The 922,746-nt window shown below is 61.8% G+C and carries 779 protein-coding genes, 10 tRNA genes, 1 other RNA gene, 3 pseudogenes and 3 riboswitches (1 of these 796 running past the window's edge); of the genes and pseudogenes, 384 read left to right on the top strand and 409 right to left on the bottom strand.

Annotated elements, in window-relative coordinates; all coding sequences use genetic code 11:
• A protein-coding gene (locus KP003_RS06830) for an HNH endonuclease (RefSeq protein ID WP_216791224.1) crosses the window boundary here: on the bottom strand, nt 1–283 show its 5' portion. It extends 200 nt beyond the left edge of the window; only the first 283 of its 483 coding nucleotides appear in the window; its start codon is at nt 281–283; its stop codon lies beyond the left edge, outside the window.
• Nucleotides 284–1,271: 988 nt separating this feature from the next.
• On the opposite strand from KP003_RS06830, the gene KP003_RS06835 reads away from it, so the two are divergent.
• Together KP003_RS06835 and KP003_RS06840 are read left to right on the top strand one after the other, a co-directional pair.
• The gene (locus KP003_RS06835) at nt 1,272–1,484 is read left to right on the top strand and encodes a hypothetical protein (protein WP_216791225.1); all 213 of its coding nucleotides are present in this window, start codon (nt 1,272–1,274) and stop codon (nt 1,482–1,484) included.
• Complete coding sequence (locus tag KP003_RS06840) at nt 1,481–1,744, top strand: hypothetical protein (protein ID WP_216791226.1); 264 nt, start codon at nt 1,481–1,483, stop codon at nt 1,742–1,744. The genes KP003_RS06835 and KP003_RS06840 overlap by 4 nt, the downstream gene beginning before the upstream one ends.
• A 796-nt stretch (nt 1,745–2,540) precedes the next feature.
• On the opposite strand, the gene KP003_RS06845 is transcribed toward KP003_RS06840, so the two are convergent.
• The 3 genes from KP003_RS06845 to KP003_RS06855 all read right to left on the bottom strand — a co-directional run bounded on the left by KP003_RS06845 (nt 2,541) and on the right by KP003_RS06855 (nt 4,989).
• On the bottom strand, nt 2,541–3,239 hold the full coding sequence (locus tag KP003_RS06845) for a GSU2403 family nucleotidyltransferase fold protein (protein ID WP_216791228.1): 699 nt from the start codon (nt 3,237–3,239) through the stop codon (nt 2,541–2,543).
• Complete coding sequence (locus tag KP003_RS06850; RefSeq protein WP_216791229.1) at nt 3,240–3,599, bottom strand: hypothetical protein; 360 nt, start codon at nt 3,597–3,599, stop codon at nt 3,240–3,242. It lies immediately after the preceding gene.
• 136 nt (nt 3,600–3,735) lie between these two features.
• Complete coding sequence (locus KP003_RS06855) at nt 3,736–4,989, bottom strand: tyrosine-type recombinase/integrase (RefSeq protein WP_216791231.1); 1,254 nt, start codon at nt 4,987–4,989, stop codon at nt 3,736–3,738.
• Nucleotides 4,990–5,273: 284 nt separating this feature from the next.
• Between KP003_RS06855 and KP003_RS06860 the strand changes: the two genes are divergently transcribed.
• From KP003_RS06860 to KP003_RS06900, 9 genes are all read left to right on the top strand, one after another.
• Nucleotides 5,274–6,581 (top strand): site-specific integrase, encoded by a 1,308-nt coding sequence (locus KP003_RS06860; protein WP_217300513.1) that lies wholly within the window; start codon nt 5,274–5,276, stop codon nt 6,579–6,581.
• A gap of 761 nt (nt 6,582–7,342) precedes the next feature.
• Nucleotides 7,343–7,825, top strand: a complete 483-nt coding sequence (locus KP003_RS06865) for a hypothetical protein (RefSeq protein WP_217300514.1) — start codon at nt 7,343–7,345, stop codon at nt 7,823–7,825.
• Nucleotides 7,826–7,977: 152 nt separating this feature from the next.
• Nucleotides 7,978–8,283 carry a hypothetical protein gene (locus KP003_RS06870; protein ID WP_217300515.1) on the top strand — a complete coding sequence of 102 codons (306 nt, stop codon included), beginning with the start codon at nt 7,978–7,980 and terminating at the stop codon, nt 8,281–8,283.
• A 100-nt stretch (nt 8,284–8,383) separates the two neighbouring features.
• Nucleotides 8,384–9,973, top strand: a complete 1,590-nt coding sequence (locus KP003_RS06875; RefSeq protein ID WP_217300516.1) for a hypothetical protein — start codon at nt 8,384–8,386, stop codon at nt 9,971–9,973.
• A 590-nt stretch (nt 9,974–10,563) separates the two neighbouring features.
• A complete protein-coding gene (locus KP003_RS06880; protein WP_217300517.1) occupies nt 10,564–12,885 on the top strand; it encodes a DEAD/DEAH box helicase family protein in 2,322 nt (773 codons plus the stop codon).
• Nucleotide 12,886: 1 nt separating this feature from the next.
• Complete coding sequence (locus KP003_RS06885; RefSeq protein ID WP_217300518.1) at nt 12,887–14,374, top strand: class I SAM-dependent DNA methyltransferase; 1,488 nt, start codon at nt 12,887–12,889, stop codon at nt 14,372–14,374.
• 1 nt (nt 14,375) lies between these two features.
• On the top strand, nt 14,376–15,443 hold the full coding sequence (locus KP003_RS06890) for a restriction endonuclease subunit S (RefSeq protein WP_217300519.1): 1,068 nt from the start codon (nt 14,376–14,378) through the stop codon (nt 15,441–15,443).
• A 23-nt stretch (nt 15,444–15,466) separates the two neighbouring features.
• A complete protein-coding gene (locus KP003_RS06895) occupies nt 15,467–16,477 on the top strand; it encodes a hypothetical protein (protein ID WP_217300520.1) in 1,011 nt (336 codons plus the stop codon).
• A complete protein-coding gene (locus KP003_RS06900; RefSeq protein WP_217300521.1) occupies nt 16,467–17,102 on the top strand; it encodes a hypothetical protein in 636 nt (211 codons plus the stop codon). Before KP003_RS06895 ends, KP003_RS06900 begins: the two co-directional genes overlap by 11 nt.
• 23 nt (nt 17,103–17,125) lie before the next feature.
• On the opposite strand, the gene KP003_RS06905 is transcribed toward KP003_RS06900, so the two are convergent.
• Nucleotides 17,126–17,470, bottom strand: a complete 345-nt coding sequence (locus KP003_RS06905; RefSeq protein ID WP_217300522.1) for a helix-turn-helix domain-containing protein — start codon at nt 17,468–17,470, stop codon at nt 17,126–17,128.
• 155 nt (nt 17,471–17,625) lie between these two features.
• On the opposite strand from KP003_RS06905, the gene KP003_RS06910 reads away from it, so the two are divergent.
• The 8 genes and pseudogenes from KP003_RS06910 (at nt 17,626) to KP003_RS06945 (ending at nt 23,015) form a co-directional block, all read left to right on the top strand.
• Nucleotides 17,626–18,048 (top strand): tetratricopeptide repeat protein, encoded by a 423-nt coding sequence (locus KP003_RS06910; RefSeq protein ID WP_217300523.1) that lies wholly within the window; start codon nt 17,626–17,628, stop codon nt 18,046–18,048.
• A 224-nt stretch (nt 18,049–18,272) separates the two neighbouring features.
• Nucleotides 18,273–18,467, top strand: coding sequence for a hypothetical protein (locus tag KP003_RS06915; protein ID WP_217300524.1), 195 nt, complete (start codon nt 18,273–18,275; stop codon nt 18,465–18,467).
• A gap of 132 nt (nt 18,468–18,599) precedes the next feature.
• Nucleotides 18,600–18,794, top strand: a complete 195-nt coding sequence (locus tag KP003_RS06920; RefSeq protein ID WP_217300525.1) for a hypothetical protein — start codon at nt 18,600–18,602, stop codon at nt 18,792–18,794.
• 117 nt (nt 18,795–18,911) lie between these two features.
• Entirely contained in the window at nt 18,912–19,802 is an 891-nt protein-coding gene (locus tag KP003_RS06925) for an ArdC family protein (RefSeq protein ID WP_217300526.1), read from the top strand.
• A gap of 323 nt (nt 19,803–20,125) precedes the next feature.
• Nucleotides 20,126–20,473 (top strand): hypothetical protein, encoded by a 348-nt coding sequence (locus tag KP003_RS06930; RefSeq protein ID WP_217300527.1) that lies wholly within the window; start codon nt 20,126–20,128, stop codon nt 20,471–20,473.
• A 159-nt stretch (nt 20,474–20,632) separates the two neighbouring features.
• Nucleotides 20,633–20,998, top strand: a pseudogene (locus KP003_RS06935) (JAB domain-containing protein); the annotation flags it as partial.
• An 829-nt stretch (nt 20,999–21,827) separates the two neighbouring features.
• A complete protein-coding gene (locus tag KP003_RS06940) occupies nt 21,828–22,838 on the top strand; it encodes a tyrosine-type recombinase/integrase (RefSeq protein ID WP_217300529.1) in 1,011 nt (336 codons plus the stop codon).
• A gap of 99 nt (nt 22,839–22,937) precedes the next feature.
• Nucleotides 22,938–23,015 (top strand): annotated as a pseudogene (locus tag KP003_RS06945).
• A 196-nt stretch (nt 23,016–23,211) separates the two neighbouring features.
• On the opposite strand, the gene KP003_RS06950 reads toward KP003_RS06945, so the two are convergent.
• Complete coding sequence (locus KP003_RS06950) at nt 23,212–23,472, bottom strand: PilZ domain-containing protein (RefSeq protein ID WP_216498251.1); 261 nt, start codon at nt 23,470–23,472, stop codon at nt 23,212–23,214.
• A 244-nt stretch (nt 23,473–23,716) separates the two neighbouring features.
• Nucleotides 23,717–24,547: a mechanosensitive ion channel family protein gene (locus tag KP003_RS06955; protein WP_216498250.1), complete on the bottom strand. Its 831-nt coding sequence runs from the start codon at nt 24,545–24,547 to the stop codon at nt 23,717–23,719.
• Between the two features lie 437 nt (nt 24,548–24,984).
• Here KP003_RS06955 and KP003_RS06960 point away from each other — a divergent pair, with 437 nt between their 5' ends.
• Complete coding sequence (locus KP003_RS06960) at nt 24,985–26,892, top strand: UvrD-helicase domain-containing protein (RefSeq protein ID WP_216791233.1); 1,908 nt, start codon at nt 24,985–24,987, stop codon at nt 26,890–26,892.
• 944 nt (nt 26,893–27,836) lie between these two features.
• Here KP003_RS06960 and KP003_RS06965 read toward each other — a convergent pair.
• From KP003_RS06965 to KP003_RS06980, 4 genes are all read right to left on the bottom strand, one after another.
• Nucleotides 27,837–28,208, bottom strand: coding sequence for a hypothetical protein (locus tag KP003_RS06965; protein ID WP_216498248.1), 372 nt, complete (start codon nt 28,206–28,208; stop codon nt 27,837–27,839).
• Nucleotides 28,209–28,559: 351 nt separating this feature from the next.
• Complete coding sequence (locus KP003_RS06970; protein WP_216498247.1) at nt 28,560–29,852, bottom strand: hypothetical protein; 1,293 nt, start codon at nt 29,850–29,852, stop codon at nt 28,560–28,562.
• A gap of 43 nt (nt 29,853–29,895) precedes the next feature.
• Nucleotides 29,896–30,270, bottom strand: a complete 375-nt coding sequence (locus KP003_RS06975; RefSeq protein ID WP_216791234.1) for a PilZ domain-containing protein — start codon at nt 30,268–30,270, stop codon at nt 29,896–29,898.
• 278 nt (nt 30,271–30,548) lie between these two features.
• The gene (locus KP003_RS06980; protein WP_216791236.1) at nt 30,549–33,008 is read right to left on the bottom strand and encodes an HYR domain-containing protein; all 2,460 of its coding nucleotides are present in this window, start codon (nt 33,006–33,008) and stop codon (nt 30,549–30,551) included.
• Between the two features lie 492 nt (nt 33,009–33,500).
• On the opposite strand from KP003_RS06980, the gene KP003_RS06985 reads away from it, so the two are divergent.
• A complete protein-coding gene (locus KP003_RS06985) occupies nt 33,501–34,196 on the top strand; it encodes a helix-turn-helix domain-containing protein (protein WP_216498244.1) in 696 nt (231 codons plus the stop codon).
• Nucleotides 34,197–34,271: 75 nt separating this feature from the next.
• Here the strand turns inward: KP003_RS06985 and KP003_RS06990 are convergent, their stop codons facing one another.
• Nucleotides 34,272–34,583: a hypothetical protein gene (locus KP003_RS06990; protein ID WP_217300530.1), complete on the bottom strand. Its 312-nt coding sequence runs from the start codon at nt 34,581–34,583 to the stop codon at nt 34,272–34,274.
• A 174-nt stretch (nt 34,584–34,757) separates the two neighbouring features.
• On the opposite strand from KP003_RS06990, the gene KP003_RS06995 reads away from it, so the two are divergent.
• Nucleotides 34,758–35,318, top strand: coding sequence for a YcbK family protein (locus tag KP003_RS06995; protein WP_217300531.1), 561 nt, complete (start codon nt 34,758–34,760; stop codon nt 35,316–35,318).
• A gap of 19 nt (nt 35,319–35,337) precedes the next feature.
• Here KP003_RS06995 and nhaD read toward each other — a convergent pair whose 3' ends face one another.
• The 6 genes from nhaD to KP003_RS07025 all read right to left on the bottom strand — a co-directional run bounded on the left by nhaD (nt 35,338) and on the right by KP003_RS07025 (nt 44,484).
• Complete coding sequence (gene nhaD, locus KP003_RS07000) at nt 35,338–36,621, bottom strand: sodium:proton antiporter NhaD (protein ID WP_217300532.1); 1,284 nt, start codon at nt 36,619–36,621, stop codon at nt 35,338–35,340.
• Between the two features lie 149 nt (nt 36,622–36,770).
• Nucleotides 36,771–38,150 (bottom strand): TRAP transporter large permease, encoded by a 1,380-nt coding sequence (locus KP003_RS07005; RefSeq protein WP_216498240.1) that lies wholly within the window; start codon nt 38,148–38,150, stop codon nt 36,771–36,773.
• Nucleotides 38,147–38,821 carry a TRAP transporter small permease gene (locus tag KP003_RS07010; RefSeq protein WP_217300533.1) on the bottom strand — a complete coding sequence of 225 codons (675 nt, stop codon included), beginning with the start codon at nt 38,819–38,821 and terminating at the stop codon, nt 38,147–38,149. Before KP003_RS07010 ends, KP003_RS07005 begins: the two co-directional genes overlap by 4 nt.
• Before the next feature lie 75 nt (nt 38,822–38,896).
• A complete protein-coding gene (locus tag KP003_RS07015) occupies nt 38,897–39,907 on the bottom strand; it encodes a TRAP transporter substrate-binding protein (RefSeq protein ID WP_217300534.1) in 1,011 nt (336 codons plus the stop codon).
• Nucleotides 39,908–40,343: 436 nt separating this feature from the next.
• Nucleotides 40,344–41,720, bottom strand: a complete 1,377-nt coding sequence (locus KP003_RS07020) for a sigma-54-dependent transcriptional regulator (protein ID WP_217300535.1) — start codon at nt 41,718–41,720, stop codon at nt 40,344–40,346.
• A 220-nt stretch (nt 41,721–41,940) separates the two neighbouring features.
• Entirely contained in the window at nt 41,941–44,484 is a 2,544-nt protein-coding gene (locus KP003_RS07025) for a PAS domain-containing sensor histidine kinase (RefSeq protein WP_217300536.1), read from the bottom strand.
• A gap of 164 nt (nt 44,485–44,648) precedes the next feature.
• Here KP003_RS07025 and KP003_RS07030 point away from each other — a divergent pair, with 164 nt between their 5' ends.
• The 5 genes from KP003_RS07030 (at nt 44,649) to lgt (ending at nt 49,277) form a co-directional block, all read left to right on the top strand.
• The gene (locus tag KP003_RS07030; RefSeq protein WP_217300537.1) at nt 44,649–46,490 is read left to right on the top strand and encodes a UbiD family decarboxylase; all 1,842 of its coding nucleotides are present in this window, start codon (nt 44,649–44,651) and stop codon (nt 46,488–46,490) included.
• A 221-nt stretch (nt 46,491–46,711) separates the two neighbouring features.
• The gene (locus KP003_RS07035; protein ID WP_216791249.1) at nt 46,712–47,473 is read left to right on the top strand and encodes a TlyA family RNA methyltransferase; all 762 of its coding nucleotides are present in this window, start codon (nt 46,712–46,714) and stop codon (nt 47,471–47,473) included.
• A 38-nt stretch (nt 47,474–47,511) separates the two neighbouring features.
• Nucleotides 47,512–47,856 carry a histidine triad nucleotide-binding protein gene (locus KP003_RS07040; protein ID WP_216791251.1) on the top strand — a complete coding sequence of 115 codons (345 nt, stop codon included), beginning with the start codon at nt 47,512–47,514 and terminating at the stop codon, nt 47,854–47,856.
• A 68-nt stretch (nt 47,857–47,924) separates the two neighbouring features.
• Complete coding sequence (locus tag KP003_RS07045; protein WP_216791253.1) at nt 47,925–48,422, top strand: DUF4124 domain-containing protein; 498 nt, start codon at nt 47,925–47,927, stop codon at nt 48,420–48,422.
• 81 nt (nt 48,423–48,503) lie between these two features.
• The gene (gene lgt / locus KP003_RS07050) at nt 48,504–49,277 is read left to right on the top strand and encodes a prolipoprotein diacylglyceryl transferase (protein WP_216791254.1); all 774 of its coding nucleotides are present in this window, start codon (nt 48,504–48,506) and stop codon (nt 49,275–49,277) included.
• 2 nt (nt 49,278–49,279) lie between these two features.
• Here lgt and KP003_RS07055 read toward each other — a convergent pair whose 3' ends face one another.
• From KP003_RS07055 to KP003_RS07075, 5 genes are all read right to left on the bottom strand, one after another.
• The gene (locus KP003_RS07055; protein ID WP_216498230.1) at nt 49,280–49,705 is read right to left on the bottom strand and encodes an ATP-binding protein; all 426 of its coding nucleotides are present in this window, start codon (nt 49,703–49,705) and stop codon (nt 49,280–49,282) included.
• Between the two features lie 30 nt (nt 49,706–49,735).
• Nucleotides 49,736–50,077, bottom strand: a complete 342-nt coding sequence (locus tag KP003_RS07060) for an STAS domain-containing protein (protein WP_216498229.1) — start codon at nt 50,075–50,077, stop codon at nt 49,736–49,738.
• A 91-nt stretch (nt 50,078–50,168) separates the two neighbouring features.
• A complete protein-coding gene (locus KP003_RS07065) occupies nt 50,169–53,405 on the bottom strand; it encodes a SpoIIE family protein phosphatase (RefSeq protein WP_216791256.1) in 3,237 nt (1,078 codons plus the stop codon).
• Complete coding sequence (locus KP003_RS07070; RefSeq protein WP_216791258.1) at nt 53,405–53,653, bottom strand: hypothetical protein; 249 nt, start codon at nt 53,651–53,653, stop codon at nt 53,405–53,407. Before KP003_RS07070 ends, KP003_RS07065 begins: the two co-directional genes overlap by 1 nt.
• On the bottom strand, nt 53,650–55,212 hold the full coding sequence (locus tag KP003_RS07075; protein ID WP_216791259.1) for a bifunctional aminoglycoside phosphotransferase/ATP-binding protein: 1,563 nt from the start codon (nt 55,210–55,212) through the stop codon (nt 53,650–53,652). The genes KP003_RS07070 and KP003_RS07075 overlap by 4 nt, the downstream gene beginning before the upstream one ends.
• 213 nt (nt 55,213–55,425) lie before the next feature.
• Here KP003_RS07075 and KP003_RS07080 point away from each other — a divergent pair, with 213 nt between their 5' ends.
• From KP003_RS07080 to KP003_RS07145, 14 genes are all read left to right on the top strand, one after another.
• Nucleotides 55,426–57,144: a tetratricopeptide repeat protein gene (locus tag KP003_RS07080; RefSeq protein ID WP_216791261.1), complete on the top strand. Its 1,719-nt coding sequence runs from the start codon at nt 55,426–55,428 to the stop codon at nt 57,142–57,144.
• Nucleotides 57,141–58,724, top strand: coding sequence for a peptide-binding protein (locus tag KP003_RS07085; RefSeq protein WP_216498224.1), 1,584 nt, complete (start codon nt 57,141–57,143; stop codon nt 58,722–58,724). Before KP003_RS07080 ends, KP003_RS07085 begins: the two co-directional genes overlap by 4 nt.
• Before the next feature lie 172 nt (nt 58,725–58,896).
• Complete coding sequence (locus KP003_RS07090; RefSeq protein WP_216498223.1) at nt 58,897–59,877, top strand: ABC transporter permease; 981 nt, start codon at nt 58,897–58,899, stop codon at nt 59,875–59,877.
• A 72-nt stretch (nt 59,878–59,949) separates the two neighbouring features.
• Complete coding sequence (gene opp4C / locus KP003_RS07095) at nt 59,950–60,807, top strand: oligopeptide ABC transporter permease (RefSeq protein WP_216498222.1); 858 nt, start codon at nt 59,950–59,952, stop codon at nt 60,805–60,807.
• A 147-nt stretch (nt 60,808–60,954) separates the two neighbouring features.
• Nucleotides 60,955–61,467: a hypothetical protein gene (locus KP003_RS07100; RefSeq protein ID WP_216498221.1), complete on the top strand. Its 513-nt coding sequence runs from the start codon at nt 60,955–60,957 to the stop codon at nt 61,465–61,467.
• Nucleotides 61,468–62,573: 1,106 nt separating this feature from the next.
• Nucleotides 62,574–63,950: a tRNA lysidine(34) synthetase TilS gene (tilS, locus tag KP003_RS07105; RefSeq protein WP_216791263.1), complete on the top strand. Its 1,377-nt coding sequence runs from the start codon at nt 62,574–62,576 to the stop codon at nt 63,948–63,950.
• A gap of 179 nt (nt 63,951–64,129) precedes the next feature.
• Nucleotides 64,130–65,968, top strand: a complete 1,839-nt coding sequence (gene ftsH / locus KP003_RS07110; RefSeq protein WP_216498219.1) for an ATP-dependent zinc metalloprotease FtsH — start codon at nt 64,130–64,132, stop codon at nt 65,966–65,968.
• Nucleotides 65,968–66,804 carry a dihydropteroate synthase gene (folP, locus tag KP003_RS07115; protein WP_216498218.1) on the top strand — a complete coding sequence of 279 codons (837 nt, stop codon included), beginning with the start codon at nt 65,968–65,970 and terminating at the stop codon, nt 66,802–66,804. The genes ftsH (KP003_RS07110) and folP overlap by 1 nt, the downstream gene beginning before the upstream one ends.
• A gap of 42 nt (nt 66,805–66,846) precedes the next feature.
• Nucleotides 66,847–67,605 carry a diadenylate cyclase CdaA gene (cdaA, locus tag KP003_RS07120; protein ID WP_216498217.1) on the top strand — a complete coding sequence of 253 codons (759 nt, stop codon included), beginning with the start codon at nt 66,847–66,849 and terminating at the stop codon, nt 67,603–67,605.
• Nucleotides 67,602–67,991, top strand: coding sequence for a YbbR-like domain-containing protein (locus KP003_RS07125; protein WP_216791265.1), 390 nt, complete (start codon nt 67,602–67,604; stop codon nt 67,989–67,991). Before cdaA ends, KP003_RS07125 begins: the two co-directional genes overlap by 4 nt.
• Nucleotides 67,992–68,076: 85 nt before the next feature.
• Complete coding sequence (glmM, locus tag KP003_RS07130; protein WP_216498215.1) at nt 68,077–69,441, top strand: phosphoglucosamine mutase; 1,365 nt, start codon at nt 68,077–68,079, stop codon at nt 69,439–69,441.
• Nucleotides 69,434–70,153 (top strand): pyridoxine 5'-phosphate synthase, encoded by a 720-nt coding sequence (locus KP003_RS07135; RefSeq protein WP_216498214.1) that lies wholly within the window; start codon nt 69,434–69,436, stop codon nt 70,151–70,153. Before glmM ends, KP003_RS07135 begins: the two co-directional genes overlap by 8 nt.
• Nucleotides 70,154–70,217: 64 nt before the next feature.
• On the top strand, nt 70,218–70,499 hold the full coding sequence (locus tag KP003_RS07140) for a peptidylprolyl isomerase (protein ID WP_216498213.1): 282 nt from the start codon (nt 70,218–70,220) through the stop codon (nt 70,497–70,499).
• Between the two features lie 33 nt (nt 70,500–70,532).
• Nucleotides 70,533–70,802 (top strand): hypothetical protein, encoded by a 270-nt coding sequence (locus KP003_RS07145; protein WP_216498212.1) that lies wholly within the window; start codon nt 70,533–70,535, stop codon nt 70,800–70,802.
• Between the two features lie 319 nt (nt 70,803–71,121).
• Here the strand turns inward: KP003_RS07145 and KP003_RS07150 are convergent, their stop codons facing one another.
• The 4 genes from KP003_RS07150 to KP003_RS07165 all read right to left on the bottom strand — a co-directional run bounded on the left by KP003_RS07150 (nt 71,122) and on the right by KP003_RS07165 (nt 75,575).
• The gene (locus tag KP003_RS07150) at nt 71,122–72,678 is read right to left on the bottom strand and encodes a DHA2 family efflux MFS transporter permease subunit (protein ID WP_216791269.1); all 1,557 of its coding nucleotides are present in this window, start codon (nt 72,676–72,678) and stop codon (nt 71,122–71,124) included.
• Between the two features lie 35 nt (nt 72,679–72,713).
• A complete protein-coding gene (locus KP003_RS07155; RefSeq protein WP_216791271.1) occupies nt 72,714–73,790 on the bottom strand; it encodes an HlyD family secretion protein in 1,077 nt (358 codons plus the stop codon).
• A 70-nt stretch (nt 73,791–73,860) separates the two neighbouring features.
• Complete coding sequence (locus KP003_RS07160; protein WP_216498208.1) at nt 73,861–75,126, bottom strand: TolC family protein; 1,266 nt, start codon at nt 75,124–75,126, stop codon at nt 73,861–73,863.
• Nucleotides 75,127–75,140: 14 nt separating this feature from the next.
• Complete coding sequence (locus KP003_RS07165) at nt 75,141–75,575, bottom strand: MarR family winged helix-turn-helix transcriptional regulator (protein ID WP_216498207.1); 435 nt, start codon at nt 75,573–75,575, stop codon at nt 75,141–75,143.
• Between the two features lie 306 nt (nt 75,576–75,881).
• On the opposite strand from KP003_RS07165, the gene KP003_RS07170 reads away from it, so the two are divergent.
• From KP003_RS07170 to KP003_RS07185, 4 genes are all read left to right on the top strand, one after another.
• The gene (locus tag KP003_RS07170; protein WP_216791272.1) at nt 75,882–76,493 is read left to right on the top strand and encodes a GyrI-like domain-containing protein; all 612 of its coding nucleotides are present in this window, start codon (nt 75,882–75,884) and stop codon (nt 76,491–76,493) included.
• A complete protein-coding gene (locus KP003_RS07175; RefSeq protein WP_216498205.1) occupies nt 76,460–77,458 on the top strand; it encodes a hypothetical protein in 999 nt (332 codons plus the stop codon). Before KP003_RS07170 ends, KP003_RS07175 begins: the two co-directional genes overlap by 34 nt.
• 136 nt (nt 77,459–77,594) lie before the next feature.
• Nucleotides 77,595–77,972, top strand: coding sequence for a response regulator (locus KP003_RS07180; RefSeq protein ID WP_216498204.1), 378 nt, complete (start codon nt 77,595–77,597; stop codon nt 77,970–77,972).
• Nucleotides 77,973–78,335: 363 nt separating this feature from the next.
• Entirely contained in the window at nt 78,336–79,922 is a 1,587-nt protein-coding gene (locus KP003_RS07185) for a sensor histidine kinase (RefSeq protein ID WP_239027627.1), read from the top strand.
• Nucleotides 79,923–80,019: 97 nt separating this feature from the next.
• Here KP003_RS07185 and KP003_RS07190 read toward each other — a convergent pair whose 3' ends face one another.
• Nucleotides 80,020–82,137 carry a lytic transglycosylase domain-containing protein gene (locus tag KP003_RS07190; protein WP_216498202.1) on the bottom strand — a complete coding sequence of 706 codons (2,118 nt, stop codon included), beginning with the start codon at nt 82,135–82,137 and terminating at the stop codon, nt 80,020–80,022.
• Between the two features lie 464 nt (nt 82,138–82,601).
• On the opposite strand from KP003_RS07190, the gene rnr reads away from it, so the two are divergent.
• The 32 genes from rnr (at nt 82,602) to KP003_RS07350 (ending at nt 119,058) form a co-directional block, all read left to right on the top strand.
• A complete protein-coding gene (gene rnr, locus KP003_RS07195; protein WP_217300538.1) occupies nt 82,602–84,815 on the top strand; it encodes a ribonuclease R in 2,214 nt (737 codons plus the stop codon).
• A gap of 81 nt (nt 84,816–84,896) precedes the next feature.
• Nucleotides 84,897–85,745: a twin-arginine translocase subunit TatC gene (tatC, locus tag KP003_RS07200; RefSeq protein WP_216498199.1), complete on the top strand. Its 849-nt coding sequence runs from the start codon at nt 84,897–84,899 to the stop codon at nt 85,743–85,745.
• A 15-nt stretch (nt 85,746–85,760) separates the two neighbouring features.
• Nucleotides 85,761–86,756 (top strand): bifunctional riboflavin kinase/FAD synthetase, encoded by a 996-nt coding sequence (locus KP003_RS07205; protein ID WP_216498198.1) that lies wholly within the window; start codon nt 85,761–85,763, stop codon nt 86,754–86,756.
• 29 nt (nt 86,757–86,785) lie between these two features.
• The gene (locus KP003_RS07210; RefSeq protein WP_216791278.1) at nt 86,786–87,811 is read left to right on the top strand and encodes a lysylphosphatidylglycerol synthase transmembrane domain-containing protein; all 1,026 of its coding nucleotides are present in this window, start codon (nt 86,786–86,788) and stop codon (nt 87,809–87,811) included.
• The gene (locus KP003_RS07215) at nt 87,801–89,657 is read left to right on the top strand and encodes a glycosyltransferase family 117 protein (protein WP_217300539.1); all 1,857 of its coding nucleotides are present in this window, start codon (nt 87,801–87,803) and stop codon (nt 89,655–89,657) included. Before KP003_RS07210 ends, KP003_RS07215 begins: the two co-directional genes overlap by 11 nt.
• Complete coding sequence (locus KP003_RS07220; RefSeq protein ID WP_216791281.1) at nt 89,657–90,517, top strand: shikimate dehydrogenase; 861 nt, start codon at nt 89,657–89,659, stop codon at nt 90,515–90,517. The genes KP003_RS07215 and KP003_RS07220 overlap by 1 nt, the downstream gene beginning before the upstream one ends.
• Nucleotides 90,518–90,583: 66 nt before the next feature.
• Nucleotides 90,584–92,290, top strand: coding sequence for a type IV-A pilus assembly ATPase PilB (pilB, locus tag KP003_RS07225; RefSeq protein WP_216498191.1), 1,707 nt, complete (start codon nt 90,584–90,586; stop codon nt 92,288–92,290).
• Nucleotides 92,291–92,321: 31 nt separating this feature from the next.
• Nucleotides 92,322–93,419 (top strand): type IV pilus twitching motility protein PilT, encoded by a 1,098-nt coding sequence (locus KP003_RS07230; RefSeq protein ID WP_216498190.1) that lies wholly within the window; start codon nt 92,322–92,324, stop codon nt 93,417–93,419.
• Between the two features lie 40 nt (nt 93,420–93,459).
• The gene (locus KP003_RS07235) at nt 93,460–94,683 is read left to right on the top strand and encodes a type II secretion system F family protein (protein WP_216498189.1); all 1,224 of its coding nucleotides are present in this window, start codon (nt 93,460–93,462) and stop codon (nt 94,681–94,683) included.
• Between the two features lie 4 nt (nt 94,684–94,687).
• The gene (locus tag KP003_RS07240) at nt 94,688–96,313 is read left to right on the top strand and encodes a two-component system sensor histidine kinase NtrB (protein ID WP_216498188.1); all 1,626 of its coding nucleotides are present in this window, start codon (nt 94,688–94,690) and stop codon (nt 96,311–96,313) included.
• Nucleotides 96,314–96,393: 80 nt separating this feature from the next.
• Nucleotides 96,394–97,767, top strand: a complete 1,374-nt coding sequence (locus KP003_RS07245) for a sigma-54-dependent transcriptional regulator (protein WP_216498187.1) — start codon at nt 96,394–96,396, stop codon at nt 97,765–97,767.
• Between the two features lie 63 nt (nt 97,768–97,830).
• The gene (locus tag KP003_RS07250; protein WP_216498186.1) at nt 97,831–98,040 is read left to right on the top strand and encodes a type IV pilin protein; all 210 of its coding nucleotides are present in this window, start codon (nt 97,831–97,833) and stop codon (nt 98,038–98,040) included.
• Nucleotides 98,041–98,217: 177 nt separating this feature from the next.
• Nucleotides 98,218–98,427 (top strand): type IV pilin protein, encoded by a 210-nt coding sequence (locus KP003_RS07255; protein ID WP_216498185.1) that lies wholly within the window; start codon nt 98,218–98,220, stop codon nt 98,425–98,427.
• A 54-nt stretch (nt 98,428–98,481) separates the two neighbouring features.
• Nucleotides 98,482–98,850, top strand: a complete 369-nt coding sequence (locus tag KP003_RS07260) for a hypothetical protein (protein ID WP_216498184.1) — start codon at nt 98,482–98,484, stop codon at nt 98,848–98,850.
• A gap of 87 nt (nt 98,851–98,937) precedes the next feature.
• On the top strand, nt 98,938–99,744 hold the full coding sequence (locus tag KP003_RS07265) for an ABC transporter permease (RefSeq protein WP_216498183.1): 807 nt from the start codon (nt 98,938–98,940) through the stop codon (nt 99,742–99,744).
• A complete protein-coding gene (locus KP003_RS07270) occupies nt 99,741–100,589 on the top strand; it encodes a tetratricopeptide repeat protein (RefSeq protein ID WP_216791282.1) in 849 nt (282 codons plus the stop codon). The genes KP003_RS07265 and KP003_RS07270 overlap by 4 nt, the downstream gene beginning before the upstream one ends.
• Nucleotides 100,576–101,505, top strand: a complete 930-nt coding sequence (locus tag KP003_RS07275; RefSeq protein ID WP_216498180.1) for an ABC transporter ATP-binding protein — start codon at nt 100,576–100,578, stop codon at nt 101,503–101,505. The genes KP003_RS07270 and KP003_RS07275 overlap by 14 nt, the downstream gene beginning before the upstream one ends.
• Nucleotides 101,502–103,289: a hypothetical protein gene (locus tag KP003_RS07280; protein ID WP_216791284.1), complete on the top strand. Its 1,788-nt coding sequence runs from the start codon at nt 101,502–101,504 to the stop codon at nt 103,287–103,289. The genes KP003_RS07275 and KP003_RS07280 overlap by 4 nt, the downstream gene beginning before the upstream one ends.
• Nucleotides 103,286–104,137 carry a decaprenyl-phosphate phosphoribosyltransferase gene (locus KP003_RS07285; protein ID WP_216791286.1) on the top strand — a complete coding sequence of 284 codons (852 nt, stop codon included), beginning with the start codon at nt 103,286–103,288 and terminating at the stop codon, nt 104,135–104,137. Before KP003_RS07280 ends, KP003_RS07285 begins: the two co-directional genes overlap by 4 nt.
• Entirely contained in the window at nt 104,134–104,958 is an 825-nt protein-coding gene (locus tag KP003_RS07290) for an FkbM family methyltransferase (protein WP_216791288.1), read from the top strand. The genes KP003_RS07285 and KP003_RS07290 overlap by 4 nt, the downstream gene beginning before the upstream one ends.
• The gene (locus KP003_RS07295) at nt 104,955–105,995 is read left to right on the top strand and encodes a glycosyltransferase family 4 protein (protein ID WP_216498174.1); all 1,041 of its coding nucleotides are present in this window, start codon (nt 104,955–104,957) and stop codon (nt 105,993–105,995) included. Before KP003_RS07290 ends, KP003_RS07295 begins: the two co-directional genes overlap by 4 nt.
• Before the next feature lie 13 nt (nt 105,996–106,008).
• Nucleotides 106,009–106,842: an ABC transporter permease gene (locus KP003_RS07300; protein WP_216498172.1), complete on the top strand. Its 834-nt coding sequence runs from the start codon at nt 106,009–106,011 to the stop codon at nt 106,840–106,842.
• A 3-nt stretch (nt 106,843–106,845) separates the two neighbouring features.
• On the top strand, nt 106,846–108,129 hold the full coding sequence (locus tag KP003_RS07305) for an ABC transporter ATP-binding protein (protein WP_216498171.1): 1,284 nt from the start codon (nt 106,846–106,848) through the stop codon (nt 108,127–108,129).
• 38 nt (nt 108,130–108,167) lie between these two features.
• Nucleotides 108,168–108,896 (top strand): class I SAM-dependent methyltransferase, encoded by a 729-nt coding sequence (locus tag KP003_RS07310; protein ID WP_216791290.1) that lies wholly within the window; start codon nt 108,168–108,170, stop codon nt 108,894–108,896.
• A 14-nt stretch (nt 108,897–108,910) separates the two neighbouring features.
• Nucleotides 108,911–110,725, top strand: coding sequence for a glycosyltransferase family protein (locus KP003_RS07315; RefSeq protein ID WP_216791292.1), 1,815 nt, complete (start codon nt 108,911–108,913; stop codon nt 110,723–110,725).
• Nucleotides 110,722–111,720 (top strand): ATP-grasp domain-containing protein, encoded by a 999-nt coding sequence (locus KP003_RS07320; RefSeq protein WP_216498165.1) that lies wholly within the window; start codon nt 110,722–110,724, stop codon nt 111,718–111,720. Before KP003_RS07315 ends, KP003_RS07320 begins: the two co-directional genes overlap by 4 nt.
• On the top strand, nt 111,717–112,931 hold the full coding sequence (locus KP003_RS07325) for a glycosyltransferase family 4 protein (RefSeq protein WP_216498164.1): 1,215 nt from the start codon (nt 111,717–111,719) through the stop codon (nt 112,929–112,931). The genes KP003_RS07320 and KP003_RS07325 overlap by 4 nt, the downstream gene beginning before the upstream one ends.
• Nucleotides 112,932–112,935: 4 nt before the next feature.
• Entirely contained in the window at nt 112,936–113,919 is a 984-nt protein-coding gene (locus KP003_RS07330; protein ID WP_216791294.1) for a glycosyltransferase family 2 protein, read from the top strand.
• A complete protein-coding gene (locus KP003_RS07335; RefSeq protein WP_216791296.1) occupies nt 113,916–114,911 on the top strand; it encodes a glycosyltransferase family 2 protein in 996 nt (331 codons plus the stop codon). Before KP003_RS07330 ends, KP003_RS07335 begins: the two co-directional genes overlap by 4 nt.
• Nucleotides 114,908–116,083: a glycosyltransferase family 4 protein gene (locus KP003_RS07340; protein ID WP_217300540.1), complete on the top strand. Its 1,176-nt coding sequence runs from the start codon at nt 114,908–114,910 to the stop codon at nt 116,081–116,083. The genes KP003_RS07335 and KP003_RS07340 overlap by 4 nt, the downstream gene beginning before the upstream one ends.
• Before the next feature lie 15 nt (nt 116,084–116,098).
• Nucleotides 116,099–117,718 carry an NAD(P)/FAD-dependent oxidoreductase gene (locus tag KP003_RS07345; protein WP_217300541.1) on the top strand — a complete coding sequence of 540 codons (1,620 nt, stop codon included), beginning with the start codon at nt 116,099–116,101 and terminating at the stop codon, nt 117,716–117,718.
• Entirely contained in the window at nt 117,715–119,058 is a 1,344-nt protein-coding gene (locus KP003_RS07350) for a hypothetical protein (RefSeq protein WP_217300542.1), read from the top strand. Before KP003_RS07345 ends, KP003_RS07350 begins: the two co-directional genes overlap by 4 nt.
• 38 nt (nt 119,059–119,096) lie before the next feature.
• Here KP003_RS07350 and KP003_RS07355 read toward each other — a convergent pair whose 3' ends face one another.
• The gene (locus KP003_RS07355) at nt 119,097–119,828 is read right to left on the bottom strand and encodes a class I SAM-dependent methyltransferase (protein ID WP_217300543.1); all 732 of its coding nucleotides are present in this window, start codon (nt 119,826–119,828) and stop codon (nt 119,097–119,099) included.
• Complete coding sequence (locus tag KP003_RS07360; RefSeq protein ID WP_216498155.1) at nt 119,818–121,182, bottom strand: glycosyltransferase family 2 protein; 1,365 nt, start codon at nt 121,180–121,182, stop codon at nt 119,818–119,820. The genes KP003_RS07355 and KP003_RS07360 overlap by 11 nt, the downstream gene beginning before the upstream one ends.
• A 242-nt stretch (nt 121,183–121,424) precedes the next feature.
• On the opposite strand from KP003_RS07360, the gene KP003_RS07365 reads away from it, so the two are divergent.
• The 5 genes from KP003_RS07365 to KP003_RS07385 all read left to right on the top strand — a co-directional run bounded on the left by KP003_RS07365 (nt 121,425) and on the right by KP003_RS07385 (nt 126,335).
• Nucleotides 121,425–122,936, top strand: a complete 1,512-nt coding sequence (locus tag KP003_RS07365; RefSeq protein WP_217300544.1) for a hypothetical protein — start codon at nt 121,425–121,427, stop codon at nt 122,934–122,936.
• A 12-nt stretch (nt 122,937–122,948) separates the two neighbouring features.
• Nucleotides 122,949–123,827, top strand: a complete 879-nt coding sequence (locus tag KP003_RS07370) for an alpha-1,2-fucosyltransferase (protein WP_216791308.1) — start codon at nt 122,949–122,951, stop codon at nt 123,825–123,827.
• Between the two features lie 2 nt (nt 123,828–123,829).
• The gene (locus KP003_RS07375; protein WP_216791310.1) at nt 123,830–124,897 is read left to right on the top strand and encodes a glycosyltransferase family 2 protein; all 1,068 of its coding nucleotides are present in this window, start codon (nt 123,830–123,832) and stop codon (nt 124,895–124,897) included.
• A 92-nt stretch (nt 124,898–124,989) separates the two neighbouring features.
• Complete coding sequence (locus KP003_RS07380) at nt 124,990–125,397, top strand: hemerythrin domain-containing protein (RefSeq protein WP_216791312.1); 408 nt, start codon at nt 124,990–124,992, stop codon at nt 125,395–125,397.
• A gap of 173 nt (nt 125,398–125,570) precedes the next feature.
• A complete protein-coding gene (locus KP003_RS07385; RefSeq protein ID WP_216791313.1) occupies nt 125,571–126,335 on the top strand; it encodes an undecaprenyl-diphosphate phosphatase in 765 nt (254 codons plus the stop codon).
• 216 nt (nt 126,336–126,551) lie between these two features.
• On the opposite strand, the gene KP003_RS07390 is transcribed toward KP003_RS07385, so the two are convergent.
• The 9 genes from KP003_RS07390 to KP003_RS07430 form a co-directional block, all read right to left on the bottom strand.
• Nucleotides 126,552–126,932: an endonuclease domain-containing protein gene (locus KP003_RS07390; protein WP_216791315.1), complete on the bottom strand. Its 381-nt coding sequence runs from the start codon at nt 126,930–126,932 to the stop codon at nt 126,552–126,554.
• Between the two features lie 205 nt (nt 126,933–127,137).
• Nucleotides 127,138–127,875 (bottom strand): sulfite exporter TauE/SafE family protein, encoded by a 738-nt coding sequence (locus KP003_RS07395; protein ID WP_216791317.1) that lies wholly within the window; start codon nt 127,873–127,875, stop codon nt 127,138–127,140.
• 125 nt (nt 127,876–128,000) lie between these two features.
• Nucleotides 128,001–129,386 (bottom strand): NarK family nitrate/nitrite MFS transporter, encoded by a 1,386-nt coding sequence (locus KP003_RS07400; RefSeq protein ID WP_216791319.1) that lies wholly within the window; start codon nt 129,384–129,386, stop codon nt 128,001–128,003.
• A gap of 242 nt (nt 129,387–129,628) precedes the next feature.
• Nucleotides 129,629–130,294 carry a respiratory nitrate reductase subunit gamma gene (locus KP003_RS07405; protein ID WP_217300545.1) on the bottom strand — a complete coding sequence of 222 codons (666 nt, stop codon included), beginning with the start codon at nt 130,292–130,294 and terminating at the stop codon, nt 129,629–129,631.
• Complete coding sequence (narJ, locus tag KP003_RS07410; protein ID WP_216498143.1) at nt 130,288–130,833, bottom strand: nitrate reductase molybdenum cofactor assembly chaperone; 546 nt, start codon at nt 130,831–130,833, stop codon at nt 130,288–130,290. The genes KP003_RS07405 and narJ overlap by 7 nt, the downstream gene beginning before the upstream one ends.
• Nucleotides 130,830–132,284, bottom strand: a complete 1,455-nt coding sequence (narH, locus tag KP003_RS07415; protein ID WP_216498141.1) for a nitrate reductase subunit beta — start codon at nt 132,282–132,284, stop codon at nt 130,830–130,832. The genes narJ and narH overlap by 4 nt, the downstream gene beginning before the upstream one ends.
• 212 nt (nt 132,285–132,496) lie before the next feature.
• Nucleotides 132,497–136,081: a nitrate reductase subunit alpha gene (locus KP003_RS07420; RefSeq protein ID WP_216791325.1), complete on the bottom strand. Its 3,585-nt coding sequence runs from the start codon at nt 136,079–136,081 to the stop codon at nt 132,497–132,499.
• Nucleotides 136,081–136,902 (bottom strand): c-type cytochrome, encoded by an 822-nt coding sequence (locus KP003_RS07425; protein WP_216791327.1) that lies wholly within the window; start codon nt 136,900–136,902, stop codon nt 136,081–136,083. Before KP003_RS07425 ends, KP003_RS07420 begins: the two co-directional genes overlap by 1 nt.
• A gap of 365 nt (nt 136,903–137,267) precedes the next feature.
• Complete coding sequence (locus tag KP003_RS07430) at nt 137,268–138,482, bottom strand: molybdopterin molybdotransferase MoeA (protein ID WP_217300546.1); 1,215 nt, start codon at nt 138,480–138,482, stop codon at nt 137,268–137,270.
• A gap of 181 nt (nt 138,483–138,663) precedes the next feature.
• Here KP003_RS07430 and KP003_RS07435 point away from each other — a divergent pair, with 181 nt between their 5' ends.
• The gene (locus KP003_RS07435; RefSeq protein ID WP_216791331.1) at nt 138,664–139,170 is read left to right on the top strand and encodes a hypothetical protein; all 507 of its coding nucleotides are present in this window, start codon (nt 138,664–138,666) and stop codon (nt 139,168–139,170) included.
• Nucleotides 139,171–139,184: 14 nt separating this feature from the next.
• Here the strand turns inward: KP003_RS07435 and KP003_RS07440 are convergent, their stop codons facing one another.
• From KP003_RS07440 to KP003_RS07525, 18 genes are all read right to left on the bottom strand, one after another.
• Nucleotides 139,185–140,537 carry an ATP-binding protein gene (locus KP003_RS07440; protein ID WP_217300547.1) on the bottom strand — a complete coding sequence of 451 codons (1,353 nt, stop codon included), beginning with the start codon at nt 140,535–140,537 and terminating at the stop codon, nt 139,185–139,187.
• Entirely contained in the window at nt 140,524–141,153 is a 630-nt protein-coding gene (locus KP003_RS07445) for a hypothetical protein (protein WP_217300548.1), read from the bottom strand. The genes KP003_RS07440 and KP003_RS07445 overlap by 14 nt, the downstream gene beginning before the upstream one ends.
• Nucleotides 141,150–144,785, bottom strand: a complete 3,636-nt coding sequence (locus KP003_RS07450; protein WP_217300549.1) for an eCIS core domain-containing protein — start codon at nt 144,783–144,785, stop codon at nt 141,150–141,152. Before KP003_RS07450 ends, KP003_RS07445 begins: the two co-directional genes overlap by 4 nt.
• Before the next feature lie 10 nt (nt 144,786–144,795).
• Complete coding sequence (locus KP003_RS07455) at nt 144,796–146,208, bottom strand: contractile injection system tape measure protein (RefSeq protein WP_217300550.1); 1,413 nt, start codon at nt 146,206–146,208, stop codon at nt 144,796–144,798.
• Nucleotides 146,209–146,294: 86 nt separating this feature from the next.
• Entirely contained in the window at nt 146,295–150,695 is a 4,401-nt protein-coding gene (locus tag KP003_RS07460; RefSeq protein ID WP_217300551.1) for a hypothetical protein, read from the bottom strand.
• 15 nt (nt 150,696–150,710) lie between these two features.
• Entirely contained in the window at nt 150,711–154,109 is a 3,399-nt protein-coding gene (locus tag KP003_RS07465) for a baseplate wedge protein (protein WP_217300552.1), read from the bottom strand.
• On the bottom strand, nt 154,106–157,822 hold the full coding sequence (locus KP003_RS07470; protein ID WP_217300553.1) for a baseplate J/gp47 family protein: 3,717 nt from the start codon (nt 157,820–157,822) through the stop codon (nt 154,106–154,108). Before KP003_RS07470 ends, KP003_RS07465 begins: the two co-directional genes overlap by 4 nt.
• A 6-nt stretch (nt 157,823–157,828) precedes the next feature.
• Nucleotides 157,829–158,272: a GPW/gp25 family protein gene (locus KP003_RS07475; RefSeq protein ID WP_217300554.1), complete on the bottom strand. Its 444-nt coding sequence runs from the start codon at nt 158,270–158,272 to the stop codon at nt 157,829–157,831.
• A 3-nt stretch (nt 158,273–158,275) separates the two neighbouring features.
• Nucleotides 158,276–158,545 carry a PAAR domain-containing protein gene (locus tag KP003_RS07480; RefSeq protein WP_217300555.1) on the bottom strand — a complete coding sequence of 90 codons (270 nt, stop codon included), beginning with the start codon at nt 158,543–158,545 and terminating at the stop codon, nt 158,276–158,278.
• Nucleotides 158,546–158,655: 110 nt separating this feature from the next.
• The gene (gene vgrG / locus KP003_RS07485) at nt 158,656–160,425 is read right to left on the bottom strand and encodes a type VI secretion system tip protein VgrG (protein WP_217300556.1); all 1,770 of its coding nucleotides are present in this window, start codon (nt 160,423–160,425) and stop codon (nt 158,656–158,658) included.
• Nucleotides 160,422–161,129 (bottom strand): CIS tube protein, encoded by a 708-nt coding sequence (locus KP003_RS07490; protein ID WP_216791347.1) that lies wholly within the window; start codon nt 161,127–161,129, stop codon nt 160,422–160,424. The genes vgrG and KP003_RS07490 overlap by 4 nt, the downstream gene beginning before the upstream one ends.
• A complete protein-coding gene (locus tag KP003_RS07495) occupies nt 161,129–161,299 on the bottom strand; it encodes a DUF5908 family protein (protein WP_216792050.1) in 171 nt (56 codons plus the stop codon). The genes KP003_RS07490 and KP003_RS07495 overlap by 1 nt, the downstream gene beginning before the upstream one ends.
• 225 nt (nt 161,300–161,524) lie before the next feature.
• The gene (locus KP003_RS07500) at nt 161,525–161,962 is read right to left on the bottom strand and encodes a phage tail protein (protein WP_216791349.1); all 438 of its coding nucleotides are present in this window, start codon (nt 161,960–161,962) and stop codon (nt 161,525–161,527) included.
• A gap of 10 nt (nt 161,963–161,972) precedes the next feature.
• Nucleotides 161,973–162,410, bottom strand: a complete 438-nt coding sequence (locus KP003_RS07505) for a phage tail protein (protein ID WP_239027628.1) — start codon at nt 162,408–162,410, stop codon at nt 161,973–161,975.
• 269 nt (nt 162,411–162,679) lie between these two features.
• The gene (locus KP003_RS07510) at nt 162,680–164,116 is read right to left on the bottom strand and encodes a phage tail sheath family protein (RefSeq protein ID WP_217300557.1); all 1,437 of its coding nucleotides are present in this window, start codon (nt 164,114–164,116) and stop codon (nt 162,680–162,682) included.
• A gap of 51 nt (nt 164,117–164,167) precedes the next feature.
• Entirely contained in the window at nt 164,168–164,800 is a 633-nt protein-coding gene (locus KP003_RS07515) for a Pvc16 family protein (RefSeq protein ID WP_216791353.1), read from the bottom strand.
• A gap of 545 nt (nt 164,801–165,345) precedes the next feature.
• Nucleotides 165,346–165,543, bottom strand: a complete 198-nt coding sequence (locus tag KP003_RS07520; RefSeq protein ID WP_216791355.1) for a GSU3473 family protein — start codon at nt 165,541–165,543, stop codon at nt 165,346–165,348.
• Between the two features lie 144 nt (nt 165,544–165,687).
• Entirely contained in the window at nt 165,688–167,097 is a 1,410-nt protein-coding gene (locus tag KP003_RS07525) for a DUF8689 domain-containing protein (RefSeq protein ID WP_216791356.1), read from the bottom strand.
• Between the two features lie 189 nt (nt 167,098–167,286).
• On the opposite strand from KP003_RS07525, the gene KP003_RS07530 reads away from it, so the two are divergent.
• The 19 genes from KP003_RS07530 to KP003_RS07620 all read left to right on the top strand — a co-directional run bounded on the left by KP003_RS07530 (nt 167,287) and on the right by KP003_RS07620 (nt 189,097).
• A complete protein-coding gene (locus KP003_RS07530) occupies nt 167,287–168,753 on the top strand; it encodes a sigma-54 interaction domain-containing protein (RefSeq protein ID WP_217300558.1) in 1,467 nt (488 codons plus the stop codon).
• Nucleotides 168,754–169,129: 376 nt separating this feature from the next.
• Nucleotides 169,130–169,324, top strand: a complete 195-nt coding sequence (locus tag KP003_RS07535; protein WP_216791360.1) for a hypothetical protein — start codon at nt 169,130–169,132, stop codon at nt 169,322–169,324.
• Nucleotides 169,325–169,382: 58 nt separating this feature from the next.
• Nucleotides 169,383–169,580, top strand: coding sequence for a Flp family type IVb pilin (locus KP003_RS07540; protein WP_239027629.1), 198 nt, complete (start codon nt 169,383–169,385; stop codon nt 169,578–169,580).
• Between the two features lie 190 nt (nt 169,581–169,770).
• Nucleotides 169,771–170,247 (top strand): TadE/TadG family type IV pilus assembly protein, encoded by a 477-nt coding sequence (locus KP003_RS07545; RefSeq protein WP_216791362.1) that lies wholly within the window; start codon nt 169,771–169,773, stop codon nt 170,245–170,247.
• Nucleotides 170,248–170,271: 24 nt separating this feature from the next.
• A complete protein-coding gene (gene cpaB / locus KP003_RS07550; RefSeq protein ID WP_216791364.1) occupies nt 170,272–171,195 on the top strand; it encodes a Flp pilus assembly protein CpaB in 924 nt (307 codons plus the stop codon).
• Nucleotides 171,196–171,231: 36 nt separating this feature from the next.
• Entirely contained in the window at nt 171,232–172,686 is a 1,455-nt protein-coding gene (locus KP003_RS07555; protein ID WP_216791925.1) for a type II and III secretion system protein family protein, read from the top strand.
• Nucleotides 172,665–173,717, top strand: coding sequence for a pilus assembly protein TadG-related protein (locus KP003_RS07560; protein WP_216791366.1), 1,053 nt, complete (start codon nt 172,665–172,667; stop codon nt 173,715–173,717). Before KP003_RS07555 ends, KP003_RS07560 begins: the two co-directional genes overlap by 22 nt.
• A gap of 32 nt (nt 173,718–173,749) precedes the next feature.
• Nucleotides 173,750–174,874 carry a CpaE/TadZ family protein gene (locus KP003_RS07565; protein ID WP_216791367.1) on the top strand — a complete coding sequence of 375 codons (1,125 nt, stop codon included), beginning with the start codon at nt 173,750–173,752 and terminating at the stop codon, nt 174,872–174,874.
• A 102-nt stretch (nt 174,875–174,976) separates the two neighbouring features.
• Complete coding sequence (locus KP003_RS07570) at nt 174,977–176,278, top strand: TadA family conjugal transfer-associated ATPase (RefSeq protein ID WP_216791369.1); 1,302 nt, start codon at nt 174,977–174,979, stop codon at nt 176,276–176,278.
• A gap of 14 nt (nt 176,279–176,292) precedes the next feature.
• On the top strand, nt 176,293–177,255 hold the full coding sequence (locus tag KP003_RS07575) for a type II secretion system F family protein (RefSeq protein WP_216791371.1): 963 nt from the start codon (nt 176,293–176,295) through the stop codon (nt 177,253–177,255).
• Between the two features lie 9 nt (nt 177,256–177,264).
• Nucleotides 177,265–178,176, top strand: a complete 912-nt coding sequence (locus KP003_RS07580) for a type II secretion system F family protein (RefSeq protein ID WP_216498121.1) — start codon at nt 177,265–177,267, stop codon at nt 178,174–178,176.
• A 154-nt stretch (nt 178,177–178,330) separates the two neighbouring features.
• Nucleotides 178,331–180,223, top strand: coding sequence for an Ig-like domain-containing protein (locus KP003_RS07585; protein ID WP_216791373.1), 1,893 nt, complete (start codon nt 178,331–178,333; stop codon nt 180,221–180,223).
• Nucleotides 180,224–180,305: 82 nt separating this feature from the next.
• Nucleotides 180,306–180,911 (top strand): outer membrane beta-barrel protein, encoded by a 606-nt coding sequence (locus tag KP003_RS07590; protein ID WP_216791375.1) that lies wholly within the window; start codon nt 180,306–180,308, stop codon nt 180,909–180,911.
• Complete coding sequence (locus KP003_RS07595; protein ID WP_216498117.1) at nt 180,912–181,250, top strand: DUF192 domain-containing protein; 339 nt, start codon at nt 180,912–180,914, stop codon at nt 181,248–181,250. It begins immediately after the preceding gene.
• Between the two features lie 245 nt (nt 181,251–181,495).
• Nucleotides 181,496–183,115, top strand: coding sequence for a DUF2339 domain-containing protein (locus KP003_RS07600; protein WP_216791376.1), 1,620 nt, complete (start codon nt 181,496–181,498; stop codon nt 183,113–183,115).
• Nucleotides 183,112–184,125, top strand: coding sequence for a glycosyltransferase family 2 protein (locus KP003_RS07605; protein WP_217300559.1), 1,014 nt, complete (start codon nt 183,112–183,114; stop codon nt 184,123–184,125). Before KP003_RS07600 ends, KP003_RS07605 begins: the two co-directional genes overlap by 4 nt.
• A gap of 2 nt (nt 184,126–184,127) precedes the next feature.
• Nucleotides 184,128–184,763: a class I SAM-dependent methyltransferase gene (locus KP003_RS07610; RefSeq protein WP_239027660.1), complete on the top strand. Its 636-nt coding sequence runs from the start codon at nt 184,128–184,130 to the stop codon at nt 184,761–184,763.
• Between the two features lie 45 nt (nt 184,764–184,808).
• Nucleotides 184,809–186,383, top strand: a complete 1,575-nt coding sequence (locus tag KP003_RS07615) for a hypothetical protein (RefSeq protein ID WP_217300561.1) — start codon at nt 184,809–184,811, stop codon at nt 186,381–186,383.
• 74 nt (nt 186,384–186,457) lie between these two features.
• Nucleotides 186,458–189,097 (top strand): hypothetical protein, encoded by a 2,640-nt coding sequence (locus KP003_RS07620; RefSeq protein WP_217300562.1) that lies wholly within the window; start codon nt 186,458–186,460, stop codon nt 189,095–189,097.
• Between the two features lies 1 nt (nt 189,098).
• Here KP003_RS07620 and KP003_RS07625 read toward each other — a convergent pair whose 3' ends face one another.
• Nucleotides 189,099–189,539 carry a PaaI family thioesterase gene (locus tag KP003_RS07625; RefSeq protein ID WP_216791385.1) on the bottom strand — a complete coding sequence of 147 codons (441 nt, stop codon included), beginning with the start codon at nt 189,537–189,539 and terminating at the stop codon, nt 189,099–189,101.
• A 41-nt stretch (nt 189,540–189,580) separates the two neighbouring features.
• Between KP003_RS07625 and KP003_RS07630 the strand changes: the two genes are divergently transcribed.
• From KP003_RS07630 to KP003_RS07640, 3 genes are all read left to right on the top strand, one after another.
• Nucleotides 189,581–189,907 (top strand): hypothetical protein, encoded by a 327-nt coding sequence (locus KP003_RS07630; protein ID WP_216498105.1) that lies wholly within the window; start codon nt 189,581–189,583, stop codon nt 189,905–189,907.
• Between the two features lie 229 nt (nt 189,908–190,136).
• The gene (locus KP003_RS07635; protein WP_216498104.1) at nt 190,137–190,790 is read left to right on the top strand and encodes an IreB family regulatory phosphoprotein; all 654 of its coding nucleotides are present in this window, start codon (nt 190,137–190,139) and stop codon (nt 190,788–190,790) included.
• A 140-nt stretch (nt 190,791–190,930) separates the two neighbouring features.
• A complete protein-coding gene (locus KP003_RS07640; protein ID WP_217300563.1) occupies nt 190,931–191,440 on the top strand; it encodes a hypothetical protein in 510 nt (169 codons plus the stop codon).
• A gap of 6 nt (nt 191,441–191,446) precedes the next feature.
• On the opposite strand, the gene KP003_RS07645 is transcribed toward KP003_RS07640, so the two are convergent.
• Nucleotides 191,447–191,977, bottom strand: coding sequence for a GNAT family N-acetyltransferase (locus tag KP003_RS07645; protein ID WP_236026789.1), 531 nt, complete (start codon nt 191,975–191,977; stop codon nt 191,447–191,449).
• Nucleotides 191,978–192,258: 281 nt separating this feature from the next.
• On the opposite strand from KP003_RS07645, the gene KP003_RS21720 reads away from it, so the two are divergent.
• Nucleotides 192,259–192,711, top strand: coding sequence for a hypothetical protein (locus KP003_RS21720; RefSeq protein WP_239027630.1), 453 nt, complete (start codon nt 192,259–192,261; stop codon nt 192,709–192,711).
• Nucleotides 192,712–192,889: 178 nt separating this feature from the next.
• On the opposite strand, the gene KP003_RS07660 is transcribed toward KP003_RS21720, so the two are convergent.
• From KP003_RS07660 to KP003_RS07680, 5 genes are all read right to left on the bottom strand, one after another.
• Nucleotides 192,890–193,603, bottom strand: a complete 714-nt coding sequence (locus KP003_RS07660; protein WP_216791391.1) for a PEP-CTERM sorting domain-containing protein — start codon at nt 193,601–193,603, stop codon at nt 192,890–192,892.
• A gap of 774 nt (nt 193,604–194,377) precedes the next feature.
• Nucleotides 194,378–195,130 carry a hypothetical protein gene (locus KP003_RS07665; protein WP_216791393.1) on the bottom strand — a complete coding sequence of 251 codons (753 nt, stop codon included), beginning with the start codon at nt 195,128–195,130 and terminating at the stop codon, nt 194,378–194,380.
• Between the two features lie 171 nt (nt 195,131–195,301).
• Complete coding sequence (locus KP003_RS07670) at nt 195,302–195,748, bottom strand: hypothetical protein (RefSeq protein WP_216791395.1); 447 nt, start codon at nt 195,746–195,748, stop codon at nt 195,302–195,304.
• An 88-nt stretch (nt 195,749–195,836) separates the two neighbouring features.
• Nucleotides 195,837–196,292 (bottom strand): hypothetical protein, encoded by a 456-nt coding sequence (locus tag KP003_RS07675; RefSeq protein WP_216791397.1) that lies wholly within the window; start codon nt 196,290–196,292, stop codon nt 195,837–195,839.
• Nucleotides 196,293–196,796: 504 nt separating this feature from the next.
• Complete coding sequence (locus KP003_RS07680) at nt 196,797–198,173, bottom strand: sigma-54-dependent transcriptional regulator (RefSeq protein ID WP_216498094.1); 1,377 nt, start codon at nt 198,171–198,173, stop codon at nt 196,797–196,799.
• A gap of 141 nt (nt 198,174–198,314) precedes the next feature.
• Here KP003_RS07680 and KP003_RS07685 point away from each other — a divergent pair, with 141 nt between their 5' ends.
• The 4 genes from KP003_RS07685 (at nt 198,315) to KP003_RS07700 (ending at nt 201,481) form a co-directional block, all read left to right on the top strand.
• Nucleotides 198,315–199,085 carry a slipin family protein gene (locus KP003_RS07685; protein ID WP_217300564.1) on the top strand — a complete coding sequence of 257 codons (771 nt, stop codon included), beginning with the start codon at nt 198,315–198,317 and terminating at the stop codon, nt 199,083–199,085.
• A 231-nt stretch (nt 199,086–199,316) separates the two neighbouring features.
• The gene (locus tag KP003_RS07690; RefSeq protein ID WP_217300565.1) at nt 199,317–200,057 is read left to right on the top strand and encodes a class I SAM-dependent methyltransferase; all 741 of its coding nucleotides are present in this window, start codon (nt 199,317–199,319) and stop codon (nt 200,055–200,057) included.
• On the top strand, nt 200,036–200,827 hold the full coding sequence (locus KP003_RS07695; protein ID WP_217300566.1) for a dolichyl-phosphate beta-glucosyltransferase: 792 nt from the start codon (nt 200,036–200,038) through the stop codon (nt 200,825–200,827). The genes KP003_RS07690 and KP003_RS07695 overlap by 22 nt, the downstream gene beginning before the upstream one ends.
• Before the next feature lie 138 nt (nt 200,828–200,965).
• Nucleotides 200,966–201,481: a ferritin gene (locus KP003_RS07700; protein WP_216498088.1), complete on the top strand. Its 516-nt coding sequence runs from the start codon at nt 200,966–200,968 to the stop codon at nt 201,479–201,481.
• A 256-nt stretch (nt 201,482–201,737) separates the two neighbouring features.
• Here the strand turns inward: KP003_RS07700 and KP003_RS07705 are convergent, their stop codons facing one another.
• On the bottom strand, nt 201,738–202,805 hold the full coding sequence (locus tag KP003_RS07705) for a peptidylprolyl isomerase (RefSeq protein WP_216498087.1): 1,068 nt from the start codon (nt 202,803–202,805) through the stop codon (nt 201,738–201,740).
• A 191-nt stretch (nt 202,806–202,996) separates the two neighbouring features.
• Here KP003_RS07705 and KP003_RS07710 point away from each other — a divergent pair, with 191 nt between their 5' ends.
• The gene (locus KP003_RS07710; RefSeq protein ID WP_216498085.1) at nt 202,997–203,233 is read left to right on the top strand and encodes a YtxH domain-containing protein; all 237 of its coding nucleotides are present in this window, start codon (nt 202,997–202,999) and stop codon (nt 203,231–203,233) included.
• A 41-nt stretch (nt 203,234–203,274) separates the two neighbouring features.
• Here the strand turns inward: KP003_RS07710 and ptsP are convergent, their stop codons facing one another.
• Nucleotides 203,275–205,617 (bottom strand): phosphoenolpyruvate--protein phosphotransferase, encoded by a 2,343-nt coding sequence (gene ptsP, locus KP003_RS07715; protein ID WP_216791409.1) that lies wholly within the window; start codon nt 205,615–205,617, stop codon nt 203,275–203,277.
• A gap of 156 nt (nt 205,618–205,773) precedes the next feature.
• Here ptsP and KP003_RS07720 point away from each other — a divergent pair, with 156 nt between their 5' ends.
• On the top strand, nt 205,774–206,565 hold the full coding sequence (locus KP003_RS07720; RefSeq protein ID WP_216791410.1) for a tetratricopeptide repeat protein: 792 nt from the start codon (nt 205,774–205,776) through the stop codon (nt 206,563–206,565).
• A 247-nt stretch (nt 206,566–206,812) separates the two neighbouring features.
• On the opposite strand, the gene KP003_RS07725 is transcribed toward KP003_RS07720, so the two are convergent.
• Entirely contained in the window at nt 206,813–207,916 is a 1,104-nt protein-coding gene (locus tag KP003_RS07725; protein WP_216791412.1) for an NAD(P)-binding domain-containing protein, read from the bottom strand.
• Between the two features lie 166 nt (nt 207,917–208,082).
• Here KP003_RS07725 and KP003_RS07730 point away from each other — a divergent pair, with 166 nt between their 5' ends.
• A complete protein-coding gene (locus tag KP003_RS07730) occupies nt 208,083–208,439 on the top strand; it encodes a YtxH domain-containing protein (RefSeq protein ID WP_216498080.1) in 357 nt (118 codons plus the stop codon).
• A 268-nt stretch (nt 208,440–208,707) separates the two neighbouring features.
• On the opposite strand, the gene KP003_RS07735 is transcribed toward KP003_RS07730, so the two are convergent.
• Entirely contained in the window at nt 208,708–209,598 is an 891-nt protein-coding gene (locus KP003_RS07735) for a phosphoribosylaminoimidazolesuccinocarboxamide synthase (RefSeq protein WP_216498079.1), read from the bottom strand.
• 108 nt (nt 209,599–209,706) lie between these two features.
• Nucleotides 209,707–211,284: a peptidylprolyl isomerase gene (locus tag KP003_RS07740; RefSeq protein WP_217300567.1), complete on the bottom strand. Its 1,578-nt coding sequence runs from the start codon at nt 211,282–211,284 to the stop codon at nt 209,707–209,709.
• A 242-nt stretch (nt 211,285–211,526) separates the two neighbouring features.
• Here KP003_RS07740 and KP003_RS07745 point away from each other — a divergent pair, with 242 nt between their 5' ends.
• The 6 genes from KP003_RS07745 to KP003_RS07770 all read left to right on the top strand — a co-directional run bounded on the left by KP003_RS07745 (nt 211,527) and on the right by KP003_RS07770 (nt 217,888).
• Nucleotides 211,527–212,570, top strand: coding sequence for a rod shape-determining protein (locus KP003_RS07745; protein WP_216498077.1), 1,044 nt, complete (start codon nt 211,527–211,529; stop codon nt 212,568–212,570).
• A gap of 42 nt (nt 212,571–212,612) precedes the next feature.
• Nucleotides 212,613–213,626, top strand: coding sequence for a glycosyltransferase family 2 protein (locus KP003_RS07750; RefSeq protein WP_217300568.1), 1,014 nt, complete (start codon nt 212,613–212,615; stop codon nt 213,624–213,626).
• Between the two features lie 35 nt (nt 213,627–213,661).
• Nucleotides 213,662–214,231, top strand: coding sequence for a D-sedoheptulose 7-phosphate isomerase (gene gmhA, locus KP003_RS07755; RefSeq protein WP_217300569.1), 570 nt, complete (start codon nt 213,662–213,664; stop codon nt 214,229–214,231).
• A 42-nt stretch (nt 214,232–214,273) separates the two neighbouring features.
• Nucleotides 214,274–214,858: a D-glycero-beta-D-manno-heptose 1,7-bisphosphate 7-phosphatase gene (gene gmhB, locus KP003_RS07760; RefSeq protein WP_217300570.1), complete on the top strand. Its 585-nt coding sequence runs from the start codon at nt 214,274–214,276 to the stop codon at nt 214,856–214,858.
• A 93-nt stretch (nt 214,859–214,951) separates the two neighbouring features.
• On the top strand, nt 214,952–217,126 hold the full coding sequence (locus KP003_RS07765) for a Y4lR C-terminal helical domain-containing protein (protein ID WP_217300571.1): 2,175 nt from the start codon (nt 214,952–214,954) through the stop codon (nt 217,124–217,126).
• Nucleotides 217,127–217,129: 3 nt separating this feature from the next.
• Complete coding sequence (locus KP003_RS07770) at nt 217,130–217,888, top strand: TSUP family transporter (RefSeq protein ID WP_216791423.1); 759 nt, start codon at nt 217,130–217,132, stop codon at nt 217,886–217,888.
• Nucleotides 217,889–217,891: 3 nt separating this feature from the next.
• Here the strand turns inward: KP003_RS07770 and KP003_RS07775 are convergent, their stop codons facing one another.
• Nucleotides 217,892–218,560, bottom strand: coding sequence for a hypothetical protein (locus tag KP003_RS07775; RefSeq protein WP_216498069.1), 669 nt, complete (start codon nt 218,558–218,560; stop codon nt 217,892–217,894).
• Between the two features lie 151 nt (nt 218,561–218,711).
• Between KP003_RS07775 and KP003_RS07780 the strand changes: the two genes are divergently transcribed.
• From KP003_RS07780 to KP003_RS07830, 11 genes are all read left to right on the top strand, one after another.
• Complete coding sequence (locus KP003_RS07780; protein ID WP_216498067.1) at nt 218,712–218,915, top strand: SlyX family protein; 204 nt, start codon at nt 218,712–218,714, stop codon at nt 218,913–218,915.
• Between the two features lie 18 nt (nt 218,916–218,933).
• Complete coding sequence (locus KP003_RS07785; RefSeq protein WP_217300572.1) at nt 218,934–219,884, top strand: aldo/keto reductase; 951 nt, start codon at nt 218,934–218,936, stop codon at nt 219,882–219,884.
• Nucleotides 219,885–219,961: 77 nt separating this feature from the next.
• Complete coding sequence (locus KP003_RS07790) at nt 219,962–220,852, top strand: glycyl-radical enzyme activating protein (protein WP_217300573.1); 891 nt, start codon at nt 219,962–219,964, stop codon at nt 220,850–220,852.
• Nucleotides 220,853–223,213 carry a trans-4-hydroxy-L-proline dehydratase gene (gene hypD, locus KP003_RS07795; protein WP_217300574.1) on the top strand — a complete coding sequence of 787 codons (2,361 nt, stop codon included), beginning with the start codon at nt 220,853–220,855 and terminating at the stop codon, nt 223,211–223,213. It abuts the gene before it with no gap.
• A 10-nt stretch (nt 223,214–223,223) separates the two neighbouring features.
• Complete coding sequence (locus KP003_RS07800; RefSeq protein WP_216498061.1) at nt 223,224–223,439, top strand: DUF1653 domain-containing protein; 216 nt, start codon at nt 223,224–223,226, stop codon at nt 223,437–223,439.
• Between the two features lie 336 nt (nt 223,440–223,775).
• The gene (locus KP003_RS07805) at nt 223,776–224,612 is read left to right on the top strand and encodes a CheR family methyltransferase (RefSeq protein WP_217300575.1); all 837 of its coding nucleotides are present in this window, start codon (nt 223,776–223,778) and stop codon (nt 224,610–224,612) included.
• Nucleotides 224,612–225,745 carry an NrtA/SsuA/CpmA family ABC transporter substrate-binding protein gene (locus tag KP003_RS07810; protein WP_216498059.1) on the top strand — a complete coding sequence of 378 codons (1,134 nt, stop codon included), beginning with the start codon at nt 224,612–224,614 and terminating at the stop codon, nt 225,743–225,745. The genes KP003_RS07805 and KP003_RS07810 overlap by 1 nt, the downstream gene beginning before the upstream one ends.
• A complete protein-coding gene (locus KP003_RS07815) occupies nt 225,742–229,833 on the top strand; it encodes a response regulator (protein WP_217300576.1) in 4,092 nt (1,363 codons plus the stop codon). Before KP003_RS07810 ends, KP003_RS07815 begins: the two co-directional genes overlap by 4 nt.
• 39 nt (nt 229,834–229,872) lie before the next feature.
• The gene (locus KP003_RS07820) at nt 229,873–231,861 is read left to right on the top strand and encodes a PAS domain-containing hybrid sensor histidine kinase/response regulator (RefSeq protein WP_217300577.1); all 1,989 of its coding nucleotides are present in this window, start codon (nt 229,873–229,875) and stop codon (nt 231,859–231,861) included.
• A 432-nt stretch (nt 231,862–232,293) separates the two neighbouring features.
• Nucleotides 232,294–234,117, top strand: coding sequence for a chitobiase/beta-hexosaminidase C-terminal domain-containing protein (locus tag KP003_RS07825; protein WP_217300578.1), 1,824 nt, complete (start codon nt 232,294–232,296; stop codon nt 234,115–234,117).
• A 164-nt stretch (nt 234,118–234,281) separates the two neighbouring features.
• Nucleotides 234,282–234,806 (top strand): hypothetical protein, encoded by a 525-nt coding sequence (locus tag KP003_RS07830; protein ID WP_217300579.1) that lies wholly within the window; start codon nt 234,282–234,284, stop codon nt 234,804–234,806.
• 86 nt (nt 234,807–234,892) lie between these two features.
• On the opposite strand, the gene KP003_RS07835 is transcribed toward KP003_RS07830, so the two are convergent.
• Genes KP003_RS07835 through KP003_RS07855 form a run of 5 tightly spaced genes read right to left on the bottom strand, consistent with a single transcriptional unit; the run spans nt 234,893 to nt 242,146 of the window.
• Entirely contained in the window at nt 234,893–235,495 is a 603-nt protein-coding gene (locus KP003_RS07835; protein WP_216498053.1) for a short chain dehydrogenase, read from the bottom strand.
• A 58-nt stretch (nt 235,496–235,553) separates the two neighbouring features.
• Nucleotides 235,554–238,631, bottom strand: a complete 3,078-nt coding sequence (locus KP003_RS07840) for a BamA/TamA family outer membrane protein (RefSeq protein ID WP_239027631.1) — start codon at nt 238,629–238,631, stop codon at nt 235,554–235,556.
• Nucleotides 238,632–238,679: 48 nt separating this feature from the next.
• A complete protein-coding gene (locus KP003_RS07845) occupies nt 238,680–240,344 on the bottom strand; it encodes a mucoidy inhibitor MuiA family protein (RefSeq protein ID WP_217300580.1) in 1,665 nt (554 codons plus the stop codon).
• A 19-nt stretch (nt 240,345–240,363) separates the two neighbouring features.
• The gene (locus KP003_RS07850; protein ID WP_216498051.1) at nt 240,364–241,686 is read right to left on the bottom strand and encodes a putative sensor domain DACNV-containing protein; all 1,323 of its coding nucleotides are present in this window, start codon (nt 241,684–241,686) and stop codon (nt 240,364–240,366) included.
• A gap of 22 nt (nt 241,687–241,708) precedes the next feature.
• Nucleotides 241,709–242,146 (bottom strand): VOC family protein, encoded by a 438-nt coding sequence (locus KP003_RS07855; protein ID WP_217300581.1) that lies wholly within the window; start codon nt 242,144–242,146, stop codon nt 241,709–241,711.
• A 398-nt stretch (nt 242,147–242,544) separates the two neighbouring features.
• Here KP003_RS07855 and KP003_RS07860 point away from each other — a divergent pair, with 398 nt between their 5' ends.
• The 4 genes from KP003_RS07860 (at nt 242,545) to KP003_RS07875 (ending at nt 246,491) form a co-directional block, all read left to right on the top strand.
• Nucleotides 242,545–243,348, top strand: coding sequence for a hypothetical protein (locus KP003_RS07860; RefSeq protein ID WP_216498048.1), 804 nt, complete (start codon nt 242,545–242,547; stop codon nt 243,346–243,348).
• Nucleotides 243,349–243,396: 48 nt separating this feature from the next.
• Nucleotides 243,397–244,848, top strand: coding sequence for an SLC13 family permease (locus KP003_RS07865; protein WP_217300690.1), 1,452 nt, complete (start codon nt 243,397–243,399; stop codon nt 244,846–244,848).
• A gap of 9 nt (nt 244,849–244,857) precedes the next feature.
• Nucleotides 244,858–245,319, top strand: coding sequence for an RrF2 family transcriptional regulator (locus tag KP003_RS07870; protein ID WP_217300582.1), 462 nt, complete (start codon nt 244,858–244,860; stop codon nt 245,317–245,319).
• A gap of 257 nt (nt 245,320–245,576) precedes the next feature.
• Nucleotides 245,577–246,491, top strand: coding sequence for a carbohydrate kinase family protein (locus KP003_RS07875; protein ID WP_217300583.1), 915 nt, complete (start codon nt 245,577–245,579; stop codon nt 246,489–246,491).
• Here the strand turns inward: KP003_RS07875 and KP003_RS07880 are convergent.
• From KP003_RS07880 to KP003_RS07920, 9 genes are all read right to left on the bottom strand, one after another.
• A complete protein-coding gene (locus tag KP003_RS07880; protein WP_216498263.1) occupies nt 246,488–247,363 on the bottom strand; it encodes an EamA family transporter in 876 nt (291 codons plus the stop codon). The genes KP003_RS07875 and KP003_RS07880 overlap by 4 nt on opposite strands.
• A 2-nt stretch (nt 247,364–247,365) precedes the next feature.
• Nucleotides 247,366–248,493, bottom strand: coding sequence for an MFS transporter (locus tag KP003_RS07885; protein WP_236026784.1), 1,128 nt, complete (start codon nt 248,491–248,493; stop codon nt 247,366–247,368).
• Between the two features lie 98 nt (nt 248,494–248,591).
• Nucleotides 248,592–249,839 carry an MFS transporter gene (locus tag KP003_RS07890; RefSeq protein ID WP_216791444.1) on the bottom strand — a complete coding sequence of 416 codons (1,248 nt, stop codon included), beginning with the start codon at nt 249,837–249,839 and terminating at the stop codon, nt 248,592–248,594.
• Between the two features lie 25 nt (nt 249,840–249,864).
• Nucleotides 249,865–250,278 (bottom strand): hypothetical protein, encoded by a 414-nt coding sequence (locus KP003_RS07895; protein WP_216791445.1) that lies wholly within the window; start codon nt 250,276–250,278, stop codon nt 249,865–249,867.
• Nucleotides 250,279–250,499: 221 nt separating this feature from the next.
• Entirely contained in the window at nt 250,500–250,997 is a 498-nt protein-coding gene (locus KP003_RS07900) for a hypothetical protein (protein WP_216498043.1), read from the bottom strand.
• A gap of 123 nt (nt 250,998–251,120) precedes the next feature.
• The gene (locus KP003_RS07905; protein WP_216498042.1) at nt 251,121–252,809 is read right to left on the bottom strand and encodes a diguanylate cyclase; all 1,689 of its coding nucleotides are present in this window, start codon (nt 252,807–252,809) and stop codon (nt 251,121–251,123) included.
• A gap of 211 nt (nt 252,810–253,020) precedes the next feature.
• On the bottom strand, nt 253,021–257,121 hold the full coding sequence (locus tag KP003_RS07910; RefSeq protein WP_239027633.1) for a DEAD/DEAH box helicase: 4,101 nt from the start codon (nt 257,119–257,121) through the stop codon (nt 253,021–253,023).
• A 300-nt stretch (nt 257,122–257,421) separates the two neighbouring features.
• Nucleotides 257,422–258,303: a carbon-nitrogen hydrolase gene (locus KP003_RS07915; protein ID WP_275423236.1), complete on the bottom strand. Its 882-nt coding sequence runs from the start codon at nt 258,301–258,303 to the stop codon at nt 257,422–257,424.
• 191 nt (nt 258,304–258,494) lie between these two features.
• Complete coding sequence (locus tag KP003_RS07920; RefSeq protein ID WP_216791448.1) at nt 258,495–259,523, bottom strand: agmatine deiminase family protein; 1,029 nt, start codon at nt 259,521–259,523, stop codon at nt 258,495–258,497.
• 175 nt (nt 259,524–259,698) lie between these two features.
• On the opposite strand from KP003_RS07920, the gene nudC reads away from it, so the two are divergent.
• Both nudC and KP003_RS07930 read left to right on the top strand, forming a co-directional pair.
• Entirely contained in the window at nt 259,699–260,547 is an 849-nt protein-coding gene (gene nudC, locus KP003_RS07925) for an NAD(+) diphosphatase (RefSeq protein ID WP_216791450.1), read from the top strand.
• A gap of 374 nt (nt 260,548–260,921) precedes the next feature.
• A complete protein-coding gene (locus KP003_RS07930) occupies nt 260,922–264,305 on the top strand; it encodes a DEAD/DEAH box helicase (RefSeq protein WP_236026783.1) in 3,384 nt (1,127 codons plus the stop codon).
• Here the strand turns inward: KP003_RS07930 and KP003_RS07935 are convergent.
• From KP003_RS07935 to sfsA, 3 genes are all read right to left on the bottom strand, one after another.
• Nucleotides 264,302–264,745, bottom strand: a complete 444-nt coding sequence (locus tag KP003_RS07935; RefSeq protein ID WP_216498037.1) for an ATP-binding protein — start codon at nt 264,743–264,745, stop codon at nt 264,302–264,304. The two genes, KP003_RS07930 and KP003_RS07935, sit on opposite strands and share 4 nt — an antisense overlap.
• A 96-nt stretch (nt 264,746–264,841) precedes the next feature.
• Nucleotides 264,842–265,297 (bottom strand): hypothetical protein, encoded by a 456-nt coding sequence (locus KP003_RS07940; RefSeq protein ID WP_216498036.1) that lies wholly within the window; start codon nt 265,295–265,297, stop codon nt 264,842–264,844.
• Nucleotides 265,298–265,353: 56 nt separating this feature from the next.
• A complete protein-coding gene (sfsA, locus tag KP003_RS07945) occupies nt 265,354–266,049 on the bottom strand; it encodes a DNA/RNA nuclease SfsA (RefSeq protein WP_216498034.1) in 696 nt (231 codons plus the stop codon).
• A gap of 206 nt (nt 266,050–266,255) precedes the next feature.
• Here sfsA and KP003_RS07950 point away from each other — a divergent pair, with 206 nt between their 5' ends.
• From KP003_RS07950 to KP003_RS07985, 8 genes are all read left to right on the top strand, one after another.
• On the top strand, nt 266,256–266,630 hold the full coding sequence (locus tag KP003_RS07950; RefSeq protein ID WP_216498032.1) for a hypothetical protein: 375 nt from the start codon (nt 266,256–266,258) through the stop codon (nt 266,628–266,630).
• A gap of 126 nt (nt 266,631–266,756) precedes the next feature.
• Complete coding sequence (rfbA, locus tag KP003_RS07955) at nt 266,757–267,659, top strand: glucose-1-phosphate thymidylyltransferase RfbA (protein ID WP_216791451.1); 903 nt, start codon at nt 266,757–266,759, stop codon at nt 267,657–267,659.
• On the top strand, nt 267,660–268,148 hold the full coding sequence (locus KP003_RS07960) for a dTDP-4-dehydrorhamnose 3,5-epimerase family protein (protein ID WP_216498028.1): 489 nt from the start codon (nt 267,660–267,662) through the stop codon (nt 268,146–268,148).
• An 87-nt stretch (nt 268,149–268,235) separates the two neighbouring features.
• Complete coding sequence (gene mreC / locus KP003_RS07965) at nt 268,236–269,060, top strand: rod shape-determining protein MreC (RefSeq protein ID WP_216498027.1); 825 nt, start codon at nt 268,236–268,238, stop codon at nt 269,058–269,060.
• Between the two features lie 24 nt (nt 269,061–269,084).
• Nucleotides 269,085–269,567: a rod shape-determining protein MreD gene (mreD, locus tag KP003_RS07970; protein ID WP_216791453.1), complete on the top strand. Its 483-nt coding sequence runs from the start codon at nt 269,085–269,087 to the stop codon at nt 269,565–269,567.
• Nucleotides 269,564–271,471 carry a penicillin-binding protein 2 gene (gene mrdA, locus KP003_RS07975; RefSeq protein WP_216498023.1) on the top strand — a complete coding sequence of 636 codons (1,908 nt, stop codon included), beginning with the start codon at nt 269,564–269,566 and terminating at the stop codon, nt 271,469–271,471. The genes mreD and mrdA overlap by 4 nt, the downstream gene beginning before the upstream one ends.
• Before the next feature lie 56 nt (nt 271,472–271,527).
• Nucleotides 271,528–272,628 (top strand): rod shape-determining protein RodA, encoded by a 1,101-nt coding sequence (rodA, locus tag KP003_RS07980; protein ID WP_216791455.1) that lies wholly within the window; start codon nt 271,528–271,530, stop codon nt 272,626–272,628.
• Between the two features lie 37 nt (nt 272,629–272,665).
• Nucleotides 272,666–273,817 (top strand): tRNA-queuosine alpha-mannosyltransferase domain-containing protein, encoded by a 1,152-nt coding sequence (locus KP003_RS07985; RefSeq protein WP_216791457.1) that lies wholly within the window; start codon nt 272,666–272,668, stop codon nt 273,815–273,817.
• A 57-nt stretch (nt 273,818–273,874) separates the two neighbouring features.
• Here KP003_RS07985 and KP003_RS07990 read toward each other — a convergent pair whose 3' ends face one another.
• Nucleotides 273,875–274,027, bottom strand: coding sequence for a hypothetical protein (locus KP003_RS07990; protein WP_217300585.1), 153 nt, complete (start codon nt 274,025–274,027; stop codon nt 273,875–273,877).
• Nucleotides 274,028–274,637: 610 nt separating this feature from the next.
• On the opposite strand from KP003_RS07990, the gene KP003_RS07995 reads away from it, so the two are divergent.
• The 7 genes from KP003_RS07995 to KP003_RS08025 all read left to right on the top strand — a co-directional run bounded on the left by KP003_RS07995 (nt 274,638) and on the right by KP003_RS08025 (nt 279,114).
• Nucleotides 274,638–276,020, top strand: a complete 1,383-nt coding sequence (locus tag KP003_RS07995; protein WP_216498017.1) for a sensor histidine kinase — start codon at nt 274,638–274,640, stop codon at nt 276,018–276,020.
• Between the two features lie 87 nt (nt 276,021–276,107).
• The gene (locus tag KP003_RS08000) at nt 276,108–276,758 is read left to right on the top strand and encodes a lysophospholipid acyltransferase family protein (protein ID WP_216498016.1); all 651 of its coding nucleotides are present in this window, start codon (nt 276,108–276,110) and stop codon (nt 276,756–276,758) included.
• The gene (gene rnhA / locus KP003_RS08005) at nt 276,748–277,194 is read left to right on the top strand and encodes a ribonuclease HI (RefSeq protein WP_216498014.1); all 447 of its coding nucleotides are present in this window, start codon (nt 276,748–276,750) and stop codon (nt 277,192–277,194) included. The genes KP003_RS08000 and rnhA overlap by 11 nt, the downstream gene beginning before the upstream one ends.
• A 30-nt stretch (nt 277,195–277,224) precedes the next feature.
• Entirely contained in the window at nt 277,225–277,536 is a 312-nt protein-coding gene (locus KP003_RS08010) for an HNH endonuclease (RefSeq protein WP_216498012.1), read from the top strand.
• A gap of 25 nt (nt 277,537–277,561) precedes the next feature.
• Entirely contained in the window at nt 277,562–278,182 is a 621-nt protein-coding gene (locus KP003_RS08015) for an HAD family hydrolase (protein ID WP_216498011.1), read from the top strand.
• 16 nt (nt 278,183–278,198) lie between these two features.
• Nucleotides 278,199–278,651 carry a tetratricopeptide repeat protein gene (locus KP003_RS08020; protein ID WP_216791459.1) on the top strand — a complete coding sequence of 151 codons (453 nt, stop codon included), beginning with the start codon at nt 278,199–278,201 and terminating at the stop codon, nt 278,649–278,651.
• A gap of 82 nt (nt 278,652–278,733) precedes the next feature.
• Nucleotides 278,734–279,114, top strand: coding sequence for a VOC family protein (locus KP003_RS08025; RefSeq protein WP_216498009.1), 381 nt, complete (start codon nt 278,734–278,736; stop codon nt 279,112–279,114).
• An 81-nt stretch (nt 279,115–279,195) separates the two neighbouring features.
• Here the strand turns inward: KP003_RS08025 and pfkA are convergent, their stop codons facing one another.
• From pfkA to KP003_RS08040, 3 genes are all read right to left on the bottom strand, one after another.
• Nucleotides 279,196–280,155 carry a 6-phosphofructokinase gene (gene pfkA / locus KP003_RS08030; RefSeq protein ID WP_216498008.1) on the bottom strand — a complete coding sequence of 320 codons (960 nt, stop codon included), beginning with the start codon at nt 280,153–280,155 and terminating at the stop codon, nt 279,196–279,198.
• A gap of 99 nt (nt 280,156–280,254) precedes the next feature.
• Complete coding sequence (locus tag KP003_RS08035; RefSeq protein ID WP_239027661.1) at nt 280,255–281,523, bottom strand: replication-associated recombination protein A; 1,269 nt, start codon at nt 281,521–281,523, stop codon at nt 280,255–280,257.
• A 51-nt stretch (nt 281,524–281,574) separates the two neighbouring features.
• Nucleotides 281,575–284,070, bottom strand: a complete 2,496-nt coding sequence (locus KP003_RS08040; protein ID WP_216791463.1) for a glycogen/starch/alpha-glucan phosphorylase — start codon at nt 284,068–284,070, stop codon at nt 281,575–281,577.
• A gap of 138 nt (nt 284,071–284,208) precedes the next feature.
• On the opposite strand from KP003_RS08040, the gene KP003_RS08045 reads away from it, so the two are divergent.
• The 4 genes from KP003_RS08045 to KP003_RS08060 all read left to right on the top strand — a co-directional run bounded on the left by KP003_RS08045 (nt 284,209) and on the right by KP003_RS08060 (nt 288,826).
• Complete coding sequence (locus KP003_RS08045) at nt 284,209–285,075, top strand: NAD(+)/NADH kinase (protein ID WP_216791464.1); 867 nt, start codon at nt 284,209–284,211, stop codon at nt 285,073–285,075.
• Complete coding sequence (gene recN, locus KP003_RS08050; RefSeq protein ID WP_216791466.1) at nt 285,076–286,737, top strand: DNA repair protein RecN; 1,662 nt, start codon at nt 285,076–285,078, stop codon at nt 286,735–286,737.
• On the top strand, nt 286,734–287,183 hold the full coding sequence (locus KP003_RS08055) for an N-acetyltransferase (protein ID WP_216791468.1): 450 nt from the start codon (nt 286,734–286,736) through the stop codon (nt 287,181–287,183). Before recN ends, KP003_RS08055 begins: the two co-directional genes overlap by 4 nt.
• A 296-nt stretch (nt 287,184–287,479) precedes the next feature.
• Nucleotides 287,480–288,826: a TldD/PmbA family protein gene (locus tag KP003_RS08060; protein WP_367620820.1), complete on the top strand. Its 1,347-nt coding sequence runs from the start codon at nt 287,480–287,482 to the stop codon at nt 288,824–288,826.
• A gap of 47 nt (nt 288,827–288,873) precedes the next feature.
• Here the strand turns inward: KP003_RS08060 and KP003_RS08065 are convergent, their stop codons facing one another.
• The 4 genes from KP003_RS08065 to KP003_RS08080 form a co-directional block, all read right to left on the bottom strand.
• Nucleotides 288,874–289,158 (bottom strand): ArsR/SmtB family transcription factor, encoded by a 285-nt coding sequence (locus KP003_RS08065; RefSeq protein WP_216498002.1) that lies wholly within the window; start codon nt 289,156–289,158, stop codon nt 288,874–288,876.
• A gap of 63 nt (nt 289,159–289,221) precedes the next feature.
• On the bottom strand, nt 289,222–290,208 hold the full coding sequence (locus KP003_RS08070; protein WP_216791470.1) for an ABC transporter ATP-binding protein: 987 nt from the start codon (nt 290,206–290,208) through the stop codon (nt 289,222–289,224).
• On the bottom strand, nt 290,205–291,167 hold the full coding sequence (locus KP003_RS08075; protein WP_216497998.1) for an ABC transporter ATP-binding protein: 963 nt from the start codon (nt 291,165–291,167) through the stop codon (nt 290,205–290,207). The genes KP003_RS08070 and KP003_RS08075 overlap by 4 nt, the downstream gene beginning before the upstream one ends.
• A 92-nt stretch (nt 291,168–291,259) precedes the next feature.
• A complete protein-coding gene (locus KP003_RS08080; protein ID WP_216791472.1) occupies nt 291,260–293,371 on the bottom strand; it encodes an HD domain-containing phosphohydrolase in 2,112 nt (703 codons plus the stop codon).
• 343 nt (nt 293,372–293,714) lie between these two features.
• On the opposite strand from KP003_RS08080, the gene KP003_RS08085 reads away from it, so the two are divergent.
• The 19 genes from KP003_RS08085 to KP003_RS08175 all read left to right on the top strand — a co-directional run bounded on the left by KP003_RS08085 (nt 293,715) and on the right by KP003_RS08175 (nt 314,426).
• Nucleotides 293,715–294,824, top strand: coding sequence for a SpoIID/LytB domain-containing protein (locus KP003_RS08085; protein WP_216791474.1), 1,110 nt, complete (start codon nt 293,715–293,717; stop codon nt 294,822–294,824).
• A gap of 1 nt (nt 294,825) precedes the next feature.
• Nucleotides 294,826–295,851, top strand: a complete 1,026-nt coding sequence (gene queA / locus KP003_RS08090) for a tRNA preQ1(34) S-adenosylmethionine ribosyltransferase-isomerase QueA (protein WP_216791475.1) — start codon at nt 294,826–294,828, stop codon at nt 295,849–295,851.
• Between the two features lie 111 nt (nt 295,852–295,962).
• Nucleotides 295,963–297,078, top strand: a complete 1,116-nt coding sequence (gene tgt / locus KP003_RS08095) for a tRNA guanosine(34) transglycosylase Tgt (RefSeq protein WP_216791476.1) — start codon at nt 295,963–295,965, stop codon at nt 297,076–297,078.
• Between the two features lie 75 nt (nt 297,079–297,153).
• Complete coding sequence (yajC, locus tag KP003_RS08100) at nt 297,154–297,480, top strand: preprotein translocase subunit YajC (protein ID WP_216497988.1); 327 nt, start codon at nt 297,154–297,156, stop codon at nt 297,478–297,480.
• A 36-nt stretch (nt 297,481–297,516) separates the two neighbouring features.
• Nucleotides 297,517–299,115, top strand: a complete 1,599-nt coding sequence (gene secD, locus KP003_RS08105; RefSeq protein ID WP_216497987.1) for a protein translocase subunit SecD — start codon at nt 297,517–297,519, stop codon at nt 299,113–299,115.
• A 12-nt stretch (nt 299,116–299,127) separates the two neighbouring features.
• A complete protein-coding gene (gene secF / locus KP003_RS08110; RefSeq protein ID WP_216791477.1) occupies nt 299,128–300,036 on the top strand; it encodes a protein translocase subunit SecF in 909 nt (302 codons plus the stop codon).
• 9 nt (nt 300,037–300,045) lie between these two features.
• Entirely contained in the window at nt 300,046–300,621 is a 576-nt protein-coding gene (locus KP003_RS08115) for a tetratricopeptide repeat protein (protein ID WP_216791478.1), read from the top strand.
• A 133-nt stretch (nt 300,622–300,754) separates the two neighbouring features.
• The gene (gene recJ / locus KP003_RS08120; RefSeq protein ID WP_216791480.1) at nt 300,755–302,473 is read left to right on the top strand and encodes a single-stranded-DNA-specific exonuclease RecJ; all 1,719 of its coding nucleotides are present in this window, start codon (nt 300,755–300,757) and stop codon (nt 302,471–302,473) included.
• Nucleotides 302,467–303,366, top strand: a complete 900-nt coding sequence (locus KP003_RS08125) for a cation diffusion facilitator family transporter (RefSeq protein ID WP_216497979.1) — start codon at nt 302,467–302,469, stop codon at nt 303,364–303,366. Before recJ ends, KP003_RS08125 begins: the two co-directional genes overlap by 7 nt.
• A 142-nt stretch (nt 303,367–303,508) precedes the next feature.
• Nucleotides 303,509–304,345, top strand: coding sequence for a cytochrome c3 family protein (locus tag KP003_RS08130; protein ID WP_239027634.1), 837 nt, complete (start codon nt 303,509–303,511; stop codon nt 304,343–304,345).
• 399 nt (nt 304,346–304,744) lie between these two features.
• Nucleotides 304,745–306,142, top strand: a complete 1,398-nt coding sequence (locus KP003_RS08135; protein WP_216791483.1) for a serine hydrolase domain-containing protein — start codon at nt 304,745–304,747, stop codon at nt 306,140–306,142.
• Nucleotides 306,143–306,263: 121 nt separating this feature from the next.
• On the top strand, nt 306,264–306,434 hold the full coding sequence (locus KP003_RS08140; protein WP_216497974.1) for a hypothetical protein: 171 nt from the start codon (nt 306,264–306,266) through the stop codon (nt 306,432–306,434).
• Nucleotides 306,418–307,245 (top strand): metallophosphoesterase family protein, encoded by an 828-nt coding sequence (locus KP003_RS08145; RefSeq protein WP_216791484.1) that lies wholly within the window; start codon nt 306,418–306,420, stop codon nt 307,243–307,245. The genes KP003_RS08140 and KP003_RS08145 overlap by 17 nt, the downstream gene beginning before the upstream one ends.
• Nucleotides 307,242–308,471, top strand: coding sequence for an amylo-alpha-1,6-glucosidase (locus KP003_RS08150; protein WP_239027635.1), 1,230 nt, complete (start codon nt 307,242–307,244; stop codon nt 308,469–308,471). Before KP003_RS08145 ends, KP003_RS08150 begins: the two co-directional genes overlap by 4 nt.
• Nucleotides 308,472–308,681: 210 nt before the next feature.
• Nucleotides 308,682–309,266, top strand: coding sequence for a LemA family protein (locus tag KP003_RS08155; protein WP_216791486.1), 585 nt, complete (start codon nt 308,682–308,684; stop codon nt 309,264–309,266).
• Between the two features lie 92 nt (nt 309,267–309,358).
• Nucleotides 309,359–310,219: a TPM domain-containing protein gene (locus KP003_RS08160; RefSeq protein ID WP_216497971.1), complete on the top strand. Its 861-nt coding sequence runs from the start codon at nt 309,359–309,361 to the stop codon at nt 310,217–310,219.
• On the top strand, nt 310,219–310,866 hold the full coding sequence (locus KP003_RS08165) for a TPM domain-containing protein (protein ID WP_216791488.1): 648 nt from the start codon (nt 310,219–310,221) through the stop codon (nt 310,864–310,866). Before KP003_RS08160 ends, KP003_RS08165 begins: the two co-directional genes overlap by 1 nt.
• 192 nt (nt 310,867–311,058) lie before the next feature.
• A complete protein-coding gene (locus KP003_RS08170; RefSeq protein WP_216791489.1) occupies nt 311,059–311,937 on the top strand; it encodes a response regulator in 879 nt (292 codons plus the stop codon).
• Between the two features lie 230 nt (nt 311,938–312,167).
• Nucleotides 312,168–314,426, top strand: coding sequence for a PAS domain-containing protein (locus tag KP003_RS08175; protein WP_216791491.1), 2,259 nt, complete (start codon nt 312,168–312,170; stop codon nt 314,424–314,426).
• A 142-nt stretch (nt 314,427–314,568) separates the two neighbouring features.
• Here the strand turns inward: KP003_RS08175 and htpG are convergent, their stop codons facing one another.
• Nucleotides 314,569–316,503 carry a molecular chaperone HtpG gene (gene htpG / locus KP003_RS08180; protein WP_217300586.1) on the bottom strand — a complete coding sequence of 645 codons (1,935 nt, stop codon included), beginning with the start codon at nt 316,501–316,503 and terminating at the stop codon, nt 314,569–314,571.
• Nucleotides 316,504–316,717: 214 nt separating this feature from the next.
• On the bottom strand, nt 316,718–317,779 hold the full coding sequence (locus KP003_RS08185; protein ID WP_216791494.1) for a 3'-5' exonuclease family protein: 1,062 nt from the start codon (nt 317,777–317,779) through the stop codon (nt 316,718–316,720).
• A 134-nt stretch (nt 317,780–317,913) separates the two neighbouring features.
• On the opposite strand from KP003_RS08185, the gene trpE reads away from it, so the two are divergent.
• From trpE to serA, 10 genes are all read left to right on the top strand, one after another.
• Nucleotides 317,914–319,389 carry an anthranilate synthase component I gene (gene trpE / locus KP003_RS08190; RefSeq protein ID WP_216497958.1) on the top strand — a complete coding sequence of 492 codons (1,476 nt, stop codon included), beginning with the start codon at nt 317,914–317,916 and terminating at the stop codon, nt 319,387–319,389.
• 393 nt (nt 319,390–319,782) lie between these two features.
• Nucleotides 319,783–321,828, top strand: coding sequence for a response regulator (locus KP003_RS08195; RefSeq protein ID WP_216497957.1), 2,046 nt, complete (start codon nt 319,783–319,785; stop codon nt 321,826–321,828).
• Between the two features lie 33 nt (nt 321,829–321,861).
• Complete coding sequence (locus tag KP003_RS08200) at nt 321,862–323,742, top strand: ATP-binding protein (RefSeq protein WP_216791496.1); 1,881 nt, start codon at nt 321,862–321,864, stop codon at nt 323,740–323,742.
• A 73-nt stretch (nt 323,743–323,815) separates the two neighbouring features.
• Nucleotides 323,816–324,262, top strand: a complete 447-nt coding sequence (locus KP003_RS08205) for a response regulator (RefSeq protein WP_216497954.1) — start codon at nt 323,816–323,818, stop codon at nt 324,260–324,262.
• Between the two features lie 231 nt (nt 324,263–324,493).
• A complete protein-coding gene (locus tag KP003_RS08210) occupies nt 324,494–325,063 on the top strand; it encodes an anthranilate synthase component II (protein WP_216791497.1) in 570 nt (189 codons plus the stop codon).
• Nucleotides 325,064–325,211: 148 nt separating this feature from the next.
• The gene (gene trpD / locus KP003_RS08215) at nt 325,212–326,270 is read left to right on the top strand and encodes an anthranilate phosphoribosyltransferase (protein WP_216791499.1); all 1,059 of its coding nucleotides are present in this window, start codon (nt 325,212–325,214) and stop codon (nt 326,268–326,270) included.
• Nucleotides 326,271–326,273: 3 nt separating this feature from the next.
• Nucleotides 326,274–327,074, top strand: a complete 801-nt coding sequence (gene trpC / locus KP003_RS08220) for an indole-3-glycerol phosphate synthase TrpC (RefSeq protein ID WP_216497951.1) — start codon at nt 326,274–326,276, stop codon at nt 327,072–327,074.
• 54 nt (nt 327,075–327,128) lie between these two features.
• The gene (locus tag KP003_RS08225; protein WP_216497950.1) at nt 327,129–328,484 is read left to right on the top strand and encodes a TrpB-like pyridoxal phosphate-dependent enzyme; all 1,356 of its coding nucleotides are present in this window, start codon (nt 327,129–327,131) and stop codon (nt 328,482–328,484) included.
• Between the two features lie 153 nt (nt 328,485–328,637).
• Nucleotides 328,638–329,258 (top strand): phosphoribosylanthranilate isomerase, encoded by a 621-nt coding sequence (locus tag KP003_RS08230; RefSeq protein WP_216497949.1) that lies wholly within the window; start codon nt 328,638–328,640, stop codon nt 329,256–329,258.
• Between the two features lie 82 nt (nt 329,259–329,340).
• Nucleotides 329,341–330,939: a phosphoglycerate dehydrogenase gene (serA, locus tag KP003_RS08235; RefSeq protein ID WP_216497948.1), complete on the top strand. Its 1,599-nt coding sequence runs from the start codon at nt 329,341–329,343 to the stop codon at nt 330,937–330,939.
• 222 nt (nt 330,940–331,161) lie between these two features.
• On the opposite strand, the gene KP003_RS08240 is transcribed toward serA, so the two are convergent.
• The 4 genes from KP003_RS08240 to KP003_RS08255 all read right to left on the bottom strand — a co-directional run bounded on the left by KP003_RS08240 (nt 331,162) and on the right by KP003_RS08255 (nt 335,068).
• On the bottom strand, nt 331,162–332,229 hold the full coding sequence (locus KP003_RS08240; protein WP_216791503.1) for a 3-deoxy-7-phosphoheptulonate synthase: 1,068 nt from the start codon (nt 332,227–332,229) through the stop codon (nt 331,162–331,164).
• A gap of 149 nt (nt 332,230–332,378) precedes the next feature.
• A complete protein-coding gene (locus KP003_RS08245) occupies nt 332,379–333,011 on the bottom strand; it encodes a nicotinamidase (RefSeq protein WP_216791505.1) in 633 nt (210 codons plus the stop codon).
• Between the two features lie 48 nt (nt 333,012–333,059).
• The gene (locus KP003_RS08250) at nt 333,060–334,490 is read right to left on the bottom strand and encodes a nicotinate phosphoribosyltransferase (RefSeq protein WP_216497945.1); all 1,431 of its coding nucleotides are present in this window, start codon (nt 334,488–334,490) and stop codon (nt 333,060–333,062) included.
• A gap of 11 nt (nt 334,491–334,501) precedes the next feature.
• Nucleotides 334,502–335,068, bottom strand: a complete 567-nt coding sequence (locus KP003_RS08255) for a tetratricopeptide repeat protein (RefSeq protein WP_216497944.1) — start codon at nt 335,066–335,068, stop codon at nt 334,502–334,504.
• A gap of 170 nt (nt 335,069–335,238) precedes the next feature.
• Here KP003_RS08255 and KP003_RS08260 point away from each other — a divergent pair, with 170 nt between their 5' ends.
• Nucleotides 335,239–336,081 carry an NAD-dependent epimerase/dehydratase family protein gene (locus tag KP003_RS08260; RefSeq protein WP_216791509.1) on the top strand — a complete coding sequence of 281 codons (843 nt, stop codon included), beginning with the start codon at nt 335,239–335,241 and terminating at the stop codon, nt 336,079–336,081.
• 710 nt (nt 336,082–336,791) lie between these two features.
• On the opposite strand, the gene ssrS is transcribed toward KP003_RS08260, so the two are convergent.
• From ssrS to KP003_RS08280, 5 genes are all read right to left on the bottom strand, one after another.
• A non-coding RNA gene (ssrS, locus tag KP003_RS21685) (6S RNA) lies at nt 336,792–336,979 on the bottom strand.
• Between the two features lie 330 nt (nt 336,980–337,309).
• On the bottom strand, nt 337,310–338,581 hold the full coding sequence (locus KP003_RS08265) for a Ni/Fe hydrogenase subunit alpha (RefSeq protein WP_216791511.1): 1,272 nt from the start codon (nt 338,579–338,581) through the stop codon (nt 337,310–337,312).
• Nucleotides 338,565–339,314: an NADH-quinone oxidoreductase subunit B family protein gene (locus KP003_RS08270; protein ID WP_239027662.1), complete on the bottom strand. Its 750-nt coding sequence runs from the start codon at nt 339,312–339,314 to the stop codon at nt 338,565–338,567. Before KP003_RS08270 ends, KP003_RS08265 begins: the two co-directional genes overlap by 17 nt.
• Nucleotides 339,315–339,319: 5 nt before the next feature.
• Nucleotides 339,320–340,171, bottom strand: coding sequence for an FAD/NAD(P)-binding protein (locus KP003_RS08275; RefSeq protein WP_216497940.1), 852 nt, complete (start codon nt 340,169–340,171; stop codon nt 339,320–339,322).
• Nucleotides 340,168–341,130 (bottom strand): 4Fe-4S dicluster domain-containing protein, encoded by a 963-nt coding sequence (locus tag KP003_RS08280; protein WP_217300587.1) that lies wholly within the window; start codon nt 341,128–341,130, stop codon nt 340,168–340,170. Before KP003_RS08280 ends, KP003_RS08275 begins: the two co-directional genes overlap by 4 nt.
• 152 nt (nt 341,131–341,282) lie before the next feature.
• Between KP003_RS08280 and KP003_RS08285 the strand changes: the two genes are divergently transcribed.
• The 4 genes from KP003_RS08285 (at nt 341,283) to modC (ending at nt 345,846) form a co-directional block, all read left to right on the top strand.
• Nucleotides 341,283–342,062: a tyrosine-protein phosphatase gene (locus KP003_RS08285; RefSeq protein WP_216791515.1), complete on the top strand. Its 780-nt coding sequence runs from the start codon at nt 341,283–341,285 to the stop codon at nt 342,060–342,062.
• A 159-nt stretch (nt 342,063–342,221) separates the two neighbouring features.
• Complete coding sequence (locus KP003_RS08290) at nt 342,222–343,871, top strand: methyl-accepting chemotaxis protein (RefSeq protein WP_236026780.1); 1,650 nt, start codon at nt 342,222–342,224, stop codon at nt 343,869–343,871.
• A 233-nt stretch (nt 343,872–344,104) separates the two neighbouring features.
• Nucleotides 344,105–344,788, top strand: a complete 684-nt coding sequence (gene modB / locus KP003_RS08295) for a molybdate ABC transporter permease subunit (RefSeq protein ID WP_216791517.1) — start codon at nt 344,105–344,107, stop codon at nt 344,786–344,788.
• The gene (gene modC / locus KP003_RS08300; RefSeq protein WP_216791519.1) at nt 344,788–345,846 is read left to right on the top strand and encodes a molybdenum ABC transporter ATP-binding protein; all 1,059 of its coding nucleotides are present in this window, start codon (nt 344,788–344,790) and stop codon (nt 345,844–345,846) included. The genes modB and modC overlap by 1 nt, the downstream gene beginning before the upstream one ends.
• A gap of 14 nt (nt 345,847–345,860) precedes the next feature.
• Here the strand turns inward: modC and mnmA are convergent, their stop codons facing one another.
• The 7 genes from mnmA to KP003_RS08335 all read right to left on the bottom strand — a co-directional run bounded on the left by mnmA (nt 345,861) and on the right by KP003_RS08335 (nt 351,270).
• On the bottom strand, nt 345,861–346,931 hold the full coding sequence (mnmA, locus tag KP003_RS08305; protein WP_216791521.1) for a tRNA 2-thiouridine(34) synthase MnmA: 1,071 nt from the start codon (nt 346,929–346,931) through the stop codon (nt 345,861–345,863).
• A gap of 277 nt (nt 346,932–347,208) precedes the next feature.
• On the bottom strand, nt 347,209–347,433 hold the full coding sequence (locus tag KP003_RS08310) for a sulfurtransferase TusA family protein (RefSeq protein WP_216791523.1): 225 nt from the start codon (nt 347,431–347,433) through the stop codon (nt 347,209–347,211).
• A 21-nt stretch (nt 347,434–347,454) separates the two neighbouring features.
• The gene (locus KP003_RS08315; protein ID WP_216791525.1) at nt 347,455–348,405 is read right to left on the bottom strand and encodes a ferredoxin-like domain-containing protein; all 951 of its coding nucleotides are present in this window, start codon (nt 348,403–348,405) and stop codon (nt 347,455–347,457) included.
• 138 nt (nt 348,406–348,543) lie between these two features.
• Complete coding sequence (locus tag KP003_RS08320; RefSeq protein WP_216791527.1) at nt 348,544–348,942, bottom strand: M67 family metallopeptidase; 399 nt, start codon at nt 348,940–348,942, stop codon at nt 348,544–348,546.
• Between the two features lies 1 nt (nt 348,943).
• On the bottom strand, nt 348,944–349,756 hold the full coding sequence (locus KP003_RS08325) for a HesA/MoeB/ThiF family protein (RefSeq protein WP_216500708.1): 813 nt from the start codon (nt 349,754–349,756) through the stop codon (nt 348,944–348,946).
• Nucleotides 349,756–349,968: a sulfur carrier protein ThiS gene (gene thiS / locus KP003_RS08330; RefSeq protein ID WP_216791529.1), complete on the bottom strand. Its 213-nt coding sequence runs from the start codon at nt 349,966–349,968 to the stop codon at nt 349,756–349,758. Before thiS ends, KP003_RS08325 begins: the two co-directional genes overlap by 1 nt.
• A 48-nt stretch (nt 349,969–350,016) precedes the next feature.
• The gene (locus tag KP003_RS08335; RefSeq protein WP_216791531.1) at nt 350,017–351,270 is read right to left on the bottom strand and encodes an O-acetylhomoserine aminocarboxypropyltransferase/cysteine synthase family protein; all 1,254 of its coding nucleotides are present in this window, start codon (nt 351,268–351,270) and stop codon (nt 350,017–350,019) included.
• 565 nt (nt 351,271–351,835) lie between these two features.
• On the opposite strand from KP003_RS08335, the gene cysK reads away from it, so the two are divergent.
• From cysK to KP003_RS08470, 27 genes are all read left to right on the top strand, one after another.
• Nucleotides 351,836–352,789, top strand: a complete 954-nt coding sequence (cysK, locus tag KP003_RS08340) for a cysteine synthase A (RefSeq protein WP_216500711.1) — start codon at nt 351,836–351,838, stop codon at nt 352,787–352,789.
• A gap of 268 nt (nt 352,790–353,057) precedes the next feature.
• Nucleotides 353,058–354,311: a Ni/Fe-hydrogenase cytochrome b subunit gene (gene hybB / locus KP003_RS08345; RefSeq protein WP_216791533.1), complete on the top strand. Its 1,254-nt coding sequence runs from the start codon at nt 353,058–353,060 to the stop codon at nt 354,309–354,311.
• Between the two features lie 108 nt (nt 354,312–354,419).
• Nucleotides 354,420–354,968: a thermonuclease family protein gene (locus tag KP003_RS08350; RefSeq protein WP_236027098.1), complete on the top strand. Its 549-nt coding sequence runs from the start codon at nt 354,420–354,422 to the stop codon at nt 354,966–354,968.
• A gap of 558 nt (nt 354,969–355,526) precedes the next feature.
• The gene (locus tag KP003_RS08355; protein ID WP_216500714.1) at nt 355,527–356,675 is read left to right on the top strand and encodes an iron-containing alcohol dehydrogenase; all 1,149 of its coding nucleotides are present in this window, start codon (nt 355,527–355,529) and stop codon (nt 356,673–356,675) included.
• Between the two features lie 24 nt (nt 356,676–356,699).
• Nucleotides 356,700–358,367: an ATP-binding protein gene (locus KP003_RS08360; RefSeq protein ID WP_216500715.1), complete on the top strand. Its 1,668-nt coding sequence runs from the start codon at nt 356,700–356,702 to the stop codon at nt 358,365–358,367.
• 61 nt (nt 358,368–358,428) lie between these two features.
• Nucleotides 358,429–359,916, top strand: coding sequence for a sigma-54-dependent transcriptional regulator (locus tag KP003_RS08365; RefSeq protein WP_302467701.1), 1,488 nt, complete (start codon nt 358,429–358,431; stop codon nt 359,914–359,916).
• A gap of 191 nt (nt 359,917–360,107) precedes the next feature.
• A complete protein-coding gene (locus tag KP003_RS08370; protein ID WP_216791536.1) occupies nt 360,108–361,187 on the top strand; it encodes a glycosyltransferase family 9 protein in 1,080 nt (359 codons plus the stop codon).
• Nucleotides 361,188–361,254: 67 nt separating this feature from the next.
• The gene (locus KP003_RS08375; protein WP_216791538.1) at nt 361,255–362,682 is read left to right on the top strand and encodes an MBOAT family O-acyltransferase; all 1,428 of its coding nucleotides are present in this window, start codon (nt 361,255–361,257) and stop codon (nt 362,680–362,682) included.
• Between the two features lie 5 nt (nt 362,683–362,687).
• Nucleotides 362,688–363,644 (top strand): hypothetical protein, encoded by a 957-nt coding sequence (locus tag KP003_RS08380; protein ID WP_216791540.1) that lies wholly within the window; start codon nt 362,688–362,690, stop codon nt 363,642–363,644.
• Nucleotides 363,645–363,808: 164 nt separating this feature from the next.
• A tRNA-Val gene (locus KP003_RS08385) sits at nt 363,809–363,883 on the top strand.
• Nucleotides 363,884–363,975: 92 nt separating this feature from the next.
• On the top strand, nt 363,976–365,886 hold the full coding sequence (gene thrS / locus KP003_RS08390; protein WP_216500720.1) for a threonine--tRNA ligase: 1,911 nt from the start codon (nt 363,976–363,978) through the stop codon (nt 365,884–365,886).
• An 11-nt stretch (nt 365,887–365,897) separates the two neighbouring features.
• On the top strand, nt 365,898–366,416 hold the full coding sequence (gene infC, locus KP003_RS08395) for a translation initiation factor IF-3 (RefSeq protein WP_216500734.1): 519 nt from the start codon (nt 365,898–365,900) through the stop codon (nt 366,414–366,416).
• Nucleotides 366,417–366,444: 28 nt separating this feature from the next.
• On the top strand, nt 366,445–366,642 hold the full coding sequence (gene rpmI / locus KP003_RS08400; RefSeq protein ID WP_129128247.1) for a 50S ribosomal protein L35: 198 nt from the start codon (nt 366,445–366,447) through the stop codon (nt 366,640–366,642).
• A gap of 243 nt (nt 366,643–366,885) precedes the next feature.
• Nucleotides 366,886–367,239: a 50S ribosomal protein L20 gene (rplT, locus tag KP003_RS08405; protein WP_015720525.1), complete on the top strand. Its 354-nt coding sequence runs from the start codon at nt 366,886–366,888 to the stop codon at nt 367,237–367,239.
• A gap of 75 nt (nt 367,240–367,314) precedes the next feature.
• Nucleotides 367,315–368,331, top strand: a complete 1,017-nt coding sequence (gene pheS / locus KP003_RS08410) for a phenylalanine--tRNA ligase subunit alpha (RefSeq protein ID WP_216500721.1) — start codon at nt 367,315–367,317, stop codon at nt 368,329–368,331.
• A 132-nt stretch (nt 368,332–368,463) separates the two neighbouring features.
• Nucleotides 368,464–370,869 (top strand): phenylalanine--tRNA ligase subunit beta, encoded by a 2,406-nt coding sequence (pheT, locus tag KP003_RS08415; RefSeq protein WP_216791542.1) that lies wholly within the window; start codon nt 368,464–368,466, stop codon nt 370,867–370,869.
• A gap of 86 nt (nt 370,870–370,955) precedes the next feature.
• Nucleotides 370,956–371,234, top strand: coding sequence for an integration host factor subunit alpha (locus KP003_RS08420; RefSeq protein ID WP_183346967.1), 279 nt, complete (start codon nt 370,956–370,958; stop codon nt 371,232–371,234).
• Nucleotides 371,235–371,236: 2 nt separating this feature from the next.
• Entirely contained in the window at nt 371,237–371,575 is a 339-nt protein-coding gene (locus KP003_RS08425; protein ID WP_216500723.1) for a MerR family transcriptional regulator, read from the top strand.
• Between the two features lie 14 nt (nt 371,576–371,589).
• Nucleotides 371,590–371,666: transfer RNA gene (locus KP003_RS08430), tRNA-Pro, on the top strand.
• A 184-nt stretch (nt 371,667–371,850) separates the two neighbouring features.
• Nucleotides 371,851–372,483: a paraquat-inducible protein A gene (locus KP003_RS08435; RefSeq protein WP_216500724.1), complete on the top strand. Its 633-nt coding sequence runs from the start codon at nt 371,851–371,853 to the stop codon at nt 372,481–372,483.
• Nucleotides 372,459–373,118, top strand: coding sequence for a paraquat-inducible protein A (locus KP003_RS08440; RefSeq protein ID WP_239027637.1), 660 nt, complete (start codon nt 372,459–372,461; stop codon nt 373,116–373,118). Before KP003_RS08435 ends, KP003_RS08440 begins: the two co-directional genes overlap by 25 nt.
• Nucleotides 373,111–374,790, top strand: a complete 1,680-nt coding sequence (locus KP003_RS08445) for a PqiB family protein (RefSeq protein ID WP_216791543.1) — start codon at nt 373,111–373,113, stop codon at nt 374,788–374,790. Before KP003_RS08440 ends, KP003_RS08445 begins: the two co-directional genes overlap by 8 nt.
• Before the next feature lie 2 nt (nt 374,791–374,792).
• Nucleotides 374,793–375,386, top strand: coding sequence for a PqiC family protein (locus tag KP003_RS08450; protein ID WP_216500726.1), 594 nt, complete (start codon nt 374,793–374,795; stop codon nt 375,384–375,386).
• Between the two features lie 60 nt (nt 375,387–375,446).
• Nucleotides 375,447–376,427: a glucokinase gene (glk, locus tag KP003_RS08455; protein WP_216791545.1), complete on the top strand. Its 981-nt coding sequence runs from the start codon at nt 375,447–375,449 to the stop codon at nt 376,425–376,427.
• 273 nt (nt 376,428–376,700) lie between these two features.
• Nucleotides 376,701–377,258 carry a Ros/MucR family transcriptional regulator gene (locus tag KP003_RS08460; protein WP_216791547.1) on the top strand — a complete coding sequence of 186 codons (558 nt, stop codon included), beginning with the start codon at nt 376,701–376,703 and terminating at the stop codon, nt 377,256–377,258.
• Between the two features lie 144 nt (nt 377,259–377,402).
• Complete coding sequence (gene bamJ / locus KP003_RS08465; protein ID WP_216500729.1) at nt 377,403–378,065, top strand: BamJ family beta-barrel-assembly machinery protein; 663 nt, start codon at nt 377,403–377,405, stop codon at nt 378,063–378,065.
• Nucleotides 378,066–378,224: 159 nt separating this feature from the next.
• Nucleotides 378,225–378,301 (top strand) — tRNA-Met (locus KP003_RS08470).
• A 124-nt stretch (nt 378,302–378,425) separates the two neighbouring features.
• Here KP003_RS08470 and KP003_RS08475 read toward each other — a convergent pair.
• Nucleotides 378,426–380,492: a hybrid sensor histidine kinase/response regulator gene (locus KP003_RS08475; protein WP_216791549.1), complete on the bottom strand. Its 2,067-nt coding sequence runs from the start codon at nt 380,490–380,492 to the stop codon at nt 378,426–378,428.
• Nucleotides 380,493–381,132: 640 nt separating this feature from the next.
• Here KP003_RS08475 and KP003_RS08480 point away from each other — a divergent pair.
• Nucleotides 381,133–382,230 carry a hypothetical protein gene (locus KP003_RS08480; RefSeq protein ID WP_216791551.1) on the top strand — a complete coding sequence of 366 codons (1,098 nt, stop codon included), beginning with the start codon at nt 381,133–381,135 and terminating at the stop codon, nt 382,228–382,230.
• 149 nt (nt 382,231–382,379) lie between these two features.
• Here the strand turns inward: KP003_RS08480 and KP003_RS08485 are convergent, their stop codons facing one another.
• From KP003_RS08485 to KP003_RS08495, 3 genes are all read right to left on the bottom strand, one after another.
• Entirely contained in the window at nt 382,380–383,342 is a 963-nt protein-coding gene (locus KP003_RS08485; RefSeq protein WP_217300588.1) for a GlxA family transcriptional regulator, read from the bottom strand.
• A 43-nt stretch (nt 383,343–383,385) separates the two neighbouring features.
• Nucleotides 383,386–384,156 (bottom strand): MBL fold metallo-hydrolase, encoded by a 771-nt coding sequence (locus KP003_RS08490; RefSeq protein WP_217300589.1) that lies wholly within the window; start codon nt 384,154–384,156, stop codon nt 383,386–383,388.
• Between the two features lie 669 nt (nt 384,157–384,825).
• Nucleotides 384,826–385,437: a hypothetical protein gene (locus tag KP003_RS08495; RefSeq protein WP_216499347.1), complete on the bottom strand. Its 612-nt coding sequence runs from the start codon at nt 385,435–385,437 to the stop codon at nt 384,826–384,828.
• A gap of 382 nt (nt 385,438–385,819) precedes the next feature.
• Between KP003_RS08495 and KP003_RS08500 the strand changes: the two genes are divergently transcribed.
• The 6 genes from KP003_RS08500 to lhgO all read left to right on the top strand — a co-directional run bounded on the left by KP003_RS08500 (nt 385,820) and on the right by lhgO (nt 391,477).
• On the top strand, nt 385,820–386,065 hold the full coding sequence (locus tag KP003_RS08500; RefSeq protein WP_216499346.1) for a hypothetical protein: 246 nt from the start codon (nt 385,820–385,822) through the stop codon (nt 386,063–386,065).
• Nucleotides 386,066–386,226: 161 nt separating this feature from the next.
• The gene (locus tag KP003_RS08505; protein WP_216499345.1) at nt 386,227–386,679 is read left to right on the top strand and encodes an SRPBCC domain-containing protein; all 453 of its coding nucleotides are present in this window, start codon (nt 386,227–386,229) and stop codon (nt 386,677–386,679) included.
• 44 nt (nt 386,680–386,723) lie between these two features.
• Nucleotides 386,724–387,248, top strand: coding sequence for a PaaI family thioesterase (locus KP003_RS08510; RefSeq protein ID WP_216499344.1), 525 nt, complete (start codon nt 386,724–386,726; stop codon nt 387,246–387,248).
• Between the two features lie 26 nt (nt 387,249–387,274).
• Nucleotides 387,275–388,918: a fatty acid--CoA ligase gene (locus tag KP003_RS08515; RefSeq protein ID WP_216499343.1), complete on the top strand. Its 1,644-nt coding sequence runs from the start codon at nt 387,275–387,277 to the stop codon at nt 388,916–388,918.
• Between the two features lie 169 nt (nt 388,919–389,087).
• Nucleotides 389,088–390,026, top strand: coding sequence for a 3'-5' exonuclease (locus KP003_RS08520; RefSeq protein WP_216499342.1), 939 nt, complete (start codon nt 389,088–389,090; stop codon nt 390,024–390,026).
• Nucleotides 390,027–390,280: 254 nt separating this feature from the next.
• Nucleotides 390,281–391,477: an L-2-hydroxyglutarate oxidase gene (gene lhgO, locus KP003_RS08525; protein ID WP_217300590.1), complete on the top strand. Its 1,197-nt coding sequence runs from the start codon at nt 390,281–390,283 to the stop codon at nt 391,475–391,477.
• Nucleotides 391,478–391,646: 169 nt separating this feature from the next.
• Here lhgO and KP003_RS08530 read toward each other — a convergent pair whose 3' ends face one another.
• From KP003_RS08530 to KP003_RS08575, 10 genes are all read right to left on the bottom strand, one after another.
• Nucleotides 391,647–393,071 (bottom strand): sigma-54-dependent transcriptional regulator, encoded by a 1,425-nt coding sequence (locus tag KP003_RS08530; protein WP_217300591.1) that lies wholly within the window; start codon nt 393,069–393,071, stop codon nt 391,647–391,649.
• A gap of 47 nt (nt 393,072–393,118) precedes the next feature.
• Complete coding sequence (locus tag KP003_RS08535) at nt 393,119–394,627, bottom strand: sensor histidine kinase (RefSeq protein WP_217300592.1); 1,509 nt, start codon at nt 394,625–394,627, stop codon at nt 393,119–393,121.
• Between the two features lie 2 nt (nt 394,628–394,629).
• Complete coding sequence (locus KP003_RS08540) at nt 394,630–395,991, bottom strand: hybrid sensor histidine kinase/response regulator (protein ID WP_239027638.1); 1,362 nt, start codon at nt 395,989–395,991, stop codon at nt 394,630–394,632.
• Between the two features lie 10 nt (nt 395,992–396,001).
• On the bottom strand, nt 396,002–397,060 hold the full coding sequence (cheB, locus tag KP003_RS08545) for a chemotaxis-specific protein-glutamate methyltransferase CheB (RefSeq protein WP_216499338.1): 1,059 nt from the start codon (nt 397,058–397,060) through the stop codon (nt 396,002–396,004).
• A 12-nt stretch (nt 397,061–397,072) separates the two neighbouring features.
• A complete protein-coding gene (locus tag KP003_RS08550) occupies nt 397,073–399,367 on the bottom strand; it encodes a hybrid sensor histidine kinase/response regulator (RefSeq protein ID WP_216499337.1) in 2,295 nt (764 codons plus the stop codon).
• A 36-nt stretch (nt 399,368–399,403) separates the two neighbouring features.
• A complete protein-coding gene (locus KP003_RS08555) occupies nt 399,404–401,260 on the bottom strand; it encodes a HAMP domain-containing methyl-accepting chemotaxis protein (protein ID WP_216499336.1) in 1,857 nt (618 codons plus the stop codon).
• A 146-nt stretch (nt 401,261–401,406) separates the two neighbouring features.
• Nucleotides 401,407–402,012, bottom strand: coding sequence for a chemotaxis protein CheW (locus tag KP003_RS08560; RefSeq protein ID WP_216499335.1), 606 nt, complete (start codon nt 402,010–402,012; stop codon nt 401,407–401,409).
• A 33-nt stretch (nt 402,013–402,045) separates the two neighbouring features.
• Nucleotides 402,046–403,503, bottom strand: a complete 1,458-nt coding sequence (locus KP003_RS08565; protein WP_239027639.1) for a CheR family methyltransferase — start codon at nt 403,501–403,503, stop codon at nt 402,046–402,048.
• Nucleotide 403,504: 1 nt separating this feature from the next.
• Complete coding sequence (locus KP003_RS08570) at nt 403,505–403,909, bottom strand: chemotaxis protein CheW (protein ID WP_239027640.1); 405 nt, start codon at nt 403,907–403,909, stop codon at nt 403,505–403,507.
• A 325-nt stretch (nt 403,910–404,234) separates the two neighbouring features.
• Nucleotides 404,235–404,840, bottom strand: coding sequence for an acyl carrier protein phosphodiesterase (locus tag KP003_RS08575; protein ID WP_328758467.1), 606 nt, complete (start codon nt 404,838–404,840; stop codon nt 404,235–404,237).
• Between the two features lie 30 nt (nt 404,841–404,870).
• Between KP003_RS08575 and KP003_RS08580 the strand changes: the two genes are divergently transcribed.
• Nucleotides 404,871–405,659: an ADP-ribosylglycohydrolase family protein gene (locus KP003_RS08580; RefSeq protein ID WP_216791579.1), complete on the top strand. Its 789-nt coding sequence runs from the start codon at nt 404,871–404,873 to the stop codon at nt 405,657–405,659.
• A gap of 136 nt (nt 405,660–405,795) precedes the next feature.
• On the opposite strand, the gene KP003_RS08585 is transcribed toward KP003_RS08580, so the two are convergent.
• The 3 genes from KP003_RS08585 to dmpI all read right to left on the bottom strand — a co-directional run bounded on the left by KP003_RS08585 (nt 405,796) and on the right by dmpI (nt 406,908).
• Nucleotides 405,796–406,026 carry a hypothetical protein gene (locus tag KP003_RS08585; RefSeq protein WP_216499333.1) on the bottom strand — a complete coding sequence of 77 codons (231 nt, stop codon included), beginning with the start codon at nt 406,024–406,026 and terminating at the stop codon, nt 405,796–405,798.
• A gap of 101 nt (nt 406,027–406,127) precedes the next feature.
• Nucleotides 406,128–406,700 (bottom strand): flavin reductase family protein, encoded by a 573-nt coding sequence (locus KP003_RS08590; RefSeq protein WP_216499332.1) that lies wholly within the window; start codon nt 406,698–406,700, stop codon nt 406,128–406,130.
• Between the two features lie 16 nt (nt 406,701–406,716).
• Complete coding sequence (gene dmpI / locus KP003_RS08595) at nt 406,717–406,908, bottom strand: 4-oxalocrotonate tautomerase DmpI (protein ID WP_216499331.1); 192 nt, start codon at nt 406,906–406,908, stop codon at nt 406,717–406,719.
• A gap of 234 nt (nt 406,909–407,142) precedes the next feature.
• On the opposite strand from dmpI, the pseudogene KP003_RS08600 reads away from it, so the two are divergent.
• Nucleotides 407,143–407,463: pseudogene (locus KP003_RS08600) on the top strand (peptide chain release factor-like protein); the annotation flags it as partial.
• A 185-nt stretch (nt 407,464–407,648) separates the two neighbouring features.
• Here the strand turns inward: KP003_RS08600 and KP003_RS08605 are convergent.
• Nucleotides 407,649–408,569, bottom strand: a complete 921-nt coding sequence (locus tag KP003_RS08605) for a selenium metabolism-associated LysR family transcriptional regulator (protein WP_216499329.1) — start codon at nt 408,567–408,569, stop codon at nt 407,649–407,651.
• Between the two features lie 149 nt (nt 408,570–408,718).
• On the opposite strand from KP003_RS08605, the gene KP003_RS08610 reads away from it, so the two are divergent.
• The 5 genes from KP003_RS08610 to KP003_RS08630 all read left to right on the top strand — a co-directional run bounded on the left by KP003_RS08610 (nt 408,719) and on the right by KP003_RS08630 (nt 413,703).
• A complete protein-coding gene (locus tag KP003_RS08610; protein ID WP_216499328.1) occupies nt 408,719–409,480 on the top strand; it encodes an acyl-CoA dehydratase activase in 762 nt (253 codons plus the stop codon).
• Nucleotides 409,477–410,643 carry a double-cubane-cluster-containing anaerobic reductase gene (locus KP003_RS08615; protein ID WP_216499327.1) on the top strand — a complete coding sequence of 389 codons (1,167 nt, stop codon included), beginning with the start codon at nt 409,477–409,479 and terminating at the stop codon, nt 410,641–410,643. Before KP003_RS08610 ends, KP003_RS08615 begins: the two co-directional genes overlap by 4 nt.
• 84 nt (nt 410,644–410,727) lie before the next feature.
• A complete protein-coding gene (locus tag KP003_RS08620) occupies nt 410,728–411,495 on the top strand; it encodes a rhodanese-like domain-containing protein (protein ID WP_216499326.1) in 768 nt (255 codons plus the stop codon).
• Nucleotides 411,496–411,539: 44 nt separating this feature from the next.
• A complete protein-coding gene (locus KP003_RS08625; RefSeq protein ID WP_217300593.1) occupies nt 411,540–412,550 on the top strand; it encodes a transglutaminase-like domain-containing protein in 1,011 nt (336 codons plus the stop codon).
• Between the two features lie 196 nt (nt 412,551–412,746).
• Nucleotides 412,747–413,703, top strand: a complete 957-nt coding sequence (locus tag KP003_RS08630) for a hypothetical protein (protein ID WP_216499324.1) — start codon at nt 412,747–412,749, stop codon at nt 413,701–413,703.
• 184 nt (nt 413,704–413,887) lie between these two features.
• On the opposite strand, the gene KP003_RS08635 is transcribed toward KP003_RS08630, so the two are convergent.
• A complete protein-coding gene (locus tag KP003_RS08635; protein WP_217300594.1) occupies nt 413,888–415,162 on the bottom strand; it encodes an OmpP1/FadL family transporter in 1,275 nt (424 codons plus the stop codon).
• Nucleotides 415,163–415,316: 154 nt separating this feature from the next.
• Between KP003_RS08635 and KP003_RS08640 the strand changes: the two genes are divergently transcribed.
• Nucleotides 415,317–416,123, top strand: coding sequence for a methyltransferase (locus KP003_RS08640; protein ID WP_216499322.1), 807 nt, complete (start codon nt 415,317–415,319; stop codon nt 416,121–416,123).
• Here the strand turns inward: KP003_RS08640 and KP003_RS08645 are convergent.
• The 3 genes from KP003_RS08645 to KP003_RS08655 form a co-directional block, all read right to left on the bottom strand.
• Nucleotides 416,120–418,051: an HD domain-containing phosphohydrolase gene (locus tag KP003_RS08645; protein ID WP_216499321.1), complete on the bottom strand. Its 1,932-nt coding sequence runs from the start codon at nt 418,049–418,051 to the stop codon at nt 416,120–416,122. The two genes, KP003_RS08640 and KP003_RS08645, sit on opposite strands and share 4 nt — an antisense overlap.
• A gap of 9 nt (nt 418,052–418,060) precedes the next feature.
• On the bottom strand, nt 418,061–419,944 hold the full coding sequence (locus KP003_RS08650) for a PilZ domain-containing protein (protein ID WP_236026931.1): 1,884 nt from the start codon (nt 419,942–419,944) through the stop codon (nt 418,061–418,063).
• A gap of 448 nt (nt 419,945–420,392) precedes the next feature.
• Nucleotides 420,393–422,516 carry a sensor domain-containing diguanylate cyclase gene (locus KP003_RS08655; RefSeq protein WP_216791589.1) on the bottom strand — a complete coding sequence of 708 codons (2,124 nt, stop codon included), beginning with the start codon at nt 422,514–422,516 and terminating at the stop codon, nt 420,393–420,395.
• A 548-nt stretch (nt 422,517–423,064) separates the two neighbouring features.
• On the opposite strand from KP003_RS08655, the gene KP003_RS08660 reads away from it, so the two are divergent.
• Nucleotides 423,065–425,149 carry a sensor histidine kinase gene (locus KP003_RS08660; RefSeq protein ID WP_216791591.1) on the top strand — a complete coding sequence of 695 codons (2,085 nt, stop codon included), beginning with the start codon at nt 423,065–423,067 and terminating at the stop codon, nt 425,147–425,149.
• Here KP003_RS08660 and KP003_RS08665 read toward each other — a convergent pair.
• From KP003_RS08665 to infA, 7 genes are all read right to left on the bottom strand, one after another.
• On the bottom strand, nt 425,146–426,525 hold the full coding sequence (locus tag KP003_RS08665) for a TatD family hydrolase (RefSeq protein ID WP_216791593.1): 1,380 nt from the start codon (nt 426,523–426,525) through the stop codon (nt 425,146–425,148). The genes KP003_RS08660 and KP003_RS08665 overlap by 4 nt on opposite strands.
• A gap of 296 nt (nt 426,526–426,821) precedes the next feature.
• Nucleotides 426,822–428,183, bottom strand: coding sequence for an adenosylmethionine--8-amino-7-oxononanoate transaminase (bioA, locus tag KP003_RS08670; RefSeq protein WP_216791595.1), 1,362 nt, complete (start codon nt 428,181–428,183; stop codon nt 426,822–426,824).
• Between the two features lie 127 nt (nt 428,184–428,310).
• A complete protein-coding gene (gene bioD, locus KP003_RS08675; RefSeq protein WP_216499315.1) occupies nt 428,311–429,030 on the bottom strand; it encodes a dethiobiotin synthase in 720 nt (239 codons plus the stop codon).
• A gap of 174 nt (nt 429,031–429,204) precedes the next feature.
• Nucleotides 429,205–430,191 (bottom strand): biotin synthase BioB, encoded by a 987-nt coding sequence (gene bioB / locus KP003_RS08680; protein ID WP_216791597.1) that lies wholly within the window; start codon nt 430,189–430,191, stop codon nt 429,205–429,207.
• Nucleotides 430,192–430,381: 190 nt separating this feature from the next.
• Nucleotides 430,382–431,293 (bottom strand): EF-P lysine aminoacylase EpmA, encoded by a 912-nt coding sequence (gene epmA / locus KP003_RS08685; RefSeq protein WP_216499313.1) that lies wholly within the window; start codon nt 431,291–431,293, stop codon nt 430,382–430,384.
• A 3-nt stretch (nt 431,294–431,296) separates the two neighbouring features.
• Nucleotides 431,297–431,860 carry an elongation factor P gene (gene efp / locus KP003_RS08690; protein WP_216499312.1) on the bottom strand — a complete coding sequence of 188 codons (564 nt, stop codon included), beginning with the start codon at nt 431,858–431,860 and terminating at the stop codon, nt 431,297–431,299.
• Nucleotides 431,861–432,019: 159 nt separating this feature from the next.
• Entirely contained in the window at nt 432,020–432,238 is a 219-nt protein-coding gene (infA, locus tag KP003_RS08695) for a translation initiation factor IF-1 (RefSeq protein WP_012530490.1), read from the bottom strand.
• Between the two features lie 180 nt (nt 432,239–432,418).
• Here infA and KP003_RS08700 point away from each other — a divergent pair, with 180 nt between their 5' ends.
• The 10 genes from KP003_RS08700 to KP003_RS08745 all read left to right on the top strand — a co-directional run bounded on the left by KP003_RS08700 (nt 432,419) and on the right by KP003_RS08745 (nt 443,002).
• Nucleotides 432,419–432,811, top strand: coding sequence for a hypothetical protein (locus tag KP003_RS08700; protein WP_216499311.1), 393 nt, complete (start codon nt 432,419–432,421; stop codon nt 432,809–432,811).
• The gene (gene rlmD / locus KP003_RS08705; RefSeq protein WP_216791599.1) at nt 432,804–434,120 is read left to right on the top strand and encodes a 23S rRNA (uracil(1939)-C(5))-methyltransferase RlmD; all 1,317 of its coding nucleotides are present in this window, start codon (nt 432,804–432,806) and stop codon (nt 434,118–434,120) included. Before KP003_RS08700 ends, rlmD begins: the two co-directional genes overlap by 8 nt.
• A 25-nt stretch (nt 434,121–434,145) precedes the next feature.
• Nucleotides 434,146–435,201, top strand: a complete 1,056-nt coding sequence (locus KP003_RS08710) for a tetratricopeptide repeat protein (RefSeq protein WP_216791600.1) — start codon at nt 434,146–434,148, stop codon at nt 435,199–435,201.
• A gap of 26 nt (nt 435,202–435,227) precedes the next feature.
• On the top strand, nt 435,228–435,503 hold the full coding sequence (locus tag KP003_RS08715; protein ID WP_183349941.1) for an HU family DNA-binding protein: 276 nt from the start codon (nt 435,228–435,230) through the stop codon (nt 435,501–435,503).
• A 129-nt stretch (nt 435,504–435,632) separates the two neighbouring features.
• Nucleotides 435,633–437,303 (top strand): Na/Pi cotransporter family protein, encoded by a 1,671-nt coding sequence (locus tag KP003_RS08720; protein ID WP_216499307.1) that lies wholly within the window; start codon nt 435,633–435,635, stop codon nt 437,301–437,303.
• Complete coding sequence (locus tag KP003_RS08725) at nt 437,300–438,202, top strand: Ppx/GppA phosphatase family protein (RefSeq protein ID WP_216791602.1); 903 nt, start codon at nt 437,300–437,302, stop codon at nt 438,200–438,202. The genes KP003_RS08720 and KP003_RS08725 overlap by 4 nt, the downstream gene beginning before the upstream one ends.
• A gap of 150 nt (nt 438,203–438,352) precedes the next feature.
• Nucleotides 438,353–439,255 (top strand): sensor domain-containing diguanylate cyclase, encoded by a 903-nt coding sequence (locus KP003_RS08730; RefSeq protein ID WP_216499305.1) that lies wholly within the window; start codon nt 438,353–438,355, stop codon nt 439,253–439,255.
• 201 nt (nt 439,256–439,456) lie between these two features.
• Nucleotides 439,457–440,935 (top strand): ammonia-forming cytochrome c nitrite reductase subunit c552, encoded by a 1,479-nt coding sequence (locus KP003_RS08735; protein WP_216499304.1) that lies wholly within the window; start codon nt 439,457–439,459, stop codon nt 440,933–440,935.
• A gap of 195 nt (nt 440,936–441,130) precedes the next feature.
• Entirely contained in the window at nt 441,131–442,132 is a 1,002-nt protein-coding gene (locus KP003_RS08740; RefSeq protein WP_216791604.1) for a methyltransferase, read from the top strand.
• A 111-nt stretch (nt 442,133–442,243) separates the two neighbouring features.
• A complete protein-coding gene (locus KP003_RS08745; protein ID WP_216791606.1) occupies nt 442,244–443,002 on the top strand; it encodes a DUF1499 domain-containing protein in 759 nt (252 codons plus the stop codon).
• Nucleotides 443,003–443,083: 81 nt separating this feature from the next.
• Here KP003_RS08745 and KP003_RS21295 read toward each other — a convergent pair whose 3' ends face one another.
• The 3 genes from KP003_RS21295 to KP003_RS08760 all read right to left on the bottom strand — a co-directional run bounded on the left by KP003_RS21295 (nt 443,084) and on the right by KP003_RS08760 (nt 446,362).
• Nucleotides 443,084–443,467 (bottom strand): hypothetical protein, encoded by a 384-nt coding sequence (locus KP003_RS21295; protein WP_239027641.1) that lies wholly within the window; start codon nt 443,465–443,467, stop codon nt 443,084–443,086.
• 153 nt (nt 443,468–443,620) lie between these two features.
• Nucleotides 443,621–445,120, bottom strand: a complete 1,500-nt coding sequence (locus KP003_RS21725) for a HAMP domain-containing methyl-accepting chemotaxis protein (protein WP_216791608.1) — start codon at nt 445,118–445,120, stop codon at nt 443,621–443,623.
• Nucleotides 445,121–445,423: 303 nt separating this feature from the next.
• Nucleotides 445,424–446,362 carry a hypothetical protein gene (locus KP003_RS08760; protein WP_216499298.1) on the bottom strand — a complete coding sequence of 313 codons (939 nt, stop codon included), beginning with the start codon at nt 446,360–446,362 and terminating at the stop codon, nt 445,424–445,426.
• 424 nt (nt 446,363–446,786) lie between these two features.
• Here KP003_RS08760 and nifV point away from each other — a divergent pair, with 424 nt between their 5' ends.
• Nucleotides 446,787–447,929: a homocitrate synthase gene (gene nifV, locus KP003_RS08765; RefSeq protein ID WP_216499297.1), complete on the top strand. Its 1,143-nt coding sequence runs from the start codon at nt 446,787–446,789 to the stop codon at nt 447,927–447,929.
• A gap of 52 nt (nt 447,930–447,981) precedes the next feature.
• Here the strand turns inward: nifV and KP003_RS08770 are convergent, their stop codons facing one another.
• Nucleotides 447,982–448,287 (bottom strand): hypothetical protein, encoded by a 306-nt coding sequence (locus tag KP003_RS08770; RefSeq protein WP_216791609.1) that lies wholly within the window; start codon nt 448,285–448,287, stop codon nt 447,982–447,984.
• 54 nt (nt 448,288–448,341) lie between these two features.
• Here KP003_RS08770 and nifH point away from each other — a divergent pair, with 54 nt between their 5' ends.
• The 8 genes from nifH to KP003_RS08810 all read left to right on the top strand — a co-directional run bounded on the left by nifH (nt 448,342) and on the right by KP003_RS08810 (nt 457,432).
• Complete coding sequence (nifH, locus tag KP003_RS08775) at nt 448,342–449,211, top strand: nitrogenase iron protein (RefSeq protein ID WP_216499296.1); 870 nt, start codon at nt 448,342–448,344, stop codon at nt 449,209–449,211.
• Between the two features lie 48 nt (nt 449,212–449,259).
• Nucleotides 449,260–450,702 (top strand): nitrogenase molybdenum-iron protein alpha chain, encoded by a 1,443-nt coding sequence (nifD, locus tag KP003_RS08780; protein WP_216499295.1) that lies wholly within the window; start codon nt 449,260–449,262, stop codon nt 450,700–450,702.
• 143 nt (nt 450,703–450,845) lie between these two features.
• Entirely contained in the window at nt 450,846–452,309 is a 1,464-nt protein-coding gene (gene nifK, locus KP003_RS08785) for a nitrogenase molybdenum-iron protein subunit beta (RefSeq protein WP_216499293.1), read from the top strand.
• Between the two features lie 134 nt (nt 452,310–452,443).
• Nucleotides 452,444–455,200: a bifunctional nitrogenase iron-molybdenum cofactor biosynthesis protein NifEN gene (locus KP003_RS08790; protein ID WP_216791611.1), complete on the top strand. Its 2,757-nt coding sequence runs from the start codon at nt 452,444–452,446 to the stop codon at nt 455,198–455,200.
• 170 nt (nt 455,201–455,370) lie between these two features.
• Nucleotides 455,371–455,760, top strand: a complete 390-nt coding sequence (gene nifX, locus KP003_RS08795) for a nitrogen fixation protein NifX (protein ID WP_216791613.1) — start codon at nt 455,371–455,373, stop codon at nt 455,758–455,760.
• 117 nt (nt 455,761–455,877) lie between these two features.
• The gene (fdxB, locus tag KP003_RS08800) at nt 455,878–456,141 is read left to right on the top strand and encodes a ferredoxin III, nif-specific (RefSeq protein ID WP_216499290.1); all 264 of its coding nucleotides are present in this window, start codon (nt 455,878–455,880) and stop codon (nt 456,139–456,141) included.
• 104 nt (nt 456,142–456,245) lie between these two features.
• Nucleotides 456,246–456,575: a NifB/NifX family molybdenum-iron cluster-binding protein gene (locus KP003_RS08805; RefSeq protein WP_216499288.1), complete on the top strand. Its 330-nt coding sequence runs from the start codon at nt 456,246–456,248 to the stop codon at nt 456,573–456,575.
• A 65-nt stretch (nt 456,576–456,640) separates the two neighbouring features.
• Nucleotides 456,641–457,432, top strand: a complete 792-nt coding sequence (locus tag KP003_RS08810) for an NAD(+)--dinitrogen-reductase ADP-D-ribosyltransferase (protein ID WP_216499287.1) — start codon at nt 456,641–456,643, stop codon at nt 457,430–457,432.
• A gap of 428 nt (nt 457,433–457,860) precedes the next feature.
• Here the strand turns inward: KP003_RS08810 and draG are convergent, their stop codons facing one another.
• Entirely contained in the window at nt 457,861–458,781 is a 921-nt protein-coding gene (gene draG, locus KP003_RS08815; RefSeq protein ID WP_216499285.1) for an ADP-ribosyl-[dinitrogen reductase] hydrolase, read from the bottom strand.
• 505 nt (nt 458,782–459,286) lie between these two features.
• Here draG and KP003_RS08820 point away from each other — a divergent pair.
• From KP003_RS08820 to KP003_RS08840, 5 genes are all read left to right on the top strand, one after another.
• Nucleotides 459,287–460,144, top strand: a complete 858-nt coding sequence (locus tag KP003_RS08820; RefSeq protein WP_216791615.1) for a radical SAM protein — start codon at nt 459,287–459,289, stop codon at nt 460,142–460,144.
• Between the two features lie 2 nt (nt 460,145–460,146).
• Entirely contained in the window at nt 460,147–460,950 is an 804-nt protein-coding gene (locus KP003_RS08825) for a GNAT family N-acetyltransferase (RefSeq protein ID WP_216499283.1), read from the top strand.
• A 94-nt stretch (nt 460,951–461,044) separates the two neighbouring features.
• The gene (locus KP003_RS08830; RefSeq protein WP_216791616.1) at nt 461,045–461,857 is read left to right on the top strand and encodes an electron transfer flavoprotein subunit beta/FixA family protein; all 813 of its coding nucleotides are present in this window, start codon (nt 461,045–461,047) and stop codon (nt 461,855–461,857) included.
• Nucleotides 461,858–461,928: 71 nt separating this feature from the next.
• The gene (locus KP003_RS08835; protein WP_216499281.1) at nt 461,929–463,242 is read left to right on the top strand and encodes an electron transfer flavoprotein subunit alpha; all 1,314 of its coding nucleotides are present in this window, start codon (nt 461,929–461,931) and stop codon (nt 463,240–463,242) included.
• Between the two features lie 140 nt (nt 463,243–463,382).
• Nucleotides 463,383–465,356 carry a (Fe-S)-binding protein gene (locus KP003_RS08840; protein WP_216791618.1) on the top strand — a complete coding sequence of 658 codons (1,974 nt, stop codon included), beginning with the start codon at nt 463,383–463,385 and terminating at the stop codon, nt 465,354–465,356.
• A gap of 7 nt (nt 465,357–465,363) precedes the next feature.
• Here KP003_RS08840 and KP003_RS08845 read toward each other — a convergent pair whose 3' ends face one another.
• On the bottom strand, nt 465,364–466,155 hold the full coding sequence (locus KP003_RS08845; RefSeq protein WP_216791620.1) for a YdhW C-terminal domain-containing protein: 792 nt from the start codon (nt 466,153–466,155) through the stop codon (nt 465,364–465,366).
• A 305-nt stretch (nt 466,156–466,460) separates the two neighbouring features.
• On the opposite strand from KP003_RS08845, the gene KP003_RS08850 reads away from it, so the two are divergent.
• The gene (locus tag KP003_RS08850) at nt 466,461–466,655 is read left to right on the top strand and encodes a hypothetical protein (RefSeq protein ID WP_216499277.1); all 195 of its coding nucleotides are present in this window, start codon (nt 466,461–466,463) and stop codon (nt 466,653–466,655) included.
• Between the two features lie 216 nt (nt 466,656–466,871).
• On the top strand, nt 466,872–467,510 hold the full coding sequence (locus KP003_RS08855) for a DNA/RNA non-specific endonuclease (protein WP_239027642.1): 639 nt from the start codon (nt 466,872–466,874) through the stop codon (nt 467,508–467,510).
• Nucleotides 467,511–467,516: 6 nt separating this feature from the next.
• Here KP003_RS08855 and KP003_RS08860 read toward each other — a convergent pair whose 3' ends face one another.
• The 4 genes from KP003_RS08860 to KP003_RS08875 all read right to left on the bottom strand — a co-directional run bounded on the left by KP003_RS08860 (nt 467,517) and on the right by KP003_RS08875 (nt 471,979).
• On the bottom strand, nt 467,517–469,049 hold the full coding sequence (locus KP003_RS08860) for a S10 family peptidase (protein WP_216791622.1): 1,533 nt from the start codon (nt 469,047–469,049) through the stop codon (nt 467,517–467,519).
• Nucleotides 469,050–469,211: 162 nt separating this feature from the next.
• Nucleotides 469,212–470,666 carry a DUF3443 family protein gene (locus KP003_RS08865; RefSeq protein WP_216791624.1) on the bottom strand — a complete coding sequence of 485 codons (1,455 nt, stop codon included), beginning with the start codon at nt 470,664–470,666 and terminating at the stop codon, nt 469,212–469,214.
• A complete protein-coding gene (locus KP003_RS08870) occupies nt 470,653–471,123 on the bottom strand; it encodes a DUF2844 domain-containing protein (RefSeq protein WP_216791626.1) in 471 nt (156 codons plus the stop codon). The genes KP003_RS08865 and KP003_RS08870 overlap by 14 nt, the downstream gene beginning before the upstream one ends.
• A gap of 217 nt (nt 471,124–471,340) precedes the next feature.
• A complete protein-coding gene (locus KP003_RS08875) occupies nt 471,341–471,979 on the bottom strand; it encodes an OmpH/Skp family outer membrane protein (RefSeq protein WP_216791628.1) in 639 nt (212 codons plus the stop codon).
• Nucleotides 471,980–472,182: 203 nt separating this feature from the next.
• Between KP003_RS08875 and KP003_RS08880 the strand changes: the two genes are divergently transcribed.
• From KP003_RS08880 to KP003_RS08895, 4 genes are read left to right on the top strand one after another with little or no spacing between them, the layout of a single operon-like run.
• The gene (locus tag KP003_RS08880; protein ID WP_216499270.1) at nt 472,183–472,473 is read left to right on the top strand and encodes a hypothetical protein; all 291 of its coding nucleotides are present in this window, start codon (nt 472,183–472,185) and stop codon (nt 472,471–472,473) included.
• Between the two features lie 54 nt (nt 472,474–472,527).
• Entirely contained in the window at nt 472,528–472,794 is a 267-nt protein-coding gene (locus tag KP003_RS08885; RefSeq protein WP_216791630.1) for a hypothetical protein, read from the top strand.
• Nucleotides 472,795–472,802: 8 nt separating this feature from the next.
• Entirely contained in the window at nt 472,803–473,669 is an 867-nt protein-coding gene (locus KP003_RS08890) for a hypothetical protein (protein WP_216791632.1), read from the top strand.
• Between the two features lie 2 nt (nt 473,670–473,671).
• Nucleotides 473,672–474,061: a type II toxin-antitoxin system YhaV family toxin gene (locus tag KP003_RS08895; protein ID WP_216499267.1), complete on the top strand. Its 390-nt coding sequence runs from the start codon at nt 473,672–473,674 to the stop codon at nt 474,059–474,061.
• A 44-nt stretch (nt 474,062–474,105) separates the two neighbouring features.
• Here the strand turns inward: KP003_RS08895 and KP003_RS08900 are convergent, their stop codons facing one another.
• The 11 genes from KP003_RS08900 to KP003_RS08950 form a co-directional block, all read right to left on the bottom strand.
• A complete protein-coding gene (locus tag KP003_RS08900) occupies nt 474,106–474,798 on the bottom strand; it encodes a 4'-phosphopantetheinyl transferase family protein (RefSeq protein WP_216791634.1) in 693 nt (230 codons plus the stop codon).
• Nucleotides 474,795–475,787, bottom strand: a complete 993-nt coding sequence (locus KP003_RS08905) for an NAD-dependent epimerase/dehydratase family protein (protein WP_217300595.1) — start codon at nt 475,785–475,787, stop codon at nt 474,795–474,797. Before KP003_RS08905 ends, KP003_RS08900 begins: the two co-directional genes overlap by 4 nt.
• A complete protein-coding gene (locus tag KP003_RS08910) occupies nt 475,775–477,424 on the bottom strand; it encodes a fatty acid CoA ligase family protein (protein WP_216499263.1) in 1,650 nt (549 codons plus the stop codon). The genes KP003_RS08905 and KP003_RS08910 overlap by 13 nt, the downstream gene beginning before the upstream one ends.
• A 3-nt stretch (nt 477,425–477,427) precedes the next feature.
• Complete coding sequence (locus KP003_RS08915; RefSeq protein ID WP_216499262.1) at nt 477,428–478,330, bottom strand: alpha/beta fold hydrolase; 903 nt, start codon at nt 478,328–478,330, stop codon at nt 477,428–477,430.
• Nucleotides 478,327–479,370, bottom strand: coding sequence for a 3-oxoacyl-ACP synthase III (locus tag KP003_RS08920; protein WP_216499261.1), 1,044 nt, complete (start codon nt 479,368–479,370; stop codon nt 478,327–478,329). The genes KP003_RS08915 and KP003_RS08920 overlap by 4 nt, the downstream gene beginning before the upstream one ends.
• Before the next feature lie 362 nt (nt 479,371–479,732).
• Nucleotides 479,733–486,923 carry a beta-ketoacyl synthase N-terminal-like domain-containing protein gene (locus KP003_RS08925; protein WP_216791637.1) on the bottom strand — a complete coding sequence of 2,397 codons (7,191 nt, stop codon included), beginning with the start codon at nt 486,921–486,923 and terminating at the stop codon, nt 479,733–479,735.
• A gap of 2 nt (nt 486,924–486,925) precedes the next feature.
• Entirely contained in the window at nt 486,926–494,308 is a 7,383-nt protein-coding gene (locus KP003_RS08930) for a type I polyketide synthase (protein WP_216791638.1), read from the bottom strand.
• Nucleotides 494,305–495,918, bottom strand: a complete 1,614-nt coding sequence (locus tag KP003_RS08935; protein ID WP_216791640.1) for a PfaD family polyunsaturated fatty acid/polyketide biosynthesis protein — start codon at nt 495,916–495,918, stop codon at nt 494,305–494,307. The genes KP003_RS08930 and KP003_RS08935 overlap by 4 nt, the downstream gene beginning before the upstream one ends.
• A 256-nt stretch (nt 495,919–496,174) precedes the next feature.
• The gene (locus tag KP003_RS08940) at nt 496,175–496,828 is read right to left on the bottom strand and encodes an arylesterase (protein ID WP_216791641.1); all 654 of its coding nucleotides are present in this window, start codon (nt 496,826–496,828) and stop codon (nt 496,175–496,177) included.
• 111 nt (nt 496,829–496,939) lie between these two features.
• Nucleotides 496,940–499,438 carry an ABC transporter permease gene (locus KP003_RS08945; protein WP_217300596.1) on the bottom strand — a complete coding sequence of 833 codons (2,499 nt, stop codon included), beginning with the start codon at nt 499,436–499,438 and terminating at the stop codon, nt 496,940–496,942.
• Nucleotides 499,431–500,111 carry an ABC transporter ATP-binding protein gene (locus KP003_RS08950; protein WP_216791644.1) on the bottom strand — a complete coding sequence of 227 codons (681 nt, stop codon included), beginning with the start codon at nt 500,109–500,111 and terminating at the stop codon, nt 499,431–499,433. Before KP003_RS08950 ends, KP003_RS08945 begins: the two co-directional genes overlap by 8 nt.
• A gap of 158 nt (nt 500,112–500,269) precedes the next feature.
• On the opposite strand from KP003_RS08950, the gene KP003_RS08955 reads away from it, so the two are divergent.
• Nucleotides 500,270–500,476: a hypothetical protein gene (locus tag KP003_RS08955; protein ID WP_239027643.1), complete on the top strand. Its 207-nt coding sequence runs from the start codon at nt 500,270–500,272 to the stop codon at nt 500,474–500,476.
• Nucleotides 500,477–500,549: 73 nt separating this feature from the next.
• Here KP003_RS08955 and KP003_RS08960 read toward each other — a convergent pair whose 3' ends face one another.
• Both KP003_RS08960 and KP003_RS08965 read right to left on the bottom strand, forming a co-directional pair.
• Nucleotides 500,550–500,726, bottom strand: a complete 177-nt coding sequence (locus KP003_RS08960) for a rubredoxin (protein WP_216499250.1) — start codon at nt 500,724–500,726, stop codon at nt 500,550–500,552.
• A 26-nt stretch (nt 500,727–500,752) separates the two neighbouring features.
• The gene (locus KP003_RS08965) at nt 500,753–501,235 is read right to left on the bottom strand and encodes a universal stress protein (RefSeq protein WP_216499249.1); all 483 of its coding nucleotides are present in this window, start codon (nt 501,233–501,235) and stop codon (nt 500,753–500,755) included.
• Between the two features lie 248 nt (nt 501,236–501,483).
• On the opposite strand from KP003_RS08965, the gene KP003_RS08970 reads away from it, so the two are divergent.
• The 10 genes from KP003_RS08970 to KP003_RS09015 all read left to right on the top strand — a co-directional run bounded on the left by KP003_RS08970 (nt 501,484) and on the right by KP003_RS09015 (nt 516,687).
• Entirely contained in the window at nt 501,484–502,113 is a 630-nt protein-coding gene (locus tag KP003_RS08970) for a DUF4136 domain-containing protein (RefSeq protein WP_217300598.1), read from the top strand.
• Between the two features lie 9 nt (nt 502,114–502,122).
• Nucleotides 502,123–502,683, top strand: coding sequence for a DNA-3-methyladenine glycosylase (locus tag KP003_RS08975; RefSeq protein ID WP_216499246.1), 561 nt, complete (start codon nt 502,123–502,125; stop codon nt 502,681–502,683).
• Nucleotides 502,684–502,871: 188 nt separating this feature from the next.
• A complete protein-coding gene (locus KP003_RS08980; RefSeq protein WP_217300599.1) occupies nt 502,872–504,014 on the top strand; it encodes a sensor histidine kinase in 1,143 nt (380 codons plus the stop codon).
• 13 nt (nt 504,015–504,027) lie between these two features.
• Nucleotides 504,028–504,522 carry a response regulator gene (locus tag KP003_RS08985; protein WP_216499243.1) on the top strand — a complete coding sequence of 165 codons (495 nt, stop codon included), beginning with the start codon at nt 504,028–504,030 and terminating at the stop codon, nt 504,520–504,522.
• A gap of 56 nt (nt 504,523–504,578) precedes the next feature.
• The gene (locus KP003_RS08990) at nt 504,579–506,624 is read left to right on the top strand and encodes a pilus assembly protein PilZ (RefSeq protein ID WP_216791650.1); all 2,046 of its coding nucleotides are present in this window, start codon (nt 504,579–504,581) and stop codon (nt 506,622–506,624) included.
• A gap of 16 nt (nt 506,625–506,640) precedes the next feature.
• A complete protein-coding gene (locus KP003_RS08995; RefSeq protein WP_216791652.1) occupies nt 506,641–508,914 on the top strand; it encodes a GAF domain-containing sensor histidine kinase in 2,274 nt (757 codons plus the stop codon).
• Between the two features lie 153 nt (nt 508,915–509,067).
• Nucleotides 509,068–509,466 (top strand): response regulator, encoded by a 399-nt coding sequence (locus tag KP003_RS09000; RefSeq protein ID WP_216791654.1) that lies wholly within the window; start codon nt 509,068–509,070, stop codon nt 509,464–509,466.
• Nucleotides 509,463–511,049, top strand: a complete 1,587-nt coding sequence (locus KP003_RS09005; protein ID WP_216791655.1) for a sensor histidine kinase — start codon at nt 509,463–509,465, stop codon at nt 511,047–511,049. The genes KP003_RS09000 and KP003_RS09005 overlap by 4 nt, the downstream gene beginning before the upstream one ends.
• 16 nt (nt 511,050–511,065) lie before the next feature.
• The gene (locus KP003_RS09010; RefSeq protein ID WP_216791657.1) at nt 511,066–514,569 is read left to right on the top strand and encodes a PAS domain-containing sensor histidine kinase; all 3,504 of its coding nucleotides are present in this window, start codon (nt 511,066–511,068) and stop codon (nt 514,567–514,569) included.
• Between the two features lie 3 nt (nt 514,570–514,572).
• Complete coding sequence (locus KP003_RS09015) at nt 514,573–516,687, top strand: EAL domain-containing response regulator (protein ID WP_216791658.1); 2,115 nt, start codon at nt 514,573–514,575, stop codon at nt 516,685–516,687.
• Between the two features lie 3 nt (nt 516,688–516,690).
• Here KP003_RS09015 and KP003_RS09020 read toward each other — a convergent pair whose 3' ends face one another.
• On the bottom strand, nt 516,691–516,996 hold the full coding sequence (locus tag KP003_RS09020) for a hypothetical protein (protein WP_239027644.1): 306 nt from the start codon (nt 516,994–516,996) through the stop codon (nt 516,691–516,693).
• A 318-nt stretch (nt 516,997–517,314) separates the two neighbouring features.
• Here KP003_RS09020 and KP003_RS09025 point away from each other — a divergent pair, with 318 nt between their 5' ends.
• The 5 genes from KP003_RS09025 (at nt 517,315) to KP003_RS09045 (ending at nt 525,708) form a co-directional block, all read left to right on the top strand.
• Nucleotides 517,315–519,126 (top strand): AMP-dependent synthetase/ligase, encoded by a 1,812-nt coding sequence (locus KP003_RS09025; RefSeq protein WP_216499236.1) that lies wholly within the window; start codon nt 517,315–517,317, stop codon nt 519,124–519,126.
• A gap of 26 nt (nt 519,127–519,152) precedes the next feature.
• The gene (locus tag KP003_RS09030; protein WP_217300600.1) at nt 519,153–521,516 is read left to right on the top strand and encodes a 3-hydroxyacyl-CoA dehydrogenase/enoyl-CoA hydratase family protein; all 2,364 of its coding nucleotides are present in this window, start codon (nt 519,153–519,155) and stop codon (nt 521,514–521,516) included.
• Nucleotides 521,517–521,591: 75 nt separating this feature from the next.
• Nucleotides 521,592–522,764 carry a thiolase family protein gene (locus KP003_RS09035; protein ID WP_217300601.1) on the top strand — a complete coding sequence of 391 codons (1,173 nt, stop codon included), beginning with the start codon at nt 521,592–521,594 and terminating at the stop codon, nt 522,762–522,764.
• Between the two features lie 39 nt (nt 522,765–522,803).
• Nucleotides 522,804–524,582, top strand: a complete 1,779-nt coding sequence (locus KP003_RS09040; RefSeq protein ID WP_216791662.1) for an acyl-CoA dehydrogenase FadE — start codon at nt 522,804–522,806, stop codon at nt 524,580–524,582.
• A 226-nt stretch (nt 524,583–524,808) separates the two neighbouring features.
• Nucleotides 524,809–525,708, top strand: coding sequence for a sensor histidine kinase (locus KP003_RS09045; protein ID WP_216791663.1), 900 nt, complete (start codon nt 524,809–524,811; stop codon nt 525,706–525,708).
• 16 nt (nt 525,709–525,724) lie between these two features.
• On the opposite strand, the gene KP003_RS09050 is transcribed toward KP003_RS09045, so the two are convergent.
• Nucleotides 525,725–526,429 (bottom strand): GntR family transcriptional regulator, encoded by a 705-nt coding sequence (locus KP003_RS09050; RefSeq protein ID WP_216499230.1) that lies wholly within the window; start codon nt 526,427–526,429, stop codon nt 525,725–525,727.
• Between the two features lie 341 nt (nt 526,430–526,770).
• A complete protein-coding gene (locus tag KP003_RS09055; RefSeq protein ID WP_239027645.1) occupies nt 526,771–528,924 on the bottom strand; it encodes a PAS domain-containing sensor histidine kinase in 2,154 nt (717 codons plus the stop codon).
• A 514-nt stretch (nt 528,925–529,438) separates the two neighbouring features.
• Here KP003_RS09055 and KP003_RS09060 point away from each other — a divergent pair.
• From KP003_RS09060 to KP003_RS09070, 3 genes are all read left to right on the top strand, one after another.
• Nucleotides 529,439–529,624: a hypothetical protein gene (locus tag KP003_RS09060; RefSeq protein WP_216499228.1), complete on the top strand. Its 186-nt coding sequence runs from the start codon at nt 529,439–529,441 to the stop codon at nt 529,622–529,624.
• Nucleotides 529,625–529,636: 12 nt separating this feature from the next.
• Nucleotides 529,637–530,467: a bifunctional DNA-formamidopyrimidine glycosylase/DNA-(apurinic or apyrimidinic site) lyase gene (gene mutM / locus KP003_RS09065; protein ID WP_217300603.1), complete on the top strand. Its 831-nt coding sequence runs from the start codon at nt 529,637–529,639 to the stop codon at nt 530,465–530,467.
• A gap of 100 nt (nt 530,468–530,567) precedes the next feature.
• Entirely contained in the window at nt 530,568–531,632 is a 1,065-nt protein-coding gene (locus KP003_RS09070; RefSeq protein WP_217300604.1) for an NADH:flavin oxidoreductase/NADH oxidase, read from the top strand.
• 79 nt (nt 531,633–531,711) lie between these two features.
• Here the strand turns inward: KP003_RS09070 and KP003_RS09075 are convergent, their stop codons facing one another.
• Nucleotides 531,712–532,053: a hypothetical protein gene (locus tag KP003_RS09075; RefSeq protein WP_216499225.1), complete on the bottom strand. Its 342-nt coding sequence runs from the start codon at nt 532,051–532,053 to the stop codon at nt 531,712–531,714.
• A gap of 237 nt (nt 532,054–532,290) precedes the next feature.
• On the opposite strand from KP003_RS09075, the gene KP003_RS09080 reads away from it, so the two are divergent.
• Nucleotides 532,291–532,965, top strand: a complete 675-nt coding sequence (locus KP003_RS09080) for a Bax inhibitor-1/YccA family protein (RefSeq protein ID WP_216499224.1) — start codon at nt 532,291–532,293, stop codon at nt 532,963–532,965.
• A gap of 69 nt (nt 532,966–533,034) precedes the next feature.
• Here the strand turns inward: KP003_RS09080 and KP003_RS09085 are convergent, their stop codons facing one another.
• Nucleotides 533,035–533,859, bottom strand: a complete 825-nt coding sequence (locus KP003_RS09085) for a CvfB family protein (RefSeq protein WP_217300605.1) — start codon at nt 533,857–533,859, stop codon at nt 533,035–533,037.
• 270 nt (nt 533,860–534,129) lie between these two features.
• Between KP003_RS09085 and KP003_RS09090 the strand changes: the two genes are divergently transcribed.
• The 9 genes from KP003_RS09090 to KP003_RS09125 all read left to right on the top strand — a co-directional run bounded on the left by KP003_RS09090 (nt 534,130) and on the right by KP003_RS09125 (nt 544,413).
• Complete coding sequence (locus KP003_RS09090) at nt 534,130–537,918, top strand: PAS domain S-box protein (protein WP_217300606.1); 3,789 nt, start codon at nt 534,130–534,132, stop codon at nt 537,916–537,918.
• An 85-nt stretch (nt 537,919–538,003) separates the two neighbouring features.
• Nucleotides 538,004–538,723, top strand: coding sequence for a creatininase family protein (locus KP003_RS09095; RefSeq protein WP_217300607.1), 720 nt, complete (start codon nt 538,004–538,006; stop codon nt 538,721–538,723).
• Nucleotides 538,724–539,455: 732 nt separating this feature from the next.
• Complete coding sequence (locus KP003_RS09100; RefSeq protein WP_217300608.1) at nt 539,456–540,541, top strand: rolling circle replication-associated protein; 1,086 nt, start codon at nt 539,456–539,458, stop codon at nt 540,539–540,541.
• Nucleotides 540,542–540,554: 13 nt separating this feature from the next.
• On the top strand, nt 540,555–540,797 hold the full coding sequence (locus KP003_RS09105; RefSeq protein WP_217300609.1) for a hypothetical protein: 243 nt from the start codon (nt 540,555–540,557) through the stop codon (nt 540,795–540,797).
• A 204-nt stretch (nt 540,798–541,001) separates the two neighbouring features.
• A complete protein-coding gene (locus KP003_RS21480) occupies nt 541,002–541,130 on the top strand; it encodes a hypothetical protein (RefSeq protein ID WP_275423241.1) in 129 nt (42 codons plus the stop codon).
• Nucleotides 541,131–541,247: 117 nt separating this feature from the next.
• The gene (locus KP003_RS09110; protein ID WP_216498773.1) at nt 541,248–541,457 is read left to right on the top strand and encodes a hypothetical protein; all 210 of its coding nucleotides are present in this window, start codon (nt 541,248–541,250) and stop codon (nt 541,455–541,457) included.
• 81 nt (nt 541,458–541,538) lie between these two features.
• Nucleotides 541,539–542,843, top strand: a complete 1,305-nt coding sequence (locus KP003_RS09115; protein ID WP_217300610.1) for a hypothetical protein — start codon at nt 541,539–541,541, stop codon at nt 542,841–542,843.
• Between the two features lie 2 nt (nt 542,844–542,845).
• Complete coding sequence (locus KP003_RS09120; protein WP_217300611.1) at nt 542,846–543,217, top strand: hypothetical protein; 372 nt, start codon at nt 542,846–542,848, stop codon at nt 543,215–543,217.
• Nucleotides 543,218–543,231: 14 nt separating this feature from the next.
• Nucleotides 543,232–544,413 carry a zonular occludens toxin domain-containing protein gene (locus KP003_RS09125; RefSeq protein ID WP_217300612.1) on the top strand — a complete coding sequence of 394 codons (1,182 nt, stop codon included), beginning with the start codon at nt 543,232–543,234 and terminating at the stop codon, nt 544,411–544,413.
• Nucleotides 544,414–544,524: 111 nt separating this feature from the next.
• Here the strand turns inward: KP003_RS09125 and KP003_RS09130 are convergent, their stop codons facing one another.
• A complete protein-coding gene (locus KP003_RS09130) occupies nt 544,525–544,779 on the bottom strand; it encodes a helix-turn-helix domain-containing protein (RefSeq protein ID WP_217300613.1) in 255 nt (84 codons plus the stop codon).
• A 774-nt stretch (nt 544,780–545,553) separates the two neighbouring features.
• On the opposite strand from KP003_RS09130, the gene KP003_RS09135 reads away from it, so the two are divergent.
• Entirely contained in the window at nt 545,554–546,243 is a 690-nt protein-coding gene (locus tag KP003_RS09135) for a phosphate/phosphite/phosphonate ABC transporter substrate-binding protein (RefSeq protein ID WP_239027646.1), read from the top strand.
• 12 nt (nt 546,244–546,255) lie between these two features.
• Nucleotides 546,256–548,520: an ATP-binding protein gene (locus KP003_RS09140; protein WP_217300615.1), complete on the top strand. Its 2,265-nt coding sequence runs from the start codon at nt 546,256–546,258 to the stop codon at nt 548,518–548,520.
• 58 nt (nt 548,521–548,578) lie between these two features.
• Here the strand turns inward: KP003_RS09140 and KP003_RS09145 are convergent, their stop codons facing one another.
• Genes KP003_RS09145 through KP003_RS09155 form a run of 3 tightly spaced genes read right to left on the bottom strand, consistent with a single transcriptional unit; the run spans nt 548,579 to nt 550,849 of the window.
• A complete protein-coding gene (locus KP003_RS09145; RefSeq protein ID WP_216498780.1) occupies nt 548,579–549,388 on the bottom strand; it encodes a hypothetical protein in 810 nt (269 codons plus the stop codon).
• 38 nt (nt 549,389–549,426) lie between these two features.
• The gene (locus KP003_RS09150; RefSeq protein ID WP_217300616.1) at nt 549,427–550,293 is read right to left on the bottom strand and encodes a transporter; all 867 of its coding nucleotides are present in this window, start codon (nt 550,291–550,293) and stop codon (nt 549,427–549,429) included.
• 31 nt (nt 550,294–550,324) lie between these two features.
• On the bottom strand, nt 550,325–550,849 hold the full coding sequence (locus tag KP003_RS09155; protein ID WP_236026876.1) for a MamS/MamX family magnetosome protein: 525 nt from the start codon (nt 550,847–550,849) through the stop codon (nt 550,325–550,327).
• A gap of 68 nt (nt 550,850–550,917) precedes the next feature.
• On the opposite strand from KP003_RS09155, the gene KP003_RS09160 reads away from it, so the two are divergent.
• A complete protein-coding gene (locus KP003_RS09160; RefSeq protein WP_216498783.1) occupies nt 550,918–551,109 on the top strand; it encodes a hypothetical protein in 192 nt (63 codons plus the stop codon).
• Between the two features lie 96 nt (nt 551,110–551,205).
• Here the strand turns inward: KP003_RS09160 and KP003_RS09165 are convergent, their stop codons facing one another.
• The 16 genes from KP003_RS09165 to rd all read right to left on the bottom strand — a co-directional run bounded on the left by KP003_RS09165 (nt 551,206) and on the right by rd (nt 572,187).
• Nucleotides 551,206–552,555, bottom strand: coding sequence for a sigma-54-dependent transcriptional regulator (locus KP003_RS09165; RefSeq protein ID WP_217300617.1), 1,350 nt, complete (start codon nt 552,553–552,555; stop codon nt 551,206–551,208).
• Between the two features lie 18 nt (nt 552,556–552,573).
• A complete protein-coding gene (locus tag KP003_RS09170; protein ID WP_217300618.1) occupies nt 552,574–553,794 on the bottom strand; it encodes an ATP-binding protein in 1,221 nt (406 codons plus the stop codon).
• A 36-nt stretch (nt 553,795–553,830) separates the two neighbouring features.
• Nucleotides 553,831–554,253: a cytochrome c gene (locus KP003_RS09175; RefSeq protein ID WP_217300619.1), complete on the bottom strand. Its 423-nt coding sequence runs from the start codon at nt 554,251–554,253 to the stop codon at nt 553,831–553,833.
• 11 nt (nt 554,254–554,264) lie between these two features.
• Nucleotides 554,265–555,155 carry a GerMN domain-containing protein gene (locus tag KP003_RS09180; RefSeq protein ID WP_217300620.1) on the bottom strand — a complete coding sequence of 297 codons (891 nt, stop codon included), beginning with the start codon at nt 555,153–555,155 and terminating at the stop codon, nt 554,265–554,267.
• A gap of 177 nt (nt 555,156–555,332) precedes the next feature.
• Nucleotides 555,333–555,812: a hypothetical protein gene (locus KP003_RS09185; RefSeq protein WP_216498787.1), complete on the bottom strand. Its 480-nt coding sequence runs from the start codon at nt 555,810–555,812 to the stop codon at nt 555,333–555,335.
• Nucleotides 555,813–555,958: 146 nt separating this feature from the next.
• Nucleotides 555,959–559,096 (bottom strand): efflux RND transporter permease subunit, encoded by a 3,138-nt coding sequence (locus tag KP003_RS09190; protein ID WP_217300621.1) that lies wholly within the window; start codon nt 559,094–559,096, stop codon nt 555,959–555,961.
• 33 nt (nt 559,097–559,129) lie between these two features.
• Entirely contained in the window at nt 559,130–560,533 is a 1,404-nt protein-coding gene (locus KP003_RS09195) for an efflux RND transporter periplasmic adaptor subunit (protein ID WP_217300622.1), read from the bottom strand.
• A gap of 66 nt (nt 560,534–560,599) precedes the next feature.
• Nucleotides 560,600–561,961, bottom strand: coding sequence for a TolC family protein (locus KP003_RS09200; protein WP_217300623.1), 1,362 nt, complete (start codon nt 561,959–561,961; stop codon nt 560,600–560,602).
• Nucleotides 561,962–562,229: 268 nt separating this feature from the next.
• Entirely contained in the window at nt 562,230–562,898 is a 669-nt protein-coding gene (locus KP003_RS09205) for an ABC transporter ATP-binding protein (protein WP_216498791.1), read from the bottom strand.
• An 11-nt stretch (nt 562,899–562,909) separates the two neighbouring features.
• Nucleotides 562,910–564,070 carry an ABC transporter permease gene (locus tag KP003_RS09210; protein ID WP_216498792.1) on the bottom strand — a complete coding sequence of 387 codons (1,161 nt, stop codon included), beginning with the start codon at nt 564,068–564,070 and terminating at the stop codon, nt 562,910–562,912.
• Between the two features lie 418 nt (nt 564,071–564,488).
• Nucleotides 564,489–564,704, bottom strand: coding sequence for a heavy metal-binding domain-containing protein (locus tag KP003_RS09215; protein ID WP_217300624.1), 216 nt, complete (start codon nt 564,702–564,704; stop codon nt 564,489–564,491).
• 2 nt (nt 564,705–564,706) lie between these two features.
• Complete coding sequence (locus tag KP003_RS09220; protein WP_217300625.1) at nt 564,707–567,193, bottom strand: heavy metal translocating P-type ATPase; 2,487 nt, start codon at nt 567,191–567,193, stop codon at nt 564,707–564,709.
• A gap of 22 nt (nt 567,194–567,215) precedes the next feature.
• Nucleotides 567,216–567,506 carry a metal-sensitive transcriptional regulator gene (locus KP003_RS09225; protein ID WP_216498795.1) on the bottom strand — a complete coding sequence of 97 codons (291 nt, stop codon included), beginning with the start codon at nt 567,504–567,506 and terminating at the stop codon, nt 567,216–567,218.
• A 347-nt stretch (nt 567,507–567,853) separates the two neighbouring features.
• Nucleotides 567,854–570,658 (bottom strand): aconitate hydratase AcnA, encoded by a 2,805-nt coding sequence (acnA, locus tag KP003_RS09230; RefSeq protein WP_217300626.1) that lies wholly within the window; start codon nt 570,656–570,658, stop codon nt 567,854–567,856.
• A gap of 10 nt (nt 570,659–570,668) precedes the next feature.
• Nucleotides 570,669–572,003 carry an FAD-dependent oxidoreductase gene (locus tag KP003_RS09235; protein WP_217300627.1) on the bottom strand — a complete coding sequence of 445 codons (1,335 nt, stop codon included), beginning with the start codon at nt 572,001–572,003 and terminating at the stop codon, nt 570,669–570,671.
• A gap of 25 nt (nt 572,004–572,028) precedes the next feature.
• Nucleotides 572,029–572,187 carry a rubredoxin gene (rd, locus tag KP003_RS09240; protein ID WP_135869943.1) on the bottom strand — a complete coding sequence of 53 codons (159 nt, stop codon included), beginning with the start codon at nt 572,185–572,187 and terminating at the stop codon, nt 572,029–572,031.
• A 225-nt stretch (nt 572,188–572,412) separates the two neighbouring features.
• Between rd and KP003_RS09245 the strand changes: the two genes are divergently transcribed.
• Both KP003_RS09245 and KP003_RS09250 read left to right on the top strand, forming a co-directional pair.
• A complete protein-coding gene (locus KP003_RS09245; protein WP_216498798.1) occupies nt 572,413–573,615 on the top strand; it encodes an MFS transporter in 1,203 nt (400 codons plus the stop codon).
• A gap of 79 nt (nt 573,616–573,694) precedes the next feature.
• Nucleotides 573,695–574,072: a pyridoxamine 5'-phosphate oxidase family protein gene (locus tag KP003_RS09250; protein WP_217300628.1), complete on the top strand. Its 378-nt coding sequence runs from the start codon at nt 573,695–573,697 to the stop codon at nt 574,070–574,072.
• A gap of 250 nt (nt 574,073–574,322) precedes the next feature.
• On the opposite strand, the gene KP003_RS09255 is transcribed toward KP003_RS09250, so the two are convergent.
• The 12 genes from KP003_RS09255 to iorA form a co-directional block, all read right to left on the bottom strand.
• Nucleotides 574,323–574,655 carry a c-type cytochrome gene (locus KP003_RS09255; RefSeq protein WP_216498800.1) on the bottom strand — a complete coding sequence of 111 codons (333 nt, stop codon included), beginning with the start codon at nt 574,653–574,655 and terminating at the stop codon, nt 574,323–574,325.
• Between the two features lie 105 nt (nt 574,656–574,760).
• Nucleotides 574,761–576,062, bottom strand: coding sequence for a phenylacetate--CoA ligase family protein (locus KP003_RS09260; RefSeq protein ID WP_217300629.1), 1,302 nt, complete (start codon nt 576,060–576,062; stop codon nt 574,761–574,763).
• A gap of 2 nt (nt 576,063–576,064) precedes the next feature.
• Nucleotides 576,065–576,808, bottom strand: coding sequence for an ABC transporter ATP-binding protein (locus KP003_RS09265; protein ID WP_216498802.1), 744 nt, complete (start codon nt 576,806–576,808; stop codon nt 576,065–576,067).
• A gap of 190 nt (nt 576,809–576,998) precedes the next feature.
• On the bottom strand, nt 576,999–577,751 hold the full coding sequence (locus KP003_RS09270; protein ID WP_217300630.1) for an ABC transporter ATP-binding protein: 753 nt from the start codon (nt 577,749–577,751) through the stop codon (nt 576,999–577,001).
• On the bottom strand, nt 577,744–578,709 hold the full coding sequence (locus KP003_RS09275; protein ID WP_217300631.1) for a branched-chain amino acid ABC transporter permease: 966 nt from the start codon (nt 578,707–578,709) through the stop codon (nt 577,744–577,746). The genes KP003_RS09270 and KP003_RS09275 overlap by 8 nt, the downstream gene beginning before the upstream one ends.
• A gap of 9 nt (nt 578,710–578,718) precedes the next feature.
• Nucleotides 578,719–579,603 carry a branched-chain amino acid ABC transporter permease gene (locus KP003_RS09280; RefSeq protein WP_217300632.1) on the bottom strand — a complete coding sequence of 295 codons (885 nt, stop codon included), beginning with the start codon at nt 579,601–579,603 and terminating at the stop codon, nt 578,719–578,721.
• 12 nt (nt 579,604–579,615) lie between these two features.
• Nucleotides 579,616–580,755, bottom strand: a complete 1,140-nt coding sequence (locus KP003_RS09285; RefSeq protein ID WP_216498806.1) for an ABC transporter substrate-binding protein — start codon at nt 580,753–580,755, stop codon at nt 579,616–579,618.
• Nucleotides 580,756–580,796: 41 nt separating this feature from the next.
• Nucleotides 580,797–581,939 (bottom strand): ABC transporter substrate-binding protein, encoded by a 1,143-nt coding sequence (locus tag KP003_RS09290; protein WP_217300633.1) that lies wholly within the window; start codon nt 581,937–581,939, stop codon nt 580,797–580,799.
• Nucleotides 581,940–582,180: 241 nt separating this feature from the next.
• On the bottom strand, nt 582,181–582,612 hold the full coding sequence (locus KP003_RS09295) for an ACT domain-containing protein (protein WP_217300634.1): 432 nt from the start codon (nt 582,610–582,612) through the stop codon (nt 582,181–582,183).
• A gap of 12 nt (nt 582,613–582,624) precedes the next feature.
• Nucleotides 582,625–583,929, bottom strand: a complete 1,305-nt coding sequence (locus KP003_RS09300) for a phenylacetate--CoA ligase family protein (RefSeq protein ID WP_216498809.1) — start codon at nt 583,927–583,929, stop codon at nt 582,625–582,627.
• A gap of 197 nt (nt 583,930–584,126) precedes the next feature.
• The gene (locus tag KP003_RS09305; protein WP_216498810.1) at nt 584,127–584,708 is read right to left on the bottom strand and encodes an indolepyruvate oxidoreductase subunit beta; all 582 of its coding nucleotides are present in this window, start codon (nt 584,706–584,708) and stop codon (nt 584,127–584,129) included.
• A complete protein-coding gene (iorA, locus tag KP003_RS09310; RefSeq protein WP_216498811.1) occupies nt 584,705–586,459 on the bottom strand; it encodes an indolepyruvate ferredoxin oxidoreductase subunit alpha in 1,755 nt (584 codons plus the stop codon). The genes KP003_RS09305 and iorA overlap by 4 nt, the downstream gene beginning before the upstream one ends.
• A gap of 339 nt (nt 586,460–586,798) precedes the next feature.
• Between iorA and KP003_RS09315 the strand changes: the two genes are divergently transcribed.
• Nucleotides 586,799–587,131 carry a phage holin family protein gene (locus KP003_RS09315; protein WP_216498812.1) on the top strand — a complete coding sequence of 111 codons (333 nt, stop codon included), beginning with the start codon at nt 586,799–586,801 and terminating at the stop codon, nt 587,129–587,131.
• On the opposite strand, the gene KP003_RS09320 is transcribed toward KP003_RS09315, so the two are convergent.
• Nucleotides 587,128–587,784, bottom strand: a complete 657-nt coding sequence (locus KP003_RS09320) for a methyltransferase (protein WP_217300635.1) — start codon at nt 587,782–587,784, stop codon at nt 587,128–587,130. The genes KP003_RS09315 and KP003_RS09320 overlap by 4 nt on opposite strands.
• A gap of 84 nt (nt 587,785–587,868) precedes the next feature.
• Between KP003_RS09320 and KP003_RS09325 the strand changes: the two genes are divergently transcribed.
• Nucleotides 587,869–588,810 carry a DUF72 domain-containing protein gene (locus KP003_RS09325; protein ID WP_217300636.1) on the top strand — a complete coding sequence of 314 codons (942 nt, stop codon included), beginning with the start codon at nt 587,869–587,871 and terminating at the stop codon, nt 588,808–588,810.
• A 108-nt stretch (nt 588,811–588,918) separates the two neighbouring features.
• Here KP003_RS09325 and KP003_RS09330 read toward each other — a convergent pair whose 3' ends face one another.
• From KP003_RS09330 to KP003_RS09355, 6 genes are all read right to left on the bottom strand, one after another.
• Nucleotides 588,919–589,692 (bottom strand): tRNA threonylcarbamoyladenosine dehydratase, encoded by a 774-nt coding sequence (locus tag KP003_RS09330; RefSeq protein WP_217300637.1) that lies wholly within the window; start codon nt 589,690–589,692, stop codon nt 588,919–588,921.
• A 103-nt stretch (nt 589,693–589,795) separates the two neighbouring features.
• A complete protein-coding gene (locus KP003_RS09335) occupies nt 589,796–590,053 on the bottom strand; it encodes a hypothetical protein (RefSeq protein ID WP_217300638.1) in 258 nt (85 codons plus the stop codon).
• An 80-nt stretch (nt 590,054–590,133) separates the two neighbouring features.
• Nucleotides 590,134–591,615, bottom strand: coding sequence for a TolC family protein (locus KP003_RS09340; protein WP_217300639.1), 1,482 nt, complete (start codon nt 591,613–591,615; stop codon nt 590,134–590,136).
• Nucleotides 591,616–591,646: 31 nt separating this feature from the next.
• Nucleotides 591,647–592,876: an ABC transporter permease gene (locus tag KP003_RS09345; RefSeq protein ID WP_217300640.1), complete on the bottom strand. Its 1,230-nt coding sequence runs from the start codon at nt 592,874–592,876 to the stop codon at nt 591,647–591,649.
• Nucleotides 592,876–593,598: an ABC transporter ATP-binding protein gene (locus tag KP003_RS09350; RefSeq protein WP_236026878.1), complete on the bottom strand. Its 723-nt coding sequence runs from the start codon at nt 593,596–593,598 to the stop codon at nt 592,876–592,878. Before KP003_RS09350 ends, KP003_RS09345 begins: the two co-directional genes overlap by 1 nt.
• Nucleotides 593,599–594,864, bottom strand: coding sequence for an efflux RND transporter periplasmic adaptor subunit (locus KP003_RS09355; RefSeq protein ID WP_217300641.1), 1,266 nt, complete (start codon nt 594,862–594,864; stop codon nt 593,599–593,601).
• A 285-nt stretch (nt 594,865–595,149) separates the two neighbouring features.
• Between KP003_RS09355 and KP003_RS09360 the strand changes: the two genes are divergently transcribed.
• The gene (locus tag KP003_RS09360) at nt 595,150–595,734 is read left to right on the top strand and encodes a superoxide dismutase (RefSeq protein ID WP_217300642.1); all 585 of its coding nucleotides are present in this window, start codon (nt 595,150–595,152) and stop codon (nt 595,732–595,734) included.
• Between the two features lie 889 nt (nt 595,735–596,623).
• On the opposite strand, the gene KP003_RS09365 is transcribed toward KP003_RS09360, so the two are convergent.
• The 6 genes from KP003_RS09365 to KP003_RS09390 all read right to left on the bottom strand — a co-directional run bounded on the left by KP003_RS09365 (nt 596,624) and on the right by KP003_RS09390 (nt 603,562).
• Complete coding sequence (locus KP003_RS09365; RefSeq protein ID WP_216498821.1) at nt 596,624–596,791, bottom strand: hypothetical protein; 168 nt, start codon at nt 596,789–596,791, stop codon at nt 596,624–596,626.
• 86 nt (nt 596,792–596,877) lie between these two features.
• Entirely contained in the window at nt 596,878–598,134 is a 1,257-nt protein-coding gene (locus KP003_RS09370) for an L-lactate MFS transporter (protein ID WP_239027647.1), read from the bottom strand.
• A gap of 189 nt (nt 598,135–598,323) precedes the next feature.
• Entirely contained in the window at nt 598,324–598,659 is a 336-nt protein-coding gene (locus KP003_RS09375; RefSeq protein ID WP_217300643.1) for a hypothetical protein, read from the bottom strand.
• 456 nt (nt 598,660–599,115) lie between these two features.
• Nucleotides 599,116–600,033, bottom strand: coding sequence for a hypothetical protein (locus tag KP003_RS09380; protein ID WP_217300644.1), 918 nt, complete (start codon nt 600,031–600,033; stop codon nt 599,116–599,118).
• 447 nt (nt 600,034–600,480) lie between these two features.
• Nucleotides 600,481–600,567 (bottom strand) — tRNA-Leu (locus KP003_RS09385).
• A 103-nt stretch (nt 600,568–600,670) separates the two neighbouring features.
• Complete coding sequence (locus KP003_RS09390; protein WP_217300645.1) at nt 600,671–603,562, bottom strand: EAL domain-containing protein; 2,892 nt, start codon at nt 603,560–603,562, stop codon at nt 600,671–600,673.
• 394 nt (nt 603,563–603,956) lie between these two features.
• On the opposite strand from KP003_RS09390, the gene KP003_RS09395 reads away from it, so the two are divergent.
• Nucleotides 603,957–604,032: transfer RNA gene (locus tag KP003_RS09395), tRNA-Ala, on the top strand.
• Between the two features lie 91 nt (nt 604,033–604,123).
• On the opposite strand, the gene KP003_RS09400 is transcribed toward KP003_RS09395, so the two are convergent.
• The 10 genes from KP003_RS09400 to KP003_RS09445 form a co-directional block, all read right to left on the bottom strand.
• Nucleotides 604,124–605,302, bottom strand: coding sequence for a lipocalin-like domain-containing protein (locus KP003_RS09400; RefSeq protein ID WP_217300646.1), 1,179 nt, complete (start codon nt 605,300–605,302; stop codon nt 604,124–604,126).
• A 1-nt stretch (nt 605,303) separates the two neighbouring features.
• Nucleotides 605,304–607,838 carry an ABC transporter permease gene (locus KP003_RS09405; protein WP_217300647.1) on the bottom strand — a complete coding sequence of 845 codons (2,535 nt, stop codon included), beginning with the start codon at nt 607,836–607,838 and terminating at the stop codon, nt 605,304–605,306.
• Nucleotides 607,835–608,539, bottom strand: coding sequence for an ABC transporter ATP-binding protein (locus KP003_RS09410; protein WP_217300648.1), 705 nt, complete (start codon nt 608,537–608,539; stop codon nt 607,835–607,837). Before KP003_RS09410 ends, KP003_RS09405 begins: the two co-directional genes overlap by 4 nt.
• A 37-nt stretch (nt 608,540–608,576) precedes the next feature.
• Nucleotides 608,577–609,494 carry a hypothetical protein gene (locus tag KP003_RS09415; RefSeq protein WP_217300649.1) on the bottom strand — a complete coding sequence of 306 codons (918 nt, stop codon included), beginning with the start codon at nt 609,492–609,494 and terminating at the stop codon, nt 608,577–608,579.
• Between the two features lie 55 nt (nt 609,495–609,549).
• Nucleotides 609,550–610,614, bottom strand: coding sequence for an AI-2E family transporter (locus KP003_RS09420; protein ID WP_217300650.1), 1,065 nt, complete (start codon nt 610,612–610,614; stop codon nt 609,550–609,552).
• 132 nt (nt 610,615–610,746) lie between these two features.
• Nucleotides 610,747–611,031, bottom strand: a complete 285-nt coding sequence (locus KP003_RS09425; RefSeq protein WP_216498830.1) for a hypothetical protein — start codon at nt 611,029–611,031, stop codon at nt 610,747–610,749.
• 237 nt (nt 611,032–611,268) lie between these two features.
• Nucleotides 611,269–611,970 (bottom strand): lipoprotein insertase outer membrane protein LolB, encoded by a 702-nt coding sequence (locus KP003_RS09430; RefSeq protein ID WP_216791673.1) that lies wholly within the window; start codon nt 611,968–611,970, stop codon nt 611,269–611,271.
• A 32-nt stretch (nt 611,971–612,002) separates the two neighbouring features.
• Nucleotides 612,003–613,247 carry a spinster family MFS transporter gene (locus KP003_RS09435; RefSeq protein WP_216498832.1) on the bottom strand — a complete coding sequence of 415 codons (1,245 nt, stop codon included), beginning with the start codon at nt 613,245–613,247 and terminating at the stop codon, nt 612,003–612,005.
• A 25-nt stretch (nt 613,248–613,272) separates the two neighbouring features.
• Nucleotides 613,273–615,753, bottom strand: coding sequence for an AMP-binding protein (locus KP003_RS09440; protein ID WP_217300651.1), 2,481 nt, complete (start codon nt 615,751–615,753; stop codon nt 613,273–613,275).
• Between the two features lie 372 nt (nt 615,754–616,125).
• Nucleotides 616,126–616,644 carry a Ros/MucR family transcriptional regulator gene (locus tag KP003_RS09445; protein ID WP_216498834.1) on the bottom strand — a complete coding sequence of 173 codons (519 nt, stop codon included), beginning with the start codon at nt 616,642–616,644 and terminating at the stop codon, nt 616,126–616,128.
• Nucleotides 616,645–617,092: 448 nt separating this feature from the next.
• A riboswitch (SAM riboswitch) is annotated at nt 617,093–617,199 on the top strand.
• Nucleotides 617,200–617,269: 70 nt separating this feature from the next.
• On the opposite strand from KP003_RS09445, the gene KP003_RS09450 reads away from it, so the two are divergent.
• Both KP003_RS09450 and KP003_RS09455 read left to right on the top strand, forming a co-directional pair.
• Nucleotides 617,270–618,415 (top strand): trans-sulfuration enzyme family protein, encoded by a 1,146-nt coding sequence (locus tag KP003_RS09450; protein WP_216791675.1) that lies wholly within the window; start codon nt 617,270–617,272, stop codon nt 618,413–618,415.
• Nucleotides 618,412–619,548, top strand: coding sequence for a trans-sulfuration enzyme family protein (locus tag KP003_RS09455; RefSeq protein ID WP_216498836.1), 1,137 nt, complete (start codon nt 618,412–618,414; stop codon nt 619,546–619,548). Before KP003_RS09450 ends, KP003_RS09455 begins: the two co-directional genes overlap by 4 nt.
• 1,171 nt (nt 619,549–620,719) lie before the next feature.
• Here the strand turns inward: KP003_RS09455 and KP003_RS09460 are convergent.
• Entirely contained in the window at nt 620,720–622,069 is a 1,350-nt protein-coding gene (locus tag KP003_RS09460) for a molecular chaperone DnaJ (protein ID WP_216791677.1), read from the bottom strand.
• A gap of 246 nt (nt 622,070–622,315) precedes the next feature.
• Nucleotides 622,316–622,777, bottom strand: coding sequence for a YaiI/YqxD family protein (locus tag KP003_RS09465; RefSeq protein ID WP_216791679.1), 462 nt, complete (start codon nt 622,775–622,777; stop codon nt 622,316–622,318).
• A 243-nt stretch (nt 622,778–623,020) separates the two neighbouring features.
• Here KP003_RS09465 and KP003_RS09470 point away from each other — a divergent pair, with 243 nt between their 5' ends.
• On the top strand, nt 623,021–623,221 hold the full coding sequence (locus tag KP003_RS09470) for a cold-shock protein (protein WP_129126184.1): 201 nt from the start codon (nt 623,021–623,023) through the stop codon (nt 623,219–623,221).
• An 82-nt stretch (nt 623,222–623,303) separates the two neighbouring features.
• Here the strand turns inward: KP003_RS09470 and KP003_RS09475 are convergent, their stop codons facing one another.
• From KP003_RS09475 to KP003_RS09485, 3 genes are read right to left on the bottom strand one after another with little or no spacing between them, the layout of a single operon-like run.
• A complete protein-coding gene (locus KP003_RS09475; RefSeq protein WP_216791680.1) occupies nt 623,304–624,053 on the bottom strand; it encodes an energy-coupling factor ABC transporter ATP-binding protein in 750 nt (249 codons plus the stop codon).
• Nucleotides 624,050–624,862 (bottom strand): cobalt ECF transporter T component CbiQ, encoded by an 813-nt coding sequence (gene cbiQ, locus KP003_RS09480; protein ID WP_216791682.1) that lies wholly within the window; start codon nt 624,860–624,862, stop codon nt 624,050–624,052. Before cbiQ ends, KP003_RS09475 begins: the two co-directional genes overlap by 4 nt.
• A gap of 37 nt (nt 624,863–624,899) precedes the next feature.
• Nucleotides 624,900–625,952 carry an energy-coupling factor ABC transporter permease gene (locus tag KP003_RS09485; protein ID WP_216791683.1) on the bottom strand — a complete coding sequence of 351 codons (1,053 nt, stop codon included), beginning with the start codon at nt 625,950–625,952 and terminating at the stop codon, nt 624,900–624,902.
• Between the two features lie 428 nt (nt 625,953–626,380).
• Here KP003_RS09485 and KP003_RS09490 point away from each other — a divergent pair, with 428 nt between their 5' ends.
• Together KP003_RS09490 and KP003_RS09495 are read left to right on the top strand one after the other, a co-directional pair.
• Nucleotides 626,381–628,774, top strand: a complete 2,394-nt coding sequence (locus KP003_RS09490) for a PAS domain-containing hybrid sensor histidine kinase/response regulator (protein WP_217300652.1) — start codon at nt 626,381–626,383, stop codon at nt 628,772–628,774.
• A 103-nt stretch (nt 628,775–628,877) separates the two neighbouring features.
• Complete coding sequence (locus KP003_RS09495) at nt 628,878–630,554, top strand: DUF3300 domain-containing protein (RefSeq protein WP_217300653.1); 1,677 nt, start codon at nt 628,878–628,880, stop codon at nt 630,552–630,554.
• 124 nt (nt 630,555–630,678) lie between these two features.
• On the opposite strand, the gene KP003_RS09500 is transcribed toward KP003_RS09495, so the two are convergent.
• A complete protein-coding gene (locus KP003_RS09500; protein ID WP_216498844.1) occupies nt 630,679–631,971 on the bottom strand; it encodes an amidohydrolase in 1,293 nt (430 codons plus the stop codon).
• A gap of 319 nt (nt 631,972–632,290) precedes the next feature.
• Between KP003_RS09500 and KP003_RS09505 the strand changes: the two genes are divergently transcribed.
• From KP003_RS09505 to KP003_RS09530, 6 genes are all read left to right on the top strand, one after another.
• Entirely contained in the window at nt 632,291–632,539 is a 249-nt protein-coding gene (locus tag KP003_RS09505) for a hypothetical protein (RefSeq protein WP_216498845.1), read from the top strand.
• A gap of 4 nt (nt 632,540–632,543) precedes the next feature.
• A complete protein-coding gene (locus KP003_RS09510) occupies nt 632,544–632,840 on the top strand; it encodes a hypothetical protein (RefSeq protein ID WP_217300654.1) in 297 nt (98 codons plus the stop codon).
• An 84-nt stretch (nt 632,841–632,924) separates the two neighbouring features.
• A complete protein-coding gene (locus KP003_RS09515; RefSeq protein WP_217300655.1) occupies nt 632,925–633,524 on the top strand; it encodes a hypothetical protein in 600 nt (199 codons plus the stop codon).
• 261 nt (nt 633,525–633,785) lie between these two features.
• Nucleotides 633,786–634,307, top strand: coding sequence for a SixA phosphatase family protein (locus tag KP003_RS09520; protein ID WP_217300656.1), 522 nt, complete (start codon nt 633,786–633,788; stop codon nt 634,305–634,307).
• A 44-nt stretch (nt 634,308–634,351) separates the two neighbouring features.
• On the top strand, nt 634,352–634,876 hold the full coding sequence (locus KP003_RS09525) for a helix-hairpin-helix domain-containing protein (protein WP_217300657.1): 525 nt from the start codon (nt 634,352–634,354) through the stop codon (nt 634,874–634,876).
• Between the two features lie 85 nt (nt 634,877–634,961).
• Nucleotides 634,962–636,518 carry a Ppx/GppA phosphatase family protein gene (locus KP003_RS09530; protein ID WP_217300658.1) on the top strand — a complete coding sequence of 519 codons (1,557 nt, stop codon included), beginning with the start codon at nt 634,962–634,964 and terminating at the stop codon, nt 636,516–636,518.
• A 182-nt stretch (nt 636,519–636,700) separates the two neighbouring features.
• Here the strand turns inward: KP003_RS09530 and KP003_RS09535 are convergent, their stop codons facing one another.
• From KP003_RS09535 to KP003_RS09570, 8 genes are all read right to left on the bottom strand, one after another.
• Complete coding sequence (locus KP003_RS09535) at nt 636,701–636,883, bottom strand: hypothetical protein (protein ID WP_216791694.1); 183 nt, start codon at nt 636,881–636,883, stop codon at nt 636,701–636,703.
• Nucleotides 636,884–637,163: 280 nt separating this feature from the next.
• Nucleotides 637,164–637,367 carry a 2-hydroxymuconate tautomerase family protein gene (locus KP003_RS09540; protein ID WP_015720309.1) on the bottom strand — a complete coding sequence of 68 codons (204 nt, stop codon included), beginning with the start codon at nt 637,365–637,367 and terminating at the stop codon, nt 637,164–637,166.
• 162 nt (nt 637,368–637,529) lie between these two features.
• Nucleotides 637,530–638,027 carry a chemotaxis protein CheW gene (locus KP003_RS09545; RefSeq protein ID WP_216498852.1) on the bottom strand — a complete coding sequence of 166 codons (498 nt, stop codon included), beginning with the start codon at nt 638,025–638,027 and terminating at the stop codon, nt 637,530–637,532.
• Between the two features lie 182 nt (nt 638,028–638,209).
• A complete protein-coding gene (locus KP003_RS09550) occupies nt 638,210–640,711 on the bottom strand; it encodes a glycogen/starch/alpha-glucan phosphorylase (RefSeq protein WP_217300659.1) in 2,502 nt (833 codons plus the stop codon).
• Nucleotides 640,712–640,877: 166 nt separating this feature from the next.
• A complete protein-coding gene (locus KP003_RS09555; RefSeq protein WP_217300660.1) occupies nt 640,878–642,857 on the bottom strand; it encodes a monovalent cation:proton antiporter family protein in 1,980 nt (659 codons plus the stop codon).
• An 11-nt stretch (nt 642,858–642,868) separates the two neighbouring features.
• Nucleotides 642,869–645,556, bottom strand: coding sequence for a cation-translocating P-type ATPase (locus KP003_RS09560; protein WP_216498855.1), 2,688 nt, complete (start codon nt 645,554–645,556; stop codon nt 642,869–642,871).
• A 25-nt stretch (nt 645,557–645,581) separates the two neighbouring features.
• On the bottom strand, nt 645,582–646,052 hold the full coding sequence (locus KP003_RS09565; RefSeq protein ID WP_216791699.1) for a DUF3124 domain-containing protein: 471 nt from the start codon (nt 646,050–646,052) through the stop codon (nt 645,582–645,584).
• A gap of 73 nt (nt 646,053–646,125) precedes the next feature.
• Complete coding sequence (locus KP003_RS09570) at nt 646,126–646,470, bottom strand: hypothetical protein (protein ID WP_216791701.1); 345 nt, start codon at nt 646,468–646,470, stop codon at nt 646,126–646,128.
• Nucleotides 646,471–646,854: 384 nt separating this feature from the next.
• On the opposite strand from KP003_RS09570, the gene KP003_RS09575 reads away from it, so the two are divergent.
• The 3 genes from KP003_RS09575 to KP003_RS09585 all read left to right on the top strand — a co-directional run bounded on the left by KP003_RS09575 (nt 646,855) and on the right by KP003_RS09585 (nt 650,715).
• The gene (locus KP003_RS09575) at nt 646,855–648,231 is read left to right on the top strand and encodes a sigma-54-dependent transcriptional regulator (protein ID WP_216791703.1); all 1,377 of its coding nucleotides are present in this window, start codon (nt 646,855–646,857) and stop codon (nt 648,229–648,231) included.
• Nucleotides 648,231–650,237: a cache domain-containing protein gene (locus tag KP003_RS09580; protein WP_216498860.1), complete on the top strand. Its 2,007-nt coding sequence runs from the start codon at nt 648,231–648,233 to the stop codon at nt 650,235–650,237. Before KP003_RS09575 ends, KP003_RS09580 begins: the two co-directional genes overlap by 1 nt.
• 67 nt (nt 650,238–650,304) lie before the next feature.
• Nucleotides 650,305–650,715: a bacteriohemerythrin gene (locus tag KP003_RS09585; RefSeq protein WP_216498861.1), complete on the top strand. Its 411-nt coding sequence runs from the start codon at nt 650,305–650,307 to the stop codon at nt 650,713–650,715.
• A 139-nt stretch (nt 650,716–650,854) separates the two neighbouring features.
• Here KP003_RS09585 and KP003_RS09590 read toward each other — a convergent pair whose 3' ends face one another.
• Both KP003_RS09590 and KP003_RS09595 read right to left on the bottom strand, forming a co-directional pair.
• A complete protein-coding gene (locus KP003_RS09590) occupies nt 650,855–651,721 on the bottom strand; it encodes a hypothetical protein (protein WP_216498862.1) in 867 nt (288 codons plus the stop codon).
• A gap of 503 nt (nt 651,722–652,224) precedes the next feature.
• Nucleotides 652,225–652,581 (bottom strand): response regulator, encoded by a 357-nt coding sequence (locus tag KP003_RS09595; protein WP_216498863.1) that lies wholly within the window; start codon nt 652,579–652,581, stop codon nt 652,225–652,227.
• 540 nt (nt 652,582–653,121) lie between these two features.
• Here KP003_RS09595 and KP003_RS09600 point away from each other — a divergent pair.
• The gene (locus KP003_RS09600; RefSeq protein ID WP_239027664.1) at nt 653,122–653,562 is read left to right on the top strand and encodes a DoxX family protein; all 441 of its coding nucleotides are present in this window, start codon (nt 653,122–653,124) and stop codon (nt 653,560–653,562) included.
• A 29-nt stretch (nt 653,563–653,591) separates the two neighbouring features.
• A complete protein-coding gene (locus tag KP003_RS09605; protein ID WP_216498865.1) occupies nt 653,592–653,771 on the top strand; it encodes a putative signal transducing protein in 180 nt (59 codons plus the stop codon).
• 38 nt (nt 653,772–653,809) lie between these two features.
• On the opposite strand, the gene KP003_RS09610 is transcribed toward KP003_RS09605, so the two are convergent.
• Entirely contained in the window at nt 653,810–654,202 is a 393-nt protein-coding gene (locus KP003_RS09610) for a pyridoxamine 5'-phosphate oxidase family protein (protein WP_216498866.1), read from the bottom strand.
• A gap of 318 nt (nt 654,203–654,520) precedes the next feature.
• On the opposite strand from KP003_RS09610, the gene KP003_RS09615 reads away from it, so the two are divergent.
• A complete protein-coding gene (locus KP003_RS09615) occupies nt 654,521–655,573 on the top strand; it encodes a rhomboid family intramembrane serine protease (protein WP_236026880.1) in 1,053 nt (350 codons plus the stop codon).
• Nucleotides 655,574–655,605: 32 nt separating this feature from the next.
• Here the strand turns inward: KP003_RS09615 and KP003_RS09620 are convergent, their stop codons facing one another.
• The 3 genes from KP003_RS09620 to KP003_RS09630 form a co-directional block, all read right to left on the bottom strand.
• Nucleotides 655,606–656,034 (bottom strand): hypothetical protein, encoded by a 429-nt coding sequence (locus tag KP003_RS09620; protein ID WP_236026881.1) that lies wholly within the window; start codon nt 656,032–656,034, stop codon nt 655,606–655,608.
• A gap of 181 nt (nt 656,035–656,215) precedes the next feature.
• Nucleotides 656,216–656,470, bottom strand: a complete 255-nt coding sequence (locus tag KP003_RS21615; RefSeq protein WP_216499083.1) for a PaaI family thioesterase — start codon at nt 656,468–656,470, stop codon at nt 656,216–656,218.
• The gene (locus KP003_RS09630) at nt 656,407–656,637 is read right to left on the bottom strand and encodes a hotdog family protein (RefSeq protein WP_216498867.1); all 231 of its coding nucleotides are present in this window, start codon (nt 656,635–656,637) and stop codon (nt 656,407–656,409) included. Before KP003_RS09630 ends, KP003_RS21615 begins: the two co-directional genes overlap by 64 nt.
• A 369-nt stretch (nt 656,638–657,006) precedes the next feature.
• Here KP003_RS09630 and KP003_RS09635 point away from each other — a divergent pair, with 369 nt between their 5' ends.
• Complete coding sequence (locus tag KP003_RS09635) at nt 657,007–658,620, top strand: methyl-accepting chemotaxis protein (RefSeq protein WP_236026882.1); 1,614 nt, start codon at nt 657,007–657,009, stop codon at nt 658,618–658,620.
• 69 nt (nt 658,621–658,689) lie between these two features.
• Here KP003_RS09635 and KP003_RS09640 read toward each other — a convergent pair whose 3' ends face one another.
• The 3 genes from KP003_RS09640 to KP003_RS09650 all read right to left on the bottom strand — a co-directional run bounded on the left by KP003_RS09640 (nt 658,690) and on the right by KP003_RS09650 (nt 661,905).
• Nucleotides 658,690–659,085 carry a response regulator gene (locus KP003_RS09640; RefSeq protein ID WP_216498868.1) on the bottom strand — a complete coding sequence of 132 codons (396 nt, stop codon included), beginning with the start codon at nt 659,083–659,085 and terminating at the stop codon, nt 658,690–658,692.
• 303 nt (nt 659,086–659,388) lie between these two features.
• The gene (locus KP003_RS09645; protein WP_216498869.1) at nt 659,389–660,909 is read right to left on the bottom strand and encodes a dihydrolipoamide acetyltransferase family protein; all 1,521 of its coding nucleotides are present in this window, start codon (nt 660,907–660,909) and stop codon (nt 659,389–659,391) included.
• Between the two features lie 9 nt (nt 660,910–660,918).
• On the bottom strand, nt 660,919–661,905 hold the full coding sequence (locus tag KP003_RS09650) for an alpha-ketoacid dehydrogenase subunit beta (protein WP_216498870.1): 987 nt from the start codon (nt 661,903–661,905) through the stop codon (nt 660,919–660,921).
• 360 nt (nt 661,906–662,265) lie between these two features.
• Nucleotides 662,266–662,343: riboswitch (cyclic di-GMP riboswitch) on the top strand.
• Nucleotides 662,344–662,599: 256 nt separating this feature from the next.
• Between KP003_RS09650 and KP003_RS09655 the strand changes: the two genes are divergently transcribed.
• The 3 genes from KP003_RS09655 to KP003_RS09665 all read left to right on the top strand — a co-directional run bounded on the left by KP003_RS09655 (nt 662,600) and on the right by KP003_RS09665 (nt 666,066).
• Nucleotides 662,600–663,061 (top strand): rhodanese-like domain-containing protein, encoded by a 462-nt coding sequence (locus KP003_RS09655; RefSeq protein WP_216498871.1) that lies wholly within the window; start codon nt 662,600–662,602, stop codon nt 663,059–663,061.
• Between the two features lie 135 nt (nt 663,062–663,196).
• Nucleotides 663,197–665,272, top strand: a complete 2,076-nt coding sequence (locus KP003_RS09660; RefSeq protein ID WP_217300662.1) for a methyl-accepting chemotaxis protein — start codon at nt 663,197–663,199, stop codon at nt 665,270–665,272.
• 14 nt (nt 665,273–665,286) lie between these two features.
• Nucleotides 665,287–666,066, top strand: a complete 780-nt coding sequence (locus KP003_RS09665) for a rhodanese-like domain-containing protein (RefSeq protein ID WP_216498873.1) — start codon at nt 665,287–665,289, stop codon at nt 666,064–666,066.
• Nucleotides 666,067–666,218: 152 nt separating this feature from the next.
• On the opposite strand, the gene pdhA is transcribed toward KP003_RS09665, so the two are convergent.
• The 4 genes from pdhA to KP003_RS09685 are packed head-to-tail and all read right to left on the bottom strand — an operon-like array spanning nt 666,219 to nt 670,381.
• Nucleotides 666,219–667,196 (bottom strand): pyruvate dehydrogenase (acetyl-transferring) E1 component subunit alpha, encoded by a 978-nt coding sequence (gene pdhA, locus KP003_RS09670; RefSeq protein ID WP_216498874.1) that lies wholly within the window; start codon nt 667,194–667,196, stop codon nt 666,219–666,221.
• Entirely contained in the window at nt 667,189–669,126 is a 1,938-nt protein-coding gene (locus KP003_RS09675; protein ID WP_216498875.1) for an aconitate hydratase, read from the bottom strand. Before KP003_RS09675 ends, pdhA begins: the two co-directional genes overlap by 8 nt.
• Before the next feature lie 34 nt (nt 669,127–669,160).
• A complete protein-coding gene (locus KP003_RS09680; protein WP_216498876.1) occupies nt 669,161–669,520 on the bottom strand; it encodes a DUF488 domain-containing protein in 360 nt (119 codons plus the stop codon).
• A 3-nt stretch (nt 669,521–669,523) separates the two neighbouring features.
• Nucleotides 669,524–670,381, bottom strand: a complete 858-nt coding sequence (locus KP003_RS09685; RefSeq protein WP_216498877.1) for a DUF302 domain-containing protein — start codon at nt 670,379–670,381, stop codon at nt 669,524–669,526.
• A 282-nt stretch (nt 670,382–670,663) separates the two neighbouring features.
• Here KP003_RS09685 and KP003_RS09690 point away from each other — a divergent pair, with 282 nt between their 5' ends.
• Nucleotides 670,664–671,419 (top strand): SDR family oxidoreductase, encoded by a 756-nt coding sequence (locus KP003_RS09690; RefSeq protein WP_216498878.1) that lies wholly within the window; start codon nt 670,664–670,666, stop codon nt 671,417–671,419.
• Between the two features lie 249 nt (nt 671,420–671,668).
• Here the strand turns inward: KP003_RS09690 and KP003_RS09695 are convergent, their stop codons facing one another.
• From KP003_RS09695 to fdnG, 6 genes are all read right to left on the bottom strand, one after another.
• A complete protein-coding gene (locus tag KP003_RS09695; protein ID WP_216498879.1) occupies nt 671,669–672,130 on the bottom strand; it encodes a bacteriohemerythrin in 462 nt (153 codons plus the stop codon).
• Nucleotides 672,131–672,308: 178 nt separating this feature from the next.
• Nucleotides 672,309–672,482: a twin-arginine translocase TatA/TatE family subunit gene (gene tatA, locus KP003_RS09700; protein WP_216498880.1), complete on the bottom strand. Its 174-nt coding sequence runs from the start codon at nt 672,480–672,482 to the stop codon at nt 672,309–672,311.
• A gap of 73 nt (nt 672,483–672,555) precedes the next feature.
• Nucleotides 672,556–673,956, bottom strand: coding sequence for a formate dehydrogenase accessory sulfurtransferase FdhD (gene fdhD, locus KP003_RS09705; RefSeq protein WP_216498881.1), 1,401 nt, complete (start codon nt 673,954–673,956; stop codon nt 672,556–672,558).
• A gap of 152 nt (nt 673,957–674,108) precedes the next feature.
• On the bottom strand, nt 674,109–675,311 hold the full coding sequence (gene nrfD / locus KP003_RS09710; protein WP_216498882.1) for an NrfD/PsrC family molybdoenzyme membrane anchor subunit: 1,203 nt from the start codon (nt 675,309–675,311) through the stop codon (nt 674,109–674,111).
• Entirely contained in the window at nt 675,312–676,151 is an 840-nt protein-coding gene (locus KP003_RS09715; protein WP_216498883.1) for a 4Fe-4S dicluster domain-containing protein, read from the bottom strand.
• The gene (gene fdnG, locus KP003_RS09720) at nt 676,148–679,177 is read right to left on the bottom strand and encodes a formate dehydrogenase-N subunit alpha (protein WP_216498884.1); all 3,030 of its coding nucleotides are present in this window, start codon (nt 679,175–679,177) and stop codon (nt 676,148–676,150) included. The genes KP003_RS09715 and fdnG overlap by 4 nt, the downstream gene beginning before the upstream one ends.
• Nucleotides 679,178–679,445: 268 nt before the next feature.
• Between fdnG and KP003_RS09725 the strand changes: the two genes are divergently transcribed.
• Complete coding sequence (locus KP003_RS09725; protein WP_216498885.1) at nt 679,446–680,813, top strand: sigma-54-dependent transcriptional regulator; 1,368 nt, start codon at nt 679,446–679,448, stop codon at nt 680,811–680,813.
• Nucleotides 680,810–682,798: a sensor histidine kinase gene (locus KP003_RS09730; protein ID WP_216498886.1), complete on the top strand. Its 1,989-nt coding sequence runs from the start codon at nt 680,810–680,812 to the stop codon at nt 682,796–682,798. The genes KP003_RS09725 and KP003_RS09730 overlap by 4 nt, the downstream gene beginning before the upstream one ends.
• A gap of 283 nt (nt 682,799–683,081) precedes the next feature.
• Here the strand turns inward: KP003_RS09730 and KP003_RS09735 are convergent, their stop codons facing one another.
• On the bottom strand, nt 683,082–683,510 hold the full coding sequence (locus KP003_RS09735; RefSeq protein WP_216498887.1) for an MOSC domain-containing protein: 429 nt from the start codon (nt 683,508–683,510) through the stop codon (nt 683,082–683,084).
• Between the two features lie 16 nt (nt 683,511–683,526).
• A complete protein-coding gene (gene moaA / locus KP003_RS09740) occupies nt 683,527–684,507 on the bottom strand; it encodes a GTP 3',8-cyclase MoaA (RefSeq protein WP_216498888.1) in 981 nt (326 codons plus the stop codon).
• A gap of 322 nt (nt 684,508–684,829) precedes the next feature.
• Nucleotides 684,830–684,948, top strand: a riboswitch (molybdenum cofactor riboswitch).
• Nucleotides 684,949–685,024: 76 nt separating this feature from the next.
• On the opposite strand from moaA, the gene KP003_RS09745 reads away from it, so the two are divergent.
• The 4 genes from KP003_RS09745 (at nt 685,025) to pta (ending at nt 688,318) form a co-directional block, all read left to right on the top strand.
• On the top strand, nt 685,025–686,236 hold the full coding sequence (locus tag KP003_RS09745) for a molybdopterin molybdotransferase MoeA (protein WP_217300663.1): 1,212 nt from the start codon (nt 685,025–685,027) through the stop codon (nt 686,234–686,236).
• 1 nt (nt 686,237) lies between these two features.
• Complete coding sequence (moaC, locus tag KP003_RS09750; protein ID WP_216498890.1) at nt 686,238–686,714, top strand: cyclic pyranopterin monophosphate synthase MoaC; 477 nt, start codon at nt 686,238–686,240, stop codon at nt 686,712–686,714.
• Between the two features lie 15 nt (nt 686,715–686,729).
• On the top strand, nt 686,730–687,227 hold the full coding sequence (gene mog, locus KP003_RS09755) for a molybdopterin adenylyltransferase (protein ID WP_216498891.1): 498 nt from the start codon (nt 686,730–686,732) through the stop codon (nt 687,225–687,227).
• 89 nt (nt 687,228–687,316) lie between these two features.
• Entirely contained in the window at nt 687,317–688,318 is a 1,002-nt protein-coding gene (gene pta / locus KP003_RS09760) for a phosphate acetyltransferase (protein WP_216498892.1), read from the top strand.
• Nucleotides 688,319–688,418: 100 nt separating this feature from the next.
• Here the strand turns inward: pta and KP003_RS09765 are convergent, their stop codons facing one another.
• The gene (locus KP003_RS09765; protein WP_216498893.1) at nt 688,419–689,684 is read right to left on the bottom strand and encodes an acetate kinase; all 1,266 of its coding nucleotides are present in this window, start codon (nt 689,682–689,684) and stop codon (nt 688,419–688,421) included.
• Nucleotides 689,685–689,914: 230 nt separating this feature from the next.
• On the opposite strand from KP003_RS09765, the gene fdxA reads away from it, so the two are divergent.
• Nucleotides 689,915–690,085, top strand: coding sequence for a 4Fe-4S ferredoxin (fdxA, locus tag KP003_RS09770; RefSeq protein WP_183346266.1), 171 nt, complete (start codon nt 689,915–689,917; stop codon nt 690,083–690,085).
• 143 nt (nt 690,086–690,228) lie between these two features.
• Here the strand turns inward: fdxA and gltX are convergent, their stop codons facing one another.
• The 25 genes from gltX to KP003_RS09895 form a co-directional block, all read right to left on the bottom strand.
• On the bottom strand, nt 690,229–691,635 hold the full coding sequence (gltX, locus tag KP003_RS09775) for a glutamate--tRNA ligase (RefSeq protein WP_216498894.1): 1,407 nt from the start codon (nt 691,633–691,635) through the stop codon (nt 690,229–690,231).
• Between the two features lie 82 nt (nt 691,636–691,717).
• Nucleotides 691,718–691,906 (bottom strand): DNA gyrase inhibitor YacG, encoded by a 189-nt coding sequence (locus tag KP003_RS09780; RefSeq protein ID WP_216498895.1) that lies wholly within the window; start codon nt 691,904–691,906, stop codon nt 691,718–691,720.
• A gap of 79 nt (nt 691,907–691,985) precedes the next feature.
• Complete coding sequence (locus tag KP003_RS09785) at nt 691,986–692,828, bottom strand: response regulator (RefSeq protein ID WP_216791743.1); 843 nt, start codon at nt 692,826–692,828, stop codon at nt 691,986–691,988.
• 68 nt (nt 692,829–692,896) lie between these two features.
• Nucleotides 692,897–693,688, bottom strand: a complete 792-nt coding sequence (locus KP003_RS09790) for an SPOR domain-containing protein (RefSeq protein WP_216498897.1) — start codon at nt 693,686–693,688, stop codon at nt 692,897–692,899.
• Between the two features lie 9 nt (nt 693,689–693,697).
• Nucleotides 693,698–695,362, bottom strand: coding sequence for an arginine--tRNA ligase (argS, locus tag KP003_RS09795; protein ID WP_216498898.1), 1,665 nt, complete (start codon nt 695,360–695,362; stop codon nt 693,698–693,700).
• On the bottom strand, nt 695,359–695,529 hold the full coding sequence (locus tag KP003_RS09800; protein WP_217300664.1) for a hypothetical protein: 171 nt from the start codon (nt 695,527–695,529) through the stop codon (nt 695,359–695,361). The genes argS and KP003_RS09800 overlap by 4 nt, the downstream gene beginning before the upstream one ends.
• Before the next feature lie 32 nt (nt 695,530–695,561).
• Complete coding sequence (locus KP003_RS09805; protein WP_217300665.1) at nt 695,562–695,960, bottom strand: FtsB family cell division protein; 399 nt, start codon at nt 695,958–695,960, stop codon at nt 695,562–695,564.
• A gap of 6 nt (nt 695,961–695,966) precedes the next feature.
• On the bottom strand, nt 695,967–696,902 hold the full coding sequence (locus KP003_RS09810; RefSeq protein WP_217300666.1) for a UDP-glucuronic acid decarboxylase family protein: 936 nt from the start codon (nt 696,900–696,902) through the stop codon (nt 695,967–695,969).
• Nucleotides 696,903–697,042: 140 nt separating this feature from the next.
• On the bottom strand, nt 697,043–698,395 hold the full coding sequence (locus KP003_RS09815; protein WP_216791749.1) for a UDP-glucose dehydrogenase family protein: 1,353 nt from the start codon (nt 698,393–698,395) through the stop codon (nt 697,043–697,045).
• A gap of 59 nt (nt 698,396–698,454) precedes the next feature.
• Entirely contained in the window at nt 698,455–699,285 is an 831-nt protein-coding gene (rsmA, locus tag KP003_RS09820; RefSeq protein ID WP_437178061.1) for a 16S rRNA (adenine(1518)-N(6)/adenine(1519)-N(6))-dimethyltransferase RsmA, read from the bottom strand.
• Nucleotides 699,285–700,313 carry a tRNA (adenosine(37)-N6)-threonylcarbamoyltransferase complex transferase subunit TsaD gene (tsaD, locus tag KP003_RS09825; RefSeq protein WP_216791752.1) on the bottom strand — a complete coding sequence of 343 codons (1,029 nt, stop codon included), beginning with the start codon at nt 700,311–700,313 and terminating at the stop codon, nt 699,285–699,287. Before tsaD ends, rsmA begins: the two co-directional genes overlap by 1 nt.
• A gap of 66 nt (nt 700,314–700,379) precedes the next feature.
• Entirely contained in the window at nt 700,380–701,699 is a 1,320-nt protein-coding gene (locus KP003_RS09830; protein ID WP_216791754.1) for a PhoH family protein, read from the bottom strand.
• 172 nt (nt 701,700–701,871) lie between these two features.
• Nucleotides 701,872–703,008: an aminotransferase class V-fold PLP-dependent enzyme gene (locus KP003_RS09835; protein ID WP_216791756.1), complete on the bottom strand. Its 1,137-nt coding sequence runs from the start codon at nt 703,006–703,008 to the stop codon at nt 701,872–701,874.
• A 53-nt stretch (nt 703,009–703,061) separates the two neighbouring features.
• On the bottom strand, nt 703,062–704,045 hold the full coding sequence (locus tag KP003_RS09840; RefSeq protein ID WP_216499085.1) for a DHH family phosphoesterase: 984 nt from the start codon (nt 704,043–704,045) through the stop codon (nt 703,062–703,064).
• 170 nt (nt 704,046–704,215) lie between these two features.
• Complete coding sequence (locus KP003_RS09845) at nt 704,216–704,518, bottom strand: hypothetical protein (protein WP_236026885.1); 303 nt, start codon at nt 704,516–704,518, stop codon at nt 704,216–704,218.
• Nucleotides 704,519–704,873: 355 nt separating this feature from the next.
• A complete protein-coding gene (locus KP003_RS09850) occupies nt 704,874–707,495 on the bottom strand; it encodes a CBS domain-containing protein (protein ID WP_216791758.1) in 2,622 nt (873 codons plus the stop codon).
• On the bottom strand, nt 707,495–708,295 hold the full coding sequence (gene amrB, locus KP003_RS09855) for an AmmeMemoRadiSam system protein B (RefSeq protein WP_216498909.1): 801 nt from the start codon (nt 708,293–708,295) through the stop codon (nt 707,495–707,497). Before amrB ends, KP003_RS09850 begins: the two co-directional genes overlap by 1 nt.
• Nucleotides 708,296–708,360: 65 nt before the next feature.
• Entirely contained in the window at nt 708,361–709,011 is a 651-nt protein-coding gene (gene scpB / locus KP003_RS09860; protein WP_236026886.1) for an SMC-Scp complex subunit ScpB, read from the bottom strand.
• Nucleotides 709,012–709,064: 53 nt separating this feature from the next.
• On the bottom strand, nt 709,065–710,018 hold the full coding sequence (locus tag KP003_RS09865; RefSeq protein ID WP_239027648.1) for a segregation and condensation protein A: 954 nt from the start codon (nt 710,016–710,018) through the stop codon (nt 709,065–709,067).
• A gap of 138 nt (nt 710,019–710,156) precedes the next feature.
• Nucleotides 710,157–711,140 (bottom strand): tryptophan--tRNA ligase, encoded by a 984-nt coding sequence (gene trpS, locus KP003_RS09870; RefSeq protein WP_216498910.1) that lies wholly within the window; start codon nt 711,138–711,140, stop codon nt 710,157–710,159.
• A 31-nt stretch (nt 711,141–711,171) separates the two neighbouring features.
• On the bottom strand, nt 711,172–711,855 hold the full coding sequence (locus KP003_RS09875) for a site-2 protease family protein (protein ID WP_216498911.1): 684 nt from the start codon (nt 711,853–711,855) through the stop codon (nt 711,172–711,174).
• A gap of 237 nt (nt 711,856–712,092) precedes the next feature.
• Nucleotides 712,093–712,989 (bottom strand): DMT family transporter, encoded by an 897-nt coding sequence (locus tag KP003_RS09880; protein WP_216498912.1) that lies wholly within the window; start codon nt 712,987–712,989, stop codon nt 712,093–712,095.
• A gap of 120 nt (nt 712,990–713,109) precedes the next feature.
• Nucleotides 713,110–716,070, bottom strand: a complete 2,961-nt coding sequence (locus KP003_RS09885) for an AAA family ATPase (protein WP_216498913.1) — start codon at nt 716,068–716,070, stop codon at nt 713,110–713,112.
• Nucleotides 716,061–717,326, bottom strand: a complete 1,266-nt coding sequence (locus tag KP003_RS09890) for a metallophosphoesterase family protein (RefSeq protein ID WP_216791760.1) — start codon at nt 717,324–717,326, stop codon at nt 716,061–716,063. Before KP003_RS09890 ends, KP003_RS09885 begins: the two co-directional genes overlap by 10 nt.
• Before the next feature lie 260 nt (nt 717,327–717,586).
• The gene (locus KP003_RS09895; RefSeq protein ID WP_216791761.1) at nt 717,587–718,363 is read right to left on the bottom strand and encodes a dienelactone hydrolase family protein; all 777 of its coding nucleotides are present in this window, start codon (nt 718,361–718,363) and stop codon (nt 717,587–717,589) included.
• Nucleotides 718,364–718,656: 293 nt separating this feature from the next.
• Between KP003_RS09895 and KP003_RS09900 the strand changes: the two genes are divergently transcribed.
• Nucleotides 718,657–719,244, top strand: a complete 588-nt coding sequence (locus tag KP003_RS09900; RefSeq protein WP_216791763.1) for a hypothetical protein — start codon at nt 718,657–718,659, stop codon at nt 719,242–719,244.
• Here KP003_RS09900 and KP003_RS09905 read toward each other — a convergent pair.
• The 6 genes from KP003_RS09905 to KP003_RS09930 all read right to left on the bottom strand — a co-directional run bounded on the left by KP003_RS09905 (nt 719,241) and on the right by KP003_RS09930 (nt 724,344).
• Nucleotides 719,241–719,600, bottom strand: a complete 360-nt coding sequence (locus KP003_RS09905) for a hypothetical protein (RefSeq protein WP_216498917.1) — start codon at nt 719,598–719,600, stop codon at nt 719,241–719,243. The genes KP003_RS09900 and KP003_RS09905 overlap by 4 nt on opposite strands.
• 19 nt (nt 719,601–719,619) lie before the next feature.
• Entirely contained in the window at nt 719,620–720,099 is a 480-nt protein-coding gene (locus tag KP003_RS09910) for a YehS family protein (RefSeq protein WP_216498918.1), read from the bottom strand.
• A gap of 172 nt (nt 720,100–720,271) precedes the next feature.
• Nucleotides 720,272–722,077, bottom strand: a complete 1,806-nt coding sequence (gene ftsH / locus KP003_RS09915) for an ATP-dependent zinc metalloprotease FtsH (RefSeq protein ID WP_216791765.1) — start codon at nt 722,075–722,077, stop codon at nt 720,272–720,274.
• A 418-nt stretch (nt 722,078–722,495) separates the two neighbouring features.
• Complete coding sequence (locus KP003_RS09920; RefSeq protein WP_216498920.1) at nt 722,496–723,353, bottom strand: NAD(P)-dependent oxidoreductase; 858 nt, start codon at nt 723,351–723,353, stop codon at nt 722,496–722,498.
• A gap of 108 nt (nt 723,354–723,461) precedes the next feature.
• The gene (locus KP003_RS09925) at nt 723,462–724,118 is read right to left on the bottom strand and encodes an endonuclease III domain-containing protein (protein ID WP_216791767.1); all 657 of its coding nucleotides are present in this window, start codon (nt 724,116–724,118) and stop codon (nt 723,462–723,464) included.
• A gap of 1 nt (nt 724,119) precedes the next feature.
• Nucleotides 724,120–724,344, bottom strand: coding sequence for a hypothetical protein (locus KP003_RS09930; RefSeq protein ID WP_216498922.1), 225 nt, complete (start codon nt 724,342–724,344; stop codon nt 724,120–724,122).
• 142 nt (nt 724,345–724,486) lie between these two features.
• On the opposite strand from KP003_RS09930, the gene KP003_RS09935 reads away from it, so the two are divergent.
• Nucleotides 724,487–725,344: a PHP domain-containing protein gene (locus tag KP003_RS09935; protein WP_216791769.1), complete on the top strand. Its 858-nt coding sequence runs from the start codon at nt 724,487–724,489 to the stop codon at nt 725,342–725,344.
• A gap of 119 nt (nt 725,345–725,463) precedes the next feature.
• Here the strand turns inward: KP003_RS09935 and KP003_RS09940 are convergent, their stop codons facing one another.
• The 11 genes from KP003_RS09940 to KP003_RS09990 form a co-directional block, all read right to left on the bottom strand.
• Nucleotides 725,464–726,285: a cytidylate kinase family protein gene (locus tag KP003_RS09940; RefSeq protein WP_216498924.1), complete on the bottom strand. Its 822-nt coding sequence runs from the start codon at nt 726,283–726,285 to the stop codon at nt 725,464–725,466.
• A 168-nt stretch (nt 726,286–726,453) separates the two neighbouring features.
• Nucleotides 726,454–726,990 carry a rubrerythrin gene (rbr, locus tag KP003_RS09945; RefSeq protein WP_216498925.1) on the bottom strand — a complete coding sequence of 179 codons (537 nt, stop codon included), beginning with the start codon at nt 726,988–726,990 and terminating at the stop codon, nt 726,454–726,456.
• Nucleotides 726,991–727,047: 57 nt separating this feature from the next.
• Complete coding sequence (locus KP003_RS09950) at nt 727,048–727,731, bottom strand: MgtC/SapB family protein (RefSeq protein ID WP_216498926.1); 684 nt, start codon at nt 727,729–727,731, stop codon at nt 727,048–727,050.
• Between the two features lie 3 nt (nt 727,732–727,734).
• Nucleotides 727,735–728,601 carry a GTP-binding protein gene (locus KP003_RS09955; RefSeq protein ID WP_216791771.1) on the bottom strand — a complete coding sequence of 289 codons (867 nt, stop codon included), beginning with the start codon at nt 728,599–728,601 and terminating at the stop codon, nt 727,735–727,737.
• Between the two features lie 17 nt (nt 728,602–728,618).
• Nucleotides 728,619–729,521, bottom strand: a complete 903-nt coding sequence (locus tag KP003_RS09960) for a hypothetical protein (protein ID WP_216791773.1) — start codon at nt 729,519–729,521, stop codon at nt 728,619–728,621.
• 5 nt (nt 729,522–729,526) lie between these two features.
• Nucleotides 729,527–730,720 (bottom strand): SPOR domain-containing protein, encoded by a 1,194-nt coding sequence (locus KP003_RS09965; protein WP_216791774.1) that lies wholly within the window; start codon nt 730,718–730,720, stop codon nt 729,527–729,529.
• Nucleotides 730,721–730,857: 137 nt separating this feature from the next.
• Nucleotides 730,858–732,957 carry an elongation factor G gene (gene fusA / locus KP003_RS09970; protein ID WP_216791776.1) on the bottom strand — a complete coding sequence of 700 codons (2,100 nt, stop codon included), beginning with the start codon at nt 732,955–732,957 and terminating at the stop codon, nt 730,858–730,860.
• 208 nt (nt 732,958–733,165) lie between these two features.
• Nucleotides 733,166–733,933, bottom strand: coding sequence for a type III pantothenate kinase (locus tag KP003_RS09975; RefSeq protein WP_199394695.1), 768 nt, complete (start codon nt 733,931–733,933; stop codon nt 733,166–733,168).
• Between the two features lie 162 nt (nt 733,934–734,095).
• Nucleotides 734,096–735,079, bottom strand: a complete 984-nt coding sequence (locus tag KP003_RS09980) for a biotin--[acetyl-CoA-carboxylase] ligase (RefSeq protein WP_216791778.1) — start codon at nt 735,077–735,079, stop codon at nt 734,096–734,098.
• Entirely contained in the window at nt 735,076–735,906 is an 831-nt protein-coding gene (gene nadC, locus KP003_RS09985) for a carboxylating nicotinate-nucleotide diphosphorylase (RefSeq protein WP_216498933.1), read from the bottom strand. Before nadC ends, KP003_RS09980 begins: the two co-directional genes overlap by 4 nt.
• Before the next feature lie 88 nt (nt 735,907–735,994).
• Nucleotides 735,995–736,513: a DUF4124 domain-containing protein gene (locus KP003_RS09990; RefSeq protein ID WP_216498934.1), complete on the bottom strand. Its 519-nt coding sequence runs from the start codon at nt 736,511–736,513 to the stop codon at nt 735,995–735,997.
• Nucleotides 736,514–736,656: 143 nt separating this feature from the next.
• On the opposite strand from KP003_RS09990, the gene KP003_RS09995 reads away from it, so the two are divergent.
• Nucleotides 736,657–737,679 carry a cytochrome c3 family protein gene (locus KP003_RS09995; protein WP_216498935.1) on the top strand — a complete coding sequence of 341 codons (1,023 nt, stop codon included), beginning with the start codon at nt 736,657–736,659 and terminating at the stop codon, nt 737,677–737,679.
• 180 nt (nt 737,680–737,859) lie between these two features.
• The gene (locus tag KP003_RS10000; protein WP_216498936.1) at nt 737,860–738,603 is read left to right on the top strand and encodes a DUF72 domain-containing protein; all 744 of its coding nucleotides are present in this window, start codon (nt 737,860–737,862) and stop codon (nt 738,601–738,603) included.
• A 2-nt stretch (nt 738,604–738,605) separates the two neighbouring features.
• On the opposite strand, the gene KP003_RS10005 is transcribed toward KP003_RS10000, so the two are convergent.
• The 11 genes from KP003_RS10005 to KP003_RS10055 all read right to left on the bottom strand — a co-directional run bounded on the left by KP003_RS10005 (nt 738,606) and on the right by KP003_RS10055 (nt 752,465).
• Entirely contained in the window at nt 738,606–739,130 is a 525-nt protein-coding gene (locus tag KP003_RS10005; protein WP_216498937.1) for an intradiol ring-cleavage dioxygenase, read from the bottom strand.
• Between the two features lie 28 nt (nt 739,131–739,158).
• Nucleotides 739,159–739,710, bottom strand: a complete 552-nt coding sequence (locus KP003_RS10010; protein ID WP_216791779.1) for a YaeQ family protein — start codon at nt 739,708–739,710, stop codon at nt 739,159–739,161.
• Nucleotides 739,711–740,076: 366 nt separating this feature from the next.
• Entirely contained in the window at nt 740,077–740,745 is a 669-nt protein-coding gene (locus tag KP003_RS10015) for a YkgJ family cysteine cluster protein (protein WP_216791781.1), read from the bottom strand.
• Between the two features lie 165 nt (nt 740,746–740,910).
• The gene (gene pyrE, locus KP003_RS10020; protein WP_216498940.1) at nt 740,911–741,459 is read right to left on the bottom strand and encodes an orotate phosphoribosyltransferase; all 549 of its coding nucleotides are present in this window, start codon (nt 741,457–741,459) and stop codon (nt 740,911–740,913) included.
• Nucleotides 741,456–742,877, bottom strand: a complete 1,422-nt coding sequence (purF, locus tag KP003_RS10025) for an amidophosphoribosyltransferase (RefSeq protein WP_216499086.1) — start codon at nt 742,875–742,877, stop codon at nt 741,456–741,458. Before purF ends, pyrE begins: the two co-directional genes overlap by 4 nt.
• Before the next feature lie 114 nt (nt 742,878–742,991).
• Complete coding sequence (locus tag KP003_RS10030; protein WP_216498941.1) at nt 742,992–743,816, bottom strand: phosphoribosylformylglycinamidine synthase subunit PurQ; 825 nt, start codon at nt 743,814–743,816, stop codon at nt 742,992–742,994.
• A gap of 258 nt (nt 743,817–744,074) precedes the next feature.
• Nucleotides 744,075–747,065, bottom strand: coding sequence for a phosphoribosylformylglycinamidine synthase subunit PurS (locus KP003_RS10035; RefSeq protein WP_216498942.1), 2,991 nt, complete (start codon nt 747,063–747,065; stop codon nt 744,075–744,077).
• Nucleotides 747,049–748,137, bottom strand: a complete 1,089-nt coding sequence (locus KP003_RS10040) for a mechanosensitive ion channel family protein (protein WP_216498943.1) — start codon at nt 748,135–748,137, stop codon at nt 747,049–747,051. Before KP003_RS10040 ends, KP003_RS10035 begins: the two co-directional genes overlap by 17 nt.
• A complete protein-coding gene (gene purB / locus KP003_RS10045) occupies nt 748,130–749,425 on the bottom strand; it encodes an adenylosuccinate lyase (protein ID WP_216498944.1) in 1,296 nt (431 codons plus the stop codon). The genes KP003_RS10040 and purB overlap by 8 nt, the downstream gene beginning before the upstream one ends.
• Nucleotides 749,426–749,512: 87 nt before the next feature.
• On the bottom strand, nt 749,513–750,283 hold the full coding sequence (locus KP003_RS10050; RefSeq protein WP_216498945.1) for an MBL fold metallo-hydrolase: 771 nt from the start codon (nt 750,281–750,283) through the stop codon (nt 749,513–749,515).
• 115 nt (nt 750,284–750,398) lie between these two features.
• Nucleotides 750,399–752,465 carry an ATP-binding protein gene (locus KP003_RS10055; RefSeq protein ID WP_216498946.1) on the bottom strand — a complete coding sequence of 689 codons (2,067 nt, stop codon included), beginning with the start codon at nt 752,463–752,465 and terminating at the stop codon, nt 750,399–750,401.
• A gap of 279 nt (nt 752,466–752,744) precedes the next feature.
• Between KP003_RS10055 and gap the strand changes: the two genes are divergently transcribed.
• The 11 genes from gap to KP003_RS10110 all read left to right on the top strand — a co-directional run bounded on the left by gap (nt 752,745) and on the right by KP003_RS10110 (nt 762,207).
• The gene (gene gap / locus KP003_RS10060; RefSeq protein WP_216498947.1) at nt 752,745–753,740 is read left to right on the top strand and encodes a type I glyceraldehyde-3-phosphate dehydrogenase; all 996 of its coding nucleotides are present in this window, start codon (nt 752,745–752,747) and stop codon (nt 753,738–753,740) included.
• A 74-nt stretch (nt 753,741–753,814) separates the two neighbouring features.
• Entirely contained in the window at nt 753,815–755,014 is a 1,200-nt protein-coding gene (locus KP003_RS10065; protein ID WP_216498948.1) for a phosphoglycerate kinase, read from the top strand.
• Between the two features lie 171 nt (nt 755,015–755,185).
• Nucleotides 755,186–755,941 (top strand): triose-phosphate isomerase, encoded by a 756-nt coding sequence (gene tpiA / locus KP003_RS10070; protein ID WP_217300667.1) that lies wholly within the window; start codon nt 755,186–755,188, stop codon nt 755,939–755,941.
• A gap of 78 nt (nt 755,942–756,019) precedes the next feature.
• Nucleotides 756,020–756,424 (top strand): preprotein translocase subunit SecG, encoded by a 405-nt coding sequence (secG, locus tag KP003_RS10075; RefSeq protein WP_216498950.1) that lies wholly within the window; start codon nt 756,020–756,022, stop codon nt 756,422–756,424.
• 60 nt (nt 756,425–756,484) lie between these two features.
• Nucleotides 756,485–756,571, top strand: a tRNA-Leu gene (locus KP003_RS10080).
• 173 nt (nt 756,572–756,744) lie between these two features.
• Nucleotides 756,745–756,831, top strand: a tRNA-Leu gene (locus KP003_RS10085).
• Between the two features lie 298 nt (nt 756,832–757,129).
• Nucleotides 757,130–757,618 carry a ferritin-like domain-containing protein gene (locus KP003_RS10090; protein WP_216791790.1) on the top strand — a complete coding sequence of 163 codons (489 nt, stop codon included), beginning with the start codon at nt 757,130–757,132 and terminating at the stop codon, nt 757,616–757,618.
• A gap of 163 nt (nt 757,619–757,781) precedes the next feature.
• Nucleotides 757,782–757,868: transfer RNA gene (locus tag KP003_RS10095), tRNA-Leu, on the top strand.
• A gap of 63 nt (nt 757,869–757,931) precedes the next feature.
• Nucleotides 757,932–758,007, top strand: a tRNA-Ala gene (locus KP003_RS10100).
• A 239-nt stretch (nt 758,008–758,246) separates the two neighbouring features.
• Nucleotides 758,247–760,688 (top strand): PAS domain-containing sensor histidine kinase, encoded by a 2,442-nt coding sequence (locus KP003_RS10105; RefSeq protein WP_217300668.1) that lies wholly within the window; start codon nt 758,247–758,249, stop codon nt 760,686–760,688.
• Nucleotide 760,689: 1 nt separating this feature from the next.
• Nucleotides 760,690–762,207, top strand: coding sequence for a sensor histidine kinase (locus KP003_RS10110; protein ID WP_216498953.1), 1,518 nt, complete (start codon nt 760,690–760,692; stop codon nt 762,205–762,207).
• Between the two features lie 34 nt (nt 762,208–762,241).
• On the opposite strand, the gene KP003_RS10115 is transcribed toward KP003_RS10110, so the two are convergent.
• Complete coding sequence (locus KP003_RS10115) at nt 762,242–763,132, bottom strand: LysR family transcriptional regulator (protein WP_216498954.1); 891 nt, start codon at nt 763,130–763,132, stop codon at nt 762,242–762,244.
• Nucleotides 763,133–763,244: 112 nt separating this feature from the next.
• Between KP003_RS10115 and KP003_RS10120 the strand changes: the two genes are divergently transcribed.
• Entirely contained in the window at nt 763,245–764,177 is a 933-nt protein-coding gene (locus tag KP003_RS10120; RefSeq protein WP_216498955.1) for a YeiH family protein, read from the top strand.
• A gap of 495 nt (nt 764,178–764,672) precedes the next feature.
• A complete protein-coding gene (locus KP003_RS10125) occupies nt 764,673–765,164 on the top strand; it encodes a DinB family protein (protein WP_216498956.1) in 492 nt (163 codons plus the stop codon).
• A 6-nt stretch (nt 765,165–765,170) separates the two neighbouring features.
• Here the strand turns inward: KP003_RS10125 and KP003_RS10130 are convergent, their stop codons facing one another.
• From KP003_RS10130 to KP003_RS10155, 6 genes are all read right to left on the bottom strand, one after another.
• Nucleotides 765,171–765,635, bottom strand: a complete 465-nt coding sequence (locus tag KP003_RS10130; RefSeq protein WP_216498957.1) for a GNAT family N-acetyltransferase — start codon at nt 765,633–765,635, stop codon at nt 765,171–765,173.
• On the bottom strand, nt 765,632–766,771 hold the full coding sequence (locus KP003_RS10135) for a cysteine desulfurase family protein (RefSeq protein ID WP_216791798.1): 1,140 nt from the start codon (nt 766,769–766,771) through the stop codon (nt 765,632–765,634). The genes KP003_RS10130 and KP003_RS10135 overlap by 4 nt, the downstream gene beginning before the upstream one ends.
• A gap of 132 nt (nt 766,772–766,903) precedes the next feature.
• Nucleotides 766,904–768,556 (bottom strand): sulfate adenylyltransferase subunit CysN, encoded by a 1,653-nt coding sequence (cysN, locus tag KP003_RS10140; protein WP_216791800.1) that lies wholly within the window; start codon nt 768,554–768,556, stop codon nt 766,904–766,906.
• Entirely contained in the window at nt 768,556–769,461 is a 906-nt protein-coding gene (cysD, locus tag KP003_RS10145; RefSeq protein WP_216791801.1) for a sulfate adenylyltransferase subunit CysD, read from the bottom strand. Before cysD ends, cysN begins: the two co-directional genes overlap by 1 nt.
• A gap of 70 nt (nt 769,462–769,531) precedes the next feature.
• The gene (locus KP003_RS10150) at nt 769,532–770,224 is read right to left on the bottom strand and encodes a phosphoadenylyl-sulfate reductase (protein WP_216498961.1); all 693 of its coding nucleotides are present in this window, start codon (nt 770,222–770,224) and stop codon (nt 769,532–769,534) included.
• Nucleotides 770,225–770,575: 351 nt separating this feature from the next.
• On the bottom strand, nt 770,576–771,913 hold the full coding sequence (locus KP003_RS10155) for an MATE family efflux transporter (protein WP_239027649.1): 1,338 nt from the start codon (nt 771,911–771,913) through the stop codon (nt 770,576–770,578).
• 228 nt (nt 771,914–772,141) lie between these two features.
• Here KP003_RS10155 and KP003_RS10160 point away from each other — a divergent pair, with 228 nt between their 5' ends.
• Complete coding sequence (locus KP003_RS10160) at nt 772,142–775,135, top strand: tetratricopeptide repeat protein (RefSeq protein WP_217300669.1); 2,994 nt, start codon at nt 772,142–772,144, stop codon at nt 775,133–775,135.
• A 105-nt stretch (nt 775,136–775,240) separates the two neighbouring features.
• Here KP003_RS10160 and KP003_RS10165 read toward each other — a convergent pair whose 3' ends face one another.
• The 4 genes from KP003_RS10165 to KP003_RS10180 are packed head-to-tail and all read right to left on the bottom strand — an operon-like array spanning nt 775,241 to nt 779,870.
• Nucleotides 775,241–776,443, bottom strand: a complete 1,203-nt coding sequence (locus KP003_RS10165) for an ABC transporter permease (RefSeq protein ID WP_216791805.1) — start codon at nt 776,441–776,443, stop codon at nt 775,241–775,243.
• Nucleotides 776,443–777,147 (bottom strand): ABC transporter ATP-binding protein, encoded by a 705-nt coding sequence (locus KP003_RS10170; RefSeq protein ID WP_216791807.1) that lies wholly within the window; start codon nt 777,145–777,147, stop codon nt 776,443–776,445. The genes KP003_RS10165 and KP003_RS10170 overlap by 1 nt, the downstream gene beginning before the upstream one ends.
• Nucleotides 777,144–778,439, bottom strand: a complete 1,296-nt coding sequence (locus KP003_RS10175; protein WP_216791809.1) for an efflux RND transporter periplasmic adaptor subunit — start codon at nt 778,437–778,439, stop codon at nt 777,144–777,146. Before KP003_RS10175 ends, KP003_RS10170 begins: the two co-directional genes overlap by 4 nt.
• Entirely contained in the window at nt 778,440–779,870 is a 1,431-nt protein-coding gene (locus KP003_RS10180; RefSeq protein WP_216791811.1) for an efflux transporter outer membrane subunit, read from the bottom strand.
• Nucleotides 779,871–780,072: 202 nt separating this feature from the next.
• On the opposite strand from KP003_RS10180, the gene KP003_RS10185 reads away from it, so the two are divergent.
• The 3 genes from KP003_RS10185 (at nt 780,073) to KP003_RS10195 (ending at nt 784,308) form a co-directional block, all read left to right on the top strand.
• The gene (locus tag KP003_RS10185) at nt 780,073–780,777 is read left to right on the top strand and encodes an EF-hand domain-containing protein (RefSeq protein WP_216791813.1); all 705 of its coding nucleotides are present in this window, start codon (nt 780,073–780,075) and stop codon (nt 780,775–780,777) included.
• A 190-nt stretch (nt 780,778–780,967) separates the two neighbouring features.
• Entirely contained in the window at nt 780,968–782,359 is a 1,392-nt protein-coding gene (locus KP003_RS10190) for a rhodanese-like domain-containing protein (RefSeq protein ID WP_437178062.1), read from the top strand.
• Nucleotides 782,360–782,538: 179 nt separating this feature from the next.
• Nucleotides 782,539–784,308, top strand: coding sequence for a cytochrome C (locus KP003_RS10195; protein WP_239027650.1), 1,770 nt, complete (start codon nt 782,539–782,541; stop codon nt 784,306–784,308).
• A gap of 120 nt (nt 784,309–784,428) precedes the next feature.
• On the opposite strand, the gene KP003_RS10200 is transcribed toward KP003_RS10195, so the two are convergent.
• The gene (locus tag KP003_RS10200; RefSeq protein ID WP_216791816.1) at nt 784,429–784,734 is read right to left on the bottom strand and encodes a hypothetical protein; all 306 of its coding nucleotides are present in this window, start codon (nt 784,732–784,734) and stop codon (nt 784,429–784,431) included.
• Nucleotides 784,735–784,972: 238 nt separating this feature from the next.
• On the opposite strand from KP003_RS10200, the gene KP003_RS10205 reads away from it, so the two are divergent.
• Nucleotides 784,973–786,073, top strand: coding sequence for an NADH:flavin oxidoreductase (locus KP003_RS10205; RefSeq protein WP_216498971.1), 1,101 nt, complete (start codon nt 784,973–784,975; stop codon nt 786,071–786,073).
• Between the two features lie 59 nt (nt 786,074–786,132).
• Here the strand turns inward: KP003_RS10205 and KP003_RS10210 are convergent, their stop codons facing one another.
• The 12 genes from KP003_RS10210 to KP003_RS10265 form a co-directional block, all read right to left on the bottom strand.
• Complete coding sequence (locus KP003_RS10210) at nt 786,133–787,086, bottom strand: hypothetical protein (protein ID WP_216498972.1); 954 nt, start codon at nt 787,084–787,086, stop codon at nt 786,133–786,135.
• 15 nt (nt 787,087–787,101) lie between these two features.
• The gene (locus KP003_RS10215; RefSeq protein ID WP_302467704.1) at nt 787,102–787,920 is read right to left on the bottom strand and encodes an MlaA family lipoprotein; all 819 of its coding nucleotides are present in this window, start codon (nt 787,918–787,920) and stop codon (nt 787,102–787,104) included.
• Between the two features lie 2 nt (nt 787,921–787,922).
• Nucleotides 787,923–789,212, bottom strand: coding sequence for an alpha/beta hydrolase (locus KP003_RS10220; RefSeq protein ID WP_216498973.1), 1,290 nt, complete (start codon nt 789,210–789,212; stop codon nt 787,923–787,925).
• A gap of 23 nt (nt 789,213–789,235) precedes the next feature.
• Nucleotides 789,236–790,222 carry a TAXI family TRAP transporter solute-binding subunit gene (locus KP003_RS10225; protein ID WP_216498974.1) on the bottom strand — a complete coding sequence of 329 codons (987 nt, stop codon included), beginning with the start codon at nt 790,220–790,222 and terminating at the stop codon, nt 789,236–789,238.
• A gap of 70 nt (nt 790,223–790,292) precedes the next feature.
• Nucleotides 790,293–791,414 (bottom strand): ABC transporter permease, encoded by a 1,122-nt coding sequence (locus KP003_RS10230; RefSeq protein ID WP_216791939.1) that lies wholly within the window; start codon nt 791,412–791,414, stop codon nt 790,293–790,295.
• A 2-nt stretch (nt 791,415–791,416) separates the two neighbouring features.
• A complete protein-coding gene (gene rbbA / locus KP003_RS10235) occupies nt 791,417–794,206 on the bottom strand; it encodes a ribosome-associated ATPase/putative transporter RbbA (RefSeq protein WP_275423246.1) in 2,790 nt (929 codons plus the stop codon).
• Nucleotides 794,203–795,270, bottom strand: a complete 1,068-nt coding sequence (locus tag KP003_RS10240; protein ID WP_216498975.1) for an HlyD family secretion protein — start codon at nt 795,268–795,270, stop codon at nt 794,203–794,205. The genes rbbA and KP003_RS10240 overlap by 4 nt, the downstream gene beginning before the upstream one ends.
• Nucleotides 795,267–796,844: an efflux transporter outer membrane subunit gene (locus KP003_RS10245; RefSeq protein ID WP_216498976.1), complete on the bottom strand. Its 1,578-nt coding sequence runs from the start codon at nt 796,842–796,844 to the stop codon at nt 795,267–795,269. The genes KP003_RS10240 and KP003_RS10245 overlap by 4 nt, the downstream gene beginning before the upstream one ends.
• Before the next feature lie 339 nt (nt 796,845–797,183).
• Nucleotides 797,184–798,599, bottom strand: a complete 1,416-nt coding sequence (gene adeC, locus KP003_RS10250) for an AdeC/AdeK/OprM family multidrug efflux complex outer membrane factor (protein WP_216498977.1) — start codon at nt 798,597–798,599, stop codon at nt 797,184–797,186.
• Between the two features lies 1 nt (nt 798,600).
• Nucleotides 798,601–801,762 carry an efflux RND transporter permease subunit gene (locus KP003_RS10255; RefSeq protein ID WP_216498978.1) on the bottom strand — a complete coding sequence of 1,054 codons (3,162 nt, stop codon included), beginning with the start codon at nt 801,760–801,762 and terminating at the stop codon, nt 798,601–798,603.
• An 89-nt stretch (nt 801,763–801,851) separates the two neighbouring features.
• Nucleotides 801,852–803,117 (bottom strand): efflux RND transporter periplasmic adaptor subunit, encoded by a 1,266-nt coding sequence (locus KP003_RS10260; RefSeq protein WP_217300671.1) that lies wholly within the window; start codon nt 803,115–803,117, stop codon nt 801,852–801,854.
• Between the two features lie 186 nt (nt 803,118–803,303).
• Entirely contained in the window at nt 803,304–803,906 is a 603-nt protein-coding gene (locus KP003_RS10265; RefSeq protein WP_216498980.1) for a TetR/AcrR family transcriptional regulator, read from the bottom strand.
• A 209-nt stretch (nt 803,907–804,115) separates the two neighbouring features.
• On the opposite strand from KP003_RS10265, the gene KP003_RS10270 reads away from it, so the two are divergent.
• Nucleotides 804,116–804,637: a nitroreductase family protein gene (locus tag KP003_RS10270; protein ID WP_216498981.1), complete on the top strand. Its 522-nt coding sequence runs from the start codon at nt 804,116–804,118 to the stop codon at nt 804,635–804,637.
• Between the two features lie 136 nt (nt 804,638–804,773).
• Here the strand turns inward: KP003_RS10270 and KP003_RS10275 are convergent, their stop codons facing one another.
• The 5 genes from KP003_RS10275 to wecB form a co-directional block, all read right to left on the bottom strand.
• Nucleotides 804,774–805,361, bottom strand: coding sequence for a M23 family metallopeptidase (locus KP003_RS10275; RefSeq protein WP_437178063.1), 588 nt, complete (start codon nt 805,359–805,361; stop codon nt 804,774–804,776).
• A gap of 288 nt (nt 805,362–805,649) precedes the next feature.
• Entirely contained in the window at nt 805,650–807,323 is a 1,674-nt protein-coding gene (locus KP003_RS10280) for an FAD-dependent oxidoreductase (protein ID WP_216498982.1), read from the bottom strand.
• A 61-nt stretch (nt 807,324–807,384) separates the two neighbouring features.
• Nucleotides 807,385–807,618, bottom strand: a complete 234-nt coding sequence (locus KP003_RS10285) for an RND transporter (protein ID WP_216498983.1) — start codon at nt 807,616–807,618, stop codon at nt 807,385–807,387.
• 221 nt (nt 807,619–807,839) lie between these two features.
• Nucleotides 807,840–808,016, bottom strand: coding sequence for an FmdB family zinc ribbon protein (locus tag KP003_RS10290; RefSeq protein ID WP_216498984.1), 177 nt, complete (start codon nt 808,014–808,016; stop codon nt 807,840–807,842).
• A gap of 63 nt (nt 808,017–808,079) precedes the next feature.
• Nucleotides 808,080–809,186, bottom strand: coding sequence for a non-hydrolyzing UDP-N-acetylglucosamine 2-epimerase (wecB, locus tag KP003_RS10295; RefSeq protein WP_216498985.1), 1,107 nt, complete (start codon nt 809,184–809,186; stop codon nt 808,080–808,082).
• 326 nt (nt 809,187–809,512) lie between these two features.
• Here wecB and KP003_RS10300 point away from each other — a divergent pair, with 326 nt between their 5' ends.
• The 7 genes from KP003_RS10300 to KP003_RS10330 all read left to right on the top strand — a co-directional run bounded on the left by KP003_RS10300 (nt 809,513) and on the right by KP003_RS10330 (nt 817,882).
• A complete protein-coding gene (locus KP003_RS10300; protein WP_216791830.1) occupies nt 809,513–811,390 on the top strand; it encodes a CheR family methyltransferase in 1,878 nt (625 codons plus the stop codon).
• A 29-nt stretch (nt 811,391–811,419) separates the two neighbouring features.
• On the top strand, nt 811,420–811,959 hold the full coding sequence (locus tag KP003_RS10305) for a chemotaxis protein CheW (protein WP_216498987.1): 540 nt from the start codon (nt 811,420–811,422) through the stop codon (nt 811,957–811,959).
• 72 nt (nt 811,960–812,031) lie between these two features.
• The gene (locus KP003_RS10310) at nt 812,032–813,768 is read left to right on the top strand and encodes a methyl-accepting chemotaxis protein (RefSeq protein WP_216791831.1); all 1,737 of its coding nucleotides are present in this window, start codon (nt 812,032–812,034) and stop codon (nt 813,766–813,768) included.
• Nucleotides 813,769–815,811, top strand: a complete 2,043-nt coding sequence (locus KP003_RS10315) for a hybrid sensor histidine kinase/response regulator (RefSeq protein WP_216791833.1) — start codon at nt 813,769–813,771, stop codon at nt 815,809–815,811. It begins immediately after the preceding gene.
• A 54-nt stretch (nt 815,812–815,865) separates the two neighbouring features.
• Nucleotides 815,866–816,939 carry a chemotaxis-specific protein-glutamate methyltransferase CheB gene (gene cheB, locus KP003_RS10320; protein WP_216791834.1) on the top strand — a complete coding sequence of 358 codons (1,074 nt, stop codon included), beginning with the start codon at nt 815,866–815,868 and terminating at the stop codon, nt 816,937–816,939.
• Between the two features lie 19 nt (nt 816,940–816,958).
• Nucleotides 816,959–817,330, top strand: coding sequence for a response regulator (locus tag KP003_RS10325; protein WP_216498991.1), 372 nt, complete (start codon nt 816,959–816,961; stop codon nt 817,328–817,330).
• Nucleotides 817,331–817,582: 252 nt separating this feature from the next.
• Complete coding sequence (locus tag KP003_RS10330) at nt 817,583–817,882, top strand: hypothetical protein (protein ID WP_216498992.1); 300 nt, start codon at nt 817,583–817,585, stop codon at nt 817,880–817,882.
• On the opposite strand, the gene KP003_RS10335 is transcribed toward KP003_RS10330, so the two are convergent.
• Genes KP003_RS10335 through KP003_RS10345 form a run of 3 tightly spaced genes read right to left on the bottom strand, consistent with a single transcriptional unit; the run spans nt 817,814 to nt 822,037 of the window.
• The gene (locus KP003_RS10335) at nt 817,814–819,454 is read right to left on the bottom strand and encodes a sensor histidine kinase (RefSeq protein ID WP_216498993.1); all 1,641 of its coding nucleotides are present in this window, start codon (nt 819,452–819,454) and stop codon (nt 817,814–817,816) included. The genes KP003_RS10330 and KP003_RS10335 overlap by 69 nt on opposite strands.
• A 1-nt stretch (nt 819,455) precedes the next feature.
• The gene (locus tag KP003_RS10340) at nt 819,456–820,304 is read right to left on the bottom strand and encodes an ABC transporter substrate-binding protein (RefSeq protein WP_216498994.1); all 849 of its coding nucleotides are present in this window, start codon (nt 820,302–820,304) and stop codon (nt 819,456–819,458) included.
• Nucleotides 820,292–822,037, bottom strand: a complete 1,746-nt coding sequence (locus tag KP003_RS10345; protein WP_236026890.1) for a TonB-dependent receptor plug domain-containing protein — start codon at nt 822,035–822,037, stop codon at nt 820,292–820,294. Before KP003_RS10345 ends, KP003_RS10340 begins: the two co-directional genes overlap by 13 nt.
• Nucleotides 822,038–822,462: 425 nt before the next feature.
• Here KP003_RS10345 and gptM point away from each other — a divergent pair, with 425 nt between their 5' ends.
• Nucleotides 822,463–823,797 carry a geopeptide radical SAM maturase gene (gene gptM / locus KP003_RS10350; protein WP_216791836.1) on the top strand — a complete coding sequence of 445 codons (1,335 nt, stop codon included), beginning with the start codon at nt 822,463–822,465 and terminating at the stop codon, nt 823,795–823,797.
• Here the strand turns inward: gptM and KP003_RS10355 are convergent.
• A complete protein-coding gene (locus KP003_RS10355) occupies nt 823,791–825,194 on the bottom strand; it encodes a sigma-54-dependent transcriptional regulator (protein ID WP_217300672.1) in 1,404 nt (467 codons plus the stop codon). The two genes, gptM and KP003_RS10355, sit on opposite strands and share 7 nt — an antisense overlap.
• 204 nt (nt 825,195–825,398) lie before the next feature.
• On the opposite strand from KP003_RS10355, the gene KP003_RS10360 reads away from it, so the two are divergent.
• The 3 genes from KP003_RS10360 (at nt 825,399) to KP003_RS10370 (ending at nt 829,197) form a co-directional block, all read left to right on the top strand.
• A complete protein-coding gene (locus KP003_RS10360; RefSeq protein ID WP_216498997.1) occupies nt 825,399–825,977 on the top strand; it encodes an HD domain-containing protein in 579 nt (192 codons plus the stop codon).
• 127 nt (nt 825,978–826,104) lie between these two features.
• Nucleotides 826,105–828,018, top strand: a complete 1,914-nt coding sequence (locus tag KP003_RS10365) for a SpoIIE family protein phosphatase (RefSeq protein ID WP_217300673.1) — start codon at nt 826,105–826,107, stop codon at nt 828,016–828,018.
• A 90-nt stretch (nt 828,019–828,108) separates the two neighbouring features.
• Nucleotides 828,109–829,197, top strand: coding sequence for a dethiobiotin synthase (locus tag KP003_RS10370; protein WP_216498999.1), 1,089 nt, complete (start codon nt 828,109–828,111; stop codon nt 829,195–829,197).
• 150 nt (nt 829,198–829,347) lie between these two features.
• Here KP003_RS10370 and KP003_RS10375 read toward each other — a convergent pair whose 3' ends face one another.
• The 7 genes from KP003_RS10375 to rimI form a co-directional block, all read right to left on the bottom strand.
• A complete protein-coding gene (locus KP003_RS10375) occupies nt 829,348–829,740 on the bottom strand; it encodes a TraR/DksA family transcriptional regulator (protein ID WP_216791842.1) in 393 nt (130 codons plus the stop codon).
• Nucleotides 829,741–829,809: 69 nt separating this feature from the next.
• Complete coding sequence (locus KP003_RS10380) at nt 829,810–829,968, bottom strand: hypothetical protein (protein WP_217300674.1); 159 nt, start codon at nt 829,966–829,968, stop codon at nt 829,810–829,812.
• A gap of 142 nt (nt 829,969–830,110) precedes the next feature.
• Nucleotides 830,111–831,019: a LysR family transcriptional regulator gene (locus KP003_RS10385; protein WP_217300675.1), complete on the bottom strand. Its 909-nt coding sequence runs from the start codon at nt 831,017–831,019 to the stop codon at nt 830,111–830,113.
• A gap of 227 nt (nt 831,020–831,246) precedes the next feature.
• Nucleotides 831,247–832,278: a KamA family radical SAM protein gene (locus tag KP003_RS10390; protein ID WP_217300676.1), complete on the bottom strand. Its 1,032-nt coding sequence runs from the start codon at nt 832,276–832,278 to the stop codon at nt 831,247–831,249.
• Complete coding sequence (locus KP003_RS10395) at nt 832,278–833,195, bottom strand: dihydroorotate dehydrogenase (protein WP_216791847.1); 918 nt, start codon at nt 833,193–833,195, stop codon at nt 832,278–832,280. The genes KP003_RS10390 and KP003_RS10395 overlap by 1 nt, the downstream gene beginning before the upstream one ends.
• A 2-nt stretch (nt 833,196–833,197) precedes the next feature.
• The gene (locus KP003_RS10400) at nt 833,198–834,007 is read right to left on the bottom strand and encodes a dihydroorotate dehydrogenase electron transfer subunit (protein WP_216791848.1); all 810 of its coding nucleotides are present in this window, start codon (nt 834,005–834,007) and stop codon (nt 833,198–833,200) included.
• Nucleotides 833,997–834,479 (bottom strand): ribosomal protein S18-alanine N-acetyltransferase, encoded by a 483-nt coding sequence (gene rimI / locus KP003_RS10405; RefSeq protein WP_239027651.1) that lies wholly within the window; start codon nt 834,477–834,479, stop codon nt 833,997–833,999. Before rimI ends, KP003_RS10400 begins: the two co-directional genes overlap by 11 nt.
• A gap of 107 nt (nt 834,480–834,586) precedes the next feature.
• Here rimI and purM point away from each other — a divergent pair, with 107 nt between their 5' ends.
• The 3 genes from purM to KP003_RS10420 all read left to right on the top strand — a co-directional run bounded on the left by purM (nt 834,587) and on the right by KP003_RS10420 (nt 837,233).
• Entirely contained in the window at nt 834,587–835,633 is a 1,047-nt protein-coding gene (purM, locus tag KP003_RS10410; RefSeq protein ID WP_216499007.1) for a phosphoribosylformylglycinamidine cyclo-ligase, read from the top strand.
• Between the two features lie 16 nt (nt 835,634–835,649).
• Nucleotides 835,650–836,264 (top strand): phosphoribosylglycinamide formyltransferase, encoded by a 615-nt coding sequence (purN, locus tag KP003_RS10415; RefSeq protein ID WP_216499008.1) that lies wholly within the window; start codon nt 835,650–835,652, stop codon nt 836,262–836,264.
• 126 nt (nt 836,265–836,390) lie between these two features.
• The gene (locus KP003_RS10420) at nt 836,391–837,233 is read left to right on the top strand and encodes a ChaN family lipoprotein (RefSeq protein WP_216791850.1); all 843 of its coding nucleotides are present in this window, start codon (nt 836,391–836,393) and stop codon (nt 837,231–837,233) included.
• A gap of 21 nt (nt 837,234–837,254) precedes the next feature.
• On the opposite strand, the gene KP003_RS10425 is transcribed toward KP003_RS10420, so the two are convergent.
• The 4 genes from KP003_RS10425 to KP003_RS10440 all read right to left on the bottom strand — a co-directional run bounded on the left by KP003_RS10425 (nt 837,255) and on the right by KP003_RS10440 (nt 842,663).
• Complete coding sequence (locus KP003_RS10425; protein WP_216791852.1) at nt 837,255–837,539, bottom strand: EscU/YscU/HrcU family type III secretion system export apparatus switch protein; 285 nt, start codon at nt 837,537–837,539, stop codon at nt 837,255–837,257.
• Nucleotides 837,532–838,476, bottom strand: coding sequence for a flagellar hook-length control protein FliK (gene fliK / locus KP003_RS10430; protein WP_216791854.1), 945 nt, complete (start codon nt 838,474–838,476; stop codon nt 837,532–837,534). Before fliK ends, KP003_RS10425 begins: the two co-directional genes overlap by 8 nt.
• 93 nt (nt 838,477–838,569) lie before the next feature.
• Nucleotides 838,570–841,677, bottom strand: coding sequence for an efflux RND transporter permease subunit (locus KP003_RS10435; protein WP_216791856.1), 3,108 nt, complete (start codon nt 841,675–841,677; stop codon nt 838,570–838,572).
• Nucleotides 841,674–842,663 (bottom strand): efflux RND transporter periplasmic adaptor subunit, encoded by a 990-nt coding sequence (locus tag KP003_RS10440; RefSeq protein ID WP_216791857.1) that lies wholly within the window; start codon nt 842,661–842,663, stop codon nt 841,674–841,676. Before KP003_RS10440 ends, KP003_RS10435 begins: the two co-directional genes overlap by 4 nt.
• A gap of 329 nt (nt 842,664–842,992) precedes the next feature.
• Between KP003_RS10440 and KP003_RS10445 the strand changes: the two genes are divergently transcribed.
• Both KP003_RS10445 and KP003_RS10450 read left to right on the top strand, forming a co-directional pair.
• A complete protein-coding gene (locus KP003_RS10445) occupies nt 842,993–845,317 on the top strand; it encodes a PAS domain-containing hybrid sensor histidine kinase/response regulator (protein WP_216791859.1) in 2,325 nt (774 codons plus the stop codon).
• Nucleotides 845,314–846,357 (top strand): response regulator, encoded by a 1,044-nt coding sequence (locus KP003_RS10450; protein WP_216499015.1) that lies wholly within the window; start codon nt 845,314–845,316, stop codon nt 846,355–846,357. The genes KP003_RS10445 and KP003_RS10450 overlap by 4 nt, the downstream gene beginning before the upstream one ends.
• 255 nt (nt 846,358–846,612) lie before the next feature.
• On the opposite strand, the gene KP003_RS10455 is transcribed toward KP003_RS10450, so the two are convergent.
• From KP003_RS10455 to KP003_RS10575, 25 genes are all read right to left on the bottom strand, one after another.
• Nucleotides 846,613–848,067: a sigma-54-dependent transcriptional regulator gene (locus KP003_RS10455; RefSeq protein WP_216499016.1), complete on the bottom strand. Its 1,455-nt coding sequence runs from the start codon at nt 848,065–848,067 to the stop codon at nt 846,613–846,615.
• A 148-nt stretch (nt 848,068–848,215) separates the two neighbouring features.
• The gene (locus KP003_RS10460; protein ID WP_216499017.1) at nt 848,216–848,461 is read right to left on the bottom strand and encodes a hypothetical protein; all 246 of its coding nucleotides are present in this window, start codon (nt 848,459–848,461) and stop codon (nt 848,216–848,218) included.
• A 99-nt stretch (nt 848,462–848,560) separates the two neighbouring features.
• Nucleotides 848,561–849,541 (bottom strand): class 1 fructose-bisphosphatase, encoded by a 981-nt coding sequence (locus KP003_RS10465; RefSeq protein ID WP_216499018.1) that lies wholly within the window; start codon nt 849,539–849,541, stop codon nt 848,561–848,563.
• 387 nt (nt 849,542–849,928) lie between these two features.
• Nucleotides 849,929–852,943, bottom strand: coding sequence for an L-glutamate gamma-semialdehyde dehydrogenase (pruA, locus tag KP003_RS10470; RefSeq protein ID WP_216791861.1), 3,015 nt, complete (start codon nt 852,941–852,943; stop codon nt 849,929–849,931).
• A gap of 476 nt (nt 852,944–853,419) precedes the next feature.
• Nucleotides 853,420–854,865, bottom strand: a complete 1,446-nt coding sequence (locus tag KP003_RS10475) for a sigma-54 interaction domain-containing protein (RefSeq protein WP_216499020.1) — start codon at nt 854,863–854,865, stop codon at nt 853,420–853,422.
• Nucleotides 854,866–854,947: 82 nt separating this feature from the next.
• Complete coding sequence (rarD, locus tag KP003_RS10480) at nt 854,948–855,859, bottom strand: EamA family transporter RarD (protein ID WP_217300677.1); 912 nt, start codon at nt 855,857–855,859, stop codon at nt 854,948–854,950.
• Nucleotides 855,860–855,980: 121 nt separating this feature from the next.
• Nucleotides 855,981–857,348, bottom strand: a complete 1,368-nt coding sequence (locus KP003_RS10485) for a sodium-dependent transporter (protein WP_217300678.1) — start codon at nt 857,346–857,348, stop codon at nt 855,981–855,983.
• 309 nt (nt 857,349–857,657) lie between these two features.
• Nucleotides 857,658–858,140, bottom strand: coding sequence for a YbaK/EbsC family protein (locus KP003_RS10490; RefSeq protein ID WP_216499023.1), 483 nt, complete (start codon nt 858,138–858,140; stop codon nt 857,658–857,660).
• 126 nt (nt 858,141–858,266) lie between these two features.
• Nucleotides 858,267–859,202: a DMT family transporter gene (locus tag KP003_RS10495; RefSeq protein ID WP_217299563.1), complete on the bottom strand. Its 936-nt coding sequence runs from the start codon at nt 859,200–859,202 to the stop codon at nt 858,267–858,269.
• A gap of 1 nt (nt 859,203) precedes the next feature.
• Complete coding sequence (locus KP003_RS10500; protein WP_217299564.1) at nt 859,204–859,905, bottom strand: ABC transporter ATP-binding protein; 702 nt, start codon at nt 859,903–859,905, stop codon at nt 859,204–859,206.
• Nucleotides 859,898–860,671 carry an ABC transporter ATP-binding protein gene (locus tag KP003_RS10505; RefSeq protein WP_216499026.1) on the bottom strand — a complete coding sequence of 258 codons (774 nt, stop codon included), beginning with the start codon at nt 860,669–860,671 and terminating at the stop codon, nt 859,898–859,900. Before KP003_RS10505 ends, KP003_RS10500 begins: the two co-directional genes overlap by 8 nt.
• A gap of 34 nt (nt 860,672–860,705) precedes the next feature.
• Complete coding sequence (locus KP003_RS10510; protein ID WP_216499027.1) at nt 860,706–861,605, bottom strand: branched-chain amino acid ABC transporter permease; 900 nt, start codon at nt 861,603–861,605, stop codon at nt 860,706–860,708.
• Nucleotides 861,606–861,610: 5 nt separating this feature from the next.
• Nucleotides 861,611–862,486 carry a branched-chain amino acid ABC transporter permease gene (locus KP003_RS10515; protein WP_216499028.1) on the bottom strand — a complete coding sequence of 292 codons (876 nt, stop codon included), beginning with the start codon at nt 862,484–862,486 and terminating at the stop codon, nt 861,611–861,613.
• Between the two features lie 712 nt (nt 862,487–863,198).
• Nucleotides 863,199–863,789, bottom strand: coding sequence for a hypothetical protein (locus tag KP003_RS10520; RefSeq protein WP_217299565.1), 591 nt, complete (start codon nt 863,787–863,789; stop codon nt 863,199–863,201).
• A 32-nt stretch (nt 863,790–863,821) separates the two neighbouring features.
• The gene (locus KP003_RS10525; RefSeq protein ID WP_217299566.1) at nt 863,822–866,926 is read right to left on the bottom strand and encodes an efflux RND transporter permease subunit; all 3,105 of its coding nucleotides are present in this window, start codon (nt 866,924–866,926) and stop codon (nt 863,822–863,824) included.
• 14 nt (nt 866,927–866,940) lie between these two features.
• Nucleotides 866,941–868,182: an efflux RND transporter periplasmic adaptor subunit gene (locus tag KP003_RS10530; protein ID WP_217299567.1), complete on the bottom strand. Its 1,242-nt coding sequence runs from the start codon at nt 868,180–868,182 to the stop codon at nt 866,941–866,943.
• Complete coding sequence (locus KP003_RS10535; RefSeq protein ID WP_217299568.1) at nt 868,179–869,474, bottom strand: TolC family protein; 1,296 nt, start codon at nt 869,472–869,474, stop codon at nt 868,179–868,181. The genes KP003_RS10530 and KP003_RS10535 overlap by 4 nt, the downstream gene beginning before the upstream one ends.
• A 114-nt stretch (nt 869,475–869,588) precedes the next feature.
• A complete protein-coding gene (locus KP003_RS10540) occupies nt 869,589–869,828 on the bottom strand; it encodes a hypothetical protein (protein WP_239027506.1) in 240 nt (79 codons plus the stop codon).
• 181 nt (nt 869,829–870,009) lie between these two features.
• Nucleotides 870,010–870,762 carry a TerC family protein gene (locus KP003_RS10545; protein ID WP_217299569.1) on the bottom strand — a complete coding sequence of 251 codons (753 nt, stop codon included), beginning with the start codon at nt 870,760–870,762 and terminating at the stop codon, nt 870,010–870,012.
• A 183-nt stretch (nt 870,763–870,945) separates the two neighbouring features.
• The gene (gene htpX, locus KP003_RS10550; protein WP_216499034.1) at nt 870,946–871,803 is read right to left on the bottom strand and encodes a zinc metalloprotease HtpX; all 858 of its coding nucleotides are present in this window, start codon (nt 871,801–871,803) and stop codon (nt 870,946–870,948) included.
• A 438-nt stretch (nt 871,804–872,241) separates the two neighbouring features.
• On the bottom strand, nt 872,242–873,435 hold the full coding sequence (locus KP003_RS10555; RefSeq protein WP_217299570.1) for an ABC transporter substrate-binding protein: 1,194 nt from the start codon (nt 873,433–873,435) through the stop codon (nt 872,242–872,244).
• A gap of 153 nt (nt 873,436–873,588) precedes the next feature.
• Nucleotides 873,589–874,902 (bottom strand): alginate export family protein, encoded by a 1,314-nt coding sequence (locus tag KP003_RS10560; RefSeq protein ID WP_216499036.1) that lies wholly within the window; start codon nt 874,900–874,902, stop codon nt 873,589–873,591.
• 156 nt (nt 874,903–875,058) lie between these two features.
• The gene (locus KP003_RS10565) at nt 875,059–875,805 is read right to left on the bottom strand and encodes an amino acid ABC transporter ATP-binding protein (protein ID WP_302467693.1); all 747 of its coding nucleotides are present in this window, start codon (nt 875,803–875,805) and stop codon (nt 875,059–875,061) included.
• Entirely contained in the window at nt 875,792–876,577 is a 786-nt protein-coding gene (locus KP003_RS10570; RefSeq protein WP_217299571.1) for an amino acid ABC transporter permease, read from the bottom strand. The genes KP003_RS10565 and KP003_RS10570 overlap by 14 nt, the downstream gene beginning before the upstream one ends.
• A 141-nt stretch (nt 876,578–876,718) precedes the next feature.
• Nucleotides 876,719–877,462: a basic amino acid ABC transporter substrate-binding protein gene (locus KP003_RS10575; protein ID WP_217299572.1), complete on the bottom strand. Its 744-nt coding sequence runs from the start codon at nt 877,460–877,462 to the stop codon at nt 876,719–876,721.
• A 266-nt stretch (nt 877,463–877,728) separates the two neighbouring features.
• Between KP003_RS10575 and KP003_RS10580 the strand changes: the two genes are divergently transcribed.
• Both KP003_RS10580 and KP003_RS10585 read left to right on the top strand, forming a co-directional pair.
• Complete coding sequence (locus KP003_RS10580; RefSeq protein WP_239027507.1) at nt 877,729–878,556, top strand: DMT family transporter; 828 nt, start codon at nt 877,729–877,731, stop codon at nt 878,554–878,556.
• A 113-nt stretch (nt 878,557–878,669) separates the two neighbouring features.
• Complete coding sequence (locus KP003_RS10585; RefSeq protein ID WP_217299574.1) at nt 878,670–879,722, top strand: threonine aldolase family protein; 1,053 nt, start codon at nt 878,670–878,672, stop codon at nt 879,720–879,722.
• Between the two features lie 283 nt (nt 879,723–880,005).
• Here KP003_RS10585 and KP003_RS10590 read toward each other — a convergent pair whose 3' ends face one another.
• Entirely contained in the window at nt 880,006–880,791 is a 786-nt protein-coding gene (locus KP003_RS10590) for an ABC transporter permease (protein WP_217299575.1), read from the bottom strand.
• Nucleotides 880,784–881,530: an ABC transporter ATP-binding protein gene (locus KP003_RS10595; protein WP_239027508.1), complete on the bottom strand. Its 747-nt coding sequence runs from the start codon at nt 881,528–881,530 to the stop codon at nt 880,784–880,786. The genes KP003_RS10590 and KP003_RS10595 overlap by 8 nt, the downstream gene beginning before the upstream one ends.
• A 196-nt stretch (nt 881,531–881,726) precedes the next feature.
• Here KP003_RS10595 and KP003_RS10600 point away from each other — a divergent pair, with 196 nt between their 5' ends.
• Nucleotides 881,727–882,908 (top strand): multiheme c-type cytochrome, encoded by a 1,182-nt coding sequence (locus KP003_RS10600; RefSeq protein ID WP_217299577.1) that lies wholly within the window; start codon nt 881,727–881,729, stop codon nt 882,906–882,908.
• Nucleotides 882,909–883,088: 180 nt separating this feature from the next.
• Here KP003_RS10600 and recG read toward each other — a convergent pair whose 3' ends face one another.
• The 9 genes from recG to pyrR all read right to left on the bottom strand — a co-directional run bounded on the left by recG (nt 883,089) and on the right by pyrR (nt 895,307).
• Entirely contained in the window at nt 883,089–885,401 is a 2,313-nt protein-coding gene (recG, locus tag KP003_RS10605) for an ATP-dependent DNA helicase RecG (protein WP_217299578.1), read from the bottom strand.
• Nucleotides 885,402–885,449: 48 nt separating this feature from the next.
• Nucleotides 885,450–885,647 carry a DUF1858 domain-containing protein gene (locus tag KP003_RS10610; protein WP_216499044.1) on the bottom strand — a complete coding sequence of 66 codons (198 nt, stop codon included), beginning with the start codon at nt 885,645–885,647 and terminating at the stop codon, nt 885,450–885,452.
• A 67-nt stretch (nt 885,648–885,714) separates the two neighbouring features.
• Nucleotides 885,715–886,191 (bottom strand): transcription elongation factor GreA, encoded by a 477-nt coding sequence (gene greA / locus KP003_RS10615; RefSeq protein ID WP_216499045.1) that lies wholly within the window; start codon nt 886,189–886,191, stop codon nt 885,715–885,717.
• A gap of 106 nt (nt 886,192–886,297) precedes the next feature.
• Nucleotides 886,298–889,546 carry a carbamoyl-phosphate synthase large subunit gene (gene carB, locus KP003_RS10620; protein ID WP_217299579.1) on the bottom strand — a complete coding sequence of 1,083 codons (3,249 nt, stop codon included), beginning with the start codon at nt 889,544–889,546 and terminating at the stop codon, nt 886,298–886,300.
• A 321-nt stretch (nt 889,547–889,867) separates the two neighbouring features.
• Nucleotides 889,868–890,785, bottom strand: coding sequence for a radical SAM protein (locus KP003_RS10625; protein WP_217299580.1), 918 nt, complete (start codon nt 890,783–890,785; stop codon nt 889,868–889,870).
• 67 nt (nt 890,786–890,852) lie between these two features.
• Nucleotides 890,853–891,977 (bottom strand): glutamine-hydrolyzing carbamoyl-phosphate synthase small subunit, encoded by a 1,125-nt coding sequence (gene carA, locus KP003_RS10630; RefSeq protein WP_216499048.1) that lies wholly within the window; start codon nt 891,975–891,977, stop codon nt 890,853–890,855.
• A gap of 206 nt (nt 891,978–892,183) precedes the next feature.
• Nucleotides 892,184–893,458: a dihydroorotase gene (locus KP003_RS10635; RefSeq protein ID WP_216791876.1), complete on the bottom strand. Its 1,275-nt coding sequence runs from the start codon at nt 893,456–893,458 to the stop codon at nt 892,184–892,186.
• Nucleotides 893,459–893,621: 163 nt separating this feature from the next.
• Nucleotides 893,622–894,554: an aspartate carbamoyltransferase catalytic subunit gene (locus KP003_RS10640; protein WP_216499050.1), complete on the bottom strand. Its 933-nt coding sequence runs from the start codon at nt 894,552–894,554 to the stop codon at nt 893,622–893,624.
• A gap of 219 nt (nt 894,555–894,773) precedes the next feature.
• On the bottom strand, nt 894,774–895,307 hold the full coding sequence (pyrR, locus tag KP003_RS10645) for a bifunctional pyr operon transcriptional regulator/uracil phosphoribosyltransferase PyrR (RefSeq protein ID WP_216499051.1): 534 nt from the start codon (nt 895,305–895,307) through the stop codon (nt 894,774–894,776).
• 487 nt (nt 895,308–895,794) lie between these two features.
• On the opposite strand from pyrR, the gene yhbY reads away from it, so the two are divergent.
• Nucleotides 895,795–896,091 (top strand): ribosome assembly RNA-binding protein YhbY, encoded by a 297-nt coding sequence (yhbY, locus tag KP003_RS10650; RefSeq protein WP_216499052.1) that lies wholly within the window; start codon nt 895,795–895,797, stop codon nt 896,089–896,091.
• Between the two features lie 252 nt (nt 896,092–896,343).
• Here yhbY and KP003_RS10655 read toward each other — a convergent pair whose 3' ends face one another.
• Nucleotides 896,344–896,751 carry a bacteriohemerythrin gene (locus KP003_RS10655; RefSeq protein WP_216499053.1) on the bottom strand — a complete coding sequence of 136 codons (408 nt, stop codon included), beginning with the start codon at nt 896,749–896,751 and terminating at the stop codon, nt 896,344–896,346.
• A gap of 118 nt (nt 896,752–896,869) precedes the next feature.
• Nucleotides 896,870–898,018: a deoxyguanosinetriphosphate triphosphohydrolase gene (locus tag KP003_RS10660; RefSeq protein WP_216499054.1), complete on the bottom strand. Its 1,149-nt coding sequence runs from the start codon at nt 898,016–898,018 to the stop codon at nt 896,870–896,872.
• A 223-nt stretch (nt 898,019–898,241) separates the two neighbouring features.
• Between KP003_RS10660 and rsmD the strand changes: the two genes are divergently transcribed.
• The 6 genes from rsmD (at nt 898,242) to KP003_RS10690 (ending at nt 903,616) form a co-directional block, all read left to right on the top strand.
• Entirely contained in the window at nt 898,242–898,823 is a 582-nt protein-coding gene (rsmD, locus tag KP003_RS10665) for a 16S rRNA (guanine(966)-N(2))-methyltransferase RsmD (RefSeq protein WP_216499055.1), read from the top strand.
• Nucleotides 898,814–899,305 carry a pantetheine-phosphate adenylyltransferase gene (gene coaD / locus KP003_RS10670; protein WP_216499056.1) on the top strand — a complete coding sequence of 164 codons (492 nt, stop codon included), beginning with the start codon at nt 898,814–898,816 and terminating at the stop codon, nt 899,303–899,305. The genes rsmD and coaD overlap by 10 nt, the downstream gene beginning before the upstream one ends.
• Before the next feature lie 98 nt (nt 899,306–899,403).
• Nucleotides 899,404–899,595, top strand: coding sequence for a DUF1858 domain-containing protein (locus KP003_RS10675; RefSeq protein WP_216499057.1), 192 nt, complete (start codon nt 899,404–899,406; stop codon nt 899,593–899,595).
• A gap of 491 nt (nt 899,596–900,086) precedes the next feature.
• The gene (locus KP003_RS10680; protein ID WP_216499058.1) at nt 900,087–900,650 is read left to right on the top strand and encodes a helix-turn-helix domain-containing protein; all 564 of its coding nucleotides are present in this window, start codon (nt 900,087–900,089) and stop codon (nt 900,648–900,650) included.
• 63 nt (nt 900,651–900,713) lie between these two features.
• On the top strand, nt 900,714–902,963 hold the full coding sequence (locus KP003_RS10685) for an NADP-dependent malic enzyme (RefSeq protein ID WP_216499059.1): 2,250 nt from the start codon (nt 900,714–900,716) through the stop codon (nt 902,961–902,963).
• A gap of 110 nt (nt 902,964–903,073) precedes the next feature.
• A complete protein-coding gene (locus tag KP003_RS10690; RefSeq protein WP_216499060.1) occupies nt 903,074–903,616 on the top strand; it encodes a beta-class carbonic anhydrase in 543 nt (180 codons plus the stop codon).
• Between the two features lie 153 nt (nt 903,617–903,769).
• Here the strand turns inward: KP003_RS10690 and rocF are convergent, their stop codons facing one another.
• Nucleotides 903,770–904,660, bottom strand: a complete 891-nt coding sequence (gene rocF / locus KP003_RS10695) for an arginase (RefSeq protein ID WP_216499061.1) — start codon at nt 904,658–904,660, stop codon at nt 903,770–903,772.
• A gap of 14 nt (nt 904,661–904,674) precedes the next feature.
• Nucleotides 904,675–905,784: a putative NPN-dependent ornithine cyclodeaminase gene (locus KP003_RS10700; RefSeq protein ID WP_216499062.1), complete on the bottom strand. Its 1,110-nt coding sequence runs from the start codon at nt 905,782–905,784 to the stop codon at nt 904,675–904,677.
• 215 nt (nt 905,785–905,999) lie between these two features.
• Here KP003_RS10700 and KP003_RS10705 point away from each other — a divergent pair, with 215 nt between their 5' ends.
• The 3 genes from KP003_RS10705 to lepB all read left to right on the top strand — a co-directional run bounded on the left by KP003_RS10705 (nt 906,000) and on the right by lepB (nt 910,276).
• Complete coding sequence (locus KP003_RS10705) at nt 906,000–907,643, top strand: methyl-accepting chemotaxis protein (protein ID WP_216499063.1); 1,644 nt, start codon at nt 906,000–906,002, stop codon at nt 907,641–907,643.
• Nucleotides 907,644–907,787: 144 nt separating this feature from the next.
• Nucleotides 907,788–909,587, top strand: coding sequence for a translation elongation factor 4 (lepA, locus tag KP003_RS10710; RefSeq protein WP_216499064.1), 1,800 nt, complete (start codon nt 907,788–907,790; stop codon nt 909,585–909,587).
• A gap of 17 nt (nt 909,588–909,604) precedes the next feature.
• Nucleotides 909,605–910,276, top strand: a complete 672-nt coding sequence (lepB, locus tag KP003_RS10715) for a signal peptidase I (RefSeq protein ID WP_216499065.1) — start codon at nt 909,605–909,607, stop codon at nt 910,274–910,276.
• Between the two features lie 264 nt (nt 910,277–910,540).
• On the opposite strand, the gene KP003_RS10720 is transcribed toward lepB, so the two are convergent.
• The 7 genes from KP003_RS10720 to nadB form a co-directional block, all read right to left on the bottom strand.
• Complete coding sequence (locus KP003_RS10720; protein ID WP_216499066.1) at nt 910,541–911,845, bottom strand: aminotransferase class I/II-fold pyridoxal phosphate-dependent enzyme; 1,305 nt, start codon at nt 911,843–911,845, stop codon at nt 910,541–910,543.
• A 241-nt stretch (nt 911,846–912,086) separates the two neighbouring features.
• Nucleotides 912,087–913,286 (bottom strand): cofactor-independent phosphoglycerate mutase, encoded by a 1,200-nt coding sequence (locus tag KP003_RS10725; protein ID WP_216499067.1) that lies wholly within the window; start codon nt 913,284–913,286, stop codon nt 912,087–912,089.
• Between the two features lie 148 nt (nt 913,287–913,434).
• The gene (gene xerD / locus KP003_RS10730; RefSeq protein WP_217299581.1) at nt 913,435–914,313 is read right to left on the bottom strand and encodes a site-specific tyrosine recombinase XerD; all 879 of its coding nucleotides are present in this window, start codon (nt 914,311–914,313) and stop codon (nt 913,435–913,437) included.
• A complete protein-coding gene (gene glnD, locus KP003_RS10735) occupies nt 914,313–916,997 on the bottom strand; it encodes a [protein-PII] uridylyltransferase (RefSeq protein WP_216499069.1) in 2,685 nt (894 codons plus the stop codon). The genes xerD and glnD overlap by 1 nt, the downstream gene beginning before the upstream one ends.
• Nucleotides 916,997–917,206: a hypothetical protein gene (locus tag KP003_RS10740; protein ID WP_216788278.1), complete on the bottom strand. Its 210-nt coding sequence runs from the start codon at nt 917,204–917,206 to the stop codon at nt 916,997–916,999. Before KP003_RS10740 ends, glnD begins: the two co-directional genes overlap by 1 nt.
• Nucleotides 917,207–917,220: 14 nt before the next feature.
• Nucleotides 917,221–917,496, bottom strand: a complete 276-nt coding sequence (locus KP003_RS10745) for a chorismate mutase (RefSeq protein ID WP_216788279.1) — start codon at nt 917,494–917,496, stop codon at nt 917,221–917,223.
• Nucleotides 917,497–917,504: 8 nt separating this feature from the next.
• Nucleotides 917,505–919,100, bottom strand: coding sequence for an L-aspartate oxidase (nadB, locus tag KP003_RS10750; protein WP_216788280.1), 1,596 nt, complete (start codon nt 919,098–919,100; stop codon nt 917,505–917,507).
• A gap of 343 nt (nt 919,101–919,443) precedes the next feature.
• Here nadB and KP003_RS10755 point away from each other — a divergent pair, with 343 nt between their 5' ends.
• From KP003_RS10755 to KP003_RS10765, 3 genes are all read left to right on the top strand, one after another.
• On the top strand, nt 919,444–920,058 hold the full coding sequence (locus KP003_RS10755; protein WP_216499073.1) for a lytic transglycosylase domain-containing protein: 615 nt from the start codon (nt 919,444–919,446) through the stop codon (nt 920,056–920,058).
• Between the two features lie 15 nt (nt 920,059–920,073).
• Complete coding sequence (gene pgsA / locus KP003_RS10760; protein ID WP_216499074.1) at nt 920,074–920,664, top strand: CDP-diacylglycerol--glycerol-3-phosphate 3-phosphatidyltransferase; 591 nt, start codon at nt 920,074–920,076, stop codon at nt 920,662–920,664.
• A gap of 60 nt (nt 920,665–920,724) precedes the next feature.
• Nucleotides 920,725–920,799, top strand: a tRNA-Cys gene (locus KP003_RS10765).
• A gap of 275 nt (nt 920,800–921,074) precedes the next feature.
• Here the strand turns inward: KP003_RS10765 and KP003_RS10770 are convergent.
• The 4 genes from KP003_RS10770 to KP003_RS21620 all read right to left on the bottom strand — a co-directional run bounded on the left by KP003_RS10770 (nt 921,075) and on the right by KP003_RS21620 (nt 922,694).
• Nucleotides 921,075–921,572 carry a type II TA system antitoxin MqsA family protein gene (locus tag KP003_RS10770; protein ID WP_217299582.1) on the bottom strand — a complete coding sequence of 166 codons (498 nt, stop codon included), beginning with the start codon at nt 921,570–921,572 and terminating at the stop codon, nt 921,075–921,077.
• Nucleotides 921,569–921,856, bottom strand: coding sequence for a DUF4258 domain-containing protein (locus KP003_RS10775; protein WP_216510595.1), 288 nt, complete (start codon nt 921,854–921,856; stop codon nt 921,569–921,571). The genes KP003_RS10770 and KP003_RS10775 overlap by 4 nt, the downstream gene beginning before the upstream one ends.
• 129 nt (nt 921,857–921,985) lie before the next feature.
• Entirely contained in the window at nt 921,986–922,246 is a 261-nt protein-coding gene (locus tag KP003_RS10780; protein WP_217299583.1) for a helix-turn-helix transcriptional regulator, read from the bottom strand.
• A gap of 67 nt (nt 922,247–922,313) precedes the next feature.
• On the bottom strand, nt 922,314–922,694 hold the full coding sequence (locus tag KP003_RS21620) for a TraK family protein (RefSeq protein ID WP_217299584.1): 381 nt from the start codon (nt 922,692–922,694) through the stop codon (nt 922,314–922,316).
• Between the last annotated feature and the right edge of the window lie 52 nt (nt 922,695–922,746).

Genomic DNA, 922,746 nt, shown 5'->3' on the forward strand with positions numbered 1-922,746 from the left:
GTTTGTCCCTCGCTAGTCGTTCTTCCTGTCGCACATCCTTGAACTCCTTGGAATTCTCAAGAAGTAAGGAGAGATAATTATTGAACTCAACCTCAGTAAGGCGAAAACTGTCAAATCTGTAATGGCACAATGAGCACAACAAAGTTAAATTGTCTTCGTCATCACTTCCCCCATGAATTTGCGGAACAATGTGGCACACCTCCAAATTTACGCCTTCTGCGCCACACCCCGAGCATTTGTTTCCATATTTCTTTATCAACCTATCTTTGATTTCCTTTTTCATTTAATCCCTCTTCTTTAAATTACTGCGATAACTCGTTATTGACCGGTTAGAAAAGTTGCTTATATAGGATACTGGTTCCCTATATAAGCAACTTGTTACCTATATTGGCAACTGGAGCCGATTCCCTATATAGGTAACTTTCGTATTAGAAGCAGTGACAGGCCCCTCTCATTGGATCGAATCCTTGAGCATTGTCTTTTCCGGACCCATCTCCCCCTGATTTCAATCAATCGGTGTCTCATACATCGCGCTTGCCAGGCGCAGCATAGCATGCAAGGTTAATTAATAACAATAATAAAGTGCTTGCGAGGTACCATTGAAATGCGCATCTCTCTGTTGCTGTACGCCTATGGATCCTCGCGTTTTTGTGTAGACACCGTAGTGCTTTTGGTAGGGAACCCGGAGAGATGGCAATGATGTCTGTGTCACCGGGATGGCTACAGGGCGCGCGGACGATGCTTCTTTAGGGATGAATACTACCTGCGCGGGATCGAGGAGGGGAGCAGTCTCTGGCAACGGTCGGAGAAGGTCCGGTACATGGAGCTTTGGCAGGAGAGGGAGGGCGTCCGGCTGACGGCCGGACAGAAGGCCGAGGTTCTCCTAGAACTGAGCGGGAGCCGTGGCGTCGCGCTCACCATCGGGGACCCGGGACCGCCAAGGCTTCAACCCTGTAAATCGTCGAGCGTTTCAAGGAGGAGGTACTGCGACCCGAGGCGAGTTGTCCATCGCCACCAGCACCTCCACAGTTTCACAAACGCCAATCCGGCCTCCATATTTGCCCTACAAATGGCGAACGGAGAGCCTCACAGGGGAGTAGTTGCCGGTAAAAGAATCTCATGTCTAAACGGCGGAAGGCGCAGGTTGTGCTCTGGGTGTACGAGGCGGGCTTTCGCGGGGCCAGGCAGGCGGAGCATCTCCTGGATGTGACCGAGGCGCTGCGGCAAAGTGGCATCACGTTGAAGCTTCATTTCTCGGGCGACTCGGAGCGATGCAGGGGATCCAGGCGGGGGACCTGCTGCGCAAGGTGCTGGAGCTGAGCCTAAATGAGGACGTCAGCCACGCGCACCTCACCAAGATTCTCAGACAGCGTGATCCGGGGCTCCTAGAGATCGGCAAATGGCTGAACCGTGAGGACCGTGAAATTGCCGTGAATGCCAGGAAGGCGCTCCGCTCGCTGGAAAAGTGCGCTACGGGCGGATGAGCTACAACGCGCTGAACGTCGCCGTCACCCGGGCACGTTTCGGGACCCGTGTCTTCACCAACTCCATCGATGATCTCGAGCGGTCGGAGCTGATCGACGGCAAGAGTTCGACACGTGGGAAAGCGATGGCACCGGCACGGGAGATCACGCACCCTCAGCAAAGGAGCATCACCGAAAACGGGCCCACGATCTGCAAAAAAACATCGGCGAACAGGAACGGGTCGTGCTCAAGCCGGGATACGGGGTGCTCAGTGCTCTGACGCTCGAGCATGTTGTTTCGCTGATATGCGCGTCTGAGCCAAAAATCCGGAGCAGGTGTTGCAGATCCGGGGAGTGCAAAGGTGGGGACCAGCAGTTGGAGAAAGCTCTACCGAAGCTTCCCGGCACGGGCTTTAAGATCTGAGCGCTGGGACGTTCACGGTGAAGTTGCGGCGTGCTTTCCCTTCGGGCCGGTGGTGGTGAGGCGGGCCTCGCTCCGCTCGGCTGATTTTCCTTTCACACCTCACGCAGCCCTTCGGGCTGCACCAGCCGTCCGCCTCGCGAAATCCCCTGGATTTTCGCGCCGGACGGCGTGGGACACTCTGGCGCCAGAAACGGTAAAACCGCATGTAAACCCGAGCGCTTGCGTGGCACCACGCCGTCCGACGCTGTCCGCCGCACGAAGTAGGTCTCCAAAGAGGGCAAAAACAAGGGTCCCTTTATTGCTGGAGGCCACTGGAGTTGAGCGCGCAGAAGGAGGAACAACGGACGCAATGTGGAGAAGGTAATTGCGCGGTACGGTGCCGAGGAACAACAAAAGATCTACGATTGGATTAACGGGGTGCCCCAGCTGCTTACCAGGAAAGAGACCAAAAAGAAGCGCTGAACAGTGGAACAAAGCAGACCGATCCGAGCAGCGTTCCGGCAGCTTTTATCAGTCCAGCACGTGTTGCAGGTGGCGCTTACGCTCGCGCTGCATCGCCCTCCTCCGCACAGGCTTTTTTTACAGCGGGGCTATGGGACCCTTCCCCGCCTTGCCGTTGTGGGGACATCGAGGGGCTTTCGCCCTATTAAAGGTTACCGTTCAGGCCAAACCGGGGGAGTAAAACCGATGTCGGCGCAGGAGTCGACAACGTCCTTTTTTACTCCTTTCGACATCCGGTATTCGCCCAGGATGCGCCTGATTTCTTCCTCCCTGACCACCTCTGAGAGTGCCCGGCACTGCTGGAGGTCCTTGGCCCGCTTCCACTCCTTATCCGAGCCGCTGCGTCTCCTGGCAACGAGCAACTTGTGCAGAAAAAAGGTCTCGGGGGAGGGGATGGTGATCAGGAAGTCTTCGATTTTGGCCGTGCAGGGGCGGATGAATAGCAGGTCGATGAAGGGCAGAAGCTGTGCCGATACCTTCCAGGGGTGGACCACCGCGGCGGGTTTCGATCCTCCACCGCGACGGTGGCCGATGAACTCGACTTCGAAGGTCCCCTGCACGAAGGTTTCGATCCCGGTGTCGTAGTCGGTAATAGGCTCGTAACCGAGACGCTCCAGAAGTTCCGGGATCTCCTCGCGAACGGACGCAGACGGAATTTTCACAGCGCCGTGAACGGCGAAGTCGACGTCGTTGGTGGCGAAGCCGTAGGGCAGGGTGAAGTGCAGCGTGTAGATGAGCATCGGCCAAGAGCCGATCAGAAGCCCGTGGGGAAAGAAGCCAATCCGGCACAGTTCCTTGAGGAGATCGCTCACTTGCGGGGGGAACGGGTTCCGGTCCAGGACGATTTCCATTTACCTCTCCTCCTTGCGGCGATACGGGTTCCGGGCGAGCAGGGTCCGCAAGGTGGCGAGGCGCACCTTGGTCTCTTTCGCTGCCTGCTTCAGGCGCTTTTTCCTCTCCACCTGTGCTTGCACCTCCTCTGCCTTCTCCCGGCTGACGTGGAGGAGCTTCACTTCAGAGCCGTCGCGGTATTTGAGACAGGGATAGAGGTATACCTTCCCGTTGCTCACCACCCGTCGCTGGCACAGGGAGCCCTTGGGCAGGTTTGACAGTTCCCGGTCTATCCTTTCCAGGACTGCCTCGCAGCGGGCACGCTCAGAGTCCAGCATCTGATAGACACTGTCGTCGCTGCTTTTTGTCTTTCTGCTCATGTATGCCTCCGGCTTTTGTGCCCCAAAACTAACACAAATAGATCAATTGTGGTACAAAATATTGTACCACTTATACATGTAGAGCAGTGAGTTGTGGTACAAAACAGGAGACGACTTGCCGGCACTGGACCGGGCTTTAGGAGACCTTCCGCACAAGAGGTACCACGTTTCCCTTCACGCCGGTGATGATGCTGGTCAGCCTGCGCGACCAGGACTCGAGGGCGGCCTTTTGGGGCGCGTCATATTTGAACTGGTTGTAGACCCTTATGATGCCTTGCTTGGAGTGGCTGAGCACGGCGTCGATCACTTCGTCCATCTCGCCGGCTTCCGCCATGAAGGTGGCCGCAGTGCGCCTAAGGTCGTGGGGGGTGAATGCTGCCACGCCGAAGACCGAACCGTCCTCGGCCTGGTTCCGCTTCAGTGCCTTGCTAAGGGCGTGACGCTCGATCGGCTTGTCCTTGTTGCGGTGAGGGCAGGGGAAGATGTAACCTGAGAACTCCTCGTCCTGCGGTATCTGGCGCGCCTTTTTGTTCTGTTCGATAGACTCTCCGATGAGCTCAAGAGCAAGCGGTGAGAGCGGGACCCGGTGAGCCTTGCCGTTCTTTGCCCGCTCACTGGGAATCGTCCACCATCCGTTCTCGATCTCGCTGGTGTGCATGCCGGTTATCTCACCCGGCCGCTGCGCGGTCACCAGGACCAGCTTGATCGCGCGGATCGCATCCGCGGTGATCATGGTCCCGTTCTCCAGCCCATGCCAGACGGTCCTTATTTCCTCGGCTGTGAGCGCCCGGTCTTTGAGCCTCAAGGGGGCAGGCATATCGATTCCTATGCACGGGGTGGTCTTGAGAATGTCCTTTCTGACCGCCCAGTTGAACATCTTGCGCAGGACCTTGAAGATGCTGTTGGCCGATTGTGGAGCGCCCCGGTCGACCACCCGGTCCAGGAGCGCGATTACGTGCCTCTTGGTGATATCCTGTGCCTTTTGCCGGCCCCAGTGCGGGTACACCTCCTTCTCGAGGATGCGCTTGTCCACATGCCAGCTCTTTTTGTTTACCTGGGCGTAGCGCTTCAGGTAGTCTTCTCCCAGTTCCTTCAGGGTGGGGGCTTCCTTAAGCTCTTTTTGCTCCTGTTGGGCAGCTTCCAGCGGGTCCCCACCCGACTTGACCACCCGGTACACATCCGCATGTTTCATGCGAGCCGCCTCGAGCGATAACTCCGGGTACTCTCCCAGAGTGAGAAAACGTCTGGCGCCGGTGACGGGGGAGTCGTAGCCGTAGAAGAAAATCTTGCCGCCGTTGGGTTTGATCCTGATGCCGAAACCGCGCCCCTCGCGTATGTCCCTGATCCGGTTTTCCGGCTTCAGATTCCTGATTTGCCGATCGGTGAACATGGTTGGCTCCCTGGAACGAGTGAACTTTCGAGTGAACTTTTTGCCGTGCGCTAGGCTGAGTCATAATGAAACGCCCTGAATAGGTTATATCGCATATACTATTGATTTACAAGGATAAAAACGATTTGGTGGGACGGGTTGAAACGGCCTGAAATAGCTAATTTATTAGAAAAAGCCAACTCCTAAGGAAGGGGTCGGACGTTCGAATCGTCTCGGGGACGCCAATAAAATAACTAGCTGATATTGCTGGTTAAAATAAGCCCTTGCTAAAAGTGAGACCTTTTATGGGACCTTTTAAGCAAGGGCTTTCCTTTTTCAGGAAGCATGTATATCTCCGTAACGGTATTTACTACTTCCGCCTAGATATCCCATCTGACCTAGCTCACCACTTTCCTACAGCTGAAATAAAGCGTTCACTCAAGACTCGTAACCCTGAGACTGCAAGGCTTGCTGCTAATCGTCTGGAGCTAAAGGCTCTACAGGGGTATGCTCTATTGCGCTTCGGCATGTTGTCCGATGACATGGTACGGCAACTTGTTGACGAGTTGGTGCCACAAACCCGTATAGTTCTACCTAATGCATCCAAGGCGAACCTGCTGAGTAGTGTCATTGTTACTTACACGGCTGAAAAGCAGGCAGGGTGGACCGATAAGACCAAGTTGGAGGTAGAAGGGGTCTTTAAGCTCCTAGTTGACCTCCTTGGTGATGTGGAGGTTACCACGATCACCAGACCAATGCTAGTTGAGCTAAGGAGCGCTCTGCTACGCGTACCTCCACACTTTTACAAGCGAAATCCAGGGAAGTCGATCAAGCAGGCTGTCACCGCCAACGAGGGGCCTGGCATAAGTATCAAGTCGGTGAACAAGCATATGGCCAGGATAGGAAGCTTGCTAAAGTATTGCCACGAGCTAGCGATGATAACCAACAACCCAGCTACAGGCTTGCAACTGTCAGAAAAGCAGAGGGCAGACCAAGAAAGAAGCATCTATAGCTTGGAGGATGTCAGGAGCATAATGGTGAACCTGCCATATGATACAGGCACACCTGAACGCTACTGGGTGCCGCTGATCGGTCTGTACTCAGGTCTACGGTTAAACGAGATATGCCAGCTCCATATTGACGATATCGTAATGATAGATGACCACTGGTGCTTCGATATCAACGATACTAACGACAAGCGGCTTAAGAATGCTGCCAGTGCAAGGATGGTTCCAGTGCATCCGAAGTTGGTAGAACTTGGGCTGATTCGCTACTACGAAACCCTAAAGGCAGCCAAGCAACCTCGATTGTGGATGAACCTGGAGTCTATACGCCTTCACGGGTACACGAACGGGATTGGTAAGTGGTACGCAAGGTACAATAGGGATTATGTCACTGAAGACCCGAAGAAAGTGTTTCACAGCATGCGTCATACGGTAGCAGACATGCTCAAGCAAAAAGGCATCTCCGAAGTTGTCATAGCTGAGATCCTGGGGCACGCTCATGCTACCATAACAAGTGGACGGTACGGGAAGCGTTACCAGCCAAAGGTGTTGTTGGACGCGTTGGTGCAGTTGGAGTATGAAACGGATATTGCTGCTTGGCAGGGGTAAGAGGTGTTTTGCACTTAGGATTACACCGTAGGGTTGGGTAGCCCTGTTACCCAAATGACGATGTTGGGATGGAGCATGGTGGTTTGTCAACTGGTCCCAGGTAGGCAGCTATGGTGATAATTGTTGCGGCTGGCTTGCGGTGATGGTTGAGATTTTCAGCTTGTATGCCAAGAGGTAGCTGTCCAACCTGTTCCGCTTCTCAATCGTTATCTAAAAGGCAGATAACGATTTCAAACCGGGCCTAAAAGCCTGTCATATCAGAGAGATAATTGTAGCCCATATTTCCCCACTTTCGATCAAAGTCACGTAAGTAATCCCGTCACAATCTGGTAACTGACTGTATTCTGGTGTTCTTAAACGGATGTGGAATCCGTTCGGAGGGTAACCAGCATGTTTTGTGGGAGTTCAGGCTTATTGTGGCAGAGGTGCTATTGGCGTTACAGGAAAGACTACCCACTTAGAGGTGATCCTCGCATTACAGGTATGTCGAACGCCATTTGTTGCGGTTGCTTGGTGCGGAGCCGTTGAAAGAGATGTGTAAGGACCGAGTAGGGCTGCGTTAAATAATGAGGGGCGCAAGAAGCTTCCTTAGATAAAGCTGTGAGTGATTACGAGGTGTTGGGGGAGGCGTTCGCTAAGGACGCTTGCAGAAGTTGTATGCGCATACTAAAAAAATATACGCCTTTTTAAAAAACACATTGACAGTGCGCCTAGCTCGTGTATTATCTCCCTAGTGGCCGAGGCAAAGGAGGGTGTGATAGGTGAAGGTATCCAATAAGAAGAACCTCTATGTTGCAGACGAGGATTTACAGTGGTTTGAGAAAGCAAAGGAGTTGTTTCCTGATATATCAGTGAGCAAGTTAGTTGCTGATGCGCTTAGGATGCGATGTTTGCAGAAAGAGGGTGAACTCAAAAAGATGCGGGAATGTACTGTCTTCAGGGGGAGTTATGATCCTAGCCGGGATGTGCTTCTCGCCCAAGAGTTTAGGTTTTACGGAATTGAGATTGCTCGTTTGTCCGATACCTATGGCGTAGAGAGGACTGTCTTCCTTACAAAGAAAGGGAAATTTCTTGTCTATGCTGAGGGTGAGGACAAGGACGGGGTAAAGAGGATGAGCTTTGCTGACCCATATGAAACATATGAGGAGTTAGCGAAGAATATCCCTGGGCTTTTACTAGATCTGTGCTCAAGATACCTGAGTATCAACAGCGATACCAGGACATACGAGCTTTTAGATATATAGGAAGGCTGGATTAGGAGGACAGTAAATAAGAAAGCCCCACCACCTGCGCCAACAGGTGATAGGGCAAGGTCAATGAGGCTTGGTACCCGAACATTAACCACTGTCATTATGGGGCATATGTGCCTGTAATGCAACCGTAAAAGGAGAAGAAGATGCCTGCTGTTCACAACTACACTGTTGAAGAAGTAAGAACCCTGTTCACTGAAACCGTTGTTGACACCTTTGCTGGCTCCCCTGAAGGCCAGGCCCAGCTCAACCGTATAGCTAAGTCCATCACCAACGAGAGCCTTATCAAGAGGGTCAAGAGCCAGCGAGAAACACATGCTGAGATTGCCTTCAATGCAAGGCTCGCTGATGTTGTAGCCAAAACCCCTGATAGTGTCGCGCAGTTCGTGGCTGGCAAGGCCAACTGGATAGCTCGACACATTGCTGCCAAGTATGGTGACAGCGAAGCCTAACCCGCTGTAGCCATACCGAACCGAATAGCCCTTGGGGTCCATGACCTTGAGGGCTTTTTAGTAGGCTAACCAAGTAACGTCAGAGTTATGGAGGCATGTTGTGTCAGGCAGAATAGTACATACATTTGATGAGTTGAATAATTCCACCTTGTTTGATGTCCACAGGTGGAGTGAGTATCCTGAGGTTATTGCACTCAGAGGCCAGATGCTTGAAAAATTAGGATTCAAAGGTACAAAGAAGGAGATTAACCACGTTACTGTTGTACTGCTTAACTTGTACTACGCATACTGCCTGGACCCCGAAATGTGGGTGCTGTACTCCAGAGATAGGAATGACTTCAACCAAGGGCAACGATATAATCAGTTGTTTATCAAGTACGACATATTGATACGAACGGTTGATGGCTTGATCGAGTTGGGTTACGTGGATAATGTAAATGGATTCCATGATCGCAGACCAGGTGGCCAATCGTTTGGGCCTAAAATGAGGGCTACCAGTAAGCTTATCTGCTTGATAGAGGGCGACAATGGTGTGACGTTTAACATGATCGGCAAGTACGTGCCCGATGAGCTTGTTGTCTTGCGCAATGCAGATGGTGAGGATATAGATTATGTAGATAGCAAAGCAACCGAGGCTATGAAATCTATACTTGTCACGTATAACGAGCTGTTGGAGAAAACATATATAGATATCCACTTTGACGTTGCAGACATTCAAGCTCGGATAGATGCCAGACGTGCAAAGATACATAAGGTTACTGGCGAGCCAAAGGACTACAGGTTGGTCATTAACCTGACAAATAAGCGTGTCAGGCGGATCTTTAACCAGAGCACCTTCAATAAAGGCGGCAGGTTCTATGGTGGCTGGTGGCAGAACATACCTGAGGATCTACGGAAGAAGATAATCATCAACCGAGACTACACTGTAGAGATCGACTACTCAGGCCAGCACATATACCTACTTTACGCCATGAAGGGGATCAACTTCGCCGATCTTGGTAAGGAACCCTACGTTTACCCTAAGGGCGATGATCCCCAGAATCACAGGCCTATCCTTAAGGTCTTGTTACTGGCAGCGATCAACAGCAAATCCGAAGAAGCATGCATAAAAGCGGTACAGTACGAAATCAACATGAATAGGCAGAGCTTCCCCGATGAGCTACCCAACCTAAAGGATTTATATGCTATGTTCAAGGAGTACCATGAAGACATAGCAGATATGTTCTGTAGCAAGTTAGGTCTTAAGCTTCAGCGACTTGATTCGTGCATTGCTGAGAATGTTGTGCAAACCATGACACAGAGGGGTATACCAGTGTTGGTGGTACATGATAGCTTTATATGCAGCAAAGCCGAAGAAGACTTTCTGCTCGATGTCATGATGGAAGCCTACCGTTATCATGCTTACAGGTTGCAAGTTGCTGATGCGCTTGGTGACCAGTTCAGTAGCAACCCTATAGAAACCAAGACCAAAGACATAACACTACTGAAACCAGAAGCTCTCAGGGAAGATGACATCCTAACTGACTACCTAGCCTGGGTTGACATGCCGCAAGGTAGGAGATTCACTAACTATCTGCTAGCAGAAGACCCAACTACCAACGTAGTTATCAAGGTACACAACGAGCGTATCACTGAAGTTGGAGTTGAACTGTCCGAACCTGAGTTTAATGAAGATGATTACGTGCTATGAGCGTATACCATGTTAGTAGTGTTACTTAAGTAATGTTAGCGTATAAGCTGTAATGCTGTATATGGCATGCAAGCTCCTATAGGAACACTAGTTACGTAGTCACTAGTTACTCATCCCCCAAGGGGGGGGGTAGGTTGTTGCTAAGGCTCATACCATTACCCAGAGGGACAACTGTACTCTGTAATGATACCGTTGCGTTACGACTGCGTAGAGCCTTTTGCTGCTAATTTACCTTCTGGTATGTGCTCCATGGTCCCCTTCCTGCTATCCGTCAGCTCGCAGGTTGGTCGGTCGCTGACACCTTACGCCAGGAGGTATGGCGTGGGAGGCTCCCAGGACCAGCGCCCCGAGATTCCTGATACCTGCCGAACCGACCGAAGGGTAAACCTACTCCGCCTTACCCCCCCCATCATACACCCTTGCCTAACACCACGATCAACCTACGATGCTGCTCCTGCACCTTTAACTTCTGAGTTCCGCGCCCGGACCTGAGCCATATCTGCACTAGGGCTTTTTAATAGTAATGCAGCTCGAAATCTGATAGATATGACAGGTCTATTTCATCTCCATTCTGCCGGAGTTGCCTGCATATGAGCGAACAGGATGCTAGGCTGGTAATTAATAAGAAGCTTGAAGACTCAGGGTGGGTGCTCACCGGACACCACAAGAACGTAAGGACCGAAGAAGCATGTGATTCTGGCTATGCTGACTACCTTTTGCTGGGCCGTAACGGGCAGAATCTAGCGGTCCTGGAGGCTAAGGCTGATTCCTTTGGTGATGTTTACTTGGCTAAGGACCAAGCTCATGGCTACGCACTTGCCATGGGATGCAGGTATGTTTTCCTCGCCAACTCTGAGCAGTTATACTTCTGGGACCTTGACGAGGGGGATGCAAGGCCCATAGAAAGGTTTATTTCACCCGAGGACCTTCAGAGGCGCGCCGACCTTAAGATCCTCAAGAAACCTCTGTTCCAGGTAGAGCATCAGGAAGGCATAGCAGACAGGCCCTATCAGAAAGAAGCCAGCGATATTATAGCCAGGCTTTATGACAAGGGTAAACGTGCCTTCCTTCTTGAGATGGCTACCGGTACAGGCAAAACCCGCCTAGCTGCGGCCATCATTGATAGGTTCCTGGCATCCCATCAAGCTGAACGCATACTCTTCATAGTAGACAGAATCGAGTTAGCCAAGCAGTCCCTGGAGTCCTTCCAGTTGGCGTTTATGGATAAGTATAAGAGCGCCAGATACAAGCCAGGGCGTAAGGGCGAATGGGGTGGAGCATCCGTTGTTGTTGCTACGATCCAGAGTCTTAACATACACTTCAAGGAAGACTTCACCCCAGGGTACTTCGACCTCGTTATCAATGACGAGTGCCACAGGTCAATCTATGGCGAACTACCCAGGCAGGTTGTTGAATACTTCCAAGCTACCAGGATCGGCCTGACAGCTACCCCTAAAGACTTCCTTAAGAATATTGATATTGAGCACCTAAACGAGAATAACCCCAAAGCCCTTGAGTACCGCATGATGCGGGACACCTACAAGCACTTTGGCTGTGAGGCTGGAGAGCCTACCTACAGATTCACCATACAGGATGCAACCAACGCTATTGATCCTGGCCCCTATCTCGTGCCTGCCAAGATATATAAGCTCTATTCCCTTATCACCAGAGAGTCTGTTTCAGATGAAGGCTGGAATGTTGAGATTGATGGCGAGGATTATACCTTTACTATCTCCCAGCTAGAGAAAAAGGTAAACGTCCCAGAGCGCAATAGGCTTATATGCCAGGAGTTCCTCAAGTATGCTGAAAAGACCCCTGACGGCGCCATAGGAAAGGCCATCTTCTTCGCCGTGTCACAGGATCATGCAGCTGCTCTGACTAAGGAGCTTAATGCTCTTGTGCCTGAGAGTAATGGTAAGTTTGCTGAGGTCATAACATCCAGGGTTAAGAACGCTTCTGACAAGGCTAAGACGTTCAGGAAGAGTGAAAACTATTGGCCTAGAATAGCTGTGACTGTAGATATGCTGTCTACTGGCTACGACTGCCCAGAGGTGTTAAACATTGTCCTGGCCAGACCGATAGCATCACCCACTACCTATATCCAGATCAAAGGCAGGGGGACGCGTAAGCATACCTTCCCTGATGGCACGGAGAAATCGAAGTTTATCATCCACGATTTCTGTGAAGTGGTCGAATACTTTGAAGAGAAGTACGACTATGAGGCTCCCCTACCGATCCCAACTGGTAAGGGAACGGAGTCACCAGAGCCGCCACAGCCTCCAGAGCCACCTATCCCGCCTGAACCACCCCAGCCAACAGGCACACTTGTCGCTAAATCTCTTGACGCTATGGTTATGACCCAGTTTATCGAAGTCGGCCCTGAAGGTGAGAAGGTAGATAGGATGCTCTACCAGACCAAGTGGAAAGAGAAGATACAGGAGGTAGCTACACAGCACCCTGAACTAATGGAGGCGGCACAGGCCAACAATTTCACCGATGATGTGCTGGACTTTATCAATACAGAAGTTCTCAATAGGCCCAATGACTACTTTAACGAAACCAATCTAGCTAAGGTCTACAGGATCTTTGCAGACATAACAGACTTCATAAAGGATGCTCTTGGAATAGGTAAGCTGCCCACTGAGCAGCAACAGTTCCAAGACCTCATTGACTTTTTACGGATAGAGTACAACCTGAATCTCCAGCAGGTAGCCCTGCTTAAGATGCTTACACAGCAACTAATTCAAAGCCCTAGGTATGCTGAGCAGTTCGATAAGGGCGATTATATGTTTCTGAATAACGCACCCTTTAGAGGTGCTGGCGTTTACCTGGGAGCCTTTGGAGATACGCTTAAGCCAATCTTTACACAGATAAAGCAAAGCCCATCATTCAAGTTAGCGAGGATGCACTAATATGGCAGTAAATTTCATAAATTCAGACCTCCAACAGCAGGTAGACAGGCTCATGAATGAGCTTTTTGCTGGCGGGGTCAACAACCCTATGACCTCAGTTGAACAGATAAGCTATCTGATGTTCCTTAAGAGCCTGACTGAGAAGGATGAAGAGCAAGAGCAGCTACAGAAGCTCATGGGCGGAAAGCACACCCCTCTATTCTCTGGGGGGTGGTCGCAGTATAGCTGGAGAACTGTAGCTAGGCTCTCTGGTGATCCTCTGTACAATACGTTATCAGAAGCTTTCGAGAAGTTCCATGAGCTCCCGAACCTGTCGCCAATTGGTAAGGTGCTCTTCAAGCAGGCACATCTCAAGATATACAATCGACCTACCTTGAGGTCTGTCGTTACAATCATCGACGAGATGGATTACAACAACACCCAGAAGTACGATACGGATGTCAAGGGCGATCTTTACGAGTACTTGCTCAGCAAGATAGCTGTCTCTGGGACCAACGGACAGTTCAGGACTCCGAGGCACATCATTCAGATGATGGTTAAGCTTCTTGATCCTAAGCCGGGGCAGTACATACTAGACCCAGCTTGCGGCACAGCAGGCTTCTTAGTCGAAGCTTACAAGCACATCGTAGAGCAGCACACTTCCTCTGACCTCAAACAGCAGGGGCACCATCACGTAGGGGACAATCTTAGGCCAGACCAGCATGAGTTCCTGAAGAACCATGCTCTAACTGGGTATGATAACGATAGCGACATGATTAAAGTAGCCATCATGAATCTCTACCTTCATGGTCTGGAGAATGCTAACGTCAGACACCATGACCCTATAACGCTGCCGAATCCTAACGAGAAGAAATACGACATCATCTTAGCCAATCCACCCTTTGCAGGTAAAGTCAATAAAGAGGCTATCTTAGAGGACTTTGACCTCAAGACAGCCAGCACAGAGCTTTTGTTCGGAGAGTATTTCTACAAGCACTTATTGCCTGGAGGAAAGGCTGCTGTCATCGTCCCTGAAGGTGTATTGTTCGGCTCGACCACAGCGCATAAGAAGCTTAGAGGCTGGTTACTAGATAACACCACAATTCATGCTGTTATTAGTCTACCTCCAGGCGTCTTCAAGCCCTATGCTGGGGTGAAGACATCTATCCTGATCTTTGAGCGTGGAGGCAAGAGCGATAAGGTATGGTTCTATGAGGTATCGGGGGACGGTCTAAGCCTAGACGACAAACGTACCCCGCAGCCTGACAAAAACGATATCCCAGACCTTATCGCTAAATGGGGCACTAAGCCTGTGGGCGGCAATAGCTGGTATGCGACCAGGGAAGAGATCAAGGGAAACGATGAAAACCTTACTGCTAGCAGATATAAGCCCCAGGTGCATGAAGCCACAAACCATACTTCCCCAAAAGAGATCATAGCGGAGGTTCTTGAGCTTGAGGGCAAGATAACATCCGGCTTAAATGCTCTGCTGGCTAAGATAGGTGGTTAAAATGAGTCCTCAACTGCCTACAGGATGGAAGTTTGTTAAGCTAGGGGACATATGCGAGTTTGTATACGGTAACAGCTTGCCTGAAAAAGTCAGGATTCAAGGCCCTGTTAAGGTGTTTGGTTCTAATGGTCAAGTTGGAAGTCATAATGCCCCACTAACGAGTAGTGCGACAATAATCATTGGCAGAAAAGGCTCCGTGGGGGAAGTGACCTACTCTGGCGAAGCGTGCTTCCCCATTGATACAACATATTATGTCACCAAAGAGCAAACCCAGCAGAACATTAGATGGCTATACTACGCTCTAAAGTCGCTAAATATGTCAAAACTCTCGCTTATGGTTGGTGTACCTGGTCTTAATCGAAACGATGCCTATAAGCTTAAGGTTGCTCTTCCTCCGCTAGACACCCAGCATAAGATAGTCAACATACTTGATGAGGCTGATAGTCTTAGAAAACTACGTAAACAAGCTGATGATAAGACGAAGGAGCTTATACCTGCTTTGTTCGATGAGATGTTTGGTGATGTCGTAACTAATTCAAAAGGCTATAAAGTTACAACTCTTGGAGAGATATGTAACATAACTACTGGCAAACTAAATGCAAATGCCGCGTCTGCAAATGGGGTGTATCCATTTTTTACCTGCTCTAAAGAAGTGTACAAGATAAATACATATTCATTTGATTGTGAAGCGATGTTACTTAGTGGCAATAATGCAAGTGGTGACTTTGATGTAAAGTACTACAAAGGTAAATTTGATGCGTATCAGAGAACATATGTTATCACTATCAAGAATACAGGGCTGTATAATTACCAATTCATTAGAACTATTATGAATAATAATCTGTTTAAACTGAAGCAGTCGTCTATCGGTGGATTAACTAAGTATCTTACCTTGCCAATGATTACTTCTGTTAAAATACCTGAAGTGCCAATAGAGATACAAAACAGCTTTGGTGAGCTATTAGAATCTTATTCAGATGCATATCATATTCAGTTAACATCAAGCTGTAAGCTTGAAGACCTCTTTAACTCCCTGTTGGAAAAATGTATGACTGGACAAATCTTGTAATGAGATAATTACATGGAGGAGAAATGCCAAGAAAACTAAACATAGAATTCGGCAACTTTGTTTGCAAGTTTGGCAAGAAGAACCTTTTAGACTATGCAGAAGCTGTCATTATCCCAGCTTTCAAAAGTAAAGCTGAAAGAAAGTATGGCACAACTCGATATTTTTTTCATGAGGTAGGTGTATTTACCGTTGATGACAACAGTACAGAACTGTGTATAGCTGGCAGGATAGTAAAGCAAACCAAGCTAACAAGAGAGCAGATCTATGATGAGAATAATGGCATTGTTAAGGATGTTCAAGCAATTGAAACTGCGCCCTCTGCACTCTTCGCCTTAATTTTAAATAACCATAAACTACTATATGTCCATGAAACCGCTTTTGCGCCTGACTTCGTAGCATTTAAGGCTACAGCTGCAAAGGTTATTTCAGTACGACATAAGCAATTTATTGAGGAGGAATATCAAAGGCGATTGGCTGCTCCTAAGTCCGGTGAGCGTATAACAAAGGCTCGGATAACTTTTGAGAATCCATATCCAAGCATTGACCTAATCCCGTTATCTAGCAAGGCGACCTTGGAAGACTTTATAGGTCAATATCGTAAGCTTAAATCGGTCGAAGCTAAATTGATCGGAACCAACTCTGAAATTGATCTCAATGGGTTGTTCGCTGGGATTAGGGGGACGATGGATGACATTGGCTCCAAATCAACAATCATAAGGCATCAGAACTCCGATGGACTGAATGCACAATCTGCATTAGAACAACTAAACGCAGCAGCAGGCCAAGGCAACACCTATATCAACTTAAATGGTGAGGATCTTAACGGAGATAACCTCAAGGGTGACAATAATAATTTTAAATTGCGAGTGCCAATCACTGACATAAGCAAGAAGATTAGGGCTGCTGCAAAAGAAATGTATGACACATTCATTGGAGTTAAAGATTCTGGGTTGTTAGTGATTACTGAACAGGATGACGAGTCCAACAGGAAGGTGCAAGCGTTAATCGTTAAGGGTGTAGCTGATGAACAATAATGTCCCGCTGGAGGACCTTACAAGGGAGACATCACTTTTTGATATCTTCAAACAGTGCCATATCTACTTTGTAAACAAGGTAAACCTGCTGCTAACATTTTGTGTATTCGCAGTTATGGTGTCATACGTCTTTATTGGTGATGTTAACCATTCGAGCTATGTCCTTAAGGTGAGGGGGCTTGCGGATCTCGGTCTATCATTTGTGGCTAGCATTTTGGGCTTTCTGATTACAGGGTTTACCATTTTTGCAAGTCTTTCGGATCGAGAGTTTTTAAGACTAATGGCAACTCGAAAGCACAATGATCATGATATCAGCTACCTGAAATATACCTATTTTGCATTTATGTATGTGTTTATCGTATATTTGCTTTTTGGAACTTTCTGTTTATTGGTTAAACTTTTTACTGACAAGCAGTATATTGCTATGCATGTAGTGAAGGGAATTCACACGACCTTACATACAGACAGAAGAATAATTAGCGGGCTTTTTCATGCCTTTCTGGGTACATGGTTTTTTTACTTATTTGCGATACTTAAAGGCTTCATCTTTAATGTATATCACGTGCTCGTCACCAGGATACGCTGGGAGTGCGCCATCAAATCAGGCAATACCGATGAGGGGTGATGCTCGTCACCCCTCATTGGTCGCTATCTTGCTCTTCTATTAACATTGCCCACCAGCGTCAGTATGCACTCCCTCAGTTCCCCGCTCTTTACCTTCCTAAACGCCTGAAGAAGTCGGTCCTCTTCATCTGTAAGCCTAACTCCCTGAGTAGGTGCTGAGGTGAAGAAGTCTGCCACCGGCACCTTGAGAGCCTGAGCTATGAGCTGAAGCTTGGTCACGTTGAGGGTTGTCTGCCCATTCTCATATTTCTGAACCTGCTGGAAAGTAACGCCCACCATTTCTGCAAGCTTCTCCTGAGATAGTCCTGCCTGCTGTCTTAATGCCTTGATCCTTAAGCCAATATCCCTCGATGTAACACCCGATTCCATAGCAGTGTCTCCTTGCGGTGAGACTACAACTATGGGTAGGTGTCTTCTACTGACTGGGAGTTGTATTGGTATGACTTGAAAATACAAATTAATGGTGGTATATTACTCCTCGTACACGACTTCAGCTTGTAGGACATTATCTGAGGAGGGGGCATATGGATGCATCAACCATGTGGTTTAAGGCGTATAATCTTCACTATAAAGGTGGGCGTGGGTCGCATGGTCAAGCTGTAGCACTTTATAAGCAGATCATCTCCACATACCCAAACTCAGATGAGGCAGGCTTTGCCAAACAGCAGTTATCAATATTGCGTTCCAAAAACCTTGATACCCTGGAACCAGATCATGCAACATCATTTGATGCTCACGCTACGTCGAATGGCCTGTACAATACTCCTGAGAAAAATGACAGTGGTACTTCTTTCGGGTATATATTTTTTATGTTATTCGCATTTGTTGGCTTGATGGTGCTAATTAGTGTAATCACCTCGGGACTTGGTGCAATCCTAGCTATACCTGGATTTGGTGCGTTAATTAGCGTCATAGCCTACCATGTGAACCAGAGTACTAAGTCTTAAGCTTAGGCAATGACTTGCGTTTCCAAATCTGCCTCGCGAAAAATCCTCAAGGGGAGGTATGACTAATTAGGGTCCCATACTTTTCAACTATATACAACCCCACCCCCCTAATTCCTACAAATATATTCATACTCAAGGGACGGCAATCGCTGTCCCTTTTTTCTTTAGCCTACAACCTGACCACTCGCAGAAGTCAGAGAACGTAAGGCTAAGGAGGCAACATCATGTTAACCGCCATCATCACCAAAGCAATCGTATCCACCGACGCAATCATGCAGGAAACCCGCGTAAAAGCCTCAATCGTCAGGGAAGTAGCTGGCATAGCTCATGGAATCATCAAAGAGCAATTACCGGAGTATCGTGACGATCTCAAAGCCAAACTGCTCGACAGAATAACAGCCTCACTCCAGAAGAAGTAACCAAGACCTCACCAAATACCTATCAATAAGCACAATTACCTTAAAGGGGGCATCTTGCCCCCTTTTTTTCTTAGCCATAGAGCCAGGCCAATCGAAGAAGCCTGACCATACAAAGGCTAAGGAGGTAACACCATGTGCATTTCAACTCTCATCACCAAAGCAATCGTAGCATCCGACCGTGCATGTCAGCAGGCCAAGGTCAAAGCCTCAGTCGTGCGCGAGGTGTCTGGAATTGGTCATCAGATCATCAAAGACAATATGCCTGCCTTCAGGGATGACCTGAAGGAGAAAGTATTGGCCAAGGTCACCGCTCAGCTCCAGAAGTAACTCACCCACCAGACTATTCCACTCACAAACTGACAACTCACACCACCATCAAGGGGGATAGCCACGCCTGCAACCCTACCATGGGATACGTGCGTCTATCCCCCGAAGGAGCTAACTATGAACGTCTACGAAGTCATCAACACTCGCATTATGGAACTATTAGCCCAAGGGACCATACCCTGGCGTAAGACCTGGAACGCTACGAGCAATCAACCTAAGAACCTGATTACCAAGAAGGACTATCGCGGTGTCAACGTATTCCTGCTTGCCTGCATGCCCTATAGCTCGCCGTACTGGCTGACCTTCAAGCAAGCCCAGGACAAAGGCGGCTTTGTGCGTAAAGGTGAGAAGTCTACACCTGTCGTGTTCTGGAAATGGTTGGACCGTAGGGATGCCAATGTTGAGGGCGAGGAAACTGTCAATGGTAATGGCAAGATTCCCATGCTCAGGTACTACTCAGTATTCAACCTGGAGCAGATAGAAGGTATAGAGCCACCACCGACAACCGAGATAGTCCACCAGTTCACACCTATTGAGCAGGCAGAGCAGATCATTGCTGGTATGCCTATGAAACCGAATGTCCATTACGGTGGTAACAGAGCTTCATACTCGCCGATGCTTGATGTCGTAAAGATGCCAAAGCCAGAAGCATTCGAGACACCAGCAGACTTTTATGCAACGTACCTGCATGAGCTTACGCATGCTACCGGACATGCGAGCAGGTTAGGGCGAAAAGGTATTCTTGAGCCTTCATACTTCGGTAGTCACGAGTACAGCAAGGAGGAACTTGTTGCCGAGATGGGAGCTACCTTCCTATGTGCTCATGCTGGTATCGAACAACCGATCATCGAGAATAGTGCCGCTTACATGCAGGGGTGGCTACGTAACCTTAAGAACGACAAGACGTTACTGATACATGCAGCAGCGCAGGCCCAAAAGGCCAGCGACTATATACTAAACCGCTCAGGTTGTGATGACGACCGAGTAACCGATACCGTCACTGAGTGATTACCTAGAAGCAGCACGCCTACCAAGCAGACCAAGATAACCACACCGACCGCCAGTAAGCATTACGTATAAGCATAACAGCTACGTTTCCTTCATAACTCGGAAGGATGCTTTGTAACTCAGCGTTTTCATTAAACACATTTTGCAGCTGTACGATTAGGAGGAACAATATGGCCTATTTCAGGTGCAAAGCATGCCACGCAGTCTATGAAGACTACTACCCACCGGATGATACGTCCACCAAGTGTCACAGCGGGACCATTCAACTTGTACGAGAGGCAGATGATAAACCGTCTGCCTTTTTCTATGCCAAGGAGGCAACTATGACCGCGATCAAGCCAGAGATCAAGCTATTCACCAATCAGGACACCGACACCGCCAGCATTCAGATAACCAGCCTGATCCTCGCATACAACGGCAACTACTACCACCTACAGGGAGGAACCGGAGACACCATCAATGTCTTCATCCAGAGCATCGCCATATACGTGCTCACTATCAACAAGGGAAATGGACATATGGGCCTTAATGCCTTCATGGCTCCTGAGCCCGACCCCATAAACGGCGTCTATCTACATACCCCGCAAGACATCAAGGAAAGCCTCGGTGGCAAGTGGGAGCAGTTGTCACCCAAGGCCATCACCATGAAGCTGATTGACCGACTGATGTAGCAACTTAAAGGAGGAATCACCATGACCATCGACACCCTGTTTGGACCCGAGGCAGTACCGGCACCTAAGCCACGTAGCATTAAGCTCAAGACCATCAAAGCCGTCTATCAGAGCATGACCGTCAGCGATACCATTACCGACTACCTTAAGCCAAACACCCGCTATACATCGGCGTCCCAAGTCTTCGACACCTTCAGCTTCCTGAGGCATGAGACCAAGGAGCACTTCATAGCACTGCATCTCGATGGGAAGAATCGTATCGTCTGTTGCGATATGGTAAGTACCGGTTCCCTCAACCAGAGCATTGTTCATCCCAGAGAACTCTTCAAGACAGCGCTCCTATCGTCAGCAGCAGCGGTGATCCTTCTGCACAACCACCCGACTGGAGACACGACACCATCGACTGAAGATATGACCATTACCCAGAGGCTCCAAGAAGCAGGAGACATGATAGGGATCAAGGTACTGGACCACATCGTCATCGGTGACAGCTACTATTCGTTTGCTGAAAGGGGGCATTTATGAATTGCGAATACTGCGGTAGGGCGTTAAGGGAAGGGGATACGATTCATGGGATCAAGTATGGTACATTGACCTCCACCGGATTTAAGGCTGCTCAGGACTCAGCGGTAACAGTGATATGTGGACCATGCGGGAACAAGATTTACCAGTATGTGTACTCTTCATTAGATACCAAGGCACTGAGCTACCCGACCATCCTCAAAATGGTGACCGAGCTGACCTCCCTTATGAAGAACGGATACAAGTTGATCCAGCACGTAGCCAGCCTACCAGCAACGGACCAGAGAGCACTTTACCATCTGGTAATCTCAAGCAAGCAACCTTTGTAATTCCCTACCTGCCTAGCCCCTCACAAACCAACCAACTCAGTATCTTACCTGATAAGAACCGGTCCTCAAAAGTCTCATCGTATGACATGTTTTCAGCCCTATATTGTCCGGCTGTCTTATAAATCCTGCATCTAGCGAAGTCCCAGGAGCAGTAGTTCTCTACCATAAAGTTAGTGGTAACAGGCATTTTGGGTAGTTTGTCGTTCGGGAAAGGACAGGAGCTGATATAGGTGCATCTCGACATGGCAGACCTCGGAGGAACAAGATTAGCTCACACTACTACTAAAGCTAACATTTAATCAAGCTAATTTTAATCCTAATTTAAGCAGTAATTAAGCAAACCCATATCCTAGCCTACCTCTACATCTAAAGTCCCGTCAAATCTCAAATTTCGAAGCCGTATCGCCAAGTCCGTTACTCATTAATCCCACTAGTCCAAGTAGCAGTCAACTAAGGAGCCAGCAAGCTCCTATTTTTGTACCTAAATCAAAGGAGGTATCACCATGTCAGTCTATAGAAGAAACAAAAACGGCGCGTTCTACATGGATTACATACACAAGGGAGTTAGGGTGTATAAGTCCACCGGCAAGTACACCAAGCGTGACGCGAAGCTCGCGGAAGCTGCAGATAAGCAGAGACTTCACCAGGAGGTATCCTGTGCACAGCAGAACAAACCGGTAGCTGTAACGCTCAGTAAGGCGATTGAGCAGACATATGAGGCCAAATGGAAGACGAACAAGGATGCTATGGGAACCTACCGGCGAGCACAGGGACTTGTCGAGGTTATGGGGGATATCTTGATAGACTCCATTACCGAGGACACCATCGAGGCGCTAATCTGCACCTTGGACGTTACGGGTGTTCAGGTAGCTACAGTAAACCGGTACTTGGCGACCTTAAAGACCATCCTGAAGTATAAGAAGCAGCCATGTGACTTCATACGCCTCAGGAAAGAGCGTAAAGGCAGGATTCGGGTGTTATCGCATGAGGAGGTGCAGCAGGTTGTCAGATGCCTACGTAATGAGGAGCACCTTGGAAACCGACCTTACTTCCACGATGTTGCCCTACTGGTAGAGGTGTTGGTTGATACCGGTTGCAGGTTGTCCGAGGTGCTAAATCTTAGATACGAGGATGTTAACTTTGAGAGCAACCTGATCTCGATATGGATCAACAAGGGGGAGCGTCCCAGGAGCATACCCATGACCCGAAGGGTTAGGAGTATTCTTGAAGGTAGACAGCATGGGAACCCTAAGCCCTTTAGAATGATGGTATATCAGGCTGAATATGCTTGGAACTGGGCACGCAACCATTTGAAACTCAATCATGACAAGGAGTTCGTAATGCATGCGTTAAGGCATACCTGCGCATCACGTCTGGTGAACAAGGGGGTAGACCTCTATGTCGTTAAGGAGTGGTTAGGTCACAGCAGCATACAGATTACCGAGAGGTATGCCCACCTGAACCCTTCTAAGTTGGCTGATGCTGTCGAGGTCTTAGAAAGTGAGACCTCTTGACGTGAGGTGGACAGGCATATTTGTCCTTGATATAAGGCAGTTATGGTGGTAAAAGTGTGACCTGAAGTGAGACCTTTTACCCCTAAATATAGATAGGCAAGGGCAATGGCTAAGCCCGTAACCCCTTGAAAATGCTAAAGGAAGGGGTCGGACGTTCGAATCGTCTCGGGGACGCCAAAAAAATCAAGGGCCTAGCTAGAAATAGCTAGGCCCTTTTATCGTTTTTGTGGCTATATTCCTGACGAGTAGGCGACGTGGCTAGATCGGAATACGACGGGTCCAACTGCCCTGGTGCATCTGTTCCAACTTTGTCCTCAGGACCTGATGGAGGCTTTTCCGGCCTCACCGTCGATCAACAACGTCAGGTCTCTTCTCAAAAATGCAGCGTCTTTTCAAACTTCAATCCCATCCCCGTGTTCGTCAACCTAACCACCTTCGCATTTATGCCGACGGTGGGAGTATCGTTGATGGTGAGTGCCACCACGTCGTTTATACGCATCTTGAAAGCCGCAGTCACAAAGGCACCATCAACACTGACATTCTCCACTTGCCCCTCTACATCCTGATTATTCCAATGGATGCATGCCTTTGCGTGAAAGGCAAGTCTGGCAGATGTTCTTTTCTCTATGTCCACGGCCGCCTCCTTCACTTGAGATGAACCCTGTCTCGCAGTGGGCGAACAACGTCAAGAACGATTCGCCGGATGAGGTCGTCCTGGTTGAAAGGCAGAGGATCACGTCTCTCCGGCAATCCCCTAAACCTGAGGGCATTGTTTTCGGAACAGTTCAAGAGCAGTCCCTATCAGCAAATTCTATTTGCCACCTATTGCGGTTTTTATCGTTTTCAGCGTCCCATCTGTGGTGTTGCTCTCTTTCGGTTTATGATGCAGGGGTGTTCATTGAATTCACCAGCACCATTTGCGCCGGCATGGGGGCTGGGAAACCGGCTGTAGCAAGGCTCTCACGGATGATGCGGTTGCCGTCGAAATAAACCTGCCAGTAGTTATCGTTATGACAGAATGGACGAACTGCCAACACAGGTCCAACCAGCGTGAATTCAAGAATTTCAACCTCCACCGGCGGTTGCGATAACACGTTGGGAACTGTTGCAAGCTTGTCCCGTAGTAGTTTCATGGCTGCAACGTGATCGGCACCACCGGCCAGTTGGCATTTCAATTCAACCCTCCTAAACGGATTTGCAGTATAGTTCTGGATGTTGTCGCTGAAAATCTTGCCGTTTCCAACCATCGTCAGGACATTGTCCGGGGTGTTGATTGAGGTAACGAAAAGCCCGATCTCTTTAACAGTGCCGGTCACCCCACCTACTGTCACGAAGTCACCTACCTTGAAGGGATGCAGCACTACGAGAAAGACCCCTGCTGCAAGGTTCGAGAGCAGCCCACCCCAAGCAGCGCCGATGGCAATGCCTATACCAGCCACCAATGCAGCAAAGGTGGTGGTCTGGAATCCACAGTAACCAAGTATGGCGACGACTAGGATGATGTTCAACGTGACGGCAACGAAATTTCCGATGTAGCGCATCAAAGTGGCATCGACTTTTTGCTTTTCCAAAACTCCTTGTAGCAAGCGCCCCACCAGTCCAATCAACCAGCGCCCCACCAACCAGAAGATAATTACTGCGATGATCTTGGTCCCGAATTCTGTGGCATAAGTGACAGCAAGCTGTTGATACTGACCCATGTTATCCATACGTACCTCCGGTAAGGTTATGTCAGTGTGGCCTCAATAGGTTGCCAGTTCCTCAGGCGCTGGAGCCAACCCCAAAACTCCACTGCCTTGATTTATCGTGGAAAGTGTACGGCTGTGAGAGAATTTTACAAGACCCCAAGGTGGCAACCAGTGTCCGCATAGTTGTGCTAGTGCATCTCTTAAACAGCCCTCAGCAGATTGAGCAGGTCTTCCTTATGCTGATCCGAAACGTTCCCTCATATTCCTCATCCCCCCATTCCCAATCGGCGCAGACATCGACGAAGAAAGTGCTTGAAAGAGGAGATGGATCTGGGTATATGTAGTCGTCCTGAGCGTTGGGTGATAGGGCGGTTGGGATTTATCTCGAGGATCAAGGTTACGAGGCACTTACGGGGTTTCCTGTGGGTGCTTTTTTATGTTCATGCTGTGGGGAGTTGATGGAAATCGTAAAGCAGGAAATTGAGCGGCTGGACAGGATTCATGAGGCGATCGAGCGGTACGCGGTCGACCGTCTCCAGACGATCGCAAGACACGAGTCATACACGAAGGAACTGGAACAGCAGCGCCTGGCCTCGGTGGACTGGCGCGAGAAGAACGATCTGGCTGAGAAGCTGATCGAGCACGGGCACCACTCTCCGCGCAAATACCTTCATGAATACGCCCAGCAGGCCTCTCCTTATTTCGGCATTCTCGGCATCCATGACAACGACCGCAGGATCGGCAAGAAGGAGTACCTGATCGGCAACCAGACGCTCATGGACGGTCAGCGGGTCGTCATCATCGACTGGAGAAAGGCGGAGATCACCGGCCCTTTCTACGAAGGTTACGACATCGGCGAGGAATACGAGCTGACCATCAGAGGGGTCGAGAGGGAAGGGGTGATCACCCGCCGGGACAAGGTGACCATCACGAAAAAGGCCTTGAACCGCATCGAGACTCCTTCTGAAACATACGAGCTGCGGGGGGGCGCGTGGCACAAAAACGGCGCGGCCGGCGAGTCGACCGCCGACACCAAGGAGCGGACCGAGGATCACCGGATGGTGGATTCCATCGCCGCCCTGATCTCGCCGGAACAGTTTCGCGCCATCACCAAGCTCAAGGACGGCGTGGTCGTCATTAACGGTGCGGCCGGGGCCGGCAAGACTACGGTGGCGCTGCACCGGCTCTCGTTTCTCATGTTCGACGCGCCGGAGAAGTACCGTCCGGAGCGGTGCATCGTACTCATGTTCAACAGGGTCCTGCGGGACTACGTCAAACAAAGCAGCGACACCCTCCTTGGGCCGGTGCGGGTAGATACCTACAGCGCCTGGTCCCTGACAGCGCTCGCCGCCCTCGGGGTCCACTCGCTGAAAACGGTCTTTGACGATCCTTTCGGGGCGCAGAAGAAGAGCAGCAGAGTCCCGGCTCTCCTCGCGAAGTACGTTAAGGAGACGACGAAGATCGAGCCGGTCACCGACTTGTGGCGCTTTCTCATGCAGGATTATGTCGTCGCCGCGCTCTGCGCGGACTCCGGTACCGAGTTCCAGCAGGTGGCCCAGAGGAAGTTCGCAGCGAAAGAGCGGGTGGTCTCGTTCTCCGATGCCAGCATCCTGCTCCGTCTGGCGCAACTGCGGCGCCCGGCCGGCACTGTGGTCGTCGGGGCGCTCAACGCCTATGACCATATCGTTGTCGATGAAGCGCAGGATCTCTCCTCGCTCGAACTGCGTACCATCGTGGCCGCCACCTCTGCCGCGCGAAGCCTCACCATCTGCGCCGATGAAAAGCAGCAGATTCTTAGTTTCCTTGACTCCCAAGGGTTCTCCAGTGTCATGGCCCAGCTCCATTCCCAGGGGCTCGAAAAGGAGAACCTGACGGTATCCTACCGGTGTCCGAAGGAGATCGTCGATCTCGCCGCCCAGGTGAGCGGGCGGACCGCCGATACCACGAAGGCACATTCCGGTGCGCTCGGCTTCCATCCCACGAAGAATGCCGCCGAGTCGATGGCGAAAATTCGGGAACTCGTCGAGGAGTTGGTGCAGGCTGCACCGACCTCGCTAACAGGAGTGATCTGCAAGAAGAAGGCGGATGTCAAAGCCCTCCACGCTGCACTCGCAGGTCTCCCCGGCCTGCACGCCGAAGGGGAAGTTTCATTTACGCCCGGGGTCCAGGTCATCCATGCTCACGCCATCAAAGGCGTTGAGTTCTCCAACGTAATCCTCTACAACCCCAGTTCCTACGACTACCGCCAGACCGAACCGGACAGGAACCTCTTGTACGTTGCGATCACCCGTGCGTGCAAGACGCTGCACATCGTCCATCACCAACCGCTGGCGCAGGGACTTCGCGACAGCGCCAGTAACCGGTGACGTGATCCCCGCCCATATCCCTTCCAAGGACCGAAGCACCATTTGACACAAAATTCTTAACAGGCCCACGCTTCGTTAGCCCTTGAAGACACGCCGTTAAAGCCTAAGGGCATACCGGTTGGAGTTAAGTGGTATGCCGTTAAAGCCTAAGGGCATACCGTTTGGAGTTGAGTGGTATGCCGTTAAAGCCTAAGGGCATACCGGTTGGAGTTAAGTGGTATGCCGTTAGGAACCTAAGGGCATACCGTTTGGAGTTAAGTGGTATGCCGTTAAAGCCTAAGGGCATACCGTTTGGAGTTAAGTGGTATGCCGTTAAAGCCTAAGGGCATACGGGTTGGAGTTAAGTGGTATGCCGTTAGGAACCTAAGGGCATACCGTTTGGAGTTAAGTGGTATGCCGTTAGAGCCTAAGGGCATACCGTTTGGAGTTAAGTGGTATGCCGTTAGAGCCTAAGGGCATACCGTTTGGAGTTAAGTGGTATGCCGTTAAAGCCTAAGGGCATACCGTTTGGAGTTAAGTGGTATGCCGTTAGGGACCTAAGGGCATACCGTTTGGAGTTGAGTGGTATGCCGTTAAAGCCTAAGGGCATACCGTTTGGAGTTAAGTGGTATGCCGTTAGGAACCTAAGGGCATACCGTTTGGTGTTAAGTGGTATGCCGTTAGGAACCTAAGGGCATACCGTTTGGAGTTAAGTGGTATGCCGTTAGGAACCTAAGGGCATACCGTTTGGAGTTAAGTGGTATGCCGTCAGAGCCTAAGGGCACACCGGTTGGAGCTAAGTGCCATGCCGTCTGGGCCATCGTGCTTAAGGGGAGTAAGGAAAAAGAAGGGGATTCAGATTAGTATAGCGGGAGGGGGGCGGAACAGAACGTTCCCTCGAACGGGGCGCCGTGCTTCCGCATTCGAGGGAACGAGTCATAGTTTTATCCGATGGTTCGGTTCTGCTAATTTGATGAAGCAGAGGGCGACTTCTTCTTCCTTGGGGGCGGGGCAACCACTTCCAACCCAGCCTGCAGCAGCCCCGGGATGTCGTCTTCAGTTGCAACAACCTGGAGATAAGCAGCGATCTTTTTAAAGATGTCGATCAGTTCTTTGAACGCCTTGTTGCGTAACACGATTGCCACGCGGTCGTAGTTGACGGCAGCGTTATATTTCTTATCTGCGTCATCGATCAGTTCTTTTACCCGAACGAGCGCAATGCCTTGGTCGGTCACGTTTTGGTACAAGGGGAGCAAGCACAAACCGGTGTAGTATCGCTTGCAGTTGCCGAGGAACACCGTCGGTCTACCTGCCAGGTCGAACTTGAGACGTAACATAGTTACCTCCGGTAAATGATTAGCTGTTGTTAATTTAACAACGGATCAACTTATACCCCACGGCACAGTTATTGGCAACTCGTCAAACGAAAAAAATGATCCTCCTTCGGGTCGGCCTGCGCTGCACCCAGGCGTAAGTGCTGAGTACCAAAAGAAAAAGGAGGCGGGCAACTCCCCGCCAACTTTTTTGTTGTCGCAGGTAAGGCCCGCCTTGCTGCATGCTGCCCGCTTGAACAGCAAAGATACGTGCGGTACCACAGCAGCTGTCGCTCACGATAAAAAGGGGGTCCCGTGATACGGGGCCCCCTTTCTTGTTGCCGGACATGTGTAAGTTGCCGGAAGTTTTTTGCCTTACTTCTTCTGCGCCCCCGGCGTCGCTACGTAGAAGGAGAGTTCCCCCTGCTTTACAGGAGCGTTGCAAACGTCGTTGACAAAGATTTCAACCTTGTAGGTGCCGGTTATCGAGGGGATCTTGTAGTTGGCTATGTATTGGCTAGCGTTGCCGGCTGCGTCGAGTTCCCAACGGATTGCACCAGCAACGTAGGTTGCTGCAACCTGACCGGAAGGCAGCTTTACAACCGCCATGATGTCGGCGAACGGAGGCAGCAAGGCGCCTGCGTTATCGGTAATCGCCCACTTGATGGCGACATCCGCGGTCGGATTGAACTGCTTCCCTGTAACACTGATGGGGGGAAGAGCAGTTACGCCCACGCCTACGGTGAACGATCTGACATCCGAGCCGGTGTGAATGGCCGGGGTGGCAGCGTCATCAGCCTCGGCCACCAGGGTGAAGGTACCGATCTGGTTGGCGATCGCATTCTCCGTGAGCGTGACCTCCTGGCCCGCGGCTACCGGGAGAAGGGAGTTGCTGGAGAGAGCGGCCGTTACATCATGCTGTACGGCTTCTGCGCAGCTGTTAATAAAGGCGCGAGCAGCATGAACTCCGGTACCTGCACCTTCCTCGGTGGGGTCAACGGCTTTGAACGATGCCTGCAACGGAGCATTGAGCAGCAGAGACGTTCCGTTGCCCGGGCTGGATATGGTGACCAGCGGAGGGAGGGTGTCCAATTTGACCTGCTGCGGCTCGGCGATGTTGACGGTGAACGTTCTGTTGGCCGGTCCGATACCGAGCCCCTTTTCAGTTTCGGGGTTGGTCAATTTTGCTTGAATGTTGACGATGTACTCCCCCGCCGGCACGTCACTGGTATTGGTGAAGGTCAAGATGACCGGCTGGCTCCCTTTCCCCGGGTCAAGGAGCGTGAAGGTCGAGGGAGTAAAGCTGAATGCATTTTTAAGGGCATTAAGCTGATCCTCGGTCAGACTCGGCGTGGAGCCGTCGCCGTTGTAGACATCGGCGACCCTCACCTCTACATCGATGTCCGCGCCGCTGTCTCCGTTCCCATAAACGTAATCGAGCGAGGGGTCGCAAGAACCCGTGACGTTTATCGACGGCGAGAGGACGGTGAAAGAGGCGGTGAGCTGGTCCACGCTGGTCCGCGTGTAGCTGTAGGAGGAAGGAGAGATGTCTACCGAACCGAGCGGACCGTTGGTGCCACAGGGGCCCAAGACCGGTTTTTCTGCCATTGCCGTGCTGGCCAGTGTTAAAAACATACCTAAAGCAATTGTCGATACATTTCTTTTCATGATGCCCTCCATTAGATAGTGTTTCATTCCAGTGTTACGTTCGTTACAGGATCCCTGGTTGGTATCGAAAGATTGGCTCCTTGGACGCGCAGGCTGTCGTGACCTCGTCGGCTGCATCGTGGTTTTTGAATAGCAACTCCGCGACGCATTCGTTAATTGCAACCGCAGTTCCCATTTTATCTTGAACCATTTCCACTCGGACCACTTCTGCCTGGCAGGTCAACTTGACCATTTGGGTAGGGCCCTGATTGGTCAAGCACATGGTAAATTGCACCTGTTCGCCCAAGCCGAGGACCTGGTCGGTAGTGAAGTAGATCCCGTCGGTGCTGTAATCTCTAGTGAGGCCGGTTCCACCGGCAAGCTCGATGGGAACCTCAGAGTAATACCGTGTTGCTCTTCTGTTCTCCAAACGTCCCATGGGCTGCCCCTCCTCTACGTTTGACGATTGTAGATATATCAGTCAAAACGACAATAACCGGATCGGTATATTTCCGCATGGCCGATGGGTATATTTTCCTATATCTTCGGATATACACCCGCCCCGTCTTTTCGCTCCGCCGGGCACTACATGTTCGCCGGAGACATCGCCCCGCAGATAAACGTCGCCATCCCCCGCGAGTAGCCGATCACTGCAAGCCGATACAAAAAAGGAGGCGGGGGAATCCCCCGCCTCCTCTTGACCCGTCTGGTGCTCCTCTACCTTACGAGCTTTACCGGGAAGGGGCCGTTTTTCTGGCCGGTGAGGGCGCTTTGGATGTAGACGTTGTAGACGCCTGCGGGGAGGCCGGTGGTCTTCCAGTTGAACTGCCAGGTGTTGGTCAGGCTGTCGTACTGAAGCCCGCTGGCGCCGGCGTCATCCAGGGTGATGGCGGCGTCGGTGTCGGTGCTGTCGCTTACGTGGTAGATGGTGACGTTCGGCTGCGCGCCGGCACTGGCGAGGACCGCACCGTTGCTGTTGGTGAACTGCCACTTAAGCGGGATGGCGCTCTTGATCTTGTACGCCTTGTTCGCGTCGTAGGGGGCGAGCAGGCCGTTGAAGCCGTACTGTACGTTGACGTCGAACCTGGCGGTTACGCCGTTGCCGTGGGCGTCCTTGGCGCTGCAGGAGACCGCCGTGGTCCCGAGGGCGAAGCTGCTGCCGGAGGCCGGGGTGCAGACGACCGGAACGGTGCCGTCGACCAGGTCGGTGGCGGTCGGGTCATAGGTCGCGGCCTGACCGGTGATCAGGGTGAGCGACTTGGGCACGCCGTTGAGGGTCGGAGCGGTGGTGTCCTTCACGGTGACGGACTGGGCGGCGGTACCGGTGTTGCCTGCGGCATCCTTGGCGGTCCAGGTGACCACGGTGGTGCCGACCGGGAAAACGGAGGGGGCGTCGTTGGTCAGGCTGGTGACGCCTACCGCGTCGCTGGCGGTAGCGGTCCCGAAGGTGACGCTCATGGTCGGGCCGGTGGCTTCAACGGTGACCGATGCCGGAGGGGTCACCACCGGTGCCGTGGTGTCCTTCACGGTGACGGTCTGTTTCGCTGTGCCCACGTTGCCCGCCTGGTCGTCAGCCGACCACGTTACCTCCGTGGTGCCAACGGGGTACAGGGCGGGAGCGTTGTTGCTGATCCCTTTCACGCCGACTGCGTCGGTTGCGGTGGCGATCCCGATGGCTACGGGAGAGAGGGGGGCTGTCGCCTCGACTACGACCGCGGGGGGGGCGGTCACCACCGGCGCGGTGGTGTCCTGGACCGTCACGGACTGGGTGCCTTTGCCGACGTTGCCGGCGTCGTCGCTGGCGGACCAGGTGACCATGGTGAGCCCTACCGGGAAGGTCGGCGGTGCGTCGCTGGTGATGGCCTTCACGCCGACCGCATCGGTTGCGGTCGCCGTCCCGATGGCGACCTCAGTGCCAGGACCGGTGGCCTCCTTGGTGACCGGGGACGGTGGGGTGACGACCGGGGCGGTGGTATCCTGGACTTTTACGGAGAAGTTACCGCTGGCCCCGTTGTGGGCCGCGTCGGAGACGCTGCAGGTGACGGTGGAGGTTCCCAGCGGGAAGCTGCTGCCGGAACCGGGGGCGCAGGCAACGGCGAGGTTGCCGTCGACGTTGTCCCTGGCGCTTGGGAGCGTGAAACTTACTTCGGCACCGGCTGCCGAGGTCGCTTCGGCGGTGATGTCCGAGGGAAGGTCGGAGATCACCGGTGCGGTGATGTCGAGCACCTTCACGGAACACTGCCTGCTGTCGGTAAGGAGGCCGACGTCGCTGACCAGGAGCTTGAAGGTCATGGTATCGTTTGCGGAATCAAGGTAAGGTGCGTCAAAGGTCAGGCTCTTCGCGGTCGTCTGGTCGTAGCTGGGCAGGGTGGCATTGGGGGTGCCGAGGACCTGGCTCCAGTTGTATCCGGCAATACCGTCATCGCTGTCCGTGGAACCGGAACCGTCGAGGGTGACCTGGGCCCCCTCGTTCACTGAGTCGGGGCAGGAGAGCCCCGCTTTGGGGGGATCGTTCACCCATAGCACGTTGACGATCTGGTCCGAGCTGCCGGTAAGCGAGCCGTCCGAGACGGTCAGCCTGAAGCTGAGCGAGGTGCCGTTGGGGAAGGGAACGTCACTGGGGGCGCTGAAGGTGGCCCCGGCGCCAGCGGTGGTCAGGGTGACCGCGGGGCCGCTCAGTTGCGACCATCTGTAGCTCAGGGGATTGCCGTCGGGATCGGAGGAGCCGCTGCCGTCAAGGGTGACCTGGGATCCTTCGTACACCGCACTAGGTGTCACGGAGATGGCCGCTATCGGCGCCTGGTTGGTGGCAACGTTCTTCACGTTGACGGTTGTGGTCAGGCTCTCGCGCTGCAGCGGTGAGCAGCCGCTGGCGGTGAGCTTGAAGACAAGGGTGGCCCCCGTGGGGCCGACCTCGGGAGCGGAGAACGTGGGCTGGGCGGCGGTCGGGTCGCTGAGCGTGACCGCGGGGCCTGCCGTCTGTTCCCATAGGTAGCCGGTGGTGTCCTTCGACGGAGAAGCGTTCAGTTTGACGACGGTGGCAAGACCACGGGCGTCCTTCTCGGCGACGTCCTGGTTATCCGGAGATACTTGCGGTATGACCTTGCAGGTCTGCCCCCCCAGTGCGGTCGATGCCATCAGCATGCAAAAGATCGCTGAAAGTATTTCTCTTCTCATCTCCAGATCCTCCTTCTGTAATGTCACGTGCGAATCAATGAAAAATCTATCGTTATGGCACATCCGAAAGCCGTGCCGATGCAGGCTTTTGTAGCTGATGGTAGATGGTCTATTGATACGCGATACTTGGGAAGATTTGAATATACTCGGGGGCATAATTATCTATACCTTTGGATATATCCGTGCCGAAGAGAGAGGCATGTTCAAGATCCGTGTCCCCCTGACGAAGAGCTATAATCGTGGCGCGTGGGAAGGAATGTCTTGACCTGACTCCTCTTTGAAGCACACATTGAATACGTGGTGCCGAAACATGCGGAAACACGTCTAGTCGGCTGTGCGGCCGATGGGCGGATCGGGAGCTGCAGGCCGCTTTGGGGCGCACCTTTTCCGGGGGGGATTTTGATCACAACTGGCTCTAATTTGTGGGGGTAATTGTCTACAGTAATTTATGTGAATATTTGCTATAAAAGCTTCCCATGTGGAGGGTGATTAATGACTATTGAAGAAGCTTTTGGCATTGTGGTCCGCAGATTGAGAAGGGAGCGGAACCTTTCCCAGGACAAGCTATCCATATCAAGCTGCCTGGACCGTAAGTTTATCTCCAATATTGAAGGGGGGAAGCAGCAGCCCAGCCTGGTCTCCATCTTTGCCCTAGCCAGTGCCCTCAACACTTCCGCCTCGAGTATCATCTACGAAACCGAATTCATCCTGAAGATCAATACACCGGACCGGCTAAGGACCGAGGGGTCCAAGATAGACTGGATCAGTAGCATGGAGATCATGATGAACAAGATCAACAATAGCTACCAGGGGTCGGAGACGATCCTCATCGTCGACGACGAAAGGCAGCTCCGCGAGATGCTGTCCGACTTTCTTGCCAGCTACGGGTACAAGGTGATCACTGCTGAAGACGGACAGGATGCCCTCGAGAAATACAAGGAGAACGAACCGATTCACCTGGTGATCATGGATGTCGTCATGCCGCGCAAGGACGGCATCAGCTGCTTCAAGGAGATCAAGAAGGTCAACCCGAAGGCGAAAGCGGTTTTTATGAGCGGCTACCGGCCGGACCACCTGCAGGCGAAGGAGGATTTCCACCTGATCCAGAAACCGTTTTCACCCGTGGAGATGATCAAGGCGATCAGGAACGCGCTTGAGTCAGACTCCGAGCCGCCGTTCCAGCTGTGATCTGACCGCACGAAAAGAAGGGATCCCGGCACATGAAGGGAAGGGGAGTTCGTCACCGGACTCCCCTTTTTGCGTTCAGGGGGTCTGGTAGAGGAGGCTGAGGGCCCATGCGGTGGCCAGGGTCGAGGAGAACCAGATCAGCGCCCGCGGCGTGATGTCCTTGGGGATGTCGAGGTAGGGACGCTCTCCGCGCAGCGACTGTATCTTGTACTCGATGGTCTGCTTGCCGTGAACGAAGACCGCGATGGAAACCGGGAACCAGATGGCGCCGGTCACGGTGCAGAGGGCGCTCACCGGGCCGGTCAGGTGCTCGCCGGTCGAAAGCATGACCGCCAAGGTTACGCCGGACAAAAGCGCCGTCGTGTTGGACGCGTAGGGTATTTTCATGCCCTGCCCCCCTGATCGAGGTGGTGGGTGCCGACAGAAAAGAGCAAAACACAGGAGGGCACATTAGCAAGTTAAATTCCCCGCTGGGGAGGGGGAGGGGTTGACAGGGACGCACCCTTTGTGGTAGCAAAGGATAGCGTTTCGGCGCTAACTCTTTGATTTATAGGAGTTTATGTGAAAGATAAAATGTTGTGCCGCCGGATGTTCCTCAAGTCCTCCGCCTTCTTCGCCGCCACGGTTCTGGGAGCCAAATCGGCGCTGGCCAAATTCGTGGAAGGGGGAGGGGCGCCCGAGGGGAAGCTCTCCCTTTACAACGTCAACTGCAAGGAAAGGCTCACCGTCACCTACCGCAACAGCCTCGGCGAATACTGCGACGAGGCCATCCAGGCCCTCAACTGGATCTTCCGTTGCCACCTTACCAACGAAACCACCAAAATGGACCTCCGCGTGCTCGAGTACCTGAACCGGCTGGACAACAGCCTCGGTGGCGACAACGAGATCCACATCATCTCCGGCTACCGTTCTCCCGAGTACAACGCCCGATTGAGGAGCAGGTCCAAAGGGGTGGCCAAGGACAGCCTGCACATGAAGGGGATGGCCATAGACCTCGCCATCCCCAGCGTCGGGCTTGACCGGATCAGGCGCACCGCCACCGCGCTCGCCGCCGGAGGGGTCGGCTACTACCCGCAGTCGGGCTTCGTTCACATCGATTCCGGACAGTTCAGGACCTGGTAGGACGACCGGCGCCCGGACCTTAGCCGAGTATCCTGATCTGAAGCAGGTATACCGCGATGCCCCCGAAGTAGCCCAAGAGAGCCAAGCCGCTGATCCGCTTGACATACCAGAAGAAGTGTATCTTTTCAAGCCCCATCGCGGCCACCCCCGCGGCCGATCCTATGATCAGGATGGAGCCACCGGTGCCGGCGCAATAGGCCATGAACTCCCATAAGAAGCTGTCGGTGGGGTGCTGAGCCAGGTCGTACATCCCCATCGATGCGGCGACCAGCGGCACGTTGTCCACGATGGCGCTCACCATCCCGATCAGGGTCACGATCAGGTCGAGGCGACCGACAGCGTGGTCCAGCCACTTAGCGATCGCGGCGAGGATGTGGGTGTGTTCCAGGGTCGCCACCGCGAGCAGGATCCCGATGAAGAAGACGATGGAGCTCATGTCGATCTTCTCGAGCGCGTGGGCCAAGGTCAGATGCCGCTTGTCCATCTCCTCCTTGTTGCGGTGCACCAGGTCGCCGGCCAGCCACAGGATGCCCAGCCCCAGCAAGATTCCCATGAAGGGGGGGAGATGGGTGACGGTCTTGAACACGGGGACACTGACCAAGATCCCTATCCCAAGAAAGAACATGAGGTTGCGTTCGAAGTTCGTGGTCTGGGGGAGGTCGCCGTTGTCGCGGATGGCCGGAGCTACCACCTCGCGTCCTCTCAACTGGAATGCCACCACGGACAGCGGCAGCAGCAGGTTTACCAGGGAGGGGGCAAGCACGCCTTTCATGATTGCCAGGGTTGTGATCTGTCCCCCGATCCAGAGCATGGTGGTGGTGACGTCGCCGATCGGGGTCCAGGCACCGCCGGCATTGGCGGCGATAACGATGAGGCCGGCGAAGAAGAGGCGGTCCTCCTGGCGGTCGAGCAGTTTCTTCATCAGTGAGATCATCACGATGGTGGTGGTGAGGTTGTCGAGAACTGCACTGAGGAAAAAGGTGACACAGCCCACCAGCCACATCAGCGTGGAGAGCTTCCTGGTCTTGATCTGCGCCGTGATTACCTCGAATCCGTTGTGGGCGTCCACCACCTCCACGATGGTCATTGCTCCGATCAGGAAGAAAACGATCTGCGCCGTAGAGGCGAGCGATTCGTTCAACTGTTGCACGACCTGGTGTGAGTCTGCGCCGAGGAGGGCGTAGACCGACCAGAGCAGGCCGGCGCCAAGGAGGGCGGAGGACGATTTGTTCACCTTGATGGGGTGCTCAAGAGCAATGGCGGCATAGGCGACAAGAAAAATTGCAACGAGTAGAGAGAGCATCGGCGGGCTTCCTTAGGGAAAGAGGCGTGGTGGAACTTGCCATTGATAACGCATCCACGCCGGAGGGTAAAGACATAAATGGGGATGCGGTAAAGAAAGGGCCTGTCGGATCGACAGGCCCTTTTGTTTCGCCGGAATGGTGTGCGGGATCAGTACCCCAGCGCGCGCGGCAGCCAGAGCGAGATGGCTGGCACATAGGTCACCAGCAGCATGAAGCCGAGCATCGCCATGAGCCAGGGCCAGACGGCCACCGTGAGCTCCGAGATCCCCATCTTGGTGATGCCGCTGGCGACGTAGAGGTTGAGCCCCACCGGCGGGTGGCACATGCCGACCTCCATGTTCACCGTGATCAGCACGCCGAAGTGCACCGGGTCTATGCCGAGCTTCATGGCGACCGGGTACAGGATCGGGGCGAGGATCAGGATGATGGAGGAGGGCTCCATGACGTTGCCCGCCAGAAGAAGCAGCACGTTGGTGACCAAAAGGAAGGATACCACGCCCAGGTTGTGCCCGAGGATCCAGTCCGCCATGAGCTGCGGGATGTTTTCGTGCGTCATCAGGAAGGAGAAGAGCACGGCGTTGGTGATGATGTACAGGAGCATGGCCGACATGCTGGCCGAGTCCAGCAGCACCTTGGGAACCTTGCTGAACGGGACGTCGCGGTAGACGAAGACCGCGATGACGAAGGCGTAGACGGCGCTCATCGCGGCCGCCTCGGTGGGGGTGAACATCCCCGAGTAGATCCCCCCGAGGACGATGACGATCAGGAAGAGCCCCCAGATGCTCTCCCGCAGCGCCTTGGCCCGCTCGCCCCAGGTCGCCCTCTTCATGCGCGGCAAGTTGCCGCTCTTCGCCCTCCACCAGGCGACCAGGCCGAGCAGGGTGGCCAGCATGAGGCCGGGGATCACGCCCCCCATGAAGAGCGCGCCGACCGAGGAATTGGTGGCGACGCAGTAGACCACCATCGGGATGGATGGCGGTATCAGGATGCCGAGCGAGCCCGACGTGGTGATGACCCCTGCGCCGAAGCGCTTGGGGTAGCCGGCGCGCACCATGGCGGGCATCATGATGGAGCCGATGGCGACGACGGTTGCGGGGCTCGACCCGGAGACGGCGGCGAACAGGGCGCAGGCCATGACGCCGGCGAGTGCCAGTCCCCCGTGCCAGTGGCCGACCATGGAGGTGGCGAAGTTGATCATCCTCTTCGCCACGCCGCCGTGGGTCAGGAAGTTGCCCGCCAGGATGAAGAAGGGGATCGCCATGATCTCGAACTTCTCGATCCCGGTGAAGAGCTTCATGGCGACCGCCTCGGTGGGCACTTCCGAGAAGAAGAAGAGGAAGGTGAGGACGGTGAGGCCGAGGGCAATGGAGATCGGCATGCCGGTCAACATCAGCGCGAGCAGCAGGGCGAAGACGACGCCCGTGCTGCCGAGGGTCGCTATCGCTCCGAGTATCACGGCGATGCCGAGCAGCCAGGTCGCCGCCTTTTTCTTGGAAAACTGTTCCCAGCCGACTACAGCGGTACTCATTTCACACCCCCCTTGGCTTCCTTGTGGTTGAACTTGTGCTGCTCGTACTCCTCCAGAGCCTCGGTCGAGTCCAGGGTACCTATCTCTTCGATACCTTCGACGTGGGCGTGGTCGTGGTGCGGCAGCTCACCGGTGCGCAGGAAGGCGAGGCCGACCTGCAGGAAGCGGAAGCACATGAGAAACGAGCCCAGCGGCACCGCGCAGTAGACGATCCAGGTGGGCCACTCGAGGTCGGGGGTGATGGGGCCTTCGATCAGTTCGGCCACATCCATCCCCAGCTTGTTGAATACGGCGTAGTGCATGCCGTTCTCCCAGACGAACTTGGCTCCCAGCGAGCCGATCATGCCGGTGAAGAGGGCGCCCCCCAGGATGGCGAGCACCACGGTCACCTTGCGCCAGGAGTCGGGAAGGCGGGTGACCAGGACGTCGACGCCGACGTGGATGCCGCTCCTGACGCCGTAGGCGGCGCCGAACTTCGCCATCCAGACGAACATGTAGATGCAGAGCTCCTGCGCCCAGCTCATGTTAATGGTAAGCAGCCAGTCCTGCAGCCCGGGGATGGGGAGGCCGGACAGATAACGATGGCCGACGGCAACGGCGATGATTATCGTGGCTGCGGCAATGAGGAAGGTGATGATGATTTCCTCGAGATGGTCAAGATACTTCATCATGATGGGCTTCTCCTGGAACTCGTGTGAACGGCCGCCGCGAAGCCGCGGCGGCCGTGACGTACAGGTCTGTAGAGATTAGTTCGCGTTGTAGCCGGTTGCTGCGTAGACTTCCTTGACGATGTCCGCGCCGATGCGACCCATGTTGTCCTTGTGCGCCTTGTCCATCGCCTTCTTCCAGGCCGCGCGCTCCTGCGGGGTGAGGGCGATCAGCTGGCTGCGGCCGGACTTCTTGACGGCGGCAAGGGCCTCGTCGTTGTCCTTCTTGGCCACGTCGTTGGCGTACTTGGTGGCGTCTTTCATGCACCCTTCCAGGGTGGTGCGGATGTCGGCCGGCAGCCCCTGCCAGAACTTCTTGTTCACGATGACCGCGTAGCCCAGGTAGCCGTGGTCGGAGAGGGTGACGTACTTCTGCACCTCGTGCATCTTCTGGGTGTACAGGTTGGAGGGGGGATTCTCGGTGCCGTCGACGACGCCGGTCTGCAGCGCCTGGTACACCTCGGAGAAGGCGAGGACCTGCGGGATCGAACCGACCGAACGCATCTGGGAGTCGAGCACCTTGGAGGACTGGATGCGCATCTTCTGTCCCCTGAAGTCGGCGACGGCCTTGATCGGCTTGTTGGCGCTCATCACCTTGAAGCCGTTATCCCAGTAGGCGAGGCCCAGGATCCCCTTGGGCTCCAGCTTCTTGAGGAGCTTCGCCCCGACCGGCCCCTGGGTCACCTTGTGCAGTTCCTGGTAGTTGTCGAAGATGAAGGGGAGGTCGAACACCTCGAACTCCTTGACCCCCAGCGGAGCGAACTTGGCCAGCGACGGCGCCAGCATCTGTACCGCGCCCAGCTGCAGCGCTTCCATCTCTTCCTTGTCCTTGTAAAGCTGGCTGTTCGGATAGACCTCCACCTTCACGCGTCCCTTGGTGCGCTCCTCGGCGAGCTTCTTGAAGTAGTCGGCGGCCTGTCCTTTCGGGGTGTGCTGAGCGACGACGTGGCTGAACTTGATCACGATCGGTGCGGGCGCAGCGACTGCGGTCATCGGCAGGGCAAGCGCCGCCACGGTGACCAGGGCTTTCAAACAATCTTTGAGTTTCATGGATGCTCCTCCTTGGGTGGTGTGCTGCGTCGGTGTGTGTTCGATAATTAAACGGAGGGGCTGGTGCATCGTCCCCCGTTCCGCTTGCGCGTATACGATACATCGTTTTAATGCAACAGAGGTGCCACTTGCTGATCCAGGTAAGTTGCTGAAATTGGTGCTACGCTTAGGGCAGAATATCGGTTGAGTGAAACGAAGATGGCGGGAATCCGCCACCGTGATGGCGGATATCTGCCAAAAGGTTCGGTCGCCGTTACATTAGAACGTCGGGGGCTTGTGCGGATGCTGCCGGAATAATGGTTGGTGCGGGTTAATCGTGCGGGGCGTGCAGGGGGACGGTGCCGTGCACCGATGTTCTGATAACGGCGGCGGTAGGGGGGGGCTCCCCCTGGGTCGGCAGGGGGGCGAGTCGCGGGGGGGGGCATGCGCGGAGATGCTACAGCCCGTATTTCTCCATCTTGTAGCGCAGCGTGCCGCGCGGGATCTTCAGGTTTGCTGCCGTCTGCAGCACGTTGCCCGCGGTCTGCTGCAGCGCCTTCTCTATGAGGGTTTTCTCGATGCTGCTGATTGCCTCCTCGAGCCCGAGCCCTTCCGGGATCGCTATGGCGTTGGCCGGGGTGCCGGCGGCGGCGTCGCTGTAATGGCCGCTCCTGATCTCCTGCGGCAGGTGCTCCGCCAGGAGGGTGGGGCCGCTACGCATGATGCAGATGCGCTCGATGACGTTTCTCAACTCCCTCACGTTCCCGGGCCAGGCGTACTGCGCCATGAGCCGTTCCGCCTCGGGGGAGACGTCGCGGAACTGGCGGCCGAAGGCGCGGCTGAAGTTGTCCAGGAAATAGGCGGCCAGGGCGGCGATGTCCGGGGTCCGTTCCCTCAAGGGGGGGATGTGGATCGGGAAGACGTTGAGGCGATAGAACAGATCCTCCCGGAAGCTCTTCTCGGCAATGCGCTGCAAAAGGTCGCGGTTGGTGGCGGCGACGACCCGGACGTCGATGTCGATGTCTTTCACCGCGCCGACCCTGCGGATGGTCTTCTCCTGCAGTACCCGCAGCAGTTTGGCCTGCACGGCCATATCCATCTCCCCGATCTCGTCCAGGAAGATGGTGCCGTGGTGCGCTTCCTCGAAGAGCCCTTTCTTCCGGGCCGCGGCGCCGGTGAAGGATCCCTTCTCGTGTCCGAAAAGTTCGCTCTCAAGGAGGGACGCAGGAATCGAGGCGCAGTTGATGGCGACAAAGGAGGCGTCCCTGCGGTCGGAGAGGTCGTGGATGGCGCGGGCCACCAGCTCCTTGCCGGTGCCCGATTCCCCGGTGATGAGCACGGTCGAGGGGATGCGGGCGATCTCGCGCACCTGGGCCACCACCTCGTTGAAGGCGTCGCTTCTGCCGATGATGGGGGACGGGCCGGGGAGGGAGCCGTCGCCGTGTCGCAGCTTTCTCACCTCCCGCTTCAGGGTCTGCGTCTTCAGGGCGAGCTTCACGATCAGCCTGAGCGCGTCCGCCTTGAAGGGCTTCTTCATGTAGTGGAACGCCCCGAGCTTGAGCGATTCCACCGCGCTCTCCACCGATCCGTAGCCGGTGATGATGATCACCAGCAGTTCCGGGTCGATCTCCTTCAGCCCCTTCAGCACGTCGATGCCGTCTTCGGTGCCAAGGTTCAGGTCCAAAAGGGCGAGGTCGATCTCCTCCGAGGCGACCAGGTCGCGGGCCTGCTGTCCCGAGTTGGCGGTGAGGACCTGGAACCCCTCGCTGGAGAGGATGCGCTGCACGTTTTCGCAGATGAAGGCTTCGTCGTCTATGATCAGTATCTTTTCCATACGTTCCTTTTCCTAACCGCATCCCCTCTCACTCCGGAGGGAGAGGAGCAGGGGGGAGGGCGTTGCAAGTGGCAAAATTGCAGTAGCAGGCAGCGCCCTCACCCGCCCTTCGGGCACCCTCTCCCGGGGGGAGAGGGGGTAGCCCGCAGAGGTGCGCTCTCACCCGCCCTGCGGGCACCTTCTCCCGGAGGGAGAGGGGGTAGCTAGCAGAGGTGCGCCCTCACATGCCCTGCGGGCACTCCTTCCCGGAGGGAGAGGAACTGGCGGGACATTGCCCAAGCGGCAGTTCGACGGTGAAGCGGGTTCCGTTTCCCGGCGCGCTTTCCACCCGGACCCTCCCCTGGTGCTCCTCGATGATGCGCTGGGTGATGGAGAGGCCGAGCCCGGTGCCGGCACCCTTCCTGGTGAAGAAGGGCTCGAAGATCAGGGGGAGGTCGTCGCCGGCGATCCCGGGGCCGTCGTCGCTGATGTCGATCACCGCATACCCATCCTGCACGGAGGTGGCGACCCTGATGCGCCCCCCGTCCGGGAGGGCCTGCTGGGCATTCTTGATGATGTTGAGTACCGCCTGCTTGATCTTCTCCGGGTCGAACCTGAAGGGGGGAACCGCCCCTTCCTCGACGGTGAGCTGCACCTGCTGCTTTTCGCAGGGGCGCCGCAGCAGGAGGACCGTGTCGTTCACCAGCCGGTTCAGGTCGCACTCCCTGAACTCGGCTCGCACAGGGGAAGAGTAGTTAAGTAGCGCGTTGACGAGCTTTTCCACCCGCTCGATCTCGGCCAGGGCCTTCTTGATCAGCTCCTTGTCCGCGCTGTTGGAGGTGGCCTGGTCGTGCAGATCGTCCAAAAGGAGCGAGATGCCGGTGAGCGGGTTTCTCACCTCGTGCGCGATGCCGGCGGAGAGCTTGCCCAGGGAGGCGAGCCGGTCCAGGCGCATCATCTCCTCGTGCAGGTTTTCGCGCTCCGTCTCGTTGCGCAGGGTGACGGTGAGCCCGTGCTCGGAGTCGTGACCTATGGGGAAGAAGCCGACGTCGAAGTGGGTCTTGCCCGGGCCGTGGTCGAAGCGGAAGGTCTCCCTGCCGTACCCCGAGTTGCTGGCGAAGACCGCGGCGATGCGTTCGCAGAGCCCGTACCACTCCCTGAAGACCTCGCGGTAGTGCATCCCCTCGGTCACCTCCTCGCCCAGGAACAGTCTCCCGGTGCGGTTGATGGAGGTGAGAAACCCCTCCGGGGAGAAGGTGACGATGCCGCTTGAGATACTTTCCAGGACGCTGGCCTTGAAGTTGCGCTCGTCCATGATCTCCAGCCGCGACTTCTTGAGTTCCTCCAGGGTGGAGAGGAGGCTCACCTTGCGCCGGTCCAGCTCGTCGGCCATGTTGTTGAAGGTCTGGGCGAGGACGCCGATCTCGTCGGCCGAATTGACCGCTACCCGGACCGCTGAGTCGCCCGCCGCCAGCTTCCCCGCGTTTTCGGTCAACTGCCGCAGCGGCACGCTGATGCCGCGGGAGAGGAGCCAGGCGGAGAGGGCCGAGACGAGCGCGGTCAGGAAGATGATGATGGCGCTGGTGCGGCGGTGCTCGCCGAGCTGCTTGTCGATGAGCCTGCCACCCTTGCGCGATGCCTCGTGGAAGCGGTCCACCTGAAAGCCGATGGTCACCCCCCCGAAGACGCCGTGCTTCGCGTAGTCGCCGGTGTCGTAGAAGATGGGGGCGAAGGCCATGATCTTCTTTGCGCCGCCTACGTTGGTGATGTCCACGTATCCCTCCTGCTTGGCGCGCACAGCGGCGGAGACCTTCGGGTAGCCCGGGTGGACGAATCCCGCATGATCGAGGTTGAAGGGGATGCGCCCGCTTTCTATGTCCGCCTTCGTGGAGCGGGCGGTATAGGGGGGCACCAGGTTCCCGGCGGGGTCCACACCGCGGATGTCCCAGAACTTCGGGTGGGTGATGATCCACCCCTCGTCGTCGAAGAGGAAGGCGTAGTTGCCGCTTTGATAGGAGGGAAAGAGCGTGGAGGCGTTCTTGCCCGGGTCTATGTGCTGGGTGAATTCCATCAGGTGCCGGTGGTCCAGGGAGAGGAGCACCATGCCGTTGAAACGCCCTTTCTTGTCGAAGAGGGGAGCGCCGAACCGGACCACCCCCTGGTACATCTTGCCGTCGTAGGCGCTCTCCGGGTCGGGGGCGCCGGCCAGTTGTTCCTGCTTGCCGACGTGAAAGCCGGTCAGGTGGGAGACGTAGATATCCCCCGGCTTCAGGGCGCGCACCTTTTGAAAGTAGGTCTCGCCCTTGAACTCCGTGTTGGCGGGGACAGACACGTCGGTGAGCTCCCCCTCCGGGACGAAGCGGCCGTTGCGGATCACCATCTGCTCCTTGCCGTTTCTGTCGATGAGGGCGATGGAACGGTAGATGGGGAGGAACTCGTGGGTCCCCTGGGACGCGGTGGAACTGCCGCCGCGCTGCCACACCTCCGAAAGCCTCGTCTGGTAGAAGTCAAGCAGGGCGGGACGGGAGAGGGGGGAGCGGGAGAGAAAGAGGAGGTCGCACTCGCACTGGTGCAGGAAGTCCTTGATGTTTTCCGCCAGGTCCCGCGCCTTCATCTGCAGGGACTCCACCGCCTGCCGGTCGTCGGACTCGCTGATCTCGGCGGAAAGCCTGGCGCTGGTGGACTGCAGGTTGGCCAAAAGGATCGCCGAGGAGACCAGCAGCGGCAGCAGGGAGAGCAGCAGCGTGATGACCAGGATCTTTTTGAAGATGGTGAAACGTGGCAAGAGGGCTCCCCCGCATAGTAGTGAGGTCCGCAGGTTAGCACAAAAAGGGCGTCCGGAACAGCGTTCCTTTGTGCGGCCGCGGGCGGGGGTCTTTTGTGTTGACTTGGCTGCGGGGGTGCATTAAAAGTAATGCGGTAATAAGGCTGACCGTGGCGGAGGAATTGTTGGGATATAAAGACCTTGCATCTTGCGTGGCCGACCTGGAGCGTACCGGCGCCCTGGTCAGGATAGACTGTGAACTTTCCGCGGAGCTCGAGATCGGCTCGATTCAGCGCCGGGTGTACCAGGCGGGAGGGCCGGCCCTTCTCTTCACCAGGGTCAAGGGGAGCCCATTCCCCATGCTGGGCAACCTGTTCGGCACCCTGGAACGGACCAGGTACATCTTCAGGGACACCCTGAAGGCGGTGGAGCGCCTGGTAAAGCTCAAGGTGGACCCGCGCTGCGCGCTGCGCGAGCCCGCGACGCTGTTGGGCGCCGTTCCCGCCGCCTGGCACCTGCTCCCCAAAAGCGTAAGCGACGGCCCCATCTTGAAAAACCGCACCACCATTGACAAGCTCCCCCAGTTGAAGTCCTGGCCCGACGACGGCGGCGCCTTCATCACCCTCCCCCAGGTCTATTCCGAGAGCGCCGCGCTGCCTGGAGTGCGCCATTCGAACCTGGGGATGTACCGGGTCCAGCTCTCCGGGGGGGAGTACCGGGTGAACGAGGAGATCGGGCTGCACTACCAGATCCACCGCGGCATCGGCTTCCACCATGCTGAGGCGATCGAGAAGGGGGTGCCGCTGCGGGTCAACATCTTCGTGGGGGGCGCCCCCTCGATGACCGTGGCCGCGGTGATGCCGCTTCCCGAGGGGATGCCCGAGCTCTCCTTCGCGGGGCTTTTGGCCGGGCACCGCATCGAGATGGTGCAGCGCGAAGGGAGGCTTCCCATCCCGGCCCAGGCGGACTTCTGCATCACCGGCGTCATCGATCCCGACAAGACCCTGCCGGAAGGACCGTTCGGGGACCACTTCGGCTACTACAGCCTCGCCCACCATTTCCCCGTGCTCCGGGTGGAGGAGGTCTTTTATCGCGACGGCGCCATCTGGCCCTTCACCACGGTGGGGCGGCCGCCCCAGGAAGACACCTCCTTCGGCGCCTTCATCCACGAGCTGACCGGTCCGCTGATCCCCACCGTGATTCCCGGGGTGAAGGCGGTGCATGCGGTGGACGCCGCGGGGGTGCATCCCCTTCTTCTTGCCGTCGGGAGCGAGCGCTACGTCCCCTACAGCGAGCGGCGCACCCCGCAGGAGCTTCTCACCATCGCCAACGCGGTGCTCGGCCAGGGGCAGCTCTCCCTGGCCAAGTACCTGATGATAGCCGCGCACGAGGATGCTCCGGGGCTCGACATCCACGACATCCCCGCGTTCCTGCGGCACGTGCTGGAGCGGATCGACCTGCGCCGCGACCTCCACTTCCAGACCGCCACCACCATGGACACCCTGGACTACTCCGGGTCGGGGCTGAACAGTGGCTCCAAGGTGGTCTTCGCCGCCATCGGGGAAAAGCGGCGCACGCTTGGGACCGAGCTTCCCGCGGCGCTGAGGCTCGCCCCCGGCTTCTCGCAGCCCGCCCTCTGCCTTCCCGGCGTGATAGCCGTGCAGGGTCCCGCCTGCCGCACCGCGAAGGGGGAGCAGGACGCGCAGATGGAGGCCCTGTGCGAGGCGCTGAACGGCGTGGAGGGGCTCGATGCCTTCCCGCTGGTCGTGGTCTGCGATGACAGCCGCTTCGTCTCGGCGGAGCTGAACAACTTCCTCTGGGTCACCTTCACCCGGTCCGATCCCGCCGCAGACATCTACGGGGTGGGCGCCGCCACCCGCTGCAAGCAGTGGGGGTGCAGCGGTCCCCTGGTCATCGACGCCAGGGTGAAGCCGCACCACGCCCCCCCGCTTGTCGAGGACCCGGCGGTGGAGCGGAAGGTGGACGAGCTCGCCGCCCCGGGCGGGGCGCTGCATGGGTTGTACTGATTAAAAGCAAAGGCTTCAACGCAAAGACGCAAGGGCGCCAAGACGCAAGGAAGCGGCAAGCAAAGCGTTAATTCTGGAGCTGTAAATAGCTTGATATTTAACGCGAATACGCGAACTGCAAAGGCTTTAGATATCCATCCCTGCTTTCCTTTGCGCCTTTGCGGCTCCGCGCCTTTGCGTTAAGGCTTTTGCTTTGGTTCTTTTGGAATAATGGAGTAACGGTGGCAAAGGAAAGACTGGACAAGCTGGTCATGGAGCGGGGGCTCGCACCGTCCCGGGAGAGGGCCAAGGCGCTGATCATGGCGGGACAGGTGGTGGTGGACGACCATCTGGCCGACAAGGCTGGACTCATGGTGCCGCTCGAGGCCGAGATCCGCCTCAAGGGTGAACCGCTCCCTTACGTGAGCCGCGGCGGCCTGAAGCTCGCCCAAGGGCTGGACCGCTTCGCCATCACGGTGGAGGGGCTTTGTGCCGTCGACGTGGGGGCATCTACCGGCGGTTTCACCGACTGTCTCTTGCAACGCGGGGCCCGCAGGGTCTATGCTGTCGACGTCGGCTACGGGCAGCTCGCCTGGAAACTGCGCGAGGACCCGCGGGTGGTGAACCTGGAAAAGACCAACATCCGACACCTGGAGTCCCTCCCCGAAGCCCCCGACATCGCCGTCATCGACGCCTCCTTCATCTCGCTGGACAAGGTGCTCCCCCCGACGCTGCGCCTGATCAGGGAAGACGCCACCATCGTGGCGCTGATCAAGCCCCAGTTCGAGGTGGGACGCGGACAGGTGGGGAAGGGGGGGGTGGTCAGGGACGAGAAGAAGCACCAGGAGGTCGTGGAGAACGTGACCGAACTGGCCAAGGGGCTCGGGCTTCTGGTCCTGGGCGTCTGCGAGTCCCCGATCCTTGGGCCCAAAGGGAACAAGGAGTTCCTGATCCACCTGCAAAAGCGAAGCGGGGGCGAGTCTCCGGTCTTGGCGGATGCCTGACCACGGCTCGAACTCTTATTCTGTAACTGGAGGAAACCATGAGTGATTGCCTGTTCTGCAAGATGGCCGAGGGTGCCATCCCGGTCAAGAAGGTCTACGAGGACGAGCTCCTCTTCGCCATCGAGGACATAAACCCGGTCGCCCCGGTCCATATCCTCATCGTCCCCAAAAAACACTTGGTCAACACCCTGGAGCTGACCCCGGCGGACGACCAGCTGATCGGGGGCGTGCACCGGGTCGCCGCGGCGATCGCACGCGAGCGGGGCTTCGACCAGGAGGGGTTCCGCCTGGTGAACAACAACAACGCCGGCGCCGGACAGTCGGTATGGCACATCCACTTCCACCTGCTGGCAGGGCGCAAGCTGGGGTGGCCTCCGGGCTAGCGGTCCCCGCGCGGCCGGGAGGCCGGTGTGAGGTGCAGATCACTGTAGGCACGCAAAAGGAGGCCCAAATGAAGAGATTGCTCGTGTTGTTGCTCTTGCTCTACCCGCTGACCGCAGCGGCGGAAACCTACCAGTGGACCGACGAAAGGGGTACGGTCAACTTCGCCGACGACCTGGGGCAGGTCCCCAAGAAGTACCGCAAGAAAGCGAGAAGGGTGGGCGAAGAGGAACCGGGACCCAGGGTTATCGAAGGGGGCGCGGCGGAGCCCGCCAAGGCGAAGCCGGACGAGGCCCAGGTGGGCAAGAAGCTCTACGGCGGCAAGGACGAGGCGGCCTGGCGCAGGGAATTCCTGCAGGCCGAGTCCAACCTGAACAACGCGCAGTCCGACCTCGCCACCCTCAAGGGGAGGCTCGCCGACACCTCGCGCATGACCCGTTCCGAGTACCTCGCCATCCAGAACAGCATCAAGTACGCCGAGGACCGGGTCCAGGCGCAGCAGAAAAAGCTCGACCAGTTGCGGGAAAGCGCGGACCGTGCCGGCGTCCCCCCCGATTTCAAGAAGTAGCTCCCATCCTCCGTCCGGGGCCCCGAGCGCCTGCCGCGGGTCCCGGACCGGGCATACAAACATCACCTTGGAGAATGCAGCATGATCTTCCCGAACATCGACCCGGTCTTCCTGCGCCTGGGGCCGCTGGAATTCCGCTGGTACGGTCTCATGTACATCTGCGGCTTCGTCGCCTCCTACTTCATCATCCTCTCGGGGGTGAGGAGAAAGGGGCTTCCCCTTAACAAGGACCAGGTCGCCGACCTGATCTTCACCGTCGCGGTGGGGGTGATCCTCGGGGGGCGCCTAGGCTACATCCTGTTCTACAACTTCTCCTATTACCTCTCCCACCCCCTGAAACTGTTCGCGGTTTGGGAAGGGGGGATGTCCTTCCACGGCGGCCTGATCGGGGCGCTCCTGGCGAGCCTCTACTTCATCAGGAAGTTCAAGCTCCGCTTCTACCCGCTGGCCGACATCGGCTTCCTGGCGGCCCCAGTCGGGCTTGGCTTCGGCCGGATCGGCAACTTCATAAACGGCGAGCTCTACGGCCGGGTCACCGACGTCCCCTGGGGGATCGTCTTCCCGACCGGCGGCCCGCTGCCGCGCCATCCGTCGCAGCTTTACGAGGCGTTCCTCGAGGGGCCGCTGATGTTCCTGATCCTGTACCAGCTCTCGAAAAGGGTGCATCGTGACGGGGTGGTGGTCTGGTCCTTCATCGCGCTGTACGGACTGTTCCGTTTCCTGGTGGAGTTCGTCAGGCAGCCCGACGAGCAGATCGGATTTCTCTTGGGGGGATTTTCGATGGGGCAGATGTTGAGCTTGCCGATGTTCCTGCTGGGAGCGGCGATGGTATGCTACCGCTGCAGGCGGGGGTAACCTCAGGCGAGCTTCTTCTTCATCTCAAGCATGTTTTCCTTGCAGCTTTTCCGGTAGGCCACCGAGTCCATCAGGGTCCGGATCAGGAAGATCCCCCGTCCCCGGTCCTCCAACTCCTCGAAGTTGGGGGCCGGGATGGCGTTGATGTCGAACCCCTGCCCGTCGTCGTAGACCTTGATGGTCAGGTCGTCCCGGTGCAGGGTGATCACTATGCGCACGAGCTTTTCCGGCTCCTTCGGGCCGGCGTGCTTGATGGCGTTCACCATTGCCTCGGTGAGGACCAGGTTCAGATGGTAGGCGAGGACCTCCTTGTCGCCGCTGTAGCGCTCCAGCTCCCGGGCGATGTCCTCCCCGATCTTCCCGATAAGACTCAGGTACTTCGTCTTGTTGGGGACCTTTATGTCGACCTCGATCGTGTTTCCTTCCATCTGACGCCTCGCTTTGTGCCGCCCGATCAGTTAGGACTGGAAGTTCTCCACCGCCTCCACTGTTGAAGGGAAGATTTCGAAGACCCGGTGCAGGCGGGTCAGTTCGAACATCGACTTGACCTGGGACTGCAAAGAGGAAAGCTTCAGGTTCCCCTGGTGGGAGATGGCGTTCTTGAAACCCGAGACCAGCGCACCCAGCCCGGAACTGTCGATAAAACGTACATCCTTCAGGTCCACCAGGACGTTCTTCGTGCCGTCCTCGAATAGCTTCTGTACCGCGCTTTTCAGCTCGGTCGAGTTGTGCGCGTCCAGCCTTTCCTCCTTGACGTATATGATTACAACGTCGTTCCTCGTCTCGCTTGCTAGGTTCATGACCATCTCCTTGTTGTGAGGTCCGTACGGCATACAGCCAGGTTCATTGTGCAATAAGCGCCGACATTTAGCAAGTGGCGCCGCCCCCGGTTCAGGCAACTTTCATCACTACCATGGATATGTCGTCCTGTAAAGGTTGCGGCCAGGCGTAGGAAGATACCTCGGAAAGCACCTTCTCGATCAGCACCTCGGGCTCAAGGTCCGACAGGGGCCCGAGCAGCCCGCAAAGCCTCGGGATGCCGAAGAGCTCGCCCTCTGCGTTCTCGGCCTCGATGATGCCGTCGGTGTAGATGAAGAGAAGGTCCCCCGCCTGCAGCTCGATCCGCTGCTCCTCGAAAACCACGTTCCTCTCCACCCCGAGGATGAGCCCCTCGGCGTCCAGTTCCATCCAGTTCCCGGCGCGGAACAGCAGCGGCCGGGTGTGTCCGGCGTTGGCGTACCTGAGGATACGGGTCGCGCTGTCGTATCTCGCGCAGAACATGGTGATGAAAAGCTCGGCGCCGGTGAGGTCGTCGTAGAGGAGCTCGTTCAAAAGCGTAAGGAGGTCCCGGGCCGAGCGCGGCTCCTTGATCTGTGCCCTCAGTACGCTGCGGGTCTCCACCATGATGAGGGCGGCGCCTACGCTGTGGCCGGAGACGTCCGCAATGACGAGGTCCACCACCTGGTTGTCCCGTTCGAAGAAGTCGTAGTAGTCCCCTCCCACGTGGGCCGCGGGGACGCAGCGGCTGGCGATGCGCACCCCCGGCAGGGTTGGGGGGCTTTCGGGGAGCAGCGAGAGCTGGATCTGCTTGGCGAGCTCCAGGTCGCGGGTCACCCTGGCGTTCTCCAAGAGTGCGGCCTCCTTCTGGCGCCGCTCCCTCTCCTTGGCCTCGCGCTCCTCGACGATGCGCACCGCCTGGGCCATCTGGCCGGCGAGACTCTCCAGGAGCTCCACGAACTGCTCGGTGAAAAGCCCCACGATGGAGCGGGAGAAGACCGAGAGGATCCCCACCGGCTGGGACCCCTCGCTGGCGATGGGGATGTGGGCGAAGGACTTGATCCCCTCCCTGCGGAAGATCTCCTTGGCGATCGGCTTGGTGATGAAGGCGGTGTCGTTGAAGAACTCGGTGCGGCGCCCGAGGAAGGCCTCGCCGACGTGGGTGTCGATCTCCAGGAGGCGGTCCTCGGCGGTGAGCCTGTCGCCGCCGATGCCGCGGTAGCAGCGCACCTGCAGCACCGATTCCTCGTTCAAAAGGCGGATCACGGCGAGGTCGAGCTTGAACTCGCGCAGCAAGAGCTCGAGGAGGTCGCCCATGATGATGTCCAGCTCCAGCGAGCGGTTCATGATCTCCGAGGCGCGCAGCCTGACGAAGAGCGCCTCGCGGCTTTGGTCGCGCGAGGTGCGCACCGTGGAGAAGATGTCGTAGACCGGCTCCATGCGGGAACCGATGTCGGAGAGGAAGCTTTCCACCACGGCGCCCGCCGCCGCCCCGCCGAGCGAGCCGGCCAGGGTCTTCTCCACGAAGCGCTTCAGGTTGGGGAGCTCGAACTCGGAGACCCCCCCCTTGCCGTCGATCTCGCGGTCCCCAAGGTAGTCGGTGATGGCGACGTTGGCCTGCTGCTCCCCGATGAACTTGGTCATGAGGTTCACGAACTGCACGATGGTGACCGGCTTGGAGAGGCGCTTGGTCTCCCACTGGGGGGTGGCGCTCTCGGGGGCGAAGACGCGGACGAACCGGTCCACCTGCTCGCGCTCCTTCTCCCCCTGGCCCAGGAGGATGGAGAGGGAGAGGTAGGCGCCGATGTTCACGAACATGCTCCAGAACAGGGTGTGGGTGTACGGGTCGAGCCCGCTCAGCCCGAAGAACTCCTGGGGGCGCAAGAGGGCGATGCCGAAGGGGCCGTTCATGAGGAAATCGCTCTGCCAGCCGCCGGCACGCAGCAGCGAGGGGAGCAGCAGCGTGTAGAACCAGACCGCGAACCCGGCCAAAAGCCCCGCGATGGCGCCCGCCTTGTTGCCGCGCGGCCAGTAGAGCCCGCCGACCAGGGCAGGCGCGAACTGGATCGCCGCGGAGAAGGAGATGAGCCCCATGTTGGCCAGCATGTAGCTTTCCCCCACCACGCTCTGGTACAGGTAGCCAAGGAGGATCACCAGCACGATGCCGAAGCGCTTCAGGTTTATGAGCAGCTGCGGGAACCAGGCCCGCGGCTTCAGCTTGATCACCACCGGCAACAGCACGTGGTTAAGGAGCATGGTCGACACGGCGATGGATTCGACCATGACCATCCCGGCCGAGGCGGAGAATCCGCCCAAAAAGGCCACCAGCGCGAGCCAGGGGTAGCCGAGCTGCATGGGGAGGGTGAGCACGAAGTAGTCCGCCCCCACGTTGCTGCCGTTCATGAGCACCCCCGCCAGGGCGATGGGCATCACGAACAGGTTCATCAGGAACATGTAGGCCGGGAAGCGCCAGGACGCCGTGTTCAGGTGCGACTCGTGCGCGTTCTCCAGCACCATGATCTGGAACTGGCGCGGCAGGAGCATGACGGCCCCCATGGAAAGGGTCAGGATGCTGAACATGGAGGCGTAGGAGTTGTCGCCGCGGTCGCTGAGGGTGGTGAGACGCGCCAGCAGCTGCGGGTCCTTCTGGTGCATGCGCTGGAAGATGTCGCCCATGCCGTTGAAGGCGAAGTAGGTGATGCAGAGGCCGACGGTGAGCATGGCCATCAGCTTCACCAGCGATTCGAGCGCGATCGCCGCCACCAGGCCGTCGTGGCGCTCGGTGGAGATCAGGTGCCTCGCCCCGAACAGGACGCTGAACACGGCCAGAAAGAGCGCGGTGAAGAGCCCCGGATGGGGGGAGGGGATGTAGACCCGCTCCATGAAGCCGACGTGGAAGTCGTGGTAGCCGGTGATGATGGTGAAGGAGGTGGAGACGGCCTTGAGCTGCAGGGCGATGTAGGGCATCACCCCCATGAGGGTGATCACGGTGATGATCGCGCCGAGCCACTGGGACGAGCCGTACCGGGAGCTTATGAAGTCGGCGATCGAGGTGATGTTGTTTTCCTTGGAGATCCGCACCATCTTCTTGAGCAGGAACCACCAGGTGAAGGCGGTGAGGGTGGGGCCCAGGTAGACCGGGAGGAAGTCTATGCCGGTGGTGGCCGCCTTGCCGACCGAGCCGTAGAAGGTCCAGGATGTGGCGTAGACGGCTATGGAGAGGGCATAGACCCAGGGGTTGGCGGTGATGCTGCGGCCGGCCTTCTGGCGCTGGTCGGCGTAGTAGGCGACCAGGAACAGAAAGGCTATGTAGAGCAGGGCGGTGCCCCAGACCCAGTTGACATCCAGCATTACATATGCCCCCTGGTGTCGCTGTCCTTGCGTGCCGCCCGGCTGAACAGGTAGACGATGAATATGGAGAAGCTCCAGCCGACCAGCAGGTAAAGGTAGAGAAGCGGGATCCCGAGAGGGAGGGTCGGCTTGTTGAAGATGCTGATGAAGGGGTAGTTCATCATCACCATGCCGAGGACGAAGCAGATCACCCAGGTGTCCTTCAGTTTGAGCCGGTGCAGCACGATTTGCTTTAGGTTGTTCTTCATGCCAGTAACCCCATGGCGGCGAGCACCCGGTCCGCCCCGTCCCAGACCGGGAGGGCGCTGTCGATAAGCAGACTTTCCCCGGGGGCGGGTGACTCGAATTCGGCCTGCTGCCGCTGGTACTGTTCCCACCGGGCGTCGGAGACCTCGGCGGGATCGTGGCGCCGCCGCTCCAGGCGTTCGCGGGCGGCCTCGCTCGAACAGCGGGTCTCCACGATGAGGAAGGGGACCGCAAGCCGCGCGGCCAGTTGCCGGAACCGCTCCCGGTCCTGGCGCCGCCGGAAGGTGGCATCGACCACGATCCCCCTGCCGCCGGACAGGGAGCGCTCGGCCTCGACGAGAAGAGCGCCGTAGGTGGTCCGGTCCATCTCCTCTCCGTAGATGCCCTCCCGGTAGGCTGCGCTCGGCTCGACGCCGGCGGCGGGCACCCCCGCGAGCGCCTTGCGCACCAGGTCGGAGCGGACGAGGTCCAGCCCAAGCTCCCGGCTGAGCTCGGCGGCCAGGGTGCTCTTGCCGCTGCCGCTCAGGCCGCAGGTGAGGACGAGTGTCGGGGTAAGCCGGTCTCGGAGCGTGTAGCCGCGGGAGAGGCGGAAGTAGCGCCGCGCCGCGGTCCTCACGGCTGCCGACTCTTCCGGGCTCTGCCCGGGCTGGGCGAGGCGCAGGCTGGTCACCTTGCCGCGCACGAAGGCCCGCTGCGCCTTGTAAAAGTCGAGCAGCGGCGCCATGCCCCGGTCGCCGCTCGCCTCGCAGTAGGCCGCCAGCAGTGCGCGGGAGAGGTCGGCGCGCCCGGCGTACTCAAGGTCCATGAGCAGGAAGGCGAGGTCGGCGGCGGTATCTATGTGGCGAAACTTCTCGTTGAACTCGATGCAGTCGAAGATGCAGACCGGGTCGGTGAGACAGATGTTGCCGGAATGCAGGTCGCCGTCGCAGTCCCTGATGAAGCCGCCGGCTATACGGGTATGAAACAGCGTCTTGTTGCCGGAGAGGAACGCGTCGACCCATTGGCGGATTCCCGCCAGCTCCCCTGCCGGCAGTGTGCTCCCCACGAAGGGGGCGCTCTGGCGGAAGTTCTGCTCCCAGTTCTCGCCGATCGCGCCGGGCGAGGCGCAGGCGTCGATCTGCGGGGAGCGCTCGGCGCCCGCGTGGAAGGAGGCCACGGCCTGCGCGATGCGGACCATGTCGGCGGCGCAGACGGCTCCCTCCCCGAGGAGGTGGTCCAGCATGCGCTCCTGGGGGAGACGTTTCATCTTGACGGCGTAGTCGACGACCTTGCCGCCACCGTTGAAACCGGCGCCCTCTGCCGTCTCGCGCAGTTCCACGACCCCCAGGTAGACCTCGGGGCAGAGGCGCCGGTTCAGGCGTACCTCTTCGCCGCAGTAAAAGCGGCGCCGGTCCAGCGTGGTGAAGTCGAGAAAGCCGTAGTCTACGGCCTTTTTCACCTTATATACGAAGTGGTCGGTGATGAAGATGAAGGAGACGTGGGTCTCGACAAGGCGCACCGCTGCCGTCGGCTCTGGGTAGGCCGCTGCTTCAAGTAACGATTTTATAAGCTTTTCATCCATCGTTTTGCCGGTAAGCCGATGATTTCACTTGAGAATAGTACCATACCGAGTTTGAGCTGCAACAGTCTAAAATGGAGCTAAATGTTGTTTGACGCTGCTACCTATTTATGCTAGCTTTCATGTAGTTAACCGCGCCACCCCGGATACTGTATCCCACCGGGGTGCCGCGTTTTTTAGATTTTGCCCGAAATCTACCGAAGCCACAGGTAACCCATGACCAAGAAGTGTCTAGCGCTCCTTTTCCTGCCCCTGCTGATCAACGCCTGCGCCACCGAGCAAGCTTCGGTTTCGTCACCGCTGACCGAACTGGGCGCCGTCATCGCCCCGACTCCTCCCCCCGGGGAAGCGAAGAACCTGTCGCTCTTCGCCATGGCCAGGCTGCGCGCGTCCGAAGGCGACCAGGATGGCGCCCTGCTCCTGCTGCGTGAGGCGATCGCCGCCGATCCCACCTCCGCCTTTCTGCACAACGCCTCGGCGCAGATCTACCTGCAGCAGAACCGTCCCGAGGACGCGCTCACCGAGTGCCAGGCCGCCATCGCCATCGAGCCCAGTTCGCTCCCGGCGCAGCAGTTGTGCGGCAACATCCTGATGAGCCTGCAGCGCGAGAAGGAGGCGGTCCAGTACTACAAGAAGGTGATCGAACTCGACCCGTCCAAGGAAGAGGTCTACCTGCACATCGCCATCTACTACCTGAAGAGTTTCGAGTACGAGCAGGCGGTGGACACGCTGAAGGCGCTGGTGAAGGCGTCCCCGGAGTCGGCGCTCGGGTACTATTACCTCGCCAAGACCTACGAACAGATGCGGCTCCCCAAAGAGGCGCTCGTCTACTACAAGAAGGCCGTCGAACTCAAGCCCGACTTCGAGCAGGCCCTGATCGAGATGGGGATCTCCCAGGAGACCCAGGGGCTCATCCCGGACGCCATCGACAGCTACAAGGATCTCCTCGAGATAAACCCCAACAACGCCAACGTGATCCAGCACCTGGCGCAGCTCTACATCCAGCAGAAGCGCCTCGAGGAGGCCCTGGCCCTGTTGCAGCAGAAGGGGGGGAAGTCGCTGGAAACCTCGCGCAAGATCGGCCTGTTGCTGCTCGAACTCGAGCGTTACGACGAGGCCATCAAGACTTTCCAGGACATCCTCGCCGTCGAGCCCGACGCGCAGCAGGTCCGCTTCTACCTCGCCTCCGCCTTCGAGGAGAAGGAGAACGTGGACCAGGCCATCATCGAGTTCAAGAAGGTCTCGCGTGAGTCCCCTTACTACCTGGATTCCCTTGGGCACCTGGCCTACCTGTACAAGGAAAAGGGGCAGCCGGAGAAGGGGGTCACCCTGCTCCTTAAGGAGATCGGGGACGAGCCTTCCCGCATCGAGCCCTACCTGCACCTGGCCGGCTTCTACGAGTCGATGGAGCAGTACCAGCGCGGGATCGACACGCTGAAAACGATGGATCCGAAGCTGCAGTCCGATCCGCGCGTGCTGTTCCGGCTCGGCATCCTCTACGACAAGATGGGGCAGAAGGAACTCTCCGTCACCATGATGAAGAAGGTGCTCGAGGCGACTCCCGACGATCCCCAGGCGCTCAACTACCTCGGCTACACCTACGCCGAGATGGGGACGAACCTCGAGGATGCGCTGAACTACCTGAAAAAGGCGGTGAGCCTGAGGCCCGACGACGGGTTCATACTGGACAGCCTTGGATGGACCTACTTCAAGCTCAAGCGCTACAACGAGGCGATCGCACAACTGGAGCGGGCCGCGGAGCTCTCCGACGGCGACGCCACCGTGCTTGGGCACCTGGCCGACGTCTACTGCGCCACCCACGCCTTCAAGAAGGCGCTGCCGCTCTACAAGAAGCTGCAGAAGATGGAGCCCGAGCAGAGCGCCGAGCTCGCCGAGAAGATCAAGCATTGCCGCCAGGAAGCCGGTGAAAAATGAGCCTTGCCCGCGCTGTCTGCCTCCTGCTCCTCCTCCTGGTCTGCGCCGCCTGCGGGCAGGATGCACCCTGGAATAAGGCGCAGGTGCAGGGGGGATCGCAGTTCGTCACCGGGAGCATCGGGGAACCCTCCAACCTGGTCCCGATCCTCGCTTCGGACAGCTCCTCCAGCGACATCTCGGGGCTTGTGTACAACGGGCTGGTGCGCTACGACAAGAATCTGAAGCTCGAAGGGGACCTGGCCGAGTCGTGGGAGGTTTCCCCTGACGGCCTCCGGATCACCTTCCACCTGCGGCGCGGGGTGAAGTGGCACGACGGCCACGACTTCACCTCGCGCGACGTGCTCTACACCTACCGCGTCACCGTCGATCCCAAGACCCCGACAGCTTACGCCGAGGACTTCAAGCAGGTGCAAAGCGCCCAGGCCCCGGACCAGTACACCTTCCAGGTCACCTATGCGAAGCCGTTCGCCCCTGCGCTCGCCTCGTGGGGGATGCCGATCCTGCCGGCGCACCTCCTCGAGGGGAAGGACATCACCAAAAGCCCGCTCTCGCGCAACCCGGTCGGTACCGGCCCCTACATCTTCAAGGAGTGGGTCCCCGGGCAGAGGCTCGTGCTGGAGGCGAACCCGAACTACTGGGAGGGTGCGCCGCGCCTGGCCCGCTACGTCTACCGCATCATCCCCGACAACTCCACCATGTACATGGAACTGAAGGCGGGCGGGGTCGACATGATGGGGCTCTCCCCGGTGCAGTACCAGCGCCAGACCACCGGCAAGGAGTTCCTGGCGCGCTTCAACAAGTACCGCTACCCGGCGTCGGCCTACACCTACATGGGCTATAACCTGCGCCTGCCGATGTTCCAGGACGTCAGGGTGCGCCGGGCCATTACCTGCGCCATCAACAAGGAAGAGATCATCCAGGGTGTGCTGCTCGGCATGGGGCAGATCGCGCATGGCCCCTACAAGCCCGGCACCTGGGCCTACAAATCCAAGGTGGAGAACGATCCGGCGTACGACCCGGCGCGCGCCAAGGCGCTTTTGCAGGAGGCGGGGTACCGCATGGGGGCGGGGGGCATCCTTGAGAAGGACGGCAAGCCGCTCAGCTTCACCATCATGACCAACCAGGGGAACGATCAGCGTCTTAAATGCGCCCAGATCATCCAGATGCGCCTGAAAAAGGTGGGGATCGACGTGAAGATCCGGGTCATGGAGTGGGCCTCCTTCCTCACCAACTTCATCGACAAAGGAAAGTTCGAGGTGGTGCTCATGGGGTGGACCATCTCCCAGGACCCCGACCTGTACGACGTCTGGCACTCCTCCAAGACCGGGCCCAAGGAACTGAACTTCATCCACTACCTGAACCCGGAACTCGACCGGCTCATCGTAGAGGGTCGGGGCACCTTCGACATGGGCAAGCGGCGCGACTGCTACTACCAGATCCAGGAGATCCTGGCCAAGGACCAGCCCTATACCTTCCTCTACGTGCCTGACGCGCTGCCGGTGGTGACTTCCAGGATCAAGGGGATCGAGCCGGCTCCTGCCGGGATCATGCACAACTTCATCAAGTGGTATGTGGACTGATCGGTTCTCGGAACCGGAATAGACATGCTCTCGCGGGTTTGACGAGGATATTATTTGGCGGCAGCACCGCCTGAGCGGTGCACGATCGACGACAACCGAAACGGTGAGATAACGTGCCGCTGTGCCGCGGCCAACCGGAACTCGACGGGCTCATCCAACACTTCAGACAACTATGGCCAACTACCTGATCAAAAGGATACTGATGCTGATCCCGCTGCTGCTGGGGATCACGCTGATCACCTTCACGGTGATTCATCTCGCGCCGGGCGAGCCGGTGGAGATGCAGACCGCCATGAGCCCCAAGGCTTCCGCCGCGTCCAGGGCACGGCTGCGCGAGTTCTACGGGCTGGACAAGCCGCTGCACGTACAGTACGGCATGTGGCTTTCCAACCTCTCGCGGCTTGACTTCGGCCGCTCCTTCGCGCCGGACAACCGTCCGGTGCTGGACAAGATCAAGGAAAGGATCCCGATCACCATCTCGCTCAACGTGATCGCCCTGATCCTCGAGTTCGGCCTGGCGCTCCCGATCGGGATCATGGCCGCGGTGCACCGGGACACGCTGCTGGACCGGGCCATCTCCGTGTTCGTCTTTGTCGGCTTCGCCGTGCCCACCTTCTGGCTGGCACTTCTGTGCATGTACCTCTTCGGCGTCAAGCTCTCCTGGCTGCCCATCTCCGGCATCCACTCGCTTGGGAGCGACCAGTGGTCCTGGTGGTGGCGCACCCTGGACCTGGCCAGGCACCTGGTGCTCCCCATCGCCATCGCCACCTTCGGCAGCCTGGCCGGGCTGTCGCGCTACATGCGCTCCACCATGATAGAGGTGCTGTCGCAGGACTACATCACCACGGCCCGGGCCAAGGGAGTGCGGGAGCGGGTGGTGATCTACCGCCATGCCTTGAAGAACGCGCTCCTCCCGGTGATCACGCTGCTCGGCTTCTCGCTTCCGGCCTTGATCGGCGGCAGCGTCATCTTCGAAACCATCTTCTCGATCCCCGGGATGGGGCAGCTTTTCTACCAGGGTGTCATGGCGCGCGATTACCCGCTGGTGATGGGAATCCTGGTGATCGGCGCCTGCCTTACCCTGATCGGCAACCTCTTGGCCGACCTCTGCTACGCCCTGGCGGATCCCCGCATCAGGCACGGGAGGGGATGATGAGGCTGAACGGCAGATTGAGATTAAGATTAAGATTGAGAACGGCAACCACGTTCGGTGGCCGGGGGTGCCATGCGTGACCAGGTGAGCAGCCCATACCGGGAGTTCTGGCAACGCTTCGCCAGCAATCGTTTCGCGACTGCGGGGCTGGTCGTGATCGCGGTCCTGTTTCTGCTGTCCGTGGCGGCAGGCCTGGTGACCCCGTACAGCCCCGACACCATCGACGCATGGCACGTGCTGCTCCCCCCCTCCGGGAGCCACTGGTTCGGCACCGACGAGTTGGGGCGCGACGTCTTCACCCGCGTCGTGTACGGCGCCCGGGTATCGCTTAAGGTCGGCTTCGTCGCGGTCGGCATCGCGGTGGTCATCGGCACGGTGATCGGCCTCTTCGCCGGCTTTTACGGCGGCTGGGTCGACTCGGTGCTGATGCGGTTGGTCGACATCATGCTCTGCTTCCCGACCTTTTTCCTGATCCTCGCCGTGATCGCCATGCTGGAGCCTTCCATCTGGTACATCATGGTGATCATCGGGCTCACGGGCTGGATGGGGGTGGCGCGCCTGGTGCGCGCTGAGGTGCTCTCGCTGAAGAGCCGCGACTTCATCCTGGCTGCGCGGGTGCTGGGTGCGTCGGATTCGCGCATCATCTTCCGGCACATCCTTCCCAACGCCCTGTCGCCGGTGCTGGTTTCCGCGACCCTCGGCGTGGCCGGGGCCATCCTGACCGAGTCGGCCCTCTCTTTCCTGGGGATAGGCGTGCAGCCGCCGACGCCGAGCTGGGGCAACATCCTGACCTCGGGCAAGGACTACATCGAGTTCGCCTGGTGGTTGTCGCTGTTTCCCGGTGTGGCCATCCTGGTCACCGTGCTTTCCTACAATCTGGTAGGGGAGGGGATCCGCGACGCGCTCGACCCGAGAAGGCAACAAGGCTAGAAAACGTTCTGCTTTCTACGTTTTTCGATCTCGTGCCGGCTGCAGCCTGATTCCGTAGGGCCGCTGCGGCAGGATGCTGAACGTCGGAGCCGTTGACGCAGAACGTAGAACATAGAACGTAGAACATGTTTAAGACAAGAGGAGCACATGGCCGAGCTTTGCGAAGAAGCATTCGACGTATTGAAGGTTGATAAAAGGGACTTCGTGCCGACGACCCTCGAGGACGAGGTGCGGGTGGATAAGCTGGTGAGCGACCTGCTGCACCGCTTCTACGAGGAGATACAACAAACGGGCATGACGCCGGAGCAGGCGACGGCTCTCGCGGGCGCGGCGGACTACTTCACCCGCGACTTCGTGGTCTCCATCAAGGGACGCAGCATCTTCGACGAACGCCCCGGGATCGTGCGCCAGTTCGCCGGCAACTGGTACATCGTCAACACCATGGAACCGCTGGCCAGCGAAATTGAGGGGTACCTGGCGGGGGTCCGCGAATTCTACCGCTTCCTGTTCGGCCACCAGCTCATCTCGCTCAAGTTCCTCCAGGCCATCGAGGCGGAGTGCTCGGAACTCGACTACTACGCCGGGCGCATCGAGTCCTTCTGGGACATCGTGGGGGACGGGTACAACACCTGGGAGCGGGAGTGCACGCTCAAGGACTGAAACGTGTTCTACGTTCTACGTTCTTGGGGGGGGCGACGGTGCGGCAGTTGGGTGACGGGGAGTGGCAATGTCAGTAGGTGTCGCTTGGGCTGGGCGAATATTATTCGCCCCTACAGTCGCCCGGCAGCGTCGCCAACCACGAACTCTACGTTCTACGTTCTTTGGGGGTGCCGGTGCGGCAGTTGGGTGACCGGGAGTGGCAATGTCAGTAGGTGCCGCTTGGGCTGGGCGAATATTATTCGCCCCTACAGTCGCCCGGCAGCGTCGCCAACCACGAACTCTACGTTCTACGTTCTTTGGGTGGCGACGGTGCGGCAGTTGGGTGGCCGGGAGTGGCAGTGCCAGTAGGTGCCGCTTGGGCTGGGCGAATATTATTCGCCCCTACAGTCGCCCGGCAGTGTCGCCAACCACGAACTCTACGTTCTACGTTCTTTGGGGGTGCCGGTGCGGCAGTTGGGTGACCGGGAGTGGCAATGTCAGTAGGTGCCGCTTGGGTTGGGCGAATATTATTCGCCCCTACAGTCGCCCGGTAGCGTCGCCAACCACGAACTCTACGTTCTACGTTCTTTGGGGGTGCCGGTGCGGCAGTTGGGTGACGGGGAGTGGCAGTGTCAGTAGGTGCCGCTTGGGCTGGGCGAATATTATTCGCCCCTACAGTCGCCCGGCAGCGTTGCCAACCACGAACTCTACGTCCTACGTTCTTTGGGGGTGCCGGTGCGGCAGTTGGGTGACCGGGAGTGGCAATGTCAGTAGGTGCCGCCTTGGGCTGGGCGAATATTATTCGCCCCTACAGTCGCCCGGCAGCGCCGCCAACCACGAACTCTACGTTCTACGTTCTTTGGGTGGCGACGGTGCGGCAGTTGGGTGGCCGGGAGTGGCAATATCAGTAGGTGCCGCCTTGGGCTGGGCGAATATTATTCGCCCCTACAGTCGCCAGGCAGCGCCGACGACTCCCCGATATAGGCGCCGTGATGTGGGGGGGCTCTCCCTACCATCTCCCGAGACACCAAACAACCTCCGCCCCTGTAGGGGCGAATAATCATTCGCCCTGCCCAACCCGCCACCATGACTGCACTCGCCACTTCGATTCCAGGAGCCCGAACTGCTTGAAAGACCTCGTCGCCATCGTCCGTAACCAACATCTCTTTGCTCCCGGCGAGACCGTGGTTGTGGCGGTCTCGGGGGGGGCTGATTCGGTGGCCCTCCTCGATATCATGACCCGGCTCGCGGACGAGCGCCTCAAGCTGATCGTCGCCCACCTGAACCACTGCCTGCGCGGCGCCGAGTCGGATACGGACGAGAAATTCGTGGCGGACCTCGCCACCCGCTACCATCTCCCCTTCGTTGCCATCCGCGTCGACGTCGCATCGTTTGCCGCCGCCGAGGGGCTTTCGCTCGAGGACGCCGGGCGCCAGGCGCGCTACGCCTTCTTCCACGAGGTGGCAAGGCGCCGTGGCGCCACCGGTATCGCGGTTGCCCATCACCTGGACGACCAGGCGGAGACGGTCCTGATCCGCCTGCTGCGGGGCGCAGGTGCCACCGGCCTGAGCGCCATGAAGCCCAGTGGGGCCAACCTGGTAAAGCGTCCGCTGCTCAAGGTGAGCCGCGAGGAGCTTGAGCTGTACTTGAACGGCCGCGGCTTAACCTGGCGTACCGACGAAACTAACTCCGACACCGCGATCCTGCGCAACAGCATCCGCCACGAACTGATTCCCGTCCTCAAAAAGTACAACCCGAGGGTCACCGAACGGCTGGCCGCCACCGCGGAGATACTCGCCGCTGACGAGGAACTCCTGGATCACCTCACCGTCAGCTCCTTCGACCGGCTCGCCTTCTCTGCAAACGATGAGGTGGTTTTCGGCATCGAGGCGCTGCTTCAGGAGCACCGGGGGCTGCGACTGCGCCTGTATCGCCACGGGCTGCACGAACTGCGCGGGGACCTGATGTGCATCGCGCTCACGCACCTCGAGGCGATCGATCGCCTCGCCTGTTCATGTCGACCCAACGCCGGCTTGAAGCTCCCCGGCGACCTCCGCGTCGAGCGTTGCTACGACAGGCTCAGCTTCACCTGTGCCGCACCGTCGGCTCCAAGGCAATGGGAACAGGACGTGCCGGGCGAGGGGAGCTACCGGCTGGAAAACGGGATGACGCTTACGGTGCGCCGGGTGGAGCGTCCCGACGACCTGGCAACCGGGTCGAAAAGGATCGTCCACCTCTCGGCGGACGCGGCGCCGTTTCCCTGGCTCGTGCGCCCCTTCACCCCCGGTGACCGTTTCACGCCGCTTGGCATGACTGGCTCGCAGAAGGTGAAGGAGCTTTTCATCAATGAAAAGCTCCCCCTTCATGAGCGCAGCCGGGTGCCGCTCGTTTTCAGTGAGGGGGAGATCGTCTGGGTGGCAGGGGTGAGAGTCGCACAGAAGGGACGGGTAACCTCCACGACTGGCGCGGTTTTACGAGTCGAAATTCTTGATATTACACCTTAAAGCTCTTGTCAACCTGCACCCTTTATGGTAATCCTTTTTACTCATTTGAACGCTTTTTTCTTCGTTCTCATAAGGAAGCCGGCAATGGCGACCGTTCAACCAAGCAACGCGCGCTCTATGTCGTGGTAAACCAGCGTCAGATCGTGTCTTTGCAGCATACCGATTGATCGGGAGGAAACTTGAATCAATTTTATAAGAACTTGGCGCTCTGGCTTGTTATCAGTCTGATGATGATCCTGTTGTTCAACCTGTTCAACAAGCCCAAGCCGACCCAGGAAAAACTGGACTACAGCGACTTCATCGAAGCGGTGGAAACCGGCAAGGTGAAGAACGTGAACCGCCCCGTGGCCTCCGTGGTCATCCAAGGTAACGAGATCCTCGGCAAGTTCGCCGACGGCAAGGAGTTCAGGACCTTCAAGCCGGCCGACGCCAACCTGACCGACAAGCTGATCGAGAAGAAGATCGCGGTCTCCGCCCGCCCCGAGGAGGAGCATTTCTCCTGGTTCTCGCTGCTGGTCTCCTGGTTCCCCATCATCTTCCTGGTCGCGGTCTGGATTTTCTTCATGCGCCAGATGCAGGGAGGCGGCGGCAAGGCGATGGCCTTTGGCAAGAGCCGTGCGAAGCTCCTCACCGAGGCCCAGGGTCGCATCACCTTCGAGGACGTGGCCGGCATCGAGGAGGCCAAGGACGAGCTGGAGGAGATCATCTCCTTCCTGAAGGATCCCAAGAAGTTCACCAAGCTCGGGGGACGCATCCCGAAAGGGGTCCTGCTCATGGGCCCTCCGGGCACCGGCAAGACCCTCCTGGCCCGCGCCATCGCGGGTGAGGCCGGGGTTCCCTTCTTCTCCATCTCCGGTTCCGACTTCGTCGAGATGTTCGTCGGCGTGGGGGCCTCCCGCGTGCGTGACCTCTTCGTGCAGGGCAAGAAGAGCGCACCGTGCATCATCTTCATCGACGAGATCGACGCAGTCGGCCGTCACCGCGGCGCAGGGCTTGGCGGCGGTCACGACGAGCGCGAGCAGACCCTGAACCAGCTCCTGGTGGAGATGGACGGCTTCGAATCCAACGAGGGGGTCATCCTGATCGCGGCGACCAACCGCCCCGACGTCCTCGACCCGGCGCTGCTCCGCCCGGGCCGCTTCGACCGCCAGGTAGTGGTACCGCGTCCCGACGTGAAGGGGCGCGAGATGATCCTCAAGGTGCACACCAAGAAGACCCCGCTCGCACCGGACGTCGACCTCGGCGTGATCGCTCGCGGCACACCGGGCTTCTCCGGCGCCGACCTCTCCAACGTGGTCAACGAGGCAGCACTCCTCGCCGCCCGCAAGGAGAAGAGCATGGTCGAGATGATCGACTTCGACGACGCCAAGGACAAGGTCCTCATGGGGGTCGAGCGTCGCTCCATGGTCATCTCCGACGAGGAGAAGAAGAATACGGCCTACCACGAGGCGGGTCACACCCTGGTCGCGAAACTGATCCCGGGCGCCGACCCGGTGCACAAGGTCTCCATCATCCCGCGCGGTCGCGCCCTGGGCGTCACCATGCAGCTCCCGATCGAGGACAAGCACAGCTACTCCCGCGAGTCGCTGCTGGACCGCATCGCCGTCCTCCTGGGAGGCCGCGTTGCCGAGGAGATCATCTTCAACTCCATGACCACCGGCGCCGGCAACGACATCGAGCGCGCCACCGACATCGCCCGCAAGATGGTGTGCGAGTGGGGGATGAGCGAGAAGCTCGGCCCGGTTTCCTTCGGCAAGAAGGACGAGCAGATCTTCCTCGGCCGCGACATGGCACACCAGAAGAACTACTCCGAGGCGACCGCCATCGAGATCGACCACGAGATCAGGCTCATCGTCGAGCAGAACTACGCGCGAGTGCAGGAACTGTTGAAGGGGAACCTTGACTCCCTGCACCGCATCTCCCACGCGCTCATCGAGAAGGAAAACCTGACCGGCGAGGAGGTCGACCGCATCATCGAGGGCAAAGAGATCGCTTCCGAGCCTGTCGCAGCCGACTGATGATCAAGGCGCAGGAGTGGGAACTGTCCCGCCGCACCCTGTCCCTGGAGCGTCCGCAGATCATGGGCATTTTGAACGTGACTCCGGACTCCTTCTCGGACGGGGGGCGCTTCTTCTCCCTCGAGGCCGCCGTGGAGCGTGCCTGCGAGCTTGAGCGGGCGGGTGCCGACATCATAGATATCGGGGGCGAAAGCACCCGGCCCAACGCTCCCGCCGTCACCCTGCAGGAGGAACTGGACCGGGTGCTTCCCGTTATAGAGGCGCTGAAGGGCCGGATCACCGCTCCGATCTCCATCGATACCTACAAGGCCGGGGTTGCTGAGGCGGCCTGCGCCGCCGGGGCGGAGATCGTCAACGACGTCACAGGTCTCATGTTCGATCCCGAGATGGCCGCCGTGGTGGCGGCAGCCGATGCCGGAGTCGTGGTGATGCACACCCGGGGCATGCCCGACACCATGCAGAAGGACACGGGCTACGACGACCTGATCGCCGATGTCAGGGCGTACCTGGAAGAGTCGATCGCCCTGGCGAGGAAAGCGGGAGTTCCCGAGGCGCGGATAGTGATCGACCCGGGGCTTGGTTTCGGCAAGAGCGTCCAGGGGAACCTGGAACTGATCAAGCGGCTCGAGGAGTTCCTGCCGCTGGGACGTCCCATACTGGTCGGTCCTTCCCGTAAGTCGTTCATCGGGGCCGTCACCGGCAGGGACGGGGTAGAGAGGGTATTTGGCACCGCTGCAGCGGTCGCTATGTCGATCGTGCACGGGGCCACCATCGTACGGGTGCATGACGTGGCTGCCATGAGGGACGTCGCCTTGATGACGCGGGCGCTCATGTAGCCGCACCCGGAAACCGGAAGCTCAGCTTCCCGACCGGTGCGGATGAATTCTTTCCTGCAAAACATAGGCATACTGCGGGACCTTCTGGACCTGTCGCTAGCGATACTGATCGTCTCCAGGCTGGCGCGACTGCTCAAGGGGGTGCTCGCGCTGCGCATCCTCGCCATCCTTTCGGGCCTCGTCGCCCTGCATCTTCTGGCGCGCTTCTTCTCCCTGCAGACCGTCCGGCTCATCGTCGACCTCATCCTCGCATCGTCCGTCGTGGGGCTCGCGGTCATCTTCCAGACCGACATCCGCAGGGCGTTCGCTACGCTGGCCAGAAGCCGCACCGAGAAGGACGTCGAGATGTCCGACGTGATCGACGAGCTGGTGTTCGCGGTGGCGGGACTGGCCCAGAAGAAGATCGGGGCGCTCATCGTGATCGAGCGGGCCATCTCCGTGGACAGCTACCTGGCGGTCGGCACCGATATCGACGCCAAGGTGACCAGCGAGCTGATCTCTTCGATCTTCCTGCCGTATTCGCCCATCCACGACGGCGCGGTGATCATACAGCACGGCAAGCTGACCAAGGCGGGGTGTTTCCTGCCGCTCACCCAGAACCTCGAGGTGAGCAAGAGCCTCGGGACCCGCCACCGCGCCGCCATCGGGCTCACCGAACTGGTCGACGCCGTAGTCGTGGTCGTTTCCGAGGAGACCGGCACCGCCTCGGTGATCGTGGCTGGCAAGAAGACCGATGTGATCGACATGCCCTCGCTGGGCAAGACCCTGCGCAGGCTGGTCGAGCCGAGGTGGCTTAAATGACGGCGCATGTCAAGGGACGCGAATGGCTCAAGGGGGTGAAGGTCCTCTCGGTGCTCCTGTCCGTGCTGATCTGGCTCAGCGTGATCCTGGAGCGCCCGGGCGAGATGCTGCTCGTGCTGCCGGTCAATCTGCACAGGATGCCGGCCGGGCTGAAGCTGGACGGAGCGGCCCCCGCCGAGGTCGAGGTGGTGGTGGCCGGGCCGCGCATTCTGCTGTTCCTGCTTCCCTTCCATCAGACCCGCTGCGATATAGACCTGGCCGGTGCGCAGCCGGGGCTGCAGCAGGTTTCGCTGAAAGAGGCCGAGTTCAACCTGGACCCGGAGATCAAGGTGGTACACGTGGCGCCGGCCACGGCGAGCTTCGTGCTGGCCGCCAGGGAGAAATAGCCACTTGCTTCTCTACCGGCTCTCCCTCCCGCTACGGGAGAGGGGAGACGAGTAACTGCAAACAAATCAATTAGAGGTGAAACTGATGAAGAAGCTTTTCGGTACCGACGGTGTCCGCGGAGTGGCCAACGTCTACCCGATGACGGCGGAGATGGCCATGCAGATCGGGCGCGCCGCCGCGTACATATTCAAAAACGGCAAGAAGCGTCACCGCATCGTGATCGGCAAGGACACCCGCCTCTCCGGCTACATGCTGGAGAGCGCCCTCATGGCCGGCATCTGCTCCATGGGTGTGGACGTCCTCCTGGTCGGCCCGCTGCCGACCCCCGGCATCGCCAACATCACCTCCTCGATGCGCGCCGACGCCGGCGTGGTCATCTCCGCCTCGCACAACCCCTTCGAGGACAACGGCATCAAGTTCTTCTCGCGCGACGGCTTCAAGCTCCCCGACGAGACCGAGCTGATGATCGAGGAACTGATCTTCTCAAAGCGCATCGACTCCCTGCGCCCTACCGCGAAAGAGGTGGGGAAGGCCTACCGCATCGACGATGCCCAGGGGCGTTTCGTCGTATTTTTGAAGAGCACCTTCCCCAAGGACCTGGACCTCTCCGGGCTGAAGATCGTGCTCGACTGCGCCAACGGCGCCGCCTACAAGGTGGCACCGGCGGTGTTCGAGGAGCTCGGGGCCGAGGTGATTTCTCTCGGCGTCAAGCCCAACGGCACCAACATCAACGCGGATTGCGGTTCGCTGCACCCCGAGGTGATGAGCGAGGCGGTGAAGCAGCACGGCGCCGACCTGGGGGTCGCCCTCGACGGTGACGCCGACCGCGTCATCTTCGTGGACGAGTACGGCAACGTGGTGGACGGCGACAAGATCATGGCCATTTGCGCCACCGAGATGCTGCGGCAGGGGACTCTGAACAAAAACACCCTGGTGGCAACGGTGATGAGCAACATGGGGCTCGACATCGCCATGAAGCGCGCCGGCGGCGAGGTGATCAAGACCGCCGTGGGTGACCGCTACGTCGTCGAAGAGATGCTGAAGGGGGGCTACAACCTCGGGGGCGAGCAGTCCGGGCACATGATATTCCTGGACCACAACACCACCGGAGACGGCATCCTCTCCGCGCTGCAGGTGCTCGCCATCATGCAGCGGCGCCAAAAGCGCCTCTCCGAGCTCGCCCTGGTGATGCACTCCCTGCCGCAGGTGCTGGTCAACGTGCGTCTGCCGCAGAAGACCGACGTGATGCAGATTCCCGAGGTAGCCAAGGTGATCAACGACGTCGAGGAGAAGTTGAAAGGGGAGGGGAGGGTGCTGATCCGCTGGTCCGGCACCGAGCCGCTCCTGCGCATCATGCTGGAAGGCAACGACGAGGCGACTATCCGCAATTGGGCCAACGAGATCGCGCAGACCGCGTCCGATGCCCTGGGAGGTGAGAACCGTGGCTAGACTGGGAGTCAATATCGACCATGTGGCAACCCTGCGCAATGCGCGCGGTGGGGTCGAGCCGGATCCGGTGGCTGCCGCCGCCATCGCCGAACTGGCCGGCGCCGACCAGATCACCATTCACCTGCGCGAGGACCGCAGGCACATCCAGGACCGCGACCTGAAGATCCTGCGCCAGACCGTGAAGACCAGGCTGAACCTGGAGATGGCTGCCACCGATGAGATGGTCGCCATCGCGTTGGCGGTTAAGCCGGAATGCTGCACCCTGGTCCCGGAGAAGAGGGCGGAGCTGACCACGGAGGGGGGACTCGACGTCAGGATCCACCAGGAAGCGCTCAAGGTCGCCATCGAGAAGCTGCAGGCGGGGGGGATCATCGTCAGTCTGTTCATCGATCCGGACCCGGACCAGATCAAGGCGGCCAACAAGATCGGCACCGATTACATCGAGATCCACACCGGTTCCTTCTCCGACGCCCCCACCTGGAAGGAAGAGAACTTGGAGCTGATCAAGATCGAGAACGCGGTGAAACTGGCCAGGAAGCTCGACATCGGGGTCAATGCCGGGCACGGCCTGAATTACACCAACGTGAAGAAAGTGGCGGCCATTGGCGGCATCGAGGAGTTCAACATCGGCCACTCCATCATGTCCCGGGCCATCCTGGTCGGCCTGGACCGCGCCGTGCGCGACATGTCCGAACTGGTACGCTACGCCTAAGACAACCTAGGGGGACAGGCACCTGAGGAGCCGGTCCCCAACAGATCAACTAAAGGAGATGGAGATGGCGAGAGCTACAGCACGTCACATATTGGTGGCGACCGAGGAAGCCTGCGTTGCCTTGAAGAGCCGTATCGAAGCGGGAGAGGAGTTCGGGGAGGTGGCGCGCGCCAATTCCCTCTGCCCTTCGGGGAACCAGGGGGGACGTCTGGGCGAGTTCGGCCCCGGCCAGATGGTCGCCGAGTTCGACAAGGTGGTTTTCAGCGGCGAGGTCGGCAAGGTGCTCGGCCCGGTGAAGACCCAGTTCGGCTACCACCTGATCGAGGTGATGAGCCGCAAGGACTAGAAACCTCGCCCAAAGAACGTAAAAGGGGAAGCAATGGCGGAAAACAAAGACAAGCAGTCCCTGGTCAGCCTCATCTTCAGTGCTCCTTTCCTGCTCGGCCTGGTCGGCGTGGGGTGCATGGTCTACGGAGTAGCCGAAGGGTTCAAGGTCATGCAGTTCTTCTTCGGGGTCTGCATCGTGCTGGGTAGCGTCGGTCTGTACTTCATCAGGAAAAAGGACTGGGACGCGCATTGGGCCGAGATGGATCAGGCCAGGCAGGCCCAGGAGAAACGGCTGGCCGAAGAGGCGGATAAGAAGAAATAGCGGCCGCAAGGCCAGGTGAAAATAGAAAAGGCGGGGGATGCGTTCCCCCGCCTTTTTTTATGGTTGCCGATCGGTAGTTGTTTCCGCACGCGTGGTGGCATCTCCCTCACCCGCCCTTCGGGCACCCTCTCCCGGAGGGAGAGGGGATAGAAGCAAGGAAGCGTGTGAGGGGTGCCCATCCTCCCTCTCCCGGTGCCCATCCTCCCTCTCCCGGGAGAGAGGGGATAGAAGCTATGGAGCGTGTGATGTGAGGGGGGCTGTCCATCCTCCCTCTCCCTCTGGGAGAGGGTAGGGGTGAGGGATAGAGCGCTATCCTGCTTTAATGCGCCGCGCCGGGGGGAAGGTGCTTCTGCGGCTTCTTCAACAGAAGCAGCAGCGGAATGATCACGACGAAGGCGATCCCGACGATGAAAAAGATACGGTTGTAGGAGAGCATGTAAGCCTGCCTGACGACCTTGCCGTAGATGATGGCGAAGGCTCCCTTTTCCGCTGCCACCTGGTCCATGCCGCGCCCCATCAGGGCCCCCTTCAGCATGGCGATCTGCGACTGCGCCTGCGGGTTGTACGGATTCACGTGGGCAACCAGGCTGGTCTGGTAGAACTGCGAGTAGCGCGCCAGCAGCGTGGCGGAAATGGCGATGCCGACGCTGCCGCCGATATTCCTCAGCAGGCTGAAAATCCCGGTAGCGTTCCCCATCTCCTCCTTGGAAATGGTGGCCAGGGTCACCGTGGTGAGCGGCACGAAGATCATGGCCAGCCCGATGCCGAGCACCACGCGCGGCCAGACGAAGTCCGGGTAGGCGGCCTCCAGGGTGAACCCCTGCATGATGTGCATGGAGTAGGCGGCGATGATAAGCCCGGTGAAGACGACCTTCCTGCCGTCGTAGCGCTGGATGATCGCCCCTACAAACGGCATGCAGATGAGGGTGGCGATCCCCCCCGGCGCGAGGACCATGCCGGCCATGGTGGCGTTGTACCCCATGAGCGTCTGCAGGAAGAGGGGTATCAGCATGATCGAGCTGTACAGGCAGAAGCCGACGGCGAACATCACCAGGTTGCCGGCGGAGAAGGAGACGTTCTTGAACAGGCGCAGGTTCACGATCGGATGCGGGTGGGTGAGTTCGACGTAGACCAGCGCCGCCAGCGAGACGGCGGTGAGCACCGAGCAGGCGATGATGAAGCCGGAATTGAACCAGTCATCCTGCTGTCCCTTGTCCAGCACGATCTGCAGCGCTCCGAGCCCCACCGTCAAAAGCGCCAGGCCCCAATAGTCGATGCTGACCTTGCCCCGCTTCAGGTAGCTCGGGTCGTAGATGAAGAAGGTGGCCATGACCACGGCGATGATGCCGATCGGGATGTTGATGTAGAAGATCCAGCGCCAGCTCATGTTGTCGGTGATCCACCCCCCAAGGGCCGGGCCGATGATGGGGCCGAACATGGCGCCGACGCCGAAGATCGCCATCGCCATCCCCTGCTGGTAGGGGGGGAAGGTTTCCATCATGATCGCCTGGCTCATCGGGATCAGCGCGCCGCCGGCTGCTCCCTGGAGCACCCTGAAGAAGATGAGCAGCCCAAGCGAGGGAGCGGCGCCGCACATGAGGGAAGCGAGGGTGAAGAGGGTGATGCAGGTTATCAGGAAGCGCTTGCGGCCGAACATGCGCGCCAGCCACCCGGTCATGGGGAGCACGACGGCGTTGCTCACCAGGTAGGAGGTGAGCACCCAGGTGATCTCGTCGGTCCCGGCGTTGAGGCTTCCCTGCATGTGCGGGAGCGCAACGTTGGCCACCGAGGTGTCGACGATCTCCATGATGGCGGGAAGCATCACCGTGATGGTGATCAGCCACTTGTTGATGTTTTTTTCTTCAGAGGTCTTCATCTAACCGCCAGAGGATGTTCACCCTGTTCATGCCCCTACTGCCCGAACCCGACCACCTGCCCGAAGGTCTTCCCGGTGAGAATGGTCGGGACGACGCTCATGCCGACGCGCAGCAGATGCTCGGGGTCGCTCTTCCTGTCGATGGCGATGCGCACCGGTATCCTCTGGGTCACCTTCACGTAGTTGCCGGTGGCGTTTTCAGGGGGGAGCAGGGAGAAGGCCGCTCCGGTACCCGCCATGAGGCTCTCGACCTTCCCGGTGAAGTGGCGGCCGGGATAGCCGTCCACGGTGAAGTCGACCTCCTGTCCCGGACGCACGTTGGTCAACTGGCTCTCCTTGTAGTTCGCCGTGATCCAGGCGTCCTCCAGGGGGACGATTGCCATGAGCGCCTGCCCGGGCTGCACGTAGTTCCCCACCTCCACCCCTTTCCTGGTCACGTAGCCGTCGCTGGGAGCCACGATCCGGGTGTAGGAGAGATTGAGCTTCGCGGTCTCCAAATCCCCCTGCTTCTGCGCGACCCGGGCGTCCTTTGAACCGCTGCCGGACATGCCGATCATGGCCTTGGCGCGATTCTCCGATTCCTGCGCTTCCCTGACCTGGGCCTGGGCCACCTTCTGCGCGGTCCGGGCGCGGTCCAGCTGCTCCCTGGGAATGACTTCCTTCGCGTAGAGCGCCTCGGCGCGCTTCAGGTCGAGGTTCGCCTGGTCCAGGCGGGCAGCGGCGAGCCCCACGTTGGCGCGCGCACTCTCCACCTCCGCGTAGTCGCCGGAGGTTTCGTTCTTGGCCATCTCCAGGGAGGCGGCAGCGCTCTTCAGTCGTGCCTGGTAGTCGCCCGGGTCCAGTTCGACCAGGAGATCCCCCTTGTGCACGAACTGGTTGTCCACCACGGCGATCCGCTGCACAAGGGCCGGGACCCGGCTGGCGACCGAGTGGACGTGGGCCTCTACGAAGGCGTTGTCGGTCTCTATGTGGGTTTTGCTGCGCACCCACTGGCGGACGGCGAAGAGGGAGCCGACCAGTATGAGTATCAAAAGGACGATGCCGCCGCGCTGCTTCTTGCTCAGTCCGCCCTTTGCGGGTGCCGTTGTCGGTTCAGTTGTTTCATCTGCCATGTGCGTATCTCCGGTACCGGGTGCGGCCGAGCATCGGGTCGCAGTCCCGTCGATGGTGTTGGTGGGGCGGTTACAGCTCGCCAGTCGCCCTCTTGACCCTGGCTGCGGCGACCTGGAGGTCGAACACGCTGCGGTAGTAGTCGGTCCTGGTTTTGGTCAGCAGCGTCTGGGCATCCACCACTTCGGTCGCAGTGCCGACGTGCTCCTGGTAGCGGTCCTTGGTGATGCGCAGGTTCTCAACCCCCTGGGTGATGGCCTTCTCGGCGACCTTGATCCGGGCGTCGGCGACCTTCAGATCGTTCACTGCCATGGCGTATTCGAGCCTCGTCCTATCCTCCAGATCCCTCAGTCTCTCCTCATCCCTGGAACGGGCCTGGACCGCCTGCCTCACCCTTGCTGCGGAAGCGGGGCCATCGAAGAGGTTCACCTTGAAGCCGACTGTCACCGCTGTGATGGCCTGTTCGCGTACCTTGCTGTTGGAGAGGTAGTCCACGCCCAGCTTGGCGAAGAATTCGGGGTAGTGGCTGGTCTTGGCCTCCGTGACGGCGAACTCGTCTGCGCCGAGGAGAGCCTTCTGCGCGGCGATTTCCCCCCGACTGGAGAGGTCGGGTTGAGCGCTCGTACTCGGCAGTTGCGGGAGTTGCGACTCGTCCTTCAGTTCGGCCCGGAAACCGGGTGCCGCGCCGGTGAGGTAGTTCAGGAGCAGCCAACCGTTCTCCACCTCGTTCTGCGCACTAAGGACGTTTTGGCGGCTGGAGGCGACGCGCACCTCCGCCTGCAGCAGGTCGTTCCTGGTGACCACCCCCTCGTCGAAGAGCGCCTGGGCCGTCTTCTGGTGCGATTCCATCTGCACCACCTCGTCTGAGGCGGCCTGCACCAGTTTCTGCGCGGTCATGATCCCGTAGTACGCCTGCACGACCTGCAGGAAGAGCTCCTGCTCGTTCCCCGAATAGGAGTAACGCGCTGCCTCGCCGCGCATCCTGGCGATACCCTCGTTGGCCCTGGTGCGGCCGAAGTCGTACAGGGTCTGGTAGACGCTGAAGTTGAAGAAGGGATAGCGAGGGTCCTGGGTCTCCTGGGAGTTGGTCCCGAACTTGAAAGCCTGGGCCTTGGCCTGGGCGACGTAGCCCCCTTGCAGGTCGATGCGTGGCAGTCTCGTGGAGCGGGCCACGTTCACCTGCTCGCGGGCGATCTCCACCTCGTGCGAGGCCGATTTGAGCCCTTGGCTGGTGGCGGCGGCGCGGTCGAGGGCCTCCCTGAGGGTGAGGGTCTGGGCATGGGCCGTGTTGGCTTCCCCACAGCAGAGCAGAGCCAGCAGAACAATGACTAAATGCATGAAAGCTCCAAAATCTAATTGCGGATCTTTTCCAGCAGGGATTTCAAGGTCTCCACCTCCTGCGGCTCGAGCTTGGCGATGAACATCTCCTGGGCCCGCAAGGCGAGGGGGGCCAGGAGCGGTTCCAGTGCCTTCCCCTTTTCGGTGAGGCAGATACGGTAGGCGCGGCGGTCGACCGGGTCGGTCTTTCGGACCACCAACCCCTCCTTTTCGAGCCGGTCGATGAGACCGCCCATAGTGGTACGGTCTATCTGGCTTTTTGCTGAAAGCAGCGCCTGGCTGAGGCCGTCCTCCCGCCAGAGAAAGCCAAGAAGGCCGAACTGCTGCGGGGTAAGGTCGTGTTCCTCGAAGTGTTCCTTGAAGATGAGGCAGGCACGCTGGTATGCCTTCGCCAACAGGAATCCGACCGTCTTTTCGATATCGATGGGGGGGGACTTCGTTTCGTCCATGGCTCTTCCCTCGTAACGGTTGCTGCTTAACGGCATGATTTGCCGTGCAAAATGAACCTGCGGCAGGGTGATCATTATGCATATAATCAGTATGCTGTCAATAACCCAAACCGGGGCTGCACAGCCGGACCAAGACCGTGGTCGGGGCTGCTGCAGGGTGTTTCAGCATACTGGTAAATATGCCTCTTATCTTAGTGGTTTTTTAGCAGAGCGGTGTGATGTTCGGTTAAAAAGTCTGATACCATTACAGCCGTCGCACGGCTCTTCTTTTGCCGAGCCGGAACAACTGTGACAACGGAGATCGCAATGCCAAAGATCGACTACCTGAAACAGTTAAAGCATCTCTACGCCCCTTCCGCAAAGCAGGTGGAGATTGTCGAGGTACCGGCCCTGAACTACCTCATGGTCGACGGTGCAGGCGACCCGAATACCTCACTGGCTTTCAAGGAGGCAGTGGAAGCGCTGTTCACGCTTTCCTACACGCTCAAGTTCATGGTCAAGAAGGGACCCAGTGCCATTGATTACCGAGTGCTGCCGCTCCAGGCTCTCTGGTGGGCAGACGATATGTCTGCATTCATCACGGGGGACAAGGGAGCCTGGAAATGGACTGCAATGATCATGCAGCCCGAGCTTGTCACCCCGACATCGGTAGAAGAGGCCGCGCAAGAGGTGCAGCGGAAGAAGAAGATTGCAGCCCTGTCTCGGGTGCGGTTTGAGGCCCTCGAAGAGGGGAGAGTCGCTCAGATCATGCACGTCGGCCCGTTCTCTGAAGAAGGGCCTACCATCGAGAAGGTTCATGCCTTTATCGAGAGTTGTGGCAGTAGGAGGGTGGGCAAGCACCACGAGATTTATCTCGGCGACATGCGCCGGGCCGCGCCGGAGAAATGGAAAACGATCGTCAGGCAGCCGATGGCATGATGGAAGGTGAAGTAAAGCCAGTTTCTGAAGCGGAGGGAAGTATGAAAGTATTTCAGCGGCTGATCGTAGCAGTGATGCTGTTTCTGTTAACCGGCTGCTTTCAGGTCAGTACGGTGGTTCGCGTTAATCCCGACGGGAGCGGCACGGTTGAAGAAACCATGCTGCTGAGCAAAAAGGTGCTCGCCAAGCTTGACGAAGCCATGCGCGGCCTGGGTGGCGGCGCCGGCAAGAGCAACCCCTTCGATGTGTTCCAACCCGACGCCCTCAGGAAACAGGCGCAAGCTATGGGGAAGGGGGTAACGTACCATTCCGGTAAGAGTGTGGAGACCCCTGAGTACAAGGGATACCAGGCAACCTATAATTTCAGGGATATCAACGCCCTGAAGCTTCCGCACCGAAAGAACAGCGGTTTCGGTGCAGGCGGAGCCGGCAGTGAGCCGGGCACCCCCTTCGTCAGCTTCCACTTCAAGAAGGGAGCGACGTCGACTCTGACCATGGTTTTCGCCAAGTCACAAAACTCTGCCATTGTCCATGCAGCGCCGTCCCCGGCCCAATCCGAAAAAGTGACCGTCGTTGCTGAAAATCCTCCTGAAGTTTTCACTCCCCCCTTGCAGACCGCTTCGGATGTGGAGGATGCCCCGGAAATCTACTCTCCCCCCGGTCAACCAGACGAGAAGACGAGGGAGCTTGTTGAAATGTTCATGGGGATGAAGTTCAGTCTCGCGGTCGAGGTGAATGGCACTATACTCAGCACGGACGCGACTCATCGCGACGGCAACCGTCTCACCGTTTTCGAGATGGATATGGCCCGGCTTGGCAGCACTGAACCGTCCGACCTGGAAAAACTGCGTCAGATGCGCTTCGAGTCTCTCGATGAAATAAGGGAAGCAGTGAAGGCGATCCCTGGTATCAAGTTGGAGCTGAAGGACGAAATGACCGTGGTGTTCACGAAAAATCAGAAGTGACAGAGATAGCCCTGCCTGCTTCGGTCGACTACTGCCCGCCTACTGGGCTTGATTAGCGTTCTTTACTTTTGCGGCGCCGATGTTATCTTGTAACGGGCTGGAAATCTTCATTTCTGCTCCTGTTCAGGAGGTCGGCATGCGGATATTGATCGCTGAAGACGACCCGACCATACGGCAGATGATGGTTACACTGCTGTCGCGGCTGGGCCACGACTGTCTGGGTGTCGACAACGGGCGCGAAGCCGTGGGAAAGTGGGAGCAGGACGGTTTCGATTTTATTTTCATGGATGTACAGATGCCCGGGATGGACGGACTGAGCGCCACAAAGATCATCAGAGGGAAGGAAGCGGTAAAAGGAGGGCATATCCCGATCATCGCCCTCACTGCCCATGCCCTTGAGGAAGACAGGCAGCAATGCCTTGATGCCGGGATGGACAACTACCTCTCCAAGCCGTTAAACCTCGATTTACTGCTGTCATTTCTGGAACAGGACTACCCGCCGCAAACGAAGTGACCCTCCCAAGTTACCTCCACCACGTTACTCACCAACTTTCATTCACTTCCTCTTCAGCGGCACAGTCCGTTACGCGTCGTATTCCAGGCGCTAAAGTGGCGGTCGGCGCCCCTCGACTCTCCGGGGGAGGGACGCCTCGGCAAATCACCTGGAAAGCATACTCTTTCGCCGCACCTGGTTTTTGTCCGACAGGGACTCCGTGAGGTGTGTCTCCGGCTTCGGGCGACAAGGTTCCATGTCACCGCGGTTTAATTTGCAGTTCATTATGATATGTTAACGTGGCTTGATACTCGTGGTTTCTTGCAGGGCACAGAGGTAATTCGCATGAGTAAAGATGGCGCGAATGACATGGATTCCAGTCGCTTGCAAAACTTTGATCGGCTCCAGGAGCAGATCTTCCCCGAACAGGTTCAGCAACTGTACCGGCTTGCGCCTGCTGGACTGCTGGCGACGGCCGTGAACTCAGTGCTGGTTTTTTTCGTGCTGAAGGACGTTATGCGGCTAGGCCACCTGGTCATCTGGTTGACGATGATCCTCGCGGTCACGCTCTCGCGAGCCTTTCTCATCTTCGGCTACCTGAAAAGTAGACGCGAGCCGTCGCAGGCTCGTCTTTGGGCCAACAGGTTCCTGGTCGGGCTTTTGATGACAGGCGGGTGCTGGGGGAGCATCGGGGCGCTTCCCTATACCAACGGGGAACTGGCGCACCAGGTATTCCTCGCCTTCGTGCTCGGTGGCATGGCTTCCGGGGCATCGTCGACTTTCGCAACGGTGCGGCTTGCTTTCCCCGCGTTCGCGGTCCCGACCCTCACGCCTCTGGCCCTGCACTTCGTCCTGATGAACGACACCTTCCACTTTGTCATGGCCGCCATGGTCGTCCTGTTCGGCGCGTTGCTGTGGCGGATTTCATTGCATAACTACGGGATCAACCGCACTTCGCTGCTGCTTCGATACGAGAACAGGGAGGTTATAGAGACGCTGGAGCGCTCCAAGGAACAGGTGGAGCAACTGAACGTGCAACTGATTGGCGAGATCGCCGCCAGGCGCATCGCCGAGGAGGAGCTCAGGAGTCAACAGGAACAGCTCGAACAAGAGGTGAAGGACAGGACCGCGGCCCTGAGAGAGAGCAACGAGCTGTTGCTGCTTGAGATCGAGGAGAGGAAACAGTACGAGGCTGCCCTGCTGGAGACCGGGAAGCGCCTGGCCGTCGCTCAGAAAAACGCGGAGGCCGCCAACCGGGCCAAGACCGAGTTTCTGGCCAACATGAGCCACGAGATGCGTACGCCGCTTGCGGGGGCCCTGGGGATGATGAAGCTGGTTCTGGACATGGATATCGGAGCTGAGGAGCGAAACCTGCTCGAGATGGCGAAGCGCTCTGCAGATTCGCTGGTGAGGATCATCTCGGACGTCCTCGACTTTTCGCGTATGGAAGCCGGCATGATGACCTTCGAGCACAAACATTTTTCGCTTCAGGGAGTAGTGAAGTCGGCGCTGGAAGTTGTCTGCGTGGTGGCTGAAGAAAAGAGGCTGCGCCTGATTTCAGAGATCGCCCCGACGCTGCCTGAAGTGATAACTGGCGACGAGGGGAGGCTGCGGCAGGTGCTGGTGAATCTGCTGGGAAACGCGCTGAAGTTTACGGAGCAGGGCGAGATAGAGCTGAAGGTGAGCCCCGCGGGAGCGGCGGGGGAGGAGGGGATGATCCTTTTCTCGGTGCGCGATACCGGGATCGGCATTCCGGATGACCAGCTGGAGAGGATCTTCGGCAGGTTCACCCAGGTCGATTCGTCCCTGACCCGGCGGCACGGGGGGACCGGGCTTGGGCTTGCTCTTACCCGCCAGATCGTCGAAAAACTGGGGGGACGGATCTGGGCTGAAAGTTGCGAAGGCGCAGGAAGCACCTTCTATTTCACTCTTCCTATGCTACTGCCAGCCCATGAAGAGAAGCCTCGCTGAAGTCGCCCCGCCTGCGTGATCACGCCTTCCGCGGCAGGCGCCCCTTTTGATACCCACCTTGCGTGGCACTACCTGCCACCCTTCATTATTGTCCAGCCTAGCGCATGGCAATCTTTTGCCGACTGCTCCCCTGATTTTCCCTCGGCGCCACCTTCTGCTGGGGGGGCTGTTTGAAAGGGGGGAGGCGATACAGTCTCTGGTACATCTGCATGCTGCTCACCACTTTCTTCACGTATTCGCGTGTTTCCCTGAAGGGGATGCTTTCCACGAACTCGTCCTCGGGAAGGTCGCCGTAGCCTTTCTGCCAGCGCTTCACGTTCCCCGAGCCCGCGTTGTAGGCAGCGACGGCCAGGGTGAGGTTCCTGCCGTACAGCTCAAGCAGGTCCTTCAGATGCTGCGTCCCCAGCTTGATGTTCAGGTCGGGGGTGGTGAGCCGCTTGGAATCACCCTTGGACATCGCCTCGGCGGTGGAGGGCATGATCTGCATCAGGCCGACGGCGCCCACGGGCGAGAGGGCGGCCGGGAAATAGTTGCTCTCGGTACGCATCACCGCGTACACCAGGCTCTCCGGGACCGCGTGCGCCGCCGCATTCTTGGCGACATCGTCGCGGAAGGCGAGCGGGTAGGTCACGCCGAGGAGGGTGGCGCTGTCCTTGTCGCCGCGCCTGGGCTTTTCGTTGGCCATGGTATGGTAGGCGCCGTTGTAGTTGCCCATCTCCAGGTACAGCCTGGCGATCCCAGCCGGGTTCTTCCCCTTCTTGGAAAGAGAAAGTTCGCGGGCGGCCTCCTCGTAGAGCCCAAGGGTGATCAGCGCCTTTTCGCGCTCGAAGCCGGACGGCAGGGGGAGCAGCTCCGCCATGTTCTTCGGGGGCTGCGGCAGCGCGTCTCCCGCTTGGAACTGGTTGCTGATCAACGCATAGTATCCGGTCGGGAATTCTGAGGCCAGGGCGGTCAATGCCGCTTGCGCCCCTTTGTCGTCGCCGGTCAGGGTGAGAGTCTTCGCCAGCCAGTACAGGGCCTTGTCTCGGAGGTCCTCCCGCTCGGCCAGCTTCCTGAACTGTGCGGCCGCCTCCTGGTAGTCACGGGCCTGGTAGCTGCACCAGGCGGCCTCCCACACGACGTTGCCGTTTTTCTGGCTGGGCGCCATGACAAGGTACTTCTTGAACAGCGGCACCGCCTCGCTCCAGAGTCTTTGGAAGCGTTTCAGGTAGGCGGCCTCGAGCATCGCCTCCTGGGCCACGACGCCCCCCTTGGGGTCCTGGGCCAGCTTCAGGAAGAGCTGGAAGGCCTCGTCGCCCTTGCCCGATTTGTCCAAGGTCCGCGCCAGCCAGAGATCGGCCTCGGCGTTTGCCGGTAACGAGCTGAAGGTGCTTTGGGCCTGCTGGTACCGCTTCGACTTGTACAGTGCCTGCCCCTTCTTGAACTTCACCTTGCGGACGAACTCCTCGCTTTCGCCGCTCAACGGAATCTCGGCCAGGGCCTCCGCCGCCTTCAGGTGGCGACCCAGGTCGTAGAGGGTGCCGGCACGCTTGAAGAGCTCGGCGCCGCTGTAGGGTTCGGCCTTGATGCCCGCCGCAGCGAGGTTCTGAAGCTCGATCGCTGCCTTGTCGGCGTAGGGGGAGGCGGGGTAGACCAGGTAGATGTTGCGCAGCACGGCCGCGGCAGCTGTTGTGTCGCCGAGCTTCATCCTGCAGAGTGCGGAACCGAAGATGGCCGAGATGGAGTCGTTGCCGGAGGGGTAGCGCTCGACGAAGGTGGCGTAGCTTTGCTGCGCTTCTTTGGGGTAGCCTGCCGCGGCAAGGGTGTCGGCGTAGAGGATCAGGGCCTGGCGAGCCAGGCGGCTGTCGGCGTGCTCCTTGAGCAGTTTGTACAGGGGGGGGAGAGCCTGGTCGTGGCGCTGCAGTTTGGAAAGTGCGAGCCCCTGGTAATAGAGCGCGTAATCGGCCAGCAGCGGGTATCCCTCGGCTGCGGCGGGGAGCTGCGCTGCTGCCTCTTCCCACTGTTCCATCTTGGCGGCGGCCATCCCGGCCATGAAGGAGCGAAGCGCCGGGTCGTTGATGGAAAGGGCGGCCTCGCGGGCGCCACGGAAATCCTTGACTTGCATGCGCTGGGCTGCTGCGCTGAGCGAGACGTCGGGCTTGTTGAGGTTGACGGCTGAGGCGGGAAGGGTGGCGTACAACACGATCGCTGCTGCTGCAATGGTACGGCAAAACATGGCTACTCCCTGTCGTTGCAAAGGCTAACCCCGTATTTGTACCGAACCGGAGCGCAAAAGGCAATTCAAAAGCAACCGTTGCAATGCATGATCTTCCGGTAATCCCCTCTCCCCGGGTCAATCCCACTCCAGTCCCTCTCCCGCTGGGGTAGTCCCTTTCCCCGGGTTAGTCCCTCTCCCCTTGGGAGAGGGTGCCCGGAGGGCGGGTGAGGGGTCGTGCCGGCTGCTGTCATGTCGCCCCTGGCGGCTCCCTCACCCTGCCCCTCTCCCGACGGGAGAGGGGATGTGGACCCCGGTAATCCCTCTCCCCACGCGAGAGGGGATGTGGACCCGCTTGGCGGAATACTCTGTCTTCAGGGAAGTAATTGATTCATTGCTTTTCCCGCCTCTCCTTGACTTTCTATCGACCCTTCTGCATTATCCAACGATGTTGATATCACTATTGTTCCCGAAAAGGTTCTTCTATGCGCAAAGGTAAAGACGCGATCCTGAGGCTGCTCGACAAGGGGGAGCCGGTACCCTACCGGCAGATGCTCAAGGCCCTCAACGTATCCCGGCACGAGCGGGGGCGCCTGGACGACATGCTCGATTACCTGGTCGAGACCGGGGAGATCGCCAAGCTTCCCGGCCGCATCTACACCGTGGCCGGTGCCGGTGACACCCTGCGCGGCAAGCTTTCCACCCACCGGGACGGCTACGGCTTCGTCATGCCCGTGGATGGCGGCGAGGACCTCTTCGTCCCGGCGCGCTACCTCTCGGAATACATGAACGGGGACATCGTCGAGGCGCAGGTCGTGTCGACCAGGCGCGACGGCAAGAGGGAAGGGCGCATTTCGGCGCTCGTGCAGCGCGGCGTCACCGAGATCGTCGGGCGCTTCGAGGCGGTCGGCAAGGCGGGGCGGGTGATCCCGGACGATCCAAAGCTCGGGCGCGACCTGTTCGTCACCCCTGGCCCGTCCGGCGGCGCCTCCAAGGCGAAGGACGGCCAGATCGTTCTGGCCCAGATCACCTCGTACCCTTCGGGTGCCCGTCCCCTCGAGGGGCGCATCGTCGAGGTCTTGGGCGAGGCCAACGACCCGGAGGTGGAAGCCCTCACCGTGATCAAGAAGTACGAACTCCCCCACGTCTTCGACGAGAAGGTGATGGCCGAGGCGGAAAATCAGCCCCAGGAGGTGACCGAGGAGGCGCGGCAGGGACGCGTCGACCTGCGCGACCGGCTGACGGTTACCATAGACGGCGAGACCGCGCGCGACTTCGACGACGCGGTTTCCGTTGCGCGCGAGGGGGACAAGATCCGGCTCTGGGTCTCCATCGCCGACGTGTCGCACTACGTCGCCGAAGGCTCTCGACTGGATACCGAGGCATACCTGCGCGGGACCTCGGTCTATTTCCCGGACCGCTGCATCCCCATGCTCCCCGAACAGCTCTCCAACGGCATCTGCTCGCTTAACCCCCAGGTGGAGCGCCTCACCATGACCGCCGAGATGCTCTTCGACTCGGCCGGGGCCCGGGTGGACCAGAAGTTCTACACCAGCGTGATCAAGAGCGCGGCGCGGCTCACCTATACCACGGTGAAGAAGATACTGGTGGACCAGGACGCCGAGGCGATCGAGGCGAACCGGCACCTGGTCGCCGATCTCAAGGTGATGGAGGAGCTGTCGCTCCGGCTTAACGCGGTGCGGGCGGGGAGGGGGAGCATCGACTTCGACCTCCCGGAACCGCAGATCATTCTGGACCTGCAGGGGGAGACCACGGCCATCGTGCGCGCGGAGAGGAACCTCGCGCATCGGATCATCGAGGAGTTCATGCTTGCGGCCAACGAGGCCGTCGCGCACTTCCTCGAGTCGACGCCGGTCCCCTCGCTGTACCGGGTGCACGAGAACCCCGACCCGGTCAAGCTGCAGGACCTCTCCGAGTTCGTCTTCGGCTTCGGTTACACCCTCGCGGTGCTGGACGAGAAGGTGAACCCGGCCGCCCTGCAGAAGCTGCTGGCCGAGGTGGCGGGAAAACCGGAGGAGCGGCTCATCAACGAGGTGCTTTTGCGCTGCATGAAGCAGGCCCGCTACAGCGCCGAGAATCTCGGCCACTTCGGCCTGGCCGCCTCGTCCTACACCCATTTCACCTCCCCCATAAGGCGCTACCCGGACCTCGTGGTGCACCGCATCCTCAAGCGGGTGCTCTCCGGGAAGATGAAGGGGGTGGACAAGGACCGCCTGGAGGCGCGACTCCCGGAGACAGCCCTGCACACCAGCAAGCGGGAGCGCGTCGCCATGGAGGCGGAGCGCGAGATGGTCGACCTGAAGAAGATGCAGTTCATGCGCGACAAGATCGGGGAGGAGTACGACGGCTACATCACCGGCGTCGCCCCCTTCGGCCTCTTCGTCGAACTCGTCGATCTCTTCGTCGAGGGGATGGTCCCGGTCGCCACGCTCCCCCAGGACTATTACGTGCACCTTGAGAAGAGCCATGCCCTGGTGGGGGAACGAAGCCGGGCCATGTACCGCATCGCCGACAAGATCAGGGTGAAGGTGGCCGCGGTTAACGAGCCGCGCAAGCAGGTGGAATTCGCGCTGGTCGGCACCCTGGAAAAGCGTCCCATCGAGCCGATCGCCGACGTGCGCAACGCCTACCAGCGCATCCCGATCAAGGGTAAACGCCCCAAATCCAGACGGCGCTGAAAGCTGTTGCGCTGCCTTTCTTCGCTGTGGTATAGAATTAGTTTGGCTCTACCCCGGCATTAATTAGGAGAAACGCGTTTTATGGTTGAAGAAAAGGTACTGCCGTTCATGGAGCACCTGGTTGAACTCAGGAAGCGGCTTATCGTCTGCGTGTTCGCCATTATCATAGGTATGGGGGTCGCCTGGAACTTTTCCACCGACCTATTGAAGTTCGTGGAGCAGCCGCTCACCGGCAAGACCTACCTGTCCGACATCAAGAAATCCCTCTACGAAAAGGTGAAGCAGAGCTACCCTGAGGCGTACCAGCGCATGAAGCTGGGCGAGGAGCACCCGGTCGCGGAAAAGCCTCGCATGCTGAACTACAGCGCGCCGCTGGAGCCGTTCTTCGTGCAGTGCAAGATCTCCATGCTGGCCGGCCTGGTCATCGTGCTCCCGGTCCTCTTCCACCAGTTATGGCTCTTCGTGGCGCCGGGGTTGACGCGCAAGGAGCGGCGGCTGGTGGTTCCCTTCGTAACCACGGCCTCCCTCGCCTTCTGCACCGGGGCGATGTTCTTTTTGATCATCATCTGGCCGGTGATCATCAACTTCTCTCTCTCCTACGAGGCGAGCGGGCTGCAAAGCTGGTACAACATCTCCGCCTACATCAACTTCTGTCTGCGCCTGATCCTCATGTTCGGGCTCATCTTCGAGCTGCCGATCCTCGCGCTTCTTTTGGCCCGCTTCGGCATCGTCAACTACCGGATGCTCGCCACCCGCAGGAAATACGCGCTTCTGGCCAGCGCCATCGTCGCCGCCTTCCATGCGGACCTGGTGACCATGTTCGTCATCATGATCCCGCTCTATCTCATGTACGAGATCAGCATCTGGGTCGCACTCCTTTTCGGGAAGAAGAAGGTTCCCAAGGCGGACGTCGAGCCGGTCGAGGCCTGAGGATCGAAGCCGTTCATGGTCATTTTTAAAAACGTTTCCGACATAAAGGGAAAACTGCGCCGCCCGGTGGTGACCATCGGCAACTTCGACGGCGTGCATCTCGGGCATCGCGAGATCTTTCGCAGGGTGAGGGAGCTCGCCCGCGAGATCGGCGGCGTCTCCGTGGTGATCACCTTCGTGCCGCACCCCCTGAAGGTGGTGGCGGCCCACAGGGAGGTGCGCCTCATCACCACCAGCAGGGAGAAGGAGGCTCTCATCGAGGGCTCAGGTATCGACTACCTGCTGGAGATCCCGTTCGACAAGGCCTTCGCCTCGATACCCGCGGCCGAGTTCGTGCAACGGGTCCTGGTCGACGCTATCGGCCTGGAACGGCTGGTTATCGGCTACGACTACGCCTTCGGGCGGGGCAGGGAAGGGGACGTGGGACTTCTGAGGGAACTCGGGACGCGCTTTGGCTACAGCGTCGAGGAACTGCAGCCCATCTCCGACGGCTCCACGGTCTACAGTTCCACCGGGGTGCGCAGGCTGGTGAGTGCCGGCGACGTCTCTGGCGCCTCGCTCCTTTTGGGGCGGCACTTCTCGGTGACCGGAAAGGTGGTGCACGGCCACGAGCGCGGGCGCAGCCTGGGCTTTCCCACCGCCAACATCGAGACCGAGAAGGACCTGATCCCGTCGGTCGGTGTCTACGCGGTCAAGGTCTGCCTGGGAGACCGGCTCCTAGACGGCGCCTGCAACGTCGGCCCGAACCCGACCTTCGGCAACGACCGCCTCTCCATCGAGGTGTTCCTGCTCGATTTCGACGGGGACCTGTATGAGCGAGAGATCACGCTGTTCTTCATCGAGCGGCTGCGCGGCGAGAAGAGGTTTGCCAGCCTCGACGAACTGAAAACCGCCATCGCGGCCGACGTGGAGCGTTGCCGCGAGATACTCCGGGAGGCCCGGCCGGTGGCGTCGGAGAGCGGCGGCGACTGGGACTGCATCGCCCGGCCGAGCGCGGGCACCCCGCAATAACCGGCAAGACCCGGAGACAGGAGCCAGATATGTTCACAGGAAAACTAGATAAAAAGCTCTTGCTCGGCCTCGCCATCAGCGCACTCTGCCTCTTCTTCCTCTTCCGGAAGATCGATTTCCACAAGATGGCCGAGGCCTTTGCCGGGCTGGAGTACGCCTACCTGGTGCCGGCGCTGCTACTCACCTTCGTCAGCTACTACCTGCGCGCCGTGCGCTGGAAATTCCTGCTGCTCCCCATCAAGAAAACCGGCATGGGCAACCTGTTCACGTCCACCCTGATCGGCTACATGGCCAACAACCTGTTGCCGGCGCGGCTGGGGGAGCTCGTGCGCGCCTACTCCCTGGGAAACAAGGAAGGGATCGGCACCAGCGCCGTCTTCGCCTCCCTGGTCCTGGAACGGCTCTGCGACGGCTTCACCGTCCTTTTGGTCCTTCTGGTCACCTTCTTCACCATCAAACTTCCGGCCGGGATGGAAGGGATCCAGCGCGGGCTGGTCACCGGCGGCTACGTCACCTTCGCCCTGTACCTGGCCGTGCTCACCTTTCTCTTCCTGCTCAGGCGGCACACGGAGTTCACCCTCGGTCTGATCGCGCGCCTTTTGCGCCCGGTCGCGCCGCGCCTTGGGGAGAAGATGGAGGCCGTGCTTTGCTCCTTCATCTCCGGCATCCGCTTGCCCGGCGACGTCCGCGGGGTGGTCGGCATCCTGGTCAGCTCGCTTTTGGTCTGGTTCACCGCCATCTGGCCGGTGGACCTGATGCTGCGCGCCTTCGGCGTCTTCCTCCCGGCGACGGCGTCCATGTTCATCATGGTGTTCCTCGTCTTCGCGGTCATGGTGCCGGCCTCCCCGGGGTTCATCGGGACCTATCACCTTGCCTGCGTCACCGCCCTGTCGGCCTTTCAGATCGGGAGCGAGCGTGCCTTGAGCATAGCCATCGTCCTCCACGCCATGGGCTTTTTCCCGGTCACCGTCGCCGGACTCTGCTGCCTTTGGCGGGACAAGCTTTCCATCAGGAACGTCGAAAATACCTCCCAGGAGCAACTGCGTGAACAATAACGGAATCCTCGGCAGGCTGGACCACTTCGCCATCCTGTCCTTCAGCATCCCCTTGTTCATCTACCTTTTGACACTCGCCCCCACGGTGACCTTCTTCGACAGCGGCGAGTTCCTGACCGCCATCGCGTCCCTCGGCGCCGCGCACTCCCCGGGGTACCCGCTGTTCATCAACTACGCCAAGCCCTTCACTTTCCTCCCCATCGGCAGCATCGCCTTCAGGATAAACTTCGCCACCGCGGTCTCGGCGGGCCTTGCCTGCTACGGTGTCTACCTGCTCACCGTCAAGTTCCTGGAGGGGGAGGATACCTCGTGGGGAGTGAGGTTCCGGGAGCTGACGGTGAAGCTCTCGGCCTTGGCCGCGGCCGTCACCTTCGCCTTTACCGCGAGGCTTTGGCTGCAGTCCAACCACGACAAGCCGTACCCGCTGCTCGCCTTCATATGTGCGGTTGTCTTCTACCTGATGCTTTTGTGGCGGGAGAGCTTTCTCGCCGGAGACGAACGCCCCGCCTACGTCTACCTCGGGGCCTTTCTCTGCGGGCTCGGTGCGGGGGCGCACCAGATCATGGTGCTGATGATCCCCACCTACGCCTTTTTGCTCTGGTCCGCGGACCACCGCGTCATCCTGCGCTTCAAGGAGTTCTTCATCGCCTTCGCCTTTGGCGTGCTCGGCTTCGGCATCCACCTGCACCTGGTGGTACGCGCCTTCCAGCACCCGGTTCTCAACTGGGGCGACTCCAAGAACCTCGAGCAGTTCCTCTGGAACATACTGCGCAAGGGGTACCCGAACGAGAAGCCCAACCGGGACCTCGGCCTGCTCTGGTCGCAGCTGAACGCCTTCAACATACCCTTCGAGTTCACCGCGGCTGGGATGGCGCTTTTGATCATCGGCCTGGCGGTCTTCTTCTCCAAGAAGCGCGAGCTTGTGCTTGGCTACCTGATCGCCCTCGGCTCCTTCCTGGTGGTGATCGTCGGCTGCTTCAACACCCCGGGGGAGATGATCTTCCTGACCGAGGAATTCTTCACGCCGCTGTACCTCCTCTCCGCCGTCTTCATCGGGGTAGGGCTGTTCACCCTCTTGAAGGAGGCGGCCCAGCGCCTCCCCGACTCGGTGCCGCTGCGCGTCGGGCTCATCGCGCTTCTTTTCTCGTTGCCGGGCACCATCTTCGCCCGCAACTTCGTGGAGAACGACCAGCACGACAACTACATCGCCTTCGACTACGCCAGCAACACGCTCCGATCGCTGCCGCAGAACGCGGTGATGTACACCTGGGGCGATTCCGGCGCGTTCCCTCTCTGGTACCTGCAGGGTGTGGAGCGGATGCGCGAGGATCTCGACCTGCCGCACACCCCGCACCTGGTGTTCGACTGGTACCTGGACAGCATGCCGCGCCTGTTCAAGAACACCCAGCTGCGCCAGGTCCCGATGGAGCAGCGCTCCCCTAACAACACGCTCATCATGTCGGTCATGGAGCAGTCCGGCCGCCGCCCCGTCTACGTGGACTTCTCCACCAAGTACTCGATCAACTTCAGCAACTTCGTCCTGCACCAGCGCGGCATCACCTTCCGGCTGGACAGCCCGAACGTGCCGCAGTCCCCCCCCGACCTGGACGCCTGGCCCATGTACTCCCTGCGCGGCGTCCTTGGCGACCACGACATGTTCTTCCGCGACCTCGACACCGGCAAGGCGATCCTGATCTACGCCGCCGCCCTCATCGAGTCCGGGGAGATGCGCCTGAAGATGGGGCAGAGGGAATCCGGCATCCGCGACCTCAAGACCGCGGCGGCCATCTCGCCCGAGAACAGGCCGCAGATCGACGACCTGCTGAAGGCGAGCGGGGTGCAGTGATGGCGATCACGGGAAAGACCACGGTAACCGGGATCATCGGCTGGCCGGTGTCCCATTCGCTCTCGCCGGTGCTCCACAACGCGGCGTTCCAGGCGCTCGGCCTGGACTGGATCTACGTTCCCTTCCCGGTTGCGCCCGAGCGTCTCGCCGCAGGTGTTGCCGGGCTGAAGTCGGTTGGCGTGGCCGGGTTCAGCGTCACCATCCCCCACAAGGTGGCCATCATCCCGCTCCTCGACCAGGTCACCCCCGAGGCCGAGCTGATCGGCGCGGTCAACACGGTGGTCGCGCGCGACGGTAGCCTTACCGGGTACAACACCGACGGCATCGGCCTGATCGCCGCCCTTCGCGAGAAGCTCTCCTTCGAACCCGCCGGTAAGAACATCCTCGTACTCGGCGCGGGGGGGGCGGCCCGCAGCGCCGTGGTTTCGCTTGCCCTCGCCGGGGCCGCCGGCGTCACCGTCGCCAACCGCTCTCCCGACTCGGCCGCCGCGCTGGTGCAACTGGTCGCCGCACGCCTGACGCAGACCGAGTTCGCGACCCGGGGGCTCGGGCTTCTCTCCGATCCGGGCTTCATGGGATCCTTCGACCTGGTGGTCAACACCACCTCGGTGGGGATGGCGGGGGACTCCTTCCCCGGCCTCGCGCTTTCCTCACTAAAGTCGGGGGGGTGTATTTACGATATGGTCTATGCGCCTCCGGTCACCCCGCTGCTCGCCCAGGCCTGCTCGCTCGGCATTCCCTGCGCCAACGGCTTCGCGATGCTGGTGGCACAGGGGGAGGCTGCCTTCAGAATCTGGACCGGGGCCACGCCACCCAAGGGGTGCATGGAAAGCGCTCTGACCGCGGTTCTTCAGGTTTGAGCAATTCCTTGACATTAAGGCAAATACAAAATACCATTCACAGGTTATTAACCCCCTGAGGTAGCTATGCACGTAAGCAGACTGGGTGAACTGCTGGTCACAAACAACCTGATCACCAAGGAACAGTTGAAGCAGGCGCTCGTGGAACAAAAGGCTGCGGGTGGCCAATTGCGTCTTGGCTCCATTTTGGTTCGGGATGGTCTGATCAACGAGGCGGATCTCACCTCTTTTCTCTCCAAACAGTACGGTGTTCCGACCATCAATCTTGCCGACTATGAGGTCGATGCGGCCGTCGTAAAGATCATTCCCGCAGAGACAGCCCACAAGTACCAGATCGTGCCGGTGAACCGGGCAGGTTCCACGCTCATCATCGCCATGAGCGACCCCAGTAACATCTTCGCCATCGACGACATCAAGTTCATGACCGGCTACAACGTCGAAGTGGTCGTGGTCGCCGAGAGTTCCATCAAGGCAGCCATCGACAGGTTCTACGACCAGAGCGCCTCGCTCGCCGACGTCATGAGCGACCTGGAGATGGAGGACCTGGAGGTCATCGGGGACGAAGAGGACATCGACGTCAGCTCCCTGGAGCGCGCCACCGAGGACGCCCCGGTCGTCAAGCTGGTGAACCTCATCCTCACCGACGCCATCAAGAAGAAGGCCTCGGATATCCACATCGAACCCTACGAGAAGTACTTCCGGGTCCGCTACCGCATCGACGGCGTCCTCTACGAGGTGATGAAGCCCCCCCTGAAGCTGAAAAACGCCATCACCTCCCGCATCAAGATCATGAGCGAGCTGGACATCGCGGAAAGGCGCCTGCCGCAGGACGGCCGCATCAAGATCAAGCTGGGTGGCGGCAAGGACATGGACTTCCGCGTCTCGGTGCTCCCCACCCTGTTCGGGGAAAAGATCGTTCTACGTCTTTTGGACAAGAGCAACCTGCAGCTGGACATGACCAAGCTTGGGTACGAGCCCGAGGCGTTGTCGCACTTCCAGCGGGAGATCCACAAGCCTTTCGGCATGGTGCTGGTTACTGGCCCTACCGGCAGCGGCAAGACGGTTTCCCTTTACTCCGCGCTCTCGGAGCTGAACAAGGTCACCGAGAACATCTCCACCGCCGAGGACCCGGTCGAGTTCAACTTCGCCGGCATCAACCAGGTGCAGATGCACGAAGACATCGGCCTGAACTTCGCCGCCGCCCTGCGCGCCTTCCTGCGCCAGGACCCGGACGTCATCATGATCGGCGAGATCCGCGACTTCGAGACCGCCGAGATCGGCGTCAAGGCGGCCCTCACCGGCCACCTGGTGCTCTCGACCCTGCACACAAACGACGCCCCCTCCACCATCAACCGTCTGCTCAACATGGGCATCGAGCCGTTCCTGGTCGCCTCCGCGGTGAACCTGATCACCGCCCAGCGCCTGGCGCGCCGCGTCTGCGGCGAATGCAAGGTGGTCGAGGAAGTGCCGGTGCAGGCCCTGATCGACGCCGGCCTCCCGGCCGAGCAGGCCCCGTCCGTGGTCTGCTACCGCGGCACCGGCTGTCCCAAGTGCAACGGCACCGGGTACAAGGGGAGGGTGGGCTTTTACCAGGTCATGCCGATGCTGGAGCCGATCCGGGAGCTGATCCTAAACGGCGCCAACACCGCCGAGATCAAGCGGGAGTCGATGCGCCTCGGGGTCAAGACCATGCGCCAGTCAGGCCTCACCAAGCTCATCGAAGGCGTAACTTCATTCGAGGAAGTCCTGAGGGTCACGGTGGCCGATGACTGACCCCACGAAAGACTAAGCAGACGAGGTATTCATGATCAACTTTCATCAAATGCTCAAGGAACTGGTGGAGAGGGGCGGCTCAGACCTGCACATCACCACCAATACCTCGCCGCAGATCCGCATCGACGGTAAACTCACCCCGATGGACGTCCCGCCGCTCACCGCGATCGAGACCAAACAGCTCTGCTACAGCATCCTGACCGACGCACAAAAGCACAGGTTCGAAGAGGAAAACGAGCTGGACCTCTCCTTCGGCGTGAAGGGGCTGTCCCGTTTCAGGGGAAACATCTTCGTCCAGCGCGGCGCCGTGGCCGGTGTCTTCAGGGTCATCCCGTACAAGATCCTCACCTTCGAGGAGCTGGGACTCCCGCCGGTGGTCAACCTCCTGTGCGACAAGCCGCGCGGCCTGATCCTCGTCACCGGGCCTACCGGCTCCGGCAAGTCGACCACGCTCGCCTCGATGATCGATCACATAAACGTGAACCGCCACGACCACATCGTCACCGTCGAGGACCCGATCGAGTACCTGCACCCGCACAAGGGTTGCATCGTGAACCAGCGCGAGGTGGGAGCCGACACCAAGAGCTTCAAGCACGCGCTTAAGTACGTGCTGCGCCAGGACCCCGACGTGGTCCTTATCGGCGAGCTGCGCGACCTGGAGACCATCGAGGCGGCGCTGACCCTGGCCGAGACCGGTCACCTCTGCTTCGCCACGCTACACACCAACTCCTGCGCCCAGACCATCAACAGGATCATCGACGTCTTCCCTCCCTACCAGCAGACCCAGGTGAGGACCCAGCTCTCCTTCGTGCTGGAGGGGGTCATGTCCCAGACCCTGATCCCCAGGGCCACCGGCTCGGGGCGCGCTCTGGCGCTGGAGGTGATGGTACCGAACCCCGCCATCAGGAACCTGATCCGCGAGGACAAGGTGCACCAGATCTACTCCCAGATGCAGGTGGGCCAGGAGAAGTTCGGGATGCAGACCATGAACCAGTGCCTGATGAGCCTTTTGTCCCGTCGTCTCATCACCGTGGACGACGCCCTCGGCCGCTCATCCGAGCCCGACGAACTGAAGCAGATGCTCGCCCCCGGTTCGGGCTCGCAGATGAGGCGCCCGCCGCAACGATAGCAGCAGCCAGACCCGGCCAGCGCCGGGAAAGGAGTAATAGATGGCAAAATTTGATTGGGAAGCAAGAAGCAAGGCGGGGAGCGTCCAAAAGGGCGTGATGGAAGCCGCCAGCGCCGGCATGGTGGAGGCGCAGCTCAAGAAATACGGATTCTCCGGGATCACCGTGAAGGAGCAGGGGAAGGGGCTCTCTATGGAGCTCAAGATCCCGGGACTCGGCGGACCCAAGAAGATCGAGACCAAGGACCTGGTCGTCTTCACCCGCCAGTTCGCCACCATGATCGATTCGGGTCTGCCGCTGGTGCAATGCCTGGACATCCTTTCCAACCAGCAGGAGAACAAGACCTTCAAGGAGATCCTGGTTAAGGTCAAGGAGAGCGTCGAGAGCGGCTCGACCTTCGCCGACGCGCTCTCGAAGCATCCCAAGGCCTTCGACCAGCTCTACGTCAACCTGGTGGCCGCAGGCGAGGTGGGGGGTATCCTCGACACAATCCTGGCAAGACTCGCCGCCTACATCGAGAAGGCGATGAAGCTCAAGAAGCAGGTGAAGGGGGCCATGGTCTACCCGATCACCATCATGTCCATCGCCGTCATCGTCGTGGGCGTCATCCTCATCTTCGTCATCCCGACCTTCGCGAAGATGTTCCAGGACTTCGGCGGCGACCTCCCCGCGCCGACCAAGTTCGTCATCGCGCTCTCCAACTTCCTGGTCAAGTACATCGTCGTGATCATCGCCGTCATGTTCGGCATCAAGTACGCCATCGGGAAGTACTACGATACCGCCAACGGCAGGAAGGTCATCGACGCCTTCGCCCTCAAGGCCCCCATCGCGGGTCCCCTGATCCGCAAGGTCTCCGTCGCCAAGTTCACCCGTACCCTTGGGACCATGATCAGCTCGGGCGTTCCCATCATGGACGGCCTGGAGATCGTCGCCAAGACCGCGGGGAACAAGGTGGTCGAGGAGGCGATCTACAACGTGCGCCAGTCGATCTCCGAGGGGAAGACCATAGCCGAGCCGCTCGGGGAATGCGGTGTATTCCCTCCCATGGTGGTGCAGATGATCTCCGTCGGCGAGGCGACCGGTGCCATGGACGCCATGCTGAACAAGATCGCGGACTTCTACGACGACGAGGTCGACGACGCCGTCGGTGCCCTGACCTCGATGATGGAACCGCTTTTGATGGTGTTCCTGGGAACCACGGTGGGCGGGCTCGTCGTCGCCATGTACCTGCCGATCTTCAAACTGGCTGGCGCAGTCAGCGGTTAGCTGGATGATCGAAAAGAAGAAGGTCTTCTGGTTCATACTGCTGAGACTGCTGGTGGTAACCCTCTTCCTGGTTACCACCGTTTATCTTGACGTACACACCTATGACGTAAGTGGCGAGGTCGCCGGCAAAGTACTGATCCGGCTGATCGGCGCCACTTACCTTTTCTCGCTGCTTTCCCTGGCGGTGCTGCGCAGGGCGTCCCCCCGGACGGTGCGCACCCTGACCTACCTCCAGATCGTCTGGGACCTGATCCTGGTCACGGTGCTGATCCTGGTCTCGGGCGGGGTGACTTCCCACTACGCCTTTCTCTACTTCCTGTCGATCATCGCCGCCAGCGCGCTTTTGGCCCGTTCCCAGGCCTACTACACGGCGTCCCTGTGTGTCATCCTGTACGGCGCGATCCTGGATTTCCAGTACTACGGCAAGTTGGCACCGCTAGGGCTCTCCCCCTACCCGGCACAGCAGTGGGGGGCCGAGTACCTTTTCTACCTGATCTTTGTGCACTGCGCCTCCTTCTTCCTGACCGCGTTCCTGGCCGGGCACCTTGCGGAGCGCGCCCGCGTCTCGGAAAGCGCGCTCAAGGAGAAGGCGATCGACTACGAGGAGCTGGAGCGCCTGAACTCCTGCATCGTCTCGACCATCGACAGCGGCCTTCTCACCATCAACACCTCCGGCAGGATCCGCGTCTTCAACCGCTACGCCGAGACCCTGACCGGGGTGTCCCAGCAGGACGCCTACGACCGCCCCCTGGCCGAGGTGCTGCCAGGCTGCGCCGCTTTCGCTCCGACCTTCTTCGAGTCGGGACAGGGGGAATTCCCGCACAAGGGGCCCGACGGCAAGGAGCTGCTCCTGTCGTTTAAGTCCGTTCCGCTTTTGGACAAGGACGGGGCCGTCGCCGGGGCGATCTTCGACCTGCACGACCTGACCGAGATGAAGCGGATGGCCGCCGAACTGAAGCGCGCGGACCGCCTCGCCGCGGTCGGTGAGCTCTCTGCGCGCATGGCCCACGAGATCCGCAACCCGTTGGCCGCGATCAGCGGGTCGGTGCAACTGGTGGCGCTCAGGCCCTGGGTGGACGAGAAGGACGAGCGGCTTTTTTCCATCATCCTGAGGGAGACCGACCGGCTGGACGGTCTTTTGCGCGACTTCCTCTTTTACGCCAAGCCCAACCAGCCCACCAAGGTAGCGCTCAACCTGCATCGGGTGATCGGCGATCTCTGCGCGCTGCTTGCCACCGATCCCAGACTGGAAGGGGTCGGGGTCGACAACCGGCTCCCCGACGACCTGGTGGTGCAGTTCGACAAGGACCAGTGCACCCAGGTGTTCTGGAACCTCCTGGTGAACGCCGCGGAGGCCATCACCGGCGACGGCCGCATCTGCGTCGACGGCGCCCTCATCAAAGCAAACGGCGGCCTCAACGAGGTGCGCATAAGCATCAGGGACAACGGTTCCGGGATGAGCCAGGAAGACGTGAAGCGGGTGTTCGAGCCTTTCTTCACCACCAAGAAGGGGGGCACAGGGCTTGGGCTCGCAACGGTCTACCGCATCGTGGAAACCAACGGCGGCAGGATGTCCATCAACAGCGCCCTGGGGAAAGGGACCACGATCACCCTGTACCTGCCTGCTTAAAGGGCAGGGGGGGGCGCCGGTTCCGCAGCGAAAGGTGCTGCTTCAATTTTTAGTGAGATCAGTTCAGCGAGGTTTTTTAGATGCGTGCCAGGATTTTGGTTGTCGATGATGAGCTGAGCATGCGGGAGTTCCTGGCCATCCTCCTGGATGGCGAGGGGTACCTGGTGGACCAGGCGGAAAGCGCGGAGCACGCGCTCGCCTGCATGGCCGACCAGCACTACGACATGGTGATCTCCGACGTGAGCATGCCGGGACTTGGGGGGATCGACCTGCTCACCCGGATCAAGGCCGACTCCCCGGACACGGCGGTCCTGCTGATCACCGCCTTTACCACTGCCGAACAGGCGGTGGAGGCGATGAAGCTTGGGGCCTACGACTACATCGGCAAGCCCTTCAAGGTGGAAGAGGTTAAGGTGCTGGTCCGCAAGGCGCTCGAGAAGCGGAGCCTGGTCCAGGAGAACAAGCGCCTGAAGGCCGAGGTGCAGGAGCGCTTCGGCTTCAGCGGGCTGATCGGCAAGAGCAAGCAGATGCGCGAGGTCTACGACCTGATCGCCAAGGTCGCGGACAGCATGGCCAACGTCCTCATCACCGGCGAGAGCGGCACCGGCAAGGAACTCGCCGCCCGCGCCATCCACTACAACAGCCCGCGCCGCAACGCCCGCTTCGAAGCGGTGAACTGCGGGGCGATCCCCGAGACCCTGATCGAGAGCGAGCTCTTCGGGCACATGAAGGGGGCCTTTACCGGCGCCATCACGGACCGCCCCGGTCTCTTCGAGCAGGCGGAAGGGGGTACGCTCTTCCTCGACGAGATCGGCGAAGTGCCGCTGCAACTGCAGGCGAAGCTTTTGCGCGTGCTGCAGGAACGCGAGTTCAGGCGGGTGGGGGGGGGGAGCGCCTTGAAGGCCGATGTCCGGATCGTCGCCGCCTCCAACAGAAACCTGGAGGAGCAGGTGCGCGAGGGGACCTTCCGGGAAGACCTCTTCTACCGTCTCAACGTGGTGGAGGTCCGGATGCCGTCGCTTCGCGAGCGGAGCGAGGACATCCCTCTGCTCATCGAGCATTTCTACAAGAAGTACGCGATCTGGTCCGGAACCGGCGATATCGTGACCCCCGACGCGCTGCTGGCGCTCTTCAACTACCCCTTCCCGGGAAACGTGCGCGAGCTTGAGAACCTGGTGGAGCGCTGCGTGGTCCTGGGAAGCCGAGTCATCACCGCCGAGTGCCTGCCGCCCAGCGTGCGCAACTACCATATCCCCAGCGTCGACGCCGAGGAGGTCTCGATTCCTGCGGACGGCATGGACCTGCAGGGGTATCTCGACAACCTGGAGCAGCGCCTGCTGGTGCAGGCCCTCGAGCGCAGCGGCGGGGTGAAAAAACGAGCGGCGGCCCTTCTGGGCATGACTTTCAGATCTTTCCGGTACCGTTTGGCGAAGTTTGGCATGGAAGATGATTGAAACGTGCCAGCTGTCATTACCTGTACCGACTGAATCCGACGGGCGAGTGAGCGGAGGTAACACATGCCATTGAAGCGCAGGGACCAGAAGGGCTTCACCCTGATCGAGCTGCTGATCGTCGTAGCCGTGATCGGCATACTCGCGTCGATAGCGGTGCCGTATATCACCCAGTACCGCATCAGGTCCTATAACGCGAGCGCGGTGGCCGACCTGCGCACTCTCAGGAACTCGCTCGAGGCCTACTTTCTCGAACACGGCAGTTACCCGCATTGACAAAAAACGTCACTTTGTGCCGATTTTGGTCAGCCGACTTCAGGCTTTGAGCCGCTCAAACGACCATAAAACGCCCTTTTCCGGTCTTCGCGCAATTGGCCTGCTATTTGCTCTTACCCGTACTTAGTTAATCCGGCGCGCCAGAGGCAAGCCCACCATCACCATAAGGAGAAAAATATGCTCAACAGAATGAGAAGCAACAAAGGCTTCACCCTCATCGAGCTGCTGATCGTCGTCGCGATCATCGGCATCCTGGCTGCAATCGCAATCCCGCAGTTCTCCTCCTACCGCATCAAGTCCTACAACACCGCTGCGGCCAGCGACCTGAAGAACGTCAAGACCGCTCTCGAGGCATACTTTGCCGACCATCAGGAGTACCCGCACTAATAGCTGCGGAAGCTACCAAACACACGCTAACTTAGACCTTATAGGAGGCTTATTATGCTGAAGAAGATGTCTGTTGCCCTCGCCGCAGTGGCTCTGCTCGCCGGGGTCGCCTTCGCTATGAACAACCCTGACTACATCGAAAACGTCCCGGGCGTTAACTTCAAGCCCTCGAACAACGTGAAGGTGTCCTACAAGTACGACTCGGCCGCCACCTCGCCGCAGAACTACCTGATCGCCTCCAAGAACACCGCCGGCGACACCATTTACGCTGCTTCCAACATCTCCACCACCATCTACAAGAAGACCCCGACCGCTTCTGCCGGTACTGCCGGCCCGGGTGTTGCGCTCTCTCTGACCGACACCAACGTGACTGCCCTGAGCGCAGCCGGCGAGTCCGTCTTCACCAACTGGAGCCCGATGTAAATCGAAGCAACCTAATGCTTGTCGGAATGGGGCATGCCTGCATGCCCCATTTTATTTCCACCTCACCCGAACAGGAGTTCGTCGTCAATGCTGGCAAGATTTCCTCTGGCGCTGGCCACCCTGAAGGGGGGCTTCCGTGACCGCCTTTTGCTGGGGCTCTTCGTAGTCTCGCTGCTGCTGGTCTGCACGTTGCCGATCTTTGGTTCCTTCTCCATGCGGGACGTGACCGCGGCGGCGACCACCTTCTCCCTGTCCGCCGTTTCCGCCATAGGCGTCCTGCTGGTGCTGCTGATCGGCTCGGCCCTCGTCCCCCGTGACATCCAGAGCCGTTCCATCTACTCGGTGGCCACTCTTCCCATCTCGCGTACCCGTTATCTCCTGGAGAAATACCTGGGGCTCTCGCTGCTGCTCGCGGCTTCGCTGGCGCTCATGGGGACGCTCAACTGCGTGGGGATCTGGCTCATGTCCGGCGCCTATCCGCCGGACCGTCCCGTTGTCTGGGGCAACTACCTGCTGTACCTTATCTTCGACCTGGAAAAACTCCTGGTGCTCGCCTCCGTGCTGGTGTTCTTTTCCGCCGTGGCGACCTCCTCGTTTCTTCCCATGATCCTGACCCTGGCCGTGTACGCGGTGGGGATGACCACGGAGAAGGTGAAGCTGTTCGTCGAGACGGCCCAAGGTGCCGAGCGCATGTCGCCCTTTTTGCGCGGCGTGGTGCAGGTGATCTACTACCTGTTTCCGAACCTCACCCCCTTCGACCTCAAGGTGCAGATGATCTATGCGCTCCCTGTCGACCCCAAGGCGCTCCTCTTGACTTCGCTGTACGGCTTTGGCTACGTTGTCGTGATGCTCACCCTCGCCTCGTGCGCGTTTTCCCGCAGAGACTTCATATGAGGCGTCTGGTCGCTCTCGCCATCGGGTTGCTGCTTCTGGTTCCTGCGCTGCTGGCGCTTACCGCGCTGCGCAAATCCACTCCCGCGCCCGAACGACTCGGCTACAGACCTTCCTTCGAAGTTACCTTTTTCACGTCGTTAGAGCACCGCTACCTTCTGTCGGAGCTCCTTTTTTACGACGCCGTCTTCTACTACGGGACCATACTCGACCTGCACCAGCCCCCCGATTACGCCATGCTCCTGAAGTACGTCGACACCTCCACAAGGCTCAACCCCTACAACATCGACTCCTACTACTTCGGGCAGGCGATCCTCACCTGGGACGCGGGACTCGTGAAGCCGATGAACCACATTCTGGAGCGCGGGGTCAAGAAGAGGGAATGGGATTTTTACATGCCTTTCTTTATCGGTTTCAACAACTCGTATTTCCTCAAGGATTACCAGAAGGCCGCCCAGTACATGGGCAAGGCTGCACAGTTGAACCCGAAGATGGCGTTTCTCTCCAACCTTGCGGGACGCTTTTACTACGAGGCCAACCAGACCGAGCAGGCCGTCCAGTACCTCAAGGTGGTCTACGAGGGTACCTACAGCGACCAGGTGCGCAGGGGGATCAAGACCCGCATCGAGGCGCTGGAGACGATTTTGTTCCTGGAGAAGGCCGTGCAGAGGTACGAGAAAGAGACCGGGCACAAGCCCGCGCAGCTCGCCGACCTGGTAGCCGGTGGCGTGCTCAAGGGTGTTCCTCCCGACCCTTACGGCGGGACCTTCTACTACGACCGCAACGACGGTCGCATCAAAACCACCAGCAAGCTGGCAGTGCACGGAGCAGCGCATGACCGCCATTGATGTCTCCTCGATCAGCAAGACCTTCACCAAGAAGCTGACCCACAAGGTGCGCGCCCTGAACGACGTCTCCTTCTCGGTGCCGCACGGCAACGTCTTCGGCTTCATCGGCCCCAACGGCGCCGGCAAGAGTACGACCATCAAGATCCTGATGGGGCTTTTGCGTCCGGACGCCGGGAGCACCTCCTTCTACGGCAAGAATTCCCACCTCCCCGAGGCCCGGGGCAGGGTGGGGTACTTGGCGGAGAACCCGGCCTACTACGATTACCTGACGCCGCGCGAGCTCCTGGAGTTCGTGGCGCGCTACTACAAGGTCCCAGGCGCGGAGAGCGCCGGGAAGGTCGACGAGGTGTTGCGCTTGATCGAGTTGACCCATGCCGCCGACCGTCCCATCCGGAGCCTCTCCAAGGGTATGGTGCAGCGCATCGGCCTTGGCCAGACCCTGGTGCACGACCCTGACCTCTACATCCTGGACGAACCCATGTCCGGCCTCGACCCGCTGGGGCGCGCCCTGGTGACCGACATCATTCAGCAGTTGAAGGCCCGCGGCAAGACCGTCTTCTTCAGCACCCACATCATCCATGATGTCGAGCGCGTCTGCGACGACGTGGCCCTTTTGCTTGGTGGCTCGCTGCAGTTTTGCGGCGCGGTTAAGTCGGTGATCGACGGGAGCTTCAACTCCTACGAGGTGGTGATCAGGCGAAGCGACGAACTCTCCCCCTCGCTCCCCGATGGCGTCGCCGCCACCAGGGAAGGGGACGCATGGCGCCTCTCCATCCCCAGGGATTCGTTGAACGCCCTGCTCTCGTCCCTGTCCCGCGAAAACGAGCTCCTGTCCGTGGAGCCCGAGCGGCGCACGCTCGAGCAGATCTTCTTGGACCTGATCAAGAGCCACCGCTCGGCGCAGGGGCGTGAATGAAAGAAAGGATTTTCCCGATCCTCACCATACTTGCGGCAGGGGTGCTGGCCTACCTCTGCGCGCTGCAGGTGGGGTTTCTCCCCATTGACGACGTGGGGATGACGGAATTTGTCACCCAGCAGACCCTCGACCTCAAGTCGCTGCTTTTTGGTGGCGCCAGCACCTATTACCGCCCGATGGTGGTGATATCGTACGTCGCCAACTACAGCATCTTCGGGCTGCCCCCCCTTTCATTCCACGCGGTCAACGTCGTCATCCATCTCGCCAACGCGCTGCTGATCTACTGGCTCGCGTCGCTCTTCTTCGCGGACCACCCGCAAAAGGAGCGGGCAGCCCTGATCGCTTCGCTCTTTTTCCTGCTGAACCCGCTCAACAGCGAAGCCGTTATCTGGGTCTCCGCCAGGCCCGACCTGTTGTGCACCTTCTTCTTCATCCTTGCCATGGTGCTGCTAGTTGAGCGGCGCGAACAGGTGACCTGGCAGACGCTTTTTTGCTTCACCGCAGCCTACCTCGCTTCGCTGGCCAGCAAAGAGTCCTCGATAGCGGTTGCCGCCATCGTGCCGCTGTACCTGCTCCGCCGCGCTCCCCGGGAGGGTAAGCGTGATGCGCTGATGCTGTTCGGCGCGGTCGCGGGGACCACGACCCTGTACCTGCTGCTGCGCGCCGGTACCGCCCTCAACTTCGACCGGGGGGTGGCGAGCCTCGCCAAGGGGGTTTTGAGCAAGGGGGGCGTCGAGAAGGTCCCCAAGGCCATGGAGGGCACGGCCGCCGCGGCGGCCACGGCTGCACAGAGTTACACCTACCCCACGGTGCTGGACGCCTTGGGAGGGTACGGTTTCTACCTGCGCAAGCTCGTCTTCCCGTTCCCGCTCAACTTCACTATCTTGACCTACGACCTTCCCCTTGGCCTCGCCGCCTGCGCCCTTGCTGTGGCGGCCGCCTGGGTGTTGATGCGCCGCCGCCCCCAGGCGCTTTTGCCGCTGCTCATCGTCTTCGTAGGGATCATCCCGCCGCTGCTTGCCTACCTGGGGAGGATCCCTTGGACCCCGTTCGGGGAGCGCTACCTCTACCTCCCCATGGTCGGCTTCTCGCTGCTGGTCCCGCTGGTGCTCCTCGAGTTCAAGGTGCCCGCGTGGCTCCTTCTGGGGGGCGTGCTCCTGCTCGGCATCCCCACCATCAACCGGGCCGCCCTCTGGCGCGACCCCACCGCGTTCTGGCAGGACTGCCTGAAACACAGCCCGGGCTTCGCCAAGAGCTACTCGTCTCTTGGGGCAGTCGCCCTGGACGATCAGCGCTATGACGATGCCGAGCGTTACATCCGCAAGGCGCAGGCGCTTGGCTTCAACGAGCCGGTGGCATGGAAGAACCTTGCCCGGGTGTACCTTGCTCGCAAGGACTACCCCCGCTACGAGCAGGCCATGCAACAGGCCGCCAACCACTCCCGTAACCCGATCCCCGTGTACCACGAGATGGTGTTGGCGTTGATGGGAGCCCGGGGGCTCGACGAGGCCACCCGCTTCCAGAAGGGAATCAAGTACCACCTGGCCACCATTGAGAGCGATCCCGGGTACCTTGACGCCTACTATAACGTGGGGAAGCTCTACTACGCCCAAGGGGACGCGGAGCACGCCCGCCGCTACCTGGGGCGCTACGCAGAACTGGCCAAAGGGGGCGAGAACCGTGTCTTCGCCCTGAAGATGATCGCCAACCTGGACAGTGGCAGCTTTAAATCCCGGAAGGCCCTGGTGGCGCCGCCCGCTGTACGCCAGGGAGGTGAAAAATGAACCGGACCACTTTCAAGTACCTGGTGATGCTGCGCCCCAAGCAGTGGCTGAAGAACCTGATGATCTTCTTCCCGCCGTTTCTGGGGGGGGCGATCCTGGCGCCGGGCGTGCCGGCGAGGGGAGCTGTTCCCTTCGCCGCCTTTTGTCTGGCCGCCAGCTCCACCTATGTCCTCAACGACCTCTGCGATCGCCACAACGACAGCCATCATCCCGTCAAGAGGCACCGCCCCATCCCGTCGGGTGCGGTCTCCCCCTCGCTCGCGCTCGCCATTTGCGTCCTGCTCCTCGTGCCGGCGCTCTGGCTTGGGTGGCTTGTCTCTCCCGTTTTCCTGCTCCTTCTGGTCGCCTACCTGGCCATCTCCGTCTGCTATTCGCTCAAGCTCAAGGAGATTCCGGTACTCGACCTGTTCTGCATCTCCTCCGGGTTCCTGCTCCGGTTGCAGGCGGGTGGCGAGGCGTTTGGCATCCCGGTCTCGCCGTGGCTCTTTCTGTCGGTGTTCCTGCTCTCGCTGTTCCTCAGCACGGGGAAGAGGCTCGGTGAGCTGAACGCGCTGGGGGAAGGGGCGGGGGCGCACCGCAAGTCGCTTCTGCACTATCCCGAGGGGGTCCTCGACCTGCTCCTCGCCATGACCGGCGCTGCGGTCCTGGTCACCTACACCCTCTACGTGGTCACGCGCCCCGCCCTGGTCTACACGGTGATCCTCTGCTGCTTCGGGCTGTTCCGCTTCGTCCTCCGCGTTAAGTCGGGGCTGGGAGGAGACCCCACCGAGTCCCTTCTGAAGGACAAACAGCTCCTCGCGGTGAGCGTACTTTGGGCCCTCATGTTCGCCTGGATCGTATACCGATGAGCGCCACGCTGCGGATGCTGAAATGGTCCCTGAGCCTGGACCGCCAGTTGATCTTCGCCGTCGGGGGGGTCCCGCTGTCGGCGAAGCTGTCGCTGCTGTTCCATAAGTACCTGCGTTACCTCGCCGGGAGGCTGGGAGTGGGGGGAGGAAGGGCGAAATCATTAATGGTTTTCGGCCGGCGCTTCTGCTACAATGAGCCGCTCGCGGTGGCCTCGCTGCAGCGGGTTTACTGCGCCGCGCACGGCCTCAGGGACCTGCTCCCTGAGCGTCCCGTGGTGCTGGACGTCGGCGCCAACATCGGCCAGTTCAACTTCTTCTCCAGCCACTACCTCGCTGCGCGCCGGGTGATCAGCATCGAGCCGGACCCCGGCTCTTTCGAGCTGCTGGCCGCCAACGCCCTGCGTAGTTCAGACTGTCGCCGCTGCGCCGTCAGCGACCAGGAAGGGGAAGTGCTCTTCCACGTGGCCTGCGAGTCCACCCAGTTGAGTTCCTACCTGCCGCAGCCCGACGCCGGTTACCGTGACAGCTACCCGGTCCCCGCCAGGACCCTTGACGGGATCGCGGAAGAACTCGAGGTGGGGGAGATCGACCTATTGAAGATCGACACCGAGGGGAGCGAGTACGATGTGCTGAAGTCAGCCGAGGAGGTGCTCTCCCGCACGAGGCTCGTGCTCATCGAGATGAGCGTGTTCCGGGAGTGCTCCGGCAACCTGTTCAGGATCGGCAGCTTCCTGGAGGAGAGGGGGTTCCGCCTGGTGCACCTGGCGGCGGGGGAAGAGGGGCGGCCACGGGACCTGGACGCCCTGTTCCAGCGGGCATGAGGATCGTCTACTTCGCGCATAGCGTCCTGAACAGGGGAGGTGACAAGATGGTGCTCGCGCACCTCGGGCGCCTGGCCCAGGCCGGCCACCATGTGACGCTGCGCTGCAACCTGATCGATACCGCGTTCCCCCTGCACCCGTCGTTCACGCTGGAGAGGCCACTGTTTCCCGGCAAACTCGGGACCCTGGCGAGCGCGCTCCTGGAGCGGCAGGATGCGGACCTGGTGCTGGCCACGATCGTGCCTACCGCCGTGCTTTTGCGATTCAGGAACCGGGGGCGCGTGCTGCACTTCGCCCAGGACGACAACGAGACCGCTTACGGGTTTCCGGGGAACCTTTTGATGCGCTGGCTCTACCGGCTCGCCTTCGGTCCCCTGTCCATCCCCTGTGTCACCGTTTCCGATACGCTTTGCTCCCTGTTCGGTTCGAGGTTCGGGGCCGAGTGCGCCGTCGCCGAAAACGGCGTGGATACCGCTCGCTTCTTTCCCGCCCCCTCCCGGGAGCTGGTAGCGGCGAAAAAGGGGCGCAGGGCGATTCTGCTGTTGTCCCGCGCGGACCGGCGCAAGGGATTCGACCTGGCCCTGGAAACGGTGCGGCGGGTGGCCGCGCGCGGCGGCAACCTCGAGCTCTGGACAGTGGGGGAAAGTGCCCCCTGCGCCGAGCCGGACCTGCCGCACCGGGAATTCGGCAGCGTCGACGAAGACCGGCTGCGGGAGATCATGAGCAGCGCCGACCTCTTCCTCTATCCCAGCCGCTCTGAAGGCTACGGGCTCATGGTGCTGGAGGCCTTCGCCTGCGGCTGCCCCGTGGTCACCACTGGCGCGGTCGGCTTCGCGCGCGACGGCGAGAACGCCCTGGTGGCGCCGGTTGAAGACGTGGCCGCCCTGGCCGACCGGGTAGAGCGGCTGCTCGCCGATCGGGAACTGGCGGAGCGCCTGGCGGAGCAGGGACGCGGTTACGCCTCCCGGCACTCCCTGGCCCAATCCGGCAGCTGTTTCGAGGCACTGATCGCCGGGCTCTTTCCGGCAAAAAAGTAGACGCGGGAAATTCATGGAACGAGGCAGCGACAACGAGATCGTGATTCAGGCCGGCGGGAGCGTCGCCAACTACTGGCGCGACCTGTGGCATTACCGGGAGCTCTTCGTCTTCCTGGCCTGGCGCGACGTGCTGGTGCGCTACAAGCAGACCGCGATCGGCATCCTGTGGTGCGTGCTCAAACCGGTCACTACCATGGTGGTCTTCACCGTCATCTTCGGCAGACTGGCCAGCCTCCCCTCCAACGGGGTCCCCTATCCGGTGCTGGTCTTCAGCGCGATGCTTCCCTGGCAGCTCTTCGCCGGCACCCTCACCGATTGCAGCAGCTCCCTGGTGGACAACGCCAACCTCCTTACCAAGGTCTACTTCCCGAGGCTCCTGGTCCCGGCCGCGACGCTGGTGGTCAACCTGGTCGATTTCGCCGTCGCGGGTGCCATCTTCGCCGGGTTCATGGTCTGGTACGGCGTGGCACCCGGCCTTAACCTGCTGTTGCTCCCCGCGTTCCTGCTGCTCGCCCTTCTTACCGCCGTTGCGGCAGGGCTCTGGTTCGCCGCTCTCAACGTCAGGTACCGCGATTTCCGCTTCCTGGTGCCGCTTTTGGTGCAGTTCGGCCTGTTCGTGTCTCCGGTCGGCTTTTCCAGCGCAGTCGTCCCGGAATCATGGCGCTTCTTCTACTTCCTGAACCCGATGGCCGGAGTCATCGAAGGGGTCCGCTGGGCCATTCTGGGTGAGGCCCCGCGCCTCAGCATCCCCGGCTTCACCCTCTCCATCTTCCTGGTGCTGGCGCTTCTCGTCGGGGGAGTCGTCTCCTTCAGGCGCATGGAACGCAGCTTCGCCGACGTGGTGTAACCGATGTCCTACGCGATCAAGGTGGAAAACCTGTCCAAGAAGTACCTGATCCGCCACCAGGGCGGCGGCGCGGGGCAGGCCGCCTTGCGCGACGTGCTCACCGAGGGGGCCCGGCGCCTGGGCAAGCGGCTGCTCGGGCAAAAGGTGGCGGCCGCCCAGTACAGCGAGGAGTTCTGGGCCCTGAAGGATGTCAGCTTCCAGGTGGGGCAGGGGGAACGGATTGGTATCATCGGCAGAAACGGTGCGGGGAAATCGAGCCTGTTGAAGATCCTGAGCCGCATCACCGAGCCGAGCGCCGGAGGCGTCCGTCTCCGCGGCCGTGTGGCGAGCCTGCTTGAGGTAGGGACCGGTTTCCATCCCGAACTCACCGGGCGGGAAAACATCTTCCTGAACGGCGCCATCATGGGGATGAGCCGCGCCGAAATAAGACGGAAGTTCGACGAGATCGTTGCGTTCGCCGAGGTGGAGCGCTTCCTGGACACGCCGGTCAAGCGCTACTCCTCCGGGATGTACGTCCGGCTCGCCTTCGCGGTCGCCGCGCATCTGGAGCCCGAAATCCTGGTGGTCGACGAGGTGCTGGCCGTCGGGGATGCGGCCTTCCAGAAGAAGTGCCTGGGGAAGATGCAAGACGTCGGCAGGGAGGGGCGCACCGTCCTCTTCGTCAGCCACAACATGCGCGCCATCAGGCAGCTGTGCGACCGGGCCATCCTTTTGTCCGGCGGGGAGCTGATCGCAGACGGTGCCGCGCCGCAGGTGATCGAACGGTACCTGCGGGATACCAGCGCCACCGGCGAACAGGGAAGCCTTGAGCGGGTCATAGCGTCGCTCCCGGAGGACCCCGACTTCAAACTGGAATCGATCGGGTTGAGCCAGGGGGCACAGCCGCTGGGGGCGGTGGTGGAGAACGACAAACCGCTCGAGATCGAGATACGCTACCGCGTGCTCAGGCGCTGCACCGGACTCAGGGTCTATTTCGACCTGTGCGACAGCGACGAGACGCTCCTCTTGCGCAGCTTCCACGACGAGGCGGGGGAGGGAATCCCGTCGGTGGAGCCGGGAGATTACACCTCCAGGGCGGTCATTCCCGCCAACCTGCTGGGCCCGGTCCCGTACGAACTGAGGATCCGCGCCACCATTTTCAACGTGCGCAGCTGCCTCCCCATCTCCGGGGTGCGCATCCCCCTGACCGTTGCCCTGACCGGAAAATACAACCAGGCCTATCTCGAAGACACCTTCCGGGCCAAGTTCGCTCTCCCGCTACACTGGGAGACGGTGAGACGCCCCTGAGGCATACGCGTGCGGCTTACGACGGAGAATAACCAGACGTGAAGTTTCCTTTTTCATCCATGTTCCAGCACCGGGACCGGCACCCGTTCTCGTTTCTTACGGCCAACGTGCTGACGGCGCGCGACTTCAGCTGCCTCAAGAAGGCGCTTGCCTGGGACCGCGATCCGCTGCTTGAGGGGGACCACTTTCACGAGTTCCAGTACCTCGAAGACCTGAACAACCGGCGGCTGCTGGACGCCGCGGTGATCGGCGGCGCCTGCTGCAACGGCACCCCCAGGATCATCCTCGAGATCGGCACCTCCCACGGCAGGACCACGGGCCTCATCGCGCAGAACGCGCCGGAAGCCACGGTGTACACCGTGAACATCCCGCCGGAGGAGATCGCCCAGGGGGGGCGAAACGTCACCTTCGCCCCCTCGCGCGACGAGATAGGCAGCTACTACAGGGAGAAGGGACTGGCCAACGTCAGGCAGATCTTCGCCAACACTGCCCGCTGGGAGCCCGATTTCGGCCCCATCGACGTCGCCTTCATCGACGGCTGCCACGATGCCGATTTCGTCTACCACGACACCAGAAAGGTCCTGAAACGGTGCCGGCCCGGGAGCATCGTCATCTGGCACGATTTCAATCCGGAACTGGCCAAGGTCTACGGCTGGATCAATGACGTGTGTACCGGCGTGGAGCGGCTCTACGCCGACCGGCTCCTGACCGGCAGGATCCTGCACCTGCAGGACTCCTGGACCGGTCTGTACCTGGTCCCGGGGTAAATGAGGAATAGCGCGTGAAGGTCGTTTTCGGTTACATAGCGTGGTCTGAACAGGCGCGCCGGTGGCACGAGGGGATAGTGCAGCGGGCCCGTGCTCTGGGGTGGGAGGTCGAGGGATTCTGCCTCACCCCGGGGACCCCGAAGCCGTGCTACCACTTCGACGAACTGGACCGGCGCTGGCGCTCGCGCGACCCGGAACTGGTCGAACTGCAGCGCCGCCTGAAAAAGGCGCTGACCGGTGCCGACGTCTTCTGGAATTTCAACGGCGCCAACGTGCACCCCGCCTGGCTGGCCGAATTCGACTGCCTCAACGTGTACGGCTGCTTCGACGATCCTGAGACCTCGACCGGGCTCTCGAAGCCGGTCGCCCCTTATGCGGATGCCTGCCTGATCGGCAACCTCGCCTGTGCCCCCCTGTACCAAAGCTGGGGCGTGCGCCATCACGCCTGGGCACCGCTCGCCTTTGTCGGCGATGATGCCCCCGCCTCGCTGACACCCGAGCAGGTGCTCGCCGAGGAGCGTCCCCTTGAGCTGGTCTTTTTCGGTGAGCGCGAGAGCGCCTGGCGCAGGGACCGACTGGACCTCCTCGCCCGGGAGTTTCCCGCAGCGATGTTCCGGGGGCGTGGCTGGCCGGGAGGGTACGTCAGTGCCGAGGAGCGCCAGGCGGCCTATCGCCGGGCCAGGGTCGGCTGGAACCTCCACAACGGCGTGGGGCCGGTCAACCTTCGCTTCTTCGCCCTTCTGGCCAACGGGGTGCTGCAGATCTGCGACAACAAGTGCCGTACCGGGCAGGCCCTCGCCCTCGGGGAGGAGGTGATCGGCTTCGACAGCGTTGAGGAGTGCGTCGAGCTGACCCGCTACTACCTGGAGCACGATGACGAGCGGCGCCGCATCGCCGCAAACGGTCTGCGCGCCTACCGGGAGCGCTACAGCGAGGAGAGGATCTGGCAGTACTACTTCGCCAGGTTCGCGGAGTGGTGCGGCAACAAGGAACAACTGAAGCGGGAGGCGCAGTCCTGGAGGGAACCAAGCCGCAGGACCACGCTGGAAAAGGTTTCCGCGCTCACGCAGGACGTGGCGCGCAAGCTGGGCTACGAGAGGCGCCCCGAGGAGAGCGGTGCGGAACTCAGCGCCGGCGCGGCCGTGCCGTACCTGGAGCGGGAGGAGGCCGGCGGCATAAACCTGGCCGAGAAGGAGGCCCGCGCCGCGGAGGGGGGATTTTTCGAGTGGCCCAACATGGTCGCCCTGAACTGGGCCTGCACCAGGCTGATCGGCGAGGCGAGGTCCATCCTCGAACTGGGTGGGGGGACCGGCTGCTTCGCCTCCGAGGCCGCCGCCGACCCCGGGCGCAGCATCGTCTGCGTGGACCGTGACCTGGATGCACTGGCCTGGGCCCGGGTGCATCGCGCCAGGAGCAACGTGAAGTACTGCACCGAGGAGGAGGCGAAACTCTTGGGAGGGCGTTACGACCTCGTGGTCGCAGTCGACGTGATCGAGCACGTCTCCGATTTCAACGCCTTCCTGGAAAGCTGCTGCGCGCTCGCCGACCGCGCCATCCTGACCACCCCGAACAAGAGACGCCACGAGAGCTTCGACACCGACGGCCCCCCCGATTACTACCAGCACGTGAGGGAGTGGAGCGCAGGCGAATTCTACTGGGTGCTCAGGTGCTACTACGCGAAGGTCGAGCTCTTCGCCATGAACGACGTGTACGTTCCGGAGCTCTCCCCGATAACCGTGACCTCGCGGCTCACACCGCTGGTCGCCAGGTGCTCCCATCCCATCAAGGGGGTGGGAGCAGGCGCTTCCGCCAGGGGGGGGCAGCCATGACCATCGCCATCCAGCCCGACGACTACGGTCCCGGCGACGCCTCCTCGCCGATCTGGAGTCGGCTCCTCAGCGAGGCGGGGCACCAGGTTCGCACGGTCGACGTGTACCGGGCCGACATACTGGAGCAGCTCGAGGGGTGCGACGCCTTCATGTGGCGGCACGTTCATGCGCCGCACATGCGGCAGGTGGCGCGCCGCCTGCTGCCCGTGGTCGAGCGCGAACTGGGGCTCACCGTCTATCCGGACCAGCAGACCTGCTGGCACTACGACGACAAGATCGCCCAGAGCCATCTGCTCAAGGCAGCGGGCATCCCCATCCCCCGCACCTGGGTCTGGTACGACAAGGGCGCCGCGCTGGCCTGGGCGGCGCAGGCCTGCTACCCGGTGGTGCTGAAGCTGTGGTCCGGCGCCGGTTCGACCAACGTCAGGCTGGTCTCTTCCGCCTCGGAGGCGGTGCACTGGATCGAGCGCCTCTTCGGCCACGGGGTGGAAACCCTCGACGAGACCCCCCCTGTGCTTAGGCACAGGGTGAAGCACGCGCTGCGGGCCTTGCTGGCCCTGGACGAGCCGCACCCTTGGGAGCTGCACAAGGACTACGTCCTCTTCCAGGAGTTCCTGCCGGGCAACGACTACGACACCCGCGTCACCATCATCGGCAACCGGGCCTTCGGCTACCGCCGCCATAACCGCCCCGGCGACTTCAGGGCAAGCGGCAGCGGCAATTTTTCGGTCGAGCCTGGATTGATCACCCCGGAGGCGGTCAGGCTCGCCTTCCGGGTCGCAGAGAAGCTCGGCACCCAGTCGGTGGCGCTCGACCTGCTCCTGCGGGATGGAGCCCCGGTAGTCGGTGAGATCAGCTACACCTACGTCAGTTGGATGGTGCACTCCTGCCCGGGACACTGGGATGGCGAGCTTAACTGGCACCCGGGGCAGATGTGGCCCGAACAGGCCCAAATCGAGGACCTGCTGGCGAGGCTCGAGGAGCGCACGCCGTGAAGATCGCATTCTTGACGCCAGAGTATCCGAGCGATGCGGCGGCCGAAGGGGGGCTCGCCGGCTACGTCAGGAAAACCGCGGCCGCCCTGGCGCAGCGAGGCTGCGAGGTCTGGGTCCTGGTGACCTCCGACCGTGACGCGCGCTGGCGCGACGGTGACGTGAGGGTGTGCCAGCTGCGCACCCCCCGGCTCCCCGCCTTCCTGTCCAGGATCCCGTACCTCGCCTCCGTGATGCCCCTGTTGCAGCGCCTCCTCGCGGCCCGCGCCTGCGCCCGGGCCTTTCACGCCGCGCACGCCGAGGCGGGCTTCGACCTGGTGCAGGCCTCCAGCTACCAGGCCCCCGGCTACGCGCTCCTCGGTAACGGCGCCGTCCCCGTCGTCTGCCGCGTCTCCAGCTACACCCCGCTCTACGCAGCCGCCCAGGGGAACAAGCGGAAGTTCTCCGAGTACCTGCTGGACTGGTTGGAGTTGCGCCAGGTCGTCGACGCCGACGCCTCCTTTTCCCCCAGCCGTTTCATGGCCGATTACTTCGAGCGCCTGGAGGCCCATGATCTCGAGGTGGTGAAAACCCCGCTTGAGGACCTTTCGGCAGAGGACGATGACGCCTTCTGCGCCTCGCACGCCCCTTCCGGGCGCTACCTGCTCTACTTCGGGACCTTGAACCGGGTCAAGGGGGTGGACCTGCTGGTGCAGGCGCTTCCCGGCCTGCTGGCCCGGCACCCGGACCTTTCCGTGGTGTTCATCGGTCGGGACGACGGCGGTCCCGACGGGATCAAGTACGCCGACCGGTTGCGCCGGAGCTGCCCGGAATCCTCGCAGCGCCTCCTCTTTTTTCCGGTGCTCCCAAAGTCCCGGCTTTTCCCGTTCGTCCGGCGGGCGGCCGCCGTACTGGTGCCGTCGCGCGTGGACAACTACCCCAACGTCTGCCTCGAGGCGCTCCAGCTTGGGACACCCGTCATCGCCTCGGACCGCTCCAGCCTCGAGGAGATGGTCAAGGACGGGGTGAACGGCTTCCTGTTTGGAAACGGCGACGCCGATAGCCTGGCCGTGAGCGTGGAACGGCTCCTCTCCCTGTCCGGGGACGAACTCGCCGCGCTGCGGCAGGGGGTAGGCCGCGAGGTCGACGCGATCGCCTCCGAGGACCGTATCGGAGAGCTCCTTGCCTTTTACCGCCGGGTGATCCGCGAATTCAAGCAGAGACGGGAGCCGTGAAGCCATGCCGCAACCCCTGGTAAGTATCCTGCTGCCGGTCTACAACGCCGAACCCTACCTGGCCGAAGCGATCGATTCGCTTTTAGCCCAGACCTTCACCGACTTCGAACTTATCGTCGTCAACGACGGTTCCACCGACGGCAGCGCGAAGGTGATCGCGCGCTACGCCGACCCGCGCATCCGCTTGCTGGAGCAGGAGAACCGCGGGCTTTCCCCCAGTCTGAACCGCGCCATCTCCGTGTCCCGGGGGAGGTACCTGGCCCGGCAGGATGCCGATGACATCAGCTACCCCGAGCGCCTGGCGAAGCAGGTCGATTTTCTGGAGCGTCACCCGGATTGCGGCCTACTCGGCACCTGGGCCGACATCTACGTCGGCTCGCGCCGCACGGAAAGGGCGCACCAGCACCCCTGCGACAACGCCGCGCTCAAGTTCAACCTCCTCTGCGACAACTACTTCGTGCACAGCTCCGTCATGATGAGAAGGTCGGTCCAGGAACGGGTGGGGCTCTACGCGGCCGAGGCCGACCGGCAGCCCGAGGATTTCGATCTCTGGTCCCGGTTCGTGCGTGACGGCGACTGCAGGATCGGGAATCTCCCGGAGAGGCTGGTCGGCTACCGCGAGGTGGAGGGGAGCATCTGCCGCACCGCGCCGCAGCGGATCACTGACGGCGTGGTCCGCATCTGCGGACAAAACATCGCCTTCGCCTCGGGGCTGTCACCCGATGACCGGACCGTCGCCGACCTCGCCGCGCTGTTGCACTGTTCCTTCGGGCATCTCACCGGTGAGCCCGAGCCGGCCCCCCTGTTCGCGCTGGTCACAAGACTGGGCGCATCGCTGGCCGGGGAGGCGGAAGACCCCGCGCTGCTGGCGGCCGCCGTGCGCAGGATGCGGCTGAGGCTCGTCAAGGCGCTGCTGATCTACAAGGCCTGGCGGCTGTCCCGGCGGCTGCCGGTCCCGCTGCGCCGGAATGGAAGGGTGTCATCATGATCGGCTCATCCCATTCCCCGCAACCGGACGGCAGCGGACCGTTCCAGGCCCCGGACGACTGGTCGGTCGACGTGGTCATCCCGGTCTACAACGGGGCCCCCTACATCGAGAGAGCCCTGCGCTCGGTGCTGGAGCAGGACCATCCGCCGACGCGGATCATCGTGGTCGATGACGGTTCCACCGACGCTACCGCCGACATCGTGCGAGGGGTGCGGGGGGAGGTCCCGATCAGGTACTTCCACCAGGAAAACGGAGGGCTCAGCTCGGCGCGCAACGCCGGCATCCGCCTTTGCAGCTCGAGGTTCGTCGCCTTCCTCGACGCCGACGATGAGTGGTACCCGGACAAGCTCTCGCGACAACTCGCCCTGTTCCGGGAAAGCAGCTTCCCGCACCTCGCCGCGGTCTACTGCCGCTACGACATCATCGACGAGGGCTCCGTGGTGCGGCACGACTGCCACGTCGTCGAACCCGATCCGGAGAACCGCGGCGACATCTTCCAGCGCATACTGGCTGCCAACCTGGTGACCGGCAGCGGCAGCGGCATCCTGGTCCTGCGTGAGGCGCTGGGGGAGGTCGGGTTCTTCGACGAGACGCTGAGCGCCTGCGAGGATTGGGACATGTGGCTGCGGCTCGCCAGGCGTTACCAGTTCGACTACGTGGACGGCAAGCTGGTGAAGATCCGCAGGCACGGCTCCAACATGCAAAAGGACGACACCAGGATGTTCGTCAACTCGCTCACCTTCTACAACAAATGGTCCGAGGAGGCCTTCAGGGCAGGGCATCATCGCGCCTGGAGCAACGCGGTGGTCTGCCGCATCGCGCAGGAGCTGCCGCGCCTGGACTCGCTGCGCCTCACCCGGAGCCTGCTCGAACCGCAGGCGCGCCGGTTCCTTTTCAACGCCACCGGCGGGTCGCTGCCGCTGTTCCTGCTCTTGCGGACACCCACCGTGCTCATCATCGTCCTGAAAAGAATGCTGGGGCTTAAGCCATGAGGATCCTGCACACCGTAGCCCAGTACCACCCGGAGACCGGCGGGATGCAGGAGGTGGTGCAGCAGTTATCAGAGCGCCTGGTCAGGGGCGGCCACGAGGTGACCGTGGCGACCGCCAGGGTTGCCGGGCGCAGCGTGAGCCACAACGGGGTTCGCATCGAGGAATTCGACGTGAGGGGGAACGAGGTGAACGGGTACCGGGGCGAGGTGCAGCGTTACCGCGACTTCCTGCTCGGCTCTCGTTTCGACGTGGTGACCAGCTTCGCCGCGCAGCAGTGGGCGACCGACCTTGCCCTGCCGATGCTGGACCGGATCGCGGGGAAGAAGGTTTTCGTCCCCACCGGGTTCTCCGCTTTGCACGACAGGCGCTACGCCGCCTACTTCGCGCGCATGCCGGGGTACCTGAAGCGCTACGACATCAACGTCTTTCTCTCGGACGACTACCGGGACATCCGTTTTGCCCGTGATAACGGCGTCACCAATACGGTGCTGATCCCAAACGGCGCCGCTGAGGACGAGTTCCTCGCCCCGCCCGCGCTCGACATCAGGAAGGCGCTCGGCATCCCCGCGGGCCACAGGCTCATCCTCAGCGTGGGATCGCACACTGGTCTCAAGGGGCACGCCGAGGCCATCGAGATCTTCAACCGGGCGCGCCTGACGGACACCACCTTCCTCATGATAGGCAACAGCTACTGGAACGGCTGCGGCAAGACGTGCGCCCTGAAATCGGCGCTGTACAACCGGCGTCCCGCCTGGAAAAAGAGCGGCAAGAAGCTTTTGGTCGTGTCGCTGGACCGGGAGTCGACCGTGGCCGCCTACCTCGCGGCCGACCTCTTTCTCTTTCCCAGCCGCGTCGAGTGCTCCCCCATCGTGCTGTACGAGTGCCTCGCCTCACGTACCCCCTTTCTCACCAGCGATGCGGGCAACGCCGCCGAAATCATCAGGTGGTCAGGCGCAGGGGTGTTGCTCCCGACGGACGTCTCGCCAAGCGGTTTCAGCAGGACGCGGGTCGCAGCATCGGCGGAACTTCTCGAGACGACCGCCAACGACCACCCCCGGCTCGAGAGGATGGCGGCCTGCGGGTACTCCGCCTGGCAGGAGCGCTTCACCTGGGAAAAGATCGCTTTGCAGTACGAACGCCTGTACCGGGACCTTACCGGTAACCCCGATTAACCTGACAAGGAAATTATGTCCAAGAAGACCGCCATCATCATAGGCGCGGGACCCGCCGGGCTCACCGCCGCCTACGAACTCCTCGACAAGACCGACGTCGTCCCGCTCGTTTTCGAGATGTCCGACGACATCGGAGGGATCTCCAAGACCGTCAACTACAAGGGAAACAGGATCGACATCGGCGGGCATCGCTTCTTCTCCAAGTCGGACCGGGTGATGCGCTGGTGGCAGAACCTCTTCCCGCTGCAGGGAGCCCCGGCCCGCGACGACCGCCTGCTCGGCCGCCAGGTGCCGCTGGCCACTGAATGTCTGCTGCGCGACATCCTGGAGCCTGAGCCGGTCCGGGTAAGTGCCCCCGACCCTGAGGAGACGGACGGGGTCATGCTGGTACGGGGGCGGTGCTCGCGCATCTTCTTTCTGCGCCGCTTCTTCGATTACCCGATCACCCTCTCCCTCGGCACGGTGCGCAACCTGGGAGCCTGGCGCATCGTCAAGATCGGCGTGAGCTATGTCAAGGCGAGGCTCGCCCCGATCCGCGACGAACGGTCGCTGCAGGACTTCTTCATCAACCGCTTCGGCGACGAACTCTACCGCACCTTTTTCAAGGACTACACGGAGAAGGTCTGGGGCGTCCCCTGCCGGGACATCAAGCCGGAATGGGGTGCCCAACGCATCAAGGGGCTCTCGGTTACCAAAACGCTGCTGCATGCCCTGCGCAAGCTGGCCGGTCAAGGGGAGCGTCTGCACGCGAAGAAGGTGGAGACGAGTCTCATCGAGCAGTTCTACTATCCCAAGCTTGGGCCGGGCCAGATCTGGGAGGAGGCTGCCCAGCGGGTGGTGCGTCACGGCGGGCAGGTGGTGCGGCGCGCCAAGGTGGTCGGCATTGAAGCCGAGGGGGAAGAGGTGCGCGCGGTCCTGGTCCGGGACGAGGCGACCGGTGTCGAGACGCGCCACGCCGGCGACTATTTCCTCTCCACCATGCCGGTCCGGGAGTTGGTTGCCGCCTTGGGCGAGGAGGTTCCTGCGGAGGTGCGGGAGGTCGCCAAGGGGCTCAAGTACCGCGACTTCATCACGGTCGGGCTTCTGCTGAAGAGGCTCGCCATCCGTAACGAGACCGGGACTGCCACCGTCAACGGGATCGTCCCCGACAACTGGATCTACATCCAGGAGCGCGAGGTGAAACTCGGTAGGCTGCAGATCTTCAACAACTGGAGCCCCTACCTGGTAAGGGATCCCGACACCGTCTGGATCGGCCTGGAGTACTTCTGCAACGAGGGGGACGAGCTTTGGGGGATGGAGGACGCTGCGCTATCCTCCTTCGCCATCTCCGAGCTCGCCTCCATCGGCATTATAGACGCGACGGAGGTGCTCGATTCGACGGTGTTGCGCATGCCCAAGGCCTACCCCGCCTACTTCGGCAGCTATGACCGCTTCGACGTCATCCGCGGCTACACCGACCGTTTCGAGAACCTGTTCCTGATCGGGCGCAACGGCATGCACCGCTACAACAACGCAGACCACTCCATGCTTACCGCCATGGCCGCCGTCGAGAACATCGCCTCCGGCTGCACCGTTAAGGACAACATCTGGGGGATCAACGCGGAGGAGGAATACCACGAGGAGAAAACGGCGTGAGGCGCAAGAGGGCACTGCTGTTCTTCTGCGTCTCGGTGCTCGCCGTGGCGGCGATCCTCTACCTGCGCCGGGCCGACTACTGGAGGCCGTACAACGACACGCCCCAGGAGTCGGTGGTTTCCATGCACGCCCATGGCTTCGCCGTTGCCAACTTCGCCGGTGTCTGGCCCAACCCGGTCCTGGCGCGGGATGTGGACGTGGAGCATGGCAAAATCACCGAATATAACCACTGGCCCAACGCTTTCTTCCTCACCCTGGCCGCCGCGATCAAGCTTTTCGGCAACACGGAGATGGTGGGGAGGTCGCTGGCGCTTCTCTACACGATCCCCGGCCTCTATCTGCTCGCCTTCGCCTTCAGGAACAAAAGTGGGGTTTCCTACCTGGCCGTACCGGTGCTGCTGGTCTCTCCCATCGGCAGGGACTGCCTTTCCTTCGTCTTCATCGACGCCGCGCTCCTGTTCTGGATCGGCTTTTTGGCTGCCGCGGTTTCCCTCACCAGCGATCGTCCGGCGGCCGCCACCCGGCTCTTCAGGCTGGGCTCACTGGTTGCCCCGTTCTTCATTCACCTGATCGCCCCCTTCGCCTTCTTCGGCGCCTTGTCCCGGTTTTGGTGGGGGCACCGTGACAAGAAAGTTCTTCTCCGTGACCTGTTCTGCGTGGTCGGCGCCTTTTGTACGGTCATGTTCTTCTTGTCCTGGACCAGCAGCGGGCTCGCCGCCGGCGCCAGGGAACTGCTGGCCCAGTACCTGCACCGGGCCAACCTGAGCCAGCGCTACAGCGAGAACATCGGCCTCTTTTCCCTGCTCATCACCCTGGCCAAGCACTTCTACGTGAACCTGGGATACTTCGCCCTGGTCCTGCCGCTCGCATTCGTGAACCTGGCGAGGCGGCGTTCCCTGCAGGCGTACCTGCTGCCGGCGGTGCTGGTCTACACGTTGCTTCTGCGCAACTACATCGGCCTGCACGTCTTCGCCAACCTGCCGCTCATTTCCATTTCCACCTTCACTCTGGTGGCGGGGGTGGAGCAGGTCTGGCCGGATGAGCGCCTCTGGCCTCGACTGGCGCTGGGCGCCGTGCTGGTGGCCTCCCTTTTCCCGACGCGGCTTTTCTCGTATTACTGCGTGGACCAGCATGTAAATGCCCAGGTGCGGGCCCTGCGCCTTCTGGAACCCGAGATCCTCAAATCCCCCTGCAACAGCTTCACGATCGTCGGGGGTGACAACTACAGGATTCCGCAGATGTTCTGTGGGGAGAGGGTGGTGCGGGGGATAGTGAATGGGGAACCAAAGAGGCACGGGGTGATCGACCTGGGGCGAAGGAACATCACTGCGGTTCCGTAGCCTGGGGGAGGGGGGACGCGGGAACTGTGTCGGTCGTGTCAGCGCCGGACCAGCTCGATGAAGACGAAGCTCCCCGAGTCCGGGAGTAACCGGGCCAGCAGACGGTCCGCGGCGAGGACCGCGTCGATGGCGCAGGACGGCACGAGGCTCCACTTCTTGAGCCCGCCGCAGAGCCAGTAGAGTAGGGGGGAGTGCGGCTGGTAGCGCTCCAGTTGCAGATCGGGGAACCGCTCCCGGAACAGCCGCAGGTCGCGCCGGAACACGATCCAGGCCAGCGCGCCGTTCGCGCCGGAGAGCGGACCCGCGGACTGGAAGGCCCATTCTTTGGCCTCCGGGTCGCAGGGTTCGTGGTGCAGATGGCGCAGTATCGGCCTGCTCAAAAAACCGACGTGCTGGTCGGCGATGAGAAGCCTGCCGCCGGGAACCAGGACGCGCTCGGCTTCGCGGAGAAAGGCCCCCGCGTCGGGGATGTGGTGGAATACGTTGGTCATGCAGAGAAAGCGAAGGCTCCCCTCGGGGTAGGGGAGGCTGGTGCCGTCCAGCACCAGGTCGACGCCGGGGTAGGGGACGATGTCCGAGGTGACCAGCTCCGGGACGACTTCTTTCGCGAAGCCTGCCCCCGAACCGATCTCCAGCGCCGTGCCTGTGCCGGGGGAGCGCGCCAGGACGCGCCGGTATTCGCGGTAGACCTCGAGGTAGAAGCGCTTCAGGGCCGGTTTCCCCTCGATGGCCGCGCGGATCTCGCCGTATCGGTCCGGGCTATCGAGCACCCTTTCTCCTCACTCCCAGCTTGATGCGGAACAGCCCGATCAGGGTCATCTTGAGCAGCATGAAGCCGTGGCTGAACCTGCTGATGTTGGTGCTGCCGTAGGTCCGGTTCAGGTATCGGATCGGGACGTCGGTGATGCCCAGGGCGAGCTGCGCCGCCGGGAAGAGGAGCTCGAAGTCGCCGAAGGGGTCGAAGTCCCCGAACTGCTCGCGCCACGCGAGGACCCGGCGGTAGTCATGGCGCGCCAGCAGCTTCGTTCCGCACAGGGAGTCCCCCAGCCTGGCATCGAGGACCCAACTGAGGGCCTTGGCGAAGAAGGTGTTGCCCAGGCGGTTCAGAAAGCGCATCGCCTCCCCCTCCATGGGGTAGACCAGCCGCGAGCCGTTGACGAAGTCGGCCTGTCCGCTGCAGTAGGCGTCGTAGAAGCGGTGCAAAAGCTCCGGAGGCATGGTGAGGTCGGCGTCCAGTATGGTGAGGAGCTCCCCCCTGGCCTTGGAAAAACCGAGTGCCACCGCGTCCTTCTTCCCTTTGCCGCTTTGCTGCATGGCCTTGATGTCGTAGCGGTCGCCGTAGAGTTCCTTGACCCTCAGGATCTCCTCCCAGGTCCCGTCGCTGGAATGCCCCTCCACGAAGATCACCTCCAGGTCGCATCCCAGGTCGGGCATCCGCTTCATCGCGTTCTCGATGTTGCCGCGCTCGTTTCTGGCCGGGATCAGGACCGAAAGGGAGGGGCGTCTCGACTCCGGCCCCTTCACCGGCTTCAGCACGGTGACGTAGACGAGCCCCAGCCAGCGCAGCAGGGGGAGGCAGGGTGCGACCCGGTTGACGAGGTCGCCAAGCCCCAACAGCCGCCAGGGGCAGTAAAGCGCGAGGCGTCTCCTGACGATGGTGTAGCCGGAGAGCTGCGCGATGTTGTCCAGGTCCACCTTGGTGATGAAGGTGGTCGGCACCTCGCCGCTGCGCAGGCCGAGCCGGTTGGCCAAGCGGTACAGCCACCCCAGGTAGGGGTTGTAGATCACCATGATCACCCGGGAGGTCCGGGACAGGGAAGGGTGAAGCTGCATCAGCAGCCCCTGGATATCGTAGTGGTGGTTGACGGTACCGTTCAGCAGCACCGCGGTCCTTTTCTCGGTCTCGCCGGAAAGGTCCGGGAACCGGGCCTCGTCGCGCAGCGCCGACTTCTCGCCGCACTGGAGCTCCTGCAGCAGCAGGCCGGAATCCTCCTCCCGGGGGAGCCATTGGATGGTCCGGTCGTAGAACCGGGTGGTCGCGGAAATCTCACCAGCCAGCAGGCCGTTTATGTACCTCTTCCATGAGGGGATCCTGGATCCCTCCTGGTCGCGTTTGAAAAACATGGATGCTCCCGACTCGTCATCTGCCCCGGCCCTTCATGAGCCCTGGCGGGCTCCCCTTTATAGCACGCATCGGCGTAACAGGGGATGCTAAAAATGCCGTTTTCGGTAAAAATCGTCGGCAGTTGCAACCTTCCCGCTTTTTCTGTATAGATAGGTGGACCAATTTTGCCGCTCTCGGAGCCGGGTCTTGCGCCCCGGGACGCGGCGGGCGCCGGCGGTCGCCGGACCGCCCTGCGAGTCTTATGAAATACCCGCTACCACATCTCTTTTTCGCGCTGCTAATACTGGCGGGTTCTTTCTTCCTGCTTCGTCTTCCCTTCTATACCCAGGAACTGGTCGGAGAGGAGGGGATCATCGCCCACCTGTTCCTCAACGAGGTCAAAAAGCCCGACTATCTCCTGCTGGCTCGCATCGACGGCGTGAACCAGATGACGGCTCCGCAGCACCCGGCGCCGATGTACCAGGCCATCAACGGCGTCGGCAAGGTGGTGCGGCAACTGGTTCCCTTCGGGAAGCTCGACCCGCTGGAGAGCGCCTTCGTGCTCCGGGTGGTGTTTTCGCTCCCGCTTTTCCTGGTGCTCCTTTCCGGAGTGGTCTACCTCTACCGCTGCGGCAACGAGAACCTCTACTACTGGCTGGCCCTCCTCGTCGCCTTCGCCTCCTCGCCGGTACTCCTGGTGAGTTCAACGGAACTGCAGCTCGACGCCAGTTTCGGCATCGGCTCCTTCGGGCTTTGGGCCCTTGCCGTGACCGCGCTCTCCGGTTCCCCCCCGGCGCGCCCCTATCGCCACGGTGCGGTGCTCTTTCTCGCCTGTTTTGCGGCGGGGCTTGGGAAGAACGAGTGGTCCCTGGTCCTGTTCGTTTCCCTGTTCGCGGGCATCACCTACGCCTGGTCCAGCGCGCGTTCCCGCGGCGCGGGAGGGGGGGCGGTTGCCATCCTGCTGTTGGGCCTGTTCGGACTGCTGACCGGGAACCTGTTCAGCTACCTGGACGACCCCCTGAACTACATCATGGGGTGGCAGTTGATGTCCTCCATGTCGAAACACGAGTCGATCTTCAACCTGGCGAAACTGCAGCAGTTGCTCGGCGTCATGGGGGCCAGGTGGACCTACGTGGCACAGGCCCTCCTCCTGATCCTCTGCTCCTCCTTCCTGTTCCTCAGGGCGCGCTTTACCGGCGGCCGCATGGAACGATGGGGGGCGGGGCTCCTGTTTCTTGGCGGGCTCTACTACCTCTCCACCTGGAACGAGATGGTCCCTTTCAACATCGTCTCCTTCCTGGTGCCGCTGGCCGTCCTGGCATTCGCCCCGATCCTGATCGCCTGGCTCGCCGAAGGCGAGGGGAAGGCGCCCCTGTCAGCGTTTTCCCTGGTGCCGGTGCTTTTCTCCCTGTTGTTGTTCGCCGCCTATTTCGTTTCCACCTGGGAAGGGGGACCGCGCTATTATGCCGTGGCGCAGATCGTTTCCCTGTTCGCCCTCGTCTCCGTGCTGCGCGTGCAAAGTACGTCGGCGCAGAGAAAGCTGCTGGTGTGCATCACCCTCTCCCTGCTCGTGCTGCACGCCGTCTCCTGGGCCAACCGCGGGCGTTACCAGCGCGTAATTGTCCATGCCCCTGACCGGCAGGGGAACTGTCTCCCGGTGCTGAGTTCCGGCGAGGCCGTCTTCAAGAAGGGCGATTTTCTTGGTAGCTCGTGCAGCAGGGAGTATTTCCAGCAGATGTCGAAAAAGTACAACCGGCCCCTTTGCGGGCCCTGACGGGACATGTCCATGATCATCGTGAAATTGATGGGAGGGCTGGGGAACCAGATGTTCCAGTACGCTGCCGCCAGGCGGCTCGCCTGGGTGAGTGGCGTCCCCCTGAAGCTGGACCTGGGGTGGTTCCAGGGATCCTTGCCTGGAACGACGCCCAGGGAGTACGCCCTGGGTCCCTTCAACATCGCCGGGGAGTGCGCCTCGGCCTCTGAGATAGCCCGCCTCGCCCCCCGTCAGGGGACACTCGGAAAATTGCTGGCTCGCTGCCTTCCTTTTGGAGGGTCGTACCTGCCGGAGCGGCACTTCCACTTCGACCCGGCGCTGCTGGCGCCGCGCAAAAGCGCCTACCTCGACGGTTACTGGCAGAGCGAGAAGTACTTCTGCGACATCCGCGACACCATCTGCGCCGATCTCACCCTGAAGGAAGCGCCGCAGGGGCGCAACCGCGACCTGGCCGAGCGGCTCGCGGACCCCGCTCTTGCCAGCGTGTCGCTGCACATACGCAGGGGGGATTACGTCTCCTGTCCCTCGGCCTCGTCGGTCCACGGCAGTTGCTCCCCCGAGTACTACGCCCGCGCCGTCGCCTCCCTTGCAGCCCGGGTGGAGCGGCCGCACTTCTTCATTTTCTCCGACGAGCCGGAGTGGGTCCGCGACAACTTCCCTCTCGACCACCCCTGCACCATAGTGGCGCACAACCCTCCGGAGCAGGGGCATGAGGACCTCCGGCTGATGACCCTGTGCAGGCATCACATCATCGCCAACAGCAGCTTCAGCTGGTGGGGCGCCTGGCTCTGCCGCAACCGCGACAAGATCGTGATCGCGCCGCAGACCTGGTTCGCCGGCGCCAGCCACGACACCGGCGACGTGATCCCCGCGTCCTGGACGAGGATGTAGCCATGACTGCAGCCGCCCAGCCCAAGGTGACGGTACTGATGCCGGTCTACAACGGCGAACTCTTCCTGCGCGAGGCGATCGACAGCATCCTCGCGCAGAGCTTTGCGGAGTTCGAGCTGTTGGTGATCGACGACGGGTCCAGCGACGCCAGTGCTGCCATCGCCGCTTCCTATGCCGATTCGCGCCTCCGGCTTATTCAAAACGGCGCCAACCTCGGGCTGATCGAGACCTTGAACCGGGGCATCGAGCTTGCCCGTGGCGAGTACATCCTGCGCATGGACTGCGACGACGTGAGTCTTCCCGAGCGTCTGCGAAAGCAGGTCGACTTCATGGATCATTTTCCCGAGGTGGGTGTCTGCGGAGTGTGGTATCTGGAGTTCGGTCCGAAGCTGCGCCGGATCACCCGCTGTGCAGCCGACCACGAGAGCATCAGGTGCGGCACGCTCTTCAACCCCGTGGTGGGGCACCCCTCCGTGATCCTGCGCCGGAAGCTATTGCTGGAGCACGGCCTGCGTTACGACCCGGCCTACCGCCACGCCGAAGACTACCAGCTCTGGTCGCAGGCCATGGAGCACTGCTGTTTTGCCAACATCCCCGAGGTGCTGTTGCACTACCGGGTACACCCGGGCCAGGTGACAGCACAACATGCCCGGCAGCAGATGGAGTCCGCGGGGAGGGTGCGGCTGCGCCTGATCCGGGAGCTGGGTCTCGATCCCGACGCCGAGGAGTTCGAGATCCACCAGGTGCTGAGCGCTCTCACCCGTCCCCTTCACCTCCCTTTCCAGGAGCTTCCCGCGGCACGGCAGTTGGAGCGGATTGACCGCTGGCTCTGCAAGCTCAAGGAGGCCAACGACCAGCGCGGCATCTATCCGGAGCCGCAGTTCTCGACCATGCTGGTCGAGCGTTGGGTCGGCGTCTGCCTGGTGAACTTCGTAGCCAGGGGGATTCTCTCACGCCGCCTGTTCACCCCCCCCGGGCTCTTCGCCCTCACCGGTTCCGGCCTGCGACGCGCCGGCAACTTTGTTTTCCGCCGTCTGCGCACCGGTATTTCCGATTCCTTCTTTTCTTGACCTGCATCAAGCCGCACCTCTCCCGACAGGCCTATACTCGGATCAATGGAAACGTCCGATGGGACCATAAAAGCGAGTAGGAGAGGTGACGTATGGCAAGGTTGATAGATGAGTTGAAACGGGATCACGTGGCAATCGAAGCGATGCTTAACCGCGTTAAGGATACCAGTATCACCAACAAGGAGGCGCACCAGCTCCTGCTCTCAGCGCAGGCAATGCTGCTTGCGCATCTGCGCAAAGAGGACGCGCAACTGTACCCGGTGCTGAACAAGGCCGCACAGGCGGACCAGGGGTTGAAGCGCACGGTGGATTTCTACGCCAAGGACATGGAGGAGATCTCCGGTAACGCCATCGCCTTCTTCAAGAAATATTCCGCCGACGACGCTGTGATCGACATCGAGTTCGCCAAGGCGCTCGGCAGGCTCTTCGCCACCATCTCCAGGAGGCTGCGCAGCGAGGAGAATACCCTCTACGCGGCCTACGATAAGCTGCACCACTGAAACCCGTTCTTCCTGGAGCCGCGGGGTGTCCCTCCGTGGCTCCAGGTCTTTCCCTGCTCCTCCCGGCTTAGCCCTGTCGCGCGAAAAACTCCCCGGCGCTTGTTCCCTTTACAACGCAGGCTCGATCGGTTATTTTGCTCTGTCGAACCAGCGCAGTCAAAGGAGTGTATTTCGTGGGTATTTTCGAGGCGATCATACTGGGTATCGTGGAGGGTCTGAGCGAATTCCTTCCCGTTTCTTCCACCGGGCATCTCATCCTGGCGTCGGCCCTGCTGAAGCTGCAGCAGTCCGAGGCGCACAAGGTTTTCGAGGTTGTCATCCAACTGGGGGCGATGCTAGCCGTCGTCGAGGTGTACCGCAAGCAGCTCTTCTCCCGTCCTGACCTGATCAAGAAGGTCTGTTTCGCTTTTCTCCCGACCGGCACCATCGGGTTCCTGCTCTACAAGCTGGTGAAGTCCTTCTTCCAGCCTTCACTGGTGAGTTACATGCTCATCGCCGGCGGCGTGGCGTTCATCGTCATCGAGCTCTGGATGAAGGACCGGCCGGCGACCACCCACACCCTGGACGAGATCAGCTACAAGCAGGCCTTCTCCATCGGCCTGGTTCAGTGCCTTTCCATGGTGCCGGGGGTCTCGCGCTCCGGGGCGACCATCATGGGCGGTCTGCTGTTCGGCCTGGACCGGAAGGACGCCGCGGAATTCTCCTTCCTTTTGGCCCTTCCCACCATGTTTGCCGCCACCTGTTACGACATCTACAAGAACTACACTGTGTTCCACATGGGAGATTGGCAGAACATCGCCGTCGGCTTCGTCACCTCGTTCATCTTCGGCGTGATCGGCATCAAGGCGCTCCTGAAGTTCGTCACCAGCCACACCTTCATCCCCTTCGGCATCTATCGCATCGTGGTAGGCGTGATCTTCCTGGTTTTTCTCTTCTAGGAGTGGTCAGCTAGGGGGGAAGCCAAGGGGGGCGGAGCAATCTGAGGCATCGCCCTCACCCCGGCCCTCTCCCGAAGGGAGAGGGGGAGATGCGGCAACGGCGGGAGATGTTGTCTGCTGCAGGTGTACTGTGCACCGTCTGGGCTCCACGGAAGGTTCCTGTCCACCCCTCGCCCTTCGGGTGAGGGTCAGGGGTGAGGGTCAGGGGGGGAGGGCTTACCCGCGTTCCATCCCGTTCACCAACTCCAAGTAAATCTTTTCAAGCACTCCTTCGGTGTTCCTCAGTACTTCATCATCCCAGAACCTGATCACCCTGATTCCAAGTGCTTCCAGCTTCATTGTCCTCTGCTCGTCACGCGCCGCCGTTTCGCCATCGGCATGCTGCCCACCATCGAGTTCGATGCAAAGGCTGGCCTCGTGGCAAAAGAAATCGAGGATATACCCACCTACAGGGTGCTGTCTGCGAAACTTGAAGCCCATCCTGCGGTTTCTGACCAGCAGCCAGAGCAGGCTTTCCGCATCCGTTTGCTTCTCTCTAAGAGATCTGGCGAATTCACGCACGCTATCCGGAAGTTTCGCGTGTGTTGCCTGTGTCATAGCCCTCACCCCAGCCCTCTCCCAAAGGGAGAGGGAGAGTCGGTTCATCCTGGTAAATAGGTTCCACTCTCGCCCACCCGGTACGTCCACTCCCTCGCAATAGGTCCGACTATGTGAAAGACTACAAGTGATCTCGCCCCTCGCCCACCGGGTGCGTATATCCCCTCTCCCAGGGGGAGAGGCGACCTTCACCTCTGATTAGGCACTACACCAGCAATAGCTTGAAACCGGCGATGGCCAGGACGACCGAGAGGACCCGCATGATGGTGGGGACGGGAAGGTGGCGACTACCTAAAAGCGAGCCGACCACGCCACCCAGGAGCGCGCTTCCGGCCATGAACGGCGCATAGCTCGGTATCGCCTGCACCCCGCTCAAGTGTCCCAGCAGCCCCGCGCAGGAATTCACCAGGATGAAGAGCGCGGCCACCGCGGACACCTCCCTCGCTTCTCCCCATTTGAACAGCAACAGCAGCGGACTGAGGAAGATGCCGCCCCCCACGCCGGTGAGACCGGAAAGAAGGCCGAGGACTGCCCCGATGACGAGGGCCGTCGGGGTCGAGGGGGGAGTGGTGCGGGCAGACGCCTGGTTCTTCTGCAGCAGCAGGCGCGATGCCGACAGAAGCAACAACACGCCGACCAGCGGCCGGTAGATGTGGGAGGGGAGGGTGAGGTACCCTCCCAGGAAGCTGAAGGGGATCGAGGTCGCCGCGAAGGGCCAGAACAGGCGCCACGAGAAATGCCCGGCGCGGGCGAAGGAGAAGGTGGCGATGCCTGCCACCAGGAGGTTCAAGGTGAGCGCCGTCGGCTTGAAGACCTCCGGCGCCACGCTGAACAGCGCCAGCACCGCGATGTATCCCGAAGCGCCGCCATGCCCCACGCAGGAATAGAGGACCGCCACCAGCAGGGTGCAAAACAACATCGGTATCAGAAGTTCCAGGATCATGTAGCCCTCTGGCGGCCCGGCAGCGTTGCACGCTGCAGACCTTCAGTGTTGTCGCGAACTTGCCCTGTCCCGCCAGGCACCGGGGAAAGATACCATACTTTCCCGGTGCTGTCCCAGCCTACCCCTCAGCAGGGCATCTCCGCATTCCTGCGCGAATACCAGTACCAGGTCAGGACGATGCAGCTCAGGTAGAAAACCACGAACCCGTAAAGGGCAGCCTGCGGGCCGCCGGTCAGCGTGATGGAGCTCCCGAACGCCTTGGGTATGAAGAAGGCGCCGTAGGCTGCAAACGCCGAGCAGAAGCCGAGAACTGCCGCTGCCTCTTTCGCCGCCTCGGCCGTGGCTTTGGCCTGAGCCTCGCGCCTTTGATCCGCAGCCGCACGCTGGCGCTCGGTGAGAAAGATGACCGGGATCATCCGGAAGGTCGAGCCGTTGCCGATTCCGGTGGTCACGAACATGAGGATGAACATGGCCAGAAAGCCCCAGAAGTTGCCGGGGTTGCCCTGGCTCGGAAGGTAGTGCAGCACCCCGAAGGCGGCTGCCGTCATGGCGGTGAAATTCCAGAAGGTGACCCGCGCCCCTCCGAGTTTATCGGCGATCCAGCCGCCCAGCGGACGGCACAGCGCACCGACCAGGGGGCCCAGGAAGGCGTACTGCATCGGGTTGACGCTCGGGAACTGCGACTTTATCAGAAGCGGCAGTCCGGCGGAGTAGCCGATGAAAGAGCCGAAGGTGCCCAGGTAGAGCCAGCACATGATCCAGTTGTGCTTGCGTTTGAAGATCACCGACTGCTCCTTGAACGACGCCTTGGCTTCGGCGATGTCGTTCATGCCGAACCAGGCGGCCAGTGTGGAGACGACGATGAAGGGGACCCAGACGAAGCCTGCGTTCTGCATCCAGACCGAGGTGGCCCCCCCCTTGATGACGCAAACCTGGGGGGCGCCGCACAGGGCGCTGAACGTACTGCTGGTGATCACCAGCGGCACAAGGAATTGCATTGCGCTCACGCCGAGGTTGCCGAGTCCTGCATTTAGCCCCAGGGCGGTACCCTTGAGCGTCTTCGGGAAGAAAAAGCTGATGTTGGACATGCTGGAGGCGAAGTTGCCGCCGCCGAGGCCGCAGAGAAAGGCCAGCAGCAGCATGGTGGTGTAGCTCGTGTGCGGGTCCCTGACCGCGAAGCCGATGCCGACCGCAGGGATCAGCAGCGACGCCGTGCTGATGGTGGTCCAGGCCCTGCCGCCGAAGATGGGGACCATGAAGGAGTAGAAGATCCTGAGCGTGGCCCCGGAAAGTCCCGGCAGCGCCGCCAGCCAGAACAGCTTGTCCGCGTCGAAGGAGAAGCCGATCGACTGCAGGTTCACCACCACAACGCTCCAGACCATCCAGACCGCGAAGGAGAGGAAGAGGGCCGGGATCGAGATCCACAGGTTGCGGTAGGCGATCGCCTTACCCTCCTGCTCCCAGAACTGCGCATCCTCCGGGGTCCATACTGCCAGTACTCGTGACGACATCATCCCTCCAGATTTTCTCAAATGCTCAAATGTTGCATTCACCCCCCTCTCCCTCGGGAGAGGGGCGGGGGTGAGGGCGTTGCAATAACGCGACATCGTGCCATGTGCCAGCACCCCTCACCCGGCCTCCGGCCACCCTCTCCCAGGGGGCGAGGGGATGGCACAGTGCAGATTGCAGAGGTTGCGGTTTCCCCCACTCACAGCGGGAGAGGGGATGGACGGCGAGCGTGGTTCAATACGACTTACTTCGACCGCCAACGGTACAAAAGCGGCGGGTCCTTCAGGAAATCGACCGGCAGGTAGAGCATGTGCACCAGCTTGGTGAAGGGGAGCACGGCCACGATCAGGAAGGCGCAGGCGGCGTGCAGCTTGAACACCAGGGGGAGGTCGGCGACGTACTCGATCTGCGGCTGAAACGCCACGATGGACCAGAGGTAGGGAACCGCGGTGTGCAGGTACCACTGCGAGCCCCAGCGCATGAAGTAGCCGATGTAGATCCCCGTGCCGGCCTGGAACAGGAGCAGGTAGAGGATAAGCCAGTCCGAGCTGAAGGTGACTCGCTTCAGCATCCCCGAGTTCACGCGACGCAGCAAAAGGAGCAGCACCCCGAGCACCGCGAAGATGCCGAGCCCGAGCAGCACGCTTTCCACGCCGAGCAGGGTTTGTGGATTGCCGAGGAGGCGCTTGAAGACGCCTGGAAAGGCGAAGCCGACCACGTGCGCCAAAAGGATCGGCAGGATGCCGTAGTGCCACGGGTTGATCCCCCAGTAGAGGATATTTCGTTCCAGAAACTGGGTCGAATAGGCGGACCAGGTCAGCCTGTTGCTGAGGAAACGGTACGGGGTGACCAGGAGCACCAGGGCCAGGGCCGCGTAGGGCAGGGCGATGAAGATGAAAGAGTTCAGCATGTTGCCTCCTCACGGCAATCCGCGCTGCACAAGAGCTCGGCCGCCTCGACCAGGGTGAGCCATGGGGACGTATCGCGTTGTGCCGAGGAGCCGAGCAACTTGTTGATTGCCGGCAGTACCAGTTTCTCGATGAACTCGCGGCGGGACTGGTCCTCGCCGCGGCGTGCGAGGTGCGCCAGGAAGGCGAGCACCACGCCGAGGTGGTCCGGAAGTTCGTCCTGCGGCGCCTCGAAGTCGTACCTGCCGTACTCCTGCTTCACCTGGATCATGTAGCCCCCCTTCTTCTGGTTGTCCCCGTACAGGTGGTGACCCAGGTAGGGAGCCGCCGCCGGGTTGAAGTCGAAGCGGGCCACGTAATCTTCCTGCAATTCGGAAAGGGTGGAGCCGCTCAGCATCTCGCCAAAGAGGTGGGTGCGCGATTCGATGCCGCTCTGTCTCAGGTAGGAGGCCAGGGCGTCGTAGGAGCTATCGAGCTCCTCTCTCTGCTCTGGGTACTCGAAAAGCCGCGACAGGGCCTGGTAACTCTGCTGCATGCTCATTTCGCTCCTCCCCTGGTCTTTTTAAGGATACCGAAGCCCGCCTCCTGCTTGCGCCGCTCCGGATCCTGCTCCTCGCGCTGCTGGGGGGGGATCACGTTGCGCTCGTTGTAGCCCGCAACCGTGAAGAGCCGGTACAGCCTTTTCGCAGCGGCTTCGTCCAGCCCCGCCTCCTTGAGCAGCGCCGGGTCGGCCGGCAGCCTCAGGTTCTCGGCCCGCATCTGCACCCTCAGGGCGATCAGCTTCTTCAGCGCTTCCTCGATGACGCCCTCGTTGCCGCCGGAGAGAAGGCTCGCCAGGTAGCCGATCGGGACGCGCAGGGTCTCCAGGGCCGGGATCATGCCATGCTCCAGGAGCTTATGGGTATCGCCCCAGGTCGAGAGGACCGGCGAAAGGGACGGGATGTAGTACGCCATGGGGAGGGTCCTGAACTCCGGGTGCAGCGGGAGCGCGACCCGGAACTCCTTCACCAGCGCATAGACCGGCGAGGCGACCGCCGCATCCAGCCACTGGTCCGAGATCCCGTTTTCCCGTGCCATCCTGCACACTTCCGGATCCCGCGGGTCGAGGATCACGTCGCGATGCGCCTCGACGAGTTCCGCGTCCCCCTTGAGGGCGGCGGCCTCCACGGCATCGGCGTCATAGAGCAGCACCCCGACGTAGCGGATGCGCCCGACGCAGCTGTGGGCGCAGGCGTTGCACTGCCCGGTCTCCACGCGGGGATAACAGAAGATGCACTTCTCGGCCTTGCCGGTGTTCCAGTTGTAATAGACCTTCTTGTACGGGCAGGCGCTGGTGCAGAAACGCCACCCCTTGCAGACCTCCTGGTCCACCAGCACGATGCCGTCCTCGCCGCGCTTGTAGAGGGCGCGGGAGGGGCAGGAGGCGACGCAGGCCGGGTTCAGGCAGTGATTGCAGATGCGCGGCAGATACTGCATGAACATCGAGTCGTACGACTCGATCACTTTCTTGTCCTTGAGGTTCAGGTCCTTCGCGGCGTACACCTGCGAACCGGAGAGGTCGTCGTCCCAGTTCGGTCCCCCCTGGATCTCCTCGATCTTCTTGCCGGAAATCTGGGAGAATGCCTCTGCGACCGGCTGGTCCTTGGACTCCTTGGCGCCGGCGAGGTTGCCGTAGTCGAAGTCGAAGGGCTCGTAGTAGTCCTCGATCTTGGGCATGTTGGGCTGGAAGAACATGCTGGCCAGGGTGGGGCCTTTCCCCATCGCCTTCAGCTTCAGTTTCTTGCCGTCTACCACCCAGCCCCCCTTGAAGCGCTCCTGGTCCTCCCACTGCCTGGGATAGCCCACACCCGGCTTGGTCTCGACGTTGTTCCACCACATGTATTCCGCGCCCTGGCGGTCGGTCCAGATGTTCTTGCAGGAGATGGAACAGGTGTGGCATCCGATGCACTTGTCCAGGTTGAACACCATCACTATCTGAGCTCTTACATCCATTTATGGCTCCTTGATCGCCGCATTGCCCGGCCTCTCACGATCGGGATTTACAGCGCTCGGCGTTTTATTGCGTTCGTGGTAACCGTACGTGCGAATAATCATTCGCCCTGCCCAGCGTGCCCCTTGAAAGGTGACGATGTGGGGTGGCGCGGCCAGGTTTGGGCGAATGATCATTCGCCCCTACAGGTCGCCCCCCCAAAGACGTGCAGACTTTACTTGAGCTTCCTGACCACCACGTAACTGTCGCGGTTGACGCCGGTTGGCCCCCAGTAGTTGAAGTAGTAGCTGAACTGAGCGTACCCCCCAAGCATCAGGGTCGGCTTGAGGCGGATCCTGGAGAGGCTGTTGTGCACGCCGCCACGCTTGCCGCTTTTCTTCGACTTCTTGATGTTCAGGGTCCGCTCCGGCGCATGGTACATGACCGCCGCACCCCTCGGGATCCTGGAGGAGACGATGGAGCGACAGACCACGACGCCGTTTGCGTTGTAGACCTCGATCTGCTCGTTGTCCTCGATGCCGGCTCCGGCCGCATCGAGGTGGTTCAGCCAGACCGCCTGCCCGCCGCGCGAGAGGGTGAGCATCCGCAGGTTGTCGCTGTAGGTGGAGTGGATCCCCCACTTGCCGTGCGGGGTCAGGAAGTTAAGCACCAGCCCGGTCTCCCCCTCGGTCTCGTCCAGAAGCGCCGGATTCAGTTTCCCCTTGAAAGTGGGGAGCCCCTCGTGGAACTCCCGGTAGTAGGGGTGGTCCAGGTAGAGCGACTGCCGCCCGGAAAGGGTGCGCCAGGGGACCAGGTGCTCGACGTTCAGCGTGAAGGGGGAGTAGGGGCGCCCGCCGTTCACTAGCCCGCTCCAGATTGGCGAGTTGATCACCCGGCGCGGCTTCTGGGTCACGTCCTCCCACTTCACCCGGATCTCGCGCGCGCCATCCGCGATCTGCGCCAGGGGCTTGCCGACCCGCTTTTCCAGGTTCCGGTAGGCGCGGTGCGCCAGCTCGCCGTTGGTCTCCGGGGCGAGGGACAGGATCACGTCCGCCACCACCTTTTCGTCGGCAAGATCGACGAAGCTCTTGCCGTTCCAGCTTCGGTTGGGGAGCTCCCTCAAAAGCTTTTCGTGTTCGTCGTCCGCATCATAGTAGTTGCCGTGCGACCCCAGGTGCCCGATGCCGGGGCCGAGCGAGAGGAAGCGGTTGTAGAGGTTCACGTAGTCGCGCTCCACGATGGCCAGGTTGGGCATGGTCTTCCCCGGAACCGGCTCGCATTCCCCCAGTTTCCAGTCCTGCACCGTGCGCTGGGCGATCTCGCCCGGGGTGTCGTGCAGAAGGGGGGCCGCGATCACGTCCTTCACCGGCGTCGGAAGATGCGTGGCCGCGAGCTCGCTCACCTTCTTGGCGATCATGCTGAAGATCTTCCAGTCCGATTTCGACTCCCATGAGGGGGGCACCGCGGCGTCCATGCAGTTCACGAAGGAGTGCATGTCGGTTGTGTTCAGGTCGCTCTTCTCGTACCAGGTGGCCGCGGGGAGCACGATGTCCGAGTACAGGGTGGAGGTGTCCATCCTGAAGTTCAGGTCCACGACCAGGTCGACCTTCGCCTCGGGCGCCTTTTCGTGCCAGACGATGTCCTGCACCTGCCCCTTGGCGACCTCCTTCGCGGTGGCGCTGGAGTTGGGTGCGCCCAGCACGTGCTTCAGGAAGAACTCGTGCCCCTTGGCGGAGGCCGAGATGGCGTTGCCGCGCCAGATGAACCAGACCTTGGGGGAGTTGCCGGGGGCGTCCGGATCCTCGACGGCGAAGCGCGTCTTGCCGCTTTTCAACCGGTCCACCAGCCAGGAGCGGGTGGCGTCGTCATCCCCGCACCCCTCGGCCTTGGCTTGCTTCAAAAGCTCAAGCGGGTTGGCGTTAAAGTGCGGCGCGAAGGGGAGCCACCCCAGGCGCACCGCCTTGGCGTTGAAGTCCGCCGCGTGCATGGGCATCTTGTCCCCGGTCTCCGGCTTGAAGTAGTCCACGAAGTTGCGGTCGTAGCGCCACTGGTCGGAGTGCATGTACCAGAAGGTCGGCGTGTTCTGCAGGCGGCTCCCCTTGACCCAGTCCTGCGCCATGGCGATGGAGGTCCAGGGGGAAAGCGGGGCTACCTTTTCCTGCCCGACGTAGTGGGCGAGACCCGCACCGTTTCTGCCGACGCTCCCGGTGAGGATCAGCGCCGTTATGGCGGCGCGGTAGATGAGGTCGTTGTGATACCAGTGGTTCACCCCGGCGCCGATGATGATCATGTTGCGCCCACGGCTCTGCTCGCCGTTCTCGCCCCACTCGCGCGCGATCTTCACCAGGGTTTCCGCGTCGATGCCGGTGTGCTTTTCCTGCCATTTCGGGGTGAAGGGAAGGTCGGAGTCGTAGCCGTGCGGGTAGTCGCCGGAGAGCCCCCGGGAGACGCCGAACTGGGCCATGAGGAGATCGAAGACCGTGGTCACCACGATCTCGCCGTCAGCCGTCGCGACGCGGCGCACCGGCACCTCGCGCAGCGCGTCCTTTTCCCCCTCGAAGCGGAACAGGACCTTGCGTGTTTCCTGCCCCAGGAAGGTGAGGGCGGGATCGATCTCCGCGCCGTCCACCACGTCCTTCATGTCGAGGTTCCAGTTCCCCTCCTGCTTGCTCCAGCGCGAGCCGAGGCTGCCGTTGGGGACGCGCACCTCGCCGCTTTTGTCGGCGACGCACAGGCACCACTCGGCGTGCTCCAGGGAGGCGGAACGCTCGAAGCGCGCGGCGCGCAGCAGCTCGCCCTGGCGCCAGGCGCCGGGTGCCTTATCCACGTCCGGCGTGAGCTCGACCAGGAACGGGAAGTCGGTGTACCGGGTGACGTACTCCTCGAAGAAGGGAACCTGGCGCTCCGCGTAGAACTCCTTCAGGATCACGTGGTTCAGTGCCATCCAGAAGGCGCCGTCGTGCCCCTGCTCGACCGGGAGCCAGGCGTCGGCGAACTTGCTCGCCATGGAGTAGTCCGGCGACATCACCACCACCTTGGTGCCGCGGTAGCGCGCCTCGGTGAGGTAGTGGGCGTCCGGAGTGCGGGTCATCGGGACGTTTGAGCCGCACAGGACGATGTAGGAGGCGTTGTACCAGTCGGCCGACTCGTTCACGTCGGTCTGCTCGCCCCAGACCTGCGGGGACGCGGGGGGAAGGTCGCAGTACCAGTCGTAGAAGCTCAGGGCGACGCCGCCGAAGAGTTGCAGAAAACGGCTGCCCGCGGCGTAGCTGATCATCGACATGGCGGGGATGGGGGAGAAACCGACCACCCGGTCCGGGCCGTGCTTCTTGGCCGTGTAGATGCTGGAGGCCGCGATGATCTCGGTGGCGGTCTCCCAGTCGCCGCGCCGGAAGCCACCCATGCCGCGCTGTCCGGTGTAGGAGGCGCGGGACTCCGGGTTCTCCACGATGCTGGCCCACGCCTCGACCGGGTCGGCGAACAGCTTTTTCGCCTCGGTCCAGCGGTCCAAAAGGGCGCCGCGCAGGTAGGGGTGCTTGACGCGCAGCGGGCTGTAGAGGTACCAGGAGAAGCTGATGCCGCGGGTACAGCCGCGCGGTTCGTGGTTCGGGATGGTGCCGTCGAACTGCGGGTAGTCGTTCGCCTGCAGCTCCCATCCGACGATGCCGTCCTTCACGTGCACCATCCAGCTGCAGCCGCCGGTACAGTTGACCCCGTGGGTGCTGCGTACCACCTTGTCGTACTGGGCGCGGTTACGGTAAAGCTCCTCCCACTGGCGGTTGTGCGCCGAGCAGTCGTCCTTGATCCTGTCGTGTGACATTACTTGGTTCTCCTCTTGAAGAGCAGCACGGCGATGAGGCAGAGGGCGAAGAAGCCGAGACCCGCCGCGGGGTACGGGTCGCTGGCAGCATGCTTTCTGGCAGCGGCGTCCTTGAACAGCGCGATCAACGCGGTGGACTCTTCATCGGTCAGGGGACGTTCCGCGTAGATCTTCTTCATGACCGGGAAACTGAGGCTCTTCAGCACCCCGCGCACCCCGTTCTCACCCATCTTGCCGTAGAGGTCGGTGAGGTCCGCCGCAAGGGCGCCGCCGTAGATGCCGGGGTAGGCGAAGCGGTGGCAGGAGACGCAGGGGGCGCCCCCCTTGGCGAAACGCTGCTTCCCGGTGAACAGGTCGCGCCCGGTCGCCAGGAGTTCCTTGGTGACCACCACTTCCGCCGGTTGATGGGGTGCCTCGGCCTGGGCCGGTGCAGTCGCCGCCGGGGCCGCTTTATCGGCGCCAGCGGGCGCGGGGGCACCACCCCCCAGGAATGCGACGATCTTCTCGGCATCGCCGCGGCTCACCCCGAGGTTGGGCATCTCGAAGCCGTACTTCTTCACCAGTTCCGCCTGGGCCGGGTCCTTCTCCGCGGTCAGCTTGCCGGGATCGGTGATGATCTTCACCAGCCACTCCGCGGGGTGCTTGGCCCCGACACCCTTCAGATCGGGTCCGCCGCCGTCGCCACCCCCGATGGTGTGGCAGGAGGCACAATGCTTGTCGAAGAGCTCCTTGCCGCCGTCTGCCCGTGCGGTCCCGGAGAGGGGTATCACCAGCATGATTGCGAGAATAAAACGAATCGGCGTCAACGGCGAAAGTGGCATGGATGCTCTCCTTGAACTTCTGGTGTGTCGATACGCCCTGCTGATGCGGCGGTCGCACTGCGTGGCGATGTTGTAAACACTTCGGATAAAGGAGACTCTAGAACAGGAGTTTGTTAAGGTTCTTGACCTAAATCAAAAAAGTGGAGATGGAACTTTCGCTAATGAGGTCTGAGCGGAGGCGGATTCATTATAGCACCGAATTCTAAGTCCGCAGGGTTGGGGGCAAGGGAGGCTTCGGTAGGCGAGGAAACGGTCGTCGAAATTATCTATTGTTGGGAGGCTGCATTTGGCGAGGCCATGCTGCCGCCCCTTCGGGCGGCAGGCATGGCGACAGTCGTGTTGCGAAAGGAGGGGGGGGACGGGGATCACCCCTGCAGGGGGCTCATCTCGAAATCGCGATCCAGGAGAATGACGTCGACCTGCTCCCCTGCGGGATAGGTGGATTCCGGGGCCAGCTTCATCAGGCCGTTACCGAGGATGAGTGAGGAGAGGCGGCCGGAGCTCTGGTTGCCGGTGGTGGAGACGAGGTAACGCCCGTTATGACGCGACACGATGCCTCGCACCAGGTGCGGGCGGTTGCCCTTGTTGGCGGTCGATTCCTTCAGCTCGGCCTGGACCACCGGCCGGAAGACCCGCCCGTGTCCCATCGCCTTCAGCAGGGTGGGGCGGACGAAAAGCTCGAAGGAAACCATGGCGGCGACCGGGTTGCCGGGCAGGGCGAAGACCGGTTTTCCCTGCAGCGTCGCGAAGGCGAGCGGCTTGCCCGGCTTCATGTTCACCTTCCAGAAGCTGACGCTCCCCCCGAGCTCCTCGATGGCGGCCTTGACGAAATCGCGGTCACCCACCGAGACCCCTCCGGTGATCACCAGGAAGTCGGCGTTGAGCCCGGCCCGGATCTTGTCGCAGGTGGCCTCCAGGGTGTCGCGGGCGATCCCCAGGAGCACCGGGTCTCCCCCGGCATCCAGCACCTGGGCGGCGAGGCTGTAGCTGTTGCTGTTGATGAGCTTGCCCGGTTCCGGCGTCGCCCCCGGCTCGAGCAGCTCGTCGCCGGTGGCCAGTATCGCCACCCGCGCGCGCCGATGCACCGCGAGGGAGGTGCTCCCCATGGCGGAAAGCATGCCGATTTCCTGCGGGCGCAACAGCGAGCCGGCCGGGATCACCACGTCGCCCCTGGTTATGTCCTCGCCGCGTTGCCGCACGTGGTCTCCGCCCTTCACCTTGCCGCGCAGCACGATCCATTCACCGTCCTCTTCGACGTCTTCGATGGCGACCACGGTATCGCAACCGGGAGGAATCGGCGCGCCGGTCATGATCCTCACCGCCTCGCCCGGCGGGACCGGTTCGCTGCGCACCTCGCCGGCGGGGAGGAAGCCGCACACCCTGAGCCGGTTCTCCCTGACCCCTGCATGGAGGAAGGCGAAGCCGTCCATGGCCGAGTTGTCGGCGGCGGGGATGTCCCAGGGGGCGATATGGTCCTGCGGGGTGATCCGGCTCAAGGCGTGGAAAACGGTCACCTTCTCCGTTTCCAGCGGTGCGACCTGTTCGAGGATGATCCGTTGCGCTTCTTCGATGCTGATCATGGCGACGCTGCCTCCCTAACTGGTTATCGCCGGTCCGCCTGAGGGGCGGATCGGAACAGGGGCGGTTGTATCAAAGCAGGGACGGCACACGCAACTGATTTCCGCAGCTTGACACTCGTTCTCCGCATTGTACATTTGGTCCGGATATTTTTACCGCTTTGCGGGGGGAGTACAAGTAACGGTGAATAAAATCAGAGTATGCGTCAACGACATGATGCAGCAGGGGTACGTCTATTACCGGACCGAGCCGGTGGGGGAGAACTTTCATCCTGAGTTCAAGCCCGACCTTACTCCCAGGGAGATGCTGGAGATGGGCGTCTTCGGCGGGAAGTACATGACCGACTGCCGGGACGAGTTCCCGAAAGAGTGGTTCGTCAACGCGAGGCTCTGCCACGAACGGCACGTCGCGGAATACAACTTCTTCGGCGTCAACGCCTCCAAGCCGCTTTCCTACTGGCGCGAGAAGGGATGGATCTACAGCGACGACCCGCGCGGCTGGTTCCAGTGGTACTGCCGCTATTACATGGGGCGCCGCTGCCCGGACGACGCGCGCCAGATCAAGCGCTGGAAGGCGATGACGAGACACATCGCGCAGATCAGGCACAACTGCCCCGAAGGGGTGCTCACCTGCCGCAGGAGGCAGCGCCAGGCCTTGTTGCACTGGGCCTACGACAGCAGGAATTTCTGAACTGTCCCTCTCCCCTACACCACCTTTCCCTCCTTCACGTACTCCCTCAAAATCGCCTGCTCCAGCCGCTTCGGCTCCAGCCGCCGCGTCTTGTCCGCCAGCACCTCCAGCACACAGTAATGGATCACGTTCATGATCCCCGCCCCTGACAACTCGTAGCGGGCGGCGATCTGGCGCCAGTCGATCTCCTGGGAGATCTCGACCTGGGGGGGAAAGGCGTTGCACCAGATCCGGTAACGCTCCTCAGGGCGCGGCATGGGGAAGTGGATGATGGCCTGGAAGCGCCGCGCGAAAGCCGGATCGAGATGGTTGCGCTGGTTGGTCGCCAGTATCACCAGGCCGCGGTACTGCTCGATGCGCTGCAGCAGGTAGGAGACCTCCTGGTTCGCGTACCTGTCGTGCGCGTCGCGCACGTCGGTCCTCTTGCCGAAGAGCGCGTCGGCCTCGTCGAAGAAGAGGATCCACTCCTTGAACTCGGCCTTCTCGAAAAGCAGCGCCAGGTTCTTCTCGGTCTCCCCGATGTACTTGGAGATGACCCGCGATAGGTCGACGCGGAAGACGTCCCTGCAGGTGTATTTCCCCAGCAGGGTTGCGGTCAGGGTCTTGCCGGTGCCGGGCGGCCCGTGGAAGAGCGCCCGGTAGCCGTGCTGAAGTTTTCTCCCCATCCCCCATTCCTCGATCAGGGTCCGGTTGTGGTTGATCCAATTCTCTATTTCGCGTATCTGGCGCAGGGTCTCGGGATGCAGCACCAGGTCTTCCCACTCAAGCTCCGTTTCAATGGCCTGCGCAGGGAACTCGGCGCTAAAGCGGGGCCTGCCCACGGTCCCGAGGGTGACCCATTCCACCAGCTCGGGGTCGATGCAGAGCCGTCCGCTCATCACCGGTTCACCCGGACGCACCGGTTCCAGCCAGAGTATCCGCTTCTTCGCGAACCAGTGATCGCTTGTGAAGAAACGCTGCACCTCGATCCTCTTTCTCACGTCGTGCCCGGCCAGGATGTACTGCGCGGTCTCGCCGGTTGGGAGGATGGAACGCTGGTCCGCTCCGGTCACGCCGCCGAATTCGGGGAGTTCACCCCCTTCCGGGAGCAGTTTCCCCAGGATCTTGTTGAAGAACCCCGGGCGCAGGTGGGGCGCCAAGGCGATCATCACCGCGGCGAACTCCTCCCGGGTGGGGTCCTGGCTCTTGATGAACAACTCGATCGGCGAGTCCTCGCTGTAGAACTCCAGGGGAGGGGGGAGGAACTCCTCGGAATGTTCCAGGCGGACCCGGAGGTAGCCGGTAACGAGCCGGTTCAGCCACTCCAGGGCGAGCTCGAGGTTTACCGCATCGTCGCTTTCAGGTGGGTGGCGGCTATGCTTTGGCATGGATGACGCCTCCTGACGCCTGCAGGAAGGTGAGCACCGTGTCGGGGTACGCCCCCCGGAAAAAGGTTTCATCCCCCGACCCGAGGGACGCCCGCACATGGAACTCCCCGTTTTGCACCCGCACCACCTGCACCACCGGGTCGGGTGCCGGCACCTCTTTTCTGGCGGCGGTCAGCTCCTTGTCGGTGATCAGCCTGCGCGCGGTGTCCTTGGCCCTGTTCTCGGAATCGAACACGGCGACTGCCAGGCAGGAGTACGGCTCGAACTTGTAGCTCTCGACCTCCGGGGAGTAGTCGTCGATGTCGCTGATGCCAAGGTACCCGAGCTTGAGCGGCTCGACCGCGACCTGCACCCTGAAGTGGAGGGTGACCCGCCAGACGAAGTCCCACCTGGACTGCCACCCTTCTTCCTCCCAGTATTCGCTGTAGTAGTTGCACCGGTACGGCTTTATACCCCATTTGAGCGGCTCGGCGCCCAGGTCGAGCGCGCCGATCAGTGCCCCCACGAATCGCTCGGAGCCGCCCCCCACCTGGTCCGAATCGCCTCGGGTCAGGATGAAGTCCACCACCGTTCCGTCTGCGCTTACCGAAGGGTGCCAAAGGTATAACATGCTCATTTTCGTCCCTCTCCTGGTCCGCGGAAGTTGATCGTCACCGTCTTTTTGTAGCTCCCGGGGAGCTTGGCGCCCATGGAGCTGTTCTGGCTGTACGGCACCACCTCGAGCCCTTTGATGTCGTTGAAGTAATCCTTGCGCTTCTCCTGGTAAGTGTCACGCCCGTCGCTGTTCCAGTGGTCGACCACCGCCTGCTTCTTGTGGTCCACCGTGGGGGCCTCGTCGTAGGCCTTGGTCTTGTCCCAGAACCTGTTCTTCCACCAGTAAAGCTTCGGGTTGGTCCGGTGCCTGAGCTTGCCCGGGTCGTTGACCTGCTCGTCGCGCCACTCGTAGACATCCTTTCGGTAGCTCTTGCCGTAGAAGCTGTCGCGGATCACTTCCTTGGTGTCGTACCCGTCTATCAACACGTACTTGTGCCCCTTGCGGGAGACCAGCGCCGACTTGTGCTTCTTGAGCCGCTTCTTCCTGGGCGTCCCCTTCTTCGGGTTGACGCTTGCCTGGATCGAGTCGTAGACCTCGTCTTCGTCCGCAGGAGACTCGACCAGTTCCAGCGAGGTCAGCTTGTACTTCGCCTTTATGACCAGAAGGGATCGGGTGATCTCGGGAGAGTCCTTGTTCTCGTCGTCGAGAAGCGCGTTCGCCTCGGAGAGTGCCGCCTCCAGGTCCGCCTGCTTCTGCGCATCGGTCCTGGTCTCCTTCTTGCCGTCCTTGGCGTCCTTGGCGATCTCCTTCCCTTTCAGCTGCACCGGTTTAGCCGCTTTGCCACCCGCCTTGGGGGTGACGATCCAGTTGTCCCCCTTGGCCTGGATGTCGAAGGTGACGCCCTTCGCGGAAGACTTTATCTTGCCCAGTTCGGCGTCCAGCATGGCGCGCGTGAAGGGACCGTTGGCGCGCAGCGCCCCGAGGGGCTTGGCCGCAGCCTCGAGCATCTTGGCGGCATCCCGGTCCTTGGCCCCCTTGGGGTCGGGCTTGGCGGACTTCGTTCCAGCCGGCGGCGGGGTTCCCTTCCTGGTCGGTTTCGGCTCGGGCTTCTTCGGTGCCGGCTTCTTGGGCGGGATGGTGGGAGGCGGGATGCTCCCGTCGTCCTTGAAACTGCCGCTGCCGCTCCCCTTGGCGCCGGACTTCTCCGGCAGCTTGTCGTCCACCATGCTGGTCATGAACTTGGAGGGATCGAACTCCGGCTTCTTCAGCTCGATCTCCGGCACGGTTCCCGATCCCAGCACGTACTCCTTCACGACGGCGCTGATGCCGACAGGGTCGGCAAGCGGCCACTGCTTGGAGAAGAGCGGCCAGGTCCACCTATGATCCGAAATCGGCGACCACCAGGGTGCTTCCAGCGCGATGAAGAAATCCCCGCCCAGGTCGAGCATGGGCTGGGCCACGATATCGAGCGTCCCCCCGACGTAGAAAACGCCCGGGTCGCGATAGCCGATGGTGGGGCGGGCATCGGCGTAGGCCATGAGCCCCACGTCCACCTGGATGCCGACACCGAACTTCAGATCGTGCGAGGCGATCTCCACCCCGGCGCCCCCCTCCGCGCGCAGGCGCAGCCCGGCATAGGCGGAGATGTTGAAGGAGGCCGAGATCTGGATGAATTTCTGGACCTCCGGGTCGGTCGAGTAGGTGCCGAGGATCTCGATGTTGTAGATCTTCGCCGGCCCCAGCCGCGCCAGCGCCCAGAGGCTTATGTTGGCGAAAAGGTTCAGGTTGCCGATGACCGGGATCCCGTAATAGGCCTTGGCCTCGAACTTTACGATCTCCCGGTCGAAGTTCTTTTGCGGGAAAAGCGGGATCTCCCCCGGCGGCGCGATCTTGCTCACCACCGTCAGCAGGCCGCGTCCGTCGACCACCACCCACACCGTCCCGGCGAACCACTGGGTCAGGTGGAACTGAAGCTGCCCCGTGGCTGCGATGGCGCGGTTCTTCTTCTCCGGTTTGGGCGCCGGCACCGGCGGGGGAGGGCCGGCGGTCTGGATGTTTTCCTTTCCACCTGCCGCGGCGATGGCATCCTTCGCGTACTTGTTCGCGGAATCCATGTCGGTCGCGACGAAGGAGACCTCCCCGGACAGCTTGTCCGCGTTGTAGCCGGCCTTGCCGCCGATGTCGATCGTTCCGTCCGGTTTGTAGATGACCGTCGCGGAGCCGCTGAAGGACTTGTGGTTCACCGCGAGGGTGAGCTGCCCGGCCAGGGGCCCCTTGGTGTTGTCCAGCTTCAGGTCACCCTTCACCATACCCTTGACGTCGACCGTGGCGCTGGCGTCTATTTTGGGCTTGCCGACGTTCTCCACCAGGATGTTGAAGTTGGCGTCCAGGAAGCCGCCGACCTCCACCTTCAGCCCCTCGACGCCGAGGGTAAGCTTCCCCGATTCGAACCTGTTTATCGGCTTGGGGAGCTTCTCCACCTTGAGACCCACCCCCCCCAGGAGTTCGGAGTTTTTCTGCAGCGCACGCAGCCACTCGTTGCTGTTGGCTCCCTTTGGTTTCAGCGAGGCATAGCCGTCGGTGACTTCGTTGTTCCTGATGGTGAAATTGATGTGCATCCCGCCGATCTGGTCGGTCCACGGGTTCTGCAGGGGCATGGTCCCTTTGCCCATCGAGTCGAGGTTCTTCTTGCCGTCCATCCGGACTTTGACCCGCCCCTCCCCGGTCACCCCCTTCACTGACACCCGTACTTCCAGCCCCTTGTCCTTCGTTGCTTCGATCTCGTCTTTAACCTTTTGCGACGGGGCGAAGATAGAGGAGGAGAGGTCGACCAGCTCGGAGCTGGCCGGTCCCTCTGCCGCCGGAGGTGCTGTTTTGGGGGGGGCGGGCGCGGTTGCCCTCATCAGGGGCGGGCCCTGTTCGTCGCGCCTTTCCCGGTGCGGGTTTCCCTGCCGGGCCACAGCCTCGCCTTGCTGCAGCGTGTGACTCAACTCGTGGGCGATCAGCCTTTTCCCTTCGCTGGTTTCCGGCTGGTAGGCGTCGCGGGCGAAAAAGACGTGGTTTTGGTAGGTGAAAGCGCGCGCCGAGAGATCCTCCGACAGGCGTGCGGAACGGTCGTCGTTGTGGACCCGGACGCCGCTGAAGTCGTTGCCGAACCGGGGCTCCATGAAGCCGCGCACCCCGCTGGAGAGCGACTCCCCGCCGGAGGTGCTCTCCCGTAGCGCCGACTGCACCGATTCGCCTACGGCGGGAGCCGATCCCGACTCCGCACGCCGCAGTCTGTCGTCGGCACCTTCCGCCGGGGATTTTTGCTTTGGCTGCCTGCCCGGCCGCTCCTCGTTCCCCTGTTTCTGCAGCCGCTCTTCCTCGCGTTCCACCCGGTCTTTCTTTGGTTGCACTCTTTCTTCCTGGCGCGCGAGCCTCTCTTCCCCCGTCCCTGCCGGTTCTCCTGCCTGCTGCCGGTTCAACCGCTCGTCCGGACTCTCCGCCCTGGCCAGCCGCCCTTCGCCGGCCCGCTGCAGCTCTTCCCGCCCCCCGCCCGGGGCGGCCATGCGCATGACCCGATCCGCGCTCCGGTCCGCCTCCTGCTCCATCTTGTCGCCCGGCTTGCTGACCGTGAGCTTCCTTTGCAGCGTCGGAGCGATGAAGGGCTGCCTCGACAACTGCGCCGCGCCGGTCGAACTGGAGGAAGATTTTTCCGCGCACGATTTCATCGCCGCTCTCCTAGTTCCACTCCACCCACAAAAGCCTCGGCATCCAGGGCAGCTTCACCATCGAGATGCTGTACGGGAGCTGGTCCAGCAGTATGTCGTAGCTGTTCTTCTCCACCTGCAGCAGCCACTCGTCGTTGCCGCGCAGGGCGAGCTTGGCCGGTCGCATCAGGAACGAGCCGCGCAGGCCGTCCGCCGAACTGTTGCGCAGGGCTCCCCAGTGTGCGAGCAGGGCCGCGAGCAGTGAGTCGCACATCTCGACATCCCGTTCGGTTAGCCCGGCGTTGCGCGCCAGCGTGGCATGGAGCGGTATGTTGCACAGCACCTTGGCGAGCGCCAGCCTGTACTCGGGCTGGTCCAGGGATCCCGAAGCGAGGTACTGCAGCAGGGCGACGCCGCGCTCGGGGTGGATGATGCGATCGCCCCTGCATACTTTTAGTTCCTCGAACAGTCGCTGCAGGTAGGGATGCAGCAGAACCACGCCGCCGTTTTCGATGTAGATGCCATCCGCATCAGAATCGTCCCGTTGCGACTGATCCGCCGCCTGTTTCGGGGGCGCCGGCAGCTCCCCCCGAACGGAAGGCGCTCTGCTTTTCCGCTTCTTTTGAGTGTCCGCTTTGGCGGAAGTGGTCGCTCCCGGCCAGTGCCGCTCCAGGGCAGCGACCACCTCGGGACGCCCCTTTACCGGCCGGGGGAGCTCCGGAAAGGCGCGGGAGATGAGGTCGTGCTCGGTGACCGCGGTGTGATGTGCCGCCGCGCCGAAGGCTTGGCGCCAGACCTTCTCCCGGATCTGCTCCAGTGCAGCGGCAGGCAGTGCCAGGCTTGTCAGCCGCTCCAGCACCGCACCCAGCCGCATCCCTACCTGGGGCGCGATCATCGGCAGCAGCAGCGAGCAGAAGTTTTCCGAGAACTGCAGCAATAGCCTCGATATCGCCTGCTCTTCTCTGAGCGGGATCAGGGTCTCCTCCAGCACAGTCACGGTCGCATCGTTGAGGTTTCCGCCCAGCCAGCACTCCAGAAGTACCTGCTCCAGCTCCTTCCCTGCCGGAAGCTGGAACCACCAGGGGAGGCTTCCGTGCTCAAGAAAATGCAGGAAGGCTTCGGTCAACGCCTGCAGGCTGTTCCTGCGTCGGGATCCGTCCCGGGGATGTACGAACCCGTCGCGCAACGACTGCTTGACCCCTTCCTGGACCGAGTGGGGCAGGTCTGCTTCCAGCCGGTCCACCGGGATGGTCCCCGCGTCGATGACCAGCTCTTCCAGGAAGAAGTGTTCATCCTCGGGTACCTCCTCGTTGAGGGTGACCTCCATGACCGGCAGCAGGTAATCGTAGCAGAAGCGCTGCAGGCGCCGCTGCAGGCCGGCAGCCTCCGACTCCGCCCCGTCGAACTCGACGTGCAGGTGGCTTTTTTGAATGACATGCCGCATCGCGCTGGCTCCATCTCTGTCTCAGTAATGCGACCATTCCCTCCCCCTCTGGGGGGAGGGTGCCCGGAGGGCGAGGGGGAAAGGTTTTATAGGTCCTTCCTGGTGCCTCCAATGCAACCCTTGCGGGTGATCGCCGCCAGCAGCACCGGCCCTGCCACATGCTGCACCTGTACTTCCACCTTCTCCCCCACGTAGAACGGCTCACTGCTGTTGGCAAGCGGCAGATCCCAAACCCACGCGACAACCTCGTCGGGCTGCAGGTTGCCGACCTTGCCCTCCAGGGCGACTCCGTTGTCGCCGACACGCGCAAGGTTCATGTCGAGGTCGGGTGGCGGAGCGTCGCAGAGCTTGTGGTAATCGACATGGGTGCACTGGTTGCGCTCGCTGCAGTCAAACGACGGCACCCTGGTCTCCTTGTTCAGACGCTGGTTCACGAACACGGCGCCGTCGAAGGTCGCCCCGGCGGCATCGGGCTCGTTGCTGTAACGGATCATCATGGAGAAGGCCGGGTTGGGGCGGGCAAAACTGTAGCGGAACTCCAGGTTGAAGCTGTCGCAGGCGAAGTACTCGATGAACAAGGCGGCGAAGGGGTAGGCGCCGCTCGGCTGGTAGCTCAGGATCATGCGCCCCTGCGCGGCACCGGCCTGCTCCACCAGCGCCTGGTTGACCACCTCGTTCAACGCTTTCACGTAGCGACCGATGGCGTCGTCGAAGTTCTCGTTCAGGTGGCCCGCATCCGGTACCGGCAACCCGTCGGTGCGCAGGGTGATGTCCCTGCCGTTGAAGCGCAGACGCACCGCAGGCTCCTGCCTGTAGCTCTCGTAGCGCGCGTCCTGGAATGGGGGCTGCACCCAGAGGCGGTAGGCACAGCGCCGAGACTCCCCGCCGCAGGGGAGGTCGCAGGCCTGTTCGCAACTGTGCTGCACCTGGATGCTGGCGCTGCAGTTGTTGTGGTCGGTGACCGTAACCGAGAAGCTGTTGCCGTTTGGAATCGGGTCGGTGCTGAAGAAGTTACCGGTCACCTGCCGGTTGTTGGCCGTGAAGGGGGGAGTGCCCCCTTCGATGCGGATCGATGAGCGGAAGCTTGCGGTCCCCTCGCAGGTGAAATCGGTCTCCCTGAGGACGAGCTGCGGTGCGATCACCACGGTCTGGGGCGCGGCGGCAGCGCCGGCGGCGTCGTGCACGCTGACGCTGTGCCCCCCTACGGCAAGCTGGATCGGGCCGGTGAGAGGGGACGGTGCCGCCGTATCCACCTGCACCTGGTACGGGGCGGTGCCGCCGGTGACGGCTATCTCGACCGGTGCCTGTCCGTTGGCACCGGTGCAGCCGGGCTTGGCGGTGAAGGCCAAAGGCCTTACGCAGGAGTGCCTGAGGGTGACCGCAGCGCTGCAGTGGCGGGCATCCGTGATGTCGATCTCGATGTCGGTGTCGACCGGGAGGTTGCCGCTTGCGTACCCTGTCCCGTTCACCGTGCCACGGTTGGCAGAGTAGGGTGGCGTACCTCCGCTGATCTGGAACAGCGCGACGTATTCTCCTGTATCGCCGATGCAGTCGAACCTCGGTTCGCCCAGGACCAGCCGCTGCGGGACCTCGATGGTCTGCGGTGCCGATACCGTCCCCTCCTGGTCCCGCAGCGCAAGGGTGTGCGGCCCCGCTGTCAGCGCCAGCGCTCCTTCCAGGGGGTGGAAATCCTGCTGGTCCACCTTGACGCTGTACGGCGCGACGCCTCCTTCCGGGGTGACGGTGATTTCGGCCTGATTGTTCGCGTTGGTGCAGCCGATCTGCAGGGTGAAGCCGAGGGGTGGCGTCGGGAGCGCGAACTGCACCGGGGCACAGTCGGAGCAGCAGAGGTAGGGGAGGTAGAAGTCGGCGATCACGGCGCCGTCTGAAAGTTCCCGCACCGCCTGCTCGATGATGTCGGCCGCCCCGCTGGCCGGAGGCCGCACCACGCCCGGGTCGGGGACCCGCCCGGTGAAGGCCCCCAGCACCATCCGTATGTCCGGGTCCGCGGCGAACTCGGGGCGCGCGCCGATCCGGTCGAAGGCGTCCATCATGGCGGTCGGCACCACCTCGGCGCACAGCGACGTGGTGCCGGAGGGGGAGGTCGCGGTGGTGACCCTGCCGGTCCCGATGCGGCCCTCCACGTTGAGCCTGTTGCGCAATCCCCCCAGGTCGGTGCCTCTAGCCGGCGCTAATATCCTTGGTGGCGCCTCGTGGTAGACCACGATGAAGGTCCCTCCCAACGGCACCCCTGCCTTGTGCTGGATCCCGGGGTGGTCGCGCAGGAAGGCGCCCAGGTAGAGCTTCTGCTTCACCTCGCGGAGCCGGTCCTGGTATTCCCCCTCCAGCGCCTTGATCACGTCCAGGCGGCACTGGTACAGGATCGCCTCAAGCCGATCGTCCAGCTCCTCCCAGCGCAGCAGGTTCACGGCTCCCTCGATGCCGCCGGCCGCGTCCTCCCGCTCCTTCTCCACGGCCTCGGTGACCCGCATCAGGTCCCGGTACCGCTTCTCGAATGTGGCGTAGTCCAGTTCCGCCAGGGTGGGGGCGAATTCCTCGAAGAGCTTCACCAGGTAGACGATGACGTAGAAGATGATCAGGTTGGTCTGCCCCGCGTTCTGGCTGTTCAGGAAGTCGATGATGATGTTTGGATCTATCTCCGGGACCACGCCGCCGGGCTGGTTGGCGAGGTAATCCTCGAACAGGCGTCCCAGCGTCTGCGGCTGCACCAGGAAGCCGGGGGCGCACTGGGCCAGCAGGGCGAGCTGCGGTTTGACCGGCGCGGTGATCTTGGAGCGCGACTCGAAGGGGAGCGAGTAAAAATACTGCAGTTCCAGGCAGAGAAAGCAGGTCGACTCAGCCTTGACCGTTTCGTAGAGCGCCTCCAGGTCCTGGAAACGGCACCCCTTTTTGCCGACGTCCACCGGCACGTTCTCGTCGAATGCGCCTGTCCTCAGCGCGATCACCTCGATGGGGAGCCGGTAGCGCGACTTGAGCGTCAAGAGCGTGCTCATCACCCCCTGGTAGTTCTTGCCCAGGTGCCCCTCGATGCGCAGGAAGTTGAACGGTTCCAGGTCGTAGTTGAGCGCGTTGGTGACGAAGGGGGGCGCCGGCGGCTGGTAGGAGTCGGAGCGGTAGCCGAGGTTCCGGTTGGCCTGGTTCCGGCGCGTCTTTTCCGGGTCCCAGAGCCGGTACAGGGGGGGATCGCCGCTGAAAAGGTAGTAGTACGGGATCGCCTTGCCGCAGAGCGGCCCGTCCCCCAGCCTGCTCGGGGTGATGCGGATGGTGCCGTCGGCGGTGGGGAGGCGCGAGAAGCCGGAGAGCGGCAGCGGCGGTGCCTCGCTGAAGCGGGCCGCCATTTCCACCAGGCGCGCGAAGAGCTGTTCCAGTTCGAGAAGCCGCCCCTCGCCGCCCGAGAGCGCAGGGGAGGGCCAGAAGGGGGTCCGGTACAGCTCCGGGTTGCTCACCTGGTTCGGGAAGGGCACGCCGAGCATCAGGTGGCGCGGGAAGAGCATCTCGGGCGGGCAGCAGAGCGCGAACAGCTCGGCCCCCTTGCGGGAGAGGTCGTGCAGGGCGCGGGAGATGTCATCGAAGAGGTCGTAGTAATACTGCAGGAATTTCACCTGGGCCGTGGTGACCGGCGCGTGGTCCAGGAAGCCGAAGCGGCCGGTGAAACCGGCAAAGGGGTTGTCCGGGTATTTCTGCTTCACCAGCGGCTTGAACGCGTCGTAGGCGGCCGTGAGCGCCGTTGCCGTCTGCTGCACCAGTTTCTCCCCGGTGAAGACGGCTTGGAAGGCGGCATAGACCTCCTGGGAGGTGGCGGGGGCGGTGTTCGGGACGTCGACCCGGGGAAGGTGCAGCTCGGGGAGGTTCAGCCGCTCCAGGAGTGCCTCGGCCAGCTCGCTGACGCTCAGGCTGTCCTCGATGGCGTTGGCCTTGGCCACGATCTCCCTCAGGTCGTTGATCCCGATCAGCAGGGGGCGCACCCTGACGGAAACCTCGCTCCCCTTGTCGTCGCAGTTGTTCATGCCGCAGTTGCGCAGCCCTTCCTTCTTCAGTTCCAGGAACAGGAGCACCGCCTTGTCGGACAGAAAGCCCGCCGGGGTGGTGATCGGGGCCGTATCCGGCTCTCCCGCGGGGAAGAGCTCCCAGAGCGGGTAGGGATTCTCGTCCTTCATGAAGGGAGGGTAGGGGAGATCGGAGGGGGGGGAGTACTGCCGGTACCCCGTGAGGGGCGTGTCCTCCGGCTCGACGATCAGGTACCCCTGCGAGGTGACCCCGCACCCCTTGGTGAGGAGCACCGCGAGCCCGCCGTCGGGATCCTGGGAGAGCGGGATCTCCAGGCCGCAGACGATGCCGATGCCGATCAGGTCGGCGCGGGTGAGCCGCTCCTGTTCGTCCAGGTAGTCGAACACCTGGTTCAAGTGGGCGGAGGAGAGGACCTGGTTCATTTCGAAAACCGGGAAGTTATCTTGTGAAGGTTTCATCGCGCAGCACCTCGATCAGCTTCCTAGAGCCGTGGTACCCAGACGGACCGGGTTTTTGTCGTTGCCCTCGTCGCAGTCGTGCAGCGTCGCGGGGGGGTAGCTGTTGCTCAATGCGCCCAAAAGGTCGAGCACCACGCGCAGCCGGTAGGAGACCTCGCTGTAGGCGTGATACCTCTCCTCGAGCAGGGCCCGGACCTGGTCCAGCGTCCCCGCCTGGAAGGTGAGTCCCGCGCATGCCGGCGGCAGTTCGATCGGGAAGGTGGGAAGCGCGATGTCGGGGGAGAAGCTCCCGGAGCGGAACAGGCCGTCCAGCCACTGGTAGAACTCCACGCCAAAGGCGGTGAGCAGGGCGCGGGCGCAGTTGCAGAGCCGGAATCCGGTGCCGGTCCTCGCCTCCTTTGCCGACATGAGGTTCCGGGTCAGGATCGCCTCCACCCGCTCCTCCAGGCGCTCGTCCATCCAGTCGAAGGTTGCGTTCAGCTCCAGCCACTCGCACCAGGCTTTCTGGAAGCGCTGGTACTGCCAGCCGTAGCGCGCGATGTGGCCGAAGTGTTCCACCATCGACGCCAGCACCTGCGACCAGAGCTCGAAAGGAAGCACCACGCAGGCGATCTGCTCCGGTGTCACCTTGGCGTCGAACAGCAGTTCCAGCTCCATCTTCAGCGCGTCGGTGTGAAAGTGATCCAGGAACTTGTCCTGGTACCAGCCCTTGAACACCTGCGAGAACTCACGGTAGATGAGGATGGCGCAGGCGCACGCTTCGTCTGCGCTCGGCGCGAGCCCGTCCGCCTTGTGCCCGGAGCGCTCCAAAAGGGTGGCCAGCCTGGCGAGCACCGGGTCGCAGGGATCCTCCACGTAGCCGTCGTTGCCCACCCAGCAGATCTTGGCGACCAGGTGCGCCGGGACCTCCTGCCGGATGACCCGGTCGGCGTAGCCGCGCATCTCCAGGTCGGTATGGAACGGGTCGAGCCAGCCGGGCATGACCAGGGTGAGCCGGAAGGAGTAGGGATCCTCGGCGCCGCAGGTGCTGCACGCCCCTTCGGTGCAGGCGGGGTAGAGGGCGTCGCCGGGGAACTTCGGGCGCAGCAGCAGGTGCTCCACGACGATCATGCGCCGGTCGAGCTCGGGGTAGCCAAGGAGCAGGGCGATGCGCCGCCTGATCCCGGCCTGGTTGTCCGGGTTGCACGGGTCGTGCTGGTAGTCGAACCCCTTGCCGCGGTCGTGGCTGATCCTCGGGTAGTCGGCGAGAAAGGCGATCTTGTCCTTGATCAGTTGGTCCAGGGCGATCTCCTGCCCCAGGACCTTCGCCAGCAACAGTCCGTACTCGCTGAAGTCCTCGCCGAAGCGGGCCAGCAGGTGGTCCAGGAAGCGGTTTCGCCGCAGCCGGAATTCCTGCGCCGTCTCCAGCATTCCCTCCAAAACGGGCCGGGTGAGGCCGTTCACCAGCTCGGAATACCCCTGGATGGTCGCTTCGTCGAGCTCGGCGGCAAAGTAGGTCCGGCTCACGGCGGGGTCGAGCGAGAAAAGGTCGGCGGTGTGGGCGAGTTGGGCGAAGGCGTCGGCCAGTATCTGCTCGAACACCATCAGGTACGCCTTCATCTGCCGGGCCTGGGCCCGGCGCCGCGCCGAGGCGGTGGTGGAAAGCTGGTCCGGGCCGATGCCGTAGGTGAGCGGGAAGCTGTACTGCACCGGGAAGTAGGCCTCCGGATCCCGGTATTCCCCCTTGGGGATGTCGAGGTCGTCGCCCCTCCCCGGGTTCTTCAGGCGCTCCGCCTCGCCGCGCAGCAGGGTGAGCGTGTCCAGCGCCTCGTCCATCCGGGGGAGGAAGGGGAGTCCGTTCTTGTAAAAAAGAAAGCGCGAGGCGTTACGGTACAGCCGCGGCAGGTGCTGTTCGGACAGGTACACGAGCCAGTTTCCGCTTGCCTTGCCCGGATCGAAGATCGGCTTGCCGTCGCTGGAAAAGAGGGGGTCGTAGACCCCCTTGGCCGCATTCCCCTCGGAGTCGTACCTCGTGAGCTGCAGCTGGTTCACCGCGATGATCCCTTCGATGTCCATGAGCCGGTTGATCAGGTCGGACACGCACAGCACGGACCTGAGTTCGGCGGCATCGAGCTCCTCCTGTCTCAGGAAGCCGCTGTCGAGTTCCGGGCCGTTGAAGATCTCCTCCACCGGCATCCCCTGGTCCATGAGCTCCCGCAGCGTGTAGAAGGGGACCGGCGGGTTGAAGTAGCGCTCGATCTCGAACCAGATGCGCGCCTGCACCAGTTCGATGTCCGCGTCGGGCGCCACTTCGACGTCCGCGCAGGCCGCCACCTCCTCTATGCCGACTACCTGCACCCGGCAATAATCCTCGTCCAGGTTCCGGTGCGCCATCAGCGCCTGCTTGGCCGACGCCACCGCGGCGTCCTTGAGGCGCTCCTTGCGCCGGTAGCGCTGGATCAGGCCGTTGACAGACCGTTCTTCGAGCATCGCTTTCAGGGTGGCCACGGTCAGCGCGTCTCTCGTCGCAGCGTTGCCGAGCAGCCGCAAGGCGGCGTGCAGGACGATCTTCTTTCCGGAAGGGGTGAGCCCGATCTCGAAGGTGGCGTAGAAGATGGTGCGCCAGTGACCGCGCAGGTAGTCGTTGCGTCCCTCCTCGTCGAGGGTGGGGTCGGTCAAGAGGTCGTAGCTTCTGGTGGCTCCCAGGCGGATCAGCTTCAGGTCGATCGATGCGCCGTTGCGGCCGGCAAAGGCGTCGTCGCTCTCCAGGAAGAGCTGCCACTGGTCCCGGTCGGCCAGCGAGACCTCCTCGAAGCGCAACTCGATGATGAGCGAATGGCTTCCCTCCGCATCTGCGACGCTCGCGACCGATTCGATTTTGCGGTCGTTTAGGTCGCCCGCGTCCGGATCCTCCTCCAGTTCCAAAAGCGCCTCGTACAGCCCAAGCGGCCAGACCCGCAGCGGCGTGCGCTCGACCAGCTCCGGCGCCTGGTAGGATAGCGCCAGCCCTTCGTCCCCGCACCAGGCGTAATAGGCGGTGTCGCACGCGCACTCCTTGCAGACGATCCAGGCGTTTCTTACCGGCTCCAGGTCGATCAAGAGGCGACGGAAGTCGCTTTCGGTCCACGGGTTGACGGTGAGGATGGAGCGGGCCGTGAAGAAGGGCTGATTGGGGAAGGGGTGCTTCGGGTCCCCCGACGGTGCGACGGGCGCCAGGAGGTCCCTGATGTCCCAGCCGGTACGGTAGCCGAGGTCGGTGATGGCGTAGCACAGGGCCTCGTGGATGGCGATGCCCGAGTCGCTTTCGTTGTAGTCGGTCCACAGCCGGCTCGCCATCTGCTCGATGAAGCCGATCCCCTCGCGGCGCAGCCGGTAGAAATCCTGTTCCGGCGGCAGCGGCGGCTGTTTCGCTATGGTTGCCGAGAGCCGGGTCATGGGGCGCACCTGCATAGCTCGCCCGGGGTGGAGTCCAGGGCGGGGTCGATAAAGGAGACCTGGTGCTTCCTGGCCGAAACCAGGACCGAGATCGCCTTGGAGCCGGAAGCCTCGTTCACCTCCTTGGTCCTTTGGTTGTTGTCATCGTCCTGGTAGCTGTGGAAGAGCTTGAAATCGGTGACGCAATCGACGTAGGGGAGATCCTCCAGGAAGTTGATCAGAACCGACGAGCGCACCTTGCCGCCGAAGCTCGGGCTGCCGCCGCCGGGAGAGGCCCAGGGGGAGAGAAAGCGGACCAGCGCGTCCGAGATCTGCCGCTCGAAGAAGGACTGGTCCAGCCCGGGCAGCAGGCGCACCTTGCAGGCCACCCGGACTTCCTCGAACTGCGGGTTCTTCACGTGCAGCTTCACGAAGCAGGAGGTGCGCCGCTTCAGGAACTGCGCAATCTGTTCCAAGAGGCCGAGGCTCGTGTAGGGGCGCAGCGGGTCGCGCAGGTTCAGGAAGCGCTGGTTGGGGATGGTGACCACCGTGACGTGCCCGGGCGCCAGTTCGCGGTAGATGCCGGTGCCGCTTTGGTCAGGCTCGTACTGGGTGTGATTCAGGCACTTGACCCGGTACACCTGGGGGAACGCTTCCAGGACCAGGCGTTCGTAGTCCCAAAGGGCGATGGCGCGGTCCTTGTGCCGCAGCCTTTCCGAGATCCGCGTGTAGAAGTCCCGGGGCGACTCCTTGCCACGCCCCCCGAAGCCGGCAAAGGGCTGGCTGATCCCCTTCACGTCCGCGTCCGGCTGGTCGAGCTTCGAGATGGTTCCGGCGGGGAGGGGAGTGGCGCTGAAGGCGGGGTCGTTGCCGTGGTCGGTGAAGGTCGCCCTGAGCGCCTGTGCCGCTACCATGATCAGGCGGCACACCGAATCGGCGTTGCCGGCAACCGAGGCGCGCAGCCAGTGCATCCCCGGGGGGAGAACGCCGTTGTCGGCGGACGCCTCGCGCGGCACCGAAAAGGTGATGATGCCGGAATCGAGCAGCTCGCCGGTCCCGTCGCTCACCTGGTTCTTGCCGAATGGAATCCACTCGTTTTGCCGCAGGTAGCTCCAGTTGAGGTGCGGCTGAGGCTTGATGGAGAGGGGATCGGCACTCCCGTCCACCACCTGGAAGAGGAGGGCGAGGTTTTGGGGCGGTTTCAGGTCCGTAACGCCGATGTAGAACTCCGCCTCGTGCTTAACCGGCTGCCCCTGTGGGATCTTCAGGTCGTCGCGGTTGGCGTGTTTCATCTGGGGCAACAGGTAGATGGCGCTGTCCACCGACGGGAGCGCGGACTTTAGGTAGCCATGCTGTTCCGCCGTCCCGAAGGGCGCGACGTTGAAGAAACGGGCTAGACGCCTAAGGAACTGCCCCTGGTCGGCGCTGTTCAACGTAACCGCTTGGCCTGCCGAGTAGTCCAGGCTCAACCCGGTGACCACCGGTCCCACCGGCGGGGCCGGTTTGGTGCCGTCGTTGTTGGGATCGGCATCGGTGACCCGCTTGATGTAGTCGATGAGCGCCTGTTCGTAGCTCGCCTGGCCGAAGTCCTCGGACAGCCGCAGACGGACGAAGCCGTAGCGGGAGTCGGTGCTGAACGGCTCGTTCTCCGTCGAGTCCGGTGCGTCCAGGTAGGGGGGCGCATCGGCTGACTGCGGATCCCCCAACAGCGTGAAGCTCGTGCCGGTCACCGAAGTCTGCAGCGCCGTCCGGTACGGGTGCCAGCTTCCTCCCTGCAGGTACTCGGTGACCGCGTTCACCGTCTTGCCGCCGTAGGGCGCCGGGGTGGCCTGCCAGGTTACCAGGAGCGAGGCGCTGGTGAGCTTCTTCTGGAACATTTCCTTCGAGCCGATGACGAAGGTCTGGTTGGCGACCGGCGAAGGGCCGAAAGGCTGGAAGGGCTTCGAAGCGTCCACCGGTCCGAAGTCGTTGGCGAGCGCGGCCGCCTTCAGGTTCGCCACGTCCACGTCCAGTTCGAACCCGGTGATGGTGACGTCCTCCAGTGCCGGGTAGACGAAGGAGCGGTCGTCCTGCTGTTTCAGCTGCACCATCAGGACCGGCAGGTCCGTGTCGAAGTTGTAGCCGTGGATGTCGGCGGAGTAGGGGACTAGCGCCGGGTCGGCGCCGGAAAGGGCGAGCTCCAGCCTGAGTCCCCCCGTCACCTGGCTGAATGATACCGGGTCCTTAGCGAGCCATCCCTTGGCTGTGGTCAGGTAGCAGGTGACATCGTTGCGGAAGTCGCCGGATACCGGCACCGGCTGCTGGAAGGTGACCGTGACGCCGCGCTCCCCCTGGGCCAGAAACAGGTAGTGTGACGCGATGGCGAAGCCGACCGCGGCGCGGGGCATGTCGATCGCCGCCAGCATGCCGTCCTGGTAGCGCTTGTTGTGAAAGGGGTGCCAGGACTTGTCCACCGAGGTAAGTTCGGCCCCCTTGCCGTCGGCGGAGTTGGCGACCGGCGAGGCGAACAGGCGCCCCTGGTCCTTGTCGCTCGGGACGATGACCCCCACCTTTTCCGTACCGTGACGGTACAGCGTCTTCAGGTCGGCGACCTTGGCCTGGTTCGCCGCGAAGTCCTGGTCGGCGGCGTAAAAGGCGTCCTTGCCCAGGGCGTCTTTCCCCGCCTTGAACAGTTCCCCGGTAGGGAATAGTCGCGTCTCGACCTGCTTGGCCAGTTCCGCCAGCAGGTGCGCGTGCCCGGGTTGGGCGGGCTTCTCCTCTAGCCGCAGGATTTCGCGGTAGTAGAAGTCGAGGTGGCGCGCCGTGAGCGTGTTGGCGGCGTCGCGCGCGTAAGCGAACAGGCGCAGGAAGGCGAGGAAGAGGGCGTAGTGAGGCTGGTGGTCGTCCCGCCCGGTCAGGGTTTGTTCCAGCGACCTTTCCCCCTCGCTCGCCACCTTCACGTAGGCCTTGAGGAACTGGTCCAGGATCGAGGTGAACAGGTTGTGGGTCGCGATGTGGTTGATGCGCTGGAATGGCTCGATGCCGGTACCGTAGACCGAGGCGTCCGCAACTATGGCGCCTGTGTAGCCGGTCCAGTCAGGCGAGCCGTCGGTGATCCAGTCCTTGCCGAGACCCGCCTGGAAGATCGCGCTGAAGGGGACGGTGCTGGTTCCGAACAGCTCCAGACCGGGCTGCAGGTCCGCGATGAGACGCTCCGTGTCCGGGGTGAGGGCTAGGTCGGCCTTGTAGTAGGAGATGAGCCTGTTCAGCGCCGGTGCGAGTTGGCTGACCACCAGGTTGCGCAGCATCCCCTTCAGTGCGACGTCCGCAGGAAGGGCGTCCTTGAGCCGGTCCAGCTCCCGTGCCAGGCTCCCGGCGCTGCTGAAAAGGTAACCGAGGTAATTCTTCGCCTTGGTTTCGTCCGAGCCGAAACCGAGGTCCTTCAGGAAGTCGAGGTATTCCTTGATCCTTTGGCGGTAGAACTCCACGTCCTGCACCGCCGCGAGCGCGAGCTGCACCGAGATATCGCTGCCGAAAAAGGGAGCCCAGGTGCCGTCGATCGCGTTGTCGGCGTTGAAGTAGTTGAGAAAGGAGGCGTAGGCCTTGGCGAAGACCATGCCGTGCGCCACGTCGCGCTGGTCCACCGGCGCAAAACCCGGGTCGAGGGGGAGGGCGAGGCGCTGGTCCTGGCTGGTACCTTCCCGTACCGGTTTCAGCGCGTCCCTGTTCTGTTTGCACTCGTCAGATTGCGGCATACGGACCTAGTCGCTTTCCGGCAGAAGGTTGACCGTCACTCCGAGGTCGAGGTCGGTCCCCTCCAGCTTGTAGTAGGGGAAGACGAAGTTGAAGCGCGAGTTGGTCGTCTTGACCCGGTAGGTGACCTCGATCAGGACCACTCCCTCCAGCTCGCGAGTGTCGTCCAGCTTGACGTTTTCCAGCTCGATGCGTGGCTCGTGGTACAGGATGGCGGTCTCGATCTTGTCCGCCATGAGCGTCTTGGTTCCGGTGTCCAGGCTTTCGAAGATCAGGTCGTCCAGGTTGCAGCCGTACTGCGGCAGCATGACCCGCTCCTCCTGGGACGTGGAGAGCAGCGCCTGCAGGCTGGCCACGATGTCCGCCTCCTGCTCCAGCAGCACCACTCCCGGCAGTGTCTTGTCGAACTCGGGCGGGAACGACCAGCCGCGCCCCAGGAAATCGAGGTTCATCTGTTAGCCTCCGATCAGGACGGTCAGCGCGCAGGGGGGGAGGATGACCCCGCCCCCCGCCGTCTGGTCTGCCATGCGTGCCGCCGGCAGCCCGGCGATGAACACTGTGGTGGAGCCCTTGATGATCACGTCCGCGCCGCAGGAGTCCCCCATGCGAGCCGCGGGGAGTCCCGCGATCAACACGTTGGATGCCCCCGGCGGAATGATCGGCGTCGGCACCCCGAGGGTGGCCGTGCTCACGATGAGATCGGTGACGCGTGCGGCAGGCAACATCGTTTTCTCCTTCCGGTTGCTCGGGCGTCCGTCGAGCCAAGGGCAGGGCGAATGATCATTCGCCCCTACAGGCCTCTCACTCGTCAGAGCTACTCATCTTCGCCCGCCGTTCAGTTAATCTGCACGATCCCCCCCTGGATGACCGTCTTGGCGCTCCCCTTGATGGTCGTGCTGGCGCCGGAGACTTCAGTGCTGGCGGCCCCCGCCGCCTTCAGCGCCGCCTGGGCGCTCAGGTCGAGGTTCGAGCCGCACTCGATCTTCACGTTCTTGGCCGCCTTCAAGGTGAGGTCCTTGCTGCTCTCGATCCTCACCCCCTGGTCGTCCAGCGTGATCTTGTTCCCGTTCTGGTCCTGGATGACGACCCCCTTCTTGTCCTCGGCGAGGGTGAGCCGGTTCCCCTTGGGGGTCTCCAGTTGCACCACCTTCTTGTCGTCGTCGAAGGTGAACTTCATCTTGGAGCGGCTCACGTACCCTTTGCGGTGGTTCTTGTCCTTGGCAGGCTCCGGCGCCGGCTTGGCGGAACTGTGGCACATCCCCAAAACTACCGGGTGGCGGGGATCGTCCCAGAGAAAGCCGACCACCACCTCGTCGCCGATCTCGGGTCTGAAGAAGGTGCCGCGATCCTTTCCCGCGTCGAGAGTGGCGAGCCGCGCCCAGATCCCTTCCTCGGCCGTGCTCACCAGCGGCAGCCGCACCTTGATGCGGTCCTCCCCCTGCGGATCCTTCTCCAAAACGGTGACCACCCCCATCTGCAGCCCCGTGACCGCTGGTATCAGCCCCGCTGCCGGCATCGGTCTCAGGTCGAAGCTCTCCGCGAAGGTCTCCGTGGCTAGGCCGAACTGTACGTCTGTCTCCCAGTTGCCGTTGTCCACCAGGTGCCGCACCCCCGAGACGTAGACATTCCCCTGGAACCTGTCGCCGACGCCGGTGAGCTCCATCACCTTGCCGGGAACCACCCCAGCGAACCCCTGGAATCTCGCCCGTCCCCGCACCTGGGACAGCCGCTCGGTCAGGAGCCTACCGTTCGCCCAGGCCTGCAGCTCGGGCTGCCCGAGCTTCCCGCCGTGCCTTAGTTGGTGCGGATCGCTTCCGATGATGCCCGCGAGATCCCCCGGGGCGAGGTTGCCGCTGGAGGAGCGACCCGGTTCCCTGGCCTCCGCCTCAAGGACCTGCTGGTCCGAAGGGTTCCAGCTCCTGGCCACGATCCCCTTGCTCTGCCTGCGTGCGTCGATGTCGGCATCGAGTTCCAGCAGGGTGCTGCCGAAGCCGGCCGTGACGACCGGGTCGCCAGCCGTCGCCGGTGCGTTGACGGTGATCTTGCCGTCGCTGGCGATGACCACCATCCCGTTGGCCTCGGCCCGCAGCAGCAGGAAATCCCAGTCCGTCGAGTTGTACTGCGTGATCTCCTTCAGCTCCGGCATGGTCGCCTGAACCTCTTTGCCGAGCTTGTAGGAGTCGACCACCTGTTCGATGACCTCGCTGTCCTTCATGTCCACGAAGTAGCGGCTCTTGAGGCCGACGCTCATCCGTACCGCCTCGTCCCGGCAGTCGATGGTGAGGATGCTGCCGCTTTTGCGCACGCTGATGCCGTGCCTCACCACGATCCCCTTGAACACCGTGTCGTTTTGCGAACGGTAGCCGAGCTTGATCTCGATCTTCTTGCCGGGAATGAAGAGGTCGCTGTTGCTCGCCTGAAAGGTCGCCTTGGCCGCCTCTCCGTCCCGGATCTGTATGGTGGCGGTCGGGATGCGGTTCACCTCCTTGCGGACCGCTATCGACATCACGTGGTATTCCCCGGGAACAGCCGCCCCATCCATGAGCAAATCGACCGTGCAGACGTCCGGCGTGGCAGGCGTGGGGATGGTCGAACCGGTGCTCATGGAGTCGCTCCCTTTTTGTCCAGGGGGGGGAAGAGCAGGTTCGTGTTCGGCACAAGCTTCCTGAAGTTGTTCAGCCCGTTCGCCTGCGCCACCTGCAGGTAGTACCTGGGGTCGCCGTAGATCCGGTAGCAGAGCAGCGGCAGCGTATCCCCTCCCTTCACCGTGCGCCTGTGGGTGAGGTCGGCGGAGGACTTGTCCTCTTTGCGTGCGCGCTTTTTATCCTCGATGCTCTTCTTGAACTTAACCTTGGCGACGGTGCGGATCGGCTGCCCGTCCGGGTTGAACAGCTTGTGCGTGAGGGAGAGTTCCGTGGCGCGGCCGGTAAAGACCAGGCTTCCCCAGACCAGCTTCAGGTGGTAGGGCTCGTGCGACTTCCCCTGGTAGCCGGTCAGCATCTTGCGGAACCGGTCCACGTCCTGGTTCACGCCGTCCTTGTTCTTTTTGCCGTCGATGATGCCGGTGTTGTCGAACAGGAACTCGAAGGTGAGCTCCTCGGGGAGGGTGAACTCGTACTTCGCCTGAGCCCCGCTGGTCCCCTGGCCCTGACCGTCCGAGGTCTTCACCTTGTACTCCAGGGTATAGCTCTCCGGGTTGATCAGCGCCTCGAAGGTCTCTTTCGCCTCCGCCTTGGTGCCGCGCTCGGCGTCCTCCGAGGTGTCGAAGGCGAGGATCAGGAGCTTTTCCAGTTTGCCGTTGTCCGCCATCAGCGTTCCGCCTTGTTCTTTAGTACCTGCAGCACCTGTTCGACGCACTCGGAGACGATCGCCTCCCTGGCCGCCCCTTCACCAGTTCTTACGGGCGGGGCAGGGGAGCTTGTCAGCGCGATCTTTATGTGCAGTTCCTTGATCTCGATGGGCATGTAAGTTCCGGTCATTGATCCCCCCCTTGACGGAAGGGGGCAGGGGTAGGCTGCCAGGAATTCCAGGTAACTTGGCCACGAAGCGTTGCAGGAGCCCCCACGTCCCCCCCTCGCAAAAGGGGGGGGGCGTAAGTTCGCGTTCATCGCTGCGTGGACAACGAACTCTCCAACTCCTCCGCGCTCGAAGAACCTCCCGCAAAGGGGGCAGTCAGCTCGCTCACAGCCAAACGGCATTGATGTTCAAGCGACCGTAAAGTACCGGTACGTCAACTCCAGAGTCTCGATCACCAGCGCGTTCTCCCCCGAATTCAGATCGCTCACCTGCCACTTCCTGGGGGTCGCGTGCGACACCCGCCATGTCTTCAGCGGCTCTCCCTTCTCGTTCATCAGGATGACGTTCAGGTCCGTCGGCTCGAAATCCCGGTCCCGGAATGCGCGCAGGAACCACTTGATCACCTCCGAGTCGGTCAGCATGCCGCGCTTCAGCACCAGGTCGGCGTACTTGGTGCGCACCGGGAGCTTGTGGGTGAAGCGGTTCTCCCCACCCTCCTTGTACTCCTCGGTGTCGTATTCGACCGAGAGCCCGGAGACCATCTGGAAACGGACGTCGTTCTTGTCCCTGCTGATGCCGAACTCGACCCGGAAATAGAAGCCCCACGGGGGGTAGTAGTCGACCATGGCCCCGGTCCTAGACCTTCATCAGCTTGAGCCCTTCGTGGGCGACCTCGAGGGTCTCGATGGCGGCTTCGTTGGCGTCCGATTTCAGGTCGGGAGCTGTGACCTTGACCGGGAAGCAGCGGGTCGCCGTCCAGGCCGCCACCGGCTCGTGCTTCTCGTTCAGGAGCCGGATGATGATGTCGCGCCTCTTGTCGACCCGTTCGTTGGCCACTTCCTCGAGCCAGGCGTTGTAGTCGAAGTCCTTCTCGAACTTGCCGCGCTTTAAGCTGATGTTGTTGTTCTTCACCAGGCCCGGCATGGCGATCTTGTTGAAATCCCTGCTGTCGCTGTGCCGGTACTCTATCTTTTCACGCTCCATGACCAGGCCGGTAACCTCGGTGAAACTTATCTTGGCCCCGCCCCAGTCGACCTGGAAATGGAACCGCGGTAACGGATACTCTTGCGCCATGATTGCCTCCTTTATCCAAATAATTCGGTTTCCGATGTTTGCCCCACTCCCATAGAGACAGGAGCCGGGCTTGTCCGCCTCTCGCCCCCTCTCCCTCTTGGAGAGGGCTGGGGTGAGGGCGCTCCTTCCTCCCCCCTCTCCCTCTGGGAGAGGGTTGGGGTGAGGGCGCTGCAACTGGCACTGCACTCCCTTCGTGGCTTCTCCCTCACCCGGCCTTCGGCCACCCTCTCCCGGAGGGCGAGGGTATAGGCTACAGGGGGAGAAGCGCTCTACGACTCCGCCATCTTGTGCGAGAACCTGAAGATGATGAACTCGGCGGGACGCACTGCGGCCAGCCCCACCTCCACGATCATGCGCCCCTCCAGGATGTCGATGGCGGTCATGGTCTTGCCCAACCCCACCGCGACGAAGAAGGCGTGCTCCGGCTTCACCCCCTGCAGCGCTCCCTGGCGCCAGATCACGGTCAGGAAGTTCTCCACCATCCCCTGCACGCGCACCCAGGTGTTGGCGTCGTTGGACTCGAAGACGAAGGGCTCGGTGGCCCGCTTCACCGATTCCTCCACGAAATTGAAGAGCCGGCGCACGTTCACGTAGCGCCACTCGTTGTCGTTGCCGGAGAGCGTACGCGCACCCCAGACCAGGGTCCCCTTGCCGGTGAAGGCGCGGATCGCGTTCACCGACTTCCCAGCCACCGGGTCGACGTTCATCTGATCCTGCTCCACGTTCGAGAACTGGATGGTCGGCTGGATCACCGAGTTGACGCTCACGTTGGCCGGCGCCTTCCACACCCCGCGTGCGTTGTCTACCGCCGCGTAGATGCCGGCCATGGTCGAAGAGGGGGGGAGCCGGCAGGCCATGTCCGTGATGGCGGCCCGGGCCTGCTCGTAAACCCTGTTGTTGGCCCCCTTCAGCGTGTCCAGTTTCACCGGAGCAGCGGCGGAACCGTTGGTCGTGATGGTCACGTCGACCGCGCTGTCGTCGTACAAAAAGTCGAGGATGGTGTCGATGTTCGGTGCGTAGACCGCCCCGTACTTCAGGTTGTTGGTCCCGATGCCGTTACTGCGGAAGTTGTTCACCGCGTTCAAAAGGTTCGCGTCGGGGTCGGACAGGGAAATGGAGTCGCCGTGCAGGTCCATGATCACGAAGCGGTCCTTCAGATTGGCGCATTGGGCGAGTGCTGAGTCGTGCAGTGCCTTGAAGTCGGCGATGGAGAGGCTCTGAGCCTCGGGGAAGACGATCAGGGTGGGCTCGTCCTTTTTCACCAGGGCGTCGAGACCGGCCTTCAGTTCCGTCTCCACCAGGGCGCCGCCGAAGGTCGACTTGTAGGGGGCGACCGAGACGATGTAGCAGGGACCTCCGCCGTTGGCGAAGAACATCTGCATGGCGTAGTACATGACGTGCTTGGAGCGGGCCGCCTCGGTGAGGCTCGCCGTCGCCTTCAGATCGGTGGTGACGCCGTTTACCTGCGTTTCTTGCACGTCCACGTTGATGTCCTGTTCCTTCTGCGCGCCGCCGAAGTACTTTTCGTACTCGACCAGGGAGGAGATGCGCGTCGGTTTCAAGGTGAGGTCGCCGGGGGTGACATCGTCGGCCCTTTCCGTGTAGCCGATGAAAGCCGGTATGGCGGTTTCGACCGGAGCTACGGAAGGGGGAAACTTGGGGATCTCTTCGATGTAAACTCCCGGTGTCTTGTACAGTGTGGCCATGTTCGTCTCCCTCCTTTTGAGCTCACGAGGCTTTGATGGTTCGAGTACGGGTTATACCGTTACCGCCGGTTTGTGATGGATGTTGCGCTCCACCTCGAGGATCAGGCTCTGCTCGTTCTCCTCGAAGGCGAACTTCAGGTCGAGCATGCGCATGATGTAGAGGATAAAGGGGTACTGCTTTCCTCCCAGGGTGCCCCAGAGGTGGTTCACCTCCTCAAGCGTCGGCGAGTAGATGTCGAAGATCAGCTTGAAGGTCTGCAGCTGATCCAAGGGGTTGATGGGAACGCTCGACGTCGTGATCGAGGCGGAGTCGACCGTGGTCTCGGTGAAGACGTTCTTGAACTGGAAGAAGCGGATCGCCCTGGAGAGAACCGAGAGCGCGTTGATGTAGTCGGTGTGGGTCGCCGTCATCAGGATCAGGAAGTTCAGGAAGACGGGCGGGTTCTGGTAGCTCGCCTTCAAGGCGGCCTCGTCGCGCACGTAATTGGGGAGGTTCTTGAGCGTCTTCTCCTCCTTCACGTTGACCGCGGAGAGGTACAACTTGTCGCGCGAAATGGTGCCGCTGCCGCCGGTGGCGACGATGTCTGAAACGTTGCCGAGACTCACCGCATCTACCGAGTTGTAGACATCATGAAGATGCTTGTTCAGTTCGTTCATTACAATGGTGAGCGCGTGGGAAATCATGGTCGTCTTCTCGATCTCGGTGCCGTTAGTTGGATAAATGCTGTGAAAGCGGAAGGATATGTGCCAGCCGCGGCCGCGGGAACGTCGCCAACAGCCGCGTTGGACGCGCCCGTCACCCCTCTGGCGAGGTGATTAAGGGCTTTATGTGTTTTTTATAATTAGGATGATTAAATCTAACTCATGTTGTCGAGGTGTCAACAATGGCGACAAAAAAAGACTCTGCCGGAGAGGCGATTGGGGGTGTTTCAGAAGGGGGGGTAGGGACGGCCGCAATTCTCGGGAAAGATATCTGGTAGGTGCCGGCGAAGAGCAAAATGCACGCGAACCGGAATCACCCATTGCGAAGTGGGGCGGGGGGATGTGCCTTGGTTGGATCCGGCGAAAAGCTAAAGGTGAGAAGAAATGCAGCGACAGCGCGGCAGGAAGAGGGGGGGCATGAAGGATGCCTGACGGATAGACGTCCCCTTGGCATCTGCCGCTGTGGCAGCGCCGGATCGGTGACGTGACGAAGGAAATTTTGCACCGGTGACAGGCAGTCTGGACGCTTACGCGGCCTTCAGGATGCGCCTGCGGTCATGCCCGGCATACGTCCCACCCGAACCCCTCACCGGATCGTGACCAACGCGGACGTAGCCGTCGGAGCGGAAGAACCCCAGGATCTTCCCCTGCATGATCAGTGTGTCGAGAAGGTGGTCGTGCACCTTTCCTGTCTGGAACTCGTCGTACACTACGCGTACCAACATCGCCGTCTCTCCCCCGTAATGGCATCCTCTCATACTGAAATCAGCATTGGCAGATGACCGGACCGGTGTGGATGACAATGGATGCCACTACTGCTGTGTGTCGAACCCCTCCAGAAAATGGACATTCAAGGTGACGCAGCTTGCTTATGTCTCCATTCTAACAAAATAATTGGCGCATGCCATCTCAATACTTTCCTTGGTGAGTTTGGCCGGTCGGTCGTGGTAACGCGACTCAACGATGATCTGCTCTATGAGATCGCGCGGGTGACAGGCATTTGGAATGGCGCCGTACTGCTTGTAACAGTAACTGATCAGGTAGTCGTAGGCCTCCTGGTTGAACGGCACCTCGTTGGAGTCGCAGACCATCTTGAAGATCCTCTGGTACTCCGGTTCGGTGGGACGGTCTATCTCCACCTTGTACCTGATCCTGCGCAGGAACGCCTCGTCCAAAAGCTGGGCGGGGTCGAGGTTGGTCGCGAAGATCACCAGCATGTCGAAGGGGACGGCGAACTTCATTCCGGTGTGCAGGGTCATGAAGTCGATGTGCCGGTCCAGGGGGACGATCCAGCGGTTCAGGATGTCGCGCGGCTCTATCTGCTGCCTGCCGAAGTCGTCCAGGATGAAGATGCCGTTATTGGCCTTCAACTGCAGCGAGGCCTCGTAGTACTTGGAGATGCGGTTGAAATCGAGGTCGAGCATCCTCATGGTGAGCTCACCCCCGACCATGACCACCGGCCTGCGCACGAGTACCCAGCGCTGATCCACGTATTCGGGAAGCAGTGCGGGGGGGACCGGGATGTGGTTCACCGGGTCGAAGACGCTGATGATCTGGCCGCCGACGTCGATGGCGTAGGGTACGTAGATGAAGTCCGTGGGGACGCGCCCCACCGCCTCTGCTATCGCGGTCTTGCCGTTGCCGGGAGGGCCGTAGATGAAGACCGTCTGGCCCGAGGTGATCGCGGGGCCCAGGCGCCGGAACAGGTCCTCCCGGCAGACCAGGTGGGAAAAGGCCTCCCTCAGGGTCTGGTCGCTGATGGTGATGAACTTCACGGTCTGCAACTCGACCATGGCCTGGTACTCGTCGAGGGTTACCGGCGCCGGGCCGGCGTAGCGGCACAGGTCCATCAGCTCCAGGCTGCGCTTTTGCCCGGCTTCGGTGACCTTGAAGCTGTAGGTGGCCGACGCGTAGCTCGTGGCCCCCTTGATCTCGACGAACTTCTCCCGCTTCAGCACCTCCAGCGCCCGGTTCACGATGGTGATGGGGAGCTTGATCCGGTCCACCACGTCCCCCATGCGGAATTCCCCCATGAAGACGATGTGCTTCAGGACGAGGTCCGTGAGGAAGGAAAGGTCGAGCCCGGTGTCCTCGACACACTTCGGGGGAGGTGGATTCTTCTGGTACTGCTTCCTGATGTCCGCTTCGGTGACGTGGCCCAGGGCGACGAGGTTCTGCCCCAGTCTCCCTCCCAGCCGGCGCTGCCGGTCAAGGGCCTCGTCAAGTTGTGACTGGGTAATGATGTTTTCCTTAACCAGCTTTTCCCCCAGAATGAACATTGTGCCCCCCGTGACTGTCATATGCGTAGCTTCGTGGTAAGATTTACCTCAAAACTTCGTCATGTAAAGAACCTGCGTGACCGCTATGCCAGAAAGTTTGTCCTTGTCTAAGCGTTTCGGTCAGTCTATAGTATTGTCATATTTTAACTAAAGAGTCCAGCGAAGTTGCTGGTTCTCCTGGGAGGCAGCATGGCGAGACTTGATGTCAGAGTCCGCACGCATCTTGACTCCAATGTTTGCTACATAGCACGGGAGGGCAGACCAGAAGAGCGGGTGACCGTCAGGGAACTCAGCCTGAGCGGCGCCCTGGTGGTCGGTCTTTCCACCCAGCTGAGCGAAATTTTCGCCATCAAGCCCGTCCTTCCGGGCAAGGGGGAGGTGGAGCTGCTGGCAAAACTGGTGCGGCAGGGTAAAGATGGGGCCGCAGTCCGCCTGTTCTACTCCGACCAGGACACCATGCAGGCCCTTTGGGAGCACATCAGGGACAACCTGCCCCCGACCGATTCCTGCCCCTACTGCGGCCATCCTGACGATTCCAGGGAAGGGTCCTGCGACAAGTGCAGCCTCTACCTCAACTTCTCCAAGAAGAACTACCTCGAACGGCACATCGAGAACACCTTTGCGCAGCGCCTCAACATCCGCTTGAGCAGGCTCAACCTCGAGCACATCCAGAAGATCATCCAGTTTGTAGACGCCAAGCTCCTGAAGGTGCAGCACCGCTCCCCCGACAAGGAGTTCTTGGGCACCTCCCAGGGGATGCTTTCCGTGTTCTCCATGGTCAGGAAGGTGGCTCCCACGGAAATGAGCGTGCTGCTTCTCGGGGAAAGCGGGACCGGCAAGGAGCTGACCGCCAGGTCCCTGCACCATCTCAGCTCGCGCAGGGACGGCCCCTTCGTCGCGGTGAACTGCGCCGCCATTCCCGAGACCCTGCTGGAGGCCGAGCTGTTCGGTTACGAGAAGGGGGCCTTCACCGGGGCCTACGCCACCAAGAAGGGGAAGTTCGAGTCCGCCGACGGCGGCACCCTCTTTCTCGACGAGATCGGAGACCTTCCGGCAAGCCTGCAGGCGAAGCTGTTGCGCTTTCTCGAGGACCGGCTGGTTCAGCCGGTGGGGTCGGCGCACTCGAGGAAGATAGACGTGAGGATCGTGGCGGCCACCAACTGCGACCTGCAGCGGGCCATGGCTCATGGGCAGTTCCGCACCGACCTCTTCTACCGGCTCAACTCCTTCACCATCAAGCTCCCCCCCCTGCGGGAAAGGGGGGAGGACAAGGTGCGCCTGGCCAGGCACTTCCTGGAAAAGTTCTCCCGCAGCGAGAACCGGCACATGGAGTTCTCCGACGAGGCCCTGGACGCGATCCGCAACCATCCCTGGCCGGGTAACGTCAGGGAACTGGAGAACAAGGTGCGCAGGGGCTTTTTAATGGCAACGGGGAGGGTGGTCGACCCGGAGTGCATGGAACTCGACCAGGGGGATCCTGCCCCTGTCCCGGAAGCCGACTCTAAGCCCGGGGCGACCCAGAAGGATTACGTCATCAAGGTGCTGGAACAAAACGGCTACGTCATCGCCCGGGCCGCCCGCCAGCTGAACATCAGCCGTCCCAGTATGTACGCCCTGATCAAGAAGCACGGGATCAACATAGACAACATGAAGTAGCTTTCCCCGGCAGCGTCGCCCCTTTACACTTCCTTTACAGGCAGCTTTACACAATCTTTACACCTCCCCGGCGTTTTCCGGTTCAGCGTCGTATCCCCCGGCCGTTCCCAATCCGCTAATTGACAGTAATCAGACGGAATTTAAGAGATCACTCTCACAGAGGGAAGATGCGGCACGCATCGTGCTGATAAATAACTGAACTAGGAAAATTGCAATTTATTATAAGATGCTAATTTGTAGTCATAGGGCGTGCTGAAAAATTATAGAATAATAATCTTATTTGTGATCGGTTGTGCTGTTGACAGTTATTAATAATTAAATTATAAATGTGGCAGGGTGACTTGCCAGTGCTATCTCAGGACCTCTGTGACCGTCTATGCATAAACTTAAAAAACTTGTAATTGGCTCGTGCTCGCGCATTGGCAACCATAGTGGGCAGGGGCTCGTCGAGTACGCGCTGTTGCTGGTGCTGATAACCATGGTGATCTTCTTGATGCTGGTGGCCTTCGGTCAGCAGCTCAACAACACATATGAGACAGTGAACTCCAGCGTGCAAAACGCCGGTAAATGATTAGCAGCGCCGCCTTAGCCTGTGTGCTGGGTTATCTCAATCGAAAAGGAGACGTGTCATGAGTGACTGGATCAAAATGTTTTACCTGCACCTGCTTTCTGGCGTCGAAAACCTGAAAAGCCAGAAGGGCCAGGGTCTTGTCGAGTACGCCCTCATCCTCGTTCTGATCGCCATCGTGGTCATCGTCATAATGACGGCGCTGGGACACAAGACCTGCGAGGCCTTCAGTACGGTGAATAGCGCGCTGACTCAGTAGGCGCCCATTTGGCTTTCAGGTTTAGCTTGTACTTTTGTTGTATAGGGAGAATCTTTTTTGCTGAGAGTTAATCTCTCAGGGGTAAAGATTCTCCTTTTTTTGTATTAGATTGCTTGACATCTGTGTTGCATTGTATAAAAGAATACCAATAGTAATAAAGATGGCGCGGCAAATAGTTTAGGAAAAAACAATGAAAAATCAAAAAGGACAGGCGATTGTTGAGACCGCAATAATACTCCCCCTTTTGATACTGTTGATCATGGGGCTGTTTGAGTTTGGCCGTTTTCTCTACTTTAAAAACACCATCAACAATGCGGCGCGTGCCGGCGCCCGTGCCGCAGCCGTTACCCCCAAGTTCGACGCCACGCTCCACCCGGACGGGATGGCGGCGACCGGCGTCACCCATACCATGAGTTGTACCGACAGCGAGTACGCTGCCTCCAACGGGGTCGTCTACCGCAGCATCTGCAACTCGCTCTTCAACGGCATTCCCAAAAACGAAGTCGTTGTCGACATTGCGTACACCGAACTGGCTGCTCCGGCGGGTCTGAGCAGCGGCGACAGTGTTACCATCACGCTGACTTGGGACAAGTTCGAGGCCGTGCTTCCTCTGCTCATCCCCATTACGAACCTGATCACGGCTCAAGCTTCGATGCGTTATGAATAGTTTTGGTTACTTTCAGGAGGTGCTATGACTCGACCCAAGGCAGTGATCGTCGTTGCGATACTTGCTCTGGTATTTGCAGGAATTGCAGCCTGGCTCACCTTCCATTACCTGCAAGGGGAGATGGACAAGACCAAAGCGGTTCAGCCACAGCAGATCGTCGTTGCCGCCGCCGACATACCGATCGGCGCCACGATAGGTCAGCCTCAGCTGAAAGTCACCTCCTGGCCCAAGGACAGCATTCCGCCGGGGAGTTCCCTGGATCCCAAGCCCCTGATCGGACGTGTTGCCATCCGCGCCATCTCCAAGGGGGACGCGGTCACGGAGCAAAAGCTCAAACCCAAGGCGGGCGCGCAGGGGTCGGGCTTTATGACCTACATCATTCCCCTGGGCCACCGCGCCGTGACGGTTGCCGTCAACGAAGTTGCCGGGGTGGCGGGATTCATCACCCCCAACGACCGCGTCGACGTCGTGCTCACCACACCCATTCCGGGCGTCCAATCCGAGAAAATCAGCAAGATCATCCTGCAGAACGTACCCGTTCTCGCCACTGGCCAGATAACCGAACAAAAGGAAGGAAAGCCGGTGGTTGTTCCAACCGTCACCCTCGACCTCTCCCCCGACGACTCGGAGAGGCTCGTCCTCGGTGCGAGCAGGGGCTCCTTGCAGCTGCTGTTGCGGAACATTGCGGACACCGGGCCGACCGACGCGAGAGGAGCGACCATCGCGAGAGTGCTTTCCGGTTCGGCCCCGCCCCCTGCCGCGACGCCGGCACCCGCGGCCGCCCCGAAACCGGCCAAGGTGGCCAAGGTTGCAGTGAAGCGGCCGGCGGTCAAGAAGCCGCGCGCCGAAGCGGCCCCAAGGCCCCAGGCGCCCGCGGCGCGCTCCAGCCACACGGTGACGCTGATAGACGGTGGCGTGCGTACCACCAAGGAATTCGTTCTTCAATAGATCGGCTGACACATAGCTCACGAATGAGGTGCTTTGATGATAATCGTCCTGAAAAAACAACTGCAGTTGCTGGCCTGGGCGTTGTTGGTGACCTGTGCATGTGTGACGGCGGCAAACGCCGGCGTACCTCTGGAGGTTGGACTTTATAAGAGCATCCTGGTGGACTTCAAGAGCCAGAACAAGAAGATCGTGCTGGTGACCCTGGCCAACACCAAAAAGGAGGCCAAGGAAAAGGACGTCGAGGAGACCGTTGCCATGGCGAGGCCCGGCACCGCCGACGCCTCCAACGTGGTGCCCGCCAGCGCGGTGCGAAAGAGAACCTCGGAGACCGACACGGGGAACACCAACAAGTTCGTGGTGCCCGAGGTGCTCTCGGAATACGTGCTGAAGCTGGACGGGATCAGCATTGGTAGCACCAGCATGATCATCTGGACCAGGGGGGAGGGGGACGAGCGCCCCGTGCCGACCTTCTTCGACCTCAGGGTGGTCGGAGACCGCGAAACGATCCAGAGCCAGCTGAAGGACATGGCGCCCCATGACACCATCGAGGTCCAGTACGCCAACGACACCGTGGTGCTCTCGGGCAACGTCGCCAACGACCAGACCAGGAGCAAGGCCCAGGATTTAGCCAAGGCATTCTCCGCCAAGGTCATCAACAACATCACGGTCAACGAGCCGCAGCAGGTGCTGCTCCAGGTGAAGGTCGCCCAGGTGGACAAGACCTCCCTGAAGAAGCTGGGGATAAGCTTCCTGGTCAAGGGGAATACGGCAGAGGGTTTTTCCAACCTCATCGCCGGGCCCGACGGCAAGGCGGTCGGAACCGGCAGCGGCATCGGCAGCTTTACCTCGCTGGACACCTTCCAGGCCGGCATCTCCTACTTCCCCGCCGGCATCTCCTCCGTGCTCCAGGCCCTGAGCTCCAAGGGACTCGCCAAGGTGCTGGCTGAACCGAACCTGCTGGTCAAGAGCAACCAGGAGGGGAACTTCCTCGCGGGGAGCAAGGTCCCCATCGCCATCATCGAGAGCACCAACGGGCAGGCCACCACGAGCATCAAGTACGAGCCCATCGGCATCAAGCTGAAGTTCAAGCCCGAGGTCATGGAGAACGGCATGATCTCCCTGAAGATTAACCCCGCCGAGGTGAGCAGCATCCAGGGGTTCCTGCCGGTCAACGGCTATCCCATCATCGACTCAAGGACCGTCGAAACCAGCGTGGAGCTCCGGGATGGCGAGAGCTTGATACTCGCGGGACTGCTGCAGGAGGAGGAGGTGAAAAACATGTCCAAGATCCCCCTGCTGGGTGACATCCCGATCCTGGGGGCCTTGTTCCGTTCCAGCAGCAAAGACATCACCGAGAAGGAACTCGTCTTCTTCATAACGCCCAAGCTCGTTAAACCCACTCTGCAGGGGGTAAAGACCGAACTGCCGACTGACAAGAAGCTTACTCCTGAGCAGGAGAAGGAACTGTCATGGATGCCTTTAGGAGAGTAAGAAAGAGCGGCCAGAAGGGGTTCGCACTGGTCTACATCGCGCTGATGATAGTGGTCCTGTTCGCTTTCGTCGGTCTTGCGGTGGACATGGGGCACATGTACCTGACCAAGGGACAGCTGCAAAATGCCGCCGATGCCGGCGCCCTTGCCGGCGTGTCGCAGTTGCCCAACGTCACGGTCGCCCGGCAGACCGCCAAGCAGTTTACCGAGCGCAACAAGGCCGCCGGTGAAACGGTCAAGGTCGACCTGAACGACACCAACAGCGTCAACGGCGACATAGTGGTGGGGTACTGGGACAAGAAGACGAGGAAACTGCTCCCCGTGGTCCCCATCGGCAAGGTCGCCAACGCCGTGAAGGTCATGACGCGCAGGACCTCGGAGGCGGGCACGGGGATCAGCACCGACAACAAGCCGGTGGATACCTTTTTCGCTCAGGTGGTGAACTGGGACACGATGGCAGCCAGGGCAGAGGCGGTCGCCTGCAGGCCCCCCAAGCCATCGGCCCCCATCGTCCTCTGCCAGAGCCTGTGCTCGGTTACCACTTTCCCCTTCAAGGTGTACTTCAACCAGACCAAGGCCGTCGACCCGACAGGTGTCCCCAACGCGTTGTACACGGTAGGGTGGACCGAGTTTTCGGCCACCTCGAAGGCGACCGAGCTTGGCCCTAACGGCACCGTTGCCAAGCTCATCAACGATCCCGATCACGAAATCCCGCTGGGCCTTTGCGGCGAGACCCTCTGGACCAACAACGGTCTGGGCAAGACCATCGATATCCTGCGTGACGCCTATCTGGCAGCCAGAGACCCCAGCACGAAAATCTGGACCGTCCTGGTGCCCATATTCGAGGTCTGCCCCTCCTCGGTTTCATGGGGGGAGAGCTTCACCAAGCTGGTGGAGTACGCCGAGATCGACGTCATAGACGTGAAGACCACCGCCGGGGGGGGAGAGGCCTACGCCGAGATACAAAGGATCGACTGCCAGGGGTGTTCCACCGCCAGTTTCCTTGGCGACAAGGCGACCCTGGTGAAATAAAGTACCGAGAATCAAAAGGAAAAAGACCAGCTATGTCTCCACGCATCAGTTTAGCCATCATAGACAGCGACCCATCCGCCAGGGAATCCATCGAGGCGACGCTGAAGCCGTTTTCGGAAACGATCAGCATTGTCGGCTCGGTGGACAGCTTCAGCGCAGGCCTTAGGGTCATCGAGAAGAGCTCGCCCAACGTGGTCGTCCTCGAGGTGAGCGACATCCAGCGCGGCATGCAGGAGGTGCAGCACATCACCTCGAAGTTCCCCCGGACCTCGGTGATCGTCAGCTCCTCGGAGAAGAGTTCCGACTGGATCCTGTCGCTCATGCGCGCCGGTGCCGTCGAGTACATGCTGCGCCCCCTGACCCAGGACGAGTTGAAGCTCGCCCTGCAGAAGGTGGGACGCTTCATCTTCTCCAAGACCGAGGAGCCCCCAAGGGGGAAGATCGTTTCGGTCTACTACCCGACCGGAGGGATGGGGACCACGACGGTCGCGGTAAACCTTGCCGCCAGCCTCGCCTCGGAAGGGGTGAAAGTGGCCCTCGTCGATCTCAACCTCTACTCCGGCGACATCAGCACCTTCCTCGATGTCAGCCCCAATTACACCCTGAGCAGCGTCACCAGCAACATAGACCGGTTGGACGCCAACTTCCTGATGACGGTAATGACCAGGCATCCCTCCGGCCCCTTCGTGCTCACCGAACCAAACGAGGTCGACGATGCCATCTCCATCACTCCCGAGCAGGTGCACCGCATCCTCACATTTTTGAGAGGGGTGTTCACCTACGTCGTGGTCGACTGTGGCGGGCCGCTGTCCGGCTGCAACATGTCCATCTTCGAGTCGTCTGACCTGATCCTGTTCACCACCGCCTTGAGCCTGCCCGCCCTCAAAAACAGCAAGCGCTACCTCAGCGCCATGGAGAGGAAGGGGCTCCGTAAGGACCGGCTGAAGCTGGTCGTGAACCGGTACCTGCCCAAGGCCGACATCCAGGTAAAGGACGCCGAAAAGGTGCTCGGGCATACCGTTTTCCAGACCATACCCAACGATTACCTCGATGTGGTCAATTCCATCAACAAGGGGATGCCGGTCGTGAAATTCTCCCCGGGGTCCCCGGTCAGCAAGGCGATCCTGGGCCTGGCCGAACTGGTGGCAAAACACTAACACGCAACGTGGGGCGACTGCCACTGCAGCCCCCCGCCGGCAACCGGAGCAGGTCAGCCAGCTGTCGCCGCCGCTCCGCCCGCCGCTAAAGAGGTGTGATCCATGCCGAACGACCCATTTCAGATTCCCGGTACCATCAACGACCAGGACTTTTTCCAGGACCTGAAAAGCCGCATCCATCGCCGTCTCATCGAGCGCCTGGACCTGGCAAAGCTCGACCTGTTGGGTGCCAACGAGCTCAACCGTGAGATCGGTTTCGTCATCGAGAACCTGATCATCGAGGAAGGGGTTCCCCTGAACCAGTTCGAGCGTGACCGTCTGGTCGTGGAGATCCAGCACGAGACGTTCGGTCTGGGACCGCTGGAGCCCCTGCTGGCTGACCCGCACATTTCCGACATCCTTGTGAACAAGAGCTCCCAGGTCTACGTCGAGCGCTTCGGCAAGCTGGTAAAGAGCGACGTCTGCTTCAAGGACAACGCGCACCTTCTGCAGATCATCGAACGCATCGTATCCAAGGTGGGCAGGCGCATCGACGAGTCTTCTCCCTACGTCGACGCGAGGCTTCCCGACGGCTCCCGCGTCAACGCCATCATCCCGCCGCTGGCCCTGGACGGGCCGGTGCTCTCCATTCGGCGTTTCGGGCAGGATCCACTCAAGATGAGCGATCTGCTCAACCTGGGCACCCTGGACCCCCGCATGGAGAAGATCCTGGAGGGGGCGGTTCGGACCAGGCTGAACATCCTGGTCTCCGGCGGTACCGGCACCGGTAAGACCACGATGCTGAACGTGCTGTCCGAGTACATCCCCCATGACGAGCGCGTCGTCACCATCGAGGACTCGGCCGAACTGCATCTGAAGCAGGAACACGTGGTCCGCCTGGAGACCCGTCCCCCCAACATCGAGGGGAGGGGGGAAGTGACCCAGCGCGACCTGGTGCGCAACGCCCTCAGGATGCGCCCCGACCGGATCATCCTGGGCGAGATCCGCGGCGGCGAGGCGCTGGACATGCTCCAGGCCATGAACACCGGTCACGACGGTTCCATCTCCACCGTCCATGCCAACACCACCCGCGACGCCCTTGCCCGCATCGAGACCATGGTGCTGATGGCCGGCATGGACCTGCCGGAGCGCGCCATCCGCGAACAGGTGGCCGCGGCGCTAAACGTCGTGGTCCAGTTGGTCAGGTTTTCGGACGGGACCAGGAAGGTCGTCAAACTCTCGGAGATCACCGGCATGGAGGGTAACACCATCGTCATGCACGACGTCTTCGTCTTCGATCAAAAGGGTATAGACAAGGACGGCAGGGTGATCGGCAGCTACCGGGCCACCGGGGTGAGGCCCACCTTCGCCGAGCGCTTCAGGGTCTACGGTTTCGAGCTTCCCCAAGGCATCTTCGAGAACTAGAGGCGGGTGATCCAATGCTACCCATAATCATCGTCACTTTCCTGGCCGTATTCTTCCTGTTGCTGGCCATTTACTTCGGGGTTACTTCGGTGACGAGGTCTCCTAAGTACGAGCTCAAAAGGCGCCTGCAGCGTCTGGCCAGGGACACCGGCGCCCAGGGGATGCCGGAAGATTTGCGCACGGAGATCATCAGGGAGATCCCGCCCCTGGACCGGATCCTGGCCAAAGTGCCGCTTACGCGGGACCTGGACAAGAAGCTCGATTATGCCGGGCTCGATGTGACCGCCTCCCGCTTTGTCATGCTGTCCGCGGCGGTTACCGTGATCGGCTTCATCTGCATCGTGCTGCTGTCCAAGTCCTTTCTGGTAGCCTTGGCCGGCGCGGTGATGATATCGCTGCTCCCCTTTGCCTTCCTCTCCTTCAAGATCAGGCAGCGGCTGGAGAAATTCACCGAACTGTTTCCCGACGCCCTCACCATGATTTCGCGCTCGCTGCGCGCCGGGCACTCCTTTACCAGCGCCATCCAGCTGGTGGGGGAGGAGATCCAGGATCCCGTGGGCGAGCTCTTCAAGACGGCCTACGAGCAGCAGCTGCTCGGTCTCAGGATAACCGAGACTCTCACCAACCTGAACGAGCGCATCGAAAGCCTCGATCTCAGGTTCTTCACCACCGCCATCGCCATCAACAACGACGTGGGCGGCAACCTGTCTGAAATCCTTGAAAACCTCGCCAAGACCATCCGCGAAAGGCTCAAGATACGCAGGCAGGTCCGGGTCTACACCGCGCAGGGGCGCATGACCGGGTACGTCCTTGGCGTTTTGCCGGCATTCACCTTCGTGGTGTTCAACATCCTGAATCACAGGTACGAGTCGCTGCTCTACAAGGAAACACAGGGGCAGTACGTGCTTGCGCTGGCGGTGTTCCTTCAGATCATCGGGTTCCTGGTCATCAGGAAGATCATCAGGATAAGGATTTAGGGGGCGACCATGGTTTTAGCAATAACCGCAGCCGTGTTCATCGCCATCGTGCTACTCACCGTAGCCGCTATCTACCCGTACCTGTCGCGACGCAGCGTGGTCCAGGGCAGGCTCGATAAGTTCGAAGTGCAGGAAGTGAGCAAAGTCGAGCTGGTTTCCGAAACGCCCAAATGGTACGACCAGCTGGGGCAATTGGGCAGGTCCCTGAAACTGTCGCCTAAGGAGCAGGGGAAGTACACGAAGCTCCTGGTGGCGGCCGGGTACAAGCGGGAGAGCCTCTTCGTTTTCTTCGGCTGCAAGATCCTGCTCGCCGTACTTCTCCCGGGCGCCTTCGTGGTTTTATACGTCATGGCCAAGGGGCTGGAGCTGAACAGGATGATGCTCCTGGTGACGATAATGCTGGTCATAGTCGGCTACCTGGCGCCCAGCTACTGGCTGATGCGCCAGTACAACGAGCGGAAGTTGAAGATCTTTCACACCCTTCCGGACATACTCGACCTGCTCACCGTATGCGTGGACGCCGGGCTCAGCATGGATGCGGCGCTTATCAAGACGACGGAGGTCCCCCAGTTCGCCAAGGACCCGCTCGCCATGGAAATCAAGGTGGCAAGCATGGAGACCAGGGCGGGGAAGCCGCGCATCGAGTCGCTCAAGGACATGGCGGAGCGGACCATGGTAGACGACGTCAAGTCGTTCGTCACCATGCTGGCGCAGACCGAGAGGTTTGGCACCAGCCTGAGCCAGGCCCTCACCGTTCACGCCGACACCCTGCGCACCAAGAGACGGCAGCTGGCCGAGGAGGCCGCCGCCAAGACCACGATCAAGATGATCTTTCCGCTCATCCTGTTCGTTTTTCCGGCTCTTCTCGTCGTGATCCTCGGGCCGGCCTACGTCCAGATCAGTAAGACACTTTTCAAATAATCCGTTGCACCACAACCAAGGAGGCAAGTCATGCACTTCGATTTAAACAGCGCTATTTTGATGGTGATCGCGGTCGAACTGGCTCTCATCTATTCCAGGCTCTGCAAGAAGTAACAAAACTTTGCTATCAGCTCGTTCAATATGAGGAGGGGGCATGCGATATTTTTATAAGGTGGCTTGGATACTATTGCCGGTGTTGATGCTGGCGCTGACCGGATGCGGCTCAAATTCCAGCGGCAGCGCCGACCCGTTTAATCCCGGCGGGACTGTCGGTGGCACAACGCCCGGTACACCCCCCTACAGCCTCACAATCACTCCCGCCAAATCAGCGGCGTTTGCCAACGAACAGCTGATCGCCACTGCGGTCCTGAAGGACGCCTCGAACACGCCAATCGCCAACCAGACCGTGAACTTCTCCATCACGGCAGGCCCGGCGACGGCGGTGACGACTTCGGCCAGGACCGACTCCAACGGCATTGCCCTGGCCTTTGTCAGGACCGGCGCCACCGCGGTCACAACCAACGTCATCGTCCAGGGGGCTTCGACGGTGAACAGCAAGAACGTGGTGGGCTACGGCAATTTCCAGGTTTCGCCCGCCGATGGCAACCTCAACAGCACCAGGCTGTCCCTCAGTATGACCACGCTCGCGGTGAGCCCCAACCAGGAGCAGGTGATCGTCGCCACGGCCAAGGACGCCTCCAACAACCCGATAGCGAACCTTCCGGTCGCCTTCCGGGTTGCCGCTGGACCGGCATCCATGGTGATCGCGAATTCGGTCACCGATTCCAACGGCCAGGCCACTACCATAGTCAAGGCCGGCAATCCCGCCGCCGTCTCCAACGTCATCGTCGAGGCGACCGCCACGGTGAGCGGGAGCGCGGTCGTGGCCAACATCCCCTTCCAGGTGGTGCCGACCACCATCTCGACCGTCAACTACACGATGACCATGGCGGCCAGCAAGCAGGTCGTTGACAACAACGAGGAATTCTTCGTCCAAGTATTGCTGAAGGATTCCGGTGCCAACCCGGTGGTGGGTCAGACGGTCGCTTTCAGTGTCGCCTCGGGAGAGGCAGCGGTCATCACCGCCACGGCCGTCACCGACTCCCTCGGCAAGGGGCTCGCCCGCATCCGCGCCCTGAACCCCGCTTCCACGTCTGCCGTCATTCTGCAGGCCTCGGCCACCATCGACGGCACCGTGGTCACCGCGATCGCCCCCGTGCAGATCACCACGCAACCGTTCTCCGCGTCCATCATCAGGTTGACGCTGGCAAGCGACAAGCAATCCGTTGGCATCAACAGCGACGTCATACTGACCGCAACAGTCACGGACATGCAGTCTCCCCCGAAGCCGGTGCAAAATAACGAAGTGACCTTCGAGATCCTGGGAACTCAGGGGAGCATCGTCGACTTCTCCGGCAACGCCGTCGTAACACCTTACTCCGTACTTACCGATTCCCTCGGTAATGCCGTCTGCCGCGTTAAGTCAGGAAACACCACCTCCAGCTCGGTCATCATCGTGAAATCAACCACTACGGTCAACAACACCGTGGTAATCGCTTATCACACTGTCGAGGTCGTGCGTCAGAACAGCTACGTGATAAACTTCCTCACCTCGAAGTCGGCAACGGATCCTGACGGTACACTCAATACTCTTAGCGCGGACCTTCCTGCCACTGCAGCAGGGCCATACACTTTCAAGCAATTGGTGCCCTTGCAGGTGCTTGACAACAACGGCATTCCCCGCCCCAATGTCGCCGTGTCGATTAAGATATCCAATACCGGCAGGAACGCGGATACCGTAATTGAGTTGGTCCCGCCGTTGCCTGGAACCAAGGTTGTCTTCCCCGGCATTGATCCGCTGCAAATCCAGGTTACGACGGACGATCACGGTATGGCCATATTTACCTGCAACGTCTCATTGGCGGCTCCCGGACCGGGGGGATACAACGCCGAGTCCGTGATCTACGAGGCGTCTGCGACCGTCGACGGAATCTCCATGCTGTCCTATGGCGGGTTCATTGCGTCCCTGAGTCAGGCTTCACCGTAAGCGATAGATTCCAATCCGGAGGAGCCACACGGCCCTCCGGCGGGTACCCTTTAATTTTCTTCAATGTCGTAGAGGAGGCATGATGCGCAGAATTATCTTCTTGATGGTTGTCATCGCAACTCTCACTGCAGGAACCGCCATGGCAACCGGCATCGACGGCAGGATCGGCCTGACCGGCAAGGTCGGCTTCCTGATGCCGGTGCAGGACGACTTCATCACCGGGGTCGAAGACACCAACACCGGCCTTGCCGCAGGCGGGGGCATCATCTACGGCATCGGCAAGAACGTAGCCGCCGAAGTCGACATCATGCAGGTACCGACCCTCCGCGTGGAGGCGGCAGGTGCGAAGGTCGGCGAGGCGTCCATGACCGACATCTCGCTGGGACTGCAGTACCGCTTCACCCCGGAAAAGCCCCTGGTCCCTTACCTCGGAGCCGGGGTCGATTTCATCAAGGGGAAATTCACCAACGTGGCCGACCGCAGGTACGGCCTGGAGTGGACTACCGGCGGGCACGTCAGTGCGGGCGTTGATTACTTTGCCACCAGGGGGGTCGCTCTCACCGCCGAACTGAAGGGGGTCTTTGCCCCTGCCGGGAACATCAAGAGCACACCGCAGGAATACAACCCCAACAGTTTCGTCGGCACGGTCGGGGTGCGCCTGTTTCTGCCGGAAAAGATCTTCGACTAGATGAGGGCAATAGACCACACTTCGGGCAGAGAACTGGCCCGGACGGTCTGCGTCGCGGAGAGCTTCCTGGCGAGGCTTAAGGGGCTGCTCGGCAGGGAGGAACTCCCGCCGGGACAGGGGCTTTGGATCAAGCCCTGCAAAAGCGTCCATACCTTCGGGATGAAATTCCCGATAGACGTCGCCTTTCTGGACGGGGAACTGCGGGTGGTGGCGCTCGTCACGCTCGCCCCCAACCGTGTATCCGGCTTCCACCCCAAGGCGTCCAGCGTGCTCGAGCTGCCGGCCGGCACGCTGGACCCGTCGGCAACCGTCGTCGGCAACAGGATCGAGATCGCCTGAATGCTGAGGGGGCGGGGGCTCGCCGCCTCCCCTCCCGCCAGTCCCCCTCTCCCCCCGGGAGAGGGTGCCCGAAGGGCGGGTGAGGGCACTGCCGGATGCTGTTATCTTGCCCTTTGGGCAACTCCCTCATCATGGCCCTCTCGCTGAGGGGCGAGGGGATGTCACCTATGCTGCGGAAGATCATGCCTTATAAGGAATAATTTATCGATGTGGTTGCGCCACTTTGGCGGTGAACGTTGATCCCTATGAACTGTCCCAGCAGCGCCCCCCGCGGCGGCACTCCTCGCCAGCTTTTGTTGTTTCTGCTCTTCCTGGTCGGTATCTGTGCGGCCGCGGTCTACATCGGCGCCGTTCCCACCCGCAAGTTCGGACACGACATCTTTTTCCTGCTCGACAACGGCTGGCGGGTATTCACGGGGCAGCGCCCGCACCTCGATTTCACGAGCCCCTGGGGACCGCTTTCCTTCCTGGTGGTCGGGGCCGGCATGGCGGCGGCCCAGCACTCCGTCGATGCCATAGGTTACGGCAACGCGATGTTCGCCTGCATCGCCGGGGTCTGGGGCTATCTGCTGTGCCGTGACACGGTGCCGTACTGGCCCAGGTTCCTGGTCTGCCTCTACCTGGCACTGCTGGTAGTCTCCCCGTACTCGCTTGGGTGGGGCCCGCTCAACTCGAGCCACGCCATGTTTTACAACCGCTACGGCTACGCGCTGCTCGGCGTACTGATGATCGAGGCGTTGCCCTGGGGTGACGGCCTTCTCCGGGGGAGTCGTGCGGAACTGCTCGGTGGCGTATCCACGGGAGCGGTCGCCGCTTTTACCCTGTTCCTGAAGGCGAATTACTTCGCTGCGGCGCTCCTTCTGATCGGCGCGTCTTTTCTGTGGAGGGGGGGCGTAGTCAAACAGCGCCTAGCCGGTATCGCCGCTGGTTTCATCCTGGCGACCCTCGCCTTCCTGGCGTACCTCCAGTTCGACCTCGGCGCGATTCTCAGGGACCTGGACATAGCCGCCGGTGCGCGGGCGAAAAGCTTCAGCTATGCCGAACTGGGCCGCAAGTTTTCCCTCAACGCCATGTACCTTCTGTTCGTGCTCCTGTTGATCATCCAGAGTGTCCGTGCCAAGGGTGGGGCGGGAACCGGGGGGCGCCTGGTCCACGGGGTCCTGCAGGGCTGTTTCGTGTTCGCCGTCGATATGCTCCTTTTATGCAGCAACCAGCAGTATTCGGAATTGCCGCTTACCGCGATCTACGCCCTCTGGGTGGCTGTCGACGTCCGGGCCTGCAACGGCATGTCCGGTAGGGGAGAGGCGACACCGGTGTCTCTCGGGGCGAAGAGCACCCTCCTGATAGGGACCGCGTTCTTCCTGGTGTCCTTTTGCACGCAGCTTACCGGCCTTGCCTACGGCTTGGTGCGCAAGGCCGCTCCCTCGGACCTCGGCTCCGTGGCACGCTTCACCGAAGCGCGCCTGGAGAGCCTTTTGCTCTACGACGATCCTGCGGAACCAGACAGTAACGGGAGGCGATACGTCGAATCGGTGAACGACGGCATGCGCCTGCTGCGGCTGAATTCGGTATCCTCCGATCGGGTCCTGACCATGGACATGATGAATCCCTTCCCGTACGCCCTGGGAAGGCCGGAGCCAAGGGGAGGCATGGCCGCGATCGCTTACAATTACACCTTCAGCGACAGCCACCGCCCCTCCGACCAGAGGTTCTTCGGGGACGCCGACATCGTCATGGTGCCGAAACGACCGGCGGCGCCGGGACGGATGCACGAGGGGTTGATGAGAATTTATCAGCCGGGGCTGCAAGCACGTTTCCGACTCGCCGCCGAGTCCAACCAGTGGTTCCTGTTCAGGCGCAAATGAGAGACTGCAACTCCGCCAGCACCGTCGCCCGGGGGCTCTCCAGGTTCCCCGCCTTCCTCTACGGGTTGCTCGTCGCCGGCTTGGGGCTGGCGGTCTACCTGACCGGCGTGCTGCTCGGTTTCTTCAGGTTGTTGCTGCAGGTCGACGGCCAGTGGCTTTGGGTGGTGGACCGGATTGTCTGGTACAGCGGCATGCCGGTTGTCGCCGGCCTCATCCTTATCCTGTGCGATCTCTTCGTGCTGCTCCCCTACAAGCGCAATGACCGTATCGTGCGCTGGGCGCCTTCCCGGGAGAAGAGCCTCACCGTCGTCCTCACCGCCTTCAACGACGAGTTGAGCATAGGGATGGCCGTGGAGGACTTCGCCGCGCATCCGCTGGTACAGCGCGTCGTCGTCGTGGATAACAACAGCATCGACCGTACCGCCGAAGTCGCCCGGAAGGCCGGCGCCATCGTGGTGCACGAGCCGGTACCGGGGTACGGCAGCTGCGTCTATCGCGCCCTGCGCGAGGGACTTCGCTACACCGATACCGATCTCACCCTTTTGTGCGAAGGGGACATGACCTTCAGGGCCTACGACATCGACAAGTTCCTGGCCTACCTGCCGCACGCGGACCTGGTCAACGGCACGCGCATAAGCGAGCAACTGCGGGAGCAGCGCACCCAGTTGAGCACCTTCATGTACTACGGCAATTTTTTCGCCGGGAAGCTTCTCGAGGTGAAGCACCTGGGCAGAGGGACCTTCACGGACGTGGGGACCACCTACAAACTGTGCCGCAACCGTCCGCTCGAGCGCCTTTTGCCTTACCTGAACCCATCGATCAACCTCGAGTTCAACGCCCACCTGCTGGACACGGCGCTGGCACAGGGGCTTGCCGTCGTGGAATGCCCGATCACCTTCCACGACCGGGTCGGCTTCAGCAAGGGGGGCAACTCCAGCAACTGGAAGGCGCTGAAGGTGGGAACCCGCATGATACTCGGCATCGTCTTCGGATGGAGAAAACGGCTGTGAGCATGATAAAGAGCTACCACGAGATACGCCTCCCCTATGACCAGCGCAGGGACCTGCTCTGGAAAACGCTCTGCGACGCGTACTTCCAGCCCCTGATCCCCGAGCAGGCCTGCGTGCTGGAACTGGGGGCAGGGTACTGTCATTTCATCAACCACGTCCGCTGCGCCCGGCGCATCGCCCTCGATCTATGGGAAGGGATGCCGCAGCACGCGGCTCCCGGCGTTGAAACCATCGTCGGCAGCGCCACCGACCTGAGCCGGATTCCTGAGCGCTCGGTCGACTTCGCATTCGCCAGCAACCTTTTCGAGCACATGGACCAGGACGATTTTGCCCGGACGCTGGACCAGCTTCGCGACAAGCTCACCCCTGGGGGGACCCTGAACCTCCTTCAGCCCAACTACCGTTTCGCCTACCGGGAATATTTCGACGATTTCAGCCACAGGACCGTGTACACAGACCGCAGCCTCAGCGACTTCCTCGCCTGTCACGGCTTCAGGGTCATCCACTGCGCTCCCCGTTTCCTCCCCCTGACCGTCAAGTCCGCTTTGCCCGTGTCACCGTTTCTGATTCGTCTCTATTTGAGGCTTCCCTTCAAGCCGTTGGGGAAACAGATGCTGGTCCGGGCGGTGGCGGCGTAGTGCGGGGGCTGCTCCCGCCATGATAACTGCTAAAGGTGGTACCGATTGAGCAACTGCGACAACAAAAAGAGCTTCCTGCTTCCGTCCATCGGCGACTTCCTCTTCATCGCCCTCTTCCTGCTCATCGCGCTGTACTCCGGCAAGAAGCTACTCAACGACGGCGACACCGGCTACCATATCCGCGCGGGCGAGTACATGCTCAGGACCCACACTATCCCACACCAGGACATGTTTTCCTTCCTCTCGCCCCCGCTTCCCTGGACGGCCCACGAATGGCTCTCCGAGGTGATCATGGCGCTGATTCACCAGGCCTCCGGGCTCACCGGCGTGGTCATCTTCTTCGCCTTTTTCCTGGCGCTCTCCTGTTTCCTGCTCTTCAAGATGATTCGCGCCGAGGGAGACATCCTGGTTTGCCTCTTCGTCGTTCTCCTGGTGGGCGGCGCCGCTCAACTGCACTGGCTGGCCAGGCCGCACGTCTTCTCGCTGGTCATCATGGTCGCCTGGTACTACATCCTGGACCAGTACCAATACCAGGGGAAGAACCACCTCTTCCTGCTGCCTTTGATCATGATCCCGTGGGCCAACCTGCACGGCGGCTTCATGGGGGGCTTCATCCTGCTGGGCGCGTATTTCCTCGGCAACGCCCTGGACGCCTTCTTTGGGCGCGGGGAGAAAAGGGATGAGAGCCTGCGCCGACTGCGCCCCCTTGGTCTGGCCATAGTCGCCTGCATCGCGGCAAGCGCTGTCAACCCTCACGGGTTCCATCTCCTGCTGTTCCCGTTCCAACTCACCTCGTCAAAGGCCCTGATGGACGGCGTCTCCGAGTTCCTGTCGCCCAATTTCCACGAGTACTACATCAAATACTTCGAGCTGCTCCTTTTCGTGCTGCTGGCCACGGTGGGGCTGTCCAGGTACAAGCTGAACCCGGTGGAGATCATTCTGGTCCTTCTCTTTACCCACATGTCGCTCTTCTCGGCCCGGTACATTCCGCTCTTTGGCATCATCGTCGCGCCCATCGTCTCCAAGAGGCTGACCCTGGTGCTCAACGACTCCGAGTCCGGTTTCGCCCGCTTCCTCAAACAGAGGTCGACGAACATCGCCTCCATCGATTCCTGCACCTGGGGGTACCTGTGGCCCCTGGTGACGGTTGCGGCCGTGGTAATCTTGGCCGGCTCGGGACGGATCCATTTTCAGTTCGACCCAAAGATCAAGCCGATGGCCGCCATCGAGTTCCTGAAACGTGAGCAGATTCCGGGCAACATGTTCAACAACGACGAATTCGGGGATTGCCTGATCTACGGGGCGGCGCCGGCCTACAAGGTGTTCATCGACGGCAGGCTCGATATGTACGGCGCCGATAGGCTGAAGGAATACTTCAAGGTGATCACTTTCAGGCAGGGGTGGGAAACGATACTGGAAAAATACCGGATGTCGTGGATCATTTTCCCTGCGGATACGGTCCTTTCGCGCCACCTGCTGATCGACCCGAACTGGAAACTGATCTACGCGGACAAGGTGACCAACATCTTCGTCAGGAACGTGCCCGAATACCGGTACCTCATGGAGAAGTATCCCAACGTGCAGCCCGCAGTCCAGGACGACAAGGAAGACCGGGCCTGAGCGAAGCCGAAAGGAATCACGCCGCTGGCACGGGAAGCGGTTGAAGCCCGACATCGAGTGGAGTTGACGGAGTTATGGACGATTACGTGTGGTTGAACAGAAGGGTAGACCGGGGGGGCATCGTTTGGGCCACCGTGGGCTCCCTTGCGATCCACACCCTGCTGTTTTTCGTGCTGTCGTCGACTGCGATCTACTACCCCCAGACCGGCACAACCGCCAAGTTCGACATCCTTTGGGTATCCCCTACGTCCCTCCCCATGACCGCCACCGCGACCCCCGACAAGGCCAGCAGCGCCCCCACAGCAACGGCCTCTGAACTGCCCCTGAACGCCCTTGCCGCCGTTACCCCTCCCGCTGCCGGGCCCGATGCCGCGGCAGAGCCGGACCCGGTCCCCGAGGCGGCGGAGGCGACGGGGGAAGAGCCCCAGGTAGAGATGGTGACCGCAAGGATGGCCGCCGGCAAGCCGAACCGGCCTGCGCCCGGTCCGAAGAAGATGCCGGTCCTGGTAGCAAAGGCGAAAGACGAGCCGCAGGAGGACGACAGTGCCGAAGTGGAGGAGCCTGAGACCCCGCCGCCACCCGATCCGGCCGAGGAGGCCAAGGCCCGCGAGGAGGCCGAGCGCAAACGGCTAGCGGCATTGCAGGAGGAGCAGGATCGCCAGGCCGAGGAAGAGGCGAAACGCCAACGCAAAGTCGCCGAGAAGCAGGAGGCGGAACGCAAGGCTGCCGAGAAAAAAGAGGCGGAACGCAAAGCGGCGGAAGCGGCCAAGGTGAAAGCCGAGCAGGACAAGATCGCGCGGGAGAAGGCGCTGCAGGAACGCAGGGCCGCAGAAAAGGCACGGCAGGAAAAACTGGCGCTCGAGCGGGAAAAGGCGGCGGCCGTGAAAGCGGAGCAGGAGCGGAAGGCTGCCGAGGCGAAAAAAGCGGAACAGGAATTCCAGGAAAAAAGACAGGCGGAATTGCAGCGACGGGCAGCGGAGCGGGCCAGGCAGGAACGGCTGGTTCGGGAACGCGAGCGGGTTGCAGCGGAAAAGGCGGAGCAGGAGCGTCGTGTGGCCGTCGCCAAAGCCGAGCAGGAACAGCAGGAAAAGCGAGAAGCGGAAAGGGAGCGTGTCGCCACCGAACGCGCCCGGGCCGAGCAGCTGGCACGTGAGCGGGAACAACTGGCAGAGGAAAAGGCCCTGCAGGAGCGGGAGGCGGCGGCAGAGAAGGCGGAGCAGCGGCGCCAGGCTGCGGCCGAGAAAAAGCGGCTTGCCGAAGAGGCCCTGCAGGAAAAGCGCAAGGCCGAGCAGGATAGGAAAGCCGCCCAGCGTGCCGAGGCGGAAAGGCAGGCCCGCGAGCGACAGCAACTGGAAGCCGAAAAGGCCGAGCAGCGGCTCCAGGCCGCGGCCGAGAAAAAGCGGCTTGCCGAAGAGGCCCTGCAGGAAAAGCGCAGGGCCGAGCAGGAGAGGAAAGCCGCCAAGCGCGCCGAGGCGGAAAGGGAGGCCCGCGAGCGGCAGCAACTGGAAGCCGAGAAGGCCGAACAGCGGCGCCAAGCTGCTGCCGAGAAGAAGCGGCTCGCCGAGGAGAAGAAAAAGGCAGAGCAGGAACGTAAGGCTGCCCTGCGTGCGGAGGCGGAGAGACAGGCGCGGGAACGGGAGCAACTGGCAGCCCAGCAGGCGGAACAGCGGCGCCGGGCGGCGGCCGAGAAAAAGCGGCTGGCCGAGCAGGCCTTGCAGGATAAGCGCAAGTCCGAACAGGAGCGGAAAGCCGCCCAACGTGCCGAGGCGGAGAGGGTGGCGCGCGACCGTGAGCGCTTGGCAGCGGAGAAGGCGGAACAGCAGCGTCAGGCCGCGGCAGAGAAGAAGCGGCTCGCCGAGCAGGCGTTGTTGGAGAAGAGAAAGGCAGAGCAGGAGCGGGTGGCCGCCCTGAAGGCCCAGCAGGATAAGCTGGCGCAGGAACGGGCCCAGGCGGCAGCCGCCAAGGCCGAACTGGCGCGTCTGGCGGCAGCCGAGAAGAAGAGATTGGAGCAGGAGCAGCAGGAGCGGAAGAGGGTTGAAGCAGAGCGCCTTGCCGCGCTGCGCGCCCAGGCCGAACAGTTGGCCCGGGAGCGGGTGGCCGCTGAAAAGGCGGAGCAGGCCCGTCGTGCCGCAGTGGCCGCAGCCGGGCAACTGCAAGTCCCCGTAAAGCCGGTCGAGGCAAAGAAAGAAACGGTAGGACCGAGGCCTTCAGAGAAGCCGCCGGAAGAGAAAGGGATCGTGATTCCCTCCATACACGGAGACTTGAAGCTGATTGTTGCCGGGGCACATGACGTCAAGCTCGCCGTATCCTTCAAGGAATACCCGAAGTCGAAAAGGGGGAGGGCGATGACCCGCAGCGAGTCCCGGCGCGAAAAGCAGTTGTCGCCCATCGTGGTCAAGACGCCGGAAAAGACCCGGGAGGCGATCATCGAGAAGGCAGGGGAGGGGATCTACACCTTCACCGTGGAAACCGAAGGCAAAGAGCCGGCCCCCCTCAAGTTCACCTTGAAGATCTATGAACAGAGCAAGACCGGGAGGACGAAGCAGTTGGGAGCCAAAACCATCTCAGGCAAAGGGGTGGTGGCCAGGGTGCTCATGCCGGACGGAATTCTGTGGGAAGACGACGAGGCCTTCACCGGCAGCATGCAGGACAGCGATGGCGTCACCAAGTTCAACGCCGAAACCGGCCTGGTCTGGAAGGAGTACGCGCAGTAATTCAAGGAGCACCCTTCCTCTTGACGATGAAGAATGCGTTGAACTCCGCCACTTTGGTCTCGCCGTTGAAGATCTCAGCCTCGCCGACGATCTTGCGCTCATCCTGCGGGATAGCCCGCGCCACGGCCCGTACCGAGCCTTCCCGAACCGCGGCAAAAAACTTGAGATGCAGGTCCACCGTGACGAAGTCTGATCCCTCCGGGAGGATGCTCTTGATGGCCATGGCCACAGCGGTGTCCGCAAGGGAGGTGATCGCCCCTCCGTGCATGAGCCCCACCCCTTGGGCAAGTTTCAGTTTGAAGGGCATGCTGAGCACCGCTCGTCCGTCCTTCGCCTCCTCAATCCGCATCCCCAGGTATTCCTCGAAGGGAGCGCAGCCGATCCATTCCGGGAGCCGGAACTGTGGCGTCGCGTCGGTCATATCCTCGTCGTAGTTGTACATGTGGTATCCTCTAAGCTACTCAAAATATTAAGGAGTAATGCATGAAACGGAAAGGAATCACCATGAACTGGAAGCTTGAATCGTTGGGCGCAGCCGTCATCTGTCTGGTCGTGAGCGGGTCGGCCTTTGCAGACACCCTGGTCATCAAGTACGCCTCCGGTGAGGTACAGACCGTCGCCTTGTCCGGACCCGCCAAGGACATCCAGGATATCAAGGTAGGGGAGACCTCAGTCCCCTTGTCTGAAAAAGTGAAGCAATTCCTGCTCGGGAAGCAACCCGCACCGGATCAAGCCGCGGGGAAGGAACCGCAAGCGGGCGCGAAAAAATCGGGCCCCCTTTTGCAATGGGCCCCTCCGCTTGCGGAATAGATCGGTTCCAGCCAGCCGTGCGCCCTCATATTGTCCTAAAGGTCAGCTGATTTCAATATGATAATGACCTTTTCGATTTGCTTGATTATTCCCCTCCCGCGTGCCCGGATTTTTCTCGACGAATAAATCTGCGCCTTGACAGGTTCCAGAGGTGCAGGTATTTTACTGTATCGTTAGAGAAAATTAATCACAAATTGGTCTGCCCGAGGCGGGACCAAAGGAGGTGGCAATGGGGGTGCAGCGAAGGATAAAGCGAGATTATCGACGGCTCACACCAACGAAGTTCCACGCACTAGTTCTGAAGGTGAAGCATTGCCTGACCGGAAACTCGATCTTCTCTGATGATTTTTGGGGGGCCAATATCTTCATCAGGCAACTATTTTTCGAGAAGGCGGCTCTTTACGATGCAGCCTACCGAGCGGCCAGCAATGGAGATCGTGCGCTTATTCGGGAGCGGGACAAGATCATGGAGGAATTGGTAGTCATCCTGGAGGAAATAGCACCGCTTCTGGAAGCTGCTTCCATTCGTAATCCGGATGCGCTTTTCACCACCGGCTTCACCGTGACCCAGGAGCGTAGAAGTCACACCAGGGTAAAATTGCCCCTCGTTTCTCCTAACGATTTGAACGTGGTGAACACTGCAGAGCAGGGGAGGGCGGTTGCTACCGCCAGTACCATGCCGGGCGCTTTCAATCACGAGATTCAGATCAATAGAGGCAATCCCTCTGTGGAGGCAGACTGGTTTCACAAGTCGATCTTCCCCGATGCCTCAAACATGAACCTGGAAAACCTGGAAGCGGGGAACACCTTCTTCAGGATGAGGCACCACGGTTCCGATGGTCCTGGACCCTGGTCCCCTACCGTGAGCGTAACCATCACCTGATTTACATTTCGGTTCCGGAGGGTGCCACCAAGGCACCCTCCATCATACCCACACCCTCCCGGCGGCACCCCCCACATCCTCACTGACTCTTGGCTCTCCCTCATCCACATCGACGAATTCTCCCCTAAGCGATTTGATGTTTGCCCCTCCTAGATCCTGTTATCCATCATCTACGAAGGAAGATTGCCAGATACATAGCCGATAGGGCATTTACACAAAATCCTTTACACGCCCAAAGGCGCACCAGCGACTACAAAGAACGCAGGAGCGATTACAAAGATAGGGGGCGCGATTACGAAGAAGGGGATCGCGACTACGAAGAAGGGGATAACGACTACAAAGAAGGTGATCGCGACTACGAAGAAAGGGATCGCGACTACAAAGAAAGGGATCGCGACTGCGAAGAAAGGGATCGCGACTGCGAAGAAAGGGATCGCGACTGCGAAGAAAGGGATCGCGACTACAAAGAAAGGGATCGCGGCTACAAAGAAGGTGATTGCGACCACAAAGAAGGGGATCGCGACTGCGAAGAAGTGGATCACGACTGCGAAGAAGTGGATCACGACTGCGAAGAAGTGGATCACGACTGCGAAGAAGTGGATCACGACTACGAAGAAGTGGATCGCGACTACGAGGAACGTACCGGCTAGCCTGCGTCAGCCATCGACGGGATGGTTTGGCGTATCTAGCAACAACTGGTAGAAAGCCAAATCGAGCCAGCGGCCGAACTTGAAGCCGACTTGCGGTAGCGTGCCGACGTGCCTAAAGCCAAGCTGCTCATGCAGCGCTATGCTTCCGGCGTTGGTCGCATCAATGCCGCCTATCATCGCATGAACGTCATTGTCTCGGGCCGCAGCTATCAGCTCTTGCATAACCGTCCGGCCGAGCCCATGACCACGATGATCCTTATGCACATATACCGAGTGTTCCACCGTGTACTTGAAGGCCGGAAAACCTCGGAAGATGCCATAGCTTCCAAATCCCAGCAGCACTCCACTGCTGTCCTCTATCCCGATTACCGGAAAACCGCCCGCCCGTTTGGCTTCGAACCACTCGGCCATGAACTGGCGCGTCCGGGGCTTGTAGTCATACAGCGCGGTCGAGTTCAAGATCGCCTCGTTGAAGATTTCCAGTATCGCATCCGCATGTCGCTCAAAGTCGCAGCGCACGATAGATACTTCGCTCATCATTAGTTCCTAGATCTTAAAGTTTCTTCCAGTACCTTGGCTTTCGATGCATGCGCGCAATGGCTACAACGACAATTTCAAAGAGGCAACAGCTCCCCCCCCTTGAACGCCTGCAACTAGTTGATCACCTGCTCCAATCGTTGGACGCTTCGCTACCTTTCCACGTGGCTAGCTTAAATTAAAAGGTTGTATAAGTCAAAGAAGGATAGCTCGTCCTGTACAGCTCGAACTGCTGGCGTCCCCGAAAGGCGACAGGACCCGATCAATATCGGGAGGGAAAGGTGGATATCCCTAATCGTTCGATACGTGCACTGAAAATCTCAAGAATGCCGGGCGGGAACTATCAGTTGAGGGGGCGGTACCTGCTGGATGAAGAGAAGGAGGCCTCGCAAAATCTGGTAAAATGTTTACCTGCAGCGATACCGCTGCAAAAACTGGAAAGGAGGAACACCATGGCGTATCTCGAGATCACGTTGAAGGTGTCCGATGAAAATCGGCCCGCCGCCGCTGGAGTGTACAAAAAATACAAGGAACCATTCCTGAAGCAGATCAAGGGGGCGCAGTCGAAGCAACTGCTCGTCAGGGAGGAGGACGTGCAGGTTCTGCACGGTTTCGCCACTGTTGCCGATGCCAAAGCCTACCTCGAGAGCAAACTCTTCACGAAAGATGTCGTGGCGGAACTTAGCCCATACCTGCAAGACCAGCCCGAGGTTCGCATCTATGAAGTCATTTAAGTCCTGAAAAGCGCTTCCCTAAACTAATGACAAAAGGCACCTGGGCTTTGCCGGTGCCTTTTGTCATTAGGGTGCTGGGGGATAGGCTGTGGGGATTTTAGATCCCCTGGTGGATGGATGATGATCTACTGACAGCGGACCGGCGGGAAGATCAACGGATGATTAAAGCGCCAAAGAATCAACGGCCGCGTTTGTGCAACCGCCATCTAGCCAGTCCAAGAAATCCGACGCTTAAGAGCAGCAAGGTTGATGGCTCGGGCACCGGCGCGGCCTCTGAAACCTGTCCGGAGCGAACGGCCATGCCAGGGAGAAGGGGGCTGGCCTCGTGGCCCACGTCCTCGCCATCCACGTACTGGAAGCCAAAGTAGGTATCGAAGTACCAGGCGTAGTTCGGAATTCCAGAGGCCTCCGTGCCCGACCAGTACGAGGTCGACTGCAAATGCTGGAATGGACCGTCATTGACCAGCCCCCAGCCTGGTTGATAGTTACCGCTGGTGTCATAATACCCTTTGTTTCCCAGTTCGGTGTAATAGAGATGCCCGAACTCGGAGGTAGCAATATTAAAGCCGCACCCCGAATTAGTTAGATCATCCACCGAGGTAGGCAAGCGCCAGTTGCTGTCGGTCCAGTTGACACTGTAGCCGGACGTATTGATGTTGGTGAGTACGTTTCCCAGCCCGGACGCCCAGGATACCTGATCAACCCAGAGGTTTGTGCTGTTGCTATAATCCAGCCAGACCGTTGAACCGTTGGGACCGTCGTTGTCCCAGATCAGGTTGTAGCTGACACCCTGATAGCTTGCAGTGCCGATGGTGGTGAGAGTGGCGTTGGCTGTCCCGGCCACTGCCGCTGTCAGCGCTGCTGCCAGTAATGTGGATAGCTGCTTTTTCATCTATAGCCCCCTCCACATAAATTATTTTATAACATCTTGCAAATATTTTACCGTCTCGCTACCTGGCCGGTGTTGCACGCCATTTCAGATTCACAACAGGGTGCGCATTGACCATAAGTGTAAAGTTTCACGACTGTAAAAAAAGGGGTTTTCGAGTGGAATCAAAGCACCGACTCCTCGGCCATAGGCATAACTATCAGGTATTATTGAGAGAGAGGGGAATTCGAGTGTAAAGTTTTCAGACAGCAGTAATGCAGAAGGTAAGATTCGGATTCTGGTATTCTATGAGATCTGTGCCCCACGATACTCGTCGGACAAACAATAACCACCTCGCTGCGGCATGAATTAAAGCTTTCAGCCTTCCGGCAAAATTTGTAGCAATTCAAGGGGCTTTTGAAAAAATGTAAGGACTTAATTGTTTGCCTGTTTCAGGATTGGATTAAAAAGGTAGGGACTCTATTGTCGATGTAAGGACTTAAATTGTCTCCGGACAGCAACTGTCAGGAGACAATTAAATCGTTACAAAAAGAGACGCCAAGGCCCTGTTTTCACGCTTGTAGCGTTATCTTACTCCGCACGGAAAATTCTTACAATTCCGGCATACTTTTCATTAGGCGACCAATTCCCCAGACAATAAAGTCCTTACACTTTGACGTAAGAGGGAGTTAGTTGTGGCCGCAGGTGACCACGATGTTTAAACTGCACAACGTGTACGGCTTTGATCCGCTGGCTTTTGGGCGGGTCGTAAGCCTGGTTATGCTCACGACAGAAATTTTAATGACCAAATTGGATGTATTTACACTGCTCAAACTTGAACGCCTTGGGTGAATCCCAGGACGTGACCATTGTCGCTCCGACCTCAACCCACTTTTGGCAAACGGGGTCTTTGTCGGCAGTGACAGTGTTTTGGGAATAGGTCCACAATTCTGGGTACGCCTCCGAGTTTTCGAGCGTGGAAACACGAACGACATTGCACAGGCCGGTAGGTCCGGGGTTGTACAGCCACTTGTTCTTCGAAATACGCGAAAAATGCAGATCAAAGGTGTTAAGTGTGATGGAGCATGTTGAGCCTTCTATGTCTTGCTGGTCAAGAAGGGCCTTCTTCAGTGAGGTTTTGTCCTTTGATAAGGTAATTGCCTTGATTACTGATACTAAGTCCTGAGCATATGCTTGTTGCTCAGGAGTAGCATTCTTCATCCGATTCTGAAATTTCTCCATGCCCGTACCGGACAATTCTTTTTTCAGCTCCTGTATTTCTTTCCGTTGAACCTTTTCCAACTCCTTTATGGCTTCTACTTTCCGTTCGGCCAAATCCTTTGCGGAGGTCGCAGATATCATCACCTGAGTAAAGGCACAGTCAATTTCCTGAAATGGGGCCTCACCGTAGCACTTCATGGCCATGGCTGAGTTATTCCCGATGGACCCCATGAGGGTGAAATGAGGTGGCTCGGCAATATCTTTGGCTTCCGTCTCGGAATAAGCCGGTGTGGCAGCAAGAAGCAACATAATTAAAATATATTTAAGCATGGAAACTAGCCCCCTGTGTCTGCTTATTTCTTTAACTTACATTTATTTTTTTATGCCATAACGGCTCGGCAGTTGACCCGCCAGCCCAGTCTTTTCGGGCGGTCGGCGTCCAACTGTCTTGTTGGCAACTCCATGCTTTTTCTCAAATATGGGAAATGAAGAGTTGACCTTTCATCTTTCTTTTGGATTACGATCTGCTGCACGGATGACTTCAGCTGAGCAAAAATCTTCTAAATATGTGCTTTCCGACACAGAAGAGAGCCATTTAACCGAAACGCTGAACTGATGACTGACGCCATCAAATTTCCACGTGTAGCAACGACCACCGCCGGGTGAGGAAACGGTGTGATGTGCGTCTTGTCGTCTGCCTTGTATTGAACGGTGCTTGCCTGTCGCGCGGTTAATGAAATCGGCATCAAGTGTGGGTTGGCCATTGTGATCTATGTCGGACCAGTCCAAACGGAGTTGAATATCGTCGTCCCCAACTGGAAATTGATCAAAGAAATGGCAGGCGCTACCTAGTCGGGTTTTGAGCACAGATGTTACGCCCGTGTCATTGAATGTCACAGTCACTGATGCTATGTTGCCCTCTATTGCACCGTGACGGATTGGTTGCATAGACACCTCGTTGAATATAAATTGCTCAACGGGTCGCCGCTGAGCCGCGAGCGTCAGCGAGACGACTCCAGTGGCGGGTTAGGCGGTATCACCGAATAATAATTCTTGGTTCTTTATCTCTTGCCTTTTCAATTTCTGCTTTAGCTTCGCGCATGTCCTTGCGCCAAGAAAGTACAACTGTCGAAAGCGTCCCAAAGATAGCCACGAGCGAAGCAATCAGTGGTTGTATTGAATCCCTATCCAAGCTTGATCGTTCCTTATCAAGTACCTGCAAAAGGCGTGTCTGATCGTCTGCTTTGACTGTGGCGTATGCAACGTGATCTCTGGCGTCCCGTAGCCAGGCAGGAGAACCAGCAGGAAACTGCGAAACGCCAACATCCAACTGTGCGCGTGCTGCAGACAAGTGCTCACTGACATCACGGATATTCGATCGTGCGAGCGTTACTGGATCGATCTTTAAATATAAGTAGATCGGTTGGGAAATCCAGATGAGCACCGCGACGACCAAGACGATGATTAGTTGTTTCTTGTAATGGAATTTCATGGCACGTCTCCGGAGTTATGCAGCCTAACTACTTATTGAGCGGTTCACGCGCGCGTGAACCGCTGATCTGCCAAAAACTGTGATTCTACAGGTCCTCTCAAGTCAAAAAAATCCTAGCCTATAAAAAACCACGAAAGGTCATCATTCGCATAACTCACCGTATTAAATCGCTTGTCTCTTGGAACAAATGTTCCATTCGGCTTGATGAGCGGTTTTCTGCTCAATAACCCGCGCCATTCTACCGCGAAGGTATAACCTTTTTTAATTGTGGTCAATTGCAAAAAAATCATTCTAGCTATTTGGCTGGAAGAGGGGGGGGCGTGAGGAGGAGAGGGATAAGGGGGCAGGGCGAGTGCCCCCATTTTGCATCAGCAACCAGGGTGAGGCCTTTGTGGTGAGTTCGAATAGGTAAGCTGGTTAATGAAAAACGCAAGGACTTAATTGTCGATGTAACAACTTAATTGTCGATGTAACGACTTAATTGTCTCCCGACAAGAAGAAAGTCTACATCGGCATGCCGAGGCGGCGCATCTTTTCGACGAGGGTGGTTCGGTTGATGCTCAACATGGCGGCGGCACGGGCTTTGACGCCGCCGGCCAACTGCAGCGCCTCGCCGATCATGCGCTTCTCGATCTCGTTGATGGCCTGGACCATGTCGATGCCGGCCGGGGTGACGCTCACGGAGTGGGAGCCTTCCTGGTAGTTCTTGACTATGTTGGCGGGAAGATCGCGCAGGGTGATGACGTCGCCTTCGGTGAGGGCAACGATACGCTCCACAATGTTCTCCAACTCGCGCACGTTGCCGTTCCACGGATACGCCTCCAACGCCTCCAACGCATCCTTGTCCAGGTGCATGATGGGACGCTGCATGGAACGGCAGTTCTTCTCCAGGAAATGCTTGGTGAGGGGGAGGATGTCCTCGATCCGCTCGCGCAGGGGCGGGATCAGGACCGGGATGACGTTCAGCCGGTAGAATAGGTCCTCACGGAAGTTGCCGCGCGCGACTTCTTCCTCGAGGTTCACGTTGGTGGCGGAAATGACCCGCACGTCCAGCTTGATCTGCTTGTTGGAACCGACCCGCTCGACTTCCTGCTCTTGCAGCACGCGCAACAGTTTGGTCTGCAGGTGCATCGGCAGGGTGCCTATCTCGTCCAGGAAGATGGTGCCGTTGTTGGCGGCCTCGAATTTTCCCACCTTCTCCTTCACCGCGCCGGTGAAGGCTCCCTTAACGTGTCCGAACAGCTCGCTCTCCAGAAGGTTCTCCGGAATGGCGGAACAGTTCACCGCGATGAACGGCTTGTCCTTGCGGTTGCCGTTGAAGTGGATCGCCTTGGCGACCAACTCTTTCCCGGTGCCGGACTCGCCGAGGATGAGGACGGTGGAATCGGTCTTTATGATCCTCTTCATGCGCGAGAAGAGCTGCTGCATGGCCTGCGAGTTCCCGATGATGTTGGCGAACTCGTACTTCTCCCGCAACTGCTTCTTGAGGTAGACGTTCTCGCTTAACAGCTGCCCCTTTTCCACGGCCTTGTCGATGATGATGCGGAGCTCTTCGATGTTGAGGGGCTTGGTGATGTAGTCGTAGGCACCTTTTTTCATCGCCTGCACGGCGGTTTCGGCGGAACCGTGACCGGTGACCAGGATGACTTCGGTGCGCGGGGAGTCCTGCTTTACACGGGTCAGTATGTCGATGCCGTTCACGTCCGGCAGGAACAGGTCGCTGATGACGATGTCGAACGGCTCGCCGGCCAACAGGTCGAGCCCCTCCTTGCCGCTGGAGCACCCCTTGATCGCAAAGCCGCTCGCCTTGAGCAGGATGAGCATCGCCTCGCGGCTGCCGTCGTCGTCTTCTATGAGCAGTATCTTGATGTTCGGTTTCATTCGGAAATTTCCCATAGTTAGAGTTTTCTTCAATAACATGGATGAGCGGATTTGGCAATACGGCAATTTGACGTAAGGCCCTGTTTCGATATACTTGGGCGGGTTTTCAGGCTTTAATAAGAGCTGTAAACGGAGGGAATCATGAACGTCGTGAACCTGTTTCCGGTCCTGGTGGTACTGTTCCTGATAGTTGCTTTTCTTGCCAATGCCATCCGCATCCTCCCCGAGTACGAAAGGGGGGTGCTGTTCCGGCTCGGCCGGGTCAAGAAGGTGCGCGGCCCCGGCCTCGTACTGATCATCCCTGGCATCGACAGGCTGGTCCGGGTTTCGCTGCGCATCGTGGCCATGGACGTTCCCTCCCAGGACGTAATCACCCATGACAACGTTACCGTCAAGGTTTCCGCGGTCATCTACTTCCGCGTGATCGACGCGGTGCGGGCCGTGGTCGAGATGGAGAACTACCTCTACGCGACCAGCCAGCTCTCTCAGACCACCCTCAGGAGCGTGCTGGGGCAGGTCGACCTCGACGAGCTCCTCGCCAACCGGGAGAAGATCAACCGGGAACTCCAGGAGATCTTGGACCGGCAGACTGAGCCATGGGGGGTGAAGGTGTCGACGGTCGAGGTGAAGAACATTGACCTGCCGCAGGAAATGCAGCGTGCGATAGCCAGGCAGGCGGAGGCGGAGCGCGAGCGGCGCGCCAAGGTCATCCACGCAGAAGGCGAGCTGCAGGCTTCCGAGAAGCTGGCCCAGGCGGCCAAGGTGATGGCGGACGAACCGATGTCGCTGCAGCTTCGCTACCTGCAGACGCTGACCGAGATCGCGGCTGAGAAGAACTCGACCACCATCTTCCCCGTGCCCATCGACCTGATCAAGATATTCATCGACAAGATGGGAACGAACAAGGGTTAGTTGAAGCTGCGATCCGCACCGATGATGGCCTCTCCTCCCATCCTCTGCCCCCCTCCCAAAAGGAGAGGGGGAATGCTCATAGGGGAGGGGCATGCTCATGCACCGGGAGAGCTGGTGTGGATGTTTGGGAGGGCTGCCTGTAACAAAACAGCAATCATTGACTTATGCCCCGCTGATGTGAGACATTGGCGCAATCTTATCCTGGACTGACAAAGGCAGGGTCACGGTCGGATGGATCTCAAAGAGGCTCAGGCAGGACACCAAAAGAGGCACCCGTGGGAGACCTCCCGACTGGATGCTTTGCGCGATATCCTTTCGGGGCATCTGGCCGAGGGGGTGCGGGTCCTCGATGTCGGCTGCGGCGACGGTTTCGTTGCCGAAACTCTTTTCAAGGATAACGCCGTCCGATCAATCACCGCCGTTGACTGCAACCTCTCCGAGGAACAACTGGGTGCGTTCGCGGCGAGAAAGACCGGTATCTCCTTCCGCAAAGAGTTGCCCGACGAGGGGAACTTCGACCTGGTCCTGCTTCTGGACGTGCTCGAGCATATCGAGAAGGACGGCGCTTTTCTCAAGGACGTGGTGAACCGGCACCTCGCGTCCAAGGGCCTCGTCCTCATAACGGTGCCCGCTTTCCAAGCCCTCTTCAGCGAGCACGACGCCTTTCTCGGACATTATCGTCGCTACAGCCTCTCGCAGTTGCTGCGCCTGGTCGAAGGGGCGGGGTTGAAGGTCCGGCGCTCGGGCTACCTGTTTTCCTCCTTGCTGTTGCCGATGCTGGTACTCTTCAAGCTATTTGGTTCGGCTGCCTCCTCTGAAGGGGTTGGGCGTTGGGGAAGGGGGGCGCTGCTAACTTCTCTGATTCACCAGGCGCTGAAGCTCGACAACAAGATGCTGCTTGCCGCGGGCCGGTTTGGGATAAAGATACCGGGCCTCACAGGATGGGTGCTGTGCGAAAAACAAGGATCGTAGTCCCCTGTTACAACGAATCGCAGCGCCTCCTGCCGCAGGCTTTCCTCTCCGCCCTGCACACCGATCCCTCCTTGTCCTTCCTCTTCGTCAACGACGGCAGCACGGACGGCACCTTGCAGGTACTCAACTCCATCAGGGACGAAAATCCCGCCCAGGTCGAGGTGATCGATCTGGAGAGCAACTGCGGCAAGGCGGAGGCTGTCCGGCGCGGGATGTTGGAGGCGAGTGCGGGGGCTTTCGACTACGTTGGGTACTGGGATGCCGACCTGGCAACGCCGCTCGAGGTCATCCCCGAGTTTTGCGTGGTACTGGAGCAGCGCCAGGTCGACGCCGTGCTGGGGGCGCGCGTTCGGCTCTTGGGCAGGAGGATCAAGCGCAGAGCCCTGAGGCACTACCTGGGCAGGATCTTCGCCACCTTCGCTTCGCTGCTTTTGGGCATGAACATCTACGATACCCAGTGCGGGGCCAAGATCTTTCGCAACTCGACGGCGTTGCAAATCGTCTTCTCCAGCCCGTTCAAGGTCAGTTGGATTTTCGACGTGGAGATGCTGGCGAGGTTTCCGTTGGTGCTGGAATTGTCCAGCGCCGAGGTGAGCGACAACTGGGTGGAATTTCCGCTGCAAGAATGGCGGGATGTCAAGGGATCCAAGGTTTGCGGCGCGGATTACCTGAAGGCCGTGGCCGAGTTCGGCACCCTGTTTTATTACCTGAAGACGCCGGCCAGCAAGGCCTACAAACGCTACCTACACGGGTGGGGCCGTCGACCCTAGATTCCCGGACCTGACCCGCACTACCTGCCTCGCGTATACCTTGCTTGCCAACGGCACAGCCTTGGGTAACATAGAACGTGCATCATCGAGACGAATATTCCAGACTACGTGCTATTTGATTACAAGGAGGAGAACCTGATGCTGACCGAAAAGATTTGCACCGCTCTCAATAAACAGCTCAACAACGAACTTTACTCTGCCTATCTTTACCTTTCCATGTCTTCCTATGCCGCTTCCATCGGACTCAAAGGGAGCGCCAACTGGTTCATGGTTCAGTACCAGGAAGAGATGGTTCATGCTATGAAGTTTTATAACTACATCAACAGCCGCGGTGAGCACGTGAAGCTGCAGGCGATCGCCGCGCCTCCCGAGGAGTTCAAGAACCTGCTGGACATGTTCGAGCAGACCTTGAAGCACGAGCTCACCATCACCTCCTCGATCAACGATCTTACCGACCTTGCCCTCTCCGAAAAGGACCACGCCACCAACATCTTCCTGCAGTGGTTCGTCACCGAGCAGATCGAAGAGGAGGAGAACGACAGGGACATCATCGGGAAGCTCAAGCTGATCGGGGACAACGGGCAGGGGCTGCTGATGCTGGACAGCGAGCTGGCGACCAGGGTCTTCGTGCCGCCGCCGACAACGGCGGCGTAAATAACAGCAAAATCCCCCTGTCCCCCTTCGCAAAGGGTGGGACGTCAGTTCGCGGGCATCAAATGCCGCGCCCTCACCCCTGCCCCTCTCCCAGGGGGAGAGGGGAGAAGAGAGATGGGCAAGCGCCGCAGGTGATGATCCCCTCGCCTTGTAGGGAGAGGGGAGATGGGATAGAGAGAGCACGATAAAAAAAGGGCCCGGTATACCGGGCCCTTTTCGTTGATGACTCTGTCTTTGGATGTGCCGCCGCGGACTTTTATTCTTTCTCGATCTTGGCGGTCTTCCTCAGTGTGTCCACCAGGCTGGACACTTCCTGCTGCACTTTCTGCCGTTTCAGGAAGTCGGTGATCTTGTCCTTCACGTTCTCGAACTTCTCGGCGCCCGCCTCCTGCTTGTCGGTCACCTTGATGATGTGGTACCCGAACTCGGACTCGACCACGCCGCTTACCTCGCCTTTCTTGAGGGCGAAGGCCGCTTTCTCGAAGGCGGGAACCATTTCACCGTGGCCGAAAGCACCGAGGTCGCCACCCTGGCTGGCGGAGGGGCAGGAAGATTCGGCTTTGGCGATGGCCGCGAAATCCTCGCCCGCTTTCACACGCTTTAGCAGCGCCTCCGCCCTTTCCTTGGCGCGCTTGCGCTCCTCCGGCGTTGCCTTCTCGTCGGCACCTACCAGGATGTGGCTGGCACGAACCGCTTCCGGCTGCTTGAAGTACTGGTCCTTGTTCTCCTCATAGAACTTCTTGGCCTCGGCATCGGTGGCCGCCGCCTTGGCGGTGAACTTCTGCTCGATGAAGTTGTTGATGACGATGTCCTTGCGGGTGAAGTCCTGCATGTCCTGCATGGTCATGTCGACGCTTTTCAGGGCTTCGATGAACTCCTCGTCGGTCTTGAACTTGGCGCGGTTCAGAGACACCTTGTCGTTGACCTGCTTGTCCAGGTCGGGTATTTCGAGCTTGGCGGCTTCCTGGTACAGGAGCTCCACGGAGGTGAGCTGCTCCAGTACGGCGGATTCGGCCTCCTTCTGGGCCTCGGGCGCCAAGGGTTGTTTCACCTGGCTTTGCGCCAGCATGACCTTGAGGGCGCGGTCCATGTCCAGCTTGGTGATCACGGCGCCGTTGACGCGGAGCACGGCGATGTTGGCGGGGTGCTGGGACTGATGGGACAGTGCCTTTTGCTGCTGCTCTTTCGCCACCTCAGAGGCTTCCTTGAGCGGATCCTTGGCCGCGCTACCTGCGGCCTCCTCGGCTAGAGCACCGGCGGGAAGCGTCAAGGCCAAAAGCAGGGCGGCAACGGCAGGCACAGTGGATTTATTGAAGGAAAACATGCATATCTCCTTTGGGGATTTTTATCAGCGGATAGTAGCATCTAATTCTGTCCAATTCAAATCAGAAAACGGGATGGCAGGAAAAGCGTCATTATTTGTTGTTGGGGGTTTTATTGCGCTGCGGAATGTGATAAGAATGACTGCACATTTTTCTCCGGTTATAACTTCCAGAACCAAAAGGAGCATACGACATGTCGAAGAAAAGCGAACAGGCCGCACTGCTGGCCTTCCTGGCCGGAGCCGCGGTAGCTGCGGGTGCCGCTCTCCTCTTTACCCCGAAAACCGGTCGCGAGGTCCGCGAGAAGCTTGGCGAAGCCAAAGACGAGGCGCTTGACAAGCTGAAAGGGTGCGTGAAAAACGCGAAGCTGCGCTCCAGGAAGAACGGCTCCGATCAGCTGAACTACGACGGCGGCGACTGCTGGATATAAAGTAGAGAGGCCGGGTCCCTTGCGGGGCCCGGCCTTCGTTTTCAAAGCCCCAGTTCCCGCTGGGTCGCTTCCAGGTATTCCCTTATCGACTGGGCGCTCTCCATGGCGAGCACCCGGTCGCCGATCTCCCGTGCCTTTTTCAGGGTTATGCGGCGCACTGCCTCCTTCACCCGGGGGATGTTGGGCGCCGACAGGCTGAAGCTGCGCAGGCCAAGCCCCATGAGCAGTATCGCGTTGATCGGCTCTCCCGCCATCTCGCCGCAGAGCGACGCCGGCTTGCCCGCGCCCGCGGCGGCATCCGCCACCTTCTTGATGGAACGCAGCACCGCCGGATGGTACGGGTCGTACCATTTCCTCACCCTCGGGTTGTTGCGGTCGCAGGCCAGGGTGTACTGGATCAGGTCGTTGGTCCCGATGCTGAGGTAATCGACCTCCTTCACCAGCATGTCGGCCACGAGCACCGCCGCCGGCAGCTCGACCATCACACCCAGCCCGATCCGGGCGTCGAAACTCCTTCCATCGCGGGTCAACTCTTCCTTCACCTGTGCCAGGATCGCCTTGATGCGCCGCACCTCGTCCACCCCCGAGATCATCGGGAACATGAGGGTGCACTTCCCGGACGCCGACGCGAGCAGGATGGCGGCCAGCTGCTCCCTGAGGATGTCCTCCCGGTCGAGCGACAGGCGCATGGAGCGCCACCCAAGGAACGGGTTGTCCTCCTTGGGGTGCGGGAAGTAGGAGAGCCCCTTGTCGCCGCCGATGTCGAGGGTCCTTATGTTGACCGGCAGCCCCGGGAACCCTTCCAGCACCTTGCGGTAGACCGCCGCCTGCACCTGGCGCGAGGGGAGGGAAGAGCGGGTCATGAAGGGGAACTCGGTACGGTACAGGCCGACCCCCTCGGCCCCGTGCAGGTGCGCCACCTTGAGATCGCTCAGGAGGCCGATGTTGGCCAAAAGCGTGACGGTGCAGCCGTCCGGGGTGCAGGCGGGGAGGTCGCGGATCTCCTCGAGGGCGCGCTGCTTCAGGTCGAACTCGCCCTGCAGCCGCACGTATTCCTGCTTCACGCTCTGGTCCGGGTTGACGTAGACGCACCCGGAGTTTCCGTCCACCACCACCTCGCTGCGCACGCCGACCCGCTGCAAGAGCCCCTCCACGCCGAAGACGGCGGGGATGCCAAGGGCGCGCGCCATGATGGCCGAGTGGGCGTTCTGGTTCCCCTTTTCCGTGGCGATGCCGATCACCTTACCGTGATCCATGATGGCGAGGTCCGAGGGGAGCAGCTCGCGCGCCACGATGATGCGCTCGTCGCGCAGCCGCTCGCGGTGGCTGCTGTGGCCGTTCAGGGCGTCGCAGATCCTGCGCCCGATGTCCTCCATGTCGGCGGAGCGCTCGCGCAGGTACGGGTCCTCCATCCTGGCGAAGGCGGAGACGTAGGCCTCTACCACCTGGTTCACCGCGCGGTGGGCGCCGAGCCCTTCCTCTATGAGTGCGGTGATCTTCGCGATGAAGCCGCGGTCCTCGAGGATCATCAGGTGGCTGTGGAAGATGGCCGCGTCGGCCTCGGAGAGGATCTCCCCCATCCGCTTTTCCATGTAGATGGTATGGATGCGGGCCTTCTCCAGGGCTTGGTGGAACATGTTCAGCTCTTCCGAGCGGGGGCGGGCGCGTTCCAGGACCGCCTCTTCGCTGGGGCCCCTGTGGTGCAGGATGGAGACTTTGCCCAGGGCGAAGCCGGGGGATATGCCGATCCCGGTAAGGGCGGAGGAGGAGGGGGACTTGCGCGCGGAGCGTCCCCCTTCTTTGAGTACGCCGTTCTTCCTGAGACGGTCCACCTCGGCGGCGTAGAAGGCGCGCTCCTCCTCCTTCTTGCGGATGGAGTCGAGCAGTTTGGCGTTGGAGACGATGCTGGAGATCTGCCAGGCTATGGTGGAGACGGCGCTGATCTCCTGGGGGGTGAAGGTCCGCGCCTCGCGATTCTGGATGACCAGGACACCCATCGGGTTGTCGCGCTCGAAAAAGGGGACGCCCAGGAAGGAGAGTACCTTCTCTTCCTTGGTCTTGCGGAAGTACTTGTAGCGGGGGTGCCTCGGGGCGTTGTCGGTGGCGACCACGCCGCGCTGTTCAACGGCCAGGCCGGTCAGACCCTCGGAGACCTTCATGGTGATGCCGACCGAAAGCCTGGAAAGGCCGCGGGTGGCGTGCAGGCGCAGAGTCTCCCCGTCCTCCTCCAACAGGTAGATGGAGCAGACGTCGGAGGACATCCTCTTAGCCACCAGGTTAACGATGTTGTCCAGAGTCTCCTGCAGATCGTGGGACTGGAGAATCAGCGCGCTGATATCCTCCAGTGTCCTCAGTCCCAGTTGCTCACCAGCCTCCTCTGGCATTGCCTTCCCCTTTAGCGTGTGATTGCTGCAGTATAGATGAGAAAAATGATATGTGAAAGGTTTTAATGCATTTTGAGTCGCTCTTAAGTTGGCAAAGGGAGCGCTTCCTGTTATAGTGTGCGCCAATGAAATCCGATTGGAGTCGTGGAGGTGGCAATGGCAACAACTTTTGATGAAAAGCTGGCAAACGGCATAGCGCAGATGGAGTCCGGCGAATACGCCAAGGCCATCGAGGCTTTCAAGGGTTGCACCGCGCTGGAGCCCCAGAACGCGGAGGGGTACTTCTACCTCGGCGAGGCATACTCCGAAGCTGGGCAGGTCGATGACGCCATCGCCGCCCTCAAGAAGGGGCTGGAACTGGCCCCCGGCGACCTGGATGGTCTGACCGCCCTGGGGGACGTCTACTTCGAATCGGGCAAGCACAAGGACGCCCTGGGCTGCTATCGCAAGGTGACCGAACTGCAGCCCAAGGATTGCGACGGCTACGTCAGCATGGGGCTCGTCTACAACGCCATGGAGCGCGCCGACGATGCGCTCAAGGCCTTCCAGAGGGCGCTGGAGCTCGACCCGTCCAACGTATTCGCGCTGAACGCCATGGGCGACCTCTACTACGGGCTGGGCGACAACGAGAAGGCGATCGCGGCCTACCACCGCGGCATCGAGATCGACCCCACCGACGCCACCGCCCGCTTCAACCTGGGCGAGCTCTACTACGATATGGACGACCTGGAGGCGGCCGAGCGGGAGACCCTTGAGGCGATCCGTCTCGACCCCGACTTCACCATGAGCTACCTGACCCTGGGCAACATCTGCATCGACCAGGACCGCACCGCGGAGGCCATCAAGCACTTCGAGAACTACCTGAAACGTGAGCACTCGCCCCAGGCGAGGGAGATGATCGCGGAGGTGAAGGCGGTGGTCGAGGGGCTCAAGGAGGAGATGAAGTAGGCTGTTGGGGGCCAGGGACTAGGGACTAGGGACTAGGGACTGGCTGAAATTAGTAATTAGATAAGCAGAAGGGGAGCCGATTTGGGCTTCCCTTTTTTCGTTCGTAGACGAAACCCCCTCGCCCTTTGGGAGAGGGGAAGGGGCGAGGGCGTTGCTTGAGGCGAGTGCGTCCCTTCGTGGCGACGCCCTCACCCTGGCCCTCTCCCGGAGGGAGAGGGCCAGGGTGGACGGAGAGGGAAGGGGGCGCTTACTTCTTGATCTTCTTGAGGATCGCCTCGACCACGTGATGCGCGTCGTTCACGGCGGTGTAGATAAGGTTGGGATGACGCTCTTCGTGGATGGCGCCCTGGCTGATACGCATGTAGGAGGGGGAGATGGCCCCACCGATCACGTAGACTCCCTTCCTGGTGGACTCGAAGTCGGCGGTGAGCAGGAGCAGCCGATCACCTTCCTTGGCCACCTGGCACACTCCCTCGGCGCAGGCGATGGTCTGCACGCCGATCTTGTCGTAGATGGAGGTGGGGCCCTGGCTGCCGATGCAGGCGATCACGTTCTTCATCGGGAAGCTCATGGCGTGGTAACGCTCGATGCCGCCGGCCATCTTGTCCTCGCTGACCCGGATCACCAGCCGGTCCACACCCTCGTCGTCCACTTCGCCGATGCGAGGGGTGGCGCCGGGGAGCAGCCTGATGTTGCCGCCTAAAAGGATCTCCTCGCCCAGTCGCTGCGCGGTCTCCTTGTTCACGTCGAAGGTCTCCGCCATGTGCGCCCAGTACACCGGCTCCTTGTCGTTGGCGTTTCTCTTTTCCTTCAGGATGGAGATGATCACGTCGGCGGCCGAGTTGCCCCCGCCGATGACCAGGGTGCGCACGCCGATGTATTTCTTCGGGTCGTCGAGCCCCTTGGCGACCATCTTGGCGTCACCGTACACGGAGAGTTCCTTGGGAATGGAACTGCCGAAGGCGAGGAGCACCTTTCTGGCCTGGAAGGTCCCCTTGGAGGTGTGCACCTTCAGGTAGTCGCGCCCTTCCTCGATGTTCTCGAACTGGGTGTCGGTCAGTACGTTGAGCCCCTCGTGCTGGACGAAGTGCTGCACGTACTGGATGTATTTTTCCACCGTGACCGGCTTGTCAGGCGGGCGCAGTTCCTCGACCAGGAAAGGCTCCGGGTTCTCCTTGGGTTTGGAAGGGTAGACGTTCTTACCCTCGGGGTAGGTATTGGCGATGCCCTGGAAAATGGATTTGCCCGATTCGATCAAGATATGGCTCAGGCCGTTTTTGTGGCACAAGTAAGCGGCCGCCACACCGCCGGGGCCTCCGCCGACGATTAGTACATCGTATTTCTGATCCATGTTGCTCCTCGCGGGTCCCTCACGGGGGATTTCGGTAACGCATCAACTATACACGCTTCAAGGGGCCCTTCCTAGCAATAATGAGAACGCTGCTTGGCAAAGCCTCAGCATCGGGTAGTATTTGATGGCAGTCGGAAAAATACTACGATCGCGAAGGAGGAGGGCTATGGCCGGAAGAGACAACAAGGTGATGGTTGGGGCGATGCTGCTCCTGGCCGGAGGCATCATAGGCGCCGGGGTCGCGCTATTGTACGCGCCGCAAAGCGGCGAGAAAACCCGCAAGGAGCTCGGGCGTTACGCCAAAAAGGCGCGCCGCAAAGGGGAGGAAGCCCTGGAGGCGGTCGAGGACTTCTCCGATCATGTAGGGGAGATGGCCGAGGCGGTTGGAGAGCGCGCCTCTGAGATCCTGGATCGCGGTAAGGACATGGCCTACAGCGCCAAGAAGGGACTCCTGAAGGCCCTGGAGGACGGCGAAGCGCGCCTGATGAAGGAGAGGTCGCGGCTTGCCAAACTGATAGGCTGAGACTAAGACTAAGACTAAGACTAAGACTAAGACTAAGACTAAGACTAAGACTAAGACTAAGACTAAGACTAAGACTAAGACTAAGACTAAGACTAAGACTAAGACTAAGACTAAGACTAAGACTAAGACTAAGACTAAGACTAAGACTAAGACTAAGACTAAGTAGCTGCCATAACGAGAAAGGCCCCGCGTCCTACGATGCGGGGCCTTTTCGATTGCCTTAATCTCAATCTTAGTCTTAATCTTAATCTTAAGTCTTTATCTGTCTCTAGATCCCCTTGCCGGTCAGCTTCACCAGCGCTTCCATGTACTTCTCGCCGGTCTTTCTGACGATCTCCTCGGGGAGCGGCGGCGCCGGGGCGGTCTTGCCCCAGTCCAGGGTCTCCAGGTAGTCCCTCAGGAACTGCTTGTCGAAGGAGGGCTGCGGGCCGCCCGGCTGGTAGCTCTCTTTGGGCCAGAAACGGCTGGAGTCCGGGGTCATGCACTCGTCGATGATGATCAGCTCCCCTTCGTGGATGCCGTACTCGAACTTGGTGTCGGCGATGATGATCCCCTTCTGGTCGGCCAGGTCGCGCGCCTTCTCATAGATCTTGAGCGTCACCGCGCGCACCTTCTCGGAGATCTCCTTGCCGCAAATCTCGCACATCTGCTCGAAGGAGATGTTCTCGTCGTGGGTGCCGAGCTCTGCCTTGGTGGAGGGGGTGAAGATCGGCTGCGGCAGACGGTCGCTTTCCTTGAGCCCCTCGGGGAGCTTGATGCCGCAGATGGCACCGGTCTGCTGGTAGTCCTTCCACCCTGAACCGGAGATGTAGCCGCGCACGATGCACTCGGCGGCCAGCGGCTGGGCCTTTTTCACCCACATGGAGCGGCCCGCCAGGACGTCGGCGTAGGGCTGGCACTCCGCGGGGAAATCGGCCACGTCGGTGGAGATGATGTGGTTCTTGATGATGTCTTCCATTTGGCGAAACCAGTAGGCGGAGATCTGGGTCAGGACGTACCCCTTGTTGGGTATTCCCTCGTTCATGATGACGTCGAACGCGGAGATCCTGTCGGTGGTGACGATGAGCAGCGTTTCACCGAGGTCGTAGATGTCGCGCACCTTCCCGCGTGCGGCAAGTTTGAGGCCGGGGAAGTCAGTGTTGAGTACCGGTGTAGTCATTGGTGCATTCTCCTTTTATTCGCCCTTAGCGTGAAAAGTGAAAGGTGAAGAGTGCACCCGCACCCTCCACCTCGCACTTGTAAGCTGTGATACTTCCCAGTAGTCCCGTTAGTCCTGGAGCACCATCGGGTTGATGTCGATCTTCGCCTTTTCGCGCAGCCCCTTGACCCACTTGTCCAGGGCCTCCTGCTGCTTCTTGGGAAGCAGGGCCGCCTTGATGGAGCCGGAATCCTTGGCGAGCTCGGTAAGGGGGGCCTCGGTGCGGGACTTGAGCGCCACGGCGTACCAGCGCTCGCCCACCTTGAAGGGCTGCTTGGCGGCCTGGTTCGGGGCGTTCAGGGTGAAGGCAGCCTCCATCAACTCGGGGGAGGTGCCGATGGCGGGGACCACGCCGGTCGGGGCGAAGCCGAAGCTGCCGGTCTCCTTGGCGGCGCCGCCTTTGGACAGCTGCTGCAGCGCTTCCTCGGCCTTCTTCTTGGCCAGGTCGGCGGCCTTGACCTCGACGGCCTTGGCTTCCACGGCGCCCTTGATCTGGGCCAGCGGCGGTACGGCGGCCGGCTTCTTGTCCAGCACCTTGACCAGGTAAATCCCCTTGGCGGTCTCGACCGGTCCGCCCAGTTCACCCTGCTTCAGGGCGAAGGCGCGGGCGACAACCTCGTTCTCGCCGGCAAGCGCTGCGGCGGGTGCCTTGGCGGTGAAGAGCGCGGTCTTCTCGACCTTGCCCCCAAGGGCCGCTGCGGCTCCGTCCAGGTCGCCTTTGGCCTTGAACTTGTTGACCGCCTCGGCGGCCTTCTCGTAGGCTTCCTTGGCTGCCTTCTGCTTCTGGGCGTCGGCGGTGGCCTTGTCCTTCACCTCGGCGAAGGGGAGGATGCCCCCTTTGCCCTGGTAGCGGTCGATGTTTTTCTGGTAGTAGGTCTGCACCTCATCCGCGGTGACGCTCACCTTGGCGGCCGCCTGGGCAGGGTTCACCACGGTGTAGGCGACGGAGACCTGCTCCGGGGTCTTGAAGTCGTTCTGGTGCTCCTGCAGGTAGGAGGTGAGCTCCTGGTCGGTCAGCTTGACGCTCCCCTTGACGTCGGCGGGGGAGAAGGAGACGTAGGCGAGGTTCACCTTGTCGTTTTGCTTCTTGAAGGCTTCCTTCACCTCGGCGTCGGTCACCGTGGCGGATTCCTTGATCTTGTTGCGGGTCTTCTGCAGCACCATCTCCTGTTCCTGGGACTCCTCGAAGTCCTTCGGGGTGATGCGGTTTACCTTCAGGGTCTGCTGGTAGACGCCGAAGTCGAAGGCTCCGTTTTTCTGGAATGCGGGGATCTTGGCGATCTCTGCGGCAACCTGGTCCTTGTTCACCTTGACCCCCATCTTCTTCGCCTCGTCGAGGATGAGGACGTTGTCGATCAGGGTGTCGATGGTGAGCTTCTTGATCCCCATCTGCTTTTCAAGTTCCGGGGTCAGGCTGCGACCGTAGATCTGCTCGTAGAGGCCGCGGGTGCGGTAGTAGCTCTTCTGGAACTCGTCCAGGGATATCTTGGTGCCGTTTACCGTTGCCGCATAGCTCTTGCCACCTCTTCCGTCACTGCCGCCCTTGCCCCATACCAGGAAGATGGTTCCTATGAAAGAGAGGACGATGACGACGAATACGACCTTGATGACAATGGATTGCTTGTACTTCCTCATTACACCTAGCATTCCGGTTCGGCTCCTTTGCGCTGATAAAAAATAGAGTCTAGCTCACACTCAAGAGTGCCGAATCATAATATACTTTAATCGCAAAAGCAACGGTAGAATGAAGCAGTATACCGACCTCTCCCAGTCCAGCTCCAGACATCCGGCGGGTTTTCTTTCTTGCAAGGGTGCGTACCATTTGCTATATTTCCTCCTTTGACACCGGGCAGGGTCCGGTTATTGCGATAATTCAAAGGAGTTCATGCATGTTTAAGATTTTCGACTCCCTTTTCGGCATGTTTTCTAACGATCTGGCCATCGACCTTGGCACGGCCAACACCCTCGTCTACCTCAAGGGGAAGGGGATCGTGGTGCGTGAGCCTTCCGTGGTGGCGGTCCAGAAGATGCCGAACGGCCAGCAGAAGGTCCTCGCCGTCGGGATGGAAGCGAAGAAGATGCTCGGTCGCACCCCCGGTACCATCACGGCCATCCGGCCCATGAAGGACGGGGTCATCGCCGATTTCGACATCACCGAAGAGATGCTGCGCTACTTCATTCACAAGGTTCACAACAGAAAGACCCTGGTACGTCCGAGGATCGTCATCTGCGTCCCCTCCGGGATCACCCAGGTGGAGAAGCGCGCCGTCAAGGAAAGCGCCGAGTCCGCCGGCGCGCGCGAGGTGTACCTGATCGAGGAGCCGATGGCAGCCGCGATCGGCGCCGGCCTCCCCATCACCGAGGCCTCCGGCAACATGATCGTCGATATCGGCGGCGGCACCACCGAGGTGGCCGTGATCTCGCTGGCCGGCATCGTCTACACCAAGAGCGTCCGGGTGGGTGGCGACAAGATGGACGAGGCGATCGTCCAGTACATAAAGCGCAAGTACAACCTCCTGATCGGCGACCGCATGGCCGAGCTGATCAAGATCGAGATCGGCGAGGCGTACCCCGGCACCCAGCTTCTGCACATGGAGGTCAAGGGGCGCGACCTCGTCTCCGGGATCCCCAAGACCACCGAGATCGACTCCAACGAGATCCGCGAGGCGCTCTCCGAGCCGGTTACCGCCATCGTCGACGCGGTGCGCAACTGCCTGGAGCGCACTCCGCCCGAACTGGCGGCGGACCTCGTCGACAAGGGGATCGTCCTTGCCGGCGGCGGCGCGCTCCTGAGAAACCTCGACGTGCTCCTGCGCGAGGAGACCGGCCTCCCCGTGGTTACCGCGGAAGACCCGCTCTCCTGCGTCGTGCTCGGCTCCGGAAAGGTGCTTGACGAACTCGCGCTGTTGCGCAACGTCGCGGTAAGCTCCTAGTTTCCGACTCTCACATCTGCCGTTTCTGCCCGAGGGATCCTCATGAACGACGCTATCATTGACGTCATCATACCCGTATGGAACCGGCCCGAAGAGACTCGAAACTGTCTGGTCAACCTGATCAACCACACCCCGAACGCCCGATTTATCATCGTCGATTGCGGCTCCGAACGCGACACCGAGAGGATGTTGCAGGAGTTCGCTGACGGGCTGGACGAGCGTGCCCTTTTGATGCGCGACGACAGCAATATCGGGTTCGTCCGTGCCGCAAACCGCGGTTTCCAGAGCTCGACGGCCCCCTTCCTGGCCCTGCTGCGCAGCACCAGTATAGTCAGCGCGCGCTGGCTCGACCCGCTGCTGCAGTACGCCCAGGAGCATCCCGAAGCGGGCATCCTGCTCCCCTGTCTCGATCCGGGAGACCCCTGCGCGGGGCCCTGCGAGGTGGAGAGCGGTTCCTTCGCCGCCATGGTGATCCGCCGCGAGCTGTACCGTGAGATCGGCGGTTTCGACGAGTCGCTGGACGGCGGGGTCTGGTGCCTGAAGGATTTCACCCGGCGCGCCTGCGCGAAGGGGTACTTGACCTTGCAGGTGCCGGGTCCCCTGGTGAGCCACCAGGAGGAGGTCCCGCTCGGCTCGGAACTCAGGCGCCGGGAGACCCTGCAAAGGAGCATGGCCGCGTTCCGCGAACGCTGGGGCGAGGGGGGGAGCTACCTGCTGCACGTCCCCAAGGGGGTCGAGCTGGAGCTCTTGCGCCAGAAGCTCGACTGGCTGCTCCAGGGGGCGCGCCACGGAGACAGCTACACGCTGCTTCTGCCCCACGGCCTGAACCAGGCGGCCCAGCAGTCGGGCCTCTCCTGCCTGCACGAGAACGTGAAGCTGGTGCCGCTCCCCCGCATGGCCTGGGACGGCATGAAGCGGCGCATCTACGAGAAGCTGGTCGCCCAGCGTCCCGGCACCATGCCGGTCACCGCGGTGGACGGGCTGCCGTTTCCCTGGAGCGAGCGCTACCTCTCGTTTTCGGAACTCACCGAGCGGATCAAGGCACGGGTTCACTAGCATCGCTGCGGGGAGCCGCGGCACGCGGAGGGTTGATGAAAGAAGAGATCAAGGCCCAGCTCCAGGCCCACGCCCAGGTCATAGCGGCGCTCGAAAGGGACCTCTGTCCGTCCCTGGAGAGCGCCGTTTCGCTTTTGGCTGCGGCGCTGCGCGACGGGAAGAAGCTGCTTGTTTTCGGTAACGGCGGCTCCGCCGCCGACGCGCAGCATTTCGCCGCGGAGATCGTGGGGCGTTTCAAGCTCGAGCGCCGAGCGCTGCCGGCCATCGCGCTCAGCACCGATACCTCCATCCTCACCGCGGTGGGGAACGACTACGGCTTCGAACGCATCTTCTCGCGCCAGGTGGAGGCGCACGCCAACCCGGGGGACGTGCTGGTGGGGATCTCCACCAGCGGCAACTCCCCCAACGTCAAGCTGGCCCTCGAGACCGGGAAGCGGCTGGGGTGCCGCAGTATCGCCCTCTTGGGCAAGGACGGCGGGAGCATCAAGGGGGTGGCCGAGCTCTCCCTGGTGGTGCCCAGCGACGACACCCCCAGGATCCAGGAGGGGCACATCACCATGATCCACATCCTGTGCGACCTGGTGGAGCGGGAACTTTTTTCATGACGGTGCGGCGGGATTAGGGCAGCGGGAAAGGCCAGGGGTACCATGGGCAAGCGGCGTGCGGTCTTCCTCGACCGGGACGGAACCATCAACCAAGAGGTGCAGTACCTGAGCAGGGTGGAGGATTTCCGTCTCATCCCCGGGGTCCCCTACGCGCTGCAGCGGCTCAAGGATGCCGGTTTTCTCCTGGTGGTGGTCACCAACCAGTCCGGTGTCGGGCGCGGCCTCTACGACGAGGCGGCGCTGCAGGCGATCCACGACCGCATGCACGAGGAACTGGGAGATTTCGGCATCACCATCGACGCCTGCTACTTCTGTCCGCACCACCCCGAGCACGGCGTCGGCGACTACCGCGTGGAGTGCAACTGCCGCAAGCCCCTGCCGGGGATGCTGGAGCAGGCGGCGCTCGACCTCGACATCGACCTCTCCCGCTCCTACATGGTCGGCGACAAGCTGGGCGACATCGAGGCGGGACTCAACGCCGGCTGCACCTCGCTCATGGTGCTGACCGGTTACGGCGCGGTCGAGTCGGCGCGGCTCCCCAAAGGGGTCCGGGCCTACGAGGACCTCCAGGCGGTGGTCGAGGCGATCCTCGTCGCGGAAGGGAAGGGGAAGCGCAAGAGACGCTGAACCGCAGCGCAGCAGGGACGACCGCCTTCTTTCAGCGGCCGCTACCGACCGGTCCCGCGACCGGCAGGAGCGGCCTTTTTCGCAGGAGTGGGCATGAAGCCGTACCACCAGATCTTCCCTGATGCAGCCGGGTCCACCATGACCCTGGAACTGCCGGCGCAGAGCGGAAGGATCCCGAAGGGGAGCTACGCCTTCGTCGAGTGCTACTGCACCACCCCCGGGTGCGACTGCCGCCGGGTCGCACTGTTGGTGCTGGACCAGAAGCAGCGGCAGAAGGCGCTGATCTGCCTCGGCTTCGACGGCGACGGACCCTTCTGCGGCCCCTACCTGGACGGCTCCAGCTACCAGGTTCCCTACGCCGACGAGCTGCTCGACTTCTGCGTGCACACCCTCAATTCCCGCACGGAGTGGGTGGAGCGCATGTACCGGCGCTACGGCGAGGTGCGGGAGCTGATCGACGGCGTCCCCTACCGCGGCAGGCCTTTCCCTCTTCCCGGAGACCTTTTCTACCGTGCCATGCCGGCACCGGACCTGGAGACCATGCTCACCGAATCGGTTCGGCATGGGTTCACCCCCGGTTGTCCCCAGCCCCCCTGCGCCGGGCAGGGGGAGCCGTCGGGGACCATGCGCCTCGTGGAACTGTACGCGCGGGCCGGGGTGAGCGCTCCCATTGCCATCCTCATCTCCCTGCAGGACGAACTGCACCGGCACCTCCTGGCCGACCCCCTCGCGGTGGAGGAGCTGGCGGCCCTGCTGGCGGCGCTTGGACGGGCCGCCAAGGCGGACCACGACCGGATCTCGGCGGCCTTGAGGATCCTCTCCCTCACCCTTGAGTTCTACCAGGTGGAGATGGCGGGGGGGCGTCCGGGTGCGAGGCAACAGCTGCAGCGGCTGCAGAGCGCCCTCGCGCTGCGGGTGTACCGGGAACGAAGCGGCATGGAACTGCGCCTTTCGGTGACCGACATACTGGTGCGCAGCCGGTTGAACCTGATCCCCGAACTGCAGGCGATCTGCCAGGCGGGGGAGGGGAAGGCGGAGGGTGGGCTCGACCTGAACGCCGCCTCGAGCGAGGAGTTCGTCTCCGGCGTGCTCCGGCATTTCGCCTCCGTCGGGGTGACCTGTCCCTTCGCCGGCGCCCAGGAGATCCTGGAACTGTTCGCGGTCAACGACCCTGAGCTGAGGCCCGGGCTCACCTGGGAGCTTTTGACCGCCGACGCCCCGTTTCTGCGCGAGATCGCCGCTCTGCTCATCTTCAACGCGGATCCGGAACTCTCCCGGGAGGTTGCCCGCATGCTGGTCTCGGTGGCGGGCGCCACCCTGACCCCCAATACGCTGCGGCGCCTGATCATGGCGCGCAACTGGTTTCCGGAACCGGCCCGAAGCATCGTGGACCAGACCATCAGCAACGCGCGGCGGGCTCGGGTGCCGTGCGCCCACCTGGAAAATCCCGACGAGGAAACCGTGTACGCCAGTTGCCTGGACGGTTCCGGGGGGCAGGCGTTCCAGGTCATCGTTTCCGACCGGGCCGCCTATGCCGGGTGCACGCTGCTGCTGCAGGAGGGGGGAGGCATCGCCGACTGCACCGTGGTGCGGCTGGAGACCCGCAGGGACCGGGAGGACTTCATCCGGGCGGCGCGCAGCCGGCGCTGCTGCCTTACGTCGACCGGCGAGTACCTCGACCTCCGCCTGGGGATGGCCATCGCGGCCGGGACCGAGGCGGGGAGGGTGCCCGGGCACTGGCTGGTGCGGGTTGCCGAACTGCTGGGGCGCGGCCACTGGAAAGGGACCCACCCGGACCCGGCGCAAACCCTGCGGCAGCTGGCCGAAGAGGTTGCCGCACCGGACTCCCCCGAGGAGGGTGCCAGCGCGGAGCTCCTCGCCCTGGAGGATTCGGGGCGGTGGCACCGCTACCGCGCCCTGTTCGGGAGCTGGAAGGTGGAGGGAAGTGCTGTGGACCGCGTCGTCGAGGCGGCCCGCGGCGCCAAAGGAGCGGTCAGGACGGCGACGGTGCTGGAACAGTTGTGCGACCAGGTCCTCGAGCAGCAGCGGCCGGTCCTTTTGGAGCGGCTGGTCCTTGAGACGCTCTGGCTGAAGGCTGCAGCGGGGGAGGCGCCCATCCCCTGGCAGCGGATGTACCACGTGGCGCGGGCGGTAGCCGATCAAAACATAGCATTGAAGGAGATTCCGTTGGCAGTATCGATAGCACGTCAGAGTTTCACCGCGTACCGCAGGCACGAGCAAAACGTCAGGCCGGGGAGTGACAGCTAGTTCATGGAGATTTCACCGGTTCTTTTCCCCGTCCTGTTCCTTACCGGCGCAGTCGCCGGCCTTATCGACGCCATCGCCGGCGGTGGCGGCCTCATCACCATACCGGTCCTGCTCGGCCTCGGCCTGCCGCCTCAGGCTGCGCTGGGCACCAACAAGCTCCAGGCCAGTTTCGGCTCCTGCAGCGCCATGGCCCACTTCGTCAAGGCGGGGACCGTCAACCTGCGCGACGCGCTCCCCGGCGTCATCTGGACCACCATAGGCGCCATCCTCGGCTCGTACACGGTACAGCAGATCGACCCGGGCTTTTTGAAGAAGTGCATCCCGTTTCTGTTGCTCGCCATCCTCTGCTACACCATCTTCACCCCGAGGCTCGGCGCCGAGGAGGTGCACCCGCGCCTCCCCCGCAGGCTCTTCTACGCGGTTGCGGGACTGGGGCTCGGCTTCTACGACGGCTTTCTCGGACCGGGGACCGGTTCGTTCTGGGTGATCGCCATCATGCTCGGGCTGGGCTTCGACATGCGCAAGGGGACCGGCTACACCAAGCTCTTCAATTTCGTGAGCAACATCGTCTCGCTGGTGGTGTTCGTGGCAGGGGGGCACGTGCTGCTCTGGGCGGGGCTGCTGATGGGGGCGGGGCAGGCGGTCGGCGCACGGGTCGGGGCCAGGCTGGTAATCCACAAGGGGACCCGCTTCGTGCGGCCGGTGTTCATCTGCTCGGTGCTGGCGGTGACGGCGAAGCTGTTCTGGGACAGCTACCGGTAGGGATCAGATCTCCCGCAGGTTGCCGGCTTCGGTCTCGGCGCCGAGGTCGCGGGCGTTCAACTCCTGCTCCAGGTGGGTCAAAAGCTCTGTCACCTGCTGCACATAAACCTGCGGCACGCTCTCCAAAAGGCGCAGGGCGTTGTCCAGCCGCTTGGCGGCGGAAACGGCGGCCTTCAGCGGCACCAGCGGGTTGGGCTCTTCCCTCAGCGCGGCCACTTCCTTGAACTTCTTCAGCACGGTGGGGTGACTCTTCTCCTCTTCCACCACACGCTTTCTCAAGTCGCCGTACTCCTCGGCGGAAAATCCCTTCTCTTCCTTGGCCTGGCGCAAAAGGTCGATGGACCGGAAGTCGGGGAGGGGGCGCAACTCCTCGCGCCGGTCCAACAGCTGCGGCTCTTCCTTCTCCATGAAGCGGTAGGCCATGGTGAGCTTCTCGGCGGTGCCCCGCTTTATGCGTATCTCCTGCACGCAGTACTCCTCAAAGGTCCCGTAGCCCCACTCGCGGAACCGTCCCCTCTTGCTTACGTCCAGCAGCTTCTCGCCAAGCTCCACCCAGGACGACTTGAACCTCTTCGCCTTGTCCAATACCTCGTACCGGTCCGTGCCCGGCTCCAGGTGCTGCATGATGGACTCGATGTGCCGCTCGCTGCTCGACTTCGGTGTTTCCTGCATCGCTACCTCCATTGCCCGGCACTTCGCGTCGCCGGAACAGTGAGCGAAATTATCAGAATCCGTCCGGTTTTTGAAGTTTTTTATCTTGGCTATCGCTTTGAATCGGGTTAAACTTTGCGAGCCTCACAACCGGCACGACAAGGAGCTCACTATGGAACAGCGTCTGACTGACATGGAGATGCTGATCATGCACCAGGGTCACATCATCGACCAACTGAACGAGGTGGTCACCGGGCAGCAGGCCGTCATCGACCAGCTCACCAAGGAACTGAGGGCCATCAAGGAACACCTGCGCGGCCTGAGCGCTTCCGAGAACAGGCTCCCCTCCGAAGAAGAGCCTCCGCCCCATTACTAACCCCGGAACAGGAAACACATGAAGAAAGTTGCCCTCGGCTGCACCGGCCTCAGCATCAATCCCCTCGTTTTCGGCACCCTTCCGCTTGGTCCCCTGCAGGCCTCCCTCTCTCCCGAGGAAGGGGGACGCCTGATCCGCTACGCGCTGGAGCGCGGCGTGAACCTCCTGGACACGGCCGAGCTCTACCAGACCTACCCGCACATCCGCGCCGCACTGGCAGGCTTCACGGGCGAGGTTCACATCGCCACCAAGACCCACGCCAATACGGCGCAGGCGGCCCGCGGGCATGTTGAGCGGGCGCTGACCGAGCTCGCAGTGGAGCGGCTGGACATCGTGCACCTGCACGGCGCCCGGGTTGCGGATCCCTTCGTGGAGCGCCCGGAGGTGATCGAGGTACTGCTCAGGATGAAGGAGGAGGGGAAGATCGCCCACGTAGGGCTCTCCTCGCACTTCGTCAGCGCCATGCGGAAGTCGGTGCTGCACCCCGAGATCGAGGTGGTGCACCCGCTCATCAACCGGACCGGCATGGGGATCATCGACGGCTCCCAGGAAGAGATGGCCGCCGCCATCGCGGCCTGCGCCGCGGCCGGCAAGGGGGTCTACGCCATGAAGGCCCTGGCCGGCGGGAACCTCATCTCCACTGCCCGCGAGAGCCTACGCTACGTGCTGGGGCTCGCCGGGGTGCACGGCATCGCGCTGGGCATGCTCGCGGAGGCCGAGATCGACGGCAATCTGGCGCTCTTCCAGGAGGGGCGCGCCGACGAGGCGCTCTGGAATACCCTGGAGGGGAGGCGCCGCAAGCTCACCATCATGGAGGCCTTCTGCAAGGGGTGCGGCGCCTGCGTCCCCGCCTGCACCAACAACGCGCTCTCCCTGGTGGATGGCAGGGCCAAGGTGGACGACGACGAGTGCATCCTGTGCGGCTACTGCGGGGCGGCTTGCCCGGAATTCATGATCAGGGTTGTGTAGTCCAGTGGCGGACCCGGCGGACCAGGCGGGTCAGGTGGGAAGTGCAGGCAAGGGGTGGTGGGGTGGCGGATAGAGCTATGACTGAGGGCATTGTCTTTAACTTGCAACGGTACTCTCTGCACGACGGACCGGGCATCCGTACCACGGTCTTTCTGAAGGGGTGCCCTGCGCGCTGCTGGTGGTGCCATAACCCGGAAAGCCAAACTCACACCCCGGAAACAGCCTGGTCCCAAAACCGCTGCATCTCCTGCGACGCCTGCCTGTTGGCCTGCCATGAAGGGCTCAAGCCGCGGGATGCCTGCCGCACCTGCGGCGCCTGCGCCGAGGCCTGTCCGACCGGCGCTCGCGAACTGCTCGGAAAGGAAACCACCGCCGACGAGGTGCTGCAAAGCATCCTGAAGGACCGCATGTTCTTCGAGGACTCCGGCGGCGGGGTCACCTTCTCCGGCGGCGAACCGCTCTGCCAGCCCGCCTTTCTCAAGGAACTCCTGCTCGCCTGCCGCGCCCAGGGGATCCATACCGCCGTCGACACCGCCGCTCTCTGCCCTTCCGAGACCCTGCTCGACCTCGCCCCGCTGGTGGACCTCTTCCTCTTCGACCTGAAGTGCGCCGACGAGACGCTGCACCAAAAGGGAACCGGCCTTGGCAACCGCCGCATCCTGGAAAACCTGGAACAGCTCGGGCGGGTACACCGCAACATCTGGCTCAGGATCCCGGTCATCCCCGGTTTCAACGACACGGAAGAGGAGATGGCCGCGCTGGCCGAGCACGCAGCCCGCGCCGCCGGGGTGCGCCAGGTCTGGCTGCTCCCCTACCACGGCACCTGGAGCGCCAAGCCTGCGCGCCTTGGCAAGAAGCCGCCTGCCGAGGCCTTGGCCGCGCAGACGCCCGCACCGCAAACCATGGAGCTTTTCGCCCGGTTCTTCGCAGCCCGGGGATTGGACACGCAGATAGGAGGGGGAGCATAGATGACCGGAAGAACAACACGACTGCGCCAGGAAAGCCTCGCCGCCGAGCCCGCCATTTCCGCCGAGCGGGCGCTGCTGCTCACCGAGTTCTACCGCGAGAACGAGGGACGCTGGTCCGTCCCGGTCATGCGCGCCAAGTCCTTCCACTACCTGTGCGAGAAGAAGACCATCTATATAGGCGACGGCGAGCTGGTGGTTGGGGAGAGGGGACCGGCGCCGAAGCTGGTTTCGACCTACCCGGAACTGACCTGCCACTCGGTCGAGGACCTGCGCATCCTCAACTCGCGCGAACTGACCTCCTACCGCGTCGACGGCGCCTGCCTCAAGGCCTACCAGGAGACGGTGATTCCGTACTGGGGCACCCGCAGCCTGCGGGACAAGATCTTCGCCGCACTCCCCGAGGAGTGGCATGAGGCCTACCGCTACGGCATCTTCACCGAGTTCATGGAACAGCGCGCCCCCGGGCACACGGTGCTGGATGACAAGATCTACCGCAAGGGGCTGCTCGACTTCAAGAAGGAGATCGCTCAGGCCGTCGAGGCGCTGGACTTCGCCGCCGACGCCGACGCCTGGGCCCGCCGCGAGCAGTTGACCGCGATGGACATCTCCTGCGACGCCGTGATCCTCTTCGCGGAGCGCCACGCGAAGCTCGCCGAGAGCATGGCCGCCGCCTGCACCGACCCGGCACGGAAACAGGAACTCCTAAAGATCGCCGCCAACTGCCGCTGGGTCCCGGCCCACGCACCAAGCGACTTCTGGGAGGCGCTGCAGTCCTACTGGTTCTGCCACCTGGCGGTGATCACCGAGCTGAACGGCTGGGACGCCTTCAGCCCCGGGCACCTGGACCAGCACCTGTTCCCCTTCTACCAGGCCGAGCTGCAAAAGGGGACGCTCACCAGGGAGGGCGCCCGCGAGCTTTTGGAGTGCTTCTTCGTCAAGTTCAACAACCACCCCTCGCCCCCCAAGGTGGGGGTGACCGCGGCGGAGAGCGGCACCTACACCGACTTCGCCAACATCAACCTGGGCGGGCTCCTTCCTGACGGCTCCGACGGCTCCAACGAGGTGTCGCACCTGCTTTTGGAGGTGATCGACGAGATGCATCTCCTGCAGCCTTCCAGCAACGTCCAGCTTTCGCGCAAATCCCCGGACGCCTTCCTGAAGCACACCCTGAAGGTGGTGCGTAACGGCTACGGCTTCCCCTCGATCTTCAACGCCGACGCGGTGGTCGAGGAACAGCTGCGCCAGGGTAAGAGCCTGGTGGACGCCCGCGCCGGAGGGTGCAGTGGCTGCGTCGAGGTGGGGGCCTTCGGCAAGGAAGCCTACATCCTCACCGGCTATTTCAACCTGGTGAAGATGCTGGAGCTTGCCCTGCACGACGGCGTGGACCCGCTGACCGGGGTGCAACTGGGACCGAAGACGGGGGCCGCCGAGAGCCTCGGGAGCTTCGACGAGCTCTTCGAGGCGTTCCGCGCCCAGCTCGCCCACTTCCTGGACATCAAGATCCGCGGCAACCGTCTCATCGAGATGATCTACGCCTCCCAGATGCCGGCTCCCTTTCTCTCCGTGCTGACCGACGACTGCATCAGCCGGGGGGTGGACTACAACGCGGGGGGCGCCCGCTACAACAACAGCTTCATCCAGGGGGTGGGCGTAGGGAGCATCACCGACGCGCTCTCCGCCATCAAGGAGCACGTCTTCGAGCGCAACGCCCTCTCCCTGCCGGAATTGGTGGCGAAGCTCGACGCGGATTTCGCCGGGGACGAGCCGCTCAGGCAACGCCTTTGGAACAAGACCCGCAAGTACGGCAACGACGACGACTACGCCGATGACCTGATGCGGCTGGTGTTCGACGCCTTCTTCGACGAGGTGGACGGCAGGCCCAACACGAAGAACGGCGTGTACCGCATCGAGATGCTTCCCACCACCTGCCACGTCTACTTCGGCTCCGTCACCGGCGCCACCCCAGACGGTCGCCGGCGCGGCACCCCGCTCTCGGAGGGGATCTCCCCGGTGCAGGGGGCGGACCGCGGAGGGCCCACCGCGGTGATCCGCTCCGCCGGGAAGATGGACCACATCAGAAGCGGCGGCACCCTGTTGAACCTCAAATTCTCCCCGGCGCTCCTTACCGGCGCCGGAGGTCTGGACGGCGTGGCGAGCCTGGTGCGGAGCTACTTCCGCATGGACGGGCATCACGTTCAGTTCAACGTGGTGAACGTGGAAACCCTGAAAAGGGCGCAGGAGAACCCCGCCGAGAACCGCGACCTGATCGTGCGCGTCGCCGGGTACAGCGATTACTTCTGCGACCTCTCCACGGAACTGCAAAACGAGATCATCGCCCGGACCGAGCACACCTCGCTCTAGGGGAGGGAACATGGCCGTAATACCGGGGCGCTACCGGCACTACAAAGGGAATTACTACCAGGTCATCGGCACGGCCAGGCACAGCGAGACCGATGAACCCATGGTCGTGTACCGTCCCCTCTACGGGGAAGGGGGGCTTTGGGTTCGTCCCGAGGCGATGTTCCTGGAAACCGTCCTCGTGGAAGGCAAGCCGGTGCCGCGCTTTTGCCCTTGCCCGGAAGATTGAGAAGGGCGGTCCCGTTTCGGTGGCGCCCGCACCAGCCTCGCCCCTTGTTTCTCCCCTCATCAGGCATGATCTTCAGCCGCATCCGCCCTCATACCCCTCTCCCCTCGGCACCCTCTCCCAGAGAGAGAAGGTGTAGCGATGCATCGTCAATTCTCTCTTTCAATTTGTTTACAACAGTTACTCTTTTGTTTCGTTTTGAGAAGAAGATTCTCATTGACTTTGGATAGTGAAAAGGTGTAATTGGGATTTGCCTATTATAAACCTCAAGTCCTCTGTGAGAATGCCGACAAGTCCAATATGGCCATTGAGGTTCAGTAATCTTCCTGGAGGAGCTGCTTGGGTGAGACGGTAGTCGATATACTGAGGTTTCTCACCGATCATTTCGGGGAAGATTTTCACTCCTATTCCCAATCCCTCGCCGAAAAGCGCATCGCGGAGCGGGTGAAACAGCTTCGCCTTCCCGGTCTGTCCGAGTACCACCAGTTCCTGCAGCGCGATTGCGGCGAACCGGCCTACCTTTCCTGCATGCTGCGCATCAGGTTCAGCAGCTTCTTCAGGGACCCGCTCCAGTTCGAACTGTTAAGGTCGCAGATCATGTCCAGCCTGCTTCCCGCCTCGTCGCAGGGCGGGTTCCTGCGCGCCTGGTCCGCGGCCTGCGCCGGGGGAGAGGAGCCCTGTTCGCTCGCCATCATCATCGACGAAACCCTGCAAATGCTCGACGTGCACCCAAAGGTCCAGATCTTCGCCACCGACGTGGCCGAGGACGCCCTGGAAGAGGGGCGTGCCGGATACTACGCGACGGGAAGCCTTGGCGGCGTCACCCTGCAGCAGCTAAAGACCTACTTCACACCCGACGGCACCGGCTACCGCATTTCCCCCAAGATACTCTCCATGATCAGCTACTGCCGTCACGATCTGCTCGACCCCCATACCTACGCCCCCCCCGAGTCACTGTTCGGGGGGTTCGATCTCATCTGCTGCCGGAATTTTCTCATGTACCTGGACCCGCAGGCCTACCTGAGGGTGTTCGACAACCTGTTCCGCGCCCTGAACCCCGGCGGCGTGCTCCTTTTGGGCAAGGCGGAATCCGTGCCCGAGCGCTACCACCAGCACCTGGTGCGGATCTTCGAATGCGGCAACCTGTACCGCAAACAGCAGACCGGGAGGACCTGATGCGTACCCTGATGAGATGCCTGGCGATCGCGCTCCTTTTCTCACTCTGCCTCTGTGGCTGTTCCCGCAAGGAGAACGACGGCGGCGCTGCCAAGGAAGGGGCCGCGGCCGGGAGATACGCCGGTTATCGCTTCGGCGGCGACGAGGTGATCGACCTCGGCTCGCAGCCGTTGACCCTGCCGGAAGGTGCGGTGGCGGAACTGATCGCCCGGGACTCCGTCCTCGCCTCCCGGCTTGCCTCCCAAGGTTTCTCAGTGCGGGTGCATCCCTTCTTCAAGGGGAAGGACATCACCGAGTTCCTCTCGTCGGGGAAACTGCAGGGGGGAATTTTCGCGGACATGCCGGCCCTGACCGCCGCCGCAAGCGGCGACTTCGTCTGCGTCGGACTGCTGAAGCAGGGCTTTGCCACCATCGTTTCCGGGAAACCGATGCTGGTGCGCGACCTGAAGGGGAGGCGCGTGGCCACCGGTCTGGGGTCGGCGGCCCACTTCACCCTCCTGAGCGCGCTGCAAAACGAGGGGCTGACCGAGGGGGACATCAAGCTGGTGCCGATGGAGATAAGCGAAATGCCAAAGGCACTGGCGGAGGGGAAGATCGACGCCTTCAGTGCGTGGGAGCCGACCCCGACCCTGGCCTTTGCCGCCCACCCCGAATTCCACATGGTGCACAAGGGGGTGAGCTACGGTTTCCTCTGCCTGCGGCGGGACTTCGTCCGCAGCCACCCCGACCAGGCCCGGGAATTGGCGGCCGCAGTGGTCAGGGCCTGCGCCTGGATGCGCCCCCCCCACGGCCTGAAGCAGGCCGCCGAGTGGACCGCCGCATCTGCGGCGCGGCTGCAGGGGGCGCCCTACCAGGTGACCGGGCAGGCGATGGGTAATATTATCCGCAACGACCTGCTCAACGTCCCCGGGGCACCACGCATCCCGGCGACGGTATTGAGCGAGGAGGGGCTTCTCTACAGGAAATTCACCTTCCTGAAGCGCACGGGAAACATCCCTGAAAGCACCCCCTGGGCCAAGGTTCGCGGCTCCTTTGATACTGAAATGATGCGGCAGGTCGTGGCCAGAGGGGACCAGTTGGCCCTGCAACGGTTCGACTACCGCAATACTGACCAATCGGACGGTGTTAAATGAAAAGAATACTCCTGCCGACGCTGAAGGGGCGTCTGGCCTTCTGGTTCACTACGATCTGCCTGGTCCCGCTGGCGGTTTTCACCACGGCAATCTATTCGCAGCGGGTGCAACTGGCCCGGTCGCTGATGCTGGACAAGCTCTCCGCCGTCACGGCGCTGCGCCAGGACCAGATCAACTCCATGCTCGACAACCTGATGAGCGACGTCTCCACGCTCGGGTCGGGAAAGTCGGTGCTGGTCGCAGCCCAGGCGCTGGCCGCAAACCCGACCGCCTGGTCCGACGCAGCCGCCACCGACAGCATGCGGCTTTTGCGCGGCTACCAGGACGAGTACGAGCCGGTCGCCGACGTCTCCATCGTCACGGAAAACGGCACCATCCTGCTCAGCACCGACCAGGCCCGGAGGGGGCACCGGGTCGCGCGGCCCGAGATGGTCCTCACCTCCCTCAACGACGCCGCGCCGGTGATCGGCGAGGCGTACCTGCTGGGGAACGAGGGTAACGCGAGCATCGACATCGCCGCGCCGATCAAGGGGGGGGGCACCGAGGCCGGCAGGGGGGCCGTGGTGGTGCGCTACAACCTGCGCAAACTCCTCAATATCACGATGGAAAACAGCACCGGGATGGGCAAGACCGGCGAGGTCGTGCTGGTCGACCGCAAGGTTCGCCCCCTGGTCGAGCTGCGCGGCATCCCCAACGCGGTGCTCAAGGTGAAGCTCACCGGGAAGCCGGCGGTGATGGCGGCGGGGGGGCAAAGCGGCCTCGCCCAGACCACCGACTACCGCGGCGTGGACGTCCTCTCCGCCTACTCCCACATCCCGCGCACCGGGTGGGGGCTCGTGTGCAAGCAGGACTCTTCCGAGGTCTTCGCGCCGATCCGGCATGCTCTCTACGTCACCTACGGTATAGCCGCCCTCATCTCGCTTCTGGTATGGGGCTTCGCCCTAAAGCTCGCCGAGGGGATCAGCGCGCCGCTTGTCAAGCTCTCCGAGACCGCCAACGAACTGGGCGCCGGCCACTACGAAGCGCGCATCGAGTCGGAAGGGACCCTGGAGCAGATCTCGCTGGCAGCCTCGTTCAACGCCATGGCCGACACGCTGCAGATGAAGATGGCGGCCCAGCAAGGGTTGGCGCGACTGTCCGAGCACCTGGTCGATGCGGTGAGCCTGGACGACTTCTTCAAGAAACTGCTCCCCGCCTTCGTCGACGTTACCGGCGCCAGGATGGCGACGGCCTTCGTGCAGGATGGCGAGGGCGACGGGTTCGCCCCGGTACATGCCATCGGGGCCGACTGCGGCAGGATGCGCCGTTACAGCCGCTCCCAGCTCGAGGGGGAACTGGGCATACTGCTGACCTCGCGCAGGATCACGCGCTTCTCCCCCGGTCCCGCCGGCGAGGGGCTGCGTTTTGTCACCCCGTTCGGCGAGATCGTCCCCGCGGAACTGGTGACGGTGCCGGTCGACACCGACGGGGAACTGCACGCCTTCGTGTCGCTCGCTTCCGAGCATCCCTTTCCGCTTTGGGTGCACGACACGCTCGAGATGGTCCGGGTGCCGCTGGGCTCCGCCTTCTCCCGCGTGGTGGCTGCCGAAGACGTGCGCCGGCTCGCCTCCGAGCTTGCCATCAAGAACGCCGAGCTTGTGCAGCAGTCCGAGGAACTGGTGCAGCAGTCCACCGAGCTTGCCCAGCAGTCCGACGAACTGGTCCGCCGCAACCGGGTCCTGGACCAGCAAAAGCAACTCCTCGAGGAGGCCACCCGCCTGAAGAGCGAGTTCCTCTCCAACATGAGCCACGAGCTGCGCACCCCCCTAAACTCGGTGCTGGCGCTCTCCCGGGTGCTGGCGGTGCAGGGAGCCGAGCGGCTCAGCGAGGAGGAGCGAGGCTATCTCGGGATCATCGAGAAAAACGGCAAGCATCTGCTCTCCCTGATCAACGACATCCTGGACCTGGCCAAGATCGAATCGGGGCGCCTCGACCTCTTCCTGGAGTCGGTGGACCCGGCCAAGGTGGCCGCCGAGGTGGTGGACAGCCTGGCGGTGCTGGCCCGGGAGAAGGGGATCGCCCTCTCGCTGGTCGCGCCCGATGCGTTCCCCCCGATGCGGATCGACGTCAAGAAGCTGCGCCAGATGCTGCAGAACCTGGTGGGGAACGCGGTGAAGTTCACGGCCCAGGGTTCGGTGACCGTGCGCCTGGAAGCGCGGGACCGGGAGCTTTTCTTCGAGGTGAAGGACACCGGGATCGGCATCGCGCCGCAGTACCTGGAGAGCATCTTCCACGAGTTCCGCCAGGCCGACGGTTCCACCTCGCGCTCCTACGAGGGGACCGGGCTCGGGCTCGCCATCGTGAAGAAGAGCGCTCTCCTGTTGGGGGGAGACGTCGGCGTCACCAGCGAGCTGGGGCAAGGCTCCGTCTTCACGCTGCGCCTGCCGCTTGAGTGCAGCTTGGGCGACGGGGTAAAGGATGCCTCGCTGGCGGCGGTACCGGCGCAGGAGTGGCGGGCGCCGCACCCCTCGGGAAGATCGGTGCTGGTGGTCGACGACGACCCGGAGACTGTGTCCCTGATCACCACACACCTGAGCCAGGCCGGTTTCGGCACACTGAGCGCCCTCAACGGCCCGGACGCCCTGCGGCTTGCCCGCGCCAACCGCCCCTTCGCCATCACCCTGGACATCATGATGCCCGAGATGGACGGCTGGGAGGTCATGCGGGAACTAAAGGAACACCCCGAGACCGCCGATATACCGGTTATGATCATCTCCCTCTCCGAGGACCGCGCCACCGGCGTCGCCCTGGGGGCGGTCGGGGTGATCAGCAAGCCGGTCGGCAGGGAACAGCTCATGGAGGCCTTCGCCAGGCTGACCGGGGCCGGATGCCGCCTGGTGCTGGTGGTCGACGACAGCGATTACGACCGGTTCTTCCTGGCCTCCCTGTTCAAGGAGCAGGGGCTCGACGTGCTCCTGGCCGAGAGCGGCCCCGAGGCGCTCGAGCTTGCGGTCACAGACCACCCCGACCTGATCACCCTGGACCTCCTCATGCCGGGAATGGACGGCGCGGCGGTGCTGGACCGGTTGCGGTCGAACTCGTGTACGGCGGACATCCCGGTGGTGGTCATCACCTCGAAGGAACTCTCTCACGGCGAGCTGCAGCGCCTGTCCAGCGGGGTGAGCGCGATCATCTCCAAGAACGGCCTGGAGCGCCGGATGGTGCTGGACGAGCTGGTCAGGAGCCTGGAGCGCCTGGGGTGGCGCCTGCCCAATCGGGAGGAGAGTCACGGCGCCAGGATCCTGATCGTCGAGGACAGCGAGGCCGCGACGGTGCAGCTTCGCTTCGCCCTGGAGTCGGCCGGGTACCACGTGGATGCTGTTTCCGGCGGCCGCTACGCGCTCACCTACCTCAAGTCCCACGTGCCCGACGGCATCGTCCTTGACCTGATGATGCCCGAGGTGGACGGTTTCCAGGTGCTGGAGGCGGTCCGTTCCAGCAGCTTGACCGCCAACGTGCCGGTGATGGTGATGACGGCCAAGACGCTTTCGCCGGGGGAATACGACCGGCTCAGGGAACTGCAGGTGCACCAGCTGGTGCAGAAAGGGGACGTCGAGCTCCAGGAGCTGCTGCAGCGGGTCTACGAGATGCTCGGCAGCGTGAACCTGTTCCGGCCGGGGGGGGAACCCGCCGCGGCCCAGCCGCCGAAGGCGCCGAAGTGGGAAGGGGATGGCTCCCTGCTGGTGGTGGAGGACAACCCGGACAACCTGGTCACGCTGAAGGCCGCGCTGGGCGGGAAGTACCGCATCGTCGAGGCGTGCGACGGAGCCGCCGGGCTCGACGCGGCCAGGAGCGCGCCGCCGTCGCTGATCCTTTTGGACATGCACCTGCCGGTGCTGGACGGCTTCGCGGTCCTGAAGAGGCTCAAGGAAGACCCGGCCACCGCCGCCATCCCGGTGGTTGCGCTCACGGCAAGTGCCATGGCGGGGGACCGGGAGAAGGTGCTGGCGGCGGGGTGCGCGGCCTACCTTTCCAAGCCCTACCACCCGGAGGAATTGCAGGAGTTGGTGGAGAGTTTCTTCGCCCCGCAGGGGGCGAATCCCGTTTAGATGACGGTGTCGCAGTTATCCTGAAAGGAACCAGTGAGCATGAAGCTTCTTGCCATCGACGACAACCAGGACAACCTCCTCACCCTGAGTGCGCTGTTGAAGACGTTCCTCCCCGAGGCACAGCTGATCACCTCGCAGTCGGCGCAGGACGGCATACGCCGGGCCGCCATGGAGGCGCCGGACGTGATCCTGCTCGACATCCAGATGCCGGGGATGGACGGCTTCGAGGCCACCCGGCGCCTGAAAGCGTCCCCTTCGACCCAGCACGTCCCCGTCATCCTGGTCACTGCCCACCGCAGCGACTCGGCCTGCCGCGTCATGGGCCTTGAGTGCGGCGCCGATGCCTTCCTCTCCAAACCCTTCGACGAGGCGGAGCTCGTGGCCCAGATCAAGGCGATGGTGAGGATCAAGCGGTCTGAGGACGCGCTGCGGCAGGAGCGCGATTCCCTGGAAGCGCTGGTGCAGAGGCGGACCTCGCAGCTGCTGCAGGCGAACGTGGAACTGAAGCAGCACCTGGAGCGGCTGGCGCAGAACGAGGCGCGCTACTCGCGGGCCGTGCGAGGCACCAGCGACGGCCTGTGGGACTGGGACCTGGTCAGTAACGAGTATTACTATTCCCCCCGCTGGAAGGAGCTCCTCGGGTTCGCCGATGACGAACTGGAGAACCGTCCGGAGACCTTCTTTTCCCGGCTGCACCCCGATGAGCTCCCCCTGGTCCAGGAGTCCCTCTGCGCGCACTTTTTGGGGCATACCCCCTTCGACCTGGAGATCAGGCTGAGGACCAGGGGAGGGGAGTACCTGCGGGTGCGCTGCCGCGGCCAGGCGGAATGGGACGGGGCGGGGGAGCCGGTCCGGATGTCGGGCGCCATATCCGACGTGACCGAGCGGCAGATGATGGAGGAGCAGCTGCGCCAAGCCCAGAAGATGGAGGCCATCGGCCAGTTGGCCGGCGGGGTCGCCCACGATTTCAACAACGTCCTCACCGTCATAGCCGGCTACGCCAATATCCTCAAGATGGACCTCGGCCCGGAGAGCCCGCAGCACGGCCTGGCGGACCAGATCTCGGCGGCTGCGGAGCGCGCGGCGCAGCTCACCCGGGGGCTGCTCGCCTTCAGCCGCAAGCAGGCCATGGACCAGCAGCGTTGCGACCTGGGGGAGATCGTGCACCGCGTCGAGCAGTTCCTGGGGCGCGTCATCGGCGAGGACATCCAGCTGAAGACCGAGATCCTTCCGGAGCCCCTGCCGGTGCAGGTCGACCTGGCCCAGATCGAGCAGGTGCTGATCAACCTGGCGGCCAACGCCCGCGACGCCATGCCGGGAGGAGGCGTCTTCTCCATCGCCACCGGGGTACGCGATGCGGGGGGGCGCGGCCACGGCGACCAGGCCGGCCGCCACGCGGTCATCATCGTGGCCGACAACGGGGAGGGGATGGACGACGAGACCAGCCGGAGGATCTTCGAACCCTTTTTCACGACCAAGGAGGTCGGGAAGGGGACCGGGCTGGGGATGGCCATCGTCTACGGCATCGTGCAGCAGCACAAGGGGAACATCTGGGTCAGCAGCAAGCCGGGGGAGGGGACGGTGTTCACCATCGAGCTCCCCTTGCTCGAGGGTGGGGCGGCGCTGGAATCCGTTCTCAACCCTCAGCCGCTGCCGCAGACCGGAACCGAGACCATCCTCGTCGCCGAGGACGATCCCAGCGTGCGCAGCCTGGTGGACATGGTGCTGACCAGGCACGGCTACCAGGTGATCCTCGCGGAAGACGGCGAGGAGGTCGTGGACCGGTTCGCCGCCCAGCAGGACGGGATCGAGCTGGTCCTTATGGACATCATCATGCCCCGCAAAAACGGCATCGAGGCCTACGAGGAGATCAAGAAGATCCAGCCGGAAGCGAAGGTCCTCTTCACCTCCGGGTATACCGCCGACTTCATCCAGAGCCGCGGCATGAAGGAGGGGGTCGAACTGATCATGAAGCCGGTGCAGCCGGTTGAACTGCTGCGCAAGGTGAGGGAGGTGCTGGAGCGTTAAATCCCCCACCCACCTGATAAGCGTTTCTTCCGTTAAAATTATTTATTCTTCTCTCTTTTCCCCTAAAAAGGGGGTCCAGTACCCCCCTCCGCAGCCTCCCTATTTCCTCCACAAGTAGCAGTATTTCACGTCTTTTTTTTAATCCTTCCTGTGGTTCTTAACTAGCCATTCGCATTCCGTTTTTTGAATAATCCAATTCCTGAGTGGAATGGCTGTTGCTGTAACTAGGGGTAATTGCCCATGCGATGGGAAATTATCCTAGTCGATCTGTTCGGGTTAGCCTCATTAAGATTGCGACTTTTATTGGTTTTGTTGTCGCAACAACCTGTTCCTGACCGGGGACGTCGACAGCACACTGCTTATCAAGCTGGGTGGGTTTACCCAATTGGTGGGATATTTCCCCCAGCACAACCACAAAGGAGGTACGAAAGGATGAAAAAACTGTTCGCAGCACTCACCTGTTTGGCCATGCTCCTGGCGCTCAGCGTTCCTGCAGCACTGGCCGGCAGACCGGTCGCCGACAAAACCGCGCCGACGACCACCGCTTCCCCCCTGGGTGGCACCTTCACCAGTGCCGTCACCGTGACCCTGTCGGTCAACGAGCCCGCCACCACCTACTACACGACGGACGGATCCACTCCGACCACCAGTTCGACCGTGTACAGCGCGCCCTTGACTTTCAGCACCACGAAGACGCTGAAGTACTTCTCCAAGGACACCGCCGGGAACCTGGAGACCGTGAAGTCGCAGACCTACACCATCTCCGGGTCCACCTCCACCCACGCCACCCTGACCTGGACCGGGTACGCCATGTGCTCCTCCTGCCACACCAGCCAGGCACAGGCCATGTACCAGGGCGTGCACTACCAGTGGAAAGGCTCCGCTGCCGAGATGACCACCGGCCCGGCCACCCAGGGTAAGATCGATGCCACCGACGGCTCCTCCGCGCTCAACGCCTACTGCATCAACATCCAGGGCAACTGGGGCCCCTGCGGCGCCTGCCATGCCGGTACCGGTGCCAAGCCGGTTGCGACCAGCACCCCGAGCTCCGCGCAGCTCGCCTCCATCGACTGCCTCATGTGCCACGCCGATGCCACCAACGCCCCCTACAGCCGTGTACGTAACGCCACCACCGGCCTGTTCGAGCCGGCTGCAGGTCTCGACATGAATCTCGTGGTGCAGAAAGCCGGCCAGAAGCCGACCCGCAAAAACTGCCTGGGCTGCCATGCCAAGGCGGGCGGCGGCGACGCCGTCAAGCGCGGCGACATCGCCCTCGCTTCCGGCACCACCTCCGACGTCCTCTACGATACCCACATGGCCATGGGCAATGGCGGCAACATCCAGTGCCAGGGATGCCACAGCTTCGTCGGCCACCGCGTTGCCGGCCGCGGTTCCGACCTGCGCCCCGAGGACAGCACCACCGAGGTAACCTGCTCCACCACCGCCTGTCACCCGACCAAAGGCACCGCCACCGGCCACACCACCACTGACGTCAACCGCCACGTGACCCGCATCGCCTGCCAGACCTGCCACATCAACAAGTACGCCAAGAACGCCAACGACACTGCCAACACCGAGGCCACCGAAACCAACCGCAACTGGCAGGTAGCCGAGTGGAACGCCACGCTCAACCGCTACGAGCCGATGCCGACCAAAGCCAACGACCTGGTTCCCCAGTACGCCTTCTGGAACGGGACTAGCTGGGGCAACAACGCCCTCAACGCCGCCGTTCTCGACACCGCGACCAACGCATACAAGATCTCCCGTCCGGTTGGCGCCATCAACGATCCGGTCGGCACCAAGTTGTTCCCCTTCAAGTACAAGACCGCCAACCAGGCTCTGGCCAACGGCAAGGTCGTGACCATCTCCACCGCCACCTTCTTCGCAACCGGCAACTACGACCAGTCCGTCAAAGACGGCATGACCTACATGGGGATCCCCAGCACCACCGCCTACACCAACGTCACCACGGATGAGCTCCAGGTGCTGAACCACCAGGTGCCGCCGGCAACAGGCAATGTGCTCGCCTGCGCCTCCTGCCACCCGAACGCAACTGCCACCCAGGTCAAGCTCATCACCAACCTGGGCTACGGCCTCAAGGCACCCACCTCCGTGGTCTGCTCGCAGTGCCACAATGAGAAGTCCCCGCGCGACTACGTGAGCATGCACAACCATGTAAACGTCAAAGGGTACGACTGCTCGCTGTGCCACAACTTCTCCCGCCCTGAGCGTGGGCTGAAGATGACCCCGAACTAACGGGACCTGCAGCACCTTTCGACAGGGGCGACCTTCGAGTCGCCCCTGTCACTCAGTAACCGTCCGGGGGAGAGAGCGGGCTGAGCCCTGCACCGCCGAACCGGCGGGAGCACTTGAGGCAGGTACCGTCCCTGTTATTTCGACTTTTGCATAGGAGGTAATCCGTGTTCCATTTCGCCACCCGTCTGTTTCTAGTCCTCATTCTTTTAAGCATGGGGGGGGTCGCTCCGGCTGCGGTGTGGGCCGCAGTGAACGACAGTTTCACGGTCGAGGTCGCCGACGTGGGGAAAGGCGCAGATTTGGCCGCGCTACTGAAAGGGAAGGGGTACACCACGGTGGTCCCTGCCAAGAACATGTGGGTGAGCGACCCGCAGAACAACTGCGCCGTCTGGATCGGCAAGAACGTGCCGCTGGAGATGCTGCGCGCGGTGCTCCCTGAGGCGATGCGTTTCAACCCCTACCTGAAGTTTTTCTACGTGGTAGGCGACCGGGGAGAGAAGCCACCGCAGGCGGTGGACAACACGGTGCACGTCGGAGGGAGTATCGAGGCGGCGCTGGTGAAGAAGTTGAACATCATCGACCAGCAGGAGATGCTCTCAGCATTGGGTAAGGCGACCACCCTGGAGGATCTTCATCGCTACCTGCACGACAAGAACAAACCCAAACCGGAAGAGAAGCCGGCCTCGTAGGCAGGCCCGGGACAGGCGAATGGAAAACGGCCGCATCCTTTTCAGGACCGGCCGTCTTTGTTGTTACCCCTCTTGCGTACGCCCAGTTACATGAAGTCCCTGGCGTTGATGACGAGGCCGCTGCGGGTCCCGTGAATGCTGGCCCAGTAGGCCTGGGCCACCTGCTGCGCAGGCATCCCCCCGGAGCTGTCCATCCCCAGCGCCTCCAGGGTCTCCTTCACCCACGGGGGGCTCACCACGTTGATCCTGATGCCGCGCGGCAGCTCGAGCGCCGCGGCCCGCACGAAACCTTCCAATCCCGCGTTGACCATGCTGATCGAGGCGCTCCCGGGCATGGGCTGGTGGCTCAATACCCCGCTGGTTAGGGTGAAGGAGCCGTTGTCGTTGATGTAATTCATCCCGATGCGAACCAGGTTCACCTGCCCCATCAGTTTTCCCGAGAGGCCGGTCTGGAAGTCTTCGTCGGATAGTTCCGGCAGGGGACCGAAGCGGGCCACCCCGGCCGCGCAAGCCAGGGCGTCGAACGGCCCCACCTCCTGAAACATGTTCTCTATGGAATCCTTCCTGGACATGTCGACCAGATGATCGCCGCTTTTGGATGCGACCTTGATCACCTCATGCTCGGTCGCCAGAAGCTTCGCCACCGCCTTGCCGATGGTCCCCGTCGCTCCCACCACTATGATCCTCATAAGCCTGTCCTCCCGTATTGGCGCTATGGCGTCCCCGGACTCGACGGGCGAAGCCCCTCTAGAGGCCGAGGTACAGCGTGAAGTATATCTGATCTTCTCCGCCTTTGTTGAAGCCGTGGGCGAATCCGAGCGCCGGCGTCACCTTGGCCCAGTATCCCAGGGTAAGGTCGGCGCGCAGTTCCACCCCGGCGCCCACCCTGGTCTCGTCGGCGTGGAATGATCTGTGGTCGTCCCAGACCTGGCCCGCGTCGGCGAAGAGAGCGCAGTGGAGTTTCTCCGCGAAGGCGGGTACGGTGCCGATGCCGTGCAGCGGATACATGATGGGGGCCCGGTACTCCACGGTGCCGGTGGCGACGTATTTCCCCGCCATGGAGCGCACGGGGTAGCCGCGCAGGGGGAACTTGTTCAGGTCGGAAGGGGGGCCGCCCAACTGGAAGGCCTGCTGGCCGTACTGCAGGTCGCCGTCGGCGAGGGCGCCGGCGAGGCGCAGGTAGACGACCTGGTGCCGGGGCGACTTGATCGGGAGCCGCAGGTACTCCTGGTAGGTGGCGCTGTACTCGGAGAGGTTGATGTCGCTTCCCAGGTCGCGCGAGTAGTAGCGGTACAGGAGCGAGATCCGCCTTCCTTCTTCGGAACTGACCGAGTAGGGGTACTTGAGCACGTTGTCGAAGTCGATGCCGGCATAGAGGTTGTCCCGGCGCCCCTGGAACACGGGAACGCCGTAGAGGGTGCCGTTGGGCTGCAGGGGGGTGAGCGCCTCCTGGTTGACGATCTCATAGCCGGCGAGCAGGCGGTAGTGCGATTCGAGCCGGTTGATGGGGACGGACGCCTCCACGGAGAGGCCGCGGTTGAGCTCCCAGTAGTCGTTGCCGTTCTGGTACAGGTCCGCATATAAAAACGGCTCGGCATGGGCCCGCAAGGTCAGGGTCGGGTAGAACGAGTCGTTGCTGTAGAGCAGGGTGTAGTAGCCTCTCTTGCGCTCCCCGCTGTAGGCGGCGCTCAAGGCATAGGTGTGGTAGCCGAGTACGTCGGCGCCAGCGGTGAAGGCGCCGATTACGGTGCCGTTCGGGCCGTCGGCGTAGAGGCGGGGGAGCCAGAAGCGCGGTAGCAGGGTCTTGAGCGCATTGTAGTCGTTAGGGGCGGCGGAGGCCGGTAAGACCTGGGAAGCATGGGAAGCATGGGAAGCATGGGAAGCATGGGAAGCCTGGGAAACCATGGGAGCCACGGGAGCCACGGGAGCCACGGGAGCGGCAGCCGGCGAAGCTGTGGATGCCGGGGAGGCCGGGGAGGCAGTGGCCGAAGACGCGGCGGCTGCGGAAGATGCTGGCGCCTGCGGGGTTGCTGCCGGGAGGGCGCGGGTCAGGGGGAGGGCGGGCCCGCGCTGCTCGCGCCACTGGGTGCGGTCGATGCGCATCTGCGCAATCTTGAAGCCGCGCGAGCTGTACCTGGCAAGCAGCAGACGGCTCCCGTCAGGTGCGGGCTCGGGCTGCAGCGCGCCGGAAAGAAGGTGGCTTACCTGGTAGCTCTTCCCTTCGCGCAGGTCGTAGGCGAAGACGTTGAACACCCCGGTCTCGTCGGACACGTAGTAGATGACCGAAGCGTCGGGAGACCAGGCGGGGTAGGCGATGGTGTTGCCGGCGCTGAACAGGGGGCGGTCGCTCTTGCCGGTCACGTCGTAGATCCTGAGGCTGCTGGTCCCGGCGTTGTCGGTGAGGACGTAACAGATGCTGCGCCCATCGGGGGAGAAGCGCGGGGCGGAGACCCTCTCTTCGGAGAAGGTGGTGACCGCGGCGGGGACGAGCTTTCCCTGGGGGGGATCGGCTGCCATCACGACCAGGTTCTGGCTGCCGCGGCTGCTGGCCACCCCGGCAAATAGTTTCCCGTCCGGTGAAACCTGCACATCGCCCAGGCGCTCCCCTTCGGTGAGACGGGTACTCACTCCTCTCTCCAGGTCGTAGACGTAGAGATCCTGGTAGATGTTGAAGCCCCGGTTCACCTCCGCCTGGGTGAAATAGATCTTCTTTCCGTCGGGGGACCAGCTCAGGCTGCCGTCGGACAACTGGCGCCTGAAGCCGGCCACTTTCTGCCCGGCGGCATCGGTGACGATGACGGAGGTATGGTCGTGCGGGTCGCGCCTGGTGAAGGCGATGCGGCTACCGTCCGGCGAGAAGCGCGGGGCCACCAGGTTTTCCCCGTCGTCGTAGACGGTGGTCAGCGGCGTGAAGGACTCCCTTGACAAGAGGGCGATGCGCCGGGACTGCTCATCCTTGAGCGACGCTATCATGTCCTGGTACACCTCGCGGTAGGTCTTACCCTCGAAGTTTGTCTTGGCCGGCGTGCTGATGGTGTAGGGGACGCGCCCGGCGTGGGCCAGCGCCAGCTTCCCGGCGACGTCGTTGCCGTAGGTTTCCGCGATGTAGCGCTGCAGGCGGTAGCCGTAAATGTAGGGGAGGTGCCCCGACGGCCAGTTGGGCATGTCGCCGTTGATCTGGTCCACCGTGGGGAGGTTGTCCTCCGCGACGGCGGTCCTGAAGATCATGTCGTAATAACTCCCCTTGCCACGTCCCTGGCCGGTGTACTTGGTCTCCGCCCAGGTCGCCATACCTTCGTGCCACCAGCGCGGCAGGAAGGTGTTGGGGGGTGCCGTGGCCAGGAAGAGCACGGCGGAGAGCGGGTCCATCCAGGGGAGGGGCTTGCCGAAGATGGCGCGGGTCACCTTTGAGTAGCCGCGTGCCGGATCGGCGGAAACGATGTGGGCGTACTCGTGTGTGAACAGCACCTTGAGCCAGTCGTCGTACTCACCGAGCGTCGAGGAGAGGGCGGGAGGAACCACCTGGAGGTAGATCGTGTTGTAGGGGATGGTGATGGCCAGGCCGTTGGTGAAGTCGCTGTCGTCGATGAGCACCACCTGGGTCTTTTCCGCAGGGTGCCACTGGAATTCCCGGGTCAGCCTGGCGTAGATATCTTCGGCCATCCCGGCGGCTTTTTGGGCCACCCCTTCCAGTCCCTGGTGGTAGTGGATGGCGAAGTGCTCGGTTTCAACGGTGGAAAACCGGAACGAGGTGTCGATTTTTGCGGCATGTGAGACGGATGCGAGGCATAGCAGCGCAACGACGGCAAGGCATAACGATTTCATGCAGTTCCTTTGCAAAAACGGTTGAGGTCGTCAGGGCGGGGAGGGGCGCTACTCGAGCCCCAACAGCTCCCTTCCCTTGGGATATTCGATAACCAGGTCGTAGGAAACCTTCTTCTTCTCTGCCGGCGCGAGTTCGACCTTCCACACCAGCGTCCCGTCTTCCTTATACTCGGACGGCTTGGGCGAGGCATCCTCGACGCCTGCTTTGATCTCGGCGTTCCCCGGCAGCGGCTGCTGGTCCTTGAGCGACACGGTCACGGCGCGCTGCTTGTAGTTCTCCAGCTCCATGGTCACGTGGTAGGTGACGCTGCTGCCCCCGATGAGGCCTCCTTTCTTCTTTACCCGAGCCACTTCGCGCTTCACCTTTACCTGGTCGTCGCTTCCGAAGTAGAGGTCGAACTCTTCGCCGGAAGCGACCGTCTTCAAATGGCTTTTGCCGACGAAGGTCGCGTCGTTGAAGATGCTGGCTTCTCCCGCCAGCAGCGGGAAGGGGGTGCGGTTGGTCACCGTGGACTTCAGGTAGACCCGGGGGGAGAGTTTGGGCACCGACACATACTCAGCGACCACGGGAACGCTCTCCGCGGCGATCACGCTTACCGAACGGGTGCCGTCCGCGGGCACGTCCACCGGCTGCGCAACCTGGAACTGGACCGAGGTCTGTCCCTGGGCCACTTCCGCCGGTACGATCCCTGCCGGTTCCATCCGGTCCTCGGCGGGGGCGGCGCCGTAGGCCCGTTCCTGGAGCGGCGCCGGGGCCGGGGCAGCGGCGCCGATCTCCATCTTGCTCCGGCTCAGGTAGGGAATGGGACGCGGAGGCTCGTAGAAGGAGATGCGCCAGGGGGTGAGCTCGGGGGCGCCTCCCCCGGAAGCCGGGTTCGCTGTGGAGAGGGTGAGCTTCACCTGCGGCCAGCTCTCGCCGGTCTTCTGCCAGACCTGGGCCCGGTAGGTGAGCTGGGCATCCTTTCCGTCCGGCGCGAGCCTGACGTCGTAGGCGGGCGCCCAGCTGGCCTGGGCGACGAGGTAGCTGAGGTCGAGATCGAACTTCATGTCGCGCTCCGCCTCGATGGCCACCTGAACCGAGCGCACCTCTTTCATGGGCTCGGCCCGGTATTGTTCCAGTTCCTTCCTGAGTGCCGCGATCTGCTCCAAAAGCGGTTTCTTGGCGGCATCGGCGTCGTAGAGTTCATCCTCGATCTTGCCGGTGTTGTCGCCCACGAAGCGCACCGCCTCGGAGAGCTCGGCGGCCGTGGGTTTGCCGAGGCTTAGTTCCTTGGAGATCCGTTCCCCCCAGCCGACGCGGATGGAGTCGACGAAAGCACGCTGGGCGGCCAGGGCTTTGCGCCGCGCCTCTATCGCTTCCACCTTCCGGTTCAGCCGGGCGATCTCGTCCTCGAGTTCGCGTACCCGCGGGTCCTTGCTGCGATCGAGGAAGACATTCTTGACGGTGAGCCCTGCAATGCGGGCGCGCCCGGTCCCTTTCCCCTCGGCCCGGAGCGATTCCTCGGCCATGAGCTGCGGCATGTTTTCCAGGGTCACCAGGTTGGTTCCCGTCTTGAGCGCCACGCTCGCCTGGCGTGTCACCTGGGCGCTGTCTGAAAAGACGGTCACCGCCGTGATCCGGGAGGAAGCGGTCTGGGTGGTGGTCTGCGCCGCGAGGGCGAGCGAAGAGCCAAGGAGCAGCAAAAGCGAAAGGGGAAGACTCATGATTTTCATAGATACCTCGCGTTCCTTTTCAGCTTTTTTTCTTTGAGGCGTGGCTGTAGTACTTCAGCTTGATGTTCTCCCACATCACCAGGCGCTCGCCGAGCATGGTCATGACCCGGACCTCGCCATCCTGGGAGATGACGAAACCGAGGGTGCCCGGGTTCTGGCAGCAATAGCGCATCATCGACCTGTGCCGGGTACCGAAGTGGTTGTAGTTGACCGGGCGCAGCTTTGCCTCGCTCCCCATCCGGTCGGTGGCGATGAACACCCGGTCCGGCTCCTGCCAGTTCCTGATTTCGACGCCGTAGCCGCGCACCACGAGGTTCGGGTCCATGACCACCAGTCCGTCCACCCGGGTCAGCAGGGCGATGAACCAGATGACCCCGTCGATCTCGTTCTTGTTGGCCCGCAGTTCCTTCTCCAGGCGCCGCAACTGCTGGAACTGGTCGGTGGATAGTCCTTTTGGTTTGGATTCGCCGTGCCCGAGCAGGTGCTGTTCCAGGAAGTCCGACTTGATCTTGGTGACCGCGTTGGACTGCAGCGAGGTGGGGAGCCGGTCGTAGTTGATGCCGTACTTTACGTTCAGGTCGTCCGGAGTGATCTCCGGCGTGATCAGGATGGCGCCGCCGTTCTTGATCTTCTGGATCCTGAGCAGTATCCGGCACAGTACCGATATCCACTGCTGGGCATGGAGCTCGTCAGCGGCCCCCGGCGCCTGGTAGATGTCGTCCGGGATGTGGCTGCGCACCCCCTCCAGGAATCGGTCGATGCCTGCTGCCAATAGGTCGCGCACCGGCCCCTCTCGGAACAGGTCAAGCGAGTGGCGAATAACCTCGTTCACCCTCAGTTCCGCCACCTTCTCGTAGCGCATGTAGACCGCGATGATGCCGATCCCCTCGACGCTGGCCTGGAAGACACCGGGACGCTCGACCTCGACCTCCGCGCTCCGGTTCAGGAACTTGTGGAAGCGGTTTTGCTGGTCCACCAGTCCCCAGATGAAGAGCTGGCCCAGTCGGTCCGGCCAGATCACGAACGAGGAGGTGCGCAGGTCCGTGGACTTGGCGATCTTGACCACGTTGGAGACGGTGAAGGGGATCGGGTCGGCAAAGGGGATATAGCTCCAGCGATCCCGGGCGGGGTTGCGCGGAGGCTTCGGATCGGGCTGGCTCGGGTCCAGAAAGACCATGTGGAACAGTACCGGCTCCGCCTCCTCGGTGCGAAGGCTTGAGTAGTACATGGTCTCCATGAGCTCGATGATGATCTTTTCGTCCGGCGCGGCGGCTTTGCGTTTGCGCAGCTCGGTGCAGACGAATTCGGCCAGGTGGCGCGGGGTCTTGTTTTTGATCGGCATGGCCGGCGGCACCCCTCGTGTATTACGGCTTCGGGTACTGGGCGAGTTCCAGCAGGATCCCTTCCGGCCCGTAAAAGTAGATCAGTTTCTTTCCCGTCTTCTGCCAGACCTGCACCTCCCCGATGAACTGCACGCCGTGGCCGCGCAGCCTCGCCACCTCGGCATCTATGTCGGTGACAGCGAAGGCGAGATGGCGCAGACCGATGCGGTTGGCGATGCCGATCCCGGCATCGGGGTCGCCGCCTGCGTCGAACTGCAGCAGCTCGATGGAGAGGTCGGAGCCGGGGTGGTGCAGGGCGGTGAACTTCCCTCCAGCGCAGCGCACGCCGGTCAGCTTCTCGAGGAAGTCGGTGTCGAGGACGGAACTTATGCCGGGGGTGAAGCCGAGCAGCGCGAAAAAGGCGGCCGCCGCTTCCAGGTCGCGTACCACGATGTTGAGATGATCGATGCGAGAAATCATGAGAGCCTTGTCGACTGCCGCAGGCCGGCAGCGGGGGTGAATTGTTAATGAGGATAACAACCTTTGAGCGTTGCGCAACGCAGTCGGTCGATGGTTTAGTCGCGGGCGGCGGCTCGCTCAAGGTTCACTTTCTATAGCGCGTCCGTGACGCCAAGTCAATGAGAATGGATTCAGCTCTTCAGCTTCGGCCGAGCGGTACCGAAACGTACTGTTGCAGCGCCCCGGTCGGTGTACCTTTGTGGGTGCAAGCTGCTGTTAATATTGACGTTTTGCAATACTCTAGTATGATGATGGGTTATTGTGGAATTTTTGTTGACTGTTTTGGTTTATTTACGTATGGTGGCTAAAATCGCACGATGTTGTGAAGTATCTTTGATTGCCGGAGGGGCAAAATACCCATGAGGATAGACCAGAAGAAAATGCGGGAGCTTGTCGCTCGTACCTCCCCATATTCCCCCGACCAGTTGCGGCGGGAAGCAAACGTCTTCTACGTGGGGGGGGATCTCCCTGAGCGGCAGACCATCGAGACGCTGTACGACAGCCACTACCAGAGTAACGCCGCCCTCTTTCACCTTACCTTCGGGGAGGAGGAGCGCTTCCCCAACGCCGAAAACCTCGCCCGGCTGATCAAGAAAAACTTCAACGCCTACCTCGTGGGAAGGGTGGATTTTTGCCCCTCGCAAAAGATGGTGGAGCGGGCCTATGCAGCCGGCGTCGACATTCTCGACATCCCGCTGCACGCCTACGACCATGCCCGCTCCAGGGAGCGCGGCTGGCAGATGGAGGAGCGCCTGCGCTCCCTCGAACATGCTCGTGCCGTCTTTCCGCGCTGGTCGGTGGTGTCTTCCCTTGGCGCCGGGAGCGAACCGGCCGGTTCCACCGTTGCCGGCATCGATGCCTTGCTGGAGCGGGAAATCGTGCCGCTGGTGCAGCTTTGCGACGAAGGCGCCGCACTCCCACCCGAGCAGCTCACCAGGATCTTCAACCACCTGCAGCGGGGGTGGCAGCAGAAAAAGGTGCTGCTCAAGCCGCTCCTGCCGCTGGTCTTCCTGACCTCGCCCTTCGCTCCCGCCGCTTCGAAAGGGGTCCTGCGCGGCTTCATCGATAGCATCGAGGACCGCAGGCTCCTGGCGGGCTCCGATCTGAGACGCTTGCTCCGGGTGAAAGAAGTGGCAGAATCTTACGAATCTTCCGGCCTCTAATTAGGAGTGAAGGTATTGAAGTCGAGCAACGAGGGCATCCCGCCGCAGATGGAACCGAAGCAGTTCCTGGACAAACCGCTGAAGATCGACAACCGTCCCCTGTGGCTCATCGTGCTGGACCGCACCGCCCGGTACCAGGTGATGGCCGCCGTCGCGCTCGTCATCGCATTCCTGATCCGCTTGAGTCCCCCGGAAGGACTCTCCGTCGAGGGGTACCGTTCGCTGGTGCTCTTTGGCGCGACCGTTTTCTTCTGGATCTCCGGTCTGCTACCGATCGCCGTCACCGCGCTCCTCTCCATGGTGATGCTGCCGCTTCTGGGCATCATGGACGCCAAGAAGACCTACTCGATGTTCGGCAACGAGTCGGTCTTCTTCATCCTCGGCGCCTTCATCCTCGCCGCGGCCCTTACCGGCACCGGCATCTCCGCCCGCCTCGCCCGCGCCATGCTGGCCAGGTTCGGCAGAACCCCCGCCCGGCTCGCCCTGACCGTCTTCCTGTTGTCCGCCTTTCTCTCCTTCATTATGAGCGAGCATGCCGTGGCGGCGATGCTCTTCCCGGTGGTCACCGAACTGGCAACGGCCCTGCGTCTGGAGAAAGGGAAGAGCAGCTTCGGGCGCCTGCTGTTCATGTCCATGGCCTGGGGGTGCATCATCGGCGGCATAGCCACCTTCCTCGGCGGCGCCCGCGCACCGCTCGCGGCGGGGCTGCTCAAGGAGGCGACGGGGCTTCATTTCTCCTTCGTCGAGTGGTCCACCGCGGCCTGCATGATCGTCTTGCCGCTGCTCGTCCTGGGGTTCTCGATCCTGCTCAAGTTCTTCCCGCCGGATCTCGACAACGTTGAAGTAGGGCTTAAATTCCTGAACGGCAAACGGCTGGAAATGGGGAAGATCTGCTACGACGAAATCCTCACCGCCCTGGTCATGGCCGTCACCGTCGGCGGCTGGATGTTCCTGGGCGAGAAGACCGGGCTTGCCGCCATAGCCATCCTGGGGGCCGCGGCCTTGTTCACCTTCAAGGTGATCTCCTGGCAGATGATCGAGGAGTACGTCAACTGGGGCATCATTCTGATGTACGGCGGCACCATCGCGCTCGCCTCCGCCCTTGAGAAGACCGGTGCGGCGGTCTGGGTGGTGAAGAAGGGAATGGGGGACCACGCGCACGCTCCCCTTGCGGTGATCGCGGTCATCTCCCTGGTGGCCATCCTCGTCACCGAGTGCATCAGCCACGCCGCGGTGGTGGCGATCCTGATGCCGGTCGGGATGGGGCTGTGCCAGACCACGGGGATGGATCCCAAGGTGATGACGCTCTCTATCGCGCTCCCCGCCGGCCTGGCCTACTGCCTTCCCATGGGAACCCCTGCCACCGCCATCGCCTACGCCTCGGGGTATCTGAAGAGCCGCGACATCATCGTGGCGGGTGCCGTGGTGATGGCCATCTCCTGGCTCCTCTTCATGGGATCCGTGGTGTTCATCTGGCCCCTGCTCGGGCTGAAGATCTAAGAGGAAAGCATGATATCCAAGAAAACCAAGTACGGCCTCAAGGCCTTGATTTACCTGGCACGCAAGTACGACCAGGGGCCGATCCTCATAGCGGACCTGGCCCGTGACGAGAGGATCCCCAAGAAGTTCCTGGAGAACATCCTGCTCACCCTGAAGAACAGCGGCATCCTGCAGAGCCGGAAGGGGAGGGGAGGAGGATATTTCCTGGGACGACCGCCTCAGAAGGTGACCTTCGGCCAGGCGATACGGGTCATGGAAGGGCCGCTAGCTCCGGTTCCCTGCGTCAGCGAAATGGCCTATGCCAGGTGTCCTGAGTGCAGCAACGAGGCGACCTGCGGCATCAGGCTGGTCATGAAGGACGTCCGCGACCAGATGGCGCGCATCCTGGACGGCACCACGCTCGCCGACGTGATGATAAAGATGGACGAGGCGGGCGCGCTGCAGGACGATGTGCTCGATTTCTGCATCTGACACCGCTGCCGGCGCTTTAAACTGCCAGTCAACACTTCCGCCCACATCCCCTCTCCCCCGGGGAGAGGGTCAGGGTGAGGGCCTTGCCACGGGCAGCGTAACAGCAGCGGGCGGCACCCTCACCCGGCCTTTGGCCACCCTCTCCCAGAGGGAGAGGGGATGTACCGGACTCGGCCTACGGCACCAAGTTCCCGGCGGCCAGCTGGTGCAACGCCCCGGGGAGCGGGCAAATGGGCTTATCGTGAAAGGGGGGCGCTATGAAATACGATGTGGTCGGTCTGGGCGTCTGCACCATGGATCTGCTCATGGTGGTAGATGAACTGCCCGGAAGCGAACTGGTGCAGAGGGCGCATGCTTCGGCGTTGGCGGGTGGAGGGCCGGTGGCCACAGCGCTGGTTGCCTTGGCCCGGCTGGGCGCGCGGACCGCGATGCTGGACCTCGTGGGCGACGATCTTATTGGCCGGATGATCATCGCCGAGCTTGATACGGAAGGAATCGACACCGCAGGCGTGGCGATCGACGCCGGCAGCACCTCTGCGCAGGCCGCTATCCTGGTCAGAAAAAACGACGGGGCGCGTGCCATCACCTTTACGCCGGGAACCTCCGGCGAACTCCCCGTGGCAATGCTGAACGAAGAGGCCATCCGTGCGGCCAGAATACTGCACCTGAACGGACGGCACTGGCAGGCCTGTCTCAGGGGCGCGCACGCGGCGCGGCAAGCCGGGGTGATGGTCTCTTTCGACGGCGGTTCGCACCGCTTCCGGCCGGAACACCGCGAACTGTTGCCGATGGTGGATATCTGCATCGTAGCGGAAGAATACGCCGCGAGCTGCACCGGAGCCGCCTCCCCCGAGCAGGCCGCCCAGGCGCTTTTGCAGTGCGGCCCCCGGGTGGTCGGCGTCACCTGCGGGATGCAGGGGAGCTATCTCCTGTCGGCTGACGGCGAGGCCTTCCACCAGCCGGCTTACCCGGTGGACCAGGTCATCGACACAACCGGAGCCGGCGACGCCTACCACGGCGGCTTTCTCTTCGGCATTGCGCGAGGGCTCTCCCTGAGGGAGGCGGCGCGCTTCGCTTCCGCAACCGGCGCCCTGAACACGCGCGCCCTGGGGGGACGAGCCGCTCTGCCTACCCTCTCCCGACTGCAGGCTTTCCTCGAGACTCGCGGCTAGCGCCTGACCGGCGCCTGCCGCTGACCCGCCCAGATACTCCACAGCACCAGCATCCCACCCACGATCTGCAGGGACGTGAGGCTCTGTCCCAGCACCAGGAAGCCCAGGGCGGTGGCCATCACCGGGCTCAACAGCCCCAGCAGTGAAACCGCGGACGGCTGCAGCCGCCGGATCCCCCAGAAAAAGATCATGTAGGTGATGCCGGTGCCAAAGACGCCGAGGTAGGTGTACCCGATCACGTTTTTGACGGTGAGGCCCGCGAGAGGCTCCTCGAAGAGCAGCGCGAAGGGGAGCAGGAACAGGCCGCCGAAGACCAACTGCCAGCCGGTAAAGGCGGCGATGGGGAGTGGCGTCGCCGACCAGCGCTTGGTGAGGACGGTCCCGAGGGCCATGCAGGCGGCGCCGGCCAGGGCGGCCGCGATGCCCATGGCGTCGAGACGCGCGGCCGGGGTGAGCACCAGCAGCGCCACGCCAACCACGCCGGTTCCCGCAGCGATCCAGGCCAGGCGCGTGGGCGTGCTCCCGAGGAGCGGGCGGGAGAGCACGATGACCGCCAACGGCTGGGTCGCGATCACGGTAGCGGCCACACCGCCGGGAAGCCGATATGCGGCGATGAAGAGCAGTGCCTGGAACACCCCGATGTTCAAAAGCCCAAGAAACAGCAGCCGCCACCGCCACTCCCCCTCAGGCGCTCGGCGCTGCAGGGCGACCATGATCAGCCCGATGGGGAGCACGCGCAGCAAGGCCGCGGTGAGCGGGTGGTTCGGCGGGAGCAACTGCGTGGTCACGATGTAGGTGCTGCCCCAGATGCAGGGGGCGATCGCGGTGACAAGGGAGGTGCGCAGCAGGTGCCGGTTCTGGTCGGTTGTCATGGTCACTCGACCCTTTCCCGTGGCGGCGGGAGGAACAGCGCGGACACCATAGCTACGCTGGTCAAAAGGCCGCTGATCAGGTATGGCGTGGTGAAAGCCCCGGATGCCTTGGCGATGATGCCGGCACCGGCCGGTCCGATCACCTGGCCTACGCCGAAGAAGATGGTAATGGTGGCGAATGCGGCCGAGGCGCGGTTGAGACCGAGGTATTCTCCGACCGCCGCCGCCATGATGGCGGGGATGGCGAAGACGGCCGAGCCGTAGAGGATCAGCGAAACGATCAGGCCGGCCGCTCCCGCCTTCACTCCAGCCAGGAGATAGGCGGTGCTCTGCACGGCGAAGACCAGCGCGAGTCCGCGCTTCCTGCCGATCCGGTCGGAAAGGGTGCCGAAGCCGATCCCGGAGAAGAAGCTGAAGAAGCCGACCCAGGACCAGTACAACCCCGCACGCGCTTCGGAAAGGCCGTATTCCTTTACCATGGTGGTCACGATGAAGGTGCCGTACACCATGAAGGTGACGCCGAAGACCAGGTAGAGCATGCCGAGGTGGAATAGCACCCTCCCGTCGCCTTTATGCTCGTGGCGCAGAAACTGCTCCGGCGAGGGCTCAACCTTGCGCCCGACCGGCTCCAGGCCGAGGTCGCAGGGGTGGTTGCGCAGCAGCGCGGCCGCGACGCCGGCCACGGCGAGGCAGATGGCTCCGAGCGCGATCCAGCCGCTGCGCCACCCCAATGCGCCGAGGTTGCGGTTGAGGAAGGGGATCAGGAAACCGGCCAGGATGATGCCGATGCCGTTGCCGGCGATGACCAGTCCCGCCGCCTTGCCGCGCTGCTCGCTGCGGAACCAGTAGGTCACCAGGGCCATGAGCGGGATGTTGGTGAAGCCGCTCCCCACGCCGACCAGGGCGTAGAGCGCGATGATGGAAAGCAGGGAGGATGAAGCCCCGATCGCCATCATACCCACCCCGATGACCAGGAGGCCCAGGGCGGCCATGCGGCGCGGCTTGAGGCGCTTCATCAGCCGGGGAGCGGCCAGCACCGAGAGGAGATAGCCGACGAAGTTCCCGGTGCCGATGAAGCCCATGCGGTCGTAGGTGAGCCCCAGTCCCGCCTGCATCCCGGGGAGCAGCATCGAGTAGGCGTAGCGCGCCAGCCCGAAGCAGGAGAAGAGCCCGAGCGCCGCGGTGGCGACGATGATCCAGCCGTAATGTATGCGCCCTGGCGACCCGGTCAGATGAACTCCTCGAAGTAGTCCAGATCCTTGTGGAAGGTCTCCTGCAGCCGCGACAGGGAGAAGAGCGCGATAGCCAGGGTGAGGACGCCCACCACGATGGCGCCGGTTTCGAGGCCGAGGCTTTTACGGGCGACCTGGAACAGCATGGTGATGGGGATGGTCATGCCGCGCACGAAGTTGGGGACGGATGTGGCCACGGTGGCGCGCAGGTTGGTGCCGAACTGCTCGGCGGCGACCGTAACGAAGATGGCCCAGTAGCCGATGCCGAAGCCGAGCAGGCAGCAGATGCCGTAAAAGGCGCCGGCGCTCACTCCTCCCGCAGAGAAGTAGACGGTGACCGCGGCGACCGTGATCAAAAGGAACATTAAAACCACCTTCTTGCGGCTCTGCATCACCTGGCTCAGCACCCCGCTCGCCAGGTCTCCGCCGACCAGCCCGAGGTAGCAGTACATCACCGCGTTCCCCGCGCTCACCGTCCCCTGCACGTTCAACACCTTGGCGAACTCCGGCGAAAAGGTGATCAGCACCCCGACTACGAACCAGGAGGGAAGGCCGATCAGGATCGAGTGCAGGAAACGTCCGAAACGGTCGCGGGAGGTGAACAGCGCCAGGAAGTTACCCTTGGACATCTCCCGCGACTCCATCCCCTTGAACATCCCGGATTCAGCCACGCTCAGCCTGAGCACCAGGAGCATCAGCCCGAGAATGCCGCCGATGACGAAGGCGGTACGCCAGTCGAACTGCTTGGCGACAAAGTTGGCGAGTATCGCGCCGGAGACGCCGACCGTGGCGACGATCATGGTTCCGTACCCACGGACGGAGCGGTGCAGCACCTCGGAGACCAGCGTGATCCCGGCGCCCAGTTCTCCCGCCAGCCCGACGCCCGCCAGGAAGCGGAGCAGGGCGTAGGCCTCGATGGAGTGGACCGTGGCGTTGGCGAGGTTGGCCAGGGAGTAGATGAAGATGGAGCCGAACATGATCTTCAGGCGCCCCTTGCGGTCCCCGAGGACACCCCAGAGGATGCCGCCCAAAAGCATCCCCGCCATCTGCATGTTGAGCAGGAAGACGCCCTGGTCGATCAGTTCCTGACCCGCCAGTCCGATCCCCTTCAGGCTCGGGACCCTCACGATGCTGAACAGCACCAAGTCGTAGATGTCGACGAAGTAGCCCAGGGCCGCCACGATCACCGGGAGGCCCAGCACCTGACGAAGCATGGCCTGCTGATTTTCACTTGTTGATGTCATGCTCGTCTCCGCTGATTCTTTAGGGTTAGCGCTCCGGGCAGGGGGTAGCGGTCGCGTCGGGGAGTTCGGTGAGCGGTTTCAGTCCGATGGCCAAGGCCGCCCGGGCCTGATCCGGAGCAATCTCGAAGATGGCGATGCGACCGTCGGGAGCGCCGCAGACAGCGGGATACATCCTGCCGTCGACACCGCAGCTGGTCTGGGTGACCGTGATGCCGGCAGTGAGGACGTCCCGCTCGACCTCGGCCACGGTCTTGCCTCCCCCCGTGCATTGGACCGAGCCGAGCTGCTGGTAGAACTTCACGCCGCTGTCGGGCGGGTTTTTGAGGAGGCACATGCAGCCGGAGAGAAGGGAGCAGGCGACCATGAGGGCCGCTGTGCGGGCGGAAAGGCGATAGTGGTGTTTGCGCAGGTGGGTGGGGCCGAGATCGAGGTTCGCCATAGCTCCTTCCGTTAAACTGCAGGTGTAGTCCGGTTTATTAGAAATTTTATTCTAATACACCGGGCGCCGTGGCAAAGTCAACGAGAATACGAGCTCACTGTTTTACTGCAGAATCGGCCAGGTGTGGCAGATGCCGGTCCCTGCCAGAGGAGCCTCAACTTGGACATGAGGCTTGGGTGGAGACGGGGGGGAGCCAACGCTCCCGCCCCGTCAGAGCGGCGTTACTTCGGCGGCTGGGGGAAAAGGACGTAAGGCCCGGCGGGCTCTGCGCCGGGTGGCAAATAGGCGGGCGCTTTCTCGCCCCGGGGGCCTGAGGCCTTGAGATAGCGGTATATGGCGCGGAGATCCTCTTTGGACATGGCGCGCAGGTCGTACCAGGGCATGGGGGGACGGGTCTCCGCGGCCTGGGCGAAGCGGATCCACTGCTTTTCCGACATCTGCGCAGCGAAGTTCCTGAGGTTTGCCGGGTAGGTGGTTCCCCAGGGGCCCTTCCAGCCGAGCTGGTCGCCGGTCAACCACTGTTCCTCGGCGACTTTTCCGGCACCCAGCGCATAGCCGCTGGTGTGACAGTCGTTGCAACCGCCTATCTGTACCAGATAGCGGCCCCGTTCCACACTCTTGGCATCGGCTGTCTTGCCTTGCCCCGCTAATGTCAGCTGTGCCGAACCAAGGAGCGCCAGTAGCGCTGTTCCCATCGCGATCTTTCGAAATACAAGCATGTCTCTTCCCCCTTTATTTTGCTCAAGAGATGCAGAACTGCATGATTGTACCAGTCGTACCGACTGCTAAAAGATGCCGCCGGGTTCCGCTTCGTTTATGACCAACGGAAACGGTTGCCGAACTTACCCATCGGCCCGCTCGTCGCCGTGTCGCCGGGTGGCGGCACAGCTTCCTACGATCCGATCGCGTCCCTTTTCCTTGGCCTCGTACAAGGCTCCGTCCGCCGCTGACAGAAGCTGCCTGATAGTGTCTCCGTCCACGGGGAATACCGCGACACCTGCCGAGATGGAGATCCGCCCGACGTGCTGCCTTCCCACGACCAGATTCAGCCCTTTCACCGCGTCCCTGATCCGGTTGCCGATCTCAAAGGCCGTGTCACAGTCGGCATCGGGAAGGATGAGGGTGAACTCCTCTCCCCCGAAACGGCAGGCGATGTCGCTGTCGCGGACATTTTTCAGCAACACTTGACCGACCTCCTTGAGGACATGGTCACCCGCCTCGTGGCCGAAAGTGTCGTTGAACTTTTTGAAATGGTCGATGTCCAGCATGACGACACTGAGCGGCTGCTTGGTTCGGGTTGCCCGGCTGATTTCCCGCAGAAGCGATTCTTCCATGTGGCGCCGGTTCAACAATCCCGTCAGCGGATCCCGTATCGAGAGTTCTCTCAGCTGTTCCCGCAACTGCAGGTTCCGTATGCCGAGCGCCACTTGTTCCGCGAACCCGGTGGCCCTCATCTTCACCCTGGCCAGTTCGTCCGGCTCGGTTGCCCAGGGCACGTGGAGGTAGAGCGTCCCGAGGGTTTCATGGTGTGCGGCAAGAGGGATGCAGAGGTGCGTTCCGCTGCCCCCCTCGACGTGCAGGCACTTCACATCGGATTTGGCGACAGTGGCATGCGCCTGTCCTAGCCGCATGGCCCAACACTGGTCCGGGGTGAAGGGAGCCAGGTTCGCGGCACCCCAGGTCGCGGTATCGGTCATCAGTGTTCTCGATGCGTTGATCAGATAGATCGCGCCCGCATCGTCAGGGAAGAGCTTTTCCCCATAGCAGGAGAGGATCCCCCGTGCTTCCTCGAGGGTGGAGCAGGACTGCAGCAACTGGGTCATGTTGCTCAAGTCGGAGATGTCCCTGTTGGCGGCCTGCAGATCCCCTGTGGCAACGAGGTGGCTGCGCGACTCGTGGCGCGCTATGTAGTAGCTGAGGCTCAGCAGGATGATGGAGATGGAGATGCCCGACAGAACCACTACGGTCAGGATCAGCAGGGTCGTATGCTCTTTGCTGCGTCGCTCACCCAGTAACTGTTTTTCATGGTCCTTGATCTCATCGATGCGTACGCGGACGGCGGTCATGAGGGTGGTGCCTTCTTCCGTCAGCTGTGCCTGCTGGGGGGCCAGGTACCCTCTCCGGTCGAATTCGGACAGGGAAACCTTGAAAATTGTCAGCTTTCTTTTGATAAGCTCCGACACCTTGGCAAGCCGTTGCTGCTGCCCCCCGTTGTCGACCGTGAGCCGTTGGACCTCGCGGAGATTCTCTTCGGTTTTCTGGGCGAACAGTTCGCAACGGGCCTTCTGCTCGGCGTTGCCGGTCAGTACGTAGGCGCGCCTGCTGCTTTCTGCCTGGAGCAGGCCGTTGCTGAGATCGTCCACCGCCATGATTACATCATAGGTATGCTGGGTCCGGTCGTTGGTCTCCGCCAGTTCCGTCCTGATGTGGTAGGACAGAAAGAGCATCACTGTCAGCAGCAGCAATGCCGCAGAGAAAGTGAGGTCGATGGTTCTGATTCGGTTGTGGGAGTTGTTGAAGTAGTGGCTCACGTTTACGGCCTTTGCCTGATGAATTGAAGCTTCCTGCTGCAGGTAGCACAGTGAATGTTATCGGCCCGGCGGACATTTAACTTTAGTCGCAGCAGTCGCAGTTGCCGCCTGCAGAGCAACATTGTTCATTATATTCTGGGACGAGAGTATTGAAAGAAGTTTGAATGTGAAAATAACGGGTGACTCAAAGAGGGTGATTGTTGCACGAAGGCTAAGATCCTGACCGTAGCAGCGCCAGGAGCTCCTCTACGCTCGCCTTGCCGGAGAGGTCGCTTTCATCGAGCAGGCTGTCGGCGAGCCCGCGCTTTTGCTGGTGCAGGCCGACGATCTTCTCTTCGATGGTTCCCTTGGCGACGAGACGGTAGATGGTCACCGGGCGCTGCTGACCGATGCGGTGGGCGCGGTCGGAGGCCTGGTCCTCCACCGCGGGGTTCCACCAGGGGTCCATGTGGATGACGTAGTCGGCGGCAGTCAGGTTGAGCCCGACGCCGCCGGCTTTGAGGCTGATCAGGAAGAGGTCCCCGGCGCCGGACTGGAACGCGTCCACCCGCAGTTTGCGCTCTGGCGCGGGGGTGCTGCCGTCCAGGTACTGGTAGGGGATGCCGGCGCGATTCAGGTAGCCGCGAATGATCTGCAGGTGCCCGACGAACTGGCTGAAAACCAGCGCCTTGTGACGGTTCTCGCGCAGTTCGTCCAAGATCTCGGCGAAGGCCGCCAGCTTTGCGCTCGGAATGGCACTGTCCGGCAGCACCAGGCGCGGGTTGCAACAGGCGCGGCGCAGCCTCATGATCTCCGCCAGGATCTTCAGGTGCAGCTCTCCCTTTCCCTCCACCTTGCCGACGCCGGCCAGGTTGTCCAGCGCGCTCTTCCTGATCGCCTCGTACAGCGCGACTTCTTCCATACCGAGCTCTACCGGGATGGTGATCTCCGTCCTGGGGGGGAGTTCCTCGAGCACCTGGTTCTTGGTGCGGCGCAGGATGAAGGGCTGGATCAGCCTTTTCAGCCTCTGGCGCGCCTTCTTGTCCTCGCTTTTCTCGATGGGTGCGGCGTACCTCACGTTGAACTGTTTCAGCGAGCCGAGCAGCCCCGGATTGATGAAGCGGAACACGTTCCAGAGTTCGCCCAGGTGGTTCTCGATCGGGGTGCCGGTGGCCACCATCTTGAATCGTCCCTGGAGCTTCATGGCGGCCTGGCTCCTCTTGGTCGCCATGTTCTTGATGGCCTGCGCCTCGTCCAGGACGACGGCCTGCCACTGCACCGCCTCGAGCAGTTCGGCGTCCTGTTGCAGCAAGCCATAGCTGCAGATGACGAGGTCGAGCGGCTTGAGCCCCTGCAGCAGTTCGGATCGTTTCGGGCCGCCGTAGACGATGCGGTTCAGGGTCGGCGCGAATCTGGCGGTCTCGCTCTCCCAGTTCAGGCAGACCGAGGTGGGCGCCACCACGAGGGACGGGCCCTGCGGCGCCATGCTGAGGATCTGGGCCAGCGCCTGGACCGTTTTGCCGAGCCCCATGTCGTCGGCGAGGCAGGCGCCGACGCCCCAGTAGGAGAGCCGGTTCAGCCAGTTGAAACCCTCGACCTGGTAGCCGCGCAGCTCCGCCTGGAGCGTGCCGGGAAGCTGCGGCCTGAAGGCCTCGGCCTCGTGCAGCCGTTTCATCTGCGCCTGCCAGTACCGGTCGCCCTGGAATTCGCCCGCTTCCGCGGCGAAATCCTCGAACAGGGAGGAGGCGAGGGGATGGAAGCGGAAGGCGGCGCCGTGGGGATCGGCGCAGGAGGTGAGATCGTCGAGGTAGCGCCGCAGCTGGGAGGAGAGGGCAAGGAATTCGCCGTCGCCCAGTTCCACGAAGCGCCCCTGCGCGTTGCGGGCCAAATCCACCAGCTGACGCAGGTCGAGGGCCAGCCCCTCGTTTACCTTCACCTCCCCCTCGAGCTCGAAGTAGTCCTTGGCCTGCCTCACGGAAAGCTTGCAATGTCCGGGGGTAACCGTCTGTTTTACCTTGAAGCGGGCGCCCTGCGGCCAGGAAACCCGGACCGATTCGCCAAGCGCCTGCAATTGCACCAAGAGTTCCAGCGCATTCTCCGTCGCGGGAATCAGCCACTCACCCTCGATCTCCTCTGTCTCTCCCAATACCGTGAGCTGGGCCAGGGCCGCGGCGGCGCATTCCTCCTCCTGCTTCAGGTCGCGCCTGGTCTGAACCCGCTTCCCCTCGACCTCGGCGAGGACCGTCTCGCCTCCGGCACCGGGACGGAAATAGGGGCCCGCGTCCGAGAAGGGGCGCACCAGGAGCTGCAGCCGCAGTCCGCCCTGGTACGGCAGCAGGTGGAAGTGCGGGGTGGCGTCCCCCGGAATCTGCCCGGCCGAGTCGACGCCGATGTCCGAGTGCACGGTGAGGACCGAAGCGAGCGAGTTTATCGCGGCGAGCGCCTGGTCCTTGGCCCGGGCGGGAAGCTTCAGGCCGGCGCCGATGATGGCTGCGATCTTCTTGTGCTCGCTTCTGGCCTGGTAGACCTTGATCCGCGTCGGGGTCTCCTTCTGGAGGTACAGCTTCTGATCCTGCTGGAAAGGGGGGAAGAACTGCAGCTGCAGGGTCTCCCCCTGCGCGGTCAATTGGATTTCCGGTTCTCCGTGCACCAGCTCCAGGCGAACCGAGGCGGCAGCGTCGAGGTAGACCTGCGGGTGGCCGACCATGAGCGGCACCGCCTGGTCCTGGTCCAACACGTAGCTCTCACGGTTATAGTAGCCGGCGCCGCGATCCTTGTTGATGCAGGCGCAGATGAGGCGGTCCTGGGCGCTGAGGAAATCGAGACTCTCCGCTTCCTCGACCAGCCGCTTGAGCGCGACATTTCGGCCACCGCTCCACTTGCCGTTGGGCGTCTGCTTCTGCTCCCTTGGGGTGATCTGGAAGAAGCCGCGCAACTCCTCGAAGTGCCAGATGAGGCGCGACTGGGGGGCTGCCGGGTCCGTCGCCTCCTCGCTGTTCAGGCGCAGCAGGGCCGAGATGGAGCTTTGCCAGGATTCGACCGGGGCCAAGGCGCGATACAGAGGCGTCGCTGCGGCCTCAGGGGAGGGTGACGGTGCAGAAGGTGGCGACGGTGCGGCAGGCTCGCTCGCCTGCTCGATCTCGCGGGCAAGCCAGAGTTGGCCCGCGTCCTTCAGCCGCTGCACCAGGCCGGCAAGCTTCTTGGCCTCGCGGCGATGCTGATCGCTTGCGCACCAGTAGAGCGCCATCAGCCGGAACAAGGCGTGGAGCGGGCTTTGGGGGGCGCGCTGCAGGGTCGCCTCCTGGAGCTCCTTGCTGCTGCGCCCACCTTGCCGCTCGCCGATCACACCCTGAAGGACGTGGTACACCTCCTGGTCCGGCCACTCCCTCTTGGCGGCGATGAAGCGGCACAATTCCGCGGCCTCCTCCAGGAGTTTCGCTTCCTGGGTGGCGAGAAGAGCCAGGATGAAGAACGGGCCGGTGCCGTCGTCGAGGTACGCCTTTCTCTTGCCGGTCTCCTTGCGCAACGCGGAGAGGGCCAACCGGAAAAGCTCCAGGGAGCGGGCGTACTGGCCGCGCTGCAGTGCACAGCAGGCGAGCACGGCAATTTGGGTGGAACTGCTCCCCTCGATTGCGGCCGCCCCGGCATCGGACGTGCGGCCACGCCACAACAGCTCCAGGCAATAAAGGTCGAGCAGGTAATGGGGGACGTCGGGGCGTGCCGCCAGTTCTGCAAGTGCGCGGAAGGGGGCTTCGGCGGGCGTCAGGGTGCTTCTCGCGGAGGTGAGGTGCGCCTGCAGCGCCGCCCCCTGCAGCACCACGGGGAGGGAGCGGAACCACGGCTCGTCGAAGGGGTGGAAGCAGATGGCGTCGAAGGGGTGGCTGCGCTGGGCCTCGTAGGGGAACTGGCGCAGGTAGCGTTCGGCGGCATCCAGGGCTTCCCTTGCATCCTTGCGGTAGACGCCGATGCGCACGTCGCGCAGGGCGTGCGCCGACAGGCGGTAGAAGTTGCTCCCCCAGTTGGAGACCATGGGGATTTCGGCAACCGCGGCACGGACCATCGGCTCGAATGCGCCGCTCTCGATCGCGTGCAGGGTCGCGGCGTGGGCGACCTCGGGAGAGCAGGAAATTCCCTCGCCGGTGTGGCGGACCAGGCCCAGGTTCTTCAACTCCTCCAGCATCTCGGCGAGGACCAGGCCGGTGTAGCTCCGTCCCGGAGGTGCGGCAAGTCCAGCCTTCTTTACGATGTTGAGCAGTACGTGCTTGGAAAGAGGCGCGTGAATGACGGAGAGGAGCTGGACGAGCGCGGACAGTTGGGGCGTGCAACGGGCCAAGAGATCATGCGGTTTGGGGTGAAGTTGTTTTGGCTGAGTCACCTGTTCGGACCTCTGGACGTTGGGAGCGCCGGCCTTGCTCGGATATGGCGTTGACCGGCTGGGATGTGGCATAGGCCTAGCCTGGATGTGGCATTGACCTGGCTCGTATGTAGCATCCCCTCTCCCTTTGGGAGAGGGTGCCCGAAGGGCGGGTGAGGGAGATGCCACGAAGCCGTGATGCTGCCTATTGCGGCACCCTCACCCCTGCCACTTTCCCGGCGGGCGAGGGGGGGAGAGCAGGGGGCGAGAGGTACGCCGTTAGTCCCGGTAGCGCTTGACGAGGTCGCCGTAGGCGTCGATGCGGCGGTCGCGCAAAAACGGCCAGATGCGGCGCACGTCCTCGCTGCGGCGCAGGTCGAGATCGACGACCAGCAGTTCTTCATCCTCGCCGGCGCGGGCCAGGAATTCTCCCTGCGGTCCGGCCGCGAAGCTGGAACCCCAGAACTTGATGCCGGCGCCCGCGCCGCTCGGGTCGGCCTCGAAGCCGACGCGGTTCACGCTGACGACCGGGATGCCGTTGGCGACCGCGTGGGCGCGCTGCACGGTGACCCAGGCGTCCAACTGGCGCTGCTGTTCGGCGGCCTCGTCGCGCGGGTCCCAGCCGATGGCGGTCGGGTAGATGAGGAGGTCGGCGCCGGCAAGCGCCATGAGACGCGCCGCTTCCGGGTACCACTGGTCCCAGCAGACCAGCACGCCCAGCTTGCCGACCGAGGTCTGCACCGGCTCGAAGCCGAGGTCGCCGGGGGTGAAGTAGAACTTCTCGTAGAAGGCCGGGTCGTCCGGGATGTGCATCTTGCGGTACTTCCCGGCGATTGAGCCGTCCTTCTCCAATACCACCGCGGTGTTGTGGTACAGCCCGGGGGCGCGGCGCTCGAAGAGGGAGGTGACGATCACCACGCCGAGTTCGCGGGCCAGAGCGCCGAACTGCTCGGTCGAGGGGCCGGGGATGGTCTCGGCGAGGTCGAAGCAGGCGGTGTCCTCGGTCTGGCAGAAGTAGCTGCCGGTGTGCAGCTCCTGGAGGAGCACGAGCTGCGCTCCCTGGCCGGCGGCTTCGCGGATCCTGGCAGTGGTGGCGGCCACCATCTCGTCGCGCCCCGCCGTAAGGGCCTGCTGCACCAGGGCTACTTTCAGTTTGTCCATGTTCTTCTCCGTCATTAAATGTCCCTCCCTCTCCCGCCGGGAGAGGGCCGGGGTGAGGGCGTTGCACCAGGCTGGAATGTCGTTTTGCGCGACGCCCTCACCTGGCCTGCGGCCACCCTCTCCCAAGGGGAGAGGGGATGCCCCGGTTTCGTACAAGGGCGAATAATCATTCGCCCAGACCCGTCCGCCGGCTACCTGAGCGTCCCCTTGGGAAGCTGCATGGTCACGCAATGCAGGGAGCCGTGCTGCAGGATGAGCGGTAGGCAGTCGATCCCGATCACCTCGTAACCAGGAAATGCCTCGCCGACGGCAACCAGTGCGGCGGCGTCGTTCTTGTCCTGGTAGGTAGGCACCAGCACGGCGCCGTTGATCACCAGGAAGTTGGCGTAGGTTGCCGGAAGCCTCTCCCCCTCTTCGTCGTACACTGCGGCGGGCCAGGGGAGGGGGATGGCGCGGTACGGGCAGCCGCCGCGGGTGCGGAAGGCGAGGATCTCATCCTCCATGGCCTTGAGTGCCGGGTAGTGCTCGTCTTCCGGATCGTCGCAGCGCACGTAGGCGATGGCGTCGTCCGGGCAGATGCGGGCCAGGGTGTCGACGTGGGAGTCGGTGTCGTCGCCGGCCAGGTACCCGTTGGAGAGCCACAGGAACCGGTCGCTGCCGAACAGGCCGTGCAGCTCCTCTTCGAGCTCCTCGCGGGTCAGGTGCGGGTTGCGGTTGTCGTTCATGAGGCATTCCTCGGTGGTGAGGATGGTCCCCTTGCCGTCGCTCTCGATGCTGCCGCCTTCGAGGATCAGCCCGACGGTGTCAAGCGGCGCATTCCAGACGCCCAGCGCCTGCAGCCGCTTGTTGATGCGGTTGTCGAGATCGGACGGGAACTTGAGGCCCCATCCGTTGAAGCCGAAGTTGAGCAGCCTCGGGGCGCCGTCCTCCAGCACCGTGATCGGGCCGAAGTCCCTGGCCCAGGTGTCGTTGGTCTCGACGGGGAGGATGCGCACCTGCTCCAGGTCTGCTCCGGCTCCCTGCAGCTCCTCGCGGACCCGGTCGGGCTCGTCGGCGGCGACGACGACCTTTTCGAACTGGCTGATGGTGCTCGCGATCGCGGCAAAAACGGGGCGGACCTGGTCCAGGTAGGGAAACCAGTCGCTTTGCTCGTGCGGCCATGCCATCAGCACGCCGTCCTGCAGTTCCCACTCTGCCGGTAATCTTCTCTTCTGGTTCACTTGCACTCCTGCTTCGGCCGCGCTGCGGCCTGGGTATTTGCGAACGAAAAAAGTAACATAGCGCGCGAAGTCAATCAAGTTAAATGCTTTGAAAGAAAAGGGGGATTGCTTCCTCTTCCGGTTCCTGTATGATGCACGCCAGCGCAGCAACCAGCCATGCTACAGGAGTTGAAGTATGTCATACCCCGAGACCGTCAACCTCCCCTTCAACGGCGAGATTATCAGGACCAGGTTCACCCAGCTCAAGCCGGACGCCGCGAGCGCCGGCGGCCCCGGATACTGGGTTTTGCTGCAGGGAGACACCCTTCTTCTGCAAGAGGGCGAGCTCTACCGCGGCGAGCTTCCCGCGCCGCTTGAAGACAACGGGCAGGCGCTGCAGTTTGGCGAGTGGGACGGCCAACCGGTGCGGCTTTTCAGCCTCTCCAAGAGCGATGACGTCCCGCAGGGGCTGCAGGGCGTGCCTTGGACCGAGCTCCCCGACCAGATCGCAACCCTGTACGGCGTCGCCCGCCAGATCCTCCACTGGGAGAAGCTGAGCCGTCACTGCTCGCGCTGCGGCAGCGGCGAGATGGCCCGCATCGCCCCCACCTGGGGGAAGCGCTGCGGCGGCTGCGGCCACGAGCATTACCCGCACATCCATCCCTGCGTCATCGTGCTGGTCAGGCGGGGGGACGAATTCCTGCTGGCTCGCAAACCGGAGTGGGCGGCCGGGCGCTACAGCCTGGTGGCCGGTTTCGTCGACTTCGGCGAGTCGCTGGAGGAGTGCGTGGCACGCGAGGTGCTCGAGGAGACCGGGCTGAAGGTGAAGGATGTCCGCTACGTGGGGAGCCAGAACTGGCCCTTCCCGAGCCAGCTCATGGCCGGCTTCGTGGCCAATTACGACTCCGGCGAGATCGTCGTCGAGGAGGACGAGCTCGAGGATGCCCGGTGGTTCACGAAGGAACGGATGCCTCCGGCGCTCCCCCAAAAACGGAGCATCGCCCGGTGGATCATCGACAACTTCGCCCTGGGATCCGGCAGGTGAAAAAAATAATTAAAGTCCCGGGATGTGTGGCCGATAGTGTTAATTAACACCCCGGAACACACTCCTGGGTCTCCTTTTTGGGGGGGCGGATTCAAACCGCCCCCCATTTTTTTTGTCCGAGAGTTTCCTTCAAAACCGCAGCCGTTGCCGGTAATCCCGTCCACCGTCCAATGCCCACCCCCCCCGTTCATGCCCGGTTTTTCGCCAGGTACCTCTTTCTTACGAAGGAACTGAAAAGATAGCGCCCCCCCTCAAGCCGTTCGACCGCCGTGCCGGGTCTTGTCGATTCCTGCGCAGGGTGCTGTTGTATTCGACATCTCTTTCTGCTAACTTAAACGATCCGTTATTCGCTGACCCTGCTGGGAGAAGACGACTTGATCGACATCATGGGCATCCCCCTGCTGCGGCACCTTTTCCAGATGCCTGCCGCGGGCATATACGCACTTGCGGACAAGGTGCACCTCTTCAACGGCTTCGAGCTGTGCAAGAGGAAGCCGGTCCGCGGGGTGAGCTGGCACAAGGACGGCAGCGTCCTCGAGGTCGAGCTCCGCGACGCCGAGGTGTCCTGCCGCGTCACTCTTTCCCTGCTCCAGGGTGATTTCTCCAGCGCCTGCGACTGCGGCACCTGGAGCCCCCACGGCCGCTGCCCCCACCTGGTTGCCGCCCTGGCTACCCTCAAGAAGGCCCTGGCCCCCGCTTCCTTCCCCATGCTGCAACTGCCTAACGACTACCTGCAGGGGATCCGCACCGCCCTGGCAGCCGCGCCGGCTCAGGGTGTCGCAGGGGAGGAGGCGGCGCCGATAACCGAGAGTGGCTACGCACTGGTGCTGGACCGGGACCAGGGTGCGCTGCGCATGCGCCTCATGCTGGACCAGGTTCCGGTGGCCCTGTTCGATGCGGCTCTGCCGGCGTCCATTCGCGAATTCCTGCGGCTTCTTAACTCCTCGGCTCTGCGCGGCCGTGCGGTGGAGGAGTTTCTGTCCCGGTTCCGGGGGAGATTCCCGATTTTCTACCTGGCCCCGCAAGGCCCCCTGCCGCTCTGTTTCGACCCGTCGCTGCAGCGCACCGTCATGCTGCACCTCGACCTGGTCGACGGGGATATCCACGCGAGACTCTCCCTTGAGGATGGTGTTTCCTTCGACGGCGAGGAGTCGTTCATCCACCAGGGGTACTATTTCGACCTGGGGCGCGGCCTCATCCAGAAGGTCGACGATACGGCCACCCGGCTCTTCGCGGAGTTGGGGCGGCGGCTGGCGCAGACGCAGCAGGCCGGGGCGGCGCAGGAGGAGGATACCCTCTGCTTTCCCGCAGCCAGCTTCAACGAGGCCCAATTCGACCTCGGCGGCGGCAGTGAGGAAGAGCTCACCCGGCGGGTGGTCCTCTCCCGGGGGGGCGTTCCGGCAGCGCCGTTGCCGCTGCAGCCGCGCTATCGGCTGAACATCCTCGAACTTGCCGAAATGTCCTCGCTGGTAGCGGAAGGTGTCGCCGACGGCCTCAGCTTCTCCCTCTCTCCCACGGCCTTCCGCTTCTTCAACGTCGCCGGGCGTGCCGTGTTCCCCCAGCCGCTCAAGGCGAAGAAGCGGGTCGCCGCCATCATCAAGGCCTGTTTCGCCGCCCTTCGCGCCGCGAACCTTGGCGAGCGCGACCGGCTGGTGCGCCAGGTGCTTGAAGGGGCCGAATTCTTCAAGCGCGGTGTAAGGTCGGATGCGCGCGCCATCATAGGCGATTTCTGCCAGCAGGCGCAGCAGCCGTCCACCATGCTGCAGCTCTCCGAACAAGGGGAATGGCTGGCCGTGACCGTAGCAGTGGGACGTCAGGGGCGGTTACTCGAGCTTCTGGCCGAGCATTTCGGTTTCGACATCTTCTGGCAGGCAGAAGGAGCGGGGCGTTTCTCCGTGGAGCGCAAGGTCCTGATGCGCCAGCTCTCAGAACTGAAGGGGGCCCTCGCCGCAGAAGGCTATGCCCTCGCCCTTGCCGGAGAGGACCTGCAAACCGCCTCCTGGACCTTCACCCTCGACGCCACCCGTTCCAGTATCGACTGGTTCGAGCTGCGCCCGGAGATCCGGGCCGACGGTGAGCTGGTCAACGAGGCGGAACTGCTGGACGCGCTGCAGGGGGGGGGCGTCTTCCGCAGGGGGAACTCGCTGTTCGTGCTGGACCCGACGACCTGCAGCACCCTGGCGCTTTTCGCACCCCACGCCAAGCGGGAGGTGGTGCGGGTGCCGCGCCTGCAGATCCTCGACTGGATCACGCTGAGAAGAAACGGGGTCCGGGTGCTCCTTTCCCCCGAGGACGAGCGCATTTTCGAAAGCCTGACCCGCTTCGAGAGCATCCCCCGGCGCTCGCCCCCAACGGAGCTGCAGGCCACCCTGCGCAACTACCAGCTCGACGGGTACAGCTGGCTCGCCTTTTTGTACGAGCACCGTTTCGGCGCCTGCCTGGCCGACGACATGGGGCTCGGCAAGACCATCCAGGCCATCGCGCTTCTCGCCGGTCTGAAAGAGGGGGGCATCGACTCACAGCTCCCCCCCGATGTGCCGCACCTGGTGGTGGTCCCCCCGACACTGATCTTCAACTGGGAGAGCGAACTGGCACGCTTCTACCCGGCGCTCAAGGTAGGCGTCTACCGCGGCCAGGGGCGCCGCGCCGAGTTCTCCGGGTTCGACCTGGTGCTCACCAGCTACGGCGTCATCCAGCGCGACATCGACGTGTTGAGCGAGATCCCCTTCCACGTCATCGTCTTCGACGAGGCGCAGGCGGTGAAAAACATCCACGCGGAGACCACCGGCGCGGTGCGCAGGTTGAAGGGGAGGTTCAAGGTTACCCTGACCGGCACCCCGGTGGAGAACCACCTGGGCGAATACTTCTCGGTGATGGACCTTGCGCTGCCGGGCCTTTTGGGGGCCTACGAGCAGTTCCGCAGGCAGATGGGGCGCGAGGGGGCGGAGTTCCTGGAGACGCTGATCCGGCGCACCCACCCCTTCATCCTGCGGCGCTCCAAGGACATGATCGCCGCCGAGCTACCCCCGAAGGTGGAAACCGACATCTACCTGGAGATGAGCCCGAGGCAGAAGGCCCTCTACGCGCGTACCGTGACCGAGGTGCGGGAGACGGTGGCGCGGGCCTTTAGCTCCAACTCCGCCGGGCAGGCGCGCATCATAGCGCTTACCGCCATCCTCAAGCTGCGCCAGATCTGCCTCTGCTCCCGGCTCGTCCTCCCCGACGCCGCCGACCGTTCTCCGAAGGTGGATTTCCTGGTCGACCAGCTGCTGGAACTTTTCGCGGAAGGGCACAGCGTGCTGGTGTTCTCGCAGTTCACCTCCTTCCTGGACATCGTGCAGCAGGGGCTTACCCAGCGCGGCATCGTCTCCTCACGCCTGGACGGCACCACCCCGGTGGCCCGCCGAAAGGAGCTGGTGCAGAATTTCCAGAACTCGACGGAACCGGGCGTGTTCCTGCTGAGCCTGAAGGCGGGGGGGAGGGGGCTCAACCTCACCCGCGCCTCCTACGTCTTCCATCTGGATCCCTGGTGGAACCCGGCGGTGGAGAGCCAGGCATCGGACCGCGCCCACCGTATCGGTCAGAAACGGCAGGTCACCATCACCAGGCTCTTGATGCGGCACTCGATCGAGGAGAAGATGATGGAGCTGAAAAAGCGCAAGCTCAAGCTGTACCGTGCGCTCCTGGAGGACGCGGAAAACGAGGGACCCGTGGCGATCGGGCGGGAGGACTTCGAGTTTTTGCTGGGGCAGGGCTAGGCCTGGGGCTGGGTGAAGTACCTGCAGAAGGAGAGGGTGTTCCGGCCGTTCTTGGAGCTGTAGCTGACCTCGTCCATCAGGGTCTCGATGATGAAGAGCCCCATGCCGTTCTCCGGGATGGAGCCGATCACCTCGGGGTCGAACTCGAGGCTTCGGGGGGCGAACTCCTCGATGGCCTTCCCTTCGTCGGAGACCTCGAAGGAGATGCGGTCGTGGTGCAGGGTGATGGCGGTGTCGACCCGGTACCCTTCCTGGCGCCGGTAGGCGTGGGTGATGGCGTTGTTGAGAGCCTCCACCACGCAGACTTCCATTTCGCCGTAGGCTTCGAGTTTCAAAGGGGAGCAGGCGCAGACGCCACGCACCGCGTGCCCCACCAGGGCCACGTCGCAAAGCCTGCTTTCGATGCTGAGATAGAGGGTCTTGCTCGGTTTATTGATCACGCTGTCCCGCTTTCGCCGTTTTCCGGGTCTTTTCGGTTGCTTCGATGTCGCGCTTAGCTCTGCCGGCGGTCCTTCCCCCACCCATTCGGTACCTCTCTAATCGCGCTTGGGCGCTTCCGGCTCCGTCCAGGCCACCCAGGACTGTGCCACGGAGAGCTGTCTCAGAAACTCGGCGGCAAAGAGGAATTCCCCCTCCGGCGCCGGGACGTTGATGCTCTCTTCGCCGCGCTGGATGGAGAAGGCGTACCCCTGCTTGCCGTTACGCTGGTAGCTCTCCACGTTCAGCTTGGTCACGCTCTCCCCCTCCGCCGATTCGAAGCGGTGGGTGAAGGTCGCCTTGCCTCCCGACGCTTGCAGTTGCGTGATCTTCCTGGAAACCTCGAAGGCCTCGCACGGTTCGGCCACGAAACGGATGTGGGGCTGGCCGGAGGCGAGCCGGAAGAACCTGAAGGCGACGCGCCCCTCCTCGGGTTTGCCGTTTTGCCTCTTCTCGCTGGGTGCTATTTCGACGCCGGTCTGCTTGGCGAAGATGGTGAGTTTAGGAGTTCTCATTGGCCCCCCGGGACAACGCCTATAACTTTAGCGTCCTTCCCAAAGATGTCAATGACCTACAAGAGTACCGGCACCGAGTGGCTCAGGCGCACCTCGCTCTCGGTCACCCTCGCCTGGTAGGCAAGCAGTTCCACTCCCGCCTTAGCCGCCTCCCGCAGCAGGGCCCCGTACGCCGGATCGATGGCGTCGGCCGGCGAGAGGGCGTCGCCGTCGCCACGCTGTACCACGAAGAGGTTCACGGCGCGGTGCCCCTGGCGCACCATCTCCATGAGTTCCCTCAGGTGCTTCTGCCCCCGCGTGCTCACCGCGTCCGGAAAGAGGGCGCAGCGCTCCTGCACCAGGGTGACGTTCTTGGTTTCGACGTAGCAAAGGCCGCGCTCCCCGGAGAGCAGGAGGTCGATCCGGCTCCCGGTGCCGTAGGGGACCTCCAGCTTGATCTTTTCGTAGCCGGAAAGCTCGGCGACGGTCCCGTCCAGGATCGCCTCCCTTGCCAGGAGGTTGGGGAGCATGGTGTTGATCCCCACCCAGACGCCGTCGGCCTGCACCAGCTCCCAGCTGTGGGGGTACTTCCTGCCTGGGTTGCCGCTCACGGAGAGCAGGACGCGGTTGCCGGGGAGGGCGCACCCCATCATGCTCCCGGTGTTGGGGGTGTGCGCGGTGACCACGGTGCCGTCGTCGAGCTCGACGTCGGCCAGAAAGCGTTGGTAGCGACGGATCAGGGTCCCCTGGTAGAGCGGCTGCGGCAGTTTCATGCGGTGAGGTTCCTTTCGGGTGCGATGGAGCGACGCGGCGGATTGGTCAGGCGCAAACTTTAACCGCAAGGTGCGGCCGCTGTCCAGTTAGAATTGGTTGCGGCGGGAAGGCGGCGGCGGAGAAAACTATTGATCTGGTTAGCCATTCTGCTACACTCAGGTGCTGGGCCGCCCGGGGGCAACCGGGAAGGGAGGGGAGGAGACACATGGCAAAAGGGGCGCAGCAAAACCGCGAACATCAGGCAGCAGTACAGCTCTTCGGCAAGACCGTCAGCAAGAGGGCGGGCTTTCGCTGCGAATGGTGCGAAGGGGACCAGGAACTCCGCCTCTGGGAGTACCAGCCGGACCGTGAGCCCGGTGAGGAGAACCTCGCGCTTTTGTGCAGCTCCTGCCGCGAGCTTGTCGGTACGAAGAACCCCGATCCCCGCCGGCTGCGCTCGCTGAGAAACGCGCTCTGGAGCCAGATACCCGCCGTTGCCGAAGGGGCGGCGGTGGTGCTCGCCCGCTGCAAAGAGCCCTGGGTCCGGGAGGCGATCGAGGAGAGTTTCATCGACGAGGGGATGAAGGAGCGCTTGCTGTAGCTCCGGCAGCCGCGTCGGGGCAGGCCGGGCGCCCCGTGCCGGGGATAATCTGTTTGACGCAAGGGGCGCCGGTGTGGTAGAAAAATCCCTTTGTTAATGTGATTTTCTGCTTTGGAAAGGGTGGCAATGTCGCAAGGGATAAAGAAGGGGATACTGCTGGCCGGCGGCGCCGGGAGCAGGCTCTACCCGCTGACCATGGTGGCCAGCAAGCAGCTGCAGCCGGTGTACGACAAGCCGATGATCTATTACCCGCTGGCGACCCTGATGATGGCGGGGATCTCGGACATACTGATCATCTCGACCCCGCAGGACACGCCCCGTTTCGAGGCCCTCCTGGGAGACGGCTCGCGCTGGGGCATCCGCCTGACCTACGCGGTGCAGCCCGAGCCCAAGGGGATCGCCCAGGCCTTTATCATCGGCGAGCGGTTCATCAACGGGGACCCGGTCTGCCTGATCCTTGGCGACAACATCTTTTACGGCAAGATGGAGCTGGACCGCCTGGTCGCCCAGTTTGCCGGTGGCGCCAAGATCTTCGGCTACTACGTGCAGGATCCCGAGCGCTACGGCGTGGTCGAGTTCGACAAGGAGGGGCGGGTGCTCGACCTCGTTGAGAAACCCTCGGCGCCCAAGTCGAATTACGCTATTCCCGGCCTCTACCTCTACGACTCGCGCGTGGTCGAGATCGCCAAGGCGCTCAAGCCGTCGCCGCGAGGGGAGCTGGAGATCACCGACATCAACAAGGAGTACCTAGGGCACGGTGAACTGACCGTCGAGCGCCTGGGACGCGGCATCGCCTGGCTCGACACCGGCACGCACCAGAGCCTCCTGGAGGCCTCCCACTTCATAGGGACGCTGGAGGCGAGGCAGGGGCTGAAGATCGCCTGTCTCGAGGAGATCGCCCTACGCATGGGATTCCTCGACTGCAAGGCCATGGCCAAGGTCATTGATGAAACGCCTAAATCGTCGTACCGCGACTATCTGCAGCGGGTTTACAACGAGACCGAACTTTGCGGCGGAGGTACGGACTAGATGAGCACGGTGCAGCAATTCAACAAGGGACGCATTCACGACGTAACCTGCAAGCCCCTTAAGAAGTTCCTTGACGAGAGGGGATGGCTGACGGAGTTGTTCCGCTCCGACGAACTTGAGCCGGAGATCATGCCGGTCATGTCCTACATCTCCATGACCCAGCCGGGCGTGGCCCGCGGGCCGCACGAGCATGTCGAGCAGACCGATTACTTCTGTTTCCTGGGACCCTCCAATTTCAAGGTCTATCTCTGGGACACCCGTCCCGGTTCGCCCAGCTTTGGGGTGAAGCAGGTGTTGTACGCGGGGGTAGACGCCCCCGCCATGGTGGTGGTCCCCCCCGGCGTGGTGCATGCCTACCGCAACATCGGCACCGAGAACGGTATCGTCTTCAACGCGCCCAACCGCCTCTTTGCCGGGCAGGGGAAGAGCGAACCGGTCGACGAGATACGCCACGAGGAGTTGGTCGATTCTCCCTACCAGCTTGACTGATGCGGCTCCTTGCCGCCTCGGACTATATTTTGATATCGTCATTTTTCGATAGGGGGCACCGTGCCCCCTAAACCATTTTTGAGGCCGATGAAAAACCTTCTGATCCGCTACCGGCGCTTCCTGATGACCGCAGTGATACTGCTGGCGGCCTTTCTGACCTACGCCTTGAACCTCAGGAACAGGGAGCACGCCAACCCCCTGGAGCGCACCGTGATGAGCATCACCGCCCCGGTGGCGGGGTCCGCGGCCAGCGCAAGCGGATTCTTCAGCGACATCTGGAACAACTACATCGACCTGATCGACGTGCGGCGCGAGAACATCGAGCTGAGAAACAGCGTGAAGCGCCTGAACGCGCGGATCATCGCCGACAACGAGGCGGTTGCCGCCAACATGCGGTTCAAGCAGCTCCTCGACTTGAAGGAGAGTGTCGCCGTCCCCTCCTTGGCCGTCTCGGTGATCGGTGAGGACAGCTCCGCCTGGTTCAAGACCCTGGTGGTGGACCGCGGCAGCGCCGACGGGCTCCAGGAGGGGATGCCGGTGGTGGCAACCGGCGGGGTGGTCGGGCGCCTTGTGAAGGTCGCACCGCACTCGTCCCGGGTGCTCTTGCTGACCGACCATGCCAGCGCCATCGCCGCCATCGTGCAGCGCTCCCGCGCCCGCGGCGTGGTGCGCGGCGCCGGGGGAGGACGCTGCTCCCTTGAATTCACCGTGAAGGACGAGGACGTCAAGGTCGGCGACACCGTGATCAGCTCCGGCATCGGGGGCGTCTTCCCGAAGGGGCTCCCCATCGGGGAGGTCACCATGGTGAAAAAGGGGGAGTACGGCGTGTTCCAGACCATCGAGGTCCGCCCGATGGTCAACATCGGGAAGCTGGAAGAGGCGCTGGTACTGGTCAAGCAGCGCGATGAGTAGAGTTCTCCAACACGGGTCAGCCCAGTGATTGCCTATCTAAAAATAGCGGCCATACTCCTTGCCGCCCTGCTGCTCCAGATGACGCTCCTCCCAAGGTACCTGCTGGACCCCTTCCAGCCCAACCTGATCATCATCCTCGTGGTGTACCTGGGACTCAAGCTGCCGCACCGCTTCGCCGGCGTCGCCGTCTTCGCCCTGGGGCTGCTTCAGGACAGTTTCAGCGGGATATACCTGGGGCTGCACGCCTTTTCCTATCTCTGCATCTACACCCTTTTGTCCGAGCTCGCCGACCGGCTCTACACCGACAACCGCGCCCTGTTCGTACTGGTCGTCTTTATCGCCACCATCATGAGTGCCCTCTTGAACCTTTTGCTCCTTCTGGTCTTCTCGGTCGGCAACGGCCTGTACGCCTCGCTTCTCCCCGCGCTCCTGCCGCAGGCGCTGGTCAACGCACTGGTCGCCTCCCTCTTTTCCGGGGTGAGGCTCCCGGTCGAGGAGACGCGATGAAGAAGCTCAACAACATCCTCCCCGACGACGACGGGGGCGGCCGCCGCATCATCGGCCTCTCACTGGGCGCCTGCGCCATGTTCTTCCTGCTCCTGTCCAGGCTTTGGTACCTGCAGGTGATCAGCGCCGAGGACCTGATCGACCAGTCCGAGAACAACCGGCTCCGTTTCGTCCCGGTGGCGGCCCCCCGCGGGGCCATCCTGGACCGCAACGGCAAGGTGCTGGTCTCCAACACCCCCTCCTTCTCGGTGGCGGTCATCCCTCAGGACGTCAAGAACAAGGAACAGCTGATCGACAACCTGGCCCACTACCTGAACCTCGACCGCACCGAGATCGAGACCAAGTGGAACAAGGGGCAGGGGAGGGCGAAGTACTACCCGCTGGTGGTGGCCTCGGGCATCACCCGCGACCAGATGGAATTCCTGGAGGAGAACCGCCTCGCCCTCTCCGGGGTCAACATCGAGATGAAGCCGATCAGGGCCTACACCAACGGCTCGCTCGCCTCGCATCTTCTGGGGTACCTCGGAGAGGTTTCCGAGGACGAGCTGAACAGCGAGCGCTACCGCGAGTACAACGCCGGCGACTACATCGGCAAGAGCGGCATCGAGAGGGCCTGGGAATCCTACCTGCACGGGACCGACGGCGGGCGCCAGATCGAGGTCGATGCCCGGGGCCGCTTCCTGCGCACCGTGGCGGAGACCGGCTCCAGCGTCGGCAACACCGTCATGCTGACCATCGACCTCGACCTGCAGAAGGCCGCGGAACAGGCCCTGGGCGACCAGGCCGGCGCCGCCGTCGCCATGGACGTCAACACCGGCGAGATACTCGCCTTCGTCTCCAGCCCCGACTTCGACCCGGCCCATTTCACCGGTCGCATGCCCCCCGAGGTCTGGAAGAAGTACCTGGAGGACGAGCGCCACCCGCTGGAGAACAAGGCGCTCAAGGGTATGTACCCACCCGGCTCCACTTTCAAGATCATCACCGCCATAGCCGGTCTGGAGGAGGGGCTCATCGACGAGCACACCACCATCCAGTGCACCGGCTCTTACAAGTTCGGCAACGCCACCTTTCGCTGCTGGGACCACAAGGGGCATGGCAGCGTGGACCTGAAGAAGTCGCTCCGGGAATCCTGCGACGTCTACTACTACAAGCTGGCCGAGCGGCTCGGGGTCGATCGGATCGCCAAGTACGCCAAGCGCTTCGGCCTCGGCGCGCCGCTTGGCATCGGCCTGGAGAACGAGAAGGCCGGGGTGATCCCGACCCAGGAGTGGAAGCTCAAGCGCTTCGGCAAGAAGTGGTACTCCGGCGAAACCCTCCCGGTCGGCATCGGCCAGGGGTACGTGCTCACCACCCCGGTACAGCTTGCCTCCATGATCTCCACCGTGGCCAACGAGGGGACCATTTTACGGCCGCATCTGGTCAAGCGCGTGGTCGATTCCGACGGCAAGGTGCTGCAGGACTTCGCGCCGCAGGTGCTGGGGAAGACTGGCCTGAAGCCCGCGACCTACCGCTTCGTCAAGGAAGGGCTTTTGGCCGTCATCAACGAGGCCCACGGCACCGGCGGCGCTTCGCGGCTGTGGGAGGTCAAGGTGGCCGGGAAGACCGGCTCGTCGCAGGTGGTCAAGCTGCGCGACAGCAAGGGGAATATCCCCTACCGCTTCCGCGACCACGCACTGTTCGTCGCCTTCGCCCCTTTTGAAAAGCCGGAGATCGCGGTTGCCGTCATCGTCGAACACGGCGAGCACGGCGGCTCGGCAGCGGGGCCGGTGTCCGGCAAAATCCTGCGTGCCTACTTCGAAGGGAAGGGTGTCATCAAGAAACCGGTCCCCAAGTCGGTCCCCAAGGAAGAAGAAGGGGGCGAAGGGGTGGCCGAGCCCGACACCACCGGCGCAGCGCAGCAGTAACCTCCACCCGCCGCGGCCGCAGTGAACGCCGCGGGCACCCGATAAACGAGGAAGAGATGTTCGACAGACGGCTATTCACCAACTTCGACTGGACCCTGCTAGGGGTGGTGCTGCTCATCACCGCCTTCGGGGTGATCAACATATACAGCGCCTCGTCCTCGTACCGGGACATCGGCACACCCTACTACCTGAAGCAGCTCTACTGGATCGTGGCGGGACTGGGGCTGTGCCTCACCGTCTGCAGCCTCGACTACCACATGCTCGAGGACTTCGCCTACTGGCTTTACGGCGGCGTGCTGGTTCTGCTGGTGCTGGTCCTGGTGGCCGGCAAGACCACCATGGGTGCCACCCGCTGGATCAGCCTCGGGTTCTTCAACATGCAGCCCTCCGAGCCGATGAAGATCGTCATCATCATGACCTTCGCCCGGTTCTTCAGCCGCTACCCGGTCTTCAAGGGGCTCACCCTCAGGGAACTGGTGCAGCCGCTTTTGCTTTTGGGGATCCCGGCCGTGCTGATCATGAAGCAGCCTGACCTGGGTACCGCGATCCTGGTGTCCCTCATCGCCGGCACCATGCTCCTATTCGTCGGGGTGCGCTTTTCTGCCCTCGGGACCATCTTCGCCGCAGCGGTTCCCACCGTGGTGATCGCCTGGCAGTTCCTGCTCCACGACTACCAGAAAAAGCGCATCTACAACTTCCTGAACCCCGATCTCGACCCACTGGGGAGCGGCTACCACATCATCCAGAGCAAGATCGCGGTCGGCTCCGGCGCCACCTTCGGCAAGGGGTTCATGCAGGGGACCCAGTCCCAGCTCCGCTTTCTGCCGGAGCAGCACACCGATTTCGCCTTCTCCGTTTTCGCGGAGGAGTGGGGCTTTCTCGGCTGCCTGCTCATGCTCACCCTCTACCTGTTCCTGATCCTTTGGGGGCTGGGGATCGCCAAGAGATGCAACGACCGTTTCGGTTCGCTGCTGGCCATAGGGGTCACCGCCATGCTCTTCTGGCACATCGTCATCAACATGGGGATGGTGATCGGCCTGATGCCGGTGGTGGGGGTGCCGCTTCCTTTCTTCTCCTACGGGGGGACCTCGATGGTCACCTCCATGGTCGGGGTCGGCATCCTGCTCAACATCAGCATGCGGCGCTTCATGTTCTGACCATCGCCGGGCCGCCCCGGCCCAATAGGAGCGCCAGATGCACATCGCCCTCGTCGAGCCCTACTGCACCGGGTCGCACGCCGCCTGGGCCACCGAGTACGCCGCCCATTCCAGCCACGACGTCGAGCTCTTCACCCTGGCTGGCCGCAACTGGAAATGGCGCATGCATGGCGGCGCGGTCGCCCTTGCCGGCCGCTTCCTGGCGGCAGGGAAGAGGCCCGATCTCATCCTGGCCACGGACATGCTCGACCTGACCACCTTCCTGGCGCTGACCAGGCCGCTCAGCGACCGCTGCCGCAGCGCAATCTACTTCCACGAAAACCAGCTCACCTATCCCTGGTCTCCCGGCGACCCCGACCCCGGGGAGCAGCGCGACCTGCACTACGCCTTCATCAACTACGTGAGCGCCCTGTGCGCCGACGCGGTGCTGTTCAACTCGCGTTACCACATGGACTCCTTTTTGGGGGAGCTCCCCGCCTTTTTGAAGCGGTTTCCTGATGCCGTCGAGCTCTCGACCGTGGAGCGGATCGCGGCCAAGAGTCGCGTGCTGCCTCTGGGGCTGGACCTGCGCAAATTCGAGCCCTTTCGGCCGCAGGAGCGTGCCGAGACCGGGGTGCCGCTGCTGCTTTGGAACCACCGCTGGGAATATGACAAGGCGCCGGAGCCCTTCTTCGAGGCGCTGTACCGGCTTGCCGACGAGGGGGTGGAGTTCCGGGTGGCGGTTCTGGGTGAGTCCTTCGGGAGAGTTCCGCCTGTTTTCAAACAGGCGCGGGAGAGGCTTGGCGCGAGGGTGGTGGGGTGGGGCTACCAGAAGAGCTTCGCCGAGTATGCCGAGTGGCTTTGGCGCGCCGACATCCTCCCGGTGACCTCGCGGCAGGAGTTTTTCGGCGCCAGCGTGGTGCAGGCGCTCTATTGCGGATGCCGGGCGCTGTTGCCGGACCGGCTGGCCTACCCCGAGCACGTGCCTGACGGCTTGACCAGCGCGGTGCTGTACCGGGACGGGGAGTCGTTGCTGGATCGGCTCAGGGGCTTGCTGCAGGGGGCGCAACACGGGGCGCAACACGGGGCGCGTTTGGACCGACACGTGGCGTGCTACGACTGGGAGCGCCTGGCTCCGGTCTACGATGACTTTTTCAGCGGCTTGATCGGTAGCGAAGAGGGAGAGGTGCCCGAGATTGCTCTCGTTTAGTGGGGGGAAACTCGGAGAGGTTGAGAGGGGGGGCGCCTGCGGCGCCCCCGTTCCCGTTTAGGCGGCCTGCTTGCTTACGGTGATGATCTGGGACGCTTTCTCGAGCCAGACGGTACCGCAGGAGTTGCATTCGAGAAGGTCTTTCGCATAACCATCGGAATGCATGTCGATCTCGATTCCTACTTTGTTGTCACAGTGCGGGCATTTCATGTTTTGTTTTCTCCTAGGAGGAAGTATGATTCTGACAATATATAGAACCGCTCGTGTTGGTCAAGAGGTATTTTTTCAAAAAAGTTACCTAAAACAGTAGTTTAGCTTTCACGTCACGACCTGATCCTAAGCCTCCATTTTAAAACATTTCATTTTTCAGCGTCGTCCAGGCCTCGAAAATTCGTTGTAACTCATCGGTTTTGTAATGCATTTCCCGTTATCAAACAAGGGTATGCTTTCACGGCGGTATTGCGTTGACCTTTGCGTAAAATGAGTGGCCACCGCAAAAAAATATTTCTGCGCAGATTGGTCGAACAACGGTTTGCAGGAATGTATACGATATCCGGGTCGAACCGGCATCCCCTTAAATTTTCGCTGGAAATTTCCACCAGCGAATGCTATATTTGCGCTCGCTAATTTACCGGTCGGAGCGGAGGTGCGGCACAGGTCTGCGTTACGTCTACGAGGGGAACGTGCCGGGTGAGGGGGGCGAAAACAGCTATTGCTCTTTATGCGGCTCCCTGCTAATTAAGAGACTCGGCTATCTGGTGGGAAAGAATCTTCTCTGCAATGGAACCTGTCCCGGCTGCGGGGCAGTCATCGAGGGTGTATGGACGTAGTGCGGCGAATGGCCCGGTGGGCCAAGCTCTCGGAACCGGGGTTCGTCTCCTTCCTTTTTCAGATCCTGCTGGGAGCACTGCTTGTCCTGGTGTTCTGGGTCGTCGATGGCCTGATCGATTACCTGCTCTTCGGCGGAAAGCCGTTGGCCGAGTATCTGCTGGCGTCGGACAGCCACGAGGACTTCGCCCTGGTGCTTTTCCTGGTCGGCGGCCTGCTCCTCTACAGCCGCCGCGCCCATCGCAACGAGGCCGCCCTCGAGCAGGCCCTGCAGGCGGCGCTGGAGGAGGCACAACGGGAGCGGGCCAAGATGGAGAGCATCTTTGAAGCCCTCGGGGAAGCGGTTTCCATCCAGGACCCCGATCTCAGGGTCCTCTACCAGAACCCTGCCCACCGGCAGATGACCGGCGACAACATCGGCCGCTACTGCTACGAGGCTTACCGCAAGGAGAGCCAGCCCTGCGCCGGATGCCACCTGCTGGCCTCCTTCCAGGACGGCAAGGTGCACCGCGCCGAACTTGGGCCGGAAGCATCTGCCACAGGAGGGTACGTCGAGCTGATCGGCTCCTCACTGAAGGGAAGCGACGGAAAGCCGCTCTTTGGCATCGAGGTGGTTCGCGACATCACCTCCCGCAAGCTCGCCGAGCAGGAGACCGCCGCCCTCAATGCCGCGCTGACCCACCAGGCTACCGAACTTCACCAGGCCAACCAGGAGCTGGAGGCCTTCTGCCATGCCATCTCCCACGACATGCGTGCCCCGCTCACCAGGGTCTACAGCTCCGCCCAGGAGCTTCGAGGGTACCGCGAACAGCTGGATGAAAACGGCCGTTTCTTCGTCGATCTGGTTCATGACGGCTGCCTCCAGATGGAGGCGCTGCTCGACTCGCTCATGGTGCTCTGCCGCGTCACCGAGGTGGGCCTGTCCTGCGCCTCCTTCGACCTGGTCCCCGCCGCCCGTGAAATAGCCGCGCAACTGCAGCAGGATAATCCCGATCGGCCGGTTTCCTTCCGCGCCCCTGAACAGCTCCTGGTGCATGGCGATCCCCAGCTTCTCTGCGTGCTTCTGGAAAACCTCCTCTCCAACGCCTGGAAGTACAGCAACAAGGTGGATACCCCCGTAGTGGAACTGGGCACCCTGACCACCGAGCAAGGGGAGACCGCCATCTTCATCCGCGACAACGGGGCCGGCTTCGACAGCAGCCTGGCCGGTCAGCTATTCCAGCCTTTCAAGAGGCTGCACACCTATCGGGATTTCCCCGGCACCGGCCTTGGCCTTGCCACCGTGCGCCGCATCGTGCGCCGTCACAACGGGCGCGTATGGGGAGAAGGGGAGCCGGGCCGCGGTGCGACCTTCTACTTCACGCTGCCCCGCTGACGCGGAAACGGTTGCCCCCGGATCGCCATTCATGCTATACATCAGCTTTCTTCCTAATAAATTCCACGTGATGAAGAGGTTTTCTTCTTGAAGGTTTCACTGCTACGTCGCTTCTGGGTTACTTTCTCCGTCTGGGTAATCGGCAGCTACGCCTCCTTGTTGAACCGGTTTCGCGTAGAGGGAGCCCAGCATATCCCTGCCAAGGGGGGGGTCCTGATCGCCTCCAACCACATCTCCGCCTACGACACCGTGTTCCTCCCCTGGGCCGTCATCCGCAACCACCCGTTGCAGATGCTCTGGGCTCCCGCCAAGGAGGAACTCTTCGCAGGTTTCATGGGATTCGTCTACCAATCCTGGGGGGCCTTCCCGGTGCGGCGCGGTCGCGACGTGCGCGCGGGCAAGCAGATCAACGCGCTCCTCGTCGACCAGAAGGTGATGCTCTTCCCCGAGGGGACCAGGCACAAGGACGGCGTGCTCGGCAAGGGGAACCGCGGCGTGGGCAAGATCATCTACGACACCAGGCCTCACGTGATTCCCACAGCGCTAAGCGGCATCAACCGCTGGAAGTTCCCTGGCGTCGGCCTTCGGGGCGGAGTCGTTTTCGGCGCGCCGCTTGACTTCAGCGACCTGTACCAGCTCGAGGACTGCAAGGAGACCCACCAGATGATCGTGGACCGGGTCATGGACGCCATCGCGGCCCTGCTGCAGCAAAAAGGGGGACGGCCTCATGCGGGTTGAGATCTTCTGCGACGGCGCCTGCAGCGGCAACCCCGGGGTCGGCGGTTGGGGGAGCATCCTGCGCTACGGAGAGAAGGTGAAGGAGCTTTCCGGCGCCGAGGGTGAGACCACCAACAACCGGATGGAGATGAGCGCTGCGATCCAGGCGCTCGAGGCGCTGACCCGCCCCTGCGAGGTGGTGGTCACCACCGACTCGCAGTACCTGGCCAAGGGGATGACCGAGTGGCTCGCCGGCTGGGTGAAAAGGGGGTGGGTGAACTCGAAGAAGGAGCCGGTGCTAAACCGTGACCTCTGGGAGAAACTCCTCGCCCTCGCCAAGACGCACCGGATCACCTGGGTCTGGGTGCGCGGCCACAACGGCCACGTGGAAAACGAGCGCTGTGACGAACTGGCGCGCGCGGCCATCGACAGCTACCGGGCCGGCGCCGGCAGGTAAGGGGGCTGCGGCTCCCGATACGAGGGTGTAGTGGATTACTTTATCATCGAGGTCTCCGAGGAGGAGGTCAGACGCGAGCGCGAGAAGGCGCGCGAGCTGAGGCGCAGCCAGTGGTGGAAGAACCGGCTGGCCAAAGGGGTCTGCCACTGGTGCCAGGGGAAATTCCCCCCAGCGGAGCTTTCCATGGACCACATCGTACCGGTCATCCGCGGCGGCAAGTCGGCCAAGGGGAACGTGGTCCCCTGCTGCAAGGAATGCAACAACAAGAAGAAGCACATGCTTCCCATCGAGTGGCAGGAATACCTGCAAGGGATGGGACGGGACGGTGACGCCGAGGCCTAGCAGCGGCTGCCGTGGAGATAGAGTTTTGAGCCAGAACATCAAGGCGGTCATTTACGATTGCGACGGCGTGTTGTTTGACTCCTTCGAGGCAAACTACGCTTTTTATCACCTGATACTCGAGCGTTTCGACAAGCCGGCCCTCGACCGGGCGGACCTGGATACCATGCGCATCCTGCACACCCACTGCAACAAGGACGTGCTCGAGTACCTGTTCGCCGGCGACAGCCGGATGGACGAGGTGCGCGCCTTTTCCGCCGGCATCGATTACAGGAAACTCTTTCCGCTCATGGTCATGGAACAGGGGCTGCGCGAGACCCTGGACGCGTTGAAGGGGAGGGTGGAACTGGCGATATGCACCAACCGGGCGAGCTCCATGGACATCCTGCTCGCGTCGTTCGGGCTCGATGGTTATTTCAGCTGCGTGATGACGGCCGGGCGGGTCCAGAACCCCAAGCCGCACCCCGAGCCCCTCTTCAAGGTGCTGGAACATTACGGCCTCGCGCCGCACGAGGCCCTTTTCGTGGGTGACTCGGATGTCGACCGCCGCGCCGCCGAGGGGGCCGGGGTCCCCTTCGTCGCCTATCGCGGGGATCTCGACTGCGCCACCAAGATAGTTAGACACCAGGATCTGCTGTTACTGCTTTAACCCGGAGGGTTGATCTATGGAGCCTGTGCCGCAGGAAGATGCAGAGAAGCTTTTAAGCCGCGCCCTTGCCGCCTTTTCCTCCGGCGAATACCAGGCTGCCCTGGCCCAGCTGGAGCGGGCGCTGAAGCTTCAGGACAACCCGTTGCTGCACTCCTACCTCGGCCTGTGCATCGCCAAGGAGCGCGGGCAGGTGAAAAAGGGGCGCGAGCTCTGCCTGGCCTCCCTCGACCTCGAGCCGGAGAACCCGGCGCACTACCTGAACCTGGCCCGGGTTCACCAGGCTGCCGGCGACAAGCTGCTGGCCATCGACGTGCTCAGGAAGGGGATGTCGGTCGGTGGAAGCGATGAGCTCAAGGCCCTTTTGGCCACCCTTGGCACCAGGAAGGCTCCTCCGCTTAGTTTCCTCTCCCGCGACCACATCCTGAACAAGTGGCTCGGCATCGCTCTTTCCCGCGTCGGCCTGCGCTAACCCTCCCCAAACCGAGGCGAACAAGCCGGAACCGTAGTATACTTCTCCTCATTTGCTCATCTCGAGCGTGAGGAGGTGCCAGATGACCGACCGGTTCCGGCAACAAGGGGCTTTCAGCTGGTTCGAATTGACAACGGATGATCTTCCCGCGGCACAGAACTTTTACGGCAGGTTGTTCGGCTGGAGCACCGAGCGCTGGGACGGGGAAGGTGACTACACCCTGATCAAGGTTGCCGGCAAGGAGGTAGGTGGGATGGCCCCGGCCGGACCGGGACACCGCAAGCCGCCTGGCTGGGGGGTGTACGTGACGGTAACCGATGTGGACCAGACCGCCGCCATGGCCGAAGAACTGGGCGGTAAGGTGCTGGTGCCCCCCACCGACATCCCCCGGGTGGGACGTTTTTGCGTGCTTCAGGACCCTCAGGGTGCCGTCCTGACTGCGATCACCTACTGCCGCCCGTAAGGGGAGCGCTCGAAAAATGCGAAAAGGCCGCGCCTGGTCTCCCCGGTGCGCGGCCTTTTTCTTTGTTTACACGCCGTCCCGCTAGATTCCCAGAATCATCGAGAGGTCGTGCAACTCGTCCTGCGGCATCTTCTCGCTGGCCACCACCGTCTCCAGGGGGGTGGCGCAGATCTCGCCGCAGCAAAGTCCCACCATCGTCCCCTTTTCGCCGGCGATAAGTTGTTCGACCGCCGCGTGGCCGAAGCGGCTCCCGAGCAGCCGGTCGAAGACCGAGGGCGCGCCGCCGCGCTGGTAGTGTCCGAGCACTGTCACGCGGGTCTCGAAGCCGATGGCGTCCTTGATGTTGTCGGCGATGTTCTGGGCGCGGCCGGCCCCTTCGGCGAGGATGATGATGGCGTTGCTGCGCCCCTCCTCGTAGCGTTTCCTGAGCTGGTTGCAGAGGTCGGCTATGTCGCACTCCACCTCGGGGATGATGGCGTACTCGGCGCCGGTCGCTATGGCGCTCATGCTGGCGAGGTACCCCGAGTTTCTCCCCATCACCTCGATCACGAAGGCGCGGTCGTGCGAGCTGGCCGTGTCCTTGATGCAGTCGACGGCGTAGATGATGTTGTTCAAGGCGGTGTCGACGCCGAGGGCCATGTCGGTATAGGCGATGTCGTTGTCGATGCTGGCGGGGATCCCGATCACCGGCACCCCCATGCGGTGCAGGGCGAGCGCTCCATTGAGCGAGCCGTCCCCGCCGATGACGACCAGCCCCTCGATCCCCAGGTCCTGCAGGTGACGGACCGCCTTCTCCCTGCCGAGCACGGTGCGGAACTCCTCGCTTCGGGCCGACTGCAGGAACGTACCGCCGCGGTGCAGTATCCCCGCCACGTCCCTGGTGGTCATCTCCAGCAGGTCCCCTTTCAGAAGGCCCGCGTACCCTTTCCTGAAGCCGACCACCTGCACCCCGTGTCCCAGCGCCGTCCGGGTCGCGCTCCTGATCGCCGCGTTCATGCCGGAGCAATCTCCGCCGCTGGTAAGAATCCCGATCTTTTTCATGCTCTGACTCCGCTGGAAGTTGTCTTGCCGATGCCGCACCCCACCCTGGGGCGGGGCCAGCTTGAATATATCATGTGGTGCCCCGTTTTCAACAAGGCCTTAGCGCCCGGGATCGTTCGTCTTTTCCCGCTGACCGCGGATCCACTCCATGCGCTCCCTGATGCTCTTCTCGTAGCCGCTTTCCTTGGGGGTGTAGAAACGTCTGCCCGAGAGCTGCTCCGGGAGGTACCCCTGCGCCACGACGCCGTCCTGGTAGTCGTGCGGGTAGAGGTACCCCTTGCCGTACCCGAGCCCCTTCATGAGCTTGGTCGGGGCGTTCCTGATCTGCATCGGTACCGGGAGCCCCCCCGACTTCCTCACCTCGGCCAGCGCCTCGTTGATCCCCTGGTAGCTCGCGTTGGACTTGGGGGCGGTGGCGAGGTAGGTGACGGCCTGCCCCAGGATGATCCTTCCCTCGGGCATCCCCACCAGGCGGAAGGCCTCCAGCGCCGAGACCGCTATCTGCAGCCCGCGCGGGTCGGCGTTGCCCACGTCCTCTGATGCGAAGATGACCATGCGGCGCAGGATGAAGATCGGGTCCTCGCCCGCTTCCAGCATGCGCGCGAGCCAGTAGAGCGCCGCGTCCGGGTCGGAGCCCCGCATCGACTTGATGAACGCCGAGATGACGTTGTAGTGCTCCTCACCCCCCTTGTCGTAGAGCAGGGGCTTCTTCTGGGACGCCTCGCGGGCGGTCTCCAGCGAGATGTCGCCGTCCCGCGCCAGGCGCGCCGCCGTCTCCAGGGTGTTCAGCGCGATGCGCGCGTCTCCGCCGGCCTGCTCGGCCATGAAGGAGAGTGCATCCTCGGAGGCTGTGAACTCGAATTCTCCCAGACCCCGCTCCCGGTCGATGAGCGCGTTCGCCAGTATCTGCCGGATCTCCTCGTCGGCGAGCGGGTTCAATACCAGCACCTTGCAGCGCGACAGAAGCGGCGCGATCACCTCGAAGGAGGGGTTCTCCGTGGTGGCGCCGATCATGGTGAAGGTGCCGCGCTCGACGTAGGGGAGGAAGGCGTCCTGCTGGCTCTTGTTGAAGCGGTGGATCTCGTCCACGAAGAGGATGGTCCGTTTCCCCTGGTACTTCAGGGTGTCCTCGGCTTCCTTGACCACCTCGCGGATCTCCTTGATGCCGCTCATGATGGCCGAGAAGAAGATGAAGTGGCTCTTGGTGGCGCCCGCGATGATGCGGGCCAGGGTGGTCTTGCCGGAGCCCGGAGGGCCCCAGAAGATGAGGGAGGTGACCCGGTCGGTTTCGATCAGGCTTCTGAGGAGCTTCCCTTCGCCCAGAAGGTGCCCCTGTCCCAGGTACTCGGAGATGGTACGGGGCCGCATGCGTTCGGCAAGCGGCGCGAATCGTTCGTCAGTTCCGTTGAAAAGATCCAATCAATGCCTCTGCAGTTCCACGGCTCCCGGGAGGATGTCCACCGGCTTGATGCCCCAGATCTCGCGGGCGTACTGGTCGATGGTCCTGTCGCTTGAGAACTTGCCCATGCCGGCGCAATTGAGTATCGCGCGCCGCGCCCACTCCTCGGGTTTTTTGAACAGTTCGGCGACCTTCTCGTGGCAGGCGACGTAGGAGGCGTAGTCGGCCAGGAGCATGTAGTGGTCTCCGAGGTTCAAAAGCGAGTCGGTGAGCGGGGTGAACAGTTCGGGAGCCCAGGGGGAGAAGAAGCCGGAGGCGATCATGTCCAGTACCCGCTTCAGTTCCCGGTTGCCGTTGTAGTATTCCCGCGGATTGTAGCCGCGCGCACGCAGCTGCGACACCTCGGCCGCGGTCATGCCGAAGATGAAGATGTTGTCGCGACCGACCTCTTCCATGATCTCGATGTTGGCGCCGTCCAGGGTGCCGATGGTGAGGGCGCCGTTCAGGGCGAACTTCATGTTCCCGGTCCCGGAGGCCTCGGTGCCGGCGGTGGAGATCTGCTCGGAGAGGTCGGATGCGGGGAAGATCTTCTCGGCCAGCGAGACGCCGTAGTTGGCCAGGAAGACCACCTTGATCCTTCCCGCGACGTCCGGGTCGTGGTTGACCACGGCGGCCACGGCGTTGATGAGCCGGATGATCAGCTTGGCGGCGGCGTAGGCAGGTGCCGCCTTGCCCGCGAAGATGAAGGTGCGCGGCACCACCTCCGCGGCGGGGTTGTCCTTGATCCGGTTGAAGAGCGTGATGATGTGCAGGACGTTGAGCAGCTGGCGCTTGTACTCGTGCAGCCGTTTCACCTGCACGTCGAAGAGCGAGTCCGGGTCGACGTCGAGGTCGTTGTGCTGCTTGATGTAGTGGCACAGCAACTCCTTGTTGCCACGCTTGACCTGCTGCCAGCGTCCGACGAACTCGGGGTCGGCCGCGATGGCGCGCAGCTTCTCCAGCTCGTAGAGGTTCCTGGTCCATCCGCCGCCGATGTACTCGTCGATCAGGGCGGAGAGGGCGGGGTTGGACATCTTGAGCCAGCGCCTCTGGGTGATGCCGTTGGTCTTGTTGTTGAAACGCTCCGGGTACATCTCGTAGAAGTCGCGGAACAGCTCGTTCTTGAGGATCTCGGTATGCAGGGCGGCGACGCCGTTCACCGAGTGGCTCCCCACGATGGCCAGGTGCGCCATGCGGATCTTGCGCTCCCAGTGCTCCTCGACGATGGACATCCTGGCGGGGCGCTCGGGCTCGTCGGGGAACTGCTCCCGGATCTCCTTCAAGAAACGCTCGTTGATCTCGTAGACGATCTGCAGGTGCCGGGGCAGGATCTGCTCGAAGAACCAGACCGGCCACTGTTCCAGCGCCTCGGGGAGGATGGTGTGGTTGGTGTAGGCGAAGGTCTTCCTGGTGATCTCCCAGGCGTCCTCCCAGTCGACCCCTTCCTCGTCGATGAGCACCCGCATCAGCTCGGGGATGGCGAGGGTGGGGTGGGTGTCGTTCAACTGGATGGCGACCTTTTCCGGCAATAGCCTCATGTCCTGGTGCTTCTTCTTGAAGCGGTAGATGACGTCGTGCACGGTGGCCGAGGCGAGGAAGTATTCCTGCTTGAAGCGGAGCTCCTTTCCCTCCACCACGTTGTCGGCGGGGTAGAGCACCTTGGAGATGGTCTCCGACTGCATCTTCTTTTCCACGGCGCGGATGTAGTTCCCCTCGTTGAAGAACTTGAGGTCGAACTCGCGGCTGGACTTGGCGCTCCAGAGCCTGAGCGTGTTGACGCTGTGGGTCTGGTAGCCCGGGATGGGGGTGTCGTAGGCCATGGCCATGACGTCGTCGGTGTCCACCCACTCCCGCACGAGTTTTCCGTTCTGGTCGAAGGTGGAGATGACCCGGCCGTAGAATTTCACGGTGTGCAGGTGCTCCTGCCGGTCCAGCTCCCAGGGGTTTCGGTAGCGCAGCCAGTTGTCCGGGATCTCGACCTGGGCGCCGTCCGCGATGTGCTGCCGGAAGATGCCGTACTCGTAGCGGATGCCGTAGCCGTAGGCCGGGATGGACATGGTGGCCATGGAGTCGAGGAAGCAGGCGGCGAGCCGCCCAAGGCCGCCGTTGCCAAGCCCCGCGTCCTGCTCTTCGTTGACGATCTGCTCGAAGTCGTTCCCCAAGGAGGTGATGGCGTCCTTGAAGTCCTCCCACACCCCCAGGTTGATGAGGCTGTTGCTGAGGGTCCTTCCCATCAGGAATTCCATCGATATGTAGTAGACTCTCTTGTTGTCGGAGTTGTAGTAGGCCTGCTGGGTGTCGAGCCAGCGCTCAACCAGGTGGTCGCGGACCGCATAGGCGAGGGCGTTGAACCTGTCATAGGCTGTGGCCGAGTATTTGTCCTTTCCCAGTGTGTACTCCAGGTGCTCAAGAAAGGACTTGATAATGAGCATTTGCTTGTCAAGCTCTTCGTTGATGCCGATCTGCTCTTCAGTCATGAGTCACCCTGCATCTGCACGTAGTTATTGTGGGAAAGGTCTCTGCTGGACTACTTGGGGCGCGCCAGTTTTCCGTTGGACATGATACACCAACTGTGCTAGTAAATCCTAGATTACTGTACAAGTAAAGGGCTCGTGATGAAAAAAATCGCCATTTTTGCGAAAGTGCACGATCCGCGTTGTCTGGGGGTCGCCGAAGATCTGATCGGGTGGCTGGCTGGCCGCGGCGTGACCGCCCACGTGGAGAAGCATCTCTCCCTGAGGCTCAGGCGCACCACGCTCGCCGAGAGCGCCGAGAGCTCCGAGATCGCGCGCGATGCGGACCTCGTGGTGGTCCTTGGTGGCGACGGCACCCTCATCGCGGCCGCGCGCCTGATCGGCGAGCGCGACGTCCCCATCCTGGCGGTGAACCTCGGGAGCCTGGGCTTTCTCACCGAGATCACCCTGGACGAGCTCTACCCCTCGATGGAGCGCTGCCTGGCCGGCGACTTCGAGGTGACCGAGCGCATGATGCTCCTGGCGTGCGTCGAGCGCGCCGGTGAGGTGGTCGAACTGCACCGGGTGCTGAACGACGCGGTCATCAACAAGGGGGCCCTGGCCAGGATCATCGACATGGAGACCTCGGTGAACGGGCGCTACCTCACCACCTTCAAGGCCGACGGCCTCATCATATCGACCCCGACCGGATCGACCGGCTATTCGCTTTCCGCCAACGGCCCGATCATCCATCCCGAGCTCGAGTGCATCTCGATCACCCCCATCTGCCCGCACACGCTGACCAACCGCCCGCTGGTGGTGGACGCGGGCGCCCAGATCGCCATCAAGCTGAACTACGCCCCGGACGAGTCCGTGTTCCTGACCCTGGACGGCCAGGTCGGCATGAAGCTCCTCTCCGGCGACGTGGTGCAGATCCGGAAGGCACCGCACGTGACCCGCCTGATCCAGTCCCGCAGCAAGGACTACTTCGAGGTGCTCCGCACCAAGCTCAAGTGGGGTGAACGCTAAGTGCTCAGAGAGCTCCAGATAACCAACCTCGCCATCATCGACAAGCTGCACGTCGAGTTCAGCCCCGGGCTCAACATCCTGACCGGCGAGACCGGCGCGGGCAAGTCGATCATCATCGACGCGGTGAACCTGATCCTCGGGGGGCGCGGCAGCGCCGACCTGATCCGCTCCGGCGCCAAGGAGGCCTCGGTGGAGGCCCTTTTCGACCTCTCCGGGCGCGACTCGCTCCTCACCGCGCTCGCGGCGGCGGGGATCGACTGCGACGGCGAGCTCCTGGTGCGGCGCGTGGTTGCCCCCGGCGGCAAGAGCCGCGTCTTCATAGGCGGCGGGCTCGCCACCACCTCGCTTCTCTCCGAGATCTGCCGCAACCTGATCAACATCTACGGCCAGCACGACGCCCAGAGCCTCCTGAAGACCGAGCAGCACCTGCTCCTTCTGGACGGCTTTTCCGGCGCGCTCTCCCTGCGCGCCGAGTTCGCCGCGCGTTACGAGGAGTGGCAGGCGGCCAAGCACGAGCTGCAGGCGCTCGAGGCGGGGGAGCGCGAGGCGGCCCGCCGGCTCGACCTGCTTGCCTTCCAGAGCAACGAAATCGCCGAGGCGAAGATCGTCCCCGGCGAGGAGGAGGAGCTGGCCGAGGAGCGCGGCAGGCTCATGCACAGCGAGAAGCTGATGGCGGCCTCGCAGAGCGCTTTCGACGCACTCTACGGCGGCGAAGCCCCGATCCTCGGGAACCTCTCCGGAATCATCGCCGGGGTCGCCGACGCCGGTCGCATCGATGCCGCCCTCGTCCCGGTGAGCGAGGCGCTCGAGGCGGCCTACGCCCAGCTCGAAGACGCCTCCCTTACCCTGCGTGACTACGCCGCCCGGGTCGAGTCGGACCCGGCCCGCCTCGAGGAGCTCGACGACCGGCTCGATGCCATCAGCCGCCTCAAGAAGAAGTACGGCGCGAGCATCGAGGAGATCCTCGAGTACCAGCGCCAGGTGGACCAGGAGCTGTCGGTGCTCTCCAACCTCGAAGGGACGCGCGGTGAGCTGCAGGCGCGGATCTCGCTCCTTCAGCAGGAAATGGCGGCTCTCGGTGCGAAGCTCACCAAGGCGCGCGGGGAAGGGGCCTCGAACCTCAAGGCAGGGATGGAGCGCGAGCTCGCCGAACTGGCCATGAAGCACGCCGTCTTCGAGACCGCCTTCGAGAAGGGCGCCGAGGCGAAAAGCTACGGCTTCGAGCGCGCCGAGTTCCTCTTCTCCCCGAACCCCGGCGAGCCCCCGAAACCGCTGGCGAAGATCGCCTCCGGCGGCGAGCTTTCCCGGCTCATGCTGGCGCTTAAGCAGCTCCACCCCGACTCCGAGGTCCCCACCCTCATCTTCGACGAGGTGGACACCGGCATCGGTGGGGCGACCTCGGCCCTGGTTGGGGAGAAACTGAAGCGCGTGGCCCGCGAGCAGCAGGTGCTGGCCATCACCCACCTGCCGCAGGTGGCCGCCTTTGCCGACCGGCACTTGAAGGTCGAGAAGAGGGTGGCCGACGGACGTACCGCCACCGGCGTGGACCTCCTGGAAGGGGAGGAGCGGGTGGCCGAGGTGGCGCGCATGCTTTCCGGCGCGCGCGTCACGGAAAAGACCCTGGAACATGCCAGGGAGTTGATTCAGGAGGCAGTGAGATGATCAGAAAGGCCAGGATTGGCGACGTAAAAGATATTCAGAAACTTTTGACCAACTTCGCGAGCCGCGGCGAGATGCTCTCCCGCTCGCTTTCAGAGCTGTACGAGGCGTTGCGCGACTTCTACGTGTTCGAGGAGGACGGGCAGCTGCTCGGCACCTCGGCGCTGCACATCGTCTGGGACGACCTGGCCGAGGTTCGTTCCGTGGCGGTGGCTGAGAGCGCCGGCCGGCGCGGCATCGGCAGCCAGGTGGTCGGGGCCTGCATCGAGGAGGCCCGCGCCCTGGGGCTTAAGAAGCTCTTCTGCCTCACCTACAAGCCCGACTTCTTCGCCAAGTTCGGCTTCAAGGTGGCCGACAAGTCCGAGTTGCCGCACAAGGTCTGGGGTGACTGCATCAAGTGCGTCAAGTTCCCCGACTGCGACGAGATCGCGATGATCCTCGAGCTGTAACCGCAGGGCCAGGAGGAGGGACAGCGCCTAAGACCTGTAGGGGCGAATAATCATTCGCCCCGCCTCATCGCACCTCAACGCCGCTCGCCATTTGCACCGGCCGGGCACCGGCGGCTGGGCTGGTGCCTGTCTCCCCCTACAACGACTCATCGCCCTGGTTCATCGCACCGCAGCCTCGACCGCCATCGGCATCGGCCTGGGTGCCGACGCTGAAGCAAACGATTATCTGCCCTACAGCACCCACCGGACAGAAGCTGCTATGAGCGGGCTGCCTGTCAAAATCTTCCGAGGCAAAAATGGAAATGGAACTGGCACAACACGCAGATGCGGTGGAGCGCCTGCTCAAGGGGCGGCAGATCGACGGCTACGAGATCGCCGTCTCCGGTTCGCGGGATGTCGTCATCGAGGTGAAGAAGGGGAAGGTGGATGCCTTCCGTGTGGCGGAGCCCTTCGGGGTCTCCCTGCGGCTCCTGGTCGGCCGGGGGATGGGGTTCTCCTACTCCACCGCGCTGGACGACGGCTCGCTCTCCCGCATGGTGGAAGGGGCGCTGGTGGCGGCCCGGGTGCAGAGCCCGGACGAGTTCCACACCTTTCCCGAGGCGAGCCCCTCCTACCCCGACACCCCCTGGCTCTTCGACCCTGCTCTTCCCGCCGTTGACGAGTCGCTCAAGGTCGCCCGCGTCCTGGAACTGGAACGCCTGGTGCTCGACGTCGACCCGCGGGTGAAGCGGGTGCGCAAATGCAGTTACAGCGAATCGGTCTACCACTCCCTGACCCGCAATTCCCTCGGGCTCGATGCCGCCTACAGCGGCACCTACAACAGCTGCAGCGTTTCCGCCGTGGCGGAGTCCGACGGCGACGCCCAGACCGGCTGGGACTACGCCTTCTCCCCCTCCTTCGAGGGAATAGACCTGGGCGCGGTGGCCCGGGGGGCTGGGCGCAAGGCGACCGGGCTCCTGGGGGCGCGCACCCTTCCCACCATGCGCTGCCAGGCGGTACTGGACAACCGCGTCGCCGCCGACCTCGTCGACGTGCTCTCCGGTTCCTTCCTCGCCGAAAACGTGCACAAGGGGAAGTCGCTGCTGACCGGCAGGGTAGGGGAGCGGCTCTTCTCTGAACGCGTCTCCGTACGCGATAACGGCCTTCTTCCCTGCGGCATGGGGAGCGCCCCCTGCGACGGCGAAGGGGTAGCGCAGCAGGACACCCCGCTGGTGGTGAGGGGCGTGCTGCAGGGGTACCTGTACGACAGCTACTGGGGTGGGCGCCTGGGGGCGCGCTCAACCGGCAACGCCGTGCGCGGCGGCATCAAGAGCCCTCCCCGGGTCGGGGCGCACAACCTCCATGTCGAGCCGGGCGGGGCCGACCTCGCGACGCTGCTGGCCGGGGTGCGTAAGGGGGTCTTCATAACCGAGGTGATGGGGATGCATACGGCTAACCCGATCTCCGGTGACTTCTCGGTCGGCGCCGCGGGCTTTTACGTGGAGGATGGAGAGATCAGGTACCCGGTCAAGGGGCTGGCCCTGGCGGGAAACCTGCTGGAGTTGTTTGGAAGGGTGGACCTGGTAGGGAACGACCTGCGTTTCTTCGGCTCGACCGGGTCGCCTTCGCTGAGGATTGCCGAACTCGACGTCAGCGGCACCTAGGACCGCCCCGGGTGGGTGCGGTCCTGGCCTTTGCCTGTCACGTCTTCTTAGGGCTCCGCGTGCAGGATCTCGATCAGCCTGCGCACGAACGGACTCACCACCGCGTAGTGCACTTCGACCCCATCGCGGGTCCCCTCGATGATCCCCTTGTTCTTCAAAAGTGCCAGGTGTTGCGACACGGTCGCCTGGGGGAGCCCCAGGCATTCCCAGATGTGCTTCACGTTGCACTCCTGGGTGCAAAGCCCTGCCACTATCTTCAGGCGGATCGGGTGCCCGAGCACCTTTAGCATTTCCGCTTCTTTTCCGTAATCTTTGGTCTTGTCAAATGCCAACGTAGTATCCTCCGGTTTGGGCTAAAGATAATCTATATATGCTAATAGCAATTGTCAACTGAATTACTTTGCTTCGCTGAGGAAGATTTCCTCGCTGAAGTGGCAGGCCGCCCGTTGCCCCGGCACTTTTTCCTGCAGTTCCGGCCTCTTCTCGCTGCAGACCGGCTGCGCGTAGGGGCAGCGCGGATGGAAGGGGCAGCCGCTGGGGGGCGCAACGGGCGAGGGGAGCTCACCCTTCGCGATCACATGCCTGGTCCTCTTCTTCGGGTCGATGCTCGGTATCGCGGAGAGGAGCGCCTCCGTGTAGGGGTGCAGGGGGCGGCTCAGCACCTGGTCGCGGCTGCCGGTCTCGACGATCCTCCCCAGGTACATGATCGCCACCCGGTCGCTCAGGTGCCGGAGCACAGAGAGGTCGTGGGTGATGAACAAAAAGGAGAGCCCCAGATCCTTTTTCACCTCCTGCAGCAGGTTGATGATCTGGGCCTGAATGGAGAGGTCCAGGGCCGAGACCGGCTCGTCGGCGATGATCAGCTTCGGTGAGACGGCCAGCGCGCGCGCGATGCCGATCCGCTGGCGCTGTCCGCCGGAGAACTCGTGCGGGAAGCGCATCATGTGCTCGGGGGAGAGTCCGACCCGCCTGAGCAGTTCCGCCACCCGTTCCCGCCGTTCCGCGGCGCTGCCGATGCGGTGGATCTCCAGGGGCTCCCCCAGGATCTCCGCGACCCGCATGCGCGGGTTCAGCGAGGAGAACGGGTCCTGGAACACCATCTGCACCTCTTTGCGGTACTGGGCCAGCTCGGCCCTGCTCATCTGCGCCAGCTCCCGCCCGGCATAGCGGATGTTCCCCGAGGTGGGAGGGGTGAGCCCGGTCAACAGCCTCGCTACGGTCGACTTGCCGCAACCCGACTCGCCCGCGAGCCCCAGCGTCTCTCCCGGGTAGAGCTCGAGGTCGACCCCTGCCACGGCGGTGAGTATCCGCTTCTCCGCGAACATCCCCCCCCTTACGGGGTACTGCTTCACCAGGTTTTCTGCGGTCAGAAGCGGCGTCATGATACTTTCCGGCAGCGCACGAGGTGTCCCGGCGCCGCCTCCCTCATCTCGATGGTTTCCCTGGCGCATCCCTCGTCGCCGATCGGGCAGCGCTCCTTGAAGGGGCAGCCGGTCAGGTCGCCACGCAGATCCGGCACCCCCCCGGCGAAGGTGGCGAGCTTTTCGCCCGGCGTGCCGAATTCGGGGAGCGAGGCGAGGAGCCCCTTGGTGTAGGGGTGCAGCGGGTTGGCGAAGAGCTCGGCGGTGGGCGCGCTCTCCACGATCTCGCCTGCGTACATGATGGCGGTCCGGTGGGCGCGTTCGGCCACGATGCCGAGGTTATGGGTGATCAGGATCAGCCCCATGCGGTTCTGCTCCATGAGCCGGTCCAAAAGCTCGAGTATCTGCGCCTGGATGGTCACGTCCAGCGCCGTGGTCGGCTCGTCGGCGATGACCAGTTCCGGCGCACAGGCGAGCGCCATGGCGATCATGACGCGCTGGCGCATGCCGCCGGAGAGCTGGTGCGGGTAGTCCCGGACCCGGTCCACGGCGGCGGGGATGCCGACCTGGGTCAAGAGCTCGACCGCCTCGCGTTCGGCCGCCTGTACCGAGAGGGCGCGGTGGATCCTGAGTCCCTCGGCGACTTGGAAGCCGACGGTGAAGACCGGGTTCAGCGAGGTCATCGGGTCCTGGAACACCATGGCGATCCGGTTTCCACGGATCTGGCGCATGCGCTCCTCGGAGAGAGCCAGCAGATCCTCCCCCTTGAAGCGGATGGAGCCGGATACGATGCGGCCCGGCGGGGGGACCAGCCTGAGCACGGATGCCGCGGTGATGCTCTTGCCGCAGCCGGACTCGCCCACCAGGGCAAGCGTCTCGCCGGCGTCGACGCTGAGGTCAACGCCGCGCACGGCCTTGAGCACGCCGCCTTTCAAGCGGAATTCGGTGCGCAGTCCTGTGATTTCTAGAAGTGCCGGCACGAGGGCTCCCGGTGCCCGCTGGGGGCACAAAAACGGCGCGGACTGGCTCTGCCGGCCGCGCTGCAAAGGTTTATCTTATACCATTATTTGAATTACTGGGCAACGCAGGAGTGAGGTGCGCTGCCGGCCTTGGGCGGGGCGGGTACCACGTGCAGACCTGGGTACTCCTCGCGCTGCGGCAGGAAATTGGGCGTTTTCAGGAGCTTGATGAAGATGGGCACCAGTTCCGGGTCGAACTGGGTGCCGGCGTTTTCGGCCAGCTCCTGGATGGCCACCTCGAGCTTCAGCGCCTTGCGGTAGGGGCGGTCCGAGGTCATGGCGTCGAAGCTGTCGGCTATGGCCAGGATGCGGGATTCCAGGAGGAGCTCCTGGCCGGTCAGGCGGTTCGGGTACCCCTTGCCGTCGTAGCGTTCGTGGTGCTGGCCGATGCACAGCCGCACGTCGTGCAGGAATTCGATAGGCTCCAGGATTGTCATCCCGATGGTGGGGTGCTGCTGCAGCTCGGCCACGTCGTCCCTGGTCAGGGTATCTTCCTTGTGCAGCAGGGAGAGATCGATGCCGATCTTGCCGATGTCGTGCAGGATGGCGGCGCGCTCGATCACCTTGAGGCGGTTGGCGGGGAGCTCGAGCTTTCTGGCCAGGGCCAGGGAAAAACGGGTGACCCGCTCAGAGTGGCCGCGGGTATAGCTGTCGGACGCCTCGATGGCCGAGACCAGCGCCTGGATGGTGTTCAGGTAGGTCTTTTGCTGCTCGTCGTAGAGCATGGCGTTCTTGATGGCGATGGAGGCCTGGGCCGCGATGGTGGAGAGGAGCTCAAGCTCCTCGTGGTTGTAGACGGTGTTGTTCTGCTTGTTGACCACGGTCAGGGTGCCGATGATCTCGTCCTTCACCATGAGCGGGGCGCAGATCAGGGTCTTTCTCTCGAAGCCGAGCGGGCTCAGCCGGTCGAACTCGGGGGTGAGGGAGATGTCGGTGATGAGAAGCGGCTTGCTGTTCTGGATCACCCAGCTGGAGACGCTGGAGGGCTTCATGGGGACGCGCAGGTACTGCGGGTTGGGGTCGCGGTAGCCGACCAGGTTGGTGATGCGCAGCTCGCCGTGCTCGGCGTCGTACAGGACCACGTAGCCGACCTGGGCCTGCAGCGTGTCCATGGTCGTCTTCACCACCAGCCGGTACAGGTCCTCCACCTCGATGGTGGAGTTGATGGCCAGCCCAAGGCGGTACAGGGTGGAGAGCTTCGCCACCGCCTTTTCCAGGTTTGTGTTCTTGTCCTCCAGTTCTCCGGCCAGATCGGCGATCTTGTAGTTCGCCTCCTCGATCTCCTCGATACGTTCTTCCAGGGTCACGTTCAGGTTCTCGATCTCCCGGATCTGCTCCTCGAGCCGGCCGTTCATCAGGTGGGTCTCGCGGTGGTGTGCGAGCTTTTCCTGGGCCCGGGTCAGCTCCCTTTCGTGTTTCACTGCCGATTCCATGAGGTTGGCGATGGTGCCGACCATGTGGTTGAAACTGTTGCCGAGCGAGTGCATTTCCCGGCTGGAGGTGAGGCTGATTTCCTTGCTGAAGTCTCCCTGCTCCACCTGCTCCATGTAGCGCATCAGTTTGCGGATGGGGCGCTCGACGTAGATGACCAGGAAGGTGAAGATGGTGGCCACGGTGAGCAGCACCAGGATGATGGCGGAGGCGATGGCGATCTCGCGTTCACGGGAGATGAAGCCGTTCATGTAGCCCAGGGAGAGCTTGATCTCGAGAAGCCCCAGGGTTTCCTTGCTGGCGGGATGGCACTTGTAGCATTGCGGCGCGTTGAAAATGCGGGCGTAGGAGAGGAAGACCCCCTCTTCGGGGAGCAGGGACAGGTTGCGGGTGGGCAGCTTCGGGCGGCCCATTTCGGGGACCTTGCTGCCGATCTCCTCGCGGTCCGCCGAGTTGAGGATTTTCCCTTCGGCGTCCACGATCCTTATGGACTTGACGAACTCCCTGGATTTGATCCTCGCGAAGATGCCGGCCACCTCGTCGGAGCGGCCGGAGAGCATGGCATTGGCGACCGAACTCTTTATGGTCTCGATCAGGACCGAGGTGTTCCGGTTGGCGATTTCGTGCAGCATTTCCTTCTGCTGCCGGTAGTTTTGGTACGCCACAGTAGAGATGACTACGACCAGAATCGCGGTGACCAGGGTGAGGATCTTGATTTTAAGGGAATTGCACATTACCGGTCCGTACTGTGGCGCAGATCACGCTATATGGCTATGTCCTACAGCCATATAGCCTTTTTTTGCACTTCTGGCAACAGTTATTTAGGTATATAGAGCTCCGCGCCGTTGCCTTCAAACCGACTGAGATCGACGTCTTAGCTTCACTGCGCGCGAACGCCCCCCTGGGGTGCCGCGTGCCGGGATCCATATTTAATGAGAAACAAAGCAAATCGCTTGCCAATTAATTAGGCTGAAACCGCTCTGATTAGAGCGACAAAATTATTGACTTTGCGGGCGGTTCCATGGTTTATATCTAGGGCTTTTACGGGACGGTTAAACCCATGTGTATACGGAATTGATGAGCTGCTTCAGGACGTTGATCATATTAATCATCTGCCTCGCCGCCGGGGGTAGTGCCGCGGCGATGCGACCGGAGATGGTGCGGGTGGCCCTGTTCAAGGGGGCCGAGACCCTCAGGATCGACGGCGACGGCGTGCTCCTGACCGACGGCCGCGGCGAACCGCTCAGGGTGGAGATGCCGCTCGAGGTGCGCCGCTCGGGGAGCGGGCTCAGCGTGAACGGCAGGGCCGTGAACCGCCTGGTCGCCTCGGCGTTTTCGCGCATCACGATCAACGGCAAGGGATACCGGGCCCTGATCGAGGTCTCGGCCGCCGACAAGGGGCTCCTTGTGGTGAACGAGCTTCCGCTCGAGGAGTACCTGGTCGGGCTCATCAACTGCGAGATCAGTTCCGCATGGCCCATCGAGGCCATCAAGGCGCAGGCCGTCATCGCCCGCTCCTACGCGGTGTACCAGATGCAGGCCCGCCGCGGCGCGAGCTACCAGCTCGAGTCCAGCGTGATGGACCAGGTGTACGAGGGGGCCGACGTAGAGGACAGCCGGGCCGCCTACGGCGTGCGTGAGACCGCCGGAGAGGTGCTCAGCTACAACGGCAAGACCATCCAGGCCTTCTACCATTCCAACTGCGGCGGCCATACCGAGTCCTCCAAGAACGTCTGGGGGCTCTCGATCCCGTACCTCCAAGGCGTCTCCTGCCGCTACTGCGGCGACTCCAACCCTATCCGGTGGGAATTGAACCTCCCCCTCAAGAAGGTGGAGAGCTCGCTCAAGGGCGCCGGCTTCCAGGTGGCGGGGCTCAGGGAGCTGCGCGTGCGCGGCAGGAACCAAAGCGGCAGGGTGCAGGACGTGGTCGCCGAATGCTCCAGGGGGAGCGTGGTCATCCCGGCGGTGGCGTTCAGGAAGGCCCTCGGCTACGGCAGCGTGAAGAGCACCAACTTCGAGCTGCGCGGCAGCCGCGACGAGGTGCAGGTGATCGGCACCGGTTCCGGTCACGGCGTCGGCCTGTGCCAGTGGGGCGCCAAGGGGCGCGCCAACGAAGGGTTCGATTACCGCGAGATCCTCACTTACTACTATCCGGGCGTGAAGCTCTCCGGCGGGTACGGTCGATAGCATGCGCCTTTCAGATTTCGATTACGAGCTTCCGCCGGAGCTGATCGCTCAGCACCCGGCCAGCCGCAGGGACGCCTCGAGGCTCTTGACCCTGGACCGCGCCACCGGCTCGGTCGGGGAGAGCACTGTGGCCGCCATCGCGGCGCAGTTTCGCCCGGGCGACCTCCTGGTTCTCAACGACACCCGGGTCATCCCGGCCCGGCTGAAGGGGCACAAGGAAACAGGCGGCGCCGTCGAGGTGTTCCTGGTGCGCCGCGTCCCCGGCGCAGATGAGGTCTGGAGCTGCCTGATCAAGGCCTCCAAGACCCCCGGCGCCGGCACCCGCATCATGCTCCCCGCCGCGGTCACGGCGACGGTGCTCGCCCGCGAGGAAGGGGAGTGGCGGGTCCGCTTCGAGGGGAGCGATGACTTCATGGGGTGGCTGGAACAGGCGGGGAGCATGCCGCTGCCCCCCTACATCAAGCGCGCACCCGAAGGGGAGGACCTCGAGCGCTACCAGACCGTGTTCGCGCGCGAGAAGGGGGCCGTGGCCGCCCCGACCGCCGGGTTGCATTTCACCCCGGAGATCCTGGCTGAGATCCGGGGTCGCGGCGTGGAGATCGCGCCGCTCACCCTGCACGTTGGGCTCGGGACGTTCATGCCGGTCCGGGTCGAGGACCTTTCCCAGCACACCATGCACCGGGAGCTGTACCGGATCCCGCACCAGACCGCGCAGGCCATCCGGCGCACCAAGGAGGCGGGGGGGAGGGTGATCGCTCTCGGGACCACCTCGATGCGGGCCCTGGAGCACGCCGCAGCCTCGGGCGAGCTGGAGGCCGGGGAGCGCGAGGCGGACATCTTCATCCTCCCCGGGTACCGGTTCCGGGTGGTCGATGCGCTTATAACGAATTTTCATCTCCCCAAATCGACACTATTTATGTTAGTGTGCGCTTTCGCCGGAAAAGAGATCATGCTGGACGCCTACCGCGAGGCGGTGAAACGGCGCTTCCGGTTCTTCAGCTACGGCGACGCGATGTTCATCGCCTGATGGCCGAGGCGGCAGGGAAGGGGGGGCGAATGATTACTAGCCCCTACGGTGGACGTTGCAGGGGCGAATAAATACTCGACAGCTTTTGAAATCTATTTACGGGAACAGTTATTGTCAGCTATATCGTTTGAACTGATCAAGAAGGACCCGGGCTGCGCGGCCCGTCTAGGCTCTCTGACAACCACGCACGGCAAGATCGAAACCCCGATATTCATGCCGGTCGGCACCCAGGCGACGGTCAAGGCGATGACCCCCGAGGAACTTGTCGAGGTGGGGTCGCAGATCATCCTCGCCAACACCTACCACCTCTACCTGCGTCCCGGGCACGAGCTGATCGGGCGGATGGGAGGGTTGCACCGCTTCATGCACTGGGACCGCCCCATGCTGACCGATTCAGGCGGGTTCCAGGTCTTCTCGCTGGGGGAGTTGAGGAAGATCTCCGAGGAAGGGGTCAAGTTCCGCTCCCATATCGACGGCTCCCCGCACTTCATCTCCCCCGAGGTTTCCATCGCGATCCAGGAGTCGCTTGGCGCCGACATCGCGATGTGCTTCGACGAATGTCCCCCGTACCCCGCCGAGCGCTCCTACGTGCAAAAGTCGCTGGAGTTGACCACGCGCTGGGCACGGCGCTGCAAGGAGGCGCATCACCGTCCCGACCAGGCGCTCTTCGGCATCGTGCAGGGGGGGATGCACCCGGATCTGCGGCGGGTGAGCGCCGAGCAGATCATCGACATCGGCTTCGATGGCTATGCCCTCGGCGGGCTGTCGGTGGGCGAGGAAAAGGAAGTGATGCACGGCATGATGCATGAGTGCAGCGACATCCTTCCCGAGCAGGCGCCGCGCTACATCATGGGCATCGGCGCCCCCGAGGACCTGGTCGAGGCGGTCTACAACGGCTTCGACATGTTCGATTGCGTCATGCCCACCAGGAACGCCAGAAACGGCGCCCTGTTCACCAGTTTCGGCAGAATCAACATCAAGGCGGCCATCTACGCTGAGGACCAGGGTCCCATCGATCCGGCCTGCGACTGCTACGTCTGCCGCAACTACACCAGGGCGTATCTCAGGCACCTGTACCGCAGCCAGGAGATCCTGGCCTCGCGGCTTAACAGCTGGCACAACCTGCACTTCTTCCTGAACCTCATGAAACGGGTGCGGGAGGCCATCGCAGCGGGTGAGTTCGTCAAGTTCAGACAGGAATTCTACGCGGCAAGAACGGGGCGTTAGCGCTGCGCGCTTGAAGTTTTACCGAAGTTTTGATCGTCAATAAAGGGATGGAAATACAACCCAGGAGGTAACTAAATGTTAGGTTTGGCGTTTGCAATGGCTGCTCCCGCGCAGGGCGGCGCGCCGGCGGGCGGAGGGATGATGGCACAGTTCCAGGGGCTTATCCCCCTGGTGTTCATGTTCGCCATCTTCTACTTCCTGCTCATCAGGCCGCAGCAGAAAAAGGCCAAGGAGCACAGGGCGCTTCTGGAGGCGCTCAAGAAAGGCGATCAGGTCGTCACCGCCGGCGGCATGCACGGCAAGGTGACCGCACTGGACGACCAGGTGGTCACCCTGGAGATCGCTCCCGGCGTCAACGTCAGGATCAACAAAGGGTACATTGCGTCTGTAAAGCAGGACTAGTGCATTGATCGATTTTTTCCGAAAGGAGCTTTTCCCATGAAGGGTTATACCTGGCGCATTTCTCTTATCTTCATTTTCATCATCGCCTCGTGCGTCTACCTGACGCCGACTTTGGTCGACACGCTCCCCAAGTGGTGGAGCGGCCTGCTTCCCAAGGACAAGATCCACCTGGGTCTGGACCTGCAGGGGGGCACCCACCTGGTCATGGAGGTTGAGACCCAGAAGGCCGTGGAAGGGTCCCTGGACCTGATCGCCACCGACCTCGAGGACTCCCTTACCGCGCAGAACGTCCGCTTCAAGAAGGTTGCGCGCCTGGGCGGCGACAAGGTGCAGCTCACCCTGTACGACCGCGGCTCCGCCGACAAGGTGCAGGCCCTCATCAAGAAGAAGTACCCCGACCTCGAGACCCTGCCGGTCTTCGACGAGGGCGGTTTCGTCAACATGCAGCTGCGCATCAACGAGAAAGAGGCCCAGGTCAGGAAGGACCGTGCCGTGGCCCAGGCCCTGGAGACCATCCGCAACAGGATTGACCAGTTCGGCGTTTCCGAGCCGGTGATCCAGCGTGAAGGGCTCAACAACATCGTCGTCCAGCTCCCCGGCATCAAGGATCCCAAGCGCGCCATCGAGCTGATCGGCAAGACCGCGCGCCTCGAATTCAAGCTCGTCGACGAGAGCGTGAACGCGGCCACCGCGACCGCCGGCTCGCTCCCCGAGGACGACGAGCTCCTCTTCGAGAAGAGGACCGATCCCCAGACCGGTGCCGTCTCCGAGACCCCGCTGGTCGTGAAGAAGAAGGCGATGATCACCGGCGAGCTTCTGACCGACGCCCAGATCAGGATCGACTCCCAGTACAACCAGCCCTACGTGGCGATCGAGTTCAACTCTACCGGCGCCCGCCTGTTCGACCAGGTCACCGCAGCCAACGTGGGCAAGCGCTTCGCCATCGTGCTGGACAGCAACATCTACTCCGCGCCGGTGATCCGCGAGAGGATCTCTGGCGGCAGCGCCCAGATCTCCGGTTCCTTCACCGAGAAGGAGGCCGCCGACCTCGCCATCGTGCTGCGCGCAGGTTCGCTCCCGGCTCCGGTCAAGATCCTGCAGAACGTCACCGTCGGTCCTTCCCTGGGTAGGGATTCCATCCACAAGGGGCTCATGGCCGGCCTCATCGGCGTGGTGCTGGTCGTCTCCTTCATGGCGATGTACTACAAGCTCTCCGGCATGGTGGCAAACCTCGGCATGGTGCTCAACATCCTGTTCCTGATGGGGGCTCTTTCCGCGCTGGGCGCGACCCTTACCCTGCCGGGCATCGCCGCTATCGTCCTGCTGGTCGGTATGTCGGTCGACTCCAACGTCCTCATCTTCGAGAGGATCAGGGAGGAGCTGCGCCTGGGCAAGACGCCGCACGCCGCGCTCGATGCCGGCTACGACAAGGCGTTTCTCACCATCATGGACTCGCACGTCACCGCTTTGATCACCGCGGCGGTGCTGTTCCAGTTCGGCACCGGCCCGGTCAAGGGCTTCGCCGTCTCTCTCAGCCTCGGTATCATCATCAACCTGTTCACGTCGCTCGTCGCCACCAAGGTGCTCTTTGACGCCTTCCTTGAGCGCGTCCACGTGAAGCGACTCAGCGTATAAGGGGGGAGACCAATGGAACTGCTCAAGAAGACCAACATAGATTTCATCGGGATGAGGAAGTTCTCCTTCCTCGCTTCCGGCCTCATGGCCATCATCGGCCTCATCGGGATCATCGCCATCGCCCGCGGCACCGCCAACATGGGGATCGACTTCTCCGGCGGCACCGAGATGCAGATCAAGTTCGCCCAGCCGGCGACCACCCAGTCCATCCGCGACGCCCTCGCCAAGTCCGGCGTCAAGGAAGTGGAACTGCAGGAGATCACCGGCGGCAACCAGGTACTCGTCAAGATGCACAAGTCGACCGGCAAGTCCGCCGACCAGGTCGCCGACGCGCTTAAAGCCGGGATCCCCGGCAACACCTTCAACGTGGAAAGCTCCACCGAGATCGGCCCCTCCATCGGCGAGAAGCTGAAGCAGGACACCCTGGTGGCCGTGGCGCTCTCCATGCTGGGGATCATCCTCTACATCGCCTGGCGTTTCGACTTCAAGTTCGGCGTGGGTGCGGTTGTGGCCACCATGCACGACGTTCTCGCCATGATCGCCGTCTTCTACGTGATGCACAGGGAGGTCAACATCCTGTTCATCACCGCGGTCCTCACCATCGCCGGCTACTCGCTCACCGACACCGTCGTCGTCTTCGACCGTATCCGCGAGAACATGCACAAAAGCCTCAAGGATCCGATGATCACCATCTTCAATAGGAGCATCAACGAGACCCTGTCCCGTACCATCATCACCTCGGTGACCACCTTCCTTGCCGCAGTCTCCCTCTTCCTCTTCGGCGGCGAGGTCATCCACGATTTCGCTTTCGCCCTGGTCGTGGGGGTCGTGGTGGCCACCTACTCATCCATCTTCGTGGCGAGCCCGATCGTTGCACTTTGGGAAAAGCACGCAGTCGAGGCCAAGGCCGAGGCCGCTTAAGGAGGTTCCGTGAGCAAGGAGAACGTACTTACCATCGTGGTGGCGCTGATCGTTGGTCTCCTGGGAGGCTACTTGATCTTCAACATCGCCGGCCAGAACAAGGAACCCCAGGTCGCCATGTCGGTGCCGCAGGGGGCAGGTTCGCCGACCGACTACCAGCGGCGCATCGTGGAGGCCGAGAAGATCGTGGCGCAGGACCCCAAGAACCTGCAGGCCTGGATCCAGCTCGGCAACGACTACTTCGACACCGACCAGGCCCAGAAGGCGGTCAACGCCTACGGCAAGGCCCTGGAGCTCGACCCGAACAACCTGAACGTGATGACCGACCAGGGGATCATGTACCGGAAGATCGGCTGGTACGACAAGGCGATAGCCAACTTCGAGAAGGCGCAGTCGATCGACCCCAAGCACCTGCAAAGCCTCTACAACCTCGGTGTCGTCTACCTGCAGGACCTGAAGCAGCCGGAAAAGGCCAAGGAGATCTGGACCAAGTACCTGCAGTTCGATTCGACCAGCCCCACCGCTCAGCAGATCAAGAACGATATGGCGGGGCTGAACCAGATGCCGACATCGTTCAAGAAGTAGAGAGATATAAAGATAAAGAGAAAAAACCCGCTTCCGGCGGGTTTTTTTTTGTCGCCGTCGCGGCACATTAGATTCGCGGGGTGCTGCTCCTTATGCTATGATTGCACCCTGATTTTTCGGATTTGGAGGGGGGATGAAACCAGTAACACATAGAAGCTGGCGGGGCAGGGAGGCCGACGCCGACACGGTAGCCGGGCTGACCCGTTCCGGGGTCGCCCCGCTTCTGGCGCGCCTTTTGGCCCACCGCGGGGTCTGCACCCCCGACGACGCCGATGCCTACCTCAACCCGGTGCTTTCCCGTTTGCACGACCCCATGGCCCTGGCCGGGATGGATCAGGCCGTGGCGCGTCTGGCTAGGGCACTCAAAGCCGGCGAGCGTGTCTGCGTGCACGGCGATTACGACGTGGACGGCGTCACCTCCTGCGCGCTCCTGCTGAGCTTCTTCCGTAAGATCGGCCTCGACTGCTGCCACTACATACCCAAGCGCCTTACCGAGGGGTACGGGCTCTCCGAGCAGGGGGTTGCCGCGGCGGCCCGTGCCGGCGCGACCGTACTGGTCACCGTCGACTGCGGCATCACGGCCGTCAACGAGGCACGACTTTGCCGGGAGGCGGGGCTCGACCTCATCGTCACCGACCACCACGCGCCGGGGGAGGTGCTCCCGGACGCCTGCGCCGTCATCAATCCGCTGCAGCCCGGGTGCCGCTTCCCCTTCAAATCGCTTGCGGGCGTCGGGGTCGCCTTTCACCTGGTGGTGGCGCTGCGCGCCCGACTGCGCGCCGACGGCCACTTCGCGGGGGGCGGCGAGCCGGACCTCAAGGAGTATCTCGACCTGGTCGCCCTGGGCACCATCGCCGACGTGGTCCCCCTTTTGGGCATCAACCGGGTGCTGGTCAGCTACGGGCTAAAGCAGCTCTGTACCGGCGACCGCATCGGCATCGAGGCCCTCAAGGAGGTGGCCGGGATCACGGGGGAGGTCGGCTGCGGTGCGGTGGGTTTCCGTCTCGCCCCGCGCATCAACGCGGCGGGCAGGCTCGAGGACGCCTCCCTGGGGCTCGAGCTTTTGCTCTGCCGGGATCTCCAGCGCGCCCGGGACATCGCTAAAGAGCTGGACGAGGCCAACGTCGAACGCCAGGCCCTGGAGCGGGCCACCTTCGAGGAGGCGCGCTCCATGCTGGAGCAGGGGGCCTGCAGCGGCAGAAAGAGCATCGTGCTCGGCTCCGAGCTCTGGCATCCAGGCGTGATCGGCATCGTCGCCTCGCGCATCGTCGAACTCTTTCATCGACCGGTGATCCTGTTCGCTTTCGACGGGGAGACCGGGAGGGGGTCCGGGCGCAGCATCTCGCGCTTCCACCTGTTGGACGCCATCAAGGAGTGCGCCGATCACCTCCTGCGCTTCGGCGGGCACAGCCATGCGGCCGGCCTCTCCATCGCGCAGGAGGAGTTGGAGCGTTTCGCGCTGCGCTTCGACGAGGCGGCCCAGGAGGTGCTCGACGCCGAGGCGCTCACCCCCACGCTCTCCTTCGACCTCGAGCTCGGCTCCGGCGACATCACAGCCGACCTGGTGCGGCAACTGGAGCAGATGAAGCCTTTCGGCATGGGGAATCCCGAGCCGCTCTTCGTGCTTAAGGGGGCGGAGGTGCTGGAGAGCCGGGTGCTCAAGGGGGGACACCTGAAGCTTAGGGTAGGGGAGGGGGGCAAGAGCTTCGACGCGATCGGATTCGGCCTCGCAGAGGCGGGGCTGCCGCAGGGTAGGGTAGACATCCTGTTCTCCCCAGCCATCAACGTCTGGAACGGCAGGAGCTCGTTGCAGCTCACCGTGAAGGACCTGCGCGCGGAGGGGACGTGCTGAGGAGTGACCGCTTCAACAAGGCCGACCGGGTCATCCGGATCGGCTTCTGGGCCAACGCCTTGCTGATGGTCGTAAAGCTCGCCGCCGGTCATTTCGGACATTCGGAGGCGGTCTTCGCCGACGGCGTGGAAAGCGCCTGCGACTTCATCGCCATCGGCATGACCCTGATCGCCCTGAAGGTCGGGCGCAAGCCCTACGACTCGGACCACCCCTACGGACACGGCAAGGTCGAAAGCCTCTCCGCCATCTTCGTATCGCTAGTGATCGCCGCTACCGGCGGCTGGATTCTCTACGGTGCCGCCACCACCATGCTGGCGGGACGTTACTCCGCCCCGGCGCTGGTCGCCGTTTTGGCAGCTGCCGGGACCATCGTTGCCAAGGAGGCGCTCTACCGCTACTCCATGAAGGTGGGGGGGGACCTGGGGAGCCCGGCGCTGCTCGCCATCGCCAAGGACCACAGAAAGGACGCCATCACCTCGGTTGCCACCCTGGTCGGCGTGGGGTGCGCCTATTTCGGCCTCGGCGTCATGGACCCCGTCGCGGCCGGACTCACCTCGATCTTCATCTTCCACATCGGCTACCACACCTTCCGCACCTCCGCCCACGAACTGATGGACGGACAGCCCGAGCAGTCCCTGCTGGACGCCATCGCGCAGCTGGCGCGGAGCGTAGAGGGGGTGGACCAGGTGCACGAGATCAGGGCGCGTCACTCCGGGCAGTACCTGATCGTGGACCTGAAGCTCGACATGCCCCCGGAGATGACCGTGAAGCGTTCGCACGACATTTCCACCGAGGTGAAACGGCGCATCTTCGACCATTTCAGCAACGTGGGCGACGTCATGATACACATAAACCCCTCCGATGAGCCTCACGAAGACCTGATTCGCCTTTAGCGCTTCTCTTTGTTTCTCCCGAATGCCGTATCCTGGCTTCCCCGCGCGTGATTTTAATCACAACTTTCTTGACAGGCAGTCGCCATAGGTAGTATTTAAACCAGTCGATTGTTGTGAATATACTGTTATTTGGGGAGGAATGATGAAAAAGAGTACCCTGTCGCTGGTCATCGCGGCCTTGATTCTCGTCGCTTCCACGGCCTTTGCTGCCAAGATGGCGACCGTTGACATCCCGGTGAAGGCCGACCTTTACGCCACGGCCCCGGCTGCGCTCACCCCGCAGCAATGTGCCCAGTGCCACACCGGCGCGTTCAACGGGCTCAAGAACGCCGGCGGCAAGCATCGCTTCGACTGCCAGGCCTGCCACACCGTGATCCACGCCTACAACCCGAAAAAGGCCAACTACGACGAAGTGATGCCGAAGTGCGCCTCCTGTCACACCGACATCCACGGCCCGGCCAATAAGGATTGCGCGAGCTGCCACAACAACCCGCACACCCCGCGCAAAGTCGCCATGACCCAGAGGCTCGCCACCACCTGCGCCACCTGCCACGCCGAAGAGAAGGCTGAGCTGGTCAAATTCCCGAGCAAGCACACCAACGTCTCCTGCGACCGCTGCCACACTTCGCACGGCTACAAGCCTTCCTGCTTCATGTGCCACAAGCCGCACTTCAAGGATCAGCCGATCGAGGCGTGCGCCAAGTGTCACTCCGTTCACAAGCCGAAGCAGGTGACCTACCAGGGGACCGACTGGAACCAGACCTGCGCCTCCTGCCACAGCAAGGTGTACGCGAAGCTCTCCAACTCCAAGGCTCGTCATTCGAAGGTTGCCTGCGCTTCCTGCCATAAGGCGAAGCACGGTTACATCCCGCAGTGCACCGAGTGCCACAAGGCTCCGCACCCGCAGTCGATCCTGACCCGCTTCCCGAACTGCCTGGGCTGCCACCTTGACGTCCACGACCTGCCCAGCATGAAGTAAGCGCAAAACCTGTCTGAACGCCAAAGGCCCCGGGATTCTCCGGGGCCTTTTTTTTTGTTCGTGCGGGGTGCAACCACGGCAGTTGCACGTCAGGGGAGGGGGACCCCTTAAGAGAAGTCTTGCATCCTGTCCCGCACCCAAAGTAAACTGCTTTGGGGCGACGTGGCGATTTTCACGGAGAATCGCGGGTTTGGCTGGCGAAATGGTGACCTCCATCACAAAAGTTTACGGTCCTCTCCTGTATCCTAGCTCCTGTCGTGCTTACCGGTTGGCAGCGCCCTCCGCCTGCAGGGGCAGCTTCAGCCCCGGCTCCCCCCGCGAAGCCGCGCTGTTCAACATGAACATCAACCGCAGTCCTAACTGGAAATCTGTGTCCGCACAGATCTTAAAAGGAAGCTCGTGCGCGTTATTCTACTGGTACTCCTACTGTTCCCGCTTCTCCTCCCCGTAAAAGCCCGGGCCATGGTCGATCCCGCGACCTCAACAGCACTCTCCACCGCCAACCTCGACCTCCTGCTGGAGCGTGCCATGTCCGAGAACCTCATCGCCGGCGGAGTGGTCGTGGTCGGCAATCACGAGGGGATCATCGCCACCGCCGCCCGCGGCCAGATCAGTCCCTTACCGGGCGCACCTGCGATTACCGACCGGACCCTGTTCGACGTCGCCTCGCTCACAAAGGTCATTGCCACCACCCCGGCGGTGATAAAGCTCCTCGACGAAGGGCGCATTTCCCTGACCGACACGCTTTCCCGCTGGTTTCCGGAACTTGCCGGTACCGACAAGGGGAACATCACCATCCTGCACCTGATGACCCATACCTCCGGCCTCTCCGACGTCATGGTCGGGCAGGGTGGCTCGGTGGAGGGACTGGTCCGCAAGGTCGCGGCGCAACGTTTCCGCGGTGCCGGTACCGGCTTCGAATACGCCGACATCAACTTCATCCTCCTTGGGGAACTGGTGCACCGGGTCTCCGGCGAGAGGCTTGACCAGTTCTGCCGCGAACAGATATACGAGCCGCTGGGGACCCGCGACACCTCCTTCCTCCCTTCCCGCGAAGGCAACGATATCGCGCCCACCTCCGGCACCCAAGGGGGCGTGGTCCAGGACGAGAACGCTCGCCGCCTGGGGGGCGTAGCCGGTCACGCCGGCCTGTTCAGCTCAGCCTACGACCTGGCTCGCTACGCCCGGCTCCTCCTGGGTCGCGGCACCCTCGACGGCACCCGCATCCTCTCGGAGCAGGCGGTTGCCGAGATGACCACTCCCTACGCCTGCAACAACGGCAGGGTGAAACGCGCCCTGGGGTGGGACATGGCCTCGGCGTTCTCCGCGCCCAAAGGAAACTACTTCTCGGACGACTCCTTCGGTCATACCGGCTACAGCGGCTCCTCCATCTGGATCGACCCGCAGCAGGACATGTTCGTCATCATGCTGACCAGGCGGCTCGACTACCGCAACGTGCACAACTTCAACCAACTGCGCAGGAACGTCTCCACCTACGCCGCAGCCGACCTCAAGGGGATCGCGGGCGAGCTGACCCCGGTAGCCGAAGTGGAGAGGGTGAAGGCGCAGGTCATCGCCGCGTCGGTTGCCCTCATCAGCCAACCACGCCGTCACAAGTTTGCCTCCCTGAAGTTGCGGGATGACCGGCGCGCCGCGAAGTGCTCGGTGAAGCCCGGCCGCCGCACTCTGCAGGCCCGCGCCGCGCACCGCGGCACCAAGGTGACCAAGGTCGCCAGGAACGACGCCGGAAAGGTTCGAGCCGCATCCAAAAAGCATCGTTCGCTTGCCAGAAGCTGATCCATGCGCGTAGCTCTCAACGAGCATCTCTGTTGTCTCTTCAAAGGTGTTGCTTGCTCTTGGCAACTGTGCTAGTATGCCGGAACATTAAATTGTGCAAATCTTTATTGGGGGCGCGGTGATGCTTGATGAAGATCTTGGACTCGACCTCGGTATTCTCTGCCGCTGCTGTGATTGCAGGACCATTCGCCTGCCTGACAAAACCGGACTGTCTGAGAGCCAGGTGGCCGCCATCGAGAAATTGTGCAAGCTCTGCATCGAGAGCAACAAGCAGTATGCCGTCAACAGCTGATACCTCCAACACGTGCAGGAGACATCCGGTCGGTCTCCTGCTGCTCCTTTGTCTGCTTCTTCCGGCTTTTTCCTACGCCGATACCCTTTTCCAGCGCTCCGGTGCACTCCTCGAGGAGAAGGCTCGCCAAGCCTCGGCCGATGACTACTGTTTCGTGGTCATGGGGGACAGCCGCTCCAACGACGCCATATTCGCGAAGGCGCTGCGCACCGCGGCCGGCTTCAAACCTCTCTTCATCCTGCACGGCGGCGACTACTCCACCGAGGGGGGCGAGGAGGAGACCGGCAACTTCCTGTCCCTGGTTGAGAAAAACGCGCCATGCATCCCGGTCTTCGTGGTGCTGGGCAACCACGAGAACCCCAGGGTCTTCGAGAGGGAGATCGGTCCCCCGCGCTTCGCTCTTTCCGTACCACGACTCGGGCTGAAGGTCGTCGCCCTGGACAACTCGCGGGAGGCACTGCATCCCCTGGAACTCGACTATCTCAAAAAGGAACTTGCCAGCGCGCCCGGCGCCACCTTCGTGGCCATGCACGTCCCACCCGAAACCGGCCGCTGGCGCGGCCATACCTTTGTCAAGGGGGCGGCGGAGCTTGAGCGGATGGTAGCCGCCGCGCCTGCAGTACAGGGACTTTTTTTCGCCCACTCCCACCTCTACGACGCGAGCGTCTTCGGCGGCGTGCCCGCTTTCATTTCCGGCGGTGCCGGAGCGCCACTGGTCTGGATCAGTCGCTACGGCGAGAGGGTCAACCACATCATCGTGGTCCGGGTAAAAAACGGCAGGGCAAGCTACCAGATGGTGCAGCTCAAGTGACGGAGGATCTGCTTCACGTCGGGGATTCCGCGGCGGTGCATGGGGACGAAACCGCTCTGCTCGAGGAGTGTTACCGGCAAGCCCTGCTCCTTTTGCGGGAAAACTCCACCCCGGACGGCATTCTTGCCTCGGCGCGCAACCGGAGATCATCCAGGCGCAACTACGACGCCATCTTCGGGCGCGATGCCGCCATCTGTTCCCTGGGCATGGCCCTGTCCGGGGACTTTGAACTGCTCCAGGCAGCCGAGGCAGGCCTGCTCACCCTGGCGCGGCACCAGGCCCGCAACGGCCAGATCCCCAAGTTCGTGAAGCCGGAAATCGCCGAGGTGGACTTCTGGTACGCGGGGTGCGTTGATGCCACGGTCTGGTGGCTCATCGCGGTCCACTTCCTGGACCGGGTGGCGCCGCAACTGGGCCTGGCCGAGCGGCTCTCCGCCAACGCGGTGCGCGCCCTTTCCTGGCTCGAATGCCAGGAGCACCAAGGGTGGCACCTCTTGCAGCAAAACGACTGTGCGGACTGGGCCGACATCATGCCGCGGTCGGGCTTCGTGCTCTACACCAACGCGCTCTGGTACTGGGCCAAAAGGCTTTACAACCTCCCCACCGCACGCGCAACCCGCGACTTCGCCCGGCTCCTCTTCAACCCCTTCGACAACGCGATTCCCGACCAGAAGCGGGTCCGTCTCATGCGCCACTACGTCCGCAACGGCAGCCGACCGGCCCCCTTTCTGCTGAGCTACGTGAACTTCTCCTTCTGGGGTGAGGAGATCGACATCTTCGGCAACATCCTTGCCTACCTGACCGGGCTGGGGGTCCCATCCGATGCCGGTAAGATGGTGGCGGGCGTCGCCGCCCTGAGCGCAAACGATCCGCACCCCGTGCGCGTGGTGGGGACCCCCATAGAGGTGGGCTCCCCCCGCTGGCGTCCGTACATGCAGCGGCACCGGCAAAACCTCCCTTGGCAGTACCACAACGGCGGCGCCTGGCCCTTCGTGGGAGGGTTTTGGGTGGTGCTGCTGGCGATGCTCGGGGAGCGGTCCCTGGCACGCGCTGAACTGGTGAAACTCGCGCTCAGCAACAGGGTTAACGGTTGGGAATTCAACGAGTGGTTTCAAGGACAGACGGGCGAGCCGATGGGGATGCCCCGGCAGTCCTGGAACGCCGCCATGTACCTGGTCGCCTTCCGCGTCCTCGCCGACGGTACCAGGATCTTTCCCCAAGGCTGACATGGTGCAGCACTACTGAAGCTGGCCCGCCGCCGGCCTTTCAACCCTCTGTTCCCCGGCTCATTGACTCTACCTGCATACCTCCCATATCCAGCGGACTGACTTTTTGACTGTTCCTCGGAATTACTTGTATTTTTCCACTCTCAACAGGTGACATTTGGCCGCACGATGATTATTATTGTGCTCATGCCATTCAAGGAGGATTAGATCATGAAACGCTTGACGTTACTGTTGCTTTCGTTGTTCACCCTTGCCGCCCTTTCCGGCTGCGGCTACAACACGATGCAGGCCAAGGAAGAAGCCGTTTTCGCAGCATGGGGCGATGTCGAGGCTTCCTACCAGCGCCGCGCAGACCTGGTGCCGAACCTGGTCGAAGTGGTCAAGGGGTACGCCAAGCACGAGGCGGAGACCCTGAAGGCGGTCACCGAGGCGCGCGCCAAGGTGGGCTCCATGCAGGTTTCCAAGGACGCCATCAACGACCCCAAGACGATGCAGAACTTCCAGCAGGCCCAGTCGCAGTTAAGCGGCGCCCTGTCCCGCCTCATGGTCGTCGTGGAGCGCTACCCGGACCTGAAGGCGAACCAGAACTTCATGGATCTGCAGAACCAGCTTGAGGGGACCGAGAACCGGATCAACGTGGCGCGCGTGCGCTACAACCAGGCGGTTCAGGATTTCAACACCACCATCAGGACCTTCCCAAACTCGCTCACCAACTCCATGATGCTGCATCTGCAGCGCAAGGAACCGTTCAAGGCGGAAGAGGGTGCCAAGGTGGCGCCCAAGGTGAAGTTTTAGAGGCAGGTCAAGGTCGAGGTTGAGGTCAAGGACCATAGTGGGGGGCTTAACCTCAACCTTAACCTTAACCTCAACCTTATTTAGAGGCGGGCATGAAAAAGCTGTTTTTGCTCCTGACATTCTTCCTGACCGTCCAGGTCTGCTCAGCGGTCGAGGTCCCGCCCCTGCGCGGCCACGTGAACGACTACGCCTCCATGCTGTCGCCTCAGGTGGTGCAGCAGTTGGAGAGCGAGCTTGCCGCTTTCGAGAAAAGCGACTCGACCCAGATCGTGGTGCTCACCATCCCGAGCCTGGAGGGGGAGGTGCCGGAACAGTACTCCATCAAGGTGGTGGAAAAGTGGCAGCTGGGGCAAAAGGGGAAGGATAACGGCGCGCTCCTGCTGGTTGTCAAAAACGACCGCAAGATACGCATCGAGGTGGGGCGTGGGCTGGAAGGAAAACTGACCGACCTCACGTCCGGACGCATCATCCGCAACGAGATGAGTCCGGCCTTCAAACAGGGGCAGTTCGACCTGGGCATCGCCCGCGGCGTGGGAGCCATCATGGCCACGGTGCGCGGCGAGTACCAGGCCCAGCCAAGCGACCTGCGCCACGGCAAGAAGGGGGCTCCCCCCATACTGACACTGCTTCTCTTTGTCATGGTCGCCTCCGTCTTCCTGGGCGGCATCTCCCGCTTCCTTGGAGGCGTGGCCGGCGCCGTCGGGCTCCCGATCGCCGCCTTCATCTCTTTCTCGGGGCTATCGCTGCTGCTTTTGGGGATTCTGGCGGTAGTCGGTTTCCTGGCCGGCCTCTTCATCGCCTTTCTCTTCTCCTCGGGAGGACGCGGCGGGTTCATGGGAGGCCCCCCCTTCTTCGGCGGCTTCGGCGGGGGAGGGGGCTTCGGCGGCGGAGGGGGAGGATTCTCCGGCGGTGGCGGCAGCTTCGGCGGTGGCGGTGCTTCGGGAGACTGGTAATGGACATTTCTCACAAATCGATAGCTAACGACTATTTCAGCGCCGACCAAAAAGAGGCCGTCAGGCTGGCGGTGGCCCGCGCCGAAGCCCGTTCCAGCGGCGAAATCGCTACCATGGTGGTATCCGAGAGCGATCGCTACCGCGAGGCAGAGGCGCTGGGAGCGCTTCTCTTGTCCGGCTTCGTCGCGGTGGTGGTCGCCGTGCTTTTGCACCACGTCACTATCTGGACCTATATTCCCCTGGTTTTTCTGCTCTATTTCCCGGCGCTCTTGTTCCTGCGGCGCTTCCCGCGGCTGAAGCTCTCCTTCGTCGGGCCAAGGCGCCTGGCCGAGGCGGTGAGCGAAAGGGCGCTCGTTGCCTTCTACCAGCAGGGGCTGTACCGGACCCGGATGGAGACTGGCATCCTCATCTTCATCTCCCTCCTGGAGCGCAAGGTTTGGATCGTCGGCGACCGGGGCATCAACGAGAAGATCCCCCCGGGTTACTGGAAGACCCTGGCCGAACGGCTTGCGCAGGGGCTTCGCGCCGGGCGCGGCGCTGAGGCGGTCTGCGAGGTGGTAGAGGCCTGCGGCAGCGAACTGGAGCGGCACTTCCCGCGCCGGGAGGACGATCACAATGAGCTTCCCGACGAGATGATCATTTCTTGATCATCTTTTCGCCGATTCTGCCGATATAGAAATTGACTTTCCACCGGTTCCACACCCATTATTGAAATTCGTGCGGTGGCCGCGAAACCTGTTTCGTTCCGGTTCACGACCCCACCGTCAGGAAAAACTCCCGTCCAGAAAGGAAGAGCAGCAGCCGCGGCGGGGCAGCATCCCCCGCAGGAGAAGGATCGCATGACCGCAGACATCAAGCCCATAGTCGAACCACAACCAAGCCGCAAACCCCTCGGGGAAATCTTCGTCGAACGCGGCCTGTTGACCAAGGCCTCGGTAGACCGGCTGATCGCCCACGCCAAGAGCAAAAACATCCGCCTGGGCGAACTGCTGGAGGTGATCGGACTGGTCACCCCGGACGAGCTCGCCGAGGCGCTCGCCATCCAGTACCGCGTCAGGAAAATCGGCGACTTCGCCAAGTACAACTACGCGCCGAACGTGCTCAAACTGATCCCGCTCGAGATGGCGGTAAAGCACAGCATCTTCCCGTTGAAGCTGGACGACGGCCGCCTGGGGCTCGCCGTCGCCGACCCGACCACCGACCAGCTCTTCGCCGCCATTGCTGCCCAACACAACCTGAAGCTGGTCCTCTACGTCTCCACGCGGCTTGAGATCAACCGGGCCATAGCCCGGCACTACCTCGGGCAGACCATAGCCGGCCCCGCCAGCAAGTCGATCCTCCTGGTCGAGGACGACCAGCTCTCCCGCGAGATGGTCGCCAAGATTCTGACCCGCCAGGGGTACGCCGTGGAGACCGCCATAGACGGCATGGACGCCTTCAGCAAGATCTTCACTTTAAAGCCCAAGCTGGTGATCACCGATAAGGTCATGCCCAAGCTCGGGGGGTACGAATTCCTGTTCGCCATCAAGAACATCCCCGAGTTCCGTTACATGCCCGTCATCCTGATGACCGCCGCCGCTACCCCGGACGAGGAAAAAGAAGCCCTGGAAAAGGGGTTCTTCGATTTCGTGCTGAAGCCGGTCAAGGAGATCGGTCTGCTTACCAGGGTGAAGCGGGCTTTCGCCAGCAGGGAAGCCCTCTACGGCAAGACGGCCTGACGGTTTCCACCCCTCCACACCGCGGGCGGAGCGGCCGCTGCCAGCACCGGGGCGCCCGTTCCCACTCATCCTCTCCTCCCTCCGCGCCCTTGACCCCGCTTTTCCCTAATGAAGTTGCTGGTCCCTGCCGAAAAGTAACCTAACCTCACTCCATCCCTCATTCCACGTCATGCCGCACCCCAGGGACTGCGCCTGTCCACGGGAGCCTACTACAGGCAGCAGGAGAGCAGATGACACACCTCGCACAACCCGCATCCGGAAGTTCAACCTGGCAGCGCCTGTCGCCCGGCTTCGCCGCCGTGCTCGCTCCCGGGGGATTGCACTGGCAGGGAGACTGGCTGCAACTGGCAGCGGCGGTCGCCCTGTTCGCCCTGCTTGCGTTGGCCCTGGGCAAGACCGTACAGGTGAAGGCCCGCAAGCAGGCCCAGGTCGAGGAGGAGCTGCGGCGCGCCAAGGAAGAGCTCGAACTGAGGGTCGCAGAGAGAACCGAGGAACTGCACAGGGCCAACGAGCAGCTGAAACAGGAACTCGCGGTACGGGAGCGGGCCGAGGAGGAACTGCGGCAGGGGCGCAACATGCTGGCCCAGATCATCGACACCATCCCGCAGTTCGTCTTTTGGAAAGACAAGAACAGCGTCTACGAGGGGTGCAACATCGTCTTTGCCAGGGCCGCCGGCCTGGAGCGGCCCGAAGAGATCCGCGGCAAGGGCGACTACGACCTCCCCTGGCTGCGGGAGGAGAGTGACGCCTATCGGGCCGACGACCGCGTCGTCATGGACAGCGGTACCGCCAAGTACCACATCATCGAGCAGCAGTTGCAGGCCCATGGCGAGCGCTATTGGGTGGACACCACCAAGGTCCCGCTTTGCGACGAAAGCGGCGCGGTGGTCGGCGTGCTCGGGGTGTACGACAACATCACCGAGCGTAAAGGGATCGAGGAGGCGCGCGACCGCGCGCTCGCGATGCTGGAATCGCTGCTGGCCTCGTCTCCGACCGGGATACTGGTTTACGAGGGGGAGAGCGGTGCCTGCGTCAAGGCCAACCAGGCCGTGGCGAACATGGTAGGTGCCAGCATCGAGCAGATGCTCGCGCAGAATTTCCGCCAGATCCCTTCCTGGGAGGCGATGGGGATCCGCCAACTCGCGGAGCAGGTCCTGGCCGACGGGCAGACCCGGAGCATGGAGGCATCGGGTGCATCGACGTTCGGTGCCCCACTGGAATACGAATGCTTCGTGTCGCGGTTCGACGTCGAGGGGAAGCACCACCTGATGTTCATCGCGGTGGATATGTCCGAGCGCAAACAGCTGGAGCAGGAGAAACGCCTGATAGAGGCCCAGATGCTCCACGTGCAGAAACTGGAGAGCCTCGGGGTGCTGGCGGGAGGAATCGCGCACGACTTCAACAACATCCTCATGGTGGTGCTGGGGAACGCGGACCTGGCACTTCTGCGCGTTCCACCCGATTCGCCAGCCTGTGAAAACCTGGTCCAGATCGAGCAGGCCGCCAGCCGCGCCGCCGACCTGGCACGCCAGATGCTGGCGTACTCCGGCAAGGGCAACTTCGTCATCGAGAAGCTGAACCTGAACAGGGTGGTACAGGACATGGGCCCGATGCTCGAGGTGTCCATCTCCAAGAAGGCGCAGCTTCGCTACGACTTCGCACCGGACCTCCCCGCGATCAGCGGCGACGCCACCCAGTTGCGCCAGGTGATCCTCAACCTCGTCATCAATGCCTCCGAGGCGATGGGGGAGGGGACAGGGGTCATTTCCATCGGCACCAAGGCCATGGAATGCGACCGCGCCTACCTCTCGGAGTCCTGGATCGACGACCGGCTCCCGGAAGGTTGCTACGTGGTGCTTGAGGTTTCCGACACGGGGTGCGGCATCGACCGGGAGGTCATTCCGAAGATCTTCGACCCCTTCTTCACCACCAAGTTCACCGGCCGCGGGCTGGGCATGGCTGCGGTCCTCGGCATCGTGCGAGCGCACAAGGGTGCCATCAAGGTCTACAGCGAGAAAGGGAAGGGGAGCAATTTCAGGCTGCTGCTCCCCTGCATCGCCGGCGCGGCCGACCGCCCCGATCCCCCCGTGCAACAGGCGCTTTGGCGCGGCAGCGGCACGGTGCTGCTCGCCGACGACGAGGAAAGCATCCGGGCTCTGGGGAGCGACATGCTCAAGGCCCTGGGCTTCAGCGTTAAGCTGGCTTGCGACGGGCGCGAAGCGGTGGAGATTTTCAAAAAGGGCATGGACGACATCGTCTGCGTCCTGCTCGACCTGACCATGCCCAACCTGGACGGGGAGCAGGCCTTCGGGATCCTGCGTGCCCTGAAGCCCGACGTCAAGGTGATCATGTCCAGCGGCTACAACGAGCAGGAGGTGAGCCTGAAGTTCGCGGGGGGAGGCCTTTCCGGCTTCATTCAGAAGCCCTACAAAATGATGGAGATGAGCCGGAAGCTCTCCGAGGTGCTGGGGGGGGATGGGCACGGTTGAGGTTGAGGTTGAGGTTGAGGTTGAGGTTGAGGCAAAAAAGGAGGGGCGCCCCTTGGGGACGCCCCTCCTTTTCAGTTCTTTTGCAGGCGAAAAAGCCTGGAGGTCGCGTCCCTCCCGGCTTTTTCCATGGTGACAAGTGGCGCTATTTCCCGCCGACCACCATCAGTTCGCTGACCAGCCTGGTGAAGCGCAGCGGGTCCTTGATCGGGGAACCCTCGGTCAAGAGGGCCTGGTCGAAGAGGAGCTCGCTGTAGTCGGCGAGCTTGGGATTGTTCTTGTCCTTCTCGTACATGGCGGTCATGACCTGCATGATCTGGTGCTCCGGGTTGAGCTCGAGGATCCGCTTCCCTTCCGGGACCTCCTGGTTCATCGCCTTCAGGATCTTCTCCATGTTGGCGTTGAGACCCATCTCGTCGGCCACCAGGCAGCAGGCGCTCTCGGTCAGGCGCGAGGAGAGGCGGACCTCCTTGACGCGGTCCTTCAGGGTCTCCTGGATGTACTCCATGACACCGCCGAACTCCTTCTTGGCCTCCTCCTTCTTGGCCTCCTTCTCCTTTTTTTCCTCCTCGGTGTCGAGCTCGAGGTCGCCCCTGTCGATCGCCTTAAGGTGCTTGTCCTGGTACTGGTTGACCGCTTGCACCACCCACTCGTCGACCGGGTCGGTCATGTAGAGGACCTCGTAGTCCTTCTTGCGCAGCGCCTCCATGTAGGGGGAGTTCTCTACCGACTCGCGGGACATGCCGGTGATAAAGTAGATCTCCTTCTGCCCCTCGGGCATGCGCTCGACGTATTCCTTCAAGGAAACGAACTTCCCTTTCTCGGTCTTGGAGCTCTCGAAGAGGAGCAGCTCCTGCAGCTTCTCCTTGTTGGCGTAGTCGAAGTGGATCCCTTCTTTCAGGACCGGACCGAACTCGCCGTAGAACTTCAGGTAGTCGTCGAAGTTCTTCTCCTTCATCTCGGCGAGGGTGGAAAGGACCTTCCCCACCAGGGACTTCTGGATGCGCTTGATCTGCACGTCCTCCTGCAGGATCTCGCGGGAGACGTTGAGCGGCAGGTCGGATGAGTCGACCACCCCCTTGATGAAACGGAGGTAGTCAGGGAGCAGCGCCTCGCAGTTGTCGGTGATGTAGACCCGCTTCACGTAGAGGTGGACGCCCTTTTTGTGGTCGCGCAGGAACAGGTCGAACGGCTTGTGCGACGGGATGTAGACGATGGCCTTGAACTCGCTGACCCCTTCGGCGGAGTAGTGGATGGTGGAGAGCGGCTTGTCGTAGTCGTGGGAGATGTGCTTGTAGAACTCCTCGTACTCCTCCTCGGTGATCTCGCTCTTGGAGCGGGTCCAGATCGCCTTCATGGAGTTCAGGGTCTCCTCGGTGGTCTTGTCGATGGTGCCGCCGCCCTCGATCACCTTGCCCTCGGCGTCCTTTACCGGCTCGGAACGGGTGATGTCCATCACGACCGGGTACTGCACGTAGTCTGAGTACTTCTTGACGATGGAGCGGATCTTCCACTCGTCCAGGAATTCCTTCATCTCGTCTTTCAGGTGCAGCACGATCTCGGTGCCGCGGGTCTCCTTCTCACACTCCTCGATGGTGTAGGAGCCGTCGCCGGTGGACTCCCAGCGGCAGCCGTACTGCTTCTCGCCAGCCCTGCGGGTGGTGAGGACCACCTTGTCCGCCACCATGAAGGAGGCGTAGAAGCCGACCCCGAACTGGCCGATCAGTTCCGGGTTGTCGGCGAGGTTCTGTTCCTTCAGGGCGGCCACGAAGTTCTTGGTGCCCGACTTGGCGATGGTGCCGATGTTGTCGGCGACCTCGTCCATGCTCATGCCGATGCCGTTGTCGGTGATGGTGAGGGTGCCGGCGTCCTTGTCGGCGTGCAGCTTGATCTTCCACTCCGCGTTCCCTTCCAGCAGCTCCATGTTGGAGTGGGATTCGAACTTTATCTTGTCAATGGCGTCAGACGCGTTGGAGATGAGCTCCCGGAGGAAGATTTCCTTGTTGGAGTAGAGGGAGTGGATCACCAGGTCCAAAAGCTGCTGGACCTCGGTCTCGAACTTCTTGACGGTTTTTGCCATGTCTGGGTGGTCTCCTTTGGTCTTAGTGAATGGTCGTGGGAACATAATCACGGAGATGAGGAATTTCAAGGGGGAGCGGCTAAGAAAACTGTAGGGGCGAATAATCATTCGCCCGCCTATGGTTTCACCGTGTACCCCCGCGCTAGGAAGAGGCACCGGCGCTGGGCGAATAATTATTCGCCCCTACAAGGAAGGCCGCCCGGGATGTGTGGTCTTAAAGCTTCAGATACTGTTTGAGTATGGCGGGGTGCAGGTGCTCCCTCATGACCTCCCAGGCCTCGCGCAGGGCCTCGGCATCGTGCAGGGCGTGGTGGGGCGGGAACTCGTTGTAGGCCTCGGCGTGGGCTTTCTGCAACAGCTCGAAAAGCCCTGGGAAACTCTCACTGTAGTAGTGGATCGGTGCGGGGTAGAGGTTTTTCGGGAAGTCGTCGTGCAAAAGGTCCACCATGAGCACCCAGTCAAACCCCGGCGCGTCGCATACCACCCGTACCGGGACAACGAAAGAGTGTAGCCACTCGGCGAGCCTGCGCCTGGCGTAGTTCCGCTCCTGGAAAAAGTCACCACCGGTCAGCTGCGGCAAGACGTTGGCAGTCACAAACGGCGAGCACCCTTCGGGACTCCAGCCGTCGGCGAGTTCTGCGTAGAAGCTCTCGCCGTTCGCTGAGACCAGCGCGATGCTGATCAGTTGCGGGTAGTCGAAATCGGTGAACTCGGTGTCCAGGAACAGCAGCATCGGCTCTTCTGCGGCCAGTTCCGGAGCGATGGGTGCCGCTTTCGCCTTCTGCGGCTTCCGCTTCCTGGCGTGAACCGGGCAGAGGGTTTTCGCGAAGCCGTGCCCCAGCTGCAGCGACCCGGGTGCCCCGCACTCAGAGCAGACGGCGGCGGCCTTGTGCTCTGCGTCCCTTGCCAGCTCCTTGACGATGAAGGAGCCGGATTCGATCCGGACGAAGAGCCCACCCAGCCTCTCTTCGGCCTTGAAATGACCGACCCTCGGCATCCCCAGGTGCTCCATCGCCTCGATGGCGGTGCAGAGGTCCCAGACCAGCGGGTACCAACCGGCGCCGCAGCGCACGCTGCCTGAGGGGGGATTGAGGTAGCGCGGGAAGCGGGAGGCCAGCTTTTCCAGCGCGATGTCCCCCTCCGGTTTCACCCATTTCTCCCAGGAGAGGAACATCTTCTCGGTCGCCCGCTTGAAACGTACGATCAGCTCCACAACCTTCAGGGCGAAGGCCGAGAACCGCTCCCTTAATATGACCACTGTCTTAGGTGTTTTCATTAGCACAAGATTCTACCAGACTCCCCCTTTCTTGACACCCTTTCATCGTTATGTTACTAAGGTCGGGCCAAAACTCTTTTCCGCGCAAGGGGATAGCCGTACCGATCACCTCGCACGCCACTAAAAGGAGCCCCATGTACTGCCCCGATTTCGCGACGTTCCAGACCCTGTCCGCACAAGGCAACCTGATCCCGGTTTACCGTGAGATCCTGGCCGACCTGGATACCCCCGTTGGGGCCTTCAAGAAGATCGACGACGGCCGCTTCGGATTCCTTCTGGAGAGTATCGAGGGGGGCGAGAAGTGGGGACGCTACACCTTCCTCGGCTCCTCCCCGGCGGTGGTCATCCGCGGCAAGGACAACTGGGTCGAGATCGTCGAGGGGGGCGAGGTGCGCCGCATGGAGGTCTCCGACCCCTTGAACTACGTCCGGGATTACATGTCGCGCTATCAGCCGGTCGAGGTTGCAGGGATCCCGAGGTTCTTCGGCGGCGCGGTCGGCTACCTGGGGTACGACGCGGTGCGCCACTTCGAGACGCTGCCGGACCAGAACCCGAGCCTCATCAACACCTACGACGCCTACTTCATCATCACCGACACCATCGTCATCTTCGACAGCCTGAGCCAGAAGATAAAGGTCGTTTCCAACGCGCACCTGGACGGGAACAGCACACCCGAGGCCGCCTACGCCGAGGCGGTGGGCAAGATCGAGGGACTCATCGAGCGCCTCAAGAAGCCGCTGCCGGCCACGCAGAAGAAGCCTGCCCAGGGGAAGGTGGAGCTGGCATCCAACGTAAAGCGCGAGGAATTCGAGTCCTGGGTGACCCGCGCCAAGGAATACGTCAGAAGCGGTGACATCATCCAGGTGGTGCTCTCCCAGCGCTTCTCCGGCGATCTCACCGTGGATCCCTTCGACATCTACCGGGTCCTGCGCACCTTGAACCCTTCCCCCTACATGTTCTTCCTGCGCCTGGACGAGACCATGGTGGTGGGCGCCTCCCCCGAGGTCATGGTGCGCAAGGAGGGCGAGCTGGTCGAACTACGGCCCATCGCCGGCACCCGCCCGCGCGGGGCAACTCCCGCCGCCGACGAGGAACTGGCCCAGGACCTCCTGGCCGACCCCAAGGAGTGCGCCGAGCACGTCATGCTGGTGGACCTTGGGAGAAACGACCTCGGGCGAGTCTGCAGGATCGGCAGCGTCAAGGTCTCCGAGCTCATGGTGATCGAGCGCTACTCGCACGTGATGCACATCGTCTCCAACGTGCAGGGGGAACTGGCGCCTGGACACGACGCCTTCGACGTGGTGCGAGCCACCTTCCCGGCCGGGACCCTTTCCGGAGCCCCTAAGGTGCGGGCCATGGAGATCATCGACGAGCTGGAAGGGGTGCGGCGCGAGGTCTACGGCGGCGCTGTGGGATACTTCTCCTTCTCCGGGAACATGGACATGGCCATCGCCATCAGGACCCTGGTGATCAAGGACGGTAAGGTGCACCTGCAGGCCGGCGCCGGCATCGTCGCCGACTCCGATCCCGCCGCCGAGTACGTGGAGACGGTGAACAAGGCCAAGGCCGTGGTCAAGGCCATAGAGATGGCCGAGCGCGGCCTGGACTGAGACCCGCTTCGCCTGGTACCGCTACCCACGTCGTTTGAAGAGGGCGCCCGGATTTTCCGCGCGCCCTTTTTTATCCCCCCGCGTCCGCCCCTCTCACTCCCTTCGTAAACTCATTAATTTAATACTACTTTCTGCGTCTCTCGTTTAGTGGTTGCAGTCCTCACTCCCCATGCTGCCGACTGTCAGAGGAGGACAGGAGACAAAATCTGGCGTTGTATTGGTTGAATTTAATTTTAAAAATACTATCGAACAGCAGACTAACGGGTAAATTATTGTAAAATTTTTCCTCGATCGAATGTTTGGTTCCTTGCGTTGCCACTGCACAATCCTTGCTGTGCAATTGAGCGGCCCGCTGTGAGAACTTGTCACACAGAAGATGCAGGAGTTGAAAGCATGGCCTCCTATACCCCCGTCAAGAAAATCCTTGTAGTCGAAGACGATGACGCCCACGCGGAGTTGATCCGGCGGGGGTTCAGCGACCTGTCCGGCCAGTACGAGCTGACCGTCGCCGCAACGGTGAAGGAAGCGGTGGAACGCATCCGCAGCCTGGATTACGATATCGTGCTCACCGATTACCTCCTTCCCGACGGCAAGGGGGGGGACCTGGTGGCGCATTCCGCGAACATAGCGCCGGTGGTGATGATGACCTCCCACGGCAGCGAGCAGGTGGCGGTGGAGGCGATGAAGTCCGGCGCCATCGACTACGTGGTGAAGATGCCGGAGGTCTTCGATGCCATGCCCCGCATCGTCGAACGTGCCCTGCGGGAATGGGACCACATGCTGGAACACAAGCGGGCGGCGGAGGCTCTCAAGCTGCAAAGCCATCGGCTCGAACACGAGGTGAGCGAGCGGCAGTTGGCCCAGGAGGCCCTGCAGGAACAGGCGCTGCTCCTGAAAAAGGAGATCGCGGACCGGAAGCTGGCCCAGGAGACCCTGCGTCTTAGCGAGGAAAAGTTCCACAAGGCCTTCGACAGCGCGCCGCTCATCATGGTGATCACCGACATTGAGGAGGGAGTCTTTCTCGACGTGAACAGGAAGTTCGTGGAACTCTCCGGCTACGGCAGGGACGAGGTGCTGGGGCGCACCTCCACTTCGCTTGGTTGGATCAGCCCCCTTGATCGCAAGGCCTTGATCGACAAGCTGGATGAGGACGGTCAGGTCACCGGAATGGTGGTCACCCTGCATGCCAAGGACGGCCGGACCCTCAAGGGGGAGTACTACTGCCAACGGATCACCGTGGACGGCCGCGAGCGACTTCTGGCCGTCGCCCTCGACATCACCGAGCGCATGAAGCTCGAGGAGCAGCTGCGCCACTCGCAGAAGCTGGAGGCGGTGGGGGTGCTGGCCGGCGGGGTCGCCCACGACTTCAACAACATCCTCACCGTGATCGGCGGGTACTGCGAGCTGCTCAAACTGGACCTGGCCGAGGGGAGCCCGGTCCGCGACAAGGTGATGCAGATCTCGGCGGCGGCGGACCGGGCCGCGAACCTCACCCGCAGCCTGCTCGCCTTCAGCCGCAAGGGGGAGGTGAAGGCCGCTCCCGCGAACCTGAACGACATCGTACGGGGAGTCGAGAAATTCCTGCGCCGCATCATCGGCGAGGATATAGCCCTCACCACCTCGCTTGCTGAAGGGTCGCTCTGGGCCATCGTCGACAGCGGGCAGATTGAACAGGTACTGATGAACCTGGCCGCCAACGCCCGAGACGCCATGCCCAAGGGGGGCAAGCTCTTCGTCGAGACGGAACGTCAGGAGATTGACCAGGCGTTCGTGCACGCCCACGGTTTCGGCACGCCGGGCCAGTACGCCCTGCTCACCCTCTCCGACACCGGCGAGGGGATGGACGAGGCCACCCGCAAGAAGATATTCGATCCCTTCTTCACCACCAAGGTCGTCGGCAAGGGGACCGGGCTGGGACTCGCCATCGTCTACGGCATCGTCACGCAGCACAAAGGGTTCGTGAACGTCTACAGCGAGCCGGGCATCGGCAGCACCTTCAGGATCTACCTCCCCGCCATCAGCGCCGCCGAGCCGGAGAAAAGTCTGCCGTCAGTGGAACCGGAGGTGCGGGGGACCGAAACGATACTGGTCGCTGAGGACGATCTGCATGTCCTCGACCTGGTGGCGTCGATTCTCAGGCAATACGGCTACGACATCATCCATGCCGCCAACGGCCTCGAGGCGGTACAGAGGTTCAAGGAAAACCCGCAGATCAAGCTGGTGCTCATGGACATCATCATGCCGGTCATGAACGGCAAGGAGGCCGCCGAGACCATCCGGGAGTATCGTCCAGACGCCAGGATCCTTTTCACCAGCGGCTACACGGCAGACATCATTCGCAGCAGGAGCGACCTCGACGAAGGCGCCGAACTGGTGATGAAACCGGTCAAGCCCATGGTGCTTTTGAAAAAGATTCGGGAGATGCTGGACCGGCCCTAGCCGGGACCGGATCCGCATGGAGAGATAGCCGGCATGGTCACCCAGTTCCACAAGATACGCCGCTTCGCCCTGGTCCTCGTGCTTTTCTGGAGCGCGGGGATCGCTTTCTCCTTCTACTGGTTCTACCGCGGAGAGCAGCAGACGGTGCTGGCCATCGCCCGCGCCGAGGCGCGTGCCACCTTCGAGAAAGACACCCTGTACCGGCGCTGGGCCACGCTGCATGGCGGGGTCTACGTTCCCGCCTCCGACCTCAGTCCTCCAAACCCTTACCTGAACCATATTCCGGAGCGCGACGTCACCACCCCATCGGGGAAGGCGTTGACGCTGGTGAACCCGGCCTACATGACCCGGCAGGTGTTCGAGCTCGCCGACAGCCAGAAGAACCTGGTGCGCGGTCACATCACGAGCCTCAAGCCGATCCGGCCGGAAAACCTGCCCGACCCGTGGGAGGCCAAGGCGTTAAAGCTCTTCGAGACCGGGGTGAAGGAGGTGAGCGAGGTACAGGAGATGGGCGGCCGCCCCTACATGAGGCTGATGCGCCCCTTCGTGACCGACACCCCCTGTCTTAAGTGCCACGCCGCCCAGGGATACCGTGTCGGTGTCATCAGGGGCGGGGTCAGCGCCTCGGTGCCGCTGGAGGTTGATGCGGCGGTGATGGGCGACGTGATTACCGGGGCAGCGGTGAGCCACGGCTTCATCTGGCTCCTGGGGGTGGGGCTGATCGGCACCGGGGCGCGTGTTCTCAGCCGCAGCGCGCGCGTGATCGAGGAGCGCGAGGAGCGTTACCGGACCGTGGCGGACTACACGGAGGGTTGGGAGTACTGGCAGGGGCCGGACCACGCCTTCCGTTACGTATCACCCTCCTGCGAGGAGCTTTCCGGCTACAGCCGGGAGGAGTTTTACGCCGATCCCGACCTTTTGCACCGCATCGTCCACCCCGAAGACCTGCAGCACTACCAAAGCCACGTCAGCGACTCATTCCGCGGCACCCCAAAGCCCCTGGACTTCCGCATCATCAGGAAGGACGGCGAGGTGCGCTGGATCGCCCACGTCTGCCGGCTGGTCTATACCTCAAGCGGTGCGGAAAACGGTATCCGCGGCAGTAACCGCGACATCACCGACCGCAAGCTCGCCAGCCAGGCCCTGCATGAGCAGGCCGAACTTTTGGAGAAGGAAGTGCGCGAGCGCGTGGAGCGCGAAGCGGAGCTGGAGGCGAAGAACGCCGAGCTGGAGCGCTTCACCTACACCGTATCCCACGACCTAAAGAGCCCGCTCATCACCATCAAGGGGTTCGCCGGCGCGGTGCTGAAGGACATCGAGGGCGGTAACCTGCAGAGGCTCGACGGCGATGTGCGTCGCATCATGGGGGCTGCCGACAAGATGTCCGCCCTTTTGGGCGACCTGCTCGAACTTTCACGCATCGGACGGATCGTCAACGCCCCCTCGCTCATCGACATGAACCATCTGGCAGGGGACGTGCTTGGCCAGCTTTCCGGGCCCATCCAGCAGGCCGGCGTGGAGGTGGTGCTGCAGCCTGACCTCCCCAGGGTGTGGGGGGACCAGCCCCGCATCGGTGAGGTGCTCCAAAACCTCGTGGAGAACGCCATCAAGTACAGGGGAGAGCAGCATAAGCCCCGCATCGACATCGGTGTGCGCGAGGGGGCGGATGGGCCGGTGTTCACGGTGCGGGACAACGGCGTCGGGGTGGCGGCCCAGTACCACGAAACGATCTTCGGGCTCTTCAACCAGTTGGACGCGCGCTCGGAAGGGACCGGGATCGGCCTGGCCCTCGCGCGGCGCATTGTTGAGTTTCATGGCGGAAAGCTTTGGGTGGAATCGGAAGGAGCGGGGCAGGGGAGCACCTTCTGCTTCACGCTGGGCACCCGCCCTCCCGACCCGAACAAACAGGGATGAAGGGGGTGAATGGGATGCAGAGGGTACGATGAACTCTCCCTATGCATCCGGCCCCCGTTGAAAGGAGCGAAATATGATAGAAGGCGAACCGTTGTGTATCCTGCTCGTCGAGGACAACCCCGACCACGCCGAACTGGCGATGCGCAACCTGAGCGATGCAGGACTGGTCAACCGCCTGTTCCACGTCGAGGACGGAGAAGCCGCCCTGGACTATCTCAACAACCGCGGCCGGTTCGCTGACGCAACTGCCTATCCCCGCCCGCACCTGGTGCTCCTGGACCTGCGTCTCCCCAAGGTCGACGGCATCGAGGTGCTGAAGCAGGTGAAGGGATCGGATCAACTCAAATCCATTCCGGTCGTGATACTGACCACCTCAGCCGCGGAGCGCGATCTGGCCCAGGCCTATGATCACTACGCCAACTCCTACCTTACCAAACCGGTCGATTTCGACTCCTTCAGCAACCTGCTGCGCGACCTTGGCTTCTATTGGCTCGCCTGGAACAGGCGTCCAACGAGCTAGCCTCGGTAAATATTGTTTTGACCAGGACAAATGTTTCCTCCCATGCCGCTGGGGTAATGCCGTTTTTCTCCTTCCGGGCCCCGGTATGTCACCCCTTTTTATGCTTTTCCTGTCGGATTTTCTTGAGTTTTGGGCGCGAAACCTTTATATTTTCCTCTTTCAAATTTACAGCAAATGAGTGGGGTTCCCGGCGCTTTCCTGCCGGCTCCCCGACTGCGGCGGGTCCCAGCTATGCTCCTCATGATCGACAACTACGACTCCTTCACCTACAACATCGTGCAGTATTTGGGCGAGTTGGGTGAGGAGGTCAAGGTCTATCGCAACGACAAGATCACCATCACCGAGATCGAGGCTCTTGCCCCCGATCGTATCGTCATCTCCCCCGGTCCCTGCTCTCCGGCGGAGGCTGGCATCTCGGTCGAGGTCATCCGCCATTTCGCCGGCAAGATCCCCATCCTTGGCGTCTGCCTTGGTCACCAGTCCATCGGGTACGCCTTCGGCGGCACTATCGTCAAGAGCGCGACGCTGATGCACGGCAAGACATCGCCGATACTGCACGACGGCAAGGGGCTCTTCGAGGGGCTCCCGAACCCGTTTGCCGCGACCCGTTACCACTCCCTCATCGTGGAACGCGACACGCTTCCGGCCGAGTTGGAGATAACCGCCTGGGTCGCAGAGGGGGAGATCATGGGAATGCGGCACCGCACGCTCCCCATCTGGGGGGTGCAGTTCCACCCGGAGTCGATCCTCACCGAGGGGGGGATGGATCTTTTGAGGAACTTCTTGAAGATGTCCAGGTAGTGCTGACAGTTCCCTCTCTCCCCGGGAGAGGGTTAGTGTGAGGGCGCCGGCATCCGCGCCAAGCGTGCAGGACATCCCTCATCCGCCCTTAGGGCACCCGACACCCTTTTACCTTTGTTTCTTTGAATTCCGTTTGGAAGGAGTTGCTATGATTCGTAGGGCCATTGCACGCGTCGTGGAGCGGGAGAACCTCAGCGAGGCGGAGATGATCGAGGTGATGGACCAGATCATGTCCGGCGGGGCGACCCCGGCCCAGATCGCCGCCTTCATCACCGCCCTCAGGATGAAGGGAGAGACCGTCGACGAGATCACCGGTGCGGCACGGGTCATGCGCGATAGAGCCCTTCCCATCCGGGTCGGCAAGAGCGTCCTCGGCATCGACCGCGACGACATCAACCTCGACCGCGAGACCATCCTCGATACCTGCGGCACCGGCGGTTCCGGCACCAACTCCTTCAACATCTCCACCACCGTCGCCTTCATCGTTTCCGCCTGCGGCGTCAAGGTCGCCAAGCACGGCAACCGCGCCGTCTCCTCCTCCTGCGGTTCCGCCGACGTCCTCGAGGCGCTGGGCGTCAACCTCGACGTCACCCCCGAAACGGTGGAACGCTGCATCTCCGAGATCGGCATCGGCTTCCTGTTCGCCCCCGCGCTTCACGGCGCCATGAAACACGCCATCGGCCCCCGTCGCGAGATCGGCGTCCGCACCATCTTCAACATCCTGGGCCCGCTCACCAACCCGGCCGGCGCGGACTGCCAGGTCCTGGGGGTCTATCGCGAGGAGCTGGTCGAGAAGCTGGCGCAGGTGTTGAAAAAGCTCGGCTGCCGCCGCGGCTACGTGGTGCACGGCAGCGACGGCATGGACGAGGTGACCCTGACCGGAGAAAGCACCATCGCCGAGGTCAGCGCCGACGGGGTCAAGGTGTACAAGGTCACCCCCGAGCAGTTCGGGCTGGAGCGCGCGCCGCTTGCCGAACTGCACGGCGGCGACGCCCAGGGCAACGCGGTCATCGTCAGGGAGATCCTCTCCGGCAAGGACGGCGCCAAACGGCGCATAGTCCTTTTGAACGCGGCCTTCGCCCTCGTGGCCACCGGCAAGGCTGCCGACATCAATGAAGGGATCAGGCTTGCCGCCGAGACCATCGACTCCGGGCGCAGCCTGAAGCAACTGGAACGGCTGGTGGCCCTGACCAACGAGGTGCAATAGCAGATGACCCAGGTACCCGACGTACTCAGAAAGATAGTCGACTACAAGCAGGGCGAGCTCGAGGCCGCCATGCGTGCGGTTCCGCTGAACGAGATCATGGACCGCTTGGCCGACCTCGAAGACACCCCGCGCGGTTTCCAGAACGCCATCCTCAACGCGCTTGGCTCCGGCTGGACCCCCATCATCGCTGAGGTGAAAAAGGGCTCCCCCTCCAAGGGACTGATCAGGGCGGACTTCGACCCGCTGCAGATCGCGATCACCTACCAGGACAACGGCGCCACCTGCCTCTCCGTACTCACCGACGAGCACTTCTTCATGGGGCACCTAAGCTACCTGGCGCTGATCCGCGAGCAGGTCTCGCTGCCGCTTTTGCGCAAGGATTTCATCTTCGATCCCTACCAGATCTACCAGGCCCGGGCCGCCGGCGCAGACGCCATCCTGCTCATCGCCGCCATGCTCGACGTGCCGCAGTTGCGCGATTTCCACTGCCTTGCTAAAGAACTCTCCATGGACGTGCTCCTCGAGGTGCACGACGAGAAGGAGCTGGAGATGGCGCTGCAGACCGACTGCAGCATGATCGGCATCAACAACCGCGACCTGCGCACCTTCCAGGTGGATATTGCGACATCGGAACGCCTGGCGGCCCGGATCCCGGCCGGCAGGATCATCGTCGCCGAGAGCGGCATCAACACCCGCTCCGAGATCGTGCGCCTCACCGAGAAGGGGTTGCACGCCTTCCTGATCGGCGAGTCCATGATGCGCGAGCCGGACGTGGGGGCCAAACTAAGCGAGCTGCTGGGGTAGAGGGCAGCGCTAAATCCAATGTGATTTCATGTTCCATCTGACAAAGGAGTGGCTATGAATACCAAGTTCTTGCTTGACGAGTCCCGCATCCCGAAACAGTGGTACAACATAATCCCCGACATGCCGGGTCCGCTGCAGCCGGTGATCAACCCGGTCACCCTGAAGCCGGTGACACCGGAGGACATGACCCCGATTTTCCCGATGGCCCTCATCGAGCAGGAGATGTCCAACCAGCGCTGGATCGACATCCCCGACGAGGTCCGCGAGAAGTACCGTATCTGGCGTCCGTCGCCGCTGTTCAGGGCGCACCGGCTCGAGCAGGCGCTGCAGACGCCGGCCAAGATCTACTACAAGTACGAGGGCGTTTCGCCGGCCGGCTCCCACAAGCCCAACAGCGCCATCCCGCAGGCCTGGTACAACAAGCAGGCCGGCATCCGCAGGCTGGCCACCGAGACCGGCGCCGGCCAGTGGGGGAGCTCGCTCGCCCTGGCCTGCTCCATGTTCGGCCTGGAATGCACCATCTACATGGTGAAGGTCTCCTGCACGCAAAAGCCCTACCGCAAGAGCATGATGCAGCTTTGGGGCGCCACGGTGATCCCGTCCCCCTCCGAGTTAACCAACGCCGGGCGCAGCATCCTGGCCCACGACCCGGACAACCTGGGGAGCCTTGGCATCGCCATCTCCGAGGCGGTCGAGGATGCCGCCACCCACGATGACACCAACTACGCGCTGGGGAGCGTCCTGAACCACGTCTGCCTGCACCAGACCGTGATCGGCCTTGAGGCGAAGGAGCAGATGGCGCTGGCCCAGGATTACCCGGATGTGGTCATCGCCTGCTGCGGCGGCGGTTCCAACTTCGCCGGGCTCACCTTCCCGTTCCTCATGGATCGCGCCAATGGAAAGAAGGTGCGCTGCCTGGCCGTGGAGCCTGCCTCCTGCCCGACACTCACCAAGGGGGTCTACGCCTTCGATTACGGCGACACCGCGAAGCTAGCTCCCATCACCAAGATGTACACCCTGGGGCACGACTTCATGCCGCCGGGGATCCATGCCGGCGGCCTGCGCTACCACGGCGAGTCGGCGCTCATCTCGCAGCTCTACCACGCAGGCGAGATCGAGGCCAAGGCCTACAAGCAGAACGCCTGCTTCGAGGGGGCGCTCCTCTTCGCCAGGACCGAAGGGATCGTCCCCGCACCGGAATCTTCCCACGCGTTGCGTGCCGCCATTGACGAGGCGGTGTTTGCCAAGGAAGAGGGGAAGGAGAAGACCATCCTTTTCGGGCTCTCCGGTCACGGCCAGCTCGACATGGGCGCCTACGACGCCTATCTCTCCGGTCAGCTGGAGGACTTCGAGTACCCCGCGGAGCTGATCCGCCAGTCCCTGGAGAGGCTCCCCAAGGTGTCTCTGTAGGGAAGCGCCTCGGTAGCAACCTGAGCGCTGAAAGAGGGGCGCCCGGCGGGTTCCCACCCGACAGGGGTTTCTGATTTTCCGGACCTCCTCTGATTTTCTCCGCGGCCTGCGGTCTTGACTGTGGAAGTTGAGTAATTTTAAGGGTATACGCGCATGACAAAGGTCAAGATTTGTGGCATAACATCGGAGGACGATGCTCTGATGGCCGTCGATGCCGGGGCTGACGCCCTGGGTTTCGTCTTCTTCGACAAGTCTCCCCGCTTCATCGGAGCGGAGGCCGCGCAGAAGATCATCGCCAAGCTTCCTCCTTTCGTCCAGGTGGTCGGCCTTTTCGTCAACGCGGATCTCGACGTGGTCAACAGCACCGCCGATTGCTGCGGCCTGGACATCGTACAGTTGCACGGCGAGGAAAGCCCGGAATACTGCCGATTGATAAAGCGCAGGGTGATGAAGGCGTTCCGCGTGCGCGGGCCCGAGAGCCTGACCCCTCTTTCCGAGTACCGGGTTGCCGCCTACCTGCTCGACGCCTATTCGCCCAACGCCTACGGCGGTACCGGCGAGGTCTTCGACTGGGACTGCGCCATCGCCGCAAAGGAGCATGGCCGCATCGTGCTGGCCGGAGGGCTCACCCCCGAGAACGTTGCCGAGGCGGTGAGGCGGGTTCGGCCCTACGGGGTGGACGTCTCCAGCGGGGTCGAAGCGTCTCCCGGCAAGAAGGATCCGGACAAGGTGCGCCGTTTCATCCAGTTGGCCAAGCATCCACACCCGATCTGAAGCAGCAGGAAACTCGAACGCAGACGTAGCACGTAGCACGTAGAACTTAGAACTTGTTTCTAACCCAAACAAAGGAGTGGCAATGAAGATTATCGTAACCGATGAGGTGGCTCACGAAGGACTGGCGATTTTGCAGCGCGACCCGCGCGTGCAGATGGACATCAAGCTGGGACTTAAGAAGGAGGAGCTTTACTCGATCATTGGTGATTACGACGTTATCATCACCAGAAGCGGCACCACCGTGGACAAGCCCCTGCTCGACCATGCGACCAACCTGAAGCTCGTCGCCCGCGCCGGCGTAGGAGTCGACAACGTCGATGTCGACTACGCCTCCGCCAAGGGTGTCATCGTTGTGAACGCACCCTTCGGCAACACCAACAGCGCGGCCGAACACGCCATGGCGCTTTTGCTTTCTTTCTGCCGCAACGTCACCAAGGCCAATGGCTCCCTCAAGGGGGGCGCCTGGAAACGCGCTCCTTTCACCGGCTACGAGCTGAAGGGAAGGACAGCCGGCGTCATCGGCCTGGGCAAGGTCGGCGGCCGCGTCGCCACCCGCCTCAAGGCCTTCGAATGTGAAGTGCTCGCCTGCGACCCGTACATCGCCGAGAAACGCGCTCATGACCTTGGCGTCAAACTGGTCACCCTCGACGAGATCATCAAGAACTGCGACATCATCACCGTCCACACCCCGCTCACCAGCGAGACCCACAACATGATCGGCAAGAAGGAACTGGCCGCCATGAAGGACGGGGTCATCATCATCAACGCAGCGCGCGGCGGCATCATCAACGAAGAGGCGATGCTGGAAGCCCTCGACTCCGGTCGCGTCGCCGGCGCCGCCTTCGACGTCTGGAGCCAGGAGCCGCCCGACTCCGAGACCTTGAAGAAACTGATCGGCCACGAGAAGATGGTGGTCACCCCGCACCTGGGTGCCAACACCTTCGAGGCGCAGGTAAACGTCGCCGTCGACGTGGCCAAGGAAATCCTGCGCTACATGGACGAGCAGCCCATCGAGAACGCCATCAACATCCCCAAGTTCGACGCCTCCCTCATGGGGCAGATGCGTCCCTACCTGAACCTGGTGAACGTGCTGGCGGACTTCATCATCCAGCTGGTCGACACCAACCTGAACAAAATCACCTTCACCTACACCGGCGGCCTGGCGCAGTACGACTGCACCCCGATCACCGTCTGCGGCCTCGCTTCCCTGTTGAACCGCAGGGTGGAGCAGGAAGTGAACATGGTGAACGCGCAGCTCGTGGCCGACAGCATGGGCACCGTGGTCGAAGAGGTGAAGACCAAGAACTCCGAGGACTTCTCCAACCTGATCACGATAACCATCGAGGGGCCGGGCGAGAAGCGCCTGATCTCCGGCACCGTGTTCGAGGGGGTTCCCCGCATCGTCAAGCTGCGCGACTACCAGATGGACTTCCGTCCGGAGGAGCACATGCTGCTCATGGCGTACGGTGACCGTCCGGGCATCATCGGCAAGATCGGCACCATTCTCGGCAAGCACGAGATCAACATCGCCGCCATGAACCTGGGGCGTCGTGAGAAGAAGGGGGAGGCGATGGTCATCCTGTCGCTCGACTCCGCCGTCCCCGCGGACGTCGTGGAAGAGGTAAGGAAAGCCACCGAGGCGACCTTCGTGAAGCCGCTCTACCTGATCACCGCGAAGTAAGGCAGGATAGAAGAGCAGGAAAAGAAAAGGCCCTCGGCGCAAGCTCGGGGGCCTTTTTCATTGTTTGATACCGCAAATTCTGTAGGGGCGAGTAATCGTTCGCCCCGTATTCGTGCCACCACGGCAGTTGATAGCTGGGAAGGCATCCTGGGGGCACCGGTGCCGGGCGAATAATTATTCGCCCCTACAGGTGTCGTTACCTCGGTGTCCTCCGTGTTCCGGTTAAGCGAGCTTCCTCCCGCCGCAGGCCTTCAGCCTCCGGTGCGCTTCGCGCAGCGCCTTTTCCGTGGTCTCCCAACTGATGCAGCTGTCGGTGATGGAGACGCCGTAGGTGAGCTCGGCGAGGTTCTTCGGCATCGGCTGGTTCCCCTCCTTCAGGTAGCTCTCGATCATGACGCCGGAGATGGAGCGGTTGCCGGCCACGATCTGGTCGACGACGCTATTCAGCACCTCGGGCTGGCGCTCGTATTTCTTCTCCGAGTTGCCGTGGCTGCAATCAACCATCAGGGTCGGGTTCAGCCCGGCCTTGGCGAGCATCTCCTCGGACTTGGCGATGTCCTCCGGCGAGTAGTTCGGCTTTTTGTTGCCGCCACGCAGCACCATGTGCACGTCCGGGTTGCCGGTGGTCTGGATGATGGAGGTGAGGCCGTCACGGTTGATGCCCAGGAAGCTGTGCGAATGCAGCGCGGCCTTCATGGCGTCGATGGCGATCTGCAGGTTGCCGTCGGTGCCGTTTTTGAACCCGATGGGGAAGGAGAGGCCGCTGGCCATCTCGCGGTGGGTCTGGGACTCCGTGGTCCTCGCGCCGATGGCACCCCAGGAGAGGAGATCGGCCAGGTATTCGGGGGTGATGGGATCGAGCATCTCGGTCGCGACGGGGAGCCCCATCTCGGTCACCTTGCACAAAAGTCCGCGGGCAATGCCGAGCCCCTTGGAGATGAGGTGGGTCCCGTCCATGCCGGGGTCGTTGATGAGCCCCTTCCAGCCGACGGTGGTGCGCGGTTTCTCGAAATAGACGCGCATGATCAAGAGGAGTTCCTCGGAAACTTCCTTGGAGAGGGCGGCCAGCTTCTCGGCATACTCCAGGGCGCCCTTGGGGTCGTGGATGGAGCAGGGGCCGACCACCACCATGAGCCGCTTGTCCGCGCCCCTCAGTATATTGGAGATCGCCGCGCGGCTTTCGCTCACGCAGGCACTGGACTGCTCCGAGATCGGAAAGACCTGCCTCAGATCGGTCGGTGCAATTATCGGGGTGATGCTTTTTACCTTGAGATTGTTGGTCTTAATCATCGTAGGCTCCGCGCTAGCAGTTTTTAATGTGCCGTAATCTAGCGCGTTTCCAACCCGCTGTCAAAAAAAAATGCCCCCTCGTTATGGAATTTTGCCGGGAGCATATTTTTGTATGGCGCAGGTATAAAAAGGTAGGGCGAAATGCCTGTTCAGTCGGTTCTGGCAGGGGGGCGGGAGGCGACTTTTGCCTGCAGGTCGCCGCGGACCGACGCGAAGGTGGCCTGCTCGGCTCCCGCTCCCCACATCTCTTGCAGCGCGCGCTCCGAATCCCCGGGCTCCACCTCGACCCCGCGTATGGCGTCAGTAAGCACCGTCACCGCGAAACCCTCCTTGAGCGCCTCCAGTACGGACTCCTTCACGCAGTAATCGGTAGCCAGCCCCCCGACGTAGAGCCGGTCCATTTCCATGCGCCGCAGCAGCATCGCGAACGGGGTCCCGTTTTCGGTGACCCCCTGGAGCGCGGAATAGCCGTTGTCCCAGCTGGACATCCCCTTGGAGATGACGATGGTCCCCTCCGGGAGCAGCAACCCGGGATGGAACTCCGCGCCGGCCGACCCCTGGACGCAGTGGGGCGGCCAGATCCCCCCCTGTTCCTTGAAGTGCTTGCTCTGCGCCGGGTGCCAGTCCCGGGAAGCGAAGACCGGCGCGCTACTCTGTTTGAAGAGTTCGAGATAACGGTTGAGCGGCGGCACCACCTGGTCCCCCTCCGGGACCGCGAGTGCGCCCCCAGGGCAGAAGTCGAGCTGTACATCAACCACGAGAAGGGCGCCTCTGCGTAGCATCGCGAGCCTCCTTTGCCGGTGACGGGCCGCTCTCGTGCCCCCCCGGCGTTAGCTGCGGTATTTGTTCTGGATCCGGTTCATCAGCTTCAGACGCAGCGTGTTGACGCCGGAACTGATGGAAACCTTGTAGGTGTGCGGGTTGACCAGGCGGAGGCTACCTTCGGGCAGCAGTTTCAGCTGTTCCGCGGCCAGGTCGGCGCAGCTCTCGAGGTCCGGCGTCGGGACGCACCTTTTGCCCTTTTCCATCACCTTGCGCCGCAGGTCGACCAGGCGCGCTTTTTCCGGAATCCGGACGTGCTGCACCGGATTGGCCGGGTCGAAGACCACTGTTCCAGGGAGGATCTCCTCGTCCTGCAGCGCGATCAGGTCCAGGATGAAGGAACCGTCCGGTGCCACCGCGCGCAGCACCTTCTTGCGGCCGGGCAGCGTCGCCTTGGCCAGGTCGCTGGTCAGTTTGAGCTTCGGTTCCCCGTCCATGAGCACCAGCTTGTAGACCCCCCCCAGGGCGCCTCCTCCCTCGCCGGCGCAGGTGGCCAGGCGGGTGCCGACTCCGTAGATGTCGATCCTGCTCCCCTCCCGGCGCATCGAGTCGATCACGTTTTCGTCCAGCTCGTTTGATGCGACGATTTTCACCTTGGTGAAGCCGGCCTCGTCGAAGGCTGCGCGCACCTGGCGGGAGAGGTAGGCGAGATCGCCCGAGTCGATGCGCACGCCGACCAGGTCGTGGCCCTGCTCCTTCAGTTCGCGGGCCACGATGAGCGCGTTGGGGAGTCCGCATTTCAAGGTGTCGTAGGTGTCGATCAGGAGGATGCAGCTGTCCGGGAATTCCTTGGCGTAGCAGCGGAACGCGCTGAGCTCGTCCGGGAATGCCATGATCCAGCTGTGGGCATGGGTGCCGCGCACGGGGATGCCGTAGCGCATGCCGGCAAGCACGTTGCTGGTGGAGCGCACCCCGCCGATGTAGGCGGCCCTGGCACCGGACAGCCCGCCGTCCGGCCCCTGGGCCCGACGCAGCCCGAATTCGAGCACGGTGGCGTCGCCGGCGGCGAGCTTGATGCGGGCCGCCTTGGTGGCGGCCAGGGTCTGGAAGTTGATGATGTTCAAAAGTGCCGTCTCAACGAACTGCGCCTCGGCGAGCCCTCCCTCGACGGTGAGGAGCGGCTCCCTTCCGAAGACCACCGTTCCCTCGGGGGGCGCCGTGATGCTTCCCCTGAAGCTGAAATTCGAGAGATAGGAGAGAAAGGCGGGTTTGAAGATATTGAGACTCTCCAGGTAGCCGAGCTCTTCGTCATTGAACGAGAGTTCTTCGAGGTAGGACAAGGCGGTGTCGAGCCCGGCGAACACCGCGTAACCGCCATGGAACGGGTTGTGGCGAAAGAAGAGGTCGAAGGCGGCGGGACGCTCGTGCATGCCCTGGTCCAGGTATCCCGCCAGCATGGTGAGTTCGTAGAGATCGGTAAGCAAAGGCGAATAACGCATGGTGCCCTCCCTCAATTGCCGGCACCCTGAATTATCGCATGACGCAGTTTTTCTGCCAGTTCCGGGTCCACTATTTTCAAAGAAAGGTAGTCTCCCTGTGCCTTCTCCGTTTCGTCGAGCAGCAGATGTGACAGTCCGAGCTTGTACAGTGCATTGGCATTGCCCGGCCACAGCTTCAGTAAGATGGTATAGGCTTCGACGGCTTCATCGTATCGGTCCGCCCTGAAACAGACCTCGCCGAGGTTGGAATAGGCAAGAGCCAATGAAGGATCCAGCTGTACCGATTTCTTGAGGGAGTCGATACCGCGGGTGTAGTCGCCGCTCAAGGCCTGGGTCGTTCCAAGGTTGAGCCAGGCCAGAGCGTTGCTCGGGGCGAGGGCGACGCTCCTGCTGAAGGCCTCGGTTGCCTCGCGGTAGTTCCCCTCGCTGTTCAGCTCGACGCCGGCCTGGAACCAGTCGTCAGCTTCCAAGTACTCCTCCTGTTCTATCTGGATCGTCGGCGGCGTGGGCATCAGCGCCCCGGTGGCCAGTCCGGTGAACAGCAGCAGTGCTATGCAGGTGACCGCGCGGTATTTCATGCCGTTTCTCCGAGAAAGCAAAACCATAGCATATTAAAACATATTTACAAAACGGTAGCCGGACCGGGCAGGGGGGCGGGTTTTTTGCTGACACCGCGGCGGGGTTTCTGGTAGAAAGGGAGGGCTGCAGCGGCTGCTGCAGGAGAATCACGTGCCAAAGGGGGCTCTACATGGAACCATTACTGATCGTAGGCTGCGGTGCCGTCGGCCGTCGGGTGGCCGCACTGGCACTCGCGCGGGGGATGGACGTCTGCACCTTCAACAGGGGTGAAGCCCCGCTGTCCGGGGTACGGCACCAAACGGGAAACCTGGACGAGCCTGATACCTTGCGCGGTCTTCCCACCCGTGGCGCGGGTGTGATCTACCTCGCACCGCCGCCGGGAGGCGGCATAGAAGACACCAGGATGCACAACTTCCTGTCCGGCATCGCCGCGGGGGACGAGCCCGCCAAGGTGGTCTACATCAGCACCAGCGGCGTCTACGGCGGGGGGAGCGAGGTGGTGACCGAGGAGACCGAGCCGGTTCCCCAGACCGCACGCGGCAAAAGGCGCCTGCACGCCGAGCGTCTTCTGCAGGCCTGGGGGCGCGAGCGCGGAGTTGCCGTGGTCGTACTCAGGGTGACCGCCATCTACGCGGCCGACCGCCTGCCGGTCACCCAACTCACCACCGGGCAGCCGGTGCTCCGGGAACAGGAGGCGCTCCCCAGCAACAGGATCCACGCCGACGACCTATCCCGCATCTGCCTGGCTGCGCTCGAGCGGGGTAAGGACGGGGCGGTCTTCAACGTGAGCGACGGGGCTCCGAGCACCATGACGGCGTACTTCAACGCCGCAGCCGACAGGCTGGGGCTCCCCAGGCCCAGGCAGGTTACCTTGGCCGAGGCGCGGCAGGTAATGACCCCGCTCATGATCTCATACTTCTCAGAGGGACGCATCGTCGACAGCAGCAAGATGCTGAAAGAACTCGGGGTCACGCTGCTCTACCCCAACCTGGAGGCCGGACTGAAGGGGTAGCTGCTCTTCTTTGACAAAGGACCTGCCGTCTGCCGGTGCCGACCATCACCGTCACCGCCAGGGCGAGCTTCAAGGACGGCATCCTGGAGGTGCGGGCGCTGAAAAAACCGAGGCGACCTCGGACCGGATCAAGAAACTGAACGTGGAATGATCCCCTGGTGGCTCCGCCCCCCACCCCCGCCCCTCTCCCGGAGGACGAGGGGAGCTTGAGCCTGGTCGGGATGCAAGGCGGGTAAGGGCGTGGCGTTGGCCGCGCCCTTTTTGCTGCGCTTAAATCCGCTGCTTAAAAAGTAGGCAAAACGCTATCATTAGCGATCGTCACGTCGATTTTTTCCGCTCCACCCCACGTTACCCACAGAGTTTTCCACAGCAATTGTGGAAGATGTGTGACATTTTTTATCCCAACAATATAGCTACTTAGATGAAAGCCCATCCGTTCTCGAACCCCATGCCCGTTCTACGGGGCGTGTATCCCCTGGACAAGGGGGCTGGCACTAAAAAAGGCCCATGTTTGACCATGGGCCTTTTCCCTGCATTGGCGTTGCATCGGGGCACTTTCTACCAATCCGTCGGTAAAGCTTCACGGCCGGTGCTGCGTGGTCGGTGCCTCCCCGCAGCGCGTACCGGTCGGCTTCCCTTTTTCAAGCGCAGCCGCCTGGCGGATGAGATAAGTCGCTTTCAGCGTTGTCCCGAGTAACGCCAATTTTTTAATTCGCTCCGGAATACCGCTACGGGGGGCATGGATTACTGACCAGTGTCGCAACATACCCCGGTGAGACGCTTCAGGCTTCCCTCTGCCTTGTTGAGGGCTTGCTCACCACGACTGAAACCAGGGACATCTTGATAATAAAGGTAGTCAGGGACCCAAACGGATGCGCAACGAGTATTCCAGAGCCGCTCGCATTCACATGCGTAAGCTTGTCCCAAGTTTAGCGATCCCTTTATGACTGTCAAGACTGACATGAGATTAATTTCATCTGATCTAAGATGCTGATAAATAGCACTTTTTGTCGGTTTTGCTAACGGGTAAAGCGGCTGTCATTTCGCCGGGTTTGCCTCTTTGAGTGAGATTCGACCAATGCCTGTCTGACCACTTTCACCGGTTGTTGGTATGACAGTTGCCCTTGATTTTTATGGGAGTGCAAGGCGCAAGTAGCAACGAACGTTGCAGCAGTGAGGTGCACGATGAATGTCAGGTCCTGTGGCGTAGCACCCACGTGGGATGCTGCTAGAGTGACAGCACGTGAACGGAGCAGGAGATGCAGGGATCGTAGCAGCGGATGAGCCGCTCCAGCGCCGTTGTCATACGGTTGGTCTCTTCCCCTTCCATGCCGCGGGCCAAAGCCAGCAGGTCGCGGGCCAGGGCCCCCTGGTTCAGGGCGGTGGGGGTGATGACGTCGGCCATGGTGCAGATCCCTTGCGAGTCGAACGAGTAGCTGTGGATCAGGACCCCGCGGGGAGCCTCGCAGGCAGCGCAACCCGTCGCTGCGCGGGGTGAAGGCGCGGCCGTTTCCTCCTGCCGCGGTCCCAGTTCGATGAGGCGGTCGATCAGGCGCAGCGCCCGCTCGGTGGCGTGGTACATTTCGATGGCTTGGGCCAGGTTGTTGCCCCGCATGTCCTTCCCCACCAGTTCCTGCTTGTGGGATTTGAACAACGCGCCGGCGCCCCCTTCCAGGTCGGGGTGGAGGTTGAGCCGGGCCAGGGCGCCCACGGTGGCCTCCTTGCCGTGCACCCTGGAGAGCTTGGCGTTGGAGTAGTCAAGGACCGTTTCCTCTATGTGCTGCCGGTAATCCCGCAGCGGGAACGATGCGCGGCCGACCATGCTGCAAGCCTGCGCCCCCAGCGGGTGTTCAGCCGGCTGCAGGGCGAGGAAGTCCGGTGTGGGAAGCTCGGGGAAAGGGAAGGGGGTGTTGAAGAGCCGATGCGCCTCCTGCGCCGCCGGCAGCACCTTTTGCAGCTCGTCCCTAAGCCTCGCCAGTTCGTTCCGGGTCAGACTGCGCCCTAGCCCCCCGAGCCGGATGTTGACCGGATGGATGAGCCGTCCTCCCGCCGTTTCCGTAATCTGGTTGCCAACCTTCTTGATCGCCAGCCCTGTTTTCAAAAGGTCCGGAGCCACCCGGGCCAGTTCGGCCACGCCACGCACCCCCAAAAGGTCGGGCAGCACCAGGCAGTACAGGTGCAGGGCGTGGTCCTGGATCATCCCTGCCTGCAGCATGAGCTCCCGCGTGAGGGCGGTCACCTCGGAGACCTCGACCCCGAAGGCGTCCTCCACCGCGAGGAGCGCGGTCACCTTGTGCACCGTGGAACAGAGCGCGCAGATGCGGCAGATGATTTCCGGCACCTCGGCAAAGCTCTTCCCCAAAAGAAGCGCCTCGAAGAGGCGAGGCGAATCGATGAACTGCAGCTCGACCCGCTCCACCCGGCGTCCCTCCCGGTACACCCGGACGCTGCCGTGACCTTCCAGCCTGGTCAGAGGCGCTATCTCAACTACGCTTCCCATAGTCCCACTCCGGTTTGAAACGGCTCATCCTGCGTTCGATCTCGTCCCTGCCGAACCCTCGCTCCAGGAGGAGTTCCAGCTCCTGGGCAACGTTGGCCTCGCGCACCGGTCCGCGGCACCCCTCGCAGACGATGCCGGTGGCCGGGCAGCGAGCGTTGCAGCCACCCTGCACCACGGGACCAAGGCAGAGTTCCCTTTTTTCCAGCAGCAGGCAGAGGTTTTCGTGGCTGCGGCACTCGGTACAGACCGGGTAGGACCGTGCAGGGGGGAGGGTTCCCGCCGCCAGGGCGACCACAAGCTCCATGATCTCCTGCTTCTCCGGCGGGCAGCCGGTGACGGTCGCGTCCACGCTGACGAAGTTGGCCAGTGGAGCGGGCGGGAAGCTCTCCGGCAGTTTCTCCCCGGCGCCGAATACGGACCGCAGCAGCTCCCGTCTCGTGCTGACCCTGTTGTTCATGGCGGCGACGCCGCCAAAGAGCGCGCAGGTGCCGTAGGCGACCAGGTGGGTGCTGGCGTTTCTGAGCTTGAACAGAAGCTCCAGATCCTTGGGGGTGGAGACGGCCCCCTCCACGATGGCGGCGTCAAACTGCACATCGAGCACGTTGCCGCTTTCCGCGAGGGGGAAGTAGACGAGTTCGCAGTGCCCCAGCAGTTCGGGGAGCTCATCCTCGCAGTTCAACAGGGTGAGCTGGCACCCCGAGCAAGCCGTGAGCCCGGTTATGGCGAGTTTCATTCGTCTCACAACGCCTCCGGTATCCCTTTGAGTTCGCTGGCCCGGAACACGGGCCCGTCCACGCAACAAAGTTTCTGCCCCAGGGCGCAGTGGCAGCAGCGTCCAATACCGCAACGCATCCTGCGCTCCAGGCTGAGCAGGATGCGCTCGGCCGCAACGCCCGCGCGCTCGAGGTCGGTGACCAGGCAGCGGTACAGGGGAGGGGGACCGCAGACCGCGGCATAGGTGTTGACGGCATCGAAGCGGAATCCTTTCAGGAGGTCCGGCAGCAGGCCGATCGCGCAGGAGTATTCGCCCTCCGAGGTCTCCGGCGCGAAGTCCACGGTCAGGTAGAGCCGCAGCCCGCCCGTGGCGGCCAGGGCTGTCAACTCCTCCCTGAACAGCATGAGCCGGGGCTGCTTGGCGCCGTACATGAGGGTGACCTCGCCGTAGCTGCTTCTTTGCCGTAAAAGGTGCATGAGGAGCGAACGAAGCGGCGCGATCCCCAGTCCCCCGGCCAGGAGCAGGACCGGCCGGCCGGCCATTTCCCGCAGCGGGAAACCGCTTCCGAAGGGACCGCGGATCCCCAACCTGGCCCCGGTCTGCTGCTTGTGGAGCAGTTCCGTGACGTGCCCTACGCGGCGCACGCACAGTTCCAGGGTGCCGTCAGGCGCGGGGAGGTCCGCCGGCGAGATCGGGATTTCCCCGGCTCCCGGCACCGATAGCTGCACGAACTGCCCGGGAACGAAGGAGGAGAGTTCGGCGAGCGCCCCCTCCTCGGGGGCTATGCGGAACAGGGTGGTATCTTCCGAGAGGTCCCTGCGCTCGAGCAGGCGCGCGGCGAAGGGGATGTGGGGCGTGTGCTGGGCCTTTTTCATCGTTCCTCCCGCTCGGGTGGCGCGGTCAGTTCGCGCAGGTCGATGCCCACCGGGCAGACCTCCTTGCAGCGCCCGCAGCCGACGCAGGAGGTGACCCCCTGCAGCGGGGTGAAGCCGCAGTACTTGTGCAGGAAGCGGTAGCGCAGCCGGTCCAGACGGTCCGGGCGGAAGTTGGCACCCGCGACCTCGCCGTGGCTGGCGAACAGGCAGTTGTCCCACTCCCTGATCCGCGTGCCGCCTCCGGAAAGGGAAGGATACTCGCGCACGTCGAAGCAGTAGCAGGTGGGACAGCAGACCGAGCAGGCCCCGCAGGAGACACAGGTGGAGGCGAACTTCCGCCAGAGCGGGTGCTCCGAAAAACGGAGTTGCGGGTCCTGCGGCAGGAGACGGGGCCCCGAAGGGCGTGGAACCGGAGGCGGCCCCTCTTCCAGCAGCTGCTCTGCCGCGGTGAGGAGTGCCGTTCCCCTGGCGCTGTGACTGCTCAGATGGAAACCGTCTGCCACGGCGTCCAGGAAGAGGTCGCAGGAGGATGACTCCATTCCTTCCGTGCAAAAGCAGAAATCGTCGGGTTCGCAGGAGATACCGATCAGGGTCAGGCGGGACCTGCGCGTCGCGTAGCCGGTGTCGACGGGTTCGGCGAGGAAAACGCGGTCCAGGTACGCGATCCCTTCCAGGTCGCAGCTGTGGACGCCGAACAGGACGAGGTCGCCGGCGCCGGCATACCCCTCACTGTAGCTGCCCGAGGCGTAGTGGAGGATCTCCTCCCTGAAGGGAAGCAGGTATTTCTTGGGGGGGATCTGGGTGCGGCGGTAGTCGAGCTGCAGCTCAGCGGGGTCGTGCAGCTGCGAGAAGCGGTGCACTCCGCTTTCGGAGACGGTGGGGCCGTGCAGCTCGCCGAAGAGGCGCAAGGTCTCCAGGAACTGGTTCAGCCGCGACGTTTTCAGGAAGGTCTTCTCCACAGTACCTCCTTGCACAAGTGATAATTCTACCGGGGTCGTTGCTGATGGCAAGGCGAGGGGTAGGGTCAGTGAGCAGCGAAGATGTGTCTGTGAGAGTATTGTAATGTTGCGGGGCTTTGACTTGACGGCACACAGGTGTTACAGAATGTTTCATGAGTTCCGACTTCACCGATTATCACTGCCATCTGCTGCCCGCACTCGATGACGGCGCCGTTGACCTGAGAGAGTCGCTCGATATGGCGCGTACACTCTGCAGCTTCGGCTTTGCTACGGTTCATTGTACGCCGCACCTCATCCGTGGCGGTTATGAGAACGAACCCGCCCGCGTCATTCGCGCCGTACACATCATGCAGCGCCGGCTCGACGAGGAAGGCATCCCCCTACACCTGGTACCCGGCAACGAACACTACCTTGACCAGTACCTTCCGGAAATGCTGCCGGGAGCACTGAGGGCGGGAACCTCGCGGTACCTGCTCGTGGAAGTCCCTTTTCATGCAGGCACCGAGCTGCTGCGCCCCATGGTGCAAACCTTTTCCCGGCACGGCCTTGCCCCGCTGATAGCACACCCGGAGCGCTGCGCCGCCTTTGACCCGGCAACAGCGGGAGGCGGGTTCCGGGTCGCGCTTTCCCTGGTGTTCGGCAAGGAGCCCGAGCACCAGATGGGGGATTCGGAAATCGTGGCGCTCAAGCGGCTCGGCTGCAGGTTCCAGGGGAACCTCGGGAGCTTTGCCGGCTATTATGGCTACGAGGTGCGCGAACGCGCCCTGCTGTTCCTGCGGCACGGCTTGTACTCATGCCTTGGTACCGATGCCCATCGCGGTGAGCATCTTTGGGACATGCTGGTGGCGGGGTACGCCGTGGTCGAGTCGGTGCTGGGCGAACAAGAGAGCCGCGACCTGCTGCGCGGCACCCATCTGGCCAACGGCGCCTGATCTTCCCCGGCCCGCTTCCCCACTCTCCTCCCCAAGCAGTCTCCCCCAATCAGCATCGCCGCGGACGATGCCGCCTGCACCTTCTTAGCGCTAAAGCTGTGTGCAGCGATGCCGATACAGGTAGGGTTACCATTGATTACCCCCTTATTGAGGTGTGCGATGAGGCAATCCTCCATCTCCCGTTTCAGCGTGCTGCAGCAGATCGTTTTCCTCGCCCTTGTCTGCGTCATAGGTCTTGCTTTCGTTTCCGTTACCGCGTACTCCATCATCAACCGGGTGAAGGTGAACGGGCCGATCTACAACGAGCTCGTGCAGGGAAAGGACCTGGTGGCGGATATCCTCCCCCCGCCGGAATACATCATCGAGTCGTACCTGGTGGTGCTCCAGGCAGCGCGGGAGACCGATCAGGGCAGGATCAGGTCGCTGCAGGATTCGTTCAAAAAGCTGAAAGGGGAGTACGACGAGCGCCACGCCTATTGGGGCAAGGAGCTCAAAGACGGGGAGGAAAAACAGCTGATGGTAGGCGCATCCTACCGTCCCGCCGCGCAGTTCTACCAGGTTGCCCAGGCCGAGTTCTTCCCTGCGCTCCTGGCCGCGGATCAGGCCAAGGCCAACCAGTCCTTAACGACCCTCTCGGCACTCTATGAACAGCACCGGGCCAGCATCGACAAGCTCGTCAGCGTAACCAACGCCAACGGGGCCGCGCTGGAAAAGAGCACCGGGGAGGAACTTAGCCGCTCCACCATGCTGCTCGTGGCGCTCTGCCTCGCCGTCATCCTCGGCTGCGTCGTTTTGAGTGCCTTCATCATCAAAAATATCCACAACACCTTCGTCGCCTGTACTTCCGTAATGGACCGCATCGCGACGGGGGACCTGTCGGTCGAGGTCTCGGTCCAGGGGGGCGGCAGTGTCAGGAGCATGATGATCAGCCTCAAGACCATGGTGGAAAGGTTCAGCGAGGTTATGCGGCAGCTCCACGCCACTTCAGCAACCCTGGTTGGCGCGGCGGACCAGCTTTCGGTTGCATCGGAGCAGATCGCAAGTAACGCCGGGCATGCCGCCGGCGAATCGGTCACTATGGCCACCGCGAGCGAAGAGATGGCGGCCACCTCGCACGAGATATCCCGCAACTGCCAGCATGCCGCGGAGAACTCGCGTTGTACCAGCAGCATCGCCGAGACCGGTGTCGCCGTGGTCGCCGGCACGATTACGGTGATGGAGCAGATTGCGGAGCGGGTCAAGGGGCTTTCGGGGACCGTGGAGCAGTTGGGGCAGCGCAGTGACCAGATAGGCCAGATCATCGGTACCATTGAGGATATCGCTGACCAGACTAACCTCCTGGCGCTGAATGCAGCCATCGAGGCGGCCCGCGCCGGCGAACAGGGGCGCGGCTTTGCTGTTGTAGCCGACGAGGTGCGGGCGCTCGCCGAGCGGACCACCAAGGCGACCCGCGAGATCGGCGACATGATCAAGACCATCCAGCAGGAAACCAGAGGGGTCGTGGTCGCCATGGAGGAGGGGGTGCACGAGGTGGAAGCCGGCACCAGCGAGGCGACCAAGTCGAGCACGGCGCTGCGCGAGATCCTGGACCAAGTGAACGTCGTCGCCGGCGAGATCGTTCAGATCGCACAGGCCGCCGAGGAACAGACCGCCACCACCGGCATGATCAGCGGCAACATCAGGCAGATCACGGACCTTGTGCAAAGCACCGCCGAAGGTTCGCACCACTGCGCCGAGCAGGCTTCACAGCTCACCGTCTGCGTGAAGGACCTGGAGCGGATCATGGATCAGTTCAAGGTGGCCGGCTAGCCTGGACATCTACAGGCAGGAAAAGGGGAGGGCGGCCGTTGCGAGGGCCGCCCTTTTTTATTGCCCTGCCTGCGGCGCGGCCTGTGTGCCCTAAATTTCAGCATTTTCATCCCGCACCTCTGCTGTCTCCGTGCCGCGGCTCAGATCGGAAGCGCCGTGGTTGTGCGACTTGCGGCGTTTACCGTATCTGGAATGGAACCTGCTACGGGAGGGCATCACAGAGAGGTGACCCCATGCCCGCCCTGAGCAGTCCCGATATCGATGCCATAGTCCTCTCCATCAAGGTCGCGTTCGCCGCAACGCTGGTCAGCCTCCCCTTCGGCTTTCTCTACGCCTACCTGATGACCTTTTTCAAGTTCAGGGCCAAGGTGCTCCTCGAGGTCATGGTCAACCTCCCGCTCACCTTGCCCCCCGTGGTCATGGGGTACCTGCTCCTGGTCGCCCTTGGGAAAAACGGTTGGCTCGCTCCCCTCTTGGAGCCGCTGGGGATGCGCCTGATTTTCACCTGGAAGGCGGCCGTGCTCGCTTCCGCCTTGGTCGGTTTTCCCCTGCTGGTGCGCTCCATCCGCCTTGCCATGGAGTCCATCGACGGTCGCCTGATCCAGGCCTCGCGCACGCTCGGGGCCGGATCCCTGGACTCGCTGGTGACCGTGATCCTTCCGCTGTCCCGCACCGGCATCGTTGCCGGCTCGTCGCTGATGTTCGCACGCAGCATGGGCGAGTTCGGGGCGACCATCATCGTCGCCGGGAACATCCCCGGCGTCACCCGGACCATCCCTCTGGCCATCTACGATTATGCGGGGTCGCCGGGTGGCGAGGAGGCCGCGCTGGTCCTTTGCGGCGTCGCCATCTCCATTTCGGTACTGGTGCTCCTGGTTCACGAGAGCCTCACCAGGAAACTGGCCAGGAGGCAATGATGGAACTGCGCGTGGAGGTTTCCAAGAGTTTCGCCGGTGCCTTCGATCTGAAGACCGACTTTACCGTGGCCGGGGAGCAGGTTGGCGTGTTCGGCGTCTCGGGAAGCGGCAAGTCGACCCTGGTCAGCCTGATCGCAGGACTTATCGAGCCTGACGAGGGTGAGATCGTGCTCGACGGAGAATACCTCTTCAGCAGCGAGCGCGGCATCGACCTCCCTCCGCAGCAGCGCAGGGTGTCCATCGTGTTCCAGGACAGCTGCCTGTTCCCGCATCTCAGCGTGGAGTCGAACCTCCTCTACGGTTACCGGCGCTGCCCGGTCCGGCACCGGCAGATCGACGTGAAGGCGCTTGTTTCGGTCCTCAAGTTGGACGGCCTGCTCGACCGTGGGGTGAACCGGCTTTCGGGAGGGGAGAAGCAGAGGGTCGCGCTGGGGCGGGCCATCCTTGCCAACCCGCGCCTGCTCCTCATGGACGAGTCCTTGTCCGCGCTTGACGACGGTCTCAAGCTGCAGGTCATCCACTACTTGAAACGCGCCAGCGAAAGGTTCCGGATCCCCTATCTTTTCATTTCTCATTCTCTGCTCGAGATTCGGCTTCTCACCGATCAAGTGCTCGCCATGGCTGGGGGGAGGGTGCTCGGACAGACCACGCCCGAACAATTGGCCCGGGACCGGATGGGGCAGAGCCAGGTGGGCTACATCAACCTGTTGCAGGTGGAGAAACTGCGCAAGATGGGTGGGCTGTACGTGTACCGGTGGGGGATGGAGGAACTCTTCGTTTCGGCGGGGGACGACGAGCCGATGGCGGTGTTCGAGCTCTCGTCGAGGGACATCATCCTGTTCACCAGGCATCCGGAGGCGGTCAGTGCCCGCAACCTCCTGAAGTGCACCGTCATGGATACCTTCCCCTCGGGTAACAAGGTGGGTGTGGAATTGCGCTGCGGGCACGAAACGCTGATCGCGGAGGTGGTGGTGCAGGCGGCAGACGATCTGGCCATCCAGGCGCGAAACGAGGTCTACGCCGTGATCAAGGCCTCGTCCTTCCGCCGCTTGGGCTGAGCGGCGGCAACCGCCTAGAGGATCCAGCCCCCTCCGACCACGGAGTCCCCGTCGTAGAGCACCGCTGCCTGTCCCGGCGTGACCCCTCCCTGCGGGGTGTCGAATTCCACCCGCAGCCTGCCGTCCTGGCACAGCTCGGCGCGGCACGGAACCGGTTGCTGGCGGTAACGGATGCTGCAGCTGCCGCGGAAGCTGCCGGTGATGGGCGTGTCGGTCCAGGTAAGCTGGTCAGCGAAAAGGTGGCTCGTTTGCAGCTCTTCTTTCGGGCCGACCACCACCTGCGCGTTTGCGGTGTCGATTCCGGTCACGTAGAGCGGTTTTTTCCAGGCGATGCCCAGGCCGCGTCGTTGTCCCACGGTGAAGCGGTGGATGCCGTCGTGGCGCCCAAGGATGTTGCCGTAACGGTCCACGATCTCTCCGGGGTGCGGGGCGACGCCGCTGTCTTCCAGGAATCGGACGTAGTCGTTGTCGGGGATGAAGCAGATCTCCTGGCTTTCCTGCTTCTGTGCCACCGGCAGGTTGAAGCGCGCGGCGAGCTGCCGCACCTCGGGCTTCTCCAGGTGACCCACCGGGAAGACGGTGCGGGCGAGTTGCCGCTGGTTCATCCCGAACAGGAAATAGGTCTGGTCTTTGCGGGGATCGTGCCCCTTGCGCAACCGGTAGATCCCGGTGGCATCGGCCTCGATGCGGGCGTAGTGACCGGTGGCGAGGAGGTCGGCGTCGAAGGAGGCGGTCATCTCGAGGAGCAGGCCGAACTTGATCCTCTCGTTGCAGCGGGCGCAGGGGTTCGGGGTCCGTCCCGCCTTGTACTCGGAGATGAAATCGTTGATCACCAGCTCCTGGAAGCGCTGGCGCAGGTCAACCACCTGGAAGGGGATCCCCAGGCGCTTGGCGACTCGGGCGGCGTCCATCACGTCGGTGAGAGAGCAGCAGGTCTTTCCGCCGGACGGCGTCTGTTCGGGGCGCTCGTAGAGCTGCAGCGAGACCCCCATGACGTCATATCCCTGTTCCTTGAGAAGAGCGGCGGTCACCGAAGAATCGACGCCGCCGCTCATAGCCACAATTACACGTTTTTTATCAGACATGCTTTTTCCGTTCATTCGGACATCGTTCACTCCCTCTCCCCATGGGAGAGGGGCGGGGTGAGGGTGTCGTTCACTCCCTCTCCCGTTGGGAGAGGGTTGGGGTGAGGGTGTCGTTCACTCCCTCTCCCGTTGGGAGAGGGTTGGGGTGAGGGCGTCGCGGTAGGCGAAGTGACCTATCTCCGTTGCCCAGCCCTCACCCGCCCTTCGGGCACCCTCTCCCGGAGGGCGAGGGGATGAATAGTTAAATCATCCACAGGCGCATCGGCGAAGGTGGAGTTTACTCTCCGCCCTTCTCCAGCGTCAGGACGTAGTAGCCATCCCTTTCCTGGAGGCCGAGCAGCTTGTGCCCTTCGTCCTTCAGGCTCCTGGGCACGTTCTTGACCGGCTCCCCGTCGTCGAGGAAAAACTCGACGGTGGTACCCACCTCGACGTCCTCCAGTTCGAGCTTGGCCATCACGAAGTTGGTAGGGCAGGTAACGCCTCTCAGATCGATGCTTTGCATGTTATCACCTCTTGTTCTGCTTCAAGCCTGTTGGCCGGGAAGGGGCAGCTGGCTTTGGATGACTTGCGGCGCGATGGTTTCCTTCACCACGTACTCAGGGAAGTAGCCGCGCAGCCGCTCCAAAAGAGACTGCCAACCCTCGCGGATGATGACGTCGCCCAGACGCACGCGCCCGGCTCCCTCCGCCTTCTCCTGGTACCAAGCAAGGACCGTGGCGATGAACTCCACCACGCGCTCCTCTGGGACGAATGTCGCGTACAGGGTCCCGACCAGCGGTCTGCGTCCCCACTTGCCGCCGATGCGCACCGTGTATCCCTTCCTCTCGGCGCTCCAGGCGCCGGTAGGGCAGACCTTGATGCAGTCCCCGCAGTAGATGCACCTGGCCGCGTCGAAGACCGGTTTGTTGTCCGCGCCCATGGACAGGGCTCCCTCGGTGCAGGACTTGGCGCACAGGCCGCAGCTGATGCAGCCGTCGGCGTCGATTTTCGGCCAGACCGCGCCCTGGAAACCGACGTCGTTTATGGCCGACTTGGGACAGTCGAAGGGGCAGCCGGCGAAGCAGACCTTGAACTTGTGGTGGCCGGTGGCGGTCCCGAACAGCTTCTGGTCGACCTCCAGCGCGGATTTCTGCGTGTCCACCAGGCCGTTGGGGTTGTACTCGCAGCCGCCGCAGGCAGTAGGAACGCGCACGCGGGCGCCGCAGGAGGCGACCTTCTGCTGTTCCTCGCCCAGTTCGGCGACCACCGCGTCGAAATCGGCGAAGTTTATGTTGATCAGCTCGATGGACTGGCGCACCGACAGGTGCACGTAGCCCTTGCCGTACTTCTGCGCCACCTCTGCGATCTTCGACAGGCGGTCCACCGACATGCGGCCGCCGGGCACCCGCAGGCGTACCGTGAACAGGTCCTTGCCGCGCTCCTTGATGAAGCCGCCGGCCTTCAGGTTCCTCAGATCGATCTTCTGTTCAGCCACATTTCTCTCCTAAGGTAAAAAACAGTACTTATTCACAGGGATGAAAGGATAAAGGGGATAAACCAGCGGAGTATTTAAGGCTTTTGGGGTAACCCAAAGACGTTTTTGCCGTTATCCCCTTTATCCCCTTTATCCCTGTTAAACGGTGTTAATTTCCACCGGCTCGATCACGCCGCCCGCGATCCGGAAGGCCTTTGCCACCGGCTGCTCCCGGTTTTCGAGCGACACGATCAGGTGGAACACGTTGGGTGTCAGGGCGAGGCGGATATCCTCCTGGGAGGGGCGGGCGGGGGACTCCGGGTGGGAGTGGTAGATGACCAGCATCTCCTCTCCGGCGGCGCGCATCGCCTTCACCACGGCAAACTGCTCCTTCGGGTCCATCATGAAGTGCTCGTTGCTCGCGTCGGTGTTGGTCATGGGGTAGCGGCTCGCCACGCGGTTCGCCGTCCCCCCCAGGATGCCGCACACCTCCAGCGGGAACCCTACCTGCGCCTGCGCGATCACCGCGTCCAGTATCTCCCGTGGGATCTCCAGCATCTCAGTGTCCCAGGTCGCAGACGGTCAGCGCGTCCAGCTCGTCCTTCAGTTCGGTGATGGTCGGGTTGTCGCCGCAGATCGGGCATTTCGGGCTCTTCCTGATGGGTACCTCCCGAAACCGCATGCGCAGGGCGTTGTAGGTGAGCAGCCGCCCGTGCAGCAGGTCGCCGGTGCCCAGCAGAAACTTGATCGCCTCGGTGGCCTGCAGGGTGCCGATGATGCCCGGAAGCACGCCGATCACGCCGGCCCTGGAACAGGTCGGGATCACGTCTTTGGGAGGGGGCTCCGGGAAGATGCAGCGGTAGCAGGGGGACTCGCCCGGGGATACGGTGAAGGTCTGGCCGTCGAACTGCAGGATGCCTCCGTGGGAGTAGGGCTTGCGCCCCAGGACGCAGGCGTCGTTGATCAGGAACTTGGCCGCGAAGTTGTCGGTGCCGTCGATCACGAAGTCGTAGTCGGCGATCATCGATTGGATGTTTTCGGCGCACACCCAGGTCTCGTAGGTCACCACGTTCAGCTCGGGGTTGATGGCGAGCATCTTCTCCTTCGCCGAGAGGACCTTGGCCTTGCCGACATCGGGGGTGCTGTGGATGATCTGGCGCTGCAGGTTTGAAAGGTCGACCCGGTCGGCGTCGGCGATGCCGATGGTGCCGATCCCTGCGGCTGCAAGGTACAAAGCGATGGGGGACCCGAGCCCGCCCGCCCCGATCACAAGCACCCGGCCGTTTATCAGCTTCAGCTGCCCCTTGCCCCCGACCTCCTTGAGAAGGATGTGCCGCGAGTAGCGGTTAATCTGCTCTTCGGTGAGCTTCACTATCTACCTCCGCCCATGAAATAGAGAAATTCGACGCTGTCGCCGTCCTTGACCGTGGCCGTCTCGAAGTCGCCGCGATCCATGATGTCGCCGTTTAACTCCACGGTGACGTACTCGCGCTGCTCGACCTGAAGGGCCTCGAGCAGGTGGGTGATGGAAACCGCTGTTTCCTCGCCGATGGTGGCAGGCTTGCCGTTCACAGTCAAATTCATTAGATGCGCTCCTCGTTTAGTAGCATAGATGATCGGTAAAAAACAGCCTTAAACCCGTTCCAGGGCGGCACTGAAATCCTCGACGATGTCGGCGGGATCCTCGATTCCCACCGAGACCCGGACCAGTTCCTCGCTCACTCCCATGAGCCTCTTCACCTCGGGGGTATAGTCGGCGCAGATGGTGCTGGCCGGGTGGATCACCAGGGTCTTGGTGTCGCCGATGTTGGCCAGATTCTTGGCGAGCCTGAGGGCGTTGACGAGGCGAAAGGCTGCCGGCTTGTCGGCGAGGCCGAAGGTGAGCAGGCCGCCGAAGCGCCCGTTGAACTGGCGGCCGGCCACCTCGTGAAAAGGCGAGTCCGGCAGCCCCGGGTAGTTGACCCAGGCCACCTTCGGGTGCGACTCGAGAAAGCGCGCCAGTTCGAGCGCGTTGGAGCAGTGGCGCTCCATCCTCAGGGCGAGCGTATCGAGCCCTTCGCCGGACAAAAACGCGTTGAGCGGTGCGGCGCAGGCGCCGAAATCCTTGTGGATCAGCTTGCGTACCCGTGCAGTGAAGGCGAAGTTGCGGTACTTGCGCCGAAACGGTTCGAAGTGGGGAAACCTGTCGCTGCCCCAGTCGAAGCTGCCGGCGTCGATGATGGCGCCGCCGATGGAGTTGGCCGTGCCATTAATATATTTGCTGGTCGAGTGGATGATGATGTCGGCGCCCAGGTCCCGCATGCGTGCCAGGTAGGGCGTGGAAACGGTGGCGTCGACCATGAGCGGGATGCCGCTTTTCTTCGCGATGGCGGAAAACGCCTCGATGTCCGGGACGTCCATCTTCGGGTTGCCGATTGTTTCCACGAAGATGAGGCGCGTGCGCTCGCTGATCCCTGCTTCCAGCGCCCCCAGGTCGGTGGGGTCGAAAAAGCGGGTCTTGATGCCGTAGTTGGCCAGCGTGTCGTGGAACAACGAATAGGTGCCGCCGAAAAGGGAAGCCGAAGAGAGAATCTCGTCGCCGCACCGCACCACGGCCATCACTGCGGTGGTGATGGCTGACATCCCCGAGGAGGTGATCACAGCGGCGATGCCGTTCTCGATCACCGCCAGACGCTTCTCCAACCCCTCCAGGGTGGGATTCCCGATCCTGGTGTAGACTTGGCCGACCGCCCGCCCTTTGAAGACATCCTCCAGTTCCTCTGCGGTCTGGTAGGCAAAAGCCGAGGCCTGCACGATGGGGGGCTTGGTGGCTCCGGAAGGACCCGGTACGGTCCCGCCATGGATGAGCTTGGTATCGAATCTCAGTTGCTGTTCCGCTTCTGCCACATCCCCTCCGCGTTGTCGACCCAGGTCATGTCCGGCGCATGCCGATGCCCATGTCGCGCCGTCCAATTGCGGGGAGGGTAGTTTTTGAAACTCATTTTGTCAAGAAATAAATTGTGATTGTCACAGTTGAGAGCTGTTGTTTGCTTTTGGCCGTTTTTCTCGTGTATCCCGTGTGGGTGCTGCCTTGTATCTCCTTCGAGTGTCAATTCGGTCGCAGGATGCAAAACATGTTGCCATGCATCGTTATCACACATTGTTTACCGTGTGACTGTGGTGCGTGTTGCTGCTGTTGAAAGCTTAATTGACGGTTTGGTGCGACAATGACTGGGCGGAAAAAACCTCGAGTTTGCTTACTCAAGCAGGCAGCACGTGAAGGGGGTGAGATGAGCATCTGCGGTCCGGGAGACGGTAAAACACATCTTGTGGATCAAGTACTGTAATAAAATAGTTGACAATGTTGCAGGTTAAATATAAAAATTACCAAAAACGCCGAGAGATTGCCGCAACAGATGTTAAAGTTGGCGAAGCCAAGGAAGGCAACCCACCCGAAAGGAGATCAACCACCATGTCCCGTATCTACCTAGATAACTCCCAATCCATTGGCAACACACCGCTGGTGCGGCTGAACCATGTGACCAAGGGGGCCAAGGCCACCGTCCTCGCCAAGGTCGAAGGGCGCAACCCTGCCTACTCGGTCAAGTGCCGTATCGGCGCCAACATGATCTGGGACGCCGAGGAACGTGGCGTGTTGAAACCCGGGGTCGAAATCGTCGAACCCACCAGCGGCAACACCGGCATCGCCCTCGCCTACGTGGCGGCCGCACGCGGCTACAAGCTGACTCTCACCATGCCGGAGACCATGAGCATCGAGCGCCGCAGGGTGCTGGCCGCTTTGGGCGCCAATCTGATCCTCACCCCCGGTTCCGCCGGCATGAAGGGGGCCGTCGCCAAGGCGGAAGAGATCGCCGCTTCCGATCCAGCCCGTTATTTCCTGCCGCAGCAGTTCAAAAACCCGGCTAACCCGGCCATTCACGAGAAGACCACCGGCCCCGAGATCTGGGCCGATACCGACGGCGCCGTCGACGTCATCGTGTCCGGCGTGGGAACCGGCGGTACCATCTCCGGCATCTCCAGGTATCTGAAGCACACCAAGGGAAAACCCGTCGTCGCCGTCGCCGTAGAGCCGAAGGAGAGCCCCGTGATCACCCAGAAGCTGGCCGGCCAGGAGCTCAAGCCCGGCCCGCACAAGATCCAGGGGATCGGTGCCGGATTCATCCCGGAAACCCTTGATCTTTCCCTCGTCGACCGTGTCGAGCAGGTTGACAGCAACGAGGCTCTCGAGTTCGCCCGTCGCCTGACCAAGGAAGAGGGGCTCCTGGTGGGGATCTCCAGCGGCGCCGCCGTAGCCGCCGCCGTACGTCTGGCAAACCTCGACGAGTTTGCCGGCAAGACCATCGTGGTCATCCTCCCGGACCTGGCCGAGCGCTACCTCTCCACGGCGCTTTTCGAAGAAGCGTAACCGTCACAACCTCAAGTCTTGTCCCTGGCCCCGGGTTACCTCCCGGGGCTTTTTTTGCGTCTGCCGGTTAGGCGGCATCTATTCCCCGGGAGGACCTGGCGTTATTGCGGTCCTTTTGCAACGCCCAGCGCCACCTTGGCTTGTCCGCGGGCGATGTCGGAGTCCTGCCGGGCAGGTCGCCCGTCATGGTATACGGAATTGTTGACAGTTGCCCCCTCGACCCCTTACACTTACCGGGCTTCATAAGCGTAAGGCTACAGGGATAGAGATGAGAAGTGACAGTACACGCCTCCCCGGTGGCAAGGGGAATATCTTCACGAAATCTTTTTTCGTATTGCTGTCTCTGTCCCTCGTCGGCCTGTTCTTCACCGCGGTCCGCTTCGCCAAGGGGATCGGTGCCGTCAGTAACCTAAGCGACGGTTACCCCTGGGGGATCTGGGTCGCCTATGACGTTGCCATCGGTACCGCCGTCTCTTGCGGCGGCTACACCGTCGCCCTCCTCAGCTATATAATCAACCGCGGCCAGTACCACACCCTGGTCAAGTCGGCCATCCTCACCAGCCTCTTCGGTTCCTTCCTAGCGGCCTCTTCCATCGTTGTCGAGATCGGCCGTCCCTGGAACGCCCACGGGCTTCTGTCCGCCACCAGTTGGCAGCCCAATTCTGCGTTCTTCGAGCTTGTGCTCTGCCTCTTCGGCTACCTGATCGCCCTGAGCCTCGAATACCTCCCCAACCTGCTTGCCCTGATGGGGCGCGGTACGCCCACTTCGCTGCGCACCATCGCGCTCAACTCCCTCATGCGCCGGGGACTGGTCGCCTGGCAACCGGCGGGGGAGGGGAGAAAGCCCGTTGCCTCGCCGCAGCTGGGAACCCTCATCAACCGCGCCCTGATCTGCTCCGCGGTGGCCGGCATCATCCTCCCGACCATGCACCAGTCCGCGCTCGGCTCGCTGATGCTGATCGCCTCGACCAAGCTGCATCCGCTCTGGCACAGCCCCTTTCTTCCCCTGCTGTTCCTGATCAACTGCATCTACTTCGGCTACGCCATCGTCATCTTCGTCTCCATACTGTCCTCGTTCGTGCTGGAGCGCGGCTTCTACAACGCCCAGCTCGCGGCGGTCGGCCGGGTCATCCCCTGGCTGACCATGGCCTGGCTGGTGATCCGCATCGGCGACGTGATGCGCCGGGACCAGGTCCCCGCGGTGTTCCACGGCGATTTCTATTCCATCTTCTTCCTTGCCGAGTGCTTTCTCATGGGCATCGGCGCCATCCCCTTTTTCCGCGTCGGCAAAAAATACTCGCCGCGCCGTTTGTTTCTCGCCGCCGTGGTGATGCTTTCAGGCGGCGGATTGTACCGGTTCAACGTCTACCTGATCGGGTTCAACCCTGGGAACGGCTGGCATTATTTCCCTTCTTTTGCAGAAGTAATGATCGCCGTCGGCATCGTTTCCCTCGAAATACTCGCCTACCAGTTGCTGATCAAACTTCTACCGCCGCTTCCTGCGCAGCAGGCCCGGTATTGAGCATTGCTTTGCCTACTCTCTTTTGCTAACATGGCGCTCGGTTTCGTAGATCAACCGGTTATAGTGGTGGGAAGGGGGATGTTGTTGAAAAAAGCCGGCTGTTTATTGATGTTCTGGTCGTGTCTGCTCCTGTTGGTGGTGCCGGCGCAGGCCCAGAACGATCCCCATCACCCCGGTCACATCATCGAAGGACTGGTGGTCGGTGTCAGTGAAGGGGACCGCCTCACCGTTAACTCCTACGGGACCGAGATCCCGGTCCGCCTCTACGGCATCGCGGCTCCACAGACCGCCAAGATCGACAAGTTCACCGGCTGGTACAAGCAGGGGCAGCCCTACGCGGAGGACGCCTTCCGCGCCTTGTCGCTCAAGGTGTTGCATCAGGTCGTGCGCATAGAGATCCGCGATACTCTCGTCTTCAAAACGGAGCCGACCCAGGTCGCCGTCGCCGTGGTGTACCTGGACGGTCGCAATATCAACCTAGAGATGCTCAACGACGGGTGGGCCTGGGCCTATCGCAAGCTCCTCAGCAGGATCGACCATCCGCACTACATGGGGATCGAACGGATGGCGCGCGCCAAGCGCAACGGTCTGTGGGCCCAGGATGACCCCCAGCCTCCCTGGGAGTTCAAGCCGCGCCTGAAAATAAAAGCCAAGTAGGGCAACTGATCCCCTGCTGCGAGCAGTCTCCCCGCCGGAGCTCTCCGTTCCCCGCCGCCCCCCCTTGTTTCAGGTACCTTTCCGTTGTCCATCGTCAGTTCTCCATGGTCAATTGAGCAAACTCATCCTGTTTACAACTGAATAGAATGACCCGCCCCCGTCGGCGCCCGATTAACCGGCCCGGTCCGTTAAACCTCGTAAGCACCTTTTTCCGCGTCGCTTTGTGGTTCGGTTCCGCAAACAGCTTCGGCGCCCGAAAGAGCACCTTGTTACGAAATTGCGCGTTTTTTTTGTTCCAAAAAATGACGATTGTTAGATATAGTGACAACGTGTCTCGTTCCGGATACGCACTGTTCCAAATCGATCCGCCTTTTTTTCGCTGATCGTAAAAAACCGTCTCATTGTTTTGTATTCAACGCATTACCCGCTCTCCTCATTAGAAATGCTGCCGCGGCATCGCTCCATCCGGTCGTCTTTGGTACCGATCTTGCCTGTGTATACGTTGTCACGGCGCAGTCGCGCCGCGGGCTAAGTGCCAGGTTCAGGAGACAGAGCAATATGGAAATCAGCAAGTTCGTAGCACCGGAAATCATCTTCGGCAGGGGCTCCCTGAGCCAGATCGGCGAGAGTGTCGTGCGCCTCGGGGTCTCCAAGGTCTTCTTGGTCAGCGACAGCGACGTCATCTCGGCGGGCTGGGTCGATACCGCGGTGGATTATCTCCGTGCCGCGGGACTCGATACGGTCATCTTCTCCAGTCTCACCACCAATCCGAAAGACTGCGAGGTCACCGAAGGCGCGGCCAAGTATCTGGCCTCCGGGTGTGACGGCATCGTTTCGGTCGGAGGGGGCAGCCCCACCGACGTCGCCAAGGCCATCGCCACCATCGCCTCCAACGGCGGGCGCCTCAAGGATTACGAAGGGATCAACAAGATCTCCACCCCGCTTCCTCCCATGGTGATCGTCCCCTCCACGGCGGGAGCCGGGTCCGAGGTGAGCCAGTTCACCATCATCGTGGACACCGATCGCAAGCTGAAGATGTCCATCATCTCCCGTTCCCTCATCCCGGACATCGCCATAGTTGATCCGGAACTGCTCAAGACCAAGGATGCCAAGCTCGCCGCCGCCACCGGTGTCGATGCGCTCACCCACGGCATCGAATCCTACGTGTCGCTGGCCGCCACGCCGCTTACCGACATCCACGCTTTGAAGGCGATCCAGCTCATCTCGAAAAACCTGAGAAGGGCCGTCGCCGAGAGAAGCGACATGGACGCCAATACCAACATGGCCATGGCGAGCCTCACCGCCGGGCTTGCGTTCTCCAACGCCATTCTCGGGGCCGCCCACGCCATGACCCACCAGGTCGACGGCCTGCTCGACCAGCACCACGGCGAGACCAACGCCTCCATCCTGCCGCACGTGATGCGCTTCAACCTGCAGGCCTGCCCGGAGCGTTTCCGCGACATCGCCGTCGCCATGGGCGAAGACGTCACCGGCTTGGACCTTGAAGCCGCCGCCGAGCGCTCCATCCAGGCGGTGCAGCGCCTGATCGAGGACATCGGGCTCGCCAAGGGGCTGTCCGAGCTCGGGCTCAAGGAGGAGTTCATCCCCCTTCTGAGCGAGAACGCCACCAAGGACGCTTGCCTGGTCACCAACCCGCGTTTCGCGACCCGCGAGCAGATCGAGCAGATCTACCGCAACGCCATGTAGGCCTGGAGCCGCAAAGGAAGTGCCGTGAAAAACAGGGGCAAACTCCTCGAACAGCTGACCGGTGTCGACTCCTCCAAGCTCAACTACTACGTGGAGCTCAAGAAGAGGAACCAGGACGTTCTGAAACAGAACAGCCGCCTGGAGATACTGCAGCAGCTGACCCGCGACATAAACATCGACATGTCCATCGGCGACATCATCGAGCGCGCCTTCCGTAAACTGCCCGAGGCGCTCCCCTGCGACTTCCTGGCGCTGGCCAAGCTGACCGAAGGGAAGCTCAAGCTGATCGCCATGGCCCCGCGCGACTTCAGCGACCTCGGCTACATCCCCAAGCAGTCCATCCTCTGGAACGCCTTCAGGGACAAGGGGGCGACCAGCTACAACCCGATGCTGGATCCTCTCTGCCTGGCACAAGGGACCAAGAAGCACACCGAGCCGCTGCGCTCCCTCGTCGCGGCCCCGCTGTTCGAACGTTCCTCGGTGACCGGCCTGCTGCTCCTTGGCAGCACCATCGACTCAGCCTACGCCCGTGCCGAGTTGAACTTCGTGCAGCACCTGGCCGACCAGCTCGCCATCAGCATGCAGAACGCGCGGCTGTACAAGCAGGTCTCCCGCGCCAAGAAGGAGTGGGAAGCGACCTTCCGCGCGGTGACCGATCCCATCTTTCTCATCGACACCGATTACAACGTGCTTTTGCACAACGGCCAGCTTCCACCCGGCATGAGCGACGCCTTCAACCAGGCCATCAGCAACAAGTGCTTCGCCAAGCTCAGGGGAGGGACCGAGCCCTGCCAGAACTGCCCGATCCAGGAGATCAAGGAGACCGGGAAGCCCGTGTTCCAGCAGTGGCACACCCCGGAGGGGGAGTTCCTGGAGCTGTCCTACTACCCCGTGTTCAACGAGGAAAAGCAGCTCGCCGCGGTCACCATCATCATGAAGGATGTGACCAAGAAGCTGAAGATGGAGGCGCAGCTGGTGCAGTCCGCCAAGATGGTGGCCCTTGGGGTGATGGCCGCAGGCGTGGCCCACGAGCTGAACAGCCCCATGACCGTCATCATCGGGACCGCGCAGATGCTCGCCCGCGACCTGCAGGGCGAGGAGGATTCCGAGCGCGGCGAGGCACTCTCCGACATCATCAACTGCGGTCTGCGCTGCAAGCGCATCATCCAGAACCTGCTCACCTTCTCGCGCCAGGACCAGGCCCCTTTCTCTCCGGTGGACCTGAACGCCGAGGCGGAGCGGGTGCTGGACATGATCCAGTACCAGATCAACCGCAGCCAGATAGCGATCTTCGAGCACTTCGACCGGGATCTCCCAAAGATCAACGCCAACGGCCCCCAGATCCAGCAGGTGCTGACCAACTTCCTCATCAACGCGCGTGACGCGCTCACCGAGGTTGATGGCAAGGAGAAGGTGATCGAGGTGTCCACCTCGCTGCGGGCCGACGGGAGCCGGCGCTGGGCTGTCCTCAGCGTCACCGACAACGGCATCGGCATCGCGCCCGAGAACGTCTCCAAGATATTCACGCCGTTTTACACCAGCAAGGAGGCCAGCAAGGGGACCGGCCTCGGTCTCTCGGTAAGCCTGGGCATCGCCGAGTCTCACCACGGCGACATCGAGGTGGAGAGCACGTTGGGGCAGGGGAGCTGTTTCAGCCTCGTACTGCCGGTAGATGAAAGCAACGACAAATAGTTGGGAGCAGGCCGTGACAGAATCTCAAATGCAAATCCTGATAATTGACGACGAGAGGGACGTGTGCACCTTTTTCCGCCGCCTGCTGACCCGCAGGGGGTACCAGGTGGTCACCGCGGCCAACGAGCCCGAGGCCCTGGCCGCGCTGGAGGCGGAGCGTTTCAGCGTCGCGCTGGTCGACCTGAAGCTCCCCGACACGGACGGCATCACGCTCCTCGAGATCATCAAGTCGAGGCAGCCGTCCTGTGAGGTGATCATCATGACCGGCTACTCGACGGTCAAGACCGCGGTCACCGCCATGCAACTCGGTGCCTACGAGTACCTGGAAAAGCCCTTCGACGATATCGACCAGATCGAGCAGATGATCGAGCGGGCAGCAGGTGCCGGCGCCGTGCGCGGCAGGGGCAGCGCTGCCCCCGACGAATGGGCCGAGGTGGCCCAGGGGGTAGGCTTCCGGGTCGGCGTATCCCCCCCGATGAAGCGGATGGTGTCTTTGGCCTACAAGGTCGCCGGCAAGGACATCTCCGTCCTGATCCAGGGGAAAACGGGCACCGGCAAGGAGGTGCTGGCGCGTTTCATCCATGCGGCCTCCGCCCGTGCCGGCCAGCCCTTCATCCCAGTCAACTGCGGCGCCCTCCCCGAAAACCTGCTCGAGAGCGAACTCTTCGGCCACGAAAAGGGGGCCTTCACCGGCGCCAACCAGACCCGGCGCGGCATCTTCGAGCTGGCCAACAACGGCACGCTCCTTCTGGACGAGATCGGCGACGCCACCCCGCAGATCCAGGTGAAGCTGTTGCGCGTGCTGGAAACCGGCGAGTTCATGAGGGTAGGGGGGGAGCGTCCCATCAAGACCGACGTCAGGGTGATCGCCGCCACCAACGTGGACCTCGAGCAGGCCATCAAGGAGAAGACCTTCCGTGAGGATCTCTTTTACCGGCTGAACGTGGTGCGCCTTGAGATACCGTCTCTTGCCGAGCGTCACGAGGACATACCTCTTTTGGCCGAGCACTTCGTGCAGCAGTTGAATCGCGACCTGAGGCTTTCCCCCGTCGCGGTGCGCCTGCTGCAGGGGTACTCCTGGCCGGGAAACATCCGGGAGCTTGCCAACGTGATGCGGCGGGCGGTGGTGATCTGCACCGGCGACACCATTCTTCCCGAGCACCTCGGCGGCACCTTTTTGGCCGGACCTTCGGCCCCGTCTCGTTCCGTCACGCAACCGGCGCCGCGTTCCGTCGAACCCGGGTCGAACCTGGCCGGGACCGATCTGGTCGAGCAGTGTCGCAGCTGCGAATGTCTTGAGCGGTTGGGGGCCGAGGAGTTGACCGGGATGCTCTCCTCCCTGCGCCAGGCCCAGTCCAACCTGCTGGCGGTGATGCGGAGAAAGAAGATCGTACCGCCGCTGCACGCCTTGAAAGACTCCGAGGCCGAGACCATCAAGGAGGCCTTGACCCAGTACGACGGCAACATCACCGAAGCCGCCAAGGCCCTTGGCATCGCGCGCAATACCTTGTATCGGAAGATGAAGGAGCTGGAGCTCCCCGGGCGCTAGCAGGCCTTCCCCTCCCCAGCCCCTCCCTCTCCGGGAGGGGACGCCTCCGTCCATCTCTCCGTCCATTCTCCTCCCCCGGAGGGGGAGATCGGGAGGGGGCTTCACCCTTTCATTGCCAAGACCATCTTTTTTTGCAATGATATGGCCCTCCGACGCCGCTGGCGCCGCAATTCCTCCCAACGGAGCCACCTTTGCAGGCCACACTTTTGAAACGCATCGACGCCCTCGCCGGCCCCCTGCTGGCACGCCTCATCCCGAGGCGGCGGCGCGCCGCCGCCTTTGTTCCCCAAAGCATCCTCGTCATCCGCCCCGGCGGCATCGGCGACGCCGTCCTGCTCATCCCGGCGCTGCGCGCCCTCCAGGCGGCCTATCCTTCCTGCCGCATCGAGATCCTCGCCGAGAACAGAAACGCCGCCGTCTTCGAGTTCTGCCCCGGGCTCCACGCCGTGCACCGCTACGACGAGCCGGGCCAACTGCGCGCCGTCCTTGGGCTCCGCTACGACCTCGTCATCGACACGGAACAGTGGTATCGGCTTTCCGCGCTGGTAGCCCGCCTGATCCGTACCCGCCGCTCCATCGGTTTTGCCACCAACGAGCGTAAGCGTCTCTTCACCGACCCGGTTCCCTACGATCTGCAGGAGTACGAGCCCTTTTCATTCTTCAGGCTGCTGGCCCCCCTGGGAATCGAAGCGCCGGCCGAGCTTCCGGTTCCTTTTCTGAGCGTGCCGCCTGCCGCGCGTGAGCGTGCCGCATCCCTCCTGGCGCGCCTTGGAGACCACCCCTTCGTGGCCATTTTCCCGGGTGCGAGCGTGCCGCGCAAAGAATGGGGCGGCGCAAGGTTCCGCCAGGTCGCTGCGTCCGCCGTGCTCGCCGGGTACGCGGCGGTCGTGGTCGGCGGGAAAGAGGAAAGCGACGTCGGCTATGCCATCGCCCGGGCCACCGGTGCCTTGAATCTGGCCGGGGAGGGGAGTCTTGTCGAAAGCGCGGCGGTGATCGCTGCCGCCAGGGTCCTGGTCACCGGCGACTCGGGGCTTTTGCACATCGCGGCCGGCCTCGGCACACCGACCCTGTCGCTGTTCGGCCCGAGCGATCCCCGGAAATGGGCGCCCAAGGGGGATGGCCACCGCGTATTCGCCTCGTCCCTTTCCTGCGCCCCTTGCGCCAAGTGGGGTACCATCCCTCCCTGCACCCACGAGACCCCCTGCGTCGACGCCGACCCCGCAGAGGTGACAAGGACGCTCATGCAGATGCTCAGGGACAGTGAACCGTGAGTGGCGTTAATGCACCGGGCGTCCCGCCCAGCCTCTCTCTTTGCAGCACCGAGCCGGGCGGTCCCTGATGCCGCTTTATTCCACGCAATACCTGCTCTTTTTGCCGCTTGTCTACCTGTTCTTTCGCTGCTGCCGGCACCAGGAGCGCTGGTCCCTCCTGCTGGTGGCCAGCTTCGTCTTCTACGCCTCGCTGGGGGCGTTGTACCTGCCGCTTCTGTTGGCTTTCGCCGCGGCGGCCAACTATGCCTTCGGCATCGGAGTGGGCAAAGCCGCAACTCCGGGTGCGCGGACTGCCCTGTTCTGGACAGCCGTATCGTTCAACGTGCTGATCCTTGCGCTGTTCAAGTACCTCCCCCCCCTGCTGGAGGCTGCGGCCTTGCTGCCGGCCACGTTCGCCAACCTTTTCCCGGCCCCGCCGCCTCCGCTGGTCCTCGTCGGTGTTTCCTATTACCTGTTTCAATGCATTTCCTACCTTGCCGACGTCTACCTCGAGTTGCAGGAACCCGAGCGACACTTGGGCTACTTTGCCCTCTATCTCGCCTTCTTTCCCAAACTCATGCAGGGGCCGATCGAAAGGGGCGCCGATCTGCTGCCGCAGTTGAAACGCCCGTACCGGTTCGACTACCACCTGGCTCGCTCCGGACTTTTGCTGCTCACCTGGGGGTTGTTCAAGAAACTGGTCCTCGCCGACCGCCTGGGGGTGTACGTCGATACGGTCTACGGCAATGTGCACGCCTTTTCCGGACTGCCGCTGCTGCTGGCAACCTACGGCTACGCCTTCCAGATCTATTTCGATTTTTCCGGCTACACCGACATGGCGCTTGGGAGTGCGAGGCTTTTCAACATCGACCTCACGCAGAACTTTAATCGTCCCTATCTTGCCACTTCCGTCGCCGAGTTCTGGCGGCGCTGGCATATCTCCTTCTCCAGTTTCATCCTGGACTACCTGTTCAAGCCGCTGCAGATGCGCTGGCGCTATTGGAGGCAGTGGGGCACCGCAGCCGCCGTCATGGTCGCCTTCCTCGTCTCCGGACTCTGGCATGGGGCACGCTCCGGGTTCCTGATCTGGGGAGGGTTGCACGGGACCTACCTCGCCTGTTCGCATCTTTGTGCGCCGTACCGGAAGAGGTTGCGCCAGGCCCTCGGCGTGCGAAGCGGCTATCTCTTGCAGGCAGGGCAGGTCGTGGCGACCTTCCACCTTGTCTGTTTCGCCTGGATATTCTTCCGGGCCGCCACGGCGCGTGACGCTTTTTACCTGATAGGGAACATCCTTGGGAACGAGCGGGGACTCGCAAGGCTCCTCGGCGCCGGCGGTGAGAGCTCCACGCTCATGCTCGCTTTCGCCGTCGCTCTCGGAGTTTTGGGGCATGGCGTCTGCACCGGAACGAGACGCTTCCCCGGCTGGTTCCGATACCCGGCCTACGCCGCCGTGTTGCTGGCCTGCTTTCGCCTCACCGTCAGCCAGGAAGCCGGCTTCATCTATTTCGGGTTTTGACGCGCATGAAACTCCTGTTCCAAAAGACTGCGCTGGTCCTCGCGCTCGCACTGCTCTTCCAGGTCGGCACGGCCAGCCTCGGTTATCCCCCCCCGGTGCGTCTGGCCATGGAATACGGTCGCTGCCGGGACAAGGTCGTCTTTCTCGGGGACAGCACCGTCGATTCCGCCAGCCGGGACGACGCGGACACGCGTTCCACCGCCGCCTTCCTCGAGGACGCACTTTCGGAACAGGTGGTGGATCTCTCGCACCCGGCATACCACCTGGGCGTATTCCGCTCTTTCGTCGGATACTTCGGTTCCGGATGGGGGCCTAGGGCTCTCATCATTCCCATCAACGTCCGTTCCTTTTCTCCCGAATGGGATCTGCGCCCGGAATACCAGTTCGGTGATGTCTCCCTGATGCTGGAACTTGGGCGGCTTTTCAGCCCCTTGTACCGGCCGATCACCGCCTATCGCGAGTATTTCTCTCCCGCCTCGCAGTGCCCCCCCTGGACCGAGGCGCGAGTCTTCGACGGGAGGCTCCCCGCAGGCAGGGTGCTCGACTACGAGAATATCCAGGGGACAAGGCTCAGCCGGGAAGATCTCAGGAGGAAGGTGCTTTACCTTTACCGCTGCGAGCTGCGCCCGGAACATCAAAAGCTCCAAGCCTTGAGGGAGCTCTGCACGCTGGCCAGGGAGAGCCGGCTCCCCGTTCTCTTCTACGTCACCCCGGTCGACCACGGCTCCATCGAGTCGATCTATGGCGGCAGCACCGCGATCATAGACAGGAACGTCGCGCTGGTCATCGGTGTCGTCACCGGCAACGGCCTCCCCGTGCTCGACCTCTCGCACGCGCTCCCTCCGGACTCTTTTAATTGGAAAGTCAACGGCTATCCCAATGAACATTTGAAAGAGCAGGGGAGGAAGTATGTGGCGGCGGCACTCTCCGGGGAACTGCGCAGGCTCACTGGGCGCCGCTGAAGCAGAGCAGGAGGGCCAAGTACCGGGCGAGGCGTCGACCGGGCGTCGCCGGTCGCTGTCGGAATTTCTCCAATGAGAAAAATTCCTCTCCTTGAAATAAAAGCCTTGACTTTGAAATGGCGAATTGGTACAAAGTCCGAGTTCCACGAAGCAGCAACAAAAACAGGCGCGTAGCTCAGGGGTAGAGCACTAGCTCGACACGCTAGGGGTCGGCGGTTCGAAACCGCCCGCGCCTACCAATCAAAAGAGACCTTCAGTACGAGGTTCGACGGAGGCATCGAGTTTCGATGCCTCTTTCTGTTTGTCACCAGTTTTTCTAAAGGGGTCTTGCATGAACGAGATTAAGGTCACGCTACCGGATGGTTCCCAGAGGCCCTTGCCCGCAGGTTCCTCCATCTTCGATCTGGCCGCTTCCATCGGAGCGGGTCTCGCCAAGGCTGCCATCGCCGGCAAAATCGACGGCAACCTGGTAGATCTCAACACCAAGCTCACCGACGGTGCGCGGGTGGAGATCATCACCGAGAAGAGCCCCGAGGCGCTGGAGATCATCCGGCACTCCACCTCGCACCTGATGGCCCAGGCCGTCAAGGCCCTGTTCCCGCAGGCCAAGGTTACCATCGGTCCCGCCATCGAGACCGGTTTTTACTACGACTTCGACGTCGACCACCCGTTCACTCCGGAAGACCTGGAGAAGATCGAGGCGAAGATGCGCGAGCTCGCCAAGTCCGATCTCAAGATCGAGCGTTCCGAGCTTTCCAGCGCCGAGGCGATCGAACTGTTCAGGAAGATGGGCGAGGATTACAAGGTCGAGCTGATCGAGGATCTCGGCGCCGACAAGGTCTCCCTCTACACCCAGGGCGACTTCGCCGACCTCTGCCGCGGTCCGCACCTCCCCAAGACCTCCTACTGCAAGGCGTTCAAGCTCACCTCCATCGCCGGCGCCTACTGGCGCGGCGACGAGAAGCGCGCCATGCTGCAGCGCGTCTACGGCACCGCCTTCGCCGACAAGAAGGAACTCGACGCCTACCTGGAGAGGATCGAGGAGGCCAAAAAGCGCGACCACCGGAAACTCGGCAAGGAGCTGGACCTCTTCTCCTTCAACGACGAGGTCGGCGCCGGGCTGGTGATCTGGCACCCGAAAGGGGCCATGCTGCGCACCATCCTCGAAGACTTCGAGAGGAAAGAGCACCTAAAGCGCGGCTACGACATCGTCCTCGGTCCCCAGATCCTGAAGACCGAGCTCTGGCAGCGTTCCGGCCACTACGAGAACTACCGCGAGAACATGTACTTCACCACCGTGGACGAGCAGGGGTACGGCGTAAAGCCGATGAACTGCCTGGCCCACATGATGATCTACCGCTCGCAGCTTCGCTCCTATCGCGACCTGCCGCTGCGCTACTTCGAGCTCGGCACGGTGCACCGCCACGAGAGGGCAGGGGTTCTGCACGGCCTTCTGCGCGTGCGCGGCTTCACCCAGGACGACGCGCACATCCTGTGCACCCCGGATCAGCTCGACGCCGAGATCAAGGGGGTCATCCAGTTCGTCACCGAGGTGATGGGGATCTTCGGCTTCGAGTTCGAGATGGAGCTTTCCACCCGTCCCGAGAAGTCGATCGGCTCCGACGACGCCTGGGAGCTGGCCACCAGCGCCCTGCTGAACGCGCTGAAGGACTCCGGCCGCCCCTACGAGATCAACGAGGGTGACGGCGCCTTCTACGGCCCGAAGATCGACATCAAGCTGCGCGACGCACTTGACAGAAGATGGCAATGTGCTACTATCCAGTGCGATTTTACCCTCCCGGAGCGTTTCGACCTCACCTACGTGGACGCGGACGGTGAGAAGAAGCGCCCTGTCATGGTGCACCGGGTCATCCTGGGCGCCATCGAGCGCTTCATCGGTGTCCTCATCGAGCACTTCGCCGGAAACTTCCCGACTTGGCTGGCACCGGTACAGGCGACCGTCCTTACGGTCACCGACAACCAGATCCCGTACGCACAGGCTGCGTTCGACAAGCTGCGCGCGGCCGGCGTCAGGGTACAGAAGGATTTCAGAAACGAAAAGCTGGGCTTCAAGATCCGCGAGGCGCAGCTGCAGAAGATACCGTACATGCTGGTCGTTGGCGACAAGGAGGTCGAAGGCGGCCTGCTCGCACCGCGTTTCCGCGACGGAAAGAACCTCGACGCGATGACACCCGAACAGTTCATCGCGTTCATTGAGAACGAAGTCAAAACCTACAAATAGGAGGTGGCGTCATAGCTAAACCTACAGTCAACATCAATCAGACAATCAGGGCCAAAGAGGTAAGGGTAGTAGGTGCCGATAGTGAGCAGCTTGGTATTCTTCCGCTTCGCGAGGCTCTGGCGTTGGCTGAGAGTCTGCAACTGGATCTGGTAGAGGTTTCGCCGACAGCCGTCCCCCCTGTCTGCCGTATCATGGATTACGGCAAGTTCAAATACCAGCAGGCTAAAAAGCTGGCTGAGGCAAAGAAGAAACAGGTCCAGGTCGAGCTCAAAGAGGTCAAACTTCGCCCGAAGACAGACACGCACGACCTGGAGTTCAAGGTAAAGCACGTACGCCGCTTCCTGGAAGAAGGGAACAAGGCGAAGATAACGGTAGTTTTCCGGGGACGCGAAATCACCCACCAGGAACTCGGCATGGCCGCCTTGGAAAAAGTAGCAGCAGAGCTGGCCGACATCGCGCTCGTCGAGGTGCGGCAGAAAATGGAAGGGCGCAGCATGTTCATGATCGTCGCCCCCAAAGTTAAAAAATAAACACCACCAACAAAGGAGTAGTAAAACAATGCCTAAAATGAAGACCCATAGGGGCGCCGCCAAGCGTTTCAGCAAGACCGGCACAGGCAAAATCAAGATGGCTCACGCCTTCACCAGCCACATCCTGACCTCCAAGACCAGGAAGACCAAGCGCAACCTCCGCAAGAGCGGCATCGTTGCGGCTTCCGATCACAAGAACATCTGCTGCCTCATCCCCTACAAGTAGCCGGGGTTGAAAAGCAGGGACTAGGGTCTGGGGACTAGGGGCAGCAAGACCTAAAGACCGGGAACTAGAACCGGAGACTTAAATACGCAAATGACTCGGGGAGCGGAACGAGGCGCGACGGATGGTGAGATCGAGTCACCCCCAAGCCCTGGTCCCTGGCCACCGGGTTTACCAAGTCCGAGAACCGTGAGGAAACGTCTCCCCTTGCGGATCCGGCTAATTTAAAAACCAGAAGGAGTTCGTATGCCAAGAGTAAAGCGCGGTTTTAAAGCGAGACAGAGAAGAAACAAGGTGTTGAAACTTGCCAAGGGTTACCGCGGCGCAAGGAGCAAGTTGTTCAGGAGCGCCACCGAAGCGGTGGACCGCGCACTGAACTATGCGTTCAGGGACAGAAGGGTGAAGAAGAGGGACTTCAGGGCTCTCTGGATCACCAGGATCAACGCCGCGGCGAGGATCAACGGCCTCTCCTACAGCAAACTGATCCACGGTCTCAAACTCGCCAACGTAGAGATCGACAGGAAAGTGATGGCCGACCTGGCCGTTTCCGATCCGAAAGGTTTCGCAGCTATCGCGGCCGCAGCCAAAGCAAAATTTTAATACATACCGCGGGCATGAAAAGAAATGGGATAGCGATGTCCCATTTCTTTTTTTTTCCGCAATAGGGCGATTGCAATGAAGGATAAACTGGAAGCACTTTTACAAGAGGCTCTCTCCGAGCTTGGCCAGGCCTCCACGGAAGAGGGGCTGCAGGAACTGCGGGTCAAGTACCTGGGCAAGAAGGGAGCGGTCACCGGCGTCATGAAGGGGCTTGGCGCCCTTTCTCCGGAGGAGCGTCCCCTGGTGGGCCAGGTGGTGAACACGGTCAAGGCGAAACTCGAGGAGACCCTGGACGCGCGCGGCGCCGAGATCCGCGCCGCCGTCAAGGCTCAGCGGCTCGCCGCCGAGAAGATCGACGTCACGCTCCCCGGCCGCAAACGCCCCCTTGGCTCCAAGCACCCGATCACCCTGGTGACCGAAGAGATCTGCTCCATATTCGCAGCGCTTGGCTTCGCCGTCGCCGAAGGTCCCGAGATCGAGCTCGACTTCTACAACTTCGAGGCGCTGAACCTCCCCAAGGACCATCCCGCTCGCGACATGCAGGACACCTTCTACTTCGGCGAGAGCGTCCTCTTGAGGACCCATACCTCTCCGGTGCAGATTCGCACCATGCTGAAGCAGCCGCCGCCGGTGCGCATCATCGCCCCCGGCACCGTGTACCGCTGTGACTCCGACGCCACCCACTCCCCGATGTTCCACCAGATCGAGGGACTCATGGTGGACAAAGGGATCACCTTCGGCGACCTGAAGGGGATCCTGACCCTCTTCATCAGCCAGCTCTTCGGCAAGGACATCGGCGTCAGGCTGCGTCCTTCCTTCTTTCCCTTCACCGAGCCGTCCGCCGAGGTGGACATCGCCTGCGTCATCTGCCGCGGCAAGGGGTGCCGGGTCTGCAAGGAGACCGGCTGGCTCGAGATCCTCGGTTCCGGCATGGTCGATCCCGAGGTGTACCGTCACGTCGGCTACGACTCGGAAAAGTACACCGGGTTCGCCTTCGGCATGGGGATCGAGAGGATCGCGATGCTGAAGTACGGCATCGCCGACATGCGGCTGCTCTTCGAGAACGATCTCAGGTTCCTGAAGCAGTTTTAAAAGGCATTGAACAGGGATACAAGGGATAAAAGGGATAGAAACAAAAGGTTTAAAGCGTTTAAAGCTTTTGGACTTTATCCCCTGCATCCCTTTTATCCCTGTTAATCGATTTTGCGACTTTAAGGACTCTATATGATAGTCACTTACAACTGGATTAAGGAATTCGTCGACTGCGACCTCCCCGCGGCGGAACTGTCTCACCTGCTCACCATGCTCGGCCTCGAGGTGGAGAGGATGGAGGAGGTGGGCGGCGGCATGGACGACGTGGTCGTGGCCAAGGTGGTGGAGAAGAACCAGCACCCCAACGCCGACAAGCTCTCCCTTTGCAAGGTGGACAACGGCAAGGAGATCCTCGACGTGGTCTGCGGCGCGCAGAACTTCAAGGCCGGCGACAAGGTCGCCCTGGCCCAGATCGGCGCGGCCCTCCCCGGCGACTTCAAGATCAAGCGCTCCAAGATCCGCGGCGAAGAGTCCTGCGGCATGCTCTGCTCCGAGAAGGAACTGGCCCTGTCCACCGAGTCCTCCGGGATCATGATCCTCCCCGAGGAGTTCCAGGTCGGCACGCCGCTGTTCGACGCGCTCGGCACCAAGGACGTCATCTTCGAAATCGGCCTTACGCCCAACCGCGCCGACTGCCTGAGCGTAGTGGGGATCGCGCGCGAAGTCGCCGCGAAGCTCGGCAAGAAGGTGCACTACCCTGGGCTCGAGGTGAACGAGACCGGCGCTCCCATCGACCAGATCGCCAGCGTCGAGATCCTCGCCCCCGAGCTCTGCCCGCGGTACACCGCGCGCCACATCACCGGTTGCACCCTGGCGGAATCTCCCGCCTGGCTCGCCAACCGGCTCATGGCCGCCGGCATCCGCGCCATCAACAACATCGTCGACGTGACCAACTACGTGCTCCTCGAGTACGGGCACCCGCTGCACGCCTTCGACTTCAAGCTCCTTTCCGGCGGCAAGATCGTGGTCGCCGCGGCAGGGGAGGGGGAGAAGTTCGGCACCCTCGACGGCCAGGAGCGCGAGCTTACCGCCAGCGACCTCACCATCCGCGACGGCGCGAAGGCCGTGGCGCTGGCCGGCATCATGGGAGGGGGCAACTCCGAGATAGGCGAGGGGACCACCGAGGTGCTCCTTGAGAGCGCCTACTTCAACCCCTCCGCCATCCGCAAGACCTCCAAGCGTCTCGGGATCCACACCGAGTCATCGCACCGCTTCGAGCGCGGCGCCGATATCGCCGGCCTCACCCGCGCCCTGGACCGCGCCGCACAGCTCATCGCCGAACTTTCCGGCGGCAAGGTCGCCAAGGGGGTCATCGACGTCTACCCGGCGCCGGTTGAACCGCGCGTGATCGGCGCCCGTCTCGCCCGCATCAATGCGGTCTCCGGCCTCTCCCTCAGTGCCGAGGAGGTGGAGGATATCTTCCGGCGCCTCGAGTTCGAGGTGACCCAGGCCGAGCCGGGCGTCTTCCAGGTCAAGGTCCCGCTGTTCAGGGTCGACCTCGAGCGCGAGATCGACCTGGTCGAGGAAGTGGTCCGCATGAACGGCTTCGAAAAGGTCCCCGCCACCCTGCCGCAGGCCTCGGTCTTCTCGGATCTTCCCTCCGACTCCCAGAGGCTCGCCGCCAGGGTGAAGGATCTGCTGGTCGCCCACGGGCTCAACGAGGTGATCAACTACAGCTTCGTTGCCCCTTCCTCCTGCGAGAAGATACTCCTTCCGGGAGAGGATCTGCGCAGCAACGGCATGGTGCTGCTGAACCCGATCTCCGACGAGCTCTCGGTGATGCGCACCACCATGCTCCCCGGGCTTTTGGACACCGCGGTCAAGAACATCAGCTTCCGCACGCTCAACCTGCGCATCTTCGAGATGCGTCGCATCTACCTTCCCGTGGAAGGGGAGGAGCTGCCGCGCGAGCCGCTCTACGTCTCCGCGCTTCTCACCGGCAGGCGCGAGCTGGAAGGGTGGAACCAGGGCAAGGACGAGATCGACTTCTTCGACGTGAAGGGGATCGCAGAAAACATCCTCGCCGAACTGAACGTCGGCGGCGTGAACTTCAGCGCAGACGAACTCGACCCGTACTACCACCCGGGCAAGGCCTGCCGCATCCTGAGCGGCAAGAAGGTCCTGGGTTCCCTCGGCGAACTCCACCCGACGGTGCAGGAGAACTACGGCATCGCGACCCCGCTTTACTACCTCGAGCTCAACTTCGAGGCGCTGCTCTCCTGCCGCAAGAAGCAGGGCGCGGCCCAGGTCCCTTCGCGCTTCCCCTCCACCTTCCGGGACATCGCCATGCTGCTCCCCAGGGAGCTCTCTGTCGCCGAGGTGATTTCCTGCGTCAACGGCGTCAAGGCGCCGGAGCTGGAAGGGGTGGAAATCTTCGACCTCTACATGGGTGGCAACATCGCGTCTCATGAAAAGAGTGTGGCTATTCGCGTCCGTTACGGGTCCAGGGAAAGGACCCTGACCGACGACGAAGTGACCCGCCTGCACCAGAGGGTCATCGATGCGCTGCAGAAAAAATTAAATGTTTCGTTCAGATAAAAACGGTTGCGAAATCGAAAACGCTATGGTATTAGATTAAGCCGCTGTTGAGAACACACTGAAATGCTTCACCTGTTGAGGGGATTATGACCAAAGCGGACATCGTAGAAAAAATTTATGAGAAGGTAGGTTTCTCCAAGAAAGAATCTGCCGAACTCGTTGAGACGGTCTTCGACCTGATTAAGTCCACTCTTGAAGAAGGCGATAAAATCAAGATTGCCGGCTTCGGCAACTTCGTAGTGAAAGAGAAGTCTGACCGTCGCGGCAGGAACCCGCAGACCGGCGAGGAGATCACAATTGTGGCTCGCAAGATCCTCACCTTCAAGCCGAGCCAGGTTCTCAAGAGCGCGATCAACAGCCAGTAACCATGATTACCGGGATCCCGGACAAGCACTACCTGAGGATCGGCGAGGTTTCCGCCCTGACGGGACTCCCCACCTCGGTGCTGCGCTACTGGGAGACCGAGTTTTCCTCTCTGGCGCCCAAGAAAAGCAGCAGCGGCCAAAGGCTCTACACCAGGAAGGATGTCGAGCTGGTCGCTGAAATCAAAGAACTCCTGTACGCGGAAAAGCTCACCATAGAAGGGGCGAGGAAGCGTCTGGAAAAGAAGAAAAAGTACCGAAGATCTGACCTTTCCGGCGAAGCACTGGCGACACTGCTTCAGGATGTGAAGCTGGAACTGACCAGTTTGAGGGATCAGTTGTAATTATCAGGTTTAATCGGTGCGTAGCGCAGCCTGGTAGCGCACTAGACTGGGGGTCTAGTGGTCGCTGGTTCGAATCCAGTCGCACCGACCATTTCAATCAGCCGCTTGGGATACTTCCTGGGCGGCTGATTCAGTTTTCAGGCCGCAAATGTGGTATGTTTTCATCTGTCATTGACTGCCGCAGCTCTGCCGTCTGACGCGTTCGTCTGTTCCAGGGCGAGGGGAGCGGCTCCACCAGGCGCCTGTCCCCTTTAAAACAGGGAGCTCTTCTCCTGATGACCGATCGCACCGCACAACTCATCGCCTGCCACGAATGCGACCTGTTGCAGCGCGACATACAGTTAAACCCCGGCTGCTATGCCAGTTGTCCGCGCTGCGGGGCGGTTTTGTACCGAAACGCCACCGACAGCGTCGATCGCACCCTCGCCTACAACCTGGCCGCGGCCATGGTATTCATCGGCGCCAACGTCTTCCCCATCTTCAGCATAGAGGTGCAGGGAGATCGTAGCGCCATCACCCTGTTCGAGGCCGTCCTTTCCCTCTGGGACCAGGGCATGAGAAGCATTTCGCTCCTCGTGTTTCTCACCGCGATGGCGGCTCCCGCCGCGGAGCTCATCTCGATCACCTACCTCCTGCTGCCTCTCAAGCTGGGCAAGGTCCCCCCGAGTTACCCGCTCTTCATGCGCGTCCTCCAGTTCATCGAGCCCTGGTGCATGGTCGAGGTGCTCATGCTGGGGGTGCTGGTCTCGCTGGTGAAACTGACCAACAACTTCCGGGTCATTCCCGGCATGGCCCTCTGGTCTTTCGCGGTCCTCACCCTGCTGCTCGCCGCCGCTGCCGCCTCCTTCAACGCCCACGACGTATGGGCGCAACTGGACGCGAAGTGGAAAGAACGGGTGTCGTCGTGACTCCCGGCGCTCCCATCGCTGCGGCGCGCGGCCTGTGCTCCTGTCATGTCTGCCAGATGGTCTCCCGGCGCACCGAGAGGGGGAGGGTTGCCCACTGTCCGCGCTGCGGCGCCCGGCTCCATTTCCGCAGGCCGGGAAGCGTGCAGCGCTGCTGGGCCCTGGTGATCGCTTCGTTCATACTTTACGTCCCTGCCAACTTGCTGATCATGATGGAGACCGGCTCCCTGATCACCTATCGCAAGGACACCATCGTAAGCGGCGTGGTGCACCTTTGGAAGACCGGTTCCTGGATGATCGCAGTCATCGTCTTCATAGCGAGCGTTGCCATACCGCTTCTCAAGCTTTTTTCACTGACCCTGCTGCTCATTTCCGTGCAGCGTCGCTCGACCTGGAACCCGCGCCAGCGCACCCGCCTGTACCGGCTGGTGGAGGCGGTGGGGCGCTGGTCTATGCTCGACATCTACGTGGTAACCCTTTTGGCCGCGCTGGTGCAGCTGGGCTCCATGGCCACGGTGAAGGCCGGCCCCGCCGCGGTGGCCTTCGGCGCGGTGGTGGTGCTCACCATGTTCGCCACCATGGAGTTCGACCCGCGCCTGATCTGGGACCCGCTGCAGAAAGAGGAGTTTCATGACTGACAGACAAGACGATATGCAGGACGTGCCGGAAGCGGTCAGCGAACCCAGACGCCGCTTCTCGATCCAGCTGGTCTGGATCATTCCCATTGTCGCCGCCATCATCGGCCTCTCCATCGCCGCAAAGGCCTGGATAGACCGCGGCGAGACCATCACCATCTCTTTCAAGACCGGGGAGGGGCTGGAGGCCGGCAAGACCAAGCTGAAGTACAAGGACGTCATGATCGGCGAGGTGAAATCGATCGCCATCTCCGACGACCGCTCCCACGTGGTGGTGACTGCCGAGGTCTCCAAGGACGCCAAGGGGCTCATGGTGAAGGACACCCGCTTCTGGGTGGTGCGTGCCCGCATCTCCGGCGGCAACGTCACCGGTCTGACCACCCTCTTGGGAGGATCCTACATAGGCGTCGAGGCGGGAGCCTCCACGGAGCCGCGCGACCAGTTCGTGGGGCTGGAATCGCCTCCGGCGGTCTCCATGGACGTGCCCGGGCGCCAGTTCGTTCTGCACACAGACGACGTCGGCTCACTCTACACCGGCTCGCCGGTCTTCTTCAGGCGCATGCAGGTTGGGCAGGTGATCGCGACCGACCTGGACAGCGACGGCAAGGGGGTCTCGGTCCGCGTCTTCATCCGCTCCCCGTACGACCGCTTCGTGACCACCGGCACCTTCTTCTGGCATGCCTCCGGCGTGGACCTCACCGTATCCCCCAACGGTGTGAAGCTCAACACCGAGTCGATGCTGGCAGTCCTTCTTGGAGGCATCTCCTTCGAGGAATCGTCCAGCTTGACCAAGGCGCCCGCGGCTCCGGCCAACACCGCTTTCACCCTCTACCCCACCCGGGATGAGGCCCTCAAAAATTCGGCCCCCTCGCAGAAGTTCGTGCTCCTCTTCGGCGAATCGGTGCGCGGGCTGGCCGTCGGCGCGCCCGTCGACCTGCGCGGGGTAACCGTGGGCGAGGTCACCAAAATCGACGTGGCGCTCGCCCCCTCGCGCGCCGACTTCTCGGTGTCGGTCGAGATCCAGTTCTACCCCGAGCACCTGCTCTCCCAGGTGCACCAGGGCAAAGACGGGAAGCTCCCCCCCGCCGGCAGTGCGCAGACCCGCAGGCTCCTCGACGACCTGGTCGCGCACGGCTTCCGGGCCCAGATCAAGAGCGGCAGCCTGCTGACCGGACAGCTCTACGTCGCCCTCGATTTTGTGCCGGGCGCGCGCCGTGCGAACATCGACTGGAGCGCTGAGCCGCCTCGCTTCCCGACCGTGCCTGGCTCCATGGAGAAGCTGCAGAAGAACCTGATCGAAATCGTTCAGAAGATAGAGAAGCTGCCGCTGGACAAACTGGCGGGGGATGCCGGGAACACCATCCGGAGCCTGGACGACACCTTGAAGAGCGCGGACCGGTTGCTGAAGAACATGGACAACTCCCTGGTCCCGGAGGCCAAATCGGTGCTGACCGACACCAGGAGCACCCTCGAGGACGTCAGGAAGACGCTGACCGAGGCGAGAAGCACGCTGGGAGGCGCCACCAGCGTTCTCTCCGCGGATGCACCGGTCCAGCTGGACCTGCGCGACACCATGCGCGAGGTCTCCCGGGCCGCCCAGTCGTTGCGGGTGCTCGGAGACTATCTCGAACAGCACCCCGAAGCGCTGATCCGCGGCAAGAAGGAGGAGAAATGACCATGCGCAGGACAACCGCCGCCTTGGGAATCATCGCCGCCACGCTGCTTTGCTCTGCCTGCAGCAGGTCGCCCCGCGTCACCTATTACACCCTCACGCCGGCGCCGTCAGCCGGCGCCGTACAGCAGAGCTTCTCAAGCTCCGTTGCGGTCGGCCCGGTCACCATCCCCGAGCTGGTCAACCGGCCGCAGTTGGTTGTGCGTCTCACCCCGAGCCGCGTAGCCGTCCTGGAGGAGCACCGCTGGGCCGAGCCGCTCAAGAACGAGATACCCCGCCTGTTGGCGCAGGATCTTGGTCCCTTGCTCGGCTCCAACCGTGTCTTTACCTACGACCAGGGCTCCGGCGCCGCGGCGCAGTACCGCGTGCTGGTGGACATCGTGCGCCTGGAAGCGGTACCAGGCGACAGCGTCACGGTGGAGGCCGGTTGGGTCGTGCGCGGCGCCGGCAGCGCCAGGAGGGAAGGGCGGGCCGTGATCAAGGAGAAGGCGGACGGCTCCGATTACGATGCCGTTGCCGCCGCACTCAGCCGCGCCCTGGCCGGGGTGAGCGCCGAGGTGGCCAAAAGCGTGAGAAGCGAAGCTTTCGGCCGCAAGTAGCGCCCGCCGCAGGCAGATGGTATCCTGAGACGTGGCTGTGCCCAACCGGAAGGAGTCGATATGCTGATCCTGGCAGGAGACGTGGGAGGAACCACAACGCGGCTGGCGTATTTCGAGGCGGATTCTGCCGGGCTCACCGTGCTGGCCCACGGACAGTACAAAAGCGCCGCCCACGGCAGCCTCGCCGAAATGCTGCGTCAGTTCGCCCTGCAGCACGGCATCGCTGCGGAGCGGGCCTGTCTCGGGATTGCCGGCCCCGTCATCGAGGGGCGCGTCCGCACACCGAACCTCCCCTGGACCATCGAAGACGCGGAACTGGCCCTTGCCCTTGGGATCCCCCAGGTGCGCCTGATCAATGACCTGGAAGCCAACACCTACGGCATCGCGGCCTTGAAGCAGGAGGACCTGTTCACCCTCAACGCCGGCACGCCCAATCCGGAGGGTACCATCGCCGTCGTTTCCGCCGGGACCGGGTTGGGCGAATCACTCGCCTACTGGGACGGCGACACCCACCGTCCGCTCCCCTCCGAGGCGGGACACGCCGATTTCGCGGCGCGCAGCGACCTGGAAACGGAACTGCTGCTGTACCTGCAGGCCAAACACGGGAGGGTGAGTTACGAGCGGGTGCTCTCCGGTCCCGGCCTGTACGACATCTACCGTTTCCTGCGCGACAAGCGCTACTTCAACGAAGATCCCGCCGTGGCCCAGGCCATGGGCACCCAGGACACGCCCGCCGTCATCACGCGGGCTGCCCTCAAAGGGAGCTGCCCCATGTGCGCCAAGGCCGTCGACCTCTTCATCGGCGTCTACGGCGCCGAGGCCGGCAACGCGGCCCTCAGGTTCCTCTCCACGGGGGGGGTGTACCTGGGGGGCGGAATCGCCCCCAAGATCCTCGACCTGCTCAAGGGAGCCACCTTCATGGTCGCCTTCACCGCCAAGGGAAGGCTGAGCGCACTAGTTCAGTCGATCCCGGTGCACGTGATTCTCAACGAGGACACTGCGCTTCTAGGTGCCGGGCGTGCAGCTTTTTACGCACGCTGATCTTTTTCGAACAGTTCCATTCGCAATAACTTGTGCTCCCGTCATCCTCCTCTATTGTTTTCCACCGCTGCCGCTTCGATCATTCCGTCGCTTGTCCCTGGTATAATCAGTTTGCCAAGCTCAGCCCCAGCATCAACTGCGAATGTGGACGGTGCGGACGGCCGTTGTTTTGAGAAAATACTGAGTTAGCCCCGCATTATTTATACTTTATTATTGACAATATTTTTGTCTCTGCTATTAATCACTCAATCATATTACCGAGGAGGATGATTAATGGCGACATTGGTAGAAATAGCGGCACAACTCGTCTCATCGCACGCCTCCAGCACGCCGATGACGTCGGACGAGCTTCTAGCGGAAATAGCCAAGGTTCACGCAGCACTTAAAAACCTCGAAGCAGGTCAGGCGATCGAAGGTGTAGAGGAGGCACGTCCTTCTCTTTCGGTCAAAGACGCTTTCAAGAAGAACGAGGTTGTCTGTCTCATCTGCGGCAAAGGGGGGTTCAAGACCCTGGCCCGTCACCTGAGCACTGCCCACAGCATGAAGCCGGGTGCCTATAAGAAGCAGTACGGCATCTCAAGCAAGCAGGCGCTTTCCGCGAAAAGCTACTCCGAGGCGCGTCGCAAGATGGCCCAGGACCGCGGCCTCGCGGACAACCTTGCCAAGGCGCGTGAAGTGCGCATGGCCAACATAGAGGCAAAGAAAGAGGGTGTCGCCAAACCCGCCAAAGCAGCCAAGCCGGCGAAGGCGCCGGCAAAGCCCGCCAAGGCCCCCAAGGCCGTCAAGGTACCCAAGGCACCCAAGGCAGCAGCACCGAAGGCGAAGAAGTAAGCCGATCGTGGCACGGCCACCACTAAACAGCACCTCCAGGCGGGGTGCTGTTTTTCGTTTGGCTGTCCCAGCCGAACTATTGGATGCACGTCGTGCATTAACTGGTATAGTTGTACCTTCGTAAAAAAACACAGGAGGAATACTATGAGCAGACTTTTGATTGTTGCACTGGTAGCACTTTTCGCACTGCCCGCCTATGCGGCCGATGAGAAGAAAGCAGACGAGCAGAAGACTTTCTATGCTATCGGGCAGGTCATGGCCCGGCAGCTTGCTGTGTTCGACATGTCTCAGGATGAAACCGACCAGGTGCTGAAAGGGCTGAAGGACGGCCTTGGCAGCAAGACCCCCGGTTTCGACGTAGAACCGTACAAGGTGAAGATCCAGCAACTGGCCATGTCGCGTCGCAACGCGCAGGGCGAGAAGCTTGCGGCGAAAACCCAGGAGTTCCTCGAAAAGGCCGCCAAGGAGAAGGATGCCGTCAAGACCCCCTCCGGCCTTATCTACCGCTCCCTCAGGGAAGGGACGGGTGCCAGCCCGGCTGCCACCGACAAGGTGAAGGTCAACTACCGCGGCACCCTGATCGACGGCAAGGAGTTCGACAGCTCATACGCTGCCGGCCGTCCCGTCGAGTTCGGGCTGAATCAGGTGATCAAGTGCTGGACCGAAGGTCTGCAGAAGATGAAGGTGGGAGGCAAGGCCCAACTCGTTTGTCCTGCCGACCTTGCTTACGGTGAGCGCGGCTCCGGGTTGATCCCGGCCAACGCGACACTGGTATTCGAGGTCGAGCTTCTGGATATCGTCAAATAGGTTGCATCCATCTTTGCGGTTGAGACAGATGAAAAACTTTTAGCAGAATTTTTTATTGACAAAGAAGACGCTCTAGAATATAAAGGGTGTCTCTTGACGCGGCGCAAAAGAGGCGGCGAGGGTCAAGTAGGTATTTGACATCATTACAATAAAGAGCTTGGCGGTGTAGCTCAGCTGGTTAGAGCACACGGCTCATATCCGTGTTGTCCGGGGTTCAAGTCCCTGCACCGCCACCATACAAAAAGAGCCTTTCGGTCGATTCCGAAAGGCTCTTTTGCTTTGCGCTGAATTTGACCCATCCCGGGATGCCGGTGAGCCAGGGGCGTTTTCCCTCTCATCAAGCCCGGGGCTGCCGGCCGGTCACCGCAAGGACTCTATGAGCGACGCCATGGCCTTGGCATCGAAAGGCTTGGGCAGGGCTTTCGTGAAACCATAGTCGCGGTAGTTCGCCATCACGGGATCGTCGGAGTAGCCGCTCATCACGACGAGGCGTGCCTTGGGGTCAAGAGAGAGGATCTGTCGCGCTACCTCCATCCCACCCATCCCTCCGGGAATGGTGAGATCCGCCAGCACCGCGCTGAAACCATCACCCGCCTGCATCGCCTCCCGGTACAGCGCCACCGCGTCGCCTCCGTCCGCGCAGGTAACCACCCGGTGCCCCATATGCCTGAGCACCCCCTCGGCCAGTTGCCGTATCGCCTCTTCATCATCCATCACCAACAGCGAGAGTCCTGCGTTGGAACCCTGCTGGACCTCCCGCGCCGTGCGCGTCTCGCAGCTTTTGCCAAGTGATGGAAGATAAACGGTGAAGGTAGTGCCTTCGCCTACGCGGGAATCGACACTGACATTTCCGCCGTGCCTTTTCACGATGGAGTATACCGAAGCGAGTCCCAGCCCCTTTCCATGCGGCTTGGTTGTGAAGTAAGGGTCAAAGATTTTCTTCAGGTCCTGCTCGGGAATGCCGGTTCCCTCGTCCGAGAACGATACGCTGACGTACGGCCCGGGGGGGAGCTTTTGCCAGTTGTTTGCCTCGAGGACGTGGTCGCGGGCGGTTATGACGAGCATCCCACCTCCTGGCATCGCTTCCATTGCGTTCCTGATGATATTGTTGAAAGCCTGGCACAGCTGTCCCGCATCGGCTTCGACCGCGTTAAGCGATGCTGGGACATCGACGATCCCCTTTACATTGGAGCCGCTAAGGGTGAGCGATACCGCTTCCTCGACCAACAGGGAGACCGATGTCTCCTCCATGACCGGAGCTCCCCCGCGTGCGAAGGTCAGCAGTTGTTTGGCCAGGTCTCCCGCACGCAACGACGCCTTCTCCGCCGCCTCAAGCAGCGGCTGGGAGCGGTGGTCGGGGTCCAGGTGCATCCTTGCGAAGGATAGATTCCCCATGATGCCCGTCAGGATGTTGTTGAAGTCGTGAGCGATGCCGCCTGCAAGCGTCCCCAGGGACTCCAGCTTTTCCATCTTGAGCCTCTCGTCCTCCATCATCTTGAGCGCCTGCTCCGCCTCTCGGCTGCGGTCCCACTCGCGGTTGAACACGTGTGTGAGCGCTGTGGTTATGATCATAAAGATGAGAACGAAAAAGATGCCGCTGTACAACTCGGTGTACCAGTTGGCGAGATAGTCGGCGGTGGACAGCGCGACAAATACGTAGAGCGGCTGCGTCAGCGCGATCTTTCTGTAGGAGAAAACTCGCTCCATCGGGTCTACGCTGCTTCGCGCGTGGTAGGTCCCCGTGCTCTGCCCAGCGGCGAGCAGTTCCCTGAACTGGGGAAAGACGGTTCCAACCTCCGTCCCTCCAGGCGGTGCCTTCAGTTTCGGATACCTTGCCACGATACTGAGGTCCGATGCCACCAGCGCCAGAAAGCCGTTCTTGCCGACATTCAAAGTCGAGAAACTGTGGGAGAGGTAGTCGAGGCCGACCCCTGCGTAGACAAGGCCGGCGAATGAGCCGTCAGGGCGGTTTACCCTTCTGGCGAGGATGATCATCCACTTACCGGAGATGCCACCGACCAGCGGCTTGGAGATGACAAGTCCGGCTCCTGGGGTTCGGCGCAGGTGGACGAAATAGTCGCGGTGAGCGAGACTTTTGGTTGTTGCCGGGGTGACCTCCGGGCCGTATATCGCGAGACCGGCCGGATCGGTGGCCCTGAGCGCCAAGAGTTCCGGAAGCCGGGTGTGCTGCCGTACGATGAAACGACTGAGTGACGCATGGTCCACGTGCCCACCGGCAAGCTGCCGCTCGTACTCGTCGCACACGCCCTGCAGGGCGACATCGATCTTGAAGAAGACCCCGGAGATGTTTTCGTCCAGCACCCTGGCGAGGTTCTGTGTGTTGACTTTCGCTCTCTCGTTGTATACATCCCTGCTCTGCAGCAATGACAGTGACACCATGGCCACAACGACTATGTTCAGGACCAAAACTCCTGCAAACAGGTGCCTTTTAAGAGCGTTGACTGATCTAACGATTGCAGTCTCAGACTCTGTTTTTCCCTTTGCCATTAACATAGACGCAGCAGCGAGCTCCTCTCCCAAAAAAAATTGAATGTCTCTGAGATTTTGCTTGAATTTGCCGGTATGGCAATAGCAGGGACTAAATTTTAGTGATAATTCTTGGATATACATACAGTACGCGACTTCGAGTTCCAAGCTCCGATGCAGGCGATTGCATCCGGTGCGGGCGCCTCATGACATGCTGAGGGGGGCTGGAAGTATCGCAGGGAAGGTACGACGACTCATCTGGCGCTAGTCCTCAGAATCGAAATTTCCCATCTTGACCCATTCTCATTGACCCGGAGACGTAAATAGGGGTATAAGGTAATTTCTCCCCAACCTGCTAAGAGGCCAGCATGACAACAGGAAGAGATAAATCCCCGTATTTTGAGCCGCCAGTGCAAATCACCCGCACCAGCGGCTTTTTTAATGGGTTTACTTTCAGATTATTCCATACGTAGCGCAATGGGGCAGGCGTGCGCGGTGGCACCCCCTCATGGGTCATTACTTTACAACATTGCAAGCCTGACCCCAGTTGTCCCAGCTGTCCCCAACGGAGATCCATATCATGAAAAAAATATCCATCATCTGTCTTATCTTGGCTTCCCTGCTTGCGGCCTGCACTCCGTACATGTACGGCGTCCCCCAGGAAAACTGGGACCGGATGAGCGAAGCGGAGCGGATAGAGGCGATACGGGTGTACGAGCAGGAGCAGCGGGTACGCCGCCAGGCTGCAGAGGAGCAGGCCCGCCGCCAGGCGCTGGAACGGGAGCGAGAACGGGCACGTCTTGCCGCGCTGGAGCAGGAACGGCAGGAACGCATCGAGGCGATACACAGGGGTGAGGGCGCCTTCGGCGAACTGATTCGGGTTCGCTTGCAGGGGGGGGAGATCAAGATCGGCGACCGGCATCACCACTATGAACCCTTGACGTTCACCATCGCCGACGGTGAAACCCGCAGGATCGGGGTGGCTGACCGAAAGGGGAGAGAGGTGGAACTCACCGTAACCTATGCCGGCGGCGCCCTTACCTTTGAAGGGCTCCGTTTTCCCTATGACCGGCGCTGGGGAAAGGGTGAACTCTATACTGATACCGGCACCTCCGGACCGCTGGCGTTACGTGGGGTGGATGTCTTCATCAAGGTTCACGACCGTTCTTCCAGGTTTGAGCGGGAGGTGCCACGACTGGTCATCATTCGGGAGGAACCGCCGGTGGTAATAAGGGAAAGGGAACGCTCCACGCCTCCGCCAACGATCATCGTCGAGAAGGAGCGGCCAAAGCCTCCACCGGTAACTCCCGTTCCCCCTCCGCCGGTGCGTCAGCCAGCCACCCAATCGACGGCGCATCCTCCGCGCAGCGTGGCAGTCGCCCTCCTCTCGGGGGAGTTGAAGGTACAGGGCAAGAAACAGCAGGTGGAGCCATCCACGCTGCGCATTGCCGAGGGAGAGAGCCGGGAATTGACGGTAAAATCCGGGAATGAAACCCGCACGGTCTCGCTCCGCTACCTAAACGGTGAACTCTTCATAGACGGGACCCCTGGAAAGGGGCGCAACGATATCCGCCTTCGTTTTGAGAAGGATTGGAAGACGGGGAAGGTATACCGGTTCGACCTGAAGGGAAAGGTGTTCCTGGAGAAAGTGGAAATGAAGGTGACGGCGGGCGAATAAGAGGAGAATGAAGTAGAGTCTGGGGGGAAGAATCTGGGGTCAGGCTTGTAAAGTTGCAATCTCTGACCCTCTGACGGTTAACTTTGCAACATTGCAAGCCTGACCCCGGTTTATCTGACCCCGGGTTATCGCAGCGAAATAATGCGACATCAAGTCAAGCTGCTGCCTGCTTGAAAGGTCTTTCGCCATTCGGTGGGGGTGACGTCGAACCTGGCCTTGAAATGCTGACGCAGCGAGGCGGCGGACTGGAAACCGACAAGCTCAGCTATGGTCTCTATTGAGTGGCTCGTGGTCTCCAGCAGTTCCTGGCTTCGCTGCAGGCGCTCGCTCATGAGCCAGCCACCGACCGACATGCCGGTGGCTTTCTGGAAGTGCCGCGTGAAGGTACGACGGCTCATCAGGCTGTAATCCGCCAGATCGTTCAGGTTGTGCACCTTGCCCAGGTTGTTCCTCAGATACTCGAGCAGTTTGTTGACGTTGGCATCCCGGGTGGAAAGGGGAACTGGCTGCTCTATGAATTGCGCCTGCCCCCCTTCGCGGTGCGGCGGGATGACCATGCGCCTGGCGACTTTGTTGGCGATTGACCGGCCATGCTCCCTGTGCACCAGGTAGAGGCAACAGTCGAGCCCTGCCGCGGTGCCTGCAGAGGTCACCAACCTGTCGTCTTCGACGTAGAGGGCGTTGGTGTCCAACCGCACACTCGGGAACCGGTTGATGAAATCCTGCTCGAACTCCCAATGTGTTCCCGCCCGGCGGTCATCCAGCAGGCCGGCGTAGGCGAGGACGTAGGTACCCAGACAGAGGCCTACCACAAGGGCGCCCCTCTGGTGCGCCGCAACCAGGGCGTCGAGCAATTCCTGGTGGGGTCTTTCAGCGGGGTCACGCCAGTAGGGGACGATGACGATGTCCGCCTGTTCCAGGACGTCCAGTCCGAAGGATGTCTCGATACTGAAGCCCTGCCGGGAGCGTAGCGGGCCCGGTTCTCCTGCGCAGATCTTCAGGTCGAAGAGCTTTTGACCTGGCAAAATGTCGCCAAAGATGATGCACGGCACCGAGAAGTGAAAGGGGCTGAAGTGGTTGATGGCGACGACTGCAACAGACGGAACCGACATGGGTACCTCTTACTCCTTCAGAACTGACCTTGCCCGGCCCGGCTCACAACACGCAGGACTCGCCGTCCTCCGGGACCAGCACTCGCTGTATCATGCCATTTTCCTTCAGGAAGTCACGCAATTCTTTTCGTGACAGCACCGCGTGGTTCATGGCCTCCATGTGGCTCGCTATGATGGTGGCGCCGGGCGCCGCTTTCCACACGTCATGAACGTCCCGCTTCCCCATAATGATGGATCCGATCCCGATAATCTGGGCATCCCCGCAGTTCAGGACAATAACGCCCGGCGTGTACTCCCGCAGTGCGTCAGCAACATTCCGGTTCCAGACCGTGTCGCCGGCGAGATAGAGGGCTTTCTCGTCAGGATGCTGTAAGACCACCCCACATACCTCTCCCAAACGATCTCCCAGTTTCGCCATGGCGTCGTCGCTACCATGCTGACCGGACGTCTTGATGAGCGTGATACCGGCGAATCGGGTTTGCCCCGTGAGGACGGTGACGTCGCTGAATCCCGCCTCCCGGAGTGTGACGGCATCATTTTCGTTTTGCGCGAAGATAGGCATCCCCTTCGGAATTCGGTTTTTCGCCGCTTCGTCCCAATGGTCGAGGTGGGTGTGGGTAACGATGACGGCGTCCACATCGAGCAGCGTCTCGACGGGAACCGGCAGGTCCACTAGCGGATTCCTCAGATGCGCGTTGACCGTCCCCGCAAAAGCCGGGTATGCCCCTTTCTCCGCCAGAACCGGGTCGATCAGAAAGCACTTACCGCCGTATTCGATCCTCGCCGTCGCGTTGCGAACTTGCATGAACTTCATCACTTGCCTCCTTGTTTCGGTATGGGGACATTATCGCCTATCGTGCCTTTCCCCGCGAGTGGCCCGAGGGTCAGATATCGACTGGTTTGGGACACTTCGTTCAGTGAATGTATCTGCCGTAATTGATCCGGTAAAGGCGAATCTATCTGATCAACCAAATCCGTTCAGATTCGATGAATTTCGTTCAGATTCGACGAATCCCATTCAGATTCGACGAATTCCGTTCAGATTCGACGAATTCCGTTCAGATTCGATGAATTCCGTTCAGAATCGACGAATTCCGTTCAGATTCGACGAATTCCGTTCAGATTCGATGAATTCCGTTCAGAATCGACGAATTCCGTTCAGATTCGACGAATCCCATTCAGATTCGACGAATCCCATTCAGATTCGACGAATTCCGTTCAGATTCGACGAATTCCGTTCAGATTCGACGAATTCCGTTCAGATTCGACGAATTCCATTCAGATTCGACGAATTCATTCAGATTCGACGAATCCGGTTCGATGCATACAAAGCGGGGGGGGGCGCTAGCTGGCGATCTAGAGCCGCCGCTGTCATTCGGTCCTGCTTCTTGGGACTCATGGTTTGTTCTTGAAGGGAATGAGAATGGAGATGACTTTGGAAGGGGAGCCCCCCCTGGCGGCGAACCAGGGGGGGAGCGGCGAGTCAGACGGATGTCAATATCACCATGTTCGACCACGGGCCCAAGGAATTGCCTCGCTTGGCCCTAAGCTTCAGGTAGTTGGTTCTGGTCCTGTTTAACCCGGTGAGGTAGATACCATGGCAATTGGTCGACCAGGTCAGAAAATTCCAGTTGCTCTCGATGCTGGGTTCACTTTCGCAGAACCATACTTCGTACCCTTTTGCACCTGCAAGCCTGGTAACCGAACAGTAAGGCAGTCCTTGTTTGTCGAAGTGAATCTTGAAGTCCTCTGCAGCTACCAACGGAGCGGCCGCTGCGTTAGTTGCCGGTTTCGGGGCGACGTTGAACTTGTTCATCACCGTGGGGTCTATGGGGCTCACTGCTTTACTGAACCCGTTGATGACGGTAATGGCCTTGTTCAGTTCGACACGTGCCTCTTCACACTCCTTAACCTGTTCAGGGATGCCTTTCAAATATCCCGTGAGACTCGACTCGAACCGGTTGTGCAGGGCGGCATACCGTTCCGGTGTCGGGAATAGAGAGATAAGGTAGGAGTATAGTTCCGGCGTCAGCACCTGACGAACCTCTTCTGATTTCGCGACCATCTCGGCGTGTGGAAGGTTGTTATGAGGCATTGGCGTCCTCCTTCTCAGGAATTTGATTGGTTAGCATGAACTAATGTTGCCATTGTTTTTGTAGTGCGCAAGAAAAAAAAGATAGATGCGGCACGTCCGCGACCGTTTCTTGACAACGCCTCTCCGATCAGGACACTTTAAATGTTTTTAACCTCTTGATTGGAGGCATCATGGACAACCTCCACGTCGCCCGAGCCATCATGTGAGGACAGCTGTGGCGCCGGCCATGACTTCCCTGCGTGCCGCGGCCTTCCGGGGGGAACCTGCGCCGGAACTTCCTCCTGCCGGGAAAGAGCCGTAGTCGGCAATGATGTGAAAATTTTAACTTTATGCTATGCTGGACTGAATGGAGTCCCAATACTACGACCAAAGGAGCGCAGCGATGAAAAAGACAATTCTGCTTTTCGCGTTGGTGTTGTTTGCTTCCGCCTCCGGGTGTGCGTCCCGTGAAGGGAGTGCGGTCGGTGGTGCCCTGGGTGGCGCGGCGGTAGGCGTTGGCGCCTATGAATACAGCGCTCACCGGCAGATGCAACAGGTTGAGAACGACTACAAGGCAGGCAGGATCAACAAGAAAGAGTACGAGATACGCAAAAGCCAGATCGAGAAAGGCTCTCTGTTCCAAAAGTAGTGATCTGACCACAGTACGTTCGGATAAAGCCGCCCCCAAAAGGCGGCTTTATGTTTGTTTAGGTCAAAATCTGCGTTGCGGTATACAAACAATTATGGCATCCGATGCGGAAAAGTAGTAAAGTTGCTGGTCTTGTAACTCGACCTGCTTCGGGGGGCGCCATGCGACCGTTCAAGACGGAAATAGTGCTGCAGACGACCTGGGGGAGGGTATGGGAACTCCTTGCCGACTTTTCCCTGTACCCCCAGTGGCACCCGCTCTTCCCGAAGGTCACAGGCTCCGGAGCGGCAGGGGATCGGCACCAGCTCCTGGTTCACCTGCCGGGGATCGACCCCTTCCCCGTTCAGGTGACCCTGGCGGCCAAGGCCGAAGGGGCGCTCTCTTGGCAGAGTACCTTCCTGGGACGCCCCTTTCTTGCCTGGACCTTTTCCTGCCGTCTTGAGCAGGTCTCCCCCGGAAGCCTTAAGGTCCTGCAGCATTCCGAGTTTCACGGCGTGCTGGCCCCTTTGTTCCGTTTTGCCTTCAGCAGATCGATGGAGGAGGGGATGGCGCAGCTGAACCTGGCGCTGCGCCGCTGGGGGGAAAAGGGCAACGTGCGCTGCCTCAGGTGCTGAGCCCCGGAATTGGGTCGAACACTGAAATGTCAGAGGAGGGATCGATGAAGGAGTGCTGCAACACGGACCAGCATGCGTCCGTTCTCAACCTGCCGCCGGTTCAGGGACGCTGGCCCGGCTCCTGCTTTGTCTGTTCGGAGGGACACCCCCACGGGCTGGGCCTGCGCTTCCACCACACCGCTGACGGGGTCGCCTGTCTCTGCACGGTCCCCGCCAGCTACTGCGGTTTCGACGGCATGGTGCATGGAGGGATCATCTCCGCGCTCATGGACGAGGCCGCCGCCTACGCGCTGTTCGCCCGCCACGGCAGGCTGGGCGTTACCCGCGAGATCAACGTCCGCTTTCTCAAACCGGTCGCCACCGGCACCGAGATCCGGGTGGTCGGCCAGGTGCTGACGTTCGATCCCCCGGAGGCGGAGGTCACCATGGCCATCTACGACGCGGGCGGTCAGCGCCTCGCCGAAGGCCGCACCTTCTGGTCCTTTCCGCGCCTGTCACGCATTGCGGCACTGGCCGGCGTCGAAGAGGACGTGCTGCAGCATTTCCTGGACGACTGCCAAAAAGTTTAACCATCGCTTCAACGAGGAGGCTTTAGATGAGTGATTTGCTGATTCCCCGCACCCCTTCCGCTTACGATTACCCGCTGCTGATCAAGAACATGCTGCTCTACCCGGTGATCGACAACCCGGAGCAGGAGATCGTCTACCGCGACCTCTACCGCGGCAGCTATCGGCAGCTCAGGGAGAGGGTTGCGCGCGCCGCCAGCATGCTGACCGGGCTCGGGGTGCGTCCCGGGCAGACCGTCGCGGTTATGGACTGGGACAGCCACCGCTACCTGGAGCTCTTCTTCGCCGTGCCCATGATCGGCGCCGTGCTGCACACCATCAACGTCCGCCTCTCCCCGGAACAGATCCTTTACACCATAGACCATGCCGAGGACGACGTGCTACTGGTGAACGCCGAGTTCCTTCCCATACTTGAGCAGATCCGCGGCAGGATCGACAACGTCCGCACCTACGTCCTCATCTCGGACGACAAGCACAACCATGACGGCACAGTCCCCTTCGCCGGCGAGTACGAGGAGCTGCTGGCGAAGGCGTCCCCCGTCTTCGATTTCCCGGAGCTCGACGAGAACACCCGCGCCACCACCTTCTACACCACCGGGACCACCGGCATGCCGAAGGGGGTCTACTTCAGCCATCGCCAACTTGTGCTGCACACCATGGGGCTCATCGCCACACTCGGTTCGGCCACCGCGCACGGCTGCCTGCACCGCGACGACGTCTACATGCCCATCACCCCGATGTTCCACGTCCACGCCTGGGGGCTCCCTTACGTCGCCACCATGCTGGGGCTGAAGCAGGTCTACCCTGGTCGCTATCTTCCCGAGACCCTGCTGGAGTTGAAGGAGAGGGAAGGGGCCACCTTCTCCCACTGCGTGCCGACCATCCTGCACATGATGCTGAAGCACCCCCACGCCGAGCGCATGGATCTTCGCGGCTGGAAGCTGATCATCGGCGGCGCCGCCCTGTCGCGCAACCTCTGCGTAGAGGCGCTCAGGATGGGTCTCGACGTCTTCACCGGCTACGGCATGTCGGAGACCTGCCCCATCCTCACCATTTCGCAGCTCACCCCGGCCATGCTGGATCTCCCCCCGGGCGATCAGGCGGAGATCCGCTGCAAAACCGGCCTCACCCTGCCGCTGGTGGACCTGCGCGTGGTCGACGCCGATTTGAAGGAGCTGCCGCGCGACGGCGTCAGCGCCGGCAACGTCGTGGTGCGCTCCCCCTGGCTCACCCAGGGGTACCTTAAGGACCACAAGGCGTCCGAACGGCTCTGGGAAGGGGGGTATCTGCATACCGGCGACGTGGCGGTGCGCGACGAATTGGGCTACCTGCGCATCACCGATCGGAGCAAGGACGTCATCAAGGTGGCGGGGGAGTGGGTTTCCTCGCTGGAGCTCGAGGACATCATCACTCACCACCCGGCGGTGGCCGAGGTGGCCGTGATCGGCAAGGCCGACGAGAAGTGGGGCGAGCGTCCCATGGCCCTGGTGGTTCCGAAGCCGTCGGTGAAGATCACCGAGAAGGACATCTCCCACCACGTCAGGCAATACGCCGACAAGGGGGTGGTCAGCAAGCAGGTAGTGCTGGTGAAGGTGAAGTTCGTCGACGCCATCGACAAGACCAGCGTCGGCAAGATCAACAAGGTGGCGCTCAGGGAGAAGCACCTTTCCTAGACCATTCCGATCACGATGACCGGGGCCGCCCGCTATGGGGCAGGCCCCGGTCGCTTTCTCTCAACTATTCTGCTCCGCTCTCCTTGCCTGCAAACCGCCCTGTATGGTATGGTTTTCGACCATCAGCGTTCCGCTTCAAATAATACCGCCGCATATGACAAGGGTGACCATGCCGCCAGCAAAGAAGAAAGTGTTCGAGATGAACCCCCTGGAGATCGAGATTGCCATCGCGTCGCTGCACTCGACCGGCGACTACCAGGTGCTGCGCCGTTTGAACCTGGCGCGGGATGCGAGGCTCGGGCGCAAGGGGCCCGAGCACGCCAAGCTGGCGCTTTGCCTCGACACCGAGACCACCGGGCTCAACCACAGGCAGGACAAGGTCATCGAACTCGGCATCGTCGCCTTCGAGTTCGATCCTGACACCGGCGAGATCTACCGGATCACCGACCGCTATTCCGGCTTCGAGGATCCCGGCTTCGCCATCCCCCCCGAGGTGCGGGAGATCACCGGCATCTCCGACGACATGGTAGCCGGCCAGGCCTTCGACGACGCCTTCATCAACGCTCTTGCCGACAGGTGCGACCTCGTGATCGCCCACAACGCGGCCTTCGACCGCAAGTTCGTGGAAAGCCGCTTCCCCGCCTTCATGAACCTTCCCTGGGCCTGCACCGTCTGTCAGATCGACTGGAGCGCGGAGCGCCTCTCCTCGCGCACCCTGGAATTCCTCCTCTTCAAGACGGGCTCCCTCACCATCAACGCCCACCGCGCCCTGGACGACGCCGAGGGGGTATTGGGGCTCTTGCTGGAGTGCCTGCCGGTGAGCGGCGCCCCGATCTTCCCGGAACTCTTGAAGCGGGCCCACGAGGTCACCTCGCGCATCTTCGCGGTTTCTGCCCCCTTCGAGAAGAAGGACGTCCTGAAGGAACGGGGGTACCGCTGGAACGACGGCTCTCAGGGGGGGAGCAAGGCCTGGTGGCGCGACGTGCCGGCCCATGAGGAGCCCGAAGAGCTGGCCTACCTGGCGCGCGAGATCTACCCGCGCGGCAACACGAGCTCCGTCCAGATCATGCGCTGCGACGCCTACGCGCGCTTCTCGGTGCGGGAGTAGGTATAACCTAAAGGCTTTAACGCAAAGACGCGGAGCCGCAAAGACGCTAAGAACACCTTTTAGGGGGGAACAAAACCCACAGAATCTGATTTCTTCGCGTCTTTGCGGCTTTGCGTTACAAAATGTTTTTTAGGTTTTGACGGTAGGTTCATTCTCTTTGCGCCTTGGCGCCTCTGCGCCTTTACGTTGAAGCTTTTTGCTTTGAATCCTTTGCAGGGCCACAATAGATAAATTGAATCGATACCGGAGGTGGCATGAGCATCGACAGGGCTGAGATACTGATCGTCGGGGCGGGCATCATCGGACTTACCATCGCACGGGAACTGGTCCAAACCGGGCACGGCGACATCGTCATCATCGAGAAGGAATCGGAGCTCGGGGTGCACGCCTCCGGCCGCAACTCCGGGGTGCTGCACGCCGGGATCTACTATTCACCCGACAGCCTGAAGGCGAAGTCCTGCCTGAACGGCAACTTCCTGATGCGCGCCTACTGCAAGGAGAAGGGGCTGCCGCTGCTGGAAAACGGCAAGGTGATCGTGACGCGCACCCAGGCGGAACTCCCTGTGCTCGACGAACTGTACCGGCGCGCCACTGCGAACGGCGCCAAGGTGGATATGATCGACGAGCACCAGCTCGCCGCGATCGAGCCCAATGCCCGCACCGTGGATCGTGCGCTCTTCTCGCACTACACCGCGGTGGTCGACCCGAAGGCCGTGCTGAAGAGCCTGAAAAAGGACCTGGAAGCAAGCGGCAAGGTCACCTTCGTCATGGGGTGCCGCATGACCGGCCTCAAGGGGAGTGGGGTGGCGCTCACCAGCAGGGGGGAGATCCGCTTCAACAGGTTCGTTAACGCAGCGGGTGCGTACTGTAACAAGGTGGCGGGCTTCTTTGGAGTGGGGAGCAATTACCGCCTGATCCCATTCAAGGGGGTGTACCGGCTGCTCAAAAAGGACGCCCCTTACACGGTCAATTCCAGCATCTATCCCGTCCCCGACATCCGCAACCCGTTTCTCGGGGTGCATTTCACCCGCAGCGTGCACGGCGACGTCTACCTCGGCCCCACCGCCATCCCCGCCTTCGGGAGAGAGAACTACGGCATCCTTTCGGGCATCGACGCCGAGGCCTTCTCCATCGCCTTCCAGGACCTGGTGCTCTTTCTGACCAACAAGCCCTTCCGCAACGTGGCGCTCACCGAGCCTGCCAAGTACATCCCCTCGGTCTTCTTCAAGGACGCGGCCCGGCTGGTAAAGGAACTATCCAAAAAGGACGTGGTTGCCGCCTCCAAGGTGGGGATCCGCCCGCAGCTGGTGGACTGGGATACCAAGCAGCTGGTCATGGACTTCCTGGTGGTGGCGGAAGGATCGACGGTCCACGTGCTGAACCCCATCTCTCCCGCCTTCACCTCGTCCATGGACCTCGCCCAAGGGATCGTCGGGGAGCACTTTCGGTAGGCAAGGGCGAGGAAAAGAAACAAACAGAAAAGCAGTTACTCGAAGTACGAGATGCATCCGCGAAGAACGCATAAGGAAGGTGGTGGACAGGGGGTAAACCCGTCCATTCACCTTTTCTCCGTGCGCTTCGCGGCCGCTTGTCGTTTTCGGCGTAACTGCTTTTGTCTTTTCAGGCGGGTTGCGACTTGAGGCGCTTGTTGAGGGTCTGGCGCCCCATCCCGAGGATCTTGCCGGCCAGCCCCTGGTTCCCCTTGGCCATCTTCATCGCTTCGCTGATCATGTACTGCTCGACCTCGTCCAGGGTGGGGAAGTGACCGAAGATGCTGCAGAGCGGGCTTTCGTCGTCAGCCTTACCGGTCGCCTCGCCACCCACCTGCGGCGCGGGGCGCTCGTTGCCGATGACGGCCCGGAACGTCTCCATGGAAAGCACGCCCGAGGTGTGCCGCAGCACGGCGTCGGAGACCAGTGCCTCGAATTCCCGGACGTTCCCCGGGAAAGGGTACAGGGCGAGCATCACTGCCAGCTCCGGGGGAGGGGTGGGCTTCTTCTTCCCCATGCGCGCGGCCGCCTTCTCCAGGAAGTGGTCCAAAAGCAGCGGAATGTCGTCGCGTCTTTCGCGCAGGGGAGGGAGGTGCACCCGGTGCCCGCAGAGGCGGTAGTACAGGTCGTTACGGAACTTACCCTGCTTGATCATCTCCTGAAGGTCGCGGTTGGTGGCCATGACGATGCGGGCGTCGCTTTTCTTGACGAAGTCGGACCCTACCGGGTAGTACTCCTGTTCCTGCAAAAGCCTGAGCAGCTTGATCTGTGACATCTCGTTCAGGTCGCCGATCTCGTCGAGAAAGAGCGTCCCCCCGGCGGCACGGGTGATCAGGCCGTCGCGGGCCTGATCGGCGCCGGTGAAGGCCCCCTTGCGGTGGCCGAACAGGGTGTCGGAGAACATGTTGTCATCCAGACCGGCCACGTTGAGGGCCACGTAGTCGCCGGTGCAGCCGCTCAGATCGTGGATGGCACGGGCGATAAGTTCCTTGCCCGTGCCGGTCTCGCCGGTGATGGTGACCGGCTGCCTGGTCCCCGCGATCACCTCGAGGTACTGGAATACGGCCCGCATCGCCTTGTTGCCGGTGACGATACCGGCGAAGGCCTCCGGGTGGTCCAGGCGGTCGGTGAACATGTAGCTCTTCAGTGCGGAAAGTTCCACGGCAAGGCTGCGCATCTCCATCGCCTTCTTCACCGAGGTGAGCAGACGTTTCACGTCGATCGGCTTCACCATGTAGTCGAAGGCTCCCTCCTTGATGCAGCTCACCACCGTCTCCACCTCGTTGTTGGCGGTGGCGACGATCACCTTGATCTGCGGGTGCTGCTTCACGATCTGTGGCAGAAGTTCCAACCCGGTGATGTTTGGCATGCGCAGGTCGAGCACGATGACGTCCACTTCCTCCCGTTCCAAAAGCGGCAGGACCAGTCGGCTGTCGCTTTCGACCAGGACGTCGTGGTAGCCCGCGTTGTTGAGGCAGGCGCGGCACCCCTCAAGGATCAGCACCTCGTCGTCGACCAGCAATATCCGTTGCGAATGCTTGTTTGTCACTTGCACTGCTGAGACCTCCCGCTGACTGTGAGAAACTCCCTGCTCCGCCGTCACTAGGACTGCGGCCCGGGGAGGGTGAAGTAGAAGCACGCCCCGCCGTCGACCTTGCCCTCGGCCCAGACGCGACCGCCGTGGCGCTGTATGATGCGCTGGACCGTTGCGAGTCCCACACCGAAGCCGGCGAATTCACGTTGGGAATGGAGACGCTGGAACGGACTGAAGAGCTTGGCCGCCTGGGCCATGTCGAAACCCGCGCCGTTGTCGCGCACAAGGTACACCGTTTCCCCGGCCTGTTCCGTCCGGCGAAATTCTACCAGGGACCGCTCCCGCTTGCCGGAATACTTGCAGGCGTTGGAGAAGAGGTTCTCCAGCACCACCTTCAACAGGTTCGGGTCGCCGAAGCCGTTCAGGTCCGGCTCGATGGTGAAAGAGAGCTTGCGACCGGGGGCGGCGAGCTGCTGCGACGCAGCTATCAAGGTGGCCATCTCGGTGAGGTTCACCGGGGACTTGACCATCTCCGCGCGGGAGACCCGGGAGAACTCCAGGAGGGTCTTGATCAGCTGGTTCATGCTGATGGTCTCGTTGAAGATGGTGTCGATGAAATCCTTGCACCCCTGTTCCAGTGTCTCTCCGTAGAGCTCAAGGATCACCTGGCAGTAGCCGTTGATGTTGGTAAGAGGCGTGCGCAGGTCGTGGGAGACCGTGTAGCTGAACCCTTCCAGGTCGCGGTTGGCGATCTCGAGCTCCTCGGCCCGCGCGGTGAGGGTCCGGTTTAACTGCTCGATCTCACGCTCGTTTTGCACCCGTTCGGTGATGTCCTCCTGGACTGCGACGAAGTTGGCGATGGCTCCGGCTTCGTCCAGGACCGGCGTGATCGAGCTTGACTGGTAGAGCGGGAGGCCGTCTTTGCCCACCCCCTCCACTTCGCCGTGCCAGGCGCCGTCGGCCGACACGCGGCCCCAGGCCTCCTCTCCGCCAGGGAGCAGCGTGGCCAAGGGACTCCCCAGCACTTCGGACTCCGCCCTGCCGGTCAGTTCCGTGAATTTCGGGTTCACGTACTCCACTATCCCCTGGGGGTCGGTGATCACGATGGAGCTTGGGCTCTGCTGCACGGCGCGCGACAGTTTCCGTACGAAGGCCTGCTGGGCCTGCAGCTCCCGCTCCAGTGAGAGGGTGTTGAGGCAGGCGTCGATCGCGGCGAAAAGCTTGCCGCTGTCGATCGGCTTCAGGACGTAGCGCGCGATGCCGAGCTCGATCGATTCCAGCAGGTACTGCATGTCGCTGTGCGCGCTGGTGACGATGACCGGCAGGGACGGCTTCCGTTCCAAAAGCCGCCTCGCCATCTCTATGCCGCTCATCACGGGCATCTTGATGTCGGTGACCACAAGGTCGGGCGCGTAGGTGCCGTAGAGTTCCATCGCCTCCCCGCCGTTTCGGGCGGAGTGAAGGACCAGCCCGGGGAAGCGGCGCCCCAGCAGGGTGAGCACCGTCTGCCTGGTGATCTCGTCGTCCTCGACGTAGAGAAGGGTGAATCCGGTACCCGGGGGGGGAGTTGCTGCCATGGTCAGACCTCTATCCTGAATTCGGCGCCTTCGCCGATGTTGCATACGGTCAACGAGCCGTTCATGCTTTTTTCCACGATGTTCTTGGCCATGAACAGGCCGATCCCGGTCCCTTTCCCCTGTTCCTTGGTGGTGAAGTAGGGTTCGAAGATGCGGCCGATGATGTCGTCGGGAATCCCACCCGCGTTGTCCGCGATGGTGACCACGGCCCTATCCTCATGGCTGGAGAGGGTGACCTTCAGCCGGGGAGAGCGGACCTTCTTCTCGGAGAAGGCGTCCATGGCGTTGTTCATGATGTTCAAAAGGACCTGGGAAAACTCGTTGGGGTGCCCCACCACGGAGGGGACCTCGCCGGCGTCCAACTCGATGGTGATCCCCTTGTCGTTGAGACTGCCGTCGATCAGCGCAAGGGTGCGTCGCAGCACCTTTTCCAGGTGAAACTCGCTCTTTTCCTTGTCGGGGGTGAAGAAGTTCCTGAAGTCGTCGATGGTCTGCGACATGTGCCGGACCATCTGCATGATCTTGCCGGTGCTGGACTCGAGGTACTCCCTGCTGAAGTTGCCGTACTCGTAGGAGAGGGTGAGGTCCTGGACCAGGAGTCCGACCGCGTTCAGCGGCTGGCGCCACTGGTGCGCGATGTTGCCGATCATCTCTCCCATGGCCGCCTGGCGGCTTTGCTGCATGAGCACCTCGTCCTTCTTGCGCAGCTCTTCCAGCGCCTGCAGGCGCTCGGCGGTCTCCTGGGTGAGTGCCGCGGTCCGCTCCAGCACCCGTTTTTCCAGCTCGCGGTTCAGGTTGGAGAGGAGCGCCTGCGCCCCGAGGAGCTCCTGGTTCTTTTCCGCGGCCATCTCGTAGGTCGCCAGCAGCAGTTCCAGGGTGTGTGCGCAGTCGGCGTGGACCCGGTACTGACGGCCGCGGTATCCGACCGAGATCTCCCCCTCGACCTCGCCCTGGCGGCAAAGACGCACCCCTTCCAGCACCGCCCGGATGCGCGAGAGGAGGAGCTTCTGGCTGTAGGGCTTGGAGACGAAGTAGTCCGCCCCCACCTCGAGGCTGTGCAGCACGTCGGACGGGTCGTTCAGGTGGGTGAGCAGGATGATGGGCATCTGCGCACCATGCGGCAGCTGCCTGACCTGCCGGCAGAGCTCGAAGCCGTCCATCTCCGGCATCAGGATGTCGCTGATGACCAGGTCGGGGGGGACAGATGCGATGATTTGCAGGGCCTCGCTGCCGTTTCGGGCGCTGGAGACCCGGTATCCCTGTTCGGCCAGCATCTGCTCCAAAAGCTTCGCCTGGGTCGGACTGTCGTCGACGATCAATATGCGGTGCTGCCGGGCGGCAGCGCTGTTTTCGGTACCAATCACGTTTTTCCCCTCAACTTGAGACGGCGCTTGCGCCCTTGCTGGTCACCCTGTGCAACAGTTCGATGATCCCCCCCGGCGGCAGCACGTGCTGGGCCGCGTCGATCTCTATCGCCTCTCCGGGCATGCCGAAGACCATGGAACTTTCCCGATCCTGGGCCACCGTGATGCCGCCGCGCCCCCGGATCGCCTTCAGTTCCAGGGCCCCGTCCTTTCCCATGCCGGTGAGGAGCACTCCCATGGCCTGCCGGCCGTAACAGTGCGCCACCGAGCGAAAGAGCGCCGAGACCGAGGGGCGCACGCCGTGCTCCGGCGCGGCATCGGTCAGCAGGATCCTCCCGGACCGGGTGACCTCCATGTGAAAGTGGTCCGGCGCCACGTAGACCTGCCCGGGGATGAGCTGCGCCCCGTCGGTTCCGAGCTGCACCGGGAGTTTGGAGCTGCGGTTCAGCCAGTGCACGAAATTCTCCGTGAACCCCACGGCCATGTGCTGCACCACGAGGACCGCGGCGGGGAACCGTTCGGGGAGCTCGGCGAGGATCTGGCGCAGCAGGGGCGGCCCTCCGGTAGAGGCCCCGATCGCCACCACCTTGACCGGCTGCACCGGGGGGAGGGGGACCGGGCGCTCGGTACGGGGGATCGTCTTGCCGCTCGGGAAGATGCGGCGCACCACCTTGATCTCGGCCATCAGCTTCAGGTGGTGGATCAGGTAGTCCACCGAGGCCTGGTACCCCGGGCTCCCCACCGGATCCGGCTTGGAGAGGACCATGAGGGCGCCGGCCTCCATGACCCGGAACAGGGTGGCGGAATCCTTGGGATTCATCTTCCCGGTGACGATGACGATGGGGACCGGGCAACTGGACATGATGGCGCGGGTGGCGTCGAAGCCGTCCATGCCGGGAAGGTTGATGTCCATGGTGATCAGGTCGGGCTTGAGCGTCCTGGCTGCCTCGACCGCCTCCTCGCCGGTTTCGGCGGTGCCGATCACCTTGAACTCGGGGTCGGCCTCGAAGGCAGCCACCAGCGCGCGCTGCACCGTTTTTGAATCCTCTACCACCAACAGTCTGATCACGCCGGTCCCTCGTCAGCTAAGTTTTTGAATTACCTCGATGAGGTTTCCCTGGTCGAAGCTGCTCTTCACCAGGTAGGCGCTGGCGCCCGCGTCGATGCCGCGCTCGCGGTCGCTGCGCGATTCCAGTCCCGTCACGAGGATCACCGGCAACGTGGAGAGCCTGCCGTCTGCGCGGATCGCCTCGGTGAGCTGGAAGCCGTCCATGCGCGGCATCTCGATGTCGGAGATCACCACGTCGCAGGCCTGGCTCTTTAGCTGGGAGAGCGCATCCGCCCCGTCCACGGCGGTGCGCACCTCGTAGCCGGCCGATTCCAGGATGTTCTTTAAAAGCGTGCGCGAGGTGATCGAGTCCTCCGCCACCAGCACCGAGACCCGCCGGGCCTGGGGAGCGTGAGAGGGGGGGGAAACCGGCGGCGCCTCGACGGAGAGCGCCGAGCGGAACAGGTCCGCCACGTTCAGGACCGGGACAACCCGGCCGTTGCCGAGCACGGTCCCCCCGGACACGTTGCGGACACGCGAAAGCTGCCGTCCAAGCGGCTTGACCAGGATTTCCTGGACCCCAAGCACCTGGTCGACGGCGAAGGCGATCCTCTTCTCGCCGGCATGCAGCAGCACGAAGCAGAGGTTGTCCTCCGCGGCCTGCGCGCCGCGTTTGAGTTCGAGGATCCGCGCCAGCGCGACCAGCGCGACCACCTCTCCGTTCACGAGCACCGTGTCGCGGTTCTCCACCCGTTTAACCTCGGCAGGTGCCACCCGCGAGCTCAGTTCCACGTTGGTGGCCGGGATCACGCAGTCCCGGCCGGCGACCTGCACCAGGAGCCCCCTGATCCTCGCGAAGGAGAGGGGAAAGGCCAGCCGGAACACGGTCCCGGCGCCAGGGGTGCTGGAGACGGTGACGTGCCCCCCCAGGCGCTCGAGGGAGTGGCGCACGATGGCGAGGCCGAGCCCCCGTCCCGAGACGTTGCCGACGGAGCTGCTGGTGGAGAGCCCCGACTCGAAGATGAGCTGCAGCGCTTCGTGGTCCTGCATCCGCTCCAGGAGTTCCGCCGGGGCCGCTTCGAGTCGTTTTGCCGCGGCCTTGATCCGAGCCAGGTCGATGCCGCGGCCGTCGTCCTCCAGGATGAGTTCGGCGCGGTTGGCATCCTGCAGCCTGATCTCGAGGCCGATCGCCCCCCTGGCGGGTTTGCCCGCGGCCAGGCGTTGCTGCGGCTCCTCGATGCCGTGGTCGACGGTATTGCGCACCAGGTGCAGGAGCGGCTCCTTCAGTTCGGCGAGGATGCGGCGGTCGATCTCGAGCTCGCCCCCTAGGCAGCTGAACTCGGCCTCCTTCCCCAGTTCGCGGGAGAGGTCCCGCACCAGCTTGGCGAAGGGGTCGCACAGCGTGGAGCAGGGGAGGAGCTGCAGCTTCTTCATCTCCTCAAGGAGCGGGTCGAGCATGGCCTGCAGCGACCTCAGGTGCTTGTCCGCGCTCTTTTCCAGCAGGCGCAGACGCCCCTCCAGGTGCCGCTCCGTCTGGCAGCTCTGCTCCAGCATGGCGGCGAGTGCTGCTTCCCGGCCACTGGCCCCCTTGACGATCCTGCGGGCGGTCTCCAGGGCACGGCTACGTTCCCCCTGGCGCAGCGCCAGCTCGCCGGCCGCTGCGGCCAGCTCTTCATGGAGCGCCGAGGCGGAAAGTTTCGCGGAAACGAGCTCCTCGGACTGCAACAGGAGCTCTTCCAGAAGGCGCGCCGAAACCCGGACCGTCTCGTCCCCGTACGGGCGCGCCGCAGGGGGACGCGCCTCGGCCGCTTTCCTCTGCGGCGCCCGGTGCGGTGCGGAAGAGGTGGGGGGCGCGCCGTGATGCGCGGCAGCCTCACGTGCCGGGAGGGGGGCACGGGGCTCCACCCCCACTGGCGCCGGGTCCGGCGGGACCGCCGCGGCGACCGGAAGCTCGTGCGGCGCAGAAGATGCCGGGACCGCTGTTGCGGCGGGATGGTAGAAGGTGACCCGTTCGCCCAGTTCGTTGATGCTGACGTGCAGCGAGTCGAACTGTTCGAGCCCGAGGGGAAGGTCCCCCCTTTTCAAATCGGCGAGCACGTCTTCGAGCCGCTGACAGGCCAGGGCGACGTCCGGGAGGTTCACCGCGTGTGCCGCCCCCTTAAGGGTGTGCACGCGGCGGAAGATCGCCTCCAGCAGACGCACCCGTTCGGCAGCCTCCGGCTCGCGCTCCAAAGAGATGAGCAGGGTGGAGAGTTCCCCCAGGTGCTCCCGTGCCTCCAGTTCGAAGGTCTCAAGGAGTTCTTTGAGCAAGGCGTCGCTGTCAAGCATGCCGCAGTAAGCCCCCGTTTCCCGCCGTCATGGGCATCATGCCACCTTGTAACCGCTGACGAGCCTTTGCAGCTTCTGGTTCAGCTCGTACAGGTTGCGGGCCGCCGCCTCGATCTGGCGCGATCCCTCGACGTTCTGATCGCTGGCCTGGTTGATGCTCTGGATGGCGATCGCGATCTGGTCCATGCCGATCGCCTGCTCCTGGGTGGAGGTGACGATCTGCAGGGTGGCGTTTGAGGATTCCTCGATGCTGGCGGCGAGCTGCCTGATCGATTCCCCCGCCTCGCTTGACTGTTTCACCCCCGCCTCGACCGCCTTGCTACCCTGCTCTGTGGCGAGGACCGCGGCGGTGGTCGCCTTCTGGATCTGTCCGATGATGCTCCTGACCTGGGAGGTGGCCTGCTTGGACTGGGTGGCCAGGTTCTTCACCTCCTGCGCCACGACGGCGAATCCCTTGCCGTGCTCCCCGGCCTTGGCAGCCTCGATGGCCGCGTTCACCGCCAACAGGTTCGACTGCTCGGCGAGGTCTGCGACGGTGGCGATGATCTCGCCGATGGCCTGGCTTTGTTCCGAGAGGTTGACGATGCGCTCCGCGATGAAACCCATGCGCTCGTCGATACCCTGCATCCCGCCGATGGCGCTGTTCACCGATTCGCGGCCGGTGCGGGCGATCTGGGTCGAGCGGTGCGCGCTTTCGTACACCTGGCGCGACTTCTGCGAGGTGAGGTCGGTGGTCTGGCGGATCTCCTGGACGGTGGCGTTGGTCTCGGAGATGGAGGTCGCGGTCTGGGCCGAGCTGGAGGCGAGTTCGCTCACCGTGGTCATGATCTCGGCGGCCGATCCGGCCAGGACGTTGACGACCTCGGCGATCTCGAAGGTGAGCTCCCTGAGGTTCCTGGTCATCGCCTGGAAGGAGTTGCCGAGACGGTCCTTGGGGGAGGCGGCGAGCACCTCGATGGTGAGGTCGCCCGATGCGATGCGGTCGGCGTTGTCGGCAAGGGTGTTGAGCGACGCCACCATGTCGCGCATCGCCTTGCCGAAGACGTCGGCCTCGGAGAGAGGAACGACCTCCACGTCGAGGTCTCCCAGGGCGATGCGGTTCGCGGTCTCCCCCATGCCGCGCATCGACTGGACCACCTTGCCCATGGCCCTGAGGAGCTGTCCGAGCTCGTCGGGGGAACTGCTGCCGATCTCGACGGAGACGTCCCCCTGGGCCAGCCGGTCGGCGGCCTGCACCGCGTCGGTGAGCGGTCTCGTGATGGAGGCGGTGATGGCGAAGGCGATGACCGCGGCCAGAATGCAGGCCAGGGCCACGAGGACCGCGGTGATGGCGAAGGTGAAGCGCTGGTTCTTGCTGGATTCGGCGGCGAATCTCTCGGCGATGGAGTAGGAGTCCTTGAGCACCTCGTTCACCTGTGCGTCGATCTGGGCGACCGTGCGCCGGGCGTATGCCTTGTGAAAGGCGATGGCCTCCTTGACCTTTCCCTGTTGCGCCAGGACGATGGTCTTGCCGCGGACCACCTTCCACTGGTCCATCGACTCCCTGATCTGATCGATCTTGGACTTGTCACCCGGTACGCGTTCCCTGGCCAGCGCCAGTTGACGGTAGACGTTCTTCTCGCAGCTCTCTATTTCCGCGATCGACGCCTCCATGTCCTCCCGGTCGCTCGCGTAGAGTATCACGTCCTTCATGCCGCGATGCATGCGGGTGATGTTGGTGTCCACCTGCTGGATGGCGTTGGTCACGGCGAAGGGGTGTTCGTAGAACTCGCTCAAAAGGTCGCCTTCGGCGGCGAGGTTTTTAAGGGAAAGCGCCCCGATCAGGATCAGGAACAGGACCAGCACGGAAAAACCGGCAACCAGTCGGGAACGGATCTTCAGATTACTCAGCATGGAACCCCCTATGAAACAGGTCAAGGATGAAACAGGTCAAGGTTTAGGTTGAGGTTGAGAAAACTCACAAACGCAAACCTTGACTGCAAAAATGATTAACTAAGCTGGACAACCTCAACCTCAACCTCAACCTCAACCTGGCTTTTCTACCCTACCTCTTCGTGCACCACCATGCGCGGGTCGGCCAGTATCCTCCCCATGTCCAGCAGGGCCAGGCGCTCGGCGGTCACCCCCGCGACGAACTCCTCCCTGGGCCCGGCAAAGGTGTCGGGAGTCGGGAGAAGATCCGCAGCCGATACGGATCTCGTGCCGACGATGCTGTCGGCCAGCACCCCGAACTCCATCCGTTCGTCTCCCACCACAATCACCCGGTTCAGGTCCGAAAGCCCCAGCGCGGGGAGTTCGAAAAAACGGCGCAGGTCCACGATGGAGATGATGCGGCCGCGCAGGTTGGTGATCCCCAGTACGAAGGAGGGGGCGCAAAAAAGCGGCGTGAAGTCCGTGAGCGGCAGGGTTGCCGCTATGTAGGAGAGCTCGATGGCGTAGCGCTCCCCGGACAGGAGGAATTCAAGGCAGTCGATGCCGGTCCCATCCGCGGCAGGCTCCTTTTTCAGGCTCAACTGGCGCGCCCGTTCCAAAAGGAGCGCCTGCTCGCGCACCGGGTCGTCGGAGGGCGCAACCGCCGCCTGGAAGGCGGCCTCCTGGCGCTTTAGCAGTAAGGCCCAATCTATGCTGGAACTCTTCAGTGGCATCCGCCATCTCCCGAAACTGTCGTGCCGCCGGTTTTACCTGCGGTTCAACCCGGCGATCATCCCCTTGATCAGCTGCGTCAGCATCCCTGCCGTGATCCCTTCGGCCTCCGGCAGGACTTCGGCAGGGTCGTGCCGCTGCAGCAGGCGCAGGGCGTTGGCAAAGCTCTGGGCCGCATCGCGAAATTCGCCCCGCTTGCGGCACAGGTTGCCCAGGGCGAAGTAGGCGAGCAGGTAGTCGTGGTCCAGGTAGAGCGCGCGCTTCAAGGAGGCTTCCGCGCCGGCATCGTCGCCCAACTGCTCCAGGATCATGGAAAGCAGGTAATGGGTACGGACGTCAAGGCGCTCCAGCAAAAGCGCCTTTTCGCATTGTTCACGGGCCTCCTGGTATCGCCCAAGGTTCGCGTAGCAGCGCGCCGCGAGGGCAAGGCTCTCGGGGAGGTGCGGCGCGGAGAGGGCAAGACGGGCGGCCTCATGGTACTCTCCGGCATGGTACGCGGCACGAGCCAGCGCGACGCTTTCGGGACGCTGGTCCGCCTGCAAAAGAGAAGCGCCGGAGGAGGGTGGGTGCCCCGCCGGGGAGGCGCCGGCCGGAACTGCGCCAGCGACCGGGGCCTGCGGCGCGACGGCGGGTGCGGCCGGCTGCTGCGTTTTCCGGCGCGGTTCACCTTTTCTCAGCAAGAGCGCCCCGTCGAAGTAATGGCAGCTGAAGCCGCGCAGCCTCTGGTGGTCCACCTCGGTGGGGCCGACGAAAAGCCACCCCCCCTGTTTCAGGGCGGCATGAAACAGGGCCACCGTCTTTTCGATCAGCTCGGCATGGAAGTAGAGCATCACGTTGCGGCAGAAGATGATGTCCACGCCGCCGGTGAGCGCGTTTCCCGCGTCGGCGGCAAGGTTCATCTGGCTGAAATGCACCATCTGCCGGATGCGGGGGGCAACCTCGAACTGACCGTCCCCCAGGGGGGTGAAGTACTCCATGAGCCATTCCGGGGCGTTTCGGAAGGACCATTTTCCGTACACCCCTCTCTGGGCACGTTCCAGCGCTTCTTCGTTGATGTCGGTGCCAAGGAGCGTGATCTTCCAATCGGGCAGGTCCTGCAGCAGGCGGCTCAGGATGATAGCGATGGAGTAAGGCTCCTCGCCGGTGGCACAGCCGGCGCTCCAGATCTTGAGGGTCTTGCCGCCGCGGCGCCGTGTATCGATGAGCGCCGGGAGCACCTGCCGCTCGAGCACGCGGTAGCTCTTGGGGTCGCGCAGGAAATACGTTTCGCCGATGGTCAGGGCGCCGGAGAGCGCCTTCAGCTGTTCCTGGGACAGCGGGGCGGCCATGAGCTGGAACAGGTAGTTATCCAGGTCCTCGAAACCGGCCTCCCGCGCCAGGGCGGACATCTTTTGCGCGAGCTCGCGCAGTCGCGTCTCGGGAAAATGCAGCCCCATGTTCCTGGCTATGAACCGTGCGAAAGTCGGCAGGGAGTGGTGGTGATCGTCGCCCACGCTACACCTTTTCCAGCGCCGCGCGGATCTGCGCCTCTTCGTCGGGGAAGAGCAGGGTATCCAGGTCGTGGATCAGCACCAGCCCCTCCGTGGTCCTCGTAACGCCGGCCAGGAATTCAGTGCCCGCCACGATCTCGTCGGCCGAAACCGGCGAACCGGCAGCCTGCTGCAGCACCCCCTCGGTGCCGTCCACGTGCAGGGCCAGTTGGAGCCTCCCGGTATGCGCCACGACGAACTGGTCTTCGCACCCGATGCCTCGCTCCGGCAACCGGAACCTTTTTCTCAGGTTTATGACGGGGATAACTTCCCCTTGCAGATCGAGGATGCCGAGCACGACGTCCGGGGCATGGGGAATCGGGGTGGGCGCGGCCGCCCTGATGACCCTGGTGACCTGATCCAGGCTCAAAGCGTAGCGTTGGCCGTCGAGGGCGAAGATGAGCAGGTGGATCGTGTCTATCGGTCTTCTCCAGGTGCGACATCAATACGGCGCTTTAATTTACCGCGGTGCGGGTTTCTATTCAAGCGGATTGTTGCGATTTAATGACTGAACGTGTGATTTTTCGCTATTGAAGTTTCTGCATGGAGTATGGGACGGGGGGCTTTTTTCTAAAAGGACCGATTTGGAGGATGTGGAGGGGGGCGGGGATACAGTGGCCGGCGTCACTGTGACAATCCCGGCCGGTGTAAAAACAATGAGCCCTCTAAAAAGACAGTATCAAAGGTGAAGCGGCTCAACCTGTTCTGCGCTGTAAAAACTCCTGCGCGTACCGGTGCACCTCGGGCAGGAATTCCAGGAAATCCTCTTGCAAAGCGTGGTAGTTGCGGGTAAGCTCCCTGCCGCCACCGGCCAGTGGGTTGGACCGCTTCACGCGCCTGGACATCCGCTCCAGGGCGCCGGCAACCCCGTCGGTGGTGAGGTAGGAGGGGATCATGTCCTCGAATATCACCGGGACCAACCTCTGCAAGGGTTCCGGCAGCAGGGACCGGTTCCCTTCGACGATCCTCCTGACGCGCTTCAGGTAGACCGGCAGCGGTTCCTGGTGCCATTGCCCCCAGCCGGTGGCCAGGAAGTGGTCGTAGTAGAGGTCGACCAGGATGCCCCGGTAAAGCCCGAACTCAGGCGCGATGCGCAGGCGGCTGTTGGTGAAGCCTTGGTGCTTCTGGGCGAAGGAGTCGATGCGCCGGTGCAGCTCCAGGCCTTGGCGCAGGGGCTCAGGGAATCGGTCGGCGAGCGGTCCCTTGACGAAGTCCCCCATGAAGTTGCCGGTGAGGGTGGCGGGGTCGTCGCCGGACAAGTAGAGATGGAAGAGGTAGTTCATGGCAAGTGATGATACCAAAACCTCGGCAGAAGGGGTAGGGGGAGTGACATGCTCGGTGCGCTGACCGGCGACATTGTCGGCTCCATCTACGAGTGGAACAACATAAAGACCACGTCCTTCCCGCTGTTCCAGGACCACTGCCGCTTCACCGACGATACGGTGCTCACCGTGGCGCTGGCCGACGCGATCATGGGGGGCGAGCCGTACGCCCAGGTGATGCGGCGCTACTATCGCAGCTACCCGGATGCCGGGTACGGCAAAAACTTTGCGCTCTGGGCCGCAAGCGAGGACGCCGCCCCCTACCAAAGCTGGGGCAACGGCTCCGCGATGCGCATCGCGCCTGCTGCCTGGGCCTTCGATTCCCTTGACGACGTACTGCAAAAGGCCGAGGAGTACACCCTTCCCACCCACGGCCACCCCGAGGGGGTGAGGGGCGCGCAGGCCGCGGCAGCCGCGATCTACCTCGGGCGCAGCGGCGCCGGCAAGGAGGAGATACGCAGCTTCGTGAGCGGACGCTTCGGCTACGACCTATCGCGGAGCTGCGACGAGATCCGTCCCGGTTACCGCTTCGACGTCTCCTGCCAGGGGACGGTGCCCCAGGCGCTGGCCGCGTTCTTCGATTCAGAGGACTTCGAGAGCGCCCTGCGGCTTGCCGTCTCGCTTGGAGGTGATTCCGATACCCTGGCCTGTATCGCCGGCGGTGTCGCGCAGGCCTTTTACGGCGGGGTTCCGTTCCCGATTGCCCAAAGGGCGCTGCGCTTTTTGGACGAGCCGCTGAGAAGGGTTACCTTGGAGTTCGAGGCGCGTTTCGTTGCCGGGCGCTGTTTCAGGCGCTGAGGCGAGGTAAAGGGGAGACGCGGCTCTCGCGCAGCGCTTCGGGGGCAATTACGGCAGGGACCAAAAAAGAAAGGCCGGTGCACCCGCGCAATGTCCGCGGGGTGCTCCGGCCGGTTGGTGAGCTGCAGCGTCCTGTTCAGGCGCCGCCGTGTTCGAGGTTCCATTTCTCCCTGGCAAAGCGGTAGCCGTCCTGCATTTCTTCGTCGATACCGTACGGATTGCTTGCCTGCGCCGTTTCAGTGGCGGCGAGGGATGCAGGCGTTTCCCCGGCTTCCTCGATGCAGGCCTCCGGGAGAATGGAGGTCAGCATCTCTATGATCTGCTGCAGCCGGTCCAGCACCTCGTTCTTGAAGGTCTCGTCGTCCATGTGCGTCCCCGATGGGGGCGCCGCCTTGCCGTCGGCAGGGGATCCGGCACCCTAGGTGTGATGACGCGAACGATTATACCGTAGGAACGGGAACCATCCAGTTACTTCATCAACTGTTTGCCGATGTCGAATCCCTTGCCCACCGGCTCGCCCAGGCCGTAGTAGACGCGGTTGGTCGGGCTGTAGATGAGCGGCAGCACCCTGGCCGGATCGGGGAGGCCGTTGGCGTCGAGGACCGACTCGTCCGCCTTCACATCAACGATCTCGCCGATGAACTGGGTGTGCACCCCGATCTCCACCGTTTGCAGCAGGCGGCACTCGATGACGAGCGGGAATTCCGCGACGTAAGGGGCATCCACCAGATCGCTCTTCACCGCGGTGAGTCCCGCCTGGGCGAACTTGTCCTCGTTCTTGCCGGACGCGATCCCCGCGTAGTCGGCCGCGACGGCGAACTGCTGCGACGGGATGTTCACGGTGAAGGCGCCGCGCCTTAGGATCGCGTCGTAGCTGTAGCGCGATTTGCGCAGGGAGATGGTGACCGCTGCCGGGTCGGAGCTGCAGACGCCGCCCCAGGCCACCGTGGCGAGGTTCGGCTTGCCCGCCATATCGTAACTGCCTACCAGCCAGACCGGGGTCGGCATGGCGTGGGTCCCTTTCCCCAAACTCTTTTTCATATGGCCTCCATGACCTTTACTTGAGGATGTCCGACAGCAGTTTCCCGCCGACGCCGATGTTTTCCCGCTCCATTTCCTTGATGAAGACGATGAACTTGTCCGCGGGGATCTGGGTGACGGAACTGGCTGCGTCGGTCAAGGCCTGCACCAGTTGGCCCTTTTTCTCTTTGTTCTCGATGGTACCGAGGTCGATGGTGATGACGGGCATGTGCAACTCTCCTTGTGGCGGGTGTAGTAGTGGAAAGGTGGTCAATGTAGCAAATATCGGCCATGACATCAACAGCGGGATCCGGTGCCCGATCCTCGCGCGCCGCGCCAGGCATTACCCGCACGGGTAAATGTCCGCTTATTCCGCCGCGAAGCCAACGTGAAGACTAGGGAGTGTGCCGCAGACGTGGTATAGTCCACCGATTCGGCAACGACAAGGAAGAGGAAGATGGCAGAGATCAAGGAATCAGAAATAAAGGTGGAGTTTTACCGCGCTTCGGGACCGGGGGGGCAGCATCGCAACACGACCGACTCTGCCGTGCGCATCCGGCACCTCCCGACCGGGATCGTGGCGCAAGCCAGCGAGAGCCGTTCCCAGGCACAAAACCGGGAGACGGCCCTTCAGCGTCTGGCCGAGCTGTTGCGCAGGCGCGAGCAGAAGAGGAAAAAGCGGATCGCCACCAAGGTGCCGCGCGGCGCCAAGGAAAAGCGGCTTTCCGACAAGAAGGCGGCTTCCGAGCGCAAGAGACAGAGAAGTTCGAGGATGGACAGTTGACGATGGATAACTGAAACCGCTTCCTCCCGATCGGGCATGAAACGGCACTCTTGTTTTGTCTGATCTGAAGGTCTGGGCGAATGATTATTCGCCCCTACAGTTTGGACGCCTGGCTCTCGATGCCTAGCTCTCGATGCCTGGCTCTCGATGCCTGGCTCACGACGGTCGATGGTTCCTCCGGTACTTTAGCTGTCCACCGGCAACGCTCCATTGCCCCGGTACATTTCCAGCATGATGCCCCTGAAAGCGAGCGCTGCCGGCGACAGCTCGCGCCCTTTGCGGCTGGCCAGGTAAAACTGCCGCTTGATGGAGACGCCGGCTACGGGAACCTGGATCAGGGTTCCCTGTTCCAGTTCGTGCTGCACCGACACCGCCGAGACGAAGGATACGCCGATCCCGGCGATCACTGCCCGCTTCACCGCCTCGTTGCTCCCGAGGTGCGCCGCGACCCGCAAAGTGCCGGGGTCGATCCCCGCCTCGCGCAATGCCTGGGCGGCTGCCTTGCCGGTACCGGAACCGGTTTCCCGCAGTACCACCGGCTCACCGAGCAGTTCCTCCTTGCCGATCGCGCTCTTTTCGCCCCAGCGGTGCCCGAAGGGGGCTATCAGCACCAGCTCGTCCTCGGCAAAGGGGGCGAACTCGAGCGTCTCTTCCTCGAAACGACCGCCAACCACGCCCAGTTCCACCTCCTCTGACAGCAGCTTTCCGAGCACGTCCCGGCTGTCGCCCTGCCTCAGCACGATGGTCACACCCGGAAAACGGCTGATCAGGAGGGGGAGGGCCGCCGGGATCATGTACTCCCCCGGTATGCTGCTTCCCGCGATGTTCAGTTCCGCCTCCTCTATCCCCTTGAAACGCGCCAGCGCGACGGGTATTTCCCTGGCGTACTCCACCAGCTTGCGGGCCCGTTCCAGGAGGATCTTGCCCCCTTCGGTGGGAAGGGCCCCCTTGCCGGTCCGATCGAGCAGTTTCATGCCGAATTCGCTCTCCAGTGCGGAGATATGTTGGCTCACCGTGGACTGCGTGATGAAGGTGGCTTCGGCTCCCTTGGAGAAGCTGCCGCTTTCTGCCACCTTGATGAAAACCTCGAGCTGCTTCAGGTTCACGCCCCCTCCTATTAAATATTACGATCCGGGTTATTTGTTTCATCGAATTTATCAATTTGACTCCCGCCGGTCAATTAGTTAATGATGTCACCTGCTTTTCCCGCATCCCCCACCTCTTTCCGACACCCTATTTCAGCGAGAGACATCAGATGGTAGCAGCAGGAATCGACATAGGCTCGACAGGGACAAAAGCGGTCATCTTCGACGGAGAGATCCGCGCCGCCGTCGTCGTTCCCACCGGCTGGGACCCAAAGGCCGCAGGGCTCGAGGCTCTTCGTCGCGCGCTGGAGAGTGCCGGTATAGCCGAAGGGGAGGTACGAAGCATCGTCGGGACCGGCTACGGCCGGGTTTCCCTCCCCATATTCGACAGGAAGGTAACCGAGATCACCTGCCACGCCCGCGGAGCCCACTTCCTTCACCCTGAAACCCGCAGCGTGATCGATATCGGCGGCCAGGACAGCAAGGTGATCAGCGTCGATGAGCAGGGGCGGGTGGCCGAGTTCGCCATGAACGACAAGTGTGCCGCAGGCACCGGGCGTTTTCTGCAGGTCATGGCCGGCGTGCTCGACGTTTCCCTGGAACAGCTGGGGGAACTCGCCGTCGGGGCTACGCCGGCACCGATCTCCAGCATGTGCGCCGTTTTCGCCGAGTCCGAGGTGATCGGACTGCTGGCGCGCGGGGTGGACAAGGGGAGCATCGCGGCCGGGATCTTCCACTCCATCGCGGGGAGGATCCAGGGACTGGCGGGGAAGGTCGCCCTCTCGCACCGGGTCACCTTCAGCGGCGGCGTTGCGCTGAACCGTGAGCTCTGCCGTGCCATCGGTACCACCCTCGGCGTCGACATGTGTGTTCCTCAGGCGCCGCAGATGGTCGGTGCGCTGGGTGCCGCGATCATGGGGTTCGAGGCATGAGGGACGTCTGTGCAGCCTTCGACGAGATCGCAGGCCTCAGGGAAAGAAACGCAATCGCGCTAAAGGTCGCCAAGGACCGCGGCAGGAAGGTCGTCGGCACCTACTGCCTGTTTTCGCCGGTGGAGCTGATCGTCGCCGCCGGCGCGATCCCTGTTTCACTGTGCGGGACCAGCGCGACGCCCATCCCCGCCGCCGAGAAGGTGCTGCCGCGTTCGCTTTGCCCGCTGATCAAGTCCAGCTACGGTTTCGCGCTCACCGACACCTGCCCCTTCTTTCATTTTTCCGATCTGCTCCTCGCCGAGACCACCTGCGACGGCAAGAAGAAGATGTACGAGCTGCTGGGGCAGATGAAACCTCTGCACCTGATGCAACTGCCCCAGGTACAGGACGAGGCGGCGCTCGAATACTGGGTCCTGGAGCTGAAACGCCTGATCACGCGCCTGGAGCAGGCGTTCGACGTGCAGATCACCCCTGAGAAACTGGCCGCGGCGGTGCTGCTTCTCAACGAAGAACGCCGCTCTCTCAAAGCCCTGCAGGATCTGCTGAAAAGAAGACCAGCGCCCATTTCCGGCATGGATCTGCTCACCGTACTGCACAACCGCGGCTTCACGGTGGACAAGCGCGAGGCGATCGAGCTGATCGACCGGCTGACCCGGGAGCTGGCCGAACTGAGCGACCGCGGGGGGTCTCCCTTCAACCTCCGGACCCCGCGCATCCTGCTGACCGGGGTGCCGGTCGGGATCGGCTCCGAAAAGGTCGTGCGCCTGGTCGAGGAACTGGGGGGGAGCGTGGTCTGCTTCGAGAGTTGCGGCGCTTACAAGAAGGTGGATCCGGTCATGCCCGGCAATGACCTGCTCCGTTCCATAGCGGAAAAGTACCTGCGGGTTCCCTGTTCGTGCATGTCGCCCAACACCGGGCGGCTGCAGCTTTTGGAAAGACTGGTGCAGGAGTTCGCGGCGGACGGTGTGATCGACCTTACCTGGCAGGGGTGCCACACCTACAACGTGGAGTCGTTCACGGTCAAGCGCCACCTGCAGGAGACGGTGCAGGTCCCCTTCCTGCAGATCGAGACCGACTATTCCGAATCCGACACGGAGCAGTTGAAGGTGCGTATCGAGGCCTTCCTGGAGGTGATCGGATCCAGGAGGGGAGGGCGCCCTTGAGAGGCTTGCCGCGCGGAGAACTGTTCGACGACTGCAGGTACCATGTCGATTCTGTCATGTCATGTCAATTAAATGGAGGCCACCATGAAAAGCATCACCCGTTTTATCGGCAGCTCGGTCCTTTCCCTGTTAACGCTCCTCTTGCTCCTGGCCGCCGCGATGCCTGTTTTTGCCGCGGATGCCGACTTCAAAACCGTTTCCAGCGAGGTTTTGAGGGACATGCTGGAGGAGAAAAGAGTGTTCACCCTGGTTGATGCCCGCACCAACGACGAGTACCAGGTGGCCCACCTGGTTAACGCGATCAGCATCCCGGACAAGGAGTTCGACAAGAACATCGCGCTGCTCCCCCGGGACAAGGGGGCGCTGATCGTCTTTTACTGCAACGGGGTCAAGTGCGGCAAGAGCAAGAAGGTCGCCGCAAAGGCGAGGGAGGCCGGATACACCAACCTGACCGTCTACGCCGACGGCTTCCCGGTTTGGGAAGAGAAGGGTTACCCGATCGTGGCCGGCCCCGAGTACGCCAAGAAGATAGAGACCACCAAGTTCACCCCGGCGCAGCTCAAACAGATCCTGGCCGAGAAAAAGGACGCCTACGTGCTGGTGGACGTGCGTGACGAGTTCGAGTTCGCCGAAGGGCACATCGAGGGGGCGATCAACATCCCCGCGGAGACCTTCGCCGCCAAGTCGGGCGTGCTCCCCAAGGAGAAAGGAATCATCGTCTACTGCAACAGCGGCGGACGCAGTTACTCGGCCTACCGCAAGCTGATGAAGCTCGCCTATCCCTCCATCTTCCAGTCCATCCTGGCCGAGTGGAAGGAGGCCGGGTTTCCGGTTGTAAAATCCAAGTTGTAACGGCTGTCACTTATACCATCACTTCAAGAAACAAAGGAGCACGAATGAAGAGGTTGTTGTTAACGATGCTGGCGTTTTCCCTTTGCCTCGCCCCTGCCGCCTGGGCCAAGAGCCGCAGCGGCCAGGTCACCGTCGAGGTCGATCTTTCCAAGCAGGAGGCGGGCAAGGAGACCAGGCTCTGGATCCCCTACGCGGTCTCCGACACGTACCAGAACGTGACCGACGTCAAGGTGAGCGGCGATTTCGCCTCTTCCGCGGTTTACACCGACCAGGCCAACGGCACGCCTATGCTCTACGCCCGGTGGGACAAGGACGCCAAGAGCCGCAAGCTGGTCTACAGCTTCACCGTGCAGCGCGAAGAGGTCCGGATCAAGAACCTCTCCGCCAAGGAGCCCGCCTGGAACCGGGACGACTACGCTGAGTACCTGAAGCCGACCTCGATGGGGCCGGTGGACGGCGAGGTGAAGAAGCTTGCGGACAGCATCGTGAAGGGGAAGACGACCGTTCTCGACAAGGCGAAGGCGATCTACGACTGGGCCTGCGAGAACATGTACCGGGACCCGGCCACGGTAGGCTGCGGCAAGGGGGACGTCTGCGAGCTGCTGAAGAAGCCGGGCGGCAAATGCACGGACATCTCCTCGGTCTACATCGCGCTGGCGCGTGCCGCCGGTGTACCGGCGCGCGAGGTGTTCGGCCTGCGCCTTGGCAAGAAGGCGCAGGAGGATGTCACCACCTGGCAGCACTGCTGGGTCGAGTTCTTCCTCCCGGGCACCGGGTGGGTGCCGGTCGACCCGGCCGACGTGAGAAAGGCCATGCTGGTCGAAAAACTGGAACTGAAGGACGCGAAGACCAGCGAGTACCGCGAGTATTTCTGGGGCGGCATCGATCCTTACCGCTTCAAGATCGCGTCGGGGCGCGACCTGGTGCTTAACCCGCCGCAGGCCGGCGCTCCGCTCAACACCTTCGGCTATCCTTACGCGGAAGTGGGGGGGAAGGTGCTGGACTGGTACGACCCGAAGGGCTTTAGCTACCGCATCAACTTCAAGGAAAAGTAGGGGAGGGTGACCTGCCCGACCGGGCCGTGCCGCAAGGCGCGGCCTTTTTTCGTCCGGCCAACGCCCTCACCACGCCCCTCTCCCGGCGGGAGAGGGAGGACGTACCGGGTGCTATGCCCGCTCTTTTGCCTTGTTTCGCCGGGGCGATTGTTGTATCTTCCCCCCCGGTCCACAATAACGAACCAGGAGTTTACCCGTGCAGATCCGCACCGTTATCGCCCTCACGTTCCTGGGCGCCTGCGTCGCAGCGCCGCTGGCCCATGGCGCCGACGTGGCCCCGGCCATCCCGGCACCTGTCGCGGCAGCGCCCATGGCCCCGCCCATCCCGGCGCCTGTCGCCGCAGCGCCCTCCGACCAGGCGGCCGCCATCGCCGCTCTCACCAAGGAGAACGCGCTCCTGCAGGAGAGAATCAAGGCCCTGGAGAGCTGCAGCATCAGCTCCGCCGATCTTGCTGCCCGCAACTCCAAGAAGCTCAAGGAGATCACCGCCGACGTGCGCAGCCAGCGCCAGGCCATGGCCGACTTCGAAAGCTACGTGAAATGGATGTCCGGACACGTTGCCAGCTACTCCAAGTACATCCAGGCCAGTTCAGTCGCCGCGCGTTTCGTGAAATTCTTCCCGATTCCGTACGCGGGACAGGCCTCGCTCTTCACCAAGTTCGTATCCGACTCCGCGGTGTCCCTCGGCGCCGCATCGGTCTCCATCAACAGGTACCTGGGGACCTCGCAGCAGTTCCTCTCCCGCGCCGACGCGCTCGACCCGAACAAGCCCACCTACAACCAGGACGTCTCCGACCTGGTGCGTTTCGCCGACCAGGACCTGCTGAAGGGGATGTCGGAGGTGCAGGACCGCCTCATCACCACCTCCCAGCTCTCCGCCTCCTCGCTCTCCTTCCTGGAGAGCGTGAACCACTACGTAGGCTCCGGCGACGAGGCCCTTACCAAGGCGAAGTCCTTCCTGAAGAGCGACGACAAGGCCGAGAAGAGCTTTTTGGCCGAAAGCACCGCCTCGCTGAAGAACAAGGCGCAGGCGTTCAACGGCAAGCTGCAGCTCTTCGACGCCACCGTCAAGAAGACCGCCCCCCAGATCAAGGCGCTGGTCGCCTATGACGACCTGGCGCGCAGCCTTGATCCGAAGTTCGCCAGGAAGTAGTTTCGGCAGGTAGTTGCAGCTGCCAGCGCCCTCACCCGGCCTTCGGCCACCCTCTCCCGGCGGGCGAGGGGATGTTGTCGAGCACGGACCCAGGGGAGTGGCTCCGACGGCGCCCGTCCCGATATGAAAAAAGGCCTCTCCCACACCGGAAGAGGCCTTTTTTTCATGCGGTATGACCGGCGGGCTAGAACTTGTACCCCAGCGAGAGGGCGACCAGGTGCGCGTCGCTTTGGTACTTGCCGTTGGCCGAGGTGGCCGCGATGCCGGGAAGCCCGTAGATGGTGTTGTTCTTGTTACGGTTCTCGTAGTACTGGTAGCCGTAGGCGACGGCGACGGTAAAGGGCTTGAGGTCGACATCGGTGCCGACGCAGAAGACGTGGGTCTTGGCGTCCGGGATGGAGGGGTCGAAGGTGCTGTCGGGCACAGCGCTGTCCCCGTAGACGTAGCCGGCCAGCAGCGCGACCCTGGGGTCGACTTGGTACCTCCCCCCCAGGTTGAGCCCCCAGTTGTCCTTCCAGTTTCTCGGGGTGAGAGACGAGCTGCCGTTGTCGAGGCGGATGTTCAGGTTCTTGAACTTGGACCACCCCTCCCAGCGCACGCCCGCCTCCAGCGTCAGCTTGTCGATCCCCTTGAAGGCGACGCCTGCGGTGAACTGCGGCGGGAGGGTGAGGTCGGTCTTCCCGCCGCTGTTCAGGACGGTGACCGGCGGCGCCAGCGGGGCGGGGCTGGCAAAAACGGCGTCACCCGATACGTCGACGTAGACCTGGCTTCGGTACGAGGCGCCGACGGTCAGGTGCTCGCAGGGGTCCCAGGCGGCTGCCACGTTGAATCCGACGCCGGTGCCGTCTCCCTTGAACTTCTGGTTGATGTCGGTGCCCGGGGCGTACCCGAGCAAAGGGGTGAGCGCGGCAGAGGGGATCTTGCGCTGCAGCGTCGCGTCGAGCAGCACCACGTCGACCCCGGCGGCAAGGCTCAGCGACGGGAGCACGCGGTAGGAAAGTACCGGGTTGATGTCGAAGGTCTTCAGGTCGGACCTGGTGGCGATGTAGCGGCCGTCCCAGTTGTCGGCCCACTTGGTGCCCAGGCCGAAGGGGTTGAAGATCCCGACACCCGCGCTCACCTGGTCGTTGAACTTGTGGGTGACGTAGAGGTGGCTCGGGAAGAAGAGCGAATCGTCGGAGGACGGGTTGCCGCCGATGGAGCTCGCGTACTCGCGGGAGGAGAATATGGCGGTGGTGCCTACCAGCAGCTGGGTCCCGTCGAGCCGGTTCATCAGGGCCGGGTTGTAAAAGATGGTGCTGGCGTCGCTGGCGTGCGCGGTCACCGCGTTACCCTGGCCCAGGGCACTGGCCCCGTGGGTGAAAACGGCGTAACCGGCGGCATGCGCCGAGGGAGCACCGGCTCCCAACGAGACCGCCGAGGCCAAAAGCCCCGCGATCAGACCCTTCCTGTAGTTCATAGACCCTCCTGGAATTGAAGTAGGATTTTCATTTGTGTCGTATGCGACGTTGACGAATGGCCTCGCCAACGGGTAACATGGCGGTCGTGGTTGACTCCGCCAAGGGGTTTGTGTTAAAAGCCCAGTCATTCAAATCGGTTAACGGGAGCAGTTGATGCAGTCAGAAAGACGGTACCTTATGGAGCACGCCGGAGAATCCCTTCGGCTCGACATGAAGACAGACAACGCTGTGACCGAGAAGCAGGCGCGCTGGGCCGGCCTCACGCCGGGCATGAGTGTCATCGATATCGGCTGCGGCCCCGGCAAAACGACCAGCATGCTCGGGGAACTGGTGCAGCCGGGAGGTCGGGCCGTGGGGGTCGACCTGTCCGAGCAGCGGCTTGCCTTTGCCCGCCAGCACTACGGTTCCAGCACGGTAAGCTTCGAGCGCTGCGACCTGTACCAGCCGCTCGCCGGGGTGGGTCAGTTCGACTTCGCCTGGTGCAGGTTCGTCCTCGAGTACCACCTCTCCCACTGCTTCGAGCTGGTACGCAACATCTCGGCGGCGCTGAAGCCGGGGGGGATACTCTGCCTGATCGACCTCGATCACAACTGCCTCAGCCATTTCGGCCAATCCCCGCGCATGGAGCGTGCCGTGGCCGCCACCATCAAGAGCCTGGAAGAAAACGACAACTTCGACCCCTACGTCGGGAGGAAGCTGTACTCCTTTCTCTACGACCTCGGCTTCCAGGACATCGACGTGAAGGTCGAGGCGCACCACCAGATCTTCGGGGAACTGAAAGAGGTTGACGAATTCAACTGGACCAAGAAGGTCGAGGTGGCCGCCAAGAGGTCGGGCTACGGCTTCGACGAGTACGAGGGGGGGTACGAGGAGTTTTTGAGCGAGTTCCGCGCCTTCTTCGCCAATCCCCGCCGCTTCACCTACACACCGATCATCTCCTGCCGCGGGCGCAAGCCCTAGGCCTCGTGCAGCGCCGCCGGGGGGCTCTCCTCGGCGGCCCGCAGGCGGCAGGTGATCAGCGCCTCGACGATGTTGCTGTCGAAATGGTTCCCAGCCCCTTCCCTGAGCAGGCGGAAGGCCTCCTCGACCCGCATCGGGGCGCGGTAGTGGCGCTGCGAGGTCACCGCCTCGTAGAAGTCCGCCACCGCGATGATCTTCGCCCCCAGCGGTATGTCCTTCCCTTTTAATCCCTTCGGGTAGCCGGAGCCGTCGACCTTTTCATGGTGTGCGCCGGCGATCTCCGGCACTGCCCGGTAAATCCCCTCGAAATTGACCTGCTCCAGGATGTCGCGGGTCTTGTGGCAGTGGGTCTTGACGATCTCGTACTCGAGGTCGGACAGCCTGCCGTTTTTCTTCAGTATGGCATCGGGAACCCCGATCTTGCCGTAGTCGTGCAGAAGCGCCGCCACCCTGATCATCTCCCGCTCGGCGCGGGGGAGTCCCAGTTCCTCGCAGATCTCGTCCGAGTACTCGGTCACCTTCTCGGAGTGGCCGGCGGTGAGCGGGTCCCGGGCGTCGATCGACGCCGCCATGACCTTTAAAAACGAGCTGAACTGGTTCGACTTCGCCTCGTGCAGCTTCGCGTTGCGCATGCTGATGCCGATGACGGGGGCGATCCCCATCAGCAGGGACACGTCGCTTTGCACCAGCGGCCGCTTCGATTTCAGGTTGTCGACGGCGATGATCCCCAGCGATTCACCCTCGCAGATGATCGGGCAGCAGATGAAGGTCTGGGAGAGGAGCTGCTTGGCGAAGTTCTGGCTCTTGCCGGACAGGTTCCCCTCGATGTCCTTGACGTCAGCGACCAGGAAGGGGCGCTGCTCCCGGAAGGAGATCACGAAGACACCCTTGGAGTCGGGGCGGTCCAGGTGGAAGGTGGTCTTGCCCAGAAAGGCCAGCTGTTCGTCGTGGTAGCCAAATCCCGCCTGGAAGACCAGCCTCGACTTGTCCGGATTGCTGAGCAGGATGAGGCCGCGGCTGTAATCGAGGCGCTTTTCCAGGATCTGGATCACGCTGGAGAGGATCTCCTTCACCTCGGTCTGCCTGCTGATCACCTGGCCGATCTCGTTGGTGACCAGGGCGTTGTTGTAGTTGATCTCCATCCGCTTGAACAGGTTGTCGGTCAGGTCCTTGAGGCTTTTCTGGCTGGTGAGCAGGGCGCTCTTTTCGCTGCGCAGCGAGCAGATCTTGATGGCCATGAGCAGGACCAGCGCCCAGGGCGCCACCAGGTAGATGGTCTTCATCTGATCGGCCTTGTAGCAAAAGGCGATGATGATGAAGACGGCGATGGCGGCGTAGTTCCGGGTGAACTGCCAGAAGCCGGCGTTGGTCTGTTCCCAGGTGACGATGTAGCGGCAGACCGGGTCGCCGTTGAACATGCACTCGGGGTGTTCGATGCGGGGGAGCCTTGGTTGGAAGAGGTTGGCGACCGCCTCGAAGAACCCCATCCGGTTCTGGCACTGGTACTGTTCTTCTTGCGTGCCGGGCCTGGGGGTGACCGTGATCTCGTAGCTGTTGCCGCTGAGCTGCTTCGAGGTGTAGACCGAGGACCTGACGAAGTTGCTGTTGACCGTGTCGCCTATGAGGCTGTAGGCGCGTGCCGGACCTACGAGCCCGAGGAAGTACTGCCTGAGGATCCCCATCGCTTCCGGGGACGCCGCGTACCTGCCTGCCTCGCGCGCTATGTTCTCGTTGCCGGTCAGCTTGAGCAACCGCTCGTAGAAGAGGTTGACCTGCTCCTGGGTGAACCAGTGACCCTGGTCGGCAACCTCCAGCGGTGTCATGTTGGCGTAGCTCAGCAAGTCGCCGATGTTGACGAAGTTGTACTTGCTCTTGATGAGCTTTATGTACGTGTCGATAATGCTGCTGTTGTATAGCGGTGTGCTCATCTCGTAGCCCTAGGTACCGTTTGCCGCCGTCCCGTGCGTCTTTTTGCTTTTGTTTCGGCTATGGAGGTCGCCTAGGAACTTGATGAAGTTGGAGGTCTGCGTCTGGGCGTTGAAGGCCCACAGGGTGTACTTCCTCTCGAAGGGGAGGTTGGTGGCCTCGGCGTAGCTTTCGGGGTACACCATCACCGGTATGTCGTTTTGCTGGTACTTGTGCGTGATGATGGAGAGGGCTATGAACAGGATCTCCTTGGGGAACTGTTCCTGGTCCAGCACCAGCACCTTGACGCAGTTGGTGAGGTCGGAGAGGTTGAGGCCGACGTCGGAGACGTTGATCATAACCACCGCCTTCACTACTCCGTTGCGCTTCAGGGTGTAGTGGTGGCGCTGCAGCGAGAAACCCGCCTGCTGGTAATCGTGCGACAAATCGTTGCAGTCGCTCATGCCCGGCTCCAGGTCGAGGGCGTTCAGCATCAAGCCGCCGCAGTGCTGCTCGTAGAACGCCTCGAGCTCCAGCAGGTCCTCGCGGGTGGTGCGGGTGAGACTCCAGGGGCCGGCGAAATTCCAGTTGTCGGAGAAGGTGCGCTGGTAGTGGAAGTAGACGAAGGTGTCGGTCGAGCAGCCCTTCTTGTCGTCCAGATGCTTCTCGAATCCGCCGAAGATGCGGGCGGGGAACCTGTTCTCCGGCTTGTAGTAGCAGATCAGGTAGTCCATGTGGGACGACTTCAGGTTGTAGGAGTCGTTGATCGAGTTGGAAAGGTGGTCGAGGACAATCAGCCCGGCCTGGTTCGACTCGGACTTGTTGGCCGCGTGGTGATGCACGAGCCAGGTCCCCTGGTAAAAGCGCAGCATCGCCAGGTGCCCCAGGATGTTGCCGTGCTCCTGGTAGATGAAATGCCGCGCGATGCCGGGGTTTTCCGTGTAGAGCCTCTTGTAGGTCTCCTTGAGGTGGGTCTTGTTTACCTGCACGAAGTGGTACTTCTCCGGGTAGATGAAGCCTGTGTCGAAGAAGAATTGCCACAGGTCGTCAAGGTCCACCTGGGTGCTCACGTAGGAGTGCCTGTTCTTGGCGAGATAGAGAAGCGACAGCAGGCTTACGTGGTCCCTGATGTCCATGTCCAAAAAGCACAGGCCGCACTTCACCACGGGCGCCTTCTCCTGCTTGGAGGCGTCGTCGCGGTAGATGACCTGGGCGGAGCACTTGGTGGCGAAGCTGTTGCCGATGCGCAGCTCGAGCTCGGGGAGGATCATGCCGGGGAGGAGCACGCTCGACTCCACGTCCTCACAGACCGAGAAGCCGGAGCCGGAGATGTCCAGCACCTTGAGGTCGACGTTTTTCTGGCTCAAGGGGTGCCTGAACACGGCGTTGGGGAGGGGGAGCAGTTCGTGCCGGCAGCTGCGGATCTCCTTCGCCTTGAAGCGCTGCATGCGTCCCTGCAACGGCTCAAGCAGGTAGATCCTGTCCCTGTGCCCGAGGGTCTGCGACGTGATGCGGCACTCGGCGGAGTACAGGGTCGTGCTGTCGTTGGTCAACACCACCTGAAGCGGCGCTTCGCTGTTTATCCAATTGAAGGTGCGGCTGCCGTCGCCCTGGACCTGGATCCTGAAGGAGATGGCGCTGAAATCGATGAGGGTTCCCTGGAAACGGGCCCCGTTTTGGAAAAGCTCCGCGGAGACACCCTGGCACGGGTGGCGCCGGGACTTGCGGTAGTTGACCTCGATGCACTTCTCGGGAAGAAGGAAGACGGCGCCTTCGTCGCTGATGCTGATCAGTTCCGGTGTCGCCGTGATCATGCGGTGGCCGCTGACCACGAAGATGCTCTCGAAGGCACAACCGTTGGTGGTCGCGTTGATCGAGTCGACCGAGACCCAGCGGCATTCGAGCTTGTTTTTCAAACAGGGGAGGGGAACCGCTTCGACCGTTACCGTTCGGGGGTATTTTGTGTGCCGGAAATTGACAAGGATGGAGTCTTCTTGGAAGTTGACGAAATTAAGTTTGTTGATCAGCTTATTGAGCCCGACCTCCTTTTCGGATCCGGGAGAAAACTCTATTACAGTGTCGGGCCGGGCAAATTGTAAAATCTTGCTGGCGTCTTTCATCACTACCTCATGGCCGCCTTGATGACGACTGGAGAAACTATTGGCTGTGGCGTTTTATCAGTGGGCCAATGTTCTCAGTGGGACGCAAAGCGTCCATCGGCTACGCGTAGCGATTATTAGCATGATTCGGATAGTTTTTCACTATTAAAACGATGTGTGACTGAAGAAAAAATATGGTGTCCGGGTGTGAAAGGTGAGGTCGGGATATGGTTCGGCCGGGGAAGGGGAGACGCCGCCGCGATCTTCAGCTTTTCGACTGCAGCGAGGCTTCCAAATACGTGTTGAAATCCAGGGTTTTAGCGAGGTTGCTCTGGGTCTGCACCGGGCGCGGTTCCGGTGCCTCGTGCTTCGATTCTGCCGACTGCGAGGAGGTGCGCGCGGCAACGATCCGGTTGCGCCCTCGCGCCTTCGCCTCGTAAAGGGCGATGTCGGAGGCGTGCACCAGGTCGTTGAAGGTCCTGCCGTCCTCGGGGAAGGAGGCCACGCCCAGGCTCGCGGTGAGGCGCCTGAGGGGGATGTCGCTCTCTCCGGGGAAGCGCTTGCTCTCGATCTCGAAACGGATCCTCTCCGCCACGATCATCGCCTCCGCCTTGGAGGTTCCCGGCAGCACGGCGCAGAACTCCTCGCCGCCGTAGCGCGCCACGATGTCCATCTCGCGCAGCGAATCCTTGATGATGTCGGCGGTGAGCTTGAGCGCCTCATCACCGGCCAGGTGCCCGCAGAGGTCGTTGTAGCTCTTGAAGAAATCGAGGTCGATGAAGATGACGGTGAGGTTCAGCCCCTGGCGTATGCTCCGGTTCAGCTCCTCCTCCAGCCTGCTCTTCAGGAAGCGGCGGTTGTAAAGGCCGGTGAGGGGGTCGGTGACGGAGAGCTGCTCGAAGCGTTCCGACTCCTCCAGCACCTCGGTGCGCTCGATCATGAGGGAGGCGAGGTTGGCAAAGGAGGTGAGCAGCTGCAGGTCGGAGTGGGTGAACGGGCGCAGGTTCTTCTTGTCGGAGAGGTTCAGCACCCCGATCACCTTCTCCTTCAGCTTGAGCGGGATACAGATGAGTGACTTCGACTTGAAGCGGAGCCTGTTGGCCATGGCGACCCTGCTGTCCTTTTCGACGTCGTTGACCAGCAGCGGCTGCCCGGTCTTGGCGACCATGCCGGCGATCCCCTTGCCGACCTTGAGCTGCAGGCAGCGGGCTATGTTGAGCGTCATGCCGAGGGTGAATACGATCTGCATCCCGACACCGTCCTTGTCGATCAGCATGATGGACCCCTGGGTCGCCTCGATGAGATCGGAAGCGATCTTCAGTATGGACTCGTAAAGCAGGTCCTTGCTGTCGATCTGCAGGAGCGTGTCGGTGAGCGACATGAGCCGTTCGGAAAGGGCGTTCTCCTTGCTGCGGGTGGCGTCCTTGACGATGACCGAGAGCTTGCCGGCCATGGCGCCGGCGAGCATGGAGATGAGCAGCGCGGCGTTGGGGAGGATGTCGGTATCGAAGATGGCCAGGAAACCGAGCCGCTCTCCCTGTGCCTTGAGCGGGAAAACGGTGCAGACGGTGGCCGTCACTTCTGGCAGGGCGGCGCGCATCTTGCCGTCCCAGAGCACGGTCTTCTTCGCCTTGTCCGGCGCCACGAAGAGCTGCAGCGAGTCGCCGTCGATGGTTCCCAACTCCTCGGGAAGTCCCCAGACGCCGGTCACCGGGAAGGACTTTCCTTCGGCGTCGGGGAGGGCGACGGCGATGCGCGCGGCCTGAAACGCGGTGACGATGGTCTCGCAGCAGATTGCGATGCAGGCGGTAACGGTGCCGACCTTGTCCAACCTTTCCAGAGCCTGGGACACGGCGTACAGCGCCTCGTCGCCGACCGCGTCCTGCGGGTGCGCCACAGCCGGGAGCTCCTGCTGCGTGCGCGAGGGGAGCCTGTACAGCTCGACCCTGCGCCTTACCTGCTCGGCGACCTCCTCAACCTCCTCGTAGTTCGCCGTACAAAGCGATTCCACGTGAGGAAGCAGCGAAAAGGCATCCCCTCCGTTATGTGCGAGGGATGCCAGCTGCCACAGGTCTATGGACTCCTCGCGGACGCCGTCACCCACCAGGCAGAAATCCTCTCCCGACATGTTGAAGGGGATCAGAAAACCAAAGAAACCGCCGCCATAGCGGCAGACCGAGGGGGTTCCCTCCTCGAAGAACACCTCCATGTCCTCCTCGAAGAAATGCCGCGAGACCTCTCGGCACAGGGGATCCTCGACGAGGGTGGCACAGGATTCGAAACGCCGGGCGGACGCAACGGTGCCGCTACGCCTGCGATATAGCGTAAGGCTGTAGCGCGCCAGCATGGGGAGCTTCTTCAACTCCGTCAGCAGATCCCCAAAAGGCATGTTCGCGATTTCCTGTGTCACAGGGGGGGCTCCAGCTCAAGTCGTAATGTGCCCCGGGGGGCAGGCATCCTTACGTAAAGGATTATTTCTGCACGTTTTGCGCCAAACTTTCATGCGCCGCGGACTGCTGCCGGTGCAGGAGGCCGCTCCCGCACCGACTGGATTATATTTGAATAATTACGGCTTCCTACGACGTCCGCCGCGCGGAATGTTCTCCTTGCTGCTCCGAGACTCCTAACCGGCACCAAAGAGGATGGTGCAATGGTAATATCGGGGTTCATAGTAATAAAGTCAGTAATTAGAATCACATTCTAATGTGTTTTTGGACACGGGATATCCTGACGAGCACGCGGGATGCGAGGGGCCGGTTCGCGACGACCTGGTCTGTAACGGCCGTCACGCTAATTTTCGCTGATTAAACCGCCCTTTCCGTCGTGGAAGTTGTGGTCGATCGTGCCCAATATCCGGGAAGGAAGGGGAACAAATTGATTGATTCTCGTCCTGGATGCCGGTAAACTCCAGCGCCATATATGCATGAAAGGTTGCAGATGCCAACGTCCCCGGACTCCCCTCTCTATAACAGCCGAATCTTCGATTCCTATCTCAAGCTGCTTCGTAAAAGGTATCCGAACGTCGATACGCACGCCCTGCTGGCCCACGCCGGCATGAAACGGCACGAGGTGTCCGACCCGGGACATTGGTTCACCCAGCGCCAGGTGAACCGTTTCCACGAAAAGTTGGTGCAGGCCACCGGCGAGCAGGGCATTGCGCGCGAAGCAGGCCGCTATTCCGCTTCTCCCGAGGTCTTGGGCCCGCTGAGGTCGTTCTTTCTCGGCATGATCGGCCCGGAGTACATCTTTTATTTCATCAACAAGATCGCCCCCAGGTTCACCCGTTCCTCCCGCTGCACCGCGCGCAAGACCGGGCCTCGCGAGATCGAGCTCACCGTCGCCTTCAACGAAGGGGTGCAGGAAAACCCGCGCCAGTGCGAAAACAGGGTCGGCTTCTTCGAAGCTGCCTTTTTGCTTTTTGACCACGACTTCCCCGAGATCGAGCATCCGGAGTGCGTCTTCAAGGGGGGGGAGGTCTGCCGCTATCTGATCCGGTGGCGACCCTCGCTGACCAACCGCTTGCTGCTGGCGCAGCGCGTCATTTCGCTGTTCCTGGTCGCCGGGCTCCTTGCCGATCTGTTCTACAATCACACGCTGCTGGGGCCGGCTCTCTTTCTCGGGCTCCTCGCGTACCTTTCCTTCACCCTTTTGAGCCGTAATGTCGAGCGCAAGGCCCTGCTTTCCTCGCTGACCAGCATGCGCGGCTCTAGCGAACGGCTCCTCTCGCAGGTCCAGGAGAACTTCGACCGCGCCCTCGCCATCAACGAGATCGGCCAGGTCATCGCCACCAGGACCGAGCTGGGAGAGATCCTCTCGAGCGTGAACCAGGTCCTGCACAAACGGCTCGGCTACGGCCGGGGTATCGTGGTCCTGCTCGACCCGCAACGTAACACACTGGTTCTACAGGGATGTTTCGGGCTCACCACCGAGGACGAGGAGAGGGTGCGCAGCATCGAGTTCCCTCTGGCCGCAGCGTCCTCCCCGGGGGTGCTGGTTTCCTGTTTCCGTACCCAGCAGCCGGTGCTGGTGGGCGACATCGAGGAAATAAGGGGGCAGGCCGAGCCGGAGAACTACGCCCTGATCAGCGCGCTCGGGGTGCGGTCCTTCATCTGCGCACCGATAGTCTGCGAAGGGGAGGCCCTGGGGGTGCTGGCCGTCGACGATGCCAGCAGGGAAGGGGGGTTGCTGCAAAGCGACTTGAACCTGATACAGGGGATCGCGCCGGTGATCGGGATCAGCGTCCGCAACGCGATGAGGCTTGCCAACGAGCGGAGGTTGTCCGACCAGCTCCGCAAGGCCTCCGAGCACCTGGAACGGCGCGTGGCCGAGCGGACCTCGGAGCTGAGCCAGGCCTACGCCGAGCTCGAGTATCTCTACGACTCCGTCTCGCACGACCTGCGCACCCCGCTCCGTGTCATCTACGGCTACGGGGAGCTGCTGCTGGAAGGGTACGGCGACAAGCTGGACGACCCCGCGAAGGAATACCTGGCCAGCATCATCAAAGGTGGGGAGCGGATGGAGGAGACCCTGGACCGGATGCTCGATTTCTCCGAGGTGAAATCGGCGCTGCCGGCCCTGCAGCCGGTCGACCTGAGCCTCATGGCCCTGCGCATCATGTCCGAACTGAGGATCACGGACCCAAAGCGGGAGGTGTCGCTGGAGATCGAGGACGGTGTGGTGGTTACCGGCGACGAGAAGCTGTTGGCCGGCGTGATGGAAAACCTGTTGGGGAACGCCTGGAAGTACAGCGCCTTGAAAGGCTGCACCAGAATCGCCTTCGGGCAAAACGACGGCATCTGCTACGTAAGGGACAACGGGGAAGGGTTCGACATGGCCCAGGCCGGGAAACTCTTCCTCCCGTTCCAGAAGCTGCACGACGGCAGCCGCTTCCGCGGCCACGGGCTGGGGCTGTCCATGGTGCGCCGCATGCTGGAGCGCATGGGCGGCAAGGTGTGGGGGGAGGGGAGGCCCGGCGAGGGGGCGACCTTCTACTTCACCCTCCCGCCAGCCGACACCCGCTAGCCGACCTCCGAGTACTCCCGCTCCCGGAACTCGACCCCGAGGGACAGGGCGAGTTTCCTCACCGGCTCCACGTCCAGCCCTGGCACCGTCACCGCACTCGCCGTGACCTGCGGCACGTGCTTTGGGGCCTCCCTGAGAAAATCGCAGAGGCCGGCGAATCCCGCTGCCCCGAAGGGGGTGTTGCAGAGCCTGTCGTAATCCTCGGCGTTGGCCGCGTTGAGGCTCACCGACAGGGCATCCACCAGCCCTTTCAGCTCCGGAAGGATGTTCCGGCCGTGCACCAGGTTCGCCTGGCCGTCGGTGTTGATCCTCACCCGCAGGCCGCGCCGTTTCAACTCGGCGGCCACTTCCTTGACCAGGTCCAGCCTGATCAAAGGCTCTCCGAACCCGCAGAACACCACCTCGTCGTAACCCGAAGCCGCATCGACGGCGGCGATAACCTCGGCAAAGTTCGGCTCGTGCGAAAGCTTAAGCTCGTGTCCCTTCACCGCGAGTTCCTCGAACTTCGGGCAGAAGGTGCAGCGGTTCGAGCAGCGGTTGGTGATGTTGAGGTAGAGCGAATTGCGGATCTTGTAGGCGATGGTGTCTTCCTGCGTCGCGGCCTGTTCGATCCGGAACAGCCTCCTGGTGTTGAACGAGGTGATGCGGCCGACGTCGTCCGGGGAGAGCCCCTTTACTTCGGCGATCCGCTCCGCCGCGAACCTGACGAAGGCCGGCTCGTTCCTCTTCCCGCGGTGCGGCACCGGGGTGAGGTAGGGGGCGTCGGTCTCCACCATGAGCTTCTCGATCTTCAACCCCCGGACCACCTCCCTGAGCGCCTCGTTGGACGGGTAGGTGACGGTTCCCGGGATGGAGATCATGAAGTTCATCTCGATGCACTCCTTCGCCATGGCCAGGTCGCCGGAAAAGCAGTGCAGCACCCCTCCCACCTCGTTGGCCCTTTCCTCCTTGAGTATGGCGACGATGCGGTCGTGGGCGTCGCGGTCGTGGATGATGAGCGGCAGCGAGAGCTCCCGTGCCATCCTGATGAAGCGGCGGAACACCTCCTCCTGGTCGGTGCGGGGGGAGCGGTCACGGAAGAAATCGAGGCCGACCTCCCCGATGGCGACCACCTTGGGGTTGTTCAGTGCGAGTTCGCGCACGGCCTGGTAGTCCGCCTCGGTCACGCCGGCCGCGTCGTGGGGATGGATCCCGACCGAACAGTAGATGTTCGGACGCGAAGCGGCGAGGGCGACGGCCTCGCGGCTCGACTCAAGGTCCGCGCCGACGGCCATGATGGTGCCGACTCCCGCCTCCCTGGCACGATCCATCATCTCCTCGAAATCCTCAGCGTACTCGCTGCCGTATATGTGGGAATGGCTGTCGATCAGTTCCATGAAGTGCTCCTTGAGGTAATGCCTGCTGTCTGTTTTTTTGCAAAAGGGCGGTCAGCTCCGCCATCCCTCTCCACGCGGGAGAGGGTGCCCGCAGGGGGGTGAGGGGGATGCCGTCGGCGGCCTCTGTGCAGGTCGCAACACCCCCGCCACCGTCCCTCTCCCGACGGAAGAGGGGCAGTGGCGAAGTTCACTATATTACTGGATGAATCTGGGCGATGCCAGAGCTTTTTGCTTCGTCTCCTCCCCAGAGGGGAGGATAGGGACGGGAGGTTCACTTTCGGCGTCGTAAAAACCCGCTACTCGGTGACGCTGCGGATGGATGCCTCGATGCCGTCCATGAGCATGGCAAGCTCGTCGAGGGAGATGGAGAGGGGAGGGAATACGACGATCACGTTCCCCAGCGGGCGGAGGAAAAGTCCGTGCTTTCTCGCTTCCAGGCAGACCCGGACTCCGACGCGCTCCTCCCACGGGTACGGGTCGCGGCTGTGCCGGTCGCGGACCAGCTCGATCCCGGCGATCATCCCTTCCTGGCGCACGTCCCCTACGTGGGTCAGTTCCATGAGCCGCTGCAGGCGGTCCTGGAGGTAGTCGATCTTCTCCGGGAGCCGCTCCAGCAGGCGGTCCGTCTCGAAGATGTCGAGGCTCGCGAGCGCCGCGGCGCAGGCGATGGGGTTGCCGGTGAAGGTGTGGCCGTGGAAGAAGGTTTTGAGCTCGCTGTAGGCGCCCCAGAAGGCGTCGTAGACCTTGCGGGTGGTGAGGGTGGCGGCCAGAGGCAGGTAGCCGGCCGAGATCCCCTTGGATATGGCCATGATGTCCGGGGTCACCCCTTCCTTGCCGCAGGCGAACATGGCGCCGGTGCGGCCGAACCCGACCGCGACCTCGTCCGCGATCATGAGGACGTCGTAGCGGTCGCAGAGTTCCCGCACCCCCTTCACGAAGCCCGGGGGCTGCACGATCATGCCGCCGGCCCCCTGGACCGAGGGCTCGATCACGAGGCCGGCCAGTTCATGGGCGTGCTCCTTCATGAGCCTCTCGAGTTCCTGAAGGCAGAGGAGACCGCAGCTGCGGCAATCCCCCTCCGGGGCAAGGGCGCAGCGGTAGCAGTAGGGGGAGGGCGCCATGATGGTGGGGAAGAGCAGGGGGGCGTAGACCTCGTGGTAGATGGCGATCCCCCCGACGCTCATCGAGCCGACCGTGTCGCCGTGGTAGGCGTTATCGAAGCGGATGAATTTCTTCTTCTCGGTGTTGCCGACCTGCTGCTGGTACTGGAAGGCCATCTTTACGCCGATTTCCACGGCGGTGGAGCCGTTGTCGGAGTAGAAGACCTTGGCCAGTCCCGGGGGCGCGATGTCTATCAATCGCTTGGCAAGGAGTGCGGCGCGGTCGTTGGAGAGCCCCAGGAGGGTCGAGTGCTCCAGCCGGTCCACCTGCTCCTTCACCGCCTCGTTGATCTCCTTGCGGCAGTGCCCGTGCACGTTGGTCCAGATGGCGGCCACCCCGTCGAGGTAGCGGTTCCCCTCTGAGTCGATGATGTAGGAGCCTTCCCCCCTGGTGATGACGATATTCTCCGCGTTTTCCCACTCGCTCATCTGGGTGAAGGGGTGCCAGAGGTATTCGCTGTCGTAGCGTCTGAGCGTTTCGGTATCGAGTTCGATCACGTGTTCCTCCCGAAAAAAGAGCCAGCGCCGTGCCTTTTCAGGCCTCTCAAGCGGTGGCGCAAGTAAAGATGCGAGTGTCCAGAAAGGACCTCCCCCGTCGACGTAGAACGTAGAACGGCTTCCAGGTTTATTCGAACATCTCTCTCAGCATGATCCCTGTGGCCGGCATCTGCAGCAGCCGGTCGGCCAGCTTGGTGACCAGGTCGCGCTCGTTTTGCGCCTCGATGTCGGGGAAGAGGCCGAGGAGCTGCGCCCCGGAGAGAGAGTCTATCATGTGCGGAGCGTAGGATTCGGCCTGGTCGGGGGTGTCGGGGTAGCGGTTGACGATGACCCCTTTCACTTTGAGCCCAAGCGTGCGCGCCGTGAAGGTGGTGAGCAGGGTGTGGTTGATGGTCCCCAGGTTCGGGCGCGCCACCACGGCGACGGGAAGGCCGAGATGCAGGGCGAGGTCGGCCACCAGCAGCCCGCCTGCCAGGGGAACCATCAATCCGCCCGCCCCTTCCACGATGACGAAGTCGTACTGCGCGGCGAGCCTCTGGTAGGCCTCCTTGATGACGTCGAAGCTGATGCGGACGCCGTCCTGGGTGGCGGAGACGGAAGGTGCGAGAGGCGCCCTGAGCAGGTAGGGTGCGGCGTCCTGCGTGACCGGGACCCCCGCGGCAAAGGCGAGCAGTTCGGCGTCTTCGGAGACGAGGGCGCCCTCGGCCTCGATGCAGCCGCTGGTTACCGGCTTCATGATCCCGACGCTGTGTCCCATCTTCCTGAGAAGCATGGCGATGGTCGCAGACGCGATGGTTTTTCCAACACCCGTGTCGGTGCCGGTGATGAAGATGCTTTTGGCTGGCATGCTGTTTCCTTTCGATGCGTTATGTCCACTGCAGGGGCGAATGATCATCCGCCCCCCCTCGGCGGCGCCACCACGGCAATTGTCGCAACCGGAGCAGCCGGGGCGCTGGCAGCCGGGCAAATGATCATTTGCCCCTACAGGTAGCGTCATCAGCCCCCTGAATGGCAGGTGATTTTAATGCGCGCACATCACGGTGGCGAGGCCTAAGTCGCTGAACATGGTCAGGTCGGTGTCGACGTTGCGCCCCGCGGTGGTGAGGTAGTTGCCGATCATGGTGCCGTTCGCGCCGGCGAAGAATATCCAGGACTGCAGGTCGCGCAGGTTCTTTTCCCGTCCGCCGCAGATGGTGATCCTCTTGCCCGGCAGGATCAGGCGGTAGATGGCGATGGTCTTCAGGCACTCCTGTGCGGAGATGTTGCTCGCGCCCTCGAGCCTGGTTCCCTCGATCGGGTTCAGGAAGTTCATCGGCACCGAGTCGACGTCGAGCTCCTTCAGGGTGAAGGCCATCTCCACGCGCTGCGCGGCGCTCTCGCCCATCCCGAAGATGCCCCCCGAGCAGATCTTTACGCCGGCCTTTTTCACCGCTCGAACCGTGTCCACGTCTTCCTGGTATGCATGGGTGGTGCAGATGTTGGGGAAGAAGCTCTCCGCTGTCTCGAGGTTGTGGTGGTAGGTGTCCATCCCCGCGTCCTTGAGCTTCCGCGCGGTCTCCTCGTCGATGATGCCGAGGGAGCAGGAGGGGAGGATGGTGGTTTCCTTGCGGACGCGACGCAGGGCTGCGAGGATCTGCTCCAGTTCCTGCCCCTTCACCGTGGTACCGCTGGTGATGATGCCGAAACAGGCGCTGCCGTTGGTCTCGGCGGCCTTGGCGCATTCCACCATCTGCTCCTCCTGGACCAGCGGGTAAACCGGCGCGTCGGTCGTATGGTGGGCGGACTGGGCGCAGAAGGCGCAGTTCTCGGCGCAGCGGCCGGACTTGGCGTTGATGATGGAGCAAAGGTGCACCTCGTTGCCTACGAAGTGCTCCTTGACGCGGGTGGCGGCGCGGAACAGGTCGAAGAGCTCGGAGCCCTGCGCGTCCGAGAGACGGACGGCCTCTTCGGGGGTGATGGATCCGCCTGCGATGATTCTTTCTGCTATTTCAGAGATGATTTTTTCCATGAGATCCTCCAGCGGGTCATTTAGCACGCAGAAGCGGAGGTTGTCAACCACTTCAGAGAGATTGGTTGACGATTGACGGGAGGAGGCGCCAGATGCGTCCTCTGGGGCGGTGAGATGGAGCAGTCCAGCCCAAGGGTTACAGGGGCGGGGCGGGAGGTGACGGGGGTGCTGCACTGCCTGAGGTGGCGACCTAAAGCTCTTCGGTGGTGAAGGCCACGACGTCGTCTATGCTCTCCGCGTCGAGCAGCACCATGACCAGGCGATCGAGTCCCAGGGCGATGCCTGCTGCTTCCGGCATCTCGGCCAGGGCGGCCAGGAACTTTTCGGGGACGGGGTAGCCGTGTTTGCCGTGGCGGGCTCGCTCGGCGGCCTCCGCCTCGAACCTCGCGCGCTGCTCGACGGGGTCGATCAGTTCGGAGAAGGCGTTGGCGATCTCCAGGCCGCCCAGGTAGAGCTCGAAGCGCTCGGCTACGGTGGGGTCGTCGGCCCTGAGGCGGGCTAGGGCGGAACAACTGGCCGGGTAATCGTAGATGAAGGTGGGGCGACCGATGCCGAGCCTCGGTTCGATCCTGTCGACCATCAGCTCGTCGAAGGTCCCCGCGGCCAGGGCCGCTTCGGCGGTGGTGCCGGCGTAGCGCAGGAAGGCGTCGCGAACCGTGATCCGCTCCCATGGGTTGGAGAGGTCGATCTCGACGCCGCGATAGGTGATGGTGTCCGCTCCGGACGCAGCCCTGATCAGCTCCTCGGTCTCGTCCATCAGCACGCGATAGTCGGCTTGGGCCCGGTACCACTCGAGCATGGTGAACTCGCTCAGGTGGCGGGTGCCGCGCTCGCCGTCGCGCCAGCAGCGGCAGATCTGGAAGATGCGGGGGTAGCCTGCGGCCAAAAGCCGCTTCATGCAGAGTTCGGGCGAGGTCTGCAGGAACCAGCCGTCGCTGGGTATGGCGTCGATCTGCGCCTCGGGGGCGGGAGCGGGTATGCGAAAAGGGGTCTCGACTTCGAGATACCCCTTTTCATGGAAAAACATCCTGATCCTGGCGAAGATCGCGCCACGCTGGGCCAGGGCTTGGGAGCGCCTGGCCAGTGGCCAACTTCCCGACATGACTTACCCCTTGACCCTGGTGGAGTACTCGCCGGTGCGGGTGTCGATGGTGATCAGCTCGCCTTCCTCGATGAACGGCGGAACGCGCAGGACGTAGCCGGTCTCGACGGTGGCGGGCTTGGAGTCGCTGCCGGAGGTGTCCCCCTTGACCCAGGGGTCGGTCTGCACGACGCGCAGGTTGACGAAGTTCGGAACGTCTACGCCGATTGCCTTCTCCCTGAACAGGAGCACGTCCACCTGGAGGTTGTCGATCAGGTAGTTCTTGGCGTCGCCCATGGCGTCTTCGCTGATGTGGATCTGCTCGAAGGTGCTGTTGTCCATGAAGCAGTAGTGATCGTCTTCCTTGTAGAGGTACTGCATCACGCGGTCTTCAAGGCTGGCAGGCTCGAAGGTCTCGCCGGAGCGGTAGGTGCGGTCCAGGGTGGAGCCGGTGATCATGTTCTTCATCTTGGTGCGGTAAAGGGCCTGCCCTTTGCCCGGCTTGGCGAAGTCAAAGTGGGTGATGATGTAAGGCTCGTTGTCGATGGTGATCTTCAAGCCTTTTCTCAGATCGGCTGCAGTGTACATTGCTCTTCCTCTTCTTACTGTGGGATTGAATAAAGGTTCAGTACGCTGCGCGCGGGGGCACGCAGCTAAACCGGTATTGGGTCCTATGTTATCCGTATGTGCCTTGCAGCGATGCTGAGGGTGGCAGGGACAGACGCCGGTGACGTACGGGGGAAGGGTTTATTTTGCGCGATAGGTGATGCGGCCGCGGCTGAGGTCGTAGGGAGAGAGCTCTACGGTGACCTTGTCGCCAGGCAGGATCTTGATGAAAAACTTCCTCATCTTGCCGGAGATGTGCGCCAGCACCATGTGGTCGTTTTCCAGCTTCACCTTGAACATCGCGTTGGGAAGCGGCTCAATGACCGTCCCTTCTACTTCGATTGCTTCTTCCTTGCTCATTTTTGCTCCTGGGAGTTTGTGGCATCTTTTAACAATCTGTGAGTCTACAAATTTTTCCTGCAAAAAGCAAGCTGCATTTCGCAGCTGTTACCATTTTCCCTTCGATATCATCGCTATTTACAGAACTCGCATAACATGCTAAAAAAATGGCCAGATTTTTCCAAGGAGTACCGAGTTTACATGCAAAAACTGATCAGGGAGATCCCGCTCTCCAACGGGCTCACCGTTCGCTTCTTCGACGCCACGCGCCGCTACTTCGGCGACTACCACCAGGTCCGCATTCATATATGCTGCGAAGTTCCGCTTTCGCCAGATCTTTTCCCCGACGAGGAATCTCACCAGGCTGCCATGAAACTGCTCGGCGCCAGCGTGAGTTTCAAGAAGGACATCGAGCACCAGGGGGTGCCTTCACTCTCCGTGGACCAGACCGTGGAGCGGGTCATCGCCGACTTCGCCGCTCACTCCCTCGGCTACTTCAATAGTCCCGGTTTCCCGATGAAGCTGGTCCAGGCCGAACTGACCCGGGCCCGGGGGCGCAGGACGGGTTTCGTACCGCGCGGCGTCCATGGCTGATCCGGTCGTCTTCATAGAAAGCCTCTGTTACGGCGGCGCGGGCTTCGGCAGGGTGGACGGCAAGGCGTGCTTCGTCCCCTTTACCGCACCGGGGGATCGGGCGAGGATCCGCGTGGTGAAGGACAAGCGCTCCTTTCTGGAGGGGGAGCTCGCCGAGCTGGTCGAGCCTTCGGCGCTGCGTGTCGCCCCGGCGTGCCCCGTCTTTGGCGAGTGCGGCGGCTGCGACTGGCAGTTCCTCTCCTACCCGGAGCAGCTCTTACAGAAGGGTTCCATTTTCGCGGACACCCTGGCGCGCATCGGCAAGATCGCCCGGGAAAAGGTGTTGCCGGTCGCGGCATCGCCTGAGCCGTACGGCTACCGTTCCCGCGTGCAGGTGAAGGTCTCCGTGCGCGCAGGCGCGGTGCAACTCGGATTTTTCCGCACCGGTTCCCACAACGCGGTCGATTTCGGCGCCGGCTGTCCGCTGGCGAACCCGCGCCTGAACCGGATGGCCGCCGAGTTCCGGGCACTCATCCCCAGGCTGCCGCAGTTCGAGCTCATCCACCAGGTAGACCTCGCCATCGGCGACCAGGGGGAGGGGATCGCCATCGTGCACAGCAGGGGAGGCGCTGGCGGTAGACTGGTCGAGCGCCTGGCCCAGGAGCGGTCTCAGCTTCCCTCGGTCGCCGGCGCTTTCCTGCGCAGCGGCCAGAAAGGGGACTTGACGAAGGCCTTCGGCATCGAAGCCCTGAGCTACCGCGTCCCCGCCGACCTGTTGCCGGGCTCGAAGGAGCTGACGCTTCGCTTCGGCCGGGGTGGCTTTTCGCAGGTGAACTACCCGCAGAACCTGGAATTGATCCGCACCGCCTGCGAGTGGGCCGGGTTGACCGGGAAGGAGAGGGTGCTCGACCTTTACTGCGGCAACGGCAACATCTCCCTGCCGCTCGCGCTTCGCGCCGCGGAGGTGCTGGGGATCGAGGGGTACGCCCCGTCCATCGCCGATGCAGTGGCCAACGCAGAGGCTAACGGGATCGAAAACGCCGTCTTCCAGGTAAGCGACGCGGCCCAGGCCGTCAGGCGCCTGGTCAAGCGGAAGGAAAAGTTCGACACGGTGGTGCTCGACCCCCCCCGGGGAGGCGCCGAGGCCGCCGCCGAGATCGCCGCACTCGCACCGGGAAAGATCATCTACGTTTCCTGTGATCCGGCCACGCTGGCCCGCGACCTCGCTACACTTTGCAGCAACGGGTACCAGGTGACCCGCTCCAGGCCGGTAGACATGTTCCCGCAGACCTACCACCTCGAGAGCGTCACCGAACTCGTAATTGCATAAATACAACCCACCATTCGGAGGCTGCATGTTTTTCGGACTGTTCGGCAAGAAGGATTTTCGTCACTACCAGAACCAGGGTGCCAAGCACCTCGCCGCTGAGCGCTACGCCGATGCGCGCGTTGATTTACAGGAGGCGCTGAAGCTTTGCCCGGCTGATGCGCCCCAGGAAGCCGCAGCCATCCGCCAGGGGCTGGACCAGGCGGGCGACCGCCTGGGAGAACTGAACCTGCAGGAAGGCGAACACGCCCTGCGTTTAGGCGAAGTGCAGAAGGCATATGATCACTTTTGCCTCGCCGCCGACCTCGCCGCCGATCCGAGCCTCAAGGCCCGCGCCCATGCCGAGGCCGCCAAGCTGGAACAGCCCGAAAGCCAGGCCGCGGCCGCGAAGCCTGCCGCCGCACCGGCAGGCGCTGGCAACTACAAACCGCACGGCGGCGGTTCCTGCACCACCTGCAAGGGGCACGGCGATCACCATCACGAGGAGCCCGCCTCCATGGAGATGAGCATGTCCGAAGAAGATCAGTTCTTCCTCATGATCCAGCCGCTCCCCGGCGACCTCCCCGGCCGTTACGCCGAACTCGGCTCCCAATTCGCCAAGGCGTACCTCATGATTCATGAAGGCAACGACCGCGATGCCTTCCCCATTTTGCAAGAAATGTTGTTATCTCGTGAAAATGACATTGTATTATACGAAGTGGCACTTATAATGTTCCGTGCGGGGCAAATTCATGAGAGCGAAGCGCTCCTGAATCGGGCATTGGTGCTCAATCCGCAAAACGCAACCGTCTACTTGGCACTCGTTCAATTGTTTGCCGGCGGGGGACGCTACCCGCAGGCGATAGCCACCGTGCAGAAGATGCTGGAACTGGACATCCTCCCGGACCAGGCCCAGTTCATGCTGGGCGAACTGCACGAGGCGACCGGGGATACGGAGCGGGCCATGGAGCTCTGGACCAAGTCCCTGGACTACCCCGGCGTGGCCAAGGCTGCGGCCGAGCGGCTCATCCCGATCCTCAACCGCCAGGGTCGCACCGACGAAGTGAAGTACCTGTCCAAAAAATATTTAAAGGGATGCTGTTAAAAGAAGCTGGTTTCCGGAGGTGGACAATGAACAAATCAGAACTCATTGAATCTCTCGCAGCTAAAAAGACCCTCTCCTTCAAGAAGGCAGAGGAAGTCGTCAATGCCGTCTTCGCATCGATGACGGAGGCCTTGCTTTCCGGTGACCGGATCGAAATCAGGGGCTTCGGCAGCTTCGTTGTGAAAGAGTATGACGCCTATACCGGCAGAAACCCCAAGACGGGCGAATCGATCTCCGTCAAGGCGAAGAAGTTGCCCTTCTTCAAGGTCGGTAAGGAGCTGAAGGAGAAGGTCTCCGGATAGCCGCTTTCAGCTGTCACTGACACGGGAGCAACGGATCTCGAAACCATCACTGCGCCCGCCGGCCGCCCTGGCCGACGGGCGCCCATTTTCACGCGTCTTTAGCCTTAACACTGCTGGACTGGCCTTACCATGTTTCCCACCTCTTGGTCGTATATCGTCGAGGCTCTCGGCGGCCTTGCACTCTTCATACTCGGCATGCGCACCATGTCGGAGGGGCTGCAAAAGGTAACCGGTGAGCGTCTGCGCCGCGTGCTGGAGCGGAGCACCGGAAACCGCCTCACCGCCCCCCTGGTCGGCAGCTGCCTCGCCTCCATCCTGCAGTCCGGCTCCGCCGCCTCAGTGCTCGTGGTGGGTTTCGTGAACGCCGGTCTTCTCTCCCTGTACCAGGCGCTGGGGGTCCTGCTCGGCACCGGCATCGGCACCACCCTCGCCATACAGTTCATCGCGTTCCGCGTTTCCGCCCTCGCGCTTCCGGCCATCACCGTCGGGGTCTTCCTCAATATCTTCTCCCGCAGCCGCAAGCTCTCCGAAGCGGGGGGGATGCTGCTGGGGATCGGCCTTGTGTTCTTCGGTCTCTCCATCCTGGAAGGGGCCTGCCTCCCGCTCAGCGAGAGCGCCATCATCGCCGGGCTGCACCAGGGGGTTCCCTCGCTGCGCCTGGTCGCGGTCCTGCTCGGCGCTCTGCTCACCTTCCTGGTGCAGTCCGGCAGCGCCACCCTCGGGATTGTGATCGCGCTCGCCTCGGCCGGGGTCCTCTCCTATGATGCCGCCATCGCCATGGTGATCGGCGAGGTGGCCGGCGCGGCCCTGATACCGCTCATAGCCTCCATCGGCGGCACCCAAACCGCGAAGCGCGCCGTGGTTATCTACCTCGGCATCAGTTGGGTGGCCATCGCCCTGGCCCTGCTCTTCTTCCCCTTCTTCCTGAAGGCCGTGGCGCTCGTTTCGCCGGGGGACCTCTCCCCCCTGTACCACGGGGCGCCCCCCGAGGCGGTGGTGCAGGCACTGCGCCCCCATATCGCCCGGCATCTTGCCAACGCGCACACCATCTTCACCGTGGCATCGCTGTTCATGTTCCTCCCCACGATCGGATTCTTCGCACGCTCCGCCGAGACGCTCCTCCCCACCAGGCGCTCCGAGAGCGAGCCGCGCCCCCGCTTCATAGACGTGCGGGTCATCAAGACCCCCACCATAGCCCTGGTGCAGGCCTGGAACGAGCTGGCCAGGATGGGGGGGATCGCCGCGGCCATGTACGCCGAGCTGGTCTCCCAGTTCGACGGCTTCAACCCCAAGGTCGCCGCCGCCGTGCGGGACAAGGAGGTGGTGCTGGACGTGCTGCACCGCGACATGTCCCAGTTCCTGGTGGCGCTCTCCCGGGAGACGCTCTCGCTGGAGCGCGCCGTCGAGATACCGACCATGCTGGAACTGGTGAACGAGATCGAACAGGTGGGGGACCAGGCCGAGGCCATCCTCAACTACCTCATGCGCAAAAAGGAAGAGAGGCTTCGGTTTTCCGCCAGCGCCATGGAGGAGTTGAAGCGTGTCGCGGCCAAGGTGGGGGAGGTTGTCGCCGCCTGCGAGGCCGCACTGAAAGGCGAGGAGATCCAGGAGGTAACCGACCTCAAGCTCGAGATCGCCTCGCTGGAGAGTGAACTCCATGCCAGCCACCTGCGCCGCTTGAAAAGCGGCAAGTGCAACATCGTTGCGGGGCTCCTTTACAGCGACATCATCGTCAGCTTCTCCAAGATATCGCAGCTCTGCTTCTCCATAATCGCCCAAAGAAAAGGACTCGCCCCATGACAGACAAGGCAGCCGCCATCGACCTCGGCACCAACACCGCCCGGCTCCAGATAGCAACCCAGACCCCATACCGGCAGGTGCTGTTAAAGCGCATCATCACCAGGCTTGGAGGCGGCTTCACCCGTGAGACCGGCCTATCCCCGGAGGCGCAGGAACGCTCAATCGCCGCCCTGGGGGAATTCGCTTCCGACATGGCGAGCCACGGAGTGGTGCGGCTGAGGGCCGTGGCGACTTCGGCGGTGCGGGACGCCAAAAACGGCGCCGACTTCTGCAGGCGCGTGCTGGAGGAAACCGGCATCGCCCTGGAGGTCATCGATGGCAGCGAAGAGGCCATGCTCACCCTGCGGGGGGTCGCCTCCATCCTGGACAACAAGGACGAGGATCTCGCGGTGTTCGACGTGGGGGGGGGGAGCACCGAGTACACGCTGGCAGCCGCCCAAAAACCGCTATTCACCCGCAGCCTCCCGGTAGGCGTGGTCCGTCTCACCGAAGGGAAGGTGGGAGTGGCCGAGATGGAGGACAAGATCCGGCGCGAACTGCGCGCCTTTCGGAGCGAGCTTGCCGGAGCGGGGCTTGCCGAGCGCTTCTGCGGGGCCACCCTGGTGGGGACCGCCGGAACGGCAACCACCCTGGCCTCCATCGACCTTGGCATGACCGACTACGATTATAAAAAGGTCAACAACCACACCCTGTCGCTCGCCAAGGTGGAGGCGATGTTCGACAGGCTGCTCCCCCTCACGCCGAGGGAGCGCCTGCAGGTGCCCGGCCTGGAGCCGGGGCGCGAGGACCTGATCATCGCCGGAATCCTGGTCGTGCTGACCACCATGCGCGAGTTCGGGTTCCCGACCTTCAAGGTGAGTGATGCGGGGCTTTTGGAAGGGCTGATCCTCGGTGTCTAACCGGCTCAACAGGCTTTATTCTTTGACAACCCGGCGGGGAACGTTATACTCATTAACCATTCGTTCCCGTACCTTTTAATGCACAGGTTGCCCCCGTCCATCCTTCGGGTAGCGGTACGGCCTCCCTTCCGCCGAAGGAGCCTTTCGTCAATGTATCTCAGCAGAGAGTCGTACAAAAAGATCATAGAAGACCTCCGCGACGGGCTCTACATCGTCGACACGGACAGGAAGATCATCTTCTGGAACCATGCCGCGGAAAGGATCTCGGGGTACAGTGCAGAGGAAGTGATTGGCAAGCCGTGCGCGGACAACATCCTGTGCCACGTTGACGACGTCGGCCTCAACCTCTGCTGCAGCGATTGTCCCCTCGCATCGACCATCTACGAGGGGACCCCGCACGATGCCGAGGTCTTCCTGCACCATAAAAACGGCCACCGGGTGCCGGTGTCGGTGCGTGTCATCCCGCTCACCGACGACGCGGGCACCGTCATAGGCGGCGTCGAGATGTTCTCCGACAGCAGCTATCAAGCCGACAACGAGGTGCGGCTTAAGGAACTGGAGAAGCTGGCCCTGCTGGACGGGCTCACCCAGTTGGCCAACCGCCGCTACCTCGACCGCGAGCTCGAGTCCCGCCTCGAGGAGATGAACCGTTACGACATCCCCTTTGGCATCCTTTTCATGGACCTGGACGATTTCAAGTCAGTCAACGACTGTTACGGACACGAGACCGGAGACCGGGTGCTGCAGTTCGTGGCAGGGACCTTGAGCGCCAACTCCCGTCCCTTCGACCTCTACGGCCGTTGGGGAGGCGAGGAATTCGTCGGCATCATCCGCAACGTAACTCCAGCGAACCTAAAGCACATGGGGCAGCGTTTGCGCCGACTGGTGGAAAAGTCCTTCGTGCTGGTGGAAGGCGAGGCGCTCCGCATCACCATCTCCATCGGGGCCACCATGGCCGTCGAAAACGACACCGTGCAGACGCTGCTGGCACGCGCAGACGCCCTAATGTACCAGAGTAAGGCTGCCGGCAAAAATAGGCTTACCATCGGTTGAGCCACACAAACCACGCCGCGGCAACTGACAGCTGATTTCTACCCCTACGTCACTTCCCCCCCCCTTTTTTGCTTCCCCGAGTCGGTTTTTCTTACGTAATGCCCTCCTTCAAACAGCCATTGCCGAAAATGATGGTAGACTCATGACGTTTGCCTTTTCACCGTTACAGTCCCCAACGCCATGAACAGGGAGGAATCAAAGATGGGTGTCAAGATCGCCAACAGATGTACTGTCGCAGTCCTTGCCATGCTTGCTGCCACTGCAATCTGGGCCGGGTGTAGCCACCGCAGCGCCGAGGTGCAGCCGACCCAGGTTACCGAAGCGCCGCTGGATCCGGCCGATGCGGCCATCGACCCGGCGCGTTGGGGCAAACTGTACCCGCTTCATTACCAGCAATGGAAGCTGACCAGCGAGCCGACTCCGGCCGGGTTGAGTAAGTACAAGCGGGGTTACGACGTAGGCGAGCAAAGACGGGACAAGCTGGACGAGTATCCCTTCCTGGCACTTTTGTACAACGGATGGGGCTTCGGCGCCGAGTACAACGAGCCGCGCGGGCACTACTACATGGTGCAGGACCAGCTGGAGGTCGATCCAGGCAGGATCAAGGCGGGAGGCGCCTGCCTCACCTGCAAGACTCCCTACGCCCCGAAGCTCGCCAAAGAGATGGGAGCGGCTTATTTCCCGACGCCGTACAAGGAGGTGTTGGCGCGCCTGCCGAAGGCCAACCAGACCCTCGGGGTCGCCTGCATCGACTGTCACGACAACAAGGGGATGACGCTCAAGATCTCGCGCGGTTTCACCCTCGGCAAGGCGCTCAAGGAAATTGGTGAGGACGAGACCAAGCTGAGCAGGGGGCAAAAGCGCACCTTCGTCTGCGCCCAGTGCCACGTCACCTACATCATCCCCAAAGACAAGGAGATGCACTCCACCGACGTCTTCTTCCCCTGGGCCGGCAGCAAGGAAGGGCACATCACCATCGAAAACATCATCAAGCAGATCAAGAGTTCTCCGGCGAACCTGGAGTGGACCCAGGCGGTCACCGGCTTCAAACTCGGTTTCGTGCGCCACCCGGAGTACGAGTTCTACTCGAACCAGAGTCCTCACTACCTTGAAGGGGTTACCTGCGCCGACTGTCACATGCCGATGATGTCCGCCAACGGCCAAGAACTCACCGACCACAGGATCATGAGCCCGCTCAAGGGGAGCATGTCCGCCTGCGCAGCATGCCACAGCGAGACGCCGCAGCAGCTGCGCCAGAAGGTCATCGCCATCCAGGACCGTTTCATCGACCGTTACCTCAAGACCGGCTATGCCGTGGCAACCGACGCAAAGCTGTTCGAAATGGCGAACAAGGCCAAGGCTGCAGGCAAACAGATCGATAACGAGCTCTATGCGATGGCCAGGGAACATTACGAGCAGGCCTTCTACCGCCTGATCTTCGTCGGGGCGGAGAACTCGACCGGCTTCCACAACCCTGCCGAGGGCATGCGGGTCATCGAGGACGCCGCGAGCCATGCCGCCGGGGCGGACATGCACCTGCGCCAGTTGCTGGCCAAGGCGGGGGTACCTGCGCCGGAGAAGGTCGACCTGGAACTGACCAAATACACGAACAACCGCGGCGCCAAGAAGCTGCAGTTCAGGCAGGAGCACGAAATCCTGCCGCCGACGCTGGTTAAATAACCGGCACCAGGCAAGCGTCAAGAGGTGAGGGCGGGCCGACGGGTCCGCCCTCTTTTTTCGGCAGGCACGCGCCTTTACGCCTGCTTGACGGTCCTCCCGCTGGCGGGTAGACTTGCCACGTTCAATGATTTCGGATGTATCGCCGTATTTCATGCGGGTCCGGTCTGTGATCCGGATACCTTTCAGGAGGGGATAGTGAAATTGAAAGAATGGACGCCGGCAACGCTTCTGGAACTCTCGGGGGGCTACTGGAGCACCTGCACCCTGCACGCCGGGGTGAAACTGAACCTGTTCACGCCGCTTGCGTCTGCCTCGATGAGCGCTGCAGAGTTGGCCGGCACTCTGGAGTTGGATGCGCGTGGTCTCGCCATGCTGCTGGACGCCCTTGCAGCCATGGGCCTTCTGGACAAGCAGGGGCGCCACTACACCGCTACCGCATTTTCCGTGAAGTTTCTAAGCCGCACCTCGCCCGACTACCTCGGACACATCATAATGCACCACCATCACCTCGTTGGCGGCTGGAGCCGGCTGGACGAGGCGGTCAAGTCTGGGCAACCGGTCCGGGAGCGGGTCTCCCATGAGGACGTGGAAAGCTCGCGCGAAAGCTTCCTGATGGGGATGTTCAATCTCGCCATGATGATCGCGCCCAAGATCGTTCCGCAGGTCGACCTGCAAGGACGCCGGCGCCTGCTCGACCTCGGAGGAGGCCCCGGCACCTACGCCATCCACTTCTGCCGGCAAAACCCTCAGCTCGATGCCGTCATATGCGATCTCCCGACCACCAGGACCTTCGCCGAACAGACCGTCTCGCGTTTCGACTTGTCCGACCGCATCGGGTTTGTCGCCGCGGATTTCGAGCAGGACGACCTGCCGGAGGGATTCGACGTCGCCTGGCTGTCCCACGTGTTGCACGGCATAGGCCACGATGCCTGTGCCAGGGTGCTGAAGAAGACCGTGTCGGTCCTGGAGCCTGGGGGCTTGATCCTGATCCAGGAGTTCATACTCGACGATACAAGAGATGCGCCGGTCTTCCCTGCACTGTTTTCGCTGAACATGCTGCTGGGAACGCCGGAAGGGCAGTCCTACAGCCAGGGCGAACTGTTCGACATGCTCGAGAAGGCAGGGGCGACCGAGGTGCGCCGCCTCCCGATCGAGCTACCCAACGGCGCAGGTGTCATAGCCGGGATAGCGCCCTGAAGCAGACAGGTCGCTACGCAGTAGTGTGATTGTTTCGGGCGATGCAGTTTCCACCAGGAGAGGTTGAAGGGGAGGAGAAGGGGGAGGGTATCACCCAGTAAGGGAGGCCGTATGGAACAGCCAGAGAAGAGAGGTTCATTCCCAAGCAGCGCGATGGTGCTGCCGCTTTTTGCTGTTGCCTGCGCCGTCTGCGCTGCCCTGCTTCTTTTTTCCTCCGGCCCCGGCGCAAGGCTTCACGTCTGGAACTTCGGAACCGGCTTCACCATGATCAAGGCGGCAGGCTACATCGGATTGGGATGCGCAGTCGTCGCTGTGGCATCCGGCGTCATCTCGGTGAGAAGAAGACACTTCAAAGGGGTTTTCGTGTCGCTGATCGCCCTTCTCCTTGCCCTTGTATCCTTCGGAATCCCCTTGTACTGGAAGATTCAGGCCCAAAGCTACCCGCGCATCCACGACATCAGCACGGATCTCAACAACCCGCCCCGTTTTGTCGCTATCAGCACCGAGCGCCGCGCCGGCGTCAGATACGGCGGGATAGAGGTCGCCACCCAGCAGATGAAGGCCTATCCGGAGCTGAAGACAGTCGTTTTGGCGCTATCGGCGAACGAGGCTTACAAGACGGCACTGTTGATTGCAAGGGATCTTGGGTGGGATATCGTGGCGGAGCGTCCGGCGGAAGGGATCATAGAGGCGACTGACACGACGAGGTGGTTCGGGTTTAAGGATGACATCGCAGTACGGATCGTCCCCGCCGGGGATCGCTCGCTGCTCGACATACGATCCGTATCCCGGGTCGGCATCTCCGACCTCGGCACCAACGCGAAACGGGTGCGCGCGTTCCTCGCCAAGATAGCGCCGTCCCGCAGATGAGGCGGGGCGCAGGTACTTCCATGACACGGCAGCGTGCCGCCGTCATCTTCATATCCCCGGGGGGCAGGCCCCCCGGGGATTTTATTTGCTGTCTTTGCCCCGGACCAGCTTGAGGATGTTCTTCGCACAGAGGTCCAGGTTGTTTTGAACGAAATCGAGGGTCTCCATGCGGTTGTCGACCGTCATGAAGTGCATTTGGGGGGGAGAGGAGCCTGCAAATGCCCCCTTGCGGGAAAGTTGCACTTTCAGTACGCAGAAATCTGCCGAATCCAACCTTGCGCCGCCGCTGCGGTCTCTGGAAGCCATCACGTCCTCCTTTTCTGCCAATGACGTTACCCGCCAAACCATCAGAACTGAAAGCATCCACACTGTTAGGGCAGATTGGAGTAATTCTTTTAATTTAGATGTAACTTGGATCACAGTAAGCGATGTTTGTATAAGAACTTCTCTTACTTGATCTGCCATGTTCAATGCAGGTCCTTTTGAATACCAGCAAGAGTCGCTGCTTTTTCCAGTACTGCCAAGCGTTGGAAAGCCTGCACAACGATAGTGGCCCAAAAAGGAGGGTGCGCCCGGGCACCGCTGCCTGGGCGCACCTGCAGAGGAGAGGGAAGGGGGCTAATACTTCTCGAAGCGTTCGTCACGCTCTTCGAGGTCCAAAACCGCTCCTGAGTAAGTCAGCTTGCTGGAGGACGGTCTCGTCCCCCCTTTTCTGACAACCGGATTCCTGGAAGGCCTGCGCACGGGCGCGGCGCTTTTCCCCCCTTTGTTGCCGGCAGTAAGCAAGGATATGGCGCTTTGCAGCTGTTCGGCCTGGCTGGCGAGCTCTTCGGCGGTGCTGGCCATTTCCTCGGCACCGGAAGCATTTTGCTGAATCACCTGATCGAGTTGCTGGATGGCTTGGTTTATCTGCAACACGCCACTGTCCTGCTCCTTGCAGGCTGCGGTAATCTCCTGCACCAGCTCAGAGGTTTTCTGGATGTTGGGGAGCATCTGCGTCAGCATCTCGCCAGCCTTGTCTGCCACTTCCACGCTTCCCTGCGACAGGTTTGATATCTCCGCAGCAGCTTTCTGAGAACGCTCCGCGAGCTTACGCACTTCGCTTGCCACAACCGCGAAACCTTTGCCGTGCTCGCCTGCACGGGCCGCCTCGATCGCGGCATTCAGGGCCAGCAGGTTGGTCTGACGTGCGATCTCCTCTATTATGGAAATTTTTCCGGCGATTTCTCTCATGGCCTGAACCGTCTTGGCTACCGCCTGACCGCTCTCCTTCGCGTCGGCAGCGGTCTGCAACGCGATTTTCTCCGTTTGCAAAGCGTTGTCCGCGTTTTGGCGTACATTTGCGGACATCTGCTCCATCGATGATGATGCCTCTTCAGCGGCCGCCGCCTGTTCGGTGGCCCCCTGGGAGAGTTCCTCGGCACTTTGCGACATCTGCTGGCTGCCGGAAGAGACGTTGTCGGCAGCGCTCATCACCTCGGAGACCACCGCCCGAACGGAACGGATAATGAAAAGTGCCACTGCGATGACGATGGCCACCACGATCAGCGTCGACGTCACCGCCAATACGAGCGCAGATTTCTTTATTGAAACCGCTTCCTTGCTTCCTTTGTCCGACAGCGCGAGGTTGTACTTCAGGTGAGCCGCAAAGGCGCTGTCCGCCTTGAAGCAGACAGCCCTGTTGGAGGTGAAGAGATCCCTTGCGTCACTGTTCTTGTTGGCGCGGGACAAGCCCACGACCTTGTCCACCAAAGTGAACAGTTCGGCCACGGCGGCGCAGTCGTCGGCCAGGAGCTGCTTGTCCTTGTCGTCGGAAAGAAGTTGCTCGTACTCTTTGAGCGCCTTGTCCACCTCTGCTCTCCCCTCCAGGATAAGCCGATCCAACTCTGCCGTTTTCGACTCGTCGGTGTTCAGAATGTGGATCAAGGTGTCGGTTTGTACGTCGCGCATCGCGATCGAAGCCCTGTTCAGGATCGTGATGCTCGGGATACTGTTGACGTTTCCATAGTTTGCCGCGTTATAGACACGCTCCGATTGGAACTCGTTGAATACGGTGAGTCCCACCATCGCGAAGACCGAGACAAACAACATCAGGAACAACCTTTTCGAAATAGACATGACTGCAGCTCCTTTGCACCTTTCCGCCTTTTGGCGTAGGTGACTTGATGATTGCCCATGTCTCTTCGGTTTTGTATGACAGTACTTTAGTAATAAAATCAGCAATACGCCGACCTGGCGTGCGAGCCGGACAACCACCGTTGCACCGGCCGGGTGTAACGTGGCGGAACCACATAAACCATTGGAAAATATGTCATTGCAGAAACAAGCGGGGTGTCGCGGCAGGGAAGAGGGGGGAGACGCATTGAGGGGTGCAGTGCTTGCCACCCCTCAGAGCCTTTACCACAGTCAGACTGATGATGCTTACAGCGCGGTGTAGATTCCTGTTCCAGTTGCGTCGAGCTCAAGCAGATAGCCGACGCCGGTACCGGTGTAGGTGAGACGCACCTGCGACCCGTTCCCTCCGGTGAACAGCAGTTGCCCGGAAACGGGGTCGCCGTAGGTGTTGGTGGCGTTGGAAAGCGGAGTGAGGGTGGTCAGGGTGACATAGCCATAGTCAGGGTGGTAGAAGGTCCCCTGGATGGTTGTGGTGCTGTAAGAGACGACCGTGCTGAAATCCTTGTACCAGTAGGTCTTGCCGCTTGCCCCGTCGGTGAAGACCATCGACAAGGTGATGGTCTTGTCAACGTCGTTGACGATGCTCATCCTGCCTTTTACCGTGACCAGCACCCCTGCGTCAGAACCGTAACGTCCTCCTGGCTCTGCGATCTGCAGAGATGAAATGACGATGTTGAGCTGCTGCACCCCGCCGCCTCTTAGCGCAAGGACGGTACCGCTGACAGACACGCTACCCGAGATGATCACCGAGTCTGCGCTCGCCTGGTAAGCATTGTAGGTGAAAGTGGCCACAATTTTGCCCGTCGTGGTGTCCAACGTGCCGGCGTAGGTAAACGAGCCGGAGTAGCCATATTGGGTTCCACTGGTTGCTTCCGCGACGGTCTTGGCCAAGGCGGGTTTCTGTGCCATGGCGGCAACACTTTTTTCAAGGGCGTCGGAGAGCGATCTGATCCTGATAGAGTCTTCCGGCGAGGAGGCCGCCCTTTTGGCGATCCCCCCTAAAGCGGAGACACTGTCGAGGCCGTCGACGACATCCAGTGACATCACGGTCGCATTCCCCACGGTCAGGGCGGTAGGAGCAGTCTTCCCCGAGTAGCCCGACGTTTCACCGCCTCCTCCACCACATCCTGCCAACGCCGTCAGCGCCATCACCAGGGTTATCACGTTGGCCAACTTCTTAATCATCTCTCCCTCCTTTGTCCAAGTTGCAGCAATGATATATGAATCCGGAATTGAAGCCGCAGCAGGATACCATCTGGATTAATGATAAACAACGAAAAAAGATCAAGAAGAAGTAGGGAGACAGGCATCCTGCTACAGGAGATGCCGATCTTCCCCTGCCGCCCCCCTAACAGGCTACTGCCGTTAATTTAGGCGCCTGCTTTTTGGATTGCCCCTGGTCCCTGCCGCCGCCACCCGAACGACGCCTCCGTCGCGACCAACTTTTTTCCGCGTTTTTACAGTGGCTTGAGCGCTCGACTCCTCTCGTATACCAACCGTCGGCTCCTCCTGGCACAGCTCCTGCTGATCGGTCTGTACTTAGGCAGTTCCAGGGCAAAGGCGCCCGCTACGCTTTTTACACGAAGCATTGGCTTCGGAGGGAGGCGACATGGGTGAGCAGACGAAAGTATTTATCGGTGACACCACTTTGCGCGACGGCGAGCAGACCGCAGGCGTGGTCTTCAGTACCCGTGAGAAGATCGCCATCGCCAGACACTTGGACGCCATGGGGGTGCACGAACTGGAATGCGGCATCCCGGCCATGGGGGAGGAGGAGCGCGATTCGATCAGGGCCCTTGTCAGCCTGGGCCTGTCGGCGCGCCTCATCACCTGGAACCGCGCCCTGATTCCGGACATCGAGGCGAGCATCTCCTGCGGCATCGAGGCAGTGGACATCTCGCTGAGCGTCTCGGACATCATGATCGAGCACAAGATCAACAAGAGCAGGGATTGGGTGAAGGAACAGCTCAAGCGCGCGCTGGGCTTTGCCAAGGGGAAGGGGCTGTACGTCTGCGTCGGCGGCGAGGATGCCAGCCGCGCCGACGATCGCTTCCTGGTCGATCTGATGCGGACCGCGCGCGACCACGGCGCCGACCGTTTCCGCTTCTGCGACACCCTGGGCATCCTCGACCCCTTCGCCATGTACGAGAAGGTAGCGCATCTGAACGCGGCGGTTCCGGAACTGGAGATCGAGGTGCACACGCATAACGACCTGGGCCTCGCCACCGCGAACGCTCTCGCCGGGGTGAGGGGCGGGGCCCGCTACATCAGCACCACGGTGAACGGTCTGGGGGAGCGCGCCGGCAACGCCGCCCTGGAAGAGGTGGTCATGGCGCTCAAGGTGGCTTGCGGCGTCGACGTGGGCATCGACACCAGGCGCTTTCGTGCGGTCTCAAAGCTGGTGGGGCGCGCTTCCAACCGCGAGGTGCCGGCCTGGAAGGCGGTGGTCGGGGAAAAGGTCTTCTCCCACGAATCGGGACTGCACGCGGACGGGGTGCTGAAGGACCCGCGCAACTACGAGCTGTTCCCGCCGGAAGAGGTGGGGCTCACCAGGCACATCGTGGCCGGCAAACACTCCGGTACCAACGGGATCGTTGAGAGCTACCGCCAGATCGGCATCCCGATCTCCCGGGACGAGGCGCAGGAACTGATGGCGCTGGTGCGGAGCACCGCACAGCGCATCAAGGGACCGCTCGCCCCTAAAGACCTGCTCAAGCTGCACCAGGCCCGTTCGGTCTCGCTTGCCGCGTGATAGTGAGCTGTCCCCCGAACGGCCAAACGAGCTTCCGGGTGCTGCACAATAGTTAGGCAAATGCCTCGACAAAAAGCTCGGCGAATTGAAACTTGAAGGTTTTGTAAACGATATATCCCAGTAAAAGCGGCATCTTACAGCTTGGCACGGTAACTGCTAAAAGAGAATAAAACCGAATAAGGGATACACCGAGGTATTCCAACCAGAGCAAGAAGGCAAGGGCGCCACCGTAGCAATACGGAGCGCCTTTTTTATTGGAATGGGCCTCGAAAACCAAAAGAGCCCCGCGCCGCCTCAGGATCTGAGGAGAGCGGACGAGACCGGCGGGTTCGTCAGAGTGGCTGACGAAGTCGGTCAAGCGGTCACCGCGAGCATGGCGGCGGCAGCGGGGCACAAAAAAAGGAGAAGGAACATGAGACAGATCGCGATCTACGGCAAAGGCGGCATCGGCAAATCCACCACCACCCAGAACACGGTGGCAGGCCTGGCATCTCTCGGCAAGAAAGTCATGATTGTCGGCTGCGACCCCAAGGCTGACTCCACCCGTCTTATCCTGCACGCCAAGGCCCAGTCCACCGTCATGGATCTGGTCCGCGAACTCGGCACCGTTGAGGACCTGGAGCTTGATGACGTCATGAAGGTCGGCTACGGCGACGTCAAATGCGTCGAGTCCGGCGGACCGGAGCCTGGGGTTGGCTGTGCAGGGCGCGGCGTCATCACCGCCATCAACTTCCTGGAGGAAAACGGCGCCTACACCGAGGACCTCGACTTCGTTTTCTACGACGTCCTGGGCGACGTCGTCTGCGGCGGTTTCGCCATGCCGATCCGTGAAGGGAAAGCGGAAGAGATCTACATCGTGACCTCCGGCGAGATGATGGCAATGTACGCCGCCAACAACATCGCCAAGGGTATCCTCAAGTACGCCTCTTCCGGCAAGGTCCGCCTCGCCGGCCTCATCTGCAACGCAAGGAAGACGGACAAGGAGTTCGAACTGATCTCGGCTCTCGCCGCCAAACTCGGCACCCAGATGATCCACTTCGTGCCCCGCGACAACCAGGTGCAGCGCGCCGAGTTGCGCAGGATGACCGTCATCGAGTACTCCCCTGAGCACCCCCAGGCACAGGAATACCGCACCCTGGCACAGAAGATTTACGACAACAAGATGCTGGTAGTCCCGACTCCGCTGGAGATGGAGGAGCTGGAAGAACTGCTGATGGAGTTCGGCATCATGGAAGCCGAGGACGAGTCTATCGTGGGCGTGGCCGAGGCGGCAGCGGTTTAATTTTCTGCAGGGGCGGAATCGGCAGCCGTCCCTGAAAAGGAGCCTTATATGTCTGAAGCACCCGTAAAGAAGGTAGCAGGGATCACCAAGGAATCTACCCAGGCCATGATCGATCACGCCATGGAGATTTATCCGGATAAGGCCAAGAAGAAGAGGGCGCCGCACCTGGCTCCCAACGAAGGGGAGGGGGCCTGCGTCAAGAGTAACCGCAAGACCGTTCCCGGCATCATGAGCGCCCGCGGCTGCGCCTATGCAGGCGCCAAAGGGGTGGTCTGGGGGCCGATCCGCGACATGGTACACGTCTCCCACGGTCCGGTCGGCTGCGGCTGGTACTCCTGGGGCACACGTCGCAACCTCGTCACCGGAGTGAACGGCGTCAGCCAGTTCGCCATGCAGTTCACCTCCGACTTCCAGGAAAAGGACATCGTCTATGGGGGCGACAAGAAGCTGAAGACGCTTCTAAACGAGGCGCACGAGCTCTTTCCGCTCGCCAAGGGAATCTCGGTACTCTCCGAGTGCCCGGTAGGCCTCATCGGCGACGACATCAACTCGGTAGCCAAGGTCGCCTCCGAGGAGCTGCAGATCCCGGTCATCCCCTGCAACTGCGAGGGTTTCCGCGGCGTGTCGCAGTCGCTTGGGCACCACATCTCCAACGACACCATCCGCGACCACATCATCGGTACCCGCGAGTTCGCCGAGCCGGAATCCCCGTACGACATCGCCCTCATCGGCGACTACAACATCGGCGGCGACGTCTGGAGCGTTAAACCTCTGCTTGAGGAAATAGGTCTCAACGTCAAGGCGGTCTGGACTGGCGACGGCGAGCTGGAGAAGATCGCGGCGACCCACAAGGTGAAGCTGAACCTGATCCACTGCTACCGCTCCATGAACTACATGTGCCGCGTGATGGAAGAAAAATACGGCATCCCTTGGCTCGAATTCAACTTCTTCGGCCCAACCAAGATCCGCGAAAGCCTGAGGAAGATCGCCGAGTACTTCGACGACACCATCAAGGAGAAAGTGGAGGCGGCCATCGCCAAGTACGACCCGATCATGCAGGCGGTGATCGACGAGTACCGTCCGCGTCTGGAGGGTAAGAAGGTGATGCTCTACGTCGGCGGCCTGCGCCCCCGGCACACCGTGAACGCCTACGCGGACCTCGGGATGGTGGTGGTCGGTTCCGGTTACGAATTCGCCCACGGTGACGACTACGAGAGAACCTCGGTGGAGATGCCGGAAGCCACCGTCATCTACGACGACGCCTCCGAGCACGAACTGGAGCAGTTTGTAGACGAGCTGCGTCCCGACCTGGTCGGCTCCGGCATCAAAGAGAAGTACCTGTTCCAGAAGATGGGCATCCCGTTCCGCCAGATGCATTCCTGGGATTACTCAGGCCCATACCACGCCTACAACGGTTTCCCGATTTTCGCCCGTGACGTCGACATGGCCGTCAACAGCCCGACCTGGAAGCTCGTGAAGGCACCGTTTTAGAGGCAGATTAAGACAAAGATAAAGAGTAAGTAAAGACAGAGAAACAGTAGAACCGGCCTGTTTATGACTTCTTTATCTCAATCCTAATCAATCTGACTTACCGCCGTGCGACGGATTGGTCGCCGGCCTAAAGGAGCATAACCATGACTGCAGAAGCTGCCGTGAAATACGTCACCGAGATACCCGAAGAGGAAGTGAACCGGGTTTCCGCGTGGATCAATACCGAGGAGTACAAGGAAAAGAACTTCGCCCGCCAGGCACTGGTTATCAACCCGCCGCACGCCTGCCAGCCGCTGGGTGCAGAGCTCGCCGCGCACGGCTTCGAGGGGACGCTCCCCTTCGTGCACGGCTCGCAAGGGTGCGCCTCGTACTACCGCTCCACCTTCAACCGCCACTTCCGCGAGCCGGCTCCGGCGGTGTCCGACTCCATGACCGAGGACGGCGCGGTGTTCGGGGGACAGAACAACCTGCACGAGGCACTGGAGAACGCCTACACCATCTACAAGCCCAAGATGATGGCGATCTTCACCTCCTGCATGCCGGAGGTCATCGGCGACGACCTGACCGCGTTCATCAAGAACGCGAGGAACAAGGGGATCGTGCCGCAGGACTACCCGCTCCCCTACGCCAACACCCCGAGCTTCAACGGCTCGCACGTTCACGGCTACGACTCGATGCTGCTCTCCATCCTGCAGACGCTGACCGAAGACAGGAAAGTCGAGGGGCGCTGCACCGGGAAGCTGAACCTGATCCCGGGCTTTGACTGCAACACCGGCAACTACCGCGAGTACAAGAGGATCCTCAAGGAATTCGGCATCCCCTACACGCTGCTCGCCGATATTTCCGAGACCTTCGATTCGCCCCTGGACGGCACCTACCGTCCATATCCGGGAGGTACCAAGCTGGAGGACGCGGCGGATTCCATCAACGGCAAGGCGACTCTGACCGTAGCCCCCTTCGCCAGCTCCAAGACCTTCAGCTGGATCAAGGACAACTACTCCGGCATCCACGCATCCCTGCCGACACCGTTCGGCATCGCCAAGACCGATGCCCTGCTGCTGAAGCTGTCCGTGCTGTTCGGCAAGCCGGTGCCGGAGTCGTTGAAGGCCGAGCGCGGCAACGCCGTCGATGCCATGACCGACGCGCACCAGTACATCCACGGCAAGAAGTTCGCCCTCTACGGCGACCCGGATTACCTGTTGGGCTACGTCTCCTTCCTGCTGGAGATGGGCGCCAGACCGCACCACATCCTCTGCAGCAAGGGCACCAAGAAGGTTGAGAAAGAGATTCAGGCGCTACTGGACGCGTCCCCGGACGGCAAGGGGTGCAAGATCTACATGGGCAAGGATCTCTGGCACATGAGAAGCCTGCTGATGACCGACCCGGTGGACGCCATGATCGGCGACACCCACGGCAAGTTCGCCGCACGCGACGCCAAGATCCCGCTGTTCCGGTTCGGCTTCCCGGTCTTCGACCGTGTCAACCTGCACCGTGCTCCCTTGATCGGCTACCAGGGCGCCATCAACATGCTGACCACCATCTGCAACAAATTCATCGAAGTCCGTGACGAGACCTGCGATGACCGTCACTTCGAGATGATGAGATAACAAAACCAGGGACTAGGGGCTAGGGGCTGGCAACAGGCGGCCAGCTCTGCCAGCCGCCTGACGGGGTTTGACTTAACTAGCCCCTAGTCCCCAGTCCCTAGCCCCTGCTTTTACCGCTTCTAAAGGAGGCTCCAATGGCGAAGCCGGATTGGTACGACACGACAGATTGCGACACACACGACGCCGGGGCTCCCAAGTTCTGCAAGAAATCCGAACCGGGCGAGGGGACCGAACGAAGCTGCGCCTATGACGGCGCGCGCGTGGTCCTCATGCCCATAACAGACGTCATCCACCTGGTGCACGGCCCTATCGCCTGCGCCGGGAACTCCTGGGACAACCGCGGGGCCCGCTCCTCGGACTCCCAGATCTACCGCCGCGGCTTCACCACGGAGATGCTGCAAAACGACGTGATCTTCGGTGGCGAGAAAAAGCTGTACCGCGCCATCCAGGAACTGGCCGGGCGCTACCCGGAGGCGAAAGCGATCTTCGTCTACGCCACCTGCGTAACCTCCATGACCGGCGACGATATCGAGACCGTCTGCAAGGCCGCCGCTGACAAGGTTAGCGTCCCGGTCATCCCGGTAAATACGCCGGGTTTCATCGGTGACAAGAACATCGGCAACCGCCTGGCGGGCGAGACCCTCTTCAAATACGTGATCGGGACCGCCGAGCCCGAGTACACCACGGACTACGACATCAACCTGATCGGCGAGTACAACATTGCCGGGGATCTTTGGGGGATGCTGCCGCTCTTCGATCAGCTTGGCATCCGGGTTCTCTCCTGCATCAGCGGCGACTCGAAGTTCGAGGACCTCCGTTACGCGCACCGCGCCAAGTTGAACATCATCGTCTGCTCCAAGAGCCTCACCAACCTCGCCAAGAAGATGCAGAAGAACTATGGCATCCCATACCTCGAGGAATCCTTCTACGGTATGACCGACGTGGCCAAGGCCTTGCGTGACATAGCGCGAGAGCTGGATGCCCGGGTCAGCGGCCTGGAAAAAAGTGTGATGCAGGACCGGGTAGAGCGACTGATAGAGGAAAGCGAATCGGCCTGCCGCGCCGAACTTGCTCCCTACCGCGCCCGATTGGAAGGGAAGAGGGCGGTGCTCTTTACCGGCGGAGTGAAGACCTGGTCCATGGTCAATGCCTTGGCCGAGCTGGGAGTCGAGATCCTCGCCGCCGGCACCCAGAATTCCACCCTGGAAGACTTCTACCGTATGAAGGCTTTGATGCACGAGGATGCCTCCATCATCACCGACACCAGCACCGCCGGTCTTCTCTCCGTGATGTACGACAAGCTCCCCGACCTGATCGTGGCGGGAGGCAAGACCAAGTACCTGGCGTTGAAGACCAAGACCCCGTTTTTGGACATCAACCACGGCCGCTCGCATCCCTACGCCGGATACGCCGGCATGGTCACCTTCGCCAAACAGCTTGATTTGACGGTGAACAACCCGATCTGGCCGGCTCTCAACGGCAAGGCGCCCTGGGAGAAGGATGCTGCAGCGTTGGAAGCGGACCTTGCCCTCACTACGGGACACGCGGCCCGCCTGGCCGCCATGGACATGAAGGAATCGCGGGTCAAAGTGCCGACCAAAAACGCGACCGTGAACCCGCAGAAGAACTCCCCGGCGCTAGGGGCTACGCTGGCGTACCTCGGCATCGACGGGATGCTCGGGCTTTTGCACGGAGCGCAGGGATGCTCCACCTTCATCCGGTTGCAGCTTTCGCGGCATTTCAAGGAATCCATCGCGCTCAACTCGACCAGCATGAGCGAGGACGCCGCCATCTTCGGCGGCTGGGAGAATGTGAAGGCAGGCCTGAACCGGGTCATGGAGAAATTCAAGCCGGCCGTGGTAGGGGTGATGACCACCGGCCTGACCGAAACCATGGGGGACGACGTCAGAAGCGCCATCGTGCAGTTTCGTGAAGCGCACCCCGAGCATTCCGATATTCCCGTGATTCACGCGTCCACCCCGGATTACTGTGGCTCGATGCAGGAGGGATATGCCGCGGCGGTAGAAGCGATCGTTGCCACCGTTCCGCAAGGCGGTATCGCAATACCTACACAGGTAAATATCCTGCCAGGGTGCCATCTAACTCCTGCGGAGGTGGAAGAAATCTCGGAAATATGCCGTGCATTCGATCTCGATCCGCTGGTGGTTCCCGACATCTCCAACGCACTGGATGGCCATATCGATGCCACTGTTTCGGCCTTATCCATTGGAGGGGTCAGCGTCGAGAGGATCAAGGCGGCGGGCAGCAGTGTGGCCACCCTGTACTTCGGCGATTCGCTGGCCGACGCCGCCGGCATCCTCGGAGAGAGGTTCGGCATCCCCAGTTACGGATTCATGTCGATAACAGGCCTCGTCGAGTCCGATCTGTTGATGACCACGCTCTCGGCGGTATCCGGACGGCCGACGCCGGAGAAGTTCAGACGTTGGAGAAGCCGCCTCATGGATGCCATGGTCGATTGCCACTATCAGTTCGGGCAGAAAAAGGTCGCGCTGGCCCTTGAGGCCGATCACCTGAAGGGGATGACCGCGTTCCTCGCCAGTCTCGGCTGCGAAATCCACGTCGCCATCGCGGCAACCAGGACCCGAGGACTTGACTTGTTGCCGGTCGAGAATCTCTTCGTCGGGGATCTCGAAGACCTCGAGCAGACGGCGGCGGGGGCGGATCTGCTGGTGGCCAATTCCAACGGGCGCCAGGCCGCGAAGAAACTGGGCATCGGCGCACACCTGCGCACCGGCATGCCGGTGTTCGACCGGCTCGGCGCGCACCACAAGATGTGGGTCGGCTACCAAGGGACGCTCAACCTGATATTCGAGCTGGCCAACATCTTCCAGGCCAACGCCAAGGAAGCGCAGAAACTGGCGCACAACTAGGAGGCAGATTAAGTCAAAGATTAAGACTAAGGGAGATCTGTTCTACTTAATCGTTATCTTAATCGCAATCTACATTTATGAGGCAGATTAAGACAAAGATTAAGATTAAGAGAGATCGGTTTTACTTAATCTTTATCTTAATATCAATCTAGATTTAAGGAGACCGAGCTATGAAGATCGCTTTTACCAGCAGGACAGGCGACACCATCGATATGCACTTCGGCCAGGCGGACTCGTTCCACATCTGGGAGGTGGGGCCGGATGAGGCACATTACGTCCAGACCCTCTCCGTCGGCGAGCATGGCAGTGACGAGGAGGACCGCATCGCCGCGCGAGCGAACCTTCTCTCCGAGTGCGCCATCGTCTATACCATGCAGATCGGCGGGCCGGCTGCGGCAAAGCTGGTGGCCAAGCGGATCCACCCGATGAAGACCAACGTCGAGGTGGGGCTGAAGGAGTCCATCGAGAAGATGCAGGAGGTGCTGCGGGGCAACCCGCCGCCGTGGCTGCGTAAGGCGATGAACAAGGACAACGTGAGCTCGTTCCTTGACGAGGACTAGTCTCCCCCTCCTTAACTCTCAACCTCGGGGGAGGAGGCCAGGCCGGCGAAGCGCGCGAAATATTCATCCAGTGCATTAACTGTCGACTGACAACTACATAACAAAAGGAGAATCACCATGGCTTACATCACAGGCTTGACCAAGAGCAAGAAAGAGTGGACCCCCGAATTCATCGTCGCCATTGATGACGAGACCTGCATAGGCTGCGGCCGCTGCTACAAGGTCTGTGCTCACGACGTGCTGAGCTTTGAAGAGGTGGACGAGGACGATTCGGCGAAGATGTTTATGAAAGTGGAGAATCCCGGCAACTGTATCGGCTGCGGTGCCTGCGGCCGGACCTGCTCCAAGAAGTGCTTCAGCTTTGCCCCGATAGAGGCGTAAGAACCGTCCCTCCCTTTCCCTTGGTTCGTTCCCCGGATATCGGAAATTGCGCGCGGACTCCCCCCTCCCACAAAGGGAGGGGGGGATTTTGATGGAGGTTAACCATGCTTTTCGCTGTAGCATCCAAAGATGGCAAAGAGGTCAACCAGCACTTCGGGCACGTCGAGCGTTTTCTTATCTACCGGGTGGAGGACGATGAGGTGACCTTCCTGGAGGAGCGGCCTGTGGAGAAATACTGCCGTTTCGATCCGGACCATCCGCTGCGCGCCCATACGCTCAAAGACACCGCCGACGCCCTCATAGGCTGCCGTGCTGTGGTCTGTTCGATGATCGGGGAAGCTCCGAGGATAGAACTCGACCGTCTGGGGGTAGAACCGTATGTAGTCGAAGGCGAGATCGAGCCCATCCTGAAGGATCTCGCCAAGGTGCTGTAGATGCTGGTCGTGCTTTTTCTCTCTCAATCTGAGTCTTAATCTCAATCTGATTTAGTGGTGATTCAATGGAGAATTCATTCAACCACTGCAACCTCCCCCCTTGGGTCATCGCCTCCCGCCATTTCAACGACAACCCGCAGCCCTTGGAAATCCAGGGGGTGCGCGCTGTTAACCGCTTTTTCTTCGACAAGCTGGCGGGCATCGAAACGCACGAGGAACGCGCCTCGGTCTTCAACGATTACATGTCGGTGAAATTCCAGTTGCACCAGTGGCAGCAGGAGACCGCAACGGCGCGCAAAAGTCTGAAAAACAGCTACCTGCGCTTTCTCAGGGGATGGATGATGGATTCCAACTCAGTGGAAGGCGCGGTACTGAAAGGGTGGGTGGAGAGCAGGATGGGGCTGCCCCCGACCTTCCACAACGTGCGCATCGCAGGGATACACGACGAGAATTACCTGCAGTATGCGGTCGACCGCACTAAGGGGAGCGCGCGCACCTCGGCCATCAATTCCCAACTCGACCTCCTCTACGAATACTCCCAGTACGAGCTTGCCAAGAGGTACCCCGACCGCAAGCATCTCACCTTGTATCGCGGCACCTTCGACCGTTCCGAATACGATGTCCTGGAGACGATTTCAAAACGAGAAGAGATGGTTCGCCTTAACAACCTCAACTCCTTCACCACCGACGAGGAGCGCGCCTGGGAGTTCGGTTTCGTCGTGTGGCAGGTACAGGTCCCGCTGGCGAAGGTATTCTTCTACAGCGAGCTGCTACCGAACTCAATACTGAAGGGGGAGGGGGAGTGTCTCGTAATCGGCGGTGAGTACCGCGTCAAGCGGCTCATGTGCACGGTTTAGACAGGGGGGCGAGAACTCGTCGAACGCGGTAAATGATTCGTCAACCGCAATAAACGAGTCATCAATCGCGATAGATGAGTCATCAACCGCGATAGACGAGTCGTCGAACGCGATAGACGAGTCACCGGACGCGATAGGCGAGTCATCAAACGCGATAGACGAGTCATCAAACGCGATAGACGAGTCGTCGAACGCGATAGACGAGTCACCGGACGGGGTAAACGAGTCACCGGACGCGATAGGCGAGTCATCAAACGCGATAGACGAGTCATCGAACGGGGTAGGCGAGTCATCGAACGGGGTAGACGAGTCATCGAATGCGGTAAACGAGTTGTCGAACGCGATAGGCGAGTCACCGAACGCGATAGACGAGTCACCGAGCGCGGTAAACGAGTCATCAACCGCATTCAACGACTCGTCTATTGCGGTCACCGATCATCGCCTGCCACAGACTTCAACAAGGGCGACATGCACACCAGTTGTTCGGCAAGATCATAAATTTCGACAACCAACTCCTTGGCCAGCTTCTTTTTCCACCGGGACGGGATTGCCTCTTCTCCATAATAGGCTCCTGCTATGGCTCCTGCTATGGCTCCGGTCGTGTCCGCATCGCCTCCCTGGTTGACGGTTTCCACGATACACGCTTCAAAAGAACGGGACTTGAAGAAGCAGTGGAATACGGTCTGCATGGTGTCTACTACGTAACCGGATGCCAAGCCTTTGTATGGTTCGAAAGAAAACGAGGGATGCGCGGAGATGAGCTCATCGGCTTGCCGCCGCAGTTGAAGCAAGGATCGCCCGGTCAGCGCCAGATGTAGCAAACGTCCAAGATATATCGAAGCCGCGTCAGAGTAAGGATGGTTGTGTGTAAGATGGGCTTGTTGCAGGATAATACGCTCCAGTAGCTGGTCATTTCCCAAGGCACAGAGCGCGACAGGCAGGGTCCGCATAGCTGCGCCGTTGCCGCCATCCCACTCGTTTGGAGGGGTCTCCAGCAGCCCGCGCAACATGTAATTCCTTATGCCTCGCCGGCACGTGTCACCAACATCGATAGGCTTCGATTTGAGCCACCCGGCAAGGTGATCAGCCGCCGCCTGCAGACTCCACGCTCCTTCCTTTACGGTTGCCCGCGCCAGACACAAGGACATCTCGGTATCGTCTGTCACCTGCCCGGGCTTCAACCTGAGCCAACCGCCTCCCACCATCTCCTTCAGGACCCCGTACTTGTCCCTGATCTCCCCACGAGTCATGAACTCTACCGGAGCTCCCAGCGCATCACCAACCGCCAACCCGAGGAAGGCGCCCCGGGCCCGACTGATAAGGTCGCTATGTGCGGAAGAAGTGGTCATGGGCATAACTGTGCAATAACCAATCCGTTGTACCGGGCGGTTCGCTGAATGTTGCTGAGCCCCTTTCTTCGCATGCTTTCGCGGTGTCAGGCGCCAGAGTGAGAGGAGGGGTTGCTGCCGCGACCTTAGGCAATGCCCAAAAAATAGTCGGGCACAGGTGGCTGGAGGCTGGGAAGAATTGGAAGAGAGCAGGTGGGGCGTCAGTCCTTCAAACAAAACCACGGCGATGGGTACACATGCCCCATTCAACCTGAATGCTGCAGCTAAAGCATCTATTCTTCATACTTTTTCTTCCGGTCCTTCACCCATGCCATTATCAGCCATTGGAGCTGGAGAACACTGTAGACAGCACGGCGCGTAACCAATGGCACGCTAAATGCTCATATGGAGGCAAAGGTACAACGATGTATCTAATACAAGCGACGGCAACGATGCCCGGCGGATAGAGATATCCGACCGGGCATTTTCGTTTTCAGGCCCGCCTGAAAGGATCAAGGAGGATGACATGGCAACCTCGTGCGAAAAGATGAAGAAGATTCAGGGACATCCCTGCTTCGGCGGCAACCATCACAAAAACGGCAGGATGCACCTGGCGGTGGCGCCGAAGTGCAACATCAAGTGCGGCTACTGCACCAGGCGCCACGATTGCGCCAACGAGTCCCGCCCCGGCGTGACCAGCCGACTGCTTTCACCCGAGGAGGCGATCGTCAGGGTGCGGGAGGTTATGGCGAGCCCGGTGACCGGCCCGATCATCAAGGTAATCGGCATCGCGGGCCCAGGCGATCCCCTCTTCAACGAGGAGACCTTCGAGACCTTCCGGCTGGTGGACCGAGAGTTCCCCGACCTTATCAAGTGTATGAGCACCAACGGGCTTTTGCTGCCTGACAAGATGCCCGTCCTGAAGGCGCTGGGGCTGCACAGCCTTACCGTCACCCTCAACACGCTGGACCCGGAGATTGGCGGCAGGATCTACTCCTACGTCCACTACCGGGGTACGACCTACAGCGGCAAGGAGGCCGGGGAGATCCTGGTTCACAACCAGCTCGAGGGGATACGCCAAGCGGCGGAACTGGGCATGACCATAAAGATCAACACCGTACTGATCCCCGGGGTCAACGACTCGCAGATACCGCTCATATCCAAGCAGGTCAAGGAACTTGGGGCCTTCGTGATGAACATCATGCCGCTGATACCGCAGGCGGATTTTGCACACATAGAGCCGCCTTCCGCGGAGCGTTTGGACGCGCTGCGCAGCGACAACGAGAAAACCATAGGACAGTTCAAGCATTGCAAGCAGTGCCGTGCCGACGCGGTAGGACTGATCGGCGAGAATCTGCAATTGGCAGTGGCAACGGCAGATTGATCATGTTGAGCCCGTTCCTTGACTCCGATATCGGCCACTTCCTCGCGGCGGCGACGAGTGAGGGATGGATCTGCGGGAAGTGGGAGATGGAATTCCTGCTGCAGACCTTCCCGCAGGGGTGTCTGGTCAAGCGCGCCGACAGTGAGCTGCAGGGGTACATCACCTCGCTGCGCCACGACAAAAGCGGCTGGATCGGTAACCTCCTGGTGGCGCCCGAGTCACGCAGGGGCGGTATAGGTACGGAGCTGATGCAGGGAGCGTTGCAGGCCTTACTCGATGCCGGCGTAGAAACGGTCTGGCTGACGGCCTCTGCAAAAGGGGTGGAGCTTTACAAGAAACTGGGCTTTATTCCGGTCGACAGCATCAACCGCTGGGTGGGGGAGGGGGGCGGTGGCCGAAGCTGGTCTCCGGCGGCACCCTGCGACACGGAGATGATCCGGCACGTGGACAGCGCCGGGTGGGGCGACCGTCGTGATGCACTGCTGGCCGTAACCGGCAACCGCGGGCACGTCATCTGCGGTAATCACTCGTTTGTCTGCATCCAGCATTGGGAGCAGGGGACACAACTCGGGCCTTGGGGAACCCTCTTCGAGGGACATGCGGCAGCGCTTCTCGAGTCGGCCCTGGCCGCGGCCGGAACCAATGTATTCCTGGATGTTCCGGCAGGCAACCTGATGGCTGCAGCTTTGTTGACCCGCAAGGGTTTTTCGATTCGGGGAAGCAATACTCTCATGTACCTTGGCGCCAAGCCAAAGTACTCGCCACATAAGGTTTTCGCTCTGGCGAGCATGGGCAGTATGGGGTGATTTAAAGATAAAGCGGTAAAACGATACTCCAATAAAGACATAAACCGGTAAGTATGGCTTCGAAACTTAGAACTGCTTCGACAAGGAGGGACGCATGTTAGTCGTCGCCTGCATAAAGCAGGTTCCGGATACCACGCAGGTGCAGATCGATCCGGTAACCAACACTCTCATAAGGGACGGCATACCGTTCATCATCAATCCGTATGACAGCCATGCCCTCGAAGAGAGCCTGCGCCTTAAGGACAACCACGGCTTCAAAGCGGTGGCACTATCCATGGGACCGCCCAACGCAGAGGCGACGCTGAGGAAGGCGCTGGCGCTGGGCGTCGACCGCAGCATTCTCCTTTCCGACCGCGTCTTCGGCGGAGCCGATACGCTCTCGACCAGCAATGTGATCGCGGCCGCCATAAAGAAGCTGGGCGAACAGGAAGAGGTGTGCATCGTCTTTTGCGGCAAGCAGACCATAGACGGCGACACTGCCCAGGTGGGGCCGGGCATTGCGGTTCGCCTGGGGTACTCCCAGCTGACCCTGGTGGACCGGATCGAAAAGATCGACCTGGTACAAAAGACCATCGTGGTGCGCCGCAAGCTGGAGGGGCGTTACGAGATCGTCGAGGCGCGGCTGCCAGCCATGATTACCGTGGTGCGCGAACTGAATCGGCCGCGCTACCCGACGGTGCCCATGCGGCTTTCCTCCGCAAAGGCGCAGGTGGAGTGCTGGAGCAACGAGCAGTTACAGTTGGACGTGAACAGCGTAGGACTGAAAGGCTCCCCCACCTGGGTAAGCCGCATCTTCTCTCCGGAGCGCAAGGAAGGGGAGATCATTGGCGACGGCATGAACGATCCGGTTGGCGCGGCGAACCTGCTGCTCGAACGGCTGATCGACGGCGACATGCTGGCAGTATAGGCGTCCCCCCTTGTCGGACCGGTCCGACAGGTCTGACTGGTCCGACTGAATTCAAAAACAACAGGTGCCCCATGACAGAACCAGTTAAGCTGAAGAAACCGCGAGGCAAGGCGCGGGTGATATCCGGCAAGTGCATCGCCTGCGGCGCGCGCTGCCAAAGCGTCTGTCCCGTGGACGGCGTGGAGATGAGTGAGCAGGGCGAGCCGATCATCGCTGCGGAAAAGTGCATCGGTTGCGTGAAGTGCGTCAAGGCCTGCCCGGCCGGCGCACTGGAGATGTTCTACACCCCCGAAGAGCTCGCCATCATCGCCGGTTTCGAGAAACACGGCGGCGAAGAGGTGGACGAAGAAGAATCGGAACGTCGCCGCAGGATCTCCGCATACAAGGGGGTCTGGGTCTTCATCGAGCAGAATGACGGCGAGGCGGCCAAGGTTTCCTGGGAACTGACCGGGGTGGGGCGGGAGCTTGCCGACCAGCTCGGTGTGCCTCTTTCCGCGGTGGTCATAGGGAGCGGCGTGGAGCACTTAGCGGATCTCGCATTCGGCTACGGAGCGGACCAGGCGTTCCTGGTCAACGATCCGGTGTTCCGCCAGTACCGCACCGAGCCGTTCCTCGAAGCGATGTGCCACCTCATTGAGACGCACAAGCCGGAAGTGGTGCTGATGGGGGCAACAGGCATGGGTCGCGACCTGGCAGGCGCCGTCGCGACCCGCGTGAAGACCGGCCTCACCGCGGACTGCACGGGACTGGGGATCGACGCGAAGGGAAACCTCATGCAGACCCGTCCGGCCTTCGGCGGCAACATCATGGCCACCATCATGTGCGACCGCTTCCGCCCCCAGATGGCAACGGTGCGCCCGCACGTGATGCCCATGCCGCAACAGAAAAGCGGCAGGACCGGCAAGGTGATCCACGAGAGCTGCCCCGTTGCCGAGTCGTCCATCTTCACCCGGGTGCTGGAAGTCATCACCGAGAAGGGCGCCAAGGACAAGGTGGACGTGGCCGGTGCCGAATTCATCGTCTCGGGCGGTCGTGGACTGATGGCAAAGGAAAACTTCGCCCTGCTCGAAGAGTTGGCCGAGGAGCTTGGTGGCGTGGTCGGCGGGTCGCGCAGCGCCGTGGACGCGGGTTGGCTCCCCCAGGATCGGCAGGTCGGCCAGACGGGAAAGACGGTCCGCCCCAAGATCTACATCGCCTGCGGCATCTCGGGTGCCATCCAGCACCTGGTTGGAATGCAGGATTCCGACGTCATCATAGCCATCAACCGCGACCCCGAGGCGCCCATCTTCGAGGTGGCCACCTTCGGAATCGTCGGGGACCTGTTTCAGGTGGTGCCTGCGCTGACCGCGCGGGTAAGGGAAATGAAGCAACGAACGGCCGCTTGAAACCCTCAAAGAAGTTAAGCGAAGAACGCTGAGTATCCGCGGAGTGCGCTAAGAAAAGCCGTTGGTTTGACTCCGCGCCCTTTGCGCATGCTCCGTGTGTTTTGCGCGACCGCTTTCAGCCCAGACTTTATGGAGCATCTATGGAACACGTAATTTTCATCGCAATTCTGAGCCTGTCACTCTCCGCTTTTGCCTTCAGTTGCTACCGCAGACTGGCACTGGTCAGCGTCGGCAAGAACGAGTACCGCTTCGACCGCCCCCTGGACCGACTCAGGGAGATGCTGGTCTACGCCGTAGGGCAAAAGAGGGTGGTAAGCCGCCCCTTCGGGCTTAACCACGGCGTCATCTTCTGGGCCTTCCTGGTGCTGGCCCTCGCCAACCTTGAATTCCTGGTCTCGGGGATCTTCCCGGCGGTCTCCTTTGCGCTGCTCCCGGCTCCGCTACACGGGGCGCTGCTGTTCCTGTTCGACATCTGTTCACTGGCGGCCCTGGTTGCGGTGGCGGTCGCTGCACTGCGTCGCACGGTGAACCCTCCCTTCGAGGGGGCCCGCACCTTCGAGGCCTACCTTATCCTGTCCATGATCGCGACCCTGATGCTGGCCTATTTCGGGGTGAACGGCGTGCGCATCGCTCAGGGGATGCTGCCTGGCACCACAGCCACCCCGGTGTCCAATCTTGTCGCCCGCCTGATCATGGCCACTCCTGCTGCGGGTGCATTGGAGCAGACCGGCAACGTCTTCTGGTGGATCCATGCCGTGGTGCTTTTGGGGTTCATGAACTTTCTCCCTTACAGCAAACATATGCACATACTTACCGCCATACCCAACGTCTTTCTGCGCAGCATGGGGAAATGCAATAGCCAAGAGCGCGAGGCGTTCCAGGAAGGAAACAGCTTCGGTGCTGCAACGGTGGAGCGGCTCTCCTGGAAGGACCTGCTTGATTCCTTCTCCTGCACCGAGTGCGGCCGCTGCCAGCAAGCCTGCCCCGCCTCCAGTACCGGCAAGACACTGAACCCCCGCGAGATGATCCACGCCATCAAGGAGAACCTCCTGCAAAACGGCGCGGTCATGGACAAGCTCTCCGGCGACCTGCAGGCGGAACGGTGCGTCTCGCTGATCGGCGACGGCAAAAAGGGAAACACCAAGGCGAGGGCCCTCTGGAGCTGTACTTCGTGCGGCGCCTGCATGGAGGCATGCCCGGTCTTCATCGAGCATCTTCCCAAGATCGTCAAGATGCGCCGGCACCTGGTGCAGATGGAGGCGAGTTTCCCCGAGGAGCTTCTGAACCTCTTCGAGAACATGGAGCAGCGTTCCAACCCCTGGGGGATGGCCCCGTCGGAGCGGAGCAAGTGGAGTTCACAGCTGAACCTGCGTCCCTTCGAGGCGGGGAAGACCGAATACCTGCTCTTCGTCGGCTGCTCGGGCGCCTTCGATGCGCGCAACAAGCAGGTCTCGGTGGCCCTGACCCGCGTGCTCGACGCGGCGGGCGTTTCCTACGGTGTCTTGGGCAAGGAGGAGAAGTGCTGCGGGGATAGCGTACGGCGGCTCGGGAACGAATACCTGTTCGACCAGATGGCAAAGGAGACGGTCCAGCAGTTCCTCTCAAAGGGGGTCACCAAGGTGATCACCCAGTGCCCGCACTGCTTCACGACCCTCAAGAATGATTACCGCCAGTACGGGCTGGAGCTGGAGGTGCTGCACCATAGCGAGCTGATCGATAGACTTTTGCGGGAAGGGAAGCTCACCCCGGCCCGGAGCGCCGAAACGGGGAGGGTGGTGTTACATGATTCCTGCTACCTCGGTCGGCACAACGACGTCTACGAGGCACCTCGCGAGGTGCTGAGGAAGGCAACGGGGCGCGAGGTCCTGGAAATGGGGCGCAACCGGGAGAACGCCTTCTGCTGCGGTGCGGGGGGGGGGCGCATGTGGCTCGAGGAGCACGAAGGTACTCCAATCAATCGCAGCCGGGTACAGGAGGCGCTGGCGCAACAGCCGGTGACCGTCTGCGTCAGCTGCCCCTTCTGCATGACCATGTTCGAGGACGGCATCAAGGAAGTGGCCGGGAGCACCACCCAGGTCAAGGACATCGCGGAAGTGGTAGCGCTCTCCCTGTAGCCGAACCTTATTCTTCCATCCATTTCATCAGCGTATAGGCCTGCTCCTCATTCATGTGGAGGGTGGAGTAGAGGTATTCCGCATCGGTCTCAGGATGCACCAGCTTGCGGATGTCCCCGTACTCGGGGGAGTTGAGAATCCTCACGATGCAGGGGTGCAGGTTCGCGGCGGGGATGCCGTAAACCTGGCTGGTGAAAAGGCTCACCTTGGTCGGCCTCGGGTAGATGCGGGATTCTTCCCGCACCGTGTCCACGATGGTGCTGCAGGCGTCGGTGACGGCGGAGCGAACCAGCAGTCCCGCGTATTTCTCCGTGATGTGCGCGTCGCAGTAGAGGTAGAGCTCACCGCTGAAGGCTGAGGCGGTCTTGATGTCCCGGTACTGCACCTGGGTCTGCATCTCGTTGAGAAGCGAGCAGATCTTTACCGGCTTGATATCGGGGAAGAGCGCGAACATGGCGTTAAGCGGCGTCAGGGCCGTGATGACCCTGGAATCCCTGCGGATCTTTTCTGCCATGGCGTGCTTCACTTCCTCAAGCTTCCCCTTGGCCGCCGCATCTTCACTGTTCATGTAATCCTGTGAGTAGAGGAAAAGCTGTCCGGAGGGGGTTACCAGGGTGCGTATGTCACTGGCGAGGCCGCCTGTTGAGATTGCCTCCAGCACTCCATGTTGAAGTTCACCCGGCAACCCTTTGGCGAGTACGGACACGATGCGGGAGGAGGTCAGTGCGCCGTACCTCTTCGAGTTGCGCCTGACATTGTGAATCAGCTTTGCCTTAACCTCTGCGATCTGCTCGGTCATGCCGGTCCGATGGAAAGTTTCTGCTGTAGCGCTTTGGCTGTGGCCGGAGTGGAATCCCTGGTGCATTGTCGGTGGTACCTCGCGCGGTGAGCATTAGAACCAATTCATTGCGTCTATAATAAACCACATTTGTACCGTGTAAACTGCGCCCTTGATTTTTTTTCATACGCGCTGCAATTCCCTGTTCGCAGGCTTTCTACGCCGCCCATGGATCCAACATTAACGATGCGCCTTCTTGACATTAACAACGCCTAATATATATTTATTCCCGCTGAAGTCTGGAGATTCTGACCAAGGAGGTCGGCGTGGAATATTCAGGGTTTATGCTGGCGTTGGGAGGCGTGTTGCCTTGCCTGGGGCTGGGGCTGTTCTGCTATCTCTTGAGGCTTCTCCTGGAGTTCAAGGAAGATAGCTGCAGCGGTCAAGATCCGCAATATGTGCGTGACATAAACAGGAAGCTGAATCTCAACAACGTAGAGACTGAGCGGGACATCCTCTGAACTTGCCTACACGGTTGCAACGGGCTGCCTTCTCCTGCTAAACTGCCGCGAAAATAACCGCCCCAGGCGGAACTATCCGGCGGTCACATGCCTCGCAACACTCTTCTCTCAATCGTTGTTCTCATCCTTTTATCGGCAACCTCAGCATGGTGCGGACCTCTCGAGGAGTGCCGTGAGTTTGTCGCCTATGGTGTACCCGGCCAAAGCGGTGATCTGTTGTGCCGGAAGGGGTTCCTGCTGAGCCACGACGCGCAAAAGAAGACGCCGGTCTGGGTTGTCGAGAGGATGACCAGGGAGCGGTTGCAGGCGAAGCTGAAGCGTTCCGACAACTTCCGTCCAGACCTCGAACTTCCCAAGGGGGAGCGTGCGGAGCTTTCCGACTACCGGGGATCGGATTACGACCGTGGCCACATGGCGCCGGCGGCGGACATGGCGTGGGACGAACAGGCCATGTCGGAGAGCTTCTACCTCTCAAACATGGTGCCCCAGGCGGGGGAGGGGATGAACCGAGGCATCTGGGCCGAGTTGGAGGGGAAGGTGCGCAAGTGGGTGGAGAAGCGGGGGGAACTCTTCATCTACAGCGGGCCGATCTATCCCAAAGGGGCGCTGAGGACCATCGGCCGCAACCATGTGGCGGTCCCATCCGCCCTGTACAAGGTGATCCTCGATCCGGCCAGGCGCGAGGCACTGGCACTCATCATGCCGAACCAGCCGCTTGAGACCGAGGACATGCCGAAGTACCTGGTGCCGGTGCGCGAGGTGGAAAGGCAGACCGGGCTCGACTTCTTCTCCGCGCTGCCCAGGGAGGAGCAGGACCGGATCGAGACCCCGGCCCCGCCTGCGCTCTGGCAGTGAGTTGAACTAACGCTTCAGGGTTGTGCCGATAAACTCCGTCGCATCCCTCTTTAACTGCGCCAGGGAATCCCCCTCCAGGTACATCATGTGCCCCGAGCGGTACCGTTTGACGGAGATGTTCCGACGCAGCGCCTCCCCCACCCCCAGGTGGGCCAAGGTGTAATCGGTTGCGAAATGCGGGGTTGCCAGATCGAACAGGCCCGAGGCGACCAGGACCTTCAGGTAGGGGTTCTTGACCATCGCGTTACGCAGGTTCTCGCCGGTATCCGCATAGCTGTTCTTGGCCTCCCAATCCCAGCGGCCGATGCCGCCCCCCAGCGCGAAATACTCCAGGTCCGACCGGTAGTCAAGCTCCTCCCGAAGGTAGGTGTTCATGGCACTGGTGAAGGGGGGACGGATGTTGGCAATTGTCGCATCGCCCCACAGGTGCTTGCCCGGCTCCGGATTCTCCGCGTTGAACCTGCTGTCCATCAATCCGACCGTGCGCCCCTCGTCGCGCAGCAATTCCTTCGCAAAATCCCGGTTGTCCACCCGCAAATTTCTGTTCTGAACCAGGTCCACGCCGAGCCCCGTGAACGAGGCCAGTTTTTCCGCTATGGCCTTGCGCTCCGCCATAGTCAGCCGATCACCCTTGTTAAGCGCCAAGAGGTAGTCCGATGCCGCCCATTGCTCCGCCTGGGCCAAGGTCCGGTCCAGGTCCGCCTGCAGCTCGGGAGCGAGCTTGCGATGGTACCAGGCGGTCGCCGTGTAGCTCGGCAGGAAAAGCTGGTAGGGAAGGTCATTGCCGTAATCGAAGGAAACGGTCTGCAGGTTGAGGATGCTGGAGACCAGTATGAGGCCGTTGAGGGCGACGCCGTGCTCAACCAGGTGCTCTGCCAGTCCCGCCGAGCGGAAGGTGCCGTAGCTCTCGCCGACCAGGAAGACGGGAGCGTCCCAGAGCCCGTTGCGGGTAAGGTAAAGCCTGACAAAGCGTCCCAGCGAGTCGATGTCCCCCTGCACAGCGGAGAACTTCTTGGTGAGGTCGGGCTTGGCGGCGCGGCTGTAGCCGGTGCCGACGGGATCCACGAAGACGAGATCGGCCACATCGAGCCAGCTTGACGCGTTGTCGACCAGGCGAAATGGGGGTGCCGGCATGCTACCGTCGGGAAGCATCTGCACCCGTCTTGGCCCCATTGCCCCGAGGTGCAGCCAGACGGAGGCGGCGCCCGGGCCGCCGTTGAAAGCAAATAGCAGGGGACGGGGCTTTGCGGAAGCAGGTTGCTGCACGCGGTAGGAAACGTAGAAGATCTCGGCCTCGGTCTCCCCAGTGTCGGTGAGCACCGGCAACGTGCCGGCACAGGCCTGGTATGAAATCTCCTTGCCGCCGATCTGGGCCTTGTGGCTGGTCACCACGACCCGGGCCGTCCCCCCAGGCTTGGTTTGACTTTCCTGCTGCTCCACGCCTTGCGGCTTGCTCTCGGGGGAGGGAGGAGCGGCAAACGCAGGTACTTGGGCTAAGGCAAAGAACAAAGCCGAAACGATCAGTAATGGCTTAGACAAGGGAACCCCTCCTCAATGAAAAACATGGATACCACATTGGATACTATCTGAAGGTGCCAGCCAGGTCAAACCAAGGGAATGAATGTGAGTTACCGCGAAGAACAAAAAAAGCACCCTGCATGGTGCGCAAGGTGCTTTGAGCCAGCCGCGATGGAGGTTAAATCAATAGGCGACGTAGGGTCCGGTGCCGAGCCCGGAACTCTCATCTTCGATGCCGAAGGCGACGCTGCGCCCCATGAAGAAGGGCAACCCCCAATCGAACCCGAAGCCGGATGGGCCGCCGATATCGCTGAAGACCCGGTTGGAACTGTTCAACAGGCTGTTGAAATTGGAGATCTGGAAACTGACCGTGGACGCGGGCGTTCCCCCGGCGCTCACGTTGGTCGCCAGCAAGGACCTGGTGAGCGGGGGGCAGTACCAGTCGGTATTGGGCGACGGGCATACCGGGAGCACACTCGGGTCAGCATTGGGGAAGAACAGGCCGTTGGAGCCGGTGTCGGCGAACCCGTTGGTGGAGCCGCCGTTGAAGGTGGTGGTGAAGTCCCCGGCGGAGTCGGTCCTGAGGACGACCGGGCCGGAAAGGGTATTGTTGGTGCCGGTGCCGATCCCAAGGACCACGGATCCGCTGATCGACGGCACCCCGCCCACGGGGACAGCGGGCAGGGTCACGATCAGACCGTTGTTGTCCACCGGGAGCGCCGCAACCGGGTTCTGCACCTGGTCCGTCAGCGGGACCGAAGCTCCGACGCAGCTCGTCCCGCTGCAGCTGTAATATACACCGTTGGCCGAGGTGAACGCACAGCCAAGACCGCAGTCTTCCTTGAACACCCCCACCCCCAGGATTCCGGCGAACCCCGAGGAGACCGGGGTGGGATCCGCGTTGGAGCAGGGGAGGGGGAGCGAGCCGAAGCTGGAGTTGATCACCTGGATCGGCACAGAGACGTACGGTTCGTTCCCCAGTTTGACCATGGCCCTCCTGATCGGTCCCCAAAGGGAACTGCCGTCGGCGAACTGGACGCAGCCGGTGAGTGTGCCGGCACCGCTGGCCACGGGCGGCAGAGTCAGGTTTGGTATCGCCTGCTGGAAGAGCCGCAAACCGTAACTGCCGGTGTCGAGGAGGACGTCGTTCACCGTCTGGCAGGCGGAGAGATCGGGATTGCAGACGGTGACACTTACGCAGGCTTTGTTTAGGTAGCTTCCTGGCGAACAAAGCGAGCCGTTCACCGTCATCGGCATCACGTTGGCGGCCGGGGTTGATGACGAGGTGGTGGTAAGGTTGGTCGATCCGGTCACCCCCCCAAGGGTGGCCGTTACGGTCGTGGTCCCCGCGGAGACCGCGGTGGCCATCCCTTTGGTCCCCGCTGCGCTGCTTATGGTAGCCACTCCTGCGACAGAGGAACTCCAGGATACCTGGCTGGTGATGTCCCGTGTGCTGTTGTCGGAGTAGGTCCCGGTGGCGGTGAACTGCCCCGTCGTGCCGACCGGGAGGGTCGAATTGACAGGGGTGACCGCTATCGAGGTCAAGGTCGGGCCTTTTTTCCCGCCGCCGCCGCATCCGGACAGGGTGGCGAGCACGGCCAGCATGGTCATGACTGCCGACAGCTTAACGGATCTCATCGAGGCTCACTCCTTCGGGCAGGAGTTCGGGAAGGTAGGCCCGCCCTTGCAGGTTGCGCATATGCCCCCAGGTTTCCACCACCATCCGACGCGTCATCACTTTCAAACCTCGACGCCCCTGCCGACGCGGTGTACCGGAAAGCGCCTTACGGTAGTCGTCGTGATAGTTGCCGAGCAGCACGTGCAGATCGGGGTGTACCAAGCCGTTCCAGGCGACCGCGAAGACGACGCCGGACGGATTAACGTATTCCCGCACGGTGGTGGCCGTGGTCCCTGAAGCGATCGATTGAACGCGGTAACTGGCGCGGTTGGTCGATTTCAGGAGCGCTCCGGACAACTCCTTGGAGTCTCGGGCAATGGTCTGGGCCGTTTCCCCCAGAGTCGCTTCCGCGAGGTCATACCGGCAGGAGATGACCAGCGCCATGCAGAGCGAGATAAGACAAAGTCGTAGCATCATCGTCGTCCCCTGTGCCGCTCGGAATTTGGGTGTTCCAAGAAACAAGGTGACATTCTACCAACAAATCCATTTCTGTGTTAGCGAGTGTTAATTTTTGTGACCATTGGGAGGGCTGGGAGCGGGGGGGTGAAAAAAGGCTCGCCGCCTTGGAATTCCCGAGGCGGCGAGCCGGTGTAACGATAAGGATGGTACGGCTGGGCAGGGAAGGATGGAGGAACTATTTCTTCCCTTTCTTGGAGAGCTCGGCGGCGACCTCTTCGCTGATGTCTTTGGGCTTCACCCTTTCATCCGCGAAGAGCACCCCTTTTTCCTCGACCACCAACAGGTAGCCATTGGCCTTGGCATAGTCACCGGCCGCCTTCTTGATCACGCCGCCGACTTCGTTGGTCAGCTTGTCCTGAAGCTTGTTCACCTCGAGTTCGCTCGCCCGTGCCAGCTTCTGGAATTCCTCAACCTTCTTCTGGAATTCGGCCGCCTTGGCTGCGCGCTCCTTCTGGGTCATGGTGGGAAGCTTGGCCTCGATGGCGGCCTTTTGCTTCTCGAGCTGCTTGGTCCGGGCGTCGAGCTTACTGCGCAGGAGTTCCGACTTCTTCTTCAGCGACTCGCTTGCCGCCTTGCCTTCGGGAGATTCTGACGCGACCTTGCCCATGTCGATAATCGCGATCTTGACTGCCGCAGCGCTTGCCTCGTCCTTGGCGGGAACCACGGGGGCAACAGCCGCGGCGGGTGCCACTGCCGGAGCTGCGGCGGGTGCGGCGGCGGGAGCAGCGGCGGGAGCAGCCTCAGCGGCAAAACCGTTCGCGGCGATGAGAGAGGTGAGTGCGGTGCCGATGAGTAATGACACGAACCTGTTCATATGATCGTCCTTTGTTTGAGTAGTGGTGACTGCGACGGGGAGAGCATAAAGCCTTTGTTACGCTTTGGCAATTAAAAGAAATGTGTTGGCCGGCCACAAAGAGCCAGCCGGCGGGTGGAAGTTGCCGACTAATCGCATCTATAAAGCCTGTTGACTCGTATACGCCTCGCTGCTACGATGCCACCACTCAAGAGGAGCGCCCCATGACCGATATGCTACAGAAGTTGCAGGCAGCGACATCCGACGACCCCGCCACGGCAGAGCTGTTGCACGAGGCTTTGAAAGAGATCCGCGAGCTGAGAAAGCAAAGGGACTCCCTGGAGGAGATCCTGATCGTGCTGTCCCGCACCGAGCTTCCCTGGGATGAGGCGGGGAACCCGACCGACGCCCTGCCGCACTTCAGGGAGCGCTACCTGAACGCGGTCCGCGAGGCCGCCGGACTGCTCGGGCTGGAGCTGCGCAGCACCATCACCAGGACCGAACCCAGAACCTGATCCCGGCGCTCCCGTCCCGAAGAGGAAGGGCGCCTAACGACTACTGGAGCGTACATGCCTACCAACATGATGGAATGGGGATTCGTCGTCGTTTTCTTCCTTCTGCCCGGCACCATCGGCGCCTGGATCGCCCACACCAAGGGGCGCAACCCGTTTCTGTGGTTCCTGCTGAACGCCCTTTTCGCCCCCACCGTGATGATCACCGCCTTTCAGCGCCCGCTCCGCCCGGTAGAGGGGCACTACCGGCAATGCCCGAAGTGCAGCGAGTTCAGCAAATGGCGCGAGACCTCGTGCAGATTCTGCGGCACCGGGCTTAGCTGAGCCGATCCATGTTCTTCCGCAAGCAGCCCGATTTCGGCCAGCTTCTGCGCGAACTGGGGGCGTTCAGCCGCAGGGACGTGACCCAGGGGCTAAAGCTGGCCAAATACAAGAAGTCGGCCCAGGCCCTGCTGAAAAAGGACCCGGTCTCCGGCCACGTCCTGCACGGGCTGGTCGCCTGCCTGGAGCACGACATCGCCTCGATGCACGCCCAGTACCTCCAGGCCGTCGAGCTCTCCGACTCCTACCTTTCCCTGATGTACTACGCCCTTGCCCTGGAAAAATCCTGCCTCTGGAACGATGCGGCTAAATATGCCTTGCTCGCGCTGGACCGCGCGCCCCAGGAACCGAAGCTGCTGAACGCCGCCATCGGCATCGCGCCGTTGACCGGGAGGTTTTCGCTGCTGAAGAAACTGCTCTCCCAATGGCAGGAAAGTCACGAGGGGGTGCGTCACCCGCGCCAGGATGATTACGAGACGGTGACCGAAACGCTGGCACGCCAAGGGTTGGCGGAGCAGGACCTGAAGGCGGTTCTCGCCGGTATCGGCACCGCTTTTTCCGAGACCGATGCCATCCTGCTGCAGTGCCGCTACGAACTCGTCAGCGGCAAGGACTCGTCTTTCATCCACTACCGGTTCGTGCTCCCGGACAGCCTGGTCGCCACCTATTACGAGGACAGGGTCTCCGAAAAGCTCACTACCGTCCCCTGTCATCCACGCATTTTCGATGCCTTCTCCTTCTCAGTGGAGAACGGCACCGTGTACGACCTCTACGACTGCATGGAGCGGGAACTGGCCTCCAGCGCCGACACCATCAAGGTCCCGGACCCGGACAAAATGAAGCTGATCGAAGAGCTCATCAGGGACGTGGAGGTCTGAACATGGTCAGCAACGAGTCGCGCATCCGCTTTCATGCCGCTTTCGAACAGGTGCTGGACGAACTGATCGCGGTGGTGGCCAAGGAGAAGGAGAGAAACCCGCAGACCTACAAGGATTCGCCCCAGGCGAAACTGCTGGCACGGGTGTACCGGGCCATCAAGGACGAGATTCCGGCAGATCCGCAGCACGCCTCGTACTACCAGGGGGAGTCCGAGGGGCATGCCTACCGGCAGTGGCGCCGGGCCAAGCCGACCGGGGAGCACCGGCTCTTCTTCAAGTGGGACAAGGAAACCAACGCCATCATCTACGCCTGGCTGAACAGCGAGGTGAGCCTGGTGAAGTACAAGAGCCACATGGATGCCTACCGGGCGTTCAGGGGGAAGAGCAGGTGATGATGGGAACGATGGGAACGATGGGACTCTGTAGGGGCGAATAATTATTCGCCCTGCCTTTGAATTGCCAGCGCCGCGCAATAACCGCCAGGGACCGGCAGGTCGATGATGCACCAACGCCCGACCTCGGCGGGGTCTGAACCATGCCTCAGGAGGGCAGGCGGTTCACCAGGCAACAGCGAGACGTCAAACGCCGTCGAGACCAGCGAAAAACCTCTCCCGGTCCCCTTCATATAGGCCTCCTTCCGGGTCCAGCAGCGGTAGAAAGCATCGAGCTGCAGTTGCGGAGCCAGGCTGAAAAGCTGCTCCCGTTCCCGCACAGAAAAATAGCGCTCCGCCATGGGGCGAAACGCCAGATCCTGCCGCACCTCTTCCAGATCGACTCCAATCTCCGCACCGTAACATACAGCAACGAGCAACTTCCCACCAGCATGGGAGACGTTGAAACACATCCCATCGGCTGCCTGCTCGGCCGCCAGATACGGCTTTCCGAACTCCCCCTCGAGAAACTCGAGACATCCCGGTTCCCGACCGTTGTACCCCGCCAGGATTTCCCGCAACAAGCCGCGCCCCACCAGAAACTCTTCGCGCTTGAGGTGATCGAACAGTCGAGCACCACGCCGTACTTCCTCGTCGTTTAAAAAGCCGAGCAGGCGTTGTTTTTCATGATCCGGGCGTTGCAGCGGTTCGAGCCGGAACTGCGCACGCACCCCCTCCAGTCCGGCGATCGGAATCAAGCCACTGCCTCGAACGACGCCCTCAGAAGCTTCAGCCCCTCCTGCGTCGAGATGCGGGGGGAGTAGCCGAGGTCTCTGCGGGCAGCGGAGATGTCGAACCAGTGGGAGGTGGCGAGTTCCTTGGCGACGAAGCGGGTCAGGGGAGGCTCACCGGAAAGCTTGAGCGTTTTCCAGGCTACTTCACAGGCAACCCCAACGGCATAGGCCACTCCGGCCGGGACGGTGCGGTTGACCGGCGGCACTCCGGCCGCGCCCAGGATGGCGTTCACCATATCCCAGAGCGGGATGGGCTCCCCGTTGGAGATGAAATAGGCCTTGCCCGCCAGCGGCGCATCGGGGCAGAGACGGTCCGCCGCGTTCAGGTGCGCCTCGGCCGCGTTATCCACGAAGACGGTGTCGACCAGACAGGTACGCGTGCCGATGCGCCTCAAGGCGCCGGCGCGTCCCTTGGCGACGATGCGCGGTACCAGGTGATTGTCGCCCGGTCCCCAGATCAGATGCGGCCGGAGCGAAACGGTGGAAAGGGTGCGCGAGTTGGCAGCGAGGACAGCCTTTTCCGCAAGCGCCTTGCTGTGCGGGTAGTGCGCCTCGAAGTGGGCCGGGTAGGGGAGTGACTCGTCGCCACCCTCAACGTCGGAACCGTCGAAGACCACGCTGGGCGAGCCGGTGTAGACCAGGCGCCTGATGCCGAGGATGCGGCAGGCTGCGATCACGTTTTCGGTGCCGACGACGTTGGCGAGGTAGTACTCCTGGAAGCTCCCCCATATGCCCGCCTTAGCGGCGACGTGGAAGACGGTGTCGCATCCCTGCGCCGCCTGGACCACTGCGTTCAAGTCGGCGAGGTCGCCGCGATACTGCTCTACGCCGAGGGAAGCCAGCTCCGGGTACTCTCCGCGCGAGAAACTGACCACTTCGTCGCCACGGGCACGCAATTGCCTGACGATGGCCGAGCCGAGGAATCCGCCCCCTCCGGTGACTAGCGCGCGCACTTGAGCGTCTCCGCGGCCCAGACTGCCAGCTTCTCCCTGAAGATCTTGGCGTTGTGCCGTATGTCCACCGGGAAGGCGGGATGGAACAGGAAGGATTCGATGGAACGGGTGTGAATGTGTTCCTCGGCCAGCGATTTCAGCTCCTTGCGAACCTGCTCCTGGTCAACCTTGACGCCCTTCTCCAGTTCGATGCAGATCACCGGCGTGAGCGCCCCCGGCTCCCCCACGCCCACCAGGGCGCTGCGGAACACGGCGGGATGGGTGTTGAAGACCGCCTCGCAGGGGATGGTGTAAAGAGGGCCTGCTTCGGTTTCGACCCGGTGGGATTTGCGGCCGCAGAACCAGACACGACCGTCTTCGTCCATCCCCCCGAGGTCGCCCATGCGGTGGAAGAACGAGCCCGTCTCCGGGTCGATGATCTTGGAGAGGTGGTCCGATTCCGGGCGGTTGTAGTAGCCGCGGGTCACCTGTTCCCCCTGCACCACGATCTCGCCGATCTTTCCGGTGGGGACGCGCAGCGCATCGTCCCAGCCGCAGATGGGGTTGTCGGTAATCTGGACGATCTCCAGGCGGATGCCTTCAACCGGCCGCCCGACGCAGACCCCGCCGCCGGAATCGGTGATTTTACGGGTTTCCTGGAGGATCTCGGTGCTGCCTATGGAACAGACCGGGAGCGCCTCGGTGGCGCCGTAAGGGGTGAACACCTGCACGCCCGGGTTCAGCAGGCTGGTGAAGCGCTCGAGCACGGAGGCAGGCACCGGCGCCCCGGCGGAGATTGCCCGCCGCAGGGTGGGAAGCTTGATGCCGTGCTCTACGCCGTAGCGTCCCACCCGGTTGATGAGGGCTGGGGAGCCGAACATGGTGGTCACGCCGTACTCGTTGATCGGTCCCACGATCTTGCGCGGATCGACGGAACCAGGCCGGGTGAAGTCCATCTCCGGGATCACCGCGGTCATGCCGAGTGCCGGAGCGAACAGGGCGAAGAGCGGGAAGGTGGGGAGATCGATCTCCCCCGGCTCGATGCCGTAGACATCCTTCAGGGCCTTCACCTGCGCGGAGAAGTTGCCGTGGCTGTAGATGGCTCCCTTGGGTATGCCGGTACTGCCGCTGGTAAAAAGGATGGCCGCGACGTCGTCCTTCTGGGTCGGGGCGAGGGTGAAGGGGGTATCGTCCTGCTGTCCCGCGATGATCTTCGCAAGCGTGGTCCCTTCCCAGAACAGCCGCGGGCCGACGGTAACGCAGGTACGGATGCTTTCCTTGCCCCAGCCGAAGAGCTTGCGTGCGAGGTGCGCCTTGGGGATGCCGATGAAGGCGTGCGGTTCGGCCTCGGAGAAGCACTGCTTCAGGTTCTTGATCCCAAGCCCCGGATCGATAAGCACCGGCACCGCGCCCACCTTGAAGAGCGCGAAGGTGAGGGCGAAGAATTCCGGACTCGGCGTCACCATGAGCACGGTGCGCACGCCGCTGCAGATGCCGTGGGCGATCAACCCGCGCGCGATCCTGTCGCTCAGGCGGTTCAACTCCGAGAAGGTGAGGCTCCGCTTCCCCTTGGGGAAGATGATCGCCCTGGTGTCAGGCTGGCGCCTGGCCATCTCGGGCAGATGCGCGGCTATGTTGACGAAATCGATCTCGGACATGGGTCAGGCAGTCTCCCGGGCCTCGGTCTGCTGCAGGAATTCGACGATGAGCGGCACCACTTCGCCTTTCATGTCTTCGAGGACGTAGTGTCCGGCGTCGGGATAGCTGTGCACCTGCGCCTTCGGGAAGCGCCGCTTCCATTCGGCAAGGAAGGTGGTATCGAAAACGAAGTCGAGCTCTCCCCAGAAGATGGCCATGGGGAGGTCGCTGAAGCGCTCCAGACCGGCGGCAATCTCGCTCACGAGATCGTAACCGCGGTCTCCCGGTGCGAGCGGGATGTCCTGCACGAAGCGCAGCGTGGCGATCCGGTTCTGCCAGGAATCGTAGGGTGCGCGGTAAGCCTTCATCAGTTCCTGCGGCATCGGGTTCTTCTTGCAGCCGACGATGGACGCCCCGACGCTGAAGGCGTTGAAACCGCGCACCAGCAGGGTGCCAAGCAGCGTGTCGCGGCAGATCTTCAGCCCCAGCGGGAACTTCTTCTCCTTGGGGAGATGGAAGGCGGCGGTATTCAGGACCACGATGCGGCCGATCCGCTCGGGGTGGCGGCTTGCGTACCCCATGCCGATCATCCCGCCCCAGTCGTGCACCACAAGGGTGATCTTTCCTTGCAGATCGAGCGAATCGATCAGGTGCTCCAGGTCGTCGATGCGGCGGGAGAGGGTGTAGTCGTAGCGGTCGTCGCCCGGCTTGTCGGAGAAGCCGCAGCCGATGTGGTCCGGCACGATGCAGCGGTAGTTGTCGCGCAGCGCCAGTACCAGGTTTCTGTAGTAGAAGGACCAGGAGGGGTTGCCGTGCACCATGACCACCGGGGCTCCCTTGCCCTCGTCGAGGTAGTGGTAGGCGAGGCCGTCAAGGTCGAGGGTGCGGCCGGTGAAGGGGTAGTAGTTTTTCACTGCGTCTCTCACCAGTCCACTCCCAGCATGAGGCAGTTGAGCCCGCTCCCGATGCCCAAGAGGGCAACCCGGTCGCCGGCGGAAAGCACATCGCGCTCGTCAGCCAGCGCGGCGGTCAGGGGCAGGGAAACGGTCCCCATGTTCCCCAGGAATTCGTAGCTGGTGAAGTCCTTGTTGAGCGGGATGCCCAGCGTCTTCAGGATGGCGCTCTGGTGTGCGCTCCCGACCTGGTGGCAGACCACGCGGTCCACATCGGTCTCCCTCCAGCCTACCTCGGGGAGGAACTCATCCCAGGTGCGGCGACCCAGTTCCACGCCGTAGTTCATCACGCTGACCGCGTCGGTGCTCATGGACTGCTCGTAGCCGCCCTTGCCGTCGGGGGTGATGCCCCAGAGGCAGAGGCCGTGGTGTTCAGGCGCCGCCTGGGTGATCCCGCCGCGCAGCCTCCTGCGGCCGGACTTGGAGAAGGAGCCGTCGGTGAGGAGCACGGCAACCGCGCCAGAACCGCCGGTGAGGGTGGCCAGCGAGCTGGCGAAGTTCTCCATGCTGCGGTCCTCCAGCATCTTGGCGATCATGACGTCGTTTATGTCGCGCGCGCTCTCGCAGGAGACCACCAGGCCGGCCCGGATCTGCCCGAGCTCGATGCGGTTGGCCACGTCTAGGATGCCGTTCAACACGCCCAGGCAGGCGTTGGAGAGGTCGTAGACCGCAACGTTACCCGAGATGCCGAGACCTGCAGCGACGCGGCAGGCGGTAGCCGGCTCGAAGCGTTCCCGGCAGACGCCGGTGTAGAGCAGGGCGCCTATGTCGTTGGGGGAGATGCCGGCCGCGGAGAGCGCCTTCTTTCCTGCCGCGATGGCCCCCTTGGAGAGCTGAAAGCCCGGTTCCCACCAGCGGCGTTCGCGGATCCCGGTCAGGGCCTGGAGTTGCCCCGGGGTGAAGTGCAGCGTCTTGTAAAGCGGCTCCAGCCGCGCCTCGAGCTCATCCGAGGTGACCACCACCGGAGCGAGCTCGTAACCGAAAGATTCGATATATACCTTGGAATACTTCATCAATCACCTTAAGAAACGGAAGCTGTACAACAATGAAAACCGAAAGCATGACCAGAGAGGACGCCGAGGTCCGCAGAGGGCACAGAGAAAAAAGGATGTTTAAAACATTTTTCCCTCTCCCCTCGGGAGAGGGTGCCCGCAGGGCGGGTGAGGGCGACGCCACGAAGGGAGTGATCGCCTATCGCAGCGCCCTCACCCCGACCCTCTCCCGGGGGGAGAGGGAGTGTTGACAGCGTTTTACCCTCTCCCGGGGGGAGAGGGAGTGTTGACAGCGTTTTACCCTCTCCCGGGGGGAGAGGGAGTGTGGACAGCGTTTTACCCTCTCCCAGGGGGGGAGGGAGTGTGGAGAACGTAGAACGCGTTTAGCTTCTTTCGATTTGGACCGTAAAGTCGTTCATCTGGTAGATGGCACGGCCGTCCACGTAGAGGAAACCAGCGGCGGTCAGGACGCGGTTGGCATCGTCGGCGGCGGTGACCCAGGCCACCACGGTGACCTCTTTGTCGGTCGGCACGACCTGGCCGCGGTAGAGCCAGCGGTGCTTGCGCTCCAGGGCGACGGCGGCGACCGAATCGCCTTCGTTCCACCCCCAGCGCTCCACGGCGGCGAACTTCATCAACTGCAGGAACGACTCCAGTCCCAGCGAACCGGGTGTCACCGGGTCCTGGTAGAAATGCGCCTTGAAGTACCAGTCCTCTGCAACAACCGTCTTGGTCCCCCTCAGGTAGCCGAGGCCAGCCGGACCACCATCCGGAACGTACAGCTCGATCCTGTCGATCATCCTCAGCATCTTGTCCGGGAAAGGACGCTGCTCGGGATAGGGGAGCGAGCGGCCGCGTGCCGTCTCCTCGGCGCTGGGGAGGTAGGGAGCGGCTTCGCGGATGCCGACCTGGTTGGCCAGGGCCTCCTTGGCGAAGAAACCGAACATGGTCTCGCCTTCGTAGAGCACGCCGTGGCGATCCGCCACCGAGAAGTCGAACTCCTGGATGATCATCCCGCCGCTGGTGGCGGCCTTGGTAAGGGTAGCCGTCGCGGTCAGGGTGCCGCTTTGCGGCGTAACGGGACGGTGTTGTACCGCAGTCCCCCCAAGGTTTCTAAAGGAGATGTCGGTCGGGCTGGTGAGGGCTGAACCGACGTAGGCGGCAAGCCAGCCGCAGGGCTGCAGCGCAGCTTCCAGAAGGACGGCGAAGGGCATGCGCGGCTGACGGTCGGCGGCAAAATACCACTCGTCCGACGGGATGTCGTACTGCGCTTCCGCCATCGCGCCCGGCACCATCTGCCACGGCTCTCCTTTAATGCCGGTGACGCGATCCATGAACTGGAAGGGAGGACCGGGGAGACGGGCGATCTTCCGCTCGCTGTCGAAGACCTTGTAACGGTCACCGAAACCTTCGGACGGATTGCCGTTGCTGTATGCCAGTATCTGTTTTTTTGTGTAGATGGCCGGCTTCTGGTCGTAGGCAGGCGCCTGCACCGCTACTGGGGCGACGCCATGTGATTGCGCAACGTTGGCATGCCACAGTTGAAGTAGTGCTTCACGGGTAGTGCCGGTGAGACGCGCGGACATGTTGGTGATTTCGACGATCGGCTTGCCGTCGGCGTACATCAGGGCATCGACGATGGCGTACGGCTCGGGGCGGTAGCCCAGTTCGCGCACGGTCACCTCGTAGGTGACCACCTTGGTCGTCTCCAGTACCTGCCCGCGGCAGCAGAGCTGGCTCGCAACGCCGGGGACCGGTTGCCAGGCGGACCCGTCGGCCTCCGCCACCCAGCCAAGGCGCAGCAGGAAGATGCGCAGGGTGTGCATGCAGCACTCGTACATGAGCGTGCCGGGCATGACGCGGTCGTCCGCGAAATGGCAGGTGATGAACCAGTCGTCCGGATGGATGTCCGCTTCGGCGCGGATGAAACCGAGGCCGCAACGTCCGCCGTCCGGGACCAGTTCCATGACGCGGTGCACCAGCTCCATCCTGCCGCCGGGGATGGTGAGGGGGCGCTGAACAGGCAGCCCGGCAAAGAGAGGCCCAAAGCATCCCGCGAGATCGCCGCGGCGCAGGGCGTCCAGCTGCCGCGCGTCGTAGGAGGCGCGCTGCATGGGCACCAGGTAGTTCCAGTCCGCGGGGAGCTTCCCGGTGCGGGGACGCAGGTCTATGGCACCGCGCACGATCCCCTTGCCGGCGTCCAGCTCCTCCTGGGTGAAGAAGCCGGCGCAGCCGTTGCGCATGGAGAGAAGCGGTTCCCCGTTCACGGTCGCCTCGAAGTGGAAGCGGAACAGGTAGGTCTCGCCCTGCCTGAAGAAGCGCTCGATGTGGATGTCGTAGTTGATGGTCTCGCCGGGGGCGGGTAGCTCGCGGTGGAAGGTCACCACGGCGTCCAGGAGCCGGTAGACGGCGAGCCCCTTGGTGATGAAGTCGATGCCGAGATAGCCGGACAGGAACAGGTCGGCCTGTCCCGCCTCTACCGCGATGCAGGTCGGGATGCGGCCGCCGTCCAGGTACCAGGCGCCCGGATGGACGTCGTGCTGGGTTACCACGCGGCCGCTGGTCATCGATTTTGGCTCACCCTCGAGCGCCACGATGCGATGCACGAGCTGCAGCGGCACGTCCGGCAACCTCACCCTGGTCGGGTAGCTGTCCGCCTCGGCGAATTCGGGGCCGAGCATCTTGGCGACCGAACCGATGGCGAACTCAAGGCACATATCGTAGTCGTAAAGCGCCGGAAGCGCGCCGGGGTAGGGGGCGGGAGCCGGCGACGGTGCAGCAGCAGCGGGGGCGGCCACGGCAGGCCCAGGCGTGGACATCGCGGCAGCGTAGGCCCCGGCGGGGTGGTTGTTGAGATCCTGTTCGACCGGAATGCCGGCGGCCAGCATCTGCTGCTGGATCGAGATCTGCAGCGCCAGGGCGTCGGCGATGGAACGGCTCAGGTCGCCGGCCACCCGCAGATAGGCTTCGTGGGCCTGCTGCCGGGCGTCCTGGGCCTGGGCGAACTCGTGCAGCAGCGGCTGGACGGGCACCTCGGAGAAGGCTTGCTGCACGGCCACGCCCGGAGCCGAGGCGAACTGGGACGGTGCGGCTAACGTCGGCGCGGCTTGCTCGCTGGCCGCAGGGAAAGCGGCGTTTGCGCTGGCTGGTTTACCCATATCCTCTGTCATGACCGATGTTTTTTCAGGTGTACTTACCGGAGTATCTGTAGACCGCATTATCCGGGCAGAACCGGAGGGGACCGCAGGCTGAGCCGTCCGGACCGGGGGCGCGGCAGGCTGAACAGGCGCTGCCGGGGGGACGGCCGCAGGCGCCTGGGCTTTTTGTCCGGCATGGGGGAGCCCCGGTGCGAACGGCACACCGCCGGTGGTGAAACGAAGCCCTTTCTGCTCGTGCGCGATCACCGACGGCTGAACCGGCAATTCGGGAGCGGCTGTGAAGAGCGGCTCCAGGTCGACCGGGACGCGCTCGGCGGTAAGCTGCGCCAATAGTCGCAACACTGCGGAGTTGGCGTCCGTGCCAGGCTGGCAGACGGAGCGCGCCACGTGGGGGCGGCCGTTCAGGATGCGCCCGATCATCCGGCTGCAGGAAGCGCCGGGGCCCATCTCGATGAAGTAGCGGATCCCCTCGTCGTAGGCCGCTTCGATCACCTTCGGGTAGTCGATCCCCTCGACGGCCTGGGCCAGGATGGACTCGGCCGCGCTGCGGCGGTTCACCTGGTAGGCGCTCCCCGCTGCACCGCTGTAGAAAGTGACGCCGGGGGGAGGGGTGGTGGTGAAGACGTGCAGGTCGCGGTAGGCGGCAGCCACCTGGCGCGCCACCTCGCAATGCACGGTGGTAACACCCTGCAGCGGGAAGAAGCGGCAATCGAGCATGGCCACCAGGTGCTTCACCCACTTCACGTCGCCGCCGATGACGCACTCGTCCGGCGTGTTGACGATGAGAAGGTAGACCCGGCTGGTCTTCTTGATGGCGCGGCGCACCTCGCGCGCCGGGGCGTCGACCACGCCGATGCTCCAGTTGATCTCCTTCCCTTCGGGTTCCCCCCAAGCCTCGCGGGCGGCGCGGCATTCGCCGGCCAGGTCGCGGGTGAACAGGGTGGACGCCTTCATGCGGGTCAGCATCAGGTCGCGCTCGGTCCAGGTGCGGGTGGCGAAGAGCCCGGCGGATTCGCCCAGGCTGTAGCTTATCACCGCGTTGGGCCTGACCCCGAAGCGCTGCACCACGTCGGTGACCGCGCAACCGGTCGCCACCTGCCCGAAGATCACGGCCAGATGGTTCTCGTGCACGCTATCGATGGGCGCACCGTTCCAGAACTGCTCCGGCTGGAACTGTTCGCGCAGGTAGAGGTTTTCCGCATCCTGGCGGCGGTAGACCTCGGGCCAGCGTGCGGAGAGCTCCATCCCCATCCCGGCGAAATGGTTGCCGGAACCGGGGTAGACGAACCCGATCTTGCCGCTTTTGCCGATGGGACTGGCGTTGAAGAAGAGGCGGTCGCGCTGGGACGGGTGCAGCACCGCCTCGGCGTAGGCCGCGTCGGAGCGGAGGATCCGCTCTCCCTGCAGGCAGAGCGAGGCGAGCTCGTCGGCGCTTCGGGCCACCAGGGAGACCGCGAGCGGTGCGTCGGAGGCACTGCTTTCTTTGCAGACACGCCGGGAGAAGACAGACATCTCCGGTGCGGGCTTTCTTTCCGCCGTTTCCCGCAGTTGCTGCACCCCTTCGGCAAGCTCCTGCCGGTCGGCTCCCGTAATGCAGAACAGGAATTCGTCCCATCCGCCAAGCGGGGCGACCCGCTCGACGACGGCGCGCTCGGGGACGTTGTCGTACCCCTGCAGCACGACGTGACTCACGCTGCCGTCCACGCCGAAGACGCTGACACCGGCGTGGCGCGCACCTTCACTGCGGTTCCTCAGCCAGTAGCGCGATCCGTTGGGGAGGAAAAGGGCGCCGTTGCCGGAGAGCTGGCCGACGGGACGCTCGCCGGAGCGTGCTCCCGGAATGATCTCCTGGTACAGCGCCAGGCAGCCGCGCACCAGCGAGGCGAGACCCGAGGCGGCGCCGGCGTGGCCGATGTCGCCTTTCACGCTCGCCACGGGAAGTCGCCTTGGTTGCGCCGTGGCGCCCGGCTCGTCGAAAAACTCGGTCAGGGCGGCGGCTTCCATGCGGTCCTCGGCCCCGTTGCCGCTGCCGTGGGCCTCGATGAGACCGACAGCCGCCGGTGCTACTTCGGCCTCGCCGTAGGCGCGCTCCAGCGCGTGACGGTAGGCGGGGATGCCGGGGAGCATGACTTCACCGCTCGCGCTGCCGATACCGCCGATGACGGCGTAGATCCGGTCTCCATCGCGCTCCGCATCTTCGAGGCGCTTCAGGATCACGGTGGCGGCGCCCTCGCCGACCACGGTGCCGTCGGCGGTCTGGTCGAAGGGGGTGACGCTGCCGAAGCCGGAGTAGGGGCGGTTCAGGTGCTGCCCGATCACGGCCCTCAAGTCGCCGGCGAGATCCACGGCGCCCACGATGGCGCGGTCGATTTCGTCCGACTGCAGCTGGCGCACCGCCGTTTCCAGGGCGCGCAGTCCGGAGCTTTCCTCGCTGGACATGGTGAAGCTCGGGCCGCCGCAGCGGAACTCCCGGGCCACGCGGCTGGCGACGACGCTTCCCAGGGCGCCCATGGTGCGGTTGGCGGTGAGCGGCGGGCCGGCCTGGTCGCGCAACTGTCCGATCCACTGCTCAAGCTCGGCGGGCGAGAGCTGGAGCCCCAGTTCCCGCGCCCAAGCCGCCGCCTTTTCCGCGACGCTCCAGCGGAAGGCGAAGTTGGTGCTGTTCAGGTCGAGCGCGATACCGACGAAGACGCCGGCGCGCAGGTTGTCGCCGCGATCCATCCCGGCGTCCTTCATGGCGGCTGCGGCGGACTGCAGCATCAAAAGCTGCTGGGGCAGCATCTCTTCCAGCTCCTTCGGCGGGATGCGGAACTGGTCGGTCGGCTGGGAGAACTCGTCCAGGTAGAAACCGGCGAAGGGGGTGTCCTTCAGCTTTTCCTTGCCGAACCAGGCGCTCTGCTCGGCGCCCCACCAGTCCTTCGGGTGGGACGGCTTCGCGCCGGTCTCACCGCCCAGCACGCGTGCCTGGAAGGACTTCAGCTCCTGCCATTTGCCGAACCGCGCGTCGAGGCCGACCACAGCCACGGCGCCACCCTTCTTCGGGGGCTCTGCGGCAGCGGCGGCGGCAGCGTTCGGGAGCCATTCCTCTACCAGCAGGTGCGCGTTGATCCCACCGAAACCGAAAGCGGAGACGGCGGCACGCCGGGGCACGCCTTCCGCGCGGCGCTGCCACTGGGTCGCCCCCCGCAGAACGCGGAACGGGCTCTTCTCAAGTTGGAAGTTTTCCGGCGCCTGGTTGAAGTTCGCCGTCGGCGGCAGGGTCTCCTCGGCCATGGCCAGGAGCACCTTGGTCAGCGCGGCGGACCCGGCGGCTGTCAGGAGGTGGCCGATGTTCGATTTCACCGAGCCGATCACGCACCCCTTGCCGGGGGCGTCGCCCCATAGTTCCCTGAGGCTTCCGACCTCGGTGGCGTCGCCGACCGGAGTCCCTGTGGCATGGCACTCGATGAGGTCTACGTCCTGCGGCGACCACCCCGCCTTCGCGTAGGCGGCGCGCATGGCGCGCAACTGCCCGTCGGCCATGGGGGCCAGAAGGCTCCCCCCCACGTCGTTGGAGAGACCGATCCCCCTGATCACTCCGTAGATGCGGTCGCCCTGCGCCAGGGCGTCGTCGAGACGCTTCAGCACGAAGATGCCGGCACCTTCGCCCACCACCAGTCCGTCGCCGGAAGCGTCGAAGGGGGAGCAGATGCCGCGCCGCGACAGGGCGCGCAGCTGCGCGAAGCCCATCTGGGTGTAGAGGGGATCGGGGCGGGAGAGGCCGCCGGTCAGCATGGCGTCGGCGCGGCCGGCGAGGAGCTCGTCACAGGCGAGCTTGATGGCGTAGAGCGAGGAGGCGCAGGCGGCGTCCAGGGTGCAGCACCCCCCGCCCAGCCCGAGCGCGGCGGCCAGGAGCCCGGCGGGAAGCCCCGCCACATAACGGTTCAACGGGTTGGGAATGGGGTCGCCGGCGGCATGCCCCAAAAGCTTCTCTTCGAAATTCCGGCCCAGGATCGCGCGGGAGAGTTCGGCGGATTTCTCGCTGGGAAGTGCCAGGTTGCCGATGATGACGCCGACGCGGGAGCGGTCCAGTTTCGCAGTCACCGCGCTGTCGAAGGACCTCTTGCCGGCGTGCAAGAGCAGGTGAAAAGCGGGATCCAGCCCCTCTGCGAGCTTCGGGTCGATGTGCAGTCCGGAAAGCGAGGACAGGGGAGGGAGGCTGTCGATGAAACAACCACGTTTGGAGTAGACGTGGTCGGGCTTGCCAGCCTCGGGATGAAAGGCCGCGTCGACGGCGAGGGCCCAGCGTCCGGCCGGGACCTCGCGCGCCGCGCTCTTGGCGTTACGGATGTTTTCCCAGAATGTTGTCAGTTCCGGCGCGTCGGGAAAGATCCCGCCCAGGCCGACGATTGCCACGCAAGGCGACTGCTGCTTCATGCCTACGCCGCCCCCACAACCGTCACGGTTCTAAGCTTGTTGCGCTGGAAGGCCTGCTTCAAAGAGGGGTCGATGACGCACTCGTATCCTTCCAGGCGTGCGACCAGCTTGCCGCTGCTGCGATCGAGGAACTCCATGTCGGCGCTGGCACCGTGCTGGCTCTCGGAGGTGACGCGGATGACGACCTGGACCCCCTCGCGCGGGAAGGACTCCTGGAACTGCCGGTAGCGCGCGGCGAAGCAGGGGAGGGAACCTGCGCCGAAGCGCTCGAAACTCCAGAGGATCATCATCTGGAAGGCGCTGTCGAGGACCAGCGGATCGGTGAGCCAGGAGCTCCTCAGGGGACGCCTGATCCACTTGGCAGGCGCCGGTGCGCCCTTGACCGAGGCGGCGATCCCCTTGGCGGAGCAGCCGTCCACCTGCTCGATGCCGTGCAGGTCCGGCCCGTGGAACAGGCGCTCGTTGTTGTAGATCACGCCGTCGCGCGGTGCGTACGGGGTGCTCGGGATCTCCTTGATGGAGCGGATCCCCTCGGGGTGCTTGGTGGCCAGCACGATCTCGGCGCGGGCGTGCAGGATGGTCTTGCCGTTGACGCCCGGGCTGGAGAGTTCAACAGGAACCAGCCAGAACGACTCACGTTTTTCAGCGCGTCCCGCCATCACGTTCAGGGTGAACGGGGTGTTGTCCTCGAAGACGACCCCCTTGCAGATGCGCAGGTCATTGAAGCCGTGGAAACGGAAACCCGGGTTGCCGTGCAGCGCGCCGTGGGCGAGCCACTCGACGATGACGGCCATGGGAAGCACCGCCTTGCCGTCCAGCACGTGGGAGCGCAGGAAGGGGTATTCCGGAACGGTCAGCGTGAGCGAGAACGCCTCGGACAGACTCTGCTGCTTGCCGGCCGCGGGTGCGGCGCCGCCCACCTGACCGGGGAGTTGGGCGATGGCCACGATTTCCACCGGCGCGTCGGCTGCGGAGATCTCGCGTGCCAGGAAATCGCCGCCTTCGGCAAGGCCGATGACGCCTATCCCTTCGGAGGCGAATACCTTCTTCAGTGCCGGGGTGACCATCCCGCCGTCCCACGGTCCCCAGTTGATGCTGACGCAGCGGCAGCCGGAACGGCGGCGCGCCTCGGCCTGGGCGGTCTTGTTCAGCACCTCGTTGGCCACCGCATAATCGACCTGTCCAACGCGGCCGAAACGGCCGGTGGAGGAGGAGAAGAGGGCAATGAACTTGAGGTCGTCGTTGCGGGTCGCGTGGAGCAGGGCGCGCAGACCGTGCACCTTGGTGGAGTAGACCTGCTCAAACTGCTCGGGGGTCTTGTCCACGATGAGCCGGTCGGCCAGGACGCCCGCGCCATGCACCACGCCGCGGATGGGGCCGTGGGCGCGGCGCACCTCGCCGAGCAGGAGCTCCATCGCGCTCTGGTCACGGATGTCGACCGAACGGTAGATGGCCTCGGCGCCGGTGGCGGCGATGGCGGTCAGCGTCTCGCGCAGTTCGCGCCCGGCAACCACGGAGCGGTAACGCTCCTCGATTTCGCGGGGATGGAGCTTGCCGGTGGCGTGCTGCATGATGGCGCGCTTGATCTCACCTTCGTCCATGATGCCGGCGAGCCAGGCGGGCTCCTCCTGCGGCTCCGGGCTGCGGCCGAGAAGCACCAGGAACGGATGATATTCCTTCGCCAGCGCCAGCGCCGAAACGGCGGTCACACCTCGGCCGCCGCCGGTGATGACCACGACGTCACCCTGCTCCAGGACCGGATCGGTCGGGGCCGATGCGGCCGGAAGCACGGCAGTCTGCAGGCCGAAACGACCTTCCGGGGTCAGGCCGACTTCTACCGGTCCGCTACGCAGCATTTCGACGGCCACGGCACCTGCGGCGGCTGCGGGATGGGCGAATTCGCCCAGGTCGATCGCCTTGCAGGTGACTTCCGGCCATTCGAAGGCGGCGGTCTTGGTGAGACCGGCCAGGGCGCCGGAAAGGGGATCCTTCAGCGTCTTGGTAGAGCCGAAACCGAAGGCGCCGTCCAGGCGGGAAACCGTGACGCACACGGCGCCGTCGGCGCGCCCGGACTCGATCAAGGCCGTTGCGGCGTTCTTGAGGAGCAGGAAGGCGTTTTCCAGGAACAGGTCGTCGGTGCCGGCCACGGGCGCGCAGATGACCAGGCCGGAGAGCTTCCCAGCCGGTGCGATCTGTTGTGCCTGTGCCGCGTTCACCTTGCGCACCGAGCAGCCGTGCTCGAGCAGGATGCCGCACAGTTCCGCGGCAAAGGCGGAGCCGTCGTCGGTGACCCAGATCTCGCCGTCGTTGGCAAGGGTGATGGCGTCATCGTCACTGTCTCCGAGCAGCACCGGGATCATGGAGCTGCGCTGGATCGGGTGAGCGGTTGTCTCTACCGGAGCGGCAGCGGCAACGGCAGGCGCTGCATCGGTAGAGACAGGAGCAGCAACCTCGACAGCGGCAGGGGCGGCAGGGGCGGCCGGTGCGGAAGCAGCCGTTTGTGCCGGTTGTGCAGGACCAGCGAGGAAATTGGCGATGTCGCCCAAGGTCCGTAGCGTCCCCAGGTGTTCCGGGCCGATGGCCGGGCACGCCGGGAGACGCTCCTGCAGGGCGGAAAGGATCTCGACACGCTTGATGGAGTCGATGCCCAGGTCGGAGTCCATGCCCATGGTCAGTTCCAGCATCTCGGCCGGGTAGCCGGTCTTGTCGCTGACGACTTCGAGCAGGGCTTCGCAGACGGCGGCGTGATCGACAGCGGCGGTTGGGGCCGCAACGGGTGCAGCAGGCGCAGTCGGGGCGGCAACAGCAGCAACCGTAGCAGCGGCAGGTCCGGCACCGAGGAAGCCGGCGATGTCGCCCAGGGTGCGCAGGGTGCCCAGGTGTTCCGGCCCGATGGTCGGCGAGCCGGGGAGGCGCTCCTGCAGCGTGGACAGAATCTCGACGCGTTTGATGGAGTCGATGCCGAGGTCGGAGTCCATGCCCATGGTCAGTTCAAGCATCTCGGTCGGATAGCCCGTCTTCTCGCTCACTACCTCAAGCAGAACGGCTGCGACGTCTGCACCGGCAGGTGCCGCTGCCGCAGTTTGAGGTGCTGCTACCGGGGCTGCCGCTGTTACGGAAGCCGTGCCCGCGGCGAGGTGCCCGGCGATATCGCCCAGGGTACGTAAAGTGCCAAGGTGTTCGGGGCCGATAGCCGGGGAGCCGGGCAGACGCTCCTGCAGCGTGGACAGGATTTCGACCCGCTTGATGGAATCTATACCGAGGTCGGAGTCCATCCCCATTTCCAGTTCGAGCATTTCCACGGGGTAGCCAGTCTTCTCGCTCACGACGGCGAGGAGAGTTTCAGTCACCTGTGCGGCGCCAATGCCAGCAGCGGTGGCGGCAACGGCGGTAGCAACGGGTGCTACTGCTGCAACGGCAACCGCACCAGCAGCGAGATGGCCCGCGATGTCGCCTAGCGTGCGCAGGGTGCCCAGGTGCTCGGGGCCGATGGCCGGGGAGCCGGGGAGGCGCTCCTGCAGCGTGGAGAGGATCTCTACCCGCTTGATGGAATCGATGCCGAGATCGGAGTCCATCCCCATCTCGAGTTCCAGCATCTCAACCGGGTAGCCGGTCTTCTCGCTGACCACGGCGAGGAGGGTTTCGGTTACCTGGCTGGCGGCGGCACCCGCTTGCGGCGCGGCAACGGGCGCGGCAGCGCTGGCAGCGACGGTCGATACGGTCGATACGGTCGATACGGTCGATACGGTACCGGCGGCGAGGTGCCCGGCGATGTCCCCCAAGGTGCGCAGGGTGCCGAGGTGCTCAGGTCCAATCACCGGAGAGCCCGGAAGGCGCTCCTGCAGGGTGGAGAGGATCTCGACGCGCTTAATGGAATCGATGCCGAGATCGGAATCCATGCCCATGTCCAGTTCAAGCATCTCAATGGGATAGCCGGTCTTCTCGGAGATCACGGTCAAGAGGGTCTGGGTAATCTGACTGGCGTCGGCGCCCTTCGGAGCGGCAGGTGCCGAAACAGCGGGCGCGGCCACGACAGGCGACGCAGCTGCAATGGCAACAGCCGGAGCGGCAACGGCAGCGGCAACCGGGGCGGCAACCGGAGCGGCAACCGGGGCCACGTAGGCAGGCGCCTGCGGGACGGCGACGGGCGCGGCCGGTGCAACTGCAGCCGGCGTCGCGTAGGTGGCCGGAGCAATCGGTGCGCCCATGATGAGCCGTTGCTGCTGTTCGAGGAGTGTCTGGAAGGTCTTCGCTGCGGCTTCCTGCCCTTCGAGGAAGCGGCGGTGCAGCAGCGCGGTATCCTCCTGCATTTTCTGCAGAACAGCCATTCCTTCACGGGCCAGGCGCAGAGACTCGTTCAACGCACCATGAGAGGCCGGCTGAGCGACAGGCTGCGGCTGATAGGCAGGCGCTACGGGTGCGGCGTTCTGGTAGCCGGCTTGCTGCGGTACGACGGCTGCGGCTTGAGCCGGAGCAGCGGATGCTGCTGCCGTAGCGACCGGAGCCTGCGGTGCCGCCACCATGACGGGTTTCGGCTGGACCGGCGGCTTCTTCGGCTTGGCTTTCACGTAGTTGGCGCCGCACAGCGGGATGGTCAGCGCGGGCTTCTTGCCGGTCGGTGCCGGGGCGGGGGTATGCCCCTCGTCCCAGAGCGCCATGTTCACGCCGTAGCCGAGCACGGCAAGCTGCGCCAGGGTGCGGGCCAGGTCGGCGACCCCGCCACGCTTGCCGGAGGAGGCATCGAGGGCGAAGGCCGCGTGGGGACGATTGCCGAGGATGGCCTGCGCGAGGCCCGTCAGCCGGTTGCCCGGGCCCACTTCGACGAAGTTGGTGATCCCGGCGGCGTACATCGCCTCGATCTCGGCGACGAACTCGACCGGCTTGGCGAGTTGGGCGGCAAGCTGTGCCTTGGCAGCGGTCGCGTCGGCCGGGTAGACGGCGGCGGTGGTGTTGGCGTAGACCGGGATCTTTGCCTGCGGCATGTCGATCTTTTCCAGCGCGGCCAGGAACGGCCTGGCGGCGTCGGCGACCAGCGCGCTATGGAAGGCGGCGGCAACCGGCAACTCCTTGCAGGTAAGGTCGAGTCCTTTGAAGACGGTCACGGCGCGCTTGATCTCGGCGCTGGCGCCGGAAAGAACGGCCTGGGTGGGGGCGTTCTTGTTGGCGATGACCAGGTCGAGCTTCTCGGCGGCGACGACCTCGGCGATCTTTTCCAGCGGCGCGGAGACGGCCAACATGCTCCCCTTGTCACCGGAGCCGGCGCCCATCAGCTTGCCGCGCAGGCGGGACAGTTCGTGCAGGGCGCTTTCGTCGAGCCTTCCGGCGGCGCACAGGGCGGTGAGTTCACCGTAGCTGTGACCGGCGACCGCGTCGGGTTCGACGCCGAAATCGCGCAGCACGCGCAGTGCACCGAGGCTGGTGGCGCCGATGGCGGGCTGGGCGACCTGGGTGGCGCGCAGTTCCTCTTCCTGCTTGGCGCGGCCTGCCTCATCGAAGGAGGAGGGGGGGTAAATCAAATCGGAAAGCATCTTGCCGTCAGCGGCGACGAAGCCGTCGTTGGCAGCGACAACGGCATCGAGCACCTGCGGGAACGTGCAGGCGAGGTCGTTGAGCATCCCGGTGTATTGCGAGCCCTGGCCGGGGAACAGCATGCCGAGCTTGCCGGGCGCGCCGCCGCAGGCAAAGTAGGCGCCGTCGGGTGTCTGCCAGGCGGATTTCGCGTTCTTGTCCAGCATGGCGCGGGCGTTCTTCACCAGGGAGGCGAGGTTGGTCTTGCCGCGCTCCACGACCAGCGCGAGACGGCAGGGCGCCTTCGCGTCGAAGGAGGCGCGGGAGTTAAGCGCCAGGTCGCGCAGGGCGCCCCAGGCGCTGTCGCCGGGAACCGAGTCGAGCTTGGCGGCCAGGGCAGCGCCGTCGGCACCGGAGAAGGCCAGGATCTGCGTGTTGCCGTCCCAGTCCACGCCCTGCTTCTTGGGCTGATATTCCTCGAGGACCACGTGGAAGTTGGAGCCGCCGAAACCGAAGGCGCTGACCGCGGCGCGGCGCGGCGCATCGGGACGGGGAAACCAGGGACGCTTGGCTGTCGGGAGATAGAAGGGGGAACTGTCGCCCACAACCGTCTGCTGCGGGGTCTGCACCTTGATGGTAGGCGGGATCACCTTGTGGTGCAGGGCGAGCGCGGCCTTGATGAGGCCGGCGGAACCCGCCGCGGCCTTGGTGTGGCCGATCTGTGACTTCACCGAACCGAGGGCGCACCACGGGTTATCGGCCTTGCCGTACACCTCGCGCAGCGCGCTCACTTCGACGGCGTCGCCGACCTTGGTGCCGGTGCCGTGCGCTTCCAGCATGCCGATGGTTTCCGGCGTGACGTCCGCGTTCCTGTAGGCGTTGAGGAGCGCCTTCTTCTGACCGGCAGAGCTCGGCGCGTAGATGGCGTCCCCTTTGCCGTCGCTGGAAGAACCGATGCCGCGGATTACCGCGTAGATCTGGTCGCCGTCGCGCTCAGCGTCCGCCAGGCGCTTCAAGACCACGATGCCGAGCCCTTCGCCCAGGATGGTGCCGTCGGCCGAGACGTCGAACGGCTTGGCGTTACCGGTGGGGGAAAGGGCGGGGGTCTTGCTGAAGCACATGTACATGAAGATGTCGTTGAAGGTGTCGATGCCACCGCTCACGACGATGTCCGATTTGCCGGACATGAGTTCCATGGAGGCGAGGTGCAGTGCGCTGAAGGAGCTGGCGCAGGCTGCGTCCACCACGCAGTTGGTGCCGCCTAAGTCGTACTGTTTGCTGATCCTCCCCGCGACCACGTTCCCCAGAAGGCCGGGGAAGGAGTTTTCCTGCCACGGGACGTAGGAGTCGGAGATGCGCTCGACCACGTCCTTGGCGGTCTCCTCGTCGACACCGGCGTCCTTGAGCGCGGAGCGCCAGACAGGGTGACCAAGGCGCGCCCCCAGCGGGATGACCAGTTCCAGGGTCCCGGTGACGCCCAGAATGACGGAGACGTTGCTCTTGTCGAAGGCGCGCTCGGGGCCGTAACCGGCGTCCTTCAGCGCCTGACCGGCGGCGACCAGGCCCAGGAGCTGGGATGTGTCGATCGCCTCCAGGACGTTGGGCGGGATGTTGAACTCCATCGGGTTGAAGTCGACAGGAGAGAGGAAGCCGCCGCGGCGGCCGTAGGTGCGGTCCGGGCTCTTCTGATCCTCGTCGTAATAGGCGTCCAACGGCCAGTGGGTGGAGGGGACTTCCGTGATGGCGTCGACCCCGTCCACGATGTTGGCCCAGTAGGCGTTTTTATCCGCTGCTTGCGGGAAGAGGCAACCGATGCCGATGATGGCAAGCTGAGTTCCGTTGCTGGAGACGGCAGGTTTCAGATCATCAGTTTTCAACAAAGGTACTCCTTGATTTGTGCGATTTCGAGGGGTTGCGGTGCGATCTCCTCCAGGCGCAGCTCGATGCCCTGGCTGCGCAGGAAGTTGGCGCGGGTCAGGTGCGCCGCGCCATGCAGGATGTTGAGCGCAACGGTGACGATCTTGCGCTCGGCTGCCGCCTCGAGGAAGGAGCCGGCAGCCCATTCGTTGAAGGCGCCCATGGCGGGGCCGCACCAGACCTGGTAATCCATTTTGCGGGCTTCAACGCCGTCCTTGGCCCAGTGCGCACCCATGCCGAGGTACCAGCGGAAGACCAGCGCCATCTTGTGTTTGGGGTCGCGCTCGCTGCGCTCCACCTGTGAGGGGTCGCGTTTGAGGAAGTAATCCCGGGTGCCGCGCCAGATCTCTTCCAGGGGCGCGAGGAACATGGTCTTTTCCAGCTTTTCGCGCTCCGCGGCCGGGATCTCGTCCATGCTGCCGTAGGCGCGGTAGAGCTCGTACAGCTTGGCCGCACGCATCGGGAACATGGTGCCGCGCTTCAAGACCTGCACGGTGACACCCATCTCGAACATGTCGGCGGCGGGGGCCATGGTGACGTCGGCCTGGCGGGTACCTGCCAGCATGGCGCGAACGGTGTCCGAGGTGCCCGACTCGACGCAGGCCTGGTTTACCGAGCCGGTCATGACGTACGCGGCACCCATGGCGAAGGCGGCTGCGGCAGAGGCGGGAGTGGAGACGCCGCCGCCGAGCCCGACGCGAAGCTTGCAGCCGTAGCCGTACTGACGCTCAAGCCGTGCGGCGAGCGAGTTGATGGTCGGGAACAGGGCCATGGCCGGGCGGTTGTCGGTATGTCCGCCGGAATCGGCCTCGGCGGTCACGTCCTGGGCCAGCGGCACGTGGGCGGCGAGCTCGGCCTGTTCGGCGGTGATGGAGCCGTTTTCAACCAGGGCGCGCAGGAGCTTCTCGGGGGGCGGGGCGAAGAATTTCGCCGCCAACTCCTCGCGCGACACCTTGGCGATGATCCGGTTGGGGGTGACGATGCTGCCGTCGTCGGCTCTCTTGATGCCGTGCAGGCGGTAGCGCACCAGGGGGAGGGTCAGGGCGAGAAAGGCGGAGGCCTCGATGATGCGGACCCCCTTGCGGATATAGAGCTCGGCCAGTTCCTTCTCAAGCTCCGGCTCGTGCGGGGAATGGATCAGGTTGAAGCCGTAGGGGATGTCGCCAAGGGATGCCTTCAGCCGATCGGCGGTCTCGGAAACCGTGGCGATGGGGAGGCCGGCAGCACCGAAGAAACCGAGCATCCCGGCACGCCCGAGCTCTTCTGCCATGGCTGCGGAGCTGATCCCCTTGGCCATGGAGCCGCCCAGGTACGGGTAGCGGATGCCGATCTCGCGGCAGAACGAGGGGTCGCCCAGGTTCTCGGGGAGGCAGGCGGGGGCGTACCCCACGCAGGACTGCACGCTCCCAGCGCCGCCCAACTGGGGGACGAGGTCGCCGTCCCGCTGCACCAGGTACAGGGGGTGGCGTACGACGCGGAGCGCGTCTCTAAGACTCATAACGGCATGCTCGGAACTCTCGGATTTGGCAGAGCGAGCGCCAGACTCGCCCTGAAGAGAAAAAAGATCCAAACGGGATTCTCCTGTTGCCACGAATTTGCAGCGGAGTTGCGGCGGCGTAAAGGTACTGAAAAAGGCAGAAATGTACGGCTCGGGCATAGAGAAGGCAGCTTCGCGCATCTGGTCGATTGCTGCAACGAAAAGCGGATCCGGCTGTATGCAATGGTGCCCAGTTTAACAGAGTACCTGTACATTAAATCGTGCAAAAAAGCAAGACAAGACGCGGGTTCAGGGCAACTTTTAACAGTTCGGGAGGAGGAACCGTGGCTCAATGTCCTCCCTTTTGCTTGATGGCCTCGAGCAGGTAGGGATAAACCGTATCGACGATGATGGCGTAACCCGTGCCGGTAGGGTGGACGCCGTCTGAGAGGTTGAGACTCTCCTTGCCCGCCACCTTGTCCAAAAAGAACGGGATCAGGATCACCTTGTGTTCCTTGGCGACGCGGGGGTAGATGGCGGCGAACTTGCCGGTGTAGGCAGGTCCCAGGTTCCTCAGCATCTTCATGCCCGCCAGGACGACGACCACCCCCTTGGCCCGCAGCGAGGCCACGATCTTGTCGATGTTGCGGCGGGTCAGTTCGGGATCCTGGCCACGCAGCCCGTCGTTGGCGCCGGTTTCCAGGATCACGATGTCGGGCTTGAGTTTCATGACCCAGTCCACGCGGGCCAGGGCGCCGGAGCTGGTTTCGCCGCTGATGCCGGCGTTGATCACGGTCCACTGGTAGCCGGCCTGCTGCAGTTTATGTTGCAACCGGGCCGGGTACGCTTCCGATTCGGGCACGCCTAAGCCGGCGGTGAGGCTGTCGCCGAAGGCGACGATGGTGCCGCGGCCGGCCGGTTTGGCGTCGCCTGCGGCGAACACCGCCCCCGCGCCGGCAACGGCGCAGAGTGCCAGGGTGAAGATGGTGAAGAAGCTGCGCATGTCTTTCTCCTTTGCAGGCGGACCCGTGGCCCCAGTGCCCGCCGTGGCCCCAGTGCCCTCAGTGAAGCGGGGGGGGACGCGCCGCCCCCTAGCCTCTAGTCCTTCGCCTTTCTACTCGTCCGACTGCTCGCGCAGGAAGGTCACCGGCTTTTGGCGCAGCAGCGGCAGGGTCACGGCCAAACCGACCAGTACCACCAATGACGTGGTCCCCAGCAACAGCAGCAGGCTGTCAACGGGGTAAGGCTGGTACCCCATGTCGAGCCCCTTGCGGCAGATGAGCAGACTGGCCACTTGGGACATGAATAGGGCGATCACGCCGCTGACGAGCCCCAGCAGCAGGTTCTCTGCGGCGAAAACCGCCAGCACGAACCTGCGCCTCGCCCCCAGGATGGTGAAGTAGACGGCTTCCTGGATCCGGGCGTAGCGGGTCGCGAACACCGAGCTTACCACGATCAGCACCCCGGCGACGATACTGAACGCGGTGAAGAAGCGCACGATGGTGGAAAGCTTCCCCATGATGCGCCCGAAGACGACCACCGTCTCGGTGAGATCTATGACGCTCACGTTGGGAAACTGGGCGACGACCTGGTTCTGCAGGGAGCTTATGCGCTCCTTGTCCACCCGGACCGCGGCGAAGATGGTGTGCGGCGCGCCAGAAAGCGCATCAGGCGGGAAAACGAAATAGAAAAAGGGCGTAAAACCACTGCTGGTGCGGGTGCGGATGCTTGCGATACGGGCGGTCATCGGGACACCCTGGATCTTGAAGGTGATGCTGTCGCCGACCTTCATGTCGTGCATCTTGAGCACCGTGTCCAGCACGGACACCTGCAAGGCATCCTTCCAGTCCTTTCTAAAGAGCGTGCCGCCGGAAACGATGCGCTCGTCGGAAAGGAGATCGCTGCGATAGGTAAGGTTCATCTCCCGCCCAAGGTTGTCGCCGCGCGATTTTCGCTCCTGTTCCGGATCGATCGCCTTGTCATTAACGGCAATCACCGTCCCCTTGACGATGGGGTAGTAGTCGGCGCCCCCCCCCAGAAGCCTCGCCACGCCTTCCTTCTGGTCGGGCTGGATGTCGATCAGAAAGACGTTGGGGGCGCCGGGCGGGAAGGATTCGATGAAGCTTGCGTCGAGGTTCTTCTCTACCAGGGTGATGGAGAAGATCACCCCCAGGGCGGCTGAAAGGGTGACGATGATGGAGAGGGAGGCGTTGTGCGGCCGGAACAGCCCCCTGAGTGCCTGCCTGAGCGCGAGGTTGCCCGGTCGGCTCGCCTTGAGCAGCCGCAGCACCAGGCTGGCAAGCAGGTAGGAGACCAGGATGAGCGCCACGAGGGCCAGCATGAAGTAAAGCCCCGTCTTCAGGTCGCGCAGCCGGAGCAGCACCATGGAGAGAAAAAAGAGCGCGCCCAGCCCGGCGATGATCCAGGAGGAACGGCTCCAGATCCTGGCGGCGTCCTCCTTGCCGAAGATGGCGCGAGGCTTCACCTCCTTGAGCCGGTAAAGGGGGAGGGCGGTGAACAGGAGCACCACCGTCAGGCCGATGAACATCCCCTGCCAGATGGCACTGAACGAGATCTGCAGCGTCACCTGGGCGGGTATGAGCCCGCTGAACAGGGCGGGAAGGAAGCGCTGTAACACGAAACTGCCGGTGAGGCCGACCAGGGTGCCGATCGCCCCGAGAACCAGGGTCACGGAGAGGAAGTGCCCGATGATGAAGCGGCTTTTCGCCCCCAGGGCCTTCAGTACCGCGATGGTCCGCTCCTGCTCCTTCAGCAGGGCGAAAAGGGTGCTCTGGATGCCGAAGCCCGAAAGAAGCAGCGTAAAGATGCCGCTCAGGTTGAGGAAGAAGAGGAGGTTGTCGAAGAAGCGCTTCACCCGGGAGCCGGCGTTCTTGTAGGTGGCGACATGTACGCGGGTTTCGTCGCTTGCGGCCGCAAGGCGTGCGGCGACGGCATCAAGGTCCCCCTGGTGCGCCAGCTTGAGCAGGGTCACGTGCTCAACGCGGCTCCCCAAGCCGATCAACCCGAGCGCCTCCCTGTCCGCCGCTGCGACGAAAACCCTGGGGCCCAGCGAAAAGAAATTCACCGGCCGGTCAGGCTCCTGCAACACCACGTCGCGTACGACCAGCGTTTCGTTCCCCACCTTGAGGGAATCTCCCAGGCGCAGGTGCAAGCGGTCCAGAAGCTGCTGTTCCACGACCAGGCTCCCCGGCTTGAGCACCTCGGCCAGCGCCTTTCCTGAGCGGAGCAGCACCCTGCCGTAGAAGGGGTACCCCGGCTCGACCACCTTCAGGTTGCAGAGCAGGGAACCTTCACCCGTTACCTTCTGGACCACGGAGTAAAAGTCCCAAAACCTGGCACTTTTGGCCTGTCCGTTTTGCACCAGTGTGGCGATTTCCTTTTCCACAGAAGGGGGGAGGGGGGCGTGGGACCTGACGATGACGTCGCCGGCATGCAGCGACTGCGCGTCGCGCAGAAGAGAGCTCTCGACGCTCTCCCGGAAGCTCCCCAACGAGACCAGGGTGATCATGGAGAGCGCGACGCAGAGAATGAAGACGGCGCACTGCCGCTTCGCTCCGGTCATCTGTCGCGCGATGAAGCGGAGGTTAACCATGCGCCGTGTCCGTGACCACCCGCCCGTCCTTGAGCGTCACCACGCGGTCCGCGCTCCGTGCGATCTCGGGACTGTGGGTCACCAGGAGCAGGGTGGTGCCGCGCTCGCGCTGCAGCTCCAGGAGCAGCTGCAGTATCGCGGATCCGTTGACCGAGTCGAGGTTGCCGGTCGGTTCGTCAGCGAAGATGATGCGCGGGTCGTTGATCAGGGCGCGGCAGATGGCGCAGCGCTGCTTCTCGCCGCCGGAGAGCTGGTGCGGAAAGCTGGCCATCCGGTGTGCCAGGCCGACGCGCTCCAAGAGCGCCTCCGCCTTGGACCGGGCCGCGCGGTCCTGCCTCAGCTCGGCCGGGAAGGTGACGTTCTCCAGGGCCGTCAGCGATGGCACCAGGTGAAAGGACTGGAACACGAAACCGAAGGTGCTGTTGCGCAGCGGGGCGAGGGCGTCCTCGGCGAGGTCGGTGATGTCGCGCCCCTCGATGCATACGCGCCCTTGATCGGGGCGGTCCAAGCCGGAAAGTATGGTGAGGAGGGTCGACTTGCCGCTGCCGCTTTCTCCCTTTACCACCAGGAATTCCCCCTCGGACACTTCCAGGGAAATGCGGTCGAGCACGGTGATGTCGCGGCTGCCGATACGGTAGTTTTTGGTAACGTCGAGCGCTTGCAGGATGGTCATCAGGGTAGGGTTCCGATCTTCAACGAGGCTGAACTGCACAGACGGAAGTTTACAGTTAGAATTTTTTTATTATACTCTCCAGCTCGGGACGCATGATTTCTCGTTCCTACATAGTTCCAAAACCAGGAGAGGTTGCCATGCGAAAGTCCGGATGTCGAATGAAAAAAAGGGTGCGCTGCTTCGCCGACTGTAAAACCAGCAGCGTCGGGGCCGTCATGCCAGGCAGCGGCAAGCCTTTATACTACTGCAGCCTCGATGAGGCGGAGTGCCGTTACGCGCTGCCGGTCGGCTATGACATCGTCTGCAGGCATCCCGACTGTGAGCTGTTCGATACAGAGCACCCCGCCCGCCATCCCTACCGTTGAACGCGACTCAAAAGAAAAGGGGCAGGTCCCAGGAACTGCCCCGCAGGTTTCTATCTGGTAATCCGGTACCCCGTCAGCGCTCCGGTTCCTCGGGATACGGTTCGAAGAAGCCCTTGGCGGCCTTGCACACGGGACAGTGCCAGTCAGGCAGCAACTCCTCGAACGAGATATCGGGCGGGACGTCGTTGACGGGGTCCCCCTCGGAAGGGTCGTAGACGTACTGGCAAATGGTGCAGATCCATCGCTGCATGGGCAATCTCCCCTCGCTTGCGCGTGCTACCACTCAACCGAATCCGGCTCCCTCTTGACGAGCAGGATGCTGCAGGGCATGCGACGCAGGATGGCGTCGTTGTCCCGGCCAAAGAGTATATGCTCGATGCGCCCTTCTTCATGGGCAAGCAGCACCATGAGGTCGATCTTCTCGTCCTTCACCACCTGCATGATCTCGTCGACCGGCTTTCCTTCCTTGATGAGGACCTTGATGGGAAGCCCGGAGCGTATCTCCTGGCCGATCATCTTGTCGAGTTCGTCCTTGGCCCGCTCCCTGGTGCTGGCGTAGTTCTTGACCTCGTCGGGAATGGCGCTGGGCGCATTCAGCGCGCCTCCCGCCATGCTCATGGTCCCTTCCGGACTGGTGACGATATGGAGCACCATGAGTTCGGAGCCGTATCTCCTGGCGATTGAGACGCCTGCCTGGACTGCATCCCGGCAGTATTCGCTCATCCTGTTGACCACGAGAACGCGTTTGTAATTTTCCATGGCCTTGCCTCCTGAGTGAACGTCGCTTGTGTGGATCCCGGTTTTTCTGCAAAAAAAGCATCCGCCTGTACCGTGCCACCTGTTTTAGGTGTCAACGAATCCGACGAAGGAGAGGCGCTAATGATCGACCACCCCAGTATATACGATTGCCAACCTGCGGCAACTTGGTATAAATATTTCCAATCTTGCACCGGCCCCCTTCTGAACCCTGCCTGCAGGTAATTCCACGCCGTTAACGGAGGTGACACATGCGCAACCTGATCAGGATCGCCGTACTCTTGTGCCTGACCACCCTGCTTTGTTCCTGCGCTTCGGTTTCCGTGGTGGACACCTGGCGCAACCCGGCGCTGACCGGCAGCCGGGTGCACAAAGTGCTCGTGGTGAGCTTCGCCAGACAAGGGGGGGGCCGCGCCGTGTACGAGGACATGCTGGTCAGTGAACTGCAAAAGCATGGGGTCGAGGCGGTAGCGAGCCATACGATCCTGTCGCAGGCAACGCTGCCGGACTGGCACGCACTCGACCGGGCCGTGCGATCAACGGGATCGCAGGGAATACTCACCGTGCAGACCATCAAGGTGGAAAAGCAGATGACGGTGCAACCTAGTGCAATCGCGTCGCCGTATCCCGGCTACTGGTATCCTCCCGCCTTCCCGGATTGGAACTTCCCCGGTTACTACCAATCCATGGCCATCTACGGCCCGAGCTACGTGACCACCTACGACATCGCCACCGTGCAGGTAAATCTGTTCGACGCGAGTTCCGACAAACTGCTCTGGGCCGGCACCATGCAGGCCTACGAGCCGGAAGCTGTCACCAGGGTAGGGAAGGACCTGGCGCACAAGGTGGTCAAATCCCTCAAAAAGGAAGAACTGATCTAGGAGTCCCCGATGCCTTGCCTGGGCCCGGTGCCGCGCTCCTTTTACGACCGCGACACCATTGATGTGGCACACGATCTCCTTGGAGCATTCCTGGTCCACGATGTGGCCGGAGAGGTGAGGGTGGGGAAAATCGTCGAGGTGGAGGCGTATCTCGGCGAGCTCGACCTGGCGGCGCACTCTTCCAGGGGGCTCACGCCGCGCACCCGCATCCTCTTCGGCCCGCCCGGCTTTGCCTACGTCTATCTCATCTACGGGATGTACTTTTGCATGAACGTGGTGACCGAGCGGGAAGGAAACGCCTGCGCCGTGTTGCTGCGCGCCCTGGAGCCGGTGCGAAACCTGCGCGATCGCAGCCAGGGACCGGGGCTGCTTTGCCGTGCCATGGGGATCGATCTGCGCCACAACGGCCACGACCTTGAGAGCCCGGACTTCTTCATCGCGCCCCGGGACGAGAACGAAGCGCGCCAGGTGGTGGCGCGGCCTCGCATCGGCGTCGCATACTCGGGCATCTGGGCCGCGAAGCCGCTTCGCTTCTACCTCGAGGGAAGCAGGTACATATCCAGGAAGTAACAGCACAATCAATCCACGCCCCTCCTCTTTACCGCACTTCTCCCCCTTGTGGTGGACCTGACAGAGATCCTGATCGGCCGACGTGCCGTATCTCCTGGCGAAGTTCAACGTAGCCCTGCGCTCAAAACATTAGTGCAAACAAATCTCACTCCGCTATACTCTTCTGCATTTGCCAAGGAGAGCCCGCCATGGAAATGGAACAGGCCGAGCAACTCTACCGATTGATGTTCACCAACATGAGGGAGGCGCTCGTTATCCTGCACCTGGACGTGCGAAACCCGGACGCACCGCCGCAAATCATCGAGATGAACCCGGCGGCGGTGAAACTTTGTCGCTGTTCGTCCTTCAACTTCCAAAGTTGCCTAGTGACCGACTGCTTTCCCTACTGGTTCGATGAGGACCGGTTCAAGGAGCAGTGCCACCGGCTGGCCGCCTTTGGAGGATCACAGGAACTGGGGGAGGTTGCCCGGGAGGACCTCTTTTACCGGATCCGGATCTTCGCCCTTACGGACAACCACATCGGCATGGTGATCAGCGACTGCACCCGGTACCGCGAGGAGGAGGCGGAAATCGCCGACCTGAGCGCCAAGCTGGAAAAGGAAGCCGCCACCATGGAGCGGCGTGTCGCCGAACGCACGGCCCAGCTCGAGGAGATCAACGAGGAACTCGATTCCTTCGCCTTCTCCGTCTCCCACGACCTCCGGGCACCCATACGCGCCATGCAGGCCTTCGCCGAGATCCTGCTGGACGACGAACAGCAGACCCCGGCTGAGCGAAATGCCTACCTGGTCCGCATCAAGACCGCGGCCCAAGGGATGGACCGGCTCATCCAGGACCTGCTCGCCTACAGCCGCGTCAGCAGGCAGGAGATCACCCTCGAGCCGGTGAGCCTGGAACAGGTGGTGCGCGACGCGGCCCAGCAGCTGGAACTGGCCGCGGGCGGCAAGGCCTACCGCCTGGAGATATCAAGCGACCTCCCCACCGTGATCGGGCACCCGGCGGTTCTGGTCCAGGTGGTACTCAACCTGATGACCAACGGCATCAAATTCGTGCCCAAGGGGGTGGTCCCTCTGCTGCGCATCTGGACCGACGAGTCGCAGGAGTACTGCCGTCTGTACGTTGAGGACAACGGCATCGGCATAGCGCCGCAGCACCAGGAGAGGATCTTCAAGATCTTCGAACGCCTGCACAGCATGGAGAGCTACCCCGGGACGGGGGTCGGGCTTGCCATCGTGCGCAAGGCGGTGCAGCGCCTGGGCGGGCGGATCGGGTTGGAATCGAATGAAGGGGAGGGGAGCCGGTTCTGGATTGAACTCAGGAGGGCGGAATAGCGCCGGGGGAACCATGAGCTACGTGCACCACACCATCCTCCTGGTCGACAGCGACCAGGACCAGGCACATTTCACCAAACTCGCCCTGCAGCGGGTCGGCGTGATCACCCCGGTGCAGAGCGCCAGGGACGGCGAGGAGGCCATCGGCTACCTAAGCGGCAGGGAACCCTACCAGGACCGCGACTGCTACCCGATGCCGGTCCTGATGCTGCTCGATCTGAAGCTGCCGCACATCTCGGGGGTGGGGCTTTTGTCCTGGCTGCGGGAACAGCCCGCCTTGAAGCGTCTTCCCGTGGTCGTGCTCACCACGCCCGTCCCCCCGGCGGACCTCAACCGGGCCTACGAACTCGGCTGCAACTCCTTCCTGGTCAAGCCCAACTCGTTCAACGCGCTGCTGGTGATGATGCAGAACTTGGTGCAGTACTGGCTGGGGCTGAACGTCGCTCCTGAGCTTGCGGCCAACCCCTCGGCCCAGGAGCAAAATGGCGGCACCAACCCACCCGTCTGAAAGCTGGATCGTACCCCGGCAGCAAACCAACCCTGGACTCGCCCCGAGGGAAAGACATGGGAGATGCGGCAACCACACTTCGTGCAGTCCCATCCGATGCCGAGAGCCCGGCGACCGGGAAGAGCGTCAGCCGCAGCCACCTGGTGAACCGGCTGAACTACATCAATTTCCAGGACCAGACCGTCCTGGTCAGCCTGAAGCACCTGGTCTACGAAGACGCCATCCTGCTCCGGGCCCGTCCCGAACCGTGCGCGGGCGAGCGGCTGGAGTGCCGGTGGTATGAGCCCTGGGGCATCCAGCAGATCCTCAGGACCTACCGCTTCGACTACCTCCTCATCGCCGACGGCAAGAAGTACCTGGTGGTTAACTCCGAGCTGCTCTCCATGGACGACACCGGGCTGTCCCTGCTCCTCCCACCTGCCTGCCGCGAATTCCAGGCCAGGCGGATCCGGCGCCATCCCGCCAGCGAGATTTCGGCGCAGCTGCTGCAGCACGGCGTCCTCTTCAACTGCGCGCTGGTCGATTTCACCCCCGTGACGCTCAGGGTCTCGGGAAGCTGGGATCGCCCCGAGGCCATCAACTGGATCAACACTGAAGAACCGGTGCATCTCAAACTGTCGCGCGGGGATGAGGTGATCTTCTCGGGTACCTTCGACATCCTGTCGCTGCACCCCGACATCCGGTGCTGCTCCTTCGTGCTGAAGCAGCACCAAAACAACTTCCGCCGTTTCAGGACCAAGACCTACAGAAACGAGCGCAAGGAACTGGTTCCATCCCCCAACATCGTGTTCGACCACCCCCTGATCGGCAGGAGGGTGAACCTGAAGATGGGCGACATCTCCGGTACCGGCTTCTCCATCGAGGAAAACGAAGGGGAATCGCTGCTGCTCCCGGGCATGATGATCCCGGGGGTCAAGATCAGCTTCGCCCAGGGGCTCACCCTCGACTGCCTGGCACAGGTGCTGTCGCGCAACGTGACGGGGGGGGAGGGGGAGGAGAGGACCGTCCGCTGCGGTTGCGCGGTCCTGGAGATGGAGATCACCGACCACGTCAAGCTCCTCTCCATCCTGCACCAGGCGGCGGACCGCAACGCCTACGTCAGTACCGAGGTGGACCTCGACGACCTGTGGAACTTCTTTTTCCAGACCGGCTTCATCTACCCGGGGAAATACGTGCACTTCCAGGCCAACAAGGAGCGCATCAAGGAGATCTACGCCAGGCTGTACAACGAAAGCCCCCACATCGCCCGGCATTTCATCTACCTGAACCGCGGAGCGATCCTGGGGCACCTCGCCATGGTCCGCTTCTACCGCGACTCCTGGCTCATCCACCACCACGCCGCCCGCAAGTCGGCCACCGTTAAGGCGGGCCTGGCTGTTCTGGAGCAGGTAGGGGAGTACCTGAACGAACTGGAGAGCTTCCCCTTTGCCCACCTGCGCTACGTTTTTTGTTACTACCGGCCGGACAACAAGTTTCCCGCGCGGGTGTTCGGCGGCTTCGCCCGCCAATACGATGACCAGGGAAGCTGCTCGCTCGACCTGTTCGCCTACTCCCATTACATCCCCCAGGGAGAGGAGCCGCCCCCCTGGCCCGAGCCGTGGGTTTTAGCCCTCAGCAGCGACTTCGACCTTACCGAACTGAACCGCTTCTACCGCCACGTCTCCGGGGGGCTCATGATCGACGCCTTCGACCTCTACCCGGGCGCGGCCGGGAGCAGGGAGGTCAACGGCGAGTACCGAAGCCTCGGCTTTCGCAAGGAGATCTACCTCTACTCGCTGCGCAAGGGCGGCAGCCTGAAGGCCTTCTTCCTGGTGAACTGCACCGACGCCGGCTTCAACATGGCCGAACTCACCAACTGTGTCACGGTGATCGTCATCGACGAGGAGACGCCGGCGGAACTGATCGAGCTTTCCCTGAGGCGGGTGAGCCGTCACTACGAAGGGGAGGGGATGCCGGTGCTCACCTTTCCGAACGCCTACGTGGAAAGCAAGTCGCTCCCGCGCGAGAAGAGCTACCTGCTGTGGACCTTGGACATGCATTACAGCGACCACTTCCTGCAGTACTGCGACGCCCTTTTCAATGGGCACGCGAAAGGGCGCTGAATCCCCCGGAGCCGGAATGGAACCGTCCCGCCTACGCGACATGCCGCTATACAACAGCAGGATCATCAATTCCTTCATCCTGCTGGTCAAGCACAAGTACAGCCACGTCGACATCAACGAACTGCTGGAGTACGCCGGGATGAAGGATTACGAGGTGGCCGACCAGGCGCACTGGTTCCGGCAGGACCAGGTGGACCGCTTCTACGAAAGGTTGCTGCAGATGACCGGCAACCCGAAGATCGCACGCGAAGCCGGGCGCTACGCTGCCTCACCCGACGTGCTGGGCGCGATGCGCCAGTACATCCTGGGGCTCGTCGACGCGTCCAGCACCTTCGACATCATCAGCAAGGCCACGGCGAACTTCACCAGGAGCACGACCTACCATTCCCGGCGCCTCGCCTCCAACATGGTCGAGATCACCGTCACCCCTGCGGAGCCCGGCCTGGAGAAGCTGTACCAGTGCGAGAACCGGATCGGCTTCTTCGAGGCGATCGTACTGATGTTCAATCACAAGCTCACCGACCTGCAGTACTTTCCGGAGATCCGCCACCTCCCCACCATCCAGCAGCCGGAATGCGTGTTCCGTGGCGACCCGGTCTGCCGTTACATCGTCACCTGGGAAAAGAGCGTCTTCACCTACCTGAAGAAGGCACGCAACCTTTTGGCCCCTGTCCTGGTCGCCGCCAACCTGTTGCTGCTCTTCTCCCTGCAGGGAGAGGGGGGACTCCAGATCCTGCTCGGCTCGCTGTGCCTGTTCCTGCTGGTCTCCCTGGCAGCGGAGACGAGCGAGAAGAGGGCCGTCAAGGAGGGGCTGAGCAGCACCAACCAATCGATCGAATCCCTCCTGGAGCAGATCGATCTCAACTACAACAACGCCATGCTGACCCACGAGATCGGACAGCGGCTGGGGAACTTCACCCGGCTCGAAGAGATGCTCATGGACGTGGCCGACATCATGCAGCGCAGGCTCGAGTACGACCGCGGCGCGATCTTCCTGGTGAACGGCGACGAGGGGAGACTGCAGCTGCGGGCCAGCTACGGCTACGGCGCCGGTGAACTCGCCTGCCTGAACGGCCTCGACCTGCCGCTTGATCCAAACGGCGCCGGCAAGGACGTCTACGTCGCCTGCCTGAAGGAGCAACGGCCTTTCCTGGTCAATGACCTGGAGCTGGAAAAAGAGACCCTCGGCCGGCGCACCCTCGCCTGCGCCCTCAAAAACGGCACCCGGGCCTTCATCTGCTGTCCCGTCGTGTCCGACGGGATCTCCCTCGGGGTGCTGACCGCGGAAAACGTGAAGGCCAAGCGCCCCCTGGTGGAAAGGGACGTGAGCCTGTTGATGGGGACCGCCTCCATAATCGGCATCAGCTACCGCAATTGCGAGCTGATCGGCGCCCTGGAACAGGCCAAGCAGGAGCTGGAGGAGCGGGTGGAGCAGCGGACCGCTGACCTGGAACAGAGCCGGCGCAAGATCGAACTGCAGCACGAGGAGCTGACCCGGACCCTGTTCGAGCTCGAGGAGGAGACCGCGCAAAGGCTGCAGGCGCTGGAGCAGTTGGGGGAGAAGGAGCGCATGCTCCTGCAGCAAAACCGCCTGGCCGCCCTGGGGGAGATGATCAGCAACATCGCCCACCAGTGGCGCCAGCCGCTCAACGAGCTCGGGCTCATCGTGCAGGAGCTCCCGGTCATGTACGACCGCGGCGGGCTCAGCCGGGAATACCTGGGGGAGAGCGTGGCCCGGTTCATGAAGGTGCTGACCCACACCTCGAGGACCATCGACGACTTCAGGAACTTCTTCAAGCCGGACAAGGAGGCCGTCTCCTTCCGGGTCGCCGAGGTGGTCCAAAAAACGCTGTCCCTGGTCCAGGAGAGCTTCCGGCACCTGCAGATCGCCGTGGACCTGCAGATAAAGGGGGATCCCGTCATAACCGGCCACCCCAACGAGTTTTCCCAGGCGATCCTCAACATCCTGTTCAACGCCCGGGACGCCTTTTTGGACCGCAGGATCGAAAGGCGCGAGATCAGGGTCGCCGTGTTCGAGGAGCAGGGGCGATCCGTGGTAACCGTGCGGGACAACGCCGGGGGGATCCCGGAGGGGATCCTGGAGAAGATCTTCGACCCTTACTTCACCACCAGGGGACCAGAGCGGGGAACCGGCATCGGCCTGTACATGTCCAAGATGATCATCGAGAAGAACATCCCCGGCAGGCTCACCGCACGCAACGTGGCCGGCGGGGCCGAGTTCCGCATCGAGGCGCCCGGCAAGGCGCGCCGGGTAGAGCGCCCCGATTGACAAGGTGACGGAGCAGGCTAGAATAAGCGATTGTTAATGTGCAAAGACACAGATTCTAACCACTGCCGCACTGGCAGGCGGCCGAGCAGACGCAACAATCTGAAACGCTCGGCTTTTTTTCGGCCGACGGCCCCCGCCGGCGCGGAGAAGCTCATGGCGCCATCGTACATCCTGCTCGTCGAAGACAACCCCGACGACCTGTTCCTGGCCAGCCGCATCATAGGCAAGGCCTGCCAACACGAGATCCTTACCGCTCGGGACGGGGAAGAGGCCGACGAACTGCTCAGGCGCATGGAGCAGGATGACAGCTTCTGTCACATCAAGCTGGTGCTGCTGGACCTTAAACTCCCCAAGATCAGCGGGCTCGACCTTTTGCGTGCCATCAGGGCGAGCGCCAAGCTGCAGGTTCTTACGGTGGCCGTGCTCACCTCATCCGACAACGAGACCGACCAGGAGCAGTGCAGGGAGCTCGGCGTGGTCGACTACATCTACAAGCCGATGACGGTTGAGCGTTTGCAGGGGATCCTGTCGCGCAACGAGGGGGCTCAATGAAAGACCAGGCTCGGGAGGGCGCAGGCGCCAGCATGCTCTACGTCGAGGACGAAGCCGACGCCCGCCAGATGGTGACCAGGATGCTGGCCATGAACTACCCCCACCTCACCGTCCACTGCGCCGACAACGGTTTGCAGGCGTTGGAACTGTACCGGCAGCACACTCCGGAGATCGTGATGACCGACATCAACATGCCGGTCATGGACGGGATCCGGATGTCCCGCGAGATAAAGGCCATCAACCCCGAGGTAAGCATCATCGCCGTCACCGCACACAGCGACACCTCCTACCTTTTGAGCGCCATCGAGATCGGCGTGCACCACTACGTCCTCAAGCCACTCAATTACCAGGAACTCTTCACGGTGCTCGACAAGGTACTCGAGCAGATCGAGCTTAAGCGGCTGGTGAGCGCACAGCACCGGCGCCTCGCCCAAAGCGAGTGTCAGCTCGCCGCGGCCCAGCGCATAGCTCATTTGGGGAGCTGGCAGCGGGGCATCGACGCGGAGAACATGGACTGGTCCGACGAGATGTACCGCATCTGCGGGCTGGCGCCCGGCGCCATCCCCCCCTCCTACCACTCGTTTCTGGAACGCTTCCACCCGGACGACCGCGAAGAGGTGGCGAGTTCGATGCAGAGCGCACTCTCCCCTGATCACCAGCCGGAGCACAAATTCGTCCGGGTGCTGCGGCCGGAGGGGGACGTGCGGATCGTGCGGATTGACGTCGAAGGGGTCCGGGAGACCGGAGGCGCAAGCGGTGTGATCGGCACCTGCCATGACGTGACGGAGCTTAAACATGCCGAACAGCAGGTCCGTTTGCTGACCGAGGAACTGGAACGGCGCGTGTTGCAACGGACCTCACTGCTGCAGGCCACGGTGAGCGAGCTCGAGAACTTCAGCTACTTCGTTTCCCACGATCTCAGGGCGCCGGTGGCGCGCCTGGAAGGGTTCTGTACCGCCCTCGTCGAGGATTGCGGGGTCTGCGGCCATGCCAACTGCCGCCAGTACGCGGAACGATCGGCCAGCGTTGTGCAGCAGATCAAGCAGATCATGGACGCCTTTAACAGCCTGACCCACCTGGCGCGCTGCACCCTTACCATACGGGACACCGACCTGAGCGCGCTCGCCCGCGGCATCGCCCGCTCTCTCGCCGCTGGCGAGCCCCAGCGCAAGGTGGAGTTCGTAATCGCGGAAGGGGCCCGGGTGAAGGGTGACCCGGAACTCCTGGAAAAAGCCTTGGGACAACTCCTTGGAAACGCCTGGAAGTTCACCTCGAAGAAGGAGCGGGGACGCATCGAATTCGGCTGGACGGACCAGCAAGGCGTGCGGGCCTACTTCGTGCGCGACAACGGCGCCGGGTTCAACATGAAGTACGCGCAAAAACTGTTCAAGCCCTTCCAGACCATCCACACTCCCGGGGAGTTCGGCTGGGGGGGGACCGGGATCGGGCTTGCCACCGCGCACAGCATCGTGCTCAGGCACGGGGGACGCATGTGGGCGGAAGGGGAGGTGGGGCAGGGGGCCAGCTTCTATTTCACCCTGGAGCCGAACCCGGAATCGGGCAGCTACCTCAAGGAGGCATAGGCCCTTGCGAGGCGTCATGACGCGAAAACCAGGGGAGATCCAGGCAGCCGACAAGGAAGACGCCATGGCGCATCTGGCGGCCATCGTCGACTCCTCGAACGACGCCATCTTCAGCAAAACCCCCGACGGGATCATCACCAGTTGGAACCACGCGGCGGAAAGCCTCTACGGCTACAGCGCCGAGGAGACCGTGGGGCGCAGCATCAAGATGCTGGTACCCCAGGACCGCCTCGACGAGCTGGACCAGATCACCGCGAGGGTGCTGCTGGGCGAGAAGATCCGAAACCTCGAGACGGTACGCCTGGCCAAGGGGGGACGCGAGGTCCAGGTCTCCCTCACCCTTTCTCCCATCTTCGACCCGCAAGGGGGACTCACCGGCATATCGATCATCGCCCGGGAAAACGCGGAACGGATCCAGAAGGAGCGGCTGCTGCGCGAGAGCGAGCTCTACTATCGAGCCCTGGTCGAGATGGCGCCGGACGCTGTCCTGGTGCACCGGGACGGCTCCTTCCTCTACGCGAACTGCGCCGCACTCGGGACCTACGGCGCGCGCAACCTGGCGCAGCTGCAAAAACACACCATCCTGGAGCTTGTGCACCCGGAAGACCGCGAAGCGATGCGGAACAGCATCGAGGCCGTCATGGGTGGGAACGAAGGCACCACGCTCGAGTTCAGGCTGCTGCGGCTTGACGGCGGCGAGCTCTTCCTGGAAAGTTCCTCGACCCGGATCGACTACCAGGGGAGCCCGGCCATCCAGGTCATCGCCCGCGACGTCTCACAGCGCAAGGAAGCCGAGGCCGAGCGCGATGCCATGCTGAAGGAACTCGCCTTCCAGCAGGAACGGTTCGAGGCGGTGGTCGAGCAACTGCCCGTAGGCGTGATCATCGCCGAGGCCCCTTCCGGGAAGGTGGTCTACCACAACGAACTTACCCGCGCCATCTTTCGGGAGGACGTGGGGGAGGTGGTCAGCACCGCGGACCACCGTCGCTGGAAGATGTACACCCTGGACGGGGCGCCGCTGCCCGCTGAGAGGTACCCGTTGATACGCGCCATACAGCATGGCGAGACGGTGCTCGCCGAAGAGTACCAGATCACCAGGGGGGACGGCACCCGCGGCTTTATCAACGTCAACGCCACCCCTTTACTCGACATCTCCGGCAACATCATCTCGGGGCTTGCCGCGTTCACCGACATCACCGAGAGCAGGAGCGCCGCCAAGGCCCTCCTGGAGAGCGAGGAGCGCCTGAAGCTGGCCCTGGACGCGGCCGAGATGGGCTCCTGCGACATGGATGTCGCCAGCGGGAAAGGGATCTGGTCGCGGCGCCACTACCTGCTGCTGGGGTACCCTGCGCCGCAGGAGGAGACCGGGGAAGCGACTTTGTCCATGTGGCAGGACCTGATCATTCCCGCCGACAAGGGCCAGGTGCTCTCGGAACTCGACCGCGCCCGACGCGAACACGACCTGTTCTACTCCGAGCACCGCATCACCCGGGCGGACAACGAAGCGGTGCTGTGGGTCAACGTGCTGGGGCGGTTTTGGTGCGACGAAGCCTCCTGCCGTTTCATCGGGGTCATCTTCGACGTAACCGCACGCAAGTCGATCGAGCAGGAGTTGCGCCTGTCCGTCCAGCGCATCCGCAACCTGGCCGATTCGATGCCTCAGATCGTCTGGACCGCCAACCCGGACGGCAAGCTGGACTATCTCAACGCCCACTTCGAGAATTACACCGGCGTGCAACGCGGCATCCTGGTCCAGACCTTGGGCGATCCCGACCAGCTGATCAGCGACTGCGTCCACCCCGATGACAGGGAGCGGACCGCGCTGGCATGGCAGCACTCCGTCGCAACCGGCGAGACCTTCCAAATCGAGCAGCGCATCAAATGCCGCAATAACGGCTTCCGCTGGCACCTGAGCCGCGCCACCCCCCAACTGGACGAGGCGGGGAGGGTGGTCAAGTGGTACGGCACGGCAACCGACATCAACGACCTGCGCGAGACACAGGAAAAATTGCGCGCCAGCGAGACCAGGTTCCGCTGGCTGTACGAGTCGAGCCTGATGGCCATCTTCTTCTGGAACCGGGACGGCTTCATCACCGACGCCAACGTCGCCTACTGTGAGCTGGTAGGCTACGACGAAGCCGAGTGTCGCGGCGGGACCCTGAGCCTTGCCGACGTCACCACCCCCGAGGAGTACGCCAAGGACCGGGCCGCGATGGACGAAACCATCACTCGCGGCATCAGCCGCCCCTACGAAAAGGTCTTTATCAGGCGCAAGACCAACGAGCGCGTAGCCGCGCTCACCGCGCTCGCCCGGATGGCGGATTCGACCGCAGAGGGTATCGGCTTCGCCGTGGACCTTACCGAGCTGAAGCGGGCCGAGCAGGCGCTCAAGGAAAGCGAAGCAAGGCTAAAGCTCGCCGTCGAGGCGACCGGCCTCGGCATCTTCGATGTGAACCTGCAGACCGGCAAGGGGGACTGGTCCCCCATAGCCAAGCAGCACTACGGTTTGGGCAGCGATAGCGCCATAGATCTCGCTGCCGTGCTGCAGATGGTACATTCCGAGGACCGCGGGCGGCTGGAGCAGATCGTCAAAGACGCCCGCAGCACAAGCGGCGCCGGGCTCTACAGCGCCGAGTACCGCACCGTAGCTCTCGACGGCAAGCTGCGCTGGCTCAGTATGCGCGCCCGGGTCTCCTACGACGAGCACGGGATCCCGCTCAGGCTGGTGGGCGCCTGCCTCAACATCACCGACAGCGTACTCGCGCAGGAGGCGCTGAAGGAGGAGATGACCGAGCGGGTGCGCGCCGGGGAAGAGCTGCGCAGGCAGGAGCAACTCTTGATCAGGCAGGGACGGCTGGCGGCCATGGGTGAGATGATAGGGAACATCGCGCACCAGTGGCGTCAGCCGCTGAACACGTTGGGACTCATCGTCCAGGAGCTCCCAAGCTTCTACGAGCAGGGGTTGTTCACCAGGGAGTACCTGGAAAACAGCGTCGCCCGCGCCATGCAGGTCATCAACTACATGTCCCAGACCATCGACGGCTTCCGCAACTTCTTCGGACCCGAAAAGGAGAAGCAGAAATTTATGGCGGCGTCCATCCTCGAGCAGACCCTCTCCATCCTGCAGGCCGCTTTCACCGCGGCGAAGATCGAATTCGATGTCGCAGCCGACCCTGGGGCCGAGATCTTCGGCTTTCCCAACGAATATTCGCAGGTACTGATCAACATCCTGATGAACGCCAAGGACGCCCTGCTGGAGCGCAAGGTAGCCAATCCCAAGATCGTGGTACGGCTCGAAAGGAAAGAGGGGAAGAGCGTGCTTTCCATCGAGGACAACGCGGGGGGGATTCCCGACGACATCATCGACAAGGTCTTCGATCCCTATTTCACCACAAAAGGGCCCGACAAGGGCACCGGCATCGGCCTGTTCATGTCCAAGATCATCGTGGAAAAGAACATGAAAGGATCGCTCACCGTGTGCAACACAGAGCAGGGCGCACGATTCTGCATCGAGGTGTGACAGATGGAACAACCCCGCCAGCGCTTCAAGGATGCAGCCCTGCTCCTCGTCGAGGACGAGGTCGAGGCGCGCGAGATGATCGCCAGGATGATCGCCCTCAACTACCCGGGGATCAAGATCTACGCGGCCGACGACGGAAGGGGGGGGCTCGAGCTGTACCGCCAGTACCGCCCCGACGTGGTGGTCACCGACATCAACATGCCGCAGATGAACGGCATCGCCATGGCGCGTGAGATCAAGGAGATCGATCCCGACGCCACCATCGTGGCGGTCACCGCCCACAGCGAGACCACCTACCTCATGAACGCCATCGAAATCGGGATGGACCATTACGTGTTGAAACCGGTCAACTACCCGGAACTGTTCCGGGTGCTGGACCGAATCGGCGAAAAGATCACCCTGAGACGTCTGGTGGCCCAGCAGGTGGCCGCCCTTCGCGCCTCTGAGCGGCGCTTCTCAACCATCTTCCAGGCCACCCCCGACCTCTTGAGCATCGCGAGCTTGGGAGACCTCAGGCTGGTCGAGGTGAACGAGGCGTTCCTGCGGGTGCTGGGATTCGACCGGGAGGAGGTGATCGGCCGCAGCACCGCTGAGCTCGGGTTATGGCTCGATGCAGGGCAGCCCGAGGCGCTGCTTCGGGAGGTGGCACGAACAGGGGTCGTGCGCGACCTCGAGGTACGCATCAGGGGGAAGTCGGGGCAGGAGCTGGAGGGACTGGTATCGGCGGACAGCATCGACATGGACGGGAGCCCGTTCCTGCTCACCCTGTTCAAGGACATCAGCGAGCGCAAGCGGCTGGAGCAGGTGATCAAGCACCAGGCTCAGCACGACACCCTGACCGACCTACCCAACCGCAAGCTCTTCATGGACTTCCTCGCCCTGGAGCTTGCGCAGGCGCGCCGCAACCGCAAGAGCCTCGCCGTGCTCTTCCTCGACCTGAACCATTTCAAGCAGATCAACGACACACTGGGGCATGCAGCGGGGGACCTGCTGTTGCAGTCGGTGGCCCAGAGGCTCAAAGCCTGCGTGCGCGAGTCAGACACGGTGGCGCGCATCGGAGGCGACGAGTTCAACGTGCTCATGCCGGACCTGGCGCAGCCCGACGACGTCGGCACCGTGGTCAACAAGATCGTGGGGGTCTTTCAAGCGCCGTTTCGGCTGGAAGGGATCGAGGTGAAGGTGGGGACGAGCGTCGGCATCAGCATGTTCCCGGACGACGGGGATACCTGCGAGGAGCTGCTGCAAAAGGCCGACGGTGCCATGTACGTGGCAAAGCAGAACCGGGGCAGCAGCTACCAGTTCTACAACAACGAGATCAACGCCCGCACGCTGAACCGCCAGAACCTGGAGCGGCAACTACGCCAGGCGGTATCCAGGGGGGAACTGGAACTGCTGTACCAGCCCCTGCTTAACCTGGGCGACGGAAGGATAATCGCGGCGGAGGCACTTTTGCGCTGGCACCACCCGGAGCGGGGCCTGCTGCTCCCGGAGCAGTTCATTACCGTCGCCGAGGAAAGCGGCGCCATAGTGCCGATCGGGGAATGGGTCATCCACCACGCCTGCGGCCAGGTGAAAAAGTGGCAGGAAAAGGGGTTCGGCCTGTCGCTGGCGGTGAACCTCTCCAACCGGGAGTTCCACCAGCCCCATTTCCTGGAACAGACCCTGGCCGCCCTCACCGAGACCGGCATCGGAGCGGGGACGCTGCAGATGGACATCCCGGAGCGTGCCATCATGGAAAACGGCGGGACGTCGCGACAGAACATGCTGCGGCTCACCGAAGCGGGGGTGGCGTTCTCGGTCGACGACTTCGGCGTCGGCTCCTCGTCGCTGCAGCGGATCAGGCAGCTTCCCATCGCCAAGCTGAAGATAGACCGCAGCTTCATCAGGAACCTCGACAACCCGGACAACCTGGACGTGGTGACCGCGATGATCTGCATGTCGCACAGCCTGAAGCTCAGGGTGAACGCCGTGGGGGTGGAGCGGCCGGAGCAACTGGAGCTCATGAGGACCTACGGCTGCGACGAGGTGCAAGGGGACCTGATCTGCCGGCCGCTCCCCGCGGTGGAGTTCGAGAGGGCACTGGCCCGTTCGACGCATGGGGGAGTGCTGCCGCAGTAGAGGCTAGCGGCCGAACGCCTTCAGGAAGCCGGGAAGCAGGAAAGGGTTGTCGCACTTGATGGCGCCGCCGAGAAAATCCATGATCCCGGGGCGGTACCCCTCGTACCAGATCGTCCTGAACATCTCGGCGCCGGTGCTGCATTCACAGTCGACCGGCTCCGGCGTCGCCCCCCTGACCACGCGGTAGCAATCGGGACCGACCATGATGGTGACTGCATCCTTATCCAGGTGAAAGCGAAAGACGGTCTCCGTGTCAAAGATTCCCTTGCAGAATGCAGCTTCCATTTCCGACATCATGGCTTCGATCACAGCTAACTCCTTGCGTGACAGTAAATTTTTCCAGGTTGATCATCTGAAGAGTCATCAATGCCGTTATATGTGGCAGGTTTGAGAGCGGAACTTTCAACCCGGAAGTTCAGCAACTCAGATCGGTCGATAATATTGATGGTCCCGATGCATGTCAAACTATTCCTTTAACACCGGTTTCTTCACAGTTTGAGTCACCCGGTCGCCTCTGTGCCAGTCTTTTTTTCACCAGTTAGCTCCGCCACACTTGTATTATGCTAGGCATGTACTATCTTTTAAGTACGCAGATGCTGTGTTTCCTGTCTTTGATTGGAGCTTAACGTGGAAAAGGTGCCTTTTCGATCCATACCCGACCTGCTACGGCACCAGGCGACCCGGCTGGACGCTAAGCTGGCGGTGAAGTTCAGAAAGCAGGGGAACTGGGTCACCCTGAGCTACTCCCAGTTCTTCAACCGAGCCCTCATGGTGGCGCGCGGCCTGCGCAAGCTCGGCGTCAGGCCGGGCGACAAGATAGCCATCCTCTCCGAGAACCGTGCCGGGTGGATCATCGCCGACATGGGCATCCTCTGCGCCGGCGCGGTCACCGTCCCGGTCTACCCCACCAACACGCCCGAGCAGATCGAATACACCCTGAACCACAGCGACGCCCGCATCGTCTTCATCTCGGGCAAATGGCAGTACCGTAAACTCCTGAAGATCAGGGATGCCATCCCCATGGTTCAATTGGTGGTCTCCTTCGAGCGCTTCCTGGGTGAGCCATCGCTGCCGCTCACCACGTTCTACCAGCTCTCCGAGATCGACGACCCGATCAGCGACGAGGAACGAGATGAGCTCTCCGCCGTGATCGACAGCATCGAGCCGGAATCGCTGATGACCGTCATCTACACCTCCGGCACCACGGGGATCCCCAAGGGGGTGATGCTCTCGCACCGGAACATCCTCTTCGATGTCTTTGCCACCATCCGCAAGGCGGCTGTGCTGGAGGATGGCGAGGTCTTCCTGAGCTTTTTGCCCCTGAGCCACGTCCTGGAAAGGTGCACAGGCTACTACCTACCCGTCGCGCAGGGGGCCATGATCGCCTTCGCCGACAGCATCGAGAAGATAGCCGAAAACATGCTGGAGATCCAGCCCACCGTAATGGTCTGCGTGCCCAGGCTCTTCGAGAAGATCCATTCGCGCATCTACGAGCACGTGCACCAGCTTTCCCTTTACAAGAGGAAGCTGTTCAGAAGCGTCCTCGCCATCGGGCGCAGCTACGTCTACGCGAGGTACATAGAGAAGAAGGTGCCGCTTTGGCTCGCGCTGCGGCACGCCGTCGCGGACCGCCTCGTGTTCAGCAAGCTGCGGCGGCGTTTCGGCGACAACCTAAAGTTCTGCTCCAGCGGCGGTGCCCCCCTGGACCGGGAGATCAACGAGTTCTTCTGGAGCATCGGGGTCCCCATACTGGAGGGGTACGGCCTCACCGAGACGAGCCCGGTCCTTTGCAACAACACCTTCGAGGCGCTGCGCTTTGGCAGCGTGGGGACCCCCCTGGAGGAGACCGAGTTCCGGGTGGACGACGACGGCGAACTGCTGGTACGCGGACCGCAGGTCATGATCGGCTACTACAAGGACGAGACGGCCACCCGGGAGGTCCTCAGCGACGGCTGGCTCAGAACCGGTGACATCGGGCGCCTCGAAGGGGAATTCGTGGTGATCTCGGACCGAAAGAAGGACCTGATCGTCACCGCCGGCGGCAAGAATATCGCGCCCCAGCCCATCGAGAACCTTTTGAAAAGGGACAAGTACATCTCCCAGGCCTACGTCTACGGGGACAAGAGGCCCTATCTGACCGCGCTCCTCGTGCCGACCCTGGAGAAACTGCTGGAGTTCGCCCAGGAGAAGCGGATCGTCTACACGGACCTCGAGGAGTTGGTGGTGCACGAGCCAGTTCTCGAGCTGTACCGGCAGCGGGTCGAGGCGGTCAACGCCGAGCTGGCCCATTACGAGACCATCAAGAACTTCGTGCTGCTGCCGCGCGATTTCACCCTGGAGGCAGGGGAGCTCACCCCGACCCTCAAGGTGAAAAGACGGGTGATTTCTGATCGTTATAAGGATAAGATAGAGCGAATGTATACCGTCGCGGAGAACTGAGGCCACGTCCCGAGCCGGAGGATGAGATGAGACAGATGAACAAGGTTGCCGTGTTGGGTGCCGGCGTCATGGGGGCGGGCATCGCCGCGCATCTCGCCAATGCGGGGATGGAGGTACTGCTGCTCGACCTGGTGCCGGAACAAGCCAAGGGGGCGCAGGACAAGGCGCAGCGCAACGCGATCGCCGACCAGGCGCTGGCGGCACTGGTCAAAAGCAAGCCCGCCGCGCTCTACGCCCCGGAGTACGTCGCCTGGATCGAGACGGGCAACTTCGAGGACGACAGCCACAGGCTCAGGGAGTGCGACTGGGTCATCGAAGTGGTGCTGGAAAACCTCGAGGTGAAGAAACGTCTCTTCCAGGAGCATGTGGTCCCGAACCTCAATGAGAACGCCATCCTCTCCAGCAACACCAGCGGGCTTTCCGTGAACGAGCTGGCGCAGGCGCTCCCGGCGGACCTCAGGCGCCGCTTCATGGTTACCCATTTCTTCAATCCGCCGCGCTACATGCGCCTGATGGAGATGGTTCCCTGCCGGGAGACCGATCCCGGCCTGCTGCGCAGCATGGCCTCCGTCCTGGACAAACGGCTGGGCAAGGGGGTGGTGTTCGCCAAGGACACCCCCAACTTCATCGCCAACCGCATCGGCACCTATGCCGGCGCCGCCACCTGGCGGCACATGGTGGAGATGGGACTCACCGTGGAGGAGGTCGACGCCGTCACCGGGCAGGCCCTGGCCCGCCCCAAGACCGCCACCTTCGCCCTCTGGGACCTCGTGGGGATCGACACGGTGGTGCGGGTCATGGACAACAGCTACGAGCTTCTGACCGGCGACGACGAGCGGGAACTGTTCCGGGTCCCGGAAAGCACGCGCCGCATGGTGGCTGAGGGGCTGACCGGGAAGAAAGGGAAGGGGGGCTTCTTCAAGCGGGAGAGCGTTGACGGCAAAAGCGTCAAACTCTGCTACGACCCGCAAACCGGGGCCTACCGTGACTGCGTCTCCCCCAAGTTCGCCTCGGTTGGTGCGGCGAAGCAGGCCGACGACCCGGGTGCCCGGGTGAAGACACTGCTGCAGGGAAGCGACAAGGCCGCGGAATTCGCGTGGAGGACGCTGCGCGACACCCTGATCTACACCGCGAAACGGATCCCCGAGATCGCCGACGACGTGGTCAACATCGACAACGCCATGAAGTGGGGATACAACTGGGAGCTCGGTCCTTTCGAGTTGCTTGATGCCCTGGGCGTCGCCTCCTTCGTGGCCCGCGCCGACCGGGAGGGCATCGCGGTACCGCAGTTTCTGCGCGAGGTGGACAGCTTCTACCGCGTGGAGCAGGGAAAGCGCCACTTCTACAGCATCGCGGACAAAAAATACCGTGAGGTGCCGCTGACCCGCGGCCAGGTCTCGCTCACCCTTTTGAAGAGCGCCGGTGGGGTCGCGGAAAAGAACGCGGCCGCCTCGCTCATCGACATCGGCGACGGCATCTTCTGCCTCGAATTCCACTCCAAGATGAACACCATCGGGGGCGACACCCTGAGCATGATCCAGAAAGGGCTGCGCCGGAGCGAGTCCGACGGCATCGGCATGGTCATAGCCAACGAGGGGAGCCTCTTCTCGGCCGGGGCCAACCTGATGCTGATCGCCATGGCCTGCGCCGAAGGGGCCTGGGACGACCTGAACCTCACCGTGAAATCGTTCCAGCGCGCCATGATGGCCATCAAGTACTCCAAGATCCCGGTGGTGGCGGCGCCCCACAACCTGGTGATGGGGGGAGGGTGCGAGACCTGCCTGCACGCCGACGCCATCAACGCCCATGCCGAGACCTACATGGGGCTCGTGGAGATCGGGGTGGGTCTCATCCCGGCCGGCGGCGGCACCAAGGAGATGGCGCTTAGGGCCATCCGGCTCGCCGAGGCGAACGGCACCGACGTGTCCCCCTTTCTCCTGAAGAACTACCAGAACATCGCCATGGCAAAGGTGAGCGGGTCCGCCACCGAGCTGATGGCCATGGGGCTCATGCGCCCGGGCGACAGCATCACCCTCGCCCTGGACCGCCGCATCTACGACGCCAAGCTGAAGGCGATCTCCCTCGCCGCCAACTACCGCCCCGGCAAGCCCGATGCCGCGCTGAAGGCGCCGGGACGCGGCATCGCCGCCAGCATCAAGAGCCAGCTCTGGAACCTGGAGCAGGGGGGCTTCATCTCCGGTTACGACCACTACCTCGCTTCGGGGATAGCCGACGTCATCACCGGCGGCAACGTCCCGGCAGGGACCGTTATCAGCGAGGAGTACCTGCTGGACCTGGAACGGGAGACCTTCCTGAAGTTCTGCGGCCAGAAGAAGACCCAGGAGCGCATCCAGCACATGCTGAAGACGGGAAGGCCCCTCAGGAACTAGCTCCCTCCCCAAGGGGGAGATGGTCGGGGAGGGGCTCTCCCCGTGAGCAACCGAAGGCACCAAAGGAGCAAGAACATGCGAGCAGCATATATCGTAGAGGCCGTGCGCACCCCGGCCACCAAGGCCTACAAGGGGAAACTGAAGGACGTCCGCCCCGACGATCTCGCGGCCGCGGCCATCAAGGGTCTGGTGGAACGTACTGCGCTTGACCCGGCGCAGGTGAATGACGTCATCATCGGCTGCGCCTTTCCGGAAGGGGAGCAGGGGATGAACGTCGCCCGCATCGCCGCCTTCAAGGCCGGCATCCCCTACCAGGTCCCCTGCCAGACCGTGAACCGCTTCTGCTCCTCCGGGCTGCAGAGCATCGCCACCGCGGCGGAACGCATCATGGCCGGTTTTGCCGACTGCATCATCGCCGGGGGGACCGAGAGCATGTCCATGATCCCGATGGGGGGGAACAAGTACAGCGCCAACCCGGGGCTCATCGCCTCCTGGCCCGAGACCTACGCCTCCATGGGCATCACGGCGGAGCGGCTGGTGGCGAAGTACGGCCTCTCCAGGGAAGACCAGGACGCCTTCGCCCTCGCCAGCCACCAAAAAGCGGCACGGGCCCTTGCGGAAGGGAGGTTTGCCGAGGAGACCGTCGCGGTGCCGGCGCAGTACTGCTCCCTGCAAAAGGGGAAGCTTCAGTGCCGCGAGGAGCTGGTCGACGCCGACGACGGGGTGAGGGGCGACACAACCCTGGAGGCCCTGGCGAAGCTCAAGCCCGCCTTCAAGGCCGACGGTACCGTCACCGCCGGGAACTCCTCGCAGATGACCGACGGGGCGGCGGCGGCGCTGGTGGTTTCCGAGGACTTCCTGAAACGGACCGGGATGAAGCCGCTGGCACGTTTCGTCTGCTTCGCGGTCAAGGGGGTCCCCCCCGAGATCATGGGTATCGGTCCCGTCGAGGCGGTCCCCGCGGCACTGAGGATGGCCGGGCTCACCCGGGACAGTCTCGACCTGATCGAGTTGAACGAGGCCTTCGCCGTACAGGCGCTCGCCTGCATGCGGGAACTGGGGCTCGATCCGGGACGGGTCAACGTCAACGGCGGCGCCATCGCGCTGGGACACCCCCTGGGGTGCACGGGTACCAAGCTTACCGCGAGCCTGCTGCACGAGATGCGGCGGCGCGGGGCGCGCTACGGCATGGTCACCATGTGCATCGGCGGCGGCATGGGCGCGGCAGGCATCTTCGAGATGAGCTGAGCCCCGGCGACGCGTTCCACTACAAACGAGAGGTGTGACATGGCAGCAAGGATATTCAAAGGAGCGGAATTCCTGATCACCGAGCCGGGTAAGGACGAGGTGTTCGTCCCGGAGGATTTCAGCGACGAACAGCGCCAGATCGGCGCTACGACCGAACAGTTCGTGACGAACGAGGTGATCCCGGCGCGCGAAGAGATCGAGCACCAGAATTTCGAGAAGGTGGTGCAGCTGCTCAGGCGCTGCGGAGAGCTGGGACTGCTGATGATCGACGTGCCCGAGGAGTACGGCGGCCTGGAGCTCGACAAGGCGACCAGCATGCTGGCGGCCGAGAAGATCTCCGGCTCGGGCTCGTTCTCCGTGGCCTACGCCGCCCACAGCGGCATCGGCACGCTCCCCCTGGTCTACTACGGCACCGAAGAGCAGAAGGCACGCTACCTGGACAAGCTGACCAGCGGCGAGTGGATCGCGGCCTACTGCCTCACCGAGCCCGACTCGGGGAGCGACGCCCTCGGTGCCAAGGCCAGCGCGACACTCTCCGCCGACGGGAGCCACTACCTCCTAAACGGCACCAAGCAGTTCACCACCAACGGCTCGATTGCCGACCTCTACACCGTCTTCGCCAAGGTGGACAAGGAGTATTTCACCGCCTTCCTGGTGGAGCGGACCATGGAAGGGGTGAGCGTCGGGCCGGAGGAGAAGAAGATGGGGATCAAGGGGTCCTCGACCACCCAGGTCATCCTGGACGACGTCAAGGTTCCGGTCGCCAACGTCCTGGGCGAGATCGGCAAGGGGCACAAGATCGCCTTCAACGTCCTTAACATCGGGCGCTTCAAACTGGGGGCCGCGGTCACCGGATCGGCGAAGTTCGCCCTGTCCGACGGGGTGAAATACGCGGTGCTCAGAAAACAGTTCGGCCGCACGATCGCCTCCTTCGGCGCCATCCAGGAGAAGCTTGCCGACATGGCGGCCGAGATCTTCGCCTCGGAGTCGTTGGTCTACCGCCTGGCGGGGCTCATCGACGACCGGTTGGCCACCATCCCGAAAGAGACCCCGAACTACTACGATGCCTACCAGAAAGGGATCGAGGAGTACGCCATGGAATGCGCCATCGCCAAGGTGTTCTGCTCGGAGATGCTTGCGTTCGTGGCCGACCAGGTGGTCCAAATCCACGGCGGTTACGGCTTCATCCAGGAGTACCCGGCCGAGCGCTACTACCGCGACGAGCGCATCAACCGCATCTTCGAGGGGACCAACGAGATCAATCGGCTGCTCATCCCGGGCACCCTGCTCACCCGCGCCTTGAAAGGGGAGATCCCGCTGCAGCGCGAGGCGATGAGGGCACTCGACAGCCTGACCACCCCCTCCTTCGAGGAGTTGGACGACTCCATCCCCTTCGCCGCCGAAAAGGCTCTCCTGTCCGGCCTGAAGCAGCTCTTCCTGGTGGTTGCGGGCTCCGCGGCGCAGAAGTACCAGGCGGCCATAAAGGACGAGCAGGAGGTCCTCATGGCGCTGGCCGACGTGGTGATCAACGTGTTCGCCATGGAAAGCGCGGTGCTGCGCGCCGAGAAGATCCTGCCGCGGCTGAGCGAAGCGAAACGACAGGCGGTAACGGCGGCGGTCAGGTGCTTCTGCTTCGGTGCCAACGAAAAGACCGCGAGCGCCGCGCGCAAGGCGGCCTTCTACAGCGAGGAAGGGGATACGCTCACCATTTTGCTGGGCGCCGTCCGGCGTTTCACGCGATACCATGCCGCGGGACTGCTCCAGGACAAGCGTCTCCTGGCACAGGCGGTGATCGAAGCCGAGAAATACCCCTTCTGACGAGGCAGGTTGTGACAGCGGCGCGGGCCGGTTCCTCACTACGGGACCGGCCCGTTCCTTTCTGAGGAAAGCCTGCACGACACCAGTTCCAAAAACGCTGTCAGAAGGTAGCCGCAGTGAGTAAAAATGTTATTTTTATGAGTGGTGAATTGCCACATCTTGTGGCAAAATTGAGTTCTTAAGAGAGTTTTAAGCGGGGCTGTGACAGTTGCAGTGGGAGGAGCGCATGGAAGTGCCTAAAAGCAGAGGCGAGCGCGAGGCAGGCACCCGAAAGAGTCCCGGCAGCGGCGAGAACCGGGCTGCGCAGTGCAAAGGTGCGGAACCGGCGCAGCAGCAGGCCGCCCGCCGTCCGGCGCCATCCGCTGACGACTGCGAGGCAAGGCTCGCCCAGGCGGAGCAAGAGCTCCAACGGGTGAACGAGGAACTGGCCAGGCAAAAGGGGAACGCCGAAAACCTGGGGCGGGAGCTGGAAACCTTCAGCTACTCGGTTTCTCACGACCTGCGCGCCCCGCTTCGGCACCTGATCGGCTTCAGCAACGCCCTCCTCGAGGATTACGGCGAGGCGCTGGAGCCGACGGCCCACAGTTACCTCGACTGCATCGTGCGGGCGGGCCGCAAGATGGAGGGACTGGTTGACGCGCTTTTGGCTCTGTCGCGCATAGGGCGCCAGGACATGACCCTTTTGAACCTCGACCTCTCCCAGATGGCCAAAAGCTACGCCTTATGCATAAAGGAGGGGGCACCGGGGAGAAAGGTGAACTTCATGATCCCTGAGCACCTACCCGCGCACGGGGACGCGGTGCTGTTACGGACCGCCCTGGAGCATCTGTTGGAGAACGCCTGGAAGTTCACCGGCAAGAAGGAGTCCGCCACCATCGAACTCGGCAGCAAAGAGGAGGGGGGGGAGCTGGTCTACTTCGTGAGGGACGACGGGGCCGGTTTCGACATGCGCTTCTCCGACCGGCTTTTCGGTCCGTTCCAGCGCATGCACCGGGAAGAGGAATTTCCCGGCCTTGGGATCGGGCTCGCCATCGTGCAGCGGATCATCAACCGTCACGGCGGCAGGATCTGGGCGGAAGCGGAGGTGAACGCAGGGGCCACCTTCTATTTCACCCTGGGGAGCTGAACTCGCGGGGGGGCGGTTATGCGGGTGCCGGGCATTCCGGGGACAGTGAGCCGAAGTACAGCTTGAAATCGTTCAACCTCATCAGCATGGCCGCTCGTGTGATGTTTTCCGCCAGCAGGGCGTTGCCGGCATTGGCGGCGGCCAGCAGCTCGCGGTAGTAGTCACGCAGCTGCAAGCGGTGCTTATCCTTTGAAAAGAGCGCAGACCTGAGTTTGGAATAGACGCTGGCAAAGCTGTTCAGCATCAGGGGATAGATGCGGTTGCCCGACATCACCGCCATGGCCAGGTGCAGTTCCCAGTCGAAGTTGACCAGCGCCGAGGAGCAGTTGCGCAGTTTCTCCGCCTTGCGCAGCACAGCGGCCAGCCCGGCCGCATCGTTCTCGACCGCGCGGCGGGCGTAATCCGGCGCAAACTGGACCCTCAACTCCAGCAGGTGGGTGGCCAGCTCGTAGGGGAAGGGCTCGCTGTTCCTGGTGATCGAGGAAAGGATCTCCAGGTCTCCCTGGGACCAAAAGTCCTTCACCATGGTGACATGCCGCTGCTGAACCGAGATCCATCCCGCATTCTGCAGCTTCTGCAATGCCTCCCGCACCGTCGCCCTGCTGACGTCGAAGCGCGCGGCCAGGTCCCGCTCGCTTAGCAACGGACTACCCGGCTTGAACTCCCCTTTCAACATCCCGTCCACCAAAGCCTTCTCCACCATGTGGCAGGTTTTCCTCATAGGCCCCTCACTTTACAGACGGCAGGCAGATTCGCATACCTTTGCTACGCTGCGTTCCCGGTACGGGTCTGGCGCAGATGTATCCATACATAAAACATAGTTTTGCAAAAATGACAATGGATTTTTTAGCCGGTCGCGCAGAATAATTTCCGCACCTCCCATGGGACATCGCGGTCTTTCGATAAATCCAAGACGGTTCGTGTTGTGGCGGGGTCCGCCTTGCCAACTGGTGAAACCGGCATTCCGGCGCAACAGACAGACACTGTTTTAGTAATGACGAAAAAAGAAGGGGTGACAGGGGGGCGCCCCACGGGGATGGTTTTCGTCCGGGCAGGTGTGGACTAGCGGCGAGAGGTGCCGTCGGCTTTGCGTGGGTTGGAGAGGGTGAAGTAGAAAGTCGCACCCTCATGCTCTTTTCCTTCTGCCCAGATGCTGCCGCCGTGGCGTTCGATGATGCGTCGCACGGTGGCCAAGCCGATGCCGGTCCCCTCGAACTCGGAGCCGTGCAGACGCTGGAAAGGTTGGAACAGCTTTTCGACGTATGCCATGTCGAAGCCCACCCCGTTGTCCCTGACGAAGAAGGCGTGCCTTCCCCCGACCAGGGTCTGGCCGAACTCGATGCGCGGGGAGAGGGTGCGGGAGGAATACTTGACCGAGTTGCCCAGGAGGTTCTGCAGCACGAGCCTCACCAAGGCGCTGTCGCCGAAGGCGCTGATCCCCGGCTGGACCACGAATTCCGGCGGGTTGTCGGATTCGTCGCTGAGCATGTCCACCACGTCGGCGGCCAGTTGGCTGATGTTGAAGGTGCTCCGTTTCATGATGGCGCGCCCGACCCGGGTGAGGGCTAACAGGTCGTCGATCTGTTTCCCCATCCGGTTACTGGCGGTGCAGATGCGCTCCAGGTAGTAGCGGGCCTCCTCCGGGAGGGATGCGCCATGCTCCTCGACCAGGATCGAGCTGTAGCTGTTGATGTGCCGCAGCGGCGCGCGCAGGTCGTGCGAGACGGAGTAGCTGAAGGATTCTATCTCCTTCTTGGCCGCCACGAGCTGCGAGGTCCTCTCGATGACCCGGCGATCCAGCTCGTCGTTGAGGTTGCGGATCGCCTCCTCGGCGGCCTTTCTCTCCGTGATGTCCTTGATGGTTCCGATCATGCGCGCCTGCTTTCCGCCCGCATCCCTGGTCAGTTCGCAGCACTCGGTCACCCAGCGTTCCTCGCCGTCGTTGTGCCTCCTGATCTTGTATTCGTGTTCGAAGGGGCGGTCGTTGCTGATGGCGGCACGGTAACTGTCGATGAACTGCTCCCGGAACTCCTCGTGCACGATCTCGAAATGCCCCTGCAAGGTCTTCGGATAGGCTGCGTCGATTCCCAGGATCTCCTCCAGCTTGCTGGAGCAGACCCACTGGTCCTTGGCCAGGTCGAGGACGTAGCTCCCCAGCTGGGCGATCCTCTGGGTCTCCCGCAGCAGGCGGTCATTGTCCGCGAGCACCTGCTCGTGCTTTTTCTGCTCGGTCACGTCTTCCAGGGTCACCACGGTCCCGCTCACGGTGCTGGCGGGGTCCAGGAAGGGAGCGGTGCTGATGGAGAGCACCGCGCTGCTGCCGTCGGTCCGGGAGAAGACGAAGCAGGACTGCAGCAGGCAGCGTCCCTGTTCCAGGATCTGACCCAGCGAAAGTTCGCCGCCGGTGTGCTGTTCCTGTTCCGCCGAGAAAATCGAGTCGATGACAGGGGGCTCCCTGTGTGCCATCTGCTGCTTGGTCAACCCGAGGATCCGCTCCGCCTTCGGGTTTACGAAGGTGGTGTTGCCGTCGGACTCGATGAACATGATGCCGACAGGGCTGGTAGCCGTGATCAGGTTCAGCAGGCCGTGCTCCATCTGCAACAGGTGCTCCATGAGCTTGGCCTGGTTTATGTCCAGCAGGGTACCGGCCAGCCGGCGCGCCTTGCCGGAGGCGTCGCGCTCCGCAGCCTTGCCGGTACAGCGGAACCAGTGCCATTTCCCCTCGTTGGTTTTCAGGCGGAACTCGATCTCGAATTTTTGGATGGCGCCGCTGATGCAGTTCTCCAGCACGCGGCGCGCGTTCTCGAGGTACTGCGGATGGATGATGTTGGTCCAGTCCTCGAGGCGCACCTGCATCTGTCCGCCGCTATAGCCCAGCATCTCGTAGCAGTAGGGGCTGAAGTAACAGTCGTTTCCCGCGACATCGAAGTCCCAGATCCCCAACTCCGCCGCGTCGAGCGCGACCCGGTGGCGGTCTTCGCTGAGCGCGAGCTCCTGGTGGGCTTCATACTGGGCCGTGGTGTCGATGGTGCAGACCTGGTAGCCGATCAGGAGACCGTCTGCGCCGCGCAACGGGGCGACGACCGCCCGGAGATGTGAGACGGCGCCATCGGCAAAATGGTACTGAAACTGCTGGTTCCACTGCTGCCCCGCCTCCATCGCGGCCTGGAATGAGGTAGCCAGGCTCTCTCGCTCCTGGGGATTGAGATAGCCCATCCGGTGGGTCCCAGCGTCGCCAGGGCCTGCGGAACAACAAGGAGACGAAGCCAAAGGCCGCCCTTGCGTGTCGGTCTGGTATACCCCCGAGGGGGCCGACCAGAACATGTTGCGCAGCACCTGCTCGTAGGGGGGGGCAGGCAAAGTCGGTGGTGATACGGCCAGGGCGTCGCCCCCGATGCAGGTGCGGGGAGCACTGTTGTTATGATCGGTGACCTGGTTTACCTGCGACAATCGATTCATGTGCTCCCCCTTGGGCAACGATCTGTCCAAGCACCTCGGCAAACTACCTGCAGTTACACCACTGTCTCTGCAACACCGCCGGGGCAGTCACAGATAAAGTTTTTTTTAATATAAACACAATCCGTCAAAGTAGCAACAATAAATTATAAAAAATCAATGTCAGTTTTCAAATCATCGCAGCGAGGCCGGTGACAATGTGCGACCTAAGAGTTGACTGCCACAGCATGTTTGCAGTAGTAATTAAGGAAACATCAGACAAAGGGGGATCACCATGGAAGCCACCGGCACCTGCCACTGCGGAGCGAAACACACCGGACACATCTGCATGCTCAAAAGCGCCGGACGCCTGGAAGAGGTCGCTCACCTTACCAGCAGCCCGACGGTCGTCTGTTTTACCTGTGGGACGGAGGCCAACTCCGAAGACAACGTCTGCAGCCCAATGGCCCTGGACAAGTAACCGGGAGCGATCATGCCAGAGTTACCCGAAGTCGAAGTCACGCGGCTGGGGATAAAGGACCACCTGACCCTCGCGCGCATCGCCTCAGTCGAGCTTTACATCCCAAAACTGCGCAACATGGTCCCGGAGGGGCTCTCCCAGCTCCTCGCTGGGCAGACGGTCCGATCGGTGGAGCGGCGCGGCAAGTACCTGATACTCGACTGCAGCGCAGGCTCACTGCTGCTGCACCTGGGGATGACCGGCCACCTGCGTCTGGTGCCCGCCTCGGCCGCGCCGGGGCCCCACGACCACTTCGACCTGCGGCTCGATTCCGGAATCGTGCTCCGGCTGAACGACCCGCGCCGCTTCGGCTCGATCCATTTCGCCGGTTCGAACCCGCTGCAGCACCAGTTGCTCCGCAAGATCGGTCCCGAACCGCTCACCGATGCCTTCGCCCCGGAGTACCTTTACCGGCTGAGCCGGGGCAGGAAGGTCGCCCTGCAGCGCTTCCTGATGGACAGCGCGGTCGTGGCCGGAATCGGCAACATCTACGCCGCGGAAAGCCTCTTTCGCTGCCGGCTGCACCCGGACACCCCGGCAGGGGAGTTGTCCCCGGCCGACTGTGCCGCGCTGGTCGCCGCCATCAAGGAGACCCTCGCCACCGCCATCGCCACCGGGCGCTCAACCATGGACTTTCTGAAAACCGAAGAGCGGCTCGCCTACTTCCCGCAGCAGCTCTACGTCTACGGGCGGGAAGGGCTCCCCTGCCGGGAATGCGGCACCCCCGTCCGCAGGGGAAGACTCGGCAACCGCTCCACCTTTTTCTGCGCGGAGTGCCAGCCGGAGCACCGGTCGCCACGGTGAAGGCAGCGGCCCCTATCGTTGAAGTTGTTCCAATGCCTGCTAAACTGCCGCAGGAACTGCACCCCTGCCACATCACATAAGCTTCGGGAGGTTTTCCAGCATGAGCATCCTTTTCACACCTCTTACCCTGCGGGAATTGGTCTTCAAGAACCGCATCTTCGTCTCCCCGATGTGCATGTACTCCAGCAAAGACGGGCTCCCCACCGACTGGCACATGGTGCACCTTGGGAGCCGGGCCGTAGGGGGCGCCGGCCTGGTCATGGTCGAGGCGACCGCGGTCACGCCGCAGGGGCGCATCTCCCCGGACGACAGCGGCATCTGGAGCGCCGAGCACGCCGCCGCCTTCGCCCCCATCACCCGCTTCATCAAGGAGCAGGGTTCGGTCCCCGGCATCCAGCTCGCGCACGCGGGGCGCAAGGCATCGACCGACCTTCCCTGGAAGGGAGGCCGACCGGTCGACGTCAACCACCGCGGCTGGCAGACCATCGCCCCCAGCCCGGTTCCCTTTTCCACCGAGGAGCCGGTGATCCCCCGCGAGGCGACCCTGGAGGACCTTGAGACGCTCCTCGGACAATTCGCCGCGGCTGCCCGGCGCAGCGTCGAGGCCGGCTTCGAGGTGGCCGAGATCCACATGGCGCACGGCTACCTGCTGCACCAGTTCCTGTCTCCGCTCTCCAACCGGCGCACCGACGATTTCGGCGGCTCCCTGGAGAACCGCTGCCGGTTTCCGCTCAGGGTCGCCAAGGCGGTGCGCGACATCTGGCCCGAGCACCTCCCCCTGTTCGTGAGGGTCTCGGCGTCGGACTGGATGGAAGGGGGGTGGGACCTGGAGCAGACCCTGTACCTGACCAGGGCCTTGAAAGAGATGGGGATCGATTTCATCGATTGCTCCTCGGGGGGGATGGTTCCCGAGGCCATGCCGCCGTTTGGCCCCGGCTTCCAGACCCCTTTTGCAACGGCCATCAGGCAGGAAGTCGGCATCCCGACCGGAGCGGTGGGTGTCGTCACCGACCCGGTCCAGGCGGAGCAGATCGTGGCGACCGGCTTGGCCGATGCCGTACTACTCGCGCGCGCCATGCTGCGGGACCCGTACTGGCCGCTGCACGCCGCCAAGGCGCTGGGAGTGGACGTTCCCTGGCCGGTGCAGTACGAGAGGGCGAAATGATGAGGGGGTGAACAGGTTGACCGAAGGGGAGGGGAGTCGCGAAAGGCGGCAGGGAATCAACCCCCTGCCGCCTTTTTTCTTAGTCGGCTGCCACCACGTGGATGGCTACGATCGCCGCTACCGCGCCGACCCAGTACACCCAGCGGTATTCGCCGAAGTGCACGTCGCAGAACTCCTTGAAGGTAAGGCCGCTGTGGCTCTTCCGAGGACGCTCCTCAGTGGCACCCTGGGTGGTACCCTGCGCGTCGTTGACAGCAACCACGGTCGCCTCGCGCTCCTCGCGCGGCATGAGGTTGACGCTCTTTTGCATCGGCGCGGCCTGCTGTGCTGGCTGGTTCAGCAGGGGCGCGACCTCCTGGGCACCGGCCGCAGCCGGGGCGAACGAGGCGAGGCAGACAAGAATGGCTAGTTTTTTCAGCATGGGTTGATCCTCCTTTAAGTCAATGCGGCAGGAACGCCGCTAAAGGGTGCCGTTGTTGCACCAAAATAACAGGAAACATGATTGTAACATCCCCCCTTGCATATTCACGCCTAGATCGTTATTTTTCTGCCTGACCACATAGGTTCATGATATAAAGAAGGGGCGTAATATCAGTGACAACTGCGACGTGAACCTTGTGTTACAGGCCGCAGCTGCCAATCAAACAGGGAGCCATGAATGGAAAGATATCAGACTCAGTACCGGACCATTAGCGTAGTCAACAGCGGCGTAATGAGGGGAGTCTACGGCTGGATGAGTGGGGGACTTTTGCTCACCGCTCTCGTTTCGGTGATAACCGCATCGTCGCCGGCACTTTTGCAGGCGATCCTGGGCAACCGCATCCTCTTCTACGCCCTGATCTTCGGCGAACTCGGCCTCGTGGTAGCCATAAGCGGCGCCATCAACAGGATCAGCACCGCCACCGCGAGCCTGCTCTTCTTGCTCTACGCGGCGCTGAACGGCCTGACCATGTCCACCATTTTCGTCGCTTACACGCACTCCTCCATAGCGTCGACCTTCCTGGTCACCGCCGGGATGTTCGGCGCCATGAGCCTGTACGGCTACCTCACCAAGAGCGACCTCACTTCCTGGGGGAGTTTCCTGTTCATGGGGCTGGTAGGCGTGGTAATCGCCTCCTTGGTGAACATCTTCCTGCACAGCTCGATGCTCAACTGGGTGCTGAGCCTGTGCGGCATCATCGTCTTCACCGGCCTTACCGCCTACGACACCCAGAGGATCAAGCAGATGGGCAATTCGGGCGGCAAGGGAGCCATTCTCGGCGCGCTCACCCTCTACCTCGACTTCATCAACATGTTCCTGCTGCTGCTCAGGTTCTTGGGCGATCGCAGGTAACAGCAAATAAAAGAACCCCGGCGCAGGTACCTACGCCGGGGTTCACCTCGCTGGTCGGGGAGGGGGGACTTAACGCAGCCTGATCCCCTCCTTGGTAATCTCGATGATCCCTTCCCGGTACAGGTTGCCGATCACGGCCTTGAAGTTTTTCTTGCTCATCCGGAACATCTCCGCGATCAGCTCCGGAGCCGACTTGTCCCCAACGGGAAGGAAACCGCCCCGCTCACTGAGCACCCGCAACAGGGTCTCCCGACCGCCGGTGAGGTCCTGCCTCCCCCCCTTCCTCAGGGTAACGTCTATCTTGCCGTCGTCACGGATCTTCTTCACGTACCCCTTGGCGCAGTCGCCGACCCGGTACCTGCCGAAGAGCTCGGTCTTGAACAGCAGCCCGTCGTAGCGACCGTCGATGATGACCTTGGCGCCCAGGCTGCCGAACTCGTAGAAGGTGAGCGCGACGTCCTGCCCCTCCTTGAGTCCCGCAGCCGACTTCTCAAGGAACTTCCCTATCTTGGCCGATGCCGCGATCCGGTCGGAGCGGTCCAGGTACACCCGGACCAGGTGCCGTTCCCCTTTCTGCATGGGGCGCGGCTGCTCGCTGAATGGAACCAGCAGGTCCTTTTCCAGTCCCCAATCCAAAAAGGCGCCCACCGGGCTTACGTCCTTCACTTCCATGAGAGCGAAATCGCCCACCTGGGCCTTGGGCTCCAGGGTGGTGGCGATGAGCCGGTCCTCGGAGTCGAGGTAAACGAATACCTTCAGGTGCTCGCCGTGGTGCAGCCCTTCCGGGACGTACTTGGTCGGCAAAAGGATCTCTCCCAGCTCCGACGCGAGGTAGGCACCTATGGCGCTCAGCTTCTTCACTTCCAAACGGTTGTACTTGCCGATTTCTAGCATCTTTGTCTCTGCTCCAGTAGCGCGGTTCTAATGTTTTGCCGCCGCAAACCGAAATACTATATCAAATCGCTGCGCGAGCCTATCAATCTTTTCTGTGCCTGGGGCAGTCACCACCCCGAAGCCCGCCAGGCGTTGCATGAAAAACTGAAAAAAAACAAACACTTCATCGAACGCCGGAGAAAACTTTTTAGCTGGACAGCTCCGATATTTTCATACTATGGTAGCAATTTGCGGAACGCCGCGTTCCGCGCAACTTCCAGCGGAGGCTGATTGAGCCCCATTAGCCTGAAAAACAAGATGACGGCAACCATATCCCTGCTGATAGCGGGGCTGCTGTCCATTCTTGCGCTTAGCACCCACCTTTATTTCACCGACCAGATCAAGGGCCTGCTTTACACGCAACAGTTCAACATGGTAACCGCCCTGGCCGACCAGATCGACGACAAGTTCCGGCTGTCGCAGGCCGAACTGGTGGCCACAGCACGTACCCTCAAAGCCGAGGCGTTGCGTAACCCGCACAACCTGCAAAGCTTCTTCGACCAGCGGCCGGGAAACCTGACCATGTTCGACAACGGGCTGTTCCTCTTTTCCGCACAGGGAACGCTCCTCTCGGGAAACCCGCTCGACAGCGGCATAATCGGCAAGAACTTCCTCTACCGCGACTACCTGAGAAAAACCCTTGCCACCAAACAGCCCTTCATCTCCGCCCCCTTCATCTCCGCCCAAACGCACCGGCACCCGATCATCATGCTCACCGCACCTGTGCTGGACGATAAGGGAGATGTGGCTGCGATCCTGGCGGGGAGCATAGACCTGGCAAAGGACAACTTCATCACGAAGGTCGGCAAGATCACCCTTGGCGAAAAGGGCTACCTCTACCTTTACAGCCCTGACCGGGTGATGATCGCCCACCCCGACAGCCGCAGGATTTTCAAGCAAGACGTCCCGCTTGGGAAAAACCGTCTCTATGACGAGGCGATCGAGGGGTTCGAGGGGACCGGGGAAACCACCAACTCCAGGGGTGTCCATGTCATAAGCTCCTTCAAGCGGCTCCAGACAACCAACTGGATCCTCGCCAGCAACTTCCCGCAGCAGGAGGCCTACGCCCCGATCTACCGGGCACGCAGCTACATCCTCGCCGCGCTGTTCGTGGTATTTCTCATCTCCATGCTCGTGGTCTGGCTCTGCACGAAGTTCCTGACCGCCCCGCTCATCTCCTTCACCGAACAAATCAGGATGCTGACCCAGAACAAGGAGGGGGAGACCGCGCCAGTCAATATCGCCGCAGGCGATGAGATCGGCGTCCTCGGAGAGGCCTTCAATCAGCTCCTGAAGGAACTGCAACAGCAAAAATTCGAGCTGAAACGGCAACTTGAATTCTCCCAGAAGCTCCTCGAGGTGACGCCGATCCCGGTGTTCTACAAGGGGCCCGATGGCAGGTATCTCGGTTGCAACCAGGCCTTCCTCGACTTCACAGGTCTCACCAGGGAACGGGTGATCGGCAAGACCGTCTTCGACGTCACTCCCGGACCGCTCGCCCAAGTACACCACCGTTCGGACCAGGAGTTGATTGCCGGGGGCGGCCTCCAGGTCTACGAAAGCAAAACCTCGCACGTCGATCAGGCAGAGCGTGACGTCATCTTCTTCAAGACCAGTTTTACAGCTGCAAACGGCGCCTGCGGTGGGGTGCTGGGCGTCATGCTCGACATCACCGAACACAAAAAGGCCGAGGCGGACCTGCAGTCGCAGAAGGAATTTGCCGAGAGCCTGGTGTTGAACATGACGCAACCCACGTTCGTGCTGGACTGCGAGCACCGGGTCATCATGTGGAATCGCGCGCTGGAGACCCTCACCGGGATCAAGCCAGGCGAGGTGCTCGGTTCGCACCATCTCGGCAAGATCTTTTACGAGGCAGACAGGCCGGTCCTGGCAGACCTGGTGCTGGACGGAAACCCCGACGAGGCCGTCAAGTACTACCGCAATTATCGCAAGTCCTCCCTGATCGAGGGAGGGGTGCAGGCCGAGGGATGGTACGAGGATCCGGACGGCAAGGGGCACTACATCACCCTCAACGCGGCGCAGATCCGCGACCGCCAGGGGAGGGTGGTCGGCGCCATCCAGAGCCTTGAGGACATCACCGAGCGCAAGCAGGCCGAGGACGCGCACGAAAAGACCCGGCGCCAATTGCAGCTCATCCTTGACGCGGCTGGTGAAGGGATCAACGGCGTCGACATGCAGGGGCGCATCACCTTCGTCAACCCGGCAGCGGCGCAGATGGTGGGTTGGACCCAGGGGGAGCTTCTGGGGCAGCACCAGCACTCCCTCATGCACCACACCAGGGAGGACGGCTCCCCGTTTCCGGAACAGGAGTGCCCGATGTCGGCCGCCTGCTTCGACGGACGTCCCTACCAGGGGAGCGACGAGTTGTTCTGGCGCAAGGATGGAAGCAGTTTCTACGCCGAGTACAACTGCAGGCCGCTGCGCGAGGGCGGAGAGTTGGTAGGTGCCGTGGTCGTCTACAAGGACGTGACCGAACGCAGGCAGGCCGATGAGCAGTTGCTGAAGCTGTCCCAGGCCGTGATGCAGAGTCCCGTCGCCATCATAATCACGGATGCCACAGGCAAGATCGAGTTCGTCAACCCGCGTTTCACCGAGGTCGCAGGCTACACCTCGGACGAGGTCATCGGACAGAACCCGCGCATCCTGCAAAGCGGCAGGACCTCGCCCGAACTCTACCAGGGGATGTGGGACACCATCACCTCGGGCCGCGTCTGGACCGGCGAGTTGTACAACCGCCACAAAAACGGCACCACCTTCTGGCAGCACGCAACCATCTCCCCCATCCTGAACAGTTCCGGCACCATCAGCCACTTCATGGCCTTCATGGAAAGCATCGGTGATCGCAAGAAACTCGAAGAGCAGCTGAGGCAGGCACAGAAAATGGAGGCGATCGGGCAGCTTGCCGGCGGGGTTGCCCACGATTTCAACAACATACTCACGGTCATCCTCGGCTTCGGACAGCTGTTGCAGCACTCCCTCCCCAAAGGCGACCCCATGCTGGACCACATGGAGCAGATCCTCGACGCAGCCGACCGGGCGACGCACCTCACCAGGAGTCTTCTGGCCTTCAGCCGCAAGCAGGTCATGGTGATGCAGCAGGTTGAGCTGAACGAATTGACCCGCAGGCACGCCAAGTTCCTGGTCCGGATCATCGGCGAAGACGTGACCCTCAAAACCTCCTTCAGCAACCAGGAGCTGCTGGTAATGGCAGACAGCGGACAACTGGAGCAGGTGCTGATGAACCTCGCCACCAACGCCAGGGACGCCATGCCTACCGGCGGTGAACTCACTATCAAGACCGAGCTGGTCACCCTCGACAAGGAATTCCATCGCCAGTACGGCTACGGCGTGCCCGGGCGCTACGCCCTCATCACCGTGGCAGACTCCGGAACAGGGATGGATGCTGAAACCCAGCAGAAGATCTTCGAGCCCTTCTTCACCACCAAGCTCCCCGGTCGCGGCACCGGACTGGGGATGTCTATCGTGTACGGGATCATCAAGCAGCACGGCGGCTACATCACCGTCTTCAGCCAGGTGGGCTTCGGCACGACGTTCAGCATCTACCTGCCGCTGATCACCGAGAAGGTGCAACCGAGCGAGAAGCCCGCCACCTTCATCCCGGAAGGGGGGAGCGAGACCATCCTGGTCGTGGAGGACGACGCAGCGGTTGGGCGGCTGGTCGAGTCGGTCCTTAAGAGGTATGGCTACCAGGTCATATTGGCGAGCAGCGGCGACGACGCGTTGCACCTTTTCGAGTCGAGGTGGCAGGAGATCAGCCTGGCCCTGCTTGACGTGATCATGCCCAAGATGAACGGCAAGCAACTCTGCGAGGAGTTGCGCAGGCTTTCGCCCCAGTTGAAAGTGTTGTTCCTGAGCGGGTATACGGCCGACATCATACAGGACAAGGGGATCTTCCTGGAAGAGGGCGTCGACATCATCAAGAAACCGGCTAGGCCCATCGAACTTGCCAGGAAGGTGCGGGAGATGCTCGACACCTGATCCCCTTCCCCCATACGCGAACAGGGGAGTGGAGGCGCATTCCGAATAAAACACATACAATTCAACTACTTAAAGGGGCAATATTGTGTTGATCGAGAACATCACCATGGATGAGTTCGCCCAGGGGCTGGAGGTATGCAAGACTGTTTATATTCCTTTTGGATCCGTCGAAGAGCATGGCAGCCATCTGCCGCTTTCTACAGACACCATCGAGGCTTACGAGGTGGGAAAACGAGCCGCCGAGCGGATTCCTCTGTTCGTGGCGCCGCCGGTACATTACGGCTGCTGCCGCTCGACGTCGCGCCATCCAGGCACCGTATCCATCAGCACGGGGACTTTGAAGGCATTGTTGAAGGACATCGTGCGCTCGCTGCACGCCCAGGGGCTCGTTAACTTCATCGCGCTTACCGGGCACGCCGGCGGTTCACACCGCATGGCGCTTCAGGATGCCGGCGAGGAACTGATCCAGGAATTGCCCGACATAAACGTGGCCGTCGTCACCGAGTACGAACTTGCCAAGGAAAGCGGAGCCCATCTGATCGAGACCCGCGGCGATGCCCATGCCGGCGAGATCGAGACCTCGCGCATCATGCATTCGCATCCGCATCTGGTCAAAGGCCTTTCTGCTGCCGAGTACCCCAATTTTCCGATCGGGATCCTGGTTCGGGACAAGCAAAGCTTCTGGCCCGGCGGAGTCTGGGGTGACCCGGGCAAGGCAAGCGCGGAAAAGGGCAAGATCCTGGAATCACTGGTGGCCGACAAGGTTGTCGAGCTGGTAAAGGCCCTCGAGAGCCGCCTCTGGTAGTTGCCCAAAAAAGCGGCTTCCAAATTTGGCCTACAGAGGGACTTTTCGATCGGGTGCAGGGGTAACCTTGCACCCGATTTTTGCTGCAGACGCGCTGGGAGGGCCTTTATGGGGTCGGCGGCCTCCGACCGGCCGAAAGCTTCTTTGCCCGCAACGATGGGACAGGAGGGACAGGTGTGTAACGCGAACCTCGAAGCCTGGAGAGTTTCCTAAGCTGGACCTTTGTTGTGAAAGCGCAGGTGGCGTCAGCGAGGGATCGACCGGGGCGTGAACCGGTCACGAAGGAAACGGGACGCGGCGCGCGTGATCAGGGCGGAGGAGAATTACGTCGAACCGTTATCGAGAGAGTGACAGATCTAACCGCCAGGCACCTGTCGGGCACGACGTACCATTTTCTTCGGCAGGGAAGCGTTCCGAAAGACGGGGAGGACCCTCGAGGGCCAACCATATCAAAAAACCTACTTGCAACTTGACATAATATATCTTATGGGACATTCTGTGTAGAATTCCCTAATGATAAAAAGTCCCTTCTTTCGTCAACCTCTAATGCCTACGGGCGGGACAAAACTAAAGCGGCTATCGGCTGTCAGTCATGCGAACTCTTCGTAGACTGCTCCACGATAGGCCGCTTTTTCTGTGTCGAGTGGTCCGGTGCTGAGTCCTTCCAGTTCCGCGAAGCGGCTACGCCTCTTGGGTTTATTACCTGTTCGCAATCTCTGACAGAGGTTGAGAATGGGTAAAGCTCTCTATAAGTACCTCTCCGGGTTTTCCTCCCTTGAAGACTACATGGAAGCTCAAGGGTTGAAACGCCAGCTTCAAACAGCCGAAGGCCGTCAAGCGTATCTCCGCGAAAGTCCCCTCTACAGAAAACAGGCGGGACGGATCGGGTTTAAGGTGCGCTCCTATCGCTCCGGCGAAATAACCGGGGCGCAGTTCCTGACCGGTAGACAACACAAGGTGATGCCCCCTTCCCGCTCCGGTGATGTTGTCTCTGACGGGTTTACCCAGTCGGCAAAAAACAAAATTCGCAGAGCTGTTGAATGTTCCTCTGCCTTTCTTGGCAAGTTCTGCACCCTTACGTTTTCCCCTCGTTTTGTTCGTGATCTTCAAAACGATATTCAATGCGGTTATGTGGTGCCTAGGCCCAAAAATGATCCTCTTGAGTCCGATGGGACCATAAATCACAAATGGGCAAAAGATGAACTAAAAAGGTTTCTCAATACCTGTGCTGTCAAACAAAAGCGCCTAGGTCGTGTGCTGAATTACGTCTGGGTCGCGGAGCTGCAGGAAAACGGAAATATTCATTTCCATATTCTGTGGGATCAATTTTTTCCTATCAAATGGCTTACGAAGATATGGGGGCAAGCCTCTAACAGCGTTGACATAGAGAAAATGAAGAATCCACTTCATGCCGCAAACTACATGCGGAAATACATAACGAAGGATCAAACGTCCCATATACGTGGGAACCGGTACAACATTAGCGCCGGGTTGAGGGCTACCATGAAGCCAATCGAAAAAGTCATTGCTGAAATGACTCACAGTCAGGCAATCGGCCAAAAAGGCGGTGAAATTCTGGAAGAAATGCGCGACACCCTCATGGCCGCTCAGTCCATGATTGAAGCTCGCGGCGGTCGCGTCATAGACGCCGGTTTCGGTTTCTCCGTCCCGGCCCCCCGCTCCTCCAAGGAGTATACCGACCGCAAAACGGGGGAAAAGAAAAGGAGTCGCGGAGTAGACCCCCGACTCGGTAAACGGATTGTTTCCATGCTCTCCACCTTCGGAGAGCAAATAAACGCGCAGATTGCGCCGTTCTAAAGGAGTAATGCCAATGCAAGCAAAAGTTCGTGTTCTCAACGTATCCACCAAGTCCGGTAACAAAGAAGGCCGTGCATGGAGCTTCGACAACATCACCCTGCTCGATCTGGAGTCCTTCGACAAGCTCAACCTGCGTCTGCCTGACGGCATGATAGCCGGGATTCGCCCCTATGAGGGCAAAGAAGGCGTTGCCAGCCTCGGCTTCGATGCAAAAACCGAGAAAGTCACTTTTCTCGGCTTCAAGGCGGCGGCCTAGTCATGGGCGAGGAACTGATAAGGGCGTCAAATAATCTTTGCTGGTTCTTCGGTTCCTTTCTGGCTGTGATCATTCTTGCGTGTCTCTGTTCCGGCTGTTCGTCCTCCAGGGCGACCAATGACATGCAGGGGTTCTGTCACATGGCTCCCGCCTCGGAAGCGTTCGTTCGGTGGCAACAAACAGCGCCCTTCTAAGGGGATTTGCATGATTACCTACAACGTCATTGCTGTTTCGGACATTCAGGAATTTAACTGGGCCTTCACGCTCGTTGTTGCGTGGCTCCCTGCCCTTTTCGGCATCAAGGCAATAGTACGCCTTGCCACGAGGTCTTAAAATGACACTGGCCGAAAATTATCAAGTAATTGCAGGTTTCGCCGGGCTAATTGTCGGGGGTATTACATTGTGGGTGCTTCTCGACTGGTAGCAAATAAAAAAACAGGAGGTAGCAAAATGAAACAGATGGTCAAGAAGTGCGGTAAAGCGGTTGGCGGGGCTGCCCTCGCCGTGGGTGCTGCTGCTGGTCAGGCTGCGGCTGCTGTCGATCTCACCGGGATCACCATCGACACCACCGGCCCGGAAGATCTGGCCAAGATGATCCTGCCGGCGCTCTTCGTCATGTGGGCGATCCGGAAGCTGATCAAGCTGACCAACCGTTCCTAATCGGCGGGGTCCGGCTCCAGCAAAAAAGGGGGTGGGGTTTATGCCCTGCCCCTTTTTTAATTTCCTTCAAAGGTGGTTCCTATGAGGTCATTATTTTTTCTGCTTCTTCTGGTTATCATTCCGGTTTCGGCTTATGCCATTGACTGCACTCAGATTCCTACCGATATGGCGCCCGGTGGTCCAATATCCCAATTTCGTTCCTACCAAAAAGACGGATATGCCTACATTCCCGGTCCCCTTATTGGGTCGGAAACTGGAGATGCTTGTCTCGGTAAAGGGACTGAAAACACTTACTTCATTTTCACCGGTGATGCCTTCTATAGAACCTGTGTTCCTACGTCTGGGGGGACCTGTGATAATCTCACGTACTGGGGTACCTATAGCAAATACTCAATAACGAAAATTGCCTGTGATGTTCCTCCCCCTCCCGATCCCACCACCTATCCGAATCACTGCTCCAATAAAGCTCAAGATGTGGATGAAACCGGCATAGACTGCGGCGGTTCCTGTAAGGCTTGTATCAAAAAGTGTCCAAATGGTACTTCAGAGTTTTACGTTAAAAATATAGATGGTACTGGTGAAGGCGGTTATGTATGTGCCGCAGTGGTCCTACCTGATAGTGCCGGGAACTGTCCTAATGGATACCAAAAAACCAAAACGGCTGATTCCACCATTTATCCGACGGGAACTCCTATCTGTGCTGCTCCCTCAGATTACGTCGATGTTTCGCCGGATGTTGGTCCAGAAAATACGCCGACCGTCGAACCGCCTCCCAACTGGCAAACGGGTACAACCTCTTACACTGATTTTGGTAGTGGTTCTGGTGGTACAACCACAAATCCCAATACCTCTACCACTACTAATGAAGGGACTAAATCCGGTGCTCCTGCTGGTACTCAGTCTTATACCACAACTACAACCGTATCTAGTAAAACATACAATACTGGTACAACTACACAGACAACAACCACAACAACAACCACTAATAATTATTACAGTGGCCCTGGTGGTACTGGTGATAAATTAGGTTCTGATACTACTACTGAAGAACAGGGACTTCCTGAAGATAATCCATCAAACTACGACTATAACCCAGCAATTGCACCGGACGGGCCTATCAGTATTGGAGAATCCGAATATGGTCAAGGGCCAAACTGGGAATCCATAAAAACAAACATAGATTCAAAACTTCAAGAATTATCCGATTCGATAACTGGCAATCAGATACTTACTTCAGATCCAACTTGTGCAATTACTGGTTCAATCATGGGTCGTTCATACACAATTAGTTTCTGCAAGTATCAATCATTTCTTGAATCAATGGGGGTCTTTCTCCTAGCTGTAACTTACCTAGCTGGATTCATTTATCTTTTTGATCGGGGGTAAAAATGCCTGCTTTAATTGCTGCTGCTCTTGCTTGGCTCGCTCGTATCCTTCCTGCCCTTTTCTCATTTTCTCGGGTACTTACACTCTTTAAGGGTCTTCTCTCTGCTGGTCTTTTCACCATTGGGATTCCTCTTGCTATCAACTGGGGTATCTTCAAAGTAATGCAGAATTTTTCTGCTCCCCTTTTCGATACTCTTGGTCTTTCCCCTCAGTCTATCCAATTAACTCAGCTCGGTGCATGGTTTGCTGTCTGTCTCAAACTTCCTGCCTGTCTTTCCGTGTTCCTTGGGTTCGTTGCAAAACGTGCTGTTCTTAACATGGTGAAAATTGGCGGTATTTTCTCTAAATTTACAACCGATCGTTATAGTCATTAATAGGAGTTTTCCTAATGCAAAAAGTTATCACTGGTCCTCCACGTGCTGGTAAAACTTACTGGGCTGTTCGTCATGTACTCGTTACCTATTTCAAGTGGGATAATGAGTTATTCACTTGGGTTCCCAAGTCGGATAAAACACCTTTCATTCTTACCAATATAGATGGTCTTAGAATTCCCCATGTTAATCTTGATGTTTTTCTCAAACAACAAGGTTGTACTTTGGCTGATTTCCTTACTCTAGATAGGGTTGTTCCTTTCATCGAAAAAATAGGTGTGCCATTTGTTCTCCTTCTTGATGAGGCTCATGGTACGTTTCCATTTAATTTTAAAGATAAAGGTGCTGGTGATCCCCAAAAATCCACCCTTTATTTTTTCGGGTATCATGGTCACTATCCCATTGATATTTACCTTATTACACATTCTTGGACTGATTTATGTCCTTCCATAGCTCAAAGGGCCGAATATCAGATTGATGCAGAAAGACGCACTCTTTCTGCCGTTGGTGAATTCAGGTACTTCTATCTCCACCCCAAAACTCAGGAGAAATTAAATACTCAAGTAGTCAAATCAGATAAAAAGATACATATGATGTATCTGTCCTCCAATGGTGAACATAAAACAAACGAAATTAAACCAATTCGAAAACAACTTTATATAATTCTTGCTCTGTGTGTTGTCTCCGTGTTCTTCTTTCTAAAGTTCATGGGACATTTCGGTAACACCAAGAATTCCATAAAGCCAGCGCCCCGCCCCGCTGTGAGGGCGGGGGCGGGGGGCGCGTCGGTGCCGGTAGTTTCCAATATGCCGGTTAAGCCCACCCTTAAAATAATGTCAGCTCCCGTACAAAGGTCATACAGTAGTCTTAAGCCTCCTGCGGTCAAAAAACAGTCATACGTTCAGGTTTCTCTGGCTGGTGCGTGGTTCGGGGATAAACTGGTGGCAGTCGATCTGTTTGGGCAAGTGGTTCCTATTTCCGAATTGCCGTATAGCTATTCGGTGGACCGTAAAAACAGGCGGGCGCTTGTATCTGTTCCTGATGATGTGGTGGCGGCTCTTCGTCCTGGTCTTTGGGTGGACAATTCGCGGGTGCTACAGGTGGCAAGGGCTGCTGATCCGGCTCCCCCCTCCCCGGCTCCTGTCCTCTCTCCTACTGCTCACGAACCTCCTTCTGCGGCCAATCCCTTTAAGCGTTAATCCGGCCCCATAGCGCCCTTTAGGGCGGTCAAAGCGCCTTACCCTTCTGACCGTTCCTATATGGGCGCTTTTATTGTGTACCTGCTCCCGATCGGAGCCGTCCCCGCCCATTCACCCCTTCAAAGCCAAGCCTTTCCCATGATCCTTTAGCGAGTTGCTGAGAGGCTTCTTTTTCGGTGGTGTCCTCCCCACCACTTCATCAAGGGATACTCCAAAAGCATCAGCAAATTTGATAGCAGTCTCTAAGCTGCAATTTTTGCCGTTCATCAAATGGCTTATGTAAGATTGTCCTAATCCTACCTTTTCGGCTATCTGTTCCTGTGTATATCCCCTTGATTTAAGAGACTCTAAAAATTTCTTTATCATATTCGCCTCAAATATTATTGACAGTAATATATTACTTGTGGTAATACCTTGTTCCCATGGAATCCTTCATCAATGAGCACATGACCGTTGAGAAAGTGACCTCCGAGGGGATCGCAATAGTTACCCTTCGCATCCCTTTAGACATGCTTGATGACATTACGGCGCTTGCTGAGCACGCAATACATGCGTCTCGCTGGATTGCTCGCCGTAGTCGTTCACACAAGTGTGGCAATTTTGCCGCATATCCTAGCAGATTCATGAGGTTGAACAAGTGAAAAATGGGGAAGTGCGCAAAACAACTTTACTTTCTATATCTTATGAGACAATTGCAGCTATCCCCTTCGATCCTCCCGCAAAAAAACACACACCAACCAATAACAACCAACCGGGCCGGAACTGAATCTGTTTTCGAAGTCCGGATTCGAAGATGCCGTGACTCTTTCAGTACCCGCGCGTAAAGTCATGGGAAAAATGGATCAAGTGTAGCTTGTCATATGCCGAGTAGTAATTGTGATGATGCTGACAATGTCTAATTGTGTGGTATCAGTTTAAGGCTTCTCGTAAAAACGAAACTAACCGCGTACTACCACACCAAAACAGCCTCAAGTGGAGATTCTTATGTCTTGTCTAAAGGTCAAGCTATACAGTCTTATTTTGGCTTTCCTCATCGCGGTAGCCCTTCCCTTCCAGGCCTCAGCCACAGAAAAAATATATACTCTGGCCGTCGTGCCTAATCTCCCAGCAGTGACACTACACAAGAACTGGACGCCTCTGGTGGATTATCTTTCACACCAGACGGGTGTAAAAATCGAGCTCAAACTCTACGACAAGATCACCACCTTCCTGGAAGACACCAAGGGTGAACATGTTGACTTCATGTATGCCGCCCCTAACATGTTCTACCTGGCCTACCAGAAGCAGAAATACATACCACTGGTACGGGGATCGAACATGCTGCGCGGCCAGGTCTTCGTCCGCAAGGACTCGCCGTACAGCCAGGTGAAGGACCTCAAGGGAAAGACCATCGCCATAGTCGGTCCCAAGAACGTCTGCAGCGTCATCACGCGCCACGCCCTTCTCACCGGCCAGCAGATCGATTTCAACGTATTCTACAGCGGTTCCACCATCAACGTTGCCAAGAGCGTCCTGGTCGGCAAGGCAGATGCCGGAGCCACCCTGGACAGCAGCATGATCGACGACTTTCCCGAGATGCAGAAGGAGTTCCGGGTTATCATGAAAACCCAGGAGGTGGCCTCCCACCCTTTCGCCGCTCACCCGAGGGTCCCCAAAAAGGTTCGGGATGCGGTGACGACCGCCCTGCTCAACCTGGACCACACCGAGCAGGGGCGCAACATGCTGAAAGCGGTCAAGCTCGTGGCGCCCGTGAAAGCTGATTTCCGACGGGATTACGCCTTCTTTGCCGACGTCAACTTCGACCTGCTCGACAAACAGCAACCCAAGTAGCCCGGTCCCGTGATGTTCAAGCGCCTAGAGGTAAAGATCACCGTATCGCTGGCCCTGATCCTGACCGCCATGATCGCCGTTTACGGCTGGTGGACCGGCAGTCGGCAGCAGTCGATTTACGTCCAGGCGCTTTCGGACAACCTGCGGGTCCTCGCCCATAGCCTTGCGGACAACGCCGCGGGCTTCATCGTGACCCAGGAGTACGCCGGGCTCGAAGCGCACATGCTGAACGCGGCGCAGATGCCTGACGTAGTCTCCATCCAGGTAGTGGAGCCCAACGGCAACCTGCTGTGCAACATCGAGCGTCCTTCGCGCAGCGTCCCTCCCCGGCTCATATACGGCAAGAAGGCCGTTACCGTCCTCACCACGCGGGAACCTCTGCTGAGACGCCAGGGAGACCAGTTGGTTTGCTGGGCGCCCATCTCAGCCGGGACCCACCTGGGGTGGGTACGGATGGCACTCAGCCTGGAAACGGCAAACCAGCTGCAACGGGCCACCTGGCACAGCAGTCTGCAGATCGGCGCTCTCTGGATCCTGGTTGGCACCCTCCTGATGGTCCTGGTGGTCAAACGACCGCTGCGGGCGGTACGTGAGCTCAGCCGGTTCGCACAGGATTTACAGGATCACAAGGGGGCCCAGGTCTCGGTGCAGCGCGGAGTCTACGAGATCGACCAGCTGGCCGACGCCCTGAACCATTCCTCTACCGAACTGCGCGACGCCGAACAGCGCCTGATAGCTGAGCAGGAACGGCTAACCGTCACCCTGCAATCCATAGGCGACGGCGTCATCGCCACCGACACCGGCGACCGGATCGTGCTGCTGAACCAGGTCGCCGAGGTTCTCACCGGCTGGAGCGAGGCTGAAGCCCGATGGCACCGGCTGGACCAAGTGCTTAAACTGGCGGGAGAAAGAGAGCACTCGGAAGTGATGGCGGAGCTTCACCACGTGATCGAGGCGAGGCAGGCCCTTGAACTACCGGGTCAACATAGACTTTTTTCCAAAAGCGGCGCCGAACGGACAGTAACCGTCAACAGCGCGCCTATCATCAACAGCTCGGGGGAACTGGGCGGGATGGTCCTGGTAATCCGCGACATCACGGAAAAAGCCAAAATGGAGGCCGAAAAGCGGGGACTGGCGCAACAGCTGGTGCAATCTCAGAAGATGGAGGCGGTTGGCCAGTTGGCAGGCGGAGTTGCCCATGACTTCAACAACATGCTCAGCGTCATCATGGGGCATGCGGAACTCGGGATGCTCACTGCCGAGCCTTCCGGTCAGATGCACGACCGGCTCAAGGAAATTCTCGATGCAGCACGGCGCTCGGCCGACATCACCAAGCAGTTGCTGGCCTTCTCCAGGCAGCAGCACGCCGAGCCCAAGGTCCTCGACCTGAACGAGACCATAGCCAAGATGCTTAAAATGCTGCATCGCCTGATCGGCGAGGATATAGATCTTTCGTGGTCGCCGGGCTTCGACCTTTGGAAAGTAAAGCTCGACCCGTCCCAACTGGACCAGGTCATGGCGAATCTTTGCGTCAACGCGCGCGACGCCATCGCCGGGGTCGGCAAGATAGAGATCTACACCCAAAACGTCGCCCTCAACCTGCACGACCAGGCGCGGATGGCAGACCTGGTGCCGGGCGACTACGTGATGCTGGTGGTGTCTGACAGCGGCAAGGGGATGTCGCGGGAGGTCATGGACCGGATCTTCGAACCCTTCTACACCACCAAGGAACTTGGACGCGGCACCGGCCTCGGGCTCGCCACCGTGTTCGGCATCGTGAAGCAAAACAGAGGCAACATCGAGGTCGCCAGCGAACCCGGCCATGGCGCGACCTTCCGTATCTACCTGCCTGCGGTGCATGAGGTTGCCCAGGAGTCGAAGCCGGAAGTGGAAAAACCCGTGGGAGGCACGGAGAGCATCCTGCTGGTCGAGGACGAACCCGCCATCATGGAGATAGGGACGACGATCCTGTCCCAGCTTGGCTACACCGTCTATGCGGCGGGCTCACCGGACCAGGCCATCGAGATCGCGGCCGACCACAAAAAGGCGATCGACCTCCTGCTGACCGATATCATCATGCCGGGGATGAACGGTCGCGACCTGTCCGAGCGGCTCTTGAAAAGCCGCCCCGGCCTGAAGTGCCTGTTCATGTCGGGTTACACGGCCGATGTCATCGCGGAGAGGGGCAAGGTGGACGAGGACATGTGTTTTCTGCAAAAGCCCTTCACCATGCATTCGCTGGCGACCAAGGTGAGGGAGGTTCTGACCGAGCCATAAGATGCCGAGCGGCACCCCCGGTGACATCCGCCCCGGAGGTGCCGCGAGTGTGGAAGGGCTACCTCCCCATCATCCCCCCACTCCCCGTCATGCCGCCGAAGTAGGAGGACATGTTGTGGAACGGTTGGCCGATGGTGATGTTGTTGAGATTCGAGGACATCTGGGTCATCAACTGGGTCATATCCGCGTCGGTAGCGGCGGCCCGCACCGATGACATGTTGCTGAACATCGCCCCCATCATGCCCCGATAACGGTTGACGTCCACCACGGTATCACTGCCGGACTGGTAGACCTGCCCCATCTGCCCCCCCATCAGGGTAGCCATCTTCTGGGCGGTCGCGTGAAGCGCCTGGTTCTGCCCGGCCATGTAGTCCCCCATCACGTCGGAGTCCTGCGCAACGTGCAATTTGAGCCGCAACTGCTCCATCGCCTCGGTCATGGTGTAGTTGCCGGTCTCCATCATCTCCCGCACCTGGGTGGTGAGGGGGCTGATGAAGTTGCTGCTCACCGTTCCGGATACGCTGTCCTTGGGAAGGCTCAAGAGGTAGCTGTGTGCCACCGGCAGCCCGGTATCCTGGTCGATAGTGACGTCCTTGACGGCGAGGGCGACGATCGGGTATTTGCCGAGATCGGCGGGGTCCACGGTGAGCGAATAAACGCCGTTGGCATCGGTCTGCATGTTCGGCTCGCCGTCATCGAGACGGTAGTTGTTGTTCTTGTCCATGAAGACCGTCGCCTTCTCCAGGTAACCGTCGGCCACCTTGCCTGCAACCTTGGCCGCAGTGGTGGAGGAAGAACCACCGCCACACCCTGCCAGCATACCGACCGCCAATACAGCTGCTGCCGCTGCAATAATCTCTCGTTTCATAGTAATACCCCCTCTTCTATCCCTGTAAGTTGTCAATTTCAAAAGTCGTAAGAAACCGCGATGCCGCTGCCGTAATCGGCACTGCTGCGGGTCCACCCCTTGGCCACGTACCCTTCGATGCTGGTGCGACCGGTAACCAGGTACTTCAGTTTCAGCCTCGTTTCCACCAGTGCGCTGGCTCCCTCTATGGGAGCCGTGGAAGTCTTCACCACCACCATGGGCATCAGCGAATCTGTTACTGCGTAACCTGTTCCTGCACTGAAGCTCAAGTAGTCCTTCAATGCGAGAACCGAGGAATGCCCCTGGAAGGTGTAGCCCGTCTCGACGAAGGAGTACCACCTGTCCATCTGTTTGAAGAGTTCAACCGCGCCTCCTTCGTCAAAGGCCCCTGTGCCCAGCGCCTTGCTCTCGTCACCGGTAGGGAATTTCACGAAGAGGTAGGGGCGGATCCGCGGCATGAGATCCCCCTCCGGTACCAGCACGTAGCCGGCCTTGGCGGTCATGTCGCCGGGACCGCTCGCGGAGCGGCCGTAGCTGTCCGGCTGTGCAGAGGACATGGAGCCGCTGCCGCCGTGCTGGCCGTTCATCGCTGCCACTTCTTTCTGCATCCCTGCCATCTGCCCACCCGAGCCGAGGAGAACGCCGGTATTCACGGCAGAGTTGCTCTGGTAGACGTACGGTATTTCCAGGGAAAAGCCGAGGCGATCGGTGGCAGCGAGCGACAAGGTCACGGGAATGGAGATGGACCGCGTTGTGACGCCGGTACCGTAATCGCCCGAGGCGAACTCGAAGCCGAGGGTTGCGGAAAGCGCAGGCCCTTCCGCGTGGACCCGCTGCGGAACCAACAGACATCCCGCAACCAACAAAACGCCAACGACCTTGAAACTGATACCCGCCTTGATCATCATCACCTCATGGCACAGCCGGAGTTCGGCGCTAGCGCCGCATGCCGCCGCCCATCATACCGCCGCCACGCATGAAACCGCCGCCCAAACCACCGCCGAACCGGCCATCCTGCGATCGCATACTTGCCCCGGCTCCCTTGCTCGACCAGGCTGGTTCGCCGCTTTCGCTGCGCAGTTCGACAGCGGCTCCCGTGGTCTTGTTCACCAGCTTTTGGGTCAGCAGGTAGTCTTTGCCATCCTGCCCCTGCGCCCTGGCGCCTTTGGCGCTGATCTCGTCGTTGACCCGAACGGCGATTCCCTTTTTCTGCCAGAAGCCGCCCGGCCCTACGCTCAGGTTCACGGTGCCGGACGCCGTGTGAACCTCCAAGATGTACTGCTCGTTTTCAACCTGGTGCGGCGCGGCACTGACACGACCGGAAACGCTCCCCACGGTGTTGAGGTCGTAGCCCCGGTTGAAGTCAAGACCGCTTTTCCCTGTGTTGTCCGAACCGAAGCCGAGAAACCCCGCGGAAGCATCCCCGAGCCACAGCCCGTTCAGGAGCAAAGTCATTATCATAAAAATAAGCCGCCCACCTGCCATAACAATGCACCGTCCTTCCGATTGGTCACCACATCGGATGCAACATGCAGCATCCGGTCAGCAGCGCAAATGCCGCCACTAGTACAACCACCGCCATCGTCTTCATCGCTCCCCCTTTTTTCCGGTTACCGGCACTACTGAACAACACGCTACCTTCCAACGCCTCGACCTCCTTTTTTGAAATGTGGATGGTCAAGGGGTATCACGGTCCGTGCCAGTTCGCGGCGGCATCGTAACTCGCCGATTTCACTCGGTCTGTCGCTGCCGCACTTGTCCTGGGGAAGCCTATTGGGTGCAAGAAATTGCACCGTCACTCACCAGTCTTGCACCACTCACCCCTCATCGAGAAAGCCGTACTCTTTCAGCTTGTACTGCAAAGAGCGGCGGGAGATGCCGAGCTCCGCTGCCGCGAGGCGGCGGTTGCCGCCATGTTTCGCGATCGCCTGCGCGATCAGGTCGCGCTCGGCCCCTTTCAGGCGCTCCCTGCTGTCCAGTTGCCCTCCCTGGATCTTGGACACGATCTCGTCCGGAAGCGTAGACGCCCGGACCTGGTCTTTGGACAGGATCACCGCCCTTTCCATCACGTTTTGCAGTTCGCGGACGTTGCCGGGCCACTCATAGCGACGTAGAGCGGCGAGGGCATCGTGCTCGATCCCCTTCAGCGTCTTGCCCAGCTGTGAGCTGAAGCGTTGCATGAAGTATTCGGCCAAAATATCAATGGCACCCGACCTTTCCCTTAGCGGCGGGAGTTGCAGCGGGAAGACGTTGAGCCGGTAGTAGAGGTCTTCACGGAAGCGACGCTGGGTGACTTCCTCGCGCAGGTTCCTGTTGGTCGCGGCGATGATGCGGACGTCGGCCTTTATCTCCCGGGTCCCCCCCACCCTCTCAAACGACCGCTCCTGTATCACCCGCAGCAGTTTCGCCTGAAGGGAAAGGGGCATCTCCCCAATTTCGTCCAGAAAGATGGTGCCTCCCTTCGCCAACTCGAATTTACCCTGGCGCGCCTGGATAGCACCGGTAAAAGCGCCCTTTTCGTGACCGAACAGCTCGCTCTCCAGGAGGTTTTCCGGTATGGCAGCGCAGTTTATGGCGACAAAGGCGCCCTTGCTTCTCTTGCTCATAAGGTGAATGGTCCGGGCCACCAATTCTTTGCCGGTGCCGCTTTCACCGTAGATCAGCACGTTCGCCATGGTGGCGGCCACGTCATGGACCAGTTGCCGCACGGCGCGCATGGAATCGCTTGCGAAAAGAAGCTCCTCCGGCGGCAGCCCTGCGGACTCGGATTCCTTGAGGGAAAGGTATTCCCGGGTCCGGCTTTGCGTCTCAATGGTCCTTTGTACCAGAGCGAGCAGTGCCTGGGGGTCCTTCAATGGCTTGGTCAGGAAGTCCACCGCTCCCTCTTTGATGGCGCAGACGGCCTCGTCGACGGTACCGAAAGCGGTGAGGAAGATAAAGGGGGGCGCACCGGGATCCGGCCTCGTCTCCCGAAACAGGTCAAGACCGCTTTTCCCGGGAAGCTTCAGGTCGGAAACCACCACGTCAAAGCCGGTCTGGCGCAAAAGGCGCAACGCCTTTACGCCGTCGGCGGCGGCCTCCACCTGGTACCCTTCGTCCTGCAGGATGGTCTGCACAAAGGCGCGAAAGGTTTCGTCATCCTCAACAACCAGTACTGATCCCTTCATCTCGGCTCCTCTACCTGGTCAGCGGGCACGGGGGAGGGTGAGCGTGACCACCGTCCCCTCCCCTTCCCTGCTTTGCAGCGTGATGCTGCCACTGTTTGCTTCGACGATCTTCTTGCACAGGGCAAGCCCAAGCCCAGTCCCCCGGCTTTTCGTGGTGAAAAACGGCTCGAAAACTTGCTGGCGATGCTCCTCGGCTATGCCGCTGCCGTTGTCCCGAACGCTGATGACGGCATCCCTGCCCGACCGCTCCGCCAATAATTGCAGTAGCCCGCCGTCAGGCATGGCCTGAAGCGCGTTATGCCCGAGATTAAGCAGCGCCTGCTCGATCCGGTCCCGCTTGCCGTGCACCAGCAAGTCGTCGGGGCAGCGCCAGGTGACGCCGACCCCCTGAGCACGGGCATCCGGCTGGAGCAGGGAGACGGTTTGGGCAAAAAGGGGAGCAAGAGGGAAATCCTCCCGCGCCTCAGGCTCGTTCGCCGCGTAGGCCAGAAGATCGTTCACCAGGCTCTCAAGGCGCACCGCCTCGGTCACGATGCTCTGGGCAAAGGCAGCGTTGCGGGACTCCTGGGGCTTGGCGGCTATTACCTGGGCGAACCCCTTGATACCCGCAAGGGGATTGCGTATCTCGTGGGCCAGGACGGCCCCCATTTCGCCCAGTTTTGCCAGTGTCTCCCTGCGTGCCAGTTCCTCCCGGTGGCGCTCGTCGCGCCGCGCATACCGCGCCAGGCCGAAACTCAAGAGCCACCCCATCACGACCAGCATGAGCACGATGGTCATGTTGAGCCTGGCGCGCCGGACTACCGCGTCGGCACGGTACGTATGCAGGGTGAGCACCAGGACAAGCGGCTCCCCGCCCACCGTCACAGGTGAGGCGAACTGGTAGGCGCGCTCGCCGGTACCGAGGGTGACGCGGGTTTCGGACCTGGTGAGCAGCGGTACCTCCTTAGCGGACCGGCCGTCGACAGCGGTGCCGACCAGATCACGGTTGGAGTGGAAGCGGTAGACGCCCCGACGGTCGACAAGGGTGAAATATGCAACATCGGGGGGATGGAAGGAGTGCAGCGTCTCCAGGGAGGGGTCGTTGGCTGCAAGTTTTTCTATGGCAGTGGTAAGCGACAGCGCGAGCCCACGCAGGTTTTCCCTGGCTATGGGGCCGGCCTCGCGGTAGTCGTAGACGGCGAACCAGAGCAGACAGCAGGTGACGGCGAGGCCCAAGAGCAAGATCGCTTTCCTGAACATACTATCTACCAACACCTTTCACGGGTTGCCGCACCATTATGTGCGGAACTTCGCATGACAAGAATCGCAGCGCTTCACGGCAGAGGTGAAGGCTGCCCTGGCCCCTTCAAGATCGCCTTTCCGTGCGGCAGCGGCAAGGGCGTCGACATCCAGCTCGAAGCCGCTGGCGATACCCTGAAATTCTTTGAGTTGCACCACGTTTTTATGGGGCTGTGACTTCTTCAGATCCGCAGTAGTTGAGAGAAGGTAGTCAGTCTGCTTGACCACCCCCTTCAGATTCCCCTGCTCAAGCGACTTCTCGATCAACGCTCGGGCCTTGGCATAGCGTGGCATCATCTTGTGCAGTTTCGCCATCTGGGCGGTTGCCTGGTGATCGCCATGATGCTGCCCCTGGTGGGCGTCTGCCAGTGCGGAAACGAGTAACAGGGCTGCGGCTGCTGTCAGCATAAGGGACTTCATATCTTCTCCGGTCAGTGTTCCTTTATCTCAAGGGCAACATCGGCGTCGCCCGAGGCGCTGCGCCCGAGCTTGTCGGTAACCTTCCAGTGCACCTTCAGCGGGGTACCGGGCTGGTACGGCTCGGGATTCCTGGTTTTCAGCACCCCCGCCATGTCGAACACCGATTGATAGATGTCTCCCTCGATCTTCCTGCCATCGGCACCAGACAGCGTGAGCTCCTTGATGTCCACCGGCCGGTCGAAGAAGGCGTCGACTTCCTCGACGTTGGCGGCTCCCTTCTCCTTCATGCCGGTGACGCCCAAAAGCCGCGGTGCGGCAAGAGGGAGCACCGCACTCTCATCGGCCTTCGTGACGAGCTTATTTAGGGTACTATCGGCGCCTTCGACCTTGAAGACGACCGTGCTCACGCCGGCGAACTGGCGCAAGGTGAGCGTCACTGCATTTACCACTGCCTGCTGCACCTGCGGGTCGGACTTTATCGAATTCATTTCCTTGCTGAAGTTGACGGTCACCGTGCCTGCGGACTGGGAGACGTCGAGGACGCGGCTGCCGACCGGAAACGGTTGTGAGAGTTCCCCCTGGTATGATTTCTGGTCGCCCATACCTGCTATCAGTTTCCCCAGCGCCACCTTTTTCAGGCTGGCCTCATCGAAACTGAAGAACGGGAAAGGAAGCACCTTGCCGGCCTCCCTCGCGGAAGGGAAGTAGATGACAAAGCCGTAGCAGCTCCCCTTGTCCACCGGTGGAACCGCCCCGAAGTGCTTAACGAAAGCGCCGGTGGCGTTGACCCTTCCCTTGGCCTCGGGAGGCGGCTCCTGACGGGAAGTGCACCCTGCGAACGCGGTGACAAGAAGAAGCAGGCATACGCACCGAACGGTCCGGGCGAGGTTCATATTTGCCATGGAAAGTATCCTCTAAGATATTCTGGAGAAAAACACCAGCCGAAAATTCTTATGGTTCGATCAGTTACGCTTCAAAGCAACCTGTGCGAGACAGCAACAGCGGAAGAGGACGGGAGCAACCGGGTGGGGAAGGCTGAAGCAAAGGGCGGCTCCGGTTTCGAAGCCGCCCGGGCTGTACTACTTGACGGTATACCAGAACTTGGAGGTGCGCACCTGGCCGTCTTTAACCTTGAACTTGCACATCACGCCGTACTTGCCCTTCTTGGAGAGGTCGAAGTCTGCGCCGAAGTGCCCCTGCATACCCATGAGATCCTTGGTCTGCTCGGCCTTGTCAGGCCCCTGGACCTTCGCCGTCACCTCACCTTCGGTGATCGGTTTACCGGTCTTGGCGTCCTTGAATTCGACCGCGATGTGATGGGTTTCTTTCATCCCTTTGGGGAGTTCCATTTTCATGGCGGCCATGTGCTCCTTCATGCTCATGACCTTGAAGGTGGCCTTGACGCCCTTGACGACCTCTTCGTGAGCTACGCCCCCCATGTCATGGTCCATCTTCATGCTGCCATGATCCATGTTCATGGAACCGTGATCCGTTGCATAGGAAGCGATCGGAGCGGTCAGAGCGAGTGCGGCGGCAACCAGAACGACGAGTTTCTTCATGGTAAGTTCTCCTTTTGCGTGAAAAATAATCTGTTACTGACTAAGCACGCGGTGTGCCAAGAGCTAAAGTGCGGATTCCATGCGGTCTCCCGAAAATGAGCCGCAGCAAGATGAAGAATATTCTACTGCAACAGTAGCATATTCGGCTAATGCTTCATCCCCGAGTACTTCAATTTCCCTTTCTTCAGGTCGTGCTTCTTCATCAGCACGAAGATCACCGGAGTCATGATCAGCACGTGCACGGCGGACGATATCATCCCCCCGATCATGGGCGCCGCGATCGGCTTCATGACGTCAGCGCCGGTCCCGGAGGACCACATGATCGGCACAAGGCCGATCAGCGCCACCGCGACGGTCATCAGTTTGGGACGCAGCCTGAGCACCGCCCCCTCGAAGGTGGCATCGTAGATATCCTGTTCGGTGACCGGTCCCTTGAGCAGCTTCTTGTCGAGGGCTTCGTGCAGGTAGATGACCATGACCACACCGGTCTCGACCGCGATACCGTACAGGGCGATGAAGCCGACCCAGACGGCAACCGACATATTGTACCCGAGCAGTTTCACCAGGTACACCCCCCCTACCAGCGCGAACGGGACCGAGAGCATGACCATGCTCGCCTCCAGCGCGGAGTGGAAGGTGAAGTAGAGCAGGATGAAGATGATCAGGATCCCCGCCGGGACCAGCATCTGCAGGCGCGCCTTGGCGCGTACCTGGTTCTCCCACTGCCCCGACCAGGCGACGTAGTACCCCGGGGGAAGCTTCATCTGCTTCTCGAGCACCGTCTTCGCCTCGTTCACGAAGCCCCCCATGTCGCGACCGCGCACGTTGAGGAAGACGATGGAACGCAGGAGTCCCCCCTCGCTGTTGATCTCGGGGGCGCCGGTGGAAACCTTCAACTTGGTCACCAGCGAGAGCGGAACCTGGGCCCCCCCCATCCCTGAGACGAGGATGCGCTGGATGGACGGGATGTCGCTGCGCATCTCGCGCATATAACGCAGGCGGATCGGGAAGCGGTTGCGCCCTTCGACCGACGTGGAGAGCATCTCGCCGCCGAGCGCGGTGGAAATCACCTCCTGAATGTCCCCGACGGCGACGCCGTAGCGGGCGGCCGCCTCGCGGTCAATGTCGATGTCGATGTAGTTGCCGCCGGTGACCCTTTCCGCAACGACATCGGCCGCCCCGGGGACGGTCTTCAGTATCCCCTCGGCCTGCACCGCCAGGTCCTTCAGCACGTTCAGGTCGGAGCCGAAGAACTTGACCCCCAGGTCGGTGCGCACACCGGTGGAGAGCATGTTGATGCGGTTGATGATGGGCTGGGTCCAGCCGTTTCTGACCCCGATCTGCTGCAGCTTGCCGTCGAGTTCCGCCACTATGTCGGCCTTGGTGACGCCGGGGCGCCACTTGTCCTTGGGCTTCAGGATGATGATGCTCTCGAACATGGAGACCGGCGCCGGGTCGGTCGACGTCTCGGCGCGTCCGACCTTGCCGAGCACGTGCTCCACCTCCGGCATGCTCTTGATCACGGTATCCTGCACCTGGATCAGCCGCTTCGCCTCGTTGATGGAGATGTTGGGGAGCGTCACCGGCATGTAGAGGAGAGACCCCTCATCCAGGGGGGGCATGAACTCGCTGCCGATGCTCATGAACATCGGGATGGCGATGGCGAGCGCCACCACGTTGAGCGCGATGGTGGTCTTCTTCCACTTGAGCACCCACCGGATCACCGGGGAGTAGAGCTTGATGAAGAAGGTGGAGACCGGGTTGGAGCTCTCCGGCGGCATCTTGCCGCGCATCAGGAAATACATCAGCACCGGGACCAGGGTGATGGCGATGACGGCGGACCCCATCATGGAGAAGGTCTTGGTAAAGGCGAGCGGGTGGAACATCTTGCCTTCCTGCCCTTCGAGCAGGAACACCGGCACGAAGGAGAGGATGATGATGGCGAGCGAGAAGAAGATGGCGCGCCCGACCTGCTTGGCCGAGGCGATGATGACATCCAGGCGCTTCTCCTTGCGCTCCTCGGGGGGCATCTCGGAGAGGTGTCGGTAGCAGTTCTCCACCATGATGACGCCGGCGTCGACCAGCACGCCGATGGCGATGGCGATCCCGCCCAGCGACATGATGTTCGAGGTAACCCCCATGAGCTTCATGGTGATGAAGGATATGAGCACCGCGATGGGGAGCGTCAGCACGATGACCAGCGCGCTCTGGAAGTGGAGCAAAAACACCAGGATGACCAGCGACACCACGATCGATTCCTCTATGAGCGAGGACTTCAGGGTGTGGATCGCCCGCTCGATCAGGTCGCTTCGGTCATAGGAAACCATGATCTTGACGCCGGGAGGGAGCCCCTTCTCCAGGGAGACGATCTTCTCCTTGACCCGGTCGATGACGTCCTTGGCGTTCTCGCCGTAGCGCATGACCACGATGCCGCCGACGGCCTCGCCCTGGCCGTTCATGTCCAGCATGCCGCGCCGTATGGCGCCGCCGAGCTGCACGGTGCCCAGGTTCTTCACGTAGATGGGGGTGCCGCGCATGTCGGCGCCGACCACGATGTCCTCGAGGTCCGCGGTGGATTTCACGTAGCCACGTCCGCGGATCAGGTATTCGGCGTCGGCCTGCTCTAAGAGCCTCCCCCCCACGTCGTTGTTGGACTTCTTGATCGCATCGGCCACCTGCCCGACCTTGATGTTGTAGGCAAAGAGGCGGTTGGGGTCGAGGTCGACCTGGTACTCGCGCACGAAACCGCCGATGGAGGCGACCTCGGCCACGCCCGGCACCGTGTTCAGCTGGTAACGTACGAACCAGTCCTGCAGGGTCCTCAGCTGCTCGAGGTCGTACCCCTTCCCTTCAAGCGTGTACCAGAAGACGTGGCCGACGCCGGTGCCGTCCGGCCCGAGGGTGGGTACGACACCCGAGGGAAGGAGGCTCGCGGCGTAGTTCAGGCGCTCGAGGACGCGGGTCCTGGCCCAGTAGATGTCCGCCTTGTCCTCGAAGATCACGTAGATCATGGAGAAACCGAAGGCGGAGGAGGCGCGCACCGCGCGCACCTGCGGCAGCCCCTGCAGGTTCACGGCCAGCGGGTAGGTGACCTGGTCCTCGACCACCTGCGGCGAACGACCCGGGTAATCGGTGAAAACGATGACCTGGTTGTCGGAGAGATCCGGTATCGCGTCCACCGGCGTCTTGTAGACTGCCCAGACGCCCCAGGCTATCAGCAGGGCGAAGAGCATCAGCACTATCACCCGGTTGCGGGCGGAATATTCGATGATCTTTTCAATCATGTAAAACCTCAGTGCTCATAGGAATGCCAGCAACTACATCTTCATATCGCCCATGTCCAAGCCGCCGCCCTTCTTCGGTGCGGCAGGCGCAGCCGGAGCCGGAGCGCCGTGCCCCTGGTGCTCGCCGGCTCCCCCAGGCGCCGCGGGTGCGGCAGCCCCGCCGGCGTGCCCCTCGTGACCGCCACCGCCGCTGCCGCCGGAAAGCTGCGATTCGGAATCGATCAGGTAGCCGCCGGAAGCCGCCACCTTGTCACCCTGTTTCAGGCCGGAAAGGATCTGCACCTTGTCCCCGACCCGGGCGCCCACCTGCACGTCGTGCGGCTCAAACATGCCGGGCTGCGATTCCACCCAGACCACCTGCCGCTTGCCGGTGTCCATGAGCGCGGTTGCCGGCACGACCAAGGCGTTCCCCAGGGGGGCCTTGATCTTGGCATTGACGAACATGTCGGGCTTCAGCTTGAGACCGGGGTTGCCAAGCTCCACCCTCACCTTCACGGTACGGGTCTTGGGATCGAGGAACGGGTAAATGAAGGAGACGCGCCCGGCGAAGGTCTTGCCCGGATACGACTGGGAAACGATCTCGACCCGTTGTCCCATCTTCACGAAGCTGAACTCGTTTTCGTACACCTCGACCTCGACCCAGACGGTGGAGAGGTCGGCGATGTTGAAGAGCGGGTCGCCCATGTTCACGTACTGCCCTTCCTGCACCACCTTCTCGATCACCACGCCGGAAAGCGGCGTGTAGATGGGGAGCTTGATGTTGGGGTGCCCCGCCTTCTCCAGGCCCGCGATCTGCTCGTCCTTCACCCCGAGGAGCTTAAGCCGCTGGCGCGCGGAGGCGACCAGCCCCTCCCCCCCCTGGGAGATGGCGTCGATGCTCGATTTCTTGAACTGTTCGCGGCTTCTCAGCGCCAGGAGGTACTCCTGCTGCGCGGCCACCAGGTCGGGGGAGTAGATCTCCGCCACCGGCCGCCCCTTGGAAACGAAGGCACCCACGGTATTAACGTTCAGCTTGTCGATGCGCCCGGCCACCCATGCGGTCACCTTGGCCTGCCTGGCCTGGTCGTACTGCACGATGCCGACGGCGTTGATCTCCTTGGAGAGCGGGGCGTACTCGGCCGGTACCGTGGCCACGTTGGCCATCACCGACTGGGTCGGGGAAAGCGAGACGTGGCCTAGCATCTTCTGCTCCTCGGCACTCGCCTGGGTTCCCTCCACCTTCTTGATCAGCTGCATCCCGCAGATGGGGCAGGTGCCGGGCTTGTCCTTGATGATGAAGGGGTGCATGGCGCAGGTGTAGAGGACCTGTCCCTGGGCCGCCTTTTCCTTTCCTGCCGGGGCCTGGTGCTTCTGCTGCCACAGGTAGTATCCTCCGCCGGCTGCCGCCGCTACCAGGATCAGGACGATGGGAATTGCGACCTTCACGCTTTTGTTCATTGTTAATACCTCGCAGGGGTAGAAAATTCGCGTTCAGCTCCTCCCCCTCCAGGGGGGATGGGACTATTACTGCGCCTGGTGCGCCTGGTGCGGTACGGCATGCTGCACAGCCTCGGCACCAGCGTTGCCGTCCTGCTTCGCGACGGGAGGAGAGGAAAGATCCTTGCCGACCAGGGCTTCCAACTGGGCCAGCTTCATCTGGTAATCCGCCATCGAATCGTAGTATTCACGCTCGTAATTGAACAGGGTGACCCGGTTGTCCAGCAGGGTCAGGAAATCGACCTTGTTGACCCGGTAGCCGATCACGGCCGACTCCAGCGACTGCTCAGCCTGGGGAATGATGCCGGTGGTGTAGAGTTCGATCAGCTTCCTGCGCCGCTCCATCTGGGCCAGGAGGTCGTTGATGCCGGAGGAGATGGTGTTCCGGGCGCCGTTTAACTCCTCGCTCGCCATGTTGACCTCCGAGTTCGACTCGGCCCTCATCGCGGCGCGCCTCTCCTTCTGGATGGGGAGGTTAAAGGTGACACCCAGCGAGTACATGTCCGAGCCGTCGCTCCCCATGGCCTTCTGGCGCTGCATGTATTCGAAGGAGACGTTGAAGTCCGGGTAGGATTCCTTCTGCGCCAGCAGGTGCCCCGCCCTCCCCTTCTCGATCTGCGCCTTGACCGACTTCAGCTGGGGCCGGTTCTCCTCGGCTACGTCGAGCAGCTGTTCAGGGGTGTAGGCGAAGGGGGCCAGCTTGAAGTCGGGGATTGCACCGAGCTTGGTGCTCTGGGGGCGGTTTAACAGCGAGTTGAGGCTCACCTCGAGGCTCCTGCGCTGCTGCTCGAGCGAGATCTTCATGTCCAGCATCTTGGAGCGCTCCAGGAGCGCCTTGTAGATGTCCTGCTGCGCACCCTGCCCAACCGAATACTTGGTCTGCGCCAGGGTGATGAAGTCATCCAGGATCTTTATGTTCTTATCGATGATGCCAAGGGATTTATCGGTGAAGTAGACCTGGTAGTAGGCTTCCCGCACCATGCGGGTCAGTTCGAGCTTTCGTTCCTCGACGCTCCAGCGGTAGCTTTCGGCCTCGGCAGCGGCAATGTCTTCCTTGAGCTTCCGCTTGCCCGCAAAGGGGATCTGCTGGCTGATGCCGACCACCTTCTGGGTCATGGAGTCCTTGTTGAAGCTCAAGGGATCGGTGACGATCATGTTCTGCAGCTTGAACATCACCATGGGATCTTCCAGGGCGCCCGCCTGCTTGATGCGGCTCTTGTACATCTCCCAGCGTGCGGAGGAGGACTTCAGTTCCGGGTTGCCGGACAGTGCCGTCTGCACGAGCTGATCGAGGCTTTCGGGGGCGGGTTTTGCCTCTTCGGCGTGGACCGCAGGAGCGGTCATCAGTATGGACAACAACAGGTACAGCGGAAAAAGCCGGTATTTCATGGTGACTCCAGAAAACTTGGCGGTAGCTTTCACAAGGTGTTACACGATCCGTGCCCGACCTATAAGTGCTCGTTTTACAATGCATCAGGCACTGCAACTGGTCTACAATGCGAAGGATATTCAGCAGTTACCGTGGAATATTATACACACTTCGGCACATTTTGCTCTCAGCTTCAGTAATCGACACAAAAAGAAAAATCTGAAGAGCACCAAGTAAAAGAAGTATGTGCTCCTCAGATTTTTCAGTTTTATAAGAAGCAATCGGCCCCTAGGCGCTGATCAAGCCATCCTTTAAATGAATGGTACGGTCCGAATAAGCGCCGTTCTCCGGGTTATGAGTAACCATCACCACGGTCTGCCCCGCCTCATTCAGTTGCCTGAACAGTGCCATGACTTCCTCGCTGGTTTTCGAGTCGAGGTTTCCGGTCGGTTCGTCCGCCAGCAGGATGTGCGGATTGTTGACGATGGCGCGGGCGATGGCGACCCGCTCCTGCTCGCCGCCCGATAGCTGGTTGGGCAGACGATCGGTCTTGGCACCGAGACCGACCCGCTCCAGCGCCTGGCGCGCGGCCTCCCTCTTGGCAGCCGTGCTCATCTTCACGATGGCCAGCGGCAGCATGACGTTCTCCAGGGCGGTCAGGTACTGGATCAGATGGAAGGACTGGAACACGAACCCGAGGTTCTGGGCGCGAAAGTCTGCCAATTCCTCGCTCTTCAACTGGTACAGCTTCACCCCGGCCATCTCGACCTCGCCGCTGGTCGGGTGGTTCATCCCGCCGAGCACCGAGAGCAGCGTGCTCTTGCCGGAGCCGGACTGCCCCATGATGGTGATGAACTCGCCCGCCTCGATGCTTATGTCCACGCCGCGCAGCGCCTCGACCAGGTCGGACCCCGTCTGGTACTGCTTCTTCACGTTCTTCATCTCTATAATCGCCATGTCGTCCTCTCTTAAAGCGCCCGGAGGGCTTCGGTCGGGTCCATCTTGCTGGCATGCAGCGCGGGGTACAGGCTCGCGAGGATGCCAAGAAGAAGCGCCAGCCCTATCGAGCCGAAGGCAACGGTTGCGTCCCAAACCAGGTGGGCGTTCTTGGTTTCGGCCATGAACGGGAGCGCGAGCTTTGCACCCCCCATGCCCGCCGCGTAGCCGAGGATGCCTGCCAAAAGGCTCACGAGCGCAGCCTCCAGCAGAATGATGCGCATGATGTGGCTCTTTCTGAAGCCGATGGCACGGAAGACGCCGATCTCGGTGGTGCGCTCGTTCACGCTCCCCATCATGGTCACGAAGACGATGAGCGATCCGATGAAGACCACCACGCTCCCCATGGCGTAGGAGAATCTCTTGAACTGGTCCAACGCCTTCAGCCGGCCTGCCACAACCTGCTGGATCGCAGAGACCTTGCTGTCCGGAAGCAGTTCGGCGATCTGGTTCACCATGTCGGAAATCGGGCAGCCGGAGCAGAGAGCCGCCACCTCGGCCATGGTGATCTTCCCTTCCTTGCCGAGCACCTTTTGTGCCTTCGGGAGCGCCATGAAGACAAGCGAATCGTCCTGCGAGCCGGTCTGGTTCAGGACACCAGCCACCTTGAACTTCTCACCCTTGATCTCAATGTTGTCGCCGGAAGTTGCGTTGAGGGTGTTGGATGCATCGCTGCCCAGAAGCACCTCGTTGTCACCCTTGGGCTCGCTGCCGAAGATCTGCCACCACTGCTTCATCTTGAGCTCTGCCGCGAAATCCACCCCCACCAGCAGCACGTCGTGGGTACCCACTTTGACGCCACCCAGCACCTTGGGAGAGATGGAGGAGATGTTCTTGTTGTTCTTGATCTTGCGGACCTTGTCCAGGTCCGCCTCCTTGATCTCGCGCTGGTCGAAAGTGACGCCCCCCAGGCTGATGCCGCCGTAGTTCATGGAGAGGCCGTTGCTCTGGGGGGTGATCAGGATGTTGGCCCCGAATTCGTCCATCTTCCTCTCGATATCGTTGGACATGGAACGGGTCAGGGTGACCAGGGTCACGATGGTGGCGATGCCGACCATGAGCCCAATGGTCAGAAAGGCCATCTTGGCCTTGCGGCGTTTCAGGTTGTTGATCGAGATGGTGTGCAGTTTCATCTTGTCTCCGAGATGCGTGTCGATCGGTGCAAGTAAGGGCGAATGATTATTCGCCCCTACAGTGGACGTGTGTTCGTTGCTGACCATACCCTCGCCCCCTGGGAGAGGGTGGCCGAAGGCCGGGTGCTGTGTTCGTTGCTGACCATACCCTCGCGCCCTGGGAGAGGGTGGCCGAAGGCCGGGTGAGGGAGGTCGCCGGCATTGAAAGCTGCCGCGGGACCGAGGAGGAGGAGCCCCGCGGCAGCCTTTTTCAACGACTACCGGATAGCGTTTAATCAAGTGTCATGCCAAAGGACGATACAGGGGCTAACTCCCCGTATTCCCGTTTCAGCAAAGTGCCAGCGGCAGGGCGCGGCAACGGCCGCGGGGGAATATTCCACGTACCCAGCAGAATATTCCACACACGGCCGCGGTGCTGTTACTTGCCCGCCTCGTCACTTCTGACCAGCTTCATCCCGCAGATAGAACAATCCGCGGCCGGATCGTCGCTGGTGATCCAGGGATGCATCGGGCAGGCGTAGAGAGCACCCTTGGCAACAGGCTTGATGGTAGTCTTTTTGCCGAAAAAGAACCAGAGGTTGCCGGCTATCAGGGCGACTCCGGCCACGGTGACCAGTATTTGAGACGTTTCCATGGTTATCCCCTCTCTACGGTGAACCCGCGCAGCCGCAGGGCGTTGGTTACCACGCTGACCGACGAGAGCGCCATGGTGAGCGAGGCGATGATCGGGCTCAACAGCCAGCCGGTGAACGGGTACAGGATCCCAGCGGCGATCGGGATGCCGAGGATGTTGTAGATGAAGGCAAAAAACAGGTTCTGCTTGATGTTGGCGATGGTGGCGCGGGAGAGCGCGATGCTGGAGATGACGCCGTTCAGGTCGCCGCGCACCAGCGTGATGTCGGCCGCCTCGATGGCCACGTCGGTGCCGCTACCCATGGCGATGCCGACGTCGGCCTGGGCGAGCGCGGGGGCGTCGTTGATGCCGTCGCCCACCATCGCCACCACCTTCCCCTGCGCCTGCAACTTCTTGATCTCCTCCCCCTTCCCGTCCGGCAGCACTTCGGCCACCACGCGGTCGACGCCGACCTGGCGCGCGATGGAGTCGGCGGTGCGGCGGTTGTCGCCGGTCAACATGATCACCTCGAGCCCGAGGGCGTGCAGACGCTGGACGGCACCGATGGAGCCTTCCTTGATGGGGTCGGCTATAGCGATGACGCCGGCGAACGTCCCGTCGACGGCAACCATGACAGGGGTCTTGCCTTCATCCGCCAGTCGGTGAGCCTTGGAAGGCTCGACGCGGATGCCGTGGTTCGCGAGCAGCAACTCGGTGCCGATCAGGATCTTCCTGCCGTCTATCTCCGCCTCGATGCCGTGGCCGGGGATGGCGTTAAAGCCGTTTACCGCGAGCCTCGCTAGCCCCTGTTCGTCGGCCGAGCGCACGATCGCCTCACCAAGCGGGTGCTCGCTGCCGGCTTCAGCCGATGCCGCAAGTTGCAGCAAGGCTTGACGGTCGAGTCCCTCGCTTTCGACATCGGTCACCGACGGGACGCCGCGGGTGATGGTGCCGGTCTTGTCCAGTACGATGGTGGTCAGCTTGTGCGCCGTTTCCAGCGCCTCGCCACCTTTGATCAGGATGCCGCTCTGGGCGCCCCGTCCGGTGCCGACCATGATGGCGGTCGGTGTGGCCAGACCGAGGGCGCAGGGGCAGGCGATGATCAGCACCGACACGAAGGTCAGCACCGCCATGTTCATGCGCGTCTCGGGCGGCGAGACATCGAACCAGACCACGAATGCGGCAATGGCCAGGCTGATGACCACCGGGACGAAGTAGCTCGCGATCACGTCGGCCAGGCGCTGGATGGGAGCCTTGCTCCCCTGGGCCTGCTGCACCAGGCGTACGATCTGCTGCAAAACGGTGTCCTTGCCGATCCTGGTGGCACGCATCCGGAAGGAGCCGGTCTTGTTGAGCGTGGCGCCGATCACCGTGTCGCCGGTTTTCTTGTGCACCGGCAGCGGCTCGCCGGTCAGCATGCTCTCGTCGACCGATGACGTTCCCTCGACCACCTCGCCGTCCACGGGGACCTTCTCTCCGGGACGCACCACGATGACCTCGCCCAGTTGCACCTCGGCGATGGGGATGTCGATCTCCTTTTCGTCGCGCACCACCCGGGCCAGCTTGGGCTGCAGGCCGATCAGGGCGTGGATGGCTCCGCTGGTTTTGCTGCGGGCACGTGCCTCCAGAAGGCGCCCCATCAGGATCAGGGTGACGATGATGGCAGCGACCTCGTAGTAGACGCCGACCGGCGAAGCCATGGCGTGGCCGTGATCGCCCGCTTCGGCTGCCGTGCCTGCTCCCGCCATCAACCATTGCGGGGCGATGGTCGCGACCAGGCTGAAGATGTAGGCGGAGAGCGTGCCTAGGGCAACCAGCGTATTCATGTCGGCGACGCGGTGCCTGGCAGCGGTCCAGGCGCCGGTAAAGAACTCGCGCCCGGCCCAGAACAAGACCGGAGTGGTGAGGGCGAGTTCGACCCAGGCGCGTCCCGGGAAGCTGAAGAGGTCCGCCAGTGCAGGCACCACGTGTCCGCCCATGGCAAGTACGGCAACCGGCAGCGTCAGGGCCAGCGCGAGGAAGAACTTGGTCCTGTTCTTCCGGTACTGTGCCTCATGCACCTGGGTCTGCGCTTCCAGCATGCCGGCCTCGTCGGTTTCGCCGCCACCGGACTCCAGCACGTCGTAGCCCATGTCGCGCACCACCTGTTTAAGGCCGTCGGGGCTCGTTTCCTTGGGATCGTACTTGACGGTGGCGCGGGTCGTGGCGAAGTTCACCGCCGCAGTCACCACTCCCGGCGTCGCGTTCAGGGTCTTCTCGATCCGCCCGGCGCAACCGGCGCAGCTCATGCCCAGAAGCGGCATCTCGCACTGTTCCACATGTGCAGGTGTTGGAGTCGGTGCAGGCGCAGCCTTTTCCCCAAGGTAGGTCTCCGGCGAGGCCAGGAATTTTTCCAGGCAACTCGCGGAGCAGAATTTGTAGGTGGTCCCTTGGTGCGTCGCGGAAAGGGGCGCCGCTGCGCCGACTTCCATCCCGCAGACCGGGTCGCGTAACGATACTTTTTCAGCCATTGTATTAATCCTCCCTAAAACACTACTTCAGGAAACGCGACAGCGCCGTCTTCACCTCGTCCAGCAACTGCTGCTGGCTCATCGGCTTGGCCTGGTCGTGTTGCTTGTCGCCCCCCTGCCCCAGCACGCAGTTCTCCAGGTGCCGGGTCAGCAGTTCCACCCCCAGGGCATCCAGCGCGGAGCGCACCGCGGAGATCTGGTTCAGGATGTCCACGCAGTAACGCTTCTCCTCCAGCATCCGCTCTATTCCGGCCACCTGCCCGGCGATTCTTTTCACACGGGTGTTCAACTTGTTTTTTGGCGAGTCGCTCATGGCTCCCTCCGAACCTTTGATACCCCACGGGGGTATATGACTAAGGCAACAATACCCCTAGGGGGTATAAAGGTCAAGAGGGAATCACACACGATGCAACGGATAAAGCGCGGGGAATGATGACAGGGAGGTTGCGCCTCCGGAGTGTCTCGACGACCGCATGGGGTATGAAAAGGCCACCAAATGCCTTGTAAGGGCGAATGATCATTCGCCCGCCTTTGATTCAAGGTTGGAACGTAAAGCTAGGGGGGGGGGGCGCAACGGCGCTGAGGGGGCGTCTTCGGTTATGACAAAGAAAGGGGCGAATGATTATTCGCCCCTACAGGTGGTGGACCACGTGGTGAAAATCAACTTTTGAGGAACTGCCTCAGCACGAACGACAGTATCCCGCCGTGGTGGTAGTAATCGTGTTCGTTGGAAGTGTCGATGCGCACCTGGACGGTGAAGGTGCCTGCGGAACCGTCGACCCTGGTGAATTTCACCTCGAGCTTCTGCCCAGGCGTAAGCGAATCCAGCCCGGTCAGGTCGAAGCTCTCGGTGCCGTCCAGGCCGATCCCCTTGTAGCTGTCGCCCGGCAGGAACTGCAGCGGGAGAATCCCCATTCCCACCAGGTTGGAGCGGTGGATCCTCTCGAAGCTCTCGGCGATGACGGCACGGATGCCGAGGAGCTTGGTCCCCTTGGCCGCCCAGTCGCGCGAGGAACCGGTCCCGTACTCCTTCCCGGCGATGACGACCAGCGGGGTGCCTTCGGCCTGGTAGTTCTCCGAGGCCTCGAAAATGGACATCTGCCTGCCGCTGCCGTCTCCCTTGGCAAAGTACATGGTCACGCCCCCCTCTACACCCGGCACCAGGGCGTTCCTGATCCGGGTGTTGGCGAAGGTACCGCGCACCATCACCTCGTGGTTGCCGCGCCGTGCGCCGTAGGAGTTGAAGTCCTTGGGCTCGATGCCAAGCGACATCAGGTAGCGCCCTGCTGGAGTCGCCTTGCCGATCGAGCCGGCGGGGGAGATGTGGTCCGTGGTGATGGAGTCCCCCAAAAGCGCCAGGCAGCGCGCCCCGGTGATGTCGGGGATGGATTCCGGCTGGGGCGGCAGTTCCAGGAAGAAAGGAGGTTCCTTGATGTAGGTGGAGTCCTCCTGCCATTGGTACAACTCGCCGCTTGGGACGGTAAGGCCGCGCCACTCGTCCTCGCCGTGGAAGACGTCGGCGTAGTTGGTGGCGAAGGACTCGGCATGGACGCAGCTTTGCACAAGCTCAGCCACCTCCTTGTCATCCGGCCAGATGTCCTTCAAGTACACCGGCTCGCCGTTGGGGTCGGTACCGATGGGATCACGGGTGAGGTCGATGTTGATGTTCCCGGCCAGCGCGTAGGCGACCACGAGCGGCGGCGAGGCCAGGTAGTTGGCCCGCACGTGAGCGTTGATGCGCCCCTCGAAGTTGCGGTTGCCTGAGAGGACCGCCGCTACGGCGAGATCGCCTTCGACCACGGCACGGGAGATGTGGTCGGCCAGCGGACCGCTGTTGCCGATGCAGGTGGTGCAACCGTAGCCGACCAGGTGGAAGCGGAGCGCGTCCAGGTAGGGCGTCAAACAGGCGGCAGCCAGGTAGTCGGTGACCACCTTGGAGCCGGGTGCGAGGCTGGTCTTCACCCAGGGGCGCACCTGCAAGCCGCGCCGTACCGCGTTCCTGGCGAGGAGGCCTGCGCCGATCATCACCGAGGGGTTCGAGGTGTTGGTGCAACTGGTGATGGCCGCGATGACGATGGAACCGTGGCAGAGGTTGTAGCTCGTGCCGTCGGGCTGACGCACCGGGACACACTGGCCGAGCGAACCCAGGGCCTTGTCCGGGTGTTCCGCCATCAGCTCCGGCGCGACGGTTACCGGCGATCCTCCCTCCCCGAGCCAGCGGTTGAGAGTCTCCTTGTCCACGTGCGCCGCGTCCTGCTGGCGAAGGGTAACCAGTTGCCTCCTGAACGAACCGCGCACCTCTTTGAGGCGCACGCGGTCCATGGGGCGGCTGGGTCCGGCGAGAGAGGGCTCCACGTCGGCCAGATCCAGCTCCATGGTATCGCTGAAGATCGGCTCGGGGCGATCCGAAGAGCGCCAGAGTTCCTGCTCCTTGAAGTACGCCTCCACCAGCGGCACCCCGCCCCCGCGGCCGGTCAATCCCAGGTAAGCGGTGGTCTGCTCGTCGACGGGGAAGACGCCGATGGTGGCGCCGTACTCGGGCGCCATGTTGCCGATGGTGGCCCGGTCGGCGATGTTGAGCGATGCGGAGCCGGGACCGTAGAACTCGACGAACTTGCCCACCACCCCCTTCTTCCTGAGCATCTGGGTGATGGTCAGCACCAGGTCGGTCGCGGTAGCGCCGGGGCTCAAGGCACCGGTCAGCCGGAAGCCGACCACCTGCGGGATAAGCATCGAGCAGGGCTGCCCCAGCATGGCGGCTTCCGCCTCGATCCCCCCTACACCCCAGCCCACCACGCCCAAGCCGTTGATCATGGTTGTGTGCGAGTCGGTGCCGACCAGCGTGTCCGGCAGCACCCACTCCTCGCCGTCAACCGTATTGACCAGGGCGACCTGTGCCAGGTATTCCAGGTTGACCTGGTGGCAGATGCCGGTCGCCGGCGGGACGACGCTGAAGTTTCTGAAGGCGGATTGCCCCCAGCGCAGGAACTGGTAGCGCTCGTGGTTGCGCTCGAACTCCAGCACAGAATTCGCCTTGAGCGCCAGTTGGCTGCCGTACTGGTCCACCTGCACCGAGTGGTCGATGACAAGATCGGCGCGCTGCATCGGGTTGATGTCGGAGGGGCGCCCGCCGAGCCGGCTGAGGGCGGAGCGCATGGCGGCCAGGTCCGCCACGGCGGGGACCCCGGTAAAGTCCTGCAGCAGGATGCGGGCCGGCATGAACTGCATCTCCTTGTCCGGCTCGGCCTGCGCGTCCCAGCGCGCCACCGCCTCGATGTCCTCCTTTTTGACCACCACGCCGTCCTCGCGGCGCAGCAGGTTCTCCAGCAGGATCTTCATCGAATAGGGAAGCCGGGAGATATCGATGCCGGAGTTCGCCGCGAAGGCCTTCAACGAGTGATAGCGGTAGGTCCTGCCGTCCACGGTGAGCGTGGAGAGGGTGTTGTAGCTGTTGGTAACGCTCATGCTGTTCTCCTCAGACTTTTTTTACCGCCACGTTGGCCGCGACCAGGATCGGGTCCCAGACCGGCGCATAGGGCGGTGAATAGCTCAAATCGAGCTCGGCGATCTCGAAAACGGTCATGTTCTTGTAGATGGCGGTCGCCAGGACGTCCAGGCGCTTGGCCACCACGTCCTCGCCAACCATCTGCCCCCCCAGAAGAAGGCCGCTCCCCTTCTCGCACAGAAGCACGATACGGATGGTGCCGCCGCCGGGGAACTCGCCCCGGGTCGGGCCATCGACCACCACCTTGACCACGTCCTTGTTGAGGGTCTGCAACTGCCGTTCGCTCAAGCCCGTTGTGGCGATGGTGTAGTCGAAAAATTTGAAGACGGCAGTCTGGTCGATGCCCCAGAATTCGGTCATCCTGCCGGGGTTGCAGATGTTGTGGCCGATGACACGCCCCTGCTTGTTGGCTGCCGGCCCCAGCGGGAAGTAGGAGTTCAGCCCGAGTTGCCGAACGTAGTGCTCGGCGCAGTCCCCCCCGGAGAATACGCCGTCCAGGTTGGTGCGCAGGTAGCGGTCCACCTTCACGGCGCCGGCAACGCCCAGCTCGCCCCCCGCCGCGGCGAAGAGGGCCGTGTTGGGCCTGGCCCCGGCGGCCACCACCACCATGTCGGCCTCGAAGGTCCCCGCCGAGGTCTTCACCTGGCGACCAGCCTTCTCCTCGACGTCCACGCCGGTCAGGAGCTCGATCCCCTTCTCGCGGGCCTTTTCCATGACCTTGCTGCGCACCTCCTCGCAGAAGGATGGGAGGATGACGGGCGCCTTCTCGATGATGACCGGGGTGAGCTTCATGTTGGTGAGGACGTCCGCGATTTCGAGGTTGGTGTAGCCGGCTCCGATCAGGAGCACCTTGGCAGGAGGTTTTTGATAGAGGAACTCCTTGGCGCGGCGGGTGTCCTCAAGGGTCCTGAAGTAGAAGACGTCGCTGCCGTCGAAGCCCGGATAGTCGAGGCGAATAGCCTTGTTTCCGGTGGCATAGACCAGAAAGTCGTAACTTTCGCAGTAGCTTTTGCCGCTCTTCAGATCGGTGACCTCGACCTTCTTCCCGCCCGCGTCGATGCGGATCACTTCCTGGTAGAGCCGGTAGTCCACACCGCGCTCTTTGCGAATGGTCTCCAGGGGAAGAGCGTACAGCTTCTCCACCGGCTTGTCTTTGAAGAAGAGGTTGTAGGGCATGCCGCAGGCGGCATAAGAGACATCGCCGCTCTTTTCGAGGACGATGACCTCGGCCTCGGGGGACTGCCGCTTGATCTGACTGGCGGCGGAAAGTCCGGCGGCTATGCCGCCGATGATCACGCACTTCATGAAATGGTCTCCCCCAGAAGAAGCTTTATGCCGGTTCGAACATGCTCTTGTCGACACCGCACACGGGGCAGACCCAATCCTCCGGGATGTCCTCAAAAGCGGTCCCCGGTGCTACACCGCTGTCGATGTCCCCTACCTCCGGATCATAGATGTACCCGCAAACCGTGCAGCGATACTTTTGCATGACGTCCTCCTTGGAATTGATACATCCCTCCCCCTTGCCAGTTCCAGCTTGGTGCAGGGATGTGAGCTGAAAACATTCATAAAAAGTAGCGGGCGCCCCATTAATGTCAAGCCTACGCCCGATCATTAAAGAGAGTGGTATATACAGCGGGCGCCATCGGTGTTAAAGATACCCCTCTGCGCGGCGGGAGCCGGCGCGAACCGCGAGACGAACTGGAGTATTTGCATGAAAGGTGTACTGGGAAAACTCGACGCGGGGCTTTTGAGCTCCGAGCAGCGTCCGATGCTGCGCTTCCTGGTGGTGCTGACCGCCGCCTCGACCATCGGCCTGCAGGGCTACACCATCCTCTTCAACAACTTCGCCGCCGAGATGGTTCATCTGAACGGCAGCCAGGTGGGCGTGACGCAGTCGGTGCGCGAGATCCCCGGGCTCCTGTCGCTGCTCGTCGTCTTCGTTTTGCTGCTGGTGCGGGAACACAAGCTGGCCGCGCTCTCGGTGATGCTCCTGGGGCTTGGGACCGGCATCACGGCGCTTTTCCCCTCCTATGGCTGGGTCATCTTCACCACCGTGGTGATGAGCTTCGGGTTCCACTACTACGAAAGCACCAACCAGTCCCTCACGCTGCAATACTTCTCGACGGCGGTGTCGCCGCTCATCTTCGGCCGCCTGCGGGCGCTCGCCGCCGTTTCCAGCGTTGTGGCAGGGATCATCGTGTACTGCCTGAGCGGTGTCGCACATTACCGCGAGATGTACCTGACCATCGGGGCGCTGGTGCTGGCCGCCGGGATCTGGGGGCTGTTCCAGAACCCGACCCACGCCGGGATCGTGCCGCAACGCAAGAAGATGATCCTGCGCCGCAGGTATTCGCTCTTTTACCTCCTCACGCTCCTCTCCGGCGCCAGGCGGCAGATCTTCGTGGTCTTTTCCATCCTGCTCCTGGTCCAGGTATTCCATTTCACGGTGCGCGAGATGACCATCCTCTTCATCGTGAACAACGTGGTGGCCTACATCCTCAACTCGCTGATCGGCAAGGCGATCAACCATTTCGGCGAGCGCACCATCTCCTCCATCGAGTACTCGGGGGTCATCGTCATCTTCCTGGTCTACGCCTTCACCACCTCCAAAAATCTGGTCATGCTGATGTACATACTGGACAACATCCTCTACAATTTCGAGGTCGCCATCAGGACCTACTTCCAGAAGGTGGCTGACCCGGCCGACATCGCCTCGTCCATGTCAGTGGGGTTCACCATCAATCACATCGCGGCCGTCTTCCTGCCGGCCCTGGGCGGGTACTTCTGGATGATGGATTACCGGATTCCTTTCATTGCCGGCACCGTGCTTGGTGTCATCTCACTCATTGCCGCACAATGGATGCGCGTTCCGGACAAAGCTCCTGAAGCCGCACTCATAGCCGAGGCGAAATAAACATCCAAACAAGTAAAGCGGTAAGTAGATAAACAAGTACGCCATCAAGCCAGCGACAACTGCCAAAGGAGGAACCGAGATGATTACAATTCCGGACAAGATGAAAGAAGTGATGGCGCATGAGGGCGTGGTGGCCATAGTGACACAGGGGATTGAAGGCCCACACATGGTCAACACCTGGAACAGCTACCTGAGGATCAGTGCGGACGGGAAACTGCTGGTGCCGGTCGGGTACATGCACGTGACCGAGAACAACCTCGCCCAGAACCCGAGGGTTCTGCTCACGCTGGGTGCGCGCGAGGTTGAGGGCAGTCATGGTCCCGGCACCGGGTTCTTCCTGGAAGGAACGGGCACCATCGTCGATTTCGGCCCCTCTTTCGACTCGACCAAGGCCACCTTCCCCTGGGCCAGGGCCGTGCTGGAAATCAAGATTTCCGCAGCGAAGCAGACGCTTTAAGGCACCGCGCGTGAGTACCCCTCGCCCTTCGGGAGAGAGAACGGCCTCAGGGTCTAGCAACAAAAACGCGAACTGCTTCCCCCTATCCCCCTCGCCCTTCGGGAGAGGGGCTGGGGTGAGGGCGCGGCAACCCGCCCTCCGGGCGACCTCTCCCAAGGGGAGGGGAGAACTCCTCAAGTGAACACAAAAAGAGCGCCGCAGGTTTCCTGCGGCGCTCTTTGCTTATGCCGTCCCTCTATCTGAAGCTGAACTATTTGAAGGTAGCCATGATGTACTTGGCGATGGCGTGGGCCTCGACATCGGGAACGGACTTGGCGTCGAACTTGGTCATCCCGGGACCCGGGTTGCGCATCTTGGCGACGATATCCTTCTCGGTCTTTACCCCGTTGGCGGCGAGGTCCTTCTTGCCGAGCCCCTTCTTGGGGTTGATGATGTTGCCCCCTTTCGGGTGGCAGGCGACACAGTGCTTATCGAACTCGGCCTTGGCATCGATCTTCTCGCCCTTCTTGACGTCGGCGAAGGCGGGAACCGCGATTACCGACATAGACAGCACAGCAGCAGTAGCAATGACAACTTTTTTCATTTTGATTCCTCCTTGGTAGTGTCGGGGGGGCGTGCCCCATCTGAGAGTCAGCTTTTCGTAGGCAGGTAACACCAACCAGAAAGCAAAAGCGGAATCAATGCTAGTCTAGATTTTCCTGTTGTCAATGACGCGGCATGCTTTGCCTTCAGCCCTGGGGATGCTGTTGGGCTCAACCAGCTTCACCACGGCCCCCACGCCGAGGACGGAATCGATCTTCTTCTCGACCTTGTCCAGGAAGGCCTTCTGCTTCTTCATCTCGTCGAAGAAGATGTTCTCGGTGACCTCGATGCGGATCTCCAGGGTGTCCAGCGCACCCTTCCGGTCCACGACCAGCTGGTAATGCGGCTGGCACCCCTCGATGGCGAAAAGCACGTCCTCGATCTGGGACGGGTAGACGTTGACCCCCTTGATGATGAGCATGTCGTCGGAGCGCCCCATGGTCTTCTTCATGCGGACCATGGTCCTGCCGCAGTCGCACTTGTTGTAGTCGAGCGAGGTGATGTCGCGGGTCCGGTAGCGCACCATCGGGAACGCTTCCTTGGTGAGCGAGGTAAGCACCAGCTCGCCGACGCTCCCCGGGGGAAGCACCGCGCCGGTGTCCGGATCGATGATCTCGGCGATGAAGTGGTCCTCGGAGATGTGCATGCCGCGCTTGCACAGGCACTCGCCGGCGACGCCCGGGCCTATGACCTCGGAGAGGCCGTAGTTGTCGGTGGCGGTGATGCCGAGCCTCTCCTCGATCTCGCGCCGCATCGACTCCGACCAGGGCTCGCCGCCGAAGAGACCGACCTTCAGGGTGAGGTTCTTGGGGTCGATGCCCATCTTCTCCATCCGCTCCGCGATGGTCACCGCGTAGCTCGGGGTGGAAACCAGCGCTGTGGTGCGGTAATCCTGCATGATCATGATCTGCTTTTCGGTGTTCCCCGCGCCCATCGGAATGACGGAGGCGCCGATCATCTCGGAGCCGTAATGCAGGCCGAAGGCGCCGGTGAAGAGGCCGTAACCGAAGGCGATCTGCACCACGTCGTCGCTGTTAACGCCGGCTGCGGTCATGAAGCGGGCCACCAGGCCGGACCAGACCTTGAGGTCGTGCTTCGTGTACCCCACGACGGTGGGCTTGCCGGTGGTGCCGGAGGAGGAGTGGATGCGGACCACCTCGCGCAGCGGCACCGCGAACATGCCGTACGGGTAGTTGAGGCGCAGGTCCTCCTTGGTGGTGAACGGGAGCTTGGACAGGTCCGCGAGGGACCGGACGTCCTCGGGGACGATCCCCATCTCCTTGAACCTGGTGCGGTAGCAGGTGACGTTCTTGTAAACGCGGTTCAGAGTAGCCTGGAGCCGCTCCAACTGGAGTTGCTCGATCTCTTCCCGCGGCATGCACTCGTAATCGGGATCCCAAATCTGCATAGCTACCTCTCCCAAATTTCTTTCTTGTCACGCCCCAGATAGGCGCGCTGAACGTCCTTGTTTTCCAATAGCTCGGACGCCTTTCCTTCAAGTATCACTTTACCCGTCTCAAGGACGTAGCCGCGGTCGGCGACCTTCAGGGCGGCGCGCGCGTTCTGCTCGACCAGGAGGATGGTGGTCCCCTCCTCGCCCCTCAGCCGCTCGATCACCTTGAAGATGTCCTGCACAACCAGCGGGGCGAGCCCCATGGACGGCTCGTCCAGAAGCAGCAGCTTGGGACGGGCCATGAGCGCACGGCCGATGGCGAGCATCTGCTGCTCCCCGCCGGAAAGCGTCCCTGCGGCCTGGCGACGGCGTTCCTTGAGCCTCGGGAACATCTGGAACATACGCTCCAGGTCGGCGCCGATCTCAGCCCTCTGTCCGCCGGCACGGTAGCGCAGGTAGGCGCCCAGTTCCAGATTCTCCTCGACCGTAAGCGGGTTGAAAACCTGGCGCCCCTCCGGCACCTGAGACAGCCCAAGGGAAACCACGCGGTCCGCCGCGTGTCCGGCTATGTTCTGACCCTCCAGCAGTATCTCGCCGTTCGCAGTCGGAATGATCCCCGACAGGGTGTTGAGGAGCGTGGTCTTGCCGGCCCCGTTGGCGCCGATGAGCGTCACTATTTCGCCCGCCTTGAGATGCAGCGAGACGTTTTTTAGTGCGTGCACCTTGCCGTAGTAGGCGTTGATGTTCTTGATTTTTAGCATTAACGGTTGTCCTTGATTGTCCCCCCTCGCCCATCGGGAGAGGGGCTGGGGGTGAGGGCGCCGCAAGTGGGCGTCTCTCTCGCTCGGGGCATCTCCCTCCCCTCCCCTTCGGGCGCCCCCTCCCGGGGGGAGAGGGACTGGAGGCACTCTTCCCTACCCTCCTGAAAAGCGGTCGGGAAAGGGAACGGAGCTATTCCTCGCCGAGATACGCGGTGATGACGGCGGGGTTGTCCTGGATCTGACGCGGCGTCCCTTCGGCAAGCATGGTGCCGAGGTTCAAGACCACCAGTTGGTCGCAGATGTCCATGACCAGGTCCATGTCGTGCTCGACCAGGGCCACGGTGACGCCCAGGTCCCGGATCCTCTTGATCAAGTCGGCAAGATCGGCGGTCTCACTGCTGTTGAGGCCGGCCGCAGGTTCGTCCATCAAAAGGATCTTCGGCTCCAGTGCCATGGCCCGGGCGATCTCCAAAAGCCTCCCCTTGCCGAAGGAAAGGGTGCCGGCCTGGACCACGGCGAGCTCGGGGATACCGACGAAGTCGAGCAACTCCATAGCCCTGTCGCGGATGCGGCGCTCTTCGCTCATCTGCCAGGGCATACGGAAGGAGCATGCGAACAGCCCGGAACTGCTCCGGGTGTGCAGCCCGACCATGACGTTTTCCAGCACGGTCATCTTGCCGAAGAGTTCGATGTTCTGGAAGGTACGCACGAGCCCCAGCCGCGCGCGCCCTTCCGGCGGCAGCTTGGAGATGTCCTTCCCCTCGAGAAGCACCGCGCCGCAGGACGGGGGATAGATCCCGGTGGCGACGTTGAACAGGGTGGTCTTGCCGGCTCCGTTGGGGCCGATGATGCCGGTGATGGACCCCTTGCCGACGTTGAAACTGATCCCCTCCAGGGCGGTCAGCCCGCCGAACCTCTTCCCGATACCGTTCAGGCTAAGCATCGTTCCCCTCCGTTACCTTCCCCGCAGGCATCAGGCGCCGGAACAGCGCCGGAATCCCCTCCGCCAGACCGCCCGGCAGGTAGATGGTCATCGTGATGAGCAAAAGGCCGTAGACGATGATGTCGTAGTCCTGGAAGGTGCGCAGCATCTCGGGGAGCAGGGTCAGGAGCAGGGCCCCGAGGATGGAGCCGTACACGCTCCCCAGGCCGCCGATGACGACCATGGTAAGGAGTTCCACCGACATGCTGAACCCGAAGGAGTTGGGCGAGATGAAGGTCATCACGTGGCAGTAGAGACTCCCCATGATGGCCGACATGAAGGCCGAGAGCGTGAACACCTGCACCTTCATGAGCCTCGCGTTGACGCCCATCACCCGGGCGGCAACTTCCGAATCATGAATGGCCCGGAGACCGCGGCCGAAGCGGGAGTTTACAAGGTTCAAGGAGAGAAGGATCATCCCCAGCGCGAAGACCCAGACGAGGTAGTAGTTCTTGAGGTCCGAGTCGAAGGTGAGGCTGCCGACTTGCAGGTTGGGAATGCCGGAGAGCCCGGAGGGGCCGCCGGTCAGCTCCACGGTTTCGTTCAGGGCGATGTTGACGATGACGCCGACGCCCAGGGTCGCCATGGCGAGATAGTGACCTTTCAGGCGCAGCACCGGGAAGCCGATGGCGAAGGCGAAGGCCGCGACGCAGAGGGCGACCGCGATCATGGCAAGCCACGGGTTCATGGCGTAGGCGGTGGTCAGCACGCCGGAGCCGTAGGCGCCCAGGCCGAAGAAAGCGGCCTGCCCCAGGGAGATCTGTCCTGCATAGCCCAAAAGGAGGTTGAGCCCAAGGGCGAGCACGCTGTTGATCCCGACGAAGATGAGAACGTTGGTGAGATACCCTCCCGAGAGCGGCAGCGGGATGAGCAGCACCACGAGGGCAAAAACGAGAAATTTTATTCTGTCCGTTTTCAAAGTAAAACCTTAAACCCTTTCAGTTTCGCCCTTCTTGAAAAGTCCCTGCGGCCTGATGAAGAGGATCAGGAGCAGGATGAAAAACGCGATGGCGTCCTTGTAGCCGGAGGAGATGAGACCGGCCCCAAGAGACTCCAGGGTCCCGAGGATCAGGCCGCCCAAAACGGTGCCGAGCCCGCTCCCCATCCCCCCCATGATGGCGGCGCAGAACCCCTTGAGCCCCAGCATGACGCCGACGTCGTAGGCGGTCATGGTGAGCGGCGCGATGATCACGCCGGCCAGCGAGCCGACTGCCGCGCTGATCACGAAGGAGAAGAGGACCATGCGCCCGACGCTGATGCCGACCAGGTTGGCGGCGCGACGGTTGAAGGAGCAGGCGCGCATGGCCTTGCCGCTGATGGTGTGGTTGAAGAAGAGCCGGCAGCCCACGATGACCAGGATAGTGACGCCGAAGATCCAGAGGTGCTGCGGCAAGAGGGTCGCCCCGGCGATGTTGATGGGGTCGGTACCGGAAAAGGCGGGAAGCGCCTGGGTGTCCTTGCCCCAAAGCAGCATCACGAGGCCCCGGATCAGGATGCTGGCACCGATGGTGATGATGATGAGTGCGAGCGGAGTGGCGTTTTTGAGCGGCCGGATGGCCAGCCGCTCGAAAACAAGGCCGATGATGGTGGTTACCGCTACCGCGACGACGATGGCCGCCACCAGCGGCAGGTGCAGCACGTTCAGCGAGAAAATGGTCAACACCCCGCCCAGCATGACGAACTCACCCTGGGCGAAGTTGATGATCCCGGTGGAATTGAAGATGATGGCGAAGCTGAGGCCGATCAGGGCGTAGATGGCACCCGTGGCGAGCCCCGATATGACGAACTGCGTTACTTGGTTTAAAAGCTCCATGAATCCTCTTACCTACTTGACCAGCACCCAGTCTTTTTTGCGCACTTCGACCAGGGTGAAGGCGTCCTTGGTCAGACCGGCGTGGTCTTTGGCGGAGTAGCTGAACACGCCGCCGATGCCTGCAAAGTTGCGGGTGGACTCCAGCGCGTTGCGGATGCCGGCGGGGGTGTCCCCGCCTTTCTCGATGGCGCCTTTCAACAGCATGACCGCATCCCAGGCGTGGCCGCCGAAGTGGTCGCCTTCAGCCTTGAAGTGGTTCTGGTAGTCCTTGATGAAGGCAAGCAGGGAGTTCCGCTGCTTGTCGTTTTTGGGAAGCAGATCTGCCACCAGCACCTTGCCGGAGGGAAGCCTGATCCCCTCGGCAGCGTCGCCGGCCAGCTCGATGAACTTCTTGGAGGAGACCCCGTGGCTCATGTAAACCGGAATGGTGAGACCGAGCTGCTTCGCGTTCCTGGCGATGACGGCCGGGCCCGGGTTCGTGCCCCAGCAGATGAGCGCCTGGGCCTGGGAGCCGCGGATCTTGGCGAGCTGTGCGGTCATGTCGGTGTCCTTCGGACCGTACGTGTCGTCGGAGAGGATCTGGATGCCGTAGTGGGCAGCCTGGGCCTTCAGCTGTTCACGGCCGGAGGCGCCGAAACCGTCGGAGACGGTGAGGATGGCCACCTTGGTTTTCTTCTCCTTCTTCAGCTGCTCGAAGATCCTGGCGACGGCCAGCCCGTCGTTCTGGGCGGTCTTGAAGACCCACTTCTTCACCGGCTCGGTGATCTTGCTGCCGGCAGCGCAGGAAATGAGCGGAATCTGGGCCTTCTCGACGACCGGGATGATCGCCATGCTGTCACCCGTGGTGCTGGGGCCGATGATGGCGACCACCTGGTCGTTCTTCACCAGCTTGTTGGCAAGCTGTACCGCCTTGGTGGCGTCCCCGCCGGTATCGTAGGTGATCAGTTCCAGCTTGCGCCCCTTGACGCCGCCGGCCTTGTTGATCTCGTCGACGACCATCTGTGCGGTGTTTCGCTCGGGCTCCCCGAGGAACGATGCGGGGCCGGTCACGGCGAAGAGCGCGCCGATCTTGATCGGCGGAGCTGCCAGTGCGGCGGTGGACAGGCAGAACAATGCAAACGAAGCAAAAGCAGTCGAGACAAGTTTTTTCACGGTTTCCCTCCCCTTTTGAGCGGCACCTTCGCCGCAGATCATTATTTCACGATGACCCAGTCGCCCTTGACGATGCGTACCATTTCGAAGGCGCCCAGGTCGAGGCCGTTGTGGTCGGTCGGGGACATCTTGAAGATGCCGGACACGCCCACCATGCGGCCGTTTTTCTCGATGCCGTCGCGAATCTGCGCCGGGGTGACGGCGCCTTTCTTGATGGCCGCGGCGATGAGCTGGAAGCCGTCGTAGGCGTACCCGCCGAAGGTGGAGGCCTCGACGCCATAGCTCTTCTTGTAGTCGGTGTTGTAGTCTTTGAGCAGTTTTGCCTGAGGATCGCTCGGCTTCAGCAGGTCGAACACGGCCAGCTTGCCGGCCGGAAGCATGATCCCCTCAGCGGCCTGGGCGGTGGCAAGCTCGATGTACTTCTTGGAGGCGACACCGTGGCTCTGGTAGACCTGTGTTTTCATGCCGAGCTGCTGGAGATTGCGGGTGATGATAGCGGGACCGGGGTTGGTGCCCCAGCAGATGATCGCGTCCGGCTTGGCCGCCTTGATCTTGGTGAGCTGCGGGGTCATGTCGGTGTCTTTCGGGGAGTAGACCTCGTCTGCCACGATCTTGAAGCCGCGCTTGGTCGCCATCTGCTTCAGCTGCTCCCGCCCTGACGAGCCGAAGGAGTCGGAAACGGTGATCAGGGCGATGTTCTTCTGCTTCAGCTTCTCGGCCTGGATCAGGATCTTTTCCGCCGCGACGTGATCGTTGGCAGGGGTTTTGAAGACCCATTTCTTGACGGGATCGGTGATCTTGATGCCGGCGGCGCAGGAGATCAGCGGGATCTGCTCTTTTTCCGCGATGGGGATAACGGCCATGGATTCACCGGTGGTGCTGGGGCCAACGATGGCGGAAACCTTGTCGTTCTTGATCAGCTTGCTGGCGAGCTGCACCGCCTTGGTGGCGTCCCCGCCGGTGTCGTAGATGAACAGTTCGATCTTGGAGCCGTTGATGCCCCCCTTGGCGTTGGTCTCCTTGACCAGCAATTCAAGGGTGTTCTTTTCCGGTTCGCCAAGAAAGGAAGCAGGTCCGGTGACGGCGAAGAGTCCCCCGATCTTGATGGGAGCCGCGGCGAAGGCCGCGCTGGCGCTGCACAGAAGCAGCATGGTGATACCGACTACAGCGAACATCTTTCTCATCTGTTGCCCCCCTCTACTTGGTTAACCGCATTGAATATGAACAGGTTGTACGACTGCCGTTAAAGAAACGGTTCATGCCAGGCGGGGATGCCTCCGGGCGACGGTCCGGCCGGAGCGAGTGCGCTGGGCGCATATTTATTCGCCCCTACAGCAACCACGATTCCCCCCGTCTACGGCCCCACCTCCCCCCCTACGAAGGGACGCTGGTGCGCATAAACGGCCAGACCTCCGGGCACTGAAACTACATGCTGTAAAGCCTCTCCCCAGGCAGCACGTTGAAGCTCTTGCCGGTCAGGGTGGTGATCGCCTTCTGGGTCTCGTCGAAGCGGAAGATCATCACCGCGTTCTCGCCGCAGCGCTCCACGAAGGCGTACATGTACTCGACGTTGATCCCATCGGCATCCAGCACCTGCAGGATGTCGGCGAGCCCGCCGGGACGATCCGGGATCTCGACCGCAACCACCTCGGTCTTGCTCACCGTGAAGCCGCGCTCCTTGAGGACGGTTCTCGCCTTCTCCGTGTCGTTCACGATCAGGCGCAGGATCCCGAAATCGGAGGTGTCCGCCAGGGAAAGGGTACGGATGTTCACCCCGGCATCGCCCAGGATGCGGGTAACCTCTGCCAGACGTCCGAACTTGTTTTCGATGAATATGGAGATCTGTTCTACGTGCATGACTTTCCCTCCTCAGGCCTTGTTCCTGTTGTCGATGACGCGCTTTGCCTTCCCTTCGCTGCGGGTGATGCTCTTGGGCTCGACCAGTCTCACGCGGCAGGTGACGCCCAGCATCTCCTTGATCTGCTTCTCGATCTTGACCGAGAGAGCCTGGAGGTGCTTGATCTCGTCGGAGAAGATGTTCTCGCCGACCTCGACCTGGACCTCGAGCGTGTCGAGGTTGTCCTTTCTTTCCACGATGAGCACGTAGTGCGGTTCGACCCCCTCGACCCCCATGAGTATAGCCTCGATCTGGGACGGGAAGACGTTGACGCCGCGGATGATGAGCATGTCGTCGCTTCTGCCGCTCATGCGGGCGATGCGGGCGTGGGTCCTGCCGCAGACGCAGGGCTCGTAGGTGATGGAGGTGATGTCGCGGGTCCGGTAGCGGATCAGCGGGATCCCTTCCTTGGTGATGGTGGTGATGACCAGCTCGCCCATCTGCCCCTCGGGAAGCACCTCGCAGGTCTCGGGGTTGATGATCTCGGGGATGAAGTGATCCTCCCAGACGTGGAGCCCTTTCTTTGCCTCGCAGCACTCGATGGCGACGCCCGGGCCCATGATTTCGGAAAGGCCGTAGATATCGACCGCGGAGAGGTTCAGCTTGGTCTCGATGTCGCGGCGCATCTCCTCGGACCAGGGCTCGGCGCCGAAGATGCCGACGCGCAGTTTCAGATCGCGGAAGTCGATCCCCTCCTCCTTGGCGGCCTCGGCCATGAACAGTGAATAGGATGGGGTGCAGGTGAGGACGGTGGAGCCGAAGTCCTGCATGATCATGATCTGCTTCTTCGTGTTGCCGCCGGACATCGGGATGACGGATGCCCCCAGCCGTTCGGCGCCGTAATGCGCGCCCAGGCCGCCGGTGAAGAGGCCGTAGCCGTAGGAGTTGTGGATGATGTCACCCTTGTGCACGCCGGCCGCGACGAAGGAGCGCGCCATCAGTTCGCTCCAGGTCTCTATGTCCTTCCTGGTGTAGCCGACGACGGTCGGCTTGCCGGTGGTGCCGGAGGACGCGTGGATGCGGACGATGTCCTCCATCGGGACCGCGAACAGGTTGTAGGGGTAGGAGTCCCGCATGTCCTGTTTGTAGGTGAACGGGAGTCGTTGCAGGTCCGCGAGCGTCTTGATGGAATCGGAGCTGACGCCGGCCTTGGCGAGGGCCTCCTTGTAAAAGGGAACGCTTTTCTCGACCCGGGCCACCATGGCCTTCAGCCTCTTGAGCTGCAGCGCCTCGAGCGCCTCCCTCGGCAGTGTCTCGAACTCCTCGTTGAAGAACATACTGTGCTCCTTAGAATCGGGCGAATGATTATTCGCCCCTACATCGTAAATACAGCTCGCTTTCAATCTTCGTGGCCAGGCCCTCATCCGCCCTTCGGGCACCTTCTCCCAGAGGGAGAAGGGGTTCCTGTAGGCCATGCCGAAGGGCGTCGCCCCCCTCGCCCTCCGGGAGAGGGGCAGGGGTGAGGGCAGCCTATTTATTTAAGCCCGCGCCCCATCTGGAAGGCCTTGAGGTTCACATCCAGCGCCTTCTTGGGCACCATCTTCTCGATCGCCTCGATCCAGTACTTCTCCTCGATGTCCAAACGTTTGGAAACCGCACCGAGCAGCACGGTGTTGGCGGCGCGGGCGTTGCCCGCCTCGATGGCGAGGTTCTGGCCGTCCACCAGCAGGCAGTCCGGGCAAAGCTCCTGGATCTTCAGCGCCATGTCCGCCGGGTAGGTCTCCTGCCCGACCAGCACGGCAGGGGGCGCGATGCAGAGATCGTTCACCACCACGGTGCCGCCGGGCTTCAACAGCGACAGGTAGCGGTAGCTCTCCATCAGCTCGAAGCCGAACAGGATGTCCCCCTCCCCTTCGGGAACCATCGGGGAGAAGACTTCCTTGCCGTAACGGACGTGGGACACGACGGAGCCGCCGCGCTGGGACATGCCGTGGATCTCGCTCTTCTTGACGTCGAAGCCTGCCAGCATGAAGGTCTCGGAAAGGATCTCGGCGGCGAGCAGAATGCCCTGGCCACCCACGCCTACCAGGACGATGTTGGTTACCTTGTCGCTCATTTCGCCTCCTGAATCGCAGAGAACTTGCACAGCTGGCTGCAGACGTCGCAACCGTTGCATAAAAGCGGATCTATGTGCGCCTTGCCCTTCTTACCGCTGGAAGGGATCCACTCGATGGCAGGGCAGCCGATCTTCAGGCAGGCGCGGCAGCCGGTGCAGGATTCGTCAACGACCTGCAGCGGTGCGCCCGCTTTGAAGATCCCTTCCCTCTTGATGAGGACGCAGGGCTTGTCGGTTATGATGACCGAAGTCTCGGGGCGCTCCATCTCCTCGGAGATCACCGTGCGGCACTCATCCAGGTCGAGCGGGTTGATGGTGCGCACGTTCTTGACCCCGATCGCCTTGCAGAGCAGTTCGAAATCCACGGCGTTGGCGGGATCGTTCATCAGGGTATGGCCGGAACCGGGGTTTTCCTGGCGGCCGGTCATGGCGGTGATCCTGTTGTCCAGGATGATGACGGTGGCGGCACCCTTGTTGTAGACCATGTCCATGAGGCCGTTGATGCCGGTATGCAGGAACGTGGAGTCGCCGATGACTGCGACCACCTTCTTCCGCTCCTCGGGGGGGAGCACCTTGACCGCGCCGGTCGCCATGCCGATGGATGCGCCCATGCAGACACAGGTATCCATGGCGGAAAGCGGCGGCATGAAGCCCAGGGTGTAGCAGCCGATGTCGCCGGAGACGTAGGCCTTCAGCTGGTTCAAGGTGTAGAACACGCCACGGTGCGGGCAGCCCGGGCACATGTTGGGGGGGCGCCCCGGGAGCTTCTCTACGGTGGTCTGGGCATTCTCGGGAAGACCGAACGCCTTTCTGACCCGCCCCGGGGTGAGCTCGCCGCAGATCGAGATGATCTCCTTGCCGATGACGGGAATGCCGACCGCCTTCACCTGTTCCTCGATGAACGGATCGAGCTCCTCGACCACGTACAGCTTTTCCACCTTGGCGGCGAACTCACGGATGAGATCGAAGGGAAGCGGGTGCACCATCCCAAGCTTCAACACCGAAGCCTCCGGCAGCGCCTCGCGCACATGCTGGTAGCTGATGCCTGCGGTGATGACACCGATCTTGGTATCGCGCATCTCGACGCGGTTGATCGGCATGCTGCAGCCGTCCTTGGAGAGCTGCACGGTGCGCTCCTCGACCACAACGTGGCGCACGCGCGCGTTGCCTGGCAGCATGACGAACTTGGCGGGGTTTTTCTCTATCTTCGCCTCCCGGACCAGGTCGGTGCGCTCGCCCAGGTTTACCACCGACTTGCTGTGCGAGATGCGGGTGGTGGTGCGCAGCAGGACCGGGGTATCGTACTTCTCGGAAATCTCGTAGGCGAGCCTGGTGAACTCCAGACATTCCTGCGAATCGCCGGGCTCAAGCATCGGCACCTTGGCAAACTTCGCGTAGTTGCGGCTGTCCTGCTCGTTCTGGGAGGAGTGCAGTTCGGGATCGTCGGCGCAGACCAGCACGAGGCCGCCATTCACACCGGTATAGGAGAGGGTGAAAAGCGGGTCGGCGGCGACGTTGACGCCTACGTGCTTCATGGTGACCAGCGACCTGGCGCCGACGAACGAAGCGCCGATGCCGACCTCGAGGGCTACCTTTTCATTGGTGGCCCAGGAGGAGTCGATTTCCCTGTAGCGGATGGTGTTTTCCAGGATCTCCGTGGAAGGGGTGCCGGGGTAGGCACAGGCAACTTTGACCCCTGCCTCGTATGCGCCTCTGGCAATGGCTTCGTTGCCGGAAAGTATTTCCTTCATGGGTTGCGTATCCTCTTTGTATTAATGTGAGAGTCGGCGAAATATACCCGAGTATTACCTGCGCTGTCAACTGCTTTATAGGAGCAAGTTAATCGCTATAATCAATATTTATGAGGGCTTAGATGGTCACATACTGAGAGGATCGAGAGCTTTTCGCAGTTTTCGAAAAGGTCGGCAAGTGGATGTTTACTGTCTGATTGAACATCGTTTTGACTGGGCGAAACAACAGCCCAAAATGAGCCGGCACTGTTAGTACTGAGCGGCCCAGGAATACCTTGGTCATGGGGGGAAATCGGGTATAATTGGCGGGTCGTTTTGGATGAAAAAAAGGAGGTTCACGTGGGATTCATTGTGAAGTGGCTGTTAAACGGATTGGCGATCGTCATTACAGCGTACCTGTTGCCGGGGGTGCGCCTGTCCGGGTTCGGCGCCGCACTCATCGCGGCCCTGGTGCTGGGCCTCATCAACACCTTCATAAAGCCGGTCCTGATGCTGCTCACCCTGCCGCTCAACATCCTGACCCTGGGCCTGCTCACCTTCGTGATCAACGCCCTGGTCATCATGCTGACCAGCGCCCTGGTGAGCGGCTTCTCGGTCGCCGGTTTCTGGTGGGCGCTCCTGTTCAGCCTCGTGCTGTCGGTGGTCAACTTCCTGCTGAACGCGATCTTCTAGAGCGGCTCCCCCATCAGCAGGCGGTTCTTCGGCGTGATGTCGAGGGGGATACTCTGGGTGTAGACCCGGTACCCCTGGCTGCGGAGACGGGCGGCCCGGGTGACGTCGACGGCGAGAGGGCCATCCAACCACCCCCCAATTCCGCCATCGTCACAGCTGCGCAGGTCGTGGCAACACGGCAGCACGGCGACCCGGCAGCGCGAGGCGACGGCCCGCTCCAGCACGAGATCGGTGAGGGAGCCGCAGGCATGGGCAGAGACCACGATGTCGCCCGGGTGCAACTCGACCAGGCTCAGGTCCTGCTCCAGAAGGGAGAACCGATCGGCTGCCACCGGCCATTCCGCCCGGATTTCGCAGGAAAGCCGGGCGGCGCTTTGCGGAACGCGCAAATCAACGCCGATGCCTTCCTTAAGCTCGCGGTCGAGGATGAGCAGCACCTGCGCCAACAAGCCGTGCCCGGCGGCAAGGTCCACCACCCGCCCCCCGCGAAAGCGCCGGTGCACCCGTCGCGCCACCTCCCACGCCTCGTAGAGCTCCTTTCGCGGGAGACACCCGGCCCGGCACACGGCGCGGGCGATGCGGTCAAAGAGGTTGTCGCCGGGAAAATGCGGCAGCATGCGCTCGGTCAGTCGGTTCTTGGAAGATCGGTCCATTCTCGGTAATTCCTTGTACTCCCCTCGCCCACCGGCCCTACGCCCGACAGGCGGGAGAGGGGCTTGGGGGCATCGGGAGGTCCCATGGCACCAGGCAAAATCCGCATTGGCACCTGCTCCTGGACGGAAAGCAGCCTCATCGAAAGCGGCACCTTCTATCCGCGCGGTGCCGGCACGCCCAAAGCACGCCTGAAGTTCTACGCCCGCCAGTTCGATACCGTCGAGATAGAGAGTTCCTACTACCAGATACCTTCGGTCGAGATGGCGCAAGCCTGGGCGGAGCGCACGCCGCCAGGTTTTCTGTTCCACGTCAAGGCGTTCGGCGCCCTTACCGGTCACAACATCGACCCGCGCCGGCTACCGGCCGAACTGCAAGCGTTGCTGGCGCCGGGCGAGCTGGACCGGGAGGAGTTGCACGTGGCCGAGCCCGGGATGCTCAAAGCGATGGCCCAGGCGCTGCTGGACGCCCTGGAACCGCTCAGGCAGGCACGCAAGATGGGATTCACCATCTTCCAGTTCCCTCCCTGGTTCGGCTACAAGAAGGCGAACCTGGATTACCTGCGCTACTGCAAGGAACTGATGGCGGGGATACCGATTGCGGTCGAGTTCCGCCACGGCAGCTGGTTCACCGCGCATCACCGCGACGAACTCTTCGCCTTCCTCAAGGAACACAAGATCACCTACATCACCTGCGACGAGCCCCAGTACGGAAACCTCTCCACCGCCCCCTTCCATCCGGAAGCGACCACCGGGATCGCCTACCTCAGGCTGCATGGCAGAAACGGCGACTGCTGGCACAGCGATGTCCCCGGCGACGAGTACCTCTACCCGGAAGCGGAACTGCAGGAGATCGCGCGGCACGCCCTGCGGCTGAGCGAGACGGCGCGAACGACGTTCATCATGTTCAACAACTGCCGATGCGGTTACGCTGTGAAAAACGCGCTGGAGATGCGGGAGCATTGCAGAGTGGTCCCCCCTCCCCCAGCCCCCTCGCCCTCCGGGAGAGGGTGGCCGAAGGCCGGGTGAGGGCGGTGTCATAGTCAGGAAGGCAGCCATCCGGACAGAGGGGTAGAGACAACTGGCCCCCTCACCCCTCCCCTCTCCCGAAGGGCGAGGGAGAAAGGCAGACTCCTACTACGACCGCGCCGCCAGCAGGTCGTTCACCACCACCCCCGCCATGGTCAGACCGAAGATGGAAGGGATGAAGGAAACACTTCCCAGGATGACGCGGCGGTGCTCGCAGGAAAACTTCTGGTCGTCCTTGTTGGGGCAGATGCAGTTCCCCTTGCAGCCGCCGTCCTTGACCTCCTGCTCGCGGTACTCCTCGGTGGAGAAGACCACCTTCACCCCCTGCTCGATCCCCTGTTTCTTCAAGAGCTTGCGCACCGAGCGCGCCATGCGGCACTTGTGGGTCTGGGAGATGTCGGCCACGCCGATCTTGGTCGGGTCGAGTTTTGCAGCGGCCCCCATACTGGATATGATGGGGATGTCCTTCTCACGGCAGGTGCGGATCAGGTGCAGCTTGCTGGTGATGTGATCGATGGCGTCGACCACGTAGTCGTAGTGGTCGTGGAGCAGAAAATCGCTGTTCTCGGCCGAGTAGAAGTCGTGATAGGGGACGATCTCCGCCTGCGGGTTGATCTGGCGCATGCGCTCGGCCATGACCAGGGCCTTGGCCTTGCCCACGGTGCCGTCCATGGCGTGCAGCTGGCGGTTCACGTTAGTGAGGCAGATGTCGTCGAAATCGACGATCACCAGGCGTCCGATGCCGGCGCGCACCAGGGCTTCAGCGGCATAGCTCCCTACGCCGCCCAGGCCGAAGATGGCGACGGTGGAATTTTTCAGTTTGTCGAGTCCGGCAGATCCAATGAGGAGTTCGGTACGTGAAAAACGGTGCAAATGTGACATGTTTCCTTTGCCTTTGACGCTTTTGCTGGGATGGTAACGGCAAAGTATCTCATAGATGGGGCGTGCCTTGGAAGCGAAACTTTAACAGGGGAATCAACAACTATCAGCGGCGGGGCAGCGGGTTTCCCGACTCGGTCCGTATCCGTTCAAACCCCTCCTGCTTGGCGACTTCTTCATCGTAGGTATAAAAAATGGCGTAGTTGCTCCCTGCGCCATGCGGATCCAGCTGTATCCCTTTCTCTTCCCACTGCCTGAAAAGCTGCAGGCTCTCCTCGAAATTGCGGATCAGATCGGCGATGGTCCTCGCGCCGACTGCAGTGAACTTGATCTGATGAACATGCTCGTAGCGCACTCTTTGCATAGCCACCTCCCCAGCCACCTTAACACTCGCCAATTGTAGCGTGAATCATGCTACTGGCAAACTCACGGAGGCTGTGGCGGCTATTTCATCTTTTCGTAGAGATGGTCGGCCTCGGAGTCGGAGACACTGATCCCCTGCTGGTCGAGGATCACCCCGGTCACACGCCACAGTTGCGTGATGGAGTTGTTGTAGTCGACCACGGCCTGGATCTGGTTCCCCTTGGCCGCCACCAGGTCGTTCTCCACGTCGAAGACATCCTTGGTGGTGGCGAGCCCGACGTCGTGCCTCTTCTGGAAGGCTCGCAACCGGTCCTCGGCGTAGGCGGTGCCGCGCGCGGTCACGTCGAGCTGCTGGTAGCTGGCCGCCACCAGGCGGATCGCGGCCTTCACGTCCCTAACGACCCCGGATTCGATGCTTTGCAGCTGGGTCTGGGCCTGCTCGAGGGCCAGCTTCTTCCTGATGTAGTCGTTCTCGGCGCTGCGGTTGCCCAAGGGATAGCTGAACTGCAGCCCCACCCCCCAACTCGGCTCGCTGATCGTTGCCGTCTTTTCCAGACCGCCCAGAAAGCGGCGATCGAAGCCCCCGGTGCCGACGCTGGCGTTGAGGGTCAGATCGGGCAGGGTCTGGTTCTTGGCCACCCGCTGCTGCAGATCGTTGATCCTGATCACGTCGCGCTGCGTGGCCAGTTCGGTGCGGTTGCCCAGCGCATCGTCCAGCGCCTGCTGCTCCGAGAGGTTGTAGCTGTTGCGGTAGGGCTGGTCGGCCAAAGCGATCTCCGCGGAGGGTGGAAGTTGCAGTTCGACGCGCAACACGTCCATCTGGTCCCGAACCGCCCGTTCCGCATCGATGACCTGCTTCTCGCGCGTGGCGACCTGGAACTCGGAGTTCAAAAGCTCGTACGCGGGGAGCACCCCCGCCTTTACCCGCCCCTGGTCGTCCTGAAGTATGCGCTTGGCCAAGGAGAGCGAAGTGCGGCGCACCTCCAGCACCTCGAGCAGGTTATAGAGCTGGAAATAGTCATTGCGTACCTTGGCGACGGTGTCGCTCAGTCGGGTCCTGAAGACGTTCAGGGTTTCCCCCTTGGTGAAGCGGGAGACGTTGATGGCGAGGTCGGTGGTATCCTTCCCGAATCCCTTGAGGAGCGGCTGTTTCAGCGACAGATCGATGGCGTTGGAGTAGTACTTCGCGGAATTGCTGATCCAGCCGCTCTGCGCGGTGACGCCGACGACGGCGCCGGTGGGCAGGAGCTGGCTCACCCCTGCGTTCGCGGTGACCTGGTCGATCTGCTGCGGGCGGAAGGTCAGGATATTGCTGCTGTTGCTGCGATCGTAGTTCACCCCGAGGGACAGCACGGGATCGTAGATCCCGAGATTGCGCCGGATGTCGGCCTCGGCCATGGCGGGGTTGTAGAGCTCCACCTTCAGGTCGAGGTTTTTCTCGAAAGCCATCTTGATGGCGTCCTTCAGCGTCAGGTTGATGGTGGGCTGCGCGAAAGCCGAGGTGGCGGCACCGAGCGCCAGGCAAAGGGAAAGGGCCAGCGCTGTTTTCCTGTTTTTCTTCATGGGTGATCCTTTCGACCAGCTTGTTAAACGGTTACTCGTACCTCAGGGCGTCGATCGGGTTCAGCGACGCCGCCTTGCGGGCCGGGTAGAAGCCGAAGAAGACCCCGACCCCGGCCGAGAAGGCGAAGGCGATGACGATGGTGTTGACCGAAATCAGGGTGGGCCAGCCGATGAAACTCGCCACGAGTTTCGCTCCCGCTACGCCCAGCAGCATCCCGATGACGCCGCCGCAGGTGGTGAGAAGCACGGCCTCGGTCAGAAACTGCAGCAGTATGTCGCGCTTTTTGGCGCCGATGGCGACGCGGATGCCGATCTCGCGGGTCCTCTCGGTGACCGATACCAGCATGATGTTCATGATGCCGATGCCGCCCACCACCAAGGAGATCGAGGCCACCGCGCCCAGCAGGATGGACATCACCCTCGAGGACTGCTCGGTGACCGCCAGGAGCTCGGAGAGGTTCCTGATGGTGTAGTCGACCTCGCGGTTGGGACCGATCCGGTGACGCTGGTTCAAGAGCTCGGTGACCTCCTCCTCGGCCTTGTCCAGCACCTCGGCGTCCTTGGCCTGCACCATGATCGAGCCGACCACGTTGGGAAACTGGCTTCCCAGGAGCTTTCTCTGGGCGGTACGCAGCGGTACGTAGATCACGTCGTCCTGGTCCTGCCCCTGCGGCGACTGCCCCTTCCTCCCCAGAAGGCCCACCACGGTGAAGGGAATCTTCTTGATCCTGATGATCTTCCCGACCGGGTCGGTGCCGCCGAAGAGGTTATCAGCGACGGTCTGGCCGATCAAGCAGTTCTTGGTGGCGCCGTCGACGTCGGACTGGGTGATGTTGCGGCCGGCGATGATGGTCCAGTCCCGGACGTCTACCATCTCCGGGGTGACGCCGTAGACCACGGTGGACCAGTTCTGGTTGCCGTACACCACCTGCCCGGAGCCGCGCACGTTGGGCGCCACCGCCGCCACCGACGGGCATTCTGCCTTGATGGCGCGGGCGTCGTCGTAGGTGAGGGTCTGGGTGCCGCCGGAGCCGGAACGCATGCCGCCGGAGGTGACTGAACCGGGAAGCACCAGTAGCAGGTTCGAGCCGATGCTGGAGATCTGGTCCGAGATCATTTTGCTGGCGCCGGAACCGATGGCGACCATGGCGATCACGGCAGCGATGCCGATGATGATCCCCAGCATGGTGAGCAGCGCGCGCATCTTGTTGACGCGCAGGGCGCGCAGGGCTATGAGCAGGCTTTGCCAAAGGGTCGTCATTATTGCTGCACCTCGGCGGGGGGAACCGCGGTCTTCGCCTGGAAGGGCTGGTCGGAGATGACTAGGCCGTCCCGGAAGATGATGTGCCGGCTGGTGAACTCGGCGACCTCGGGCTCATGGGTGACCATGATGATGGTGATCCCCTGCCGGTTCAGTTCCTGGAAGATCGACATGATCTCGACGGTGGTCCTGGAATCGAGGTTGCCGGTGGGCTCGTCGGCCAGGATGATCGACGGGCGGTTGACCAGGGCGCGGGCGATGGCGACGCGCTGCTGCTGGCCGCCGGAGAGCTGGTTCGAGTAGTGCCCTTCCCTTCCCGCGAGCCCCACCCTCTCGAGTGCTTCCATGGCGCGCGCCCTGCGCTCGGCGGCCGGGATCTGGGCGTAGACCAGGGGCAGCTCGACGTTCTGACGCGCGGTGGTCCGCGCCAGCAGGTTGAACCCCTGGAATACGAATCCGAGCTTCTTGTTCCGTACCTCTGCCAGGGCGTCGGCGGAAAGCTTCCCGACGTCGACCCCGTCCAGGAAATAGCTGCCACGGGTGGGAACGTCCAGACACCCCAGGATGTTCATGCAGGTGGATTTGCCGCTGCCGGAGGCACCCATGATGGAGACGAATGCGCCACGGTGCACAGTGAAGGAAACGCCCTTCATCGCCTCGACGCGCTCCTCGCCCATGGTGTAAATCTTCACCACGTCTGTGAGACGGACCACTTCGTCCATTTAGAACCTCGGCCCCATGGGCGACCCCATGCCGCCCTTCTTCTTATCCTGGCTTACCTGCTCCACTACGACGTCGTCGCCTTCCTTTAGGTTGCCGGTCAGCACCTCGACGTAACTGCCGTCGCTGATGCCGGTGGTGATGGCAACCGGCACCGGCTTGCCTTCGGCGCTGAGCTTATAGACCTTTTGGCCGCCTTCCTTGCCGCCACCTTTCCCCTTGGGGCCGGCGCCCGCGCCGCGCCCGCCGCCGGCGCCGGTAATGCCGCCGGGTCCGGCCGAGCCGCCGGCACCGTTTTTGGCCGCGCCCGGTTTCTCCTTGTCGGAACGAGGCTTGAAGCGGAGCGCTGCGGCCGGTACCTTGAGGAGGTTGTCCTTTCTCAGGGTCTCCACGGTGACGTTGGCGGTCATCCCCGGTTTCAGATTCAGCTCCTTGTTGTCCACCGCGATAACGGTGACGTAGGTGACCACGTTCTGGGTGACCACCGGCGCGTTCCTTATCTGCACCACCTTACCCTCGAACTGCCGGTCTGAGTAGGCATCGACGGTGAAAGTCGCCTTCTGGCCGATCTGCAATTTACTGATGTCCGACTCGTCCACGCTGGTGTCGATCTGCATCTTGGTGAGGTCCTGGGCGATGGTGAACAAGGTCGGCGTCTGGAAGGAGGCGGCAACGGTCTGCCCCACGTCCACGTTGCGGGAGACGACGGTGCCGTCCACCGGCGACCTGATGGTGGAGTAGTTGAGGTTGGTTTCGGCCTGCTTTAGGGCGCCGCGGGTCTGCAGCACGGAGGCCTCGGCCGCCTTCACGCCGGTCAGGGCTGAGTCATAGGCCGTCTGGGCCGCATCGAGATCACTCTGGGCGATGATCCCTTCCTTCAGCAATTCCCGGTTGCGCCCGAGCGTTCTCTTGGCGTCGGCAAGCGTCACCTTGGCCTTGGCGAGGGACGCCTCGGCGTTGAGGGCGTTGCCGCGGGACTGCTGCACCGCCGAGTTGAACAGCGCCGGGTCGATCTGGGCTATCGGCTGCCCCTTCTTCACAGGGGAGTTGAAGTCGACGTAGAGCTTCGCGATGGTCCCGGAGACCTGAGTACCTACCTGGACGGTAACCACCGCGTTCAAGGTGCCGGTGGCGGAGACCGTGGAGGTGATGGCACCGCGCTCGACCTTCAGCGTCTTGTACTGCACCTTGGGGGGTTGCTTGAAGTAGAAATAGCCGGCCGCTCCCAGAACGGTCAATAGTATGACGGCGCCTACGATTTTTTTCACGAGTCCACCTCTTTGATAATCTAAAGACTGCCGTTGCATTGCCGGCTGGCAGCACCAGTCCTGCGAAGGGTAAATGCCAAATGTGCAAGAAAGATGAAACCGGCGAAATATCTGCAATCCGCAATCAATCCGTCACTTTAACCATCCCTGAACCGGCGGTCAATGAAATTAATTTAGCTGTTTCGTAGCCAGGCAACATTTGACACCACTAACCACCCCTGTACAATTAGTCCGAGTTTTTGCGGAACCGCTGCAAATGTCACATTCAACTAAAAGGAGAGAGTTATGACGGCGTTCACGGCAAAAGACTACTCCCAACTTATCGGGATGCCCGGATTCAGCGAGGCGCTCCTCAACAACCACTTCACGCTGTACCAGGGGTACGTGAAAAACAGCAACGCCCTCGACGAGCTGCTCATGCAACTGCGCAAGGACGGCAAGGGCTCCGAGCCTGTCTTCGCGGAACTGAAGAGGCGGTTCGGGTGGGAGTTCAACGGCATGAGGCTGCACGAGCTCTACTTCGAGAACCTGGGAGGCAACCAGCCTATCAACCAGGACGGCAGGCTGGCGGCAAGGCTGCACCAGGACTTCGGGAGCTACGACGAATGGGTCCAGGACTTCAAGTCCGTGGGCGCCATGCGCGGCATCGGCTGGGCCATCCTGTACCAGGATGCGCACAGCGGCAGGCTGATGAACTGTTGGATCAATGAACATGATGTCGGCCACCCTGCCTGCTGCGCCCCCATTCTTGTGATGGACGTGTTCGAGCACGCCTTCATGACCGATTACGGCCTCAAACGCGCCGACTACATCAACTCCTTCTTCCAGAACGTCGAGTGGAGTAAGGCCGAGGAACGGATGCAGATGTAGCGCAGCGCCCCCCGCCTCTTGAAGTGACAAAAGGGTCTCCCGCAAGAGACCCTTTTCTTTTATCCTCAGGCAGTTGCCATTTCCCAATCTTTACAAGCTATATAAGTGCCGCAAGTCTAAGGGGCGTGTTGCACCTTAACGGCATGTCGGTGGGGGTCAAGTGGGCGTGCCGTTGGACCTTAACGGCATACCAGTTAGGGTTAAGTGGTATGCCGCTAGAGCCTAAGGGCATACCGTTTGGAGTTAAGTGGTATGCCGTTAGGGACCTAAGGGCATACCGTTTGGAGTTAAGTGGTATGCCGTTAAAGCCTAAGGGCATACCGGTTGGAGTTAAGTGGTATGCCATCAGAGCCTAAGGGCATACCGTTTGGAGTTAAGTGGTATGCCGTTAAAGCCAAAGGGCATACCGGTTGGAGTTAAGTGGTATGCCGTTAGAGCCAAATGGCATACTGGTTAGAGTTAAGTGGTATGCCGTTAGAGCCTAAGGGCATACCGTTTGGAGTTAAGTGGTATGCCGTTAGAGCCAAATGGCATACCGTTTGGAGTTAAGTGGTATGCCGTTAAAGCCTAAGGGCATACCGGTTGGAGTTAAGTGGTATGCCGTTAAAGCCTAAGGGCATACCGGTTGGAGTTAAGTGGTATGCCGTTAAAGCCAAAGGGCATACCGTTTGGAGTTAAGTGGTATGCCGTTAGAGCCTAAGGGCATACCGTTTGGAGTTAAGTGGTATGCCATCAGAGCCAAAGGGCATACCGTTTGGAGTTAAGTGGTATGCCATCAGAGCCAAATGCCATACCGTTTGGAGTTAAGTGGTATGCCGTCAGCCCCTAAGGGCATGCTGGTCAGCGTCGAGTGGCGTGCATTTCAGCTGGAATTGCAGGGACTTCCGCTCTAACGGTGGCAGGTCCCGCAAAAACGGTCAGCCGTGCCGGCAATCTGGCTGCCGCAGGAAGCACAGGCATTGTCCCACTCCGGGTGTCCAGCATCAGCAGCCCGTTTCTTGGCCTCCAACCGCCTCACCTCGGCCTCCATCTCCTCGTTGTACTGAGTCTCGAACATCGCGTTGCTCTCCTTTGGATGCGTTACCTTCGCCGACCGCGCTTACGCCAGTCAGCCGTAGCGGTGGCGAAGGGATAAGGAACTGCTTATCCCCTCCGTCTCTCCTTCATGAAGAAAGAAAGTAACAGCCCTGTGCCGAGGAAACAGATGGCAACGGCAAAGCTGTAGAAGGAGGCAAGCCCGGGGTGCCCGGGAAAACGGTCTTTCATCGTCGCCACGATCTGCGGTCCGGCAATCCCGGCAGCCGACCAGGCGGTGAGGATGGCCCCGTAGACCGCCGGCATGAGCCGCGCTCCGAACATGTCGAGGACGAACGAAGGCATCGTCCCGAACCCGCCCCCGTAGCAGAGAAGGATGTAGCAGACGAGAGTCGCGAAGAGCCATGGGTGCGAGGTCTGCATCAAAAGGGCGAACGCGGCGATCTGCGAAACGAGGATCAGCCTGAATGTCCGAAGCCGCCCGAGGCGGTCTGAAAAGGCTCCCCATAAAAAGCGCCCGACGCCGTTGAATACCGAACTTGTAGCGATCAGGGTCCCGCCGTAGCCGGCAAGAGCTTCCATTCCGAGTGCAGGATCGCGCTTTGCGCAGACATCCTGGAACAGTGGTGACTGGAACCCGATGAGGGCGATCCCGGCGGTAATATTGCAAAAGAAAATCAGCCACATCAAGACGAACGGTCTGGAGAAGATGCAAATTCCGGCAGTCACCGTGTCACTACCCGAGACGGTACCGGCTGTATCGTTAGCCAGTGACGAAGCGGGAGGATTACGAATGAAGGCGGCGGAAGCGAGCGAAAGCGCAAGAAAAAGCACACCCATTACCGTGAAGGCAAGGACCATGTCCCCACCGACAGTGCGCAGCAGGAACGGAGCGATCACCTTCGACATGAGAAGCGCACCGAAGCCGAAACCCATTACGACCGTCCCGGTGGCCAGCCCCCTCCGGTCGGGAAACCAGCGGGCGACGGTGGCGACGGGGGTCACGTAGCCAAGCCCCAGCCCGATGCCGCCGATCACGCCGTACCCGAGGTAAAGGAGCGGCAGCGAGTGCATCCGTAAAGCAAGTGCAGCAAGGAGGTATCCGGCACCAAACAGGACCGCCCCAGCAAGGGCAAGTGGACGCGGTCCGCTTTTGGGGAGGATGAGACCGCCGGCGGCGGCCGAGAGGCCTAGAAAGCAGATGGCAAGGCTGAAGGTCCAGACGACTTGGCTGTTGGACCAGCCATAGGTTTCGCACAGCGGTTTCTGAAAGAAGCTCCACGCATACACAGTTCCCAGGTTCAGCATGAGAAGCGTGCAGGCTGCGGCGATGACTACTCGACGAGTTCTGTTTTCAGATGGCAATGTGGCTCCTGCAAGTATCGGACAAGCTTTTGGGCACTTCAGGTTAATTCGAGGTTAAGCAGATTAACACGCTCGGTTGACAACTACAACTACCTCTATTTTCAGCTCCTCGATGAATAACTGTCGGTGCAGGAGTCAGTTGCCCGCGCTGGGCACGTTTCTCAATTTCTCCCCCGATAATTGCAGGTATCAGTCAGCTTTTGGCTGGCGAAAGGATACCATGATGCCCCAGATGATGGCTGCTGCCATGACGACACCACCGGTGACAAAGAAAAAGCTGCCGATGGAATGATCCCAGGTAAGCAGCCCAAGCCTCCCCAGCATCGCCTCCCAGTCGTGGTAATCTTCCACCTCGCTCCCCGTGACCCCCCCCAGGAGCGGCAGTTGGCCGGCACGTGCGTCATCCGCGTACGGAGCCACATCCGCCATGCTCTCTCCCAACCACCAGATACCGACCGCAGCAGCGTAGCGGTCCCGGCGCATGTAGAAGGAGATTGCCACAACCGCCGGAACCAGAAGCTGCATGATCGTCCCCCCGGCGACCTGAAGGAAGCGACCAAAAGGTGAAAAGAGGACGTGCCCTGCCTCGTGGAAGGGAAGATTGACGAGGTGCAGGAAAGTTTCGCCCACGTAATTAGAGGCGACAGGATGGGTCAGGATGCGAAAGCTGTAGAACGCAAGGAGGGCGAGAAATGCACATCGGCCGGCAACAATGCCCGTGGCAGCGGGCTTGGCAGCAACGGCCGCAGCCAACGACAAGTCAAATTCCTGATCCGCAGGCGTTTGATCCGGGTGCTGCCGTACCTTAGCGAAGATGACACCACACCTGGGGCAGGTGTCACAATTTGGCTGGAGCGGTGCCGAACACTTAGGGCAAACCGCGAAGGCTGTGCTTGCCTCAGGTGAAGTCATGGCTCAAGGCTTCCATAAAAAAGATGACGCCTATAATAATCGTCGCTGCACTCATCATTTTCTATTCATCTATTTCGACCAGAACTTCACGCTGGTATCTTTAACGTGACGCTTATCTGCCTCCTCAGCAGTTAGCTCCTTGATGTTCAGATTATCATTGATGCACTCAATCCGGTAATCTTTACCATCTTTGGTCAAGCCCTTTCCTACCTCCCACACCACTTTGCTTTTCCCGATTCCAGAGTCGAACTGTTTCTGGAAACTCTGGACTATCGGCGCGTTCGGTCCCCACTTGTTATTTTCTTTCATCCATATAATCGCCTTGGAGCAAGCGGTCTCGCTCTTCGGCCCGGCTTCGCTCGATGTAGTGAGATTGGGGGCATTAGGCGGGTCAGCTGCGGAAACTCGCAACGTGTCATCCGGCTTCAATGAAACAAACCCAACATCTCTAAGCCGGTTTAATATCCTGTCCAGGAATACGTCCGCCGTCTTGTCATTAATCAGCGCGTAGGATGATTCGCTATAGGTAATCGAGCCGCGCCAGACGATCTTTTCCTGAAATTGGTCATAGATATGGGCCGCCATATCAATATTGGTGTTGCCATCTTGTTTTCTGATGCTGGCGTTACTGGGGGTTATGGTGAGGAGGTAGGGGAACTCTTTCAATTGCATGGGGGGCAGGGTCGCCGGTTCGCCTGACGACTCGTCTACATTGAGATAGGCTTTGGCTTTTATACCGTTTTGTGCGAATACCTCGGGGATTCGTTTATGGACAACCGCATATACCTTTTTCATGGTGCTGTTTACAGTGTTGATGTAGGCCTGATCACTCTTTTCCCTTGCCTTGAAGGTTTTATTGTCAAGGACCACGACTATTTCATGAATCGGTCCCGCAATATTGGCAGTCTTGTGACCAATTACTCTCGTGTTTGAGCAACCAGACAAAAAAATGCAAATGCAAATCAGTAAAATACAAATTTTAGCCACGCTATCACCCCTTTTTCGTTTTTCACTTTGCTTTAGTTTTATTTCGTCAAATAGGGCTGAGGCTGACTACCGACCAACGGCACAGTTCATAGTTTAAGGGACGCAGTTGACCTGTTAACTATTTCTGCGGCACTTTCCGCTCTCAGCCAACTAACCAACTACCGCCCCCTGGTTCCGCTGTTCAGTTCCAGCTCGGAAGCCCGGTAACTATGCCCAGTGCAACGACACTTTTCAACTGATAGTAGCTGCGGAACAAGATTGGGCCGTAGGCCGCAGATTAACATGCAGGTTAATATGGATCAATTATATTTCTTGTACTGTAGCAAATCTGTAGTCTCACTATGAGCCGGTTATACGCATGGTCCTGTGTTCGAAGTGAAAGCACCTGCTGACGTCAGAAAAAATAAAAGGCTTAGCCCGTGAGAGCTAAGCCTTTTTATTTTTATATGGTGCCGGAGGTCGGGGTCGAACCGACACGGGGTCACCCCCGCTGGATTTTGAGTCCAGTGCGTCTACCAATTTCACCACTCCGGCGTCTTCTGCAGCGCTTTTTAATAGTAGCGCCTCAAAGAGACACATCTTATACCAACAAAACGTGCGCCGGTCAAGTAACTTTGCCTAACATGTCGCATTCTTGTCAGACGGTGCGCTCCGCCAGCTTCGCCTGATACAGCTCGGCATCTTCGGCCGACAGAGGCTTGCTGAACAGATACCCCTGGATGATGTCGCAACCATGCCGCACCAGGAACTCGAGCTGCGCCTCGGTCTCCACCCCTTCCGCCACCACCTTCTTGCCCAGGGTGTGCGCCATGGCGATGGTAGCCGAGGCGATGGCGGCATCGTCCGGGTCGACCTCGATATCCTTCACAAAGGAGCGGTCGATCTTCAGCTTGTCCACCGGGAAGAGCTTAAGATAGCTAAGAGAAGAATAGCCGGTCCCGAAATCGTCGATGGCGAGCCCGATCCCCATCGCCTTCAGGGCGCCCAGGATCCTGACGCTCTCGACGGGACGCTCCATGGTCATGCTTTCGGTCACCTCCAGCTCGATCATCCCGGGGTCAGCGCCACAGTTCTTCATGATCTCCGAGAGCATCTCCGGAAGATCTGGCTGCCGCAACTGCCGGGCCGACAGGTTGACCGCGATCTTCACGGGCGGAAGCCCTGCCTCACGCCACCGCACGGCCTGCTGGCAGGCCTTCTCGAAGACATGCCGCCCTATCTCCAGAATCAGTCCTGTCTCCTCCGCAACCGGGATGAACCGGTCCGGGAAGACCAGGCCGTCATCCGGGTTCTGCCAGCGCACCAGGGCCTCGAGCCCGACCAACCTGCCGCTGGCCGGTTCCACCTGGGGCTGGTAATGGAGCACGAACTGGTCGTTGGCGACCGCGCTGCGCAGGCTGTTCTCGATGGCGAGCCGTTGCCGCGCGGCGGTATGCATCTCGCTGGTAAACATCTGGTAGGTGTTTCGCCCGGCGGCCTTGGCGTGGTACATCGCCGCGTCCGCGTTCTTGAAGAGTTCCGCTACCGTCATCCCGTCGCTTGGAAAGACGCTGATGCCGATACTCGGGCTCGTATAGACCGTGTTGTTGTCCAGGAAGTACGGCGCGGCCACCGTTTTCAGGATCTTCTCGGCCAGATGCGCCGGCTCGACCTGCGACCGTATCCTTGGTTGAACCACCACGAACTCGTCGCCGCCAAACCGCGCCACGACGTCCTCCGCACGCAGCGAGCCCTTCAGCCTGGATGCCACCTCCATCAGCAACAGGTCGCCGACGTGATGTCCCAACGTGTCGTTGATCATCTTGAAGCGGTCCAGGTCCACGAAGAGGACGGCAAGCATGTGCTCTCCCCGCTTGGCCTGCTCGAGGGCCTGGGTCAACCGCTCGACCAGTGTGTGCCGGTTGGGAAGCGAGGTGAGCGTGTCGGTGTGGGCCAACTGCTCAATCCGCTTCTCAGCCTCTTTACGAAGCGTGATATCGGAGAAGGTCGCGAAGTAGTTGGTTATGGTGTTGTCTGGGTCGCGAATGGCAGTTATGGTGAGCCATTTGGGATAGAGGGTACCGTCCTTGCGCTTGTCCCAGATCTCCCCCTGCCAGTAGTTGGTCTCAAGGATGGAACGCCACATGTTCTGGTAAAACTTCTTGTCCTCGATACCGGACTTAAGGACCCTGGGGTTCTTGCCGAGTGCCTCCTCGTGCGAATACCCGGTAAATTGGGTAAAAGCCTTGTTGGTCTCGATTATCCTGTTTTCACTGTCGGTTATGACGATCGCCTCGCCGCTTTCGTTGAAGATCTTGGCCAGCAGCTTGATCCTCTTCTGCGTCTTCATCTGCTCGGTGGTGTCCCTGATGCACTCGATGGCGCCGATGACCTCCCCTTTCGAGTTGCGCAGCAAGGATGCGGATGAGGTAAGGTGTGCCGGGGCTGCGCCGAGGCTCGGGGCGTAGCACTCGCCTTGCACGATGTCGCCGTTGCGAACGAAACCTTCGTAGCGCCCCTCGCTATCAACGGCGGGGTTCAAGGCGAGGTCGATCAAGAGAGGACGCCGGTGACCATAGAACGGGATGGCGTATTCCAAGCCGCCCCGCCCGATCATCGCCTCGGGCGCCACCCCGGTGAGCCTGGTGAGCTCGCGGTTCCACCCCACCACCCGGCCGGAGTTGTCGATGATGAGCGTGGCATCGGGCAGGAACTCGATGATGGTCAAAAGGTACTGCTTGGAGTCCTGGAGCTCGAGGTTTTTCTCCTTCAACTGGGCCTCTTGATGAGAACGCTCCACCTCGACGATCATGGCACGTCGTGTGATGAAACCGATCGAAACGAGCCCCAAAAGCCAGATCGCTCCGTGACTGGCCGCAACTCCACGGGCCTGATTCCCGGCAGCGGCGTAAAACGGCGCAAGCGGTATCGAAACGTCGGTCCCCCCCCGCAGCTCCCCCACCTTGATTCCGGTCCAGGCATGGCAATTGATACAGGACGGCTCCATGATCATGGGCTGCATCATGCGCAGGTAGGGCTTACCGTCGATGAGCGTCGCGGTGTAATAAGTCTCGCGGGTCCCCTCCACGATGAACAGGGCGGTCCGCTCCCACTCGTCCGGCGCATCCACCGGGTTGATGTACAGCATGGAGGTGATCCTGGTATTTATGCCATAGAACTGGGGGGCTTCCCGGGTGATTTCGTTCATGATCATGGCCGGGTTTTTCAGAGTAAGTTTCACGCCTCCGGTGGTTTCCAGGTCCCGATCGGGTACGTGATTCAAAAAAGGGCTGGGCGAAACCAGCGGCCCTTGCTCCATATAGATACCGCCGCGTTTGGAGGCCCATTTCCTGAAGGCGAGATCCTTGGCAAGCGCTATCTCGGCCTGCGTCCTGGCAAGTTCAAACGCCTGCTGGTAGGCGACGCGGACATTCCACCACACGGCCAGTGAAAGGAGCAGGGTCCAGACCAGGACGGTGATTACAGATCTAGTGAGGATTGTTTTGACGGATCCGGTGTGCGGGAAGGAATTTTGGTGGTCGGATATCACCTCAGCGACTCTCCCGGGTGTTCGGAGTGCTCGGCGGATGTTGAATGCGACAACGATCCCATGGACGGTCGATGGGCAGCACAGAGGGCACTGACCACCGGTTTGGCTGCGGTTGTCTATGACATATCGGGTCAGAGACATTACGACTGTATAGGAGGAAACGAAATACCGGCTTCGCTACGCCTGGGGTGAAAGATATCGCAGACACCGTAGCCAAGTCATCATTAAAAGCACGCCGCCTTGGCGAAACCGGAACAGGAGTGATCGGTTGTGCAGTGCCAAGTGCGTAAAGCCGCATCCAGCGCGGCTGTGCGGGAATAACTTTTTTACATCCCGGCTAGAATTATTTATTGACAGTCAAAGAACCGTTTGCTATAAACATGACTCCTTAGATGGGGCTGTAGCTCAGTTGGGAGAGCGCTTGAATGGCATTCAAGAGGTCGACAGTTCGATCCTGTTCAGCTCCACCATCAATTACAAAGGACCTGGGACTTTCCTAGGTCCTTTTTTTGTTTCCAGGTAAAGCACTCGACTCCGGCCGGGTGCTTTTCTGTTTCAGGACTACCTTCCGACGGTCCCGCTGTTATCTGCCGACGCGCTTGAATACCCCGTCATCTCCAGATAGCCGGAACCGCCGGGACTCCCCTCCACGCCGCGCACAGCAACCGCCCCCTCCCAGTAACGAAACCCGGTCAAAAGTTCCTGGTCGGCGAGCCTCGGCTCAATCTCCAGGGCAATCCCAGCCGCTGGAACCCTCAGGCGCCACACCGAGGGATAGCGGACGCGGCTTGCCGGGCTTTCCCACCACCTCACCACCTCCAACTGCACGTCCTCACGCTTGAGAACGGTGCTGCGCCCGTCGGGGGCGACCAGGGTCCCCCCGGAAAAGGGATCGCTGCTGCCGTCACGCTTTCGTAACCGGTAGAACATCACGTCCCTGCCGTCATCGAGTTGCAGGGCGAACCAGTCCCAGCCGACCTGGTCCTGCTCGAGCGCGCTGGTGCTCCATTCCCGGTCCAGCCAGGACAGCCCGCTCACGGCAAAGCGCTCCTTCCCGATGCGCAGGGTCCCGGATGTCGCCATGCGGGGGATCGAGTAGTAGTACGACGCGTTCCCGGCGGTACCCCCCTTGCGGCTTAGCCCCCCTGCCCCGTTCAGGATCTCGGGCTTCACGCTCACCAGGTTGAAATCCACGTCCATATCGGGCTCCGCTGCGGTCAACCTGACACCCCAGGGACGGGCGGAGTTCTGCAGCATCGCCCAATTCTCCAGGCGCACGGCAAGAGGATCCCCGCCCGCGTCGGCAAGCCCCAGCGCGCCGCGGCTGAAGCGCTCAGCAAAGCGGAACCTCTTTGCAGCGACGTCGGTCACGGCGAAATGCGCCATGTAGACCTGGTTGGTCCCCCAGGCCGATAGCCTGGCCTCGGCCCCGGGGGTGAGCGCCGTCTTGAAGAAGGTGAGCTGGTAGCCGAAACGGCGCCCGTCCGAGGCCCGCAGGTTGCCGGTGAAATACCACCACTCGTTGCGAAAGCCGGGGTGGGGACCATGATCGGCAGGAAAGGAAAAGCGGCGCGGCTTGTCGGCGCGGAGATACCCGGGGGCGGCCCCCCCGCCGAGGGTCTGGGTGACGCTGAAGGTTTCGGGCCGCGCGGTTGCGGCCGGCCGCCAGGCGGACCAGAGGTACCAGAGCAGCAGCGCGGCGAGGATAACGGCCGCGGCGATGATCAGGAGGCGGCGCATGCTACTCTTCCTCCTTGAGCGCCTGGGCGGGCGAGGTGCGTGCGATCCTGAGCGATGGGTAGATCCCCGCGAGGAAAGCGGCGGTGACGGAAAGAACAACCGCCTGGACGAGCTGCGCCGGGGTGATCGCCAGCTGCATGGTCCAGCCGAAGGAGCGGAGGTTCACCACGTAGATCAGCACCAGGGCCTCGACGATGCCCAAAGGGAGCGACAAGAGCCCGGCGATGAGCCCGATCAGCACCGTCTCCCCGCAGACCACACCCCAAACCTGCCCCGGGGTGAGCCCCACTGCGCGCAGCACGGCGAGCTCGCGGGCCCGCTCCACCTGCATGGCCATCAGCGCGGAGAGGATCCCCACGAAGGCGACCAGCATGGTCAGCATGCGCAACACACCGGTGATGGCAAAGGTACGGTCGAAGACCTCGACCGTCGCCTGGCGCAACTGCGCGTTGGAGACCACCGTCACCTGCTCCCCCCCTGCCTTACCGCGCACCAGTTCCAGGAGCCGCGCTACGCTGAGCCCGGGCCCCGCCGTGAACGACATGCCGTCGACGCTTTCGTCGCCGAAGTTCGCAACGTAGCCGGTGCGGCTCATGATGACGATGCCGGTGTCGGAGCCGTAGTCATAGATGATGCCGGCCACAGGAAACCGCCTCTCGCCGCGGCTGGTGCGCAGGACGACGCTGTCGCCGGGGTGCAGGTGGTGCCGGTAGCTGTACGGCTCGGAAACGAGCACGGCCTCGCCGCTGCTGAAGCGTTTCCAGGCGAGGGCGGGATCTCCGTCCTTGAACGGGTAGCGCAGGAAGCTCCGCTCGGGGACCTGCACCGAGAAAACCTCGGTAGCGCCGGACGCCCCCTCGATCCGGACACGGCGCGACAGCGTCACCTGGGCCTCCCCCTGGAGCCCTAAGAGGCGCCGCACCAGGGCCGGGTTGAGCGGGGGACGGTAGCGGCCGCCGCCCCGGTCGGCCGAGGTGAGGTAGACATCGGCCTGCAGCCAGTTGCCGAGCCAGTTCTGCACCGTGAGCCGGAAGCCCCCCACCATGATGCCGACGCCGATCCCGGCGGACACGGCGACCACCAGCGCCGCTGTCGCCACCCCGGTTCGGGAGAGCGACACCACCACACCGCGTGCCGCCATCCTTCCCAGGGAGCCGAGCAGCAGCTCGAGCAGGGGACGCAGCAGCGCAGACATGAACATCACCCCCGCGGGAACCAGCAGCGTGTAGCCGACGATGACGGCGAAAAGCCCGGCGAAACCGCCCACGATGCCGCCGCGCTCGGTCAGGAAGAGGGCGCAACCGGCCAGCATCAGGATGACTCCGCAGCAAGCGGCGAGCGGCACCAGCCTCCTGCGGCGGGACTCCACCTGCGAGCGCGACAGCACGGCGCGCGGGGGGGCGCCGGTCGCCTCCAGGGCGGCCGGCAAGGTGGCGGCCAGGGTGGCGGCGACCCCGAGAAGCGCCCCCTTCCAGAGGGCAGCCGGAAGCAGCGGCAACCGGCGCACCTCCATCACGAAATAGAGGTCGTTGATGGTCCTGGTGACCAGCCGGGTCAGTTCCGAGCCGAGCAGGGCACCCGCCGCAAGCCCGGCGATGGTGCCGGCGATACCGATCAGGAGCGCCTCGGCGCAGATCATGGTGAAGACCTCGCGGCGGCTCACCCCGAGGGCACGCAGCATCCCGATCAGCCGCCTTCTGCGCACCACCGAAAAGGTCATGGTGTTGTAGATCAGGAACATCCCGACCACGAGGGCGAGGAGGCTCAACGCCTTCAGGTTCAGCCGGAAGGCGCGGGTCATCTTGTCCAGGGCGCCGGCCCTGGCACCGGCGGGGACAATGTCGGCGCCGGGGGGAAGGACGGACCGTACCTCAACGAGCACCCGCGCCCCCTCTTCTCCTTCCGGCAGCACCAGGTCGATGCGCGACAATCGCCCGACCAGGCCCAGGAGTTCCTGCGCCGTGGCGATGTCGCAGACAAGGACCGAGGCGAGCGCGACCCGGCTCACCTCGTCGGGAGGCTCGAGGAACCCGGCCAGCATCAGCTGCCGCCTGACGCCTGCACTGTCCGCCGGGAAGGTGGCGCCGCGCTTAAGGCCGCGCTCGGCGGCGCTACTGGCAAGCATCAGGACCGCACCGGGGCGCGTCATGAGGTCGGTGAGCACGCCGCGATCGGTGAAGCGGGAGGAAAAGCTCCTGATGGGAGGCTCGGAAAAGGGATCGATGCCGATCAACTGGAAGGTGCGGCCTGATAGCTGCAGGTGCCCGGTGACCACGGGGGCGGAGCCGCGCAAGCCAAGCCGGACGCGGATCGTGCGGTAGAGCTCCTCCGGAAGGCCGGTTGGTCCGCCGACCACCTGGTGCGTCGCGCGCCCGGCAACGGTTTCTGCGGCGAGGCGGAAGGCCCGCTGCGCCGCCTCGTTGGCCTGATCCACCGCGGTGACCACGGCGACCCCGAGGGCGACGCCGAGGACGGCTAGCACGGTGAGCCAGGGGTGGCGCAGCACGTTGCGCATCCCGGCGCGCCACAGGATCATGGCCTCGCTCCCGGCAGGCCGGCACCGTCCACAAGGACACCGTCCTTGATGCTCAGTACCCGGTCGGGGAGGGTGGCGACCTCGCTGCTGTGGGTCACCAGCACCAGCGTGGTGCCTGCCGGCCGGAGCAGGCGCTGGAACAGATCGAGCACCTGGCGTCCTGTTTCCGCGTCCAGATTCCCGGTCGGTTCGTCGGCCAGTACCAGCTTGGGGGCGTGCACCAGGGCGCGGGCCACGGCAACGCGCTGCTGCTCGCCGCCGGAGAGGCGGTCGGGAAAGGCGCGGGACCGGTCGGCGAGCCCCACGGCATCGAGGAGCTCGCCTGCGCGCCGGCGCTGCACGGGGGTGAGAAGCCCGGCCAGCTCCAGGGGAAGCAGGACGTTCTCTTCCACGGTGAGGGTGGGGATCAGGTTGTAGAACTGGAAAACGAAGCCGATGTGGTTGCGGCGGAACAGGGTGCGCTCGCGTTCGGAGAGGCGGTTCAACGCGGCGCCGTCCACCCTCACCTCCCCCTCGTCGGGAAGGTCGATGCCGCTGACCAGGTTCAACAGTGTGGATTTTCCGGAACCGCTGCGCCCGAGCAGGAAGACCCAGGAGCCGGTGGCTATGGAGAGGGAGGCATCGCGGAACACGACCCGCTCCCGGTCCCCTTCGCGAAAGCTCTTGCCGATCCCCTTCAGTTCGACAATCGGTTCTGCCATTACCTGTCCTTTGCCTTGAGCCGCGGCGATACCCGGATCAGTTCCCCTGTTTCGCCTGCAGGGCCTCCTGCTGGGCCCGCTCCATCTTCTTGTTGCTGAGGTAGGCCGCCTTGTCGATCTCCTTCAACTGGCGCGGGTACTTGGCGGTCAAGTCGTACCAGCGGTTCAGGCGCTGCTCGAAGCGCTGTCCCTCCGGGTACTTCAGGGCATCCAGGTAGGTCTGCAGGGCGAGGTAGTAGCGCATGGTGTTGCGCTCCACCGCACCGCGCACGCCGTCGATGTAGGTCTGTTTCCCATCGTCCCCGACCAGGGTGAAGCCTACCTTGTCCCTGCCGAGCGTGGCGAAGTAGGTCTTGATGGCCATGCGCGCCATGGTGCCGTGGCTGTAGGTGTAGCTGAAATGCAGGAAGGTTCCCTGCCCCTCCAGCGGCACGGCCTGTACGCCGATGCGGTGGTCCTTGGTGCCGAAGGGCCCCTCTTCCCCCACCAGGGCGAGCTCCAGGTAGTCGGGCTGGCTGGACGCGACCCGGAAGGCGAGTTTCAGCGGATAGGCGTCGGATGGGGGCTGGAAGTACTTCCGGCCGCTGTAGAGGGTCAGTTGGGTCTGCTGCTTGGTGGTCTTGTAGACGCAGGCCTTGATGTTGATGTGCAGCGGGGTGATGTCGCACCAGGCAGTCGGGGACTGCAGGGCCTCGCGGACCGCCTCGAAGGGGTAATGGAAGATGCCGTACATGTCGACCCGCACCGAGTCCTGCCCCTCGAGCGATTCGAGGTAGATCGGGGCACCGAACTGGTTCTTGTCGAGCTTGGCCTTGAGGAGGGAGTGCTTGGCCAGGAGCGCCCGTCCCCCCGAGGACTCGGTCTCTGCCGCGCGCGCAAAGGTGCAGCAGAAAAGGATCACCAACAGCACGCAGGCGAAAAGCCTGACTCGAGAAATCCGTTTGGGACCTACCATGCGATAGAACCTCCTCCGGCGGGCCGGCTTGCTGAGCCGCGCGAACGCGTCGGCATCAGGGGATCTCCCCCTCGTCCGTCGCCTCGGTGTCGGCCACGGCATCGTCCCACAAGGTGAACAAGACGGCGAAGATGACGGGCCCCACGATCAACCCGAGCAGCCCCATGCTGATCACGCCGCAGATGGCGCCCAGGACCACGGCCAGGGTAGAGATGTCGCTGGATGCGCCGATGGCGAGGGGGCGAATGGCGTTGTCGGCTATGCCCACGAAGATGATGCACCAGGCGGCGAGGAGCCCCGCGGCAAGATAGGAGCCGTTGAGGGCGAGGACGGCGACCAGTGGCACCCAGACCACCCCGGTGCCCACCACCGGGATCAGCGCGGCGATGGCGGTGAGCGCGCCGCAGAAGATGGGCGCCGGCACCCCGGCAACCCAGTAGCCGAGCCCGGCCAAGACCCCCTGGGTGGCGCAGGTAAGGACGGTCCCTACGGTCACCGCGGTGGTTATGGACCGGATCTGCGAGGCGTAGTGTTGCGCCTTGCGCGGATCCGGGGCAAGCCTGCCGATGAAGGCGCAAACCACCCGCTCGCCGTCGCGGTAGATGAAGTAGACGATGAAAAGGGCGATGGCCAGGGTGCCGAGGAAGCTGAACATGTTGCGCGCCAGGTCGGTGGCGACGCCGAGTATGACGGTGGAACTGGTGGAGGCGATCTTGCCGCCGATGCCGGCCAGGTCGATGTCGAACCGATCCACCAGCGACATGATCTTCTGTACCGCGGGGAAATGACCGAAGCTGGAAGTGCCGGTCTTGGCCACCGTCTGGACCAGCTGCAGCACCTGCCGGTACCAGTCGGGGGCGTTGACCGCAGCGGTGGCAACCAGTGCGGCGACGGGAAGGACGAAGCAGACGGCTACGGCGAACACCATCAGGCCGGCGGAGCGGTTCGGATGACCCGGGTAGCGGCGCAGCACGCGGTTGTAATGAGGCATGGTGGCAACGCCGATGATGAGCCCCCAGGCGAGCGGCTTCAGGATGGGGGCGGCCAGGATAACCATCAGGACGACGGCAGCGGCCGTGACCAGGGCCGCAAGTATGCTCAGATAGAGTCTTCTGTCCATCGGTCTCCCCTCGAGGATGGTGTAGGCTTTATGGATTACCGGGGTGCTTCGGGAGTGCCATGGCTGGACCGGGTCCGGTCTCTGATCCGGGCGGGCGCCGGGGCGCCCGCCTGACGGTAAGGGTGGCGTCGCTTAGCGGGTGGTCTCGATCTTGCGCTCCTTCTCCTCGGGGGCCGCGCTCGGGCGCTGGGTCCCCTCGGGCTGCACCGACTGCTCGGTCTGGAACGGCAACCGCTCCCGCCGCTCGTTGCCCAGGGTGGGCGGCTCTTCAACAACCTTCCAGTTCTTCCCCACCGGGACCGAGAGTTCTTTCACCGAGGCCGGCTGTGCCTGGGGCTGCTGTTTTGCTTCGAAGATGGTGCAGGCGCTGAGTGACAGCAGGCTGATAACGAGTAGCGTGGCATGTGCGTATCTCATGGTGTCGACTCCTGAAGGTTGTGCTGGCATGTGAACTGGATCAACTTCTGCTGCTGAGCGTTTGGGCCCTGCACCTCTTGGTCATGCTGAGACTAAGGATAGCAAGACGCAGATATAATTAAAAGTTTTGTTTTGAACGGCTCAGCAACTCCAACAGCAGCCTTCGGAACCAACGTGCCGCCAAAAACACACAAGGGCCTATTATGGCAAAGATCTGCGCCCGGTCAACTTGCGGCGCTACATGACCTTGAACTCGGCAAGGGGATACACCGCCATCCCCGACAGATCAGGCTTGAGCGACGAGGCCTCGACCGGTGCGTTCAACTGCGGTTCGTCGAAGACGATGCGCACCTCGCCCCCCGCGGCGCTATGGATCTCGATCGTCTCGGGAAAGGGGACGCCGTCAAGGCTCCGATACCCCTGGTAGCTCGCCTGGTCGCCAGAAGGAGCGACCTTGCGCTCCAGCATCCCGATCTCGTCGTAGTGGTAGGCGGTACCGGCGATCTCCACCTTCTGCCTGAGCGGCCCTGGCAGCGGCAGGGGCGACGGGGCCATCACCCACTGGAATAGCTGCAGGCTCTTCAGGGCGCTCTGCTCCGGGAGTTCGGAGAGAAGCCCGGTGAAGGCGACCTGCTTGGACGGAATGACGCAGGTGAAGCGGTCGCTCTCGCCGAAGGCCTCCAGCATGGTCTGCCCGAACGGTGAAAGGATGAGCAGATGGTACATGTCGGGGGCCTGGTAGACCAGGTAGCCGCGCCCGGCACTGCTGCGCTCGCCCGACGAGGCAGAGAGGCTCACCGAGGACTGCAGGGTGGTGACGCTGCGTCCCGGGACCAGTCCGGTGAGAGGTTGTTTCACGGCGGCGCAGCCGGAAAAGACGGCGGCGCAGACGATGATGAGGATCAGTCGGCTCAAGTGGAGACGGTTGTTTTCAGTCACGGTAACCTCTGGTTGTGGTCGGTTGATTCGAGTCAGGGGGAGGGCTCGGCCTGCGCCATGTCATGGGCCACGAAGCGGCCGCAGACGAAACAGAAGACGCCGGCCAGCACCATCACGAGCGGGGTGGACAAGAGAGCCGTCCTGAGCCCCCACTGGTCGGAAAACCACCCCAGGATGGACGGGGAGATGGCATCCCCGAGCGCATGGATGAAGAAGATGTTGACCGCGAAGGCCATGGCGCGCACGGCGGGATCGGTCACGTTGAGGATGACGGTGTTGAGTGGGCCGGTGTTGAGGAAGAGGAAGAACTCCGCCATGAAGATCGCCGCCATGCAGGAGGGGACGTCCTGCGCCATGATGGCCCAGGCGGCAAAGGGGGCTCCGATGAAAAAGCCCCAGCCCGACACCAGGAGGTACCCCTTGCTGCTCTTCTTCTGCCAGCGGTCGCCGAGCACCCCCCCGACCAGGGTGCCCATGATGCCGGCCACCACGGTGACGGCGCCGAACATGAGGTTGGCCTTCTCCACGTTCAGGGCATGGGTGCGGAAGAGGAAGGTAGGGATCCACTGCGCCAGCCCGCCGATGGCGAAGGTCATGGCGGCCATGGCGAGCGTGTTGGTGACGAAGGAGCGGTTGTTAAAGAGCTGCAGGTACGCGGCAAACCCGTGCCCCCCCTCCCCCGCCTGATCCGTTTCGGTGATCCTGCGCTCGGGCGTGCGCAGGAACCAGAGCGGCACCGCTACCATGAGGCCGGGGAGACCGACCATGAGGAAGGCGGAGTGCCAGCCGAAACGCTGCCCGAGAACGCCCCCCAGAAGGTACCCGAGGGCGCTCCCCACCGGGATGGCGACGTAGAACCAGGAGAGGACGCTGCCGCGCTTCTCCTTCTCGAAGAAGTCCGCGATCAGTCCGGGCGAGACGGTCCCGAAGCTCGCCTCACCCACCCCGACGGTGGCGCGGGCGGCGAGCAGGGTGCGGTAGCCGGGCGCGAAGCCGGCCAGGATGGTCGCGAAGCTCCAGATGACCACGCCGGTGGAGGCGAGCTTGACCCGGTCCCAGTGGTCGCCGAGCCAGCCGAACACCGGGGCGATCACCATGTAGCTCACCATGAAGGCGCTCCCGAGAAGGCCGAGCTCCGTGTCGGTTATGGAGAGGTCCGCCTTGATCAGCGGGAAGACGGCGAACAGCACCTGCCGGTCGATGTAGTTGAGCAGGTTAACCGCCAAAAGCAGCCCCAGGGCGTAGCGGCGGTAAGCCAGGGAAATCGGTTCCTTCATCCGACACACTCCTTCATCGCAACGATCATTGAATTTCAGCCACCGCGGCCTGCGCCCTGGCCACGATCTCTGCGGGCTCCTCGAACCGGAACCGCAGAGGCTTCCCGAAGCTGACCGTCACCGTGCCGCGCTTGGGAATGCCGGTCTTTTGGGGCGGGAGGATCTTGTCGGTCCCGACGATCTTCACCGGCACGATGGGAATCTCAAGCTCCTTGGCAATGATGCCAAGGCCGAGCTGAAAGTCCTGCATGCTGCCGTCGTGCGAGTGCCCCCCCTCGGGGAAGATCAGGGTGTTCAGACCCCGGTCGGTGAGTTTCCCCATGTATTTCACGGCTGCGGAGAAGCCGCTGGTCTGCGGCAGCGGGAACAGGTTCAGAAACAGGGTCCCGTACTGGTAGGTTGCAAGCCGCCAGAGACGTTCCAGCCCGTGGTAGTCGCCGAAGAAGAATTCCTCCCAGGCGGCGGTCGCGGTGCGGTAGCGGACCTCCCTGGGGAGCGCGAACATCAGGGAAGGCTGGTCGAAGTACCCGAGGTGGTTGGCGACGAAGACCACCGGCCCCTGCAGGTGCTCTACGTTCTCGCGCCCGCGCACCTCGAGCCGCACGAAGAGGCGGAACAGGGGGTAGTTCAAGAGCGCGTCCCCCAGCATGCGCAGCGCGCGTACCGGCGCCGTGTTGGTCCAGAAGCGGTAATGGCCGCGCCGGTGCCCCTTCTCGCGCCGGGCGATAATGCGGCGCACCTCGGAAACCCTGGTCTGCGGCCCGATCTGCGAGTCCTCGATATCGAGCCTGAACTCCTGCTCAAGGTAATTGACCAGCTCCAGGCGGGCGATGGAGGTGAGTCCCAGGTCCGCAACCAGCAGGGAGTCCTCCCTGATCTCGCCCGCGTCGGTGCCGGTCACCTTGGACAGGAGGTTCACCAGGTGATCCTGGCTCGCGCCGGCGCCACCAGCGGCGGCACCCTGTTTCACCTGCTCCTTGACCTGGAACTTCCTGATCTTCAGCGTGGTGGTCTTCGGGAACTCCGGCTCTGGCCAGATGGTGTAACCGGTGATCTGGTGCAGGGTGTCCAACTGGGCGTTGGCCCGGGCCAGGATCTCGTCGGGCTTCGCGCCGCTGTCGTCGAGCAGCAGGACCGCGTGCACCTCCTCTCCGGCACCGCGGTCCAGGCCGATGACGCAGGACTCCTTCACCCCGGCGACCTTGTTCAAGACGGCCTCCAGCTCGTCGGGGTAGACGTTCACCCCGCTGCCGGTGACGATCAGTTCCTTCTCCCGCCCCTTGATGGTGAGCCAGCCGTCCGGCATGATCTCGCCCAGGTCGCCGGTCTTGAACCAGCCGTCCTCCGTGAAGGCGCCCCGGGTCGCCTCCTCGTTCTGGTAGTACCCCGGAAAGACGTTGTCTCCCCTGACCACCACCTCCTTGCCGTCGAGCCTCAGCTCTACCCCGGGGAGCGGCGGCCCGACCGAGCCCGCCACCTGCTTCTCCACGGTGTTCACGCAGAGGACCGGCGAGCACTCGGAAAGGCCGTACCCCTCGAGCACGGTGAAGCCCATGGCATCCCAGAAGCGAAACACGTCCGGGTCGAGCGGCGCCCCCCCCGAGACGAAGACGGTGAAGTTGGCGCCGAACTTTTTCTGCACGGGGAAGAAGAGTTTCTTCCTGGCGGGCTTGGAGAGCCCCTCCCCAAGCTTCGCGAGCGAGGCGAATACGCCCGAGAGATGCTTCTCTGCGAGCTCGCGCTCGATGGTCGTCTTCAGAAGCTGCATCAGGCGCGGCACCGACATGATGACGTAGACGTCTTCCTCGCCGAGCGCCTCCATGATGGCGGAAGGCTTCAGGGTGCGCGGATAGATGACGGTGGCGCCGCGGTACAGCGGGGTGAAGAAGCCCCCCATCTGCTCGAACATGTGCGACAGCGGCAGCAGCGAGAGGAAGGAAAACTCCGGGGTGATGATGGGAACCTGCTGGTTGATCTGGACCATGTTGGCCACCAGGTTCTTGTGGGTCAGTATCACCCCCTTGGGGTTCCCGGTGGTGCCCGAGGTGTAGATGAGCTGCGCGATGTCGTCGGGCGCGGGATGCACGACCTCGGCGTAAGGGGGGACGTCCTCCAGCAGGTACTTCAAGTCCTCGAGCAGCAGGGAATCCGGGACGTCGAGCCGCTCCGGCTTGAAGCGGCTTTGCAGCACCACCTTGGCCTGGGTCAGCTTCAGGATCGACTCCGCGCGACCGCGGTCGGACATGAAGTCGACCGGAACGGCGATGGCACCCCGCATGATGATGCCCCAGTAGGCGACACCCCACCAGGAGGAGTTCGGACCCCACAAAAGCACGCGATCCCCTGCAGCCACGCCGCGCCGCGCCAGCAGGCCCGCCATCTTCATGGAGAGCTCGGAGAGCTCGCCGTACGAGACCGCGAAGCGGCGCACCCCGGTACGGTTCACCAGGGCGGTATCATCCCCCCGCGGTGCAAAGCTATGAAAAAGATCTACCAGTGTCCGCATAGCTGACTCCCGTAGGCGGCGCATGTCAGTTGCAGCTTAATGACGGTAACGTCAAAACTTGGAATGAAAAGAAAGACCGGGCGGCACCACCTACTGACACTACTTACGTCCGCATCATCTTCCCAAGCAAGCATTGTCACACGTGCGCATCGCTTTGGCAACCATGCAACGGCAAAGTGCAATCAATCGCAACGTCGCGAGCAACTGCGACGGGGAGGCGAGTTTAACCGATGACGGGCGCAAAACCAATCCTAAAGAGAAGAAGGCGGTGCCGCTGTGCTGACGGTTAGTTGCTACCTTGACTGAAATTCCTTGCGCCATAAAAAAAAGCCGCCCCGTAAGGAGCGGCTTTTTGCAGTGCGTATGGGACGATCAGGCCACCTTTGCCTTGGCGCTTTCCTTGGGGGCCTTGGCGCCCTTGGTCACCTTGGCGGGCTTTGCGCCCTTGGCGGGGACGGCCTTCTTCGCCTCTATGTTGGCCATACGCACCCCGCGCGCCTTGGCGAGATTATCGGCCAGCCCGCGGTCGAGAGCCATTTTCCTGCGAGCCTCGGAATAGTTCTTGGCCGCCAGCGGCTGCTTGCCCGGGATGCCGAACTGCTTCTTGTACTCGCCCGGCTTCATGCCGTGCGCGGTGTTCAGGTGACGCGCCAGCGTCTTGAAGCCTCCTTTGCCGCACAGCATGCAGACGACCTCGCCTTTCTTGAAAGCTTCTTTTACTGTCAAGGAAGCCTTGGGTTCCTCTACACCCTCGACAGGTTCGCCTGCTTCAAGGTTTTTGAGGGCGCTGTGCACTTTGCTGATTTCGAATATAAGCTGATCAGAAGTCATCGGAGTGCTAGACGCATGTGACGCTACGATCTGAGCCGCGATCTCTACCAAAGTTGCCATTGATTATCCCTCCATTGATCATTATCTGCTTGGCAATATAGTGGCAGGTTTCCATGCATTGTCAAATCAACAAAATAAACTTTTTCTTTGTGTCAGCCGGCATAGCAAGACAGGAGGATCAATGAAAGGGAACGCGCCTGCAGGTTCTCAGTATCGCAAAAAGTGGAACGGACAGAATGTTCGATCACCTGCCGTATGAAAGAGAATGAGCGAGTTGCCGCCAACCAGATACAGAACGAAGCCCCAATATACCATCGGCGCCCCCTTTCAGCTCGTAGTGCAGTGCGCGACGGCGCGGGGCAACACGACCAGCGCGGTAGGGAAAGGATTTGCCGGAAATAACTTTTATTTTAGTCAAGAAGTCGAGTTTTCCGGTTGACAAAAGCGCACCGTCTCAGTATTACTAAAGACGCTGGTTAAAGCGGCACCCTTTACAACCGAATAGCATTACTTATCTAGAGCGATCGAGGGACTGGCCCTGTGACGTCGCGGCAACCTCCCCACGGGGGGAAGGTGCCAAATCCTGCGGAACGGAAACGTTCCGAAAGATAAGGAAGTGCGGACCAAGCCATTAGATGAGTCCCCTTCCGACCCCGGAAGGGGACTTTTCCATTTGGAGGCTACGATGAACATCGCAACCACTGCAGCACAGATAGGCCTGGAACGGGAGAGCCGGACCGGCGCGGTCACCGTCCCCATCTACCAGACCGCCACCTTCCGCCACCCCGGCCTGGGCCGGAGCACCGGGTACGACTACAGCCGCTCCGGCAACCCGACCCGGCAGGCCCTCGAGGAAGGGATCGCCAGGCTCGAAGGCGCCAGCCGCGGCTTCGCCTACGCCTCCGGTATGGCCGCCATCACGAGTCTCATGTTCCTGTTTAAACAGGGAGACCACCTGATCGTCACCGAAGACCTCTACGGCGGCAGCTACCGGCTGTTCGAGAAGCTGTTCCAGCAGTTCGGCCTGAGCTTCAGCTACGTCGACACAAGCGACGTGGAGCTGGTGCGCCGGGCGGTCCGCCCCAACACCCGCGCCCTGTTCGTGGAATCGCTCACCAACCCGCTCCTGAAGGTGGCCGACGTGCGGCAGCTGGCCGACCTTTGCAAGGAAAACGGCATGCTCTGCATCGTCGACAACACCTTCCTCACGCCGTACTTGCTGCGCTGCCTGGACCTCGGGGCCGACATCACCGTCTACTCGGGGAGCAAGTACCTTGCCGGGCACAACGACGTGGTCTGCGGCGTGGTTGCGGTGAAGGACGCGGCTCTCGCGGAAAAGGTGTACTTCCACCAAAACGGTGCCGGCGCCGTGCTGGGTCCCCAGGATTCCTGGCTTACCATCCGCGGCATCAAGACGCTCACCATACGCATGGAGCGTCAGCAGGAGAACGCCCTGGCGCTGGCCCGGTGGCTGGAGCGACACCCGCAGGTTGGCAAGGTCTACTACCCCGGGCTTCCCGACCACCCGGGACACGAGCTGATGAAGAGCCAGTGCGGGGGCTTCGGCGCCATGATCGCCTTCGAGGTGACCGAACCGGCTCTGGTGAACCGGCTCCTGATGAAGACGGAGCTCATCTCCTTCGCCGAGAGTCTCGGCGGGGTCGAGAGCCTGATCACCTTCCCCCAGGTGCAGACCCACGCGGACATAGAGCCCGAGAAACTGCAACGACTCGGCATCAACCACCTGCTGCTGCGTCTGTCGGTTGGAATCGAAGACAAGGACGACCTGATCGCCGACCTGGCGCAGGCATTCGAAGGAGAGCACGCATGAAATTCGCCACCGAACTGATCCACGGCGTCGACCCGATCGATCCCGAGCACGGCTCCGTCAGCCACCCCATCTACCTGTCCTCGACCTTCGCGCAGCGCTCCGTAGACAGCTTCGGCCGCTACGACTACGCCCGTTCCGGCAACCCGACCCGCGAGGCGCTCGAGGAGGCGATGGCCGGGCTGGAAAAAGGAGCCGTCGGCCTCGCCTTCGCTTCGGGGATCGCGGCCACCGCCTCGACCCTGCTCCTGTTCAAGCCGGGCGATCACCTGGTGGTGTGCGAGGACGTTTACGGCGGCACCTTCCGGCTCCTCACCACCCTGTTCAAGGGGTGGGGGCTGGAGGCGACCTTCGTCGACGCCACCGACGTTGCCGCCATCGCCGCGGCGATCCGGCCCGAGACAAAGGCGCTCTACCTGGAGACCCCGTCCAACCCGCTCATCAAGATCACCGATCTCCCCGCCGCGGTCGCCCTCGCCAAGGAGAACGGCATCCTCACCATCGTGGACAACACCTTCATGACCCCGTACCTGCAGCGGCCGCTGGAACTTGGGTGCGACATCGTGGTCCACAGCGGCACCAAGTTTTTAAACGGACACTCCGACGTGATCTGCGGCTTCGCCGTCGCCAGGGATCAGGAACTGGGGCAGAGGCTGCGCTTCATCCAGAACGCCTTCGGCGCCGTGCTCGGGCCGCAGGATTGCTGGCTGGTGCTGCGCGGCCTGAAAACCCTCAAGGTCCGCATGGAGGAACACCAGGCAAGTGCCCGGAAAATAGTGGCCTGGCTCTGCGGGCAGAAACAGGTGCGGCGGGTCTACTACCCCGGACTTCCCGACCACCCCGGCCACGAGATCCACAACCGCCAGGCAAGCGGCCCGGGGGGCGTGCTCTCCTTCGAGCTCGAGAACTACGACGTCACCAAGCGGCTCTTGGAAGGGGTGAAGCTTGCCGCCTTCGCGGTCAGCCTGGGGGGCGTCGAGAGCATCCTCTCCTACCCCGCCAAGATGTCCCATGCGGCGATGCCCCCGGCCGAGCGCGAGACGCGCGGCATCAAGGATACCCTGGTCCGTCTCTCGGTGGGGCTCGAGGACCCGGACGACCTCATCGCCGACATGGCGCGGTTTCTCAACGTTTAGGGGCGTATGTGCACAGCCTGCCCACCCGTTGACTGCACCTCTGGGGGGCGAATAATCATTCGCCCCCCGCAGTCGCACCTTCACCTCGCACGCCATTCGGCAATTGGCCGGGCACCGGCGGCTGGGCAAATATGTATTTGCCCCTACAGAACCTGCAATCTCACGCGTGTAGGGGCGAATAATCATTAGCCCCCCCAGTCGCACCGCCACCTCGCACGCCATTCGCCAATGGCCGGGCACCGGCGGCCGGGCAAATATTTATTTGCCCCTACAGAACCTGCAATCTCACGCATGTAGGGGCGAATAATCATTCGCCCCCCCCCAGTCGCACCGTCACCTCGCACGCCATTCGCCAATGGCCGGGCACCGGCGGCTGGGCAAATATTTATTTGCCCCTACAGAACCTGCAATCTCACGCATGTAGGGGCGAATAATCATTCGCCCCCCCCCCAGTCGCACCGCCACCTCGCACGCCATTCGGCAATGACCTGGCACCGGCGGCTGGGCAAATATGTATTTGCCCCTACAGATCCTGCAATCTCACGCATGTAGGGGCGAATAATCATTCGCCCCCCCAGTCGCACCTCCACCTCTCACGCCATTCGCCAATGGCCGGGCACCGGCGGCCGGGCAAATATGTATTTGCCCCTACAGAACTTGCAATCTCACGCATGTAGGGGCGAATAATCATTCGCCCCCCTCAATCGCACCTTCACCTCTCACGCCATTCGGCAACGGCCGGGCACCGGCGGCTGGGCAAATATTTATTTGCCCCTACAGAACCTGCAATCTCACGCGTGTAGGGGCGAATAATCATTCGCCCCCCCAGTCGCACCGCCACCTCGCACGCCATTCGGCAATGACCTGGCACCGGCGGCTGGGCAAATATTTATTTGCCCCTACAGAACCTGCAATCTCACGCATGTAGGGGCGAATAATCATTCGCCCCCCTCAATCGCACCTTCACCTCTCACGCCATTCGGCAATGGCCGGGCACCGGCGGCCGGGCAAATATTTATTTGCCCCTACAGAACCTGCAATCTCACGCGTGTAGGGGCGAATAATCATTCGCCCCCCCTTCCTGCCCCTTACTGCTCAAAACGCAAGAAGGCCCGGGGACTCCTTCCCGGGCCTTCTTCATTCCAGTATCGGGACGGCGTCCCCCCCTACTTCACCGCCTCCATTTGAAGCTCACCGTCTTCACCCCCGGTATCGCCTGCTGGAACACGGCCAGGCCCTCGTCGGTGATGCTGTTGCCACTGCTGGTCAGTCCCTGCAGCCCCTGCATCCCCTGCAGGTAGACAAGGCCGCGGTCGGAGATACGGGTCTGGTACAGGTAGATCCTCTTCAGGTTCGCAAGGGTCGAGATGCTGAGCAGGGCCGCGTCGGTTAGTTCCGGGCCGTAGAGGTAGAGCTCCTCCAGGCCCGAGAGGTGGACGATGCTGTCCAGGTCGGCGTCGCAGACGTCGTACAGAAAGAGCGACTGCAGGTCCTCCGGACGCAACCCGTTCAACAGCTTGAGCTTCCGGCTCGCCCCCTCTTTCACGTCCAGCCGCAGGGCCTGGTCCAGGCCTACCTGGACCGCACCGATGGCAGGCCCCGCCTTCTTCCAGGCGTTGAAACTAACGGAGTGAAGCTCGCGCAGGTACAGGCTGCCGCAGGGTTGGTCGTCCGGGAAGGAGACCACGCGGCCTTGCCTCGCCGCCCCCTGCATGCGCCCGCGGCCCTTTTCACCCAGCAGGGCAGCCAGGCGTCGCTGGGCACGCGCGATGTTTATCTCCGCGGCGGCCACCAGGTCCGCGAAGAGATCGCTGCCGGCGGCGGCGCTTTCATCGACGCGCAGCTTGAAACGGTGCACGTAGCTGCCCCGGAGTTGCTCGATCTGCTCGTGGATCTCCCGGATCGCCTCGACCTCGACGGCTATCTGCTTTTTAAGCCGTGACAACTCCGCCCTCAGGTCGCTTTGCTCTGCCTGTTCGGGGAAATGCCGCCGCCAGCTCCTTAAGATCTCGCGCAGGGCGCGATGATCGTCCTCGGCGTAGGCCTTGTTGGCCTTCAGCATCAGCTCGTGTCGCAGCGAGCCGGCACCCTCCCCGGCCAGATCGGGGTGGATGGCCTTGGCGACCTCTCGGTACAGCGCCTTTATGTCCAGGGGATCAGACTTCCAGACCCGCCCGTGCGCCTGGCCTTCCCCCCGGAAGGAGGTGCCGCTTTGGTAGGTCTGGGCATCGCGGAAATCGTCGTCGTGGCTTGGGCCGGAGCCCTCATCCTCGTCACCTTCCGCATCTTCCGGAACGTAAGCGCCGGAAGCCCTCGCGATCTCGGCCTCAAGCCTTTCCAGCTCGGCCATGCGCCGCCCCAGCGTCTGCTGGTAGTTCCGTTCGAAACCCGCGATCTCCTCGCGCAACCGGTGCAAGACGGTGGCAGCCTCGGCGTGGCGGGCACGCAGGGAAGCAAGCTCGGCGCGCTTTTGCTCGAGTTCTACTTCCTCGGAGGACCTCTGTTGATAGTGGGCAGTCATAGGCGTCGCACTGTCTCAAGAATTATTTACAAACTGTCATTTTTGCCGCGACATTAGCACGACCTGAGGCAGAGTTACAAAAGATTTTATCACACTGACAGGAAATCTGGTTCAGGCATGGAGGAAGACAGTGCCATGAGGCAACGGCAGAGACACAAGAGAGGATCAGGTCACGGAAGCGATCGAAAGGCAATAGATGCAGCAGAGGGAGAAAAGGGCGAAGGCTGTGACAGTAAGAGTCGATATTCAGGGACGATCGCCGCGCATCATGCGGGTCAGCAGCCGGTCCAGAGCGGAGGCGAAACGCTGCCGATCGGCAAGACCGAACTGCGCCGGGCCTCCCAGCAGCAAGCCGTCGTTGCGCAACTCCTGCATCAGGTTGCGCATGGAGAGGCGCTCCCCCACGTTCTCATCGGTGTAGAGTTCGCCGCGCGGGTCGAGCGCAACTCCTCCGCGCTCAACGACACGGGCGGCCAGCGGGATGTCGGCGGTGATCACCAGGTCGCTCGCCTCGGCGTGCTCGGCGATGTAGTCGTCGGCGACGTCGAAGCCGGCTGCCACGCGCACCGAACTGATGAGCGCCGTGTGCGCCCGGGACAGGTCGCTGTTGGCGACCAGGCAAACCGGCACCTTTAGGCGCTGCGATGCGCGAAAGACAATCTCCTTGATGACCTTGGGGCAGGCATCGGCATCTATCCAGATCTTCATAGACTCATTTCCTCGGTTCTGTGGCACTGCAGACGGATCTGCCGCGTCCTTATCGCTGTCACGGTAAGGCACGCTACTACAGCGCGCCCCCTGTGTCAACGCGCCGGATTCTGTATACTAAGTAAAAACCTTTAAATCTTATTTAAAATATATTGACACTACTGTTGCAAGGTGGTATTGTTACGCGTCCTCGAATACCCGTGGATTAAAACCAAAAAGAAGTACTATGGGAGAAGTAAGTAAATGGTAAACGGCACTGTAAAATGGTTTAACGACAGCAAGGGGTTTGGCTTTCTTGAGCAGGAGAACGGCGAGGATGTCTTCGTTCACTTCTCCGCCATCAACAGCGACGGCTTCAAATCCCTCACCGAGGGCGACAGCGTGACCTTCGAAATCGTCAAGGGCCCGAAAGGTCTCCAGGCAGCAAACGTCAGCAGGGTTTAATCCCACTCACATAGCGTAGAACTTTACAAAAGCCCCGGAGCAATCCGGGGCTTTTTTTGTGCCCTTCCCTTTTTCAGCACCCTCAAGCGCCGCAGACCGGACACCCCTGCATGGACAGCGGTTTTTCCAGCCGGCACTCCCGAAGCAGCGCCTCGTCCCGAAAGATCTCCAGCGTGGGCCCGTCGGCCCGCACCACCCCCGCCGAAAGCACCACGGTCCGCTGGCAGACCTCCAGCACCATGTCCAGGTCGTGGCTGGTGATGATCTTGCTATGGTGGAAATCCTTCAAAAGCCCGATCAGCTGCCGGCGGGCGTACGGGTCCAGGCCGTTGGTGGGCTCGTCCATGACCAGGATGTCCGGCGACATGGAGAGGACCGTGGCGATGGCCACGCGCCTCTTCTCCCCGGCGGAGAGATGATAAGGCGCCTTCGCCGCCAGGTGCTCCGCATCGACCCGGCGCAGCGCCTCGGCCACACAGTTCTTCAACTCCCCCCCCGCCAAGCCGAGGTTCATCGGGCCGAAGGCGACGTCCTCGTAGACGGTGGGCATGAAGAGCTGGTCGTCCGGGTCGTGGAACACCATCCCGACGGTGCGCCGCGCCTCGAGCAGGGTCGAGCGGTCGACCGGGATGTGACCGATGCGCACCTCGCCCGAATGGGGAAGCAGGTGCCCGTTAAGGTGCGCGAGGAGCGTGGATTTCCCCGCGCCGTTGGCCCCGATCACGGCCACGGACTCGCCGTGGCTGACGCTGAAGCTTACGTCGCGCAGCGCCTCGGTGCCGTCGGGATAGACGTGGCGCAGGTGATCGATTTCCAGGATGTGGTGGCTCATGACAGGTACCCCGTTACCAGCGTCCCGAGCAGCTCGGCGCCGTTGTACAACCTCAAGGTGATGAAGAGCGCGCTCCAAAAGAGCACGAAGACGACCTCCCGCGCGCCGAAGCGCCCCCCCTGCGCCGAGGGAAAGTCGCCCGTGAAACCGCGCGCCAGCATCGCCATGTGCATCCGCTCGGCGCGCTGCCAGGTGCGCAGCAACAGGTGCCCCAGGAGCGAGGCGTAGCTCGCGAACCCGCTTCCCTTGCGGCCGAAGGAACGCAGCTCGCGCGCCCGCGAGGCCCGCCCCCCCTCCTCCGCCAGCACGAACAGGTAGCGGTAGAGGAAAAGGAGCTGCATGGCGAACGCCTTGGGCATCCCAAGCCGCACCAGGGCGCGGCAGATGGAGGCGAAACCGGTGAGCGCGGTCAGGGTGAGCGCGGCACCGACGGTAAGCGCGGTGCGCAGCACGATGGAGGCGAAGGAGACCCAGCCGCCGGTGATGTCCAGTGCTCCCAGGTGAACCAGGATGCCGCGGTCGAAAAGGGGGTTGCAGATGCCGACGGCGATGGCGAAGGGGGCGACCAGGGCCACCTTTGCCGCCAGGTAACCGGCGGGAAGCCGGCCCGCAGCGACCAGGGAGACGGGGAAGATGAAGAAGGGGATCAGGGCGGAGAGTTCGTAGCGGCCGAAGGAAACGACGCAGACGATGAAAACGAGGGTAGCCAGCACCTTGGCGCGGGGGTCCAGCCGGTGCAGGGGGGTATCCCCTCCCGCGAGCCGGTCCAGCCGCTTCAAATCGAGCAATGCCCCGTGTACCGATGCCATCAGGCTCCCATCCTCGCCGGCCGCAGCCGCCTTCCCGCTACGCCCGGGGGGGTAACGCTCCCCGGTTGCCCCTGCGCAGCAGCAGCGCCGCACCGGCGACCAGAAGGACGGTGAGAGCGGTGCCCGCGACGCCGGCAGCCCCGCTCCCCTTGCCGGAGACAGGCAAGGGCTGCGGACCGGCCGATGCCGGAGCGGGTGCAAGGACGGGCGCGGCGGCAGAAGCGGAGCGGTAGTCGGGAAACCAGGCCGTCCTCCTCTGCAGCGCCCCCAGAAGGACGGGCAAACCGGAGCGGTGCTCCGGGAGGGAGGCCTCCCCGGAAACCCTGGCTACCGACCACTCAAGCCCGTCCGGCTTTACCGAAGCGAAGCGGGACAGGCCGCCGGCGACGAAAAGGGCGCAGACCAACAAACCGGCGAGCACCAGGCGACCGGAGGCGGCGCTTGGGGCGCTCCCCCTGGCGAGCAGTTCGGGGCGGGCCTTGCGCAGGAAGGAGACCACGGCCAGCGTGACCGCCCCCTCAACCAGGCCGATAGCCAGGTGAATGGGCTGCATCAGGAGCAGGAATTTGTCCAGCGGGAGCGCGGAGACACCCGAAGCTGTCGTCTCCAGGACGACGCAGAGCGCACCCAGCTGCATGGCGAGGAGCGCCGCGAGCATGGTCACCACCACCTCGCGCCGGCGCCCCGGTTCCGGGCCGATCAGCCGGCGGTAACAAAGCGGATAGACGAGCAGGGCCGGGATCATGCCGAGATTGAAGATGTTGCACCCCAGTGCGAGGAGGCCGCCGTCGGCAAAGAAAAAGGCCTGGACCATGAGAACGGATGCGACGGTGAGGAAGGCGGCGCTGGGACCCAGCAGGATGGCGAGGAGCAGGCCGCCGGTCAGGTGGCCGCTCGACCCGGTACCCGGGATGGAGAAGTTGATCATCTGCGCGGCGAAGAGAAAGCCCCCCAGCACGCCCATGAGCGGCGCCAGGCGGTCGTCATGCTCCCGGCGCAACCGCGCCGAGCCGAGGGCGACGCCCCCCGCGGACACGGCCCACATCGTCGCGCCTACCGTCGGCGAGAGCAGAGCATCCGCCATGTGCATGATCTTCCTCCGCGTACCGTGACAGCCGCAGCAGCGGTAGCACGATTTTCATTTCAGTAACACGGCAATATATACAAGAAGCTCCGGGTGCTGTCAACGCATATGGCCGCCGTTGCGGCCGCATTCGCGTATACATCATCGCACCGCCGAAGGCCTTTACCCTTGCAACACAGAACCGACTTTACCTGTTGTCATAACCAGTGGCAGGCAGCCTCGGAAGAATGATTCCATGGACTCCAGGGTTATTCAAACAGCAACAGGTCAGGTTCAGAGATTTGATGAACGTTTTTAGGTGAAATAGGTACAATGTCCTTCTCTTTCTCCTAAAATGATGCTAATCTGCTTCGTCGGTGCTTGGGACCGTTGGCTGCGGTCAGTTCGCCGAGCACGAGGTCCTGATTCGGTTGCTGCGCAAGGAGCGCTTGCCCATGACTGGTTCTGAGAAGCAAACCGTCCACTTCACCGCCAACTGCACAGTACTGCTCGCCTTCTTCGTCGCACTCTTTTTTCCCGTCGGCTACTTCGCCATCAGCTACCAATACGCCGTCGGCAGCCTCGAGACCGAGGCCGAAATAAACGCCCGCATCATTTCCGGCCTGGGCGACCTGGAACCGGCGTCCTGGCACAGCGAGGCGCATCGCCTGGACGCACTGCTCTCCCACCGCGGCGACCCGGCACAAAAAGAGAAGCATCGCATCCTCGATTCGGTCGGGAGCGAACTGGCGGCCAGCGGTTACGATCCCGAGGCCCCGGTCATCCAACGTTCGCACCCCGTTCTTTATGGCAAACAGGTGATCGGCAGCGTCGAGATCAGCCGCTCCCTGCGCCCCATCCTCAAGAAGTCCCTCCTCGTCACGGTGATGGGGCTCAGCATCGGCCTCATCGTCTTCATACTGCTCCCCTTCCGTGCCATCAACCGAGCCAACCGCCAGTTGCAGGACTCCTACAACTTCCTGCGCAAGGTCATGGAGAGCAGCGCGAATGCTCTCATCGTCCTGAAGCTGGACGGCACCATCGGCATGGTCAACGGGCGCTGCACGGAGACCAGCGGCTATACCCCCGAGGAACTTCACGGCAGGGACATCCCCGGGCTGGTCGATCCCGAGTCGAGGGACATGGTGCTCGGGCAGCTGCACCTCGTGGCGAGCGGGGCGGCGGACATCGTTAAGTTCGAGGCGGACCTGGTCCGCAAGGACGGCGGCACGGTCACCATTGCCTGCGGGGCCACCCCCGTCTACCAGGAAGGCCGCATCGCCGGCACCGTCCTTTCCGTCGAGAACATCACGGAACGCAGGGCGGCGGTGGAAGCGCTCAAATCCGCGAAGGAGTATACCGAGAACCTGATCCAGGCCGCCTGCGTGATGATTCTCGGGCTGGACCTCAAGGGCGAGGTGACGCTTATCAACAGGACCGGCGAAGAAATGACCGGCTACAGCCAGGAAGAGCTGACCGGCAAGAACTGGTTCGACACGGTGATGGGGGCGGAAGCCTTCTTCAAGATGTGCGGTGGGTCGCAACTTGCCAACGACGATGGGATGAACGCCTTCGAGGGGCAGATCGTGACCAAGGCGGGAGCCATGCGCACCATCTCCTGGCGCAACAGCGCCATCGTCGAGAAGGGTGTCCGGATCGGCACCCTCTGCTTCGGCATCGACATCACCGAACACAGAAAGATCGAGGCGCAGCTCAGGCACTCGCAGAAGATGGAATCCATCGGGCAACTGGCAGGCGGCGTGGCCCACGACTTCAACAACATGCTGAGCGTGATGCTTGGCTATGCGCAGCTGAGCCTGCTCGAAGCCCCCGAAGCGACACCGCTGCGGCTCTACCTGCAGGAGATCATCAAGGCGGGGGAGCGTTCGCGCGACATGGTGCGCAAACTCCTCGCCTTCTCCCGCAAGGAGATCATCTCCCCCCGCGCGGTGAACCTGAACGAGCACTGCCTGGAGACCGAGAAGACGCTGAGCCGCCTGATCGGCGAGGAGGTCCGCTTCGGCTTCGCCCCCGACCCCGCACTCTGGACGGTGAAGATCGACCCCTCGCAGGTGGACCAGATCCTGATGAACCTCGCGGTGAACGCCCGGGACGCCATGCCCGACGGCGGGATGCTCACCATAAAGACCGAGAACGTGATCGTGGACGAGCCTTTCTGCGACTACCGCCTCGATGCAAAGCCCGGCTCGTACGCCTGCCTGAGCGTCGTGGACACCGGGACCGGGATGGACCGCGAGCTGATCAAGCGGATCTTCGAGCCGTTTTTCACCACCAAGGAGATGGGGAGGGGAACGGGCCTCGGGCTCGCCACGGTGTACGGCATCGTGACCCAGAACGGCGGTTTCGTCGATGTGGAAAGCGAGCCCGGCAGCGGCACGACCTTCCGGATCTACCTCCCCCGGATGAGCGGCGAGTCGGAGCCCCCCGCGCAGATCCTGCCGGGGACGCTCAGCGGTACCGGGACGGTCCTGGTGGTCGAGGACGACGACATGCTGCGGGCCATGGCGACCCAGATGCTGGAAAAGATCGGCTACCAGGTGATCCAGGCGGCGACCCCGCACGCCGCCCTCTGTATCTGCAAGGAAACCGACACCGACATCGACCTCGTGCTCTCGGACGTGATCATGCCAGAGATGAACGGTTTGGAGATGGCGCGCGGCATGGCGGTCCTGCGTCCCGACACCAAGGTGCTGTTCATGACCGGCTATTCGTCCGAGATCATCGCCAAGCGCGGTATCATCGCCGACCGGGAGATGCACTACATTCAAAAACCCTTCGACATGGAAGGTCTGCATGCCAAGATCATGGAGATGCGGACCGCCTGTTGATCCTACCACCCCCGAGATGCAAGATCCCGGCTTTGCCATGCCAGACGGCTTCTGCTAGACTGAACCGGTAGCGCCAAAGGCAATCAGCTCTTAGGAGACAGCTATGAAAAGGTTATTGACCATCCTGTTTATGACAGTACTGCTCCCTCTTACTGTCACTGCCGTACCGGTTCAAGCACAGCCGGAGCCAGGTTACTACCAGATGTCCGACCAAGACAGCTACGCGAACGATGACCTGCTCTACCCCGAGGAACTGGACGATCTGCTCGGCCCTATCGCGCTCTACCCAGACCCGCTGATAGCGCAGATCCTGCCGGCGGCCACCTTCGTCGACCAGATCCACGACGCTGCCAATTTCGTCAGGTTCTACGGCGACACCCCGCGCATCGACTATCAACCCTGGGACATCAGCGTGCGCGCGGTGGCGCATTACCCGCAGGTGCTGTACATGATGGACCGCGAGTACCAGTGGACCGCATCGCTGGGGCAGGCCTACATCGAGCAGCCCCAGGACGTGATGGACGCCATCCAGAGGCTGCGCCGCTTCGCCTACGACCAGGGCAACCTCTTCAGCACGCAGCAGCAGCAGGTCTTCTTCGAGGGCGACATCATCCGCATCGTCCCGGCGCGCCCGCAGTACGTCTACGTGCCGGTCTACGACCCGACCGTGGTCTACGTTGAACGCTACTACCCCAGTTCCCCCTTCATCACCTTCAGCGTCGGTTTCACCATCGGCCCTTGGCTGAACCGCGACTTCAACTGGCGTGAACGCAGGGTCTACTACCACGGCTGGCGCGGAGGCGGGTGGATTACCCGCTCGCGTCCCTACGTGCAGGACCGGCGCGGCATCTACATCAACAAGCGCGCCGCGACCATCACCATCAACGAGCGAGTGGTGCAGCGCGACACGCGCAGATACCGCGACCAACTGCGGGTCGAGAGCAGACGGCACCGTGACGAAGGGAAGATGCCGCCGGTGCGGCTGGAACCGCGGCGCCCCGGCAGGGTCGAACAGCCGCGCCCAGGCAAGGTCGAACAGCCGCGCCCAGGCAAGGTCGAACAACAGCCCCGCCCAGGCACGGTCGAACAACTGCGTCCCGGCAAGCCAGAACAGCCGCGCCCGGGCAGTGAGAGACGCAGGGAACCGTGGAACCGGCGCGAGCCGTCGCCCGCGCCCGGCGTACCCGCCCCCACGACCGCGCCCCCCAAACCGGGTGCTACCCCGCCGGCCGCGCAGCGGCAGCCGTCACCGTTACAGCCGCGGGTCGACACTGTTCAGCCGCCGGCGCCAACCAACAAGCCGCAGCCCCAGGGAAAACCGGACAAACAGCGACCGCCGGGACAACCTAAGCAACAACCCCAGCTGCAGCCGGGCGCTCAGCAGGCTCCTACCGTCACCGGGGAACCCGCCACGGCACGCCCTGGCCGGGGAGAGGGATGGCGCAGGGAGCCGCGCCCGGTGAACCGTCCCGACGTACAGCCTCCCGCCGCAGCGACGACACCCGCGCCTGCAGCGCGCGGAGCCGCGCCCCACGCTCCCGTAGCGGAGCCGGCGGTGAAGGCACCCGCGGCTGCTCCGGTAACCCCGGCCGCCCCGGCAAGGCCGGTGACGCCCCGGAGCGAGAAACCGAGGGTCGCACCGACACCGGCCGCAACGTCGGCGCCCAAGGCCGAGCCCGCCGAACCTGCGCGTCCGGCGCGGGAGTACGAGCCCGGACAGGGGCGCGGGCGCGGCGAATCCTCCGGCGGACGCCCCCTGCAAAGGGATGAGGATCGCTGACCGCTTCTCCAGCCGGGCCCTGCAGGGGCGAACGATCATTCCCCTTCACGCCCGGCAAACTCGATACAAAAAGGGGCGCATCGCGAGATGCGCCCCTTTCCTTTTGTCATTATCCATTGTCCCCCTACCCCGCCGGAAGGAGGTCGCAGGCGGCTGCTACCAAAGCCTTCACCCCTGCCCGCAGCGTCGGCTCGGGCAGCGGCGCGTACAAGGGCGAATGCTGCGACGGAAGCGACACCCCTTGGCGCTGCCCCTTTTCGAAGAGCTCTGGATCGGCTGCCCCCAGCCAGAACATGCAGACCGGGATCGCGCCACCAAGCCCCCAGGAGCCGAAATCCTCGCTCACCATCTTCGCCGCCGAGCGAACCACGTTATCCGCCCCAAGCGCGGCCCGCAGCGCCACCGCCACGCGCTCCGCCAGGACGGGATCGTTGTAGGTCGCCGGATGGCAAGCCGGAACGGAAACCACGGGAGAGCGCTCCTCCGGCACTCCTGCGGCGAGAGCCACCCCGGCACAGATGCGCCGCACCGAGTCCAGGATCCTGTCGCGCACCCGGTCGTCGAAGCTCCTGATGCTCAGTTGCAGCACCACCTCTTCGGGAATCACGTTGCACGCGGCGCCGCCATGAATGGAGCCGACGGTGACCACGGCCGGCTCGTGCGGGGTGATCTCGCGGCTCACTATGGTCTGCAGGGCGAGAACAACCTGCGCCGCCATCACCACGGGGTCCTTGCCGTGCTCCGGCGCTGAGCCGTGCGCCCCCACGCCGCGCACCACCACCTCCACCTCGGTGAAGCTGGCCAGGAAGTTGCCCGGTGCGTAACCGGCAGTCCCGGCCTTGAGAAACAGGGTGCTGTGCAGGGCCAGGGCGTAATCCGGCCTGGGGCAGAGCCGGTAGGCACCGTCGTCGATCATCGCCTGGGCGCCGTCTCCCCCCTCTTCGCCTGGCTGGCCGACCAGCACCAGCGTGCCGGACCAGCACTCCCTGGCGCGGGCCAGCACGCGGGCGGCGCCCAGCAGGCAGGCGACGTGCACGTCGTGCCCGCAGGCGTGCATCACCGGCACCTCGCTGCCGTCCCGGTAGACCGCCCTCGCCTTGCTGGCATAGGGAAGCCCCGTATTCTCCTCGACCGGCAGCGCGTCCATGTCCGCCCGCATCAAAAGGGTCGGACCGGTCCCATTCTCAAGCACTGCCAGCACACCGTAACCGGGCCAGTCAAACCTGCTGTACCTGCCGATCCCCTCCGTAACCTTGAAACCAAGCCCCTTCAGCTCTCCCGAAAGCAGCGAGGCGGTCTCGCGCTCCTGGCCGGACAGCTCGGGATGGGCGTGCAGATGTTCATAGATCTCAACCAGCGACGGGAGTTCGGCTTCGACCAGCCCGTTCAGTGAGTCGAGCTGCAATTGTGTCGGCATAAAATCTCTCACAGGCGTGATGAAATACCGGTGCAGGTTACTATGTCTCGCCTTTCTTATCAACTCCGATATGGCGCCTGCTCTCCACAGTCACCCGACCAGATCCTTCAGCCCGCGGTAAATGCGACCCGCATGGAAACGGCCCCGATCGCCCAGGTACACTGCACGAGGACAGGCAGACTGGCTAATTAATGAGCAGGCCGCGAGCGGGTCAGGCGACGACTGTCCCTGTAACGGTGCGAAAAAACGTCCCATCCCGTTGGCGAAGCAGAGGCTGGCATGCTCCATGTAAGGGGAAGCAGCAAAAGGAGGAGCTGCCATGACAGAGATCATCGACGGTATCGCGCACGTCACTGCGGCCGAGGCTGCCATCGAACTCTCCACCACCGAAACCCGCGTTCTCATGCTGCTCAAGCAGAAAACGCTGCAGGGGACCCTCTCCGACCAGGGATGGTTCATCACCAAGGCCTCCCTGGACCGCTACGACCGCGACGGGGAGCCGGCACAGCATTCCCCCGTCTGCCGCAGTACCTGCACCGCTTCCCGGTGCGGCTGCCACCAGGAGTGACGCCATGGGACTGACCATCCTTCCCTCGGATCTGAAATACAAGTACCCGAAGGCGACGCAGACCAGGTTCGATGCCAAGTTCTCCGACCCGGGCGACAGCGCCCCCTTCAACCGGGACGACCTCTACGACATCCTGCCGCTGCTCGCAGCGGTCATGAACGAACTGAAGCGGGACGACGCCACCACACTGCATTTCCTTGAAGACCTGATGAACCAGGACATGCCCCGTTTCCTGGTCAGCCGCGGCGAGGTCTTCGACTTCCTCACCGGCTGCGGCAAAGAGATGCTCTCCTACCGGTAGCGGGATACCGCAGGCAACACCACGGGCACAGCAGCCTGAATTCCCTGACGCGCTGCAGCGTCAGCCACACAAAGGAGAACGGCAATGAACAGCTTGGCCACCATGACAGCGTCAGCGACAGACACGGCATACGCCGGGTTTCAGGAAACCGGCTTCACCATAGAGCCCATCAACGGGCGCCCCGGCGGCTACCGCCTGGAGATGTCCGGCTTCCTTGCGCCGGGATGGAGCGGCAGGCTTGCCGCCGGGCTCTCGGAGCACCGCGTCGGCATCGTGCGGGGGAGTGCGGAGAAGGTCAACGCCAGCAGCTGGCGCTCCAGTTTCGAACTGAAGAGCGCCCCTTTTGCCGGGAGCCCCGAGGCGATCGACTTCCTGCGGCTGGCCAATACCGAGCCCGACCGCAAGGCGGCCTGCATCGAGCTCCTCTCCTTCACCATGGAGCCCACGGCGTGCCACAACGGCAGCCTCTTCGTCGAGCTTAAAGGGGTGGACCGGCTCGGCTTTCTCGGGGACTTGCTGGACTACTTCAGCATGCGCTGCCTGTTTCCGGTGAAGATGACCGTCGACACCCAGGGCGATACCGCCGTCGACCGCTTCTGGCTCAGAGGCGTAGGGGGCTCGGTACCTTCCGAAGCCATCTCAGACTCCATGAAAAGAAACCTGGAGCAGCTTCTGGCGCGCTGACGGCACTCCCCCCCTGCAGCGCCGGGACTGACCAGTAGGACCACAGATGCCCCCTCCCCTCACCGGGAGGGGCTCGTTTTCCCTCAACCCCACCTGCAGCTCTCTCGGTACCGCCCCTCTCACTCACACGGCTCGCTCCCCCTCACTCGGTAACGCACCTCACCTTGGCCCTGACCTGTCGGCTGCGGATTGAGACAGATGGTTGCAAATCGAAATAGATTCGCTAAAGTCTTTAACGTCGCCTAATCCATGGAGCCCCCCATGATCATCCACATAGTACGTCACGCAGAAGCCATAGAGAGAACGCCTGAGGTGACAGAAGAGCACCGTTACCTCACACGCCGCGGCAGACGACGTTTCCGCAAAGCCGCCAAGAGCCTCGCCACGCTCGGCATCGAGCCGGACCTGATCCTGACCAGCCCGCTGGTGCGCGCGGTGCAGACGGCCGACATCCTGGCGGAAAAGCTGCGTTACAAGCGGGAGCTGATCGTCACGTCCGAGCTCTCACCCGGTTTCCGCCCGGAAAAGCTTGACGAGTTGCTGAAGCTCTACCCGCAGGCGAGCGAGGTAGCGCTGGTCGGACACGAGCCGGACCTGGGCCTGGTCACGCAGGCGCTGCTCGGGGAAGAAGCTTCCCTCTCCCTCCCCAAAGGGGGTACCGTCTCGTTCAAGAGAAACGCCAGCGGCAGCGGAGAGCCGCAATTCCTGCAACTGGTGACCGGAACGGGCAGGATCATCACCGCACGCGGCAAGGCGGTGGATCGCCTGCGCCAAGGGGGCTGATCCGGAACCAGGTCGGGACAAACAACGCACAAGGAGTGTCAGAGATGGTCCAGTCCACAGCAGATTTCAGACGGCTGAAAGGCGTCGGCGCAATCCTGGGCAAGCGTCTGTACGACGCCGGGTTTGACAGCTTCGCCAAGATCGCCCAGGCCGGAGAGGAAGGTTTGAGCAAGGTGCGCGGTGTGAACCGGCGCCACATGGGATCGATACTGCAACAGGCCAGGGAACTGGCCGGGATGGAGCAGGAGGATGGGGAGAAGCCCGTGCAGCTTATGCAGCAGCGCGTGGTAGGGATGCGGGAAAAAGTGGAAAATCTGGCGCAGACAACCCGCGACCGGTTCGTCGGGGAGATGTCGGAAAAGTGCGGCAGAAAACTTGGGACCGACCTGGAGAGGATCGAGAACGCCCTGTTGCAGATGCACGATTTCGGTAACAAGCGCTCCAAGCGGATCGCGAAGATACTCACCAAGGCGGAAAAGAAGGTCACCGGCCTGGAAGAGGCAAGCCTCAAGAAGGTCCGCAAGGGGTTCAAGAAGGCAAGAAAGGCAGTGTTGAAGGCCCTGACGTAGCGTCACCCTTCCACCCCTCCCGGGTTGTCACAGTCCGCCCTGTCCTGATACAATCTGGCATCCCGTCATGCCCAAGGAGTAGCCGTTGAAACAAAACCGGCTGGCCGCCATCGACATCGGCACCAACTCGATCCGCAGCATCATCGTCGAGACCGCGGAGAGCGGCAAGTACAAGATACTCGACGACGAGAAGGTGCTGGTGCGCCTGGGGGAAGGGCTGCACCAGACCGGTGCCATCTCGCCCGCCGCGTGGGAGCGCGCCGTCGAGGCGCTGTCCCGCCAGAAAAAGATCATCGACGGCTACCAGGTCACCTCAATCGAGGCCGTGGCCACCAGCGCAGTGCGCAAGGCTGCCAACGGGCGCGAGCTGGTGGCGGCCATCAAGGAGCAGACCGGCCTCGACATCGAGGTGATAAGCGGCGAGGAGGAAGCCGAGCTGGCCGCCCTCTCGGCCCAGCACAACTTCGAGCTGGACGGGGTGCGACACCTGATCTTCGACATAGGAGGAGGCAGCCTCGAGCTCATCTCCGCCTTGGGCGCGCACGCCGAGGAGATGCTGTCGCTGGAACTGGGCGCGGTCTTTCTCACCGAGAATTTCTTGAAAAGCGATCCCGTACAGCAAGCGGAACACCAGAAGCTGCGCAAGCATATCCGCAAAACCCTGAAGGCCGCCTACAGCGGGGAGCGCACCGGCATGCAGTGTCTGGTAGGCTCCGGAGGGACCGTCACCTCCATCGCCGCCATGGTGGCCGCCGCAAGGCGCGAGAAGTTCGACTCCCTGCACGGCTACGAGCTGCTTCGCTCCGAGCTGGTACACCTATTGGCCATGCTGGTGAGAAAGAGCGACAAGGAGCGCCGCGCCATACCCGGCTTGAACCCGGAACGCTCCGATATCATCGTTGCCGGGGTCACCGCGGTCGACGAGCTGATGGACTTTTTCCAGGTGAACCACCTGAAGGTCAACGAGCGCGGCATCCGCGAGGGGCTCATCCTGCGCGGCCTGCGCCGCCGCAACCTGCTGCCCGAGAAGAAGAGGCGCTCCTGGCGCGACAGCACCCTCGAGTTCGCCCGTTCCTGCCATTCCGACGAGTCCCACGCCCAGCAGGTCGCCAAGCTCTCCCGGCAGCTCTTCTCGGCGCTTTCGAAGCGCTACGGCTGGGGCGACAAGGAACTGAGGCTCCTGGAAGCCGCGGCAATCATGCACGACGTCGGCTACTTCATCAGCTATTCCAGCCATCACAAGCATTCCTACCATTTGATCCGTCACGCCGACCTGTTCGGCTTCACCCCCCGCGAACGGGAGCTGATGGCCAACATCGCCCGCTATCACCGCAAGTCCATGCCCAAGAAAAAGCATGACGAGTACATGCGCCTTTCAGCTGCGGACCAGCTCCTGGTCGCCCGGCTGGGTGGGATCCTCAGGCTGTGCGACGGCCTGGACCGGCGCCGCAACGGAGTCGTGCAGCAGTTCGACTGCGTTCTCGAAAAGGACGTCCTGCGGCTCACCCTAGGCGGTGAGGAAGACATGTCCGTCGAACTCTACGGAGCGAAGGCCAAGAGCGACCTGCTCCAAGATGCGTGCCGTTTGAAACTCGTCTTCGAGGTTCTTGCCCGGCAACCTGCCGTCGCCCCACCCTCGTAGGGGCGAATAATCATTCGCCCGCCTTTAGCCCCTAGCTCAGGCACAGGATAGCCGGTCACCAGGTTACGGCTGTGACCATCGCCGGAACAGGCAAGAAACAGAAAGGCCGGGATATGATTCCCGGCCTTCACGTGTCCCACTGCGCTGTTTTCCACCTGCCGCCGAACCTCACCTGCGGCGATCTACAGGAGGAAAAAGGAGATGATGATTATCAAGAGCCCGCCGGTTATCCTGATCGGCACCGATGCCAGGAGGTGGCTCGCACGCTTATACCAAACCGGCAGCACATCCAGAATCAGATGACAGACGACTAACAGCAGGACGATGTAAATGATGCATTCGTGGCCGTAGCTTAAGTATTCCATACTGGCCACCTCCTCCATCGGCGGAAATTCTGCGCCCTTCGGCACATCAACAAAAGGAACCGCCGCCGACTTACCCTGACTTTAGCATAGACAGTGCCATCAACGTCTTTTGCGTCCGACGGCCGCGCGTCCCGGAACAGGCCGGAAACAAAGGGGCGACGCGCCCCTTAAAAGGGAGTGCACCGTCCTGCCGAGAAAGCCACCGGCCGCTGTTAAACTTATCGACACTTTTCAAGGAAACTTCTGTCGCTTTCCTTTACAGTTTTACACATTTCAGGTTTTATTTCCCCGCTTTCCTGCGCGCAGTGATCGACTCTCCGCCAATGCCCCAGTTGTCCGTGTCCACCTCTTCGATGACCACCACCGTGGTTGCGGGATTCTTTCCGAGCGTGTCCACCAGCAGCTGGGTGACCCCCTTGATCAGTGTGGCCTTCTGCTCCGCAGTGGCTCCATCCCTGGTGATCTTGATGTTGACGAATGGCATCTGGTTACCCCTCCTGAAATTTCAAAAAAGTTTCCGCTCCTGTCAAAGCGAAGCGGCCACTGTACCATCTGAGGCCCGCTTTGCACACCCCAAATGAGATCAAAAAAGGGGAGGAAGACTTACGTCCCCTCCCCTTCCAGGCGAAGTATCCGCTGGACGCAATCAACCGAAACTGGAGAAAGCGTCCTGCTCTGCGCTGGTGAACATGCGGTCGAGCTGGAGCATGAGCAGCAACTGCTCGCCGTGTTTGATGACGCCGCAGATGAAGTCCTGGTCCACGCCACCGGCGGCGATGCTTGGGGGGGGCTGGATCTCGCCGCTGGAAATCCTGATCACCTCGGAGACGCCGTCGACGATGAAGCCCATGAGCTTGCCGTCGATGTCCATGACCATGATCCGGGTGTGCTGGTCGTCATCGGTGCTGCACATGCCGAACCGGTTCCTGAGTGAGATGATCGGTATCACCTTGCCGCGCAGGTTTATGATCCCCTCTACGCTGGGCGGGGTGTTCGGGATATGGGTGATGGGGGTCATCCTGATGATCTCGCGCACCTTCAGCACCTCGACGGCGTACTCTTCGGCGCCCAGGTTGAAGCTCACCAGCTGAATCAGTTCGCTGCTCGACTCACCCTTTTTGATCGGCAAATTGGCGGTAGACATTTATTTCCTCCGGGGTTCCTTGATGTGTCAATGGACTCTGATGCGATTCAGGCCCTGCCGCACGGTAGTCCGTCCTGAACGCTGCGGCAGCGTGCCTCCGGTACCTGTGAGACGTATCGGCGCCCCTTCATGAATCTTGAGAAGAAGTTGACATCCGGGAAGGCGCTCCCCTTCCGGAAGGCTCACCTGTGGGTGGGGCTCACCGGGCGGAGGTGCCAGATCTCCTCGTTGTACTGGGATATGGTTCGATCGGTGGAGAACTTGCCGCTTCTCGCGCTGTTGACGATGCTCATCCTGGTCCACGCCTCCCGGTCCAGGTAAGCCTCGGCGGCCTTTCTCTGTGCCCTGACGAAGCTGCGGAAATCGGCGGCGACCATCCATGGGTCCTGCGGGCTCATGATCGCTTTAACGATGGGATCGAAGATCCCCTTCTCGAACATGTTGAAGTGCCCGCTGGTCAGAAGCTGCATGACCCGCTCCAGCTCCGGGTCGGCGGCCACGATGCCGGCGGGGTTGTAGCTGCGGCGTTCCCGTTCCACCTCCTCGGCGGTAAGGCCGAAGACGAAAAAGTTTTCATCGCCGACTTCCTCGCGGATCTCGATGTTGGCGCCGTCCAGGGTGCCGATGGTGATGGCGCCGTTCATCATGAACTTCATGTTTCCGGTGCCGGATGCCTCCTTGCCTGCGGTGGAGATCTGCTCGGAGAGGTCGGTGCCGGGGCAGATCACCTCCATGGCGGTGACGCGGTAGTTGGGGAGGAAGGCCACCTTGAGCCGCCCCCCCACCACCGGGTCGTCGTTCACCACGCGGGCCACGTTGTTGATCAGCTTGATGATCAGCTTGGCCATGTAGTAGCCGGGAGCGGCCTTGCCGCCGATCAACACGCAGCGGTCGGTCCACCCCTCGGTGTCGCCGCGCTTGATCCGGTCGTAGAGGTGGATCACGTGCAACACGTTCAGGAGCTGGCGCTTGTACTCGTGGATCCTTTTAACCTGGACGTCGAAGAGGCTGTCGGGGTTGAAGGTGACACCGCACTGCTCCTGCACCAGGGCCGCTAGACGCTCCTTGTTTGACCTTTTCACCGCGTGCCACTCCCTGCGGAACTCCGGGTCGTCGGCGTAGCGCACCGCTTCGGAGATCAGGGAGAGGTCGGCCACGAAGCCGTCTCCGATCCTGGAGGCGAGGAGTCTGGTGAGCCCGGGGTTGCAGCGGGCGAGCCAGCGGCGCGGCGTGACGCCGTTGGTCTTATTGTTGAACTTCTCCGGCCAAAGCTCGTAGAAATCGCGGAAGAGCCCCTGCACGAGGAGCTCGGAGTGCAGGGCGGCCACACCGTTCACCGAAAAGCTACCGACGATGGCGAGATAGGCCATACGCACCTGCTGCACCTCACCCTCCTCGATGATGGACATGTTGCGCAGGCGCTCGCCGTCGCCGGGCCAGCGGCTGGCCACCTCGGCCAGGAAGCGGGCGTTGATTTCCAGGATGATCTCCAGAAGGCGCGGCAAAAGTTGCCTGAAAAGCGGCACCGACCATTTCTCCAGGGCTTCGGGGAGCAGGGTATGGTTGGTGTAGGCCATGGTACGGGTGGTTATGCGCCAGGCCTCGTCCCAGGAGAGTCCCTGCTCGTCCATGAGCAGGCGCATCAGCTCGGGGACGGCGCAGCTTGGGTGGGTATCGTTCAGCTGGAAGCTGTTGCGCTCGGCGAAGTGGTCGAAGACCTTCCCCTGGCGCGAGATCCAGCGTTCAATGACGTCCTGCAGGCTCGCGGAGGCCAGGAAGTACTGCTGCCTGAGCCGGAGCGCCTTGCCGTTCTCGCTGGCGTCGTTTGGGTAGAGCACCATGGTGATATTTTCCGCCTCGTTCTTCATGGCGACTGATTCGGTGTAGCTCCCGGCGTTGAACTCCTCGAGGTCGAAGACGTCCGTGGCTGCGGCCTTCCAGAGCCTCAGCGTGTTCACGGTACCGTTTCGGTACCCCGGGATCGGGAGGTCGTAGGGAACGGCGAGCACTTCGTGGGTGTCGAGCCAGCAGTAGCTCACCGTGCCGTCGTCGCTGCGCCTGGTCTCGCAGCGCCCGCCGAAGCGAACCCGCTGGGTGTATTCGGGACGCTCCATCTCCCAGGGGTTGCCGTCGCGCAGCCAATGGTCGGGCTCCTCGACCTGGCGGCCGTCCTCGATGCGCTGGCGGAACATGCCGTATTCGTAGCGGATGCCGTACCCCATCACCGGGAGCTGCAAGGTGGCACAGCTGTCCAGGAAGCAGGCGGCCAGGCGCCCCAGGCCGCCGTTGCCGAGCCCGGCGTCGATCTCCTGCTCGGCGAGTTCCTCCAGCTGCAGCCCGAGTTGCTGCATCGCCTCTGCCGCGGGTTCGTCGAGACCGAGGTTGAGTACGGCGTTGCCCAAGGCGCGTCCCATGAGGAATTCGAGCGAAAGGTAATAGCCGGTCTTCGTGTCGGCGTTGATGTAGGCGTAACGGGTGTTGTTCCAGCGCTCGATCAGGCGCTCCCGGACGGTGTAGGCGATGGCCTGGTAGCGGTAGCGGATGTTGCGGCAGAACTTGTCACGCCCCAGGTGGTGGAAGTAGTGGTGTACGAAATCCTTGACCAGGCCGTCGGCGTCCATGGGGAGCGCCTCCAGCTCGCAGATGTCTTTAGGGCAAAGGATATTCTTTTCCTTGTCGTGCATAAGCGAGAACTCCTTTTGCTGAATAAGTAACCGGTGCCCGGAGGCAACCGGTACATTCTACACCTTTCGGCGTACAGATGAGGTTACTGAAGCAGGGAAAGCGGGCGACGGGGAGTGAAGGGCGAATGATCATTCGTCCCTACATACACCTCCGGCTGGCGCGGGCTTAAGCCGGTTCGAAGAGCTTGGCCGCGGCGCGCATCTGCTCCGGAGTAGCCAGAAGGAGCGCGGTGTCCCCGTCCTTGAATTCCCAGACCGGGTCAGGATTGGCGATGATCTCGTCCCCCCGCTTGATAGCCACCACGGTGGCTCCGGAACGGGAGCGCAACATCCCTCCCCTGAGGCTCTCCCCCTCTATGGGGGCGTTTTTGCGCACCCGGAAGCTGCCGATCTCTGCGCCGGAGAGAAAACCGGCGATGCCGACGGCATGGCTGTGGCGCTTGCTCACGCTGCGCAGCATCTCGTAGCCGTCGCGCCTGACATCCGCGATGCACTCTTCGATCACGTCCTGGGGGATCAGGAACCGCTTCAGCACGCGGAACAGGATCTCCACGGAGGTCTCGAACTCCTCCGGGATCACCTCGTTCACACCCAGCCGGAACAGGGGCTCCATCTCCAGGAGATAGCGGGTGCGTACGATCACGTGGATCGAGGGGTGCATCTTCCTGGCCTGCGCCGCGATGCGGCGGCTGGCTGCTGCGTCCGAGATGGCGACCACCACGATGCGGGCGTCGCGTATCCCGGCGTGCTCCAGGATCTCGGGCTTCGACGCGTCGCCGAAGATGATCTCCTCCCCTTCCCTTCTCAGGCTGCGCACCGTGAATGGGTTTGTCTCGACGATGACGCGCGGGATCTCCAGGCTCTTCAGGATGCGGGCCAGGTTCTTGCCGTTCACACCGTAGCCGACGATGATGACGTGGTCCTGGTAGCCGACCTTCTCGCCGTTTTGGGCAAGGCTGCTCCGGCCGCGGGTCCAGGAGTGCGGCAGCGTGGCGGTCATGAAGTCGGCCACCGGCCCCGCAAGCTTCATGCAGAGGGGGGTGAGCGCCATGGTGGCGATCGAGGCGGCCAGGAAAAGCTGGTAGGTCTCCGGGGTGAGCAGCCCGTACTTCAAGCCGCTGCGCGAGAGGACGAACGAGAATTCTCCGATCTGGGCCAGCGAGAGCCCGGCGATGAGGGCAATGCGCATGGGGAGGCCGAGAACGAGGCCGACCGCGGAGGTGAGCAGCGCCTTGACCAGAATGATGGAAAGCACCAGGCCGAGCAAAAGGAGCGGGAACTTGAACAGGATGGCAGGCTTCAACAGCATCCCGACCGAGATGAAAAAGAGGCTCATGAAGGCCTCGCGAAAGGGCATGATGTCGCTGAGCGCCTGGTGGCTGTACTCAGATTCAGAGATGGCGAGCCCGGCGATGAAGGCGCCCAGGGCGAGCGAGAGCCCGACCTGCGCCGTAAGCCACGCGGTCCCCATGCCGATGAAGATAATGGAGAGGACGAAGAGCTCGCGGCTCCGGGTCTTCACCACCTGCTCGAAGAGCCAGGGGACTACGAAGCGGGCGCCGTAATGGGCGCCGACGATGACCGCCCCCGCCTTGGCGGAGACGATGGCGATCTCGACGAGCCCCTGTCCCCCACCGGCGAGAAACGGGGTGAAAAGCATCAGGGGGACGATGCAGAGGTCCTGGAAGATGAGTATGCCGAGGGCGGCCTTACCCTGGGGCGTGTCCATCTCGCCCGCGTCCATCATAAGCTTCATCAGGATGGCGGTGGAGGAGAGCGCCACCAGGAACCCGAAGAAGACCGCCTGCGAGAGCGGGAACCCTCCAACGGTACCCAGGGCGGCGACCGCTGAGATGGTGAGGACGAGCTGCAGACCGCCCCCCAGGAGCACCATGTGGCGGATGCGCATCAGTTCCTTCAAGGAAAACTCGATGCCGATGGTGAACAACAGGAGCACCACGCCGTACTCGGCCATCTGCTCGACCTGGTGGCTGTCCCTTATGAACCCCAGGGCGTAGGGGCCGGCCAGAAGGCCGGTGATCAGAAAGCCGATGATGGAGGGGAACTTGAACCTGCGCAGCACCACCACGGTGAACAGGGCCAGACCGAAGAGCACCACGATGTCGCGTAGAGCGTGAAAATCCATGAAACCTCACCTTATATAAATGCAGAGTCTCGGCGCCGCAAGAGCCACTTGGTCAGCTCCAGGACGGGGACGACCGATCCGGAAGCGAGGATGATGACTCCCCAGTCGAGCGGTGTCAAGGAGAAGGTGCCGAAGGGGCGGTGCAGTACCGGCAGGTAGACCACGGCCAGCAGCAGGCAGATCTCCCACGATACCGCCAGGTTCAGCCACCTGTTGGCGAAGGGGCGCCTGAATACGGAGTCGCGGTCCGAGCGGAAGTTGTAGGCCTTGAAAAACTGGATCAGTACCAGCGACACGAAGGTCATGGTCATCGCCTCCGCATCGGAGCACCCCGAGGCGCGGGCCCAGGCGAAGAGCGCAAGGTTCACCAGCGTGGACCAGGCGCCGCCGGCCAGGATCAGCGTCACCACGGAGCGGTTGAAGATGCCGCGCGAGGCGTCCCTTGGGGGGCGGCGCATGAGATCGGGCTCGGCGGGGTCTACCGCGAGCGCCAGGGCGGGGAGGCCGTCGGTGGCGAGGTTCACGTACAGGATCTGCACCGCGCTCAGCGGAAGCGGCAGCCCCATGAGCATGGCTCCGGCCATGAGGCCGATCTCGCCGATGTTCGAGGACAACAGGTACATCAGGTACTTCTTGATGTTGTCGAAGATGGCACGCCCCTCTTCCACCGCGGCCACGATCGAGGCGAAGTTGTCGTCGGTGAGGATCATGGCGGCAGCCTCCTTGCTGACCGCGGTGCCGGTGATTCCCATGGCGACGCCGATATCCGCTTTTTTGAGCGCCGGCGCATCGTTGACCCCGTCGCCGGTCATGGCCACCACCTCGCCTCGCTTCTGCAGGGCCGCGACCACCCGGAGTTTGTGCGCAGGCGAGACCCGCGCGTAGACCCCGATCGACTCGACCTCCCGCTCGAGGGTCGCGTCATCCATCGCCTCCAGCTCGGCCCCGGTGACGACCCGCCCATGCTCCAAAAGCCCCAGTTCCCGCGCCACCGCTACTGCGGTGACCGGATGATCCCCCGTGATCATGACCGGCCGGATACCCGCCTCCCGGCAGGTGCCGATGGCGTCGCGGGCCTCGGGACGGGGGGGATCGATCATCCCGACCAGGCCGAGAAAAGTCATGCCGCTCTCCGCCCCGGCGCGGTCGGTTCCCTGTTTGCGCGCGACGGCGAGTACGCGCAAGGCTCCCTCGGCCATGCCGCGCGCGGCCTCGGCGATGCGCGACCGCGCGGCGTCATCGAGCGGGGGCTCCCCTGAATCGGCAAGCTGGGCGGTGCAGGCGGACAGGATCACCTCCGGCGCCCCCTTGGCGCAGGCAACCAGACCGGACTCTTCCCGATGCAGCGTGGTCATGCACTTGCGCTCCGAGCTGAAGGGGATCTCGTCCAGGCGGGGGTAGCGGGCCGCGAGTTCTTCCCGCTCCAGCCCCGCCTTGGCCGCGGCGACCACCAGGGCGGCCTCGGTCGGGTCTCCCTGGGCGGTCCAGCTCCCCGCGCTCTCCCCAGGTATCACCCTGGCGTCGCAGGCCAGCAGGCCGACACGCAGCAGTTCGAGAAGCAAGGGGGGAGGCGCCACCACACGCCCCTCCCGCGAGAACTCCCCCTCGGGGGCGTACCCGGCACCGGAAACCTCGTACCAGGCGCCGGCGCAGTAGCATCTGCGCACGGTCATCTCGTCTTTGGTGAGCGTCCCGGTCTTGTCGGAACAGATCACCGTGGTGCTCCCCAGGGTCTCTACTGCGGCAAGGCGCCGCATCAGTGCGTGGCGCTTCACCATGCGCTGCACACCCAGGGCGAGCGAGATGGTGACCACGGCGGGAAGCGCCTCGGGGACCGCCGCAACTCCCAGGGCAATCCCGAAGAGAAGCATCCCCACGAACGGCTCGCCGCGCAGCAACCCGCCCGCCACGATGACCGCCACCCCGACCAGGGCACAGCGCGCCAAAAGGCTCCCCACCCGGTCCAGGTTCTCCTGCAGCGGGGTTCTCCCCCCTTCGATGCCGGAGATCATCCGGGCGATGCCGCCGAACTCGGTTTCCATGCCGGTGGCAACCACAACCCCGGCCCCGCGGCCGTAGCTCACCACGGTCCCGGCGTAGGCCATGTTGCGCCGCTCCGACAGCGGGGCCTGGGCATCTGCCAGGAGCGCGGCGCTCTTGTCGACCGGAAGCGATTCGCCGGTCAGCGTCGCCTCTTCGAGTTGCAGCCCGTAGGCCTGGGTCAGCCTGACGTCGGCCGCCACCCGGTCCCCGGCCCGCAAAAGGAGCAGGTCCCCCGGCACCAGTTCGCGTGCCGCCACGGTGACCTCCGCACCGTCCCGCACTATCCTGGCCTCGGGCGCCGCCATCCGGCGCAGGGACTCCAGGGAGCGTTCCGCTCGGTATTCCTGCGCGAAGCCGAGCAGGGCAGCGAACAGCACGATGACGGAGATGGCCGCCGCCTCCAGGGCATGCCCCAGGAAAGCGGAGAGCAAAGCAGCCAGCAGCAGGATCACGATGAGGACGTTTTTGAACTGCCGGAACAGGACGGACCAGGGGGAGATCGGCCGCACCGCTTCCAGTTCGTTGGCACCGTAACGCGAGAGCCTGTCGGCGGCCTGGGGTGAATCGAGTCCTGCCGGGGAGGATACCAGCCGGGCGTACAGCTCGGCCGTGTCGAGGGTGTGCCAGGGGGCATGGTCCTGCGTCGCCCGGATCACGGCCTTGTCTCCAGGGCGCGCCTGCTCACCTGATGCCGGGGCGGATGGCCTGACCGGGGCTGACGAAGGAGATTCCCTGCCCGGAGGTGGCGCCGATCATGACGCATTCGATGATGGGGGTGTTTATGGTATGGTCGGCCTGCCACTTCACTATGAAATTGGCGCCGAAGCCCCCCGCCACATCCTTCTCCTCGATGTGGACATAGGTGCTCGCCAGGGGTGCCAGAGAGAGCGGCTTGTCCTGGTAGTGGCGAAGCAGTTTTCCGCTGGTGTCGTAGTAGTCGATGGAGGTGATGCGAAGCCAGGAATCCATGTCCGTGTTCCTGATGCTGAGGGTGGTGGCCAGCTGGAACGGAAGGCTGCGCGGCCCGCTGAAGACGTTCGAGTAAGCCGGCACGTAGACGGTCTGCCCCTTGGATAGGCGGACGTCGGAGGCGGACCAGCCCGCGGCGGGCAAGGCCAAGAGAGAGAGGAGCAGACAGGTGACAAGGCGCATGGGAAACCCTCCGGTTCATGCTGCGGCGGCCGGAAAGATGACAGGGCCGCCGAAGCGGTATGGCAGGCGTCGGCTAACGGTTTAGAAACGGCACCAGGCCGCGCAGCAGATCCATGGTGAAGTTCACCCCCGCCAGGGCGCCCAGCGTCCCCGCCACTCCCAGAAGCAGGGTTGCCAGGGTGTTCCTGAGCTTCCAGGCGCAGGGAATGAGGGTGAACGACATGAGCAAGTAAAGAGCCAGTGTGAGCACAAACGCTGAAAAGCGCAGGTTGGCCGCTACGCTGAATATGTCGATGACCGTGAGTGCGACGGCGATGCAACTGCAGCGCAACAGCATCGCCCTGGCGTCACACCTGACCGCAGAGCGAAACACGATCACCCACAGTACGGCCTTTAATAGGATAGCAAAAAAAATCATGGCGGCTCCCTGTTGCTGTTTTTTTTCAAGATGCAGGTCATTATTGGCCGTCAGAGAATAGCACAATCCCCCCAGGATATGGTTATTGAAAGGATAAAGTGGTATGATCAATCCCTTTGGGGCCCGTTTTTAGATTGAGACAGCAATGCCCTTGTATCTAACAGCAGCCGTCATCACTGATCCATTGACTCCCGCTGTTCTACCAGACGACGCTGAGCGAGCCTGCACGGCTCGCCAAAAGGGCTATTTTCCCTTGACAACAAAGCCCCCGGCGAAAGATATTGAACCGGTGTTTACGGACACCGTTTCCCGGTTTCACACGGGATTACGAGGAAACCCGCAGGAAACACGCAGGCACCCCGCAGAGGCAACAGGTGACAAGACATGTATAACGGCAAGGTGATCATTTGTGACGACGAGGTCGAGATCCTCAGGTACCTGAGCAAGATTCTATCGGCCAAGGGGCTGGAGCTGGAAGTGTTCAGTTCCGGCACCTCCCTGATGAGCTGCCTGGAAAACCGGGGCCTCGACGACGGCGACCTCATGCTGCTCGACGTCAAGATGCCCGACCTGGACGGGCTTGAAATACTGCAACGCGTAAAGCGGATGAAGCTGGACGTACCGGTGGTGATGATGACCGCCTACGCCTCCATCAACTCCGCCATCGAGGCGATGAAGCTTGGTGCCTACGACTACGTCACCAAACCCTTCCCCAAGGAGAAGATCTTCGGGATCCTGGAAAAGGTCCTGGAGCGCAAGGAACTGCTCAAGGAAAACATCGCCCTCAAGGACGAGCTGGGCATCCCGTCCGCGTCCACCCCGCTCATCTTCACCTCCGAGACCTTCAGGCGGGTGCACGACATGGCCATGCTGGTGGCCCAAAGCGAGTCCAACGTGGTGATCCTTGGTGAATCGGGCACCGGCAAGGAGCTGATCGCCAGCCTGATCCACAACAACAGCCCCAGGGCCAAGGAGCGCTTTCTCACCATCAACTGCGCCGCCCTCTCCGACACCCTGTTGGAAAGCCAGCTCTTCGGCCACATAAAGGGCGCCTTCACCGGGGCCATCACCGCGCAGAAGGGGCTTTTGGAGGCGGCGAACCACGGCACCCTGTTCCTGGACGAGGTGGGGGACATGAGCCCGGCCATCCAGGCGAAACTCTTGCGCGTGTTGCAGGAGGGAGACTTCATCCCGGTGGGTGACACCAAGGCCAAGAGTGTCGATATCCGCTTCCTGGCGGCGACCAACAAGGACCTCGAGGAGGAGGTGCGCCAGAAGCGCTTCCGCGAGGACCTCTTCTTCCGGCTGAACGTGATCTCGCTCCACCTCCCCCCCTTGAGGGACCGTGGAGAGGACATCGAGCTCCTGGCGCGGCACTTCTTGGCCAAGTACGCGGCGCGCATGAAGCGGGAGATCACCGACTTCACCCGCGAGGCGATGCAGCTTCTGAAATCGTACAACTGGCCCGGCAACATCCGCGAGCTGGAGAACGCCATCGAGCGCGCCGCCATCCTGACCCGCGGCAGCACCATCACCGCCGAAACCCTGCCGGTCTGGCGCACCCCGCCGCCCCAGGAAGCCAAGCAGGAAGGGGGTAAGCGCCTGGTCTCGCTGGAAACCGTGGAGCGCGAGCACATCCTGCACGTCCTCAAGGCATCCGGCAACAACAAAAGCCGCGCCGCCAAGATCCTGGAAATCGCCAGGCGCACCCTGGACCGCAAGATCGAGGAATACGGACTGGAAGACGAGGGAGTGCGCTGATGCTCAGGCGTTTCCCGATCCGGGCCAAGCTCACCGTCGGCTCCGTCGCCCCCCTCTTCGTCGCCTTCTTCATCTGCTCCCTGGCCGGCCTCTACATCATCAACGACAAGATCGCGGGGCAGGCCCAGGAAAAGGTGCGCACCGACCTCAACTCGGCGCGCGAGGTGTACCGCAACGAGCTGGAGCGGATCCGCGAACTGATGGATCTCACCGCCACCAACCCCTACAACTCCAACTCCATCGTGGCCGGCGAGCGCAACATCAGGTCGCTTTTGCGCAGCCGGATGGAGAACAAGCACCTCGACATCCTCACCGCGGTCGACGCCTCGGGCAAGGTCCTCTTCCGCGCCCACAGCCCCGAGCTTAAAGGCGACCGGCAGTCCTCCTATTTCGTTGAGCAGGCGTTGAAGGGAATCGCCATCACCGGGACCACGGTGCTTACACCGGAGGAGCTCGGCAAGGAAGGGATCACCCTCACCAACCGCGCCACCATCCCTCTCATCTCCACGCCGCACGCCCGCCCGCGCGCGGACAAGACCGAACGCTCCGGGATGATGATGGTGTCCGCCTTCCCGCTCAAGAACAACTCGGGCACCGTGATCGGCGCGCTCTACGGCGGGATACTCCTCAACAACAACAACGCCCTGGTCGACAAGATCAAGGAGATCGTCTACGAGGGGGTCCAGTTCAAGGGGACCGACGTGGGGAGCGCCACCATCTTCCTGGGCGACGCCCGCATCGCGACCAACGTGCGTACCACCGATGGCGCCCGTGCCATCGGCACCAGGGTTTCGGAGCAGGTCTACAAGCAGGTCATCCTCGACAAGAAAAAATGGATCGGCCGCGCCTTCGTGGTCAACGACTGGTACTTCACCGCCTACGAACCGATCATCGACCTCCAGGGGAAGGCGATCGGCTCGCTCTACGTGGGGATGCTGGAAAAGCCGTACACCCACATGCAAAAGAGCGTCAACTCCATCCTCTACCTGGTGCTCTTCGTCACCTCGCTGATCGGCATCGCCGTTTCCGGCTTCATCGGGACGCTGCTGGCGCGCCCGATCAAGGAGCTCGAGAAGTTGGCCCACCGGGTGGCCCGCGGCGAGCGCGACCTGCAGATCGAGGTGCAGTCCACCGACGAGGTGGGCGACCTGGCCGAGGCCTTCAACCTGATGACCCGCGCCCTGGGACGCCAGGAGGCGGAGATAGGGCTTTTGCACCGGGCCCTGGAGCTTAAGATCGAGGAGCGCACCGCGCAGCTCTCGGACAAGACCAAGCTCTTGGCCCAGACCCAGGCGGACCTGGCGCGCGCCGAGAAGCTCGCGGACCTGGGGATCGTGGCCGCAGGCGTCGCGCACGAGATCAACACGCCGCTGGCCATCATCCGCGGCAACACCGAAGTCCTGGAGATGTGCCTCCCCAACGAGCACCCCAACCGGGAAGAGGTCGAGATCATCAGCCAGCAGACCGAGCGCATGGCGAAGATCGTGGGGAACCTTTTGACCTTCGCACGCCAGAAGTCGCTGAACCAGCGGCAGTTCATGGTGCACGAGGTGCTGGACGACATCGTGGCCCAGATCCGGCACCAGGTCCCCATGGACGCGGTCTCGGTGAAATGGGAGTACGACCTGAACCTGGGACCGGTCACCGGGGACACCGACCAGCTGAGGCAGGTGTTCAGCAACATCATCCTGAACGCGGTGCAGGCCATGCTTCCCGACGGCGGGACCCTAAGGCTCACCACCCGCCGGCAAGGCCCCGGCAACGGCTGCATCGTGGAGGTCCGCGACACCGGCAAGGGGATCTCTCCCGAGCACCTGGAGAAGATCTTCACCCCCTTCTTCACCACCAAGGACACCGGGACCGGCCTCGGCCTCTCGGTATCCTACGGCATCGTCAAGGACCACGGCGGGGACATCAGGGTGTCGAGCACCCCGGGGATGGGAACCTGCTTCGAAATAGAACTGCCGGGGGTGGACCCTCTCGCCCCTGGGGAAAGCGAGCAGTGACGCTCCCGCAGCAAAAGGGCCGAGCGCCCGCCATCACGACAGCACCCAAACGAAAAAGGAGTGAGACATGAACATCGAGTGGACCAGCGACCTGGCCATCGGCGTGACCGAAATCGACGAGCAGCACAAGGAGATCTTCAGGAGGTTCGACCGCCTGCTGACCGCCTGCAACGAGGGTAAAGGCAACGAGGAAGTCCTCAAGCTGTTGCTCTTTCTGGAGGACTACGTGAAAGAGCATTTCACCGCCGAAGAGGAACTGCAAAAGCGCAGCGACTACCCGGACTACCCCGCGCATAAATCGCAACACGTAAGCTTCATGGCCAACGTGGACAAGCTGACCCGCTCCTTCCGCGACGAGGGGGCGACCCTCCCGCTGGTGATCCAGACCAACCGGACCCTCGCCGACTGGCTGATTCAGCATATAAAGAGGGTGGACACCGCCTTCGCGCGCTACCTGCGCGAGCAAAAAGCGTCCTAACACCCCTACGGCGCCAAATAAGGGGCCGCAGTCCCGGGCCCGAAGCTACCGCAAAAAAAAGGTCCCCCTCGTGCAGCGAGGGAGACCTTTTCATTTATGAGCGCAATCGGCGGGCGGGGAGCGCCTGAGATGCGGCGCCTCAGGAGGGCTTCTTCGCCTCGGCCGTCCCCTCGGGTTTGCGCGCGCCGTCCTTGCCGTGCCTAAAGGACTTCCTGTGCCGCGAACGGCTGCGGGGACGATCGCCTGCCGCGGGCTTTGCCTGCTGCTGAACGGCCCCCTTTTCCTTTTCCTTCTGCGGCTGGTTCTTTTGTGACTGATCCTTTTGCTGTTGCTCGGGGCGGTTGGGCGACTTGAGCCGGGCGATCAGGTCGCGCGCCCAGTCGGCATCGCCGTCGCAGCATTCCTGGGCGACATACTGCAGGTCCTCGGGCGTGGTCTTGCTGGACTTGATCTTGAAAAGCCGTTCGATCAGCTCGCGGGACCAGTAGTACTCCCTGATGTATTTCTTGCCGTCGATCTCGTCGTAGCTGTAATCGGTGCAGGGGACCACGCTCTTCAGCCACTGCGGGGTGACCTTGAGCCGGGCCGCGGCAGCCTCCTGCTCGTGGTGATCGTGATCCTGCTTTTTGCGCACGACGTTGCTGCCGGTCCCCTTTTCCTCGGCCGCCGGGGCCGTCTGGGACAGCGCCAGGTGTTCCAGGTAGCGACCCAGATCCTCCAGCGCCGGGACGCTGAGACGCGAGATGGTTGCGTCGGAGCGGTAGACTACGCCAGGGCGATCGACGCGGAAGTCGACGGCGGGCTCGTTTTCCCCTTCCTGGACGCCGACGCTCACTTCGAGGTCGAAAGAGCCGCCGGCCAGTTGTTCGGCGAGGTCGCCTTCGACAGCGTCGAGGATGAGCCCGGTGAGACACTCCTTGAGTGCCCCTTCTTCCACCCTGAAGTAGGCGTGGCCGTGGAGCTTGGCAAGCTGGTCGGTAACTTTTTGCAGATGTTCAGTGGTCATGATGAAATACCCATCCCTACATTCAATGTATTTCTCGTGGCCAGAAGCAGAAGCTGTGGCCGCCGCTTGGCAAAACACTACCCTAGCACAAGCAGGGGCAAATCGCATACACCATTTTGGTGGCGGGCCGGAAGCAGGAAGAATAAGGAGCTCGCTATCGAACCCGATTGGTGCAGGATGCCCCCGACACAGCTGTCGTCAGAACGAAAAAAAATGGGAGCCGGTACGGCTCCCATCGACATCAAACTCTAACTGATAGACAGACAGCATACGCGGCCTCTACGGCCACAACATCAAAAACTCCAGGATCTCCATCAAATACGGCAAAAAGTGTAACATTTAAAAGAACATTGCATTCACCAAATCACATCAATGCATCGCATTTCATCGCATAACAACCATTCAAACCTATACAGAACATTGCATCACAAAAGCATCTGCAGCATGGCACAACATCAACAAAAATCACATAACATCAACAACATCACAATAAAAGCTAGAGTTTAGGCAGCCAGGGCCTGGTACAGCTGTGCGGGCAAAAACGGCTTCCGCAAAAAGGTGCTTCCTTCGCTACGCAGCTCCTTGGGGGGAGTCTCGAACTTGGAGTATCCCCCGCTGCAGAAGACGATTCGCGTGCTGCCGCCCATGTCGCGGATCTCGCGCGCCGCTTCGACCCCGGTCATCAGCGGCATGTCGATGTCCATGATGGTGATGTCGGGGCGATGTTCGCGGTATTTCTCGACAGCCTCGATACCGTTGGCAGCCTCCGCCACGATGATGTGCCCTTCCCTCTCCACCATGAAACGCAGCATCAGCCTGATATCTTCGACATCATCAACAATCAGGACCCTTCTCTTCATTTCACACCCCAATGCATTGAATCGAGTACTGACCATGTCCAGCAGGCATTAACAGTTTATCTGCCGAAAACGTGCCCAAATTGTGCAAACTTCGCACATTCGCCGGGGATCAACGCCTTTATTAAAAAACCTGATGCCGCGCCCTGCAGTCAACCCGACGAAATCCTTGTCCATTTGCTAACACCATCTGCGGTGAATTAATCCAACGTCCTCAAAATGCAACGGCGCGCGAGCGTAAGATGGCGAAGAGGACGGCAGGCAGCTTGGTCTTTACACCGAATCTGGCGCGGGGTAGCGCGAAATGACGTAGCCACCCAGGCAAAATGCCCCACCGGAACGGCTCTCAGAAGGACTCTTGCTTTTGCAAAGGATATGATTAGAATTTGCTAAGCAAAAATTCCAGAGAGAGCAAGTGTGGGCAAGATGAACTACGCCGAGTCGGGCAACCAAACGACAAAAGGAGGACGGACGATGGAAAGGTTATTGCTGACCAACGACAGCTGGACCGGGACTGTACTGAGAATCGGACTGGGACTCGTGATGTTGCTCCACGGAGCCCAAAATCTGCTAGGATGGTTTTGGGGACTGGGGTTTGAGCAGGCGATGGCTGTGTTGACCACACAGCTTGGACTGCCGAAGATAGTCGGCGTCCTGATCATCATGACCCAGTTCTTCGGAGGTATCGCACTAGTGCTGGGGGCCTACGTACGAATCGCATCCGTTGCCGTTATCGGGGTGATGCTGGCCTCATTCGGTGTGCTGAACTACAGCAACGGTTTTTTGACCACCTGGAGCGGGAAACAGCTGTCGCCGGGGGTGGAGTTCCAGCTTCTGGCAATCACGGTGGCGGTCACCATCACGATCTGGGGCGCAGGCCGCTGGTCCATCGACCGCGCCTTGGAAAGCCCGCGCAGCAGGATCAGCCGCGAACGTGCGGCGAGAGAGGCCGAAATGACCATTCAGCCCCCCTCGCACCTGTAAGGCGCGCCAGCGAACAAGGAGGATAAAACATGGTGAAGTTCTACGATGCCAGAAGCGAAGCCGAATTGGCCCGCGTCGAGGCGGTGCTGAAACAAGGTGGGGTCGAGTACTTCGTCACCGACCTCGCAGAGGAAAATGTAACCGGTGAGATCGAGGTAGCGGAGGAAGACCTGCCCAGGGCAGAGGAACTGCTCCTCAAGACCCAGTAAAGCTGTAATGGCACGTGAAAGTGCAATAGGTCCGCATCCTACCCGAGCGGGCGGTCCGAATGAGCATCGGCAGTAAAAGCCATCACGCCTTCCACCCTGATCTCGAGCCTCCACTGCACCTGCGGCAACCCGGCAGGCTCGAGCTCAGGGGCATATCCGTTCAACACCGCAGTGTCGGTCGCCTTCTCCACCTTCCCCACGAACTGATAACCGTTTCCCGTATCGTCGGCAATCACGACCGAAACGTGAGGGTTGTCCTGCAGGTTCTTCATGGTGGTGGGGCAAAACCAGGACTCGAACACCAACCGGTTCGGGTCGAACAGTGTGATGCCCCTCCCTGCCGCAAGATGCGGATGACCACCGGTATCACAGGTAGCCACGAAGGCATGCCCTACCCGCTCAGACAGTTCCCTTATCTTTTCACTTATCATGTTGACGTACCTCCTCTTGCCGATGCGGATCAGTCGGCGATGCCAGCGCATCCTTATCGGCACCCGGCGTGAGGGATGGCGGTTCCTGCTGTTGGGAATACCGGATCGTTCGCCAAGAGGCCGGACCTCTTGTGGCACCGCCGATTTGGTCAGCCTGCCCCTGGATCGCATCCTCGTTTCTCCTTGGGATCAATCTTTTCGTCTGCCCCCCTTGATTTAACCGTGCGTCAGCATTAGGTTCTTGTAGCACCGCGTGAAAAATAGTCAAGGAAGGGGTCGGAGCCGCGGTTTGGGCGGGCCGACTGCAGGTGGAGAGCAATGGAGCCGCCAGAAGAGGAGGCCTGCAGCGGCACCGCGGCCCCTTTAGTAATGACGTCGGAAGAAGGATCTGACATACTGTCCGGCATGACCGGGAATCAAGACCAAGACCAGAACCATAGCGTAGAGCCGCGTGACGACTGGCGTATCGTCCCGGTCTGGCGGGTGGAGGAGCGGGGACGCAAGCTGTCCATGCGCCAGGCCCGCCTCTGGGCGCTGGTGCTTGAGTCCCGTTACATAGAATGCCGACTGGAACCGGGACCGCGAGGGTGGCAGCTGTGGGTCGCCCCCGAGAACTACGACGCCGCCTGCCGGGAGCTGCACCTCTACGTTGAGGAGAACCGCAACTGGCCGCCGTTCCTGCCGCCTGTGCATCCCATGAAGGAAAACACCCTCCCCACCCTTTCCATCCTGGTCCTGCTGGCCACCTTCCACAACCTGACCAACCTGGACCTGAAGATACTTGGGCACTACCCGGTCGATTGGCTCGCGATCGGCAATGCCCACGCCGGACTCATCCTCAAGGGGGAATGGTGGCGCCTGGTGACGGCCCTGACCCTGCACGCGGACGCGCTGCACCTGATCAGCAACCTTGCCATTGGGGGGGTGTTCATCGTCTACCTCTGTCGGGACCTCGGCTCGGGGCTCGCCTGGACGCTACTCCTCGCCTCCGGTGTCTGCGGCAACCTGGCTAACGCGTACATCCAACTTCCCAGTCACACCTCGGTGGGGGCCTCCACGGCGGTGTTCGGCACGGTGGGCATCCTGGGCGCGCTCACCATGATGCGCTACCGGCACCACCTGCGCAGGCGCTGGCCGCTACCTATCGCCGCGGCGCTTTCGCTGCTGGTGCTGCTAGGCACGGAAGGGGAAAGGACCGACCTGGGCGCACACCTCTTCGGTTTCCTGTTCGGGTGTCTGTTCGGATTTGCGGCTGAACTGCTGGTGGGATACGTAGGGAGGCCGGGGCGCCTGGCCAACGCCTTGCTCGCACTGGCCAGCGCCTCGGTAGTAGGTTACGCATGGTGGCTCGCTATCGCCCAGTCCGGGTGATTATTCGAGGGGACGGCTGATCAGGCTGACGGTCAGTCGTTGCCACGGCCATGACCGCGGCCGCGGTGGTTGCCGCCATGCCCTTCCTTTTTCCATTGCCCGTAGGGAATGTGGCGTTCCTTGGCGTAGATCTCGCGGTACTCCCTCGGCACACGGTAAACGGTGCGCGGAACTGAACTGCGCGCCACCGTGCGCCAAGGCCCGTCGTAGTCGGTGGAGCGGTACCAGCGGTTACCGCGCGGCGACCACCAGTAGCCACCGTAGAAGAAGATATCGACATCGAGACCAGGTGCGAAGTATACGCTCGTCCCCGGCACCATCACCATCGCCGGGGGGGCGCCGACCACGACCGGCGGCCCTATATTGATGCTGAGACTCACCTCTGCGGCTGCATCCCGTCCCAAAATCCCGATGAGCAGCAAAGAAACCAAGAGATAGCGGTTCAGAAAAGTTCCTCTCATAACTCCTCCTCAACCAAAACAGGTTTCCAGCTCTGGCTCTTGCCTCTTGCATCTGTCCATTCGACTATGCCTTGCGACAACTCCGAAGCAAGTCAGATTATGGCCATTATAGCTCCGCCCGGGCTCTCCTGTCACTATCCGCTGGCTCAGCGAGGAGTATTCTCTCTATCGACTTACTCACTCAGAGAAAAGGAAGCGGCTTGCCTGTGCGATATGCAAGAGCCTGGCACAGTGCTATCAAGACCCCGTCCTGATCGTGGACTTTTATGTCATAGCTGGCTGTTCTCTTGGTGCTGTTCACTTCCCGGGCCTCTGCCCTGAGCCGTGCCCCGGCCTCCGGGCTCGCCACGTAGTTCACCCCCACGTTCAGAGCTACCGTGACGCTGCCGACGGTCTGGCAAACGGTCTCGAAGGCCTCGTCGATAAGGGAAAAGATACCCCGCCATGCGCCCGCCCGAACATGTTGTTCATCACATCAGCGTCGTAGGCCATTTCCACGGCAGAAAATCCGTCCTCTAGCTGTACCAGCTCCATCTTCAACGCCTTAGCGAAGGGTTCCTGTTCAACCTGACGAAATATCGCATCTTTTAATTTCTGATCCATAAGCACAGCTCCATATTCTACTGGTTATTGGGGTAGAACCGGTACTGCAACCTAGCATAGAGTCGTGGGTACTGCAAAGGCTAAGACTGTCGCGTCAGGACCCGACATCGAAATCTATGACCCTTATGTCGGGCAATGTCTTTCTGTTATTTTCGATATTATGCTTCTATAATTGGCCAAATACACCCGTAATTTCAAATTATCTATTAATACGTAGGCATCAAAATGATGCATCCTTGCAGGACTTGACAGGTAACATGTCAACCTTATACTGGTGAAGTTTCGGTAAAGTACATGGTTTAAAAAACTAAATTCACCTGATGATTAATTAGAAGCTGACGGTCACGACAATGATCAAGGAGGCAGGCGATGCGCACCGACCTGAACATCAGAGCGAAGCTCCTCATCGGCCTTGGCATCAGCACGATTGCAACTGCAATCATTGCTGTGACGGCCCTTTTCGCCCTCTCCGCCACCACGGAGTCGGCCCGGACCCAGCTCAACGCGAAGCTGGCGCAGGCGAAGACAATTTCAGAGCTGGTTTCGACCAATGCCACCGCGACACTGAAGCTGAGCGAGGCGCTGTCGGCAGGTGCTTGGGAGAGGACACGCTCGGCGTTGGAGACAGGAGCCGGCGTGGACAGGAACATGGCAGACCAGGTCGACAAGCTCAAGGGGCAAATGGGCACCGACCAGGAGAAAGCGTTGCTTCGGGCGTTATCGGCGAAGGTTTCGGCCTGTGCATCGACCCGCAGCCAGGCGGTAGGGTTTCTCACCCAGGGGGCAAAGGACCAGGCGCTGAAAACGCTCAGGGAGATGAAGCTGAAACGCGAGGAGATCCAGGAGGCGCTCTCGCAGTTGAACCTCGTCATTAATGCCCCGGTGCCGTCCGCCGCCTTCGCGTCGACTAAAAAGGCCCAGTTCGCGCTGGCACTCCTGCTGCTGGCTGCCCTCGGCATCGCCGTCGCCGCCCTGTTCTGGCTGGACCGAAGCATTGCAGGCCCGTTTCGCGTGGCGCTCGAGACCGCCGACAAGATCGCGCGCAGGGACCTGACGGTGAAGATAGACGGCGACGGCTCCACGGAAACGGGACAGCTTCTAGCTGCCATCGCCGCCATGCTGAGCCACCTGCGCGAAATCGTGGCGCAGACCAGCAGCATCTCGGCGAGCATCGCGACGTCTTCGAGCCGTCTTCAGTGCACCTCCGAACAAATGGCCGGCGGCGCGGAGCAGGTCGTCTGCCAGGCCCAGACCGTCGCTACGGCAAGCGAACAGATGTCCGCCACCTCAAACGAGATCGCGCTTAACTGCCATGAGGCGGCGAGAAACTCCAAGCAGGCGAGCAGCGCCGCCGAGTCCGGGGCCCAGGTGGTAGCTCAGACGGTGGAGATAATGAACCGGATCGCCGATCGTGTCAACGCGACCTCCAGGACCGTGGAAAGCCTTGGCGAGCGTTCGGACCAGATCGGGGCCATCGTGGGCACCATCGAAGACATCGCCGACCAGACCAACCTCCTGGCGCTCAACGCGGCCATAGAAGCGGCCCGAGCCGGGGAACAGGGGCGCGGCTTCGCGGTGGTTGCCGACGAGGTGCGGGCCTTGGCGGAACGGACCACCAAGGCGACACGCGAGATCGGGGAGATGATCAAGGCGATCCAGGGGGAAACGAAAGGGGCGGTGCTGGCGATGGAGGAAGGCGTGCGCGAGGTGCAGCAGGGAACCGAGGAGGCCGCCAAGTCGGGGGCCGCCCTGCAGGAAATCCTGGACCAGATCAACGCGGTCAGCATGCAGGTGAACCAGATCGCCACGGCGGCCGAAGAACAGACCGCAACGATCAGCGAGATCACCGGCAACATCACCAGGATCTCCGAGGTGGTGCAGCTCACGGTCCAGGGGTCCCATGATTCATCCCTGGCCGCCGCTGAGTTGGCAAACCTCTCGGACGACCTGGGGACGCTGGTCACCCAGTTCAAGGTAGCATAGGTGGGAAGGGCGGGGCCGCAGTCTGCCGGGGCTTAAAGGACTGCAGCTCCGTCTGTTCCCATAGAACAGCTAGCGCTTCATCAGCCCTAGCTTGGATAGCACGTTGAAGAGCCCTTCCTTGGAGACCGGCTTCACGAGGTAGGCCGCCGACTGTGCATTGCAGAACGACTCCATAGCGTCGTTGGAAGAGTTCAGCGCAGTCAGCATGACGATGTTCACCCGTTTGGCCGGTTTCTGCTCCTTCTCTATATGCCTGATCGCCTTGGCCGCATCGTGGCCGCTCATCCCGGGCATCATGATGTCCATGATCACCAGGTCGAACGGTTCGTCGCTAGCCAGGGCCGCGTTATATTTCTCGAGAGCCTCCATGCCGCTACTGGCCTGGTGACAGTCCGCGGTCGCGCTGAGCAAGGTGGCGACAAAGTCACGGCAAAAAGCCTCGTCATCTACTATCAAGCACTTCATAGCTCTCCCCCAGATCTTGGTGTGTTTTTCATGCTGTCAGGCACATCCCCTCGGGAGCATGGCGCCCTCCAGCACTTTTTCCTATCGGCTCATTGGAACCATTCTTTAGGACGATAATGAAAAAAACGGTCGCGGCTGTGGAAGATCCTGGTCGGGGTGCATGAAGGGCAGGACGGGACGACTCTGGAGAGGATAAACGGGGGACAGCCTGGATGATGCGGCGGAGGAGGATAAGCCAGCGAGTGTGATGTGAGGCAGCGGGAAGGACGGGGGCAGGCCGAAGAAGGCCTGCCCCTTTTTCGGTTACATGAGCAGACGCACCGGATTTTCCAGCACGTCCCTCAGTTCGACCAGGAACTGGGCGGCGTAGGCACCATCGACCACGCGATGATCCGCCGAGAGGGTGACCTTCATCACCTTGGCGTTTGCCAGCACCCCCGAACGCAGCACCGGAACGTCGACCACCGCCCCGACCGCGAGCACGCCCGCCTGAGAAGGCGGAATCACGGCGGTGAAGCTGCTCACCTGGAACATGCCGAGGTTGGAAACGGAGAAGGTCCCTCCACTCATCTCCTGCCCGGTCAGGGCGCCCGACCTTGCCCGTTGCACCAGCCGGTCAGCCTCCTGGGCGATCGCCGGCAGGGAAAGCGAATCGCAGCCGTGGATCACCGGCATGAGCACCCCCTCGGGCACCCCCACCGCCACGCTGACGTTCACTTCTCCGTGGAATTGCAGCCCATCCTGGCCGAAGCTCGCATTCATCTGGGGGAACTTCACCAAGGCGAGGGCGACCCCCTTCACGATGATGTCGTTCACCGTGACATGCATCCCCCCCTGTTTCAACTGGCGCCGGATCGATTCCGCCTCGTCCATGGCGATGTCCATGGTCACGGTGAAATGAGGGATATGGGCCCAGGACTCGGCGACAGTCTTGGCCACCGCCGCCCTGAGCTTGGACATCGCCTTCACCTCCTGCACCAGCTTGGGCCCCGGTGACGGCGCTTCCGCGGGCGCAGCCTGAGCTTTGGGCTGGGCCGGCTGTGCGGACACGCCAGTTGCCGCAGGCTTCCCCCCCTCCCCCTCCAGGTCCTGGAGCAGGATACGCCCCTCGGGGCCGGATCCACGTACCTCGGCCAGATCGATCCCCAATTCCCTGGCGCGGCGGCGCACGACCGGAGCGGCCCGTTCTCTCCCAGGCGAGACCGCTTCCTGAGCAGCCCCGCCGGGAGCGGGCGCCCTGGTATCTATATAATGCCGGGGAGTGCCCGGGGGCTCGCCTGCCGGCTGGGTCTTATCCTCTCCCGGGAGCGGTGGAGCGGCAGGAGCCTGGCGCTCACCTTCCCCGAGGGAAAGATCCTTGGCCTCGGCCGGTTCAGCGGTGGGCTCGGCGCCACCCTGTTCGCCGCCTGACGTTGCCTCCCGTGGGGCTTTGCCCCCCTCCCCCTGCACCGTTTCCGGCGCCTCTCTTTCCGCCTGGCTCTGCGGCTCGGCGCCGGCCTCTGCGACGCCCGCTTCCGGAGCTCCCGCTTCAGGCGGCGCCTCCTTAAGTGGCGCCTCGGGCTCGGCGGGGGCTCCCCCCACCTTTTCTCCGGCCTTGCCGACTATGGCAATCACCGTCCCTACCTGCACCATTTCGCCGGACTGCACCCTGATCTCGAGCAGCACCCCCGGTGCAAAGGCCTCAAGTTCCATGTTCGCCTTGTCGGTTTCCACCTCGGCGATCACCTCTCCGCGGCGCACCTCGTCCCCTACCCGCTTCTTCCACTGGACCAGCCTCCCCTCGGTCATGGTATCGGAGAGTTTAGGCATGACGATCTCGTTCATGGTGGCTCCTCAGTACGGTTCGTTAAGAAGGTCATGTACTCCCTGCACGATCCCCTCCAGTTGCGGGATGCAGAGCTTTTCGATCTTTCGTGAATAGGGCATCGGCACATCGAGCCCGGAAATGCGGTGCACCGGCGCCAGCAGCGTGTCGAAGCACCCCTCGTAGATGCGGGAGGCGATGTCACCCCCAAGCCCCGCGCTTTTCCAGCACTCCTCGATCACGGCGACACGCCCGGTCTTGCGCACCGAAGCGAGCACCATCTCCATGTCCAGAGGAACTAGGGTGCGCAGGTCGATCACCTCGCATGAAATCCCATCCTTTTCCAGCTGCTGTGCTGCCTGCAGCGCGAGGATCGCCATCCTGCCGTACCCGACCAGGGTGACCTGTTCCCCCTCCCTCATGACGGAGGCCTTGCCGAAGGGGACCAGGTATTCCGGATCCTCGGGGACCTCCCCCTTGCTGTTGTAGAGGAGTTCGTGCTCCAGGAAGATGACCGGGTTGTCCTCGCGGATCGACGTCTTCAGGAGCCCCTTGGCGTCGGCGGGCGTCGCCGGATAGGCGACCAGCATCCCAGGGCAGTGCATGAAGTAGCTCTCCAGGCTCTGCGAGTGCTGGGCGCCCAACTGGCTCCCCCCGCCTCCGGGCATGCGCACCACCATGGGGACCTTGGTCTGGCCGCCGAACATGTAGCGCACCTTGGCCATGTGGTTTACGATCTGGTCCATGGCGAGTAGGGCGAAGTTCACCGTCATCAACTCCGCCACCGGGCGGATCCCCGCCATGGCTGCGCCGACGGCTACCCCCACGATGGTGTTCTCGGAAATGGGACAGTCACGCACCCTGAGTTCCCCGAACTCGGACAAAAGCCCCCGGGTCACCTTGAAGGCCCCCTCGTAAAGCGCCACGTCCTCGCCGTAGACCACGACGGTCTTGTCGCGCCTCATTTCCTCTTTGAGCGCCAGATTGATGGCGTCCCGATAGGTCATCTCAGCCATACATGCTCTCCGTTAGCGCAGGTGACGTTACTTTCCGCAATACAAGGTTCCAATACTATCAAAGCATTAAGGGAACACAACGATGAAGAGGTCAAATTCAGGCAGTTGCAGCCCCAGGAATCATGTCTACAACGGCCAACGTACAAGTCTTGCAACGGCTCTGCAAGTACGATAGGGCGCTGGAACGAAGCGGTCATGAACCGGTGGACATCAAAAATCAACCTGGCGCTGGTTCTGGCGGTCGCCGCGTGATGAGGTTTACAGTGCAGGGTTCCTTATTAGCCCATAAGAATTAAAATCTTGCTTTTGCCAATGATTCAAGATAGTTATACCGGTATACATAATTACACATAGTTTATACCACCGAAAGGGTAACGTCAGGGAAACCTGGCTGCACAAAGCCACCTATCCAGTTTCTGGAACGAGGGGCTTGTCGAAGTGGTGTTTGCTTGGATGCTTGCGTCCAAAAAACGCCCCACCTTTAAGAAATGGGGCGTTTTTTTTGTGCCTGCAGTACCCGTTGTCATTTCGACTACGGCAAAAATACACTGAAGGAGAGCTTATGAAATCAAGTTGTCGTCTCGTTTCCCTGATGTTGATCTGCGGTCTTTTAACCTGCATTGCCCCTGCCTTTGGTGAAGATGAGGGTCTTGGAGAATGGGTCAGCCAAGCGGCCGCGAAAAAGGAAGCGCAGGTGATCCCTCCGGGTCAGTTCGCCATGCTGGCCAAGTATGCCAATGCCTTCCTTAACACGGCGCCGGGCGGGTCCCGGACCATCTACGCCGAGACGCTTATGGACGGCATCGATGATCCGAACCAGGCGGACGAACTGAACGACTTCTTCCTAGTCGACGTCCGGCCTACCAACGAGTATTGCGCGGACACCGTCCCGGGCGCCGTCAACATCCCGATGAACGAGTTGGCGACAGCCGAGAACCTCGCCAAGTTGCCGGCCGACAAACCGATCCTTCTTATCTGCAACACCGGCCATACCGCCAGCATCAGCACAGCCGTGCTCGGCATGCTCGGTTACGACGTCTGGACCCTGCGTTTTGGCATGATGGGGTGGCGCGCCGCGACCAAAGCAAAGCTGTGGTCCCCGAAATCCTCGCAGGTCGTGTACGGTGCAGGTTACCCGGTGCAGAAGTGCCAATAAGCCTGGCTTTGCAGCAAATTAGAGCGGCAGAGCGACCATAGCAACGAACGTTCAGCCCCCTTTCCCAAGGGGGCTTTTTTTGCAGGTCTCACGGATGTTGCTCGTACCAACGGAGTGGTAGCAGTGAAACTAAACATGCACAAATCAATCAGTGTGAAGGTCGTCGCCATCCTGCTGCTGGTGCTGACTGTAGGACAGGGAGTGGGCGCGTACCTCTTTATCTCCTCCGCGCGCAACGACTTCATGGGGGCCCTTCATGCCAGGATGAAACGGGGGGCGAAGCAAAATGCTAGCATCCTGGCCGAACCGCTGGTCAACTACAATACCCCCCTCGTCACCTCGTTTATTACCGAATCCTTAAAAGACGGGGACATCAGCTCGATAAAGGTCATCGACAAGAACGGAAACACCATAAAGGAAGGGATGGTGGATCGGGGGGAGCGTGAACACTTTACCCTGAGCGAGCCCATCCTGGCGGACGGTGAGACCGTTGGCACGTTCAAAATGGTGTACACCGCCAAGACCATCGACGACAGCATTAGGAGAAGCCGGATACTCATTCCGCTGTACCAACTCGGCATGCTCCTCGTCATGGCGTCTGTCCTGATCTGGTTGTTCCGTCTGTACGTCAAGCTGCCGGTGGAGCGCCTGAACAAGGCCATCTCGGGCATAACCGGCGGGGACCTCACCGTCGAGGTGCCGGTACTTCGCGACGATGAGATCGGCACCATAGCGAGCGGGGTACGTTTTTTGGTACAGCGGCTGCGCGGGACCGTGGCCAGGATCAATACCAACTCGGATAAGGTGACCAAGGCTGTCCGGCAACTGAACGACACCTTCGACAGGGTCCGGCATGTCATCGACAGCCAGAATGCCTCCACGGGCGAGGTCTCCTGCGCAGTGAGAGACGTCGCCGAATCCCAGTTGCTGATAGTCACCAACACGGACGATCTGCTTTCTCTTTCCAACGAGAATCTCTCCTCTCTGCTGCAAATGCAGGGCAACTCCGAGGAGATCGCCGGAACCACCGATGATCTCAACAAGAATCTCCAGGACTCCTACTCCGCCCTGACAGAACTGGCCCAGTCGGCCAAGGGCATCACGCACCTAGCCGACGATGCCGCCTCATTCGTCTCGGCGACCTCATCGTCGGCGGAAGAGGTTTATCGTTCCGTCAAGCACGCGGAGTCGCTGATAAACGAATCTGCCAGGATCAGCACCGCGACCACGGCCATCATCTCCGAAAAGGGGATGGTCGCCATTGATGAGGTGACGGACGGGATGAAGCGGATTGGCATCTTCATCGGTTCGCTCATGTCGGCCATCGAGAACCTCGGCGGCAGATCGCGGGACATCGGCAAGATCCTCGGCGTCATGGAGGAAGTCACCGCGCAATCCCGCCTGCTCAGCCTGAACGCCCAGATAATCGCTGCCCAGGCGGGGGAAAACGGCAAGAGCTTCGCGGTGGTAGCGGAAGAAATGAGACTCCTCTCCGACAAGGCGGCGCTCTCGACCCAGGAGATCGACACCATCGTCAAGGTGATACAGCATGAGATCGAGCAGGTCGTCAAGGAGACGCATGACAGCGTCGATGTGGTCAGGGATGGGGAAACGGTGGTCGGGAAAACGGCCAACGTGTTGATGGAGATCCTGGAGACGTCGCGTCAGGCGACCGACCTCGCCAAAGGGATCGAGCGGGCCTCCATCGAGCAGACCGAAGGTCTGAAGCACGTGGTCAATTCGACTGAGCAGGTGCGCCAGAAGATAGACCAGGTCAACCGCGCCACCAGCGAACAGGAAAAAGGGACCGCTTTCCTGCTGCAGGCGCTCAATCCGATCAAGGACGCCATGGTGGCGACCAAGCGGGGGACCGAAGAGCAGGTGAAGAGCACCAGGTTCATATCGGCAAACATAGAGCTGGCCAACCAGAAGAGTTACGATATCGCCCGCGCCTCCTCGAACCAGCAGGAACTCAACCAGCGGGTGCTCGAGGCGCTCGAAGACGTGAAACGTATGGGAAGCTCGACGGTCGAAGAGGTGAAAAGGCTCATCCCCGTTGTCAGCGCCCTGCTCGAAGACATGGATGCTCTGCGGCTGGAGATGTCAGGTTTCACGGTAACTACAACCAGTGTCGGAGCCGGCGATTCGGGAGGGAAATGGCAAAGCGAACTCAACGCCCCCCTGCCCCTCGTGCCGCTGGAAACGGCATAAAAAAGGAGATGCAAATGAAGAAGAACGTTCTGGTCATGCTGATGGGTTTGATCTGTTTGATGCTGGCGGCGGGAGCATCGCTCGCCGCTGAGGGGTATCCCCTGCGGGCCAAGTACCCCAAGTTGAAGTACATCAGCACCGAGGAGCTTAAAAAGGAGTATGGGCGCGCCGTCATTGTAGACGTCCGCTCCAAGCTGGAATTCGACGTCATTCACATCGCCAAGGCGGTCAATATCCCGGTTGCCCAGAAAACCTTCGACAGGGACATCAAGGAACTCAGGAGCAGAAACGAGGCCGGGGCGATGGTCTTTTACTGCAACGGGCACGCCTGCGAGAAGTCGTATGAAGCCGCGGAACAAGCCGCCAGCGCCGGCCTGCGTAACATCGCGGTCTACGACGCAGGCATTCACGACTGGGTAACCGCTACCCCCGAGAAAACCACGCTCATGGGGGAAACTCCCGCGGTCAAGTCGCGGCTGATCCCCACCGAGAGGCTGAAAAGCCACAAGATCAAGTACGCCGAGTTCTCCAAGAAGGCACAGGCGGGTGATGTCATCTGCATCGACATCCGGGAGCCCTTTCAGCGCAAGGAGATCCCCAAACTGCCGCACCTGCGCAACATCCCTTCCGACAGGCTGGTGCAACTTCTTTCCGGCAGCGAATTCAAGGGCAAGACCCTGCTGATAACCGACGCTGTCGGCAAGCAGGTGGAATGGATACAGTACTACCTGGAGAAATACGGCATCAAGAATTTCTACTTCCTGGAAAACGGGGTGCTGAGCGCCCAGAACTAGGTGCACCGACCAGAAGGGTAGTTCAAAGATAATTAGCGCAACAAAAGCCTCATCAGGATTCCTGATGAGGCTTTTGCTATTTTGCTTGCGGGTCAAGTGAACAACTGCCGGACGGGTACCCCTACCACGACGGGATCGTTCAACCCGACGCTTCAGACATAGATATCCTCCCATACGGCGGCGTCCTCGGGCCAGGGGGATTCCTCCGCGAAGCGGACGCTTTCCTCCACCCGGGCCAGGCAGCGCTTGGTGATCTCCTCGAGTTGCTCCTTGGTCGCGATCCCCTCTTCCAGGAGCCTGCGCGACAGGTTGGGAATGGGGTCACGTGTTTTCCAGACGTCGGTCTCGGAGGGACTGCGGTACTTGGCGGGGTCGGACATGGAATGCCCGCGGAAGCGGTAGGTGACCGCCTCGATGAAGTAGGGACGCTGGCGCTCCCTCACCCATTCGGCGGCCCGTTTGGTGGCCTGGTACATGGCGATGACGTCCATGCCGTCCACCTTCTCGCTTGGGATGTCGTAGCCGCAGGTGCGCCGGTGCAGGGCCGCCTGGGCGGAGGCCCGGTGCACCTCGGTCCCGATGCCGTAGAAGTTGTTCTCGCAGATGAAGAGGACCGGCAGGTCCCAAAGGCGTGCCCAGTTCAGCGACTCGTGGAAGGTCCCCTGGTTCATGGAGCCGTCGCCGAAGAGGCAGGCGGTGACGCGGTCTTCCTCGAGCAACTGGCTACCCCAGGCAAGCCCGGTGGCGATGGGGAACTGACCGCCGACTATCGCGTACCCCCCCATGAAATTGAGCTCTGGCGCGAAGAGGTGCATGGAGCCCCCCTTCCCCTTGCAAAGCCCGGTCGCCTTGCCGAACAGTTCCGCCATCACCTTCTTCGGGTCGGCCCCCCTGACGATGGCCTGGGCGTGGTCGCGGTAGGCGGAGAGGATGTAGTCCTTTTCCTGCAGCCCCGCGGTGCAGCCGACCGCGACCGCCTCCTGTCCCGTGTACAGGTGCAAAAAGCCGGTGATGTGCCCCTTCGAATACTGCTCGGCGCAGCTCTCCTCGAACTCGCGGCAGAGCACCATCTGCTCGAAAAAGCCGAGCAGCTCTTCCTCGGAGAGCAGCTCCCTCAGGGTTTCAGCCATGGTTCTCCTCCTTTACCGAATTGAGCAGCCCCCCCGCCACCAGCTCGCGACGCTCGCGCTCGGAGGCGTGCAAGAGGGTCACGATCTCGGCACCGTTGACCCGGATGGGGATCTCGGTGACACCGTTCAAGGTCAGCTCCCGCACCCCGGGGATGGTGATGCGGTCACCCTGCTTGATCCGGTCGTAGTCGGCGGGGTCCTTGAAGACCAGCGGCAGGATGCCGAAGTTGATCAGGTTGGAACGGTGGATCCTGGCGAAGCTCTTGGCGATCTTCACCCTGATGCCGAGGTAGCGCGGCGCCAGTGCCGCGTGCTCGCGCGAGGAGCCCTGGCCGTAGTTGTCACCTCCCACCACCGCGCCGTCCCCCTTTTCCGCCGCCCGCAGCGCGAACTCGGGGTCCGCCTGCTCGAAGACGAACTTGCTGATGGCCGGGATGTTGCTGCGGAAGGGAAGCACCTTGTTCCCCGCCGGCATGATGGTGTCGGTGGAGACATTGTCCCCCACCTTGATGATCACCTCCACGTCGAGCTGGTCCGGAAGCGCCGGGAACTCGGGGAACGGGACTATGTTGGGACCGGTCACGATCTCGACCGAGCGGCCATCCTCCGGGGGGACCTGGATACCGGAGTCGTCCACCAGGTAACGGTCCGGGTTCTTGACCTCGGGCCAGGGAAGGAGCTCGGAGAGCTTGCGCGGGTCGGTCACGACGCCGAACACGCCGGCCGCGGCCGCGGTCTCGGGGGAGCAGAGGTAGACCCGGTCCTCCTTGGTGCCGCTGCGTCCCGGGAAGTTGCGCGGGAAGGTTCTGAGCGAGACCTGGTTGGTGCCGGGGGCCTGCCCCATCCCGATGCAGCCGAGGCAGCCGGGCTGGTGCACCTGCCCGCCGGCGAGGAGCAGCATCATGAATCCGCCGTGTGCCACCACGTTTTCGAGCACCTGGCGACTGCCGGGGTTGATGTGGAAGGCAAGCCCCGGGGCGATGCGGCGCCTCTCGAGGATGCGGCAGACGGTCATCAGGTCGCGGAACGAGGAGTTCACCGAGCTCCCGACGATGACCTGGTCCACCTTGAGCCCCTCGATCTCGGAGACCGGTACCACGTTGTCCGGCGACGACGGGCGGGCGATCAGCGGCACCACCTGGGACAGGTCGATCTCGTCGTACTCGTCGTAGCCGGCGTCCGGGTCGGCGGTGAGTTCGCGCCAGATCTCGCCGCGCCCCTGCGCTTCCAGAAAGGCGCGGGTGTTCTCGTCGCTTGGAAAGACCGTTGTGGTCGCACCGAGCTCCGCGCCCATATTGCCGATGGTGGCGCGGTCGGTCGCCGAGAGGGTGGCGACGCCGGGACCGTAGTACTCGATGATCTTGCCCACCCCCCCCTTCACCGTGTGGCGCCTGAGCATCTCAAGGATTACGTCCTTCCCCGAGACCCAAGGCTGCAGCCGCCCGGTCAATTTCACCCCCCAGATCTTCGGGCAGGTGAGGTAAAAGGGGTACCCCGCCATGGCGAGCGCTACGTCGAGCCCCCCCGCGCCGATGGCGAGCTGCCCCATCCCCGCCGCGGTGGGGGTGTGCGAGTCGGCGCCCAAAAGCGTGGTGCCGGGGACGCCGAAGCGCTCCAGGTGCACCTGGTGCGAGACCCCGTTGCCGGGCTTGGACAGGTACACCCCGAACCGCTGCGCCGCAGTGGCAAGGAAGACGTGGTCGTCCGCGTTCTTGTTGTCGGTCTGCAAAAGGTTGTGGTCGACGTACTGCGTCGCCAGCCCTACCTTTACCCTGGGTATCCCGGTAGCCATGAATTCCAGCATGGCCATGGTGCCGGTCGCGTCCTGCAAAAGGGTCTGGTCGATCCGGATGGCGATCTCCCGCCCCGGCACCAGCTCCCCTTCCACCAGGTGTCCCTTCAATATCTTTCTAGCCAGATTGTCTCCCATCTTAGCCTCCCAAAACCGCGGACCTTCCGCGGAATCAGCCGATGCTGGAGTCCTCCAGGAGTTCCTTCAGTACGACCGCGTTGTTGTGTTCTTCATCCTTTGCCGCGTAGAGCAGGGTCACCGTGCCTCGGGCGCAAAGCCGGGCCAGTTCTTTGAGCCGTGCCCCCTCTCCCGCCCCCTCCAACTCCAGGCGGTAGCGCTCCCGGAACTCCTGCCATTTCTCGGGATCATGTCCGAACCAGCGGCGCAGTTCGTCCGACGGAGCAAGTTCCTTCTCCCAGCGGTCCAGGTGCGCCTTCTCCTTGGAGAACCCGCGCGGCCAGAGCCGGTCCACCAGGACACGCACCCCGTCCTGCGCTGCCGGTTCGTCGTATATCCTCTTCAGCCTGACCATGGCTTAGGCAGGAACCGGGTGCAGCCCGGCCATGACCCGCTGCAGGCTCTGCTGCACCGAGTAGGAGAGCTCGTTCAACTGATTGTTCCCCACCAGGGAAAGTCCGGCCACCGGGTCCATCACCATCACCACTGTGCGGGATTCGCTGACCGAGTAAACCGCCACGTTGCAGGGAAGCAGCGTCCCGATGTTGATCTCGGCCCCGAAGGCCTGGTAGGCCAGACCCGGGTTGCAGGCCCCAAGGATATGGTAGTTGCGGAACTCCTTGTCGAGCTTCTCCTTGAACTTCTGCTTCACGTCGATCTCGAACAGGACCCCGAAACCTTCCCTCTGCAGCGCCTGGTGCACCACGGGCAGGGCGTCGGCAAAGGGGAGCGCCATGGTGATGCCAAAGGCATACGGTGTGGACAGTGGCTTCGCCTCCAGCGCGTCAAGTGCTTCCGCTTTTTCTTTCAAATTGATCACCTCTCTTTGGATCTGCTCTGGCAGGTCGCTGCGGATCATCCGCTCGGCCTGGTCGTCCTTGGGCGCCCAGTCGACCTCTATGGTCAGCACCTGCGGCGCCACCGGGCTTTGCACCGAAGAGGGAACCACCCGGTTCACCACCCGGCCGGTAAAGAGCGGGTGTTCCAGGAGAAAGTAGCGCACCTCGCCGTGAGTCTTGTCGAGGACAACCTTCTCCTTGATCAGGATCCCGTCCCCCCTTATCTCGCGCAGCAGACCGTTGCCGTAGTGCTGCAGGGTACGCGACTGCGTCACCCCCGGCAGGTAGGAATGCGGCTGTTCCATTTTTTCGATGAGCAGATTCCACACCGTATCAAGCGCGGCGTGTACTTCGCAGCTATGAGAGATCTTGCGCATGGCGTGCACCTCCCGCTCGCTCTGCCTCCTAGGTTCATTAGATATTGTATTCCTCCAGCGAAGCAACTGGAATACTTTACCCGATTGTAGAGGTGCAGCAACGACCGCGCGCGCGTTTTTCATGGGAAAGTGGCGGAAAGGCAAAGGGCTGCCGCTGCGGCTGCCGGCGACAGGGCATACAAAAGGGAGGCGGGGAAGCGAGGAAGCTACGGCTTGTGTTGGGAGGCGATCTCAACTAAGATAACGCGCTGAACAGCGCGACTAGCCTCAGGAGGAACGTGAATGAAAAAGTGTGCACTCATTACCGGAGCATCGTCGGGATTTGGCGCCGCCTGCGCGCGGGCTTTGGCAGAGCTTGGGTGGAACCTGGTGCTGACGGCCCGCCGCGAAGAGAAACTGCAGGCGCTCAAGCAGGAGCTTGCCGACAAGACAAAGGTACACGCGATGGTGTTGGACGTGCGAGACGGCGAAGCCGTGGCCGCCGCCTGCGCCGCCCTGCCGCAGGAGTTCGCCGAGGTGGACCTGCTGGTCAACAACGCCGGGCTCGCCCTGGGTTTGGAGCCGGCGCACCGGGCGGTGCTTCAGGACTGGGAGACCATGGTGGACACCAACATCAAAGGGGTGATGTACTGCACCCGCGCCATCCTCCCCGGCATGGTTGCCCGCAATCGCGGCCACGTTGTCAACATCGGCTCGGTGGCCGGAAGCTGGCCCTACCCCGGCGGCAACGTCTACGGCGCCACCAAGGCCTTCGTGCAGCAGTTTTCCCGGAACCTCCGCGCCGACCTCTTGGGAACCGCGGTGCGGGTCACCAACATCGAGCCGGGGATGGCGGAAACGGAGTTTTCCCAGGTCCGCTTCAAGGGAGACGACGAGATGGCCCAGCGGGTCTACAACGGGACCGAGCCGCTGCGCCCGGAGGACATCGCCGACATCGTGGCTTGGGTCGCCACGGTCCCCGCGCGGGTCAACATCAACAGCGTCGAGGTGATGTCGGTGCACCAGGCCTGGGGCCCCCTCGCGGTACACCGGTCATAGAGGCGCTTTAATTTCCTCTCTCACTCCGGGGGAGGGAGGGTTGAGGGAGTTGCCACGTAGAGAGAGTGCAGCTAAAGGGCGCCCTCACCCGGCCTTTGGCCACCCTCTCCCGGGGGAGAGGGGATCAAGCGCTACGTCATGCGCTTGCACAAACGAGAAAGGGGAGTCCGATGCGTCGGGCTCCCCTTTTCCTTTGTTCTCCTTTGCCGGCCTCTCGCCGCTATCCAGGGGAAGAGCATCTCGCCAGCGCTACTGTTCGCCGTTCCCCTCGGGGCTCCCGCAGCTGCCGCCATTGCCGTTTCCGTTCTGGCCGGTGTCCTTCAGAAAGTCGATGAATTCCTTGTCCAGCTTGTTGAAGTGGGAGCGGAGCCACTCGCACATGGCAGTGATGACCGCCACGATCATAAGGGTGTTGTCCCCCTGCTCGACGTGCAGCGACTCCAGGCGCAGCACCTCCCTGAAAAAGATCTCGTGCTGCACCTTGTGGGACTGGTAGCCGGGGTACCCAGCCTCCAGCATCAGCTTCTCCTCGTCACGAAAGTGCCAGCGCACGTACTTCTTGAGAAACCACATCAACCTGCCGACCTCTTCGGCGCCCTTCCTGCTTTTGGCCCCCTTGAGCAGGTCGTCGACGCGGCGCAGCAGCTCCCTGTGCTGCTTGTCCACCGCCTCGCTCCCCGTTGCCATGTCCTCGTGCCACTGGGTCAACATTTTCCCGTCTCCTTGTCACGCCACGGCAGCTGCAAGCACCCACCGAAACCGCAGAACCGATTTCTCAACCGGTTACCTGTTAGATCGGCAGATACCCCTCCTCGCTTGAGGACTTTCGTTAAAAAAAAAGCCCCGGGGTCGCCCAGGGCCTGGAAAGTATTGATGGAACCTGCCGAAGCTAGGCCCTTTTCTCCTCGTTCAGCTGGACCACGTCCTCGCCTGCGGAGGCCTTCTTGAAGTTCTTGATGCTGCTCCCCAGGGCCTGTCCCAGCTGGGGGAGCTTGGCGGGGCCGACAACAACGAGGGCTATCACGAGCACGATGATCATTTCCGGCATACCGAATCCAAACATTTACCTTCTCCTTTGAACTCCCGCGCCGGGGAGCTGTTGCGTTGACGCCTCTTGGTTCAGACCGCCCCCTGGGCTAGGCCTGCGCTTGGTGTGTTTGCTCTGCGGCAGGGAGGCTCTCGGTGGCCGGCCTCGCCTTGTCGCCGTTTCTCAACTCGTAGTACTCCTGCGGGGTGTTGATGTTGCTGAAGGAGTCGAACTCCGGATCGAAACCGGCCACCTCGCTGGCGGGGATTTCGTTGACCTTCAACTGCGGCAGGATGGAGACGATGCGCCGCTTTCCCTGCGTGAGGCACTGCTCCATGGCGGCCAGTGCGCTCTTGTTGTACAGCGCGTGCAGCGGTTCGTAGCCGTGCTCGCTTTTCGGGAGCACCAGGTCGCAGTCGCCGCGACGCCCGGCGATGTGCCTGATCAGGGCGGGATCGAGGTGCGGCATGTCGCAGGCGACGGTGAATACGCTGGGGTTGCTGGCCTGGGCGAGCCCCGCGTGGATCCCCGCCAGCGCTCCCATGCCCGGGTAGAGGTCGGGCACCTTGCGGCACGGGAGGAACTGGTACTGTTCCGGGGTGTTGGTCACCAGGATCACCTCGGGGAATATCTCGGAAAGCTCCCGGTAGATGCTCTCGATGAAGCGCCCCCCCTTGTGCGGCAAGAGTGCCTTGTTGCTCCCCATGCGGCTGGAGGCGCCCCCCGCAAGGATCACGCCGGTGACCCCGGCGATCTTCTCAGGACCGGTCGCGCCGATGGCCTCGGGATTGGTGTACACCTTGAAGCTGTCGGCGCGCACGTAGCCGACCAGGGTGATGCCGGCCTCCTCGGCCATCTTCACCGCCATGTCGGTGGGCGAGGTACGCGAGGCGATCAGGTCGATCCCCAAAAGCGACGCCTTGGCGACCAGTTCGGTGGAGACGCGCCCCGAGGTGACCAGTATGGTTCCAGCCAGCGAGATCCCCTTCAGGAGCGCCTCGCCGGCGATTCTGTCAATGGTATTGTGGCGGCCGATGTCCTCGGCATGCAGGAGCAGCGTGTCGCTCCCCACGCCCGCGGAGTGCATCCCGCCGTGGTTCTGGTACCCTTCGCACTTTTGCGCCAGCTGGTTCATCAAGGCGAAGATGGTTTCGGGCGCGTGCACCCTTGTGGGACCGGACTTCTGGACCGGCTTGGGCATGTTGAAGCTGATCCCGGTGCCGCAGCCGGAGGTGAGCACCGGCTTCAGGCGCTCGGGTAGCTCGCCGCGGATGGTGACGCTGGCGGCGCCGAAGTCCTGGCAGATGGCAAGCGCCAGGAAGTCGTCCACCTTGGATACAAAGCCCTGCAGGCGCAGGAAACCGGCCACCAGGAAACGCAGGTCGTGCGGTGAAGCGATCAGGGTCGCCATCTCGCGCCCGTTCACCACCAGCTGCAGGGGGTACTCGTTGACCACCCCGCTTTCCACCTGCTCCATGACGCCCTTCTTGAAACTGTAAATGGTTGCCACCTGCGGACTCCTTGAATCTGATCTGGCTTGAGCTTTTGTCGTCCCCCGCCCTGCCCCTCCCCCGCCTTTTGCGGGAGAGGGGACTTCGGGAGGGTTTCCTCGTACTTCTAAGCTGTTACTGCATAAGATTCAAACGACTGCTGCAACTTCCACTAGGCCTTGGCGGCACCGTGAGCATGGCCTTTCTCGGTTTTGTGGAAGTGGTCCGGGATCGTGTAGTCAACGGTCTCGGGATGGTGCTCGAAGATCGGGAAGTACTTCGCAATCAGCACGAAGAACAGGATGTGCGCCGCGATGATGCCGATGGTCACCACGCTCTCCAGGAAGGAGGGGTAGTAGAAGGTTCCCGGAGCTTCCATGCCGAACATGGAGACGTTGAAGCGGTTCAGGATGACGCCTGCGATCACCAGCCAGGCGGCGGTGGCCCGCAGACGGTTGTTCTCACGCACGTTGCCGTTCATGAGCATGACCAGCGGGAGCAGGACGCCGCAGACGACCTCGACGGCGAAGAGCACCAGGAGGCCCGGACGGTTGAAGAGCGGCCCCTGGGTGAGCGCCACGAGGGAGAACACCTTCACGGTCAGGTACACGGTGATGACCCAGGGAAGTATCTTGGCCAGGGTCTCGAGCAGTTCGCTCTCGTCCGGCTGCCCCATGTACTTGTGGCTCATGGTGGCCTCCACGATGATGATGGAGATGCCGGCGCACATGGCGGAGAGCCAGAACAAAAGCGGCAGCAGCGGGTTGTACCAGAGGCTGTGCAGCTTGTCGACCGCGATCAGGAAGAAGGTCCCGAGCGACGACTGGTGCAGGGTCGAGATGGAGGCCGCAGCGACGACGAGCGGCATCTCGATGGTACGCAGAAGGCGCAGCGGTACGTGGTAGCCGAACTTCTCGCACACCGGCGACAGGAACTCGAGGAAGAGCACCGTGGTGTAGGCGGCGATGCACATGGAAACCTCGAACATTGGGGAGTGCGGGTTCCAGTACACCATGGTGTGCCAGCAGCGCTGCGGCTGACCGAGGTCGAGCAGCAGGCCGACGCAGACCAGGGAGTAGCCGAGGAATCCGGTCACGATGGCCGGACGCACCAGCGGTTCGAGCTTCTTGATGTGGAAGCAGTGCACGATCGCCCCGAGGGTGAAGGCGCCGGCCGCCAGCGGAACGGCGGTGACGACGTCGAAGGAGATCCAGAGACCCCAGGGGAAGGTGTCGTTCAGGTTGGTGGTGACGCCGAGGCCGAACACGAAGCGGGCCAGGGAGGCGAGCGCGCCCAGAGACACGAGGACGATCAGGAACTTAACGAAGCGGTGGTATCCCTTGATCTCGTTAACGATTATCTTTGCAGCGGTCATCTAGCTCTCCTCCTTCGGCGTTGCGCCGGATTTTCTCTGCTCCTCTTCCTTGGCGATCCTCTCCTTCCTGTGGTTGAACCAGGAAAGCAGCGACAGCGAGCTGCCGACGGTGAGGAAGATCCCCGGGACCAGGCGCAGCGCCTGCCAGGTGTAGGACGGGAGAGGACGCTTGGTGACCGGCTTGAAGCCGAGCTCGTCGAAGGGGAGCGCGGTCAGGTAGATGACCGAGGTGCCCCCCGCCTCTTCCGAACCGTAGAGCTTCTTCAGGTACTTCTCCGGACGTGCCGCGATCCTCTTGTTGGCTTCCTTGATCATCTCCTCGCGGTTGCCGTAGGTGATGGCAGAGACGCAGGTGGTGGCGCAGGCCGGCTTCAGACCTTCCTTCACCCTGGAGTAGCAGCCGGTGCACTTTCTCACCAGCGGCAGCGCCTTGCTCCACTCGTACTTGGGCACCCCGAACGGGCAGGCGACCATGCAGAAGCGGCAGCCGATGCAGCGCTCCGCGTCATAGGTGACCGGGCCTTCCTTGGTCTTCTTGAAGGCGCCGACCGGGCAGACCGACGCGCAGGCCGGCTCGTTGCAGTGCATGCACATCTCTTTGTAGAAGGCGAACTCGTTCTGCCCGTTCTTCTCGTAGTCCCGGAACTTGATGCGGGTGAAGGTGTATTCCGACATGAGCGGCGGGTTCTGGTAGCCTTCGCCGGTGAAGAACTCGGTCTTCTCGGCGCCCAACTGGTTCCACTGCTTGCAGGCGACCTGGCAGCCACGGCAGCCGGTGCACTTGGTCATGTCGATCAAGAATGCTTTGCTTTTGTTGAAATCTTGATTCTCGCTGCTCATGCGCGTTTACCCCCTTTCTCGATGTTGCAGAGGAATGCCTTGAATTCGGGGATGCTTGTGTTCGCGCAACCGACCGACGGCGTAAGGACGTTGCCGGAGTCGCCGGTAGCCAGACCTGCATAACCGAAGTGCCAGGGAAGACCTACCTGCTCTACCTCTTTCCCCTGCACGCTAAACGGCTTCAGCCTGGAAGTCACCAGGGCCTTCGCCTCGATGGAGCCGCGCTCCGTGGTCACCTTGACCATGTCGCCGTTGCTGATCCCCTTGGCGCGGGCGAGCGTCTGGGAGATCTCCACGAACATGGTCGGGACCAGTTCCACGAGCCAGGGAAGCGAACGGGTCATGGCGCCGGCCTGCCAGTGCTCGGTCATCCTGTAGGTGGTGCCGACGAACGGGTACTTGGCCGTGTCGCTGGTCATGTTGGCCGGGATCTTCACCGCAGGGTTGGTCTGGGTCTTGGACATGAGGTTCTTGGCCGGGCTTTCCACCGGCTCGTAGTGCTCGGGGAACGGGCCGTCCTTCATGTCCAGGGCGTAGAGACGACCGTGACCTTCGGGGAGCATGATGAAGGGGTACTTCCCTTCCTTGGCGTCGTTCATCGGCGGCCAGGGGCCGTCGGGCACGTCACCCTTCCATTTCTTCTCCAGGGCGTCCCAGGTGATGACGACGCGCTTGGGGTTGAACGGCACGCCGTCGGGGTTGACGGAACCGCGGTTGTAGATGATGCGGCGGTTCACCGGCCAGCACCAGGACCATTTCGGGAACATGCCGAGGCCGGTCGGGTCGGCCAGGTCGCGACGCGCCATCTGGTTCCCTTCCTTGGTGTAGGAGCCGCAGTAGATCCAGCAACCGGATACGGTGGAGCCGTCGTCCTGGAGGTACTTGAACATCGGGACCTGGTCGCCTGCCTTGAACTCCAGGGTCTTGTCCTTGTCGACGATGGTCATGTCCTTGGTGAAGTAGCCGTTGATCTCCTTGGCAACCAGGTGCACTTCCGGCTCCTCGCCCGGGCCGTAGTTCCAGGAGAGCTTGGTGATCGGTTCCGGGAAGGTGCCCCCTTTCTCGTATGCCTTCTTCATCCGCTTGGCGAACTGGTTGATGATCCAGAGGTCGCTCTTCGCGTCAGCGACCGGCTCGACTGCCTTGTAGCGCCACTGGGCCCAGCGGCCGGAGTTGGAGATGGAGCCTTCCTTCTCGACGGAGGAGGCGGCCGGAAGCATGAAGACCTCGGTCTTGATGTCCTTCGGGTTCACGCCGGGGCGCTTCCAGAAGATGGAGGTCTCGGTCTCCCAGAGGTCCACGGTGACGAGCCAGTCGAGTTTCCCCAGCGCTTCGCGGGTCTTGAGCGAATCCGGACCGCCCACGGCGGGGTTCTGGCCCATGCAGACGAGGCCCTGCAGCTCGCCCTTGCCCATCTTCTCCATCAGCTTCATGAAGGAGTAGTTGCCGCTCCTCTTGGGGAGGTAGTCGTAGCAGAAACCGTTTTCCTTGGTGGCGTTGTCGCCGTACCAGGCTTTCAAAAGGCTCACGGTGTACTTCGGGGTGTTGCCCCACCAGTTGGCGCTCTTAGCGTCCTTGGTCTTCGGGGTCCACTTCTCGAGGTAGGCTTTGAGGTCGACGTTGTCAAATTCCGGGGACTTCAGGTAGCCCGGCAGCAGGTGGAAGAGCAGACCGTAATCGGAGGAACCCTGGACGTTGGACTCGCCGCGCAGCGCGTTGACGCCGCCGCCGGCGATGCCGATGTTACCGAGCAGCATCTGCAGCATGGCGGTCGCGCGCACGTTCTGGGTGCCATGGGTGGACTGGGTGATCCCCATGGCGTAGAGGATGGTCCCCGCCTTGTCCGGACGGCCGGTGGCGCAGAAGGCCTTGGCGACGGCGATGTAGTCTTCCTTCTTGGTGCCGGTGATGCTGCAGACCATGTCCACGGTGTAGCGGGAGTAGTGCTTCTTCAGGAGCTGGAACACGCAGCGCGGGTCCTTCAGGCTGTGGTCGCGCTTGGGGTTACCGGCGCCGTCCACAGCGTAGGCCCAGGCCTTCGGGTCGTAGGTCTTCTCCTGGTCGTCGAAGGAGCAGAAGATCCCCTCGTTGAAGTCGTACTTCTCGTTCACGATGAAGGCCGCGTTAGTGTACTCGCGGACGTACTCCTCGTGAATCATGTTGTTTTGCAGCGCGAAGTTGATCATCCCGCCCAGGAAGGCGATGTCGGTGCCGGGACGGATCTGCGCGTAGTGGTCGGCTTTGGAGCCGGTCCTCGTGAAGCGGGGATCGACGGCGAGGAGCTTGCCGCCGTTGTCCATCGCCTGCTCGATCCATTTCATGGAAATCGGGTGGTTCTCGGCCGGGTTGCAACCGATGGCCAGGATGGCATCGGAGTTCTTCAGGTCAATCCAGTGGTTGGTCATTGCCCCACGTCCAAACGAAGCCGCCAGACCGGCGACTGTAGCGGAGTGTCATATTCGGGCTTGGTGTTCGAGGTTCGCGACCCCCATGGAGCGGGCGAACTTGCTCCAGAGGTAGCACTCCTCGTTGTCGAGACCGGCGCCGCCAAGGAATGCCATCCCTTCGGTGCGGTTGACCACGTACTCCTTGTTGTCCTTCTTGTTGATCTCCTTGGCCTTGAAGGACTTGTCGCGCGTCTCCTTCATCTTCTGCGCGATGCGCTCCAGGGCCCAGTCCCACGACTTCTCCTCGAACTTGTCGCTGCCGGGTGCGCGGTACATCACCTTCTGCAGGCGGCGCTCGTTGTTGGCCACCTGGAACAGCGCGCTACCCTTCGAGCAGAGCGCACCCTGGTTGATCGGGTGCTGGGTGTCCCCCTCGATGTTCACGATCTTGCCGTTCTTGGTATGCACCACAAGCCCGCAACCTACCGCGCAGAAAGGACAGATGGTGGTCGAGCTTTTCAGCCCCTTGGTGCGCATCTGCGAGCCGTCTGCGCCGCCCGCTTCTGCTTTTTTGCCGGAGAGGATCAGTGCCGCAGCCGCCGCCCCCCCCTGCAGAAACTCCCGTCGTGAAACTGCCATGTTGAATCTCTCCTTTTTCCATGATAAACGTCGTCGACGCCGGATTAGCACCGCGTATACGGCAATTGCCATGCCAGCGCGTAAACGTTTACCAGAAAAATAGTTGTGTACCGTAAACGTCCGAAATGATAATGTTGTCTGCGCCGCTCGGGAATTTTGCAGAGATGAATATTAATTAATGATTGCGCTGTTTTGTCAAAATGTGTGACATTTTGTCCAAGGTAGGACCCGAGTAACGGCGCGGGAAAGACGCGAGGAGCGCCCCAAAATGACACAAGAAAGAATTCTCATCTGCGACGACGAGGAAGGAATCCTCATCTACCTGAAGAAGCTGTTGCAGACCCAGGGGTACCTGGTGGAGACCTTCAACGCCGGGTCGCAGCTTTTGCGCCGCCTGCGCGAGGGGGACCCGGGGGACGCCGACCTGATCCTTCAGGACGTCAGGATGCCCGACCTGGACGGCATCAGCGTGCTGCAGGAGGTGAAACAGCTCAGGCCCTCGCTTCCCGTCATCATCATGACCGCCTTCGGGACCATCGACGCCGCGGTCGAGGCCATCAAACTGGGGGCCTACGACTACGTGACCAAGCCCTTCCCCAAGGAAAAGATCCTGAGCGTCCTGAAAAACGCCCTGGAGAAGGAGCAGCTGCTGCAGGAGAACCGGGCGCTCAAGAACGAGCTGGGCAAGCCCATCCTGCAGGACGCCATCATCTTCAGAAGCGCCGTCTTCCAGGAGACCTACGACCTCACCCTCCAGGTCGCCGCCAGCGAGGCGAACATCCTGGTGCTGGGCGAATCCGGCACGGGGAAGGAGCTCATCGCCGGCGCCATCCACTACAACAGCCCCAGGCGCGAGCGCCGCTTCCTTTCCATCAACTGCGCGGCCCTCACCGAGACCCTTTTGGAGAGCCAGCTCTTCGGGCACGTGCGCGGCGCCTTCACCGGCGCCATCACCCACCAAAAGGGGCTTCTGGAGGAAGCCGACGGCGGCACCCTTTTCATGGACGAGATCGGCGACATGAGCCTCCCCATCCAGGCGAAGCTCTTGCGCGTGATCCAGGAGCGCGACTTCATCCCGGTGGGCGCCACCCGCAGCAAGAGCGCCGACATCCGCTTCGTCGCCGCCACCAACAAGGACCTCGAGGAGGAGGTGCGCGCCGGGAGGTTCCGCGAGGACCTCTACTACCGCCTGAACGTGATCAACATCCCGCTCCCCCCCCTGCGCGAGAGAAAGGACGACATCGAGCCCCTGGCCCAACACTTCCTCAAGAAGTACAGCCTCAAGATGAAGAAGGAGGTCACCGGGGTGACCCCAGAGGCGCTGCAGCTTTTGTGCGGCTACGACTGGCCCGGCAACATCCGTGAGCTGGAGAACGTGATGGAGCGCGCGGTAATCCTGGCCCGTACCCCGCTGGTGACTCCCAAGGAGCTCCCCATCTGGCGCAGGCAGCAAAAAGTCGCGGCGGCGCCCGCCGAGCCGCAGCTGGTTTCCCTCGAGAACATGGAGAAGGTGCACATCGAGCGCACCCTGCTCGGCACCGGCTACCACAAGAGCCGCTCCGCCGAAATCCTCGGCATTTCCAGGAAGACGCTGGACCGCAAGATCGCCGAGTACGGGATCACCATTCCCGCATGAACATCCCAAGGCTCCGTTTCCCCATCAAGACCAAGCTCACCGTCGCCACACTGATCCCGCTGGCGATCGCCATCCTGATCTGCTGGATGGCCGGCGTCTTCATCCTGAGCGCCAAGGTGGCCGCGCAGGCCCAGGAGAAGGTGCGCTACGACCTCTCCGTGGCGCGCGAGGCCTACCTGAACGAGTTGACGCGCCTCTACGACGCGGTCAAACTCTCCGCCTCCTTCGGCAGGACCTCGGAGACGGTCGCGGCCGCCGACCAGCGTGCCCTGGCCGCCACACTGACGCCGGTGCGCAAAAGCGAGCACCTGGACATCCTGGCGGCCGTGGACGCCTCCGGCAAGGTGATCTTCCGCGCCAACAACCCGCAGCAGTTCGGCGACGAGAAACTGCGCAACCAGTTCGTGGCGCGGGCCCTCAAGGGTGAACTGGTGAGCGGCACCACCATCATCCCCACCAGCGAGCTGACCCTGGAGGGTGAGGAACTGGTGCGCCAGGCGCGGATCACCGTGGCCGGAACCCGGTCCGACCCCACCCCCCCTGCCCCGTTGAACGGGGCCATGTTCCTCTTCGTTGCCGCCCCCGTGCGCGACCAGGCCGGCAACGTGGTGGGCGCCCTCTACGGCGGTGTCCTGTTGAACAACAACAAGAAGCTGGTGGACAAGATAAAGAACGTCGTCTACGAAGGGGCCAAGCTGAACGGCCGCGACGTGGGGAACTCCACCATCTTCCAGGGGGACGTCCGGATCGCCACCAACGTCCCCAACACCGACGGCAGCCGAGCCATCGGGACCAAGCTCTCCGCGCCGGTGTACGACCGCGTCCTTTTGAAAGGTGCCAAGTGGGTGGGAAGGGCCTTCGTGGTGAACGACTGGTATCTGACCGCCTACGAGCCGATCCTGTCGCTGCAGGGGGTGCCCATCGGTGCGCTCTACGTGGGGATGCTGGAGAGCCACTACTCGGCGGTGAAGACCGACATGGCCGTGCTCTTGAGCTTCGTGCTCCTCTTGAGCGGGCTGACCGGCGTCTCCATGGCCGGGTTTCTCGGGCGCAAGCTGGCACAGCCGATCAAGGAGCTGGAGCTTTTGACCAGACGCGTCGCGGCAGGCGAACGTGACGTGCAGAGCAACATCGACTCGCGCGACGAGATCGGCGACCTGGCCGACCGCTTCAACGACATGAGCCGGTCGCTCGGCGAGCGCGAAAACAGCATCATCGAGCTGAATCGCAACCTGGAAGAAAAGGTGCAGCAGAGAACGGCGGAACTGGAGGAGAAGAACCGCCTCCTCGTGCAGACGCGCGAGGAGCTTTTGCGGGTGGAGAAGCTGGCGGCGATCGGCGAGCTGGCTGCGGGCGTCGCCCACGAGATCAACAACCCCATGGCGATCATCCGCGGCAACACGGAGCTATTGCAGCTCTCGGTCCCGGAGGACGCGCCGAACCGGGAGGAAGTCGACACCATCTTCCAGCAGGTGAAACGGGTGGAGCGCATCGTCTCCAACCTTTTGAAGTTCGCCAGGCGCGAGCAGATGGAGCGCGGCGAGGTTCACCTGAACGAGCTGCTGCACGAGATCGTTGGGCAGATGAGACACCAGGTTTCACTGGAGAAGATAGAAGTGCTCGAGTTCTACGCGGAGCAAAGGGCCGTGATCGAAGGGGACCAAGACCAGTTACGGCAGGTGTTCACCAACCTGATCCTGAACGCCGTGCAGGCGATGCCCCGGGGTGGGGTGCTCTGCATCAAGAGCGCTCCGGTGGGAAGCGGCGACAACTACGAGGTGAAGATTTCGGACACCGGGGTCGGCATAGAGCTGGAGAACCTGAGGCAGGTGTTCAACCCCTTCTACACCACCAAGGCCAACGGCACCGGGCTCGGGTTGTCGGTCAGTTACGGCATCATCAGGGAACACGGCGGCTGCATCGACGTGGAAAGCGTTCCCGGACAGGGGAGCAGCTTCACCGTGCTTCTCCCCTGCGAGCGCTAAGCGCCCCACGCTCCCCACAAGAAACGGCCGCGAGCACTTGCGCTTCGCGGCCGTTTCGGTCTTGCATCAGTTGCAGAGTCCATGGGACCTAAGGGACCTAAGGGACCTAAGGGACCTAAGGGACCTAAGGGACCTAAGGGGCCTAAGGGGCCTAAGGGGCCTAAGGAGCCTAAGGTCCGCCGGCCTCGAGTGGGGCACCGGAAGAGACACGCCGCTCGCGGCAGTCGGCGCCGCGTCCTCGGCAGGTTGCGGGGCCCGTTTCGAGCAGCAGCCAGTCGTGCCCTTACACCACGACCTGGTCTCCCGGCCTGACCACCCCGCCCTTCAGCACCCGGGCGAAGATCCCCTCTTTGGGCATGACGCAGTCGCCGGCCTGGTAGTAGATGGCGCAACGGGTATGGCACTCCTTGCCGATCTGGGTCACCTCGAGGAGGGTCTCCCCCAGTTCGATCTTGGCACCGATGGGAAGGCTCACCAGGTCGACCCCTTCGGTGGTGATGTTCTCGGCGAAATCCCCCTCCTTCACGTCCAGCCCGAGCGCCTGCATCTTGGCGATGCTCTCCTGGGCCAACAGGCTCACCTGGCGGTGCCAGTCGCCGGCATGGCCGTCGCCGACGATCCCGTGCTCCTCGCGCAGGGTGACTTCGGGTACCGGGGTCTTTCTTTCCCCTTTGTTCTTGCTGATGTTGACGGCGATGATCTTTCCGGTCATGCGTTCTCCTTGTTTTTCAGCCCCCCACGCGGGACATGGCGAAAGGTTTGGTTTCAGAGCCCTCGTCGGTCACTTCGTGCCGTCCGGGTTTGGCGGCCACGATGCGCCTGATCTCCTGGCGCAGCAGTTCTGCGTCACCGGTCGCTAGTACCGGTTTCAGGTCAACCCCCTCCCCCGAGAACAGGCACCCTTTGGCGACACCTGACGCTGTGACGCGCAGACGGTTGCAGCCATCGCAGAAGTGCCCGGTCATGGCGGTGATGATCCCGAGCGACCCGGGTGCCCCCTTGATGCGGAAGTTCTTGGACGGGCCGGAGCGCTCGGTGTTGCTGCTTTCCTCGATCTCGTACTCGCGGGCGATGCGTTCCCGGATTTCAGCGCCGGGGACGGTCAGGTCGCGCCAGTCGGCGTCACCGGAAGTGGGCATGTACTCGATGAAGCGCACGGCGTAGGGGCGTTTCAGGGTGAGCGCCGCGAAGTCGAGAATCTCGTCGTCGTTCACGCCCCGCATCACCACCACGTTGATCTTGTGCGGTGGAAAGCCGACCCGCTCCGCCTCTTCGATGCCGTCCAAAACACGCTGCAGTTCGCCTCCCCGGGTGACGGTGGCGAAGATCTCCGGCTTGAGTGAATCCAGGCTGATGTTGAGCCTCTGCACCCCGGCGTCCTTCAGGCCTTGGGCCATCTCCTTCAGGAGCAGACCGTTGGTGGTCAGCACCAGTTCCTTGAGCCCCGGCAACGCGGCAAGGCGCGCCAGGAAATCGACGATCCCCTTGCGCACCAGCGGTTCCCCGCCGGTCACGCGGATCTTCTCGATCCCGGCGGCGACCGCCTCGGCGGAGATCCGGAGCAGGTCCTCGTAGGATAGCATCTCGCAGTGGCCCAGCTTCTCCACGCCCTCTTCCGGCATGCAGTAGCTGCAGCGCAGGTTGCAACGGTCGGTGACCGAGAGGCGCAGGTAATTAATGCGCCTGCCGTAGGTATCTATCAATGACATAATATGTCCTGACTTCAGGTATTTGTCGCGTCAAACTGCAAGATGGGCCTGACCGGTTTTCCAGCAGGCCGACACTGCTTTCGGATACACGCTAAAAACCATACCTTGTTTGGCAAACGGAAATCAACCACTTTAATGAGGGAGATTGGCGAGCGCCCGCGGAGAACCAGGGAAAGTATACGGTAGCCAAACCGAGCCGATCGGGGAGTAAAAACAACGCAAAGACGTGGTGTTGTCGCGCCGTCGATCTGAGTGGGCCGCCCAATCTTAAGCTAAAATAATTGTTTATTTTGCGGCAAATATGCTATCCCTTTGGGAAAATATGCAGAACGTCTCCGAGCCGCGGCCGTCTAAAGGGAAACTCCCCAGGGTGCCGCAGCCGATGGGTGCTGCCGGAAACGGCACCGCCTCCCTCTTGGAAAGGAGAAGCACCGCCGCATCGCGCACGGGCCCCTCTTCCTTCACGGAGTCGGGCCCTTTTTCGTTATTGCCATTACCAAGGAACAAAGAGGAAGAGATGACGAACTACGAGCAAGCCAGACGCATGGTCATCGACAAGGTGGCGCCTGCCGGCGTGGAAAGGGTGCTGCTGCTGGAAGCCGCCGGCCGAGTGCTGGCCGAGGACTACGTGGCGCCCAAGGACATGCCGCGCTGGGACAACTCCGCCATGGACGGCTTCGCCGTCAGGAGCGCTGACTGCGCGCCGGGGACCGTGCTCAAGGTCACCGACTACATCCCCGCCGGCGTCAGTTCCGATGACGTGGTGACGCCGGGGTGCGCCGCGCGGATCATGACCGGCGCCCCTATCCCGCCTGGGGCCGATGCGGTCGTCCCGATAGAAGAGACCGAGAACACGGCGGAGACCGTGAAGCTGCTGCAACAGGTGAAAAAGCACGACCACATCCGTTTTCAGGGCGAGGACGTGCGCGGCGGCGAGGCGATCATGCCACGGGGGACCGTGATCGGAGCGCCCCAGGTGAGCCTGATGGCCTCTTTTTCCACTGTGCTGGTGCCTGTTTACCGCAAGGTGCGCGTGGCCATCCTCTCCACCGGTGACGAGCTGGTCGAGGTCGGCACCGAACCCAAGGAGAGCCAGATCGTCAACAGCAACACCCTTGCGCTCGCCACCGCCATCAAGCTCTGCGGCGCCGAGCCGGTCATCCTCGGCATCGCCCGCGACGACAGGGAGAGCCACCGTGCGCTCCTCTCCGAGGGACTGAAGGCCGACGTCCTGGTCACCTCGGCGGGTGTCTCCGCCGGCGACCGGGACCTGGTGCGCGAGGTGCTGGCGGAGCTGGGTGTTGTGGAGCAGTTCTGGAAGCCCGGCATCAAGCCCGGCGGCCCCACCGCCTTCGGCATGAAGGGGAACGTCCCGGTCTTTTCCCTCCCCGGCAACCCGGTCTCCACCATGATCACCTTCGAGGAGTTCGCCCGCCCCGCCATCCTGCGCATGATGGGGCACGAAAAGGTGTTCCGTCGCACCGTGAGCGGCATCCTGAAGGAAGGGGCGCGCAAGAAGGCGGGCAAGGTAAACTTCCTGCGCGTTCACGTCGCCATCGAGGGGGGACGCTTCGTCGCCAGCACCTCGGGCGATCAGAACACCGGGATACTGAAGACCATGCTGCGTTGCAACGCCCTGGCCATTCTCCCGGCGGAGGCGACCGAGTTCGCCGTCGGCGCGGAAGTAGATCTGCACCTGCTCGACCCCACATTGGAAATGGAGGTTTAACATGTCGTTCAACCACTTCGACGCCAGCGGCAACGCCATCATGGTCGACGTAAGCCAGAAGACCCCGACCATGCGCACCGCCATAGCAGGCGCCCTGCTGACCCTGAAACCCGAAACCGTGCAGTCCATCGTGTCCGGCCGGATGGCAAAGGGGGACGTACTCGGCGTGGCGCGGCTTGCCGGTATCGCCGGAGCCAAGAAGACACCCGACCTGATTCCCCTCTCCCACCCTCTTGCCATCCACCACGTCGCCATAGAGTTCGAGGTGGACGAGGCCCGGGGAACCATAGGCGTCATGGCCACCGTCCGCGCCTTCGAGCGCACCGGCGTCGAGATGGAAGCCATGACCGCCGCCACGGTAGCCGCGCTGACCGTGTACGACATGTGCAAGGGGACCGACAAGGGCATCGTCATCTCCGACGTGAAGCTGCACTACAAGGAAGGCGGCAAGAGCGGCGTCTTCAAGCGCGAGGACTAAAGGAGAAACACCACCATGCGAGCAGCCATTCTCACCCTCAGCGACCGCTGTTCCACCGGAGAACGTGCCGACGGCAGCGGGCCGGCGCTAAAAGCCTGGCTCGAGGAACGCGGCGTCACCGTCGCCTGCACCGACGTCATCCCCGACGAGGGGGCCCTCATCTCAGAAAAGCTCATCGAGTGGGCCGACAGCGGCGCCTACGATCTCATCCTCACCACCGGCGGCACCGGCGTCTCGCCGCGCGACGTCACCCCGGAAGCGACCGAGCGCGTGGTGGAGCGCCTCCTTCCCGGCTTCGGCGAGGTGATGCGCATGGAGAGCCTCAAGAAGACCCCGCACGCCATCATCTCAAGGGCCGTGGCCGGCATCAGAAAAAACGCCCTTATCATCAACCTCCCCGGGAGCCCCAAGGGGGCCACCGAGAACATCGGCTTCGTGTGGGCCGCGGTGCCGCACGCGGTCGCCAAGCTGCAGGGAGACCCCGAGGAGTGCGGCACGCCGCTCCCCCGCTGACCGCCCAAGACGGCTTTTTTATTGACCGATCCCGCCTGCTGGGTTATATAACTAACGCGGTTTTATAATTCAATTACGGAGGAATGCTCATGCCGTTGGTTAAGCAGATTCACGAGAAGGCGAAATCGAAACTCAAGACGGTGGTCTTGCCGGAGAGCTACGACGAGAGGATGCTCTTCGCCGCGCAACAGATCGTGGAACAAGGTTTGGCCAAAATCGTGCTTTTGGGCAAGCCTGACGCGATCCTGGCGGCGGCCGCCGCCAAGGGGATCAACCTGGCCGGCGTGGAACTGGTGGACCCCGCAACCTCGCCCAAGCTCGACGCGTACGTCGGGAAGCTCGTGGAACTGAGGAAGTCCAAGGGGCTCACGCCACAGCAGGCGCAGGAGATGCTGACCGCACCGGATAACCTTTACTTCGCGGGGATGATGGTACGCGAGGGTGACGCCGACGGCGAGGTGGCCGGCGCTACCGGCACTACCGGCGACGTGCTCCGTGCCGCCTTCCAGACCGTCGGTCCCGCTCCCGGCATCAAGACCGTTTCCTCCTTCTTCCTGATGGCCACCCAGACCCCGAACTTCGGGGAGAACGGGGTCATCCTCTTCGCCGACTGCGCCGTCAACCCCAACCCGGACGCGCAGGCCCTGGCAGAGATCGCCATCGCCACCGCGAGGAACTGCAAATCCTTCCTCGATGTCCCCGCGCGCGTCGCCATGCTCTCCTTCTCCACCAAGGGAAGCGCGAGCCACCAGGATGCGGACAAGGTGCTCAAGGCGCTGGAGATCGCCAAGGGGATGGATCCGGAACTTTCCATCGACGGCGAACTGCAGGCCGACGCCGCCCTGATCCCTGCGGTGGGCGCCAAGAAGGCCCCCGGCAGCGGCGTGGCCGGCAAGGCCAACGTGCTCGTTTTCCCGACCCTCGATGCCGGCAACATCGCCTACAAGCTGGTGGAGCGTCTGGCCGGCGCCAAGGCCATCGGCCCGGTGATCCAGGGGCTCGCCAAGCCGGTCAACGACCTCTCCCGCGGCTGCTCGGTGCAGGACATCGTGGACGTAACCGCCATCACCGCGGTGCAGGCGCAAGGCTAACCGCGACGACCGGTCCGACCGGCTGCTGAGACAGCGAACAAAACAAAAGGCCGGCGGGGTTACCCCGCCGGCCTTTTTGCTGTCTTACGCTCGCCTACCCCTACTTCCTGACGAAGTCGGGCCTGGAGAAGCTGTACTCGAAGTTCATGTGGTCGGTGTAGCTACCGTCCAGGATGGCGGCAACGTCCTCGGTGAACACCAGCTCCTCGTCGGTCGGGATGACGTACACCTTGACCGGCGAATCGTCCGTGGTGATCAGCGTCTCGCGCTTTCTGGTCATTGCCGAGGCGTTGCGCTCCTTGTCGAGGACGATACCCAGGTGCTCGAGCCCGGAGATGGCGCGCTCCCTGATCGGCGCCCCCATCTCCCCCACCCCGGCGGTGAAGACGACCGCATCGAGCCTCCCCACGACGGCCATGTAGGTCCCGATGTACTTCTTGAGACGGTACGCCTCGATGTCCAACGCCAGCGCACAGAGACGGTCTCCACCGTTGGCGTTCTCGATCACGTCGCGGCGGTCGGTGAAGCGGCCGGTAATGCCGATGACGCCGCTCTTCTTGTTCAGGATGGAGTCGATCTCCTTGGCGGAAAGGTTCTCCTTCTGCATCATGAAGGCGGGTATGGCGGGATCGATGTCGCCGCAGCGCGTGCCCATCATCGCGCCTTCCAGCGGCGTGAGCCCCATGCTGGTGTCGACCGACACACCGTTTTTGATGGCGCAGTGGGAGACGCCGTTGCCTATGTGCATGGTGATGACGTTGCACTGGTTGGCGGGCTTGCCCAGGATGGCGGCGATGCGCTTGGAAACGTAGAGGTGCGAGGTGCCGTGGAAGCCGTAGCGGCGAACGCCATACTTCTCGTACCACTCGTACGGGAGCGGATAGAGGTAGGCGTGCTCGGGCATGGTCTGGTGAAACGCCGTATCGAAAATAGCAACCTGCGGCACACCGGGGAGCACGGCCATGGCGCCTTCAATACCGGCGATGTTGGGCGGGTTGTGCAGCGGTGCCAGGTGCTGCACCTCGGTGACTGCGGCCAGCACCTCGTCGTCGATCAGCACGGACTTGGTGAACTTCTCGCCGCCGTGCACGACGCGGTGGCCGACCGCGGAGATCTGTTTGATGTCCTGAAGCACGCCGTGGGTCGGGGAGGTCAGGGTCCTCAGGATCAGGTCAACTGCGGTCTTGTGGTCCGGACAGTCGGAGTCTTCACGATAGGTCTCACGCCCGGATACCTCGTGCAGGATGAAGGAGTCGCCGATGACCACGCGCTCCACCATCCCCTTTGCCACAACCACTTTTTTATCCCAATCAAACAACTGGTATTTTACAGAAGAACTCCCGCAGTTAAGTGCCAGAATATCCATCGATTAGCATCCCCCGTGATTGTAGTTTGCCCAGTGATACGAGGAAGATCCACACCGGACAAAAAGTACACAAATAAAACCTTTTTTTATATATACAGGAGAGTGGGCCTCAGTTCAAGATTTTTCTCCCGATTAGGAGTTTATTGTCTACAGCTTTATGGTGGACTTTTTGCGAGCGCTGTGCTAGTTTCCACCTCAACTTTTAACTCCAAGTGAAGGAGGTGAATACTTTGGCACATACCATCAGCGACGAATGCATCAACTGCGGCGCCTGCGACGATTCCTGCCCGGTCAACGCTATCAGCGAGGCTGGCAGCAAGAGGACCATCGCTGCAGATACCTGCATCGACTGCGGCGCTTGCGTAGACACCTGCCCGGTGTCCGCAATCTCCCCGGCCTAATCAGCAACCGCACCAAAAGAAACATGTAATGCCATGGCCTGCAGCCGGTTCGTCCGCTGCAGGCCTCATTTTTTGCAGCGAAGAACCAAAAAGGAGGGCGCCCCGGGGCGCCCTCCTTTTTTTGATCCGCACCTCGCCGCAGACTACTTCGCGAGGACGGCTATGGCGCGCTCGATGCGCTTTTTGGTCTCGGCGAGGCCGAGCACCTCGATCATCTCGTAGATGCCCGGGGAGGCGGTCGTGCCGGAGAGGGCGAGCCGCACGGCGGGACCGACCTGGCCTAGCTTGATCCCCTTCTCTGCCATCAGCTCCTTGAAGGCCTGCTCGATGTGAGCCTGGTCGAGGGCAGGCAGGGCCGCCAGTTTTTCCACCAGCGCGGTGAGAAGCGCGGGTGTGTCGGCATTGAAGGCCTTAGCCACACCCTGCTCGTCGTAGGAAAGCTCGTCGCTGTAATAGAACAGCGCCCCGTCGGCAAGCTCCAGCATGGTCTTGGCGCGCTCCTGCAGGGTCTTGATCACGGACACCAGGTCCGGTCCCCCCTGGGCGGGATCAACGCCCCGCTCCTTCAGGAACGGCACCAGGAGGTCGGCCAGGCGCACCGGATCCCCCGTCTTGATGTAGTGGGCGTTCAGCCACATGAGCTTGTCCGGGTTGAAGACCCCGGCGGAGCGCCCCACGTTCTCGATGGAGAATTTCTCGATCAGGTCCTGCAGCGAGAAGATCTCTTCGTCGCCGTGGCTCCACCCAAGGCGAACAAGGTAGTTCACCATCGCCTCGGGGAGAAAGCCCATGTCGCGGTAGGCCATGACCGAGGTGGCGCCGTGGCGCTTGGAGAGGCGGGCCTTGTCGGCGCCGAGGATCATCGGCACGTGGGCGAAGACCGGCACCGGCGCACCCAGCGCCTGGTAGATCAGGATCTGACGCGGCGTGTTGTTGACGTGGTCGTCGCCGCGGATGACGGTGGTGATCTTCATGGTGACGTCGTCGATGACCACAACGAAGTTATAGGTCGGGGTGCCGTCGGTGCGCTGGATGATCAGGTCGTCCAGTTCAGCGTTCTCGAAGGAGACCTTCCCCTTGATCAGGTCGTTCCAGGTGGTGGCCCCTTCCTTGGGGGTCTTGAAACGGATCACGTAGGGGCGGCCGTCGTCCTCCTGGGGGGGGAGGTTGCGGCAAGTGCCGTCGTACTTCGGTTTTCCCCCTTCAGCGAGCGCCTTCTCGCGCTTCGCCTCGAGCTCCTCGACGCTGCAGTAGCACTTGTACGCCTTCCCCTCTGCGACCAGCTTGTCGATGTATTCCTTGTAGACCGGGAAGTAGTCGGATTGGAAGAAGGGGCCCTCATCCCAGTCCAGCCCCAGCCACTTCATCCCCTCGAAGATGGCATCGACCGACTGCTGGGTGGATCGCGTCACGTCGGTATCCTCAATCCTCAGGACGAAAGTGCCGTGCTGCTTCCTGGCCAAAAGCCAGTTGAAAAGGGCCGTACGCGCCCCTCCTACATGGAGAAAGCCGGTCGGGCTCGGTGCGAAACGGAGACGTACTTCTGACATGAAAGGCTCCTTTGCTGCTTTGATCATTGCATGACTGCAATAAAGTGGTGTGTTGCGTTCGGTATGGTCGGGCGCGGGGCGCCTACCCCTCGTCCTCGTCGTCATCCTGGTGCTGAGACGCCTTCTCACCGGGGATACGGTACCCTTCGCTGGCCCAGGTGCCGAGGTCGATCATCTTGCACCTCTCCGAGCAGAAGGGTCGATACGGGTTCCCGGCCAGCGTGGCTTCCTTGCGGCAATGCGGGCACTTGACGGTCTGTATGGCGCACATGGGGTTTCCTCAAATAAATACCTCCAGCGCCGGACGGGGCTGGAGGGTGCGTGGTCCTGGTCGGATTTAGGCCAACCGCTCAACTTAACTGGTACTTGCGCTCCCTGAACTGCAGCGCCCTCTTCACCCGCATGATCAGGGTCTCCTCCCGCACCGGCTTCTCGATGAAATCGAAGAACCCCTTCTCGAAGGCCTTCACCTCGTCCTCGGGCTGCAGGGAACTGGTGATGAGTATCACCGGTATGGCATTCAGGTCGGGCACGCTATGCAGCGCGTCGAAAAGTCCGAAACCGTCCAACTTGGGCATCATCAAGTCGGTGATCACCACGTGCGGCTTCTCGGTCAGGACCGCCTTGTAGGCCTCCAGCCCGTCCGCGGCGTGGATGACGCGGAACCCTTCCCGTCCCAGGAAGTCGCCGAACATGTTCGCGATCAGCTTGTCGTCCTCGACCACCAGCACCGTGTGGGCGGCCGCGCTGGCCACCTCCTTCTGCAGATAGTTCTTGCAGATGGCAGCGTAGATCTCCTTCCTGGTGGCGATGAAGGGGGTGATGGTCAGTCCGAGGTTGGCCGAGATGTTGCGCACGACCCGGGTCTCGGTGGGATCGGCCATGGCCAGTGCCAGCCTCTTCTCGTCCAGCTTGAGCGGAAAGATGTTGTTCTGCATGGCCACGTCCACCGAGATGGTCCTCAGCAGTTGCGGCGAGAAGCTGTAGCCGGCAAAGTTGCTGGCGACACGGCAGCCGTACTGCGTGGCCAGCGCCTGGGCCAGTTCCTCGCCGGTGACCAGCTCCAGGTCCTCCAGCACGGTCCCGAAGCGTGTGCCGAGCTTCTTGGAGACCGCCAACATGCGCTCCACCGTTTTCTCGGTAAGAAGCCCGTTCTCGATGAATATCTGGCCCAGCTTTTTTCGCTTTTCCATAGGACCTCCCCATCCCGGGGTTAACTGTAGCTCGGGGAGAGAAAAAAACCATGCGGGGAGCGAAAAAGCTACTCCGCTACCACCGTCGCCCCGCTCCCGACCTTCCCGGCCAACTGCAGTGCCTCCTGCTTGGAGAGGTGCCGTCCTACCCTGATCCGGTACCAGACTCCCTTGTCCTGAAGCTTCGATTCCACAAGGTAAGCGGCTACCCCCTTGGCGACGAGCTTCGCGCGTACGGCATCGGCCTCCTTCTTGTCCTTGTAGGAAGCGACCTGCACCAGGTAGCGCGCCTCGGCACCCTGCTTGTCGGCAGCCGCCGGTTTGTCTGCGGCGGGCTCAGCCCTGTCGGCGGCCTTCTCGGCGGGTTTCGCCTCCGGCGCCTTGGCGGCCGGAGCGGCGGCAGGCTTTGCCGGTGCCGTCCCGGGGGCAGGCGCTGCGGTCGCGGCCGGCGCCGCGGCTGCAGCCTTGGACTGTACCTCGGGAAGCTTCGTGTTGATGCCGCTCCCCATGGCACCCTTCCCGCCCGAGGGGAGGGTCTTGTAGAAGGTCAGCGGGACGTCAGGTGCGGGCTGCCCCGGCTGCGCCGGTTGAGCGGGCGTCGCCGGCTGCACCGCGGGTGCTGCCTGTGTCTTTTGCTGGGCCGCGGCCTGCGCCGCTGCGAGGGCCTTGGCATCGACCTTTCCTTTGAACAGGAACCATCCGGTCAGCACCCCCGCACCGTATCCAAGGACAAGCAGCAACAGGCCGACCACCGCGAAGGTGCCGATCGGCTCTCGGCGCGGGCGGTTCTTCTGCACGGGCTTGGCGCGCTCGGCGCTTTCCCTGACCGCCTTCATCTTTTCGCTGTAGTCAAGCCGCATGTGCCCCTCCTACATCCTCTCCGGAGCCGAGATCCCGAGCACGGTCAGCGCGTTCTTCAGGGTGACGGCGACGCAGTGCAGCAGGAACAGACGGGCCTGGGTGAGCTCGGGCTCCTCCGGGGTGATCACCCTGCTCTTGTTGTAGAAGCTGTGGAACTCGCCGGCCAGGTCCTGAAGGTAGTAGGTGATCCGGTGCGGCTCGAAGTTCACCGCCGCCCCCTCCAGGATTTCCGGGTAGAGGGAGAGCTTCTTGATCAGGCTCATGTCGTCGGCGCCCTCCAAAAGCTCCAGGCGCACGCCGGTGAAGTTTGGCTCCACGCCGCGCTCCCTGGCCGTGTCGAAGATGCTCCTGATCCTGGCGTGGGCGTACTGCACGTAGTAGACCGGGTTGTCGTTGCTCTGGCGCTTGGCGAGCTCGAGATCGAAGTCGAGTTGGCTGTCGGAGCGGCGCATCAGGAAGAAGAAGCGGGCGGCGTCGCGGCCGACCTCGTCCACGACCTCCTTCAGCGTCACGAACTCGCCGCTTCTCGTGGACATGGCGACCGGCTGGCCGTCGCGCAACAGCGACACCAGCTGCACCAGGATGATGCCGAGGTCGTCCGCCTTGCGCCCGAGCCCCTGCACGACGCTCTTAAGCCTGGGGACGTAGCCGTGGTGGTCGGCGCCCCACACGTCGATGACCCAGTCGAAGCCGCGCGCGTACTTGTCGCGGTGGTAGGCGATGTCGGAGGCGAAATAGGTGGTTACGCCGTTGCTCCTGACCACGACGCGGTCCTTGTCGTCGCCGAAGGCGGTGGTCTTGAACCAGAGCGCCCCTTCCTGCTCGTAGATGTGCCCCTTCTCCTGCATTTCCGCGATGGCCGAGGTCACCTTCCCCTCGTCGAACAGGGACTGCTCGGAGAACCAGTTGTCGAAGCGGATGCCGAAGTCCTGCAGGTCCTCGTCGATCCCCTTGAGGATCAGGTCACCGCCCATCTTCGCGAAGAAGGCGACCCCCTCCTCCTGGGGCGCCTTCAGGAAGCGGTCGCCGTGCTTGGCGATGGCGTCCCGCGCAATGTCCTTGATGTAGTCGCCCTGGTAGCAGTTCTCGGGGAAATCGATCTTCTCCCCCAGGAGTTCCTTGTAGCGCAACAACCCCGAGAGCCCCAGGGTGTTCATTTGGTTGCCGGCGTCGTTGATGTAGTACTCGCGCTGCACGTCGAATCCTGCGGCGGAGAGGAGCGAGGCGACTGCATCGCCGGTCGCTGCGCCGCGGCCGTGCCCTATGTGCAGCGGACCGGTCGGGTTCGCGCTGACGAACTCGACCTGCACCTTCTTGCGGGCGCCGACCTTGCTCTTGCCGTACTCGTCACCGGCACGGTCGATCTCGGTGAGAACCTTCCTCCAGGCGCTGTCCTCGACGAAGAAGTTGATGAACCCCGGCCCCGCGATCTCGACTGAGCGGATCAGGTCGGACGCCTCGGCCAGCTTCTTGACCAGGGCCTCCGCCACGGCGCGGGGCGCCTTGCGCTCCTGCTTTGCCATCTGCATGGCGACATTGGTAGCGAAATCTCCGTGCTCGGCGTGCGCCGGCTTCTCCACGTTGATGGCCGGGACCACACCAGAGGTGAGCGTGCCGTCGGCGAAACACCCCTCGATTCCCTTCAGGATGCATGCGCGCAGCTGCTCCTTCATATCTTCTCCTCCCTTTCCTTATCCTTTTCCGCGTCGGGCACGGGTTTTATGGTCACGTCGCGTGTGAAGTCCGGGCAGTGGGCGCCGCCGTCAGGCACGCAGAATTTCTTGGAGCAGTGTTCGCGCCAGGCGCAGACCACACAGTGCTGTTTTCCAGTCTGAGTCATACTTTCCCCTCAAATGCCCGCATGGGGCAACGTTACCTGCCGGAGCGCCCAGCCGGCTGCGCAGGCTGAGCCGGCTTTCCAGCGGCGGCACCCTGCGTCCCGGGTGTAGTTGCCGGGGCGCCCTGGGGCGGAGCGCCGGCCGCTGCAGGTTTCGCGGCGCCCGGCGAGAACTGGTAGATCACCTCGTTGCTGCGCACCAGGCCGAAGTCGCGCCTGGCGATGCTCTCCAGGTAGCGCCGGTCCGACTGCAGGGCGGCGATCTCCCGCTTCAGCTTGTCATTTTCCTCTTTCAGCTCGTTCAGACGCTTCTGCGTCTCGTCCAGGTCGCGGTGCAGGTGGTTGATGCGCAGCAGTCCCCGGTCGCCAAAGACGGTGAACCCGAGGATGAAGATGACCACTGCTGCCGGTACTAGAAAAAATCGTTTCTGCATGCGTTCCTATGCCGGGGTGAGGACGGACCGGAAATAGTCGATGGTCTGCTTGAGCCCGTCGTCCACGCTCACTTTGGGTTCCCAGCCAAGCATCTGCTTGGCCAGCGAAATGTCAGGCTGCCTCTGTTTCGGGTCGTCCGCCGGCAGGGGGCGATAGACGATGCGCGAGGTGGACCCGGTGAGGGCTATGATCTTCTTGGCGAATTCCAGGATGGTGGTTTCCGCGGGATTGCCCAGGTTGACCGGCCCAATGAACCCGGGGGTCTCCATCATGCGCACCATCCCCTCCACGAGGTCGGAGACGAAGCAGAAGGACCGGGTCTGTTCACCCTCGCCGTAGACGGTGATGTCCTCCCCCTTGAGTGCCTGCAGGATGAAGTTGGAAACGACGCGGCCGTCGTTCTCGGCCATCTTTGGGCCGTAGGTGTTGAAGATCCTGATGATCCTGACGTCCACGTGGTTCTGGCGGTGGTAGTCCATCATCAGCGTTTCCGCGACGCGTTTCCCCTCGTCGTAGCAGCTTCTCAGCCCCAGGGTGTTGACGTTGCCCCAGTAGGCCTCCGTCTGCGGGTGCACCTGCGGGTCCCCGTACACCTCTGAGGTGGAGGCCTGCAGGATCCTGGCCCTCACCCTCTTGGCGATCCCCAGCATGTTGATGGCGCCCATGACACTGGTCTTGGTGGTCTTGACCGGGTTGTACTGGTAGTGGATCGGCGAAGCGGGGCAGGCCAGGTTGTAGATCCGGTCGACCTCCAGGAGGATCGGCTGGGTGACGTCGTGGCGAATCAGCTCGAAGTTGTGGTAGTCCAGCAGGTGGGCGATATTGCGCTTGTTGCCGGTGAAGAAGTTGTCGAGGCAGATGACGTCGTGCCCCTCCCTCAAGAGCCTTTCGCAAAGATGTGAGCCGATGAAACCGGCGCCCCCGGTGACCAGTATGCGCATGAAAACCTCAGAAAACCGTTCTACGTTCTATGTTCTACGTTCCATGCTAACTGCTGTTGTTGCCACACAAGCGGTGCACCACGCGCAACAGCCGTGTAACGTAGAACTTGGAACATGCAACGCAGAACAGCAGTTAGTCGTTATTCCATCTCGCAGCACGCAGCGCCGTTTCTGCCGATGGGGAAGTACTCGTAGCCGATCTCGCGCATCCGCTCAGGCTGGTACAGGTTGCGGCCGTCGAAGATGAGCGGGTTGACCAGGAGCGTCTTGATCCTCTCGAAGTCGGGGTTGCGGTATTCGTTCCACTCGGTGATGATCACCAGGGCGTCCGCCCCCTTGAGCGGCTCGTACTGGTTCATGTGGTAGCCGACCCGGTCGCCGAAATGCTTCTTCGCCTCGTTGAGCGCCTCGGGGTCGTGGGCCCGCACGGCGGCACCCAGCTCCAGGAGACGGTTGATGATGGTCAACGAGGGAGCCTCCCTCATGTCGTCGGTGCGCGGCTTGAAGGAAAGCCCCCAGACCGCGATGCTCCTGCCTGCCAGAGGCTTGTCGCCCCCCTGCCCCAGGTGGCGCTCGATCTTGTCGGAGAGAATCCGCTTCTGGCGTTCGTTGGCCTCTTCCACCGCCTTAAGCAGGATGAAGTCGTAGCTGCACTCGTCCGCGGTCCTGGCCAGCGCCTTCACGTCCTTGGGGAAGCAGGAGCCGCCGTAGCCGACGCCGGGGAAGAGGAAGTCGTAGCCTATGCGGGAGTCGGAACCGATCCCCTCGCGCACTGCCATCACGTCGGCGCCCATCAGCTCGCAGAGGTTCGCGATCTGGTTCATGAAGGTGATGCGGGTCGCCAGCATGGCGTTGGCGGCGTACTTGGTCATCTCGGCGCTTCTGATGTCCATGACCAGCATGCGGTTGGACTTGCGCATGAATGCCGAGTACAGCTCTTTCATTATTTCGGCGGTGCGCACGTTGTCGGTGCCGATCACCACGCGATCCGGTTTCATGAAATCGTCGATGGCCGCCCCCTCTTTGAGGAACTCGGGGTTGGAGACGACGTCGAACTCGATGTGCACCCCGCGGTTGGCCAGTTCTTCCTTTACGGCGGCGCGCACCTTGTCGGCGGTCCCCACGGGGACTGTGGACTTGTCCACGATGATCTTGAAGCTTTCCATGGCACGGCCGATGTTGCGGGCCACGGAGAGGACGTACTGCAGGTCGGCGGAGCCGTCCGCACCCGGAGGAGTCCCAACGGCGATGAAACAGACCAGGGACTCCTTGACGGCGGCGTCCAGGTCGGTTGTGAACTTAAGGCGTCCCTCTTCGCCGTTTCTGAGCACCATCTCCTTGAGGCCGGGCTCGTAAATGGGGATCACGCCACGCTTGAGACCTTCGATCTTTTCCTGGTCGACGTCGACACAGATGACGTCGTTGCCGCTTTCGGCGAAGCAGGTGCCGGCGACGAGGCCGACGTATCCGGAACCGATCACGCATACTTTCATGAGGCGTACTCCTCTAGGGATTAAAAATTAGCGTTCTTATATAGCACATCCATGGGTGGTTATGCCAGAGTTTTCCCGGAGCACAAGTCCCTGGAAAGGGCGGCGAACTCTTCCAGCGACAGCGTTTCCCCGCGCCTGAGACCATCGATGCCGCAGCGGGAAAGCGCGGCGCTCAGCGAGCCGTCACCGTCGTCGAAGCCGGCGGAGCGAAGCGAGTTCAAAAGGGTCTTCCTGCGCTGGTTGAAAGCCCCCTTGACCAGGCGGCGGAAGAGCTCCTCGTCGCCCACCTCGACCCGCGGTGCGGCCAGCGGGATGAAGCTGAGCACGGCCGAATCGACCTTGGGGACGGGACGGAAGGAGCCAGGCTTCACGATGAACTCGCGGCGGATGTCGAAGTGCAGCCGCAAAAGGACCGTGAGGGCGCCGTACTCCTTGCATGCGGCGGGGGCGGTCAGGCGGTCCCCCACCTCCTTTTGCAGCATGAGCACCAGGGATTCGAAGAGGTCGCAGTGCTCCATGAACTTGAAGAGCACCTGCGACGAGATGTTGTAGGGAAGGTTCGCGGCGACCTTCCACTTCCTGCCGGGTGCCCGCGTGGTCAGGATCTGGGGCAGGTCCACCCTGAGAATGTCGCCGTGGCCGATCTCGACGCGGTCGTTGCCGGCGAACTCGGCGTGCAGCAACGGGATCAGTTCGCGGTCCCACTCGACCGCCACGAAGCGCGCGCCGCTGGCGACCAGGAGACGGGACAGCGCCCCCCGGCCCGGCCCCACCTCCAGGATGCAGTCGTCGCTGCCGGGAGCCACGCAGGAAACGATGCGGGAGAGCACGTTGTCGTCCACCAGGAAGTTCTGGCCGAACTCCTTTTTTGCCTTGATCTTCTTCTCCATCACATCCCTCCGGGAAAACGCGCCGAAAGCTTGTCCAGCGGCCAAACCGGCAGGGCGTCGAGATCGAAGCCGCTTTGATACCCGGCGCCGAGGTAGAAATCGCCGGGGACGGCGATCATGGCCGCGTTGTCGGCGCACAGTTTCGGAGAGGGGATGGAGAGTTCCACCCCGCTCGCCTGGGCGAATTCGGCCATGGAGCGGCGCAGGCCGCTGTTGCAGGCAACCCCGCCGGCCACAACCAGCCGCTTGATCCCGGTCGCGGCGACGGCCGCTGCCGTCTTCTTGGTGAGCACCTCGCAGACCGCGGCCTGGAAGGAGGCGGCCAGGTCGTTGATCCCCTGCTCCTTCGCCTCCGGGTGCTTGCCCACGTGGGTGAGCACCGCGGTCTTGAGCCCGGAAAAGCTGAAGTTGAAGGTGCCGTCGTGCAAAAGCGGGCGCGGGAACTTGATGGCCTGCGGGTCGCCGCCGGCCGCCAGGCGGTCGATGGCCACCCCACCCGGGTAGGGAAGCCCGATCAGCTTGGCCACCTTGTCGAAGGCCTCGCCGGCGGCGTCGTCCACGGTCTGGCCGAGCGTCTGGTAGCGGCCGATGCCGTCGACCCGGTACAGGTGCGAGTGCCCACCCGACACGGCGAGCGCGATGAAGGGGAACTCGACCGGCCTCTCCAGGAAGACGGCCAGGAGGTGACCCTCGATGTGGTTCACCCCGACCAGAGGCAAGCCTCTCCCCAAAGAGAGGCCCTTGGCGGCGGAGATGCCGACCAGGAGCGCGCCGGCGAGCCCGGGCCCCTGGGTCACGGCGACCCCCTCGATGTCCGCGATCCCCACCCCCGCATCCCGGAGCGCCTGCTCCACCACGAGGGACACCGCCTCCAGGTGCTGCCGCGAGGCTATCTCGGGAACCACCCCGCCGTACTCGGCATGGATGCTGATCTGGGAGGCCACGATGCTGGAGAGCACGTTCCTGCCGTCTTTCACCACCGCGGCCGCGGTTTCGTCACATGAGGATTCCAACGCAAGAAGAAGCATAAAAAAATAGAGAGGGCACCAGCAGCGTGCCCCCTTTTTTCTCCCATTCTGAAGTTTTCGGGTTGGTTACAGCAGGTTCGCCGCCAGCTCGGCCAGCTCGCTGCGTTCACCCTTGGTCATGGTTACGTGGCCGGAGATGGTCTGCTCTTTCAGGCGCTCCACCACGTAGGTGAGGCCGTTGCTTTCTGCGTCCACGTAGGGGTTGTCGATCTGGTACGGGTCGCCGGTCAGAATGATCTTGGTCCCCTCGCCGGCGCGGGTCACGATGGTCTTGATCTCGTGCGGGGTCAGGTTCTGCGCCTCGTCGACGATCATGTACTGGTTCGGTATGGAGCGCCCCCTTATGTAGGTGAGCGGCTCGATCTCCAGGATCCCCATCGCCATCAGCTCCTTGTACCCCTTGCTGTGGCGCTTCTCGCCTTCATGACCGCTCAAGAGGAGCTCGACGTTGTCGAAGATCGGCTGCATCCAGGGGGAGAGCTTCTCCTCGATGTCCCCGGGGAGGAAACCGAGGTCGCGCCCCATCGGGAACACCGGGCGCGATACCAGCAGGCGGTTGTAGACGTTCTCCTCGGCCGTCTTCTGCAGCCCGGCCGCGATGGCGAGGAGCGTCTTGCCGGTGCCGGCCTTGCCGACCAGGGTCACGATCTTGATGTTGTCGTCCAGAAGCGCGTCAAGCGCCAGGGACTGCTCCAGGTTCCTGGGGAACAGGCTCCAGACACCTTCCTTGTCGAGCTTCCCAAGCGGCACCATCCTGCGGGAGACGTGGTCGAAGCGCCCCAGCGCGCTGTGCGAGGGGTTCCCCGCCTCGGTGAGGAGCAGGTACTGGTTGGGGAGGTAGCCGTTGTCGATGTCCATCCACCCCTGCCCGTAGAAGCGATCGATCACATCTGCCCCGACCTCCAGCGTGGCGTAGCCGGTGTAGAGCTCGTCGATGGCGACCTTGTCGGATTCGTAATCCTGCGCCGCGAGTCCCAGGGCGTCGGCCTTGATGCGCAGGTTGGTGTCCTTGGTGACCAGGATGACCGGCATCTCCTTCTGGGATTCCATGAGATCCACAGCCACCGCCAGGATACGGTTGTCGCCCCGCTCCTCGCGCAACTCCGGGGGGAGCCGCTTCATCACCTTCTCTTCGTAGATCTCGATCTTCAGCGTCCCGCCGCTTTCCAGCGCGAGCCCCTGCGAGAGGGAGCCCTCCTTGCGGAAGGCGTCCATGAGACGGGAGACCTGGCGGGCGTTGCGGCCGGTCTCGTTCATGTCCTTCTTGAAACGGTCGATTTCCTCGATGACGGTGATGGGTATGATGATGGAGTTGTCTTCGAACTTGGTGAGAGCCTGCGGGTCGTACAGAAGCACATTTGTATCAAGAACATAGATTTTCTTCATATCCACTCCCTGTACGTTGCTGCCTTCAGAAAAAGCAAATACCTCATCCTTGACCAACAAAGCTGAACTTTTCGTAATATCCCCTTCCACGGCCTAAGCCGTCTGACACGTAATGGTTTGGACCAACCGGGTCCGCCTGAGCTGCCGGCCCCTCATGAGAGCGGCGCGAGTCTCATGATATTATCTCACGCAGCGCCTTAAGAAAAAAGTCGATATCCGATTCGGTATTGAAAAAGCCGGGGCTGACCCTGACGGTCCCCTCGGGGAAGCTGCCGATGCTGCGGTGCACGTCTGGTGCGCAATGCAGGCCCACCCGGACGCTGATGTCGTATTCGGCGTCGAGCAGGTAACCGAGGGCGGCTGGATCGTGCCCCTCTACGTTGAAGGAAACGGCGGCGCCGCGCTCCCCCTGCAGGGGGCCGTACAGTCGCACCCCGGCGATGCCGGAAAGCCCTTCCAGGAGCTGGCCGACCAGGGCCGTCTCCTTGGCGCGGATCACGTCGAGGCCGGTCGCCTCGACGAATTCGAGCCCCGCCTTCAGCCCGGCGATGGCCGGGGTGTTGATGGTGCCGCTCTCCAGCCGTTCGGGCATCTGCTCCGGGGGCTCGGGGGCGCTGGCGCTGCCGCCGGTTCCGCCCACCTGCAGAGGCTCCAGCGTGATGCCCTGGGCGACGGCCAGGATGCCGGTGCCGGGAGGGCCGTAGAGTCCCTTGTGGCCGGGCGCGGCCAGCAGGTCTATGCCCATTGCCTCCGCGTCGATCGGGAAGAATCCGGCGCTCTGCGCGGCGTCAACCAAAAAGAGCGCTCCCCCGCGGCGTGCGATGTGGGCGATTTCGGCGATGGGCTGGACCGCGCCGGTCACGTTGGAGCAGTGCGCGAGCGCCACCAGCCTCGTGTTGGGGCGCATGGCGCGGGCGATCTCCTGTTCCGATACCACGCCGCAGGGGTCGGACGCGACGAAAGTGACCTCGACGCCGCGCTTTGCGGCCAGGTGCAGCGGGCGCGACAACGCGTTGTGCTCGACGCTGGTGGAAACCACGTGGTCGCCGGGCTTTAGCAGTCCGAACACCGCGATGTTGATCGATTCCGTTGCGCTGTGGGTGAACACGAGGCGGGAGGAGTCCGAGACCCCGAAAAAGCGGGCGAGTGCGGAGCGTGCTTCAAAGACTATGCGGGCCGCGGCAAGCGACTGCCGGTACCCTCCCCGGCCCGGCGCAACACCGACTTCCCGCATGGCAGCATCCATCGCCTGATAGACGGCGTCCGGTTTTGGGAATGAAGTCGCTGCGTTATCTAGGAAGACGGACATACCGTATTTACTAGCATTTTAAGGGGGCTTTGGCAACCGCTTTCATGAATTGTTTACGGGACTAACGCTAATGGTGGCTCGGTCACCTCGAGCTCGGCCAGGAACCTCTGCGTGAGCACCGCCTCGAGTTCCGGGACCCGCTCCAGGGAGACGTTGTCGACCTTCCCCCCCGCCATCATGCCATGCCCCCCGGCGGTTCCGATCCCCACCACCAGCTTGCGGATCAGCTCACCGGCGTTGATCTCCTCGCTGGTGGTCCGGATGGAGAGGACCAGCTCGTTGCTGTAGTGCCCCAGGCAAAGGACCGTCTCGGTTCCCTCGAGCCGTACCAGGAGATCGGCCAGCTCCGAGACCACCTCGGGGAACTGCACCCCGTCCAGCGAGGCTACCAGCACCTTGCCGTAGAGGTTGGCGTGCTCCAGGGCGCTATGCAGAGCGATGAAATATTCCCTGGGGAGGTTCGGGCGGGTGATGCTGTTCAACAGCGTCTTGTTGGCCAGGGGGAAGAGGACCAGGTAAGCGTCCCGATCGGGGCGGGTGGCCTCGCGTCCCAGGTCCTGGGTCTCGGACTTGATGGCATAGAAAAGCGCGGTGGCGAGCTTGGTCCCGAGCGAGACCCCCTGCACCTTCAGGTACTCGTAGAGGATCGTCGCGGTGGTGCCGTAGTTGGGACGGATATCGACCCAGCGGCAGGAGGCGCTCCCCTCGCGCATGGGATGGTGATCGATGACGATGTCGGCGCGCACTTCGGGAGGAAGCGAATTGTTGCCGGTGCCTGGCTGGGTGTCGAGCAGGCAGATCACCGGGAAGGCCTTGAGATCGATCAGCGGGAACGGTGTGAGCGGGATCTGCAGCAGCTTGGCCATGGCGAGGTTCTCGCTCCTGCCGATCATCCCTGAGAAGGCGATCACCGCCTCGCGGTTCAGCCGGACCGCGAACAGCTGCCTGAGGGCCATCGCAGAGGCGAGCGAGTCGGGGTCGGGATTGTCGTGCACCACGATGAGGATGCGTCCACGCCCGCTCACCCAAGTGAGCATGGCGTCGGTGTAGCAACGCAAGTCAGGCCGTGTTTCGATGTCCGTCAATGGGCACCCCCCGGTGTTTTGTTGCAAACTCGTGAAGTTTATACCACCCCGGGTGCAGGTGCAAAAAAAAAGGGAGGCATCGGCCTCCCGTTGGGTCTTGTTATATCGAGGGGATAGATCTGTTAGAACTTGCCGCGCAGCAACTCCGCCATGGCGACGATATTGCTCTGCCCCTTGGCGTTTGCTTCCCTGAATTCGGGGTGGATGGTGGGGATGGCGAACTTCACCTTGCCGTTTTCGTATTCCGCAAGGGACTTGGAGGTGGTGACCGCGCCGTAGACGGCACCGACGATGACACCGATACCCGCGCCGATGCCTACATTCTGCAGGTGGTCCCCGGGTTTGTCCGTGAAGGCGAGCATGGCCGCCCCGACCAGGCCACCGGCGAGACCGCCGTAGAAGGCATCTTCGAAGACAGTTTTCATAGCGTTTTCTTCTGCGAGACAGGGAGTTGCCATAGAAAGGAGGGTTATTACGACGACCACGGCGCGCTTCAGATTCTTCATACGGTCCCCTTTACCGGTTTATGCAGCAAACCGCCGAGACCGTTGCAAATCAGGGGCCAAAACCGGAACCAACCGCCACACAATAGCTAACCTGCCGGATTTAATAGATGATACAACGGACATCGGATAAAGAGGGGTAACGGGGGGTTTGGGGCAGCGTTCATTAATGTGCTGCAAACGCCTCACTTCACAGGCGCTTATGACAAAAAACGTTACTTCCCGGCATTTTACGTCACCACCGCTAAAAGACGGGACTGTGGCAAAAAAAACACAGCTAGGATCGCAGCTCGGCCACCAGCCGTAATTCATCCTCCTTGCTGGAGACACTGCCGTTCATCCTCGCGCTCAGCACCGCATCCAAAAGCTCCCGGTAGAGAGGCCCTGGCTTTATGCCGATTTTCTTCAGGTCCTCGCCGCCAATCAGGGTGTGCATGCCGTGCAACTTCGTGAAGTAAAGGGAGATGCAGCGCTTGGTCTCGGGGTTGCCGCTTCTGGCCATGTGGTAAAGCAGGATCTCCACGGGAAGTCCGCGCAGGGTGAAGTAGATCTCGCTGTTCTCCAGCCGCTCCTGCCGGGCCAGCTTGCGCTCCATCGCGCCGATCAGTTCCGCGCCCTGGCGCCGCGCCTCGGCCAAGTGCGCCCTCTGGTGCTCACCGACGGCGAGCCTGCTGCAGGTCGCCCAGAACTCCTCAGACGAGAGCACCTCGCACAAGGCGAGGAAATACACAGCCCAACGCTCGTAGGGGCGTTCCAGGTACAAGAGGTCGAACCAGGAGACGACGTAGCGCACCTCCTCGAGTGCCGCCTGCAGCTCCGGCGTCAATTCGATAGACGGGTGGACGAAGCGCAAAAGTCCCAAGGACGCCATGCGACTGATCCCCTGCAGCGGCTCCTTTTCCCTCAGGATATGCACCAGCTCGGAGAGGAGCCTCCTCCCCCCCAGCTTCACCAGGAAGTCCATCTTCACCGCATTCTTGATCAGGTCCTCGGTGTGCCTGGCGATCTTGAAGTTGAGCCGCTGCTCGAAGCGGATGGCGCGGAACACCCGGGTCGGGTCCTCCACGAAGGAGAGGTTGTGCAGCACCCGGATCACCTTGGCCTGCAGGTCGCGGTAGGCGCCGAAGTAGTCGATCAGCTTGCCGAAGGACATGCTGTTGAGGGCGATGGCCAGGGTGTTCACGGTGAAATCGCGGCGGTACAGGTCCATCTTAAGCGAGGAGCGCTCAACGGTAGGAAGTGCCCCGGGCGAGACGTAGTACTCCAGCCTGGTGCTGGCAACGTCTATCTTGAACCCGTTGGGGAAGACGATCACCGCGGTGCCGAATTTCTCGTGGCTCTTGACTCGGCAGCCGAATTCGGCGGCGAAGGCCTCGGCGAAGAGGATACCGTCGCCGTCGACGGTCACGTCGACATCGGAATTCTGCTGTCCGAGCAACAGGTCGCGCACGAAGCCCCCCACCGCGTAGACCGGGAGATCGAGCCGGTCGCCGACCCGCCCAAGGTTGTGCAGGATCTCCACCGAGCTCTTGGGGAGGTAGCGCCTCATCATCCCCTCGACCTCGCGGTTCTTCACCTGGATGGCGTCGCGCGACAGGTCGTAGATCGCCTCGCTTCCCAGGCTGTAACGCAACAGGTCGGTGCGGGTGATCACCCCCACCAGTTGCCCCTGATCGAGAACCGGCACCAGCCGCGAGTCCCCCCCCACCATGTAGCTCTGGATCTCGCTGATCGGTGTCTCCGGCGTGGCCGAGTAGAACTCGGAGTGCATGTAGTCGGAAATCGGCACCGTGTTGAGGTTATGGTAGAGCGCCTTCTCCACCGTCTTCCGGGAAATGATGCCCAGCACCTGGTCACCGGAGAGGACCGGCATGGCGCTCACGTTGTAACGAACCAGCCGCTCGCGCGCCTCCTCGATAGTGCAGTCGGGGGGAAGGGTCTTTACCGGAAAAGACATGATGCTGCGCGCGACGCGTATGGGATCGACCCGCTTGCGCAGCACCGCCTCCAACTGTTCCAGCACCTGGATCAGGGTGAGCCCCCGCACCGTGGCCGACGCCGCCGTGGCGTGCCCTCCCCCCCCCAGCTCGCGCAGTATCTCCCCCACCCTCACCTCAGGGATGCGGCTGCGGGCGACAACGAAGACGCGGTCCTGCATCCCCACCACCAGGAACAGGACCTGCAGGTTCTCCATGTCGCGGATCATGTGCGCCAGCGAGGCGATGTCGCCTATGTAGCGGTCCACAGAGGCGTGCGCCACCGAGACGTCCACCCCTTTGAGCGAGCTGGTCTTCAGGGAGGTGAGGAGGTCGTTCAGAAGCGAGACCTGCTCCACGGTCAGCTCCCTGCCGATGGAGTCGGCGACCTCGTTCAGCTGGGCGCCCCGCTCCAGGAGCCAGGCGGCAACCGCGTAGTCCTCGGAGGTGGTCGAGGGGAAGGTGAGGTTGCCGGTGTCTTCGTGGATGCCGAGCATCATCAGGGTGGCTTCGGCGGGACTCACCTCGATGCCGCGCAGCATGAGGAGCGTGGCGAGAATCGTGGTGGTGGAGCCGCAGGGGCGGATGATGCCGCCGGCGGCCTTGAGGTCGCCGGAGCTGATCGGGTGGTGGTCGTAGATCAGCAGCTCGACTCCCTCTTTCTGGGCGAGCTCCCCGAATTTGGCGAGACGCGAGGAGTGCTGGCAGTCGACGACTATCAGGCGGGTTACGGCGGAGAAATCTACGTCCTTGATGCGCAAAGACTCAAATTCAGGATGGGGCGCCTTCTGGAAGAAGTCGCGCACCCCCTTTTCCTGTGCCCCGGAAAACACCAGGACTGCATCGGGATGGAGCTTTTTGGCAGCGACCATGGAACCGATGCAGTCGAAATCGGCGTTGACGTGGGTGGTGATTATCTCCATCAGGAAACCATGAGGGCGGCGTAGGCGACCACGCTGCGCAGGTCGCCGCTGACCTCGCCGCTGGTGGTGTAGTGCACCAGGCGGCAGGAGCTGGCACCCATGATCTTCGCCGCGACCAGGAGCGCGGTGGCCGGAATGACGCCGCACATGGTGATGTTCTTCTCGCGGCAGACCTTCAAGAGCCCCTCGGCATCCAGTTCGGCCAGCCGGGCCAGCGCCTGGTCGTCCTTCACCTTGGCAGCGGCAGCGGATTCGTAGTGGGTCATGTCGGAACTCGCCACGATGAGGACGTCCTCGCCGTAGGCCGCGATGGCACGGGCGATCCCCTCGCCCACCAGGGCGATGGAGGGGAAGTCGGGAAGCGCAAGGCAGAGGGCTGCGATGGAGACGCCGGGGTTTCGGTACTGGAGGAAAGGAACCTGGACTTCCAGGGAGTGCTCGAAGCGGTGGGCCAGCGGGTCCTCCCGGACCAGCGGGGCGTTTTCGAGGATAAGTTTCGACAGGCGCCGGTTCACCGGCACAGGGCCCAGCGGCGTGAGCCATTCGTTCTCGGGGGCGAGTGCGGCGGCCACACCGGCCCCGGTGTGGTTCGGCCCCAGAATCAGCACGGTGTCGGGTACCTGGACCGCGGCGTACACCTTGCCTGCTGCCTTGCCGGAATAGACATACCCCGCGTGCGGGGCGATGATCCCGATCGCTTTTTGCGTCTGCCCCTGCGGCATCATCTCTGCGAGCTCCTGGCGGAGCCGGTCGGGGTCGCCGGTGTAGAACTTACCAGCTACTGCAGGTTGCCGTACCATACCAGCCTCCTTTTGCGGAAATGCTAATGAACAGCGCACCAGGCAATATTCTAACTCAGCAGCGACTACCCTTCAACGAAGTCCAGCGAGTCAACCGAAACAACGGATTCAACCGGTTCGGCGGCAGCCAAGGATTCGGCAGCGACAGCGGATCCAAGCGGGAGCGCAGGTTGGTCAGCGAAGGGATCGGGCGGCACCAGTTCATGGATCTCCTTGAGGGTGGGAAGCTGGTTCAGGTCCTTCAGGCCGAACAGTTCCAGGAACTCGCGGCTGGTGCCGTAAATGAGCGGCTTGCCGGGGACGTCCTTCTTTCCCATGATGCGCAGCAGCTTCTTTTCCAGGAGGCTCTTCATCACACCGCCGGAATCGACGCCGCGCAGGTACTCGACCTCAGCACGGGTGATGGGCTGGCGATAGGCGACGATGGCGAGGGTTTCCAGGGCGGACTGGCTGAACTTGACCCCCTTGGTCTTGTTGAGCCTGCGAATGTAGTCGCCGTGCTCCGGGCGGCTTCTCAACTGGTAGCCGCCGGCAACCTGGATCAGCACGATGCCGCGCTCGGCGGTCTCGTACTCCTCGATCAGCTCGTCCAGCGCGGCGCGCAGGTCGGTTCGCTCGAACTCTTCCAGGATGCCTGCCAGCCGGTCCAGCGTGAGCGGCTGGTCGTGAACGAACAGGATGCTTTCAACGATTCCTTTTAGCGACTTTCCCGACAACAGATTCCTCCGTAAACCTAAAAAACCAAAAGCGGGCGAATGATCATTCGCCCCTACAGGTCGTCCTTCTGCGGCCCAGCCTCAGCCTCAGCCTCAGCCTCAGCCTCAGCCTCAGCCTCAGCCTCAGCCTCAGCCTCAGCCTCAGCCTCAGCCTCAGCCTCAGCCTCAGCCTCAGCATCAGTCTCAGTCTCAGCCTCGGCGTTTCCGCCTGCTTCATCCGCCGCCTCACCCTCTCCTTCCTCCTTGGCAGCAAGGTGGAGCCAGATGGAGCCCTGATTTTCCATCTGCACCACCTTGATCAGCTTCAGCTTGCAGAGTTCCAGGATGGAGAGAAAGGTGACCACCAGGAGGTCCCGCGTCATCCCGGTGTTGAAGAGCGCGTCGAAGCAGACCGTCTTCTCGGCATGCAGGACCGAGAGCACCTCGCCGATGCGGTCGGCGATGGAGATGCCGTCGGCCACCACGTCGTGGAAGGTGTCGACCGAGACACGGGCCAGCACCTTCTGGAAGGCCTCGATCAGCTCGAAGAGCTCGACGTCGGCCGGCTCGTCCACCGGTTCCAGCTCACCCAGCTCTGGGGAATCGAACTTGCGGGCGAAGACCTCGCGCCCCAGGAGGTTGCGGCAGTTGAGCATCTGCGAGACGTCGCGGTAGCGCTGGTATTCCAGGAGGCGCCGCACCAGCTCCGCACGCGGGTCCTCGACCTCGGCCTCGCCGTCCTCCTCCTGCGTCACCGGAAGGAGCATGCGCGACTTGATCTGCAGCAGCGTCGCCGCCATCACGAGGAACTCCCCGGCGATATCCAGGTTCAGCTCCTTCATGATCTCCATATAGTCGAGGTACTGCCTGGTGATGGCAGCGATGGGGATGTTGTAGATGTCCACCTCGTTCTTCTTGATGAGGTGGAGCAGGAGGTCCAACGGTCCCTCGAACTCCTCGATCTGCACCCGGTAAGACTGCTCCAGGGCCTCGGAGAAAAGGTTGCTTTGCATCTCTTCGAGTGACAAAAAAACTCCTACCGAATTACGTCTCGTGGTGTCAACGCCCTCATCCGCCCAATCGGGGCACCTCCCCCCAAAGGGAGAAGGGATGGACAGCCCTCGCCCTACGGGAGAGGCTGGCCGAAGGCCGGGTGAGTGAAGGTTCTAGACTTTAAGTGCGGCTCTGGCTTCGTCCATGGTCTGCTTGGCGACCACTTCGGCCTTGCGGCTACCTTCGGCGAGCACCTCTTCCACCAGGCCCGGCTTCTCGGTCAGTTCCACGCGCTTCTCGCGGAACGGCGCCAGGGTGTCCACCATGGCCTGGGCCAGGATCTTCTTGCAGTCTACGCAGCCAAGCTGGGCTCCGCGGCACCCCTCGACGATCTCGGCACGCTTTTCGGCGTCGACGTAGAGGGAATGCAGGGTGAAGGCTACACAGCGGTCAGGCTCGCCCGGATCGCGCTTGAAGGGGCGCAGCGTGTCGGTGACCATGGACATGACCTTTTTCCTGGTCTCCTCGGCGGTGTCGGAGAGGAATATAGCGTTGCCGTAGCTCTTGCTCATCTTGCGGCCGTCGATGCCGAGCACCTTGGGGGTCTCGGTCAGGAGCGCGGCCGGCTCCGGGAATACCTCACCGTAGAGGTAGTTGAAGCGGCGCGCGATCTCGCGGGTGATCTCGAGGTGCGGGATCTGGTCCTGCCCCACCGGCACGCGGGCCGCCTTGTACACGATGATGTCCGAGGCCATGAGCACCGGGTAACCGAGGAAGCCGAAGGTGGAGAGGTCCTTGGTGGTGAGGTTCTCCTGCATCTCCTTGTAGGTCGGGTTGCGCTCCAGCCAGGAGACCGGGGTGATCATGGAGAGGATCAGGTTCAGCTCAGCGTGCTGCGGCACCCGGCTCTGCTTGAAGATCACGCTCTGCTCGGGGTCGATTCCGAAAGCGAGCCAGTCGAGCACCATCTCGTTGATGCTGTCCTGGATACCGTCCGTGCTGGCGTACTCGGTGGTCAAGGAGTGCCAGTCGGCGGCGAAGAAGAAGCACTCGAAGTTGCGCTGCAATTCCATCCAGTTGGACAGAACCCCGTGGTAGTGCCCCAGGTGCAGCTTTCCGGTAGGTCTCATGCCGCTAACGATACGGTTGTTGCTCATAGAATCGAACTCCTTTTTGGATTCTGCTCCCCTACCCTTTCATCATGAGCTTGGTGACACCGAAGACCAGGTTCGCGTAAGGACCGGCCAAGAGGTGCACTCCGAAGTTGAGGGCGGGCGCAATGACGTAACTGAAGGCATTGGTGAAAAACACCAAGGCCACGATGATGATCATGCCGAACGGCTCCACCTTGGCGAGCGCCATGGAAGGTCCATACGGCAGCAGCCCGACGGCGACCCGCCCCCCGTCCAAAGGAGGAACGGGGATCAGGTTGAACACGCCGAGCAGCAGGTTGATGTAGACCGAGAACGCCAGCATCAGGGTGATAGGGTCCGCAAACGCGGCCACCATGGTCCCCTCGGCGGCACCCTGGGTGCCGGCTATCACGGCGCGCATGGCGAAGGCCGAGAAGGTCGCCAGGCAGAAATTGGTGATGGGGCCGGCGGCGGCGACCCAGATCATGTCCCTCTTGGGATGACGGAGGTTGCCGAAGTTGACCGGGACCGGCTTGGCCCAGCCGATCCCGACTACGAAGACCATCAACGTCCCGAGGATGTCGAGATGTTTGATCGGGTTGAGGGTCAGACGTCCCAGGGACCTCGCCGTGTTGTCGCCGAACTTGTCGGCGACGTAGCCGTGGGACACCTCGTGACAGGTAATTGCCATCAACGCAGGGACCAGCATGATGGACAACTTTATGAAGAACTGTTCCATGACGTCCTTTAAGCCGGGTTAGCTACAAGCCCTATGTCTCTAGCAGATCGGTGTCGGAAAGTCAACGATAGCGGGCGATTGGGAGGGATAGTGCTTCCCTGTGTCCCCTCTCCCCCCGGGAGGGGGTGGCCGGAGGCCGGGTGAGGGCGGCACCAGCCGGATGTCTTGCCTGACGCAGCCCCCTCACCCCACCCCGCTCCCGGGGAAGAGGGAGAGTGGACGAAGGCCCAGGGACTCTTAAACTTCGGTGACCATCTCGTGCCGCACCTCGTGCCCCCACAGTTGGAGGATGAGGCCGCCAAAGAGCAGCACGGCACCGCCGAACCCCTGCAGTGGGGTGACCCGCTCGCCAAGCAGGATGACGGACAGGAGCACGGTGATGAGCGGCTCCAACATGCTGATGATGGAGGCGTTGGTGGCGCCGATCAGGCGCAGACCGGCGAAGAACCCCATGACGCCGAAAAGGGTCGGGAAGACGGCGATCCCGACGATGGAAAGCCAGCCCGTTGGGGTGAGGTCGAACACCAGTTCTCCCTTGACGAGGCCGTAAAGAAAGAAGGCCAACCCGGCTGCGGTGCAGACCCAGAGCGAAGTCACCATGGGATCGATGTTCTTGAGGATGCGGTTGCCAATGATGATGTAGCAGCTGTAGATCACTGCCGCCCCCAGGACGGAGAGCACCCCGGCAAGTCGCGCCCCTTCGAACGACGCCCCCAGCAGCAACACCAGCCCAACCGAGCAGACCACGAGCGCAATCCCCTTCGGCGCGTTGAAGCGTTCGTCCCCGACGATGAGAGCCAGGATGGTCACCAGGGCGGGATAGGTGTAAAGAAGCATCCCGGTGAGCGATGCAGGGAGGTAGTGGATGGCGTTGGCGTACAGCCCGGACATGCCGCCGTAGCCGATGGCACCCATCAGGATGAGCTGGACGGCGGTCCTGCGGTCCAGGCGGCAGTTGATGCCGCGAACGCGGAGGATGACGAAGAGAAAGATCCCGGCCAGGAGGAAGCGCCCCGCCAGTACCGTGCTGATGTTGGCGCCGCCGGCGAAGGCGCTTTTTATGAGGATGCCGAGCGTGGCGAAACCCGCCGCCGACGCGGCGATGAACCAGGCTCCCAGGTGCTTGTTGGTCATGAACGGAAGTCCTTGTTGATAAGTTCCTCCTCTCCCCGGAGGGGGGAGGTCGGGAGGGGGGAAGATGTCAGGCAGCGCGGGCGGAGTAGTCGAGCAGATCCGTCCGCTGGGGGGTACATTTCAATCCAGCTGTATGGTCTGGTCGGTGATCTCGGTGAAGCTCACGTCGTGGCTCACCAGGAAAAGCTGGTCGTACCAGTGTTCGGTGACCTCCTCCTGGCCGACGTCGATGGCACGGAAGGCCTTGGCAAGGTTCTCGCGCCGCTCCGCGTCGAGGTTGGAGGTGGGCTCGTCGAAAAAGGCGATGCGCGCGCCGATGGTCTGCAACAGGGCCAGGCGCAGCGCAACCACGGCGCTCATCATCTGCCCGCCAGAGAGCTGGTCGTCGGTGCGCTCCCTGATGGCGCCGTCGGCCATGTCCTTCAACACGATCTGGTAGTTGTCTCCCCAGAGCAGTTCCTCGTCAGACTCGCAGATGCTGCGGTAGATGCGGTCGGCGCGGAAGCTGATCTCTTCCCTGAAGCGCTCGGAAAGCTGGGCGGAGACGTTCTTGAACACCTGGTTGCGCAGGAACTTCACCAGGTCGGCCTGCTCCTTCAGTTTTTCGATGGCGGCGAGCTTCTGCTCGATCTCGGCGGCAACGGCTCGCAGAGCGGCCGTTTCCCCCTCCAGCCGGGACACGCTTTCGCCGATCGCGCCGATCTCGGACGTGAGCCGGGTAGCCGTCATCACGAGCTGTTCGCGGTTGTTTTTCGCAGCCTCGTGCTGCTCGGGACGGTAATCGGCCACAAGTTTACCCAGTTCGGCCTGCTTGGCAGCCAGGGCCGAGGCGATCTCCTGCAGGCGGGCCAGGAATTTCTCCAGGGTTTCCTGACGCTTGTCCAACTCCTCAGCCGACTTCTGGTTGGCTATGTAGCTGTCGCGTGCCGGCTGGAAAGAAACCAGCTCCTGCCCCGCGTCCTCGATGCCGCGCTCCACGTCGGCGAACGCTGCAAGCTCGTTTTTGCGGGCTCCAATCTCGGTCGACAGCGCGGCGAGCCGTCCTTTGTGCAGCGTCACGGAATGCTCGCGCAGAGTCGCCTTCTTCTGTGCGCCGTCAAGTTCGCGCTGTTTTTGTTCCAGCGCCTCCGCCCGTGCGGAGAGTTCGGCAAGCTTGCGGGCACACTCCTGAACCGGCTCGCTTGCCAGCTTCACACGGTCCTCCAGTGCCGTCTCCAGCGCGTCGATCACGCGCTGCCAAGCATCGGTCACCTGGGACAGCGCGTCCCGGCGCTGCTGCGGAGCCGCAGCCAGGTCGAGCTCGGCGCTGGGCAGCTCGACCGAAACGGTTACAAGACCTGCAGTTGCCAGCCACTCTTCGAGCGGTGCACGAAGTGCCGATGCGGCGATCTGGGCGTAGTTGCGGCTGAATTCCTCTTCCTGCTTGGCCCGCTCCCGTCCCGCCTTGGCCAGCTCCACGCTGACCTGTTCCATCCCTGCCAGTTCGCGAACGGCCTGCTGCGCGCTGTTCACTTGTGCCGCCAGTTCGGCCGCCTCGCAGTCCAGTCCCGCGATTTCTTTATCGAGAACGGCGATGCGGGCGTCAAAGATACCGGCCGGATCGGCACCATTGAGGTTCTGACACGGCTCCAGGAAGAAGGGGCAGGCGCCTGCACCGATCTTCTCACGCCCCTCGACCAGCGAATGCTTGCGTCCTGCCAGCTCGGAACGTTGCGCCTGTATCTGCTCCAGCCGGGCCTGGCGCGCGGCGAGCTGCCCCGCTTCTGCCTTCAAGGGCCCACTTCCGGCCAGGAGTTGCTCCCGTTCCCGGATCTGCCTGTCGATCTCCTCGATCCGGCTGAGGGCGACGTGAAGGTATGGCAGCGTGGTCTCCATGCTGTGCATGGGGAGTTTGCGGAAGAAAACCCGGCTCTGTTCAGCCGCTTCCAGCCCCTGTGCCGCCTCGGCCTCCGATTTTTTCAGCTCCGCCAGTGCCGCCGCCAGCGATGCCTGGTCGCCGTGCAGGCGTTTCCACTCCTCGACCATCGACGATTTGGCGAGCTCGAGTTCGCGGCTCTCCGCGTCCAGCATCGCCTGTACGCTTCCCTGCTCCTTCTCCAGTTCGGCAAGCTTTCTTTCCAGTTGGTGCTTTTGTTGTTCCTGCTCGCGCAGCTCCTTTAGTCGGCCCTCGGCGGCGTCGTACGCTTTCTTACCCGCAGCCGCCGCAGCGACCTGCTCCGCCGCCTGCCGGGATTGTTCGACCAGGAGTTGCTGGTTGGAGACGTAGTTCTTCCCGGATTCGGCACGCTCTTCCAGCCCCTGCACTTCCTGCTGGACCGACTGGATCGCTTCCTTTTTCGACTCCAGGGCGTTGAGCAGGGTGCTCGCACGCTCAAGTTCTATGGTCTTCGTCGCCAGTTCGGCCTTCTTGGTCTCGCCCTGCGTCCGCAAAGCGGCGAGCTCCTCTTCCTTGGCCGGCAGGACGGCAACCTGCTCCGACTTGGTGTCGACCTCGGCCTGCAGCACATCGAGCTTTGCCTTAATGGTGCTGGTCAAAACCTTTGTTTTGTCTTGAGTCTTGCGCCATGCGTCGATTCCCAGGATCTCGTCGAAGGCGTCCTGGCGCTTCGCGGGCTGCTTGATCACGAAAGGACCCAGGAAGTCGTTCTGGAAGGGGCCGATCACCAGCTTAAACTGCTCCGACAACGGCCGCCCGGCTGAGAGTCCGAGCAATTGCGCGATGCGGGCCTCGGTCTCCTCCATGTTGGCGTGCTCCTCGACCTCGAACTCGCCGCCGATCTCCTTGGCCAGCAGCCACTTCCCTGCGGTTCCCACGGTGCGGGTCACCCGGTACAGCTCTCCCGGCGCCGGCTCGAACACCACGCCGATTTCGCCTCGCTTGGCGCCGATGGTGAGAAAGCGCTCCGCATTGGAGACGAAGTCCTTGGCGTCGACGCCGAACAGGGCATAGCCGATGGCCTCGAAGATGGTGCTCTTGCCGGAGCCGTTCGCGCCGGAGAGGACGTTGATCCCGGGTGAGAAGACGAGTTCCTTGTCGCGGTGCGACTTGATGTTCCTGAGATGGACCGAGACTATGCGCACTGGTCACCTCCCGAGGAAAGCAGGCTCAGCAGTTCTTCCCCTTCCGCGTCTCCCTTGAGCACCAGGTCCCGTAGCGCCAGGCTGAGCCGCGTCAGTTCCTCCACCCGCCCCTGGTAGTGGCTGTTGGCACCGATCAGTTCGCCCAGCACGTCCCGCTCGATCTCCGCGAGGCTCTTCTTGACCTTCTCCTCCCCTCCCCCTCCGGAAACCAGGGAGAGGTGGTTCTTGATCTCGAGGTGCAGCGGCTCGCAGACCTCGCACAGCGACGCGCGCAGGCGGTCGCGACTCAACTCGAAGGGGTGGAAGCCGACCTTGCCGGCCAGACGCACCTCCACGAGCGGTGCACGCTCATCCCGGCAGCCGGCAAGCTTCTCCGCCATCTGGTTTCTGAACCGCTCCAGGGCGTCGGTGGCGTTGCCTGCGCCGTCCAGGTTCGCAGTGACAACCAGCATCGGACGCGGGGTGGTGCGGCGGAATTCGTGCCGGGCCGTGCCGTCCGGCTCCAGGGCAACCAGGTAATATCCCTTGTCGTAACGCTCCTCGCCGAAGTTGACGCAGTCCGGTGAGCCGGGATTGAAGGCGTACGGGCGCCCTTCGGCATCGTTGACGATATAGGGCTTGTGCCCGTGGCCGAGGGCGACGTAATCGAAACATGCCGCCAGGGGCTGAGCCTCCTCGGGCTTTATGTTGCCGATTTCGACCGGTGAGTAGGTCCAGACCCCGACGTGGAAGAGCAGGATGTTGCGCTTCGTGCCGATCGCGTCGCAGATGCGCGGCACGTGGTTCCCCGCTTGCGAGCCGATATAGCCAAGGCCGTAGATGTTGACCCCCTTGACCTCGATATGCCCGCCGTTCCCCTGCTCGGGATCGAAGGGCTCGAAGAGGTAGCCGCCGTCTGCACTCCTTGAGGGACGCAGCAGGGAGATGTACCCAAGTTGCGAGAGCGCTTCCATCCAGGAAACGCTGTCGCGGCGGTGGATCCAATCATGGTTACCCTCAACGGCAAGGCAGGGGATGCCGGCATCCTTGAGGGGTTGCAGGATCTCTATGGTCTTGGCGAAGGTCTTGGGGAGGATCTGGCCGGTATGGAACAGGTCGCCGCCGATCAGCACGAAGTCCACTTGTTCGCGCACGGCGTCGGCCACGATGGCGGCGAAGGTGGCGAAGAAGTCCTGATAGCGCTGGGCATCGCAGCCGGAGCCACGGTAGGTCTTGCCGAGATGGATGTCGGAGGTGTGAATGAAGCGAACGGGCATGGAGGCTCCGGGAAAAGGAATTGCACAGGTATAACGCCGCCCGCGGGGGCAAGTCAAGCTCTCTAACCTGGCAGCTTCTGTCGCAGTTAGAAGCACCGCCCCCGGTCCCTGCGCCGGCAGCTCGAGGCGCTCGGGAAGGTCGTACACCCAATAAGGTAGGAGCAAGTGGTCGGTTCGGATTGCAGGTAAGGGCGCCGACGCCCCCCTCCCCGGATGGGGGCAGGGAGGGGGGTGAGGTGTGGGGCGAGGGTAAAAGGAAGCTAGAAGATCTCGCTGAAGAAGAGCTTCATCGCCTCGAAAGAACGTCGATCGGCTTTCTCGTTGTAGGCCGCGCCCTTGCTGTTGTCGTTGCCGGACTTGGGATTGGTGAAGCTGTGAACCGCGCCGCCATAGTAGTTCATCTGCCAGTCGACCTTCGCGTCGCGCATTTCTTTCTGGAAGGCAGCCACCTCATCCGGTTTCACGTACGGGTCGTCGGCCCCGTGCAGGGCCAGCACCTTGCCGCGTATGTTCCTGGCGTCAGCAGGGTTCGGTGTGCTGAGGCCACCGTGGAAGCTGACCGTCCCCAGGAGGTCGGCACCGCTTCTAGCCAGTTCCAGCGCCGCCGTTCCACCGAAGCAATACCCCATCACCGCCAGCCGCTTGGGGTCAACCTGCGGGAAACTGGCGAGCTTTGCCAGCCCTGCCGCACCGCGTGCACGAATCAGGCTCCGGTCGCTGCCCCGGTACTTCGCCGCCTCCCTGGCTGCCTGCTCCGGTCCTACCGGGCGCACCCCTTTGCCGTAGATGTCCGCGGCGAAGGCGACGTAGCCCAGCCTGGCAAGTTGCTCTGCCCGCATCTTCTCGTATGCAGTCACGCCGGTCCACTCGTGAATCACGAGCACACCGGGACGAGTCCCTTTGATCGCGTCGTCATAAGCCAGGTACCCCTCCAGGACCGTGTCCCCCTGGCGATACTCGACGTTTTGCCCTACCACGCCGGCGCTGGCACCTTGAGCCACCAGCGTCATCATCAATGCCAAAAGATACCTTTTCATGATCTCCTCCACGCTGCTGATTCCCAATGAAAGGGGCAACCGCAGCTCGATATGAAACAGCTCCCGTCTCATTAGCTAAAAGCGGATTACGTCATTGTATCAAAAACGATCGTTCGCCGCAGCCGGCGATGCGCTGTCGCTGCGGCTAGCGTTGACAGCAGTACTCCATTCAGTATCATTAACCAGTCGCGAAAGCATAACAGGAGGCTGTCATGAGACAACCAGACTCACGTCCTTTTATCGCTTGGTTGGCAGTAGCCCTCATAGTGACTTTCTTAGCGGGTTGCACGTCGTTGTGGACAGGGGGGCGGGAAGGGAAAAGCGCGCCACTGCAGACGGTCCAGGACGACCTGCAGTACGCGCGGCAAAAAACGTGGGACACGCGCAAAGCGCTGGATGACGTGAGGTTCGCGAACCAAGCCGACCTGCCACGGGCCTACCGCGCCTTCAGGGAGGAAGTGAACACGATGACCGACGCGGGCATGAGGCTGGTGCAGCATGCCAACGGAATGCACTACCAGGGGAACGCATACATCGTCGAGGCGGAACAATCGGCGGGACAGTGTCGCTACCCCCGGCTTTCCCGCAGCGCCCGGATGCCGCGCATGGAGTTGGGGGATGCCTTCGAACCGATAGACGAACAGGCGCAACAGGTGCAACGGGCCTACCGATCATTCCAGTTCGACATCCTGGCGATCGAGAGATACCTGTCCCGGGAGATGACCGAGAAAGGGGTTAGGGACATGGAGATCTTCATGCGCCGCAGCGAGGTGAACGGAGACAGCCTTTTGTATGCTCTGGAAGCGGAGCTGTCAGTGGTGGAGAGGGCAAAGAGGGCCTACAACGAAACTGCGCAGGGCAAGGAAGGCCTTAATCCCTAGCACTTCTCCGGATTATCGGCGTTGAGGGGAAGCTGGCAGTGCAGACACTTGCGCAGGTAAAGCAGAGCCATGCCGTGCATGTGAAAGTAATTGCGGCAGCGCGGGCAACGAGCGGTAGCGGAATAGAACATGGCGCCGAGCAGAACGGCGAACCAGACGAAAAAAACCGGCATGGAGCCGTTGAAGGAATGGGTAATCTTCTGGGTAACGTACATGGTGGGGAGGTAAACGATGAGAACAATCCAGAGGCACCACCGGCGCTTCCGCACCACCGCCAAACCACGCGCGATCTCGGCCGGGTCTATTTCGGCAGCTTCGGTCGCGGCAGCGGCCCCTTCGACGTCGTGACGGTCCAAGCGAACCTCCTTTCAGCCTTTAGTTCTGGGCACCTTCCCGGTATTTCATGGTCAGCCCCTTGAGAAAATTCCGCAGCATCTGGTCTCCGCAAGGCTTGTAATTGTCCTGCCCCTTGGCACGGAACACCGCGCTCAACTCGGACTTGGAAACCGGGAACTTGGCCAGTTTGAAGATCGCCAGCATCTCCTCCTCCTTGAGAGACAGGGCGATACGGATCTTCTTGAGGACGTCGTTGTTAGCCAACTGTGCGGGTGGCGGCGTGGCCTTGTCATCCCCCCCTTCCCGCTTGCCCCGCTTCAGTGCGATCAGGCCATCCAGGAAAGCCTGCAGCACCTCGTCGCTGCACTCGCGGAAGCCTTCCTCGTCGTCCTTTTTGACCAAACTGGTGATGTCCGCCTGTCCCATCTTCATGTCCGCAAGCCGAAAGGCCTCGACAACTGCCTGGGTGTTGAGGTTGAGGGCGTAGCGCAGCCTGCGGAAAACATCGTTGTTGGTCATCGGGTACTCCTATCGGTTCATACGGGCCGCAGCCCGGTTACTACATAGCATTTTACGGATGCGGTCTGCAAGTTAAGTTATTAGGTGAATAGTCGGGCCCCGGCGAATCGAAAGGCCCCTCTGCCACGTGGCAGAGGGGCCTTTTCATGTCGACGATTACCGAGGAATTTGACTATGCGGCGACGGCAGCCTGCATGGCTGTTTCCTCAACGGGCACAGCCAATCCAAGAATGGCGTCGATCTCGGCAGAGTCGAGGGTTTCCTTGACAACGAGCTCCCGCGTCAACCGTTCCAGGGCATCCATGTTTTCCTTCAGCAAGGCCACCACGTCGGAGTAACAGCCGGTGACGATGGAGCGGATCTCGTTATCAATCTCGAGGGCGGTCACGTCGCTGAAACCTTTCTGCGACTTACCGCCTGAGTCCGTACTTTCGTTGTGGCCAAACGCGACGGGGCCGAAGGCGCGGGACATGCCCCACTCGCTTACCATTTTGCGCGCGGTGTCGGTGGCACGTGCTAGGTCGTTCCCGGCCCCGGTGGTGGTGGTGTTGTAGATAAGTTCCTCGGCCGCGCGTCCCCCCATGAGCACCTTGAGGTGGGCAACCAACATCTCCTTGGTGTAGCAGTAGATGTCGTCTTCCGGGATCTGGACCGTTACTCCCATCGCCCTCCCCCGCGGGATGATAGTCACCTTGTGCACCGGGTCGCACCCAGGGACGAGTTTCGCGACCAGAACGTGACCGGACTCGTGGTACGCCGTGGAAAGCTTGAGCTTTTCCGAGAGCACCATCGATTTCTTCTCCGCCCCCATCAGCACCTTGTCCTTGGCCAGGTCGAAATCTATCATCTCCACGGCGCCCTTGTTGGAGCGGGCGGCGAGGATGGCAGCCTCGTTCACCACGTTGGCCAGGTCTGCGCCGGAGAAGCCGGGGGTACCCCGGGCTATGACCATCAGGTCGACCTCATCGTGCAGCGGGACGTTCTTCGCGTGCACCTTGAGGATCGCCTCACGCCCCCTGATGTCGGGGGAGCCAACGGTGACCTGGCGGTCGAAGCGCCCGGAGCGGAGCAGCGCGGCATCGAGGATCTCGGGGCGGTTGGTGGCGGCCAGCACCACAATCCCGGAGTTGACCTCGAAGCCATCCATTTCGACGAGCAACTGGTTCAGGGTCTGGTCGCGCTCGTCGCTCGCACCGCCTCCAGCGGAAGCGTCGCGCTTGCGCCCGACCGCGTCGATCTCGTCGATGAAGACGATGCAGGGCGCCGCCTTCTTGGCCTGTGCGAAGAGGTCCCGGACCCGGGAGGCGCCGACGCCGACGTACATTTCAACGAATTCGGAGCCGGAAATGGTGAAGAAGGGAACGTCGGCTTCGCCCGCGACTGCCCTGGCAATGAGCGTTTTGCCTGTGCCCGGAGGGCCCACGAGGAGAACGCCGGTGGGCATCTTGCCTCCGAGGGTTGAGAACTTCTCAGGATCCTTGAGAAACTCGACGGTGTCCAGCAGTTCCGCCTTGGCCTCCTCGGTACCGGCGACATCGCTGAAGCGGGTGGTCGATTCCGAGCCGTCGACCATCCGGGCCCGGCTCCGACCGATCCCGGTAAAACGCCTGAGGAAGATAAACAGGAAGATTCCTATGGCGACGAGGAAACCGATCTCGAACCAGTTGGGGCCGCCGGAAGGAGGTGTGGAAGAGAAGTCGATCTTTTTGGCAATGAGCAGATCGCCCAGGTAGGCTCCGGCCGGGAGAAAGAGGCTGTACTTGTCGCCGTTTTTGGCTTCAGCGCTGATCTCGTCGCCGACGATCCTGACTCTGGATATGCTGCCGGCTGTCACCTTCTGGATGAAGGAAGTGTAGCTGATCTGTCTGCTGCGGTCAGCATGTGATTGCTGCCAGGAATAGAACCCGTACCCGGCCACTGCCAGAAAGCTCAAAGACAGTCCCAACAACATTAGCTTCTTGTTTCTCGTGTTCCCCATAATTCTCCTATTACTGCTGAAGTAGCAGCGAGGTTACGGTTGATACAATACTTTGTAATTTTTTTAACTATTGTAATAGTGGCGCTTGTCAATAGGTGCATCGAACATTTCAACGAGGTTAACAAGCGTTAAAATTGATATTAAAGTTTCCATAAATGGAATGTCTATTTTTACTTCAATGGAAATAGCTTTGTACACTCAATTTTTTTTCATTGCCGCCGGCACTTGAAGATGTGCTGACGGAGACGCCGAGAACAAGAAGAAGGGCAAAGGCGGGGCGAATGATTATTCGCCCCTACAGCGCTTCTGCCATGCAGGCATCCTCTACGAACCGCCCCTCCTTTGCGACGGCTGCGAGACAAAAAAAAGGGGCACCCTTTTGGGGTGCCCCTTTAGCGACGGCCTTGTTGATGGTCGGTTATTTGCGCAGCAGTTTCACGATGGCGGAGAAATCCTCCTCGCCCCTGCCGTCCTTCACGGCCTGATCGTAAATGGCAGAGACGGTTTTAGCGGCAGGAAGGTCGAGTCCCAGCGTCTCGGCCATCTCCAGCACGCGCCGCATCTGCGACTCCACGTACTTCAGTGCGAGGTTCCGGCTGAAGTCGCCACGCGCGATGGAGCGCCCCTTGGAGTGGAACAGCGGCGAGGCAACCCCGCCGGAATCAAGCACCTCGAGTATCTTGTCAGGTTTAAAGCCCATCTTTTCGCCGAAGACGAGCCCCTCGGACAGAGACTGCATCATCTCGGCCTGCAGCAGGTTCACGATCAGCTTCATGCGGGTGGCATCGCCGATCTTGCCGATATGGATGATGTTGAGGCCGAAATAGGAGAACGGCTCGCGGCAGCGCCCGAGCAGAGCCTCGTCGCCCCCGGCCAGGATGGTGAGTAGACCATTGGCCGCGTGCTCCTTGCTCCCCCAGACCGGCGCCTCCAGGAACATGACGCGACGCTTCTTCGCTTCCTCGGCCATACGCTCGATGGTCTCCAGGCAGTGGGTGCCCATGTCGACCAGGATGGTGCCAGGGTCGATCCCTTCGAGGACGCCATTCTCACCGAAGACAAGATACTTGCTCTCCGGCACGATGACGATGACCAGGTCCTGCCCCTTGGCAGTCGCCATCGGAGAATCGCCGACTTTGACGCCGAGTTTGGCAAGCTCAGCCATCGCGCTTGCGTCCTGATCAAACACCGTTAATTGATAGTCCGACTTGGCAAGGTTGGCTGCCATGTGAACACCGACGGTGCCCAGCCCGACAAAACCTATCTTCTTAAGCATAATCCCCCCAGAGTGGCTGATGCTCGGCATCAGCGGATAGCATTATTGCTGATCTTAAAAATCTCAAGGCCCCATTATACTCAAAGAGCAACTTTCTGCAACACTGTTTTATCTTGATTTGCCAATACCAACCCTGTCGCAGAACTGGTATAACGGGCAGGTTGAGCAGCGTGGCGAAAGCGGCGTGCACTGGTTCTGCCCGAAAGTTACCAGAAGATCGTTGATTATGATCCAGTACTCGACCGGAAGCTTCTCTCTCAGGGCGAATTCGGTCTGCTCGGGCGTGCTGGTCTTCACATAGCCCCAGCGGTTGCAGATCCGATGCACATGAATGTCGACACAGATGCCTTGCTTGCCAAATCCGAGGGTGAGTACCAGGTTGGCGGTCTTCCTCCCCACCCCCTTGAACTTCAACAGCGTCTCCAGGTCGTCCGGGACCGCTCCTTCGTAGCGCTCGCACAGAGAACGCGAGATTTCGAGAATCTGCTCGGCCTTGACGCGGTAGAAACCGACGGGGTAGATGGCGGCCTCGATCTTCGGCACGTCGAGCCGGACCATCTTTTCTGGAGAATCCGCCAGGGCGAAGAGACGGGCCGAAGCCTCAGCGGTGGTCTGATCACGGGTGCGCAGCGACAAGATGCAGGAGATCAACACCTTGTAAGGATCACGCCCCTGCGTGGCGACAATGGTCACCGCCGGGCTCACCCAGGCCTTGACCGCCTCGGTCAAGACCGCTATGGCCTGGTGAATCTGGTCGTCCCTCATGTCACAGCCTGTTGGTGACCACACGCATTACCAGCACCCCCATGATCGACGCAAGGAGCCCCACGCACACCAGCAGGATGCCGATGCTGCGCCCCTCCCCCCAGCCGAGCAGGTCCTGGTTCTTCATAAACGCTATGAGTCCGAGTCCCGTGAAGGTGAGAATCCCCCCTATGATGAATGTCGACAGCGCGAACACCGCACCTGCCATACCCTTGCTCTTTGCCACACACACCCCTGTTCATCTTGAAAAAAAGTAATGCTTACTTATACAAGATGGTACCGGTCAAGGCAACTGCTAAGTGCGTCCTTAACGGTTGCACAAACGTGAGAAACCCCTATAATGGCCTGATCAAATCAGAGGGAGATACATGAAAGAACTGGTAGATCTGCATATGCACTCCACATTTTCAGATGGGGTGCGCACTCCGACCGAGCTGGTAGCGATGGCCAAAGGATTGGGTCTCAAGGCGATCGCGCTGGCCGATCACGACACGGTGGACGGCATCGACGAGGCGCTCGCGGCAGGCGCAACCGCCGGCGTGGAGGTGCTGCCCGCACTGGAATTCTCGGTGGCGTACGGCTCCTTCCGCGACGTGCACCTGCTCGGATACCTGCTTGATCACCGCGACCCGCAGCTGCAGTCGATTCTCAAGGAATTCAGGGACAGGAGGGAGACCCGCGGCGAGGCCATCGTGGGGCGAATCAACGAGAAGCTGGCCGCTGAAGGAAGAGCGCCCATCTCCAGCGCCGAGGCGGCCGCCCTGGCGGGTGGGGCACTGGGTCGCCCGCACATAGCCCAGGTGCTGATGGGCAGGGGGTACGCCCGCGACATGCAGGACGCCTTCGTGCGCTACCTGCTTCCCTGCGACGTGCCCAAACGCTACTTCCCGATGGAAGAAGCCCTGGCGACGGTCCAGAGACTCGGCGGGGTGGCGGTACTCGCCCATCCCACCACCATCACCAACGACCGCGACTCGCTGAATCGAATCATCGACCAGCTGTGCGCCATGGGGCTCGCGGGCGTAGAAGCATTCAACAACGTCTGCAACGAACAGGAAAGCGCCTTCCTGCTCTCCAGCGCCGAGAAAAAAGGGCTCATCTGGACCGGTGGTTCCGATTACCACGGCATAGAGGAAGGGATCAGCATGGGCACCGGCAAGGGGACCATGGCCGTCCCCTACAGCTGCGTCGAGGCGTTGAAGCGGGTGCAAAAAGAGAGAAGCTAAAAAAAGCGAAGGGGCTGGGGGCTGGAAGCTGGGGGCTGGGAAAACCAATCGTTTTCCAGTCCCTGACCTCAAGCGCCCAGCCCCTTCTTTTTCGTTGCGCCGGTCCCTAGTCCCTGCCGCTAGTCCTTCACCGGCTTGTAGCTAAGCACATCCAGCTCGCTCTCGACGTCGGTAACTCCCTCAACCGATTTGGCTAGTTCGATGGCCTCCTCAATCTCCTCCTCGCTCTGCACGTGCCCGGCCAGGGTGACTACGCCGTCTTCACAGCTGATGCAAAACTTGAGAGCGCGGGCCAGCGACGACTTGAGCAGCTCGGCCTCGACCCTCTTGGCCACGATCAGGTCTTCGAGCAGCGCCATGGACTCTTCCTCCCCTTCCTTGAGGCGGGGATCCTTGGAGGCCGCGATGATGGCCTCGATCATGGCGTGGGAGCTGGAAACTTCCGTATTGAAAATGAGGTCATACGCGAGCGGGTCGTTCCAATCGCGGTTGAAGTAAAAGTGGATAAAGCCTCCCAGCTGGTGATCGCTCCTCCTGATCAGCTCGCGGGCCAGGTCCGGATCGATCCACTCCCTCTCGGCAAACTTTTCCACCCTGTCTTCAAAGGGCGCTATGAAGCGGACCCTGAGCACGTTCGTCAAAACCTTGATGAGATCCTGCGCTCCCCTTCCGTAGAGGATCACGTTGCCCTTCTTGGCGCAGTCCAGCAGGATGAGCTCCATGGTGGCAAGATGTGCGGCTTGGAGGCGGTCCTCGGCGGTCCGGTAGGACGGCGGCTTCTCGTCCACCCTTTCCAGGATCTCGGGGGTCAGGCCGTACGCTGGGGCCAGTTCCTCGATCTTCACCCGGTCAACGAGGGTGTACTTGAGCTTCTTTGCCAGTTCCTTGGCAATGGCATAGGCGCCGGTACCCATCTCCCTGGATATTGTGATGATTGCCATGCAAGCCTCCTTTGCTAATGAGAAACCGCCGCATCATAGCACGTAAAGTCTGCCGTATACAAGGGTTTTTGCTGTCTTGGATGAACTGCACGCAGCGTAGAGGCAGGCCTGACGGGGATGGAGCGGAACAGGGGCGAGGGAGAACGGCTCTCCCCCACCCCGGGCAGGTCAGTAGTTTTCAGCGAGACGCTCGAAGTGCGCCTTGGGATGGTGGCATACCGGGCAGATATCCGGCGCGGCGGTTCCCTCGTGGATGTGGCCGCAATTACGGCACTTCCAGCTGGTCGGAGCCTCTTCGGTGAAGACGGTCCCCTCTTCTATCGAAGCCAACAGCGCCTTGTAGCGCTCCTGGTGCGCCTTCTCGATGGCGGCGATGCCGTCGAACACCGCGGCGATGGCGGTGAAGCCCTCTTCACGCGCCTCCTTGGCCATGCGGGGGTACATGTCGACCCACTCCGCGTACTCGCCTGCCGCAGCGGCCTTCAGGTTGGTGATGGTGTCGCCGAGACCGGAAAGCGCCTTGAAATGCAGCTTGGCGTGCTCCTTCTCGTTCTCAGCCGTTTCGAGGAACAGTGCCGCGATCTGCTCGTACCCTTCCTTCTTGGCCACTGCCGCGTAGTAGGTGTACTTGTTACGGGCCATCGACTCGCCGGCGAACGCTTCCTGCAGGTTCTTTTCAGTCTTGCTTCCTTTCAGTTCCGCCATGCTCTGTTCTCCTTTTCACATTCGTTTTCCTGTGGTTTACCAAATACGGCAACGAGGTCAGTCGATGCCGACCCTCTTCACCCCATCGATGGCGCTCAGGCGCATCAGGAGATCTGCCGTCGACGCCTTCTTGGGTTGTTTTACCTGGAATTCCAGGAACATGACGCCGTGTTCCATATCCCTTTGCAGCTTGGCGTCGACCCGCTCGATGCCGCTGCCTTCCAGGGTCTGGTAGACCCGCGAGATGAAATCACCGCGATCCTCCCCCCAGACCTTCACCAGCACATAGGTGTCGCGTGACAGCCGCTTCTCAACCTCCTTCAGCAACAGGAGGTTCACCAGGGCCACCAGGGTTACTGAAACGGCAAGCCAGAACAGGCCGATGCCGCAGGCGACGCCGAGGGCCGCAGCGACCCAGAGGCAGGCCGCCGTGGTGAGGCCGCGAATCGAGGCGCGTTCCCGGATGATGGCGCCGGCGCCAAGAAAACCGATGCCGGTGACGACCTGGGCGGCCACCCTCCCGGGGTCGACGCCTGCCGGGCCGTTCCCGCTGAAATTACCGAAGATACGGTAGATCTCCAGCGAGGTGATGGTGAAAAGGCACGAGCCGAGCGAGACCAGCAGGTGGGTGCGAAATCCCGCCGGACGCCCGTGGATCTCTCGCTCCAGGCCGATCAGCCCTCCCAGGAAGGAGGCGAGCAACAGGCGGCACAGCAGATAGATGTCGAAGTCGGGACCCAAGGGCTACTCCTCGGAAAGCCCGAGCGACAGGGTAAGCACCACCGTCTTCTCCCGGGCACCGCTGCGGATGGTCAGCGGCACGCGGATCAAATCGCCAGCGGCCACCGGGTCACCGGCTATCTCGAGCGAGAGGTCTTCTTCCGCTGGTGCCGCCGGAGCAACCGTCGGCTGCACCGACGCGGGCGCAGCGGGAGGCGCCTCCTTAACGGGCGGTGTCGGAGCGGCCACCGGTGCGGGGCTCTCCACCATGTGCTGCAGTCCTTCTCCGCTGGCTATGGCGTCGGCACCCCTGGTGCGCAATCCGGTCAGGACGCTCTTCACCAGCGCCATGAGCCCCTGCAGAACGCCTTCGCCGCTCTGGCTGCAGGTCTGGAAGCTGGCAAGGCCCGAGGGGTTCAGCTGCTGCTCCAGCTGAGCCAGGGGTGACGCGTCGGGAAGGTCGCTCTTGTTGTACTGCAGGATCGCCGGGATGGTGGCCAGGCTCTGACCGTACCCGTTCAGGTAGTCGACGAGTTGGTCCAGCGCGGTCTTGTTGTCAGCCACCCGCTGCGATGCGGAGTCCGCCACGAAGACCACGCCGTCGGCTCCCTTCAGCACCATCTTCCAGGCAGCCGGATCGACCAGCGGCCCCGAGACGGTGTAGAGGTGAAAACGGACCCGGAAACCGTCGACGTTGCCGTCGCCGGGCGGGGTGAAATCGAAGAACAGCATGCGCGCGCCCTGCACGCTCATGACCTTCAATGCGCCACGGAATTCCGGTTTCAGCTTGTTGAAGACGTGCCTGAGGCTGGTGCCCTTCCCGGCCTGTCCCGGCCCGAAAAAGACAATCTTCGCGTTTATTTCACGTTTTGCCTGGTTCACCAGAGCCATACGTAGATCCCCCTGAATTACGCTTTTTCCTTCCTGCTCAACAAAATCTTACGGGCCTGCGTCGCTAATATCGTGTTGATGTTCCTGCTTTTGGCCAGGTTGGCGAGGTCCTTCTCGCCCAGGGTCCCGAGAAAGCGCAGCGCATTTGGTAGCGGCGTCTTGTGGTTTTCCACCAGCGCCTTCCTGATCTGCCCGTTCTTGATCCACTCCTTGTTGGCGCAGATGACCCGTATGATCTCGTCGTTTTGTATCTGGGACTTGGCAATGCCAAGCACCTCCGCCTCCGTCATGCGGGGATTCTTGATCGCCGCACCCGATACAAGCTTGTTGTTGTCCTTGATCAGGATGGCGCGCCACTCCTTGTCGCCGGTCATGGCCATCTTGATCTTGTCGCTCACCCCCATCGACTGGGCCATCTGGTACTTGGACTGGTACTCCTCCTCGTCGATAGGCTCCTCGTCATCTGGGGTGGGCTTCTCGTCCGTCTCGTCCAGATCGCGCTCCGCGTGGGGCGCCGCGTGTTGCGGCGCAGCCTGGTGAGTTCCGGGGGGCGCGACCCCCTGCGCGGCGAGAAAGGCCGATGCTTTCTCGCTCAGGCTCGGGTGCGCGGCAAGAAGCGGTGCGATATCAACCTTCCTGCCGTGCAGCTGAACCAGGGCATCCAGGATCTGCGGGTGGAGCTCGCGATCGGCCAGGACCTGTTCGAGCAGCGGCCGTTCCAGTGAACGCAGCGATCCCATCGCCTGCTGCTTCACCTCCTGGTCGGGATCATGACAGAGGTAGTACAAAAGCAGCACCAGGTCGCCCGGCGGGAGCGACACCCGGCCGGAAGCGGCCAGCAGCCGGTTCTCCCTGGGCTTGTCGGCCCCGACGTACGGGGCCGCCGCCGCTGAAATCCTGAAGGTGACCTTCGACGACACTTTTGCTATTTCCCTGCCTTGACGACCTTCGCTGAAAGGCCCGTCTTCTTGAGGTTCGCCGCCGCCTTCTCGGCGCTACTAGGATCGGCGAAGCTCCCGCCACGAACCTTCACCACCGTCACCGGGATGTTCGCCTTCTTGAGCACCAGACGGACCCCCTTGTCGTAGAGACGGTCCTGTTCCACAGCGGCCTTCCCTTCCCGCATGAAGGAACCGGCGTAGACAGCGTAGCGGCCGCCTTCCTTGAGCATGAAAGCGTTGGGGGCGACACCTTTGAGGCGAGTCAGCTCTTCGGAGGCCTCGTCGCGGCTGGCGAAATCGGCCAGGAACAGGCGGTGCATCGGCTCGCCTTTGTGGGCCTTGGTGGTGACCACCGGGGCGATCCCGGCCTTCTTCAGCTTTGCGGTCACCGATGAGACTTCGCTTTCGGCAATGTCACTGTCGAGTTCAAGGGCAAAGGCACCCGCCTTGGCCTTGGCAGCGGCCTTGGTTGCAGGCTTTGCGGTTTTCGTCTCTTTGGCGACTTTGTCGGCCGGCTTGGCTTGCTTGGCGGCAGCAGGCTTCGCTTCCTTGGCAGCGGCAGGTTTGGCCTCTTTGCCGGCTGTCGCGGGCTTGGTATCCTTGGCGGCCGGCTTGGCCTCCTTCCCGGGGGCGGGTTTGGCTGCCGCTGCGGCAGGTGCCGCAGCTGCGGGCTTGCCCGGCTGTGCGGCGGGCGCCGGTTTGGCAGCTGGTGCGGCAGGCGCACCCGGCTTAGCGGCAGGAGCGGGTTTTGCCTCGCCCGGCTTAGTCCCGGCAGGTTTCCCCGCGGCAGGTTTTGCCTCACCCGGCTTGCCAGTCGCAGCCGCGCCAGCAGGCTTGCCAGCCTCGCCAGCAGGCTTGCCAGCCGTAGCCTCAGCAGAAGGCTTGCCGGCCGTAGCCTCGGCAGAAGGCTTGCCGGCCGTAGCCTTGGCGGAGGCCGGAGCTTGTGCGGAGGAGCCTGTCTCCTGAGGGCGCGGCGGCAGCGGTTTTTTGACTACGGCCGGGGCAGGAGCCGGCGGCGGAGGCGCGGATGCCTCCTCGCGGGGCTTGATCAGCCCGGTGAAGAAGTAAAGGTAGGCGAAAAGGGCGATGAGCAGCAGCAGAAGCAGAAGAAGCCGCTGTTGCGAACTCTTCTTATGGTCTACGGTTTCATCTTCATCGGGTGTAAATTGCTTCGCCATCTGGCTCATCCTCCCTGTCATGACATTCGAAATTAAGCCTGCCCGGCCTCCCACCTTCGCCGAGGCTGCGGTGGACATCGCCCACCTTCGCCAAGGCTACGTTGGGAGACCGGGCAGCAGTCAAGCTGAAATCTCAGCTATGCGCTCTTGTGGTTGTTGTTCTTCTGATCCTGCGCCTCGGCGATGATCTTCTGGGCCAGGTGGCTTGGAACCTCCTCGTAGTGGGAGAATTCCGAGCTGAACATGCCGCGGTCGCTGGTCATGGAGCGCAGGTCGTTGGAGTAGGTAAGCACCTCCGACATCGGCACCACGCTCCTGATGATCTGCGAGTTCGCCTTGGGCTCGACCCCGACCACCTTACCGCGCCTGGAGTTGAGATCGCCGATCACATCCCCCATGTTCTCGTCCGGGACGGTGATCTTCATGTTGACGATCGGTTCCAGAAGAACCGGCTTGCACTGCTCCATCGCCTTTTTGAAGGCCATGGAGCCGGCCACCTTGAAGGCCATCTCCGAGGAATCGACGGTGTGGAAGGAGCCGTCGAAGAGAGCTACCTTGAAATCCACCACCGGGTTGCCGGCCAGGAAACCCTCCTTGGCCGCCTCCTGGATCCCCTTGTCGACCGCCGGGATGTACTGGCGCGGGATCACGCCGCCGACGATCTTGTCCTCGAACTTGTACCCCTCGCCGCGCGGCAGCGGGGAGAGTTCGATCCAGCAGTCGCCGTACTGGCCGCGCCCGCCGGACTGCTTCTTGTATTTGCCCTGCACCTTCGCGGAGCCGCGGATGGTCTCGAGGTAGGGAACCTTCGGCGTCTTCAGGATGACGTCGACGCCGAACTTGCGCTTCAACTTCTCGACCACCACCTCGAGGTGCACCTGCCCCATCCCGGAGATGATGAATTCGCGGGTCTGCGGGTCGCGGTGACTCTCGATGGTCGGGTCTTCCTCGATCATGCGCTGCAGGGCGCTGTGGATCTTGTCCTCGTCGTTCTTGGTCTTGGGCTCGATGGCGTAGGAGATCACCGGCTGGAGCGGCTGGGCCGGTTCGTACACGATCGGTTTCGCCTCGTCGCAGAGGGTGTCTCCGGTAACCGTCTCCTTCAGTTTCGCCACGGCCACGATGTCCCCTGCCACCGCTTGCTTGATCGGGTGCTGCTTCTTCCCTTCCAGCTCGAAGATCTGGCCGATGCGCTCCTGGACACCCTTGGTCGAGTTATAGACCAGCGAGTCAGAGTTGAGCACGCCCGAGTACACGCGGAAGATGGTGATCTTGCCGGTGTAGGGATCGGAGGTGGTCTTGAAGACCAGCGCCGAGAACGGCTCGTTCTCCGCAGGTGCGCGCTCGATGACCTGTTCGGTCTTGGGGTCCGTCCCCACCGCCGCCGTGCGGTCCAGGGGGGACGGCAGGAAGTCGCAGATCGCGTCCAGCAGCTGGGCCACACCGATGTTCATGGCAGCCGAGCCGCAGAAGACCGGGGTGAAGGTACTGCGCATGGTGCCGACCCTGAGCCCGTCCAGGATCTCCTCTTCCGAAAGTTCGCCGGAATCGAGGAACTTCTCGGTGAGAGCGTCGTACGCCTCGGCCACCGTCTCGACCATCATTTCCCGCAGGCGTCTGGCCTCATCGAGGCACTCGGCCGGGACCTCACCCTCGGTGAACTTCCCGGAGAGGTCCTTCTGGTAGCGGTAGGCCTTCATCCGCACCAGGTCGACGACCCCCTCGAAGTTCTCTTCGGCGCCCAGAGGCATCTGCACCGCGACCCCCCTCGCCCCCAGCGCCTTTTCCATGTCGTCGATGGCGCGCAAGAAGCTGGCGCGCTCGCGGTCCATCTTGTTCACGAAGGCGATGCGCGGGACCTCGAACTCGTTGGCCCACTGCCAGACCTCCTCGGTCTGAACCTTGACGCCCGAGATGGCGGAGAGGATCACCACGGCGCAGTCGAGCGTCCTCATGCAGGCACGGGTGTCGGCGATGAAGTTTCCGTATCCCGGGGTGTCGACTATGTGGATGGAGTGCCCTTTCCACTCGCAGTGGTCCAGGGAGGAGGTGATCGAGATGCGGCGCTTGATCTCTTCGGGCTCGAAATCCATGGTGGAGCTGCCGTCGTCCACCCTCCCCAGCCGGTCGATCATGCCCGTGTCGAACAGGATCGCCTCGGCCAGCGAGGTCTTGCCGGCACCTCCGTGAGCTACAATACCGAGGTTACGCAGTTTTGCCGTTTCATACCTTCCCATAGTGCCCTCCCTTTAGAATGAAGATCATCAATGACCTACGCTTCAACGAGAAACCGACTTGAGCAAAGCAGACGAAACAAACAACTAGCTACCAACTACCTGGCTGGACTCTCACAGGATTTTCGCGTACCTCCCTCACCCGCTTGTTAAGCGCGTGACTGACTGTCCCGGTTTTTGAAGCGGCTTCCCGCCGCCGTCACTGAAAGCCCTAGGGCTTGTTCCTCTTGTAGATGATGCGCAGCCCTTCCAGGGTGAGGAACTCGTCCACCGCCTCGATGGTGCTCGATTCCGGCGCGATCAGAGAGGCGAGCCCCCCGGTTGCGATGACCTTGACGCTTTCCTTCCCCTCAGCCTTCATGCGCTGCACGATGCCGTCCACGAGCCCAACGTAGCCGAAGAAGATGCCGGCCTGCATGGAGTTCACCGTGTTCTTGGCGATGATGCTGGGGGGGCGGGCGATGTCGACCCGCGGCAGCTTGCTCGCCTTCTGGAACAGGGCCTCCATGGAGATGGCAAGCCCGGGGGCTATGGCCCCGCCGCAGTACTCGCCCTTCTTGTTGACGTAGTCGAAGGTGGTGGCGGTGCCGAAGTCGACGATGATGAGCGGCGAGCGGTACTTCTCGAAGCCGGCGATGGCGTTCACGATCCGGTCCGCCCCCACCTCTTTTGGGTTGTCGTAATGGATCGGCATGCCGGTCTTGATGCCGGGGCCGACCACGTAGGGGGTGATCTTGAAGTATTGGCGGGCCAGCTTTTCCAGGACGCCGGTCAGGGTCGGCACCACCGAGGAAACGATGATGTCCTTCACGTCGGAAAAGACGATCCCCGACAGGCGGAACAGGTCGTGGAAGAGTATGCCGTACTCGTCGATGGTCTTGGACTTGTCGGTGGAAACCCGCCAGTCCTGGACCAGTCGCTCCTCATCGTATATCCCGAGAACGATGTTGCTGTTCCCTACGTCGATCACCAAAAGCAAAAGAAACCTCCTAAAAACCAAAGCAAGGCTTTAACGCAAAGTCGCAGAGGCGCCAAGCCGCAAGGAAAATCTTTTTTTAAACGCAAAGAAGCAGTTATCTTGCCTCTCCTTGGCGACCCCGCGCCTTTGCGTCTTTGCGTTAATGCAGTTTGCCTTTCTGGTTTAAACCAGCGCGACGTCGCCGGAGAGCACGGTCTCCACCTTGCCGTCGGACAACTGCACCAGGAGCGCGCCGAAGGAATTCACCCCCTGCACCATCCCCACGAACTCGCGCTCCCCCTGGCTCACCTTGACGTTGCGCCCCTTGATGGCGGAGCGCTCGAGCCATTCGGCACGCACCGGCGCCTCCCCCTCGGCCAGGAACACGTCGTAAAGCCGGTCCAACTCGAGGAGAAGCGCCCTTGTGAAGGCGAGCCGGTCCACCTCGGCGCCCCCCTCCTCCAAAAGCGAGGTGACCGGGTGGCGCAAAAGCGACTCGGATATGGAGGACATGTCCAGGTTGAGGTTCACCCCGATACCGAGCACCACGAAGTTGACCTTCTCGGTCTCCGCATTCATCTCGTTCAAAAGGCCAGCAACCTTTTTACCGTTGATCAGGATGTCGTTGGGCCACTTGATCTGCGGTTTGAGACTCGTGCAGCTTTCGATGGCGCGGGCAACGGCGACCACGGAGAGAAAGGTGAGCTGACAGGCGGCCATCGGGGCGATGGCGGGACGCAGCACCACGGAGCAGTACAGGTTGACACCGGGGGGCGAAAGCCAGATGCGCCCCAGCCGCCCCTTGCCGGCAGTCTGGGCGTCGGCGATGACCACGGTCCCTTCCGCAGCCCCCTCTTCGGCCAGCTTGAAGGCGACCTGGTTGGTGGACTCCGTTTCCTTGAGACAGATGATGCTGGAACCGATCCTCGTGGTGGCGAGTCCTGCAGAGAGATCCAACTGGGTGAGAACTTTGGGTGAAGAGAGCAACCGGTAACCCTTGGAGGGGACGGCTTCGATCAGGTACCCGCTGGCGCGGAGCCCCTTGACGTGCTTCCAGACTGCGGTTCGCGACACCCCCAGGAGGCGGCTCAGCGCAGCGCCGGAAACCACCCCGTCGCCGGAGCGGAACAGCTCGATGATCCTGCCGTCTACCCCGGAGTCTTTCAAACGCCCTCCATCAGCATTGAGATGTCGGTCGCACGTACCGAGTGGGTGAGCGCTCCGACCGATATGATGTCCACACCGGTCTGGGCTATGGACCTGATCGTTTTCAGGTTCACCCCCCCGGACGCTTCGACCAGCGCCCTCTTGTTTATGATCTGCACGGCCTCGGTCATCTGCTCCAGCGACATGTTGTCCAGCATGATGATGTCGGCACCGGCCTGAAGCGCCTGCTTCACCTCGTCCAGGTTCTCGGTCTCCACCTCGATCTTCAGGGTGTGCGGGATGTAGGCGCGAGCGGCGGCCACCGCCTCGGCGATGCCGCCGGCGGCTGCGATATGGTTTTCCTTGATCAGCACCCCGTCGTAGAGGCCGGTACGATGGTTGGTCCCTCCCCCTACCCGCACCGAGTACTTCTCAAGGACGCGCAGACCGGGGGTGGTCTTCCTGGTATCGACCACGCGGGCACCGGTTCCTTCCAGTTCCTTCACGTAGGCGGCGGTCTGGGTGGCGATGCCGCTCATCCTCTGCAACAGGTTCAGAGAAACCCGCTCCCCCTGCAAAAGCGTCGCGGCGTCCCCCTCCATCACGGCGATGATGTCACCTTGGTTCAGCCGGGCCCCGTCCTGGAAGTGCGCGGTGAAAACGATGTCGGAGTCGAGCCTGGCAAAGACGCGGCGGGCCACATCGATCCCCGAAAGAACCATATCCTCCTTGGCGACGAGTCTCGCGCGCATGCGGCGCGGCTTTTCGAGCACGGAGAGCGTGGTGATGTCGCCGGTGTGGATGTCCTCGGCAAGGGCGTTGTCTATTATGTTATCGATTTGGTTCATATAATACGGATTCTCCCTGAGTTAAGCGGCAGTTTTTTATAGCACAGCTTAACTAGGCCCGCAACCGCTAATAAATTCCGCCAGAAAGCTACTGACGCCACTCTACGGGCACCCCGGCCTGGGCGGCGGCAAGCTCGAGCGCAGCGATCCGGTTCAGCATGTCGCTGATCTTGGCGTCGACGGCGGAAACCTGTGCCTCCATGGTGTTAACAGCCTCCCGGTCCCGGGAGCGATGGAAGATGGTGTGCTTGCGGCGCAGTTCGACCAGTTGCTGCTCCTTGCCGGCGCGCTCGTCCTGGAGGGTCTTCAATTCGATCCGCAGCGCCCTGAAGCGCTCGCGCCACCAGCTTTCGTCGTGTCCCCCCGGCGCGGTCATCGGGGGGGGCGCCGGCCGGGAGACCGACTCGGTACCCGGCGACACGACGGCCGGTGCGGAATCGGAGACATCCACCCGGTGCGCCTTATCGCGGTACTGCTTGGGGATGTTGGTGCGGTTGTCGGTGAAGTGAACCACGCCCTCGGCGTCGGTCCACTGGTAGAAGGCGCCTCTCGCCGGGGGAGGCGCAAGAAGAGAAACAAGAAAAAGGGAGAGCAAAATCGTTTTCATCTTCCCTCCTATTACAAGGCCTAAAAGGGCCAAACATAAAAAACAATCAATAGTTTTGAATTGACGATGACCTTTGCGATGTGTATATTATCCCGGCTATTGCCTCTAATGGGTAGCAAATAAACAGCCAGAAGGAGTGTACCATGCAGTTTCGCCTCGCCTTGCTTATGGTTCTTATCGTCTGCGCGTCACCGGTTGCGCTTTTTGCCAAGGAGACCAAAGACGTCAAGTTTCCTCTTAAGAACGGGGACGCCGTTGTCTTCAGTCACGATGTACACCTGCTGAAATATAACAACAATTGCAGGATCTGTCACAACGCTATCTTCGATCTGAAGGCGAGACGGCACTTCACCATGGCCGAAATGGAAAAGACCAAGTCCTGCGGTGCCTGTCACACCGGCATCAAGGCTTTTAGCGTAGCCGATGAAAAGAGCTGCGTCAAATGTCACAAGGGCAAGCCGCGCAACGTAGAGTTCAAGATCAAGGGTCTGGGCCAGACCACGTTCAGCCACTCCGTCCACTTGGCCAAAGTAAGCGACGGCTGCAAGTCCTGCCACAACGGCACCGTGATCACCGGCAAAGAAGGGCGCGTGACCATGGCCCAGATGGAAAAGGGCAAGACCTGCGGCGCCTGCCACAACGGCAAGAAGGCCTTCACCGTCGCCGGCAACTGCGGCAAATGCCACGCCGGCATGAAGCCCCGCGAGATCACCTGGAAAGCCAAAGGGGTGACCGACGCCAAGTTCAGCCACGACTTCCACCTCGAAGCCTTCACCTGCAAAGACTGCCACACCAAGCTCTTCGCCTTCAAGGCCGGCGCCAAGCACTTCACCATGGCGGACATGCAGAAAGGCAAGTCCTGCGGCGGCTGCCACAACGGCAAGGAAGCCTTCACCGTAGCCGGTGACTGCAACAAGTGCCACAAAGGTTACAAGCCCGGCCAGGTCATCTTCAAGAACGAGGGGGGCGAAGTGAAGTTCAGCCACGACTTCCACCTGGAAGCCTACAAGTGCGCTGACTGCCACAACAAGATCTTCCCGATGCAGGCCGGTGCCAAGCACCACACCATGGGCGACATGGAGAAGGGGATGTCCTGCGGCGCCTGCCACAACGGCAAGGACGCCTTCACCTCCAACGGCGACTGCGACAAGTGCCATAAGATGTAACGAGCAGCAAAAGATGAACACCAAGGCGGGACCCAACGGGTCCCGCCTTTTTTTTGCCCCCTCTCCGCCGGAATGCTGGCCCACTTCGGGACATCAGGTATACTTGCCAGGTTTGAAAAAGCTAATCACGTCTGCCTGTCACGTCGCATGGTCCGCAACTTGTATACGAGGGGGATCATCATGGCAAAGCTCTACCTGGGCTGCAGCGGCTTCAGCTACAACCACTGGCGCGGCAACTTCTATCCTGTGGAACTCCCGACCAGACGCTGGTTCGAACATTACCACTCCGTCTTCAATACCGTGGAGCTCAACGTAACCTTCTACCGGATCCCGACGGTGGCCATGTTCAGGCATTGGTACGAGGAGAGCGGGCAGAGTTTTTCCTTTGCCGTGAAAGGGAGCCGCTACATCACGCACATCAAGAGACTGCATGACATAGAAGGCGCCCTCGCCAAGTTCTTCGCCCCGACCCGCGAATTGCACGAGAAGCTGCAGGTGGTGCTCTGGCAGCTCCCGCCGCAGTTCAAGGTAGACATGGGCAGGCTGGAACGCTTCCTGGACTTGGTCGCGCCGTATCACGGCAGGCACGCGCTTGAGCTCAGAAACGAAAGCTGGCTAACCGACGCGGTGGTGAGCCTCTGCCGCGACCGCAACGTGTCGCTCTGCATGGCGGATCATCCGAGCTTTATCGACGCGCCGCCGGTCACGGCGGACTTCGTCTATATCAGGCGGCATGGCATGGAGGGGAGCTACAACGGGTTCTACACCAATGAGCAATTGGTAAAGGACGTGGTGCGGATAAGGAAGTACCTGAGCCGCGGCTTGGACGTGTACATCTATTTCAACAACGACGCGGGTGGCGCGGCACCGCAAAACGCCAGAGACCTGGCGACCATGCTCCAGGCGCCGCTCGACAAAGAGTAGCTCTAGCGGACTCCCCTCCCGGGCCGGATCAGCTCATCGCCCCGGCCTCCCGACTTCCCTCCATCCTTCCCTTCCGGAACCAGCACCAGGTCCACCTGCGCCCCTTTCGCCCCCCGTTTCGGGTAATGCTGCGTCACCAGTCCCTCGAACTCCCTCACGTCCACCAGGATGTGGATGTGCGGCGGGCGGTTGGCGTAGGGAACGGCCGGGAAGGTTTGCAGGCGGTAGCGCCCCTTGCTGTCGGAGTAGACGGTGGCGCGATAGGCGTCGTCGTAGCGGCCGTCGGGACCGGCCTGCCAGAACTCTATGCGAGCCTTGGGGATGGGGGAACAATCAGCGGAGGAGCGGACAGTTCCGCTCAGGCGGTAGCCCTTGCCGATGGTGTCGCGAACCGGCGCGTTGGGGCGGTAGAAGGGGCCGATCTCGTCCCAGGGGGTGGGTGTACAGGAGCCGGCGAGGGCAGAGGACGAAGGGGCGTGGAGCAGGAGCAGCAGGGACAGGGAAACGATTTGACGAGGCATTGACATGGGGTGTTCCCTCCTCTCCTCCCCACTTTTATCCTGCCAAGGGAGGACCGCAAACATGTTCCACAGTGGTCTCCATGGTCTGGTCGCCGGCCGTGAGGTAGATGTTCCCCTCTGTGACAGTGACTGACCAGTTGATTACCCGTTCCAGTTTAGCAGAAAGCAGACTTAGGAACTTGAAATCGATAGTGAACAGGGAAAGGTTTTTGATGCCGGCCAGCTTTTGTTGGTGCTGCGCGAGCCAACGACCGACGTTTGAACCGAAGGCAAGCAAGACCGCACGCTCTACGTGGCGGCACGACTTGGCGAGCCGGTCGGGATCGGGTTGCCCCACCTCGACCCAAAGTCGCACCCTCCCGTCCGGCCCTTTGCTCCAGAGATCCGGCTCGTCGCCGGAGCCGACCCCCTTGCTGAAGGCGAGATCCTCCTCGTAGCACAGTGCATAGGCCAAAAGCCTTGTCAGCAGCCGCTCCGCGGTTTCGGAGGGATGCTGGGCGATGGTGGTCTGGATGTCGGCGTAGATCTGGCGGTCCAGATCCGACAGTTGCACCGACGCGCGGTAAATCGTGGAAGGCAGAGCCATTAGTCATTCCTTTTCAAAATAGGTAGGTACCCTCGTCCACTGTAGGGGCGAATAATCATTCGCCCCCTCAGTCGCGGCCATTGTCTCTCATGGCATCGGCGTCGGTCGGGCACCAGCGCAGGGCAAATGGTTATTTGCCCCTACAGCAGGAAAAGGCGCTTCAGCCCACCTCAGTCGCGGCCACTGTCTCTCATGGCATCGGCGTCGGTCGGGCACCAGCGCCGGGCAAATGGTTATTTGCCCCTACAGCAGGAAAAGACGCTTCAGCCCGCCTCAGTCGCGGCCATTGTCTCTCGCGGCATCGGCGTCGGTCAGGCACCTGCGCAGGGCAAATGGTTATTTGCCCCTACAGCAGGAAAAGACGCTTCAGACCCCTTTCCGTGCCCAGCGCTTCCAGTCGAACCCATCGAAGTCGATCATAAGCGCCGTAGGGATCAAGGTGTCCAGCTCGCTCATTCTGCGCCCCAGGAACCTCTCGGTGAAATCCCGAAAGAGCGCCACCTCCTCCCGGAGTATGGAGTCGAAGGGAGCAGTCAGCCCGGGCAGGGTGAGCGGGTCCACCTCGGTGAAGTTCATGGTGCACCACTCCTCGTGCATGACCTCCCCCGCCGTGTCGACCAGCGGGATGCCGTGCAGCCGGCAGGTCATGGGGCGATTCTCGTAGACCAGGCAGCGGCCGTCATCCCCCAGGAGCACGCAGGGCGTCTCGTCCTCGTCCGGCATGAGGAGTTCCCAGTCCTCCTCGGGCCGGTAGTTCAGCACGAAGGGGTGGTCCAGCTCAGGCCACTGCTCCCGCATCAGCGCAAGCCGATCCCGGCACTTCGCCAGCACCCGTTCCTTCACCTCATCAGGGAGCAGGTCGAACCCACGCTTTAGGTAATACGCGTCCAGCAACGTGACGTCGAAGGTGCCACGGCAGCACGATGAGCAGCCGCTCCGGCAGGCAATGTGCTCAGGGTAGGACGCCATGCAGCGGGCGAACCAGTCATCCACCTGCGCCAGCAGCTCTCGATTGCGATTGAGGAGTTCTTGCATAAGATCAGTCAGTCCATATCCCTTCCCCCGCAGGGTGAGGGTCAGGGAGGGGGCAGGTATTACCGCCCACCACCGGGGGGAGGGAGTAGCCCATGTGCAGCCGGAAAAACAAAGGCGGCAATGGAATTATTGCCGCCTTCGATGCAAACGATCTGAATCCTGCAGTTAGGCGAGGATCTCGGCCTTGGTGAAGATGGACTTCAGCCAGTACCCTTCTGCCTCGATGTTCTCGCGCCCGCCTTCCTCGCGGTCAACGAGGGTGACCACACCGAGCACCACCAGCCCTTCCTCTTCAGCGCGTTTGATCGCCTTCAGCGAAGAACCGCCGCTGGTCACGACGTCCTCGACGATGACGACCTTGGCGCCGGGCTTCAGGTTCTTGCGCCCCTCGAGCCAGGCGCCGGTGCCGTGCCCCTTGGGCTCCTTGCGGATGATGAAGCCCGGGACCGGTTTCCCCTCCAGGAAGCTGACCACGGAGGTCGCGGTGGCGATCGGGTCGGCGCCCAGCGTGAGCCCCCCTACCCCTTCAACCCCTTCTACGTCCTTGATCGCGTCAAAGAAGAGCTTACCGGTCAGGTAGCCGCCCTCGGGGTGCAGCGTGGTCTGCTTCCCGTCAAAGTAAAAGTCGCTCTGACGACCGGAAGCCAAGGTCACGTTCCTCTTCTCGTAGGACAGCTCGATGATGATCTTCTTCAGCCTTTCCTTTTCGCTCATTTCTTGACGTTCTCCTTTTCGAATAGTCCCATTTGCGGCTCTTCGAGCAGACGCGGGAATTTAACCGGATAGCCACCGGTAAAGCAGGCGGTGCAGAAGCCGGCGTTTTTGGCGCCGACGGAAGACATGAGACCTTCTTCGGAAAGATAACCGAGCGAATCGGCGGTTATGTAGCGGCGGATCTCGTCGAGGGAGTGGGACGAGGAGATCAGCTCCTTGCGGTTGGGTGTATCGATCCCGTAGTAGCAGGGATAGCTGGTCGGGGGCGAGGAGATGCGGACATGCACCTCGGCGGCGCCGGCGTTCCTGATCATCTTGACGATCTTTCTCGAGGTGGTACCGCGCACGATGGAGTCATCGATGACCACGACGCGCTTCCCCTTGAGCACCTCGCGCACCGGGTTCAACTTGATCTTGACGCCGAAGTGGCGGATCGCCTGCTGCGGTTCGATGAAGGTACGACCGACATAGTGGTTGCGGATCAGCCCCAGCTCGAACGGGATGCCGGACTCCTCAGCGTAGCCGAGCGCAGCCGGGACGCCGGAATCGGGGATCGGGATGACGATGTCGGCGTCGACCTTGTGCTCGCGGGCCAGTTGGCGCCCCTGCTCCTTGCGCACCTGGTACACGTTCTGCCCGAAGATATGGGAGTCGGGACGCGCGAAGTAGACGAACTCGAAGATGCAGGGGGTCGGATCGGCCTTCTTGAGCGGGAAGAAGGAGGTCAGGCCGTTCTTGTCGATGACGATCACCTCGCCCGGCTCGATCTCGCGGATGAATTCGGCGTCGATCAGATCGAGGGCGCAGCTCTCGGAGGCGACCACGTAGGCGCTCCCCTGGCGCCCAAGGCACAGCGGGCGGAAGCCGTTCGGGTCGCGCGCAGCCACCATCCGGCTCTCGGTCAAAAAGAGCAGGCAGTAGGCGCCCTGGATCCGGTTCAGTGCGTCGGTGAGGCGGTCCAGGAGGGAGTTCGCCTTGGAGGTGGCGAGCAGGTGGACGATGATTTCCGTGTCCATGGTGGTCTGGAAGATGGATCCGTAGGCTTCCAGCTCGTCCTTGATGATCTGGGCGTTGACGATGTTGCCGTTGTGAGCCACCGCGATGGAGCCGCGGGAGTAGTCCACGTTGATGGGCTGAACGTTCTTGATCACCGAGGACCCGGTGGTCGAGTAGCGCACGTGGCCGATGGCGGACCGGCCGGGCAGGGTCTTGAAGATTTCCGGGTTGCCGAAGACGTCGGCGACGAGCCCCATGCTTTTATGTGCGTGCAGATTGCTACCGTCCGAGGAGACGATGCCGCAACTTTCCTGTCCCCTGTGCTGCAAAGCGTAGAGACCGAGGTAAGTGAGGTTCGACGCCTCCGGGTGGTTGAATACACCGAAAATGCCGCACTCTTCTTCGGGCCTGCGCATCATCATTTCTTCCACGACTGCTCCTTATAGAAACTGCTTGCCTGTCGATCTCTGTTGTATTCCGGCACCACTTCATCCCCCGTAAGGGGGGAGGACCCTCCCTTCGGGGGCGGGAAGCCCTTAGAAGTTCTCTTTCACGTATTTGGCCGCGTTCTTGAAGAAGATCAGCCCTTCGCCCTCTTCCGGCAGTTCCTCGCGGGTCCAGCGCGGGTGCTGGGTGCGATGCACGAACGCTTCCGGGTGCGGCATGAGCCCCATGATCCTTCCGGTCTCGTCGCAGACGCCGGCGATGGCGTTCACCGAACCGTTGGGGTTCTCGGGGAATTCCATGGTCGGGGCCGCGTAGTTCTTGTCGGAGTACTTGAGGCAGGAGAGATGCTTCGCCTCTATGGCCTCCAGGGTCTTGGCATCGTCCACCAGAAACTTTCCTTCGCCGTGACGCACCGGGAGATAAACGCCCCCCTCGATGCCGCGGGTGTACAGCGACGGGGAAGCGGGGTCGACCTTCAGGTAGCACCAGCGGTCCTGGAAACGGCCGCTCGCGTTGTAGGTCAGGGTCACGGTCTGCTTCAGGTAGTTGCCCGAGAGGGCCGGAAGCATCCCCATCTTCACCAGGAGCTGGAAACCGTTGCAGACCCCGAGGATCAGCTTGCCGTCGGCGATGAAGCGGGTGATCTGGTCCACCAGGCGCTCTTCTTTGCCTTCCACGGCAGCGTAGCGCAGGCGGTTGGCCTGGGCCTTGGCGCTCCCGAGGTCGTCGCCGTCCAGGAAGCCGCCGGTCAGGTTCAGGAAGTGGTAATCGTCCAGGCTCACCTCACCGGTCAGCAGTTCCGCGATATGGGCAATGCGCGCCTCGTCGAATCCGCCCAGCTTGCAGGCGTGAGCCGCCTCGGTTTCGCAGTTGGTGCCGTTGCCTGTTATGACAAGCGCTTTAGCCTTGGTCATCAATAAAGTCCTCTATCGGATGGTTAGTAGCGGGCACAGCGGTTCTCATTATTGCACAACCCGCTTTTTTTCTGCATATAAAAGATTCGCGATGCAAGCTGTCCAGAGATCCACGTCCTCCCTCTCCCGTCGGGAGAGGGCCGGGGTGAGGGCGTTGGCAACTGCGTTGTCCTCACTTCGTGGCACCCCCCTCACCCGGCCTTCGGCCACCCTCTCCCGGAGGGCGAGGGAATGGGGTAGAAGCGGGCGCAGGATCGCCTACAGGTCCTTGAGCGGCTCCTGCCAGGCGGCCTTCAGCTCGGCGTTCTGCGCGTTTACCACCACGCTCCCGGAAAGCCCCTTCACCTTCAGAACCGGCTCGGCGGTCACCGCGCCGATCCTGGCACAGGGGGTACCGGCCATCGCCTTCTCGAACTCCGCGGCCTTCTCGGCACGCACCGTCACCAGCAGACGGGAGGCGGACTCGGAGAAGAGGAGCGCGATGTCACTCTTCTCTGCGGCGTCCCCCTTGAACGGCACCTGGGCCAGGTCGAGTTCCATGCCGAAACCGCCGGCAAAGGCGCTCTCGGCAGCGGCTACCGCAAGGCCGCCGTCGGAGAGGTCGTGGCAGGAGGCGACGAGGCCCGCCTTGAGCGCGGCGCCGTAGGCGCGGTAGCCGGCAAGGGCAGCCTGCGCGTCGACCTTGGGCACGTTGTTGCCGACGAACCCTTTCTGCGCCAGGTACTCGGAGGCGCCCAGCTCGTTGGCGGTGGCGCCCAGGAGGTACACCTGGTCGCCGGCGCGCTTTACGTCCATGGTGACGGCGAGGCGCGCGTCCTCCATCTTGCCGATGACAGAGAAGAGCAGGGTCGGCGGGATGGAGATCTTGGTGGTGCCGTCGTAGAAGTCGTTCTTCATGGAGTCCTTGCCGGAGATGAGCGGCATGGAGAAGACGGTGCAGTAGTCGTAGAGGGCCTTGTTGGCGCGCACCAGCTGGGCCATCTTGTAGGGGCCGTCCGGAGTCCTCTCGGAGAGGACCGGGTCGCACCAGCAGAAGTTGTCCAGGCCGGCGACGAGGTCGAGCGAGCCCCCGACCGCGACGTAGTTCCTGAGCCCCTCGTCGATGGCGTTGGCCGCCATGTCGTACGCGTCGATGTCGCTGTAGCGCGGGCAGATGCCGTGGCCGACCACCACCCCCTCGAAGGAGTCAAGGATGGGGCGCACCACCGCGGCGTCGGACGGGCCGTCGTTGTCCACGCCGGTGAACGGTTTCACCACGGAGCCCCCCTGGACCTCGTGGTCGTAGCGGCGCACCACGCTCTCCTTGGAGCAGATGTTCAGCGAGGAGAGGAGCGCCTTGACGTCGCCGGTGTAGTCGGCGGAGGGGGCGAGCTTCGGCTCCTCGTGCACCGGCTTTTCCCAGCGTGCCGGGATCTGCATCGGCGGCAGCCCCGCGTGCATGAAGGAAAGCGGCAGGTAGGCAACGGTCTTGTCGCCGTAGAGCATGTGGAAGATGCCGGAATCGGTGAAGGTACCGAGCACGGTCGCCTCGACGCCGTAGCGCTTGGCCATCTCCATGAACTCGTCGATCTTCTCGGGCGGAACGGCGAGGCTCATCCTCTCCTGCGCCTCGGAGATCAGGATCTCCCAAGGAGCGAGGCCCGGGTACTTGAGCGGCGCCTTGGAGAGGTCGAGCTGGCAGCCGCCGCACTCCTCGGACATCTCGCCGATCGAGGAGGAAAGCCCCCCCGCACCGTTGTCGGTGATGAAACGGTACAGCGCCTTGTCGCGGGCGCGGATCAGGAAGTCGAACATCCGCTTCTGGGTGATCGGGTCGCCGATCTGCACCGCGGAGACGGGCGAGTTCTCGTTCAGCTCCTCCGAGGAGAAGGTGGCGCCGTGGATGCCGTCCTTGCCGATGCGGCCGCCGGTCATCACGATCAGGTCGCCTGGGATGATCTTCTTCTGGTGGGAGGGCTCACCCTTGATGGTGGCGGGCATGAGCCCCGCGGTGCCGCAGAAGACCAGCGGTTTGCCGGCGAAGCGCTCGTCGAACACGAGGGAGCCGTTCACGGTCGGGATGCCGCTCTTGTTGCCGCCATGCTCCACCCCCTCGACCACACCTTCGTAGATGCGGCGCGGGTGAAGGAGACGCTTGGGGAGCTCCTTCTCGTAGAAAGGATCGGCGAAGCAGAAGACGTCGGTGTTGAAGATGAGCTTCGCCCCCTTGCCGGTGCCGAACGGGTCGCGGTTGACGCCGACGATGCCGGTGAGCGCCCCGCCGTAGGGATCGAGAGCGGACGGCGAGTTGTGGGTTTCCACCTTGAAGACCAGGGACCAGTCGTCGTTGAACTTGATGACGCCGGCGTTGTCCTTGAACACGGAGAGGCAGTAGTCCTTGTCGCCCTGGGCGGCGCGGACGTCGGCGGTGGTCTTCTGGATGTAGCTCTTGAAAAGGGAGTTGATCTTCTCGGTGTTCCCCTGGCCGTCGTCGTAGGTCACGTCGGCGGAGAAGATCTTGTGCTTGCAGTGCTCGGACCAGGTCTGGGCCAGCGCCTCCAGCTCGACGTCGGTCGGGGCAGCGCCAAGCCCGAGGCTCTTGCGCGTCTCAACCACCTTCGGATCGCGGTAGTGCGCCTGGATGATCTTCATCTCGTCCAGGGTGAGAGCCAGCACGCCGTCGCGGCTGATCCTCATCAGCTCCTCGTCGGAGATTTCGAGGTTGATGGTGTTGACCTCGGCCTTCGCCTCGACCTGCACCTTGGGCACGAAGGGAGCGACGCCCCCCTGGGCCTTGAAGGTGGCCGCGTCCAGGATCTGGTAACGCTGGATCAGCGTGTTGCACAAAAGACCGGTGGCGATCTTCTCTGCGTCGGCCTGGGAGAGCTTCCCGGTGATCAGGTACTGCACGGAGGTGTACACCCCCTCCCCTGCGGCCAGCGGGCGCCCCAGGAGGTAGCCGATCGCCTCGCCGGCGGTGCGGCCGACGTTGTCGGTGACGCCGGGGCGGAAGCCGACCTCGACCAGGTAGTCGAACCCAGCGGCGGCGGGCTTGTCGATCGAGTAGTTCTGGATGACCGGGTCGCTGAAGGGACCGGCGGCAACCTGGGCCAGTTCCTCCGCGGAGAGCGGCGCGTCGACCGTGTAGACGTCGATGGTGCGCACCTCGGCCACTTCGAGGTGGAGGAAGTGCTCGATCTCGCGCTTGATCCGCTCGCCGCGCGGGTCGCGAACCTCGTCCTTAAGGGTGATCTCAATCCTGTGGGGCATTGTTGGTGTCCTTTTCATGGATAACCGTACGCGTCGGGTACGGGATGTTGATGCCGTTGTCCTGGAAGCACTGCAGGAGGGCGCTGTTGATCTGGTCGGTGGCCGCCACGGTGTGGGTGTAGTCGGCGACCCAGAAGAAAAGCGAGAGGTTCAGCGAGCTGTCGCCGAAGTTCATGAAGAAGGCCTCGGGCCCGGGCTCCTGGAGCACGGCCGGGGCCGAGAGAGCGGTCTGCACCATCAGTGCCTTGGCGCGCTCGACATCGCAGCCGTAGCCGATGCCGACGTTGACCCGCCCCTTCACCCTCACGTCCGGGAAGGCCATGTTGACAAGGGTGGAGTTGCACAGCTCGGAGTTCGGGATGATCAGGAAGGTGTTGTCCGCCCCCTTGATCTTGGTGCTCCTGAGACCGATGTCGATCACGTCCCCCACCTGGGTCCCGAGCTGAATGCGGTCCCCGATCCTGAAGGGGCGGTCGATCATCAAGGTGAAACCGGAGACCATGTTGGCCAGGGTGTCCTTGGCTGCGAGGCCGATGGCCAGGGAGCCGACGCCCAGGGCGGTGACCAGCGACAGGATGTCGTAGTTGAAGTGCTTGAGGGTGATGATGAGCGCGGTCACCACCAGGAAGATGGTGCAGAGCTTCTCCACCAGCGGCATGATCTGCCGGCTCACCTCTGCCCCGGCCACCCGCGCCCCGTACGCCCTCAACAGCTCGTCGAGCACGCGGTAGGCGATCACGGTGAGGATGGTGATGTTCACCACGAACAGAAGCCCGGCGGCCGCGATGCCGACCTTGTCGTGCAGCGGCAGGCGCCTGATGGCCAGGTACAGGCCCGCGCAGTTGACCAGGAGCATGGCGGGCCCGGAGACCCGCTCGAGGATCCTGTCGTCGAGATCCGTCTCGGTGGCGGCGCACAGGCGGGTGCCGATCTTGGCGATCAGCACCTGCAGGAGCCTGGAGAGGAGGTAGAAGACGGCGATGATGCCGACGGAAATGAGCGCCTGCTTGGCCCAGAAGAGATAGAACGGGTCCATCTCGTCCGGTTTCAGGTAGTACAGGAGGCTATCCACCAAAGACCCTCGTGAAAATGGTGTCGACATGCTTCATGTGGTAACCAAGGTCGAACGCTTCCTTGATCTCCTCGGCGGGGAGGAACGAGGTGACTTCCTCGTCGTTCAGAAGCTCGGTCTGGAAGTCCTTCCCCTCTTCCCACACCTTCATGGCGTTTCTCTGCACCAGGGCGTACGCCTTCTCGCGGGAGGCGCCCGCCTCGGCGAGCTTTAACAGCACGCGCTGGGAGAAGATCAGGCCGCGCATCTGGTTCAGGTTGCGCATCATGTTTTCCGGGTAGACCACCAGGTTCTCGATCAGGCCGATGGCGCGGTTCAGCATGAAGTCCAGGGTGACGGTCGCGTCCGGGCCGATGATGCGCTCAACGGAGGAGTGGGAGATGTCACGCTCGTGCCAAAGCGGCACGTTCTCGATCGCGGAAAGGGCGTAGCCACGGATCAGGCGGGCCAGGCCGGTCAGGTTCTCGGACAGGACCGGGTTCCTCTTGTGCGGCATGGCGGAAGAGCCCTTCTGCCCCTTGCTGAAGAATTCCTCGGCCTCGAGCACCTCAGTTCTCTGCAGGTGCCTGATCTCGACCGCGAACTTCTCGATCGAGGAGGCGATGATGGCGAGGGTGGTGAAGTATTCGGCGTGGCGGTCGCGCTGCAGCACCTGCGTGGAGCAGGGAGCCGGCTTCAGGCCCGCCTTCTTGCAGACGTACTCCTCGACCTGCGGGTCGATGTTGGCGAAGGTACCGACGGCACCGGAGATTTTGCCGTAGGAGATTGTCTCCAACGCGGACTCCATGCGCTTCAGGTTCCTGGCCATCTCATCGTACCAGAGCGCCATCTTGAGGCCGAAGGTAACCGGCTCGGCGTGGATGCCGTGCGAACGGCCCATCTGCGGGGTCATCTTGTGCTCGTAGGCGCGCGTCTTGATCACGGCCATGAGGCGCTTGATGTCGGAGATGATCAGTTCGCCCGCTTCCTTAAGGAGCATGGCGAAGGAGGTGTCGAGGATGTCGGAGGAAGTAAGGCCCAGGTGAACAAAGCGGGAGTCGTCGCCGATGTAGTCGGCAACGGAGGTGAGGAATGCAATGACGTCGTGCTTTACGGTGCGCTCGATCTCGTCGATGCGCGCCACATCGAAGCTCGCCTTGGCCCTGATGCGGGAGACCGCCTCTTTCGGGATACGCCCCATCTCGGCGTGGGCCTCGCAGGCGTAGATCTCTATCTCGAGCCACTTGGCATAGCGGTTTTCGGGCTCCCAGATGCGGGTCATTTCAGGACGGCTGTAACGTTCGATCACGAATTCTTCCCCCTTGCTGAATTGTCTTTATTTTTTATGGCAAAAACAGGAGCATCCCCCTCCGCCGGGCGAAGGGGGGTGCGAAAGTCACGCTGAGAATACGCCGCTTACCTGGTGCTGGCACCCCAGGAAGAGATCGGGGCCGCACAGGTTCTGGCGGTCCAAAAGTCCGCGCGCCGCGGAAAGGGCCAGCGCCGGGTCGTTGTTCACCTCGGAGAGATGGGAGAGAAAGACCCCCTGCAGGTCGCCATGCAGGAGTTCCTCCAAAAGGTTCGCCCCCTCCGCGTTGGAGAGGTGCCCGTGGCGGGAGCGGATGCGCTGCTTGAGATGCCAGGGGTACGGTCCGTCCTGCAGCATCTGCTCGTCGTGGTTGAATTCGAGCACCAGCGCGCGGCACCCCTTGAGCTTCTCCTGGGTGAGCCGGGTGGCGATGCCGAGGTCGGTGGCGAAGCCGATGCACCCCTCCCCGCTCTCGATCCGGAAGCCGACGGGATCGCAGGCGTCGTGGGTGACCGGGAAGGGATCGATGGAAACTCCCTTGAAGACGAAGGGGACGCCCGCCTCGAACTCGACCAGCTCGGCCTTGCCGATCACGTGGTGCGCCGCCTGCAGCATCCGGCTCGAGCCAAGCACCGGGATTTTCAGACGCCGGGCCAGCGTGCCGACGCTGCGGATATGGTCGGTGTGCTCATGGGTGACCAGGATGCCGTCCAGCGTGGCGGCATCGACGCCGATGGAGGCAAGCCGGATGGCGGTCTCCCGACCGGAGAGGCCGGCATCGATCAGCAAACGGCAGGAATCGGTCTCCAGAAACAGGGAATTCCCCTTGCTGCCACTTGCCAAGAGGCTGAGCCTCATGCATCCCTCCAAAGTTGCGCGATTCAGCCCGAAAAGGGGCTCATGATCGGCAGAAAAACCTTATTTTTATACAGGAATTGGGTGGCAGATTCAAGATGAAGTTGCTGAGATTTGGTTAACGCAAAAGCCTGCTGTAGTCGGTGCTCCCCTCGTTCAACCCGGGGGCTACGGGGAGCAGGATGTGGAAGGTGGAGCCGGGGAAGCGCTCGGGGTTGTAGCCGGTGGACTCCACCCAGATCTCGCCGCCGTGCATGTCGACGATCCCCTTGGCGATGGAGAGCCCGAGCCCCGCCCCCTTGGCCTTGAAGGCGACCTTGCCGCTGGAATGCTCCTGGATGTTCCCCACCTCGTAGAACTTGTCGAACACGCGCACCTGATCCTCGCGGTCGATGCCGATGCCGGTGTCGGTCACGGTGATCTCCAGGAACAGGTGGTGTTCGCGCCCTTCGCCGCGTCCCGAGGGTCCGCGCAGCAGGTACTTGGCCGAACTGGAGACCGTGATGCGGCCGCCGTCCGGGGTGAACTTGATCGCGTTGCCGAGGATATTGGAGAGGAGCTGCATGAGGCGCAACGCGTCGCCGCGGATGCTCGGGAGCGACTCGTCGAGGTTCAGCACCACCTCCTGCTTTCTCATGGAGAAGAAGAAGCGCAGCTCGTTCACCGACGCCTCGATCAGGCGGTTCAGCTGGATGTCCTCGACCTTCAGCTGCAGCCGCTTCTCGTCGATCATGGAGACGTCGACCATGTCCTTGATGATGTTGTCCAGGCGCGCCGCCGCGTTGGCTATGTTGACCACCATCTCCAGGACGGTCTTGTCGACCTTGTCGGCCAGGTCGGTGGTGATCAGCTCGGAGTACCCCATGATCACCGTGAGCGGGGTCTTCAGTTCGTGGGAGGCGAGCCCCAGGAAGGAATCTTTCATCCGGTTCAGGCGGGCCAGGTCGGCCGAGCTCTTCTCCAGGTTCAGGATGATCTCGCGCTCGCGGGTCACGTCGCGGAAGATCGCCTGCACCAGCGTCTCGGAACCGCTCTTGATGCTGGAGGCGTGCAGCATGGCGACCATGGCGCCCCCCTCCTTCCGGGATAGCTGCATCTCCTCGGCTATGTGTGCCCCTTCGGCAGCCTCGCGGAAGATCCGGTGCACCTTGGGGATGTTGCTGATGTTCAGGAGCAGGAGCATCTTGGTGAGCGGCAGCCCGACCAGTTCCTTCGCCTCGTAGCCGAAGAACTCCTCGGCCATCTTGTTGACCATGCGGATGGACTCGTCGGCCCCGATCACCACGATGGCGTCACTTGCGTCCTCCATCAATGACTTGTAGAGCTCCTCGGAGCGTTCCAGGTCTGTGGAGAGCTTTTCCAGCTTGCGATAGGAAGCCTGCAGCTCGTCAAAGGTCCGCTCCATGTCCTGGTAGTTCTTCTTGATCTCGGCGTCCCTGTTCTTCAGGAACTGGGACATGATGTTGACGTTACGGGCAAGCTCGTTGAACTCGTAGACCTGAACCTCGCCGATATGGGTGTCGAAGGCCCCTTCGGAGATCTGCTTCACACCCTTGAGCAGCACGGAGATGGGCTGCATCACGTATCTCTTCATGAAGAGCATGATCAGGGTGAACGAGGTGACCAGGGAGATTGCCAGCAGGAACAGGGTCTTCAGCACCATCCCCTTCATCTTGTCGAAGACGACCTGCTCGCTGAAACCGACGTGCGCCTGGGCCAGCGGCTTGCCGTAGGGGCTCATGACCATGACGGCGTTGTCGTAGTAGGAGTTGGTGGAGCCGTCCACGGTCATGGAGATGCGGCGCTTGTAGACCGGCTCTTCTCCGAGCCGCGTCTCCTCCTTCTGGGACTCCTGGATGGGCATGGCCATGAAGCGGGGATCGCTGGCGAAGAGCACCTTGCCGTTCAGCTCGGTCACCATGCAGTAGGCGATGTCCGGGTTTCCTTCGATGATCTCCCGGCACTTCTCGGACACACCGGTCATGTCCTTCAATTCCAGACCGAGGTTGATGACCTTCTCGATGTTGGATTTGAGGGCGACGGCAAGTCCCTTGGAACGCAGGCTGAGTGCGTTCACCTGGTCCTTGCGCAACGCCATTATGTCCATACCGGAACCAATGAAGATGGTGAGGAAGAGGATCAGGAAGGAGAACAGTAAGATGCGTTTTTCCAGTGTCATTTTCATCTATAGTCTATTCCAGCAACGGCGTGGACGAAAGAAATGCGCATCATGGGCCACGCCAGCATAATTGATATACCGACAAAAAGTCAATTATTATGTGGATTTATTCACCGATAAATTTTCCAGCTCAAGCACGCGAATCAGCGCGGAAAGTGTCGCTGCTCAGGCCCATTGTCGCTATCGACGGGATCGGAAAAAGCTTGAATAAAATCTTGACGGGTCCCGGTTCGGCTGTTAGTATCCTTCAATTGTGAAGGAATACTTAATTAACAGGAGGGGGACATGGCTTTAAGAGTAGCTGTTAATGGATTCGGCCGTATTGGACGTTGTGTACTCAGAGCTGCTGCACAGTCGCAAGATTTCGAATTTGTTGCAATCAATGACCTCACTGATGCTAAAACGCTGGCGCACCTGTTAAAGTATGACTCTGTTCATGGCAAGTTCCCCGGCGAAGTTTCGGTAGACGGTGACCAGCTTATCGTCAACGGCAAGGCCATCAAGGTTCTGGCGGTGAGAAACCCGGCGGAACTCCCCTGGAAAGACCTCAAGATCGACATCGTGCTCGAGTCGACCGGCCTGTTCACGGCACGCGAGAAGGCCGCCCAGCACCTTACCGCCGGTGCCAAGAAGGTCATCATCTCCGCACCCGCCACCGACCCGGACCTCACCGTGGTCCTGGGCGTCAACGACAAAGAGTACGACAAGAACAAGCACCACATAGTATCCAACGCTTCCTGCACCACAAACTGCCTGGCGCCGGTCGCCAAGGTCCTGCAGGACAGCTTCGGCATCGAGAAGGGGCTGGTCACCACCGTCCATTCCTACACCAACGACCAGAACATCCTGGACCTGCCGCACAAGGACCTGCGCCGCGCCAGGGCCGCCGCCCTCTCCATGATCCCGACCACCACCGGCGCCGCCAAGGCGGTGTCCCTGGTGCTGCCGGCCCTCAAGGGGAAACTGGACGGCATGGCCATCCGCGTGCCGACCCCGAACGTCTCCGTGGTCGACCTGGTCGCCACCCTCGCCAAGCCGACCGACGCGCAGCAGGTGAACGCGGCGCTGAAGGCCGCCGCCGAGGGGCCGCTCAAGGGGATCCTCGGTTTCTGCGAAGAGCCGCTGGTCTCGTGCGATTTCAACGGCAACACCCTCTCCTCGATCGTCGACGCGGCCTGCACCAAGGTGATCGACGGCAACATGGTGAAGGTCATCTCCTGGTACGACAACGAGATGGGCTTCTCCAGCAGGGTCGTGGGCCTCATGAAAATACTGTTGTAGCCTGAGCCAACAGAAGGTAAATTGCGGGGGGAGAGTTCTCCCCCCGTTTATTTTTAATGTGTCTAGGAGGAGTCATGTCAATTCGTTACATCGATGAAATCGAAAGCCTTGCCGGAAAGAAGCTGTTCATGCGTGTCGACTTCAACGTGCCTTTGGACGACAACCAGAACATCACCGAGGACACCAGGATCCGCGCCGTGCTGCCGACCCTCAACTACGCTCTCGACCAGAAGGCCAAGATCGTCCTCGCCTCGCACCTTGGGCGCCCCAAGGGGGAGCGCAAGGAGAAGTACTCGATGGCCCCCGCGGCCAAACGCCTCTCGAGGCTTTTGGGCAAGGAGGTGAAGCTGGCCTCCGACTGCATCGGTGACGAGGTGCGCGCCATGATCGACGCCATGCAGCCGGGCGACGTGGTCATGCTGGAGAACGTCCGCTTCTATGCCGGAGAGGAGAAAAACGACGTTGACTTCGCCAAGGCCCTGGCCAACGGCTGCGAGGTGTACGTGAACGACGCCTTCGCCGTGTCGCACCGCGCCCACGCTTCCGTCGAGGCTATTACCGACTTCTTCCCCGTGGTGGCGGCCGGGTTCCTGATGAAGAACGAGATGAACTACTTCGAGAAGGCTATGAAGAACCCGATCCGTCCGCTGGTCTCCATCCTCGGTGGCGCCAAGGTCTCGGGCAAGATCGAGGTACTCGAGAACCTGTGCGACAAGGTGGACAAGATCATCATCGGCGGCGGCATGGCCTTCACCTTCCTGAAGGGGATGGGCTACAACGTCGGCAAGTCCCTGGTCGAGGACAACCTGATCGAAACCGCCATGAAGACCTACGAGAAGGCGCGCGCCAAGGGGGTCAAGTTCTATCTCCCGGTCGACTGCGTCGTTGCCGACCAGTTCAACCCGGCCGCCGAGACCAAGGTCTGCCCGATCCAGGAGATCCCGGAAGGGTGGATGGCGCTCGACATCGGCCCCGCCACCGTGGCTCTCTTCACCGAGGCGCTGCAGAACGCGAAGACCATCGTCTGGAACGGCCCGATGGGCGTCTTCGAGATGGATGCCTTCTCCCGCGGCACCTTCGCCATGGTCTCCGCCGTGGCCAACTCCTACGCGCTCACCATCGTCGGCGGCGGAGACACCGACGTCGCGGTGCACCGCGCCGGTGAGTACGCGAAGATCAGCTACATCTCCACCGGCGGCGGCGCCTTCCTCGAACTCCTCGAAGGGAAGAAGCTCCCCGGCATCAAGGTACTGGAAGACAAGGGGCACAAGTAAGAAGCAGGTTGAGGTTAAGGTTGAGGTTAAGAAAAACCTCCCCGGTTTTTTGCCACTCCTTGACCTTGACCTCAACGTTGGAAAGCAGGTTGAGGTTGAGAAAAGCGCCGCGTTTTTTGCCTCTCCTCGACCTCAACCTCAACCTTAACCTGTCTTTTAGGAGGGACTTAGATGCGCAAACCGGTCATAGCAGGAAACTGGAAACTATATAAGACAAAGGACGAGGCGCTGGCCCTGATAGAGGAGTTGGCACCGCTGGTCGCCGGGGTGGACAACGTCGAGATCGTGGTGGCGCCCGTGTTCACCGTGCTCCCTACCCTCCCGGCCGCGCTCGCCGGCACCAGCATCAGCCTTGCCGCCCAGGACGTTTTCTGGGAAGAGGAAGGCGCCTTCACCGGGGAAGTGTCGCCGCGCATGCTGCTCGACGCCGGCGCAAGCCACGTCATCATCGGGCACTCCGAGCGCAGGCAGTACTTCGGCGAAACCGACCAGACCGTGAACAAGAAGATCAAGGCGGCGCTCAAGGGGGCCCTCGTTCCCATCTTCTGCATCGGCGAGACCCTCGATGCACGCGAAGCGGGTGACACCTTCAAGGTGCTGGAGCGCCAGGTGCGGGGTGGCCTGGAGGGGTTGACCGAAACCCAGTTCGCTCCCGTGATAATCGCCTACGAACCGGTCTGGGCCATCGGTACCGGCAAAGTCGCCACCGACGAGCAGGCCCAGGAGGCGCATGCCTTCGTGCGCGGGGTGGTCGCCAGAATGTTCAGCAAGGCCGCCGCTGACAAGGTCAGGATACTGTACGGCGGGTCGGTGAAGCCGGACAATGTCAAAGGCCTCATGGCCTCTCCTGACATAGACGGCGCTCTAGTGGGGGGCGCAAGTCTCAAGGGCGCCTCTTTCGCCTCAATCGTCCGTTACGGCGAATAATCTCTTGGTTATTTTTTGCAAATATGCTAAAAAGTCTCTTTGGCAGTCTCTTGAACAATCTCGGAGGTTAGTTTTTTAATGACTATTTTACTGGTAACCCTGCACGTCATCGTCTGTTTCGCCCTCATCATTGTCGTTCTGCTGCAGTCCGGCAAAGGGGCCGAGATGGGCGCATCCTTCGGCGCCAGCGGCAGCCAGTCCGTGTTCGGTGCGGGCGGCGGCAACACCTTCATGAGCAAACTGACCACCTACGCAGCGGTCATCTTCATGCTGACCTCCCTCTCCCTGGCCTTCGTGTCGGGCAAGGGCGGCGGTTCCTCCATCATGTCCAAGGCACCCAAGACCAAGCCGGCTCCCATGGGCGGCATGCCGCTGCAGCAGCCGATCAAACCCGCAGCGCCCGGCAACGCGGCAGCTCCCGCGGCTCCTGCCGCCCCGACTGCGCCCGCTGCTCCTGCGGCACCCGCAGCTCCGGCAAAGTAGTTAATTAGAAATTTGCTGTTGACATCTCCTTCGAGAGATGTTAGAAACTTGGTTCTTCTTGCCGAAGTGGTGGAATTGGTAGACACACCATCTTGAGGGGGTGGCGGGCGATAGCCTGTACGAGTTCGAGTCTCGTCTTCGGCACCATCCAAACATCGAAAGCGTCCTTCTCCACGAGACAGGACGCTTTTTTTCGTCCCGGTTCGTGAGCTTAGCTCCCTTCCCTGCTCCAGTCCCGGCATGTATCGTAAAAAGTGCCGCCACTAAGCTCTTAGCGCTTGACTTCAGCTTCAGCAGATGATAAAAACTATGTTCTTCTTGCCGAAGTGGTGGAATTGGTAGACACACCATCTTGAGGGGGTGGCGGGCGATAGCCTGTACGAGTTCGAGTCTCGTCTTCGGCACCACACAAACACAGCGCTCCAGCTTTTCAGCGGGGGCGCTTTTTTTGTTTATGCTTCTCTCTCCAGTCGGCACCTGTCATAAACCTCCCCCCCCCAATTACAACAACTACTGGTGGCGACCGCTTTCCCTATTGATGACAATACTGCACGCATTACACGCCCTTCATCTTCTTTATTCGCCGGCAACTCCCCTCCCCCACTGGCATTGCGCCCTCAAAGTGGTCCGGTTGACAACCAAAGAACACCCCATATAATGTTTACACCGAAGATTTAATGATATTCAAGGGAACAGGAGGTGTGAATGAAAGACACGCAAGATGCACTGAAACAGGCGATTCAAACTGAAAAGAATGCGATGAACTTCTACCAGATCGGCGCACAGCATATGAAGGATACGGAAGCCAAGAGGTTGTTCGAGCAGTTGGCGCGGGAAGAGAAGGAACACGCTGCACAGTTCTTCAAGGCCTATCGCGGCAACGACCTCGGCTCCTTTGAAGAGTTCATCACCGCTCCGCCGCAGAACGAGGCGCTTTGGGTGACCTCGATCCAGAAGGCCATCGACTCCGATTTCACCGAACAGAAGGCCCTCGAGTACGCGATGGAAAAGGAAACCCACCTGGAGAAGGCCCTGAGGGAAACGGCGGGGAGAATCACCGACCCCGGCATCAAGGAGATCTTCCTCTGGAACGCCAACGAGACCCACAACCACTTCCTCACCATCGAGGCGGAGTACGCCAGGCTGATGGCTATGGTCGACGAATCCGACATGGATACCTACGTCAGGGAGTAGTCCTCAGGCACCGACAGCTGAATCTTGAGGGGGGCGTAAAGCCCCCCTTTTTACATCACGCGTTTTTTTCGATATTTAGGGTTACGGCCAAAAAAGTTAATCATTCAAGTCATTTTTTTCTTGCACCGAAGCGCCTCCTTTGCTATAAGTAGGTCTCTCGCAAGCCGGAGTGGCGGAATTGGTAGACGCGCTAGATTCAGGTTCTAGTACTCGCAAGGGTGTGCTGGTTCGATTCCAGTCTTCGGCACCAAAAGATCAAGAGGTTGGGCTTTAGCCTAACCTCTTTTTTCTTCCTTGATCCGCGAGAAGCAATGGGGCTGTAGCTCAGTTGGGAGAGCGCTTGAATGGCATTCAAGAGGTCGTCAGTTCGATCCTGATCAGCTCCACCATCAACCCAGGCGGGGTCCAGCAATTTGCCGGACCCCGCTTTTTTTTACCCAACCCCTGCCACACCCACTGCCGTCCCACCTTCCGCCATCCTGGCAAGCAGCTATTGACCCCGTGGAATTTCAGCGCATTGCCTCCCTCTTCAGCCCAGATATAATTACCGAGTTTTAATTTTCCAGCGCAATCCGGCAAGCCTTGTGCGAGCCTAACACTCGCGGCTCCATTGACCAAAAGGCGGATCATGGTGACCTCTCGGAACGGTGTATTCAACAGGCCGGACCGGCCCCTCTACGCAGTGATGGTCGTTGTTGCCGCCCTCCTCGGCCTGCTCAACGTCGTGGTCTATTTCTTTGCTCCGGCGACCAGGTACGAAGTGGTGCAGTGGTATCTGCCGACGGTGCATGCCTTCGTCGCCCTTTGCTCCATCTGTGTTGCCTTCCTCGCCTTGGGGCGGCACCAGGTCCTCAGGTATCCCGGCCCCTTCTGGATTGGGATCGCGTACCTGGCCCATTCCATCTTTTCCATTCTCCGCCTGTTGGTATTCCCGACACTGCCGGGAGATCGGGGCATCATCGATACCCTGCCGAGCGTTTCCCCCTGGCTGGTGAACCTGCAGATGGCCACCTTGGCCGCCTGCGTCATAGCCGCCCCGCACACTTCGGTCCCCCGTGACGGACGTTCCGCCTGGATGCTGGCAGTGACAGCCGTCGGATCCGTCGTCTTGGCCGGTATTGCCGTAGTGAAGCTCGATCACGCCCTCCCCGTCATGGTGATAGCCGGCAGATTCACGGAGGCGGAGGTCGCCCTGCTGCTGTTCCTATCGGCGATGCTTTTTACCAGCGCCGTGGTGTCTGCCGCCACCTATCTCGACACCGGGGACCGCCTCTTCGCCTACACCGCGTTCTCGCAGCTGGCAGCCACCTCGTCGGTCGCCATGAACGCGCTTGGGGCGAACTGGTTCAACCTCCCCTTCTATCTTGGCCGCAATATCGTCGTCATCGGGGCCCTGGTCATGCTGTTCGGTCTCCTTGCCGATTACGTGCGACTGGCGCGCATGGAGCAGGAAAAGAGCCGGGAACTCGCCAAACGGTCGGAGGAACTGGCGCGCAGCGAGGAAAAGCTCCGCTACAACGAGGCCACCCTGCAGATGGCTATCAACGTCACTGGCCTTGGCACCTTTGAATTCGAGCCGCAGACCGGGAAGCTCACCTGGTCGGCTCAGGCCAAGAAAAACTTCGGGCTGGCGCCTGAGGCCACGGAAAGTTACGAACTGTTCCTGGCGGCACTCCACCCGGAAGACCGCGAGGAGGCCCAGGAAGCGCTCAAGAGGGCACTGCAGCCCGGCAGCGACGGTTTCTACCAGGCGGAATATCGGGCCGTGGGCATTCAGGATGGCAAGGAACGCTGGCTCATGGCCAGGGGACGGGTTTTTTTCGATCCGGCCGGAGCGCCCACGCGCGTGATCGGGACCACCCTCGACATCACCGGGCCGAAGAAAGCGGAAGCCCGCCTGCGCCGGATCTTCGACTCCGGCATGATCGGTCTGATCTACTGGAACATGCACGGGGACATCCTGGACGCCAACGACGCCTTCCTGAAGATGCTGGGGAGGAGCCGTGCCGAGTTGGCAGCAGGAACGATCAAGTGGAGCGACCTTACCCCGCCCGAATTCGACGCGCTGGACCAGTATGCCCTGGACGAACTACGGGCAACGGGCCTGGACACGCCGTATGAAAAGGAGTTTTTCCGCAGCGACGGCACCAGAGTCCCGGTCCTGATAGGCGCGGCGACCCTGCCGGAAGCACCGGAGGAAGGGGTCGGCTTCGCCCTGGACATGACGGAACGCAAGAGGGCCGAGGAGGAGGTGCGCAAGGCGAGAAACAGCCTGGAATTGCGGGTGCAGGAACGAACCGAGGAACTAAAACGCGCCCTGCAACACCTTAGAAGCGAGACCGAGGAGCGGATCCGGGCGGTCGAGGAACTGAGGGTCAGGGAGCAGATGCTGATGCAGCAAAACCGTCTGGCTGCCATGGGTGAGATGCTGGTCAACATCTCGCACCAGTGGCGCCAGCCCCTAAACGTGCTCGGGCTCATACTGCAGAACCTCGCCAGGAGCTACGAACGGGGCTCCCTGTCCGTTGAGGTGGTGCGCAAAAGTGTCAGCCGCGGCACGGAGCTCATCGAACACATGTCTAAGACCATCGAAGACTTCTCCGCGTATCTGAACCCGGACAAGACCAAGCTCTCCTTCGACGTCGGCGAGGTGATAAACAAGGCTGTGTCGATGGTGAGGGAAACCCTGCATGGCATCGAGCTGGAAGTGCACAGCCCGGACCACCCCGTGTTCGCGGAGGGCTACCGCAGCGAATACGCGCAGGTGGTGATCAACATCCTGGTCAATGCGCGTGATGCGCTGCGCGAGAAATCCGTCCCCCAAGCAAAGGTCTCGATCAGGATCAGCAGGCAAGGCGACAAAAGCGTGGTGACCATCTCGGACAACGCAGGAGGCATTGCCGCAGACGTCCTGGACAAGATCTTCGATCCCTATTTCACCACCAAGGAACCAGGCAAGGGGACCGGGATCGGCCTGTTCATGTCCAAGGCCATCATAGAGAAGAGCATGGGCGGTAAACTGACGGTGGAAAACACCGGTGACGGCGCGGAATTCAGAATCGAGGTTTGACATGCCAACGGCCAGAGAGCGGGTAACGAGCATCCTGTATGTGGAAGACGAGGCAGAGGCCAGGGAGCTGATCGGGAACCTGTTGACCGAGGAGCACCCTCACCTCAAGATCTTCATTGCGGTAAATGGAGCCGAAGGGCTCACCCTGTTCAAGGAGCACCGGCCTCAGGTCGTGGTGACGGACATCAGGATGCCCATCATGGACGGCCTCACCATGGCCGGCCACATCAGGGACATGGACCCGGATGTCGACCTGATAGCGGTAAGCGCCTACAGCGACACCAGCTTTCTGGTGCGCGCCATCGAACTCGGCTTCAGCAACTACGTCTTCAAGCCGGTCAACTTCTCGAAACTGCACACGGCTCTCACCAGGATCATCAAGGTGAGGGAGTTGAAGCACCGGTTCAGCGAGCAGAACGAACTACTGCGGCAAAGCGAGCAGCGCCTCCTGGCCACGTTCGACCAAGCTGCAGTAGGCATCGGGCACGTGGCACTGGATGGCACCTTCCTGCGCATCAACGACAAGTACTGCGACATCGCGGGGTGCAGCAGCGGCAAGGCACCGGAAACCATCTACGACTTCACCCACCCCGAGGACCTGCCGGTATGCCGGGCGCACCACGAGCTCCTGCTGACCGGAAAGCAGCGCAGCTACTCCCTGGAAAAGCGCTACGTGCACGACGGTGTCATCGTCTGGGCCTCGCTGACCGTCTCGATGGTGCAGGACCGGTCCGGCAAGGACACCTTCATGGTTGCCATCGTCGACGACATAACGGAACGCAAGCTCCTGGAGGAGAAAATCGCCGACCTTAATCGCGCCCTGTCGGCGAGGGCTGAGGAACTGGAGAGTGCCAACCGCGACCTCACCGCGTTCAACTACACGGTGGCCCACGACCTGCGCCAGCCCTTGAACCTGATCAGCGGCTACTGCCAGGCCGTCAGCATGACCTGTGGCGAGACGCTCAGTGACGATTGCAGGGACTTCCTGCAAAAGGCCTACGAGGGGACGGTGAAGATGAACAAGCTGGTCAACGCCCTGCTCGAGTTCGCGGAAATGGCGCACGTGAAACCGAAGCGGGAAACCGTCGATCTCAGCCGCGAGGCTGAGGAGATTGCGGCCGAACTGGCGCGGTCGGAGCCGCAGCGCCAGGCGAGGTTCACCATAGCGCCGGGACTCTCGGCCCGGGGGGACAACCAGCTGCTCAGGGCGGTCCTGGCAAACCTGCTCGGCAACGCCTGGAAGTACACTGCTGAGCGCAAGGAGACGCTGATCGAATTCGGCAGCAGCATGCGTGAAGGCGAGGCCGTTTTCTATGTCAGGGACAACGGTATCGGCTTCGATATGGCGCAAACGAAGGAGATTTTCGTCCCCTTCAGGCGTCTGCCCGGGGCACAGCGTGCAGGAGGCTTCGGCATAGGCCTGGCGACGGTGGATAGGATCATCAAGCGACACGGAGGCCAGGTTTGGGCGGAAGGCGAACAGGACAAGGGCGCCACCTTCTATTTCTCGCTCCCCTGAAGGGTTACGGCAAAGGGAGCAATTCCTTGTGTGTCTAAAGCTCCTGATTGCCTTCCAGAAGGGCTAGGAAAGCTTGCATCAGGGTGCTTCGGTAGTCGTTTTTCCTCGTCACGATCAACAAAGTGCGCTGCAGATCTACCGGATTGGCCACCTCGAATAGCCACCCCTGATCAAGCTCTCGTTGCACTGCCATTCGGGAGAGGCATCCTACGCCCAACCCAGCCTCCACGGCCTTCTTGACCGCCTCCGTGTGCCCCAGTTCAAGAGCGACGGCGTAGTTTACCCCCCCCCTCTCCATGGCAGTCTCGAAGATCTCCCGGGTTCCGGATCCCTTTTCCCTCATGATCCAGGCCGCGTCCCTGAGCATGTCCGGGGTCGCGCGCCCCAGCGATGCCCAGGGGTGCCCCTTTCCCACGATCAGGACGAGTTCGTCCCGCCTCCACGGAATGGCCATGAGAGACGGGAGGTGCTGTAGCCCCTCGATGAGGCCAAGGTCAAGTTCGCCCGACTCGACCCCCTGCTCGATCTGAAGAGCATTGCCCACCCGCAAAAGCGGCTTCGCGCCGGGGTAAAGACGCGAAAACTCACCAACCATGGCAGGGAGCAGGTAGTTGCCGATGGTCGTACTCGCACCTACAATCAACGACCCCACCGGCGTCCCGATCGAATCTTCGAGGAACTGCTCCATCCTGCGCACCCTGGACAGCACCTCGCGGGCCTCGGGGAGCAACTGCCGGCCGCGATCGTTCAAGAACAACCGCCTCCCGGAGCGCTCGAACAGCGGCGCACCCGCCAACCTCTCCAGTTCGGCGAGCGCCATGCTTACCGCCGACTGGGTTAGCAACAGCTGAATGCTCGCTTGCGTCACCTGCCCACACACGGCCACCTTCTCGAAGATCTCCAACTGCCTGAGCGTAATAGTCACGACCGCCCCCAAAACATAAGTCTAATTGATGCTAGAGGCATATATTACTAATTTTTATTTATATAGCAAGAGGGATATTATCCACTCATATTTCCACATGCGGGAGGGGAGAATGAAGAGGGCAGCGGTGGTGAAGATGGCATTGGTAGTTTGTCTCGTGGCAGTCGCGGCACCCTGGGGCGGCACAGGGTTCGCGCTGGCACTTGGTATCGCCTTCGCCCTCATGTTGGGGAACCCATGGCTTCAGCTCACGTCACGGTTGAGCAGGATCACCCTGCAGCTCTCCGTGGTGGGGCTTGGCTTCGGTCTGGAGATCGGGGCGGTCATGCAGACGGGGAAACAAAGCCTGCTTTACACGGTCTTCGGTATCGCCGGAACGCTCATCACCGGGTACCTGCTGGGGAAAGTGTTCGGGACCGACAGCAACACCTCCATGCTCATTTCAGCGGGGACTGCCATTTGCGGCGGCAGCGCGATAGCCGCGATGGCTCCGGTGCTCAAGGCCAGGGACGACGAGACCGCAGTCGCATTAGGCACCGTCTTCACCCTCAATGCGGTCGCTTTGCTACTCTTCCCACTCGTCGGACACCTGCTCGGCCTCAGGCAGGATACTTTTGGAACCTGGGCCGGCCTTGCTATCCATGACACCAGCAGTGTCGTTGGTGCGGCCTCCGCCTACGGGGCTGAGGCCCTTAAAATCGGCACCACCGTCAAGCTCACCCGCGCCATGTGGATTACGCCGGTGGTGCTTGGGTTCGCGCTGCAGAGAGGAGCGCGGGAGAGGATCAGCATACCGCTTTTCATCATCGGTTTCCTTCTTGCCGCAACCATTAGGACCGCACTCCCGGCGTATGGAGCTCTGTGGGACCATGTCGCCGCGCTTGCGAAACACAGCCTCAGGATTTCACTGTTCTTCGTGGGGCTGGGGCTGAGCAGGGAGGTCTTCAGGAGGGTCGGTTTGCGCCCCATGCTCCAAGGCGTGACGCTCTGGCTCGCCGTGAGCGGCGTCACCCTGGCCGCATTGATGGCGATCGGGATCGCCTAAGCAGGACACAAAATACAAAGAGCCCCGGCATTGCTGCCGGGGCTCTTTGGGTAAGGGACGCCCGCCTCGTGGGAGACGGGCTAAATTCTGCAACCTTCTTTGCAGTGCGATACAGGGCGAATAGCAAACTTAGAGGTCCACATAGCCTGATCTCCTTTCCCGAAATAGAAGTTATCTACTCATACACTGTCGCGACGGTACAAGTCAACATAAAAAGATCAATTCGATCCTTTTTGATTTACTGCCCGGCTCAAGAGGTCTGATGGCTCCCTTCGCAAGTGATGGGGCCTTCCATCTTGCCCCCTCGGGCTCGTGGCAACCGATGCAGACGCGGTGGGCATAGGCCTTGCCGAAGGTCCTGATGGCATCAATACATAACGCAGTTGCTCACACCGACAGTATCTAGTACCTTTCTAGTTTCCATGTCATCAATTCAGGGACATGAAGCCCGTAGGGCGGCATCGATGTCCGCCCACGGTACGCAGGGAGGAAGCTATGCGTGACATCCCCGATCTCCTCGATTCCCTCAAAAGAGCCCCGACTATCCTGTCAGAGTTCGTCGACAGCATTCCGCGGCAGAAACTGGACCTGAGAAGGGGCAAAGGTTTCTGGACCGTAGCCGAGCATGTCAGTCACCTGGCCGAGGTGCAGCCCATGCTGCTGCAGAGGATCGAGCGTTTTCTGAAAGAGGAGCATCCCGAGTTCATCCCGTACCTGCCCGGCAAAGGAGAAGAGGAACCGGACACCCCGGCACGGTTGGAAATGGCGGAAGCTTTGGAGCGGTTCAGAACCTGCCGCTTGCAGCAGTTGGAGCTTCTGAAAGGACTGGACCAGGAAACGTGGTGCAGGACCGGGACCCATCCGGAATACGAGGCTTACTCGCTGTACATCCTGGTTAGGCACATCCTCATGCACGACCACTGGCACATGTACCGGATGGAAGAACTGTGGCTTGCCAGGGACGCCTACCTCACCCGGCTCGAATAGCGGGTGCTAGGGGAGATGCTCCGCCGGCTTTTCCATGAAGACGATGGCGAAGCTGCCGGGGATCTCCTTCCTGTCGAAGATCCGGTAGCCCAGTTTTTGGTACAGGCGGATGTTGCTATCGCTCCTCTCGCCGGTGAAGAGCCGGTAACAGGAGGCTTCGGGAAAGGCGGCCTCGACGGCCTGCATCAGGGCCGCTCCGATCCCCCTCCCCTGCCTTTCCGGGTGCACCATCAACCGTCCTATCAGGCAGCGCCCCTTGCTCATCCTGCCGTTTACCGACCCCACGATCTTCCCGTCCTCGACCGCCTTCAAGACGGTGTTGCGCGAAAAGCTGTCGGCCAGCTCTTCCAGGGTCTGGGTGAGCGGCGGGATGGCGTAGTCATTGTAGATGGCCGCCTCGCTCAGGTAGGCGACCTTTTGCAGCACAAGGATTTCGGCGGCATCGGAGCGGTCTGCGCGGGTGATGATCACGAGATGCGAATCTCCTTCACCTTGGCTGCGATGAGAGCGGCAGCACGGTCCACATCCTGGGCGGTGGTAAGACGACCAAGGCTCAGCCGCACCGCGCCGAACCCCTGCGCGCGGGAAAGTCCCATCGCCTTCAGCACGCCGGAGAGCTCCCCTTTGCCGTCGTGGCAGGCGGAACCGGTGGAGGCGGCGATCTCGGGCAGGCGCGCCAGGAGGTCCGCCCCCACAACGCCCTCGAAGCTTACGTTCAACGTGTTGGGGAGGCGCTCCTTTTCCGCCCCGTTCAGGACCACCCCGCCTGCCAGTTCCTGGAGCTGCGCGTGCAGGCGATCCCGCAAAGCTTCCACCTGGCCCGGCTCGCCGGCGGCGATACGCTCAGCTGCCAGTTCCATCGCCTTGCCAAGGGCCGCCATGTACGGGACGTTCTCGGTCCCGGCCCGCAATCCCCCTTCATGCCCCGCCCCGTGCAGGTAGGGAGCCACGCGCACCCCTTTGCGGATATACAAAGCGCCGATCCCTTTGGGCGCGTAGAGCTTGTGCCCGGCGACGGTGAGCAGGTCGACTCCCAGTTGGTCCACCAGGGTCGGGATCTTCCCCACCGACTGTGCCGCATCGCTGTGCAAAAGGATCCCGCGCGCCCTGGTGATGGCGCTGATCTCGGCCAGGGGCTGGATCGAGCCCACCTCGTTGTTCGCGTGCATGATGCTCACCAGTATGGTCCGGCCGGTGATGGCCTTGCGGACCTCGTCGGGATCGACCATCCCCGCGCCGTCCACCGGCAGGCAGCTCACGGCGAAGCCCTGTTCCTCCAGCCAGCTAAGCGGCTTGAGCACCGCGGGGTGCTCCACCGCCGAGGTGATGATGTGGTTGCCGCGCTCCCGGTTGGCGAAGGCGGTCCCGATCAGGGCCTGGTTGTCGGACTCGGTCCCGCCGCTGGTGAAGATCACCTCACCGGGGGTGCAGCCAAGCGCCGCCGCCACCCTCCCCCGCGCCAGCTCCACCGCCTCCTTGCCTGCCTTGCCGTAAGGGTGGTTGCTGGAAGGGTTGCCGAAGTGCGTGGTGAGAAAAGGAAGGAGCTCGTCGACCACCGCCGGGTCTACCGGGGTGGTCGCGTTGTAGTCGAGATAGACAGAATTCATGGTTGCCTCGGGTATTCTGGCTGATGCCGCCGGCAGTGCCCCGGCAGGCCGGTCGGACGTCGGACTGGCAGAAGATAACGCAAAAGAGGCCAAGGGGCAATGTTTCGCTCCTTGGCCTCTTCGTTTGCATCGCTAGATGCCGGTGCCGTCGTCGCCGTACCCCTTCAGCGGGGTTGTGCCGCGCTTGAAGAGGAGGATGCTCACGCCGTCGCCGCTTCGGTCGAACTCGAAAGCAAGCTCATTCTCGTAGGCCAGCTGCGCCACCGGCTCCAGTTGGGAGAGATCCCGCAGCCGGATCAGGATGCGATTCCCCTTGTCCAGGTAGTCGCGGATGCTCTGCGCGAGATCGAGGATGAAAAGCCCCTTCTCCTCGGTGAGGTCGACCAGGTTCAGGTTGGTGGCGGCCACTGCGTCGAGGGTGATGCGCCGGGGAGCCCAGGGGTTACTCTCGCCTGCGGAGAGATGCGCCCGCTGCGATTCGTCGGGAGCGTTCAGCACCATGCCTGCCGCCACCGTCGCGTTGGTGAACCGGTCGATGAGGATGAAACTGCCGGTGTCGCGGTTGGCGCCGTACGGATCGAAGGAAACCGGGCGGTCCAGTTCTATCCGCGCGAGGCCTATCTCGTTCAGCCCCAGCGTGGCGACCTGCTTCTGCTCCAGGGTGTTCACGTCCACCGCGTACTGCACTGCGGTCACCCGGCCCGGCGTCACCCCCGTCGCGGTCTTCACCAGGTAGAGCTGCCCGGGCTGCAGCGGCTCGTCGTGCATCCAGACCAGGTGCGCCTCGGGATGCCTGGTGTAGAGCGGCGGCGCCTCGGGACGGGTCAGCATGTCGCCGCGGCTGATGTCGATCTCGTCCTCGAGGGTGAGCGTCACCGCCTGCCCCGCCACAGCCTCGTCGATGTCGCCGTTGAAGGTGACGATCCTGGCGACCTTGCTGGTCTGCCCCGAGGAGGCGACCCTGATCTCGTCGCCGGGACGGATGGTGCCGGAGGCGACGGTGCCGCAGAAACCGCGGAAGTCGAGGTTGGGGCGGTTAACCCACTGCACCGGGAGGCGGAAAGGCTGCTCGTCCCGGTCGTCCTCGACCTGAACCGTCTCCAGGAAGTGCAAAAGGGGCGGCCCCTGGTACCAGGGGGTCTCGCCGCTTTTCTCGATGATGTTGTCGCCATTCAACGCGGAAATGGGGAGCGCGGTGATGCTGGTAAAGCCGAGCGGCGCGGCGAACTCGCGGTAGTCAGCCTCGATGGCGCGGAACTTCTCCTCGTCGTAGCCGATCAGATCCATCTTGTTGATGGCAAGGACGATGTGCTTGATCCCCACCAGGGAGACCAGGAAGCTGTGACGACGGGTCTGGGTCAACAGCCCCTTGCGCGCGTCGACCAGGATCACGGCGACCTTGGCGGTGGAGGCGCCGGTCACCATGTTGCGGGTGTACTGCTCGTGCCCCGGGGTGTCCGCCACGATGAACTTGCGCCGGTCGGTGGAGAAGAAGCGATAGGCGACATCGATGGTGATCCCCTGTTCCCTTTCCGCCTGCAGACCGTCCAGAAGGAGCGCGTAGTCGATGGCGCCCCCTTGCGTCCCGACCTTCTTGCTGTCCGCTTCGAGCGCCGCCAACTGGTCCTCGAAGACCATCTTGGAGTCCCACAAAAGCCGCCCGATCAGGGTGCTCTTGCCGTCATCCACGCTGCCGCAGGTGATGAAACGAAGCAGCGACTTCTCCTCCTGGCTCTTCAGGTAGGCAAGGATATCTTTCTCGATCAGTTCTGATTGATGTGCCATTAGAAGTACCCTTCCTGTTTCTTCTTCTCCATCGAACCGGCCTGGTCGTGGTCGATCAGGCGCCCCTGGCGCTCGGAGGTGCGGGTGAGCAGCATTTCCTGGATGATCTCGGGGAGCGTGTCGGCCTCGGACTCGACCGCACCGGTCAGCGGATAGCAGCCAAGGGTGCGGAAGCGGACCGGCTTGTACTCGACCTTCTCGCCAGGCTTAAGCTCCAGCCGGTCGTCGTCGACCATGATCAGCATGCCGTCGCGCTCGACCACCGGGCGCACCGCCGCGTAGTAGAGCGGCACTATGGGGATCTCTTCCAGGTGGATGTACTGCCAGATGTCCAGCTCGGTCCAGTTGGAGAGCGGAAAGACCCGGATGCTCTCGCCCGGCTTGATGCGGGTGTTGTACAGGCTCCAGAGCTCGGGGCGCTGGTTCTTGGGATCCCAGCGGTGGTGCGCGCTCCGGAAGGAGAAGATGCGTTCCTTGGCCCGGGACTTCTCCTCGTCGCGCCGCGCACCGCCGAAGGCAGCGTCGAACTTGTATTTGTCCAGTGCCTGCTTGAGCCCCTCGGTCTTCATGACGTCGGTGTAGAGCGCGGAGCCGTGGGTGAAGGGAGAGACCCCCTTCTTCACACCATCCTCGTTCACGTGCACCAGGAGCTCCATGCCCGACTCCTTGGCCATCCGGCCGCGGAACTCGATCATGTCGCGGAACTTCCAGGTGGTGTCCACGTGCAAAAGCGGAAACGGCGGCGGGGCCGGGTAGAAGGCCTTGCGGGCCAGGTGCAGCATCACCGCGGAGTCCTTGCCGATGGAATAGAGCATCACCGGGTTGTCGAATTCGGCCACCACCTCGCGGATGATGTGGATGCTTTCGGCTTCTAATTGCTGCAGATGGGTCAGATTATTCTTCATGGCAATATCCCGTATCGATCTTCGTGTGCCGGAGCTTTGACAGCGCCGGGCGCGTTCCCCTCTACCCCGGTTACCTGCGGTGCAGACCGCACTCTTTGTGCTCAGGGTTCTCCCACCACCACCGTCCGGCGCGGGCATCCTCACCCGGCTGGACCGCCCTGGTACAAGGAGCGCAGCCGATGGAGCGATACCCCTGCTGCAAGAGGCGGTTCTGCGGCAGACGGCGTTCCTGGACGAACTGAAGGAGTTGGGCCTCGTTCCAGTCGAGCAGCGGGTTGAGCTTCAGGATGCCGCCGTTCAACTGGTCCAGCTCGATCGCCTTCAGATCGGTGCGGGTGACGTTGTGTTCGCGGCGCATGCCGGTGATCCAGCCAGCGAGCCCTTGCAGCGCGCGCCCCAGCGGTTCCACCTTGCGGATATGGCAGCACTCGTGACGATTTTCCAGGGACTCCCGGAAGGAGAAAAGTCCCTTCTCACGCTCCAGCTTCTCCACCGCCTCGTGCTTCGGGAAATACCAGTCGATCTTGATGCGGTAGCGTTCGGTCAGGGCGTCGGCAACCTCGTAGGTTTCCTCGTTGAGCCTGCCGGTATCGAGGGCGAAGACGCCGATCTCCAGACCGGCCTCCTTGGCCAGTTCGATGATGGCGACATCCTCAAGCGAGAAGGAGCAGGCGAGTTTCACCGGACCTTGGACGGCTTCAATACCGAGGCGAAGGATGTCCTGGGCGGTTGCGTTGGCGGGGACTTCAGGCACAGCGTTCATTGGGGCTTCCTTTCCAGATGCGATTTCGGTTCCACGTCGGCAATCGGCGTAAAACCGCCGATCCAAACCTGTGTGACGTTGTAGCTTATTCAACCAAAACAGTCAAGAAAATTTATCGCCATTGCACAGTCAGGTGGTAGGTTTTTGTATTACCTTATTACAGCCAATGGCAAAGGGGAAACACAGCGAGCTGCAACATGCCGATTCTCTGTGACAAATCCCGACAGGACGCTGCCAGGCATGGCACTTTACTGGAACGATAAGTACAAGGAGAGACAGCTGAGGGAGTAGTAGCAGAAGAGAATACTACAGTAGAAATGGTGGGGAATGGTGGTGACTATCCGGGGCAGTCTAGTGCGAGCCGTGAAGCACCCGGATCGTTCTCCAGGCGCCGGAACGAAAGCGGAGCGACCAGACAACGGCGGTGAACAGGACGAAGCAGGTGCCGAGGGTCCACTCGGCGACCAAGCCGGGCATGAAGCTGTCGATCAGCCACAAAAGGAGCAGGAAACCTGCGGAGCAATAGACGAAGGTGCGGGCGACCCAGTTGGTATCCCCGGCGGAGGAGAGCACGCAGCCGGTCATGACGTTGGCAGCATCGAAGAGGCAGTAGAAGGCGACGAACTTCATTATGAGAGAGCCGGTCTCGACGATCCGGGCGCTCTCTGGGCCGTGACCGGCAAAGATCGCCATGAGCGGCGCCGAGCAGGTGGCGAACAGCACGGCCATCACCAGCATCCAGACCTCGCACACCAGCAGCGACTGGGACGCGATGGCCGGAACCTCGTCGTCCTCCCCTGCCCCGCGGGCGTGCCCCACCAGTATGCCTGCCGCCTGCCCGAGGCCGAGCGCGGGGAAAAAGGCCATGCCGTTGATCCGGAAGGCGATGCTGGACGCCGCCAGTTCCACGGTCCCCAGCCGCCCGAGCACCACGAGAAAGAGGGTCCAGGCAAGAAGCTCCCCGCTGATGCGCAGCCCCATGGGCATGGCCAGTTTCAGAAAACGGGACAGTTCGCCGCCGTGCAGGCGCCTGTCGCCACGGTCCGTGCATCCCCCGCCGGCAACGAAGATGGCGACGTAGAGGAGCGCGGCAATCCCTTGAGCGGAAACGGTGGCCAGCGCGGCGCCGGTGATCCCAAGGCGCGGAAAGCTCCAGGCACCCAGCACCAGTCCCCAGGCGAGCAGCGCGTTGACTGCAAACGAGAAGAAGGTCACCGCGGTGACGATGACAGGGCGCCCGATACCGGAGAGCCAGCCGGCCAGCGCAGAACCGAGCACGGGAAAGAGCGAGCCGGCCATGCAGATGGTGAAGTAGCTGATCTCGTCGGCAGCGACGTCGGGCGTGTGCCCCGCCAGTCGGAAAAGCTGGCCTATCGGCCAGGCCATGACCAGGGCGAGGACGCCGGAGGCGAGCGAGGTGTTGATGCCGAGCCATGCCGATTTGCGCACGCCGGCGGCGTCGCCTCGGCCGTGGTTGTGGGCGACGAAAGTGCCGGCATACCCAGCGGTACCGAAGAGAAAGCCCTGGAACAGGATGATCGCCAGGCCGGCGGGTCCGATGGCCGCCACGGCGGCGCTGGAATGACGTGACAGGACGATGGCGTCAACGATCTGCATCAGGGTGATGGCAGAGGTCGAGAGTATCATGGGGGCCGCCAGCTTCAGCAGGCGCGGAACGTGGTTGGTCACTGGACAGGACTACCTTTTGACAGAGTCGGCATCGCAGCCGCGTGGAGGCTCATTCACAAATTCACCGGCGGTGACCGGTCAGATCCGCAAAGATAACGCCAACAGCCGGAGAAAACAAGGAGGGAATACGAGATGACGTTGCCGGAAAGTATTGGAAAGGAACTTTCTTGCACCGGGAGGAAGACCCACTACAATTAAAATATTTTTAACTTAAACAAGGAGGGCGTTATGAGTTGGCAACTGCATGTCAAAGCGGCGGAGAGCGTTCTCAGGTCGGCGCGGATTCCGTCCTCTCCGGAACTGATATCACTGATCAAACGGGTGAATCCCACGTGCCTTCAGCTTCCCGAGAGTGATAGGGAGTATGGCTATCGCATCAAAAACCAGCTGCAAAACCTGCTTCTGGAGACCTACGGAGAAACCTTCCACCTGGCGCCTCATCCCTGCAACGCGGACATAATCCTCATCAAGCACAATGCCCTGCCCTCCATCGACGCCTGCCATGCAGATCTCAATGCCCTTTCAATGAAGGCGCTCGACACGGTAGGCAGCATCCACTCTGCACCGGCACCCTCCCCGACAAACGTCGAGGCGAAGAGGGCGAAATCCAGGAAACGGACCGCCAGCGGTTCGCCTAAGGAAGCCCTGAGAAACGCCGAACTTCTGCTTGAGCAGTACGAATACCCTCAAGCGGAGGAACTCCTGGCCAACATTCGAATCGCTGCCCCCGGGGATTTGCCGACCCTGATAAAAGCCGCCAGGATGTTGACGGAACAGATGGGAGCGTATCAAAGGGCTATTGAGGTCTTGCTGGCGCAGCCCAGGCATCTGCTTAAGGACAAGGTCGTCCGGGAACTGCTCGCCATGACCTATTACGGTAACGGCTTGATTGCTGAGGCGAGGGCTCTCTTCGAGTCGGCGGAGCCGGGGGATCTCGAGAAAAACTCCCTGTACGCCTACGCAGACATTTCATTCAAGGATGGAAACTTGTCACTGGCCTATTATCTTCTGAAGGTGGCGGATGAAAAAGAGGGATTCGTGACCACCCATACCAGCTTGAGAAAGGAGATAGAGGCGGCCATGCTCGAGGAAGCCGAGCCTTATCTGCAAAAGGCGGAGGCGGCCTTTGCCTGCAACGATCTCAGCCAAGCGCAGTCCCTGCTTCAGCGAGCCCTTTCCCTTTACCCGAACTTCAAGAAGGCGCGCGAATTAGCCGGAGAGGTTGAGGCGAGGAGGAGTGGAGCGGAAGTCGAGAGGCTCTGGGAGCGATTCGGGTCCAGCGAGACGGCCACAGAGAAGCTCGATTTGCTGGCGCAGCTTCTGGAGCGGGACAAGGAGAGAGGCGAGCAGATCAGGGACCTTATGGCACGGGAAAGGAATCGCCAGAAGAAAGAAGCGGTTGAAGACCGCCTCGACACGCTCCGGGCACTCGCGGCGCAGGAACGGTGGGAGGAAAGCTATCACAATCTGCTCTGGCTGTCGCGCCAAGGGGAGGAGGCGGACTACCATCGGGCATGCGCCATATCTCCTTATTTCTCTGTCCTCTGCCATAACAAGGGTCTTCGGAAACTTGCGGACGGAGATGCCATGAAGCAGTGGCTTAGGTTCGTCAGGCTCAGGCGGCAGGTGCAACAGGGACAGGTGGAAGGTTGCTGGGAGACGGTGCAGGACCTGCAGCAGTATTTTCACTGCTCCCCTCTGTTCAAGGAGCTATACGACACGCTCCTCGAACTGGAGTCGGCGAAGGCGAGGCGAGAGGCCGAGCAATTGTTTTCCTTGCTGGATGAACTGGATCAGTGGGAGGAAAAAAGGGACGCATTGGCCACAGCCAGAAAGCTCTACGCCCAACTGCAAAAGCCGTTGGCGTTATTGCCTGCCGCGGAGAGGGCCGCCTATAAGGAGGAAGCGAAACGCGCAATTTACCGCCTCGAGCCGGAGACGGAGTGCGAGTGGGGCCCACTGGATTACCGTGACGCCCTGCTTTTGGGAAATTCCACAAAAGCGGCGCAACTCAGGGAGACATTGACCAGCCCCTGGATGGCGCAGTTCCTAGATAAATACGACGATGAGGTTGCGCAGATGTTTGCCATTTCCGCCGAAGCGATCCCGATGACCGTTTCGCCGGATCTGGTCGTGGATCTCTCCTGGGAATCCGCCCCATCGCGCCTGGACAAAATGTGCTCCTCTGACCGACACGTGCTGTTGCGCGAGGATGAAGAGACCATCATCGTCCTCAACATGTGGCGCATGAGCGCCACCAGGTACCGGTCGCCCAATTTCAAGGATCTGGACGTGATGGATTGCTTGCCGGATAAGGACGTCTTCCTCTTGGCTAACTCTCGAACCAACAACACGATGTGGCGGGCCAAACTTTCAGAAATGGCAAGTCGATTCACGGCTGTTTTCGACCTCAATCAGCATTTCAACTACCAGGAAGGCGCGTCTTTTGAGGGCATATTCATGTCCGGCAGTAAGGACAATTCCTACTACGCCGTCATCCGGGAAGGCAACAATTTTAGAGTAGTGAAGCAATCCATCGACCTTGTCAGCAGTGTGGTGAGAACCTATGAAGCACCGTGTGAGAGCCTTGACGCATTCCGGCTGTCATACCAGCCCGACAGGTTCGTGGCAACCACCGATTGCTACACCCATGTTTTGGAGAGCAACCTGGAACCGCCGAGAGGCTGCAGCAGAGTCGGCGCAACCCAGGGCCTCAATTGCCTCAATTGCCTCGGTATCGACGCGGGGAGAAGCCAGATCTATGCTCTTGGGGACGGCATCGTAAACGTCCTGAATCCCAAGCTGCGAGCGGTGAAGCAGTATCTGGATGCCGAAAGCGTCGCGCATATGAGTATTACGGTATTAGCCGGGATCTGTCCCGAGAAGGACGTCGCGTTGCTCAATGTGAATGGGAGGAATTTGTTCTACAACATGAAAACCAATAAGTTCAGCCAAAAGTTTTGTGGTAAGCGTGTGCTGTCCACCGAAACTCCGAGCAGATGGTATTACACCGAATTCGACGCCGCAAACCTTGCTGTGAAGGTGAAGGACATCACCGACGAACTGGACACTCTTCTGGAATGGCAAGTCTTTCTCGCAGCGGGTGGCGACAAAAGTGCTGCCATCGAATTTGTCGAGAAACTGGAGGATCCCGAATTCTTCAGCATCGTGCAATCGCCCCCTCCCAGAGAGGACACCCCTGGACATGACACACATTGCTGATGGTCCGGTGGCAAGCACGTCCAGTGTGCACCACGTGCCCCCCCTGAACTTCGCTTTGCGGGTATTCCATGCTCATTGGACAAGGTGGACGAAACTGTGCCGGCCTCACTCGTGGCGCAAGGCGTCGATGGGGTTGAGGCCGGCTGCCCGGCGGGCCGGGAAAAAGCCGAACACAACCCCTATGGCCGCAGAAAACAAGAAGGATAAAAGGTTGACCTTCAGATCGAACAGGTACGGGATGTTCATGGCGTGCGCCAATGCCATGGAGGCGCCGGTGGCCAGGGCGATGCCGGCCAGGCCTCCCATCCCTGCCAGCACCACCGCCTCGATCAGGAACTGCAGCAGCACCTCCCGCTCCAGCGCGCCGATGGCAAGCCGGATCCCGATCTCCCGGGTACGCTCGGTCACCGAGACCAGCATGATGTTCATGATGCCGATACCGCCAACCAGCAGGCTCACCGCCGCCACAGCACTCAAGAGCATGGTGAGGATCTTGGTGGTGCTGGTCAGCGTCTGGGCGATCTGCCGGGTGTCCATGACCCGGAAGTCGTCTTCTTCGCTGTCGCTTATCTTGCGCCGCTCGCGCAAAAGCAGGGTGAGCTGCCTGGTGGCGGCCTCGACGGAGGCACCTTTGCGCACCGAGACGCTGAAGCGGCTCACGTCCTGGTTGCCGGTCAGGCGGCGCTGCACCGTCTTGAGCGGCATGACGATGCTGTCGTCCTGATCAGACCCCATGCCTGACTGCCCCTTCGGTTTCAGTACTCCCACCACCTCGCAGGAGAAGTCCTTGACCCGGATCTCGCACCCCACCGGGTTCTGGCCGCCGAAGAGCTTCTTGCGCACGGTCTCGCCCATTACGCAGACCGCCTTCCCTCCCCTCTCCTCCCCCTCGGCGAACATGCGGCCGGAGGCGATCTCCCAGTTGCCGGCATGGAAGTAGTCGTTGCTGGTACCGCTCACCATGGTGGGCCAGTTGCGGGACTGGTAGACCGTGGTGACGGACTTGCCGGCGACCGGGGCCACCCACTCGGCGCTGGAGATCTGGCTCTTGATGGCGTCGATGTCGGCGCTCTTGAAGCTGGGTGCGGCGTCCGAGCCGGGACCGAAGCGCTGGCCGGGCATCACCATCAGGAGGTTGCTCCCCATGCTGGAGATCTGATCGGAAACCGACCTGGTGGCGCCGTTGCCCAAGGTCACCATGATGACGACGGCGGCGACTCCGATCACGATGCCGAGCACTGTGAGGAAGGAGCGCATCAGGTTGCGGCGGATCGCGCGCAGGGAGAGGAGCAGGGTGTTCCAGAGCATCAGTATCCCTCCCCGTTGCGCAGGTCGCTCTCCACCACCCCGTCCACGAAATGCACCACCCGCCGTGCGTAGGAGGCGACGTCCTGTTCGTGGGTGACCATGAGGACGGTTATGCCCAGCTTCGCGTTGAGGGAGGTGATCAGTTCCATGATTTCATGGCTGGTGCGGGTGTCGAGGTTGCCGGTCGGCTCGTCGGCAAGAAGCACCTCCGGGCGGGTCACGATGGCACGTGCGATCGCGACCCGCTGCTGCTGGCCGCCCGAGAGCTCCGCGGGTGTGTGCGACTCCCACCCCTTGAGCCCGACCTGCTCCAGCGCCGCGCGGGCCGCCTGGTGCCTTGCCGCCGTCGGTTCGCCGCGATAGATGAGTGGCAGCTCGACGTTTTCCAGCGCCGTGGTGCGGGCCAGGAGGTTGAACCCCTGGAACACGAAGCCCAGGTAGTGGCGGCGCAAAAGGGCCCGCTGGTTGCGCTCCAGCTGTTCCACGTGCACCCCCTGGAACTGGTAGCTGCCGCTGGTCGGGGTGTCGAGGCAGCCCAGGATATTCATGGTGGTGGACTTGCCGGAGCCGCTTGGGCCCATGACCGCGACGAAGTCGCCGGAAAAGATGTCGAGATCGATCCCCTTCAGCGCCTGGAACTCGGCGTGCCCCCGGCCGTAGGTTTTGGTCACTCCCGACAGGCGGATCAACGGCGATTCGATCATTGCTTCGTCTCCAGGGTCTCGGTGATGACCTGCATTCCCGGCTTGAGGGCACCCGCCACGACCTCGGTCACCTTGCCGTTGCTGGCGCCCGTCTTCACCTCGACGGCAACCGGCTTGCCCCCCTGCAGCACCCATACCTGGCGCTGCCCGTCCTTGCTGCCGGCTGTAATCTGCTTTGGCTGCGCCGCGGGTGGGCGCGGCATCAGGGCACCAATCACCCCGCCAGGCTTCTTGGCTGCCGCCTCGCCGGAGGAAGGGGTGAAACGGAGGGCGGCGTTGGGGACCAAGATGGCCTTGTCGCGGGTCACGGTGGTGATCTCGGCGCTGCCGGTCATCCCCGGGCGCAGGCTGAGGTCGTCGTTTTTCACCTGCAGTACCGTCAGGTAGGAAACCACGTTGTTCTTGGTCTGGGAGCCGTAACTCACCCGGGTGATGACCGCGTCGAACTTCCGGCCGGGGTAGGCGTCCACGGTGAATAAGGCTTTCTGCCCTACCTTGACCTGGCCGACGTCGGCCTCGTCCACGTCCACCTGGAGTTCCATCTTCGAGAGATCCTCCGCGAGGGTGAAGAGGACCGGGGCGGTGAAGGAGGCGGCGACGGTCTGCCCGGGCTGGACGTTCCGCTTCAACACCACCCCGTTGATCGGGGAGCGGATGGTCGCCTTGGCCAGGTTGGTCCGGTCCGACTGCAGGTTGGCCTGCGCCTGGGTGACCGCGGCGCGGGCGTTGGCCTCGTTCGCTTCCGCGCGCTTGACGTTGGCCTCGGCGGTATCCAGCTCCGCCTTGGAGGGAACCTTGCCGCCGGAGAGCTGCGCCACCTGGCGGTACCGGGCCAGGGCCGCGCGCGCCTCGGCGGAGGTCGCCTGCATCTGCAGCACCTGCGCCTGGGCCGCCACCAGGCTCGCCCGCGACTTGACCACGGCGTCCTTCAGCTTGGAGAGGTCCAACAGGGCCAGCACCTCCCCTTTCCGGACCCGGTCGTTGTCGTCGACCAGCACCTTGTCCACCATCCCTGAAAGCTCGCTCCCCACGTCGACCTGGTTGGTCGGCTGCAGGTTGCCGGTGGCCGAGACCTTGACCACCAGCGTGCCCGACTCGACCGCCTCCGTTGCGAAACTGGGCGCAGGATCCTTCTCGGCGGGGCGGAGCGAGAAGGCGGCGGCCGCCAGCACCGCCACGACCGCGGCAGCGACGATCCAGACCCTGCTCTTGCCAAGCAGGCCTGCGGGATCGGCCTTCAGAAGTTTCTCCAGGGACGCGGCCTCGACTCGTTGTGCTTCGTTTTCCTTCATCTAATTCGATTCTCCTTCGCGGCGCCAGCCGCCGCCCAATGCCTTGTACAGCGCGACCAACGCCTGCGCTGTTTCTCCCCGCGTCTCGGCCAGGCTGTCCTCGACGCCCAGCACGTTGCGCTCGGTATCGACCACGGACTGGAAGTCGATGAGCCCCGCGCCGTAGCGCTGCCGCGCCAGTTCAGCGGCGTTACGCGCCGACAGCGCAGCACTTTGCAGCGCCTCGCCACGCTGCTGCCGGCGAGAGAGCGCCACCAGGGCGTTTTCCACCTCCTGCAGGGCCGTCAGAAGCGACTGCTGATAGGCAATCTGCGCCTGTTCCCGCACCGCGTCCTGGATTTCGACCCGGCTGCGCAGCTTACCCGCATCGAAAACCGGGGCGGTGACGCTACCGAGGAGCGAGGATTTGGCCGCGGATCCGCCGGCCACTCCCCCAAGGGTCAGGGCTTCCAACCCGATGGAACCCGAGAGCGTGAACGAGGGATAGCGGGCGGCTTCCGCGACGCCGACCCGCGCCGTCTCCGCCGCAAGTTTGCGCTCCGCCGCCCGCAGATCGGGGCGCTGGCGCAGCGTTTCCGCCGGGATGCCGACCGCCACCTGATCCGGCAGGAGCGGCAGTTCCTTTACCGCCGATAGCCGCCCGTGCAGCGTTCCTGGGGCCTCGCCCAAGAGGACATCCAACCGGTGCTCCGCCTCGGTGAGGCTCGCCTCCAAGGTAGGAATCGCGGCCCTCGTCTGCTCCCGGTTGCTGCGTGCCTGCTCCACGTCCTGGGTAGCGACCAGTCCGGCCTGTGCGCGCCACTCGGTCAACTGCAGCGTCTCCGACTGGCTGGCCAGGTTGTCACGGGCTATGGCGATCCTTTTCTGCAGGGTGCGCAGCTCCAGGTAGTTCTGGGCAACCTCCGCAGCCAGAGTGACCTGCACCCCCTGCAAGGTCGCCAGGCTCGACTCCAGATCAGCCCCGGCCGCCTCCATGCCGCGGCGCGTGCCGCCGAAGATGTCAAGTTCCCAGCTGGCGTCGAATCCGGCGCTGAACAGGCTGGTCGTCGCGCCGCTGCCGGATTTCGCGCTGGATCTGTTGCGCGCGGCGCTGCCGGAGCCGGTCACGGTAGGGAAACGATCGGAACCGGCCACCGCGTTACGGGCGCGCGACTCCCGCAGTTTCGCCTCGGCGCTGCGCAGGTCCGGGCTGGCCGTGACCGCCTTTTCGATCAGTTCGGACAGTAGCGGGTCCTTCAGCGTGAGCCACCACGAGCCGAGGTCGTAGTTCTCCGCGGAGGTGCTCTGGGTCGCGCCTTTTTCGTCCAGTTGCCGCCAGGCAGCCGGCGCCTTGAGCTGCGGCATCACATAGTCGGGGCCGACCGTGGCACAGCCGGCAAGCCCCAGACCCGCGCAGATGAAAAGCGCACGGGCCAGCGTTGGAATCTTCATCTTTTCCTCGAAGTATCGCCTTGTTGATCAAGCTGGGGCCAGTATAGCGACAACGGCAGGTACCCGTTGTAAAGAATTGAAATGATACGGATTCTTGATTTTTACAAAACTTTACATCGCCCCCACACGTCTTAACTGAAGCAACGCCGGGAGCAGGTAGACTCAAGCCAGCAGGTAACGCTTCGGGACACAAGGAGGCAGTATGGTGAACGGAATCAGCGGTGCGGGCATGCGGCACAACCCCCAGGATTTTTACAAGAAGGTCGACAGCGACGGCTCCGGGGGAGTATCACAAACCGAATTGCAGACCATGGCGGAGAAGTTGAAGGAGAAGAGCGGCACCACGCTCGATACCAGCGACGATGCCTTCAAAAGCTACGACAGCGATGGCGACGGCTCGCTCAGCATGGACGAGCTGAACACCTTGATGCAAAACGGCGGGTTCGGCCAGACGCATGGGATGCCTGACGGACCTCCGCCGGTGCCGCCACAGCAGGGGATGGAGGCATACGGTTCTGCGAGCGCGCAGAGCACCAGCCAGGACGATTTGGGCGCCGTCCTCGAAAGCTTGAAGGCGCTGGTGGAGAAGCTCTCTTCCGGCAGCGACGGGTCCGGCACCAGCACGGTCACAGGCACCGCAACCAGTGCAAGTACCAGCGCAAGTACCAGCGCAAGTACCAGTGCAAGTACCAGCGCAAGTACCAGCACCAGCACCGCTACCGGCAACAGCGCCGCACGGGCCGACGGTTCCCAGCCGCCGGGTCCTCCCCCGGGCGGCATGCAGGACCGCTCCGGCTCCTCGCTCGAGGACCAGGTGAGCGAACTGCAGAAACTGATCGATTCGCTCTCGAAGTACGTCGATGCCGGCAGTACGCAGACGAGCTTGGTGTTGAGCGTGACCACATAGCGCTGCACCGAGGTCGAAACTGAGTAGAGGAATTATCCCGTGCGGGTAATTCCTCTTTTCTTTGTCAGATCTTTTCACTCATTGTGGTGGCGTCGGAGCGAGAAACTGCTATAACTCAGTAAAGTTTTACCGCTATGTTGATATCAGGTAACCACCTCGATAACACGCCACTCTCAAAGGAGGAAAAGTGATGTCGCTTCGAAGAATCAGCTGTTCGCTGTCCGCTCTGTCAGTCGTCGCGTTGTTCACAGCGCACGGCGCAATGGCAGAAGAGACCGCTCCGGCCAAGGTCAAGGCGAAAGACGTGAAATCCTGCTCGGTCTGTCACAAACCGGCCGAGGGTCAACTGCGCGCATTTTTCGACACCGTGGCGATGAAGTCGCAGACAATCCAGCTCAGGTTTGACGACGGCGCCGAGGTGGTCAGCTTCGACAAGGACACCCTCAGGGTCCTCAACGGCGCCGTGCCCGGCAACCTCGAAAAATCGCTGCGGGCCATCAAGAAAGGGCACGAGGTCCGGGTCGCTTACACGGAAACGGGCAAGGGCCTGAAAAGCATCAGCGAGATCTCCATCAAGCCTCCCATGCAGGTGCCTGCCGAAAAACAGCTCAAGGTCGAGCAGGTAGAAAAGCTCGTCTCCGGCAAGGAAAAGTACACCCTGGTGGACGCGCGGCCGGCGCCCAAGTTCCAGGACGGGTCCATCCCGACAGCCATCAACATCCCCTTCCCCGCCTTCCAGAAGAATCTCGACAAACTCCCCAAGGACAAGGGGGAACTGCTGGTCTACTTCTGTGCCGGCGTCACCTGAGCGCTCAGCCCCTCCTCCGCCCGTGAGGCGGAGAAACTCGGCTACACCAACGTAAAGATCTTCCACGACGGCATCCCCGAATGGAACAGCCGCAACTTCACCGTGTTGAGCGCTAAGTCCCTCAAGGAGGGGTGGCTCGACAAAGGGCTCTCCTTCGTGCTCATCGACGTGCGCCCCGAGTCAGAGGCGGGACAAGGGTTTATTCCGGGCGCGACCAACGTGCCGGAACGCGAGATGGATCAGGCCCTGGCGACCTTCCCGAAACGGGAGCTGAAGCCTCCGGTGGTCATTTATGATGCCAATGGTGACGGCAGCGCCGAGCGCGTCGCGGCCAAGTTGATCAAGGCGGGTTATCCGGGACCGCGCGTCCTCACCGGCGGATACGCCGCCTGGAAAGGTGCAGGCTACCAGGTCGCTGCGGGGAAACCGGCCGCACAGGTCGTCTACGTTCCCAAGCCAAAGCCCGGCACCATATCGGTGGCCGAGTTCCAGGCCTTCGCCCGTGGGATCCCGGCGGGGGTACAACTGCTGGATGTACGCGGCGCCGACGAAGTAGCCAAAACGGGGATGATCAAAGGCGCGGTCAACATACCCGCCGACGAGATCGCCGACCGCCTGGCAGAGATCTCCAGGGACAAGAAGCTCGTGCTGCACTGCAACACCGGCACACGGGCAGAGATGGCCTACACCATCCTCAAGGAGAAGGGGTACCAGGTCCGGTACCTTGACGCTACCATAACACCCAACCAGGACGGAGGTTTCACCATCAAGTAACTGCCGCGGCAGGGTGCCCTTGAATCTGTGGGATGAATTCGTGCAGCCTGTCGAACAGCTGATGAAGGGAGGAGTGGATGAAAGCCATTGCGATCGTTGTGCTCTCTCTGGTTGTCTCGGGTACGGCTTGGGGCCTCGATGCAGACTCTCAGTGCATCGTTTGTCACAGTGACAGGAACATGTTGAAGTCGCTTGGCGCGGAGGCCATGTACCTCGACCCTGCGCAGGTGGACCGCGAGGTCAACATGCCTGGGGTGACCTGCGTCGACTGTCACCTCGGCGCCGCAAACGAAAAGGACAAGGAAAACGCCCACCGGGGCATGCTGCGCCCCTTCCTGGTCGGGGTGGGCCCGAGAGTCAAGGGGGAGGCGCTGTCCCGGCAGGCGGCAGGGGCGGTAAAGGCCCTGGTACCGCGCTCCTCCGACATGGAGGCCCTGACGCCGGAAGGGGACCCGGCAAAACTTGCCGGGCTCGGGATCAAGGCGGTGGCCGGCATCCACTGGCAGGACCGTGATCCCAAAACCTTCGCATTTTCCCCCGACATCGCCCGCAAGACCTGCGGCAGGTGCCATGCACAGGAGGTGCAGGATTACGCGAGCTCGGAGATGGGGCTGCTGAAACACCAGAGATCGTTCCGCAAATGGTCGGAGCAGCTCCCCGGTCCCCAGAACTGCGGCATGTGGTTCGGGCAGAACTACGACAACCTAAGGAGTCAAACCGCCGTCCCCTACTCCGAAGCGCAGAACGACGCATCAAACCGCGCCTGCAACATGTGCCATCCGGGATGCAACGACTGTCACTACAAACCGCACGCGGGAACCGGCAGCCACAGTTTCGGCATTCCCGACACCACCAGTTGCTACGGCGGCCGCCGCGGCACCATTTGCCACGCCGGCCCCATGGACCGCAGGCGCGGCGCCGGGTACTTCCGCGGCGATTACTCCTTTCCTCCCAACCTCCCCCAGGAGGCGCACTTCAAGGCGGGGATCACCTGCATCGACTGCCATAAGCCCCAACACCACCAGTTCGGCCACCTGGGCTCGCCCCAGGCGCGTGCCGCCTGCGCCAACTGCCATGCCGAGATCGTAAAGGCGGTGCAGAGTTCGGCGCACGCCAAGGTGGACTGCGCAACCTGCCACGTTACCGTGGTCGGCGCCTACCAGTACACCTTCTGGGGGCCCGGAGTCACCTTCGGAGTGGAGACGCCGTACGGAAAACACAAGGAGTACTACGGCACCCGCGATCTCCCCACCGTCATCAAAAACGCGGACGGACGCTGGATCGGGGTGAAGCCCTACCCCATGGCGGTAATGAACCAGACCGCGGAACTCGCCCCTACCGGGCTTATGTTCCGGGAGATCTCGAAACGGCGCGTACCGGGGAACCCCTCCATCGGGGAGCCCGCATTCTTCGAGGCGGTGCGTGGGGCGCGCGACGTCAACGACGCCTACATCGGCGTCGGCACCCGCAGCGATCTTCCCTCCCGCAACAAGGCGATCCTCTGGGTACAGATGGACAAGATGAGCCACGCCCTGGGCAAGCCCCGCGGCTGCGCTACCTGCCACGACTCGCCGACGCAGGTGGGCAGATCGGAATGGAACTACTTCGAGAAGTCCGACGTGAAAAAACCCTTCAAGGGGAGTTACAAGGTGCTTGCGGACAAGGACGGGTTGAGGTTCACCGAGCAGGTGTGGGAAAAACCGGAACCGGCCGGGAACCGGAAGCTGGAGGATTTTGCTCCCTTTACCCTCCTCCCCGCAAGCGCATGGGACGTGAAAGGGATCAACTTCTCGCTTCCCTACGACAAGAAGAAGACGGACGCGGCGCGCAAGGAGCTCGACCTCTTCCTGGCGGAGCTCGCCGGGCGCAAGGACGCGGAAGGAGCGCGCCTGCGGGGGATAGCCTATCACAACCTCGAGCTTGCCAAGTCGATGCTGCAAAAACGTTAGGGCCGCCTATTTTGGCGGAGCGGGCGCACTCCACACACAAAGAAGGGCCCGCTGCCGGTGGCAGCGCGCCCTTTCTTTACCGCGGCCAGAGAGGCAGGGACCTGAAAGGCCCCTCCCCCGCTAGTGCCTGTTCAGCACGCGCAGCGTATCGTTGGCCTCCTGAAGTTTCTTCTTGAGTATCTTCAGTTCCTCGACCGTGTAGGTGGTGGCGCCCTGCTCGTTGATGGCGACCTGCAGCTTCCTGATCCTGTCCTGGATGCTGTCGACCTGGTTGTTGCAATCCTTCAGGAGCATCGCGCACTCTTTCTCGCACTGGGCGTCGCCGGTTTTGTGCATGCTGCCGTGGTTCGGGGCCTCGTCAGCCAGTACCGGGGTTGCCGCCGCGAAAAGGGATACCGCCATGAGTACCAAGAGTTTACGTTTCATTGTTACATCCTCCTTTTATCGAGAGATTTTGTTGCGCTTCATTGCGCACCTGTTCAACTAATAGCATCGGGCGTGCCAAATCGTAACTAGTTGAAATATCGAATCTCCTTTCAAGAGGAAGTCCAGAACTAGAGAATATTCAACAACACCAGTGGCTTATTCGGCAAGAGTTCACCGGGATCCGCCTTGGTTATAGCGGCACGCCCCTTTCCATCTGCAGGGGCTGAAGGAGTAAGGGATGGCACAACTTTTCGAAGAGGCTTGCCTTGGGAAGCTAAGTCTGAAAAACCGATTCGTGCGATCGGCGACCTGGGAGGGGCTCGCGGCTGAGGATGGCTCCGTCACGCCCAGGCTGACGGATATGATGGTGGAGCTGGCGAGCAACGACATCGGGCTGATCATCACCGGCTACGCCTTTGTCACCAAGGGGGGACAATCCACCCCCTGGCAGATGGCGGCCTGGGACGACCGGTTTCTCCCGGGCCTAGCCAGCATGACCGAGGCGGTACACGCAGCGGGTGCCAGGATCGCGCTGCAGCTTGTGCACGCCGGCCGATTTTCGTCGCAGGAACTGACCGGCGAGCGCCCGAGGGTCCCCTCGGCGGACGGCCCGCTCAACCAGGCCCTCACCACCGGCGAGATCGAAGGGCTCATTGCCGCCTTCGCGGACGCGGCCGCCAGGGGGAAAGCGGCGGGCTTCGACGCGGTGCAGCTCCACGCCGCACACGGCTTTTTGCTGAGCGAGTTTCTCTCCCCCGCTTTCAACCGGCGCGAGGACAGCTACGGAGGCAGCCTGCAGAACCGGGCCAGGCTGCTCCTGGACGTGGTCCACGCGGTGCGGCGCAAGGTGGGAGAGGCATACCCGATCCTCGTGAAGATGAATTCCGACGATTTCCTGGAGGACGGCATGACGGCGGAGGAAGCCCTCCAGGTCGCCCAACTTCTGGAAAAGGCCTCGGTCGATGCCATCGAGTTTTCCGGCGGCACCCCGCTGTCGGAGGAGCTGATTCCGCCTCGCCCAGGGGAACTGACCAGCAGGGAGCACGAGGTCTACTACCGGGCGGCCGCGCAGGACTACCAGAAACAGGTGGGGATACCGCTGATCCTCGTGGGGGGGATCCGTTCCTTCGAGGTGGCGGAAGAATTGGTGCAGCGGGAAGAGGCCCAGTTCATCGCCCTCAGTCGCCCCCTGATCGGTGAACCGGACCTGGTGCGGAGATGGCGCGAGGGAGACCGCGCCAAGTCGGTCTGCCTCTCATGCAACGGCTGTTTCGGTCCGGCGCTGGAGGGGTTGGGGGTGCGCTGCGTGGTCCTCGAACCGGAACAGGATCGGGCCTAGGCAAAGCGCCCCCTGCGGCGAAGCCGCAGGGGGCGCAGTCGTTCGGATATTCGTGCCGGCTAAGTCGGAATGTTCACCAGGGAGACCACCAGTCTCCTCCCCTCGGCGTCGCACAGTACGTCGAGGTTGATCTCGCGGGCTTCGGGGCCGGCCTCCTTGCGCTTGATCCCCATCCGGTCCACGACCAGCGTCTCCTTCCCCACCCACAGATGCTCCTCGGCTCGCCCCAGTACGTCGGCAACCACACCCAGGTAGACCTCCAGCATCTTGTCGTCCTTCCCTATCTCCAAAAGCTGCTCCTCGATCTGTGCCAACCGTTGCTCCAGGGTCGCCACGTCCGGTTCCGCTCCCGAGCCGGGACCGAAGCCGAAGCCGCCGCGGCGCAACAGGGATAGCTTGGAGCCCAAAAGCGTGCGGTGCTTCTCAAGGTTGCCCCGCCGCGTCTTGATCTCGGTGATCCTCCCAAGCGCTATGCGCAGCAGGTGATCGTAGGCGCGGCGCTTCAACAGGTAGCGGGTCTCCTCTTCCTTGTCGTTTAGGTCGATGAGCCTGTGTCCTTCGAAACTGACCGTCACCTGCGGTACGTCGCGCAGCACCACGTCGCCTGACATCGCGGCGCCCAGGGTGAGCCGCTCCTGCTTCTCCATGAGCAACAGCCCCGTCGCCACGCGTTGCCCGTCCCCCGGTTTGCCGCGCAGTTGCGCGAGCCCCGGGTCACGCTCCAGGAACAGTCCCATCTCCGAAGCGGAGATGAAATACGTGCGCAGGTTGGTCTCCTCGTCGTAGCGCTGCGGGTCGAGTGCCAGGATCGGGCCGGTGCCGTCCACAAGCGACACCACGTGGTCGATGGCATGCAGCACGGCCGGGCGGAGCTTCTTCTTGTAGCCGAAAACGGCACGGATCCAGGGATCGGTGCCGTCGACGGCGCGCTCTATGGCTTTGTTGACCAGGGATTCCGGCACGGCACCTCCTCGCGTGCCGCGCCTGAAGATGGAATGTAGGAACCTCAGCAACTGCTACCTCCGGACTTACTTCTTCTCTTTGGTCTGCTCGATGTCGTAGTCGCGCTTCATGGTGTACAGGGTCCGGATCAGCTCGTATTCGAAGGGGGAGCCGGTCTGGCGGTACCTGAAGGGGGTGCGATGCCTGCGGTCCACGGCATAGACACCGGCATAGGCGTAGGTGGCGGTGTTGTCGTTTAGCCAGGCCAACGGGCCGATGTAGTCAACGGTGGCCGCATCGGCGACCAGCCCGGCGGTATCCCGGACGTTGGAGGCGCCGAGCACAGGGAGCATCAGGTAGGTCCCGCTCCCGGTGCCGTAGTGCCCGAGCGTGAGCCCGAAATCCTCGGTCTGGCGCTTGAGCCCCATCTTCTTCGCCTGATCCCAAAGGCCTCCGATGCCGATGGTCGAGTTGATCACGAAGCGGCTCACCGTGACGCCGGCGCCCTTCAGATTGAACTGCATAAGATTATTAGTCAAGTTGGTAATTTCACCCAGGTTGTCGAGGGCGTCGGAAACCCGGTCCTCGAGGTAGTTGGGCATGATGAACTCGTAGCCGCGCACCACGGGGCGGTACAGGTACTCGTCGAAGTAGTAGTTGAACCGGTAGCTGCCGCGGTTGAACCCCTCCACCGAGTCATTCACGTCCAGCATGTTGGGCTGCCCAGGCTTGACCAGGTCCTCGTAGCGCCTGAGCGGCGGCTCGACCGGACCGGTGACCTTGGGCATCGAGCTGCAGGCGGAAAGCAGCACCAAGAGCAGCAGCGGCACCAGGAACCGCCCTCCCCCCCCGGTCCCTTTTCCGCGCGACAGCGAGCAAGGCATGTGATCGGCGATTTTTTTCATGATCACTCCTCCTTCCCTTTGAGAAAGCCGGTGATGGCGGAGACCACGTCGGGGTTGAACATGTTGCCCATGTGTCCGCCGCTTGGGAAGATCCATGCCCGGTCGTCGAAGACCCGTTCCAGGTACTCGATGTCCCCGGACACCAGGATGATGTCGTCCTCGTTGTGGATGAGACCGAACTTCCTGGACCCCTTCAGGTACCCCTCGAGCGAGCGCAGGGTTTCCCGCCGCAGCAAGGCCTCCCGGGTCAAACCCGGCTCCATCTTCTGGTAGTGCGGGAAAAGCCACTGTTCGAAATAGTCGACGAAGCTCGTCTTGTAGGCAACGATGGCGTAGCGGGTGAGCGAGGTGGTCGAGGTGAGACGGACGTTTTTGGGGACGATGTAGCCGCCGCCGTTCATCACGTCAGCCGTGAAGATCATGTCAGCGGCGTTCATGCGCGCGGTGAGGCCGATGAGGGCAGCCAGATTGCTCTCGCTGGGCTGCATCCGCTTGTAGGTGCGGTACATCGATTCGCCGCTAAGCCCCCCCGGCTCCCAGGCCTCGGCAAGGTGCATGGTTTGGCTGAAGACGCCGCGAAACCAGTTGTCGAAGTTGTCCATCCCTCCCGGGACGTTCTCCACCAGCAGCCGGTCCAGGGCCGATACCGAGTCGTACAGGCAGACCGGCGGGTTGATCAGGAGCACGCGCCTGAAGTTGAAGCGATGTTCCTGGTCGTCGAGTTTCGCGACGAAGGCGGCGTCAAAGCCCCCAAGGCTGTACCCGGCGAGCATGAAATGGGAGACGTCGACACGTTTGCGGACCTTCTGGTAGGCGAGATCCATCACCCGGTACAGGTCCTTGGCGTCGTCGGTGGCGATGCCGGGGAGCCCGCTGGCCGCGTTCACCACGAAGTCCATGTGGGTCGGCGAGGTGAGCGAGATGACGTGGAATCCCGCCTGGTACAGCACCTTCTGCAGCTTCAACATGCGCGGGACGTCGAAACGGGAACCGGAACCCGCGATCAGGAAAACCAGCGGGGCCTTGTGATCCTGGGCCACCAGCGAGCAGACCAGCCCGTTTTCGTACCAGAAGACCTCGGGTATCTCCCGCTTCGGGAAGGGTCGGACCACGAACTCGTGGACCGGGACCTCGTCGGGTAGCCGGACCTCGAATTCCTTCGGGAGCTCCATGACCGTCGCCTCGTAGGGGTTCACGAAGGGGTAGAAGTAGGATTGCGGTGGCGCCGCGGCGGCAGGCCGGGCGGCAAGGAAGGAAAGAAGCAGCAGAGTCAGCGCCAGTAAGCGTTTCATGAAGACCTCCCTACTGCCGGCCGCTAAGGTATCAGGCCGGACTCTTTGAAGTAGCGTGCCGCCCCCGGATGCAGAGGAATGGCGGTGACACGAGCGGCCTGCTCCGGTGTCAGATCCTGAAAGATCGGATGCTGGCGCCGGAACAGGTCGAGGTTCCCGAGTATCTCGCGTACGACATGGTACACGGACTCGTCAGACTGGTCGGCAGTGGTGAACAAGACGGTACGAACGCCGAGACTTTGCACCGCGCCAGCGGTCTGCACGTTGGGGTAGAACCGGGTGGGGATGAGAACCGGGGCGAGGAGCGGGTTGTTGGCCGTCACCTGCCTGATCAGCCCTTCGTCCAGCGGAACCAGGAGCACCTTGCGTTGTCCAGCACTCGCCTCCAGAACCGTCAGGTTCGGATGCCCGACGATGCAGAGGTAGGCGTCGATGTCCCCTTTTTGCAGCAGTTCCGGAGCGATCGCCGTAGAGTGCTCGGTGTTGATCACCTCCCCGGGATTGAGGCCGGACATCTGCAACAATGCGCTGGCGTACGTGTTGTCGATGGAGCCGGGGGCGCCGATGTTGAGCCTTTTCCCCTTCAGGTCCGAGACGCGCTTTATGCCGCTGTCCACCGCCGCAACGATGGTGACCGTTGCGGGATAGAGCCCGAGGACGGCCCGCAGTCCCCCTCTCGCCTTCCCCTCCCATGGACGCACACCCTGCATCGCCCTCTTCAGAAGTTCGGTTTCGGCGATGCCGAAAGCCGCCCTTCCCTCGGCGACGGCGTCGATGTTGGCCACCGACCCGGCCGAAGCGACGGTGGCGAGTCTCATGCCGTACACCGCGCTCTTCTTGTTGAAGATCTTGGCCACGGCACTGGCAGCGGCGTAGTAGGAACTGGTGGTGGTTCCCGAAGAGATGGAGAGGGGTTTGACGGTGCCGCACAGGGCACGGGGGACCGGGAAAAGTAGTGCTGCAGCAGCGGCCAGCAACACCAGGCGTGCGACCTGTCGGGAAAAGTGCATATGCTCCTCCAGATAACCGGATTTAAGCAACAAGCCTTAGTTATACCAAAATTTCCTACGTGCACACGTTTCACGTCATGGTTGCGATGGTCTTTCGGAAGCGTGAAAGCGAGATGGCGAAGAGGACGCTCCCGATCAGGAAGAGCGCGGCGAACTGGGGCCACACCACGTCAAACCCGGCGCCGCGGTACAGGATCGCCTGTGCGAGCATGACGAAGTGGGTGTTGGGGGCCGCGAGCATGACGCCGCGCACCGGCCCCGGCATGCTCTCGCGCGGCGTGGTGCCACCGGAAAGGATCTGCAGGGGAAGTAGGACCAGCATGGTAAGAAGGCCGAACTGCGGCATGCTGCGCGCCACCGTGCCCAGGAAGATGCCGAGGGAGGTGGTTGCGAAGAGGTGCAGGGCGGTACCCGCCAAAAATAGCGGCACCGACCCCTCTACCGGGACCCGCAGCGCCCCTTCGACCACAAGGTAGAGCGAGGCGGTGGTGGCGCAGAGCACCACGAGGGCCATCGCCCAGACCTTGGCCATCATGATCTCAAAGGGAGTGATGGGCATGACCAGGAGATGCTCGACGGTACCGTGCTCCCGTTCACGGATCAGGGCCGCACCGGTCAGGATGATGGAAAGCAGGGTGATGTTGTCAATGATCTTCATGACGGCGCCGAACCAGGATTTATTCAACTCCGGGTTGAAACGTGCCCTGAGAGCCAGGTCAACCTGCTGCACCGAATCGGGGCGGTAGCGCTGCAAAAAACCGGCGATCTCGTTGGAGACGATGGTCTGGATGTGGGCGTTGCCGGTGAAGGCCTGGCTCATCCTGGTGGCGTCGATGTTCAGCTGGATTTCGGCGCTGCGTCCGGCGAGAAGGTCGCGCTGGAAATCGGGGGGGATGGAGAGGGCAAAGGTGTCGAGACCCGCATCCATCCTGGCGTCCATCTCTTCCCGGGTGATGAAGGACGGAGGGGAGAACTGGGGCGGATAGAAGGCATCGCCGATCCGGATGGAAAGCTGGGAGCGGTCCTCATCCACGATGGCGATGGGGGCTTTGTGCAGGGTCTCGGGCATGGCGGTCGCCGCGGCGTAAATGGCGAGCGAGAAGGCGTAGCAGATCAGGACCAGCATGACCGGGTCGCGCAGCAGGCTGAAGAGTTCCTTGACACCAAGGTGGACGATGTTGGCAGCGCGCATGGTCACGATTCCTGCTTCTTGAGCATGACCGTCCCCAGGAAAAGAAGGATCGGTGCGGCCAGGGCAAGTGGAAGAAAGAACAGCTTCAGCTCCTCAAACCCGAGCCCCTTCCCGAAGGTCCCGCGGGCTATCAGGAGAAAATAGGTGGTCGGGTAGACGCGGCCGATGAGGGCCCCCACCCCTTCAAGAGAGCGGACCGGCTCCAGCATGCCGCAGAACTCGACGGCGGGGAGGATGGTCAAAAGCGCCGTGCCGAAAAGGGCGGCGATCTGACTCTTCATGAAGGTGGAGATGACCAGGCCAAGCCCGGTCGCGGCACCCACGTACAAGAAACCGCCAAGGCAGAGGGCGGCGAAGCTCCCCTTCAGGGGGACCCGGAAGATGAAGACCGCCTGGAGGGTGAGCAGCAGGAAGCTCGCCATGGAGAGGACCAGGTAGGGGAGCTGCTTGCCGAGCAGGAACTCCAACCTGGTCACGGGCGTCACGTAGAGGTTCACGATGGAGCCGAGCTCCTTCTCGCGCACCACCGAGAGCGCGGTGACGATGGCCGGGATCATCATCAAAAGAAGCGGGATCACGGCGGGGACCATGGCTGGGAGGCTCTTCACGTCGGGGTTGTAGCGGTAGCGGGTCTGGATGCTCGCCTGGGCGAGCGCCGGCGGAGAACTCAGGCGCTGCCGCGCCAAATTGGCGAGCCAGTGGGCATGCATCCCCTGCACGTAGCCGCGCACGGTCTCGGCGCGGGAGGGCATGGCGCCGTCGATCCACGCCCCGACGGAAACAGGCCTGCCGTGTTCGAGGTCACGTGCGAACCCCGGCGGTATCTCGATGGCAAGGGATATGTCGTTCGAGCGCATGCGGCGGTCCAGCTCCGCATAATCGCTAAGGGGGGGACGCTCCTTGAAGTAGCGCGAGCCGGCAAGGTTCAAGGTGTAGTCGCGGCTCAGGGTGCTCTGGTCCCGGTCCAAAACGGCATAGGTCAGGTCCTCTACGTCCATGGTGATGCCGTACCCCATAACAAACATCAGGATGACGCAGCCCAGAAGGGCAAGACAGAGCCGGACCGGGTCGCGGCGCAGTTCCAGCGCCTCGCGGTGGGCGTAACTGAACAGGCGGCGCAGGCTGAAGACTCGCCCTGCCGGAGTTCCGGGATCGCCGCAATTGGCGGCTGCAACGGTCTCCTGCGGTTCTTCTACGGCAAAGGCGCAGCCCATCGCGTCGGGCTCCTCGCAGGCCTCTTCCAGGTAGCCGATGAAGGCCTCCTCCAGGTCTGCGGCTCCCCTGTCCCGCACCAGCCGCGCGGGGGCGTCGCTCACCAGCACCCGCCCGGCATGCATGAGGGAGATCCGGTCGCAGCGCTCCGCTTCGTTCATGAAGTGGGTGGAGATAAAGATGGTGACCTGGTCGCGGCGGGCCAGGTCCACCATGATCTGCCAGAAGCCGTCCCGCGCCACCGGGTCCACCCCGGAAGTCGGCTCGTCGAGGATCAGCAACTCTGGGCCGTGGATCATGGCGACGGCAAGGGAAAGCCGCTGGCGCACGCCGAGTGGAAGCGCGTCGGGAAGAAAATCCATCACCTCCTCGAGCCCGAAGCGCCGCGCCATCTCGGCAACGCGTGAGGGTATCACAGACTCGGGAAGACGGAAAAGGCGCGCGTGGAGCACGAGGTTCTGGCGCACCGTGAGTTCGGAGTAGAGGGAGAAGGACTGGGTCATGTAGCCGACCCGGCGCCGGGTGTCGAGGTCGCCGGGATCGACCGGCCGCCCGAAAAGGCTCGCCTCCCCTTCGCTGGCGGGGAGAAGCCCGGTAAGCATCTTCATGGTGGTGGTCTTGCCGCAGCCGTTGGAGCCGAGGAATCCGAAGATCTCCCCCTTCCCGATCCGGAAGCTGACCCGGTCCACCGCGGTGAAGTCGCCAAAGCGCATGGTGAGGCCGGAGGCCTCGATAGCCGTTTCGGCAGCGAGCTCCCCTTCCCTCGCGGGGATGAGCACCGGCCGGTACCCCGCACGCTGCGCTGGGGGGAGGAGCGCGATGAAGGCCTCCTCCAGGGTACGGCTGGCGGTCTGCTCGAGGAGCTCAGCAGGCGTTCCGGTCGCCAGCACCTTCCCGGCGTTCAGCGCCACCAGCCAGTCGAAGCGCGCCGCCTCCTCCATGTAGGCGGTCGCGACCAGGATGCTCATGCCGCTTTGCCGGCTGCGGATACGCCCAATCAGTTCCCAGAACTGGCGTCGCGACAGCGGGTCGACGCCGGTGGTCGGTTCGTCCAGGATGAGCAGGTCGGGATCGTGGATCAGCGCGCAGCAAAGCCCGAGTTTTTGTTTCATCCCACCGGAGAGCTTGCCAGCAGGTCTGCCAGCAAAGGGGGCGAGTCCCGTGGCGGCAAGGAGTTCGCCGATGCGCCGATCGCGCTCGGCGCGGCCGTGGCCAAAGAGACGGGCGAAGAAATCCACGTTCTCGAAGACCGACAGGGTCGGGTAGAGGTTGCGCCCCAGCCCCTGGGGCATGTACGCGATGCGCGGGCAGACCCGCCTTCTGTGGGCGGGGTCGGCCATGCTGCCGCCGAGGACTTCCACCCTCCCCGCCTGCAGCCTGCGGGAACCGGCCACCAGGGAAAACAGGGTGGACTTCCCCACCCCGTCCGGACCGATGGTCCCCACCGTGCATCCTGCCGGCAGGGCGAGGGTGACGTCATCGAGCGCAACGGTCCTGCCGTAGCGGAGCGTTACCCTCTCCAAAAGGGCGGCGCTGCCGCCTTCCCCGCCCCCATCCTGCCCTGGAGCCTGCGGGGTCACCGGACTACCTTCTTGAGGTGCGCCGGCCAGGGGCGCTTCTCATCGAGCCGCACGTAGGCCATGCCGGGAAGGCCGGTCTTCACCTGGGTGATGTGCTTTTTAAGGAGCTCCACCGGGAGCTGGGCCCTCACCCTGAACATGAGCTTTTCGCGCTCGCTCGCAGTCTCGACTGTCTTCGGGGTGAACTGGGCCACGTCGGAGATGAAGGAGACGCGTGCCGGTATGACGTACTGAGGTGCCGCATCGAGTACGAGCCGCACCTCGGTGCCAAGTGCCACCCTTCCCGCCGCCGCGGTTGGCAGGAAGAAGGTCATGTAGACGTCGCTCAAGTCGACCATGCTTACCACCCGTCCTCCTGCGGCAACCACTTCTCCTGGCTGAGCCACGCGGTACTGCACCCGGCCGTCGCGCGGCGACTTGAGCGCTGCGTCCCTCAAATCCGCCTCGATGCGCTGCACCGTGGCGCCCACCGCCGCCACGTTGGAAACCTCGCCCAGCACCTTCTGCCGCGCCGTGGCCACGGCCGCCTCCGCCGCCGCCTCCTGGGCGCGCGCCGCCGCCGTCGACGCCTTTGCGCTGGCCAGGCGGGCCAGATCGTCATCGGCTTCCTGCTGTGAGGTGGCCCCCTCGGCGGCCAGCGTTCTGGAACGGGCCACCCTTTTGCCGGCCAGCGCGAGCTCCGCCTCGCGCTGCGCCACGACCGCCTGGGCCGCGGCCTTCTCGCTGGCGCGCTGGGTCATCTCGCTCTTCGAGGTGAGCACGGCGTTTTGTGCCTTGACCAGCTGTGCCTGGGCCTCCCGGTGCTGCGCCTTGAGCACCTCGGTGTCCATGAGCGCCACAATCTGGCCGCTTCTGACGAACTCCCCTTCCCTGACCATGATCTCCTGCACGCGGCCGGGGCTCTTGGGCCCGACGTCGATCTCGACCGCTTCGATACGGCCGTTACCGCTAACGATCCCCTCATCGGCGTTGCGACGCCCGAACTGCTGCCACAGGATCAGGGCGAGCAGCATCAGCACCACCACTGCCGCGACCTGGATCCTCCTGTTACCAAGGCCTCTCATGGCTTGGCCTCCCCCTTCGGAATTCCCCCCGCACGGGGACGGGATGCACCTTTTTCAGGCGTGCCTTCCTCCGCGTCCCCTTCTCCCCCCAGCGCTGCGTAAAGCTCAACCCCGGCAGAAAGCAGGGCGCGCCGCGTCTGCACCAGGGCCTGCTGGGCAACAAAGCGGTCCCGTTCCGCGTCGAGCACCTCGAGATAGGTGGCGGCCCCCGTGTCGTAGCGGAGCCTGGCCAGCCGGGTGCGCTCGGTCTGCGCGGTCAGCGTGGCACGCTGCGCCTCCACCTGCTCGGCCAGCCAGTGCCGCTGCGCCAGCGCGTCTGCCACATCGCGGAAGGCCCGCTGCACCACGCGCTCGTACCCGGCTACGGCCTCGCGCTCCCTGGCCCTGGCGAGCTCCAGGTTCGCCGCGTTGCGCCCCCCCTGGAAGATAGGGAGGGAAATGGCCGGGGCAAAACTCCAGGCGCCGCTTCCGGCAGCGAATAGCCCGGATAGCTCGCTGCTAGCCGTACCGAAGCTGCCGGTGAGTGCGATAGCCGGGAAGAAGGCTGCCCGCGCTGCGCCTATGGCCGCGTTGGCGGCCTTTAGGTCGTGTTCGGCGGCCATCACGTCCGGACGGTTGAGGAGAAGATCGGAGGGGAGCCCGGGGGCGATGGCCGCGATAAAATCCTGTTCCACCGCGCTCAAGGGGAGCGGCGCGAGGTTCACCGCCTCCCCCGCGAGGAGGGCCAGCGCATTCAGGTTAAGGGCGCGCAGCCGCATCAGCGCCGGGAGTTCGGCCCTGGCCTGGTTCAGCAGGGTCTCCGCCTGCACCGCGTCCAGTTTCGAAGCGGAGCCGACCTCGAAGCGGCGCCTGGCGATGCGGAAGGATTCTTCACGGCTTTGTATGGTGGCCTTTGCCAGGGAAACCCGTTCGAAAAGCTCGCGCTCCACAAGGTAGCTCTGGGCAACCTGAGCCACCAGGCTCACCTGGACCGCGCGCCGGGCCTCGATGCTCGAGAGGTACGACTCGAGAGCGGCCTCTTTAAGGCTCCCTACCCTCCCCCAGAAATCGAGCTCCCAGCTGGCAAGGAAGAGGCCGGTCTCGAAGAGGTTGCCTGTCATGGCCTGTCCGGTGACGGAGAGATCTGCCGGGGTGCGGGAGCGCTCCGCCCTGGCGCCGGCAGAGATGCCGGGGAGCTGGTCGGCGCGGCGGATGCCGTAGAAGGCGCGGGCCTCCTCGATCTTACGCCGGGCAACGGCAAGGTCCCGGTTCTGTTCCAGGGCACGAGAGATCAGGCGCTTTAATTCGGGATCAGCAAAGAAGGCGGTCCAGCCGGGAAGGGATGCGGCAGCCCCGTTGTCGTGCCCCGCTTCCGGGTAGTGCTGCGGGACAGGGAGCGCGGGGCGCTGGTAGGAGGGTTTCAGCGAGCAGCCGCACAGAAGAACGGCCAGGCAGAATAAAAGAGGCGTGGGAAAAAGCGGACGAGTGCGTGACGGCGCTTTCGGAGTCAGAGGGCCCGGCCGGGCGGAGGTTTGCCCCGGCCGGCAGGAAGGTTCGGGTTCCAGCGGGTCGCCGTCTTCCGGCTTCTGTGCCATGAATACGCTCCTCTGTCACAAGGAATTCTTCACAAGCTACAGCGAGGGCACCCCGAAGAAAATACACTATCTACGCTACGGGAAGCTCTCAGGTAAAACTATAAACCCAATCTAGTGTTTGAAAAGAAAGTGGACCAGATTTATCGGCCAGTCAGGATGAGGCTCCGGTGCCAGAAGGTAGTAAGCTGTGAGTAAAGCGGCAACGGCGATTACGCAGTAGAGGGTGATGCGTGCTCTGGACAACGGGGCTCCTTCCGGCCACAGGGAATTCGACGCGGTTCGCCCCCCTGCGCTGTACTTCGTCCCCGGGCCGGCACCGGCCCGGGGATATTTTCTGCCTTACTTGCTGCCGCCTCCCAACACCTTGTAGAGGGTCACCATGTTGTTCAGGCGCGCGAGGCGGGTGGTGATCAGGTTCTGCTGGGCCGCGTACAGCGAGCGCTGGGCGTCAAGGACGTTCAGGTAGCTGTCGATGCCGGTCTGGTAGCGGGCCTGGGAGAGACGGAAGGTCTCGGCAGTGGCGCCGGTCAGGGATTGCTGTGCCGCCACCTGCTCGTCGATGGTGCCGCGCTGGGCGAGCGCGTCGGCTACCTCGCGGAACGCGTTCTGGATCGCCTTCTCGTACTGGGCTACGGCTATGTCGCGGTCCACCTTGGCCACCTCGAGGTTCGCCTGGTTGCGCCCCCCTTCGAAGATCGGGACCGAGACGCTCGGCGCGAAACTCCAGGCCAGGTTCCCCCCCTTGAACAAGCCGGTGAGCTGGTCGCTGCCAAAGCCCACGCTGGTGGTCAGGGCGATGCGCGGGAAAAAGGCTGCGCGCGCCGCACCGATGTTGGCGTTGGCGCCTTTGAGGCTGTACTCGGCCTGCAGGATGTCCGGACGGGAGAGGAGCACGTCCGAGGGGAGCCCCGGCGCCACGTCCTTGACCGCGGTGAGAGCCTCGGTCAGCGACTTGGGGAGGAGGTCCTGCGGGACGTCGGAACCGACCACCAGGGCGAGGGCGTTAAGGTCCTGCGCCACCAAAGTGGTGTAGCGGGCAATGTCCACTCGGGCGGAGTCCACGCTGGTCTGGGACTGCTGCAGGTCCAGCGCGGAGGCGACGCCCGCCTCGAACCGGCTCTTGCTGAGCCGGTAGGACTCCTGCTGGTTCGCCAGGGTGTCCTTGGCGAGCTGCAGGCGCTCGAGATCGGAACCGAGCGTCAGGTAGGCGTTGGCCACCTGGGATACCAGGGTGATCTGCACGCTGCGACGCGCCTGTTCGGTGGAGAGATACTGCTCAAGCGCCTGGTCCTTCAGGCTCCTGATCCTGCCGAAAAGGTCGAGCTCATAGGAACTGATACCGACCGAGACGTTGTAGGAGTGCCCCACGCCACCGTTGCCGTTCTGGGCCAGGTCGTCGGCCGTCTTCTTGACGGAAAACGAGCCGTCGCCGGTGACCGTTGGGAAGAGGTCGGCGCGCTTTATCTGGTACAGGGCGCGGTAGCGGTCCATGTTCAGCACCGCCACCTTGAGGTCACGGTTGTTGTCCAGGGCGAGCGTGATCAGCTTCTGCAACTGGGGCTCGACGAAGAACTCCTGCCAGGGGATCTCCGCCAAGGGCTTCTGCGCAGCCGGCTCCGCCTTGTAGGAAGGGCCGTTGGGCCAGTTGGCCGGGACCGGAGCCGCCGGCTGGGTGTATTTGGGTGCCATGGAGGCGCAGCCTGAAAGGAACAGGAAGGCGGCCAGGGCAAGGGGTTTGGCTATCGCGCGTGTCATGCTAGTGCACCTCCGAAACGGGGGCGGCAGCGGCCTTTTTGGCCGTTCCGTGCTTCTTTGAGAACATCTTCGTCACCATGACGAAGAAGAACGGGATGAAGATAAGGTCGATGAAGGTCGCCGATAACAGACCGCCGGTCACCGCGGTGCCGATGGCGTTCTGGGCGCCGGCACCCGCCCCCTTGGTGAGAGCCAGCGGCAGCGTGCCGAAGAAGAAGGCGAGCGAGGTCATGATGACCGGGCGGAGCCTGATCTTGACGGCGGTGAGCGTCGCCTCGACAAGTTCGTGCCCCTGGTGCATCTGGTCCTTGATGAACTGGATGATCAGGATCGCGTTCTTGGTCGACAGACCAATGGTGGTCAGGAGACCGATCTGCAGGTAGATGTCGTTCGGGAGCACCCGCAGGGTCACCGCGGTGACCGCGCCGACAAGGCCCAGCGGGAGCATGAGCAGGTTGACGAACGGGATGCTCCAGCTTTCGTAGAGGGCCGCGACGGCGAGAAAGACCACCAGGAGCGAGATGGCGTAGAGGGCAGGCGCCTGCTTGCCCGCGTTCTTCTCCTCGAAGGAAAGGCCGGTCCACTCGTAGCTGATCCCCGGAGGGAGCTTGGCGGCCATGGCCTCCATCTCGGCCATCGCCTCGCCGGTCGAGATCCCCTTGGCGGCGTTGCCCATGATCTCGGAGCTCGGGATGCCGTTGTAGCGCTCAAGGCGCGGCGAGGCGTGCTCCCACTTGGCGGTGGCGAAGGCGGAGAAGGGTACCATCTCCCCCTTGTCGTTTCTCACGTACCACTTGTTGATGTCCTCGGGGACCATGCGATAGGTCGCGTCGGCCTGCAGGTACACCTTCTTGACCCTGCCGTTTTGCAGGAAGTCGTTGACGTAGGAGGAGCCCCAGGCCGTGGCCAGGGTGTTGTTGATGTCCGCCAGCGACACGCCCAAGGCACCCGCGCGCACGTCGTCGATGTTCAGCTTGAACTGCGGGGTGTCGTCCTGGCCGTTGGGGCGCACCGCCATGAGCTTCTTGTTCTGGCTGGCCATGCCCAGGAGCTGGTTCCTGGCATCCATGAGCGCCTGGTGCCCGAGGCCGCCGCGGTCCTGCAGCTGGAAGTCGAAGCCGTTGGCCTGGCCAAGTTCGACCACCGCGGGGGGCGAAAAGGCGAAGGCCATGCCGTCGCGGAACTTGGAGAAGGCGCCCATGGCACGGCCGGCGACGGCCGGTGCCTTCAGGTCCGGGGTGGGACGCAGTTTCCAGTCCTTGAGCTTAACGAAGGCGAGACCCATGTTCTGGCCGCGACCGGCGAAGCTGAAACCGGCCACCGTGATCAGGGAGTCGACGCTCTTCTTCTCGTTTTCAAGGAAGTGCTTTTCGACCTTCTCGAGCATCTTGATGGTGCGCTCCTGGGTGGCGCCCGCAGGAAGCTGGATCTGGCAGACGATGAAGCCCTGGTCCTCGTCCGGCAGGAACGCGGTGGGGAGCCTGAGGAAGAAGAAGGCCATGGCGCCGACCAGGCAGCCGTAGAAGATCAGGTAGCGCAGCGGCTTGCCGAAGGAGTTGCCGACGATCGACTCGTACCTGTGGCGCGCCTTATCGAACATCCGGTTGAACCAGCGGAAGAAGCCGCAGTACCACCCGGACTCGCAGGGCTCGTGCCCCTTGACGACCGGCTTAAGAAGCGTCGCGCAGAGCGCCGGGGTGAGGATCTGGGCGGTCAGCACCGACAGGATCATGGCGGAGACGATGGTGATGGAGAACTGGCGGTAGATGACGCCGGTGGAACCGCCGAAGAAGGCCATCGGGATGAAGACGGCGGAGAGCACCGTCGCGATCCCCCAGAGGGCCGAGGTGATCTGCCCCATCGACTTCACCGTGGCGTCGTGAGGAGAGAGCCCCTCCTCGGTCATGATCCTTTCCACGTTCTCGACGACGACGATGGCGTCGTCGACCAGGAGGCCGATGACGATGACCAGGGCGAACATGGTCAGGGTGTTGATGGAGAAACCGGCTGCGAAGAGGACGCCCAGGGTGCCAAGGAGAACGACCGGCACCGCGATGGTCGGGATCAGCGTCGCGCGGATGTTCTGCAGGAACAGGAACATGATGATGAAGACGAGGCAGACCGCCTCCATCAGGGTCTTCACCACCTCCTCCATGGAGATCTTGACGAACGGGGTGGTGTCGTACGGGTAGACGACCTTGGCGCCGGCCGGGAAGAACTTCTCCAGCTCGACCATCTTGGTCTTGACCCGGTCCGCGGTGTCGAGCGCGTTGGCGCCGGCGGCAAGGCGCAGCGCCATGGCGGCGACCGGCTTACCCTTGTAGCGGGCCAGGGTGTCGTAGTTCTCGGTGCCGACGTCGATCTTGGCCACATCCCTGAGCTTCACCGTGGAGCCGTCGGAGTTGGTGCGCAGCACGATCTCCTCGAACTGCTCCTGGTTCTGCAGCAGGGTGCGGGCGGTGATGGTCGCGTTCAGCTGCTGCCCCTGCATCGCGGGCATGCCGCCGAACTGGCCGGCGGAGACCTGCGCGTTCTGGGCCTGCAGCGCGTTGGAGACGTCGTTGGGGGTCAGCTTGTAGTTGTTCAGCTTGTCGGGGTTCAGCCAGATGCGCATCGCGTTCTGGGAACCGAACACGGTCACCTCGCCCACGCCCTCGATGCGGCTCACGATGTCCTGTACGTTGGACACCATGTAGTCGGTCAACTGGTAGCGGTTTAGGCTGCCGTCCTCGGAGACGATGCCGACGATCATCAGGAAGTTACGGGTCGACTTCACCACCTGGATGCCCTGCTTCTGCACCACCTGCGGCAAAAGCGGCGTGGCGAGCTGCAGCTTGTTCTGCACCTGCACCTGGGCGATGTTCGGGTCGGTCCCGGCCCTGAAGGTCAGGTTGATGGAAACCGCCCCGGCGGAGTCGCTCGTGGAGGACATGTAGAGCAGGTTGTCGATGCCGTTCATCTTCTGCTCGATCACCTGGGTGACCGTGTCCTGCACCGTCTGGGCGGAGGCGCCCGGGTACATGGCGTTGACCGAGATCTGCGGCGGCGCGATGGGCGGGTACTGGGAGACCGGCAGCGACTTCATGGCCAGAAGGCCTGCCAGCATGACCCCGATGGCGATGACCCAGGCGAAGATGGGTCTGTTTATGAAAAACCTGGACATGGAATAAGCTCCTTAAATCTAGAGGCGACGTTCTACGTTCTGCGTCTATACGTGGACGTCTGCTGTTTGCGCCTGTGTTGGTTCGCCGACTACTTCTTCTGGGGCTGCGCCGGGGCCGCCGGTGCTGCGGGTTTTGCACCTGCGGCTCCTGCCGCACCCTGACCTGCCGCGCCGGGTGCGCCGCCGGGGGCGCCCTGCCCTTCGGGGGACTGGAACGGCACCACCTTCACCTGGGTGCCGGGACGCGCCTTCTGCAGCCCCTCCAGGATCACCTTCTCGCCCCCCTGCAACCCGGAGCTCACAAGCCACGCGTCACCAACGGTACGGGCGACCTGGATCGGCCTCGGCTCCACCTTGTTCTCGGCACCGACCAGCATGACAACGGCCTGCCCTGCCGCGTTGCGGGTAACGCCGCGCTGCGGGATCAGGATCGCCGACTCGTTGATACCCTCTTCCAGGACGGCACGCACGAACATGCCGGGAAGCAGGGTCTGTTTAGGGTTGGGGAACGTCGCGCGCACGGTGATGGAGCCGGTGCTCTGGTCCACGGTCACGTCGGAGAACTTCAGCGAGCCGGCCGCCGGGTAAGCGGTGCCGTCCTCGAGCAGGAGCTTCACGCGGGCCTGGCCGGCCTGGTCGCGCTTCAAGAGCCCGGTGGCGAGGCTGCGGTTAAGCTTCAGCATGTCCGAGCTCGACTGGGTCACGTCGACGTACATGGTGGAAAGCTGCTGGATGGTCGCCAGGGCGGTAGGCTGGTTCGCCGTCACCAGGGCGCCGTCGGTTACGCTGGAACGCCCGATGCGACCGGAAATGGGGGCGGTCACCTTGGTGTAGGCCAGGTTGATCCGGGCCGTCTCAACGGCGGCCTTCGCGGAAGCGACGTCGGCCTCGGCCTGCTTCAGGGCGGCGTAGGCGGAGTCGTAGTCCTGCTTGCTCACCGCGTTGATCTTCACCAGCTCGCGGAAGCGCTCCTCCTTGAGCTTGGCCGGGAGCACGTTGGCTTCGGCGCGCGCCTCGGCTGCCTTGGCGCTGGCGTAGGCGGCCTGGTAGGTCGCGGGATCGATCTGGTAGAGCACCTGCCCTGCCTTGACGTCGCTACCCTCGGTGAAAACACGCTTCAGGATGATGCCGCTCACCTGGGGGCGGACCTCGGCGATCAGATAGGGGGAGGTGCGGCCGGGAAGCTCGGTGGTCAGAGCCACGCGCTGCGGCTTGACCTCGATGACACCCACCTCGGGCGGACCCATCGGCGGGCCGCCGGCCTGCTGCTGTTTCTTGCCGCACCCGGAAAGAAGCAGGGAGCCGCTCAGAAGAACAACGACGGATAACAACTGTGCCCTGTACTTGATCTGCATGAAAACACCTCGTTTGGTTGGTTACTGCCGTGAAAAGGTTTAGGCGGGCCGCGTGCGGGCCGCCGGTTATTTGCGTTTAAAGGAAACCAGGACTACGATGCCGCCCCAGGTAAGGGCGCACAGAATCAGACAAAGTTTCATCAGCATCGGTACAAACACCTCGTATTAATGAACGTTCAATCCACCTTAGCGACGCAGCGCGTCCCAGCAGGCACCCACCACCTGCTCGATCAGCGCGTCATCCAGCTTGACGAAACCCAGGATGTGATCGCGGCAGATGTCCACCAGCGGACCGAAGAAGAGCGAGAAGAGGATGGCCAATTCCAGCGGCTTGAAGATCTGCTGGGCCACGGCCTCGTCGAAGAGTTCGCTGATGACGTCCTTTCGCCCCTGCCCGAAGATCTTTTCGCGCCGGTGGTCCACGCCGTAGGGGGAGTTGTGGAACTGCTCGACGAAGCGCAGCTGCAGCGGCTCGCTGATCAGGTGGCGCACCAGCGCCGTCCCGATGTGCACCAGGCGCTCGCGCACCGGTCCTTTCTCGGGATACCCCTGCATCATGACCTCCACGAAGCGCTCCTCCACGTTCTTGTAGATCCAGCGAATCAGGTCGTCCTTGTTCTCGAAATAGCGGTAGATGGTACCGGCGCCGACGCCGGCCTTCTCCGCGATCATGGCCATGGGGGCGCCGTGGAACCCCTGCTCGGCCACGAGCTCCAGCGCCGCCTGGATGATGGCCTCGCGCTTCTCGGCACACTTGTCCGGTTTTTCACACTTCTCTGGTTTTTCCATCGTCTTCCCTCTATGCGGAATGAATCTTCATTCCTTATATTCCTCCACCCGCATCCGTGTCAATAAGGTATGCCGAAAAAAACGATTAAATGTGACAAAGGATCCGCAAGCTTTGCATGCAAGAGCGGCGTTTGACTCGCGGCTAGTTTTGGAGTAGATTTGCCCCCTTGGATCAACGCCGGCGCTATGCCTTTAGGAGATGGAGAACCATGATCGAACTGTTACGCAAACGCCGCAGCATAAGGAAGTTCACCGACGAGAAGGTGTCCACCGAGGCCATGGAGACACTGGTGGAGGCAGCCCTAAGAGCACCCGCTTCTCGCAGCCTCAACCCCTGGGAGTTCATCGTGGTGGATGACCCGCAACTGCTTCAGCAGCTCTCGCGGGCCAAACAGCACGGCTCCGAGTTCGTGGCGCGCGCCCCCTTGGCCATCGTGGTCTGCGCCGACAGCACCAAGTCCGACGTCTGGGTCGAGGACTGCTCCATCGCCGCCATCCTGGTCCAGTGCACCGCCCTTTCCCTGGGGTTGGGGAGCTGCTGGGCCCAGATCCGCAACCGCAAGCACGACGCCCTAAAGAGCGCGGAGGAGTACCTCCAGGAGCTACTGGGACTACCCGAGGAGGTGAAGGTGGAATGCATCCTCGGCATCGGGCACCCCGCCGAGCGCCCAAGGCCCCTCCCCGCCGACAAGCTGCAGCGGGAAAAGGTCAGGATGAACCGCTGGTCCTGAGACGGCAACAGCAGCGAAAGCACGCCAAAGGAAAGGCCCGCCCCTACAAGGGGCGGGCCTTTTTCCGTACGATGGCCAGGGTAAAAAAAGGGCACATCCCCGAGGAGGTTCAAGGGATGCGCCCAATAACACCTGTTTAGCCGCCGTTTATGTCAGATTTGATGTTTTGCAGAAGGGATTTGAGGGATTCGTCAAGCCTCTGCTCAAGCACCCGGCGCACCTCACCCTTCAGCTCCTGGGAGCGGCGTTGCGGATCGACAGCAGCGACCTCGGGCACCTCCTCGCTTTCGCCGGTAACCGGGCGCCCGCTCGGAATCTGCTCGTAGTGGACGTGTGGTCCGGTGGACCTGCCGCTGTTGCCGGAGAGGGCCAGCACGGTGCCCGCCTCGACCCACTCCCCGGAACGGACGTTCACGGATGCGTTATGGCCGTAGAGGGTGCGGTCGCCGTTATCGTGCGCGAGGATCACCGTGGCACCGTAGCCGCGGCGCTCCCCCGCGAAGGCCACCCTCCCGCCGCGCGTCGCCCGAACCGGCGTACCGACCGGCACGGCTATGTCGATCCCGCGGTGAAATGCAAGCTTGCCGCTCCCGAACGGGTCGAGACGCCAGCCGACACCCGAGGTCACCACGCCGTCGACAGGGAGGGTGCCGCCGGCGAACGCAGGGCGCGCTGCGCTGCACAGAAGGATCGCGAAGATGAAAATGAAGTAGCGTGCCGGCACTGGTGTTCCTGACCAAAAGTAGATGCGAAGCCCAAAGACAGGAAGCCATCATCAAGTTGCGTGCCAGTTCCCGCACCGTGTGACAACCGGCTGATTCCACGACCGTCTCTGTCGCCGTGGCTTCGGACGGGGACGCAGGTAGTGGAGAATATTCCCTGGGACTGCAGGATATTCGGCAATCGCCGTATTGGTACGGGGAGAGGGAGAGTGGACCTTGGATTGCATCTTCAAAAAGAAAAGGGGCCGCTGCAGGGCGGCCCCCCATTTTCGCGTTGGCTGACCTTGCCGTTACTGGTCCCGGAAGCGGTAGGGCCAGGCCATGATGCCGCCGTCCATGAACTTGACGTCGGCAAACCCGGCCGCGTCCAGTATCTTCTGCGCCTCGTACCCCCTGAGGCTCACCTTGCAGAAGGCGACGATCTCCTTCTCTTTAGGGAGTTCTTCCAGCCGCTCGCGCAGCGCTCCCAGCGGGATCAGCTTCGCCCCGGCGATGCCGATTTCGCCGTGCTCCGCGGGAGAACGGACGTCCAGCAGGATGAAGTCGTCGCCGTCTTCCAGCTTCCTTTTCACCTCGCGCGCCGAGATACCGCGGGCGTGACCGGAAAGCTTGTTCTTCATGATGTCGGCGGCGACGATGAGGTTGTCCATGGCGGCGCCGTAAGGGGGAGCGTAGGCGAGGTCCAGTTGGGAGAGCTGCTCCGCGCTGGCCTTGAAGGTGATGGCGGTTGCGGCGGCGTCGAGCCGTTTGTCAACGGCGCCCTCCCCTGCCGCCTGGAGTCCCAGGATGCGGCCGGTGCCGCGCTCGGCGACCAGCTTCAGCAGGATCGGTTTCGCCCCCGGGAAAAAGTGGGCGCGGTCCGGCGCCGGAGAGATCACGGTCTCCACGTCGAACCCGTGCCGCAGCGCCTCGCTCTCGGTAAGGCCGGTCTTGCCCGCGTTGACGTTGAACACCTTGAGGATGCTGGTGCCGATCACGCCGGCAAAGGTCGCTTCGCCGCCGGCGGCGTTGATCCCGGCGACGCGCCCCTGCTTGTTGGCGGTGCTCCCCAACGGTATGAACACCTTTTTGCCGGTGACCAGGTGAGTGGTTTCGCAGCAGTCGCCGCAGGCGTAGATATCGGGGTCGCTGGTGCGCAGGTGTTCGTCCACCGCGATGGCGCCGGTCACCCCGATGGCGAGCCCCGCCTCCCGGGCCAGGGCCACGTTGGGTGTCACCCCGGGGGCGAGCACCACCAGGTCGGCGGCGATCTCCCTGCCGCCGGCAACCACCGTCTGCACCTTCCCCTCGCCGGCAAAGCCGGTGACGGCGCAGCCGGTCAGCACCGTCACCCCTTGAAGCTTCACATGCTTCTCCACCACTGCCGCGACCTCGGCGTCGAGCACGCCGGGCAGGAGCTGGTCGCGCATCTCCACCAGGGTCACCTGCACCCCCTTGCCCTGCAGCGCTTCGGCGGTCTCAAGGCCGATGAGTCCGGCGCCGATGATGCAGGCGGAGGCACCGGCAACCGCCCTCTGCTTCAAAAGCTCGGCGTCCTCGATCGACTTCACGGTGAATACGTTCGGCAAAGAGACGTTCTCCAGGTCGGGGACGAACGGGGAACTGCCGGTGGCCAGGACCAGCTTGTCGTAGGGAAGCGCGCTCTCCTCCCCCCCCGCCTCGCGCAGACGGATCATCTTCTGTAGCCGGTCGATGCCGGTCACCTCGGTGTTGGTCCGGACCGCGACCCCTTTCACCTTGCTGAAGAAGTTGCGGTCGCGCACCACCCCGACCGGGGTGCTCATCAGTTCCTTCAGGTCCTTGACCGTGTCGGACACGTAGTACGGGATGCCGCAGGCGCCGTACGATATGAAGCTGCCGCGATCGAGCACGACGATTTCCGCCTTCGGGTCCGTCCTTCTGGCCTTGGCGGCCGCCTTGGCCCCGGCGGCGTTGGCGCCTATCACCACTATCCTTTTGTTCATCAGCATCTCCTTCGAAAGGTCTTAACGCCTCGCACACCCGCCACGGCCGCGTCATACGCGCTCATTGAGGGGCTTTTCTCCGCCCCCGAAGATCCGCCACCACCCGGCACGCCAGCAGCGCAAAAGGCCAGGCATGCCAGAACAGGTCGAATACATCGAGCGGCCGCACCAGGGTACCGGAGAGGAGCATCCTCACCTTGCCGAACAGGTGTGGCTCGGGTACGAAAGGGGCGAAACCGAGCAGCAAGGCGATCGGGATCAGGGTCCCGTATCCGGGGAGCTTAAGCTTTTCCAAGTGGTCCTCCGAAAGTGCAGCTACCTGAGCGACCCGGTGCAACCGCGGCCGCAACCGCACAATATACATTCGCTTTTTTGCATGTCAACATAATTCCATCGTTTACAGCATCGCCACCGCAGGGTGCGGGGCGCATGCGGCCGAAAACAAAAAAAGAGGAGGTCTCTAGGACCCCCTCTTTTCTGTTCGTGCTGCGCCCAACTGGGCGCCCGTCAGAACCTTCAGCCGCCGCTGTGGCACTTCGTTTCCGAAGCGCTCCCCGCCGCAAAAGTCGACATCGCCTTCTTCACCTTCGCGGAACCGCAGGTCGGGCAGCCGCACTCATCGGCCGCGCCTCCCTTTTGCAGCTTCTCGAAACGGGTACCGCAGTCGTTGCAAACGTACTCGAAAATCGGCATCGCAGCTCTCCTCGTATTTTATATGCAAACTTTTGCATATATTATAGCCGCGATGGTGCCATGTCAAGAGATGTTCGCGCCTCCCTCCCCCTCGGTCAGCACCTTCCAGATCCGCTCGGAGGCCCGGCCGTCCCAAAGCGGCGGAACCCGTGCCCTTTCCTTCTTGGCCAGGCTTTCCTGGAACCCCGCGAGGATCCCCTGCGGCGAGGTCCCCGCCAGCACGTTGCTGCCGATTTCGACGGTGATGGGACGCTCGGTGTTCTCCCTTATGGTGACGCATGGAATCCCCAGGGCGGTGGTCTCTTCCTGCAGCCCACCACTGTCGGTCAGGACAGCCTCGGCGTCCTTCCACAGGAACAGGGCCTCCCGGTAGCCAAGCGGCGGCAGCAGGACTACCCTCTCCGCAAGGTGAACACCGTGTTCCTGCATCATCTTCGCGGTGCGCGGGTGCACCGGGAAGAATATCGTCCGGCTCTGGGCGAGCTGGTTCAGGGCTTGTGCTATCCCGCCGAAGGTCTCGCGGCAGTCGACGTTGGAGGGGCGATGCAGGGTAAGGAAGAGGTAGGGGTGCGCCTTCTCCTTCAGGTGGAACCCGTCGAGGCGTGCGACGTCCTGGCGCGAGAGGCGCTCCACCTGGTGAAAAAGATTGTCCACCATCACGTGCCCCACCTCATGGATCCGTGCGGCCGGCTTACCCTCCTTGAGCAGGTTGCCGGTGGCGCTCTCCTCCGTCACGAAGAAATGGTCCGAGATCGCATCGGTCACCATGCGGTTGATCTCCTCTGGCATGGCGAGGTCGAAACTGCGCAACCCAGCCTCCACGTGGGCAACCTCGATGCCGCACTTCTTGGCCACGATGGAACAGGCCAGGGTCGAGTTGACGTCTCCCACCACCAGTACCAGGTCGGGACGCTCCTTAAGGCAAACCTCCTCGAAGGCCACCATGACCGTGGCGGTCTGGGCGGCATGGCTGCCTGAGCCCGCGTTCAGCGAGTAGCGCGGCTGCGGTATCTCAAGCTCCTCGAAAAAAGTCCCCGACATCTCCCGGTCATAGTGTTGACCGGTATGAACGATGCTGCAGCGCACGGAGCGGCAGGCGAGCGAGGCGCGGTAGATGGGAGCAATCTTCATGAAATTGGGTCGGGCACCGGCAACCAGCAGGACGTTCATGGCTTCCTCGTCGATCAGCAGCCTCGGACGGGGCGGATGGGGCCGCTGTAACTAGTTTTTTTTGGCAACAATAAAACATTGTAAGTTTTTAACATTGGCCTCGTCGTTTGCAATCATCCTCATAAATTCAACCGGATAAATCATCAAAACATGATTTTACGTATGAAATTAATTTTAGTTGACCTGTCGAGGGTTAACCAATAGTATTAATGTGATTCCGGCTTATTACCTTTTACCAGACCGTTTTATTTTGATGTACACAGGCTTTACCGCCACTTCTCACGCTTTGAGCCTGTTACCAAGATACGCAGGAAGGGAACAGCCACTTGCCACTGCAAATCCTCATCATCAGCGACAACGAGTCCTTCACCACCTATCTGGGTGAACTGCTGCAGGAAGCCGGGCACGCCACCCGCTGCGTCGCGCAGGAAAAGGAAGCCTTTCCCGCCATCAGGCGGCAGAAGCCGGACCTGATCATCCTCGCCCTGGAGGCGTCGAAGATCGTCCCCCTCGCCATCGAGCACCGGGTACAGACGCCGTCAGGCCCGCGCTCTGTACCCGTCATCGTCATCTCCGAGTGCCTGAGGCTCGAGGCGGAACTGCTGCAGGTTTTCGACTTCATAGGAAAACCCCTGGACGTTAAGCGCCTTCTGGACGATGTTGCCGCCGTGGCGCTGAGGAAGTCGGTCTCCTGCCAGGACCAGGAGCTCGAACCGCGGCTGGCAGCTGCCTTTTCCCGGCACATCCTCTCCCACAGCGGTCTGCATTTCGACCAGCGCAACCGGCCCGCCCTGACCAGGGGGCTACTCAAAAGGATGTCGGCGCTGCGCCTGACCGATTTCAAGGAGTACCTGCAGTACCTAAAGGAACACGGCGAGGACCGGCACGAGCTCCAGAAGCTGCTGCAGTTTCTCACCGTCGGTGAGACCTACTTCTACCGCTATCCCGCCCACTTCGAGGTGCTCAAGGAGCGCTTCGCCGACCACCCATCCTGCGCCGCTCCCATCCGGATCTGGTCGGCAGGGTGCTCCACCGGCGAGGAGCCCTATTCCATCGCCATGACCCTGATGGAGGCGCTCCCCGACTGGCGGCAGCGCGACATCCGGATCATCGCCACCGACATCAACAACCGCTCCCTGAAACGGGCGCGCGAAGGGGTTTACTCCCCCTGGTCCATGAGGATCACCACCCCTGAGCAGTCCCGGCGATATTTCAGGCGGGTCGGCGAAAGTTACCTGATCCGGGACGAGGTGAAGCAGCTGGTGCAGTTCTCGCACCTGAACCTCTCGACCCCCTGCCGGGAGCCCGTCTGCGACGAGCTGCAGGAGCTGGACGCCATCTTCTGCCGCAACGTCCTGATCTACTTCACCCCGGAGACCGCCGCGGGGATGCTGCAGCGGTTCACCCGGGCTTTGAAACCTTCGGGCCTGCTCTTTCTGGGGCACTCGGAGACCCTGCTGCAGCGCGGCCTGGACCTGGAGCTGCGGCGCAAGGAACGCAGCTTCTATTACGTGAAGAGCGGCTTGGCCGCGCAGCCGATCGCCGCCCCCCCCCTCCCCCCCGGTCTCCCAGCGGTTGACGACACTGACGAGCTCACCGAGGAGCAGCTCCGGCTGGCTGCGGCGTGGCTCAGCAAACAGGCGCCGTGGCCCCCCCCGGTGCCGCCATCCGAGCCCCTACCGGCCGCTCCCTGCACACCGCTGGACGACGCCCAACTTTTGCAGGGGGCACGCGAGCTTTTCGACCGGGAGGAGTTCGAGCCGGCCCTTGAGCTTTTGGAGCTGGTGCTGGCGCGCCGTCCTGACCTCCCGGACGCCCTGGTGCTGAAGGGATTCATCCTGGCGGGGAAAGGGGCGCTGGAGCAGGCGCTTGAGACCAGCGACCGGGTGCTCGCGCTGAACGACCTCCTCCCGGAGGCCTACTTCCTCAAGGGGGTGCTCCTGGACGCTGCGGACCGGTTGGACGAGGCGGCCCGTGAGTACCGCAAGGCGCTCCTTCTGAACCACGATTTCATCATGCCGCGCTACCACATGGGGCGGTTGCACCTGCGCCAGGGCCGGCTCGCGGAGGGTGCGCGGGAAATCAGGAACAGCATCAAGATCCTGTCGCGCTGCGACGAGGAGGATACCGTCCCCTTCTCCGGGGGACTCACCAGGGCCGTCTGCATGCTGCAGCTGCAGAACACGCTGGCGCGGGTGGCCTAGCTACCGCTGCCGCCACGAGAGGTACTTAGATGGGAAACGACAACGGCTACGACATCCGCACCATCCTGAGCCAGATGCGGGAAGAGTACTGGCAGGCGCTCGCCGAGGAGGAGAGCGAGGCGAAAGAGACGCTGGAATGCCTGGTGTTCACCCTGGGGGGTAAGCGCTACGCCTTCGAGACCCACTACGCCTGCGAGGTGATCCGGGTCCCGAAGCTGGTGCGGGTGCCGGCGGTGCAGAGCCTGATCAGGGGGATCTTCAACCTGCGCGGCGAGATCACCGCGGCCATCGACATCCGCCCCATGCTGGGGCTCCCTCAGCCCGAAATCGGGGCGACGGGCCGGATCCTCGTGGTGCGCGGCGACAACTTCGCCACTGGGATTCTGGCCGAGGCGGCGCACGGGGTGCAGGGTCTCTGCTTTGAAAGTTTCGAGCCGGCCGCGACCGGCCTGCCGGGGACGAGGGCGCAGTTCGTCAGGGGGCACTTCAACCTCGAGGATGGGAGCGTGGTCCTGCTCGACATGGAGGCGCTGCTCGCCGATCCCGAACTGGTGGCGGGCGAGGCCTGAGCCGGCGCAAGGCCGGCTTCGCGACGAGGATAAGGAAGTTCCGAACATAAACTTAGATACTGGGGTTTCGACATGTCCAACAAGCTATCGGTAAAGATCGTCAGCGTCCTCATCATGGTCATGGTGGTCATCATGACCGCCTTCTCGGTCTATTTCGTCCGCTCGCGCCGGGCCAACATGGAGGAGGAACTTCTTTCCAAGGGGCGCATCCTGGCGCAGACCGGGGCCAGGTCGATGGAACGGATCCTCGAGGAGGCGGTGGCCAACGGCACCCTGACCCAGGAGCAGCTCTTCGACGAGCACTACATCCCGATTCCGAACACGGAGCCCCAGAAGTTCCACACCCAGTTCGACCGGTTCACAGACCAGGCGGTGCAGGCGCTCGAGGACGAGTTCCTGAAGGACGACCAGATCGTGTTCGCGGTCCTGACCGACAGAAACGGCTACATCCCGACCCACAACGCCAAGTATTCCGCCCCGCTCACCGGCGACCGCGACAAGGACAGGCTCAACAACCGCACCAAGCGGATGTTCAACGACCCGGTGGGGGTCGCGGCGGCGAAGAACGTGGAGCCGATACTGAAGCAGGTCTACCAGCGTGACACCGGCGAAACCATGTGGGACCTCTCCGCGCCGGTCTACGTGAAAGGGAAACACTGGGGCTCCTTCCGGATCGGCTTCTCCATGGTGAAGACCGAGCAGAAGGGGGCCGAGCTTAGGAACCAGATCGTTGGGAGCATGGCGATCATGCTCATCGTGGCCAGCGCAACCATCCTGCTCGTGGTGAGCCGCGCGGTCCAGCCGCTGCGCAAACTGACCGAGAAGGCGCACAAGATCACCGGTGGGGATCTCGACGAGACCATCCCGGTGGAGAGCAACGACGAAATCGGCGAACTGGCCGAGGCCTTCAACGTGATGACCACGGTGATCGTGAGGGACCTGAAGGACGAGATCGGGCGCTCGGGTCGCCTGATCGCCTCGGTGAAGGAGGCGGTGATCCAGCTCTCCAGCGCCGCCAACGAGATGATGGCCATCAGCGCGCAGCAGGCCTCAGGATCGACGCAGCAGGCGAGCGCGGTCCAGGAGGTGACCACCACCAGCGAGGAGATCGCCATCACCGCCAAGATGATCACCGGCAACTCCAAGAGCGTCGAGGCGGTCGCCGAGGACACCACCAGGAACTGCAACAACGGCCGCGAAGACGTCACCAACGCCATCGAGGGGATGGGACAGGTGAGAAGCCAGGTGACGAGCATCGCCAAGAGCATGCTGGAGCTTGGGGAGAACAGCCAGAAGATCGGCGGTATCGTGGAGATCATCGACGAGATCAGCGACCAGACCAACCTCCTCGCCTTGAACGCAGCCATCGAGGCGGCGGGGGCCGGCGAGGCGGGCAAACGCTTCGCCATCGTGGCCCAGGAGGTGAAGCGCCTGGCCGACCGTACCGTGGACGCGACCCGCCAGATCAAGGGGCTGATCGGCGAGATCCAGCGCGCCACCAACAACACCATCATGGTCACCGAGGAGGGAACCAAGGCGGTCGACGCCGCCTCCCAGCTGGTGGACAAGGTGCAGTTCTCCTTCGCCTCGATCATGTCCACCGCCCACGAGACCGCCCGCACCGCAAAGGAGATCACCCTCTCCACCCAGCAGCAGACCTCCGCCTGCGAGCAGATGGCCGAGACCATGTCCGAGGTGCGCGACGTGGCGCAGCAGGTGGCGCTCTCGGCGCACGAGACCGAGAAGGCCATCGCTGAGATCCTCGAACTTGCCGAACGCCTGAAGGAGATCACCGAGGAAGAGGCCTAAATGGCAAACCGTTACCTGGAGATCTTCTGCCGGGAGGCGGAAGAGCATCTGGCCTCGCTGCAAAGCGGCCTGTTGGTGTTGGAGAAGAACCCGGCCCGGACCGACCTTCTGCACGAGCTCTTGCGCAACGCGCACACCCTGAAGGGATCGGCGCGCATGGTGGGGCTTGCCGACATAAGCGCCATCACCCACACCATGGAGGAGCAGCTAAAGGGGATGGAGTGCGGCGAGCGCAAGGTGGACGCGCAGGCCATCGACCTGCTGCTGCGCGGGGCCGACGCTGTGGCGCTGATCACCTCGGCCCTGCTGCGCGGGGAGGCGCCGGAGCTGGACGTGGAGCGCTTCGTCGCGGAGTACGACCGGGGCGAACTGGGACAGCACCTCACCCCGGAGCCCAGGGAGGCACAACCCGACACACCCCAGGAAACGGTGCGGGCGGACGTGAAGACCCTTGACCAGCTGGTCAACCTGGTCGGGGAGCTCATCATCAACAAGAAGCGCCTGGAGGCGAAACTGGACCGCCTCAAGGAAGTGGCCTACGCGCTCCCCGCCGAGCATGCCGCGCCGCTCACCGCGTTCAGGGGGGAACTGGAGGAGGACGTCCTCTACCTCGACTACCTGATACAGGAGCTCCACGGCAAGGCGATGGGGCTGCGCATGCTCCCTTTGCGCACCATCTCCGACGGGCTGGAGCGCCTGGTCCGTGACCTGGCCCAGCAGCTGGGGCGCGAGGTGCAGTTCCAGATCGTCGGGCAGGCCATCGAGATGGACCGGGTGCTCCTGGAGGGGCTGAAACCGATCCTGATCCACCTGTTGACCAACGCCCTCTCCCACGGGATCGAAGCCCCCGAGGCACGCGCCGCCGCCGGGAAGCCGCACCGGGGTACGATCCTGCTCTCCGCCCGCCACCAGGGGAACTCGGTCCTCGTCGAGGTGCGCGACGACGGCCGGGGGATGGACCCGGCCGGCATCAAGGCAGCCGCGGTGTCACGCGGGGTCCTCGATCAGCGCGAAGCGGACGGGCTTTCCGACGAGGAGGCCCTCTACCTTACCTTCCGCCCCGGCTTCTCCACCGCTGAGATCGTCACCGACGTCTCCGGGCGCGGGGTGGGCATGGACGTGGTGAAGAAGAACATCGAGCGGGTCAAGGGGAGCGTGACCCTCGCCAGCCAGACCGGGAGCTTCACCCAGGTCACCCTGCAGCTCCCGCTCACCCTTTCCGTCCTGGACGCGCTCATCGTCGCCTGCGGCGGCGAGACCTTCGCCATCCCCACCACGTACCTGCAGGAGATCGTCAAGGTGCGCGCCAGCGAAATCGACACGATGGGGAGCGGCGAGGTGATCAAGGTGCGCGGCGCGACCACGCCGCTGTACAGCCTGTCCGGGATGCTGGGGCTCACCGAGCGCCGCGAGGCGGGGGACCTGCCGCTTTCGGCGGTGGTGCTAAAGCATTGCGACCAGCGCATCGCCTGCATCGTCGAGGCGCACCTGGGCTACAGCGAGGTGGTGGTCAAGGGACTGGGGCGGCAGTTTCGAAACGTCAGGTTCCTGTTCGGCGCCACCATCCTGGGGGACGGCAACCCCGCGCTGATCCTGAACGTACCCGACCTGTTCGAGTCGGGCCGCGGCGTGCAGCGCGCCCCGCTCTCCGCCGAGGAGGCGCAGGCGGCCCAGCGCCGCCTCAAGGTGCTGGTGGTGGACGACTCCATCACCACCCGCACCATGGAGCAGAGCATCTTGGTGAGCCAGGGGTACGCGGTGGTGACGGCGGTTTCCGGGGAGGACGCCCTGGAGAAGAGCGCCGAGGAGCAGTTCGACCTGGTGATCTCGGACGTGGAGATGCCCGGCATCAACGGTTTCGAGCTGACCCGGGCGCTGCGCGCTTCCGAGCAGTACCGGGAAACCCCGGTCATCATCGTTTCCTCGCTGTCTCGCGACGAGGACAAGCGCCAGGCGCTGCAGGCCGGCGCCCAGGCGTACATCGTCAAGGGGGCCTTCGACCAGGGGATGCTGCTGGAAACGGTGCAGATGCTGATCGGCTGAGCAAACGCTTCTCGCGCGCAGACCAGCGCGCCGGTGCCAAGGAAGGGACGTTTTATGATTACGAGGGTTCTGCTGGCCGACGACTCCCTCCTCGCACGCCAGTTGCTCAAGGACATGCTGCAGGCAAGTGACGAGATCCGCGTGGTCGGCGAGGCGTGCGACGGCAGGCAGGCGGTGGAACTGGCCCAGGCGCTCAAGCCCGACCTGGTGATCATGGACCTCCTGATGCCGGTACTGGACGGCCTGGACGCCATCGAGGAGATCATGGCCCTTTGCCCCACCCCGGTGCTGGTACTCTCCGCCGCCGTCGAGGCGAGCGAGGTGGACCGGGCCTTCGTCGCCATCAAGCGGGGGGCGCTGGACGTCATGGAGAAACCGAGGCTCGACGGCAACGCTACGTTGGAGGGGTTCTCGGCCACCCTGCGCGAGAAGGTCCTTTTCCTCTCCAGGATCAGGGTGATCAGGCACCCCCGGCGCAAGCCGCGCCCCGGCGACCCCCTCCCCGCGCTCCTCGGCGGCGCCGGACACAATATCCTCGCCATCGGCGCCTCGACCGGCGGCCCGAAGGCGGTGATGCGGCTTTTGAAGGCCCTGCCTGCGGATTTTCCCGGCGCCGTGTTCGTGGTGCAGCACATAGCCCAGGGGTTCGCCGCGGGGTTCGCCGCCTGGCTGGACCGTGAATGCGCCCTGCCGGTGAGGCTTGCCCGTGACGGGGTCCCCTTCCGCTCCGGGGAAGCCCTGGTAGCCCCCGACGGCACCCACCTGACCGTGGTCGAAGGGGTGATCCGCCTCAACGACGCCCCGCCGGTCAACTGCTGCCGCCCCTCCATCGACGTCTTCTTCGATTCGCTGGCCCGGCAGCGCTGCGACCAGGTGGTGGCCGTGCTCCTGACCGGGATGGGGCGCGACGGCGCCCAGGGGATGCTCCGCATCAGGGCGGCCGGTGGCACCACCATCGTCCAGGACGAACCATCGTGCGCGGTTTTCGGCATGCCCAAGGCCGCCATCACCCTCGACGCGGCGGACCAGGTGGTCCCCCTGGACCTGATCCCCGCTGCTTTGGAAAAACTGTTCGTGGCGCAGCGCCCCGAATCGGCAACGACCGGCGCCGCCGCGCCGCATAACTGACCCAGAAAGGAGACGTGCCTTGAAGAAAAAGATCCTCATCATCGACGACAGCGAACTGGTACTTGCCATGGCCAAGGACGCCCTTGACCAAGCGGGCTACCAGGTGGTGACCGCCACCAACGGCATAGAGGCCAACCGCTTCATTTTTTCCAAGGACAAGCCCGACCTGATCATCATGGACATCATGATGCCCATGCTGGACGGCAACAAGAAGGCCAAGCTTTTGAAGGAGAACGAGGTAAGCCGGGACATCCCGATCCTGCTCCTTTCCTCCAAGGGGGAAGCCGAGATGCGCCAGCTCGTGGTCGAGGCCAACGCCGACGGGTACATCCTGAAGCCGTTCACGCCGGGCCAGATAACGGAGGCCGTCGACAAGGTGCTGGCCCGATGAGGTAGCCGGCCGGGGGGAGATGTAAAAAAACGAACAGTTCTTTTTTTTACATCGCCCGGCCAACCTCCCGTGCCGCCGACGTTTTCGCCGGCAGCGGAGAACCGCTGTAAAAAAATGCACACCCGGAGCCCCCGCACCTTCAAAACTGGCACGCCGCAAGCCTCCGATTACACTGGGTTTTGTTCCTGACTTCTTGGCACGGATATTGGAATACCGTCAGGTGTTTCAATGTCAATGCGATGGGAGAAAACCATGGACCACCAGTACAGCATCATCAACCAGTGCCTCCAACTGCTCAAGCAAAGCGACCTGCCCACCATCAAGAAGCTGCGCGTCGAAATACAGCTGATCCAGATGAAGCGGCTGCTATTAAACGACCGGCTCACCAACGACATGGTCAAGGGGGCCTGCGGCGAGGACGTCTTTGAAGGGCTGTTGAACCAGATGCGCAGGATCTGCGGCGAGGGGTCCCAGGGGGACGCCTTAACGGACCTGATGGAGCGGATCGGCGGGATGTTGACCGAGCTGGGCGGGGAGCACGCCCACCACTGAGGTTGCGGCGACCGGCAGCACCACCGTCGCCACCGTCCCTCTCCCGACCGTCGAGGCGAGCTGCAGCCGACCGCCGTGCTCGGTCACGATGAACTGCGAGATGTACAGGCCGAGACCGCTGCCGCCGAGTTCCAGCTTGGTGGAATAAAAGGGCTCGAAGAGTCGCTCCATGGTCTCCGGCGCGATGCCGACGCCGTTGTCGCGCACCTCGACCACCACCTCGCTCCTGGCGGCATCGTGGCGGGTGCTGAGTTGGACCTCGCCGCGCCCGCCGGCAAATGACTGCATGGCGTTGAGTATCAGGTTGATGAGCACCTGCTCGATCTGCTGCTGGCTGCCGGCAACCGCTGGGATCCCCGTTCCCAGCGAGGTGTGCAGTTGCACGTCTCGTTTTGTCTGGCAGGCAAGCACCGAAAGGGCAGCCGAGACCGCGCTGTTGATCTCCAACCTCTGGCGCAGCTGCCCCCCTCCCCCCACCCCGTAATCACGCAGCCCCTGCACCACCTGGGCGATTCGTTCCGAGTTCTCCACGATCTTGCCGGCGTTTTCCGTGAGCACCTGGCGCGCCTTCTGGTAGGGCACCCCCCCGAGGTAGAATTCCCCCTCCTCCTGCCAGACCCCGTCCAGAAGCGGCAGCGCGTCGGCGAGCATCTTCCCGATCATGTGCCCCGAGAAACGGATCGAGGCGTTGGGGTTGTTGATCTCGTGGGCCATTGAGGAAAGGAGCAGACCAAGCGAGGTCATCTTGTTGGTCTGGATCAGCCGGGCCATAACCCGCTTCTTCTCCTCCTGCACCTCCAGCCTCATCGCCCGGAGCAGTTCGTCCTGCAGCGCCTGGTTTTCCAGCTCGCGCAGCTCCAGCGATGCGGCCATGGCGTTGATGGCGTTGGCGGCCCGGCCCAGTTCGTCGTCACCGTCCAAGTCGACGCGGGCGGAGAGCGTGCCGTTGCCGATCTTCTCGATCCCCCCAAGGAGCAGGTTGAAGGAGTTGGTGACCCGCTTGAGGATCTGGTAGCAAAGCAGGGACACGAAGATCCAGAACAGGGTGCCGATTGCCAGAGAGGCTGCCACCAGGGTGACCAGCCGCTCGCGCGCGCCGGAGGTGTCCAGCTTCAGCCTCACCTCTCCGATGACCCGCTGCTCGTTCCCCTGGGGCTGGCCGAGCAGCGCCGACTCGGGGGAGAGCACCCCGCTGGGAGAGCTGATGGGAACCCGCATGTCGATGGCGTCGTCCGGGACGGTCTGGGATTTTACCTGCTGGGCATGCAGCCGTCCCTCCCGGTCCACGATGGAGACCGAAAGTACCGAGGGGTAGCGTGCGGTCCCCTCGGCCAGAATATTGAGCGCCTCCTTGTTTTCAGCGAAGAGGGGCAGGCGCGCGTTCTGGGCCAGGATGGTCGCCAGAAGCTTCCCTTCCCGCTCCATGTTGGAGCGGTAGGCGTTCAACTCGGTAATGACGTAGAAGGTGACGAAAGCGGCGGTCAAAAGCGCGATAGTGCCGGTGAAGATCAGGTAAAGCCGGAACCGGAAACTCTTGGCATAGGGAGGGAGACGCAATTTCCTTTTTCTCATGTCAGTGCCCCGCCAAGCCGTTCAGCTTCAACTGGCGCACGACCCCCTCGTTGCTCCTGGTGACGGCACGGCGGGGGGCCTCCCCCCCCTCTTCCGGCGTGTGTCCATCCAGCACGTGCTGCGCCAGTTCGGCAAGTTGCCTGCCGATATCGTAACGGTCGATGGTGAGGGCGACGGCCCCTCCCATGGAGAGGTAGACGTCGGCGAAAGTGACTACGGGCACACGCTCGGCCTGGGAGAAGAGGAAGTAGGCTTCGGTGGAGACCGGGGAGACCGCCGTCGTATCGGGAAGCATCCAGAGCGCGTCGACCTTACCCTTCAAGGAAGCAAGCATGGCCGGCGTCTCCTTGGGGGCATGCACCTCGCGCAGCACCAGCCTGACCCCGCCGCGCGCGGCCGCTGCGACCGCACGTTTCACGTACCCCCCGCTTCGTGCCGGGTCGTAGAGCACCCCCACCCGTTCCGCGCCCATTTCCTCGAAGACAGACAGGTAGCGCCCCGGGTCCAGGAGCATGCTGACGCCGCCCGCGCCCCCGCGCGGCCTGGCATTGAGCGCCAGCATGTAGAGCACTGGGGTTGCGTGCTGCTTTTGCGCCAGTTCCAGGGCTCGGTCACCGACCGCCACGATCAGCTTCGGGTGTTCCTCCCGAGTGATGCGGGTCAAGTCGAGTTCGGCGTAATCGGAGAGGACGATGCGGCGCACCGATCCCCGGCAGTCGCGCTTGAAACCGCGTACCGCCTCGTCGTATCCCTTGTCGTGCATGGACTGGAGCAAGAGGACGTCGTAGGCCAGGGCGAGCGTCGGTGTCAGAGTAAAGAACACCAGAAGCAAGACTCTTAGAAGTGACATCTCACCCCCACTTCAGCCCAGCGCCCCGTGTTCTTGTAAAGATCGGAAAGGTACTGCTGACCGTCGAAGATGTTCCTGAGCGAGCCGAACAGCTCAACCGACCCGAATTCGGAATACTCGAACGTTTTGCTCAGGTGCAGGTCCCAGAGAATCCCCCTGTTCCTGCCGTCAATGGCATTCCAGTCGATGTAATGCCCGATCAACTGTGCCTGAAACCGCGACGGGTCGCGGTAGCGCAGCCCGAGCTTTAGGGTGTGTTTGGGGACGGAATTGAGCACGGCCCCATCGGCCCCATCTGTGGCGCGTATGTAGGTGTAGCCGCTGGAAAGCGAGGTATTGAAGACGGGGACCGTACGGAGCTCGAATTCGCCCCCATGCTTTAGTTGTCTCTTCTTTACGATGGCGCCGAATTCGTTGCTGTTGACGTCCCAGGTGTCGTTTCTGAAGAGGGTGGCCTTGAGCCAAAGGTAGGGGACATCCCCCGACTCGAAGCCCACTTGGGAGGTCCACACCTTTTCGGTGGATTCGGCGCGGTTCAAGGAGGTGAGACTGTACCCTCTGGCGGTGTAGCCGCGCAGGAGGCTGTTCTCACTCAGGGCATAGGTGATGCCAAAGCTTGGGCTGAAGCGGTTTCCGCCGAATCCGGTCCAGTCAAAGCGAGCACTTGGGGTTATGGCGAAGTTGCCGACGGTGAAGGTGTCGTTGAGGTAGACACCCAGCCGGTCGGCGTTTTTAGCCTCTTCGCCGGGGATGCGTCCACCTCGCAGGCGCACCCTGACATGGTCGTAATCCACGCCCGCCACTACCAGCTGCCACTCTCCAAGCCAGGAAAGTTTGAGGCTTCCCCCGGTGCTGTCGTCGTCTTCCCGAGTGCTCTGCATGACGGATCCACCGGGTGAGCTGACCATGAACATCTCCATGGTGCTCTGGCGGCTCCTCAGGGAGGCGTCGAGGGAAAGCCTGTTATCCAGCGGCAACTGCAAGGCAAGCGACGATAGGATCTCATGCTTTTTGTCGTTGACGTCGACGTTGGGGACGGCGAGGACCCCCGAGTCTCTGGTGGTGTAGAGGGTGGTCAGGGTGAGCGTCCCACGCACCGGGAGTTCGTAGTGCAGCTTGCCGTACAGGTTCCTCAGATCTGCCTGGTTGTTGGGACGCAACCCGTCTGAGCGCAGCCTCCCTCCAAAGAGGTAGTAGCCAAGCCGGTCGACGGTACCGGTCACCTCCCCGCGTCCGTCGACGGTCTCCCTCGTCCCGTAGGAGCCGGACACGGTGCCGTCGACGACTCGGTCCTGCTGCGGCATCTTGGTTATCACGTTGATGACACCGCCCAGGGCGCTCCCCCAGGCACTGGAGGCGGCGCCCTTGACAATCTCGATACGGTCGATGATCTGAGCAGGTATGGAGCCTAGGTCCGGGAAATTATCGGAAAGGCTGTTGAGCGGCACGTTGTCGATCAGTACCAGTACGTGGTCGAAGTCGGAGCCCTGTATCTCAATGTTGGTGAGCGTGCCGGGTGTGCCGTTTACCTCGAATTGGATGCCGGTTACGGCGTAGAGGATGTCGGGCAGGGTATGGGCGTTCAAGGCCGCGATTTCGCCGGCCGTGACCACGGTGATGTTTTCCGCTGTCTGTGAAGCCGGACGCGGCGACCTGCTCGCGGAGACTGGGTCGCCGCCTGCGCCGTTGAACAGCTCAAGGGAGCTCAGGTCGTCGTCACTTCTTGCAGGCATTGCTGTCATCAGGCAGAGCGTCACAGTCAGCAGCAACGGCTTGACCATGGCAAACACTGACAAAACTGAGGACCGTCTCCTCACACACCCTCCTCATAAAAAAAAACAAATTTATTATTGCAGATCATATAAGTTGGTGCTAATGTAGCACGGCAGGTTAAAAAAGTCCAAATTTTTCACAACACCAAAAGGGGGGAAAACGCAATGGCAAAAGAAAACCTGGAAGTGGAGATTCTCGACGAAGGCAACAACATTGTAGAAACAAATGGCTTGGGCTGCTGCATCTACTTGTACCTGTTTGTCGGCCTCATATGAAATGGGAGGAGCCTCGCCTTCCTCTGTGAGCAAGGCGAGGCTCCTTGCGTACCATCCACACAACATTTGTGGCCGGCAACACGACGGTCAGACGATAGGTATAATCTCTCATGAAACTTTCCCACTACATGAAGGTCTTCCCCTCCCCCGACCGACCCGGGTACGTCCTCCTCTATTCCACCCTGCGCGGTTCAGTCGCGGTGATCCCGGCTCAAACTCTGGCGTCCCTGCAAGAGGGAGTATTCCCCGTCGAGGGATGCGAGACGCTGACACGGCTCGGCATGCTGGTAGAGGACCCCGGCGTGGAAAGGGAACAGATGCGTGGCCTCATCGACCGCGCCAACGCGGGGCCGCGGCATTTCATGGCCTCGGTGGTGCTGAACCTCGACTGCAACCTGGACTGCGGCTACTGCTTCGAAGGCGAGTTCCGCTGCGGGCACTACATGTCGGAAGAAACCGCCGATCTTCTGGTGGAGACGCTGGTACGGGAGAGGATCTCGCAGGGGTGGGACGTCACGGTCTCCTTCTACGGCGGGGAGCCGCTGCTGTCGCAGGACCTGATCCGTCGCATTTCGCAGCCGCTGCAGGCTGCGGCCCTGCATCACGGCGTGAAGTACGCCTTCACCCTGGTGACCAACGGCACGCTCCTCGACCGGGACACGGCGCTGCGGTTGCTCCCCCTTGGACTGCAGGGGGCGAAGTTCACCCTGGACGGCCCCCGGGAGATTCATGACGTCCAACGCCCCTACGCCTCCGGCGCCGGGAGTTTCGAGATCATAGCCGCGAACCTGGCGCAGGTCTGCGACCTCATCTCCATCCAACTGGGGGCGAATTTCCGGCCGGAAAACTACCGGGAGTTCCCGCGGTTGCTCGACCAGCTTCCCCTTTACGGCATCACGCCGGACAAGCTCAGCGTGGTGATGTTCACGCCCGTCGTCTCTACGGGGGGGTGCTCGGACTTCAACACCGGCTGCGCCTTGTCCGAGGAACCGTGGCTCATGGAGGCGGCACCTTTCCTGCGCGAAGCGACCCTGGCCAGGGGGTACCGCGTCCCCACGCTCAAGCCGTCCGCCTGCGTCGTGGAACTCGACGACAACCTGGTGATCGATTGCACCGGAAAGTTCTACAAGTGCCCTGCGTTCATGGGCTCGGAAGAGATGAGCATCGGCGGTTTGAGGGAAGGGTTACAGGACTACAGGGCATCACACGGGATCGGGAACTGGCAGGTGGATGCCTGCCTCGAGTGCAGCTATCTGCCGCTTTGTTTCGGCGGTTGCCGTTTCGTCAGCAAGCTCCAGGGTAAGTCGCTGACCGAGGTGGACTGCCGGCGCAAATTCTATGACGCGACCCTGGAACAGACCGTGCTGCAGAACCTCACCTACCTTGCCCCCAGGAAAAAGGGCGCCGCGCAAAGCGCACCCGCCCAGGCAGCACCTCCCTACTGACGCTCCTGCTTCAACCTTTTGTTCAGGGTCGGCCGGGTCAGACCCAGGAGATCCGCTGCCTGGGTCTGGTTGCCGTTGGTGAGCTTCATGGCCTCGGCGATCAGGTATTCCTCGACCTGCAGCACGGTCGGGAACTTCCCGAACAGCGCGAAGAGGGGATTGCCGCAATCGACGGGGTGGGGTGCCCGCGCCGGTACCGCGGCCACCCCCGGGAAGTCCGCGACCGACAGGGGCGCCCCCTCGTTGCAGGTGACGGCGTGGTGCACCATGTTGTAGAGCTCGCGCACGTTGCCGGGAAACCTGCACTGCTGCAGCGCCGCGATCACGTTGTGCGGCACCTTGGGAGCCTGCTTCCCCTGCTGCGCCGCGATCTGGTGCACGAAGTAATCCACCAGCGCCTCCACATCCTCGAGCCGCTCCCTCAAAGGGGGTACCCGGAACTCATGGGCGCAGAGGCGGTAGTAGAGGTCGTTTCTGAAGGTTCCGGCGCCCCGCAAGGCGGCGAAATCCATGTTGGAGGCTGCCACGATGCGGGCGTCGCTTTTCAGCAGCAGGTCCGAGCCCAGCCGGTAGTACTCGCGCTCCTGCAGAAGCCGCAGCAGCTTGATCTGGGAGGCGAGGTTCAGGTCCCCGATCTCGTCCAGGAAAAGGGTTCCTCCGGCGGCTGCGCTTATGAGACCGTCGCGCTTGCTGTCGGCGCCGGTAAAGGCGCCTTTTTTGTGTCCGAAGAGGGTGTCCGAGAACATGAAGTCGTCCAGCCCCGCCGCGTTGAGCGATATGAACGGCCCGGGGACGCCCGACACGTCGTGCACCGCGCGCGCCAGCAATTCCTTCCCCACCCCGGTCTCCCCCGTGATCAGGACCGGCAGCCTCGAGCCGGCGATCGCCTCGATGTACTGGAAGATGCCGCGCATCTTCTTGGAGGTGGTGATGATGCCGGCGAAGGCATCGGGGTTGCCCAGGGTGTCCGCCAGCAGGTAGTCCTTGAGCATCCGGTTTTGCTGCCCGAGTTCGCTCACCTGGAGCGCCTTCTTTACGCTGGCCACCAGGCGGTTTGGGTCCACCGGCTTGGTGAGGAAGTCGAAGGCGCCTTGGCGCATACAGGTCACCGCCGTCTCGACGTCCCCCATGGCGGTCATCACGATCACCGGGACCTCCGGATGCTCCACGGTGAGGCTCTGCAGTATCTCGGCCCCGGTAACGTTCGGCATCACCCAGTCCAGGATCACCGCGTTCACCCTGTGCTCCCGGATGTAGGGGATCACCTTCCGGCTGTCCGAGATGGTCGCCACCCCCGGGATGTCGCTCGAGGCGAGCAGCAGCGACACCTCGGTGAGGATGCCCGGCTCGTCGTCCACGAGCAGTGTGTGTTGTTGTGTGGTCGTTTTGACTGTCATCTCACCACCAAGGATAGAAGTATCTACTTAAAGGTTTCACATCATATCCGGTCACGTGCCGATATTCAACTGTTTCTTGACGCGGCAGTTGAGGCGGGATGCAGAAGGTGTTCCGTCGGACTGAAGCAACGGGGTTGCAATCGGGAGACGAATCGGCATAATCTATACCCTTGAGCCGGACCAACACCCACACGGAGGCACGTTTTGAACCCTAGAGCTCTCCTCGAGAAATACTTCCAAGACAACCAGCAGGGGCTCGAGATCGTCTATCGCCACAGCCGCAAGGTGGCCGACAAGGCGCTCTCCATCGCCGCACGCGCCGGCAGAAGCGACGCGGAACTGCTCTTCATAGAGGAAGCCGCCCTGCTGCACGACATAGGCGTTGCCCGTACCTACGCCCCCAAGCTCAACTGCTTCGGCAACTCCCCCTACATCTGCCACGGCCTGATCGGACGGAAGATGCTGGAGGCCGAGGGGCTGCCACATCACGCCTTGGTCTGCGAGCGGCACATCGGGGTCGGGCTCACCGCCCGCGACATCGCGGAGCAGAGGCTGCGCCTGCCGCTCCGGGAGATGTCCCCCGTCACCGACTGCGAGCGCATCGTGGCCCTCGCCGATCTCTTCTATTCGAAGAAAGGGGGAGAACTTGACCTTGAAAAGAGCACCGACCAGGTCAGGTCCGACCTGCTGCGTTTCGGACAGGAGAAGGTACGCATCTTCGAAAGCTGGCTCAAAGAGTTCAGCCTCGACAGCGGCGCAGAAGCCCCCGCCCCATCTAATTAGCCTCCCGCCCCTTTCCGGCCAACGAAGTGTGCTATACTGTAAGCGCCCAGCCTCACAGGGCATTTTCCAGCATACGGCACCAGCTTCCCCCCCGGCCGATCATGTGCTTGCCACGGAAGGTGTTTTCATGGGTAAACCGCTCCGCGTTCTGATCGTTGAGGACTCCGAGGACGACGCCCTGCTCCTCATCTTCGAGTTGCGCCGCGGCAACTACGCGCCCGTCTCCAGACGGGTCGAGAGCGCCGATGCCATGCGCAAGGCGTTGGCAGAGGAAGACTGGGACCTGGTGGTCTCCGACTACGTCCTCCCCGGTTTCACCGGACTGGAGGCACTGCAGGTCCTGCGCGATTCCGGCCTGGACATCCCCTTCATCATCGTTTCCGGAAAGATAGGCGAAGACACCGCGGTGGGCGCCATGAAGGAAGGCGCCAACGACTACCTGATCAAGGGGAACACCTCGCGCCTGATCCCGGCCATCGAGCGCGAGATGCAGGAAGCGCAGGTGCGGCGCAAGAAGCGCGAGGCGGAAGCGGCGCTGGTCAGAAGCGAGCGGCGCTACAAGAGGCTGGTGGCGGCCGTTACCGATTACATCTACACCGTGACCCTCAGCGAGGGGAACGTGGTCAAGACCTCGCACGGCCCGGGCTGCCTCTCGGTAACCGGCTACAGCGACGAGGAGTATCAGAAAAACCCCTTTCTCTGGTACCAGATGATCCACGAGGAAGACCGCGCCGCCGTGACGAGCCTCACCGACGAGCTGCGGGCCGGCAAGGAGATCCCTTCGGTCGAGCACAGGATCCGGCACAAGGACGGCTCCTTGCACTGGGTCATCAACACCATCGTGCCGCGCTACAGCGAACAGGGGGAACTGATCGCCTACGACGGCCTGATCTCTGACATCTCCGAGCGCAAACAGGCCGAAGAGTCGCTGCGGGTGCAAAGCGCCGCCCTGGAGGCGGCGGCCAACGCCATCGTGATCACCGACAGCGACGGCGTCGTGCTGTCGGTCAACGAGGCGTTCACCCGGATGACCGGGTATACCCTGGAAGAATCCGTGGGGCACGATTTGAGCTTTCTGAAATCGGACCGGCAGGACCCCGAACTGTACCGGGAGCTTTGGTCGACCATCATGGGCGGGAAGATCTGGCACGGCGAGTTGGTGAACCGGCGCAAGAGCGGCGAGCTCTACCCGGAAGAACAGACCATCACGCCGGTCCTCGACCAGGACGGCCAGATCAAGCACTTCATCTGCATCAAGCAGGACATCACCGAGCGAAAGCTGGCGGAACAGGCGCTGCTGCAGAACACCAGCATGCACAAGGAGATGGAAATCGCCAGGCAGATCCAGCTCTCGCTGCTTCCTGCCGCCCCGCCTCTTTTGACCGGCATTGATTGCGCCGGCCGTTGCGTCCCGGCCAGCCACATCGGCGGCGACTACTACGACATCCTGCTTCACGGCGAGAGGCTCGACCTGGTGATCGCGGACGTCTCGGGGCACAGCGTCGGTGCTGCCCTCATCATGGTGGAGACCCGCAGCGTGCTCAGGGCCCAGATGCCGGCCCTGGACGGTCCGGCCCAGGTGGTCGCTGCCCTGAACGAAATTCTGCACGACGACCTCTCCCGCGCCGAACTCTTCATCACCATGTCCTACCTGAGCTACCACAGGACTTCCGGTAGGCTGCGCTACAGCAACGCCGGGCATCCCCCTCCCCTGCTCTACCGCCCCGCCGAGGAGCGCTTTTTCGCACTCGACGCGGAGGGGCTCATCCTGGGGGTGAACCGCAGGGTCGCCTTCGACGAGCCGGTCATACAGGTGGAAAAGGGAGACCTGCTGCTAATGTACACCGACGGCATCACCGAGACGCAGAGCCCTTCGGGGGAGCTGTTCGGGGTGCAGCGGCTGAAGGGGGTGCTGGCCCGCGAGCACCGCAAGCCTTCGGCTGCCATCATCGACGCCGTACTCGACACCCTGCGCGCCTTCACCGGCCACACCACCTTCGACGACGACATCTCGATGCTCCTGCTGAAATTCCTCCCCTGACTGACGGCACCCTCCCAGTATTACTTTTCTTGACGGCGCACTCCGTGATGGTGTAAACATACGCCATTCAATAGAAACAGGGGTGTGCAAATGGCGAAAAAGATCTTCGTTGCGGCGACCGGACAAAACTGTGGCAAGACGACCATCAGCATTTCGCTCATGCACCAGGCCAAGAAGAAGTACCAAAGGGTCGGTTTCGTGAAACCCTTCGGCCCGAAAGTCCTTCTATACGACGATTTCATGGTGGACATGGACGCCTTGCTCATGGCCAAGGCCTTCGGGCTGGAGGAGGACATCGCGCTGATGTCGCCGGTGGCGCTGTACCGGGACTTCACCAAGGACTATCTGGCGGGCAAGCTGGACGATCTCTCGCTGGCGGACTGCATCCTCGAGGCGGTGCGGGAGTTGGAGCAGAAATACGACTTTCTCATCATAGAGGGGGCGGGACATGGCGGCGTGGGTGCCGTCATCGGGCTTTCCAACGCCAAGGTGGCAAAACTGATCGGCGCACCGGTCATGATCGTGAGCGAGAGCGGTATCGGCAAGGTGATCGACGCCGTGCACCTGAACCTCGCCCTGTACGAGCGGGAAGGGGCGGACGTGAGGGGGATCATCGTGAACAAGATGATGCCCAGCAAGAAGGAGATCACCACCAAGTACCTAAAGCGCGCCTTCGAGCCGCAGATCAAGGTGATCGACGGGTTCAACTACTCGCCCATCCTCGCCAACCCGACCCTCAGTCACATCTCGAAGCTCTTCGACCTGCCTTTGCAGGGGGAGATCAACGAGAAAAGCAGGATCATCCACAACATCCAGCTCGGAGCCGCCTCCTCGCAGCGGGTGATCGACGGGTTGCTCGATTCGACCCTTATGATCGTGACCAGTTCCCGTGACGAGCTGATCGTGACCCTCTCCTCGCTGTACCACATCCCCGCGTACAAGGAGAAGATCGCGGGATTGGTGATATCGGGACATGTGCCGGTTTCCGAGGTGAGTCAGCAGATCCTGCACGACTCGCACATCCCGTACATTCGCGTCGAGGAAACCACCGCCGAGGTCTTCACCGCGCTTTCGGACGACGTCGCCAAGATCACCTATGAAGACCAGGAGAAGCTGAACTGGATCATGGCCAACGCAGAAAGGGATGTGGACTTCCAGGCGATCGACGCGCTGCTGTAAAAACAAAAACAGGGGCCAGGGGCTGAGGGAATTGTTAGATCAGTCCCCAGCCCCCAGCCCCTACTTCCTACTTCCTACTTCCTACTTCCTACTTCCTACTTCCTACTTCCTACTTCCTACTTCCTACTTCCTACTCCCTAGCCCCTGCCTTTAGATCTTGGTCCCCGGCGGCTTTGAAGGGATCTCCTGCTCCCTCTGGCACTCCACGCAGTACGCGGCGAAGGGCATCAGCTTCAGCCGCTGCAAACCGATCGGCTGGCCACATCCTTCGCACTTGCCATAGGTTCCTATCTCTACCCGCCTTTGCGCTTCCTCCAACGCGGTGAGCTGCTGTCGCCTGATATCGGCCACGGCAAGTCCGGCGTCGGACAACACGTCCAGCATGCTCTTCTCGCCGGGGTCCTGGGGTACGTCGTACTGGGCCGCCAGATTCTCCCCGGTCTGAGAAAATACATCTTCGCGCAGCTCGGCCCAAAGCCGGCGCTTGTACTCCACGAGCAGGTTCCTGAATTCAAGCTGATCGCCTTCCAGTTTTTCCGGCATCTCGTCCTCCTACAACCGGCGCCCGCCCAGGCCAACCGGCCCTTTGCCCCATGAGGGGTAATCACCGCATCAGGGAACGTCCTCGACGTCGCAGAGCGGACAAAAGAGCTCACCACTCTCCTTGTCGCGCTGGAGTTGCGAGCCGCAAAGCGCGCAGATTTCCGTCTCCTCTGTGCCGACGACCGGCCCGTCCTTCAGAATGTCCTCTTCCTCGCTTACCCTTCGCATATGGCCTCCTTTGGCGGAACTGCCGCGAAAACAGCCAAAAGTATACCTTAAAAACGCAAACGGGCTTGACCCTCCACATTAATCTCGTGGAGTAATCAAGCCCGATCCGTTTTTACCGCGCACCGTTCGTCGTGGGGATGGCTCAGCAGGCCCCTCCCAAGGGGAAGCCTGCGTCGATGCAGTCCAAAAATTCAACCACCGCCGGGTCCTGCATGCGCTCGCTCTTCACCACGACGGAGCGACGACGCGACTGCTCGAATCCCGGAACGACATGTTCGAGCAGCTGTCCGGCATCCAGCTCCCTCGCCGCTATGCTGCGCGAGACGAACGAGATACCACCTCCGGCAAGCACCGTCTCAAGCGCCAGACGGAGGTCGTCAACCACGACCACGGCTTTGAAATCCTCTACGGTACGGCCGCAGCGGGAGAGGTTAAGGTCCAACAGCCTGCGTGAGGTGCAGTCGGGTTTGCGGGCAATCAGGCAGAACTGGAAAAGCCGTTCGAGGTCCACCTCACCCGGGGGGAGTCCAAGGGATGGCGCGCTGACGAAAACCAGCTGGTCGCTCGGCAGTTCCACGATATCGAAGCCGGAAACCTCCATCGCCTCACAATGTTCAATCACCGCCAGGTCGAATTCGTTTTCCTGAAGTTCCTTCACGGCGCGGTCCAGCGAGTGGAACATGAAACGAAGGTCGACGTTGTCGGCCTTGCGGGACATGAACTTCTCCATCACCTGAGGCAGGAAACCGACCCCGAAGGTAGGCGTACAACAGATGGAGAGGCGGGTCTTCTCCCCCCTAAGCTTCAGGTCGTTGGCGAGCTGCGCCTCCAGAAGCAGTATCTGCTCGGCTCGTTGCACCACGAGCCTCCCTGCATCCGTCAACAACAACAGCTTCCCGGACCGGTCCACCAACTGGCAGCCGTAGTGGTCCTCAAGGTACTTGATGCGCTGCGAGACCGCGGACTGCGTAATCGAGAGATCGTTCGCAGCCTTGGAAAAGCTTCCCACCTGCCCTAACACCACCAGCGTTTTCAGATACTCTGTTTGCATTCAAATCGGCCTATATATAATAATCTTTATTTAGCAGTACGCTTATAGCACGCCGCACTCCGGCAAGGCAAGGTTCCTTTCAAAAAAAACAGCCGCCGCCGACGAAACCGCTCAAGTCATCGACGGAATTTCCACACAGCTTGTACGGAAATCATGAAGGCATGAAAAAGCCGGGTGCAGGGCTGCATCCGGCTCCGTTGGCAGGCGTACGGGGGAGGAAGGGAGTGTCAGATCTCCTGGTACTCGATCTCCTCACCCAGGTAGTTGCGCACGAAAAGGCGGCTGCCGTCCGCGCTGAACCGGGCCGATGAGACCTCCACCTTGCCTTTCCCGCCTGGCAGATCGATGACGTAATGCGGTACGGCGAGGCCCGAGGTATGGCCGCGCAGGGCCGCCATTACCGCGATGCCGTCCGCGACCCGGGTCCGGAAATGGGCGGTGCCCCGGACCAGGTCCATCTGGTGGATGTAGTAAGGACGCACCCGGATGGCCAGGAGGCGCTGCATCAGCTCGCGCATCACCTGGGGCTCGTCGTTCACACCCTTGAGGAGCACGCTCTGGTTGCCAAGCTGGATGCCGGCGTCGGCAAGCCGCGCACAGGCCCGGGCCGACTGCTCGGTGATCTCGCGAGGGTGGTTGAAGTGGGTATTGATGTAGAGCGGCTGGTGGCGCTTCAGCATGCGTGCGAGACGCGCCGTGATCCGCTCCGGGAGGGTAACCGGCACGCGGGTGCCGATCCTGATGATCTCGACGTGGGGGATGCGGCGCAAGGCGGTCAGTATCTGCTCCAGACGGTCGTCGGAGAGGAGCAGCGGATCGCCGCCGGAGAGAATCACGTCCCGGATCTGCGGTTGCGAGCCGATATAGGCCACCGCCTCGTCCACCGGCGCCGGGCTCATCCCCTGGCACCCCACCCCCCGCTTTCTCATGCAGAAGCGGCAGTAGACGGCGCAGGCAGTGGAGACCAGGAACACCACCCGGTCCGGGTAGCGGTGGATCAGGCCGGGCACCGGCGAGAGACGTTCCTCGTCCAGGGGATCGGGGGACTGGGTCAGGTCGTGCATTTCGGCCGGGTCCGGGACGCACTGGCGCCAGATGGGGTCTCCCGGCTCGCGGATCAGTCCGAGGTAGTACGGGGTGATCCGCATCGGGTAGCGCCGCACCACCTCGGCGAGATCCGCCCCCTGCACATGAAAAAGCCCGGCAAGTTCCTCCGGGCTGGTGATGCATCTCTTGAGGCTGTGTTCCCAGGCTTCCATCAGACCTCGAGGGCCCCGATCAGCGAGCGGACGCTTTCGATGCCGTGCTCGACCAGGTACTGTTCCATCTCCTGCGCGATCCTCTGCGCGGCGGAAGGATCGAGAAAGCTCGCGGTACCCACCTGGATGGCGGTGGCGCCGGCCAGCATGAACTCGAGGGCATCCCTGCCGTTCATGATGCCGCCGATGCCGATGAGGGGCAGCTTGACCGCCTTGGCCACCTGCCAGACCATCCTGAGCGCCACCGGTTTTATGGCGGGACCGGAGAGGCCGCCGGTGACGTTGGCCAGTACCGGGCGGCGGCGCTCCAGGTCGATGGCCATGCCGGTCAGGGTGTTGATGAGCGATAGCGCGTCGGCGCCGGCATCGGCGCACGCCTTGGCCATGACAACCACGTCGGTCACGTTGGGGGAGAGCTTCACGATGAGCGGCTTGGAGGTGTTCCTCTTGACCAGCGAAACGACCTCCTGGGCGGCGCCCGGGTCGGTGCCGAACACGATCCCGCCCTGCTTCACGTTGGGGCAGGAGATGTTCACCTCGATGCCGGCCACGCCGGCCAGGCCGTCCAGGCGGCTCGCCACCTCGCCGTACTCCTCGAGGGTATTGCCGTAGAGGTTGGCTATCACCGGCGTGTTCACGTTTTTCAGGTAGGGGAGCTTCTGCTCGATGAAGGCGTCTATCCCCACGTTCTGCAGGCCGATCGCGTTCAGCATCCCTCCCGGCGTCTCAACGATGCGCGGGGTCGGGTTGCCGGCCTTGGGCTTCAGGGAGAGCCCCTTGGTCACCATGGCGCCGATGCTCTCCAGATCGAGGTAGTCGGCGAACTCGGCGCCGTAGCCGAAGGTGCCGGAAGCGGTCATCACGGGGTTGCGCATCGGGATCCCGGCGAGGACCACGGACATGTCAGGTCGTTGCATTGCTAACTCCATTGCAGTTCAAAGCTGTCGAAGACGGGACCGTCCTTGCAGACGCAGCGGTAGTCGGGGGTCTCGTCGGTGTGATTGGCCCCCTTCATGACGCAGCCAAGGCAGGCGCCCACGCCGCAGGCCATGTACGCCTCCATGGAAACCTGGCAGGGGACGCCGTGCTTTTGGGACATCTTGGCCACCGCGTTCAGCATCGGCGTCGGGCCGCAGGCGAAGATGCGCATGCCGGAGGAAAGGTGGCGCTCCAGCACCTGGGTGACGAAACCGCGTTCGCCCAGGGTGCCGTCGTCGGTCGCCACGTAGGTCTCGACGCCGAGCCTCTCGAATTCGGTGATGCAGAGGACGTCGTCGCGGTTGCGTCCCCCGGCGAACAGGCGCACCTTTTCGCCGCGCTCCTTCAGCTCCTTGGCGAGGTAATAAAGCGGCGCGAGCCCAACGCCGCCTCCCACCAGCACCTTCTCCTCACCGGCAGGTCCCATCTGGAACCCCTTGCCCAGCGGGACCAGGAGGTCGACCAGGTCGCCGTGGTGCAGCGCGGAAAGGAGCTTGGTCCCCTTTCCCACCACCTTGTACAGGATCTCGCAGTAGACCTGCGCGCCGCAGCCGGCGTATTCGGGAACGAAGCTCCCCACGTCGAAGAGCCCGAAGGGGCGTCTAAGCAGGGGGTCGATGGCGTCGTTCACCTTGAGCATGACGAACTGCCCGGGCACCGCGGAGGCGAGCTCCTGGGGGGCCGTCATCCTCATCCTGAAGTAGTTGGGTGACACCTCGACGTTGGAGATAACCATGGATTTAAACTGCATCGCATTCCTCTACTTGAGCTATGGATAGGTCCATCAGAATGGCGTCGTCGCCATTTTCGTAGTAATTCCTGCGGCGCCCCACCTCGGCAAAGCCCAGACGCCGGTACAGCGAGATCGCCTCGTGGTTGCCCACCCGCACTTCCAGGCAGAGCAAGGCGAGCTTCCGCTCCCGGCAGAAGGCGACAGCCCAGTCGACCAGCGCGCGTCCGATCCCGCCTCCCCTGGCCCCAGGGTCTACGGCGACATCGAGGATCTCGGCCTCGTCCAGCACCTGCTTCAGGCAGAGGTAGCCGGCGACCTTCCCGGCGCCGGTCACGGCGACCACCGGGTGGCTGCCGGGGCTTTCCATCTCGTCCAGGAAATGGCGCCGGGTCCAGGGGCGGGGGAACGAGGCGGACTCGATTTCGAGGACGCTGTCTAAGTCCTCGTCACACATGGGACGCAGTGTTATTTTCTTCCCCAAGGCTGACACAGCAAGGCATATTATGCAAAGCACCAGTCGAAGTAAACAATTTTTTCACTTTGACTTTTACTGGGGAATGGGATAGATTTCTCCTTTAATTTATTGGAGGTTTCACCTTGAAAGAGAAGAAAATCACATATAAAGACGCCGGTGTAGACATAGACGCTGGCAACACTTTCGTCAAGATGATCAAGCCGTTGGTCAAGGCCACTTCCCGTCCGGAAGTCCTTGCCGACATCGGCGGTTTTGGCGGTCTCTTCTCGTTGAACACTGGCAAGTACAAACATCCCGTGCTCGTCTCCGGCACCGACGGTGTCGGCACCAAGCTGAAACTTGCCTTCCTCGCCGACCGTCATGACACCATCGGCATCGACCTGGTAGCGATGTGCGTCAACGACATCATTGTGCAGGGCGCCGAGCCCCTCTTCTTCCTGGACTACCTGGCCACCGCCAAGCTCGACCCCGCCAAGGGTGCCTCCATCATCAAGGGTGTCTCCGAGGGTTGCGTCCAGGCAGGCTGCGCCCTGATCGGCGGAGAAACCGCAGAGATGCCCGGCTTCTACACCGGCGACGAGTACGACATGGCCGGCTTCGCGGTCGGCGTGGTGGAGCGCGAGAAGATCATCGACGGCTCCTCCATCACCGTGGGCAACAAGCTGATCGGCCTCACCTCCTCCGGCCTGCACTCCAACGGCTACTCCCTGGCCAGAAAGGTCATCCTGGAGCACATGGGGCTGAACATCAACGACGAGATTCCCGGCCTGGGCAAGACCGTCGCCGAGGAACTCCTCACCCCGACGCGCATCTACGTCCGTTCCGTCCTGAACCTGCTTCGGGACTTCAACATCAGCGGCCTCGCCCACATCACCGGCGGCGGGCTCCTGGAGAACGTCCCCCGCGTCCTTCCCAACGGCTGCAAGGCCGTGATCAAGAAGGACAGCTGGGAGATCCCCGAGATCTTCAAGATCATCGAGAAAGGCGGCAACATCGAGGAGAACGAGATGTTCCGTACCTTCAACTGCGGCATCGGCATGGTCCTGGTGGTCCCTGAGAACGAGGCCGACGACATCATGATCAGGCTCACCGGGCTCAACGAGACCGCTTTCGTCATCGGCGATGTCGTCAAGTGCGACGCCGGCAAGGAGTGCGTGGAGCTGGTCTGATCCGCGCGGAGCCTTTATGGGAAATGAGCTCAAGATAGGGGTACTGATCTCCGGCAGCGGCAGCAACCTGCAGTCGATCATGGACGCCTGCGCCAAGGGCACCATCAACGGTCGCGTGGTCTGCGTGATCAGCAACAAGGCGGACGCCTTCGGCCTGGAGCGGGCCAGGAAGGCCGGCATCCCGGCTCTGCATCTGGACCACCGCGCCTACACAGGCCGCGAGGCGTACGACGAGGCACTGGTGGCAACCCTGCGCGAGTTCGACGTGGACCTGGTGGTGCTGGCGGGCTTCATGCGCATCATCACCTCGGTGCTTTTGGACGCCTTCCCGATGCGCGTCATGAACATCCATCCGGCGCTGCTCCCCGCCTTCCCCGGGCTGCACGCCCAACGCCAAGCCCTGGAATACGGCGCCAAGGTCGCCGGTTGCACCGTCCACTTCGTGGACTGCGGCACCGACACCGGGCCGATCATCATCCAGGCTGCGGTGCCGATTCTCGCGGGGGACACCGAGGAGAGCCTGTGTGCCCGCATCCAGAAGGAAGAGCACCGCATCTACCCCGAGGCGGTCCGCCTCTTCTCAGAAGGGCTTTTGCAGGTCGACGGCAGGGTGGTCACCGTCTCGGCCTGACCACGAAACAACATAGCAAAATCAGAACCCCCTCCTGCGCGAGGGGGTTTTTCTTTGCCCGCACCAAGCCCTCCCCGTGCCTCTTTCCCGTGGCGCCTTAGCGATGTTTCTGCTATAACCACGCCCATGCCCATTCATCACCTCGCCAGATTGCTGCTGTTCGCCCTGCTCACCGTCCTTTTGTGCGGCTGCTCCATCTCCCAGGCCCTGCGGGTCCGGGACCGCACCACCGTAGACGTAGACAGCATGATCGCCGATATCTCGGACGCGCCGGTGATCTTTCTAGGCGAAAGGCACGACGAGCCTGCACATCACGATCTGCAGTTGCGGGTGCTCAAGGCTTTGCAGGCTCAAGGAAGGGATATTGCCATCGGCATGGAGATGTTCGAGAGCGTGAGCCAGCCCGCACTTGATGCGTGGAGCGCCGGAAGGGTGCCGGAAGAGGCCTTTCGCAAGGTGTACCAGTGGAGTTGGCGCCACATCCCCTGGGGCATGTACAGCGACATCTTTTTCTTTGCCCGTGACAACCACATCCCCATCGTGGCGCTGAACGCGCCGCGCGGCATCGTCCAGAACGTCGCGCAGCGCGGCTTCGGCTCCCTAAAAGCCGCCGAGCTCGCGGACCTGCCGCCCGATGTCGACGCGAGGGTGACCGACCAGTTCCTAAACTTCATGCGGGGATCCTTCCCAAGCCACGGCCGAAGCGGCGACGCATTCCGGCACATCGCCGAGGCGCAGATGCTGCGCAACATGGTGATGGCCAGGCGCATATACGACTATCTCGCAGCGCACCCGAAAAAGGTAATGGTCGTGATCGCTGGGGGTGGGCACGCGCGTGGGGGCGGCGGGGTTCCAGCCGAATTGAGGGGAAACCAGAACTACAGGATTGTGCTCCCGCCGGTTCCGCCGTTGGACGAGGAGAGCGTTACCCCCGAGGACGCGGATTACCTGCTGGTGGAGCGGTTCTGAGCGGGGAATTCGGGTGGCGTGTCAGAGCTGCTGCTCCAGTTGCTGGTCCAGCGAGTAGAGCCATGCCAGCAACTCGGCGACGGCCTGGTACAGTCCCGGCGGGATTTCCGCGTCGAGATCGATCTGCATCAGCATGGCGACCAGTTCGGGGGACTGGTGCACGTACACGCCGTGCTCCTTGGCGAGCGAGATGATCGCCTCCGCGCTGATGCCGGCCCCCTTGGCGATGACCCTGGGGGCACCCGCCTCGTCGGGGTTGTAGGCCATGGCGACCGCGCGCTTCATGTCCGAGCTCTTCTTAGCCATCCTTGGCCGCCATCTTGTTCAGGTGCAGTCCCTGTGAGGCAAGCGAGGTTCTCAGTTCGCCGCTCCCTTGACGCAAAAGCTCGGAAGCGCCGGGACGATCACAGACCAGCTCCACGTTGATCCCTTCTGGGGTGAAACGCAAGTGCGCCTTCACCCCCCCAAGGCGCGGCAGTTCCAGCGCCAGGTTCGCCTCGATCCCCTGCTCCCACTGCTCGGCGCCCCCTTCCCCTATTACCAGCCTCATCTCCTGTCCGGGCCAGGCCTCCCCCTGCCAAGCCAGCACGCCGGTGTTCAGCAGGTGGAGCTGTTCCTTGATGAGCGGCAGGGTGCGGCCGTCGGCGATGGCGCCACCGGCCGTCTCCTCTCCGGCCGAGCCCCCTTCCCTTTCCGACAACATGCGGGAAAGCTTCCCCTGGGGTTCCTTGAGCAGCTCTTTGAGGGGTAGCCCCCCGAGAGCCCACTGGGCCAGGTGCGATTCGTAGAAGAGGCCGTTCTGGGTAAGGCTCGTCTTCAGCCTTCCGGCAAGTTGGGCTGCGGCCTGCTCCGGGTGCTCGACCAGCGGCTCCTGCGCAGACGGCAGCACGGGCGCGTTCTGCACTACGTCCGCGAGCCACTTCCCCATGGAGCTCAGCTGCACCGACTCGGTCTGGGGGCGCAGCATCTGGAAGGTCACGCGGGGATCCGCGGTCACGAAGGTCAGCTCCAGGGTTTCCCCCGGCTGCACGTTGAGCGGGATCTCCAGCTTATAAAGCTCTCCAGCCACCCGCGCCAGGTACAAGTTGTTGGGAAGGTTGGCGATGATCTCGGCCTTGACCTGCTGCCCCGGGTTGAGCTGCAACAGGGAGCTGGCGCGCTCCTGCACGTCGGCGGTCGGAGTCACCGCCGTCTTGGCCAGGATGGTCAGAACCTGCTTTTGAGTTTCGTCGTTGATCAACATGCCGCGTCCCCAGCAACGACCGTAAACAGCTCTACAGCTCTACAGCTCTACGTTCTACAGCTCTACGTTCTACGTTCCAAACTCCAGGAACGATCACAGCCCGGGCTGCATCGCCGGCGCCTTCCTCCCGAAAAACGCCCTGCCCCTCTGCACGGCCCGGTCCAGGTAGTAGTAGACCACCGGCGTTATGTAGAGCGTCAAAAGCTGCGACACCAGGAGCCCCCCCACTACCGCAAGGCCGAGCGGCCTTCTCCCTTCCGAGCTCGCCCCGATGGCGAGCGCGATGGGGAGGGTCCCCATGAGTGCCGCCATGGTGGTCATCATGATAGGGCGGAAACGGACCAGGCACCCCTGGTGGATCGCCTCCATCGGGCTCTTCCCCTCGCGCCTCTGGGCGTCGAGCGCGAAGTCGATCATCATGATGGCGTTCTTCTTCACGATCCCCACCAGCATGATGATGCCAACGAAGGCGTACAGGTCCAGCTCCTTGTGAAACAGCATCAGCGTCAGCAGCGCGCCGAGCCCGGCCGAAGGGAGCCCGGACAGGATGGTGATCGGGTGCACGTAGCTCTCGTACAGGATCCCGAGCACCAGGTAGATCACCACAACGGCCGCCAGCAAAAGGAGAGTCAACCCCTTGGTCGAGGACTGGAAGGCCTGGGCCGCGCCCTGGAAGCCGGTGTTGATTCCCGGGGGGAGCGTGCTCGCCGCCAGCTTCTCGACCGCCTCCACCGCCTCCCCCAGGGGAACCCCCGGCTTCACGTTGAAGGAGACGGTGACGCTGGTGATCTGCCCCAGGTGGTTCACCGACAAAGGCCCCAGCGACTTGGTGAGCGTGGTCATGGTCGAGAGCGGCACCAGCGCGCCCGACGACGACCTGACGTAGAGCAGCCCCAGGGCCGACGGGTCGAGACGGTACTGCGGCTCCAGTTCCAGGATCACCTGGTACTGGTTGGTCGGGGCGAAGATGGTGGAGACCTGCCTGGAGCCGTAGGCGTAATAAAGCGCGTCCTCGATCTGCTGCGCCGTGACCCCGAGCGCCGTAGCCTTGTCCCGGTCGATGTTCAGGTCGACCTGTGGGTTCTTGAGCTGCAGGTCGCTGGTCACGTCGAGCAGCTGCGGCACCTGCTTCAGCTTCTGCTCGAAGGCGGCAGCGCTGTCGTAGAGGAGCTGGGTCTCGGGGCTTTGCAGCACGAACTGGTACTGGCTCTTCGAGAGCTGTGCCTCAAGCCTGATCGGCGGCGGGTTCTGCATGAAGCTCTGGATCCCCGGCACCTCGGCCAGCTTCGGGCGCAACTGCTGGATCACCTGGTCGACCGTTTCCTTTCTCTCACTTCTCGGCTTTAGCGTGACAAACATGAAGCCGGAATTGGAGCCGACCCGGGAACCCGAGGCGCCGACCGTGGACATGAATCCCTTGATGTTGGGGTTGGCCGCGATCCTCTTGGCGAGTTCCTGCTGGTGGGTGACCATCTCCTCGAATGAGGCCCCCTGCGCCCCCTCGGTGGTGCAGTAGAAGGAGTCCAGGTCCTCGCTGGGGAGAAGCCCCATCGGCATCACCTTGAAGAGATAGACCGTGACCGCGGTCATGATCAGCGTGACGGCGAGGGTGGCACGGCGGTGTTTGAGGACCGCGCTGAGTGTCCTGCTGTAGGCGGCAAGCATGGCGTCGAAGCAGCGCTCCAGGAGGAGGTACAGCCTGCCGTGGTGCTCCTCGGCGGGCGGGTGCAGAAACCGGCTGCAGAGCATGGGAGTGAGGGTCAGGGAGACCACGCCGGAGATAAGGATGGCGCAGGTTATGGTGACGGCGAACTCGTGCAGAAGCCGCCCCAGCATCCCGCCCATGAAGAGCACCGGAATGAACACGGCCACCAGCGAGATGGTCATGGAGACGATGGTGAAGCCGATCTCCTTCGCCCCCTTCAAGGCGGCCTCCATGGGGCGCTCCCCCTGCTCCATGTGGCGCACGATGTTTTCCAGCATGACGATGGCGTCGTCCACCACGAACCCGACCGAGAGGGTGAGCGCCATCAGGGTGATGTTGTTCACCGAGAAATGCAGGGCGTACATCGCGGCGAAGGTGCCGATGAGCGAGATGGGGAGCGCTAGGCTCGGTATCACCGTGGCGGAGAGGTTCCTGAGGAACAGGAAGATCACCATGATCACCAGCGCGATGGTGAGCACCAGGGTGAACTTGACGTCGGCCACGGAGTGCCGGATGGCCTGGGAGCGGTCGTAGAGCTCGTGCAGGGTGACCGCGCCGGGCAGTTGGTCGCGGAATCCGGGGAGGAGTTTCTTGATGGAATCCACCACCTCGATGGTGTTGGTGCCCGGCTGTCGCTGCACGGCGAGGATGATGGCACGCTCGCTGCCGTTGAACCAGGCGGCGAGCTTGTCGTTCTCAACCGAGTCGATCACGCTGCCGAGGTCGGACAGCCGCACAGGGGAGCCGCCGCGGTAGGCGACGATCAGCGGGCGGTACGCGGCCGCGTCGAGAAGCTCCCCCTGTGACTGTATGGAGAACGACTTGCTGGAGTCCTGCAGGGTGCCCGTGGGGAGGTTAACGTTGCCGCCGGAGAGCGCCTGCGACACCTCGTCGATGCCGATCTTCCGGGAAGCAAGCGCCATCGGGTTCAGCCGCGCCCGGACCGCGTACTTCTGAGGGCCATAGATCTGCACCTGGGCCACACCGCTCACCATGGAGATACGCTGTGCGATCATGGTGTCGGCGTACTCGTTCACCCGGGACAGCGGCAGCGTCTTCGAACTGAGCACCAGGTAGAGCACCGGCTGGTCGGCCGGGTTCACCTTCTGGTAGGAGGGGGGGGCCGGCATGTCCTGGGGGAGCTGCCGGCTCGCCTTGGTGATGGCGGACTGCACGTCCTGCGCCGCCGCGTCGATGTCACGCTCCAGCGCGAAGCGCAGCGTGATGCGGGTGACGCCCTGGCCGCTGGTGGAGTTCATGGTGTCGATGCCGGCGATGGTGGAGAGCTGGCGCTCCAGGGGGGTCGCGACCGCGCTGGCCATGGTCTCCGGACTTGCCCCCGGGAGGTTCGCGGTGACCTGGATGGTGGGGTAATCGACGTTGGGGAGATCGTTCACCGGGAGCATCTGGTAGCCGATCAGGCCCGCGAGCACGATGGCGAGCATGACCAGGCTGGTCATCACCGGCCGCCGGATGAAGAGTTCCGCAAGGTTCATGAGGGTGCCCCGCCCTTGACGGCCACTTTCCCTCCCGGTACCAATTTCACCTGCCCGTCAGTCACCACCGTGTCGCCGGGAACGAGCCCCTTCTCGATCAAGGTCAGGCCGTCGAGGGAAGGACCGGTGCTGACCGGCCGCACCTCCGCCGTGGAGTCGGGCTTGACGAGGTAGACGAATTCACCCTGCTGCCCGGTCTGGACGGCGCGGGTGGGGACGACGGTCGCCCCCTTCCTGGTGTCGAGGGTGATGGCGACGTTGACGAACTGCCCTGGCCAGAGCGTTTTGCGGGCGTTGGCGAAGGTGGCCTTCACCTTGATGGTGCCGGTGGCGGGATCGACCCCGTTGTCCAGGAAGGTCACCGTCCCCTGCTCCGCGACGGCGCTCCCGGCGACGCGGGCCTGGACAGGGAGTTTGCCGCCGATCCTCCCCTTGATGGTGGCCAGATCCTTTTCCGGCAGGGCGAAGGTGACGTAGAGCGGCGCGATCTGGTTGATAGTGACCAGCGCGGTGTCGTTCTCCTTGACCAGGTTGCCGGGGTGGGTGGTAAGGCCGCCGGTGCGCCCGGCCATGGGGGAACGGATGAAACAGTACTCCAACTGGAGCTTGGCGTTGTCGACCGCGGCGCGCAGCGAGGCGACCGAGGCGGCGAGGGAGTCGGCGTTGGCCTGGAGCTGGTCGTACTGCTCGCGGGTGACGATCCCCTCCTGCCAGAGCGCGGCGTACCGTTTCGCCTGCTCCCTGGCGTTGTTGGCGCTGGCAAGATCACGGGCCAGGTTTGCCTGGGCCTGCGCCAGCGAGGCCTGGAAGGGGCGCGGGTCCACGGTGAACAGAAGCGCCCCCTTGGCGACGTCGTCCCCTTCCTTGAACTGCACCCCGGTGATCATGCCGGCGACGCGGGACTTGAGCGCCACGGTGGCGTAAGCTTCGACGTTGCCGATGGCGCGCAACTCGATGGGAACGTCTTTTTGGGAGGCTCGGGCCACGGCAACCGGCGCGGGAGCTTTCGTTTTGGGTTTCTCTGTCTTGCTGGAGCAGCCTGCGCCGAATAAGGCAAACAAGAACAAAAACAACAGGAATCGGGGAAAGGGATGGGCAAGAGAGGTGGTGCGCACGCTGTATTCTCCTTTGCGGCCTGGAGGGTTGCAAGATTCATAGCACACTCCGCAGCCAATTAGTAGCCAAGAAAGCAGATCCATATTCTTTCCTTTTTTTATAAAAATTGCCGTTCGGCTAAACCTATCAGAACAGCCGGCCGATAAGAAGGTGCAGGTAGGACTCGAACCAGATGCAGAGACGCGAGGGGCCCGACCAGATGAAACATCCACTGCGCATCCTGATCGTAGACGACTCTCCCGAGGACGCCATCCTCATCGTTCGGCACCTGCAGAAGGAGTTCTCTCCCATCTATGAACGGGTCGAGACCCCGGACGAGATGAACGAGGCGCTGGACCGCGGGGGGTGGCACCTGGTCGTCTCCGACTACGTCATGCCCCGTTTCAGCGGCCTTGGGGCGCTGCAGCTCATGCACGAGCGCGGTGTCGACCTCCCCTTCATCATGGTGTCCGGCCAGATGGGAGAGGATGCGGCCGTCGAGGCGATGCGCGCCGGCGCGCACGACTACCTGATCAAGGACCGCCTCTCCCGGCTGATCCCGGCCATCAAGCGGGAGCTGAGGGAAGCGGAGGTGCGCCGCGAGCGCCGCATGGCGGAAGAGGCCCTGTCCGCCACCGAGGCGCGCTTCCAGAGCCTGGTGGAGCAGTCTCTGGTCGGCATCTTCATGCTTCAGGAAGACGTCTTCATCTACGCCAACCCGAAGCTCGGCGCGATCTTCGGCTATGATCCCGACCAGCTGATCGAGAAGAGAAGCCTCCTCGACCTGGTCGCGGCGGACGACCAGATCCGGGTGCTGACCCGGTTCCTGCGCCCGCTCAAGGAGGGAAGCGAGCCGCTGCACATCTTCTTCCGCGGCAGGCGGCAGGACGGCACGGCCATCGACCTCGAGGTCAACGGCACCAGGACCCTGATCAACGGCTCGGACGCGGTGATCGGCACCTTGCTCGACATCACCGAGCGGCGTCGCGCCGAGGCTGAACTGAGTAAGTTATGGCGTGCGGTGGAACAAAGCCCGGTCTCGGTGGTGATCACCGACCTGCGGGGCCACATCGAATACGTGAACCCGAAGTTCATCGAGGTGTGCGGCTACTCGGAGCCCGAGCTGATCGGCATGAAGACCAGCATCCTCAAGTCCGGCAACATGAACGACGAGTTCTACCGGGATCTTTGGCAGACCATCTGCTCCGGGAAGGAGTGGCACGGCGAGCTGCACAACAGGAAGAAAAACGGCGAGCTGTTCTGGGAGAGCTGCTCCATCTCGGCGGTCAAGAACCCGGAGGGGCAGATCACCCACTTCGTCGGTGTGAAGGAAGACATCACCGAGAGAAAGCTGGTCGTGGACCAGTTGCGGCAGGTACAGAAGATGGAAGCGGTCGGGCAGCTCGCCGGAGGGATCGCCCACGACTTCAACAACCTGCTCACCGTGATCAACGGCTACAGTACGCTCCTGCTCCGGGCCCTGGACGAGAAGTCGCCCATGCACAAGGAGGCGGAGCAGATTCTGCGTGCCGGGGAGCGCGCTGCGGACCTCACCAGGCAGCTCCTCAGTTTCAGCCGCCGGCAGATCATGGAACCGCGGGTGCTGGACATCAACCGCCAGGTGAAATCGGTCCAGAAGATGCTGGAGCGGCTGATCGGCGAGAACATCCGGCTGGTTACCGCACTCGCGCCGGATGCCGGACTGATCAAGATGGACCCGGGGCAGCTGGAGCAGATCGTCATGAACCTGGTGGTAAACGCACGGGACGCCTCCGATACCGGCGGGGTGATCACGGTTGAGACCACGAACTGCGATCTGGACGACGGCTACACGCATCGCCACCCCGGCTCCCAGGTGGGGAGTTTCGTGAGGCTCAGCGTGACCGACCGGGGCCAAGGGATGACCGAAGAAGTGAAGCAGCGGCTTTTCGAGCCGTTCTTCACCACCAAGGAAATGGGGCGTGGCACCGGGCTCGGACTGGCCACCGTGTACGGCATCGTTAAGCAGTGCGGCGGCTACATCGAGGTGATCAGCGAGCCGGGGCAAGGGGCGCGATTCGACATCTACCTGCCGCGCACCTTCCAGGAGGAGGAGTCCCTGGGCAAGCGGCAGCTCGACGAGGACATCGACACCGACCACACCATCCTGGTAGTAGAGGACGAGCCCGGGGTGCTGAACCTGGTGGTGCACACCCTGAGGATGCGCGGATTCAGGGTGCTGGAGACGACGGACCCCGAACAGGGTATCGTCCTGTTCGATCAGCACGCCGATGAGATCGACATGCTCCTGACCGACGTGGTCATGCCGTTCATGAGCGGCCCTACCCTGGCCGAGCACCTGCTGGCCAGGAAACCGAAGCTCAAAGTGCTTTTCATGTCTGGACACACAGACAACAGGACCAGCTTCGAGAAGAAGCTGGAGAGAGGGATGCAGTTCCTGCCCAAACCCTTTGCGAGTGACGCCCTGATCAGAAAGGTGAGGGACACCCTGCAGGGGACCGGGTCGCAAGAAGTGACCCGGGCGATTCCAGGAGGTAGCAATTGAAAGGGAACATACTCATAGCCGACGACGAGGACATGATCAGAGAACTGATCAACATCACTCTGTCCAAGGAAGGGTTCACCTGCTTCCAGGCCGGTAGCGCGGAAGAAGGTTTGGACATAATCAACAGCCAGCAGTTGGACCTGGCCCTTTTGGACATCATGATGCCCGGGCGCTCAGGGATCGACCTGCTCAAGGACATCAAGCAGGTGACGCCGGACACCACGGTGCTGATGATCACCGCCATGAACGACATGGACACGGCCCTTTCCTGCATCCACAACGGGGCCGAGGACTACATCACCAAGCCCTTCAACCTGGACCGAGTGCTTCTGACCGTGAAGAACACCCTGGAGAAGCGGCGCCTGGTCATGGAGAACAAGGAGTACCAGGCCAACCTCGAGCTCAAGGTACGCGAGCAGACCGAGGTGATCAGGAGCGTCATGGGCGAGATCAACCTCGCCTACGAGCACACCCTGGCGGCGCTGATTCGGGCGCTGGACGCGAGGGAAAAGGAGGTCGGGTCGCACTCCGAGCGGGTCATGGCCTACACCTGCCTGCTGGCGGAAAAGGCGGGGATCGGGCCGGAAGAGCGGATCATCATGGGCAAGGGGGCCCTTTTGCACGACATCGGCAAGATCGGCGTGTCCGACAACATCCTGTTGAAGCCGGGAAAACTGGACGACGAGGAGTGGAAGGTCATGCGCCAGCACCCGAAGATCGGCTACGACATCCTGGCGGGGATCAAGTACTTCACCGACGCCGCTGAACTGGTTCTGTTCCACCACGAGCGCTACGACGGCGCCGGCTACCCCCACCGCGTGGCCGGCGAGACCATCCCCATCAGCGCGCGCATCTTCTCGCTGGTGGACACGCTGGACGCCATGACCTCGGACCGCCCCTACCGCAAGGCCCTGAGCTTCCAGGCGGTGCTGGACGAGGTTGTGCGCTGCTCGGGTCAGCAGTTCGACCCGAAGCTGGTGGACGTGTTCCTCTCCATCCCCAAGGAGGAGTGGGAAAAGGCGGCGGGGAAGACCCTGTAACCGGGAACAGGTCACTGGGCGAATGTTTTTTCGCCTCCCCTGTAACCGCAAACGCCACCCTGTAGGGGCGAATAATTATTCGCCCAGCCCTGGTGCACACAGGATTGCCCTGGCAGACAAAGAACAGGCAGGACAAAGAACAGGCAAGACAAACAACAAGGGCGAATGATTATTCGCCCCTACAGGAACACCCCAAAAAAAGAGCCGGCGGACCATCTGGTCCGCCGGCTCTCTTCTTCTCTGCCCATCTTATCGCTAGGACTGCTCGCCCAACCCGATCCGGTAGCGCTCGAGGCGGTCGCGCAGGGTGTTGCGGCTGATGCCCAAAAGCTTCGCGGCGAAGACCTGGTTGTTGTTGCTCTTCTCCATGGCCATGTGGATGAGCGCCTTCTCAAGCCCCATGTTGACACTCTCGTAGATGGCCCCCTTGTTCTTCGCGCAGATGCCGTCGAAAACGGGCTCCAGCATGCTCCAGAACACCTCGTAATAGTCGCCGCCCACCACCTCGAGGTCGACTTCCTTAAAGCCGGCCTTGGCGGTCAGGAAAGACTCGAAATCGCCGGGAACGAGGATGTCGCCGCGGCAGAATACTACCGCGGAGTTGATCACGTTCTTAAGCTCCCTGATGTTCCCCTCGAACTGGTGGTTCATCAAAAGCGACATGGTCTCGGGAGCGACCCCCTTCACGTTCTTGCCGTACTTCTTGGCAAATTTCTTCACGAAGAGGTCGACAAGCAGCGGGATGTCCTCGGTACGGTCTCGCAAAGGCGGCAGGAAGAAGTTCACCACGCGCAGGCGGTAGAAGAGGTCCATCCTGAAGGACTTCTCCTTGACGGAGGCAAGCAGGCTTTTGTTGGTGGCGGCGATGACGCGGACGTCAACCTTGATGGTCTCGTTCCCGCCTACCCGCTCGAACTCCTGGTTCTCCAGGACGCGCAGGAACTTGCCCTGGTTGGCGAGGCTCATCTCCCCGATCTCGTCCAGGAAGATGGTGCCGCCGTTGCATTGCTCGAACTTGCCGATGCGGCGGGAATGGGCATCCGTGAAGGCGCCCTTCTCGTGGCCGAACAGCTCGGATTCGAGCAGAGCCTCGGGGAGCGCAGCACAGTTGACGGCCAGGAAGGGACGGTTCTTGCGGCGGGAGTTGTTGTAGATGGCGCGGGCCAAAAGCTCCTTGCCGGTGCCCGATTCCCCCTGGATGAGGACGGTGGCGTCGGAATCGGCGACGCTGCCGACCATCTTCCAGATCTCGATCATCTCCGGAGAGGAGCCGATCATCAGGTCTTCGCTGAGGTCTTCCTCGGCCTGGGGTCGCTCCCTGGTGTAGCGTACCTTGCGGCTCAACAGGTTGCACTCCAGCGCCTTCTTGACCGCACCCTTCAGCTTGCTCATGTCAAAGGGCTTGGTGACGTAGTCGAAGGCGCCGTGCTTCATGGCCTCGATCGCGTTCTGGGTGGTCTTGTAGCCGGTGGCCATGATCACGGCCAGACCGGGGTCGATCTTCTTCGCCTCCTTGAGGACCTCGATGCCGGACTTCTGAGGAAGGCTGATGTCCATGATGGCCACGTTGGGACGATCGGCGATGATGCGCTTCAATGCTCCTTCGCTGTCGCTTTCCAGCAGCAGTTCGTATTCCTCGCCCGTGAAGATGGTCTTCAGCATGAGCAGGATGTCGTGATCGTCATCCAAAATGAGCAGTTTAGCAGTCATGGCCGGTCCCCCCGATGGGCTATTATAATCCGCCCCGGTCTTTTGCCAAGACCGGGCGTAGCGAGGCTGAATGAGTCCTACCGGTGATACCAAAAGAACCGCCTGAATAAAGCGGTTCTCCCGGTTTTACATCTAAGGAACGAAGCTGTTACTGTTCGTCATCTTCGTAATCGTCGTCACCGAAGGCATCAAGGTCGTCAGCGTCCTCCTCCTGGTCCTCGTCGAATTCGTCGGCCAGGTACTGCGGACGGTCGTCCTCCTCCTTGATAGCCTCGAAGCGGGCCAGGATCGCGGGATTGGTGCAGAAGCGCCCGTCCTTGCAGGTGCAGGTATCAAGGTCGCAGAGGTCAAACAGCTGGATTTCGCTGCACAACCTTTTGGTACTAGTAGTCATTTCTTACCTCAGGAATTGCTGATTAATACAATTATCGCCATACTGCTTGACAACTTTAGCTAAAAAACGTCGCAGGACGACCAATAGTACAACAAAACGCTAGCCGTTGACAAACGATGCCGCAGCGGCCGGCACACCTTCCTGGTCGAGGAGGAAATCGGTGGCCGCCTTCACGTCGGACTTGCAGCCGATGTAGATCGGCGCCCTCTGGTCCAGCGACTCGGGGACGATGTCGAGGATGGGGATAGTGCCGTTGCTGGCGGCGCCGCCGGCGTGCTCGATGATGAACGCCATCGGGTTCAGTTCGAACAGCACGCGCAGCTTGCCGTTTGGCGAGCCCTTCAGGGCCGGGTACATGAAGATCCCCTTCCCTTTCATCAGCACCTGGTTGATGTCCGGAACGAAGCCGCCGGAATAGCGCAGCTTGCACCCCTTGGCCTCCAGGTGGCGGATGAACTTCTCGTCGCCGTCGTTGTACTTGTTGCGCAGCCCGCCGGGAGCGTAGATGTTCCCCTCCTCCTGCATCCTGATGTTCTCGCGGGTCAGGGTGAACTCCATCAGGTTGTTCATGGTGAACTCGTGCACGCCGTCGCCCACGGTGTAGACCAGGGAGACCCTCGGTCCGTACAGGATGTACATCGCCGCGACCTGGTTGCGGCCGGGCTGGAGCAGATCGCATCCTTCGTAGATGGAGACGATGGTGCCGACGGCCAGGTTTACGTCCACCAGCGAAGAACCGTCGAGGGGATCATAGGCGACCGAGTAGAGCCCGTCGGCGCTAGCCTGGGCCTGGTAGATCTCGTCCATCTCCTCGGAGGCGATGTTGCAGACCACGCCGGAGTGGATGAGACGCTTGCGCATGATGCGGTCGGAGAGCACGTCGAGGGCGAGTTGCTCCTCGCCGTAGAGGTTCGAGGTACCGGCGACGCCCAGGTCACCGGTGCGCACCGCGTTGATCACGTATTTGCTTGCCTCGGCAATCTCACAGATGAGGTGGACGAGGTTGTCGCTGATGTTCTGGCCGCGCAGGTGACGGCGCAGCTCAATCTGGAATTTCGACGTTCCCGGTGCAGCAGGCATAGGTCCCTCCTAGATTAAATTAAAATTATTTTACGACCCGGTAGATTAAGTCAAAAAAGGCCACAAAGCAAGCAAAAAAGGGCGTAATGAGGCGACCTGCGGCAACGGATTTGGTAAACAAAATTGGCCATATTGTGAGAGCAATAGGTTAGGAGTTCCCCCATCCCCTCCGGGAGGGGGTGCCCGCAGGGCGGGCGGGGGAGACGCCGAAGGGGTGCTTCCGCGCCGTCAGCGGCGCCCTCACCCCGCCCTCTCCCGTCGGGGGGGGAGTGTGGCAGCAGCAGGTTGCAATGCCATAGAAAAGGCGCCTGCACTGTGAAAAGTGCAGGCGCCTTCGTTACCACGGTTGTTTCTGTAGGGGCGAATAATCGTTCGCCCGCATTTCCACTACGCGACCCAGTCGTCGTCCTCCTCGACCGGTGCGAAGCCGCGGCGCATGGTGTTCTCGGTGACCACCCTCGGATCCATGAAGTGCAGCAGGTAGTCGTGACCGCCCGCCTTGGTGCCGACGCCGGACATCTTGGAACCGCCGAAGGGCTGGCGGCCGACCAGGGCGCCGGTGTTGTTGCGGTTCAGGTAGAGGTTGCCGACCCGGAACTGGCGGCGGGCCTGGGCCAGGTGCTCGGGGCTCCTGGAGAAGACGCCGCCGGTCAGGGCGAACTTGGTGGAGTTGGCCCACTCTATGGCCTGATCGAAGTCCTTCGCGCGCATCACGGCGAGGACCGGTCCGAAGATCTCCTCCTGGGCGATCCTGTGCTCCGGCTTGATGCCGCCGACGATGGTCATCGGCACGTAGTAGCCGCCGTCACTGGGGACCTTGCTCTCGTAGAGCACATGCCCTTCCTTCTTGCCGATCTCGGCGTATTCCTTGATGGTCTTCATCGCCTTGTCATCGGCGACAGCTCCCATGTAGTTGGCCGGGTCCTCGGAGGGGCCGACCAGGGTCGCCTGGGCCATGGAGACCAGACGCTCGACGAACTTGTCGTACACAGCATCGAGCACGATGACGCGGGAGCAGGCCGAGCACTTCTGCCCCTGGAAACCGAAGGCGGAGTAGAGCACATGCGGCACCGCCTCGTCCAGGTCGGCGTCGTCGTCGATGATGATGGCATTCTTGCCCCCCATCTCGCAGACGATCTTCTTGACGTTCTCCTGCCCCGGGTGGACCTTCGCGGCGCGCTCGATGATCCTGAGGCCGACCTCCATGGAACCGGTGAAGGCGATCAGGGAGACGTCCGGGCTGTCCACCAGGTAGTCGCCCATGACCGAGCCGCGCCCCGGGGTGTAGTTGAATACCCCTTCCGGGAGCCCCGCCTCGCGGAACAGTTCCACGATGTGGTAGCCGATCACCGAGGTGAGGCCGGAGGGCTTGAACACCACGCAGTTACCGGCCACGATGGCGGCGCTGGTCATGCCGAGGCTGATGGCGAGCGGGAAGTTCCACGGCGCGATCACCGCGGCGACCCCTTTGGGCTCGTAGAAGTAGTGGTTCAGCTCGCCCGGCGCGTTCCCCACGCGCTTGGGGGTACCAAGGGTGATCATCTCGCGGGCGTAGTACTCCAGGAAGTCGATCGCCTCGCAGACGTCGGCGTAGGCCTGGTCCCACTGCTTGCCGACTTCCAGCACCTGCCACGCGGAGAGCTCGAAGATGCGGCGGCGCGCCACGGCGGCGGCCTTGATCAGGTACTGGGCGCGGTCCTTGGGCTCGGTGTCGCGCCAAGCCGGGAAGGCCTTCTTGGCGGCGGTGATGGCGTCGCCCACTTCCTTGGTCCCGGCCTGGCAGATCACGCCGATGGTTTCGGACGGCTTGTTCGGGTTCACCGACGGGATGGTGTCGGCGGTCTTCACTTCCTTGCCGTTTATAAAGAGCGGGTAGGTCCTGCCGAGCTGCTTACGAACTTCGGCGATCTCCTTCGGGAACGCGGCGCGGTGATCGGCGCGGGTGAAGTCGACCATGGCCTCGTTGTAGAACGGCTTCAGGCCTGCGGGCCCCTTGGCTTCCGGCTTCTTGTTGGCGGCGCGTGCCGCGCGCTCGCGCTGGGCCGTGACCTCCGGGTCCTCGAGCAGGCGCTCGATCTGTGCATCCTCGGCGAAGCTCTGGCGCAGGAAGGACTCGTTCGCCGTGTTCTCCAGCAGGCGGCGCACCAGGTACCCCATGCCCGGCACCATGTCGCCGTACGGGCAGTAGAGACGGATGCGGCCGGCAACCTTCAGGATGCCCCTTCTGACCGGCTCGGCCATGCCGTAGAGCACCTGGAACTCGTAGCGTTCTTCGGGAACGTTCAGGTCCTTCGCCATCTCCATCACGGCGGAAATGGTCCTGATGTTGTGGGAGGCACAGGCGAAGTGGCAGATGTCCGAGCTCTCCAGGATCATCTTGGCCTGGCGCTCGTAGGCCGCGTCGGACTCCGCCTTGATGGTCCAGACCGGAATCGCCCAGTCGTTCTGCTTGGCCTTGACGGTCTCCATATCCCAGTAGGCACCCTTCACCAGGCGGACGGAGATCTTGACCTTGTTCTGGCGTGCCCAGGTCAGCAGCTCCGGAAGGTCCTTGTCGGTATCCACGAGGTAAGCCTGGAGCACGATGCCGAACTGGTCGTAGTTGGGGAACTCCAGCTTAAGGCGCTTGTACACCTCGATGATGATGTCCTTGTGGCGGTAGGACTCCATGTCGATGCAGAGGAAGCCGTCCAGTTCCATGACCTTCTTGGCGATCTTGCGGACGCGGTCCAGGATGGCGACCACCGACCCCTCGAAGTCCTGCGGGTTGGCGAGGCAGAAGAGCGCGGTCGGCTTGACGGCCACGTTGACCTTCGGCGCGTGTCCCCAGTCGAGGTTGGCGTCCCCCCCCTTGCCCGGCAGCGGCTTCCACTCCTTGTATTCCTTCTTGAGCGAGTCGAGGAGCTCTAAGTAGGTGTTCATGTAGATGTCCGCTTCCTTCTCGGAAAGCGTCGCCTCACCCAGCACGTCCACCACGAACGCGAAGCCGTCCTTTCTCAGACGCTCCATGTTCTTGATGGCTTCCTTGGTGTTCTCGCCCACGATGAACTGGCGGGCCATCTCCTGGATGTTGGTGGTGAGGAACTTGTTCAGCACGGCCCCGCCGAAGGAGCCGAGCATGCCCGCCACCTTGGCGCCGGTGGAAAGGACCGGCGGCATGTCCTTCTCCTCGCCGAAGTACTCGCGGATGTGGTCGGTGAGGAGCTTACCGGTGGTGAGGGACGGGAAGACGTCGACAAAGCGGAACATCTGGATCTTGAAGGTTTCGTTCTTCATGCTCCAGTCCATCACCTTGCCCATCCAGGCGCCCTTGTTGAAGAGGGACGGCTTCTCGCCGGAGATGGTGGAGAAGAACTCCTTGCCCCGTGCAATGACTCTGTTGTTCAGTTCGGTGTTGTTCATCCAAAGGCTCCTTTATTACAGGTTGTTCCAAGAGGAAATCATAAACGTGTAAAGCCAGAGCACAAGCTGTGCCATCAGTATACGATTTCGTTCCTGGTGGAGACACGGAGGGGGTAAGCGGGATGAAAGAGCAGTCGGGAAAAGACGTTTCATCCAGCTAAACGGCCGGAAGTATTATAGCATTGCTGGAGGAAAAGGTAATCCGAGGCGGAGGAATTATAGAGAACGGAATACGGGGAGAGACAATTCACAATGGAGGGAATAGAAGCAGGAGGCCGATCAGAATATGCAGCATTGCATAGCCATTCAGTCACTGGGATTGCCAGGTACACTGTAGGGGCGAATAATCATTCGCCCCCCCGTGCCGCACCAGCGCCGCCCATGGCATGGGCAATCGTAGCGGCACCAGCGCTGGGCGAATAATTATTCGCCCCTACAGGATCATGCCACCCGTAGCAAAAGGTTGCCCGGTCGCCCTACGCGATCCCGTGCTTCTTCAACTTCCTGGCGATGGTCGACTGGTTCACCCCCAGCGCCTCGGCCATGCGCACCTGGTTGCCGTGCGTGGCAAGGGCCTTCTCCAGAACCGCCTTCTCCACCTTGTCCAGGGTCTCCTGCAGGGTCACCTCGTCGTGCCACACGCCCCCTGCCCCGGTCGGCGCTACGCCGCCGGAAGCGATCTCGGCCGGCAAATCCTTGACATCGATAAGGTCGGTTTCCGTCATGACGACGAGCCTCTCGCAGATGTTCATCAACTGCCTCACGTTGCCGGGGTAGTCGTAGGCCAGCAGGGCGTCGGAGGCGGCCCGGGTCAGCCGCTTGCGGATCGAGTCACGCGCGCCGAAGAAATCGACGTAGTGCCGGACCAGCGGCAGGATGCAGTCCCTGCGCTCCCGAAGCGCCGGCACGTGGATCGGGATCACGTTCAGACGGTAATAAAGATCGAGCCGGAAGGTGCCGTCCTTTACCATCTGCTCGAGATTGCGATGGGTTGCGGCCAGGATCCTGACATCCAGCGTCCGCGCCTTGGTCCCTCCCAGGCGGACCACGCGGCCGTTTTCCAGGAAGCGGAGCAGTTTGACCTGGGCCGCCTGCGGCAGTTCCGCTATCTCGTCGAGGAAGAGGATCCCGCCGTCGGCCAGCTCAAGGTATCCCGGCTTTCCGCTCACCTGGGCACCGGTGAAGGCGCCTTTCTCATAGCCGAACAGTTCGGATTCGATGAGGGACTCGGGAATGGCGCCGCAGTTGATCTCGATAAGCGGCTTGTCCGCGCGGCTGGAGTTCTTGTGAATCAGCTCCGCGATGAGCCCCTTGCCGACACCCGACTCGCCCAAAATCAGCACTGTCGAGTTCACCGCGCTCACCTTCTGGGCCTGTTTCAGGGCATTGACCATGAGGGGGCTGCGGGCGATGACGCTGCGGGAGGCGAGGTCGGCCTGCTGCATCTCGAGCATGTGGCTTCTGAACTGGTCTCTGAGCGCCTCCTGTTCCTCCAGTTCTCGCTGCAGGTTATCGATCTCGGTGACGTCCCGCTCGCTCACCACGACCCGGATCACCTCGCCGTTGGCGTCCAGGACCGGGGTGCCGGTGGAGATCAGCTTGCGCCCCTGGCGGTTTTGCAACTGGCTGACCACCTTCCCTGTGGTAAGCGCCTCGAGCGCAGCCGAACGGTCGATGAACCCCTGGTCCAGGAGCTCGTGCATGTTCTTCCCCACCACCTCGGGAGCCGTGATGTTGTTGATCCGCTCAGAGGCCGGGTTGATGCGGATGACGACGGCATTGGCGTCGCAGATCCAGAGCCCGTCGGAAGACGAGTCGATAATGGCATCGAGCTCCCGCGTCAGATCCTGGAAAGCGCGCATCTGCCGCGCCATCTCCTCCAGGTCGTGTCCCAAGATCGATCCAGTGAGTGCTTCAGTCATACAAACCTCCGGCAAAAGTTGCGCCGGCAACCATTATGCATAAACGCATTAGATATGCAACAGGGAATATCAGATGACTGAATCAGCCCCTGACACTGCGGTAGGCGTGCAGGGAGTAGAGTACCAGGCCGGCCCAGATGAACAGGAAACTGATCAGGTGGGTGTGGGTGAAGGTCTCTCCGAAGATCGTTATGGCGAGCAGGAAGTGCATGGTGGGGGTGATGTACTGCAAAAAGCCGATGGTGGCCAGACGAAGCTTCTTCCCGGCCGCGGCAAAGAGCAGCAGAGGAATCGCGGTAATGATGCCGGACATCGGTATCAGCACATCGAGGGTGAGGCCGTGGGTGAGGAATATGCCGGTTCCCTTCTGGTTCAGTTGCACCAGGTTAAAGAGCGCAAACGGCATCAGGAGCAGAGTCTCCACGGTAAGCCCGACCAGCGGCTCGACGTGCAGCACCTTCCGGATCAACCCGTAGAGCCCGAAGGAGAGCGCGAGGAGCAGCGAGATCCACGGCACGCTGCCGTACTGGATGGCAAGGTACAGCACACCGGTGGCGGCCAGAGCCAAACTGATCCATTGCGGACGCTCAAGCCGCTCCCGCAGGAACAAGAAACCGAGGAGCACGTTCACCAGCGGGTTGATGAAGTAGCCAAGGCTCGACTGCAATACCTCGCCCACGCTGATGGCATAAATGAAAACCAGCCAGTTGGTGGCGATCAGGATCGTGGTGACAAACAGGATGGCAAGCGACTTGGGGCGCTTCAGGACCGCGATCGTCCCGGGCCAGGCGCCCTTCCAGGTGATCAGCAGGAGTAAAAAGGCGAGGGACCAGACGACCCGGTGCGAAACCATCTCCAGGGGGGGGACGATCTTCACCGACTTGAAGTAGACCGGGAAGAAGCCCCAGCAAAGGTAAGCCGCCAGGCCGTAGATTACGCCCTGGCGGCTTTTTTGTGCAGCGGTGAGCTCGGTATTATCAGTGGTATTGCTCATTTGACAGGCCCATTTCTCGTCCCCGGGAGGGGAGAGGTCGGGAGGGGGGAACGCCTTAGGCGAAAAAGCGATCCCCTTCCCGCACCCGGGCCCCTCCCCTCCAGGGGGAGGGGGACCAGGACTAGATGATCTTAAGTCCGCGCAGCAGGATGACGGTGATGGTGAGGGGTGCCACGTACTTCACGAGGAACAGGAAGATGCTGATGATGGCGCCGTTTTTCAACTGGCCGTCATTGGAGAGAGCCGCCCTCACCTTCTCCTCGCCCCATACCCAGCCCACGAACAGGCAGATGAACAGGCCGCCCACCGGCATCAGCAGGTTGGAGGTCAGGAAGTCGTAGAAGTCGAACATGGTCATGCCGAACAGCTTGAAGTTCGCCAGGACGCTGTTGGAAAGCGCGGCGGTCGAGCCGATCAGGGCCAGGAGGATCACGGTCAGCGCGGTGGATTTGAAGCGGGACATGCCGAAGCGCTGGTGCAGGTAGGCCACCGGGACCTCGAGGATGGAGAGCATCGCGCCGGTGGCGGCGATCGCACCGAGCACGAAGAAGAGCACCACGAAGACGTTTCCAAACGGCATCTGGGAGAACACCGCCGGGATGGTGATGAACAGCAGCGACGGCCCTGCCTCGGGCTTGAAGCCGTAGGTGAACACGGCCGGGAATATGGCGATGCCCGCCAGGATGGAAACGGTCAGGTCGGCAAGCATGACGCGCAGCGCGGTCATGGGGATGTTCTGGTCGTCGCGGAAGTAACTGCCGTAGGTGATCATGGTCCCCATCCCCACCGAGAGCTTGAAGAAGGCCAGGCCCATGGCCGTCAGCACCACGCCGCCGGTCACCTTGGAGAAGTCGGGGCGGAACAGGAACTCGAGGCCGGCAGCGGCACCGGGGAGCGTGAGGCTCCTGACCCCGATCATGACCAGGATCAGAAACAGCACCGGCATCAAGCGCTTGGTGGTCTTCTCGATCCCCTTGGAGACGCCGGCGACTATGATGGCGCCGACGAAAACCAGCACCAGGCACTGCCAGAACACGGACTGCACCGGGTCGGTGATCAGCTTTTCAAAGCCGGCCGAGGTGACCTTGGGATCGGAGGAGAGCACCGCGCCGGAGGCTGCCTTGAAGATGTAGGCGAAGACCCAGCCTGCGACCTCGGTGTAGAAGGCGAGGATCAGGAAGGCCGAGAGTACGCCGGCCGCGCCGATGAGCGCCCAGGATGCGTTCTTGGGGTGCAGCACCTTGAAGGTGGTGAGAGCGTCGGACTTGGAACGGCGCCCCAGCATGAGCTCGGCGACCATGACCACGAGGCCCGCCATCAGCGTCGAGAGCAGGTAGACGATGATGAAGGCGGCCCCGCCGTTCAGGCCGGTCAACGCGGGAAATTTCCAGATGTTGCCCAATCCTACCGCCGAACCAAGCGTTGCGGCGATGACTCCTAAACCCGTGGTGAAACTGTCCCGTGCCTTGGTTACTGTTACGTTTTGCATGTTGGTGCCTGTGTCCTTTGCTCTGCTTCTGGGTATATTAGCGGCAGCATTGCCGCGACTGCTTTCTCTGTGACGGCGGCAATGCCGCCTGGGCGAATGATTATTCGCCCCTACAACGAAACCATCTCCTACCATCTCTTCATCGCCCCCAGAGAGGGACCGAATGAGATTCTTCTGTAGGGGCAAATAATCATTTGCCCAGCGATGGTGCCCCATTCGTGCAGACGGCAAGTGAGACAACTGTGCGCGATTGAGGGGGGCTAATAATTATTCGCCCCTACAGTGGATCCGCTGCAACGCGGACGACGCCTATTTTTTGATGGCGGCGACCTGCCCCGCCGTGATGTGGCAGAGCTGCTCCGGGGTCAGCGCGAAAACGGCGTTGGGGGTCCCGGCGGCGGCCCACAGCTCCTGGTAACCGAGGAGGTCCTCGTCGATGAAGGTGGTGAGCGAAGCGGGGTGGCCGACCGGCGAAACCCCGCCGATGGCGTAGCCGGTCTGCTCCCTAACGAAGTCGGGCGTCGCCCGCTCGATCTTCTCCCCCACCAGGGCTGCCAGCGCCTTCTCGTTCACCATGTTGGCGCCGCTTGCCACCACGAAGACGGCCTTGCCGCTCTCCTTGCCGCGGAACACCAGCGACTTGACGATCTGCCCCACTTCACACCCCACGGCGTTGGCCGCATCCAGGGCGGTGCGGGTGCTCTCGCCGAATTCCTTGACCCGGCAGTCGATGCCGAAGCCGTTCAGTGCATCCTGTACCCGTTTCGCGCTTGCGCTCAAGTTACTATCCATGCGTTCGTTCCTCCCGTGCTGTCAGTTGATTGAACGTTCCCAGTTCCAATCCCCCCTTCTCCCTCTGGGTGAGGGATGAGGTGAGGGCGGTGCTCGGGACACCACTGTCGCTTGGTTGCTACGCCTTCACCCCTGCCCCTCTCCCGAAGGGCGAGGGGATGACTCGGCAGGTTTGTCGCTTTTGGCCGTCACCCTCGTGAAGAGAAACAGCCCGGCAAAGATGATCGCTCCTCCCAGAGCCTGGCGCGGGGTCGGGTTCTCGCCGAGGAACACGGCGGCCCACAGGATCGCCCCCAGCGGCTCACCCAGAATGCTCACCGAAACGACGGAAGCCTGCACGTAGCGCAGCACCCAGTTGAACACGGTGTGCCCCAGGATGGTGCAGACCAGCGCCAGCGCCACGAAGATAAGCCAGTCCTGCGCCGGATAGGGATAAAAGGGGACGCCGCCTATAGCTGCCGCGGCGGTCAGGGTCAGTGAACTCGCGCCGTAGGTCACGAAGGTGTAACCGGTCAGCGGCACCCCGTGGCGCAGCCTCCTGCCGATCAACAGGTACCCGGACACCATGACCGCGGCGAAGAGCGCCAGCAGGTCGCCGATGAAGGCCTGCCGTCCGACCTGGAAGTCGGTCGCGCCGATAACGACACTCCCCACAAAGGCAAGGAAACATCCATAGAGCGCCTTGCGCGGCACGCGCTCCTTGAAGAAGATCCAGGAGCCCAGCACGACGAAGAGCGGCTGGGTGGTGACGAGCACCACGGAACTGGCGATGGAGGTGTACTTGAGGGAGATGAACCAGGTGACGAAGTGCAACGCCAGGAAAACGCCGCTGGCGGCTGAGAGGCCGACCTGGCGCGCGGTCATGCCGCGCAGGGCCGGGGCGCCGCCCCAGAGGGTGAAGGGCGCCAGGAAGCAGAAGGTGAAGATGAGCCGGTAGGCAGCTATCACCAGGGGGGGAGCCGTGCAGACCCTCACCAGTATGGAGGAGAAGGAGACAGCAAAAACCCCTACCAGGATGGCCAGGTAGGGGTTGATCCAAGGTTTGCTTGTGGTGTAAGACACCCTACTCTCCCAGGTATGCCTTTCTCACTTCGGGGTTGGAGGCGAGTTCCTTGGCGTCGCCCTGCAGCACCACCTCGCCGGTCTCGAGGACGTAGGCACGGTGGGCGATGGAGAGCGCCATGTTGGCATTCTGCTCGACCAGGAGGATGGTGGTGCCGCTGGCGTTGATCTCCTGGATGATCTGGAAGATCTGCTCGACCAGCATCGGGGCAAGGCCCATGGAGGGCTCGTCCAGGAGGAGGAGTTTCGGGCGGGACATGAGGGCCCGACCCATGGCCAGCATCTGCTGCTCGCCGCCGGAAAGGGTCTTGGCCGGCTGCTTCTTGCGCTCGTTCAGGCGCGGGAAGCGCTGGAAGATCTTCTCCATGTCGGAGGCGATCTCGTTGTCGCTTCTCGTGTAGGCACCCATCTCGAGGTTCTCGAGCACGCTCATCTTGGCGAAGACGCGGCGCCCCTCGGGGACCTGGGAGATGCCCAGCTTGACGATCTCGTGCGGAGGAAGCTTGGTGATCTCCTTGTCGAGGTAGGTGATCTTGCCGGCAACCGACGGGACGATGTTGGAGATGGTGTTCAGGATGGTGGTCTTGCCCGCGCCGTTGGCGCCGATGAGCGCCACGATCTCACCCTGGTTGATCTGGAAGGAAACGTTTTGCAGCGCCTTGATGGCGCCGTAATTCACGCTGATATTTTCTACCTTAAGCATCCGCTGCTCCTTTGCCGAGATACGCCTCGATGACCTTCGGGTTCTTCCTGATCTCCTCGGGAGTGCCCTCGGCGATCTTGACCCCGTAGTCGAGAACGGCGATGCGGTGCGAGATGCCCATGACGAACTTCATGTCGTGCTCGACCAGGAAGACCGTGACGCCGGTATTGCTGATGGCTTTCACCATCTCGGCCAGGACCTGCTTTTCCTGCGGGTTCATGCCGGCGGCCGGCTCGTCCAGGAGGATGATCTGCGGCTTGATGGCCAGGGCGCGAGCGATTTCGAGGCGGCGCTGCTCGCCGTACGGGAGGTTCCCCGCCAGCTCGTACGCCTTGTGGGTCAGGTCTACCTGCTTCAGGCAGGACATGGCCAACTCCTTGAGCTCGTTCTCCTCGCGGCGTACCCAAGGGAGGAACTTCAGCGCTGCGCCGGTCAGGTCGAAGCTCCCCTGGGTGTGGGCGCCGATCAGGACGTTTTCGAGGACGGTCAGCTGGGTGAAGAGCCTGATGTTCTGGAAGGTCCTGCCGATGCCGGACGCGGCGATCTTGAAGGCGGGCTTGCCGGAGATGCTCTCGCCCATGAAAGAGATCTGACCCTCGGTCGGGGTGTAGATGCCGGTGATCAGGTTGAACATGGTGCTCTTGCCGGCGCCGTTGGGCCCGATCAGGGCCATGATGTTCCCCTTCTCGACCTCGAGATTTACCTTGTCTACGGCGACCAGGCCGCCAAAGCGGATGGTGACGTTATCGAGTTTAAGAATAGCCATGCGTTACTCTCGTTTCGTGAGTTATTTTCGTAAATTACTTCCCGGCCGGCTTCCTGCCCACCGCGCGCAGCAGCAGTTCGGTGACGTTGACGCCGCCGAGGAGCCCGTTGGGACGGAACACCATCAGGAACACCAGCAGCGCGCCGTAAACCAGCATGCGGTACTGCGACATGAAGCGCAGGAATTCCGGAGCCGAGGCAAGCACGGAGGAACCGATGACCGCACCCGGGACACTGCCCAGGCCGCCCAGAACCACCATGGCCAGGATGTCGACCGATTTCAGGAAGCCGAAGTCAGAGGGGTTGATGTAGCTCAGGAAGTGGGCGTAGAGACCGCCGCCGATGCCGGCCATGAAGGAGCCCAGCGCGAAGGCCTGGATCTTGTAGCGAGCGGTGTTGATCCCCATGGCGTCAGCCGCGATTTCGTCCTCGCGGATCGCCTTCAGCGCGCGCCCGAAACGGGAGTTCTGCACGAAGGTGACCAGGATGATGGCCAGGATGGCGACCACCCAGACGTAAATCGGCATCGGTATGGAGGTCTTGGCCGGCGGAACGGTGAGGCCGAGTGCCTTGTTGGTCGGTTCGAAGTTCAGGAAGAAGACCTTGACGATCTCAGCGAAGCCCAGGGTGCAGATGGCCAGGTAGTCGCCGGTAAGCCTCAGGATCGGGAAGCCGATCGCCGCTGCCACGATGGCGGTCACCACACCGGTAACGGCCAGGTTGGCCGCGAAGGGAAGGCCGGTCTTGATGGTCACCATGGCGCTGGTAAAGGCGCCGATGCTCATGAACGCGGCGTGCCCCAGGGAGAGCTGCCCGGTGAGACCGGTGATGACGTTAAGCCCCAGCGCCAGCACGATAGCGATGCCGACGTTGACGAGGATCTGCAACATGTACGGGTCGACTGAGCCGACCAAGCTGTTCAGGAAGTCTGCCATCGAATCTATACCTTCTTTGTAATTTTTTGGCCGAGGAGGCCGGTCGGCTTGACGAGGAGGACCAGCACCAGGATGGTGAAGGCAATGGCGTCACGGTAAGACGAGTAGCCGATGGCGACGCCGAAGACCTCGGAGACGCCGAGCAGCAGGCCGCCCAGCATCGCGCCCGGAATGGACCCGATCCCGCCAAGGACCGCGGCGGCGAAGGCCTTCAGGCCGGCCATGAGCCCCATGTTGAAGGAGACCGCGTTGAAGAGGACGCCGACCAGCACCCCGCCGGCGGCGGCGAGCGCAGAGCCGAGGGCGAAGGTGAAGGAGATGACGCGGTTCACGTTGATCCCCATCAGCGCCGAGGTGTTGTAGTCCTCGGAGGTCGCACGCATCGCCTTGCCGATCTTGGTCTTCTGAACGATGAACTCGAGGCCCATCATGAGGACCGCCGAAACGCCGATAATGAGGATCTGCAGGGTGGAGATGTCGGCGCTCCCGACATGGATCTGCCGCACCGGGAAGGCGCCGTCCGGGAAGCCCTTGGCGTCTGCACCGAATACCATCAGCGCCAGCGACGAGAGGAAGATGGAAACGCCAATCGCGGAGATCAGCGCGGAAAGGCGGGACGACTTCCTCAGGGCGCGGTACGCGATCAGTTCGATGAGGACACCCATGATCATGCAGAAGATCATGGCACCGATGATGGCGACGAAGACGTTGACCTTGAAGTAGGAGACCAGCAGCAGTCCGATGAAGGCCCCGACCATGAAGATCTCGCCGTGGGCGAAGTTGATCAGGGTGATGATCCCGTACACCATGGTGTAGCCGAGGGCGATGAGCGCGTAGACGCTCCCCAGTGCCACGCCGTTTACTAGCTGTTGTAAGAACATGTCGACTTCCTTCCGACTGGATTTGTCTGACCAAAAGCCCGCACCCTGCTACCGGGCGGATCTTCAGGTTAAAATTTTCTCAAAATAGAACAAAGGAATAGCTAACGACGTATACCATAAGCACTTGGAAATAAGCAAGCTATTGGTAAACCTGGTGCTACTCGCAAAATGGAACCGGAGCCGAGAATAAAACAAGAGCAGACCTTCTAATGAGTGGCCTGACCCTCGACCGCGCGACACTTTACAACAGCTGGATCTGTTTCGCAACGTTAAACTTTTGATTAGGACAAAAAACGGCCCCGCTGCATGCGGGGCCGTAGCTGGTTCCGGGCCAGATTGTCATTTTAAAACAGCGGCTGAATTCCTTAACTCTTATCCTGTTTACCGTACGACGAGTCCGCCAGGTTCAGCAAGGACCATCTCCCGGCGCGCAAAAAAAGGTGCCGTGGACGGAGGAGGACTCGACCACGGCACAATAACATGACAACAAGCTGTTTCTAGGGGCTATGACAACCGCACCTCGATGGGGACTGGCTCCGAAGGTGCCTGTCCCCTTTCAATCCTCGCCTACCTCTCGTTTGAGCACTCGTTGTTTTGATCCCGGATGTGGCGCTGTCCCATCGCGGAGCGCGACAGTAACCGCTGTGCTAAAAAAGGCGCCATATCACGAGGAGGAGTGCTATGGCGCAATTACATGACATCGTTGGTATCGTTACATGTCACTCCCATTCAAGACCAGCCGCAACGTCTTGACACCAGCCTGAAAGCTCTCCTTGAGCGGATTACCGACACCAAGCTTCCTGATCGTTGTGCCGTACACCGGCTGAAGGACCAGGCGACTTTGCCGCCCCGCGTTGAGGGTCAACTCTTTGCGGACGGCCACGTCCTCCACCGGGAGTGCGACAACCGCCGTATGCCTGCCCTCTTTTAGCCGAATGGTGCTCTGAAAAAGGTATTTCGTGCCGGTCCCTCCCTCGGGGTCCCCCATGGTCAGGTCTTGCTTTATTTCATTTGCCCTGCTGCCACGCATGCGCATAGACTGTCCGTCGATGTTGACAAGCAGCTCATACGCATCAGTGCCATGAGGATCGGTTGACGAGTAAAAACCTGCCAAGTGCGTCTTCACAACGGCCGATATCTTCAGATCGACGTAGCCTGCGGGAGGGGGGGAATTCTCCTCCTGGACCCTGAAAATATCGACATGGTCGCTATGGTCGCGGCTCGCGATCAACGCTGAGCTTTCAGCGCAGCCAGCAAGTGCCATCACCACCCCAAAGACACAAATAAAGATGTAATGCTTCATAAAGTCCCTCCTTGTGCCGCAGTCTTGACAAGTCATTGAACGTCAGCGTCGACCTTCTTCTCGAACCACCCGTAGACCGACGGGATGATCAGCAACGTCAGCAGGGTCGAGGTTATCAGACCACCGACCACGACGGTCGCGAGAGGCTTCTGGATCTCGGACCCGGTACCCGTTGCCAGCAACATGGGCATGAGGCTGAAGATCGCTATGGAAGCCGTCATAAGGACAGGGCGGAGCCGATCCAAGGCTCCCTTGCGTACCGCTTCTTCAAGACCAAACCCCTCCTCCCGCAACTGGGCAATGCGGGATACCATCACGAGACCGTTCAGCACCGCGACCCCGAAGAGGACGATGAAGCCGACCGATGCGGGCACCGAAAGGTACTGCCCCGAGAGGAACAGCGAGAAGATCCCGCCGATCAGCGCGAAGGGGAGGTTCGAGATCACCAGGAGCGCGAGGCGAATTGATCGGAAGGTGACGTAGAGCAGCAGCAGAATCAGGGCGACCGCCACCGGGCCGATGATCATCAGCCTGTTCATGGCGCGCTGCTGGTTTTCGAATTGCCCGCCCCAGGTGAGGTAGTAGCCGGAGGGAAGCTTGACCTGGTCCTTGATCTTCTGCTTGGCTTCAGCTACGAAGCTCCCGATATCCCGGCCGCTCACGTTCATCTCGATGCCGATCCTTCTCACCCCGTCCTGGCGGCTGATCTGCACCGGCCCCTCCACCATCTTCACCTCGGCCAGTTGGTCAAGAGGTATATTCATGCCGGACTTGGTGGAGATGAGGAGGTTCTGGATCGCCTCCAGTGAATTTCTCTTCTCCTCCGGCAGCCGGACCGTGATGTCGAAGCTGCGGCTCGCCTCGTAGAAGGTGGAAGCGGCCTTTCCGGCCACGGCGATTTCTATCACCTTCTGCACGTCGCTTATGTTGAGCCCATAACGGGCGATTTTGGCGCGGTCGATGGTCACGGTGAGATAGGGCTGCCCGGAAACCTTCTCGGTGTTCAGGTCCGTGCCGCCGCGCACCGTACCCAGGATCTTGGCGATTTCTGCGGACTTGTCGCGCAGCACGTCGAGGTCTTCGCCGAACAGCTTCACGATGAGCTGGGCGCGCGTACCCGCCACCAGTTCGTCGATGCGGCACTGGATCGGCTGGCTGAAGCCGAAGCTTATGCCCGGAATGGTCTCAAGCGACTCCCTCATCTCGTTGGTCAGCTCCTCCTTGGAGATGTCACGCTTCCACAGCTCCTTCGGCTTGAACACGCCGACATACCCGGTCTTGTCAGGCCCGCGGGTGTCGAGGGCGACACCGGTCTGCCCGATGCGTCCCACCACCACGTCCAGCTCGTCGAACTTCTTCAACTTCGCCGTGGCCTGCTGGTTCACCTCCAGCGCCTTCGCCAGGGAGACACCCGGGAGCATGGCGATATCCATATCGAAGGAACCTTCATCCATGATGGGCATGAACTCGGTGCCAAGCCTGGTCACGAGGAACAGCGAGAACGCCAGCAGCCCCCCCGCAACGGCGAGGACGACTTTTCTTTTGTTCAGCGCGTACTCCAGAAGCGGCAGGTACTGCTCCTTGGCGCAGACCATGATCCGGCTTTCCTGCTCCGGCTGCGGTTTCAGGATGATGCTGCAAAGGACCGGGATGATGAAGATGGAGAGGAGCAGCGACGCCAAAAGCGCGATGGCGACGGTGATGGCGAGGGGGCCGAACATCTTCCCCTCGATCCCTTCCAGGGTCAGGATGGGGATGAAGGTGAGCGCGATGATGAGCTCCCCGAAGATGCTCGGCTTGCGCACCTCCATCACGGCCCTCAGTACGGTTTTAAGCTTCGGCTGCCCCTCCCACGCCTCGCTCAGATGGCGCTGCACGTTCTCCACCTGGATGATGGTGGTATCGATGATCATGCCGATGGAGATGGCGAGACCGCCAAGGGACATGAGGTTCGCGGTGATGCCGGTCAGCTTCATCACGATGAAGGTGGCCAGAAGGGACAACGGCAGCGCCATGAGCACCACGATGCTGCCGCGGATGCTGTTCAGGAGGAGATACAGAACCACGAGAACCAGCAAGGCACCCTCGATGAGCGCCTTGTTCACCGTGGCGACGCTCGCCTTGACGATGTCGCTGCGGTCATAGTACGGCACGAGCTTCACGCCCTCGGGGAGCATGTTGCTCTCGTTGATCTCCTTCACCTTGGCGGCTACCCGGGCCACCACGTCGCGGCTGTTTTCACCGCGGAGCATCATCACGATGCCCCCTGCCGCCTCGCCCGAGGCGTCCTTGACCGCGGCGCCCATGCGAACGGCCTCGCCGATTCTTACCTGGGCCACGTCGCGCAGGTAGACCGGTGTCCCCCCCTGCGACTTTAGGACGATATGTTCGATATCCCCGGTGCTCTGGATCAGGCCAACGCCACGCACGATGTACTGGTCGCTGTCGCGCTCCAGCACGTTGCCGCCGACGTTGCTGTTGTTGCTACCGATGGCGTCGTGTACGTCGTCCACGGTGACACCATACTTGAGCAGTTTGTCCGGGGAAACCACCACCTGGTACTGCTTGAAGTAGCCGCCGAAGGAGTTGATCTCGTTGACGCCCGGGACGCTCTTCAACTGCGGGGTGACCACCCATTCCTGGACGGTGCGCAGGTTGGTCAGGTAGGCCCGCTTCGCATCCGGGTCCTGCGGCGCCTTTCCTTCCAGCGTGTACTGGTAGATCTCCCCCATGGCGGTGCCGATGGGGCCCATGGCCACCTCGACCCCCTTGGGGACCTTTTCCCGCGCCTCGGCCAGCCGCTCGAAGACCAGCTGCCGCGCGAAGTAGATGTCGACGTTGTCCTTGAAGACCACGGTTACGATGGACAGGCCGAACTTGGTGACGGAGCGGAGCTGCTCGATATCGGGAAGGCCGCGCATCGCCATCTCGATGGGATAGGTGACATTTCGCTCGATCTCGACCGCCGAGAGCCCGTCCGCATGGCTCACCACCTCGACCTGGATGTTGGTGACATCGGGGAAGGCGTCGATGGGGAGTTTTTGATAGGAATAAAAGCCGAAGACTACGATCACAAGCGCCAGGAAGATGACCATTCCCTTCTGCTTCAGCATGTATGCAACTGTTCTTTCAAGCATGGGTGCTGGTCTCCTTAGTGGTCGTGTCCCGCGATCTCGCCCTTTAGCAACTCTGATTTAAGGACGAAGCCCCCCTTAACGGCCAGCAGTTCGCCTTCCTTGAGACCGGAAAGGACTTCGACCATGCCGCCGGAGGCCCGCCCCAATTCCACCTTGCGCGGCTCGAAAGCGGCGCCACCTTCGGCGACGAAGACGAGCTTTTTCCCTTCCAGCTCCACGATCGCCCCTTCCGGGACGGCCAGAATCGGCGCAGCATCGGCTGCGGTAGCCAGTTCCACGGTGGCGAACATCTCCGGTTTCAGTTTGCGGCCGGGATTGGCGACCTCGACCCTCGCCTTGATGGTGCGGGTCGTCGGGTCGACGACGTCCGCCAGGTAGGTGATGCGGCCACGGAACTTGATCTCTGGAAAGGCGCTAACGACAACGGTCGCGGCTTGTCCCCGGCGCACCTTGGCCGAATCCTTTTCATGGATGTCAACCAGCACCCAGACCGAGGAGAGATCGGCGATGGTGTAAAGACTCTTGGCGGGGTCGGAGAGTTCTCCCACGATGGCGTGCTTCTCGGTAATGACGCCGCCTATCGGTGCGCGCACCGGAAGCAGCGGTCTTCTGTCCCCCTTCAGGTCCGCCGCCGAAACGCCGTACAGGGCAAGACGCTCCTGGTCGGTGTGCAGTTCGGTCTGCACCGTCTTGTAGTCGGTCTCCGCCTGCAGTATCTCCTTCCTTGCCGCGATCTTCTTGTCCACCAGGGCCTTCACGCGCTCCATGTTGGACTGGGCCAGGGCGAGCCGGGTCTTGGACTGGTGGTAGCGGCTCAACGCCTCGCCCAGTTCAACGCTGTCCAGGGTCGCCAGCACCTGCCCTGCCCCAACGCTTTCCCCAAGCGACGCCCGCACCGCCACGATCTTGCCGGAAATGCGCGGCGAGACGTGCGCGATCCGGTCGGCATTGGCCTCGACTTTGCCGGTCGCACTGATCATGCCGGGCATCTGCGTCTTCTTGGCGGGAGCCACCGCCACCCCGCTTTGTTTCTGCACCTCAACGGCCATCTTCACGAGCTTTTCGCCATGCTCGTCGTGCCCCTTCCCTTCCTTCCCCTCGGCGTGGCCGCCCTTCTCTTCTGCGTGCCCTGGTTCCGCATGCTCGCCATGTTCGGCCTGTTCGGCAGCTCCGGGGGTATTGATGAGACGGTAGGCGACGCCGCCACCGAGTGCTATTGCCAGGACCAACCCGATGATGATTCCCTTCTTGTTCACTGCGCACCTCCGTTGATGTCAGCGGCGACTGCCGATTGAAGTCTATTGAAAGCCATCTCCCTGGCATGCAGGGCCGCGAGGTAGTTGTCGCTGACCTCGAAGTATTTCTTCTGTTCCTCGATCACGGCAACAATGCCGACCTCCCCCAGGCGGTAGGCCTCCTGCGTCAGTTTTAGGTTCTCGTCGAGCTGGCCCAGGATGTTCGACCGGTACAGGACCCGTACTTTCTCGGCGTTGACGAGACTCGCGTGGGCCGTCTCCACCTCGCGTTCCACGTTGGCGACCGCACCCTGGAGTCGTACCTCGGCGCTGGAGCGTTTCGCCCGCGCCTCTTGCTGCCCCGCCTTGTTGCTGTCAAAGACCGGGATCGGCATGGAAAGCTTGAGGCCGATGGTGTAGGCGGTTTCCCTCCCCTCGACACTACCGATCTCCATGGACGAGGCGTCGCGACTCACGGCCACCCCGGCGGTGAGGTTGGGGATCCCTTCCGCCTCGGCGAGTGCGACCTCCGCGTCGCTTTTGCCTAGCGTCGCCTGCAGCGCCTTCAGGTCGGGGCGGTTTTGCAGGGCGACCTGCTTCAGGTCAACCACCCCCTTGGCCGGAACATCTTTGGCCTCGAAAGCGCCGCTCAAAGCGGGTGATTCACCCGGGGCAAGAGCCATGAGCGTGAAGAGCTTCGCCCTGCTGTCGAGGAGGCCCCGCTGCAGCGCGATCAGGCTCCCCTCGCTGCGGGTCAGTTCGACCTTCACCAGGTACATCTCCAGCTCAGGGATATCCCCGGCGGCGAGCCGGTCTTCGGCCACCTGGAGCAACTGCCGGTTCAGTTCGATGGCACGCCGCGCCAGGCCTAACCGCTCCTGGGCGAGCAGCACGTCGCAGTAAGCGCCCTGCACCTGCTCTGCGAGCAAGCGCTCGCGGTCGGCCAAAAGCCAGCGGAAGGCCGCCTGGTCGCGCTCGGCCACGGCACGGCGCTTGTTTCGTTTGTCTCCCAGCAGGAACTCTTGCGAGATCCCCAGGGAGAGATTGTTGTCGTCGCTGCTGCCGGTAAGCGCGCCGGTGGCCGCTTCCAGTTCCAGCGTAGGATTGGGGATCACCCCGGCACGAACAGCGGCGGCGTCAAGGACTCCGGCTTCTTTGCGCAAAGAAACCAGCTCGGGGTTGCTGTTGAGCGCCGCTGCGACGGCCTGCTGCGGCGAAACCGGATGGGGCTCGGCAAATACGGGTACGGGTGACAATAGAGACAAGGCGACGGCCACGGCTAGGCGCGCGCCCCTGAAGGCGGTTGTTGCCAAGAAAAACCTCCTGAATACGTTCTTGGAGAGACGAGGAAAATGGGTAGACCACGGCGCGACTACGCCAGGAGGACGGGCTCCGGCAAAGGACGTACTACGGCCGTGAAAGGGGTGTTAGGCGCGTGACTGCGGGGGTACGAACTTGGAGAGAAAAACTTCGGGTATGAAGGTGAAGCGGTCGAAACTTTGGAGGGCGGCGAAAACAGGATTGTAGTCGAGAGAGAAATGCCCAACGCTCAGCGAGACATGGCAGGCGCAGTCACAGCAGAAGTCGCAATCGTCATGGTCGGCGTCCCCCTGCAAGGGGCAGTCGGGGGTGTCGCAGTCGCGGTCGACATGGGAATCTGCCTGCACGCAGTCAGTGACCGCCCCGCAGCGCTCCAGTGCGTGCGCGTTGTCACAGACTCCACTCAGAAAGGTGCAGAAGATCACTGCGAGTAGCAGGAAAGAGAAAATTTTGACAGGAAATAACTTGCGCATGCGTTGGCGAAGATAACGAATAAGTACAGAAAGTGTCAAGACAAAAGGGCGAATGCTATTCGCCCCTCTTCTCAGTGTCAAGGTGCGGCTCATGCAGTTTGACCGGCTTGCCGCGCCTCATCCTCAGGTTCAGCATCTCCACCATGACCGAGAACGCCATGGCGAAGTAGATGTACCCCTTGGGGATGTGCATCCCGAAGCCCTCTCCGATCAGGGAGACGCCGATCAAAAGCAAAAAGCTCAGGGCCAGCATTTTGATGGTCGGGTGTCTTTCCACGAACGTGCTGATCTTGCCGGAGAAGAGCATCATGAAGCCGACGGAGATGACCACGGCGGCAACCATGATGAAGAGCTGGCTGGCCATGCCGATCGCGGTGATGATGGAGTCGAGCGAGAAGACGATGTCGAGGAGCAGGATCTGCACGATGACGGCGCCGAAGGTGGCACCGACCTTCGCCGCGTGCACCACCTCTTCCCCTTCCAGCTTCTCGTGGATCTCCATGGTGCTCTTCCAGATCAGGAAGAGACCGCCCGAGAGGAGGATCAGGTCGCGACCGGAGATCTCGTTGCCGAAGAGGCTGAAAAGCGGGGTGGTGAGCCCCATGAGCCAGCTAAGGGAGAAGAGGAGCGCCACGCGGATGAACATCGCGAGAACGAGGCCAGTGAGCCTCGCCCTCTCCTGCTGGGCCGCGGGGAGCTTGCTGGCCTGGATGGAGATGAAGATGATGTTGTCGATGCCGAGCACGATCTCCAGCGCGCTTAGGGTAACCAGGGCCATCCAGACCTGCGGGTCGGTAAGCCAGTCCATTGTGTCTCCTGTTGTAGGTGCCCCGTCACACGGGGAAACTGTAGGGGCGAATAATCATTCGCCCCCCTTTATCGGGTCATGACCTCTCACGCCACGGTACCGGTCAGGGCACCGGCGGCTGGGCAAATGATTATTTGCCCCTACAGATACCCTCGCCCCCTGGGCGAGGGAGAGTGGCCAATGTTACCGCCGTACCGCCATCTGCTCCAGCCGTGCGATGCGCTCTTCCATCGGCGGATGGGTGGAGAAGAGCTCCATCAGCCCGCCGCCGGTAAGCGGGTTCACGATGAACATGTGCGCCGTCGCGGGGCGCGCCTCCTGCATGGGGAGCGCCTGCGAGGCCATGTGCAGCTTCCTGAGCGCCGAGGCGAGCGCCAGCGGGCGGCCGCAGATCTCGGCGCCGGTGGCGTCGGCCAGGTACTCGCGGGAGCGGGAAACCGCCATCTGGATCAGCATCGCGGCGATGGGTGCGATGATGGCCATGGCCAGCGAACCGACCAGACCGCCGATGCCACCCCCCTCCTCGTCGTCGCGTCCCCCCCCGAACATGGCGCCCCACTGCAGCATGTTGCCGATCATCGAGATGGCGCCAGCGAAGGTGGCAGCGATGGTGCCCACCAGGATGTCGCGGTTCTGCACGTGCGCCAGTTCGTGCGCCATGACCCCTTCCAGCTCCTCGGGGGAGAGGATGCGCAGGATCCCTTCCGTCGCGGCTACCGCTGCGTGGTCCGGGTTACGCCCGGTGGCGAAGGCGTTGGGGCTGTCGGACGGAATGATGTAGACCTTGGGCATGGGGAGCCCTGCGCGCATGGCGAGGTTACGCACCAGGTTGTAAAACATGGGGTGATCGTGCTCGCCGATCTCCTGCGCGCCGTACATGCTCAGCACGATCTTGTCCGAGAACCAGTAGGAGAAGAAGTTCATCCCGAGGGCGAGGACGAAGGCCATCATCATCCCGGACCTGCCCCCGAGGGCTTGCCCCATGGTCACCATGAGCACGGTGAGAAGAGCTAACAGAAATGTCGTTTTCAGTCTTTGCATAACATTTACCTCTACGAGTGTTATGTCCCGAAGGACTTGATTCGGCCGAAGGTAAATAAAAAGACCTTTACCCTCGGCGTAGTTACCAGGATAAAGGTCTTGTTGACAGTTTAACTGCCCCGACTCCGGGTCTTGCGACCGTATTGACGAAGTCCGGGTCGGCCTTTTCTCCGGCCGATAACTACTCCCCTTTAACGATTTGAAATATAATTTTTCCTATGCCAGTTGTCAAGGGCAATCGCAAACCCAAAACGCCGAAGGCAAAGACACAAGACTCAACGCAAAGACGCGGAGTCGCAAAGACGCAAAAGAGACTTTTTGATTTCAACCCGATTCTGCCTTTGCGCCTTAGCGGCTTTGCGTCTTTGCGTTGAAGCTTTGTTTAAAAAAAAACGGCCCCTGCCAAAGCAGGGGCCGTCGGTGCTGCAGAGTCAGGCATTAGTCCATCTTGACGGGTACTTTTGCCTTGAGGACGAACTTGCCGTCCTTGACATACAGGAGGGACAGCGGGCTCTTGATCGGCTCGCGGTTAGCCTGCATGCTGATGGTGCCGGAAACGCCTTCGAACTTCTTGGTCTGAGCCAGAGCGGTCTTGAAGACTTTCGGGTCAACGCTGTTGGCGCGCTTCATGGCGTCGGCCAGCAGCATTACAGCGTCGTAGCCCTGGGCGTCAAACAGGCCGGGGAGCTCGCCGTTGTGCTTGCCTTTGAACACCTCGATGAATTTGGCGGTAGCCGGAGCTGCCTGCTCGGTGGAGAAGCCGAGAGCGGACATGGAGCCTTCTACGGCCGGGCCGCCCAGCTCGATGAATTTCGGGGAGAACAGGCCGTCGCCGCCGAACATCGGAGCCTTCAGACCCTGCTTGCGGGCCTCTTTCATGATGAGGGCGCCTTCGGTGTAGTAACCGGAGAACAGGATGACGTCCGGCTTCTTGCCCTTGATGTTGGTGATCTGGGCGGAGAAGTCCTTGTCGCCGTCTTTAACCTTCTCGTCGGCAACGATCTTGATGGACGGAACCTTGGCGGCCGCGTCGCGGAAGGTCTGGGACAGACCGACGGAGTAGTCGTTGTTGTCGGAGGTGATGATGGCCACCTTCTTGAAGCCGAGGTCTTTCGCGAAGTACTCGATGCACGCCGGAATGGCGATGGAGTCGAGCAGGGTGTCGCGGAAGATGAAGTCGCCCACTTCGACGACGCCCGGGCCGGTTGCGCCTGCGGAGAGGAGCACGACGCCTGCTTTCTGCGCGATCGGAGCGGCAACCTTGGTGATGCCGGTGGTCGGGTCGCCAACGATGGCGGTGACGTTGTCGCGGGAGATGAACTTCTGGGTGACAGAAGCGCCTTCCTGTTTGTCGCCACGGTTATCGGCTTCGACGATCTCGATCTTCTTGCCCTGGATGCCGCCGGCAGCGTTGATCTCGTCGGCAGCCATCTTCATGCCTTCCAGGGTCGGCTTGCCGAACATGGCGACGTCGCCGGTGAGGGCGCCGAGGAAGCCGATCTTGATGGTGTTGCCGGCCGGAGCGGCGGCCGGAGCAGCGCCCTCTTTGGCCTCTTCTTTCTTCTTGCAGCCGAATGCACCGACTGCGAGCATCGCTACGAGCAGCAATGCGCTGATCTTCTTAAAGCTCATGCAGACTACCTCCTTGGGTTTGATTGATCACATTGTTAGGTCCAGCTTCTACACGTCAACAGATTCTAATTGTCACTACTCGATTGTCAAGACAGTGGCACTGAAATTCCCCTCTCCGGCTCAGTTCAAGCCGGAGAGGAAAATGTATCTGTCTTAGAAGTTGTACTTGGCAATGAGCTTTGCATCCCAAAGGTTGTCAGCATCTTCGCCAGCGCTGATGCCTTTGAAGTGGTCGCCGAGGAAGAGGTAGCCGGCGCGGGCGCCGAGGGTCACGTTTGCGGTCAGCTTGTAGTAAGCTTCGGCGTTGATCTCGGTGCCGAGGTACTTGCTGTCGCCGTTGGCGCTGCGAGCCTGGAGGTCCTTGGCGACGGCAGCGAAGCCTGCGTTGGCGCTGGCGGATACCTTGTCATTGAAGGTGTAGTCGTAGCCGAGGGTGCCCATGATGACGCCTTCGTTGTTGTTGTTAACGTCATAGATGATGGCGTTGTCGATGGTGGTCGCGTACTTGTCGCGGCCCAGCATGATCATCTCGGAATCGTAGAACTGGCCGCCTTCGGTGAAGCCCCTGTCGGAGGCGGGTACGTACCAGGCGTTCTTGCCGCCGGAAACGTAGATGAACTCGGTACGGGCGGTGCCGCCTGCCAGCGGCATCTTGGCGCCGACGTTAAAAGCGTAACCTTTGGCATCTACATCGGTGGTGATCTCGCCTGCCTGCTTGGCGACGAAGGCGTTCACGGACACCGGACCGAAGTTGCCGGCAGCGTTCACGCCGAAGGTGTGAACCTTCGCGTCAGGGAACACGGTGTACAGACCGGGGGTGTGCTGGTCGCGAATGAAGTAGTAGGCAGCACCAACGGAGAGATCCTTGCTGATGTTGTACTTACCGTCGAGGGAGTACATGTCGAAGGTGTTCTTGCCGAGCACGTCCTGGCCTGCCTTGCCGCCATCGGCGGAGTCATGGAAACGGAAGTAACCGGCTGCAATGCTGGCGTTGGAGTAGTCGTGGGAGAGAAGCACACCGGCCATGTCGGCGTCGAACAGGATCCCTTTGAAGGAGTCGTTGTACGGCTGCATACCGATCTTGGCGTTGACCTGCGGGTAGTTCAGGTCGAGATAGATGTGCTTGGTCTCCATGTTGACGGTGTCGGCGCCGAGAGCACCGCCGCCCCCACGGGCATTCTCGTAGGAGCTGTTGCCCCAGAAGTTGTAGTCGAACTCGAACTTGGTGACCAGTTTGACATGGTCGTCAGCCTTGGCGGTGTAGCCGAGGCGGAGACGCTGCACGAAGTAGTTTGCGGTCGGAGCATCCTTCGCGATGATGTTGGTACCCGCGAAGTTGCCGTTGTCGAAGAATGCGGTGAATGCGCCATTGAACTGGTTCTCGAGAGCGAGAGCGGAGCCTGCGGATGCTGCGGTCAGTGCGGTTGCGATGGCTACTACTAACAGCTTCTTGTTGCTTTTTTTCATGTACTTCCTCCTCGTGTGTAGTAATTGCATTACAGCGTTTTTGAGACTGTGTTGCCCGGTTAAACTGAGAAGAACCGTATCCCCCCTTTCGTGGTACTGAATGAAAAAAACGCAGATACAGAACTGGCCCCTACTGACGCAGGGGCCAGCGATAAATTACAATATCTGGCTCAAAAACAACTTGGCGCGCTCGTGCGTGGGCGCGGTGAAGAAGTGCTCTGGAGTGCCCTCCTCCACGATGCGCCCCGCGTCCATGAAAATGACGCGGTCGGCCACCTCGCGCGCGAAACCCATCTCGTGCGTGACCACGGCCATGGTCATACCGTCCCTGGCGAGATCCTTCATGACGTCGAGCACCTCCCCGATCATCTCGGGATCGAGAGCGGAGGTCGGCTCGTCGAACAGCATGAGCTTCGGGTCCATGGCGAGCGAGCGGGCGATGGCCACGCGCTGCTGCTGGCCGCCGGAGAGCTTGCCGGGATACGACTTCGCCTTGGCGGCGAGCCCGACGCGCTCAAGAAGCATCATGGCCTTCTCCTCGGCCTCCTGCTTCGAGCGCTTGCGCACCACGGTCTGGGCGAGCGTGAGGTTTTCCAGCACGGTCTTGTGCGGGAACAGGTTGAAGGACTGGAACACCATCCCCACCTCCTCGCGCACCTTGGTGATATCGGTCTTCGGATCGTAGAGGTCCATGCCGTCCACGACGATGGTGCCGCGGTCGATCTCCTCGAGACGGTTGATGGAGCGGAGCAGCGTCGACTTTCCGGAACCGGAAGGACCGATGATGACCACCTTCTCGCCGTCGTAGATATCCAGGGAAACCCGGTCCAGGGCGCGGAAGGAGCCGTAGACCTTGATGATCTCTTTCGCCTCTACCATTTTCCTGCGGCTATTTGTTGACACTGACACGCTCCTCCATTACGCCGATGATCTTCGAGAAGAACAAGGTGATGATCAGGTAGATCAGGGCGATGACCGTGTAGGTCTCAAAATAGGTGAAGGACTCGGAGGCGTACTCGCGGCCGCGGCGCAACAGGTCGGCTACGGCGATGATGGAGACCAGCGATGAATCCTTCAAAAGGGCGATGAACTCGTTGCCCACCGGCGGGAGGATCACCTTGACCGCCTGGGGGAGGATGACGTGGATCATGGTCTGACGGCCGTTCATCCCCAGGGAGAGGGCCGCCTCGCGCTGCCCCTTGGCGATCGACTCGATCCCGGCGCGCACCACCTCGCCCATGTAGGCGCCGTAGCAGACGGCCATGGCGATGATGGCGGAAAGGATGGCGGGGACCTTCACGATGGTGCCGAGGGCGTAGTAGATGTAGAAGATCTGCACCAGCAGCGGGATACCGCGAATGATTTCGACGTAAAGGGATGCGACGCCGTTGAAGAAGCGGTTCTTGGAGATCCGGCCCAACCCGGTTACGAGGCCGATGACGATGGCCAGCAGTATCGCCCCGAGGGTCACCTTGAAGGTCACCGCGATGCCGTCGGGAACGAACTTGATAATGTTGAGGTACGGGTCCGGCTTGCTCCAGACCAGGTAGCCAATGGTGCCGATGGCGCCAAAGAACGCTATGCGCCAGGCGGTGAACAGGCCGCGGTCGCTTTTACGGGGAATGGCTGCGCCGTCCCCTACGTCGATAATCTGCTTTTTTGCTTCAGTACTCATGCTTTCTTGTGACCGTCCTGGGCCGGTGTTTGCCGGCGGTGTTGATGCGCTACCGTGGTGCCATTCTCTTTAAAGAAAGCTCCTGCAGAGGCGGTTACTACTGTCGGGTAGTGATCCGTTCTGCAGGAGCTTTGAGGGTGTTTACTTAAGCTGCCACTTTTTCTTCAGCTGAACGTCGATCTTCTTTTTCTGAACCGCTGCGATACCCTTGTTCAGCTGGGCCACCAGCTCCTTGTTCCCCTTCTTGACCACGATGCCGTAAGCCTCCTTGGTGAAGGACTTGCCGACGATCTTGAACTTGGAGCTGTACTCCTTCTTCTGGAGAGCGTAGGTGATGGCGGTCGGCTCGTCGCAGACGACGCCGGCGATGCGGCCGGCAGCCATGTCCTCGAAGGCGAGACCGACTTCGTCATAGGTCTTCAGTTCGACGCCGGCAACCTTCTTGACTTCCATGGCGCCGGTGGTGCCGATCTGTGCGCCGATCTTCTTGCCTTTCAGGTCCGCGATCTTGGTCCCCTTCTCAGCCTTGGGCACGACCAGGATCTGGCCGATCTGGACATAGGGGGTGGTGAAGTCGTACTTGGCCTGGCGCTCCGGGGTGATGGTGACCGAGGAGATGATGGCATCGTACTGACCCGCCTCAACGCCGGCGAAGATGCCGTCCCAAGCGGTGTTCTTGAAGGTGACCTGCAGGCCGGCTTCTTTGGCGACGGCAGTCATGAAATCGATGTCGAAGCCCACGATTTTCTTGTTGGCGTCAACGAACTCCATCGGCGGCCAGGTTGCGTCGGACGCAACGGTGATCGCCTTCGGTGCGGCGAAAGCGGCAGACACAAAACAGAGTCCCAAAGCCAAAACTGCAGTCATCATACGAAGTGCTTTCATGCTTCCTCCATAAATTCTCTTTAATATTAAACGGCATACACCATTTAGCTTACCGCCGCATACTTTTAAAGCTATTCCACCCCTCTTGTCAACCACTTATTAATTTGGCGTTGCGCTCGTTTTAAGCTCATGTTAACTTGTCTTACCACAATTAAGTGAATTCAAGGTTTTATGAGGTCAAAATTACTTTGGGATCTGTCAAAAAATTTCGTGCGGGTATACTTCTTTTGATAACAACGTTCTTCTGGGGCGTAACTTTCACTGTTGTGAAGGACGCAATCAGCAAGGTGGACGTTTTCGTTTTCCTGTCACAAAGATTTTTAACCGCCGCTGCAATCATGCTTCCGCTTGCTTTAGCGCGCACTAATAGAGTAAAAATTAAGCTACTCACACACGGGTCCATCCTTGGAGTTCTCTTATTTGCATCCTACGCCTTCCAGACCGTAGCACTGAAGTACACGAGCGCCTCGAACACCGGCTTTTTGACCGGCCTGAGTGTCCTGTTGGTGCCGCTTTTCGGTGCCGCCATTTTCCGACATGCCGTCGGTCCCGGCATCAGGTGGGGTGTTGGGCTCGCCACCCCGGGTTTGTTCCTGCTTTGCACCGATGGCAGCCTCAGTTTCAACGTAGGTGACGTGCTCGGCGCCATCTGCGGGGCCTGCGTCGCCCTGCACCTCCTCTACACCAGCCACTTCGCCCGTCACGCCGACAGCGATGTTTACCTTCTCACCACGCTGCAGCTCTCCGTCGTCGGCGTGCTGAGCCTCGCCTCGGCGTTGCTGCGGGGCCGGCAGGTCTTCGTCTGGCACCCGGAACTCCTCTGGACCCTCGTGGTCTGCGTGCTGATAGCCACCATCTTCGCGTTCCTGGTACAGACCACCATGCAGAAATGGATCAGCCCGGCCCATACCGCGCTCATCTTCTGCACCGAGCCTGTCTTCGCTGCCGGCTATGCCTACTACGCCGCCGGCGAGAGGCTCGGTCTCCTCGGATTCCTGGGTGCCGCACTGATCCTCGCGGGGATGATCGTTTCTGAACTGCTCCCCGATGGAGCGGAGAGCGCGGACAGCGTAACCGTCGCCGCCGAAGGATGACCGCCGTCAAGTTATCGGTTGACACCGGTTTCTGCTTATAATAATTTTTTCGGTCTGGCCATACCGGTCATACATGAACAAGCGGGGCACCGGCCTCGCTAAAAGGGGAAGCGATGATAAACACGGGAGACCACAGCGAGCTCAAGCACCATTTCGCCAGCGACAACTACGCAGGGATCTGCGGCGAGGCGTGGCAGGCGATGGCGGAAGCCAACAGCGGGCTGGCCAGCTCCTACGGCGACGACCGCTGGACCGCGCAGGCCTGCGAGAAGATCAGGGAGCTCTTCGAGAAGGATTGCGAGGTTTTCTTCGTCTTCAACGGCACCGCGGCGAACTCGCTGGCGCTGGCATCGCTTTGCCAGTCCTACCATTCCATCGTCTGCCACGAGATGGCCCACATCGAGACCGATGAGTGCGGCGCCTCGGAGTTTTTCTCCAACGGCACCAAGGTGCTTCTGGTGCCGGGAGAAAACGGCAAGATCAACCTCGAGGCCGTCGAGCACACCATCACCAAGCGCAGCGACATCCACTACCCCAAGGCGCGGGCACTGAGCATCACCCAGGCAACGGAACTGGGCACGGTGTATTCCGTCAACGAGCTGCAGGCGATCGGGGAGCTGGCGAAGCGGTTCGACCTGCGGGTGCACATGGATGGAGCCCGCTTCGCCAACGCGGTGGCTTCCCTGAACGTGTCCCCCAAGGAGATCAGCTGGCAGGCGGGGGTCGACGTCCTCACCTTCGGGGGGACCAAGAACGGTTTCGCCATCGGAGAGGCGGTCGTGTTCTTCAACAAAGAACTCGCCTACGAGTTCGACTACCGGTGCAAGCAGGCCGGTCAGCTCGCCTCGAAGATGCGTTTCCTCACCGCCCCTTGGATCGGCATGCTGGAGAGCGGCGCCTGGCTGCGAAACGCGGCGCACGCCAACAACTGCGCACGGTTGCTCGCCAACGAAATCAAGAAGATCCCGCAGGTTCGCGTCATGTTCGAGAGCCAGGCCAACTCCGTGTTCCTTGAGATGGCGCCGGAAGCGCTGGAAGCCCTTCGTGCCCGCGGCTGGCACTTCTACACCTTCATAGGCTCCGGCGGCGCACGCTTCATGTGCTCCTGGGACACCAAGGTGGACGAGGTCGCCAACTTGGTGGCCGACATCAAGGCGTGCGTTTAGCCTATCGGACCACCTGATCAGCCCTGATCTTCCACCACAGGCGTCTACACTCCCCTCTCCCTCTGGGAGAGGGCTAGGGTGAGGGGATTGCCACTCTAAACCTCCCTCACCCGCCCTTCGGGCACCCTCTCCCGGAGGGAGAGGGGACCAGCGCGGGACCATCTCTACGTAAATTTGGTTGGAAGGTGCTTTACCACGTGCAAACAGAAAGGGACGCCGAGCTGGTTCGGCGTCCCTTTCTTTATTGCATCAGAAAATTCCTGATACTGTTTTTCGTTTTTCCCTACTGCATCTCCAACTGCTGAGCCTTGGTGAAATAGCTTCGATACCCCTGCAACACGATAAGATACGCGGTTATGGCAACGGCACCCGTGATGGCACACATGATCGCGACCTGGTAACGAACAGCGACCATCGGCTCGGTCCCCGAGAGGATCTGGCCGGTCATCATCCCCGGCAGGGAGACGATCCCCATGGCGGCCATGGTGTTGGCCGTCGGCATGATGGCGGCGCGGAACGCGTTTCGTAGCGCAGGTCTCGCAGCCTGTCGCGCGCTCGCCCCCAGGCAGAGCGCGGTCTCTATCTCCTCGCGTCGCTCCCGCATCTCCGCCCCCAGGCGCTCGGCAGCGAGGCTCGCGCCGTTCATGGAATTGCCGATGATCATCCCCGCCAGCGGGATCAGGTAACGCGGGTCGTACCAGGGGGAATAGTGCACCACCAGGGAGCAGAAGACGAAGGTGACGCCCCCGCAGCCGATCAAGAGTGCCGTCCCCACCACCTGGTAGAAACGCGGCATCTTCCGCTTGATACGCGCGCCGATCACCTGCATCGAGAAACCGCCCATGACGAGCAGGATAGCCAGTACCGGCAACGGGTGCTGCACGGCGAAGATGAAATGAAGCAGGTAGCCCACCGCAAGCAGTTGGAACACCATCCGCAGCGAAGCCCAGAGCATCTGCCCTTCCTGGCCGATCCGCTTCAGTTTCGCGAGCCCGATCGCGAGCAGCACCAGGCTGTAGGCGACAACGAGGTCGAGGATTCCCAGATTAACTAAGCCCTGATTATCCATCTACCCCTCCCTGATCTAAAGGCTCCGACAGGAACCTCTTCAGCTCCATGCTCGCCGGGTGTGCCAACAACTCGACAGCCCTTCCCTGCTCGATGATCCTGCCGGCTTCCAGGTAGAAACAATAATCCGCCACTTTTTCAGTCAGACGCAGGTCATGAGTCACCATGATCATGGCGAGGCTTCTGCCGCGACAGATCTCCCGCAAGGTGGCGGCAAGCGCGTCGGAAGTCCTGCGATCCAGCGCGCTCGTGGGTTCGTCCAACAGGAGCACCTGGGGCTTGGTGATCAGGGCCCGGGCCACTCCCACACGCTGCTGCTGTCCCAGCGACAGAGATCGCGCGTCCCGTTCAAGCAGTTCACGATCAAGCCGCGCCAGCGCCAACACCTCGGCGATCTCTGCGCTTTGCGCCGCAGGCGGAGCCTCGTGCCGGTAACGAAAGGGCATCTGCAGGTTGTCGAGGACCGTTCCCTCGAACATGAACGGTTTCTGCGGCACAAGGGCCACAAGGCGGCGCAACTGAAGCGGGTCCATGGCGGCGATGTCGGTACCACCGACCTCGATCCGTCCTTCGCTCGGGTCGGCAAGCCGGTTGATAAGGCGGATCAGCGTGCTCTTGCCGCCGCCGGACGGCCCTATGATGGCGCTGATCTCTCCCGACTTCGCCGAAAGGGACACGTCGGCCAGCAGCAGAACACTCCCCCCTTGGGCGTTTCGCCCGGAGAAAGAAACTCTTTCCAAGCGGACTATTTCTGACTTAGACGTATCCAACAGGATTACTCCTTATGCAGACATGGGAACTGTGACAGTCGAGTATGGTATCTTTACCAATCAAATCAAATCATGCGAGTATGACGGTGCCGCTGCTAATGTAATCAGGCTCGGTGCCGATACAATTAGTGCTTCACATCACTCGCGCAGGGCACACGGAGGTTCCATGCAGAAAGTGAAGTTCTTCGCCGGTTGGTTAGCCTGTGGCATAGTGCTGTCAGCGGCACCGGCCATGGCGCTGGACAGCAAGAACGAATTTGCTGGCTCTGAAGCCTGCAAAAAGTGCCACACCGAAGAATACAACAGCTGGAAGGAAACCTTCCACAGCAAAATCGTGCAGACCAAGCGTGCCGGAATCCTGAAAGACGCGGTGGCCAAATGGCGCACGGACGGCAAGAATGCGGGCCCCAGCGTCAGCAATGCGACCGGAAACCCCGCAAAAATGGATGACGTGCAGTACGTGGTCGGGTCGCGCTGGAAGCAGCGCTTCCTGGTAAAAAACGAGCAGACCGGGAATCTCCAGTTCCTGAACAAACAGTTCAACAGGCTCACGGGACAGTGGGAGAATTACGGCAACAAGAACGACTGGGACACTAACTGCGTCACCTGTCACACTACCGGGTACCGCATCCTCGACGTGGACGAAGCCACCGGCAAGACCCTGAAGTCGGAGTTCGTCGAGTTGGGCGTCGGCTGCGAATCGTGCCATGGTCCCGGCATGAAGCACCTGAAGGCGGTAAAACGGGACAAGAAGAGTACCATCTTCAATCCGGCGAACTTCACCGTGAAAGAGCAATCGAGGGTCTGCGGCTACTGTCATGTGAGGTTGGAAAACCAGCTCTACAAGACGTCCCAGGGCACCAACCGGGAGGACCTCCCCGCACCCAACTTAGGCGACAGCTTCACCGCCAGCGACGACTGGACCAACTGGTACCCCGACAAGGTCGTGATCCCAGGCGTGCAGCCCGACCAGCCTTTCAACAAGGAGTACAGCGGAGACCTCAAGGGGCTCTTCAACAACGACGACTTTGCCAAAGCGAACGGCATTTACGAGGAGGCGATGTACCACGCAGAGTACCAGGGCTTTCTGCAGTCGAACCACTACAAAAGCGGCATGCTCTCCTGCATCACCTGTCACGCACCGCACGCCGGAAAAGGGAGGCTGAGGAAGGTGGCGCGGGATGCCTGCCACAAGTGCCACGACGCCTCGTACACCGCCGAGAAGTACATGCCCAACACCGGCAAGTCCGCCGACAACTACTACATCAGGTCGCACACCTTCAGCGGTACCCCGCGCCAGCCAGCCAAAGGCACGGCGGCTGCCGCCCCGACAATGCGCTACGAGTAGCTAACGGAAACGTCTCTCAAATCCCGTCAAACTGCCCCGCCCCACCTCCCGCCTTCGAGGACTGGAACGCCACCGCGCGCAGGCCGGTCAAGGGAATGGGAGGCGCAAGTGCTAATAAGAAAGCCACGGCGCTACATGCCGTGGCTTTTTCTTTAGTTGCCGGTCCGACAGGAAAGACCTCTAACCAATGGACGCCAGCTCGAGACGTTTGCCCCAGCGCAGCATCAACTCCCCGCGCAGTCGCTCGTTGCCGGGCTTTACCAGCTCCGGGTCCCGCTCGACCAGCGCGAAGGCATCTTTTCTGGCCTGCTCCAGGACCCCGCCGTCTCGAAGTATGTCGGCCACGCGCAAGTCCGGCAGCCCCGCCTGCCGTGTGCCGAGGAAATCGCCCGGTCCGCGGATCTGCAGGTCCGCTTCGGCGATGACGAAGCCGTCCGAGCTTTTCACCATCACTTCCAGCCGCTTCTGGCCATCCTCGGAGAGCCTGTCCCCCGCCAGGAGGATGCAGCGCGAGCGTTCGCTGCCCCGCCCCACCCTGCCGCGCAGTTGGTGCAGCTGCGAGAGCCCGAAGCGCTCGGCGTGCTCGATCACCATGACCGTCGCGTTGGGAACGTCGATGCCCACCTCGATGACGGTGGTGGATACGAGGATGTCGGTGTTGCCCGCCTTGAATCCCTTCATCACCGCTTCCTTCTCCGCGGCGCTCATCCTGCCGTGCAGCACCCCTACCCGCAGGTCAGGGAACACGTCCTGGGCGAGATGCTCGGCCATCTGCACGGCCGCCTTCAGGTCGATCTTCTCGGACTCCTCGACGAGGGGATAGATCACGTAAGCCTGCCTCCCCTTACCCACCTCCTCGCGCACCAGGGAGTAGACCTCGCGGCGGCGTGACTCGCGCACCATGCGCGTCTCGATGGGCGTCCGCCCCGGCGGCAACTCGTCGATCACGGAGAGGGACAGGTCGCCGAAAACGGTCATAGAAAGGGTGCGAGGGATCGGTGTCGCGGTCATCACCAGGATGTCGGGGTTGGCTCCCTTCTTCTTCAGGAGGGCGCGCTGCACCACGCCGAAACGATGCTGCTCGTCGATGATGCCCAGCCCCAACCGGTGGAACTCGACCTTCTCCTGAATCACCGCGTGGGTCCCCACCACGATGAGGGTCTCTCCGGACGCTATTTTCTCCAGGGTGTCGCTTTTCCCCTTGATGCTGGCAGTCAGAAGCGCGACCGAGATGCCGAGCTTTTCGCAGTAGCCGTGGATATTGAGGTAGTGCTGCTCGGCCAAAAGCTCCGTCGGGGCCATGATGGCGACCTGGTAGTCGTTCTCCACGCAGATGAGTGCGGCCATGAGGGCAACGAGCGTCTTGCCGCAGCCGACGTCCCCCTGCACCAGTCGGTGCATCGGGTGCGGCGCGATCATGTCCTCCTTGATCTCGGAGAGGACCCGCTTCTGCGCGCCGGTCAGGCTGAAGGGGAGCAGCTTGAGAAGTTCCTTGGTGTAGCGGTGGCTGACCTGGAAGCTGATGCCGTCCTCGAGCGCGATGCCGCGCTTCTTCATGGCGAGCCCAAGCTGCAGGAAGAACAGCTCGTCGAAGGCAAGCGAGCGGTGCGCCTCTGAACGTCCGTTGTTGAGATCTGCCAGCGAGCCGGCGGGATCGGGCTGGTGCGCTTCCCTGAGTGCCACCGGGAGGCTCAGGAGGCGGTGCCGGCGCAAAAGTTCCTCCGGGAGAGCCTCCTTTACGTAGCGGCTGTAGCGGAGAGCGGTGTCGCGCATGATGCGGCGCATCACCTTCTGGCTCACCCCCTCGGTAAGCGGGTACACCGGGAGGATCCTGCCAAAGTTCTCTGAATCGCGCGCCATGACCTGCTCGATGTCCTCTCCCTCGCCGGCCCACTCCACCTCGGGGTGGTGCATCTCGCGCTGGAAACCGAACTGGGCCACGTCCCCGATGAAGATGCCGCGCCTGCCGGGTGTGAACTGCTTCTTCAGGAACTGGGGATGAAAGTTGAACCACTTGAGCGGCAGGCTGCCGGTCTCGTCCTTGACGATCGCCTCGAAGTAGCGCCTCCCCCCCTTGGTGACCTGCGCCTCGGCGGAGACCACGGTGGCGAAGAAGGCCTCGGAGTTGCCAGGGCGCAGTTCCGCGATCCGCTTCAACTGGCGCCGGTCCTCGTAGCGGTTTGGCAGCAGGTACAGGGCGTCCTCGACCGTAGCGATCCCCTTTTTCGCCAGGATATCGGCGAGCTTGGGCCCCACCCCCTTGATGGCGGTCATCGGGGTTTTCAGTTCTTCAGGGATGGAAACGACGGTGGCTGGTACGGACTTGGCTGGCTTAACGGGTTTGGCGGGCTTGGCCGGGACGTACCTGGCAACGTGGAGGGCGCCGTCGACGATCTCGACGCTGACCTGATCGCCGGGAGCGAGCTTCAGGGAATCCCTGAGCTGTTCCGGAAGCTTGAGCGACCCGTCTGGCGCGAGCGTTATGATTGGCATGGGAGAAAAAGAAAGGCGCCCGGAGCAGGCTCCGGGCGCCGGTCGTGGTTATTCGAAGATCTTGTTGAGGTCGGCGAGGATGTCGTCCACGCTGATACCGTGGGCGGAGCAGCCCTGCTCCAGGGACTCGTTCTGAGCGCCCATGCAGCCGATGCAGCCGAGGTTGTATTTAGCGAGCACCTTGACGACGTCCGGGTGCATCCTCATCACTGCGGCAAAAGTCATGTCCTTGGTTACCTGAGCCATGTAAATCCTCCTGGTCACGCGCTGGCGCGCATGTTGGTTGTTGGTGCGAAACGGGTGAGTGCTGCTTTTATTCGTAGCGGATCTCGATGATCTCGTATTCCTTCATCCCCGAAGGAACACTGACGCGGACGGTGTCGTCCAGCTTGTGACCGATCAACGCCTTGCCCACCGGCGAGGTGCAGGAAATCTTGCCCAGCTTGATGTCTGCCTCGTCCTCGCCGACGATCTTGTAGGTGATCTCTTCCTCGGTCGCGGTGTCGTACACGGTGACCGTGGCGCCGAAGACCACCTTGTCCGGCTTCAGGTTGGAGAGGTCGACCACGTAGGCCCGCGCCAGTTTGTCCTGCAGCTCCAATATGCGCCCTTCGATGAAACCCTGACGGTTCTTGGCCGCATCGTACTCCGCATTTTCAGAGAGATCGCCGTGTGCCCTGGCTTCTGCGATATCCTGGATTACCTTGGGGCGTTCTTCCTTAATCAGGCGTTTGAGGTCCTCCTGGAGGGCCTCGTAACTCTCCTTGGTCAATGGAACTGTCTGAGACATCGTATTTTGCTCCTTGATGAACTTATAGGGGGGCCTGGAGGCCCCCCGCTGTGCTGCATGTGCTGGATTTGGAAAGGGAGCGCCTTGTACGGCGCTCCCCGGTCGGTTACTTCAGGTATTCCTGGATGGACTTCACTTCCAGCTTGGACTGCGCCGTGGCGATGATGCCGTCGACCGCGGCCCGCGCCCCCGACGCCGTCGTGTAGTAGGCGACGTTGTGGATCAGGGTGTTCCTGCGGATCGAGTAGGAGTCCGCGACGGCCTGGGCACCGTGGGTGGTGTTGATCACCATGCAGATCTCGTTGTTCTTGATCGCGTCCACGATGTGGGGGCGCCCTTCGAGCACCTTGTTTACCACCTGGACCGGAATCCCCTTTTCCTGCAGGTAGCTCGCCGTACCGCGCGTGGCGACCAATTCGAAGCCCTGATCATACAGTCTTTTTGCAGCGCTGACAATATGTTTTTTGTCCAAGTCTTTCACTGATATGAAGACTTTACCGGTGGTCGGCAGCTTCACGTTGGCACCCATCTGGGCCTTGGCGTATGCCTTGGCGAAGGTGTCGCCGATGCCCATGACCTCGCCGGTCGACTTCATCTCCGGTCCGAGGATGGTGTCGACGCCGGGGAACTTGGCGAAGGGGAAGACGGATTCCTTGACCGAGATGTGCTCGGGAATGATCTCCTCGGTGACACCGAGCTCGGTGAGGGTCTTGCCGGCCATGACGCGGGCGGCGATCTTCGCCAGCGGCCTCCCCGTCGCCTTGGAGACGAAGGGCGAGGTACGGGAAGCGCGCGGGTTCACCTCGATGATGTAGATCTGGTTGTCCCTGACGGCGTACTGGACGTTCATCAACCCCTTCACGTTCAGCTCCAGCGCCATCACCTTGGTCTGGCGCCTGATCTCCTCGACGATCTCCTGGGAGATGGAGTACGGCGGCAGCGAGCAGGCCGAGTCGCCGGAATGGATACCCGCCTCCTCGATGTGTTCCATGATGCCGCCGATGACGGCGATGGTGCCGTCGCACAGGGCGTCAACGTCGATCTCGATGGCCTCGTCCAGGAACTTGTCGATCAGGATCGGGTGCTCAGGGGAAGCCTGCACCGCGGTGTGCATGTAACGGCGCAGGTTGTCAACGTCGTACACGATCTCCATGGCGCGGCCGCCCAGGACGTAGGAGGGACGAACCACCACGGGGTAGCCGATGCGGTCGGCGACGGCCTCGGCCTCCTCGAAGGAGCGGGCGGTGCCGTTCTCGGGCTGGCGCAGACCCAGCTTCTGCAGCATCTCCTGGAAACGCTCGCGGTCCTCGGCACGGTCGATGGCGTCGGGAGAAGTGCCGATGATGGGCACACCCGCCTTCTCCAGGGCGACGGCGAGTTTCAGAGGAGTCTGACCGCCGAACTGGACGATGACGCCGGTCGGCTTCTCCACGTCCACGATGTTCAGCACGTCCTCGAGGGTGAGCGGCTCGAAGTAGAGACGATCGGAGGTGTCGTAGTCGGTGGAGACGGTCTCAGGGTTGCAGTTGACCATGATGGTCTCGTAGCCGTCCTCGGAAAGGGCGAAGACACCGTGCACGCAGCAGTAGTCGAACTCGATCCCCTGGCCGATGCGGTTGGGTCCGCCCCCCAGGATGATGATCTTCTTGCGGTCGGTCGGCTCCGCCTCGCACTCCTCCTCGTAGGTCGAGTAGAGGTACGGGGTGTGTGCGACGAACTCGGCGGCGCAGGTATCGACCCGCTTGAAGACCGGTTTTACGCCGTTGGCGAGACGCAGTTCGCGCACCTCCCCTTCCGTGATCTTCCAGAGCTGGGCCAGGTACTTGTCAGAGAAGCCGAAGCGCTTGGCCTCCCAGAGGGTGTCGCGCAGCGCTTCACCGGACTGCCCCTTGATATCGGCCGCCTTCAGGCACTCTTCCATCTCGATGATCTGGCGGATGTTGTGCAGGAACCAGGGATCGATGGCGGTGAGGGCGTAGATCTCCTCGACGGTCATGCCGCAGCGGAAGGCGTCGCCGACGTACCAGAGGCGGTCGCAGTTCGGGGTCCTGAGCTTGTCCAGCAGGAGGTTGCGCTCCTTCTCGGTGAGGGCCCGGCGGGTATCGCCGCCCACGCCGAAGAAGCGGGACTCGAAACCGCAGGAGCCGATCTCCAGGGAGCGGAGCGCCTTCTGGAAGCTCTCCTTGAAGGTGCGGCCGATGGACATCACCTCCCCCACCGACTTCATCTGGGTGGTGAGGGTCGCGTCCGCAGCCGGGAACTTCTCGAAGGTGAAGCGCGGGATCTTGGTGACCACGTAGTCGATGGTCGGCTCGAAGCAGGCCGGCGTCTCCTTGGTGATGTCGTTGGTGATCTCGTCCAGGGTGTAGCCGACGGCGAGCTTGGCGGCGATCTTGGCGATCGGGAAGCCGGTCGCCTTCGAGGCGAGCGCCGAGGAGCGGGAGACGCGCGGGTTCATCTCGATGACGATGAGGCGGCCGTTTTTCGGGTTGATGCCGAACTGGATGTTGGAGCCGCCGGTGTCGACGCCGATCTCGCGGATGATCTTCAAGGAGGCGTCACGCAGGATCTGGTATTCCTTGTCGGTCAGCGTCTGCGCCGGCGCCACGGTGATGGAGTCGCCGGTGTGCACGCCCATGGCGTCGAAGTTCTCGATGGAGCAGATGATCACGACGTTGTCGGCCGTGTCGCGCATCACCTCGAGCTCGTACTCCTTCCAGCCGATCAGGGACTCCTCGACCAGGATCTCGTCGGTCGGGGAGGCCTCGATGCCCGCCATGGACATACGCTCGTACTCTTCCATGTTGTAGGCGATGCCGCCGCCGGTGCCGCCCAGGGTGAAGGAGGGGCGGATGATGGCCGGGAAGCCGACATGCTTGATCACCTCCATGGACTCCTGGTAGTTGTGCGCCAGACCCGACCTCGGGATGTCGAGGCCGATCCTCACCATCGCCTCCTTGAACAGGGTGCGGTCCTCGGCCTTCTTGATGGCCGGGAGCTTCGCGCCGATGAGTTCCACCCCGAACTTCTCCAGGGTGCCGTTCTCGGCCACCGCGACCGCCGTGTTGAGCGCGGTCTGGCCGCCCAGTGTCGGCAGCACCGCGTCCGGGCGCTCCTTCTCGATGATCCTGGCCAGGACCTCCGGGGTCACCGGTTCGATGTAGGTGGCGTCGGCGAAGTCCGGGTCGGTCATGATCGTTGCCGGGTTGGAGTTCAGGAGGACTACCTGGTATCCCTCCTCCTTGAGGGCCTTGCAGGCCTGGGTACCGGAGTAGTCGAACTCGCACGCCTGGCCGATGACGATCGGGCCCGCGCCGATGATGAGGATCTTCTTGATGTCTGTGCGTTTAGGCATTGTAAATCACTCCATTACTCTCTTTATTAAACACGTTCCGTCAAAAGCGAATCTTTAAAGGCGGGCGAATGATTATTCGCCCCTACAAGGTGCCGAGGTCCCCTTGCGGAGAATCATGATGCGTCTGCAGGTCAGGTCGTTGTAAGGGCGAATGATTATTCGCCCCTACAGGATGCCGGGGTCCCTTGGCGGAGAACCATGATGCGTCTGCAGGTCAGGTCGTTGTAAGGGCGAATGAATATTCGCCCCTACAGGGTGCCGAGGTCCCCTTGCGGAGAATCATGATGCGTCTGCAGGTCAGGTCGTTGTAGGGGCGAATAATCATTCGCCCAAAGGCTCTTCCTGCACCCACCCGTTTTCCAGCTCCAACTCTTCCAGCGCCTCTACCGCCTCGGCGTACTCGGCGCTGGTGATCCTTCTCTCTATCCCCGGCGTCTGCGCCGCGGCGTGGGCCGGGAAATACTGGCTCATCAGGGCGATGTGCGTCTCGGTGCCGAGGTTCTCCGCGATCCAGGCCAGGGTCTCCGGGCTCCCCGCCTGCCCCAGCGGCAGGACCAGGTGCCGCACGATCAGGCCGCGCACCGCGATGCCGTTATCATCGCATTCCAGGTGACCCACCTGCCTCAGCATCTCGGGAAGGGCGAGACGGTTCACCTCGGTGTAACCCTTGGCCCCGGAGAGCTTTAGCGCCACTTCGTTGCAGCAGTACTTCATGTCGGGCAGGTAGATATCCACCACGCCGTCCAGCAGGGCCAGGGTCTCGAGGCTTTCGTACCCGCTCGTGTTCCACACGATGGGGATGCGGAACCCCTTGCGGATGGCGAGGTAAAGAGCGGCCAGGATCTGCGGCGTAAAGTGGGTCGGCGTGACGAAGTTTATGTTGTGCACGCCCTTCTTCTGCAGCCCCACCATTTTCTCGGCCAACTGCCCCACGGTGAGGTCGGTGCCGTTTCTGAGCTGGCTGATCGGGAAGTTCTGGCAGAACTTGCAGTTCAACGTGCAGCCCGACAGGAAGATGGTGCCGGACCCCTTCGTGCCCGAGATGGGCGGCTCCTCCCCGCGGTGCACGTTGGCGGAGGCGATGCGCACCTCTTTGCCGCTTTCGCAAAGCCCCGTCTCCCCCTTCAGGCGGTTCACACCGCAGGCATGGGGGCAGAGGTCGCAGGCGGCCAGGCGGCCGTAGGCTGCCTTGATGCGCCGCGCCAGCTCGCCGTTTTCGTAAAGTTCCTGATATCTCATCGTGAATCAGATTGAGTCAAAGGTTGAGGTAAAGAAAGAAGTTCTCAACCTTAACCTCAGCCTCGACCTAGTTTTTATGCTTTTCCATCATCTCCACGAACCTGTCGAACAGGTAGTGCGAGTCGTGCGGCCCGGGGGACGCCTCGGGGTGGTGCTGCACCGAGAAGATGGGGAGCGTCTTGTGCGCCATCCCCTCGACGGTCTGGTCGTTCAGGTTCTCATGGGCGAGACCGGCCACGTTGGAGAGCGACAGGATGTCGACCGAGAAGCCGTGGTTCTGGGCGGTGATCTCGACCTTCCTGGTGGCCATGTCCATGACCGGGAGGTTGGAGCCGTGGTTGCCGAACTTCAGCTTGATGGTACGGCCGCCCAGGGCGAGGCCGAGGAGCTGGTGGCCGAGGCAGATGCCGAAGATCGGTTTCTTGCCCACGAACTTCTTGATGTTCTCGATGACTTCCTTCATCGGCTCCGGGTCGCCCGGGCCGTTGGAGAGGAAGATGCCGTCCGGGTTCATGGCCAGCGCCGACTCGGCCGGGAATGTTGCCGGGACCACGGTCACGTCGCAGCCTGCGGAGACCAGGCAGCGCAGGATGTTCAGCTTGATGCCGAAATCGTAGGCGACCACCTTGTACTTGAGGTCCCTCTTGTCGACTTCGGGGTAGCCGGTCTGCAGGTCCCACAGCCCCTGGGTCCAGTGGTAGGGGGCGCTGCAGGTGACGCCGGTGGCGAGATCCAGGCCGCTCATGGAGGGGATGGCGCGGGCCTTTTTCACCAGGCTCTCGGGATCGAAGTCGATGGTGGAGATGATGCCGTTCTGGGCCCCCTTGTCGCGAAGGTGCCGGGTCAGGGCGCGGGTGTCGATCCCCTGGATGCCGACCACGCCGTTCTCCTTCAGGTAGGCGTCCAGGCTCATGGTGGCGCGGTAGTTGGAGTAGCAGTCCAGGTACTCGCGCACGATGAAGCCGGAGAGGTAGAGCTGGTTGCTCTCGATATCCTCCGGGTTGATCCCGGTGTTCCCGATCTGGGTGTAGGTCATGGTGACCATCTGCCCCTTGTACGAGGGGTCGGTGAGCACTTCCTGGTAGCCCGACATGGCGGTGTTGAACACCACCTCGCCGCTGGTTTCGCCCGTTGCGCCGAAGGCCTTCCCTTTAAAAATCCGGCCGTCCGCCAGAGCCAGCACTGCTTTCATGTATCTTCTCCCGAATCCGTTATATTTCTGCCGCGCGGTGAGCACGATATTACGATCTATACGATGTCGTCCATCCGCAACTGTAGGGGCGAATAATCATTCGCCCCCCTATTCTTGCGTCTCTGACCGACTGGCCATGGGCGGTGGTGAGGCACCAGTGGCTGGGCGAATGGTTATTCGCCCCAACAGCGTCTCGCGCCGCTACCCTATGCCTGGTACACCACCTGTCCCTTGACCACGGTGTAGGCCGCCTTCCCCTTCATCTTCCACCCCAGGAACGGCGAGTTCTTCGACTTCGATTCCAGCTTGTCCGCCTCGACCTGCCACTCCTTGCCCGGATCGATGACGGTGAGGTCGCCGACCGCGCCGACCCTCAGGGTGCCGCGATCGATCCCGAGGATCTTCGCGGGGTTGCAGGACATCACCGAAACCAGCCCTTTAAGATCCAGCACCCCTTCCTCGACCAGCTTCAGCGAGAGCGGGAGGGAGGTTTCCAGGCCGACGATGCCGTTAAGCGCCACGTTGAACTCGACGTCCTTCTCGTCCGGGTGGTGCGGCGCGTGGTCGGTGGCGATGGCGTCGATGGTGCCGTCGGCGAGCGCCGCCTTCATGGCCGCCACGTCGGACTCACCCCTCAAGGGCGGGTTCATCTTGGCGTTGGTGTTGTAGCCGCGCACCGCGTCGTCGGTAAGGGTGAAGTAGTGCGGTGCGGTCTCGCAGGTCACCTTGACGCCGCGGGCTTTCGCGTTGCGGATGATGCGCGCGGAACCGGCGGTGGAGATGTGGGCGATGTGCACCGGCGCGGCGGCGAACTCGGCGAGGTAGACCTCGCGGGCCACCGCGATATCTTCGGCTGCCCAGGGGATTCCCTTGAGCCCGAGCTCCGTGGAGACGAACCCTTCGTTCATCACCCCCTCGCCCACCAGGGCAAGGTCCTCGGAGTGGGAGATCACCGTGATGCCGACCCCCTTGGCGTACTCGAGGGCGCGGCGCATCAGCTCGGAGTTGCACACGGGCTTGCCGTCGTCGGAGACCGCGACGCAGCCGGCCTCTTTGAGATCGCCCATCTCGGCCAGGCTGTCACCCTTGCTCCCCTTGGTGATGGAGCCGACCGGGAAGACGTTGACCAGTGCCTCGCTCTTGGCCTTGTTCACCACGTAGCAGGCGACCGCCTTGTTGTCGATCACCGGCGAGGTGTTGGGCATGCAGGCGACCGAGGTGAAGCCGCCTGCCGCAGCGGCGCGGCTGCCGGTGGCGATGTCCTCTTTGTACTCGAGGCCAGGATCACGCAGGTGCACGTGCATATCGATCAGGCCCGGGGTGACCAGGAGCCCGGAGGCGTCGATGGTCGGGGTCCCTTCCGGTGCGGTCAGCCCCTGCCCCAGTTCCAGGATCACACCGTCGGCAATCAGCACATCCATGGTTTCGTCGATCCCCTGCGAAGGATCGATCACGCGCCCACCTTTTATCAGAAGATTCATGCAAACCTCCAAAAACAAGTTCTATGTTCCAGGTTCTACGTTCTACGTTAAAGGCCAGGGCCTAGAGCGCAGGGTAGCACGAAGAACAGCCTCTCGATATGTCGTAATAGGTTCCTCGCCCATGTCCAACGTAGAACGTAGAACATAGAACGTAGAACGGCCTCTATTCCACCGGCTCTCCGCCGCAGACGTGGTACAGCATTGCCATCCTGACCGCGACGCCATTCTCCACCTGCTTCAGAATCGCGGACTGGTCGCAGTCGGCAACCGAGGAGGCGAGCTCCACGCCGCGGTTGATCGGGCCGGGGTGCATGACGATGGCGTCTTTCTTCGCCAGGGCGAGCACGGCGGGGTTGAGGCCGAAGTAACGGGAGTATTCGCGCATGCTGGGGAGCAGGGTCTTGCCCTGGCGCTCCAGCTGAATCCTGAGCATCATGACCACGTCGGCCTGGTCCACCGCCTCGCGCATGTCCTTGCAGACGGTCACGTTGCCCAGACGCTCGATGCCGGGGGGCATCATGGTCGGGGGACCGGCCAGGAAGACCTGCGCGCCCATGGTGGTGAGGCCGTAGATGTTGGAGCGGGCCACGCGGCTATGGGTAATGTCGCCGACGATGGCGACCTTGAGGCCTGCCAGCTTGCCGAACTTCTGGCGCATGGTGAGCATGTCCAGCAGCCCCTGGGAGGGATGCTCGTGGGCGCCGTCGCCTGCGTTGATCACGGAGCAGGAAACCCTCTTGGCGAGGTACTCGTGGGCGCCGGAAACCGAATGGCGCATCACGATGATGTCCGGCTTCATGGCGAGGATGTTGGCGGCGGTATCGGAGAGGGTCTCACCTTTGACCACGGAGCTGGTCGACGCGGTGATGTTGACGGCGTCGGCGGATAAACGTTTCGCGGCGATCTCGAAGGAGGTACGGGTCCTGGTGGATGCCTCGTAGAAAAGGTTGATCACCGTCTTGCCGCGCAGAGTCGGCACCTTCTTGATGTCCCGCTGGTTGATCTCGCTTAGGTTGTCCGCCGTGTCGAGGAGCAGTTCGATCTCCTGCTTGGTCAGATCCTTCAGGGCGATGATGTCTTTGTGCCTGAAACCCATGGTCCCCCCCCAGAAACTAGTTTTGCGCCTCGCACCGTTACGTGGCGCGTTGAAAACGATCAGACTAGATTGCAAGTGCTTCAAAAATCTACCCTCACCCGGCCTTCGGCCCCCCTCTCCCGGAGGGCGAGGGCTTCACATCCACCTTCTCCCGCCGGGAGAAGGTGCCCCGCAGGGGCGGATGTGGGCGGAGGTGTGAGGGCGAATGATTATTCGCCCCTACTTCTGCAGGATGACCTCGGTCGGCTTGTTGTCCGCGTCAAAGGCGACCATGATGTTCTCGCTGCGGCTGGTAGGCACGTTGCGCCCAACGAAGTCGGCACGGATGGGAAGGTCGCGGTGCCCGCGGTCCACCAGCACGGCAAGCTGGATGCAGGAGGGACGTCCCTGGTCGAAGATGGCGTCCATGGCGGCCCTGATGGTGCGGCCGGTGAAGAGGACGTCATCCACCAGCACCACCTTCTTTCCTTCCACGGAGAAGGGAAGCTCGGTCTTGCCGACCGGAAGGTGCTCGTGGTGCCCCTTGATGTCGTCGCGGTACATGGTGATGTCCACCGCCCCGACCGGGACCTCCACCCCTTCGATCTCGCTCAGCCGGGCGCCGAGTTCCTGGGCCAGGTGCACCCCGCCGGTCCTGATGCCGACCAGCACGAGTCCTTCGACCCCTTTGTTCTTCTCCAGCACCTCGTGGGCTATCCTGGTGAGGGCCCTTTTAACGCCGGTGCCGTCCAGTATCACAGTGTTTTCAGCCATAATAACCCCCTGTCATCGGCGTAAGCGCCTGTCGTTTAACGTTTTCGCGCCCGGAGCGCGTAATTAAAAAGAGCCTTTCCGCACAGATGGGCGAAAAGGCTCTTCCTTTTAGATAGTAAAAGAGTGCTTTATGCTTCACCTTTGCTAACCTCACGGGGCTAATTTAAAAGGCATCGATAAATTTGAGACAAAGTAGCATCGAGACTTACCAGAGTCAAGGAAAAGGAGATGAGGCAGACAAAGATTTAGATTAAGATTGAGCAATGATACCGGGCCGCGTTCACACCGCTTCTCACTTCGGCGGCGACACCCCAAGAGACGCTCCGGCGCCCCTGCGAACCCCACACCTTTGTCTTTATCTTTGTCTTTATCTTTATCTGCCTTTAGTGCTATAAAGCTCGCACCGTTTTTCGGAAAAAATACAGACTTTTTGCAGATGGCACAAGGCGGCAGCCCGAAAGCCTGCATGAGTACAAAGGAAGAAGTGATGTTGACAGGAAAGCAGAAAAGGTTTCTCCGCGCGCTCGGGCACAGCCTTAAGCCGGTGATCCAGGTAGGCAAGAGCGACGTCAGCGAGGCGCTGGTGAAGGAGACCATCGAGGCGCTGGCCAGCCACGAACTGATCAAGGTGAAGGTGCTGGAGAGCTGCCTCATGGACCGCCACAGCGTGGCGGAAGAACTCTGCACCGCCTGCGAGGCGGAACTGGCGCAGGTGCTGGGACGCACCCTGCTGCTCTACAAGCAGGCCAAGGAGCCGAAGCTGGAGCTTCCCAAGGGGAAATAACCGGATCAGCCGCCATCATGTAAAAAGCCTCCCCGACACTCAGGGAGGCTTTTTACGTTTCCGGCCGGTTACGATCGCCCGTTACACACGCCGCATCCCCTCTCCCCCTGGGAGAGGGTCAGGGTGAGGGAGTTGCCCAGGGCACCAACCATTGCAGCCGGCAGAGCCCTCACCCGCCCTCCGGGCACCCTCTCCCGGAGGGAGAGGGACTGGCGGGGATCATCTATCGGTAGCTTTATTTTGCAGGAGGGCCTAGCGCAGGCCGGATGCGTTGAACAGGGCCGAGTATTTCATGTCCGTCCCCATTATGTGGTCCTGCAGCCAGCGCTTCAGGAATTCCAGGATCTCGGCGGTGAAGATGAGTCCTTGGTTGTCGGCCCGGTTCTTCAGGTCAAGGGCCTTGGCGGCAAACTCCTCGTGCTCTCTTTTGTGCGCCACGAATTCGGGGTACTGGAACTTCTGCATGTACGCCTCTTCGGTCTGGAAGTGGCTGGCCACGTACGTCACCATCGAGGCGATGATTTCCTTCTGCGCCTCCTTCCCTACCCGTGCCATGTGCGCGTCGTACAGCGCATTCAGCATGTCCACAAGGTTCTTATGCTGGTCGTCGATCTCCTTGACCTTAACGCTCAGTGCATCACTCCATTCAAGATAAGCCATCCCGATCACCTCAACAGTATTGTTTTCCCTGAGCGGCTATTTATCACACCTTTCGGCCCAGGATCAAGCCGGAGAGTTCGTCGACATCGTCTACGGAACCGCTACAACGACCTTGCTGCTAGACCCGCTCGTACGGTTCGAAGAGGCGCTTGAACTCGTCCAGGGCGAAGCGGTCGGTCATGCCGGCGATGTAGTCGCAGATCACCCGCTCGCGCCCTTCGCGTTCCATCTTCACCTGGTGCTTCATGGGAAGCAGCGTCGGATGCTTCAGGTAGACCTCGAAGAGCTCGGCCAGGTAGCGCTCGGCCTTGACCCGCATCCTCTCGACCTTGTAGTGACGGTACAGGTTCTGGAACAGGAAACGTTTGAGCTGCGCGTTGCGCTCTGTCATGGCGGGGCTGAAGGAGACCACCGGGACGTTCACCCTTCTCAGGTCCTCCTGGGTCTCGATCTTCAGCTTGCCAAGGTTCTCCGCGGTGGTCTGCACCAGGTCGTTGATCAATACGCCGATCAGCGCGCTCACGGTCTGGCACACACCGCGCTCGACGTCGATGTCGGGGTACCTCGCCACGATCCCCTCGTGCACCTCGTTCCAGAGCTCGACCTTCTTCAACTGGCCAAGGTTCACGTACCCGGACTTCAGGCCGTCGTCGATGTCGTGGTTGTTGTAGGCGATCTCGTCGGCGAAGTTGATGAGCTGGGCCTCGACGGTGGGGACGGTTCCCGGAAGGAACTCGGCGAAGATGGGGGCGGGGGAATCGTAGGGGGAGGAATGCTTGGCGATCCCTTCGCGCACCTCCCAGGAGAGGTTGAGCCCGTTGAAGCCGGGGTAGCGCTCCTCCAGCTCGTCCACCACCCTGAGCGACTGCAGGTTGTGCTCGAAGCCGCCGCACCCCTCCATCAGACGGTTCAGCACCTCCTCGCCGGTATGCCCGAAGGGGGTGTGCCCGAGATCGTGGGCAAGAGCCAGTGCCTCGGTCAGCTCTTCGTTCAGACCGAGCCTCCTCGCGATCCCCTTCCCTATCTGGGCGACTTCCAGGGAGTGGGTGAGACGGGTGCGGTAGTAATCCCCTTCGTGGTTGACGAAGACCTGGGTCTTGTATTCCAGGCGCCTGAACGCGGCGCAGTGAATGATGCGGTCGCGATCCCTTTCGAAGGCGGGACGATTGTCCCTGAACTCCTCGTGGTGCTTGCGTCCGCGGGATGTGGAACTGGTGGCCGCGTAGCCCGCCAGATCGCCTCGCTCCAAGGCATTACCCTCTTTCATCCGCCCCCCTGCTCAGTCAGTTAAAAGTAGGTAATTTATATACTGGTCGCCGACGCTGTCAACAGCAAACTTGATTGACCTTATCCATGCATCGTGCTAATAGAGCTGCTTGCGGCGCAATGTCATACATCATTTGCCGCCCGACAAGCTGCCACGCGATACAGACCCGTTGCAGCCATGGAGTTGTTCTCTTTATGACGTACCTAAACCGGAGATGGTCCTCATGCGGGTGATCGCGGGAAGCGCCCGCGGCCGCCAGCTGCTGGCCCCGAAAAACCAGCGGGTGCGCCCGACCGCGGACCGTGTCAAAGAGGCGCTCTTCAGCATCCTCACCAGCCGCCTGGGAGATTTCTCCGGCATGCGGGTCCTCGACATCTTCGCCGGCACCGGCAACCTCGGCATCGAGGCGCTCAGCCGCGGCGCGGAAAGCGCGCTCTTCATCGATTCGCACCGCGACTCGGCGGAGCTGGTCCGCAAGAACCTGGAAGGGACCAGGCTCGCGGAGCGGGGCAAGGTCGTGGTGCAGGATGCCGCAGCTGCCATCCGGTGGCTCTCCCGCGGCGAGCCCCCGTTTCACCTGGTGTTCCTCGACCCTCCCTACGCCGAGGGGCACACGCAAAGGTTGCTCGAATTGCTCTCGACCTCGCCGCTCATTGACGCGGGCAGCACCGTGGTCGCCGAGTTCTCCGCCAAAGAGGATGTACCAACGCGTTTCGGCAGGCTGGTTGAAAGCGAGCGCCGCGTCTACGGCGACACCGCCCTCTCCTTCCTGACCATTTCAGACAGAGGTGAACCGTGCCCCTGAGAGTGGCTGTCTATCCCGGCTCCTTCGATCCCGTAACCTACGGCCATCTGGACATCATCGACCGTGCCCTCAAGATCTTCGACGGCGTCATCGTGGCAGTGGCCAGAAACTCCGAGAAGAACGCCCTGTTCACCGTCCAGGAGCGGATCGACATGCTCTCCGAGATCCTCAGGGACCGACCGCAGGCGCGGGTCGAGACCTTCGACGGGCTCCTGGTCGACTACGTGCGACGCGCCGAGGCCACCGTGGTCATCCGCGGCTTGCGCGCGGTTTCCGACTTCGAGTTCGAGTTCCAGCTGGCCCAGATGAACCGCAACATCACTCGTGAGGTGGAGACGCTGTTCATGATGACCTCGGTCCCCTACAGCTACCTCTCCTCCTCCATCGTGAAGGAGGTGAGCCACCTGAACGGTCCGGTGGACAAGCTGGTGCCGCCGCTGGTGAAGAGCGCCCTGGACGAGAAGTTCAGGCCGGGACGCTGACATGGGCGGTTGCGTGGCACATCACGTTTGATAGCATGAGAGGCGTTTGCGCATAGCAGCGCCTTTTTTTATTCCGCAGGACTGTCACAGGAGGCCGTATGATCAGCAAGGACATGACCATCAGCGAAATCCTCAGGCGTTACCCGCAAACCCTCCCCGTCTTCGAACGTTACGGCCTTGACTGCTACGACTGCCAGATCGCCGACTTCGAGCAACTAGAGCACGGCGCCAGCGTGCATAAAGTCGACCTCAAGGCCCTTCTCGACGAGCTGAACAAAAGCATCTGCTGAGGGTGCCCCCTCGCCGTTTACTGGTTGACGACGGCCTTACGCAACCCCTCTCCCTCCCCCGGGAGAGGGTGCCCGAAGGGGGGTATGAGGGCCTTGCGGCAGCTTACCGTTTTACCCTCGGCACACGTCCTCGCCCCGCCCTTCTCCCCTCCCGCCCCCCTTCCCCCGCCCGGCGCATCATCACCCGCACAGTCCGCTCCAAAGTGGCAGTTACGACCGCACGACCACGTCCGACAGCATCGAAAACCGTACTGTTACCGGCCGGCGGTTCGATATCAGTAAACGCGATTTTAAAACAGGGTAAATGGATTTACCCACTCCCCAAAGCGCCCTTGCCTGGAGGCCGCAGAACGTGCTACCTTCAGTCACCTCGGCACCTTACCGTCAGGATTAATTTTTTCTTGTATTCACTATTTAAATTGACTTTTTACCAAAACTGAATAATTTTAGCCGAAGTAAAACGGTGGATTATTCACCAGAGGAGCAGCGTCATGTCAGAGTACAACATCGGGTCAAGACTGAAGAAACTGCGTCAGGCCCGGAAACTTACCCTGCAGGCGGTGGCCAACGAGACCGGCTTCTCCCCGGCCCTGATCTCGCAGATCGAGAACGACAACGTTTCCCCCCCGATAGCAACCCTCTCCAAGATCGCCAAGTTCTTCGACATCAAGCTGGCACAGCTTTTCAGCGAGGACGAGGACGACCGCAAGTTCGAGGTCGTGCGTGCGCACGAGCGGCGCATCGTGCCCCGGGTCATCTCCAAGGAGGGGACCAAGCAGGGATACTTCTACGAGTCCCTTTCCTTCTACAAGCAGAACAAGAAGATGGACGCTTTCATGGTCACCCTGACCGAGAAGGCGCCTGAGGCCAACACCTACAGCCATGACGGCGAGGAGTTCATCTACGTCATGAAGGGAAACGCAGATTTCCTGCTGGACGACAAGAAAATCACCCTGCACGAAGGGGATTCCCTCTATTTCGAGTCGAGCATGGGACACCGTCTTCTGAGCCACGACGGCAAGGAGGTTAAGGTCCTGGTGGTCGTAACGAAGTAAATCCAAGAGCAGTGGATTCAATGGCGGGCAGCCGCTCATCCTATGGGTCAAAGGAGAACTTAAATGAGCAAGAAATTAGGGGCACTGGACTACCACTCCAGCGGTAGGAAAGGAAAGATCGAAGTCATCGCCACCAAACCGTGCCAGACCGCGGCAGACCTGTCGCTTGCCTACTCTCCCGGGGTCGCCGAGCCCTGCCTCGCCATCCAGCAGAACCCGGACGACGCCTACAAGTACACCGCCAAGGGGAACCTGGTCGCCGTCGTTTCCAACGGCACCGCGGTCCTTGGCCTTGGCAACCTGGGGGCGCTGGCCGGCAAGCCGGTCATGGAGGGGAAAGGGGTCCTCTTCAAGCGCTTCGCCGACATCGACGTCTTCGACATCGAGCTCAACACCGAGAACCCGGACGAAATCATCAAGGCCTGCCAGCTCCTGGAGCCGACCTTCGGCGGCATCAACCTCGAGGACATCAAGGCCCCCGAGTGCTTCTACATCGAGGAAGAGCTCAAAAAGACCATGAACATCCCGGTCTTCCACGACGACCAGCACGGCACCGCCATCATCTCCTCGGCCGCCCTTTTGAACGCGCTGCAGCTCGTCGGCAAGAAGATCGAGGACATCAGGATCGTGGTGAACGGCGCCGGTGCCTCGGCCAACTCCTGCGCTAAGCTCGCCATCGCCCTGGGTGTCAAGCCGAACAACATGATCATGTGCGACACCAAGGGGGTCATCTACAAGGGGAGAGTCGAGGGGATGAACCCCTACAAGGAGCTCTTCGCCGCCGACACCCCCTTCCGCACCCTGGAAGAGGCAGCCAAAGGCGCCGACGTCCTCTTCGGCCTCTCCGCGAAGGGGGCCTTCACGCCGGAGATGATCCGGAGCATGGCGCCCAACCCGATCATCTTCGCCATGGCCAACCCCGACCCGGAGATCACCCCGGAGGAGGCGCACGCGGTGCGCGGCGACGTGATCATCGCCACCGGCCGTTCCGACTATCCTAACCAGGTGAACAACGTGCTCGGCTTCCCCTTCATCTTCCGCGGCGCGCTGGACGTGCGGGCCACCGCAATCAACGAGGAGATGAAGCTTGCCGCGGTGCATGCGCTGGCGCGGCTCGCCCAGGAGGAGGTGCCCGACTCGGTCTCCAAGGCCTACGGCAACGAGAAGTTCTCCTTCGGGCCGAACTACATCATCCCCAAGCCGTTCGACCCGCGCGTCCTGTTGCACGTGGCGCCGGCCATCGCCCAGGCCGCCATGGATACCGGCGTGGCACGCCAGCCCATCGAGGACATGGCGAAGTACATCGAGCAGCTCGAATCGTCCCAGGGGCGTTCCAAAGAGGTCATGCGCATGATCATCAACAAGGCGAAGAGCGAGCCGAAGAAGGTCGTCTTCCCCGAGGGTGACAACGAGAAGATCCTGCGCGCGGCCCAGATCCTGGTCGAGGAGGGTATCGCCCAGCCGATCCTGGTGGGTGACCGCAAGAAGATCCAGCAGAAGATGGACGATCTGAACCTCGACCTGGAGGTCCCCATCGTCGACCCCACCGACTCCGAGCATACCGAGGAGTACGCCCAGGAGCTCTACCGCAGACGCCAGAGAAAAGGACTCACCCTCACCGAGTGCCAGCGCATCATGCGCAGGAAATCCCGCGTGCAGTTCTCCACCATGATGGTGGCGCAGGGACATGCCGACACCCTCCTCGGCGGGATCGACACCCACTACCCGGAGACCATCCGTCCCGCCTTGCAGGTGCTCGGCAAGCAGGCGGGGCTCTCCAGCGTGCACGGCCTCTACATGATGGTGTTCAAGAAGGAGGTCTACTTCCTGGCGGACACCACGGTGACCATCGACCCGACCGCGGAGGAGCTGGCCGAGACCGCCATCCTCGCCGCGGAGAAGGTCGCCATGCTCGGCATCGAGCCGAGGATCGCCATGCTCTCCTTCTCCAACTTCGGTTCGGTGGACCACCCGCACACCAGAAAGGTGAAGCGCGCCGTGGAACTGGTCAAGGAACGTGCGCCCAACCTGATCGTCGAGGGTGAGATGCAGGCCGACACCGCCGTGGTTCCCGAGCTTCTGGACGGCTTCACCTTCTCGAAGCTTAAGACCCCGGCCAACGTGCTGATCTTCCCGGACCTCAACTCCGGCAACATCTGCTACAAGCTCTTGCGCCGGCTGGGCGGCGCCGAGGCCATCGGCCCCATCCTCATGGGGATGAACAAGCCGGTGCACGTGCTGCAGCGCGGCGACGACGTGAACGACGTGGTCAACATGGCAGCCATCGCCGTGGTGGACGTGCAAAACGCCTAAACGAGTCGGCCTCCGCCGTATACCGGGCGGAGGCCGCTTTTCCTTGACTTGGGCGGAGTTTCGGCTTAAAAAGCCGTTTTGGCACTAACGACAAGGAAAGCAGGAAAACAATGACTCTTCTCGATAAAGTCCTGAATCACAACAAAAGGTTCGTGCGACCGGGGGCGTTTCCTCCCCTCCCCAAGGACCCAAAGAAGCAGCTTGCCATCTTCACCTGCATGGACACCAGGCTGGTCGACTTCCTCGAACCCGCCATGGGGATCAAACGGGGCGACGCCAAGGTGATCAAGAACGCGGGCAACACCCTGGTCGATCCCAACGGCGGCGTGATCCGCAGCCTCGTGGCCGCGGTCTTCCTGCTCGGCGTCGAAGAGATCTTCGTGATCGGCCACAAGGACTGCGGCATGGGGTCGGTCGACGTGGAGCAGCTCAAGGCGAAGATGGTGGAGCGCGGCATCGACCCGGCAGCCATAGAGGGCCTGGACCCGGACCTGGGTCAGTGGGTGGGCGCCTTCAGCTGTCCTGAGGAGAACGTGGAGAGGGTCACCGGGGTCATCCGCAACAGCCCCCTCATCCCCAAGGACGTCCCCGTGCACGGGCTGATCTTTTGCCCCAACGACGGTCACCTCGAAGTGGTGGTGCCCGGCTACTGAAGCGTCTCCAACGTTCATCGCCAAGGAACTAACGGTGGTGAAGCACCACAACCTCGGCGGCTGACCATCCCCCCCCGGTGGCACGCCCGCTTTAAAAAGAAAAGCCTGTCCGGCACCCGGACAGGCTTTTTTCGTTGTCGGGTGGCGGTCCCCCTACAGGATCGACGCCCCGAAGGCGGACGCGGTCAGCTCCACGGCGATCTTGGCGGTCCGGTTGCTGTGGTCCAGGATCGGGTTGATCTCCACGATATCCATCGACCGCAACAGACCGGTGTCGGCGATGATCTCCATCAACAGCTGCGCCTCTCGGTAGGTGATCCCCCCCGGCGCGGTGGTCCCCACCCCCGGCACCTCGAGCGGATCCAGCCCGTCCAGATCGAGGCTCACGTGCAGCCGGGTGCGATGGGCCAGCCGCCCCAGCGCCTCGTGCGCGATGGCCGCCATCCCCCGCTCGTCGATGTCGCGCATGGTGTAGGCCTTGATGCCGGAGCCGCGCAGGCGCAGTCTCTCCTGGGGATCCAGTTCGCGCAGGCCGATCAGGATGATGTCGGAGGCGTGCAGCTTCGCCCCGGGGCGCCCCACGTTGACCAGCTCCGGGAACCCCTCCCCCAATAGCGCCGCCAGCGCCATGCCGTGGATGTTGCCGGTGATGGTGCTCTGGGGGGTGTTGAAATCGCCGTGCGCGTCCACCCAGATCACCGCCGCCGGCTGTTCGTCGGTCACCCCGCCGATGGAGCCGACGGCCATGGAGTGGTCCCCCCCCATGAAGATAGGCATGAACCCCTGGGTGATGGCGCTGCGGCCGGCCAGGTAGACCGTCTCGCAGACCTGACGGATGGAGGGGAGGTAACGCAGCTCCCGTTCGGCTCCCAATACGTCCCGCACCGGCACCGGCAGGTTGCCGATGTCCTCCACGATGTACCCAAGTTCCGACAGCCGCGTCGAAAGCCCCGCGTAACGCAGGGCGCCGGGCCCCAGATCCACGCCGCGCTGTTCCTGCCCCAGGTCGACCGGTACTCCTATCATCCTTATGCAGTTTTCCATGACCGCGCCTTTTCCTAACCGAGCTTCTTCAGGTGGTTCCAGAGGTTGACGACGAAATCCTGCGCGTTGGTCAAAAGCCCCACCGCCTGTGCGGACCCGCGATTGGCAAGTTTGTCCACCGAGAACTCCGCCATGTCGACCACGTAGAAGTAGACCGGACGCACCTGTCCGTCAGCCTCGACCCGGTAACTCGGCACCATGTTGCCGAAGGCGATGGAGTGCAGCTGGGTCGCGATGGCCAGGACCGTGGTGGCTTTCCTGGCGTGCACCCGCATCGCGTCCTGGGCCTGGTAGGCGTCGGGGATCACCTCCGGCAGCGGGCCGTCGTCGCGGATCGATCCGGCGAGCACGAAGGGTATCTTCTTCCTGGTGCAGGCGTACATGATGCCGTCGTCGAGTCCGAGCTTCTCAATGGTCTGCGGGATCCCCCCGGCCTGACGCGCCTCGTTGATGATATCAAGGTGGTTGTAGTGTCCCAAGGGCATGATCGCCTGGGTGTAGATGTTCTGCCCCAGGCCGGTGCGGAAACGGGCCGCCTCCAGGTCGTGGGTCGCCAGGGCGTTGCCCGCCAGGAGTGCGTGGCAGTAGCCCGCCTCGATGAGCCCCTGCATGGCGTTTCGGCAGTCCATGTCGAAGGCCACCGCCGGTCCCAGCACCCAGACGATGTAGCCGTGGTCACGGTCGTGGCGCAGCACCTGGTACAGCTCGTCGTATGAGCGGGAAAAGGGGGTCTCCCTGGTGCCGCGGCTTCTGAAGGAGAACTTGTCGGCGAAGGGCTCGGCCAGGTTCAGGAAACCGCCGATGTGGAGATAGATCCCCTCCTCGCCGTTCTCGGTCCGCCCGACCACCACCTGGTCGCCCCGGCGCACCCGGCGCGGCTCCACCACGTCGATTTCCCTGCCGCGCAGCACCATGACGCAGTCCATCCGGCTGTCGGGCGCGATAAGCCACTCCCCTCCCCCCAGGTGCACGTATTCCGGGTGGTTCGAGGTGGCATGGTAGTTCTCGGGGAGCACACCGTCGGCGGGGGCGGGAGCGGTCTTCGCCGCGGGCGCAGCCGCCAGCTTGGGGCGGCGGAAGTCCGGAGGGTTGTATGAAGGGATCACGTCGCTGTGAAGAGACATGGGATGCTCCTTTTATAGAAGGATGACTGAGGCGTGGTCTTTGCCGGCGACTGGAAACTTTAGCATACGCGCATCAGCTTACAACGTCCTGCTCCAATCACCCTCGCCTTCTATACGAGTTTACCAATTCATGCTCAAGTTGGGAGGGTTTCTACCGATAAAGAGGATATCGCTGCCTCCAAAACCACTTTAGGCAGCCTTAAGGGGGAAATGTTATGGATTTCTGGATGAACCTCAAAGTGAAGACCAAGAGCCTGTGCCTTGTGGCGATCGCCGTTGTCACGCTGATTGCCATCGCCGGGGCAAGCCTTCACAAGATGCGCATCATGTCGGACGACCAGGAGGCGATGAACACATCCGTGATCCACGTCGGCATGCTGAACGACATGAAGAATGACCTCCTGGCCATCAGGCTGGACCTGGTCTACATGATGCTCCTCGAGGATCCGGCCCTCATCAAGGACAAGGCAGACGACCTGGAAAAACGGAAGAAGCAGATCGCTGAAACCCAGGCCAAGTTCCTGAAGTACGACCTGGATCAAAACGAAAAGCGCCTGATCGGCACATTCAAGCAGGGGTACGAGGAGTACCTGGTGCAAGGGGCCAAGCTGCAACAGATGACCCAGCAGAGCGTGGGCAACGCCGAAGCTCGCAAGGAAACGGTGGCCTTCGCGACCAGCTCGGTGGCGCCGCTCTACAAGAAGCCGGCAGACGCCATCAGCGACCTGGTGGCCGACAATTTAAAAAGCGCCGGGGAGCTCTACCAACAGGACCTCGCCGCCTACCACTCCTCCCAGGTCTTCATGATCGTACTCTCCGCGCTGGCCGCACTGTTCATGGGGGTCATGGGACTGCTCATCGCCAACTCCATCAGCAGGCCGCTCAAGATGGTCTTCGACACCCTGGCCGAGGTGGCGGCAGGCGACCTCACCGCACGCTCGAGCATCAGGACCCGCGACGAGATGGGGATGCTGGCAGCCGAAGTGAACGAGATGGCGGAGAAGCTGAACCAGACCCTGAGCCAGGTGGCGGCGAACAGCCAGCAGGTGGCCTCAGCGGCGAACGACCTGCACAGCACCTCTGAACAGATCGCCACCGGCGCAGAGGAGGTCGCTTCCCAGACCGGTACCGTGGCAACCGCCAGCGAAGAGATGGCGGCCACCTCCGCGGACATCGCCCAGAGCTGCCACAGGGCCGCCTCCGGCGGCGAGCAGGCGACCGGCCGCGCCCAGGCGGGCAGAGCGGTCGTCGAGCAGACCGTGCAGGTGATGAGCAGAATTGCGGACCAGGTGAAAACTTCGGCAGCCACCGTGGCGGGCCTCGGCGAGCGCAGCGACCAGATCGGCGCCATCATCGGGACCATCGAGGACATCGCCGACCAGACCAACCTACTGGCGCTGAACGCCGCCATCGAGGCGGCGCGGGCCGGCGAGCAGGGACGCGGCTTCGCCGTGGTGGCCGACGAGGTGCGGGCACTCGCAGAGCGCACCACACGCGCCACGCGCGAGATCGGCGAGATGATCAAGTCTATCCAGAGCGAAACCCGCGATGCCGTGGGAGCCATGGAGGAAGGTGTGCGCGAGGTGGAGAACGGCACCAGGGAGGCTGCCAAATCGGGCGAATCGCTGCAGGAGATCTTAAGGCAGATCAGCGAGGTGACCGAGCAGGTGAACCAGATCGCCACGGCGGCCGAGGAGCAGACCGCGACCACCGGCGAGATCACCAACAACATCATGCAGATAACCGAGGTGGTGCAGGACACCTCCCGGGGGGCGCACACCTGCGCCAACGCCGCCAGCAACCTCGCGGCCCTCTCCCAGGACCTGCAGCGCCTGGTCGGCCAGTTCAAGCTCGCCTGATCGAACCGCGGGAGAGGGAATCCCCCCCTCTCCCGCCTTCCCCCCCACCCACTCCTAACTCCCGTTTACGCCTAGAAATCCCTTTACAATTACCCCTTGGTTCTATATTATTCGCGAGTTAACCTCCGCGTGATAAAGGACAATATGGTACTCGAGCATATCCGCAATTTTTCCATCATCGCCCACATCGATCACGGCAAATCCACCATCGCCGACCGCCTTCTCGAATTCACCGGTGCTCTCTCCGCACGTGAGAAGCAGGACCAGTTCCTGGACAAGATGGACCTGGAGCGGGAACGCGGCATCACCATCAAGGCCCAGACCGTCCGGCTCAACTACCGGGCCGACGACGGTAAGGACTACATACTCAACCTGATCGACACCCCGGGGCACGTCGACTTCACCTACGAGGTCTCCCGTTCGCTGACCGCCTGCGAAGGGGGGCTCCTCGTGGTCGACGCCTCGCAGGGGGTCGAGGCCCAGACGCTCGCCAACGTCTACCTGGCCCTGGACGCGAACCTCGAGGTGTTCGTGGTGCTGAACAAGATCGACCTCCCCGCCGCAGAACCGGACCGGGTCAAGGCCGAGATCGAGGAGATCATCGGCCTGGATACCCATGACGCCGTGCTCGCCAGCGCCAAGGAAGGGATCGGCACCAAGGAGATCCTGGAAGAGATCGTCAAGAAGATCCCGCCGCCGCAGGGCGACCCGAACAAGCCGCTCAAGGCGCTCCTGTTCGACTCGTGGTACGACCAGTACCAGGGGGTCATCATCCTGGTGCGCATCGTGGACGGCATCGTGAAAAAGGGCGACAAGATCCAGCTCATGTCGAACCGGAAGAGCTACGAGGTGCTGAAGGCCGGCGTCTTCTCTCCCGACATGCGCGAGGTGCCCGCCCTCACCGCAGGCGAGGTAGGTTTCATCATCGCCGGGATCAGGGAAGTCGCCGACGCCAAGGTAGGCGACACCGTGACGCTCCTGCACAACCCCTGCGACGCTGCGCTTCCCGGCTACAAGGAAGTGAAGCCGATGGTGTTCTCCGGGCTTTACCCGATCGACACCTCGCAGTACGAGAGCCTGCGCGACGCGCTCGCGAAGCTCAAGCTGAACGATTCCTCCTTCTCGTACGACCCCGAGACCTCGCTCGCGCTCGGCTTCGGCTTCCGCTGCGGCTTCCTCGGGCTTTTGCACATGGAGATCATCCAGGAGCGCCTGGAGCGCGAGTTCAACCTCGAACTCATCACCACAGCCCCCACCGTCGTTTACCGCGTGCACGGGACCGACGGCAACATGATCCATATCCAGAGCGCGAACCAGCTCCCGCAGACCCAGGAGATCGCCTACGTCGAGGAGCCGTTCATCCTCGCCTCCATCCACGTCCCCAACGAATTCGTGGGGGGGATCCTGGCACTTTGCGAGGAGAAGCGCGGCGTGCAGCGCGAGATCAAGTACCTGACCCCGACCCGCGTCATGGTGGTGTACGAGCTTCCGCTGAACGAGGTGGTGCTCGATTTCTACGACCGTCTGAAGTCGATCACCAAGGGATACGCCTCGCTGGACTACGAGCTGCTCGACTACCGCCAGAGCGAACTGGTGCGCCTGAACATCATGATCAACGGCGAGGTGGTCGACGCCCTGTCTCTGATCATCCACAAGGACAAGGCCTACTACCGCGGACGCGAGCTGGTCTCCAAGATGAAGGAACTGATCCCGCGCCAGATGTTCGAGATCGCCATCCAGGCGGCGGTCGGCACCAAGGTCATCGCCCGCGAGACGGTGAAGGCGATGCGGAAGGACGTCTTGGCCAAGTGCTACGGCGGCGACATCACCAGAAAGCGCAAACTCCTGGAGAAGCAGAAGGAAGGGAAGAAGCGCATGAAGAACGTGGGCAACGTGGAACTGCCGCAGGAGGCGTTCCTTGCCATCCTGAAAGTCGAAGGTTAAAAAGGAAATAACTACACATGGAAGATTACAAAAACGTCTGCGAAGATAAACCCACCGAACCGGCCAACGAAGTGAAGCCCGCCAAGGGCAAGCACATCGCCCGTGAATACCTCGAATCGATCGTCATCGCGGTGCTGTTGGCCATGGTCATCCGCACCTTCATCGTGCAGGCGTTTAAGATCCCCTCCGGCTCCATGGAAGACACCCTGGCCATCGGGGACCACCTGCTGGTCAACAAGTTCATCTACGGCACCAAGATCCCCGGGCTTGACGGGCGCATCCTCAAGATCCGTTCCCCGAGGCAGGGCGACGTCATCGTCTTCGAGTACCCCGAGGACCCCACCAAGGACTTCATCAAGCGCGTCGTCGGCGTCCCTGGCGACGTAGTCGAGGTGAAGAACAAGCGCGTCTACGTGAACGGGAAGCTCTACGCCAACCCGCACGAAGTGCACAAGGAGCCGGATACCGTACCCAAGGAGTACAACCCGAGGGACTTCAAGGATCCTGTCACCGTCCCCGCCGACTCCTACTTCGTCATGGGTGACAACCGCGACCGCTCCTACGACAGCCGCTTCTGGGGTTTCGTGAAGATGGACAAGATCAAGGGGCTCGCCTTCATCAAGTACTGGTCCTGGGACAAGGACAAGATGCGGCCGCGCTTCAACGCAATCGGCAAGCTGATAGACTAAACGGCCGGTCTAGGTTCTACGCTAGAACCTCTCCTCAAAAAGGGGCTCCTCTGCAATAGGGGAGCCCCTTCTTCATTGCGCCGCCCTCCGCTCCTACCGTGGCTATCCCTCACCCCGACCCTCTCCCACAGGGCGAGGGGATGGAAAGCCCCCTTCCCCAAAGAGTAACAGCCACGAAAAAAGCCCCTGCCGCGCATGCGGTCAGGGGCTTTTTTTACGGTAAAACGTAGAACTTAGAACGTAGAACCTGGAACAGCAGTCAATTTACGCCAGGTCCTGCACACCCTTGTAGATGATGTCGAAGAGCTCCGGGATGTCCTGCTCGGCGATGCAGGAGAAGGCGATGCGGAGGTCGGTCTTGGTGGTGGAGATGGCGCCGACGCCGTACTTGTCCAACAGGTGCAGGCGCAGCTTCTCGGCATCGACGGTCTTCAGCTTGAGGCACATGAAGTAGCCGGAGTTGAACGGGTAGTAATCCCAGGCTGCATCGTACTTGCCGCTGTTCAGTACTTCCTTGGTCTTAAGCGCGCGTCCCTTCATGATCTGGAACTTCTCCTCCTTCTGCTTCAAGAAGTCGGGGGAGCGCAGCGCCTCGATGACGAAGGTCTGGGAGGGATGCGGGCAGTTGGAGATGCGGGCGCGGATGATCCCCATCGCCTTCTTCTCGAGGGCGGTCATGACCGGCGCGTTCTCGTAGTCGTGACCGTCGGCGAAGGTGATGAAGCCGGTGCGGAAGCCCCAGACGAACTCTTCCTTGGTGGCGCCGTCCAGCTTGACCGCGAGGATGCGCGGATGGAGGTTCGCCAGCTTGCCGAAGAGAGATTCCTTGAGGCTGTCCTCGTAGAACAGGCCGAAGTAGGCGTCGTCGGTGATGGCAACCACGTTGCAGCCACCCTCGGCGACTTCCTTGATGGCGGCAACCAGGGCGTCACCCTCGGCGACGGTCGGGGTGTAGCCGCTCGGGTTGTTCGGGAAGTTCAGCAGCACGACGACCTTCCCCTTCTCCTCGGCGGAGTTCTGCAGGGTGGCCTTGAAGGCGTCGACGTCGTAGCCGCCCTTGGCGGTGAAGGTCGGGTACTTCTTCACGATGGCGCCGCTGCAGGTGCCGAAGGTGAGGTTGTAGTTGCCCCAGAGCATGTCCGGAAGGATCAGGTGATCCCCCTTGTCGACGAACATGTCGGCGACGATGGAGAGGCCGTGGGTAAGCGCGTTGGTGACGATGGGGCTGCTGAAATGCTTGCCCACCTGGCTCGGGTTCTCACGCAGCATCTTCTCGCGCCACAGGGCGCGCAGCTCGGGCTTCCCCGCCGGCGGTGCGTACGGGTAGATGTCCTTCGGATCGAAGGAGGAGAGCTTGTCCTGGATGCAGGAGAGGTACATCGGGCCGCCGTTCTCGGTGGCGATGCCGATGGTGGCGTTGAACTTGTGGGCTTTTTCCTTGGCTTCAGCCGACTGGGTAAGGATTCCCTTGGGGAAGAAGAGGTTCTTGCCGAGATCCGACAGCATCTCCAGAACATGGGGGCTGTGCTGGGCTAGAGACTCGTTTAACTCCGCGGCTAATGGATTCATTAATTCCTCCTGAAGCTTGATATGGTATCGCCCGAAGGCATCATCGCACTATCTGACAACTCAGAGACGGTCATTAAAACCCGTCGCCAAGCGGTTGTCAACGCTTAATGTGAGGGAACAGGTAAGGGGCGAATGATTCTTCGCCCCTGCCGTGATCACGTTTCTGTCTGTAGGGGCAAATAATTATTTGCCCAGCCGCCGGAGCCCGAAGGGGATCGTCCCTTTGGCATTCCGGCCCCCGTTACCGCCCCAGCAGCATCTCCATCAGCTTGTACCCCGGAGCGACCTTGAGGCCGGTCGCAGCCGCGGCAATCTCGTCGTAGCCGGCCACGCCGGCGTTCTCCTTCTCCTCGCCGGAGTAGATCACGAAGGGAACCGGATCGGAGCTGTGGGTCATCAGGGTGATCGGGGTGGGATGGTCAGGCGCGCAGAGGATGCGGTATTCGCCGAACTGCTTCACCCCCTGGAGTACCGGTCCCACCACCTTCTCGTCGAAGAGCTCGATGGCCTTGATCTTATCGGCGAGCTTGCCGGAGTGGGAAGCCTCGTCAGGGGCCTCCACGTGCACGAACACGAAGTCGTGCTCCTTGAGCGCGTCGATGGCGGCCTGAGCCTTGCCCTCGAAGTTGGTGTCGAGGTAGCCGGTGGCGCCGGGGACGTTGATGATGTCGAGGCCGGCGTACACGCCGATCCCCTTGATGAGATCGACCGCGGAGATCACTGCGCCGGTCAGGCCGTAGCGCGCGCCGAACCCTTCCATGGCCGGAGCCTTGCCGTGCCCCCACAGCCATATTGAGTTGGCAGGCACCTCGCCGTTGACGGCGCGGCGCTTGTACTGCGGGTGGTTGTGGAAGATCATCTGCGAGGAGTTCATCAGGTAGATGAGCTTGTCGGCACCCTCGCCGGAGGGCATGTGGCTGGTGATGTCCTGCCCGGAGATGTCGTGGGGGGGCGTCATCTTGATCTGGGTCCTGCCGCCGTGCCAGACCATGAGGTGGCGGTAGCTGACGCCGGGGTGGAAGGAGAATTCCTCGTTACCGAGCTGGCGCTGCAGTTCCTCGACCAGTTCACGTCCGTCGGCGGAGGAGATGTGGCCGGCGGAGTAGTCCTCCATGATCAGCTTGCCGCCGCGTGCCTCCAGGTGCACCAGGTTGAGGCGGAAGGCGACGTCGTCGGGGCCGAGGGAGACGCCCATGCTGGCCGCCTCCAAAGGCGAGCGACCGGTGTAGCAGTCGACCGGGTTGTAGCCGAACATGGAGAGGTTGGCGACGTCCGAGCCGGGAGCGTACCCTTCCGGCACTGTGTGGGCGAGCCCCAGCGTGCCGCGCTTGGCCATGAAATCCATGTTAGGCGTCTTAGCCGCCTGCAGCGGCGTTTTCCCTTCCAAAGCCCCGACCGGCTGGTCCGACATCCCGTCCCCGAGCAACACAACGTACTTCATAGCATCCATCCTTTATCAGTAATCTGTGGTTAGAGTGAAACACAATCTGTCACGCAAAGCCGCCAAGACGCAAAGGGTGAAACGCTTTAGAATCACCTGCCTTTCTAGGTATCTTCGCGCCTTTGCGGCTTTGCGTGAGGCTCTTTGTTTATCCCCTGGGGTGCGCCTTCTCGTGCAGCCTCTTCAGCCTTTCCCGAGTCACGTGGGTGTAGATCTGCGTCGTCGAGAGGTCGGCGTGCCCCAGCATGATCTGCACGCTCCTCAGGTCGGCGCCGTTCTCAAGCAGGTGCGTGGCGAAGGAGTGGCGCAGGGTGTGCGGCGAGATGCCGCTCCTGACGCCCGCCTGCAGGGCCCTCTTCTTGACGATGTTCCAGAAGGCCTGCCGGGTCATCCCCTCCCCCAGCCGGCTCAAGAAGAGCAACGGCGAGCTCTTTTGCCTCAAGAGCTCCTGGCGCGCCTGCTCCAGGTATTCCCCCACTGCACGGCAGGCGCTCTCCCCCATCGGGATGAGCCGCTCCTTGTCGCCCTTGCCGATGGTCATCAGGTAGCCGGCGTCGATGTTGACGTCACCAATCTTCAGCCCCACCAGCTCGGAAACCCTCAGCCCGGTGGCGTAGAGCAGCTCCAGCATCGCCTTGTCGCGCAGTTCGATGGCTCCGGTGTCCAACGGCGACGACAAAAGCGCCTCCACCTCGCGCGAGCTGAGAACGGTCGGAAGCTTCAGGAGCCCCTTCGGCGCCTCCACGATCGAGGTGGGATTCACCTCGCAGTACCCCTCCCGGACCAGGAAGCGGTGCAGCATCCTGAGCGCGGAAAGCGCACGAGCGCGACTTCTGGGGGAGATCCCCTCCCCTTTGAGCTTGGCCAGGTAGCCGGTGACGTCGCTGGGACGGATTTCACCCGGCTCCCGCTCCCCGAGGTGGGCGAGGTAGCGGGTCAGATCGCGACTGTAGGCGGCGACCGTGTTGGCCGCGGCCCCCTTCTCGACCAGGAGGTAGTTCAGAAAGAGGTCGAGGTACCGGTCCACTAGCCGTCGACTGCGGCGAGGAGCTCCTTGCGGATCTCCTCGAGCTTGCCCGGCTCCGAGATCTTCTGCCCGAAGATGTTCTTGACGTAGAACACGTCGGCGACCTGGTCCACCTTGGTGGAGATCTTGGACACCCCGATGTAGAGCCCGAGTCTCGTCAGCGTGCTGGTGATGCTGTACAAAAGCCCCACCTTGTCGTGGGCGTAGATGTCGATGACCGTGTAATCGGAAGAGACCTCGTTGTCGATCTCCACCCGCGCCGGCACGGTCGGCTTCGCCTTTTCGGTGAGGATGCTGGGGCGATGCCGCTTGGCCACCAGTTGCCCGACCCGGACCTTACCTTCCAGCACCTGCCTCAGATCGGACTCGAAGCGGGCCCAGCGGCTCTCCTCGGTGATCACGAACCCCTGCGGCGAGTTCACCTGCAGGATGTCCAGCACCTTTTCGTTGGTGTTGGTGTGGATCTGCGCCCCGAGGATGTTCATGCCGTTGGCCGCCATCACCCCGGTGATCATGGAGAAGAGGCCGGGGATGTCGAAGGTGCAGACGGTGCAGTTGGTGTATCCCTTCTCCACCTCGTGGGAAACCTGCAGCACCAGCAGCTTGCTGGGAAGCGCGAGCAGCGTGCGCACGTGCCCGGCGATGATCTCCGGGGCGTAGGAGAGCAGGTGCCTGGTGGTGAGCGCCTGGAGCTCGTCCTTGATGAGCTGCCCGGGGTAGTCGTCCGCCAGGAGGTCGAAGACGGTTCGCTTCACGCGGCGCACCCGGTCGCCGGAGGCCTCCAGCTTGAAGTCGCCCCGCTCGAGCACCTGGAAGGCCTTCTCGTAGAGTTCCTGCAACAGGAGCGCCTTCCACTCGGTCCAGACTTCCGGCCCCACCGCCTTGATGTCGGCGTAGGTGAGGAGGTAGAGCATCTTCAGGTTCTCGCTCTTCTCCATCTGGCGGGCGAACTGGATGATCATCCGTTCGTCGTGCAGGTCGCGCCGCTGGGCTATGTGCGCCAGAAGGAGGTGCTGCCGCACCAGAAACTGCAGCCGCTCGGAGTCCTCCTTGGAAAGACCCATGCGGCGAGCGATGGTCTTGGAAAGCTCGGCTCCCAGCTCGGCGTGGCCGCCCCCTCCCCCCTTGCCGACGTCGTGCAAAAGGACGGCGAGGAGCAGCAGCCAGCGCTTGTCGACCTCCATGGCGAGCTGGGTCAACAGCGGCAAGGTGGTCTTGTGCTCGCCGCGCCAGAGCTTGGCGAGCTCCTCCACCGCGAACAGGGTGTGGGTGTCGACCGTGTAGATATGGTAGACGTCGTGCTGCACCTTGCAGTAGATCCGCTCGAACTCGGGGATGAAGCGATTCAGAAAGCCGAGGTGGTGCATCTGTTGCAGGGTGTCATAGACCTTCTTCTCGGACTGCAGGATGTTGAAGAAGGAGGCGTTGGCCTCCTTGGAACGGCGGAACTTGTCGTTCACCAGGTCCAGGCTGTTGCGGATCAGGGTCTTGGTGCCGAGGGCGAGCGCCACCCCCTGCTTCTGGGCGTGCTCGAAGATCTTGATGAGCCGCACCGGGTCCTTGTCGACCACGGTTTCGTCCGGGACCACCAGTTCCCCCTTCATGACGTAGAACCCGTCCCCCACCGGGCGGCGGGTGAAGTACCCCAGGATCTTGCGGGTGGAATCCTCGCGCTGGCTGCACTTGGTGATGAGGAGGGAACTGAAGTGCTCGACGCGGTTGGCGTGCAGGTAGAAGTCCTGCATGAACTGCTCGACGGCGAGGGTCTTTCCCTTGTCTTCGTAGCCGAAGAAGCGGGCGATGGAGGTCTGGGCCTCGAAGGTGAGCTGGTCGTTCTTCCTGCCGGCCAGGTAGTGCAGCTCGTTACGGATGCGCCACAGGTAGGAGAGCGAGCTGTAGTACATCCCGAGCTCCTCCTCGGAGAGGACCCCCTTGATGACCAGCTCGCGCGGCTCGTCCACCTTGTATTTTATCTTGGCGACCCACATCGCGGTGTGCAGGTCCCTGAGGCACCCCTCCCCTTCCTTGATGTTGGGTTCCAGGATGTAGACGCTGGAGCCGTACTTCTCGCGCCTCTTCCTGAGTTCCTCGAGCTTCTCGTTGATGAAGGCGTCGCTTCTCTTGGCGAGCACCTGGGTGACCATCATCTTCTTCAGCTCGCCATAGAGGTGGTCGCTGCCGATGAGCAGGCGCGAGTCCAGAAGGGCCGTCTTGACGGTGACGTCGTTGGCGGCCATGTCCACGCAGTCGGCGATGGTGCGCACGGAGTAGCCCACGTCCAGGCGCAGGTCCCACAGGAAGTAGAGCAGGCGGTTCGCCGCCTCCTCGACCACCTTGGAGTCCTTGCCGCTGTACAGGAACAGGAGGTCCAGGTCGGAATACGGGTTCAGCTCGCGCCGCCCGTAGCCCCCCACGGCGATCAGGGCAAGCTGCCCGCTCTTGTGCATCTGCAGGTCGTCCGAGAGCGCGGTGAAAAGCCGGGTCACCAGGGCGTCGGTCATCGCCGTGATGGACTGCACCACCGAGATGCCGTCCTCCCCTTCCCGGTGCGAGCGTTTGGACTCCTCGCGGAAGTGCTCGAGGAATTCGCGCGCCGCGGCGAGGTAGGCGCCCCGCTTCTCCTCGAAGCTCCTGCCGTTCCCCTTCATCGCCTCGGACAGGTATGCGTTTATGTTGAGGCGCATCACTCTTCCTTGGCGATCCGCACAACCTGCAGGACACCCGGGAAAGCCTGGATGTCCGACTCGGTGAGGTTCTCGGTGTCGCCGATGACCCCTATGATGACCCGGTTCGCGCCGGTGGACTGGTGGATGTCGAAGCCGCGCTCGATGAGGTACGACTTGATCTCTTCCTGGGCCTTTTCGTCGGCCGTCTTACGCATAACGATCAGCACCTGCAAACCTCCCTTTAATGTTCGCCTCGGGTCATGATGCGCTCCAGGCGGCGCGATTCGTCGATTACCCTCTCGAAGAGCCGCACGATGGCCTGGTCGTCCAGTGGCCCATGGTTCTCGGACGTCATCCGGGCAAAGATCCGCTTCTCCCTGGCGGGGTCGTAGACCGGCAGGTCGAGCCCCTTCTTGATCTCGCCTATCCTGAGGGCGAGGGAGGCGCGCTCGTTGAAGATGCGCAGCAGTTCGCTGTCCAGCCTGTCTATCTCGTCCCTGATCTCGTCAATGCCCATGGCGGTCCTCAGAACTTCTTCTTGATGTGGGTGTCGCGCTTCCAGTTCTGGTCGTCGACGCCCGGGTAATCGATGTTGTAGTTGAGCCCGCGCGACTCCTTCCTCATCTGCGCGCAGGCGACGATCAACTGGGCCACGGTGGCGATGTTGCGCAGTTCGATGAGGTCGGAGGTGACGATGAAGTTCCAGTAGTACTCCTCGATCTCGTCCTGGATCAGCTCGATGCGGCGCATGGCGCGCGCGAGGCGCTTGTCGCTTCTCACGATGCCGACGTAGTTCCACATGAAGCGTCGGATCTCGTCCCAGTTCTGGGACACCACCACCATCTCGTCCGAGTTGGTCGCTGTGCCGGCGTCCCACTCGGGGATCAGCGGGAAGGAGAACTCCTCGTCCTTGAGCACCTGCACCGCGTGCTCGTAGGCGCGCCCGGCGTAGACGGCGGCCTCCAAAAGCGAGTTGCTTGCCAGGCGGTTGCCGCCGTGCAGGCCGGTGAAGGCCACCTCGCCGATGGCGTAGAGGTGCTTGATGTCGGTCTCGGCGTTGAAGTCGACCTGGACGCCGCCGCACAGGTAATGCGCCGCCGGCACCACCGGGAGCATCTCCTGGGTCATGTCGATGCCGTACTCGAGGCAGGTCTGGTAGATGTTGGGGAAGCGGGAAGTGATGTACTCGGCGCCGCGGTGCCTGATGTCCAAAAAGACGCAGTCGTCGCCGTAGGTCTTCATCTCGTTGTCGATGGCGCGTGCCACGATGTCGCGCGGGGCCAGGTCCTTCAGGTGGTGGTACTTCTCCATGAAGGCGGTGCCGTCGCGGCGCTTGAGGACGGCACCCTCGCCGCGCACAGCCTCCGAGATCAGGAAGGAACGGGCGTTCGGGTGGTACAGCGTGGTCGGGTGGAACTGCATGAATTCCATGTTGGCGATGGTCGCCCCGGCGCGATAGGCCATGGCGACGCCGTCGCCGGTTGCCACGTCAGGGTTGCAGGTGTAGAGATACACCTTGCCGGCGCCGCCCGAGGCAAGAAGCGTGATGCGCGCGGCGAAGGTCTTCACCACCCCCGACTCCTTGTCCAGCACGTGGGCGCCCAGGCAGCGGTTGTGCTCCAGCTTCTGCTTGAGCACCTTCGACTCGGTCACCAGGTCGATGGCGATGTGGTTCTCGTAGATGGTGATGTTCTCGTGCCTTTTGGCAGCCTCGACCAGGGCGCGCTCGATCTCGCGGCCGGTGATGTCCTCGGCGTGCAGGATGCGCCGCGCGCTGTGCCCCCCCTCGCGGGTCAGGTCGTAGACGTCGCCGCTCTTGGTGAACTGCACACCCCAGTCGATCAGGTTGCGGATGACCTTGGGGCCCTCCTCGACCACCATGCGCACCACGTCCTCGTGGCAGATGCCGGCGCCGGCGACCAGTGTGTCCTGCACGTGCGCATCGAAGGTGTCCTCTTCCGAGGAGACCGTGGCGATCCCCCCCTGCGCGTAATTCGTGGCCGACTCCGAAATATCCTGTTTGGTAACCACCGCGACCTTGCCGTGGGCCGCAGCCTGCAGCGCGAAGGAAAGCCCCGCGATACCGCTGCCGATTACCAGAAAATCAGTTTTTTCCTTCATCAACTACCCCCCGATAAGCTGGATTAGGCGTTTCTTGAGACCGAAAGTATGAGACGAAGCCGTGCAGCAGTCGCGAGTACTTCAGGAAAGGCTCAGGGGGTCATGGCGGCAGCGTTGGGCCTGTGCCCTCAAAGGAGATTTCTTGGCGTGCGTCGCGGATACCTTGCGTTCTTCGCGTAACCGGCTCGGGAAAACCCGCAAATTATTGATCCCAGCGAGATTTTTGTCAAGACTTTTGACGGGTTATAGCCCGCCAACGTCACATTAGACCTTGAATTATCATGTTTATTGGTCTATATAATTCGAGGGCGATTTTTCTTTCCCATTAAAAAAAAGGAAGCTCATGCGCTTTAAGTCACACCGAGTTTATCTGGCAGCCGTCCTGACAGTTGCCGCGGTGTCTTGGTGCCTTCCGGCACCGGCTCGCGCCGACATATATAAATACGAGGATCCCGACGGGACCGTTCACTTCACCGATGCCCCGACCGACAAACGGTTCAAGATCTTCATGCGGGACATCAAGAAGGACAAGAGGCTGAGGACCGCCTTCAAGCTCTCAGGCTATGCCCGCAACCCGGCCGAGTTCGAGCCCATCATCAGTTCCTGCTCCCGCGAGTACGGCGTCGACAGCTCGCTGGTGAAGGCGGTGATCCACGCCGAAAGCGGCTACAACCCGAGCGCGGTTTCGCCCAAGGGGGCACAGGGGCTGATGCAGCTCATGCCCAAGACCGCCCAGGGACTCAAGGTGAACGATTCCTTCAACCCCTCCGACAACATCCGCGGTGGCGTCCGCTACCTCAGGTTTCTGCTGGACACGTTCAAGGGGAACGAATCACTGGCGGTGGCTGCCTATAACTGCGGCCTCAACGCCGTGGCCAAGTACGGCGGCGTCCCCCCCTATCCCGAAACCCAGACTTACGTATCCAAGGTACTCAGTTACCGGAACATCTATAGATAGCGCAAAGGCGAACGCATGCCCTCCACCCAAGCCCAGATCCTCAACATCCCGAACATCCTGACCATGGTGCGCATAGCCGCCATACCGCTTCTGTGCGTCCTTTTGCTCTCGCCCGAGCGGGAGCCGGGTTTCTGGGCCGCGGCCCTGTTCGCCGCCGCCTCGGTCACCGACTGGCTGGACGGGTACCTGGCCAGGAAGCTGGAGATCGTCACCGTGTTCGGCAAGTTCCTGGATCCGATCGCCGACAAGCTGATCGTCATGGCCGCGCTGATCATGATCCTCCCCTTCGACCGGGTGCCCGCCTGGATGGTGCTGGTGATACTCGGGCGCGAGATGATCATCACCGGTCTGCGCGGCATCGCCTCCACCGAGGGGATCGTGATCCCGGCCAGCAACCTGGGCAAGTTCAAGACCATCTTCCAACTGGTTGCGATCATCGGCCTTCTGCTGCACTACGACTACCACTGGTTCTTCGGCATCGACCATCCCCTGCTGGTGGTGAACATGCACAACGTCGGCATGTTCTATCTCTGGATCGCCACGATCATAACCATCTGGAGCGGCGTAGACTACCTGAGCAAATTTGTCAGGGTAATAGCCAAATAAAAATTTCGTATTGACACAAGCGAGGGAATCAGGTTATAAACGGGTTCCTTCGATGCACAAGGCGGCATGGCCAAGTGGTAAGGCAAAGGACTGCAAATCCTTCATTCATCGGTTCAAATCCGATTGCCGCCTCCAATAAAAACAAGGGCTTACGATCTCAGGTCGTAAGCCCTTGTTTCATCGCTGTAATAATCGCTGCAAAAAAAATTCAGCCAACCATCGCTGAATAACTTTTGAAGCCCCCCCCGGCCGCCATATGGCGAGGAAATCATTGTCATGCCGTAATAGGTGCCGTAATAGGTGCCGTAATAAATCCAGACACTACTGACCAAACCATAAAAAAAACCCGGCACCACTTCTAGGTGACCGGGTCTTTTTGCGCCTGGCGCCTTCCCTTTTTTTGGGAACCGCTACGCCGCTTCCCTCCACTCGTCGGTCCACTGGCGTTTACTGTCGTCCATGCTGACAAAGAGGGAGACAACCTTGCCCGCTTCCTTGCGTACCGCATCGGTCCTTTTGTAGTCGGCGATCTTCTTGCCGTGCGCGACGATCTCGCGGAAGAGCAGCTCGTTCTGCTTGCTCATCGGCACCCGCCCGTTCTCCCACTTGGAGACCTGGGACTTGTCGCAGTGCAGGTTGTCGGCAAAATCGGCCCCTGACCAGCCGAGCGACTTCCTTAGGAATACGATCTCTTCCGGAGTGAGCCGTTCTTCCTTCTTCACCAGGGCATGGGCGATGCAGTCGTGCAGGGCCTCCATCCTGGGTATCTTAGGCACCAGCGCCCCGCACTCCGGGCAACTCCTCACCGTGATCCCTGTAAGGACCACGTTCCCGAGGCCGCATTCGCGGTAGTGGTAGTTCTGCACCTTTTCCACCAACTCGGCTCGCTCGCAAACCGGGCATCTCATTTCAGCATCCTCCATGCGGTTACGATCATCAATTCCGTCTCGTCCTCGAACCGGACCACCACCGTCATCTTCCCGGTGTGCACCCGGTAGCGCCACTCCCCGTTTTCGTACTCCGCCTCCTCGACGGTCCCGCCGCGCAGTACGTTCAGGCAATCCAGGGTGGACATGCCGTGCTTTTCCAGCCGCTCCAGCGCGTGGGGTTGAGCAAAGGAGACATCCCCGTCTTTCAAGATGGATAGGATCAGTTTCTTCGTCTCGGTTCGCTTCAACGGTTCGTTAAGCATACTATACACCTTTAGGGGTTGGGTTCAAAACAAAAGTGGTGCTCAACACAACTTTATAAGAGGGCGACAGAGAGATGGTACAACTTATAGGAAAAATTATTGCGAAGCAAGGGGGGGGGCTTGGTCAGGTCATCTCTTCCCACGGAAGCCGTCGACGGTAACGCCCGCCTCCAGCGTCCCAGCTCCCCTATCCTGCTGGGCGCCCCCTTGCACCCTCTCCCGCTCCCTGACCCACTCCTCAACCTCCGCCAAGTGCCAGCCGACCGATCCGGCCCCTATCCTCACCCTCGCCGGGAACCGCCCCGCCCTCTCCAACCTCCACTGCGTCGTATGGCTCATCCCGATCAGCTCCAACAACTGTCTGCGCCTGATCAATTTATCGTTCTCCACGCGAGACCTCCTCCCTAGTAAAAGAACGTCAGATGCCTTACCTGCAACACAACATGGACTTTAACCATCAGATCAAGTCCTCCTTCTTGGGTGAAGGGTTGAAGGTGAACCCGCTTATTTGGGGAGTGTCTTTTGTTTCCGGTGCCTTCTTACCAGTGTTTGCCGGTTTGTGTGCCTCGGAAAGCTCATTGACAGGCGGTTCCTGATGGCGGCTGGACTGAGCCAGGATCAGGCGGTTCGTGTAACCGCAGAATGCGGAATAACCGAAAGCCACCTTTCCCTCCTCATGCAGGGTTTCCCAGATTTCCCTGACCGGCCACCCGTCGTTGAGCGCCTGTATGATGTCGGGACGCAAAGTCAGGAAAACGGCCCGGTTCTGTTTTTTATTGGAGAGAATCGGCTTTTTATCGACTGCCCTGGCCGCTATGCGTTCAGAGAGAGTTTTCATCTGCCTGCCCACCCCATTTTGCCCATCGGAATTTGCCGCTATTTAATCGCTA

Origin of the sequence: Geomonas diazotrophica (assembly GCF_019063885.1) — a bacterium.
In the GTDB taxonomy this organism is placed as follows: Bacteria; Desulfobacterota; Desulfuromonadia; order Geobacterales; family Geobacteraceae; genus Geomonas; species Geomonas diazotrophica.

Excerpts from the sequence above, each read along its gene's own strand:
- KP003_RS06835 (WP_216791225.1), top strand. The coding sequence starts at position 1,272 with ATGCAGGGGATCCAGGCGGGGGACCTGCTGCGCAAGGTGCTGGAGCTG.
- KP003_RS06840 (WP_216791226.1), top strand. The coding sequence starts at position 1,481 with ATGAGCTACAACGCGCTGAACGTCGCCGTCACCCGGGCACGTTTCGGG.
- KP003_RS06845 (WP_216791228.1), bottom strand. The coding sequence starts at position 3,239 with ATGGAAATCGTCCTGGACCGGAACCCGTTCCCCCCGCAAGTGAGCGAT.
- KP003_RS06850 (WP_216791229.1), bottom strand. The coding sequence starts at position 3,599 with ATGAGCAGAAAGACAAAAAGCAGCGACGACAGTGTCTATCAGATGCTG.
- KP003_RS06855 (WP_216791231.1), bottom strand. The coding sequence starts at position 4,989 with ATGTTCACCGATCGGCAAATCAGGAATCTGAAGCCGGAAAACCGGATC.
- KP003_RS06860 (WP_217300513.1), top strand. The coding sequence starts at position 5,274 with ATGGGACCTTTTAAGCAAGGGCTTTCCTTTTTCAGGAAGCATGTATAT.
- KP003_RS06870 (WP_217300515.1), top strand. The coding sequence starts at position 7,978 with ATGCCTGCTGTTCACAACTACACTGTTGAAGAAGTAAGAACCCTGTTC.
- KP003_RS06880 (WP_217300517.1), top strand. The coding sequence starts at position 10,564 with ATGAGCGAACAGGATGCTAGGCTGGTAATTAATAAGAAGCTTGAAGAC.
- KP003_RS06885 (WP_217300518.1), top strand. The coding sequence starts at position 12,887 with ATGGCAGTAAATTTCATAAATTCAGACCTCCAACAGCAGGTAGACAGG.
- KP003_RS06890 (WP_217300519.1), top strand. The coding sequence starts at position 14,376 with ATGAGTCCTCAACTGCCTACAGGATGGAAGTTTGTTAAGCTAGGGGAC.
- KP003_RS06895 (WP_217300520.1), top strand. The coding sequence starts at position 15,467 with ATGCCAAGAAAACTAAACATAGAATTCGGCAACTTTGTTTGCAAGTTT.
- KP003_RS06900 (WP_217300521.1), top strand. The coding sequence starts at position 16,467 with ATGAACAATAATGTCCCGCTGGAGGACCTTACAAGGGAGACATCACTT.
- KP003_RS06905 (WP_217300522.1), bottom strand. The coding sequence starts at position 17,470 with ATGGAATCGGGTGTTACATCGAGGGATATTGGCTTAAGGATCAAGGCA.
- KP003_RS06910 (WP_217300523.1), top strand. The coding sequence starts at position 17,626 with ATGGATGCATCAACCATGTGGTTTAAGGCGTATAATCTTCACTATAAA.
- KP003_RS06915 (WP_217300524.1), top strand. The coding sequence starts at position 18,273 with ATGTTAACCGCCATCATCACCAAAGCAATCGTATCCACCGACGCAATC.
- KP003_RS06920 (WP_217300525.1), top strand. The coding sequence starts at position 18,600 with ATGTGCATTTCAACTCTCATCACCAAAGCAATCGTAGCATCCGACCGT.
- KP003_RS06925 (WP_217300526.1), top strand. The coding sequence starts at position 18,912 with ATGAACGTCTACGAAGTCATCAACACTCGCATTATGGAACTATTAGCC.
- KP003_RS06930 (WP_217300527.1), top strand. The coding sequence starts at position 20,126 with ATGACCGCGATCAAGCCAGAGATCAAGCTATTCACCAATCAGGACACC.
- KP003_RS06940 (WP_217300529.1), top strand. The coding sequence starts at position 21,828 with ATGTCAGTCTATAGAAGAAACAAAAACGGCGCGTTCTACATGGATTAC.
- KP003_RS06955 (WP_216498250.1), bottom strand. The coding sequence starts at position 24,547 with ATGGATAACATGGGTCAGTATCAACAGCTTGCTGTCACTTATGCCACA.
- KP003_RS06960 (WP_216791233.1), top strand. The coding sequence starts at position 24,985 with ATGGAAATCGTAAAGCAGGAAATTGAGCGGCTGGACAGGATTCATGAG.
- KP003_RS06965 (WP_216498248.1), bottom strand. The coding sequence starts at position 28,208 with ATGTTACGTCTCAAGTTCGACCTGGCAGGTAGACCGACGGTGTTCCTC.
- KP003_RS06970 (WP_216498247.1), bottom strand. The coding sequence starts at position 29,852 with ATGAAAAGAAATGTATCGACAATTGCTTTAGGTATGTTTTTAACACTG.
- KP003_RS06975 (WP_216791234.1), bottom strand. The coding sequence starts at position 30,270 with ATGGGACGTTTGGAGAACAGAAGAGCAACACGGTATTACTCTGAGGTT.
- KP003_RS06980 (WP_216791236.1), bottom strand. The coding sequence starts at position 33,008 with ATGAGAAGAGAAATACTTTCAGCGATCTTTTGCATGCTGATGGCATCG.
- KP003_RS06985 (WP_216498244.1), top strand. The coding sequence starts at position 33,501 with ATGACTATTGAAGAAGCTTTTGGCATTGTGGTCCGCAGATTGAGAAGG.
- KP003_RS06990 (WP_217300530.1), bottom strand. The coding sequence starts at position 34,583 with ATGAAAATACCCTACGCGTCCAACACGACGGCGCTTTTGTCCGGCGTA.
- nhaD (WP_217300532.1), bottom strand. The coding sequence starts at position 36,621 with ATGCTCTCTCTACTCGTTGCAATTTTTCTTGTCGCCTATGCCGCCATT.
- KP003_RS07005 (WP_216498240.1), bottom strand. The coding sequence starts at position 38,150 with ATGAGTACCGCTGTAGTCGGCTGGGAACAGTTTTCCAAGAAAAAGGCG.
- KP003_RS07010 (WP_217300533.1), bottom strand. The coding sequence starts at position 38,821 with ATGATGAAGTATCTTGACCATCTCGAGGAAATCATCATCACCTTCCTC.
- KP003_RS07015 (WP_217300534.1), bottom strand. The coding sequence starts at position 39,907 with ATGAAACTCAAAGATTGTTTGAAAGCCCTGGTCACCGTGGCGGCGCTT.
- KP003_RS07020 (WP_217300535.1), bottom strand. The coding sequence starts at position 41,720 with ATGGAAAAGATACTGATCATAGACGACGAAGCCTTCATCTGCGAAAAC.
- KP003_RS07040 (WP_216791251.1), top strand. The coding sequence starts at position 47,512 with ATGAGTGATTGCCTGTTCTGCAAGATGGCCGAGGGTGCCATCCCGGTC.
- KP003_RS07045 (WP_216791253.1), top strand. The coding sequence starts at position 47,925 with ATGAAGAGATTGCTCGTGTTGTTGCTCTTGCTCTACCCGCTGACCGCA.
- lgt (WP_216791254.1), top strand. The coding sequence starts at position 48,504 with ATGATCTTCCCGAACATCGACCCGGTCTTCCTGCGCCTGGGGCCGCTG.
- KP003_RS07055 (WP_216498230.1), bottom strand. The coding sequence starts at position 49,705 with ATGGAAGGAAACACGATCGAGGTCGACATAAAGGTCCCCAACAAGACG.
- KP003_RS07060 (WP_216498229.1), bottom strand. The coding sequence starts at position 50,077 with ATGAACCTAGCAAGCGAGACGAGGAACGACGTTGTAATCATATACGTC.
- KP003_RS07065 (WP_216791256.1), bottom strand. The coding sequence starts at position 53,405 with ATGCTGGATGTCAACTGGGTCTGGGGCACCGCCCTGCTCTACATAGCC.
- KP003_RS07070 (WP_216791258.1), bottom strand. The coding sequence starts at position 53,653 with ATGAAGAACAACCTAAAGCAAATCGTGCTGCACCGGCTCAAACTGAAG.
- KP003_RS07075 (WP_216791259.1), bottom strand. The coding sequence starts at position 55,212 with ATGGATGAAAAGCTTATAAAATCGTTACTTGAAGCAGCGGCCTACCCA.
- KP003_RS07080 (WP_216791261.1), top strand. The coding sequence starts at position 55,426 with ATGACCAAGAAGTGTCTAGCGCTCCTTTTCCTGCCCCTGCTGATCAAC.
- KP003_RS07085 (WP_216498224.1), top strand. The coding sequence starts at position 57,141 with ATGAGCCTTGCCCGCGCTGTCTGCCTCCTGCTCCTCCTCCTGGTCTGC.
- KP003_RS07090 (WP_216498223.1), top strand. The coding sequence starts at position 58,897 with ATGGCCAACTACCTGATCAAAAGGATACTGATGCTGATCCCGCTGCTG.
- opp4C (WP_216498222.1), top strand. The coding sequence starts at position 59,950 with ATGCGTGACCAGGTGAGCAGCCCATACCGGGAGTTCTGGCAACGCTTC.
- KP003_RS07100 (WP_216498221.1), top strand. The coding sequence starts at position 60,955 with ATGGCCGAGCTTTGCGAAGAAGCATTCGACGTATTGAAGGTTGATAAA.
- folP (WP_216498218.1), top strand. The coding sequence starts at position 65,968 with ATGATCAAGGCGCAGGAGTGGGAACTGTCCCGCCGCACCCTGTCCCTG.
- cdaA (WP_216498217.1), top strand. The coding sequence starts at position 66,847 with ATGAATTCTTTCCTGCAAAACATAGGCATACTGCGGGACCTTCTGGAC.
- KP003_RS07125 (WP_216791265.1), top strand. The coding sequence starts at position 67,602 with ATGACGGCGCATGTCAAGGGACGCGAATGGCTCAAGGGGGTGAAGGTC.
- glmM (WP_216498215.1), top strand. The coding sequence starts at position 68,077 with ATGAAGAAGCTTTTCGGTACCGACGGTGTCCGCGGAGTGGCCAACGTC.
- KP003_RS07140 (WP_216498213.1), top strand. The coding sequence starts at position 70,218 with ATGGCGAGAGCTACAGCACGTCACATATTGGTGGCGACCGAGGAAGCC.
- KP003_RS07145 (WP_216498212.1), top strand. The coding sequence starts at position 70,533 with ATGGCGGAAAACAAAGACAAGCAGTCCCTGGTCAGCCTCATCTTCAGT.
- KP003_RS07150 (WP_216791269.1), bottom strand. The coding sequence starts at position 72,678 with ATGAAGACCTCTGAAGAAAAAAACATCAACAAGTGGCTGATCACCATC.
- KP003_RS07155 (WP_216791271.1), bottom strand. The coding sequence starts at position 73,790 with ATGGCAGATGAAACAACTGAACCGACAACGGCACCCGCAAAGGGCGGA.
- KP003_RS07160 (WP_216498208.1), bottom strand. The coding sequence starts at position 75,126 with ATGCATTTAGTCATTGTTCTGCTGGCTCTGCTCTGCTGTGGGGAAGCC.
- KP003_RS07165 (WP_216498207.1), bottom strand. The coding sequence starts at position 75,575 with ATGGACGAAACGAAGTCCCCCCCCATCGATATCGAAAAGACGGTCGGA.
- KP003_RS07170 (WP_216791272.1), top strand. The coding sequence starts at position 75,882 with ATGCCAAAGATCGACTACCTGAAACAGTTAAAGCATCTCTACGCCCCT.
- KP003_RS07175 (WP_216498205.1), top strand. The coding sequence starts at position 76,460 with ATGGAAAACGATCGTCAGGCAGCCGATGGCATGATGGAAGGTGAAGTA.
- KP003_RS07180 (WP_216498204.1), top strand. The coding sequence starts at position 77,595 with ATGCGGATATTGATCGCTGAAGACGACCCGACCATACGGCAGATGATG.
- KP003_RS07190 (WP_216498202.1), bottom strand. The coding sequence starts at position 82,137 with ATGTTTTGCCGTACCATTGCAGCAGCAGCGATCGTGTTGTACGCCACC.
- rnr (WP_217300538.1), top strand. The coding sequence starts at position 82,602 with ATGCGCAAAGGTAAAGACGCGATCCTGAGGCTGCTCGACAAGGGGGAG.
- tatC (WP_216498199.1), top strand. The coding sequence starts at position 84,897 with ATGGTTGAAGAAAAGGTACTGCCGTTCATGGAGCACCTGGTTGAACTC.
- KP003_RS07205 (WP_216498198.1), top strand. The coding sequence starts at position 85,761 with ATGGTCATTTTTAAAAACGTTTCCGACATAAAGGGAAAACTGCGCCGC.
- KP003_RS07210 (WP_216791278.1), top strand. The coding sequence starts at position 86,786 with ATGTTCACAGGAAAACTAGATAAAAAGCTCTTGCTCGGCCTCGCCATC.
- KP003_RS07220 (WP_216791281.1), top strand. The coding sequence starts at position 89,657 with ATGGCGATCACGGGAAAGACCACGGTAACCGGGATCATCGGCTGGCCG.
- pilB (WP_216498191.1), top strand. The coding sequence starts at position 90,584 with ATGCACGTAAGCAGACTGGGTGAACTGCTGGTCACAAACAACCTGATC.
- KP003_RS07230 (WP_216498190.1), top strand. The coding sequence starts at position 92,322 with ATGATCAACTTTCATCAAATGCTCAAGGAACTGGTGGAGAGGGGCGGC.
- KP003_RS07235 (WP_216498189.1), top strand. The coding sequence starts at position 93,460 with ATGGCAAAATTTGATTGGGAAGCAAGAAGCAAGGCGGGGAGCGTCCAA.
- KP003_RS07240 (WP_216498188.1), top strand. The coding sequence starts at position 94,688 with ATGATCGAAAAGAAGAAGGTCTTCTGGTTCATACTGCTGAGACTGCTG.
- KP003_RS07245 (WP_216498187.1), top strand. The coding sequence starts at position 96,394 with ATGCGTGCCAGGATTTTGGTTGTCGATGATGAGCTGAGCATGCGGGAG.
- KP003_RS07250 (WP_216498186.1), top strand. The coding sequence starts at position 97,831 with ATGCCATTGAAGCGCAGGGACCAGAAGGGCTTCACCCTGATCGAGCTG.
- KP003_RS07255 (WP_216498185.1), top strand. The coding sequence starts at position 98,218 with ATGCTCAACAGAATGAGAAGCAACAAAGGCTTCACCCTCATCGAGCTG.
- KP003_RS07260 (WP_216498184.1), top strand. The coding sequence starts at position 98,482 with ATGCTGAAGAAGATGTCTGTTGCCCTCGCCGCAGTGGCTCTGCTCGCC.
- KP003_RS07265 (WP_216498183.1), top strand. The coding sequence starts at position 98,938 with ATGCTGGCAAGATTTCCTCTGGCGCTGGCCACCCTGAAGGGGGGCTTC.
- KP003_RS07270 (WP_216791282.1), top strand. The coding sequence starts at position 99,741 with ATGAGGCGTCTGGTCGCTCTCGCCATCGGGTTGCTGCTTCTGGTTCCT.
- KP003_RS07275 (WP_216498180.1), top strand. The coding sequence starts at position 100,576 with ATGACCGCCATTGATGTCTCCTCGATCAGCAAGACCTTCACCAAGAAG.
- KP003_RS07280 (WP_216791284.1), top strand. The coding sequence starts at position 101,502 with ATGAAAGAAAGGATTTTCCCGATCCTCACCATACTTGCGGCAGGGGTG.
- KP003_RS07285 (WP_216791286.1), top strand. The coding sequence starts at position 103,286 with ATGAACCGGACCACTTTCAAGTACCTGGTGATGCTGCGCCCCAAGCAG.
- KP003_RS07290 (WP_216791288.1), top strand. The coding sequence starts at position 104,134 with ATGAGCGCCACGCTGCGGATGCTGAAATGGTCCCTGAGCCTGGACCGC.
- KP003_RS07295 (WP_216498174.1), top strand. The coding sequence starts at position 104,955 with ATGAGGATCGTCTACTTCGCGCATAGCGTCCTGAACAGGGGAGGTGAC.
- KP003_RS07300 (WP_216498172.1), top strand. The coding sequence starts at position 106,009 with ATGGAACGAGGCAGCGACAACGAGATCGTGATTCAGGCCGGCGGGAGC.
- KP003_RS07305 (WP_216498171.1), top strand. The coding sequence starts at position 106,846 with ATGTCCTACGCGATCAAGGTGGAAAACCTGTCCAAGAAGTACCTGATC.
- KP003_RS07320 (WP_216498165.1), top strand. The coding sequence starts at position 110,722 with ATGACCATCGCCATCCAGCCCGACGACTACGGTCCCGGCGACGCCTCC.
- KP003_RS07330 (WP_216791294.1), top strand. The coding sequence starts at position 112,936 with ATGCCGCAACCCCTGGTAAGTATCCTGCTGCCGGTCTACAACGCCGAA.
- KP003_RS07335 (WP_216791296.1), top strand. The coding sequence starts at position 113,916 with ATGATCGGCTCATCCCATTCCCCGCAACCGGACGGCAGCGGACCGTTC.
- KP003_RS07340 (WP_217300540.1), top strand. The coding sequence starts at position 114,908 with ATGAGGATCCTGCACACCGTAGCCCAGTACCACCCGGAGACCGGCGGG.
- KP003_RS07345 (WP_217300541.1), top strand. The coding sequence starts at position 116,099 with ATGTCCAAGAAGACCGCCATCATCATAGGCGCGGGACCCGCCGGGCTC.
- KP003_RS07360 (WP_216498155.1), bottom strand. The coding sequence starts at position 121,182 with ATGTTTTTCAAACGCGACCAGGAGGGATCCAGGATCCCCTCATGGAAG.
- KP003_RS07365 (WP_217300544.1), top strand. The coding sequence starts at position 121,425 with ATGAAATACCCGCTACCACATCTCTTTTTCGCGCTGCTAATACTGGCG.
- KP003_RS07370 (WP_216791308.1), top strand. The coding sequence starts at position 122,949 with ATGATCATCGTGAAATTGATGGGAGGGCTGGGGAACCAGATGTTCCAG.
- KP003_RS07375 (WP_216791310.1), top strand. The coding sequence starts at position 123,830 with ATGACTGCAGCCGCCCAGCCCAAGGTGACGGTACTGATGCCGGTCTAC.
- KP003_RS07380 (WP_216791312.1), top strand. The coding sequence starts at position 124,990 with ATGGCAAGGTTGATAGATGAGTTGAAACGGGATCACGTGGCAATCGAA.
- KP003_RS07390 (WP_216791315.1), bottom strand. The coding sequence starts at position 126,932 with ATGACACAGGCAACACACGCGAAACTTCCGGATAGCGTGCGTGAATTC.
- KP003_RS07395 (WP_216791317.1), bottom strand. The coding sequence starts at position 127,875 with ATGATCCTGGAACTTCTGATACCGATGTTGTTTTGCACCCTGCTGGTG.
- KP003_RS07400 (WP_216791319.1), bottom strand. The coding sequence starts at position 129,386 with ATGTCGTCACGAGTACTGGCAGTATGGACCCCGGAGGATGCGCAGTTC.
- KP003_RS07405 (WP_217300545.1), bottom strand. The coding sequence starts at position 130,294 with ATGCTGAACTCTTTCATCTTCATCGCCCTGCCCTACGCGGCCCTGGCC.
- narJ (WP_216498143.1), bottom strand. The coding sequence starts at position 130,833 with ATGAGCATGCAGCAGAGTTACCAGGCCCTGTCGCGGCTTTTCGAGTAC.
- narH (WP_216498141.1), bottom strand. The coding sequence starts at position 132,284 with ATGGATGTAAGAGCTCAGATAGTGATGGTGTTCAACCTGGACAAGTGC.
- KP003_RS07420 (WP_216791325.1), bottom strand. The coding sequence starts at position 136,081 with ATGTCACACGACAGGATCAAGGACGACTGCTCGGCGCACAACCGCCAG.
- KP003_RS07425 (WP_216791327.1), bottom strand. The coding sequence starts at position 136,902 with ATGCCACTTTCGCCGTTGACGCCGATTCGTTTTATTCTCGCAATCATG.
- KP003_RS07430 (WP_217300546.1), bottom strand. The coding sequence starts at position 138,482 with ATGATCAGCATCGAAGAAGCGCAACGGATCATCCTCGAACAGGTCGCA.
- KP003_RS07440 (WP_217300547.1), bottom strand. The coding sequence starts at position 140,537 with ATGCCAAAGCATAGCCGCCACCCACCTGAAAGCGACGATGCGGTAAAC.
- KP003_RS07445 (WP_217300548.1), bottom strand. The coding sequence starts at position 141,153 with ATGAGCATGTTATACCTTTGGCACCCTTCGGTAAGCGCAGACGGAACG.
- KP003_RS07450 (WP_217300549.1), bottom strand. The coding sequence starts at position 144,785 with ATGAAATCGTGCGCGGAAAAATCTTCCTCCAGTTCGACCGGCGCGGCG.
- KP003_RS07455 (WP_217300550.1), bottom strand. The coding sequence starts at position 146,208 with ATGCGGCATGTCATTCAAAAAAGCCACCTGCACGTCGAGTTCGACGGG.
- KP003_RS07460 (WP_217300551.1), bottom strand. The coding sequence starts at position 150,695 with ATGAAACCTTCACAAGATAACTTCCCGGTTTTCGAAATGAACCAGGTC.
- KP003_RS07465 (WP_217300552.1), bottom strand. The coding sequence starts at position 154,109 with ATGACCCGGCTCTCGGCAACCATAGCGAAACAGCCGCCGCTGCCGCCG.
- KP003_RS07470 (WP_217300553.1), bottom strand. The coding sequence starts at position 157,822 with ATGCCGCAATCTGACGAGTGCAAACAGAACAGGGACGCGCTGAAACCG.
- KP003_RS07475 (WP_217300554.1), bottom strand. The coding sequence starts at position 158,272 with ATGAACCTCGATTTCCTGGGGCGCGGCTGGTCGTTCCCGCCCGAGTTC.
- KP003_RS07480 (WP_217300555.1), bottom strand. The coding sequence starts at position 158,545 with ATGTTGCCTGCCGCACGCGTCACCGATCTCATCGTGAGCACGGCCACC.
- vgrG (WP_217300556.1), bottom strand. The coding sequence starts at position 160,425 with ATGAGCACCGGTTCGACCATCCCCACGCCTGCCACGCCGGACGTCTGC.
- KP003_RS07490 (WP_216791347.1), bottom strand. The coding sequence starts at position 161,129 with ATGGCGGACAACGGCAAACTGGAAAAGCTCCTGATCCTCGCCTTCGAC.
- KP003_RS07495 (WP_216792050.1), bottom strand. The coding sequence starts at position 161,299 with ATGACCGGAACTTACATGCCCATCGAGATCAAGGAACTGCACATAAAG.
- KP003_RS07500 (WP_216791349.1), bottom strand. The coding sequence starts at position 161,962 with ATGGTCGACTACTACCCCCCGTGGGGCTTCTATTTCCGGGTCGAGTTC.
- KP003_RS07505 (WP_239027628.1), bottom strand. The coding sequence starts at position 162,410 with ATGGCGCAAGAGTATCCGTTACCGCGGTTCCATTTCCAGGTCGACTGG.
- KP003_RS07510 (WP_217300557.1), bottom strand. The coding sequence starts at position 164,116 with ATGGCCACACTGTACAAGACACCGGGAGTTTACATCGAAGAGATCCCC.
- KP003_RS07515 (WP_216791353.1), bottom strand. The coding sequence starts at position 164,800 with ATGATTTCCCACGCGCTCACCATTGTAATGAACGAACTGAACAAGCAT.
- KP003_RS07520 (WP_216791355.1), bottom strand. The coding sequence starts at position 165,543 with ATGTTGGTACGCGTAGTGTACGACGAGTTCCAGACAGGAAAGGTGCAC.
- KP003_RS07525 (WP_216791356.1), bottom strand. The coding sequence starts at position 167,097 with ATGTTCATTCTGGGGGAAAAGCTGGTTAAGGAAAACATCATTACCCAG.
- KP003_RS07530 (WP_217300558.1), top strand. The coding sequence starts at position 167,287 with ATGGCGAGACTTGATGTCAGAGTCCGCACGCATCTTGACTCCAATGTT.
- KP003_RS07535 (WP_216791360.1), top strand. The coding sequence starts at position 169,130 with ATGCATAAACTTAAAAAACTTGTAATTGGCTCGTGCTCGCGCATTGGC.
- KP003_RS07540 (WP_239027629.1), top strand. The coding sequence starts at position 169,383 with ATGAGTGACTGGATCAAAATGTTTTACCTGCACCTGCTTTCTGGCGTC.
- KP003_RS07545 (WP_216791362.1), top strand. The coding sequence starts at position 169,771 with ATGAAAAATCAAAAAGGACAGGCGATTGTTGAGACCGCAATAATACTC.
- cpaB (WP_216791364.1), top strand. The coding sequence starts at position 170,272 with ATGACTCGACCCAAGGCAGTGATCGTCGTTGCGATACTTGCTCTGGTA.
- KP003_RS07555 (WP_216791925.1), top strand. The coding sequence starts at position 171,232 with ATGATAATCGTCCTGAAAAAACAACTGCAGTTGCTGGCCTGGGCGTTG.
- KP003_RS07560 (WP_216791366.1), top strand. The coding sequence starts at position 172,665 with ATGGATGCCTTTAGGAGAGTAAGAAAGAGCGGCCAGAAGGGGTTCGCA.
- KP003_RS07565 (WP_216791367.1), top strand. The coding sequence starts at position 173,750 with ATGTCTCCACGCATCAGTTTAGCCATCATAGACAGCGACCCATCCGCC.
- KP003_RS07570 (WP_216791369.1), top strand. The coding sequence starts at position 174,977 with ATGCCGAACGACCCATTTCAGATTCCCGGTACCATCAACGACCAGGAC.
- KP003_RS07575 (WP_216791371.1), top strand. The coding sequence starts at position 176,293 with ATGCTACCCATAATCATCGTCACTTTCCTGGCCGTATTCTTCCTGTTG.
- KP003_RS07580 (WP_216498121.1), top strand. The coding sequence starts at position 177,265 with ATGGTTTTAGCAATAACCGCAGCCGTGTTCATCGCCATCGTGCTACTC.
- KP003_RS07585 (WP_216791373.1), top strand. The coding sequence starts at position 178,331 with ATGCGATATTTTTATAAGGTGGCTTGGATACTATTGCCGGTGTTGATG.
- KP003_RS07590 (WP_216791375.1), top strand. The coding sequence starts at position 180,306 with ATGCGCAGAATTATCTTCTTGATGGTTGTCATCGCAACTCTCACTGCA.
- KP003_RS07595 (WP_216498117.1), top strand. The coding sequence starts at position 180,912 with ATGAGGGCAATAGACCACACTTCGGGCAGAGAACTGGCCCGGACGGTC.
- KP003_RS07600 (WP_216791376.1), top strand. The coding sequence starts at position 181,496 with ATGAACTGTCCCAGCAGCGCCCCCCGCGGCGGCACTCCTCGCCAGCTT.
- KP003_RS07605 (WP_217300559.1), top strand. The coding sequence starts at position 183,112 with ATGAGAGACTGCAACTCCGCCAGCACCGTCGCCCGGGGGCTCTCCAGG.
- KP003_RS07610 (WP_239027660.1), top strand. The coding sequence starts at position 184,128 with ATGATAAAGAGCTACCACGAGATACGCCTCCCCTATGACCAGCGCAGG.
- KP003_RS07620 (WP_217300562.1), top strand. The coding sequence starts at position 186,458 with ATGGACGATTACGTGTGGTTGAACAGAAGGGTAGACCGGGGGGGCATC.
- KP003_RS07625 (WP_216791385.1), bottom strand. The coding sequence starts at position 189,539 with ATGTACAACTACGACGAGGATATGACCGACGCGACGCCACAGTTCCGG.
- KP003_RS07630 (WP_216498105.1), top strand. The coding sequence starts at position 189,581 with ATGAAACGGAAAGGAATCACCATGAACTGGAAGCTTGAATCGTTGGGC.
- KP003_RS07635 (WP_216498104.1), top strand. The coding sequence starts at position 190,137 with ATGGGGGTGCAGCGAAGGATAAAGCGAGATTATCGACGGCTCACACCA.
- KP003_RS07645 (WP_236026789.1), bottom strand. The coding sequence starts at position 191,977 with ATGAGCGAAGTATCTATCGTGCGCTGCGACTTTGAGCGACATGCGGAT.
- KP003_RS07660 (WP_216791391.1), bottom strand. The coding sequence starts at position 193,603 with ATGAAAAAGCAGCTATCCACATTACTGGCAGCAGCGCTGACAGCGGCA.
- KP003_RS07665 (WP_216791393.1), bottom strand. The coding sequence starts at position 195,130 with ATGCTTAAATATATTTTAATTATGTTGCTTCTTGCTGCCACACCGGCT.
- KP003_RS07670 (WP_216791395.1), bottom strand. The coding sequence starts at position 195,748 with ATGCAACCAATCCGTCACGGTGCAATAGAGGGCAACATAGCATCAGTG.
- KP003_RS07675 (WP_216791397.1), bottom strand. The coding sequence starts at position 196,292 with ATGAAATTCCATTACAAGAAACAACTAATCATCGTCTTGGTCGTCGCG.
- KP003_RS07680 (WP_216498094.1), bottom strand. The coding sequence starts at position 198,173 with ATGAAACCGAACATCAAGATACTGCTCATAGAAGACGACGACGGCAGC.
- KP003_RS07685 (WP_217300564.1), top strand. The coding sequence starts at position 198,315 with ATGAACGTCGTGAACCTGTTTCCGGTCCTGGTGGTACTGTTCCTGATA.
- KP003_RS07690 (WP_217300565.1), top strand. The coding sequence starts at position 199,317 with ATGGATCTCAAAGAGGCTCAGGCAGGACACCAAAAGAGGCACCCGTGG.
- KP003_RS07700 (WP_216498088.1), top strand. The coding sequence starts at position 200,966 with ATGCTGACCGAAAAGATTTGCACCGCTCTCAATAAACAGCTCAACAAC.
- KP003_RS07705 (WP_216498087.1), bottom strand. The coding sequence starts at position 202,805 with ATGTTTTCCTTCAATAAATCCACTGTGCCTGCCGTTGCCGCCCTGCTT.
- KP003_RS07710 (WP_216498085.1), top strand. The coding sequence starts at position 202,997 with ATGTCGAAGAAAAGCGAACAGGCCGCACTGCTGGCCTTCCTGGCCGGA.
- ptsP (WP_216791409.1), bottom strand. The coding sequence starts at position 205,617 with ATGCCAGAGGAGGCTGGTGAGCAACTGGGACTGAGGACACTGGAGGAT.
- KP003_RS07720 (WP_216791410.1), top strand. The coding sequence starts at position 205,774 with ATGGCAACAACTTTTGATGAAAAGCTGGCAAACGGCATAGCGCAGATG.
- KP003_RS07725 (WP_216791412.1), bottom strand. The coding sequence starts at position 207,916 with ATGGATCAGAAATACGATGTACTAATCGTCGGCGGAGGCCCCGGCGGT.
- KP003_RS07730 (WP_216498080.1), top strand. The coding sequence starts at position 208,083 with ATGGCCGGAAGAGACAACAAGGTGATGGTTGGGGCGATGCTGCTCCTG.
- KP003_RS07735 (WP_216498079.1), bottom strand. The coding sequence starts at position 209,598 with ATGACTACACCGGTACTCAACACTGACTTCCCCGGCCTCAAACTTGCC.
- KP003_RS07740 (WP_217300567.1), bottom strand. The coding sequence starts at position 211,284 with ATGCTAGGTGTAATGAGGAAGTACAAGCAATCCATTGTCATCAAGGTC.
- KP003_RS07745 (WP_216498077.1), top strand. The coding sequence starts at position 211,527 with ATGTTTAAGATTTTCGACTCCCTTTTCGGCATGTTTTCTAACGATCTG.
- KP003_RS07750 (WP_217300568.1), top strand. The coding sequence starts at position 212,613 with ATGAACGACGCTATCATTGACGTCATCATACCCGTATGGAACCGGCCC.
- gmhA (WP_217300569.1), top strand. The coding sequence starts at position 213,662 with ATGAAAGAAGAGATCAAGGCCCAGCTCCAGGCCCACGCCCAGGTCATA.
- gmhB (WP_217300570.1), top strand. The coding sequence starts at position 214,274 with ATGGGCAAGCGGCGTGCGGTCTTCCTCGACCGGGACGGAACCATCAAC.
- KP003_RS07765 (WP_217300571.1), top strand. The coding sequence starts at position 214,952 with ATGAAGCCGTACCACCAGATCTTCCCTGATGCAGCCGGGTCCACCATG.
- KP003_RS07770 (WP_216791423.1), top strand. The coding sequence starts at position 217,130 with ATGGAGATTTCACCGGTTCTTTTCCCCGTCCTGTTCCTTACCGGCGCA.
- KP003_RS07775 (WP_216498069.1), bottom strand. The coding sequence starts at position 218,560 with ATGCAGGAAACACCGAAGTCGAGCAGCGAGCGGCACATCGAGTCCATC.
- KP003_RS07780 (WP_216498067.1), top strand. The coding sequence starts at position 218,712 with ATGGAACAGCGTCTGACTGACATGGAGATGCTGATCATGCACCAGGGT.
- KP003_RS07785 (WP_217300572.1), top strand. The coding sequence starts at position 218,934 with ATGAAGAAAGTTGCCCTCGGCTGCACCGGCCTCAGCATCAATCCCCTC.
- KP003_RS07790 (WP_217300573.1), top strand. The coding sequence starts at position 219,962 with ATGACTGAGGGCATTGTCTTTAACTTGCAACGGTACTCTCTGCACGAC.
- hypD (WP_217300574.1), top strand. The coding sequence starts at position 220,853 with ATGACCGGAAGAACAACACGACTGCGCCAGGAAAGCCTCGCCGCCGAG.
- KP003_RS07800 (WP_216498061.1), top strand. The coding sequence starts at position 223,224 with ATGGCCGTAATACCGGGGCGCTACCGGCACTACAAAGGGAATTACTAC.
- KP003_RS07810 (WP_216498059.1), top strand. The coding sequence starts at position 224,612 with ATGCGTACCCTGATGAGATGCCTGGCGATCGCGCTCCTTTTCTCACTC.
- KP003_RS07815 (WP_217300576.1), top strand. The coding sequence starts at position 225,742 with ATGAAAAGAATACTCCTGCCGACGCTGAAGGGGCGTCTGGCCTTCTGG.
- KP003_RS07820 (WP_217300577.1), top strand. The coding sequence starts at position 229,873 with ATGAAGCTTCTTGCCATCGACGACAACCAGGACAACCTCCTCACCCTG.
- KP003_RS07825 (WP_217300578.1), top strand. The coding sequence starts at position 232,294 with ATGAAAAAACTGTTCGCAGCACTCACCTGTTTGGCCATGCTCCTGGCG.
- KP003_RS07835 (WP_216498053.1), bottom strand. The coding sequence starts at position 235,495 with ATGAGGATCATAGTGGTGGGAGCGACGGGGACCATCGGCAAGGCGGTG.
- KP003_RS07840 (WP_239027631.1), bottom strand. The coding sequence starts at position 238,631 with ATGAAATCGTTATGCCTTGCCGTCGTTGCGCTGCTATGCCTCGCATCC.
- KP003_RS07845 (WP_217300580.1), bottom strand. The coding sequence starts at position 240,344 with ATGAAAATCATGAGTCTTCCCCTTTCGCTTTTGCTGCTCCTTGGCTCT.
- KP003_RS07850 (WP_216498051.1), bottom strand. The coding sequence starts at position 241,686 with ATGCCGATCAAAAACAAGACCCCGCGCCACCTGGCCGAATTCGTCTGC.
- KP003_RS07855 (WP_217300581.1), bottom strand. The coding sequence starts at position 242,146 with ATGATTTCTCGCATCGATCATCTCAACATCGTGGTACGCGACCTGGAA.
- KP003_RS07860 (WP_216498048.1), top strand. The coding sequence starts at position 242,545 with ATGAGGATAGACCAGAAGAAAATGCGGGAGCTTGTCGCTCGTACCTCC.
- KP003_RS07865 (WP_217300690.1), top strand. The coding sequence starts at position 243,397 with ATGGAACCGAAGCAGTTCCTGGACAAACCGCTGAAGATCGACAACCGT.
- KP003_RS07870 (WP_217300582.1), top strand. The coding sequence starts at position 244,858 with ATGATATCCAAGAAAACCAAGTACGGCCTCAAGGCCTTGATTTACCTG.
- KP003_RS07875 (WP_217300583.1), top strand. The coding sequence starts at position 245,577 with ATGAAATACGATGTGGTCGGTCTGGGCGTCTGCACCATGGATCTGCTC.
- KP003_RS07880 (WP_216498263.1), bottom strand. The coding sequence starts at position 247,363 with ATGACAACCGACCAGAACCGGCACCTGCTGCGCACCTCCCTTGTCACC.
- KP003_RS07885 (WP_236026784.1), bottom strand. The coding sequence starts at position 248,493 with ATGCTGCTCCCCGGGATGCAGGCGGGACTGGGGCTCACCTACGACCGC.
- KP003_RS07890 (WP_216791444.1), bottom strand. The coding sequence starts at position 249,839 with ATGACATCAACAAGTGAAAATCAGCAGGCCATGCTTCGTCAGGTGCTG.
- KP003_RS07895 (WP_216791445.1), bottom strand. The coding sequence starts at position 250,278 with ATGGCGAACCTCGATCTCGGCCCCACCCACCTGCGCAAACACCACTAT.
- KP003_RS07900 (WP_216498043.1), bottom strand. The coding sequence starts at position 250,997 with ATGCTTGTATTTCGAAAGATCGCGATGGGAACAGCGCTACTGGCGCTC.
- KP003_RS07915 (WP_275423236.1), bottom strand. The coding sequence starts at position 258,303 with ATGGACAAACTGAAAGTAGCCCTGGTGCAGCAGGCCCTTACGGCGGGG.
- nudC (WP_216791450.1), top strand. The coding sequence starts at position 259,699 with ATGTCATACCCCGAGACCGTCAACCTCCCCTTCAACGGCGAGATTATC.
- KP003_RS07940 (WP_216498036.1), bottom strand. The coding sequence starts at position 265,297 with ATGAGAACTCCTAAACTCACCATCTTCGCCAAGCAGACCGGCGTCGAA.
- sfsA (WP_216498034.1), bottom strand. The coding sequence starts at position 266,049 with ATGAAACTGCCGCAGCCGCTCTACCAGGGGACCCTGATCCGTCGCTAC.
- KP003_RS07950 (WP_216498032.1), top strand. The coding sequence starts at position 266,256 with ATGGCAAAAGGGGCGCAGCAAAACCGCGAACATCAGGCAGCAGTACAG.
- rfbA (WP_216791451.1), top strand. The coding sequence starts at position 266,757 with ATGTCGCAAGGGATAAAGAAGGGGATACTGCTGGCCGGCGGCGCCGGG.
- KP003_RS07960 (WP_216498028.1), top strand. The coding sequence starts at position 267,660 with ATGAGCACGGTGCAGCAATTCAACAAGGGACGCATTCACGACGTAACC.
- mreC (WP_216498027.1), top strand. The coding sequence starts at position 268,236 with ATGAAAAACCTTCTGATCCGCTACCGGCGCTTCCTGATGACCGCAGTG.
- mrdA (WP_216498023.1), top strand. The coding sequence starts at position 269,564 with ATGAAGAAGCTCAACAACATCCTCCCCGACGACGACGGGGGCGGCCGC.
- rodA (WP_216791455.1), top strand. The coding sequence starts at position 271,528 with ATGTTCGACAGACGGCTATTCACCAACTTCGACTGGACCCTGCTAGGG.
- KP003_RS07985 (WP_216791457.1), top strand. The coding sequence starts at position 272,666 with ATGCACATCGCCCTCGTCGAGCCCTACTGCACCGGGTCGCACGCCGCC.
- KP003_RS07990 (WP_217300585.1), bottom strand. The coding sequence starts at position 274,027 with ATGAAATGCCCGCACTGTGACAACAAAGTAGGAATCGAGATCGACATG.
- KP003_RS07995 (WP_216498017.1), top strand. The coding sequence starts at position 274,638 with ATGGACGTAGTGCGGCGAATGGCCCGGTGGGCCAAGCTCTCGGAACCG.
- rnhA (WP_216498014.1), top strand. The coding sequence starts at position 276,748 with ATGCGGGTTGAGATCTTCTGCGACGGCGCCTGCAGCGGCAACCCCGGG.
- KP003_RS08020 (WP_216791459.1), top strand. The coding sequence starts at position 278,199 with ATGGAGCCTGTGCCGCAGGAAGATGCAGAGAAGCTTTTAAGCCGCGCC.
- KP003_RS08025 (WP_216498009.1), top strand. The coding sequence starts at position 278,734 with ATGACCGACCGGTTCCGGCAACAAGGGGCTTTCAGCTGGTTCGAATTG.
- pfkA (WP_216498008.1), bottom strand. The coding sequence starts at position 280,155 with ATGAAAAAGATCGGGATTCTTACCAGCGGCGGAGATTGCTCCGGCATG.
- KP003_RS08035 (WP_239027661.1), bottom strand. The coding sequence starts at position 281,523 with ATGCGGCCCCGTACCATCTCCGAGTACCTGGGACAGGGGCACCTTCTG.
- KP003_RS08040 (WP_216791463.1), bottom strand. The coding sequence starts at position 284,070 with ATGACTGAAGAGCAGATCGGCATCAACGAAGAGCTTGACAAGCAAATG.
- KP003_RS08045 (WP_216791464.1), top strand. The coding sequence starts at position 284,209 with ATGAAAAAAATCGCCATTTTTGCGAAAGTGCACGATCCGCGTTGTCTG.
- KP003_RS08055 (WP_216791468.1), top strand. The coding sequence starts at position 286,734 with ATGATCAGAAAGGCCAGGATTGGCGACGTAAAAGATATTCAGAAACTT.
- KP003_RS08060 (WP_367620820.1), top strand. The coding sequence starts at position 287,480 with ATGGAAATGGAACTGGCACAACACGCAGATGCGGTGGAGCGCCTGCTC.
- KP003_RS08070 (WP_216791470.1), bottom strand. The coding sequence starts at position 290,208 with ATGACGCCGCTTCTGACCGCAGAAAACCTGGTGAAGCAGTACCCCGTA.
- KP003_RS08080 (WP_216791472.1), bottom strand. The coding sequence starts at position 293,371 with ATGTGCAATTCCCTTAAAATCAAGATCCTCACCCTGGTCACCGCGATT.
- KP003_RS08085 (WP_216791474.1), top strand. The coding sequence starts at position 293,715 with ATGAGCTGCTTCAGGACGTTGATCATATTAATCATCTGCCTCGCCGCC.
- queA (WP_216791475.1), top strand. The coding sequence starts at position 294,826 with ATGCGCCTTTCAGATTTCGATTACGAGCTTCCGCCGGAGCTGATCGCT.
- yajC (WP_216497988.1), top strand. The coding sequence starts at position 297,154 with ATGTTAGGTTTGGCGTTTGCAATGGCTGCTCCCGCGCAGGGCGGCGCG.
- secD (WP_216497987.1), top strand. The coding sequence starts at position 297,517 with ATGAAGGGTTATACCTGGCGCATTTCTCTTATCTTCATTTTCATCATC.
- secF (WP_216791477.1), top strand. The coding sequence starts at position 299,128 with ATGGAACTGCTCAAGAAGACCAACATAGATTTCATCGGGATGAGGAAG.
- recJ (WP_216791480.1), top strand. The coding sequence starts at position 300,755 with ATGAAACCAGTAACACATAGAAGCTGGCGGGGCAGGGAGGCCGACGCC.
- KP003_RS08130 (WP_239027634.1), top strand. The coding sequence starts at position 303,509 with ATGAAAAAGAGTACCCTGTCGCTGGTCATCGCGGCCTTGATTCTCGTC.
- KP003_RS08140 (WP_216497974.1), top strand. The coding sequence starts at position 306,264 with ATGCTTGATGAAGATCTTGGACTCGACCTCGGTATTCTCTGCCGCTGC.
- KP003_RS08145 (WP_216791484.1), top strand. The coding sequence starts at position 306,418 with ATGCCGTCAACAGCTGATACCTCCAACACGTGCAGGAGACATCCGGTC.
- KP003_RS08155 (WP_216791486.1), top strand. The coding sequence starts at position 308,682 with ATGAAACGCTTGACGTTACTGTTGCTTTCGTTGTTCACCCTTGCCGCC.
- KP003_RS08160 (WP_216497971.1), top strand. The coding sequence starts at position 309,359 with ATGAAAAAGCTGTTTTTGCTCCTGACATTCTTCCTGACCGTCCAGGTC.
- KP003_RS08165 (WP_216791488.1), top strand. The coding sequence starts at position 310,219 with ATGGACATTTCTCACAAATCGATAGCTAACGACTATTTCAGCGCCGAC.
- KP003_RS08170 (WP_216791489.1), top strand. The coding sequence starts at position 311,059 with ATGACCGCAGACATCAAGCCCATAGTCGAACCACAACCAAGCCGCAAA.
- KP003_RS08175 (WP_216791491.1), top strand. The coding sequence starts at position 312,168 with ATGACACACCTCGCACAACCCGCATCCGGAAGTTCAACCTGGCAGCGC.
- htpG (WP_217300586.1), bottom strand. The coding sequence starts at position 316,503 with ATGGCAAAAACCGTCAAGAAGTTCGAGACCGAGGTCCAGCAGCTTTTG.
- KP003_RS08185 (WP_216791494.1), bottom strand. The coding sequence starts at position 317,779 with ATGAAAACACCTAAGACAGTGGTCATATTAAGGGAGCGGTTCTCGGCC.
- trpE (WP_216497958.1), top strand. The coding sequence starts at position 317,914 with ATGTACTGCCCCGATTTCGCGACGTTCCAGACCCTGTCCGCACAAGGC.
- KP003_RS08195 (WP_216497957.1), top strand. The coding sequence starts at position 319,783 with ATGGCCTCCTATACCCCCGTCAAGAAAATCCTTGTAGTCGAAGACGAT.
- KP003_RS08200 (WP_216791496.1), top strand. The coding sequence starts at position 321,862 with ATGGTCACCCAGTTCCACAAGATACGCCGCTTCGCCCTGGTCCTCGTG.
- KP003_RS08205 (WP_216497954.1), top strand. The coding sequence starts at position 323,816 with ATGATAGAAGGCGAACCGTTGTGTATCCTGCTCGTCGAGGACAACCCC.
- KP003_RS08210 (WP_216791497.1), top strand. The coding sequence starts at position 324,494 with ATGCTCCTCATGATCGACAACTACGACTCCTTCACCTACAACATCGTG.
- trpD (WP_216791499.1), top strand. The coding sequence starts at position 325,212 with ATGATTCGTAGGGCCATTGCACGCGTCGTGGAGCGGGAGAACCTCAGC.
- trpC (WP_216497951.1), top strand. The coding sequence starts at position 326,274 with ATGACCCAGGTACCCGACGTACTCAGAAAGATAGTCGACTACAAGCAG.
- KP003_RS08225 (WP_216497950.1), top strand. The coding sequence starts at position 327,129 with ATGAATACCAAGTTCTTGCTTGACGAGTCCCGCATCCCGAAACAGTGG.
- KP003_RS08230 (WP_216497949.1), top strand. The coding sequence starts at position 328,638 with ATGACAAAGGTCAAGATTTGTGGCATAACATCGGAGGACGATGCTCTG.
- serA (WP_216497948.1), top strand. The coding sequence starts at position 329,341 with ATGAAGATTATCGTAACCGATGAGGTGGCTCACGAAGGACTGGCGATT.
- KP003_RS08240 (WP_216791503.1), bottom strand. The coding sequence starts at position 332,229 with ATGATTAAGACCAACAATCTCAAGGTAAAAAGCATCACCCCGATAATT.
- KP003_RS08245 (WP_216791505.1), bottom strand. The coding sequence starts at position 333,011 with ATGCTACGCAGAGGCGCCCTTCTCGTGGTTGATGTACAGCTCGACTTC.
- KP003_RS08250 (WP_216497945.1), bottom strand. The coding sequence starts at position 334,490 with ATGCGTTATTCGCCTTTGCTTACCGATCTCTACGAACTCACCATGCTG.
- KP003_RS08255 (WP_216497944.1), bottom strand. The coding sequence starts at position 335,068 with ATGAAATACCGCGCGGTCACCTGCATAGCACTGCTGCTGTTCACCGGA.
- KP003_RS08260 (WP_216791509.1), top strand. The coding sequence starts at position 335,239 with ATGGAACCATTACTGATCGTAGGCTGCGGTGCCGTCGGCCGTCGGGTG.
- KP003_RS08265 (WP_216791511.1), bottom strand. The coding sequence starts at position 338,581 with ATGGGAAGCGTAGTTGAGATAGCGCCTCTGACCAGGCTGGAAGGTCAC.
- KP003_RS08270 (WP_239027662.1), bottom strand. The coding sequence starts at position 339,314 with ATGAAACTCGCCATAACCGGGCTCACGGCTTGCTCGGGGTGCCAGCTC.
- KP003_RS08275 (WP_216497940.1), bottom strand. The coding sequence starts at position 340,171 with ATGAAAAAGGCCCAGCACACGCCCCACATCCCCTTCGCCGCGCGCCTG.
- KP003_RS08285 (WP_216791515.1), top strand. The coding sequence starts at position 341,283 with ATGAGTTCCGACTTCACCGATTATCACTGCCATCTGCTGCCCGCACTC.
- KP003_RS08290 (WP_236026780.1), top strand. The coding sequence starts at position 342,222 with ATGAGGCAATCCTCCATCTCCCGTTTCAGCGTGCTGCAGCAGATCGTT.
- modB (WP_216791517.1), top strand. The coding sequence starts at position 344,105 with ATGCCCGCCCTGAGCAGTCCCGATATCGATGCCATAGTCCTCTCCATC.
- modC (WP_216791519.1), top strand. The coding sequence starts at position 344,788 with ATGGAACTGCGCGTGGAGGTTTCCAAGAGTTTCGCCGGTGCCTTCGAT.
- mnmA (WP_216791521.1), bottom strand. The coding sequence starts at position 346,931 with ATGTCTGATAAAAAACGTGTAATTGTGGCTATGAGCGGCGGCGTCGAT.
- KP003_RS08310 (WP_216791523.1), bottom strand. The coding sequence starts at position 347,433 with ATGCAAAGCATCGATCTGAGAGGCGTTACCTGCCCTACCAACTTCGTG.
- KP003_RS08320 (WP_216791527.1), bottom strand. The coding sequence starts at position 348,942 with ATGCTGGAGATCCCACGGGAGATACTGGACGCGGTGATCGCGCAGGCG.
- thiS (WP_216791529.1), bottom strand. The coding sequence starts at position 349,968 with ATGAATTTGACTGTGAACGGCAAGCCTGCCACCATCGGCGAGGAAACA.
- cysK (WP_216500711.1), top strand. The coding sequence starts at position 351,836 with ATGTCCCGTATCTACCTAGATAACTCCCAATCCATTGGCAACACACCG.
- hybB (WP_216791533.1), top strand. The coding sequence starts at position 353,058 with ATGAGAAGTGACAGTACACGCCTCCCCGGTGGCAAGGGGAATATCTTC.
- KP003_RS08350 (WP_236027098.1), top strand. The coding sequence starts at position 354,420 with ATGTTCTGGTCGTGTCTGCTCCTGTTGGTGGTGCCGGCGCAGGCCCAG.
- KP003_RS08355 (WP_216500714.1), top strand. The coding sequence starts at position 355,527 with ATGGAAATCAGCAAGTTCGTAGCACCGGAAATCATCTTCGGCAGGGGC.
- KP003_RS08375 (WP_216791538.1), top strand. The coding sequence starts at position 361,255 with ATGCCGCTTTATTCCACGCAATACCTGCTCTTTTTGCCGCTTGTCTAC.
- KP003_RS08380 (WP_216791540.1), top strand. The coding sequence starts at position 362,688 with ATGAAACTCCTGTTCCAAAAGACTGCGCTGGTCCTCGCGCTCGCACTG.
- thrS (WP_216500720.1), top strand. The coding sequence starts at position 363,976 with ATGAACGAGATTAAGGTCACGCTACCGGATGGTTCCCAGAGGCCCTTG.
- rpmI (WP_129128247.1), top strand. The coding sequence starts at position 366,445 with ATGCCTAAAATGAAGACCCATAGGGGCGCCGCCAAGCGTTTCAGCAAG.
- rplT (WP_015720525.1), top strand. The coding sequence starts at position 366,886 with ATGCCAAGAGTAAAGCGCGGTTTTAAAGCGAGACAGAGAAGAAACAAG.
- pheS (WP_216500721.1), top strand. The coding sequence starts at position 367,315 with ATGAAGGATAAACTGGAAGCACTTTTACAAGAGGCTCTCTCCGAGCTT.
- pheT (WP_216791542.1), top strand. The coding sequence starts at position 368,464 with ATGATAGTCACTTACAACTGGATTAAGGAATTCGTCGACTGCGACCTC.
- KP003_RS08420 (WP_183346967.1), top strand. The coding sequence starts at position 370,956 with ATGACCAAAGCGGACATCGTAGAAAAAATTTATGAGAAGGTAGGTTTC.
- KP003_RS08425 (WP_216500723.1), top strand. The coding sequence starts at position 371,237 with ATGATTACCGGGATCCCGGACAAGCACTACCTGAGGATCGGCGAGGTT.
- KP003_RS08435 (WP_216500724.1), top strand. The coding sequence starts at position 371,851 with ATGACCGATCGCACCGCACAACTCATCGCCTGCCACGAATGCGACCTG.
- KP003_RS08445 (WP_216791543.1), top strand. The coding sequence starts at position 373,111 with ATGACTGACAGACAAGACGATATGCAGGACGTGCCGGAAGCGGTCAGC.
- KP003_RS08450 (WP_216500726.1), top strand. The coding sequence starts at position 374,793 with ATGCGCAGGACAACCGCCGCCTTGGGAATCATCGCCGCCACGCTGCTT.
- glk (WP_216791545.1), top strand. The coding sequence starts at position 375,447 with ATGCTGATCCTGGCAGGAGACGTGGGAGGAACCACAACGCGGCTGGCG.
- KP003_RS08460 (WP_216791547.1), top strand. The coding sequence starts at position 376,701 with ATGGCGACATTGGTAGAAATAGCGGCACAACTCGTCTCATCGCACGCC.
- bamJ (WP_216500729.1), top strand. The coding sequence starts at position 377,403 with ATGAGCAGACTTTTGATTGTTGCACTGGTAGCACTTTTCGCACTGCCC.
- KP003_RS08480 (WP_216791551.1), top strand. The coding sequence starts at position 381,133 with ATGAAAAAAATATCCATCATCTGTCTTATCTTGGCTTCCCTGCTTGCG.
- KP003_RS08485 (WP_217300588.1), bottom strand. The coding sequence starts at position 383,342 with ATGTCGGTTCCGTCTGTTGCAGTCGTCGCCATCAACCACTTCAGCCCC.
- KP003_RS08490 (WP_217300589.1), bottom strand. The coding sequence starts at position 384,156 with ATGAAGTTCATGCAAGTTCGCAACGCGACGGCGAGGATCGAATACGGC.
- KP003_RS08495 (WP_216499347.1), bottom strand. The coding sequence starts at position 385,437 with ATGCCTCATAACAACCTTCCACACGCCGAGATGGTCGCGAAATCAGAA.
- KP003_RS08500 (WP_216499346.1), top strand. The coding sequence starts at position 385,820 with ATGAAAAAGACAATTCTGCTTTTCGCGTTGGTGTTGTTTGCTTCCGCC.
- KP003_RS08505 (WP_216499345.1), top strand. The coding sequence starts at position 386,227 with ATGCGACCGTTCAAGACGGAAATAGTGCTGCAGACGACCTGGGGGAGG.
- KP003_RS08510 (WP_216499344.1), top strand. The coding sequence starts at position 386,724 with ATGAAGGAGTGCTGCAACACGGACCAGCATGCGTCCGTTCTCAACCTG.
- KP003_RS08515 (WP_216499343.1), top strand. The coding sequence starts at position 387,275 with ATGAGTGATTTGCTGATTCCCCGCACCCCTTCCGCTTACGATTACCCG.
- KP003_RS08520 (WP_216499342.1), top strand. The coding sequence starts at position 389,088 with ATGCCGCCAGCAAAGAAGAAAGTGTTCGAGATGAACCCCCTGGAGATC.
- lhgO (WP_217300590.1), top strand. The coding sequence starts at position 390,281 with ATGAGCATCGACAGGGCTGAGATACTGATCGTCGGGGCGGGCATCATC.
- KP003_RS08535 (WP_217300592.1), bottom strand. The coding sequence starts at position 394,627 with ATGGCAGCAACTCCCCCCCCGGGTACCGGATTCACCCTTCTCTACGTC.
- KP003_RS08550 (WP_216499337.1), bottom strand. The coding sequence starts at position 399,367 with ATGCTTGACAGCGACGCCTTGCTCAAAGAACTCCTTGAGACCTTCGAA.
- KP003_RS08555 (WP_216499336.1), bottom strand. The coding sequence starts at position 401,260 with ATGCTGAGTAATCTGAAGATCCGTTCCCGACTGGTTGCCGGTTTTTCC.
- KP003_RS08560 (WP_216499335.1), bottom strand. The coding sequence starts at position 402,012 with ATGCCACTGAAGAGTTCCAGCATAGATTGGGCCTTACTGCTAAAGCGC.
- KP003_RS08580 (WP_216791579.1), top strand. The coding sequence starts at position 404,871 with ATGCTCGGTGCGCTGACCGGCGACATTGTCGGCTCCATCTACGAGTGG.
- KP003_RS08585 (WP_216499333.1), bottom strand. The coding sequence starts at position 406,026 with ATGGACGACGAGACCTTCAAGAACGAGGTGCTGGACCGGCTGCAGCAG.
- KP003_RS08590 (WP_216499332.1), bottom strand. The coding sequence starts at position 406,700 with ATGAAAAAGAGTTTGGGGAAAGGGACCCACGCCATGCCGACCCCGGTC.
- dmpI (WP_216499331.1), bottom strand. The coding sequence starts at position 406,908 with ATGCCCGTCATCACCATCGACCTCGGTACCATCGAGAACAAAGAGAAA.
- KP003_RS08610 (WP_216499328.1), top strand. The coding sequence starts at position 408,719 with ATGGTAGCAGCAGGAATCGACATAGGCTCGACAGGGACAAAAGCGGTC.
- KP003_RS08615 (WP_216499327.1), top strand. The coding sequence starts at position 409,477 with ATGAGGGACGTCTGTGCAGCCTTCGACGAGATCGCAGGCCTCAGGGAA.
- KP003_RS08620 (WP_216499326.1), top strand. The coding sequence starts at position 410,728 with ATGAAAAGCATCACCCGTTTTATCGGCAGCTCGGTCCTTTCCCTGTTA.
- KP003_RS08625 (WP_217300593.1), top strand. The coding sequence starts at position 411,540 with ATGAAGAGGTTGTTGTTAACGATGCTGGCGTTTTCCCTTTGCCTCGCC.
- KP003_RS08635 (WP_217300594.1), bottom strand. The coding sequence starts at position 415,162 with ATGAACTACAGGAAGGGTCTGATCGCGGGGCTTTTGGCCTCGGCGGTC.
- KP003_RS08640 (WP_216499322.1), top strand. The coding sequence starts at position 415,317 with ATGCAGTCAGAAAGACGGTACCTTATGGAGCACGCCGGAGAATCCCTT.
- KP003_RS08645 (WP_216499321.1), bottom strand. The coding sequence starts at position 418,051 with ATGAGCACACCGCTATACAACAGCAGCATTATCGACACGTACATAAAG.
- KP003_RS08655 (WP_216791589.1), bottom strand. The coding sequence starts at position 422,516 with ATGCCTTTTGGGGATCTGCTGACGGAGTTGAAGAAGCTCCCCATGCTG.
- KP003_RS08660 (WP_216791591.1), top strand. The coding sequence starts at position 423,065 with ATGCCAACGTCCCCGGACTCCCCTCTCTATAACAGCCGAATCTTCGAT.
- KP003_RS08665 (WP_216791593.1), bottom strand. The coding sequence starts at position 426,525 with ATGGAACTGATCGACAGCCATTCCCACATATACGGCAGCGAGTACGCT.
- bioD (WP_216499315.1), bottom strand. The coding sequence starts at position 429,030 with ATGCCAGCCAAAAGCATCTTCATCACCGGCACCGACACGGGTGTTGGA.
- bioB (WP_216791597.1), bottom strand. The coding sequence starts at position 430,191 with ATGGAAAAAATCATCTCTGAAATAGCAGAAAGAATCATCGCAGGCGGA.
- epmA (WP_216499313.1), bottom strand. The coding sequence starts at position 431,293 with ATGTCGGGAAGTTGGCCACTGGCCAGGCGCTCCCAAGCCCTGGCCCAG.
- efp (WP_216499312.1), bottom strand. The coding sequence starts at position 431,860 with ATGTACACTGCAGCCGATCTGAGAAAAGGCTTGAAGATCACCATCGAC.
- infA (WP_012530490.1), bottom strand. The coding sequence starts at position 432,238 with ATGAGCAAGGAAGAAGCAATCGAAGTAGAAGGGACGGTCATTGAGCCG.
- KP003_RS08700 (WP_216499311.1), top strand. The coding sequence starts at position 432,419 with ATGCAAAAACTGATCAGGGAGATCCCGCTCTCCAACGGGCTCACCGTT.
- rlmD (WP_216791599.1), top strand. The coding sequence starts at position 432,804 with ATGGCTGATCCGGTCGTCTTCATAGAAAGCCTCTGTTACGGCGGCGCG.
- KP003_RS08710 (WP_216791600.1), top strand. The coding sequence starts at position 434,146 with ATGTTTTTCGGACTGTTCGGCAAGAAGGATTTTCGTCACTACCAGAAC.
- KP003_RS08715 (WP_183349941.1), top strand. The coding sequence starts at position 435,228 with ATGAACAAATCAGAACTCATTGAATCTCTCGCAGCTAAAAAGACCCTC.
- KP003_RS08720 (WP_216499307.1), top strand. The coding sequence starts at position 435,633 with ATGTTTCCCACCTCTTGGTCGTATATCGTCGAGGCTCTCGGCGGCCTT.
- KP003_RS08725 (WP_216791602.1), top strand. The coding sequence starts at position 437,300 with ATGACAGACAAGGCAGCCGCCATCGACCTCGGCACCAACACCGCCCGG.
- KP003_RS08730 (WP_216499305.1), top strand. The coding sequence starts at position 438,353 with ATGTATCTCAGCAGAGAGTCGTACAAAAAGATCATAGAAGACCTCCGC.
- KP003_RS08735 (WP_216499304.1), top strand. The coding sequence starts at position 439,457 with ATGGGTGTCAAGATCGCCAACAGATGTACTGTCGCAGTCCTTGCCATG.
- KP003_RS08745 (WP_216791606.1), top strand. The coding sequence starts at position 442,244 with ATGGAACAGCCAGAGAAGAGAGGTTCATTCCCAAGCAGCGCGATGGTG.
- KP003_RS21295 (WP_239027641.1), bottom strand. The coding sequence starts at position 443,467 with ATGGCAGATCAAGTAAGAGAAGTTCTTATACAAACATCGCTTACTGTG.
- KP003_RS21725 (WP_216791608.1), bottom strand. The coding sequence starts at position 445,120 with ATGTCTATTTCGAAAAGGTTGTTCCTGATGTTGTTTGTCTCGGTCTTC.
- KP003_RS08760 (WP_216499298.1), bottom strand. The coding sequence starts at position 446,362 with ATGATTAAGAAGTTGGCCAACGTGATAACCCTGGTGATGGCGCTGACG.
- nifV (WP_216499297.1), top strand. The coding sequence starts at position 446,787 with ATGGGTGAGCAGACGAAAGTATTTATCGGTGACACCACTTTGCGCGAC.
- nifH (WP_216499296.1), top strand. The coding sequence starts at position 448,342 with ATGAGACAGATCGCGATCTACGGCAAAGGCGGCATCGGCAAATCCACC.
- nifD (WP_216499295.1), top strand. The coding sequence starts at position 449,260 with ATGTCTGAAGCACCCGTAAAGAAGGTAGCAGGGATCACCAAGGAATCT.
- nifK (WP_216499293.1), top strand. The coding sequence starts at position 450,846 with ATGACTGCAGAAGCTGCCGTGAAATACGTCACCGAGATACCCGAAGAG.
- KP003_RS08790 (WP_216791611.1), top strand. The coding sequence starts at position 452,444 with ATGGCGAAGCCGGATTGGTACGACACGACAGATTGCGACACACACGAC.
- nifX (WP_216791613.1), top strand. The coding sequence starts at position 455,371 with ATGAAGATCGCTTTTACCAGCAGGACAGGCGACACCATCGATATGCAC.
- fdxB (WP_216499290.1), top strand. The coding sequence starts at position 455,878 with ATGGCTTACATCACAGGCTTGACCAAGAGCAAGAAAGAGTGGACCCCC.
- KP003_RS08805 (WP_216499288.1), top strand. The coding sequence starts at position 456,246 with ATGCTTTTCGCTGTAGCATCCAAAGATGGCAAAGAGGTCAACCAGCAC.
- KP003_RS08810 (WP_216499287.1), top strand. The coding sequence starts at position 456,641 with ATGGAGAATTCATTCAACCACTGCAACCTCCCCCCTTGGGTCATCGCC.
- draG (WP_216499285.1), bottom strand. The coding sequence starts at position 458,781 with ATGACCACTTCTTCCGCACATAGCGACCTTATCAGTCGGGCCCGGGGC.
- KP003_RS08820 (WP_216791615.1), top strand. The coding sequence starts at position 459,287 with ATGGCAACCTCGTGCGAAAAGATGAAGAAGATTCAGGGACATCCCTGC.
- KP003_RS08825 (WP_216499283.1), top strand. The coding sequence starts at position 460,147 with ATGTTGAGCCCGTTCCTTGACTCCGATATCGGCCACTTCCTCGCGGCG.
- KP003_RS08830 (WP_216791616.1), top strand. The coding sequence starts at position 461,045 with ATGTTAGTCGTCGCCTGCATAAAGCAGGTTCCGGATACCACGCAGGTG.
- KP003_RS08835 (WP_216499281.1), top strand. The coding sequence starts at position 461,929 with ATGACAGAACCAGTTAAGCTGAAGAAACCGCGAGGCAAGGCGCGGGTG.
- KP003_RS08840 (WP_216791618.1), top strand. The coding sequence starts at position 463,383 with ATGGAACACGTAATTTTCATCGCAATTCTGAGCCTGTCACTCTCCGCT.
- KP003_RS08845 (WP_216791620.1), bottom strand. The coding sequence starts at position 466,155 with ATGACCGAGCAGATCGCAGAGGTTAAGGCAAAGCTGATTCACAATGTC.
- KP003_RS08865 (WP_216791624.1), bottom strand. The coding sequence starts at position 470,666 with ATGAGATCCGTTAAGCTGTCGGCAGTCATGACCATGCTGGCCGTGCTC.
- KP003_RS08870 (WP_216791626.1), bottom strand. The coding sequence starts at position 471,123 with ATGATGCTACGACTTTGTCTTATCTCGCTCTGCATGGCGCTGGTCATC.
- KP003_RS08875 (WP_216791628.1), bottom strand. The coding sequence starts at position 471,979 with ATGAACAGGTTCGTGTCATTACTCATCGGCACCGCACTCACCTCTCTC.
- KP003_RS08880 (WP_216499270.1), top strand. The coding sequence starts at position 472,183 with ATGACCGATATGCTACAGAAGTTGCAGGCAGCGACATCCGACGACCCC.
- KP003_RS08885 (WP_216791630.1), top strand. The coding sequence starts at position 472,528 with ATGCCTACCAACATGATGGAATGGGGATTCGTCGTCGTTTTCTTCCTT.
- KP003_RS08890 (WP_216791632.1), top strand. The coding sequence starts at position 472,803 with ATGTTCTTCCGCAAGCAGCCCGATTTCGGCCAGCTTCTGCGCGAACTG.
- KP003_RS08895 (WP_216499267.1), top strand. The coding sequence starts at position 473,672 with ATGGTCAGCAACGAGTCGCGCATCCGCTTTCATGCCGCTTTCGAACAG.
- KP003_RS08910 (WP_216499263.1), bottom strand. The coding sequence starts at position 477,424 with ATGTCCGAGATCGATTTCGTCAACATAGCCGCGCATCTGCCCGAGATG.
- KP003_RS08920 (WP_216499261.1), bottom strand. The coding sequence starts at position 479,370 with ATGAAGTATTCCAAGGTATATATCGAATCTTTCGGTTACGAGCTCGCT.
- KP003_RS08925 (WP_216791637.1), bottom strand. The coding sequence starts at position 486,923 with ATGAAGCAGCAGTCGCCTTGCGTGGCAATCGTCGGCCTGGGCGGGATC.
- KP003_RS08940 (WP_216791641.1), bottom strand. The coding sequence starts at position 496,828 with ATGCGCAGCTTCTTCACCATCTTCACCCTGGCACTCTGCGCCGTTGCC.
- KP003_RS08945 (WP_217300596.1), bottom strand. The coding sequence starts at position 499,438 with ATGGTTAACCTCCGCTTCATCGCGCGACAGATGACCGGAGCGAAGCGG.
- KP003_RS08950 (WP_216791644.1), bottom strand. The coding sequence starts at position 500,111 with ATGACCATCCTGCAAGCGCTCGACGTTACCAAAAACTACCGTATCGGC.
- KP003_RS08955 (WP_239027643.1), top strand. The coding sequence starts at position 500,270 with ATGAAAAAAAGGGTGCGCTGCTTCGCCGACTGTAAAACCAGCAGCGTC.
- KP003_RS08960 (WP_216499250.1), bottom strand. The coding sequence starts at position 500,726 with ATGCAGCGATGGATCTGCACCATTTGCCAGTACGTCTACGACCCTTCC.
- KP003_RS08965 (WP_216499249.1), bottom strand. The coding sequence starts at position 501,235 with ATGGAAAATTACAAACGCGTTCTCGTGGTCAACAGGATGAGCGAATAC.
- KP003_RS08970 (WP_217300598.1), top strand. The coding sequence starts at position 501,484 with ATGCGCAACCTGATCAGGATCGCCGTACTCTTGTGCCTGACCACCCTG.
- KP003_RS08975 (WP_216499246.1), top strand. The coding sequence starts at position 502,123 with ATGCCTTGCCTGGGCCCGGTGCCGCGCTCCTTTTACGACCGCGACACC.
- KP003_RS08980 (WP_217300599.1), top strand. The coding sequence starts at position 502,872 with ATGGAAATGGAACAGGCCGAGCAACTCTACCGATTGATGTTCACCAAC.
- KP003_RS08985 (WP_216499243.1), top strand. The coding sequence starts at position 504,028 with ATGAGCTACGTGCACCACACCATCCTCCTGGTCGACAGCGACCAGGAC.
- KP003_RS08990 (WP_216791650.1), top strand. The coding sequence starts at position 504,579 with ATGGGAGATGCGGCAACCACACTTCGTGCAGTCCCATCCGATGCCGAG.
- KP003_RS08995 (WP_216791652.1), top strand. The coding sequence starts at position 506,641 with ATGGAACCGTCCCGCCTACGCGACATGCCGCTATACAACAGCAGGATC.
- KP003_RS09000 (WP_216791654.1), top strand. The coding sequence starts at position 509,068 with ATGGCGCCATCGTACATCCTGCTCGTCGAAGACAACCCCGACGACCTG.
- KP003_RS09005 (WP_216791655.1), top strand. The coding sequence starts at position 509,463 with ATGAAAGACCAGGCTCGGGAGGGCGCAGGCGCCAGCATGCTCTACGTC.
- KP003_RS09010 (WP_216791657.1), top strand. The coding sequence starts at position 511,066 with ATGACGCGAAAACCAGGGGAGATCCAGGCAGCCGACAAGGAAGACGCC.
- KP003_RS09015 (WP_216791658.1), top strand. The coding sequence starts at position 514,573 with ATGGAACAACCCCGCCAGCGCTTCAAGGATGCAGCCCTGCTCCTCGTC.
- KP003_RS09030 (WP_217300600.1), top strand. The coding sequence starts at position 519,153 with ATGAGACAGATGAACAAGGTTGCCGTGTTGGGTGCCGGCGTCATGGGG.
- KP003_RS09035 (WP_217300601.1), top strand. The coding sequence starts at position 521,592 with ATGCGAGCAGCATATATCGTAGAGGCCGTGCGCACCCCGGCCACCAAG.
- KP003_RS09040 (WP_216791662.1), top strand. The coding sequence starts at position 522,804 with ATGGCAGCAAGGATATTCAAAGGAGCGGAATTCCTGATCACCGAGCCG.
- KP003_RS09045 (WP_216791663.1), top strand. The coding sequence starts at position 524,809 with ATGGAAGTGCCTAAAAGCAGAGGCGAGCGCGAGGCAGGCACCCGAAAG.
- KP003_RS09050 (WP_216499230.1), bottom strand. The coding sequence starts at position 526,429 with ATGAGGAAAACCTGCCACATGGTGGAGAAGGCTTTGGTGGACGGGATG.
- KP003_RS09055 (WP_239027645.1), bottom strand. The coding sequence starts at position 528,924 with ATGGGCTATCTCAATCCCCAGGAGCGAGAGAGCCTGGCTACCTCATTC.
- KP003_RS09060 (WP_216499228.1), top strand. The coding sequence starts at position 529,439 with ATGGAAGCCACCGGCACCTGCCACTGCGGAGCGAAACACACCGGACAC.
- mutM (WP_217300603.1), top strand. The coding sequence starts at position 529,637 with ATGCCAGAGTTACCCGAAGTCGAAGTCACGCGGCTGGGGATAAAGGAC.
- KP003_RS09070 (WP_217300604.1), top strand. The coding sequence starts at position 530,568 with ATGAGCATCCTTTTCACACCTCTTACCCTGCGGGAATTGGTCTTCAAG.
- KP003_RS09075 (WP_216499225.1), bottom strand. The coding sequence starts at position 532,053 with ATGCTGAAAAAACTAGCCATTCTTGTCTGCCTCGCCTCGTTCGCCCCG.
- KP003_RS09080 (WP_216499224.1), top strand. The coding sequence starts at position 532,291 with ATGGAAAGATATCAGACTCAGTACCGGACCATTAGCGTAGTCAACAGC.
- KP003_RS09085 (WP_217300605.1), bottom strand. The coding sequence starts at position 533,859 with ATGCTAGAAATCGGCAAGTACAACCGTTTGGAAGTGAAGAAGCTGAGC.
- KP003_RS09100 (WP_217300608.1), top strand. The coding sequence starts at position 539,456 with ATGGGTAAAGCTCTCTATAAGTACCTCTCCGGGTTTTCCTCCCTTGAA.
- KP003_RS09105 (WP_217300609.1), top strand. The coding sequence starts at position 540,555 with ATGCAAGCAAAAGTTCGTGTTCTCAACGTATCCACCAAGTCCGGTAAC.
- KP003_RS21480 (WP_275423241.1), top strand. The coding sequence starts at position 541,002 with ATGATTACCTACAACGTCATTGCTGTTTCGGACATTCAGGAATTTAAC.
- KP003_RS09110 (WP_216498773.1), top strand. The coding sequence starts at position 541,248 with ATGAAACAGATGGTCAAGAAGTGCGGTAAAGCGGTTGGCGGGGCTGCC.
- KP003_RS09115 (WP_217300610.1), top strand. The coding sequence starts at position 541,539 with ATGAGGTCATTATTTTTTCTGCTTCTTCTGGTTATCATTCCGGTTTCG.
- KP003_RS09120 (WP_217300611.1), top strand. The coding sequence starts at position 542,846 with ATGCCTGCTTTAATTGCTGCTGCTCTTGCTTGGCTCGCTCGTATCCTT.
- KP003_RS09125 (WP_217300612.1), top strand. The coding sequence starts at position 543,232 with ATGCAAAAAGTTATCACTGGTCCTCCACGTGCTGGTAAAACTTACTGG.
- KP003_RS09130 (WP_217300613.1), bottom strand. The coding sequence starts at position 544,779 with ATGATAAAGAAATTTTTAGAGTCTCTTAAATCAAGGGGATATACACAG.
- KP003_RS09140 (WP_217300615.1), top strand. The coding sequence starts at position 546,256 with ATGTTCAAGCGCCTAGAGGTAAAGATCACCGTATCGCTGGCCCTGATC.
- KP003_RS09145 (WP_216498780.1), bottom strand. The coding sequence starts at position 549,388 with ATGAAACGAGAGATTATTGCAGCGGCAGCAGCTGTATTGGCGGTCGGT.
- KP003_RS09150 (WP_217300616.1), bottom strand. The coding sequence starts at position 550,293 with ATGATCAAGGCGGGTATCAGTTTCAAGGTCGTTGGCGTTTTGTTGGTT.
- KP003_RS09155 (WP_236026876.1), bottom strand. The coding sequence starts at position 550,849 with ATGATAATGACTTTGCTCCTGAACGGGCTGTGGCTCGGGGATGCTTCC.
- KP003_RS09160 (WP_216498783.1), top strand. The coding sequence starts at position 550,918 with ATGCAGCATCCGGTCAGCAGCGCAAATGCCGCCACTAGTACAACCACC.
- KP003_RS09165 (WP_217300617.1), bottom strand. The coding sequence starts at position 552,555 with ATGAAGGGATCAGTACTGGTTGTTGAGGATGACGAAACCTTTCGCGCC.
- KP003_RS09170 (WP_217300618.1), bottom strand. The coding sequence starts at position 553,794 with ATGTTCAGGAAAGCGATCTTGCTCTTGGGCCTCGCCGTCACCTGCTGT.
- KP003_RS09175 (WP_217300619.1), bottom strand. The coding sequence starts at position 554,253 with ATGAAGTCCCTTATGCTGACAGCAGCCGCAGCCCTGTTACTCGTTTCC.
- KP003_RS09180 (WP_217300620.1), bottom strand. The coding sequence starts at position 555,155 with ATGGCAAATATGAACCTCGCCCGGACCGTTCGGTGCGTATGCCTGCTT.
- KP003_RS09185 (WP_216498787.1), bottom strand. The coding sequence starts at position 555,812 with ATGAAGAAACTCGTCGTTCTGGTTGCCGCCGCACTCGCTCTGACCGCT.
- KP003_RS09190 (WP_217300621.1), bottom strand. The coding sequence starts at position 559,096 with ATGATTGAAAAGATCATCGAATATTCCGCCCGCAACCGGGTGATAGTG.
- KP003_RS09195 (WP_217300622.1), bottom strand. The coding sequence starts at position 560,533 with ATGAACAAAAGCGTGAAGGTCGCAATTCCCATCGTCCTGATCCTGGTA.
- KP003_RS09200 (WP_217300623.1), bottom strand. The coding sequence starts at position 561,961 with ATGAAATACCGGCTTTTTCCGCTGTACCTGTTGTTGTCCATACTGATG.
- KP003_RS09205 (WP_216498791.1), bottom strand. The coding sequence starts at position 562,898 with ATGGCGATTATAGAGATGAAGAACGTGAAGAAGCAGTACCAGACGGGG.
- KP003_RS09210 (WP_216498792.1), bottom strand. The coding sequence starts at position 564,070 with ATGAAACTGCACACCATCTCGATCAACAACCTGAAACGCCGCAAGGCC.
- KP003_RS09215 (WP_217300624.1), bottom strand. The coding sequence starts at position 564,704 with ATGGAAACGTCTCAAATACTGGTCACCGTGGCCGGAGTCGCCCTGATA.
- KP003_RS09220 (WP_217300625.1), bottom strand. The coding sequence starts at position 567,193 with ATGGCTGAAAAAGTATCGTTACGCGACCCGGTCTGCGGGATGGAAGTC.
- KP003_RS09225 (WP_216498795.1), bottom strand. The coding sequence starts at position 567,506 with ATGAGCGACTCGCCAAAAAACAAGTTGAACACCCGTGTGAAAAGAATC.
- acnA (WP_217300626.1), bottom strand. The coding sequence starts at position 570,658 with ATGAGCGTTACCAACAGCTACAACACCCTCTCCACGCTCACCGTGGAC.
- KP003_RS09235 (WP_217300627.1), bottom strand. The coding sequence starts at position 572,003 with ATGAAGTGCGTGATCATCGGCGGCATAGCCGCCGGACTTTCCGCCGCC.
- rd (WP_135869943.1), bottom strand. The coding sequence starts at position 572,187 with ATGCAAAAGTATCGCTGCACGGTTTGCGGGTACATCTATGATCCGGAG.
- KP003_RS09245 (WP_216498798.1), top strand. The coding sequence starts at position 572,413 with ATGAAAGGTGTACTGGGAAAACTCGACGCGGGGCTTTTGAGCTCCGAG.
- KP003_RS09250 (WP_217300628.1), top strand. The coding sequence starts at position 573,695 with ATGATTACAATTCCGGACAAGATGAAAGAAGTGATGGCGCATGAGGGC.
- KP003_RS09255 (WP_216498800.1), bottom strand. The coding sequence starts at position 574,655 with ATGAAAAAAGTTGTCATTGCTACTGCTGCTGTGCTGTCTATGTCGGTA.
- KP003_RS09260 (WP_217300629.1), bottom strand. The coding sequence starts at position 576,062 with ATGCAGATTTGGGATCCCGATTACGAGTGCATGCCGCGGGAAGAGATC.
- KP003_RS09265 (WP_216498802.1), bottom strand. The coding sequence starts at position 576,808 with ATGCTAAAAATCAAGAACATCAACGCCTACTACGGCAAGGTGCACGCA.
- KP003_RS09270 (WP_217300630.1), bottom strand. The coding sequence starts at position 577,751 with ATGCTTAGCCTGAACGGTATCGGGAAGAGGTTCGGCGGGCTGACCGCC.
- KP003_RS09280 (WP_217300632.1), bottom strand. The coding sequence starts at position 579,603 with ATGGAGCTTTTAAACCAAGTAACGCAGTTCGTCATATCGGGGCTCGCC.
- KP003_RS09290 (WP_217300633.1), bottom strand. The coding sequence starts at position 581,939 with ATGAGAAAGATGTTCGCTGTAGTCGGTATCACCATGCTGCTTCTGTGC.
- KP003_RS09295 (WP_217300634.1), bottom strand. The coding sequence starts at position 582,612 with ATGCACGTAGAACAGATCTCCATATTCATCGAAAACAAGTTCGGACGT.
- KP003_RS09300 (WP_216498809.1), bottom strand. The coding sequence starts at position 583,929 with ATGTTCTTCAACGAGGAGTTCGAGACACTGCCGAGGGAGGCGCTCGAG.
- KP003_RS09305 (WP_216498810.1), bottom strand. The coding sequence starts at position 584,708 with ATGAGCGACAAGGTAACCAACATCGTCCTGGTAGGCGTGGGTGGCCAG.
- iorA (WP_216498811.1), bottom strand. The coding sequence starts at position 586,459 with ATGAAGGAAATACTTTCCGGCAACGAAGCCATTGCCAGAGGCGCATAC.
- KP003_RS09320 (WP_217300635.1), bottom strand. The coding sequence starts at position 587,784 with ATGGACCGATCTTCCAAGAACCGACTGACCGAGCGCATGCTGCCGCAT.
- KP003_RS09325 (WP_217300636.1), top strand. The coding sequence starts at position 587,869 with ATGGCACCAGGCAAAATCCGCATTGGCACCTGCTCCTGGACGGAAAGC.
- KP003_RS09330 (WP_217300637.1), bottom strand. The coding sequence starts at position 589,692 with ATGTCACATTTGCACCGTTTTTCACGTACCGAACTCCTCATTGGATCT.
- KP003_RS09335 (WP_217300638.1), bottom strand. The coding sequence starts at position 590,053 with ATGCAAAGAGTGCGCTACGAGCATGTTCATCAGATCAAGTTCACTGCA.
- KP003_RS09340 (WP_217300639.1), bottom strand. The coding sequence starts at position 591,615 with ATGAAGAAAAACAGGAAAACAGCGCTGGCCCTTTCCCTTTGCCTGGCG.
- KP003_RS09345 (WP_217300640.1), bottom strand. The coding sequence starts at position 592,876 with ATGACGACCCTTTGGCAAAGCCTGCTCATAGCCCTGCGCGCCCTGCGC.
- KP003_RS09350 (WP_236026878.1), bottom strand. The coding sequence starts at position 593,598 with ATGGACGAAGTGGTCCGTCTCACAGACGTGGTGAAGATTTACACCATG.
- KP003_RS09360 (WP_217300642.1), top strand. The coding sequence starts at position 595,150 with ATGACGGCGTTCACGGCAAAAGACTACTCCCAACTTATCGGGATGCCC.
- KP003_RS09365 (WP_216498821.1), bottom strand. The coding sequence starts at position 596,791 with ATGTTCGAGACTCAGTACAACGAGGAGATGGAGGCCGAGGTGAGGCGG.
- KP003_RS09375 (WP_217300643.1), bottom strand. The coding sequence starts at position 598,659 with ATGCAGCTTCTGGTTCCGGCGGTTGTGGCAATCTCCTTCTACATGCGC.
- KP003_RS09400 (WP_217300646.1), bottom strand. The coding sequence starts at position 605,302 with ATGCGCCGCCTCCTGATCATCGCCGCGGCCGTTATCCTCGCCGCGCTG.
- KP003_RS09405 (WP_217300647.1), bottom strand. The coding sequence starts at position 607,838 with ATGATCCTGTGGCGCGCCGGGATGCGCAACGTGCTGCGCCACCCCTGG.
- KP003_RS09410 (WP_217300648.1), bottom strand. The coding sequence starts at position 608,539 with ATGGCAGAACCGATTGTCGAACTGAAGGGGATCGGCAAGAGCTTTCGC.
- KP003_RS09415 (WP_217300649.1), bottom strand. The coding sequence starts at position 609,494 with ATGGTAGGTCCCAAACGGATTTCTCGAGTCAGGCTTTTCGCCTGCGTG.
- KP003_RS09420 (WP_217300650.1), bottom strand. The coding sequence starts at position 610,614 with ATGGACAGAAGACTCTATCTGAGCATACTTGCGGCCCTGGTCACGGCC.
- KP003_RS09425 (WP_216498830.1), bottom strand. The coding sequence starts at position 611,031 with ATGAGATACGCACATGCCACGCTACTCGTTATCAGCCTGCTGTCACTC.
- KP003_RS09435 (WP_216498832.1), bottom strand. The coding sequence starts at position 613,247 with ATGAAGGAACCGATTTCCCTGGCTTACCGCCGCTACGCCCTGGGGCTG.
- KP003_RS09440 (WP_217300651.1), bottom strand. The coding sequence starts at position 615,753 with ATGCGGACACTGGTAGATCTTTTTCATAGCTTTGCACCGCGGGGGGAT.
- KP003_RS09445 (WP_216498834.1), bottom strand. The coding sequence starts at position 616,644 with ATGGCAACTTTGGTAGAGATCGCGGCTCAGATCGTAGCGTCACATGCG.
- KP003_RS09450 (WP_216791675.1), top strand. The coding sequence starts at position 617,270 with ATGAACATCGCAACCACTGCAGCACAGATAGGCCTGGAACGGGAGAGC.
- KP003_RS09455 (WP_216498836.1), top strand. The coding sequence starts at position 618,412 with ATGAAATTCGCCACCGAACTGATCCACGGCGTCGACCCGATCGATCCC.
- KP003_RS09460 (WP_216791677.1), bottom strand. The coding sequence starts at position 622,069 with ATGACTGCCCACTATCAACAGAGGTCCTCCGAGGAAGTAGAACTCGAG.
- KP003_RS09465 (WP_216791679.1), bottom strand. The coding sequence starts at position 622,777 with ATGAAGATCTGGATAGATGCCGATGCCTGCCCCAAGGTCATCAAGGAG.
- KP003_RS09470 (WP_129126184.1), top strand. The coding sequence starts at position 623,021 with ATGGTAAACGGCACTGTAAAATGGTTTAACGACAGCAAGGGGTTTGGC.
- KP003_RS09475 (WP_216791680.1), bottom strand. The coding sequence starts at position 624,053 with ATGAGCCACCACATCCTGGAAATCGATCACCTGCGCCACGTCTATCCC.
- cbiQ (WP_216791682.1), bottom strand. The coding sequence starts at position 624,862 with ATGGCATCGGTACACGGGGCATTGCTCGATTTGAAGCGGCTGGACCGG.
- KP003_RS09485 (WP_216791683.1), bottom strand. The coding sequence starts at position 625,952 with ATGCACATGGCGGATGCTCTGCTCTCGCCGACGGTAGGCGCGACGATG.
- KP003_RS09490 (WP_217300652.1), top strand. The coding sequence starts at position 626,381 with ATGACTGGTTCTGAGAAGCAAACCGTCCACTTCACCGCCAACTGCACA.
- KP003_RS09495 (WP_217300653.1), top strand. The coding sequence starts at position 628,878 with ATGAAAAGGTTATTGACCATCCTGTTTATGACAGTACTGCTCCCTCTT.
- KP003_RS09500 (WP_216498844.1), bottom strand. The coding sequence starts at position 631,971 with ATGCCGACACAATTGCAGCTCGACTCACTGAACGGGCTGGTCGAAGCC.
- KP003_RS09505 (WP_216498845.1), top strand. The coding sequence starts at position 632,291 with ATGACAGAGATCATCGACGGTATCGCGCACGTCACTGCGGCCGAGGCT.
- KP003_RS09510 (WP_217300654.1), top strand. The coding sequence starts at position 632,544 with ATGGGACTGACCATCCTTCCCTCGGATCTGAAATACAAGTACCCGAAG.
- KP003_RS09515 (WP_217300655.1), top strand. The coding sequence starts at position 632,925 with ATGAACAGCTTGGCCACCATGACAGCGTCAGCGACAGACACGGCATAC.
- KP003_RS09520 (WP_217300656.1), top strand. The coding sequence starts at position 633,786 with ATGATCATCCACATAGTACGTCACGCAGAAGCCATAGAGAGAACGCCT.
- KP003_RS09525 (WP_217300657.1), top strand. The coding sequence starts at position 634,352 with ATGGTCCAGTCCACAGCAGATTTCAGACGGCTGAAAGGCGTCGGCGCA.
- KP003_RS09535 (WP_216791694.1), bottom strand. The coding sequence starts at position 636,883 with ATGGAATACTTAAGCTACGGCCACGAATGCATCATTTACATCGTCCTG.
- KP003_RS09540 (WP_015720309.1), bottom strand. The coding sequence starts at position 637,367 with ATGCCATTCGTCAACATCAAGATCACCAGGGATGGAGCCACTGCGGAG.
- KP003_RS09545 (WP_216498852.1), bottom strand. The coding sequence starts at position 638,027 with ATGTCTACCGCCAATTTGCCGATCAAAAAGGGTGAGTCGAGCAGCGAA.
- KP003_RS09550 (WP_217300659.1), bottom strand. The coding sequence starts at position 640,711 with ATGCACGACAAGGAAAAGAATATCCTTTGCCCTAAAGACATCTGCGAG.
- KP003_RS09555 (WP_217300660.1), bottom strand. The coding sequence starts at position 642,857 with ATGGATTTTCACGCTCTACGCGACATCGTGGTGCTCTTCGGTCTGGCC.
- KP003_RS09565 (WP_216791699.1), bottom strand. The coding sequence starts at position 646,052 with ATGCGCCTTGTCACCTGTCTGCTCCTCTCTCTCTTGGCCTTGCCCGCC.
- KP003_RS09570 (WP_216791701.1), bottom strand. The coding sequence starts at position 646,470 with ATGATTTTTTTTGCTATCCTATTAAAGGCCGTACTGTGGGTGATCGTG.
- KP003_RS09575 (WP_216791703.1), top strand. The coding sequence starts at position 646,855 with ATGTATAACGGCAAGGTGATCATTTGTGACGACGAGGTCGAGATCCTC.
- KP003_RS09580 (WP_216498860.1), top strand. The coding sequence starts at position 648,231 with ATGCTCAGGCGTTTCCCGATCCGGGCCAAGCTCACCGTCGGCTCCGTC.
- KP003_RS09585 (WP_216498861.1), top strand. The coding sequence starts at position 650,305 with ATGAACATCGAGTGGACCAGCGACCTGGCCATCGGCGTGACCGAAATC.
- KP003_RS09590 (WP_216498862.1), bottom strand. The coding sequence starts at position 651,721 with ATGACCACTGAACATCTGCAAAAAGTTACCGACCAGCTTGCCAAGCTC.
- KP003_RS09595 (WP_216498863.1), bottom strand. The coding sequence starts at position 652,581 with ATGAAGAGAAGGGTCCTGATTGTTGATGATGTCGAAGATATCAGGCTG.
- KP003_RS09600 (WP_239027664.1), top strand. The coding sequence starts at position 653,122 with ATGTTGCTCCACGGAGCCCAAAATCTGCTAGGATGGTTTTGGGGACTG.
- KP003_RS09605 (WP_216498865.1), top strand. The coding sequence starts at position 653,592 with ATGGTGAAGTTCTACGATGCCAGAAGCGAAGCCGAATTGGCCCGCGTC.
- KP003_RS09610 (WP_216498866.1), bottom strand. The coding sequence starts at position 654,202 with ATGATAAGTGAAAAGATAAGGGAACTGTCTGAGCGGGTAGGGCATGCC.
- KP003_RS09615 (WP_236026880.1), top strand. The coding sequence starts at position 654,521 with ATGGAGCCGCCAGAAGAGGAGGCCTGCAGCGGCACCGCGGCCCCTTTA.
- KP003_RS09620 (WP_236026881.1), bottom strand. The coding sequence starts at position 656,034 with ATGAGAGGAACTTTTCTGAACCGCTATCTCTTGGTTTCTTTGCTGCTC.
- KP003_RS09630 (WP_216498867.1), bottom strand. The coding sequence starts at position 656,637 with ATGGATCAGAAATTAAAAGATGCGATATTTCGTCAGGTTGAACAGGAA.
- KP003_RS09635 (WP_236026882.1), top strand. The coding sequence starts at position 657,007 with ATGCGCACCGACCTGAACATCAGAGCGAAGCTCCTCATCGGCCTTGGC.
- KP003_RS09640 (WP_216498868.1), bottom strand. The coding sequence starts at position 659,085 with ATGAAGTGCTTGATAGTAGATGACGAGGCTTTTTGCCGTGACTTTGTC.
- KP003_RS09645 (WP_216498869.1), bottom strand. The coding sequence starts at position 660,909 with ATGAACGAGATCGTCATGCCTAAACTCTCCGATACCATGACCGAGGGG.
- KP003_RS09650 (WP_216498870.1), bottom strand. The coding sequence starts at position 661,905 with ATGGCTGAGATGACCTATCGGGACGCCATCAATCTGGCGCTCAAAGAG.
- KP003_RS09660 (WP_217300662.1), top strand. The coding sequence starts at position 663,197 with ATGCACAAATCAATCAGTGTGAAGGTCGTCGCCATCCTGCTGCTGGTG.
- KP003_RS09665 (WP_216498873.1), top strand. The coding sequence starts at position 665,287 with ATGAAGAAGAACGTTCTGGTCATGCTGATGGGTTTGATCTGTTTGATG.
- pdhA (WP_216498874.1), bottom strand. The coding sequence starts at position 667,196 with ATGGCTGAAACCCTGAGGGAGCTGCTCTCCGAGGAAGAGCTGCTCGGC.
- KP003_RS09675 (WP_216498875.1), bottom strand. The coding sequence starts at position 669,126 with ATGGGAGACAATCTGGCTAGAAAGATATTGAAGGGACACCTGGTGGAA.
- KP003_RS09680 (WP_216498876.1), bottom strand. The coding sequence starts at position 669,520 with ATGGTCAGGCTGAAGAGGATATACGACGAACCGGCAGCGCAGGACGGG.
- KP003_RS09685 (WP_216498877.1), bottom strand. The coding sequence starts at position 670,381 with ATGCGCAAGATCTCTCATAGCTGCGAAGTACACGCCGCGCTTGATACG.
- KP003_RS09690 (WP_216498878.1), top strand. The coding sequence starts at position 670,664 with ATGAAAAAGTGTGCACTCATTACCGGAGCATCGTCGGGATTTGGCGCC.
- KP003_RS09695 (WP_216498879.1), bottom strand. The coding sequence starts at position 672,130 with ATGTTGACCCAGTGGCACGAGGACATGGCAACGGGGAGCGAGGCGGTG.
- tatA (WP_216498880.1), bottom strand. The coding sequence starts at position 672,482 with ATGTTTGGATTCGGTATGCCGGAAATGATCATCGTGCTCGTGATAGCC.
- nrfD (WP_216498882.1), bottom strand. The coding sequence starts at position 675,311 with ATGACCGCTGCAAAGATAATCGTTAACGAGATCAAGGGATACCACCGC.
- KP003_RS09715 (WP_216498883.1), bottom strand. The coding sequence starts at position 676,151 with ATGAGCAGCGAGAATCAAGATTTCAACAAAAGCAAAGCATTCTTGATC.
- KP003_RS09725 (WP_216498885.1), top strand. The coding sequence starts at position 679,446 with ATGACACAAGAAAGAATTCTCATCTGCGACGACGAGGAAGGAATCCTC.
- KP003_RS09730 (WP_216498886.1), top strand. The coding sequence starts at position 680,810 with ATGAACATCCCAAGGCTCCGTTTCCCCATCAAGACCAAGCTCACCGTC.
- KP003_RS09735 (WP_216498887.1), bottom strand. The coding sequence starts at position 683,510 with ATGACCGGAAAGATCATCGCCGTCAACATCAGCAAGAACAAAGGGGAA.
- moaA (WP_216498888.1), bottom strand. The coding sequence starts at position 684,507 with ATGTCATTGATAGATACCTACGGCAGGCGCATTAATTACCTGCGCCTC.
- KP003_RS09745 (WP_217300663.1), top strand. The coding sequence starts at position 685,025 with ATGACGAACTACGAGCAAGCCAGACGCATGGTCATCGACAAGGTGGCG.
- moaC (WP_216498890.1), top strand. The coding sequence starts at position 686,238 with ATGTCGTTCAACCACTTCGACGCCAGCGGCAACGCCATCATGGTCGAC.
- mog (WP_216498891.1), top strand. The coding sequence starts at position 686,730 with ATGCGAGCAGCCATTCTCACCCTCAGCGACCGCTGTTCCACCGGAGAA.
- pta (WP_216498892.1), top strand. The coding sequence starts at position 687,317 with ATGCCGTTGGTTAAGCAGATTCACGAGAAGGCGAAATCGAAACTCAAG.
- KP003_RS09765 (WP_216498893.1), bottom strand. The coding sequence starts at position 689,684 with ATGGATATTCTGGCACTTAACTGCGGGAGTTCTTCTGTAAAATACCAG.
- gltX (WP_216498894.1), bottom strand. The coding sequence starts at position 691,635 with ATGTCAGAAGTACGTCTCCGTTTCGCACCGAGCCCGACCGGCTTTCTC.
- KP003_RS09780 (WP_216498895.1), bottom strand. The coding sequence starts at position 691,906 with ATGTGCGCCATACAGACCGTCAAGTGCCCGCATTGCCGCAAGGAAGCC.
- KP003_RS09785 (WP_216791743.1), bottom strand. The coding sequence starts at position 692,828 with ATGGAAAAGCGAAAAAAGCTGGGCCAGATATTCATCGAGAACGGGCTT.
- KP003_RS09790 (WP_216498897.1), bottom strand. The coding sequence starts at position 693,688 with ATGCGGCTTGACTACAGCGAAAAGATGAAGGCGGTCAGGGAAAGCGCC.
- argS (WP_216498898.1), bottom strand. The coding sequence starts at position 695,362 with ATGAAGGAGCAGCTGCGCGCATGCATCCTGAAGGGAATCGAGGGGTGT.
- KP003_RS09800 (WP_217300664.1), bottom strand. The coding sequence starts at position 695,529 with ATGACTCAGACTGGAAAACAGCACTGTGTGGTCTGCGCCTGGCGCGAA.
- KP003_RS09805 (WP_217300665.1), bottom strand. The coding sequence starts at position 695,960 with ATGCAGAAACGATTTTTTCTAGTACCGGCAGCAGTGGTCATCTTCATC.
- KP003_RS09810 (WP_217300666.1), bottom strand. The coding sequence starts at position 696,902 with ATGCGCATACTGGTCACCGGGGGCGCCGGTTTCATCGGCTCACATCTT.
- KP003_RS09815 (WP_216791749.1), bottom strand. The coding sequence starts at position 698,395 with ATGAAAGTATGCGTGATCGGTTCCGGATACGTCGGCCTCGTCGCCGGC.
- rsmA (WP_437178061.1), bottom strand. The coding sequence starts at position 699,285 with ATGGAGAAGAAGATCAAGGCAAAAAAGGAGTTCGGCCAGAACTTCCTG.
- tsaD (WP_216791752.1), bottom strand. The coding sequence starts at position 700,313 with ATGCTTCTTCTTGCGTTGGAATCCTCATGTGACGAAACCGCGGCCGCG.
- KP003_RS09830 (WP_216791754.1), bottom strand. The coding sequence starts at position 701,699 with ATGAAGAAAATCTATGTTCTTGATACAAATGTGCTTCTGTACGACCCG.
- KP003_RS09835 (WP_216791756.1), bottom strand. The coding sequence starts at position 703,008 with ATGTCCGTCTTCCTAGATAACGCAGCGACTTCATTCCCAAAACCGGAC.
- KP003_RS09840 (WP_216499085.1), bottom strand. The coding sequence starts at position 704,045 with ATGCTCACTTGGGTGAGCGGGCGTGGACGCATCCTCATCGTGGTGCAC.
- KP003_RS09845 (WP_236026885.1), bottom strand. The coding sequence starts at position 704,518 with ATGAAAACTGTCTTCGAAGATGCCTTCTACGGCGGTCTCGCCGGTGGC.
- KP003_RS09850 (WP_216791758.1), bottom strand. The coding sequence starts at position 707,495 with ATGGAGATAATCACCACCCACGTCAACGCCGATTTCGACTGCATCGGT.
- amrB (WP_216498909.1), bottom strand. The coding sequence starts at position 708,295 with ATGGTACGGCAACCTGCAGTAGCTGGTAAGTTCTACACCGGCGACCCC.
- trpS (WP_216498910.1), bottom strand. The coding sequence starts at position 711,140 with ATGAGCAACAACCGTATCGTTAGCGGCATGAGACCTACCGGAAAGCTG.
- KP003_RS09875 (WP_216498911.1), bottom strand. The coding sequence starts at position 711,855 with ATGGAACAGTTCTTCATAAAGTTGTCCATCATGCTGGTCCCTGCGTTG.
- KP003_RS09880 (WP_216498912.1), bottom strand. The coding sequence starts at position 712,989 with ATGACCAACAAGCACCTGGGAGCCTGGTTCATCGCCGCGTCGGCGGCG.
- KP003_RS09890 (WP_216791760.1), bottom strand. The coding sequence starts at position 717,326 with ATGCCCGTTCGCTTCATTCACACCTCCGACATCCATCTCGGCAAGACC.
- KP003_RS09895 (WP_216791761.1), bottom strand. The coding sequence starts at position 718,363 with ATGAAAAGGTATCTTTTGGCATTGATGATGACGCTGGTGGCTCAAGGT.
- KP003_RS09910 (WP_216498918.1), bottom strand. The coding sequence starts at position 720,099 with ATGACCAACAACGATGTTTTCCGCAGGCTGCGCTACGCCCTCAACCTC.
- ftsH (WP_216791765.1), bottom strand. The coding sequence starts at position 722,077 with ATGGGGAACACGAGAAACAAGAAGCTAATGTTGTTGGGACTGTCTTTG.
- KP003_RS09920 (WP_216498920.1), bottom strand. The coding sequence starts at position 723,353 with ATGCTTAAGAAGATAGGTTTTGTCGGGCTGGGCACCGTCGGTGTTCAC.
- KP003_RS09925 (WP_216791767.1), bottom strand. The coding sequence starts at position 724,118 with ATGAGGGACGACCAGATTCACCAGGCCATAGCGGTCTTGACCGAGGCG.
- KP003_RS09935 (WP_216791769.1), top strand. The coding sequence starts at position 724,487 with ATGAAAGAACTGGTAGATCTGCATATGCACTCCACATTTTCAGATGGG.
- KP003_RS09940 (WP_216498924.1), bottom strand. The coding sequence starts at position 726,285 with ATGGCAATCATCACAATATCCAGGGAGATGGGTACCGGCGCCTATGCC.
- rbr (WP_216498925.1), bottom strand. The coding sequence starts at position 726,990 with ATGGCGGAACTGAAAGGAAGCAAGACTGAAAAGAACCTGCAGGAAGCG.
- KP003_RS09955 (WP_216791771.1), bottom strand. The coding sequence starts at position 728,601 with ATGGCTCTGGTGAACCAGGCAAAACGTGAAATAAACGCGAAGATTGTC.
- KP003_RS09965 (WP_216791774.1), bottom strand. The coding sequence starts at position 730,720 with ATGGCGAAGCAATTTACACCCGATGAAGATGAAACCGTAGACCATAAG.
- fusA (WP_216791776.1), bottom strand. The coding sequence starts at position 732,957 with ATGGGAAGGTATGAAACGGCAAAACTGCGTAACCTCGGTATTGTAGCT.
- nadC (WP_216498933.1), bottom strand. The coding sequence starts at position 735,906 with ATGAACCAAATCGATAACATAATAGACAACGCCCTTGCCGAGGACATC.
- KP003_RS09990 (WP_216498934.1), bottom strand. The coding sequence starts at position 736,513 with ATGAAAACGATTTTGCTCTCCCTTTTTCTTGTTTCTCTTCTTGCGCCT.
- KP003_RS09995 (WP_216498935.1), top strand. The coding sequence starts at position 736,657 with ATGCAGTTTCGCCTCGCCTTGCTTATGGTTCTTATCGTCTGCGCGTCA.
- KP003_RS10000 (WP_216498936.1), top strand. The coding sequence starts at position 737,860 with ATGGCAAAGCTCTACCTGGGCTGCAGCGGCTTCAGCTACAACCACTGG.
- KP003_RS10005 (WP_216498937.1), bottom strand. The coding sequence starts at position 739,130 with ATGTCAATGCCTCGTCAAATCGTTTCCCTGTCCCTGCTGCTCCTGCTC.
- KP003_RS10010 (WP_216791779.1), bottom strand. The coding sequence starts at position 739,710 with ATGGCTCTGCCTTCCACGATTTACCGCGCGTCGGTGCAACTGTCGGAT.
- KP003_RS10015 (WP_216791781.1), bottom strand. The coding sequence starts at position 740,745 with ATGCAAGAACTCCTCAATCGCAATCGAGAGCTGCTGGCGCAGGTGGAT.
- pyrE (WP_216498940.1), bottom strand. The coding sequence starts at position 741,459 with ATGAGCGAAAAGGAAAGGCTGAAGAAGATCATCATCGAGCTGTCCTAC.
- purF (WP_216499086.1), bottom strand. The coding sequence starts at position 742,877 with ATGATGATGCGCAGGCCCGAAGAAGAGTGCGGCATTTTCGGTGTATTC.
- KP003_RS10030 (WP_216498941.1), bottom strand. The coding sequence starts at position 743,816 with ATGACCAAGGCTAAAGCGCTTGTCATAACAGGCAACGGCACCAACTGC.
- KP003_RS10035 (WP_216498942.1), bottom strand. The coding sequence starts at position 747,065 with ATGCCCCACAGGATTGAGATCACCCTTAAGGACGAGGTTCGCGACCCG.
- KP003_RS10050 (WP_216498945.1), bottom strand. The coding sequence starts at position 750,283 with ATGAGGCTCAGCCTCTTGGCAAGTGGCAGCAAGGGGAATTCCCTGTTT.
- KP003_RS10055 (WP_216498946.1), bottom strand. The coding sequence starts at position 752,465 with ATGAAAATGACACTGGAAAAACGCATCTTACTGTTCTCCTTCCTGATC.
- gap (WP_216498947.1), top strand. The coding sequence starts at position 752,745 with ATGGCTTTAAGAGTAGCTGTTAATGGATTCGGCCGTATTGGACGTTGT.
- KP003_RS10065 (WP_216498948.1), top strand. The coding sequence starts at position 753,815 with ATGTCAATTCGTTACATCGATGAAATCGAAAGCCTTGCCGGAAAGAAG.
- tpiA (WP_217300667.1), top strand. The coding sequence starts at position 755,186 with ATGCGCAAACCGGTCATAGCAGGAAACTGGAAACTATATAAGACAAAG.
- secG (WP_216498950.1), top strand. The coding sequence starts at position 756,020 with ATGACTATTTTACTGGTAACCCTGCACGTCATCGTCTGTTTCGCCCTC.
- KP003_RS10090 (WP_216791790.1), top strand. The coding sequence starts at position 757,130 with ATGAAAGACACGCAAGATGCACTGAAACAGGCGATTCAAACTGAAAAG.
- KP003_RS10105 (WP_217300668.1), top strand. The coding sequence starts at position 758,247 with ATGGTGACCTCTCGGAACGGTGTATTCAACAGGCCGGACCGGCCCCTC.
- KP003_RS10110 (WP_216498953.1), top strand. The coding sequence starts at position 760,690 with ATGCCAACGGCCAGAGAGCGGGTAACGAGCATCCTGTATGTGGAAGAC.
- KP003_RS10120 (WP_216498955.1), top strand. The coding sequence starts at position 763,245 with ATGAAGAGGGCAGCGGTGGTGAAGATGGCATTGGTAGTTTGTCTCGTG.
- KP003_RS10125 (WP_216498956.1), top strand. The coding sequence starts at position 764,673 with ATGCGTGACATCCCCGATCTCCTCGATTCCCTCAAAAGAGCCCCGACT.
- KP003_RS10135 (WP_216791798.1), bottom strand. The coding sequence starts at position 766,771 with ATGAATTCTGTCTATCTCGACTACAACGCGACCACCCCGGTAGACCCG.
- cysN (WP_216791800.1), bottom strand. The coding sequence starts at position 768,556 with ATGGCACATCAATCAGAACTGATCGAGAAAGATATCCTTGCCTACCTG.
- cysD (WP_216791801.1), bottom strand. The coding sequence starts at position 769,461 with ATGAAGAATAATCTGACCCATCTGCAGCAATTAGAAGCCGAAAGCATC.
- KP003_RS10150 (WP_216498961.1), bottom strand. The coding sequence starts at position 770,224 with ATGAACGCTGTGCCTGAAGTCCCCGCCAACGCAACCGCCCAGGACATC.
- KP003_RS10160 (WP_217300669.1), top strand. The coding sequence starts at position 772,142 with ATGAGTTGGCAACTGCATGTCAAAGCGGCGGAGAGCGTTCTCAGGTCG.
- KP003_RS10165 (WP_216791805.1), bottom strand. The coding sequence starts at position 776,443 with ATGCTCTGGAACACCCTGCTCCTCTCCCTGCGCGCGATCCGCCGCAAC.
- KP003_RS10170 (WP_216791807.1), bottom strand. The coding sequence starts at position 777,147 with ATGATCGAATCGCCGTTGATCCGCCTGTCGGGAGTGACCAAAACCTAC.
- KP003_RS10175 (WP_216791809.1), bottom strand. The coding sequence starts at position 778,439 with ATGAAGGAAAACGAAGCACAACGAGTCGAGGCCGCGTCCCTGGAGAAA.
- KP003_RS10180 (WP_216791811.1), bottom strand. The coding sequence starts at position 779,870 with ATGAAGATTCCAACGCTGGCCCGTGCGCTTTTCATCTGCGCGGGTCTG.
- KP003_RS10185 (WP_216791813.1), top strand. The coding sequence starts at position 780,073 with ATGGTGAACGGAATCAGCGGTGCGGGCATGCGGCACAACCCCCAGGAT.
- KP003_RS10195 (WP_239027650.1), top strand. The coding sequence starts at position 782,539 with ATGTTGAAGTCGCTTGGCGCGGAGGCCATGTACCTCGACCCTGCGCAG.
- KP003_RS10200 (WP_216791816.1), bottom strand. The coding sequence starts at position 784,734 with ATGAAACGTAAACTCTTGGTACTCATGGCGGTATCCCTTTTCGCGGCG.
- KP003_RS10205 (WP_216498971.1), top strand. The coding sequence starts at position 784,973 with ATGGCACAACTTTTCGAAGAGGCTTGCCTTGGGAAGCTAAGTCTGAAA.
- KP003_RS10215 (WP_302467704.1), bottom strand. The coding sequence starts at position 787,920 with ATGAAAAAAATCGCCGATCACATGCCTTGCTCGCTGTCGCGCGGAAAA.
- KP003_RS10220 (WP_216498973.1), bottom strand. The coding sequence starts at position 789,212 with ATGAAACGCTTACTGGCGCTGACTCTGCTGCTTCTTTCCTTCCTTGCC.
- KP003_RS10225 (WP_216498974.1), bottom strand. The coding sequence starts at position 790,222 with ATGCACTTTTCCCGACAGGTCGCACGCCTGGTGTTGCTGGCCGCTGCT.
- KP003_RS10230 (WP_216791939.1), bottom strand. The coding sequence starts at position 791,414 with ATGCGCGCTGCCAACATCGTCCACCTTGGTGTCAAGGAACTCTTCAGC.
- KP003_RS10240 (WP_216498975.1), bottom strand. The coding sequence starts at position 795,270 with ATGAGAGGCCTTGGTAACAGGAGGATCCAGGTCGCGGCAGTGGTGGTG.
- KP003_RS10245 (WP_216498976.1), bottom strand. The coding sequence starts at position 796,844 with ATGGCACAGAAGCCGGAAGACGGCGACCCGCTGGAACCCGAACCTTCC.
- adeC (WP_216498977.1), bottom strand. The coding sequence starts at position 798,599 with ATGACACGCGCGATAGCCAAACCCCTTGCCCTGGCCGCCTTCCTGTTC.
- KP003_RS10255 (WP_216498978.1), bottom strand. The coding sequence starts at position 801,762 with ATGTCCAGGTTTTTCATAAACAGACCCATCTTCGCCTGGGTCATCGCC.
- KP003_RS10260 (WP_217300671.1), bottom strand. The coding sequence starts at position 803,117 with ATGCAGATCAAGTACAGGGCACAGTTGTTATCCGTCGTTGTTCTTCTG.
- KP003_RS10265 (WP_216498980.1), bottom strand. The coding sequence starts at position 803,906 with ATGGAAAAACCAGAGAAGTGTGAAAAACCGGACAAGTGTGCCGAGAAG.
- KP003_RS10270 (WP_216498981.1), top strand. The coding sequence starts at position 804,116 with ATGATCGAACTGTTACGCAAACGCCGCAGCATAAGGAAGTTCACCGAC.
- KP003_RS10280 (WP_216498982.1), bottom strand. The coding sequence starts at position 807,323 with ATGAACAAAAGGATAGTGGTGATAGGCGCCAACGCCGCCGGGGCCAAG.
- KP003_RS10290 (WP_216498984.1), bottom strand. The coding sequence starts at position 808,016 with ATGCCGATTTTCGAGTACGTTTGCAACGACTGCGGTACCCGTTTCGAG.
- wecB (WP_216498985.1), bottom strand. The coding sequence starts at position 809,186 with ATGAACGTCCTGCTGGTTGCCGGTGCCCGACCCAATTTCATGAAGATT.
- KP003_RS10305 (WP_216498987.1), top strand. The coding sequence starts at position 811,420 with ATGGGAAACGACAACGGCTACGACATCCGCACCATCCTGAGCCAGATG.
- KP003_RS10310 (WP_216791831.1), top strand. The coding sequence starts at position 812,032 with ATGTCCAACAAGCTATCGGTAAAGATCGTCAGCGTCCTCATCATGGTC.
- KP003_RS10315 (WP_216791833.1), top strand. The coding sequence starts at position 813,769 with ATGGCAAACCGTTACCTGGAGATCTTCTGCCGGGAGGCGGAAGAGCAT.
- cheB (WP_216791834.1), top strand. The coding sequence starts at position 815,866 with ATGATTACGAGGGTTCTGCTGGCCGACGACTCCCTCCTCGCACGCCAG.
- KP003_RS10330 (WP_216498992.1), top strand. The coding sequence starts at position 817,583 with ATGGACCACCAGTACAGCATCATCAACCAGTGCCTCCAACTGCTCAAG.
- KP003_RS10335 (WP_216498993.1), bottom strand. The coding sequence starts at position 819,454 with ATGAGAAAAAGGAAATTGCGTCTCCCTCCCTATGCCAAGAGTTTCCGG.
- KP003_RS10340 (WP_216498994.1), bottom strand. The coding sequence starts at position 820,304 with ATGTCACTTCTAAGAGTCTTGCTTCTGGTGTTCTTTACTCTGACACCG.
- KP003_RS10345 (WP_236026890.1), bottom strand. The coding sequence starts at position 822,037 with ATGCCTGCAAGAAGTGACGACGACCTGAGCTCCCTTGAGCTGTTCAAC.
- gptM (WP_216791836.1), top strand. The coding sequence starts at position 822,463 with ATGAAACTTTCCCACTACATGAAGGTCTTCCCCTCCCCCGACCGACCC.
- KP003_RS10355 (WP_217300672.1), bottom strand. The coding sequence starts at position 825,194 with ATGACAGTCAAAACGACCACACAACAACACACACTGCTCGTGGACGAC.
- KP003_RS10365 (WP_217300673.1), top strand. The coding sequence starts at position 826,105 with ATGGGTAAACCGCTCCGCGTTCTGATCGTTGAGGACTCCGAGGACGAC.
- KP003_RS10370 (WP_216498999.1), top strand. The coding sequence starts at position 828,109 with ATGGCGAAAAAGATCTTCGTTGCGGCGACCGGACAAAACTGTGGCAAG.
- KP003_RS10375 (WP_216791842.1), bottom strand. The coding sequence starts at position 829,740 with ATGCCGGAAAAACTGGAAGGCGATCAGCTTGAATTCAGGAACCTGCTC.
- KP003_RS10380 (WP_217300674.1), bottom strand. The coding sequence starts at position 829,968 with ATGCGAAGGGTAAGCGAGGAAGAGGACATTCTGAAGGACGGGCCGGTC.
- KP003_RS10385 (WP_217300675.1), bottom strand. The coding sequence starts at position 831,019 with ATGCAAACAGAGTATCTGAAAACGCTGGTGGTGTTAGGGCAGGTGGGA.
- KP003_RS10390 (WP_217300676.1), bottom strand. The coding sequence starts at position 832,278 with ATGGAAGCCTGGGAACACAGCCTCAAGAGATGCATCACCAGCCCGGAG.
- KP003_RS10395 (WP_216791847.1), bottom strand. The coding sequence starts at position 833,195 with ATGCAACGACCTGACATGTCCGTGGTCCTCGCCGGGATCCCGATGCGC.
- KP003_RS10400 (WP_216791848.1), bottom strand. The coding sequence starts at position 834,007 with ATGCAGTTTAAATCCATGGTTATCTCCAACGTCGAGGTGTCACCCAAC.
- purN (WP_216499008.1), top strand. The coding sequence starts at position 835,650 with ATGGGAAATGAGCTCAAGATAGGGGTACTGATCTCCGGCAGCGGCAGC.
- KP003_RS10420 (WP_216791850.1), top strand. The coding sequence starts at position 836,391 with ATGCCCATTCATCACCTCGCCAGATTGCTGCTGTTCGCCCTGCTCACC.
- KP003_RS10425 (WP_216791852.1), bottom strand. The coding sequence starts at position 837,539 with ATGGCTAAGAAGAGCTCGGACATGAAGCGCGCGGTCGCCATGGCCTAC.
- fliK (WP_216791854.1), bottom strand. The coding sequence starts at position 838,476 with ATGTTGATCAACGACGAAACTCAAAAGCAGGTTCTGACCATCCTGGCC.
- KP003_RS10435 (WP_216791856.1), bottom strand. The coding sequence starts at position 841,677 with ATGAACCTTGCGGAACTCTTCATCCGGCGGCCGGTGATGACCAGCCTG.
- KP003_RS10445 (WP_216791859.1), top strand. The coding sequence starts at position 842,993 with ATGAAACATCCACTGCGCATCCTGATCGTAGACGACTCTCCCGAGGAC.
- KP003_RS10455 (WP_216499016.1), bottom strand. The coding sequence starts at position 848,067 with ATGACTGCTAAACTGCTCATTTTGGATGACGATCACGACATCCTGCTC.
- KP003_RS10460 (WP_216499017.1), bottom strand. The coding sequence starts at position 848,461 with ATGACTACTAGTACCAAAAGGTTGTGCAGCGAAATCCAGCTGTTTGAC.
- KP003_RS10465 (WP_216499018.1), bottom strand. The coding sequence starts at position 849,541 with ATGCCTGCTGCACCGGGAACGTCGAAATTCCAGATTGAGCTGCGCCGT.
- pruA (WP_216791861.1), bottom strand. The coding sequence starts at position 852,943 with ATGAACAACACCGAACTGAACAACAGAGTCATTGCACGGGGCAAGGAG.
- KP003_RS10475 (WP_216499020.1), bottom strand. The coding sequence starts at position 854,865 with ATGACTGAAGCACTCACTGGATCGATCTTGGGACACGACCTGGAGGAG.
- rarD (WP_217300677.1), bottom strand. The coding sequence starts at position 855,859 with ATGAGCAATACCACTGATAATACCGAGCTCACCGCTGCACAAAAAAGC.
- KP003_RS10485 (WP_217300678.1), bottom strand. The coding sequence starts at position 857,348 with ATGCAAAACGTAACAGTAACCAAGGCACGGGACAGTTTCACCACGGGT.
- KP003_RS10490 (WP_216499023.1), bottom strand. The coding sequence starts at position 858,140 with ATGGATAGTAACTTGAGCGCAAGCGCGAAACGGGTACAGGATGCACTG.
- KP003_RS10500 (WP_217299564.1), bottom strand. The coding sequence starts at position 859,905 with ATGCTTAAGGTAGAAAATATCAGCGTGAATTACGGCGCCATCAAGGCG.
- KP003_RS10505 (WP_216499026.1), bottom strand. The coding sequence starts at position 860,671 with ATGGCTATTCTTAAACTCGATAACGTCACCATCCGCTTTGGCGGCCTG.
- KP003_RS10510 (WP_216499027.1), bottom strand. The coding sequence starts at position 861,605 with ATGGCAGACTTCCTGAACAGCTTGGTCGGCTCAGTCGACCCGTACATG.
- KP003_RS10515 (WP_216499028.1), bottom strand. The coding sequence starts at position 862,486 with ATGTTCTTACAACAGCTAGTAAACGGCGTGGCACTGGGGAGCGTCTAC.
- KP003_RS10520 (WP_217299565.1), bottom strand. The coding sequence starts at position 863,789 with ATGAAGCATTACATCTTTATTTGTGTCTTTGGGGTGGTGATGGCACTT.
- KP003_RS10525 (WP_217299566.1), bottom strand. The coding sequence starts at position 866,926 with ATGCTTGAAAGAACAGTTGCATACATGCTGAAGCAGAAGGGAATGGTC.
- KP003_RS10545 (WP_217299569.1), bottom strand. The coding sequence starts at position 870,762 with ATGGACTGGCTTACCGACCCGCAGGTCTGGATGGCCCTGGTTACCCTA.
- htpX (WP_216499034.1), bottom strand. The coding sequence starts at position 871,803 with ATGCAAAGACTGAAAACGACATTTCTGTTAGCTCTTCTCACCGTGCTC.
- KP003_RS10555 (WP_217299570.1), bottom strand. The coding sequence starts at position 873,435 with ATGAGCTTTAAGAAGATCAGCGCATTGCTGCTCGTAGCGATGCTCGCA.
- KP003_RS10560 (WP_216499036.1), bottom strand. The coding sequence starts at position 874,902 with ATGAAAAAAAGCAACAAGAAGCTGTTAGTAGTAGCCATCGCAACCGCA.
- KP003_RS10570 (WP_217299571.1), bottom strand. The coding sequence starts at position 876,577 with ATGAGTACTGAAGCAAAAAAGCAGATTATCGACGTAGGGGACGGCGCA.
- KP003_RS10575 (WP_217299572.1), bottom strand. The coding sequence starts at position 877,462 with ATGAAAGCACTTCGTATGATGACTGCAGTTTTGGCTTTGGGACTCTGT.
- KP003_RS10585 (WP_217299574.1), top strand. The coding sequence starts at position 878,670 with ATGATAAACACGGGAGACCACAGCGAGCTCAAGCACCATTTCGCCAGC.
- KP003_RS10590 (WP_217299575.1), bottom strand. The coding sequence starts at position 880,791 with ATGGATAATCAGGGCTTAGTTAATCTGGGAATCCTCGACCTCGTTGTC.
- KP003_RS10600 (WP_217299577.1), top strand. The coding sequence starts at position 881,727 with ATGCAGAAAGTGAAGTTCTTCGCCGGTTGGTTAGCCTGTGGCATAGTG.
- recG (WP_217299578.1), bottom strand. The coding sequence starts at position 885,401 with ATGCCAATCATAACGCTCGCGCCAGACGGGTCGCTCAAGCTTCCGGAA.
- KP003_RS10610 (WP_216499044.1), bottom strand. The coding sequence starts at position 885,647 with ATGGCTCAGGTAACCAAGGACATGACTTTTGCCGCAGTGATGAGGATG.
- greA (WP_216499045.1), bottom strand. The coding sequence starts at position 886,191 with ATGTCTCAGACAGTTCCATTGACCAAGGAGAGTTACGAGGCCCTCCAG.
- carB (WP_217299579.1), bottom strand. The coding sequence starts at position 889,546 with ATGCCTAAACGCACAGACATCAAGAAGATCCTCATCATCGGCGCGGGC.
- KP003_RS10625 (WP_217299580.1), bottom strand. The coding sequence starts at position 890,785 with ATGAGATATCAGGAACTTTACGAAAACGGCGAGCTGGCGCGGCGCATC.
- carA (WP_216499048.1), bottom strand. The coding sequence starts at position 891,977 with ATGAAAGCAGTGCTGGCTCTGGCGGACGGCCGGATTTTTAAAGGGAAG.
- KP003_RS10635 (WP_216791876.1), bottom strand. The coding sequence starts at position 893,458 with ATGAATCTTCTGATAAAAGGTGGGCGCGTGATCGATCCTTCGCAGGGG.
- KP003_RS10640 (WP_216499050.1), bottom strand. The coding sequence starts at position 894,554 with ATGGGTTTCAGGCACAAAGACATCATCGCCCTGAAGGATCTGACCAAG.
- pyrR (WP_216499051.1), bottom strand. The coding sequence starts at position 895,307 with ATGGCTGAAAACACTGTGATACTGGACGGCACCGGCGTTAAAAGGGCC.
- yhbY (WP_216499052.1), top strand. The coding sequence starts at position 895,795 with ATGTTGACAGGAAAGCAGAAAAGGTTTCTCCGCGCGCTCGGGCACAGC.
- KP003_RS10655 (WP_216499053.1), bottom strand. The coding sequence starts at position 896,751 with ATGGCTTATCTTGAATGGAGTGATGCACTGAGCGTTAAGGTCAAGGAG.
- KP003_RS10660 (WP_216499054.1), bottom strand. The coding sequence starts at position 898,018 with ATGAAAGAGGGTAATGCCTTGGAGCGAGGCGATCTGGCGGGCTACGCG.
- rsmD (WP_216499055.1), top strand. The coding sequence starts at position 898,242 with ATGCGGGTGATCGCGGGAAGCGCCCGCGGCCGCCAGCTGCTGGCCCCG.
- KP003_RS10675 (WP_216499057.1), top strand. The coding sequence starts at position 899,404 with ATGATCAGCAAGGACATGACCATCAGCGAAATCCTCAGGCGTTACCCG.
- KP003_RS10680 (WP_216499058.1), top strand. The coding sequence starts at position 900,087 with ATGTCAGAGTACAACATCGGGTCAAGACTGAAGAAACTGCGTCAGGCC.
- KP003_RS10685 (WP_216499059.1), top strand. The coding sequence starts at position 900,714 with ATGAGCAAGAAATTAGGGGCACTGGACTACCACTCCAGCGGTAGGAAA.
- KP003_RS10690 (WP_216499060.1), top strand. The coding sequence starts at position 903,074 with ATGACTCTTCTCGATAAAGTCCTGAATCACAACAAAAGGTTCGTGCGA.
- rocF (WP_216499061.1), bottom strand. The coding sequence starts at position 904,660 with ATGGAAAACTGCATAAGGATGATAGGAGTACCGGTCGACCTGGGGCAG.
- KP003_RS10700 (WP_216499062.1), bottom strand. The coding sequence starts at position 905,784 with ATGTCTCTTCACAGCGACGTGATCCCTTCATACAACCCTCCGGACTTC.
- KP003_RS10705 (WP_216499063.1), top strand. The coding sequence starts at position 906,000 with ATGGATTTCTGGATGAACCTCAAAGTGAAGACCAAGAGCCTGTGCCTT.
- lepA (WP_216499064.1), top strand. The coding sequence starts at position 907,788 with ATGGTACTCGAGCATATCCGCAATTTTTCCATCATCGCCCACATCGAT.
- lepB (WP_216499065.1), top strand. The coding sequence starts at position 909,605 with ATGGAAGATTACAAAAACGTCTGCGAAGATAAACCCACCGAACCGGCC.
- KP003_RS10720 (WP_216499066.1), bottom strand. The coding sequence starts at position 911,845 with ATGAATCCATTAGCCGCGGAGTTAAACGAGTCTCTAGCCCAGCACAGC.
- KP003_RS10725 (WP_216499067.1), bottom strand. The coding sequence starts at position 913,286 with ATGAAGTACGTTGTGTTGCTCGGGGACGGGATGTCGGACCAGCCGGTC.
- glnD (WP_216499069.1), bottom strand. The coding sequence starts at position 916,997 with ATGCGCCTCAACATAAACGCATACCTGTCCGAGGCGATGAAGGGGAAC.
- KP003_RS10745 (WP_216788279.1), bottom strand. The coding sequence starts at position 917,496 with ATGGGCATTGACGAGATCAGGGACGAGATAGACAGGCTGGACAGCGAA.
- nadB (WP_216788280.1), bottom strand. The coding sequence starts at position 919,100 with ATGAAGGAAAAAACTGATTTTCTGGTAATCGGCAGCGGTATCGCGGGG.
- KP003_RS10755 (WP_216499073.1), top strand. The coding sequence starts at position 919,444 with ATGCGCTTTAAGTCACACCGAGTTTATCTGGCAGCCGTCCTGACAGTT.
- pgsA (WP_216499074.1), top strand. The coding sequence starts at position 920,074 with ATGCCCTCCACCCAAGCCCAGATCCTCAACATCCCGAACATCCTGACC.
- KP003_RS10770 (WP_217299582.1), bottom strand. The coding sequence starts at position 921,572 with ATGAGATGCCCGGTTTGCGAGCGAGCCGAGTTGGTGGAAAAGGTGCAG.
- KP003_RS10775 (WP_216510595.1), bottom strand. The coding sequence starts at position 921,856 with ATGCTTAACGAACCGTTGAAGCGAACCGAGACGAAGAAACTGATCCTA.
- KP003_RS21620 (WP_217299584.1), bottom strand. The coding sequence starts at position 922,694 with ATGAAAACTCTCTCTGAACGCATAGCGGCCAGGGCAGTCGATAAAAAG.